Origin of the sequence: Flavobacterium glycines (assembly GCF_900100165.1) — a bacterium.
GTDB classification, from domain to species: Bacteria; Bacteroidota; Bacteroidia; order Flavobacteriales; family Flavobacteriaceae; genus Flavobacterium; species Flavobacterium glycines.
Map to the genome: position 1 here is coordinate 1,326,445 of NZ_FNEO01000001.1, position 771,411 is coordinate 2,097,855.

Annotated in this window: 644 protein-coding genes, 14 tRNA genes and 2 pseudogenes (1 of these 660 only partly in view); 341 read left to right on the forward strand and 319 right to left on the reverse strand. The window is 34.2% G+C overall.

Annotated elements, in window-relative coordinates; genetic code table 11:
- Nucleotides 1-281: the 5' portion of a DUF6268 family outer membrane beta-barrel protein gene (locus BLR17_RS05295; protein WP_139068341.1), read on the reverse strand. Its footprint begins 535 nt before the window's first position; the window shows 281 of its 816 coding nt (coding positions 1-281); it begins with the start codon at nucleotides 279-281; its stop codon lies beyond the left edge, outside the window.
- Between the two features lie 263 nt (nucleotides 282-544).
- Between BLR17_RS05295 and BLR17_RS05300 the strand changes: the two genes are divergently transcribed.
- The gene (locus BLR17_RS05300; protein ID WP_066326979.1) at nucleotides 545-1,867 is read left to right on the forward strand and encodes a DUF4270 family protein; all 1,323 of its coding nucleotides are present in this window, start codon (nucleotides 545-547) and stop codon (nucleotides 1,865-1,867) included.
- Nucleotides 1,868-3,109: a BamG family beta-barrel-assembly machinery protein gene (locus BLR17_RS05305; protein ID WP_066326973.1), complete on the forward strand. Its 1,242-nt coding sequence runs from the start codon at nucleotides 1,868-1,870 to the stop codon at nucleotides 3,107-3,109. It abuts the gene before it with no gap.
- Nucleotide 3,110: 1 nt separating this feature from the next.
- Here the strand turns inward: BLR17_RS05305 and murI are convergent, their stop codons facing one another.
- The 8 genes from murI to BLR17_RS05345 form a co-directional block, all read right to left on the reverse strand.
- On the reverse strand, nucleotides 3,111-3,884 hold the full coding sequence (gene murI, locus BLR17_RS05310) for a glutamate racemase (protein ID WP_066326971.1): 774 nt from the start codon (nucleotides 3,882-3,884) through the stop codon (nucleotides 3,111-3,113).
- Between the two features lie 112 nt (nucleotides 3,885-3,996).
- On the reverse strand, nucleotides 3,997-4,497 hold the full coding sequence (locus BLR17_RS05315; protein WP_066326966.1) for an OmpH/Skp family outer membrane protein: 501 nt from the start codon (nucleotides 4,495-4,497) through the stop codon (nucleotides 3,997-3,999).
- Between the two features lie 26 nt (nucleotides 4,498-4,523).
- On the reverse strand, nucleotides 4,524-5,720 hold the full coding sequence (locus BLR17_RS05320; protein WP_066326964.1) for an OmpH/Skp family outer membrane protein: 1,197 nt from the start codon (nucleotides 5,718-5,720) through the stop codon (nucleotides 4,524-4,526).
- Nucleotides 5,721-5,755: 35 nt separating this feature from the next.
- The gene (locus BLR17_RS05325; RefSeq protein ID WP_066326961.1) at nucleotides 5,756-8,509 is read right to left on the reverse strand and encodes a BamA/OMP85 family outer membrane protein; all 2,754 of its coding nucleotides are present in this window, start codon (nucleotides 8,507-8,509) and stop codon (nucleotides 5,756-5,758) included.
- Nucleotides 8,442-9,182 (reverse strand): isoprenyl transferase, encoded by a 741-nt coding sequence (locus BLR17_RS05330; protein WP_066326959.1) that lies wholly within the window; start codon nucleotides 9,180-9,182, stop codon nucleotides 8,442-8,444. Before BLR17_RS05330 ends, BLR17_RS05325 begins: the two co-directional genes overlap by 68 nt.
- A 3-nt stretch (nucleotides 9,183-9,185) precedes the next feature.
- Entirely contained in the window at nucleotides 9,186-9,869 is a 684-nt protein-coding gene (gene porG / locus BLR17_RS05335) for a type IX secretion system protein PorG (RefSeq protein WP_066327547.1), read from the reverse strand.
- A gap of 165 nt (nucleotides 9,870-10,034) precedes the next feature.
- Nucleotides 10,035-10,919 (reverse strand): NAD kinase, encoded by an 885-nt coding sequence (locus tag BLR17_RS05340; protein ID WP_066326956.1) that lies wholly within the window; start codon nucleotides 10,917-10,919, stop codon nucleotides 10,035-10,037.
- Between the two features lie 5 nt (nucleotides 10,920-10,924).
- On the reverse strand, nucleotides 10,925-11,581 hold the full coding sequence (locus tag BLR17_RS05345) for a CBS domain-containing protein (RefSeq protein ID WP_066326955.1): 657 nt from the start codon (nucleotides 11,579-11,581) through the stop codon (nucleotides 10,925-10,927).
- 115 nt (nucleotides 11,582-11,696) lie between these two features.
- On the opposite strand from BLR17_RS05345, the gene BLR17_RS05350 reads away from it, so the two are divergent.
- The 19 genes and pseudogenes from BLR17_RS05350 (at nucleotide 11,697) to BLR17_RS05445 (ending at nucleotide 33,189) form a co-directional block, all read left to right on the forward strand.
- Nucleotides 11,697-12,410, forward strand: a complete 714-nt coding sequence (locus BLR17_RS05350) for a pyridoxine 5'-phosphate synthase (protein WP_066326954.1) — start codon at nucleotides 11,697-11,699, stop codon at nucleotides 12,408-12,410.
- Nucleotides 12,411-12,542: 132 nt separating this feature from the next.
- Nucleotides 12,543-13,301, forward strand: a complete 759-nt coding sequence (locus tag BLR17_RS05355; RefSeq protein ID WP_066326953.1) for an alpha/beta fold hydrolase — start codon at nucleotides 12,543-12,545, stop codon at nucleotides 13,299-13,301.
- Between the two features lie 125 nt (nucleotides 13,302-13,426).
- The gene (locus BLR17_RS05360; RefSeq protein ID WP_066326952.1) at nucleotides 13,427-14,782 is read left to right on the forward strand and encodes a sensor histidine kinase; all 1,356 of its coding nucleotides are present in this window, start codon (nucleotides 13,427-13,429) and stop codon (nucleotides 14,780-14,782) included.
- Nucleotides 14,783-14,793: 11 nt separating this feature from the next.
- Nucleotides 14,794-15,168: a response regulator gene (locus BLR17_RS05365; protein WP_066326951.1), complete on the forward strand. Its 375-nt coding sequence runs from the start codon at nucleotides 14,794-14,796 to the stop codon at nucleotides 15,166-15,168.
- Between the two features lie 237 nt (nucleotides 15,169-15,405).
- A complete protein-coding gene (locus tag BLR17_RS05370) occupies nucleotides 15,406-16,509 on the forward strand; it encodes a glycoside hydrolase family 43 protein (RefSeq protein ID WP_083189282.1) in 1,104 nt (367 codons plus the stop codon).
- 12 nt (nucleotides 16,510-16,521) lie between these two features.
- The gene (locus BLR17_RS05375; RefSeq protein WP_139068340.1) at nucleotides 16,522-18,441 is read left to right on the forward strand and encodes a family 43 glycosylhydrolase; all 1,920 of its coding nucleotides are present in this window, start codon (nucleotides 16,522-16,524) and stop codon (nucleotides 18,439-18,441) included.
- 91 nt (nucleotides 18,442-18,532) lie between these two features.
- The gene (locus BLR17_RS05380; RefSeq protein ID WP_074517128.1) at nucleotides 18,533-18,874 is read left to right on the forward strand and encodes a phage holin family protein; all 342 of its coding nucleotides are present in this window, start codon (nucleotides 18,533-18,535) and stop codon (nucleotides 18,872-18,874) included.
- 81 nt (nucleotides 18,875-18,955) lie between these two features.
- Nucleotides 18,956-19,315 carry a hypothetical protein gene (locus tag BLR17_RS05385; RefSeq protein ID WP_066326946.1) on the forward strand — a complete coding sequence of 120 codons (360 nt, stop codon included), beginning with the start codon at nucleotides 18,956-18,958 and terminating at the stop codon, nucleotides 19,313-19,315.
- A 148-nt stretch (nucleotides 19,316-19,463) separates the two neighbouring features.
- A pseudogene (locus BLR17_RS05390) lies at nucleotides 19,464-19,808 on the forward strand (heavy-metal-associated domain-containing protein); the annotation flags it as partial.
- A gap of 147 nt (nucleotides 19,809-19,955) precedes the next feature.
- Nucleotides 19,956-23,180: pseudogene (locus tag BLR17_RS16560) on the forward strand (efflux RND transporter permease subunit).
- The gene (locus tag BLR17_RS05405) at nucleotides 23,170-24,423 is read left to right on the forward strand and encodes a TolC family protein (RefSeq protein ID WP_066326941.1); all 1,254 of its coding nucleotides are present in this window, start codon (nucleotides 23,170-23,172) and stop codon (nucleotides 24,421-24,423) included. The pseudogene BLR17_RS16560 and the gene BLR17_RS05405 overlap by 11 nt, the downstream one beginning before the upstream one ends.
- A gap of 2 nt (nucleotides 24,424-24,425) precedes the next feature.
- Nucleotides 24,426-25,670 carry a heavy metal-binding domain-containing protein gene (locus tag BLR17_RS05410; RefSeq protein WP_066327543.1) on the forward strand — a complete coding sequence of 415 codons (1,245 nt, stop codon included), beginning with the start codon at nucleotides 24,426-24,428 and terminating at the stop codon, nucleotides 25,668-25,670.
- A 2-nt stretch (nucleotides 25,671-25,672) separates the two neighbouring features.
- Entirely contained in the window at nucleotides 25,673-26,887 is a 1,215-nt protein-coding gene (locus tag BLR17_RS05415) for an efflux RND transporter periplasmic adaptor subunit (protein ID WP_066326939.1), read from the forward strand.
- A 151-nt stretch (nucleotides 26,888-27,038) separates the two neighbouring features.
- Nucleotides 27,039-27,737, forward strand: coding sequence for a DUF3347 domain-containing protein (locus BLR17_RS05420; RefSeq protein ID WP_066326938.1), 699 nt, complete (start codon nucleotides 27,039-27,041; stop codon nucleotides 27,735-27,737).
- Between the two features lie 159 nt (nucleotides 27,738-27,896).
- Nucleotides 27,897-28,373: a DUF3659 domain-containing protein gene (locus BLR17_RS05425; protein WP_066326937.1), complete on the forward strand. Its 477-nt coding sequence runs from the start codon at nucleotides 27,897-27,899 to the stop codon at nucleotides 28,371-28,373.
- A gap of 154 nt (nucleotides 28,374-28,527) precedes the next feature.
- Entirely contained in the window at nucleotides 28,528-29,088 is a 561-nt protein-coding gene (locus BLR17_RS05430) for a helix-turn-helix domain-containing protein (protein WP_066326936.1), read from the forward strand.
- A gap of 96 nt (nucleotides 29,089-29,184) precedes the next feature.
- Nucleotides 29,185-29,556, forward strand: coding sequence for a heavy metal-binding domain-containing protein (locus BLR17_RS05435; RefSeq protein WP_066326935.1), 372 nt, complete (start codon nucleotides 29,185-29,187; stop codon nucleotides 29,554-29,556).
- A 70-nt stretch (nucleotides 29,557-29,626) separates the two neighbouring features.
- Nucleotides 29,627-32,185, forward strand: coding sequence for a heavy metal translocating P-type ATPase (locus BLR17_RS05440; protein ID WP_066326934.1), 2,559 nt, complete (start codon nucleotides 29,627-29,629; stop codon nucleotides 32,183-32,185).
- A gap of 179 nt (nucleotides 32,186-32,364) precedes the next feature.
- A complete protein-coding gene (locus tag BLR17_RS05445; protein WP_066326933.1) occupies nucleotides 32,365-33,189 on the forward strand; it encodes an MOSC domain-containing protein in 825 nt (274 codons plus the stop codon).
- Between the two features lie 7 nt (nucleotides 33,190-33,196).
- Here BLR17_RS05445 and BLR17_RS05450 read toward each other — a convergent pair whose 3' ends face one another.
- Nucleotides 33,197-33,952, reverse strand: coding sequence for a tetratricopeptide repeat protein (locus BLR17_RS05450; protein ID WP_066326931.1), 756 nt, complete (start codon nucleotides 33,950-33,952; stop codon nucleotides 33,197-33,199).
- Nucleotides 33,953-34,199: 247 nt separating this feature from the next.
- On the opposite strand from BLR17_RS05450, the gene BLR17_RS05455 reads away from it, so the two are divergent.
- The 8 genes from BLR17_RS05455 (at nucleotide 34,200) to BLR17_RS05490 (ending at nucleotide 41,243) form a co-directional block, all read left to right on the forward strand.
- Complete coding sequence (locus BLR17_RS05455; protein WP_066326929.1) at nucleotides 34,200-35,525, forward strand: trigger factor; 1,326 nt, start codon at nucleotides 34,200-34,202, stop codon at nucleotides 35,523-35,525.
- 200 nt (nucleotides 35,526-35,725) lie between these two features.
- Nucleotides 35,726-36,400 carry an ATP-dependent Clp endopeptidase proteolytic subunit ClpP gene (gene clpP, locus BLR17_RS05460; protein WP_066326927.1) on the forward strand — a complete coding sequence of 225 codons (675 nt, stop codon included), beginning with the start codon at nucleotides 35,726-35,728 and terminating at the stop codon, nucleotides 36,398-36,400.
- A 167-nt stretch (nucleotides 36,401-36,567) separates the two neighbouring features.
- Nucleotides 36,568-37,800 carry an ATP-dependent Clp protease ATP-binding subunit ClpX gene (gene clpX, locus BLR17_RS05465; RefSeq protein WP_066326926.1) on the forward strand — a complete coding sequence of 411 codons (1,233 nt, stop codon included), beginning with the start codon at nucleotides 36,568-36,570 and terminating at the stop codon, nucleotides 37,798-37,800.
- Between the two features lie 171 nt (nucleotides 37,801-37,971).
- Nucleotides 37,972-39,210, forward strand: a complete 1,239-nt coding sequence (serB, locus tag BLR17_RS05470; RefSeq protein ID WP_066326925.1) for a phosphoserine phosphatase SerB — start codon at nucleotides 37,972-37,974, stop codon at nucleotides 39,208-39,210.
- Between the two features lie 111 nt (nucleotides 39,211-39,321).
- Entirely contained in the window at nucleotides 39,322-39,732 is a 411-nt protein-coding gene (locus tag BLR17_RS05475; RefSeq protein WP_066326924.1) for an SRPBCC domain-containing protein, read from the forward strand.
- A gap of 10 nt (nucleotides 39,733-39,742) precedes the next feature.
- Nucleotides 39,743-40,150, forward strand: coding sequence for a VOC family protein (locus tag BLR17_RS05480; RefSeq protein WP_066326923.1), 408 nt, complete (start codon nucleotides 39,743-39,745; stop codon nucleotides 40,148-40,150).
- Between the two features lie 125 nt (nucleotides 40,151-40,275).
- Complete coding sequence (locus tag BLR17_RS05485) at nucleotides 40,276-40,710, forward strand: VOC family protein (protein WP_066326922.1); 435 nt, start codon at nucleotides 40,276-40,278, stop codon at nucleotides 40,708-40,710.
- A gap of 2 nt (nucleotides 40,711-40,712) precedes the next feature.
- Nucleotides 40,713-41,243: an SRPBCC family protein gene (locus BLR17_RS05490; protein WP_066326921.1), complete on the forward strand. Its 531-nt coding sequence runs from the start codon at nucleotides 40,713-40,715 to the stop codon at nucleotides 41,241-41,243.
- Between the two features lies 1 nt (nucleotide 41,244).
- On the opposite strand, the gene BLR17_RS05495 is transcribed toward BLR17_RS05490, so the two are convergent.
- The 8 genes from BLR17_RS05495 to BLR17_RS05530 form a co-directional block, all read right to left on the reverse strand.
- Nucleotides 41,245-42,654 carry an ADP-ribosylglycohydrolase family protein gene (locus BLR17_RS05495; RefSeq protein ID WP_066326919.1) on the reverse strand — a complete coding sequence of 470 codons (1,410 nt, stop codon included), beginning with the start codon at nucleotides 42,652-42,654 and terminating at the stop codon, nucleotides 41,245-41,247.
- Nucleotides 42,655-42,664: 10 nt separating this feature from the next.
- A complete protein-coding gene (locus BLR17_RS05500) occupies nucleotides 42,665-43,138 on the reverse strand; it encodes a GNAT family N-acetyltransferase (protein ID WP_066326918.1) in 474 nt (157 codons plus the stop codon).
- Nucleotides 43,139-43,156: 18 nt separating this feature from the next.
- Nucleotides 43,157-43,642 (reverse strand): hypothetical protein, encoded by a 486-nt coding sequence (locus BLR17_RS05505; RefSeq protein WP_066326915.1) that lies wholly within the window; start codon nucleotides 43,640-43,642, stop codon nucleotides 43,157-43,159.
- Nucleotides 43,643-43,651: 9 nt separating this feature from the next.
- Nucleotides 43,652-44,074, reverse strand: a complete 423-nt coding sequence (locus BLR17_RS05510) for a GIY-YIG nuclease family protein (RefSeq protein ID WP_066326913.1) — start codon at nucleotides 44,072-44,074, stop codon at nucleotides 43,652-43,654.
- Nucleotides 44,075-44,085: 11 nt separating this feature from the next.
- The gene (gene yaaA, locus BLR17_RS05515) at nucleotides 44,086-44,619 is read right to left on the reverse strand and encodes a peroxide stress protein YaaA (RefSeq protein ID WP_066326910.1); all 534 of its coding nucleotides are present in this window, start codon (nucleotides 44,617-44,619) and stop codon (nucleotides 44,086-44,088) included.
- Nucleotides 44,620-44,644: 25 nt separating this feature from the next.
- Nucleotides 44,645-45,235, reverse strand: coding sequence for a hypothetical protein (locus BLR17_RS05520; RefSeq protein ID WP_066326909.1), 591 nt, complete (start codon nucleotides 45,233-45,235; stop codon nucleotides 44,645-44,647).
- A 179-nt stretch (nucleotides 45,236-45,414) separates the two neighbouring features.
- Nucleotides 45,415-45,969 (reverse strand): hypothetical protein, encoded by a 555-nt coding sequence (locus BLR17_RS05525; protein ID WP_066326905.1) that lies wholly within the window; start codon nucleotides 45,967-45,969, stop codon nucleotides 45,415-45,417.
- A 37-nt stretch (nucleotides 45,970-46,006) separates the two neighbouring features.
- Nucleotides 46,007-46,795 (reverse strand): LamG domain-containing protein, encoded by a 789-nt coding sequence (locus BLR17_RS05530; RefSeq protein WP_066326903.1) that lies wholly within the window; start codon nucleotides 46,793-46,795, stop codon nucleotides 46,007-46,009.
- 124 nt (nucleotides 46,796-46,919) lie between these two features.
- On the opposite strand from BLR17_RS05530, the gene BLR17_RS05535 reads away from it, so the two are divergent.
- The gene (locus BLR17_RS05535; RefSeq protein ID WP_169817154.1) at nucleotides 46,920-47,981 is read left to right on the forward strand and encodes a helix-turn-helix transcriptional regulator; all 1,062 of its coding nucleotides are present in this window, start codon (nucleotides 46,920-46,922) and stop codon (nucleotides 47,979-47,981) included.
- 62 nt (nucleotides 47,982-48,043) lie between these two features.
- Here the strand turns inward: BLR17_RS05535 and BLR17_RS05540 are convergent, their stop codons facing one another.
- Together BLR17_RS05540 and BLR17_RS05545 are read right to left on the reverse strand one after the other, a co-directional pair.
- Nucleotides 48,044-48,568, reverse strand: a complete 525-nt coding sequence (locus tag BLR17_RS05540; RefSeq protein ID WP_066326901.1) for an ORF6N domain-containing protein — start codon at nucleotides 48,566-48,568, stop codon at nucleotides 48,044-48,046.
- 72 nt (nucleotides 48,569-48,640) lie between these two features.
- Nucleotides 48,641-50,167, reverse strand: coding sequence for a GH3 auxin-responsive promoter family protein (locus tag BLR17_RS05545; protein WP_066326899.1), 1,527 nt, complete (start codon nucleotides 50,165-50,167; stop codon nucleotides 48,641-48,643).
- Nucleotides 50,168-50,264: 97 nt separating this feature from the next.
- Between BLR17_RS05545 and BLR17_RS05550 the strand changes: the two genes are divergently transcribed.
- On the forward strand, nucleotides 50,265-51,059 hold the full coding sequence (locus BLR17_RS05550) for a DUF2797 domain-containing protein (protein WP_066326897.1): 795 nt from the start codon (nucleotides 50,265-50,267) through the stop codon (nucleotides 51,057-51,059).
- A gap of 247 nt (nucleotides 51,060-51,306) precedes the next feature.
- Here BLR17_RS05550 and BLR17_RS05555 read toward each other — a convergent pair whose 3' ends face one another.
- The 3 genes from BLR17_RS05555 to sppA form a co-directional block, all read right to left on the reverse strand.
- A complete protein-coding gene (locus BLR17_RS05555) occupies nucleotides 51,307-51,969 on the reverse strand; it encodes a hypothetical protein (RefSeq protein WP_066326896.1) in 663 nt (220 codons plus the stop codon).
- Between the two features lie 242 nt (nucleotides 51,970-52,211).
- Complete coding sequence (locus BLR17_RS05560) at nucleotides 52,212-54,863, reverse strand: AsmA-like C-terminal region-containing protein (RefSeq protein ID WP_066326893.1); 2,652 nt, start codon at nucleotides 54,861-54,863, stop codon at nucleotides 52,212-52,214.
- Between the two features lie 177 nt (nucleotides 54,864-55,040).
- Nucleotides 55,041-56,801, reverse strand: a complete 1,761-nt coding sequence (gene sppA, locus BLR17_RS05565) for a signal peptide peptidase SppA (RefSeq protein ID WP_066326888.1) — start codon at nucleotides 56,799-56,801, stop codon at nucleotides 55,041-55,043.
- A gap of 124 nt (nucleotides 56,802-56,925) precedes the next feature.
- Between sppA and folK the strand changes: the two genes are divergently transcribed.
- The gene (folK, locus tag BLR17_RS05570) at nucleotides 56,926-58,062 is read left to right on the forward strand and encodes a 2-amino-4-hydroxy-6-hydroxymethyldihydropteridine diphosphokinase (protein ID WP_066326887.1); all 1,137 of its coding nucleotides are present in this window, start codon (nucleotides 56,926-56,928) and stop codon (nucleotides 58,060-58,062) included.
- A 1-nt stretch (nucleotide 58,063) separates the two neighbouring features.
- Here the strand turns inward: folK and BLR17_RS05575 are convergent, their stop codons facing one another.
- The 3 genes from BLR17_RS05575 to BLR17_RS05585 form a co-directional block, all read right to left on the reverse strand.
- Entirely contained in the window at nucleotides 58,064-62,371 is a 4,308-nt protein-coding gene (locus BLR17_RS05575) for a T9SS type B sorting domain-containing protein (protein ID WP_066326886.1), read from the reverse strand.
- Nucleotides 62,372-62,436: 65 nt separating this feature from the next.
- The gene (locus BLR17_RS05580; RefSeq protein WP_066326885.1) at nucleotides 62,437-62,973 is read right to left on the reverse strand and encodes an RNA methyltransferase; all 537 of its coding nucleotides are present in this window, start codon (nucleotides 62,971-62,973) and stop codon (nucleotides 62,437-62,439) included.
- Nucleotides 62,974-63,062: 89 nt separating this feature from the next.
- Nucleotides 63,063-63,503 carry a DUF1573 domain-containing protein gene (locus tag BLR17_RS05585; protein WP_066326880.1) on the reverse strand — a complete coding sequence of 147 codons (441 nt, stop codon included), beginning with the start codon at nucleotides 63,501-63,503 and terminating at the stop codon, nucleotides 63,063-63,065.
- 163 nt (nucleotides 63,504-63,666) lie between these two features.
- Between BLR17_RS05585 and mutS the strand changes: the two genes are divergently transcribed.
- The 4 genes from mutS (at nucleotide 63,667) to BLR17_RS05605 (ending at nucleotide 67,034) form a co-directional block, all read left to right on the forward strand.
- Nucleotides 63,667-66,273, forward strand: coding sequence for a DNA mismatch repair protein MutS (mutS, locus tag BLR17_RS05590; protein ID WP_066326879.1), 2,607 nt, complete (start codon nucleotides 63,667-63,669; stop codon nucleotides 66,271-66,273).
- Between the two features lie 150 nt (nucleotides 66,274-66,423).
- Nucleotides 66,424-66,496: transfer RNA gene (locus BLR17_RS05595), tRNA-Gly, on the forward strand.
- 13 nt (nucleotides 66,497-66,509) lie between these two features.
- Nucleotides 66,510-66,595, forward strand: a tRNA-Leu gene (locus tag BLR17_RS05600).
- A gap of 91 nt (nucleotides 66,596-66,686) precedes the next feature.
- The gene (locus BLR17_RS05605) at nucleotides 66,687-67,034 is read left to right on the forward strand and encodes a DUF1508 domain-containing protein (RefSeq protein ID WP_066327540.1); all 348 of its coding nucleotides are present in this window, start codon (nucleotides 66,687-66,689) and stop codon (nucleotides 67,032-67,034) included.
- A 109-nt stretch (nucleotides 67,035-67,143) separates the two neighbouring features.
- On the opposite strand, the gene BLR17_RS05610 is transcribed toward BLR17_RS05605, so the two are convergent.
- Together BLR17_RS05610 and BLR17_RS05615 are read right to left on the reverse strand one after the other, a co-directional pair.
- Complete coding sequence (locus tag BLR17_RS05610; protein ID WP_066326876.1) at nucleotides 67,144-67,359, reverse strand: hypothetical protein; 216 nt, start codon at nucleotides 67,357-67,359, stop codon at nucleotides 67,144-67,146.
- A 394-nt stretch (nucleotides 67,360-67,753) separates the two neighbouring features.
- Nucleotides 67,754-69,001 (reverse strand): 3-deoxy-D-manno-octulosonic acid transferase, encoded by a 1,248-nt coding sequence (locus BLR17_RS05615; RefSeq protein ID WP_066326874.1) that lies wholly within the window; start codon nucleotides 68,999-69,001, stop codon nucleotides 67,754-67,756.
- Nucleotides 69,002-69,154: 153 nt separating this feature from the next.
- On the opposite strand from BLR17_RS05615, the gene BLR17_RS05620 reads away from it, so the two are divergent.
- Together BLR17_RS05620 and BLR17_RS05625 are read left to right on the forward strand one after the other, a co-directional pair.
- Complete coding sequence (locus tag BLR17_RS05620) at nucleotides 69,155-70,288, forward strand: DegT/DnrJ/EryC1/StrS family aminotransferase (RefSeq protein ID WP_066327538.1); 1,134 nt, start codon at nucleotides 69,155-69,157, stop codon at nucleotides 70,286-70,288.
- Nucleotides 70,289-70,290: 2 nt separating this feature from the next.
- Nucleotides 70,291-70,734, forward strand: a complete 444-nt coding sequence (locus BLR17_RS05625) for a nuclear transport factor 2 family protein (protein WP_066326872.1) — start codon at nucleotides 70,291-70,293, stop codon at nucleotides 70,732-70,734.
- 63 nt (nucleotides 70,735-70,797) lie between these two features.
- Here the strand turns inward: BLR17_RS05625 and BLR17_RS05630 are convergent, their stop codons facing one another.
- The 13 genes from BLR17_RS05630 to BLR17_RS05690 all read right to left on the reverse strand — a co-directional run bounded on the left by BLR17_RS05630 (nucleotide 70,798) and on the right by BLR17_RS05690 (nucleotide 79,365).
- Complete coding sequence (locus BLR17_RS05630; RefSeq protein WP_066326870.1) at nucleotides 70,798-71,049, reverse strand: hypothetical protein; 252 nt, start codon at nucleotides 71,047-71,049, stop codon at nucleotides 70,798-70,800.
- A gap of 104 nt (nucleotides 71,050-71,153) precedes the next feature.
- A complete protein-coding gene (locus BLR17_RS05635) occupies nucleotides 71,154-71,537 on the reverse strand; it encodes a DUF3037 domain-containing protein (RefSeq protein WP_066326869.1) in 384 nt (127 codons plus the stop codon).
- A complete protein-coding gene (locus BLR17_RS05640; RefSeq protein ID WP_066326868.1) occupies nucleotides 71,515-72,303 on the reverse strand; it encodes a HipA family kinase in 789 nt (262 codons plus the stop codon). Before BLR17_RS05640 ends, BLR17_RS05635 begins: the two co-directional genes overlap by 23 nt.
- Before the next feature lie 166 nt (nucleotides 72,304-72,469).
- Complete coding sequence (fabD, locus tag BLR17_RS05645) at nucleotides 72,470-73,342, reverse strand: ACP S-malonyltransferase (RefSeq protein ID WP_066326867.1); 873 nt, start codon at nucleotides 73,340-73,342, stop codon at nucleotides 72,470-72,472.
- Between the two features lie 198 nt (nucleotides 73,343-73,540).
- A complete protein-coding gene (locus tag BLR17_RS05650) occupies nucleotides 73,541-74,068 on the reverse strand; it encodes a YceI family protein (protein ID WP_066326866.1) in 528 nt (175 codons plus the stop codon).
- 164 nt (nucleotides 74,069-74,232) lie between these two features.
- Nucleotides 74,233-75,621 (reverse strand): HAMP domain-containing sensor histidine kinase, encoded by a 1,389-nt coding sequence (locus tag BLR17_RS05655; protein ID WP_066326864.1) that lies wholly within the window; start codon nucleotides 75,619-75,621, stop codon nucleotides 74,233-74,235.
- A gap of 3 nt (nucleotides 75,622-75,624) precedes the next feature.
- Nucleotides 75,625-76,299 (reverse strand): response regulator transcription factor, encoded by a 675-nt coding sequence (locus tag BLR17_RS05660; RefSeq protein ID WP_066326863.1) that lies wholly within the window; start codon nucleotides 76,297-76,299, stop codon nucleotides 75,625-75,627.
- Nucleotides 76,300-76,434: 135 nt separating this feature from the next.
- The gene (locus tag BLR17_RS05665) at nucleotides 76,435-76,965 is read right to left on the reverse strand and encodes an NADPH-dependent FMN reductase (protein ID WP_066326862.1); all 531 of its coding nucleotides are present in this window, start codon (nucleotides 76,963-76,965) and stop codon (nucleotides 76,435-76,437) included.
- Nucleotides 76,958-77,191 (reverse strand): (4Fe-4S)-binding protein, encoded by a 234-nt coding sequence (locus tag BLR17_RS05670; RefSeq protein ID WP_066326861.1) that lies wholly within the window; start codon nucleotides 77,189-77,191, stop codon nucleotides 76,958-76,960. Before BLR17_RS05670 ends, BLR17_RS05665 begins: the two co-directional genes overlap by 8 nt.
- Nucleotides 77,192-77,193: 2 nt before the next feature.
- Entirely contained in the window at nucleotides 77,194-77,601 is a 408-nt protein-coding gene (locus BLR17_RS05675; protein WP_066326860.1) for an OsmC family protein, read from the reverse strand.
- 27 nt (nucleotides 77,602-77,628) lie between these two features.
- Nucleotides 77,629-77,913 (reverse strand): GNAT family N-acetyltransferase, encoded by a 285-nt coding sequence (locus BLR17_RS05680; protein ID WP_066326859.1) that lies wholly within the window; start codon nucleotides 77,911-77,913, stop codon nucleotides 77,629-77,631.
- 11 nt (nucleotides 77,914-77,924) lie between these two features.
- Complete coding sequence (locus BLR17_RS05685; protein ID WP_066326858.1) at nucleotides 77,925-78,641, reverse strand: pirin family protein; 717 nt, start codon at nucleotides 78,639-78,641, stop codon at nucleotides 77,925-77,927.
- Nucleotides 78,642-78,789: 148 nt separating this feature from the next.
- On the reverse strand, nucleotides 78,790-79,365 hold the full coding sequence (locus BLR17_RS05690; RefSeq protein ID WP_066326857.1) for a Crp/Fnr family transcriptional regulator: 576 nt from the start codon (nucleotides 79,363-79,365) through the stop codon (nucleotides 78,790-78,792).
- 231 nt (nucleotides 79,366-79,596) lie between these two features.
- Here BLR17_RS05690 and BLR17_RS05695 point away from each other — a divergent pair, with 231 nt between their 5' ends.
- The 4 genes from BLR17_RS05695 (at nucleotide 79,597) to BLR17_RS05710 (ending at nucleotide 86,519) form a co-directional block, all read left to right on the forward strand.
- Entirely contained in the window at nucleotides 79,597-80,163 is a 567-nt protein-coding gene (locus BLR17_RS05695; protein ID WP_245683116.1) for an RNA polymerase sigma-70 factor, read from the forward strand.
- A 155-nt stretch (nucleotides 80,164-80,318) separates the two neighbouring features.
- A complete protein-coding gene (locus BLR17_RS05700) occupies nucleotides 80,319-81,503 on the forward strand; it encodes a FecR family protein (protein ID WP_066326854.1) in 1,185 nt (394 codons plus the stop codon).
- A 96-nt stretch (nucleotides 81,504-81,599) separates the two neighbouring features.
- Nucleotides 81,600-85,079: a SusC/RagA family TonB-linked outer membrane protein gene (locus BLR17_RS05705; RefSeq protein ID WP_066326853.1), complete on the forward strand. Its 3,480-nt coding sequence runs from the start codon at nucleotides 81,600-81,602 to the stop codon at nucleotides 85,077-85,079.
- A gap of 30 nt (nucleotides 85,080-85,109) precedes the next feature.
- On the forward strand, nucleotides 85,110-86,519 hold the full coding sequence (locus BLR17_RS05710) for a RagB/SusD family nutrient uptake outer membrane protein (protein WP_066326852.1): 1,410 nt from the start codon (nucleotides 85,110-85,112) through the stop codon (nucleotides 86,517-86,519).
- Nucleotides 86,520-86,618: 99 nt separating this feature from the next.
- Here the strand turns inward: BLR17_RS05710 and BLR17_RS05715 are convergent, their stop codons facing one another.
- Nucleotides 86,619-86,981: a DUF983 domain-containing protein gene (locus BLR17_RS05715; protein ID WP_066326850.1), complete on the reverse strand. Its 363-nt coding sequence runs from the start codon at nucleotides 86,979-86,981 to the stop codon at nucleotides 86,619-86,621.
- A 91-nt stretch (nucleotides 86,982-87,072) separates the two neighbouring features.
- Between BLR17_RS05715 and BLR17_RS05720 the strand changes: the two genes are divergently transcribed.
- Complete coding sequence (locus BLR17_RS05720) at nucleotides 87,073-87,939, forward strand: helix-turn-helix domain-containing protein (RefSeq protein WP_066326849.1); 867 nt, start codon at nucleotides 87,073-87,075, stop codon at nucleotides 87,937-87,939.
- Here BLR17_RS05720 and purT read toward each other — a convergent pair.
- Both purT and BLR17_RS05730 read right to left on the reverse strand, forming a co-directional pair.
- A complete protein-coding gene (gene purT / locus BLR17_RS05725) occupies nucleotides 87,936-89,099 on the reverse strand; it encodes a formate-dependent phosphoribosylglycinamide formyltransferase (RefSeq protein WP_066326848.1) in 1,164 nt (387 codons plus the stop codon). The two genes, BLR17_RS05720 and purT, sit on opposite strands and share 4 nt — an antisense overlap.
- A 180-nt stretch (nucleotides 89,100-89,279) precedes the next feature.
- On the reverse strand, nucleotides 89,280-90,368 hold the full coding sequence (locus BLR17_RS05730) for a mandelate racemase/muconate lactonizing enzyme family protein (protein WP_066326847.1): 1,089 nt from the start codon (nucleotides 90,366-90,368) through the stop codon (nucleotides 89,280-89,282).
- A gap of 140 nt (nucleotides 90,369-90,508) precedes the next feature.
- On the opposite strand from BLR17_RS05730, the gene BLR17_RS05735 reads away from it, so the two are divergent.
- The 3 genes from BLR17_RS05735 (at nucleotide 90,509) to BLR17_RS05745 (ending at nucleotide 93,174) form a co-directional block, all read left to right on the forward strand.
- A complete protein-coding gene (locus BLR17_RS05735; RefSeq protein ID WP_066326846.1) occupies nucleotides 90,509-91,360 on the forward strand; it encodes an AraC family transcriptional regulator in 852 nt (283 codons plus the stop codon).
- A gap of 147 nt (nucleotides 91,361-91,507) precedes the next feature.
- Complete coding sequence (locus BLR17_RS05740; protein ID WP_066326844.1) at nucleotides 91,508-92,329, forward strand: HipA family kinase; 822 nt, start codon at nucleotides 91,508-91,510, stop codon at nucleotides 92,327-92,329.
- 2 nt (nucleotides 92,330-92,331) lie between these two features.
- On the forward strand, nucleotides 92,332-93,174 hold the full coding sequence (locus BLR17_RS05745; protein WP_066326842.1) for a hypothetical protein: 843 nt from the start codon (nucleotides 92,332-92,334) through the stop codon (nucleotides 93,172-93,174).
- Between the two features lie 119 nt (nucleotides 93,175-93,293).
- Here the strand turns inward: BLR17_RS05745 and BLR17_RS05750 are convergent, their stop codons facing one another.
- Together BLR17_RS05750 and BLR17_RS05755 are read right to left on the reverse strand one after the other, a co-directional pair.
- On the reverse strand, nucleotides 93,294-94,484 hold the full coding sequence (locus BLR17_RS05750; protein WP_066326841.1) for a pyridoxal phosphate-dependent aminotransferase: 1,191 nt from the start codon (nucleotides 94,482-94,484) through the stop codon (nucleotides 93,294-93,296).
- 77 nt (nucleotides 94,485-94,561) lie between these two features.
- Nucleotides 94,562-95,656: a fatty acid desaturase family protein gene (locus BLR17_RS05755; protein ID WP_066326840.1), complete on the reverse strand. Its 1,095-nt coding sequence runs from the start codon at nucleotides 95,654-95,656 to the stop codon at nucleotides 94,562-94,564.
- 109 nt (nucleotides 95,657-95,765) lie between these two features.
- Between BLR17_RS05755 and rsmG the strand changes: the two genes are divergently transcribed.
- Nucleotides 95,766-96,395 carry a 16S rRNA (guanine(527)-N(7))-methyltransferase RsmG gene (rsmG, locus tag BLR17_RS05760; protein WP_066326839.1) on the forward strand — a complete coding sequence of 210 codons (630 nt, stop codon included), beginning with the start codon at nucleotides 95,766-95,768 and terminating at the stop codon, nucleotides 96,393-96,395.
- A gap of 70 nt (nucleotides 96,396-96,465) precedes the next feature.
- Here the strand turns inward: rsmG and pruA are convergent, their stop codons facing one another.
- The 3 genes from pruA to BLR17_RS05775 form a co-directional block, all read right to left on the reverse strand.
- Entirely contained in the window at nucleotides 96,466-98,094 is a 1,629-nt protein-coding gene (gene pruA / locus BLR17_RS05765) for an L-glutamate gamma-semialdehyde dehydrogenase (RefSeq protein WP_066326837.1), read from the reverse strand.
- A 152-nt stretch (nucleotides 98,095-98,246) separates the two neighbouring features.
- Complete coding sequence (apaG, locus tag BLR17_RS05770; RefSeq protein WP_066326834.1) at nucleotides 98,247-98,633, reverse strand: Co2+/Mg2+ efflux protein ApaG; 387 nt, start codon at nucleotides 98,631-98,633, stop codon at nucleotides 98,247-98,249.
- Nucleotides 98,634-98,714: 81 nt separating this feature from the next.
- Nucleotides 98,715-99,980 carry a type IX secretion system plug protein gene (locus BLR17_RS05775; RefSeq protein WP_066326832.1) on the reverse strand — a complete coding sequence of 422 codons (1,266 nt, stop codon included), beginning with the start codon at nucleotides 99,978-99,980 and terminating at the stop codon, nucleotides 98,715-98,717.
- Nucleotides 99,981-100,136: 156 nt separating this feature from the next.
- Between BLR17_RS05775 and BLR17_RS05780 the strand changes: the two genes are divergently transcribed.
- Nucleotides 100,137-102,947, forward strand: coding sequence for a M16 family metallopeptidase (locus BLR17_RS05780; protein ID WP_066326831.1), 2,811 nt, complete (start codon nucleotides 100,137-100,139; stop codon nucleotides 102,945-102,947).
- A 69-nt stretch (nucleotides 102,948-103,016) separates the two neighbouring features.
- On the opposite strand, the gene BLR17_RS05785 is transcribed toward BLR17_RS05780, so the two are convergent.
- The 7 genes from BLR17_RS05785 to BLR17_RS05815 form a co-directional block, all read right to left on the reverse strand.
- On the reverse strand, nucleotides 103,017-103,781 hold the full coding sequence (locus tag BLR17_RS05785) for a class I SAM-dependent methyltransferase (protein WP_066326830.1): 765 nt from the start codon (nucleotides 103,779-103,781) through the stop codon (nucleotides 103,017-103,019).
- A gap of 4 nt (nucleotides 103,782-103,785) precedes the next feature.
- The gene (gene map, locus BLR17_RS05790; protein ID WP_066326829.1) at nucleotides 103,786-104,604 is read right to left on the reverse strand and encodes a type I methionyl aminopeptidase; all 819 of its coding nucleotides are present in this window, start codon (nucleotides 104,602-104,604) and stop codon (nucleotides 103,786-103,788) included.
- Between the two features lie 43 nt (nucleotides 104,605-104,647).
- Nucleotides 104,648-106,036: a TolC family protein gene (locus BLR17_RS05795; RefSeq protein ID WP_066326828.1), complete on the reverse strand. Its 1,389-nt coding sequence runs from the start codon at nucleotides 106,034-106,036 to the stop codon at nucleotides 104,648-104,650.
- Nucleotides 106,036-107,385, reverse strand: coding sequence for an HlyD family secretion protein (locus tag BLR17_RS05800; protein ID WP_066326827.1), 1,350 nt, complete (start codon nucleotides 107,383-107,385; stop codon nucleotides 106,036-106,038). Before BLR17_RS05800 ends, BLR17_RS05795 begins: the two co-directional genes overlap by 1 nt.
- A 4-nt stretch (nucleotides 107,386-107,389) precedes the next feature.
- Nucleotides 107,390-109,048: a peptidase domain-containing ABC transporter gene (locus BLR17_RS05805; protein ID WP_066326825.1), complete on the reverse strand. Its 1,659-nt coding sequence runs from the start codon at nucleotides 109,046-109,048 to the stop codon at nucleotides 107,390-107,392.
- 260 nt (nucleotides 109,049-109,308) lie between these two features.
- Nucleotides 109,309-110,832: a 2,3-bisphosphoglycerate-independent phosphoglycerate mutase gene (gene gpmI / locus BLR17_RS05810; protein ID WP_066326824.1), complete on the reverse strand. Its 1,524-nt coding sequence runs from the start codon at nucleotides 110,830-110,832 to the stop codon at nucleotides 109,309-109,311.
- Nucleotides 110,833-110,974: 142 nt separating this feature from the next.
- Nucleotides 110,975-113,389: a DUF5916 domain-containing protein gene (locus BLR17_RS05815; protein WP_066326823.1), complete on the reverse strand. Its 2,415-nt coding sequence runs from the start codon at nucleotides 113,387-113,389 to the stop codon at nucleotides 110,975-110,977.
- Nucleotides 113,390-113,579: 190 nt separating this feature from the next.
- Between BLR17_RS05815 and BLR17_RS05820 the strand changes: the two genes are divergently transcribed.
- The 3 genes from BLR17_RS05820 to BLR17_RS05830 all read left to right on the forward strand — a co-directional run bounded on the left by BLR17_RS05820 (nucleotide 113,580) and on the right by BLR17_RS05830 (nucleotide 114,705).
- Nucleotides 113,580-114,299: a murein L,D-transpeptidase catalytic domain family protein gene (locus BLR17_RS05820; protein ID WP_066326821.1), complete on the forward strand. Its 720-nt coding sequence runs from the start codon at nucleotides 113,580-113,582 to the stop codon at nucleotides 114,297-114,299.
- A gap of 177 nt (nucleotides 114,300-114,476) precedes the next feature.
- A tRNA-Gly gene (locus tag BLR17_RS05825) sits at nucleotides 114,477-114,549 on the forward strand.
- 83 nt (nucleotides 114,550-114,632) lie between these two features.
- A tRNA-Gly gene (locus BLR17_RS05830) sits at nucleotides 114,633-114,705 on the forward strand.
- A gap of 136 nt (nucleotides 114,706-114,841) precedes the next feature.
- On the opposite strand, the gene pepE is transcribed toward BLR17_RS05830, so the two are convergent.
- Nucleotides 114,842-115,549, reverse strand: coding sequence for a dipeptidase PepE (pepE, locus tag BLR17_RS05835; RefSeq protein ID WP_066326820.1), 708 nt, complete (start codon nucleotides 115,547-115,549; stop codon nucleotides 114,842-114,844).
- A gap of 133 nt (nucleotides 115,550-115,682) precedes the next feature.
- On the opposite strand from pepE, the gene BLR17_RS05840 reads away from it, so the two are divergent.
- The 4 genes from BLR17_RS05840 (at nucleotide 115,683) to BLR17_RS05855 (ending at nucleotide 118,369) form a co-directional block, all read left to right on the forward strand.
- Nucleotides 115,683-116,420 carry a hypothetical protein gene (locus tag BLR17_RS05840; protein WP_066326819.1) on the forward strand — a complete coding sequence of 246 codons (738 nt, stop codon included), beginning with the start codon at nucleotides 115,683-115,685 and terminating at the stop codon, nucleotides 116,418-116,420.
- A 191-nt stretch (nucleotides 116,421-116,611) separates the two neighbouring features.
- Nucleotides 116,612-117,364: a BamP family beta-barrel-assembly machinery protein gene (locus BLR17_RS05845; RefSeq protein WP_066326818.1), complete on the forward strand. Its 753-nt coding sequence runs from the start codon at nucleotides 116,612-116,614 to the stop codon at nucleotides 117,362-117,364.
- 115 nt (nucleotides 117,365-117,479) lie between these two features.
- Nucleotides 117,480-117,806, forward strand: coding sequence for a Sec-independent protein translocase subunit TatA/TatB (locus BLR17_RS05850; protein WP_066326817.1), 327 nt, complete (start codon nucleotides 117,480-117,482; stop codon nucleotides 117,804-117,806).
- The gene (locus tag BLR17_RS05855; protein ID WP_066326816.1) at nucleotides 117,806-118,369 is read left to right on the forward strand and encodes a phosphatase PAP2 family protein; all 564 of its coding nucleotides are present in this window, start codon (nucleotides 117,806-117,808) and stop codon (nucleotides 118,367-118,369) included. The genes BLR17_RS05850 and BLR17_RS05855 overlap by 1 nt, the downstream gene beginning before the upstream one ends.
- An 81-nt stretch (nucleotides 118,370-118,450) precedes the next feature.
- On the opposite strand, the gene BLR17_RS05860 is transcribed toward BLR17_RS05855, so the two are convergent.
- Complete coding sequence (locus BLR17_RS05860) at nucleotides 118,451-119,092, reverse strand: O-methyltransferase (RefSeq protein ID WP_066326814.1); 642 nt, start codon at nucleotides 119,090-119,092, stop codon at nucleotides 118,451-118,453.
- Between the two features lie 110 nt (nucleotides 119,093-119,202).
- Here BLR17_RS05860 and rlmN point away from each other — a divergent pair, with 110 nt between their 5' ends.
- Entirely contained in the window at nucleotides 119,203-120,246 is a 1,044-nt protein-coding gene (gene rlmN / locus BLR17_RS05865; RefSeq protein WP_066326811.1) for a dual-specificity RNA methyltransferase RlmN, read from the forward strand.
- Between the two features lie 77 nt (nucleotides 120,247-120,323).
- Here rlmN and BLR17_RS05870 read toward each other — a convergent pair whose 3' ends face one another.
- Complete coding sequence (locus tag BLR17_RS05870; protein ID WP_066326809.1) at nucleotides 120,324-121,181, reverse strand: hypothetical protein; 858 nt, start codon at nucleotides 121,179-121,181, stop codon at nucleotides 120,324-120,326.
- Nucleotides 121,182-121,360: 179 nt separating this feature from the next.
- Here BLR17_RS05870 and BLR17_RS05875 point away from each other — a divergent pair, with 179 nt between their 5' ends.
- Together BLR17_RS05875 and dnaG are read left to right on the forward strand one after the other, a co-directional pair.
- On the forward strand, nucleotides 121,361-122,338 hold the full coding sequence (locus BLR17_RS05875) for a polyprenyl synthetase family protein (RefSeq protein WP_066326808.1): 978 nt from the start codon (nucleotides 121,361-121,363) through the stop codon (nucleotides 122,336-122,338).
- 77 nt (nucleotides 122,339-122,415) lie between these two features.
- Nucleotides 122,416-124,473: a DNA primase gene (dnaG, locus tag BLR17_RS05880; RefSeq protein WP_066326805.1), complete on the forward strand. Its 2,058-nt coding sequence runs from the start codon at nucleotides 122,416-122,418 to the stop codon at nucleotides 124,471-124,473.
- 1 nt (nucleotide 124,474) lies between these two features.
- Here the strand turns inward: dnaG and BLR17_RS05885 are convergent, their stop codons facing one another.
- Nucleotides 124,475-125,104 (reverse strand): response regulator transcription factor, encoded by a 630-nt coding sequence (locus tag BLR17_RS05885; protein ID WP_066326803.1) that lies wholly within the window; start codon nucleotides 125,102-125,104, stop codon nucleotides 124,475-124,477.
- Nucleotides 125,105-125,205: 101 nt separating this feature from the next.
- Nucleotides 125,206-126,006, reverse strand: a complete 801-nt coding sequence (gene nadE, locus BLR17_RS05890) for an NAD(+) synthase (RefSeq protein ID WP_066326801.1) — start codon at nucleotides 126,004-126,006, stop codon at nucleotides 125,206-125,208.
- Nucleotides 126,007-126,106: 100 nt separating this feature from the next.
- Between nadE and gldB the strand changes: the two genes are divergently transcribed.
- Nucleotides 126,107-127,069 carry a gliding motility lipoprotein GldB gene (gene gldB / locus BLR17_RS05895; RefSeq protein WP_066326800.1) on the forward strand — a complete coding sequence of 321 codons (963 nt, stop codon included), beginning with the start codon at nucleotides 126,107-126,109 and terminating at the stop codon, nucleotides 127,067-127,069.
- Nucleotides 127,069-127,404 carry a gliding motility protein GldC gene (gene gldC / locus BLR17_RS05900; protein ID WP_066326796.1) on the forward strand — a complete coding sequence of 112 codons (336 nt, stop codon included), beginning with the start codon at nucleotides 127,069-127,071 and terminating at the stop codon, nucleotides 127,402-127,404. Before gldB ends, gldC begins: the two co-directional genes overlap by 1 nt.
- 102 nt (nucleotides 127,405-127,506) lie before the next feature.
- Here the strand turns inward: gldC and yihA are convergent, their stop codons facing one another.
- Complete coding sequence (gene yihA, locus BLR17_RS05905) at nucleotides 127,507-128,127, reverse strand: ribosome biogenesis GTP-binding protein YihA/YsxC (RefSeq protein WP_066326795.1); 621 nt, start codon at nucleotides 128,125-128,127, stop codon at nucleotides 127,507-127,509.
- A gap of 23 nt (nucleotides 128,128-128,150) precedes the next feature.
- A complete protein-coding gene (locus tag BLR17_RS05910) occupies nucleotides 128,151-128,915 on the reverse strand; it encodes an alpha/beta fold hydrolase (RefSeq protein ID WP_066326794.1) in 765 nt (254 codons plus the stop codon).
- Between the two features lie 379 nt (nucleotides 128,916-129,294).
- Between BLR17_RS05910 and mraZ the strand changes: the two genes are divergently transcribed.
- The 33 genes from mraZ (at nucleotide 129,295) to BLR17_RS06075 (ending at nucleotide 181,689) form a co-directional block, all read left to right on the forward strand.
- Nucleotides 129,295-129,765 (forward strand): division/cell wall cluster transcriptional repressor MraZ, encoded by a 471-nt coding sequence (gene mraZ / locus BLR17_RS05915; protein WP_066327536.1) that lies wholly within the window; start codon nucleotides 129,295-129,297, stop codon nucleotides 129,763-129,765.
- Entirely contained in the window at nucleotides 129,740-130,648 is a 909-nt protein-coding gene (gene rsmH / locus BLR17_RS05920; protein ID WP_174544388.1) for a 16S rRNA (cytosine(1402)-N(4))-methyltransferase RsmH, read from the forward strand. The genes mraZ and rsmH overlap by 26 nt, the downstream gene beginning before the upstream one ends.
- Nucleotides 130,649-130,663: 15 nt before the next feature.
- A complete protein-coding gene (locus tag BLR17_RS05925) occupies nucleotides 130,664-131,005 on the forward strand; it encodes an FtsL-like putative cell division protein (RefSeq protein WP_083189277.1) in 342 nt (113 codons plus the stop codon).
- Complete coding sequence (locus BLR17_RS05930) at nucleotides 130,996-132,999, forward strand: penicillin-binding protein (RefSeq protein ID WP_066326791.1); 2,004 nt, start codon at nucleotides 130,996-130,998, stop codon at nucleotides 132,997-132,999. Before BLR17_RS05925 ends, BLR17_RS05930 begins: the two co-directional genes overlap by 10 nt.
- A complete protein-coding gene (locus BLR17_RS05935; RefSeq protein ID WP_066327533.1) occupies nucleotides 132,999-134,459 on the forward strand; it encodes a UDP-N-acetylmuramoyl-L-alanyl-D-glutamate--2,6-diaminopimelate ligase in 1,461 nt (486 codons plus the stop codon). Before BLR17_RS05930 ends, BLR17_RS05935 begins: the two co-directional genes overlap by 1 nt.
- Before the next feature lie 7 nt (nucleotides 134,460-134,466).
- On the forward strand, nucleotides 134,467-135,696 hold the full coding sequence (gene mraY / locus BLR17_RS05940; RefSeq protein ID WP_066326790.1) for a phospho-N-acetylmuramoyl-pentapeptide-transferase: 1,230 nt from the start codon (nucleotides 134,467-134,469) through the stop codon (nucleotides 135,694-135,696).
- A 1-nt stretch (nucleotide 135,697) separates the two neighbouring features.
- The gene (gene murD / locus BLR17_RS05945) at nucleotides 135,698-137,029 is read left to right on the forward strand and encodes a UDP-N-acetylmuramoyl-L-alanine--D-glutamate ligase (protein ID WP_066326788.1); all 1,332 of its coding nucleotides are present in this window, start codon (nucleotides 135,698-135,700) and stop codon (nucleotides 137,027-137,029) included.
- 200 nt (nucleotides 137,030-137,229) lie between these two features.
- Nucleotides 137,230-138,522, forward strand: coding sequence for an FtsW/RodA/SpoVE family cell cycle protein (locus tag BLR17_RS05950; RefSeq protein WP_066326787.1), 1,293 nt, complete (start codon nucleotides 137,230-137,232; stop codon nucleotides 138,520-138,522).
- Nucleotides 138,523-138,533: 11 nt separating this feature from the next.
- The gene (gene murG, locus BLR17_RS05955; protein ID WP_066326786.1) at nucleotides 138,534-139,628 is read left to right on the forward strand and encodes an undecaprenyldiphospho-muramoylpentapeptide beta-N-acetylglucosaminyltransferase; all 1,095 of its coding nucleotides are present in this window, start codon (nucleotides 138,534-138,536) and stop codon (nucleotides 139,626-139,628) included.
- Between the two features lie 21 nt (nucleotides 139,629-139,649).
- Entirely contained in the window at nucleotides 139,650-141,002 is a 1,353-nt protein-coding gene (gene murC, locus BLR17_RS05960) for a UDP-N-acetylmuramate--L-alanine ligase (protein WP_066326784.1), read from the forward strand.
- Complete coding sequence (locus BLR17_RS05965; protein WP_066326783.1) at nucleotides 140,986-141,711, forward strand: cell division protein FtsQ/DivIB; 726 nt, start codon at nucleotides 140,986-140,988, stop codon at nucleotides 141,709-141,711. Before murC ends, BLR17_RS05965 begins: the two co-directional genes overlap by 17 nt.
- 6 nt (nucleotides 141,712-141,717) lie before the next feature.
- The gene (ftsA, locus tag BLR17_RS05970) at nucleotides 141,718-143,112 is read left to right on the forward strand and encodes a cell division protein FtsA (protein ID WP_066326782.1); all 1,395 of its coding nucleotides are present in this window, start codon (nucleotides 141,718-141,720) and stop codon (nucleotides 143,110-143,112) included.
- A 54-nt stretch (nucleotides 143,113-143,166) separates the two neighbouring features.
- A complete protein-coding gene (gene ftsZ, locus BLR17_RS05975; protein WP_066326781.1) occupies nucleotides 143,167-145,176 on the forward strand; it encodes a cell division protein FtsZ in 2,010 nt (669 codons plus the stop codon).
- A 184-nt stretch (nucleotides 145,177-145,360) separates the two neighbouring features.
- Nucleotides 145,361-145,810, forward strand: a complete 450-nt coding sequence (locus BLR17_RS05980; RefSeq protein ID WP_066327524.1) for a GatB/YqeY domain-containing protein — start codon at nucleotides 145,361-145,363, stop codon at nucleotides 145,808-145,810.
- A gap of 87 nt (nucleotides 145,811-145,897) precedes the next feature.
- Nucleotides 145,898-145,971, forward strand: a tRNA-Arg gene (locus tag BLR17_RS05985).
- 278 nt (nucleotides 145,972-146,249) lie between these two features.
- The gene (locus BLR17_RS05990; RefSeq protein WP_066326780.1) at nucleotides 146,250-148,964 is read left to right on the forward strand and encodes a hybrid sensor histidine kinase/response regulator transcription factor; all 2,715 of its coding nucleotides are present in this window, start codon (nucleotides 146,250-146,252) and stop codon (nucleotides 148,962-148,964) included.
- A gap of 318 nt (nucleotides 148,965-149,282) precedes the next feature.
- Nucleotides 149,283-151,508: an alpha-galactosidase gene (locus tag BLR17_RS05995; protein WP_066326778.1), complete on the forward strand. Its 2,226-nt coding sequence runs from the start codon at nucleotides 149,283-149,285 to the stop codon at nucleotides 151,506-151,508.
- Nucleotides 151,509-152,229: 721 nt separating this feature from the next.
- Nucleotides 152,230-153,549 (forward strand): sugar porter family MFS transporter, encoded by a 1,320-nt coding sequence (locus tag BLR17_RS06000; RefSeq protein WP_066326777.1) that lies wholly within the window; start codon nucleotides 152,230-152,232, stop codon nucleotides 153,547-153,549.
- Between the two features lie 4 nt (nucleotides 153,550-153,553).
- Nucleotides 153,554-155,152, forward strand: a complete 1,599-nt coding sequence (locus BLR17_RS06005; protein ID WP_066326775.1) for a glycoside hydrolase family 32 protein — start codon at nucleotides 153,554-153,556, stop codon at nucleotides 155,150-155,152.
- A 48-nt stretch (nucleotides 155,153-155,200) separates the two neighbouring features.
- A complete protein-coding gene (locus BLR17_RS06010) occupies nucleotides 155,201-158,353 on the forward strand; it encodes a SusC/RagA family TonB-linked outer membrane protein (protein WP_066326773.1) in 3,153 nt (1,050 codons plus the stop codon).
- A gap of 9 nt (nucleotides 158,354-158,362) precedes the next feature.
- Nucleotides 158,363-160,108 carry a RagB/SusD family nutrient uptake outer membrane protein gene (locus BLR17_RS06015; protein ID WP_066326772.1) on the forward strand — a complete coding sequence of 582 codons (1,746 nt, stop codon included), beginning with the start codon at nucleotides 158,363-158,365 and terminating at the stop codon, nucleotides 160,106-160,108.
- An 82-nt stretch (nucleotides 160,109-160,190) separates the two neighbouring features.
- Entirely contained in the window at nucleotides 160,191-161,087 is an 897-nt protein-coding gene (locus BLR17_RS06020) for a carbohydrate kinase family protein (RefSeq protein ID WP_066326771.1), read from the forward strand.
- Between the two features lie 91 nt (nucleotides 161,088-161,178).
- Nucleotides 161,179-163,911, forward strand: coding sequence for a substrate-binding domain-containing protein (locus tag BLR17_RS06025; RefSeq protein WP_066326770.1), 2,733 nt, complete (start codon nucleotides 161,179-161,181; stop codon nucleotides 163,909-163,911).
- A 194-nt stretch (nucleotides 163,912-164,105) separates the two neighbouring features.
- Nucleotides 164,106-166,640 (forward strand): glycoside hydrolase family 32 protein, encoded by a 2,535-nt coding sequence (locus BLR17_RS06030; protein ID WP_066326769.1) that lies wholly within the window; start codon nucleotides 164,106-164,108, stop codon nucleotides 166,638-166,640.
- A gap of 2 nt (nucleotides 166,641-166,642) precedes the next feature.
- Nucleotides 166,643-168,181, forward strand: coding sequence for a glycoside hydrolase family 32 protein (locus BLR17_RS06035; RefSeq protein ID WP_066326768.1), 1,539 nt, complete (start codon nucleotides 166,643-166,645; stop codon nucleotides 168,179-168,181).
- 299 nt (nucleotides 168,182-168,480) lie between these two features.
- Nucleotides 168,481-169,800, forward strand: a complete 1,320-nt coding sequence (locus BLR17_RS06040) for a sugar porter family MFS transporter (RefSeq protein WP_066326767.1) — start codon at nucleotides 168,481-168,483, stop codon at nucleotides 169,798-169,800.
- A gap of 30 nt (nucleotides 169,801-169,830) precedes the next feature.
- A complete protein-coding gene (locus tag BLR17_RS06045) occupies nucleotides 169,831-172,926 on the forward strand; it encodes a SusC/RagA family TonB-linked outer membrane protein (RefSeq protein WP_083189274.1) in 3,096 nt (1,031 codons plus the stop codon).
- 4 nt (nucleotides 172,927-172,930) lie between these two features.
- On the forward strand, nucleotides 172,931-174,631 hold the full coding sequence (locus BLR17_RS06050; protein ID WP_139068339.1) for a RagB/SusD family nutrient uptake outer membrane protein: 1,701 nt from the start codon (nucleotides 172,931-172,933) through the stop codon (nucleotides 174,629-174,631).
- Between the two features lie 51 nt (nucleotides 174,632-174,682).
- Nucleotides 174,683-176,422 (forward strand): DUF5018 domain-containing protein, encoded by a 1,740-nt coding sequence (locus BLR17_RS06055; RefSeq protein WP_139068338.1) that lies wholly within the window; start codon nucleotides 174,683-174,685, stop codon nucleotides 176,420-176,422.
- A gap of 12 nt (nucleotides 176,423-176,434) precedes the next feature.
- A complete protein-coding gene (locus BLR17_RS06060; RefSeq protein ID WP_066326764.1) occupies nucleotides 176,435-177,538 on the forward strand; it encodes a DUF4960 domain-containing protein in 1,104 nt (367 codons plus the stop codon).
- Nucleotides 177,539-177,669: 131 nt separating this feature from the next.
- Nucleotides 177,670-179,853, forward strand: coding sequence for a GH32 C-terminal domain-containing protein (locus tag BLR17_RS06065; protein ID WP_066326763.1), 2,184 nt, complete (start codon nucleotides 177,670-177,672; stop codon nucleotides 179,851-179,853).
- Nucleotides 179,854-179,862: 9 nt separating this feature from the next.
- Nucleotides 179,863-180,759 carry a carbohydrate kinase family protein gene (locus BLR17_RS06070; protein ID WP_066326761.1) on the forward strand — a complete coding sequence of 299 codons (897 nt, stop codon included), beginning with the start codon at nucleotides 179,863-179,865 and terminating at the stop codon, nucleotides 180,757-180,759.
- 111 nt (nucleotides 180,760-180,870) lie between these two features.
- Nucleotides 180,871-181,689 (forward strand): zinc-dependent peptidase, encoded by an 819-nt coding sequence (locus tag BLR17_RS06075; protein ID WP_083189269.1) that lies wholly within the window; start codon nucleotides 180,871-180,873, stop codon nucleotides 181,687-181,689.
- Nucleotides 181,690-181,754: 65 nt separating this feature from the next.
- Here the strand turns inward: BLR17_RS06075 and rpe are convergent, their stop codons facing one another.
- Nucleotides 181,755-182,417 carry a ribulose-phosphate 3-epimerase gene (rpe, locus tag BLR17_RS06080; RefSeq protein WP_066326759.1) on the reverse strand — a complete coding sequence of 221 codons (663 nt, stop codon included), beginning with the start codon at nucleotides 182,415-182,417 and terminating at the stop codon, nucleotides 181,755-181,757.
- Between the two features lie 148 nt (nucleotides 182,418-182,565).
- Entirely contained in the window at nucleotides 182,566-183,429 is an 864-nt protein-coding gene (locus tag BLR17_RS06085; protein ID WP_007804760.1) for a sigma-70 family RNA polymerase sigma factor, read from the reverse strand.
- Nucleotides 183,430-183,729: 300 nt separating this feature from the next.
- Between BLR17_RS06085 and BLR17_RS06090 the strand changes: the two genes are divergently transcribed.
- On the forward strand, nucleotides 183,730-184,290 hold the full coding sequence (locus BLR17_RS06090; protein WP_066326757.1) for a hypothetical protein: 561 nt from the start codon (nucleotides 183,730-183,732) through the stop codon (nucleotides 184,288-184,290).
- A 111-nt stretch (nucleotides 184,291-184,401) separates the two neighbouring features.
- Here BLR17_RS06090 and BLR17_RS06095 read toward each other — a convergent pair whose 3' ends face one another.
- The 8 genes from BLR17_RS06095 to BLR17_RS06130 form a co-directional block, all read right to left on the reverse strand.
- On the reverse strand, nucleotides 184,402-184,611 hold the full coding sequence (locus BLR17_RS06095; RefSeq protein ID WP_074517131.1) for a hypothetical protein: 210 nt from the start codon (nucleotides 184,609-184,611) through the stop codon (nucleotides 184,402-184,404).
- A gap of 188 nt (nucleotides 184,612-184,799) precedes the next feature.
- Nucleotides 184,800-185,546 (reverse strand): LytR/AlgR family response regulator transcription factor, encoded by a 747-nt coding sequence (locus BLR17_RS06100; RefSeq protein WP_066326756.1) that lies wholly within the window; start codon nucleotides 185,544-185,546, stop codon nucleotides 184,800-184,802.
- A complete protein-coding gene (locus tag BLR17_RS06105; RefSeq protein WP_066327520.1) occupies nucleotides 185,539-187,080 on the reverse strand; it encodes a tetratricopeptide repeat-containing sensor histidine kinase in 1,542 nt (513 codons plus the stop codon). Before BLR17_RS06105 ends, BLR17_RS06100 begins: the two co-directional genes overlap by 8 nt.
- Before the next feature lie 239 nt (nucleotides 187,081-187,319).
- Complete coding sequence (locus BLR17_RS06110; protein ID WP_066326754.1) at nucleotides 187,320-187,718, reverse strand: hypothetical protein; 399 nt, start codon at nucleotides 187,716-187,718, stop codon at nucleotides 187,320-187,322.
- Nucleotides 187,719-187,871: 153 nt separating this feature from the next.
- Nucleotides 187,872-190,016: a polyribonucleotide nucleotidyltransferase gene (locus BLR17_RS06115; RefSeq protein WP_066326753.1), complete on the reverse strand. Its 2,145-nt coding sequence runs from the start codon at nucleotides 190,014-190,016 to the stop codon at nucleotides 187,872-187,874.
- 173 nt (nucleotides 190,017-190,189) lie between these two features.
- Nucleotides 190,190-190,459 (reverse strand): 30S ribosomal protein S15, encoded by a 270-nt coding sequence (gene rpsO, locus BLR17_RS06120; protein WP_066326752.1) that lies wholly within the window; start codon nucleotides 190,457-190,459, stop codon nucleotides 190,190-190,192.
- A gap of 109 nt (nucleotides 190,460-190,568) precedes the next feature.
- A complete protein-coding gene (locus BLR17_RS06125) occupies nucleotides 190,569-191,579 on the reverse strand; it encodes an energy transducer TonB (RefSeq protein WP_066326751.1) in 1,011 nt (336 codons plus the stop codon).
- A 34-nt stretch (nucleotides 191,580-191,613) separates the two neighbouring features.
- Nucleotides 191,614-192,627: a toxin-antitoxin system YwqK family antitoxin gene (locus BLR17_RS06130; RefSeq protein WP_066326750.1), complete on the reverse strand. Its 1,014-nt coding sequence runs from the start codon at nucleotides 192,625-192,627 to the stop codon at nucleotides 191,614-191,616.
- A gap of 131 nt (nucleotides 192,628-192,758) precedes the next feature.
- Here BLR17_RS06130 and xrtF point away from each other — a divergent pair, with 131 nt between their 5' ends.
- The 5 genes from xrtF to BLR17_RS06155 all read left to right on the forward strand — a co-directional run bounded on the left by xrtF (nucleotide 192,759) and on the right by BLR17_RS06155 (nucleotide 196,798).
- Complete coding sequence (gene xrtF, locus BLR17_RS06135; protein WP_066326749.1) at nucleotides 192,759-193,295, forward strand: exosortase family protein XrtF; 537 nt, start codon at nucleotides 192,759-192,761, stop codon at nucleotides 193,293-193,295.
- Nucleotides 193,285-193,728 carry an exosortase F system-associated membrane protein gene (locus BLR17_RS06140; protein WP_066326748.1) on the forward strand — a complete coding sequence of 148 codons (444 nt, stop codon included), beginning with the start codon at nucleotides 193,285-193,287 and terminating at the stop codon, nucleotides 193,726-193,728. The genes xrtF and BLR17_RS06140 overlap by 11 nt, the downstream gene beginning before the upstream one ends.
- A 57-nt stretch (nucleotides 193,729-193,785) precedes the next feature.
- A complete protein-coding gene (locus BLR17_RS06145) occupies nucleotides 193,786-194,616 on the forward strand; it encodes a restriction endonuclease (RefSeq protein ID WP_066326747.1) in 831 nt (276 codons plus the stop codon).
- A 16-nt stretch (nucleotides 194,617-194,632) separates the two neighbouring features.
- Complete coding sequence (locus tag BLR17_RS06150; RefSeq protein WP_066326746.1) at nucleotides 194,633-195,988, forward strand: MBL fold metallo-hydrolase RNA specificity domain-containing protein; 1,356 nt, start codon at nucleotides 194,633-194,635, stop codon at nucleotides 195,986-195,988.
- 126 nt (nucleotides 195,989-196,114) lie between these two features.
- Nucleotides 196,115-196,798 carry a DedA family protein gene (locus BLR17_RS06155; RefSeq protein ID WP_066326745.1) on the forward strand — a complete coding sequence of 228 codons (684 nt, stop codon included), beginning with the start codon at nucleotides 196,115-196,117 and terminating at the stop codon, nucleotides 196,796-196,798.
- Between the two features lie 56 nt (nucleotides 196,799-196,854).
- Here the strand turns inward: BLR17_RS06155 and BLR17_RS06160 are convergent, their stop codons facing one another.
- The 9 genes from BLR17_RS06160 to miaB form a co-directional block, all read right to left on the reverse strand.
- The gene (locus BLR17_RS06160; RefSeq protein WP_066326743.1) at nucleotides 196,855-199,215 is read right to left on the reverse strand and encodes a hypothetical protein; all 2,361 of its coding nucleotides are present in this window, start codon (nucleotides 199,213-199,215) and stop codon (nucleotides 196,855-196,857) included.
- Nucleotides 199,216-199,345: 130 nt separating this feature from the next.
- Nucleotides 199,346-200,977, reverse strand: coding sequence for a chaperonin GroEL (gene groL / locus BLR17_RS06165; protein WP_066326738.1), 1,632 nt, complete (start codon nucleotides 200,975-200,977; stop codon nucleotides 199,346-199,348).
- A 73-nt stretch (nucleotides 200,978-201,050) separates the two neighbouring features.
- On the reverse strand, nucleotides 201,051-201,326 hold the full coding sequence (locus BLR17_RS06170) for a co-chaperone GroES (protein WP_066326736.1): 276 nt from the start codon (nucleotides 201,324-201,326) through the stop codon (nucleotides 201,051-201,053).
- A 141-nt stretch (nucleotides 201,327-201,467) separates the two neighbouring features.
- Entirely contained in the window at nucleotides 201,468-201,803 is a 336-nt protein-coding gene (secG, locus tag BLR17_RS06175) for a preprotein translocase subunit SecG (protein WP_066326735.1), read from the reverse strand.
- A gap of 6 nt (nucleotides 201,804-201,809) precedes the next feature.
- Nucleotides 201,810-202,652, reverse strand: coding sequence for a tetratricopeptide repeat protein (locus BLR17_RS06180; protein ID WP_066326734.1), 843 nt, complete (start codon nucleotides 202,650-202,652; stop codon nucleotides 201,810-201,812).
- Nucleotides 202,653-202,730: 78 nt separating this feature from the next.
- The gene (locus BLR17_RS06185; RefSeq protein WP_066326733.1) at nucleotides 202,731-203,234 is read right to left on the reverse strand and encodes an LptE family protein; all 504 of its coding nucleotides are present in this window, start codon (nucleotides 203,232-203,234) and stop codon (nucleotides 202,731-202,733) included.
- A 113-nt stretch (nucleotides 203,235-203,347) separates the two neighbouring features.
- Entirely contained in the window at nucleotides 203,348-204,601 is a 1,254-nt protein-coding gene (locus tag BLR17_RS06190; protein WP_066326732.1) for a sigma-54 interaction domain-containing protein, read from the reverse strand.
- Nucleotides 204,602-204,694: 93 nt separating this feature from the next.
- Nucleotides 204,695-204,832: a hypothetical protein gene (locus tag BLR17_RS16480; protein WP_169817151.1), complete on the reverse strand. Its 138-nt coding sequence runs from the start codon at nucleotides 204,830-204,832 to the stop codon at nucleotides 204,695-204,697.
- 29 nt (nucleotides 204,833-204,861) lie between these two features.
- Nucleotides 204,862-206,307: a tRNA (N6-isopentenyl adenosine(37)-C2)-methylthiotransferase MiaB gene (miaB, locus tag BLR17_RS06195; RefSeq protein ID WP_066326731.1), complete on the reverse strand. Its 1,446-nt coding sequence runs from the start codon at nucleotides 206,305-206,307 to the stop codon at nucleotides 204,862-204,864.
- A 385-nt stretch (nucleotides 206,308-206,692) separates the two neighbouring features.
- Between miaB and topA the strand changes: the two genes are divergently transcribed.
- The 7 genes from topA to BLR17_RS06230 all read left to right on the forward strand — a co-directional run bounded on the left by topA (nucleotide 206,693) and on the right by BLR17_RS06230 (nucleotide 216,473).
- On the forward strand, nucleotides 206,693-209,194 hold the full coding sequence (gene topA / locus BLR17_RS06200) for a type I DNA topoisomerase (protein WP_066326730.1): 2,502 nt from the start codon (nucleotides 206,693-206,695) through the stop codon (nucleotides 209,192-209,194).
- 57 nt (nucleotides 209,195-209,251) lie between these two features.
- Nucleotides 209,252-210,406, forward strand: a complete 1,155-nt coding sequence (locus BLR17_RS06205) for a formimidoylglutamase (protein ID WP_066327518.1) — start codon at nucleotides 209,252-209,254, stop codon at nucleotides 210,404-210,406.
- A 260-nt stretch (nucleotides 210,407-210,666) separates the two neighbouring features.
- Complete coding sequence (gene porK, locus BLR17_RS06210) at nucleotides 210,667-212,085, forward strand: T9SS ring complex lipoprotein PorK/GldK (protein ID WP_066326729.1); 1,419 nt, start codon at nucleotides 210,667-210,669, stop codon at nucleotides 212,083-212,085.
- 59 nt (nucleotides 212,086-212,144) lie between these two features.
- Nucleotides 212,145-212,795, forward strand: a complete 651-nt coding sequence (gene porL / locus BLR17_RS06215; protein ID WP_066326728.1) for a type IX secretion system motor protein PorL/GldL — start codon at nucleotides 212,145-212,147, stop codon at nucleotides 212,793-212,795.
- A 62-nt stretch (nucleotides 212,796-212,857) separates the two neighbouring features.
- The gene (gene porM / locus BLR17_RS06220) at nucleotides 212,858-214,399 is read left to right on the forward strand and encodes a type IX secretion system motor protein PorM/GldM (protein ID WP_066326727.1); all 1,542 of its coding nucleotides are present in this window, start codon (nucleotides 212,858-212,860) and stop codon (nucleotides 214,397-214,399) included.
- Nucleotides 214,400-214,449: 50 nt separating this feature from the next.
- A complete protein-coding gene (gene porN, locus BLR17_RS06225; protein WP_066327516.1) occupies nucleotides 214,450-215,340 on the forward strand; it encodes a type IX secretion system ring subunit PorN/GldN in 891 nt (296 codons plus the stop codon).
- A gap of 83 nt (nucleotides 215,341-215,423) precedes the next feature.
- A complete protein-coding gene (locus BLR17_RS06230) occupies nucleotides 215,424-216,473 on the forward strand; it encodes an NAD(P)/FAD-dependent oxidoreductase (protein WP_066326726.1) in 1,050 nt (349 codons plus the stop codon).
- 2 nt (nucleotides 216,474-216,475) lie between these two features.
- Here BLR17_RS06230 and BLR17_RS06235 read toward each other — a convergent pair whose 3' ends face one another.
- Nucleotides 216,476-216,856 (reverse strand): DUF983 domain-containing protein, encoded by a 381-nt coding sequence (locus BLR17_RS06235; RefSeq protein ID WP_066326724.1) that lies wholly within the window; start codon nucleotides 216,854-216,856, stop codon nucleotides 216,476-216,478.
- Nucleotides 216,857-216,921: 65 nt separating this feature from the next.
- Here BLR17_RS06235 and BLR17_RS06240 point away from each other — a divergent pair, with 65 nt between their 5' ends.
- Nucleotides 216,922-218,829 (forward strand): ABC-F family ATP-binding cassette domain-containing protein, encoded by a 1,908-nt coding sequence (locus BLR17_RS06240; protein ID WP_066326723.1) that lies wholly within the window; start codon nucleotides 216,922-216,924, stop codon nucleotides 218,827-218,829.
- 521 nt (nucleotides 218,830-219,350) lie between these two features.
- Here BLR17_RS06240 and BLR17_RS06250 read toward each other — a convergent pair.
- The gene (locus tag BLR17_RS06250) at nucleotides 219,351-220,316 is read right to left on the reverse strand and encodes an App1 family protein (protein ID WP_066326721.1); all 966 of its coding nucleotides are present in this window, start codon (nucleotides 220,314-220,316) and stop codon (nucleotides 219,351-219,353) included.
- A gap of 63 nt (nucleotides 220,317-220,379) precedes the next feature.
- On the opposite strand from BLR17_RS06250, the gene BLR17_RS06255 reads away from it, so the two are divergent.
- Complete coding sequence (locus BLR17_RS06255; protein WP_307725423.1) at nucleotides 220,380-221,258, forward strand: diacylglycerol/lipid kinase family protein; 879 nt, start codon at nucleotides 220,380-220,382, stop codon at nucleotides 221,256-221,258.
- 5 nt (nucleotides 221,259-221,263) lie between these two features.
- On the opposite strand, the gene BLR17_RS06260 is transcribed toward BLR17_RS06255, so the two are convergent.
- Entirely contained in the window at nucleotides 221,264-222,412 is a 1,149-nt protein-coding gene (locus tag BLR17_RS06260) for a peptidogalycan biosysnthesis protein (RefSeq protein WP_066326720.1), read from the reverse strand.
- A 95-nt stretch (nucleotides 222,413-222,507) separates the two neighbouring features.
- Between BLR17_RS06260 and BLR17_RS06265 the strand changes: the two genes are divergently transcribed.
- Entirely contained in the window at nucleotides 222,508-222,786 is a 279-nt protein-coding gene (locus BLR17_RS06265) for a 4a-hydroxytetrahydrobiopterin dehydratase (protein ID WP_066326719.1), read from the forward strand.
- Between the two features lie 47 nt (nucleotides 222,787-222,833).
- On the opposite strand, the gene BLR17_RS06270 is transcribed toward BLR17_RS06265, so the two are convergent.
- Nucleotides 222,834-223,319, reverse strand: coding sequence for a DUF1761 domain-containing protein (locus BLR17_RS06270; protein ID WP_066326718.1), 486 nt, complete (start codon nucleotides 223,317-223,319; stop codon nucleotides 222,834-222,836).
- A 180-nt stretch (nucleotides 223,320-223,499) separates the two neighbouring features.
- On the opposite strand from BLR17_RS06270, the gene BLR17_RS06275 reads away from it, so the two are divergent.
- Nucleotides 223,500-224,357, forward strand: coding sequence for a leucine-rich repeat domain-containing protein (locus BLR17_RS06275; RefSeq protein ID WP_066326717.1), 858 nt, complete (start codon nucleotides 223,500-223,502; stop codon nucleotides 224,355-224,357).
- Nucleotides 224,358-224,467: 110 nt separating this feature from the next.
- Here BLR17_RS06275 and BLR17_RS06280 read toward each other — a convergent pair whose 3' ends face one another.
- From BLR17_RS06280 to BLR17_RS06290, 4 genes are all read right to left on the reverse strand, one after another.
- Nucleotides 224,468-225,280 carry an SDR family oxidoreductase gene (locus BLR17_RS06280; RefSeq protein WP_066326716.1) on the reverse strand — a complete coding sequence of 271 codons (813 nt, stop codon included), beginning with the start codon at nucleotides 225,278-225,280 and terminating at the stop codon, nucleotides 224,468-224,470.
- A gap of 99 nt (nucleotides 225,281-225,379) precedes the next feature.
- Nucleotides 225,380-227,308 carry a glucosamine-6-phosphate deaminase gene (gene nagB, locus BLR17_RS16410; protein WP_066326715.1) on the reverse strand — a complete coding sequence of 643 codons (1,929 nt, stop codon included), beginning with the start codon at nucleotides 227,306-227,308 and terminating at the stop codon, nucleotides 225,380-225,382.
- Between the two features lie 24 nt (nucleotides 227,309-227,332).
- Nucleotides 227,333-228,913 (reverse strand): solute:sodium symporter family transporter, encoded by a 1,581-nt coding sequence (locus tag BLR17_RS16415; protein ID WP_066326714.1) that lies wholly within the window; start codon nucleotides 228,911-228,913, stop codon nucleotides 227,333-227,335.
- Between the two features lie 33 nt (nucleotides 228,914-228,946).
- The gene (locus BLR17_RS06290; RefSeq protein ID WP_066327511.1) at nucleotides 228,947-229,828 is read right to left on the reverse strand and encodes an inositol oxygenase family protein; all 882 of its coding nucleotides are present in this window, start codon (nucleotides 229,826-229,828) and stop codon (nucleotides 228,947-228,949) included.
- A 612-nt stretch (nucleotides 229,829-230,440) separates the two neighbouring features.
- Here BLR17_RS06290 and BLR17_RS06295 point away from each other — a divergent pair.
- From BLR17_RS06295 to BLR17_RS06410, 24 genes are all read left to right on the forward strand, one after another.
- Complete coding sequence (locus BLR17_RS06295) at nucleotides 230,441-233,455, forward strand: SusC/RagA family TonB-linked outer membrane protein (protein ID WP_066326712.1); 3,015 nt, start codon at nucleotides 230,441-230,443, stop codon at nucleotides 233,453-233,455.
- 26 nt (nucleotides 233,456-233,481) lie between these two features.
- Nucleotides 233,482-235,122: a RagB/SusD family nutrient uptake outer membrane protein gene (locus tag BLR17_RS06300; protein ID WP_066326711.1), complete on the forward strand. Its 1,641-nt coding sequence runs from the start codon at nucleotides 233,482-233,484 to the stop codon at nucleotides 235,120-235,122.
- Between the two features lie 408 nt (nucleotides 235,123-235,530).
- Complete coding sequence (locus BLR17_RS06305) at nucleotides 235,531-237,843, forward strand: GH92 family glycosyl hydrolase (protein ID WP_066326710.1); 2,313 nt, start codon at nucleotides 235,531-235,533, stop codon at nucleotides 237,841-237,843.
- Between the two features lie 11 nt (nucleotides 237,844-237,854).
- Nucleotides 237,855-239,648 (forward strand): hypothetical protein, encoded by a 1,794-nt coding sequence (locus BLR17_RS06310; protein WP_074517133.1) that lies wholly within the window; start codon nucleotides 237,855-237,857, stop codon nucleotides 239,646-239,648.
- A 266-nt stretch (nucleotides 239,649-239,914) separates the two neighbouring features.
- Nucleotides 239,915-240,763, forward strand: a complete 849-nt coding sequence (locus BLR17_RS06315; protein ID WP_066326709.1) for a DUF4861 family protein — start codon at nucleotides 239,915-239,917, stop codon at nucleotides 240,761-240,763.
- 244 nt (nucleotides 240,764-241,007) lie between these two features.
- Entirely contained in the window at nucleotides 241,008-242,585 is a 1,578-nt protein-coding gene (locus BLR17_RS06320; RefSeq protein ID WP_066326708.1) for a glycoside hydrolase family 28 protein, read from the forward strand.
- Between the two features lie 84 nt (nucleotides 242,586-242,669).
- Entirely contained in the window at nucleotides 242,670-244,964 is a 2,295-nt protein-coding gene (locus BLR17_RS06325; RefSeq protein WP_066326706.1) for a GH92 family glycosyl hydrolase, read from the forward strand.
- Between the two features lie 140 nt (nucleotides 244,965-245,104).
- A complete protein-coding gene (locus BLR17_RS06330; protein WP_245683117.1) occupies nucleotides 245,105-245,977 on the forward strand; it encodes a family 43 glycosylhydrolase in 873 nt (290 codons plus the stop codon).
- Nucleotides 245,978-246,004: 27 nt separating this feature from the next.
- Entirely contained in the window at nucleotides 246,005-248,239 is a 2,235-nt protein-coding gene (locus tag BLR17_RS06335) for an alpha-N-acetylglucosaminidase (protein ID WP_066326703.1), read from the forward strand.
- 2 nt (nucleotides 248,240-248,241) lie between these two features.
- Complete coding sequence (locus tag BLR17_RS06340) at nucleotides 248,242-249,387, forward strand: acyltransferase family protein (protein WP_066326701.1); 1,146 nt, start codon at nucleotides 248,242-248,244, stop codon at nucleotides 249,385-249,387.
- Nucleotides 249,388-249,517: 130 nt separating this feature from the next.
- Entirely contained in the window at nucleotides 249,518-251,125 is a 1,608-nt protein-coding gene (locus BLR17_RS06345) for a glycoside hydrolase family 43 protein (protein WP_083189266.1), read from the forward strand.
- 87 nt (nucleotides 251,126-251,212) lie between these two features.
- Nucleotides 251,213-252,283: a phosphatidylinositol-specific phospholipase C1-like protein gene (locus BLR17_RS06350; RefSeq protein ID WP_066326699.1), complete on the forward strand. Its 1,071-nt coding sequence runs from the start codon at nucleotides 251,213-251,215 to the stop codon at nucleotides 252,281-252,283.
- A 4-nt stretch (nucleotides 252,284-252,287) separates the two neighbouring features.
- Nucleotides 252,288-255,266 (forward strand): glycosyl hydrolase 115 family protein, encoded by a 2,979-nt coding sequence (locus BLR17_RS06355; protein WP_066327500.1) that lies wholly within the window; start codon nucleotides 252,288-252,290, stop codon nucleotides 255,264-255,266.
- 32 nt (nucleotides 255,267-255,298) lie between these two features.
- The gene (locus tag BLR17_RS06360) at nucleotides 255,299-257,377 is read left to right on the forward strand and encodes an alpha-L-fucosidase (protein ID WP_245683118.1); all 2,079 of its coding nucleotides are present in this window, start codon (nucleotides 255,299-255,301) and stop codon (nucleotides 257,375-257,377) included.
- An 84-nt stretch (nucleotides 257,378-257,461) separates the two neighbouring features.
- A complete protein-coding gene (locus tag BLR17_RS06365; protein WP_066326697.1) occupies nucleotides 257,462-259,300 on the forward strand; it encodes a metallophosphoesterase family protein in 1,839 nt (612 codons plus the stop codon).
- Between the two features lie 22 nt (nucleotides 259,301-259,322).
- Nucleotides 259,323-263,351: a hybrid sensor histidine kinase/response regulator transcription factor gene (locus BLR17_RS06370; RefSeq protein ID WP_066326695.1), complete on the forward strand. Its 4,029-nt coding sequence runs from the start codon at nucleotides 259,323-259,325 to the stop codon at nucleotides 263,349-263,351.
- A gap of 426 nt (nucleotides 263,352-263,777) precedes the next feature.
- Entirely contained in the window at nucleotides 263,778-265,349 is a 1,572-nt protein-coding gene (locus BLR17_RS06375) for an MFS transporter (RefSeq protein ID WP_066326694.1), read from the forward strand.
- 187 nt (nucleotides 265,350-265,536) lie between these two features.
- Nucleotides 265,537-266,376 carry a 5-dehydro-4-deoxy-D-glucuronate isomerase gene (gene kduI, locus BLR17_RS06380; RefSeq protein WP_066326693.1) on the forward strand — a complete coding sequence of 280 codons (840 nt, stop codon included), beginning with the start codon at nucleotides 265,537-265,539 and terminating at the stop codon, nucleotides 266,374-266,376.
- Nucleotides 266,377-266,382: 6 nt separating this feature from the next.
- A complete protein-coding gene (locus BLR17_RS06385; protein WP_066326691.1) occupies nucleotides 266,383-267,171 on the forward strand; it encodes a gluconate 5-dehydrogenase in 789 nt (262 codons plus the stop codon).
- 17 nt (nucleotides 267,172-267,188) lie between these two features.
- Nucleotides 267,189-268,598, forward strand: a complete 1,410-nt coding sequence (uxaC, locus tag BLR17_RS06390) for a glucuronate isomerase (RefSeq protein WP_066326690.1) — start codon at nucleotides 267,189-267,191, stop codon at nucleotides 268,596-268,598.
- 111 nt (nucleotides 268,599-268,709) lie between these two features.
- On the forward strand, nucleotides 268,710-269,732 hold the full coding sequence (locus BLR17_RS06395) for a sugar kinase (protein WP_066326689.1): 1,023 nt from the start codon (nucleotides 268,710-268,712) through the stop codon (nucleotides 269,730-269,732).
- 11 nt (nucleotides 269,733-269,743) lie between these two features.
- A complete protein-coding gene (locus BLR17_RS06400; RefSeq protein ID WP_066326687.1) occupies nucleotides 269,744-270,415 on the forward strand; it encodes a bifunctional 4-hydroxy-2-oxoglutarate aldolase/2-dehydro-3-deoxy-phosphogluconate aldolase in 672 nt (223 codons plus the stop codon).
- Between the two features lie 31 nt (nucleotides 270,416-270,446).
- On the forward strand, nucleotides 270,447-271,889 hold the full coding sequence (locus BLR17_RS06405; RefSeq protein ID WP_066327496.1) for a tagaturonate reductase: 1,443 nt from the start codon (nucleotides 270,447-270,449) through the stop codon (nucleotides 271,887-271,889).
- A gap of 26 nt (nucleotides 271,890-271,915) precedes the next feature.
- Nucleotides 271,916-273,532, forward strand: coding sequence for a UxaA family hydrolase (locus BLR17_RS06410; RefSeq protein ID WP_066326686.1), 1,617 nt, complete (start codon nucleotides 271,916-271,918; stop codon nucleotides 273,530-273,532).
- 65 nt (nucleotides 273,533-273,597) lie between these two features.
- Here BLR17_RS06410 and BLR17_RS06415 read toward each other — a convergent pair whose 3' ends face one another.
- Nucleotides 273,598-274,629, reverse strand: coding sequence for a LacI family DNA-binding transcriptional regulator (locus BLR17_RS06415; RefSeq protein ID WP_066326685.1), 1,032 nt, complete (start codon nucleotides 274,627-274,629; stop codon nucleotides 273,598-273,600).
- A 351-nt stretch (nucleotides 274,630-274,980) separates the two neighbouring features.
- Between BLR17_RS06415 and BLR17_RS06420 the strand changes: the two genes are divergently transcribed.
- From BLR17_RS06420 to BLR17_RS06450, 7 genes are all read left to right on the forward strand, one after another.
- Nucleotides 274,981-276,420, forward strand: a complete 1,440-nt coding sequence (locus BLR17_RS06420) for a glycoside hydrolase family 28 protein (RefSeq protein WP_066326684.1) — start codon at nucleotides 274,981-274,983, stop codon at nucleotides 276,418-276,420.
- Between the two features lie 68 nt (nucleotides 276,421-276,488).
- On the forward strand, nucleotides 276,489-277,721 hold the full coding sequence (locus BLR17_RS06425; protein WP_066326683.1) for a glycoside hydrolase family 88/105 protein: 1,233 nt from the start codon (nucleotides 276,489-276,491) through the stop codon (nucleotides 277,719-277,721).
- A gap of 19 nt (nucleotides 277,722-277,740) precedes the next feature.
- Entirely contained in the window at nucleotides 277,741-278,964 is a 1,224-nt protein-coding gene (locus BLR17_RS06430) for a glycoside hydrolase family 88/105 protein (protein WP_066327494.1), read from the forward strand.
- Nucleotides 278,965-279,099: 135 nt separating this feature from the next.
- Nucleotides 279,100-280,725, forward strand: a complete 1,626-nt coding sequence (locus BLR17_RS06435) for a glycoside hydrolase family 43 protein (protein ID WP_066326681.1) — start codon at nucleotides 279,100-279,102, stop codon at nucleotides 280,723-280,725.
- A 4-nt stretch (nucleotides 280,726-280,729) separates the two neighbouring features.
- Nucleotides 280,730-282,766 carry a pectate lyase gene (gene pelA / locus BLR17_RS06440; protein WP_083189259.1) on the forward strand — a complete coding sequence of 679 codons (2,037 nt, stop codon included), beginning with the start codon at nucleotides 280,730-280,732 and terminating at the stop codon, nucleotides 282,764-282,766.
- 2 nt (nucleotides 282,767-282,768) lie between these two features.
- Nucleotides 282,769-283,500, forward strand: coding sequence for a rhamnogalacturonan acetylesterase (locus tag BLR17_RS06445; protein ID WP_066326679.1), 732 nt, complete (start codon nucleotides 282,769-282,771; stop codon nucleotides 283,498-283,500).
- Nucleotides 283,501-283,518: 18 nt separating this feature from the next.
- Nucleotides 283,519-284,880 carry a glycoside hydrolase family 28 protein gene (locus BLR17_RS06450; protein WP_083189257.1) on the forward strand — a complete coding sequence of 454 codons (1,362 nt, stop codon included), beginning with the start codon at nucleotides 283,519-283,521 and terminating at the stop codon, nucleotides 284,878-284,880.
- A 99-nt stretch (nucleotides 284,881-284,979) separates the two neighbouring features.
- Here the strand turns inward: BLR17_RS06450 and BLR17_RS06455 are convergent, their stop codons facing one another.
- A complete protein-coding gene (locus BLR17_RS06455; RefSeq protein WP_066326678.1) occupies nucleotides 284,980-285,522 on the reverse strand; it encodes a sigma-70 family RNA polymerase sigma factor in 543 nt (180 codons plus the stop codon).
- A gap of 357 nt (nucleotides 285,523-285,879) precedes the next feature.
- Here BLR17_RS06455 and BLR17_RS06460 point away from each other — a divergent pair, with 357 nt between their 5' ends.
- From BLR17_RS06460 to BLR17_RS06500, 8 genes are all read left to right on the forward strand, one after another.
- Nucleotides 285,880-293,655 (forward strand): T9SS type A sorting domain-containing protein, encoded by a 7,776-nt coding sequence (locus BLR17_RS06460; protein ID WP_083189255.1) that lies wholly within the window; start codon nucleotides 285,880-285,882, stop codon nucleotides 293,653-293,655.
- Nucleotides 293,652-294,356: a hypothetical protein gene (locus tag BLR17_RS06465; RefSeq protein ID WP_066326675.1), complete on the forward strand. Its 705-nt coding sequence runs from the start codon at nucleotides 293,652-293,654 to the stop codon at nucleotides 294,354-294,356. The genes BLR17_RS06460 and BLR17_RS06465 overlap by 4 nt, the downstream gene beginning before the upstream one ends.
- Nucleotides 294,357-294,567: 211 nt before the next feature.
- Nucleotides 294,568-295,707, forward strand: a complete 1,140-nt coding sequence (locus tag BLR17_RS06470) for a FecR family protein (RefSeq protein ID WP_066326674.1) — start codon at nucleotides 294,568-294,570, stop codon at nucleotides 295,705-295,707.
- A 164-nt stretch (nucleotides 295,708-295,871) separates the two neighbouring features.
- The gene (locus tag BLR17_RS06480) at nucleotides 295,872-299,399 is read left to right on the forward strand and encodes a TonB-dependent receptor (RefSeq protein WP_139068336.1); all 3,528 of its coding nucleotides are present in this window, start codon (nucleotides 295,872-295,874) and stop codon (nucleotides 299,397-299,399) included.
- A 10-nt stretch (nucleotides 299,400-299,409) separates the two neighbouring features.
- The gene (locus BLR17_RS06485; RefSeq protein ID WP_066326673.1) at nucleotides 299,410-301,185 is read left to right on the forward strand and encodes a RagB/SusD family nutrient uptake outer membrane protein; all 1,776 of its coding nucleotides are present in this window, start codon (nucleotides 299,410-299,412) and stop codon (nucleotides 301,183-301,185) included.
- A gap of 122 nt (nucleotides 301,186-301,307) precedes the next feature.
- Nucleotides 301,308-302,855 (forward strand): DUF5123 domain-containing protein, encoded by a 1,548-nt coding sequence (locus BLR17_RS06490; protein WP_066326672.1) that lies wholly within the window; start codon nucleotides 301,308-301,310, stop codon nucleotides 302,853-302,855.
- 163 nt (nucleotides 302,856-303,018) lie between these two features.
- Nucleotides 303,019-304,464, forward strand: a complete 1,446-nt coding sequence (locus tag BLR17_RS06495) for a right-handed parallel beta-helix repeat-containing protein (RefSeq protein WP_169817150.1) — start codon at nucleotides 303,019-303,021, stop codon at nucleotides 304,462-304,464.
- Between the two features lie 117 nt (nucleotides 304,465-304,581).
- On the forward strand, nucleotides 304,582-305,580 hold the full coding sequence (locus tag BLR17_RS06500) for an alpha/beta hydrolase (RefSeq protein WP_245683119.1): 999 nt from the start codon (nucleotides 304,582-304,584) through the stop codon (nucleotides 305,578-305,580).
- Between the two features lie 53 nt (nucleotides 305,581-305,633).
- Here BLR17_RS06500 and BLR17_RS06505 read toward each other — a convergent pair.
- Nucleotides 305,634-305,704 (reverse strand) — tRNA-Trp (locus BLR17_RS06505).
- 351 nt (nucleotides 305,705-306,055) lie between these two features.
- Between BLR17_RS06505 and BLR17_RS06510 the strand changes: the two genes are divergently transcribed.
- Both BLR17_RS06510 and BLR17_RS06515 read left to right on the forward strand, forming a co-directional pair.
- Complete coding sequence (locus BLR17_RS06510) at nucleotides 306,056-306,859, forward strand: hypothetical protein (RefSeq protein ID WP_066326669.1); 804 nt, start codon at nucleotides 306,056-306,058, stop codon at nucleotides 306,857-306,859.
- A 169-nt stretch (nucleotides 306,860-307,028) separates the two neighbouring features.
- Nucleotides 307,029-307,475: a hypothetical protein gene (locus tag BLR17_RS06515; RefSeq protein WP_066326667.1), complete on the forward strand. Its 447-nt coding sequence runs from the start codon at nucleotides 307,029-307,031 to the stop codon at nucleotides 307,473-307,475.
- A 148-nt stretch (nucleotides 307,476-307,623) separates the two neighbouring features.
- Here BLR17_RS06515 and BLR17_RS06520 read toward each other — a convergent pair whose 3' ends face one another.
- Genes BLR17_RS06520 through BLR17_RS06530 form a run of 3 tightly spaced genes read right to left on the reverse strand, consistent with a single transcriptional unit; the run spans nucleotide 307,624 to nucleotide 312,031 of the window.
- Nucleotides 307,624-309,945 carry a glycoside hydrolase family 2 TIM barrel-domain containing protein gene (locus tag BLR17_RS06520; protein ID WP_066326666.1) on the reverse strand — a complete coding sequence of 774 codons (2,322 nt, stop codon included), beginning with the start codon at nucleotides 309,943-309,945 and terminating at the stop codon, nucleotides 307,624-307,626.
- A 29-nt stretch (nucleotides 309,946-309,974) separates the two neighbouring features.
- Nucleotides 309,975-310,964 (reverse strand): L-glyceraldehyde 3-phosphate reductase, encoded by a 990-nt coding sequence (mgrA, locus tag BLR17_RS06525; protein WP_066326665.1) that lies wholly within the window; start codon nucleotides 310,962-310,964, stop codon nucleotides 309,975-309,977.
- 47 nt (nucleotides 310,965-311,011) lie between these two features.
- A complete protein-coding gene (locus tag BLR17_RS06530) occupies nucleotides 311,012-312,031 on the reverse strand; it encodes a LacI family DNA-binding transcriptional regulator (RefSeq protein ID WP_066326664.1) in 1,020 nt (339 codons plus the stop codon).
- Between the two features lie 236 nt (nucleotides 312,032-312,267).
- On the opposite strand from BLR17_RS06530, the gene BLR17_RS06535 reads away from it, so the two are divergent.
- The 8 genes from BLR17_RS06535 to BLR17_RS06570 all read left to right on the forward strand — a co-directional run bounded on the left by BLR17_RS06535 (nucleotide 312,268) and on the right by BLR17_RS06570 (nucleotide 323,148).
- Entirely contained in the window at nucleotides 312,268-312,852 is a 585-nt protein-coding gene (locus BLR17_RS06535; RefSeq protein WP_066326663.1) for an RNA polymerase sigma factor, read from the forward strand.
- 102 nt (nucleotides 312,853-312,954) lie between these two features.
- Entirely contained in the window at nucleotides 312,955-314,109 is a 1,155-nt protein-coding gene (locus tag BLR17_RS06540) for a FecR family protein (RefSeq protein ID WP_066326662.1), read from the forward strand.
- A 100-nt stretch (nucleotides 314,110-314,209) separates the two neighbouring features.
- Nucleotides 314,210-317,524, forward strand: a complete 3,315-nt coding sequence (locus BLR17_RS06545) for a SusC/RagA family TonB-linked outer membrane protein (RefSeq protein WP_217635884.1) — start codon at nucleotides 314,210-314,212, stop codon at nucleotides 317,522-317,524.
- A gap of 31 nt (nucleotides 317,525-317,555) precedes the next feature.
- Entirely contained in the window at nucleotides 317,556-319,094 is a 1,539-nt protein-coding gene (locus tag BLR17_RS06550) for a RagB/SusD family nutrient uptake outer membrane protein (RefSeq protein ID WP_066326661.1), read from the forward strand.
- A 100-nt stretch (nucleotides 319,095-319,194) separates the two neighbouring features.
- On the forward strand, nucleotides 319,195-320,184 hold the full coding sequence (locus BLR17_RS06555; RefSeq protein ID WP_066326660.1) for an alpha/beta hydrolase: 990 nt from the start codon (nucleotides 319,195-319,197) through the stop codon (nucleotides 320,182-320,184).
- Nucleotides 320,185-320,343: 159 nt separating this feature from the next.
- Nucleotides 320,344-321,333, forward strand: a complete 990-nt coding sequence (locus tag BLR17_RS06560) for an alpha/beta hydrolase (protein ID WP_066326659.1) — start codon at nucleotides 320,344-320,346, stop codon at nucleotides 321,331-321,333.
- A 3-nt stretch (nucleotides 321,334-321,336) separates the two neighbouring features.
- The gene (locus BLR17_RS06565; protein WP_066326657.1) at nucleotides 321,337-322,149 is read left to right on the forward strand and encodes a rhamnogalacturonan acetylesterase; all 813 of its coding nucleotides are present in this window, start codon (nucleotides 321,337-321,339) and stop codon (nucleotides 322,147-322,149) included.
- 15 nt (nucleotides 322,150-322,164) lie between these two features.
- A complete protein-coding gene (locus BLR17_RS06570) occupies nucleotides 322,165-323,148 on the forward strand; it encodes a pectinesterase family protein (protein WP_074517137.1) in 984 nt (327 codons plus the stop codon).
- 95 nt (nucleotides 323,149-323,243) lie between these two features.
- Here the strand turns inward: BLR17_RS06570 and BLR17_RS06575 are convergent, their stop codons facing one another.
- From BLR17_RS06575 to BLR17_RS06585, 3 genes are all read right to left on the reverse strand, one after another.
- Nucleotides 323,244-323,831, reverse strand: coding sequence for a super-infection exclusion protein B (locus BLR17_RS06575; protein ID WP_066326655.1), 588 nt, complete (start codon nucleotides 323,829-323,831; stop codon nucleotides 323,244-323,246).
- Between the two features lie 107 nt (nucleotides 323,832-323,938).
- A tRNA-Met gene (locus BLR17_RS06580) sits at nucleotides 323,939-324,011 on the reverse strand.
- A gap of 35 nt (nucleotides 324,012-324,046) precedes the next feature.
- Nucleotides 324,047-324,119: transfer RNA gene (locus BLR17_RS06585), tRNA-Met, on the reverse strand.
- Between the two features lie 118 nt (nucleotides 324,120-324,237).
- Between BLR17_RS06585 and era the strand changes: the two genes are divergently transcribed.
- On the forward strand, nucleotides 324,238-325,125 hold the full coding sequence (gene era, locus BLR17_RS06590) for a GTPase Era (protein WP_066326653.1): 888 nt from the start codon (nucleotides 324,238-324,240) through the stop codon (nucleotides 325,123-325,125).
- 213 nt (nucleotides 325,126-325,338) lie between these two features.
- Nucleotides 325,339-326,649, forward strand: coding sequence for a ribosome biogenesis GTPase Der (der, locus tag BLR17_RS06595; RefSeq protein WP_066326652.1), 1,311 nt, complete (start codon nucleotides 325,339-325,341; stop codon nucleotides 326,647-326,649).
- Between the two features lie 66 nt (nucleotides 326,650-326,715).
- On the opposite strand, the gene BLR17_RS06600 is transcribed toward der, so the two are convergent.
- The 11 genes from BLR17_RS06600 to BLR17_RS06650 form a co-directional block, all read right to left on the reverse strand.
- The gene (locus BLR17_RS06600; protein WP_066326651.1) at nucleotides 326,716-326,952 is read right to left on the reverse strand and encodes a hypothetical protein; all 237 of its coding nucleotides are present in this window, start codon (nucleotides 326,950-326,952) and stop codon (nucleotides 326,716-326,718) included.
- Nucleotides 326,953-327,030: 78 nt separating this feature from the next.
- Nucleotides 327,031-329,574, reverse strand: a complete 2,544-nt coding sequence (locus BLR17_RS06605; protein WP_066326650.1) for a TonB-dependent receptor — start codon at nucleotides 329,572-329,574, stop codon at nucleotides 327,031-327,033.
- Between the two features lie 238 nt (nucleotides 329,575-329,812).
- Complete coding sequence (locus BLR17_RS06610) at nucleotides 329,813-330,226, reverse strand: RrF2 family transcriptional regulator (RefSeq protein WP_066326649.1); 414 nt, start codon at nucleotides 330,224-330,226, stop codon at nucleotides 329,813-329,815.
- A 415-nt stretch (nucleotides 330,227-330,641) separates the two neighbouring features.
- Nucleotides 330,642-331,046 carry a hypothetical protein gene (locus BLR17_RS06615; RefSeq protein WP_066326647.1) on the reverse strand — a complete coding sequence of 135 codons (405 nt, stop codon included), beginning with the start codon at nucleotides 331,044-331,046 and terminating at the stop codon, nucleotides 330,642-330,644.
- A 78-nt stretch (nucleotides 331,047-331,124) separates the two neighbouring features.
- On the reverse strand, nucleotides 331,125-331,520 hold the full coding sequence (locus BLR17_RS06620) for a hypothetical protein (protein WP_066326646.1): 396 nt from the start codon (nucleotides 331,518-331,520) through the stop codon (nucleotides 331,125-331,127).
- A 288-nt stretch (nucleotides 331,521-331,808) separates the two neighbouring features.
- Nucleotides 331,809-332,585 carry a tetratricopeptide repeat protein gene (locus BLR17_RS06625; protein ID WP_066326641.1) on the reverse strand — a complete coding sequence of 259 codons (777 nt, stop codon included), beginning with the start codon at nucleotides 332,583-332,585 and terminating at the stop codon, nucleotides 331,809-331,811.
- Nucleotides 332,586-332,828: 243 nt separating this feature from the next.
- Complete coding sequence (locus BLR17_RS06630) at nucleotides 332,829-333,665, reverse strand: TPM domain-containing protein (RefSeq protein WP_066326639.1); 837 nt, start codon at nucleotides 333,663-333,665, stop codon at nucleotides 332,829-332,831.
- A 2-nt stretch (nucleotides 333,666-333,667) separates the two neighbouring features.
- Complete coding sequence (locus tag BLR17_RS06635; RefSeq protein ID WP_066326638.1) at nucleotides 333,668-334,105, reverse strand: TPM domain-containing protein; 438 nt, start codon at nucleotides 334,103-334,105, stop codon at nucleotides 333,668-333,670.
- A gap of 72 nt (nucleotides 334,106-334,177) precedes the next feature.
- Nucleotides 334,178-334,771 carry a LemA family protein gene (locus tag BLR17_RS06640; RefSeq protein ID WP_066326637.1) on the reverse strand — a complete coding sequence of 198 codons (594 nt, stop codon included), beginning with the start codon at nucleotides 334,769-334,771 and terminating at the stop codon, nucleotides 334,178-334,180.
- Between the two features lie 59 nt (nucleotides 334,772-334,830).
- Nucleotides 334,831-335,163, reverse strand: a complete 333-nt coding sequence (locus BLR17_RS06645; RefSeq protein ID WP_066326635.1) for a MerR family transcriptional regulator — start codon at nucleotides 335,161-335,163, stop codon at nucleotides 334,831-334,833.
- A gap of 63 nt (nucleotides 335,164-335,226) precedes the next feature.
- Nucleotides 335,227-336,204, reverse strand: a complete 978-nt coding sequence (locus BLR17_RS06650) for a M23 family metallopeptidase (RefSeq protein WP_066326633.1) — start codon at nucleotides 336,202-336,204, stop codon at nucleotides 335,227-335,229.
- Nucleotides 336,205-336,468: 264 nt separating this feature from the next.
- On the opposite strand from BLR17_RS06650, the gene alaS reads away from it, so the two are divergent.
- Nucleotides 336,469-339,105: an alanine--tRNA ligase gene (alaS, locus tag BLR17_RS06655; RefSeq protein WP_066326632.1), complete on the forward strand. Its 2,637-nt coding sequence runs from the start codon at nucleotides 336,469-336,471 to the stop codon at nucleotides 339,103-339,105.
- A gap of 77 nt (nucleotides 339,106-339,182) precedes the next feature.
- On the opposite strand, the gene BLR17_RS06660 is transcribed toward alaS, so the two are convergent.
- On the reverse strand, nucleotides 339,183-339,572 hold the full coding sequence (locus tag BLR17_RS06660; RefSeq protein WP_066326631.1) for a hypothetical protein: 390 nt from the start codon (nucleotides 339,570-339,572) through the stop codon (nucleotides 339,183-339,185).
- A gap of 318 nt (nucleotides 339,573-339,890) precedes the next feature.
- Between BLR17_RS06660 and BLR17_RS06665 the strand changes: the two genes are divergently transcribed.
- From BLR17_RS06665 to BLR17_RS06680, 4 genes are all read left to right on the forward strand, one after another.
- Nucleotides 339,891-340,289 (forward strand): cupin domain-containing protein, encoded by a 399-nt coding sequence (locus BLR17_RS06665; RefSeq protein ID WP_066326629.1) that lies wholly within the window; start codon nucleotides 339,891-339,893, stop codon nucleotides 340,287-340,289.
- Nucleotides 340,290-340,455: 166 nt separating this feature from the next.
- Entirely contained in the window at nucleotides 340,456-341,226 is a 771-nt protein-coding gene (locus BLR17_RS06670) for a hypothetical protein (protein ID WP_066326627.1), read from the forward strand.
- A 33-nt stretch (nucleotides 341,227-341,259) separates the two neighbouring features.
- A complete protein-coding gene (locus BLR17_RS06675; RefSeq protein ID WP_066326625.1) occupies nucleotides 341,260-342,210 on the forward strand; it encodes a GSCFA domain-containing protein in 951 nt (316 codons plus the stop codon).
- 2 nt (nucleotides 342,211-342,212) lie between these two features.
- The gene (locus BLR17_RS06680; RefSeq protein WP_066327486.1) at nucleotides 342,213-342,833 is read left to right on the forward strand and encodes a DUF4230 domain-containing protein; all 621 of its coding nucleotides are present in this window, start codon (nucleotides 342,213-342,215) and stop codon (nucleotides 342,831-342,833) included.
- Nucleotides 342,834-342,837: 4 nt separating this feature from the next.
- Here BLR17_RS06680 and BLR17_RS06685 read toward each other — a convergent pair whose 3' ends face one another.
- The 4 genes from BLR17_RS06685 to BLR17_RS16485 form a co-directional block, all read right to left on the reverse strand.
- Nucleotides 342,838-343,236: a group III truncated hemoglobin gene (locus BLR17_RS06685; RefSeq protein ID WP_066326623.1), complete on the reverse strand. Its 399-nt coding sequence runs from the start codon at nucleotides 343,234-343,236 to the stop codon at nucleotides 342,838-342,840.
- Nucleotides 343,237-343,275: 39 nt separating this feature from the next.
- Complete coding sequence (ilvA, locus tag BLR17_RS06690) at nucleotides 343,276-344,520, reverse strand: threonine ammonia-lyase IlvA (protein ID WP_066326614.1); 1,245 nt, start codon at nucleotides 344,518-344,520, stop codon at nucleotides 343,276-343,278.
- A gap of 191 nt (nucleotides 344,521-344,711) precedes the next feature.
- On the reverse strand, nucleotides 344,712-345,251 hold the full coding sequence (locus BLR17_RS06695) for a DUF4136 domain-containing protein (RefSeq protein WP_066326612.1): 540 nt from the start codon (nucleotides 345,249-345,251) through the stop codon (nucleotides 344,712-344,714).
- A gap of 87 nt (nucleotides 345,252-345,338) precedes the next feature.
- Nucleotides 345,339-345,515, reverse strand: coding sequence for a C1orf53 family protein (locus tag BLR17_RS16485; protein ID WP_169817149.1), 177 nt, complete (start codon nucleotides 345,513-345,515; stop codon nucleotides 345,339-345,341).
- A 478-nt stretch (nucleotides 345,516-345,993) separates the two neighbouring features.
- Between BLR17_RS16485 and BLR17_RS06705 the strand changes: the two genes are divergently transcribed.
- The 4 genes from BLR17_RS06705 to hemL are packed head-to-tail and all read left to right on the forward strand — an operon-like array spanning nucleotide 345,994 to nucleotide 349,309.
- Nucleotides 345,994-346,890, forward strand: a complete 897-nt coding sequence (locus BLR17_RS06705) for a 1-aminocyclopropane-1-carboxylate deaminase/D-cysteine desulfhydrase (RefSeq protein ID WP_066326607.1) — start codon at nucleotides 345,994-345,996, stop codon at nucleotides 346,888-346,890.
- Nucleotides 346,883-347,716, forward strand: coding sequence for a glucosaminidase domain-containing protein (locus tag BLR17_RS06710; protein ID WP_066326606.1), 834 nt, complete (start codon nucleotides 346,883-346,885; stop codon nucleotides 347,714-347,716). The genes BLR17_RS06705 and BLR17_RS06710 overlap by 8 nt, the downstream gene beginning before the upstream one ends.
- A 9-nt stretch (nucleotides 347,717-347,725) precedes the next feature.
- Entirely contained in the window at nucleotides 347,726-347,977 is a 252-nt protein-coding gene (locus BLR17_RS06715; RefSeq protein WP_066326602.1) for a hypothetical protein, read from the forward strand.
- A gap of 45 nt (nucleotides 347,978-348,022) precedes the next feature.
- Nucleotides 348,023-349,309 (forward strand): glutamate-1-semialdehyde 2,1-aminomutase, encoded by a 1,287-nt coding sequence (hemL, locus tag BLR17_RS06720; protein WP_066326600.1) that lies wholly within the window; start codon nucleotides 348,023-348,025, stop codon nucleotides 349,307-349,309.
- Between the two features lie 49 nt (nucleotides 349,310-349,358).
- Here hemL and BLR17_RS06725 read toward each other — a convergent pair whose 3' ends face one another.
- The 11 genes from BLR17_RS06725 to ric form a co-directional block, all read right to left on the reverse strand.
- Complete coding sequence (locus BLR17_RS06725) at nucleotides 349,359-349,805, reverse strand: hypothetical protein (RefSeq protein ID WP_066326598.1); 447 nt, start codon at nucleotides 349,803-349,805, stop codon at nucleotides 349,359-349,361.
- A 110-nt stretch (nucleotides 349,806-349,915) separates the two neighbouring features.
- Nucleotides 349,916-351,466 carry an L-aspartate oxidase gene (gene nadB, locus BLR17_RS06730; RefSeq protein WP_066326597.1) on the reverse strand — a complete coding sequence of 517 codons (1,551 nt, stop codon included), beginning with the start codon at nucleotides 351,464-351,466 and terminating at the stop codon, nucleotides 349,916-349,918.
- On the reverse strand, nucleotides 351,466-352,410 hold the full coding sequence (gene nadA / locus BLR17_RS06735) for a quinolinate synthase NadA (RefSeq protein WP_066326595.1): 945 nt from the start codon (nucleotides 352,408-352,410) through the stop codon (nucleotides 351,466-351,468). The genes nadB and nadA overlap by 1 nt, the downstream gene beginning before the upstream one ends.
- A 76-nt stretch (nucleotides 352,411-352,486) precedes the next feature.
- A complete protein-coding gene (locus BLR17_RS06740) occupies nucleotides 352,487-352,921 on the reverse strand; it encodes an RrF2 family transcriptional regulator (RefSeq protein WP_066326593.1) in 435 nt (144 codons plus the stop codon).
- Nucleotides 352,922-353,214: 293 nt separating this feature from the next.
- Nucleotides 353,215-354,291: a GAF domain-containing protein gene (locus tag BLR17_RS16420; protein WP_139148977.1), complete on the reverse strand. Its 1,077-nt coding sequence runs from the start codon at nucleotides 354,289-354,291 to the stop codon at nucleotides 353,215-353,217.
- A 145-nt stretch (nucleotides 354,292-354,436) separates the two neighbouring features.
- Nucleotides 354,437-354,871 (reverse strand): RrF2 family transcriptional regulator, encoded by a 435-nt coding sequence (locus tag BLR17_RS06750; RefSeq protein ID WP_066326588.1) that lies wholly within the window; start codon nucleotides 354,869-354,871, stop codon nucleotides 354,437-354,439.
- A 110-nt stretch (nucleotides 354,872-354,981) separates the two neighbouring features.
- Nucleotides 354,982-356,193, reverse strand: a complete 1,212-nt coding sequence (locus BLR17_RS06755; protein ID WP_066326582.1) for a hypothetical protein — start codon at nucleotides 356,191-356,193, stop codon at nucleotides 354,982-354,984.
- Between the two features lie 2 nt (nucleotides 356,194-356,195).
- Nucleotides 356,196-356,885, reverse strand: coding sequence for an anaerobic ribonucleoside-triphosphate reductase activating protein (locus tag BLR17_RS06760; protein WP_066326580.1), 690 nt, complete (start codon nucleotides 356,883-356,885; stop codon nucleotides 356,196-356,198).
- Nucleotides 356,869-357,033, reverse strand: a complete 165-nt coding sequence (gene nrdD, locus BLR17_RS16600) for an anaerobic ribonucleoside-triphosphate reductase (RefSeq protein ID WP_074517139.1) — start codon at nucleotides 357,031-357,033, stop codon at nucleotides 356,869-356,871. The genes BLR17_RS06760 and nrdD overlap by 17 nt, the downstream gene beginning before the upstream one ends.
- A gap of 37 nt (nucleotides 357,034-357,070) precedes the next feature.
- A complete protein-coding gene (locus BLR17_RS06770; RefSeq protein ID WP_066326577.1) occupies nucleotides 357,071-359,173 on the reverse strand; it encodes a ribonucleoside triphosphate reductase in 2,103 nt (700 codons plus the stop codon).
- A 37-nt stretch (nucleotides 359,174-359,210) separates the two neighbouring features.
- A complete protein-coding gene (gene ric, locus BLR17_RS06775) occupies nucleotides 359,211-359,939 on the reverse strand; it encodes an iron-sulfur cluster repair di-iron protein (protein ID WP_066326574.1) in 729 nt (242 codons plus the stop codon).
- A 304-nt stretch (nucleotides 359,940-360,243) separates the two neighbouring features.
- On the opposite strand from ric, the gene BLR17_RS06780 reads away from it, so the two are divergent.
- The 19 genes from BLR17_RS06780 (at nucleotide 360,244) to BLR17_RS06870 (ending at nucleotide 379,852) form a co-directional block, all read left to right on the forward strand.
- Nucleotides 360,244-360,678: a c-type cytochrome gene (locus BLR17_RS06780; RefSeq protein ID WP_066327484.1), complete on the forward strand. Its 435-nt coding sequence runs from the start codon at nucleotides 360,244-360,246 to the stop codon at nucleotides 360,676-360,678.
- Between the two features lie 11 nt (nucleotides 360,679-360,689).
- Nucleotides 360,690-362,024 (forward strand): cbb3-type cytochrome c oxidase subunit I, encoded by a 1,335-nt coding sequence (locus BLR17_RS06785; RefSeq protein ID WP_066326572.1) that lies wholly within the window; start codon nucleotides 360,690-360,692, stop codon nucleotides 362,022-362,024.
- A 115-nt stretch (nucleotides 362,025-362,139) separates the two neighbouring features.
- A complete protein-coding gene (locus tag BLR17_RS06790) occupies nucleotides 362,140-362,931 on the forward strand; it encodes a CbbQ/NirQ/NorQ/GpvN family protein (RefSeq protein ID WP_066326570.1) in 792 nt (263 codons plus the stop codon).
- Nucleotides 362,932-363,039: 108 nt separating this feature from the next.
- Nucleotides 363,040-364,815 carry a nitric oxide reductase activation protein NorD gene (locus BLR17_RS06795; protein WP_066326569.1) on the forward strand — a complete coding sequence of 592 codons (1,776 nt, stop codon included), beginning with the start codon at nucleotides 363,040-363,042 and terminating at the stop codon, nucleotides 364,813-364,815.
- A gap of 135 nt (nucleotides 364,816-364,950) precedes the next feature.
- Nucleotides 364,951-365,916, forward strand: a complete 966-nt coding sequence (locus BLR17_RS06800) for a DUF438 domain-containing protein (protein ID WP_066326562.1) — start codon at nucleotides 364,951-364,953, stop codon at nucleotides 365,914-365,916.
- Nucleotides 365,917-366,027: 111 nt separating this feature from the next.
- Nucleotides 366,028-366,609 carry a cytochrome c oxidase subunit 3 gene (locus BLR17_RS06805; RefSeq protein WP_066327481.1) on the forward strand — a complete coding sequence of 194 codons (582 nt, stop codon included), beginning with the start codon at nucleotides 366,028-366,030 and terminating at the stop codon, nucleotides 366,607-366,609.
- Between the two features lie 3 nt (nucleotides 366,610-366,612).
- Nucleotides 366,613-366,855, forward strand: a complete 243-nt coding sequence (locus BLR17_RS06810; RefSeq protein WP_066326559.1) for a cytochrome C oxidase subunit IV family protein — start codon at nucleotides 366,613-366,615, stop codon at nucleotides 366,853-366,855.
- 158 nt (nucleotides 366,856-367,013) lie between these two features.
- Nucleotides 367,014-368,444, forward strand: a complete 1,431-nt coding sequence (nirK, locus tag BLR17_RS06815) for a copper-containing nitrite reductase (RefSeq protein ID WP_245683126.1) — start codon at nucleotides 367,014-367,016, stop codon at nucleotides 368,442-368,444.
- A 41-nt stretch (nucleotides 368,445-368,485) separates the two neighbouring features.
- On the forward strand, nucleotides 368,486-368,860 hold the full coding sequence (locus tag BLR17_RS06820) for a c-type cytochrome (RefSeq protein WP_074517141.1): 375 nt from the start codon (nucleotides 368,486-368,488) through the stop codon (nucleotides 368,858-368,860).
- Between the two features lie 27 nt (nucleotides 368,861-368,887).
- Nucleotides 368,888-369,688: a formylglycine-generating enzyme family protein gene (locus BLR17_RS06825; protein WP_083189248.1), complete on the forward strand. Its 801-nt coding sequence runs from the start codon at nucleotides 368,888-368,890 to the stop codon at nucleotides 369,686-369,688.
- Nucleotides 369,688-370,323 carry an SCO family protein gene (locus tag BLR17_RS06830; protein ID WP_083189245.1) on the forward strand — a complete coding sequence of 212 codons (636 nt, stop codon included), beginning with the start codon at nucleotides 369,688-369,690 and terminating at the stop codon, nucleotides 370,321-370,323. The genes BLR17_RS06825 and BLR17_RS06830 overlap by 1 nt, the downstream gene beginning before the upstream one ends.
- Nucleotides 370,324-370,325: 2 nt before the next feature.
- The gene (locus BLR17_RS06835) at nucleotides 370,326-371,588 is read left to right on the forward strand and encodes an alginate export family protein (RefSeq protein ID WP_066326549.1); all 1,263 of its coding nucleotides are present in this window, start codon (nucleotides 370,326-370,328) and stop codon (nucleotides 371,586-371,588) included.
- 193 nt (nucleotides 371,589-371,781) lie between these two features.
- Entirely contained in the window at nucleotides 371,782-373,257 is a 1,476-nt protein-coding gene (locus tag BLR17_RS06840) for an MFS transporter (protein WP_074517143.1), read from the forward strand.
- Between the two features lie 27 nt (nucleotides 373,258-373,284).
- Entirely contained in the window at nucleotides 373,285-374,946 is a 1,662-nt protein-coding gene (locus BLR17_RS06845) for an MFS transporter (protein ID WP_245683120.1), read from the forward strand.
- A gap of 227 nt (nucleotides 374,947-375,173) precedes the next feature.
- Nucleotides 375,174-376,223, forward strand: coding sequence for an MFS transporter (locus BLR17_RS06850; RefSeq protein ID WP_066325075.1), 1,050 nt, complete (start codon nucleotides 375,174-375,176; stop codon nucleotides 376,221-376,223).
- A 26-nt stretch (nucleotides 376,224-376,249) separates the two neighbouring features.
- Nucleotides 376,250-378,466, forward strand: coding sequence for a molybdopterin oxidoreductase family protein (locus tag BLR17_RS06855; protein WP_066325065.1), 2,217 nt, complete (start codon nucleotides 376,250-376,252; stop codon nucleotides 378,464-378,466).
- A gap of 21 nt (nucleotides 378,467-378,487) precedes the next feature.
- Entirely contained in the window at nucleotides 378,488-379,057 is a 570-nt protein-coding gene (locus tag BLR17_RS06860) for a 4Fe-4S dicluster domain-containing protein (RefSeq protein WP_066325062.1), read from the forward strand.
- A gap of 11 nt (nucleotides 379,058-379,068) precedes the next feature.
- Nucleotides 379,069-379,581 carry a QcrA and Rieske domain-containing protein gene (locus BLR17_RS06865; RefSeq protein WP_066325059.1) on the forward strand — a complete coding sequence of 171 codons (513 nt, stop codon included), beginning with the start codon at nucleotides 379,069-379,071 and terminating at the stop codon, nucleotides 379,579-379,581.
- A 19-nt stretch (nucleotides 379,582-379,600) separates the two neighbouring features.
- Nucleotides 379,601-379,852, forward strand: a complete 252-nt coding sequence (locus BLR17_RS06870; protein ID WP_066325057.1) for a DUF6755 family protein — start codon at nucleotides 379,601-379,603, stop codon at nucleotides 379,850-379,852.
- A gap of 138 nt (nucleotides 379,853-379,990) precedes the next feature.
- On the opposite strand, the gene BLR17_RS06875 is transcribed toward BLR17_RS06870, so the two are convergent.
- Nucleotides 379,991-380,515, reverse strand: a complete 525-nt coding sequence (locus tag BLR17_RS06875) for a hypothetical protein (RefSeq protein ID WP_066325056.1) — start codon at nucleotides 380,513-380,515, stop codon at nucleotides 379,991-379,993.
- A 74-nt stretch (nucleotides 380,516-380,589) separates the two neighbouring features.
- Nucleotides 380,590-383,040, reverse strand: coding sequence for a TonB-dependent receptor (locus BLR17_RS06880; protein ID WP_074517144.1), 2,451 nt, complete (start codon nucleotides 383,038-383,040; stop codon nucleotides 380,590-380,592).
- 204 nt (nucleotides 383,041-383,244) lie between these two features.
- Here BLR17_RS06880 and BLR17_RS06885 point away from each other — a divergent pair, with 204 nt between their 5' ends.
- The 3 genes from BLR17_RS06885 to BLR17_RS06895 all read left to right on the forward strand — a co-directional run bounded on the left by BLR17_RS06885 (nucleotide 383,245) and on the right by BLR17_RS06895 (nucleotide 386,187).
- On the forward strand, nucleotides 383,245-384,270 hold the full coding sequence (locus tag BLR17_RS06885; RefSeq protein ID WP_066325054.1) for a 2-hydroxyacid dehydrogenase: 1,026 nt from the start codon (nucleotides 383,245-383,247) through the stop codon (nucleotides 384,268-384,270).
- A gap of 76 nt (nucleotides 384,271-384,346) precedes the next feature.
- Nucleotides 384,347-385,576, forward strand: a complete 1,230-nt coding sequence (locus tag BLR17_RS06890) for an AAA family ATPase (RefSeq protein ID WP_245683121.1) — start codon at nucleotides 384,347-384,349, stop codon at nucleotides 385,574-385,576.
- Nucleotides 385,577-385,578: 2 nt separating this feature from the next.
- Entirely contained in the window at nucleotides 385,579-386,187 is a 609-nt protein-coding gene (locus BLR17_RS06895; protein WP_066325052.1) for an RloB family protein, read from the forward strand.
- Between the two features lie 284 nt (nucleotides 386,188-386,471).
- On the opposite strand, the gene lysS is transcribed toward BLR17_RS06895, so the two are convergent.
- The gene (gene lysS / locus BLR17_RS06900) at nucleotides 386,472-388,172 is read right to left on the reverse strand and encodes a lysine--tRNA ligase (RefSeq protein ID WP_066325049.1); all 1,701 of its coding nucleotides are present in this window, start codon (nucleotides 388,170-388,172) and stop codon (nucleotides 386,472-386,474) included.
- A gap of 238 nt (nucleotides 388,173-388,410) precedes the next feature.
- Here lysS and BLR17_RS06905 point away from each other — a divergent pair, with 238 nt between their 5' ends.
- From BLR17_RS06905 to lipB, 3 genes are all read left to right on the forward strand, one after another.
- Nucleotides 388,411-391,965, forward strand: a complete 3,555-nt coding sequence (locus BLR17_RS06905) for a T9SS type B sorting domain-containing protein (RefSeq protein ID WP_066325046.1) — start codon at nucleotides 388,411-388,413, stop codon at nucleotides 391,963-391,965.
- A 66-nt stretch (nucleotides 391,966-392,031) separates the two neighbouring features.
- Nucleotides 392,032-392,793 (forward strand): hypothetical protein, encoded by a 762-nt coding sequence (locus tag BLR17_RS06910; protein ID WP_066325043.1) that lies wholly within the window; start codon nucleotides 392,032-392,034, stop codon nucleotides 392,791-392,793.
- 260 nt (nucleotides 392,794-393,053) lie between these two features.
- Nucleotides 393,054-393,758, forward strand: coding sequence for a lipoyl(octanoyl) transferase LipB (gene lipB / locus BLR17_RS06915; protein ID WP_066325041.1), 705 nt, complete (start codon nucleotides 393,054-393,056; stop codon nucleotides 393,756-393,758).
- A 202-nt stretch (nucleotides 393,759-393,960) separates the two neighbouring features.
- Here lipB and BLR17_RS06920 read toward each other — a convergent pair whose 3' ends face one another.
- The gene (locus BLR17_RS06920; protein ID WP_066325039.1) at nucleotides 393,961-394,620 is read right to left on the reverse strand and encodes a ribonuclease HII; all 660 of its coding nucleotides are present in this window, start codon (nucleotides 394,618-394,620) and stop codon (nucleotides 393,961-393,963) included.
- Between the two features lie 173 nt (nucleotides 394,621-394,793).
- Between BLR17_RS06920 and BLR17_RS06925 the strand changes: the two genes are divergently transcribed.
- The 3 genes from BLR17_RS06925 (at nucleotide 394,794) to BLR17_RS06935 (ending at nucleotide 398,588) form a co-directional block, all read left to right on the forward strand.
- Nucleotides 394,794-396,758: a putative porin gene (locus tag BLR17_RS06925; protein ID WP_066325036.1), complete on the forward strand. Its 1,965-nt coding sequence runs from the start codon at nucleotides 394,794-394,796 to the stop codon at nucleotides 396,756-396,758.
- Between the two features lie 6 nt (nucleotides 396,759-396,764).
- The gene (locus tag BLR17_RS06930; protein WP_066325034.1) at nucleotides 396,765-397,247 is read left to right on the forward strand and encodes a 3'-5' exonuclease; all 483 of its coding nucleotides are present in this window, start codon (nucleotides 396,765-396,767) and stop codon (nucleotides 397,245-397,247) included.
- A 66-nt stretch (nucleotides 397,248-397,313) separates the two neighbouring features.
- A complete protein-coding gene (locus BLR17_RS06935; protein ID WP_066325031.1) occupies nucleotides 397,314-398,588 on the forward strand; it encodes a DUF2851 family protein in 1,275 nt (424 codons plus the stop codon).
- 135 nt (nucleotides 398,589-398,723) lie between these two features.
- On the opposite strand, the gene BLR17_RS06940 is transcribed toward BLR17_RS06935, so the two are convergent.
- The 4 genes from BLR17_RS06940 to BLR17_RS06955 form a co-directional block, all read right to left on the reverse strand.
- Entirely contained in the window at nucleotides 398,724-399,701 is a 978-nt protein-coding gene (locus tag BLR17_RS06940; RefSeq protein ID WP_066325028.1) for an MlaD family protein, read from the reverse strand.
- A 7-nt stretch (nucleotides 399,702-399,708) separates the two neighbouring features.
- Nucleotides 399,709-400,452, reverse strand: a complete 744-nt coding sequence (locus BLR17_RS06945) for an ABC transporter ATP-binding protein (RefSeq protein WP_066325025.1) — start codon at nucleotides 400,450-400,452, stop codon at nucleotides 399,709-399,711.
- Nucleotides 400,453-400,463: 11 nt separating this feature from the next.
- The gene (locus tag BLR17_RS06950) at nucleotides 400,464-401,246 is read right to left on the reverse strand and encodes an MlaE family ABC transporter permease (protein ID WP_066325022.1); all 783 of its coding nucleotides are present in this window, start codon (nucleotides 401,244-401,246) and stop codon (nucleotides 400,464-400,466) included.
- Nucleotides 401,247-401,463: 217 nt separating this feature from the next.
- Entirely contained in the window at nucleotides 401,464-403,368 is a 1,905-nt protein-coding gene (locus BLR17_RS06955) for an SPFH domain-containing protein (protein WP_066325017.1), read from the reverse strand.
- Between the two features lie 180 nt (nucleotides 403,369-403,548).
- Here BLR17_RS06955 and BLR17_RS06960 point away from each other — a divergent pair, with 180 nt between their 5' ends.
- Nucleotides 403,549-403,776 carry a PspC family transcriptional regulator gene (locus BLR17_RS06960; protein WP_066325008.1) on the forward strand — a complete coding sequence of 76 codons (228 nt, stop codon included), beginning with the start codon at nucleotides 403,549-403,551 and terminating at the stop codon, nucleotides 403,774-403,776.
- Nucleotides 403,777-403,831: 55 nt separating this feature from the next.
- Here the strand turns inward: BLR17_RS06960 and BLR17_RS06965 are convergent, their stop codons facing one another.
- On the reverse strand, nucleotides 403,832-405,316 hold the full coding sequence (locus BLR17_RS06965; RefSeq protein WP_066325005.1) for an amino acid permease: 1,485 nt from the start codon (nucleotides 405,314-405,316) through the stop codon (nucleotides 403,832-403,834).
- A 45-nt stretch (nucleotides 405,317-405,361) separates the two neighbouring features.
- Between BLR17_RS06965 and BLR17_RS06970 the strand changes: the two genes are divergently transcribed.
- From BLR17_RS06970 to BLR17_RS07065, 20 genes are all read left to right on the forward strand, one after another.
- Entirely contained in the window at nucleotides 405,362-406,393 is a 1,032-nt protein-coding gene (locus tag BLR17_RS06970; RefSeq protein WP_307725422.1) for a ComEA family DNA-binding protein, read from the forward strand.
- A 15-nt stretch (nucleotides 406,394-406,408) separates the two neighbouring features.
- Entirely contained in the window at nucleotides 406,409-407,551 is a 1,143-nt protein-coding gene (locus BLR17_RS06975; protein WP_066325003.1) for an acyl-CoA dehydrogenase family protein, read from the forward strand.
- A gap of 189 nt (nucleotides 407,552-407,740) precedes the next feature.
- Nucleotides 407,741-407,935, forward strand: a complete 195-nt coding sequence (gene rpsU, locus BLR17_RS06980; protein WP_035659878.1) for a 30S ribosomal protein S21 — start codon at nucleotides 407,741-407,743, stop codon at nucleotides 407,933-407,935.
- A 73-nt stretch (nucleotides 407,936-408,008) separates the two neighbouring features.
- Nucleotides 408,009-408,917, forward strand: a complete 909-nt coding sequence (locus BLR17_RS06985; RefSeq protein WP_066325098.1) for a tyrosine-type recombinase/integrase — start codon at nucleotides 408,009-408,011, stop codon at nucleotides 408,915-408,917.
- 19 nt (nucleotides 408,918-408,936) lie between these two features.
- Nucleotides 408,937-409,239, forward strand: coding sequence for a ribosome hibernation-promoting factor, HPF/YfiA family (gene hpf, locus BLR17_RS06990; RefSeq protein ID WP_066325096.1), 303 nt, complete (start codon nucleotides 408,937-408,939; stop codon nucleotides 409,237-409,239).
- A gap of 91 nt (nucleotides 409,240-409,330) precedes the next feature.
- Nucleotides 409,331-409,404 (forward strand) — tRNA-Thr (locus BLR17_RS06995).
- Between the two features lie 27 nt (nucleotides 409,405-409,431).
- Nucleotides 409,432-409,512, forward strand: a tRNA-Tyr gene (locus BLR17_RS07000).
- 84 nt (nucleotides 409,513-409,596) lie between these two features.
- Nucleotides 409,597-409,668: transfer RNA gene (locus BLR17_RS07005), tRNA-Thr, on the forward strand.
- Nucleotides 409,669-409,723: 55 nt separating this feature from the next.
- Nucleotides 409,724-410,911 carry an elongation factor Tu gene (tuf, locus tag BLR17_RS07010; RefSeq protein WP_066324999.1) on the forward strand — a complete coding sequence of 396 codons (1,188 nt, stop codon included), beginning with the start codon at nucleotides 409,724-409,726 and terminating at the stop codon, nucleotides 410,909-410,911.
- Nucleotides 410,912-410,969: 58 nt separating this feature from the next.
- Nucleotides 410,970-411,040: transfer RNA gene (locus BLR17_RS07015), tRNA-Trp, on the forward strand.
- 18 nt (nucleotides 411,041-411,058) lie between these two features.
- Entirely contained in the window at nucleotides 411,059-411,256 is a 198-nt protein-coding gene (gene secE, locus BLR17_RS07020; protein ID WP_066324997.1) for a preprotein translocase subunit SecE, read from the forward strand.
- A 9-nt stretch (nucleotides 411,257-411,265) separates the two neighbouring features.
- A complete protein-coding gene (nusG, locus tag BLR17_RS07025) occupies nucleotides 411,266-411,817 on the forward strand; it encodes a transcription termination/antitermination protein NusG (RefSeq protein ID WP_066324995.1) in 552 nt (183 codons plus the stop codon).
- Nucleotides 411,818-411,883: 66 nt separating this feature from the next.
- A complete protein-coding gene (gene rplK, locus BLR17_RS07030) occupies nucleotides 411,884-412,321 on the forward strand; it encodes a 50S ribosomal protein L11 (protein ID WP_066324992.1) in 438 nt (145 codons plus the stop codon).
- Nucleotides 412,322-412,334: 13 nt separating this feature from the next.
- Entirely contained in the window at nucleotides 412,335-413,024 is a 690-nt protein-coding gene (gene rplA, locus BLR17_RS07035) for a 50S ribosomal protein L1 (protein WP_066324989.1), read from the forward strand.
- A gap of 22 nt (nucleotides 413,025-413,046) precedes the next feature.
- Complete coding sequence (gene rplJ, locus BLR17_RS07040) at nucleotides 413,047-413,544, forward strand: 50S ribosomal protein L10 (RefSeq protein ID WP_066324987.1); 498 nt, start codon at nucleotides 413,047-413,049, stop codon at nucleotides 413,542-413,544.
- A gap of 85 nt (nucleotides 413,545-413,629) precedes the next feature.
- A complete protein-coding gene (rplL, locus tag BLR17_RS07045; protein WP_066324984.1) occupies nucleotides 413,630-414,001 on the forward strand; it encodes a 50S ribosomal protein L7/L12 in 372 nt (123 codons plus the stop codon).
- 267 nt (nucleotides 414,002-414,268) lie between these two features.
- Complete coding sequence (rpoB, locus tag BLR17_RS07050; protein ID WP_066324982.1) at nucleotides 414,269-418,081, forward strand: DNA-directed RNA polymerase subunit beta; 3,813 nt, start codon at nucleotides 414,269-414,271, stop codon at nucleotides 418,079-418,081.
- Between the two features lie 260 nt (nucleotides 418,082-418,341).
- On the forward strand, nucleotides 418,342-422,649 hold the full coding sequence (gene rpoC, locus BLR17_RS07055) for a DNA-directed RNA polymerase subunit beta' (protein ID WP_066325094.1): 4,308 nt from the start codon (nucleotides 418,342-418,344) through the stop codon (nucleotides 422,647-422,649).
- 96 nt (nucleotides 422,650-422,745) lie between these two features.
- A complete protein-coding gene (locus BLR17_RS07060) occupies nucleotides 422,746-423,048 on the forward strand; it encodes a DUF3467 domain-containing protein (RefSeq protein ID WP_066324979.1) in 303 nt (100 codons plus the stop codon).
- Nucleotides 423,049-423,250: 202 nt separating this feature from the next.
- Entirely contained in the window at nucleotides 423,251-423,565 is a 315-nt protein-coding gene (locus BLR17_RS07065; protein ID WP_245683122.1) for a hypothetical protein, read from the forward strand.
- A gap of 74 nt (nucleotides 423,566-423,639) precedes the next feature.
- Here BLR17_RS07065 and BLR17_RS07070 read toward each other — a convergent pair whose 3' ends face one another.
- Complete coding sequence (locus BLR17_RS07070; RefSeq protein ID WP_066324972.1) at nucleotides 423,640-425,229, reverse strand: peptide chain release factor 3; 1,590 nt, start codon at nucleotides 425,227-425,229, stop codon at nucleotides 423,640-423,642.
- Between the two features lie 315 nt (nucleotides 425,230-425,544).
- Here BLR17_RS07070 and BLR17_RS07075 point away from each other — a divergent pair, with 315 nt between their 5' ends.
- The 5 genes from BLR17_RS07075 (at nucleotide 425,545) to BLR17_RS07095 (ending at nucleotide 435,210) form a co-directional block, all read left to right on the forward strand.
- Complete coding sequence (locus BLR17_RS07075) at nucleotides 425,545-426,975, forward strand: peptidylprolyl isomerase (protein WP_066324968.1); 1,431 nt, start codon at nucleotides 425,545-425,547, stop codon at nucleotides 426,973-426,975.
- Between the two features lie 78 nt (nucleotides 426,976-427,053).
- Nucleotides 427,054-428,007: an AAA family ATPase gene (locus BLR17_RS07080; RefSeq protein ID WP_066324965.1), complete on the forward strand. Its 954-nt coding sequence runs from the start codon at nucleotides 427,054-427,056 to the stop codon at nucleotides 428,005-428,007.
- A gap of 316 nt (nucleotides 428,008-428,323) precedes the next feature.
- Nucleotides 428,324-431,095, forward strand: a complete 2,772-nt coding sequence (locus BLR17_RS07085) for a bifunctional aconitate hydratase 2/2-methylisocitrate dehydratase (RefSeq protein ID WP_066324962.1) — start codon at nucleotides 428,324-428,326, stop codon at nucleotides 431,093-431,095.
- A gap of 123 nt (nucleotides 431,096-431,218) precedes the next feature.
- Entirely contained in the window at nucleotides 431,219-433,480 is a 2,262-nt protein-coding gene (locus tag BLR17_RS07090) for an aconitate hydratase (RefSeq protein ID WP_066324960.1), read from the forward strand.
- Nucleotides 433,481-433,704: 224 nt separating this feature from the next.
- The gene (locus tag BLR17_RS07095; RefSeq protein ID WP_066324958.1) at nucleotides 433,705-435,210 is read left to right on the forward strand and encodes a peptidoglycan endopeptidase; all 1,506 of its coding nucleotides are present in this window, start codon (nucleotides 433,705-433,707) and stop codon (nucleotides 435,208-435,210) included.
- Nucleotides 435,211-435,535: 325 nt separating this feature from the next.
- On the opposite strand, the gene BLR17_RS07100 is transcribed toward BLR17_RS07095, so the two are convergent.
- Nucleotides 435,536-436,936, reverse strand: coding sequence for a Do family serine endopeptidase (locus BLR17_RS07100; protein ID WP_066324956.1), 1,401 nt, complete (start codon nucleotides 436,934-436,936; stop codon nucleotides 435,536-435,538).
- Between the two features lie 135 nt (nucleotides 436,937-437,071).
- Between BLR17_RS07100 and dapF the strand changes: the two genes are divergently transcribed.
- The 5 genes from dapF (at nucleotide 437,072) to BLR17_RS07125 (ending at nucleotide 441,116) form a co-directional block, all read left to right on the forward strand.
- Nucleotides 437,072-437,854, forward strand: a complete 783-nt coding sequence (dapF, locus tag BLR17_RS07105; RefSeq protein WP_066324954.1) for a diaminopimelate epimerase — start codon at nucleotides 437,072-437,074, stop codon at nucleotides 437,852-437,854.
- Between the two features lie 19 nt (nucleotides 437,855-437,873).
- Nucleotides 437,874-438,407, forward strand: coding sequence for a GNAT family N-acetyltransferase (locus BLR17_RS07110; RefSeq protein WP_066324952.1), 534 nt, complete (start codon nucleotides 437,874-437,876; stop codon nucleotides 438,405-438,407).
- Nucleotides 438,408-438,422: 15 nt separating this feature from the next.
- Nucleotides 438,423-439,463 (forward strand): endolytic transglycosylase MltG, encoded by a 1,041-nt coding sequence (gene mltG / locus BLR17_RS07115; RefSeq protein WP_066324949.1) that lies wholly within the window; start codon nucleotides 438,423-438,425, stop codon nucleotides 439,461-439,463.
- Nucleotides 439,464-439,519: 56 nt separating this feature from the next.
- A complete protein-coding gene (locus tag BLR17_RS07120; RefSeq protein ID WP_066324943.1) occupies nucleotides 439,520-440,380 on the forward strand; it encodes a DUF2279 domain-containing protein in 861 nt (286 codons plus the stop codon).
- 97 nt (nucleotides 440,381-440,477) lie between these two features.
- On the forward strand, nucleotides 440,478-441,116 hold the full coding sequence (locus BLR17_RS07125) for a peptidoglycan-binding protein LysM (protein ID WP_083189183.1): 639 nt from the start codon (nucleotides 440,478-440,480) through the stop codon (nucleotides 441,114-441,116).
- 49 nt (nucleotides 441,117-441,165) lie between these two features.
- Here BLR17_RS07125 and BLR17_RS07130 read toward each other — a convergent pair whose 3' ends face one another.
- The 12 genes from BLR17_RS07130 to dnaA all read right to left on the reverse strand — a co-directional run bounded on the left by BLR17_RS07130 (nucleotide 441,166) and on the right by dnaA (nucleotide 453,718).
- Nucleotides 441,166-441,684 (reverse strand): hypothetical protein, encoded by a 519-nt coding sequence (locus BLR17_RS07130; protein WP_066324934.1) that lies wholly within the window; start codon nucleotides 441,682-441,684, stop codon nucleotides 441,166-441,168.
- A gap of 61 nt (nucleotides 441,685-441,745) precedes the next feature.
- The gene (locus tag BLR17_RS07135) at nucleotides 441,746-442,276 is read right to left on the reverse strand and encodes a hypothetical protein (RefSeq protein ID WP_066324932.1); all 531 of its coding nucleotides are present in this window, start codon (nucleotides 442,274-442,276) and stop codon (nucleotides 441,746-441,748) included.
- Between the two features lie 882 nt (nucleotides 442,277-443,158).
- Nucleotides 443,159-445,315, reverse strand: coding sequence for a methylmalonyl-CoA mutase (gene scpA / locus BLR17_RS07140; protein ID WP_066324930.1), 2,157 nt, complete (start codon nucleotides 445,313-445,315; stop codon nucleotides 443,159-443,161).
- Between the two features lie 33 nt (nucleotides 445,316-445,348).
- Entirely contained in the window at nucleotides 445,349-446,713 is a 1,365-nt protein-coding gene (locus BLR17_RS07145; protein WP_066324927.1) for a methylmalonyl-CoA mutase subunit beta, read from the reverse strand.
- Nucleotides 446,714-446,743: 30 nt separating this feature from the next.
- A complete protein-coding gene (locus BLR17_RS07150; protein ID WP_066324923.1) occupies nucleotides 446,744-447,067 on the reverse strand; it encodes an FtsB family cell division protein in 324 nt (107 codons plus the stop codon).
- A gap of 155 nt (nucleotides 447,068-447,222) precedes the next feature.
- Nucleotides 447,223-447,831 (reverse strand): uridine kinase, encoded by a 609-nt coding sequence (gene udk, locus BLR17_RS07155; protein WP_066324922.1) that lies wholly within the window; start codon nucleotides 447,829-447,831, stop codon nucleotides 447,223-447,225.
- A 151-nt stretch (nucleotides 447,832-447,982) separates the two neighbouring features.
- Complete coding sequence (locus BLR17_RS07160) at nucleotides 447,983-448,627, reverse strand: hypothetical protein (RefSeq protein ID WP_066324920.1); 645 nt, start codon at nucleotides 448,625-448,627, stop codon at nucleotides 447,983-447,985.
- Between the two features lie 14 nt (nucleotides 448,628-448,641).
- Nucleotides 448,642-449,523: an SDR family oxidoreductase gene (locus tag BLR17_RS07165; protein WP_066324917.1), complete on the reverse strand. Its 882-nt coding sequence runs from the start codon at nucleotides 449,521-449,523 to the stop codon at nucleotides 448,642-448,644.
- A gap of 76 nt (nucleotides 449,524-449,599) precedes the next feature.
- Nucleotides 449,600-450,727: a methionine aminotransferase gene (locus BLR17_RS07170; RefSeq protein WP_066324915.1), complete on the reverse strand. Its 1,128-nt coding sequence runs from the start codon at nucleotides 450,725-450,727 to the stop codon at nucleotides 449,600-449,602.
- 336 nt (nucleotides 450,728-451,063) lie between these two features.
- Nucleotides 451,064-451,786, reverse strand: coding sequence for an SAM-dependent methyltransferase (locus BLR17_RS07175; RefSeq protein ID WP_066324912.1), 723 nt, complete (start codon nucleotides 451,784-451,786; stop codon nucleotides 451,064-451,066).
- Between the two features lie 29 nt (nucleotides 451,787-451,815).
- Nucleotides 451,816-452,283, reverse strand: a complete 468-nt coding sequence (locus tag BLR17_RS07180) for a low molecular weight protein-tyrosine-phosphatase (RefSeq protein ID WP_066324910.1) — start codon at nucleotides 452,281-452,283, stop codon at nucleotides 451,816-451,818.
- Between the two features lie 7 nt (nucleotides 452,284-452,290).
- On the reverse strand, nucleotides 452,291-453,718 hold the full coding sequence (gene dnaA, locus BLR17_RS07185; protein WP_066324908.1) for a chromosomal replication initiator protein DnaA: 1,428 nt from the start codon (nucleotides 453,716-453,718) through the stop codon (nucleotides 452,291-452,293).
- Between the two features lie 198 nt (nucleotides 453,719-453,916).
- On the opposite strand from dnaA, the gene BLR17_RS07190 reads away from it, so the two are divergent.
- The gene (locus BLR17_RS07190) at nucleotides 453,917-454,318 is read left to right on the forward strand and encodes an acyl-CoA thioesterase (protein WP_066324906.1); all 402 of its coding nucleotides are present in this window, start codon (nucleotides 453,917-453,919) and stop codon (nucleotides 454,316-454,318) included.
- A 118-nt stretch (nucleotides 454,319-454,436) separates the two neighbouring features.
- Here the strand turns inward: BLR17_RS07190 and BLR17_RS07195 are convergent, their stop codons facing one another.
- The 3 genes from BLR17_RS07195 to ribD form a co-directional block, all read right to left on the reverse strand.
- Nucleotides 454,437-455,042: an IMPACT family protein gene (locus BLR17_RS07195; RefSeq protein WP_066324898.1), complete on the reverse strand. Its 606-nt coding sequence runs from the start codon at nucleotides 455,040-455,042 to the stop codon at nucleotides 454,437-454,439.
- Nucleotides 455,043-455,125: 83 nt separating this feature from the next.
- Complete coding sequence (locus BLR17_RS07200) at nucleotides 455,126-455,728, reverse strand: HAD family hydrolase (RefSeq protein WP_066324891.1); 603 nt, start codon at nucleotides 455,726-455,728, stop codon at nucleotides 455,126-455,128.
- Nucleotides 455,721-456,764 (reverse strand): bifunctional diaminohydroxyphosphoribosylaminopyrimidine deaminase/5-amino-6-(5-phosphoribosylamino)uracil reductase RibD, encoded by a 1,044-nt coding sequence (ribD, locus tag BLR17_RS07205; protein WP_066324889.1) that lies wholly within the window; start codon nucleotides 456,762-456,764, stop codon nucleotides 455,721-455,723. The genes BLR17_RS07200 and ribD overlap by 8 nt, the downstream gene beginning before the upstream one ends.
- 247 nt (nucleotides 456,765-457,011) lie before the next feature.
- On the opposite strand from ribD, the gene prmC reads away from it, so the two are divergent.
- Complete coding sequence (gene prmC, locus BLR17_RS07210) at nucleotides 457,012-457,869, forward strand: peptide chain release factor N(5)-glutamine methyltransferase (protein WP_066324887.1); 858 nt, start codon at nucleotides 457,012-457,014, stop codon at nucleotides 457,867-457,869.
- Nucleotides 457,870-457,948: 79 nt separating this feature from the next.
- Here prmC and BLR17_RS07215 read toward each other — a convergent pair whose 3' ends face one another.
- Nucleotides 457,949-459,190, reverse strand: coding sequence for an ABC transporter permease (locus tag BLR17_RS07215; protein ID WP_066324885.1), 1,242 nt, complete (start codon nucleotides 459,188-459,190; stop codon nucleotides 457,949-457,951).
- A gap of 203 nt (nucleotides 459,191-459,393) precedes the next feature.
- Between BLR17_RS07215 and hisS the strand changes: the two genes are divergently transcribed.
- The 11 genes from hisS to BLR17_RS07270 all read left to right on the forward strand — a co-directional run bounded on the left by hisS (nucleotide 459,394) and on the right by BLR17_RS07270 (nucleotide 469,013).
- Nucleotides 459,394-460,764 (forward strand): histidine--tRNA ligase, encoded by a 1,371-nt coding sequence (gene hisS / locus BLR17_RS07220; protein WP_066324883.1) that lies wholly within the window; start codon nucleotides 459,394-459,396, stop codon nucleotides 460,762-460,764.
- 367 nt (nucleotides 460,765-461,131) lie between these two features.
- Nucleotides 461,132-461,674, forward strand: a complete 543-nt coding sequence (locus BLR17_RS07225) for a nucleotide exchange factor GrpE (RefSeq protein WP_174544386.1) — start codon at nucleotides 461,132-461,134, stop codon at nucleotides 461,672-461,674.
- Nucleotides 461,675-461,721: 47 nt separating this feature from the next.
- The gene (gene dnaJ, locus BLR17_RS07230; protein ID WP_066324879.1) at nucleotides 461,722-462,834 is read left to right on the forward strand and encodes a molecular chaperone DnaJ; all 1,113 of its coding nucleotides are present in this window, start codon (nucleotides 461,722-461,724) and stop codon (nucleotides 462,832-462,834) included.
- A gap of 157 nt (nucleotides 462,835-462,991) precedes the next feature.
- Nucleotides 462,992-463,918 (forward strand): ABC transporter ATP-binding protein, encoded by a 927-nt coding sequence (locus BLR17_RS07235; RefSeq protein WP_066324877.1) that lies wholly within the window; start codon nucleotides 462,992-462,994, stop codon nucleotides 463,916-463,918.
- Between the two features lie 63 nt (nucleotides 463,919-463,981).
- The gene (locus tag BLR17_RS07240) at nucleotides 463,982-465,298 is read left to right on the forward strand and encodes an ABC transporter permease (RefSeq protein WP_066324874.1); all 1,317 of its coding nucleotides are present in this window, start codon (nucleotides 463,982-463,984) and stop codon (nucleotides 465,296-465,298) included.
- 101 nt (nucleotides 465,299-465,399) lie between these two features.
- Nucleotides 465,400-466,563 carry a sigma-54-dependent transcriptional regulator gene (locus tag BLR17_RS07245; protein ID WP_066324872.1) on the forward strand — a complete coding sequence of 388 codons (1,164 nt, stop codon included), beginning with the start codon at nucleotides 465,400-465,402 and terminating at the stop codon, nucleotides 466,561-466,563.
- Between the two features lie 101 nt (nucleotides 466,564-466,664).
- Complete coding sequence (locus BLR17_RS07250) at nucleotides 466,665-467,342, forward strand: DEAD/DEAH box helicase (RefSeq protein ID WP_066325090.1); 678 nt, start codon at nucleotides 466,665-466,667, stop codon at nucleotides 467,340-467,342.
- Between the two features lie 19 nt (nucleotides 467,343-467,361).
- Complete coding sequence (locus tag BLR17_RS07255) at nucleotides 467,362-467,580, forward strand: putative signal transducing protein (protein ID WP_066324869.1); 219 nt, start codon at nucleotides 467,362-467,364, stop codon at nucleotides 467,578-467,580.
- 33 nt (nucleotides 467,581-467,613) lie between these two features.
- Nucleotides 467,614-467,859 carry a hypothetical protein gene (locus tag BLR17_RS07260; protein ID WP_066324866.1) on the forward strand — a complete coding sequence of 82 codons (246 nt, stop codon included), beginning with the start codon at nucleotides 467,614-467,616 and terminating at the stop codon, nucleotides 467,857-467,859.
- Between the two features lie 19 nt (nucleotides 467,860-467,878).
- A complete protein-coding gene (locus BLR17_RS16650; RefSeq protein ID WP_394331213.1) occupies nucleotides 467,879-468,154 on the forward strand; it encodes a type II toxin-antitoxin system RelE/ParE family toxin in 276 nt (91 codons plus the stop codon).
- Between the two features lie 61 nt (nucleotides 468,155-468,215).
- Nucleotides 468,216-469,013 (forward strand): Cof-type HAD-IIB family hydrolase, encoded by a 798-nt coding sequence (locus tag BLR17_RS07270; protein ID WP_066324863.1) that lies wholly within the window; start codon nucleotides 468,216-468,218, stop codon nucleotides 469,011-469,013.
- 122 nt (nucleotides 469,014-469,135) lie between these two features.
- On the opposite strand, the gene BLR17_RS07275 is transcribed toward BLR17_RS07270, so the two are convergent.
- On the reverse strand, nucleotides 469,136-470,827 hold the full coding sequence (locus tag BLR17_RS07275) for a DUF262 domain-containing protein (RefSeq protein ID WP_066324859.1): 1,692 nt from the start codon (nucleotides 470,825-470,827) through the stop codon (nucleotides 469,136-469,138).
- 232 nt (nucleotides 470,828-471,059) lie between these two features.
- Here BLR17_RS07275 and mtaB point away from each other — a divergent pair, with 232 nt between their 5' ends.
- Entirely contained in the window at nucleotides 471,060-472,388 is a 1,329-nt protein-coding gene (mtaB, locus tag BLR17_RS07280) for a tRNA (N(6)-L-threonylcarbamoyladenosine(37)-C(2))-methylthiotransferase MtaB (RefSeq protein WP_066324855.1), read from the forward strand.
- A 159-nt stretch (nucleotides 472,389-472,547) separates the two neighbouring features.
- Here mtaB and BLR17_RS07285 read toward each other — a convergent pair whose 3' ends face one another.
- The 6 genes from BLR17_RS07285 to BLR17_RS07310 form a co-directional block, all read right to left on the reverse strand.
- On the reverse strand, nucleotides 472,548-474,464 hold the full coding sequence (locus BLR17_RS07285) for a vWA domain-containing protein (RefSeq protein ID WP_066324854.1): 1,917 nt from the start codon (nucleotides 474,462-474,464) through the stop codon (nucleotides 472,548-472,550).
- Nucleotides 474,465-474,504: 40 nt separating this feature from the next.
- The gene (locus tag BLR17_RS07290; RefSeq protein ID WP_066324851.1) at nucleotides 474,505-475,668 is read right to left on the reverse strand and encodes a carboxypeptidase-like regulatory domain-containing protein; all 1,164 of its coding nucleotides are present in this window, start codon (nucleotides 475,666-475,668) and stop codon (nucleotides 474,505-474,507) included.
- 2 nt (nucleotides 475,669-475,670) lie between these two features.
- The gene (locus BLR17_RS07295) at nucleotides 475,671-476,171 is read right to left on the reverse strand and encodes an RNA polymerase sigma factor (RefSeq protein ID WP_066324848.1); all 501 of its coding nucleotides are present in this window, start codon (nucleotides 476,169-476,171) and stop codon (nucleotides 475,671-475,673) included.
- Nucleotides 476,172-476,452: 281 nt separating this feature from the next.
- Nucleotides 476,453-476,968, reverse strand: coding sequence for a hypothetical protein (locus tag BLR17_RS07300; RefSeq protein WP_066324846.1), 516 nt, complete (start codon nucleotides 476,966-476,968; stop codon nucleotides 476,453-476,455).
- A gap of 11 nt (nucleotides 476,969-476,979) precedes the next feature.
- Nucleotides 476,980-477,696, reverse strand: coding sequence for a 3-ketoacyl-ACP reductase (locus tag BLR17_RS07305; RefSeq protein WP_066324844.1), 717 nt, complete (start codon nucleotides 477,694-477,696; stop codon nucleotides 476,980-476,982).
- Nucleotides 477,697-477,699: 3 nt separating this feature from the next.
- Entirely contained in the window at nucleotides 477,700-478,536 is an 837-nt protein-coding gene (locus BLR17_RS07310; RefSeq protein ID WP_066324842.1) for a DUF6929 family protein, read from the reverse strand.
- Between the two features lie 122 nt (nucleotides 478,537-478,658).
- Between BLR17_RS07310 and BLR17_RS07315 the strand changes: the two genes are divergently transcribed.
- A complete protein-coding gene (locus tag BLR17_RS07315; RefSeq protein ID WP_066324839.1) occupies nucleotides 478,659-479,537 on the forward strand; it encodes a PPK2 family polyphosphate kinase in 879 nt (292 codons plus the stop codon).
- 82 nt (nucleotides 479,538-479,619) lie between these two features.
- On the opposite strand, the gene BLR17_RS07320 is transcribed toward BLR17_RS07315, so the two are convergent.
- Nucleotides 479,620-480,162: a hypothetical protein gene (locus BLR17_RS07320; protein WP_066324837.1), complete on the reverse strand. Its 543-nt coding sequence runs from the start codon at nucleotides 480,160-480,162 to the stop codon at nucleotides 479,620-479,622.
- A 373-nt stretch (nucleotides 480,163-480,535) separates the two neighbouring features.
- Here BLR17_RS07320 and BLR17_RS07325 point away from each other — a divergent pair, with 373 nt between their 5' ends.
- From BLR17_RS07325 to BLR17_RS07350, 6 genes are all read left to right on the forward strand, one after another.
- Nucleotides 480,536-481,972: a PhoX family protein gene (locus tag BLR17_RS07325; RefSeq protein ID WP_066325088.1), complete on the forward strand. Its 1,437-nt coding sequence runs from the start codon at nucleotides 480,536-480,538 to the stop codon at nucleotides 481,970-481,972.
- Between the two features lie 73 nt (nucleotides 481,973-482,045).
- Nucleotides 482,046-483,815 (forward strand): cytochrome c peroxidase, encoded by a 1,770-nt coding sequence (locus tag BLR17_RS07330; RefSeq protein WP_066324835.1) that lies wholly within the window; start codon nucleotides 482,046-482,048, stop codon nucleotides 483,813-483,815.
- Between the two features lie 274 nt (nucleotides 483,816-484,089).
- Nucleotides 484,090-485,466: an MATE family efflux transporter gene (locus tag BLR17_RS07335; RefSeq protein WP_066324833.1), complete on the forward strand. Its 1,377-nt coding sequence runs from the start codon at nucleotides 484,090-484,092 to the stop codon at nucleotides 485,464-485,466.
- Nucleotides 485,467-485,476: 10 nt separating this feature from the next.
- Nucleotides 485,477-486,385 carry a prohibitin family protein gene (locus BLR17_RS07340; RefSeq protein ID WP_139068320.1) on the forward strand — a complete coding sequence of 303 codons (909 nt, stop codon included), beginning with the start codon at nucleotides 485,477-485,479 and terminating at the stop codon, nucleotides 486,383-486,385.
- A gap of 61 nt (nucleotides 486,386-486,446) precedes the next feature.
- Nucleotides 486,447-486,677 (forward strand): hypothetical protein, encoded by a 231-nt coding sequence (locus BLR17_RS07345; protein WP_066324831.1) that lies wholly within the window; start codon nucleotides 486,447-486,449, stop codon nucleotides 486,675-486,677.
- 158 nt (nucleotides 486,678-486,835) lie between these two features.
- Entirely contained in the window at nucleotides 486,836-487,585 is a 750-nt protein-coding gene (locus BLR17_RS07350) for a hypothetical protein (protein ID WP_066324830.1), read from the forward strand.
- Between the two features lie 14 nt (nucleotides 487,586-487,599).
- On the opposite strand, the gene meaB is transcribed toward BLR17_RS07350, so the two are convergent.
- Nucleotides 487,600-488,673 carry a methylmalonyl Co-A mutase-associated GTPase MeaB gene (gene meaB, locus BLR17_RS07355; protein WP_083189175.1) on the reverse strand — a complete coding sequence of 358 codons (1,074 nt, stop codon included), beginning with the start codon at nucleotides 488,671-488,673 and terminating at the stop codon, nucleotides 487,600-487,602.
- A gap of 166 nt (nucleotides 488,674-488,839) precedes the next feature.
- Here meaB and BLR17_RS07360 point away from each other — a divergent pair, with 166 nt between their 5' ends.
- Both BLR17_RS07360 and BLR17_RS07365 read left to right on the forward strand, forming a co-directional pair.
- The gene (locus BLR17_RS07360; RefSeq protein WP_066324825.1) at nucleotides 488,840-489,754 is read left to right on the forward strand and encodes an AEC family transporter; all 915 of its coding nucleotides are present in this window, start codon (nucleotides 488,840-488,842) and stop codon (nucleotides 489,752-489,754) included.
- 92 nt (nucleotides 489,755-489,846) lie between these two features.
- Entirely contained in the window at nucleotides 489,847-490,485 is a 639-nt protein-coding gene (locus tag BLR17_RS07365) for a peroxiredoxin (RefSeq protein ID WP_066324822.1), read from the forward strand.
- A 249-nt stretch (nucleotides 490,486-490,734) separates the two neighbouring features.
- Here BLR17_RS07365 and BLR17_RS07370 read toward each other — a convergent pair whose 3' ends face one another.
- The 7 genes from BLR17_RS07370 to BLR17_RS07400 form a co-directional block, all read right to left on the reverse strand.
- Nucleotides 490,735-491,049, reverse strand: coding sequence for a hypothetical protein (locus BLR17_RS07370; RefSeq protein WP_055091430.1), 315 nt, complete (start codon nucleotides 491,047-491,049; stop codon nucleotides 490,735-490,737).
- 42 nt (nucleotides 491,050-491,091) lie between these two features.
- Nucleotides 491,092-491,673 carry a GDP-mannose pyrophosphatase NudK gene (nudK, locus tag BLR17_RS07375; RefSeq protein ID WP_066324820.1) on the reverse strand — a complete coding sequence of 194 codons (582 nt, stop codon included), beginning with the start codon at nucleotides 491,671-491,673 and terminating at the stop codon, nucleotides 491,092-491,094.
- A 55-nt stretch (nucleotides 491,674-491,728) separates the two neighbouring features.
- Complete coding sequence (locus BLR17_RS07380; protein ID WP_066324818.1) at nucleotides 491,729-493,000, reverse strand: adenylosuccinate synthase; 1,272 nt, start codon at nucleotides 492,998-493,000, stop codon at nucleotides 491,729-491,731.
- 74 nt (nucleotides 493,001-493,074) lie between these two features.
- Nucleotides 493,075-493,557: a Fur family transcriptional regulator gene (locus BLR17_RS07385; RefSeq protein WP_066324816.1), complete on the reverse strand. Its 483-nt coding sequence runs from the start codon at nucleotides 493,555-493,557 to the stop codon at nucleotides 493,075-493,077.
- Nucleotides 493,558-493,683: 126 nt separating this feature from the next.
- Nucleotides 493,684-495,906: a RelA/SpoT family protein gene (locus BLR17_RS07390; protein ID WP_066325083.1), complete on the reverse strand. Its 2,223-nt coding sequence runs from the start codon at nucleotides 495,904-495,906 to the stop codon at nucleotides 493,684-493,686.
- A gap of 132 nt (nucleotides 495,907-496,038) precedes the next feature.
- Nucleotides 496,039-496,824 carry a TrmH family RNA methyltransferase gene (locus BLR17_RS07395; protein ID WP_066324814.1) on the reverse strand — a complete coding sequence of 262 codons (786 nt, stop codon included), beginning with the start codon at nucleotides 496,822-496,824 and terminating at the stop codon, nucleotides 496,039-496,041.
- A 30-nt stretch (nucleotides 496,825-496,854) separates the two neighbouring features.
- Nucleotides 496,855-497,538 (reverse strand): cell division ATP-binding protein FtsE, encoded by a 684-nt coding sequence (locus tag BLR17_RS07400; protein ID WP_066324812.1) that lies wholly within the window; start codon nucleotides 497,536-497,538, stop codon nucleotides 496,855-496,857.
- A 168-nt stretch (nucleotides 497,539-497,706) separates the two neighbouring features.
- On the opposite strand from BLR17_RS07400, the gene BLR17_RS07405 reads away from it, so the two are divergent.
- Nucleotides 497,707-500,718, forward strand: a complete 3,012-nt coding sequence (locus BLR17_RS07405; RefSeq protein WP_066324809.1) for a tetratricopeptide repeat protein — start codon at nucleotides 497,707-497,709, stop codon at nucleotides 500,716-500,718.
- Between the two features lie 128 nt (nucleotides 500,719-500,846).
- Nucleotides 500,847-502,601 (forward strand): porin family protein, encoded by a 1,755-nt coding sequence (locus BLR17_RS07410; protein WP_066324807.1) that lies wholly within the window; start codon nucleotides 500,847-500,849, stop codon nucleotides 502,599-502,601.
- A 117-nt stretch (nucleotides 502,602-502,718) separates the two neighbouring features.
- Here the strand turns inward: BLR17_RS07410 and BLR17_RS07415 are convergent, their stop codons facing one another.
- On the reverse strand, nucleotides 502,719-503,264 hold the full coding sequence (locus BLR17_RS07415) for a DUF2911 domain-containing protein (RefSeq protein WP_066324805.1): 546 nt from the start codon (nucleotides 503,262-503,264) through the stop codon (nucleotides 502,719-502,721).
- Between the two features lie 130 nt (nucleotides 503,265-503,394).
- Between BLR17_RS07415 and BLR17_RS07420 the strand changes: the two genes are divergently transcribed.
- From BLR17_RS07420 to gatB/aspS, 4 genes are all read left to right on the forward strand, one after another.
- Nucleotides 503,395-503,844: a hypothetical protein gene (locus BLR17_RS07420; RefSeq protein WP_066324799.1), complete on the forward strand. Its 450-nt coding sequence runs from the start codon at nucleotides 503,395-503,397 to the stop codon at nucleotides 503,842-503,844.
- Between the two features lie 116 nt (nucleotides 503,845-503,960).
- The gene (locus BLR17_RS07425) at nucleotides 503,961-504,230 is read left to right on the forward strand and encodes an Asp-tRNA(Asn)/Glu-tRNA(Gln) amidotransferase subunit GatC (RefSeq protein ID WP_066324797.1); all 270 of its coding nucleotides are present in this window, start codon (nucleotides 503,961-503,963) and stop codon (nucleotides 504,228-504,230) included.
- Between the two features lie 2 nt (nucleotides 504,231-504,232).
- Nucleotides 504,233-505,630: an amidase family protein gene (locus BLR17_RS07430; protein WP_066324795.1), complete on the forward strand. Its 1,398-nt coding sequence runs from the start codon at nucleotides 504,233-504,235 to the stop codon at nucleotides 505,628-505,630.
- Entirely contained in the window at nucleotides 505,630-508,959 is a 3,330-nt protein-coding gene (gene gatB/aspS / locus BLR17_RS07435; RefSeq protein ID WP_066324791.1) for a bifunctional amidotransferase subunit GatB/aspartate--tRNA ligase AspS, read from the forward strand. The genes BLR17_RS07430 and gatB/aspS overlap by 1 nt, the downstream gene beginning before the upstream one ends.
- A gap of 156 nt (nucleotides 508,960-509,115) precedes the next feature.
- Here gatB/aspS and BLR17_RS07440 read toward each other — a convergent pair whose 3' ends face one another.
- Nucleotides 509,116-509,574, reverse strand: coding sequence for an RNA methyltransferase (locus BLR17_RS07440; RefSeq protein WP_066324788.1), 459 nt, complete (start codon nucleotides 509,572-509,574; stop codon nucleotides 509,116-509,118).
- A 508-nt stretch (nucleotides 509,575-510,082) separates the two neighbouring features.
- Here BLR17_RS07440 and gyrB point away from each other — a divergent pair.
- From gyrB to BLR17_RS07460, 4 genes are all read left to right on the forward strand, one after another.
- Nucleotides 510,083-512,023, forward strand: coding sequence for a DNA topoisomerase (ATP-hydrolyzing) subunit B (gyrB, locus tag BLR17_RS07445; protein WP_066324786.1), 1,941 nt, complete (start codon nucleotides 510,083-510,085; stop codon nucleotides 512,021-512,023).
- A gap of 90 nt (nucleotides 512,024-512,113) precedes the next feature.
- Nucleotides 512,114-513,049 carry a malate dehydrogenase gene (mdh, locus tag BLR17_RS07450; RefSeq protein WP_066324784.1) on the forward strand — a complete coding sequence of 312 codons (936 nt, stop codon included), beginning with the start codon at nucleotides 512,114-512,116 and terminating at the stop codon, nucleotides 513,047-513,049.
- A 220-nt stretch (nucleotides 513,050-513,269) separates the two neighbouring features.
- A complete protein-coding gene (secDF, locus tag BLR17_RS07455) occupies nucleotides 513,270-516,242 on the forward strand; it encodes a protein translocase subunit SecDF (protein WP_066324782.1) in 2,973 nt (990 codons plus the stop codon).
- Between the two features lie 188 nt (nucleotides 516,243-516,430).
- Nucleotides 516,431-518,566, forward strand: coding sequence for a T9SS type B sorting domain-containing protein (locus BLR17_RS07460; protein WP_083189169.1), 2,136 nt, complete (start codon nucleotides 516,431-516,433; stop codon nucleotides 518,564-518,566).
- A 38-nt stretch (nucleotides 518,567-518,604) separates the two neighbouring features.
- On the opposite strand, the gene BLR17_RS07465 is transcribed toward BLR17_RS07460, so the two are convergent.
- The 10 genes from BLR17_RS07465 to BLR17_RS07510 form a co-directional block, all read right to left on the reverse strand.
- Nucleotides 518,605-519,699, reverse strand: a complete 1,095-nt coding sequence (locus BLR17_RS07465) for a hybrid sensor histidine kinase/response regulator (protein ID WP_066324778.1) — start codon at nucleotides 519,697-519,699, stop codon at nucleotides 518,605-518,607.
- Complete coding sequence (locus tag BLR17_RS07470; protein ID WP_066324777.1) at nucleotides 519,686-520,249, reverse strand: chemotaxis protein CheB; 564 nt, start codon at nucleotides 520,247-520,249, stop codon at nucleotides 519,686-519,688. The genes BLR17_RS07465 and BLR17_RS07470 overlap by 14 nt, the downstream gene beginning before the upstream one ends.
- Nucleotides 520,246-521,058 (reverse strand): CheR family methyltransferase, encoded by an 813-nt coding sequence (locus BLR17_RS07475; protein WP_066324776.1) that lies wholly within the window; start codon nucleotides 521,056-521,058, stop codon nucleotides 520,246-520,248. Before BLR17_RS07475 ends, BLR17_RS07470 begins: the two co-directional genes overlap by 4 nt.
- Nucleotides 521,055-525,128: a response regulator gene (locus BLR17_RS07480; protein WP_169817140.1), complete on the reverse strand. Its 4,074-nt coding sequence runs from the start codon at nucleotides 525,126-525,128 to the stop codon at nucleotides 521,055-521,057. Before BLR17_RS07480 ends, BLR17_RS07475 begins: the two co-directional genes overlap by 4 nt.
- A 193-nt stretch (nucleotides 525,129-525,321) precedes the next feature.
- Complete coding sequence (locus BLR17_RS07485; protein ID WP_066324772.1) at nucleotides 525,322-526,032, reverse strand: DUF4369 domain-containing protein; 711 nt, start codon at nucleotides 526,030-526,032, stop codon at nucleotides 525,322-525,324.
- 95 nt (nucleotides 526,033-526,127) lie between these two features.
- Nucleotides 526,128-527,987, reverse strand: coding sequence for a M61 family metallopeptidase (locus tag BLR17_RS07490; RefSeq protein WP_066324769.1), 1,860 nt, complete (start codon nucleotides 527,985-527,987; stop codon nucleotides 526,128-526,130).
- Between the two features lie 89 nt (nucleotides 527,988-528,076).
- The gene (locus BLR17_RS07495) at nucleotides 528,077-528,355 is read right to left on the reverse strand and encodes a DUF2805 domain-containing protein (RefSeq protein ID WP_066324767.1); all 279 of its coding nucleotides are present in this window, start codon (nucleotides 528,353-528,355) and stop codon (nucleotides 528,077-528,079) included.
- Nucleotides 528,356-528,734: 379 nt separating this feature from the next.
- The gene (locus BLR17_RS07500; protein ID WP_066324765.1) at nucleotides 528,735-529,625 is read right to left on the reverse strand and encodes a DMT family transporter; all 891 of its coding nucleotides are present in this window, start codon (nucleotides 529,623-529,625) and stop codon (nucleotides 528,735-528,737) included.
- A gap of 70 nt (nucleotides 529,626-529,695) precedes the next feature.
- The gene (locus BLR17_RS07505; RefSeq protein WP_066324763.1) at nucleotides 529,696-530,862 is read right to left on the reverse strand and encodes a DUF1501 domain-containing protein; all 1,167 of its coding nucleotides are present in this window, start codon (nucleotides 530,860-530,862) and stop codon (nucleotides 529,696-529,698) included.
- Between the two features lie 27 nt (nucleotides 530,863-530,889).
- Nucleotides 530,890-532,284: a DUF1800 domain-containing protein gene (locus tag BLR17_RS07510; RefSeq protein WP_066324760.1), complete on the reverse strand. Its 1,395-nt coding sequence runs from the start codon at nucleotides 532,282-532,284 to the stop codon at nucleotides 530,890-530,892.
- A 211-nt stretch (nucleotides 532,285-532,495) separates the two neighbouring features.
- On the opposite strand from BLR17_RS07510, the gene BLR17_RS07515 reads away from it, so the two are divergent.
- Entirely contained in the window at nucleotides 532,496-532,957 is a 462-nt protein-coding gene (locus BLR17_RS07515) for a hypothetical protein (RefSeq protein WP_066324758.1), read from the forward strand.
- A 203-nt stretch (nucleotides 532,958-533,160) separates the two neighbouring features.
- Here the strand turns inward: BLR17_RS07515 and BLR17_RS07520 are convergent, their stop codons facing one another.
- The 10 genes from BLR17_RS07520 to recF all read right to left on the reverse strand — a co-directional run bounded on the left by BLR17_RS07520 (nucleotide 533,161) and on the right by recF (nucleotide 543,349).
- Nucleotides 533,161-534,549: an MFS transporter gene (locus BLR17_RS07520; RefSeq protein WP_066324757.1), complete on the reverse strand. Its 1,389-nt coding sequence runs from the start codon at nucleotides 534,547-534,549 to the stop codon at nucleotides 533,161-533,163.
- Nucleotides 534,550-535,453: 904 nt separating this feature from the next.
- Nucleotides 535,454-535,741 (reverse strand): hypothetical protein, encoded by a 288-nt coding sequence (locus tag BLR17_RS07530; protein ID WP_139068319.1) that lies wholly within the window; start codon nucleotides 535,739-535,741, stop codon nucleotides 535,454-535,456.
- A 101-nt stretch (nucleotides 535,742-535,842) separates the two neighbouring features.
- On the reverse strand, nucleotides 535,843-536,580 hold the full coding sequence (locus tag BLR17_RS07535) for a hypothetical protein (RefSeq protein ID WP_066324750.1): 738 nt from the start codon (nucleotides 536,578-536,580) through the stop codon (nucleotides 535,843-535,845).
- 228 nt (nucleotides 536,581-536,808) lie between these two features.
- Entirely contained in the window at nucleotides 536,809-537,360 is a 552-nt protein-coding gene (locus BLR17_RS07540) for an RNA polymerase sigma factor (RefSeq protein WP_066324748.1), read from the reverse strand.
- The gene (locus BLR17_RS07545; protein WP_066324745.1) at nucleotides 537,351-538,457 is read right to left on the reverse strand and encodes a glycosyltransferase; all 1,107 of its coding nucleotides are present in this window, start codon (nucleotides 538,455-538,457) and stop codon (nucleotides 537,351-537,353) included. Before BLR17_RS07545 ends, BLR17_RS07540 begins: the two co-directional genes overlap by 10 nt.
- 131 nt (nucleotides 538,458-538,588) lie before the next feature.
- Complete coding sequence (murB, locus tag BLR17_RS07550) at nucleotides 538,589-539,602, reverse strand: UDP-N-acetylmuramate dehydrogenase (protein ID WP_066324742.1); 1,014 nt, start codon at nucleotides 539,600-539,602, stop codon at nucleotides 538,589-538,591.
- A gap of 146 nt (nucleotides 539,603-539,748) precedes the next feature.
- Nucleotides 539,749-540,822 carry a glycosyltransferase gene (locus tag BLR17_RS07555; RefSeq protein ID WP_066324741.1) on the reverse strand — a complete coding sequence of 358 codons (1,074 nt, stop codon included), beginning with the start codon at nucleotides 540,820-540,822 and terminating at the stop codon, nucleotides 539,749-539,751.
- 175 nt (nucleotides 540,823-540,997) lie between these two features.
- Complete coding sequence (locus tag BLR17_RS07560) at nucleotides 540,998-541,675, reverse strand: DUF2461 domain-containing protein (RefSeq protein ID WP_066324739.1); 678 nt, start codon at nucleotides 541,673-541,675, stop codon at nucleotides 540,998-541,000.
- A gap of 30 nt (nucleotides 541,676-541,705) precedes the next feature.
- Entirely contained in the window at nucleotides 541,706-542,095 is a 390-nt protein-coding gene (locus tag BLR17_RS07565) for a rhodanese-like domain-containing protein (protein ID WP_066324737.1), read from the reverse strand.
- 174 nt (nucleotides 542,096-542,269) lie between these two features.
- A complete protein-coding gene (recF, locus tag BLR17_RS07570; RefSeq protein ID WP_066324735.1) occupies nucleotides 542,270-543,349 on the reverse strand; it encodes a DNA replication/repair protein RecF in 1,080 nt (359 codons plus the stop codon).
- A gap of 242 nt (nucleotides 543,350-543,591) precedes the next feature.
- Here recF and BLR17_RS07575 point away from each other — a divergent pair, with 242 nt between their 5' ends.
- The 6 genes from BLR17_RS07575 to BLR17_RS07600 all read left to right on the forward strand — a co-directional run bounded on the left by BLR17_RS07575 (nucleotide 543,592) and on the right by BLR17_RS07600 (nucleotide 549,834).
- Nucleotides 543,592-544,365 (forward strand): tetratricopeptide repeat protein, encoded by a 774-nt coding sequence (locus BLR17_RS07575; protein ID WP_066324727.1) that lies wholly within the window; start codon nucleotides 543,592-543,594, stop codon nucleotides 544,363-544,365.
- Nucleotides 544,366-544,461: 96 nt separating this feature from the next.
- Nucleotides 544,462-545,037 carry a 6,7-dimethyl-8-ribityllumazine synthase gene (gene ribH, locus BLR17_RS07580; protein ID WP_066324725.1) on the forward strand — a complete coding sequence of 192 codons (576 nt, stop codon included), beginning with the start codon at nucleotides 544,462-544,464 and terminating at the stop codon, nucleotides 545,035-545,037.
- Nucleotides 545,038-545,189: 152 nt separating this feature from the next.
- Complete coding sequence (gene mutL, locus BLR17_RS07585; protein ID WP_066324723.1) at nucleotides 545,190-547,085, forward strand: DNA mismatch repair endonuclease MutL; 1,896 nt, start codon at nucleotides 545,190-545,192, stop codon at nucleotides 547,083-547,085.
- Nucleotides 547,082-547,831 carry a rhomboid family intramembrane serine protease gene (locus BLR17_RS07590; RefSeq protein WP_066324721.1) on the forward strand — a complete coding sequence of 250 codons (750 nt, stop codon included), beginning with the start codon at nucleotides 547,082-547,084 and terminating at the stop codon, nucleotides 547,829-547,831. The genes mutL and BLR17_RS07590 overlap by 4 nt, the downstream gene beginning before the upstream one ends.
- 40 nt (nucleotides 547,832-547,871) lie before the next feature.
- Nucleotides 547,872-548,744 (forward strand): rhomboid family intramembrane serine protease, encoded by an 873-nt coding sequence (locus BLR17_RS07595; protein WP_066324719.1) that lies wholly within the window; start codon nucleotides 547,872-547,874, stop codon nucleotides 548,742-548,744.
- Between the two features lie 43 nt (nucleotides 548,745-548,787).
- Nucleotides 548,788-549,834 carry an endonuclease/exonuclease/phosphatase family protein gene (locus BLR17_RS07600; protein ID WP_066324718.1) on the forward strand — a complete coding sequence of 349 codons (1,047 nt, stop codon included), beginning with the start codon at nucleotides 548,788-548,790 and terminating at the stop codon, nucleotides 549,832-549,834.
- Nucleotides 549,835-549,941: 107 nt separating this feature from the next.
- On the opposite strand, the gene BLR17_RS07605 is transcribed toward BLR17_RS07600, so the two are convergent.
- From BLR17_RS07605 to BLR17_RS07630, 6 genes are all read right to left on the reverse strand, one after another.
- Nucleotides 549,942-550,568 (reverse strand): WbqC family protein, encoded by a 627-nt coding sequence (locus BLR17_RS07605; protein WP_066324716.1) that lies wholly within the window; start codon nucleotides 550,566-550,568, stop codon nucleotides 549,942-549,944.
- 66 nt (nucleotides 550,569-550,634) lie between these two features.
- Nucleotides 550,635-552,335: a signal peptidase I gene (gene lepB, locus BLR17_RS07610; RefSeq protein ID WP_066324715.1), complete on the reverse strand. Its 1,701-nt coding sequence runs from the start codon at nucleotides 552,333-552,335 to the stop codon at nucleotides 550,635-550,637.
- Between the two features lie 35 nt (nucleotides 552,336-552,370).
- The gene (gene dapB, locus BLR17_RS07615) at nucleotides 552,371-553,072 is read right to left on the reverse strand and encodes a 4-hydroxy-tetrahydrodipicolinate reductase (RefSeq protein ID WP_066324711.1); all 702 of its coding nucleotides are present in this window, start codon (nucleotides 553,070-553,072) and stop codon (nucleotides 552,371-552,373) included.
- 57 nt (nucleotides 553,073-553,129) lie between these two features.
- Nucleotides 553,130-553,687, reverse strand: a complete 558-nt coding sequence (locus BLR17_RS07620; protein WP_066324709.1) for a DUF5683 domain-containing protein — start codon at nucleotides 553,685-553,687, stop codon at nucleotides 553,130-553,132.
- On the reverse strand, nucleotides 553,687-554,586 hold the full coding sequence (locus BLR17_RS07625) for a ParB/RepB/Spo0J family partition protein (RefSeq protein WP_066324707.1): 900 nt from the start codon (nucleotides 554,584-554,586) through the stop codon (nucleotides 553,687-553,689). The genes BLR17_RS07620 and BLR17_RS07625 overlap by 1 nt, the downstream gene beginning before the upstream one ends.
- Before the next feature lie 6 nt (nucleotides 554,587-554,592).
- Complete coding sequence (locus BLR17_RS07630) at nucleotides 554,593-555,363, reverse strand: ParA family protein (RefSeq protein WP_066324705.1); 771 nt, start codon at nucleotides 555,361-555,363, stop codon at nucleotides 554,593-554,595.
- Nucleotides 555,364-555,563: 200 nt separating this feature from the next.
- Here BLR17_RS07630 and BLR17_RS07635 point away from each other — a divergent pair.
- The 3 genes from BLR17_RS07635 to trxB all read left to right on the forward strand — a co-directional run bounded on the left by BLR17_RS07635 (nucleotide 555,564) and on the right by trxB (nucleotide 557,138).
- Nucleotides 555,564-555,638: transfer RNA gene (locus BLR17_RS07635), tRNA-Pro, on the forward strand.
- A 49-nt stretch (nucleotides 555,639-555,687) separates the two neighbouring features.
- Entirely contained in the window at nucleotides 555,688-555,933 is a 246-nt protein-coding gene (locus tag BLR17_RS07640; RefSeq protein WP_066324704.1) for a GIY-YIG nuclease family protein, read from the forward strand.
- A 257-nt stretch (nucleotides 555,934-556,190) separates the two neighbouring features.
- Nucleotides 556,191-557,138 carry a thioredoxin-disulfide reductase gene (gene trxB, locus BLR17_RS07645; protein WP_066324703.1) on the forward strand — a complete coding sequence of 316 codons (948 nt, stop codon included), beginning with the start codon at nucleotides 556,191-556,193 and terminating at the stop codon, nucleotides 557,136-557,138.
- A 56-nt stretch (nucleotides 557,139-557,194) separates the two neighbouring features.
- Here the strand turns inward: trxB and BLR17_RS07650 are convergent, their stop codons facing one another.
- The 5 genes from BLR17_RS07650 to BLR17_RS07670 form a co-directional block, all read right to left on the reverse strand.
- Complete coding sequence (locus BLR17_RS07650) at nucleotides 557,195-558,025, reverse strand: GIN domain-containing protein (RefSeq protein WP_066325080.1); 831 nt, start codon at nucleotides 558,023-558,025, stop codon at nucleotides 557,195-557,197.
- 85 nt (nucleotides 558,026-558,110) lie between these two features.
- Nucleotides 558,111-558,839 carry a head GIN domain-containing protein gene (locus tag BLR17_RS07655; protein WP_066324701.1) on the reverse strand — a complete coding sequence of 243 codons (729 nt, stop codon included), beginning with the start codon at nucleotides 558,837-558,839 and terminating at the stop codon, nucleotides 558,111-558,113.
- 2 nt (nucleotides 558,840-558,841) lie between these two features.
- Nucleotides 558,842-560,533, reverse strand: coding sequence for a PspC domain-containing protein (locus tag BLR17_RS07660; RefSeq protein WP_066324700.1), 1,692 nt, complete (start codon nucleotides 560,531-560,533; stop codon nucleotides 558,842-558,844).
- Nucleotides 560,530-560,868, reverse strand: a complete 339-nt coding sequence (locus tag BLR17_RS07665; RefSeq protein ID WP_066324697.1) for a PadR family transcriptional regulator — start codon at nucleotides 560,866-560,868, stop codon at nucleotides 560,530-560,532. The genes BLR17_RS07660 and BLR17_RS07665 overlap by 4 nt, the downstream gene beginning before the upstream one ends.
- Before the next feature lie 13 nt (nucleotides 560,869-560,881).
- Nucleotides 560,882-561,337: a DUF4870 domain-containing protein gene (locus tag BLR17_RS07670; protein ID WP_066324695.1), complete on the reverse strand. Its 456-nt coding sequence runs from the start codon at nucleotides 561,335-561,337 to the stop codon at nucleotides 560,882-560,884.
- Nucleotides 561,338-561,486: 149 nt separating this feature from the next.
- Here BLR17_RS07670 and BLR17_RS07675 point away from each other — a divergent pair, with 149 nt between their 5' ends.
- Nucleotides 561,487-561,939, forward strand: coding sequence for a DUF4442 domain-containing protein (locus tag BLR17_RS07675; protein ID WP_066324688.1), 453 nt, complete (start codon nucleotides 561,487-561,489; stop codon nucleotides 561,937-561,939).
- A gap of 61 nt (nucleotides 561,940-562,000) precedes the next feature.
- Here the strand turns inward: BLR17_RS07675 and BLR17_RS07680 are convergent, their stop codons facing one another.
- The 7 genes from BLR17_RS07680 to BLR17_RS07710 form a co-directional block, all read right to left on the reverse strand.
- Nucleotides 562,001-571,210, reverse strand: coding sequence for a LamG-like jellyroll fold domain-containing protein (locus tag BLR17_RS07680; protein WP_074517146.1), 9,210 nt, complete (start codon nucleotides 571,208-571,210; stop codon nucleotides 562,001-562,003).
- A 417-nt stretch (nucleotides 571,211-571,627) separates the two neighbouring features.
- On the reverse strand, nucleotides 571,628-572,635 hold the full coding sequence (locus BLR17_RS07685) for an FAD:protein FMN transferase (RefSeq protein ID WP_066323982.1): 1,008 nt from the start codon (nucleotides 572,633-572,635) through the stop codon (nucleotides 571,628-571,630).
- Nucleotides 572,636-572,656: 21 nt separating this feature from the next.
- Complete coding sequence (locus tag BLR17_RS07690; RefSeq protein ID WP_066323986.1) at nucleotides 572,657-574,831, reverse strand: PepSY domain-containing protein; 2,175 nt, start codon at nucleotides 574,829-574,831, stop codon at nucleotides 572,657-572,659.
- A 9-nt stretch (nucleotides 574,832-574,840) separates the two neighbouring features.
- Nucleotides 574,841-575,323 (reverse strand): DUF2271 domain-containing protein, encoded by a 483-nt coding sequence (locus BLR17_RS07695; protein ID WP_066323989.1) that lies wholly within the window; start codon nucleotides 575,321-575,323, stop codon nucleotides 574,841-574,843.
- Between the two features lie 4 nt (nucleotides 575,324-575,327).
- Nucleotides 575,328-576,839 (reverse strand): ankyrin repeat domain-containing protein, encoded by a 1,512-nt coding sequence (locus BLR17_RS07700; RefSeq protein ID WP_066323991.1) that lies wholly within the window; start codon nucleotides 576,837-576,839, stop codon nucleotides 575,328-575,330.
- A 243-nt stretch (nucleotides 576,840-577,082) separates the two neighbouring features.
- Nucleotides 577,083-582,053 carry a LamG-like jellyroll fold domain-containing protein gene (locus tag BLR17_RS07705; protein WP_066323994.1) on the reverse strand — a complete coding sequence of 1,657 codons (4,971 nt, stop codon included), beginning with the start codon at nucleotides 582,051-582,053 and terminating at the stop codon, nucleotides 577,083-577,085.
- Nucleotides 582,054-582,527: 474 nt separating this feature from the next.
- Nucleotides 582,528-582,601 (reverse strand) — tRNA-Met (locus tag BLR17_RS07710).
- 153 nt (nucleotides 582,602-582,754) lie between these two features.
- On the opposite strand from BLR17_RS07710, the gene BLR17_RS07715 reads away from it, so the two are divergent.
- On the forward strand, nucleotides 582,755-583,147 hold the full coding sequence (locus BLR17_RS07715; protein ID WP_066323997.1) for an START-like domain-containing protein: 393 nt from the start codon (nucleotides 582,755-582,757) through the stop codon (nucleotides 583,145-583,147).
- Between the two features lie 55 nt (nucleotides 583,148-583,202).
- On the forward strand, nucleotides 583,203-584,042 hold the full coding sequence (locus BLR17_RS07720) for an aminotransferase class IV (protein WP_066323999.1): 840 nt from the start codon (nucleotides 583,203-583,205) through the stop codon (nucleotides 584,040-584,042).
- Here BLR17_RS07720 and BLR17_RS07725 read toward each other — a convergent pair.
- From BLR17_RS07725 to BLR17_RS07740, 4 genes are all read right to left on the reverse strand, one after another.
- The gene (locus tag BLR17_RS07725) at nucleotides 584,039-584,599 is read right to left on the reverse strand and encodes a YqgE/AlgH family protein (protein WP_066324003.1); all 561 of its coding nucleotides are present in this window, start codon (nucleotides 584,597-584,599) and stop codon (nucleotides 584,039-584,041) included. The genes BLR17_RS07720 and BLR17_RS07725 overlap by 4 nt on opposite strands.
- A gap of 125 nt (nucleotides 584,600-584,724) precedes the next feature.
- Nucleotides 584,725-584,997, reverse strand: a complete 273-nt coding sequence (locus tag BLR17_RS07730; RefSeq protein WP_066324007.1) for an HU family DNA-binding protein — start codon at nucleotides 584,995-584,997, stop codon at nucleotides 584,725-584,727.
- A gap of 180 nt (nucleotides 584,998-585,177) precedes the next feature.
- Nucleotides 585,178-586,125: a methionyl-tRNA formyltransferase gene (gene fmt / locus BLR17_RS07735; protein ID WP_066324008.1), complete on the reverse strand. Its 948-nt coding sequence runs from the start codon at nucleotides 586,123-586,125 to the stop codon at nucleotides 585,178-585,180.
- Complete coding sequence (locus BLR17_RS07740; RefSeq protein WP_066324010.1) at nucleotides 586,125-588,020, reverse strand: RecQ family ATP-dependent DNA helicase; 1,896 nt, start codon at nucleotides 588,018-588,020, stop codon at nucleotides 586,125-586,127. Before BLR17_RS07740 ends, fmt begins: the two co-directional genes overlap by 1 nt.
- A 225-nt stretch (nucleotides 588,021-588,245) precedes the next feature.
- Here BLR17_RS07740 and BLR17_RS07745 point away from each other — a divergent pair, with 225 nt between their 5' ends.
- The 4 genes from BLR17_RS07745 (at nucleotide 588,246) to BLR17_RS07760 (ending at nucleotide 591,612) form a co-directional block, all read left to right on the forward strand.
- Entirely contained in the window at nucleotides 588,246-588,530 is a 285-nt protein-coding gene (locus BLR17_RS07745; RefSeq protein WP_066324012.1) for a DUF493 family protein, read from the forward strand.
- Nucleotides 588,531-588,590: 60 nt separating this feature from the next.
- The gene (locus tag BLR17_RS07750; RefSeq protein WP_066324014.1) at nucleotides 588,591-589,319 is read left to right on the forward strand and encodes a DUF4290 domain-containing protein; all 729 of its coding nucleotides are present in this window, start codon (nucleotides 588,591-588,593) and stop codon (nucleotides 589,317-589,319) included.
- 99 nt (nucleotides 589,320-589,418) lie between these two features.
- A complete protein-coding gene (gene murA, locus BLR17_RS07755) occupies nucleotides 589,419-590,735 on the forward strand; it encodes a UDP-N-acetylglucosamine 1-carboxyvinyltransferase (protein ID WP_066324021.1) in 1,317 nt (438 codons plus the stop codon).
- A gap of 4 nt (nucleotides 590,736-590,739) precedes the next feature.
- Nucleotides 590,740-591,612, forward strand: coding sequence for a cation diffusion facilitator family transporter (locus tag BLR17_RS07760; RefSeq protein WP_066324025.1), 873 nt, complete (start codon nucleotides 590,740-590,742; stop codon nucleotides 591,610-591,612).
- 73 nt (nucleotides 591,613-591,685) lie between these two features.
- Here the strand turns inward: BLR17_RS07760 and BLR17_RS07765 are convergent, their stop codons facing one another.
- Together BLR17_RS07765 and BLR17_RS07770 are read right to left on the reverse strand one after the other, a co-directional pair.
- Nucleotides 591,686-592,099 (reverse strand): type II 3-dehydroquinate dehydratase, encoded by a 414-nt coding sequence (locus tag BLR17_RS07765; protein ID WP_066324027.1) that lies wholly within the window; start codon nucleotides 592,097-592,099, stop codon nucleotides 591,686-591,688.
- Nucleotides 592,100-592,274: 175 nt separating this feature from the next.
- The gene (locus BLR17_RS07770; protein ID WP_066324030.1) at nucleotides 592,275-592,829 is read right to left on the reverse strand and encodes a porin family protein; all 555 of its coding nucleotides are present in this window, start codon (nucleotides 592,827-592,829) and stop codon (nucleotides 592,275-592,277) included.
- A gap of 313 nt (nucleotides 592,830-593,142) precedes the next feature.
- On the opposite strand from BLR17_RS07770, the gene BLR17_RS07775 reads away from it, so the two are divergent.
- From BLR17_RS07775 to xerD, 5 genes are all read left to right on the forward strand, one after another.
- Entirely contained in the window at nucleotides 593,143-593,724 is a 582-nt protein-coding gene (locus BLR17_RS07775) for an outer membrane beta-barrel protein (RefSeq protein ID WP_066324033.1), read from the forward strand.
- Nucleotides 593,725-593,903: 179 nt separating this feature from the next.
- Nucleotides 593,904-594,416: a porin family protein gene (locus BLR17_RS07780; protein ID WP_066324035.1), complete on the forward strand. Its 513-nt coding sequence runs from the start codon at nucleotides 593,904-593,906 to the stop codon at nucleotides 594,414-594,416.
- Nucleotides 594,417-594,587: 171 nt separating this feature from the next.
- Entirely contained in the window at nucleotides 594,588-595,061 is a 474-nt protein-coding gene (locus BLR17_RS07785) for a hypothetical protein (protein WP_066324042.1), read from the forward strand.
- Between the two features lie 99 nt (nucleotides 595,062-595,160).
- Nucleotides 595,161-595,670, forward strand: a complete 510-nt coding sequence (locus BLR17_RS07790) for a porin family protein (protein ID WP_066324043.1) — start codon at nucleotides 595,161-595,163, stop codon at nucleotides 595,668-595,670.
- A gap of 77 nt (nucleotides 595,671-595,747) precedes the next feature.
- Nucleotides 595,748-596,650: a site-specific tyrosine recombinase XerD gene (gene xerD, locus BLR17_RS07795; RefSeq protein ID WP_066324044.1), complete on the forward strand. Its 903-nt coding sequence runs from the start codon at nucleotides 595,748-595,750 to the stop codon at nucleotides 596,648-596,650.
- 90 nt (nucleotides 596,651-596,740) lie between these two features.
- On the opposite strand, the gene rny is transcribed toward xerD, so the two are convergent.
- The 3 genes from rny to BLR17_RS07815 form a co-directional block, all read right to left on the reverse strand.
- Nucleotides 596,741-598,303, reverse strand: coding sequence for a ribonuclease Y (gene rny, locus BLR17_RS07800; RefSeq protein ID WP_066324046.1), 1,563 nt, complete (start codon nucleotides 598,301-598,303; stop codon nucleotides 596,741-596,743).
- 213 nt (nucleotides 598,304-598,516) lie between these two features.
- Nucleotides 598,517-598,804 carry a cell division protein ZapA gene (locus BLR17_RS07810; protein WP_066324048.1) on the reverse strand — a complete coding sequence of 96 codons (288 nt, stop codon included), beginning with the start codon at nucleotides 598,802-598,804 and terminating at the stop codon, nucleotides 598,517-598,519.
- Nucleotides 598,805-598,812: 8 nt separating this feature from the next.
- Nucleotides 598,813-599,103: a hypothetical protein gene (locus BLR17_RS07815; RefSeq protein WP_066324051.1), complete on the reverse strand. Its 291-nt coding sequence runs from the start codon at nucleotides 599,101-599,103 to the stop codon at nucleotides 598,813-598,815.
- A 177-nt stretch (nucleotides 599,104-599,280) separates the two neighbouring features.
- Between BLR17_RS07815 and BLR17_RS07820 the strand changes: the two genes are divergently transcribed.
- The 3 genes from BLR17_RS07820 to BLR17_RS07830 all read left to right on the forward strand — a co-directional run bounded on the left by BLR17_RS07820 (nucleotide 599,281) and on the right by BLR17_RS07830 (nucleotide 604,280).
- Nucleotides 599,281-600,975 (forward strand): M23 family metallopeptidase, encoded by a 1,695-nt coding sequence (locus BLR17_RS07820; RefSeq protein WP_066324420.1) that lies wholly within the window; start codon nucleotides 599,281-599,283, stop codon nucleotides 600,973-600,975.
- 11 nt (nucleotides 600,976-600,986) lie between these two features.
- Nucleotides 600,987-603,452 carry a TonB-dependent receptor gene (locus BLR17_RS07825; protein ID WP_066324053.1) on the forward strand — a complete coding sequence of 822 codons (2,466 nt, stop codon included), beginning with the start codon at nucleotides 600,987-600,989 and terminating at the stop codon, nucleotides 603,450-603,452.
- Between the two features lie 105 nt (nucleotides 603,453-603,557).
- A complete protein-coding gene (locus tag BLR17_RS07830; RefSeq protein WP_066324056.1) occupies nucleotides 603,558-604,280 on the forward strand; it encodes a hypothetical protein in 723 nt (240 codons plus the stop codon).
- Nucleotides 604,281-604,290: 10 nt separating this feature from the next.
- On the opposite strand, the gene BLR17_RS07835 is transcribed toward BLR17_RS07830, so the two are convergent.
- The 5 genes from BLR17_RS07835 to BLR17_RS07855 form a co-directional block, all read right to left on the reverse strand.
- Complete coding sequence (locus tag BLR17_RS07835; RefSeq protein ID WP_066324060.1) at nucleotides 604,291-604,992, reverse strand: hypothetical protein; 702 nt, start codon at nucleotides 604,990-604,992, stop codon at nucleotides 604,291-604,293.
- 79 nt (nucleotides 604,993-605,071) lie between these two features.
- Entirely contained in the window at nucleotides 605,072-606,901 is a 1,830-nt protein-coding gene (locus BLR17_RS07840; RefSeq protein ID WP_066324063.1) for an ABC transporter ATP-binding protein, read from the reverse strand.
- Nucleotides 606,901-608,628 (reverse strand): phospho-sugar mutase, encoded by a 1,728-nt coding sequence (locus BLR17_RS07845; RefSeq protein WP_066324065.1) that lies wholly within the window; start codon nucleotides 608,626-608,628, stop codon nucleotides 606,901-606,903. Before BLR17_RS07845 ends, BLR17_RS07840 begins: the two co-directional genes overlap by 1 nt.
- A 127-nt stretch (nucleotides 608,629-608,755) precedes the next feature.
- The gene (locus tag BLR17_RS07850; RefSeq protein ID WP_066324067.1) at nucleotides 608,756-609,715 is read right to left on the reverse strand and encodes a glycosyltransferase family 2 protein; all 960 of its coding nucleotides are present in this window, start codon (nucleotides 609,713-609,715) and stop codon (nucleotides 608,756-608,758) included.
- A gap of 2 nt (nucleotides 609,716-609,717) precedes the next feature.
- Nucleotides 609,718-610,239, reverse strand: coding sequence for a DUF4199 family protein (locus BLR17_RS07855; protein WP_066324069.1), 522 nt, complete (start codon nucleotides 610,237-610,239; stop codon nucleotides 609,718-609,720).
- Between the two features lie 236 nt (nucleotides 610,240-610,475).
- Here BLR17_RS07855 and BLR17_RS07860 point away from each other — a divergent pair, with 236 nt between their 5' ends.
- From BLR17_RS07860 to BLR17_RS07875, 4 genes are all read left to right on the forward strand, one after another.
- Nucleotides 610,476-610,727 (forward strand): type B 50S ribosomal protein L31, encoded by a 252-nt coding sequence (locus tag BLR17_RS07860; protein ID WP_026714974.1) that lies wholly within the window; start codon nucleotides 610,476-610,478, stop codon nucleotides 610,725-610,727.
- Between the two features lie 131 nt (nucleotides 610,728-610,858).
- Nucleotides 610,859-612,034: a GlmU family protein gene (locus tag BLR17_RS07865; protein WP_066324071.1), complete on the forward strand. Its 1,176-nt coding sequence runs from the start codon at nucleotides 610,859-610,861 to the stop codon at nucleotides 612,032-612,034.
- 192 nt (nucleotides 612,035-612,226) lie between these two features.
- The gene (locus BLR17_RS07870) at nucleotides 612,227-613,861 is read left to right on the forward strand and encodes an ABC-F family ATP-binding cassette domain-containing protein (RefSeq protein WP_066324073.1); all 1,635 of its coding nucleotides are present in this window, start codon (nucleotides 612,227-612,229) and stop codon (nucleotides 613,859-613,861) included.
- 129 nt (nucleotides 613,862-613,990) lie between these two features.
- Nucleotides 613,991-614,668, forward strand: coding sequence for an alpha/beta hydrolase family protein (locus BLR17_RS07875; protein ID WP_066324074.1), 678 nt, complete (start codon nucleotides 613,991-613,993; stop codon nucleotides 614,666-614,668).
- 72 nt (nucleotides 614,669-614,740) lie between these two features.
- Here BLR17_RS07875 and BLR17_RS07880 read toward each other — a convergent pair whose 3' ends face one another.
- On the reverse strand, nucleotides 614,741-615,256 hold the full coding sequence (locus BLR17_RS07880; protein WP_066324421.1) for a hypothetical protein: 516 nt from the start codon (nucleotides 615,254-615,256) through the stop codon (nucleotides 614,741-614,743).
- 167 nt (nucleotides 615,257-615,423) lie between these two features.
- Between BLR17_RS07880 and rpmH the strand changes: the two genes are divergently transcribed.
- Both rpmH and carB read left to right on the forward strand, forming a co-directional pair.
- Nucleotides 615,424-615,585 carry a 50S ribosomal protein L34 gene (rpmH, locus tag BLR17_RS07885; protein WP_008464848.1) on the forward strand — a complete coding sequence of 54 codons (162 nt, stop codon included), beginning with the start codon at nucleotides 615,424-615,426 and terminating at the stop codon, nucleotides 615,583-615,585.
- A 163-nt stretch (nucleotides 615,586-615,748) separates the two neighbouring features.
- Complete coding sequence (carB, locus tag BLR17_RS07890; protein WP_066324075.1) at nucleotides 615,749-618,604, forward strand: carbamoyl-phosphate synthase large subunit; 2,856 nt, start codon at nucleotides 615,749-615,751, stop codon at nucleotides 618,602-618,604.
- Between the two features lie 193 nt (nucleotides 618,605-618,797).
- Here the strand turns inward: carB and BLR17_RS07895 are convergent, their stop codons facing one another.
- The 10 genes from BLR17_RS07895 to BLR17_RS07945 all read right to left on the reverse strand — a co-directional run bounded on the left by BLR17_RS07895 (nucleotide 618,798) and on the right by BLR17_RS07945 (nucleotide 628,398).
- Complete coding sequence (locus tag BLR17_RS07895; protein WP_066324076.1) at nucleotides 618,798-620,096, reverse strand: APC family permease; 1,299 nt, start codon at nucleotides 620,094-620,096, stop codon at nucleotides 618,798-618,800.
- Between the two features lie 144 nt (nucleotides 620,097-620,240).
- Nucleotides 620,241-620,807 carry a dihydrofolate reductase family protein gene (locus BLR17_RS07900; RefSeq protein ID WP_066324079.1) on the reverse strand — a complete coding sequence of 189 codons (567 nt, stop codon included), beginning with the start codon at nucleotides 620,805-620,807 and terminating at the stop codon, nucleotides 620,241-620,243.
- A gap of 279 nt (nucleotides 620,808-621,086) precedes the next feature.
- Nucleotides 621,087-621,650 (reverse strand): hypothetical protein, encoded by a 564-nt coding sequence (locus BLR17_RS07910; protein ID WP_066324085.1) that lies wholly within the window; start codon nucleotides 621,648-621,650, stop codon nucleotides 621,087-621,089.
- Nucleotides 621,651-621,827: 177 nt separating this feature from the next.
- The gene (locus tag BLR17_RS07915; RefSeq protein WP_031457626.1) at nucleotides 621,828-622,376 is read right to left on the reverse strand and encodes a hypothetical protein; all 549 of its coding nucleotides are present in this window, start codon (nucleotides 622,374-622,376) and stop codon (nucleotides 621,828-621,830) included.
- 296 nt (nucleotides 622,377-622,672) lie between these two features.
- On the reverse strand, nucleotides 622,673-623,902 hold the full coding sequence (locus BLR17_RS07920; protein WP_066324088.1) for an ATP-binding cassette domain-containing protein: 1,230 nt from the start codon (nucleotides 623,900-623,902) through the stop codon (nucleotides 622,673-622,675).
- Between the two features lie 200 nt (nucleotides 623,903-624,102).
- Entirely contained in the window at nucleotides 624,103-624,873 is a 771-nt protein-coding gene (locus tag BLR17_RS07925) for a patatin-like phospholipase family protein (protein WP_066324090.1), read from the reverse strand.
- A gap of 96 nt (nucleotides 624,874-624,969) precedes the next feature.
- Nucleotides 624,970-625,407: an acyl-CoA thioesterase gene (locus BLR17_RS07930; RefSeq protein ID WP_066324092.1), complete on the reverse strand. Its 438-nt coding sequence runs from the start codon at nucleotides 625,405-625,407 to the stop codon at nucleotides 624,970-624,972.
- A 168-nt stretch (nucleotides 625,408-625,575) separates the two neighbouring features.
- On the reverse strand, nucleotides 625,576-626,859 hold the full coding sequence (locus BLR17_RS07935; RefSeq protein WP_066324094.1) for a serine hydrolase domain-containing protein: 1,284 nt from the start codon (nucleotides 626,857-626,859) through the stop codon (nucleotides 625,576-625,578).
- Between the two features lie 357 nt (nucleotides 626,860-627,216).
- Nucleotides 627,217-627,606 carry a DUF1398 domain-containing protein gene (locus tag BLR17_RS07940; protein WP_066324097.1) on the reverse strand — a complete coding sequence of 130 codons (390 nt, stop codon included), beginning with the start codon at nucleotides 627,604-627,606 and terminating at the stop codon, nucleotides 627,217-627,219.
- A 69-nt stretch (nucleotides 627,607-627,675) separates the two neighbouring features.
- On the reverse strand, nucleotides 627,676-628,398 hold the full coding sequence (locus BLR17_RS07945; RefSeq protein WP_066324099.1) for a YoaK family protein: 723 nt from the start codon (nucleotides 628,396-628,398) through the stop codon (nucleotides 627,676-627,678).
- Between the two features lie 234 nt (nucleotides 628,399-628,632).
- On the opposite strand from BLR17_RS07945, the gene dnaK reads away from it, so the two are divergent.
- The gene (gene dnaK / locus BLR17_RS07950) at nucleotides 628,633-630,510 is read left to right on the forward strand and encodes a molecular chaperone DnaK (protein WP_066324103.1); all 1,878 of its coding nucleotides are present in this window, start codon (nucleotides 628,633-628,635) and stop codon (nucleotides 630,508-630,510) included.
- A gap of 131 nt (nucleotides 630,511-630,641) precedes the next feature.
- Here dnaK and BLR17_RS07955 read toward each other — a convergent pair whose 3' ends face one another.
- The 8 genes from BLR17_RS07955 to BLR17_RS16570 form a co-directional block, all read right to left on the reverse strand.
- A complete protein-coding gene (locus BLR17_RS07955; protein ID WP_066324110.1) occupies nucleotides 630,642-631,316 on the reverse strand; it encodes a TIGR02117 family protein in 675 nt (224 codons plus the stop codon).
- A gap of 203 nt (nucleotides 631,317-631,519) precedes the next feature.
- Nucleotides 631,520-633,508 carry a KUP/HAK/KT family potassium transporter gene (locus BLR17_RS07960; protein ID WP_066324111.1) on the reverse strand — a complete coding sequence of 663 codons (1,989 nt, stop codon included), beginning with the start codon at nucleotides 633,506-633,508 and terminating at the stop codon, nucleotides 631,520-631,522.
- Between the two features lie 118 nt (nucleotides 633,509-633,626).
- Complete coding sequence (locus tag BLR17_RS07965; protein ID WP_066324113.1) at nucleotides 633,627-634,883, reverse strand: hypothetical protein; 1,257 nt, start codon at nucleotides 634,881-634,883, stop codon at nucleotides 633,627-633,629.
- A gap of 172 nt (nucleotides 634,884-635,055) precedes the next feature.
- The gene (locus BLR17_RS07970; RefSeq protein WP_307725421.1) at nucleotides 635,056-635,511 is read right to left on the reverse strand and encodes a sensor of ECF-type sigma factor; all 456 of its coding nucleotides are present in this window, start codon (nucleotides 635,509-635,511) and stop codon (nucleotides 635,056-635,058) included.
- 18 nt (nucleotides 635,512-635,529) lie between these two features.
- Complete coding sequence (locus BLR17_RS07975) at nucleotides 635,530-635,946, reverse strand: hypothetical protein (RefSeq protein ID WP_066324117.1); 417 nt, start codon at nucleotides 635,944-635,946, stop codon at nucleotides 635,530-635,532.
- Nucleotides 635,947-635,979: 33 nt separating this feature from the next.
- On the reverse strand, nucleotides 635,980-636,522 hold the full coding sequence (locus BLR17_RS07980; protein ID WP_066324118.1) for an RNA polymerase sigma factor: 543 nt from the start codon (nucleotides 636,520-636,522) through the stop codon (nucleotides 635,980-635,982).
- Between the two features lie 60 nt (nucleotides 636,523-636,582).
- Entirely contained in the window at nucleotides 636,583-637,689 is a 1,107-nt protein-coding gene (locus BLR17_RS07985; protein ID WP_066324422.1) for an SRPBCC family protein, read from the reverse strand.
- Nucleotides 637,690-637,925: 236 nt separating this feature from the next.
- The gene (locus BLR17_RS16570; protein ID WP_066324121.1) at nucleotides 637,926-638,114 is read right to left on the reverse strand and encodes a hypothetical protein; all 189 of its coding nucleotides are present in this window, start codon (nucleotides 638,112-638,114) and stop codon (nucleotides 637,926-637,928) included.
- Between the two features lie 81 nt (nucleotides 638,115-638,195).
- Between BLR17_RS16570 and BLR17_RS07995 the strand changes: the two genes are divergently transcribed.
- Complete coding sequence (locus BLR17_RS07995; RefSeq protein ID WP_066324124.1) at nucleotides 638,196-638,585, forward strand: pyrophosphohydrolase domain-containing protein; 390 nt, start codon at nucleotides 638,196-638,198, stop codon at nucleotides 638,583-638,585.
- 72 nt (nucleotides 638,586-638,657) lie between these two features.
- Here BLR17_RS07995 and BLR17_RS08000 read toward each other — a convergent pair whose 3' ends face one another.
- The gene (locus BLR17_RS08000) at nucleotides 638,658-639,725 is read right to left on the reverse strand and encodes a branched-chain amino acid aminotransferase (RefSeq protein ID WP_066324126.1); all 1,068 of its coding nucleotides are present in this window, start codon (nucleotides 639,723-639,725) and stop codon (nucleotides 638,658-638,660) included.
- A 289-nt stretch (nucleotides 639,726-640,014) separates the two neighbouring features.
- On the opposite strand from BLR17_RS08000, the gene mnmD reads away from it, so the two are divergent.
- From mnmD to BLR17_RS16575, 3 genes are all read left to right on the forward strand, one after another.
- A complete protein-coding gene (mnmD, locus tag BLR17_RS08005) occupies nucleotides 640,015-640,674 on the forward strand; it encodes a tRNA (5-methylaminomethyl-2-thiouridine)(34)-methyltransferase MnmC2 (protein WP_066324127.1) in 660 nt (219 codons plus the stop codon).
- A gap of 141 nt (nucleotides 640,675-640,815) precedes the next feature.
- Nucleotides 640,816-641,013, forward strand: coding sequence for a hypothetical protein (locus BLR17_RS08010; RefSeq protein WP_066324130.1), 198 nt, complete (start codon nucleotides 640,816-640,818; stop codon nucleotides 641,011-641,013).
- Between the two features lie 219 nt (nucleotides 641,014-641,232).
- Nucleotides 641,233-641,433 (forward strand): hypothetical protein, encoded by a 201-nt coding sequence (locus BLR17_RS16575; protein ID WP_066324133.1) that lies wholly within the window; start codon nucleotides 641,233-641,235, stop codon nucleotides 641,431-641,433.
- 31 nt (nucleotides 641,434-641,464) lie between these two features.
- Here BLR17_RS16575 and BLR17_RS08020 read toward each other — a convergent pair whose 3' ends face one another.
- Nucleotides 641,465-642,406: a LysR substrate-binding domain-containing protein gene (locus BLR17_RS08020; RefSeq protein ID WP_066324136.1), complete on the reverse strand. Its 942-nt coding sequence runs from the start codon at nucleotides 642,404-642,406 to the stop codon at nucleotides 641,465-641,467.
- Nucleotides 642,407-642,681: 275 nt separating this feature from the next.
- Here BLR17_RS08020 and BLR17_RS08025 point away from each other — a divergent pair, with 275 nt between their 5' ends.
- From BLR17_RS08025 to can, 3 genes are all read left to right on the forward strand, one after another.
- Nucleotides 642,682-642,966 (forward strand): hypothetical protein, encoded by a 285-nt coding sequence (locus BLR17_RS08025; RefSeq protein WP_066324141.1) that lies wholly within the window; start codon nucleotides 642,682-642,684, stop codon nucleotides 642,964-642,966.
- Nucleotides 642,967-643,047: 81 nt separating this feature from the next.
- On the forward strand, nucleotides 643,048-644,688 hold the full coding sequence (locus tag BLR17_RS08030) for a SulP family inorganic anion transporter (RefSeq protein ID WP_066324143.1): 1,641 nt from the start codon (nucleotides 643,048-643,050) through the stop codon (nucleotides 644,686-644,688).
- A gap of 35 nt (nucleotides 644,689-644,723) precedes the next feature.
- Nucleotides 644,724-645,359, forward strand: coding sequence for a carbonate dehydratase (can, locus tag BLR17_RS08035; RefSeq protein ID WP_066324145.1), 636 nt, complete (start codon nucleotides 644,724-644,726; stop codon nucleotides 645,357-645,359).
- A 108-nt stretch (nucleotides 645,360-645,467) separates the two neighbouring features.
- Here the strand turns inward: can and BLR17_RS08040 are convergent, their stop codons facing one another.
- The 4 genes from BLR17_RS08040 to gltB form a co-directional block, all read right to left on the reverse strand.
- Nucleotides 645,468-649,268 carry a T9SS type B sorting domain-containing protein gene (locus tag BLR17_RS08040; RefSeq protein WP_066324148.1) on the reverse strand — a complete coding sequence of 1,267 codons (3,801 nt, stop codon included), beginning with the start codon at nucleotides 649,266-649,268 and terminating at the stop codon, nucleotides 645,468-645,470.
- A gap of 156 nt (nucleotides 649,269-649,424) precedes the next feature.
- A complete protein-coding gene (lysA, locus tag BLR17_RS08045) occupies nucleotides 649,425-650,642 on the reverse strand; it encodes a diaminopimelate decarboxylase (RefSeq protein WP_066324151.1) in 1,218 nt (405 codons plus the stop codon).
- A gap of 206 nt (nucleotides 650,643-650,848) precedes the next feature.
- Complete coding sequence (locus BLR17_RS08050; RefSeq protein ID WP_066324153.1) at nucleotides 650,849-652,303, reverse strand: glutamate synthase subunit beta; 1,455 nt, start codon at nucleotides 652,301-652,303, stop codon at nucleotides 650,849-650,851.
- Nucleotides 652,304-652,307: 4 nt separating this feature from the next.
- Nucleotides 652,308-656,822 (reverse strand): glutamate synthase large subunit, encoded by a 4,515-nt coding sequence (gltB, locus tag BLR17_RS08055; protein ID WP_066324156.1) that lies wholly within the window; start codon nucleotides 656,820-656,822, stop codon nucleotides 652,308-652,310.
- A 422-nt stretch (nucleotides 656,823-657,244) separates the two neighbouring features.
- On the opposite strand from gltB, the gene sucC reads away from it, so the two are divergent.
- The 3 genes from sucC to BLR17_RS08070 all read left to right on the forward strand — a co-directional run bounded on the left by sucC (nucleotide 657,245) and on the right by BLR17_RS08070 (nucleotide 659,786).
- Nucleotides 657,245-658,438 (forward strand): ADP-forming succinate--CoA ligase subunit beta, encoded by a 1,194-nt coding sequence (sucC, locus tag BLR17_RS08060; protein WP_066324157.1) that lies wholly within the window; start codon nucleotides 657,245-657,247, stop codon nucleotides 658,436-658,438.
- 346 nt (nucleotides 658,439-658,784) lie between these two features.
- Nucleotides 658,785-659,126, forward strand: coding sequence for a hypothetical protein (locus tag BLR17_RS08065; protein WP_066324158.1), 342 nt, complete (start codon nucleotides 658,785-658,787; stop codon nucleotides 659,124-659,126).
- 321 nt (nucleotides 659,127-659,447) lie between these two features.
- A complete protein-coding gene (locus tag BLR17_RS08070) occupies nucleotides 659,448-659,786 on the forward strand; it encodes a hypothetical protein (protein WP_066324160.1) in 339 nt (112 codons plus the stop codon).
- 60 nt (nucleotides 659,787-659,846) lie between these two features.
- Here BLR17_RS08070 and BLR17_RS08075 read toward each other — a convergent pair whose 3' ends face one another.
- From BLR17_RS08075 to BLR17_RS08085, 3 genes are read right to left on the reverse strand one after another with little or no spacing between them, the layout of a single operon-like run.
- Nucleotides 659,847-660,257: a DUF1456 family protein gene (locus tag BLR17_RS08075; RefSeq protein ID WP_066324162.1), complete on the reverse strand. Its 411-nt coding sequence runs from the start codon at nucleotides 660,255-660,257 to the stop codon at nucleotides 659,847-659,849.
- 27 nt (nucleotides 660,258-660,284) lie between these two features.
- A complete protein-coding gene (locus BLR17_RS08080) occupies nucleotides 660,285-661,337 on the reverse strand; it encodes an aminotransferase class I/II-fold pyridoxal phosphate-dependent enzyme (protein WP_066324164.1) in 1,053 nt (350 codons plus the stop codon).
- Between the two features lie 6 nt (nucleotides 661,338-661,343).
- Nucleotides 661,344-662,354, reverse strand: a complete 1,011-nt coding sequence (locus BLR17_RS08085) for a dipeptide epimerase (protein ID WP_066324165.1) — start codon at nucleotides 662,352-662,354, stop codon at nucleotides 661,344-661,346.
- Between the two features lie 285 nt (nucleotides 662,355-662,639).
- Here BLR17_RS08085 and BLR17_RS08090 point away from each other — a divergent pair, with 285 nt between their 5' ends.
- Complete coding sequence (locus BLR17_RS08090; RefSeq protein WP_245683123.1) at nucleotides 662,640-663,071, forward strand: excinuclease ABC subunit B; 432 nt, start codon at nucleotides 662,640-662,642, stop codon at nucleotides 663,069-663,071.
- 4 nt (nucleotides 663,072-663,075) lie between these two features.
- Here the strand turns inward: BLR17_RS08090 and uvrB are convergent, their stop codons facing one another.
- Entirely contained in the window at nucleotides 663,076-665,067 is a 1,992-nt protein-coding gene (uvrB, locus tag BLR17_RS08095) for an excinuclease ABC subunit UvrB (protein WP_066324167.1), read from the reverse strand.
- Between the two features lie 246 nt (nucleotides 665,068-665,313).
- Here uvrB and BLR17_RS08100 point away from each other — a divergent pair, with 246 nt between their 5' ends.
- On the forward strand, nucleotides 665,314-666,693 hold the full coding sequence (locus tag BLR17_RS08100; RefSeq protein ID WP_066324169.1) for a CmpA/NrtA family ABC transporter substrate-binding protein: 1,380 nt from the start codon (nucleotides 665,314-665,316) through the stop codon (nucleotides 666,691-666,693).
- A gap of 91 nt (nucleotides 666,694-666,784) precedes the next feature.
- On the opposite strand, the gene BLR17_RS08105 is transcribed toward BLR17_RS08100, so the two are convergent.
- The 15 genes from BLR17_RS08105 to trmD form a co-directional block, all read right to left on the reverse strand.
- Nucleotides 666,785-667,363 carry a YdeI/OmpD-associated family protein gene (locus BLR17_RS08105; protein ID WP_066324171.1) on the reverse strand — a complete coding sequence of 193 codons (579 nt, stop codon included), beginning with the start codon at nucleotides 667,361-667,363 and terminating at the stop codon, nucleotides 666,785-666,787.
- Nucleotides 667,364-667,398: 35 nt separating this feature from the next.
- On the reverse strand, nucleotides 667,399-668,688 hold the full coding sequence (locus BLR17_RS08110) for a nucleoside hydrolase-like domain-containing protein (RefSeq protein WP_066324173.1): 1,290 nt from the start codon (nucleotides 668,686-668,688) through the stop codon (nucleotides 667,399-667,401).
- A gap of 236 nt (nucleotides 668,689-668,924) precedes the next feature.
- Nucleotides 668,925-669,221: a type II toxin-antitoxin system RelE/ParE family toxin gene (locus BLR17_RS16655; protein WP_066324176.1), complete on the reverse strand. Its 297-nt coding sequence runs from the start codon at nucleotides 669,219-669,221 to the stop codon at nucleotides 668,925-668,927.
- On the reverse strand, nucleotides 669,203-669,466 hold the full coding sequence (locus tag BLR17_RS08120) for a hypothetical protein (RefSeq protein WP_066324178.1): 264 nt from the start codon (nucleotides 669,464-669,466) through the stop codon (nucleotides 669,203-669,205). Before BLR17_RS08120 ends, BLR17_RS16655 begins: the two co-directional genes overlap by 19 nt.
- Nucleotides 669,467-669,534: 68 nt before the next feature.
- The gene (locus tag BLR17_RS08125) at nucleotides 669,535-670,344 is read right to left on the reverse strand and encodes a hypothetical protein (RefSeq protein WP_066324180.1); all 810 of its coding nucleotides are present in this window, start codon (nucleotides 670,342-670,344) and stop codon (nucleotides 669,535-669,537) included.
- A 122-nt stretch (nucleotides 670,345-670,466) separates the two neighbouring features.
- Nucleotides 670,467-671,417 (reverse strand): 23S rRNA (adenine(1618)-N(6))-methyltransferase RlmF, encoded by a 951-nt coding sequence (rlmF, locus tag BLR17_RS08130; protein WP_139068307.1) that lies wholly within the window; start codon nucleotides 671,415-671,417, stop codon nucleotides 670,467-670,469.
- A gap of 135 nt (nucleotides 671,418-671,552) precedes the next feature.
- Entirely contained in the window at nucleotides 671,553-672,215 is a 663-nt protein-coding gene (locus BLR17_RS08135; protein WP_066324184.1) for a thiamine diphosphokinase, read from the reverse strand.
- A gap of 101 nt (nucleotides 672,216-672,316) precedes the next feature.
- Entirely contained in the window at nucleotides 672,317-673,138 is an 822-nt protein-coding gene (locus tag BLR17_RS08140) for a DUF4249 domain-containing protein (protein ID WP_066324190.1), read from the reverse strand.
- A 24-nt stretch (nucleotides 673,139-673,162) separates the two neighbouring features.
- Complete coding sequence (locus BLR17_RS08145) at nucleotides 673,163-675,544, reverse strand: TonB-dependent receptor (protein WP_066324192.1); 2,382 nt, start codon at nucleotides 675,542-675,544, stop codon at nucleotides 673,163-673,165.
- A gap of 98 nt (nucleotides 675,545-675,642) precedes the next feature.
- Nucleotides 675,643-676,914 carry an MFS transporter gene (locus BLR17_RS08150; protein WP_066324194.1) on the reverse strand — a complete coding sequence of 424 codons (1,272 nt, stop codon included), beginning with the start codon at nucleotides 676,912-676,914 and terminating at the stop codon, nucleotides 675,643-675,645.
- Nucleotides 676,915-676,919: 5 nt separating this feature from the next.
- Nucleotides 676,920-677,150 carry a hypothetical protein gene (locus BLR17_RS08155; protein WP_066324196.1) on the reverse strand — a complete coding sequence of 77 codons (231 nt, stop codon included), beginning with the start codon at nucleotides 677,148-677,150 and terminating at the stop codon, nucleotides 676,920-676,922.
- Nucleotides 677,151-677,161: 11 nt separating this feature from the next.
- Nucleotides 677,162-677,752, reverse strand: a complete 591-nt coding sequence (locus BLR17_RS08160) for a TetR/AcrR family transcriptional regulator (protein ID WP_066324202.1) — start codon at nucleotides 677,750-677,752, stop codon at nucleotides 677,162-677,164.
- Nucleotides 677,753-678,066: 314 nt separating this feature from the next.
- Nucleotides 678,067-680,301, reverse strand: coding sequence for an NADP-dependent isocitrate dehydrogenase (locus tag BLR17_RS08165; protein ID WP_066324211.1), 2,235 nt, complete (start codon nucleotides 680,299-680,301; stop codon nucleotides 678,067-678,069).
- A gap of 276 nt (nucleotides 680,302-680,577) precedes the next feature.
- Nucleotides 680,578-680,928, reverse strand: coding sequence for a 50S ribosomal protein L19 (rplS, locus tag BLR17_RS08170; protein WP_026713113.1), 351 nt, complete (start codon nucleotides 680,926-680,928; stop codon nucleotides 680,578-680,580).
- A 232-nt stretch (nucleotides 680,929-681,160) separates the two neighbouring features.
- Entirely contained in the window at nucleotides 681,161-681,838 is a 678-nt protein-coding gene (gene trmD, locus BLR17_RS08175; protein ID WP_066324214.1) for a tRNA (guanosine(37)-N1)-methyltransferase TrmD, read from the reverse strand.
- Between the two features lie 244 nt (nucleotides 681,839-682,082).
- On the opposite strand from trmD, the gene BLR17_RS08180 reads away from it, so the two are divergent.
- Both BLR17_RS08180 and BLR17_RS08185 read left to right on the forward strand, forming a co-directional pair.
- The gene (locus tag BLR17_RS08180; protein ID WP_083189150.1) at nucleotides 682,083-682,697 is read left to right on the forward strand and encodes a murein L,D-transpeptidase catalytic domain-containing protein; all 615 of its coding nucleotides are present in this window, start codon (nucleotides 682,083-682,085) and stop codon (nucleotides 682,695-682,697) included.
- 105 nt (nucleotides 682,698-682,802) lie between these two features.
- Complete coding sequence (locus BLR17_RS08185) at nucleotides 682,803-683,735, forward strand: peptidylprolyl isomerase (RefSeq protein WP_066324216.1); 933 nt, start codon at nucleotides 682,803-682,805, stop codon at nucleotides 683,733-683,735.
- Nucleotides 683,736-683,882: 147 nt separating this feature from the next.
- Here the strand turns inward: BLR17_RS08185 and BLR17_RS08190 are convergent, their stop codons facing one another.
- Nucleotides 683,883-684,440 carry a thioredoxin family protein gene (locus tag BLR17_RS08190; protein WP_066324219.1) on the reverse strand — a complete coding sequence of 186 codons (558 nt, stop codon included), beginning with the start codon at nucleotides 684,438-684,440 and terminating at the stop codon, nucleotides 683,883-683,885.
- Nucleotides 684,441-684,537: 97 nt separating this feature from the next.
- Between BLR17_RS08190 and BLR17_RS08195 the strand changes: the two genes are divergently transcribed.
- Nucleotides 684,538-684,879, forward strand: a complete 342-nt coding sequence (locus tag BLR17_RS08195) for a tRNA-binding protein (protein ID WP_066324222.1) — start codon at nucleotides 684,538-684,540, stop codon at nucleotides 684,877-684,879.
- A 12-nt stretch (nucleotides 684,880-684,891) separates the two neighbouring features.
- Here the strand turns inward: BLR17_RS08195 and BLR17_RS08200 are convergent, their stop codons facing one another.
- The 3 genes from BLR17_RS08200 to BLR17_RS08210 form a co-directional block, all read right to left on the reverse strand.
- A complete protein-coding gene (locus BLR17_RS08200) occupies nucleotides 684,892-685,692 on the reverse strand; it encodes a sulfurtransferase (protein ID WP_066324224.1) in 801 nt (266 codons plus the stop codon).
- 147 nt (nucleotides 685,693-685,839) lie between these two features.
- Nucleotides 685,840-686,223, reverse strand: coding sequence for a PUR family DNA/RNA-binding protein (locus BLR17_RS08205; RefSeq protein ID WP_066324226.1), 384 nt, complete (start codon nucleotides 686,221-686,223; stop codon nucleotides 685,840-685,842).
- 73 nt (nucleotides 686,224-686,296) lie between these two features.
- Complete coding sequence (locus tag BLR17_RS08210; protein ID WP_066324229.1) at nucleotides 686,297-688,057, reverse strand: ABC transporter ATP-binding protein; 1,761 nt, start codon at nucleotides 688,055-688,057, stop codon at nucleotides 686,297-686,299.
- Between the two features lie 239 nt (nucleotides 688,058-688,296).
- Between BLR17_RS08210 and nusB the strand changes: the two genes are divergently transcribed.
- Together nusB and yajC are read left to right on the forward strand one after the other, a co-directional pair.
- Nucleotides 688,297-689,208, forward strand: coding sequence for a transcription antitermination factor NusB (gene nusB / locus BLR17_RS08215; protein ID WP_066324429.1), 912 nt, complete (start codon nucleotides 688,297-688,299; stop codon nucleotides 689,206-689,208).
- A 27-nt stretch (nucleotides 689,209-689,235) separates the two neighbouring features.
- Entirely contained in the window at nucleotides 689,236-689,508 is a 273-nt protein-coding gene (yajC, locus tag BLR17_RS08220) for a preprotein translocase subunit YajC (RefSeq protein ID WP_066324231.1), read from the forward strand.
- Between the two features lie 80 nt (nucleotides 689,509-689,588).
- Here yajC and BLR17_RS16430 read toward each other — a convergent pair whose 3' ends face one another.
- From BLR17_RS16430 to BLR17_RS08235, 3 genes are all read right to left on the reverse strand, one after another.
- The gene (locus BLR17_RS16430) at nucleotides 689,589-690,020 is read right to left on the reverse strand and encodes a hypothetical protein (RefSeq protein WP_066324234.1); all 432 of its coding nucleotides are present in this window, start codon (nucleotides 690,018-690,020) and stop codon (nucleotides 689,589-689,591) included.
- A 187-nt stretch (nucleotides 690,021-690,207) separates the two neighbouring features.
- Entirely contained in the window at nucleotides 690,208-691,491 is a 1,284-nt protein-coding gene (pepT, locus tag BLR17_RS08230) for a peptidase T (RefSeq protein ID WP_066324238.1), read from the reverse strand.
- 60 nt (nucleotides 691,492-691,551) lie between these two features.
- On the reverse strand, nucleotides 691,552-691,965 hold the full coding sequence (locus BLR17_RS08235; protein WP_066324241.1) for a DUF1003 domain-containing protein: 414 nt from the start codon (nucleotides 691,963-691,965) through the stop codon (nucleotides 691,552-691,554).
- 175 nt (nucleotides 691,966-692,140) lie between these two features.
- Between BLR17_RS08235 and BLR17_RS08240 the strand changes: the two genes are divergently transcribed.
- From BLR17_RS08240 to guaB, 5 genes are all read left to right on the forward strand, one after another.
- The gene (locus tag BLR17_RS08240; protein ID WP_066324243.1) at nucleotides 692,141-693,160 is read left to right on the forward strand and encodes a quinone-dependent dihydroorotate dehydrogenase; all 1,020 of its coding nucleotides are present in this window, start codon (nucleotides 692,141-692,143) and stop codon (nucleotides 693,158-693,160) included.
- 234 nt (nucleotides 693,161-693,394) lie between these two features.
- Nucleotides 693,395-694,258 carry a hydroxymethylglutaryl-CoA lyase gene (locus BLR17_RS08245; protein ID WP_066324431.1) on the forward strand — a complete coding sequence of 288 codons (864 nt, stop codon included), beginning with the start codon at nucleotides 693,395-693,397 and terminating at the stop codon, nucleotides 694,256-694,258.
- A 66-nt stretch (nucleotides 694,259-694,324) separates the two neighbouring features.
- Nucleotides 694,325-694,879 carry a hypothetical protein gene (locus tag BLR17_RS08250; protein WP_066324245.1) on the forward strand — a complete coding sequence of 185 codons (555 nt, stop codon included), beginning with the start codon at nucleotides 694,325-694,327 and terminating at the stop codon, nucleotides 694,877-694,879.
- Entirely contained in the window at nucleotides 694,876-696,279 is a 1,404-nt protein-coding gene (locus tag BLR17_RS08255; protein WP_066324247.1) for a DUF5723 family protein, read from the forward strand. The genes BLR17_RS08250 and BLR17_RS08255 overlap by 4 nt, the downstream gene beginning before the upstream one ends.
- Nucleotides 696,280-696,420: 141 nt before the next feature.
- The gene (guaB, locus tag BLR17_RS08260; protein WP_066324249.1) at nucleotides 696,421-697,893 is read left to right on the forward strand and encodes an IMP dehydrogenase; all 1,473 of its coding nucleotides are present in this window, start codon (nucleotides 696,421-696,423) and stop codon (nucleotides 697,891-697,893) included.
- 65 nt (nucleotides 697,894-697,958) lie between these two features.
- On the opposite strand, the gene BLR17_RS08265 is transcribed toward guaB, so the two are convergent.
- From BLR17_RS08265 to BLR17_RS16660, 4 genes are all read right to left on the reverse strand, one after another.
- A complete protein-coding gene (locus BLR17_RS08265; RefSeq protein WP_066324252.1) occupies nucleotides 697,959-698,339 on the reverse strand; it encodes a PH domain-containing protein in 381 nt (126 codons plus the stop codon).
- A 198-nt stretch (nucleotides 698,340-698,537) separates the two neighbouring features.
- Nucleotides 698,538-699,347, reverse strand: a complete 810-nt coding sequence (locus BLR17_RS08270; protein ID WP_066324255.1) for a M48 family metallopeptidase — start codon at nucleotides 699,345-699,347, stop codon at nucleotides 698,538-698,540.
- Complete coding sequence (locus BLR17_RS08275) at nucleotides 699,344-699,781, reverse strand: magnetosome magnetite crystal formation protein family (RefSeq protein ID WP_066324258.1); 438 nt, start codon at nucleotides 699,779-699,781, stop codon at nucleotides 699,344-699,346. The genes BLR17_RS08270 and BLR17_RS08275 overlap by 4 nt, the downstream gene beginning before the upstream one ends.
- Complete coding sequence (locus BLR17_RS16660) at nucleotides 699,778-700,020, reverse strand: hypothetical protein (RefSeq protein WP_368482849.1); 243 nt, start codon at nucleotides 700,018-700,020, stop codon at nucleotides 699,778-699,780. The genes BLR17_RS08275 and BLR17_RS16660 overlap by 4 nt, the downstream gene beginning before the upstream one ends.
- Between BLR17_RS16660 and BLR17_RS16580 the strand changes: the two genes are divergently transcribed.
- Nucleotides 699,977-700,123 carry a hypothetical protein gene (locus BLR17_RS16580; protein WP_245683124.1) on the forward strand — a complete coding sequence of 49 codons (147 nt, stop codon included), beginning with the start codon at nucleotides 699,977-699,979 and terminating at the stop codon, nucleotides 700,121-700,123. The genes BLR17_RS16660 and BLR17_RS16580 overlap by 44 nt on opposite strands.
- Nucleotides 700,124-700,193: 70 nt before the next feature.
- Here the strand turns inward: BLR17_RS16580 and BLR17_RS08285 are convergent, their stop codons facing one another.
- The 17 genes from BLR17_RS08285 to pyrE all read right to left on the reverse strand — a co-directional run bounded on the left by BLR17_RS08285 (nucleotide 700,194) and on the right by pyrE (nucleotide 715,819).
- Nucleotides 700,194-700,532, reverse strand: coding sequence for a TM2 domain-containing protein (locus BLR17_RS08285; RefSeq protein WP_066324262.1), 339 nt, complete (start codon nucleotides 700,530-700,532; stop codon nucleotides 700,194-700,196).
- Between the two features lie 209 nt (nucleotides 700,533-700,741).
- A complete protein-coding gene (locus BLR17_RS08290; RefSeq protein ID WP_066324264.1) occupies nucleotides 700,742-702,025 on the reverse strand; it encodes an MgtC/SapB family protein in 1,284 nt (427 codons plus the stop codon).
- 161 nt (nucleotides 702,026-702,186) lie between these two features.
- Complete coding sequence (locus BLR17_RS08295; RefSeq protein ID WP_217635885.1) at nucleotides 702,187-702,486, reverse strand: DUF1905 domain-containing protein; 300 nt, start codon at nucleotides 702,484-702,486, stop codon at nucleotides 702,187-702,189.
- A gap of 19 nt (nucleotides 702,487-702,505) precedes the next feature.
- Complete coding sequence (locus tag BLR17_RS08300; RefSeq protein ID WP_139068308.1) at nucleotides 702,506-703,126, reverse strand: hypothetical protein; 621 nt, start codon at nucleotides 703,124-703,126, stop codon at nucleotides 702,506-702,508.
- A 126-nt stretch (nucleotides 703,127-703,252) separates the two neighbouring features.
- Nucleotides 703,253-704,737 carry an MFS transporter gene (locus BLR17_RS08305; RefSeq protein ID WP_066324275.1) on the reverse strand — a complete coding sequence of 495 codons (1,485 nt, stop codon included), beginning with the start codon at nucleotides 704,735-704,737 and terminating at the stop codon, nucleotides 703,253-703,255.
- A 322-nt stretch (nucleotides 704,738-705,059) separates the two neighbouring features.
- Nucleotides 705,060-705,719 carry a response regulator transcription factor gene (locus tag BLR17_RS08310; RefSeq protein WP_066324277.1) on the reverse strand — a complete coding sequence of 220 codons (660 nt, stop codon included), beginning with the start codon at nucleotides 705,717-705,719 and terminating at the stop codon, nucleotides 705,060-705,062.
- Between the two features lie 90 nt (nucleotides 705,720-705,809).
- Nucleotides 705,810-707,621 (reverse strand): ATP-binding protein, encoded by a 1,812-nt coding sequence (locus BLR17_RS08315; RefSeq protein WP_066324279.1) that lies wholly within the window; start codon nucleotides 707,619-707,621, stop codon nucleotides 705,810-705,812.
- 12 nt (nucleotides 707,622-707,633) lie between these two features.
- Complete coding sequence (locus tag BLR17_RS08320; RefSeq protein WP_066324280.1) at nucleotides 707,634-708,221, reverse strand: DUF4202 domain-containing protein; 588 nt, start codon at nucleotides 708,219-708,221, stop codon at nucleotides 707,634-707,636.
- A 31-nt stretch (nucleotides 708,222-708,252) separates the two neighbouring features.
- Nucleotides 708,253-708,630, reverse strand: a complete 378-nt coding sequence (nirD, locus tag BLR17_RS08325) for a nitrite reductase small subunit NirD (RefSeq protein ID WP_066324282.1) — start codon at nucleotides 708,628-708,630, stop codon at nucleotides 708,253-708,255.
- A gap of 108 nt (nucleotides 708,631-708,738) precedes the next feature.
- Nucleotides 708,739-711,246 carry a nitrite reductase large subunit NirB gene (nirB, locus tag BLR17_RS08330; protein ID WP_066324284.1) on the reverse strand — a complete coding sequence of 836 codons (2,508 nt, stop codon included), beginning with the start codon at nucleotides 711,244-711,246 and terminating at the stop codon, nucleotides 708,739-708,741.
- Nucleotides 711,247-711,583: 337 nt separating this feature from the next.
- The gene (gene arsB, locus BLR17_RS08335; protein ID WP_066324286.1) at nucleotides 711,584-712,651 is read right to left on the reverse strand and encodes an ACR3 family arsenite efflux transporter; all 1,068 of its coding nucleotides are present in this window, start codon (nucleotides 712,649-712,651) and stop codon (nucleotides 711,584-711,586) included.
- Between the two features lie 2 nt (nucleotides 712,652-712,653).
- On the reverse strand, nucleotides 712,654-713,286 hold the full coding sequence (locus tag BLR17_RS08340) for an arsenate-mycothiol transferase ArsC (protein WP_066324288.1): 633 nt from the start codon (nucleotides 713,284-713,286) through the stop codon (nucleotides 712,654-712,656).
- A 38-nt stretch (nucleotides 713,287-713,324) separates the two neighbouring features.
- On the reverse strand, nucleotides 713,325-713,795 hold the full coding sequence (locus BLR17_RS08345) for a DUF6428 family protein (RefSeq protein WP_066324290.1): 471 nt from the start codon (nucleotides 713,793-713,795) through the stop codon (nucleotides 713,325-713,327).
- Between the two features lie 18 nt (nucleotides 713,796-713,813).
- A complete protein-coding gene (locus BLR17_RS08350) occupies nucleotides 713,814-714,146 on the reverse strand; it encodes an ArsR/SmtB family transcription factor (protein WP_066324292.1) in 333 nt (110 codons plus the stop codon).
- Nucleotides 714,147-714,270: 124 nt separating this feature from the next.
- Nucleotides 714,271-714,525, reverse strand: coding sequence for a heavy-metal-associated domain-containing protein (locus BLR17_RS08355; protein ID WP_066324295.1), 255 nt, complete (start codon nucleotides 714,523-714,525; stop codon nucleotides 714,271-714,273).
- A 237-nt stretch (nucleotides 714,526-714,762) separates the two neighbouring features.
- Nucleotides 714,763-715,155, reverse strand: a complete 393-nt coding sequence (locus BLR17_RS08360) for an orotate phosphoribosyltransferase (protein WP_066324298.1) — start codon at nucleotides 715,153-715,155, stop codon at nucleotides 714,763-714,765.
- A 10-nt stretch (nucleotides 715,156-715,165) separates the two neighbouring features.
- A complete protein-coding gene (pyrE, locus tag BLR17_RS08365; RefSeq protein ID WP_066324301.1) occupies nucleotides 715,166-715,819 on the reverse strand; it encodes an orotate phosphoribosyltransferase in 654 nt (217 codons plus the stop codon).
- 7 nt (nucleotides 715,820-715,826) lie between these two features.
- On the opposite strand from pyrE, the gene BLR17_RS08370 reads away from it, so the two are divergent.
- Nucleotides 715,827-716,432 carry an NUDIX hydrolase gene (locus BLR17_RS08370; protein WP_066324304.1) on the forward strand — a complete coding sequence of 202 codons (606 nt, stop codon included), beginning with the start codon at nucleotides 715,827-715,829 and terminating at the stop codon, nucleotides 716,430-716,432.
- A 189-nt stretch (nucleotides 716,433-716,621) separates the two neighbouring features.
- A complete protein-coding gene (locus tag BLR17_RS08375; protein WP_066324307.1) occupies nucleotides 716,622-717,974 on the forward strand; it encodes a DEAD/DEAH box helicase in 1,353 nt (450 codons plus the stop codon).
- Nucleotides 717,975-718,134: 160 nt separating this feature from the next.
- Here the strand turns inward: BLR17_RS08375 and BLR17_RS08380 are convergent, their stop codons facing one another.
- The 4 genes from BLR17_RS08380 to BLR17_RS08395 form a co-directional block, all read right to left on the reverse strand.
- On the reverse strand, nucleotides 718,135-718,713 hold the full coding sequence (locus tag BLR17_RS08380) for a PhnA domain-containing protein (RefSeq protein ID WP_066324310.1): 579 nt from the start codon (nucleotides 718,711-718,713) through the stop codon (nucleotides 718,135-718,137).
- Between the two features lie 122 nt (nucleotides 718,714-718,835).
- Nucleotides 718,836-719,291 carry a pantetheine-phosphate adenylyltransferase gene (coaD, locus tag BLR17_RS08385; RefSeq protein WP_066324313.1) on the reverse strand — a complete coding sequence of 152 codons (456 nt, stop codon included), beginning with the start codon at nucleotides 719,289-719,291 and terminating at the stop codon, nucleotides 718,836-718,838.
- 66 nt (nucleotides 719,292-719,357) lie between these two features.
- Nucleotides 719,358-719,975: a hypothetical protein gene (locus BLR17_RS08390; protein ID WP_139068309.1), complete on the reverse strand. Its 618-nt coding sequence runs from the start codon at nucleotides 719,973-719,975 to the stop codon at nucleotides 719,358-719,360.
- Between the two features lie 82 nt (nucleotides 719,976-720,057).
- Nucleotides 720,058-721,029 (reverse strand): D-alanine--D-alanine ligase, encoded by a 972-nt coding sequence (locus tag BLR17_RS08395; protein ID WP_066324316.1) that lies wholly within the window; start codon nucleotides 721,027-721,029, stop codon nucleotides 720,058-720,060.
- A 164-nt stretch (nucleotides 721,030-721,193) separates the two neighbouring features.
- On the opposite strand from BLR17_RS08395, the gene BLR17_RS08400 reads away from it, so the two are divergent.
- Complete coding sequence (locus tag BLR17_RS08400) at nucleotides 721,194-721,823, forward strand: PASTA domain-containing protein (protein ID WP_066324435.1); 630 nt, start codon at nucleotides 721,194-721,196, stop codon at nucleotides 721,821-721,823.
- Nucleotides 721,813-722,856, forward strand: a complete 1,044-nt coding sequence (locus tag BLR17_RS08405) for an RluA family pseudouridine synthase (protein WP_066324319.1) — start codon at nucleotides 721,813-721,815, stop codon at nucleotides 722,854-722,856. Before BLR17_RS08400 ends, BLR17_RS08405 begins: the two co-directional genes overlap by 11 nt.
- Nucleotides 722,857-722,928: 72 nt before the next feature.
- Here BLR17_RS08405 and BLR17_RS08410 read toward each other — a convergent pair whose 3' ends face one another.
- From BLR17_RS08410 to BLR17_RS08420, 3 genes are read right to left on the reverse strand one after another with little or no spacing between them, the layout of a single operon-like run.
- Entirely contained in the window at nucleotides 722,929-724,572 is a 1,644-nt protein-coding gene (locus tag BLR17_RS08410; RefSeq protein WP_169817137.1) for an SGNH/GDSL hydrolase family protein, read from the reverse strand.
- An 8-nt stretch (nucleotides 724,573-724,580) separates the two neighbouring features.
- Nucleotides 724,581-725,999: a family 43 glycosylhydrolase gene (locus tag BLR17_RS08415; RefSeq protein WP_066324326.1), complete on the reverse strand. Its 1,419-nt coding sequence runs from the start codon at nucleotides 725,997-725,999 to the stop codon at nucleotides 724,581-724,583.
- 8 nt (nucleotides 726,000-726,007) lie between these two features.
- Nucleotides 726,008-727,390 (reverse strand): glycoside hydrolase family 28 protein, encoded by a 1,383-nt coding sequence (locus tag BLR17_RS08420; RefSeq protein WP_066324327.1) that lies wholly within the window; start codon nucleotides 727,388-727,390, stop codon nucleotides 726,008-726,010.
- Between the two features lie 321 nt (nucleotides 727,391-727,711).
- On the opposite strand from BLR17_RS08420, the gene BLR17_RS08425 reads away from it, so the two are divergent.
- On the forward strand, nucleotides 727,712-731,071 hold the full coding sequence (locus tag BLR17_RS08425) for a PAS domain S-box protein (RefSeq protein ID WP_066324328.1): 3,360 nt from the start codon (nucleotides 727,712-727,714) through the stop codon (nucleotides 731,069-731,071).
- Here the strand turns inward: BLR17_RS08425 and BLR17_RS08430 are convergent.
- The 13 genes from BLR17_RS08430 to BLR17_RS08490 form a co-directional block, all read right to left on the reverse strand.
- Nucleotides 731,068-732,192, reverse strand: coding sequence for an ABC transporter permease (locus BLR17_RS08430; protein WP_066324331.1), 1,125 nt, complete (start codon nucleotides 732,190-732,192; stop codon nucleotides 731,068-731,070). The two genes, BLR17_RS08425 and BLR17_RS08430, sit on opposite strands and share 4 nt — an antisense overlap.
- 66 nt (nucleotides 732,193-732,258) lie before the next feature.
- On the reverse strand, nucleotides 732,259-733,365 hold the full coding sequence (locus BLR17_RS08435; RefSeq protein ID WP_066324337.1) for an ABC transporter permease: 1,107 nt from the start codon (nucleotides 733,363-733,365) through the stop codon (nucleotides 732,259-732,261).
- A 12-nt stretch (nucleotides 733,366-733,377) separates the two neighbouring features.
- The gene (locus tag BLR17_RS08440) at nucleotides 733,378-734,112 is read right to left on the reverse strand and encodes an ABC transporter ATP-binding protein (protein ID WP_066324338.1); all 735 of its coding nucleotides are present in this window, start codon (nucleotides 734,110-734,112) and stop codon (nucleotides 733,378-733,380) included.
- Nucleotides 734,113-734,116: 4 nt separating this feature from the next.
- The gene (locus BLR17_RS08445) at nucleotides 734,117-735,028 is read right to left on the reverse strand and encodes an ABC transporter ATP-binding protein (protein WP_066324339.1); all 912 of its coding nucleotides are present in this window, start codon (nucleotides 735,026-735,028) and stop codon (nucleotides 734,117-734,119) included.
- A 91-nt stretch (nucleotides 735,029-735,119) separates the two neighbouring features.
- A complete protein-coding gene (locus BLR17_RS08450; RefSeq protein WP_066324341.1) occupies nucleotides 735,120-735,995 on the reverse strand; it encodes an HlyD family secretion protein in 876 nt (291 codons plus the stop codon).
- A 7-nt stretch (nucleotides 735,996-736,002) separates the two neighbouring features.
- Entirely contained in the window at nucleotides 736,003-737,262 is a 1,260-nt protein-coding gene (locus BLR17_RS08455; RefSeq protein ID WP_066324343.1) for a TolC family protein, read from the reverse strand.
- Entirely contained in the window at nucleotides 737,259-737,852 is a 594-nt protein-coding gene (locus tag BLR17_RS08460) for a TetR/AcrR family transcriptional regulator (RefSeq protein ID WP_066324345.1), read from the reverse strand. Before BLR17_RS08460 ends, BLR17_RS08455 begins: the two co-directional genes overlap by 4 nt.
- 59 nt (nucleotides 737,853-737,911) lie before the next feature.
- The gene (locus BLR17_RS08465; protein WP_066324347.1) at nucleotides 737,912-738,106 is read right to left on the reverse strand and encodes a DUF6132 family protein; all 195 of its coding nucleotides are present in this window, start codon (nucleotides 738,104-738,106) and stop codon (nucleotides 737,912-737,914) included.
- Nucleotides 738,103-738,408 carry a thioredoxin gene (trxA, locus tag BLR17_RS08470; RefSeq protein ID WP_066324348.1) on the reverse strand — a complete coding sequence of 102 codons (306 nt, stop codon included), beginning with the start codon at nucleotides 738,406-738,408 and terminating at the stop codon, nucleotides 738,103-738,105. The genes BLR17_RS08465 and trxA overlap by 4 nt, the downstream gene beginning before the upstream one ends.
- Nucleotides 738,398-738,604 carry a hypothetical protein gene (locus BLR17_RS08475; RefSeq protein WP_066324351.1) on the reverse strand — a complete coding sequence of 69 codons (207 nt, stop codon included), beginning with the start codon at nucleotides 738,602-738,604 and terminating at the stop codon, nucleotides 738,398-738,400. The genes trxA and BLR17_RS08475 overlap by 11 nt, the downstream gene beginning before the upstream one ends.
- 31 nt (nucleotides 738,605-738,635) lie before the next feature.
- Nucleotides 738,636-739,436, reverse strand: a complete 801-nt coding sequence (locus tag BLR17_RS08480; RefSeq protein WP_066324353.1) for a methyltransferase domain-containing protein — start codon at nucleotides 739,434-739,436, stop codon at nucleotides 738,636-738,638.
- 115 nt (nucleotides 739,437-739,551) lie between these two features.
- On the reverse strand, nucleotides 739,552-739,764 hold the full coding sequence (locus tag BLR17_RS08485; RefSeq protein ID WP_066324355.1) for a YgaP family membrane protein: 213 nt from the start codon (nucleotides 739,762-739,764) through the stop codon (nucleotides 739,552-739,554).
- Nucleotides 739,765-739,843: 79 nt separating this feature from the next.
- Entirely contained in the window at nucleotides 739,844-741,262 is a 1,419-nt protein-coding gene (locus BLR17_RS08490; RefSeq protein ID WP_066324357.1) for an MBL fold metallo-hydrolase, read from the reverse strand.
- A gap of 191 nt (nucleotides 741,263-741,453) precedes the next feature.
- On the opposite strand from BLR17_RS08490, the gene BLR17_RS08495 reads away from it, so the two are divergent.
- From BLR17_RS08495 to BLR17_RS08510, 4 genes are all read left to right on the forward strand, one after another.
- Nucleotides 741,454-742,785 carry a cytochrome ubiquinol oxidase subunit I gene (locus tag BLR17_RS08495; RefSeq protein WP_066324359.1) on the forward strand — a complete coding sequence of 444 codons (1,332 nt, stop codon included), beginning with the start codon at nucleotides 741,454-741,456 and terminating at the stop codon, nucleotides 742,783-742,785.
- A gap of 3 nt (nucleotides 742,786-742,788) precedes the next feature.
- Nucleotides 742,789-743,865: a cytochrome d ubiquinol oxidase subunit II gene (gene cydB / locus BLR17_RS08500; protein WP_066324361.1), complete on the forward strand. Its 1,077-nt coding sequence runs from the start codon at nucleotides 742,789-742,791 to the stop codon at nucleotides 743,863-743,865.
- A gap of 77 nt (nucleotides 743,866-743,942) precedes the next feature.
- Nucleotides 743,943-744,161 (forward strand): hypothetical protein, encoded by a 219-nt coding sequence (locus BLR17_RS08505; RefSeq protein WP_066324363.1) that lies wholly within the window; start codon nucleotides 743,943-743,945, stop codon nucleotides 744,159-744,161.
- The gene (locus tag BLR17_RS08510) at nucleotides 744,162-744,467 is read left to right on the forward strand and encodes a type II toxin-antitoxin system RelE/ParE family toxin (RefSeq protein ID WP_066324365.1); all 306 of its coding nucleotides are present in this window, start codon (nucleotides 744,162-744,164) and stop codon (nucleotides 744,465-744,467) included. It begins immediately after the preceding gene.
- Between the two features lie 217 nt (nucleotides 744,468-744,684).
- On the opposite strand, the gene BLR17_RS08515 is transcribed toward BLR17_RS08510, so the two are convergent.
- Both BLR17_RS08515 and BLR17_RS08520 read right to left on the reverse strand, forming a co-directional pair.
- Nucleotides 744,685-745,470, reverse strand: a complete 786-nt coding sequence (locus BLR17_RS08515; protein ID WP_066324373.1) for a sulfite exporter TauE/SafE family protein — start codon at nucleotides 745,468-745,470, stop codon at nucleotides 744,685-744,687.
- 70 nt (nucleotides 745,471-745,540) lie between these two features.
- Entirely contained in the window at nucleotides 745,541-746,176 is a 636-nt protein-coding gene (locus BLR17_RS08520; RefSeq protein ID WP_066324379.1) for a Crp/Fnr family transcriptional regulator, read from the reverse strand.
- A gap of 326 nt (nucleotides 746,177-746,502) precedes the next feature.
- Here BLR17_RS08520 and BLR17_RS08525 point away from each other — a divergent pair, with 326 nt between their 5' ends.
- Nucleotides 746,503-746,814, forward strand: a complete 312-nt coding sequence (locus BLR17_RS08525) for a rhodanese-like domain-containing protein (RefSeq protein WP_066324381.1) — start codon at nucleotides 746,503-746,505, stop codon at nucleotides 746,812-746,814.
- A 46-nt stretch (nucleotides 746,815-746,860) separates the two neighbouring features.
- A complete protein-coding gene (locus BLR17_RS08530; RefSeq protein WP_066324383.1) occupies nucleotides 746,861-748,441 on the forward strand; it encodes an NADP-dependent glyceraldehyde-3-phosphate dehydrogenase in 1,581 nt (526 codons plus the stop codon).
- A 95-nt stretch (nucleotides 748,442-748,536) separates the two neighbouring features.
- Here the strand turns inward: BLR17_RS08530 and BLR17_RS08535 are convergent, their stop codons facing one another.
- The gene (locus BLR17_RS08535; protein WP_066324386.1) at nucleotides 748,537-749,226 is read right to left on the reverse strand and encodes an NUDIX hydrolase; all 690 of its coding nucleotides are present in this window, start codon (nucleotides 749,224-749,226) and stop codon (nucleotides 748,537-748,539) included.
- Nucleotides 749,227-749,394: 168 nt separating this feature from the next.
- Nucleotides 749,395-749,970: an RNA polymerase sigma factor gene (locus BLR17_RS08540; RefSeq protein ID WP_066324388.1), complete on the reverse strand. Its 576-nt coding sequence runs from the start codon at nucleotides 749,968-749,970 to the stop codon at nucleotides 749,395-749,397.
- Nucleotides 749,971-750,092: 122 nt separating this feature from the next.
- On the opposite strand from BLR17_RS08540, the gene BLR17_RS08545 reads away from it, so the two are divergent.
- The 13 genes from BLR17_RS08545 to BLR17_RS08605 all read left to right on the forward strand — a co-directional run bounded on the left by BLR17_RS08545 (nucleotide 750,093) and on the right by BLR17_RS08605 (nucleotide 770,546).
- A complete protein-coding gene (locus tag BLR17_RS08545; protein ID WP_066324389.1) occupies nucleotides 750,093-751,262 on the forward strand; it encodes a FecR family protein in 1,170 nt (389 codons plus the stop codon).
- 153 nt (nucleotides 751,263-751,415) lie between these two features.
- A complete protein-coding gene (locus BLR17_RS08550; protein WP_169817138.1) occupies nucleotides 751,416-754,682 on the forward strand; it encodes a SusC/RagA family TonB-linked outer membrane protein in 3,267 nt (1,088 codons plus the stop codon).
- A 29-nt stretch (nucleotides 754,683-754,711) separates the two neighbouring features.
- The gene (locus BLR17_RS08555; protein ID WP_066324395.1) at nucleotides 754,712-756,274 is read left to right on the forward strand and encodes a RagB/SusD family nutrient uptake outer membrane protein; all 1,563 of its coding nucleotides are present in this window, start codon (nucleotides 754,712-754,714) and stop codon (nucleotides 756,272-756,274) included.
- Nucleotides 756,275-756,522: 248 nt separating this feature from the next.
- Nucleotides 756,523-758,139 (forward strand): arabinan endo-1,5-alpha-L-arabinosidase, encoded by a 1,617-nt coding sequence (locus BLR17_RS08560; RefSeq protein ID WP_066324397.1) that lies wholly within the window; start codon nucleotides 756,523-756,525, stop codon nucleotides 758,137-758,139.
- A 153-nt stretch (nucleotides 758,140-758,292) separates the two neighbouring features.
- On the forward strand, nucleotides 758,293-759,840 hold the full coding sequence (locus BLR17_RS08565) for an alpha-N-arabinofuranosidase (protein WP_066324399.1): 1,548 nt from the start codon (nucleotides 758,293-758,295) through the stop codon (nucleotides 759,838-759,840).
- Between the two features lie 8 nt (nucleotides 759,841-759,848).
- Complete coding sequence (locus BLR17_RS08570; RefSeq protein WP_083189154.1) at nucleotides 759,849-760,838, forward strand: glycoside hydrolase family 43 protein; 990 nt, start codon at nucleotides 759,849-759,851, stop codon at nucleotides 760,836-760,838.
- 53 nt (nucleotides 760,839-760,891) lie between these two features.
- Complete coding sequence (locus tag BLR17_RS08575; RefSeq protein WP_066324401.1) at nucleotides 760,892-761,860, forward strand: arabinan endo-1,5-alpha-L-arabinosidase; 969 nt, start codon at nucleotides 760,892-760,894, stop codon at nucleotides 761,858-761,860.
- A gap of 93 nt (nucleotides 761,861-761,953) precedes the next feature.
- Complete coding sequence (locus BLR17_RS08580; RefSeq protein WP_083189156.1) at nucleotides 761,954-763,072, forward strand: glycoside hydrolase family 43 protein; 1,119 nt, start codon at nucleotides 761,954-761,956, stop codon at nucleotides 763,070-763,072.
- An 86-nt stretch (nucleotides 763,073-763,158) separates the two neighbouring features.
- Nucleotides 763,159-765,144, forward strand: a complete 1,986-nt coding sequence (locus BLR17_RS08585; protein WP_066324403.1) for an alpha-L-arabinofuranosidase C-terminal domain-containing protein — start codon at nucleotides 763,159-763,161, stop codon at nucleotides 765,142-765,144.
- 137 nt (nucleotides 765,145-765,281) lie between these two features.
- Nucleotides 765,282-766,949 carry a ribulokinase gene (locus BLR17_RS08590; RefSeq protein ID WP_066324405.1) on the forward strand — a complete coding sequence of 556 codons (1,668 nt, stop codon included), beginning with the start codon at nucleotides 765,282-765,284 and terminating at the stop codon, nucleotides 766,947-766,949.
- A gap of 9 nt (nucleotides 766,950-766,958) precedes the next feature.
- Entirely contained in the window at nucleotides 766,959-767,657 is a 699-nt protein-coding gene (locus tag BLR17_RS08595; protein WP_066324408.1) for an L-ribulose-5-phosphate 4-epimerase, read from the forward strand.
- A gap of 100 nt (nucleotides 767,658-767,757) precedes the next feature.
- The gene (gene araA, locus BLR17_RS08600) at nucleotides 767,758-769,266 is read left to right on the forward strand and encodes an L-arabinose isomerase (RefSeq protein WP_066324410.1); all 1,509 of its coding nucleotides are present in this window, start codon (nucleotides 767,758-767,760) and stop codon (nucleotides 769,264-769,266) included.
- A 101-nt stretch (nucleotides 769,267-769,367) separates the two neighbouring features.
- Complete coding sequence (locus BLR17_RS08605; RefSeq protein ID WP_066324412.1) at nucleotides 769,368-770,546, forward strand: aldose epimerase family protein; 1,179 nt, start codon at nucleotides 769,368-769,370, stop codon at nucleotides 770,544-770,546.
- Nucleotides 770,547-771,411 lie beyond the last annotated feature (865 nt).

Sequence of the window (771,411 nt, forward strand, 5' to 3'; positions counted from 1 at the left end):
AATGCTGTTTTTTTATTAAATTGATGACTGAGTTCCAGATTGTTTTCTATTCGGTTGAAATTATTTTTATTCTCTGCCGAATAATAATTGTCCAAATTGTAATTCAGTAGGGTGCTTTTATAGCCAATGCTGTTTGTCATTTTGTTTTTTGAATCCACATCTTTAGAAAACGAAAAGCCTACTTCTGTTTCATTTTTTGTTATTTGTGCTGTAGGAATCGTTTTTATGTTCAATTCTAATGAGTAGCTGCTTTGTGCAGTTATTTTGAGAATTGAAATCATAAAAATGAGCGTTGTATAATATTTTAATTTCATTTATTTCTTTATTGCATCAAAAGTAATTTCATTATCTATTTTAAAAAAAGAAGATATATAGATGCCTTTTTTTCATAGACAAAATGGCTATTTGTTAGGTCGAATGCTTTTTAAAAATCTTAATCGATTCTGTAGATTAAAAACTGTTTTTTATAGATGCAAAATCCTCGTTAGTATATGTTGTTAGGCATGGTAGTTAGTGCTCTGCTATATTTGTTCAAAAAATTTTTATGTACAGATTGTTTACAGTGCTGTTTTTCGGGATACTATTTATTTCTTGTGATTCAGATGTCGATGCGGGGGAGTTTGTGGTAGGTTCTGATAATTTATCGGTGACTAATAAGGTCATACTAATTGATACGGCTACGGTTGAGGTTTCAACAATCAATTTTGATTCATTAAAAACTTCTGGTCAAAGCAGGATACTTTTAGGTAACTATGATGATCCTATTTTCGGGAAAGTGAAATCGGATAGTTATTTTCAACTGACTTCTTCAGCTTATAATTTACAAACAACAAGTTCGGATACTGAAGGAGCTAATTATGTTTTTGATTCTATCAGAATGGTTTTGGTTCCGGATAAGTATTATTACAGTGATACGACTAAAGTGCAATCGATAAGTATTCATCGTTTATTGCAAAAGGTAAAACCAAATACTGAAGATGATAGTTTTTATAATAATTCAAGTTTGAATTATGATGCAGCAAGTATTGGTACGGCCTCTTTTAAACCAATGCCGAATAGACAGGATACTGTTTTTGTAAAAATGGATGCTGTTTTTGGAGATGCCCTTTTTCAAAAGTTAAAGAAGCGTGAAATCACTACTGAAGATGAATTTATAGAGTATTTTAAAGGTTTGGTAATTCGATCGGTTTCTGAGAATTCATCCTGTGTGATGGGATTTAAAACAACTGGTTCGTTGCAATTGTTTTATTCGAAAAAAGTAAGTGAATCGGGAACTTCTTTATTAAAAGAATTTACCATTGATGATGTTTCCAAACAATTTAATAGAATTTCTTTGGATAGAACAGGAACCATTTTAAAAGATTTACCCGGTACAACCGAACGATTGTCGAGTGATTTAACAGAGAATAAGTCTTTTATTCAATCAGGAACAGGACTGGCTTGCAGAATTGATTTTCCGAATATCAAAGAGTTAAAATACATTACCGAAAAAGGAACAATTGTAGATGCAAAGTTAATTATCCGGCCGGTGAATAACACTTATTCTAAAACCTATCCATTAGCTGATTCTTTAAGTATTTATGTAGCCGATAAACTGAATCGAATAAAAGGAACATTAAACTCGGCTTCCGGTTATCCTATTTATGCTGTTTTGAATAAAGCTGAAGATGAGTTTGATGAAAATATAGGTTATAGTATTCCGCTGGGTACTTTTTTATACAATGAAATGATTAAACAATCCGATTCAAAATCGGCTTTGATTTTAACGATTCCAAATATTTTTAACGGAGTGAATCGTTTGGTTTTAGGTAATCAAAAAAACGCAGGAAATAAAATTCAATTGAAAATATATTATATCTCTTATTAGATGAAAAATACAATCAAAATAATAAGCTTTTTGATTTTAGTTTCTTTTAGCACTTACGGACAAAGTTTGTCGAGCTCTCCTTATTCGATTTTTGGATTAGGAAGTTTGTATGAGTCGGATTTTGGTTCTATTCCCAGTATTGGTTCTTCGGGTGTTGCTTTGCCTTCCAGTCGATTTATTAATAATTTGAATCCTGCTTCGCTGGGATTTATGAATCAAAATCACTTTATATTTGATGTAGGAGGTAGTGCTATTCAAACTTCTTATCAAAATCTTTCCAAAAAAGAAAATCGCAATAACATTCAGTTCTCCCATATTGCTTTTGCTTTTCCGTTAACTGCTAAGTCAGCGGTTAGTTTTGCATTGAAGCCTTATTCCAGTGCCGGTTTTAAAATTTCCGATTATAAGTTGCCTATTCAGGATAGTAATGAGGAATATACTCTGAGCGCAACAGGAACAGGCGGGTTGAATAATTTTGATATTTCGTATGCGCATCGAATTGGAAAAAAATTATCTTTAGGTTTGTCAACTTCTATTCTTTTTGGAACCACCAAAGATTCCAGAGAATATGTGATTGCCAATTCTGTAACTACAATAGATAAAGAGTCTGTGTACAATGGTGCCCGATTAAATTTAGGTACTCAATTTAAAGTAGATTCCACTTTTACGATTGGAGCTAATTTTAAATCGCCTTCCAGAGTTAATGCTTCTAAAGTGCAGTCGGTAATAACGTACAATGCTGAATTAGAAGCTTCGAATACAGTTGAATCAAATGCAAAATCGGATACGGATGATTATTATTTGCCATTCGAATTTACAACCGGATTCAGTAAGCAATTTCGAAATAATTTAAGCTTAACGATGGATTATGAAAAGGCTTTTTGGGTAGATACTAATCAGGCTGACCTTTATGGTAATTATCTAAATCAGGAAAAATTTAAAATGGGACTGTCCTATAAAAAAAGCAAGAATATCCGAAGCTATTTTGATCGAATCCAATTTTCAGCCGGATTGAATTATGATACCGGTTTTTTGGAAGTAGATAATAAAAGAATTGAAAATAAAGCTATTTCTTTAGGATTGAGTTTGCCAATAGAGAATACTTTTTCAGCTCTTAATATATCTTATTCTTATGGTCAAAAAGGAAGAATTAGTAATGGGTTGATTAAAGAGAATTACCATAAAATATCGGTAAATCTTTCTTTGGATGGGATTTGGTTTGTGAAGAGAAAAATCAATTAGATTAAAAATCTTTTTCTTGTACAACATAGTTGCCGCCTAAAATTGTTTTTAAAACTTTAGGGTTGGTATTAGTGTAAAAAATGGGCTCGTTGTCGTTTCCGGGATTAAAGCCGATTTCTTTTAATATATTTTGTGTTTGTCTTGCCACGGCCAAACCAGAATCAATTATCTGAATATGATCGGGGATAATTTTTCTTATTTGAGGGATGAGATAAGGATAATGACTACAGCCCAGTACAAGAAAGTCGATATTGGCTTCAATCATAGGTTGCAGATAGGAGCGAAGTAATTGATCCATCTCTGGTGAATCTATTTGTCCATTTTCAATGAGTTCAACTAATCCGTAACCTATTTGTTCAATGATTTTAGTTTCATAGAACATTTCGGTGGTTTTGTTGAACAATTCACTGTTTAAGGTGCCTTTGGTAGCCAGAATACCAATTACTTGTGTTTTGGAATTAATAGCAGCTGGTTTAATAGCTGGTTCAATTCCTATGAAAGGAACATTGTATTTTGTTCTTAATTCTCTTATGGCATTTGTTGTTGCAGTATTACAGGCAACTACTATGAGTTTGCAATTCATTTCAAGCAGAAAATCAGTGTTTTTCATGCTCAATCGAATAATTTCTTGTTTGGATTTTTCTCCATATGGAGCATTTTTGCTATCGGCTAAATAGATAGTTTTTTCGTTAGGTAAAAGATTGTGAATCTCTTTCCAAATTGAAGTTCCTCCTATGCCTGAGTCAAAAACGCCTATGGGTTGCTTGTTATCCATTGAAACAAATTTAATAGCTAGGAATTAATTTTCCTAAAAAATATGTTATAAAAAAACCGCTCATGTTTCTATAAAGAGTGAGCGGTTTTTTTAGTTTTTATAAGATTGTAAATTAGAATCCTAAGTCTTTTTTAACGTCTGCAGTAATGTTTGGACCATCAGCTAATAAAAGTGTTGAACCGTCTAAAACGTATTGGAATCCTTTAGCTTTTCCAACTTTTTGGATAGAAGCTCTTACTTTTTCCATTAATGGTTTTACGATATCAGATTCTTTTTGTTGTAATTCTTTTTGAGCATTGTCTCTAAAGTCAACAATTCTTTTTTGCATATCCTGAACTTCTTTAGAACGTTCTCCGTTTACAGCATCAGTTACAGTAGTAGATTCAGTTTCGTATTTTTTTAATTTAGCCTGGTATTCTTCTACCATTTTTTTGTAGTCTGCATCGTATGTAGTGCTTAATTTTTCCAATTGGCTTTGAGCATCAAGCATAGCAGGCATTTTTGACATAATCTCACTAACATCTACATGGGCAGTCTTTGCTTGTGCATTGATGGTTTGGTTTGCTCCAAAAACGAATAGAGCAGCAATTAATAAAGTTTTAATTTGTTTCATTGGTTTTAAAATATTAAGTAATTAATTTATTGTTTTAAATTTTGTTCTCTGGCTTTTTTGATAGAGTCTCTTTGTTGAATAATTTTTAATCTTCTTTCTTCTAATGCCTTTTTACGGTCTTCAATAATTTTTTTTCTTTCTTCGATAGTTTTAGTTTTAGCTTCTTCTGCTTTTTGTTTGGCTAACTCTGTTTCGTTTTTAGTATCTGTTGTTACAGTTTTAGGAACTTCGGCTTTCTTAGCTGTTTCAGAAACGGTTTCACTTTTTTTGGCAGCTCTTTCGTTAAGAATTTGTTGTCTTCTTTCTTCTAAGGCTTTTTTACGATCTTCAATCGTTTTGTTTCTTTCTTCAATAGCTTTTGCTTTCGCATCGGCTGCTTTTTGTTTGGCTAATTCTGCTTCGGTTTGAGAGTCAGGTGTTGCAACTTTTTGAACCTCAGTTTTAGCTGTTTCAGAAACCGTGCCATTTTTTTTAGCAGCTCTTTCGTCTATTATTTTTTGTCTTCGCTCTTCGTATTCTTTTTTCTTTTGTTCTACTGCCGCTTTTCTGTCGGCCATAATTTTATCTCTTGCCGCTTTTCTTTCGTCTAATACTTTTTGTCTTTCCGCCAGACCTGGATTATCATTTATAGCGTCTTCTTTGTTTTCTTTTGCCTGTTCTTCAGCTAATTCTTTTTTGCTAAGTTGTTCTCTTTTCTCTGTTCGGTTAATTACTCTTAAGACCTGATCACTAACATCAAATCTTTTATCAGCAAAAAGCAAACTTAAATCAGATGATTTGTCAAATATGAAATCATATTTTTTAGCTTCGGCAATGTCCTGAACAGCGGTAAAAACCTGGTCTTGAATTGGCTTTACTAATAATGCTTTTTGGCTCATTAATAATCCGTTTGGACCAAATCTTTTTTGTTGCAATTCTAATAAATCATTTTCCAAAAAACTAATTTCTGTTTCACGTTCTTCGATTAAAGATTTTGTTAAAAGTGGTTTTTCGGCAGTAAGAGCCTCTCGGACTTTTTTAATTTCTAATTTTTTAGCTTCAATTTCCTGTTTCCATTTCTCTGCTTTCTCTTCAAGAAGCGCGTTAGATTCTTTATAACTATTTACATTTTCTAAAATGTATTCCATGTCAATAAAACCTACCCGGTTACCTCGGGTTGCTTGTGCACTAAGACTGTTAGCAGCTATTGCAGCTAAAAATAGAAATAAAAAATGTTTTCTCATAACTTAAAGTTTTAGAAAATCAGAAACCAATTTTTTTAGAATTGTTGCCCAATTATGAAATGTGTTTCCCATCCATTTGGTTTAGTAGAACCTGGCAAGGCATCAAATCCATGTCCAAAATCAATTCCTAATAATCCAAATGCCGGCATAAATACTCTTAAACCAAATCCTGCTGAACGTTTAATATCAAATGGATTGTAGCTTTTGAAATCATTAAAAGAATTACCCGCTTCCAAAAAGGCCAATGCATAAATTGAGGCTGCTGCTTTTAATGTTATAGGATAACGCAATTCCATAGAGAATTTATTGTACACTGTTGCTCCAGCTTGTGTTCCATTTACGACAGGTGTCAAAGAGTTGTTAGGGTAACCCCTTAATTGTACGGTTTCTCTACCATCCATAGAGTAGTTAGCCATTCCGTCTCCTCCAACAAAAAATCTTTCAAATGGAACTAATCCTCTATCCTGATTGTATGCGCCAAGGAATCCAAATTCAGTTAATGTTCTTAAAACAAATTTACCATAAACTTTTGTATACCAATCAGCTTTGAATTTAATTTTATAATATTCTAACCAATTGAATTTCTTTTGATCCAATTTAGACTGATCTGTATCGGCACTACTATAATCAGATCCTACACTATTGTAAAGTGTTGCACCTGTTGATGCATTTGTTCCTTCTACCGTTACATAGTCACCATTGTTAAGTGGTTGTCCATTGTATCCGGTTGTGTTGGCTCCGGTGTATTTTAATTTGTATTCTTTTTGGTTTTTTAAATCACCGTAATTAATACCATTAAATAATGAGTAAGGAGGTGTGATTTTTGCCGAAATACTAAATTCTGAACCATAGGTTGGGAAAATTGGGTTTACCCCTTTGTTACTTCTGGAAAGTCCTACTGTATAGGCAATGTTTTTTGAAGCACCATCTCCAAATGTAAATAGTCCGACATTATAGTTATTCAAATCATAGCTTTGGTAGCTGATAGATTGAGATAACACAAAAAAGTCATCCGGAACAGTTAACCTTTTAGCAAGCCCAAGTGATACGGTGAAAATGTTAAAACTTCTGCTTTTATCTACTTTGTAAGTAGTGTAGTTGTTTGCAAACTGTTTACTGTATGAAATAGAAGAGCTAAATTGTACCGGTTTTTTTTGTCCAAACCAAGGCTCAGAGAACGATACACTATAAGTTTGGAAGTAAGTACTTCCTTGTAAACGTAAAGATACTTTTTGTCCGTCTCCCATCGGTAATGGTTTGTAGGCGGCTTTGTTTCCAATATTTCTAGCTGAGAAGTTATTAAAAGAGAGTCCTAATGTTCCAATGAAACCACCTCCACCGTAACCTCCCTGAAGTTCGATTTGGCTGGAACCTTTTTCTACCAGATTGTACTCAATATCTACTGTTCCGGCTGCTCCATCCACATTTTTGAATTTCGGTTCGATAGCCTCCGGGTCAAAATACCCTAATTGACCAATTTCACGAACGGTTCTTACCAGTTCGTCCTTGCTGTATTTTTGTCCCGGTTTAGTTCGTAATTCTCTGTAGATAATACGGTCGTTCGTTTTGTCATTTCCTACCACAGTAATATGGTTAAAATAAGCTAACGGACCTTCGGTAACTCTGATTTCAAAATCAATCGTATCATTAGCTGTTTTTACTTCTACCGCATTGATGTTTGAAAACAAATAACCATTGTTTTGGTACAAATTGGTAATGTCTTCACCGTCAGGTTTAGATTTATCAGCAATTCTTTTTTCAAGAATCACTCCGTTGTAAGTTTCTCCTTTTTTGATTCCCAAATAACGTTGTAAATCCTGATCTGAATATACGGTATTACCAAGGAATTTAATGTTACCAAAGTAATATTTATTTCCTTCTTCAACATTGATTTTAATGGCTAAAGAATTTTTTTCTTTGTTGTAGGCAACTGTATCCGAAACAATTCTGGCATCTCTATAACCTTTTTCTTTGTAGGCTTCGATTACTTTTTCTAAATCTTCTTTGTATTTGTCTTTAATGAATTTTGAAGCTTTTAATACGCGAATAGGATTCTTTTGCTTGGTATTCTTCATTGCTTTACGCAAATTTTTATCAGAAATCTTGTTGTTGCCAACAAAATCGATACCGCTAATTTTTATTTTATCTCCTTTATCTACGCTTACAACCATGTTTACCTGGTTAGTAGCCGAGGTGTCTTTTACTATGTTAATATTTGCTTTAGTAGTAAAGTATCCGTCTTTTTTGTATTTATTTTCGATGTAGTTTTTGGTTGTAGTAATAAGGTTTTCATTTACTACCTTTCCTTTTGTTAGTCCGTTATCTTTGATAAAAGTTTCTACTTTACCCTTTTTTACACCAACAAATTTTACATCGTTTAGTTTAGGAAGTTCCTTGATGTCTAAATCAAGATAAATACTGTCATTGTTAATATGATTGATGTAAAAAGCAATTTCATCAAAAAGCCCCAGTTTACCCAGCTTTTTGATGGCAGCACTAATTTCTTCTCCGGGTACTGTAATTTCCTGTCCTTTTTGCAGGCCGGCAAAAGTTACTACAGTCTGGTCATTAAAGCTCAGTTTTTTGGTCAGTTCGACTTTGGCTAAAATGTATTTTTTACCCTGATCAAATGGTACTCTGTCTTGTGCCTTAATTTGTGAAAAACTACCCAAAAATACCAGGGTAAGTAATGCTTTTATACTTTTATTCAACACTAAAAAATTATTTAATTTGTTCACTTGTTTTTCCAAATCTACGTTCTCTTTTTTGATAACTAATAAGCGCCTCATAAAGGTGCTCCTCTCTGAAATCAGGCCACATAACTTCAGAAAAAAACAATTCAGCATAAGCAATTTGCCAAAGAAGGAAATTACTTATTCTGTGTTCTCCACTTGTTCTGATTAATAAATCTACATCAGGTAAATTTTGCGTGTAAAGATGCTCATTTATAATTGAATCGTCAATAGAGTCGATTGAAATTATATTATTTTTAACTTTATCAGAAATCTTCTTTACTGCATTAACTATTTCTTCTCTGGAACCGTAACTGAGGGCTAATGTTAGGGTCATTCGAGTGTTGTTCTTTGTTTTTTCGATTACCTCCAGAAGTTCTTTTTGAGCCGATTTTGGCATCATTTCGATATTTCCTATGGCATTAAGTCTGATGTTGTTATTTTGTAAAGTAACTAATTCCTTTTGTAAGGACTTAATTAATAATTTCATCAGGGTTTCGACTTCAAGTTTTGGTCTGTTCCAATTTTCGGTCGAAAAGGCATATAAGGTTAGGTTTTCAATACCTAATTTAGCGCAGTTTTCAATTGTAATACGTACTGATTTAGTACCATTTTCGTGACCTATTGTTCTTAATAGGCCTTGTTGTTTTGCCCAACGACCGTTGCCGTCCATGATAATGGCTAGGTGTTTAGGGAGATTTTCTTTCTTTATTGTATCTAATATACTCATTTTTTATTCTGCACAATAGCAAGGTTTTTCGCCAAAGGTATAAGTTAATGTTATACCTGAGAAGACATACCAATCATTATTATTTAAATTTCCAAACCGCAATGCGCTCAAACTTTCATCTTTAGGATTGCTTCCGTCCAGATTGTCTGTAAATGCAAAACGGGCTCCTACTTCGGCTCCAAGTACTAAACTTCTGGAAATATTCGATTTTATTCCTAAAATAATCGGAATTGCTATAGCGTTTTTTCCTTTGTTTTTCTTTGTTTCTCCCAGTTCAACATACAAATCGTCATACGCGAAAAAATTAATTCCCGAGGCCACATAAGGTGTGAATTTGTGGTCTAAAGTATGAAGATTGAAATCAAAAAAGTTGAATTCAAGGCCTAAAGATAGTTCTTTTATACTATTTTCAAAATGATAGCCTCTCAGACTTCTGCCAGGCTCTTTAGAATCGCGGTCGTCAGCACTAATAGTAGACTGAGTATAGGAAATTCTCCAGGCGTGTCTGGGACTTCTGTTCCATTTGTATAAAATACCAAAAGCAGGCTCATTAGGAGCGATGTAGGTAGTGTTGCCTACGTCGCCAATATAGTTGCTTCCACCAAGAAAGACACCAATTTCATGTATCTGTGCTTGTGAATTTATACCAAGAAATAAACAAAATAATATGCTTAAAAAATTTTTCATTTTCATAGAAAATTGCCTGCAAATATAATAATTATCAATACTAATCCGTACTCATTAAAATAAATGTACTTTTTTTGAAAAAACAGTTGATTTATTTTAATGAGAAGACGTTTTACTTAAACGATAAACTTAGATTGTAATTGTATAAAAAGGAGTGTAAAGAGATTAATTTCTTTTGTCTTCTCCCCAAAGCAATTTACTTCTTAATGTTTTTAGGAAGGTTTCGTTTGGGATTTCCACCATATTAATTTGGAAAGGTGTTTTCTTTACCGTTAATATTGATTCATTTCCAACCGATGTAATTCTGGAATCCAATGAAACTAAATAGTTTTCTTCCCGGCCTGAAACTTTCAACATAATTTCTGTTTCGTCAGGAATAACAAGAGGTCTTGCATTAAGGTTGTGAGGGGCAATAGGGGTAATTACCAGACTTTTTACATCCGGTGTTAATATTGGTCCTCCACAACTTAATGAATAACCGGTAGAGCCTGTTGGTGTAGAAATAATAAGACCATCAGCCCAATAAGAGTTTAGAATTTCTCCGTTGAGGTACGTTTCGATGGTTATCATCGAGGTGGTGTCTTTTCTGCTCACAGAAACTTCATTCATGGCAAAGTTAATGTCTTTCAGTGATTCGTTTTCCGGAGTAATTGTCAGGCTTAGAAGCGTTCTTTTAGAAATACTGTATTTTTGGTCAATTACAATCTGTAGAAATTTATCGATATTTTCTTTTGGAACTGTAGCCAGAAATCCCAGTCTGCCGGCATTAATGCCCAGAATTGGGATGCCTGAATTTCTAACTAAGGCAGCAGCTCTTAAAATAGTTCCGTCACCGCCAATGCTTAATAACATAGTAAAGCTTGAATCTAATTCTTTATGTGATGAAAAGGTTTTGTATTCCTTTTCAATGATTTTTTTTTCTTGAATTAGAGTTAAGAAATTGGATTCGATGACAATTTCGATATTTCTTTTGTTGAAAAATAAGAAGATGTCTTTTATGATAGGTTCTGTGCTATTTTGATAATATTGACCGTAAATGGCTATTTTCATGAGGCTTACATGTTAAGATATTTGTCCAAATAGTCTGAACGTTCTTTTAAATTGGCTATATAAGAATCTTCGTGGTGTTCTGATATGATTTCGTAATTGTATCTTCTGAAAGTTTGAATAATTTCGTTGATTGCTCCCGAGCTTATTTTTATGGTAACTTCTACACTGCTAATGTCTGATTCTGAAATGAATAATCCTAAGAGTTTTCCGTTGTTACTCTCTACAATCTGGGTGATTTGACTCATGGAGTAATCCAAAATTCCTTTTCTAATTTTAACAATAACACCTTGGTCTTTGATAAAAGGCGTTTGATGAAAGAAATTGATAATATCTTCCATTTCATAATAGCCGACATATTTATTGTTTTCGTCTAAAACAGGAATTAAATTAGAGTGGTTTTTAGCGAAAACTTCTAAAACTTCAAGCCAGAGTGCATCGGTTCTTATAAAAAAGGTTTCAAGGCTGTATTTGTAATCGGCTACTTTTTTTTGTTCTTCAAAAGTTTCAACATCTTCCGCCGAAATACTTCCTATGTATATGTTGTCTTCTACTATAGGGAAATGAGAAAAATTGAAATCACTTAAAAAATCCTTTACAACGGCAATAGACTCTTGGCTGTCAATAGGTTTGAAATCAGTAGTTATGTAGTTTGTAATTTCCATTTTATCTGAGTACTCAATTTTTATGCAAAATAATCAAAAAAAGGCAAAAACGCCTAGCTTTTACTTTGTATTTTTGTAACCAAAATATAGTTTTTCGTAATCAAAAAGTGTTCCAATGACAAAGTTAAGTGTAAACATCAATAAAATAGCTACTTTACGTAATGCCCGTGGAGGTAATGTGCCTGATTTGTTAAAAGTAGCTGCCGATATTCAAAAATTTGGGGGACAGGGAATCACTATTCATCCGCGTCCCGATGAACGTCACATTCGTTATCAGGATGCCCGCGATTTGAAATCAGTTGTTTATACCGAATACAATATTGAGGGAAATCCGCAGCATAATTTTATTGATTTGGTTTTAGAATGCAAACCGGATCAGGTTACTTTAGTTCCGGATGCTATTGGAGCAATTACTTCTTCGGCTGGTTGGGATACAATTACTTATCAGGATTATTTAACTGAGATGATTCAGGAATTTCAAAGAAATGGAATTCGTACCTCAATTTTTGTGGATCCTGTGCTGGAAATGATTGAAGGTGCTAAGAAAACCGGGACTGATCGTATTGAATTATACACTGAAGCATTTGCACATCAATACAGTTTAGGTAACGAAAAAGGGATTGATCCTTATGTAGCTGCTGCCAAATTAGCCAATGAATTGGAATTAGGAATCAATGCCGGACACGATTTAAGTTTGGATAATATTCAGTTTTTTAAACAAAATATTCCGGGCTTATTAGAAGTTTCCATTGGACATGCGCTAATTTCTGAGGCCTTATATTTAGGATTGGAAAACGTAGTTAATATGTATTTACGAAAATTAAAATAGTCATATCTCAAAGATGCGCTAAGATTACGCAGAGAGCCGCAAAACTCAAAGAAGAGTAAACTATAAATCTCTTTGTGTAGCTCTGTGTTCACTTTGCGAGACTTTGTGGAATAATTTTTTAAAATTTAAATAATGCTTTATTCAAAAATAGAAGGAGAAGGAAAACCTTTTTTAATTATTCATGGTTTTCTGGGAATGTCTGACAATTGGAAAACTTTAGGGCAGCAATTTGCCGGAGAAGGTTTTCAGGTACACATGCTCGATATGCGTAATCACGGGCGTAGTTTTCAATCGGAAGAATTTAGTTATGAATTAATGGTTCAGGATCTTTTTGATTATTGTCAGGCTCATTCTTTAGAATCTATCAATATTCTTGGGCATTCAATGGGTGGAAAAATTGCGATGCTTTTTGCAACCCGATATCCTGAAATGGTAGAAAAATTAATTGTTGCCGATATAGGTCCTAAATACTATGCGCCACATCACCAAACTATTTTAGCGGGATTGAATGCCGTGAATTTTTCAGTAAAACCAAGTCGCGCTGATGTTGAGGCAACTTTAAGTCAATACATCACCGATTTTGGAACAAGGCAGTTTTTGTTGAAAAACCTGTACTGGAAAGAACCGGGACAACTGGCATTTCGATTTAATCTGGATGTTTTTAATAAAAAAATTGAAGAAATAGGTGTCCCTTTGCCATCGGAATTGGTTTTTGAAAAACCGACACTTTTTATCCGTGGCGGTAATTCAAATTATATTTTAGACGCTGATGTTGAAAATATAGCTGTTCATTTTCCACTAATGAAATTAGAAACGATACCTAACTCAGGACATTGGCTTCATGCCGAAAATCCGGTTTTGTTTTACCAAATGGTTGTTGCATTTTTATAAAAAAGCGAAAAGATTGAGTTTTTAAATCCTTTCGCTTTTTAAGCTATATGTAAATAATTTTAAGACATTTGCCAATTCCTGAAGGTTATTTTTAATAAGCTGTATTTTTATTAATTATTTCGCATATGGCAGATAATTTTGAAAAAGGCTTTATTGCAGGAAGGGTTAAAGAAAAAATTTTAGATAATACACTAAAAATTTTTTCGTTGTTGGGAATTTTCCTGATACTACCAGTTTTGGCCAGAGATAATTGGTGTTTAACGGATAAAAATATTATTTTTTTTATCGGAGTTATTGTTGTGGTAATAACTTATATTTTCAAAAAAAATATATTTATAAATTTAAAGATTTTTACAGTCTTTTTTTTAGCTTTATGCATACTGTTTCAGGGATTGTACAGTAAAGGAATATTTTCTCCTACACCGATATTTATTGTTGCCAATTCTGTTTTGTTATCCTTTTTTTTAGACAAAAAAAGAGCATATTATGCAATCTTCATTTACATGGTTGTTTATGTTTTTTTTGCTTACCTCTTCATAAATAAATATTTAGTGTACACAAGTCATATTGAAGAATTTGAACTAAATGCTAATATGTGGGCTATACGTGGTATAGTACTTTTTTTAATCTCAGTTGCTTTAATTAATATTTCGGGATATTATAATAAATTGATTTTGAATAATTTTCGAATCATTGAAAGTAAAAATGCTGAATTAAATGAATACCGTGAGAATTTAGAAAATCTTGTTATAGACAGAACAAAAGAATTGGAGCAGTCGTTAATGAGGGAAAAGGAATTAGGGATTCTTAAAACTAATTTTATTTCAATGGCATCTCATGAATTCAGAACTCCATTAACTTCAATTCAGGGATTAACTGAGTTGGTTTTGAATTATTTCGATCGATTAACAATAGAGCAAATTAAAGAGCGTTTAAAAAAGATTAATGTCGAAGTGACTAACATGACAAACATGTTGGAAGATGTTTTAATTATAGGTCAGGTGGATTCAGATAAAATTGTTTTTACTCCGATAGAATTAAATCTGGTTGAGTTTGTCAAGGAAATTATTTATGAATACCAATTGTTTAAAATAGCAAAGCGAGAAGTCGATTTTCGGTTTGTTTCGGATGAAATAGTTTGTAATGTTGACATTAAGCTTATGAAACAAATAGTATTGAATTTGTTTTCCAACGCATTAAAATATTCTGAATTTCCTAAGCCTATTTTGATAAGTTTTTTAAAAGAAAATGATAGCGTGATTTTTTCTGTAACCGATCAGGGAATTGGAATTTCTAAAAAAGAACAAAAGTTAATTTTTGAACCGTTTTTCAGGGCTAATAATGTAGAAAATATTCCGGGAACCGGATTAGGATTAACTATAATTGAAAGAGCTGTCAATATGCATAATGGGAAGATAGAAGTGTTGAGTGAACTAGGTAAAGGAACAACTTTTAGAATTGTATTACCATGTAATAATTAATTGAATTAAAAATGGGATTGGCTAAAATTTTAATAATTGATGATACTAAATCAATTCTGGACGTCTTAAAAGATTTTTTTGAATTTGAAGATTTTGAAGTTTATGTTGAAACAAATGGTCAAAAAGGTATAGAAAGTGCATTAGAAAATTTACCTCATTTGATACTTTGTGATCTAATGATGCCAATCAAGAATGGCTATGAAGTTTACGAAGAATTAAAAGCCAATCAGATTACGAAGGATATTCCTTTTTTATTTTTGACTGCAGATGTAAATATTCAGACTAAAATGAATGATTTAGGAGATAATTCAGTGGATTATATCCTTAAACCGTTTAATTTGAGTAAAGTAATGGAAACAGTTAAAAGAAATTTAGCTATAGATTAGTAAATGTTCCAAAACTTGAAAACGAAAATTTTGTTGCAATGAGCTTGTGTAAAGTTCATTTTTGAAATCATTTAATGGGTTTTTAAAAAATAGAAAACAGTAACTTTTTTAAGTTGCTGTTTTTTTTAGGGCAAATTTTGATAAATGTAAAAAAAACACTTATGTTTGTTGCTTTCGAAAAATCGGCTATTATTTTTCTTAAATGAAATCAAAAAACTAACTGAAAATTAAAATTATATGAATGCAATTATTGGCTTTTTTATGAGAAATAAAAGAATAAAAAATCTCAGTCTGATTATATTAGCAATTACTGTTTTTCAAAGTTGTACTACTTTGAAAAATGGAAATAAACATTCTTTAAAAGAAAAAATGGAGGCTTATTTAATGGTGTATTTTAAAGATGATACCCACGGATTGTATTTTGCGTTAAGCAAAGACAGCTATACATTTACCGATGTGAACAATGGAAATCCTGTTATTGCAGGTGATACTATTGCAGAACAAAAAGGGATTCGCGATCCTTATATTATGCGTGGTAATGATGGCTATTTTTATATGGCAATGACCGATTTGCATATTTACGGCAAGCAAAAAGGTTATCGTGATACGGATTGGGAGCGTCCCGGGGATAAATATGACTGGGGAAACAACAGGGATTTGGTTTTGATGAAATCGAAAGATTTAATTCACTGGTCGCATTCTATTTTAGATATCGATAAGGCTTATCCGGAGTGGAATGTGGGTTGTGTTTGGGCTCCTGAGTTGATTTATGACGAAGTGAAGGACAGAATTATGATTTATTTCACGATGCGTAAAGGCAAAGGGAAAACCCAGTTGTATTATGCTTATATGAATAAGGATTTTACAGCATTGGAAACTACTCCCGAAATCCTTTTTGAATATCCTGATAGTACAAAACAGGTTCTTGATGCTGATATTACAAAACTGCCTGATGGAAGATTCTGTATGATGTATGTGGCACAGGAAAATCCGGGCGGTATTAAAATGGCATTTTCGAATAAAATAAACAGTGGTTATGTATATCAACCGGAACAGGTTGATTTTGAAAAAAAATCATGCGAAGCTCCAAATGTTTTCAAGCGTTTAAGCGACAATAAATGGGTGTTGATGTACGATATTTTTAGCGTAAATCCACATAATTTCGGATTTGCAGAAACTACCGATTTTAAAACATTTACTAATCTTGGTCATTTTGACGAAGGCGTGATGAAACGTACTAATTTTACGGTTCAAAAGCACGGTTCAGTTATTCATTTAACAAAAAAAGAAGCGCTGCAATTAGCGAAACATTGGGGTACGAACTTTTCATTTGAAAAATAAAAACAGCATAACATGAATAAATATTTAGTAAAAACAATTCTTTTTACGATTGTAAGTTTTTCAGGTTTGCTTGCACAAAATAAAAAGATGGAAGGCTATCTGTTTGCTTATTTTGAAGGCAAAGGACCAGGCGAAAAACAAGAGCAACTGCGTTTTGCCGTAAGTGATGATGCGGTGAATTGGAAAGCCTTAAATAATAATGAGCCCGTTGTGGCATCTAAAGATATTTCCAATACTGGCGGTATCCGTGATCCGCATATTTTAAGAAGTGCTGACGGAAACAGTTTTTATATTGTAGCTACCGATATGAATACTAAAAAAAATGGTTGGGATTATAATCCGGGAATAACCTTGTTGAAATCGGATAATTTGCTGGATTGGAAATCAAGTGTGATTGATTTAGAAAAATTATATCCGGTGAAATTCAAAGGAATCAAATGGGTGTGGGCGCCACAGACTTTTTATGATACTAAAGCCAAAAAGTATCTGGTATATTTTACGGTTCGTTATTATGACAATTTAAAATTGGATTTTTATTGTGCCTATGCCAATAAAGATTTTACTGGTTTTGAGAGTGAACCTAAGTTATTATTTAGTCCAAAAGACGGCGCTATTGATGGAGATATTATTTATAAAGACGGAACCTATCATCTATTTTATAAAGGAAATACCAAAGACGAGAATGGAAAAGAAATCAAAAATGGTATCAAGCAGGCTACCAGTAAAAAATTACTGGGGCCTTGGAAAGAAAACTTTGAGTATTTAGATTTTTATGCTGATAAAAAAACAGGAGTAGAAGGTTCTTCAGTATTCAAACTGAATAATAGTGATGATTATATTTTAATGTATGATTTGTATTCAAGCGGACGTTATGAATTCCAACGTTCTAAAGACTTATATCACTTCACCGATAAGACCGAATCGTTTACAAAAGATTTCTTTCCACGTCACGGAAGTGTGATTAGCATTACAAAAGAAGAAGCACAGCGTTTAAATGAAAAGTGGGGTGGAGTGCCACAAAGTTTATTGACTTCAAAAGACGGGACATTTCGTTTTAAGGCAGAAGGAAACCCGATAATCAAACATAAATTCACGGCTGATCCGGCTGCTTTTGTTGAAAAAGATACACTGTGGTTGTTTACAGGACACGATTTTGAAGGAGGACAAAAAGGCTATAAATTGAAAGATTGGCTGGTTTTTTCTACCACCGATTTAAAAAATTGGACTGAATATCCTGTACCGCTTAAAATTGAAGATTTTAAATGGGACAAAACCGATGACGCTTATGCAGGGCAAACCATTAAAAGAAATGGAAAATACTATTGGTACATTAGTACAAATGGTTCCGGAATTGGGGTGGCTGTAGCTGATAAACCACAAGGACCTTATAAAGATGCCATTGGAAAACCGTTGTTGACCAATGCTGATTGCTTCGCTTCAACACATTCCTGGACTTGTATTGATCCTTCAGTTTTTATAGATGATAATGGACAAGCCTGGTTGTTTTGGGGGAATGGTGTTTGCTATTATGCCAAACTAAAAGAAAATATGATTGAAATTGACGGAGCAGTTAAGAAAATTGATTTCGAAGGATTGCAGTTTACCGAAGCGCCTTGGGTTCATAAAAAGAATGGAAAATATTATCTTAGTTATGCAACTGGTTTCCCTGAAAAAATTGCCTACGCTATGGCCGATAATATCGAAGGACCTTATGAGTACAAAGGAATTTTAAATGAAATCGTAGGAAATAGCAATACTAATCATCAGGCTATTTTAGATTTTAAAGGCAAGTCGTATTTTATTTATCACAACGGAGCAATCCAGACCAATGGTTCTAGTTACAGCCGCTCTGTTTGTATTGACAAATTAGAATACAATAACGATGGTACTATAAAAAGAGTTGTAATGACTAGCGAAGGTGTTTCGAAATAGGACTGAATACAGATTATAGCAATTTCTTTTTTTAAGAAATTGCTATAATTTAAAATAGTAGTACTTTTGGAGTAATAAATATTAAAAGTAAATGAAATTAATTATCAGAGTTCTGACTACTTCTATTTTGGTTTTGCTAATTTCTCATTTTATGCATGGGGTACATGTGGCAAGTTTTACTACGGCACTTTTTGTTGCCATTGTTTTAGGTTTACTAAATATTTTTATTAAGCCCATTTTGGTATTGTTTACGTTGCCAATTACTTTTTTTACATTGGGATTGTTTTTATTAGTCATCAATGGATTAATTATTATATTATGCAGTAGTATTGTAGGAGGTTTTACTGTCGATAATTTTTTCACAGCCTTACTTTTTAGCATCATATTATCTGTTTCACAATCTATTGTGAATCTCTTTGTAGGGGATAAGTAATTTATAAAATAATCATAAATCAAATTGATTTTGCTTTTGCGATAGCAAATTTTAGTAATTTTGTATTTCGAAGATAAAGAAATGAATAAATTCTACATCATATTAATAGTATTACTAGGCTTCTTTTTGATGCCTGGCAACACTTATGCATGTGGATCCGGTTCAGGTAAACATTCTTGTAAAATGGTAATGTCTTCCAAATCAAAAATGCAGGATTGTTGCAGTAAAAAATCAAAATCTAAAAACAAAGGTTGTACCGGTAAGTGTGGACAATCCATGTGTAGTGTTTCTCCGGTAAATATTGGGATTACTGCTCCAATGCAATATGAAATGCTAAAACCTCTTTTTAGTATTATTGAAAAAAAACAAAATTTTTCTAATGCAATATCTGTCGTTTCTGATGGATATACTTCTCTTTGGCTTATTCCTAAAATAGGCTAAAAATCTTTTCTGATAGCCATAGGTGTATCAAATTCAAAGCAACTTAGCTTAATCATTTAATTTATCGGCAATTTTAATTTTTAAATTATAGCTTAATAGCTATTGTTTAGTTATTGATTTGTCATATTCATCTTCAAATTATTTTATAATGAAATCAATCAAAAAAGTATTGATGGCAATTGTTGTATTGCTGTCAGGTGTTGCTGTACAGGCACAAATAAAAAACGTAAAAACGCAAACAGTAAAAATTTATGGAAACTGTGGAATGTGTAAGAAGACTATCGAAAAAGCCGGGAATCTTAAAGATGTAGCTCTGGTCAATTGGAATAAAGACAGCAAAATAGCTACTTTAACTTATGATTCGACTGCAACAAATCAAGAGGAAATTTTAAAAAGAATTGCCCTGGCAGGATATGACAGTGAAAAAAATAAAGCTTCAGCGGCTGCCTATGATGCACTTCCGGGTTGTTGTCAATACGATAGGGAGCTGAAAAAGTGAAGCATTAATATAATGTGATACTATTTGTCGATTTTCTGTATTTTTTTCTAAAAGTTATTATTTCCTGCTCTTAAAAAAAGAGAAATATAGATTTAGTTTGCGGCAAATGGCAGCTAGTATTTCATCGTAAAATTTAAAATAATGGTTAGAAAATTAATAGCACTTTCTTTAAAAAACAGGATAATAGTTCTGTTGATTTCCGCCTGTTTATTTGGATGGGGAGTTTACAGTGTGCAACAAAATCCTATCGATGCCATTCCTGATTTGTCTGAGAATCAAATTATTGTTTTTACGGAATGGATGGGCAGAAGTCCTCAGGTGATTGAAGATCAGGTGACTTATCCTTTGGTTTCTAATTTGCAGGGGATTCCGAAAATTAAGAATATCCGGGCTTCTTCGATGTTTGGGATGAGTTTTGTCTATATTATTTTTGAGGACAAGGTTGATCCGTATTGGGCAAGAACCCGGGTGTTGGAACGATTGAATTATGCCCAGCGACTGTTACCTGAAAATGTCGTTCCTACTCTTGGACCTGATGGAACCGGTGTAGGTCATGTATTTTGGTATCACTTGGAAACAAATGGAATGGATTTGGGAGAACAGCGTGCTTTGCAGGATTGGTATGTGAAATTTGCTTTGCAAACCGTTCCGGGCGTAGCCGAAGTAGCTTCTTTTGGTGGATTTGAAAAACAGTACCAGCTGGTTTTAGATCCGCTCAAAATGCAATATTATAATGTCAGTATGATGGAAGTCATGCAGGCGGTTAAAACCAGTAATAATGATGTGGGCGGCAGAAAATTTGAAATGAGTGACAGGGCTTATATCGTCAGAGGTTTAGGATATATCAAAAACATCAAAGATATTGAGAATATCGCCATTAAAAATTACAATTCGGTTCCTGTTAAAGTAAGTGATATTGGTTCGGTACAAATGGGAGGAGATTTGAGGTTGGGGATTTTTGATGCTAACGGTGATGGAGAAGTAGTAGGGGGAATTGTCGTGATGCGTTATGGCGAAAATGCCGATAAGGTAATTCAGGCGGTCAAAGCCAAGATGAAAGATGTCGAGAAAGGTTTGCCGGAAGGAGTTAAATTTAAGACTTCTTATGACCGAAGCGAATTGATTGAAAAAGCTATCGATTCGGTAAAAGGTACTTTGCTGGAGGAGATGATTGCTGTTTCAATCGTTATTCTTCTATTTCTTTTTCATTGGCGTAGTGCACTTATTATTCTGATTCAATTGCCTATTTCGGTTGCCGTTGGGTTTATTTTGCTGGAAGCTTTTGGGATTTCTTCCAATATTATGTCGCTTACCGGAATTGCTCTGGCGATAGGTGTCGTGGTTGATGACGGAATTGTTATGGTCGAAAATGCCTATAGAGGCATTTCTGAAAAACAGGAAGCAATGGAAATTAATCAATAATCTGTCACAATGAAAAATATATTTAAAAATAGAATTAAAAAAGAGCAGGATCCATTGTCTGCAGAAGAGAGAATGAAAATTGTTGAGGACTCTTCCAAATTAGTAGGTCCGGGTGTTTTTTATTCTACACTTATCGTGATTGCTTCTTTTCTGCCTGTTTTTTTGTTAACGGGAATGGAAGGAAAACTTTTTAGTCCGCTGGCCTGGACCAAATCATTTATACTTATTGTCGATGCATTTTTGGCAATAACACTCACTCCTGTTTTAATCAGTTATTTGTTAAAAGGCAAATTACGTCCTGAAGGGAAGAATCCGATAAATAAAAAACTGGAAAGTTTATACACTCCTGTTTTAGTTGTTTGTTTGAAATGGCGCAAAACTATTTTAGCAATAAATGTAGTAGCTTTGTTGATTGGAGGATTGATGTTCACCCGATTAGGGTCGGAATTTATGCCTCCGCTGGATGAAGGTTCCATTTTGTTTATGCCGGTTACTTTGCCTGATGTTTCGAATACTGAGGTGAAGCGAATTTTGCAGGTTCAGGATAAATTAATAAAATCAATTCCTGAGGTAAGTCATGTTTTGGGAAAAGCGGGTAGAGCCAATACAGCTACTGACAACAGTCCAATAAGCATGATTGAAACGATTGTGTTACTCAAACCTCAAAGTGAATGGAGAGAGGGAAAAACCAAAAATGATATTGTAACTGAAATCAATAATAAGTTGCAAATTCCGGGAGTAACTAATGGTTTTACGCAACCAATTATTAACCGAATTAATATGCTTTCTACAGGTATTCGAACTGATGTAGGAATCAAAATTTATGGAACGAGTCTGGATACCATTGATGCATTGTCCCAAAAAATTAAAAAAGCCTTAGAAGGTACTTCGGGTGTAAAAGATTTGTTTGCAGAGCCAATAACGGGAGGGAAATATATTGATATTATTGCCAAAAGGGAAGTGATTGGCCGATACGGACTTAGCGTTGATGAGGTCAATAGTGTAGTTGAAGCAGCAATTGGCGGGATGACTTTGACTTCTACCATAGAAGGAAGACAGCGATTTTCCGTCAACGCCCGATATGCGCAGGAATACAGAAACAGTCTGGATGCCTTGAAAAAATTGCAGGTTCAAACCATGCAATACGGACCAATTCCATTAGAAACAGTTGCTGATATCAAAATAAGTGACGGACCGCCGATGATAAATAGTGAAAACGCCATGCTTCGCGGAAGCGTTTTGTTTAATGTTCGGGATCGGGATTTAGGCAGTACAGTAAAAGAAGCACAGGATAAACTGAATGCGATGATGACCAAAATGCCTAAAGGGTATTATGTGGAATGGAGCGGACAATGGGAAAATCAGATTCGGGCTAATCACACTCTGGCTTTGATCCTTCCGATTGTAGTTTTAATCATCTTCCTGATTTTGTATTTTACTTATCGTTCTATGAAGGAAGCTTTGATTACCATGATAACGGTCCCTTTTGCCTTGATTGGCGGGATATTTATGGTTTATTTTTATGGAATTAATCTTTCGGTTGCCGTTGCGGTGGGTTTTATAGCTTTATTTGGAATGGCAATAGAAACGGCTATGCTGATGACGATTTATTTGAACGAGGCCATGAATAAAATGGTGGCTGAACATGGAAATAACAGAGAAACTCTTAACGAAGACATAATACGGGAATATGTAATCGAAGGTTCGGCCAAAAGATTGCGACCAAAATTAATGACGGTTTCGGTTTCGCTTTTCGGATTAGTGCCAATTCTTTGGTCGACCGGAACAGGAGCCGATGTTATGATTCCGATTACCGTTCCGCTTATTGGCGGAACCATATCTTCTGTTATTTATGTATTATTAGTAACACCGATTGTTTTTGAGATTACCAAATTAAGGGAATTGAGAACAAAAGGTAAAATAGAACTTATCGATGCGAAATAGTAATTTTTATATCATTATTGGGTGTTTGCTTTTGAATGTTTCTACTCTTTTGGCACAAACGCTTTCATTGGATGAAATTTTGACAATCATTAAAAACAATAATCCTCAATTGAAGATGTACGATGCCGATATCCAAAGTATGGATGCTGCTGCAAAAGGAGCTAAAAGCTGGATGGCACCCGAAATTAGTACGGGATTTTTTATGACACCGTATAACACCAAAATGTGGAAAGCGGATGGAATGAGCCCGGGAATGGGATCTTATATGATTGGTTTTACACAAATGATTCCGAATGCTTCCAGACAAAAAGCAGATGCGAATTATATGAACGCCATGTCTTCGGTTGAAGCCGAAAATAAAAAGTATACCATTAATCAGCTGAACGCTTTGGCGAAAACTAATTATTACCAATGGTTGGTTTTAGATAAGCAAACTAAAATTGTCAAGGAAAATCTGTTGCTTTTGGAATACATGATAAAAAGTATGGAAATCCGCTATCAGTACAATATGGATAAATTGCCCACTTATTATAAGGCAAAATCCAGTTACAATGAGCTGCAAAGTATGGAGGCCATGTTGCGAAACAATATTGCGCAAAAAAGAATTGTACTCAACACCCTGATGGCTAGAGATAAGGATGCTGTTTTTGAAATTGATACCAATTATGTGGTAAAAGATTTTGATACTCTGATATCGGATACGGCTCTATTGGCTCAAAACAGAAGTGATGTTAAAGCAATTGACAAAACAATCGAATTGAATCAGTTGAAAGTGGAAACCGAGAAAGCAAAATTATTGCCGGAATTTGGAATCAAATACGATCATATGTTTGCTTTTGGAGATGTGCCGCAACAATTCTCTTTAATGGGAATGGTTACACTGCCAATGCCCTGGTCGACTAAAATGAATAAATCCAACATTAACAGTATCAAGATTAAAAACGAAAGTCTCGAATGGCAAAAACAAATGATACTAAATGAGGCTTCAGGAATGATTACAGGAATGTCCAGTGAATTTGCTACGCTGAAAAAGCAATATGATATTGCCGAGAAAAGTATTATTCCTGCCCTGCGACGCAATTATGATACGGCAGTTCTGGCCTGGCAAAATAATACAGGCGATTTGTTTGTGGTACTCGATGCATGGGAAGCGCTCAATATGGCTCAGATGGAAAAGTTAAACAAATTGCAAGCCATCCTGAATACTCAGGTTGAGATTGAAAAACAACTGGAAACAAAATGATTATGAATAAATATTTAAAATACAGTTTGTTGGTTATTGGCGTTTTGTTTGTGGGATTTGGAGTGTATTATTTTGTCGAAAAATCGAAAAATGAAACGACTCATTTGCATGAAACAGCAATTTATACTTGTCCCATGCATCCTGAAATTATCCGGGATGAACCCGGGAGTTGTCCTATTTGTGGAATGGCTTTGGTAAAAAAAGTAAGTGAAAAACAAGCTGAAGAAAGTTATTCCGTTGAGGATTTATTACAGCCTGCCGATCGCTTTGTGGCAGGTAATTTTCAAACAACTACAGCTAAAGATACAGTGATAAGCAGCGAAGTTGATTTGCCAGGAACCCTAACATACGATTCTAATTCATCAGTAAACATAGCGGCAAGGGTAAGCGGAAGGATTGAAAAAATGTATGTAAACTATGCTTTTCAAAGAGTGAATAAAGGACAAAAGTTATTTGATTTGTACAGTCCGGAGTTGCTTACAGAACAGCAAAACTTTATTTATCTGATTTCAAATGACCCTGAAAATGGAACTATTATAAAAGCAGTAAAACAAAAATTATTGCTTTACGGAATGACTAACAGTCAAATTAATTCCCTGATTGCCACCAAAAGAACACATCCGCTAATTTCTATTTACTGTCCTGTTAGTGGTATTATTGGTGGTACAGAAAAAGAGGAGTTATCAGGTGGTGATACTATGCAAAAGTCAGAAACAACAAATATTCCTTTGCTTAAAGAAGGAGATTATATTACTAAAAATCAGGTCGTTTTTAAATTAGTAAATACTAATAAAGTCTGGGGCGTTTTTAATGTTATTCAGGGTTTTGCCGGTCAAATTAAAGTAGGGCAGACTATTGAAATTACATCGGAATTTAATGAAAAAGAGCCTATTCAGGCAAAAGTAAATTTTATCGAAACCCAACTTAATCCGGCTGAAAAAACGAACCGAATCAGAGTGTATCTCAATAATGAAAAATTGCAATTGCCTATAGGTTTACGTTTGCAGGGACATATTGTGATGCATTCGATTAAAGGAATTTGGCTTGAAAAACAGGCTTTGGTAAGTTTAGGAACTAAAAAAATGGTTTTCCTTAAAGAGGGAAACGGCTTTAAAGCCACTGCTGTTAAAACGGGAATTGAAAGAAATGGTTTTGTGCAAATTATCGAAGGTCTTATGGTTACTGATGAGGTAGCACAAAACGGACAGTATATGATGGATAGCGAGAGTTTTATAAAAACAGAATAATTATGAAAGAGTTAAAAAAAATCGCTTTGTTAGGACTTTTGCTTGTTTTTGCTTTGGGATGCAATACTAAAAACAAAGAAGAGCACAGCCAGCATGAACACGAAGAAGGTTTGCATTACACCTGTTCGATGGATCCGCAAGTGAAGGAAGATAAACCGGGGAAGTGCCCAATTTGTCATATGGAATTGACACCAATGAAAAATGATGAAAGGATGTCTGATGAAATTTCGTTGAGTGATCAGCAAATAAAGTTAGGTAATATTACTACTATGGAACTTGTTGCCTCACAAAGTAATCCCCAGGAGAGTTATACAGGTGTTTTGACTATTAATCAGGAGCAACTCAAAACTATTGCGGCCAGAGCAATGGGACGTATTGAGAAATTATATTTTAAAGCAACAGGTGATTTTGTTCAAAAAAATCAAGCGGTTTATCAATTATACAGTGAAGATATTGCCATAGCCAAACAGGATTATCTAACAGCCTATAAACAACTGTCTATGCCGGGTGATTTTGGTAAAAATGCGAAGAACATATTGGCTTCGGCCAGACAAAAATTATTGTTTTTTGGATTATCGAATGCGCAGATTGAAGCGATAAAAACCCAGAAAGAAGTGTCTCCTTATACTACTTTTTACAGTTCTTACAGCGGAACGATCTCGGAAACTCCTGTTACAGAAGGAAATTATGTGATGGAGGGTGCTCCTGTTATTAAATTAGCCAATTTGAAGAGTCTTTGGTTGGAAACACAAGTTAATGTTAATTATGCCAAAAATCTGCGTTTAGGACAAATGGCTCAGGTTTCTTTTGTGGATTTTCCCAATCAGTCGGTAAACGCTAAAGTCACTTTTATCAATCCGGAAATCAATCCCGACTCAAGGTTGCTTCTTATTCGAATGGAAGTGCCAAATCCCAATTTAGATTTAAAACCGGGAATGCAGGCTATTGCCCGATTAAAAATGAATGCTCAAAAAGGATTGTTTATTCCTGTTGATGCAGTAATTAGGGATGAAAATGCGACTTTTATCTGGGTCGAAAAAAGTCACGGCGTTTTTGAAAATGTGATGGTAGAGACAGGTATCGAATCGGATGGAATGATTGAGATTGTTTCAGCAATCGATTCTGATAAAAAAGTCGTTGTTACCGGTGCTTACGCCATCAATAGTGAATATAAATTTAGAAAAGGAAAAAATCCGATGGAAGGGATGAAAATGTAGCGGAATCCTTTTTTTATACAAGAGCTAGTACGGTTGGTTTTTTTAGACAAACAATTCGATCAAAATGGGAAATCTTATTCAGATGTCGTACCTTCGGTATAGTTTATAGTGAAATTCAACTTTTAATAAAATCAATTTAAAAAAAATAAAAATGAAAAAAATAATTCTTTCTTCCTGCTTATTAGCTCTTATGGTATTAAGTTGTAATCAAAAAAACAAAGAAGAAAAAGCCAGTGAAGAGCAGGTAATTGTAAAAACAGATGTAACTTACAGTTGTCCAATGCATCCTGAAATTACAGGGAAAAAAGGAGATGTATGCAGTAAATGCGGAATGGAATTAGAACCGGAAAAAACTGGAGCAGCATCAGAAGATACTAAAGTTGAAATTAAGGAGGTTAGCGCAGCTGTGAAAGCCTCTGTCTCAACCGAAGGTATCATTAATGGGTATTTGAAAATAAAAAATGCTCTGGCTAATGATAATGCAAAGGATGCTGCAAATGCGGCAACCGATTTTGTAAAAGCAGTTTCAGCTACTAATACCGCTAAAATTGATTCAAAATTATTGACTCAATATTTGAACATCTCCGATGATGCGAAAATACAAGCAGGCTTAATTGCAAAGAATGAAGCTAAAGTGGATTTACAAAGAAAGTATTTTGCTGTTTTGAGCAAAGATATTTCTACTTTGATTGCAAATTTTGGAAGCAGTCAGCATTTGTATCAGGATTATTGCCCAATGTATAACGAAGGAAAAAGCGGTTATTGGATTAGTGAATTTAAAGTCATCAAAAATCCGTATTATGGTTCAGAAATGCTGGAATGCGGAGGTATGATTAAAGAAATTAAATAAGTAAAAAGATAAAAAGCATATGCTCTTTAAATTGAGTTAGGATTTTCATTTTAGATTGTAAAAAAAATAAAAAACAATGCATTATAAAATAGTCGGGCAACAGCGGTCCTGAAGACTGGGCAACAGCAGAACTGACGATATTTAAACATTATATTTGTTATGAAAACACAAAAATTAATTTGGACAAGAGTAGTTTCATTATTGACAATGTTTTTAATGGTTATTTCGTTGAATGTTAATGCGCAGACTAAATCGAATTCTGCAGATGCTGGAAAAATTTTCATTAATAAAAAAGGTGAAATTCACGATCAAGGTTGGAACAAACTGGGTTTTATAACCAAGGATAATATGGTGAAAGACAGCAAAGGACAGACGATATATTTTATTGATGAAAAAGGCAACGTGGTCGATTCGAAAGGGAATAAGCTGGGGATGGCTAAAAAGAATGGATCGTATTACAATATGAAAGGAGAAAACGTACTTAATGTAGGAAAAACAGAAGGTGAAAAATGTGAAATATTGGATGCAAAAGGACATAATATGGGTACTGTGCATGCCAATTATAAACTTCATGCCTGTGCAGCCCATTGCTTAATGATGGAGCGCAAGAAGAATAGCGAAAAATCTAAAAAATAATTTTTTGACAAATGGTTCGTACTAAGCGAACCATTTGTTTTTTTGTAAAACTTCAAAATCGTTAAAGTATCAAATTTCGTTACTTTTATTAAAAAAAACTTTTGTGAAACAATTATCAATCACTCTTTTTGAAGCTGATATTTAAATTTTTAAAATGAAAATTTACATCAAAAATATGGTTTGCGGTCGTTGTGAAATGGCAGTAAAGAAAGTATTGGAAGAAATGAAAATCACCGCCTTGTCGATAAAATTAGGCGAGGTGGAAATAGCAACTGATTTAGATGCAAATCAGAAACAATTGCTTTCTAAAAATTTAAATTCTTTGGGTTTTGAATTATTAGACGATAAAATAAGCAAAACCATTGAACGGATAAAAAACAGGATTGTCAATTTGGTGCACTATCAAAATGAACAACTTAAAGTTAATTTGTCAACTTATATAGCCGATGATTTAAAACAGGATTACAGTGCGTTGAGTAATTTGTTTTCGGAAAACGAAGGTATTACTATCGAGCATTACTTTATTACACAAAAAATTGAAAAAGTAAAAGAGCTTATGAATTACAATGAATTAAGTTTGAGCGAAATTGCTTTTCAGTTAAATTATACCGATGTGGCACATTTGAGTAATCAGTTTAAGAAAATCACCGGATTTTCGCCCACTGCATATAAACAATTTCAGGAAAACAGCCGGAAACAAATTGATAAATTGTAAATTTTACAAAACTTTATCAAAATTGTACAAGAGATAAAAAGCATGATTTTCTGAACTTTGAATTGAGATAATAACCAAAAATAAATTAATAAAGTCATGAGAAAAATACTCCTTTTGCTAAGTCTGTTCTTAGCGGTTTCTGTAACAGCAGTTGCACAAACCATTGAAAAAACTTCTAAAAAAGAAGCTCCAAAAGTGATGTACACTTGTCCGATGCATCCGGAAGTGAAAAATGATCAACCCGGAAAGTGTTCTAAATGTGGTATGGATTTGGTTGTCGCAAAAAAGATGAAAGAAGGAAAGCATAAAAAAATGAAAGCTGACAAACATAGTGAGAAATTTTGCTGTTCGATGCATCCTAATGAAATGAGTGATAAACCGGGTAAATGCCCTAAATGTGGCATGGATATGAAAGCAATGAAAAGCATGAAAGAAGACATGCATAAAGAGATGGATTCAAAAGAATAAATAGTTTAAAAGTTATATTTTTAATTATTAAGAGTCCTGTTTTACGGGACTTTTTTTATAGTTTATTATCATGAAACATACTTATAAAATAACAGGAATGTCCTGCGATGGTTGCCGATCTAAAGTGGAGAAAACATTGAATGCAATAGAAGGCATAGATGCTCAGGTTACTTTGTTCCCTCCGCAAGCCATTATTAGTATGGAGGAACATATTCCTACGCAAAAAATGCAGGAAGCATTATCGGCGGCTGGAAAATATACTATCGAAATGGAATCGGGGCATAAAATGGAATCAGTTGAAGAGTTTGCCGATACCGAAACTAAAAAATCCTGTTGCAGTACAGTTGGAATTCATGGGCATAAGCATGAACAGAGTAAAGAGAATCATCACAAAATAGTTGCCGGGAAATATTATTGTCCTATGTTTTGTGAAGGGGATAAAGTTTATGATAAAGCAGGTGATTGCCCTGTTTGTGGTATGGATTTAGTAAAAGCTCCTGAAATGTCAATTGCTAAAACTCAATACACTTGCCCGATGCATCCGGAAGTGGTTAAAGACGAACCGGGTTCCTGTTCTATTTGCGGAATGGATTTAGTTCCTTTGCAAGTTGAAGAATCAGAGGAAAATAAAACCTATACCGATTTGCTGCATAAAATGAAAATAGCATTGTTGTTTACAGTACCTATTTTTATAATTGCCATGTCAGATATGATTCCTAACAATCCGATGATGCATATTATGGATATGAAAAGTTGGAATTGGGTTCAGTTTATCTTATCCCTTCCGGTGGTTTTTTATGCAAGTTGGATGTTTTTTGAACGAGCCTGGAAATCTTTAGTGACGTGGAATTTGAATATGTTTACGCTCATCGGTATTGGTGCGGGAGTGGCTTTTTTGTTTAGCGTTTTTGGGATGTTCTTTTCTGATTTTTTTCCTGAAGAATTTAAAACTTCAATGGGAACGGTCCATTTATATTTTGAAGCTACTACGGTTATCCTTACGCTGGTATTGTTAGGGCAATTATTAGAAGCCAGAGCACACAATAAAACTAACGGAGCAATAAAAGAGTTATTAAAATTAGCGCCTACCCAGGCCGTTTTGGTAGAAAACGGTGTGGATAAAGTGATTGCTATTGATGCAATTAAAAAAGGAGATTTGTTACGTGTAAAACCGGGCGATAAAATTCCTGTGGATGGAAAAATAATTGAAGGAGAAAGCACTATTGATGAGTCGATGATTACCGGAGAACCTATTCCGGCAGATAAAAAGAAAGATGATGCGGTGGTGGCGGGAACTATCAACGGAAATAAATCTTTTTTAATGCTTGCCGAAAAAGTAGGAGCCGAGACTTTATTGTCACAAATCGTACAAATGGTTAATAATGCCAGTCGTTCCAGAGCACCTATTCAAAAATTAGCCGATAGGATTTCTAAATATTTTGTGCCTATTGTAGTTGCTGTTGCTGTACTTACGTTTTTAGTCTGGGCAAAATTTGGTCCGGAAGAAAATGCCTTAGCTTACGGATTCATTAATGCTGTTGCGGTGTTGATTATTGCCTGTCCTTGTGCGTTGGGATTAGCAACTCCCATGTCGGTAATGGTGGGTGTGGGCAAAGGAGCACAACTGGGTGTTTTGATAAAAAATGCCGAAGCGCTTGAAAAAATGAATAAGGTAGCTGTTTTAATCACTGATAAGACCGGAACTTTGACTGAAGGGAAACCATCGGTAGAAAAAGTGTTTTTTGTTGATGCTGATGAAAATGAGTTGTTGCAATATATTGCGTCTGTCAATCAATATAGCGAGCATCCTTTGGCGCAGGCCGTAGTCCATTTTGCAAAAGCGAAAGCTATAGTTTTGTCAGAAGCAAAAGATTTTGAAGCTATCACTGGAAAAGGGGTTATCGGGACGGTAAATGGAAAAAGAGTGGCTTTGGGCAATAAAAAACTTATGGAACAATTAAAAGTTGCAATTCCTCAGGAAATGAAATCTCAGGTTTTAACCAAACAGAAGCTGGGAAAAACTGTTTCTTATGTTGCGGTTGACCAATTGGTTTCAGGTTATGTGCTTATCAGTGATGCTGTAAAAGCAAGTAGCGCAGCGGCTGTGAAAGAATTGATGCGCAAAGGAGTTGAAGTGATTATGCTTACCGGTGATAACAGCAATACGGCCAGAGCAGTAGCTGATGAATTGCAATTGAGTTCGTTTGAAGCGGAATGTTTGCCGGAAGATAAACTTAGAATTATTCAAAAATTGCAAGCCGAAGGAAAAATTGTAGCTATGGCAGGTGATGGGATCAATGATGCACCAGCTTTGGCCCAGTCTGATGTAGGTATTGCCATGGGAACCGGAACCGATGTGGCGATAGAAAGTGCTAAAATTACTTTGGTTAAAGGCGATTTGCAGGGAATTGTAAAAGCAAAGGAATTAAGTCATGCCGTAATGAAAAACATCCATCAGAATTTGTTTTTTGCATTTTTTTATAACGTAATAGGGATTCCAATTGCAGCAGGGGTTTTGTATCCGTTTTTTGGGATTTTATTGTCGCCGATGATAGCGGCTTTAGCGATGAGTTTTAGTTCGGTTTCGGTAATTTCCAATGCGTTGCGATTACGAACTTTGAAAATATAAAAATATAAATTGAGACACAGATGAAACGGATTTTAGCAGATTACCGCAGCTAACTCATAATGACTAAAATCGGTTTGTTTGATTAGTCTTTTTTACTGTATAAGTTTCGCATTGACTAAATGAGCTTATTGACTTATATGGTTAAGATTTTAATTTATTATTTTTGAAAAAAAGACAGAATGATGCAACTTTCCGAAATTTGGATTTATCCCATAAAATCATTGGGAGGTATAAGTTTGAAACAATCAAAAGTAACCCGACGCGGTCTGGAAAACGACCGTCGATGGATGCTTGTGGATGAGGAAAATAACTTTGTTACCCAAAGAAAGTATCCTGAACTGGCTTTGTTTCAGCCTCAATTAGAAGGTGATTTTTTAAAAATTGTTCATAAAGGATTAGAGAATGAGGCTTTGAAGATTAGTTTATTAGCTAATGGAAATCAGAAAAAGATAATGTCTGCGGTGACTGTTTGGGAAGATGTGGTAGAAGCTGAGGAGGTTAGTGCTGAAGCTAATATTTGGTTTTCTGAACGATTGGGTTTTGAAGTTCGATTGGTTTACATGCCTGAAGAGAGTCTTCGAAAAGTAGATCCTGATTATGCCGTAAGTGCAGATAATATTACTTCTTTTTCAGATGGATTTCCTTTTTTACTGATAGGGCAGGCTTCATTGGATGATTTGAATTCCCGTTTACAAGCCCCGGTTTCCATAAGACGTTTTCGGCCTAATTTTGTGTTTACCGGAGCAGAAGCTTATGAAGAAGAAAAATGGAGAGAATTTACAATTGGTTCGCTTACTTTCTATGGTGTAAAACCCTGTGGGCGCTGTATTATGACTACAGTAAATCCTGAATTAGGTGTTTTTGCAGGTAAAGAACCTTTATATACTTTGTCAAAATATCGAAAAGTAGGGAATAAGGTGTTGTTTGGGCAAAATGTGATTGCGCAACAAGAAGGAAATATTGTTGTAGGCGATGTGGTTGAGGTTAGTAAAAAAAAGCTATGATGGGATGTCATAGCTTTTGTTGTGTATAGGGAATATATTCCAGTGTGTTTGGTTCTGTTTTTTCATTAAAGCTTATGGTTAGTCCCCATTGATCCCATATTGCAACATTTGAACCATTGTTTTTTGCCGAAATATAAGTGACCATATTTTTTAGAATATTCATAATTTCCATTTCAACCATTTTATAGTCTTCTTTTTTAGCTGCTGCTTTTAATATTTTTCCATCAAATTCATTGAATTTATTAACCTTAATTATTAAATATGATCTTCCATTCATTTTTTCTTTTAAAATTTTTGAATTTTTAAATGCGATGTCAAGAGCAGATAAGTACTTTGGGTGTAGTTTATTGTTTTCAATTAATGGATATTCTTTGTCTTTATATATAAATTTAGGTTTTTCTTCGACTTCATCCAGTGTTAATATTGTTTCATTTCTGAAATTGGGGCAATATTCTCTAAGGTATTTGATGACTTTTGTGTCGTTTAATGTGTAGATTTTATAAAAATGTTCACAAGCATTATCAGTTTCTTTTAATTTTAGCTCAATTGCGGCTAGGTTATATAAATACTCATGATTCCATGGGATAGAATCGGTTACTTTTGTATATATTTCTTTAGCTAAAATGAAATTGTTTTCTGCATACGCTTTCTCGCCTTGAGCCAACAATTTGTTTAAATTGTTATAATTTGTTTTGGTAGTTTGTGAAATCCCAATTTGACTTAAAAGAAAGGATAATAAAAAAAATAAAAAAGATGGCTTCATGAATTTTTTGGTTGATTTTGAATAGTATTAGTTTTCTTCAAATATAAAAAATATTCTTACTTTTAAAATAGGTGTTGATTTTTTAATTAGAGGCTAATTAGATAAAATCAAATTCACTTGGAACAATTTTGTAATCCATTCTTTCAATAAATAACTCCCTTAGATTCAAAATACTAAAAAGCTTGCTGAACTTATAAAAATTTTATAATTTTGCCGTCCAATTTTATTACGTAAATTAAAGAAGAAGATGGATATTAAAAGAGTAGCAATAGACGCTGTAAACGAGACGATTGTAATGACAGTGGTTCACATGGATTACAAAGGTCAGGTGGCAAAAAGAATCAACGAAAAAATGCCTTTGGCACAAGTAAAAGGTTTTAGAAAAGGTGCTGTGCCTAAAGACCTTGTTGAAAAACAATACGGTAAAGCAATTAAACAAGAAGAGGTTAAGAAAGTAGTTGACCTGGCTTTAGAGCGTTACATTCAGTCTGAAAGATTAAATCTTTTAGGTACTCCACTTCCTAAAGTAAACGAAAATTTAGATTGGTCTGCTGAGGAATTAGTATTCGAATTTGAAATCGGTTTAGTGCCAAACTTCGAATTAGACTTAGATGCTAAAAACGATATCGTAAAATATGTAGTTACTGCTGACGATAAATTAATAGACGGACAAGTAGAGCGTATTCAAAAACAATTTGGAAATGCTATTCCACAAGAGGTTGTTGTAGAAGGTGCTGATTTGAAAGGTATTTTTACTAATGAAGCTGAAGGTATTGGAAATACTACAACTATTTCTTTGGATGTTTTCAAAGATAAAGCTACTGCTGATAAATTCATCGGTAAAAAAGTAGGTGATGTAGTTACAGTAAATACTCAAGGTTTATTCCAAGATGATCACCAATTAATGGATTACTTAAAAGTAAGTCATGATGTGGTTCATACTTTGGCTGTTGATGTTGATTTCACAATCGAAGCAATCACTGTTTCTGAGCCAGCTGAATTGAACCAAGAATTGTTCGATAAATTATTCGGAGAAGGAAAAGTAGCTTCTTTAGAAGAATTGAAAGGAAAAATTAAAGAAGATGCTGAGTCTCAATTTGCGCAACAAGCTGACCAAAAATTATTAGGAGATGTAACTGAGTTCTTAATCGAAAACACAAAATTCGATTTACCGGCTGAATTCCTTAAAAAATGGTTGCAAACTGTAGGTGAGAAAAAATTAACTGCAGAAGAAGCTGAAGTAGAATATGCTCGTTCTGAAAAAGGATTGCGTTTCCAATTAATCGAAGGAAAAGCATTATCTCAAAACGATATCAAAATTACTTTTGAAGATTTGAAAGCTTTCACAGCTAAAAATATCAGAATTCAAATGGCTCAATTCGGGCAAACGAATCCTACTGACGAAGAAGTAGAAGGAATTGTTGCAAGAGTTTTATCTAACCAGGATGAAGTGAAAAGACTTTCTGATCAGGTAGTTGCTGAAAAATTATTGGAGTTGTTCAAAGAAAAAGCAAATCCAACAACTAAAGAGGTAACTTACGAAGAATTTATTGCTGCTTCTTACGGAGAATAAATAATCTCGTGAATAGCTTTGGCATTAGCCAAAAGTTAAAAAAATAGTTATATTTGAGCGTCAGAAGTTTTTTTGGCGCTCTTTTGTTTTAAATGTTTGTGAAAACTAAAAACAAGACAGAATGACATTATTTGCAAAGAGGTATGACCTTTGCTTTAATGAAAAAATAAGATATAACTTAAAACATAGAACAAATAGATATGAATTACGGTAAAGAATTTAAAAAGTTTGCTACAAAGCACCAAGGAGTAAATGCTATGTATTACGATAAAATCGTAAACGCGATGACACCTACTAATATGACTCCGTATATTATAGAAGAGCGTCAGTTAAACATTTCGCAATTAGACGTTTTCTCAAGGCTGATGATGGACAGAATCATTTTTCTGGGAACAGGAATTGATGACCAGATTGCAAACATCGTTCAGGCACAATTACTTTTCTTAGAAAGCGCTGATGCTTCTAAGGATATTCAGATTTATTTGAACTCTCCGGGTGGAAGTGTTTATGCCGGATTAGGAATTTATGATACAATGCAATATATTAAGCCTGATGTAGCGACAATTTGTACCGGAATGGCAGCTTCTATGGGAGCAGTATTGTTATGTGCCGGTGCAGCAGGAAAACGTTCGGCTTTACCACATTCAAGAGTAATGATTCACCAACCATCAGGAGGAGCACAAGGTGTTGCATCTGATATGGAAATCAACTTACGTGAAATGTTGAAATTGAAAGATGAGTTATACAGAATTATTTCGCATCATTCAGGACAGGCATTTGATAAAGTATACGCTGATAGTGAGCGTGATTACTGGATGATTGCTGAAGAAGCAAAACAGTACGGAATGATTGATGAGGTTTTAATAAGAGGATAAATTTTTAAAGTTTCTGAGTTACTAAGACACTAAGTTTTTGAGTGTTCTTTTTATTCGAAAAATTTAAAATAAAATAAAAATATTGAGTTGCAAAATGCTAAGTTTTTCGGTTTTAAATTAAAAGCTTAGAAACTTAGTATCTTTGCAACTTAGTAACTTAATAAAGAATGGCAAAAGAAGTATTAGAGTGTTCGTTTTGTGGAAGAAAAAAGCCGGAAACCAATTTATTGATTGCCGGTATTAATGCGCACATTTGCGACAGATGTATCGAACAGGCTCATGGAATTGTTCTTGAAGAGTTGAAATCAAATGGAAACTCAAAATTAGTTGGTGATTTGATTTTGCAAAAGCCAAAAGAAATCAGAGCTTTCCTTGATCAATATGTGATAGGACAAGACCAGACTAAAAAAGTAATGTCGGTGGCAGTTTATAATCACTACAAGCGTTTGATGCAACAGCAACTGGAAGACGAAGTAGAGATTGAAAAAAGTAACATCATCATGGTGGGACAAACAGGAACAGGTAAAACATTGGTAGCAAAAACTATTGCTAAAATGCTGGATGTTCCGTTGGCTATTGTGGATGCAACAGTTTTAACTGAGGCGGGTTATGTAGGAGAAGATGTCGAAACCATTTTGACACGTCTGTTACAGGCAGCTGATTATGATGTTGCCAAAGCAGAACGCGGAATTGTATTTATTGACGAAATTGATAAAATTGCCCGTAAGAGCGATAATCCGTCAATAACGCGTGATGTTTCGGGTGAAGGTGTACAGCAAGCTTTATTGAAATTATTAGAAGGAACTGTTGTAAACGTACCACCAAAAGGAGGACGTAAACATCCGGACCAAAAATTTGTTGAGGTAAATACTCAAAACATTTTGTTTATTGCCGGTGGTGCTTTTGACGGTGTAGAAAGAATTATTTCTAAACGTTTGAATCGTCAGGCTGTGGGGTATTCTACTTCAAAAAATGAAGATAATATTGATAAAGAAAATTTATTGCAATACATTATTCCAAAAGACATTAAAGATTTTGGATTGATTCCTGAGATTATTGGACGTTTACCGGTGTTAACGCACATGGATCCATTAGACAGAGATACCTTGAGATCAATTTTGACTCAGCCTAAAAATGCCTTAATCAAACAATATCAAAAATTGTTTTTGATGGATGATGTAGAGTTTTCTATTACCAATGATGCACTGGATTTTATTGTAGATAAAGCATTAGAATACAAATTAGGTGCACGTGGATTGCGTTCGCTTTGTGAAGCTATCTTAACCGATGCGATGTACGAATTACCAAGTTCTGATGATAAAATACTGGAAATTGATAAGGATTACGCTAAGGAAACTTTGAATAAAAATTTATTGAAGCGATTAGAGATTGCTTCGTAATTTTTTTGATTTATAAAATTTCAAACCCGTCTCGTTTTTTTGAATGAGACGGGTTTTTTTATGAGTTTGAGTTAGCTTAAAATCATCTCTTTGTAAAAAACACGCGATATTTTTTTTTATCTACAATAGATTGTCGATTTTTGTCGCTTCTAAAATCAATATAGATTAAAAATGGCAATTGAGGATAAAGAGATTATTTTATTAAAAGTTTCTGGTCAGGACAAACCAGGGGTAACAGCTGGTTTAACATCAGTATTGGCGATGTATAATGCCGTTATTTTAGATATAGGACAAGCGGATATTCACGATACACTTTCGTTAGGGATTTTGTTCGAAATAGAAGCCGGTTCTTCTTCGGCTCCGGTTTTAAAAGATTTGTTGTTTAAAGCTTACGAATTAGGAATTAAAGTAAAATTTATTCCAATTACCATTGATGATTATGAAAAATGGGTAAAAGCACAGTCTAAACAGCGTTATATCATTAATATTTTAGGCGAGACTTTGGCTGCTGCTCAATTGGCTGCGGTGACTAAAATAATGTCCGACCAAAATCTAAATATTGATTCGATAAAAAGATTAACAGGCAGAACTTCTATTGTAGAAACAGAAGTATATCCACGTTCTTGTGTGCAATTATCGGTTTCGGGAGAAATTGTAGATAAAACCGTTATGACTGCCAGTTTTATGGAGATTTCCAGAACTTTAGATGTTGATATTTCTTTCCAGGAAGACACTATTTATAGAAGAAACCGTCGTTTGGTGTGTTTTGATATGGATTCTACATTGATTCAGACTGAAGTTATTGACGAATTGGCTGAATTAGCGGGTGTAGGTGAACAAGTGAGAGCTATTACCGAATCGGCGATGAATGGTGAGATTGATTTTAGTGAAAGCTTCAAAAAACGTATGGCTTTGTTAGAAGGTTTAAGCGAAGATGTGTTGCATAATGTAGCCATCAATTTGCCAATAACAAAAGGAGCACACCGCTTGATGAAAGCTTTGAAATATTATGGTTATAAAACCGCTATTTTGTCAGGAGGATTTACCTATTTTGGAAACTATTTGCAAAAAGAACTAGGTATCGACTATGTTCATGCTAATGAATTAGAGATTAAAGACGGTAAATTAACCGGAAATTATATTGGTGAAATTGTAGATGGTCAAAAGAAAGCCGAATATTTGAAAGCCATTGCCGAGAAAGAAGGGATTCACATCAACCAGACTATTGCCGTGGGTGATGGGGCGAATGATTTGCCAATGATTAATTTAGCAGGGTTAGGAATTGCTTTTCATGCCAAACCTACGGTAAAAGAAAGTGCGGCAACTTCTATTTCGAGTTTGGGTCTTGACGGAGTTTTATACCTATTGGGTTATCATGATCGCCATATTGATATGATGGATGATATCTAGAATACGTAAATATAACATTTTCAAAACCTTAGTTCTATTTTTGAGCTAAGGTTTTTTTATTTCGTTACATTTAAAATTGTATTTTTATAATACAGACTTAAATAAAGCACAATGATAACAGTTCAAACAAAAATTCAGGCTCCCATAGATAAGATTTGGGATTTATGGACATTGCCGGAGCATATTACCCAGTGGAATATGGCTTCTGAGGATTGGCATACACCTTTTGCAGAGAATGATTTGAAAGTAGGTGGTAGATTTAAATCGACTATGGCTTCAAAAGACGGAACAATGAGTTTCGACTTTGTTGGAACATATTGCGCTGTTTTAGATAAAAAATTAATTGCTTATACTATCGAAGACGGAAGAGTAGTCATTATAGTTTTTGAAGAGTTGGAAGATGGATTTGAAGTCAGGGAATATTTTGAACCGGAATCAGTAAATTCAGAAGAATTGCAATATCAGGGTTGGCAGGCTATATTGGATAATTTTAAGAGGTACGTTGAGGATAATTTGAGCTAAATTCAATACAATGGCAAAACAAATATGGCTTAATCTTCCGGTAAAAGATATTAAGCAATCTAAGATGTTTTTTTCTAAACTTGGTTTTTCTTTCAATGAGCAACATGATACAGAATATTCAACTTGTTTGTTAGTTGGAGAAAATAATTTTGTAATCATGCTTTTTGAAGAAACCATGTTTCAGGAATTTATAAAAAATCCAATTACAGATACCAAACTAAGTTCGGAGGTTTTAATATCAATTGATGCCGAAAGTTGGGAGGAAGTAGATGCTATTGCCCACAGGGTTGAAGAGGCCGGAGGAACAGTCTTTTCAAAACCGGCTTTGAGTCAGGGTTGGATGTATGGCTGTGGTTTTGCTGATTTAGACGGGCATCGTTGGGGTGTTTTGTATATGGATTTTAGTAAGTTGTCATAAATACAACTGACAATAGAAAGAGTTTACTTTTTTATTATATAAGAAGTACCCTGATCGACGTGTTTTGATCATTTAACCCGATGGGCTATGTTTAAAAATTAATAACCAATTTTAATCAATATATTATGGTAACAATTAATCCGTATTTAATTTTTAATGGTAATTGCGAAGCAGCCTTTTTGTTTTATAAATCTGTTTTTGGCGGAGAATTTCCATACATCGGAAAATTTAATGAAATGCCTGCGGGCGATAATACTCCTGAATTGTCAGAAGAAGAGGGAAACAGAATTATGCATGTTTGTTTACCAATAGGAGCAACAATGTTAATGGGAAGTGATAGTAATTCGGCGAGTGGTGATGTTGTTTTTGGAAACAATTTTTCGGTTTCTGTCAATGTAGAAACTAAGGAGGAAGCAGATCGAATTTTCAACGGACTTTCGGCAGGAGGAAATGCTTATATGCCGATGGCTGATACTTTTTGGGGAGCTTATTTTGGAATGTTTACGGATAAATTTGGAATAAACTGGATGGTCAATTTTGATAAAAACGAAAAGCAATAAGGATGAAAATAGTAAAGAAAATTATAGCAGTTTTTTTAGCTCTGATTGTATTGCTTCTGGTAGTGGCTTTGTTTATTCCAAAGGATTATACGGTTTCGGTTTCAACAACTATAAACCAACCCAAAGGAATAGTTTTTGATTATGTGAAATTGATTAAAAATCAGGAAGAATATAGTGTTTGGGTAATGCAGGATCCTAATGTGGTAATGAATTATACCGGAACTGACGGAACTGTAGGTTTTAGAGCAGCATGGAATAGTAAAGACGATAATGTTGGCGAAGGTTCACAGCAAATTACAAAAATTACTGATGACAGAATTGATGTCGATTTGCATTTTGAACGACCAATGAAAGGAGATGCTAAAGCAACTACTTTTGTAGAGGAGGTTTCGGGAAATGAAACGAAAGTTACAAATGAATTCTATGGGCATTCTGATTATCCAATGAATTTAATGTCGTTGATAGGGAAGAAATTTATAACCGACGCCCAGACTCAAAATTTAGCTAATTTGAAGAAGATTTTGGAAGAATAGTTTAGGGCTTGATTTTTTTTAAAAAAGAAGAGTCTAATGAAACGTCTGTAATGGTATCTGAATAAACAGTACTTGCCCTAACGATACTTTTGATGTTGTCGTGTTTGAAATAAGCAGAAAAATTAAAAGTGTCATAATATTCATCTGTAGTATGACAATTTGCAAAAGACCCTGTGAAAATTACCTGATTGTCATCCAAAAAAGTAATGGTATTGACGAAAATTGTTACCGAATCAATATTTCTTTCTTTTATTTCAGAATAAAATTCCCAATCAAAAGGATATTGTACTTCTACATTATGTGGGTATTTAGGGTATTGGAGTTGAAACACCAAAACATTTTTACCTTCATCATTAGGTAAAAAGAAGGTAGCTTCAGTTTGATAGTCAACAGGGGTATAATCACGGGAAAATCCCTCATAATCAATATTGTCTGTTCGAACGTATCTGTAAGAAATGAATCCTTTTATTTCCATAGTTTCTTTTTTATATTGATAAATCAGTTTATTAATACTCTCTATTCTTGGCAAAACAGTAATCCAAAATTTTGGAATTGTTTCAAATCCATAAAGCATTCCTGCTAAACCGCCTGTAACTGCTCCCGTGGTATCGGTGTCTTTTCCTAAATTGATCGCTTTAAGAACGGCATCGATATAATTGTCGGTGGTAAGTAAACACCAAATACTCGCTTCCAAAGTGTGAACCACATAACCCGAACTGCTTATTTTATCTTCTTCCAACTCATAGATATTGCCGTTCAAAAGACGGTTGTAAATTTCAATTTCAGAAGGATTTATATGCAAGGATTTTAAAAAATCGGTTACTTCTTTTTTTAAGTCTTGGTAAATTTCAAACTTGTCTTTGCCTTCCATAATCTGTTTGGCAAATTCCAAATAATAAAAACAGCCAATCACCGAACGAAGGTGTGCGTGGGTTATGGAAGAAACCTGTTTTGTGATTTCAAATCGTTCGGCAATAGGTTTGTCTTTATGATATAAAACCAAAGGTAAAATACGCATTAAAGAACCGTTGCCATTGTCATTTTCATTAAACCCACCTGACATTTCCGGGCTAATACCTTCTGCTAATTTTTCAATGGCGATACGTGTACTTATGCCAATATCGAATACCCAGCCTTGGGGAGTCCAATAATTATAGACTTTCCATGCTATAAATTTTTGAGCCAATTGGTTCAAACTGAATCCTTCATTGATGCTTTCAGCTAAACAAAAAGTCAGCGAACTGTCATCAGACCAAACTCCTCCCCGAACATCATGCGTGCCAAAACCCTGCACAGTATTTATAGGATTTTGCTTCAAGTATTCACGGCTTTTAAATTCTACAGGAACGCCAAGCGCATCGCCAACAACAACACCATAAAGGATATTTTGAAGATGGTTTTTATTTTGCATTTAGGAATAGTTAAAATTCTAAAATTAGGTTGTTGAAATTATCTTTAAAACCTTGATTTTTAAAAAAGTTTAGGGCTTTGGTATTTTTTGAAAACACATCCAAAACAATCTTATGTGTAGATTCAGACTTTGCCCATTTTTTAATTTCCTCTATAAATGTTTTTCCAATACCTAGCTGGCGGTATTTTTTATCAATCATAATATCTCCAATGATACAGTAATTGTTAGAATTGTAGTTGGAATATTTAAACCAGCTAATGCCAGCCGTTATATATCCAATAATTCTATTTTTACTTTTGGCAATAAAAATAACATTTGTGGTGTCTCTCAAATACCAATCTAAATTCATTTTGTATTCATCGACGAAACTGTCTGTGTCTGCAAAGAAATCAGCATCAAATTCTTTGTGTAGGTTCATTAGTTTTACCCATAGTGATGCTATTTCGTCAAGGTGTTCGGGTGTTGCTTTTTGGATTTGATACATTGTTTTATCTATTTTTATTTAGGCTTCTTCGTTACTGAAAAATAAATTATCAAAATCTTCCTCCAGCACTTCCAGAAAAAGAGGAGTGTTTTTTACAACAAGTTGAAAATTATATCTTTCTTGTCTTAAATCAGTTGGAGAATATATTTTAGCTATTTCGAAATAACCATAAAAATATATGGAATCATCTTTAAAGATTTTATTGATAAAAATGCTGCTGTTTTGCGAATATTCCCATTTACAGATTCCGTCTTTAATTGTTTTAGTATAAATTAATCTACTGGAAAAACATAGCAAAATATCTTTTTGATGTAATAAAGAAACTTCTGTACAAAAGTTTTCAATGTCATTTTTGGCAATTTCATAACGTCTTTTTAGGTTGACTTTGTCAAATTGGAAACCATGATTTTCCGACCTTATGAGATAATTAGAATCTCGGTATTCTGTGATTAAAACAGCATCGGTTTGAAAGTTAGCTTTTCTAGGATTGTTGATTTTTACCATTAAATTGGATTATCTTTTTTTATTATTTAAACATGGCTTTAATTTTTTTATGTACTCCGTTTCTATAAGTTGAATATTTGTATTTTCATCAAAGACTATACATTCAATATTAAAATTGGAATGAATAAATGATTTAGTTTTTTCCCTTAATTCTTTGTTTTTTTTGTCTTTGACATCGAAATCCAGAAACAACCCGATTTTTTTAACAAAAGTAGCTCCTTCAAAATTTGACCATCCCATTTCTTGCTTTGCTCTACAAAATAAATCAGAAGTTTTCGTAACTTCTGCTTTGCCAATATATGCTATTTCACTGGTGTAAGTGTATCCCGTTTTTAAGCATATTTGTTGAAGTATTTCTTTGTCTTTTGGTTTAATAAAGTATAAGCCTCCTTTGCGTCTATATGTGTTTAAGTATTGTAAAATTGGATTCATAATTTTTTTGATTATAATAAATTTAGTTGCTCATTCAACCAACGTCCTTTATGATGTCCACGATTATCCTGCCAAGTTAATACAGGATAATTTGCCAAAGTATTACCTTCATAATTAATCGCTTTTCTATATGTATTTGATAGCAAATCAATATCATTTTCCAATATAAGGTTTTCTAATAATTGAGATTCTCTCCAAAATAAATAAGGCATTATCCCATTCTTCCTTTTATTTATGGCTAAGTCATAATAAGGAATTAAATCATCAAATTTAATCCATCCAAATAAGGCTGATAAAATTTTAATATCTGTTTGGGGTTTTAACCAATTATTCTGTAATACCTGTCTATATATAATAGACCTATTTGTCGAATACAATTGCCACGCAGGTAATGTTTTACTCCAATCTAACTCAATTTCTGTTAATTTTATCAAATTTAATCTTGCGTCAAATAATTCATTGTTATTGGATAGATTTTCAAGATTATTCGGATTATCAAGTACTGGTTTTGTTTTACTTCCTGAGCATGTAATTAAATATGCCATATTTTCTATTAATTTTAATTAGTTATTATTTTATTTTCTCCAGCGTAAAAAATCCGAGTTTAGAATATTGGTCTGTAAATGGAACCTGAAAATTTAAATTCCAATTCGAGAGTTCGGAATACTTACTAAACTTAGCTGTTATTGCATTAATTTCTTCCAGACTAGGTTTAGGAGTGATTACCGCACAGCATATTTTATTGATTTCAGGTTTAATTATTCCGTTTTGAGAAAGACTATCAAACTTTTCGCAGTCGCCAATTATACCCACTTTCTTGCCTTCGAAACTGTTTGAGGTATAAAAGTTGAGCTTTCTTCCTTTTCCCCTGTTTCCGGAAATAGAAAAATGTTTGAGTTCGAGATAAGTTTCCTCATTGTTTAAATCCGTAAAAGTGATGTCAATATGTATTCGTTTTGGTTTTAATAATAATACGGTATGCTGAAAATTAAAGCTCTTAATCTTTTTTGTTTCCACTAATTTTTTCAAATAGACGCCAATATTTATGACAAAGAAATTCTCCACCCGGATGTCATTTGTGATGATTAAATCATAAGCGGAATGATTTATTTCTTCATTAAGATAATTGTAAATACCTGCAATAATTTGATTTTTGTTCATATGGGTGTTATTTTTTTGATTACTTTAAAGAAAAAAATATTGATTCACAAAGCATTTGAATTATATATATAAGAATTTTCAATAAAATTAAAGCTATTCCTTTTAGCAAAAAAAACATTAATTAGATTTATTTTAAATTTTAGCTTGCAACTTTTTGATTCATAATTTTTTGTTAAAGGTTATATTTCAAAACTGTTTAGATATGTCAATAAACTGTCTGATTTAATGAATTTTAATTCCCTGTTTTCATAAGTGATTTTTTGAAGATTGTTGCCTGCCAGTTGAAACAGCAATTTCTCGATTCTAAAATCATCAAGCAACATTTCATACTGTCCAATTAATCCAATTTCTTTTTGTTCGATATATATGCCTTTTTTTAAAGTGAATTTCTCTTTATTAATTTCAGTAGTATAAAGTGGAAACAGCAGTAATTCCTGATTCAAATCATTGATTTTTAATTTTTGTATTTTTTTGTTTTGCTGCCAAATCTCGATTAGATTTTTTGGAGTATTCAGCAGTACTTTACTGGAGCATCCCTTAAAATTTTCAAATGATTGAATGCGGTCTTTTTGCAATAAAAAATAAAAATAAGGGTCGGTTAACGCTTGGTGTAAGGGCAGCTGCATACGTTGGGCAATACGTTCATATTCTATTTTTTCAGCGGGGTCAATACTCAATCTTTTGATGGTTTGGGATTCTCCAAAAAGGTTTATTTTGAGTTTGGCTGCGGGCATTGGTTAAATTCCTCCATCAGAAATGAGTTTTCTTTTATTAGTTTTGAATGCTGTAAAGCGCTTCGATTTCGGTTGGAGTTAATGCTCTGTCCCAAATAGCAACATCATCTATTTTTCCATCCGTATGATTCCAATAACCGTTAGCCTGATTAGACTCTCCAATTGAAATTCCTGAATTTCCGGATGTATTCATCGTGCTGGAGTAATTTTGAGTCGCTGCAAGTCTTCCGTTGATATATAGCCTAACTTGATTCTGATTGTAGGTCATTACCAAGTGATACCATTTATTTAGAGTTAATGGTTGGTTTGAAACAGCATTTGCACTGCCTGTTCCGTTTGTTCCTACAATAAAAGCGGTAACGGAAGTTGGATTGAATGTGATTCCCCAAACCTGACCATTTGGATTAGAGTATCCGTATTGAAAGCGATTGATAATTGTAGAATAAGGATTGTTAGTATTCCCATTCCAGAAATATGAACGTGGATAAAGCCATAGTGATACTGTTATATTATTCACATTCATTAATGGAGAATAAGGGATGTAGATTTCATCGTTTTGGTTTCCGAAACTGGCATTGCTAAAGTCAAAATCGTAAGCTCTGTGAGTCTTGTTGTTTTTGTCAGTAGTTAAAGTTGCTCCATGAACGGTTCCGTTTAAATCATGACCGGAACTATCATTTGCATCGCCATCAAAATTGTATTGGGCAATTAGACCATCGCTTGGAAATGTTGCCGGTGTTGAGTCGCTGTTTGGGCTACAATTATATAATAAAACAGCAAAAACAATCATAGCGGTAAGTTTCTTTAAAGATTCAAATGTTTTCATTTGTATTGGATTTATAAGTTTAGGGCAAAGGTATTGGTATGTTTTTCGGTATTTTTTATAGCCTCAAAACAATAGGCGTTTTATGTCGTATAAAGGTTTATATTTGTATTTCAATACTCAAATTATGCTTAAACAACTCGAAAGATTAAAAATCATCTCTACTTATTTGAAAGAAACATCGGCTGATGCAAAAACTATTTTAGCTTATCTTAAACAGAATAATGCCGAGATAAGTCTTCGTCAATTACAGCGGGATTTAAAAGATGTAGCGGAATTTTTTCTGAGAACCGATGAAGTAATGCAAGTAACAAAGGAAGGTTTGAGTAAGATGTATAAAATCACTATATCAGAACGAAATAAGACCATCGAACAACAAACAATTAATACCTGGCAGTTGATGGAACAATCGGGAAGTGTACCTTTATTGGAACAACGAAATGTAGGTAAGGATAAGAAAGCCTTACGTAGGATTTTAAATAAAGTTTTGGTTTTGGTAAGTGGTAAACAAAGTTTGAATAATTATGAAATTATAAAGGCGACTAATTTTTATACCGTAAAAGGAGATGCTAATTTTAATAAAGTAGTTGATGATTTGTTGAAAGCTATCAGGAACTCATTAGTGGTAAAAATAAGTGAAGTTGTAAATGATTTTACAAGTGATAATAATGCCACAAAGAAATGGAATGTTAAGTTTTTACCTTTTCGAATTGTATTTCATCGAGGTGATTTTTTCATTGCAGGGATTGAAAATAAAAAAGCGGTAGTGTACGAAATTGGGCAATTTGTAAATGTCACTGTATCAAAATCGGGTTTTAACAGAGAGCAATATGAAGCTCAAATTAATCAGGAATTAGGTAATCGTTTTGGCATTACTAAAAATATAAATGATGAGGTTTATGATGTTAAACTTGAATTTACATCCGTAACAGGAGCTTTGGTTTCTAAATATCATTGGCATCATTCGGAAAAATTTGTAAAAGAAAACGGCAATTGGATTATGACTATGCGTTGTGGTATCAATAGGGAATTGGTAGGCTGGCTTTTTCAATGGATGGATAATGTTCGTGTTATTGAACCTGTTCTTCTTCAGGAGCAGTATAATCAGATTTTGATTAAAATGAATAAAAATGTAGCGTCTAGTGAAACCTTAGTTTATAAAAATCATTTCGAATACAAAAAGGATTAGATTGAAAAAAAAACACTTTCTACTTCATGTTTTTCAACTGTTGCAGATGATTTATTATGATATTAATCGTTTTTATAGCCTATCTTTTTCCTTGGTACAGTGTTCTCTTTTTTGTCAACCAATTCATCTAGATAATTAAAAACGAGTTCAATATTTTTACTGTGATTGTTTAGCTTCTTTTTAATTTCTTCGATTTCAATTTTCATACTTAGAGTATCAGTAAGTATTGCTCTCATTTTAGTAAACACACGAATAATCTGAATGTTCATTTTGATTGCTGTAGAACTGTTCAGTATACTTGACAACATAGCTACTCCTTGTTCGGTAAATGCCATAGGTGTATATCTAGTCCCTCCCCAGTTTGAGGTGCCAAAATGGCTCCTCAAGTTTTCAAATTCTTGTTCGCTAAGTTCAAACATAAAATCCTCAGGAAATCTTTCTATATTTCTACGAACTTGTCTTTTGAGTTGTTTGGTCTCTACACTATAAAGTTCAGCCAGATCTTTGTCAATCATTACTTTTAAATTTCTAATTAAATAAATTTTGCTAGTAATGATTTCGTCAGGAATAGTAATGTTATCATTCATGCTTTAAAATTTTGTAATAAAAATAAAGCAAAAATTTAAATATTCCTAGGTTGAGATTTTAAATTTATAGGATTAAATAACTATCTTAATCTGCATACTTTTCAACTGTTCCAGATAATCTCTTTGATTAGATAGTCTCGGTATTTTGTGTTGACCACCTAATTTATTGTTGTCTTTGAGCCAATCATAGAATAAATGCTCTCTCGCAACATTGATTACCAAAGGATTTAGTGTCATGTTGTTGTAGCGTTTGGCCTCGTAATCCGAATTCAGAGTTTGTAACGTTTCGTCCAGCGCTTTTTGAAAAACAGCCATATCAGCCGGTTTTTTCTTGAACTCAATCATCCACTCGTGTGCTCCTTTTTCTTTTCCATTCATAAAAACAGGGGCAACGGTATAGTCGATTATTTCAGCATGGGTGATATGACAGGCCTTGGCAAGTGCCTGATCAGTGTTTTCGACCATTAATTCTTCTCCAAAAACGTTGATGTGGTGTTTGGTTCTTCCGGTAACCCTGATTCTAAATGGATTTAGCGAAGTGAAACGCACGGTGTCGCCTACTAAATAACGGAACAATCCCGAATTAGTGGTGATAACAATAGCATAGTTTTTATTTAATTCCACATCGGCTAAACGGATTACTTTTTGATTGGGTGTCCCAAAAGTGTCCATTGGAATAAATTCATAAAAAATTCCGTAGTCCAGCATTAACAATAAATCACTGGAATGATTTAAATCCTGAATGGCAAAAAATCCTTCCGAAGCATTGTATATTTCGTAATATTTGAATTCTTTTTTAGGAAGCAGGTTTTGGTATTGCTCGCGGTACGGATTGAAACTTACTCCTCCGTGAAAATAAACTTCCAGGTTAGGCCAAATTTCGAATAAATTGCCTTTGCCGGTTTCTTCCAGCATTTTGTTCATTAACACCAGCATCCACGAAGGAACTCCTGCAAAGCTGGTTACATTTTCTCTTTTGGTTTCGTTGATAATGGCTGCCATTTTGGATTCCCATTCGCTCATTAACGAAATTTTATTGCTTGGCGTACTGCTGAATTCAGCCCAAATAGGCATATTTTCAATCAATATTGCCGATAAATCGCCAAAGAAACTATTGTTGTCTTCATAGATTTGAGAACTTCCTCCCAAACGTAAACTTTTGCCTGTAAAAAGTTCCGAGTTTTCATTGTTGCTTAAATAAAGGCACAATAAATCCTTGCTGCCTTTGTAATGGCAATCTTCGAGTGCTTCGTTGCTTACAGGGATAAATTTGCTTTTTGCATTAGTGGTTCCGCTTGATTTTGCAAACCATTTAATAGGCGATTCCCAAAAAACATTTTGTTCTCCCTGACGCGTTCTTTCAATTAAAGGCTGTAATTCTTCATAAGTAGCAATCGGAATTCTTTCTGCAAAAGTAGCATAGGAATTAATCGAAGCATAATCGTATTTTTTGCCTAATACTGTATTTTTTGCTGCAGCAATCAAATTCATAAGCAGCTCTTCCTGAACCTCGTTTGGGTATTTCAGGAAAAGTTCGATTTGATGGATTCGTTGTTTTAAAACCCAGGAAGCAAATGAATTGATGAGCTGTATTGGCATTTTTAAAAAATAGGGTTATGAAATTTAGCTTAGGAATAATAACTTTACCAAAAATAGCAAAATTTACGAAACAGCAAACCTTAAAAATTCAATCTTAATGCAATACGAAGGCGTACTTACTAAAATGGAAACCGAATATGGAAAACCTATTCAATACTACTTAGTTTTTGAAACTAGTTTTTTGAATGTTAATCAGCTGATAGGTAAAGATATTTCAATTGATTTTGTAGGTTTTCAATGCTTGAATTGCAATAAGAAAAAGAAAATTTTCCGTCAGGGATTTTGTTACGAATGTTTTTATTCCAGTGCTGCTGTGGGCGACTGGATTATGAAACCTGAGTTGAGTACCGCACATTTAGGGATTGCAGACCGTGATTTGGCTTATGAAGAAAAGGTGCAATTGCAGCCTCATATTGTGTATTTGGCTTTGTCTAGCGAGATAAAAGTGGGTGTAACACGTAAAACCCAGGTGCCTACCCGATGGATTGATCAGGGAGCTACTGAGGCGATTGCTATTGTTGAAGTTCCGAATCGTTATTTGGCTGGGATTACTGAGGTAGCTTTAAAAGACCATTATGCCGATAAAACGAATTGGCGTAAAATGTTGACCAATGATATTGAAGCCGTCGATTTAGTAGCCGAGCGATTGAAATTGGAAAATTTAATTCCTGACGAAGTACGGGATTATTTTATTTTGGATAAAAATGATTTGTACCAAATGGACTATCCGGTTTTGCAATATCCTTCAAAGGTGAAGAGTCTGAGCTTAGATAAAACACCCAAGTTTGAGGGAAAATTAACCGGGATAAAAGGACAGTATCTACTATTTGAAGACGGAACTGTTTTTAATGTTCGTGGTTCTGAGGGGTATGTGGTGAGTATTTCGGTGTAACAGCATTATTATTATTTGAGCGTTCCCTTATTGAAAAACAAGAAAAATGTTTTTCAATAAGGTCGGGCTGTACGCTATATCTTTTAGGAATCCTTTCCGCCTAAAAAGGCGAAGGATTCCTAAAAGGATGTCGCTTCCATCCCTTACGCGTTATGGACAACGATATTTTTTTGATTTTGGAATATAAATATTTAAGAGGGGTATTGCCTTTCGTTTGAAGTAAAGTTGTTAACTCTATTCGCTAAAGTTAATTCGTTTTGATTACTTTGCTAATATATTTTAGATTCTTCATCAATTCATTGTAGTTGGAGAAATTTTCAATACCAAATAAATCTTTATCAGTTAGCCAATTTGTCGGAATCTCCAAGTTTCTAGATTTGTAAAAGTTTAATAAGTAGGATCCGCCATCATACCACATATCTCCAAGTTTGTCAGAGAATTTTTTTTCATAATAGATATATTTTTCGTATTCTCTAAATTTTAACTCTTCCTTTAGAGCTAGATATGTTTTATTATACTCATTTCTGTTGGTTAAAGATTTCTGACTGTTTTTATAATTTAAACTTCGATGTTTCTTTATTTCGGGAGAATATTCGTCTTCAAAGGCAATATATTCGCGTACTGCTTCCTGCCATATTTTTTTTAGTTTTTCATAGTTAGGAGATTTATGCATAACCCATAAAAGATTTTTATCTTCTTGTGTAGCCAAAGAATATCTGCTTTTTCCTTTTTTCATGTTTTGAAGATAAAATTCTAACTTTAAATAACTTAATTGTTTGTCAATACTATCTTTCTTGTTTTTCAATTCAGAAAGATTCGCTATTTCGTATATAGTAGTTATTTTTTGGGCTAAAGAACGATTTGTAATTAAACAAATAATTGAAGCAATAATTAAAAATTTTAATTTCATAGTTTTAATTTTAGCTACCTGGCTTATGTAAACAACGCTATTACATATACTTTCTATACGAAGCTTGTTTTAATCAAAAAAGCTGGTTTTGTTTATTTTTCAAATGTATAAAAATATCTTACAAAAATCAGTTTTAAAATTTTCCTGAAATTACTACTTGAATAGTTTTATTTAATTATAAAACAAAAAAAAGGATGATTCTCCAATTAGAAAACCCATCCTTTTTTTTAAATGATAAATTGTTATTTTGTTGCAGTAGTATCCGCTACTTTTTTCTTTTTGTTAAAGAGATTGTTCAATAGATCGGTTGCTTTTGCTTTTACCTCTTCTTTAGCTTTCGTTTGTACTTCGGTTTTAGTTGTCGGAATGACTGTTTTTGTAGTATCTCCTGCTTTTTTGTTTTTATTGATAATGTCGGTTAAAGCAGCGTTTCCTTTGCTCACTAATTTTTGTTTTTGTTGTTGGATTAGTTGATTGGTTAAGTTAGTGGCCGCAGTTTTTAAATCGGTGGTGATTTTAGGTTTTGAAAAACTACCGCTTAAAAGTGCATTTACCGGAATGTTTTCCAGTTTGGCGGCATCCGCAGCAGATAGTTTTGAAATTAAAGCATTGGCTTCTGTGCCTAAATATTTAGCAGGAACATTGAATTTGATATTGTAATTCATGCTCTGATCAAAACCATGAGTACCGCCTATAGTTGCCTGAATATCTTTGTATTTTATATTAAAAGGTTTTACGTTTACTTTTCCTTCTTTGAATGTAATTGCCGCTCTTAAATCATTTAAATTGATTTTGTTCAAATCTAAGAATTTAATATTCGAAGTCAAAGCCGTCAATAGTGTCGAATTACTGGAATTGATAGTGGTAGATAGAAATTGACCTAATAAATCTCCGGTGATGGTTTTTAAATCGGGAGTTAATTCTACGGCATCCAGATTTCCGTTTAATTTGATAGTGGAGTTGATTTTTCCATTAACTACCCCTGCAATTGGAGCCAGTTTTTTAAGCATGTCTAATTGTGTAAAGGATTGTGCAATATCAACCTGGTTTAAACCTAAATCCATATCAAATGTTGGTGTTTTTCCTTTTGTAGAGACAGCACCATTTAATCCGATAGCTCCACCAAAAATGTTAGTTTTGATGTTCTCCATCGTTAGTTTTTCGTCTTTAACGATTAATTTACCCGAAACATTTTTTAGTGTTAAATTATCGTACAATACCGTATTGGCTTTTGCGGTAAGCGTACAATCCAGATAGGCAGGGATTTTCATGGCTTCTGTTTTCTTAGCTTTTGTGTTGTCGGATGTTGTAGTTGCTGTTTTTGGTTTCTCTTCAGTAGTTACAAAATCATTAACGGCTAATTGATTAGAAGTCAGATTAAAATTACCCTGTAGGTTTTGATTTTTAAATACAAAGCCGTAGAAATTTTCTAAAACTCCGGTAACACTCAAATCGCTTTTTCCGGTCGAAGCTTTAAATTGTTTCAGGTTTACTCTTGACGGATTAAAGGCGATTTCGGCTGTGCTAATGTTCATCGATTTGCCGTTTTCGTCGGTGTATTTAAATCCAGACAAACTCATTGTTCCTGAATTTTTGATGTTTTGATATTGGCTTTTTTCTACCGATTGCATGTCGAATTGAGTAGTCACATCGGCTTTTAGAATTCCGCTTAAAGGTTTGTCCAGTTTTACAGGATAGGCTTTTGATAAATTGCCTAAGTTAATGGTTCCTTTTAACATGGCATCTACAAGAGCATTTTGGGTAACATTTTTAATATTGGCTTTGGCATTAAAAACATCCTGATCAATACGGAAAGAAAGTTTGTCTAAGTTGACATAAGTATCATTTAAAATTCCGGTTTGATTGATGATTTTAGTATCAATGATAATATTCTGAACCGATTTAGGAAGATTAGGATATTGAAAAGAAGCATTATTAGAAGCGATTTCAATATTGAATTTTGGAACCGTTTTGTCTGAGTACAATCCTTTCGCAAATCCGGCTACAGTAAAATCTCCGGTAGTTTTTACATTGTCCAGATCAGCCGCATAAGCCGCCGGAATAACACCTAAGAAGTTTTTAAATGAAGATGTTGGCGTTTTGAATTTCAAATCGTATTCCTGACCGGCATCAACTAATTGAATAAATCCGTCAAATTCCAAAGGCAATTGATTGATTAAAGCCTTGTTTTCTTTGAAAGTGTATTTGCTTTTTTCTAAATCAATTCCTAAAACAGCATCCAGTGTCAAGGCTACTTTGTTCATATAATTCACCTTGTCCATATCCAGACTTATTTTGGCTGTTGATTTGGTGTTTAAATCTAATTTGGAAGCCGCAAAATCTCCTGTTCCTTCGTGGTTCAAACTGTCAATTAGCATTTTTATTTTCGAACTTTCGTCAAAATAACGGAATTGAAAATTTTCCAGTTTGTAATTCTGGATGTTCAAAGCCAATGGTTTGCCTTTGCTTTTATCGGTTTCTTTTTCATCTTTTAGAGCAATATCATAATTTCCAATTCCATCTTTGTTGAAAATAATATTGATTAAACCGTCTTTAGAATTTATTCCATCAATATTGATGGGTTCATTGTCACCTTTAAAAAGTTCTTTAATTGACATTTTTAAATTCAGTTCGCCTAATGCAACCAGAGTGTCTCCTTCAAATGGTGCTTTGTTGATGATGGCTAATTTTTCGATGGTGACATTTGCATTGGGAAAGTTTTTGAACAAACTCAAATCGGCATCTGCAAAACTCACTTTGGCATCCACTTTTTGATTGATAGCCTCCAAGATTTTTGCTTTTATCTGATCCTTAAAAAAATAGGGAATAGCGAATAAGGAAACAGCAAAAAGAGCGATAATAATTCCGAATATTTTTAGTGCTTTTTTTAACATGACGAAGGAATTTAAATTACACGTGAGATGTTCTATTACAAAAATAAAGTAATAGGCGTAGATAAGTTTATAATATTTTCATAATATGTTATATCTTCTTAAGGGGATTACAGAAAAAAAATCCGCTAAAATTATAAACGGATTTTGATTGATACTATTTTAGAAGACTGTAAATTATTAATAAATGCTTATTTCAAAAGGTAACATTGCCTGAATTCCTTTTCGGGATTGCAATTTTTTGATTTGTTGTAAAAGTTGGTAGTTTTCTTTCCCTATTTCTTCTTTAATAATGTCGGCTTTTGAACTTCCAAAAGGTAATTTTGAAAGCATATCGTCAAGATTTTCTTCGTATTCAGGGTAATTTTTGGTGCTGTAATTCTGAGTTTTAGATAAACGGGCTGCTTCAACAATGGCAGCGTTTAGTCCGCCAATTTTATCTACTAAACCAATTTTTAATGCTTCTGAACCTGACCATACCCTTCCTTGTGCAATAGAATCAACGGCAGCAAAACTCATTTTTCGACCTTGAGCTACATGGCTAACAAAGGTTTTGTAAACATGTTCAATGCCTTCCAGTGTCACATTTTTAAAGTTTTCTTCCATGGGAACAAACGGACTGTAATCGGAAGCATTTTGATGTGTTTTTACCTGTTCAATATTGATTCCGATTTTTTTTGTCAACTGACTAAAATTTGGAAGGATGCCAAAAACGCCTATTGAACCGGTGATAGTGTTGTCTTGAGCAAAAATAGTATTAGCATTACAAGCAATATAATAACCTCCTGAAGCAGCATAATTTCCCATAGAAACAACTATTGGTTTAACTTTTTTGGTCAATTCTATTTCTCTCCAGATTAAATCGGAGGTTAAGGCATTTCCTCCCGGACTGTCAATTCTAAGTACAATTGCTTTTATTTTTTTGTCTTTTCGGGCTTCTTGTAAGGAACGACGAATGGAGCCTTCCCCAATGGTGTTTACATCGCCTTCGCCACTTTGGATTTCGCCCTGGGCAAAAATTACAGCAATTGTATCATCGGTTTCAGAAATTACCGAGGTAGTGGTCATTTTATGAGTATAATCGCTAATGGATATTTTGTTATAATCTTTGTCAGAGCTTACTTTTAGTGCTTTTTTGATGTCATTATGGTAGGTGTCTTCATACGCAATATAGTCTACCAGTTTTTGTTTTTTTGCCATTTCGGGAGTTCGTGCCAGTAGTCCATTGGCAATTTGATTTAATTTGGTTACCGAAATATTTCGACTTTTTGCGATGTCGGCACAAACTGAGTTCCAAATCGAATGCAATAAGACAGAGGTTTGTTCTCTGTTGGCGTCGCTCATTTTGTTTTCTAAGAAAGGTTCCACGGCACTTTTGTATTTTCCGTGTCGTAAAACTTCCATTTTCACTCCGGTTTTTTCCTGTAAATCTTTAAAGAACATAATTTCAGAGGAAAGCCCTTTAAAGTCTAATTCGCCCACAGGATTTAAATAAATAGAATTGGCAACCGAATTTAAATAGTATTCTTTTTGCGAATAGCTATTGGCGTAAGCCATAACAAACTTTCCTGATTTTTTAAAGTTTTCAAGGGCATTTCTCAGCTCTTTATTTTGAGCCATTCCCAATTCGTTAGGATTATTTAAAATAGAAATTCCTTTAATATTATCATCTATAGAAGCTACGTCGATAGCATTGATTACATCCGAAAGGCCAATGTTTTTTTCTTCAGAAAAAAAACTCATCCAGGGATCTTTGTATTTACCGGCATAATCATATTTTACATCTCCAAGATTTAATTCGAGAACAGAATTGCTTTTGAGAGATTCAGATTCACTTTCCCCTCCAAAAAGCATGGTGATAAAAATGATTCCGAAAAACATCAACATTAAAAATACAAACAAACCTACAACTGTAGCGATAACATTGCTTAAAAATTTCATAATAGTATTCTTTGATTTTGTAGCGAAAAGTATCTTTTTAATTTTCTTTTTTAAAATTGATGAACAGATACTTTGTGCAAAGATATTGCTAATTCTAAAATTCTTTAGTTAATTTGTGCTTAATATGAAAGCACAACATCAGGTCATTTTATCTATTGGCAGTAATCAAGGCGACCGACTTGCAGCAATAAAAGAAAGTGTTGCATTGATACATGAGGAAATAGGAACGGTAATTCAGGTTTCCCAGGTTTATGAAACTGCGGCCTGGGGTTTTGATAGTGATGCTTTTTACAATTGTGCCCTGATTTTACACAGCCATTTTTCGGCTGCTGAAGTGCTGTTGAAAGCCTTAGCAATTGAAAAACAACTGGGACGAATTCGAAATAACGAAAATGGTTATCAATCCCGAATAATTGATATTGACATGGTGGCTTTTGATGAAGTTATCATTGATACCGAAACACTCACAATTCCGCATCCATTAATGCAAAACAGGAAGTTTGTATTGCTGCCTTTTCAGGATTTAATGGTGAATTGGACACATCCTATTCTAAAAAAAAGTATTTCAGAATTAGTTGCCCTTTGTGAGGATGATGGTGAATGTATTGCTGTGGCTTCAATCGAAAACCCTTTGCAAAAGTTTGATTTTAGCAATTTACACTATATCGCTTTTGAAGGGAATATTGGTGCTGGTAAAACTACTTTGGTTACTAAAATAGCACAAGATTTTAAAGCGAATACTCTTTTAGAGCGTTTTAGTGATAATTCTTTTTTGGCAAAATTTTATAAAAATCCGGTGCGATATGCTTTCCCTTTGGAATTATCTTTTTTAGTTGATCGTTATGAGCAATTGTCAAAAGATTTGACTTTATTAGACTTGAAAAAAGAGTCTCTAGTTGCCGATTATCATGTTTTTAAATCTTTGATTTTTGCAAAAGTTACTTTGGAAGACGAAGAATATCAATTGTACAGAAATCTTTTTGATATTATTTATAAAGAAATACCCAAACCGGATTTGTATGTCTATTTATTACAACATCCGGAGAGATTATTGGAAAATATTAAAAAAAGAGGTCGAGATTATGAGCAGGAAATTTCGGCCGAATATCTTGATAAAATTAATAGTGCTTATTTGGATTATTTAAACAGGCAAAAGGACTTAAACATATTAGTTATAGATGTGACGAATAAGGATTTTGTAAACAATCAGTCGGATTATCTTTTTATTTTGGAGGAAATTCAAAAGAAAATCAATAGTTAAGTTATCTTTTTAAAGAAAAATGCCCGCGGATTTCCGGCTTCCCTTCTTCAAGTTTTATCACATACCAATAATCATTAGCCGGTAATGCCGAGCCGTTAAAGGTGCCGTCCCAATATGGGTTTGATTTGTTTAAAAATTTAATCAGTTTTCCATATCGATCAAAAATTTGCACATAAGCTTCCGGATATTTTGCCATTGCTTTAATTCCCCAAAGATCATTAGATGAATCATTGTTAGGTGTGAAATATTTTGGAATTCCTACAACTGCAACTATTTTTGAAACAATACCACATCCATTTTTATCGTTAACAAAAACTTCGTGAATTCCGGCAGGAACATTGTTGAAAACATTCGAATTTTGCCAAAAATTATTTGAATCATCTAAACTGAATTCGTAATCGCCAGGTCCACTTATATTAACTGTAATTGTGTTCACGTCGGTTAAATCGATGACATCAATGGAGTCAATAGTGGCGATATTAGAAGCGGTAACAGTGATGCTTCTTGTTCGGCTACAACCATAGCTGTTTATAACTTCAACAGTATATGTTCCAACACTATTTACATTCAATGTTGGTGTATTGATGCCTAAATCTATACCGTCTTTTTTCCAAATATAACTGTAATTTGTTGTTGGAGTATTATTGGTGATACCGGCATTTAATGTAACAAAAAAGGTAGAAAGATTCGAACAAACTAATTCATTAGAATTTCCATCTGAGTTTATGTCTATACTTGGAATTGGATGTACTACAAAATTCAATATTGTCGAAGCGGTACAGTTTGGATTATTTGGGTTTTCAACTGTAGCAGTAATATTTTGTGTTCCTGTTATAAAGGGATTGGGTAGGGGACTTGGTAGAACAGCTCCATTTTGGTCATAGTATTTTACTATCATACCGGTTTGTCCGCCAAGAATAGTTGTTTGGAATGTAGAAGTGTTAAAGCCGTATTTTCCGTCTTGTTCTAATGGATTTACTTCATCGTCACAAGTGGTTGTTAATGTTTGGGGAACGGTAAAAGCAACTGGAGTGTCATCTACAATAAATTGAATTGTAGTTTGGTCAGAGCATCCAGCTGAGGTGTTATTTGTTACTACTGCTTTTATGGTTTGTGATGAAGTTGTAAAATTTGAAGGGAAAGGGCTTGAGATTAAAACTCCGTTTGCATCTTTTAATGGATTGTTACTCTGATCGAAATAAGTAATGTTTACATTTGTTTGCCCTTTTACTAAATCAGATTCTAAAGATGTAGTGTTAAAGGTGAAAATTCCATCGTCGTTATCATCACATTGTCTGGTTATGGAAACTGGATTTGCAATGGGTAAGGCTTCTGTTTTTAAGGTTATAAAAGGACCTAAGCCATAACAGGCATTGTCTAAATTACTATCAATACGTACCCAGATATCCTGTGAGTTAGGATAACCAATATTTCTGTAATTAGAAAGATTGTTAATAGCATTTGTTTCTATCAAAGCATCCGCTTTGTTTCTGTAATAGCTAATGGTGTATACTTCGGTGGTGGGTAAAAGCGCCTGAATAGTTGCTTTAGTCGACGAAAGATTGAAAGAAGTTATACCATCCCTGTTATTGTTATTGGCAGAGTTGTTGCCATTGATGTCTAAGAAGTCATCACAAACAGCAGGGATTACAATTTTATAATTTGAAGGAATGTTAGTTGCAGATACTTTTAGTGTTATTTTAGCAACACTGAAACATCCCGTTGTTTTATTTGATACTCTGGTCCAAATATCCATGGATGTTGGAGTGCTGTTTTCAAATGCCTGTTCGTTTAAAATCAAATCAGATGTTAATGCATTGTAGGCACCATTAGAAGAGGTATAATAGCTAAATGTTTCATTGTTGTAATTGCTGGAAATAATATCATTTTTGACTGTCAAGTTGAAAAGTGTTTTGCCGTCAGGGATTAAATCTCCGTCACATTGGAAAATAGTAATATCATTAACAATTGGTAATGGAAAAATAGTTGCGGTAATAGGTTTTCTTTCGCTTATACAGCCGGCATCAACATAATAAGTTGTTGTGGAGGATAGGATAGGAGTGATGTAGCTATTTCCGGTAGCTATTGGAGTAGTTGCTGTTGGCGAGTCGTACCATTTTACGATTCCATCAACAGCTGCGGCCTGAAGTGTTAAAGAACCATTTCCACATCTTGTAGCTGCAGTTGTGCTGGTGATCTTTGATATTGTGATTGTGGTACTTGTTGCTAGATTTAAAATAGGGTCTCCAGGCATTCCGCCATATTCTACTATGTATCCTCTAGGGTAATAATTGCCATTGGCAGTGGTTAATGGATTGCCTCCTATTGGTAAATCATTCCAGGTCCCAGGGTTTCCAACTGCTGGAGCAGTTATATGAGCATAATCTTCATTGTTTCCGGAGTCGTTTGGTTCGTTTGGTTTGTTCCAGTTGGCATAATAGAATGGAGCTGTGGTGGTGCCAGCACCCTTGCCAATCCAGAAAGTAGTTCCAGTTCCGCCATTAGCAAGTCCTTCAGGTCCTGTAACCCATTTCCAAGTTCCTTCGGTTTGTTGATCTGTACCGCCAATCCATCCAGTTCCCGGAGCTTGTGCTCCTGCTAGTTGTGCTTCGTCTGCAGCAGTTAAGGTGGCTAAATAGCCTTGTAAACCATAATAGTTTTTACCAGCGGCATCATCTTTTGCTTTTGTCCAATTAATGCCTAAATCAGGTACGTATTCATAGTAATGTCCGTTACTGGGTAAATAACTAAGTTGTCCACTAATGTTGATGGAAAAAGTTCTGGTTCCGGATGCAGAAATTGAAGGATTATAAAATTCAACTGCTTCAATGGCAGCGATAAAATCGTCATAAGGGACTAAGTTATTGGAACTGCTAAAAATTTTAAGTTTGCCCTCAGAAGCACTAAAAGAACTTGTCATCGAAGGATGGGTAGCTGTATAGCTATCGCTTAATTTTAGTAAATCTTGTCCGTTAACATAGCCGGAAGAAATCTGAATATAAACTGCATTAGTACTTGTTTCTGAAGGATCATGCTTAATGATTACATTTTTGGCAATTTTCACATAAGACTGCGTGCAATAGATTTCATTTCCATCGGCAGTGATTGATGGTGGTGTAATTGCTACCGTTTTGCTGCAATTTTCAGAATAACTAGCCGAGGAATCTTTGTAAAAAGACCAATTAGTGTTGGAATATTCTGAATTATCAACTTGAATACAAGTGAGTTTAAGATTGGATTTAAGATTTAATTTTTTTAAGAATATGTTTTTACCGTTTTTTAAATTTAACTCTGTTAATTGGTTGTTGTTACAATATAATTCAGTCAAATTTAAATTTTTTGAAATATCAAGACTTACTATTTCATTATTATTGCATCCTAAAGAACTCAAAAGAGTGTTGTTTGAAATGTCTAAGCTTTGTAATTGATTATTGACACAAAAAAATTTTTTTAAAACTAAATTATTTGAAATGTCGATATTAGATAATTGATTAAAACCACAATATAATTCGATTAAATTTATGTTTTTAGAAATGTCTAAATTTTTTAATTGAATGTTTTGGCATTCTAGAGTTTGTAGTTTGATATTTGTGGTTACATCTATTGCATACAATGGATTACTACCGCAGCTTAAATTGTATAAATTGAATTTTTTTGATACATCTAAATTAGAAATTTGATTATTGCCACAAAATAGCCCCATTAAATTATCTTGTTTAGAAATGTCTAAAGAAGTTAATTTGTTCTTTGAACAGTAAAGAGTGGTTAGTTGAGTATTTTGAGAAATGTCTAAAGTTTCTATTTGGTTATTGCTACAATCTAAATTGGTTAAATTAATATTTGTGGAAACGTCTACACTACTTATATTGTTATTATAAAAACTAAGGTTAATTAAATTTTTGTTTTCAGAAGTGTTTAGGCTGTTTAGTTGGTTGTTGTTACAAAAAAGATATGCTAAACGTAGGTTTTTTGTAATGTCTAAATTTGTGAGTTGATTGTAATAAATATGTAATTCTGATAAATTTATATTTTTAGAAATATCGATATTCGATAGTTTATTATAACTACAATCTAAATATTTCAAAGCGATAAAATCTTCAATTCCTGTTAAATACTGAATCCCTTTATTCTTTATCTCAAGTTTTGTTATTGTGTTGATGCTGGATGTTAGTGTTTTTCCGTCGATAGGACTACTATCAAATCCTAAATCTATTAATGCCTGCTCGAAGTTTACGTCAGGAATTAAAGTGTATTGAGCTTGTCCCCAAAAAGTGGATAATAATAAAAGAGAAAATAATATTTTTTTCATTAATTAATTTGATTAAAAATCAAGCTGTTAATGTATGAAAAAAATATTAATGAATTTTAACAAATTCAAGATTTGAAATTCATTTTCTGAAACAAATCCCAAACTACAATCCCGGCACTAACAGATATATTCAAAGAATGTTTAGTTCCTAATTGCGGAATTTCGATACAGCCATCGCATAAAGCAACTGCTTCCTGAGCTACGCCGTGAACTTCATTGCCAAAAACCAAAGCGTATTTTTGTCCTTTTTTTACTTCAAAATTTTGTAGAAAGACAGCATTTTCAACCTGTTCTATAGCCATTGTGATAATTCCGTCCTGTTTTAATTTTGTTATAGTGTCCAGGACGTTTTCGTTGTGCTCCCAGCTTACTGTTTCGGTTGCGCCAAGGGCAGTTTTGTGAATTTCTTTATTAGGAGGAGTTGCTGTAATACCACACAAATATATTTTTTCAATCAAAAAAGCATCTGCAGTTCTAAAAACCGAACCAATGTTGTGCAGGCTTCTTACATCGTCCAAAACTAAAATCAGAGGTGTTTTTTCAGATTTTTTAAAGTCTTCAATTGATTTACGTTCCAGTTCGCTGTTTTCTAGTTTTCTCATTTTTGAAAAGAGGTGTTTTATTATAATAAAAAAAGCTTCCAATTTTAGGAAAGGAAGCTCTTAGGAGTGTTATTGTTTGTTTTTAACGATTAGCTCTTTTTATCATCGTCAAGAACAGTTCCTTTAATAGTTAAAACTTTAGTAGTTTGTCCTTCTGCATTTGAAGTTACAGTAACTGTTTTTGTGAAAGCACCAACTCTGTCAGTAGCATATTTTACATTGATAACCGCTTTAGCACCCGGAGCAATAGGCTCTTTTGGGAAAGTTGGAACAGTACATCCGCATGAACCTACAGCGTTTGTAATGATTAATGGTTTGTTTCCATTGTTTCTAAAAACAAATTCACGTTTTCCATCTGCATTGTGAGCAATAGTTCCGTAATCGATAGTCTCATTTTCAAAAACCATTCCGGCTCCGTTTACTTTTGCTGTCTTGGCAGTTGTAGCTTTAATTTTTTTAGATGTTTCTTGTGCTTTAGAAGTAGTAACTCCAAAAACAATAAGTGCTGCAAGTAAAAGTATTTTTTTCATTTTTTTTATTTTTAGGTTTTGTACAACAAATCTAAAGAAAAAATCATGCCAATGGCTTAAAATTTACTTAAAAATGCTTTTAATTTTTTGATGGATAATTATTCGATTTAAAATTTTTAAATTCGCTTTCTCATTTTTCTAATAAATTAAAAAACGAAATAAATTGGCATCAAAAGAAAAAGCGGTTAAGGAAACCCCATTAATGAAGCAGTATAATGAGATTAAGAGAAAATATCCGGATGCTTGTTTGTTGTTTAGGGTTGGTGATTTTTATGAAACATTCGGTGAAGATGCGATTCGCTCAGCAAAAATATTAGGAATAACATTGACTAAACGTGGTGCGGGTTCTGAGACTGAAACGGCTTTAGCCGGATTTCCGCATCATTCCATTAATACATATTTGCCTAAATTAGTTAAAGCTGGACTTCGTGTGGCTATTTGCGATCAGTTGGAAGATCCTAAAATGACTAAAACTATTGTGAAACGAGGCGTGACCGAATTAGTTACTCCCGGAGTTTCTATGAATGATGAAGTACTGCATTCTAAAACCAATAATTTTTTGGCTTCGGTTTATTTTGCCAATAAATCCATTGGGATTTCTTTTTTGGATGTTTCTACAGGGGAGTTTTTAACGGCTCAGGGTAATGCTGAGTATATTGATAAATTATTACAGAATTTTAGTCCAAGTGAAGTTCTGATTCAAAAGAATAATAAAAATGATTTTAAAGCCAATTTTGGAGAGGATTACCATTGTTTTTTTCTGGAAGATTGGGTTTACAAAGAAGATTATGCTTTTGAGTCTTTGACAAAACATTTTCAGACAATTTCTTTAAAAGGTTTTGGTGTTGAGGATTTAAAAGAAGGAATTATTGCTTCGGGTGCTATATTGTATTATTTGTCCGAGACACAGCATAATAAAGTGCAGCATATTACTTCTATTCAACGTATTGCCGAAGATGCTTATGTGTGGATGGATCGATTTACAATTCGAAATCTGGAATTGTATCATAGTTATAATCCTAATGCAGTTACACTTTTAGATGTGATTGATAAAACGCTTTCGCCAATGGGAGGTCGTTTATTGAAACGTTGGTTGGCATTGCCTTTAAAAGATATCAATAAAGTAAAAAGTCGTCATGATGTTGTTTCTTATTTGAAAGACAATCAGGAGGTGTTGCAAAAAATACAATATCAAATCAAGCAGATTTCCGATTTAGAACGTTTGATTTCTAAAATAGCAGCAGGAAAAGTTTCTCCTCGTGAGGTGGTTTATTTAAAAGAATCGCTGGATGCTATTATTCCGATCAAGAGTTTAGCTTTAGAGAGTCCGCAAGAAGCAGTAAAGATTATTGGTGATAATTTACACAGCTGTGATTTGCTGCGCGAAAAGATAAAAACGACTTTAAATCAAGATGCTCCGGTGGCTATTGCTAAAGGTAATGCGATTGCAAAAGGTGTTAATGAGGAATTAGATGAATTGCGTGCTATATCAAATTCGGGAAAAGAATTTTTAGAAGGAATAGAAGCGAGAGAGTCAGAACGTACCGGAATCAGTTCGTTGAAGATTTCGTTTAATAATGTTTTTGGGTATTATATCGAAGTTAGAAATACACACAAAGATAAAGTGCCAGCAGAATGGATTAGAAAACAAACACTGGTTAATGCCGAACGCTATATTACAGAAGAATTAAAAGAATACGAATCTAAAATTCTTGGTGCTGAGGAAAAGATTCATAAAATAGAAACAGAGTTGTTTGAACAATTGGTGGCCTGGATTGCTACTTATATTAAGCCGGTTCAGTTGAATGCTAATTTGGTTGCACAGTTGGATTGTTTGTGTTCTTTTACCCAATTAGCGATTGAAAATAAATATGTGTGTCCGGAACTGGACGAAACATTTGAACTGGATATTAAAAATGGTAGGCATCCGGTTATTGAAAAACAATTGCCTGTAGGTGTGCCTTATATTGCTAATGATGTTTTCTTGGATAGAGAATCGCAGCAAATTATTATGATTACCGGACCTAATATGTCGGGTAAGTCGGCTATATTACGTCAAACGGCTTTGATTGTACTATTGGCTCAAATGGGAAGTTTTGTGCCTGCTGATAGTGTGAAAATGGGTGTGGTGGATAAAATATTTACCAGAGTAGGGGCGAGTGATAATATTTCGATGGGAGAATCTACTTTTATGGTAGAAATGAATGAAACAGCATCTATCTTGAATAATATCTCTGACAGAAGTTTGGTTTTATTAGATGAAATCGGGCGTGGAACCAGTACTTATGATGGTATATCTATAGCTTGGGCTATTGCTGAATTTTTGCATGAGCATCCTTCAAAACCCAAAACCTTATTTGCTACGCATTATCACGAATTAAATGAAATGAGTGAATCGTTGGCTCGTATACAGAATTATAATGTTTCGGTAAAAGAGTTAAAGGATAATGTGCTTTTTATTCGAAAATTAGTAAAAGGAGGAAGTGCGCATAGTTTTGGAATTCATGTGGCAAAGATGGCGGGGATGCCTCAAATTGTGATTTTGAAAGCGCAGAAGATTTTGAAAAAGTTAGAGAAAGATCATTCGGGAGCTGCTTTAAATGGTATTAAGCCTGAGAAAGAAGAAATGCAAATGAGTTTCTTTAATTTGGATGATCCTTTGCTGGAAGAGATAAAAGAGGAAATTTTAAATATTGATATTAATTCGGTTACGCCAGTAGAGGCTTTGATGAAGTTGAACGAAATTAAAAGAATGTTAACCAGGAAATAATTTTTTTATTTTTTAAATTAAACTAAATCAAAAGCTTAAAAAAAATATTGGTTATTTTTTTAAAAAACGTTTGTATAATCGAAAAAAGCTCTTAAATTTGCATCCGCAATACAGAACAAGTATCGCGGTTCTTTTAAGAAATTGAAAAATGCGAAAATAGCTCAGTTGGTAGAGCGCGACCTTGCCAAGGTCGAGGTCGCGGGTTCGAGCCCCGTTTTTCGCTCGATTTTACATCAGCTCGGATGGTGAAATTGGTAGACACGCTGGACTTAAAATCCAGTGAACAGCAATGTTCGTGCGGGTTCAAGTCCCGCTCTGAGTACAAGGAAAGCTTCAAACAAATGTTTGGAGCTTTTTTTATTTGTATTCAATTCGTTTGAGAGGTTTGAATGTTTTTAAAAATAAAAATAGAAATGGGGACTTTTGTTATTAGTAAAAGATTTAGTGGTGATTATAAGTTTGAGTTTACTTCCAGAAAAGGGAAAACTATTTTTACGAGCAATGCTTATGAGTTACGAATGGATTGCGAGGCGGATGCTGAGTATTTGCGCTCGGTGTTTGAGAGTTGCTCTTATGTGAAATTTAAAACTTCTAAAGGAAAGTTCTTTTTTAGGGTGGTGGTTGATAATAAGGTTATTGCTGTTAGTAGAAAATACAGTACCGAGTTGATGGTTCAGAAAGGTATTGATGAGATTGTAAAGTATGGTTCAAAAGCGGAGATATTAGATTTTGCTAATAATGATTTTGAATTTATAGATTAAAAAGTTTTATCTTTTGGGGTTTTCTTTAAAGGGGGAGAGGAGTTCTGTGGGTTAGGGGTATAAAAAAAAGCCGTCACATGGACGGCTTATTTTTTACGGTAATTTAAAATTACTTAGCTGGAGCAGCTTCAGCAGCAGGAGCTTCAGCAGCTGGAGCAGCAGCAGAATCAACAGCAACAGCAGCAGTATCAGCAGTAACAGCAGCAGAATCAACAGCTACAGCAGTAGTATCAGCAGCAGCTTCTACAGGAGCCTCTTCAGCTTTTTTACAAGATACAACAGATAATACAGCAACTACAGCTAAACTTAAAAATACTTTTTTCATCTTACTTTATTATAAAAGGTTAATTATTAATTCGAGGCAAAGATATAAAATTTTTAATATGTAAAATATTTTTTCATTTTTTTTTTAAAATATTATTTGATTATATTTTCACTGAAACGATAGAAGATTACTGATTAAAAAAGCCATTTTCAATAATTGAGTTTTTTGGGCTTGAGTCGTAAAAGTATTTTTCAAACAACTTTTTTAATAAATTGATAATGAGTGTGTTGTTTTTGTTTGAAGTTGTTTTTTTAGAATTTTTAAATCTCAAAGTGTGTTTTTTGAGAATACAATTTTTTTAATCTATCATTTTTGAGATTCATTTATCTGAAGTTTCTTTTTGTTTTTTGATGTGAAAAAGTAAATTCAGCATATTGACTCAGTGTTTTTTGGATCAGTTGTTGGTTTTTTTAGTTGTTATTTTGTTTAAAATTTGTTCTGTAGCTCCTTTGTTTTTATTTACAAAGTTTTTACAAATTATACCTTTTTTCGTACGAGTGTTTTTGTCTGAAATTAAGGTTTTAAATATGGCGTTTAATTCTTCTTCATTTGAAATACTTGTGCAACCTTCCAGATGAACTAAATCAATGGCTTCGGCAAAATGAGAAAAATTGGGTCCAATAACTATTGGAACACCAAAAGTGGCGGGTTCTAAAATGTTGTGAACCCCAGGATTTCCAAATCCGCCGCCCACATAAGCAATGTCGGCATAGCTGTATATTTTGGTTAGGATACCTATGGTGTTAATGATAAAAACATCAAAATCGGCTAAATTTTCACCTTCTTTTTCAGAGAATAAAACAGTCTTCTTGGTGATGCTGTTTTTTAATTGTTGTATTTGTTCCGTTTTTATGTTGTGAGGTGCAATGATGAATTTTACATTTTGAGTAGTTGAATTGATATAATCAACTAATAAATTTTCGTCTTTTGGCCAGGAACTTCCAATAACGATAGTTAATGTGTCGTTTTTGAATTCGGAAATAAAATCCAAAGTATTGTCTTTTTCTAAAATTGTGGCAACCCGGTCAAAGCGTGTGTCTCCGGAAACAACAACATTCGTTTTTCCTAATTGTGCTAATAGTTTTTTTGAGGCTTCGTTTTGCACAAAGAAATAACTAAAAGAGTTCAGCGCGTTTCTGTAAAATTGGCCATACCATTTAAAAAACATCTGATTCTCTCTGAAAATGCCCGAAATCAGATAAGTTGGTGTGTTTTCTTTTTTTAGTTCATTTAAATAGTTAGGCCAGTATTCATATTTGATAAAAAATGCCATTTCGGGATGAACGAGTTTTAGAAATTTCTGAGCATTTCTTTTGGTGTCCATAGGTAGATATACTGTGGCATCTGCAACCGTATTATTTTTACGAACTTCATAGCCGGAAGGAGAGAAAAATGTCAGTACAATTTTATGCGAAGGGAATTTTTCCTTTATTTTTTCTATTACAGGAAGTCCCTGTTCGTATTCGCCAAGTGAGGCTGCATGAAACCAAATGGTTTTGTCGGAAGCTTTTATTTTTTGCGAAAGCGTATCAAAAACTGTTTTTCTTCCGGCAACAAAAAGCTTCATTTTTGGGTTGAACAATGCGATAATTTTCAATAAAAAATTGGCTAATGTTATGATGATATTGTACAGAAAAAGCATTTGGATAATTTTTGGCGCTAAAATACATTTTCTTTAGTTTAAAATCATTGGTTTGAAGTCAATAATACCTATTTTTGTTTCCGTTTTATGAAAGTTTTGTTGTTGCTTAAGAAGTGTAAAAACAACAGCTTTCTAACTATTAATAAAGTTGAAATGAAGAAAATTCAAATGGTTGACTTAAAGAGTCAATATGATAAAATTGCTACTACAGTAAATACTTCTATTCAGGAAGTTTTGGATACCAATACTTATATCAATGGGCCTCAGGTACATCAATTCCAAAAAGCTTTGGAATCTTATTTGGGTGTAAAACACGTAATTCCTTGTGCAAACGGAACCGATGCTTTGCAAATTGCGATGATGGGATTAGGTTTGCAGCCGGGTGATGAGGTAATCACAGCCGATTTTACTTTTGCGGCAACTGTTGAGGTGATTGCTTTGTTGCAATTGACTCCGGTATTAGTCGATGTTGATTTAGACAATATGAATATTTCATTAGGGAGAATCAAAGCGGCTATTACTCCAAAAACTAAGGCGATTGTTCCGGTACATTTGTTTGGTCGTGCGGCTAATATGGACGAAATTATGGCTTTGGCAAACGAACATAATCTGTATGTTATTGAAGATAATGCGCAAGCTATCGGAGCTGATTTTGTTTCGGCTTCAGGTGCAAAAACTAAGGTAGGAACGATTGGTCATGTAGGGGCAACTTCATTTTTTCCTTCAAAAAATCTAGGATGTTATGGTGATGGAGGTGCGATTTTTACCAATGATGATGCTTTGGCACACATTATTCGCGGAATTGTAAATCACGGAATGTACGAGCGTTACCATCATGATGTAGTAGGAGTGAATTCGCGTTTAGACAGTATTCAGGCGGCTGTTTTGAATGCCAAATTGCCTTTGTTGAATGAGTATAATACTGCTCGTCGTGCGGCAGCTGCTAAATACAATGCTGCTTTATCAGCTCACGCTAATATTATAACGCCTTCATTTGATGCAAATGAAAATAACCATGTTTTTCATCAGTATACATTACGAATTATTGGTGCGGACAGAAACGGATTGATGCAACATTTGTTAGACAAGGGAATTCCTTGTGCTATTTATTACCCAATTCCGTTGCATTCGCAAAAAGCTTATGTTGATGCTCGTTACAAAGAAGAAGATTTTCCGGTAACGAATCAATTGGTTCAGGAAGTGATTTCGTTGCCAATGCACACCGAATTAGACGATGAGCAAATAAAATTTATTACTGATTCTGTTTTAGAATTTTTAAATCAATAAGTATGAAAAAATCCTTGTTAGTTTTTGCGTTGGTTTTGATTTCATTTTCAAATTGGGCGCAAACAAAACCAATTTCTAAAGAAGAAACAGTGGTTGCCAAAAGTGTTGAAGCTTTCCGAAAAGCATTAATTGATCCAACAGAAAGCAATTTGAAAGCTTTGACTTCGGCAGATTTAAGTTACGGACATTCCAGTGGTGTACTTCAGGATCAAAAAGTTTTCATCGAAAAATTACTTAACGGAGAGTCTGATTTTGTAACGATAGAATTTCAAAATCAAAGTATTCAAATTACCGGAGACGTTGCCATTGTAAGACATAATCTGGCAGCACATACTAAAGACAGCGGTGTTGAAAAAGATATTAAAATTGGTAACGTATTAGTTTGGCAAAAGCAAAAAAATAAGTGGTTGTTGATAGCGAGACAGGCTTTTAAATTGCCTCAATAAGAAAAACTAGAAATGTAAAAATCCCAAATTGTCAAAATTGATAGTTTGGGATTTTTTGTTGGATTACTTTTTAGAAGCTTCTTTTAATTGCTCTGCAGCTTTATCCATTTTTTCTGCTCCTTTTTCAAGTATTTTAGCTGTTTTTGATTGAGTTGAATCAATGGCGGTATCCACTTTTTTGCTCACAGTATCTATTTTTTGTTCTACTTCAGCTCCAACAGCCTCTTTAGCATCTTCAATTTTGTCTTTTGTCTTGTCCTGGCAGGAAGCCATTGCAATCAGCATACAAGCTGCTGCTAAAATTGTTTTTTTCATTTGTAGGATATTTGAGATTTGTATTTAAAACGTTGTTTTTCAAATATAAAAAAAATCCCCGTAAACTTTTGTTCACGAGGATGTATTTATAAAAACAATTCTTCTCACAAAACTAATTCAGAATATAGTTTTTCGAAAGTCTGGTCTAAATTGCTGCTAAATCCCGAATGAGGTCTTGAGGTTTGAATACTCGAACTTTTAATCGCAGTGAGCCATCTGAATCGTTCGTCTTTTTCAAATTGAGCAATGGGACCTGCTTCTTTTTTGCCTTCGCAAATGGCTACAAACGAATCCAAATTGATTTTGAGTTGGTCCAAATCAAATTCTTTGCAAAAAGCACTGATTTTAGCTGCAGGAATTCGATACTGAATACGTAAATATTTTTGACGCTTGCAATACAGCATTAATCCTACATTGATAAATTCTTCGCGTTCTACTTTGGGTACCACACGAATGACCGCATAATCATATAAGTGTTTTTCGTGCATCTTGAGCTTGTTTTAGAAATATTTCGGCGTTTTTTAAACGCATGCTTAAAAATCGAAAATAAACGGATTTGATTTCTTCGGCTGTTATCGTTTGATCATCCCATTGTAACCAGTCTTCCGGAATTTGATTTACAATTTCCTTGAGAAAAGTGTCGTTTAAGACAGCGGTAAATTCCTGATGTGCTTCATCCAGTCTTGAAGCCTTTGGTAATAGAACATGGTCTTTAATTAAAGCAAACGGAGTTACAGCTGTTTTCTCCCAATTAGTCCACGAATGATGGAAATAAAAAGAAGCGCCATGATCAATTAACCAAAGTTCTTTTTTCCAAATTAAGAGATTAGTGTTTTTAAAAGTTCGGTCAACATTGGTAATAAAAGCATCTAGCCAAACAATTTTTGATGCTAATAATGCCTCACAATCATTGGCAGCTGCATCATAGGTAATTGCTCCTGATAAATAATGCAATCCTAAATTTAATCCCTGACTGAATTTCAATAAATCCTGAATTTCTTCATCAGCTTCTGTTCTTCCAAAAGCTTCATCCAATTCAGCAAAAACTAATTCAGGAACCGGAAGCCCAAGGAATTTAGCGATTTGACCACCTAAGAATTCAGCAATTAAAGCTTTTACACCGTGACCAGCACCTCTGAATTTTAATACATATTTAAAATCGTCATCTGCTTCTGCCAGAGCAGGTAAGGAGCCCCCTTCCCGAAGTGGTGTGATGTAACGGATAACGTTTACAGTTCGTAAATTTGAAATCATAAAAAGAAAATCTTAAAAACAAAGATAGCTAAAATTCCAAAAGTTAATTTTGATAGGACAATTGTGTTGAAATAAAAAATCCCCACAAACATAAGTTCATGAGGATTCTTTATATATTACTGAAATCTAATCCCGATAACTATCGGGGCTGATGACTGTGTACTATTTAAGCATTTGCCGTAGCCGCTTCTTTATTGATTTTTCCAATTAATCCTGTTAATACTTTTCCAGGACCAACTTCTGTAAACAATGTAGCTCCGTCAGCAATCATTTGTTGTACTGATTGTGTCCATTTTACAGGAGCAGTCAATTGGATGATTAAGTTTTTCTTGATTTCTGCTGCATCCGAAACGGCATTTGCAGTTACATTTTGATAAACAGGGCAGATAGGAGTAGAGAAAGTAGTTGCTTCGATAGCAGCTGCTAATTCTTCTCTTGCCGGCTCCATCATTGGTGAATGGAAAGCACCACCAACAGGTAATAATAAAGCACGTTTAGCACCAGCTTCTTTCATTTTTTCGCAAGCTAATTCTACTGCTTTGAATTCTCCTGAAATTACTAATTGTCCAGGGCAGTTATAGTTAGCTGCGACTACAACTCCGTCGATAGCAGCACAAACTTCTTCTACTACATTGTCAGCTAATCCTAAAACAGCAGCCATTGTTGAAGGTGTTATTTCGCAGGCTTTTTGCATTGCCAAAGCTCTTTGGGAAACTAATTTTAATCCGTCTTCAAAAGACAAAGCACCATTAGCTACCAAAGCTGAAAATTCGCCTAAAGAATGCCCTGCTACCATTTCAGGTTTGAAATCTTCTAAAGTTTTTGCTAAGATTACTGAGTGTAAAAATACAGCCGGTTGCGTTACTTTAGTTTCTTTTAATTCTTCTGCAGTTCCTTCAAACATGATGTCTGTAATGCGGAAACCCAATATTTCGTTAGCTTTTTCAAACAATTCTTTTGCTAGTGGTGAGTTCTCATATAAGTCTTTACCCATTCCTGTAAATTGAGCTCCCTGTCCTGGAAATACATATGCTTTCATGTTTTTAATTTAAAGATTTGCCCCTCGACTTTGCTCAGGGTGACATTATTTAAAGATTGAAAATTAGTCAATCGGGATGCAAAAGTACTACTTTTTTAGAATTTATATCCAAAGTTGTTTTTCGAGCAAAAAGAAAACCACTTAACCTAATAAAAAGTTAAGTGGTTTTCTAGTAAATAATAGGGTTTGAAATTTAATTTATAGTTTAACCAATTGTAATTCAATATTTAATTTTACATCTTCGCCCACTAAAACGCCTCCTGTTTCTAAGGCAGAGTTCCAATTTAGTCCCCAGTCTTTACGATTGATTTTACCTGAAATATTTAATCCGGCTTTCGTGTTTCCCCAAGGATCTTTCATTAATCCACTAAATTCGGCAGGAAGTGTAACCGATTTTGTTACACCTCTTAAACTTAAATCGCCAGCAATTTCATAATCTTCTCCTTTTTTAGTCAAAGAGGTCGCTTTGAAAGTTAATTTAGGAAAGTTTTCAGCATCAAAGAAATCACCACTTTTTAAATGGTTGTCTCTGTCGGTATTGTTAGTGCTGATAGAATCGATGTTAGCTGAGAATTCGATATTGGCATTTTCGAAGTTATCGTCTTCTGTAGCAATGCTGGCCTCGTATTCATTAAATTTTCCTGAAACATTTGTAAACATCATGTGTTTTACTTTAAAACCGATTTCTGAGTGAGTTGGGTCGATTGTCCAATTTGTAGTTGCCATAATTTTATTTTTTTAATTGTTATTTTATTTTGATATAGCAAATTTACATCGACTCCAGGGATGGCTTACTTAACCTAGATTAAGAAATAAAAAACCACCTAAATGTTTAAATAGGTGGTTTTATCGTTTGTGTAATAAAGCAGATTTTGTTAAACTCGGGTTTCCTAAGATTTAACAGTAGTATTTTTAATGCTGTTTTTTTTGAAAGTAATGTTTACTACTGTTCCCTTTCCGGTTTCGGATTGAATTTGAAGTTCTCCATTGTGCATTCGGATAATTTTCATTGCTAATGGTAATCCAAGTCCGTAACCATTGTATTTGGAAGCGATTTTACCCCTAAAGAAAGGTTCGTATAGGTAAGGAATATCCTCAGGAGGAATTCCAATTCCAATATCGGTAATGGCAATTTTGATTATAGAATTGTCAACCGAAAGATTTACAAAAACTTCATTGTTATCTGAATATTTTACGGCATTAGAAATAATATTATTCAAAGCTAATTCTAACAGAGGTATGTTGCATGGAATGGTTAAGAGGGATTCGTCTTCGGGAATCGTATTTAATTTAATATTTACTCTGTTGTCCGGGAACAGGGTGTCAATAAAAGCTTTCACCTCTAGTAGAATTTCGTCAATTCTGGCTACATCCAAAACCTGTTTGGTGCCGTCATAACCTGTTTGGGTTAGTTTTAAAAGACTTTCGGTAAGATTTCCCAGTTTAGAAGCCTGTCTGTTAATGTTTTCCAGGGAATTAATGTATTCTTCCGTTTCTCTTTCTTTTAAGAGCATGATTTCTGTTTCGGCAATAATGGTGGTTATTGGGGTTTTAAGTTCATGCGAAGCATTGTTGATAAAATTAGCCTGAATTTCGAAAGATGTTTCCAGTCTGTCCAACATATCGTTGAAGGTTTTGGTCAAATCGGAAATTTCATCTTTGCCATCAGTATCGGCTAATCGGTTGTGAAGATTAGAGGCACTAATGCGATGTACTTCATTAGTAATTCTGGCAATGGGGTCAATAATCCTCCGGGCTAAGAATTTTCCAAAAAAATACGCTAATACAATAAAACCAATTCCTCCAATAATTAAAATCTGTAAAATGTAAATGGTACTGGTGTTTCCTCTGCGGTCTATTGCCGTAACAATTACAATGTGTTTTTGATTTCCTTCATTAAAAATTTGCCCATAATAATAACGATGGTTCTCTTCAATCCAGCTGGAACCTTTTTTCATTATGGTATTATAAAATTCAGACGGAAGATGTAAATCAGTATTGTATTCAAAAGTGTTTTTGCTGTTTACTCTTAAAATAAAATCTTTTTCCTCAACCAGTTCTTCCAGTCCTTTTTTTCTAAAATCTTTGAAGTAATCTTTGTATTCGTGGTTTTTTTGATAATAGGCAGATGAAGCAATTTTGGCTCTGTCCTGAAGTCTTTTGATAAAATAATATTGGTTGTTTTGTTTGAAAAGAGAAAAAATAACAATGCATAAAAGCAAAGTGCTAAAACCCGAAAGCGCAATGTAAGTAATGGTTATTTTTTTTCTAATCTGCATGAATTATGATTTTATAAGGTAGCCTAAACCTTTGATAGTCTGTATTAATTTGTTAGGATAAGGTTTGTCGATTTTGTTTCTTAAATAATTGATGTAGACATCAACCACATTGGTATTCATGTCGAAATTTATGTCCCAAACATTTTCTAATATGTCTTCTCGGGATAAAATAGTGCCAGAATTGCTGGCTAAATAACATAATAATTTAAATTCTTTTGCAGTAAGTTGAATAAGTTCTCCGTTTCTTTTTACTGATTTGGCTCGGTTGTCAATTTCTAAATCCTCAATTTGAATCAAACTGTTAGGACGGTGTTCCTGAGTTGATCTTCTGGCTAAAGCAGCTATTCTTGCTTCTAATTCAGAAAATTTAAAAGGTTTTACAAGATAATCGTCGGCACCGGAATTGAGTCCGGTAACAATATTTTCGGTAGTTCCTAAAGCGGTTAAGAGCAGTATTGGAACAAAGTTTTTGGCAGCTCTTAATCTCCTGCAAATTTCGATTCCGTTAATGTCCGGAAGCATAATGTCCAGAATAACGACATCAAAATTATGATTCATAATCATTTCCAGAGCAGTTGTTCCGTCAAGAGCAACGCTCACTTCATTGTTTTTTTCCGAAAGTCCTTTTCGTAAAATGGATAAGAGATTGGGTTCGTCTTCAACAATGAGTAATTTCATAAATGATTTTTTTCTTTTCAAAAATAAATATTGTCTTCTTAAAAACAGACAAAATCAGGATTTAATATTTCTCTGCCGGGTAAAAATAAAAAAAGCGCTGCCCGATGCAACGCTTTGAAGTCTATTTTATTTATTTTAAAGTTCGATTGAGTTGATGATTTCAAACAATTCATTTTTTAATTTTTCATTGGTAATCCCTTTTTCTTTGTCGAAATTTTCTCCAAAACTTGGTAATGAAAAGCTTCCTTTTACATCAGCACCCTGAAACGGGAAACGGTTTTTGGCAATTTCTAAAACAGAAGCTCCTCCTCTCGGTCCTGGAGACGTAGCCATTATAAGGGTTTGTTTTTGCTGAAAGGTTTTAGAATTGATTCTGGAAGTCCAGTCAAAAATGTTTTTAAAGGATGTTGCATAAGCGCCATTGTGCTCGGCAAAGGAGATGATAATTAAATCAGCACTGCCCAGTTTATTGTAAAAATCTTGAGCCAGTTCAGGAATGCCATTTTCGGATTCTTTGTCCAAAGAAAAAATAGGCATTTCGTAATCGTTTAAGTCCAGTACTTCTACATCAGTGTTTTCAAATTGTGATGCAGCATAAGTAGCTAATTGTTTATTGATGGAATTTTTGCTTGATGAGGCACCAAAAGCGATAATTTTTTTAGTCATTTTGTTTATTTAAATAGTAAGTTAAAGCTCCGGAAGGGCATTTGTTTACGGTTTCTATAATTTTTTCAGTTGTCGAAGCTTTCGGATGAATCCAGGGCTTTTCTTTTGGACGGAAAACATCAGGATTATTTCGGACACAATTAGCTGAATGAATGCATTTAGCCGATTGCCATACTATAGTCACTTCGCCATTAGTATACTCTTTTGTAATGTCTTTTGGATTCATAATTACAGTATTGTGTTAATAGTTACTTTTCCTTTTAGTATTTTAGAAACAGGACATTTATCTGCAATTAGCAATAAACGTTCTTTTTGTTCCTGAGAAATTGCTGTTGAAAATGAAATTTGTCTTGAAAAAATGGTTTCCAATTCGCCCTCTGATTCTTGTGTTGCATTTAGAGAGATTGTAATTTCAGGAATATCCCATCCTTTTCGGTCGATGTACATTCTCAAAGTTGCCAATGTACAAGCAGCTAATGAAGCTAAAAGGGTTGAAAAAGGATCAGGTCCTAAATCTTTTCCTCCATTGCTCAGGGGTTCATCCATAATCAACTGGCCGTTTCTCCAGTTGATCGTGCATAAATATTTTTGGGTACCAATATGTCCAACAATGTCTTTTTCGATTAAATTTCCCATAGTTCTTTCTAAATCTTTTAAGGTTGATTACAAAACATCTCCATATTCAGGAGTTTTGTCAAAAACTTTTTTGGCAAAAGGGCAAAGAGGAAGAATTTTTAAGTTCATTTCTCTGGCAAATTCAACCGCTTTTTCTACCATTTTTTTTCCAAAGTTTTTGCCGTTGTTACCCGGATTTACTTCGGTGTGATCTATGATTATTTTTTGTGGTCCGGCGAAAACAAAGGTCATTTTAGCTTCCGTTTTATCATTTACTTTCACATAAAAATAACCTTTTTTTTCATTGTATTCTAAACCTATAGTTTCTTCCATTGTCTCTTTGCTTAGTAATTCATTGGAACTTCCATAATTAGAAATTTAGCGGCTGAAGTTGCTTTTACTTCAATTTCAGCACTATTTGAAATTCCTAATCCGTCTCTGGTTTCTAATTTTTGCCCATTTACTTCAATTTCTCCTTCGATATTGAAGATATAAAAGCCATTTCCTTCTTTTTTTAGAGCCAGTTTTTTAGAGAAATCTTTGTCGAAATCGCTTAAATAAAACCAGGCATCCTGATGAATCCAAACTCCGGCATCGTCAGGATTTGGAGATAATATTTGTGCAAAATCATTTTTTTCTAATGATTTGTCCAAAGTAATTTGTTGGTAACGAGGCGCTACATCGCGTTTTTTAGGAAATAACCATATTTGGAAAAGTTTGGTTCTTTGATCTGCATTTGGGTTAAATTCGCTATGTCTGATTCCTGTTCCGGCACTCATTACCTGAACATCGCCATTTTTTATTGTAGATTCATTTCCCATGCTGTCTTTGTGAGCTAAATCGCCTTCCAGTGGAATGGTAATGATTTCCATATTGTCGTGAGGATGTGTTCCAAAACCCATTCCGGCTGCAATAGTATCATCATTCAATACTCTTAATGCTCCAAAATTTACTCTATCCGGATTGTACCAGCTTGCAAAACTAAAGCTGTGGTAAGCGTTTAACCATCCGTGATTTGCGTGTCCTCTTGTATCTGCTTTATGAAAAACTGTAGTTGCCATGATATTTTTGTTTATTGATTATTACATTACAAATGTACATCCGTTGTTAGCGTTTTGCACTTAACCTAGATTAAGAAGTGTTCGGTTTGCAGTCGTCAGTGGTCAGTATTTGCAAACTGCAACTTTTTATTCATTTTGGTACTGCTAACTACTTCCTGAGTAACTTCGCTTTCATTTTACTAAAAAACTCAGGAGTTACACCTATATAAGAAGCTATTTGTTTTTGAGGGATTCTTTGAATTAAATTAGGGTATCTTTTGCAGAATTTTTCAAAACGTTCTTCGGCTGATAAACTCAAATTATCCATTAATCGTTCCTGATGCGCTACCAGAGAATTTTCGGTGAGGATTCTAAAAAAGCGTTCCAGTTTTGGTATTTCGCTGTAGAGTTGTTCCTGATTTTCTTTGGAAAGCAAAACAAGTTCCGCATCTTCTATAACTTCTATAAAAAGATTGCCCGGTTTTTTGGATATCAGGCTGTACATATCGGCTATCCACCAACCTTCACTGGCAAAGTTGAGGACCTGTTCCACAATATTGTCGTTAATATTAAAACTTCTTAATACACCGGAGTTTACAAAATAAGACTGTTTGCAAATTTCTCCCGAGTTTAATAAAATACTTTTGGCCTTGTAATGTTTAATTTCCGTTTTGCTTAAAAACAATTCTTTTTCTTCGGGGCTAAGAGTGACGTGTTTTTCTATATTTTCTATAATTAAAGGCATAATGCTTTTTTGAAGGTTTATCTTGCAATATAGTTATTTTAGTTCTAATGTAGTATGTGTGTTTTTTATACGTTTATTTACAGCATTGTAATATAAATTGTTATATTAGCATTGAGTGGAGTTCTAAATGAGAATTCTAATACAAAATAAAAGGATTTGTAATAAATCAATAATTTGATAAAGTAGAAGTTTTGCAAAATGACTGAAACAAAAGCAATAAATAATAAACTATTGGTTACTGAACTTATGGTAGGTAATGAAAAAGCCTTCAGTGCGCTTTTTACTATTTATTGTAATGATGTGTATGCTTATAGTTTAAGTATGCTTAAAAATGAAGTTTTTGCAGAAGAAATAGTGCAGGATGTATTTTTAAATATCTGGTTGCACAGAGACAGACTCAATCCTGATTTATCATTCAAGTCCTATGTGTTCACCATTACACGTAACTTAACATTTAATCTGATTAGTAAAGTGGCGAACAGCCATAAGCTTAAAGAAGAAGTGTTTTATACAAGTCAAAAGTCATACAGTCCAATTGAGGATATCATTGCAGAAGCTGATTATGATGCTATAAAGAATAAGGCTATTGAACAACTGCCTCCTAAGCGCAGAATTATTTTTGAAATGTCCCGTAACAGAGAAATGAGTTACGAGGAAATAAGTAAGGAATTGAATATTTCTGTAAGTACCGTAAAAGGTCAAATGAGCAAAGCCTTAGCTGATATCAGAGATTTTTTGGAAACACATGGAGATGTTGCACTCCTTATTAGTCTTATTTCATCCCGTTGGTTGGAATAATGATTAGTTAAATATTATCTTTTCTTTCTTTTATATTTTCTATTACTTTCTATTTATTTCTTTTTAGTTATTATTTTTTTATTTTTTCAAAAAAATAATAACACTCAATAGTACTTTTCTTTTTTTCATCTGTATTATATATAAGAACGTATATTATGGAACACAATAGTCATATTCAAAATTTATTAAAAAAGTTCATTCTGAATCAATGTTCCAAACAGGAGGTCGATGAAGTGCTGGAGTATATTCAGGGATTAACTGAAGCAACAGAGCTGCCAACTGTAGAGGAGGTATTGGAAATTTTGGAAGAAAAACCAATATTGAATGAACTTAGTGCTATTCGCATTCGCAACAAAATACTAACGACTTCACAACAGGAACAAAATAAACCATTAAAAAGCAAATTCCATTTTATCAGGTTTGCGGCGGCGGCTGTTTTCATTGGGGTTTTAACTACAGCTTATTTCTTTAAAGATGTTATTTTCAAAGATTCGGTTCAGGTGACACCAGTACTGGTTCAGCAAAATGTAAATGTTCCGGAGCCGGGTACTGATAAAGCGGTTCTTACGCTGGCAAACGGGTCGCAGGTTGTTTTAGCAAATGGGGCTTCGGTGAAAACACAAAATGCCAAAAGTAATGGTGAGGAAATTATTTATGAATCCAAAGACGGCAATGCCGCAGGACTGGCTTATAATTATTTGACTATCCCAAGAGGAGGTAAGTTTTCTATTAAACTATCTGATGGTACCCAGGTGTGGTTAAATTCAGAAACTAAATTAAAATTTCCGGTCGCTTTTATCGAAGGGCAAACCCGACAGGTAGAATTAGTTTATGGAGAAGCCTATTTTGATGTATCGCCCAGTACAAAACATAAAGGGGCCCATTTTAAAGTGTTGAGTAATAAACAGCAAGTAGATGTTATTGGTACTGAATTTAATATTAAAGCTTATAAAGACGAAGAAAATAGTTACACCACCTTAGTTGAGGGCAAAGTCGATGTGAATATTGAAAACAGAAAACAACGATTAGTTCCAAATCAGCAATTAAATCTAAACATCAAAACAAGCAGTTCGTTTGTGAAAAATGTAGATGTTTATAATGAAATATCGTGGAAAGAAGGTGTTTTTAGTTTCGAAAATATAACGCTTAGGGATATGATGAAAGTGCTGTCCCGTTGGTATGATTTTAATGTTACATTCAAAAATAAAGCAATTGAAAATGAAATTTTTGATGGAGTGTTAAGAAAAAACCAAAGCCTGGATGAGATTTTGAGAAGTATTAAAAATTTTAAAATTATAAAGAACTATGAAATAAAAAATAAAGAAGTAATTCTGGAATAAAAACCACAAAGAAGTATAGCACTAGACTGTGAGGCTTACTTCATTCCAACTATTTAATCTATTAACCAATTGTATAACCAACCAACCCAAAAAATTATGAAAATTAAAGTACCTAATGTTTTTGTCTTCTTTAAAGAAGGGCTAATTAAAACTGTTATGAGAGCATTTATCTTTTTATGGTGTACAAATGTTTTTTGTATCAGTACAAACAGCACATTCGCACAAGTGAATGTAATTATTGAAAAGAATCAAACAGTAACCATTTTTCAGGTGTTTAAAATCATCAAACAACAAACTGATTTAAATTTTATTTATCCCAGAAAAGTTTTTAAAGACATTCCTGATGTTGAATTAAAAAAAGGTACAATTACAGTATCTAAATTATTAGGACAATGCCTTTCAGCTAATAATCTCGATTTTGAGGTAACTGAAGATAATACCATTTTAATTAAAGAAAAGGCGGTGGTTGTGTATAAAGAAGTGCAGCAGAAAACTATAACCGGTAAAATTACTGATGCATCCGGCCAACCTATACCGGGAGTAAATATTATTGAAAAAGGAACCACAAACGGAGTTCAGAGTGACTTTGATGGTAAATTTTCATTAAAGCTAAAAAGCGAAAAAGCAATACTGGTGCTTTCTTACATGGGATTTAAAACAAAAGAAATTTCAGTAAGCGGACAAACTAATCTTACGATTAAATTAGAAGAGGATTCGGCTAAGTTAGAGGAAGTGGTTGTTGTAGGTTACGGTTCTGTGAAGAAAAAAGATTTGACCGGAGCCATAGTTTCTGTTGGTGCAGAAAAATTAGAAGGAAGATCTAACAGCAATGTACTTCAGTCGCTAGCAGGACAGGCAACAGGGGTTCAAATTACACAGTCTCAAGGTGCTCCCGGACTTGCTCCTACTATAAAAGTGCGTGGTGCTTCTTCTATAAATGCAGGTACTACACCACTTTATGTAATAGATGGTATTCCATTGGAAGATAATACAACTAATTCGACCGATACCGGAATTAGTACAGGGAGTAATTTAAGTTTTAACCGAAATCCATTGAATTTTCTGAATCCAAATGATATTGAGTCGATTGATATATTGAAAGATGCATCTTCGGCAGCTATTTATGGTTCCAGAGGAGCAAATGGGGTTGTTATTATTACAACGAAACAAGGTAAAGCCGGTAAAACTAAAATTGACGCGACTTTTGAATCTGGTTTTTCACATGTAAATCGTAAGACTGATATGATGAATGCTTCAGAGTTTATTGCCTTTAATACTGCTGCCCGAAATAATTCATGGGCGACAATTGTGGCTGCAAATCCATCGGCTACAAGAGGAATTAATGTAACTGTTCCGGTAGAATTCTCTGATCCTGCATGGCTTGCCCGTATTGGTAATGGAACGGACTGGCAGGATGTTACATTTAGAACAGCACACAACAGTAATATTCAATTGTCAGCTTCCGGAGGTAATGAGAAAACACAATTCATGGTGTCTTTAGGTTATTTGAATTCAGAAGGTGTTGTTGACAGAAATACTTACGAACGAATTAATTTAAGATCAAACATTAAGCATAAGTTTAATGATAAAGTTCGTATGGGAATGAACATCGGTCTTAGTCGTGCGAATGAAGCTCCTTATGGTACAGGTGGAAAAAGTGATGTGGTAAGTTTGGCTTTGCAAAGTGATCCATTTTTCCCTCTTTATGTTGAAACAGGAAGTCTTGGTTTTAAAGATCCTGCTTCAATTTGGAACACCTTTTCTAAATATGGTTTCCAACTTTGGCATCCTTATTCATTAACCAGAGAAGCAACTACTAAAAAAGTAACAAATGTGTCTACTGTAACTTCTTTCCTGGAGTGGGATGTTATTAAAGATTTAACGCTTAAAACTTCTGCGAGTTCTAATATTGAGAATACTGTTCATAATTTTTATTGGAATGCAGGTCAAAACTGGGGATACTCAGGATGGGTGCCGGCGCAGGCTGATTTTAAAACATTACAGTCTAATAACTGGATTTCAGAAACTACTCTGACTTACAATAAGACATTTAATGAAAAACATAATTTGAATTTATTGGCGGGGTATTCTGCTCAGGAACAACGTACGGATAATAGCAGTATGACAGCTGGTAGTTTTCCGAATGATTTGGTTCATACCTTAAATGCAGGTGTGGTGAATGCCGGAAATACTTTTTCAGAGGAGTGGTCGTTGATTTCGTATTTGGCACGTGCTAATTATTCTTATAAAGGTAAATATTTGGCATCAGCAGCAATTAGAGCTGACGGTTCTTCCCGTTTTGGTGCTAATAACAGATGGGGATATTTCCCGTCAGGTTCGCTTGCATGGCGTATTTCGGAGGAAGATTTCCTAAAAGATGTTGCCTGGATAAGCAATCTGAAAGTAAGATTGAGTTATGGTGCAACAGGTAATAATCAGATTCCAAATTACGGAGCTATTGGGGTGTTAGGTTACAGTCCGTATGTAAGTTCAAATACCGTAAATCAGGGTATTTATACATCAAATTTTGCTGATAAAAATTTGAAATGGGAAAAAACAGGTCAGACTAACTTTGGAGTGGATTTCAGCGTATTTAATGGACGTGTTAAGTTTACAGGTGATATTTATTATTCAAAAACCAAAGATTTGTTGTTGAATGTACCTATTCCAATTCTTTCCGGTTTCTCTTCTACTTTAACAAATATTGGAGAGCTTGAAAATAGAGGATTTGAAATAAATCTTAGTACACAGAATATTGATAGTAAATTCAAGTGGAGTACTGACTTTAATATTTTTGCCAACCGTAACAAAGTGTTAAAACTAGGGGTAAACGATGCTCCGATAGATATTAATGTTAGTAGTATGACATCACGTACAGCCGTAGGAAAACCAATCGGGATGTATTATGGTTACGTTATTGATGGTGTGATTATGTCACAAGCAGAGTTGAATAGTCATACTTATCCGGTATGGCCGGGCAGTGAAGCGGGTGATCCAAGAGTAAGAGATGTTAATAAAGATGGTAAAATTGATTCTAATGACCGTACTTATTTAGGTAACTATCAGCCTAATTTCCAATGGGGGATGACCAATAATTTTTCTTTCGCAGGTATTGAACTTTCAGTTATGTTGCGCGGGTCGCAAGGTGGTGAAATTTTGAATCATAATGCCCGATATTTAAAATCAGGTGTAGGTGGAGGGAACCGTAATATGTATTCGGTTGTAAACAATTACTGGAAATCGGATGCTGATCCAGGTAACGGAATGATTCCTAAACCTCGTATGTTGCCTACTACTGTTCGTGATTTTGGATCCAGTTACTGGGTTGAAGACGGATCATTTGTTCGTATCCAAAATATTCGTCTGGGGTATAATTTGCCAAAAAAATTAGTTGATAAAATGAAGCTAAGTAACATCAAGTTGTATCTAAATATGGAAAATGTACATGTGTTCTCTGATTATTTAGGTTACGATCCGGAAGGTAGTACTTATCAGTCGGGAGTGTTAGTAGGCTTTGATTATGGTGCTTATCCAAATCCTTTTACGGCTACTGCCGGAATCAATGTTAGTTTTTAAATCTAGACCAATCATTTAAAATGTAAGAAAATGAAAAAAGTAATATATATCATAATTTTTTGCAACTTATTCCTAATAGGATGTAGTGAAGATTTTTTGGATAAGGCTCCTATTTCAAATGCTAATGAAGTAGAATTTTATAAATCCAAAAAGGATATCGAAACAGCGATGTGGTCTGCTTACAATTCGCTTTATACCTTGTATGGTCCTGAGAGTTTACCTTCGTTTTATGGCGAATTAATGTCTGATAATGCCTATAGCGATAATGCCGCCGGAAGGATTCAGGATTATGAAGGTTTTGAATTGCATACAATGACTATTGATAATGAGTTAGTTCTTAATTTTTGGAATAATTATTATAAAGCAATTTATATTGTAAATAATATTATTGTTAGTGCTGAAAAATTGGATTTTGCGGAAAGAGATGCCTTAATAGGGGAAGCTAAGTTTTTACGTGCTTTATATTATTTTGATATGGTTCGTGCCTGGGGTGATGTGCCATTAGTTGTTAAGCCAATCAGTATAGCTGAAGCTTATGCGCAAGGACGTACGCCAAAAGATCAGGTTTATGCACAAATTGTTGCCGATCTTGATTTTGCTGCAGCTAAATTACCGGTAAAAACAAGTCAGCGTTTTGTAGGTGCCGCCAGTCAGGAGGCTGCTAATACTTTATTGGGTAAAGTGTATCTAACTATTGGTGATAAAACAAAAGCTGCTGAAACTTTGTTGAAAGTGTATGGTAAATTTAGTTTAGTTCCTTATGCTGATTTATGGAATAAAACAAAGAAGAACGGCGCTTCGTCAATTTTTGAAATTCAATACAAAGGAGGCGTGTCTAATCCATACAGTTTGTATTGGGCTATGTTTTCACCGGTTGACAACAGAGTGGTTACAGCCTGGGGAGGAGGATTCAATCAGGTTACTAATGATTTATGGAATGCCTATGAAACAGGGGATCCAAGACGAGATATTTCCATTCAAAATGGTTATCAAACTCCAAGCGGCTCATTTGTAAATGTGAAATTCCCAATTAAATGGAAAGATGCAACTGCTCCGGTTGCTGGTTTAAGAGAAGCTTCAGATAATAACTTTATTGTTCTTCGTTATGCAGATGTTCTTTTGATGTTGACAGAAGCAACTTCAGATCCAAAATACCTGAACGAAGTTCGTGCCCGTGTTGGCTTACCTGCTTATCAAGCGGTAGGTTACCCAACTCAGTACAATACGGTAGCGCTTGCTCTGGAGCATGAAAGTCAGGTAGAATTTGCCTGCGAATTCCACCGTTGGTTTGATTTAATCAGAACCGGAAGAGCCATTCAGGTGATTAAAAACAGTAGCAAAAATATCACGATTACTGAGAAAGGTTTATTATTACCAATTCCGTTTTTAGTAATTAACCAAAATCCGGATGTGATTACTCAAAATGAAGCTTATAAATAAGAATTAAAGTTTATTTGGTGGTTAGTTGTTTGACCGCTTATTTGTCAAAAAGACATTTAAGCGGTTTTTTTTGGCTTAAGAATTAGACTGTTGAATTGTTTAGTTTGAATAATTCTTAAACATATAAATCCACAATAATCGGGACAATCGGATATTAAAAGTAGCCAGAACGATAATCACAGTCATAATAATAGGAATGATTCTCAGGTCGAAGGTTTCTTCAAAGAAAAAATGAGCTATAAGATAAGTTATAAGTCCCTGCGCAACTGTCAGCCCGTAATTCACATACATAGCACCAAAAAAATAACCCGGTTCTTTCTTGAATTTATAATGACAATGCGGACAATATTCGTTCATTTTAGGAAAACTGAATTTAAAAAAGATAGATTTTTCATTAAAAACTTTTCCCTGATGACAATGAGGACAATCGTTGTTTAGTATGTGAAGAAGTGAATTTGACATGATTCTTGTTTTTTATTCAAAGGTATTTATTATCCATGTGTTGGCTATTTTGTATATTCGCTTATTATAGGACAAAAAAGACATTTTTATAATGAAAAAGTATCCTGTTTACAGTATCGAACAATTTAATTGCAATTCGGTTAATAGTGATTTGTATGTCAATACGTTTAAAAATCATTTACTGAATCACAGTTTTGTAGAAAAACCCCATCGACATAATTTTTACTTATTGGTTTTGTTTACCAATGGTTCCGGCGTACATGAGGTAGATTTTGATCGCTTTGCTATTCATTCGGGAAGTGCTTTCGTTTTACAACCCGGGCAAATGCATCATTGGGTTTTATCGGAAGATATTGAAGGATTTATTATTTTTTATTCTGCCGAAATGTACAATTTGTATTTTGGAAATAAGAGGATTGAAGATTATCCCTTTTATTTTTCAATTCAAAATAGTCCCGAAATTGTATTGGATGAGCAGGAAATAAAATCGGTTTTACCTTATTTCGAAAGTTTGATAACGGAAACGCAAACACACAAACTATTGCAACGGGATAAAATAATGAACCTGTTGGACATTATTCACATTGAATTGGCCCGTAAATACAACGAAATTCACGTTCACGAAACCCATTCGTATAATGTGAAAATTAAAAATCTGGAACAGCTTTTAGAAAAGAAATATAAAGAAGAAAAATCGGCAGCCTTTTATGCTTCAGAGTTGAATATTACTTTGAAACACTTAAACAGAATTTGCAACGAAATCCTAAAAAAAACAACCACCGAAGTGATTGTTGACAGGATTATGCTGGAGGCCAAACGAATGCTATTGGATAAAAACTGGACGGTTAACGAAATTGCTTTTGCCTTGGGTTATGAAGATTACTCGTATTTCAGTCGTTTGTTTAAAAAACACACTGCTATGACTCCCACCAATTTTCGATTATTGAAAAAGGATTAGGGATTTACAGTGACTAAACTTGCTGCTTTTACAGCACTTTTAACAATTTCTTCTATTGGAGTTTCTAAAGAATCGCTTGTCAATGCAACTCCCATTCGTCTATAAGGTCTTGACGATGGTTTGCCAAAAATCCTGAAATCAGTTTTAGGCAAAGCAGCAATTTGTTCAATTCCGTTATAAGTTGGATTTGTACTATTGTCAGAAGCCAGAATTACAGCACTTGCTCCGGCTTTTTCTAAGGTAATTTCGAAAATAGGCAAACTTAAAATCGCTCTAAGATGCAATTCAAATTCGTTGAAATTTTGTGTTCCTGCCAATGTTACCATTCCGGTATCGTGTGGTCGAGGGGATAACTCCGAAAAATAAACACCATCATCGGCAATGAAAAATTCAACACCAAAAAGTCCTGCGCCGCCTAATGCTTCGGTCACTTTTTCGGCCATGTCCTGAGCTTCATATAAATCTTTGTCGGAAATACGGGCGGGCTGCCAGCTTTCCTGATAATCGCCGCGTTCCTGACGGTGACCGATAGGCGCACAGAATAAAGTGCGGCGGTTGTTTTGAGTTACGGTCAATAAAGTAATCTCCGAATTGAATTTTACAAATGCTTCTACAATTACTTCTACCACATCACCGCGCGAACCCGCCACAGCATATTCCCAGGCTTTGTCAATATCGGCTTCGGTTTTTATAGTCGATTGTCCTTTTCCTGAGGAAGACATTAATGGTTTTACTACGCAGGGAATCCCTACTTCGAGAACACCTTTTCGCAGTTCCTCGGCGGTTGTGGCATAACGGTATTCGGCAGTTTTTAATCCTAATTCTTTCGAAGCTAAATCACGAATGGCTTTTCGGTTCATCGTAAAATTGGCAGCCTTTGCCGAAGGGACAACTGTGATTCCCTGTTTTTCGTAATCGTAAAAACGCTCCGTTCTGATGGCTTCTATTTCAGGAACAATGAAATCAGGTTGGTGTTTCGCAACGATTTTGTCCAGAGTTTCTCCATCCAGCATATTAATGACTTCAAAATCATGAGCGACCTGCATAGCCGGAGCATTCGCATAGCTGTCAACCGCAATCACGGTTTGCCCGATGCGTTGCGCTGCGATTACAAATTCTTTACCAAGTTCGCCTGAGCCGAGAAGGAGGATTTTTGCCATTTTTATGATTTTCTGTCATTGCGAGGAACGAAGTAATCACATTAGTAATTCTCGTTGTGAGATTGCTTCGTTCCTCGCAATGACTAAGTTTACGCCCAAATATTTTGGAAACAAAAATAGTTTAAAATTTGGAGTATTGCCACTTCAAATTTTAAACTATTTAGATGAAAAAGAATTCTGTTATAATTTAATTTCAGTCATTCTATCATCGATAAAACTGAATCCCCAGCCCGGTAAATCGTGTGGTTTTGCAAAACCATCCTGAATAACCATTGGGTTGTCAATCAATGGATCGACCCAGTCAAAAGATTCTACGCCCACACCGTTAGAAATGGTGCATACTAAAGGCACATCGTAGTCTTTGTAATAATGAGGCAGCACCGGCAGGTTGAAACTTTTAGCCAATGCGGCACTTTCTCTCCAGGCTTCGACACCACCAATGCGTAAAATATCCGGTTGCCAAATATCCAAAGCATTTCGGGTGGCTAATTCTCTTAACGGCAAAGTGTCAAATTCTCTTTCGCCCATGGCCAGTGAAATGCCGGTTTGGTTTTTCAGGATTTCGTAACCCTGGAAATTCTGGTGATGGATTGGTTCTTCAAACCAGTTGATGTTTAAATCTCGCGCTTCTCTGGCCAGTTTCATCGCCGATGGCAAATCCATTCCCTGATTGGCATCCATCATGATATCTACTTTGTCGCCCACGGCTTCACGTACTAAACGCAAACGCTCTACATCGGTGCTGACTTTTGGAGAACCTACTTTTATTTTTACCGCTTTAAATCCGCGGTCGGCATAATTGGTCACTTCTTCAATCAATTCGTCAATAGAATAAGAAATCCAGCCGCCGCTTCCGTAAATCGATACTTTTTCTTTGTGGGTTCCCAGAATTTTATGAATAGGCTGTCCTAAAGTTTTTCCCCAGGCATCCCACATCGCGATATTGATAGCGGCTTGTGCCCAACGCAATACGCCCTGATTTCCGAAATATTCGGCTAAATCGTCCAATTTTTGGTAAACAGCTCCGGTTTCATTGGCTTTGTAACCTTTTATGACCGGAATAATATCTTTTAATGCGCCTACAATCGCATTAGGCGAATATTGAAAAGAGAGTAAATAGGATTCTCCAATCACTCCGTTTTCTAATTGAATTCGCATCACGATAAATGAGATTTCGGTTAGCGTATGTGTTGCATCCGAAATGGGTTTTTTAAGCGTAGTTGAGGCTTTGTATAATTTTACGTCTCTGATGGAAGTAGCTGATGTCATTGAAGTATTGTTTAGGGATACAATATTACAAATCTAAAACCAACACTATTTGCACCATAAAAGCAAAAACTAACACGATATTGATTATGAGTAGTGTGTATTTGTGTTATTTTTGATGTTTTAATGTAAGAATTGCATTTATGAAGGCAGAATATAGAAGTATCAGTCCATCGCCCGGGAGTTCGTTTAGAACCAGTATTTTTGAAGGAAAGGAATTTATTGCTTCCTGGCATTTTCATTCGCAATACGAACTGACTTATATTTTGGGCAGCAGCGGTATTCGGTATGTGGGCGACAATATGGCTAATTTTGAATACGGTGATTTGGTTTTGGTAGGTTCTAATTTGCCACATTGCTGGAAAACTGTTGGAGAGCAAAAAGAAGATGTAAAGTGTATTATCATTCAATGGGATGAAGACTTGCTTAGCGATTGGCTAGAAAAAGAAGAATTTCAGCATATTAAACAGCTAATGCAATTAGCGTCGAGAGGAATTCATTTTGATAAAGAAAAGGCAAAGAAAGTAGAGTCAAAAATGTTGGAATTGATTGAATTACCTCCTTTTGAAAGGTTGCTGTCTTTTTTGCAGATATTACAGGAACTGGCTGTGAATGCTAATTATAAATACCTGGCGGGACAAGGTTTTACTTCAAATTTGACGGTAAAAGAAAGCGAGCGCGTGAATTTGATTTACAATTATGTGAAAGAGCATCACAACCAGCAGATTAGTTTGGATGCGGTTGCTGAAAAAGTAGCGATGAATAAGGAATCTTTTTGTCGATTTTTTAAAAAGACGTTCCGTAAATCTTTTTTTGAATTCATCAACGAATACAAAATCAGCATGGCAACTAAAATGCTTATCAATACTGACTTAACGGCTTCTGAAATAGGTTATAAAGTAGGCTACAATAACTTGAGTTTTTTTAACAGACAGTTTCTGAAATTTGTTCAAATACAGCCTTCTAAGTATAGGAAGATGTATAGGGATATATAGTTTGTTGGATGAGTTAATTATTGTCGGTGGTGTTTGTGGATATGAATGTTATTATTAAGTTGTTTAATTTTATTCAAATTAATTGTAGCTATTGTATGAAGTTTTAATTTTAATATATTTGTTTATATATCACTATATTAATATTCGATGAGAGTACTTCAGACAATTGAAGAAGTTCATAAAGTTTTTGATACGCAAGGTAGTAGCCCTTTACTAGTTACTTGTGAAGATTTTAGAGACTGGGTTTGTAAATATGATAAATTTCCAAAATATTTGTTTAATGAACTTATAGCGTCTGAATTTGCGAAATTGTGGGGAATTAAAACTCCTGAAACAACTTTTATAAGGGTAAAACCTGAACATATACCTAATGATAAATTCCCGCAACTTCAATTGATGTGGTTTGAGAAAGAATGTTTTGGTTCTTTGTATCTTGAGAATTCTAAAGAAATTGATTATTCCATTGTTTCAATGTTTGAAGAAAAATTTTTTAGAGATAAAATATCGGATAAAGAAGATTTCTTAAAAATTGCATTATTTGATATATGGACTGCAAATGAAGATAGAAATCATAATAATTTTAATTTACTATTGTATGTATCACCAGAAAAATTAAATTTTTTCTATGCTATTGATCATGTTAATATTTTTAATACAAGTTTTCTTGATTATGGAATTGCTGAGTTAACTGAAGATGATTCAATCATTAAGACTGACTTGGCAAAGATATTATTTGGTAAAAATAGGAAATTAACAGATATTGTGAATAACTTGGTTGGAAATTTCTACCTTTGCACAGAAGAATGTCAAAATAAATTAGATGAAATATTAGATTTAGTTCCAGATTCGTGGAATATAAATAAGGAGCAAATTAGAGATAGAATTATTAATAATCTATTTTCAGAGAAATGGAAAGCACAGTGTGAAGCTAACTTTAGAGAATTTGTCCAATCTTTTATTATCAATTAAAAATGAAAACACTATATTCAATACTATATGTAACTTTAAATACGACTCTTAATGAAAGAGTTAGTATTGGAGTTCTTATGTCTAATGGTTTTGAACATTATTTTAAATATTCGCATGAAAAGCTTACTGCTTTTAAAAATATTTTAGATAGTGAAAGGTATAATGTGGTAAAAAACTACCTTAAATCACTTGAAAGGGAAATTGGTTTTAATTTAGAAGATTCAAATCAACTTTTTAGAAAAAGAGAACTGAGAAATGATTGGATTAATGAGGGGTATATAACCTATCTTGCAAAATATTCAAATAATATTATTCAGTTTTCAACTCCTAAGTATATAGACATAGATTTAAATAGCGATAATTTTAAAAGAGTTTTTGAAAAGTATATTTTTAAATATGCAGAAGAAACGGATGAAATTATAGAGTTTAATGTACATTCTAAAGTCAAACAAGATTTGTTTCCTAAAATTGAGAGTAGAGTGAATATTGAGATGACATTGACATCTAATGATTTTGAAAATTTATTTGCTCCAATAGATATTGATTTTATTGGTATAAATGGAATACCTGTTGCTGGACAAACTATTGATTTTGAAAAAAAGCATTATTATTTAGAAAATGATGTAACTAGATTTGTGTCATTAACAAAAGCAATTGAATTAGAAGGCAATAATAAAGGTAAGTACTATGTTTTAGGGAGAGAACCACAAAAAAATGTAGATAAAAATTATCTATTGTGGGAACATATTAGAGATTCTGATTTTCTTGAATTTGTTGATATTGATGAAGTGGGAATTGTTGAAGAATACATAGAAAAACACAACGTAAGACCTTATTTTGATTGAAATATGAGAACTATCTAACCGATAGTTCTTTTTTTTGCTATAATTTTAAGATTTGATGATATGTAATAAAAAAGCCCCAAGTTTCCTTGAGGCTTCTTATATCAATTAAGATTTTCTGACTATCCAGCCAAAGCATCTTTAATTCTTTTTAAAGCTTCTTTCAATAATTCGTCGCTTGTTGCATAAGAGAAACGAATACAGTTAGGATTACCAAAAGCGTCACCTGTTACTGTTGCTACGTTAGCTTCAGCCAAAAGATACATCGAAACATCATTAGCATCTTTAATTTCAGTTCCTTTTAATGTTTTTCCGAAGAAAGAAGAAACGTCTGGGAATACGTAGAAAGCTCCTTCCGGAACGTTGATTTTGATTCCAGGGATTTCTTTCAACAATCCAACAACTAAATCTCTACGGCTGTGGAAAGCCTGAACCATGTGATTCAATACTGATGGATCAGCGTCAACAGCAGTAATGGTAGCACGTTGAGCAATAGAGTTAGCTCCTGAAGTTACCTGACCTTGAATTTTAGTACAAGCCTTAGCAATAAATTCTGGCGCTCCAATGTATCCAATTCTGTATCCTGTCATAGCGAAAGCTTTAGCAACTCCGTTTACAGTAACTGTTCTTTCAAACATTCCAGGAATAGAAGCAATACTGCAGAAAGTTCCTGAGAAGTTGATGTGCTCATAGATTTCGTCAGCAACTACATAGATATTTGGATATTTTTCTAAAACTTTAGCCAAAGCAGTTAACTCTTCTCTGTTGTAAACAGATCCTGAAGGATTACATGGAGAAGAGAACCACATCATTTTTGTTTTTGGTGTGATAGCTGCTTCTAATTGTTCCGGTGTGATTTTGAAATCAGTTTCTACAGAAGTTGGAACTTCTACAGGAACTCCACCTGATAATTTTACGATTTCAAAGTAAGAAACCCAGTAAGGTGCTGGTAAGATTACTTCGTCACCGTCGTTTAACATTACCTGTGCAATGTTGTATAAAGATTGTTTTGCTCCTGTAGAAACTACTATTTGAGACGGTTTGTAATCTAAACCGTTGTCTCTTTTGAATTTTCTGCAGATAGCATCTTTCAATTCAGCATATCCGTCAACCGGAGAATAAGTGCTGTAGTTTTCGTCAATCGCTTTTTTAGCAGCTTCTTTGATGAAGTCTGGCGTGTTAAAGTCAGGTTCTCCTAAACTTAAACTGATGATGTCTTTACCTTGCGCTTTTAATTCTCTAGCCAAAGCTGCCATTGCTAATGTTTGTGATGTAGCAAGATTGTTAATTCTGTCTGAAAGTGGATTACTCATTATAAAGTGTTGAAAGCCCTAAAAGGGAGATTAATTATTTATTTTATTTGATTATAATAAATGGTTTAGAAATATCTCTAAGCCATTTCTGGTTTCATTCCTAATTCTTTTAAATGTTTGAAGTGTGCAATAATGGCACTTCGGGTTGTTTTAAATTCATAATAAGGCAGGTTGCATTCCTGTGCGGTTTCACGAACAATTTTTGCAATCTTACCATAATGAATGTGACTGATATTTGGGAAAATATGATGTTCAATTTGGTGGTTCAATCCGCCTGTGTACCAATTTACGAACCAGTTTTTTGGAGCAAAATTAGTCGTTGTAAATAATTGGTGAATGGCCCAGGTGTTTTCCATTTCGCCTAATTCATTTGGAGAAGGATTGTCTGTTTCTTCTACCACATGTGCTAATTGGAAAACAATACTCAAAATTAAACCTGCGGTATAATGCATGATGAAAAATCCAATTAATACTTTCCACCAAACGATTCCGATAACAATAGGCATTACAATCCAGATAGCAACGTAAATTATTTTTGTAATAATTAAGGTTGTCCAAAGGATTTTAGGACTTTTAGGTTCGCCATAAGAAAGCTTTCTTTTTAGATAATTTCTCATTTGCTTAAAATCAGTCGTAATGGCCCAATTGAAAGTCAATAATCCGTATAGAAAAACAGAATAGTAATGTTGAAAACGATGAAAGGAATGCCATTCAGCACTTTTGGTAAAACGAATAATTCTTCCCGCATCTAAATCTTCATCGTGACCCGGAATATTGGTGTAGGTATGGTGTAAGACATTATGTTGTACCTGCCAGTTGTATACATTTCCGGCAAGGACATAAATAGTACCTCCCATGAATTTATTGACCCAGTTTTTATTAGAATACGAACCATGATTCCCGTCGTGCATGACATTCATTCCTAATCCTGCCATACCAATTCCCATAACGATGGTTAGAAGTAAATGAGCCCAAAAAGGCATATTAAGCGTTAGGATTAAAAAGTAAGGAACCAGAAAAACGGTAAAAAGGATAATAGCTTTTAGATGCAGTTTCCAATTACCCGCTTTTGAAATGTTATTTTCTTTGAAGTAATTGTTTACCCGCGAGTTAAGCGTTCTGAAGAACTTTAATTTGTCTTGCTTAGCAAATGTAGGTGCGGTAGTATTCATATAATTCAAAAATAGCGTTCAAAGATAATTATTTATAAATTTTAACTCTGCAAAATTGAGTTAAAAATTTCAAACTTAAAAATAGTACTTTTGTTAAAAAATTAAAACGATGGACGAGATTCTGAAGTATTTTCCAGATTTAACCGATATTCAAAAAGAACAATTCCAAAAGCTGGATTTTTTATACCACGATTGGAATGAAAAAATAAATGTCATCTCCCGAAAAGATATTGATTCTTTGTATACTAAACACGTTTTACATTCTTTGGGAATTGCTAAAATCATGAAATTTGAACCCGGAAGTTATGTTCTTGATGTGGGTACCGGAGGAGGTTTTCCCGGAATTCCATTGGCGATTTTGTTTCCTGAAACCCGTTTTTATCTGATAGATGTTATTGCAAAAAAAATAAGAGTGGTACAGGGTGTTGCCGATGCTTTAGGACTTAAAAATGTTAAAGCAGAGCAAATTCGTGCCGAAAATGTAAAAGGTGATTTTGATTTTATCGTGAGTCGTGCGGTGACAAATATGCCTGATTTTGTTTCCTGGATAAAAACCAAAATCAAAAAGCAACAAAAACACGAATTGAAAAACGGAATTCTCTACTTAAAAGGTGGTGATTTAACCGAAGAACTAAAAGATTTCCCAAAAGCGACGCAATACGATTTAGCTGATTTCTTTGAAGATGAATTCTTTGAAACTAAGAAAGTGGTGCATTTGCCGTTGAAGTTTGTGGTATAATTGAAATAAAATAAAAACGCCGAATCTTTAATCTAAATATTCGGCGTTTTTTAATCTGAAATCTAATTTACTATTCTCCCAAAAACGGATATCTGTAATTTTCAGGGCTGACAAAAACTTCTTTGATAGTTCTTGGTGAAACCCAGCGCAACAAGTTCATTGCCGAACCGGCTTTGTCATTCGTTCCCGAAGCTCTGGCACCACCAAAAGGTTGCTGACCTACAACGGCTCCGGTACATTTATCATTAATATAAAGGTTTCCTGCCGCGTTTTGCAATTTCACGGTGGCTTCTTCAATGGCATAGCGATCCTGACTAAAGATAGCTCCGGTTAATGCGTATTCGGAAGTTTGATCGATAAGTTCTAAAGTTTCATTCCATTGGGTATCTTCATAAACATAAATCGTTAAAACAGGTCCGAATAATTCGGTTTCCATCGTAACGTATTTTGGATTTGTAGTCAGTAAAACTGTTGGGTCGATAAAATAACCAACCGACTTATCGTAATTTCCTCCAATAATGATTTCTACATCAGTATCTTTTTTAGCCCGGTCAATATAACCCGCTAATTTATCAAAAGCAGCTTCATGGATAACAGCAGTAACAAAGTTGCTGAAATCCTCAGGAGAACCCATTTTTATTGATTTGATATCGATGGTAAGTTGTTCTTTAATAGCAGGCCACAAACTTTGCGGAATATAGACTCTCGATGCTGCGGAACATTTTTGTCCCTGAAACTCGAAGGCACCGCGTATAATTCCCGTTACGGCTTGTTTTACATTGGCACTTGGATGCACCATAACAAAATCTTTTCCTCCGGTTTCACCTACGATTCTTGGGTAAGTTTTGTAATTATGGATATTGACTCCAATTTTTGCCCAAAGGTCTTTAAATACCTGTGTTGAACCTGTATAATGCAATCCTGCAAAATCACGACTCGCTAAAATAGTATCGGTAATCATTGCAGCATCTCCAAAAACCACATTAATTACACCATCGGGAAGTCCGGCTTCTTTGAAAATTTCGATAATAATTTTTGCCGAGAAAACCTGACTGTCGCTCGGTTTCCAAACCACTACATTACCCATCATGGCGGCACTTGCCGGAAGATTGGCTGCAATAGCAGTAAAGTTAAACGGAGTAATAGCGTATACAAAACCTTCCAATGGACGGTATTCTAATCGGTTCCAGATCGCGGAGTCGGAAGTAGGCTGGTCAGCGTAAATTTGCGTCATGAATTCGACGTTGAAACGCAGGAAGTCAATTAATTCGCAGGAAGCATCAATTTCAGCCTGGTGTATCGTTTTGGATTGCCCAATCATCGTTGCAGCATTGATTCTGGCTCTATATGGTCCGGCAATCAATTCGGCGGCTTTTAAAAAAATGGCAGCGCGTTGTTCCCATGCCATATTTGCCCAGTCTGTTCTGGATTTAAGCGCATTTGCAATAGCGCTTTCTACATGTTTTTTTTCGGCAAGATGATAGCTTCCTACAACGTGTTTATGGTCGTGTGGAGGAGTGATGTTTCGGGTATTCCCAGTTCTGATTTCTTCGTGACCAATGTATAAAGGAACATCGATTTTTTCATTCCACATTTTTTTGTAAGCGGCGAGAACGGCTTCTTTTTCGGGTGAATTTGGAGCGTATCCTTTTACAGGTTCGTTTATTGCTTTGGGTACTTTAAAAAATCCTTTTAGCATTGTCTTTTGTTTTTTTATCTAATAGTTTTAGATAAGGTTAGAAAATTTTTATTCGAAAATTAAGAATAAAGGTATGCTAACAAAAATACAAAAGCAGAATTTAAAACTTTTATAAAGAAGTTATAATAGTTTTAAAAATGTTAAAACAGGAATTAATTTAGTGCAAAAGGAGCACACAATCTGAAAGTAGGGATGATTACCTTAAAGTTTTTGGTATTGGTAAAGTTAATCATGTTGAAATGTCCTTTCATGGCTCCGTAAGGAGAAGAAAGCAGGCATCCTGAACTGTAGGTGTGGTTTTCTCCCGGTTTTAAAACCGGTTTTTTACCAATGATTCCCTCGCCATCAACAATTTCGATATTGTTTAGCGAATCGAAAATTTCCCAGTGACGGGAAGTGAGTTGTACTGAATCTTTACTGTGGTTCTCGATGGTAATATGGTAACTAAAGGCAAAGTGGATTTTGTAGTTTTTGAAGTAAGTACCTTCAAAACTAGTCAAAACCGTGATTTTTATGCCTCTTGTTATCTGAGAAACCATACTAAAGTGGTAAATAGTTGTGCTTAACTGGTTCAAAATTACAAAATTTTCATTTGCTTTTGTTTATTTTTAAATGTTTTTTTAATTAATGATGTTCAGTGAATTAGCTGTTCCTTTTCCAATGATTCTGTCGTAGCGTCCGGTGTTTTCTTTATAGTAAACCAGAATGGTATATTCGTTTTCGGTTTGATAGAAATTTCCGTCGATAGCATTTTCGTTGTCAATGACTCCTTTGCTGTCAGCAACAACATATTTAAAATTGGTAAAGCCTTGTTTAATCAGGATTGCTTTTTCATAAATACCTTTTTTTTCGTTGTAGTCCATTTTGTATTCGGGTGCCAGACTGTAATTGTTAAACATGCCATTTACATAAATTCCTTTGTCAAGTCTGTAAGTTGGTGCCGAAAGACTAAAATACACCCAGGCATAATCGGCCTCAATTTCATTATTGGTGGCATTGGCGTTATTGATGACAAAATTACCATTTATGTCCTGATAAAGGGTATATGGGAAATTAGCTCTTGCATTATTAGTATATAATAAACAATTATAAATATCGGTACTCGAATCTATGCGGGCAACATTGTTAGCGGCTACCCGAATGTTTTTGTTCTCAAAATAAAGAAATTCATTTCCTGCCCAAAATTGGGTTTCACTATCGTATTTATAAATTAAGTCATTACCAATAGTGTATTGTGGTTTTATGTTTTTTATTTCAGTATTGAAATTTCCATTTTGAATAAGACGAACATTGATGTTTTTTAATGGATTTTGGAAAGTAATAGTACTGGATTTTATGGCAAAATCTAAGTTTTGCATCTGTTCAATCCGACTTACATTTCGGGCCCTTTTAATTTGTAATGGTACTGATGCAATATCTTCGTAAAGCATGAATTTTCTTGAAAAAACAACATCTCTGTCTTCGTTTAAAATTTTAAGCATGTAATTTCCGCTTAAACGCAATTGCTGTGTGAATTGGTTGGGAATGCTCAGATTGTAATGAGAGTAGATTTGTAAACAGTTAACAGAATTAGTGTAGTTTTGAATTCTTTGATTATCAAAGCCTTGTAGGTATTCGTTTTTTGGGATATTAGTTGGATTCCAGTTGTAATCACAATGAACAATTTCATAATAGTAATTAGCTTCATTTCCAAAAAGATCATCAAATTGAAACTGAAAACCACTACCTAATTCAAAAATGGGAATTGCATTTTGATTGTTTTGCACGAAAGTAACAGTTTTTATATTGTAAGGCTGAATTACTTCTTTTTCTGTTTGAGCTAAAGAAAGATTTGATGAAAGTACAAAAAGAAAAAACAGGATTATTTTGAAAAAAGACTTTGCCATTTTGTAGTACTTAAGATTTTGTAAATATAACGAATACTCTTTGTTTTTATTTATTAAATTAATTTCTAAAAATATTTTCGTGTGTATTTTCTGTTAAATAAAATGTATCTTCGTTAGCTATTAACGAATTATCTTATTGTAACTCTATTAAGGTCTATGAAAAAAATCAACCATTTAGTATTTGGAATTATTGTGTTTCCATTGGCTGTTTTTGCACAGCAAATCGACTTTTCAAAAAAAATTCCTTTTGATCCGAGTGTAAAAACAGGGAAGCTTGAAAACGGCTTAACTTATTATATCAAGAAAAATACAAAACCAGAAAAAAAAGTTGACCTTAGGTTAGTGGTAAATGCAGGTTCTATTCTTGAGAATGATGACCAACAGGGATTGGCTCATTTTATGGAGCATATGTGTTTTAATGGTACAAAACGTTTTCCTAAAAATCAGTTAGTTGATTATTTACAAAGTATAGGAGTAAAGTTTGGGCAACATTTAAATGCATATACCAGTTTTGACGAAACCGTTTATTTCCTTCCTATTCCATCAGACAGTCCTGAAAAATTAGAGAAAGGTTTTCAAATTCTTGAAGATTGGGCATTTAATACTGTTTTAAGTCCTGAAGAAATCGATAAAGAAAGAGGCGTAGTTCTAGAAGAATACCGTTTGGGTTTAGGTGCACAAAAACGAATGATGAGTCGTTATATTTCTAAATTAATGCACAATTCGCAGTATGCAGAACGTTTGCCTATTGGGAAAAAAGAAATTTTAGAAAAATTCAAATACGAAACATTAAAACAGTTCTATACTGATTGGTATCGTCCAGATTTAATGAGTGTGATTGTTGTGGGGGATATTGATGTAAATGAAATGGAGCAAAAAATTATTTCTCATTTTTCTACTTATAAAAACCCAACTAACGAGAAGGTTAGGAAAAGTTTCGAGATTCCGAATCACAAAGAAACTTTTGTAGCTGTTGAAACGGATAAAGAAGCGACATCTGCACAAATTCAATTATTATACAAAGACTATGAAGCTCCAAAGTCGATTGTAAATGTTGGAGATTTTAAGGATTATATAATCGAAGGATTGTTTTCAACTATCCTGAATACCAGATTAGGAGAACTTGTAAACTCTCCAACGCCTCCGTTTACTTATGGTTATTCTTATTACGGAGAAACTTTTGCCCGAAATAAGAAGGCATTTCAATCGGTAGCCATGTCGCAGGAAGATAAGCAATTGAGTGCTTTGAAAGTATTGATTACCGAAAATGAAAGGGTTAAGAAATTTGGTTTTACTCAAGGAGAATTAGACCGATCTAAGGCGGAACTTTTTGCTTCTATTGAGAAAATGTATAACAACAGAGATAAAACGAATTCTTCAAATTTTGTTAGCGAATACCAAGCGAATTTTTTAAATAATGACCCTTCGCCAGGTTTAGAATGGACGTATCAAATGGTAAAAGAAATCTTGCCGATTATTAATTTGAACGATGTAAATGCTTTGATTAAAAACTATTTAAAAGAAGACAATCGTGTGGTTATTTTAACAGGTCCGGAGAAGGAAGGTCTTAAAAAAGTGGCTGAACAAGAGGTTTTAGATGCTTTAAAAATTGATTCTGATGTTATTGAACCGTACAAGGATGTAGCTGTAGTAAATAGTTTGATTCGAAATGAAATCAAGCCGGGTACTATTGTGAAGCGCGAAAGTAATCCAAAAATTGGATCAAAAACTTTAGTATTGTCAAACGGAGCAAAAGTAATTTATAAGAATACCGATTTTAAAAATGACGAGATTCTCTTTGAAGCGGTTAGTTTGGGAGGAACTAACATGTATTCTGATGCTGATATGAAAAAAGTGGAATTTGCAAACGGAGCTTTGAAAGAAGCCGGTTTTTCAGGTCTTAAACTGAATGATATTAATAAATTTATGACGGGTAAAAAAGCAAGTGTAAGACCATATATCAGCAATGTGACGGAAGGATTGAGTGGAAATGCAACTTCTAAGGATTTGGAATATTTATTTCAAATGACCTATGCCTATTTCACTGATTTAAATTTAGATCCGGCTGTTTTTGAGGCATACAAGCAAAAACAGTCTGCTTATTATAAAAATTTAGCTTCTCAGCCTAATTTTTACTTTCAGCAAGAGCTTTCTTCGTATCTCTACCAGAACAATCCCAGATTTAATGGTTTAGTGCCAAATGACAAAACCTGGGAACAAACCGATTATACTTTGGCATACAATAAATACAAAGAACGTTTTGCTAATGCATCAGATTTTGAATTTTATTTTGTTGGAAATATTGATGACAAAGTGATAGAAGAATATGCTGTTAAATATTTAGCTTCTTTGCCTTCTTCTGCTAAAAAAGAAAAAGCGATTGATTTAGGCTATAGGATGCTAAAAGGAGATTTGAAAAAAGTGGTAAAGAAAGGAGCAGATCCTAAAAGTAATGTAATGATATTGTATTATGGTGATGCTAAATATTCTAATAAAGAAGCAATGAGTATGCAGGCATTAGGAGAAGTTTTGACCATAAAATTAATTGAACAATTACGTGAAAACGAAAGTGGCGTTTATGGTGTTTCTGCCAGAGGAAGTATGGGTAAGGTTCCGTATGGTTCTTATAATTTCTCTATTGGTTTTCCTTGTGGTCCGGAAAATGCTGAAAAATTGACGTCATCAGCTTTAGAAGAACTTCAAAAAATTATAGATAACGGACCGGATGAAAAAGATGTTGCTAAATTTAAAGAAGGAGAACTAGCCGATTTTAGAAAAGACAGCAAAGAAAACAGGTATTGGTTATCTAATTTTACCAATTCTTATACCAAAGGAAATAGTGCGGAAGAAGTCCTGAAATTTGAAGAATATGTAAATGCAATAACTGCTAAAGATATTCAGAATGTCGCCAAAAAATACCTTACAAAAGATAAAATAGTTGCAATGTTAATGCCGGAAGAAAAATAGACTTTCAATTAAAAGTAAAAGCCTGCTAAAGAGATTTAGCAGGCTTTTTTATGGTGTATAATATAAGTTTTATTTAAAACAAACAGGAATAATTTCTCCTTTGGCCAGGCAGTATTTTTCTACTAATTCAGGACTGATTTTGTTAGTGTAATCTTCTTCGGTTACTTTAAAACCAATGCTTCTTAATTTATCAAAATAATCACGGCCATAAATACGCACGTGGTCGTATTGTCCGAAAATTTTAGCGCGTTCTTTTTGATCGGTAATCGAATCGTCGGCAAAAGTAATTTCCCGGTTTAAGTCTTGCGGAATTTGTAAAATAGCCATTCCGCCCGGTTTTAACACGCGATATAGTTCCTGCATGGCTTTAGTGTCATCAGGGATGTGTTCTAAAACGTGATTACACAGAATAACATCGTATTGGTTGTCTTTGAAAGGCAAATCGCAAATATCCGCTTTTACATCTGCAAGAGGCGAAAACAAATCGGTTGTGGTGTAATCCAGGTTTTTTTGCTTGCGGAACAATTTATAAAAAGCCTGTTCCGGAGCAAAGTGCAATACTTTCTTTGGCGCTGTAAAAAAATCAGTTTTTTCATTTAAATACAGCCAAAGCAAACGATGTCTTTCCAATGAAAGTGTACTTGGCGAAAGTACATTGTTTCTTTGGTTTTCATAGCCGTAAGGTAACATCGATTTGAAACTTTTCCCATCAATAGGATCAGTAAAATTATTTCCTTTTAAAGAAAAAGCAATAATAGGACGTGCCACATAACTTAAACGGATAAGTAGAGGACGCGGAATAGTATTAAGAATGAATTTGAATGCTTTTTTCATTTGTTTAGATAACTAAAGGCACTTTTCTGAATTCATCTTCTTCATTACTTTCTATTCCAAGCGCTTTATAGATGTAAGCAAATGTGGAAAGCAATTCCGGTTTACCATCGATTATGGCTACGTCATGTTCAAAATGAGCAGAAGGTTTACCGTCGGCAGTAAGGATAGTCCAACCGTCTTTTAGTTGTTTGATGTTACGTGTTCCCTGATTAATCATTGGTTCTAATGCTACTACCATACCTTCAATCAAAAGTTTTCCGCGACCTTTTTTACCATAGTTTGGCATTTCCGGGTCTTCGTGCATTTTTTGTCCTAATCCGTGACCAACTAATTCACGAACAACTCCATAACCATGCGCTTCGGTGTATTTTTGAATAGCATTCCCTACATCTTCTACACGGTTTCCGGCTTTAAATTCGCGTATTCCAACGTATAGTGATTCTTTAGTAACCTGTAATAATTTTTTAGTTTCCGGAGCTACTTCGCCTACTTCAAAAGTATAGGCGTGATCACCGTGAAAACCATTTTTGTAAGCACCACAATCGATAGAAATAATATCACCGTTAACAAGAGGAGTATTATTTGGAATTCCGTGTACAACCTGAGCATTCGGACTCATACAAAGTGAGTTTGGAAAACCATATAATCCAAGGAAACTTGGCTCTGCTCCGTGGTCACGAATAAATTCTTCGGCCAGCTTATCAAGGTGTAAGGTTGTTACTCCTTCTTTTACTTCAGCAGCCAGCATTCCTAATGTTTTTGATACGATTAAGGCACTTTCGCGCATTAATTCTATTTCTTCACGTGATTTTACTATAATCATAATTTCGGATTTTCAGTCGGCAAAAGTACGATTTTTAAATTATTTAATCCGGATTCGCCATAATTTTAAATAGTTCTGAGTTAGAAACATAAAATCTGTTGGCTAAACTTATTTCAGCCAGTTTAGCACTCACCAGATTATTTTCACGGGTATTGATTAAAAACAATGAACTTTCACCAAAAGAAAATAAGCGTTCTTCAGAATCTAACATGGTTTTATTATCCTGAGCCAGTTTTTTAATTAAATCCAATTGTTTGTTTAACGATTGGATTTCGGTTTTTTGAGCTTTTATTTTGTTGGAAAGCTGTATTTTTTCTAAACTCATAATGTATTCCGCTTCCTGAATTTTGTATTTGGTCAATTTTAATTTTCCTCTTTCTTTTCTTAAAAATAAAGGAAAAGAAAAGTCAACACCCACTTTGTAATTTTCACGATTAAAATCGTTAAGGTAATTAGTGTCGGATAAATAAGAGTAACCTAAATTGATTTTTGGAAGCAATTCGTTAGCACTTAATTTTCGTTCTACGTTCAGAATATCAATTTTGCTTTGCAAAGCATTAATCTTTGGATGATTTTCTAAAGATTGCGCTTCGGTAAGCAATTGATTAGTTTTTAAAGTTTCCTGAATGCTGCTTTCCAATTTTGCTTCAGGAATTAATTCGTTAGCAATTTCCATCGGAATGGCATTGTCCAACCATAAAAAGTTAGATAGTTCTAATTTGGCTTTCGCCAATTTTAAATTAGAATCCTCCAGACTTAAAAGTCGGTTTTTAACGTTGATGCCTGCTTCGACACTGTCAATTGCGGGTTTGTCTCCCTGAATAATTAAAGATTGAATCCCTTTGTATCTGGACTTGGCATTATTACTGTAGTTTTGATACAATTGTACTTCGTCATAGTTTTTTTTCCAATTAAAATAAGCCAGTGAAGCATCGTATAAAACAGCGATGGCTTGTAGTTTTACCTCTGCCTGACTGAGTTTAATTTGCATTTTAGCTTTGCTTAAATCCGCCATTCGTTTGTTAATCCACAAACCCTGTCCTACGGGAACATTAATTCCTAATGAGGCCAAGCCATCAGTAGGAGTGTTGTGTTCCGGATTTAAATAATAACCTTCGTTGTTTTCAAAACCGGCTTTGATTTCGATTCCATACCAGGTTGGGATTTTGAAACCGCTGTTTAAAAGCGAATAATATTCTTTGTCTTTGAACTGTTTTTTAGCATAATCCACTTCAATTTTAGGGTCAAAAGCCCCACGGGCCATCATTAAATCGGCCTGGGCTTTGTTGAGTGTCAATTGCGCATTTTTTACCAGCGGATGGAATTTTTTTACATAGCCCAAGAATTCGTTATAGCCCAGTTCTTTCGAAACCGGTTCCTGGGCTATAATGCTTAGGGGCAACAATAGTAAGATGTAGAAAAGTTTTTTCATTATTTCTTTTCTTTGGTTGTTGTTGATGTTACTTGTTTGTAATAATTAGGCGGGAATCCGTTTAGAACTCGCCAGATTTCAAACCAAATAGGTACGGTGTCAAGTAAGGCTAAGGTTTGTGCACCTGAACCTATGCTTAATTCTTTAGGCCATTTGTCTTCGTCTTTATCAGGAGCAATTAGCACCCTGTATTTGCCGTTCGGACTAATGAAATTTTCAATGGCAACAATAGTTCCACCAAAAGTTCCATAAGAAACATCAGGCCAGCCCGAGAAAACAATGGTAGGCCATCCATCAAACCAAACACGAACTTTTTCTCCTTTATGAATTAAAGGTAAATCAATAGGATCTACGTAAGTTTCCACCGCAATTTCATAAGCTGCAGGCATAATGGTTGCAATAGCAGTACCTTCTTTTACAGTTTCCCCAATTCCGGATTGCAAAGCCCTGTTGATGTAACCGCTTTGAGCGGCAGTAATATAGTACATCTTGTTGCGAATGCTGTAATTAGCATGCTGATTTTCCAGTTTGTTTACCTGTGCTTTTGCGTCGTATTGACTGCTTAAGGCCGTAAATTTATCACTTTGTGATTTAGATACTTTTTCGGCATATTCGGCAATAATTCTGTTTACTTCAACCTTTGCGTTGATAAAATCGTTTTTGCTGGTCAATAATTTATTTTCCTGATTGATGATTTTTGCTTCAACTTCCTGTAGTTTTAGTTTCTTTTCTTCTACATCGGTCAAAGGTTTCAGTCCTTCGCTGTTTAATTTAACAGAACGATTGAATTGAGTTGTGGCAATTTTAAGTTGAGTGTTTGCAGCCACAAGGTCAATACTGTCACTTTTTATTTTCAGACGCGCCTGTTTGATTTTGTTGTAAGCCTGTTCCAGTTTTAATTTTTTCTCGGCTTCAATAGCTTGCAACTGATTTTCTAAGCTAACCACTTTTGCCTCATAGGATTCTACAGCATTTCTTTTAGCATCAACCTGGTTTTTGGTATTTTGAACCAAATTGGGATCCATATAATCTTCTTTAATTTCCGAAATGTATAAGATAGTGTCTCCTTTTTGAACAAAATCACCTTCCTGAACATACCATTTTTCTATTCGACCGGAAATAACACTTTGAATAGATTGCGGACGCTGGTTGGGTTTTAAGGTTGTTACGGCTCCTGAACCGGAAATATTTTGAGTCCAGGGCAAAAACAACATTGCAATTCCCAGTATGGAAATACCAATTATAATTTTGTTTAAAATCTTATAATGGGTTTTATTGTCAAGCATCTGAACTGTTTTGAATTGTTCAAATGCTGGTTTAGGGTTGTTATTATCAGATATGTTTAGCATTTTTTTATTTTTTTAAGTCCGAAACTATTTTACCATCCTGCATTGTGATTATTCGGTCACTTTTTGTTTTCCAATACGGATTTTTAGACGAGACAATTATAGTCCAGTTGTGTTCCTTAGCGGTTAAGAAATCAATAATTTCTTTGGCTACATTTTCATCCATCATATCAGTAGGGTCTTCGTAGAAAAGGATTTTTGGTTTGTGTATAATGCTTCGGGCCAATAATATTTTCTTAACATTTGAAGAGCTTAACTGTTTGGCTTCAGGGAAAATGGCAGTATCCAGTCCTTTAGGTAATGATTTTATTAAGTCATTGAGTTGTAATCCTGTGATTGCCCATTTTAAATCTTCGGAACTTATTGATTTATCATTAAAGGTAATATTGTTTAAAATAGTTCCTTCAAACGGAGTTTCACCATGAATGATGCATCCAATTTGAGAACGATATTGTTTTAAGTTTATCTTTTTGAAAGTATCATCGTTGATGTAAAAAGCGCCTCCTGTAGGTTGTAATAAGCCTGAAAGGATTCGGATTAAAGTGGTTTTTCCGGAACCGTTTTTTCCCTCTAAAAAGATATGTTCACCCTGATCAATTTTTAAATCAATTTCATTTAATGATTTTTGTTTCGAATCAGGGAATCTAAAGGTTAAATTCTCAGTTTCTAAACTAATATTGGAATAGCAGTTATCATAAGGTTCTGAGGTTTCTTCTTCAATCTCTAAATCAGTTACCTGACCGATTTTTTCGGTAGCAGTCAGCACATCATAAAAGGTTTCTAATCCCAGGATAATTTTTTCGACTGAATTAATTACCAGTAAAATAATAATTTCGGCAGCCACAAACTGACCGATATTCATTTCTTGTGACAGTACTAAATAGCCTCCGATTAATAATAAGCTGGCGGTAATTAAAACTTTGAAACCAATTAACTGAATGAATTGTTTTTTGATTACATTGAAATGTTTCTCTCTGTAATCAAGGTAGCCTGAAACGATAGCATCATTTTTTTGTAATGCATAATTATAGTTTAAATCATTTCTGAAACTGGAATTGTTTCTTGCTATTTCCTGTAGCCAGCTTGCAACTTTGTATTTGAATTTAGATTCTTTTAAACTGGTTTCAAGTCCTGATCTGTATGAAAATTTGAAAATGAAATACAATAAAAAGAAAAGTAAAATTCCAAAAACAATAAAGAAAGGATGGTATAAGGATAACAGAATGATTCCAAAAGCAATTTGCAATAAAGCAGCGGAAAAATCAATTAATAGTTTTGAAGTTCCTTTTTGGATAGTTAAGGTATCAAAAAATCGATTGGCAATTTCCGGAGGATAGGAATTATATAGGGCTTCGAATTTTATTTTCGGTAATCGGGTGGCGAATTCGAATGAAGATCTAACAAAGATTTTTTGTTGTAAATTTTCAGTAATTCTTAGTTGCATCAACGACAGAATTCCCACAAGGGCAACACCAATTATTACAATGATAATCAAAACAATCCATGAAACACTGGCGTGTCCCGATTGAATAAAATTAATGATAGCCTGAATGCCTAAAGGCAAAGACAAACTTATTAATCCTGCAAAAATGGCGTAGAAAAAAATTTGAGCAACATCTTTTTTGTCCAGTTGGAGTAGGTTGTAAAATCGTTTTAATGGTGTCATATTGCTAGTTTTATTTTCGTTTTATTTCTTTTGTTTCTAGCAAAATTAATAGCAATACTTTTGTTTTTAGTGTTTTAACAATAAATTATGCGAAAAGAAGAGGAATTCTAATGTTATTTTAATCTTGCTCTAATTTTAGACGGTTTTGAAGTTGAAAAATCAAATTATGGAGCGAATGATTGCATGATTTTTTGAATTGTTATCAAAAAAAACGGCTGCTCTTTCGAACAGCCGTTAATTTAAATATATTTTAAACTAAATTATTTTACTAATAAAGAATGACTGGACATAGCGGCAGGTTGAGCTACTCCCATTAAATCTAAGATTGTTGGGGCAACATCTCCTAAAACACCATCCTGAATAGCTATTTGATCATTATCCACAAGGATAAATGGTACCGGATTAGTGGTGTGAGCAGTATTAGGACTTCCGTCAGGGTTAATCATTGTTTCGCAGTTACCATGATCAGCAATTACAATAGTTGAATATCCGTTTGCCAATGCAGTAGTAATTACTTGTTCAACACATTTGTCTACAGCTTCACAGGCTTTGATAGCAGCTTCCATAATTCCTGTGTGTCCTACCATGTCTCCGTTAGCAAAGTTAAGACATACAAAATCCACTTCTCCTTTTTCAAGTTCAGGGCAAAGTGCATCGGCTAATTCGTAAGCACTCATTTCCGGTTGCAAATCGTAAGTAGCTACTTTTGGAGAGTTTCTTAAGATACGGGATTCACCTTCAAACGGCACTTCTCTACCTCCTGAAAAGAAGAAAGTCACGTGTGGGTATTTTTCAGTTTCAGCAATACGAATTTGTTTTTTGCCCGCTTTTTCTAAAACTTCACCTAATGTTTCAGTGATGTTATCTTTGTTGTAAACCACTTTTACGTTTTGGTAAGTCTCGTCATAATTAGTCAATGTAACATAATACAAGTCTAATTTATGCATGTTTTGTTCGTGGAAATCCTGTTGCGAAAGCGCTTCAGTTAATTCTCTACCACGGTCAGTTCTAAAGTTGAAGAAAATAACAACGTCGTTATCCTGGATAGTTGCTAATGGTTTTTCGTCAGCACCAACAGCTACAAGAGGTTCAATGAACTCATCAGTGATGTCGTTTCCATAACTGGTAGCGATTGAAGTAACTACATTGTGTGTAGGAGTTCCTTTTCCATGAACCACTAAGTCATAAGCCAGTTTTACTCTTTCCCAACGTTTGTCACGATCCATCGCATAGTAACGACCAATTACAGAAGCAATTTTTACCGGAGTATTGGCAATATAATCAGTTAAATCCTGAATGTATTTTTTTCCTGATTTAGGATCAACATCTCTACCGTCTGTGAATGCGTGAATGAAAACCTGATCTAAACCATAATCCTGAGTGGCATCAATTAAACCACGCAAGTGAGAAGTATGTGAGTGAACACCTCCGTCAGAAACTAATCCTAAGAAATGTACTTTTTTGTTGTTTTCTTTGGCATACTGAAAAGCATCTTTTAATACTTGTTCTTGTGCTAAAGTTTTATTGGCTACAGCCAAATTAATCTTAGCTAAATCCTGGTAAACAATTCTTCCGGCACCAAGATTCATGTGTCCTACTTCGCTGTTTCCCATTTGACCTTCTGGTAAACCTACATGTAAACCGTCGGTTCTAAGTTGTGCACTAGGGTATTTAGTGTAAAGGCTGTTTATAAAGGGAACATTTGCATTGTCAATTGCAGATACTTTAGGATCAGGAGATTTTCCCCAACCATCCAAAATCATTAAGATTACTTTTTTGCTCATTATAGTTTTTGTTTTGCACAAAGATAAATTATTTCTAAAATCTTCGTTAGCAATAAAACGACTATTATGTATTCGAGAATTTAGCTAGGGCAAAAATGATAATTTTTTTGCAGAAATGCAGTTTTATTAAAATATATGCACTTTATAATTTGTGTTTTATATTGTTGTAATCAATGAAATAGCGCAAACTAATAGAGAAAATATTAGTCATGTTAGAGTTGAATATGGTGTTGAGATTTTTACTCAGATTTTTTTCTATCATATTCGTGTCTTCCTGAGCGTAGTTTCTGTACAAAACTGATAATTGACTTCCGGGAGCAAACCACCAGGAATAAGACAGGTCGAAATTCCAGGAATTAAAATTTCTGTTTTTATTAAGGTTATAGGAATCATTATGTGTAAGATGACCATTGTCTTCAAGTTTGAAATAATGGCGGTTATCAGAATACGACCAATAATAACGGGCTTTAAGATTAAAAGTCATTTTGTTGTTGATGGCGTACTTCCCGGTTAATTCTGATTGGATAATTTCTCTGTTGCGTCTTGCGAAAATAATATCGGAATTGATGGTTCCTACCCATCCTATAGTGTTGGCTTCTTTAGTGTAATCTGTGGAAAATGCAAGTGAGAATTTATCGTTAAAACGGTATTTAGGTCCTGCGTATATTTTGTAGGTAAATCTATCTGCTTCATTGTATTTGACAAATGAAGGCGTAATATCAAAGGTTAAATTCTTATTTTTATTAGATTCTATTTCCAGATAACCGCTTATTTTACTAGGAATATATAGGTATCTGCCTTCTTTTAAAGGCATGTAAAAATCAAATGTTTCAAAAGGAAGAAAATTGATTCCTAATTGAAAATAATATAAATTCAATGTCGTGGCCGTTACAATTGTTTGAAACCAACTGGTGTTTTGAATTTTATTTGTAGTGTTGTCTATGTCTAAATTGACTTCCTGTTCAATCAGGAAGCTGTTAAAAATTTTATTTGGGTTTAGAATTCTGTAACTTCCATTGACATAACCGCTGTAATAATTGTAATAATACAATATGCCTAAGTCATTTGTGTCGTAATTTTTTGAAGTGTATTTACCTGTAAATAAATAGCGGTATTTTCCACTTGTTTTGGCAAAATTTAGAGAGGTTTTAAAACCGTTAGAATCTTGAATGTCATTAATTGTACTGTATTTAAAATCCCCGGAAAGATTGTAAGTGTTAGCCTTAGTATTTAAATCGAATACTAAACCGGAAACATTTGCATCTCTAAAACTTCCGTTCCTACTTGTGTTGGTGTTGATAAATGATACCGAAGAATTTTGTCTGAAACGTTGATCAAATACTACTATATTGTAGTTGGTCAAGGGGTTGATTACTTCTTTTTTTATGTTGTCAGTATCAGTATTTTTTATTTTGGCAAAAGTTTTTTCGGTTACAGCATTGAGAAAACCGATACCTAAGCCGTCTTTTGTTCTTCCGGATAGTTTTACTGCATTTATTAGATTTACTGTATTTGGGTATTCAGTAATGTTTTCATTACTGTTTAAACCGCTTTCAACTTCCTCTTTGCTTACAATAGGGCTTCCTCCAATTCTTCGGGAATAGAATAATCCGCCAATATTAAACAGATTGGTTCCTTCTGTAAAAAAGGGTCTGTTTTCGTTTAGTTTTTGTTCAAAAGGTTCCAAATTTAGGATGGCATTGTCAAATTTGGTTTGTCCAAAATCAGGAACTAAAATAGCGTCTACAGTAAAGGCATCGTTAATACCGTACTTAATATCTAAACCGGCTTTGAGTGTTTTGTCTGAAGTAAAATTATCCTTTTGATAATAAGCAGAGGTGTAAGGGATAAAGAAAAGACGGGTAGATGGGCTTATGTTTTCTATGCCATTCAGTTGTCCGGTTTGTGTTACAACGGCACCTATCTTAGTGTTTATATGGTTCCAGGTATATTTTTGGGTGGTTCTTTTGATTTCACGTAAGAAATTAATCCCCCAGGTTTGTTTTTTGTTTTTTGGAAAACGAATAGCAGCATAAGGAATTTTCATTTCTACTATCCAGCCGGTATTGGTTATTTTTACACTGCTTTGCCAAATAGCATCCCACGTATAGTCTTCATTGCCTTCTGTGGCTATACAGTCCATTTGGGTTCCTGCTGCACTTACATAAAAACGATAATCTTGTTGTCCGTCATTAAAACCATTAATAAAAACAGCAAAATTATCGGCAACACCAAAGATGTCTCTTTCGGTAAGTTCGCGTTGAATTTTATGAGGTTCGTTGTCATTTAAAACGGCAGAAATATAAATTGCTTCATTGTCATAAAGAATTTTCACTTCAGTTTTTTTTTCTTTGTCAATGAGTTTTCCGTTGTCAGGGGTAAACATGATGAAATCTGAAGCGATTTCACTGTTTTTTTGCCATTCTTCTTCGTCAATTTTTCCGTCAATATTGATGTTTCCTTCCTTTGATTTTGCCAGAAGAACTTTTTTTTGAGCAAAAGCACTTAGGTTCAACAGGGTGAAAAAACAATAGATTATAAAACGGGATAACGTCATGTAAAAAAATGTAATATTCAAGCAAAAATAATAAAATAGACTAGATTAACAATTTTTTAACAGCTAATTTTTGTAATTAAAAAGCTACTGTTGAGTTAAAGCTGTCATAATGATTTGGTTAGTATTTTTTTTTGTATCTTTTTTTTATATTTTTGGCAGCAAATATTTTGGTTTAATTAAATAATAATCAATGATTTATAATAAATTTTTGAGCTTTTTAGTCTTGGCGTTTTTGTTGTTGTCTACTACCGCTTTTTTACCTAAAACCATTGAAAAAAGGGGCGTACTAAAAAGTAATATGTTGAAGGATGTTGAGGGATTAAATGTAGAGGAAGTGTATCATAATTTGCATTCTGCCGGTTTTGAATTGCCAAAATTGGAAACCTTTAAAGTTGCTTTTGAGGGTTTTTGTAAATTGAAAGCTCAGGGATTGATTAGCAAGAATATCATAACATTAATTGATTTTAGTTTGTCGGCAAACACTAAAAGGCTATGGGTGATTGATTTAGATACTGATAGTATTTTAATTCATTCACTTGTAGCGCATGGCAGAAATACGGGGGAAGAATTTGCAAATAGTTTTTCGAATGCAGCTGAATCGTATAAAAGTAGTTTGGGATTTTATGTTACCGGAGAGGTTTACAATGGTAAACATGGCAAATCGTTAAGATTAGATGGTTTGGAAAAAGGAATAAATGATAACGCGCGTAACAGAGCTGTAGTGGTTCATGGTGCTGATTATGTTTCTGATTCTTTTATTCATAACAATAAGCGACTAGGCAGGAGTTTGGGGTGTCCGGCGGTTCCGGTTGCAGTTACTAATGAATTAATCCGTACAATAAAAGATAAGTCTTGTCTTTTTATATATTATCCTTCGGATTCTTATATACAATCTTCAAAGTTGATTTAGTATTTTAAATAAGAAAAGCTTGCGAAAATGTGTTCTATCGTTTTTTAGGATAAAAAAAATAAAGTTATAATGAATTAGTTTTAAAAAAGTTAGATTTTAATTCGTGTGTTTGATAAAAAAATATGCGCAAAAAATTTGTTTTAGACTTAACTTATTTGTTATATTTGCACCCGCAATGCGGAAGTAGCTCAGTTGGTAGAGCTCCAGCCTTCCAAGCTGGTTGTCGCGAGTTCGAGCCTCGTCTTCCGCTCTAGTAGAGCTAAATTTTTTTATTTAGTTTTTTGAAATAAAATTTTGAGGTGTTTGAATAAAATGTATATTTGCACCCGTTATGCGGAAGTAGCTCAGTTGGTAGAGCTCCAGCCTTCCAAGCTGGTTGTCGCGAGTTCGAGCCTCGTCTTCCGCTCAAAAGCCCAAACGAAAGTTTGGGCTTTTTTGTTTTCTGGATTATTCATAAATAAATCGATTTTGTATCAACTTATTTTAGAAAATAAGGATAAGATTTGAAAAAGCCGAAACTTTTTGTTTCGGCTTTTTCATGTTTATTGAATAAAACTAAGTTCAGTTTCCGATGTAATTTCAATTGGAGAGTGATTTTTTCTAAATAATTTAGCTGTAAGGCCTCCTTTTAAATTGATTTTGCCATTTTTTATTTCAAGCCAACTTCCTTCTTTTAGTCCTAAAACAGGGAAATTATTGAATTGATGAAATTCATTTATTCTTGTTTCGCGAGATTCACCCATATGAGTTGATTGAGCTTCTTTTTCCAGAAAGTGTACATTTAAATTGAAAGGAATTAATCCTAAAGTTTGAAAACTTGGCGGATAAATAATGGGCATGTCGTTTGTGGTTTGCATGCTAAGTCCTCCAATATTGCTTCCTGCACTAGTTCCTAAATAGGGTGTTCCTTTTTCGAGAGTTTCTTTTAATACAGTCATAATCTTATTATGGTATAATTGGTAGACCAGTAAAAAAGTATTTCCTCCACCAGTGAAAATTCCCTCCGCCTCTTTTATAGCTAAAGCCGGATTTTCAAATTCATGAATTCCTTTTACGTCAATAGCTATTTTGGCGAAAGTCAAAGCTGTTTTTTGTGTGTATTCTTCATGTGAGATACCGTCAGGTCTTGCGTAAGGAATAAATAAGATTGTTTTGCAGTTTTTAAAATGCAGTTTTAGCTCAGGTAATAAATATTCCAGAAAGTTGCTTCCATGTAAAGTAGAAGTGCTGGCTAAGAGTAAATTTTTCATTCTTATTCTTTTAGGGTTTAAAGTTAGCTATAGCCGATTGAAATGAAAGTTGTTATTAACAAATTTTTATCAGCTTCTTAGTAACAAATTGGGATATGCTTAGTTTAATTTTACTTTTTTGAAATACAATAAGATGCATAAGTTTTTTGTGGCTTTTTTGGGTTTGTTTGTTGTTGTTGCTTTTGGTCAAAATAGGGATTCTATAGGCTTAAAAGGAAGGGTGAGTGCGTATATATCGAATTTAGAGGGAATATATGTAATTAATTTGAAAACGGAACATACTGTTTTTACTGATGAAACAGGAGGTTTTACCATAAAAGCCAGTGTTGGCGATACCTTAGTGTTTTCGGGTTTGCAATTTAAACGAAAAGAAGTGGTGTTGTGTGCTGAAGATTTTGGTGATAAAGGTTTAGATGTGCATTTAGTCGCTGTTGCTCATGAATTGAATGAGGTATTGGTAATGAATTACAGCAATATTAATGCTGTTTCATTAGGAATTGTAAGTTCAAATCTCAGGAAATATACACCGGCTGAGAGAAAATATGCAACAGCAAGTTCGGCACGTTTAAATCCTATGGGGTTAGATCCGATAATTAATCTTATATCAGGCCGAAGTGCGATGTTGAAAAAAGAAATTGCTATTGAGAAGAAAGAAACTTATATGGCCATGTTAGAAAAAATGTTTGACAAAGAGCATTTTATTAACACATTACATCTGCCTTTGGATTATATAAACGGTTTTAAATATTATGTGGTGGATAATCGAAAATTCACTAAAATATTGGATACAAAAAACAAGACGTCTATTGAGTTTCTGCTTGGAGAATTGGCTGTAAAATACAAAGAGATTATTGCAGTTGAAAATAAATAAAATCAGTCTCAAATAGTAAAAATGGAAATTTTATTCATTTTTAAAAGAAATAGTTGTTTTAGTTTTTTCTGCGGTAAATCTTGTAACTTTACGTGAAAAGATTGTTTGTTTTGATTTGAAAAGTCAATTTCAAAAAAAGCATTTAATTTTATATTTTCTTTGATTTAAAGATTGTAATAAAATAACCGTATATGAAAACTAAAATAACACTATTGTTTTTTATTCTATTAGGACAGATTTCTTTTAGTCAAATAGGAGCGAGAATAAATTTAGAAGGTCAGGTTAGAAATGATTTGGTTCCTGTCGAAAATGTTATTGTTTTTAATGCAAATTCAAATGTAGGAACTGTGGTTAATCAATATGGTTCTTTTAAAATTCTGGCTAAAGCTAATGATACTTTAGTTTTTTCAAGTTTGATGTTTAAGTCTAAAAAAATAGTGCTTAAAGCAAATGATTTTATGCAGCCTAAATTAGTAGTCAAATTGGAAGTATTTACTAATGAATTAGCAGAAGTGCTTGTGCTTGCTAAGGGAGAATTAAGTCCTATTGAGGGAAATACCCAAAAATATGTGGATTTAAAATTCTTTGACGATGAAAAATCTTCTCCTAAAAACAGGTTGATGCCTCCAAATGGAACGATTGAGAATGGAGTCGATTTTGTTAGAATTTATAAAGATGTTTTGGGAGTTTTAAGAAAAAGTAATCCGCAAAAAACGGATTTTTATAAGGAGACCAGTTTTTCAGAAGTGGTCATGAATAAGGTAAATTATTCTTTCTTTTCAAATACTTTGCACTTAAATGACGATGAAATTAAATTGTTTTTAATCTATTGTGAAAATGATTCTAAATCCAGAGTTTTAATGCAGCCAAGTGAGGAATTTAAGCTGATGGATTTTCTTATTACAAAAAATGAGGAGTACAAAAAGATCACACAATATAGATAAGGTGTTTTGATTAAGGATATGTCTATTTGTTAGTTAGATAAATGACTTATTTTATGAAAAAATTAAAAGTAGACTTTTTTTAAATTTGGTATATTTGCCAAAAAAAACAAAGAATATGTTTGGTATAGGAGGAGGAGAATTAGTCTTTATAATGTTTGTAGTATTGTTGCTGTTTGGTTCGGATAAAATACCTGAAGTGGCTCGTACTATGGGCAAAGCTATGGCGCAGCTTAAAAATGCAACAAATGATATAAAGAATGAAATTCATAGAGGTGCAGAAGAAAATGGTTTAGATGCAAAATCTTTATCGGAAATGACAGGAGGGATTAATACGCAAATCAATAAGGTAAAAGAAGATCTTTTAGGTGATTCTGTTGTTCAGGCAACAAAACTTAAGGAAGATATTGAAGATATTGCAGGTCCGGTAAAACGCAGTCACTAATGTTAGAAAAGCTCCTTTCTTTAGATGTTCAGCTATTTGTTTATTTAAACGGACTTGGTTCAGAGTCTTATGATGGACTTTGGCTTTTTATTACCAAACAAACACATTGGACTCCGCTTTTTTTGGTTTTACTATATATAATTTATAAAAAAATAGGAGGGAGGCAAACCTTGCAGGTGTTGTTGTTTATAGCTGTTTTACTTTTAATAACAGACCAGTGTACCAATTTGTTTAAGTATGGATTTCAAAGATTACGTCCATGCAATAATCCCGATATTCATTCAATTATCCGAATTGTAAAATCATCTAAATCTTTTAGTTTTTTCTCAGGGCATGCCGCTAATAGTATGGCAGTAGCAATGTTTATCTATCACATTATTAAGCCCTATTTTAAATATGCTTTTTTGCTGTTTTTATGGCCTTTAATTTTTGCTTACAGCCGTATTTATTTAGGATTGCATTATCCTTTAGATATTTTGTGCGGTTATCTTTTTGGTGCAATGACAGGATTATTTATTTATAAAATTTATCAGTATACACAAATAAAATATTTTCCACTTTAATTTTTTATAGATTAGGAGGATAGATAGAAAAAAGCGCATATTCATTAGTTTTTTGAATATGCGCTTTTTTTAGTGAATATTTTAAAGGACTCTGCTTACGGTTAATCCGTCTCGGATAGGGAGTAAAACGGTTTCAACTCTTGGGTCTTCTTTTAATCGTTGATTGTATTTGAGGAGAATTTTAGTGCTAATGTCTTTTGGATGCAACGGTTCCAAAACTTTTCCGCTCCAAAGAACATTATCCGATAAAATGATACCGCCTTTGTTCATTCTTGGAACAATCAATTCGAAATAATTCAAATAATTTTCTTTATCGGCATCAATGAAAACCAGATCAAATTTAATATCTAAAGCAGGTATGATATCGATAGCCTCGCCTAAATGCTGTACAATTTGTTTGCCCCATGGTGATTTGTCGAAATGTTTTCTTTGAAAATCGACTAATTCTTCTTTGATGTCAATAGTATGTAAAACGCCATTTTCCTGCATTCCTTCACATAAACATAAAGCCGAATAGCCGGTATAAGTACCAATTTCAAGAATGTTTATTGGACGGATTAATTTAGAGAGCATACTCAAAACACGTCCTTGAAAATGCCCGCTAAGCATACGGGGTAAAAGAATTTTTTGATAGGTTTCTTTGTTTAATGCTGCTAATAATTCTGGTTCATTTTCAGAATGTTGTTCAACATAATCTTCTAATTCCTGGGAAATGAAATGCATTTTTTGATTTTTTTTCAATTTTGAACAAAGTTATCAAATTATCAAAACAACACCTGAGCATTTATATGAATTGATGTAATAAATCAACAAATAGTCATTAAATTTGCAGCATGCAAATGGAGAAAAAAGACATACGAGCCTTATCTAAAGAAGAATTACGCCATTTTTTTGTGGCTAATAATGATAAAGCATTTCGTGGAAATCAGGTTTATGAATGGTTGTGGAGTAAAGGAGCACACAGTTTTGAAGATATGACTAATATCTCTAAAGGAACACGTGCCATGCTTGAGGATAATTTTGTGATTAACCACATTAAAGTTGATACGATGCAGCGTTCTGATGATGGAACGGTTAAAAATGCAGTTCGATTGCATGATGGCTTGGTAGTTGAGTCGGTGTTGATTCCAACAGAAACCAGAACCACTGCCTGTGTTTCCAGTCAGGTGGGATGTAGTTTGGATTGTAATTTTTGTGCAACTGCCCGATTAAAAAGGATGCGCAATCTGGAACCAGCCGAAATTTACGATCAGGTTTTGGCTATTGACAGAGAAAGCCGTTTGTATTTTAATCATCCGCTTTCTAATATTGTTTTTATGGGAATGGGTGAGCCATTGATGAATTACAATAATGTAATCAAAGCGATTGATATGATTACTTCGGAAGAAGGATTAGGTATGTCACCTAAGCGTATTGTGGTTTCTACTTCCGGAATTCCAAAAATGATTAAGAAAATGGCCGATGATGAGGTCAAATTCAAACTGGCAGTTTCTTTACATTCGGCAATTGATGAAATCCGAGCCCGAATTATGCCTTTTTCTAAAAATTTCCCTTTGGCTGATTTGCGGGAAGCATTGGAATATTGGTACAGAAAAACGAAAAGTAAAGTTTCTTACGAATATGTAGTCTGGAAAGGTATCAATGATAATAAAGCTTCAGTAGATGCTTTAGTTAAGTTCTGTAAGTATGTTCCTTGTAAAGTGAATTTGATAGAATACAATCCTATTGATGATGGAGAGTTTCAACAGGCTTCGGAAGAAGCAATAAATGCTTATATAAAAGGATTGGAATCGATTGGTGTAGTGGTAAAAGTAAGAAGGAGCCGCGGTAAAGATATAGATGCTGCCTGCGGGCAACTGGCAAATAAAGAAGCTTAATTTTTTTAAATAAAAAAGCATCCGATTGTTGAATTAAAAAGAAACAATAATCGGATGCTTTTTAGTTTTTAGGACTGTTATTTTCTTAAAGAAATTTCGGTTGTTACATTGTCGATAGTTATTGTTGCGAGGGAGTCGCAATCGCCATCTCCAAAATCTAATGTTGCAGTTGAATCGTTTTTAGTTATTGTTTTAGTTCCGGAAATCGGGAATGGAGATCTGCAACTCATCTCAAAACGTAATGGATTAGTAATTGTACAAGTAATTACGGTTCCGTCTTTTTTAGTAATGTTGCTATTTCCTGTCACCAAGAAAACATTGTCTTCCCATTCCAGTGGAGTGCTGAATCCTTCGACCATTTCTCTTGTTCTGGTTCCTGTTGTTTTATAAATTTTCCCATCATCAAATGTCACAGTCATGTCAATTGAGTGTGTCATAACAGGATGGATTTCATTAAGTAAATCAGTTGTTTTTTTTGTGTAAGTTGTGCTTTTATTTCCTTCAATTAATTTTCCATTGTGGTAGAATCCTTCAAAAGTATAGGAAATTGAATGTGTCGAAGTACTAAAATCATTTGTAAAACTAATAATGATTTTTCCTTTGATAGTATTGCCGTTAGCTAAGGTACATCCTTCTGTACCAAAATCGATAGTTCTTGTCCAGACATTGTTAGTCAAAACTGTGGTGATGGTTGCGCAGCTGGGCAAGATACTTTTTCTGTAACTGTCAATTTTTCCTGAGATACTTTGCTGAGCATTAAATTGGTCTTCGGTAATGGCATCGATATCTTCCAGCGAAGTGTCGATTTTTGCAGTTAATGCTACATCATCAGAAGAAACTACTGCTGTATTATCAGCTGTAGCGTCGTTGGAACTACAACTGAAAAAAGTTAGTGTGGTAAAAAACACTGCGATTAATAAAATTTTTGTTTTCATAATTCTTAGGTTTTTGGTTTAGAATAAGATAGTAAAATTCAAAAATGGTTTAATGGGGCAATTTTGTAAATTTTAAAAACGAAATTTATAGTTTTATAAATATAAAATTAATTAATAAAATGGATAAGTGTTTAAAAAACGAATGTCTTTTTATTTAAAATAGTATATTTGGAACCTAAATGAATGTCACTTCTCAAATAAAACAGCCCATATTTAATGAGATGGAACTTTTTGAAAAAAAGTTCTATGAATCTATGTCTTCTCAGGTGGCGTTGTTAAATAGGATCACGTATTATATCGTTAACAGAAAAGGGAAACAAATGCGCCCGATGTTTGTTTTTCTAACCGCAAAGATGATTTCCGGTGGAAGTGTAAATGAAAGAACCTACCGTGGTGCTTCGGTTATTGAGCTGATTCATACGGCTACTTTGGTTCATGACGATGTGGTGGACGACAGTAACCGTCGTCGCGGTTTTTTTTCGATTAATGCACTTTGGAAAAATAAAATTGCTGTTCTGGTGGGCGATTATTTATTGTCAAAAGGATTATTACTTTCGATAGATAATGGCGATTTTGATTTGCTTCAAATTATTTCTGTTGCTGTTCGCGAAATGAGCGAAGGCGAATTATTGCAAATAGAAAAAGCCCGAAGATTAGACATTACCGAAGGAGTTTACTACGAAATTATCCGAAAAAAAACCGCTACACTTATTGCAGCATGTTGTGCACTGGGAGCCAAATCGGTTTCTGAAGATGTGGTTCAGGTGGAGAATATGCGAAAGTTTGGTGAATTGATAGGAATGGCTTTTCAAATCAAAGACGATTTGTTTGATTATACTGAAGATGCTATTGGGAAACCAACAGGAATCGACATCAAAGAACAAAAAATGACTTTGCCTTTAATCCATGTTTTGAATACCTGTTCGAAAAAAGAAAAAACATGGTTAATCAATTCGATTAAAAATCACAACAAAGACAAAAAGAGAGTTAAAGAAGTAATTGCTTTTGTGAAAAATAATAACGGTCTGACCTATGCCGAAAATAAAATGGTCGAATTCCAACAAGAAGCACTTCAACTACTAGAGAATTATCCCGATTCTGATTTTAAAGACGCCTTGATCCTGATGGTGAATTATGTGATCGAGAGAAAAAAATAGATTTTTTTGATTCGGATTGTGTAATTTTACAATCTTTAAATTCTTAAATCTTTCAATTTTTTAAATTTCCTGATAAATTGATTTCAAAAGCTACGATAGATACTGTTTTCGAAACTGCCCGTGTTGAGGAAGTTATTGGTGATTTTGTGCAATTAAAACGTGCCGGGAGTAATTTTAAAGGACTGAGTCCGTTTTCTGATGAGCGCTCGCCATCCTTTATGGTGTCACCTGCTAAAGGAATCTGGAAAGATTTTAGTTCGGGAAAAGGAGGGAATTCGGTTGCTTTTTTGATGGAGCACTCTCATTTTACGTATCCTGAAGCGATTCGTTATTTGGCTAAAAAGTACAATATCGAAATTGAGGAAACGGAGCAAACCGATGCTGAAAAAGCCAATATGGATGCTCGTGAAAGTATGTATTTGGTTTCTGAATTTGCAAAGGATTATTTTCATAAAACCCTATTAAATACCGAAGAAGGAAAAGCAATTGGGCTTTCGTATTTTAAAGAAAGAGGTTTTACTCTTGATGCCATTGAAAAGTTTAGTTTAGGATATTCGCCTGAAGCCTGGGATGCTTTGACTAAAGAAGCTTTGGGGAAAGGTTATAAATTGGAATTTCTGGAGAGTACAGGTTTGACTATTCCAAGGGAAGATCGTCCTTTTGACCGATTTAAAGGTCGTGTTATGTTTCCTATCCAAAGTATGTCCGGGAGGATTTTAGGTTTTGGAGGCCGAATTTTAACCAATGATAAAAAAGCGGCAAAATACCTGAATTCGCCTGAGAGTGAAATTTACCACAAGAGTAAAGTGCTGTACGGAATTTTTCAGGCCAAACAATCTATAGCCAAATTGAACAATTGTTTTTTGGTGGAAGGTTATACTGATGTGATTCAGTTTAATCAGGCTGGAATTGAGAATGTTGTGGCTTCTTCGGGAACGGCTTTGACGCCTGACCAAATCCGATTAATCAACCGATTGACAAGAAATATTACGGTGCTTTTTGACGGCGATGCTGCTGGACTTAGGGCTTCAGTTCGAGGAATCGATTTGATTTTGGAGGAAGGGATGAATGTTAAGGTTTGTACTTTTCCTGATGGAGAGGATCCGGATAGTTTTGCCAAAAAAACACCACACGATGATTTGGTAGCTTATCTGGAAAATAACGCTAAGGATTTCATCCAGTTCAAAGCTTCACTTTTGATGGATGAAGCCAAGAACGATCCTATCAAGAAAGCTGATTTGATTCGCGATATGGTAGGTAGTATTTCTAAAATACCGGATCGTATTCAACGTGAAGTTTATATTCAGGAATGTTCCCGTATTATGGATATTTCTGAGCAGGTGCTTATTAGTACTTTGGCTCAGTTGATTCAAAAAGATGCTACTGAAGTTGCTAAAAAGCAAAAGCAGGAACAAAAACCTTTTGAAGTTCATAGAAACCAAAATCCAAAAAATACGGGTTATTCAGGAGGCGATCCGGAAGATCCCAGATTTGGGCCACCGGAAGATTATCCGGGAGAACCGGGATATCCAAGCGAGCCAACAACAGAAAGAGTCGATGTTTTATATCGTTTAGAACGCAAAATAATTGAAATTTTACTTCTTTATGGGGATAAAACGGAAGAGTTTGAGAATGTTTTGATGAAGACCAACGATGAAGGTGAGATAGTGAATGTCTCTGAAATGAAATCCTATAAAGTTTTTCAACGTATTTATTTGAGTTTACAGGAAGATGAGGTGGAGTTAGCTAATCCATTATTTCGAGGAATATTTAACGATTTAATTAATTATTATCTTCAAAATGATAGATTTAGTTTAGAGCACTATTTAATGCGTTTACCGGCTGAATATGCTCAGGAAGTTACTGACATTTTGATGGAAGATGAGCGTTTAGTAATGCACAATTGGGAAGGACAGAATATTTTTCCAAAATCGAAACAAGATACTATAGGGCAAAATGTTACAGAAACGATTTTAACTTTAAGATGGTATCTGGTTGGTCGAATTATTGAGGAATTAAAAAACTCCATATCACCTGATAAGGATAATATGGAGTCAATGATGATGATAAAAGATTATAATGAGCTGACTCGGGCTTTTTCAAAAAAGCTCGGTAGAGTCATGTCTCGTTTTTAAATTAAACGATTTCTAAACTTTTAGCTTTGTTTACTAAGTCAACTAGGTTTGTAACATTTAATTTTGTTAATAAACGTAGTTTGTAAGTACTAATTGTTTTTTCATTAAGACCTAAGATTTCTGCAATCTCATGGTTTTTCTTTCCACCGCTTAAATAACGTAAAACTTCTACTTCACGGTTAGAAAGTTTACGGTACAAACGTTCGCTTTTACTTTGTTTTGCAATCAAAGCCAGGTTTTTCTTAACCGTTTCGTTCATGATGATTTTACCTTGATGAACTTTGATTATCGATTGTCCCAGCGTTTCCAATTTTTCTTTCTTATGAACGTATCCGGCAACACCTGCTTTAATAGCATTTGGTGCATAAATTTGCTCAGAAAGACCACTAAAAATGATAATTTTAGTTTTTGGAAAATCTTTTAAAAGCGATTTAACTTCAAAAATACTCGAAAGTCCTTCAAGTTCTAAGTCTAAGATTAAGATATCTATTTCCTTAGTTAAGAGGATATCTCGAATCATCAAAAAACTACCAACATTGGCAGCAATTGATATGTCTGAATGGTCTTTGAAGTAAGATTTTACTCCAAAATGTACTACCGGAAAATTATCGGCTAGACAAACTTTAATCATGATTTTTTTTTTTTTTTAGGGTTGTTGTTTTTTTGTATGAATTGTATATTAAAATTAGGTAAAAAAAAGGAATAATACTACTTTTAATAGATAAAATCGTATTAATCCCGATTAATTACACAAACTGGGATAGGATTCATTTTGTGTTGGTTAATCGTGTTGAGTTTTTTGTAGATTTTAAAGACTTCTTTTTGTCTTTCAGTATAAGAATCCTGAGGATTGTTGTTTGCATCTTCCAGCATTGCCCATTCTAATTCGTCATAACTGGCTCCTAATTGTTGCTCATCAGTTTTTTCATCTCCAAATAAACCATCTGAAGGCTGAGCAACTAAAATAGACTCCGGAACTCCTAAATAAGCAGCTAGTGCAAAAACATCTGATTTCATTAAATCAGCGATTGGGCTTACATCTACACCTCCATCTCCATATTTTGTATAGAAACCTACACCAAAATCTTCTACTTTATTTCCTGTTCCTGCAACTAAAAGACCGTGAACTCCTGCGTGATAATATAGAGTTGTCATTCTTAAACGGGCGCGGGTGTTAGCAAGAGTTAAATTAAGTTTGTTTTCTTCAAAGTCAGTAGGAACTTCTTTTTTAAAGGCTTCAAAAACTGATGTTAAATCACTTTGAATACTGCTTACGTTGGGAAAACGTTTTTTAAGTTGTTCAATATGTTCTTTGGCACGACTTACATGACTTTCATGTTGATGAATTGGCATTTCAACGCATAAAACCTGAAGTCCGGTTTGAGCACATAAAGTTGAGGTTACCGCTGAGTCCACACCACCGGAAATTCCAACTGCAAACCCATTTACTTTAGAATTTTGGGCATATGTTTTTAACCAATTAACGATGTGAGTATTTACTTCTTCAACTTTGATTGTACTTTTTTTAGTCATAATAGTTCAAATTTTAGCTGTCAGGGACGTATCTTTGCGCAATATTTTCAGTAATGTACTGATTGTCCTGTTATAATGATGCAAATTTAATTAAAATAAAATGAAAACATATGTAATTTCCTTAGTTCTATTGTTCTTTTTTTTCTCTTGTGATACTAAAAATAAGAATGAAAAAGCAGTAGAAGCCATTCCTTTAGATGTTCAGGTAATTCGATTTGATAAAATTTTCTTCGAAACTGCACCTAAAGACTTACCTAAGGTTAAAAAAGAGTTTCCTTTTTTCTTTCCTGAAGGAAATGATGATTCGGTTTGGTTAGAAAAAATGCAAAATCCATTATGGAGAGAATTGTATACAGAGGTTCAAAATAAGTTTTCTGATTTTAATCCTTATAAAAAGCAATTGGTTGATGTTTTAAAGCGTATTAAGTATAATTTTCCTAAAGTACAAGTTCCTAAAAAAGTGTATACCATTATATCGGAAATGGATTATACTAATAAAGTCATATATGCCGATAGTTTGATGATTATTTCATTGGAAATGTATTTGGGAAAAGAACATAAGTTTTATCAGTTTCCCAATTATATCAAACAGAATTTTGAACCAAGACAGTTGTTGCCTGATGTGGTGGAAAGTTTTGCCAGAAGGCAAGTCATGCCTGCCAGAGAAAATAATTTCTTGTCTGCAATGATCTATGCCGGTAAAAGTTTGTATCTTAAAGATGTGCTTCTGGATGAAGAATATACGGATGAAGAAAAAATGGGTTACACTTTAGAGCAGTTAAAATGGTGTGAGGAAAATGAAGATTATATATGGCGTTATTTTATTGAAGGACAATTGTTGTATAGTGATGATCAAAAATTAATTCCGCGATTTGTTAGTCCGGCACCTTTTTCTAAATTTTATCTGGAAATTGATAACGAGTCTCCGGGAAGAGTGGGAGCTTGGATAGGATGGCAAATTGTTCGTTCGTATATGAAAAATAATGAAGTATCTTTGCCGCAATTAATGAAAACTCCAGCAAAAGAAATTTTCGAAAAATCAAATTATAAACCTAAGAAATAATGTCAAACACACATAAATCAGAAATTAATTTTCTAGTAGAATTAGATGAAAACCGCATTCCGGAAAAATTATATTGGACGGCAAAAGACGGCGGAGTAGAAATGGAAGAGTCCAAAGCAATTTTGTTATCTGTTTGGGACAGCAAGGCTAAAGAGAGCATGCGTATCGATTTGTGGACCAAAGATATGCCTGTTGACGAAATGAAGATTTTCTTTCATCAAACTTTAGTGGCAATGTCGGATACTTTTCATCGTGCTACGGGTGATGAAAAAATGTCGGCAACAATGAAGGATTTCTGTGAATATTTTGCAGAGAAATTAGAGTTGACAAAGTAGTCCCAAAGTTTCGGCGTAAAAACTCCAATAGCAAAAATCCCAAATTCCAATTGTCAAGCTTGGAATTTGGGATTTTTTTATTTTATTTTCGGATTTGGAATTTTAAAACCCGCTGTTGTTTTTAAAAATTTCCTGATTGACTTCGTCTATATAATTTAAAAGTTCCTCTTTTCCAATTCCTTCGGTAGAAGAGGTTACAAAATACGGAGGCATTTCTGACCAATGATTAGCAAACATCTGTTTTTTGTAAGCTGCAATATGAGAGTCTATTTTGGTTTTACCTATTTTATCAGCTTTGGTGAAAATAATGCAGAAAGGAATTTCGCTTTCGCCCATATAGCCCATAAATTCAATATCAATTGCCTGAGCTTCGTGACGAATATCGATTAAAACAAAGGCACAGGCCAATTGTTCTCTTTTCTCGAAATAATCAGTGATGAATTGTTGAAAAACAGATTTAGTTTTCTTAGAAACTTTGGCGTATCCATAACCCGGTAAATCGACTAAAAACCAGTTTTTGTTAATCAAAAAATGATTGATTAGTTGTGTTTTCCCTGGTCTTGCTGAGGTTTTGGCCAGTTTCTTGTGGTTTGTCAACATGTTTATTAGTGATGATTTACCCACATTTGACCTGCCGATAAAAGCATATTCGGGCAAGAAGTCTTTTGGACATTTGCTTACTTCAGAGTTGCTAATAATAAATTCGGCGGTATTGATTTTCATTTTATCTTTTGTTTAAAAAAGGCTTATAAATTTGTTTTTTTAAGCCATTCTTCCAGTAAATTATTGAATTCGTCCGGATGTTCCATCATGGCAGCATGACCGCATTTGTCAATCCAATATAAGGTGGAATTGGGTAATAATTTGTTGAATTCTGTTGCTACTTCCGGAGGAGTAACTTTATCATTTTTCCCCCAAATAATACAGGTTTGAACATGCATTTTTGGTAAATCTTTAGCCATGTTGTGGCGAATGGCGCTTTTAGCTATGGTTAAAGTTTTGATTAATTTTATACGGTCGTTTACAGTGGCATAAACTTCGTCAATTAGTTCAGGAGTAGCAATTTTTGGATCGTAAAATACGTCTTCTGCCTTTTTCTTAATGTATTCATAGTCACCTCTTTTGGGGTAACTGTCACCCATTGCGCTTTCGTAAAGCCCTGAGCTTCCTGTTATTACGAGTCCTGCTACTTTTTCAGGGTACATTTTAGTGTGGTATAGCGCAATGTGTCCTCCTAGTGAATTTCCTAAAAGGATTACCCGGTCAAAACCTTTAAAAGTGATAAAGTCTTTCACGTATTTTGCAAAAGCTTTTACATTAGTTTTTAACAGGCTTTGAGTGTATATAGGCAGGTCCGGAATAACAATTTTATATCCTTTGTCAGAGAAGTAACGGGCAACACCGTCAAAGTTGCTTAAGCCTCCCATCAAGCCATGTAATATGACAATAGGAGTTCCTTCGCCAGCTTCGTAATAACTGTATCGGCCTTCTTTTTTATAGTTTTTGTCCATGCTTTTGAATGCGAATTTCAATTTGGACAAATATAGAACATAATCAGTTAAAAAGAGTTTTTGAAAAGATTTTTTGAAGATAATCTTCAGGGATTCTCTCGGTTTTTAATAATTTTTTTAGTTATGTTGTTGAAAGTCTAGGAGTTTTTTGTGGTATTCTTGCGTTTTTTTCAATAAAAAAGTGGTGTTTTTTTTGAGTGGTTTTTTGATTTGGATTCGTTTGTTTGTGAGAAAAGATAACTGTGCTAATGTTCTGATAGTCTAAAAATTAAGGGTTTTGTTTTCAAAGTGGGTAAACTTATCAACAAAGTGGTAGAAAGTGGTAAAAGGTGGTAGTTTTTTTTATATTTTTGCTCTGTATCATTTAATGGTGAATCTTTTGAATACAATTGTAGGAACATATGAATGTAAAGTCGATGCCAAAGGAAGGGTTTTGTTGCCATCTCCTTTGAAAAAGCAATTGGCTTCTTCTCTTCAGGACGGATTCGTTTTGAAGCGTTCGGTGTTTCAGTCTTGTTTAGAGTTGTATCCAATGGAAGAATGGAATTTGATGATGCAGAAAATCAATAAGCTAAATCGATTTGTAAAGAAGAACAACGACTTTATCCGCAAGTTTACAGCAGGTGTGAAGGTGGTTGAAATTGATGCTTTAGGGCGTTTATTGGTTCCAAAGGATTTAGTGAATTTTGCCAGTATTGCTAAAGATGTTGTTTTCTCATCGGCGGTAAATATTGTGGAAATTTGGGACAAAGATTTGTATGAACAGTCGATTGATGACGGAGTTGATTTTGCAGATTTGGCCGAAGAGGTAATGGGTAATATAAATGATGATGACAATGGAATATCATAATCCGGTTTTGCTTAAAGAAACAGTGGATGGTTTAAATATTAAGCCTGATGGTGTTTATGTAGATGTGACTTTTGGTGGAGGTGGTCATTCCAGAGAGATATTAAGACGTTTAGGTCCTAATGGAAAATTGTTTGCTTTTGATCAGGATGAAGATGCTTTGGCAAATGCGATAGATGATGATCGTTTTGTTTTGATTAATGAGAATTTTAGATATATCAAGCGTTTTTTACGGTTTTACGGAGCAAGAAATGTTGATGGAATTTTAGGAGATTTAGGAGTTTCATCACATCAGTTTGATGTGCCGGAAAGAGGGTTTTCAACCCGTTTTGATGCCGGATTGGATATGAGAATGAGTCAGAAAAACGACCTTAATGCTTATAAGGTAGTCAATGAGTATGACGATGCTAATTTAAGACGTGTATTTTATGATTATGGTGAGTTGAAAAATGCACCTGCTTTGTCAAGAACAATTATCGAGGCCAGACAACATCGTCCAATAAAAACTACAGAGGAACTAAAGGAAGTTTTAGCTAAATATTTGCCGGAAAGAGTTCGAAATAAAGTATTGGCACAAATTTATCAGGCTATCCGAATTGAGGTGAATCAGGAAATGGATGTTTTGAAAGAATTTTTAGAACAATCTTTAGAGATTTTGAATCCGGGTGGAAGATTAAGTGTGATTTCCTATCATTCATTAGAAGATCGTTTGGTGAAACGATTTATGAAAAATGGAATGTTCGAAGGAGAGCCGGAACGTGATTTTTTTGGGAATTATTCAGTGCCATTTAAAACCATAGGGAAATTGATAGTTCCAACTGATGAAGAAATCAAAATCAACAACAGAGCAAGAAGTGCTAAGTTAAGAATAGCCGAAAAGATATAATAAACAACAATAAAAATGAGTATTTACAATCTGTTAAAAGCAAGATTTTTAATCGATGATGATGCGATAAAGAATTGGCGTTTTATTGTTTTTTTAATTGTCCTGGCTATCATTATGATTGCTAATACGCAGCGTTACGAACAAAAAGTTTTTAAAATTGCCGAACTAACTTCAGAAGTAAAAGAATTACGCTCGGAGTTTGTTGACAGACGTTCTGAATTGATGAAACTTCGTATGGAATCAACAGTTTCAGAAAAAATGGTTGAAAGAGAAATTTATCCTTCAACTGTACCACCGGTTAAAATAAAAGTTAAAAAAGAAGAAGAAAAAAGTTTCCTTAAGAAATTATGGCAATAGATGATAAATACATATCGTACCGAATTTATCTGGTTGCTTTTGCTATATTTTTAATGGCAATAGCAGTTGCTATTAAGTTGACTAATATTCAGTGGGTTGAGGGAGATTATTACCGTGAATTGGCTAAAGAAAGAACCGTTAAAAATTTTGTTATTCCTGCCAATAAAGGGAATATCTATTCTTCTGACGGAAGTTTGCTGGCTACTTCAATTCCAAAATACATTATTCGTTTTGATGCTTTGGCTCCTACCAAAGAGAATTTTGAGAAAAATGTAAATGCTTTAGCGGATTCTTTGGCAACTGTTTTGGGTAAACCTTCTTATTTTTTTGAAAATGAATTAAGAAAAGCAAGAGCTAATAATAACCGTTATTTTTTAGTTGCCAGAGATTTAAGTTACACCGATTATATGAAGATTAAAGGTTTTCCTTTATTCGAATTAGGTCCTTATAAAGGTGGAATTATAATCGATCAAAAAACAGTACGTGAACATCCGATAGGTAAAATTGCTGAAAGAACCATTGGTTATGAAAGAAAATACGATGCGGGACATTCGGATGGAAAAGGTATCGAATGGGCTTACAGAGAATATCTAAACGGTAAAGATGGTCGTATTTTAAAACAAAAAATTGCAAAAGGACAGTGGAAACCTATTCGTGATATGAACGAGGTTGATCCATTAGACGGATATGATGTGATTTCTACCATTGATGTTTATATCCAGGATATTGCACATCATGCCTTGTTGAAGCAATTAGAAGATTACCAGGCAGATCATGGTTGTGTGGTGGTAATGGAAACACATACCGGTCAGGTAAAAGCAATTTCTAATTTAGGAAGAGCTAGTGATGGTAGTTATTATGAGACTACCAATTATGCAGTTGCTGAATCGCACGAACCGGGTTCTACTTTCAAATTAGTGGATTTAATGACGATTTTGGAAGACAGAGTAGCCGATACAAGTACGGTTTATGATTCTCATGGAGGTGTTATCAAATATTCGGGTAAATCGGTGAGAGATTCACATGAAGGCGGTTATGGCAAAATTTCTTTGGCAAGAGGATTTGAAGTGTCTTCTAATACCGTTTTAGTTCAGGCAGTTTATAATAACTACAAAAATAATCCTTCCAAATTCGTTAATCACGTTAATTCCTATGGTTTGAATAAACGTTTGAACATGGATTTCAAAGGAGAAGGACGTCCGTTTATTCCGCAGCCTTCAGATAAAAACTGGTCTAATATTTCATTGCCATGGATGGCTTTTGGATACGGAGTTTCAGTTACTCCAATGCAAACTTTGGCTTTTTATAATGCTGTTGCCAATGATGGCGTAATGGTAAAACCACAATTTGTTTCAGAAATCAAAGAATGGAACAAAACCATTAAAAAAATGGAACCTGAGATTATCAATCCAAGAATTTGTTCAGATGCTACATTAGCTAAATTAAAAGCAGTACTTAAAAATGTAGTTAAGAAAGGTACGGCTTCCAAATTGTATTCTAAAGATTTTCCTATGGCTGGTAAAACAGGAACCGCTCAGGTAAATTATGGAAAACGTGATGGTTCAGGTTTGTATTATGCGTCTTCATTTGTGGGTTATTTTCCGGCTGATGCGCCTAAATATTCCTGTATAGTAGTGGTGCATAAACCCAATACAGCTAAGAATAATTATTACGGAGCCGATGTTGCCGGTCCAGTTTTTAAACGAATTGCTCAAAAAATATTTACCGAAGTTCCTTCAACAAATGAGATTAAGAAATTAGACAGAAAAGTAGCTAAGCAAGAGAAAGATTATAACGAATATTTTGCAAAGCTTCAAAAGTCCAAACAGTCAATTCCTAATGTTAAAGGAATGCCGGGGATGGACGCAATTGCTTTATTAGAAAATTTAGGATTAAAAGTCAGAACAAAAGGGATTGGAAAAGTTAAAAGCCAATCATTGCAGGCCGGACAAAATATTACTAAAAACACAACTATAACCTTAGAATTATTGTGATTAAATTAAAAGACATATTATATAGAGTAGCAATTGAAGCCGTACATGGTTCGACTGATATTGCCGTCGGGAAATTGGATTTTGATTCAAGAAAAATCCAATCCAATGATGTATTTGTTGCTATTCGCGGGACTATTTCGGATGGACATGATTATATCCAGAAAGCCATCGATTTAGGAGCTAAAGCCATTATCTGCGATACTTTTCCGGAGCAATTTGTGAGTGAAGTTACCTATGTTCAGGTGAATGATACTAACAAAGCGCTTGCTTTTATGGCAGCGAATTATTTTGGAAATCCATCTGAAAAATTAAAATTGGTTGGAATTACCGGAACTAACGGAAAAACTACAATTGCATCTTTATTGTACCAATTATTTAAAAAAGCCGGATTTAAAGTAGGTTTGCTTTCTACTGTAAAAATTTTGGTTGATGATGTAGAATACAAAGCGACACATACCACTCCTGATTCTATTACTATAAATCATTTTTTAAACGAAATGGTTAGTGCTGGTGTAGAATATTGTTTTATGGAAGTGAGTTCGCATGGAATTCATCAAAAACGTACCGAAGCATTACATTTTGCAGGAGGAGTTTTTACTAATTTGTCACATGATCATTTAGATTACCATCCAACATTTGCAGAATACAGAGATGTGAAAAAATCATTTTTTGATAATTTGCCTAAAACTGCTTTTGCTATTTCTAATATTGATGACAAGAATGGAGCGGTAATGCTGCAAAATACGGTAGCTAAAAAACGTACTTATGCGCTCAAGACTTATGCGGATTATAAAGCCCAAATTTTAGAAAACTTACTATCAGGTTTGTTATTAAAAATTGAAGGCAACGAAGTTTGGGTGAAATTAATAGGTGTTTTCAATGCTTACAATCTTTTGGCTATTTACGGAACCGCTATCGAATTAGGTTTGGATAGTCTGGAAACGCTTCGTTTGTTATCGGAATTAGAAAGTGTTTCAGGAAGATTCCAATATATCGTTTCAGATTCGAATATTACTGCCATTGTAGATTACGCACATACTCCGGATGCACTTGAAAATGTATTGAAAACCATCAATGAAGTACGTACTAAAAATGAACAATTAATCACAATTGTAGGTTGTGGTGGAAACAGAGATAAGGCGAAACGACCAATTATGGCTGGTATTGCTTCTGAATTGAGTAACAAAACCATTTTAACATCGGATAATCCCAGAGATGAAGATCCGGATGTTATTATCAGTGAGATGGAGGCCGGAGTACCACCACAAAACCATAAAAAAGTTTTTGCTGTTACCGATAGAAAGCAGGCTATAAAAATTGCCTGTCAATTGGCACAGCCAAATGATATCATTTTAATTGCCGGAAAAGGGCATGAAACGTATCAGGAAATCAAAGGTATTCGTACTGATTTTGATGATATGAAAATTGTAAAAGAGATTTTAGAACAACTTCATAAATAGTGAAATTATGCTGTATTATTTATTCGATTATTTCAACAAAGTATTAAATATTTCCGGAACGGGAGTTTTTCAATACATCACTTTTAGATCGTCATTAGCGTTCATCCTATCATTGTTGTTGTCTACAATTTATGGTAAAAGAGTAATTAAGTTTTTGCAAAGACAACAGGTTGGAGAAACCATTAGAGAGCTTGGTTTAGAAGGGCAAAATGAGAAAGCAGGAACTCCTACTATGGGAGGATTGATTATTATTTTTGCAACATTAATTCCTGTTTTATTGTTTGCCAAATTGCATAATATTTACATTGTGTTGCTTATTGTAACTACCTTGTGGATGGGAACAATTGGTTTTATTGATGATTATATTAAGATTTTCAAAAAAGACAAACAAGGATTAAAAGGAATCTTTAAAGTTTTTGGTCAGGTAGGATTAGGTTTAATCGTTGGAAGTGTGTTGTACTTTAATCCTCATGTGACTGTTCGTACTGATACCGGAAAAACAGATATTTTTAAACAAACTACAGAAACAGTGGTAGCACCGGTTTCGCTTGAAGAAAAATCGACGGCCACTACTATTCCTTTTGTGAAAAATAACGAATTTGATTATGCTGAAGTTCTCTCATTTATGGGAGACGGATATGAAAAATGGGCCTGGATTATCTTTATTCCGGTGGTGATTTTTATTATTACAGCAGTTTCTAACGGGGCTAATTTAACTGATGGTATCGATGGACTCGCGGCAGGAACCTCTGCGATTTCGGTCCTTGCACTTGCAATTTTTACATTCGTATCAGGAAATATCATTTTTTCTAATTATCTCAACATAATGTACATTCCTAATTCAGGAGAAATGACCGTTTTTATTGCTGCTTTTGTTGGGGCGCTCATTGGATTTTTATGGTACAATTCTTATCCGGCATCTGTTTTTATGGGAGATACAGGAAGTTTAACTATTGGAGGTGTTATTGCGGTATTAGCTATTGCTGTTCGAAAAGAATTACTAATTCCTTTGTTATGCGGAATCTTTTTGGTGGAAAATTTCTCAGTGGTATTACAAGTAAGTTATTTTAAATACACCAAGAAACGTTTTGGCGAAGGCCGAAGAATTTTCCTGATGTCGCCATTGCATCATCATTACCAGAAAAAAGGTTACCACGAAAGTAAAATTGTTACCCGATTTTGGATTGTTGCTATCATGTTAGCCATACTTTCCATTGTTACCTTAAAACTAAGATAGTATGAGATTAGTAGTATTAGGTGGCGGAGAAAGTGGTGTGGGAACAGCCATTTTAGGAAAACAAAAAGGATATGATGTTTTTGTATCTGATTTTGGAAAAATAAAAGAAAATTACAAAGAAGTTCTTATAAAAAACGGAATTGATTGGGAGGATGAAAAGCATACCGAATCCCTGATTCTAAATGCTGATGTGGTCATGAAAAGTCCCGGCATTCCCGAGAAAGCGGCTATAGTAAAAAAGCTGGTTGAGAAAGGGATTCCTGTGATTTCCGAAATTGAATTTGCAGCACCATTTACTAAGGCAATCACTATAGGGATTACCGGAAGTAATGGGAAAACCACCACCACTATGCTTACGTATCATTTACTTAAATCAGCAGGTTTGAATGTAGGTTTGGCGGGGAATATAGGGAAAAGCTTTGCAGAACAGGTTGCTGAAGATAAGTACGATAGTTATGTGTTGGAGTTAAGTAGTTTTCAGCTAGACGGAATTATAAACTACAAACCACATATCGCTATAATAACAAATATCAGTCCCGATCATCTAGATCGATACGATTATAAATATGAGAATTATATTGATTCGAAATTCAGAATAACAATGAACCAAACTGAAGAAGATTATCTCATTTACGATGCAGATGACGAAGCAATTTCAGAATGGTTGAAAAAGAATAAAACTAAAGCAAAATTAATCCCTTTTTCATTGACACAAACTTTTGAAGAAGGAGCCTTTATAAAAGATAATACTATGGAAGTAATCATTAATCAAGAAGAGTTCAAAATGGAAACTGAATCAATTGCCTTAGAAGGAAAACATAATTTTAAAAATGCCATGGCAGCAACTTCTGTAGCAAAATTGATGCAGATTAGAAAAGCTACAATTCGTGAAAGTTTATCTAATTTCCAAGGTGTAGAACACCGTCTTGAAAAAGTATTGAAAATTCAAAATGTTCAATACATAAATGATTCAAAAGCAACGAATGTTAACGCTACATTTTTTGCTTTAGATAGTATGACTACGCCTACAGTTTGGATTGTAGGAGGTGTGGATAAAGGAAATGATTACAATGAATTAATGGCTTTAGTTCGTGAGAAAGTAAAAGCAATTATTTGTTTGGGTGTGGATAATAGAAAAATTATCGATGCTTTTGGAAATGTAGTTGATATTATGCTGGAAGTAAATAATATGAATGATGCTGTAAAAATGGCACAACGTATTACTGAAAAGGGAGATACTGTTTTGTTGTCGCCTGCTTGTGCGAGTTTCGATTTATTCGAGAACTACGAAGACAGAGGACGTCAATTTAAAGAAGCAGTACATAATTTGTAAAATTTGATTTTAGATATTTGATTTCAGACTTCAGATTAATTATTGAAAAGCAATGGTTTGGAAAGTCAGAATTAGATTCTGTTTGGAATGAAGCGAATGAGTTAACGGCAATTTTTGTTAGTTCTTTAAAGACCGTGAATAATCGAATTAATCAGAAATAAATCTAAAATCTAAACTCAGAAATCTAAAATATAAAAAAGATGAAAAAACTAATTAACAGATTAAAAGGAGATAAAGGGATTTGGTCTTTTGTGGCCTTATTGGCCTTGTTTTCCTTTATGCCTGTTTTTAGTGCGAGTAGTAATCTTGCTTATTTAGGTCATGGAACAGGAAATACATTAGGCTATTTGCTTAAACATTTGGCTCATGTGGCCTGTGGTTTTGCAATTATTTATTACGTTCATAAAGTTCCGTATCATTATTTCCGTTCTATATCCAAATGGATGTTGCCCATAGTGTGGATAATCTTAGGGATTACAATGATTAAAGGAACGGTAATAGGTGGAGCAAATGCCAGTAGGTGGCTTCAGATTCCTTTTGTTGGGATTTCGTTTCAGCCTTCGGCTTTTGCTGCTTTAGTACTTTATGTGTTTGTAGCGCGCTATTTGTCAAAAACCCGCACTGAACCTATTGTTTTTGTTGATTCGTTAAGAGAGCTTTGGGTACCTGTTTTTATTACTTTAATGTTTATTCTTCCGTCTAACTTTTCTACTACGGCACTAATTTTTTCAATGATATTAATGTTAGTTTTTATTGGAAAATATCCAATGAAATATATTGGAATTATAGTGGGATCAGGGATTTTATTTTTAACCTTTTTCGTTTTGATTTCCAAGGCTTTTCCTGATGCAAAATTCTTCAGCAGGGTGCGAACCTGGGAAAGCCGTATTGAGAATTTCAGTACCGATAAGCCAGACGAAGATGATTATCAAATAGAAAAAGCGAAGATTGCTATTGCATCGGGTAAAATATATGGATTAGGTCCGGGGAAAAGTGTTCAGAAAAACTTTTTACCACAATCTTCTTCCGATTTTATTTATGCCATAATTGTTGAAGAATACGGATTGATAGGAGGCTTAGGTGTCTTAGGATTGTATTTGTTGTTACTTTTTCGTTTTGTAGTTGCTTCGCATAAAGCTAATACTCTTTTTGGAAAATTGGTGGTTATAGGGCTGGGATTTCCAATGATTTTCCAGGCTATGATTAATATGGCGGTGGCGGTAGAGTTATTGCCGGTTACAGGACAAACCTTACCTTTAATTAGTAGTGGAGGAACTTCAATCTGGATGACATGCATTGCATTGGGAATCATAATTGGAGTGACCAAAAAAGAAGAAGAAATTGAACAGGAACAGAAAGAAGCGGCTAAAAGAGAAGAAGCATTGCAACGATTAATTGATGCTGAATTGGCTGCTGAAGAGGAAAAAATGAATGAGAATTATTCGATAGAAGATAAAATGTCTAATCCTATGAACGTTGTTTTGAATAAATAAATTTGATAGTAATGAAACAATATAAATTCATATTGAGTGGTGGAGGAACAGGAGGACACATTTATCCTGCTGTTGCAATAGCAAATGAATTAAAGTCGAGATATCCGGATGCCGAGTTTCTATTTGTAGGAGCTGAAGATAAGATGGAAATGCAAAAAGTGCCTCAGGCAGGTTATGCTATAAAAGGTTTGTGGATTGCCGGATTGCAAAGAAAATTAACCTTGCAAAACGCTATGTTTCCTTTGAAATTAATAAGCAGTTTATGGAGATCCAGAAAAATAATCAAAGAATTTAAGCCTGATGTGGTTATTGGAACCGGAGGATTTGCCAGTGGACCATTATTACAAATGGCAAATATGTTGGGAGTACCAACATTAATCCAGGAGCAAAATTCTTTTCCGGGAATTACTAATAAATTATTGAGTAAAAAAGCCAACAAAATTTGTGTGGCTTATGAAAATCTGGAGCGATTTTTTCCAAAAGAGAAAATGATTTTGACCGGAAATCCGGTGCGTCAGGATTTGATTGCTATTGAGGATAAAAGAGCAGAAGCAGTTGCGTATTTTAAATTGGATGCCAATAAAAAAACGCTTTTAGTACTTGGCGGAAGTTTGGGTGCCAGAAGAATGAATCAGTTAATTGAAAAAGAACTGAAAAAGATAGAGGATCAAAATGTTCAAGTTATCTGGCAATGTGGGAAATTGTATTTTGAAGATTATAAAAAATACCATTCAGAAAATGTTCAGGTAGTGTCTTTTATTGAAAGAATGGATTTAGTTTATGCCGCTGCCGATATTATTATTTCGCGTGCCGGTGCTTCTTCGGTGTCGGAATTGTGTATTGTGGGTAAACCGGTGATTTTTATTCCGTCTCCCAATGTTGCCGAAGATCATCAGACTAAAAATGCCAAAGCAATTGTGGATAAAAAAGGCGCTATTTTGCTTAGAGAAACACAATTAGATGCTGAATTTAGTTTGGTTTTCGAAGCTTTATTAAAAGATTCAGAAAAGCAAAAACAATTGAGTGAAAATATCAAAGAACTGGCTTTACCTGGAGCAACTCAGCAAATCGCTGACGAAATAGTGAAATTAATTAGAAAGAAATAATCAGAAATAAATTTAATAGTTATGAACTTAAACCAAATACAAAATGTCTTTTTTATCGGTATCGGAGGTATTGGTATGAGTGCTTTGGCGCGTTATTTTAAGTACATTGGAAAAGAAGTTTCTGGTTATGATAAAACACCAACGATTTTAACTTCTGAGTTAATCGAAAGCGGAATTGATATCCACTTTGAGGATGATATTAATCTGGTACCTAAAAATTACTTTATCGAGAATACTTTAGTGATTATTACTCCGGCAGTTCCTAAAAATCATTCGCAATGGAATTATTTTTTAGAGCGTAATTATCAGGTTAAAAAAAGAGCGGAGGTTTTAGGGATAATTACTAAAGATACCTTTTGTTTTGCTGTGGCCGGAACCCATGGTAAAACTACAACTTCCAGTATTTTGGGACATATTTTAAATGAAAGCGGTGCTGATGTTACGGCTTTTATTGGCGGAATTGTAGAGAATTATAATTCAAATTTAATAGGAAGCGGAAAAACAGTTACAGTAGTTGAAGCTGATGAATTTGATCGTTCCTTTTTGCATTTGCATCCCAATATAGCCTGTGTGACTTCAATGGATGCCGATCATTTGGATATTTACGGGACAAGTGATGCTATTGAAGAATCGTTTAGAGAATTTGCAGATAAAGTTCAGGATAAAACCAAGTTGTTTATTACTACTGATTTGCCACTTACAGGAATTACTGTTGGGGTAAATGAGAAGGCGGTTTACAATGCTTTTAATATACGAATTGAGGATGGTAATTATGTTTTTGATGTGGAAACTCCAAATGTGATTTTAAAAGATTTTCGTTTTGGATTACCGGGAAGACATAATTTGATGAATGCTTTAATGGCTTTTGCAATGGCAGTAAATTTCGGCACCCCAACCGATGCCATTGCAAAAGCCTTAGCTTCATTCAAAGGGATAAGAAGGCGTTTTTCGTACCAAATCAGAACTGAAAATTTAGTTTATATTGATGATTATGCGCATCATCCTACCGAAATTAATGCGGTGCATCAGGCGGTAAGAGAATTATATCCGGGAAAAAAAGTTTTAGCTGTTTTCCAACCGCACCTTTTTAGCAGAACAAAAGATTTTGCAGATGATTTTGCCAAAAGTCTTTCACAGTTTGACGAAGTGCTTTTAATGGGTATTTATCCGGCGAGAGAATTACCTATGGAAGGCGTAACATCGGAATGGTTGTTGTCTAAAATTGATAATCCAAATAAAAAGATTGTTTCTAAAGAAGATTTATTAACAACTATGGTAAATAACGATGCAACTGTTATGGTGACAATAGGAGCCGGTGATATTGGTGAAATGGTACAGGATATTAAAAAAGCTTTAAATGAAAAGGATATTTAGTTTAACAAATATCAGATTAATCCTGATGTTAGGGTTGGTTGTTTTTCTTTTTTCGTTTACTTCTAATCGAAATGAAAAGCGAAAACTGACTAAAATTAATGTTGTTTTTGTAGGAGAAAACAATCTTTTTGTTAAATCTGAAACGGTTAATAAATTGTTAATAGAAAATATGAACAACCGTTTAGGCATTGAAAAAGATAAATTAGATTTGAATAAGCTGGAACAAATACTCGATTCAAATGCAATGATTGACGAATCGGATGTTTTTGTAAGTATCGATGGTGTTCTCAAAGCGGTTGTAAAGCAAAAGACTCCTGTAGCCAGAGTGGTAGGCGCTTCGGATTCTTTTTATATTGATTATAAAGGCAGTAAGATGCCGCTTTCAGATAATTTTGCAGCTAGAGTTCCTTTGGTTTCGGGTACTATAAACAAGAAGAATAAAGAGAAATTAGCTCAGCTTTTTCGTGTGATTTATGAAGATGACTTTTTGAAAAAAAACATCATTGCGATACAGGTTATGCCTAATTCTAGCTTAAAAATGTTTAATAGGAATTACGATTATCAGATTGATTTTGGTAGTTTCAGGAATTTTGAAACAAAATTTAAGAACTATAAGGCTTTTTTTCAAAAAGCGGTTTTAGATAGTACGTTGTATAAATATAAAAAGATTGATCTGAGGTTTACAAAACAAGTAGTTTGCACTAAATAATAGAAAATGGAAAAAGAGAATATTGCAGTAGGTCTAGATATAGGGACAACCAAAATCGTTGCCATGATAGGCAAGAAAAATGAGTATGGGAAGTTGGAAATTTTGGGAGTTGGTAAATCCAAAAGTTTAGGTGTGGCTAGAGGTGTAGTTAATAATATTACCCAAACTATTCAGTCTATCCAGCAGGCAATAAATGAAGCAGAATCAAATTCAGGTTATAAAATTAAAGATGTTGTTGTAGGGATTGCCGGGCAACATATTCGCAGTATTCAACATACAGATTATATCAGCAGAAGCAATCCGGAAGAAGTGATTGGTGGAGCTGATATTCAGTTGCTGATTGATCAGGTTAATAAATTGGCCATGTTGCCTGGGGAGGAAATTATTCACGTTTTACCTCAGGAATTTAAAATAGACGGGCAATCTGAAATCAAAGAGCCTATCGGAATGTATGGAGGTCGTTTAGAATCGAGCTTTCATGTGGTAGTAGGACAAGCATCGTCTATTAGAAATGTAGGGCGTTGTATCCAGAGTTCGGGAATCGAATTATCTGGATTGACTTTAGAACCGCTAGCGTCTTCAGATGCAGTTTTAAGTCAGGAAGAGAAAGAGGCAGGAGTTGCTTTGATTGATATTGGTGGTGGAACAACTGACCTTGCTATTTTCAAAGATGGAATTATTCGTCATACAGCAGTGATTCCTTTTGGAGGAAATGTAATCACAGATGATATTAAAGAAGGTTGCTCAATTATAGAAAAACAAGCTGAATTGTTGAAAGTGAAATTTGGTTCAGCCTGGCCGGGAGAAAATAAAGACAATGAAATTGTTTCTATTCCGGGATTAAGAGGAAGAGAGCCAAAGGAAATTTCGTTGAAAAACTTATCAAAAATTATTCATGCTCGTGTAGTTGAAATAATTGAACAGGTTTTTACTGAAGTTAAAGCTTACGGACATGAAGATCCAAGAAAAAAACTAATTGCAGGGATTGTACTTACAGGTGGTGGTGCTCAATTGAAACACATCAAACAATTAGTAGAGTACATTACCGGAATGGATACCAGAATTGGTTATCCAAACGAGCATTTAGCCGGTAATTCGGATGAGGAATTTTCAAGTCCATTATACGCAACAGCTGTTGGATTAGTAATGAATAGTATTGCTAATAATACGCAAAGTGCGGTTAGAAAAGAAGAAGTGGTTCAGCAAAGAACTGTTTTTTACCGTGAGCCAGTTGTTGAGCCTGTAGAACATTTTCAACAGCAACAACAGCAAGTAGTAGAACAGGTAGAGCAAGTGCCTGTGTATTCTAAAAAAGAAGAATCTACAGGGGATAAAATTAAGCGTTCTTTCTTTGATCGATATGTAGATAAGATTAAAGATTTTTTAGATAACGCCGAGTAAGTAAAAGAAAAGAAGAATAAAGACAAAATATATTAATATCAAATACCAAATAATATGACGAGCAACTCAGAATTTGGAAGTATTTCATTTGATTTACCTAAAAATCAATCAAATGTTATAAAAGTAATAGGTGTAGGAGGTGGCGGTAGTAACGCTATCAACCACATGTTTAGACAAGGAATCAAAGGGGTGGATTTTATTGTTTGTAATACTGATTCACAGGCATTACAAAATAGTGCTGTTCCTAACAAAATTCAATTAGGGGTAAATCTTACTGAAGGTCTGGGAGCCGGAGCTAATCCGGATGTAGGTCAACAGTCGGCTATAGAAAGTATAGCTGATATTGAAAAAATGTTGGATCGCAATACTAAAATGGTTTTTATTACTGCCGGGATGGGTGGAGGTACCGGAACTGGTGCTGCACCTGTAATTGCTCAACTGGCTAAAGAAAGAGAAATTTTAACTGTAGGTATTGTGACTTTGCCCTTTTCTTTCGAAGGAAAAGTTCGTCAGGAACAAGCGCTTATTGGAATCGAAAAATTACGTAAACAGGTGGATTCTCTAATTGTTATTAATAATAACAAATTGAGAGAGGTTTATGGAAATCTAGGTTTCAAAGCGGGATTCTCTAAAGCGGATGAAGTCTTAGCGACTGCTTCAAGAGGAATTGCTGAAGTAATTACACATCACTATACTCAAAACATCGATTTACGTGATGCTAAAACAGTATTGGCAAATAGTGGAACCGCTATCATGGGATCTTCTGTAGCTTCAGGAGAAAACAGAGCTAAAGAAGCTATTATTGCGGCTTTAGATTCGCCATTATTGAATGATAACAAAATTACAGGAGCCAAAAACGTATTGTTGCTCATCGTTTCTGGTTCTAATGAAATAACTTTAGATGAAATTGGAGAAATTAATGACCACATTCAAAGTGAAGCGGGTTATAATGCTAATATCATCATGGGGGTTGGTGAAGATGAATCATTAGGAGATGCCGTTGCGGTAACTATTATCGCTACAGGATTTGATATTGAACAACAAAACGGAATTGTAAATACTGAGCCTAAAAAAATCATTCATACTTTGGAAGATGAACAAAAAATTGTTCATAATCTAAGTAATGCGCCAGTTGCAAGTTTTGATGTAAACATCGATAAACCGGTTAGTACTCCGGAGGACAGAGTGGTTTTTGAATTAATTGATGAAGAAGAGGAAGTGGTGGCTGTAGCGCCTCAGGTGGTTGAGCCGGTTGTTCCTGTTCCGGGAAACGAAGAATTGATGGCAATGTCTGAATTTATTAAAAATATAGATGTTACTTTCGAAATTGTTTCTCCAATTAAAGAAGAAGAATTTACTTTTTCTGCACCAAAAGTTGAAGAAGTAAGACAAGAGGTTTTTGAACAGCCTAAAGCAGTTGTTGAACAACCAAAAGCTGTTGAAAAACAAGAACAAACATCTATTTCTTTTGATTTACCGCTTTTTAGAACTGAGCCTGTTAAACCAGAGCCGGTAAAAATTGAGCCAGTTCAAGTCAATGAAGAAAAAGTGTTTTTTGAATTGACTAATGAAACTAAAGAGATAAAAGTAAATCAGGCGGTTCAATTTGTACCTGTAACGGAGTTGTCTGATAACGGAATTATCAAATATTCTTTGGAAGAATATATGGATGCTGAAAACGAATTATCAGCTAAACCAGTTGCAAAAGTGGTAGAAGAGGTAGTTCCTGAGGAGTTGAATATTACAATGAAAAAAATAGAATCAGTTTCAGAAGATTTTTCCAGAGCTGAAGATATTTCTCCTATCGAAATGACAATCGAAGAGACGCTACGTTTAAGAGCTGATGAAAGAAGAAAAAAATTAAAAGAATTCAATTATAAGTTTCATAATAATGTTTCTAAAATTGATGAATACGAAAAAGAGCCAGCTTATAAAAGATTAGGTATTGATATTTCAAATAATCAGACTAATAATGCAAACTCAAGAATTTCAGTAGGCACAGATAGTAATAATGATTTACAATTGCGTTCTAACAACTCCTATTTACATGATAATGTAGATTAGTTAATTTAATTTCAAAGATAATAACCCGAAGATTGAATTTAATTTTCGGGTTATTTTTTTTACCTTCGCACCGGGTTTTGGACTTTTTTAATGCTTGTTGAGAGCATTTTTTTGTTCTTACTCATTTGATTTTTATAACTTGATGTCAAACAAAGCGTTAACGCTTATTAATAAAATAACACCAATGAGTTTATCAGCAAAAATCATGGATGAAATGAAAACAGCCATGAAAGCAAAAGATACTGTAGCATTAGAAGCTTTAAGAGCTATAAAATCAGAATTACTTTTAGCTCAAACTTCGTCAGGTTCAAAAGAGGAAATTTCGGCAGAAGAAGAAATTAAATTATTGCAACGTTTGGTGAAAACCCGTAAGGAAAGCGCAAGAATCTTTACAGAACAAAACCGTCCGGATTTGGTTGAACCAGAATTAGCTCAGGTGGCTGTTATAGAGAAATTTTTGCCGGCACAATTGAGTGAAGCGGAAATTGAGGCTGTAATTGCAAAAATTATTGCCGAGACAGGAGCTTCAGGAATCGCTTCTATGGGTAAAGTTATGGGATTAGCTTCTGCTCAATTAGGAGGAACTGCAGAAGGAAAAGTAGTTTCAGGTATCGTTAAAAAATTATTGGTATAAAAGTTTAAATTCCAAAAAGAGAAATTCCAAATTCCAATGACAAGAGTTGGTATTTAGAATTTTAAAAAATGGTTTTTTTTATATTTTGGCTGCGTAGTTCAACTGGATAGAATATCAGATTTCGGCTCTGAGGGTTGGGGGTTCGAACCCCTCCGCAGTCACAAACGCAAATTATTAAAGGCGTGATGATTATACAAGTTTTGTGTAATTATCACGCTTTTTTAGTTTTTGGTGATTCAAAAAAAAGCTTAGGAATGTTTTGTTTTGAAAAACAGGATTTATTTTTATTATGCAAAAAATATTAGGTTAAATGTTAAGAAAATCATAACTTTCCATCTCTAAAGCAGCGATGAGAATTGGCTGCTTACTTCAGATTAGCTTTAAAAATATTCCGTTTTCCAATTTTACTAGATAGTAATTTCCTTAATAAATTAACAATATGTTCAAAAAGATTTGTTTTCTGTTCTTATTGGTATTGATACTGAATTCATGTAAAAATGAAGAAGATAAAGATGAAATTTTGATTGGTTTTTCTCAAAGTATCAATCATGATATATGGAGAAAATCAATGGAACATAGTATGGAGATTGAAGCAGCCTTGCATCCTAATGTGAAATTGAAAATTTATAATGCAAATCGTAAATCAAAAAAACAGATAAAAGATATAGAGCGATTTATTGAGGAGAAAGTAGATGCGATTATAGTATCTCCTTTTGAATCAGATTCAATTATTCCGGTAATAGAAAAAGCAAATGCCAAAGGTATTCCTGTTATTGTAGTTGACAGAAAAGTAAATACTTCTAATTATATGGCTTATATAGGGGCAGATAATGTTGAAGTTGGAAGAATTGCGGGAAGACACATTGTTTCATTGTCTAAGGGTAAGGCAAAAGTAATTGAAGTCAGAGGGGCTTATTATACTTCGCCCGGCTTGGAGAGAAGTTTGGGTTTTAAAGAGATTGTGGAGCAATATTCAGGTATAAAGGTGGTTAGGTTGGATGCTTATAAAGATGAATTACCTAAAGAGGCTTTTTTAAAAGCTTTAACTGAGAATCCGGATGTGGATTATGTTTTTGCTTATAACGATGTAATTGCTTATCAGGCATATCTTGTTGCCAAAAGTAAAAAGCTGGAAAAAAAGATTAAGATAATAGGTGTTGATGGTATTAACGGGCCTTATGGCGGAATCCAATTAGTAAAGGATGGGATTTTAAAAGCAACAGTATTGTATCTTACAGGAGGAAGTGAGGCTGTTAAGCTGGCTTTAAAAGTGATTAATAAGGAAATTGTTCCCAAAAAAAATAATCTTAATACCGTTTTGATTGATTCTCTTAATGCTGAAATTATGAGTAATCAGTTTGATAAAATTACTATTCAGCAGTCGGATATTGAGGAACAGCAACATATTATTAAAAATCAGGAAGAGAAATATGCCAGCCAGAGTAATCTTCTTAAGCTATTAATTATTTTGTTTGTCATTGTTTTCGGGTTGGCCATATATAGTATTTATTCCCGAATAACAATCAGTCGTAAGAAGAATGAATTGGAAGAAAAGAACAAAAAAATAGTTATCCAAAGAAATGAAATCAAGCAATTTGCAAAGGAATTGAAAAAGAGTAATGAGGCAAGACTTTTATTTTTTACAGGTCTTTCTCATGAGTTTAAAACACCTTTGACCTTGATTTTGAGTTCGGTAGAGTCTTTGAAAAATGAATTCAGGAATAAAGGAATTGCGGTTAATACTGAGATTAATTTGATGTATAATAATTCGAGAAGATTATTAAGGTTAATTAATCAGCTTTTGGATTACCGAAAAATAGAAGATAAAAAATTTGTACTCAAAGCATCAAAAACAAATATTTTAGATTTTTCGAAAAGTATAGTTTGTGATTTCGAAAAAGAAGCAAAGAGAAAGCTTATTGATTTTACGCTGACGAGCAATAATCCGGATTTGGAGGTTTATATTGACCGAAATTTGATGGATAAAGTTTACTTTAATTTGTTGTCCAATGCCTTTAAATTTACTCCTGAGAGTGGTAAGATTGCTGTTGCAATCAATGAAGATAAAATTCATAATGTTGTTAGAATTTCTTTCAAAGATTCAGGTATTGGAATTCCTGAAAATGAAATAGAAGAGGTTTTTAAAGCTTTTTATCAAGGGTCAAATAATTATAGAAGCAACAGTTCCGGCATAGGGCTGCATTTGTCAAAGAATTTTATTGACTTGCATAAAGGTAAGGTAGAAATTAATTCTAAAAACGGGACTGAATTTATTATTAGCTTACCATTGGGCAAAGAGCATTTGGATGCCAAATCAATAATAGAAGATCAGGTTCTTGATTTAATATACCAATCGGATTATTTGGATTCGGATATCCAGGTAAGTGAGCCAATGGTCAATGAGGATAAGTATTCTATTTTTTATATTGAGGATAATGTTGACTTATTGGATTTTATAACCAATAAATTCTCGACACAGTACACTATTTATACCTCAGACGGTACCGATGCTATAGAACGCGCTTTGGAGTTAATTCCGGATGTTATTATTTGTGATTTGAATTTGCATGATAAAAATGGTTTTGAAATTTGTGAAATTTTAAAGAAAGACCTGAGAACCTCCCATATTCCTATTATTATATTAACAGCATCAGAAGATCAGGATTCTTATTTGAAAGCATTAGAAAGCGGTGCAGATATCTTTCTGACAAAACCTTTTGACTTAAAAGTTTTATCTCAGTCTATTAAAGGGCTTTTGTATAACAGAGAAAAATTACGATTTTATTATACCAATAATATTTTAAAAATTGACGATAGTGGTTTTGGTTTTTCTGAGCAGGATTTTTTACGAAAACTCAATTCGTTAATTGAAAAAAACATGGAGAATTCGGCTTATCTGATAGAAGATTTAGCGCATGATTTAAATATTTCCAGAGTGCAACTCTATCGAAAAGTAAAGGCGATATTAGGGATTAGCGTAAGTGATCATCTTCTTAATCTTCGATTGGAGAAATCTAAAATACTGCTTAAGAAAACGAATCAGAATATTTCGGAAATAGCTTATGCCGTAGGTTTTTCATCGCCTAATTATTTTTCGACTTCTTTTAAAAATAAATTCGGTGTAACACCAACGGAATATAAAGGGGTAAAATAGGTTTTGAAGGTTTAATTGTCTTCTTTTTTCATTGTATTTATGTTACATAATTATAAGTCATGTAACATGAGTATTCTTTTGAGATAGATTTTATAATTGGTTTTTCGTTGTCAGGCTTTGTTTTTAAAGGCTTTGTAGTAGTATTGATGTCCTTTTGTTGAAATTGTGCCAATTGAAACATATTGAGAATGTAATTATGATTTTTAATGTGAAATTAGCAGGGTTTGATTGTAAAAATAGATTTGGATTTAATCATTTGCACATCGATACTTGCTTACCTATTGCTATTAATTCAAAAAAAATAAACCACCATTAATTATGAAAAAGGATCTCGTTTTCTCTTTGTTAAAAGGCAATTTCAAATTTGTTGTTGTTTTCTTTTACGGTTTGCTAAGCTCTTATGCACAAAATATTACAATTCCGATAGAGACTAAAGACCATGCTTTAGTATTACAAACAGATAATGATAAACGATTGCGAAATATTTATTTTGGCAAACCATTAAAAAATAAAGCCGAATATGATATTATAGCTAAGAGTTTTGATTTTAATGATGCAAATGCAGGAATTTATAATATCGCTTATACTCCTTCGGGGACTTCTAATTTGTCGGAGCCGGCCTTGCAGGTAAAACATGCTGATGGCAATACCTCTCTGGAACTTAAATACGTTAGTCATAAATATCAGAAGATTGATGCTGATGTTACTTTAATCAGTATCGTTCTTAAAGATCCTGTTTATCCGTTTGAGGTAACTTTGTTTTATAAAGTATGGGCTGCTAAAAATGTTATCGAGCAGTGGACCGAGATAAAACATCAGGAGAAAAAGGCTGTTTTATTGCAAAAATATGCTTCGGCTAATATGTATTTTACTAATAAGAATTTTTATCTGACCAGTTTTCAAGGGGAGTATCTTAAGGAAATGCAGCCTGTCGAAACTAAATTGGAACAGGGAATCAAGGTGATTGATTCAAAACTGGGGACAAGGGCAATGCTTTTGCAAACGCCAAATTTTATGGTTTCATTTGGTCAGCCTGCTTCAGAAAATGAGGGTTTGGTTATGTTGGGGCAGCTTGCCTGGAGCGGTAATTTTAAACTTGATTTCGAAATCGATTCATATAAAAATCTTCGTTTGATTGCCGGAATTAATCCTTATGCTTCCGAATATTCTCTGGTACCCAACAGGGTTTTTAAAACTCCGTCTTTAATTTATGCATTGTCAAATGAGGGTACCGGAGAGGCTAGCCGTAATCTTCATGAATGGGCCAGAAAATACAGGGTTTTAGATGGTGAGGGTGAACGTTTGACTTTGTTGAATAACTGGGAAGCTACTTATTTTGATTTTGATGAGGCTAAGATTAAAGATTTATTTAAAGGTGCTAAATCATTGGGTGTTGATATGTTTTTGTTAGATGATGGCTGGTTTGGAAATAAATATCCACGAAATAATGACGATGCAGGTTTAGGGGATTGGCAGGAAAATAAGAAAAAATTGCCTCATGGATTGGGTTATTTGGTAAAAGAAGCCCAAAAAGAAGGAGTTAAATTTGGCATTTGGATAGAACCTGAAATGGTTAACCCCAGAAGTGAATTGTATGAAAAACATTTGGATTGGGTTATTCGTCAACCGGAAAGACCTGAAATTTATTATAGAAATCAGTTGGTTTTGGATTTGTCAAATCCTGAAGTGCAGGATTTTGTTTTTGGGATAGTAGATAATTTGTTTACTAAAAACCCTGAATTAGCTTTTATCAAATGGGATTGTAATGCGGTAATCTATAATGCTTATTCTGCTTTTCTTAACCAAAAAGGAATTCCTCAGTCTAATTTATATGTAGATTACATTCATGGATTGTATAAGGTTTTGGAAAGAATCAGGGCAAAGTATCCTAAAGTTCCTATGATGTTGTGCTCTGGCGGAGGTGGTAGGGGTGATTATGAGTTCCTGAAATATTTTACTGAATTTTGGCCTAGTGATGATACGGATCCTATTGAAAGAATATTTATTCAATGGAATTATTCCTATTTTTTCCCTTCGATAACTACTGATAATCATGTGACTGATTGGGGAAAACAACCGTTGAAGTTTAGAGTTGATGTAGCGAGTATGGGGAAATTGGGATTTGATATTGTTGAAAGTCATTTAAGTGAAAATGATAAAGTGTTTTGTAAGCAGGCAATTTCAAATTATAATTCGTTTAAAGATATTGTATGGCATGGCGACCTGTATCGTTTGTTGAATCCGCACGAAAATGATATTTCGTCTTTAATGTATGTGAATAAAGAAAAAAATAAAGCTGTTGTTTTTAATTATCTGGTTAATAACCGATATAAAATTACAGCTACTGAAAGGCCAATTGTTTTGGCGGGATTGGATCCGGATAGTAAATACACTGTGAAAGAAATAAATTTATATCCTGATACAAAATCTACAATTAATTCAGAGAATCTTTATTCAGGTAACTTTTTGATGACAGTAGGGATAAATCCAAATGTCACTTTAAAACGTACGAGTGTTATATTAGAAATAACTCAGGTAAAATAATGATTCATAAAGGATAAGAAATTAGGGAAACTTTTCATTTAAATTAAAAATGCAGTTGGTTTTTAAATCAGCTGCATTTTTTTTATGCGATAAATTTAAGCTGACTTGTTGATGTTTTGATGAACGTTTGTTTTTCTGTTTAATGGCTGCTGATTATTGTTCAAATTTTATTTTTCAGCTGTTGTAGATGAATATAAAGGGTTGAAAATTTAAAAGAAATGTATGATAAGAAGCCGAAATATATTATTAAGACTAAATGCTTTTCTGGTGAATCCCTTTTTTAAATCGAATTGATTATTGGGCTGGTATATTGCTGTTTTTTATTCTAATTGTTACGGTTTTAGTCATTAGTTATGTATAAAAGGATTCGCTTTTTATGAAATATTTTAGATGTTTTTGAAGCTTTTTTGATTTTACTTTTTGTGTAAAATATAATTAAAAAGTATGAAAAAAGCAGGAAGTGGAATTTTAAGGTTAATTAATTGATTATTTCTTTATTGCATCATGTAACAAGGTTGTAGATTATGTAACATAAGTGTAGTACAACCTTCTTTCCAAGCCCATTAAATCTGTTTTTTTATTAGTAATAAATCCTTGTAAAATAAGGTTTTGTATGATTTTCACATTCTCTTAACATTTTTAAACACAATTGTAACACTGTTAAAATAGGTGGTTCTATTAAGCAGATATCTTAGCAACTGAATTTAAAATTATACAGATAATGAGAAAAATATTTATTTGGGCTTTAGTAGCATCACTTGCAGGATTCCTTTTTGGTTTTGATACTGTTGTGATTTCCGGAGCGGATAAAAAGTTACAGACCCTATGGAATTCATCGGATGCTTTTCATGGTACAGTTGTAATGGGCATGGCTTTGTGGGGAACCGTAATAGGAGCCATATTTGGAGGGATACCAACAAACAGAATAGGTAGAAAAAATACCTTACTGTGGATTGGAATATTATTTTTCTTTTCAGCTATAGGTTCAGCTTTAGCAAATGGGCCTTATGTGTTTGCTGCTTTTAGATTTGTTGGTGGATTGGGAGTTGGAGCATCTACTATAGCGGCACCGGCTTATATCTCAGAAATTGCACCGGCAAAAGACAGGGGGAAATTGGTAGCGTTTTACCAGTTTAATATTGTCTTAGGAATTCTTATCGCCTTTCTTTCTAATTATCTGTTACGAAACGTAGGTGAAAATTCATGGAGATGGATGATGGGTGTACAGGCGTTTCCTTCTTTTATTTATTCAGTATTAATTTTTTCTATTCCTAAAAGTCCAAGATGGTTATTGTCAAAGAACAGAGATGAAGAAGCTAAAAGCGTTCTACAGCGAATGGGATTGGAAGCCGATTTTGAAGAAATGAAAAAAGATATAGATGCTGATAATGCTAATGCAGCTCTTGCTAATGACAGTATCTTTTTAAAAAAATACAGAACGCCGTTGATATTGGCATTTTTGATTGCTTTTTTCAACCAATTATCAGGAATTAATGCTTTTCTGTATTATTCCAATAGAATTTTTCAGGAAGCCGGTTTAGGAGAAAGTACTGCTTTGTTGAGTAGTATTGGAATTGGAGTGGTAAATTTAGTGTTTACTTTGCTTGGTGTTTTCTTAATAGACAGGCTGGGTCGAAAAATTCTCATGTATATAGGGTCAGTAGGCTATATCATTTCGCTTACTTTAGTGGCTATGGCATTTTTCCTTCATTGGCAGGGGATTATGGTTCCGGTATTTTTATTCTTATTCATTGCAGCACATGCAATAGGTCAGGGAGCAGTAATCTGGGTTTTTATATCCGAGATTTTCCCTAATCACCTCAGAGCTTCAGGGCAGGCTTTTGGCAGTACGACACACTGGATTTTAGCTGCAATCATTCCGTCATTGATTCCTTTTTTATTTTCTACGATTGGAGCCGGGGTTGTGTTTTTGTTTTTTGCCATCATGATGGTATTCCAACTGTTTTTCGTTGCCTTTTTAATGCCTGAAACCAAAGGAATTTCTTTAGAAGAGTTAAGTAAAAAATTAATTAAAAATTAATAACATGAACAAAATAAGAACTAAGAAATGGTTAGGACTAATAAGTAGTCTGGTAGTTTTTGTGGGTTTGTTTTCTTGTAAAGAATCTACAGATTCGGATGGGAAAAAATATACAGAAGAGGAACTTTATAGACCTAATTTCCATTTTACACCTAAAAAAGGTTGGATGAATGATCCTAATGGATTGTTTTATTATAATGGATATTACCATCTTTTTTATCAGCATTATCCGGATTCAAATGTTTGGGGACCAATGCACTGGGGGCATGCTATAAGTACCGATTTAGTTACCTGGACAGAAAAACCTATAGCACTTTATCCGGATGCCAAGGGGTATATTTTTTCAGGAAGTGCGGTTGTAGATTTAAAGAATACCTCTGGTTTTGGTAGTCTAAAAAACCCGCCAATTGTGGCAATGTTTACTTACCATGATCCGGTAAAAGAAAAAGCCGGAGCTGTAGATATTCAGTCACAGGGGATTGCTTATTCATTAAATGAAGGGTTGACCTGGACAAAATATGAGGCCAATCCGGTGATTAAAAATCCGAACCTTAAAGATTTCAGAGATCCTAAAATGACCTGGGATAATATTCACAAACAGTGGTTAATGGTTTTAGCAGCCGGAGACAGCATTTTTTTCTATGCTTCTAAAGATTTAAAAAGTTGGGAGTTGCTTTCTGATTTTGGAAAAAACATAGGTGCGCATGGTGGTGTTTGGGAGTGTCCGGATTTCTTTCCAATGTTAATTGACGGATCTGATGAGTATAAATGGGTGCTTTTAGTAAGTATAAATCCGGGAGGTCCAAACGGCGGTTCGGCTACTCAATATTTTATAGGTGATTTTGATGGTAAGCACTTCACTCTTGATACATCTTTTTCTCAGGATTTAAAAGAGAAAAAATCGCTCTGGATTGATTACGGCAGAGACAATTATGCAGGGGTTACATGGTCAAATATTTCTGAAGTGGATGGAAGAAAATTATTTGTCGGATGGATGTCTAACTGGAATTATGCTCAAAAAGTACCAACTCAAAAATGGAGAAGCAGTATGACACTGCCAAGGGAATTAACACTTGTTAAAGAAGACGGACATTATAAAGTTGCTTTTCAACCAGTGAGAGAATTACAAAATTATGTGTCAAAAACAATAAAAAAAGAAACTCTTAAAATAACCAAAAAGACCGTTTTGATTGATAAATCATTTGTCGATTTATCCAAAATAGATATCCGATTTAATTTGAGTAATCTTAAAAACGATGTCTACACATTCTCATTATCCAATAGCCTGGGGAATACAATTGAATTTGGAATTAATAAAAAAGATAAGTTCTTTTTTATTGACAGAAAAAAATCAGGAGACATTTCTTTCTATGATGATTTTGCAAAACAAATTTCAAAAGTAGCTTTTACAAAGGATTTTGATAAAATGGATGTAAGGGTTGTTATTGATAAAACTTCAATTGAGGTATTTTATGATAATGGCAAAACAGTTATGACCGAGGTGTTTTTTCCTAAAAAACCTATGGAAACATTCTCGGTTAATAAAGGAAATTTTGACTATAATATTGAAAATCTAATTATTAACCAACTAAATTTTAACTGAAACCAATAATTATTAATCAACTAAATTTTAACTAAAACTATTTAAATTATGAAACGAAAAATCATTCTCTATTTAATTTTAATGGGCTCCTTTTTTTCTTTATCGGCTCAAAATATAGGAATAAAAGGGACAGTGACGTCTTCTGAAGATGGAATGTCATTACCAGGTGTATCAGTGGTAGTCTCGGGGACTAATAAGGGAACCACAACGGATCTTGATGGTAAATATGAACTTAAAAATGTAGATGCAAAAGCTACTTTGATTTTTAGTTATGTAGGTTTTACAAACCAAACAGTACCGGTAAACGGTCAGGAAACTATTAATGTTGCTTTGAAAGCAGAATCACAACAATTAACCGAAGTTGTGGTAACGGGGTATTCAAAAGAACGCAAGGTAGACGTTACAGGATCTGTTGTTGTTGTTGAGATGAGACCTATTGCAGGACAAAGTATGAGTTCCGGTAATGCCATGCAGGCCATGCAGGGTAGGGTTGCCGGTTTGTCAGTAGAAAAGTCCGGAGACCCAAGTGGAGCCAGCAGCAAGATTTTAATCAGGGGGGTAAGTACTTTAGGAAATACGGATCCATTGTATGTAATTGATGGTATTCCTACGGTACGACCTGAAGTTTTTGCGAGTTTAAATCCAAGTGTTATCGAATCTGTTCAAGTATTAAAAGATGCTTCTGCTTCTTCTATTTATGGTTCCAGAGCTGCCAATGGTGTTATTGTGGTAACAACTAAAAATGCTTTTAAAGGAGAAAAAATGAATGTGACTTACAATACCAGTGTTTCTTCTATGTCAGAGAAAAAACAAAGATATAAAATGTTGAATGCTGTTGACAGAGGTAAGATTTTATGGCAGGCATCGGTAAATGACGGAGCGCTTCCTGAGGATGGTTATGGAGAGATCTATAATTTTGACTGGAATCATAATTTAGCTAATCCAGTTTTAAATAGTGTTACAGTTCAACCTTATGTAGGTGGTAATACAAATGTTCCTGCAGGAGATACTAATTGGCAGGATGTAATGTATAAAAGAGGATTTCTTACTAATAACGATTTGTCTGTTTCAGGAGGAAGTGATAAATCGAATGCAATATTAAATCTTGGGTATTTGAACAATACAGGAATGTTGAAATACACAGATTATGAAAGATATACTGCCAGATTAAACGCTAATTTTAAATTGTTTAATGATAAAGTGCGATTTGGAATTAATTCACAGTTTACTCAGTCGAATGAAACTTTAGCATCTACCGATGTGGGGAGTGCTCCTACTCCTGCTTTAGCTGTTTCATTAGTCCCAACAATTCCCGTATATACGAGCACCGGAGATTTTGCTGGTCCTTTAGGTTCGGGATATTCTGATAGAAATAACCCTTTGTTGATGCAGTATTTGAACAGATGGGATAATACCAGAAGAATGTCTTTGTTTGCTAATGTTTTTACAGAAATTGATTTGGTTAAAAATCTTACTTTCAGAAATAGTATCGGAATGGATTTCAATGACTATAAGAAAAAAGATATTGAACCAACAGTAAACAATGGATTTGTTACAAGAGCGAATAACAGCTTGAGTCTTGATACTAATAAATATTCCAGTTTGACTATTTCAAATACATTAAATTATAATGTAAAACTGTCTGATCATAAAATAGGTGTTATGATTGGTACGGAATCAGTTAAAACAGATTTTAACAGTATCTATGCACGTGCAGAAGGATTTGCTGTAGAAAAAGAATCTTATTTTGTATTGGCATCCGCTTCAGGAGCAAGAACATCAAATGGACTTTCAACAGGAAGCAGATTGCTTTCTCAGTTTGGTAAAGTGAATTATTCATTTTCAGATAAATATTTAGCAACTTTCACAATAAGACGTGATGGTTCTTCACGATTTGGAGCAGATAACAGATACGGTATTTTCCCTGCTGCTACTGTAGGTTGGAAAATCAATAATGAAGATTTCCTGAAAAATATTGAAGTTATTTCTTTATTGAAACTTCGTGCAGGTTATGGTGAGGTAGGGAATCAATCTATTGGAGATAATGCCCGTTTTGGTTTATATGAAGCAAGATACGGTCCTAATCAAAATGTATTCGACCCATGGTTTTTTAATATCTATTATAATGTTGGAACAGCTTATGATTTGAATGGAACTAATACAGGTAACTTGCCTTCTGGTTTCGTTTCTATTCAGGCAGCCAATTCAGGATTGAAATGGGAGTCGACTAAGGAGATTAACGTTGGTTTGGATTTTGCATTTTTACAAAACAAATTATCAGGTTCATTTGACTATTTTTCAAGAAAAACCGACGGGATTTTAATTAAACCACCAGTTGCTTCAGTTGTAGGAGAAGGACAACAACGTTCTGTAAACGGAGCCTCTACTGAAAATAAAGGTTGGGAATTAATTTTAGGTTATTCGGATACTTTAGAGAACGGATTGAATTTTAATGTTACAACCAATTTTGGAGCTACAAAAAATAAAATTACTCAATTACCGGAAGAGGTAAGATCGGCTTATCCGGGAACGGCTGCAAATTCAATTGTTGGTCATTCACAGTTTGAAATTTTTGGTTACAAAACCGAAGGATTGTTCCAGTCGCAAGCTGACATTGATTCACATGCTACTCAGGTGGCTTCCCGATTAGGAGGTATTAAATATGTGGATATTAACAATGATGGGGTTATTAACTCTAATGACAGAACTTTCATTGGGTCAACACAACCTAAATTAGAATATGGTATCAATATTAGTTTGGCTTATAAAAATATAGATATGTCCATTTTTGGTTCAGGGGTTACAGGAAGAAAAGGAGTTGATCCTTACATCTATTGGAATAATTTTGTACAAGGAAGAGAAAACGTAGGACCAGGAACTTTAAATGCTTGGACTCCTACAAATACAAATACTAGTATCCCTTCACTTACAACCAATAATACTGACTATGCAAATATGTCCGATTATTTATTGAGAAACAATTCTTATTTCAAAGTTCGAAATATTCAAATTGGATATACATTGCCAGAAAGTATAACTGACAAAACCGGTTTTATAACTCATTGCAGAATATATGCTCAGGGAGAAAACTTATTTTGGTTTACTCCAAAAGGTTATATAGGTTCTGATCCGGAACGTACGGATATAAACAGAATACCGGTACCTACAACTCTATCATTAGGTGTAAACTTTAATTTTTAATTAATTCTCATGAAAAAATATAATAAAATAGTTATTTGCTTCATGTCAATCTTAATGTTGGCATCATGTAGCTCAGATTTTTTAGATTATGAACCTACCGGGGTACTGCAACCGGACGAAGTTGCAACCGCTAAAAATGCAGATGCTCTTGTAAATGCAGCTTATGCCGCAATAGGCAATGACGAGATGGTTGGACCTATAACTCATCAATGGGTTTATGGAAGTGTGCGTTCGGATGATGCTTATAAAGGCGGAGGTGGTCGTGGCGACGTAGATGTTGTGGATCGCTACGAGCAATATAATTTAACTATTCCGGATTATGGGGATTGGATGTTGCCTAGAACCTGGACTAATCACTATAAAGCAATTTCCAGAGCTAATTTTGCTTTGTCAGTAATTAATTCTTTGTCGGAAACAGAATTTCCGCTTAAAAAAGTGAGACAGGCAGAACTTCGCTTTTTAAGAGCACACTCTTATTTTATGCTGAAGTTATTGTTTAATAAAGTTCCGTTTATTACCGAAGATCTTTCTAAAGAGCAAATTTTAGAAACTTCAAATGACTTAACTTCTGACGCATTATGGAATAAAATAGCCGAAGATTTTATTTTTGCTCACGATAATTTACCACAATCCCAGGATCAGGTAGGTAGAGCAGATAAAAATGCAGCATCGGCTTATTTAGCAAAATTAAGATTGTATCAGGCTTATGAGCAAAATGCTACTCACCAAGTGATAAATATTAATGCAGCCAGATTACAGGAAGTTATTGATTATGCTAATCAGGTAACCGGAAGTTTAGAGCCTGATTTTGGATATAATTTCTTAGATGGTCATGATAATGGACCTGAATCTATCTGGGCAGTTCAGTTTTCTATCAATGATGGGACTAATACTGGCAGAGTAAGTTTTGTTACAGGATTGAATTCTCCTCATGGTACGCCTCTTTACGGATGTTGTGGTTTCCATATGGCAAGTCAGAATATGGTAAATGCCTTCAGAACTGATGCTGTAACAGGTCTACCATTGTTAGATACTTTTAACAATTCGGATATTTATAATACAGTAGATAGTAATGGAAAAGCGCCATTAACAACGGGAGTGACTATAGATCCAAGAATTGATCACACAGTTGGGGTACCTGGAAGACCATTTAAATACAAAAATACGTTGAAAACAACCGGAGATATGGTGTACAATTTTAGTTGGGCGAGAGATCCGGGAGTTTATGGTTATTTTGGAAATATGAAAGAACAACAATCTCCGGACTGTTCTTGTTATGTGAAAAACGGACCATTCGTAGGAACTTCAAAAAATGTGGATTTTATTAGATATGCCGATGTATTGCTGTTTAAAGCAGAAGCTTTAATACAATTAAACAGATACACTGAAGCGTTGCCTATTATCAATCAGATAAGAGCAAGAGCAGCAGCCAGTACAGCAATGCCATTAGCTGCAGGAGCTTCTAATGTGTATAAAGTGAGTCCTTATGTTTCTTTTCCTTCAAAAGCTTATGCTTTGAAAGCCCTTATGTTTGAAAGAAGATTGGAATTTGGTATGGAAGGTCCTAGATTCTTTGATTTAGTACGATGGGGAATCGCAGAACCGGTTTTAAATGCTTATCTTGCAGTTGAGAAAACTAAAAAAGGGTTCTTGTCAAGTGCTCATTTTACAGCAGGTAGAGATGAATATTATCCGATACCTCAAAGAGAGATAGATTTTACAGGAGGATTGTATACTCAAAATCCTGGATATTAATTGTTAATAGTAATGTGTTTGGTTATTTAATGTGATTAAGGGCAGGTTTTAAACCTGTCCTTAATTTTTAAATATTATGATTATGAATAAAAAACACGCATTAAATGTCGTTTGTTTTGGAGAAGTTTTATGGGATGTTTTTCCAACTCATAAAAAAATTGGTGGCGCCCCTTTAAATGTGGCATTGAGAATGAATTCTCTGGGAGTAAAAACAACTATGATTAGTTGTGTAGGAAAAGATGAAAATGGTGAAGATATCCTGTCTTTTTTAAATCAGCATAATGTTAGTACTGATTTTGTTCAAATAACCGAAAAATATAAAACAGGAGTTGTTAATGTCATGATTAACGAAAAAGGAAATGCTTCTTATGATATTTCATATCCTTCCGCCTGGGATAAAATTGAAAAGACAAAACCGATGGATGCTCTGGTTTCAAAAGCAGATGCGTTTGTTTTTGGAAGTTTAGTGTGTAGGGATGAGGTATCCAGATTGACTTTAGACCATCTTTTAGCCAAAGCAAAATATAAAATTCTGGATGCAAATCTCAGAGCGCCTTATTATACAACAGAGATACTTACTGATTTAATGCTCAAGGCTGATTTCATAAAACTCAATGACGAGGAATTGCTTGAGCTTAGTAAAGAAATGGATTCGCCTTATAATTCTTTTGAGCAGAATATCAAATTCATTGCTGAAAGAACCAATACCAAACAAATATGTGTTACGAAAGGTGCTTTTGGTGCGGTATTGTATTACAATGATAAGTTTTATTATAACAGCGGCTATTTTATAAAAGTTGTTGATACAGTAGGAGCCGGGGATTCATTTCTTGCAACTTTGATTGTGAGATTGCTAAAGGGAAAATCACCCCAAAAAGCTTTGAATTATGCCTGTGCCGTTGGAGCATTGGTTGCCGGAAGTGAAGGTGCTAATCCGGATATTTCGGGTAAAGAAATCAAAAAGTTTATGATGATCTGATAAAAATCAGATTGTACAGCATAATTAACCTTTGCGGTATACCACTAACCGTAAAGGTTTGTTATTGTTTATTCTAAAAAAAACTAATTCAATGTTGAGAAAAAAGTATTATCTGTTTTTGATAATTAGTGCTTTTATTCTGATTTCCTGTGATCCTTATTCTAAGGATAAGAATAAAATTTCGATAGGATTTTCACAAAGTATTTCGGAGGATGATAGCTGGAGAAAATCTATGGATTATACGATGAAATTAGAAGCGTCACTTCATCCGGAAATTGATTTGACTATTTGTAATGCAAATAATAACACCCAAAGACAGATTCAGGATATTGAAAAAATGATTGAAAAGCATTTGGATGCCATAATTGTGGCTCCTTATGGCTCCGATTCTATCGTACCGGTAATTGAAAAGGCATATAAAAAAGGTATTCCTGTTATTATAGTAGACAGAAAAGTAAACACTCCTTTTTTTACAGCTTTTCTGGGTACCGATAATGTTGAAGTGGGGCGTATTGCCGGAAAACATATTGTTTCTATTTCTAAAGCCAATGCCAATGTTCTTGAAATCAGAGCAACAACTGATATATCACCCGGAGTAGAGCGGAGTTTGGGATTCAAGCAAATTATGGATCGCTATCCCGGCATTAAAAAGGTAAGTATCACAGCTGCCGATTTAGAATCACTGAACGCTAAATTCAGCAGGGCTTTGGATAGTTTGCCAAAATTGGATTATGTTTTTGCGTTTAACGATAATATTGCACTTCAGGCCTGGCAGGTGGCAAAACAAAAAGGCAGAGAAAATAAAATCAAATTTATTGGGATAGATGGATTGAATGGACCGAATGGAGGCATACAAGCGGTTAAAGATGGGATGCTAGCCGCAACTATATTATATCCCACAGGCGGTAGTGAGGCAATTAAACTAGCCGTTAAGCTGGTTAATAAAGAATCGGTTTCAAAAAATAACAAATTAGCGACAGTATTGATTGACTCTTTGAATGCGGATATTATGAGTAATCAATTTGATAAAATTTCGCAGCAACAATCCAATATTGATACACAACTAAAAGTTATTGATAAGCAGGAAAGAAAGTACATAACGCTGTATAATCTAATGAAATTATTAGGCTTTTTTTCAGTGGCTATTTTCTGTCTGGCTCTTTTTAGCGTTTATTCTGTAATATCGATCAGAAGAAAGAAAAGACAATTAGAGTTAACAAATCAAAAAATAAAAAATCAAAGAAATCAAATTGAAAAATTTGCAGAAAAACTGAAGATTAGCAACGAAGGGAAAATAAACTTTTTTACGGGGATTTCCCATGAATTTAAAACGCCGTTAACGCTGATTTTAAGTTGTGTGGAATCATTGAATGACGAATTTAAAAGTAAAAGTTACAATGTCAAAAAAGATTTAGACATTATGTACAACAATTCGATGCGACTGCTTAGACTGATCAATCAGCTTTTGGATTTTCGAAAAATTGAAAGTAAAAATTTTAATATCAAAGTATCTAAAACGAATCTGTGGTTTTTTTCTAAAAATTTATTCAAAGAGTTCGAACGTGAGGCAAATAAAAGAAATATCGAGTATACCATTACCACAAACGATGAAGATTTAGAGGTTTATCTGGATAAAAATCTGATGGATAAAGTATACTATAATTTATTATCCAACAGTTTTAAATTTACCCCGGATGGAGGAAAAATTGAAATTAAGATTAATAAAAATTTAGAAAAAAATAGTGTCGAAATTACTTTTAAGGATTCAGGTATTGGTATTCCAAAAAATGAAATAAACGAAATCTTCAATCCTTTTTTTAAGGGTTCCAATAACTATAAAAACGGTTCAGGCATTGGCTTGAATCTGTCTAAGAGTTTTATTGATTTGCATAAAGGAGCAATAGAAGTTAAGTCAGACAAAGGGACTGAATTTATTATTTCCTTAAAATTAGGAACAGAACATCTTGATAAAAAACAAATCATTAATGATACTGATTATGTTTATGAAAATCATGATGAATATTTTGATATTGAACCCATAAAAGATAAGAATCAGTTAGCTGAAGAAAACGATAAAAAATATTCGATTTTGATAATCGAAGACAATGTCGAGCTGCTGGAATTTATTGCTGCAAAATTGAGTGATGAATACAACGTACTCAAATCGGATGGTAAAAATGCTACTGAAATAGCTTTAGAAGTAATGCCTGATATTATTTTATGTGATTTGAATTTACCTGAAAAAAATGGTTTCGAAATATGTGAAACACTGAAGAAAAACATCCTGACTTCTCATATTCCAACCATTATTTTGACGGCTATGGACGATGAGGAAACTTATATAAAATCACTGGAAGCCGGTGCCGATTTGTTTTTAACAAAGCCATTCAATCTTAAAGTGCTCAAACAGTCCATAAAAGGCTTGTTGTATAACAGAGAAAAGCTTAGGTATTATTACACCAATAATATTGGCGAACTCGAAGTAAATACACTAGGGATAATTGAAAAAAAATTCTTAAATAAAATAGAAGCATTGTTAGAAAAAAATATTGATAACTCTTCTTTCTCTGTTGAAGATTTAGCTAATTGTTTAAACATTTCCCGAGTTCAGTTATATAGGAAAGTTAAAGCGGTTTTGGGGATTGGAGTCAGCGATTATATAACCAATTACAGATTGGAAAAATCAAAAGAATTATTGAAAACAACATCATTAAATATTTCAGAAATTGCTTATTCCTGTGGGTTTACGTCTCCAAATTATTTCTCTACAACTTTTAAAAGTAAATATTCAATCTCTCCAAAAGAATTTAGAAATAATAAATAGTCCAATAGGGATGTATCATTTTTATAGAAAATACAATCTGAGCTTTTTTTAAGAGGAATTTAGTAAAGGTTTGTATTGTTAAAGTATTGGTAATTAGTTGATTGTGGTTTATTTGGTTTTTTATTGCCTATGTAACAATTCTTAAATAGTTCTTTAGCGTACTGCAGTAGTTTTATATAAAAAACAAATATAAAATGAAAAAGTACACTACTATTATTGTGTTGTCATTGTTGGTTTTTGGGTGTGGTTCGAAAAAGAATACGACCGATACCACGCCACCACCACCAACTAATGAAACCACTGAACTACTCTCTTTTAAGTTTAATGAGTCGTCAGGTCAAACAATCAACGAAACCAAGACCAATGCTACTTTTACCATAAACGGACCTTTAGGTTCTGCAGAACGCATAGCAGGAGTTGAAGGCAATGCATTAAGGACTAATGGCTTTTATGGATGGGCTAACGGGAAAACAAATATTAGCTATCCAACTAATAAAGTGTGTGTGACCGGCTGGATTGCTCCATCTGCTTTTCCTGTGCAAAGAAAAGATTTGGACCAATTAAGTGATAATACCAATGCCTCAATATTTTCTAATGTAAACCCAAATACGAACGCCGGTGTTGCTTTAGGAATAGATCAATATGGTCGCATAATTGCGCAGTTTAAAGTGGGCACAGAAATAGTAAATATTATTTCAGACCAGCAAATTGAACTTAAGAAATGGAGTTTTATTTCTTTAAACATCAATACCCTGTCAGGTTTGGCTTCATTGTATTTAAATGGAGTTAAAGTTAAAGGTATTGCTTGTCCATTTGGAAATATTTCCTGGGATACCAATGCAACAGTTTATATAGGAAAAGAATCAAAAGTTAAAACTATTGCCGGATTTGATACCAATGGATTAACCGGTGCCATTGACCAGGTTTCGGTCTGGGCTAAAGACTTAACTGATGCAGAAATTCAAACTCAATACACTAAAGTAAGTCCTTCAATTCCCAATCTTAAGATTCCAATTGCCGACAGGTATGCTAATGATAACCATAGACCTAAATACCATTTGGCGCCTTCATCTGCCTGGACTAATGAATCTCACGGATTGTTATACATTGGTAATAAATACCATTTGTTCAGTCAAAGAAATTTCAATGGTCCTTATTTAGAACACATCAATTGGGGACATTATGTTAGTAGTGATTTAGTAAGTTGGGAAGAAAAAACACAGGTGTTATGGCCGCAGCCGGGATTTGATGAGGTGGGTATCTGGTCCGGACATGCAGTAATTAAAAACGGACAGCCTTATATTTTTTATACCGGTGTCAATAAAGCCAGAGCAGCGATTGGTTTAGCAACTTCTAATGCTCCTTATGATTCCTGGACAAAAAATGGCACTCCAATTATTGCTGCTGTTCCTTCCAATATACCTAATGCTGATTTTAGGGATCCCTTTGTATTTCAAAATAATTCAGATTGGTACATGATGGTAGGTACCGGATTAAGAAGCGGGACATCAAGAGGAGGATTGTTTTTGTATAAGTCTACATCTGCTGATTTTAAACAATGGAGTCAGCAGGGTACTATGTTAGAAGGGAATCCTACTGCCGATGGAACAGGAGAATTTTGGGAAATGCCTATCTACTATAATTTTGGTGCCAAGTCAATTGTTTTGATTAATAAGTTGCCTAATGCCAATGCGTTGTATTGGACAGGTAGTTTTGATGGAGCAAAATTTATCAGAGATAATGTTGTCCCGGAACGTTTGGAAGTTGTTAATAATCTTTTGTCTCCATCGATCCACCCGGATGCAAGCGGGAATTTAACTGCAATGGGTATTATTCCTGACGGGGTAAATTCTGCAAAACACAAACAGCAGGGTTGGGCTCATGTTTTTAGTTTGCCAAGAGTCTGGACATTGGTTAATAACAAAATTAAACAGGTACCTCATCCTAATTTATTACAACTAAGAGGAACTTCAAAAAACTTTACGAATGTTTCTTTTGATCAGAACAGTTCAAATGTTTTAAACGGAGCCAATGGAACGCAGTATGAAATTGTAGCTACAATTAATCCCGGTACAGCCACTAAAGTGGGTTTTTCATTAAATAAAAACTTAGCTATCGGGGAACAAACACTAATTTATTATGATTTCACTACAAAAAGCTTTGTAGTAGATCGAAGTAAATCTTCCGTTTTACCAGATGTTCCGCTTTCAAATCAGTCCGGAAGTTATGAATTACCTGTCGGGAATATCAATTGGCGAATTTTTGTCGATGCTTCTGTAATTGAAGTTTTTGTTAATGAGGAATTGGCTTTTGCAACCCGATCTTTTCCTTCTGTGGGAAGCAATCAAATTGATTTATATGCCCAGGGAGGAACAGCCACTGCTACCAATTTAAAAATTTATAATATTCAGGGTGGTGGCACAGCATCTGTTTCTAAAATTGCTGAACAGAAAGAGGATATAATTCATCCTGTTGTTTATCCAAATCCTTCCAGTGAAGATTTCAATTTTAAATTCTCTAACATAGCGAAGCCTACAGCGGTTGCTGCTTATGTTTTTGATATTACCGGATTTCCGGTTAAAAGAATTGAAAAACTAATAGACGCCGAAAATACTGTAATTAAGTGGAATGGTTATATGGATAATGGTATGAAAGCAAGGGAGGGCGTCTATATCATAAAAGGCTTTGTAGAAAATGATTTATTTGATGCCAAAATAATAGTAGAATAGATATGGAAAATTTCAAAAAAATAATTGGGATTTATTTAATGGTATTGTTTGCTGCTTTTTTATTGTCTGATACCGTTCATTCTCAGACGAGTGAGGTAAAAGAAAAGTTTAGACCAAAATTACATTTTACTCCCGAAAGGAATTGGATAAATGATCCCAATGGGATGTTCTTTTTAAATGGAGAATACCATCTTTTTTATCAGCATAATCCTTACGGGGATAAGTGGGGGCATATGAGCTGGGGTCATGTGGTAAGTACTGATTTAATAAAATGGAATCATTTACCGGTTGCTATGGAAGAAGAAAATGGAGTAATGATTTTCTCAGGTTCAGCAGTAGTGGATAGGAAGAATTCAAGTGGTTTTGGGACAGATGCTCAACCTGCCCTTGTTGCCATTTATACAAGTTATGATGGTAAAACAGGATTTCAGCATCAAAGTATTGCCTATAGTAATGATAAGGGAAAAACCTTCACAAAATATGAGGGGAATCCGGTTATAAATATTAGCAGTAAAGATTTTAGAGACCCAAAAGTTTTTTGGTATGAGCCAGAACAAAAATGGATTATGGCTTTAGCCCTATCAGCCGAAAAAAAGATATTGTTTTACAGTTCTAAAAATCTAAAAGATTGGAATTCAATGAGTGAGTTTGGTCCAAAAGGAGCCATTGGGGGTGTGTGGGAATGTCCAGATTTATTTACATTGAATTATAAAGCTACAACCAAATGGGTTTTAGCAGTTAGTTTAGGAAACGGGAGTATTGCCGGAGGGTCTGGATCGCAGTATTTTATTGGAGAATTTGATGGGAAAAATTTCGTTCCTGATCAATCTGTTTCAGAGAAAATAGAAGGGTTTAATTATTTCGATTATGGAAAAGATTTTTATGCTGCTGTAACATGGAATGGGGCGCCAGAAGAAAAGGGAACTAAAACATGGTTAGGCTGGATGAATAACTGGCAATATGCTAATGAAATACCAACTCATGGTTGGAGAGGTTCCATGTCTTTGCCAAGAAAATTAATCTTAGATAAAGAAGACGGAGATTATTTTATTAGACAAGAACCAGTACAATCAGTTAAGAGGTATCGTAAATCGAAAACGATACTCGAAAACGAATCCATAACAAGCATAAATAAAAAAATTGAAGACTTAGATTTAAAAGAGTTAACCTTTGAAATGGATTATAAATTTAAACCTAATAAAATAAAAGATTTTTTAGAATTTGAAATAGTAAATAATGATAAAAGTCTATTTCAGTTAACTTTTAACAAAGATACTAATGAATTTGTTTTAAATAGATTCGACAACGAACTTAAAACTGAATTCCAATCAACCCAAAAAATAACACTTCTGAATAATGCCGATAAATATGTTAATGTTCGATTGTTTGCAGATAAAAATTCTGTTGAAGTTTTTATAAATAATGGAAGGTATGTATTTACGAATCTAATATTCCCTAAAGATTTTAATACTAAAATTTATTTCCGTTCAATTGATGATTCAATGTCTAAAATGAAGTCAATTACAACCTCAAAATATTAAAAATTCATCCCTAATTTATTAAGTTGAATTAGAATCAATCAATAAATCAGAGTCAAAAAAACACATTCAATAGTTTTTCGCGGACTAAATTAAATGATTGTTTTTTTGATGTTCAGCTTCAGGTTTAAAAACCTTAATTACAGGTTACAATTTCTAACTTTTGTTAAAAAAAATAAATGTAAAATATTGTAAATCAATGTTTTGTAAAATATGTAACGAACTTGGAAGTAAATGTAACAATACAGAATGATTAAGTTTTTGCCTGAACCTAATTTTGGATAGAAATAAAAAAATTACACATGAATAAAAAAATAATGAGTTGGTCAATCGTTGCGTCTTTCGCAGGATTTCTGTTTGGTTTTGATACAGTAGTAATTTCCGGTGCCGATAAAGCACTTCAAATATTATGGGATTCCAGTGATTTTTTTCACGGTTCGGTAGTTATGGCAATGGCATTATGGGGTACGGTTATAGGAGCCATATTTGGAGGGATTCCAACCAATAAAATAGGAAGAAAATCTACATTATTAATAATTGGGATCTTGTTTTCCATCTCAGCTTTAGGATCTTCTTTAGCAAACGGACCATGGATATTTGCTTTTTTTAGATTCATTGGCGGATTAGGAATTGGGGCATCAACTATTGCAGCACCAGCTTATATATCCGAAATAGCACCGGCAAAAGACCGTGGCCGACTAGTAGGGCTTTACCAATTTAATATCGTTTTTGGTATCCTTACCGCTTTTTTATCCAATTATCTTTTGAGTGATATTGGTGAAAACGCATGGCGATGGATGTTGGGTATTCAGGTTTTTCCATCGGTTGTCTATACTGTATTGGCTTTCTACATCCCGGAAAGTCCAAGATGGCTCCTGACACAATCTCAAATAGATGAGGCAAGGGTAATTTTGAATAAGATTAACAGTAAAGAAGATGTACAAAGTATTATAGACAATATCAGTGAAGACAATAAAAATACTTCTTCTGACGAAAATATTTTCATGAAGAAATATAGTTTTCCTTTAATCTTAGTTTTTCTAATTGCTGCTTTCAATCAACTATCAGGAATTAATGCTTTTTTATACTATGCGCCAAGAATTTTTGAAGAAGCCGGTTTAGGGGCTAAAACAGCACTTTTGAGCAGTATCGGTATTGGGTTTGTAAATCTAATATTCACGTTGATAGGTGTTTATTTAATAGACCGATTAGGAAGACGCAAACTGATGATTTTTGGCTCATTAGGCTATATCTTTTCTCTGTCAATGGTAGCCATTTCATTTTACCTGAGCTGGACGGGAATGGCAGTTCCAATTTTCTTATTCGTTTTTATCGCCTCTCATGCCATAGGTCAGGGAGCTGTAATATGGGTTTTTATATCCGAAATTTTTCCAAACCATTTAAGAGCATCCGGGCAGTCTTTCGGAAGCTCTGTTCATTGGGTTCTTGCAGCTATAATTCCATCGATGGTTCCTATTCTCTTTTCAAATTTCGGGGTTGGAAATGTCTTTAGCTTTTTTGCCATCATGATGGTTTTCCAGCTTGTTTTTGTACTGTTTATGATGCCTGAAACCAAAGGCGTTTCGCTGGAAAGCATGAATCTGAGCCTAAATAAAAAATAATATTAACTAACTCTAATAAACCAAAAATGTATGAAAATTAACTGTTTTAAAAAGAAGAGAAACATGATCACCATGTGTTTGTTTTTCTTAGGGCTGGTTGCTTTCGGGCAGCAACCCCAGATAAATGGGACTGTTTTGGCCGATGATGGCCAGCCTTTACCCGGTGCAACTGTACTTGTGAAGGAGACTTCCAAAGCAACGACAACCGATTTTGATGGGAAATTTAAGATTAACGCTAAAGAAGGTCAGACTTTGGTGGTGTCTTTTATAGGTTATACTGAGTCTAAGGTGACTGTTTCATCTAAAACGAGCTATAGCATTGTGTTGAAATCTTCTTCAAATAGTCTGGATGAAGTAGTTGTAACAGGTTATGCTAAGGAGAAAAAGGCAAGTATTACCGGTGCAATTTCGATAGTTTCTGTAGCCGATTTGGACAGGGTTGCTACACCCAATGTTATCAGTAAATTACAATCCAGAGTTCCCGGATTGAGTTTTACCTCTTCAGGAGTTCCAGGAGGTAATGACACCCAGATATCAATTAGAGGTTTAACATCTGTATTTGGAGGAACAGGACCTTTATGGGTTATTGATGGGGTACAAACCAATTCACCTGCGGGTTTAAATCCAAATGATATTGAAAGCATACAGGTATTAAAAGATGCGGCTTCCGCAGGTATTTATGGTACTGAAGCTGCTAAAGGAGTTATTATTGTAACTACTAAACAAGCCAAAGCAGGTGTTCAAAAAATCACTTTGGACAGTCGTGTTTCCTTAAATACAATCCGTGATAAGTTCAATGTTTTAAATGCTCAGGAATGGTTAGATGTTAGGTACAAAGCACAGGGGGATTTACCTGTTGCAGCGGGAAATTTTGCTTATACTCCCGGAAATCCTCTGCCTGAATTTTTAGATGATAATCAAAATTTAAGATTATCAGATACCAACTGGATTGATGTTATTTCTAAAAATTCATTGTCTACAACTACTGATTTTGGATATTCTTATGCCAATAAAAAATGGAAAGTTTTTACAGGTTTAGGATATGCTAAAGACAATGGAATCTTGGAATATACTTACTATGAAAGAGCCAATCTTAGATTGAATTCCAGTATTAAATTTTTTAAAGATAAATTGAATATTGGAGAAAATTTAACGGTTACTAATTTTCAGGAAGTAAAAGGAAATTCTATGGAAGATGCGCTTCTTCAAAACCCTTTAATTCCGGTTTATGCAGAAGATGGTACCTGGGGAGGACCTACAGGAAGTGGTTTACAGGACAAATGGAATCCATTGGCTATTTTGTATATTAATAGAAATAATGTTCAAAAAACCTGGAGAACATTCGGAAATATTTATGCTGACTTAAATATTGTTGAGGGACTGACTTTTAGTTCTAAATTAAATTTTGATGTCAATAGATTTAAGTTTGATGAGCATTCAGAAGCATTCAATCAAAACGGAAGTATACTGGGAAATAGAATTGTTTTAGGAGGTGATGCTTTTGCCAGATACAGAAGAAACAGAAATAATTCGGATACGTTCATTATTACTAATTTGCTTACTTATAGCCGTCAGTTTGGAGAACATAATCTAAATATTTTCGGGGGTCATGAGATTTATAAAAAAGAACAGGAAAATAGATTTGATCGTATACAGGTTCCTTTTGGTACTACAGTTGACTTCGAAAATATTGGTCAGTATGACATAATTGCTGACTCGAGTACATTAGATGCTTACGGTATTGGAGCCGACAGTAGAAGAGAATCGATGTTTGCCAAAGTGAATTATGATTATTCATCTAAGTATTATTTTTCCGCCAGTGTGCGTCGTGACGGATCTTCCCGTTTTGGTAAAAACAACCGTTTTGCAATATTTCCTACCGCATCTGTTGGCTGGACTTTAAGCAAAGAAAAGTTTTTAGAAAACTCTAACGTAATTGACAATTTAAAATTAAGAGCCTCATGGGGAGGAAACGGAAATGCCGATATTTTAGAATATGCCCAATATTCGATATTTAATATGGCATTGGAAAACAGTAATTACGATTTGAACGGAAGCGGAAGCGGGACTATAAGTACGGGAGTTTCGGCAAATCAGGTAGGAAATCCTGATTTAAAATGGGAGCAATCATACCAAACGAACATTGGACTTGATCTGGATTTGTTTAAAAAACGTGTGAATCTTGTAGTGGATGTATACGAAAAGAAAACCTCTGATTTATTACTTCAAATTGTTCAGCCAAGTGTTTTAGGGGAAGCCGGAAAAACATTGTTTTTCAATGCCGGAGATATGACTAACAGAGGGATTGATGTTGTTTTGGGATATAATTCAAAATCACAAAATGACTTTAATTATGGGGTGAATTTTACTTTCTCTAAATATAAAAACAAGGTTACCAGATTAAACAATTCAGATAATTTTATTTTAAGCGGAATCTCTTATACAGGTGCCGGTCAGCCTATTGGTTCTTATTTTGGATATGTAGCAGATGGTATTTTCAGAACTCCCGAAGAAGTAGCTGTACATGCTGAACAAACAGGAAAAGCATTAGGAAATATCAGATACAGGGATTTGAATGGTGATGGAGTTATTAATCAGGATGACAGAACAATCATAGGTAATCCTCACCCTGATTTTACTTATGGAATTAATCTTTCTGCCAGTTATAAGCGATGGGATTTAAATGTGTTTTTTGATGGAAAACAAGGCGGGGACATGTATAATGCGCAAAGAGAGATGTTGGACTTTCCTTATTTTGGATTCAATCATGGAAAAAACACTTTAGATGCCTGGACTCCTGAAAAGGCTAATTCTTTGATTCCTGCTTTAAGCACAGCAGATACCAATGATCAAAAACGCGCGTCTACTTATTTTGTAGAAGACGGTTCTTTCTTCAGAATGAAAAGTGTAAACCTTTCGTACGATTTTAATCAAAAATCAATTAAAAGCATCGGATTGTCGTCTGCTAAGGTATATGTTCAGGCAGAGAATCTGTTTACGATTACCTCTTTTACAGGTTTTGACTATGAAGTACCCGGTTTAAGCAGAACAGGTATTGGTATCGCCGGTATGGGTGTTTATCCTCATACTAAAACATTCAGCTTTGGATTCAATTTACAATTTTAAAAAGATGAGAAATATAAAAATTTATATAGCAATAATAGGACTCACTTTAGGGGTAAGTTCTTGTCAGGAAGATTTTTTCAACGTAACTCCTGAAAACGTAATATCTGAAAGTAATTTAGATTTAGAACAATTGGTTGTTAGTGCTTATAGTACTTTGGATTACAGATATAATACAGGTGAGTTTAGAGATAACTGGCCTTTTGATCATGCTCCGTCTAACTGGTGTTTTTCAGATATCAGAAGTGGGGACGCTTATAAAGGTGGCGGTGGTGTAGGAGATAATCCCGGTGGCGGAATGCACGGTTTGGAAATCCAACAGGTTTTTGCCTCTTCTGAAAATGTGTACAATCTGTGGAGAGCACTTTACTTTTCAATTAACAGAGTGAACAGTGCCATTATAGCCTTGAACAACAGTTCAGGATTTGAAAAAAAGGATTTACGAATTGCAGAACTTAAAGTTTTAAGAGCCCATTTCTATTTCGAATTGATGAAAAACTTTGGCTCGTTTGCTTATATCGATGAAAATACTCCTATTGATAAAGTAACAAGCGTTCAGAATTCATTCGATACGGCTTTTTTATGGGGAAAAATCGAAAAAGATTTGACCGATGCAATTGCAGTATTGCCTGATTCCCAATCAGAATTAGGAAGAGTAAATAAATTAGTGGCTTATGCTTTTTTGGCAAAAGCTGATTTATTCCAAAAGAAATGGGATCAGGTAATTATTAATGCAAACAAAGTTATTGCAGGTCCGTATCAATTAGTTAGCGACTTAGAGAAATTATATTCTTCTCCGGGTTATGGCAATCCGGAAAATGTATTTGCCATTCAATATTCCGTAAATGACGGTTCTGAATTTGGAAATCTAAATTTTGGTGATTTGGTGAATTCTCCTGATTCTCCTTCTGATGATCCTAATCATCCTTACCTAAACGGAGATGATTTTGATAAACCAAGTCAGAACATTGTAAACGCTTTTAAAGTAGATAATGCCGGATTGCCATTATTGGATTCTTATAACAATTCGGATTTGGCACCTACAGATTTAACTACTCCTGTAGATCCTAGATTAGACCACTCCATAGGACGTCCCGGAATTACCTGGAAAAAATGGCAGCCAATGCCGCAACAGCTTAATTGGAGCAGGGATGCTGCTACTTATGGTGTTTATGAAAGAAAAAAGAATCAGATTGATCCTTATTCTGATTTAAGATCATCAGGCGGATTTCCTTGGGCCAAAGGAGCTTTGGATTGGGCAATTATAAAATTCAGTGATGTTTTACTATGGAAAGCTGAAGCTTCTATCGAATTAAATGACATTGGAACCGGAATGACCATAATTAACCAAATCAGAACAAGAGCTAAAAATTCTCCTTATGTCTATGATTTTAATAACAATGCGATAAATGCGGCCAATTATGCTATTGGTTTGTATCCAACAACCGGAGTTACAAAAATATATGCTACAAAAGCATTACGCATGGAAAGAAGACTGGAATTGCATAATGAAGGACATCATTTTTATGACTTAGTAAGATGGGGAATTGCTTCCACCTGGATTAACGATTATATGTCAAAAGAAAGTTCAAAACGCAGTTACTATAGCGGTGCATCATTTACTGAAGGAAGAGATGAATATTTACCGATTCCGCAAATAGAAATTGACGCTTCAGGTGGTGTTTATAAACAAAGACCAGGCTATTAAAAAAATAGATCAAAAATAACTTAACCAAATCATGAACTAAAAATTATTAAAATGAAAAATATATCTAAACTTTTTAAAATGATTCCTTTGCTGTTTTTGGGAATCGCTATCACTTTATTTACAGCAGTTGGATGTGAAGACAATATAAAATTTGAAGACAATGTGCCGGATTATACCTATTCAATTATCAGGGATTTTAAAGTTAACGGACAATCGGCGGCTATTAACCATACCAATGCAGTAATCACCTATACTTTACCTGCAGGGACTAATATAAGTTCGGTTCCGGTTGAAATTACTTTGCCGGAAGGTGCTACAGTTGAACCGGCTTCAGGAACTACAGTCGATTTTTCTAAAGGTCCTGTAATTTTTACCGTTTCTAATAATGGGATTTCAAGAAAATATACGGCTACTGTTGCTGCATACGGTTCTCCTATGATTATGTCTTTTTCTATAGGAGACAAAACAGGTACTATTAATCAGGCTGCAGGAACTATAGAAATAACGGTAGGCAGCCAGGAAGATATTACTAAACTGACTCCGTTGTACATCATTCCGGGAGGAACAACATCAACTCCGCAATCAGGAGTGGCACAGGATTTTACTAATCCTGTAAAATATACAGTAGTTTCAAATGATGGCTTTACAGGAAAATCATATTTTGTTAAAGTTACCCAATTGCCAAATCCTTTTATTAGCAGTTTTAAAACAGGTGAAGATATTTGTAGCGTTACCGGAATTGTTGATAATACTGCTTCAACAATTGTTTTGGATTTCCCTTCAGGAACAAATTTATCTTCAATCACACCAATTATTGCTGTAACAGCAGGTTCTACAGTATCTCCTGCAAGTGGTGTTGCCAAAAACTTTGCAAATGGACCTGTAAATTATACGGTGACAAACGTGGAAGGTTTAACTAAAATTTATGCTGTAACAGCCAGAATTATTAATTCTACAAAGAAAGTTGCTTTTGTAAGCGGGGCTAGTTGTGTAGAAAGTATTACTGAACCGGATACCAAAGCAGCTGCTTTATGGTTAAAACAAAATTATGCTGAAGATTTCGTTTATATTCAAGCCAGTAATTTATCGGCTCAGGCTTTAGCCAATACAAAAGTATTGTTGCTTTATTGGGACAATGTAGGTACTCAAAAAATGCCTGATACTGCATCTGGAATTACAGCTGCACAAGTTCAGGTAATTACTGATTATTACAAAGCCGGAGGAGGTTTAATTGTTGAAGGTTTCGGAATCAATCTTTTAGACGAGATTGGACGTATTAAAATGGGAAGTGTTGTTTTTCAGAATAACGGAGGAAATACAAATCCAGTAGGTGGTCAGAATTTAGATGCCTGGGGATTAAGAGGTACTTATTCAACAGCTTTTCCAAATGCAGCAGCAAATCATCCACTTTTAACAGGTTTGACTAAAGGATCTACTGATTATTACCCAATGAATAATGCCAAATACAAAGAAGACAGAAACTTCGGAATTGACTTTGGTGGTTATGATAGTTCTTTTACAAAAGGACAATGTTCAGAAGACAGAGCATTAGAATTTGAAGCAGCTACAAATAGTATTTTGATCAGATGGTACGAATGGTTAGATGCCAGAGGTTGTGGTATTGGTTTAGCTGAATTCAAACCTCAGGGAGCTTTCCAGGGAACCATGATTGTAAATACTGGCGGATGGTTAGAATGGAGTATGGCTGATAACAACGGAGCAGTAAATGATTATCAAAATAATATCTATCGTTTGCATAAAAATGCAATTGAACTATTATTAAATAAATAATTATAAAAGATTATGAAAAAAATAATTTTAAAATCATTGATGATTGTAACCCTGATGATGGGGTTACAATCATGTACTGAACGAGAAAACTATACAGATGGACCTTCTGTTTTAGATATAGTGTCCAGTGTGGAGATTAACGGTAAAGAAGCCACTGTTAATCATTTAAACGGAAACATTACGGTAAGTCTTTCGGGCGATACCGATTTGAGTAATGTGAATTTTGAAGCCAATTTTCCTCAGGGAGTGACAATATCTCCTAACACAGGCACTTCATTAGATTTAACTCATCCGGTAAGTTTAATGGTATCTAACGGAGTTACTACAAGACAATACACCATTAGTGCCAAATTATTGCCTTCTAAAATTGCTTTCTTAGGTGATGGTGCTACTTTAAATGACATTTCGGATGATGATGTAAAAGAAGCAGGTTTATGGGCGCAACAAGTGTACGGTTCTAAATTTGTTTATATCCCTTATGATCAGTTAACAGAAGGGTCTTTAGATGGAGTGAATGTGTTGTTTTATATGTATGACAAAGTAGGAGCTACTGATCAGCCTGCGGCACTATTGGAACATCTTAACGTAATTTCTAAATTCTTTGTACAGGGAGGTAAAATTGTAGCCGGTGGTCATGGTACAGGATTAGTAGAAGAATTGGGCAGGGATAAGTCTGGTCTTCGCAACATTATTGGCTCCGGATCCGGGGGGAACAATCCTGATACCTGGGGGGTTGGCTTTGCCCCTACAGCTTTAGGTAATACTATATCCCAAGGATGTCAGTTTTACAGCGATCGCAAAATTTATGTTATTAATGCCGGTTATAAAGAAGATCATAACGCACTTTGGAACTTAGGTACATTGGATGATCCAAAATTTGTGAGTTTCTCTAATACTTACGATGCTGAGGTGGTTGCCGCCTGGGATTGGGCTATTGACGGACAAGGTTTTGGAGGAATTGTGCTTTGGAAACCAAGCGGTCGATTTGAAGGGTATATTATGACTTTAGGAATCGGTGGTATGGAATGGCATATGAATGATAATCGTGTTAACCCTTATGCGGATAATATTAGAACAATTTATAAAAATTCGATTGATTATTTAGGAAGTAAATAGTTTTGTTTAGTTGTAGTTTTATCGGGCAGGTTGTGGTTAATCCTGCCCTTTAATTTATTATGAAAAAAGATAGCAATAATTAATTGGGTCTTTCATAGAACTCATTTTCGTTACATCTCAATCAAATAACAATGAAAAGAATATATTTTTTTATTTTCTATCTGTCTCTGTTTGTTTCTTATGCCCAAGGATTAAAACCGCTATACCAATGGAAATTTAATTCATCTCAGGAGAAAAATACTATTGAAGAAAACACAGGAACGGTATATAAAATTAACAGCAATTTTGAAACTCCCGAATTTGTAAAAGGAATAGAAGGCGATGGATTACGTCTGGATGGCTATTCCACTTATATTGGAGGTTTATTGCCTAAACCGTTGCATTTTCCAATTACCATGACTGCATGGGTAGCGCTGGAGACATTTCCAACAGAAACAGCGAGTTTTTTTTCATTAATTGATAAAAAGAGCAACGCTGAAAATTGGATTTCAGCGGGTATAAATAAATTTGGAAAACCGGCAATTTTGCTAAGTTTAAACGGGGAGGAGAAATATTATTTTGCCGAAAATAAATTGCCAAAATTTAAATGGTTTCACGTATCTCTTATCGTTAATAAGAATGCCATAAGTTTATTAATTAATGGAGAAGCAACCTTAGAAATTCCTTTTAATACTAAAATGAATCTAAGCACTTTCAATAGTTTTACCGTTGGAAGAGATGCCGAAGAAAAACTTTTCGATAATAGATATCCTTTAACTTATAGTAATGGCATTGTAGATGAAGTGAAAATTTGGAATACTTCTCTAAGTCCAAATTATATCAAAAAAACAGAAATCGCTGAAAAATTAAATAGCAAAGCCATTTTAGCCGTACCTGAAAGCAGGTTTAAAAATGATTTTGCCCGACCGAAATACCATTTGCTTCCGGCGGCAAATTGGACGAATGAAACGCATGGGTTAATCTATTATAAGGGGAAATACCATATTTTCAATCAAAAAAATGGAGCCAATGTGTATTTGGGGCAAATCAATTGGGGACATTTTAGTAGCCCCGATTTGGTTCAGTGGACAGAGCACAAGCCGCCATTATCACCGGAAGAAGGTTATGATCAAAACGGTATTTGGTCAGGCCATGCAATAAAAGATGACAATGGAGTGCCTTTGATTATGTACACGGGAGGCAATGATAATGAAAACGGGATGTGTCTTGCTTTTCCTGAAGATGATGATTTAATTAATTGGAAAAAATTTGAAAATAATCCTGTCGTAAAAGGAGCACCAAAGCAATATAGCCGCAAAGATTTTCGTGATCCATACATCTGGAAAGAAAAGGATGCCTGGTATATGGCTGTAGGATATGGATTAGTTGAGAATGAGATTCAAAAAGGAGCTCTTTTATTGTATAAATCGGATGATTTAAAAAAATGGACTTATTTACATCCTTTGTTTAAAGGAAATCCGGGAACAGATCATTCGGGGATATTTTGGGAGATGCCTGTTTTCTGGAAGATGGGGGATAAATATATTTTATCGGTAAATCCTATTCCATACGATGGTAAACCAGCAATAACGCTGTATTGGGTTGGTAGTTTTGTCAATGAAGAATTTGTTCCGGATTATGATTTGCCTAAAAAATTAGAAGTGATTAATCGAATGCTTTCCCCTTCGGTAGCATTGGATAAAGATGGAAAAACCATGGCGATTGCCATAATTCCGGATCTTATTGATTCAAAATTACATTTAAAGCACGGTTGGGCACATTTATACAGCATACCAAGGGTTTGGAACTTGAAAAATGGCGAAATCTATCAAACACCACACCCTTCTTTGTTAAGATTAAGGGATTCATTGAAATCGTTTAATGAAGTAATGGTAAATCCATCACAAAACTTAAAAATAGGATCAGGTCATCAAATCGAAATAGTTGCAGAAATTTCGGCTTTGAAATCAGATAAATTTGGTTTCTATATTGGGAAAAATCAAAACAATAAAGAAGAAACCAAGCTGTATTTTGATTTAAAAAAGAACCAATTGGTAATTGATCAATCCAATTCCAGTAAAACGGACTTAATCGAGAAAAGAATTGAAATAGGGGATCTTAATTTGAAAAAGGATGAGCCCATTAAATTACAGATTTTTATTGACGGCTCAGTTGTTGAGGGTTTTATAAATGATAAAGAAGCGTTTACCACAAGGATTTTTCCAAAATTTGTCAATAGTGATGCAATCGAATTTTTTTCGGAGAACGACTCAGTCTTAATCAATAAGCTTGATTTCTGGCATTTGAAAAGCAGTAATAATGTAACCGATTTTTAAATATAAATAATGAATAAAGAACCTGGTTTGAGTGCTGTCTGTTTTGGAGAAGTACTTTGGGATATTTTCCCCACACATAAAAAAATAGGAGGAGCGCCTTTAAATGTGGCATTAAGAATGAATTCTTTGGGAGCTTCTTCAACTATAATCAGTAAAATTGGAAATGATGAGAATGGGAAAGATATAGTTAACTATATCGAAGACCATAACATGAGTTCTGATGCGATACAAGTTGATTCTGATTATATGACAGGTGTAGTCCATGTAATGATTAATGAAAAAGGGAATGCTTCTTATGATATTCATTATCCTTCATCATGGGATAAAATTGTAGTTAATAAAGCCGCTGAAAAACAAACTAGTGAAGCCGATGTTTTTGTCTTTGGTAGTTTAATTTGCAGGGATGAAATTTCAAGGGCGACTTTATTCTCCCTTTTGAATAAAGCAAAATATAAAGTTTTAGATGCCAATTTAAGAGCTCCTTATTATACAACTGAAGTGCTAATCGAATTGATGTTTAAAGCCGATTTTATCAAGCTTAATGATGAAGAACTGTATGAGATAAGTCAGAAATTAGATTCGCCTTATAATTCTTTTGAGCAGAATATCAAATTTATAGCTGAGAAAACCAATACCAAACAAATATGTGTAACCAAAGGTGCTTTTGGTGCGGTATTGTATTACAATGATAAGTTTTATTATAACAGCGGCTATTTTATAAAAGTTGTTGATACAGTAGGAGCTGGGGATTCTTTTTTGGCAACTTTGATTGTGAGATTACTTAGAGGAAAATCACCCCAAAAAGCTTTGAATTATGCCTGTGCTGTTGGAGCATTGGTTGCCGGAAATGAAGGAGCCAATCCGGATATTTCGGGTAAAGAAATCAAAAAGTTTATGATGGTTTGATTTTAAAAACTTAGCGGTCACTGTAAAGCAACAAAAAGTAATGGTTATTTTTTGTTGCTTTTTTATTTTTAAAAAGATAAATTTATAAACCCAATCTGTAAAGCTTAACTTATGGCTGCTGTTTTTCAGGCTTTAACAATGTTATTGTTAGTAGCTTTGTTAGTTATTTTTGTTTTTAAATTTATTATTGAACCTACTTATGTGGTGTTTTTTAATAAACCGCTGTATATTCATTATTATTTTCGTGTACGAAAACTAAATGCTGACCAAAGTAGTTTTTTGGAAAGTAATTTTTCTTTTTATAAAAAACTGCCTTCTAAAAAAAAGAATTACTTCAATCATCGTGTCGCTTCCTTTATTGCTAAATATCAATTTATTGGTCAAGGAGGATTTGAGGTTACAGAGGAAGTAAAATTACTCTTGGCGGCTACTTATGTCATGTTGACTTTTGGAATGCGTCATTATCGAATTAATAACTTTGATAAAATTATTATTTATTGCGAAAGTTATTATTCGGTAATAACTAAGCAATATCATAAAGGAGAATTCAATCCTGCCTTAAAAGCACTAGTGTTTTCCTGGAAGGATTTTGAGGAAGGTTTGAAATGTGAGAATGACAATTTAAATTTAGGATTACATGAGTTTTCTCACGCACTCTATTTTCATGGTCTAAAAGGAAGAGATCAGAGTAGTGTTGTTTTTTCCGATTCTTATGATAAAATTATTGATTATCTAAAAAGACCGGATGTGTTGAAAGGACTTGTTGAATCTAATTATTTTCGTATTTATGCATATACAAATCAAGCTGAATTTATTGCTGTTGTTTTAGAGCATTTTTTTGAAACGCCCTTACGATTTAAGGAGGAACATCCAGAACTTTTTACTATTGTGGCTGAAATGATAAATATAAAAGAGGAATATTTTGCTTAAAAAAAACACCCTGAAAGAATATTGCTTTCAGGGTGTTTTTAGATTTATAACTTGAAATATATGTTTTATATTTTAGTGATTTTCTTCAAATCAGCTATAGTGGCAATTGGATCAGCAGCGCCAAAAACATAACTTCCGGCTACCAGAACATCAGCTCCGGCTTCTACTAATTGTGCAGCATTTTTGTTAGTAACTCCACCGTCAATTTCGATAATTGTGGAAGCTCCTTTTTTGTCAATCAACGCTTTTAGTTTTTGAACTTTTGCATAAGTGTTTTCAATGAATGATTGTCCTCCAAAACCTGGATTCACACTCATAATCAAAACCATGTCGATATCGTTAATCACATCTTCCAGTAAGTCAACACTGGTGTGCGGATTTAATGAAACTCCGGCTTTCATACCTTCCGCTTTGATAGCCTGAATAGTTCGGTGTAAATGTGGACAGGCTTCAATATGAACCGTAAGAATATCAGCTCCTAGTTTTTTAAAAGTTGAGATGTATTTGTCCGGTTCTACAATCATCAGGTGCACGTCGATAGTTTTTGTAGCATGTCTTTTGATGGCTTCTAAAACGGGCATTCCAAAAGAGATATTTGGAACAAAAACGCCGTCCATGATGTCAATGTGAAACCAGTCAGCCTCACTAGCATTAATCATTTCGATATCGCGTTGTAGATTAGCAAAATCAGCGGCTAATACTGATGGGGCAATAAGTGTGTTTTTCATTTTGGTTGTGTTGTGTGTTGTATTTTTTTTGCAAAGGTACAAAATCAAATGTCTTTTATGCAACCCGCTTTATGCTTTGTTTTTGAGTAGGTTGGATAATAAAAAACTCCGGTGTTGAGCCGGAGTTTTTAAGGTAATTAAAAGAATATTAACCTAAATAAGTTTTTAAGATTTTACTTCTTGAAGTATGTTTCAATCTGCGGATTGCTTTTTCTTTAATCTGACGTACACGCTCACGGGTTAAGTCGAAAGTTTCTCCGATTTCTTCTAAAGTCATTGGGTGTTGGTCACCAAGACCAAAATACAAACGAACCACATCGGCCTCACGTGGAGTCAATGTTTCTAACGAACGCTCGATTTCAGTACGCAATGATTCGTGGATTAATTCTCTGTCCGGGTTTGGAGATTCACCTGAACGCAATACGTCATAAAGGTTAGAATCTTCTCCTTCAACAAGAGGCGCATCCATAGATAAGTGACGACCGGAGTTTTTCATAGACTCTTTTACGTCATTTACAGTCATATCCAGTTCTTTTGCAATTTCTTCAGCAGAAGGTGGACGCTCATTAGATTGCTCTAATAACGCATACATTTTGTTGATTTTATTGATAGAACCAATTTTATTTAAAGGCAAACGTACAATACGAGATTGTTCAGCTAAAGCTTGTAAAATAGACTGACGAATCCACCAAACTGCATACGAAATGAATTTGAAACCACGAGTTTCATCAAAACGTTGCGCTGCTTTAATCAAACCTAAGTTACCTTCATTAATCAAATCAGGTAATGTTAATCCTTGATTTTGGTATTGTTTAGCTACCGAAACAACGAAACGTAAATTGGCTTTTGTTAATTTTTCAAGTGCTCTTTGGTCTCCGGCTTTGATGCGTTGTGCTAATTCTACTTCTTCGTCAGCAGTGATAAGGTCAACTTTTCCAATTTCTTGTAAATATTTGTCTAATGAAGCAGTTTCACGATTGGTAACCTGCTTGGTGATTTTAAGTTGTCTCATGATTTTGTTGTCCCAATTTTTATAGTGTACAGGTTGTTATACGTAAGAAGAATAAAAAGGTTACAAAAATTCCGATTTTTTTTAAAAATTATGGCATTCCCTTCGGTCGGGCTGTCCGCACTCGCTTTATTGTTCCATTGCATTCCACAATAAGAGCTCAAACAATTGCTCCCATCCCTAATGCAAATAGCTTGTAGCCTGAATGTTCCTGTTTTTAGGGCCGTTAATTTTTTTGTAAAGATTGAGCGTTGTATTGTAAAGTTGATTAAATTTAGTATCTAATCTTTAAATTAACATATCATGAAAAAAGTAGTTTTATTTTGTTTTTTGTTGGTTTTTTCAAGCCATTTTTATGCACAAGAAGCCGTTGGTAGTAAAGTTTTAAAAGAGAAAAAAGAAAAAGTAGCTGCTGAAAAGAAAAAAGTCGATCAGGAAGCTAAGGACAAAGCAATGACCGCTGCCGAAAAGAAAAAAATGATGACGGACGAGGCAAAAGGAAAAGCTAACGAAGCGAAGATGAAAAAAGATGCCGCCGTGATGAAAAAAGAGGAAATGACTGCTAAAGCTAAAAAGGAAATGAAGGCTAAGAAAGAGGCAGGAACTAATATGTCGGCCAATAAAGCTCAGGTGGCTAAAGACAATGCTATGGAAAAAGAAGCTAAAGTAAAAGAGAAAGCTTCGATGGCAAAAGATAAAGCTTCAATGGCAAAAGATAAAGCTTCAATGGCAAAAGATAAAGCCGCAATGACAAAAGATAAAGTTACCGGAACTTATAACGGAAATAAAGTGTATACAGGACCAAAAGGAGGTAAATATTACATCAATAAAAACGGAAATAAAACCTATATTGATAAGGAGTAATGTTGCTTTTTTAATGAAGAAATGAAAAATCCCGTCTCGTTTAGAATGAGATGGGATTTTTTACGACTAATTTCCCCAAAAAAAAGTAGTCATTTTTTATTTAAAGAGTTTTTAGTTCAGTTTAAGAATATTGTCAAATATTTTGCTGAGTGATTTTATGTATAAAATAACTCCTATAGCCAGAAAAAAATATTCTTTTCTTAAAACTGTTACATCTTCTAAAATTTTATACAAATTTGGAATCATAAATAGTAATGAAGCGGCTATTCCAATGTATGGATTTAGTATTGTTTTTCGGATGTAGTAGAATGGTCTTGGCATAACTAGGGGATTTTTGATACCATAATAATGAGTTGTTAATTTTGATATTTCAAAAGTAATCCGTTTGTTGTTTTTGATGTTTTAAATTGTCATAAAGACCGTTTTTTATGTCATGAAGTTTGTTTTTTTGTAAATGAAAAATCCTCTCGAATAAGAGGATTTATGATGTATTATGAATTATGCCTTTTTTAAGAAAGGATATTCATTTTTTTTATAAAATCTTTATAAGTGTCGCTGAGGTTTATTTTGTAATTGCCTTTTAGAATGATAAGATTGTCGGCCAGAATTATTTCTTCAATTTTATTGCTGTTTACAATTTTATTGCGATGCGTTCGTATGAATTGATTAGGGTCAAGTAAGGTACTTATTTTTGTTAGGGAAATTAGAATTACAAACTTTTCTTTTTCGGTAATAATGTTGCAATAACGTTCTTCTACTTCAATGTAAAGGATGTCATTTAAAGCTACTTTTTTCAGTGCATTTTTCTTTTTGATAAAAAGAGAATCATGGCTTACAACGGTGTTTTGATCTTCGCTTAAGAAAACATTAGTTTGTTCGTAGAATTTTTCTACAGCCATTTCCAAGGCGTATAAAATTTCTAATTCATTGAAAGGTTTCATCAAAAAACTAAAAGGTTTGGTGAGTTTAGCCCTTTCAAAAATTTTACGATCCTGAGAATTGGTCAGGAATACAAAAGGTTTTGAAGCATTCGGTACAATGTTGATGGTTTCTGCAAAGGTGATTCCGTCAGGATTGCCATTAAGGAAAACATCAATTATAATTACATCGACCTTTTTTTGGTAAAAAAGTGATAGTGCATCGGTGTAATTTGTAGCGATGCCTACCACGTTATAATGGTTGGCAAGCAGTACTTTGTTCAATGCTTCGCTTTGTTCAGGAGTATCTTCAATAATAAGGACGTTAATGTTATCCATTTTGTGCTGTTTTGGGAAACGAAAGCGTTATTGTAGTTCCTTTGTTAATTTCGCTTTCGATGGCTAAGATACCGTTATTTTTTTGAATCATTTGTTTGCATAACTGGAAACCTAAACCAGTTCCAATAATTTCCGAATTGTTTTTTTTAGACAATAATTCGCTGTCATTTAATAATTCGTTTATGGTATTTTGAGTCATTCCAATGCCCGTGTCTTTGATAACTAAATCCCAAAAACTGTTTTTTGTTGTTGCTGTGGTAAAGCTGATTTTTCCATTTTCATTCGAAAACTTGATGGCATTATCCAATAAATTACGAAGTATAATTTTAAGCGAATCAAGATCTACAAATATAAAACTGTTTTTTGAAACAAGATTTTCAAATTCAATGCTTTTGTCGAGTAACAAAGGTTTATAATTGTACTCCATTTGCTGTACAATAGAATACAAATGCACTGATTCTTTATGAAAATATAATTGTTTGGTTTGTAACATTGCCCAGTGTAATAAATTGTCTAAAAGACTGTAAGCCCCATTAGCAATTCCGCTGTTTTGAATGATGAGTTGGTTCAATTCCTCATAATTTTTTGATTCTAATGTAGCTGATAATTTGGTGTTACTAGTTTTTAAAGCATTTACCGAAGATCGTAAATCATGGCTTACAATAGAGAAAAGTTGGTCTTTTGTCGTGTTGAGTTCGTCAAGTTTGTTTTTTTGAAGTAAAATTATTTTTGCGTTCTTTACTTTTTGAGCATACAAATAAATTCCTGCGGTTAATAGTGCTAATAAACTCATTGCTGAGAAAAACAACCAATTTCTTTGATTGTTTTTTAGTTCATTTTCTACTTCAAGCACTTTAATTTGCTTTTGTTTTTGAGCAACCGCAAACTTTTTTTCAAAATCAGCTACTGCCCATATTTTGTTTTGATTGTTGAGGGAATCATTCCATTGCTCCGCTTCTTTTCTATAGCCTAAAGCTTGCTTGAAGTTGCTTCTGTTTTCTTCGAAAACAGCCATGTTAAAAGCCGCTAGATTTTTAATATAATTTTCATTTATATCTTTTGATAAGAGATATGCTTTCTCAAAATAGTGAATAGCTTTAGCGTTTTTACCTTGAACATAATATAAGTTAGCAAGGATGTTATATGCGTTGTAAAGACCAGCTTTGTTTTTTGCTTTTTCGTTAATCTGCAAATTTTTCATTAGGCAGTCTTCTGCTTTGTTGTATTCTTTTAAAAAAATATAGCTGCTGCCAATACCTTCTTGTGTCTTGGCGAAACTATAGTACTGATTTTTTATTAGTGGGGATTGGAGTGCCTTTTCGTAATAACGAATTGCAGTTCTGAATTCACTTAATTGGAAAGATATTGTGCCTAAATGAATTTGGACTGATGTAAAAAAATCAAATTGATTAGAAATTAATAGTAATTCTTTTTTTGATTCTTTGTAAAGATCCTTTTCTTTAAATGCTATCCCTCTAAAAAAATGGCAATAGTCTGCTATTTCTTTGTTTGTGTTTGAACTCAGTTGTTTCATTGAGTATATTAGCGTAGAGTCCCAATCTTTTTTTTTATAAAAAGATTGAGACTTTGTAAAATTGATTTCAGATTTATATTCTGCCGCTTTTTTCTGAATTTTTTTTATTATAACGTCGTTGTTAGACTTTATTTGTGAAAACAGGAAAACAGGAATTAAGAATATAATTGAAAGGTATAATAATCTAAATTTTGGGGTCATTTTATATTTACGCTTGAAATTATTGACATTGCTTCGCTTTATCCCTTTATAAGTATTTTAGTTCCTGTAGAAGTTTCTGGATCAATGTCTTTTAAGTAAGAAGTGACACTTGTTATTTCTTTAACTGTTGGGGAAGTATATTCTAATTCAAGATACCAAACATTTAGACTTTTTGGTATTTCTTCAGAATAGTTATAATCAAAATACAATTGTAAAGAGTTGTCAATCACTTCTGGATTTGGTTGTACCCTTGGTGATTCGGTAACGGCACTATCAATATAAAGTGTAACTCTTATTGATAAAAATGGTGCTCCATCAGTTGGTGAGATTAATTTTGCCGAAGCCAATGGTGATATAGGATAACTTACCTCGTCTGAATGTAAAAGAGTAAATGGAATTTGGTTGACTTGTGTGTTTTGAATAACTTCTAAAGGCATAATGGGATTTTTTTAAGATTAATACGAATAAAGATACACTTTTTAGGATAATTATATCTAAAAATGATTTTTGTTTTTTTATAAAAACAAAAATCCCATTCGTCAGAACGAATGGGATTTTTTATAATAAACCTTTAGTAAACTAAGATCTGATTACTCTTGTTTAGCCTCACGTGGAGGGCGTGCGATAAGTGCTTTTTTAGACACTTTCTCTTTTTTAGTTTTAGGGTCAACGCCTAAGTATTTTACTTGGAATACATCACCCATTTTTACTACATCAGCAACGTTTTCAGTACGTTCCCAAGCCAGTTCAGATACGTGTAATAAAACTTCGTTTCCTGGAGCAGCAGTATATTCAACTACAGCACCGAAATCCAACATTTTAATTACTTTTACCTCGTAAGCTTCACCTACTTGTGGTTTGAATGTAATAGAATCAATTTTAGCTAATACCGCCTTGATTCCGGCAGGATCAGTTCCTAAAATTTCAACTACACCTTGCTCGTCCACCTCGTTAATAACGATAGTAGTACCTGTAGCTTTTTGTAATTCCTGAATTACTTTTCCACCAGGTCCAATTAACGCTCCAATAAAGTTTCCAGGAATAGTTCTGGTAATGATTTTTGGCGAATGTGCTTTAACTTCTTCTCTTGGAGTAGCGATAGTATCAGTCAGTTTTCCTAAAATATGTAAACGTCCGTCACGAGCCTGGCTTAAAGCTTGCTCCATGATGTCATAACGCAATCCTTCGATTTTGATGTCCATTTGACAAGCAGTGATACCGTCAGCAGTTCCGGTTACTTTAAAGTCCATATCTCCTAGGTGGTCTTCGTCTCCTAAGATATCTGAAAGTACAGCAAATTTCTCTCCGTCAGTAATTAATCCCATAGCAATTCCGGAAACCGGTTTTACCATTTGAACCCCTGCATCCATCAAAGCCATAGTTCCTGCACAAACAGTTGCCATAGAAGAAGAACCATTTGATTCTAATACTTCAGAAACCACACGGATTGTATAAGGACAATCAGCAGGAATCATGTTTTTCAAAGCACGTTGTGCTAAGTTTCCGTGACCAACCTCTCTTCTTGAAGTTCCTCTTAAAGGTTTTGCTTCTCCGGTAGAGAAAGGAGGGAAGTTGTAGTGTAAGTAGAATTTTTCTTCTCCTTGTTCTGATGGAGAGTCGATTTGGTTAGCTTCTCTTGAAGTTCCAAGAGTTACAGTTGCCAAAGCCTGAGTTTCTCCACGTGTAAATAATGACGAACCGTGAACAGAAGGTAAATAATCAGTTTCACACCAGATTGGTCTGATTTCAGTTGTTTTTCTTCCGTCAAGACGAATTCCTTTTTCAAGGATTACGTTACGAACGGCTTCTTTATTGGTTTTGTAGAAATATTTTCCAACTAATCCTGCTAAATCAGCATTTTCAGCATATTCTTCTTCTGTAAATAAGGCTTTTGCTTCTTCTTTTACAGCAGCAAATTTTTCACCTCTTTCGCTTTTTCCTGAAGCTTCTTGTGCAATTGCATAACATTTGTCGTAAGCAGCAGCTTTTACTTTTGCATAAACCGCTTCATCCTCAACTTCACCTTCGTAAGTTCTGTATTCAGGATTGCCTAAAGATGCTCTCAAGCGTTGTTGTGCAAGGATTTGAACTTTAATAGCCTCGTGAGCAAATTTGATAGCTTCGATCATTTCAGCTTCTGAGATTTCTTTCATCTCTCCCTCAACCATCGCTACAGAATCCATAGAAGCTCCAATCATCATGTCGATGTCTGATTTTTCTAATTCTTCTCTGCTTGGGTTGATTACTAATTTTCCGTCGATACGTGCTACACGTACTTCAGAAATTAAGTTGTAAAATGGAATATCAGAAACCGCTAATGCTGCTGATGCTGCTAAACCAGCTAATGCATCCGGCATAACGTTGTCGTCATGAGACATTAACTGAATCATTACCTGAGTTTCAGCGTGGTAATCATCCGGGAAGAGCGGACGCAATACACGGTCAACTAATCTCATTGTTAATACTTCGCTGTCGCTTGGTCTTGCTTCTCTCTTGAAGAATCCTCCAGGGAAACGTCCTGCTGCAGCAAATTTTTCACGGTAATCTACCGTTAATGGTAAAAAGTCAACGCCCGGGTTAGAAGTTCTTGCCGATACCGCTGTTGCTAAAAGCATACAGTTTCCTAAACGAACAACAACTGAACCATCAGCTTGTTTGGCTAATTTACCTGTTTCGATTGAGATGCTTCTTCCATCTCCTAAATCGATAATTTCTTGTTTTACTTGTGGAATCATAAATTTCCTTTTGTTTTGGTTATACTACGGACGAGTGTTGTGTTGTTGTAGTTGTTGTGTGATGTCCAATGAAAAACCAAACTTTTTTTGTTTTTCCTCATGCCATCCGGCAGAAGGAGTTTAATTTGTTTAAAAACAAAAAGAGGTACTTGCGCACCTCTTTTTTATATTGACTATTTTCTGATACCCAATACTTTGATAATTTCACGATATCTGTTGATATCTGTTTTCTTTAAGTAGTCAAGCAAAGCTCTTCTTTTACCTACTAATTTCACAAGAGAACGCTCAGTGTTGTAATCGTGACGATTTCTTTTTAAGTGCTCAGTCAAGTGGTTGATTCTGAATGAGAACAAGGCGATTTGTCCTTCTGCAGATCCTGTGTTTTCTGCTTTTCCTCCGTGTTTAGCGAAGATGTCTGCTTTTACTTCTTTAGATAAGTACATGCTAATATTATTTTAATGATTATTATGTATGTCAAACAGTTATTGTAAGACGGCAGCAAAAGTAATACATTATTTTGAATTGACAATGCAATTCAAATATTTTGATTTTCTACCAATTAGGATTTGTATTTTTAATTAGATCTTCCCCAGGTGTGGGATTCTGATTTTCATAATTGACTGTTGCTCCTTTAAATGAAATAGGTAGTGAATGTTGCATTTTGAGAGGAACACCTCTTTTAGTTCCAGGAATCCATTTTTCCATTGCTTGTAAAAGTCGTATTACTTCTTCTCCTATTCCGTAGCCAATATCTTTTAAAATTTTAATATCAGTGATTTTACCATCTTTATCTATCCAGAAAGTTGCACGCACTTGGCCATTTAAGTTTTGAATATCAGCGGACTTTAAATTTTTTGCAATATATTTATAAAAGTCATTTATTCCGTTTTTAGGTGCCGGTTTTAAATTTAATATTTTGTATGGATATTTTTGATTGTTATTGTCTGTACTAACTCCTGAAATAAATTTATTATTTTGGTATATTTCTGTAAAAGTAAAATTTTCCTTGAGATCTTTTCCTTCCCAAATACCATCTTTATATCCATTTTTTAATTTGCCCTTGCTGTAAAAATCTTTTGAGTTTTCTTCATAATCGCCATTACCATCAATTACTGTTTGGATATTATTAGTGTTCCAGTAATTTAAAATTTTGAGTTTATTTTGAGTTTCTTTCTCTTCAGGGGTGTATTCAATTTCGCTTTTTTTATTCCCATTTTCGTACCATTCTTCTTCTTTACCAATTAATTTTTTATTTGAATAATGGCTTATTTCTTTTTTGTTGCCATTTTCATAATAGGTAATAATTTCTCCTTCTTTGGCAAATTGGTTTTTATCTTTTGAAAAACCTTCAGTTCTAATAGCCCCTGATTTATAGAATTCTTTTATTTCATAAAGATCTTGCTTTGAATTGTAATTCTTAATGATTCTTGTATAACTGTAGTTTTCGGGAGTAGTTTCTTTCCATTTGGAATCCAGAAAAATGATTTTGTCATTTTTTGATGTTTGTGCGTAAGTAATTATTGATAAGAATGCTAAAATTAAGGTTGTTAAGTTGGTTTTCATTTTTTTGTTGTATAATATTGGTTATGAAAATGTTTTAGTCGGCTGTGTGTATTGAAATTGGTAAGTTAAATAAAGACTTTATTGGGATTCCTCTTAATTTGCCTGGTATCCAATTTTCAGATTTTTTTAATACTCTTACTGCTTCTTCAGCTGTTCCAAAACCGAGATCTTTGGTGACATTGAAATAGCTTAAATTTCCATTTTTATTTATTATAAATTGAATGTAAATTTTTCCTTTTAAATCTTTTATATTTGGAGATTTGTAATTAAGTCCAATAAAGCGGTAAAATTCAGGCATACCTTTCGAGTATGTGGCTATTTCGTTTAATACTTTGTAAGGATATTTATTGTTTTCTTTGTCAGTGCTTATTCCTGAAATTAACTTTCCGTTTTGGTAAACTTCAGAATATTTAAAATTTTCTTGAAAATTTTCTCCTTCCCAAACACCGTTTTTTTCTCCGTTCAGAATTGAACCTTTTTCGTAACCCTTGTCATCTGTAAATTCATAATAACCGTTTCCGTCAATGACTGTTTGTGATTTTTCCTTATTCCAAAATTGGTTTATTTTTATTAAACTGGTTTTTGTTTCTTTATCCCAGGTGGTTTCCTTAATAGCTCTTTTTTCTCCATTTTCATACCATTCCAGCAGTTCTCCGTTTAATTTATTGTCAACGTAATTTGATTCTTGTTTTTTGTTTCCATTTTTGTATAACTCAATTTGTTTTCCAGTCAATTTGTTTTTTACATAATTTGATTCTCTGTACTTTTCACCACTTTCATAATATTCTAATTTTGGTCCTTCAAAAATAGCTCGTTCTTTGTCAGTTGAAATTGCTTTCATGCTTACAGCCCCGGATGTATAATAATCAGTGAAAAGAAATAAATCAGGTTGATTTTTGTAGTTTTGAACTACACGTATATATTTCGAATTTTGTTCATTAGTTATGTTTTTTAGAGAATCAAGGAAGAAACGGGTAGGTTCTATGATTTGAGAAAAGCTTGTAAATGTTGCTAATAATAATGCTGCGGTTAATAGGTTGGTTTTCATTGTTGGTGTAATTTTTTTTTCAAATATAATGAAATGTACTACAGTATTGTATTGCAATTGCTGTAATTTCTTATCGAAAGAATAAAGTAATAATTAAAAGTTATTTGTATAAATTTGAGAAAAATCAAGTTTTGAAAAAATACCTTATTCTATATCGCCCTTTTCTGGTTTTTCTGGCCAAATTTTTCCTGACGTATTTAATTTTGAGTTTGGTTTATCAGGGGTTTTTGTCTCGTTTTGATGAAAACTCAGTGGATTCGATAACCCAGTTTGTGGCTAAAAACACCAAACAATTACTTACTACTTTTCAGGTGGATTTTAAGATTCAGGAAATGCCTAATGAATCTTTTGTTATGTTTCTTTACAATCAGCGGGCTGTTGCACGAATGATTGAAGGTTGTAATGCGATTAGTGTTATTATTTTGTTTGTATCATTTGTAGTCGCTTTTTCGGGGAAATTAAAGCCTACTTTATTGTTTGTTTCAGGTGGAAGTATTTTCATTTATACTTTAAATGTAGTTCGCATTGCTTTGTTATGTTCTGCTTTGTATTGGTTTCCGGAGCAAAAAGACTTATTGCATGATATTGTTTTTCCGTTGTTTATATATGGAGTTATTTTTACGTTGTGGGTAATTTGGGTGAATAAATTTTCATTGTATGCAAAATAGATTGTTTTCTCAGGCTTTGAAGTTATTCGTTATTGCAGCTTTACTGCTTTGCTTTATTATGGTTCGTTTTTATGAGAATGTGTTGTTTTATGATCCTTTTTTAGCCTATTTTAAAGGGGATTTTAATAATATGCCTTTACCGGAGTTTACTACTTTTCGGTTGATTTTGAGTCTGTTATTTCGATATGGTTTGAATATGTTAATTTCATTAGGGTTGATTTATGTGATTTTCAAAGACCCTGTGATGCTTCGGTTTTCTTTTGTTTTATATTTCATAGCTTTTGTAGTTTTGATAGTGGCTTTGTTTTTAGTTATTAAGATTTACGGTTCTAATAATAATTTACTGCTGTTTTATATTCGCAGGTTTATTATTCAGCCCGTGTTTGTTTTACTGTTTATTCCTGCATTTTATTTTCAAAAGCGTAATTCCTAAGATTTTTTGTGTAATTTTAATAAGCTCTTACAGTTGGTAATTAGTAATTAAAGCGATATGAAAATTATAAAACATTCCGGTGCAGTTGTTAATTTTAATCCGGAGAAACTTACGGCATCCTTGTTAAAATCCGGTGCTGATGCTTATACGGCTGAATCTATCATGAAGGAAATTACCAAAGAAATTTACGAGGGAATTTCGACTAAAAATATTTATAAAAAAGCGTTTGCTTTATTGAAAAAGCATACCCATTCTCACGCTGCCCGTTACAACTTGCGTGCGGCGATCGAAATGTTGGGGCCGGAAGGGTTTTATTTCGAAAAATACATAGCCCGACTTTTTGAAGCTGAAAAGTATGAAACGAAGTCTAATGTGATTTTGCAAGGTAATTGTGTAATGCATGAGATTGATATTCTGATAAAGAAAAACAATCAGATTGCTATGGTAGAATGTAAGTTTCATGCCGGAAGAGAGGCCGCTTCTGATATAAAAGTTCCTTTGTATGTTTTTTCCAGATTTAATGATTTAAGAGGAAATAATTATACTCTTTTTTCCAACAAAGAAAAAATATCCAGTTGCTGGATTGTTACCAATACTCGATTTACAGCAGATGCAATTGCTTTTGCCGAATGTTCAGGGATTAATTTGTTAAGTTGGGATTATCCTGAGAAAAAAAATTTAAGATTGAAAAACAACCATGATTGTTTGTATCCTGTAACTTGTTTGACGACATTAACAAAGGTTGAGAAAGAAAAATTATTGTTGATAGATATCATTCTTGTAAAAGAATTAATTGATAATCGGGCTGATTTAAAAGAAATAGGTATTAGTCCGGGACGAATAAAAAATGTACTGAGAGAAGTAACTGATTTGTGTAAGTGTTATTAATTGAAAAGACCACATTATGAAAATTAAATTTATTGGAGCAGCAGGAACTGTAACAGGATCGAAGACGTTAGTTGAGACGGATGAAGTTCGTTTTTTAATTGATTGTGGTTTGTTTCAGGGTATAAAACCTTTGCGGGAACTTAATTGGGAACCAATTCCTGTTCTGGCTTCAACTATTGATTTTGTATTGTTAACACATGGGCATTTGGATCATTGTGGCTGGTTACCAAGATTAGTAGAACAGGGATTTAGCGGCAAGATTTATTGTACCGGTCCTACTATGGAAATAACTAAATTGATTTTAATAGATAGTGCCAAAATTCAAGAAGAAGATGCTTTAAAAGCGAACCGGGAAAATAGTTCTAAACACGAAATAGCAGAACCTTTGTATACTGTGGATCAGGCTGAAAAAGTTTTTCCTTTTTTAACGGTTGTTACGCCTGAAACTATAATCAAATTAGAAGGAGGAATTGAAGCTACTTTTTTTCTGGCAGGACATATCATAGGTGCTTGTAGTATAAGTGTTCAGGTGGAAGGGAAGACTTTAGTTTTTTCCGGGGATATTGGTCGTGATAATGATGTGTTGCTTTATCCTCCTGTAAAGCCTCAAAAAGCCGATTTGGTGTTTTTAGAAAGTACTTATGGCGACCGCTTGCATCCTGATACCGACCCAAAATTAGAATTGGAAACCTATATCAAAGAAACGTATAGAAATGGAGGGACAGTTATTATTCCCAGTTTTGCTGTAGAACGGGCTCAAAGTATTATGTTTTTGCTTTGGGAGTTAAAAAAAGAAGGCAGACTGCCTAATATTCCTTTTATAGTTGATTCGCCTATGGGGATGGGGGCTTTTGAAGTGTTTTTTAATAATACCAAATGGCATAAATTAAAATTCGCTGATTGTCAGGAAATGAGTAAAATGTTTGTAATTAATTCTGATTACGAAGAAACTTTAGCTGCCATAAATGATAAAGGTCCAAAAGTTGTTATTGCCGCAAGTGGAATGATTACAGGAGGAAGAGTTTTAAGTTATTTGGAAAATTATATAGGTATTCCCGAAACTACCATTCTTATTGTAGGATATCAGGCTGAAGGCACCCGGGGGAGAAAATTAATTGAAGGTGCGAAGTCTATTAAAATTTTTGGAGAATATTATACAGTAAGAGCAAAAGTGGTTGAAATAAACGGGCTTTCTGCTCATGGAGATCAGGATGATTTGATAGATTGGCTGTCTGAATTAAAAAACAGACCACACAAAGTGTTTTTAGTTCATGGTGAACCAACAGCGACTGATGAATTGCGTATTAAAATGAAAGAGCATTACGGATTTAAGTGCTCAATTCCTTTGATGGGGCAGGAATTTCACTTCTAAGAATGCTGAAAATTAAAAAGCTTGTTTTTTATCGTTAATTAAACTTTAAAAGAAATGAATAAATTGTGGTTCATATAATTTATTCTTACTTTCACGCTCAAAATATTTCGAATAAAATCCGTAGGAATGAATAACTTTGATTGGAAGAATTTAATTGATCCTCTTTTTTATATCCATTTTGATATTAATGGAATAAAATTAGGGATTTATATCGTATTGTTTATTGTTTTTGCGGAAACAGGTTTATTTGCAGGTTTCTTTTTACCGGGTGACAGTTTGCTTTTTCTTGCAGGAATTTATAATAGAGAGCTGATAGAGAATATATTATTTATCGACAGTGCTTTTGTGAATGTTACTTTGTTGTCAACGTTGGTAGCTTTAGCAGGGATTTTAGGGAATATGATAGGTTATTGGTTTGGAGCTAAGAGTGGTTATTATTTGTATAATCGTGAGGATAGTTTTTGGTTTAAAAAACAATATCTTATTCAGTCTAAAGACTTTTTTGAAAGACATGGAGGAAGAGCTATTATATTTGCGCGATTTTTGCCTATTTTTAGAACCTTTGCGCCTATTGTAGCCGGAATTGTTACCATGGATAGAAAGAAGTTTATGTTCTTTAATATTGTAAGTTCTTTTCTCTGGTCATTTACATTAATTTTTTCAGGACATTATTTGTACGGATTTTTATTAGAGAATTATCAAATTGATTTGAAAGAACATATAGAAATTATTGTTATCGGATTGGTAGTGGTTACTTTGTCTCCGGTAATTTTTAAGTTAACGAAAAAAACATCTGAACCTAAAGAATAAGTTTGTTCGATTTAATAAAAAGCGTCTTGATAAATATTTATCAAGACGCTTTTTTATTATGGAGTTTCGGAAGTTGTTAAGTATCTGATTTCTGAAATTAATTGGCCATCATTTGAATAACCTTCAATTTGTACTTTTACTTCTTTCTGATTTTCTTTTGCAAACTTAATTTCAAAAGTGGAATTCTCTTTTAGGATAATATTTGGAGACCAATCAAGAGTTCCAAAGTAATCAAATTCTTTTTTGGTTTCAAATTTCGAATTTTTATAGGTTATTGCTTTTGAAAAACCGTTGGTCAAAATAAAAGAAGTAAGTTTTGTTTTTAAAAAATCTTTGTTAGTTCCTGGTTTAAGATAAATTTTTATAATACCATTACCTCCTGTTGAAAAGCCTGATGAACCCATTTTGTCGATATATATTTCATCAACTTCATCGATGCTGTAATTGTTGATTAAATTTAAATCAAGAACTATCACATCATCTATAAAAACATCAGGAGAATTATCCGTATTTCTGACAACATCACTTAGACAATTTTTAATAAATACAGAGTTGTCTGTAGGGTTAAAGCCTGTTCTATATCCATTTCGACCTAAGAAATCCAAAAGGCTTCCAAATTCTCTATCGCTGATTTTAAATGCTGTTGCAAAATTATTTCCCTCTTTGTGGATGAGCTTTGTTTTTTTGTAGTTGTTTTGAATCACCACATTGTTCAGGTTGATGGCGTTTTTGTTTGAACTACTAAAAGTAATTACCTCTTCATTATTTTGAGACGGTGGGCAAATGTTGTTAGTCCAATTTTTGGCGAAGATATTGTCGGTATTAGGGTTAAAAACATTAACGGAGATTTTTGAAAATACGGCTTCGTTTTTTTCATTCATCAATTGTATAAAAAAAGTAGTTGAGTCTCTCGCAAATATGTTTTCGAATTTGTATTCGTTTTTGTCATTAAGAGTTGTTTCTAAGAAGATTTTGTCTTTTAATGACATTAATGAGACTTTGTATTTAGAAGGAGTGTTTGTTTTTTTTTCAACAATTCCGCTTATGGTTGTGCCTTTTAAAGAAGGGTAGAGTGGTTTTGGTGGATGCATTTTGATATTGTCCCATTTGTATTTATTTTCGACTTGATTTAATATTAATAGCTCTAAATCTTGTTTTTGAGTTTTATTTTCAGGATCAAAATAAAGATAAGTTTCGGCTTCAGGCTTTACTAGATAAGAGTTTAAGTAAAATGTTCCAAGGATGGAATTGCTTTGAGTTGTTTTTATGTTGTCTTTTGGAAGAATACTAACACTAAGGCTGGCATTATTTAAATTAATTGTACCAAGTAAACTCAAGCTGTCGTTTTTTATGGGTTTTAATTCAAGGTTTGTGATTGGTTTTGTTGAAGTGTTGATGTAAATTAATCTTTGACACACTTCGTTTAAATCTTCGTCAATAACGCGAATGGTATTTACACCATTTGATAAATTAAGTTTGCTAAAACGTATTAACTGTTCTGGTTGATTGTTTTCGAAAGTAAATTCTTTTTGAATTAAATTTTTATTTTGATGAACAACAAGGTTGAACTTCTTGTTTTGGTATAATTTGACTCCGTTTTCATTTGTTTTTACGACAATGGCTAGGGTATTATTGTTTAGGTTGTTGTTGTATCCAATGGAAATTCCTGTATTTTGTATTTGAGGTAAAGATTTTGAAAGATTTTTATTGTCGTATTTAATGTTTACAGTATATTTTTCATCAGCAACCGGGATGAAGTAAAAGAAACCATTTCCCATTGCATTAGTGTTGAAGCGAGATATTATGTTTGATTTTGAATCGATTAAAGTGCCATCAGTTATTTGAATTCCTTTTTGGTTACAGTCTGTTATTTGAACGCCTATTTTGTTACTGGTTTCGCTAATAATTATTCCACTTTCAGGGAATAAATTTATTTTTGCCGTTTCTATATTTGGACGATTTGTTTTTAAATGATAAGGTTCGTCTTTGTTGATTATTTCTATCGATTGAATAAAAGATTCATCTTCAAAGAAATTGTTCATCCAATTGGTATAAAAATGGAAAAAGTATTTTCCGGTGGTAAATTTGTTATTTAAACGAAAATCGCCTTCAAAACTGCCATTATAGGCAAAAAGCAATTGTTTTTGAATTATTTGTTGTTTGTCGTTATAAATAACAAGTTGGATGTTGCTAGTATTTATACTTGGAAGGTGGCTGGTTTTATTTGATATGTATCCTTTGAAACCTATATGTTCGTCGTTAACATAGATTGATTTGTTGAATTGGACATAAATATTTTCTCTGTCATAATTAAAATAGTTCTCTATTAGTTCAGTGATTTTAGTTTGGTTATTTGTTGTTTGAGCGAACGATGCAAACACTGATAGTAAACAATAAATTGTTAGATTAAATTTCATTTTACAAAAGTTGCTTGGTTAAGAGAAGTGTAAAATTAGGTTTTTTCTTAAATAAATTGAATAATTTACATAAAAAAACCGTCCCGCTTAAAAAGCGAAACGGTTTTGTTTGTTTTAATTGGGGAAAGTATTACATCATTCCCGGCATTCCGCCGCCCATTGGCATTCCGCCACCAGCGTTTTCTTCTTTAACATCGATTAAAGCGCATTCGGTAGTTAAAATCATTCCAGAAACTGATGCTGCATTTTCTAATGCTACACGAGTAACTTTTTTAGGGTCGATAATACCTGCTTTTAGCATATCAACGTATTCATTAGTTTTAGCATTGTATCCAAAATCACCTTGTCCTTCCGCTACTTTAGCAACGACTACTGAACCTTCAAGACCTGCATTTTCAACAATAGTTCTTAGAGGGGCTTCAACTGCACGGGAAACAATTTGGATTCCTGTAGCTTCATCGGCGTTGTCAGCAACAAGAGTACTTAAAACCGATTTAGCTCTTAATAAAGCTACACCACCACCGGCAACAATTCCTTCTTCAACAGCAGCACGAGTTGCATGAAGTGCATCGTCAACACGGTCTTTTTTCTCTTTCATTTCAACTTCAGAAGCAGCTCCTACATAAAGAACAGCAACACCACCGGCTAATTTAGCCAAACGCTCTTGTAATTTTTCTTTGTCATAATCAGAAGTAGTTACTTCCATTTGACCTTTAATTTGGTTCACACGGTTTTTAATCATCTCTGCATCACCAGAACCACTTACGATAGTTGTGTTGTCTTTGTCGATAGCAACTCTTTTTGCATTTCCTAACATTTCGATAGTAGTGTTTTCAAGAGTGTATCCTCTTTCTTCAGAGATTACAGTTCCACCGGTTAAGATAGCAATATCTTCAAGCATGGCTTTTCTTCTGTCACCAAAACCTGGAGCTTTTACAGCAGCAATTTTCAATGCACCACGTAATTTGTTTACTACCAATGTAGAAAGAGCTTCTCCGTCAACGTCTTCAGCAATAATCAATAAGGGTTTTCCTGATTGGGCAACTGGCTCAAGAACCGGTAATAATTCTTTTAATGAAGAAACTTTTTTGTCGTATAATAAAATGTAAGGGCTGTCTAATTCCACTTCCATTTTTTCAGAATTGGTTACAAAATAAGGAGAAAGATATCCTCTGTCAAATTGCATTCCTTCTACTACGTCAACAAATGTATCAGTACCTTTTGCTTCTTCAACAGTGATAACACCTTCTTTTCCTACTTTTGCAAAAGCAGTAGCAATTAATTCACCAATTACTTCGTCATTGTTAGCTGAGATAGAAGCGATTTGTTTGATTTTATCAGAATCGCTGCCTACAACCTGAGATTGTTTAGCAAGGTCGGTAACAATCGAGTCAACAGCTTTATCGATACCGCGTTTCAAATCCATAGGATTGGCTCCGGCAGCAACATTTTTCAAACCTTCTTTTACGATAGCCTGAGCTAAAACAGTTGCAGTAGTTGTTCCGTCTCCGGCTAAATCATTGGTCTTAGAAGCAACTTCTTTAACCATTTGAGCTCCCATGTTTTCTAATGGGTCTTTTAATTCAACTTCTTTTGCAACAGAAACACCATCTTTAGTAACAGTTGGTCCACCAAAAGTTTTACCAATGATTACATTACGTCCTTTAGGTCCTAAAGTTACTTTTACTGCATTAGCTAATGCGTCAACTCCACGTTTTAATCCGTCACGTGCTTCAATATCAAATTTTATATCTTTTGCCATTTTATGTTTAGGTTTATTATTGTTTTAAAAATTGTAATACTTAGTACTTAATTCTTAAAATGTTTGTTTTTTTTTAGATTATTGCAAGAATATCATCTTCTCTCATAATCAAATAGTCTTTCCCTTCCAATTTTAATTCGGTTCCGGCATATTTTCCGTAAAGTACAGTGTCACCAACTTTTACAGTCATTTCATGATCTTTTGTGCCATTTCCTACGGCTACAACGGTTCCTTTTTGTGGTTTTTCTTTGGCAGTATCTGGAATAAAAATCCCTGACGCTGTCTTAGTTTCGGCTGCAACTGGTTCAATCAGAACACGGTCTGAAAGTGGTTTAATGTTTAATGTCATGATTTTTTATTTTTTATTGTTTAAATTAAAATTTGCTTTTCGCTATTCAGAAATTATGCCAGTCAAATTTTACTGCCATTTTTTCTTAAGAAAAATGCCAGCTTTGACAGGCTGGCATTTTTTAATTATTTAGAATAGTAATTATTTTGCAGGAGCTGGTGCAACAGGAGTTGCTGGCGCAGCTGGCTGAGCAGCAGGAGCTGCGGCTTCAGTCTCATCAATAATTTTAGAATTATTATCGCTTGTTGATCCTGTAAAGCTTAAGCTGGATAATAAAATCAAAGCGATTAAAACGATGGCTAAAGTCCAGGTGCTTTTATCTAAAAAGTCAGTTGTTTTTTGTACACCACCTAACATTTGTGAACCACCTATTGAAGATGATAAACCTCCACCTTTAGGGTTTTGAACCATGATTACTACAATCAGTAGGAAACAAACTATAGTTATTAAAACTAAAAAAATTGAAAATGTGCTCATTATTACTTAATTATTGTTTTGTTGTAAAATCTTAATGTCCGCTATGCGGTCTGCAAAGAAACTACTTTTTTCTGGATATTTCAAAATTAATATTTCATAAGCTTGAATCGCTTTTTGATATTTTTTTTGTTCTAAATATACCTTAGCTAAAGTTTCTGTCATTAGCGAAGTAGTATCATCTTTGTTGATATCTATATTAAAGTTAGAAGGAGTTCCGGGTTTAATAGCCGGAATCTTGGGATTGCTTTGAATGAATTTATCAATTATAGCTTCTTTTTTCTTTTTTGAAATATCTTCTGATTTTGAAGTTGTTGTGCTATTAGTAGTTTCTGAATCTCTAATTATTGGTTGAATTCTTGAAAGTTGAAGCCATTCCTGGAACGAATGAGTTTCGTTTTTAGAAAATTCTAAAGGTTTGCCTAATTCTAGTTTTTCCTCAGCAGTGCCGACTGTTTCATTAATTGCTTGGATGTCTTCAGAATCATTTGTTTCTGTTTCAAAAGTATTGGTAACAGATTCTAACTTATGAGGGATAATTTCGATGCTGTCAATTACATTAATCGATAGTAATTCGGTTGCTTTCTTCTTGAATAATTCTTTTTGAATTGCATTGAAATCATCTGAGCTAATAAAATCAAATAAGACAGCTCTGTCGGTTGTATGTGCAGCAGTAACTTTTAATGCCGAATTATATTTAAAACTACTTTCGTTATACAATCCTTTTAAGCGTAAGGCTCTTGCACTTTGAAAATACGGAAACTCATCTAATACTTTCTCTAAAGCAAGTGTTTGCTTTTCGGTAATGGTATTAGGGTTGTTGATTAAATAAGTATAATCGGTTACATTCATTGTTTTTTTGTTTAATCGTGGAATCGTTTATTTGTTAATCGATTAAACAAATAAACGGTCAATCAAATAAACTCTAATTTACCATTTTGCTAATGATTCATTAAAGATGTCTTGTGTAATTCGGTCAAAAATTTCTTTTAATGCTGTGTCTAAAACAGCTCCCTGTAATTGTGTGGTTGCAGGATAGTCGTAATAAAACTCAAATGGTTTTTCAAAATCGTCTTTTTCTGTTTTTTTATTTGTAAAGCGTACGTTGACTCTTATTTTTAATCGGTTTTGAGCGGCTTGTTGGTCGGCTGTAGCCGTCATTGGACTGATTCGGTAATCTACAATTTCTCCTTCATAAGTTAAATCAGCTCCGTTTTTAACTAAGTTCAAATTGGTTTGATTTTGAAGAATATCTTGTAATGCAAGGGTGAATTTTCTGTCGATTCCGGGTTCTACAAGATCGGCATTATTTGGAAAGAAATTAACCTGAAAGGTTTTAGCGTCGATTTTCCCTGTTCCGGTAAAGTTGTAAATTCCACAACTACTCAACATAAAAAGACTAATCAATGCAAAAAGACAATGTATTTTTTTCATAATATTTCTTAGAGAAATTCCAATCCCGAAATTTCGGGATTAAATTCCAAATTCCAATTGTGTTCAAATATAATAATTGGAATTTGGAATTTTGAAGTTGTGGTTTAATTATTTTATAAATCGAATTGTTTAATTTTTCTGTAAAGTGTTCTTTCAGAAATGCCTAATTCGTCAGCAGCGGCTTTTCTTTTTCCTTTGTTTTTTTCTAAGGATTTTTTAATCATTTCGATTTCTTTTTGTTCTAAACGCAATACTTCTTCTTCTTCAATAGTTTCGGCAAAAAGATAATTGTCGTCAGCATTGTTATAACTTTCGTTGTGAGTTGGTGTTACAACTGCGGTTACAGGCTGTTCTTCAAATTCAATTTCATTGTCTTCTTTAGAACCGTATATTTTTTGAATTAAATTAGGATTGATATCCTGTGCTTTGGCAGCACCACTTTTCATGAGCTCCAAAGTAAGTTTTTTTAAATCGTTCAAATCACTTTTCATGTCAAAAAGTACTTTGTATAAAATGTCTCTTTCAGTACTGAAGTCACTTTCGCTCTTATTGTGATTAATTACCGAAGGGAGATTGCTGCCTTCAGTAGGAGGTAAGTAAGATTGTAGTGTAGCACCCGAAATATCTCTATTTGTTTCTAAGACAGAAATTTGTTCGGCAACATTTCGTAACTGACGAATGTTTCCGCTCCAACGGTATTTTTGCAAAAGCTGTACTGCGTTATCATCTAATTTTAATGGCGGCATTTTGTATTTATGAGCAAAATCGGCGGCAAATTTTCTAAATAATAAATGGATGTCTTCTTTTCTTTCTCTCAAAGGAGGTAAAGCAATTTCTACCGTACTTAAACGATAGTATAAATCTTCACGAAATTTCCCTTTTTCGATAGCATTGAATAAATTGACATTGGTTGCAGCTACAATTCGTACGTCGGTTTTTTGCACCTGTGAAGAACCTACTTTTAAGAATTCGCCATTTTCAAGAATTCTTAATAAACGAACTTGGGTTGTCAAAGGAAGTTCACCTACTTCATCCAGGAAAATAGTTCCGCCATTGGCAACTTCAAAATAACCTTCACGAGTGCTGGTAGCTCCGGTAAAAGCTCCTTTTTCATGACCAAAAAGTTCACTGTCAATAGTTCCTTCCGGAATGGCTCCACAGTTTACAGCAATGTATTTGCCGTGTTTTCTGTGCGAAAGCGAATGAATGATTCTTGGGATATTTTCTTTTCCCACACCACTTTCTCCAGTAACCAATACTGAAATGTCAGTAGGAGCTACCTGGATGGCTTTCTCTATGGCACGATTGAGCTTTGGGTTATTCCCAATAATCTCAAAACGTTGTTTTATATTTTGAACTGATTCCATTGCTATTGTGTTTAAAGTGTTCTTTGTTTCAGGTTTCGAGTTCTTCCGATTTTTTAAATCTTAAGATGACTTTAATTATGAATAAAAAGTACTTTATGGTTTTGTTTGTATATCGGTTGGAGCTGTTTTTTCTGTTTTATGTTTAGGGAAATAAGTCCTGATAATATAGAAAGTAACTCCAAATCCAATTATAAAAGTTGCTATTGCTATGAATAGTTGTTTTTTTGTCATTTCAACTCAATTAGTGGTCAAAAAATAAATTAATTCATTTCAGAATAACCAACCGCTTCCCCTTTTAATGTTCCGCTGGTACAGGAAGTGATTTTTACATTTACAAATTCACCAATTTTGTAATTTTCTTTAGGGAAGACTACCGTCATGTTTTGTGAATTTCTTCCTGAAAATTCAGCTGCTGATTTTTTAGAAATTTTATCAATTAACACTTCAACCGTTTCACCAATAAATTCCTGACAGCTTATTAAAGAGTGTTGTTGTTGTAAATCAACTATTTCCTGAAGACGTCTTAATTTTGTTTCTTCGGGAACATCATCTTCCATTTTTCTTTCAGCCAAAGTTCCCGGACGTTCAGAGTAAGCAAACATATAACCGAAGTTGTATTTTACATATTCCATTAAGCTTAAGGTATCTTTATGATCTTCTTCAGTTTCTGTCGGGAAGCCCGTAATCATATCTTGAGTGATAGCACAACCCGGAATGATGGTTTTTATTTTATCCACTAAAGTCATGTATTCCTCACGAGTGTGTAAACGGTTCATTTCTTTTAGAATTCTGTCGCTTCCTGATTGTACCGGCAGGTGAATGTGTTTGCAGATATTTGGATATTTAGCAATTATATGCAGAACACTTTCGTGCATGTCCTGTGGGTTAGAAGTCGAAAAACGAATTCTCATTTTAGGGAATGTCTGCGCAACCATTTCTAATAAATGGTCAAAATTAACGGCAGTAGCTTTTTGGATTTCAGAAGCTTTATCAAAATCTTTTTTCAATCCGCCGCCATACCATAAATAGCTATCTACATTTTGACCTAAAAGAGTTACTTCTTTAAAACCTTTTTCGTATAAATCCTGTATTTCGGCCATGATACTTTGTGGTTCACGACTTCTTTCGCGTCCTCTGGTAAAAGGCACTACGCAAAAAGTACACATATTGTCACAACCGCGAGTGATAGAAACCAAAGCGGTAATTCCATTGCTCATTAGTCGTACAGGTGAAATATCACCATAGGTTTCTTCTTTTGATAAAATAACATTTATGGCGTCTCTGCCTTCTTCGACTTCGCTTAAAAGATTTGGTAAATCTTTGTAAGCATCAGGACCTACAACTAAATCAACAATTTTTTCCTGTTCTAAAAACTGGCTTTTTAAGCGTTCAGCCATGCAGCCTAAAACGCCTACTTTCATTTTGGAATTAATGCGTTTTACAGCATTGTATTTTTCTAAACGTTTACGGATAGTTTGCTCAGCTTTATCACGAATCGAACAGGTGTTTACTAAAACTAAATCGGCCTCTTCTAAAACTTGAGTAGTATTGTATCCGTTACTTGATAAAATAGATGCAACTATTTCGCTGTCTGAGAAATTCATTGCACAGCCGTAACTTTCTATGTAAAGTTTTTTATTGTTTTCAGGTTTGTTTTCCAGAACAAGGCTTTCCCCTTGTTTACTCTCTTCTATAATCTTTTCCATTCTTAGTTATTTCAAAGTACAAAGATAAGAGAAATCAAACGGATATGACAAGATGTCAGATGAAGAATTAACAGTAATTTTTGATTTATTTTTAAGCTGTTTCGGTTTGTATTTTAAGATTTTTCAATAACGTAGTGTTTGGTAAATAATTTTTTGTTGAAAATGTTTTGTGAAAAATGATTGTGTTTCGTTAGAAAAATTATTTAGGATAATTTCCTTAAAAATACTGTGGTATCGGATATGGTAGAGCGAATTGTATCGCATTGAGTCGACAAAAAATAGTGAATGTCTATAATTAAGGAAGGTGTTCAATTCTTTCAAAAATAAAATGGAAAGTATTTGTATTTAAAAAAAATGGATACTTTTGTCTGAGAAAAATTAAGCAATGGCAAAGAATTTAGTAATAGTTGAGTCCCCTGCAAAGGCAAAAACGATAGAGAAATTTTTAGGAAGTGATTTCCAGGTGGAGTCAAGTTATGGGCATATTGCCGACTTACCTTCTAAGGAAATAGGAGTAGATGTAGAAAATGGATTTAAGCCTAAATATGAAGTTTCTTCCGATAAAAAAGCTTTGGTAAGCAAACTTAAAACATTATCTAAAAATGCCGATACGGTTTGGTTAGCAAGTGATGAGGACCGCGAAGGAGAGGCTATTTCCTGGCACTTGGCGGAAGAATTAAAATTAGATAAAAAGAAAACAAAAAGAATTGTTTTTCATGAGATTACTAAGAATGCGATTTTAAAAGCAATTGATAATCCTCGTGAAATTGATTATAATTTGGTTAACGCACAACAGGCACGTCGTGTATTAGATAGATTGGTAGGATATGAATTGTCGCCGGTTTTATGGAGAAAAATCAAAGGAGGACTTTCGGCAGGTCGTGTTCAGTCGGTTTCTGTACGTTTGATTGTAGAGCGTGAGCGTGAAATTCAGGAGTTTAAAGCGGTTGCTTCTTATTCGGTTGTTGCCGAATTTGCTAACGAAGCAGGGAAAGTATTTAAAGCTAAATTGCCTAAGAATTTCAATACTAAAAAAGAAGCCGAAGATTTTTTAAATAAAAATATCGGTTCTACTTATAAGGTTTCGGATTTAGAAACAAAACCTACAAAAAAATCACCAACTGCACCTTTTACAACTTCTACCTTACAGCAGGAGGCAGCGCGTAAATTGTATTTGCCTGTTGGAATTACAATGCAATTAGCGCAACGTTTGTATGAAGCGGGATTGATAACCTATATGAGAACAGATAGCGTGAATCTTTCTAAAGAGGCTATGGATGCAGCTCAGGCTGAAATTATAAAATCTTATGGGAAGGAGTTTTCTAACCCAAGATCGTTTGCAAACAAAAGCAAAGGAGCTCAGGAAGCACACGAAGCGATTCGTCCGACGGATATGTCACGTCATACTGTTGATATCGACAGAGACCAAGCGCGTTTGTATGATTTGATCTGGAAAAGAACTTTAGCTTCGCAAATGAGTGATGCGCAATTAGAGCGTACCAATGTTAAAATAGCGGCTAATAACCATAATGAATTGTTCACTGCTTCAGGAGAAGTATTGCTTTTTGAAGGTTTCTTAAAAGTGTATTTAGAAGGTCACGATGATGACGAAGAGGAACAAGAGGGAATGTTGCCTGCTTTGAAGGTGAATGAAAATTTACAGAACAATTTTATTACTGCTACAGAGCGTTATTCTCGTCCGGCAGCAAGATACACTGAAGCCTCATTGGTTAAAAAATTAGAGGAATTAGGAATTGGCCGTCCTTCTACTTATGCACCAACTATTTCTACAATTATCAATAGAAATTATGTTGAAAAAGGGAATCTGGAAGGACAAGAACGAAATTATACGCAGCTTACTTTACAATCAGGAAAAGTAGCTGAGAAGTTGTTGAAAGAAAATACAGGTTCGGATAAAGGAAAATTAGTACCTACGGATATTGGAACTATTGTAACGGATTTCTTAGTTAAGAATTTCGGGAATATTCTGGATTATAATTTTACTGCTAAAGTTGAGCAGGATTTTGATGATATTGCCGAAGGAAATATCGAGTGGGCTAAGATGATGCAGGAGTTTTACGATCAGTTTCATCCAACAGTTAAAGATGTTGAAGCCAATGCTGACAGAGAAAGTGGAGAGCGAATTTTAGGGGTTGATCCTGCAACGGGCAAACAGGTTTCTGTTCGTTTAGGGAAATTTGGTCCTATGGCTCAAATTGGTGATGCTGATGATGAAGATAAGAAATTTGCCAGTTTGATGAAGGAACAGAATATTGGTAATATTACTCTGGAAGATGCGTTGAATTTATTTTTATTGCCTAAAGCTTTGGGAACTTATAAAAATGAAGAAGTAGAGGTGAATAATGGTCGTTTTGGTCCATATGTGCGTCACGGAAGTGTTTTTATTTCATTACCAAAAGGGGAAGATCCACTAGCTGTTACTAAAGAAAGAGCGCAGGAATTAATCGATGAAAAATTAAAAGCCGATGCTCCAATTGCAAGTTATAAAGGAGAACCGGTTCAAAAGGGGACAGGACGTTTTGGTCCTTTTATTAAATGGGATGGTATTTTTATTAATGTGAGTAAGAAATATGATTTTGATAATTTGTCACAAGCAGATATTGAAGCTTTGATTGAAGAAAAATTGCAAAAAAATATTGATAAGGTAATTCATAATTGGGAAGAAGAAGGAATTGTAGTTGAGAAAGCCAGATGGGGACGTTCGGTGATTTTGAAAGGAAAAATCAAAATTGAATTGAGTAAAGATGTGGATGCTTCTAAATTGACATTGGCTGAAGTTCAGGAAATGATTGCTCAAAAAACGCCGGCGAAAAAAGCACCTGCAAAGAAAGCAGCAGCAAAGAAAACTACGACTAAAAAGAAATAATACAGGTATTTCTCTGTTATTCTTGGGAAGCAAAATAATAAGAATAGATATATTATGATGGGATTTGATTTTCTGGAACCAATAAGTGATGAATTCTTGGTGTTGTTAAAGTCTCTGAGTTCTCAGCAACTTGGGAGCAAAGTAGTTTTTCATACTAAGGATGAATTTCCGGATTTGAATAAAGTAAAAATTGCTTTAATAGGAGTTTTAGAAAATCGAGGCAGTGTGCTTGAAATTGAAAATGCAGGAGATTTAGCTGTTATCAGAAAGGATTTGTATAGTATGTTTCCCGGAAATTGGGATGCTACAATTGCTGATTTAGGAGATATTTTGCCAGGAAATACTAAAGAAGATACTTATTTTGCTTTGCGTAAAGTAGCTTCTGATTTGATTAAAAGGAAAATAATTCCTGTTGTTATTGGAGGTTCTCAGGATTTGACCTATTCTCTGTATCGTGCATACGACGAATTAGAGCAGATGGTAAATTTAGTATCGATTGATAGTAAGTTCGACTTTGGGAAAGAAGATGAGGAGATGTCGAATAATTCTTATTTGAGTCGAATTATTATCGATGAACCTAATAATTTATTTAATTTTTGCAACATAGGTTATCAAACCTATTATAATTCGCAGGAAGAAATTGACTTAATAGAAAAGCTTTTTTTTGATGGTTATCGACTTGGAGAAGTCGCAAATAATATTGCAATCGCAGAGCCGGTTTTTAGAGATGCAGATATTGTTAGTATGGATTTAAATGCTGTAAAGTCTGCTGATTCCGGGAATTTTAATTCTTTTGCGCCTAACGGTTTTAATGGAAAAGAAATTTGTGCTTTAGCCAGATATGCAGGGATAAGTGATAAAGTGTCCATGTTTGGGGTTTTTAATCATAATAATACAGCACTTGAATCTGTTTTAATTTCACAAATTATCTGGTATTTCATAGAAGGTTATCATTATCGTTCTAATGAGTATCCTTTTGGTAGTAGAGAAAACTACATAAAATATAGTGTTCCTATTGATGATGAGACTCTGGTTTTTTATAAAAGTGATCGTACTGACCGTTGGTGGATAGAAATACCTTTTGTTACTAATGGGAATAATAAATTAAAAAGAAATACGTTATTACCGTGTTCGTACGAAGAGTATTTGGGGGCCTGTAATCAGGAGTTGCCAGAAAGATGGTGGAAAGCACAAAGAAAGAATGTGATTTAAGGAAAGTTTTTTTTGTAAATAAACTACGTATTTTGTTAAATTTAAAATTAGTTTATTTGTAATTTAAAGCTTACTTTTTTTATAAAAAAGTGTTTTTAATCGTTTTTTTTAGCATTTTGTCGATGAAATATTTTTTTTATAATTTATTTAACTCTACATTTGGCTACGTATTTAATTATAAGAAAAAAATATTGTTTTATTAATAAATAATAAATAGGTTTACAAACGAAAAAAATAAAGAATATATAACCCGAATTTGTATGAAGAAGTTCATTACGTTTATGACAATTTTGTCACTTTTAATAAGCTGTGGGAAATCTAGTGATAAAGGTGAATTGGTCGGTGTTAAAGGTGCAAAATGGCATCCGGAGAAACCTTATGGAATGGCTTTAGTTCCTGGAGGTGCTTATATTATGGGTAAGTCTGATGAAGATGTTGCCGGTGTTCAGGATGCTCAGACAAAAACGGTAACAGTTCGTTCTTTTTATATGGATGAAACTGAAATTACAAATAGTGAGTACCGTCAGTTTGTGGAATGGGTAAAAGATTCTACAATCAGAATGAAATTGGCTATTTTAGCTGATGAGCAAGGTGTTAAAGCTGGTGATTCTAAAGGGAAAGGAAAGAATGCAGGAAGTATTGGTGATTTTGCATTTAATGATGCTGATCCGGAAAAAATGACGGCTTATGATAAGTATATGTATGATAATTATTATAGCGTTGGTACTTCTGATGATATATATGCCGGTAGAAAATTAAACAAAAAAGTAAAATTAATAAAAGATCCAAAGCAGTACCCGGACGAATATTATGTTGAGGTAATGGATTCAATGTATATCCCGTTAGAGGAAGCTTATAATGGTTTGCGTACGATAGATGTAGATAAATTAAAGTTTCGTTATTCCTGGATGGATATCCAAGCTGCTGCAAAAGCTAAAGTGGGTAAAAGAAAAGATTTTATCAGAAACGAAGAAGTGAAAGTGTATCCGGATACTACGGTTTGGATTAAAGATTTTGCTTATTCATATAATGAGCCAATGCATAACGATTATTTCTGGCATAAAGCATATGGAGATTATCCTGTTGTAGGTGTGAAGTGGACACAGGCTAAAGCTTTTTGTGCCTGGAGAACTTTGAATAAAAACAGCTATATTAAATCTAAGAAAAGTGGACGTGATTTGATTAATTCTTTCAGATTGCCTACTGAAGCTGAGTGGGAATATGCTGCTCGTGGTGGTTTAGAATCAGCTACTTATCCATGGGGAGGTCCTTATACTAAAAATGACAGAGGTTGTTTCCTTGCGAACTTCAAACCTAACAGAGGAGATTATGCTGCAGATCAGGCACTTTATACAGTAGAAGCTAAATCGTATGAGCCAAATGGTTATAACTTATATAACATGGCCGGAAACGTTTCTGAGTGGACTGATTCTTCTTATGATCCAAATGCTTACGAATATGTATCTACAATGAACCCTAACGTTTTAGATGCGTCAAATAAAAGAAAAGTAGTTCGCGGTGGTTCATGGAAAGATGTTTCTTATTTCTTGCAGGTAAGTACCAGAGATTTTGAATACGCGGATTCAGCCAGAAGTTTCATCGGATTTAGAACAGTTCAGGATTACATGGGTGTTCAAAACACGGGTAATGGAACAGGAAAAGCAAGAAAAAACAGATAAGACCCCTATTGTTAAATTAAAATAAATAACCTACACACAAACATTTAAAACTTAAAATTATGGCATTACTAGGTAAAAAAGCAATGAACTTTGCATACGGAATGGGAGCAGCAGTAGTAATTGTTGGAGCTCTTTTTAAAATTACGCACTTTGAAATTGGACCATTAACAGGAACTTTAATGCTTTCTATTGGATTATTAACTGAGGCGTTTATTTTTGCTCTTTCTGCTTTTGAACCGGTAGAAAATGAATTAGACTGGACATTAGTTTATCCTGAATTGGCTAATGGAACTCCAAATGCAAACAGAAAACCAAAAGCAGAATCTGCTTCTGAGGCTCAGGGATTGTTGTCTCAAAAATTAGATACTATGCTTAAAGAAGCTAAAATTGATGGAGAATTAATGTCTAGCTTAGGTAATAGTATTAAAAATTTCGAATCAGCTGCAAAAGGTATTGCTCCTGCTGCTGACGGAATTGCTGCTACAAAAAAATACAGTGACGAATTGTCTATGGCTGCTGCTCAAATGGAAGCTTTAAATAGTTTGTATAAAGTACAGTTAGAAAGTGCTTCAAGAAATGCTGAAGCTAATAAAGAAATTGCTGAGAATGCTTCTAAATTGAAAGAGCAAATGCAATCGATGACTGCAAACATTTCTTCATTGAACCAGGTTTATGGAGGTATGCTTTCTGCAATGAGCAATAAACAATAATGATAATAATTAAGTTCGAAGATTATTTAAAAAAATTACCCCACAACTAATTATTAGAAAATATGGCAGGAGGAAAACTAACCCCTAGACAGAAGATGATTAACCTGATGTATTTGGTTTTCATCGCTATGTTAGCAATGAATGTTTCAAAAGAAGTTATATCAGGTTTTGGATTGATGAACGAAAAATTTGAAAGTTCAAATGTAAATTCAAAACAAACTAATGAGCAAATGCTAGTTGCTTTAGAGACAAAAGCAGCTGAAGCTAAAGGTGAATTTGCAACAGCAGCAGTAACAGCTCATAAAGTAAAAACAATTACTGATAATTTTTATAACTATATCAATACTTTAAAAGAGCAGGCTACTAAAGGATATGAAGTAGATCCGGAAACCGGAAAACTGCCTTATGAAGAAATGGATAAAGGAGATAATATTGATGATTGGTTTACCGGAGAAGGTTACGGTAAAAAAGGGAAGGAAATTATTGCTACTATCGAACAATACAAGGCGGATATAAAAACTGCGTTAGGTACTGACAAAAAATACAGCGGTATTGTTAAAGAAATTGAAGAAAAATTTGACCTTTCTGATGTTAAAAATAAGGAAGGTTTAAAAGATAAGTTTTTAGCGTATCATTTTAAAGGTTTTCCGGCTATTGCTACTGTAGCTAAATTGTCAGCTTGGCAAAATGATATCAATAAAGTGGAATCTGATGTGTACAGTATTGCTTTAGGAAAAGCTGCGGTTGAAACAGCATCTTACAACAACTATCAGGCAGTTGTAGTTTTAGATAAAAATGCTTATTTTCAGGGAGAACAGGTTACAGGAAAAGTGGTTTTAGGTCGTTTAGATGAAAATACTAAGCCTAAGAGTGTAACAGGAGCAAGATTAGATCCTGCTACAGGACAAGCAAAAATTGCTTTAACTGCCGGAGGTATAGGAGAGCAAACATTTGGAGGTCAGTTTACATTTGTTGAAGATGGAAAAACGATTCCTTTGAAATTCTCAGGGAAATATGTTGTGGTTCCAAAACCAAACTCTGCTACCATTTCTGCTGATAAAATGAATGTAGTGTATAGAGGAGTGGTTAACCCAATCTCTGTTTCATTTGCAGGAATTTCAGATAAAGATGTGAATGCATCAGCTCCAGGTTTGGTTAAAGTTGGAAATGGAAAATACAATATGAGTCCGCAAGGAGGTAATGAGGTAGTAATTAATGTTAGTGCAAAATTACCTAACGGACAACCCGTTTCTGATAAAAAAGTATTCAGAATTAAAGGTATTCCTGGACCAACAGGTACTATCAGAGGTGAAATGGGTGTAGTTAAAGGACCTAAATCTAATCTTGAAATTGCTACAGTTGGTGCAAAATTAGTTGACTTTGATTTTGATGTTAATTTAGATGTTGTTGGATTTAATTTAAAAGTTACAGGTCAGCCTACAGTAGTTGTACAAGGTAACAGATTGAATGCACAATGTAAATCAGTTCTTTCTAAAGCAGGAAGAGGAGATCAAGTTACCATTTCTGAAATTAAAACAAAATTAGTTGGTGCCGGTAGTTATTTATTACCAAGAACAGCTCCGGTAATTTTTGAAATTCAATAATAATACCTTTTACCTGGAAGTTTACATCAATTCTTATTAATGATACTATGATGAATATGAGAAATTTTTTGATAATGGCAATCGCTTTAATTGGAGGAGTAGCTTCTTATGCTCAGTCAAATTTGCTGAATGCTAGAATTCCTGAAGAAATTGGTTTGAAAACCAAAGCTCAGCAGATTTCAGACAACGATAAGCCATTAGCTTATGGTTATGTACATGATAGAGATGTATTGATGGGTAAAATGGTTTGGGAAATCATCGATTTAAGTGAGAGAATAAACTTCCCTCTTTATTTCCCAATTGATACTGCTAATATTGGTTCAGACAGACGTTCATTATATGATGTTTTGACAAGAGCTATAAAAAGCGGTGCAATAACTGAAGTGTATTCGGATAGTTATTTCAATACTAAAAAGACTTTCAAAGATATTCAGGCTTCATTAAGTCGTATTGATACAACAGATGCGGGTAGAGAACAAATCAATGCCGGTCAAAAAGTTTCTGCAGAATATATCATGAAATCAGATTTGACAGCGCAGGATGTTACGCAATACAAAATCAAAGGATTTTGGTATTTTGACAAACGTCAAAGTGAACTGAAATACCGTTTGCTTGGTATTTGTCCTGTTACTCCTGATGTGTACACGATGAATAGTGATGAGAAAGATTATATTGAGTTGTTCTGGATTTTCTTCCCTGATGCCAGAGAAGTTTTGCATGAAGCCAAATCTTTTAATAATAAAAATTCGGCAATGCCAATTTCTTTTGACCAAATACTCAATTCAAGGCGTTTTAATAGTGTGATTTACAAAGAAGAAAACGTCTATGGCGATAGAGAAATCAAAGAATACATGAAAGATAATGCTCAAAATCAATTGCTGGAAGCAGAACGGGTTAAAGAAAAAATTCGTGATTTCGAGTCGGATATGTGGAATTACTAATTGTGATTATAAATATTATAAAAACTCCTACCTTATGGTAGGAGTTTTTTGTTTTCTGTATTTTTGCACTTTATTAAAATGGTATGATTGATTATTTGATTGTAGGTTGTGGATTAGCCGGTATTTCGTTTGCCGAAATTGCTTTGGCTCATAACAAAAGTATTTTGGTTGTGAATGATGATTCGCAAAATTCTTCGAGAATAGCGGGAGGTTTGTATAATCCTGTTATTTTAAAGCGTTTTAGTGAGGTTTGGCAGGCACAGGAACAATTGGAGCTGATGAATCAATTTTATACGGATTTGGAGCAAAAATTGGCTGTTAAAGTCGATTTTAAAAAACCGATTCTTCGAAAATTTTTTTCCATTGAAGAACAAAATAACTGGTTTGCTGCTTCTGATAAACCTGCTTTATCACCTTTTTTATCCACTTCGATTATTACAAAAAAATATGCCGGTATTGATTCTCCATTTAATTATGGTGAAGTGCTGCATACGGGTTATGTGGATACGGCTTCTTTATTGGAAGAGTATAAAAAGTATCTTTTGAAAGAACAGCTTTTACTTCAGGAAACTTTTGATTATGATGCTTTAGAAGTTTTGGAGAATAGTATTCGCTATAAAAATAGGGAAGCCAAACATATCATTTTTGCTGAAGGTTTTGGCTTACATGCTAATCCTTATTTCAATCATTTGCCTTTGGATGGAACCAAAGGAGAGCTTTTTATTATCAAAGCGTCCGATTTAGATTTGGATGTCATTGTGAATACATCTGTCTTCATTCTCCCTTTAGGCAATGATTTGTACAAAGTAGGCGCAACCTATAATTGGAAAGATAAAACCGACATGCCTACCGAAGAAGGGAAACAGGAATTGGTAGAACGTATCCGGGAAATCATTAATTGTGATTTTGAAATTGTATCACACTTTGCGGGGGTTCGTCCAACAGTACGAGACCGCAGACCCATAGTAGGAACATATTCAAAAAGCTCTTCCATTCATGTTTTAAATGGATTAGGGACCAGAGGGGTTATGCTGGGACCTGCAATGGCGAAAGCTTTATTTGAAAACATAGAAAATGGAATTCCTTTAGACAAAGAAATTGATATATGTCGTTTTGAAAAGCGTAAAAAATAATTTTACGCTTTGAAATTGGGGTCGTAATGCACAAACATATTGATATAAATATTTCTGGACCATCTCAAAACCATAGGGCCTAAAATAATTAGTGTAGCAACAATGGCAATAAATGAATTTTTCATTGATGCTCCGAAAAACAGATATGAAATAATAAAAGTAGCAATTCCAATAGCAACATTTAGTCCGTAACTCACATACATTGCTCCGTAGAAAAAAGAAGGCTCAATTTGATAGACTAAGCCACAATGAGAACATTTACTGTTCATTTTTAAAACATTAGCCAGATTGAATGGATTTTTGTCCACATACATACTTTCATTTTGGCATTTAGGACAAGTTCCTGTTAAAATGCTATTTAGTTTGGATCCTTTTTTTAACATTTGCAAAAATTTTTATCAAAGGTACATTTTTTGGAAAAGTACCGATGTAACATTAGTCACAAAATATGCTTAATATACACAATTTATCGGTTTCGTTTGGTGGTACTTATTTGTTTGAAGAAGTAACTTTTCGATTAGGAGCCGGAGACAGGGTAGGTCTGGTAGGTAAAAATGGTGCCGGAAAATCAACCATGTTAAAAATGCTTGCGGGCGATTTTAAACCTGATTCGGGAGTGATTTCTCAGGAGAAAGATATCCGAATGGGATTTTTGCGTCAGGATATTGATTTTGAGCGTGGAAGAACTGTTCTTGAAGAAGCCTACGAAGCTTTTACCGAAATCAAATTTGTAGAGAAAAAACTGGAAGAAATCAATCATCAATTGGTTACCAGAACCGATTATGAAAGTGAAGAATACAGTAAAATAATTGAAGATTTATCCGATTACACCCATCGTTTTGAATTGTTGGGCGGATACAATTATGTTGGGGATACCGAAAAAATTCTTTTAGGTTTAGGTTTCAAAAGAGAGGTTTTCGACAATCAAACAGAGACTTTTTCGGGCGGATGGCGTATGCGTATCGAGTTAGCGAAACTGTTATTGCAAAATAACGATGTGTTGTTACTGGATGAGCCTACAAACCACCTGGATATTGAAAGTATCATTTGGTTAGAAAATTTCCTTCGTAATTATCCGGGAGTGGTGGTCATTGTGTCGCACGATAAAATGTTTTTGGATAATGTGACTAACAGAACTATCGAGATTTCTTTGGGGAAAGCTTACGATTTCAACAAACCTTATTCTGAATATTTAGAATTGCGTCAGGAGCTTCGTGAAAAACAATTGGCAACACAAAAAAACCAGGCAAAGAAAATAGAAGAAACTCAGAAATTAATCGACAGATTCCGATATAGTGCTACTAAATCTTCGATGGCACAATCTTTAATTAAAAAATTGGATAAGGTTGAGCGAATTGAAGTGGATGAAGACGATAATTCGGTGATGAATATTTCGTTTCCTGTTTCTAAAGAACCCGGAAAAGTGGTGATTGAAGCCGAAAATGTAACTAAATCTTACGGAGATAAAACCATTTTAAAAGACATTTCGCTGTTAGTGGAACGTGGAAGTAAAATTGCTTTTGTGGGACAAAATGGTCAGGGAAAATCGACTTTTATCAAGGCATTAGTGAACGAATTTGAATACGAAGGAAACATCAAATTGGGTCATAATGTACAATTGGGTTATTTTGCTCAAAATCAGGCGGAATATTTAGATGGTGAAATTACTTTGTTGCAAACGATGGAAGATGCCGCATTAGATAGTAATCGTTCTAAAGTGCGCGATATGTTGGGTTCGTTTTTATTTAGAGGTGATGATGTAGAGAAAAAAGTAAAAGTGCTTTCGGGAGGGGAGAGAAACCGTCTGGCATTATGTAAATTATTGTTGCAACCTATCAATGTATTGCTGATGGATGAGCCAACCAACCACTTAGATATTAAGTCTAAAAACGTGTTGAAAGCCGCTTTGCAAAAATTTGGAGGTACTTTATTGTTGGTTTCTCACGACAGGGATTTCCTTCAGGGAATGTCAAATATCGTATATGAATTCAAAGATCAAAAAATAAAGGAATATTTAGGCGATATCAACTTTTTCTTGGAGCAACGCAATATGGAAAACATGCGTGAAGTAGAGAAAAAAGAAGTGGTTAAAACAGTAGCGCCTAAGGAAAGTAAAAAAGTATCTTACGAAGACCAAAAGAAAGGCAAGACATTACAAAACCGTTTGAGTAAAATTGAAAGCCAAATTTCACAATTAGAAAAAGACATTCAAAACGACGATAAAATGCTGGCTTCTAATTACGACAAACACATTGAAGATGCCGCTTTTTTTAAGGCTTATAATAAAAAGAAATCCGATTTAGACCAATTACTAATCGATTGGGAATTGGTTCAGGAAGAAATAGATAATTTGTAGTTAATCTAGCAATTTATTGTTGAGACTTTAAGACTTGACCTAATAGGTTTTAAAAACCTGTTAGGTCTTTTTTATAAAAAAAATAAAAATAGTTTTATGAATCACTTTTTTAGTTATATTGCTAATAAGTCTATATTGTTTACCTTTTAAAGTAGAACGAGAAAATATTTTTGCAAAATCTTTTAAATCATATAAATGAAATGTTTTGACATAATATTGATTAATATTTATTTTTTTTTGAAAAAATAGTTAAAAATATATGAGGGCATTCATTAAAATATTGATTTTAATAATTTGTATAGGTGTAATAATTAATTTAATATTTTTTCCAATAATTAAAATTTTAGAATTTCTCAGTAGTAAATATGGAGAAGAAACTTCTTTTTGTTTTTTGATAATAATAACTATCCTAGTTTATTCTATTAGTAGAATAATAAAAAAAACTGACAAATAGTTTCAAGTCAAGTCTCGTTTCTAAACTTTTTTTTCAATAGTTAACATAGTTGGTATAATGTTTTAGTTTAGCTAATCAACCCAATTTTCTTAGAATGCGCTATCGCTTCTTTACTTTTCTTAAAATAGCAAACTTCCACCGAAAGGCTTTCCAGATTTTGCAGGGTTTTAAGTACTTTGGCTTTTTTATGTTCCGCAGTTTGCCTAATGTAAATGGCCTGAATCGTTAAAGGGAAAATTTTAGCGATGGCTTCGTACAATAGAGGATCTTCTTGTGAATCATCACCTATGAGCACGTATTTGAGATTAGGATAAAATTCCAAAATGTGTTTGATCTTTTCAAACTTATGATTGTGTCCGCCTCTGCCAGTCCAGAAAAACTGAGTCAGACTGGTTTTGATATCTTTCAACAATAAAACGGCTTTGGGTAACTGGTGAATTTCGGTAAACTTTACGATAAAACGGTACAGATTCCATTCGCTGCTGGAAACATAAAAAAAAGTATTCAGTTCCTGATGATTATCTCTGCCCGATTGACTCAGGGCCTGATAATGTACAGTTACATCCTCAAAAATTTTGCGTCGGTTTACGTTTCTAAATAAAAGATGGTACAACTTCCTTAATGGATTTAAAGTATAAGAAACCAGAAAAGTGTCGTCAATATCCGAAATGATACCTAAGTGATCTACTTTTGGACGTATATAGTATTCCCGCGAGCAAATGGTTTCGTTTTTATAATTCAGACTTACCTCGTATTCCACCCAGCCATAATTGTCCTGACCTAGCGGAATGCAAAATTTGAAATAACCATCTTTAAGAGTTCGGGTATGGATGGTTTTTTGATTGTGTTTTAAATAAATATCGGCATTAGACCAGGTTTTCATTCGATACATTCCAATAATTGAGCTGGCATTTTTGAAATTTTTATCCTGAAAATCGTAATCTGCTTTTTTGGTTGGGAGGAAAACATGTCCCATGACAATTAATTCCTGCTCGTTAGCATAACCGCGATATAATTTTATAATAGGTTTCATTTACCAACTTTCTTTTGTAGCGTATTCTAAATTTAATTAATTTTAAAGTAAATAGGAAGTAAAATGTTGAAAAATAATGTGATAATGGTAGTAAATCCCGTTTCGGGAGGGATTAATAAAACGGCTTTGATTGAGCAGGTATTTCATTATGCACAGGATTTACAATTGAATTTGTTTTGCTTTGAAACTACCGGTAATGATGATTTGCAGGGAATAAGAGATTTTTATCGCCAATATCGTCCTGAAAGAGTTTTGATTGCTGGTGGTGACGGAACGATAAAACTAGTGGCAGAAGCTTTAGAAAATGAAGATATAATTTTAGGTATTCTGCCGGTGGGTTCTTCCAATGGATTAGCTACAGATTTGGGTTTGGTAAGATCAGAGGAAGAGAATATCGCTATTGCTTTTCAAAATCATTTTGTAGCAATTGATTGGATTAATATCAACGGCAAAATGTGCCTGCATTTAAGTGATTTGGGGTTGAATGCCGAGTTGATTAAGAATTATCATAAAAGTGCTATTCGCGGAAAAATAGGATACGCATTGCAGGTTTTTAATACTTTGTTTAATGCAGAGAAATCCTTTCATGTAACTATAAAATTAAACCAACAATGGATTGAAACGAAAGCCCAAATGATTGTTATAGCCAATTCTCAAAAATATGGAACAGGAGTGGTAATTAATCCAATCGGGATTATGGGCGATGGGAAATTTGAATTAATAATTTTAAAGAAAATTACCTTAAGCGTTTTTATGAAAATTGTGATGCGACAAATTACCGTTTCATCCAAAGATGTTATTGTTGTTTCTACTGATAAGGCTGTAATTCAGATAGACAGAGCTGTTAGTTTTCAAATTGACGGAGAATTTTGCGGAACGGAAAATCATTTGGATATCAGTATAATTCCCAGAAAATTAAAAGTAGCAATGTTTAAAGTTTAATCTTTTTATTTAAAAGGATTTCTTTCCTGCCATGCAATTTTGGGTTCAAAATAGTTGAAAGTTTTGGACACTAATAGATTTAAAACAGGATTGTTATGCCTGATTAATCCAAACATAGCTACGGCTTTGGCACCTACAGAACTTTTAATTTCCAATGCTGTTCTTGCAAAAATGATTCGGTGGTATTTTTTATTTATCGAATAGCCTATCATGTCGTAAAGCATATTGAGATACAGCATTTTTTCTTTTTGGCAATCTTCGTCGTAACCCAAAAAATAAGTGTCTATGTCGGAGCCATTTTTAATTAAGGTGTTGAAACCTATTAATTTATTTTCATTAAAATAGCCGTAAAATAGAAAGTGATCTTTTAGATTTTTTTTGAAAATTTCAAAATGATTTTCGCCCAGATAAAAGGTATTAAAAGCAGCTTTTTTAGCGACATTCATGTACAAGTCGTGAATTTCTTTTTTATGTTTTTGAATTTCAGAAAGACTCATTTTTTGTTTGTGCAAAGAATCCGATTTTTTCCTTGCTCTTTTGTATTGATCGCGGTATTTTTTATTAAGATCAGCCAGATAATTGTCAAAAGTTTCCCAGGAATCCTTTATGTCAAAAATCATATTGGGTTGTGTGGAAAACCTGTAGAAGGAATCAAATTCAGCGGTATCAAAATCTTTAAGTTGTGTTGCTGAAAAGTCTTTAAATATAGTAAGATGTGGTTTTTTACCTTGTTTTTGATATAACAGCTCTAAAGCGTTAGAGGCTTGTTTTAATACTTTGATGGTGTTTTCTCTGGGTACTTTTTTGCTAAAGGCGATTCCGTTTTGTCCCGTAAGCATGTTATTACCTATGATAAGCACTTTAGAACCAAATTTTTTGAAAACAAAATTCCTTATTTTGGTTCTTAAACAGTGGTCTCTTTCTCCAAAAGAAGGGATTTGGCTTAAATCCAAAAATTGTGAAATACAAATACCTATAATTTCTTGTTCATGCAATAAAGTAACGAAACGGCAACTCATGTTTTCAGGAGCGGCAGTTTCTAAAATACGCAGATAATCTCTTGAGAGAAATATATTTTTTTTGGACAAAATATCCCACTCAGCAGGTATGTCCCTGACGGTGTCGTAAATTTTAAATGAAAATAATGATTTCAAATTTTGAGGAATTATTCGATGACGAAGGTACTATTTTAAGTTAATTCGAATGTTAAAAGCTACAAAATAACTAAATTTATACAAAAAGAAATAGTATGAATACTTATAATGAAAAAACAGCAGAATCTCTTTTGTCGGAATTGGAAAATTGGACTTTTTTAAACGACGGAATCGAGAAAAAGTTTGAGTTTAAGAATTTTAATCAGGCTCTGGCTTTTATGGTCCAGGTCGGCTTGTTAGCCGAAACACGAAATCATCATCCTGAATTGCACAATGTGTATAATAAGGTTTCGGTAAGATTGTCTACGCATGATGCTAATGGGGTAACCGGTAAGGATTTTGATTTAGCCAAAGCAATTGATAAATTGTTTTAAAGAAACCTCCTCTTTTAAGTGATATTACAGAGGAGGTAGTTTTGTTTTTATTGCCAGGAACAGATAATACCACCCATAATTGTAAAACATACTGCCCAATAGCCGGCATTTATAAAGGTATATTTCCAGCTTTTTCTTTCAAATAAAGCATTGGTAGCAATCATGGGAAGAGCAAAGAAAAGCGCTGCAAGAAAACCATGTAAAGCACCATGCCTAAATGATCGGAATGCAGTTCCGTAATCAGCCATAAAGGCAGCATAAGATGGTTTAATATCTGTTGCACCGCCACCTCCAATCATTCCAAAAGCACCCCATTGATGAATGGTTACAAATTGTAAAAACATTGCTATCAGGAAAGCGAAGAAAATTGACATGATAAAAATGACCGGCATATTGGCTCCTTTCATCTTTTCTTCTGTTAATCCTGATTCTTTCATCCAGATGGTTCCAAATACTTTTGGGTTATACCAGATAAATCCAATTACCAGAGTTGATAATGCAGCTACAATTAATGCTAAAAAGTTAATTTCCATAATGATTTGGTTTATAGGTTTGTATTTCAAATATAAAAATTTTAATTAAATAAATTATAATATGACTTTTCTGTAAGAAAAAGACCTTGTAAATAAAATATATGTGTATTTTATCGATTTTTTTGTGTTGTTAATCGATTTTTTTACTACTTTTATTCCTGTAAAATAAAAATAGGAATTATGAAAAATATAGTTACTTCATTTTTGATTCTTTTGTCCTCACTTTCAATGATGGCAAATGTGACACTTACAGATAAAGAGATTCTTGTAAAATTATACGAAGCTACTAATGGTGCTCAATGGAAAATGAAATGGGATTTATCTAAGCCTGTTGCCAGCTGGTCAGGCGTAAAGGTAGTTAATGATAAAGTGGTTGCCTTGAATTTAGAGGATAACAATCTGGAGGGTCAAATTCCGAATGAGTTGGGTGATTTGAAAAATTTGCAAGAATTGGTTTTGCATAAAAATCATCTTTCCGGAGGTATTCCGTCAAGTTTAGGGAACCTGAAAGAACTAAGAGTTTTAGACTTGTCATTTAATACTTTGTCTGGTGCCATACCAGCTTCAATATGCAATTTAAGTAATTTGAACAGTTTAGAATTGTATATGAACAGACTTAGTGGAGAATTACCATCAAATCTTGGGAATTTGCAAAATTTAGAGACTTTAGCTGTTTTTAATAATGAAATAGAAGGAGCCATTCCAACTTCATTTTATCAAATGAAATCTCTAAAAAAAGTTTTGTTAAACAGTAATAAATTAACAGGTACTTTGAGCCCTGATGTAGTTAATTTAACTCAGTTAACAAATTTTAGTTTGTTTGAAAATAATTTGCAAGGACAAGTTCCATTATCAATCGAGAAATTGAATAATTTGAAAGAAATGAATATTTCTTATAATAAGTTTAATGGTTTAGTTACTAAAAAACTGGCAATGTTAGATACGCTTAATATGACAATGATTAATGAAAATGGCGTGGCTTATTTAATGAATGTTGCCGTTGAAGTTGATAAAAGGCCTATAGTTTCAGAAGAATAATTTTTTTGGTTAGGAAATTGTTTTTTTATATTAAGTTAGTTTATAATAAGTTTAGTGTTTGTAAAACCTGTGAAGAGTAATCCTCACAGGTTTTTTTTGTATGTGATATTTTAAACTCCGCTAAAGGCACTAAAACCACCATCTACAGGAAGTACAATTCCGGTAATGAATTGAGAAGCATCGCTACATAAAAAATGAATAGCCCCGGCTAATTCATTGGCTTCTCCAAATCGTTTCATAGGGGTGTTATTAATGATTTTGTTACCTCTGTCAGTATAAGTTCCGTCGTCGTTAGTTAATAGTTTTCGATTTTGATTTCCAATAAAAAAGCCAGGTGCTATTGCATTTACACGGATTTTGTCACTAAATTTCGTGGCCATTTCTACGGCCATCCATCTGGTGAAATTTTCCATAGCTGCTTTAGAGGCTGAGTAGCCCACAACTCGTGTTACAGCTCTTTCCACTGTCATTGAAGAGAAATTGATAATGATACCTTCTTTTTGTTGTGCCATATGTTCACCAAAAACGATAGAAGGAAGTACAGTGCCGTTTAAGTTTAAATCGGTTACTGTTTGAAAAGCATCCATGGATAAATCAAAAATAGTTTGGTCTGGACCTATAGTTGCTCCAGGCATATTGCCGCCAGCTGCATTTAAAAGAATGTCTATGTTTCCGAAATGTGTGATGATTTTTTTTCTGGCTTCAATTAAAGATTCCTTATCAAGAATGTTTGCAGCTATTCCCAGAGCTTCGTAGCCACTATTTTTTAAGTTATTGATAGTTTCGTCTATTGTTTCCTGTTTTCTGCCAATAATTACAATTTTTGCGCCCGAAGCAGCTAAGTGTTCTGCAATGGAACTTCCCAGGACTCCGGTTCCTCCTGTAATTACGGCAACTTTGTCTTTTATATCAAATAAATTCATTTTTATAATTTTAAGGTTTGTGTAGTCATTTATCATAAAAGCTGCATGAATTAAATAGAATTCACACAGCTTTTTTCAAAAAAATAATAGGGTTTGTTTTTAAAATTTCCACCTAACAAAGGCTTCCATAGCAGCATAATTGGACAAACCTAATTGGTCGTATAATTCAGCTGTTTCTTTGTTTCGGTCTTCGGCTCTTTGCCAAAATTCTCTGGTGTCAGTTCCCTGGAATACTACTCCGTCTTTTTGTGATTGGTGTTTAAAAATTCCATGTCTTTTAGCCAGAACCTGATCAGGACTCATTGGTACTGCCATTTCAATTTCGTCAATTCCCCATTCCTGCCAGGCACCACGATAGAGCCATAACCAGCAATCTTTCATAAAATCTTTTGATTTCAAATTTTTCACTGCTTCCAGAATGGCGTCCAAACATACTTTATGAGTTCCATGCGGATCGGCTAAATCACCTGCGGCAAAAATCTGATGCGGTTTTATTTTTTCGATAAGATCCATAGTCAGCTGGATGTCAGCGTTGCCCAATGGTTTCTTTTCAATGGTTCCGGTTTCATAAAAGGGTAAGTTCATAAAATGAATTTGCTCGTCTGTAAGGCCTACAAAATGGGCTGTAGCACGTGCTTCGCCTTTTCGAATCAAACCTTTAAGGTGTCTAACTTCCGGAATATCAATTTGGCTTGTTTTTTTATGAATTAAAAAATTATGAGCTTTAGTATAAATTGAATCGGCTTCAGGACTATTGATTTCAAATTTTTCATTGTAATCACATACAAAACGGGCAAAGCGTTCGGCTTCACTGTCGGCAACAGCAATGTTACCGGAGGTTTGATAGGCAACGTGAACTTCATGTCCTTGTTCCTGAAGACGCATAAAAGTTCCTCCCATACTGATAATATCGTCATCAGGATGCGGACTGAAGATGAGCACTCTTTTTCTGGCAGGTTCGGCGCGTTCAGGTCGATTACTGTCGTCAGCATTTGGTTTACCGCCCGGCCAACCTGTAATGGTGTGTTGTAATTTGTTGAAAATTTCAATATTGATGTTGTAAGCAGGACCCAAATCAGCTAACAAATCACTCATACCATTTTCAATATAATCAGCATCTGTTAGTCTTAGAATTGGTTTTTTTAATTCTAAAGCCATTCCTAAAACTGCTTTTCGTGTCAATTTATCGGTCCAAATAATTTTTTCAACTAGCCATGGTTTGTTAATACGGGTTAGTTTGGAAGCAGCTTCCTGATCTAATACAAAAACAGCATCATTATGTTCCTGCAAGAAAGAAGCAGGAACAAGATTGGTTACAGTCCCTTCAGCAGATTCTTTGACAATATTTGATTTTCCTTCACCCCAAGCCAATAAAATGACTCTTTTGGCCTCCATTATTTTTTTTACTCCTAAGGTAATGGCCGTTCTGGGCGTGTTGTTTAAACCTGAAAAATCTTTACTTGCTGCAACTCTGGTGATGTGGTCTAAGGCAACCAATCTGGTTTTAGAGTTTTGTAATGAACCTGATTCGTTAAAACCAATATGGCCATTTCCTCCAATTCCCAGTATTTGTAAATCGATTCCGCCCAGGGTTTCAATCTTTTCTTCATATTGGGCGCAATAATCCTGAATTTGTTCTTTAGACAAAGTACCGTCAGGAATATGATAGTTTTCGGGTAAAATATCTACCTGATCCAATAATAATTCTTTCATGAATCGAACGTAACTATTGATGGAATCAGGTTCCATTGGATAATATTCGTCCAGATTGAAAGTAATGACATTCTTAAAACTGAGACCTTCTTCTTTGTGCATTCTAACAAGTTCGGCATACAAACCTTTAGGAGATGAGCCGGTCGCCAGTCCCAGTACACAGGGTTCATTCTGTTCTTGTTTTAATCGAATTAAAGCCGCAATTTCCTGTGCAACGGCTACAGAAGCTGTTTTTGAATTTTCGAAAACTACTGTATTAATGTTCTCAAATCGTTTTTCAAATCCAGTTGCTTTATCGATACTGCTTTTTATCATTGTGTGTTTATTTTTTATGAATTTTTAAGATAACATGATGTAAATTAATACGGTTAAGCATATTAAAATGCTTCCGGCCAGATTCATTCCTGACCAGGGTTTTTCGTCATTAGTTGTCCATTGCTCTATATATGCGCTGCTTGTTTTGACATTAGTATAATATTTTGAGAACATGAACATGATGATAAAGTTCAAAACAAATTCTATTCCCCATAAATGTACAAAATGGATATTTAGGTGAAGTATAAATGAGGTTAAGATGTAAAAAATGAGGCCAAAAAATAGTCCTGCTTTAGCACCAACAGCATTAATTTGTTTGAAAAATAATCCTGCTATTAATACAGAAGAAATGGGTATAAAAAAGATTCCGTTTAATTCTTGTAATAAAAAATACAGTCCCGAAGGAGCGTAAGCCATTAATGGAGCTACAGAAATGGATAAAACAGCAAGAATTGCAGCTGATATTTTGCCAAAGTGAGCCAGTTTTTCATCGGTGGCATTTTTATTAAAAGTTTTTTTGTAAATATCGATGCAAAAGATGGTGCTTGCCGAATTTAATATGCTGTTAAAAGTGCTCAGGACAGCGCCAAGTATTACTGCGGCAAAAAAACCATAGAGATAGCTAGGCAGTACCTTTTTAACTAATAATGGATAAATTAAGTCGGGTTTAGCATAATATTCTTCCTGAAAATAGTAGTAGCCAATTAATCCGGGAAGAACAATAATCAGCGGCATTAATAATTTGAAAATACCGGTAATAATCAGCCCTTTTTGAGCTTCCTCCAAATTTTTTGCCCCTAATGCTCGTTGGACAATCGTTTGATTCATTCCCCAAAAATAAATTTGGTTAATCATTAATCCTGTAAAAAGTGTAGAAAAGGGAAGTATAGAGTCTTCGCTTCCGATGATATCAAATTTTTTTGGTGCAAAATGATAAATGCTGCTTACTCCGGTAAAAATATTTCCTTTTCCAATTTGGTACAACGCAATTGTGGGAATTAATAAGCCTCCTAATATCAGTCCAACACCGTTGAGTGAGTCTGAAAATGCAATTGCTTTTAAACCTCCAAAAATGGAGTAGGCAGATCCTAAGATGCCAATTGCGAGTATTGTATAAATCAATGACTCTTTTTTTGAAATCGAAAATACTGTTGAGAAATCAAAGATACTTTCAATATTAATCGCACCGGAATATAAAATAATGGGTAACAGGGTAACTACAAAGGAACTCATCAACAGTAATGCAACAACTGAGCGGATACTTGCATCGAATCGTTTTTCAAGAAACTCCGGAATAGTGGTGAGTTTCATTTTCATAAATCGGGGAATGATATAAATGCCTGCTATGACTATGGCAATTGCTGATGTTACTTCCCAGGCAATTACTATAATACCATTTTTATAAGCACTCCCGTTCATTCCTATTAAATGTTCGGTAGAAATGTTTGTTAGAAGCATAGAGCCCGCAATTACAGGGGCAGTTAAGCTTTTTCCGGCAAAAAAATATCCATTTGAAGTGTCCAGATTGTCTTTTCTGAGTTTATAGCTTGTGTATAGAATAACAAGCAGAGTGAAACCAAAAAAGCCTAAATAACTGTACAACATTTCAAATGGATATTAGGTAGTGAAAGTGATTTGTTAGAATTTTAATTTGGCAGGCAAATATTTGGCAACCAATTCTTCGTAATAAGGTCTTAAAGCTTTAGAGTCTGGTTTAACAGGCGCTTTGGTATACAAATCGTAAGGATTGAATTTTTTTACCCATTCAAACATTTCAATATCGTGTTCTGTCATTAAATGTGTATAAGCATTTTCTCTGTGTTGTGAATAAAATGAATGGTAACGAATCATGTATAATGCCGGTTCAGGAAGATAATCTTTCATGATTTGGTATAAATATTCGTCATGTCCCCAGCTCATTTTTACTTTGTCTAATCCACAGTTTGGAGAGTAAACACCGTATTTTGTATTGTATTTTTCGTTTGTGCTATCCGGATTGGCAGCAAAAAATTCCGGATAAACTATTTTATCTGAAAATTTGCATCCTACAGGGAATGTGTCTCCTACAACAGCCCATTGTGGTTCTCCAAAAAGGCATAAAACTTTTCCAATGTCATGCAGGAATCCTGTAAGTACAAACCAGTCAGGATGGCCATCGGCACGGATAGCCTCAGATGTTTGAAGTAAATGTTGGAATTGATCTAAATCGATATCCGGATCACTATCATCAACTAAAGTGTTTAGGAAATCTACAGCTTCCCATAAAGACATTTCTTTACGGTCAAATTTCAGAAATTCTTTCTCCTTTTCGCATACAAATTCATAAGTTTGGTAAGTATGATTTATTCTGTAAAATTCTCTTACGGTTTCAACTCTTTCCGAATCTACATAATTTCTGAATTCTTCTTTTTCTTTTTTCTCTACAGCAGGATCAGGATAGCGTTCGATTAAATTTTCTTCCCAATCATCAATTTGATGCATTGGATTATTGAACTTGTCGGAGGCATTAGCATTTTTCATCTGGTTCTTTTTATTATGTGAATTGAATAAATAATAATTTGTTTGGTAGTGAATAGCACTTTGTCTATTTGCATGATTCAAAATTACGCAGATATCTTTTTTTTAAAATGGATATATGTTTCAAAAACATGGATAAATTTTTCAAGCTGCTAATTTTTTACCTTATAAATTAAATAATGTCTATTGATTGTTTTTTATGATTGAATTTTTGCAAACATTAAATATTCTTTTTTGAAGTGTTTTTTATGGAGAAAAAAGGGAATGCATCATTTAAGAATGCTTTATAATAGGTATAAGTGCTTTTGTAAGGAGTATTTGTTTCAAATTGTATCCTTGTTTTTGATTTTTAGTGTTAAAAAAACAGTGAAAAATTAACTTAAAGATTTATTAATGAAATATTCGGGTCGATAATGGTTAATTAGGTGTGAATTAAGGCTTTTGTTAGTGATAATTTAAAAAAATAAGCCTTTAAAAATGCAAAATGTATTTTTAACAGGCTTTTTTTAGGGTTGTTTTGATTGGATTTTATATGTTTTTGACGAATTTGTCCATTTCGAACAGGTTCTTAACTGTTAATTTTACCATAATATTATTAACTAATACTAATTAAAAATGAAAAAAACCAAATTCACATTATTGACGTTATTTTTTCTGATAGCGTTTTCAATTAATTCGTGGGCGCAAAAAACGCAAGTTTCTGGTAAGGTAGTAGATGAACAAAACATGCCTTTACCGGGGGCTAATGTCGTAGAAAGTGGAACGAAAAATGGTGTTATGACGGATTTCGATGGGAAATTCAAACTTGATGTTTCTAAATCGAATGCTGTTATAGTAGTTTCTTTTATGGGATATGCTGATCAAAGCATCAAACTAAGTGGTTCTAAAACTAATTTGACTGTTAAATTGGTGTCAGGGGCTAATAATTTAGAGCAAGTTGTTGTAGTAGGATACGGGAAGAGTTCACGTAAAAACTTAACCAGTGCTGTTACATCAGTTAAGGCAGAAGCATTAAACCGTGGAGCTATTAGTGATGTGGGGCAGTTATTACAAGGTAAATCTTCGGGTTTGAATATCTCAGCCAGTGGTGACCCTAACCGTAAAGCTTCTGTAGTACTACGTGGAGCTTCTACATTAAATAGTTCTCAAGGTCCTTTTTATGTAGTGGATGGAGTACCTGGAGTTGATATTTCATTGGTTTCGCCGGATGATATTGCTACTATTGATGTACTTAAAGATGCTGCTGCTACAGCTATCTATGGTAACCGTGCTGCAAATGGGGTTATTATGGTAACTACTAAAAAAGGAAGTAAAGAAAAAGCACAAATTAGTTATAGTTCTTATGTAGGATTTGAAAAAGTTTCTAATCAGTTGGATATGATGAATGCAACTCAATTAAGAGCTTTTGTTACTAAAAACAATCTTGCTTTTACTCCTGAGAATGATAAAGGAGCTAATACAAACTGGCAAAAAGAGATTTTACGTTCAGGTGCACTTTCTACAAGCCATAATTTATCTATAAGTGGTGGTGGAGAACATGGAAATTACATGGCTAGTTTAACTACTTTAAACAGAGAAGGGGTTATCTTAACAAGTGATTTTTCTCGTGTTATTGCGCATTTGGCTATTGAGCAATATGCTTTTAATGATAATGTAAAATTTGGATTGAATGTTTCTAATTCAAATACTAATGCACAAAATGTTGCACAACGTAATACAGTACTTTTACAGGCGGTAAATCACTTACCTGTTTCACCTGTTAAAAATGCAGATGGAACTTATTTTGAGAACTTTATCAGTACCGGATATTTCAACCCGGTAGCTTTGATTAATCATGGTGATGATGATACTAAGACAAGTAATTTAGTTGGGAATTTCACAACTGAGATTAAGTTGCCTTTTGGTTTAAAATATAACTTAAACTTAGCTTATCAAAAATCAACTACATTACACGGAGAGTTCTATGACAGCTATTACCAAAAATATAATAGTGCGAACTTTTACAACAATCCTGATCCACCAGCAGTACACTCTTTAATCAATTTTGGTGTTAATGGTTCGGCGTTAAGAAACACTTATACAAATACTAATAATATTATTGAAAGTTTCCTTACTTGGGATAAAACATTTGGAAACCATAAAATTAATGCTGTATTAGGATACTCTTGGCAGGAAGATGTTTTAGGAGATGGATTCCAGGCAACAACAACAAATTTCCCGGTTGATAATGTTAGTTATAACAACTTGGCTTTAAGTAACTATTCTTCAGTATCTGGCTATAGAGTTGATTTTGGAAGTAGTACTGCTTATCAAAAAACGCGTTTGATTTCTGATTTCTTCCGTTTGAATTACAACTATAATGATAAGTACTTAATTCAGGGGTCTATCAGAAGAGATGGAGGATCTGTATTTGGAGCTAATAACAGATGGGGTTATTTCCCTTCTATTGGTGGAGCCTGGAGAGTTGATAAAGAAGGTTTCATGGCAGACCAAAAAGTATTTGAAGACTTGAAATTACGTGCAAGTTACGGGGTAACAGGTAACTCTTCAGGATTTAATGCTTATACTGCTCAATTTATCTCAGGAAGTTTAGGAACTTTCTATTATAATGGTCAACAAATTGGAGCTTATGGTCCTAACCAGGCTGCTAACCCTGATTTACAATGGGAAAAAACATCTACGGCTAACATAGGTCTTGATTTTACAGTTTTAAAAGGAAAATTATCTGGGTCTGTTGATTATTATGAAAAGAAAACAACTGGAATGATTACTAGTTATAGTGTGAACCCAATTCTTGTGCCAATTGGATCAATTGTGGCTAATGGAGGAACTATGTCTAATAAAGGTATTGAGGTGAGTTTGAATGCTACTCCTGTACAAACTAAAAACTTTACCTGGTCAACAGGAATGAATGCTTCACACAATAAAAATGAAATTACTAAATTGACTAATCCATTTTTCATTGGAGGAGATTCTATTCGTAGAGTACAACCAGAAGGAGGAGGTCAAACAGGTAGTACATTGCAAATTTTAAAAGAAGGTAAACCATTGGGACAATTCTTCACGCTTCAATATGCAGGAAAAAATGCTAATGGAGTTTCTCAGTATTATGATAAAAATGGAAATTTGACAACTACTCCGGCAATTGGAACAGATTATCACTATGCAGGAAGTGCACAGCCAAAATTATTATTGGGTTGGTCTAATGATTTTAAATACAAAAACTTTGATTTGAACATTTTCATTCGTGGAGTATTTGGTAACAAAATTTTCAATGCTACCCGTGCCGATTTGTTTAGACCAGCTACTGCTATGACTACTAATATTTTAGTTGATGCAGCTAATGAGTCTCCAAGTGATTTGAATTCGTTTAAGTATTCAACTCGTTTTATTGAAGATGGAAGTTACATTCGTTTAGATAATGCCACTTTAGGTTATAATTTCCCTCAAATTCATAAATACATTAAAAGCTTACGTATTTATAGTACAGTAAACAATTTATTTGTAATTACTAAATACTCAGGAATTGATCCGGAGGTTGAACAAGGTGGTACTGCTCCTGGTGTAGATTCAAATAACTTTTATCCAAAAACAAGAACTGTATTGTTTGGTTTAAAAGCTAGTTTCTAAGAATTAATTGTTATTAAAAAAATACTATGAAAAAGATATTTAAATATTTTAGTTTACCAATACTAGGTATTGGGCTATTATGGTCGTGTGAAAATCTCGATGTGCCAATTACAACTCAGTTAACACCAGATGTGTTTCCACAGAATTCTACCCAATATATTCAGACAACAGGTCCTGTTTATGCTGCTTTTCGAGGTGAATATTCATTTGCTTGGTGGTGGTCACAATCGATATCAACTGATGAAGCTGTTATGCCTGCTAGAGGGGGTAACTGGTTTGATGGTAGAAATTATATAGCCATGCACTTTCATGACTGGACAGCAGATAATGGAATTGTTGGAAGTTTATGGGATTGGACATCTAAAGTAATTGGACTTAGTAATCAGGCTATTTCAATATTAAATACTGCAATGCCTGAAGGAGCAGATAAGAATATGGCTATATCAGAATTAAAAACTATGCGCGCTATTGCTTACTTTATGATGATGGATAGTTATGGAGATGTGCCTTTGTATACTGAATATGGAGATTTCTCTTCTCGTGCAAAATCTACCAGAAAGGAAGTTTTTGAATTTGTTGAAAAAGAACTTAAAGAGGCTATACCTAATTTGAGTGCTGCATCCGGGGTTTCTACTTACGGAAGACCTAATAAATATACTGCTTATGCATTACTTGCTAAAATGTATCTAAATGCAGAGGTATATACAGGAACACAACGTAATAACGATTGTATTGCAGCCTGTGACGAGGTAATTAAATCGGGTCTATATGCTATTGAAGGAAGAAGTACTTATCTTCAAATGTTCTATCCAACAAATGGACCTCAAATGAAAGAATTTATTTTTGCAGTTCCTTATGATCCTTCAGCTTCTACAGTAGGATTTAATGGGAATATGTACCACGCCCGTTATGATGTGCCACGTTCTTTAAGAACAAGATTTGGACTTCCTTTCACACCGAGTGCTCCTAGAAGTACATTGCCGGAATTCTATGCTAATTTTGAAAATGATGCCAATGATATCCGTAACAAACAATGGTTGACAGGTAAACAATATTTAGCTGATGGAGTAACTCCTGTAACAGTTACTACAACTAAAAAAGGTTACGATGCTTACTATACTGGTTCTGATGGAGGTGCTAGTTATACATATCAGGTTGAATTATCTAAACAAATTACATATAGAGGACTTCCTGCAAACCTTGTGGGACTATTTGATTTAGGTGATGATGAAATCGCATGGAACATGGGATACAGAAACATTAAGTTCTATCCGGATGCGGGCTCTACTAATAGAAATCAAAACAATGATGTGCCATTTTTAAGATATTCAGATGTTCTTTTAATGAAAGCAGAAGCAATTCTAAGAGGAGGAACTGCTACTTTAGGTGATACACCAATTTCATTAGTTAATACAATTAGAAATAATCGTACTACATCTACTCCATGGGGAAGTGTTACTTTACAAACGCTTTATGAAGAAAGATGTCGTGAGTTTGCTCATGAAGCATGGCATAGAAATGATATGATTCGTTTTGGAAAATTCGAAGGTGCTTGGGGATTCAAAACGGATTCTAATGTAAAACACAGACTTTTCCCAATTCCAACTGGAGCTTTAACGCTGAATCCTGCTTTGGTTCAGAATCCAAATTATGCTGCAGGGAATTAGAATTAGTTTATTTATTGTTGATTGTTAAGTTGGTTGGTAATCTATTTACCCCTTGAAAGGAGAAGAAGCTTTGTCTTCTTCTCTTTTCTTCTTAAAAAATACATCCGGGTGTTTGAAATTCTATAAAGGCTTTTCGTTTAAATAAATTGAGTTCGAATACATCTTCACTGATTCAATAGTTGCATTTTTTTGCTTTGAAAAGAAATCCAACTGTTTAAAAAAGTACAAAAAGAAATTTCATCTTAATTAATTTATACCGTTTGGTTTTAATGGTTTTTTACTCCTGAATACATTTTTACAACAGCATCAATAACACATACAGATTAAAAAAATATAAATTCATTTGTGACTAATAAGCTTTGGAGTTTTAAAAGCAGTTTCCAGTCATGAAAAAACAAACAGATAAATATGAATTTATCCCGTTTATTAAAATATAGTTCCATTCCCGTTACCTTATTATTCATTTTTTCCTGTTCCATAAAACGATCCGGGACTAATTATGTTGATTTTGTGAACCCTTTAATTGGGACAGCACCATCTACAACTATTAGTGCTTTGCAACATGGTGAAGACGAAAAAGAAAACAATGCGCAGGTAGTACCTTATGTTACCGTTCCTTTTGGAATGACTAATTGGACTGCTCAAACTAAGGCAACGGAAACCAAATGTATAGCACCTTATTATTATACGGATACCAAAATTTCAGGTTTCAGGGGAAGTCATTGGTTGAGCGGTTCCTGTGTCCAGGATTATGGGAGTATGACCATTATGCCGATAAGCGGTAAGTTAAAATGTCAAACCGAAGAAAGGGCATCAAGTTTTTCGCATGATACTGAAAAGACAACTCCGTACAATTACAATGTGAATTTAGCCGACTATAAAATTGATGTGAATATGACCGCTACAAAGCGTTGTGGTTTATTCCAGTTTACATTCGAAAACTCAGGTGAAGCGCATATTATTGTGAATCCGAATAGTGATGAAGCAGAAGGATTTATCCAGATAAATGCCGATAAAAATGAAATTGTTGGTTATAATCCGGTACATAGAATTTATCAGGGTTGGGGAGAAAAAGCGGGATTTAGCGGCTATTTTGTGGTCCAGTTAAGTAAAAGTTCCAATAAATTCGGGGTGTATCAAAATGAAAAAATTTTGGAAGGAAACACACAGATTTCCAATTTAGAAAACATTGGAGCCTATATTTCTTTTATGGTTGAAAAAGGAGAAACTATCGAGGCAAAAATCGGGACTTCGTTTACCAGTATTGAACAGGCCAGAAAAAATTTAGAAGCTGAAACTAAAGGTTTAGATTTTGCTAAAGCAAAAGAAAATTTGAAAGACAATTGGGAAAAATTGCTTTCGAAAGTAAAGGTAGAAGGCACCAATAAAGATGATAAAGTAAAATTCTATACTGCTTTATACCACAGTTATTTACAGCCCAGAACTTTCAACGATGTCGATGGTACTTATGTGAGTTTTAACGGCGGAAAGCAATTGATGAACAGTGGTAAAGAAGATTATTTTACCGATTTTTCGATGTGGGATATCTACAGATCTTCGCTTCCATTGTTTAATATGTTGACGCCAAAAGTGAATGGACAAATGATGCGAAGTCTATTTTCTATGGCGGAACAAGGCGGATGGATGCCAATTTTCCCTTGTTGGAACAGTTATACTTCAGCTATGATTGGTGATCATTCTGTAGCAGCAATTGCCGATGCGTATATGAAAAACAACATCGAAATTTCGGATAAAGAATACAGCTATTTATTGCAAAATGCTTTTAAAACTCCTGAAAGAGCAGATTATCTTAATGGCAAAGGGCGTCGTGCTTTGACTTCCTATTTAAAATACGGTTACATCCCATTAGAAGATGAGGTTAAAGAATCTTTTCATCAGGGAGAACAAGTTTCCAGAACCTTAGAATATGCTTTTGATGATTTTGCGCTTTCGCAAATTGCTTCCAAAAAAGGAGATACTTTGAATGCCCAATTATTGAAAAAAAGAGCTTTGAATTATCAAAATGTATATAGCGTAGCCGATTCCTGTGTAAGAGGACGTTTTGCTGATGGCACTTTTACGAAAGATTTTGACAAGTTTATCAGAAAACCTTATATCACCGAAGGAACACCGTACCAGTACACTTGGTATGTTCCTCAGGATATAAAAGGCTTAATGAATTTAATGGGAGGAGAAAATGGCTTTAATGCCAACTTGGATCGTTTCCATGCCGCTAAACAATACTGGCATGGAAATGAACCCGGTCACCAAATTCCGTTCCTGTACAACTATTCAGGACAGCCTTGGAAAACTCAGGAATTGGTAAGCCAAATTATGAAAACCGAATACAGTAGTGAAGTAGGAGGATTGAGTGGCAATGATGACGCCGGACAAATGTCGGCCTGGTATGTGTTTTCAGCTTTAGGATTTTATCCTGTTGCCCCGTCAGTGCCTCAATACGTGATTTCAGGACCTCATTTTGATAAAATTACGTTGAGTTTAGAAAACGGAAAAAAGTTGATTATTAATGCAAAAGGAGCTTCTTCGGGGAATAATTATATTCAAAAATTAAGTTTTAACGGAGTAGAATATGATAAAACCTATTTAGACCATTTTTCTGTTATGAACGGAGGGAAATTGAATTTCAAAATGGGAAATCAACCTAATAAAACTTGGGGAACTGTTCAGGAAAACAGACCATTTTCATTGTCTAATCAATAAAAGAAGAGAATATGAATCATATTAGTCGTGGCGAATTTTTAAAACTAGGAAGTCTATCATTGCTGGGTGCTTTGGTTAGCGACACTGTTTTTGCAAATGATGGATTTTTTAGTGCTGCGGCAGCTAAAGTGGATGAAGGTTTGATGAAAAAACTCATTTTGCATAATGATGCTTATGTGAAAAATATTTTTCAAAAAGCAGTAGTGAGTGCTGATGTTCGTTTGAGTAATTTTCGTCCTGTAGCAGCCGATATAGCCGCTATGACGGCTTCTGTTTCTCACCCGAAATCGGAGTTTTATAAGTCTGAAATTGTAGTGGAACGTTTGAATCAGGCAGCGGATATTATGTTGAAAGGACAATACAGTGACGGAACTGTTGATGCCGGAGGTAACCGACAATCACCGCCGGATACCGCTTTTGTTTTGGAATACCTCTGTTCGGCAGCGATGGTTTTGAAACATAATAAGCAGAAAAATTTAGATTCACTTAAAGAGAAATTAAAGAAGTTTATTCAAAATGCCGGCGAAGCTATGATAACGGGTGGCGTGCATACTCCTAATCATCGATGGGTGGTTAGCGCAGCTTTAGCTAATATCAATTCGCTGTATCCTGATGTTAGGTATACCAACAGAATTGACCAATGGCTGGCCGAAGGAGTTTATCTTAATCAGGACGGGCATTATTCAGAACGAAGCGGAATTTATTCTGCAGTTATTGACAAAGCCTTAATTACGATGGCGCGCTTGTTAAATAAACCGGAGTTGTTAGATAAGGTTCAAAAAAACCTGACGACTACTTATTATTATACAGAAGCTAATGGTGATTTGGTTACGGTTGATTCTAAAAGACAGGACCAGTTTATGGATATCACGGTGACTAAATTTTATTTGCAATACCGTTATATGGCGATTCATACCGGCAATCCAATTTTTACTCATATGGTTAATTTGATTGAAAAGAATCCTGATTTTGCACATTATATTTTATCGGATTCTTTGATAGCTTTTATGGAAAATCCGGAATTGCAGCAACAAATTCCTGCCGAAGTGAAACTGGAAAATGATTTTGAGAAGTTTTTTGTCCTTTCCAATTTAGCCAGAATCCGACGTGGAAAAACTTCGATGACTCTGTTTGGCGGCAATGATATCCCGGTTCAGATTGTTTCGGGAAGATCGTCTAACCCTAATTTTTTAATGTATCGAAAAGGAGATGCGATATTGAAATACCTGCGATTGTCTTCGTCATTTTTCAGAATGGGATATTTCAGTAGCGAAGGGATTGAAAAAACAGGAAATAAATACATTTTAAAAGAAACTAAAGAAGCTGATTATTACCAACCATTAGCGCCTGAATTTCGCAAGGCTGATGGCGATTATCAATTGTCAGAGTCGAAAGACAGAAGGTTTTGGAACAAAATGGATTTTGAAAACCGAACAGCAAGTAATGTCAAAAAACAAACTACGGTTATTGAAATTGAAGAGAATAATGGCGCATTAAATTTAGATTTTAAGGTAGATGGTCCGCCAAATATTGAAATAACAATCGAATTGTGTTTCAAAGAAGGAACTGAAATTGCAGGTGCAACATTGGGCGAAAAAGGAAATTATTTTCTGAAATCGGGTTTTGCCAAAGCAAGTATGGGAACAGATAGCATAGCATTAGGTCCGGGATTAGTAGAACACCAAAATGTAAATAATTTAGATAGTGAAGAATACACCTATCATCAGGGGACTTTACATACAGATGGAGTTCATGTTTATATAACCGGTTTTACGCCTTTTCATCATAAAATGACAATTTCTTAATAATAGATTAAGGTACTAGAATTAAAATCTTTTGCCACAAATTACGCGAACAAGCACAAATTACCCTAGTTTTAATTACACGAATTATTAAAACAGATAGAATTTGTGTAATTCGATTTCGATTAGAATTAGTGACAATTGGTGTAATTCGTGTACAACTTTTTTTTAAAAGCGAATATCCTGAATAATAAAGGAATTTTTCGGGCATTGCAGAAAGTTTACTTAATTTTACGAAAATTAAGTTTAATCTATAAATAATTGAAATTATGAAATTATCATTTATGGCTGCTTTGCTGTTTGGCGGAATTTGTTTTGGGCAAAATAATACAGATGCGAGTTTGTATATGAAAGCCGATAAAATAAGTTACCTGACGGATATTGGTTCTGAATCAGGGGATTTATACAGTACAATTGGACATCACGGGCCGGCAGTTGAAAACGAATGGATGGCATTGCGAATCTATTTTAGTGATAAGGTAGCAATTGATGTTTACAATAAAGCTAAGAAAGGCTTAGAGTTGAAAGCAGCACATTGGTATCCAACTCCGGAACAGCAAAAAGAAGGATGGGGAGCCGATTATTATAAAGTAGGAGCAACTGTTGGTTTAGGAGGAGTGCGTCTTTGGGATGGAGAAAAAGTAGTTCCGTTGAATCCGGTGACGAATCGTTTGGCTCATGTTGGTAAAACAGCAACTACTTCTTATATGGAAATGATTTCCAGAGGAGTGCCTTACAAAGGGAAAAAAGTAGATATTAAAGTTCGTGTAACTGTGTTTTCAGGGAAAAGAGAAGCTAAAGTGGAAGCTTTTAGTTTGAATGGAGAAAAAGTACAGTTTGTAACCGGAGTAAATTATTTCAAAGGTTTCGAAACTAAAAAAGGGAAAAATTATATCGCTGTTTGGGGAACGCATCCTGAGGATGTAGCGGCTGAGGTAGTTGGAATTGGAGCAGCAATAAAATACAATCCTAAGGATTATGTGAAAAATACCGATGACGGAACACAGTATTTATTAATTTCTAAACCGGCTAAATATTTAACAACTGAAATTGTTTCAGCTAGTGCCAAAGAAAATGAGATCAATAACTTGGAAAAGTTAGAAGCTTACATGAAATAAGACCTACATAATGGCGCTTATTTTTTGTAAGATTTGAAAAATTAAATCTCAAAAAAGAGTGCACAGATGAAACGAATTATAACGGATTAAGATTTAAAATCAATCCTTTATCTGATCAGTTGCTGTCATCTGTGCACTTTTTTTGTGCCTTTTTTTAAGGGATTATTTTTGTTTAATGTATTGGTTTTTAGTTTTTTAACGAATAAAAGTGTTTGGGTAGTTATAAGATAATAATAAAGATAAAATGTTGAAATTGAAATTACAGCTGTTTTTGGTGCTCATTATTTCAAGCCTTTTTTTATTAGGTTCGAAAAGCTATGCGCAAAATAAAAACAAAGCTTCAAAGGAGTTTTTGATTACCAATTATGGAGCAAAAGCAGATGGAAAAACACTGAATACAATCGCTATTCAAAAGACGATTGATGCTGCTTTTAGTAATAAAGGTGGAATTGTAGTTTTTCCCAAAGGCGAATTTTTATCAGGTAGTATTCAAATGAAAAGCAATGTGAGTGTTCGTCTGGAAGAAGGAGCGGTTTTGTTAGGAAGTACGAATCCGAAGGATTATTACAAAATGGATTTTCCCGGCCGACCTGATTCTCCAAAAAAAGATGATAATTCACAAATGGCTTTGCTTTTAGCGCATAAAGCAACGAATATAAAACTGTTCGGAAAAGGAAAAATAGATGGACAGGGTTTACAATTGGCTTTAAATATAGACAGTTTGCATCATGCCGGAATTGCGGTTGATCCTAATTATACTATTAAAAGAAATCGCCCAAATGAAACGATGCGACCTAAGTTGTTTCGTTTTTCACAATGTGAGAATGTAACCGTGGAAGGTTTAGAAGTGGGTGCGGCATCCTGTTGGGGATTGTCTTTTGAATTGTGTTCGAATTTAATCATAGATAATTTAAAAGTTGTCAATCGTGCGTATTGGAATAATGATGGAATCGACATTACCGATTGTAAAAATGTCAAAATTACCAATTGCAATTTAGATACTGCTGATGATGGAATTTGCTTAAAGTCCTATTATCTTGGATATGCTAATGACGGTATTTATATTGCTAATTGTACGATAAAATCCAGTGCCAGTGCAATAAAATTTGGAACTGCTTCTTATGGCGGATTTAAAAATGTGGTTATCAAAGATATTCAGGTGTTTGATACGTTTCGTTCAGCCATTGCTGTCGAATCAGTTGATGGTGCGGTGATAGAAAATATTTCAGTTTCGAATATCAATGCGGTAAATACAGGAAATGCCATTTTTATTCGAATAGGACAACGAAGTGGAGACAAAGCAGGAAGTATTAAAAATGTAAGTATAAAAGATGTGAAAGTGCAGGTACCTTTTGGGCGTCCGGATAGCAATTATGATATAAGAGGTCCTGAAGTCGATTTTTTCCATAATCCGTTTCCTTCTTCGATTGTAGGCATTCCGGGTTATCAAATAGAAAATGTGAATCTTGAAAATATTACTATTTCGTATCCCGGCAGAGCCACTAAAGGAATGGCTTATGTATCGCTAAATCGATTGGATCAGGTGCCGGAAGTAATTAAAGAATATCCTGAGTTTTCGATGTTTGGCGAATTACCGGCATGGGCATTTTATGTGCGTCACGCTAAAGGAATTAGTTTCAAAAATGTCAAGGTTACTTTGGATGATGCTGATTTCCGACCTGCCTTTGTATTCGATGATGTTCAGAATTTGAGTATGGAAAAAATGGATTTGCCTGAAGCTAAAAACGAACAAGTTGTTTTGAAAAATGTAGCTGAATCCAAAATAGATTTGAAAGAAACGAATATAAAAACGATACCTTAAAAATTGCCTCAAGAATCATCAAAATTAATTCCCCTTCCCTAAAGGGTGTAATTTTGATGATTCTGAGAATTAAAATAGAAAGTTATGAAGAAAAGTAAGAATTCCATTTTTATTTGTTTCGCCCTGTTGTTACAGTGTTTGAGTTTAAGTGCACAAAATCATCGTTTTGTTGATCCAATGATTGGGTCAGAAGGATTGGGAAATGTCTTCGTGGGACCATCATGTCCTTATGGAATGATCAAACCAGGACCAGATAATGATTTAAATGCTAATAGTGGTTTTACCACTGATATGACTAAACCCATTTATGGTTTCAGTCAGGTGCATGTAAGCGGTACCGGAGGTGGAGCTAAATATGGAAATGTTTCTATTATGCCAATTTCGGGCGATTTTGAAACTATTAAACAGGAATCGCTTCGTGAAAACGAAAAGGTAGCCTTAGGATATTATGGTGCTTTATTGAAAAAATGGAACATTCAAACAGAAATCACCACTTCTGACAGAGCCGCTTTTTACAAATTTGTTTTTAATTCGAATGCTAAAAATGCAATTAAGATTGATTTAGGAAGATATCTGGACGAGTCCATTATTCCTGATGGAAGAGAAGCGCAGCAATTTGTGGGTTCTCAGGTAGAAGTGATTTCGGATACTGAAGTTCGTGGTTATACTAAAGTTCGTGGCGGTTGGAACAACGGAGGTACTTATACCGTTTATTTTTCTGCTGTATTCGACCAGCCATTTACCAATTTCTCTACATGGAAAGGCGAAACCTTTTTTCCAAATGAGAAAAATCAGGTGGATAATGGAAAGAAAACGGGAGCAATGTTATTTTTCGAAAGTTTAGCGAATAAAACGGTGAACATGAAAATCGGAATTTCTTTCATTAGTTCATTGAAAGCCAAAGAAAATATTGATAAAGAAATTCCACATTGGGATTTCAAAAAAGAATTGGCCGAAACCCAACAAAAATGGGAGAATTTATTGCAAAGAGTAGAGGTCGAAAAAGAAGCTTCGGTAGAAAAGAAAACTATGTTTTATACAGGTTTGTATCATACGATGTTGATGCCTGTGGATCGTACAGGAGAAAATCCGTTATGGGAAAATGACTCGCCTTATTATGATGATTTCTATGCCATTTGGGATACCTATCGTTCTTCGAGTCCGTTAATTACACTTTTAGATCCTAAACGTGAAATTGATATTGTCAATGCAATGCTGCAAATTTACAAACGCGATGGTTATTTGCCGGAAGCCCGAAGCGGAAATTCGAATGGACGAACTCAAGGTGGTTCTAATGCTGAGGTAGTTATTGCTGATGCTTTTGTAAAAGGATTGGAAGGTATCAATTATAAACTAGGATTGGATGCGATGATGAAAGATGCGATGTTTCCTCCCGGTGGAAATGAAGAAAAAGAAGGTCGTGGCGGATTAGTAGATTACAATAAATTAGGTTATGTTTCTACCGATTATGTGCGTTCCGGAAACCGTACTTTGGAATATTCGTATAATGATTATTGCCTGGCCATTGTAGCAAAAGGTACCAAACGAAAAGGAGAATATTGGCGTTTTATCAAACAATCTGACAATTGGCAAAATTTATGGCGGGATATTGAAGACAATGGTTCCCGTGGTTTTATCATGCCGAAGGATTCGAATAAAAAATGGGTAGACAGCATTCAATGTGCTGCAACCAACGGAAAAATTTCTTATGTGCCTTATTCGCCTTTAGCGCAGGACTGGCCTAATTGTGTTTGCTGGTGGTGTGGTGTTTTTTACGAAGCCAGTTCTTGGGAATATTCGTTATCAGTGCCTCATGATGTGGCCATGTTAATTAAAAAAACAGGCGGAAATGAAGCCTTCAAGAAAAGATTGAATACTCTTTTTGACAAAGAATTTTATAATGTGGCTAATGAGCCTTCGTTTTTGAGTCCAAATTTATACCATTGGATTGGTCGTCCTGATTTGAGTAACGATCGCATTCATCAAATTATTGATAAAAATTACAACAGTAGCCGAAATGGAATTCCAGGAAATGACGATTCAGGGGCGATGTCTTCCTGGTTGGCTTTTCACATGATGGGCTTGTATCCTAATGCCGGACAACCCTATTATTTAATCAATTCACCTTATTTCAAGCAAACGGTGATTCATCAGGAAAACGGAAAAGATTTTACCATCAAAGCCAAGAATCTTTCTGATAAAAACAAATACATCAAATCGGTAACATTGAATGGTAAAGCATTCGAAAATGCCTTTATCGAGCACAGAGATATTGTTGCTGGTGGTGTATTAGAATTTGAAATGGCTGCCACGCCTTCTACAAACTGGGGAACAAAACAAGTTCCGCCTTCTAAATCAGACGAAGTAATTGAAGAATAATTTTATTGAAGATTAATATAATAGAGATGAAGAATTTGAAACGGGGTATTTTTATTTTGTTGACGAGTACGTTTTTGATTTCATGTAAACTTCCTGTCAAAAAGGAAAATTTACAAGCTAAATCAAAAATTACAAACCCAATGATACCGGGATATTTTGCAGATCCCTGTATTGTAAAAGAAGGAGATGCTTTTTTTATTTATGCCACAATTGATCCTTGGGGTGGAGATGAACTGGCGGTATTTTCAACAAAGGATTTTTTGAAATTCGAACGTCATCATTTAAACTGGCCAACCAAAAAAGCATGTACAAGCCCGAATTCTAAAGATTCAATGGTATGGGCGCCTTCTGTAAAAAAAGCAGCTAACGGAAAATATTATATGTATGTTTCTGTTGGGAGTGAAGTTTGGGTTGGTGTGAGTGATGCTCCGTTAGGTCCTTGGAAAAATGCTAAGGAAGATCAGTCGCCTTTGATTTCATCAAAAGATTATCCTTTGGTACATAATATTGATGCTGATTGTTTTATTGACGAAGATGGTCAGGCTTATTTATACTGGGGTTCCGGATTTAATTGGGTAAATGGTACTTGCATGGCGACCAAACTGAATTCAGATATGATTTCTTTTGAGAATAAACCTAAAGCGGTTACACCTAAAGATTATTTTGAAGCTCCATACATGATTAAGCGTTTCGGGAAATACTATTTGATGTATTCTTCAGGCAAAGCTATAGATGCAACTTACAAAGTAGGATATGCTGTTGGTAATTCTCCTTTGGGGCCATTTGAAACAGCCAAAAACAGTCCTATTCTGGAAACTTCTGCTGATAGTATAACTTATGGTCCGGGACATCATTCGGTTTTTAATGAAAAAGGTCAGGATTATATTTTATATCACCGAATTCTTCCACAAAAAGAAAAATATGTGTTGCGTCAAATTTGTATTGACAGCTTAAATTTTGATGCCAATCATAACATACTAAAAATAAAACCAACTGGTATTTCCAGTTTCTGATTCTGTATAATATAATCTTAAAAAAAGATGAAAACCAACCTTAAAATAGCCTTATTATTTATTGTTTTTATTTTTGCAAACGGCGTTTGTCAATCGACAAAACCGGAGTCAGAAATAGCTAATGCTTCTAGCCGGCTTATTGCTCGTATTTTGCCCAATCATGCTTCGCAATTTAGTGTCGAAATGGATTCTTCGAGTAAGAAAGATTGGTTCGAAATTGTTTCTAAAGGCGATAAAATTGTTTTAAGAGGAAATAATGGCGTTTCGATTGCATCGGCTTTGTATTATTATCTCAATCAATATACGAATAGTCAGATTACCTGGAACGGGACAAACTTGAATTTGCCTAAAAAATTACCGGCTGTTCCCAAATTGATTCATAAAAAAACACCTTATGAATACCGCTATTATTTAAACTATTGTACATTCAATTACAGTATGAGTTGGTGGGACTGGAACCGTTGGGAAAAAGAAATTGATTGGATGGCTTTGCACGGAATCAACATGCCACTGGCTATAACAGGAGAAGAATACATTTGGGATGAAGTCTATAAATCATACGGATTTAGTGATGAAGATTTGAATTCGTTTTTTAGCGGACCGGCTTATTTTTCCTGGTTTTGGATGGGGAATTTAGACGGTTGGGGCGGACCATTGTCTAAACATTGGAAAGAAACGCACCGCGATTTGCAATTGAAAATTTTAAAAAGAGAGCGCGAATTAGGGATGAAAACCGTGTTGCCTGCTTTTACAGGTCACGTTCCAGCTTCTTTTAAAAAGTTTTTTCCAAATGCCAAATTAAAGAAAACCAACTGGGGAAATGATTTTGAGGATACTTACATTTTAGATTCGAATGATCCATTGTTTGCTGAAATTGGCAAGAAATTTTTAGAGATGCAATCTAAAATTTATGGAACCGATCATTTGTATTCGGCAGATACTTTTAACGAAAATACGCCACCATCTAATGATCCTGCTTATTTGTTTGAATTGAGTAAGAAAATTTTCGAAGGTATGAAATCAGCCGATAAAGATGCGGTTTGGGTAATGCAAGGTTGGCTTTTTTACAGCCACAGAGAATTTTGGGAAGCACCACAAATCAAAGGAATGCTCGATGCAGTTCCAGATGATCGCATGATTATTCTGGATTTGGCTACCGAAATTGAACCGGTTTGGAAACGAACAGAAGCTTTTTACGGTAAACAATGGATTTGGAATATGCTGCACAATTTTGGTGGAAATATTTCGATGTTTGGTCGAATTGAAACCGTGGCTAATGAACCGGCAAAAGCGTTGGCTGATCCTAAATCAGGAAAATTAAAAGGAATTGGATTGACGATGGAAGCCATCGAACAAAATCCGGTTTTGTATGAGTTAATGACCGATAACACTTGGCGGGATACACCTATTGAATTGAATTCCTGGCTAAAAAAATACACCTTAAATCGCTACGGAAAATCAAATGCAGATATTTCAAAAGCCTGGGATATTTTGGTAAAAACAGTGTATAACGGACAAGTAATTCGCGACGGAGCGGAATCGATTATTGTATCCCGACCTACTTTTGAAGGCTTCCGTCGTTGGGCGAGAACCAAACAAAATTATGCTTCAAAAGATTTATTACCGGCTTGGGATCTTTTTATAAAAGCGGCTCCGGCTTATCCAAAATCGGATGGTTTTCAATACGATTTGGTGGATGTTACACGTCAGGTCTTGGCAAATTATGCGCTGCCTTTGCAACAGCAAATAGCTAAAGCGTATCAAAAAAATGACAAAGTAGCATTCGAAAAATACAGCAAGGAATTTTTGGAATTGATTGACGATATGGATTTGTTATTGGCTACCCGTCATGATTTTCTTTTAGGACCCTGGATTGCCGATGCCAGAAGTTGGGGTGTGGATGAAAAAGAAAAAGCATTGTATGAGCAAAATGCACGTGACTTGATCACACTTTGGGGTGGAGCTGATAATAGATTGCATGAATACAGTAACCGCCAGTGGAGCGGACTGTTTACTGATTTTTATAAACCAAGATGGCAACAATTTTTTGCAGATGTAAAAGCCAATTGGGGGCATTTTAATCAGGATGATTTTGACAAGAAAATAAAACAATGGGAATGGAAATGGGTAACTGCCAGAAAGGATTTTCCGGTAAAAGCGAAAGGAAATCCAAATGTGATTGCCAAAGCATTACATAAAAAATACCGCTCTCGCATTATTCCTGTAACCGGGCAAATGACAACAATTAAATACGATTATTAACTATGAATGCAATTTCTAACCCAAATTCCAATCGTTTTCTTTCACTGGATGTGTTCAGGGGACTAACGATTTGTTTAATGATTGTGGTCAATACACCGGGAACGGGTGCTAATCTTTATCCTTATTTGGTCCATGCTGAATGGTTCGGATTTACGCTGGCCGATTTGGTATTCCCCTCCTTCCTTTTTGCAATGGGAAATGCTATGAGTTTTTCGATGGGAAAAATGAAAGAAATGGCTGCTGATGTATTTTGGAAAAAAGTAATCAAACGCACCATCATCATTTTTCTGTTGGGATTTTTAATGTATTGGTTTCCTTTTGTCAAACAGGGTGTTGATGGCGTTTGGGAATTAAAATCCTTTGCCGAAACCCGTGTAATGGGAGTTTTACAGCGTATAGCCTTGTGTTATTTGTTTGCGGCAGTGATTTTTTATTATTTGTCGGAGAAAGCGGCAATCGTTTTATCAGTGATTTTTCTCTTAGGATATTGGGCGTTATTGTATTTGTTTGGTCAGTCGGGAGCCGAACTGGAAATGGCGACCAACGCGGTAACCCGTTTGGATTTATCCATTTTAGGAAACGGTCATATTTATAAACGCGATATGGTGCCTTTTGACCCGGAAGGGATTTTGAGCACTTTGCCGGCCATTGTCAATGTAATTGCCGGTTTTATTGCCGGAACATTTATCCAGAGAATTGGAAAATCATTTGAAGGAATAGCCAAATTATTGATTGTTGGTTTCCTTTTGATGGCCTTGGCGCGTTGGTGGGATTTGGTTTTCCCTATTTGTAAAAAGCTTTGGACAGGTTCTTTTGTGCTTTATACCGTTGGAATAGACTTATCCATTATGGCCGTTTTAATTTATTTTATCGAATTAAAACAAAAACATTTTGGGGTGGAATTCTCTACCATTTTTGGCAAAAATCCTTTGTTTATTTACCTGTTTTCCGAACTGTTCTTTACGTTTTTACGCCGTCTTACTCATGTAAATGCGGAAATGGATGTTTTTGAATGGTTTAGCGAATGTCTTATTCAAAGAATATTTCCGGGAAGTTTTGGATCCTTTGTTACCGCCATTTTGTTTATGTTGCTTTGTTGGGCCGTAGGTTGGTGGCTCAATAAAAAGCGTATTTACATCAAAATCTAATTATTAAAACACTGAAATTAATCGTAGAGTTGACAATTTATAGACTAGCTTAGTTAGAATAAAAAAACTAAATTCATCATAAAGAAGGTCTGTAAAATTATTTCTGTGTTGATTTTATTTTTAATCCGTTATGAGAAAAATACTTGTAATACTTTTTTGTTTTCCTTTTTTCAGTTTTTATTCATTTGGCCAGATGTATAAGAAATGGGGTGATCAAGGTAATGGAACTTATGTAAATCCTGTTCTTCCTGCTGATTTTAGTGATTTGGATGTAATTCGTGTCGGGAACGATTATTATGCAATCTCTTCTACTATGCAGTTTTCTCCAGGTATGGTTGTTTTACATTCGGTGGATTTAGTGAACTGGGAAATTATCAGTCATGTGGTAGATGATCTCACTAAAATTAGTCCGGAACTCAATTGGGATAAAATGAATCGTTATGGTAGAGGCGTTTGGGCAGGTTCAATTCGTTACTATAAAAATAAGTTCTGGGTTTATTTTGGAACGCCAGACGAGGGTTTCTTTATGAGTTCTGCCACTAATCCGGCTGGTCCATGGGAACCACTCCATCAATTATGGAATGTGTCGGGATGGGATGATTGTTGTTCCTTTTATGATGACGATGGACAGTTTTATTTTATTGCGACCAATTTTGCATTGGATCCCAAAAATAACAAACAATACAACATACATCTATTTAAGATGACAGCCGATGGAAAGCAATTGATAATGGAATCGGATAAAATCATTTATCAGTCAAAAGGAAGTGAGGCGAATAAATTGTATAAAATTAATGGTTACTACTATCATTATTTCAGCGAAGTAAATGAATTGGGGCAACGACACATTATGATGGGGCGTTCTAAAAATATAGATGGGCCTTATGAAATTAAACAAATCAATAAGGTTGATAGACATAAAGACAGAGAACCTAATCAGGGAGGATTAATACAAGTAAATGATACTAGTTGGTGTTTTTTAACGCATCATGGAAGAGGCGATTGGGAAGGAAGACCCGCCAGTCTTTTGCCTGTAACTTGGGTAAATGATTGGCCTATAATTGGGAAAGTGGGTAGTGATGGAATTGGAGAAATGGTTTGGTCAGGAAAAAAGCCAATTTCGAAAAAAACAAAAGCTTTTATTCAAACCAGTGACCAATTTCAATCGGAAAAACTCAATCAGCAATGGGAATGGAATTATCAGCCAAGAAATGATAAATGGTCGCTCACAGCACGTAAAGGATTTTTACGATTACATGCTTTTAAGCCAATAGCATCTGAAAAAAAGGGAAAAATTATTTTAAGAGCAGGAAATACGCTTACACAGCGGAGTATGCGAACCAGTAAAAATGTTGTTACTGTAAAAATCAACATACAAAATATGGAGAATGGTCAATATGCAGGTTTGACTCATTTATCAACAGAAAACAATAGTCTTTTTGGAATAAAACAAGAAGAAGGTATTCGAAAATTAGTTTATACTTTTAACGATGTTGAGACTGTTGGTGAAAGAATTTTAAATCATGACATTTGGTTGCAATCACAATGGGGTATTGATGGTGTGAATACTTATTCTTATAGCCTCGACGGTAAGACATTTATTTCTTTTGGAAATAAATCGCAAATGACATGGGGAAGTTATCGAGGTGACCGCATAGGTATTTTTAATTTTAATACAGATGAGGATAAAGGATACATTGATTGTGATTTTTTTAATTATACCTATTCTAAGAAATAATTTCAGTATAAATGACTTTTGAAGATTGGTTTGATTTAGGAAAAAATAGAATGTTAAGTTTTTAGTTTTAATCTCTTTTTATTGAATATGATTTTGAAAAATAAAACCTTATTGTTGCTTTCGCTGTCATTGTTTTTATTGCTTTCTTTTAAAAAAGAAAAGCTAGTAAAAATGAATGAAATTCAGGTAATAGGCAGCCATAATTCATATAAAATTGCTATCGAAGCCCCGCTGTGGAATTATTTGTTTCAGCGGGATTCGGTACTTGCAAAATCAGTTCAATACGGTCATATTGCTATTGAAAAGCAGTTGGATTTGGGACTTCGCAATTTAGAATACGATGTATTGTTTGATCCTAAAGGAGGTTATTATTCGAATCCGCAAGGCTTGGCAATTGTAAAATCATTAGGGGCAACACCATTAGAATATGACGCAGCAAATAAGCTGGCGCAGCCGGGATTAAAAATGTTTCATATTCAGGATATTGATTTCAGAAGCCATTATTTGCTTTTTAAAGAAGGATTGCAAGCCTTGAAAAAATGGTCGGATAAAAATCCAAATCATACGCCGATTTTTATTTTGATCAATGCTAAAGATGATAATAACAGAAATTTACGTGCGCCTTTGCCTTTTACCAAATCGGCATTAGACAGTATTGATATCGAAATTCGTTCGGTTTTTAACGATTCAAAATTGATTACTCCTGATTTGGTTCGGGGAAATTTTGAAACTTTGGAAGAAGCTGTTTTGAAAAAAGGCTGGCCTGATCTAAAAGCCGTAAAAGGTAGATTTCTTTTTGTTTTGGATGAAAATCAAACTAAAATTAATCGCTATCTTGAAGGACATTCGAGTTTGAAAAACCGAGTGTTGTTTGTAAACAGTAAAGAGGGAAATCCTGAGGCGGCTTTTAGAGTAATCAACGACCCGATTAAAAATTTTGATTATATCAAAGAATTAGTAGCCAAAGGATATATGGTTCGCACCCGTGCCGATGACGGAACAACAGAAGCCAGAGCGAATGATTATACTAAATTTGAAAAAGCAAAAGCTTCGGGAGCACAGGTCATTTCAACCGATTATTATATTCCGTCCACGCTTTTTAAATCATCTTATAAGGTGAGTTTTGATAATAACCGTTTCGAAAGAATTAAAAAATAAAATCATGTTCAAAAATAAGTTTAATAGTGTTATAATAGTTTTTATTGTTCTTTTTGCCAATGCAATAAAGGCACAAAACAATGATTTTACAATTGTTTCGGGAAATCAAAAAGTGGGAATTTTAGTTGAAGAAAAAGAACCAAAAGTGGTTCACATTGCCGCTAAAATTTTGGCTGATGATATTTTTTCGATTACTAATCAGCGATTGAATCCCGATAGCTATCGGGATGCTAAAAACAGTTCAGGAACAGTCATTATGGCCGGGACTATTGGACAAAGCAAATGGATTGATAATTTGGTTTCGAAACAAAAAATTACCATTGCTGATGTAAAAGGAAAATGGGAAACGTATAAAATTCAGCTTGTTGAAAATCCAACAGCAACCATCAAAAAAGCATTGGTAATTGTAGGTTCTGACAGAAGAGCTACGGCTTATGGATTATTAGAGATTTCCAGAATGATAGGAGTTTCTCCATGGGAATGGTGGGCTGATGTTACGCCGGATAAAAAAGACAATCTGGTTTTAAATATTCAAACAAAAACCTTTGGTTCGCCATCAATAAAATACAGAGGGATTTTTCTAAACGATGAAGACTGGGGATTACAGCCTTGGGCTGCCAAAACATTCGAACCGGAAACGGGAGATATCGGACCTAAAACCTATGCGAAAGTTTTTGAATTGCTGTTGCGTTTGAGAGCCAATACCATTTGGCCGGCGATGCACAAAAGCACCAAAGCTTTTTATTCTTTTCCTAAAAACAAAGAAGTTGCTGATGATTATGCCATTGTGGTAGGGACTTCGCACGCCGAGCCGATGTTGAGTAACATTAATGCCGAGTGGAATCACAATACTATGGGGGAATATCGCTATGATACGAATTCGGCAACGATAAAAGATTTTTTCAGAAAAAGAGCAAAGGAAACAGCTCCTTTCGAAAATATTTACACCGTAGGAATGCGTGGCGAGCATGATTCGCCAATGATTGTGGGGGAAGATGATTCGGATTCTCAGGTAAAATTATTGGAGCAGGTAATTACCGACCAAAGAGCGATTTTGAAAAAAGCAACCGGAAAAGAACCCAACAAAATTCCGCAGGCATTTATTCCTTACAAAGAGGTTTTGGATTATTACCAAAAAGGTTTGAAACTGCCGGATGATGTACAGCTGGTTTGGACTGATGATAATTATGGATACATCCGTCAGTTGAGTAATCTAAAAGAGCAAACGCGTTCCGGAGGCGCAGGAATTTATTACCATACTTCCTATTGGGGGCGTCCTCATGATTATTTGTGGCTGAATTCGACAAATCCGGTTTTGATGTGGGAAGAAATGGCAAAAGCTTACGAATTTCAATCTCGTGATTTGTGGATTTTGAATTGTGGGGACATCAAACCTCATGAATACAATATCGAATTATTTCTGGATATGGCCTGGGATATGAGTCCTTTTACTCAAAGTCAAAGCGTAAAAAAACACATGCAAAACTGGGCTTCGAGAGAATTTGGAACACAAAATGCTACTTCGATAACTGATTTATTTTTTGATTATTATCATTTGGCTTTTCAGCGTCGTCCTGAGTTTATGGCCTGGAATCAGGTAGAACCGGAAACTAAATCAGGAGCAACAGCACTGACGCAAATTCATTATGGAGATGAGGTTTCGAAAAGAATTGACGCTTACCAAAAATTAATGGATGCGACTGAAAAAATAAAAACGGCTATTCCGGCGAATCGTCAAAATGCTTTTTATGAATTAGTTGAATATCCGGTTATTGGTGCAGCCAGTTTAAATCACAAATGGTTGTATTCATATAAAAATAAATTTGTTGCCGAACAGGGAAGGGGAAGCGCAGCATTTTTTGCAAAAAAATCAGCAGAAGCTTTTGAGCGAATTCAAAAAGAAACTCATTATTTTAATAATGAATTGGCCGGTGGAAAATGGAAAAATATCATGAGCATGGCACCGCGACACTTGCCTGTTTTTGACCAGACAACATCGACAAATGCGGTTACAGGAACAAAAGCCGAATTGAAACTGGCTCTGGAAAGTTATGAAATGGAAGTCAATCATAAAACTGAGAATTCCTATGCCGATGTGTTGCCGGTTTTTAATGCTTATGTAAAGAATCAGTATTATATTGATGTTTTTATGAAAGGAACCGGAACGGTAAATTGGCAGGCAAAACCGAAGGCGGATTGGATAAAAATTTCGCAACAACAGGGAACTTTAGATAATAATAAAAACAGTCAGCAACGCATTTGGGTAAGTATCGACTGGGATAAAGTGCCGCAAGGAGAAAACAAAAAAGAAGCTCCTCTAGGACACGATTACCAATTGATTCCGCCAAGTTATAAAGTGAATTCGGCAATAGATTTTGTCAGTAAAGACACTTTGATTACGATAGGAGTGACTGCTTTTAATCCTAAATTTTCTGAATTGGAAAACTATAAAGGTTTTATTGAAGACAAAGGATACGTTTCTATCAATGCTGCAAATTATTCGAATAAAAAAGATGGTACAGCTGCCAAATGGGAAGCTTTTGAAGGTGTTGGTTATGCCGGAAAAGTGAGTGTGGCTTTGCCAAGAACTGCTAATTCTGAGTTGGATTTGAAAGCGATTAAAGCCAATAGCCCAGTTATGGAATATGATTTTTACAGTTTTAATTTTGGCAAAGTCAATGTAAAAGTACAGGCGATTCCAACACATGCTTTTTACGAAGGAAAAGGAGTGCGATGTGCTGTAGCCATTGATGATGCCGATCCGGTTATTTTGAATTTTCAAACTTTTGGTCGAAGTGACGAATGGTTGCAAAATGTATTAAAAAATGCGGCTGTAAAATCGGCGGAACAAATTGTCAATAAGGCCGGAAAACACACTTTGAAAGTTTGGATGGTTGATCCGGGAGTAATGATTGATCAAATTTTAATTGATTTGGGAGGATGGAAAAATTCTTATGCTTTTCCACCGGAAACGAAGATGTAAATTTTAAAGTACTAAATAGAATAGTATAATTGATGAAAAATAAGATGTTTTATAGAGTATATATTCTTTTATTTTTGATTTTTTCGACCGGAAATCAGTTAAAAGCACAGCAAGCTTTCGGTCCGGTTCCCAGTGAAAATCAGATGAGATGGCAGGAAATGGAATATTATGCCTTTGTGCATCTTTCTGTGAATACGTATACCGATATGGCCTGGGGATTTGGAAATGAAGACCCCAAAATTTTTAATCCAACAAATTTAGATTGCAGGCAATGGGCCAGAATTGCTAAGGAAGCAGGAATGAAAGGAATCATTCTTACGGCAAAACACCATAGCGGATTTTGTCTTTGGCCATCAAAATACACGGAATATTCGGTTAAAAATTCGCCATGGAAAAATGGCAAAGGAGATATTGTTCGCGAAATGGCTGACGCCTGTAAAGAATATGGTTTGAAATTAGGAATCTATTTGTCTCCTTGGGACAGAAATCATCTCGATTATGGAAAACCGGAATACATCACTTACTTTAGAAATCAATTAAAAGAGCTGTTAACCAATTATGGTGAAATTTTTGAAGTTTGGTTTGATGGCGCTAATGGAGGTGACGGCTATTACGGAGGTGCCAATGAAACCCGTAGAATCAACCGTGAGACTTATTACGACTGGGCCAATACGTATAAATTAGTGCGTGAATTGCAGCCTAAAATTGTCATTTGGAATGATAATGGTGACAGAGCCGATTTGCGTTGGGTAGGAACTGAAGCAGGTTATGTGGGTAAAACCAATTGGAGTTTGCTAAACGCAACAGGAAAAGTTACCGAAAACATGCTAAGTCATGGAGTAGAAGATGGAAACAGCTGGGTTCCCGGAGAGGTGAATACTTCAATAAGACCGGAATGGTTTTATCACAAAAGAGAAGATTCAAAGGTAAAAACGCTACCTGATTTAATGACGATTTATTACAATTCTATAGGACGCAACGGGACTTTGCTGCTTAATTTCCCTATTATGCCTAACGGTTTGATTCATCAAAAGGATGAAAAAGCAGTTTTGGATTTTGCGCAGGAAGTAAAGAAAGTTTTTGCTGTAAATCTAACTGAAAAAGCTACGGCTGAAGCTTCTGGCATTCTTGAAAATAATGCTAATTTTGGTGCAGACAAATCAATTGATAGGGATACTGAAACCTATTGGACTACGGATGATCAGGCAAAATCAGCTTCATTAATTATTTCTTTCGATAAGCCAACGGCGTTTAATCGTTTTCTAGTACAGGAATATATTAAATTAGGTCAAAGAGTGAAATCATTTAAGCTTGAAGCTAATATTAATGGGGAATGGAAGGAGTTGGCAACGGAAACAACTATTGGTTACAAACGAATTCTGTGCTTTCCAACGGTAGAGGCAACAAAGCTTCGTTTTACAATTTTAGATACTAAAAAAGGAGCTTTAATTTCGAATATCGGAATTTATAATGCGCCACAAATTTTAACCGCTCCGCAAATAATTCGCAAGCAATCGGGGGCAGTTGCTATTATTCTTTCTGATGCCGAATCTGAAATTTATTATACTTTAGATGGAAGTACGCCAACTTTTAAATCTAAGAAATATACCAATGAAGTTGCTACATCCGGTTCAAAAGTCGAAGTCAAAGCAATTGCCTATAATCCAATTACAGCGAAAAGCAGTGCTGTTGCTGAAGAGAAATTTGATATTGCCAGAAAGAATTGGAAAATCCTTAGCAGTAATGATGCGAAAGCTTATGAAATAATTGATGGTGATTTCGGATCTGTTTGGTATCAGGATAAAAATACATCAGCAGATGTAGTGATAGATTTGGGTAAAATCGAAAATTTGGTTGGTTTCAGGTATTTGCCGGATCAAAATTTACGTTCAAAAGGAATTGTTACTAAGTATCAATTTTATGTTTCTTTGGATAATAAAAAATGGGAATTAGTTAATGAAGGTGAGTTTTCAAATATCAATAATAATCCTCTGTGGCAGAATAAAATTTTTAAATTAGCCAAAGCACGTTATATAAAATTTACAGCTTTAGAAAATACTAAAGGAGATAATGTAGCCGGTTTTGCGGAAATTGATGTGATGACAAAATAATTTATAAAAGAATTTACTATCTTTTCAAAAGTAAGAGTTGCATTTGGAAATCAAATTTTAAATTTTGAAAAGTCAATTAAATAAATGAAGCTGGATTTTAGAAAATTACTATCGTTATTTCTTGTTGTTTTTACTGTTGTTTCCTGTACATCGGTTAGGAATTTCACGCCTAAAAACGAGCAAATCGCATTCTTATCTGATGTTCATTTGTTGGATATTTATGGCGAATTTTCAGATTCTGATTATAAGGGAATCCTGAATCCTTATGACGGGAAATATACTTTAGCCCGAACCATGAAATCCCAACTGCAATCCACAAGATTTTTTAACGAAAATTATTTTGCTTTTCTTGCCGCTCTGGATGATGTGGTGAAACGAAATATAAAAACAGTCGTTTTGCCCGGAGATTTTAGTGATGACGGTCAGCCAATCAATATTCGAGGATTGAAAAATATTTTGAATGATTATTCTAAAAAATATGGTATTCATTTTATAATTACCACAGGAAATCACGATGTTGCCAAACCCTTTTTGACTGATTCCGGTAAAACAGATTTTTTAGGTATTGGAGGACGAAATCAGGTAATAATGAGCAAAGCAGGAATGTATGTTCCTAAAAAATCGGATGAACTTCCTGCGGTGATTACAAAAGATGTCGGAACAATGGGCTATGCCGAAGTTTTAGATGAACTGGGCGATTTTGGCTTTTTTCCAAAGAAAACTGATTTGTATTGGGAAACGCCTTTTACAAATTATAATTCCGATACTTATAGTTTTGAAAAAGCTTTAGAACAATCTACTCTCGAAAAAAGAACGTATGCGATTCCGCCTTATAATAATCAGATTCCGGATTTGAGTTATTTGACAGAAGCTCAAAAAGACGTTTGGTTTCTGGCTATTGATGGTAATGTATATGTGCCAAAAGAAGCAGCAAAAGCGCATCCTGAAAATCCATCCAATTACAATAGTGCTAATATTGGTTACAATCAGGTTTTGACTCATAAAAAACATTTGATTGCCTGGGTTGCTAAAGTGGTTCAGGAGGCAAAAAAGAGAGGAAAAACGCTAATTGCTTTTAGTCATTATCCCATGGTGGAATTTAATGATGGTGCTTCGCCGATGATGAAAAAGTTGTTTGGAGAAGATAAAATGCAATTGCATCGAGTGCCGAGTGAAGAAGTGGCACGGATTTTTGCAGATGCAGGAGTGCAGCTTCATTTTGCGGGACACATGCACATTAACGACACGGGAATTAGAAAATATAAAAACGGTAAAGGTTTAGTAAATATTCAGATTCCGTCATTGGCGGCTTATATTCCGGGGTATAAAATCCTGACGATTCATAATAAAAACAAGATGCAGATAAGTACCGTGACTATTGATTCGGTGCCGGGGTTTAAAACACTTTTTCCTTTGTACGAACAGGAATACGCTTATTTGAAAAGCATTGGCGATCCTGATATTTGGGATAAAGGTATTTTAGAATCTAAAAATTATCATGAATTCACCAATTTGCACCTGAAGGAATTAGTCAGAACCCGATTTCTTAAAAAGGATTGGCCGGAGGAATTGAAAGATTTTATGCTCAAAGCAACTGTGAAGGATTTGTTTGCTTTCGCCAATGTTTCTCATTTGAATCAGGAAAAATTTAAAAATGAAAATTGGACGGGTTTTGATATGATTTTTGATTTTTACCGCTTGTATTCAGCCGATGAACTGGCGTTAAAGGATATTGGAAAAGACAGAATTCATCAATATAAAATCATTATTGATTCCTGCATAGCACATTATAAACAAAATACAGAGCCAACTACAACCGAAACTTCATTTTATGAGTTTTGTTCCATCTTTAAAAGTTTTCTAAATGGAGCGCCATCAGATAATTTTATCCTAAATTTGAGGAGGAATACCATTACTAATTAATCCTGCCATAAACCATTTTTTTATGAAATTTAAACTAACCATAATTTTCATTTTTTTGATTTCAATGTTCAATTGTATTGGACAGAATATAAAATTTGAACATTATAATGAGAATAATGGTCTTTCTTACAATTCGGTTAGACATATTGTTCAGGATAAAAAAGGTTTCTTGTGGTTGGGGACTTTTTTTGGGTTGAATCGTTTTGACGGTTATCAGTTTAAGCCGTATATGAGTGCCAATTTGGGAAAGGATAAAATTAATAATGATGATATTACGGCTTTAGAATATGATAAATCGGCTAATAATTTATGGATAGGAACCCGAAAAGGACTTACCCTTTTTAATTTAGAAAATTATACGTATAAAGTTTTTTTACCTCAAAAAGGGAATTCTAATGGTTTACCGGATGAGGAAATCCGAGCAGTACATGTTGATAAATTTAAACATATATGGATTGGGACAAAAGTTGGAGGTCTTTGTGTTTATGATTCGAATACCAATCGGTTTACGAAAGTTTATTTAAAAGGATTCGATTATATCAAAGATATTTTTGAAGATAAGAATGGCGTAATTTGGGTTGGAAGTTATGGTAAGGGTTCTGTTGCTAAGATATTTTTGGACTCAAAAGGAAAGATAGCAAGAATTATCAGATATGTTTTGACAGTTCCAAATTCGACTGAAATAAATCCTTATATTAATTTTATTTATGAAAATGCCAAGTCGGATTTGTTTATAGGTACCCGTGCAGGTCTTTATAAATTAGATAAGAGCAGAAATGTTTTTGTCAATCTCTATATAAAAGATGATGTTTTAAGAAATAAATTAGGACCTTATTTTGTTTCAATTGCTCAGGCTCCTGATGGTAAATATTGGGTGGGAACCTTAGGCGGACTTTTGGTTTGTAATCAATTAGAAGATATTGCAGTAGGAAAATTTAGTCGTTACTATTCGGTTTTGACTGATAATACTTCTTTGGTAGACAATTTAATTACCGCTTTGTATTTTGATGCTTCGGGTGTGCTTTGGATTGGTACCGAAGAAGGTTTGGATAAATACGATCCTTATGGAAATCAGTTTAAACTGAATAAGGATATTTCTTTGTATAATGAAAATCAGGCACCTAGTATCAGGGGATTTGCTAAAACGTATGATGGGAAAGTAATTGCGCTTTCGAGATATAATGGGCTTTTTATTTCTAAGGATAAAAAATTTGTACCGCTTTTTAATCCTAAAAAAGATATAGCCAGCATCTATTCAGCCGATGGAAAGGTTTTTTACTGCGGTTTGTGGAATGGTCAGGTTTTGGTATATAATTACACAGGAAACAGTTCCAGATTAATTAATCTTGGTTTTACTAATTCGGTAATTTCTTTTGTAAAAGCCGATGCTAATTCTTTAGTAGTAGGTTCTTTTGGTGAAGGAGCAGTCATTATCGATCCGCAAACTTTGCAAATAAAAGTACCTAAGGGAGTGTTACTTCCTAATGTGCAAATTGATAAAGTAATTGTAGACAGGGCAAAGAATTTGTGGTTTGCAACCGAGACCGGAATTGTAAAATACAATTTGAGTTCTAAAAAACAGCGGTTGTATACTAAAGAAACTAATAAAAAGACAGGTTTACCGGAGAATAATGTGAGCGATATTTTAATGGATTCCGGAGGTACAATTTGGGCAGCAACTGTAAAAGGATTAGCGATGTATGTTCCTGCTGAAGATAATTTTGAGATTGTTTCAGGACTTAAGGATATTAAAGATAAGTGGATTACTGATTTAGCTGAAGACGGAGAAGGCTATTTGTGGTTAAACATTAATGATAATAGTGTAGCAAGATATAAAAAAGGGCAAAAGACGGTCAATATCTATTATGTAAATAGTGGAAACAGGCTTGATGTGTTTAGTTCTAAAGGATTTTTTAATTTTAATAATTCGACTATTTATTTGGGAGGAAAAAATGGAATTATTTATTTTAATACCAATAGTATAAAAGAAAATAAATGGGCTCCGTCTCCTATAGTTACTGAGTTTAAAGTGCACAACGAAGAGGTTTTTCCGGGTATTGTTATTGATGGTCAAATTCCTTTGAAAAAGAGCATCAATTATCAGAAAGAGGTCGAACTGAATTATACCAACCGTAATTTTTCTATTCAATTTTCGGCTCCTTCTTACACTAATGAGCGACTCAATAAATTTGAGTATATGTTAGAAGGCTTTGATAAAAACTGGATTACTACTAATAGTGATTCCAGAACCATTCAGTATACTAACCTTAATCCTAATGAGTATGTTTTTAAAATCAGAGCCCGAAATAGTGACGGTGTTTGGAGTAAAACCACAGCTTATAAAATAACCATTTTACCTCCTTTTTGGACTAATACAAAGATTTTTCTGTTGCTAGTGATGATACTTTCGGTTTCGTCTTATTATGTTAGAAAAGAAATCAAATCCCGAATTAAATTAAGACAGGCACTTCTGTTAGAAAGAGTAAAGCGAGATAGCGACGAGCGCTTGTCTAATGAGAAATTACAGTTTTTTACCAATATATCTCATGAGTTAAGAACACCATTAACATTGATACTCGGACCGGCAAAACAGTTATTGGAACAAAATGATGGTTTGGATTACGATAAAACAAAGCTGCATTTAATTTATCAAAATGCGAGCAGGTTGCTATTATTGGTAAATCAGATTTTAGATTTTAGAAAAGCACAATCTGGAAAATTAAAATTAAAAGTGTCCAAGACTGAAATAGTTGCTAATACGCAAACTGTTTTTGATTCCTTTACTCAGCTGGCGCAGGAAAAGGAAATCAATTTTAATTTTAATTGTGAGTTAGAAAGTCTAGAAGGTTGGATAGATATTGATAAGTACCATAAAATACTGTATAATCTACTTTCAAATGCTTTGAAATTCACTAATAATTATGGTACGGTAGATTTGTTTATTGGTACTAAAGAAGAAGATGGAGAGAAAAAGTTAATTGTGGAAGTAAGTGATAACGGTATAGGAATTCCGCTTGAAAGTCAGGAAAAAATATTTTCCAGATTTTATCAGGTTAAAAGCAGTAAAAAAAATAATACCGGATCAGGAATTGGTTTGTCATTGGTGATTTCGTTAGTTGAAGTACACAGGGGACATTTGAATTTAAAGAGTGCTCCAGCTCAAGGGAGTGTTTTTACGTTAGAATTACCAATTTCTAAGGAAAGTTATAAGAAAGATGAAGTTTTTGATATCGAATATAAAGAAGAAGAGGTTAATTACATAGCTGAAGAGAAGATTAAAAGAGGGCATCAAAGCACGCAACTAAAACAGAGTGTTTTAGTTATTGAAGATAATGCCGAGCTTCGTTTTTTTATAGCGGATTATTTGTCGGAGTTTTATAAGGTGTATCAGGCTGAGAATGGAGACGAAGGATTAAATCTTTGCAGGAAAATAAAGCCTGCGCTTTGTGTGGTTGATGCCATGATGCCGGTTATGGGCGGGTTCCAATTTGTAGAGGCTTTAAAAAATGATGAAGATATCAGTCATACAGCCTTAATTATGTTGACAGCCTTATCTGAAAACGAAAATAAAATTAAGGGTTATAATTTAGGCGTTGATGAATATATGGTCAAGCCTTTTGATCCGTCATTGCTGAAAACCCGAATCGATAATATTATAAAGACACGTACTGAGTTAAAACAAAAATTCTCAGGTGAGGTCGAATCAGATGTTTCTACACTGACGCACTCTCAATTAGATGTCGATTTGATTTCGAATATTACAGAATTGATAGAACAAAATATAAGCGACCCTGAACTTACGGCTAATTTTCTATGTTCGGAATTAGGAATGAGTTCGTCTAAATTGTACCGAAAAATCAAACAATTGACGGATTTATCACCCAATGAATTTATTAGGACGGTACGTTTGAAAAAAGCAGCTCAATTGTTAAAATTAAAAGTGAATAATGTTTCGGAAGTGGCTGATAAAGTAGGCTTTAATGATCCTCTGTATTTTAGCAGGTGTTTCAAAAAACAGTTTGGCTATTCGCCGAGCAGGTTGATAAAATAATTTTTTTTTAGTGTTTTGTATTTCAGAAGTTTGATTTTTAAATATTTGGTTGTTTAAATGTTTGGGGAGTTAAAATTTAATAAAAAATCTTGCTTTGGCATAATTTTGGTGACCAAGTTTGGCCAATTACAGATTTTAATACATAAATTAGCGGATGCTTAAATTAAAAGTTTAATTTTTGCGGAGAATATTTATTTATGTTAGATTTTTTTAAATTTAACATAAAATATTTGTGGTTCAATTATTAAGAATTACATTTGTGTAATCGATTGCATCGTTTTTGATGTGACTGATTTTATAATTGTTGCGCTTTATTTTTTAATATAGCGCTAATTTTTTTGTCTTTTTCTAAAACGATTTCGGTAAAAAAATAAAAGAGAAAAGTAATGAATATTAACATTAACTAAATTTATAAATATTTTAATTATGAACCAAACAAACAAAGCTGTTGGGAATTATCGCTGGACAATATGTTCTTTATTGTTTTTTGCAACAACTATTAATTATTTAGACAGACAGGTTCTTTCTTTAACATGGAGTGATTTTATTTCTCCTGAATTTCATTGGACAAACAACGATTATGGTAATATCACTGCTTTGTTTTCAATTTTCTACGCAGTTTCTTTGTTGTTTGCGGGGAAGTTTGTAGACTGGATGGATACTAAAAAAGGATTTCTTTGGGCAATTGGTGTTTGGTCTATAGGGGCTTGTTTGCATGCTTTTGCAGGTATTGCAACTTCTGGAATTATCACAGGGAATTGGTTTGTTGGTTTTGGAGGAGCTAAAGAGATTATAGGAACAATTAATGATACAGCATTGGTTATTAATGTGAGTGTGACTTTGTTTATTTTTGCCCGTTTTGTATTGGCAGTTGGGGAAGCGGGGAACTTTCCGGCAGCTATTAAAACTACAGCAGAATATTTCCCTAAAAAAGACCGAGCTTTTGCTACAAGTATATTTAATGCAGGAGCGACTGTAGGTGCTTTGGCGGCTCCAATTACAATTCCGTTTATCGCTAAATCTTTTGGGTGGGAGATGGCTTTTATTATTATTGGAGCATTAGGTTTTATTTGGATGGGATTTTGGATTTTTATGTATGATAAACCGGAAAGCCATTCAAGAGTTAATGCTGCTGAATTGGAATATATTCAACAAGATATTGTTGCTGATAGTAAAATTGAAGGTTATATTCCTGAAACCACTACAAAAGTTTCTTTGAAAGATTGTTTTAAATATAAACAAACTTGGGCTTTTGCTTTTGGTAAATTTATGACAGATGGGGTTTGGTGGTTCTTTTTGTTTTGGACACCGGCTTATTTAAGTTCTGTTTATGATATGGATTCAACAGAGGCTGCTTTTCCTTTATTTGTTTTGTATGTTATTACTTTGTTGTCAATCATTGGAGGTTGGTTGCCAACTTATTTCGTAGAGAAAAAAGGAATGAATCCTTATGAAGGAAGAATGAAGGCGATGTTGATTTTTGCATTTTTCCCATTGTTGGCTTTGGTAGCTCAGCCGTTAGGATATATTTCTTATTGGGTACCTGTAATTATTATTGGTATTGCCGGAGCTGCTCATCAGGCCTGGTCTGCTAATATCTTTACTACTGTAGGAGATATGTTTCCTAAAAAAGCTATTGCTACTATTACAGGTATTGGTGGTTTAGCCGGAGGTTTGGGTTCAACATTGATTAATAAAGGTTCAGGAGTCTTATTTGATTTTACTCAACGAAACTGGAGTATGATTAATGGTCAGTCTTTGTTAGAAAAATATCCGCAATTTCTAAATCCTGATACAGAGAAAGTATTTTTAAAAGAAAAAGGAGTTGCTAATATAGGGGAGTTTCTGAAAATGTTGTCTGAATCGGGAGATACTGTGGTTAATGGTATAAATTCAGGATATATGATTATTTTCTCTATTTGTGCGGTGTGTTATTTGATAGGTTGGATGGTTATGAAATCATTAGTGCCTAAATATTCGCCTATTACCGATTTGTAGTAAAACTTATAAAAGTTCTCTTGTTGAAATACAAGAGAGCTTTTTTTCTTTTTTTAACTTTTTATAATGAACTTGTTTTTTGTAATTCAGCTTGAGAAATAAATTAAATTAATATCTTTGTAATCGATTACATTAAACTAAAGAAATAGACTAAAAACTAAACTAACATAATTAAAATTAATTGAGCATGACAAATTATAGTTCCAGATATGCTTCCAGCCCTAAGGCAGTAAAGCAATACGATACAAAACAATTAAGAGATGAATTCTTGATTGATAATTTGATGCAGGAAGATGAGCTTACTTTTACTTACTCGCATTATGACAGATATATTACAGGTTCAGCTGTTCCGGTAAATAAGGATTTAGTTCTTGAAACTATTGATCCTCTAAAATCAACTTATTTTTTAGAGCGAAGAGAAATTGGAATCATTAATGTTGGAGGAAATGGTTCTGTTGTTGTTGAAGGAGAAACTTATGAGCTAGGTTTTAAAGATGCTTTATATATTGGTAGCGGAAACAAAGAAGTGGTATTTAAAAGTGCTGATGCTAAAAACCCGGCTAAATTTTATATCAATTCTGCTCCTGCTCACACTACTTACCCTACAGTAAAGGTTAGTTTGACTGAAGCTAATAAATTACATTTGGGTGCTATGGAAACGGCTAATCACCGTACAGTAAACCAAATGATTATTGGAAGTGTGGTGACTACTTGTCAGTTGCAAATGGGAATGACGGAGTTAAAACCGGGAAGTGTTTGGAATACAATGCCTGCTCACGTACACGATCGTCGTATGGAGGTTTATTTTTATTTAGACATTCCTGAAAATCAGGCGGTTTGTCACTTTATGGGTGAGCCACAGGAAACAAGACATATCTGGATGAACAATCATCAGGCAGTAATTTCTCCGCCATGGTCTATCCATTCAGGAGCGGGAACATCTAATTATACTTTTATCTGGGGTATGGCAGGTGAAAACTTAGATTACGGAGATATGGATGTTTGTAAAATTACTGATTTAAGATAGTCAAAAATGACCAATTTATTTAATTTAAAAGGAAAAAGAGCCCTTATTACCGGAGGTACTCATGGTTTAGGTTTAGCCATGGCCGAAGGTTTGGCTCAAGCCGGTGCCGAATTGGTTGTTACTGGGACAACTCCTTCTAAAATGGAAGAAGCTCTTTCTTATTATAAAAGTAAAGGTTATGCCGCTTCCGGATATTTATTTGATGTAACCAATGAAAAAACGGCTGCTGAAAATGTAGCATTAATTATTAAAGAGCAGGGTCAGATTGATATCTTAATTAATAATGCAGGAATTATTAAGAGAGAATTGGCTATTGATATGGCTGTTAGTGATTTTAGACAAGTAATAGAAGTTGATTTGATAGGCCCTTTTATTATGTCTCAATTAGTGGCTAAACAAATGATTGAGCGCCAATCAGGAAAAATTATCAATATTTGTTCTATGATGAGTGAGTTAGGCAGAACTAATGTTTCTGCTTATGCTGCTGCAAAAGGAGGTTTGAAAATGCTTACTCGCAATTTAGCAACCGAATGGGCTAAATATAATATTCAGGTAAATGGAATTGGTCCGGGATATTTTGCTACTTCACAAACAGAGCCTATTCGTGTAAATGGAAATCCGTTTAATGACTTTATCATCAGCAGAACACCGGCAGGCCGTTGGGGAGATCCTGAGGATTTAGCCGGAGCTACTGTGTTTTTGGCTTCTGAAGCAAGTAAGTTTGTTAATGGACAGGTTATTTATGTTGATGGTGGAATATTGGCTACCATTGGTAAACCTTCAAATGAAAATTAATATTTAAGAAAATTATAATGAGTACTTTTATAAACGATAACTTTTTATTAGAAAATAAATTCGCAGAAGAATTATACCATAATTATTCTAAGAACCAACCGATTATTGATTACCACAATCACCTGAATCCTCAGTTTATTGCCGAAGATAAAATTTTCAGCAACATTACTGATGTTTGGATTAAAGGAGATCACTACAAATGGAGAGCGATGCGTACTTTAGGTATCAACGAGCAATTTGTTACTGGTAATGGTTCTGATAAAGATAAATTTTTAAACTGGGCAAAAACGGTTCCGTATACAATGCGTAATCCATTGTACCACTGGACGCACTTAGAATTAGCTCGTTATTTTGATATTACTGATTTATTAAACGAAAAATCAGCTGAAAGAATCTACGATGAAACTTCTGCTAAAGTAAATTCTGCTGAATACAGCACAAGAAACTTGTTACGTAAAGTAAATGCTGAATTAGTTTGTACGACTGAAGATCCTATCGATAGTTTAGATTTTCACGAGCAATTAGCTAAAAGTGATTTCAAAACTACAGTAAGTACAGCTTTCAGACCTGATAAAGCGATCTTAATTGCAAATGACGGATACAACGAATACCTTGATGTTTTAGGACAAAAAGCTTCTATTGAAATCAATACTTATGCTGATTTACAAGCTGCTTTAAGAAACAGAATTGAGTATTTTAATGCGAATGGTTGCCAACTTTGTGACCACGGATTAGACCAAATTTATTTCGAAAATTATACTGAAAGCGAAGTGGTTGCTATTTTCAAAAAGAAAAGAGAAAACCAGGCTATCAGCAATGAAGAAGCATTGAAATTCCAAAGTGCAATTTTAGTTTTCTTATGTGAAACGTATCATGAATTTGGATGGGTACAACAATTTCACTTAGGAGCTTTGAGAAACAATAATGCACGTATGCACCGTATTTTAGGACCTGATACAGGATGGGATTCTATCGGTGATTATCCACAGGCTCAAAAATTATCTGCTTTCTTAAATGCTTTGGATAGTAAAGATAAATTGACTAAGACTATTATTTATAACCTGAATCCTGCTGACAACGAAGTGATGGCTACTATGATTGGTAACTTTAACGACGGAAGTGTTAGAGGTAAAGTACAATTTGGTTCAGGATGGTGGTTCTTAGATCAAAAAGACGGTATGACAAAACAATTAAACGCATTGTCTAACATGAGTTTAATTAGCTGTTTTGTAGGGATGTTGACTGATTCAAGAAGTTTCCTGTCTTTCCCAAGACACGAATATTTCCGTCGTATTCTTTGTAACCTTTTAGGAGACGAAATCAAAAGAGGTGAATTGCCTGCTTCTGAAATGGAATGGATTGGAAAAATGGTTTCTGATATTAGCTACGGTAATGCTAAGGAATATTTTAAATTTCCGGTAAAATAATTAAAGTATAATTTATAAAAATTTTCATTTGAAATCGCCATGATTCAATTATTAAGAATATAAATGAAGAATGGCGATTACATATTCCTTGAAAAAAAATATTAACTACATATGAAAAAAGTAGTCACTTTTGGAGAAATTCTACTGCGTTTGTCTACAGACAGACATTTGAGGTTTGCTCAGGCTGAATCGTATAAAGCGACCTATGGCGGAGGAGAATTTAATGTTGCTGTTTCACTTGTAAATTACGGGATGAAAGCAGAATTTGTTACTAAAGTACCTAATAATGAATTAGGGAATTGTGCAATTCACGAAATGCGCAAACTGGATGTAGATTGTCAAAATGTAATGAAAGGTGGGGATCGCTTAGGGATTTATTTCCTTGAAACAGGAACCAGTACACGTGCGAGTAATGTAATTTACGACAGAGCTAACAGTTCAATGTCTACTTTGAAAAAAGGAGAGTTTGACTGGAAAGAAATTTTAAAGGATGCTACCTGGTTTCACTGGAGCGGAATTACTCCGGCTCTTTCTGAAACTGCAGCCGAAGCTTGTTTTGAAGCAATAAAAGCAGCTCACGAGTTAGGATTAACTATTTCTACTGATTTGAATTACCGTTCAAAACTTTGGAATTATGGGAAACAACCTAAAGATGTGATGCCAGAAATGTTAAAGTACAGTAATATTATCTTAGGAGACATAGATACTGCTAACTTTATGTTAGGTTTAGATAAAGTAGATCCTGATTATCAGGAAGTTCATACGTTGCCGGCTTTGTATAATGAAGTGTTTAAACTTTGTCCTGAATTAAAATACATGTCAACTACTTTACGTTATTCTGTTAGTGCTTCTCACCAACGAATTGGAGGAATCCTTTATGATGGAAAAGAAGTATTTAAAGCTGCAGTTCAGGAGGTTACTCCGGTTGTGGACAGAGTAGGTAGTGGAGATGCTTTTATGGGAGGTTTAATCTATGGTTTAAATGAAGAGCCATTGGATAAACAAAGAGCGTTGAACTTTGCGGTTGCTGCTTGTTGTTTAAAACACACCATCTACGGAGATTATAATTTAATTACTAAAAATGAAATTGAAAAATTACTTGATGGAGATTTCACAGGTAAGGTTTCTAGATAAAAAAAGATAAAATGGCTCAATTTACACGTATAGAAGTTGCAACTGCAATGAAAGAAACAGGGATGATTCCTTTGTTTTTTAGTAATGATCTGGAATTAAGTAAGAATGTATTGAAAGCTTGTTACGATGGTGGTGCCCGTTTGATGGAGTTTACTGCCAGAGGAGATTTCGCTCACGAAGTTTTTGCTGAATTGACAAAATATGCTATCAAAGAATTGCCTGGAATGATTATGGGCGTTGGTTCGGTAACGGATGCCGCTGCTGCTTCATTGTATATGCAGTTAGGAGCTAACTTTATTGTAACTCCGGTATTCAGAGAAGATATTGCTATAGCTTGTAACCGTAGAAAAGTATTATGGTCTCCTGGTTGTGGTACGCTTTCTGAAATTGCCAGAGCTGAGGAATTAGGATGTGAGATTGTTAAATTGTTCCCGGGAGAAATCTACGGTCCACAATTTATCAAAGGTGTTAAAGGACCTTGTCCTTGGACAAACATCATGCCTACAGGAGGTGTTTCTACCGAGAGAGATAATTTGAAATCATGGTTTGATGCAGGAGCTTACTGTGTTGGAATTGGTTCTCAGTTAATTTCTGCTTCAGTTTTACAAAGCAGAGATTACGAAGGATTAACTCAAAAAGTAAAAGAAACTATAGCAATTATTGCTGATTTACGTAAAAAATAAAAAAATAATAGAAGCAATTATGTCAGAAGTAATGGAAAAATTAAATAGAAAAAACAGAGGGTTAGAAAAGTTAAACCCAATAAAAGTAGTTCAGTTTGGTGAAGGTAACTTCTTGAGAGCTTTTGTTGATTATGCTTTTCAAAGATTAAACAATGAAGTTGATTTCAATGCTGGTATTGCTATGGTTCAGCCATTAGCAGGTGGTATGGTAAACATGATAAATGAGCAGGATGGTCTTTATACATTGTTTATGAATGGAATCAAAAAAGGAGAAAAAATTCAGGATATTCAGTTAATTACTAATGTTGTAAAAGGAATCAATCCTTATACTGATTTTGCAGATTTTTTAGCATTAGCTAAAGAAGAAGAACTTCAGTTTATTGTTTCAAACACTACTGAGGCCGGAATTGAATTCGTTAATACTGATACTCCGGATATGCAGCCACCGGCTTCATTTCCTGCTAAGTTGACTCTTTTGTTACAAGAAAGATTCAAACATTTCAATGGAGATGCTTCTAAAGCAGTGACTATCATTCCTTGTGAATTGATTGATTATAATTCAGAAGCTTTGAAAAAGTGTATCTTACAATATTGCGATTTATGGAATTTAGACGCTGCATTTAAAAAATGGGTTTCAGAAGATTGTACGTACCACAGTACTTTGGTGGACAGAATTGTTCCTGGTTATCCAAGAGCTGAAATTGAAGAATACAATAGTAAATTGGATTACCAAGACAACTTAATTGTTGCTGCTGAGCCATTCTTCCTTTGGGCTATTGAAGGAGGTGAGGATTTGAAAGCTAAATTGCCTTTCCATAAAACAGATTTGAATGTGAAGATTGTTGATGATATTCGTCCTTTCAAAATGATTAAAGTGCGTATTTTGAACGGTGCGCATACAGCAATGGTTCCTGTTTCTCTTTTATATGGTAACAAATTAGTTATGGAAACAGTTAATGGAGGTTTCACAGGACCGTTTGTAGATAACGTAATCAGTGAAATTAGCGAAACGCTTCCTATGGATAAAAATGAAATCACTGCTTATGCTGAAGAGGTAATGGATCGTTTTAAAAATCCATTTATTAAGCATGCATTAGCTGATATTGCTTTAAACTCAATCTCAAAATTCAAAGTAAGAGTATTACCAAGTTTATTAGGTTACTATAATAATACAAAAACGCTTCCTACTAGTTTGACTTTTTCATTAGCTTGTTTAATTCAATTTTACAAAGGAACTTGGAATAACGAAGCTTTACCGGTAAAAGATACTCCGGAATTAGTTGAAGCATTCAAAAAAGCTTGGGAATTAGGAAGTTTAGAATCAATTGTAGCTGCAGTTTTAGCTAATACAGATTTCTGGGATGAAGATTTAAATAAAGTAGACGGACTTGCACAAGCCTTAGTGCTTGCATTAAATGAAATTGAAGCCAACGGTATTGAGCAAGGCTATATCAATTTTTCTCAAAAAAACTAAGAAATAAAAAAAATCAAGTTAGTAAGATGCAAAAGAAATTAATAAAAGTAGACCCTTCAGATAATGTGGCTGTAGCGTTAGTAAACCTGACTGCTGGAGAAAAAATCCAATTTGAAGGAGAAGAAGTTTTAGTATTGTCAGATACTAAAATGAAGCATAAGATTGCGATGAAAGATTTTGAAGTTGGTGACAAAATCTACATGTATGGTGTAATCGTGGGTAAAGCCAGTCAAAAAATTGCTAAAGGTGATGTTATTGCTACTACCAATGTAAAACACGAAAGTGCTAAAGTAACCGGTAAAACGGAAACTATTGGTTGGGAAGTTCCTAATGTTGACAAATGGAAAGATAAAACTTTCATGGGTTACCAACGTGAGGACGGACAAGTAGGTACTGAAAACGTATGGTTGTTTTTTCCATTAGTGTTTTGTGAAAACAGAAATATCGAAATCTTAAAAGATATTTTTGAAAAAGAATTAATGAAACCAAAAGAAAACGATTACCAATTGTTGTTGCGTTCATTAGTGAAATCAGAAACTGGAGGTCATGGTAACGAAGCGGCTTCAAATGATGCTGATTTGTTCAATAATATCGAGGTTAAATTCATTACGCACCAAGGTGGTTGTGGAGGAATTCGTCAGGATGCGCATAGTTTAGCTAAATTATTAGCCGGATATGTAAACAATCCTAACGTAGCCGGAGCAACAGTTTTGAGTTTAGGTTGTCAAAACTTACAAATCTCAATTTTCCAGGAAGCTTTAAATGCTATCAATCCTAATAATAAGAAACCGGTTTTAATCTACGATCAACAGTCTATCGGTACTATCGAAGCCATGTTGAACAGTGTGGTTAAGGATTCTTTTGAGGCTATCAAAAAAGCGAATCAAATTAAGAGAACGCCGGCTCCATTATCTAAATTAAGAATTGGTTTAGAGTGTGGTGGTTCTGATGGATTCTCAGGAATTTCTGCTAATCCAACATTAGGAGTGTTATCTGATAAGTTAGTAGCTTTAGGAGGGACTACAATTCTTTCTGAATTCCCTGAATTATGTGGAGTTGAGCAGGAATTAGTAAACCGTTGTGTGGATGATAAAGACGGTCAGCGTTTCTTAGATTTAATGAAATGGTATGAGAAAACAGTTGTTGATGCAGGATCAGGATTTGATATGAATCCTTCTCCGGGTAACATCAAAGACGGTTTGATTACTGATGCAATGAAATCAGCTGGAGCTGCTAAAAAAGGAGGGACTTCTCCAATTGCAGGTGTTTACGATTACGGTGAATACATCAACGAGCCAGGTTTTACATTGTTATGTACTCCAGGAAACGACGTAGAATGTACAACAGCAATGGTAGGTTCTGGAGCAAATATGGTATTGTTTACAACAGGTTTAGGAACTCCAACAGGAAATCCAATTGCTCCGGTTGTAAAAGTATCGTCTAACACTCAGTTAGCTCAAAAAATGTCTGATATTATCGATTTCAACACTGGTGGAATTATCACAGGAGATAAATCGATTGAAGAAACAGCTGACGAAATGTTAGAGTTTATTATTAAAGTGGCTAGTGGTGAAGTAAAAACCAAGGCTGCTGTTTTAAACCAAAATGACTTTATTCCTTGGAAACGTGGAGTATCGCTATAAAGATTGTTTTTAGATTTTGTTTTTAGTTAAAAAGGGAGGTTGTTTTTTTAAAACGCCTCCCTTTTTTAAATACTTGCTATTCTGGTTGAAGATTGTCTGATGAGTAATTTAGGCATCAAAACGACTTGAATTTCCGATTTTTTATTCTCTTTATTATTTATTTTTTCTAAAAATACCTGTGCGGCTGTTTTTCCCATTTCCAGTGGCGATTGATCAACTGAGGAAATAGACAATTCCATGAATTTGGTAAAAGGTTCGTTTCCAAAGCCAAACACACAAAAATCTTCAGGGATTTTTATACCGTGTTCTTTTAATTTTTGAATAGCGCCTAAGGCAGCAAAATCACTGGTAGAGAAAATAGCATTAGGAGGATTTTCCAGCGCTAATAATTTTTCTACTGCATCTCGTCCTTCAACCACATTACTTTTTATATTGATAATGTAATCCTTGTTTATAGAAATGTTATTGTCTAGTAAGGCTTGTTCGTATCCTCTGTAGCGGTCTTCATAGATTTCTAAAGAACGATCTCCTGAAAAATAGGCAATTTTGTCGCAGCCTTGTTCAAGAAGATGTTGTGTAGTTTGGTAAGAAGCCATATAATCATCAATAGTTACCGAACTTACATTCTTAATCTCCTTTTTTCGGTCAAAAAATATCAAAGGGATATTTTTCTGTATTACGCGTTCAATATAATGATTGTTTTCATCCGGAAGATTAGATATAGACATTAAGATACCGTCAACCTGAGCGTTTAAGAGCGTGTTTATGTTTTCTATTTCCCTGTTCTCGTCTTCGTGAGTTTGGCAAATAATCACCTGATAACCTTCAGGATGTAGTTCCTCTTCTATTCCTCTGATAACAGAGGCGAAGAAATTAGTATTAATTCGGGGTACTATAACGCCTACATTATTGCTTTTTCCACTTCTTAGTGCTAATGCTAATTTGTTTTGCTTGTAATTCATTTTATTAGCCGTTTCAAGGACTAATTTTCGGGTGCTTTGACTTATTTTTGGATTATTGTTCAAAGCTCTCGAAACGGTTGCAGCAGTTATATTTAGTGCTTTAGCAATGTCATAAATTGTTGTTTTTTCACTCATTATGTAATTAATCTGTGTGGGTAAAAATAATATATTTTATATAATTATTTGTATAATGCTGATTTTGACAAGTTTTTAAAAAGAAAAAAAGATTAGTTATTCTTTTTTTTATCAAAAATAGGGTTTTATAGTATTTAAAGAATAAAAGATGTATTTTTTTATTAAATAAAAATAATTCTTATTTTTATTGAGTTTATGTTTTTATTTTGAGACTTTTTATAGTTTTATTTAAAAAATATCTATAGATTTGTGTAATCGATTACATGATGTTATGAGTCTTTGTTTCTGCTTTTATTGGAATTTATAGCGTTGAAACTTCTGAAGTTTAAATTTATTTAATTTTTTTAATCAATGAAAAATAAAATCTATAGCTCGTTTTTCTGTTTTTTTATCATTTTTATATCGTCCTTTTTTGTTAACTGTTCTGCGCAAAAGAAGGTTGATGTTTTGACTGATCCTTGGAAAGTAAAGCAGCAAATTGAGAAAGCTGTTGTAGCTCCTGTTTTTGCAAATAAAAACTATAGTATTGTTGATTATGGAGCAAAGAGTGACGGAGTAATTAATAATTCGGAAGCTTTCAAAAAAGCTATTGCAGCCTGTTCTAAAAACGGAGGAGGTAAGGTAGTTGTTCCTGCCGGTAAATTTTTAACCGGACCAATTCATTTGGATAATAATGTAAATCTTCATTTGGAAGACGGAGCTGAAATCTTGTTCAGTACTAAATCTTCTGATTACCCATTAGTAAGAACTTCATTTGAAGGAACGGAATTGATGAATCATTCGCCGCTGATATATGCTTACAATAAAAAGAATGTCGCCGTTACCGGTAAAGGAATTTTGAATGGTCAGGCTAATAATGATAATTGGTGGTATTGGTGCGGAGCGAAACATTATGGTTGGGCTGAAGGAAGAGGCAATCAAAATGATCCTAAAAACCGTATTCGTTTAGTTGAATCGGCTGAACAAGGCGTTCCGGTTGAAGAAAGGATATATGGAGAAGGTTCTTATTTAAGACCCAATTTTGTTGAGTTTTTTGGCTGCACCGATGCTTTAATCAAAGATGTGAAGATTGTAAATTCTCCATTTTGGGTAATACATCCTATGAAATCGGTTAATGTGACTGTTGATGGAGTAACTGTGGAAAGTCATGGTCCAAATAATGACGGTTGCGATCCTGAATATTCTAAAAACGTAATCATTAAAAATTGTTCTTTTAATACAGGTGACGATTGTATTGCTATAAAAGCCGGAAAAGATGCTGATGGAAGAAGAGTAGCGATGAAAAGTGAGAATATCATTGTTGAAAATTGTAAAATGCTTGACGGTCATGGTGGAGTTGTAATTGGAAGTGAAATGACCGGCGGAGTGAAAAATGTTTTTGTTGAAAATTGTGCTATGGATAGTCCAAATTTAGACAGAGCCATTCGTATAAAATCGAATTCCAGAAGAGGAGGACTTGTTGAAAATGTTTTTGTTAGAAACATCGAAGTGGGGCAGGTTAAGGAATGTGTTTTAATATTGGATATGTTCTATAATGTGTATGGTAACCAAACCGGTTCTTTTATTCCGCAGGTTAAAAACATTGTACTTGAAAACATGAAAGTTAAAGATGCCGGAAAGTATGGGATTTTAGCCAAAGGTTATAAAGAATTGCCTATAGAGAATGTGATTCTTAAAAATGTAATAATAGATAAGGCGCAATCTCCATTTTCGGTAGAAAATGTAAAAAATCTACAGTTTATCAATACGTTTATCAACGGCAAAAAAGTAGAAAGCCCTAAAGATTTATAAAAGGTTAGGGAACTTATTTGGTTTAGACAGAATTAATAAAATTGAATCTTCACAATAAATATAGTATTATGAAAAAACTTTCTTTGTTTGTGTATTCTGGTTTGGGAATGTTTATTATTGGCGTTTTGTTTTTATGTTGTAAACCAATTGAAAAGACAAAAACAGCAGTTGTAAATAAGCAAGAGCTATTAATTTCTAATAAACTAAAATGGTCGGAGCGAATGGCTTTGTCCATCATGAAGCGTCATCCTAAGGCCTGGCAGATTGATAATCACGAAAAACCGAAATGGGATTATAAGATTGGCATGATTTTAACGGCTTACGAAAAGTTGTATGCCCAAACTAAAGACCCAAAATATTTCGCTTACATAAGGGATTATGCTGATACGTTAATTGATAGTACAGGATCTTTTGAAAATTTTAATCCTAAGGATCACAATATTGATTTTATAAATGCCGGAAAAATTCTTTTTGGTCTTTATGATAAAACGCATAATCAGAAGTATTTAAAGGCTTTACAAACATTGCGAAATCAATTTGTTGATTACCCAAGAACAGCTTCCGGTGGATTTTGGCATAAGGAAATTTATCCTAACCAAATGTGGCTAGACGGCCTGTATATGGGAGAACCATTTTATGCAAGATATACCGCTGAGTTTGAAAAGGGTGAAAAATTAAACGATGTGGCGCATCAATTTGAGTTGCTTCATGATCATGCTTATGATAAAACAACTGGATTGTTTTTTCATGCCTGGGATGAAAGTAAAAAAATGCCTTGGGCAAATAAAGAAACGGGAACAGCTCCGCATATTTGGTTGAGAGCTTTGGGTTGGTATGGCATGGCTTTGGTAGATGTGTTGGATTATTTTCCAAAAGACCACCCAAAACAAAAACAATTAGTAGCTTATTTAAATGAATTAGCCAATGGCGTTAGTAAATATCAGGATGTTTCGGGATTATGGCATCAGGTACCCAATTTACCAAACAGAGCAGGAAATTATTTAGAAGCTTCAGGTTCGTCAATGTTGGTTTACGCTATTGCCAAAGGGGTGCATAAAGGCTATTTGCCTAAAAAAATGAATAAAGTAGCCGTTAAAGGTTTTAATGGTTTGACAACTAAACTGATAAAAGTAGACAGTAATGGCGAAATACATATCACGCAAGTGTGTGCCAGTGCAGGTTTAGGCGGGAATCCGTACAGAGATGGTTCATTCGAATATTATATGAGTGAAAAAATTAAGGTTGACAATTCACACGGATTGGGTGCTTTTTTATTGGCAGCAATCGAATTAGATAAATAATAAACTAAAACATAACATGATGAGATTAATGAGAACAAAGCAATTTTTATTTACGTTTATTTTAATAGGAGCGTTGGGTTTTACAAGTTGTAAATCACAAACAACTGCAACTCCGGCTAAAAAAGGGGTATCAGCATCAAAAATGAAATGGTCAGAAAGGATGGCATCGACCCTGATGATGCGTCATCCGAAAGCATTTCAAATAGATGACAGAACTACGGCAAAATGGGATTATGTTCACGGTGTAGTATTAAATGCTATTGAAGATTTGTATAAAACAACTAAAGATCAAAAATATTACGATTATGTAAAAGGTTATGCTGATGCTTTAATTGATGAAAATGGTAAGATTGCTACTTATGAGGAAGATAAATATAATATTGATATGGTTCCTGCAGCCAATATTTTATTTAAAATTTATGAAACTACTAAAGATAAAAAGTATTTAGTAGCAATGCAGACTATCAGAAAACAATTGGATACTCAGCCAAGAACTCCAAGCGGAGGATTTTGGCATAAAAAAATCTATCCAAACCAAATGTGGTTAGACGGATTGTATATGGGACAGCCTTTTTATACAGAGTATACCGTTAAGTTTGAAAATGGTAAAAATTTAAATGATATTGCTAAGCAATTTGAATTAATCGAAAAAAATGACAAAGATCCTAAAACTGGCTTGTTATACCACGCTTGGGATGAAAGTAAAATGATGCCTTGGGCTGATAAAGCAACCGGAAAATCGCCTAATTTCTGGTCTCGCGCTTTAGGATGGTATGCCATGGCTTTAGTTGATGTTTTGGATAATTTTCCAAAAAATCATCCAAAACAAAAAGAATTAGTAGGATATTTGAACAATTTGGCTGTGGCTTTAGAAAAAGTACAGGACAAAAAAACAGGATTGTGGTATCAGGTAACTGATATGGGAGGCAGAGAAGGAAACTATTTGGAATCTTCAGGTTCTTCAATGTTTGCTTATGCGTTGGCTAAAGGTGTGAACAAAGGTTATTTACCTGCTAAATTTAAAAAAGTAGCTAATTTTGCTTTTGACGGATTGACTACTAAATTAATCAGAGTAGATGCCGATGGAGGAATCAGCTTGACTCAGGCTTGTCAGGTGGCAGGTTTAGGAGGAACTCCATATCGTGATGGTTCTTACGAATATTATGTAAATGAGAAAAAGAAAGATAATGATCCTAAAGCTACAGGACCATTTATCTTAGCTGCTATAGAATTAAACCGATAAGATTTATTATTATCGTTTGAATGCTAATTAAACCATTAAGAAATTAAGAGAAATTATATCTTAATTTTTTAATGGTTTTCTGTAACAGCACTTTTTTATTAGCCCAATAGTAACCAACCAAGTTTTATATCTTCAATGAAATTATTAAATCAAGTAGCGGCAATAGGATTAGTATTGTTGTCTGGTCAGTTTGCAGTTGCTCAAAAATCAACCGAATATTCCAAAGTTTGGGTAGCCGATAACGGTGACGGAACTTATAAAAATCCCATTTTACATGCCGATTATTCGGATCCTGATGCGATTCGTGTGGGAGAGGATTATTATATGACGGCCTCTTCTTTTAACTGCATTCCGGGTTTGCCTATTTTGCATTCCAAGGATATGGTGAATTGGGAATTAGTGAATTATGCCCTTCCAAAACAACCTCCTTTTGACGTTTTTGACAAACCGCAACATGGAAACGGAGTTTGGGCGCCTTGTATTCGCTATCACAACGAAGAATTTTATATTTATTATCCTGATCCTGATTACGGAATTTATATGATTAAGACTAAAGATCCGAAAGGGCTTTGGTCAGTGCCATTATTAGTGAAAGAAGGTAAAGGGATTATAGACCCTGCCCCATTTTGGGATGAAGACGGGAAAGCCTATTTAGGTTTTGCCTTTGCGGGAAGCAGGGCAGGAGCTAAGAGTTTGCTGGCTGTTTGTACGATGAATTCTGAAGGTACAGTGGCTAATGATGATGCGGTTATGGTTCTTGACGGACATTTGGATGAAGCAACTGTTGAAGGGCCTAAGTTGTACAAACGAAACGGCTACTATTACATTTTTGCGCCGGCAGGAGGAGTTCCTAAAGGTTGGCAAACAGTAATGCGTTCTAAAAATATCTTTGGACCTTATGAAAAACGAAAAGTAATGGATCAGGGGAAATCACCTATTAACGGTCCGCATCAGGGAGCTTGGGTAGATACTCCGTCAGGTGAAGACTGGTTTTTTCATTTTCAGGACAAAGGAGCTTACGGAAGAATTGTACATCTGCAACCTATGAAATGGGTGAATGACTGGCCTGTTATAGGAATGGATAAAGACAAAGACGGAAAAGGCGAACCTGTTTTGACCTATAAAAAACCGAATGTTGGAAAAATATATCCTATAATGACTCCGCCGGATTCGGATGAGTTTAATACTCCAAAATTAGGCTTGCAATGGCAATGGCATGCTAATTATCAGGTGTATTGGGGAATGCCTACATCAATGGGATATTATACTATGTTTTGTCGTCCAATGCCTGAAAAAGCAGTGAATTTATTTGATGTTCCAAATATTTTATTGCAAAAATTCCCTGCTAACGAATTTACTGCTACTGCAAAAATGACTTTCAATGCACGTTTTGACGGAGAAAGTGTTGGTTTAGTAGTTTTAGGTTTGGATTACAGCATGTTGAAGGTAAAACAGCAAAAAGGGGAGTTATACATCTCTCAGGTAACTTGTAAAAATGCCGATAAAAAAGGCGTGGAAACCGAAAATAAAGCTGTGAAATTAGGGGATAAATCATTTTATCTTCAGGTGAAAGTAAAAGAAGGCGGAATATGCAGTTTCTTTTATAGTACTGATGGGAAAAAGTTTGAGCTATTAGGCGAAGATTTTAAATCCCGTGAAGGAAAATGGATTGGAGCCAAATTAGGTTTTACAGCACTTAGAGAAGGAACTATAAACGATGTCGGAAGTATAGCTATCGACTGGTTTAGATTTACAAAATAAATAAATGATGAATAATTTTTTTAAGATAATTGCTGCCCTTTTTCTGGGTTTAGTTTCGACTATAAATTTACAGGCTCAGGTTTTGGATAAATCCTGGAGCAGTATTACAAGTATGAATAATGATGCTTGGTATGCTTCAGCCGAAGCTAAAACAGTTGCCGAAAATGTATTGCTGTATCAGCGAAATATAGGAGGATGGCCAAAGAATATTCAAATTCAAAAGCCGCTTTCTGATGCTCAAAAGAAAGAATTGCAGGCTCTTAAATCTTCAACAGAAGGTTGTACTACCGATAATAATGCCACCACTCAGGAAATGCTTTTTCTTTCTAAAATCTATAAACAACAGCCGGACGAAAGATATAAAAATGCCTTTCTTATGGGATTGGATTATTTGTTAGCCGCACAATATGCTAATGGAGGATGGCCGCAATTTTACCCTTTGAAAAAAGGCTATTATACGCATATTACTTATAATGATGATTCGATGGCTAGAATTCTAATGGTTTTGAAAGAGATTAAGGATAAAACCGATTTTTATTCAATAAAATCATCAGATGAAATTGTTGCTAAAGCTAAAATTGCTTTTGATAAAGGAATAGATTGTATTATAAAAACGCAATACAAACAAAACGGGGTTTTAACCGCCTGGTGCGCCCAGCATGACGAAACTACTTTGTTGCCGGCTAAGGCGCGCGCTTATGAATTACCATCTTTGAGTGGGAAAGAATCGGCTAAGATTGTGTTGTTGTTAATGTCAATCGAAAATCCATCAAAAGAAGTAATTACTGCGGTTGAAGCGGCAGTGGCTTGGTTTGAAAAAGTAAAAATTACCGGCTTGAGAGAAGACAGGGTTCTGAAAGATGGTAAAATAACAGATAAGAAAATGGTTGCTGATACAGCGGCTCCGGATCTTTGGGCTCGTTTTATGGAATTAGATGATAATAAACCATTCTTTTGTGACAGAGACGGAGTTAAGAAGTATTCATTGTCTGAAATTGGAGATGAAAGAAGAAATGGTTATTCCTGGTATACCAATGAACCTAAAGAGGTTTTGAAAGCTTATGATAAGTGGAAAAAAAAGCTTTCAACTGAAATAAAATCAGCTCCAAAAACGGGAATGAAAGCTCCCAAGGATGAATATAATATAATAGTTGCCCAGGATGGCAGCGGTGATTATGGCAGTATTCAGGAAGCGATATACAATTCACCTGCTTTTCCATACCAACGTGTAACGATTACGGTTAAAAACGGAATTTATCATGAAAAAGTGCGAATTCCGGAATGGAACACAAAGATTTCTTTAATTGGCGAAAGCAAAGAGAAAACGATAATTACTTTTGATGATTATTTTGGGAAAATCAACTTAGGTCGCAATAGTACTTTTTTGACACCAACAGTTTTAGTTGAAGGGAATGATTGTAAAATCAGTAATTTAACGATACAAAATACTGCAGGTCCTGTAGGTCAGGCTGTAGCTTTATCTGTAGAGGCAGACAGAGTAGTAGTTTCTAATTGTATTTTGTTAGGAAATCAGGATACATTGTATGTTTCGGGAGAAGGATTTAAGCAATATTATAAAGATTGTTTTATCGAAGGAACTGTGGATTTTATTTTTGGCAGCGCAACAGCGGTATTTGAAAATTGCCATATTCATGCCAAAAGTAATGCTTATCTAACAGCAGCTTCTACTCCGGAGAGTTCTAAATATGGTTTTGTGTTTATGAATTGCAAATTGACAGCGGGTGAAAAAGCAACTGAAGTTTATTTGGGACGTCCATGGAGGATCAATGCTAAAACGGTCTATCTGAATTGCGAAATGGGGAAACACATCAGGAAAGAAGGTTGGGATAACTGGTCTAAAGCTGAAGCTGAAAAAGCTTCTTTTTATGCAGAATACAATTGCTCCGGTCCGGGATTTCAACCGGAAAGCAGAGCGGCCTGGTCACATCAATTAACAAAAACAGAAGCTAAAGAGTATACTTTAGATAAAATTCTTGGAGGTACAAACAGTAAATTAAATTGGTATTCAAATTTTAAATAATTATGAGAGTTAAATTATTCCTTTTCTTATTGATAGCTACAAGTTGTTTTGCACAAAAAACAACTGTTTATACTATTGGCGATTCGACAATGGCTAATAAATCCAATCCGAATGAAAACCCAGAACATGGTTGGGCTCAGGTTTTGCAGCAGTTTTTTGATAATAGTGTTGTGGTGGATAACAGAGCGCAAAATGGTAGAAGTACCCGCAGTTTTATCAACGAAAAACGTTGGGATGCTATTTTGGAAACTTTGAAAAAAGGGGATTATGTTTTTATCCAATTCGGGCATAATGATGAAAAAGAAAATAAACCCGGCGTTTACACTAATCCACATACGGCTTATCGCCAAAATTTGATTCGCTTTGTAACCGAGGCTCGTGCTAAAGGAGCGACTCCTGTTTTATTTTCGTCTATCGTAAGAAGAAATTTTAATGCAGAAGGTACTTTGGTAGATACGCATGGTATGTATCCAATGGAAGCTCGTTTGGTAGCTACTGATTATAAAGTGCCGTTTATCGATTTGCAATATTTAACCGAGTTGTTGGAGGAATCTTATGGCATTGAAGGTTCTAAAAAACTGCATTTGCATTTTAATGCAGGAGAAAGTGCTTTTTATAAAACCGAAAAACACGACGATACCCATTTGTCATTATTAGGGGCAACAGAGATTTCAAAATTGGTTATTGCCGAATTGAAAAAAACCGATTTGGATTTGAAAAAACACATTAAGTAAAAACTAATACTGAATAGCATGAAAAAAATTACTTTTTATTTCGTCACGATTTTGTCATCTTTCAATATGCTTTTGGCGCAAACAGCTCCTAAAAATACGGCAGTTGAAATAGAAAAAATTGTTAGTGGTATTCAGTTGCCTTCAATTCCTAATTATAAGGTTGATGTGACGCGATTAGGGGCCAAAGGAGATTCGGTGACCAATTGTAAGGCAGCTTTTGATAAGGCAATGAAAGCCTGTTTTAAAAAACAAGGAGGAACTATCATTGTTCCTAAAGGTGTTTATACCATTAATGGTCCAATTCATTTTGTGAGTAATGTGAGATTGCATCTGGAAGCTGGGGCTAAAATTCGTTTTGGTTCCAATCCAAAAGATTATCCTTTGGTATTAACCAGTTGGGAAGGAACCATGTTGTATAATTATAGTCCGCTGATTTATGGAAATAATGTAGAAAATGTTGCCATAACCGGAAAGGGAATAATTGATGGAGAAGCTAAGAATACCTGGATAAAATGGAAACCTCTTGAGGAAAAAGACAAGCAGTTAAGCAGAGATATGAATCATAGAAATGTTCCTGTAAAAGAACGTGTTTTTGGTGACGGACATTTTTTAAGACCGCAATTGATACAGTTTGTCAATTCTAAAAATATTTTAATCGAAGATGTAAAAATTGAAGATTCTCCGTTTTGGTGTGTGCATTTATTAAAATCCAGAAGCATTACCCTTCGCGGATTAAAATATGATGCCCAAAACAATAATAATGACGGAGTGGATCCGGAATATTCAAGCGATATTTTAATCGAGAAAGTTCAGTTTGATAATGGAGACGACAATGTGGCTATAAAAGCAGGACGTGATGACGAAGGTCGTTCAAATGCACATAGTCCTTCTGAAAATATTGTTATCAGAAATTGTGAATTCAAAGGTTTGCATGCTGTGGTTATTGGCAGTGAAATGTCAGCCGGTGTTCGCAATGTGTTTGTAGATAATTGCAAAGCCAGAGGCTATTTGAAAAGGGGGATTTATATAAAAACCAATTCCGACAGAGGGGGTTATGTTAAAGATCTCTATTTCTCCAATATTGCTTTAGGAAAAGTTGAGGATTGTATTTATATGACCGCTAATTATCACGGAGAAGGCAGTGGTTTGTATCCTTCTAAAATATCTGATATTTCAATTTCAAACGTGAGTTGTGAGGCTGCTTCCAATGCGGCTATTATTATCGAAGGTTTTCCGGAACAGAAAGTCGAGAATGTAGTTTTGGATAGAATTACTGTAAACTCAGCTAAAAACGCAATGACGTTGATTAATACTAAAAATATTAGCGTAAACGAAATTGTAATTGGTGACAAAATAGGTGTGCCAAGTTCTGTGAAATAGTTTTTTTTCACAGATGAGTATCATAGAAAACAAAGTCGGGATATTACTTATTATTGTAACATCCCGACTTTGTTTTTTGTGATAAATAATTTAGCTAATTTAATTTCTAAATAAGAAATACAGTATTGCAGATAATGTACTTGTATTTTCAAACTCTCTTAAGAAAGCATAAGCCCTTTTCATTTGTGTTTTTACAGTATTAACCGATATATTATACATTTCTGCAATTTCGGCATAACTGTGACCTTCTACTACATGTGATACAAAAATCTCTCTTCGGGCCTGAGGGATTTTGTCAACTAAGGTGAGAATTTTAGGTTGTTTGTTTTCTTCCGCTTTTTCAAACGTAGTTTGTTCTTCTATTTTAGGAAGGACAATTTTTTTGTTGTCTTCTAAACTGATTGTTTTGTGTTTTTCCAAATATTGGAGGCTTAAGTTTTTTACTGCTCTGGTAGCATAAGCTTTAAACGAAATAGTAAAATTTAGCGCTGCCTCTTTTTCCCATAAATAAATAAAAAAGTCCTGCACAACATCTTTCGCCACATCTTTATCCTTAGTTATGTTAAAAGAAACTAAAGATAAATAGGTGAAATGCTCTTTGTATAGGCTTTCAAATATTTTTAAATCTTTGTGAGATGACATTTGTAAATAAGAATTATTCGTTTTGTAATGGATTACATTGTGTAAAATGTAAAATAAAAACTTAGTTTTTTTTTGTTATGTGTAAAAATAAATAAAATTTTTTATAAAAGCTGTCACCCTAAAAAACTTTTTTTCTAACATAAGTTTAACACATTCTAAACACTAATGTTTACTGAGTGCAATTTGTTTTGAAAAAATAGAGAAATAAATAGTAACTGTTAAATCAATTTAAATATGAAGTGAAATCTAATTAAATAAAGAGACAAAAAAAATCGGAAAATAGTACCAGTATTTCCCGATTTAGTAAGCTGTTTCAAACGACGTATCGAGTTAAATCATTTAAAACCAACCAAAATTATGAAAAAAATTTTACTTTACTTGACCATCCTATTTGCTTCTCTGCAAATGTGTGCGCAAACAGTAACTATTACTGAATCCGTGGGATGGTTAGAATCTGCTTATGTGAAATGGCAACCCGTTTCCGGGGCGCAGAGTTATAATGTATATTATAGCGGTAATAGTATAACTAATCAAAAAATCGACAACCAATTAATTCGCAGTTACGGAACTTATTTTCGTGCTGATCTTTTAGGACTTGCAGCAGGAACTTATACTGTTACTGTAAAACCTGTAGTTTCAGGAGTTGAAGGTGCAGGTGCAACAACATCAAGTCTTACAGTACTTGCCCATGACCGAAATGGGTTTGCTTTTCAGGGTGGGCGTATCCCGGGAGGATACAATATGGATGGTACTCCAAAAGCAAATGCTGTAATCGTTTATGTGACAGAAAATACCAAAAATACAGTTTCGTTAAATGTTACGGGTGCGACAACCAATCCATGTGTGGGTATTCAAAATATTCTTTATGGTTTTAAGAAAGGTATGGATAATAGACCATTAATAGTGCGTTTGATTGGTAATGTTACTGATATGAGCGTAATGGATGGTGGTGACATGGTAATTGAAAATAAAAATAATGCATCAGGTTCTATTACAATTGAAGGTGTTGGAAATGACGCTGTTTGTAATGGATGGGGAGTGCGATTGAAATCGGCTTCTAATATTGAAGTACGAAATCTGGCTACTATGAATGTTAATAGTACTGCCGGAGATAACATAGGAATGCAGCAGGATAATGATCATATCTGGATACATAATAACGATTTGTTTTATGGTAATGCGGGTAGTGATGCAGATCAAATAAAGGGTGATGGTGCATTAGATAATAAAACTTCTACTTATTGTACATTTTCCTATAATCATTTCTGGGATAATGGGAAAGCGAGTCTTTTAGGATTAAGTGAAAATACTACTACTGGTTTGTATGTAACTTATCACCACAACTGGTTTGATCATTCGGATTCACGTCATCCGCGTGTACGTTTTTATTCGGCACATATTTATAATAATTATTATGATGGTATTGCAAAATACGGAGCGGGTTCTACAATGGGATCTTCGTTATTTGTAGAAGGGAATTATTATAGAAATGCGAAACACCCGATGATGATTTCTTTGCAGGGTACTGATGTTTGGAGTAGTTCAAAACAAGCTAATGACCCTGCTAATATGGGAACTTTTTCAGGTGAAGACGGAGGCATGATTAAAGCATTTAATAATACTTTTGATGCTGATTTAGGTACTAATGATATGCGATTTGTAGCCTACGGTGATACAAATCCTTTATATAATATTTCAGGTAAAATAAGTTCGACAATTGATTTTGATGCTTATGTAGCTGCTACAAGAGGTGAGCAGGTACCAAATACGGTAAAATCATTTGCCGGAGCTAATGTTTATAACAATTTCGATACTGATGCGAGTTTATATGTAAAAAACCTGGTTACGGATGCTCCTGCTGCAGCTAAAGCTAAAGTTATGCAATATGCAGGTCGTGTAGGAGGAGGTGACTTTAAATGGACTTTTAATAACAGTGCTGATGATTCGGCTTATTTGATTATTGATGCTCTTAAATCGGCTGTTACTAATTATGTTACTAGTTTAGTGGCGGTACAAGGAGAGACTGTAGTTTCTAGTCAAACTTTAACATCGACTTCAAATACCAATCAAACTGTTAATACAGGTTCGGCAATTGCAAATATTGTATATACCTGGGGAGGGGATGCAACAGATGCAACCGTTTCTGGTTTGCCAGCATCAGGAATTACTTTTGTAAAAGATGCGACTGCCAAAACTATAACTGTTTCAGGAACACCAACAGCTAATGTTTCTTTTTCAATAACAACAAGTGGTGTAAATGGAAATCCTGCAATTGGTTCAGGGAATATTACAGTTGTAACACCGGGTACAAGTTCGGGTGGTGAAATTCATAATTTTACTGTTTCTGGTAAAACGAGTTCTTTCTATACCATTGTTGGAAATATGAATTCAACAGACGGAGTTCAGTCTTACGATGGAGTAGATTTGACGGCTCGCTTGAAAATTGAATCAGCTACAACTATTAGTTATACAACTACAGGAGTTTCTACTTTGACCTTGGTTTTTGATCCTACTTTTGCAGGAGCAATTAAACTTAATGGAACTTCTTATACAGCAAGTTCCGGAATAGTTTCAATTCCTAATCTTGCTGCAGGAAGTTATACCATTACAAAAGGGGATACTGCCAATCTATATTATATAAAAACGGCTTATGCAACTTCTTCATTAATAACACCAACACTATCTAATTTTACTGTGCCAAATAAGACAGTTGGAGATGCAGCTTTTACATTGACAGCTCCAACATCTAATAGTTCTGGTGCATTTACTTATACAAGTAGTAATACAAGTGTTGCAACTGTTAGTGGTAATACAGTTACAATTGTTGGAGAAGGTATCGCTACAATCACAGCCAATCAGGCTGCAACTTCAACTTATGCAGCTGGAAGTATAAGTGCTACTCTATCGGTGGCACCTGGTGCAGCTAATCCGGCACCATCGTTGTCTAATTTTACGATTCCAAATAAAACGGTGGGTGATGCTGCTTTTACAATAACAGCTCCTACTTCAAACAGTACAGGTGCATTTACTTACACCAGTAGTAATACGGCTGTAGCAACTGTTAGTGGTAATACTGTTACTGTTGTAGGCGCAGGTACAGCTACGATTACAGCCAATCAGGCGGCGACTTCAACTTATGCTGCCGGAAGTATTTCGGTAGGATTTACAGTTACTGCTTCAGCTGTAAGTAAAACTGATGTTTGGGATTTTGCTGCAGAGCAACTAGATGTAACACAATACAATAATAAATTGGATGTAAGTACAATTAATGGATGGTATCCTGGTACTACTGTTGCTGGTTCGATAAGTACTTCTAATACGATGCCTACAAGTTTTACAGTAGGAGCATTGTCATGGGTTGGTAATACAAGTGACAGGTTAAGAACTACAAATACAAGTATAACACGTTATGATGAGAATATTGCAGGGGTAACGGGTTATAGCGGAAGGGTTTATTGCAATGGTACGCCTACGCTTTCTTCTGGAGTGCCAACTAACAGATATATGAGAATTGCATTGGATAAAGACGATGAAGTAACTATCATTACCAGAACAGATGCTGATGCAACGCTTAGTTTTGTTGATGAAGTTAATCCGGCAACACAAACAGAAACTTTGAGTATTTTAGCAGCTAATTTAACTACTACAGCGGTATTTAAAGCGAAGAGTACAAGTACTTTTAAAATTTATTCAAATGGTAAAACGAGTTTCTTTAGAATTTTAAGAAAAGCGGCTTCTGCCTCAACAGTAAGTTTAACAGCTCCGGCTTTATCTAATTTTAGTGTAGCTAATAAACAAGTAGGAAATGCTGCTTTTACTTTAACGGCTCCAACTTCAACAAGTGATGGTGCATTTACTTATACAAGTAGCAATACAAGTGTAGCAACAATTAGCGGTAATACGGTTACAATTGTTGGTGCAGGGACAGCTACAATTACGGCAAATCAGGCTGCTACTTCAACTTATGCAGCAGGAAGTATTGCAGCAACATTTACAGTGACGGTGCCTTTGACAGCGCCAACATTATCTAATTTTACTGTACCAAATAAAATTGTGGGTGATGCAGCGTTTGCATTGACAGCTCCTACATCTAACAGTACTGGTGCATTTACTTATACAAGTAGTAATACAGCTGTGGCAACCATAAGTGGAAATACAGTTACCGTTGTTGGTGCTGGAACTTCGACTATTACCGCAAATCAGGCAGCTACTTCAACTTATGCGGCTGGAAGTATAACAGCAACATTGACTGTGACAGCAACGGCTCCGGCTCCGACCTTGTCTAATTTTAGTGTTCCTGCTAAAGCTGTGGGGGATGCAGTATTTACTTTAACAGCTCCTACTTCAAATAGCACAGGTGCCTTTACGTATACAAGTAGTAATGTAAATGTTGCTACAGTTAGTGGAAGTACAGTTACTATTATTGGAGAAGGCTCAACTACTATTACAGCTAATCAGGCGGCAACTTCAAGCTATACAGCCGGAAGTATTACAGCTACTTTGACTGTATCAGCGGCTGCAGTTCAAAAAACTGACGTATGGGATTTTGGTGCACAACAATTGGATGCCACTATTTATAACAATAAATTGGATGTAACAGCAATTAATGCCTGGTATCCTTCAAGTTATGTGGTAGGTTCAGCCAATACAACTAATGTGATGCCTGCTTCCTTTACAGCAGGTGATTTAGGATGGGTTGGAGGAACTAATGACCGTCTTAGAACTTCAAATACGGCTTTGACCAGATATGATTCTAATGTAGGTTCAGGAGCAACTCCAGGTTATACAGGAAGAATTTATGTAAATGGTTCAGCTCAGGCTGGTCGTTACTTAAGTTTCAATCTTAAAGAAGATGATGAGTTGACTGTAGTAGCAAACTCGGATGCTGCCGGTAAATTAAACTTTGTATATCTTTCTGATGCTACAGTGCAATCAGATTTAGTAGAAACAACTACTACAACTACGGATTATAAATTTGTAGCAAAAAAGGCAGGGGTTTATAAAATTTATGATCAAATAAATAAACCAAGCTATTATCGTGTGTATAGAAAACCGGCTACTTATGTTGCTGTTTCAGGTGCTATTGATATCACTAAAGCGGCTGATATTCCTGCTGGTTATACAGTAGTGTTTACTAATCAGGCGGGGAAAAGCTGGAATGGCGTTGTGACTAATGGAAAATACAATGTAATTGTTCCTGCTGGTTATACTTATACTTTAAGTATTGGAAATGCTAATGGTTATTTGATTACATCGGGCGATACTTTTGCAGTAACAGTAGATGCAAAAGTTAATAATATTGCTATTACTAAAATTACGTTGTACACTGTTTCCGGAAATGTTACCGGATTAGGAACTGATATAGCTAATTTAGTTTTGAAATATACTCCGAATCCTTCAGCAAATAGTACTTATGTGCCTGCTCCGGTTGTGAATAAAACTACAGCTCAGTATTCTGTAAAATTAGAAGCGGGAGTTCCATATACAATTTCAGCTACTGGAGTTAATGAATATGAGATTTTAGCAAATACTATTACAGCTTCTGCAAATACAACTGCTGATGTTGCCTTTACTTTGAAACCAAAGTATAAAGTTACGATTACAGCACCAGCTTTAACGACAGCTCAATTGACTAAGTTAGGTGTGAAATTTACCAATATCAATGAAGCGGGAGTAAGCTATACGTTTACTGATATTAATACTATTAATTTGCGTAACGGGATTTATTCTGTTGCTGCAATTGGTTTGGATGATTATCCATTGGAATTGGCATTGACTTCTAATTTAGTAGTTTCAAATGCTGCAGTTTCTAAAGAGTTGTCATTTAAGCCAGTGACTGTTTGGTCATTTGATGATAAAGTAATTACTAGTGCAACAACCAGTTACAAAGGAATGTTGTTTACAGGCTCTGTTGCCAACGAAATTGCTAAAGGTCATTTGCTTGCTTCGACTGCTTCGACTTTAAGTGTTCCGGTACAGCCAAATCAAAAAGTAATAGTTACTTATTATTATGCTGCAAATTTCTCTATAGCTGGAGGAACTGCTGTTACCACAAGCAGTAACAGTACAACGCTTTTAGAAAAAGTTGAATATATTTATCCAGGAACTACAGCTGGAAATGTTGCAATTGCTGTAAATGGAGCTACTTATTTTACTGAAATTTCAGTGGAGACAATTGTTCCTTATGCTCCGGTAATTACTGTGGGTGTTGATAAAGATTATCAAACTATTAATGCAGCTTTGAAGACTATTTCAAAAATGGTACGTACTTCTTCACAAAGAGTTACTGTAGTTATCGATCCGGGTAACTATGAAGAAATGATTGTAGTTAACAGTCCAAATGTAACTTTTAAAAATGCTTCAAGTACACCAAGTATCGCCCTGAAAAATAAAGGAGTGGATATTGATGCTAATGCTGTTCGTATCACTTCTTATTATGGTTATGGTTACAGCTATTACAGTCAGGGTAATGACAACAAATGGAATGCAGATGTTTTAGCAGTAAATAAAGCTAATAATAGTTATACTTACGAAAATGTAAGTGGTACTACTAATGGTTCTTATTGGGATGCTACAGCGGTAATTGCAGCTAATGGTTTTGAGGCCGAGAATATTATTTTCGAAAACTCATTCAATCAATATATTTCTAAAAAAGAATCACAGGACAAAGTGGTAATGTGGGCGGTAGGAAATAAAGGATTGCGTCCTACAGATTACGGAAATACTGCGGTTCAAAACAGAAGCTTTGTTGAAAGAGCGGCTGCAATTGGAATTCCGAATGGAGTTGATAAAACTATTTTAAAGAATTGCAGGGTAATTGGTCGTCAGGATTCTTTCTATGGTGGTCAAGGTTCCAGAGTTGCTATTTACAAAGGAGTAATGATGGGTGCTGTAGATTATATCTTTGGAGGAATGACAGCAGTATTCTATAAAACCGACTTTGCTATGAATGTGAGTGATGTAGCGGGAGATGCAGCCTATCTAACCGCACCACAACAAAGTAGCGGAAGAGGGTATTTATTATATGAATGTAAAGTAACTTCTGCCGAACCTGGTGTTGAATCAGCTTCAATATACAGAGCAAAACCGGGTTATTTTGGACGTCCTTGGGCGGCAAATACTAGTGAAGTTGTGGTTTACAAAGCGACAATTGAAACTTCAAATTATACCGGTTCAGAAGGTTTGTCTTTAATATCGCCGGAAGGTTGGAGTAATTCTTTAAGTGGAACATCTAATAATATTTATGAATATAGCACGATTGAAAAATCAGGGGTTAATAATTCAGGAAATCGTGCAAGTTGGTCCAAGGTAATAACAACTCCGGTGCTAACAGATGGTACAGAAATTAAACCATTCAATTTTACTAAAGGTACTGATGGTTGGGATCCTTTCCCTTTACTGGAAACAATTACAAGTTTACCAAGTAATAATTTCGCAGTAAAAGTAAATAGTGCTACTTGTAACGGAATGAGTAATGGTTCGATTACGGTTTCATCAAATGAGCAAACATTGATTTATAATGTAACTGTAAATTCAACAAATCTGACTTTAGATACAGTAAATGGTTATACCAAAACGATTGAAAATTTACCTGCCGGAGTTTATAATGTGTGTTTTTCAACTCCGAGTATTCCAAATTATTCTCAATGTTTTGAAGTCAGAATCGTAGAGCCGGAGAAAATTGTAATTAATTCTTTCGTTTCTAAAAATTCGAGTACAATTAAACTGGTATTAAAAGGGGCCTCAACTTATAAAGTAACTGTAAACGGTGTAGAAGAAACTGTTTCTGCATCAGAGTATAGTGCTAAGTTAGTATCTGGATTGAATACGGTTTCAGTTAGTACTGATTTAGAATGTCAGGGAACTTACGATGAAACTATTTTCCTTTCTGAAGATGTTCAATATTTCCCAAATCCTACTACGGGTCCTCTTAATGTTTATTTGGCTGGTGATGACAATCAGGTAACAGTAAGGGTTTTCGATATTGCAGGAAATAAATTGTATGATGGTGTGAAATCTATTGAAGAGAATAGAAATATTGGTATGGACTTGACATCGTATGTTTCAGGTGTTTACATGGTGCAATTAGAAGGTAAAACAATTAGCAAAACATTTAAAATTGTAAAAAAATGAGAAAATCATTGATATATTTTGTGCTTTCATTGGTGATTCTAAATACTGCTTGCAGTAGTGATAATAATGAAACAAGTGTTCCTGTTGTGGGAGAGTTAAATCTGGCAACTCCTTTCGATAACTCTACTTGCGAAGGAGTTTCTACTTCGACAACAAAATGCGAAGTAACGTTGTCGTGGTTGTCAACAAGTGATAATGAAACTTATGTATTAACGGTAACCAATTTAAATACTAACAAAGTGGTTTTGATTAAGAATGATATTAAAACCACTTCTTATAAACTTACTTTGGATAAAAAAGTCCCTTTTTCATGGACGGTTTCTTCCAGAGATAATTTAACTAAGCAAATCATCAATAAAAGTTCAATTTGGAAATTTTATGCTTCGGCCGGCGAAAGCATTTCTAATTTTGCCCCTTTTCCGGCTGATCTTTTAGCGCCAATTCAGGATAAAATAGTAATACCGGTTGATGGTAAAATTGTTTTAAAATGGGCTGGTGCAGATGCAAATGGTGATAGTTTAAAATATACCGTTTATATTGATAAGGTTGATGGAAAACAAACGCCAGCTGCCGAATTAACTAATATAACTACAACACAGGCTACTGTAAATGTTAGTAGCGGAGTGTATTATTGGAGAGTGAAGTCTACGGATAGTAATAGTAGTTCTTTTTCTCAGATAATCAGATTTACCGTTAATTAGTTGAATAGTAAGTTAGTTTTGTTTAAAGAAAAGCCTGAAGAGATTCAGGCTTTTTTTATGTTTAGTAGTTTCTGAAAAATTGGTAATCGTTAAATGTGAAATAAATAGTTTGTTTTTTTAAAATATATAGAAAAAAAATAAAAAATATCAGGAATCTTGTCACCCTAAATCCGTTTTTCTGTAACATATGTTTAACATACCTAATAAAAATATGAAATCGAACTCTGAATTGGTTGCTATCCTAAAAGAAATTGTAAGTAATGGAAGTATTGATGCTTCCAGAATAAAATTGTTGTCTCCTGAAGAACAGGAATTGATTAAGGAGTTGAAAGAGAATCATTTGCTTGATGAGGCACTGTCGTTTGTTGAATCGATGGATGAAGAACAAAACTGGGAAGAATTCAAAGACAGAATCAATTTGAAGAAGAAGACTATTGTTATTCATTGGAAAACTATTTTTCAATATGCCGCAGTATTTATTGCCATGTTAGGTTTGGTTTATGTATTCCAATATAAAACAGCTAAAGAAGCTACTGTTGTAATACCGGAAGATGCAATCCAGTTAGTTTTGGAAAATGGGGATATTCAAGTGCTTAATCCAAATGGTTCGAATCAAATCATTAAAAAAGACGGAACCATTGTTGCTTCTCAAAATGAAAACCAAATCAGTTATAGCTCCAATAAATCCATGGATAAGTTGGTCTATAATGAAATTAAAATCCCTTACGGAAAAACCTTTACAGTGACTTTGTCTGATGGGACAAAAGTTAGTATGAATGCAGGTTCTTCTTTAAAATACCCGGTTCAATTTATCAAAGGTCATAATAGAGAAGTTGTTTTAGACGGTGAAGCTTTTTTTGAAGTTTCTAAGGATAAAGCGCATCCTTTTATTGTAAAAACAAGAGGTGTTGATGTACGTGTTTTAGGTACAAAATTCAACGTGAGTTCTTATAAAGAGGATGCTGATATTAATACGGTATTGGTGGAAGGTTCTGTAAGTTTATCAAATGCCACAATGCCAAATGAGAAAGCAATCTTAGTTCCGGGTGAAAAAGGTACTTGGAATAATGGTCAAAAAGAGATTGTTGTAGAAAAGGTAGATACAAGCTTTTATACCCAATGGATGACAGGAGAATTAGTGTTTAGAAAAACGGCTTTTAAAGATATAATTATAAAATTAGAGCGTTGTTATAACGTAACAATTGATAACAATAAAAAAGAGCTGTTAGATAAAAAATTCAATGGTAGTTTTAATAAAAATGTTGAAACTATTGATGATGTTTTAAAGGCAATGGGTAAAATACAGGATTTTACTTTTAAGAAAGAAGGCAAACAAATAATAATAAACTAATTTAATAACAGACTAAAATAAACAAATTTATGAGGTGAGCATGTAATTTTTTTAAGGAAGAAATGCATGAAAAAAAAATCGGAAAATAGTACCAGTATTTCCCGATTTAGTAAGGTGTTTCAAACGACGTATCGAATCTAATCATTTAAAATCAAACCAAAAGTATGAAAAAAATAATTAACGGAAGATGGCTCTATCCGTACTTACCTAAAATAAGCCTTAAAATGAAACTAACCACAATATTACTGATACTGTCTTTGGTTAAAATTCAAGCGAGCAGTTATTCGCAAAATACGAAACTGTCATTGAAATTCAAGGAAGCAACTGTGGAACAGGTTTTCAATAAAATTGAATCCGTTTCTGAATACAGATTTCTTTTTGAAAGCAATCAAATTGACCTCAATAGAAAAGTTAATTTTAATGTTGAGAAACAAAAGATAGATGATATTTTAAGTATTCTGTTTAAAGGTACAAACACTGCTTATTATGTCAATGATCGTCAGATTATATTGAAAAAGGAGAAGGAGGTTTTAGATAAAGAGACTGTCTCTGATAGTAAAAAAACAGCTCAACAGGGTATTCTGGTAACAGGGGTGATTACTGATGTAAATAATATGCCTGTACCCGGAGTAAATGTCTTGGAAAAGGGTACTAAAAACGGTATTCAATCCGATTTTGACGGTAAATTTTCTATTCGGGTAAATGGTAGCAGTAGTGCATTGGTGTTTTCATTTATCGGATATGAAACCGTAACTAAGGTAGTGGGGCAAAATAAGACGATGAATATCGTTTTAAAGGATGAAAGTTCTACTTTAAATGAAGTAGTAGTGATAGGTTATGGTACTGCAAAAAAAGGAGATTTAACAGGTTCAGTTGCGGCTATTTCGGGTGATGATTTGAAAAAAACCAACATGAACAACGTTGCGGAGAGTTTAACAGGACGTGTAGCTGGTGTTCAGGTTACTTCTGCAGAAGGTTCTCCGGATGCTGATATTAAAATTAGAATCAGAGGAGGCGGTTCATTAACTCAGGATGCTTCCCCTTTGGTAATTGTTGATGGTTTTCCTGTTTCCAGTTTAAATGATATTGCGCCTTCAGATATCGAAACAATAACAGTACTTAAAGATGCTTCTTCTACTGCAATTTATGGTTCCAGAGGGGCAAACGGGGTTATTTTGGTTACTACTAAAAAGGGTAAAGATGGTAAAATTTCAGTTTCATTTAATACGTATTATGGGTTAAAAAAAATAGCCAGTACAATTGATGTTTTGAAACCTGAAGAATATGTGAAGTTACAATATGAATTTGTAAATCGTTTTGATGCTGATGATAGTTCCTATCAACAATATTTTGGTCAATGGGGTGACAGAGATCTATATTCAGGTATGAAAGGGAATAACTGGCAAAAGCAGATTTATGGTCGTTTAGGTGAAACCAGAAGCCGGGATTTAGGTATTCGTGGCGGAACTGATAAAATGAATTTCAATTTTAATTATGCTCATATTGATGAGAAAACCATTATGCTGGGATCTCAGTATAAAAGAAATAATTTATCTTTTAGTGTAAAAAATAAAGCGTCTGAAAAGATTGATTTGTCATTTACAATGCGTTACTCGGATACTCAAATTAATGGTGGAGGAACAAATGAACAAAACGCAAAATCCGTTTCGGCAGATGCTCGTTTGCGTCATAGTGTTGGTTATTCGCCTATTCCATTACCGGGTTTAACTACAGATAATACAGATGAAGCTGTAGCGGGTTATTTAGTAAATCCTTTTGTTGCTGTTGCTGACAATGATCGTCTTCAAAACAGAAAGAATTTTAATTTACTAGGAGGTATTTCCTATAAAATATTACCAGGACTTCAATTAGGTTCTGATTTAGGTTTAGATAATTATTATTTACAGGATTATCGTTTTTACGGACGTTCAACTTATTATGTAAATAATCAGGTAGCTGCTGAAAATCAAGGGAAACCGGCTTTGGCTATTTCAGATACTAAAAATGTTAGATTTAGAATTGCAAATACGGCTAATTATGATTTTAAGAAAATAATAGGAGAAGACCATAGTTTGAAATTGTTACTTGGTCAGGAGTTAATCAAGTCTAATAGTACTGAATTAGCAAGTGAAATTAACGGATTTCCTTTGTTTTTTGGTTTTGAAAGTGCCAAAAATCTTTCTTCTCAGGGGGTAGCTTTGTTTACAGAAACTAATTATGCTCCTGAAGATAAGTTGTTATCTTATTTTGGACGTTTGACATATGATTATAAAAACCGTTATTTATTCACAGCTACATACCGTGCCGATGGTTCCAGTAAATTCTTAGGAAAAAATCGTTGGGGATATTTTCCGTCAGCAGCTCTTGCATGGAAACTTTCAGAAGAAGATTTCTTGAAAAATGTTGGCTGGTTAAAATTATTGAAAGTTAGAGCCAGTTATGGACAGGCAGGAAATAATAATATACCATCAGGGCAAACTTCTCAATTATATTCATCCAGTACTACAACTTGGATTAATGGTATAACTAACTATTGGTCTGCTTCAAAAGTATTGGCAAATCCGGATTTAAAATGGGAAACTACTGTGACTCAAAATTTTGGTTTGGATTATGAGTTATTTAACGGAAAATTAAGTGGAAGTGTTGAAGCTTATAAAAATGTTACCAAAGATTTGTTGATTAATTTTCCAGTTCCTGGTACAGGTTATGATACTCAGTACAGAAATATGGGAGAGACTCAAAATACAGGAGTTGAGGCAACTTTAAGTGTAACAGCGATTAATAAACCAAATTATGGTTTGAGTTTTTCTTTGAACTTTGGGATGAATAAAAACCGCATTAATTCATTAGGAATAATGAGTGATTTCGGAGTGTCAACAGCTTGGGCATCTACTGCTATCGGTAATGATTATGTGGTAAGAGTAGGGCAACCATTAGGATTAATGTATGGTTATAAAAGTGATGGACGTTACGAAGTTTCTGATTTTGATTACAACGGAACAAGTTACACTTTGAGAGCTGATGTAGCAAATGCAACTGCAGTAGTAGGAACAGTTTCTCCGGGAGTAATGAAATTGAAAGATTTGAATAATGATGGTAAAGTAGACGCTAATGATCAGACAATTATTGGTAATGCAAATCCAAAACATACAGGAGGTTTTGTAATTAATGCCAATGCTTATGGTTTTGATTTGTCGGCTGCATTTAATTATAGTTTCGGTAACGATATCTATAATGCAAATAAAGTTGAGTTTACAACAGCTACAACAAATACACAGTATAGAAATTTAAGTTTACAAATGGCTTCAGACAATAGATGGACTAATTTTAATGCAGCAGGTGAATTAGTTACAGATCCTGTAGAATTACAAACATTGAATGCTAATACTACTTTGTGGTCCCCTTTTATGAGTCGTTATGTGTTTAGTGATTGGGCAGTTGAAGATGGCTCTTTCATACGTTTAAATACCCTTTCTTTAGGATATACCGTACCTGCTGATGCTTTATCTAAATATGGGATTTCTAAGTTAAGATTCTATGCAACGGCTAATAATGTTTTTGTAATTACAAAATATTCAGGTTTAGATCCCGAGGTTTCTACGATTAGAAGAACACCGCTTACACCAGGTGTGGATTATTCTCCATTTCCTAGAAGCAGACAGGTTTCTTTTGGTTTAAATCTTAATTTTTAATTGAATAAAAATGAAAAAAATACTTTTATATATTTCTATAGTTACCTTAGGTGTTTTTACCTCATGTAATTCTGATGATTTTTTGGACGCTCCTGCAAAATCAAGTCTTGATGAATCAATAATTTTTTCCAATGCAGGTTTAGCTAAGGGGGCTGTGGACGGCATTAAAGTGCCTTTTGGAGAAACAAACTCTTATCGTGGTCGTTTTTTGCCTTGGTATGGATTAAACACCGATGTGGAATGGTATAATACTTCTCAAACGGCTAGTGCCAATACGGAATTATGTAATTATAATACACCTGCAACTAACACCAATATGAATACAACTAACAATGCCTGGGCAATGATGTATTCTGGAATTGAAAGAGCAAATATTTGTATCAGAGGTTTGCGTAACTATGGTAATCCGCAACCTGGAACAGAATTAGGCTATCTTTTAGGCGAGTCTTTAACTCTTAGAGCAGTTTATTACGCAGATTTATTGAAGGCATGGGGCGATATTCCGGCTCGTTTTGAACCAATATCTTCAGAAACTTTATACTTGCCTAGAAGTAGTCGTGATGTGATTTACAAACAAATTATCGCTGATTTAGGTGAAGCTGAAGATTTAGTGCCTTGGCCTAATGCAACAACAGCAACTTCAAATGTTGAACGAGTAAATAAGGCTTTTGTTAAAGCTTTGAGAGCCCGTTTAGCAATGGCTGCCAGTGGTTTTCAACAATATTCTGATGGGATAAGAAGAAGTAATGATGCTGATCTTTCAGTTGCGAAAATGTATCAATTAGCTTTAGATGAATGTAAAGACATTATTAATAGTGGAACAGCGCATCTGGAATCTTCTTTTGAAACCTTATGGAAAAAATACAATCAGGAAGATTTAACTGCAGGAGGTGAATCATTATGGCAAATTCCTTTTGCAGATGGTCGTGGTCGTATGTTATTTACTTTTGCTGTTCGTCATAATTCTGTTGATCAGTTTCAGGCAAACGGGACAAATAAAGGAGGAGTTTGTGGACCATTGCCTTTTGTTTTTTATGATTACAACAAAAATGATACACGAAGAAATGTAAGTTGTGTACCTTATAAATATGGAACTGCAGTTAGTGGTGTCGCTAAACAGGAATTGAATGATTTGGATACCTGGTATTTTGGTAAATACAGATATGAATGGATGTCTCGTTATGTAACTTCTACTAATGACGATGGTGTAGATAAGTTGTATATGCGTTACGCAGAAGTTCTTTTAATTGCTGCAGAAGCAGCTAATGAACTAGAAGGACCTACCGCTGCAGCTGCCTATCTGAAAGAAATTCGTAAAAGAGCATTTCCAACGGCTTATCAGGCAACAATGGTTGAAAGTTATGTAAATGCTTTAACTACAAAAGAGGCCATGTTCAATGCCATTGTAGATGAACATAAATTTGAGTTTACCGGTGAAATGGAACGTAAACAGGCGCTTATTCGTTGGAATTTGTTAAAAACAAAATTAGATGAGGCTAAAGTTAAAATGACCAATCTTCAGGCTCGTACAGGTGAATATGCAGATGTTCCTTCAACTTTGTATTTCAAAACTTCTTCTGATAATGTTTCTTTAGATATTTATGGTTTAAACAGAGGAGAAACTACTAATCCGGGTGTTGAATACACAGCTAAAACATGGGTGAAATTAGATGCAGTTAAAATCAGTTCCCTATATGATGCAACCATTAATCCTGATGCACATCAGTTTTGGCCAATTTGGCAAGTGTTTATTGACGGAAGTAATCAACAATTGACAAATAATTAAGAAAACTAACAAGGAAAATAGTTAATAAAGATTTTTTAGAGTATTGATTGGTTGATGTAGTACTACTTAATAAGTGCTATAGAACATGGTTTTTACTCAGGAAAATATAAAAAATATGAGTTATGAAAACAAAATTTATAATTAAAACATTTTTAGCTTCCTTGCTACTCTTAGGAACTTTAATCAGCTGCTCAGGATATACAGAAGATTTAATCAATGAATTGGAAGTAAGCAGGGCTTTTGCTCCTATTGATTTGACGGCTAAAATTAGGACTCAAACTACGGTTGAATTGAACTGGACTCCACGTGATAATGTAGATCATTATGTGGTAGAGTTTAGTGCCGATGATCCCAATTTTGCTACTATAGCAAAAACAGTGAATGTTAACGCTTCTGAATTACCTGTAAAGATACAGATGGAAGGAGAAACCGTTTATTCTATCAGAATAAAAGCGATAGTAAATGGTTTGGAAGATTCAAATTGGACAACTGTTACGGCAACTACACTTACCGAGCAGATTTTTACAAGTATTATCGATGGGGATATTTTGGCTACTCAGGCTACATTGCGTTGGATCCCTAATAGTAATGTGACTCAAATTACATTGATGCCCGGAAATATTACTCATGCAATTACAGCTCAGGAAAAAATTGACGGTAAAGCTACAATAACAGGATTATCAGGAGAAACCGCTTATACAGCAACTTTGTATAATGGCACTAAAAAACGAGGCGTGTTAACATTTACAACAGGTATTGATGTAGGTGATGCAACATTGGTAAAACCTACAGATGACTTATTGCAAAAAATTGCTAACGCGGCTTCTGGTGCTGTTTTGGTTTTAGAGCCTGGTGATTATACTGCTCAAACAGCTACGGTAACGCTGGCTAAGTCTATTACTATAAGAGGTTTGAGAAGTTTTAATAAACCATTGTTAAAATTGAATTTCCTGTTAGCAGCTGGTACTGCCAATGTATCACTTATTGATTTAGATTTAACAGGAGGAAGCACGATGACAGATTTGCTTCGTTTTAATGAAGCTTCAAACAATTATGGCACTTTGTTGTATAGTGGATGTAATATCCATGATTTTACCCGTTCATTAGTTGCTGCCAACGTTGCTGCTAAGATTACCTCATTCACTATCGAGAATTCAATAGTCAAAAATGTTAATACAGCTGCAGGAGGTGATTTTATTGATTTTCGTTTGAGCTTTATTGGAGATATTATGATTAAGAATAATACTTTTGTAAATTGTTCTGCCGATAGAGATTTTGTAAGGGTGGATGCAACAACAGCTTATACCGGTAACACTAATGTTACATTAGATTCAAATACCCTGTATAAAACAAGTAATAGTTCAACTACTACTTACAGACGTATTTTCTATGTGCGTTTTGCAACTCATACATTGATTTCTAAAAACAATATTTTTGATAGCACTAATGCATTGTATGCAAATCAAAGTACGACTAATAACCCAACTTTTACAAATAATAATTATACAAATGCAGCTAATTTGTATACTGTTGCAGCTTCACCAATTCGTTATGATGCATCCGGTACACAATTAGATCCCGGATTTACAAATGCTGCTTCGGCTGATTTTACCATTAGTAATCAAACTTTAAAAGACAGAAAAGTAGGGGATCCACGTTGGATTAAATAACAGCGTTTTTTTATACAATTATTGAGTAATAAACCAGGAGGTATGTCTTAGGCATACCTCTTTAGGTATAGTATTCTTTTGCTTTATTTTATTGTTACACTAACAACAGCTTAGCTGTATTAACGATTAATTAATCATGAAAAATTTTTTTAAAATATTCTTTTTGTTCGCACTTTTTTCTTGTTCGAAAGATGATATAAAAGCTTCTGAAAATACAGGTGTTAACGTGGTCTATGTTTCTTCAATTGGTATTTCTGGAGCTGATATTACTTCGGGGACAACCTCACAATTAACAGCGACTGTTTTGCCCTCTGATGCTACATCAAAAATAGTGACTTGGAGTTCGTCGGATAACAGCATCGCTACTGTTTCTTCTACCGGATTAGTTACGGCTCTTAAAAATGGGACAGTAACTATTACGGCAACAGCATCGGATAAAAATATAATTAAAGCCACAAAAACGATAACCATTTCGTCTTTTATTACTGGGCCAACATACACCTATACCGTTTCTAACGCGACAGAATTACTGGTTGCTTTATCTAAGGTTAAGGCTGGAGAAACCGTTTTTCTTAATGGAGGAACTTATGTGATGAATTCGAAAATTACCTTAAGTGCTTCGGGAACTTCGGGTAATGAAATCACTATTTTAGGGCAAATGGATGGAACCAGAGCTAAACTTGATTTTTCAGCAATAGGAGAAGGTTCTTCGAATCAGGGGATTGTGGTTGCCGGAAATTATATTCATATCAAAGCGATTGATGTTTATAAAGCAGGTGATAACGGAATGCAGGTTAAAGGAAGTAATAATACGATAGAATTTTGTTCGTTTTCAGAATGTTCTGATTCAGGATTGCAATTGGATAACGGAGCTTCAAACAATACGATTTTAAATTGTGATTCTTATTTCAATGCCGATTCTACTTTGGAAAATGCCGATGGATTTGCCTGTAAATTAAATGTTGGTACAGGAAATAAATTTATTGGTTGCAGAGCCTGGCAAAATCTCGATGATGGTTGGGATGGTTATTTAAGAGGAGCGGATAATGTGACAACATCTTATACCAATTGTTGGGCTATTAAAAATGGATATTTAAAAGATGGTAGCAAAGGCGCTGGTGATGGAAACGGTTTTAAAACCGGAGGTAGTGATGACAAATTATTAAAGCATAACGGTATTTATAAAAACTGTATTGCAACAGGAAATGTAGCCGATGGTTTTGATCACAACAGTAACCGTGGTAATGTTGAAATTTATAATTGTTCGGCTTATAGTAATGGGAACAATTACAATTTTAGTTCAACAAATCCTTTAGCTAAATTGACTTTGAAAAATTCATGTGCCATTGGAGCTTACGGAAGTGTAAAAGCCGATGTTTTAGATGTTACTAATAATGGATGGCTAAACGGTTTGCTTACTGATGCTACTGATTTTGAAAGTACAGAAATCAGTCAGTTAATTCAGGCCCGAAAAGCGGATGGAAGTCTGCCGGACGTAACTTTTATGAAGTTAAAAGCAACGTCTGACCTTATTGATAAAGGAGTTATAATCGAAGGGATTCCTTATCTTGGTGCAGCTCCCGATTTAGGTGCATTTGAGTTAAAATAATTATTTCTAAATAAAGTCTAAACTATTCCTAAAAGCACAACTATTGTAAAAGTAGTGGTGTTTTTAGGAATAGTTTTTTTAAATTCATCCTTTCGAATAAATAAATTAAAATTTTAAATGGAAAAAATAAAGTGTTGTATTAAAAGTGTGAGTGTAGTGTTTTTGGGAATGCTTTCTTTTCAAAGTCTGAATGCCCAATATTTAAAAGGATTGACCAATGTTACGGATACATCCTACAACACCAAAGCCGATTTTAAAAAAACACTGAAATACTTTCCTAAGGCTACAATGGTTCCTGAGATGCATTTTGAAAATGTAAAGCAAAAGAACGATGTTGTCTATTGTAGTTATGGCAAACGCAAGATGAAACTGGACGTTTTTTTTGATAAAAATGTGCAGCAAAAACAAACGGCCATTATCATTATCCACGGTGGTGGCTGGCGTTCGGGAAATAGGCAACAGCATCATCCGATGGCGAAGAAATTGGCTTCTTTGGGCTATGTGTGTTTTACGCCCGAGTACCGTTTGTCAACCGAAGCGCTTTTTCCTGCAGCGGTTTATGATGTGAAAGCGTCTATACGTTGGGTTCGTGAAAATGCAAATCACTACAATGTGAATCCTGACCAAATTGTAACTCTGGGATTTTCTGCCGGAGGCGAATTGGCGGCTTTTATGGGAACAACCGGGAATATGCCGTTGTTTGAAGGTGTAGTAACTAATTCCGATTCGCAATCTCAAGTCAATGCTGTTGTTGATATTGATGGAACTTTATCTTTTGTGCATCCTGAAGGAGGTGAAGGTGATGACAGCAAAAAGATTTCTGCGGGAACCTATTGGTTTGGCTATTCTAAAAAAGACAATCTGAAACTTTGGGAAGCAGCATCACCTTTAAGCTATGTTAGTGCTAAGACTCCGCCGTTTATTTTCATCAACAGTTCAGTAGCCCGCATGCATGCCGGACGTGATGATTTCAGAAAGGTTTTGACTGAAAACGGCATTTATTCAGAAGTGCATGAATTCGAAAATTCGCCCCATTCTTTCTGTTTGTACAATCCCTGGTTTGAACCAACAATTCAGTATATCGATGGTTTTTTGAAAAAAGTTTTTAAGAATTAAAAGATAGAAAAAACAAAGCCGCAAGATGAAATTCTTGCGGCTTTGTTTTTTTGCACGGGCGGAGGGATTCGAACCCCCATCAACGGTTTTGGAGACCGCTATTCTACCCTTGAACTACGCCCGTAGTAAAAGTTTTGTGGGCGCAAATATAGCCTTATTTGGTAAAATAACTAATGCCAACGGCAAGTATAACGAATAAATTTCCGCTGTTTTTTCTAATAGATTGGTTGTCAGTAAAGTGTTTTTTTAATTTGCACGAAAGAATTTGTGTAACTGTGCAGTGGTAGTTGGGTGTGGTAAAGAATTGTTTGCGAAACGGGAATAAATATACACCCACGTAGGTACGAAAAGTATTCAATAAATTAAATATATCTTAGCTAATTTGTAATAAAAATATTATTCTATATTTGTGAAATAATGAGTTATAAAGTAGCGACTATATACAAGTTAACCGTTATCTTAAAAAAAACTGAAAATGACAGGAATATTAGCACAGACAATTGCAACAGTTTCTTATGGAAATGAATATTTAATAAAAAATAAAACTAACGAATTTTATCCACAAAATTCAACTTTCCAACATTGTAATACTGTCGACTTTAGAGAGATAAAGAAAAGCTTATTTACTAAAGACAAGGAAATTACAGTAGCTAATAATCCAATTGAATGGTTTCATTTTTTAAGTAAAAATGGTTGTCAAAAACTTTCACTTTATTATCAATCAGAAGATAATGATGATTATAGAACTTCTGCATTTGTTGGCGGTGGGGGGAATTGGTATATTGAATGTATTTATAAAAATTATTCTGATTTTTGGATTAGTAATTGGAAACATAATAAAGAAATAAAAGACAAACCTTGGGAGGCAACCTACGGTAAATCAATTTCCAAAAATGCAACAATTAATCGTAGATATGATGTATTAGAAACCAAGAATAATTTAAAAAATATACTTGAAGAAATCGCTGAATTTGCATACAAACAAACTACTGAAAATTGGGGTAAAATATTTGAAAGCAGTAAACTTACTTTAGAAAGTGAAAAACCTGAAATAGATTTTTATCATACCGACCTAATCTGCTGGAAAAATTATGAACTCGAAAATAGACAATTATTAATGTCTGCAAGTAAAGCATTAGTATTTGGAGGAATGGGCTCTTGGAATGATATGTGGTTTGAAAAAGAAGAAACGGAAAAACAATATACTGAATTGTCGAGAGAATTATATAAAGTTATAATGAAAGGAATTGAAAGTTCAATAAATACAGAAATAATATAAAAAGACAACGTCTAACACTTGCTACAAGAGATTTGGGTAATTGGCTGAATTAAAAAATGGTCTAGTATTTGGGAAGTTTAGGCAAATCCGAAAATAAGGCTTAATTTAACCCCCTAACCTCTTGTAGCAAGGGAACGTTAGTAGTAATAGTAAAAAAAAAATCGTAAAAATGAAATCTCATATAAAAATATTATTATTGATTTTAATTGTCGTCGATAGTTCTTCATATTCTCAAATCAAAAAATTAAACCTTGTTGGAAATTGGAATATGACTGATTATTGGGGAAATAAGTCCGATTTTATTTTAAGTGAAGATAATTATGCCTCAATGACTGTAAACGGAGAATTTATTGATGGGAAAAGCTTCATCATACACGGCGGAAAAAATGATGGTCAAAAAGGAGAAATGAAATATATAATAAATTATGAAAAAACGCCCATTGAACTTGATTTAGTTGCGATGAAAGAAAATAAAGAAATGGGAAGAATTTTAGGAGTAATTAAACTAATAAACGAAAATGAATTTTTAATGATTTGGAGTTTTGATGGAAAAAGAAATTTCGATTTTTCCGAAAACAATAAAGAACAAATAATGACGGCAAAACGGAAAGGTTAAAAAAAACTACTGCTAACGCCCAGCTCTCCAAAGTCTCTTTAAAGACAAGAACAATAATAATTACTAAATCAGAAACATTTCTTGTAAACAAAACAAGCTATCTTTTTAAGGATAGCTTGTTTTGTTATTAGTCTATGTTAAACTGAAATTATTTCTTCTCAGCAACAATTTCAACAGGAATGGAGCCTTGTGTCAAACCTTCAACATCGGCTTTAATTGTAATTGTGCCGTTGTCTTTAGCGGCTTTAATAATCGCAATCGCTTTTCCTTGATACGCTCGTGTTGCCTGACCTTGGTAACCTTCGTGGTCGATAATATTTCCGTTATCCACAGCAACAATTTTCCCGGCATCAGTTATGGAGAATTTGATTAGATTATCCGCATTGGCACATCGGATTCCTTTTTCGTCTACTATAGTTGCGGTAATAAAAGTAACGTCGTCCCAGTTGTTAGTTACAGTTGCATTACTTTTGGTTAGGATAATTTTGGCTGGTTTTCCGGCAGAAGTATGTTCTTCCTGAGCAACCACTTTTCCGTTATTTTTTCCAATAGCTTTGATGGTTCCTTCTTCAAAAGTAACATTCCATTCTCTTGGCGAATCATCGGCAGGTTTTTTCAAAGCACCTAATGATTTGTCGTTCAGGAAAAGCTCCACTTCGTCGCAGTTACTGTACACATTCACTTTGGCATTATCATAAGTATCGAAGTCATTCGGTGTCCAGTCGGCAACCCAAAATCCGGCACCTGCATTATCTGATTTTCTAACAATATGCACCACAGGTTCTTCAGACCACCAGCTGTCTCTTTGCAATGATTGTTGTTTCCAGTTTCCGGCTCGGTCAAATAATCCCTGATTGTTAGTGGTTTCCGGCCAGTCGGCTTCGCCTAAATAGTCGTAACCGGTCCATAAAAATTGTCCAGCCATGTATGGTTTGTCTCTTAAGGCTAACCATTGGCTGATTACATGCGTATTTTCGGTACCAATAACTTTCCAGGTTGGATGTGCTTCGTGGGCAGCAATCAATTCGTTTTCGCGGTAATTTTGCCCTACAAGCTCCATGTGTTCAGCAAAACCACTAAGGTAAACCTTAGAATTTCCCGGTCTGAAAAGCGCCATCGTTACTGGGCGGCTATTGTCGTATTTCTTTACCACATCTTCCTGCATTTTATAGCTTTTGTAACCTTCAGGATAACTTAAGTCGTCGTGAATTTCGTTTCCAATGCTGTAAATTACAATAGATGGATGATTTCTGTCTCTCAAAATCATATCTTTCGTGTCCTGTTCCCACCATTCTTTAAAGTTTAGATTGTATCCTTTTTCACCATTGTGTTTCGCAGCAGTCCAAGTATCGAAAGTTTCATCCATAACCACAAATCCCATTTGGTCACACAAATCAAGAAATTCCGGAGCTACAGGATTGTGCGAAGTACGAATTCCGTTTACTCCCACTTCTTTTAGTTTTTTCAAACGTTCTTTCCAAACCCCTAACGGAACTGCCGCTCCTACAGCGCCACCATCGTGATGTAGACAAACACCTTTTATTTTGTAATTTTTGTTGTTCAGCCAAAAACCGGTATCAGCTCTGAATTCGGCATTTTTGATACCAAAAGAAATAGTTTGACTGTCAACTAGTGTAGTCCCGGAATAGAGTTTGGTATTTACAGTGTATAAATTAGGCTCTTCAATATCCCATAATTTTGGATTGATGATTTCAATCTCTTTTGATAATTCGCTGCTTTTTCCGGCGGCAATATTTTCCTGACTTTCTACAGTTTTTACCACTTTTCCGGTATTATCGATAATGTCAATTTGTAATTTATAAGTTCCGGCAGTTTTGTTTTCTATTTCGGTTTTGATGTTTACAATTCCTTTTTTAGCGGTTGCATTTGGAGTCGTAATTTGCGTTCCCCAATGTTTGAAATGTGTTGGATTCACGGCAACCAATCGCACATGACGATAAATTCCTGCTCCGGTATAATAGCGGGAAGCAGGCTGGATCGAATTATCAGCGCGAACCGCAATTACATTGTTTTTTCCTTTTCCAAAGTTCAAATAAGGAGTCAAATCATACGCGAAACTGATGTAGCCATAAGGACGTTTGCCTAAATGTTTTCCGTTAATCCAAACATCGCTGTTGGCCATGACACCATCAAATTCGATAGAAAATAATTTCTTTGAATCGGCTTCGTCCAATTGAAATGTTTTGCGGTACCAACCAATTCCGGAAGGTAAATAACCGCCACCACGAGCCGTTGGGTTTTCACGGTCATAAGGACCTTCGATGCTCCAGTCGTGTGGGACATCCAGTGTTCTCCAGCTTTTGTCGTTAAAATTCTCTTTTTCGGCGCCTGCTATTTCTCCTTTTGTAAACTGCCAGTTAGCATCAAAGTTGATTGTTTTTCTGCCTTGCGAAAAGACTGCAGTTATAATTACGAAAAAGGATAAGAGGCAAAATTTAAAATTTTTCATTTTGGTTGGTTTAAGGTTATTGTTCCTGTTTATTTTAAAATCAGGTTGATTTTGTCTAATTCTTCTTTGCTAAAAGCGGTGTTTTCTAAAGCTTTGATAGAATCTGTAATTTGTTCCGGCTTACTGGAACCGATTAATACCGAAGTGATTCGCTCATCCCTCAAAATCCAGGCCAAAGCCATCTGGGCTAATTTTTGACCTCTTTCTTTGGCAATATTGTTTAGCGCAACAATTTTTTCCAGTCTTTCAGGAGTAATATGGCCGGCATTTAGAAATTGTCCGCTGGTGACTACTCTGGAATCGGCCGGAATTCCGTTTAAATATTTATCCGTTAATAATCCCTGTGCCAAAGGCGAAAACGGAATGCAGCCAACCTGTTCTTTTCCTAATAAATCCAAAAGTCCGTCTTCAACCCAACGCTCAAACATCGAATATTTAGGTTGGTGAATCAGGCAGGGCGTCCCCATTTCTTTTAATAGTTTAAAAGCTTTTTCAGCTTCGGCAGGGCGGTAGTTTGAAATTCCCACATACAAAGCTTTTCCTTGCTGCACGATTAAATTCAACGCTGCCATAGTTTCCTCCAAAGGAGTTTCAGGATCCGGGCGGTGATGGTAAAAAATATCCACATATTCTAAATCCATTCTCTTTAAACTTTGGTCTAAGCTGGAAACCAAATATTTTTTCGAACCCCAATCACCATAAGGACCGTCCCACATCGTATAACCTGCCTTAGAAGAAATAATCATTTCGTCCCGGTGGTTTTTGAAATCCATTTTTAAAATTTTCCCCATACATTCTTCAGCTGAACCCGGAGGCGGACCATAATTGTTAGCCAAATCAAAATGGGTGATTCCGTTATCGAAAGCCGTTTTTATCAGGTTTAGGCTGTTTTCAAAATCACTGTTTAATCCGAAGTTGTGCCAAAGTCCTAGTGAAAAAGCGGATAGTTTTAATCCTGAGTTGCCACATCGGCGGTATTCCATGTTCTCGTATCGGTTTGCTGCTGGTTGGTATGTCATTTTTTGTTGTTTTACGTAATCGTTTACGGTTACTATTTAAAATTTTTTTAATTCTTTTTTGAAGATTCTCGAAGGATTAATGTTGGAGTTAAAACTCGTTTTTGGCTGTTTGTTTTTTCTCCTTTTTTCGAAATCAATTCATAAATAAGGTTGAAAGCTTCTTCGCCCATTTGCACTGTTTTTTGATCGACTGTAGAAAGCGAAGGCGTAATGTGTTCACCAAATAAATCATTACAAAAACCGATAATTCCAAATTCTTCGGGGACTTTGATTCCCATTTCTTTTAATTCTTTTAGGGTGCCAAGGGCAGTAAAATCTTCAACGGCAAAAATAGCGTCGGGTTTGTTTTCTAAATTCAGAAAGTGTTGAACACCTTTTCTTCCAGCTTCAATGCTGATGTCGCCATTATAAATTAAGTTATTCTCGAAAGGAATGTTGTATTGGTTTAAAGCGGCCTGATAGCCCCGAACTCTTTCTGCGAACGCTTTGCTGTGTTGTGGCCCGGAAATGTGTGCAATTCTTTTGTATCCTGATTTTATCAGGGATTCTGTTGCTATGTAAGCACCCAGATAATCGTCGATGCTGACAGATGAAATTCCCAGATTGTCATTAGTACGGTCAAAAAAAGCAATGGGAATATTTTTTTCTTTAACTAATTCGAAATGCGAGTAATCAGTGGTGTTTTTAGAAATGGATACTAAAATCCCATCAACTCTGGCGTTGATAAAAGTTTCAATGCCTTTCTTTTCAAATTCTTCCGATTCATTCGATTGGTAGATTAGTACGTCGTAACCTTGTTGACTGGCTAGATTTGAAATACCGTGAATAACTGATCCAAAGAATAAATGCTCTGCTGTGGGGATTAAAACGCCTATCAGTTTTGTTTTTCCGGAACGCAGTGAAGAAGCCAATTTGTTGGGTCTGTAATCCAGACGTTCGGCAACTGCTTTGACTTTTTTCTTGGTAGCGACACTTATTTCAGGATGGTTACTCAGTGCACGGGAAACCGTGGCAGGTGCAATTCCTAATTCTTTCGCAATATCGCTAATAGTGATTTTTGTTTTCATTTTTTCGTAATCGTTTACGAAAGTAGAATTTTATTTTGGATTTTAATGAACGAGGGGTGTTTTTTATTTGTTATTAGAATAAAAAACAGATTTAGTGGTTTTTGAAACCATATAATTTTAATGTTTGTAAGGATTGTTTTCTTTGTTTAATAAAATTTTATGTTAATTTTTTAAGATATTCGAAAATCAATTATTTATTTTTAGATTTGACACAATAACGACAAAATGTAATTTAAATGACATTGGTAAAGGAGCATACCGATATAGATCTTGTAAAGCGTCTTCAGGAGAATGAAGAAGAGGCTTTGACAATAATTTATAACAAATATTGGGAGGTTATGTATTTAGCAGCTTATAATCTTGTTAAAGACAGGTCGGTATGTGAGGATATTGTTCAGGAAGTTTTTATTTCATTATGGCAAAGAAGGGAAAAGATACAGATAAAAGTTTCTTTGAAGAGTTATTTGTATACCAGTACTGTTTACAAGGTGTACGATCATTTTAATAAGAACAAAAAAATGATCAAAGATGAGTTGTTTGATGGTTTTGAAAATAAAATTGAAAATTCTAATCCTGAAACCAAATTAATGCATCAGGAATTAATTAGTTATTTAGATACTATTGTTGATTCTTTGCCTGATAAATGTAAGGAAGTGTATAAGTTGAGCAGGGAAAATATGTTGTCTAATAAAGAGATTGCAGAGCAGTTAAATATTTCGCAACGAACCGTTGAAGGGCATATTTCCAAAGCTTTGAAAATTTTAAAAGAATCGCTCGGAGTGGCGGTGAGTATTGAGTTTATGTCTTATTTTTTAAGATAAAAAAACGATATAAGTAAAAAAAAGTGAAAAATTTTACTAATTGAGCAGGTGTGAATTGTTTTTTTGGAGACTTAGTAATATAAGCATTCAAAAAAACGAACTATGAGCTTAAAACCCCAACAATATTTTTCAGACTTAGTTGCTAAACTTTTGGACGGTTCCATAACCCCAAAAGAGTTAGATAAACTATTGTATTTCTTTTTAAATAATCAGGAAATTGAAAATTGGCCTGATCATTTGGGATCAAAAGAAGAAGTAAAAGAAAGAATCCATGAAAAAATCCGATTAGAACTGGATTTTGACAAGCAAAAAGAAACTAAGATAATTCCGTTATACAAAAAGCCTTTCTTCAAATATGCAGTTGCAGCTTCAGTAGTTTTATTTGTAGCATTCACTTTCGTTTTTAAGAATCAGCATCAGGATATTGTTCCGGCTAAAGTGGTTGCCAATAAAATTGAGATTGGTACTGACAAAGCAATGTTAACTTTAGAAGATGGTACTAATGTTGTTTTAGAGAAAGGCAAAAGCTATACTGATAAAAACGCAAATAGCACTGGTAAAGAATTGTTTTACAATAAATCCAATTCGTCATCCAATAAAGTAGTTTATAATTATTTGACTATTCCGCGTGGAGGACAGTTTGCTATCACGCTGTCTGATGGTACAAAAGTTTGGTTGAACTCAGAAACCAAATTGAAGTTTCCGGTAAATTTTGAAGAAGGTAAAGCCAGAGGTGTTGAGCTGGTTTACGGAGAAGCTTATTTTGATGTGTCTCCAAGTACGGCTCATAAAGGTGCTGGTTTTACAGTGTATCAAAAAAAGCAGCAGATTCACGTTATAGGTACCGAATTTAATATTAAAGCATACAAAGACGATTCGAATATCGCTACAACATTAGTAGAAGGGAAAGTCGAAATGCAATTTGCGAATGTGAAGCAAAAACTAATCCCAAATCAACGTGCCAATTTTGACCTTAAGACTAATAAAGTGAAAATAGCAAAGGTAGATGTTTATAGCGAAATATGTTGGAAAGATGGTGTTTTCAGCTTTGAAGACAAACCATTGGATGAAATCATGAAAGTGTTATCGAGATGGTATGATATTGAAGTGGTTTTTGAAAACGAATCAATCAAAAAAGAACAGTTTAACGGGGTTTTAATAAAAGACAGAAAAATTGATGAAATTTTGAGGTCGATTAAAAACTCAGGAATTATAAATAAATATGAATTTAAAAATAAGACTTTGATATTGAAATAAAAAAAAAAGAGGGGTAGTAGTTTAGATATTTAGCGGTTTCCTTACTACTTCCCTCCCTATACATTAATTAAACTATTGTTCAACTAACAACCACAAAACTATGAAAATTAATTCTATTAATTGTCGTTTTGAATTTCAAAAACGGCTTCTGTTGATTATGATGAAAACATTTCTAATTCTATTCTGTACAACCGTTTTCAGTTTCAATACTGAAACCACTTTTTCGCAGGCAAAAATATCTATTGGAGAAAATCAATTGGTATCGGTCAAAGAAGTTTTTAAAATGATTCAACAGCAAACCAATTACAGTTTTATTTATCCAAACGATTTTTTTAAAGATGCTCCAAAGGTACAATTGAAAAAAGGTACCATTGAAATTTCTAAATTATTAGCTCCGATTTTTAAAGCCCGTAATTTGAATTTCGAAATAACAGCTGATAAAAACATTATCATTAAAGAGGTTTTGAATACTGAAGCGAAAGAAAAACCCATTGAAGAAAAAGCGGTTCAGGAAATAAAAGTTTCAGGTAAAATAACCGATGAAAATAACCAGCCTATTCCGGGAGCAAGTATTCTGGTTAAAGGAACTCAGATAGCTACGCAGACTGATTTTGATGGTAAATATTCAATAAAAGTCCCATCAGATGAGAGTGTTTTGGTGGTATCCTTTATAGGATACGGAACCAAAGAAATAAAAATCAATAAACAGTCAGTAATTAATTGCCAACTTCTGCCGGAAACCGCTAAACTGGATGAAGTTGTTGTTGTAGGGTATGGTTCCAGTAAGCAAAAAGACCTGACCGGTTCTGTTTCTTCAGTAAAATCAGAAAACTTTAATAAAGGACCACAATTGAGTGCACAACAGGCTATACAAGGAAAAATGGCCGGTGTTGTAATAGCTCAGAATAGTGGAAAACCAGGAGGCTCTAATACGGTTATTATCCGTGGAGGAACTTCGTTAACAGGAACAAATGATCCTTTATACGTAATTGATGGTGTGCCAATTTCTACTACCGCAGGAGTGAGTTCGGCAAATATCAGAGGAAATGGTACTGACTTTTTTGATCAGGAACCTACGAATCCTTTGATGACAATTAACCCAAATGATATTGAGTCGGTAACAGTTTTAAAAGATGCTTCTTCAACCGCTATTTATGGTTCGAGAGGTGCCAATGGGGTAATTGTTATTACTACTAAAAAAGGAAAATCAGGTAACTTAAAAGTGAGTTTAGATGTTACCGGAGGAATTTCGACAGTTTCAAAAAAATTAGATGTATTATCCGCTGACGAATACAGAAAAATTAATACTGATTTGAATTTGACTTTTTCTGATTTAGGAGGAAATACCAATTGGCAGGATGAAATTTACAGAACCGCTAAAACACAGGATTATAATTTATCTTTTTCAGGAGGTACAGACAAAACGGCTTACCGAGCTTCATTAGGTTATGGAGATCAGGAAGGAGTTTTAATTGGATCGGCATTACAAAGAGCAAACGCAAGAATTAATGTTAATCATTCTGCACTAAATGACCGATTAACATTTGATTTAAAAGTGAATTACGGAGAAACATTTTCTAATAATTCACCAGTGTCAAATACAGTAGGAAGTGAAGCAGGAACAAGTATTAATTACGAATCCTATGTTTTCAACCCTACTTATCCGGTTTATGATGCTAATGGAAATTACAACCACGTTCCTCCTTACAGAATCAATCCGGTTTCTTTTTCTAATGACGTGTTAGATGAGGTTAAAAACAATCGTTTTTTGGGGAATTTATCTACAACCTATAAGATTTTCAAACCATTAAGTGTTAATGTAAACTTAGGTTATACAAATCAGACGATAAACAGAAATTCATATGTAAAAAAATCCAATCCACTGGGTGAAGGAATGGGCGGATATGCCAGCGTTCAAAAATTAGAGGATTACAGTAAGTTATTGGAAACTATTTTAAGATATGATGAACAATTTGGTAAACATAGCGTAAATGCTATTGCGGGTTATTCATACCAATATTTCCTTAACGAAGGAATCCGAAATGTAGTTTCCGGATTTTTATCAGATGAGTTTAAATGGTATAGTTTACAGGCTGCCAGTACTAATCAGGGAGTAACTTCTTTTATGGGAAGTAATAAATTGATTTCGATGTATGGTAGAGTAAATTATAATTATGATGATAAAATTTTGGCTACTGCAACAATCAGAAGAGATGGTTCAAGCCGATTTGGTTCAGGAAATCAATGGGGAGTATTCCCATCAGGATCTTTAGCCTGGAGAATTTCTAATATGGAATTTTTTAAGTCGAAAACAATCTCTGATTTGAAATTAAGAACCAGTTATGGTGTAACAGGAAATCAGGAAATAGGGAACTTGAACTCTATCACAAGACTTGGGGCAACTTCTGCCGGATATATCGTAGGAGGTCAGAGAATTACAACGGTATTGCCTTTGCAATATGCTAATCCTGACTTAAAATGGGAACAAACAGCTCAATTTAATACAGGAGTTGATTACTCTTTATTAGGTGGCAGAATTCGCGGAAGCATCGATTATTATATCAAGAAAACAACAGATCTTTTATTGCGTATTCCGGTGCCTTCGCCTACTGCAGTTAGCACACAATTGGCAAACGTAGGAAGTGTACAAAACAAAGGTATCGAATTAGAAATTTCTGCCGATATTATTAAGAAATCCGATTTTACATGGAGTACTTCTATCAACTATACCAGAAACAGAAATAAAGTTTTAAGTCTGTCTAACAGTTTGTACAAAGGAGATAATATTCAGGTAGCGCCATTACAGGGGCAAGGTTTAACAGCCGGAATTTATGCTCAGTTGATTAAGCCGGGATTGCCTGTAGGGACTTTTTACGGACGCGAATTTAAAGGTATCGAAAATGGTGTTGAGATCATTGATCCTGAAATGAAAGTAATTGGTTGTGCTCAGCCTGATTTCACTTTTGGTATTACGAACTCATTGACTTATAAAAGGTTTTCATTAGGATTTAATTTCAGAGGCTCTGTTGGTAATGATGTTTATAATTTGACAGCTAACAACTTAGGATATTTAAGTAATCTTCCTGGTCGAAATGTATTTAAAGAAGCTGTTACAAGTGGTGTTTTAAGAAGTCAGCCAAAACAATATTCTTCAAGATGGATTGAAGATGGTTCTTTTGTGAGATTGGATAATATTACTTTAGGTTATGATATTGATCTTAAAAATGTTCCTTCCATCTCTAATGCAAGGTTGTTTATTACCGGACAAAATTTATTGTTGTTTACTAAATATTCCGGTTTAGATCCTGAGGTTAATTCAGATGTGTCAGCTACTGGAATTGCTCCACTGGGAGTGGATTATTTAGCTTATCCTAAAGCTAAAACCGTAAGCGTTGGATTAAGTGTGTCTTTTTAAGCATAATTTCAATTAATAAAATACTACTATCATGAAAATATATAAAATCAAATTAATATTGTGTTCATTCGTTGCTTTGCTTTGCATGCCTGGATGTACCAACCTGGAAGAAGAAACATTCGGAAGTTTATCACCTGATACTTATTATAACAATGAAGCAGAAGCACTTTCTTCTGTTGTTGGAGTTTATCAATCCCTGTCACAAGTTGTTCATATTGGAGATCCTTGGCGTATTGCCGAATTTGGAACCGATGAATTTATCGTTCCCGGAAGAGCTAGTGGTGGTTGGTTTGATCAAAATAACATTGATATAATAAACCATACTGTTGCCCCTACAAATGCGACTTGCGGAAGAGCCTGGAAAAATATTTTTCAGGAAATAGGAGTTGCGAATGCTGTTTTGGAAAGTTTGCAGGCTTCTCCAAATAGTGGTAATCTGAAAGCTTTAATAGCAGAGACACGTGCGTTACGTGCTTACGGTTATTTTTATGCTATGGATTTTTGGGGAAATGTACCTTTGGTAACTGTAGCCAGAATTGATCCTAATAATTTACCTACTAATACTCCAAGAAAAGACGTATTCACTTTTATTGAAACAGAAATGTTAGCAGCTGTAGAAGATTTACCTTCGATAACTACTGTGAATAAGGCGAGTTATTATCCAAGATTTACTAAAGAAGCTATTTACGGATTGTTAGCAACTATGTATTTGAATGCAGAGGTTTACACAGGAACTCCAAAATGGACAGAAGCTGTTGCAATGTGTGATAAAATTATCAGTACGAATAAGTATTCTCTGGAGGCTGCTGTAGTTGATAATTTTAAAGCTACTAATGAGAAAAATTCAACAGAGATTATCTCTTCATTCTCAATTGCTCCGGCACAAAATGCAGGTGCTAATCAGTTTATTTTGTATACTCAAAACGGTTTAGATAAATTAAAATATAATTTGCCTTTTACTCCGGCAAATGGATACAGTACGTATCAGGAAGCGCTAGATAGATATGAGAATCAAGATGTGCGTAAATCATTGATTGAATATGGACCACAATATTATTTGGATGGTGTCACTCCTTTGGCTTACCCAAATGGAACACAGTTAAATATCATTGCAGTGCAAAGTTTAATTAGTGCAGAGGATAATGAAGGTTACAAAGTTTTGAAATATACTCCTGTAGGAACTTCATGGTCTGGCTTTAATGCGGATAATGATTTGGTTTTAATGCGTTATGCAGATATTTTGTTGATAAAAGCTGAAGCTTTATTTAGAGGGGGTACTACTACAATTGCTGATACTCCATTAAATTTGATTAATACAGTAAGAGGAAGAAGTAATGCTTCTGTTTTATCAAGTTTAACATTGAAAAATATTGAAGACGAAAGAGCCAGAGAATTGATTTGGGAAGGGCATCGTAGAAGAGATATGATTCGTTTTGGTACTTATTTTACCGGAACTTGGGCATTCAAAACTACACAAACAGAAACTTTCAGGGGCTTGTATCCAATTCCTCAGGAACAGAGAACAGCCAACCCAAAACTAAATCAGAATCCAGGTTATCCGGAAAATTAATATTTAATTTGGTTAGTAATTAAATTGTTGCCCCATGTAGGTGTAGATAATTCTAAACTACATGGGGTTTTTTCTTAATTTGATTTTGTAAAATAGCAATATGAATTTTAGATGCCCATTTCTTGTAATGTTGGTCTCAATATTATTTTTAAGTGAAGTATATTGTCAGTCTTATAAAGGTGTTACTGGAATAAGTGACACTTCTTATTCTACTAAAAACGCTTATAATCATGATGTAAAAACGCATCCGAACATTAAGATTGTTTCTGAATTTCATCTTGAAACAGTAAAAGAAAAACGAAATGTTGTTTATTGCGAAACTGGAAAACGCAAACTGAATCTAGATGTTTTTTATAATGCTGATAAGTCATATTCTAAACAAACGGCGGTTATTATTATTCACGGTGGCGGTTGGCGTACCGGAAGCAGAACACAACATTATCCAATGGCTCAAAAGTTAGCCAGTTTAGGTTATGTGTGTTTTACACCGGAATACCGTCTCTCAACCGAAGCACTTTTTCCGGCAGCAATATTTGATGTTAAGTCGGCTATACGTTGGGTTCGAAAAAATGCTGTGGCTTATAATTTTGATCCTAATAAAATTGCCATTGTTGGTTTTTCGGCTGGTGGAGAAATGGCTGCTTTTATGGGAACAACGGCGAATATGCCGTTATTTGAAGGAACTTCTTGTAACTTAGACGCAAAATCCAATGTGAATGCAGTTGTTGATATCGACGGAACTTTATCATTTGTACATCCGGATGGGAGGGAAGGAGATGATTCCAAAAGTACTTCGGCAGGAACCTATTGGTTTGGTTATGCGAAAGCAGAAAATCCAAAATTGTGGGAAGCGGCTTCCCCATTGAGTTATGTAAGCGCTCAAACACCACCAACGCTTTTTATTAATAGCTCCGTACCCTGGATGCATGCGGGTAGGGAAGATTACATCAAAGTTTTGGATAAAAACGAAATTTATTCTGAAGTAAAAGAATTTGAAGAAGCACCACATTCTTTTTGTTTGTATGAGCCTTGGTTTAGTCCTACAATTGAATGCATAAATAATTTTTTAACTAAAGTTTTCAATAAATAGTACTATTGGTGTTTGTGAGAAAGACAAAGCTTTTAACCATTTAGTTATTTAAGAAAATTAAGATTTGCAGTTTTCTTAACTTTCTTAATTGGCTTAATGGTTTAAAAAAATAATATTCACAATGTTTCCAGTAGAAATAATAAATAAATTTTCAATGTTATGAAGCAGTTTTTTCAAAATGTATTTTGTGTAATTCTTCTTGTTTCTTTTGGTGCCAATGCGCAGCAAACCACGATTAAGATTCCAAAAGATACTTCTTTTACGGTAAAAAATGAATTCAAAAAATACCGAAAAAATTTCCCAAACATAAAACCGGCTAAAGATTCTTTGCCGGGAAATGTAAATGAAAGTCGGAATTTGGTTTATACAACACTAAAAAATACTCCTTTTGGAGATAGGGATTTGCATGTTGATGTTTTTTCGCCAAAGAAAAAAGGAAAATATCCTGCGTTGATCATGGTGCACGGCGGAGGATGGAGAGCAGGAGATAAAATGTTGCAGGTTCCTTTAGCTCAGAAATTGGCAGCCAAAGGAATTGTAACCATCTGTGTGGAGTACCAATTGTTGCAGGAAGCCAAATATCCAGCAGCGCTTTACAATATAAAATCGGCAGTGCGATGGACACGCGCCAATGCGGATAAATTCGGAATTGACCCGGATAAAATTGCTGTTTCAGGTTGTTCGGCAGGAGGACAATTGGCTTTGTTAACTGGATTGACAAGCGGAATTGAATCGAAAGAAGGAGATCAGGGGAACTTAGGTTTTTCAAGCAAAATTCAGGCTATTGTAGACTTGGACGGAGTGGTCGATTTTATGGCGCCTTTGTCTTTGAATTTAAATCGAAAACCGGACTCGCCTGATGTGGAATGGTTAGGAGGTACTTTTTATGAAAAACCAGCGATATGGAAAGAAGCTTCGCCAATTTTTTGGGCCAATGAAAAATCATGTCCAATTCTGTTTATCAATAGCGGTTTTCCAAGATTTCATGCCGGTCAGGATGAGTTAATCGGAATGATGAAAGATTGGGGAATTTATACCGAAGTGCATAAATTTGATATTCAACTCCATACATTCTGGCTGTTTCATCCGTGGATTGATCCAACGGCGAATTATATCAATGATTTTTTAATTAAAGTTTTTAATAAATAATACATGAGAAAATTTATAGTCCCTGCAATTGGTGTGCTAGCCAGTTTTACAATCATGGCTTTTAGTATTCAAAAATCGAATGCAACCACTGTTTATTTAATCGGCGATTCCACAATGGCAGATTATGCCAATAATTACGAACCGGGCAAAGATTACATGAAAACCAGATATCCGGTTACGGGATGGGGGCAGGTTTTTCAGCAGTTTTTAGTGAAAGACAGCCTGCAAAAAGTAAATAAATTGATAAAGACAGAAAGTGCAGTTGTTGATGACCGTGCCAGAGGAGGTCGCAGTACGCGAACCTTTTTTCAGGAAGGAAGATGGCGTGCCGTATTTGAAAATCTAAAAAAAGATGATTTGGTGTTGATGCAATTCGGACATAATGATGCTGCCGAAGACAGAACCGAAAGATATGTTCCTATTGAAGGATATAAGGAGTTTTTGAGATTGTTTGTCAGTCAAACCAAATCCAAAGGGGCTCAACCTATTATTTTGACTCCGGTTGCCAGAAATTATCCTTGGGTAGATGGAAAATTGCAAAACGTTCATGGTTTATATGATCAGGCAGCCAAAGATGTTGCTCAAGAATTGAATGTGCCTCTTATTGATTTGAACAAAAAATCAATGGATTTTTTTACTAAAAAAGGAGAGACTTTTTCAGCCGAAAATTATTTTATGAATTTTCCGGCCGGTAAATATGAAGCTTATCCGGAAGGTCAGAAAGACAATACCCATTTTCAAACTAAAGGAGCCGTTGAAGTTGCCAGAATGGTTTTTGAAGGAATGAAAGAAATAAATGCTACTTTTAAAAAGTAATAAAAGATGATTTTTATGAAAAATAGATTTCGATTCCAGTTTGTTTTATTGTTGCTATTTATGACACAATTGTTTGTTGGTCAGACAGCAAATCCTGAAAAATACAAATACCAGTTTGTTGTAGCCAAAGACGGCAGCGGCGAATTCAAATATATTCAGGATGCCATTGATGCGATGCGAAAATTTCCTTTAGCTCCGATAACTTTGTATATCAAGAACGGAGTTTACAACGAAAAAATAGAATTGTCTGCAAATAATACCGATGTTACTTTTATAGGCGAAAGTGTCGATAAAACGATTATTACCTATAATGATTATTCCGGCAGAGGCAAAATGGGGACTTTTGATTCGTATACCGCTAAAATATCCGGGAATCGATTCAGGGCAGAGAATATTACGTTTGCCAATTCGGCAGGTAGAGTAGGACAGGCAGTTGCTTTATATGTCGATGCCGACAAAGCGGTTTTTAAGAATTGCAAGTTTTTGGGAAATCAGGATACAATTTATAATGGAGGCGAATATTCGAGACAATTTTTTGTTAACTGCCATATCGAGGGAACGACAGATTTTATTTTCGGACCAGCCACGGCAGTATTTAAAAACTGTACCATTTTTGGAAAAACTAATTCGTATATAACTGCTCCAAATACGCCAAAAGACAAAGAATTTGGTTTTGTTTTTCTGGATTGCAAAGTAATTGTCAATGAAGAAGTGGATAAATTGTACCTTGGCAGACCTTGGCGGGCATGGGCAAAATCAGTATTTATAAAATGCGAATTACCTAAACAAATTGCTGTCGAAGCATGGGATAATTGGGGAAATGCTGAAAATGAAAAAACAGCCTATTTTGCCGAGTACGAATGCACGGGCGAAGGTTTTAAACCTACAGAAAGAGCAGCATGGACACACCAACTGAAAAAATCAGAAGCCGAAAAATATACACTTAAAAATATATTGGGAAATCCAAAGTCTACAGAAAAAGAATGGTATGAGTTGTGAAATTTTAAATCATTTATTTGAAATCAAAAACAGCCGCAGGGATTATCTTGCGGCTATTTTTTTTAAGTAATAATAATGAGTTTGTTGATGTTTTTTTAGTCTTTTATATAAAGTGGTCTGCCCCAGGATGGTCTGTTTTTTAAGAGGTCATGCTTTTCTTTTTCGGTTGCATTAATTGGAATGCAATCCAAATGAATAATTGGATTTATAAATTTACGTGCATATTTTCCAATTTGAAAACTTGAAAGATTACCATTAAGAAACATAGCTCCGCTATAAGGTGATGTATTGTATAAAATTTTCTTATCAATTAGACCAAGAACTGTAGAATCATCAAAAGGCATTTCTAAACTAAATTGAGGTTCAAGATAAAATTCACGAAGCACTTTCTTTTCATTAGCATTTAATGTTAGAATAGTTTCCCTAATCTGTTTTTTAGCAGAGTAATAGCTATATATATAACTAATTTTTTTTAAGATATATTTGATTACAGAAATAATTACAATCGGAACAGAAATCAAATAAGCTATATATCCATAAATATAAATGTCTGATTTTTTATTGATAACAATTATTACATATTCAGGATAGTAAAAGAAAAAAGTACCTGACATTGCTATTACTAAACAGAGTAAAGAGGGTAATTTTGTTAAATCAAATATTGCTGTAAAGTATTTTTCCATATTGTAAATATAGTAATAAGATAACTGTATTTTTGAAATAATTCCAAAATAGTGATGCAATTAATAACTACAAAAAAAAGCCTCAGATTTCTCTGAAGCTTTCTTAGTAGCGGGAACAGGACTCGAACCTGTGACCTTCGGGTTATGAGCCCGACGAGCTGCCTACTGCTCTATCCCGCGATGTGCGTTTTGTAATCTCAATAAGGCTACCTTAGTAGCGGGAACAGGACTCGAACCTGTGACCTTCGGGTTATGAGCCCGACGAGCTGCCTACTGCTCTATCCCGCGATGTTTCGGGTGCAAAGATACAAATAAATTCTACATTTACAACGATGAATTTTAAAAAATCTTTTTATTTCATCTATTGGCTTGATATGACTACCTTTGCAGCATTAAATTAAATAGAATGACAGCACATAAAGCAGGTTTTGTAAATATTATAGGGAATCCAAACGTTGGGAAATCAACTTTGATGAATGCATTTGTAGGGGAAAGATTGTCTATTATTACCTCAAAAGCGCAAACAACCCGTCATAGAATTCTTGGGATTGTAAACGGAGATGATTTTCAAATGGTACTTTCGGATACTCCTGGAATTATCAAACCGGCATACGAAATGCAGGAATCGATGATGGATTTTGTAAAATCGGCTTTTGAAGATGCGGATGTGTTGATTTATATGGTCGAAATAGGGGAGCAGGAATTAAAAGACGAAGCTTTCTTTAACAAAATCATTCATTCGAAAATTCCTGTTTTGTTGTTGTTGAACAAAATTGACAATTCGAATCAGGAACAACTAGAAGAGCAAATGGCTTTTTGGACTGAGAAAGTGCCAAATGCGGAGATTTATCCAATTTCAGCTTTGCAGAATTTCAATGTACCGGAAGTTTTTCAAAGAATTATATCACTATTACCGGACTCTCCGCCTTACTATCCAAAAGACCAATTGACCGATAAACCGGAACGTTTCTTTGTGAACGAAATTATCCGCGAGAAAATTTTATTGAATTACAGCAAAGAAATTCCGTATGCTGTAGAAATTGTAACAGAAGAATTTATCGAAACCGACAATATTATCCGAATTCGTTCCCTAATTATGGTGGAACGAGATACGCAAAAAGGAATTATCATTGGACATAAAGGAGCGGCTTTGAAAAAAGTAGGAGTAGAAGCTCGTGAAGATTTAGAGAAATTCTTTGGGAAACAAATTCATATCGAGATGTATGTGAAAGTGAATAAAAACTGGAGAAGTAACGCTAATATGCTGAAACGCTTTGGTTATAATCAAAAATAGTATGCAGTTGTCAGTCCCGATAGTTATCGGAATTAGTAAGCAGTTTGCGGTATTGTAATTACTGAATACTTAATGCTGAATACTGTAAACTAAAAGTGTACCTTTGCAAAAAATTTAAAGGAAGCATTTTTGATTGATAATGTATTGTTATTTAGTCAAGAAGCGAAATCTAAAATCTGATCCCGATAGTAATCGGGACTAAAAAATAAAGAAATGAATAACATTGTTGCGATAGTAGGAAGACCTAATGTAGGGAAATCAACCCTCTTTAATAGGCTGATACAAAGAAGAGAAGCTATTGTAGATTCAGTATCTGGGGTTACCCGTGATAGAAACTATGGTAAAAGCGAGTGGAACGGAAAAGAGTTTTCGGTAATTGATACGGGAGGTTATGTTCGTGGTTCAGACGACGTATTTGAAGGTGAAATTCGAAAACAAGTTGAGCTTGCTATTGATGAAGCCGATGTTATTGTTTTTGTGGTTGATGTAGAAGAGGGGATTACACCTATGGACGAAACCGTAGCCAAGTTATTGCGTAAGGTGACTAAGCCGGTTTTATTAGCCGTAAACAAAGTGGATAATGCCATGCGCGAGAAAGATGCGGTGGAATTTTACAACCTGGGTTTAGGTGATTACTACACCTTTGCCAGTATTTCAGGAAGTGGTACCGGAGATTTATTAGATGCTTTGATTGACGCTTTCCCTGAAAAACCGGAAGTTGTAGAAGAAGAAAAAGTATTACCTCGTTTTGCGGTTGTGGGACGTCCAAATGCCGGAAAATCAAGTTTTATCAATGCCTTGATAGGTCAGGATCGTTTTATGGTAACTGATATTGCAGGAACTACCCGTGATGCTATTGATACAAAATTTGACCGTTTTGGTTTCGAGTTTAATCTGGTAGATACTGCCGGAATTCGTCGTAAAGCGAAGGTGAAGGAAGATTTAGAATTTTATTCGGTAATGCGTTCGGTACGTGCTATTGAGCATGCTGATATTTGTATCTTGGTTATAGATGCTACTCGTGGTTTTGAAAGTCAGGATCAAAATATTTTTTGGTTGGCTGTAAAAAACCGAAAAGGAGTAGTGATTTTGGTAAACAAATGGGATTTGGTTGAAAAAGATACCATGTCAAGCCGTGATTATGCCGAGAAAATCAAGAAAGAATTATTACCATTTACTGATGTGCCAATTCTTTTCGTTTCGGCATTGACAAAACAACGTTTGTTGAAAGCATTAGTAGCTTCGGTTCAGGTATTTGAAAACCGTCAGCAACGTATTTCAACTTCTAAATTCAACGAATTCATGTTGAAAGTGATTGAAGCTTATCCGCCGCCAGCAACTAAAGGAAAGTATGTGAAAATTAAATATTGCATGCAATTACCATCGCCAACGCCTCAGTTTGTGTTTTTTGCCAACTTACCGCAATACGTTAAAGAACCGTACAAACGTTATTTAGAAAATAAAATTAGAGAGAATTGGGACTTTGAAGGAGTGCCAATTGATATTTATATTAGAGAGAAATAATAGAAAAGTCCCGAATTCGGGACTTTTTTTATGGTTTCAATCTTCTTAGTTTATAGAGTTCTCTCATTAGGACTCCTCTTCATCTAAGCTGTCTACAGGATGATCTTCATACCAATCTTTAAAGGTTTTATTGGTAGTGTATTTGTCGGTCAAAACAGTATAAGTCATAAAGGGTATTAAAATAAGACCGATACTGTGCATCAATAAAAGTATTCGGATATTGACATTGGTTTGGTTTAATGCTGCAAATACAAATACATAAGCCGTGGTAAACCATACGAGTTTGATTGCAAAATTTTTCATGTCTGCGTTTTCTCTTAAAGTTACGATTTTAACTTTTAAAGTGGTGTTAAATATTTGGTAATTAGTTGTTTGTGTTTTTTATAATAAATATTTTAAAGTAATTCCATAGGTTCTTTGGTCTCCTAAAACTCCGGCATAGTGACCGGCATTTCCTCCTGCTGGTAATAATTGTTCGAAATAATCTTTGTTTAAAAGATTACGTCCCCAAATATGAGCTGATAAACCATCGCTAACACGGAAACCTAAACGGCCATTAAAAATAGCGTAACCAGGTACCACTAAGTATTTTGAAGCCGATGGACTTGATGAAAACTCAGAACGGCTGTAAGAATCTAATGCGATAAAGAATTTACCTAAGTTTCCAAAGAATTTAGCGTCTGTAGTATATTCTCCTCCTAAACTTCCTGCCCATTTTGATACACCTGGTAAGCTGCTTCCTGAAACATCTTTATAAGCTACCGATGCACCTGTTTCTTCTAATGGTAATGGAGCATTGGTAAATTTGATGTATTTTCCATCTGTATAAGTAGCAGCTCCGTTTATATTGAAGTGACTGTTGAGAGTAATACTAAAATCAACTTCGGCACCTCTTACACGTACTTTATCCGCATTGGCCAAATAACCACGGTTGACTCCTAATTCAGCAGCCTGAACATTGGTTTGGTAATCTGAAATATCCGTATTAAAGAAAGTAATGTTGAAAATCGTATTGTTGAACGGTGTTGTTTTAGCACCTATTTCAAAATGGTTAACTTTTTCCGGTTTAATAACAGCAAGATCAAGTGCTGGTTGACCATTCACCGTAGGAAGTCCGGCAACATTTACTCCTACTGGTTTGTAACTTTTTGCATAGGTAGCATAAGTATTTACTCTGTCAGTAGGTTTAAAAGAAATGGTTAAGTTTCCTGAAAAGTCAGTAGCATCGGTGTTTTTGGCAAAACTTTGATCGCTGTAGACTAATTTTTTCAAAGCGATTAATTCAGGATCTGTTGTTTGTAAACCTCCGTAAGTGGTACGGTTGTAATCGGCATCTTTTCGGTCGTAGTTGTAACGTAAACCAGGTAGAACGTGTAATTTCTCAGTAATTTCCCAGTCTAACTGACCAAATACAGCAGCTGATGTTGAGTGAATACTGGCGTCAGTATAGATTCCATAACCTTCAAATAAACCTGGTGTAGCCCATTTTGAACTGGTGGTACTTTGTGAAAAACGCCATTGTGCACTTCCTGATTCTTCTGTTCCTGTTGTATGTGAAGTTTGGTCGATAAAAAAGATACCTCCCACGGCACTGATTTTAGAGGCAATTTGGCCTGCATAACGTACTTCTTGTGTGAATTGCGTTTGTCTGGTTGGGTTTTGTGATTTAGCCAATACTTGTAATCCTGTAAAATCTCTGTCATTAGACGGATCCCAGTTCCAAAAACGCCATGCAGTAGTAGAAGTTAAGGTTCCTTGTCCAATTTTAGTATCAATATTAAGAGAAGCTCCTCCTAAATCCTGATTAGAACGCCATGGAGTATCATGGTCGATTTTACGGTCAAAAGCATTTGTGCTTGGCAATGTGTAACCTAAATCGGCAATGATTTGATTAAATTGTCTGTAAGCTGCTCTTTTTGTTGGGGCAACTCCAGCAATTACCTGAGCGTATCCGTCAGGACGTTGGGTTGTAATATCTGCTGATAATAAAATATTCGTATTTGCTGATGGAGTATACAATAATTGTCCTTTGATACCCTGATTGTTCAAAGTGTTTGTTGATTTTTCGGTAGCTACATTTTTGATTAATCCATTTCTTTGTGTTCCTGAAAACGAAAGTCTAGCTGCAATTTTTTTAGATAATGCTCCAGTCACGGAAGCTTTTGCCTGCAAGAAAGAATAATTACCATAACTCACTTCAAAATTAGCTGACGGTGTAAAACTTGGTTTGCGGGTAGTGATGTTAAAAGCTCCGGCAGTGGTGTTTTTTCCAAACAAAGTTCCCTGTGGTCCGCGTAACACTTCAATCTGACTGATGTCTACAAAGTCTAAAGTCGTAGCAGCTGGACGTGCATAATACACACCGTCTACATAAAAACCAACTCCTGGGTCGATACCGTCATTAGTCAATCCGAAAGGAGAACCTAAACTACGAATGTTGATTCCGGTATTTCTTGGATTTGAAGAATACAATTGAACCGAAGGAATTAATTCTTTGATACGGTTGACGTTAAAAGCGCCGGCTTGTTCGGCTTGTTTTCCACTTACAACCGAAATAGGAATGGGTACATTTTGTGCTTTTTCAATTCTTCTTCTGGAAGAGATAACTACTTCAGCTAATTTATTGTCTTCTGTCAAAATAATAGATAGAGGAGAAGAAGGAATTGCTGTTAATACTAGTTTTTCCGTTTTGTAACCAACATATTGAATTAAAATTGTTACCGGTAATTTTCCCTGTGTATCAATATTGAAATCACCGTTTTTGTCGGTTGTTGTACTAATTGTTGTTCCGTTTATAACAGCATTGGCTGATTCTAATGGGGTATTTTCCGAAGTAGTTACACGGCCTTTAATTGCTTGTGCAAAAGAGTTAGAAAGGCTTAATACTAAGATAGTTGTGAATAGGTGTTTTATAGTTGTCTTCATTATTTTATTAGTTATATATGATTAGTAGAATTTAAAATTAAATTTTTTTTACATGCACATATACATCATACAATAATGAATTGTATTATTTGAATTTAAAGTAGTCTCGTGTCTTTGGCTTTCTTTGAAAAAGCTTTTTTGAATCGTTTTCATCGTTTATAAATTATATTGATAATTGTAAATCGATGCAAATATATAATTAATTCTATAAAACTAGTAGTATTTAAAAAATATTTTTTTATTTTTTTACTAATGAAGCGATAGTAATCCCTTGCATAGCCTTTAAGGTTTCGTCTCTAATAGTCATTAAACCGTGTCGTAGCAGGCATTCCGACTCGTCAATGCAATCCGAACAACGCTCATAAAAATTTAAGGAAGCACAAGGTAATAGAGCAATAGCACCATCAAATAATCGATGAATATCGGCTAAAGTAATCTCGTTTCCGGATTTTAAAAGGTAATAGCCGCCTAATTTTCCCTGTTTACTGCCTACCAAATGACCTCTTTTTAAGTCCAAAAGAATTTGCTCTAAAAACTTTTTAGGAATATTAGCTGATTCAGCAATATCTGTAGTTTTAGAAATATGATTAACATCCTGTTGCGCTAAATAGAGTAGTGCTTTAAGTGCGTATTTGGTTTTTTGTGAAAGCATTGATCTTAGTTTCGGGTGTGTTTAGGCTAAATTCAGGATAAAGATAAATAATTTTATAGATGTGTCAAGAGATTTTATGGTAGTTTTCAATTTAGAATTGAAATTGATGTAATAATTAAAGTGTCAAAGTACTTTAAAAAGATTTTGATAAACGTTTTTTAGATTTAGTTTGGTATTTAAACCTGATCGAGTGTTTTTATTAGTTTACAAGATTTAAAGTTTGGAGGCAAAGAAAAGAAATACAAAGAACAACGATTTTAGACAAAGCAAATAAGCCACTTCGTAATTGAAGTGGCTTTGTTTGTTTTAACCGCGTTGAAAACGCTACGATTTATCTTTTAATTTAAGTAAGTACTCGCCACAGCCAAGCACCAGAGTTGCAGATAAACGATTGCCAGTGGGGATATTTAATAGTTTATACTTTTTTTAAGATGTTGGTTATTAAAGACCAAGGAATTAATGAAAATAACAATAAAATACCTAAAAAATAGATCTTGCCATAATTTGGGGTTTTAAGTGGATAAATAAAAATATCTCTATTTTTATCATACACGACTTTTATTTTACTTTTTACAGGGTATTTAATACAATTACCATAATCTAGTTTAATATTATATGTTTTATTTCCTTCTTTTATCATTATTCCTGAAGAAAGTTTAGTATATGGTCTACAAGTTTGACATATTACTTTTTTTTCAACAAGAACACCATTTTCAATACTATTTTCATATTTAAAAAATGAAAATAGTGTATACACAAACAAAAAAAATAATATTATAATAGCATAAATTTGGTTTTTTGAATAAATTTTATTTTTCATCATTTAATATTGTCCTGACTTTGTTTTGCCATTATATTTCATGTTGTTAATTTCACAAATACATCTGAGATATTAGCGTTACCACCATAAAATTAATTTACTAACCTTTTCAAGTTTTAATTTTACATCTTCATTAATATCATTATTTTCTACAATAATTTCTTTTCTATAGTCATAGCAATCTTCAAATCTAGCCAATATTGTATAATCACTATCTAATATTAAAGTCTCTTTTCTAGAATCATAACCTCTCTCGTCGTAATAAACTTTATAGGCATTTTTATATTTTTTGAATTTCACTTTTCCTTTATTACATAGATAAAATTTTTCTATCCTCCTGTTAATATGAAAACAAGTGTCTTTTTTAGCAGGAGAAAAATATAAAAATTTAGTATTATCATTTTTTATGTTTGAAAAAATAAAAACATCTCCTTCTTTTTTATAAAATGAACGTTTATAATCATATATAATCATATGTTTTTTTCCCCTTTAAGTCTATAGTTAAATATTTTTCCTTAATTGTATCTTGACTAAATACATATTTTCTTAAAGAAAATCCAATCAAACTATCTTTTTCAGAATATAATTTGTAATAAATATTTTTCTCTCTAATTACTTCTTTATTATTACAGGAAGAAAAAACTAATGCTAATAAAATACCGATTGTACTTAATACTTTTTTTTCATTTTACATCTTTTTAGAAGTGTCTTGGAAATAATTTTAGAAAAAAATAAGTCACTCTTAAAAGTGGCTTTGTTCGTTTATTTTTTACAAAACTTAGATAACAATTCAACAGCTGTATCGTAGTGAAAGCTAACTGCTTTTTTGATATCGGAACAATAGTCTCCTTTGATTTTAAAATTTATAAAATAGATAGCTCGATTGTAATAAGCTTCCGGGTCTTCCGGGTTTAAATTTACTACTTCATCAAAATCACTTTTGGCATTTATATTAATCATAGCTTTCGAAATGGCCCTGTTTTGATACGCTTCAACGAATTTAGGGTTAATTACAATTACCTTGTCAAAATCCTGAATAGCTTCTTTATGCAGGTTTAATTTTGCTCGTATAATTCCTCTGTTTTGGAACGCTTGCAGGTAATTAGGATTGATTGCAATACTTTTAGAGTAGTCATCGATAGCGCCTTTAGCATCGTCAAGCATTGTCTTTGAAAAGGCTCTGTTGAAATAGGCTTTTTGTATGTTATTATTTAAGCCGATACATTTTGTATAACAATCAATCGCTTGTTTATAGTCTTTTAGTTTAACATTTGTATTGCCTTTGCTGTAATAATATCTGTAATTATTTGGGTTTACCGATATGGCTTTGTCATAATCGGCTATGGCTTTTGGATAATTTTTAATTTGATAATAATAATAGCCTCTTAGGTAGTAGTTATCGCCACTTGGTTCTTTGAGAATTAAGGCGTTTATGTTTTCAATTTCTTGCGGAATTTCTTTTAGGTCTAATTCGCTGAAGTCTTGTGAATATACCGAAAGGTAAGAACAAAAGAGAATTAATAAAATGTAGTTTTTCATAATTGGTTAATTCGTTTTTTGTTTTCAAATTTAGCTTAAAAATATTCTTTTTGACATATTTATCTTTCATTTAGAAAATAACATATCGAATTTCTTTTTTTGGTGATTTAAGTTGGACTAATTTATTAGGGAAATGCAGTAAATCGTTGAACAAATAAATGGTGTTCTGTATTGTCCGTTGGCTAATTTCAATAAGCACAAAAAAAGAGAGTCATTATCGAACTCTCTTTTTTGATTTGTATTTTACCAACTTCCGCTGGATCCACCACCGGAAAATCCTCCGCCACCAAATCCGCCACCGAAGCCGCCTCCGCCAAAACCGCCACCGGATGAACCTCCACCAAAGCCTCCGCCACCAAATCCGCCGCTGTTGCGTCCCAGATTGCTTAGGATAATGACATCTAATAAGCTTGGGCCTCCGCCGCCATTATTACCTGAATTTCCTCCACCGCCTCTTTTGTTTCTGGAAGCCAAAATCAAGATAAAAACAATGATGATGATAAAAGGTAAAACAGGGAAATCTTGCTCTTGTTTGGCTTGTTTTCGGGTACCTTTGTATTTGCCTTTAAAGACATCAAACAAAGCATCCGTTCCTTTGTTTGCTCCGTTATAATAACTACCTGCTTTGAATTCGGGAATGATGATATTTCGGATAATTTCACCTCCGGTTCCGGCTGTCAATCGGTCTTCTAAACCGTAACCGGGATTGATAGCAATTTTTCGGTCATTTTTAGAAATCAGAATAATGACACCGTTGTCGTCTTTAGCTGTTCCGCCTATTCCCCATTTCTGTCCCCAATTTGTAGCAAGCATATTAACGTCTTCACCTTTTAAGCTTTCAACCGTAATCACTACAATTTGAGTAGTAGTAGTGTCAGAATAATGAATGAGTTTTTCTTCTAACTGCTTTTTTTCATTGGCATTAAAAAGATTTGCATAATCATAAACTGAAGTTTGAAATTCAGGTTTTTCGGGAATTGTAAATTGGGGGAAGATACTATTACTGGAAAGTAGTACTAATAAGAATACCAATTGAAAAATTCCTTTGGAATTTGGTTTTGCTATTGTTGGAATTTTCATCGTTATCCTTTTGAAATTTCGTTAGATAATTCGTTGGTGTCACCTTCTGTCCAGGGAAAATGGGTTTTTAATTTTTCGCCGGCTCTTAGGATACCATCGATTAAACCTTGTTTGAAGTTGTTGCTTTTAAAATGATTGAGCATGATTTCTTTAGTACAGTCCCAGAAATCATTTTCGACAATGTCATTAATTCCCTTATCTCCACAAATTGCAAATTTTTTGTCATCAACCGCAATGTAGATCAAAACGCCATTTTTCAATTCGGTTTCGTCCATTCTGAGTTCGTGAAAAATTTCCTTCGCGCGATCAAAAGGATTTAGAGAAGTTGTTTTTTCAATATGAACTCTAATCTCGCCGGAAGTTTCTTTTTCGGCTATGCGAATAGCTTCAACAATTTCTTGTTCTTCGGCCTGGGTTAAAAAATCTTCTACGTTTGACATGGGAATTATTTTTGAATGAAGATTAACGTCCCGATAGCTATCGGGACGTTAATCGAAATCTGAAATCGTTTATTAGAATTTTACTTCTACCGGTTTATCAGCACCTTCAACAGCGTTGAAATACGCTTTCTCTTTGAAACCAAACATTCCGGCAAACAAAGAATTAGGGAAAGTTTTGATGTGGCTGTTATATGGTTTTACCGCTTCGTTAAAACGGGTACGAGCAGTCAGAATTTGATTTTCGGTACTGGCTAATTCATCCTGTAATTTTAAGAAGTTCTGATTAGCTTTCAAATCAGGATATTTTTCTACAGTAACTAATAAACGAGACAAAGAACTGCTTACTCCACTTTGAGCAGAATTAAATGCCGCCAATTGTTCCGGTGTGATGTTAGTTGGGTCAACAGTGGTTTGAGTAGCTTTGGCACGAGCCTCGATTACTGCTGTTAAAGTACTTTTTTCAAAATCAGCTGCTCCTTTTACGGTGTTTACCAAATTCCCAATTAAATCATTACGTCTTTGATAAGCTGTTTGTACGTCTCCCCAGGATTGTTCTACATCCTGACCTAAAGTCACAGCAGTGTTGTTGATTCCTTTAATCCAGCTATATCCGCCAATAACGATAACAGCTACAATAATCCAAGGTAAAAATTTTTTAAAATCCATGTTTCTATTTAATTTAAAGTTTATTAATTTATTTTTATTTGTAACTCATAACTCATAACTCATAACTCATTTTTGATATTAGTCAACTGAACTTTAATCGCTTCGAGTTTGCTGATAATTTCAAATTTGTCTAAGGTTTTCTTTTGTCCTTCTTTCAAATGGGTTTTGGCTCCTTCTAATGTAAATCCGCGTTCTTTTACCAGATGGTAAATTAATTGGAGATTTTTGATGTCTTCGGGAGTAAACATTCGGTTTCCTTTGGCATTCTTTTTTGGTTTGAGAATATCAAATTCACTGTCCCAAAAACGAATCAGCGAAGCATTTACGTCAAAGGCTTTGGCTACTTCGCCAATGCTGTAATATCTTTTGCCGGGTTGTAATTCTATTTGCATTTTTTTATTTTTTTTCTGAAAACTATTTTAGAATCTTTTAAAATTGATTGCTTAAACTGAACACTAGTCAAGAGATTGATTTTCCTGGTTAGCTAATTTTGAAATGGCTACGTATTCCACTGCCGAAATATTACCATAATAAAAATTGAGCGGATTAACGACTTTACTGTCTTTATGAACTTCATAATGCAAGTGTGGTGCTTCTGATCGTCCTGTGCTTCCTACGTATCCAATGACATCTCCTCGTTTCACTCTTTGACCGGCTCTGCAATTGTATTTACTTAAATGTCCATACAAAGTTTCGTATCCATAACCATGCCTAATCACAATATGATTTCCGTATCCTGAAGCCGTATTGTCAGCCTTTGCAATTATTCCGTCTCCGGTGGCAAAAATAGGAGTTCCTTTTTTAGCCGTAAAATCCATGCCTTTGTGCATTTTTCGGGCTTTTGTAAAAGGGTCGGTTCTGTAACCAAAACCGGAAGCCATTTTTTTTAAGTTTTCGTTTCTGACAGGCTGGATGGCAGGAATGGAAGCCAGGAATTTGTTTTTTTCTTTAGCCAGTTTCAAAATATAATCTAAAGATTTCGATTGTATGGCCAATTCTTTTGTTAAGACATCCACTCTTTTTGTTGTTTGTAAAACCAGTTCGCTATTGTCATAACCCTCCAGTGCTTTGTAACGGTCACTATTTTTAAAGCCGGATTTTCGTTCTTCTTCGGGAATAGGAGCGGTGTTAAAATAAGTTCGGTATAAATTGTTATCGCGTTCTTCAATAGCTTCAATAGCATTGTCTACCTGATCCATTTTTTTATTCAAAACGGCATAATGTAGTTTTAAATTTTCAATTTCCCGAATTAAAAGACGGTCTTTTGGTGTTTCAAAATAAGGAGTGTTTAACAATACTATAAAACTTAAAAAACCAAACAAAGCAGAAGCCAGTAAAAACAGAGCGATAAAGCCAAATTTTTTTCTTTTTTTGACTTTGATTTTGCGATATGCCAGATTTTCAGAATCGTAATAATATTTTACTTTCGCCATATTTTAAAATACCCTATTTTTGCAGCTTCTAAAAAAGCGCATTGCAACAAATTTAAGAAATGTTTTATTTGTTTAGGGCTTTTTTAAATATTAAATATAGCATAAAATTGATTTAAAGATTTAAAAATTTAATGATTTGAAAATTGTTGAATTTGTGAATTTTACAAGAGATTTAATTTAGCGGGATAGTGAATAATTGAAGTTGTTCAAAACCAGATATTTGAATTTTTTAATTTTTAAATCTTTTAATTTTAAAATATAAAAATGAAATCACAAGACATTCGCAAAGCGTATTTACAATTCTTTGAAAGTAAAGGACATTTAATTGTTCCTTCGGCACCTATTGTCCTAAAAGACGACCCAACCCTGATGTTCAATAATTCAGGAATGGCACAGTTTAAAGAGTATTTTTTAGGAAACGCCACACCTAAAAGTAATCGTATTGCCGATACGCAAAAATGTCTTCGTGTTTCAGGAAAACACAACGATTTGGAGGATGTAGGTTTTGATACTTACCACCATACGATGTTTGAAATGTTAGGAAACTGGTCTTTTGGTGATTATTTCAAAAAAGAGGCTATTCCATGGGCTTGGGAATTTTTGACAGAAGTATTGAAATTGGATAAAGACCGTTTGTATGTTTCTGTTTTTGAAGGAAACGAAGCTGAAAATGTTCCTTTTGACCAGGATGCATTTGATATTTGGAAACAATTTGTTTCTGAAGACCGTATTATCCTTGGAAACAAAAAAGATAACTTCTGGGAAATGGGAGATCAGGGACCTTGTGGACCTTGTTCAGAAATTCATATCGATTTGCGTACTGATGCTGAAAGAGCTGAAGTTTCAGGTTTCAGTTTAGTAAATGCCGATCATCCGCAGGTAGTGGAAATTTGGAACAACGTATTTATGGAATTCAACCGTAAAGCCGATGGTTCATTAGAGAAATTACCGGCACAGCACGTAGATACAGGAATGGGATTTGAGCGTTTGTGTATGGCCATGCAAAACGTAACTTCTAATTATGATACCGATGTATTTACACCGCTAATTGAAAAAGTGGAGCAAATTACAGGATTGAAATACACTTCTAACGAAGTTAAAAATATAAGCGAAGAGCAAAACAAAATTAACATTGCGATTCGTGTGGTTGTAGATCACGTGCGTGCGGTAGCCTTTGCTATTGCCGACGGACAATTGCCATCGAACACTGGAGCGGGTTATGTAATTCGTCGTATTTTACGTCGTGCTATTCGTTACGGATTTACATTCCTGAATACCAAAGAGCCTTTTATCAATCAGTTGGTAGCTGTTTTAGCAGATCAAATGGGCGAGTTTTTCCCTGAAATCAAAAAACAGCAAACTTTAGTTACCAATGTGATTCGTGAAGAAGAAGCTTCTTTCTTGCGTACTCTTGACCAAGGATTGCAATTATTGGAAAATGTAATGGCGGAAACCAAAGGGAAAGAAGTTGTAGGAGCAAAAGCATTTGAATTGTATGATACTTTTGGTTTTCCAATCGATTTAACGGCTTTGATTCTTAGAGAAAGAGGATTTAGTTTGGATGAAGCCGGTTTTGAAAAAGCCATGCAGGAACAAAAATCACGTTCCCGTGCCGCTTCAGAAGTTTCTACTGACGACTGGAAAATTCTGGTTGATGGCAATGTAGAATCTTTTGTAGGTTACGACCAAACAGAAAACGAAGTGAAAATTACCCGTATTCGTAAAGTAGATTCTAAGAAAGACGGTGTTTTGTACCAAATCGTTTTAGACGCTACACCATTCTATCCGGAAGGCGGAGGACAGGTAGGAGACAAAGGAACTTTGGTTGCTGCTAATGAAAGCATCGAAATTATAGATACTAAGAAAGAGAATAATTTAATTCTGCATTTTGCTAAAAAACTGCCGGAAAACTTAAATGCTGCTTTTGTAGCTAAAGTAAATACCGATTTAAGAGCGGATACTTCTAAAAATCACTCGGCAACACACTTGATGCACCAGGCTTTGAGAAGCATTTTAGGAACACATGTGGAGCAAAAAGGATCTTTGGTGAATCCAAAGAATTTACGTTTTGACTTTTCTCATTTCTCAAAAGTAACGGATGAGGAATTACAACAGGTAGAAGATTTTGTAAATGCCAGAATCCAGGAACAATTACCATTAATTGAAAGAAGAAGTATTCCAATCCAACAAGCTCTTGACGAAGGAGCGATGGCTTTATTTGGGGAAAAATATGGCGATAATGTACGTGCAATCAAATTTGGCGACAGCATGGAATTGTGTGGAGGTATTCACGTGAATAACACGGCTGATATTTGGTCTTTCAAAATTGTTTCAGAAGGAGCAGTTGCAGCGGGAATCCGTCGTATTGAGGCGATTACCGGTGATGGTGTAAGACAGTTTTTTGCTTCGCAGGAAGAATTGTTGAGCGAAATTAAATCGGCATTAAAAAATCCACAGGATACTGTTAAAGCAGTGGTTTCTTTACAGGATGAAAATACCAAGTTAAAAAAACAAGTAGAAGCTTTGTTGAAAGAGAAAGCTAAAAATATGAAAGCCGAATTGGCTCAGGAATTGCAAGAAATAAACGGAGTTCAGTTCTTAGCAAAACAAGTAGATTTGAACCCGGAAGGAGCTAAGGATTTAGCTTACGAATTAGGAAATTTAGGTACTAATTTGTTTTTAGTTTTGGCTACAGCCGAAGAAGGAAAACCAATGTTAAGCTGTTATATTTCTAAAGAATTAGTAGCTGAGAAAAACCTAAATGCAGGTCAGGTAGTTCGTGAATTAGGAAAGTTTATCCAGGGAGGAGGAGGAGGACAGCCGTTCTTTGCTACCGCTGGTGGTAAAAACCCGGCCGGAATTCCGGAAGCTTTATCAAAAGCAATCGAGTTTGTGAAGTAAAAGTTAACTTTATAAAATTAACAAACCCTTTTAGAATGTGTAGGCAATCTAAAAGGGTTTTCTTTTTAGGGGGATTTTTATTTTTCAGAATGCCTTACTTCGATTCCGTTTTCTTCCAGGATATCCAGTAAATAATTGTTTTCTTTAGGGTTGTATTGTTCAATGCCGCTTTGGTACCATTTTAGTAAAACTCCTATCTGAAAATGAGTATAACCATCAGTATCAACATTAATGCCTAATAAGCCTGCTAATAGAAATTCGTCTAAGATTTTGTCGGTTATAATTTTTTTCGGAATTCCGTCAAGTATGTTTCCATTTAGACTTTCATAGTCAAGTCTACCAGAATTGAAACCTTCGTTAAAAGCCGAATTCGAAGAGTTGTTATTCGCTTTTGAATAAGGATTTTGACCATTAGAATAACCTTCTAAAAAATCATGTCTGTAAACAGGGTTGAATATGTTTTTCATAATAATTGTAATGCTATACTTGTCAAATGTAGAAGCAATTTGTAAGTAAACAACTTAAAATCGTTGAAAGGATAAAAAACTCTTTAAACCGCTATGTCAATGTTTTTAATCGATAAAAAAATGAAGTTTAAAGACTCTTGAAATTGTGGTTTTTTAATATTGATAAAAGTTTTTTGAGTGTTTCCCGAAGAATAATTAAATGATTTTTTACAGGTGTAAAATTATATTAATGTTGTTTTTATGAGGCTGAAGTAATAAGTTGTAAATTTGTTATTTTATTGGTATTCAGTGATTTGTTTTAATTTAATATTCGAAATCATGAAAAGAAGTACATTAGTAATAGTTGAAGGTTTGTTGTTTTTCTTGCTGTGTCATCTTAATCTTTCGGCGCAGATGATGAACAATAAAGACAAGGTTATGGGGAGAGAATTAGCTAATTCAAAATTGATTCATGCATCAGAAGTAGTTCTTGAACCTGGAAAAAAAACAATTATGCACACTCACCCGGCACATTTTTATTATGCTTTAACCGATGTGAATTTAAAAGTTAGTTATCAGGATGGGAAAGTAGAAATGTATAAAATGAAAGCAGGTGAATCAGGGATAAGTGAACCTGAACGTCCACATACAACTCAAAATATAGGTAGTAAAACTGCGAAATTTTTGATTGTTGAATTAAAAGAACATCCTTACAAAGCTCCAAAGTTGAAAAAATAATAAAATAGCTATGTAAAACAAAAACGGGTCTTTTTAGACTCGTTTTTGTTTTATAAAAAGTCTTTGAACGAGTTTTTAGGTCGTTAAACTTGTTTTGTTGGCTTAGCTCTATTTAATATATAGTTTTGGAAACCCAAAAATATCAAGTTCAATTAACCTATACATCATGAAAAATTTAACTAAAATATTTTTCTTTATTTCTATTGTTGTTATTCTTTTGAGTTCTTGTGCTAATGACAAAGACGATAAGGGTAAAAACTTTATCAAAATGATAGAAACTACTGAAAATGGTGTTGCTGAAAATTCCATTTTTAAATATTATGAAAATCAAATCCTTAGTGCTGAGAATTCCAAACAAAGAATAGATTATACTTACGATGGTGGCTTAATTACTAAAATTGTAATTTATAATAAAGATAATGAATCAAGTATTGTTTTAGATTACAAGTATGCTAAAGAAAAATTGGTTCAGGTAAGTTCTTCCGAAGATTATGAGATTTATTATACCCATAACACGGATGGTACTGTATCTTTTGAAAAATACAAAGGAACTTCTGAAGGAGAAGGTGAGAGAGTTTATCATGGTATTTTGTACTTTAAAAACGATAATCTCATTAAAAAAGAATGTGTTTTTGATGTAGTTGATGAAGATAAAGTGATTACTTCAAAAATTACTTTTGATTATGATACCTTTAATAATCCTTATTTCAGTGTTTTAGGTTATGATAAATTATTGGATAAAGGAGCTGCTATTTCTAAAAATAATGTTGTTATGACAGTTGCCGAAACCACAGTTATTGATGGGGAACAAACCATTTCTTCGGCTAAAATGTATACAACAACTTATAAATACGACGCTGATAATTATCCTGTTGAACAAGTATCAGAAGCCAGTTTGAATAATCCTAATTATTCTAAAATCCAGTATTTGTATTAATGTTTTAATACTTATTTTTGGAAAAAAACTCCAATGCAATTTCGTACCGCAATAACTATTTCAGAAAGTCAGTTTCCAATCGATTATCATTCCGAAATTCTAAGTTTGGGTTCTTGCTTTGCGGTAAATATAGCTGCCAAATTGGATTATTATAAGTTTAAAAACAACTGCAATCCTTTTGGAATTATTTTCAATCCGGTTTCGATTGAGAAATTAACAGAAAAAGTCGTTAATAAACAGTATTTTACAGAAAAAGATATTTTCTTTCATAATGATTTATGGCATTGTTTTGAAGTGCATTCGGAGCTTTCTAATCCTGATAAAGAAGTTTTTTTAGGCTTGTTAAATCAGTTAATCAATTCAACACATGAGCAGATAACAAAATCGACTCATTTCCAAATTACTTACGGCACGGCTTGGGTGTATCGCAATATTGAAAGTCAGGAAATAGTGGCTAATTGCCATAAAGTGCCTCAAAAGCAATTTACTAAGGAAATTCTTTCTGTAGAAACGATTCAGACTTCTATTCAAAATACGATTCGCTTAATCCAATCTTTAAATCCGGAAGCAAAATTTGTTTTAACCGTTTCACCTGTGCGTCATATCAAAGACGGCTTTGTCGAAAATAACCTAAGTAAGGCGCATTTAATCAGTGCAATTCATTCAACTCATAACTCACAACTCATAACTTATAACTACTTTCCGAGTTATGAAATCATGATGGACGACCTGCGTGATTATCGTTTTTATGCCGAAGATATGTTGCATCCTAATCAGGTAGCAATAGATTACATTTGGCAGCGATTTAAAGAAACTTTTATTTCAAAAACAGCTTTTGCAATTATGGATGAGGTAGAAGGGATTCAGAAAGGCTTGTCGCATAGGTCTTTTAATCCAGAATCCGAAAGTCATCAAAAGTTTGTAGCAAAACTTCAGGCAAGAATTACTAAATTGTGTTCGGAATATCCATTTATGAAATTTTAATTATGCTGAAAAAAATACTTGTCGGACTGGGAATTGTTGTTTGTATTGCTTTGTTGTTTAAGTTTTGCCAATTCAGGAAAGATGATGATTCGACATTGGATTACAATACGAATTTGATTCAGCAGCAAATAGTAAATGTTGGGAAATTGGTGGTTACCGAAGGACATTTTGCAGAGGTGATTACTTATAAAAACCAGCAAAAATACCTAATGAATATGCTTTCGTTCGAAAAGAAAGCGCTTTTGGTTGTCAATGCTGATGTTACGGTGGCTTATGATTTGCACCAAATGAAATACGATATTGATGAGAAAAATAAAACCATTACGATTATAAGTATTCCAAAAGAAGAAATTAAAATCAGTCCCGATATAAAATTCTATGATGTAGAACAAAGCAAATTAAATCCTTTTACAGGAGATGATTACAATAAAATCAACAAGCAGGTAAGGGCTAATTTAGCAAAGAAAATAGCCAATTCTTCGTTGAAAAAAAATGCTCAAAACCGATTAATAAGCGAATTGTCGAAGCTTTTTATTCTAACTAATAATTTGGGTTGGACTTTAAAATACGAAGGAAATACTATTGAAAACGAAAACGATTTGACGCAAAAAATCAAATTGTAAGTGTTTAACTTCCGAAAAAATCCCGACCTCCGTTTCTAAAATAATCTATTTTATAAAAAAACATTTCAGCCATATTTTTGGCGCGAAGCTTGGCTTCTTCGGCTAACGGTCCTGCAAAAAGGTTGTCAATAGTTTCTGTGAAAATCTCCATCCAACGATTAAAGTGTTCCTTTTCTACTGGTAAATGTTTATGAGGAGGAAACGGACTGCCTGAATAAGTATGTTCTTCCAATAAAATAGTTTGCCAAAAACGATACATTCTTTCTAAATGTGCCGGCCAGTTATTGCCTATTTTTTCATTAAAAATGGGGCCAATGAGTGTGTCTTTTTGCACTTTTCCATAGAAAGTGTCAACTAACAATTTGATGTCGTCAAGATTTTGGATATCGATTAAATCAGGCATGTTTTTTTGAAAATAATGAATGGCAAATTTAAGCTATTTTTAGCCTATTAATTGGTTGAATAAATCCTGTTTTTCGTTCAGGTATTTGTACTCAAATCCTTTGTTCTCCATTTTTGTTTTTATAGCAAAAATGTCATTTTTGTTTTTGAGTTCTAAACCTACAACGGCGGGACCTACTTCACGGCTGTTTTTCTTGGTAAATTGGAAATAGGTAATATCATCGTCAGGACCTAAAATATCATTGACAAATTCTTTTAAAGCACCAGGACGTTGCGGAAACTGAATCATAAAATAGTGCATCAGTCCTTCGTAGAGTAAAGAGCGTTCTTTTATTTCGGCGGTGCGTTCAATGTCGTTATTGCTTCCGCTTACTATACAAACCACAGTTTTTCCTTTTATTTTTTCTTTATAAAAATCCAATGCTGAAATAGTTAATGCACCTGCGGGTTCAACTACCATGGCTTCTTCGTTGTACAGGCGTAAAATAGTGGTACATACTTTTCCTTCGGGAACAAGAATAATGTCGTTTAGGTTTTTTTTACAAATGTCAAAAGTTATTTTTCCGACTTGTTTTACTGCAGCTCCGTCAACAAATTTGTCGATATTCTCTAAAACACTCACTTTGCCATTAGCGATAGAAGTTTTCATTGATGCTGCTCCTTCCGGTTCAACACCAATTATTTTGGTTTCAGGACTTAAATGTTTGAAAACTTCCGAAAGTCCTGCAGCCAGCCCGCCGCCGCCGATGGGAACAAAGACATAATCGATAGGTTTTTTATAGCTTTCTAAAATTTCAAGACCTACAGTTCCCTGACCGGCAATAACTTTTACATCATCAAAGGGATGAATAAAAGTCATTTTGTTTTTGGTAGCATCCTCCATTGCGGCTGCGTAAGCATCGTCGAAAGTGTCTCCTGTAAGTACAATTTCAACAAAGGAACCGCCGAAAAGATTCACTTGTTTTATCTTTTGTTTTGGAGTGGTTTTGGGCATGTATATTTTGCCTTTTATTTGGAGTAATTTACAGGAATAGGCCACGCCTTGCGCATGATTTCCGGCACTGGCACATATTACACCCTGTTCCTGTTCTTCTGCGCTAAGTGTACTAATTTTATTGTAAGCACCTCTGATTTTATAGGAACGCACGGTTTGTAAATCTTCTCTTTTTAACAGAATCCGGGCAGCAAATTCATTAGATAAATTTAAGTTTTTTGACAAAGGCGTAGCCATAACTACATCCTGTAATTGTTTTTGGGCTTCTTGTATTTGGCTTAACAGATTCATATTTTACAGCTATAAAAAAACCTCCCGTTGTGGGAGGTTGGATAAATGGTATTTTGATTACTTATTTACATAACACTCCGTCATTATTATCGAATAATAATGTTAATTGCGATACGTATGTTAATAGTATTGTTCATCTCTTAGGATTGTATTTCAAATATACAGATTTTTTAGTTCTGTGAATAAAAGATTTATTTTTTTGTTTCAGTAGGAGGGTATTGTGCTAAAATTTTCGAAACAAATTCATTGATTTGTTTTTCTTTTTCTTTTCTGTTTTCGGTAAGTATACCAATTCCCTGTCCTTCCCAGATTAGTTCTTTTTTCTTAGCATCAATCAAATCGATATAGAGCGTTCCTTGGGTAGAAGAGGTTACATAGGTGTTGCCTCCCCAGAAATAAGGATTCCATCCCCATCCCCAACCGTAACCCCAACCCATATTGAATTGGTTTACGTCAATTTGTTCTCTTTCTTTTGTAAAAATATTAACGAGTAAGTCAGGATTGTCGCTTTTGCTCATGCCTTTTTGACTTAAAGCATCATCAATAGCGTGTAGTATTCTTTTTTTGTCTAATTCGGATACTTGAACCCGGTCAATACCTTTTTTATGAAAAGCGTAGGTTTTGTATTGACTAAAATCAACACGGCTATCGTAATCAGAGTTAACTCTTATCGAGCTACAGGCACTTAAGAGAAAAAGAAATAACAGCGGAATTATTTTGAATGTTTTCATAATGCAATTGTTTGATTACTAATGTATAATTAAAATTCAGGTTTTTAATTTGAACGATAAAAAAGGGAAAAGTTTTAATTGCTGTTATTATTTCTTGTTTGTCCCGGTTTTTTTATCGTATCCATAAGGGCAATGTCGGCAACCACTTTTGCAACAATAGCCTCTTTTTAAATGATATTTCTCTGTAAAACATTTATACCCTTCGGCTGTGTAATAGAAATCTTCGCCTTCTATTAATTTATTTTCATTACTTTGTCCTATCATTAAATTTTTTTATTGCTTTTCATTCGTACAAAATTATAAATTTAAAATCCAATGTTTTTTCTCGTTAACAAGTATTTAATACCTAAAGGTTTTCGCGGCTTAACGTTGTATCCATTTGTGTTTTTAAAATACCCGGGCGATAAAACTAATGCTGTTTTTGTTAATCACGAGCGTATTCATTTGAGACAACAAATAGAATTATTAATTCTTCCTTTTTTTATTTGGTATATTTTTGAATTTTTATTTCTCTTCTTAAAATACAACAACAAAAATCGTGCCTATAGAAGTATTTCCTTTGAAAGAGAGGCATATAGCAACGAATCTGATTTGGATTATCTCAATAAAAGAAAGTTTTTTGGCTTCTGGAAATATTTGTTCGAAAAAAAATAATATTGAAGTTGAATTCTTTTGGTTATTTGCTTTTGTACTAAGATGAGCTGTACCGGATAAGTTTTATCTTTGTAAAAAAATAATTGCCTTGAATCAAGAACTGCAAATACAATTTCCAAATTCCATTTCGATTACTATCAAAAGGGAAGATTTACTTCATCCTGTTGTTTCCGGAAACAAGTTTAGAAAACTTAAATACAATTTGCTTCAGGCAAAAGCCGAAAACAAAAAAACACTCCTCACTTTTGGAGGCGCTTTTTCAAATCATATTGCGGCAGTAGCTTTTGCTGCTCAGGAGCAGGGTTTACAATCTATAGGGATTATCCGTGGTGATGAATTGGGAGATAAAATCGAGAGCAATCCTACACTTCAATTTGCTCAGGAGTGCGGAATGCAATTGGAGTTTGTTTCCAGGGAAGATTATCGTTTGAAAAAAGAATCTTCGTTTCTGAAAAATTTAGAACAACAATTTGGCGATTTTTATTTGGTTCCGGAGGGAGGAACGAATGCACTGGCGATAAAAGGATGTCAGGAGATTTTAACTCCGGAAGACAGCAGCTTTGATTATATTTGTTGTGCAGTCGGGACAGGAGGGACTATTTCCGGAATTATCAATAGTGCATTGCCACATCAAAAAGTTTTAGGGTTTCCGGCACTGAAAGGCGATTTTTTACAAGATGAAATCCGTATTTTTGTCCAGAACGAAAATTGGGAGTTAATAACGGATTACCATTTTGGCGGATATGGCAAAGTCAATGAAGATTTGATTCGTTTCATTAATCAGTTTTATATTGAGAATCAAATTCCGTTAGATCCTGTTTATACCGGAAAAATGGTTTTTGGTATTATGGATTTGATACAAAAGAATTATTTTCCGGTTAATTCGAATATTTTACTCATTCATACAGGAGGATTGCAGGGAATTTTCGGAATGAATGCCAAATTGAAAAAGAAACAATTACCAACAATAAATATCGATGTTTAAGAAAAGTCTACTCTTTTTGATTGTTTTAACGCTAATTAGTTGTCATGCGACAAAATCCCCAATTGTAACTACTAAAAAAGGAGCTGCAGGAAACAATTCTTATTCTTCAAAAAACAAGAAAACCACTAAAGGAAGGAGAGAAATAATAGAATCATCTTCAAGAACAGTTGTAACTAATGATAATGTTAGCAATTATGTCTTGCAATACAAAGATATTGCCATGAGTAACATGAAAAACTACGGCATTCCGGCAAGTATCATTTTGGCTCAGGGTATTTTAGAATCAGGAGCGGGAAGAGGAGATTTGGCAGTGAGTGCCAATAATCATTTTGGTATCAAATGCCATTCGGATTGGACAGGAGATTCGGTTAAACACGATGACGATAGTAGCCAGGAATGTTTTAGAAAATACAATAAAGTAGCTGAGTCTTACAGAGATCATGCTTTATTTTTAAAAGGTAAAGGAAGGTATGCCAGTCTGTTTGAACTGGATAAAGATGATTATGAAGCTTGGGCGAAAGGATTAAGAAAAGCAGGTTATGCTACCGATCCTAAATATCCGGATAAGTTAATTTCGTATATAGAACGTTATAATTTGGCTCAATATGATGCGCAGGTGCTCGGAAATAAACGTGTCTCAAAAGAAAATCGAAATACCAGTATAGCCGATAGACGTTCTATTAATGAGGAGTATTATGAGGTTCAAAAAGGAGATACCTTGTATTCTATTTCTAAAAAGTACAATCTGTTAGTAGATGATTTAAAAGAGAAAAATAAGTTGTCTGATAATACCCTTTTTGTAGGTCAGAAATTGAAAGTGAATTAATTATAATTTATGAAAAATAAAATTTCAATTACCATTTTTACTTTTTTTCTGGTTTTATTTTTACGTTTTTTTTGTGGAGTTTATATTCATGATGAATTTGCTGAAAAAACATTTTTTATAAAATATCGCCCAATATGGAAATGGAGATTTTTTTCACCACTAGGGCAATCTAATTTGACCATTAATGAACTTTCAGAACAAGAACAAATAGAACAAAAATATTTCAATGAGTTCGTAAGAGACCAAGGTTTGAGCAGGTAATTAAATCTAAAATCAGAACTCGACAATCTAAAATTCAAAATCATAATGTTATACCAAAGAAGTAGTCAGCTATTTGCTGAAGCAGAAAAAGTAATTCCGGGAGGGGTAAATTCTCCGGTTAGAGCATTCAAATCAGTAGGAGGAACGCCTATTTTTGTAAAACAAGCCAAAGGTGCTTATTTGTATGATGAAGACGGAAACCGATTAATTGATTATATTAATTCCTGGGGACCGATGATTTTAGGTCATGCTTTCGAACCTGTAGTTCAGGCGGTAACGGAGAAAGCTAAACTGGGAACTTCTTTTGGGATGCCTACCGAATTGGAAACTCAAATTGCTGCTTTGGCTGTTTCGATGGTGCCGAATATTGATAAAATTCGTTTTGTAAATTCAGGTACCGAAGCTTGTATGAGCGCCGTAAGATTAGCGCGTGGATTTACTAAAAGAGATAAAATAATAAAATTTGCAGGTTGTTATCACGGTCATTCTGATTCATTTCTGATTCAGGCAGGAAGTGGTGCAATGACATTTGGAACACCTAATAGTCCTGGTGTAACTGCTGGAACAGCTAAAGATACTTTGTTGGCTAAATACAATGATTTAGAAAATGTAAGAAGTTTAATTGAAGCGAATCCTAATGAAATTGCAGCGATTATAGTAGAGCCGGTTGCCGGAAATATGGGATGTGTACCGCCAATCAAAGGATTTTTAGAAGGCGTGCGTCAACTGTGTTCTGAAAACGGAATTTTACTAATTTTTGATGAGGTAATGACAGGTTTCAGATTAGCTAAAGGTGGTGCTCAGGAGTTGTTGAATATCAATGCCGATATCGTTTGTTTCGGAAAAGTTATCGGTGGCGGATTGCCAGTTGGTGCTTTTGCTGCCCGCGAAGAAATCATGAATTATTTAGCGCCACTTGGACCTGTTTATCAGGCGGGTACTTTGTCTGGAAATCCATTGGCTATGGCTGCTGGTAAAGCCATGTTGGAATCTCTAAATACTGATGCGGCTATTTTTCAAAGATTAGAAGAAAAAACAGCTTATTTAGAAGCAGGAATTCATAGAGTATTAAAAGCAAATAATATTATTTATACCATCAATAGAGTAGGATCTATGATTTCGGTACATTTTGATGCAAGTCCTGTTGTTGATTTTCAAACGGCGGCTAAAGGTGATAATGAAACTTTTAAGAAATTCTTCCACGGTTTATTGCAGGAGGGAGTTTATATCGCACCATCTGCTTATGAAACCTGGTTTATAACCGATGCTTTGAGTTATGAAGATTTAGATTTTACAATAAACGCAATTGATAACGTTTCGAAAACATTGTAATTTTTAAAGAGCAAAAAAAAGCTTCGAGTTTAATCTCGAAGCTTTTTTTTTAGTTTTCCATATTACCGCCGGCAGGTCTGTCATCTCCCATTCCTCCACCTTGTCTCTCGCTCATTCTTTGCTGCATTCTTTGTTGCATTTTTTCCTGATTGCTTTTCCATTTTGCTAATTGCTCAGGAGTTAAGATAGCGGCCATTTTTCCTTCCATAGCTTTTCTTTGTTCAGCCATCATTTCTCCTCTGCCTTGACCTTTTTTATCTTTCATTTCAGCCATTCTGGCTTCTCTGTTTTTAGCTTCGTCAGCGTAAAGTTGTTTTAGTTGTTCCTGTTGTTTTGCATCTAAGTTTAAATCTTTAGTCATTCTTGCAACACGTTGTTCTGTACGCTGTTCCGGAGTCATGTTTCCCATGTTTCCTCTTTGTGGTCTGTCATTGTTGTCCTGAGCAAAACCTGCTACTCCAACAATCAATAATGCGGCAATAATTAATTTTTTCATTTCTTTTTTGATTTATGTTAAAAGTTATAGCAGTAAGATAATAAAAAGTATAAAAGGTTTAATTATTAATAAAAAAAATATTGAATGTCTTTTTAAATGCTAAAATCAACTTAGGAATTTTTTTTAACGAATGAAGCTGATTCAAACTTTACAAAACCACCACGATTTTCATGTCTCTCAATAGATTGCGTCACAATCAAATATCCTATAGTAATCATGTTTAATAATTCATAATAGGAAGTGTTGATTTGGTGTGTATTACCAATTGCTTCTATTTCCTGTTTCCAATTTAAAAGTTGTTCTTTAGCTTTAATCAAATCCGAGTCATATCTAACAATACCTGCATTTTGCCTCATTAAATGCTGAAGATTAGCTTTTAATTTTGCCAAATAGTTAGTATCAATTTCCGGTTTTTCTGTTGTTTCAATTTCCTGAACATCCTTCTTTATTGTTTTTATTTCCAAATTAGGATTGGCCAGATATTCGTAAATCCTGCTCGAGTACACTAATGCTTCTAATAATGAATTGGATGCTAGTCGGTTGGCACCATGTAAACCGGTTTGAGAACATTCGCCGCAGGCAAATAAATTGGTTACAGATGTTTTTCCGTTCATATCAACTACAATTCCGCCACAAATGTAATGTTGCGCAGGAACTACCGGAATCCAATCTTTAGCAATGTCAATTCCTGATTTTAGACAATGATTGTAAATCATTGGAAAATGCTTCTTGAAAGCTTCGATATCCAGATGGGTGCAATCTAAATAGACACAATCATCACCTGATTTTTTTAGTTCCAAATCAATGCTTTGGGAAACAATATCTCTGGAAGCCAATTCTTCACGGGCATCATAATCAATCATAAAACGATGTCCTTTTTTGGTACGCAAATAAGCACCAAAACCGCGAACCGCTTCTGAAATTAAAAATTTAGAACCGGTAGATTGGTCATAAAAAGCAGTAGGATGGAATTGGATGAATTCCATTTCTTTAATCTTGGCTTGAGCGCGGTACGCCATAGCAATTCCGTCTCCGGTTGCTATTACAGGATTAGTGGTGTGTCCATAAAGATGACCTATTCCGCCTGTTGCCAATAGCGTAATATCAGATAGGTAAGTGCTTATTTGTTTGGTGCTTTCATCTAAAACAAGAGCCCCTAAACAATAATTGTCTGCTGTGATTAAATCGGCAGCAAAATGATGATCCAGAACTGTGATGTTGTCCTTTTGATACACCTGCATCAAAATGGCGCGTTCTATTTCGTGACCGGTTTGGTCTTTATGATGCACCACACGGTTTTCAGAATGCCCGCCTTCTTTGCCTAAATTTAAATTGCCATCGGAGTTTTTGTCAAATTTAGCTCCCCATTCAATTAGTTCTTTTAATCGTTTGGGGCCTTCAGTAACCACCATTTTTACAACGGCTTCATCACATAATCCGTCTCCACAAATCAAAGTATCTTCGATGTGTTTTTGGTATGAATCTTCGTTTTTATCGGTAACAATGGCTATACCACCCTGGGCATATTTGGTATTTGATTCGTCGGCATTGGCCTTGGTTACAATGGTTATCTTTTTGTCAGGGAATTGCTCTGCTATCCGAAGCGCAAATGTCAAACCGGCAACACCAGAACCGATAATCAGGTAATTGGTATTTGTCATTATTTTGATAATTCAAGCATTCTCTCAATTGGAATTAATGCTTTTTGGATAATGTCTTCGGATACGTGAACTTCCGGGCTTTCGTTTACTAAACAATCGTATACTTTTTGTAAAGTATTCATTTTCATGTAACCACATTCGCTGCAGGCACAAGTATTGTCTTCTTTTGCGGGAGCAGGAATTAGGATTTTATCCGGTACTTCCTGTTGCATTTTGTGCAAAATACCAAATTCAGTAGCTACAATAAATTTATTGTTAGGATTGTTTTTTACATAATCAATCATTCCTGAAGTCGAACCGATATAGCTTGCAGTAGCTAAAATATGGGTTTCAGATTCCGGGTGCGCAATAATTTTTGCGTCCGGATGCTGCTTGTGCAATTCGATTAATTTATCCAATGAAAAAGCTTCGTGCACTACGCAGGAACCGTCCCAAAGTAACATGTCACGACCTGTTTTGCTCATCACATATTTTCCTAGATTCTTGTCCGGAGCAAAGATAATTGGCTTGTCTTTTGGAATAGATTCTACAATTTTCACTGCATTTGCAGAAGTAACCACAATGTCAGTCAATGCTTTTACTTCGGCAGAACAATTCACATAAGTAATAACGGTATGGTCTGGATGCTGATCGATAAATTCTTTGAATAAATCCGGAGGACAGGATTCTGCCAAAGAACATCCTGCATTCAAATCCGGAAGAATTACTTTTTTGTTTGGATTTAAAATTTTAGCTGTTTCAGCCATAAAATGGACTCCTGCAAAAAGAATAATATCGGCATCCACTTTCATTGCTTCTTGTGATAATCCCAAGCTGTCCCCTACATAATCCGCGATATCCTGAATATCATTTTCCTGATAATAATGTGCTAAAAGAACTGCATTTTTCTCTTTTTTTAATTGTAAGATGCGCTCTTTCAGATCTTTTATTTTGTTTGTGTCCATTGTTTAATCTTGATTACAAGTGTACTATGTTGTTGTTTGTTGTTTTTGTTTTGTAAAGCTAATTTAGTTTAAAAAGTTAATACCTTAAAAAAGTATCTCCTGATTTAATTCCCATTGCCAATTCCTCTAAATTAGTATTTTCTAACATAAAAGCCAATTCATTTCGGATTGATTTGAATTTTTCGTGAACCGGGCAAGGGTGTGTTTCTGAGCAATGGCTTAAACCCAAACCACATCCGGTAAAAACAGAATCCCCTTCGAGTGCGGTTACAATTTGAGCTAATTTAATTCCATTCATTTTTTCTTTTGGAATCTCAAAGCCGCCACCCACACCTTTGATAGAATTGATAATATTGCTTTTGGATAAAATCTGTAAAATTTTGGCAGTAAAAGCCTCAGGAGAATCTATCTTTTTTGCAATATCTTTCAGTCCGACTCTATTGTTTTGATAAGATTCGGACGCAATGAAAATAGTTGCCCGAATCCCATATTCACAGGTTTTAGAGAACATAATTAGTTTTTTACAAATTTATAGAAAATAAGCGTTATTATTTGACTCAATTTTCAGTATTTATGTGATTTAATTATGCCTTTAAAAAAGCTAAAAATAAGCATGAAAATAGCTAGAGGTAATAAAATGTTAGTTGTAATGAGATTATGCAGGTTCTTCTTTTGTAAATAGCAGAAAATCTAATAACGATAGTTTTATTTCTGATTGGATAACATGTATTCACTTTGCCAATAATACAACTGCTGATTCCGAATATTAAATTTAAAAATGTATAAAGATTCTATAACTATTGTTTAGTTGTTTTTCTTTTTGCTTCCGGCTTTTGGAAAGTTTCTATTGAATCCAGCAATTTTTTTATTTTTTTGTCTGTATGTTTGATTCAATTTTTTAATGAAGTTATCGAGTTCATCCGAAACAATTTTGATATAGCCCACATATTCTTTGAAATTTAGTTCGCTAAATTTCTCATTTTCAATTAAGTTGGTTAACCCTAAAAGGTTAGCGACAGGTTTTCTTAAAACGTGTGAAATATCAAACATAATCTGCTCCATTGTTTTTTCGTATTCAATAAGACTGGTTATATTTTGAATAGTACCATACCAAATAACAGTACCTTTTTTTGTTTTTTCAGGTAGTGCTCTCCCCAAATGCCATTCTGTTTTGTTTTCAGATATTTTAACTCTGTAAGCAATGTTCCATTCAGTTAAATGTTTGGATGATTCTTTAATGCTTTGTTTAACATAAGGCAGATCATCCGGATGAATAAAATCAAAAATCAATTTAGGTGATTTTTTAATAAGTTCTGAGTCAAAATTAGGTAGTGAACTATTTATTCCTTTGCTTAAAAAGTCAAATTTCATTTCACCATTTTTAGCTATTTGTAATTGATAAATTATGCATGGTGCTAAGTCAGTGAGTTTTTTTAATTTAAGGGCATTGAGTTCTATATTGTTATTTTGCAGTAAAATCAACTTTCTGGAATTAAGATAGTCCATTGCTTTTTTTGAGAGAATGTACAAGGCTCTTTTTTGGATATCTGTTAGTTTTCTTGGCTTAGTATCTACTACGCAGAGTGTTCCTAATACATAACCTTTTTTTGTTACCAAAGGAGCTCCGGCATAAAAACGTATCGCATTATCTCCTTTGGTAAAAGGATTGTCGATGAATTTTTTATCCAATTGGGCATCTTCAACAATCAAAATTTCGGATGGATTATCTAAGGCATGTTGGCAAAATGAATCTTTTCTGTTGACCTCGTCTACATCAAAGCCGTATTTTGATTTGTGCCACGTACGGTCTTTGTCAACCATTGTTATTAAGGACATGGGAGTGTCACAAATTACCGATGCAATTTCTGCTAATTCATCCAATTCTGTCTCCGGTTTAGTATCGAGGATGTTGGTAGCGGTATAGTTCTTTTAATCTTAATTGCTCATCCATTGCTTATCAAATTAATTTGTGAGTAACTTATCTAAAATAGAATCCATATTTGTGAAAGATTTTTGTTTTTGGGAATTAATATCTCAAAAAAGTATCTCCGGATTTAATTCCCATTGCCAATTCTTCCAGATTGGTAGTTTCAAGCATGTATGACAATTCATTGCGAATGGATTTAAATTTTTCGTGAACCGGACAGGGATGATCTTCGGAACAGTGGTGTAATCCCAGTCCGCAGCCAGTAAAAACCTGATTTCCCTCTAAGGCTGTGACTATTTGGGCTAGAGTGATTTGGCTCATCATTTCTTTCGGAATATCAAAACCACCTCCAACCCCTTTGATTGAATGGATAATATTGTTTTTTGAAAGTATTTGCAGGATTTTGGCAGTAAAAGCCTCCGGGGAGTCTATTTTTTTTGCAATATCTTTCAATCCCACCCGATGATTTTGATACGATTGGGAAGCTATAAAAATTGTGGCGCGAATACCATATTCACAGGTTTTAGAAAACATAACTTGCTTTTTTCTATAAATTTATAGAAATAAGTTTGCTCCTTTTATGACTATTATCATGCGGGTCAATTTTTTTAACTTCTTAATATAAGTTGATTTATGAAATACGTTTATGTTTTTTTGCTCCATATTTCATAGTGGCTTATTATAAGCATTAAAAGTCCTGCTGGCAAAAAGATGCTAATCCCAAAAAGATTTTGATAATAGTAAGGAAATTGTCCTAGGCCAAAAAAGAGATAAATGCCTTGTCCGAATAACAACAATTCGGTTAGTACAAAGCTAAAAATGAATAGTTTTATTCCCCAATTGGATATTGTTTTTGACTCGTTTAAAAAAGAATTTTTCAACAGAAAAGCAAACAAAAAACCAGTGATAATACCTAACATCGTCAGATGGATATAACCAATGACAAAATTTTGAATCTGATGTGAAATTTGGGCTAATTCCGGAATTAAAACTACTAATTGAATGATGACTTTTAGGAATAATGAAGTTAAGGCAAAACCATAAACCAGTTTTTCAACGGGTTTTAAAGCGGTGAAGAAAGTTGGAAAATGCGGTTTAATTATTTGAATAAAAAGGATAAAAGAAAACAGTTGCAATAACACTCCCACGCTGTTTATCCAATGAAAAACGGGATTAGGAAGATACCAACTCGCCGGTAAAGCCAGAGTTAAAATGGTGGCTGTAACCAATAAATTATAGAACAGTCGAAATTGCTTTTCGTTGATATTGCCTTTTAATTGATTAAAAAATAAAGCTAAAATGGCAAATAAAAACCAACCGTTAAATTGAAAATGCAGGAAAAACTGAATGGCTATTTGATAAAAAGCACTGGCTTTACCCAATAATCCAACTGCCGGTCCCAAACACCAAACTCCCAGAGTCGATAAAATCATGAAAAATAAAGCCGCTCTCAAAAGTAGTTTTTCCGGTAGTGAATCAGTACGGGCATCTTTCCAGGCTAATCGGCAGAAGTAATAACTGCAAAAAATATGCAACGTAGAAAAAGCTATCGAAAACAGTGCATACCCTTCAACAGGAAAGCGAAACATCATACCGATAACAGCAATTTCGGTTAGCCAGAATAATCGATTGTAAACGGGTTTTTGCTGTGCTGTTTTTGGAATAAAAAAATGAACAATCAAACTGTAAATCATCAGATAAACCCAACCTAACATGGCAACATGGGAATGACCGTGCAATAAAAACTGATAATTGATACTTTCAACAGGGAATACATACAGCAATCGAAGCAGTAATCCCATGAGAGCTGCGATAAAGAAATTGATAAAACAGATTAAAAGCCAGGATTTTTGCATAATTATCCTCTAAAATGGACGTTGATTTTTGGTGTAGAAAGTTTTTTACTGTCTAATTCACGGAACGAATGTCCTAATTTGCCCAGAGTTTTTATATCGTTTACAAAATGCTGGATGTAATAATTTCCGGTGTAATTTTTCTTTTCTAAATAAACAATCATTTGTTGGATGTCTTTCTCAGTAAGCAATTCCGAATGAACAGTGGTACGCACTTCAAACGGAAGCGGGCTTTCCAGCAATAAATGTAAGGATTTTTCAAACGGAGAAAAAAGCAGTGATTGGGTTATTTTTTCAAAATGCTCTGGCAGGGTTTTAAAATCCAAAGCGACATAATCAATTAATTGCTTTTCTATCAGTGTTTTTAGGATATTTGGTTTTGAACCGTTGGTGTCAATTTTTACCAGGAAGCCCATTTTTTTGACTTCGATAATCAGTTCAATGATGTTTTTGTGTAACAAACATTCGCCTCCGCTAAAAACAACAGCATCGAGTAATTTTTTACGGGAATGAAGAAAAGCAAGCGTTTTTTCGAAAGAAATACTTCCTTTTCCAAGAACAATTTCGGGATTGTAACAATAAAGACAACGCATATTACAGCCTGCAAACCAAAGAATACAGGCTGATTGATGCGCATAATCTAATAATGTAAAAGGCGTTATGCTGTAAATAGGTGTACTAACATTTTCCTTCATTGAAATGAGTGCGTTGTTTGTGTTCTCCTTTTTTTCCAATGTTGAAACTTTCTACAGGTCTGTGATAGCCCATTACTCGGGTGTACACTAAGCATTTGGTTCTTAAATGTTGTTTTTCTTCTAAAATAGGGTTTGTGGATGTTTTCATAATTATTTATAATTTGTTGTTTATAGTTTTAATCTTTTTATTGAACTGATTTTGTTTCTTCAGCTATAATAATTTCATCACATTTCGGGCAATATTCATGTTCACCGTTCAAATAACCATGAACAGGGCAAACACTAAATACCGGTGTCACGGTGATGTAAGGCAGTTTAAAGTTAGACAATACCTTTTTTACGAATTGTTTACAGGCTTCGGGCGAACTGATTTTTTCACTCATATACAAATGCAAAACCGTTCCTCCGGTGTATTTACACTGTAATTCATCCTGTAAAAACAAGGCTTCAAAAGGATCTTCGGTATGGTTTACCGGGATTTGGGAACTGTTAGTGTAATAAATATTATCTTCCTGTCCCGCCTGATAAATATCGGTAAAGCGTTTCTTGTCTTCTTTGGCAAAACGATAGGTGGTTCCTTCGGCTGGCGTGGCTTCCAGATTGTATAAATTTCCGGTTTCTTCTTGAAATTCTTTCATTCGGTTACGTATATGATCCAGAATTTCAGCAGCCAATGCAATTCCTGTATTGGACGTTATCGTATCCTGATTTTCGGTAAAATTGACAATCATTTCGTTGATTCCGTTTACGCCAATGGTAGAAAAATGATTCCTGAAATGTTGCAGATAACGCTTGGTGTACGGATACAAACCACGGTCGTACATTTCCTGAATAAAGATTCTTTTTTTCTCCAAAGTCGATTTTGAAATGTATAATAATCGGTCTAATTGTTCGAATAATTCAGCTTTATTTCCTTTGTACAAATAGCCCAAACGCGCCATGTTGATAGTAACCACACCAATGCTTCCCGTCATTTCGGCACTTCCAAAAAGACCATTTCCGCGTTTTAATAATTCGCGTAAATCTAATTGCAAACGACAGCACATCGAACGAACAGCATTGGGTTTATAAGCATTCGGATTTTCGGCTTTATTTCCGTTTTCATCCAAAACATATTGACTTCCGATGAAATTCTGGAAATAAGAAGAACCAATTTTAGCCGTATTTTCGAAAAGTAAATCCGTATTTTCTCCGTTCCAGTCAAATTCTTCGGTGATATTTACCGTTGGAATCGGGAAGGTAAAAGGTTGTCCATTGGCATCGCCTTCGGTCATTACGGTGTAATAAGCTTTGTTAATGAGGTTCATTTCGGCTTGAAAATGCTCGTAACGCAAATCGGTTAATTTAGTTACGCCTCTTTCTTTGGCTCTGACTAAAAGATCATAATTGAAATTTCCCTCAAAAAAGTGTAAATCATTTTTCGTCGGAATTTGTGTTTTCAAATCTTCAGGAACTACCCAATCCAAAGTAATGTTGGTAAAAGGCGATTGTCCCCAACGCGCCGGAACATTCAGATTGTAAACAAAACTGCGAACCGCTTTCAATACATCATCAAAAGAGAGATTGTCTTTGAAAACATAAGGCGCCAAATAAGTATCGAAAGAACTGAAAGCCTGCGCACCTGCCCATTCGCTTTGCAAAATCCCAAGAAAATTAGCCATTTGTCCCAGCGCTTCCCTGAAATGTGAAGGAGCTTTGCTTTCCACACGACCGCGAACTCCGTTAAAACCTTCGTTCAATAATACCCGCAAACTCCAGCCGGCGCAATAGCCAGTGAGGCAATCCAAATCATGAATGTGAATAGCTCCGTTCCGGTGTGCGTAACCTTCTTCTTTGGTATACACTTTATCCAGCCAATAATTAGCAATGATTTTTCCCGCGACATTATTGACCAAACCGGCATTAGAGTAGGAGGTATTGGCATTAGCATTAATACGCCAATCGGTTTGTTCAATGTATTCTTCGATGGTTTGGGTGCTGTCCACATAAGTGGTGTCTTCATTTAAACCATCAATATGCTCGCGTTGCAGTTTTCGGGTATGTCGAAAAAGCATAAACGAACGCATGGCTTCAAAATACTTTTTTTCGAAAAGATTTTTCTCAATTAAATCCTGAATTTCTTCTACTGCCCAGGTTTCTTTAGACTCTAAGTCCCGAATTACATTTTCAAAAATGTTTTCATCAATTGCCATGGAAACACTCAGGAAGCTTTTTTCGATAGCATCTTTTATTTTAAAAGGTTCAAAAGGTTTGTATTGGCCGTTTCTTTTGATAACATATTTTTCCATAGCATTTGATGATTTTAGTTTACATGGTTAGATTTTATTATTGTGCTGAAAATTTTTTCTCTAATTCGACTGCTTTTGGAAATAAGATGTTGTTTTCCAAATGGATGTGTTTGTGTAAATCCTGTTCAAATTCCTGAAGCATGGCAAAGGTTACTTTGTAAGTATTGCAGGCATCTGCCGGAGGGTTATAATCATTGGTTAATCCGGCTATTTTTCTAAAACGCTCTCCTTCGGCATCGTGTTCGTGCATCATCATAGCAATTGGATTTTCGACAGTGCCAAAATGTGGCTGCTCTACCAACTCATCCTGTAGTGTTGCTTTGACCATTTTTTTGATAAATGGAAATAAAATAAGTTCTTCTTTTTTCATGTGTTGTGCCAATTCGCCTGCACAGCCAATGAACAATTCATTGATGGCAAATAATTCAGGATGAGATGTGCCGTGTACTCTGCACAATTTGTCTAAAAAGGGAAGTAAGATTTGTGTTTTTTCTTCCACATAACGGTGATGGGTTTTCTCGATATAATCGGCTAATAAATCCAGAGGCCATGATTGAAAATCGATGTTGTTATCATTTTTAGTGTTTAAAACAGCATTGATTTCATTTAAAATAGTTTCTGAATCATGTTCTTTTTTGTCACAGGCTTCTTCAATTGTTCTGTTTCCTTTACAGCAAAAATCGATGCCGTATTTTGAAAAAATGGCTGCTGTTCTGAAATCTTTTGCTACATATTCTCCGATGGTTGTTTTTTCTAATGTTTCCATAATTGTTGTTCTTTAAGTTTTAATTTTTTTGCTATAAAATAATGTTTTAAATAAAAAGGATAAAATTGTCCTAAATCATACTATGTGAAATTCTGTTTTGTAATTTGTTTTAATTAGTTGTTTAGGATGGTGTTGAATACTCTTATTTGAGAATGTAATTTTAAGAAGAATAAAAAAGACAGAATATGATTTAAATCATATTTTAAATTTCATATCAGCCTTTTCTTTGCAATATCAAATAAAAGACAAATTTATCCTTTATTTGAATTCGAGTAATTTTATTAACAAACAAAAACAAGTAATTATGCTTTCAAAATCACAAGCAAGAGCATTTTTTTTGGGAGGAACCCTGGTCACCTTTTTAATTTTTATAGGATTGACCATTTATTCGTTCATGCCCCGAAATGACCAAACAAATTATACCAAAATTGATAAACAGGTAGTACGGGGAAAGGAGCTTTGGGAAACCAATAATTGTATGGGATGCCATTCCATTATGGGAGAAGGAGGTTATTATGCTCCCGAATTGACAAAAGTAGTGGAGCGAAGAGGAGAAGGATATATCAAAGCTGCTTTGATGTCGCCGGTACCCTGGGCACCCAACGGACGAAAAATGGTAGTTTATAAAATGAATGAAAAAGACGCCGATGCTGTTGTTGCCTACTTAAAATGGATTGGGAAAATTGATTTGAATGGTTTTGACCGAGTGGTTTCACCATTAGCTAAAGAAAATAATTAAAATTTATACAGATGAAATATAAATCACAAAAAGTCGCCTATTGGTTTTTTGCATTGTGCATGCTTTTGTTCTCATTGCAAATTATTTATGGTTTTATCATGGGCTTTGACCGAATAGGAATTCAGGGATTACACGATATTATTCCGTTTAATACAGCGCGCGCGGTACATACTAATTTGCTGGTGGTGTGGTTGCTAACGGGTTTTATGGGAGCAGCTTATTACATTATTCCCGAAGAAGCGCAGCGCGAACTAATAAGCGTAAAATGGGCTTATGTACAATTGATTTCCCTAGCAGTGGTGGGAGTTGTAGCCATTGTTGGTTTTCACTTAAATCATTGGGAAGGAAGAAAATTTCTGGAAATTCCAAGAGAGCTGGATTATTTAGTGGTAGTTAACGTTTTACTTTTCTTATCACTAATTATAGGAACGCTGTATAAAGGAAAACAAAAGACGACTACGGCAATAGTACTGGTTATGGGCTTATTTTTTGCCGCTTTATTGTATATCCCCGGAATGATTTGGTTTGACAGTCAGGTAACGGATTCTTTCTTCCGTTGGTGGGTAGTGCATTTATGGGTTGAAGGAGTTTGGGAGTTGATTATGGGAGGGATTCTTTCATTCCTGTTAATCAAATTAACCGGAGTTGACAGAGAAGTTATCGAAAAATGGCTGTACGTAATTGTAGGTTTGACTTTCCTTTCAGGAGTTTTAGGAACCGGACATCACTATTATTATATAGGGGTAAATAAAATTTGGTTGATTGTTGGTGGGATTTTCTCTGCCTTGGAACCTCTGGCTTTCCTGGCAATGGCATTATTTGCAGTGAATATGTACCGAAAAGGAGAAAAAAGCCATCCTAACAAAATAGCTTTATTCTGGACTATTGGAGCTTCTATTGTTTCATTTATTGGTGCCGGATTATTGGGTTTTGCACATACTTTACCTCAAACCAATTTATATACACACGGAACATTAGTAACGGCTATGCACGGGCATTATGCCTTTTGGGGAGCTTATGCTATGATTGTTTTGGCAATTATCAGTTATGCACTTCCTAATTTAACCGGGCGCAAACGCTACAATAGTACACAAGGAAATGTAGCATTTTGGTTGTCTAATGTTGGAATGCTGGGAATGACAACCGCTTTTGGAGTTGCCGGTGTGGTTCAGGTCTATTTGGAACGCAAAATGAAAATGGAATTTATGGTGGTTCAAAACGAAATCAGTATTCATTTTGTTGTGCTGCTCATTTGTGCCACGATGTTTACCATTGGAATAAGTCTGTTTATTTATGATTTCTTTAAATACGGACGTCCTTCGGATGAAGCTTTAGAAATAAAATAACTAACGAATCCCTTTTTTTTTTAACCGGAAGACTTTAACAACTGTTTCTTAGTTACTGCATTTCCATGAAAACCTTTGTTAGGAATTCCGGTTTTTTTCTAAAAATTTTAAAAATATGTTAGTAGATACTTTAATAAATATACCTTATTACCATGCTGTTGGCAAAGAGATGGATGTTTTTAAGCAAGCTTATAAAAACAAAATTCCTATTTTATTGAAAGGACCAACAGGAACGGGAAAATCCCGTTTTATAGAATACATGGCACATCAATTGGATAAAAAACTCATTACGATTAGTTGCCATGAAGAAACTTCTTCGACTGATTTAATTGGACGATTTATCATCAAAGGAGCCGAAACCGTTTGGCTTGACGGACCTTTGACAACAGCTGTAAAAGAAGGTTCTATCCTTTATCTCGATGAGGTTGCCGAAGCCCGTCCCGATGTGATTGTAGCCATCCATTCCCTGACCGATCACCGACGCGAATTGTTTATCGATAAACTGGGCGTAACGGTAAAAGCACACGAGGATTTTATGTTGGTTGCTTCTTTTAATCCCGGGTATCAAAGAGGTTTTAAAGAGCTGAAACCTTCCACACGTCAACGATTTATTGCAGTTTCTTTTGATTATCCCGAGCCAAAAATTGAAACAGAAATCCTGATTAATGAAACCGAAATTGATTCGGATACCGCTAAGAAATTAGTCACCATTGGGAATAAAATTCGAAATCTAACCGAATTAGGATTGACCGAAACGGTTTCCACCCGATTGCTGGTTGATGCCGCTAAAATCATCCACAGCGGATTGCCTAAACGATTGTCTGTTCATGTGGCTATTGTAGAGCCGTTGACAGATGATTTACAAACAATTCAAGCCCTGAAAGATTTGTGCGATTTGATGATATAGAAAAGAGTGGTCAGTGGTCAGATTTTTAGTGTTCAGTAAACTGGCGAAAATATTGACTATTCTAAATCACTGATTTCTAATTAACCGAACACTGAATACTAAAAAAATATGGGATTTGAATTAGACGAATATTTAGTTGGGAAGTTTTTCAAGCAATTGAAAAAAAGAAAAAAAACAGCTCCCGAAATTTTAGAAAAAACGGTTTTTCTAATTGACATAAAACCGCGATTGACCATTTTGGCCCGTGCATTAACCGGAAAAGCTATCGACATTTATCCGGCTGAAAGGGAAGGCGGTTATAAAAACAATAATTTTTTCCTTCCAATTTCTTTTGCCGAATTAGCCACGAAAGAAGAAAATCTGACTTTTTATTTTTTTCGAACACTGTTTTTAAGTGTTCAACAACGATTAAATCTCAATTGGACTTCTGAAGAAAACGAACCATCATTAGAACTTTCGCAACAAAAAGCATTCGAAAGTGCTGATACGATTTTGAAAATTATTTTCGAAGAATACGCTATCGACAGAAATTTTCATTCCCGGGCAAAGCAACATTTTATCGAACAGGCGACTGAAAAAAAAGCTGCTGATTTTTCCTGGCTTTATGGCAAATGGATGAAAAACGAAGTGGAACAAAATTCCGAAATCCTACTCGAAAATTTCTCTGATACCACCAAAAAAGGAATTGAAAAACAGCCGACAACCACATTGAAAGCAACAGCAGTGGAAGAAGTGGTAACGGTGGAATTGGATAAAAAACAACAGGAAGATTATGTCATGCTGCATAATTTTGAAAAGGTAGAAACGGCTGAAGAATTCAATGGTGTTTGGCGTGATTTTGATGGTAGTGACGAACTTGAAGAGCATCAGGATGCGCTGGAAGAATTGAGTATGAAATATACCGTTCGTGTTGATGATACGGCACATTCGGTTTATCAGGCAGATTTTATCGAAAATACTTCTATTTCAGAAAGTGCCGAAGTGGATGCTAAAGGTTTTCATTTGCTGTATGACGAATGGGATTTTAGCAAAGCGGTTTACAAACAAAACTTTTGTAAAGTCTATCCTAAATTACAGCAAAAAACGGATGCTGATTATTACAAAAACACAATTACAAAAAACGCTTCAACTTTATTAGGCCTGCGCAAAATGTTGACGAATGTTAACAACAAAATGCAACAACAAAAACGCCAGACACAAGGTGAGGAATTTGACATTGATGCCATTACCGATTTGTATGTCGATGTGCATTCAAAAAGAACACCTTCGGAGAAAGTTTATATTTCAAATCGAAAAAAAGAGAAAGATTTATCCATCCTGATTCTTTTGGATATCAGTCTTTCCAGTGACAGTTATGCTGCCGGAAACCGAGTGATTGATGTAGAAAAAGAGGTTTCAATTTTGTTTGGAGAAATCCTGAACGAATTCAATATCGATTTTTCGATAGACAGTTTTTATTCAAAAACCCGAAACTATTCGACCTATCTGACGGTTAAGGATTTTGATGAAAATTGGAATATTGGCAAACATAAAATTGGAGCCATAGAACCTAACGGTTATACGCGAATTGGCGCTGCGTTGCGTCATGCAGCTGCCAGACTGGATCAAAGAAATACTAAAAATAAATGGGTTATCCTGATTTCGGACGGAAAGCCCAATGATTACGATAAGTACGAAGGAAAATACGGCATCAACGATGTCAAACAGGCACTTCGGGAATTAAACAGTAAAAATATTAATTCGTATGCTTTGGCAATTGAAGCGGAAGCTAAGTACTATTTACCACAAATGTTTGGGCAAAATCATTATCAGATTTTAACAACACCAGTCGAGCTGTTACAGTCGTTAGTGAAATTATATGAGAAAATTAAACATCAAAAATAACTAAAATCCACCCGCCTTTGCTTCGCCAGTTCGCTGTCGCTTGTGTCAGGCACCCCTCCAGAGGAGGGGAAAATCAAGCAACTTCCCCTCCTCTGGAGGGGTGCCCAACGGGTGGGGTGGTGAAAAATTATTACAATGACAAAAACAACATCTACTACAAAACTTCCTGAGGGACATCCCATTCGGGTGTATTTTCAGGAAAATGATCTGATTCATTCTCTTTTAGAAGAATTGTCGAATACCATACCTGAAGAGGATTTTCAAAAATATACGAATGTTTTTAATCAGTTATCCACGATTGAAAAACGTTTTGCACGAAAAGAAAACCAACTTTTCCCCTTTTTAGAAAAGAAAAACTGGGTTGGTCCTTCGCAGGGAATGTGGTCATTTCATGATAATTTGAGAGATCAATTTCGTTTGATTCGTTATTATCTTAGGAATCAAAATTTTGAAAAAGTAACTATCAATACCCCTTTTTTGGTGGATGGGATTTATCGGTTGATGCATGTTGAAGAAACGGTTTTATTTCCCAATGCGTTGGACTTGCTTACTGAAGAAGACTGGATAAAAATGCGTGCCGGTGAAGAAGAAATAGGCTGGATGTTAACGCAAAATCCTGCGCCTTTTCCTCAAGAGGAATACATTCATCCAAGTGAGTATTTTACACAGCGGGAGTTGCCTTTTTCGCTAGAAAACACTTCACATTATGACGAAGGTTATATGACTGTGGAGCAGGTGAATTTACTTTTTAGAACAATGCCTTTGGATTTGACTTATGTGGATGAAAATGACAGAGTGATTTTTTACAATCGTGGAGAAGAGCGTGTTTTTCCCAGAAGTGCCGGAATCATTGGACGTGAAGTGAAATTTTGCCATCCGCCCAAAAGTGTGGGAACGGTTCTTAGAATCCTGGAAGAATTTCGAAAAGGAACCAAAAATGAATCTTCTTTTTGGATCAATTACAAAGAACGTCTGATTTACATTCGCTATTTCGCTGTTCGTGATGCTGATAAAAATTACAAAGGAGTCATCGAAATGTCCCAGGATATTACCGATATAAAGAAAATTGAAGGCGAAAAACGATTGCTGGATTGGGAGTAGGTTTGATTTAAGAATTTAGAATTTAGATTTTTTTTCCATGATTGTATGACTTTCATTTATGGCATTTTACAATCTAAAATCACAAATCTGCAATCTAAAATTATTACATATATGGAAATACTAAAAATCAATTATAAAAATATTTATTATCCGCCGGGAGGTATTCTGATGTGGATTATTATTTTTTTGGAACTGATTACTTTCGGGATGGCAATGGTTGCATTGGTTTTTTACGGAAGTGAACAAACAGAATTATTCCATCAATCAAGATTACAACTCAATACTACTTTTGGAGCCATAAATACTGTTTTTCTGTTGTCAAGTGGTTTTTTTATGGCCAATGCGGTGCAGCAATTCAAAGAGAAAAACATTCAAAAATCATCGTTTTATTTTAAACTGACCATGCTGGGCGGCATATTGTTTTTAATCCTAAAAAGTCTGGAATATTACCATAAAATAGAGTCAGGAATTTCATTGGATACCAATATGTTTTTCACTTTTTATTGGTTGTTAACGGGATTTCATTTGATCCATGTTATTATTGGTTTGGTTATTTTAATCTGGACGAATTGCGGAATGACAAAGCAAAATTCGGATACTCAAATTGAAGATGTGGAAGCCTGTGCTGCTTTTTGGCACATGTGCGATTTGATCTGGTTGTTGTTATTTCCAATTCTCTATTTAATTTTTTAGCAAATGAAAAAATCACTAGTATTTACATATGGATTATTGATTGTACTGACTTTGGTTACTGCTTTAATTTCAAATGCTGACCTTTTTTCGGATGATATAATCCTTTTAATCCTGTTTTTTTCTTCTATAAAATTTCTTTTAGTTGCTTTCCAATTTATGGAACTTAAGAAGGCAAATCCGTTTTGGAAATATAGTTTAAGTCTGGTTTTAGGAGTCTTGGTTTTAGTTATTTTTTTGATGAAATAAATTAGAATAAAAAGTACAAACATGACAAATATCATAATAAAGGATGTTTTTGTCTTTTATATTTGTAGTACAAATCAAGATAAATTTAACACCAGATAACTATGAAACCCAAACTAAATTTAAAGAAACAAAGCATCAGAATTGTCGTAGCAATTGCAATGGCTTTTGGTTTGTTTTCTTGTGCCAAAAAAGAAGACAAAGATGCTCAGTATTATCAGGACATCAAAGTCGAAGGTCAAAAAGAAGCCGAGCTTACCGCACCACCATTGGTTCCTAAACCGGTGGGAGACCGACCGGCGATGAAACTGATAGTCAATATGGAAATCAAAGAACAGGAAGGCGAAATGGCCGATGGGGTAAAATATACGTATTGGACTTTTGGAGGATCTGTTCCGGGGAATTTTATCAGAACGAGAGTGGGTGACGAAGTCGAATTTCACTTAAAAAACCATCCTGATAACAAAATGCCGCACAACATCGATTTGCATGCGGTGACCGGACCGGGTGGAGGAGCAACTTCTTCTTTGGTAGCGCCGGGACACGAAAAAGTATTCAATTTTAAGACGATAAATCCGGGCTTGTATGTGTATCACTGTGCCACAGCGCCTGTTGGGATGCACATAGCTAACGGAATGTATGGTTTGATTTTGGTCGAGCCTGAAGGAGGATTACCGCCAGTAGATAGAGAATACTACGTGATGCAAGGGGATTTTTATACCAAAGGAAGTTATGGCGAACAAGGAAACCAACCCTTTGACATGAATAAAGCCATTAAAGAAGATCCTGATTATGTAGTGTTTAACGGAAAAGTTGGTTCTATTGCCGGAGACAAAGCCATCACGGCCAAAGTAGGAGAAACGGTTCGTATTTTTATGGGTAATGGAGGACCGAACCTGGTTTCTTCATTCCATGTTATCGGAGAAATCTTTGATAAAGTACATATAGAAGGCGGAGAAATGATTAATAAAAATGTACAGACTACTTTGATTCCTGCCGGTGGTTCTGCCATAGTTGAGTTCAAAGTGGATGTTCCGGGAACTTTTATCCTGGTTGATCACTCTATTTTCAGGGCATTCAACAAAGGAGCTTTGGGAATGCTAAAAGTGGAAGGCGATGAGAATAAAAAAGTGTACTCAGGAACAACTCAGGAAGGAATTTATTTGCCGGAAGGCGGAACAATACAAAACATGCCAAAAGAAAATGGTACTGCGAAAAGCGTTGTGGCTAAAACTGTTCCGGAGCAAATTAAATCAGGTAAAGAATTGTACGGAAGAACCTGTTTTGCCTGCCATCAGCCAAGTGGGCAAGGAATTCCAAATGCTTTCCCGCCATTGGTTAAATCTGATTTCCTAAATGCTAATCCTGATCGTGCAATCAATGCTGTATTACACGGATTGAGCGGAGAAATTACCGTAAATGGCAAGAAATTCAATAACGTTATGACCAGTCAAAATTTGACCGATGACGAAGTAGCTGATGTTTTGACTTATGTGTATAACAGTTGGGGCAATAATAAAACAGTAATTACCCCGGCAAGAGTAAAAGCAATCAGAGCGAAACCGGCTCCAAAAGCTGTAGCTACGCACTAATAGAGTAACAAATTTCAATTTAAAATTTAAAAATAAGAGTAATGAAAAAGTATGTTTTTGCAATAGCAATGATAGGGTTTAGTTTTTATGGTTTCAGTCAAAATGCTGCCAAAGGAAAAGGAATATATGATAAAGTTTGTATCACCTGTCATCAGTCTACAGGATTGGGAATTCCGGGAGCTTTTCCTCCATTGGCCAAGTCGGATTTCCTGAATAAAGATGTCAATCGAGCTATAAAAGGAGTGGTGAAAGGTTTGAACGGTCCTATTACGGTAAATGGGAAAAAGTTCAACGGAGCCATGCCTGCACAACCCTTGAGCGATCAACAACTGGCTGATGCACTTACTTATGTGTATTCAAGTTGGGGAAATAGTAAAAAAGTGATTACTCCGGCAATGGTTAAAGCCCAAAGATAATTAAGAATTGATCAAAAAGAGTATTAAATGTTTCTGCAAAAAAAAATATCAGTCTTTTTAGCTTTGTTTACGGCTACTCTTTTTGGTCAGCAAGAAAAAATGGTACCCATAAAAGAAGGGAGTTTTGTCCCTCTTTATGGGGCTACCAATAAAAAACCGGTTAAAGTAGCTTCTTTTGAAATCGATGTGTTTCCTGTAACCAATGCGCAATATTTGGCTTTTCTAAAAAAATATCCTGAATACAGCCGTTCTAAAATGAAAGGAATCTTTGCTGATAAAAGCTATTTATCACATTGGCAGAGTGATTTTGATTATGGTACAAATAATTTGAGTAATGCTCCCGTAACCAATGTTTCCTGGTTTGCTGCAAAAAAATATTGTGAATGTCAGGGAAAACGTTTGCCTGCCATGGACGAATGGGAATATGTAGCAATGGCAGACGAAAAACGAATCGATGCCAGAACCAAAGAAGCTTTCAACAAATACATCATGTCCTGGTATGAAAAACCAAAAACTTATGCTAATCCGATAGGGCAGACTTTTAAAAATTATTGGGGTGTTTACGATATGCACGGATTGGTTTGGGAATGGACGGCCGATTTCAACAGTATTTTTCTTTCCGGAGAATCCAGAAAAGATAAGGATACCGATAAGAATTTATTTTGCGGAAGCGGTTCGGTTAATGCTACCGATTTAATGAATTATGCTGCCTTTATGCGCTATGCTTTCAGAGGCAGTTTGAAAGCGCGATACACTACAAGAAATCTTGGATTTCGTTGTGCTAAAGATAAAGTTGCTCTTGTAAAAACCTTTCAAAATCTAAGATGATGAAATCAAAAATAGAATGCCAGAAAATAAAAAAAGGAATCCTTAGCCTGTTTTTTTTAGGAATATTTGCGTTGGCAGTAACATTACAATCCTGTAACCAAAAAGTAAAAGCTGCTGAAAAAGACAAAGCGATTTCTGATTTATCTATTTATAATCTTCCTTCAAAATGGACGAATCAAAACGGACAAAATATCGAAATGAAAGATATGAAAGGAAAAGTTTTGGTGATGGTGATGATTTACACTTCCTGCAAAGCAGCTTGTCCCCGTTTGGTTGCTGATATGCGAAATATCGAAAAACGTTTGCCGGAAAATATCAAAGACAAGGTGAAAATGGTTTTAGTGAGTATTGACCCGGAAACAGACACACCTAAACGTCTCAAAGCTTTTGCTATCGAAAATAAAATGAATAGTAATCAATGGGTTTTCCTACGTTCTACTGAAGAAAATACCAGAGAGTTTGCAGCAGTTTTGGCAGTAAATTATAAAAAAGTTTCACCAATGGATTTTTCTCATTCTAATATCATAAGCGTATTCAATGCCGATGGAGAACTGACTTATCAGCAAGAAGGTTTGGGTGTTAACTCCGACCCAACAATTGCTAAAATCAAAGAAGAAGCTCAAAAAATAAATTAAATATGAAAGCACTAAAAATAATCGGTTTATCATTCATAGCAATGATAAGTCTGGGAACTCATGCACAGGAATTGGATGCCAATTTACAATTCAGACCCCGTTATGAATATCGAAACGGATTTAAAAGCCCTATTTCAAACGGAGAAGATGCGACTTCATTTGTTTCACAACGTTCCCGTTTGAATTTTAATTTCAAACAGGAAAAATTAAAAGCCAAACTGACTTTACAGAACATCCGAAGCTGGGGTGATGTTAGCACAACTGCTACCGCAGATAAAAATGGAGTGGCTGTTTTTGAAGCCTGGGCACAATATGATTTTAGTCCTAATTGGAGTGCCCGCTTTGGACGTCAGGTGATTTCGTATGATAATCAGCGTATTTTGGGTGAAATCGATTGGATACAACAAGGACAAAGCCATGATGCTGCCGTGTTTTCTTTTCATCCAAAAAATCATCAACTGGATTTAGGTTTTGCCATGAATGCCAATGCTGAAAATTTAGTTGCTCCCAAAACGCCTTATACTACTAATTATAAATCGATGCAATATGCCTGGTATCATACGCAATTTGGTAAAATAAATACAAGTCTTTTATTGCTGAATACGGGGTATGAATTTGAAAAATCGGTTGGGAATTTAGAAGTCGATTACAAACAAACTTTTGGAACCTATCTTGTTTTTAAAGATAAGAAATGGGATAGCAATTTAGGTTTGTACGGACAAACAGGAAAAAGTTTTAATAATAATGTTAGTGCCTGGTATGCCGGAGCTAATTTAGGATATGCCTTAACTGATGCTTTTAAAGCCAGTTTAGGATATGAATTCCTCTCAGGAAAAGATCAGGACAATACGAGTTTGACTGTCAAATCATTCAGTCCTATTTTTGGAACCAATCACGCTTTTAATGGCTTTATGGATTATTTCTATGTGGGCAATCATCAAAATAGTGTGGGGTTGCAGGATGCCTTTTTGAAATTAAATTATTCTCTTAAGAAATGGCAGTTTACCTTAACTCCCCATGTATTTAATGCGCCCAATACAGTTCTAAATGCTTCTAATGAAAAAATGGACAACTATTTAGGGACAGAAATTGATTTTACTTTGGGCTACGCTGTTCAAAAAGACATTATGGTTTCCGCCGGATATTCTCAGATGTTTGCTTCTGCAACTTTAGAAAGACTTAAAAATGTAACTGATGCAGCAAATACTAACAATTGGGCTTGGCTTATGATTTCGTTTAATCCTAAACTATTTTCATTAAAATAAAGTCTATTAATTCATTTTTTTTTAAGAACCTCTATAGGAAAGCTTTAAGCTTTTAATAGAGGTTTTTTGTGTTTAAAAATAAATTATATTTGAGTTAGTTGAATTTAGTAAGAATATAAAAGTTGCTGATATTTATCATATTTATAGATAAAGGACTATTTTATCTTTACATCATAATTAATTCAGGGAATTTATGAGCAATTTATCACAGTCACATCGTATTTTATTTTTGAATACACTGGCATTTACAATCAGTTTTGCCTGTTGGACTTTAAACGGTGTTTTAGTTACTTTTTTAGTAGATAGAGGAATTTTCAATTGGTCGGTTGTTGAGGTAGGATGGTTGTTAGGATTGCCTATTTTATCGGGAGCTATTTTTCGTTTACCAATTGGAATTTTAACCGATAAATACGGTGGTAAAAAAGTATTCTCGACTTTGTTATTACTTTGTTCTATTCCATTGTTTTTATTGCCATTTGCTGGTTCATTTTGGGAATTTGCCATATTGAGTTTTTTGTTTGGATTAGTAGGGACCAGTTTTGCTGTTGGAGTAGGTTACACTTCAGTTTGGTACCCTAAAGAATGGCAGGGGAGAGCCTTGGGGATTTTCGGAATGGGAAATGCAGGTGCTGCGGTAACTACGTTTTTTGCACCAAGCTTATTAAATTTTTTATCAGAAACAGATGCTGAGAACGGCTGGAAAATGCTTCCTGTGATTTACGGAGTGGTATTGGTAGTAATTGGATTATTGTTTGTGTTTTTTGCCAAAAATAAAAAAGCAGCAACAGTAGCCCGATCAACTTCGGAGTTATTGGCTCCTTTAAAAAATGTACGTGTTTGGCGATTTGGAGCTTATTATTTCTTAGTCTTTGGATGTTTTGTGGCTTATTCACAATGGTTGTTGCCTAATTTTATGAATGTGTATCACACGACTCTTGTTATGGGAGGAATGTTTGCTACGATGTTTAGTTTACCATCAGGAATTATCAGAGCTTTTGGAGGTTATTTGTCTGATAAATTCGGAGCTAGAACAGTTATGTATTGGGTTTTAGGTTCTTCGATAGCCATTAGTTTTTTATTGATATTTCCTAAAATGGAAGTTTTTACTACCGGTCCCGGAGTTTTAGCCACAAATAATGGAGTGGTTACCCAAATATCAGCTTCTGAAATTAAAGTGGGAGAAAAAAAATATAATGTTAATGCAAAATCAACAATTACTTCATCTGATTCGGATATTTTGCCTGTTCGAAATTCATGGCAGGAAATCGTAGTCAAACAAAATCAGGAAGTCAAAAAGAAAGAACTTTTGGCTGAAGGAATTACCCAAATAAAGTTTAATGCCAATATGTGGATTTATCTTGTATTGGTAGTTTTAATCGGGATTTCCTGGGGAATTGGTAAAGCAGCCGTTTTCAAACACATTCCGGAATATTTCCCTAATGAGGTGGGAGTTGTAGGAGGAATGGTGGGATTAATAGGCGGTTTAGGCGGATTTATAGGTCCAATATTATTTGGATACTTATTGAATGCAACGGGTTTATGGACGAGTTCCTGGATATTTATCTTCCTGATTTCTGTGGGCTGTTTATTATGGATGCACCGAACCATTATTAACATTATGAGAGAAAAGATGCCTCAGTTTACAAAAGGAATTGAGCGCAACCAATAAAATATAATAATTTTAAAAAATAATATTATGGATACTTACTTAAAAAAAATAGGATCAGAGCCTGAAAATGTATCTAACGAAACGCAAACCAATCAAAGTGCTACATGGTTGACCAAGTGGGAGCCTGAGGATGAAGCATTCTGGAAAGCAACAGGTAGTAAAATTGCATGGAAAACATTAACAGTGACCACTCTTTCATTAATCTTATCATTTGCTTCCTGGTTTATGATGAGTGTCATTGCTGTGAAACTTCCCGGACTCGGTTTTTCATTTTCTAAAGATCAGCTTTTTTGGTTGGTCGCTATTCCAGGATTAGCTGCGGGTTTTTTACGAATTATACATACCTTTATTCTGCCTATTTTCGGAACAAGGCATGTAGTGACTGTGGCTACTTTACTTAAATTAATTCCGGCAATTGGAATTGGGTTTGCAGTGATGGATACGACTACTCCATTTTGGGTATTTGTTCTTTTGGCTATTACCACTGGTTTTGGTGGCGGAGATTTTTCATCCTTTATGCCTAGCACAAGTCTTTTTTTTCCAAAAAGATTAAAAGGAACAGCGTTGGGAATCCAAGCAGGTATTGGGAATTTTGGGGTTTCTTTAGCTCAGTTTATTACTCCGATTATTTTGAGCGTTAGTATTTACGGGACCACTTCGGTATTTACAAGTATCGATGCCAAAGAAACACAAAATGTTTTAACAGACTCAACAATTGAAAAGCAAAAAGAAGTTTTTGCTGCTTTGGACATCAAAACGCAAAATAAAATTTTGGCTACTGTAAAGAAACCGGTTTTAGATTCAGTAACAACTGCCGTAAAATCAGCAGATAATACAGTAGTTTTTGCAGCTTTGCCTTTGAAAGCAAAATCTAAAGCCATAGCTAATGCCAATCCGAAAGTGGCTGAAAAAATATTAAACAAAATAAGCCCCAAAAATGAGGCGGTAAATAAAAGTAGTATCTATATTCAATCTGCTGCATTTTGGTACATTGGTTTTCTCTTGGTTTTGGCATTTATGAGTTGGTTTTTCCTAAAAAGTATTCCAATGCAGGCTTCAGTAAAAGAGCAGATGGATATTTTTAAAAACAAACATACCTGGTATTGTACGATGGTTTATATGATGACTTTTGGAACTTTTGCCGGTTTGTCTGCAGCTTTTCCTTTGATGATAAAATTTTTATATGGTGATTTTCCAAATGCTCCGGATCCGTTAGTGTATGCTTTTTATGGTCCGCTTATTGGTTCTGCCAGCAGAATAGCTTTTGGATTTATTGCAGATAAAGTAGGAGGAGCCATCTTGACAACTATTACCGGTATTGGGATTTTAACAGGAGCTGTTATTTTAATTACTCAGGGATTAGTATCTCCTACCAGTATGGATCAGTTTCCGTTATTTGTTGGTGTAATTTTAGCGATGTTCTTTTTTACAGGTATTGGAAATGCGGGTACTTTTAGACAGTTTCCAATTATCTTTTCAGAAAATCAAAGACAGGCAGCAGGTGTTATTGGTTGGACAGCAGCCATTGCCGCTTTTGGTCCTTTTATTTTTTCAAAATTAATTGGAAATAACATTTCTGCTAATGGAACTGTGACTCAATTCTTTATTGGTTTGATTGTTTTTACTATATTAGCTACAATTGTTAACTGGTGGTTTTACAATCGTAGAGGATGTGAGAAACCAAGCTAATTTTCTGGACAGTCTTAGCAGTATGATTAGTAAAAGCTGTCTTCAAAAGTTTAAGGTATTGAAGTAAACAGCATAGCGTATTGGTAATTGATATTGTAACATATTTTGTTGTAATTATGTTTTTTAAAACTACTTAAGTATTTTAACTTAGTTTTTTGTTTGTTAGTTTTACAAAAAAATAAAATAGTTTTTAATAGTTAGTTTTAAACTGTATTAAAATTGAATTTATGAAAAACAAAACCTTGAATATTAAAGCGTTATTAATAGCAACCGGACTATCTGTTTTTATGATTGCTCTTGTGTTTTTTGGGTCCAGAAAGTTGCAAAATTTCGATGCTGCTTTAATTACGTACTTATTCGGAACCGTTTTTGCTTTCTTTGGAATAGTATATCGTTATTCGGTTTGGTTACAAAGACCACCTACATGGATTTATTTCAAGAGAGGAATTACGTATTTGGTGACCGGAAAAGTATTTTCACATTTTTGGTTTGCAACTAAAGAGACGGTTGAAAATATCGCCTTTCAAAAGTTTATATATCCCAGAGGGAAATACCGTTGGGTGGCACATTTTATGATTGCAGTAGGTTGTACATCAGCATTTTTGATTACGATTCCGTTAACCTTTGGTTGGATTAATTTTGCGATGGCACCTAATACAATTTCTACTTATGAAGCTTACTTTTTTGGTTTTAAGGTAATGGATTTTGAATTGGATTCTATCATGGCCTTTTTAACTTTTCATGCCTTGAACTGGTCGTCTTATTTGGTGATTTTTGGGTCGTTATATTATTTAAGAAGACGATTGACAAATCCGGGTTTGATTGCTACTCAGTCATTTGAGGGCGATTTATTGCCTCTTATTTTATTAATTGCAATTTCGGCAACAGGATTAGGGCTTACTTATTCATACCAATTTATGAAAGGTTTTGCTTTTGATTTCTTGGCAGTTTTACATGCTGTAACGGTAATTATGTTCTTAATCTGGATTCCGTTTGGGAAATTTTTCCATATCATTCAACGACCTGCCCAAATTGGTGCCCATATTTATAAGCAGCAGGGAATGAAAATGGGGATGGCAGTTTGTCCTCATACAGGAGAAGAATTTGCTACTAAATTACACATTCAGGATTTGAAAACAGTAACGGAACAATTAGGTTTTGATTTTTCAAAGGAAGACGGAACTTCGCATTTGGATTTGAGTCCGGAGGGTAAAAGATCCAGGTTAGCACAAGCTCATCTGAAAGCAAGACAGGAAGGTGGTAAGTTATTTGGATAATTAAAAAAAGATAAAAGCATATAAACATGGCAAAATTACCTGTTTCAGAAGAAAATATAGTTGCACAATTTGGACCGCATCTTAATTATAGCCCTAAAGAAGGTTATGAAGGAAGAGATGAACCGGATGAGCTGGTTAAAACACACTGTTGTTTTTGTGGAATGCAATGTGGAATTCAGTTGTCAGTAAAAGAGAATAAAGTTGTAGGTTTTGAACCCTGGATGGAATTCCCTTTTAACGAAGGAAGATTATGTCCTAAAGGAGTGCAGCGATATTTGCAAAATAACCATCCAGACCGACTTTTAAGTCCATTAAAAAGAGTAGAAGGGCAAGGGTTTGTGCCTACTTCCTGGGATGATGCGATGAACAAAACAGTTTCAGAAATTCAACGTATTCAGGAAAAATATGGAAACGATGCTTTCTCGATGCTTTCAGGAGTTTCATTAACGAATGAGAAAAGTTACTTAGTAGGTAAATTTGCCAGAGTAGCCTTAAAAACAAAGAACTTAGATTATAACGGACGTTTGTGCATGGTAAGTGCCGGTGCCGGAAATAAAAAGGCTTTTGGGCTGGACAGAGGATCTAATAACTATTCGGATTTAGAATATGCCGAGGTAATTATTGTTGCCGGAGCTAATATTAGTGAGACTTTCCCAACGCTTACACACTGGATTTGGAAAGCCAGAGACAGAGGAGCTAAATTAATTGTCGTTGATCCAAGGATGATTCCATTGGCAAGAACAGCTGACATTCATTTGGATGTACGTCCGGGAACCGATTCGGCTTTGTATGGGGCTATGTTAAAATATTTGGTTGACCATGATATGTTAGACCATGATTTTATTGATAATCATACATCCGGATTTCAGGAAACTATTGATGCAGTAAAAGAGTATACACTGGAATGGGCAGAAGAAGTTACCGGAATCAAAAAAGAAAAAATACAACAAGCTGCCGAATTATGGGGAAGAGCGAATACGAGTTTCCTGCTGCATGCCCGTGGAATTGAGCACCATTCTAAAGGAGTGGATAACGTTTTGGGATGTATCAATTTAGTTTTGGCAACAGGAAGAATTGGTAAGCCTTATTGTGGTTATGCTACTATTACTGGTCAGGGAAATGGTCAGGGAGGAAGAGAGCATGGACATAAATGCGATCAATTACCAGGAAACAGAGATATTGAAAATCCGGAACACCGTAAATATATTTCGGAAGTTTGGGGAATTGAAGAAAAAGATTTACCGGGCAAAGGTTTATCGGCTTACGAAATTATAGAAGCTATCCACAGAGGAGAAATTAAAGGTTTATTGTCTATTTGTTTCAATCCATTGGTTTCTTTGCCTAATAGTAATTATGTTCGTGAAGCATTAGAAAAATTAGAATTTTACGTTTGTATCGACTTTTTCTTAAACGAAACGGCTCGTCATGCCGATATTGTTTTAGCTGGTTCTTTGCAGGAAGAAGAAGAAGGAACTACCACTTCTGCCGAAGGACGTGTAATTCGTATACGCCAGGCGGTGACTCCTCCGGGAGATGCCAGAACGGATACTTCTATTATCTTGGAAATTGCCAAACGTTTAGGAGTGAAAGATAAATTTAGCTTTGAAAACAGTGAAGCCATTTTTAACGAATTGCGTGTGGCATCTAAAGGAGGAACAGCCGATTACAACGGAATTACCTATAAAAAAGTAGAGGATAATATGGGTGTTTTTTGGCCATGTCCAACGGAAGATCATCCGGGAACTCCACGTTTATGGGAAGACAGAAAGTTTAAAACTCCAGATGGGAAAGCACATTTTAATCCGGCGCCTTATAAACTCCCGGGCGAAGTTACCTGTGTTGACTATCCTGTGATTTTAACTACCGGACGTGTGGTTTCTCAATATTTGAGTGGGACACAGACCCGTAGAATCGGAAAATTAGTAGATCAGTTCCCTGAGCCTTTATTGGAAATTCATCCTAATTTAGCTAAGCAATACAATATTAAACAGAGAGAGTTAATTCGTGTTTCAACAAGAAGAGGAGAAGGAGTTTTTCCGGCTAATATTGTTGAAACCATTAGGGAAGATACTGTTTTTATTCCGTACCATTGGTCGGGAAAAAAATCAGCAAACCAGTTGACCCCGGGTACTTTAGATCCAATTTCTAAAATTCCTGAATTTAAAGTTTGTGCTTGTCATTTGGAGCCACTCCATGAGATAGCTCCGCCTTCAAAAGAATCAAAGGCTTATGCAAGTATTTAATCGATAAAGAATTGATAAAAGATGAACTATACCAGTTTCAATAAAAATGAAGAGTTTTTTGTAGATATGCAGCGTTGCATTGGCTGTAAAGCCTGTGAGATGGCTTGCGCCGAATGTGAAACTAACGGTCAGGATTCGATGATACATGTTAATTATGTAGACAGAGCTTCGACTGTGCAAACTACTGTTCAGGTGTGTATGCATTGTGACGATCCTGTATGTGCTAATGTGTGTCCGGCTGATGCTATTTCGAAAGATGAATTCGGAATTGTTCATACGGCTAATACCGAAAGATGTATTGGATGTTCTAATTGTGTGATGGCTTGTCCTTTTGGGGTGCCTAAAAAAGAAGAGAATTACGATTTGATGATGAAATGCACTATGTGTTACGACAGAACCAGTGTGGGGAAAAAACCAATGTGTGCAACAGTTTGTCCAAGTGGTGCTTTGTTTTATGGAACTAAAGAACAGATACAGGAAATGCGTCCTAACAGCACACCGGTAAATAGTTTTGTATTTGGTAAAGAAGTTGTGAATACCAAGGTCAATATTATGATGCCTAAAGGAAGCACAGAATTGATAATATATTAAAGAATACACTCATGTCTAAAGAAGATAATTTAAATAAAAATTGGAAAAAAGATTTTCCAATTGAAAAACAACAAGCTACTAATGTAAGTCGTCGTGATTTTGCAAAGTTTTTAACTTTGGTTTCAGGAGGATTGATGGTAGGTAGCGGTTTAGTTGCTGCCAAGGCTTATATGTATCCTAAAGAAGAAGTAGAAGGAGAGCATTTTGTATGCAACAAAGAAGAGGTGCCTCTGGGCGGAACACGCGCATTTGTAATTGAAGGCAGTACCATTCCATATATATTGATTCATCTGGAAACAGGAGAATTTAAAGCCTATGAGCAAAAATGTACTCATCTTTCCTGTTCGGTTTTTTATAAACCTGGTACCGGAATTATTCATTGCCCTTGTCATGAAGGTTCATTTGATGCTAAAACAGGAAAAGTATTGGCGGGCCCACCTCCAAGAGCGTTACCTAAATTAGATGTTTTCTTTAAAGATAATGCGGTTTATGTAAAGGCTTCAATAGAAGAAGAAATAGGATAAAAAAATAAAATAAAGTAGTATGAGTAATTTTAGAAGAAGTCAGAATCAATCCAATCCGAATAAATTAAACGCGATACTTTCTACTTTAATTTTTATATTAATTCTGAATGTAACCATTCAAATTTGGTTATTGTATGCTGCTTTGAATAATGCTTTGGAGAATCACAAAGAAATTCTTATTCCAGCGTTTATAGCTTCATTAGTATTGTTTTTAATAGGAGCCAGTTTACTTTATTATATGCCTATTGGAAATAATAATTCCAGAAAATAAAAACAATTTTACAATTCGTAATAAATAAAAAAGGCTGTTTCGGAATACTGAAACGGCCTTTTTTAATCCTGAAATTTAAAATTAATCCCGAGAGATTTTATCTTGCCTTTCTGGTTTACTATTTTTAGAATCGGATATTTATTTTGTTTCTTCTTCTTTGTGGTTCATGTCTTTTTTCATGCCCTCACTATGTGCTCTTTTAAAATTGCCCTCTTTGCGTTGTCTGTTTTCAGCCATTTTGTGATTAAAATGTTTTTTCATGCCTTCATGATGTTGCTTTTTCATTTCTTCCCATTTTTGAAATTGCTCCGGTGAAAGCGTTTTTTTCATTTTTTGTTTCATCGCAATTTGTTCGTCAAGCATTTTGCTTCTCATTTCAAAGAGCTCGTCAGAAGTTGGTTTCGCAGTTTTGTCCTTTCTGTTTTTCATGAAAGCCTCTCTTTTCTCATTTTGTTCGGCAATCATTTTTCCAATCTCTTTTTGTTGAGAGGCGTTCAAATCAAGTTCTAAGGTCATTTTTTTTAACATTAGCTGATTGCGTTGTTCCGGCGTGAATTTCTCCATAGGATTTCCTTCGTGTCTCGCTGGTCTTTGTTGTTTTTCTTGTGCATAAGATGATACGCCTATAATAGCTATCAATGCAATAGTGATTAATTTTTTCATAATAAATTGATTTTATTTTTAAATAAGACTTAAAACAATATGTAAAGTTTAATCGTTAAGAAGAAATTGTGATTTTATTTTTTTATTTGATAACTGCTTTGAACTACTATAGGGATACCATTATTTGTTATTCCTTCTAAGTTTAGGTTTACAGTAGTATCTACTTCATTGTTATAATAGGAAATGCTGGCGTTGCCCTTTTCATCGGGTTGAATGTATGGATTCCAATATAAGGTATTTCGAATATCGACTTTATTATTCTCTAAAGGTTTTGTTTTACTGTAATCAGGAGAATAGAAAAAACGAGTATTTTGATAGCCATTGACAGGCATGGCTATGGAATGAAAGACTTTTTTGTCAGAAGTACTTCCTTTTCCGAGTTTGGTATAAATGAGAATAGCTCCATTTGCACCTTGTGAACCAAAAACGGCAGCTCCGGGACCTTTTATAGCTTCAATTTTAGCGATATCTTCTGTAGAAATACTTGACAAAAGACTCATGTCAGTTTCTACTCCGTCAACTAAAACAAGAGCCGGTCCATTATAACGGTTAAAACGAACTGAATTTGCAGAAGCTGTTACATTAGGAATAGCAATTTGTATAAGTAGAAAAATGTTAGAATAATGCGGTCCTTTTTCTTCAGGAATATAAGTGAAATCGGCAAAACCATATCGGCTAGGGGTGGTGTTTTCTTTTTTCTTTTTTGCAGTTACAATCACATCTTTTAATTGGTTCTCTTCAGGAATATTAAAGCGGATATTTTTATTATGAATGTTTGCCTTGATTTGGCTTATTTTATTTTCTTCATAATTTAGAGAATTATAGCTTTTGAAATCGACGGCTATGGGTTGGTTATAAATCGAATCTAATACAAATTCGCCTCTGTTTTTTCCTTTTTGATTTTTAGTATTGAGTAACATAGTAGCAGTGCCTTTGAAAATGATATTATTAAATTCAAATTTTCCGTTAACATCAGTAGTGTCGTTTAGCATCATAGAATTTCCTTTGTTTAGAAGTACCATTTGTACCAGATTATTTTCTTTGGCAGTGGTTCCAATTAAATTCTCAACTTTTCCTGCTATTGTAATTCCTTTTTCTACTTTAAAATTTTTATTTCTGTTGAGGTTAGGAAATTTTTTCCAAACAAAATCACGCCATCCCTGGGTTAGTAAAAGTAAGTCTAAATGAAATAATCTTGCAGGATTTGAATTATTGAAATAGTAATTTGGATTGTGTACTTTTCCTTTGATATCCGAAGCCATAAGGAAATACGAACAAATATTTACAGTGTCATCAAAATTTTCGTTTACCCCATTAGTATCTGTTGCTGCTATCGAAAAGTTGGCTATTAGAGGATTTCCTTTTTTGTCTTTTGCCGAAATAGTAAGGTTTACTTTCTCTTTTGGGGTGTATAGTTTCTTTTCAGTAGTAAAAGATACGTCAATATCTTGTTTTTTTTCAATATAAACTAATCGTTCACTTTGAGGTCGGGATTGATTATCGTAAAGTGTAAGTTGCGTAATGCCTTCCGGAAAATTTTCCTCGGGTAATATAAAAGAAAGTTTAGTGTCTTTTAAAGTTTGTGTTCCTTCAAAATAAGTAATTCCTCTGGTTGAGCAAATAAGTGTTAAATCAGCATCTGGATTTTGATTTAGAGTGACTGCATTAGTCTTAATAGTCACTACTTTTTTCTCATCAACCGTATTTATACTTAATGTATAACCTGTTTTTTGAACTTCAGGAAGCGTTACTTTGATTTCGTCATTGTTTGGGGTGATTATTTTAGCATAATACTTTTGATTTTTTTCAGGTTGAATAACAAATTTACCCATGCCATCATGGATGCTTTTGAATAAATTGATTTGTTTGTCATTAGTATCAAAAATTGTCCCTTTCATTTCAATTGGATTTCCATAGGAATCGGTTGCTTTAAAGGCTACATTGCTAATTACATCTTCGATTAAAGAACCGCCTTCGGGCATAAAATCGACTATTATTTCTTGAGTATTTTCAAGTTTCGGATTGTCCTTTTTGTTTTTTGAAATTGCTCTTATGCTGTTTTCTTTGGCTTGGATTGTGTTTTCTTCATTGGGAGTGATAATTTGAATTTCTTTTTTGAAAACAAAATCATCGTCATAATTCCGCATCCAATTAGTATAAGCTCTCAATTGGTAGGTTCCTGGTTTGATACCAAGGGAATCAGCCAATATAAAATCGCCATGCCCCAGACCTCCTTCCAGATTGGTGATATTGCGGCTGATTATTTTAGATTCTGGCGATATGAGTTCTACATAAAGTATTTTGCTGTGATCAAAAAGTTGATTGGTATAGGCATAGACAGAATAAGCTTTGTACCACAATGATTCTCCAATGGTGTAATAATTTCTGTCAGTATGTAGGTATACTTTTTCAACCTCCGGTGGATTTTTTTTTGCTTTTTCAATTGAATCAGTTAGTTGTTGAGCAAAATTGGTAGAGGTTATGCTGAAAAAAAGCATAAGGAGATAGCATAGTTTTTTTGTCATAGCGGTTATTTTTTGGCTCGTTTGTAATAAGTAGTGTTTTTATGTGTAAAATATTACGATTTTGTTTTGTGAAAAAGAGTAAATGTAATCTATTTATTATATAGACTTGTTATTTTAGGTTTGGTTTAATATTTTCGTTTTAAATTTATTTGGTCTTTAATTTGAAAATAATTTGAAATCGAAAGAGTTCGTTAAAAACAGTTTATGAAATATCCCCTTTTACCATTAAAACCAAAAGTTGCTTTTTTTTCTACTCAAGTTTATGATAGCGTTTTCTTTGAAAAGTATAATGCCGATTTTGGTTATGAATTAGATTTTTTTGACATTCAATTAAATGAGCAAACCGTAAAGTTAATTAGTAATGCAGAGGTCGTTTGTGTTTTTGTAAATGATGTTGTCAATGAATCCGTAATCAGACAATTGGCGGAAAAAAAGGTGCAAATCATCGCTTTGCGATGTGCGGGTTTTAATAATGTCGATTTAGAAGCAGCTAAAAAATACAATTTAAAAGTGTGTCGTGTTCCGGCTTATTCTCCTCAAGCTGTTGCCGAACACGCTATGGCGATGATTTTGACTTTAAACAGAAAAACCCACAAAGCCTATAATAGGGTTCGGGAACAAAATTTCTCCTTAAATGGTTTGTTAGGATTTGATTTATATGGGAAAACTGTGGGGGTTATAGGAACAGGAAATATTGGAAAAGCTTTTGCTAAAATTGTGAATGGTTTTGGGTGTAAAGTTTTGGCTTTTGATATAGTTACCGATTCTGAAATGGAAAAAGCAGGAGTGACTTTTGTATCATTAGAAACGATATTTAAAGAATCGGATATTATTTCGTTGCATTGTCCATTGAATGAGAAGACCAAATATTTGATAAATAAAGACACGATTTCAATGATGAAAAATAATGTGATGTTAATTAACACCAGTCGTGGTGCTTTGATTGAAACATCTGACGTGATTCATGCTTTGAAAAAAGGAAAAATAGCTTATTTAGGGATTGACGTTTATGAACAGGAAGAAAAGTTATTTTTTAAAGATCATTCTGAAGATATTATTCAAGATGATGTTATTCAGCGTTTAATGAGTTTTCCGAATGTTCTGGTTACAGCACATCAGGCTTTTTTTACTAATGAGGCTTTGTCACAGATTGCACTGGTGACATTGGGGAATATTCAAGAGTTGTTACATGATAACATTTTAACAAATAAACAAGCATTGCTTATATAATTTTTTATTGATAATTAATGTATTGGAATTCAGTTATGATGTATATTTGTAATGTTTTTACAAATTAAAACTTTGCATGATGCTTTTAAACTTTAGAATATCTAATTTTCGTTCAATAAATCATATGGTTGAATTGTCCATGATCCCTAGTGATTTAAAAAACCCCGTAAATAGAATTATAGAAACAAATCCTAATGCTATAAAAAACAAATCCTATTATGGATTGACAACTGCAGCAATTTATGGGCCAAATGCTAGTGGAAAGAGTAATGTGTTAATTGCTTTAGATGAGTTTTTATTTTTTATAAAGAATTCAACAGATAATAAACCAAATGATTTATTAAAAATATATAATCCATTTAAATTAAGCAGGAAGAGTCTAGATGCGCCTTCGCATTTTTCAATAGATATATTAATAGAAAATATTTTGTATACATATACTATTGAAGTTTTTAATCAAATTGTTCTAAAAGAATCACTCGTTTTTTATCCTAAAGGAATTAAGGTAAAAATATTCGAAAGAAATGAACAAGATTTTTATAAAGGAAATGGATATGAAGGTATTTTTGAGACTATTAAGCAGCGAACAACTGAAAATCAGTTGTTTTTGAGTAAAGCTGCGGTTGAGAATGTTGAGATTTTAAAAAATGTATATGAATATTTAACTTCTATTTTTGTCCTTACAACTGCAACTTTTCATTCCAATGAATTTAATAAAGCACTTAGTAAAATGATGTTTAAAAATGTAGACTTGTGGGGAAAACAATTAGAATTATCTAAATCTTTGGTTCAAAAAATAGATACTCAGGTTGTTGATTTTGTTGAAAGGGATGGTAAAATCAAAACATTTCATTTGAATGCTGATAATGAAAAAATTGAATTTGAATTTGAAGATGAGTCTTCAGGAACTCAAAGAGTTATAGCATTTATTCCGTTTGTTTTAAATAGATTAAAAGGAGGGAATGTTTTAGTTGTCGATGAATTTGAAAGAAGTTTGCATCCTGAAATTGCGCAATATATTTTAAAGTTATTTAACGATCCTGAAGTAAATACAAAAGGTGCTCAGTTTATATTTGCTACCCACGATACTACTTTATTAAGTCCTGAAAATAAACTAAGAAGAGACCAAATTAATTTGGTTGAGAAAAATGAAAAAGGTGAAACAGAAATGTTTGCAGTTTCGGATATAAAGGGAATTCGAGAGGGAAATTATGAAAAATGGTATTTAGAAGGTAGATTAGGAGCTGTACCAAATATTGCCAGAGAAACTTTTAGACATGAATTAATTGACTACATAAATTCATAATCATGGCTAAAAGACCTAAGAATAATTTTAAGTTACGAGAACTTAAATCGAAAGTCTTGATTCTTTGTGAAGGATTGACTGAGAAGAATTATTTTAATGCACTGAAAGAAGATTTAGGTTTGCCTAAAACAATTAGCGTAAATGTTTTTCAAAGTCATAAAGTAGATTGTAAAGGTGTTGTAGAAGAAGCAATAAAAAAGGCGAAACGTGAAGGTGTTGAAACGATTTATGTTGTTTTTGATCATGACAATCAGGCAAAAAGAGATGAAGCGTTTAAATTAGCAGCCAATAAAAATATAGAAGTTATTTTTTCTAGTATTTGTTTTGAGATTTGGTATTTATTTCATTTTAAAAATTCAACCAAAGCTTTTGCTTCAGAAGCGGAGTTAGAAAAGGAATTAAAGAAGTGCATTGGAATGCAAAATTATGAGAAGAATGATTTTAAACATTATTCTATTTTAAAAGATAAATCAACTTTTGCAAAATTAAACGCCGGAAAATCCAGATTGTCTGTAATTGATAATAATTATGGTGTGGAGATTTTTAATTTAAACCCTTTTACAAATGTAGATGAGTTAGTTAATTATTTAGAGAATCAAAAAAATAAATAGAAAAGAGCTTTAATTTGAAGCTCTTTTTTATTGCGCGTGAGTAGGGATTCGAACCCTAAACTTTGAGCTATTCATTATAATTGTAATTTTTGATAAAATTGTGCTCACGCAGTCAAAGTTTTAAACACGCCATTTTTTATTTTTTCCATAAGTTTTGAGTTTTTAAAGTAACAAGTTATAATACAATCATACAAAATGCCCAAGCTCAATTTTACGCACAAATTACTATCACAACCAGTTATCAATGTTATTATCAAACTGATTAAATGAATATCTTAGATATTTTATCCTACTAATTCCACCACTTTACTTTCGCCTTCAATAGCTACTTTAGTCAAACCGTGTTTCGATAAGTTTTTCATAGACGCATCCCATTTTTTACCGCTTAAGTTAGCAGTAATTTTTAATTGCGTTAAATCCATTTTATTTTCACTTTTTTTCAATAAGTCTACTATAAATTTTTCTTCATCAGAAAGTTCAATTGTTAGTTTTTTCTCCGGACGCATTTGCGGGAACAATAACACTTCCTGAATAGAAGCATTATTGGTTAAGAACATCATCAAACGATCCATACCGATTCCTAATCCTGATGTTGGAGGCATTCCATATTCTAAAGCTCTTAAGAAATCTTCATCGATGATTCCGTTAGCTTCATCATCTCCTTTTGCAGCCAAACGCATTTGGTCTTCAAAACGTTCTCTTTGATCAATTGGGTCATTCAATTCAGAATAAGCATTTGCTACTTCTTTACCGCAAACCATTAATTCAAAACGCTCTGTCAGTTCTGGATTGTCACGGTGCTCTTTACAAAGCGGTGACATTTCTTTTGGATAATCGGTAATGAATGTTGGCTGAATATAATTTCCTTCACATTTTGCTCCAAAAATCTCATCAATCAGTTTTCCTTTACCCATAGTTTCATCCACTTCAATTCCCATTCCTTTAGCAGCTTCGTACAATTCGGCTTCGCTTTTTCCTGAAATATCAAAACCAGTAAAGTGCTTGATAGAATCCGTCATCGTCACTCGGGCAAAAGGCGCTTTGAAACTGATTTGGTGCTCACCAAAAGTAACATCACTTGTTCCGTTTACAGAAACAGCACAGTGCTCCAATAAACGCTCAGTGAAATCCATCATCCAGTTGTAGTCTTTGTAAGCTACATATATTTCCATTGCAGTAAATTCAGGGTTGTGCGTTCTGTCCATTCCTTCGTTACGGAAGTTTTTCGAAAACTCATAAACACCGTCAAATCCACCTACGATTAATCTTTTTAAGTACAATTCATTAGCAATACGCATGTACAACGGAATATCCAATGAGTTGTGGTGCGTAATAAATGGACGCGCTGCCGCTCCACCAGGAATCGATTGTAAAACCGGAGTTTCCACTTCAAGGTATCCTGCATCGTTAAAGAAACCACGCATCGCGTTGAATAATTTAGTTCTTTTGATAAAGGTTTCTTTTACCTGTGGGTTTACCGTTAAGTCAACATAACGCATACGGTAACGCAATTCGGCATCGTTGAAAGCGTCAAAAACTTTTCCGTCTTCATCCACTTTTGGTAAAGGAAGCGGACGCAAGGTTTTGCTTAAGAAAGTAAAACCGCTTACACGAATACATTTCGCACCCACTTGTGTAGTAAACAATTCCCCTTCAATTCCAATATAATCACCTAAATCGGTTAGTTTTTTGAAAACCTGATTGTACAAGGTTTTATCATCACCTTCACACAAAACATCACGGTTCACGTACAATTGAATACGTCCTTCGCTATCCTGCAATTCGGCAAAACAAGCTTTTCCCTGATCTCTCACACTCATCAAACGCCCCGCAACAATCACTGTCTTACCTTCTTCAAACGTTTCCTTTATTTGCTTTGAAGTATGATTTACAGGAAAAAGATTAGCAGGATAAGGATTGATTCCTAAGTTGCGTAAAGATTGAAGTTTTTCTCTTCGGATGATTTCTTGTTCTGATAATGCCATTATAGTCTGATTTTTAAGACCGCAAAGATAAAAAAAAGAATGCAGACTTTAGAATGCAGATTTTTAGAATTTTTAGGAGCAGAAAATTGCCGTTTTTTTATCACGATTTGTCCCGCTTCCGGATGATTTTTCTTGTTTTTTAGAATAAAAAAATAGTCTTTATTTTTTTTGTGTAAGAAAACTCTATTTTTACAAAAATATAAACTTAATTATTAATTTTTGGATTTAAGTTTCTGATATGAAAAAAACAAATGTTTTTTACTGGATATTGTTAGTGTTTTTTTTTGTGTTTTTTGGTAAAGTTTATTCACAAGAAGAAATGCAAGAATTAATAATTAATGGAAATATGGGGAATTTTGCAGGAACTAATTTCGATTATAAAAACGGAGGTTATATAAGTTTTGATGATCCATTTTCAATAACTTCAGTTCCTGGCATGAGTGCAAATACAAATAATCCAGTTAATTTGAATTTTGATTTTTTACCTACAATGGAGCATACTTTTGGTATGCGATATTCTGGGACAATGCTTGTTGTTGATGGTGGTAATCTAGGAAATACTCAATATTTTTGGAAAGGGGGGTATGGTGGTAACGGGTTTTGCGGGTTAACAATTGGTAAAAAATATACTTTTAGTTATTGGGTGCATTCCGTTTCATCATTAGTTGTTAATTCTGCAACTCAAGCAGATATTAGAATTGATTTTTCTAATGTTTCTGATATTATTTTAGTTTCTGGAAATAAGTTAGCTCCTTTACCTTCTGAAGGTTGGCAAAAAGTGACTTATAGTTTTATTGCTACAGATTATTGTGTAAATATTAATCTTTGGGATGCAAATACTAATTCTGTTGGAAACGATTTTGCATTAGATGATTTTTCATTACAAGAAGAAGTCCCCCTAGGAATTACCTATTCCTTATCTTATGCTTCTGATGGGATTAGATTATTTGCCTATTCTATGAGTGGAAGTCCATATATTCGTTCTTGGACACTTACTGGACCTGTTAATAGAAGTGGTTGGGAAAATTTTAAAAATCTAATTCCTGGAAATTATCAACTTACTGCGGTAGATGTGAATGGTCAAACTGCAAATTGTGATGTTGTAATACCCTTTGATTCAAATTATCTACAAATAAAAGGTAATGCAAATATTTGTCAAGGAGAAAGTACTGTTTTGTCAGTTACAGGAGGGAATTCAATTTATGAATGGTTTTCTAATCCTACTGATACGAATATAGCTGATTCTAGTAAGGCAACTCAAATATTAAGTCCATCAGTGACTACTAACTATACAGTGAAATCTCGTCCATTTCCAGGGACTGAGAATTTAGTATTCAATGGGGATTTTTCATTAGGTAATATAGGTTTTGATACTTATTATAAATATTATTCTACAAATTTTGAAAATGCACCTCGAACATATAATGTTGGTAATAGTCCTTCTTCTTGGAGTTCAATTTTACCAAATTGTGGTGATCATACTTCTGGAAATGGCAACATGTTAATGGTAAATGGTTATAATGGTTATAGTAGTGCGTCAAGAGGATCAGTACCTTTCTGGAAACAATCTATAAAAGTTAATGGAACGACAAATTATGTTTTTAGTTTTTGGGTACATTCATTTTCAGAAATAAATCCTGCAGAAATAAATGTAACTTTTAACGGTTCTTTTGCAAAAGTTTATTTTTTAGAGTTATCCCCAACTAAAGTTTGTGGTAATTGGATTCAATTTTCAGTAAATTATTTTTCTGGATGGCTCAATGAATGGGTGAATATAGAGATACTAAATTCTGGCAGTTATACAGATGTTGGAAATGATTTTGCAATTGATGATATTTCTTTTGTAGCAGTAAATCCAATTGATATATATTCAAATTTCACAGTAACAGTTGCTCCACCAGAAAAGCCAATATTAGCTAATAGTGTTATCACTCAAAATGAAATTCAATTTAATTGGAATCAAGTTCCTAATGCAACAGATTATGAACTTAGCTATTCGGTAAATGGGGCAAATACTATTGATATTGGAAGCATTACAACTAATACATATAAAGTAGAAGGGCTTAGTCCGGGAGATTTAGTAAAATTGATTGTAAAACCAATTGGAAATGGTTGTTTTGATTCTGTTGAATTTAGTAAAAGTACTTATTTACCATGTCCTGTCCCTGAAATTATGGTAAATAGGCAACCCACCTGTAATATTCCTTTGGGTAGTATTAAAGTTACTTCTCCGGTGGGGAGTGAATACGAATACAGTTTAAATGGAATAAATTTTCAATCCGATGTTTTGTTTGATAATGTGAATACAGGAAATAAAACAATAACTGTAAGAAACACAGTTACAAATTGTCAATCAGTAAGTAATACGGTAGTTTTAAATGCTCCTGATGCTGTTTTGCCAAATATTTCGGTCTCTTATAGTTATCAAGATTGTTTAGTGAATCTAGTAGCAACTTCGACAACATTAAATCATTCTATAGTTTGGAATGGTCCTTCTTTAACAATAGATACTCCAAACCCTGCGAAGGTTTCGGTTTCAGGGACATTTACTGCAACAGTCAAAGATTTAAATACAGGATGTACAAAATCTATTGACTTGAATGTTTTACAACCAATTTTGCCTCCTAAGCCTGTTGTTAGTAGTATTGATCCTACTTGTACAAATGACTATGGACAAATAATGGTAATTTCACCAATTGATAGTAATTATGAGTATAGTATTGATGGAGTGAATTTTCAATCAATCGGACAATTTTCAAATTTGTATCCAGCTAATTATAGTGTTTTTGTTAAAGATAAAGTTACGTCATGTGTTTCTGTTCCAACAGAAATTATTTTAAAGAAACCCATAATAGAAGTGCCTCAAGTTGTTTTAAATAATGATAATTTATGTCAAAATAGTGTGTCTGGTCCACTAAGTGTAATTGCATCGCCAAATGCAATACTTAATTGGTATGGTGAAAATGAGACAGGAGGTATAGCATCTAATGTACCAACGATTCCATCTACAGTTAATATTGGAAGAACTGTTTATTATGTTAGTCAATCAATAGGTAATTGTGAAAGTGCAAGAGTACCAATTCCTATTGATGTTTCAGGTGAAGGAATAAGTCCAGGGTTTTCTGATTTGAGTTTTTGTGCAGGAGAAATTATTGCTCCGTTGAGTAATGTTTCTCCAAACGGAATTGTAGGGAATTGGAATTCAAGTATAATTGATAATTCAAAAAGTAAAAGTTATCTTTTTACCCCAAATCCTAATCAATGTGCTATTGAACAAAAAATAAACATAACTATAAATGTGCCAACTCTGAAGTATGTAAAGTGGGAGACATCCAAGGCATTTGATGATAGTCAAAGTATAGAAATACAAGTATTTGATCAGGGGGAGTATTTATATCAGTTGGATGATGGATTATTTCAAGAAAGTCCTTTGTTTGAAAATGTTAAGCATGGTTATCATTCAGTAAAAGTTATTGATGTTAATGGTTGTAGTGAACCTGTAGTTGTATCTGGAATTTTAGTTGTTAATTTTCCTAATTATTTTACACCTAATGGAGATGGCTATAATGACTTTTGGAATATTTCAGATTTGAAAAATTATGATAATTCATCTGTTTTTATCTATGATAGGTATGGTAAACTTTTAAAAGAACTATTTCCATCAAAAGATTTTGGTTGGGATGGAACTTATTTAGGTAAGGAAATGCCTGCTTCAGATTATTGGTTTGTAGTTTTTTATTATGACAATGGAGAAAAGAAGGAATACAAAGGGCATTTTTCATTAAAAAGATAACTTAAATTACTTGTTTTTTAGATAGAATCCAAAAAGTTAACCTGTATATTTGAAAAAAAACAGAAAATGAAACAAATTAAATATTTTTTAGCTTTTGCTTTAATGCTACTATTAACCAGCTGCAACTTCACCGAAAACATCGATGTTCATCCTGACGGTTCCGGGAATTTTTCCATAGAAATGGATGGGGCAGGTTTACTGGCGATGGCTGGTGATAAATTAGGAAATGAATTAGGTATGAAAAATAACGCTAAAGCAATAGATTCGACTTTTTCATTTAAAGAAATTTTTGCGACTAAAAAAGACAGTATCGCTAAAATGTCTCCGGAACAGCAAGAAGCGTTGAAAAAACTGGAGAGTTTTGTAATGAAAATCAAAATGAATCCTGAAGCGAAACAATTATTGTTTTCGATGAATACGCCATTTAAAAGTGTAAATGATTTAGGAGGCTTGATGGAAAGTATGGCCGCTATGAAAGATTTAAAAGGAAAATCAGATAAAAAAGACAATCCGGCAGCTATGATGAGTGGTCTTGGGAACAATAATGCTAAATTGAGTTTTAGTTATAATGGTAAAAATTTTAGCCGAAAAGTGATTGTTTTAAAAGATCAAATCAAAAAAATCGCAGCCGATTCGCTTGGAATGGCTAAGATGATTTTTGCATCATCTAAATATACTTTGAAATACCATTTCCCTAAAGCCGTAAAATCGGTTTCAAATCCTGATGCGCTATTTAGTGCCGACAGAAAAACTATTACGGTCGAATATCCTTTTACGGACTATTCTGAAAACCCGGAGAAGCTGAATTTGAATGTAGTTTTTGAATAATCTAAAAAAGACCGCAAATTCGCAAATCTCAGTTTTTTAAAATCTTTAAGTTTTATCTCTATTAGTCAGTAAGATCATTGTAATCTGTGGCTGTTTTTTTAGATTCACAGCTGAAAAGTAAAATTTGCGAATTTGCGGTAAAATAATCTCATTTGTTATGTTGTTGTGACTCCGTGGCAAAAGAAAATAATTAATTGTATTTTTGCAGCTCATCAAATAAATGAACGAAAGTGAGATTGCTTCGTTCCTCGCAATGACCAATGAACAAAAAAATCCAACTTCAGGACTTAGGACGCAAAGATTACAAATCAACTTGGGAATTTCAGGAAGAATTGTTTAAAGGAATTGTCGATTTGAAAATCCAAAACCGAAGGGAAGAAACAAATCTGCCAACGCCTAATTATTTTCTTTTTGTGGAGCATCCGCACGTTTATACTTTGGGAAAAAGAGGTGATTTTGAAAACTTATTGCTTTCTGAGAAACAACTCGAAGCCAAAGGCGCTACTTTCTACAAAATCAACCGTGGCGGCGATATTACCTATCACGGACCTGGACAAATTGTAGGTTATCCTATTTTGGACTTGGAAAATTTCTTTACTGATATTCATAAATATTTACGATTTCTGGAGGAAGCGATAATTTTAACTTTGGCGGAATACGGAGTTGAATCGGGTAGAAGTGATGGTGAAACCGGAGTCTGGCTGGGTGTAGGAACTCCATTTGCCCGAAAAATTTGTGCTATGGGTGTTCGTGCTTCACGCTGGGTAACCATGCATGGTTTTGCGTTAAACGTAAATGCTGATTTGGGTTATTTCGATAATATCATTCCTTGTGGTATTCGCGGCAAGGCAGTGACTACTTTAAATGTAGAACTGGGAGTTGAAAAAGTCGATGAAGCCGAAGTAAAAGCAAAAATCCTGAAGCATTTTACTCAGTTATTTGAAGCTGAATTTGTGACTGTTTAAATTGGTATGGCACTCGGATGAAGCTGATGTAACATATTATCACGGATTTTTTTCTGTTTTCTTTGCTATAAAATATCGGCACGCAGATTTAACAGATTTTAGCAGATTTTTTTCTAAAACTTCTTTACGGGTAAATCTTTGCGAACTTTGCGGTTAAATAAATTAACTTATGTGACTTATATGGTTTAAAAAAAATCAGCAATTACAAGTCTAAAGTCAGTTGTTCCGGCAATAATCTAAAACTCATGCGGTGGTATTTGCAAGGGCCGTATTTTTCAATGGCTTCGCGATGTTCTTTGGTTGGATAGCCTTTGTTTTTTTTCCAGTTGTACATTGGGAATTCCTCGTGAATCATATCCATGTATTCATCGCGATAAGTTTTTGCTAATACTGAAGCGGCTGCAATACTTAAATATTTAGAATCTCCTTTTACAATGCTCTGATTCGGAATTGATTTTAATAAATTGATTTCTTCAGCAGTGAATTGTTTGCCAAAATTATTCTTCAAGCCCAGCTTGGCATTCATAGCTCTGTTACCGTCAACGATAATGAATTCGGGTGATGGATTTAATTTTAAAACCGATTCCTGCATGCCTTTCATCGAAGCATTCAAAATGTTAATTTCATCAATTTCATTAGGAAAAAGGTGTGTAACGGCAAAACTAACGGCCTGTTCTTCAATTACAGGACGCAATTTTTCTCTTACTTTTTCAGATAATTGTTTACTGTCGTTAAGTATGGAATTGTTGAAATTTGTTGGCAAAATAATAGCAGCAGCTGTAACCGGACCGGCAAGGCAACCACGCCCGGCTTCATCGGTTCCTGCTTCAAGAATTAATTGTGAAAAAGTAGAGGCAAGCATACTGAAAAGTTTTCGATAGGCAAAGATTATAAATTTTTTAAGATAATCGTGGCTTATTCTAACGTTTACTTATAACTAAGTCATAATTAAGTTGTTTTTTTATACGTTTTTATCGTTTACCTTTGCTCCAATATTAGTTTTAAGAAAGAACCCATTATATATAGCTATTCCGAATGAGAATTCTCTTTTATTTATATTTTCTAGTACTGCCAACAATGCTGTTTTCTCAAAAGAAAGATTTGAAGAAAGATCCAAGAGAGAACGAAGGTCCTAAACAAAGTTTTTCTGAACGATTAAAAGGTGGAAAAGAAAAAGATACTGCTAAAGTCGCTTCAATCGACATGTATCGTTTTATTACTTTGGAAAGAGATACGACTTATTTAGATACTGCGTTGACTATTGAAAGAGAGTATAGTCATAATTATCTTCGAAGAGATTTATTTGGTTTATTGGCATTTCCTAATGAAGGACAGGCTTATAATACGCTACAGTATAGTTTGACACAACAATCAGCCTATCCGGAAATGGGTTTTAAGGCTAAACATTTTAATTTTTTAGAAGCGAATCAAATCCGCTATGCCTCGGTGGCAACTCCTGTAACCGAATTGTTTTTTAAATCGATATTAGCCAAAGGACATTCGGTGGATTCCTATTTTGCTGTGAATCTTTCGCCTAATCTGAATTTGTCTATTGCTTACAAAGGATTGCGTTCTGAAGGAAAATATATCAATCAGTTAGCCAGTACAGGAAGTTTTCGATTTACTATGAGTTATCATACCACCAGTAAGCGCTATTTGATTAACTCGCATTTTACTTCCCAGGATGCTTTGAATGAAGAAAATGGAGGGATTACAACTCCTGAAGATTTTGAAAGTGAAGATACCAAATATAAAAACAGACAGCGTTTACAGGTGTATTTAACAGATGCCGAATCTTTTTTGAGAGCCAAACGCATCTTTGTAGATCATATATTCAGAGTTAATCCAAGCGAAGCTGAAAATAATTTATATGTAACACACCAATTTAATTTTGAGAATAAGTTTTACCAATACTATCAGCCTACTTTAGAGTCTGCTGTGGGTACGCGGTCCATTTATCGTTTTGGAGATGCAATTGTAACATCTAATTTGAAAGATCAGACGCATTATAATAAAATGTATAACAAAGCCGGGTTGTTGTATGAAAATAAAACCCTGGGTAAGTTTCAGTTTTTTATAGATGATTTCAGAAGTAATTTTTATTATAATCGAATTTTAATTCTGGATAAAGGAGTTATTCCGTCTACTTTGTCCCGAAATATTAATAATGTAGGCGGGCAATACGAATATTGGAAAAATAAATGGCACGGTAAATTTTTACTTTCTAAATCCATTAGTAAACAGTCTGTTTCTAATGTAGAAGCAAATTTAAATTATGATTTGAATGATGATTTTCAGTTTGTTTTTGGTTACCAAAATATAAGCAAATTACCGAATGATATTTATAATTTGTACCAAAGTGAATACGAAAGTTACAATTGGTCAAATACCTTTGACAATGAAAAAATCAATGTGCTTAGTGGTAGTGCCGTAACACCTTGGTTTGATGCTTCCTTACAACTGTCGACATTAACGGATCATTTGTATTTTAAAAATACGGCAACCGATGCATCGCAACAAATTGTGACACCAAGCCAATTTGGAGGAACCATAAAATACCTTTCTCTTAAATTGAGCAAAGAACTTACTTTTGGAAAATTTGCTTTGAATAATACCATATTGTATCAAAAAGCAGATCAAAATGAAGCCATTTTAAATGTACCGGATTTAGTGACCCGAAACACAATTTACTATAGTAATTATTTCTTTCAGCATGCTTTGTTTATTCAAACAGGAATTACATTCAATTATTTTACAAAGTTTTATGCCAATGATTATAATCCTGTAATAGGAGAGTTTTTTGTTCAGCAGCAAAAACAAATTGGAAACTATCCAAACCTTGACTTTTTTATTAATGCTAAAATTCAAAGAACAAGAGTTTATATCAAAGCGGAACATTTTAATTCGGCTTATACGGGTAATAATTATTATTCAGCACCTAATAATCCGTATCGTGATATGACAATTCGTTTTGGTTTGATTTGGAATTTCTTTAACTAATTCAATATGACTTTCACCGCTATCGACTTTGAAACTGCGACTTCTTTTCATCCCTGTTCTGTAGGGATTGTTACGGTAGAAAACGGAATTGTGGTTGATGAGTTTGTGACTTTAATTCAGCCGCCTAATAATCTTTATAATCCGTACACAATACAAGTTCATGGGATTTATCCCAGTGATACTGCCAGGGCAGAAAGTTTTCTTCAGGTCTTTCCGGAAATTCAAAAACGGCTACAGAACAGAGTGGTGGTAGCACATAATGAAAGTTTTGATCGTAATGTTTTGACTAAATCCATGACGTATTATGGTTTGGATTATGCCGATTTAAACATTGTTAATAGATGGGAATGTACCGTGAAAATTTATAAGGCAAAAGGAATAAAGCCTACAAAACTTAGTGATTGTTGCCGGGAAATGAATATTTCTTTAAATCATCATGAAGCATTATCTGATGCCAGAGCCTGTGCTCAATTGTATTTGATGCGTTAAAAGATTAATTTTTTAGTGTAGGTTTTTTCATTAAATTAGTGTGCTAACTTTTAGAACATTAATAAGATGAAAGAAAATTTTTTGCATTACCTCTGGAAATTCAAGAAGTTTGATACGCTGAATTTAAAAACTTCAAATGGACAGGAAATTACCATCATCAGTGTTGGTCAATTTTTAGAATTGGCAGGTCCGGATTTTTTTAATGCTCAAATTATTATTGGAAATCAAAAATGGGCAGGTAATGTAGAAATCCATCTTAAATCTTCTGATTGGTACGTGCATCATCATGAAAAAGATGCGGCTTATGAAAATGTAATTCTTCATGTAGTTTGGGAGCATGATACCGAAGTTTTTAGAAAAAACAATTCAGAAATTCCAGTGTTAGAACTCAAAAATTATGTGGATGATGCTGTACTAAATAATTACCAGCGATTGTTAACTCCAAAATCGTGGATTTTTTGCGAAAAACAACTTAGGGAAGTAGATGATTTTGTTCTTAAAAATTGGCAGGAACGTTTGTTTTTTGAACGTTTGGAACGAAAGTCAAAAGCAATTTATGAATTGTTAGAGGAAACAAATAATGATTGGGAAGCGGTTTTGTTCTGTATGCTGGCTAAAAATTTTGGTTTGAATACTAATGGAGAAGTCTTTCTGAAAATTGCCCAATCAATTCCTTTTGCGATTATTCGAAAAGAAAGTTTTGAAGTAGAAAATCTGGAAGCATTATTGCTCGGTAAAGCCGGTTTGCTGGATGCTGATAAAGAAGATAATTACTTTAAAGATTTAAAATTCAGGTATTTTTATTTGCTTCACAAATACCAATTAGACTCAAAATCAGAAGGACAGGTTCAGTTTTTTAAACATCGTCCGGATAATTTTCCCAATATTCGATTGTCTCAATTGGCGCATTTGTATCATTTGCATCAAAATTTATTTTCCCAAATTAATAGTGTTTGCAGTCTTAATATGGCTTATGAATTGTTTCAGCTAAGTACTTCGGTTTATTGGGAAAATCACTATCAGTTTGATAAAGAAAGCCCCAAAAAGGTTAAAAAATTATCCAAGTCTTTTATTGATTTAGTGATGATTAATACTATTATTCCCATTCAGTTTGCCTATGCCAAAAGTCTTGGAAAGGAAACCACAGAAGATTTAATGGCAATGCAGGCCGAGGTCGCGCCGGAGAAAAATGCGATTATAGATAAGTTTGATTCTTTTGGTATAAAAGCGATTAATGCGTTTGATACCCAATCATTGTTACAGTTAAAGAACGAATATTGTACTGGTGGAAGATGTTTGGATTGTGCTATTGGAATGGAATTGCTAAAGAAAAGTAGTTAAAGGTTTCGTTTTTTATACTATCATCAGATAAAACAAAATGTTTTGGAATTGAGTTCCTTGCCGCTTTGTTGCAGTAAATGAGATTGGTATATTTTTTTTATGATATTGAAAAGAAATAATTATTTTCAATGGCCTCTATTTTTTAGCGGCTTTTGCTTTTTCCTTTTCTTGTTTTTTGAAATATCCTCTAAACAGGAAATTATGTTTCAGGGCTTCCATATTTTGATTCAACTTGAAACTGGCGCCATTGATGTTTGTCATAGTGGAATCAATTTTTTGAACTAATTCGGGATTGTTCGAAAGGTAGTTTATCGTGCCTTTTCCTTCTTTCAGATTCAGAATTGTCGCATCAAGATGACTAATTACTTTGTTTAATTCAATGGTGGATTGATCTAAATTGGTGACCATGTTTTTTATTTTATTGGCTACAGCCGGATCTTTAATCACTCCTATAGCATTGTCGCTTTTGTCCAATGAAGTTACAAGTTGGTCTATTTTTGTTACTGTTTCAGAAGTTTTTTTGGTAGTTGATTTCAAATAACGCATAGTTTCTCTCAGGTCTTTGGACATCAAAGTGTCATTAAGTAGCAAGCCCAGTGTTCCTTTTCCTTCAATTATTTCATTGGTGATTTTGAGTAAATTGGATGTAAGTTTAGCTGCGTTTTTATTGGTTTCATTTAGAGTGTTCATCATGTCTTCTGTACGAATCCGATTGTTGGAAGAAATCTCATCGCCTGGATCAACCGATGGTTCGTTTCCCTTTCCGGGAATAATACTAATAATCATGTTGCCTACCAGTCCATCGGAACTGATGGTGGCCACCGCATCTTTTTTTATGTAGGGGAAAATGGCTTTGTCTATAATCATATCAACACGAATGGAGGTGTCGTTTATCATTTCAATTCCCCGTACTGTTCCCACACTTATCCCAGAATAACGAACACTGTTACCTAATTGTAAACCATTGACGTTGTTGAATGTGGTTTTCAGGTGATTGGTTTTGCCAAACATTTTTTCTTTGTCGCCAATGAAATAAATGGCAAGTATAAAAATCAATAATCCAATGATTACAAATAAACCAAGGCGTATTTTTTGTGATGTTGTTTTTTCCATTTTTATGTTATTTAAAAAAGGCTTGTATTTTTGGGTCTTTTGAAGTATTTAATTCTTCAAAAGTGCCTTCTGCATAATTGACACCGTCAACCAGTAAAATCATCTTATTCGAAATGGCTCTTGCACAGTCCACGTCATGAGTAATTATGATAGATGAGGTGTTGTATTTTTTCTGGATGGATTTCATCAGTAAAATAATTTCTTTTGCCGTTATGGGATCTAATCCTGTTGTGGGTTCGTCATAAAGAATAATTTTGGGTTGAAGAATCAATGTTCTTGCAAGGGCAATCCTCCGTTTCATTCCGCCTGAAAGTTCTTCCGGCATTAGGTTTAGCGTATGTGTCAAGCCTACGTTTTCGAGTGCTTCCATGACTAATGGGGTGGTGTCTTTTATGATGCCAAACTTCTTGGTATGGCGTCTTAATGGAAATTCAAGATTTTCCCTGACTGTCATCGAATCATAAAGGGCACTTCCTTGAAAAAGAAATCCAACTTCTGTTCGAAGTTCATCCAATTCTTCACGTTCGAGTGTACTAATATCTTTTTCCATCACCATAATGACGCCACTGTCCGGCTTTTCTAGTCCAATCAGGCATTTTATCATCACCGATTTTCCGGAACCTGATTTCCCCATAATGACTAAATTCTCGCCTTCAACCAAATGCATATCGAAACCATTTAAAACATGATTGGCCCCATAACTTTTTTTTAGGTCTTTGATTTCTATGACAGTTTTTGGAAGGTTCATCATTCTAAGTTGTTTTATAAATGGTAAAAAATATTAGTAACAAATACTGCGATAAAATCAATTATAAACAGCAACATGGAGGTGAATACCACGGCAGAATTAGCCGCAAGTCCAACACCTGCGGTGCCTTTTTTACAGTTATAACCTTTAAAACAGCCCACTAATCCTATAGCAAATCCAAAAAAGAGTGTTTTGATTGTGGCGGGAATTAAATCGCCAAATTCCAATGCTTCAAAGACTTTATTAAAATACAACAGAAAAGATACATTTCCTTTGATGTTTTCCACGAGATAAGAACCATAAAGAGCAATGACATCACCAAAAAAAACCAGAATAGGGAGCATGAAGGTTGTAGCTAAAATTCGGGTAACCACCAGATATTTAAATGGATTCGTTCCCGAAACTTCCATAGCATCAATTTGTTCTGTCACTCGCATGGAACCCAGTTCGGCACCAATTCCGGAACCAATTCGTCCTGCACAAATCAAGGCAGTAATGATGGGACCAATTTCCCGAATGATAGAAATACTAACCATTGACGGCATCCAGGAAACAGCGCCAAATTCTTGTAAGGTAGGTCTTGATTGTAATGTAAAAACCAAGCCAATGATGAATCCTGTAACGGTAACCAAAAGCAAAGAACGGTTTCCCATATAAAAACATTGTCGAATGAATTCTCTGTATTCTGAGGGGCTTTTAAAAACTTCTTTAAAAAAACGACCTGCAAATAGGGAAAGTTCTCCAATATCAAGTAAGAATGACTTGAATAATTCGATTATTTTTAAAATAGTTTTCATCTAAAAAATAAATTATTTTTTTAAGAAAAACACACTCAGCCTGATATTATGAATGGCTGTAGTAAATATATTAATAATCTATTGATTTTTAGTAAATATGATTGGGCTTTATTTATTATTTATGGATTCTGATTTGAATTCGATAACAACTATAAATTCATTTCTGATACAAAAAAAAAATCCGCTGTGAAGCGGATTTTAAGAAATCAATCGAAAATTAATTTTTGTTAGGTTCATCTTTTTTGGCGTCCATCATTTCCATTAATTTCATCCCAAGAAGACCACTAATTCCACCATCAGAACCGGAATTTCCAGAAATTAATACATCTGGAATGACTTTGATTTGTCCTTTTCCTATTTCTTCAGTTATTTTATATTTAGTAAAATTGTCACCTCCCATAGCTGAAACCTGTAATTGGTAAGCTTCAGCAGTTGATTTACCTATCGCCATGATTTTTTCTGCTTCGGCTAAACCGGTTTTAGAAATTCTTTCTGCTTCGGCGCTTGCTGTTAGTTTAGTAGCTTCGGCCTGTGCTCCGGCTCTGGCTTTGGTAGCTTCAGCTTCCGCATTGGCACGCATTTTTGTAGCTTCGGCTTCCGCATTTACATTTAGCTTTAAACTGGTAGCATCTCCTTCGGCTTTTTTAACTGTGGCATCGGCGGTTCTTTGAGCAATTTCAACACTTTGTGATGCTTTCACAATTTCCTTTTGCATATCAGCAATAGCGGTTTCTTTCTCAACCCCCTGACGTTGTTCTTGTGCCATTTTTTGGGTTTGATAGGTTTTTTGCTCTTCTTCGGCAATTTTCCTGTCAGTCAGTGTTTTCATCAATGATTCAGGTGGTACAATATCTCCAATTAAGGTATCAACAGCATTGACATTGTATTCGTCTAAAACGACTTTAATATGATTTTTAGCCGATTCCTGACGCTCTTTTCGGGTAGAAAGGAAGGAAATAACGTCACTTTCCTGAGCCGAGTTTCTAAAATAATTTCCAATGGTTGGTTCCAAAACCTGTGAAACAAGATTGTTCATGCTTCCAAATCGGGCAATTACTTTTGGTGCTTCATTAGCGGGAACGTGAATAATCTGCGAAACATCCAGATTGAAAGGAAAACCATCTTGTGAACGAACAGTTATCGTTGAGAGGTTTTTGTCTAAGTTGTGGGATTCGCTTCTGGCATCAGCCCAGTTCAGAACCAAATTGGTAGTTGGGACAGGTTCCAGCTTTGTTGTGTATTTGTTTAGTGCATATTTCCCAGGACCGAAAGGTTCCATCCAAACTCCGCGTTGTCCTTTTGAAACAATATTTCCATGTTTAAAGTTATCTCCGGTTACATCTTGACCGTCTTCTCCAATATACGAAATAACAACACCAACATATCCGATAGGTACATCAGTCATAGGTGTTTGTTCTATTTGAATTGCCCAGGAATTGATATAATAAGAACCGGCAAGCATCACCTGAGGCTGTAATCCACGGTTTCCACCGTTTTTCAAAAATTGATCAAAATCCTGAAAGTTATTATGATTGTCTACAAATTTACCCGCAATTTGACCAATCGGAATAGGTTCTCCATCCATTGCAGTTACAATTCCAACCATGTTTTCAGAGATTACTATTTGTGGAGCCACTATGACTTCAAATAAATAAGTGTTAATACGGTAAGAACCTGTAGTAATGAATGCTGATTGACGCCCTTTTTGTCCGCCATTATCAAGAAATAAAGTTGCATCCTGATAATTGTCTGAACTTACTTTTTGAGCAAGTATTCTACCTGTAGGTATTTCAGCACCATCTTTACTTAATACCAATCCGATATTTCCTTCCGGAATAATGGTAAATGGAGTCATGTTTACAGAATACTGCCAAGGCCACATTCCCCAATATAATCCTGGAGCCAGTGTTTTAGCTTGAAAACCTGCTTCCCCTTTGGTTGCTATGATTCTTCCGTCGGGTAACGATTTTGCAGCTCCAAAGAGCACGAATTTTTTGGTTACTAAACCAATTCTGTCTTCAGGTACGATAACCATCCCGAAGAAAACTCTTAGTACGAATTTGTAAAGGAAAAGACATAGGAATAATAAAAATATCCACCAGTAATCTGTAATTGTTGTCATATTTAAATAAAGTTAGTTAATTCAAAAATAGATTATTTTTCTTTCTTTTTGAATTATATGTAGATTATTTATTGTTAAATAATTTTGATAGTACCAAGAATAGCTAATCTGTTTATTCGTTGATTTGATAATGCGTGAATACTTTAATTTTGTACTTTTACCCAATATCAAAAAGATAAAATGTCAGCAATTTTAAAACTTAAGTTTTTTTTCGAAAAGTATGGATTCCATGTTTCTTCGCGTCTTGCCGATAAACTGGGAATGCGTGTTACCAATGTGCGGTTATTTTTTATTTACATTTCTTTTGTAACCGTAGGATTGGGTTTTGGAGTATATTTGACCTTAGCTTTTTGGATTAGACTGAAAGATTTGATTCGATCCAAGAGAACTTCAGTTTTTGATTTATAAAAAAAGCCCTCTGAAATTAAAATTTTCAGAGGGCTTTTTTTATGAAAGAAATGACCTATTCTGTTTTTTCAGGATTATTCAAAACACTGTTTTTTCGGCTAAATGAGAAATAAACAACAATTCCAATTCCCATCCATAAAAACAGTCGTAACCAGTTTGTCCATCCCAGTCCGTACATCATTGCCAAACATACAATAGCACCTAGAATTGGTACAACAGGTACAAATGGGGTTCTGAATTCGCGAACCATATCCGGTTCTCTTTTTCTCAAAATAATTACAGAGATACAAACTAAAACAAATGCAAATAAAGTTCCGATACTCGTCATGTCCCCAACAATATCTCCCGGGATAAATGCAGCAAACAGACCTACGATGATAAGAATTGCAAGGTTGGCTTTGTATGGAGTTTTGAATTTTGGATGTACATCGCTAAACATTTTAGGTAATAAACCATCTCTACCCATAGAGTAAAATACTCTTGATTGTCCTAAAAGTAATACCAGAATTACTGAAGAGAAACCTGCCAAAATAGCAATAGTAACAAATTCTCCAAGCCATTCGTAGCCAATCATGTATTTGTTTATGGCGAATGCTACCGAAGCCTCTTTTCCTCCTGTTCTAAAATCTTCTACCGTAGCAACTCCTGTAAGGACATGTGCAAAAAGAATGTATAACACTGTACAGATTGCTAATGAACCTAAAATTCCAATTGGCATTGCTGTTTTTGGATTTTTTGTTTCCTGAGCTGCAGTACTTACCGCGTCAAACCCAATGAAGGCAAAGAAAACGGTTCCCGCTGCTCCCAGAATACCCATTATTCCTCCAAAAGAATGATCAATTCCATGTTCATCAGTAAAAACAGAAGGTTGTGGAATGTAAGGAGTGTGGTTAACAGGATTAATGAATTTCCATCCTACATATATGATAAGGATAACAATGGTTGTTTTTAGAATAACAATTATACCATTAACAAAAGCTGATTCCTGAATTCCTTTAATCAATAATAAGCTAATTATTGTAACTATAAATAAAGCAGGTAAATTAATGATTCCCTGGTGAAGACCATCCGGGGAAGTTTGAAAAGGAGAGTGTGAGAATTCAAACGGAATGGGACTGGTATGTATTACATTTACTAATAAGTCATTGAGATATTCACTCCAGGCAATCCCTACTGTAGCACCTCCTACTGCATATTCTAAAATTAAATCCCAGCCAATTATCCAGGCCAGAAATTCACCCATGGTTGCGTAGGTATAAGTGTAGGCACTTCCCGAAATTGGTATTGAAGAAGATAATTCTGCGTAGCAAAGTCCTGCCAGGGCACAGCCTATTGCTGCCACGACGAAGCCTAAGGTTACTGAAGGTCCTGCACTTTGTGCTGCCGCTGTAGCGGTTCTCACAAATAATCCGGCTCCAATAATGGCTCCGATTCCTAAGGCAATTAATGACCAGGCTGTAAGAGTCCGTTTTAATCCTTTTTCAGAATCTTCTGCTTCGGCTAAGAGTTTAATTAGTGGTTTCTTGTTCCAAATAGACATGGTTTTGAGATTTGTTATTGTTAATTGTCAAAAGTATTATTTTTTATGAAAAAAACAATGACTTTGGATTTAAGTTGTAGGATTAATGTTAAAGTGGTTTTTGGTTTGGGTTTTCTTTATAATTTGTTGATTTTATGTGTTTATTTTTTATATTTAGTCAGAAAAAAACGTATTTGGCAACTACCGATGGATTTTAAAACAATTAGGGATTATTTTAATTTTTCAAAAGACCAGCAAAAGGGAATTCTTTTGTTGTTTTTAGTAATTGTTGCGTTGCAATTGGTTTATTACTTTGTCGATTTTAGTTTGGTTTCAAAAGAAAATCCGGAAAAACAACAATGGCTCGCACTTGAAACACAGATTGATTCGATGGAGCTGAATATGAAAGATCGAGTTCCTAAAATATATCCTTTTAATCCTAATTTTATCACCGATTATAAAGGTTATAAATTAGGAATGTCGGTAGCTGAGATTGACCGATTACACGCTTTTAGAAAAGAAAATAAATATGTGAATTCGGCAAAGGAATTTCAGGAAGTAACCGGAGTTTCTGATTCTTTATTAAATTCAATCTCGCCTTATTTTAAATTTCCTGATTGGGTTAAAAATAAACAAACTCCTAAAGCAGTTGTGTTTTCGAATACAAAGCCAGCCTATTTTTCGAAAAAGGAAAAAGTAGTTGTTAAAGATATTAATCAGGCAACTCAGGAAGATTTGATGAAGATTTATGGAGTTGGAGAAGCAATTTCAATGCGAATTTTAAACTTTAAAGAAAGTTTGGGCGGATTTGTTTCGATGGAACAAATGAAAGATGTCTGGGGTTTATCTCCCGAAGTTGTTGAGCGTTTGAAAACAAGTTTTAAGGTTGGTGCGCTTTCGAATATGAAAAAAATAGATATTAATAATGCTTCAGTCAAAGAGTTAGCTAAGTTTCCGTATTTTAAATACAACCTCGCCAGAGAGATTGTAATTTACAGGAGTATGAATGGAGATATTAAAAATGCAAGCGATTTAACAAAAATTAAAGGAATGTCTATTGAGAATGCAACTATTATAGCCTTATATTTGGACTTTTAAAAAAAAGCCATAATGATGTATTTTGATTACAGTGAGACGCAAAATATGATTGCGCAATCCATAAGAGATTTTGCAGAAAAAAATATCAGACCTTATATAATGGAGTGGGATGAGGCTCAGATTTTTCCGGTTCCTTTGTTTAAACAATTAGGAGATATGGGGTTTATGGGGATTTTAGTTCCTGAAGAATTTGGAGGTGCCGGATTGGGGTATCATGAGTATATAACTATTGTAGAAGAAATTTCTAAAGTAGATCCTTCTATAGGGTTGTCGGTGGCGGCACATAATTCGTTGTGTACAAATCATATTTTGACTTTTGGGAACGAAGAACAAAAAAAGAAATGGATTCCAAAATTAGCTTCAGGCGAACATATTGGAGCCTGGGGATTGACCGAGCATAATACCGGTTCAGATGCCGCAGGCATGAATACCACAGCTAAGAGAGATGGAGATTTTTGGATTGTTAACGGAGCTAAAAATTTTATCACTCATGCCATTTCCGGAGATATAGCTGTAGTAATTGTTCGTACAGGTGAAAAAGGAGATTCTCGTGGAATGACTGCTTTTGTTTTTGAAAAAGGAACTCTAGGTTTTACTTCTGGGAAAAAAGAAAATAAATTAGGAATGCGCGCCAGTGAAACTGCTGAATTGATTTTTGATAATTGCCGGATTCCGGATGCTAATAGATTAGGTGAAGTAGGTGAGGGATTTATTCAGGCTATGAAAATTTTAGACGGGGGACGTATTTCCATTGGAGCCTTGTCTTTAGGAGTAGCTAAAGGTGCTTACGAAGCAGCATTAAAATATTCGAAAGAAAGACATCAGTTTGGTAAGCCTATTTCTGAGTTTCAGGGAGTGTCATTTAAATTAGTTGACATGGCTACTGAGATTGAGGCTTCTGAGTTGCTGTTGCATAAGGCGGCTTTTTTAAAGGAGCAACATCGTCCGGTAACTACAGCAGGAGCTATGGCTAAGATGTATGCTTCTGAGGTTTGTGTGAAAGTGGCAAATGAAGCGGTACAAATTCATGGTGGTTATGGTTTTACTAAGGATTTTCCAGTGGAAAAGTTTTATCGAGATGCTAAATTATGCACAATAGGTGAAGGGACTACAGAAATTCAGAAAGTAGTTATTTCAAGAAATTTATTGAAAGACTAAAGAGGGAAATAGAATAAAGAGTATAGAAAAAAGAGCCAAGAAGCAAGAGATTGTGACTTGGCTCTTTCGATTCAATTTGTTCTCTTTTTTCTGTATTCTGTTTTCTTCTTAAAATAATTCAGAATTAAAACTAATAATTCATAATTAATTTATACTTTTGCGGCCTTAACGAGAGGAGGTGTCAAAATTATGTTAATTATACCAATTAAAGACGGAGAAAATATCGATAGAGCATTAAAGCGCTATAAAAGAAAATTTGATAAAACTGGAACAGTTCGTCAATTAAGAGCTCGTACAGCTTTCATTAAACCGTCTGTTAAAAACAGAATGAAATTCCAAAAAGCGGCTTACATTCAAGGTTTGAAAGATAGCTTAGAAAGTTAGTAGTTACTTTTTGAAAAAAATAATAACCGTTAGTGGTCAGATTTTTTATAAATTTGATGCTAACGGTTTTTTTATGGCTACAAATTTAGAAGCATTTACGGATTATTTGCAAAAGGAGAAAAAATATTCTTCTCATACTTTGTGTGCTTACGTTAAGGATGTTTCTGATTTTCAGGAATTCAACAGGGTGAATTTTGGGCAGGAAGATGTGGTTAGGGTTGAGTATGTTCAAATACGTTCGTGGTTGGTTTTTTTGGTTGAAAGTGGATTGTCGAATCTTTCTGTTAATAGAAAAGTGGCTTCTTTAAAAGCGTTTTATAGATTTCTTTTGAAAATAAAAGAAATTGATATGAGTCCTTTGTTGAAACATCGCGCCTTGAAGGTTTCTAAAAAGATGCAAATTCCTTTTTCTGAAAAAGAACTGGAATTGGTTTTGGAGGATATTGGGTCTGGGGTTGGTTTTGAGTCTGTCAGGGATAAGTTGTTGATTGAGTTACTGTATTCGACTGGGGTTAGGAGGGCGGAATTAATTTATTTAAGATTGGATGCTGTGGATTTTTCTGGTAAAACAATTAAGGTTTTGGGTAAAAGAAATAAAGAGCGTGTTATTCCTGTGTTGGGTGTGGTTCTTGATCAGATGCGCTTGTATATTAAAGAGAGAGAGGGTTTGCAGAAAATTGAGGATGTGGAGTATTTTTTTTTAACGAAAAAAGGGTTAAAATTAAATGAATCTTTTGTGTATCGATTAATAAATTCTTACTTTAGTAAAGTCTCCGAAAAGGTAAAAAGAAGCCCTCATATGTTAAGGCATACGTTTGCAACTCATTTATTAAATAACGGAGCTGATTTAAATTCAGTTAAGGAGTTGTTAGGGCATTCTAGTTTGGCTTCAACGCAGGTTTATACTCATAATAGTTTGTTGGAGTTGAAAAAAGTCTATGCTGGAGCACATCCTAGGGGTGATGATGATTCTAAAGTTTAACCATAAAAAAATATTGATTATGAAGGTAAATGTTCATGCCGTTAACTTTAATGTTGATGGGAAGCTAGTGGATTTTGTTCAAGGGAGAATGAATAAATTGGAAAAGTACTATGACAGGGTGGTTTCTTCAGATGTTTATTTGAAAGTAGAGAAAACAAGCGAGAAGGAGAATAAAATTGTTGAGGTTAAAATTAATGTGCCGGGAGATGATTTTCTGGTAAAAAAACAATGTAAAACCTTTGAAGAGGCGGTAGAATTGTCTGCAGAATCATTGGAGCGTTTACTGATAAAAAGGAAAGAAAAAATAAGAGCGCATATATAATTTAAAATTTTTTCAAAAAATGTTTTGATTGAGAGATAAAATCTATACATTTGCAGTCCGTTAGAAATAGCGGACTTTTTTTATTTAAAATGCCGATGTAGCTCAGCTGGCTAGAGCAGCTGATTTGTAATCAGCAGGTCGTGGGTTCGAGTCCCTCTATCGGCTCTTTTTAAATGTTGAAATCATTGGATTGGGAAGATACTCAAGCGGCCAACGAGGACGGACTGTAAATCCGTTGGGTAACCTTCGCAGGTTCGAATCCTGCTCTTCCCACAAAAAGAAGTTAAGATTTCAGATTGTAGGCTTTAGGTTGAAAAATCTAAAGCCTAAAATCAAAAATCTAAATCAGAACTCTCTGCCGGTGTAGCTCAGGGGTAGAGTGCTTCCTTGGTAAGGAAGAGGTCTCGGGTTCAAATCCCGACATTGGCTCAATTTAAGTAGGAAATTGAAATTAATATATAACTAAGATTAAAAATTAAGTAAAATGGCAAAAGAAAGTTTTAATCGTTCGAAACCACACTTGAATATTGGTACTATCGGACACGTAGATCACGGAAAGACTACTTTGACTGCTGCGATCACTAAAGTATTATCTGATGCAGGATACTGTCAAGCTAAGTCTTTTGATCAAATTGACAACGCTCCAGAAGAGAAAGAAAGAGGTATTACTATTAATACATCTCACGTAGAGTATGAAACTGCTAACCGTCACTACGCTCACGTAGACTGTCCAGGTCACGCGGATTACGTTAAGAACATGGTTACTGGTGCTGCTCAAATGGACGGTGCTATCTTAGTAGTTGCTGCTACAGATGGTCCAATGCCACAAACTCGTGAGCACATCCTTTTAGGACGTCAGGTAGGTATTCCTCGTATCGTTGTTTTCATGAACAAAGTGGATATGGTTGATGATGCTGAGTTGTTAGAGCTTGTTGAAATGGAAATCAGAGATTTATTGTCTTTCTATGAGTATGATGGAGATAACTGTCCTGTAATCCAAGGTTCTGCTTTAGGAGGATTGAATAATGATCCAAACTGGGTACCTAAAATTATCGAATTAATGGAAGCTGTTGATGCTTGGATCGAAGAGCCAGTACGTGACGTAGCTAAACCATTCTTGATGCCAGTTGAGGATGTATTTACAATTACAGGTCGTGGAACTGTTGCTACAGGTCGTATCGAAACTGGAGTTGCTAACACTGGAGATCCTGTTGAAATCATTGGTATGGGAGCTGAGAAATTAACTTCTACTATTACTGGGGTTGAGATGTTCCGTAAAATCCTTGATAGAGGTGAGGCTGGAGATAACGTAGGTTTATTGTTAAGAGGTATTGATAAAGCTGATATCAAACGTGGTATGGTTATTATTAAGCCAGGTTCAGTAAAACCACACAAAAAATTCAAAGCTGAGGTTTATATCTTGAAAAAAGAAGAAGGTGGACGTCACACTCCATTCCATAATAACTACCGTCCACAGTTCTACGTACGTACAACTGACGTAACAGGAGTTATTACTTTACCAGAAGGTGTAGAGATGGTTATGCCAGGGGATAACTTAACTATCAATGTTGAGTTGTTAAGCCCAATCGCTATGAACGTAGGTTTACGTTTTGCTATCCGTGAAGGTGGTAGAACTGTAGGTGCTGGTCAGGTAACTGAAATTGTAGAGTAATCTATATAAAATAAAAAAAGCCAGTTGATTTTCTTAATTGAGGTCACTGGCTTTAATTACGGGCGTAGTTCAAGGGTAGAATAGCGGTCTCCAAAACCGTTGATGGGGGTTCGAATCCCTCCGCCCGTGCAAAAAAAATATATCATAATGGCAAAAATTGTTAATTACATATCAGAAGCATTTGAAGAATTGAAGTCAAATGTAACTTGGCCAGCATGGGCTGAGGTGCAGAGTCTAACAATTATTGTGGCTGTTTTTTCGGTACTATTTGCTTTAGCTACATGGGGAGTGGATGAGTTTTTTGCAAAAGCATTAGCAGGATTTTTTAACTGGTTAAAAGCGTAGTTTTATATTATGGCAGATAATAATGTTAAAAAATGGTATGTTGTTCGAGCAGTAAGTGGGCAAGAAAATAAAGTTAAGGCATATATAGAAACAGAGATCTCTAGATTAGGGATGTCTGATTATGTGTCTCAGGTACTTGTTCCTACTGAGAAAGTAGTATCGGTAAAGGATGGAAAGAAATTAGTTAAGGAAAAAGTATATTTTCCTGGCTATGTTATGATAGAAGCTAATTTAATTGGAGAGATTCCTCATATTATTAAATCGGTGACTAGTGTTATTGGGTTTTTAGGTGAGACAAAAGGAGGAGAGCCTGTTCCTTTAAGACTTTCTGAGGTTAATAGAATGCTAGGTAAAGTTGATGAGTTAGCTGTGAATACAGATACAAAATCAATTCCGTTCAGCTTGGGCGAAACGGTTAAGGTTATTGATGGACCTTTTAACGGTTTCAATGGTTCAGTTGAAAAAATCAATGAAGAAAAGCGTAAACTTGAAGTTATGGTTAAGATTTTCGGTAGAAAGACACCATTAGAGTTGAGTTTTATGCAAGTTGAAAAAGTATAATTTTCGTTACACTATAATAATCACTTCAATTGCTTCCGTAAATTGTTGTGTTAAATTTTTTAAAAAATGGCTAAAGAAATTAGTAAGGTAGTTAAACTACAAGTTAAGGGAGGTGCTGCGAATCCGTCGCCACCGGTTGGACCTGCTTTAGGAGCTGCTGGGGTTAACATCATGGAGTTCTGTAAGCAATTTAATGCTAGAACACAAGATAAACCTGGCAAAATATGCCCAGTACAAATTACTGTGTATAAAGACAAATCATTCGATTTTGTTGTTAAGACTCCTCCTGCAGCAGTTCAGTTATTGGAAGCTGCAAAGCTAAAATCTGGTTCAGGAGAGCCTAATCGTAAAAAAGTAGCTAGTGTTACTTGGGAACAAATTAGAGCTATTGCTGAAGACAAAATGCCGGACTTAAACGCTTTTACAATTGAGAAAGCTATGAGTATGGTTGCTGGAACAGCTAGATCTATGGGTATAACTGTATCAGGAGACGCTCCTTTTTAATTAAGAGAAAGACATGGCAAAATTGACAAAAAAGCAAAAAGAGGCTGCTTCAAAAATTGAAAAGAACAGATTATACTCTTTAAAAGATGCTGCTGCATTAATTAAAGTTGTTGCTTCTGCAAAATTTGATGAGTCTGTTGATATCGCAGTACGTTTAGGAGTTGATCCTAGAAAAGCGAATCAAATGGTTAGAGGTGTAGTAACATTACCTCACGGAACTGGTAAAGATGTAAAAGTATTAGCATTAGTTACTCCTGATAAAGAAGCTGAAGCTAAAGAAGCTGGTGCTGATTACGTAGGTCTTGATGATTACTTACAAAAAATTAAAGATGGTTGGACAGATGTTGATGTTATCATCACTATGCCAGCTGTTATGGGTAAATTAGGTCCATTAGGTCGTATTTTAGGACCTAGAGGTTTAATGCCTAACCCTAAAACAGGTACAGTAACTATGGATGTTGCTAAAGCTGTTGCAGAGGTAAAAGCTGGTAAAATTGACTTTAAAGTTGATAAAACTGGTATCGTGCATGCTGGAATTGGTAAAGTTTCTTTTGGAGCTGAGCAAATCGTTGAGAACGCACACGAAATTATTCAAACATTAATCAAACTTAAGCCAACTGCTGCTAAAGGTACCTACATTAAAGGTATTCACCTTACAAGCACAATGAGTCCTGCTATTGCATTAGACCCAAAAGCAGTATAATTGGTAGTTAAAAATTTTTAGTATGACTAGAGAAGAAAAATCAATCGCGATTGAAAATTTAACTGCACAGTTAGCTGGTACAAATATTATTTATGTATCTGATATTTCTGGACTTGATGCAGAATCAACTTCAAACTTAAGAAGAGCTTGTTTTAAAGCTGGTATTAAATTAGAAGTTGTTAAGAACACTTTGCTTGCTAAAGCAATGGAAGCTTCTGAAAATGATTATGGTGATTTACCTTCAGTATTGACTGGTAACAGCGCTATTCTTATTGCAGATGTTGCTAATGCTCCTGGAAAAATTATTAAAGAATTCAGAAAGAAAGCAGCAAAACCTGTTTTAAAAGGAGCTTATATTAATTCTGAGATTTATATTGGTGATGAGCAATTAGATGCATTAGCTACTATTAAATCTAAAGAAGAACTTATTGGAGAAATCATTGGATTATTACAATCTCCAGCTCAAAGAATTATTTCTGCTCTTCAAAACCAGTTTGCGGGAGAAGAAACAGAAGCATAATCAAACAGAGTATGCGCTCTGTTTATAAAATTGCGCACAATAAATAAATTATAATTTTTACAAATCATTTTAAAAGATAGAAAAAATGGCAGATTTGAAACAATTCGCAGAACAATTAGTTAACTTAACAGTTAAAGAAGTTAACGAATTAGCAACAATATTAAAAGATGAGTATGGTATCGAGCCTGCAGCTGCTGCTGTAGTTGTAGCTGGTGGTGCTGACGGTGGTGCTGCTGTTGAAGAGCAAACTGAATTTACTGTTGTATTGAAAGAGGCTGGTGCTTCTAAATTAGCAGTAGTTAAATTAGTTAAAGAATTAACTGGTTTAGGTCTTAAAGAAGCTAAAGACGTAGTAGACGGTGCTCCATCTAACGTTAAAGAAGGTGTTTCTAAAGAAGAGGCTGAAGGTCTTAAAAAATCTTTAGAAGAAGCTGGAGCTGTAGTTGAGCTTAAATAAGTTTAAACAGTTTTAAGAACAAGGTTTAGGTCTTGAGTTTAACCACTCAAGCCTAAACCATTTTTCGTATAATGAAATAGTTCCAATTTTATTATAAATATTCGTTTATAAATACGAAAAAGTTTTTGATCAACACGAAGAAAAAAAATAGGCTGGTACTTGGATTATTTTTAAAGATGTGTTGGTTATAAAAAGAAAGTATCCATTAAACAATGTGTTTTTACACAAACAAAAACTACTTTTTTTTAATCAAAATTTTGTCCATTGATGATAACAAATCAGACTGAAAGATTGAATTTTGCCTCTACAAAAAACATACCTCAGTATCCGGATTTTTTGGATGTTCAGGTAAAATCTTTTCAAGATTTTTTTCAATTAGAAACTAAATCAGACGAAAGAGGCAACGAAGGTTTATACAACACCTTCATGGAAAACTTTCCAATTACAGATACAAGAAATAACTTTGTATTGGAGTTTCTGGATTATTTTGTTGATCCACCACGTTACACAATTCAAGAATGTATTGAGAGAGGTTTAACTCATAGTGTACCTTTAAAAGCAAGGTTAAAACTATATTGTACAGACCCGGAGCACGAAGATTTCGAAACTATTGTTCAGGATGTATACTTAGGTACCATTCCTTACATGACTCCTAGCGGAACTTTCGTTATCAATGGTGCTGAGCGTGTTGTTGTTTCTCAATTACACAGATCTCCAGGGGTTTTCTTCGGACAATCATTCCATGCTAATGGAACAAAATTATATTCTGCCAGAGTAATTCCTTTTAAAGGTTCCTGGATTGAATTTTCTACAGATATCAACAGCGTTATGTATGCTTATATCGATAGAAAGAAAAAATTACCTGTAACTACTTTATTCCGTGCTATTGGTTTCGAAAGAGATAAAGATATTCTCGAAATCTTTGACTTAGCTGAAGAAATTAAAGTTTCTAAAACAGGACTTAAAAAATATATTGGTAGAAAATTAGCTGCCCGTGTTTTGAATACATGGCATGAGGATTTCGTAGATGAGGATACAGGAGAGGTAGTTTCTATCGAACGTAACGAGATTATCCTTGATCGTGACACAATTATCGACAAAGATAATGTGGAAGAGATCATTGAATCTAATGTTAAGTCTATTTTGTTACACAAAGAGGATGCTAATCAGGCTGATTATGCTATCATTCACAATACTTTACAAAAAGACCCAACAAACTCTGAAAAAGAAGCTGTTGAGCACATCTACCGTCAGTTGCGTAACGCTGAACCGCCTGATGAAGAAACTGCTCGTGGTATTATAGATAAATTGTTCTTCTCTGACCAACGTTACAACTTAGGTGAAGTTGGTCGTTACAGAATGAACAAAAAATTAAGTCTTGATATCCCTATGGACAAACAAGTTTTGACCAAAGAAGATATCATTACTATCGTTAAGTATTTGATTGAGTTGATTAATGCAAAAGCAGATATCGATGATATTGACCACTTATCAAACCGTCGTGTGAGAACAGTTGGTGAACAATTGTCGCAACAATTCGGTGTTGGTTTAGCACGTATGGCTAGAACTATTCGTGAGAGAATGAACGTTAGAGATAACGAGGTGTTTACACCAATTGATTTGATTAATGCTAAAACATTATCATCAGTTATCAACTCTTTCTTTGGAACTAACCAGTTATCTCAATTTATGGATCAAACGAATCCATTGGCTGAGATTACACACAAAAGAAGATTATCTGCACTTGGACCAGGTGGACTTTCGAGAGAAAGAGCCGGATTTGAGGTTCGTGACGTTCACTATACGCACTACGGACGTTTATGTCCTATTGAAACTCCTGAGGGACCAAACATTGGTTTGATTTCTTCTCTTGGTGTTTATGCTAAAGTAAACGGAATGGGATTCATTGAAACTCCTTACCGTAAAGTAACAGAAGGTGTAGTTGATTTAGTTTCTGAACCAACTTACTTAAGTGCTGAGGAAGAAGAAGGAAAAATGATTGCTCAGGCAAATATTGAAATGGATGATTCTGGAAAAATTACCGCAAGTAATGTTATTGCTCGTGAAGAGGGTGACTTCCCGGTAGTTGAACCAACAGTTGTTCATTATACAGACGTTGCTCCTAACCAAATTGCTTCGATTTCAGCATCTTTGATTCCTTTCTTGGAGCATGATGATGCGAACCGTGCGTTGATGGGATCTAACATGATGCGTCAGGCGGTTCCTTTGATCCGTCCTGAAGCTCCGATTGTTGGTACCGGTTTAGAGCGTCAGGTAGCTTCTGATTCAAGAGTATTGATTAATGCTGAAGGGCATGGTACTGTAGAATATGTAGATGCTAATATCATTACTATCAAATACGATCGTTCTGAAGAAGAAAGAATGGTAAGTTTTGATGCTGATGAAAAGACATATAACTTAATTAAATTCAGAAAAACTAACCAGGGAACAAGTATTAACCTGAAACCTATCGTAAGAAAAGGTGACAGAGTTGTGCCAGGACAAGTATTGTCTGAAGGTTATGCTACTCAAAATGGTGAATTAGCTTTAGGTAGAAACCTTAAAGTAGCGTTCATGCCATGGAAAGGGTATAACTTCGAGGATGCGATTGTAATTTCTGAAAAAGTAGTTCGTGATGATATCTTTACTTCAATCCACGTAGATGATTACTCTTTAGAGGTAAGAGATACTAAATTAGGTAACGAAGAATTAACGAATGATATTCCTAACGTTTCTGAAGAGGCTACTAAAGACTTAGATGAAAACGGTATGATTAGAATTGGTGCCGAGGTAAAACCTGGTGATATTCTTATCGGAAAAATTACACCTAAAGGAGAGTCTGATCCAACTCCGGAAGAGAAATTGCTTCGTGCAATCTTCGGGGATAAAGCTGGTGATGTAAAAGATGCTTCATTAAAAGCTTCTCCATCTTTACACGGTGTAGTTTTAGACAAAAAATTATTTGCAAGAGCTGTAAAAGACAAACGTAAACGTACTCAGGACAAAGATGCTTTAGGAGCACTTGAAATGGAGTTCGAAGTTAAATTTACAGAGCTAAAAGATAGATTAATTGAAAAACTTTTCTTAATCGTAAACGGAAAAACATCTCAGGGTGTAATGAATGATTTGGGTGAAGAAGTTTTACCAAAAGGTAAAAAATATACTCAAAAGATGCTTTACGCTGTTGAAGATTTTGCTCACTTAAGCAAAGGTCAATGGGTAGCTGATGATGCAACTAATAAATTAGTTAATGATTTGATTCATAACTATAAAATTAAGTTGAACGATTTACAAGGAGCTTTAAGAAGAGAGAAATTTACTATTACTGTTGGGGATGAATTACCATCAGGAATTTTGAAATTAGCTAAGGTTTATATCGCTAAGAAACGTAAGTTGAAAGTAGGGGATAAGATGGCGGGACGTCACGGTAACAAAGGTATTGTTGCAAGAATCGTTCGTCACGAAGATATGCCTTTCCTTGAAGACGGAACACCTGTTGATATCGTATTGAATCCACTAGGGGTACCATCTCGTATGAACATTGGTCAGATTTATGAAACAGTTCTTGGATGGGCTGGACAAAAATTAGGTAGAAAATATGCTACTCCAATTTTTGACGGAGCTTCTTTAGATCAAATTAATGCATTGACTGACGAAGCAGGAATTCCAAGATTTGGTCATACTTATTTGTATGATGGAGGAACTGGAGAGCGTTTCCACCAGCCAGCAACTGTAGGGGTTATCTATATGTTGAAATTAGGACACATGGTTGACGATAAGATGCACGCACGTTCTATTGGTCCATACTCGTTGATTACTCAACAACCACTTGGAGGTAAAGCTCAATTTGGAGGTCAGCGTTTTGGAGAGATGGAGGTTTGGGCACTTGAGGCTTATGGTGCTTCTAGTACACTTAGAGAAATCTTAACCGTTAAATCTGATGACGTAATTGGTAGAGCTAAAACTTACGAAGCTATCGTAAAAGGTGAAACTATGCCAGAACCAGGATTACCTGAATCATTCAATGTATTGATGCATGAATTGAAAGGTCTTGGATTAGACATTAGATTAGAAGAATAATATTCGGTGAACAGTGTTCAGTTTTTAGTAATCAGTGATAAGCTGAACACTAAAGACTGAATACTGAACACTTTTTTAATTAGTTTTCAGGATTTATACCCGTAAACCGTTCCGATTTTTTATACAAACCAAAATGGTTTTTATAACTAGCACTTCAAAAATTGCGTTTTGAAGTTTAGAGAAGTAATTCGAGGTAGTGGTTTTTGAATTTCATAAACCAAAATCAATTTTTAATTGCAAATAAATCAATAGTAAAAACTATGATGAATAATAGAAATAATAAAGAGAAAAACCAAGTAAAAAGGTTTGACAAAATTTCGATAGGACTAGCTTCTCCTGAATCAATCTTGAAAGAATCAAGAGGTGAAGTTTTAAAGCCGGAAACTATCAACTATAGAACACACAAACCAGAGCGTGACGGACTTTTCTGTGAAAGAATCTTCGGACCAGTAAAAGATTTTGAATGTGCTTGTGGTAAGTATAAAAGAATCCGTTATAAAGGAATCATTTGTGACCGTTGTGGTGTTGAAGTTACTGAGAAAAAAGTACGTAGAGATAGAGTTGGACACATCAACTTGGTGGTGCCAATTGCTCACATTTGGTATTTCCGTTCTCTTCCTAATAAAATTGGTTATATCTTAGGTCTTCCTTCTAAGAAATTAGATATGATTATTTACTACGAAAGATACGTAGTAATCCAACCGGGTATTGCTAAAAATGCTGATGGTGAATCATTACAAAGATTAGATTTCTTAACTGAAGAAGAGTATTTGAATATTTTAGATACACTTCCAATGGAAAACCAATACTTAGATGATTTAGATCCAAATAAATTTGTTGCCAAAATGGGAGCAGAGTGTATTATGGATTTGTTAGCTAGAATTGACTTGGATGCTTTATCATATGAGTTAAGACACAGTGCTAACAATGAAACATCTAAACAACGTAAAACTGAGGCTTTAAAAAGATTACAAGTTGTTGAGTCTTTCCGTGAGTCTAATGAAAACCGCGAAAACCGTCCGGAATGGATGATTATGAAAGTGGTTCCGGTTATTCCACCAGAATTACGTCCACTTGTGCCACTTGATGGAGGTCGTTTTGCAACTTCAGATTTGAATGACTTATACCGTCGTGTAATTATCCGTAATAACCGTTTGAAAAGATTAATGGAGATTAAAGCTCCAGAAGTTATCTTGAGAAACGAAAAACGTATGTTACAAGAATCTGTAGATTCATTATTTGATAACACTCGTAAAGCTTCTGCTGTTAAAACAGAATCAAACAGACCATTAAAATCATTATCTGACTCTTTAAAAGGTAAGCAAGGACGTTTCCGTCAAAACTTACTTGGAAAACGTGTGGATTATTCTGCTCGTTCGGTAATTGTTGTTGGTCCTGAATTGAAATTATTCGAATGTGGATTGCCAAAAGATATGGCAGCTGAATTATACAAACCTTTCGTTATCCGTAAATTGATAGAAAGAGGAATTGTAAAAACAGTTAAATCTGCTAAGAAAATTATAGATAAAAAAGAACCTGTAGTTTGGGATATTCTAGAGAATGTAATTAAAGGACATCCAGTATTACTGAACCGTGCTCCTACTTTGCACAGACTAGGTATTCAGGCTTTCCAACCAAAATTAATTGAAGGAAAAGCGATCCAATTACACCCATTAGTATGTACGGCTTTCAACGCGGATTTTGATGGTGACCAGATGGCGGTTCACTTGCCATTAGGACCAGAAGCAATCCTTGAAGCTCAATTATTAATGCTTGCTTCTCACAACATCCTGAACCCTGCTAATGGTGCTCCTATTACGGTACCTTCTCAGGACATGGTTTTGGGTCTTTATTATATGACCAAAGAGCGTTTGTCAACTCCGGAAAAGAAAATTTTAGGAGAAGGATTAACTTTTTACTCTGCTGAAGAAGTAAATATTGCCTTAAACGAAGGAAGATTAGAATTGAATGCTCGTGTGAAAATCAGAGCAAAAGATTTTAATGAAGAAGGAGATTTGGTTTACCAAATTATCCAAACAACTGCAGGACGTGTATTATTTAACGAAGTAGTACCTCCAGCGGCTGGATATATCAATGAAGTATTGACTAAGAAAAACCTTAGAGATATTATCGGTCACGTATTAAATTCAACAAGTGTACCTGAAACGGCTGCCTTCTTGGATAACATGAAAGATATGGGGTATAAATTCGCATTCCGCGGAGGATTATCATTCTCATTAGGTGATATTAGAATTCCAGAGCAAAAAACTCAATTGATTGCTGACGCAAGAGAGCAGGTAGAAGGAATTTCTTCTAACTATAACATGGGTCTTATTACCAATAACGAGCGTTACAACCAGGTTATTGACGTATGGACTTCTGCCAATGCACAATTGACAGAATTAGCGATGAAAAACATTAGAGAAGACCAACAAGGATTCAACTCTGTGTATATGATGCTTGATTCTGGAGCTCGTGGATCTAAAGAGCAGATTCGTCAGTTAACCGGTATGCGTGGTTTGATGGCTAAGCCGAAAAAATCGACTGCTGGTGGTGGTGAGATTATTGAAAACCCGATTCTTTCTAACTTTAAGGAAGGTCTTTCAATCCTTGAGTACTTTATCTCTACTCACGGTGCTCGTAAAGGTCTTGCGGATACGGCTCTTAAAACTGCCGATGCCGGATACTTGACTCGTAGATTACATGACGTTTCTCAAGACGTTATTGTTAATATCGAGGATTGTGGAACTCTTAGAGGTGTTGAAGTTTCAGCATTGAAAAAGAATGAGGAAATCGTTGAGTCATTAGGAGAAAGAATCTTAGGACGTGTTGCATTGCAAGATGTAATTAATCCTTTGACTAATGAAGTATTAGTTGCTTCAGGTGAGCAAATCACTGAGGCAATTGTGAAATCAATCGAAGCTTCTCCATTAGAAAGCGTAGAAGTTCGTTCGCCATTGACTTGTGAGGCATTAAAAGGTATTTGTGCTAAATGTTACGGGCGTAACTTAGCAACTGGAAAAATGACTCAAAGAGGTGAGGCTGTTGGTGTAATTGCTGCTCAGTCAATTGGTGAGCCAGGTACACAGTTAACACTTCGTACTTTCCACGTTGGAGGGGTTGCAGGAGGTATTTCTGAAGAGTCTAGTATTATTGCTAAATTCCCGGGAAGACTTGAAGTAGAAGACTTGAAAACTGTAAAAGGAGAAGATAACGAAGGAAACGAAGTTGATATCGTAATTTCACGTTCTACTGAATTGAAATTGGTTGACGAGAAAACAGGAATTGTTTTAAATACGCATAACATCCCTTACGGTTCTAGTATTTATGTGAAAGACGGTCAGTCTATTGGAAAAGGTGAAGTTATCTGTAAGTGGGATCCATATAACGGGGTAATTGTTTCTGAATTTACAGGAAAAATTGCTTACGAAGATTTAGAGCAAGGACAAACGTTCATGGTTGAAATCGATGAGCAAACAGGATTCCAGGAAAAAGTAATCTCTGAAGCCAGAAATAAAAAATTAATTCCTACTTTATTAGTTTACGGTAAAGATGGTGAGTTGATTCGTTCTTACAATTTACCGGTAGGTGCTCACCTGATGGTAGAAGATGGAGAGAAAATTAAAGCAGGTAAAGTATTGGTTAAAATCCCACGTCGTTCTTCTAAATCAGGAGATATCACGGGAGGTTTACCAAGAATTACTGAGCTTTTAGAGGCTCGTAATCCTTCTAACCCAGCTGTAGTTTCTGAGATTGATGGAGTTGTTTCTTTTGGAAAAATCAAAAGAGGTAACCGTGAGATCATTATCGAATCTAAATTTGGTGAAATCAAGAAATACTTGGTGAAATTATCCAGCCAAATTCTTGTTCAGGAAAATGACTTCGTAAGAGCTGGATCTCCATTATCTGATGGTGCTATTACACCTGACGATATCTTAAGAATTCAAGGACCATCAGCTGTTCAACAGTACTTGGTTAATGAAATTCAGGAGGTTTACCGTTTACAAGGGGTAAAAATTAATGATAAGCACTTTGAGGTTGTTATCCGTCAAATGATGCGTAAAGTTCAGGTTCAGGATCCGGGAGATACATTGTTCTTAGAAGACCAATTGATTCATACTAAAGATTTTATTGTTGAAAACGATAAATTATATGGAATGAAAGTGGTTGAAAACGCAGGTGATTCTTCTAATTTAAAAGAAGGTCAAATCGTTACTCCACGTCAATTGAGAGATGAGAATTCATTATTGAAACGTTCTGATAAAAACTTAGTAATTGCCCGTGATGTGGTTACAGCTACTGCAACTCCGGTATTACAAGGTATTACAAGAGCTTCGCTTCAAACGAAATCATTTATCTCTGCTGCTTCGTTCCAGGAAACAACAAAAGTATTAAACGAAGCTGCTGTTGCCGGAAAAGTAGATCTTTTAGAAGGATTGAAAGAGAATGTTATTGTAGGACACAGAATCCCTGCTGGTACAGGTATGAGAGAATACGATAATGCTATTGTAGGTTCTAAAGAAGATTACAACGATATGATGGCAAACAAAGAAGAATATATTTATTAATAAATAATATCTTTTCAATAAAAATAGAAAGATTACCTCGTGTAGTCTTTCTATTTTTTTTTACTTTTAACTTTTTAGTATATAATAAAAACTGATATGAAAGAACAGCAAGAACAAATTAATATTGAACTAGACGAAAAAACAGCAGAAGGAATTTATTCTAATTTAGCTATTATAAATCATTCAGCTTCAGAATTCGTTTTGGATTTTGTAAGCATTATGCCGGGAGTACCAAAAGCAAAGGTGAAATCAAGAATTGTTTTGACTCCACAACACGCTAAACGATTATTAAAAGCTATAGGCGAAAATATTCACCGTTTCGAAATGGCTCATGGCGAAATTAAAGATACTGAACCTACTCCAATTCCTTTGAATTTTGGTCCAGCCGGTCAGGCTTAAGATGTAGAGGCTTTCTTTTGAAAGCCTTTTTTTATTCCTATTTCATTTTTACTTTTTAGTAGCTAAACGAGTTTTAGAGTAGTTTATCGGAAATTTTTTTTACTGCATTTCTATTGCAATAGATTTGTTTCATAATAAAATAAGAACTCTAGAAATAAAGGTTATGAATAATTCAAAATTAAATAGTGCAAATTTAAACTTGATGACAACATTATTTGTTTTTGTGTTATTTGTTATGTGTTCATTTTCAGGATATAGTCAAACAGCAAAAGTTTCAACTATCGAAATTAAAGCTAATGGTACTGCTACATCTGAGAAAGTAGAAAGTTCAAGAGCTGCATCTAATTTAGAATTTGCTCAGTGGTTTATGGGTACCAAACAAGACCCAAATTCTACTTTAAATACTGAGGAAACCAACGCAAAAAAATCAATTATTACTTCTGGTATTGCTCCAAATCGTTTGCTAATTAAAGCTTTTTTGAAAAAAGTAGTGAATTACGAAAATGCATTATCATAAGAATAAAAAATATAGTTATAAAAAAAACGTCCCAATTTTGGGACGTTTTTTTTATGTAATTATCTGCTGTTTTTTTAATCTAATTCAGAAGTGAAATACAATTTGACACTAGGATATTTATTCTGTGTCATTTGGATTGTAAAATCCGAATCAGCTAAGAAAACCAATTGATCGTATTTATCTTTGGCAAGGAATTTTTGTTTGATACGCTTAAATTCTTTAAACTCTTCGTTTTTTGCATCATCAGGTTTTACCCAACAAGCTTTGTGTACCGGGAAATTCTCGTAAGTACATTTCGCACCATATTCGTGCTCTAAACGGTATTGAATTACTTCGTATTGAAGGGCTCCTACTGTACCAATTACTTTTCGGTTGTTCATTTCTAAAGTAAAAAGCTGAGCAACTCCTTCATCCATTAATTGGTCAACTCCTTTGTCCAATTGTTTGGCTTTCATAGGGTCGGCGTTGTTAATGTATCTAAAGTGCTCCGGAGAGAAACTTGGAATTCCTTTAAAATTCATGATTTCTCCTTCAGTTAAAGTATCTCCAATTTTAAAGTTTCCGGTATCGTGAAGACCTACAATATCTCCGGGATAAGAGATGTCTACTATTTCTTTTTTCTCAGCAAAAAAAGCATTCGGACTGGAGAATTTTAAGTTTTTCTTCTGACGAACATGGTAATAAGGTTTGTTTCTTTCAAAAGTTCCCGAAACAATTTTGATAAAAGCCAAACGGTCACGGTGTTTCGGATCCATATTAGCATGGATTTTAAATACAAAACCGGATAATTTTTCTTCTTCTGGTTTTACAGGACGTGTGTCAGAGTCTTTTACTCTTGGTGCTGGTGCAATGTTGATAAAGCAATCTAATAATTCTCTAACTCCAAAGTTGTTTAAAGCCGAACCAAAAAATACCGGTTGTAATTTTCCTTCCAAATAATCTTCCTGATTGAATTTTGGATAAACTTCATCAATTAATTCTAATTCTTCACGTAGTTTATCAGCAGGTTTTTGTCCTATTATTTTTTCTAATTCCGGGTTTTGAACATCCGAAAAAGCAATCGTTTCTTCGATGTTTTTACGGCTGTCTCCGCTAAATAAATTGATGTTTTTCTCCCAAAGATTGTAAATTCCCTGAAAGTCATATCCCATTCCAATTGGAAAACTCAACGGAGTTACTGTCAAACCTAATTTTTGTTCTACTTCGTCCATCAGGTCGAAGGCATCATGTCCTTCGCGATCTAATTTGTTAATGAAAACAATCATCGGGATGTTACGCATTCTACATACAGCAACTAACTTTTCAGTTTGTTCCTCAACTCCTTTTGCAACGTCAATAACCACAATTACACTGTCAACTGCGGTTAAAGTTCTAAAAGTGTCTTCGGCAAAATCCTTGTGTCCCGGAGTATCCAGGATGTTGATTTTTTTATCTTTATAATTAAATGCTAGGACTGAGGTAGAAACCGAGATTCCTCTCTGGCGTTCAATTTCCATAAAGTCACTCGTTGCTCCTTTTTTAATTTTATTACTTTTTACAGCACCAGCTTCCTGAATTGCTCCTCCAAAAAGCAATAATTTTTCTGTTAAGGTTGTTTTTCCGGCATCAGGATGCGAGATGATTCCGAATGTTCTTCTTCGTTGTATTTCTTCTAAAAAACTCATAGTTAATTCTAAATGGTTTGCAAAAGTACTATTTATAAATGCGATTTAAAAATAAATAGGAGGGAGTTGTTTTTTACTTTTTAATGATTGAAATTTATGATAAAGAAATATTTGAAAAATAAAGTTATGTTTTGACGATAATTTTTTGTTAATAGTAAGCTTGATAGTTGTATAATGTAATTGAATTGCTATTTTTGTTCGTTTTTATTCAAATAAATACAAGTAATATTCTTTTAAGTTGTTATCTTCCCTCAGTGCTAATTTTGGAGAATTATATTTGAAACCAATTTTTTAAAAATAAATTCTATTAAGAGAATGCCTTTAAAATCATTAAGAATGAAATTTATAAACATGAAGAATGTGTTTTTGTTTTTTGTTGTAGTGTTGTTGAATACGACAATGAATGCACAGGAAATAATAAAAGATAGTGCTGTTGTTGCAGAAAAAAAAGTCACTCCGGGTAAAAGACAAAAGGTAGATGGCGTTATTGCTAATGTGGGGGAATATATCATTTTGGATTCGGATATTGATAAAGCCTATTTGGAAATTTCAAGTCAGGGAGGTTCTATAAAAGATATTAGCAGATGTCAGATGCTGGGTAAATTATTGGAAGATAAATTATACGCGCATCAGGCAATCCAGGATAGTGTTAAAGTGACGGATGCTGAAATTAAGTCCATGATGGATGAACGATTGAATTATATGGTGCAACAACTTGGTTCAATGGAAAAAGTTGTTAAATACTATAAGAAAGATACCGAAGAGGAGTTTAGAACGTATTTCTTCGATATTTTGAAAGAAAATAAGCTGACTTCTGAAATGCAAAAGAAGATAGTTGATGGGGTTGAGATTACTCCTGAGGAAGTTCGTAATTTCTTTAAAAAACTGCCAAAAGACGAATTGCCGGTTTTTGGTGCTGAAATGGAAGTGGCTCAAATTGTGGTAGAACCAAAAATTACTCAAGTTGAAAAACAAAAAGTAATTGACCGACTAAATAGTTTTAAGAAAGACATTCAGGAGGGTTCCAGTTTTGCAACTAAAGCGGTTTTGTATTCGCAGGATCCGGGTTCCAGGTCAAGTGGAGGTTTTTATAAAATGACCAGAAAAACACCGTTTGTTAAAGAGTTTAAAGATGTCGCTTTTAGTTTAGAGCAAGGTGAGATTTCTGCTCCATTTGAAACGGAATACGGTTTTCATATCATTTACTTAGAAAAAATTAAAGGGCAGGAATTAGAGTTACGTCATATTTTGTTGACTCCGGCAGTAACTAAGGAGTCTTTAGAAGAAGCGAAGGAAAAAATCAATTTGATTAGAAAACGCATCGTAGACAAAGAGATTACTTTTGCTGAAGCTGCCAGAACAATGTCTGATCAAAAAGAAACAAGAGCTAATGGTGGGGTTTTGATTAATCCTAATACTCAGGATACCCGTTTTGAACTGACTAAAATGGATCCAACATTGTATTCACAGGTTTCGGGTTTAAAGGATAACGAAATTTCAGCTCCAATTCTGGATGAAACGCAATCAGGGAAAAAGCAGTATAAAATTATTACCGTAACAAACAGAATTAATGAACATACAGCTGATTATGCTCAGGATTATGTTAAGATTAAAGATTTGGCTTTGAAAGAAAAACAAATCAAAGCTATTGGAAAATGGTTTGATGAGAAAATCAAAGAGACTTATATCAAAATTATTGGAGAATACAGAGATTGTAATTTTACAAATAACTGGTTGAAAAAATAGTTTGTTCAAAATAAAATAAAAGAGTTAGTTTTATGAATTCATAAAGTTGACTCTTTTTTAATTTAAAATAGTTTTAAAATGTCTGATGTTGCAGCAATACATAATTTAGTTCAAAAACGAGCACAATTAAAAAATGAAATAGCTAAAAAAATTGTTGGTCAGGAAGCCATTATAGATCAATTGTTGTTGTGTGTTTTTTCCGGAGGACATGCGCTTTTAGTAGGAGTTCCTGGTTTGGCTAAAACCTTAATGGTTAATACTATTTCGGAGGCTTTGGGACTTCAGTTTAAAAGAATTCAGTTTACACCGGATTTGATGCCGTCGGATATTTTAGGAAGTGAAATTCTGGATGAAAATCGACAGTTTAAATTTATAAAAGGACCGGTCTTTTCAAATATTATTTTGGCGGATGAAATTAATAGGACGCCACCTAAAACTCAGGCAGCTTTATTGGAAGCCATGCAGGAGCGTTCGGTGACTATTGCTGGTGTAAATCATAAATTAGATATGCCTTATTTTGTTTTGGCTACGCAAAATCCAATTGAGCAGGAAGGAACCTATCCTTTGCCGGAAGCGCAATTAGACCGTTTTATGTTTGCAGTAAAATTAGAATATCCTTCTTTTGAAGAAGAAGTTCAGGTGGTAAAAAGAACCACTTCTGATTCGGTTTATAAAATAAATCCATTGTTTACGGCTCAGGAAATTATAGATTTTCAGCATTTGATACGCCGAATTCCAGTTGCTGATAATGTGGTGGAATATGCTGTTACTTTGGTGGGGAAAACACGTCCGGATAGTAATTTAGCAACTGATTATGTTAAGAATTATTTGGATTGGGGGGCGGGTCCCAGAGCTTCTCAAAATTTGATTTTAGCTGCTAAAGCTCATGCAGCTTTTAATGGGAAATTTTCTCCTGATATTGAGGATGTGATTGCTGTAGCAACGCCGATATTAAGGCATAGAATTATAAAAAACTACAAGGCTGATGCCGAAGGAATTACAGAAGAAATCATCATCAATAAGTTGATTTAGCTTTTCTTTAGTGGTTTATTAGTGAGAAAATAACACGTTTCTATGTAACAACATGTTTTAAGTTTGTTAGAAAATAGTTTGGCTGTTTGTTAAATGTGTATAAAACAAGGGGGAAATTCCTTTTTTTGTTAATTTAAGACGTTTTGAGACTGCGTTTTTTCAATAATGAATCTTTTGCAAATTGAGGGGGATTAAATTTTTTTTTAATCTCGGCTTAAATAGCTAAATTTGCATCACAATTAAATAAAAAACACCTAAATACATGGCATTTGATTTTTAAATAATCAAGAAAATCAGCCTTTAACATTGAAATATTATGAATATTTATAACGATTACATCAAGGAAATCGAAGAAAGAAAAGCTCAGGGTCTTCATCCTAAGCCAATTGATGGTGCTGAATTACTAAGCGAAATCATCACGCAAATTAAAGACTTAGATAATGCGAACAGAGAAGATTCTCTACAGTTTTTTATTTATAATGCTTTACCGGGAACTACTCCTGCTGCTGGTGTTAAAGCTAAGTTTTTAAAGGAAATTATCCTTGGTGAATCTATAGTGGCCGAAATTACTCCTGATTTTGCTTTTGAATTATTGTCACACATGAAAGGTGGTCCTTCTATTGAAGTATTGCTGGATTTGGCTTTAGGTAATGATGCAGCTATTGCTCAACAAGCGGCTGATGTACTTAAAACTCAGGTTTTTCTTTATGAAGCAGATACAGATCGTTTGAAATCAGCTTATAATAGTGGAAATGCTATTGCTAAAGAAATATTAGAAAGTTACGCTAAAGCAGAATTTTTCACAAAACTTCCTGAAGTTGCTGAAGAAATTAAAGTGGTTACTTTTATCGCTGGTGAAGGAGATATTTCAACAGATTTACTATCTCCAGGGAACCAAGCGCACTCTCGTTCTGACCGTGAATTACACGGAAAATGTATGATTACTCCTGAAGCTCAAGAGGAAATCAAAGCTTTGCAAGCGCAACATCCAGATAAATCAGTAATGTTAATTGCTGAAAAAGGAACAATGGGAGTTGGATCATCTCGTATGTCTGGAGTTAATAACGTGGCGCTTTGGACAGGAAAACAAGCTAGTCCTTATGTTCCATTTGTGAATTTTGCTCCTATTGTTGGTGGTACAAATGGTATTTCTCCAATCTTCCTTACAACAGTTGATGTAACAGGAGGTATAGGGATTGACCTTAAAAACTGGGTTAAAAAAACAGATGCTGATGGAAATTTAGTTCGTAACGAAAGTGGTGAGCCAGTTTTAGAGCAAGCTTATTCTGTGGCTACAGGAACGGTTTTAACAATCAATACAAAAACAAAAAAATTATATAATGGAGACCAAGAGTTGATTGATATTTCAAGATCTTTCACTCCTCAAAAAATGGAATTCATTAAAGCAGGAGGCTCTTATGCTATTGTATTTGGTAAAAAATTACAAACATTTGCCGCTAAAACTTTAGGTGTTGAAGCTCCTGTGGTATTTGCTCCTTCAAAAGAGATTTCTCATGAAGGTCAAGGTTTAACAGCTGTTGAGAAAATCTTCAACAGAAATGCTGTAGGAACTACTCCAGGAAAAGTATTGCATGCTGGTTCTGATGTTCGTGTAACAGTTAATATTGTAGGTTCTCAGGATACTACAGGTTTAATGACTGCTCAGGAATTAGAGTCTATGGCTGCTACGGTAATTTCTCCTGTTGTTGATGGTGCTTACCAATCAGGATGTCACACAGCTTCAGTTTGGGATAAGAAAGCGCAGGCTAACATTCCTAAATTGATGAAATTCATGAACGATTTCGGATTGATTACAGCTCGTGACCCTAAAGGTATTTATCATTCAATGACTGACGTTATTCACAAAGTATTGAATGATATTACTATTGATGAGTGGGCTATTATTATTGGTGGAGATTCTCATACACGTATGTCTAAAGGTGTGGCTTTCGGTGCCGATTCAGGAACTGTTGCTCTAGCTTTAGCAACTGGTGAAGCTTCTATGCCAATTCCTGAATCAGTAAAAGTTACTTTCAAAGGAGACATGAAATCATACATGGATTTCCGTGATGTGGTTCACGCTACGCAACAACAAATGTTGAAGCAATTCGGTGGAGAAAATGTATTCCAAGGTAGAATTATCGAGGTTCATATTGGTACACTTACAGCTGACCAGGCGTTTACATTTACTGACTGGACTGCTGAGATGAAAGCAAAAGCTTCTATTTGTATTTCTGAAGACGAGACATTAATCGAATCTTTAGAAATTGCTAAAGGAAGAATCCAAATTATGATTGATAAAGGTATGGACAATGCTAAACAAGTGTTGAAAGGCCTAATCAATAAAGCTAATAAACGTATTGCTGAAATCAAATCTGGTGAAAAACCAGCTTTAACTCCGGATGCGAATGCTAAATATTATGCGGAAGTAGTGGTTGATTTAGATGTAATTGCTGAACCAATGATTGCTGATCCAGATGTTAACAACGCTGATGTTTCTAAGAGATATACTCACGATACTATCAGACCATTATCTTACTATGGTGGAGAGAAAAAGGTAGATCTAGGATTTATCGGATCTTGTATGGTTCACAAAGGAGATATGAAAATCCTTGCTCAAATGCTTAAAAATGTTGAGGCACAAAAAGGTAAGGTTGAATTTAATGCTCCTCTTGTAGTTGCTCCTCCAACATATAACATTGTTGATGAGTTGAAAGCTGAAGGTGACTGGGAAGTATTGCAAAGATATTCTGGTTTCGAATTTGATGATAATGCTCCAAAAGGTGCAGCTCGTACGGAATATGAAAACATGTTATATTTAGAGCGTCCAGGATGTAACCTTTGTATGGGTAACCAAGAGAAAGCTTCTAAGGGAGATACAGTAATGGCTACTTCAACACGTCTTTTCCAAGGTCGTGTGGTTGAGGATTCGGCTGAGAAAAAAGGTGAATCATTGCTTTCTTCTACTCCAGTTGTTGTACTTTCAACAATACTTGGAAGAACTCCAACAATTGAAGAATATACTAAAGCGGTTGAAGGAATTAACTTAACTAAGTTTGCTCCATCTCATAAATTGCTTGTAAAATAATCGTAAGATTAGTTAAATAATTCAAAAGCCTAAGTTAATTGACTTAGGCTTTTTTTATTGCTGTATTATTTTTTTGTAACTTGTATTGATTAATAAAATAACAAATAAAAATAAAGAAATCTTATGGCATTTGATATTGAAATGATAAAAAAAGTGTATGCAAACATGGCTTCCCGTGTTGATGCAGCACGTGAAAATGTTGGTCGTCCTCTTACACTAACTGAGAAAATTTTATATAGCCATCTTTGGGATGTGCAACCAAAAGTTGCCTATAAAAGAGGTGTAGATTATGTCGATTTTGCTCCGGATAGAGTAGCCTGTCAAGATGCAACAGCTCAAATGGCGTTATTGCAATTCATGCATGCCGGAAAATCAAAAGTAGCTGTTCCTACTACGGTGCATTGTGATCACTTAATTCAGGCAAAAGTAGGGGCTTCCACGGATTTGGCAGTGGCAAATACGCAATCTAAAGAAGTTTTTGATTTTCTTTCTTCAGTTTCTAATAAATATGGTATAGGTTTCTGGAAACCAGGGTCAGGGATTATTCATCAAATTGTTCTCGAAAATTATGCATTTCCCGGAGGAATGATGATTGGTACTGATTCACACACAGTAAATGCAGGTGGATTAGGTATGCTGGCAATTGGTGTTGGTGGTGCTGATGCAGTAGATGTGATGTCAGGAATGTCATGGGAATTAAAATTTCCTAAGTTAATTGGAGTGAAATTAACCGGAAAATTATCGGGTTGGACAGCTCCAAAAGACGTAATCTTAAAAGTAGCGGATATTCTTACTGTAAAAGGAGGAACTGGGGCTATTGTGGAATATTTTGGTGAAGGAGCTACTAATATGTCTTGTACCGGTAAGGGGACTATTTGTAATATGGGAGCTGAAATTGGTGCAACAACCTCTACTTTTGGCTATGATGATTCAATGAGGAGGTATTTAACAGCTACTGGACGTCAGGATGTTGTTGATGCTGCTGATAAAGTAGCGGCTTATTTAACTGCTGATTCTGAAGTTTACGCTAATCCGGAACAGTATTTTGATCAGTTAATTGAAATTAATCTTTCAGAATTGGAACCTCATATTAATGGACCTTTTACGCCTGACAGAGGTACTCCGGTTTCCCAAATGAAAGCCGAGGCTGAGGCTAATGGATGGCCATTAAAAGTGGAATGGGGATTAATAGGTTCCTGTACCAATTCTTCTTATGAAGATATGTCCCGTGCCGCCTCAATTGTTCGACAGGCCGTAGCATTGGGGGTAACTCCAAAAGCTGAATTTGGTATTAACCCAGGTTCTGAGCAAATTCGTTATACCATCGAAAGAGATGGTATTATCGCTGATTTTGAAAAAATGGGAACTAAAGTGTTTACTAATGCCTGCGGCCCATGTATCGGACAATGGGATAGGGCAGGAGCTGATAAAGGAGAGAAAAATACCATTGTACACTCGTTTAACCGTAATTTCTCAAAACGAGCTGATGGTAACCCGAATACCCATGCTTTTGTAACTTCTCCTGAAATGGTTGCGGCTTTAGCAATTTCAGGGAGATTGGATTTTAATCCTATTACAGATACGTTGATAAATGATAATGGGGAAGAAGTCAAATTGCAGGCTCCTGAAGGAGATGAATTGCCAAAAAGAGGATTTGATGTAGAAGATGCCGGATTTCAGGCTCCAGCGGAAGATGGTTCTAATGTGCAGGTAAATGTAAGTCCGACTTCAGATCGTTTGCAATTATTAGCTCCGTTTGAAGCCTGGGATGGTAAAAATATTACCGGAGCTAAATTGTTGATTAAAGCTTTTGGTAAATGTACTACCGATCATATTTCTATGGCTGGTCCATGGTTGCGCTATCGCGGACATTTGGATAATATTTCCAATAATATGCTGATTGGTGCGGTGAATGCTTTTACCCAAAATACCAATTCAGTAAAAAATCAGTTGACAGCTGCTTATGATACTGTACCTGCTGTGGCACGTGCTTACAAAGCTGCAGGAGTTCCTTCAATTGTTGTGGGAGATCAAAACTATGGAGAAGGTTCTTCACGTGAACATGCTGCCATGGAGCCACGTTTCTTAGGTGTGAAAGCGGTATTGGTAAAATCTTTTGCCCGTATCCATGAAACGAATTTAAAAAAACAAGGAATGTTAGCATTGACATTTGCTAATGAGGCTGATTACGATAAAATTCAGGAAGATGATACGATCAACTTTTTGGATTTAACCGAATTTGCTCCGGGAAAACCATTAACATTAGAGTTTGTACATACCGATGGCTCTAAGGATGTTATTATGGCTAATCATACTTATAATGAAAGTCAGATTGGCTGGTTTGTTGCGGGATCTGCATTAAATTTAATTGCTGCCGAAGCATAATTTATATTTTATTATAAAAAAATGCGTTCTGTTTAAACAGGGCGCTTTTTTTTTGCTTATATGCTAAAAAATGGCTTAAAGTGCTGTTAAAGTTGGGTTTATTGGTATTAAAATGTTAAATTCGCTTTTGTCAAGTTTTCGTTCTGGAAATAAGACTTTTTTTCGTGTTTGTTTTGCAAGGTTCTGGAAATGAAAGAACTGGTTTTCAAATTTAAAATTGTTTTATGAGGTGTAAGTTTTGGATTGTTTTATTGGTTCTGTTAGCTAAGTTGAATGGGTTTTCTCAGGAAAAATTCATTCAGCACGTAGTTGCTAAAGGTGAATCAATATCCAAAATTGCAGAACAATATAATGTGAAGTCAGCTGCTATTTATGAACTTAATCCTGATGCAAAGAAAGGAATAAAATTTAAAGAGGTTTTGCTGATACCTGTTGCTTCGTCTGTGAAAATTCAAAAAAAGAGTGCTAATGTAGTTGCGTCTTCTATTGTAGATGCAAAACAGGAACAGCATGTTATTTTGGCAAAAGAGACACTCTATGGAATTGCAAAGCAATATGGAGTTAAAGTTACCGAGTTATATGCAATTAATCCTTCTTTAGAAAATAAAGCATTAAAAGTGGGCGATGTAATTAATGTGCCGCTCATTGAAAAGAAAGAAGAAGTATTAGAAAATTTACCTAAAAAAGAGCTTGTAAAAACAGAAGTTAAGCCTGTAGTAAAAGCAGAGGTTAAACAAGAAATAAAAACTGAGGTTCCTCAAATTATTACTGAAAAGAAAGAAGTATTAGCTGTAGAGCAACCAAGTGTTAACGGAAATTTGATTAAAGAAGTTTTACCAAAAGAAACGCTTTATGGAATTGCCAAACAATATGGTGTTAGTGTAGCTGATATTGAAAAAGCTAATCCTATTTTAGCTACTAAAGCTTTAAGAATTGGTCAAAGTATTGTAATCCCAACTCAAAAAGCAGTTGTGGTTCAAGAAGAAAATGTTGTTGTGAGTAAAAAAGAAGTAGTACAGGAAGTAGATAATAAAAATACTGTTGTAGTTGAAATTGAAAAAAAATCAACTGAGAACAATAAAGACCTTAATGAAGAAGTAGAAATTACTCATGAAGTTTTGCCTAAAGAGACAAAATATGGAATTGCAAAAGCATTTGGGATTACTGTAAAAGAATTAGAAACACAAAATCCTAAAATTGCAAATAAACTTTTAGTAGGTGAAAAACTAACAATCCGTACCGCAAAATCAAATGTTAAATCGGCTGTAAAATATGATTTTACAGATAATAATGAGTTTGTAGGAGATGAAGGGGTGAATTATAGTATGAAATCGTATCAAGGGACTGACTTAATAGAGCAGTTGATTTGTACCGCTTCTGAAAATATAGGTGTTCGTTATAGATCAGGAGGTGTAACTAAAGATGGTTTTGATTGTTCCGGATTAATGTTTTCTACATTTGGAAGTTATGATATACAATTGCCTCGTTCTTCTATTGAGCAGGCACAAATTGGTACAAAAATTAATGCTGAAGAAGCAAAAAAAGGAGATTTGATTTTCTTTAAAACGAATGGAAGAAGCCGAATTAATCATGTAGGAATGGTGGTTGAAGTAGGAGAAGATGGTGAAATTAAATTCATTCATGCTTCAACAAGTAGTGGCGTAATTATTTCTTCGACAAAAGAGGAATATTATAGTAAGAGAGTAACTCAAATCAATAGAGTTTTATAGTAACGAAAATTTATTAAGTATAAGTCAAAACGTCTTTTTTAAGGCGTTTTTTTTGTGCTCAGTATTTGGGGTTTTATTCTTGTCAAGTGGAAACGAAACGGTTTGGTTTTCCTTTGAATAAGAAGGATTTTTGAGGTTAATTCAGTTTTTTTTGCATCAACAATAGTCATTTGCATTAGATATAATTGACTGTACCAGTATAGATTTTTGTTACTTATTTGTTTAAAAATAACGCAAAGTCTATTCGTTTCCTGAAGTGGTATTATAAATAAAAAGCCAGTAAAATAATTTACTGGCTTTTGCTGATTTTTGAAGTTGAAAAATATTAAATGATAATTCGAATAATCTCTCCGTTTTTGTTTATCATTTCTATACGTACACTTTGTTGATCGTCCTTACTATTTAAAAGTTTAGAAGCGCTTTCAATATCTTTGATTTTTACGTTATCAATGCTTAAGATAATGTTGCCTTGCAGTTCATCAGCGTATTGGCTTAAATTTTCATTGTTAATTGATTTGATTTTTACACCATAATCAACACGGAATTTCTTTTTGTCGGCTGGTGTAATATTTTCTAATTCGATTCCTTTGAATTCAGCACTAAAAAATTCATTTTTACTCAGAGTTACAGGAACAGTTTTAGTTTGGTTCTCTCTGATGATAGTTACAGCTACTTTGTCATTTGGTCTTTTGGTATTAATGTAGCCTGTAAGGTCTGCAAATGAAGTTACGTTTTGATTGTCTATTTTTACAATAACATCTCCTGTTTTCAAATTGGCTTTTTCAGCACCGGAATTTTTTTGAACACTTTGGATATAAACTCCTTCAGTTTGTGTAACTCCGTATTTTTTTGATGCTGTTGCATTTAGCTCGCCTCCTGTAACGCCTAAAATTCCACGTTGTACATTACCAAATTGCATAATGTCTTCAATGATTTTTCGGGCAAGGTTTGATGGAACTGCGAATGAATACCCCACATAAGAACCTGTCATAGAAGTAATCATAGTGTTGATTCCGATTAAATCACCCCTGGTATTTACTAAGGCTCCTCCACTGTTTCCTGGGTTTACGGCAGCATCAGTTTGAATAAAAGATTGAATGTCATTGTTTCCTAAGTTTCTGGCTTTAGCAGATACAATTCCGGCGGTAACTGTCGATGTAAGGTTGTATGGATTACCTACAGCGAGTACCCATTCACCAACTTTTACAGCATCAGAATTTCCAAAGGACGAATAAGGTAATTTTTCATCAGCATCAATTTTTAAAAGAGCAATATCCATTTTAGAATCGGTACCAATGAGTTTTGCTTTATAAGACTTTTTGTTGTTCAAGGTAATTTCGATTTCCGAAGCGTCCTTAATTACGTGATTGTTAGTGACAATATATCCGTCTTCGGAAATGATTACACCTGAACCGGTTCCTACTTGTTCCTGAGACTGTCCACCTCTGTAACCATAGAAAAATTCCATAATTGGGTCACTTATTTTTTGGTGTGAAACATTTTTTACGTGAACTACAGTATGGATTGTTTTGTCGGCTGCTTCGGTAAAGTCTAATACATCCGGCGATAAGCCCACTCTTTTCGTGTAGGCATCGGAAGCCAAAGTCGTTAACGTTTTTCTGTCATTCGAAAAATAACCATTTTCGTCAAATAATAATTTATAAGCGCCAAGTGTAGTGGCTCCACTTAAAAGGGATACTAAAAATAGATTTGAAAATCGGTTCATAATAGCAGTTATTTTAGTTATTTAGTAGAGTAAATTTATAGCGAAAAATGAATGTTAAAAAACACTTTAACGCTGTTTAACAATGATTAACATTTCGTTAATAGTTCGTACTTTTGTAAAACTAATTAATAAGTAATGCAAATACAATTTTATAAATATCAGGGAACGGGAAATGATTTTGTGATTATTGATAATCGTACCAATTTTTTTCCAAAAGAAGATACAAAACTGATTGCACGTCTTTGTGACAGACGATTCGGAATAGGAGCTGACGGTTTGATGCTGCTTGAAAATGATTCTGAAACCGATTTTAAAATGGTTTATTACAATTCTGACGGAAATCAAAGTACCATGTGTGGAAATGGCGGAAGATGTTTGGTAGCTTTTGCGAAACAATTAAACGTAATTGGTGATACTACTTCTTTTAATGCTGTAGATGGATTGCATCATGCTTCGGTGGATAAAGACGGAATTGTTTCTTTACAAATGATTGATGTAGACGGAATAAAAATAAATCCGGATTACAGTTTTTTAAATACAGGTTCGCCGCATCATGTGCAATTAGTAGATGATTTGGAGCATTATAATGTAAAAGAAAACGGAGCAGCCATTCGTTATGGAGAATTGTATGGCAAAGCAGGAAGTAATATCAATTTTGTCAAAAAAATAGACGATTCCACTTTTGCACTTCGAACTTATGAGCGCGGGGTAGAAGATGAAACCCTGGCTTGCGGAACCGGAGCAACGGCTGCTGCTATTGCAATGAATGCTACCGGGCAAACGGATTTGACGTCTATTAACATGAATGTTGAAGGCGGAAAATTATCGGTTTCTTTCAAAAAAGAAGGCAATAAATATGTTGATGTTTTTCTGAATGGTCCGGCAAAATTTGTTTTTGAAGGCACTATAGAAATATAATTAAATTCCTCACTTCTCAATGCTTACATTAAAAGGAGATTCTATTTATTTGCGTGCTCTTGAGCCTGATGATTTAGAATTTATCTATACTATAGAAAACGATGAAAACATTTGGGAAGTGAGTAATACTCAAACTCCTTACAGCCGATTTCTCATTCGGCAGTATCTTGAAAATGCCCATCAGGACATTTATGAAGCCAAGCAATTGCGTTTAGCAATTTGTCAGGACGAAGATTTTCCGGCCTTAGGTTTGATTGATTTGTTTGATTTTGATCCTAAGAACAACAGAGCGGGAATTGGAATTCTGATACATAGTGTAGCTAACAGAAATCTAAAGTTAGGTTCTGAAGCTTTAGGACTTTTAATCAATTATTCTTTTAAGCATCTTAATTTGCATCAATTGTATGCAAATATTGGTTTAGAAAATGAAGCAAGTATAGCACTTTTTACTAAATTTGGCTTTCAGTGTATAGGTGTCAAAAAAGATTGGAATCTTATTAACGGAGTATATCAAGACGAAGCCATCTATCAATTAATTAACCCCCAATTTTAAAAAATTAGCTTTATAATGAGCACAAAAAAGATTATTTCAATCATTTCCATTGTTGTTATTAGTGGATTGATTATTTATGGATTTGTTTTGATAGGACAAATCTTTTCAAATAACACTAAGTTTTCTCAAGACGAAGTATATGTTCATGTTCCAACCGATGCCAGTTATGAGCAGGTTTTGGATTCGTTGACTCCTTATGTGACTAATTTGGAACGTTTTGAAATGGTAGCCAGTAAAATGAGTTATCCTGAAAATGTAAAATCAGGGCGTTTTTTGTTAACTAAAGGAATGAACAGTTACGAATTAGTGAAAGCCATGCGAAGTAATATTCCGGTGAAATTAGCTTTTAATAATCAGGAGCGAATTGAGAATTTGGCAGGTCGTGTGGGTTCTCAAATTGAAGCAGATAGTGCTTCTTTGATGAAATCTTTTAAGGATTCTATCTTTTTAAAAGAAAATGGTTTCACCGAAGAAAATGTATTGGCAATGTTTATTCCAAATACTTATGAAGTGTATTGGAATACTTCGGCTGTGAAATTCAGAGATAAAATGATTAAGGAATATCGTAATTTTTGGAATAATGAACGTGTTGCTAAAGCTAAAAAGCAAGGTTTAACACCAACTGAAGTAACTATTCTGGCTTCTATAGTACATAAAGAATCGGTTAAAAAAGATGAAAGACCAAGAATTGCAGGTGTTTATTTGAACCGATTGAGAGCAGGAATGCCTCTTCAGGCCGACCCGACAGTTATTTTTGCTAAAAAGAAAAAGGATAACGATTTTAATCAGGTTATTAAGCGTGTTTTCTATAACGATTTGTTTTTGAATTCTCCTTATAACACTTATAAAGTGGTTGGACTTCCTCCTGGACCTATTGCTATGCCTGATATTACGGCCTTAGAAGCTGTTTTAAATCCGGAAAAGAATGATTTTATTTATTTCTGTGCCAGTACTGATCGTTTTGGATACCATGAATTTGCAGCTACTTTAGCAGAGCACAATGTAAATGCTAAAAAATATGCGGATTGGGTAAATGCTCAGGGAATTAAAAGATAGTTTTGAAGTGTAAAAGTATTTTATTCCTGAGTTTGTTGCTTACAATTTCAAATTGTATGGCTCAAAGTAGAATACAATCTTTTTTAAAACCTTCGGATACTTTAAATATAAAAAGACAAAAAGCTGTTTTCGTTTCGGAAGCAGCTTTTTCTGCTATAAGCTTAATCGGTTTGAACCAGTTGTGGTATGCAGATTATCCTCGTTCTCAATTTCATTTTATTAATGATAACGAAGAATGGTTGCAAATGGATAAGTTAGGACATTTATATTCTTCTTATCATTTAGGGCGTTTGGGAAGTGAAATGTTGCAGTGGAGTGGAGCCAGTCCTGAAAAGCAATTAGTTTATGGCGCCGGCTTGGGATTTGCTTTTTTGACAGCTGTAGAAGTTTTAGACGGCTTTTCTTCTCAGTGGGGAGCTTCATCCGGAGATGTGATTGCTAATGCGACAGGAACGGCTTTATACGTTTCCCAACAATTACTTTGGAAAGAGCAACGAATTACCCCCAAATTTTCATTTCATACTACACGATTTGCAGCATACCGTCCAGAAGTTTTAGGGAGTAGTTTTTCTGAGCAAATTTTAAAAGATTATAATGGACAAACCTATTGGTTATCGGCTAATTTGAAATCGTTTTTTAAGGAGACAAAAATTCCAAAAATTTTGAATATTGCAATTGGTTACGGAGCGGATGGAATGTTGACTGGAAAAGGAGAAAATTCTGTAATTATTACAGGTGAAAATCAGCTGAAATCACGACAATTTTACCTGAGTTTAGATCTTGATTTGACAAAAATTGAGACGAAATCCCATTTTTTGAAGACTTTTTTTTCTGTTTTTTCCGTTTTAAAAATTCCTGCTCCCACACTTGAATACTCTGTTGCTAAGGGGGTTAAGGGACATGTTTTGTATTTTTAAAATGCATTAATTGATTGATTTTCAGGTTTTATGAAAAAAGTTGTATCTTTGCGCAGTGAAATTTCTGAATGTGACAGGTTTAGAAGAAATTCAATTTATGATAAAAAAATGGCATTTTTACACCAGTTTAACTGTAATAATTCTATTCCTGAGTTACAGTTTTAAACCACTTAGATTAGAAGAAAATGAGTGGTTCTTGAGGGGAAATGTTGAAGGGGCAAAATACCAGTTTCCTTCATTAGCACAAGAAACTTATTCCGGTTTAACTATTCCTTTTACAGGGAATTTATTCATCGGTTTTAAAGAAGCAATCGGATTTAGAGAATCCGAAAACAAGTACAAAAAAGTAAATTCGTTAGGGTATTTAGGGAAATACCAATTTGGTAACGAAACTTTAAGGTCTATTGGGATTCATGATACTGAAAAATTCTTAAGAAGTCCTAAACTGCAAGAAAAAGCCTTTGTTGCTTTACTATCCAAAAACAAATCTATTTTAAAGGACATTATTGAGAAATACGACGGAAAAGTTGTAGGTGGTATTTTGATAACCGAATCAGGTATTCTGGCTGCAGCCCATCTTGGTGGTGCGGGTTCTGTTAAAAGATATTTTAAAAATAACGGAAGAAAATACATTAAAGATGCTTATGGAACTTCAGTACGTAGTTATTTGAAAGCATTTGGAGGTTATGATACTTCATTTATCGAACCTAATGTAAATGCAGTAGTTACACTTTAATTTGAAACTTTTAAAAAGTAAAGGCGTCTTAAGACGCCTTTTTTTATTTTCAAGTTTTGAAGATTTCGCCATTTGGACGAATTTTTAATCTTATTATTTTTTTCTCTTTTTTTAGTTTAACATTGTAATGTTTTTTGATAATATCACCTTCTTTTTGGGCGTATATGTATTTGTCATCAACAATTGACCAATCAGGATAGTTTTTATATATGGAATAGATTACCGCATTGGGAAGTTTTACATTTTTATAATTTTCAACAACACGCATTAATTTTCCATGTTCATTATAAGTTGCAGCTAAAGAGTTATTATCTGTATTCATAATAAGTAAGTATACCTCAGATCCTTTAATATCCTTTCCCATGTCATAGGCCACAAATTCTTCCTGTAATTTTAAGATATTCTTATCGGGATTTTTGTCGGGTATATAAATAGAAAAGTCGGTTCCAATTCTTCTGATAACTACAGATGGTAACTCTTTAATGTCTATTGCGCCTTCTTCCTTCTCTTGAGAGAAAGCCGGAAGTATCAAACCAAAAAATAAAAAAATAGTAATAATTGATTTCATCTGTCCCTGTTTTAAATTATGGACTAATAGGATTAGAATATTTTTATTGAATAGAGGAGTTTTATTTCTCTTTTACGATATCTCCATTTGCATGAACAGTTAACATACGTGTTTTGTCATCTTTTTTTATTGTTAGAAGATATTGTTTTTTTAATATATCTCCTTCTCTTTGAGTATACAAGTATTTATTATTAACTATTTTCCATTCCGGGTAGGCTTTGTATGTAGAATATATTACTTCTTTCGGAAGTCTAATACCTTTGTAATTTTCCACAACCCCTAATAATTTTCCTTTACTATTATACTTTGCAGCTAATGTGCCGGAATTTGCTTCTAATACTAACAGATAATTTTCATATTGTTCGTAATCTTTCCCAATGTCATAAGCTATGAATTTTTTTTGTAATTCTCTGACATCTTTATCCGGGTGATTATCTGGGAGATATATTGAAAAAGCTTCTCCGGCATTTTTAATAACTACAGCTGGTAATTCATCTGTGTTTATGATGTCTGTTTCTTTTTGTGTTGTATCTTGAGAGTAAGAAGAAATACTTGACCCTAAGAAAAGCAAAGTGATAATAAATGTTTTCATCTTTTTTTTGTTTAAATTAATATTCCTTTTTAGGTTAATGTATGCAATTAAAAGATTTGGTTTTTTACTTCGGGGTTGAAGATGAATTGTTCAGTTTTTTTCTTTTTTATTTGGAGTTACAATTGTTATTTGAGGATTGCTCCTTTTTTGACAATACAAAAAATAATCACTTACAATAGTTCAATAGATTAATTTTTATAAATGGACAAAAAACTTTATTAAGTGATTTACATTTTTGTATTTTATAATGCATGAATTAGTTTGCCTTTTTCATTATAAGTTACTACTAAAGAGTCGTCTTATTGTTTCGGGATTATAAAAGAATTATGCGGTTTTTATAATCTATACCAATTTGATAAAGAATGAATTATTCTTGTAATTTTCTTAAGTTTTTTTCTGGAATCTTGTTGGGTAAAATATATTTAAAAATAGGGCCAACAATCTTAATTTTAATAGTTGGGATATTTTTAATATTAATAATAGCATCGTAATCTGTATCAATTTCAATTTTATATTAATCAAAATGCAATACAGATTATTCTAAGACCAATAATATTATGAGAATTTTTTCATAATATTTATTTCAATTATAATAATTATCTGAGTTAAATTTCAAGGCTTACTATTACTTCCCCTTTTTATTTTTACATTATTATTAATTCTATATAATAGTTAGGGTTTTTAAGCGAAAAAAATTAAATTTTTGTAGTATTAAAGATAGTATTTTTTGTCTTGATAATCAATTGTTTGTAGGATTGTTTTTTAATAAAATAGTTTTTTTATTGTATTCAATATTTGGAAAAATAATTATTGAATAGATTATTTGTATAAAATATACTGATTAAAAAGTTATACTATTGTTTTTGTTATCACTTTTAAGTACTATTCTTCCAATAGAAAGTCCAGAATTTTGATTGCTATTTTGCTAATATTGGTTCCTGGACCAAACACAGCTGCGGTTCCGGCATCAAATAAGTATTGATAATCTTGAGTAGGGATAACGCCGCCTACAACGACCATAATGTCTTCACGTCCTAGTTTTTTTAGTTCTTCTATGACTTGTGGGACCAATGTTTTGTGTGACGCAGCAAGAGAAGATATGCCTAAAATGTGGACATCATTTTCCATTGCTTGTTTAGCTGTTTCAGCAGGAGTTTGAAATAGTGGGGCAATATCAACATCAAAACCAATATCGGCAAAGGCTGTTGCTACTATTTTTGCTCCTCTGTCGTGACCGTCTTGTCCCATTTTGGCAATCATAATTCTTGGGCGTCGGCCTTCCTTTTTGGCAAAAGTATTAGCTAATTGTTTAGCTTTTTCAAAACTCTTATTTTGTTTGATTTCTTTACTATACACACCACTAAACGATTTAATTTGTGCTTTATGTCTTCCAAATACAGTTTCTAATGCCTGACTAATTTCACCTAAAGTAGCTCTTTCTCTTGCCGCTTCAATAGCTAATTCCAGTAAATTTCCATTTCCAGTTTGCGCGCAAAGTCTAATTTTTTCTAAGCTTTCATTTACTTTTAAAGTATTTCGTTTCGCTTTGACTTGATTAAGTCGTTCTAATTGTTGGTTACGAACTTTTTCAATATCAATGTCTAGGATATTTAAAGGTACTTCTTTTTTGGCTTGAAATTTATTAACTCCTATAATTATATCTTGTTCACTGTCTATGCGAGCTTGTTTTCGGGCTGAGGCTTCTTCAATTCGTAGTTTTGGAATCCCTGTAGCCAGCGCTTTGGTCATTCCGCCAAGTGATTCTATTTCTTGAATATGTTTCCAGGCTTTTTCTGCAATTTCATTCGTCAGTGATTCAATATAGTAGCTTCCGCCCCAAGGGTCAACGGTTTTAGTGATTTTAGTTTCTTCTAATAAATACAATTGAGTATTTCGGGCTATTCTTGCCGAAAAGTCGCTTGGCAATGCCATGGCTTCATCCAAAGCATTAGTATGAAGTGATTGGGTTCCGCCAAATACAGCAGCACTGGCTTCAATACAGGTTCGGGCTACATTGTTAAACGGATCCTGAGCGGTTAAACTCCAGCCGCTGGTTTGACAATGGGTTCTCAGTCTCAGTGAATCGTTATTTTTGGGATTAAAAGCTTTGATTAGTTTGGTCCAAATCATTCTGGCAGCCCTCATTTTGGCAATTTCCATAAAATGATTCATTCCTATTCCCCAAAAAAAGGATAATCGTGGTGCAAATTCGTCAATTTTCATTCCTGTTGAAAGTCCGGCTCTTACGTATTCCAAGCCATCGGCTAGAGTGTAGGCCAGTTCAATATCGGCGGTTGCTCCTGCTTCCTGCATGTGGTAGCCGGAAATAGAAATGGAGTGGAATTTGGGCATTTTTTTGCTGATATATTCAAAAATAGCAGCAGTGATTTTCATTGAAGCTTCCGGTGGGTAGATGTAAGTGTTGCGCACCATAAACTCTTTCAGAATATCATTTTGTATGGTTCCCGAAAGTTGTTCTGCTTTGACACCCTGTTCCTCAGCAGCTACAATATAAAATGCCATTATAGGTAAAACGGCTCCGTTCATGGTCATCGAAACCGACATTTTATCCAATGGGATTTGGTCGAATAATATTTTGAAATCCTCTACGGTATCAATGGCAACACCCGCTTTTCCCACATCGCCTTGTACACGTTCGTGATCCGAATCATAACCGCGATGTGTAGCCAAATCAAAAGCTATGGAAAGTCCTTCCTGACCTGCCTTGAGGTTTTTTTTGTAAAAAGCATTGCTTTCTTCAGCTGTAGAAAAACCGGAATACTGACGAATGGTCCACGGTTTTTGAACATACATTGTCGTATGGGGACCACGTAAATAGGGTGGAAATCCAGCAGCAAAATCCAAATGCTCCAGATTTTCAATATCTTTTTCAGTATAGTTTTGTTTGAGTTCGATTCCTTCGGCTGTGACAAAATTATCGGCTGCCGAATTTTCTTTTGCAAAAGTAAATTCGAAACTGCTATCAGTTCCTGAATTTTCAGTTTTTAGTTGGATATGTCTGAGATCTTTTCGAATCATTTGGGTGTTTTTTGATTATTGATTTCGTTTCGATTATTCGGAAGCCAGACGTTCCTGTTCAATTTTTTCTGCCAGACGTTTTTCAATAATTGGTGTAATCAGCGTTTTTCGGGGTTTAATTTTTACAAAAGGATACAACTCAATGTTGTCTTTCATTCTGTCTTTTGGATTCTGATATTTGTTAGTTCCAATAAGAACTTCTTTATTTGAATCAAAAAGCTGTTGTTCTTTATCGGCGCTTTCCTGAATTTTTCTTTTGATAATGCCCTCGTTCAATTGTTTCAGAAATCCGCCATTGGCTTCGATTTCTTTGAATAAATGAAGTGCTTTTTCGGCTAATTGCTGCGTTAGTGTTTCAATGTAATAACTGCCGTCAGCCGGATTGTTTACTTTGTCGAAATAGCTTTCGTTTTTCAGAATCAGCAATTGATTTCGGGCGATTCTGTCTCCAAATTCATTGTTTTTATGGTAAATGGCATCATAAGGCAAATTGGCAATCGCATCGGCACCACCCAGAATTCCGGACATACATTCGGTCGAGGTACGCAACATATTGATATTGTAATCATACAAAGTTTTGTTGCGTTTTGTAGGCGTTAGTAAAAGATGACAATCGCTGTCATGATAATATTCTTTGGCAATCAATTGGAATAGTAATCGCAGCGCACGCAGTTTTGCAATTTCAAAAAAGTAATTGCTTCCCACGCTAACTTCAAAAACAATCGCCTGATGTATGGTCGGGATTCGGTTTAAATATTCATTGGCATGAGCCAGACTGTAAGCAATTTGCTGTACCATATTTGCTCCTGCATTTTGATATAATGCAGCATTGATACTAATTAGTGAGTTTTCTCTGGTTGTTTTAGAAAGTAAACGCAGCGTTTCAAAATTGTCTTTTTCTTTAGTTGAAAACCAATTTCCTTCTTTGGCTAATTGCCCAATAGGATCCAGATTATAAAATACCTTCGCTTTTTTCTGAGTAACAATAGTATCGATTTTTGAAATATAATCAACCGATAAAAATTTTAGATCAAAATAAATGGGAGTGTTTTCTAAAGGCAGTTTTTCAAGGAGTTTTTCGATGTTGACCGATTCGTTGTTGATGGTAAATCGTATGCTTTCAGCTCCTCTTTGTAGCGAATCCAGAGCTCTTTCTATTGATTTTTCGATATCAAAAACAAAGATGTTTTGGCAGATTGTAAAATTGGTAGTACGATTTGGTGCAACAGCGGTTTGACTAAAATCGTCGTTATGATAAAAAGGTCGGACTTTAATGTCTTCGGGCGAATTCCATACTAAATTTTCGGTGTAATCGGCTCCATCCAATTCGAATTGGATCTTTTGTTTCCATTGTTTGGATGAAACAGCATCAAATTCTTCGAATAGAGGAGTAGCCATTTTAGTTTGATTTTAATAATTCAGGATTTATTACTTTTTTTCAATCGTGTCGCCTTCAAATTCAATGATGTAAATATCCTCGCTGTCTTTTTTCATAAAGTATTTTTCGCGGGCATATTTTTCTATTTGTTCAGGATTTTTGAGCTGTTTAATCTGGGCTTCGTCTTTTTTAATTTCTCCCTGATAATAGTTTTTATTGTCTTCTAATTCTTCAATCTGATTGTCTAAAACACGATGGTCAAAATAAGAATAATTGTCCAGAAATAGCATCCAAACAATGAAAAATAATAAGGACCAAATGTATTTGTTGCTTAAAAATTGAAACCAGGCTTTGTCTTTATAGGGGTTTTTCATTAGTTGTTTTTTGTATCGGATAAATAGTTTTACTTCTTTTTTATTTAGATTTCGACTCCCGAAATTTAGGGACAGCCGGATAAAATAAATATGATGGGTTTTGGAAAATTATACTTAAAATAATAACATCAAACGTATATAAATTTACAATAAAATTATAGAATTTTTTGATTTATTACCGTGCGAAGCATATCTATAGCTACGGTGTTGTATTTGTTGTTCGGGATAATAATATCAGCAAATGTTTTTGTAGGCTCAATAAATTGTTCATGCATGGTTTTTAGAGTTTTTTGATAGCGGTTTAAAACTTCGTCCATATCACGACCGCGTTCGGCAATATCTCTTTTTAATCTGCGAATGAGTCTTTCGTCAGCGTCAGCGTGTACATAGATTTTAATATCAAATAAATCTCTTAATTCAGGATGAGCCAAAATTAAGATACCCTCTACAATCATTACTTTTCTGGGATGGGTGCTAACAGTGTCCTCTGTGCGGTTGTGGGTTACAAAGGAATAAACGGGCTGATGGATTATTTTTCCTGCTTTTAGTTCTTTAAGATGCTCTACCAATAATTCAAAATCAATGGCTCTTGGATGATCAAAATTGATTAAAGCACGCTCGTCATAACTTAGGTTTGTGGTTTTTTTATAATAGGAATCCTGAGAAATAACAGCTACTTCGGCTTCCGGTAATTCATTCATGATTTGGTGAACCACCGTTGTTTTTCCACTTCCTGTTCCGCCTGCAATTCCAATAATGAGCATAAAATGGTTTTGTTTTATTAGTATAACAAAAATAGGAATTTAATTGGGAGTAGGTTTTGGTTTTGGGGTGAAATGTTGCCGGGTTTTTAACAGGGGGCTTTAGCCAATTTGTGTTTTTTAAAATAAAAGGTTTTCAGCGATAGTTGTTTTTTTATTTAATTTTATCGGGATTTTCTTTTGTATAATACCACCCATTCAAAAAAATTATTAAAATTTCTGTTATGTGGTCAATACATTGAATAGCTTCTATTTTTAAATTTTCATCAATTTCGTTATCTTTTTTTGAAAAGGAAAATTGCATTGTTCTTTTGTTTGAATCGACAGATTTAATCGAGTTAAAAATATGTTTATTACTAAAATGGACGTATCCAGATGATTGTTTATATACATTAGTAATCCAAGGGTATTCTTCATTTAAAAGATTTCTGAGATACCAATCTTTCATTAGTTTACCATTTTTATCTTTTAATGTGTCTATTTGGATGCCATCAATAACTTTTGTAGCAAAATCGTGTGGGTCATCTACAATCCATGAAGCAGAGAATCGGATTACATTATCCAAATGACATCTAACTAGATGAGAAGCTGCAATAAAATTTTCATCTTTTAATAATGTTGTAAATCCAAAAATTAACTTTAGTGATCTGTTAATTATTGCATTAGATAAAAAGTCCAAGGGATAAAAATTTCCAGAATTAAGTTTTTTAGCAATGTCTAAAAGTTGAGATTCTTTAGATTCTAATTTTTTAATTTCTTCACCTAAATTTTTTGATATTAATTTTTGAGATTTATACATAACTGATTAAAAAATTATTTATTCTTTTTAGACTTAATCATCATTTCCAGTTGATCCCAAAGTTCCTCGGGAATGGCTTCCAGAATGTTGAATTGTCCGGCACCTTTGAGCCATTCGCCACCATCAATGACAATTACTTCGCCGTTGATGTAAGCTGAAAAATCAGAGACTAAATAAGCAGCTAAATTGGCCAGTTCCTGATGATCGCCCACACGCTTAAGCGGTACTTTTTTAGACATATCAAATTTTTGAGCCAAATCTCCCGGCAATAATCTATCCCAGGCGCCTTTGGTAGGGAATGGCCCCGGAGCAATGGCATTGGTACGGATTCCGTATTTAGCCCATTCTACAGCAAGACTTCTGGTCATGGCGAGAACACCTGCTTTAGCAGTTGCACTTGGTACCACATAAGCCGAACCCGTCCAGGCATAAGTAGTCACAATATTTAAAACGGTAGCCGAAGTTTGTTTAGTGTCAATCCAGTGTTTACCAAAAGCCAGCGTGCAGTTTTTGGTCCCTTTTAAAACAATATCAATCACTGTATCAAAGGCATTGGCTGATAATCTTTCGGTAGGAGAGATGAAGTTTCCAGCCGCATTGTTCAATAATACATCGACCTTACCAAAAGCTTTTAAGACTTCCTCCAGCATTTTTTCGACTTCCTCATAATGGCGCACATCACATTGCAAAGGCAAACAGCTTCCGCCAGTAAGACTTTCCAGTTCAACAGCGGTATTTTTAAGTTTGTCTAAATCGCGGGAAGTGATGGCTACTTTAGCGCCCAGTTCCATGAAATATTGGGTCATCGCTTTTCCTAATCCGCTACCGCCTCCGGTAACGACTATTACTTTTCCTTTTAGGGCGTCGTCCCGCAACATTTTTTGGCTAAAGTTCATTTTGTAGAGGTTTTAGGGTAAATATACGAAATAGGTTTTTCTTTTTTGATCAAGCAAAAAAGAAAGTGAAATTTGATTATACGTTACAAAGTCTTCTCGCAGCTTCTTCTAAAGTGGCATTGTCTTTGGCAAAACAAAAACGAATCAGATGCAAATCTTTACCATTTTCGTAGAAATTTGAAATCGGAATGGCAGCTACACCGTGTTCGGTAATTAGGCGTTTGCAAAAATCTACATCATTTTCATCTGAAATTGCTTTGTATGATACTACCTGAAAATAGGTTCCTTCGCAGGGTATTAATTCAAAACGACTTTTGCTGAGTAATTCTCTGAAATAATCTCTTTTTTGTTGGAAAAAAATACTGATTTCATCAATCGAAACGCTATCCAAATACTCGCTTATGGCAGCCTGGGCAAGGCTGTTGACGCTGAAAACCAAAAATTGATGGACTTTTTTAATTTCTTTCATAAGCTGTTCGGGAGCTACAACATAACCAATTTTCCAACCCGTGATATGAAAGGTTTTTCCAAAAGAAGAAATTACTACGGCGCGATTGCGGAGCTGCGGTCTGGTGTGAACGGAAATGTGTTTTTCTTCAAAAGTGATGTATTCGTACACTTCGTCAGATAGCAGAATGATTTCAGGAAATTTTTCGAGTAAATTCTCCAGAGCTTCGATGTCTGATTCGTTCAGGATTTTCCCCGTAGGATTATGCGGATTGTTGATGATAATCATTTTGGTTTTCGAAGTACAGGCTGCTTCGATGTTTTCCCAATTTGCGGTGTAATCGTCGTTTAAAGCAACACGAATAGCTTTTGCGTTACACAGCAATATTGGCGCTTCGTAACAATCGTAACTCGGATCCAGAACAATAACTTCGTCCTGATTTTCTACCAATGCCTGAATGGTTGTGAAAATTCCCTGAGTGGCTCCGGTAGTAACCAATAGTTCAGTTTCAGGTTCAATATTTCTTTGGTAAGAACGGTTTACCAGATTAGCAATTTTGGTCATTAATGGCGGATAACCTGCCATCGGAGTATATTGATGTATGTCTTCTTTTGCTAATCGGGCGACAATTTCTGTTAGTTTTTCATCCACAGGAAAATTAGGAAATCCTTGTGATAAATTAATTGCATTGTGTTCTGCAGCCATTTTCGACATGACTGTAAAAATGCTGGTGGTGATATTGGGAAGTTTAGACATCGTTTATTTTTGAAAGTCTAAAAGTAAGGAAACGGTGCGAGTTATTGAAAATAGGGAATGAAATAATATCGATTTTTAAACATTATGAGGTATATAAGTTTTGAATTAAAGTTTGAATTAATATCTTAAAACTGTTAATTTATAACCATATAAATCATATAAGTTTTGAATTAAAGTTTAACTTAATATCTTAAAAGGGGTAGGATAAGAGCATATAAGGGAAAATAATGAGATAAATATTCGTTTTTTATTTGCTTATGTGTTCTTGTTGAAATAGAGTTACTTTGAATAGGCTTTTTAAAACTTATATGACTTATATGGTAAAAAAAGCCAACACTACATTTTATGAATAATAAAAATAGTAGGGCGTTTGTGTAAATCTACCGTTTCTTTTTTCCAAGCCGAAATTTTCTTTGTTTTAATATACTCTGTTGGTAAAGTAATATCAGTTGCAATACATAAATAAGTTTCAGGATTCAAAATGCTGGTTAAATCTTCGACTAATTTATTGTTACGATACGGAGTTTCAATAAAAATCTGCGATTGATTTTTTTCAAATGAAATACGTTCTAAACTTTTTAGAGCGGCTTTTTTTTCGTCTTTTTCAATCGGTAAATAACCGTGAAAAGTAAAACTTTGTCCGTTCATTCCGGATGCCATCATCGCTAATAAAATAGAAGAAGGGCCAACAAGCGGAATTACCTGAATTCCTTTTTCATGAGCTAATTTTACAATTACAGCACCGGGATCGGCAACACCAGGGCAGCCGGCTTCGCTCATCAAGCCCATGTTTTTTCCTTCTAAAAGAGGTTTGATAAAATCTTTATGCTCTTTGGTTTCAGTATGTTTGTTTAACGCAAAAAGGACTAAATCGGATTGTTTTTTTTCAGGATGAACTGCTTTTATTGATTTACGGGCTGTTTTTTCGTTTTCGACAATATAATAATCGATAAGATCAATAGCTCTTTTTATAGTTTGTGGTAAAACATCCATCGGGTCACAATCTCCCATTGTTGTGGGGATTAAATAGAGTTTTCCTAAAAGAGCATTTGATTTCATTATTGTGATTTTTTTGAATACGAGCTAAATTAGCTGTGATTGGTTTTTAGTTTTGTGGCGATAATTTCGCAGGCCTCGTCAAGCATTTGGAATACCATTTCAAAACCATTGGCTATGCCGTAATAAGGATCCGGAACATCTACATTTTCATTCGGATACAATTCGTTAAGGATGATTTCAATTTTTTCTTTGTGCTCATCTTTTTTAGCCAGACGAATTAGGTCTCTGAAGTTCGATTTGTCCATTACATAGATATAATCGAAAGTATCAAAATCTTCTACTTTAAATTGTCGGGCTCTTTGGTACGAGATGTCTAAATCGTGGTTTTTTGCAATGGCAATGGAGCGGGAATCAGGTTGCTTTCCGGAATGCCATGCGCCTGTACCAGCAGAGTCAACGAAGAATTTGTCTTTTGGTAGTTTGGAAGCCAAAATCCCCTCGGCTAAAGGCGACCGACAGATATTGCCCAAACATACCATTAAAATCTTTACAGACATAAGGCTTTTATAGCGTTAATTTTTTGTGGATGTCTTCGACAAATTTTTTGAATTGCTTGTCGGTAGCCACTAAGTTGTCGACAGTTTTACAGGCGTGTAAAACAGTTGCATGGTCACGATCACCTATTTGTGAACCAATATTGGCCAAAGATGATTTAGTGAATTTTTTAGCAAAAAACATGGCTAATTGCCTCGCCTGAACAACGTGCCTTTTCCTTGTTTTGGATTGTAAAGTTTCTACGTCCAATTGGAAATAATCAGAAACGATTTTTTGAATATAATCGATAGAAATTTCGCGTTTTACATTTTTAACAAATTTCTCAACAACGCTCTTAGCCAGTTCAATAGTGACTTCTTTTTTGTTGAAAGAAGATTGTGCAATTAAAGAGATGATGGCACCTTCCAGTTCGCGAACATTTGATTTGATGTTACGGGCTACGTATTCGATAATTTCTTCCGGCATTTCCACACCATCGCGGTACAAGATGTTTTTTAGAATCGAAATTCTGGTCTCGTAATCCGGTTGGTGTAATTCAGCCGATAATCCCCATTTGAAACGGGATAGTAAGCGTTGCTCAATATCCTGCATGTCAACAGGTGCTTTATCGGAAGTCAGGATAACTTGTTTGCCATTTTGATGCAAATAGTTAAAGATATGGAAAAACACGTCTTGCGTTCCTGATTTTCCTGAAAGAAATTGTACGTCATCAATGATTAATACATCGATTAATTGGTAGAAATGAATAAAATCATTTCGGTTATTTTTCTTTACTGAGTCGATATATTGTTGCGTGAAAATTTCAGCAGAAATATATAAAACAGTTTTTTCAGGATATTTATCTTTAATTTCAACTCCAATAGCGTGGGCAAGGTGTGTTTTTCCTAATCCAACACCACCAAAAATAAGCAATGGATTAAATGAAGTACCACCCGGCTTATTGGCTACAGCCATACCAGCTGAACGGGCTAATCGGTTTGAGTCTCCTTCAAGGAAGTTGTCAAAACTGTAATTAGCATTCAGTTGCGATTCAATCTTTAAGTTTCTGATTCCAGGAATTACAAAAGGGTTTTTTAATTCCGGATCCAAATTTTTTAAAGGAGCATCTACATTTTGTGGTTTTACAGGAGGTCTGTTAGTACTTGGCAATTGTTCCGTAAAAGGTTGTTTGTTGCCATAAGTATTCTCCATTTTAATTTTATAAAGTAACTTTGCGTTTTTTCCAAGTTCTTTAGTAAGGGCAACCTTCAATAATTTAACATAGTGTTCTTCTAACCATTCGTAGAAGAATTTACTAGGAACCTGAATATATAATGCGTTATCGGTAAGTTCAACTGACTTTATTGGTTCAAACCAAGTTTTGTATGCTTGGTCTTGAATATTGTCTTTTATAAAAGACAAACAGTTATCCCATACTGATTGAGCAGTTTTGTTCATAAATTCTGTTAAATTATTATATTTTTTATTCTGTTGTTTGAAGTAAATAACACTAAAAAAGTAGTTATTTCTCGGGGTAACAAATATGTGAACAATTTTCTTTAAAAAAAAATAAAACGGGGTTGATTTTGAAGAAATATTGTTGTAAGTAAGAGGAAAAGTATTTCAAAAAAATATAAAAAATAATAAAAATTAAATATGAAAGAACACGAGTTTAATGTTAGAGTAAGATATGCAGAAACAGATCAAATGGGTGTAGTTTATCATGGTAATTATGCTCAGTATTTTGAGATGGGACGTGTGGAATGGCTTAGAAACATTGGTATTTCTTATAAATGGATGGAAGAAAACGGAGTAATGCTTCCAGTTGTTTCTTTGACAATGAATTATAAAAAGCCAGCTCGATACGACGATATTTTAAGAGTAAAAACGATTTTCAAAAGCCAAAAATCTGTTAAGATTGAATTCGATTATGAAATCTATAATGAGCAGGATGAGTTATTAACAATTGGGCACTCAACTTTGGTCTTTGTGGACATGAAAACGGGTCGTCCAATGGCTGCTCCGGAATATGTGAAAACGCAGCTTTTACGAATTTAAAAATCGGTGGATTTGATATTGCTTTTTTATCTAATTTCAGATGGAATTTTGATGCCGATTTTAATAATTTTCTAAAATTTTAAGAGCGGTTTTTTGGTTTTTTTCCTCTGCGGGAAAATTATTCTTTTAGTTTCATCTCAATTTCAAACAGCGAATTGAAAATGTCGAATATTTGTTCGGCATTTTTTTTTCGGCATTTAATTTCGATTTCACAGCTCATTTCCATTTTTTGATGAACAATTTCTAAGTTTTTTTCTTTGATGATTCGCATGACCTTGTTCATGTTTTTATAATCAAAAGAAATTAAATAATGGACATCGATGGTTTTTTCTATAATGGAACAATTTTCAAGTGTGAGTTGAGCAGCTGTTTTGTAAGCGGTGATTAATCCGCCAACACCTAATTTGGTTCCGCCAAAAATGCGAACAATAACAACGAGTGTATTTGTTACTGAAAAAGACTGGATTTGACCATAAATGGGCATTCCTGCACTATTGCTGGGTTCGCCATCATCATTGGCTCTGTAGTTGATTTTTTCAGAACCCAATTGGTAAGCGTAACAATAATGGCAGGCGGTAGGATGTTGTTTTTTTAAAACTTCAATTATAGGTTTGACTTCCTCTTCAGAAGTTATAGGATATGCATAACCAAAGAATTTACTTCCTTTTTCTTTAAAAAGAATTTCTTCTGACGGAAAAGCAATAGTATTATAGGTGTCTTTCATTGTTCAATGACAAAAATCAATGGCAATTTTAAAATTGGTTTGTTATTTTAATTGCTATTGCCATTGACTATTGGTATTGTTATTTAAACTATTTTTTTTTCGAATAAATCTATCACGTCTTCTTTTCCTACTTGCAGATTCCATACGTGAATTCCCAGAGCTGCTGCGGCATCGGTATTTTCTTTTTTGTCGTCAACAAATAAAGTGCGTTTGGCTTGTAATTCGTGTTTATTTAAAAGTGAAAGGTAAATTTCGGCATCCGGTTTGCGCATGCCCATTTCGAATGAAAAATAAACTTTTTCAAAACATTGGTAGAAATCACTATAAAAAGAAGGACCAACCCTTTGTTCGAAAGTGTCAATATGAATAGAATCGGTGTTGCTCAACAGAAACAAACGGTATTTTTTGGATAACATTTGCAGAAATTCTAATCGGTGCAAAGGAAAATCTAACAAGATGGCATTCCAGGCTTCAAGAATATCTTCGATACTGGTGTTAGGCATTTGTTTTTGAAATCCTGCTAAGAATTCATCTTTAGAAATATTTCCTTTTTCAAATTGAATATTCAATTGATCTAAATCGGCATTCCATTCTTTAAGACCTAAATTTTTAAGCCCGTCTATTGTTGCTTTTTTATCCAGATTGATGAAGATATCTCCAAAATCAAAAATGATGGTATTAATCATGGTTCTTAAAAATTATGAGTTCATCATCGAGGATAAACTGTTTTTGGGTTGTTTTTGGTTTTATAACAGCTGCTTTTGTTCCATTTTTAAAGATATTTTGACCTTTAAAAATTCGTGCTTCGTCCCAAAGATTAGCATCTATAAAAGTTTGTAATGTTTGACGTCCTCCTTCAATAATTACCGATTGAATTTGATGTTGAAATAGAGTGCTTACAATTTGTGGAGCTATATTTTGTTCGAAATCAATTACTTCAAAGGTAAGATTTTCTTCGTTTGTATTCTTATTTGATTGGCAAAAAACAATTGTTTTTAAGTGTTTATCTAATAAGTGGTGTGTTTTTGGTATGCGATTGTTTCGGTCTAAAACGATTCTTACAGGAGAATTTCCGGTCCAGTCGCGCACATCTAATTTAGGATTGTCATCAATTGCAGTTTGTGTCCCCACAAGGATTGCTTGTTCTTCACTTCTCCATTTATGAACTAATTGTCTGGAATAAGGATTGCTAATCCAAACCGGTTTTTGTTCGTTTCTTTCGCTTGGAGCAATAAAACCATCCTGACTTTCTGCCCATTTTAAAATAATATAAGGTCGTTTTTGTTGATGAAAAGTAAAAAAACGTTTGTTGAGTTCGTTGCATTCGTTTTCTAAAACACCAACCCTGACATTTATTCCCGCTTCGATGAGTTTCTTGATACCTCTGCCGGCCACTTGTTCATTAGGGTCTACGGTTCCAATGACTACATTTGGAATTTTATTTTGGATAATCAAATCACAGCAAGGTGGTGTTTTTCCAAAATGGCTGCACGGCTCTAAGCTTACATAAATAGTCGCTTTTTGTAATAAAGATTTGTCTTTTACTGAATTTACCGCATTTACTTCGGCATGTGGGCCTCCGGCTTTTTTATGCCAGCCTTCACCAATAATTTGATCTTCATAAACAATAACGCTGCCTACCATCGGATTAGGGTAAGTAGTTCCTAAACCGTTTTGAGCCAGTTGAATGCAGCGTGCCAGGTATTTTTTATCAGTTTTCACGAGGCAAAAATAAAATTTTTGGGTTTATGATTTAGTTTTGAAAAGGCTAAAAATAACAATAAACTATTTCTATTTTTGTCTTTTTATAGCTTAACATTAAAAAATAATAATTAAAAACCATTAAGAAATTAAGAATGTTAAGCTTTAATGCTGCTTAAAGACTTAATGGTGAAAAGGAAAAGTTGAAGTTTTTAATCTGACAGAATGGTTATTAATATGCGTTTTTCTTATTTTGAACTTACTTAATATGCAAATCAAAACATACAGAGCTCAATTTATCCGGGAACTTTCATCAATTTATGATGAAGGTGAAGCCGAAAGTTTTTTTTATCTGATTTTGGAAGAGAAAAAACAATTAAGAAGAATTGATCTGGCCTTACAACCCGATTTGGTTTTTTCAGAAGCTGATTTGCAAGTATGGAATTCGATTTTAGAACAATTAAAATTGGAAATTCCGGTTCAGTATTTACTGGGAAAAACCCATTTTTACGGATTGGAATTTGAAGTCAACGAAAATGTATTGATTCCAAGGCCGGAAACTGAAGAACTTGTGGATTGGATTATTCAGGAAAATTTAAAGATTGAAAAATTTAAAGATTTAAAAATTTTAGACATTGGTACGGGAAGTGGTTGTATCGCTATTTCATTGGCAAAGAATCTTCCGAATGCTCAGGTTTTTGCAATTGATGTTTCGGAAAAAGCTTTGGCAACAGCCCAAAAGAATGCGGAAATAAATGAAGTGAAAGTTACTTTTATTCATAAAAATATTCTGGAAACTGTTGATTTGGAACAGGAATTTGATATTATTGTTTCTAATCCGCCTTATGTTCGAAATTTAGAGAAACAGGAAATCAAGAAAAATGTTTTGGATCACGAACCGCATCTGGCACTTTTTGTCGAAGACGATAACGCCTTGATTTTTTACCGAAAAATAGCTGAATTAGCTCGAAAGAATCTAAGTCCAAACGGGCAATTGTACTTCGAAATCAATCAATATTTAGGAAAAGAGATGGTTGAATTGCTTGAAAATCTGAATTTCGCAACTATCGAATTACGAAAAGATATTTACGGGAATGAAAGGATGACCAGAAGTAGTGTTCAGTGAACAGCTTTTAGTGATCAGTCTTAAGGGGAATTATTAGTATTTGAATTAACTGACCACTAAAAACTGCTCACTGAATACTCTATTCATAACGTAACGCCTCAATAGGATCTAACATCGCGGCTTTGATAGCGGGATAGGAACCTGAAACAATCGCAACAACAAAACTGGTTAAGAATGCAGCCATAATAGCCTGCCAGGGAATGACAAATGCAAAAGTTAGGGCAGTGGCGATTCCGTAGCCAATTAATATTCCGAAAATAATTCCGACTAAGCCACCTATTTGTCCAATAAGTAAGGTTTCAATAAAAAACTGAACGGCAACTGTAGAACGTTTGGCGCCTAATGCTTTTCGAACACCGATTTCGCGAGTGCGTTCCGTAACCGAAACAATCATAATATTCATCAATGCAATTGAAGAACCCAGAATGGTGATAATCCCAATAACCCAGGATGCCCATCCCAGATATTGCGTAATACTTAGGATACGGTTGATTAAATCGTCACTTCTTACCACTGCAAAGTTGTTTTCTTTGATAGGGTTTAATTTACGAATGCTTCGCATAGCACTTATGGCATTGTCGATGGCGTTGTTTAAAAAATCTTTATTGTTCACCATCACACTTATATTGTAATTGATATTAGGTGAGGTAAATAAAGAACGTGCCACCTGAATAGGAATTAAAACTCTTAAATCCTGACTGTTGCCAAAAGTAGAGCCTTTTTCTTTTAAAACGCCAATGACTTTAAATCGGGCGCCACGGATAGAAATGATTTTATTAATAGGATTAACATCTTTTAAGAGTCCTTTTAAAAAATCAGAACCTACTACACAAACATAATTATTGTTGCTGATGTCAAAATTATTGAAATTGCGTCCTGTGCTGGTTTCCAGTCCTGAGTTAGGAATAAAATATTCGTCTACGCCGAGAATTGAAATTTCAGGATCAGTTTTTTCGGTATCAAATTTTACTTCGGCAGTAGAAGTGGCTTTGAATGACAGCGAGGTTTGTGTTAGTGGGAAATTGTATTTGTTTTTGAATGCAACAGCTTCAGGATAGGAAATGACCGGATTGATAACAGTGCGTTGCTCTCCGCCATGTCTTTTAATTGTATTTTCGTAACGATTGATGTTGAAAGTGTTGGCTCCCATTGAAGCAAAATCCGAAGATATGGTTTTTTCTAAAGCTGAAAGTACTGTTAAAATACTCACTAATGCTGTGATGCCAATGGCGATAATTAAGATAGTTAATGTGGTTCGTAGTATTTGGGTTTTAATCGAACCAAAAGCTATTTTTATATTTTCTTTTAATAGACTGCGCATCGTAAGGAGTTTGTTACGAAAATACAATTTTTGTTACAACTTTATTTTCGTGGCTGATTTTTATTTTAAAAATAAGATATTTGCATCGAAATTTAAGATTTAAGTCCCGAAGCTTCGAGATAGATTTTAGATTTTCTGAATTCAAATGGATTTTAGATTTATGAAATCTAAAATCTGCAAACTAAAATCTGCAATTAAAGAAAATGGCATCAAAACCAAGTATTCCTAAAGGAACAAGAGATTTTTCACCTGCTGAGGTGGCTAAACGTCAATATATTATCCAAACTATAAAAAGTAATTTTGAGAAATTTGGTTTCCAACCGATAGAAACGCCTTCGTTTGAAAATTCAGAAACCCTGATGGGTAAATATGGAGAAGAGGGCGATCGGTTGATTTTTAAAATATTGAATTCAGGTGAATATTTGAAAGATGTTCCTTTAGAGTTTTTAGAATATAAACAGGAAAAAGCTATAACGCCAAAAATTTCAGAGAAAGCCTTGCGTTACGATTTGACAGTGCCTTTTGCAAGATATGTGGTGCAACACCAAAATGAAATTGAATTTCCGTTTAAGAGATATCAAATCCAACCGGTTTGGCGTGCCGACAGACCACAAAAAGGACGTTTTAGAGAATTTTTTCAATGTGATGCCGATGTGGTGGGGTCTAAATCGTTGTGGCAGGAAGTAGAATTGGTGCAATTATACGATACTGTTTTTAGTTCTTTGGGTTTAAACGGAGTAACAGTAAAAATCAACAACCGAAAAATTTTATCAGGAATCGCAGAAGTTATTGGAGCTTCAGATAAATTGATTGATTTTACGGTAGCTTTGGATAAGTTAGATAAAATAGGAGAGGATGGTGTAAAAAAGGAAATGATTGAAAAAGGAATTTCGGAAGAAGCCATCGTAAAAGTACAGCCTTTGTTTAATTTCACAGGAAGCATTTCTGAAAAAATTGAAAAATTATCACAGCTTTTAGCTACTTCGGAAGAAGGAATGAAAGGAGTGGAAGAATTGCGTTTTATTTGTGATAACGTGGCTAATTTAGGATTGACAACTGCAATTTTAGATTTGGATGTAACGCTGGCACGTGGATTAAATTATTATACAGGAGCTATTTTTGAAGTGGCAGCACCAAAAGGAGTTGCTATGGGTTCTATTGGCGGAGGCGGAAGATACGATGACTTGACGGGGATTTTTGGTTTGAAGAACATGAGTGGTGTTGGAATCTCTTTTGGATTGGATCGTATTTATTTAGTTATTGAAGAATTAGGTTTGTTTCCGGAAACTGTTACGGAAAGTTCTAAAGCTTTGTTTATAAATTATGGAGATGCAGAAGCTTTTTATGCTTTGCAAGCCATTAAAAATTTGAGAGCTTCCGGTATAAAAGTCGAATTGTATCCTGACAAAGCTAAGGTTGGGAAGCAATTTCAGTATGCCGATAAAAGAAATATTCCTTTTGCGGTAATTGTGGGAGGCGAAGAGATGAGCTCGAATACTTTTTCTTTAAAAAACCTGGTTTCGGGGGAACAAATAAGTGTGGATTTTGAAGCTTTGAGAGAAGCTCTAATTTAATTCAGGATTATAAAAAAATAAAAAAGCTTTGTCTCTTTAGGCAAAGCTTTTTTAGATATAAGTAATCGTGAATTAATAATTGTTTTGGAATCAGCTGTTTTTTTGGATTGAAAATAATAAATAAACAGTGATTGACTAGAACCTAGTCACAAACATATCGAATCTATTTGAAATATGTCTTAAAAAATTATTAAAATTTTAATTTAAGGCTGAAAAAAAATAATTCGAGAAAAAAATAGCCCTAAAAATGCTGATTAGGAAAAAGGGTGACAATTTGGCACTGAACCGGGTTTGGCAGTACTTTTGCTATCCAAAGGAAAGTGTAAAAATGAAGAAGTTTAAAAATATATTTAAAAATAAGGGAAATATGAGTACTGAGAATACAGAGATCGATAAAGAAATGGATGAGGCAACAGTAGAAAATACATCTAGCCAGGAACAGGCAGCTACTGAGGAGTTAAGTGTTGAGGAGCAATTGACGAAAGACTTAGCAGATGAAAAAGACAAACATTTACGATTATTTGCTGAATTTGAAAACTATAAAAGAAGAACTTCAAAAGAACGTGTTGAATTGTTTAAAACTGCCAATCAGGAAGTTTTATTGGCAATGTTACCGGTTTTAGATGATTTTGACAGAGCTTTAGTTGAGATTGCGAAGTCAGGTGATGAAACTTTAACAAAAGGAGTTGAGTTGATTCATGAAAAACTAAAAAGTACCTTATCTTCTAAGGGATTAGAGTTGGTTGATGTAAAAGTAGGAGATGCTTTTGACGCTGATTTTGCAGAAGCAATTACACAAATTCCGGCTCCATCACCTAAGTTGAAAGGAAAAATAGTTGATGTTCTTGAGAAAGGATACAAACTGGGAGAAAAAATTATTCGTTACCCAAAAGTAGTTATCGGGCAATAAATTTGGCAGAAATGAGTCTAAGCTACATTTCAAAAAAATAAATAAAAATGAAAAAAGATTTTTACGACATACTAGGTGTTTCTAAAAATGCAGATGCAGCGGCGATAAAGAAAGCCTACAGAAAGAAAGCTATCGAGTTTCACCCTGACAAAAATCCCGGAGACAAAACGGCAGAAGAAAAGTTCAAAGAAGCGGCAGAAGCTTATGAAGTTTTAGGAGATCCTGACAAAAAAGCAAAGTACGATCAATTTGGACACCAAGCTTTTGATGGTTCAGGAGGATTTGGCGGAGGTCATCACATGAACATGGATGATATCTTCAGTCAGTTTGGTGATATCTTTGGTGGCGGTTTCGGTGGATTTGGCGGAGGCGGTAGCCGAGGCGGGGTTCGTCGTGCTAAAGGAAGCAATTTGCGTATCAAAGTAAAATTGACTTTGGAAGAAATTGCTAATGGTGTTGAGAAAAAAGTAAAAGTAAAACGTAAAGTTCAGGCTCCCGGAGTTACTTACAAAACTTGTTCTACTTGTAACGGTCAGGGACAGGTAATGCGAGTAACGAATACTATTTTAGGCAGAATGCAGTCAGCGACAACTTGTCCTGCCTGTGGAGGTTCCGGTCAAATTTTAGATAAAAAACCATCTAACGCTGATGCTCAGGGAATGATTGTAGAAGACGAAACCGTTTCTATTAAAATTCCAGCCGGTGTGGTTGACGGTATGCAATTGAAAGTTTCTAACAAAGGAAACGATGCGCCGGGAAACAGCATTCCAGGAGATTTAATTGTGGCTATCGAAGAGTTAGAGCACGAATTCCTAAAGCGTGAAGGAGAGAATTTACACTACGATTTGTATGTAAGTTTCCCGGAAGCTGTTCTTGGAGTTTCTAAAGATATTGAAGCAATCAACGGTAAAGTGAGAATCAAATTAGAAGAAGGAATCCAATCAGGAAAAATTCTTCGATTAAAAGGAAAAGGTATTCCAAGTATCAATGGATACGGAAGCGGAGATTTGTTAGTTCATGTTAATGTTTGGACTCCTAAAACATTGAACAAAGAGCAAAAACAATTCTTCGAGAAAAACTTAGAAGATGATAATTTTTCACCAAATCCTGAAAAATCAGACAAGTCGTTTTTTGAGAAAGTAAAAGATATGTTTTCTTAAGCTTTTTAAATAAACTAAAATCATATTAAAAACCCATTTGCCGCGGCGAATGGGTTTTTTTATGAAACAATTATAATCGATTTAGGTAGTAATTATTTACTTTTACAGCCGCAAGGTCGAAAAGACCTAATTGAAGAAGTAAATTCAAAAAATCAGCATGAATACCTTATTAGAAGTCAATAAAGTAGTGAAGCAATATGGAGATTACGTAGCGCTTAACGAAGTATCTTTGTCTGTTCCTAAAGGCAGTATTTATGGGCTTTTAGGTCCTAATGGTGCCGGAAAAACTTCCCTTATTCGAATCATCAATCAAATTACGCTGCCTGATAGCGGTCAGGTTATTCTGGACGGCGAAAAATTGCAACCTAAACACGTGCAATATATAGGTTATCTTCCAGAGGAGAGAGGTTTGTACCAAAGTATGAAAGTGGGCGAACAATGTTTGTATTTGGCACAAATGAAAGGATTGTCTAAGGCTGAAGCCAAAAAACAACTGGAATATTGGTTTGACCGATTGGGAATTCAGGGTTGGTGGAACAAGAAAATTCAGGAGCTTTCTAAAGGGATGGCACAGAAAATTCAGTTTGTGGTTTGTGTGTTGCATAAACCAAAATTGTTGATTTTTGACGAACCTTTTTCTGGTTTTGACCCCGTAAATGCTAATGTGATTAAAGACGAAATTCTGGCGTTGAAAGAAGAAGGAGCTACGATAATATTTTCGACTCACCGAATGGAAAGCGTAGAAGAATTATGCGATCACATTGCTTTGATTCATAAATCGAATAAACTAATCGAAGGGAAATTAGACGATGTTAAAAGACAGCACAAAACCAATAGTTATGAGGTGGGTATTTTGACGGAGAATGTAGAAGGTCTGATGTATGATATTACTCAAAAATTTACCGTAAGTCCGGCTAATTTTAAATCTTTAAATAAAGAATTGAAACTTGAAATACAAATTGGTAACTCGCTTCCTAACGAATTATTGAATCTAATAACCCAACGAGGACAAGTCACTCATTTTGTAGAAAAAATTCCGAGTGTGCATGATATTTTTATCCAAACGGTAACTAAAAAAGTTTAGATTTCAGATTTTAGAGTGAAAAACCTAAAATCTAAAGTCAGCAATCTAAAATCTAACATTTAAATGAGTATAATATCATTAATTATAAAAAGAGAATTTTTTGCCAAGGTGCGCAATAAATCCTTTATTGTAATGACCTTTTTAAGTCCACTGTTATTTGTGGCAGTAGCTGTATTTGTGGGGTATTTGAGTTCTATGAAGGCCGATTTGAAACGGGTAGCTATTCATGATGAAACCGGTTTGTTTGCCAATGAATTCATCGCCTTAAACAGTCAGGACGAACAGTATAAGTATTTGGATTTATCGCAAATTGATAATCAGTTTTTAAAGGATAGTGTTGCTAATAATGGTTATGAAGGAATATTGGTAATTCCTAAAACCACTACTATGGCTGATTTAGAAAATAAAATTGAGTTTATTTCTAATACGAGTCCCAGTATGTCATTTATAGAAAATGCCCAGGAAATTATTGCTAAAAAACTAACCAAAATCAATCTGGAAAATGCCCATTTGGATACTTTGGCTATTAAAAAAGCGCAGGCTCACGTTAATATTAATATTGCTAAAACATCGGGTGAGCAAGGTTTAAAAGGATTGAACGAAGCTAAAATTGCCATTGGAGGTGCTTTTGGTTATCTTATCATGATGTTTATAATCATTTATGGCAATATGGTGATGCGCTCTGTGATTGAGGAAAAAACAAACCGAATTATAGAGATTATTATTTCTTCTGTAAAACCTTTCCAATTGATGATTGGGAAAATTATTGGTACTTCGTTAGCAGGAATTTTACAATTTATTATTTGGGTAATTATAGGACTGTCGTTATTGTTTGCCGCTTCTGCATTTTTTGGAGTAAATGTTGGACCAACAGCACATTTAGCACCTGCAATTGTTGAACATTCGCCAACAGAATTTGCAGGAACAGCTCAATTGTATATCAAAGAATTATGGAATTTACCTATTGCCAGTATTTTGATTGGTTTTGTGGTTTATTTCATTGGAGGTTATTTTTTATACAGTTCTTTTTATGCAGCTATTGGTGCCGCTGTAGATAATCAAACCGATTCGCAACAGTTTCTTTTACCTGTAATAATACCTTTAATGTTGAGTGTTTATGTTGGTTTTTTCAGCGTAGTTAATGATCCTAATAGTACAATTGCAGTTGCTTTTTCGATGATTCCGCTCACTTCGCCAATCGTAATGTTAATGCGCATTCCTTTTGGAGTGCCGTGGTGGCAGTTGGCCATTTCAATTGCATTATTGTTTGGAACATTCTTGTTAGTAGTTTGGTTTGCTGCTAAAATATACCGCATAGGAATATTGATGTACGGGAAAAAACCGAGTTGGAAAGAATTATACCGTTGGTTAAAATATTAATTTTTTTGAAGTTGCTAAGGTTCTAAACTGCTAAGTTTTTTTAGCTGTTTTTTAAAAAGAACTCAGAATCTTAGTAACTTAGAACCTCAGAATCTAAAAAAATGAGTAAAATACTAATTATCGAAGACGAAGCTGCTATCCGAAGAGTGCTTGCTAAAATTCTTTCGGAAGAAAATGATGCGTATCAGGTAGAAGAAGCGGAAGACGGAGTTTCGGGCTACGAAAAAATAAAAAATAACGATTACGACTTAGTGCTGTGTGATATTAAGATGCCAAAAATGGATGGTGTTGAATTATTGGAAGAAGTCAAAAAGATAAAGCCTGAAATTCCGATGGTTATGATTTCCGGTCATGGCGATATGGAAACGGCTATTCAGGCCATGCGTTTAGGTGCTTTTGATTACATTTCAAAACCACCCGATTTGAATCGTTTACTGAATACGGTTCGCAATGCTTTAGACAGAAAGCAATTGGTAGTTGAGAATAAGATTTTAAAGAAAAAAGTCAGTAAAAATTACGAAATGATAGGCGAAAGTGAAGCTATTAATCATATCAAAATGATGATTGATAAGGTCGCTCAAACCGAAGCTCGCGTACTGGTAACAGGTCCTAACGGAACCGGAAAAGAGTTAGTAGCACACCAATTGCATGAAAAAAGCGAACGTGCCGCTTTTCCTTTGATTGAAGTAAACTGTGCTGCAATTCCGTCAGAATTGATAGAAAGTGAATTGTTTGGTCATGTTAAAGGTGCATTTACTTCGGCGGTGAAAGATCGTGCCGGAAAGTTTGAAGCTGCTGATAAAGGAACAATTTTTCTGGATGAAATTGGCGACATGAGCCTTTCGGCTCAGGCCAAAGTGTTACGTGCTTTGCAGGAAAATATCATTACCAGAGTTGGAGCTGATAAAGATATCAAAGTCGATGTGCGTGTGGTGGCTGCAACCAACAAAGATTTGAAAAAAGAAATCGAAGAAGGACGCTTCCGTGAGGATTTATACCATCGATTGGCAGTGATTTTAATTAAAGTACCTTCGTTGAATGACAGACGTGAAGATATTCCTTTGTTAGTATCACATTTTGCCGAAAAAATCGCTTCAGAACAGGGAAATGCCGTTAAGAAATTTTCGGATGATGCCATCAAATTATTACAGGAATACGACTGGACTGGAAACATCCGTGAATTACGCAATGTGGTGGAGCGTTTGATTATCCTTGGCGGAAGCCAAATATCTGAAAATGATGTGAAGCTGTTTGCTTCTAAATAATTGAAAATAAATTTAATGATTTAAAAATTTAAAGATTTAAAGATTCTGCCTTGGTTGTAATTTTTCAATTTTTCAATTTTTTAATCTTTCAATCATAAATGATGAAACTAAAAAAAATAAACGAAAAGTTACAGCAGGCATTAGTTGAAAACGGCTTAACAGAAGCCAATGAATTGCAGAAGGAAACTTTTTCGACCATAAAAAGCGGTGTAGACTGTATTATTATTGCTCCTGAAGGAGACGGAAAAACCACTACAATTGTACTGAATGTGATTCAGCGATTGATTGGAGCAACTGAAGAATCGCCTAGAGCTTTGATTATTGTAGAGGATAAAGCGAAGGTTCTGGAAATGGAAGCACTTTTTGAAAAGTACGGCAAGTACAGTAATCTTGAGGTTTATGGTGTTCATGACAAAGGGGATATGGATTATGATAAAAATTATGTTTCTACCGGAATCGATGTTTTAATTGGTACGCCAACCAAATTAAGCGATATGTTTTCTACTGCAGGGTACAATGTGAACCGTTTGAAAATGTTTATTCTTGATGATGCGAATCCTATTTTGAAATTGCGTCATGAAACTAAGATTATGCGTATTTCGAATAGTATTGCCAAAACGCAACGTATTATTTTTGGGGATCAATTATCGGAAAGAATAGAAACTTTGGCTTACAAAATGATGGAAGATCCTGAAGTTTTTGATTTTGAATACGAAGATGAAGAATATTTCGAAAAAGAAGAATTGGACGAAGAAGTAGAGGAGGGGGAAGAAGAATAAAAAATATAAAAAAAGTAGCATGGGATTAATGAAAGTGTTTTCGGGAAGTGAAGTATTGGCTTTGGCTTTGAAAGAAAAAATAGAAGCGGCAGGTGTTGATACAATGATAAAAGACAATATTCAATCGGCGAGGTTGGCGGGTTTTGGAAGTTCAGGTTCGGCAGTAGAATTATTTATTCAGGAAACTGATTTTGCTAAGGCTAATCCTGTTATTGAGGAGTTTAGGATGAGTATTTAAAATTCGTATATTTGTTATTCTAATAATGCTACAATGGATTTAGCTGCAAAAAAAATAGAATTAATGGATTGGTTGCTTCATATTAATGATGAAAGTAAACTTAAAAAAGTAATGGCGCTAAAAACAGTTTTGGATAAAGAAGCCGTTGCCCATACTATTAGCGGATATCCGGTAGATAAAGAAGAATACATTAATATGGTTAAAGAAGCCGATGAGCGAATTACTTCGGGCAACTATACCACAATAGAAGATTTAGAAAAGGAAATAGAAAATTGGTAAAAAGCAAAAACCAATTACTATACTTTGGGACAATCAGGCTAAGGCAGATTTAAAATTAATCTTCGAATTTATCCGATTAAAATCACCGCAAGGAGCTAAAAATGTTATTAGCGATATTGTTGCTCAAAGTAAAAATATTCACTTTGTAGAGCAATATCAGGTGGATGAATTTTTAGGAGAACCTTTTAGAAGAATGATTGTCAGGGATTATAAAATTATTTATAAAATCCATTCGGAAACTGAGATTAGAATCCTTCAAATTTTTGATGCCAGACAAAATCAATTTAAAAAATAAAATAGTAATTGGAATGTCACATCGAGCGAAGTCGAGATGTGTTTAATTATAAAGAATAAAGATGAAATACAAAATGTTAGTTCTTGACATGGATGATACCCTGTTGAATGATGACCATGAAATCTCAGTTGAGAACAGAACGATGTTAGAAAAAGCCAAAGAAAAAGGTGTACAGGTAATTTTGGCTTCCGGACGTCCAACGCCGGCGATGATTGAATATGCTAAGGATTTGGGATTGATGGATTCCTATATGATTTCGTTTAACGGAGCTGTGATAACTGATTTGAAAACAAACGAAGTCATTTTTGAACAAAGTCTGACTCAGGAGCAAATTCATACTTTGTATGATTACAGCAAAGAAAAGAATACTCATATCATAACTTATTTGGACGGAAAAGTAATCAGTGAAACTCACTCAGAATATATTGATGTTGAGGTAAATATCACGGGGTTAGAACACGAAGTGGTTCCGAATTTTAAAGAACGAGTACAATCGGCGGCGATAAAATGTATTTTACTGGAAGAACCGACTTATTTGAAAGAAGTTGAAACGGATTTAAAAGCAACGATGCCGCATTTGAGTGTGTGTATGTCGAAACCTTTTTTCTTAGAAGCGGCTCAAACCGGAATTGACAAAGGTGCCAGCGTGAAATTCTTAGCTGATAAATTAAATATCTTACAATCGGAAGTGATTGCGGTAGGGAATGCAGGCAACGATTTATCGATGATTGAATATGCCGGTTTAGGCGTTTGGGTGGATAATGTGGATGCGCATTTGAGAGACAAAGGCAATGTGGTTGTGGCTTCAAATAACAATCACGGTGTGGCTGAGGTAATCCAACGATTTATATTGGCTTAAACGGTTTTACCATTTTTTAAACCATTAAGAAATTAAGTGAATTTAAGAGTAGTTCTTAATCTTGATTTCTTAATGGTTTTTTGATTAGCGAGTAAAAATAAAGAATGGTAGCGTCATACTATTTAAGCTAAAGACTGTAAAAAGGTACTTCTCCATATACCTTTAGCAATTTTAGCAATCTTTTCTTGTCTTAATGAAATTTCTTTTGGAGTAAATTTTTCATAATTGCAGTACTCATTGCTTAATTTATAGCTTGATTTTTTATATTTTTCTAGTTTTTCCGAAAAAGGCATATTATTACCAAGCTTATTGTTAATATTAGATTCTAATAAGCTGTAATTACCTAATCTATAAATGTAATCTTCTTGTATTTCTACCGGAAAACTTTCATCCCAAATGCCCCCTGGATTTTCAGGTAAAATATGTTCGATTGTTGAAACAGCTTCTTCTGGTTGATAGTCTTTATTGGCAATTTGATTTTCTATTTTAACTAATATGTATTTTGCTAAATCTTTTTTTCTACGTGTATTGATACTTATTGTAGAAAAAATTTGTTCGAAATTATCATCAATTACATAAATTGACTTTAAAGCTATAATTGAATCTTTGGCATTTTTAATATTTTTATTAGAAATGTCATTAGCAACTTTACTAAATATACGTTCAGCTTCATTAGGATTTAAATCGCTTAAATTATATCTAAATGTAATTATAGACAGTTCTTTCAATATGATTTTATATTCTGCTCTGGAAAGGTTTTTAAGCGAACTAAGCATTAAGGAAAAACATGTACTAACATTTAATAAATTGAGTAATTTTAACGATGCTTTTTCATCTTTATCCCATAGTTCGTCGTTTGGATTGTTAAATGCCGTATAGTAAATACTAATGTCTTCTAAATCGTTTAAAAATTGAAAAGCTTTTTCGGCAGAATTTATTTCACGTTTTATTGCTTTAAATAAAGTAGGTTGTCTTTCTAATTTATATTTACTATTCCAGTAATGACGAATAAATGTTGTTAAATCATTTGATTGAATTGTATTAGTGATGTTTTGCCATCTTCTTTCTGCTTCATCCAAATCTATTTCGCCTAATTGGTGTGTAAGTTTAAATAAATAATTTTTTAATAAATCAGCAGTGGAAAGTTTTACACCTCTTGCATTTAATGTTTCAAAAACTTTAAAAGCATCTAAATCATTATCTACGATAATTTGTGTAAAAACGATACCATTACCAATTATTTTTTCTAAGAAATCTGCCAAATCAGCACCAGACTTATTGTCTTTAAATTTATTGTCTAGCTCGTCAAAGAAATAATTAAAGGCCTTTTGTAATAATCTTTGAGAAGGCTTCAATTTTGCTAAAGCAGTAGGTTGTCTTAATTTTAATAGCCAACTTTTATAATAATCGTCATTGTTTCTGTTTAGTTTTAATTTAGGATCTAGATTCAGTTTTGATAATGAATAATTTCCTAAATACCTCTCAGTAATTTTTTCAGCTCTTATTTTATTATCTTTGGAATCAATGTCTTCTTCAGTCCATTTATTTAATAAGGCTGTAACAGCAATAGTTAATATGGATAATGTGGTTAATCTTTGTTGACCATCAATAATCCAAAATGATTGTTCTCCATCTTTTATAGGTTGCAATACTAAATATCCTAAATAATGTATTTTGTCAGTAGGGATTTCGGCTATATCATTCCATAGGTCTTCCCAATCATCTTTGCCCCAAGAATAATCTCTTTGGTAAATTGGTACTTCATATGATTTTCCGTTTCCAATTATTGTATTTAATGTAATAAATTGTGACATTTTATTTTGTTTTAGGATATATGATATCTAATATCTAAATCGGATTATTATCAATGGCTTGTAATTTACAAATTTAGTTTTTTTATTAGGATAATTGCTTTCTGTTGTCGTTCAAAATTATTTGCTTTCTGATTTTGAATAAAATATAAAACCATTGTACTGTTTGAGGATTTGTTTGTAAATTTGCGCACGCTATTTTTTTGACAACGATTTCATTAGATAGCGCTTACTTATGGAAAACAGAAAAAAAGTGGCCTTCTATACCTTAGGCTGTAAACTGAACTTTTCAGAAACTTCGACAATTGCCCGTAACTTACAGGACGAAGGTTTTGACCGTGTGGATTTTGAGGAAGTGGCAGATATGTATGTGATTAACACCTGCTCAGTAACTGAAAATGCCGATAAACAATTCAAACAAGTCGTTCGCAAAGCGATGAAACTAAACGACAAAGCTTTTGTTGCTGCCGTGGGTTGTTATGCGCAATTAAAACCCGAAGAACTGGCTGCTGTAGATGGAGTGGATTTGGTTTTGGGAGCTACCGAAAAATTCAAACTGAACGATTACATCAACGATTTGTCTAAAAATGATATGGGCGAAGTGCATTCCTGCGAGATTGCCGAAGCCGATTTTTATGTAGGCAGTTATTCCATTGGCGACCGTACCCGTGCGTTCCTAAAAGTACAGGATGGCTGCGATTATAAATGTACCTATTGTACCATTCCGCTGGCTCGTGGAATTTCCCGCAGTGACGAATTGCAGAATGTATTGAAAAATGCGAAAGAAATCTCAGCGCAAAATATTAAGGAAATTGTGCTTACCGGAGTCAATATTGGTGATTATGGTAAAGGGGAATTTGGAAATAAAAAACACGAACATACATTCCTGGAATTGGTTCAGGCTTTAGATGAGGTAGAAGGAATCGAACGTTTGCGAATTTCATCTATCGAACCGAATTTACTGAAAAACGAAACGATTGAGTTTGTTTCGAAAAGCCGAACCTTTGTACCGCATTTTCATATTCCGTTACAATCGGGGAGCAATGATATTCTGAAGTTGATGAAACGCCGTTACCTGCGTGAAGTTTATACCGAAAGAGTCGCTAAAATTAGAGAAGTGATGCCGCATGCCTGCATAGGTGTGGATGTGATTGTAGGATTTCCGGGAGAAACCGATGAACATTTCTTAGAAACCTATCATTTCCTAAATGATTTGGATATTTCTTATTTACACGTTTTTACGTATTCAGAGCGTGATAATACCGAAGCTGCCGAAATGGAAGGTGTTGTTCCTTCAAATGTGCGTGCCAAAAGAAGTAAAATGCTGCGTAGTTTATCCGTAAAAAAACGTCGTGCTTTTTATGAAAGTCAGCTGGGAACGCAAAGAACAGTACTTTTTGAAGGAGAAAATAAAGAAGGTTACATTCATGGTTTTACCGAAAATTATGTAAAAGTAAAAACGCCTTGGAATCCGGAATTAGTGAATACTTTACACGAAATTAATCTGACCCGAATTGATGAAGACGGAAGTGTGAGAATGGAATTTGTTTCGGCTTTGGTGTAAGATATATACGTTTTTTAAACCATTAAGAAAATTAAGGAATTTAAGTAGAAGAGCTTAATGAAATTTAATTTTCTTAATGGTTTTTGTTTTTTTACCGTATAAGTCACATAAGTAAAGAAAATAAGCTTAAATGACTTATATGGTTTAATAATATTTCAATTATTGAACGGTTTCCACCAATCTCACAAACTCCGCTTTGTATCCTTCAGGATCTTTGGAAAGGGCTTGTTTGGATAGTTTTAAAATTGATTTTGATTCTTTGTCGGTTACGAGTTTAGAATCTCTTAATTTCAATCCAAACCAGGCTACAGCAGCGCTAAATTTGAAATCTTCAGAAGCTGTAGCTAAGTTTTTGGTTTTGTCTTCAATGGTTTGAATCATCTCAATACTTTTTTCTCCATCCGGTTTTTTGTAACGGAATTTTATGGTTGCTAATTCGTTGCTGTAATTAGCCGTATTAGCGGCTTGGGTATATTTCAAATCAGGAATGCTGTAATCGCTTTCGATACCCGTTGGAATAATTTCGTATAAGGCGGTAACGGTATGTCCGCTGCCTAATTCACCTGCATCGATAGCATCATTTTTAAAATCTTCAGGACGCAATTTTCGGTTTTCGTAACCAATTAATCGGTAAGCCTGAACATGTTTTGGATTGAATTCAATTTGGATTTTGACATCTTTAGCTATGGCAAACATCGAACCTTTGAATTCTTTTCCTAAAAAGCGATTGGCTTCCTGAATGTTATCAATATAAGCATAGTTTCCGTTGCCTTTATTGGCTAAGATTTCCATTTTGCTGTCTTTGTAATTTCCCATTCCGTACCCCAGACAAGTCAGGAAAATACCTGATTTTCTTTTTTCCTCAATCAAAGTTTCCATGTCTTTGTTTGATGAAGTACCTACATTAAAATCGCCGTCAGTAGCCAGAATCACACGGTTATTTCCTCCTTTGATAAAGTTGGCAATAGCAGTTTTGTAAGCCAATTCAATTCCGGCACCACCTGCCGTACTGCCTCCTGCATTCAGATTGTCCAAAGCATCGATAATGGTTTGTTTTTGATCTCCGGAAGTTGGAGGCAATACCATTCCCGCAGCTCCGGCATAAACTACAATCGCTACTTTGTCTTCTTTTCTTAATTCGTTTACCAAAATTTTAAAAGATTGTTTGAGTAATGGAAGTTTGTTAGGATCACTCATTGAACCGGAGACATCAATAAGGAAAACCAAATTGGAAGCCGGTAAATTTTCGGTTGGAATGTTTTTGCCCTGCAATCCTATTTTTAGCAATTGATGTTTGCTGTTCCAGGGACAATTACTGTATTCAGTATTAATCGAAAATGGATGGTTGTCCTTAGGTTGTGGGTAATTGTATTTAAAAAAGTTCATCATTTCTTCAATTCGAACGGCATCTTTAGGAACAGCTTGTCCGTTATTGATAAAACGGCGAATGTTAGTATAAGAGGCATTATCCACGTCGATAGAAAAGGTTGAAAGAGGTGCTTTTTTAGGTGTCTCAAATTGGTTTTCTACAAAGGCTTCATAATCTTCCTGATTGGGAGTACTTGGTAAGGGAGGATTGATGTTTACAGTATTGGTGTTTCCATAAATTTGCGAAGGTTCCGTAATGTATTCAGCTTTTACTTTAGCCGGCATTACCATTTTTGTCATTTGAACAGGGCTGTTTGCGTTTTTTTGTTCATAAACAACGGCATCAGCAGAGCGAAGTTTGCCTTTACGAGTGTTTGCATATCCTACAACGACAATCTCTTGCAGTGATGAGGTATTAGGACTTAAACTAACATTGATTATTTTGGCGTTTTCTTTGATAATTTTTTCATATGTGTTGTAGCCAATAAAACTAAAAACCAGAATTTTCCCCTTATGAGCCTCAATAGAATAATGTCCGTTGAAATCAGTAGTGGTAGATTTTTGAGTTCCTTTAATAGTTACTGATACACCCAGAATAGGTGTTTTTGTTTCATCAGTTACTGTTCCGGTAATGGTGATTTCCTGTCCAAAAGACAGGATAGAAAAAAGCATAGCAAGGGCTAATGAAATAAGTTTTAGACTTTTCATGATAATAAAATTTAAAATGTTAGACAGTATTTTTTGCGTATTAACGCTTCAGCGGGATTCCGTTTTTAGTGGATATAATTACTACTCCATTGTAAGTTCTCTGGCCAATTACATTGCTGTATTTATAAATTTCTTCCTTGGATATAACCTGAACACTTTCGATTTTTTGTTTGTCCAATGGGGCATAGGGGCTTGTAGGGTTGGGACCAAATAAGGAAGCTTCTTCGTATGTTTCTCCGTTAATTACATACAAAGCATCTTTAATATGCGGAACTGTTTTTTCTTTTTCAGTCTTGTAAAATTTTGTAGTTCCGTATTTAGCTATTGGTTCAGCATTTTTTGCCTGATTTTTTCTGGCTTTTCCATAACCTACTACCACTACTTCGTTTAATGCATCACTGGTAGGCGAAAGTTTAGGATTGATTTTATTTGAGTTACCAACTATAGCTTCGTAACTGTTGTATCCTATCATATTGAAAATAAGTTTCTCTCCTTTTTCGGCCTGAATGATATATTTTCCATCAAAATCTGTTACAACACCAGAGTTTTTTCCCTTAATTTGAACTGTAGCACCGGGAATAGGTAAGTTGTCTTTTTCGTCTGTAATGGTACCTGTAATTGTTTTTTCTGTATTGTTATCTGTAGCAGCAATTTCTGCTTTTTCTTTATATTCATAGGCAATAGGAGCAAGACTTTTTGCTTTTACGGCTGGCATAGGCACTACCGCTAAAGTACTATTTGGTTCCTGAATCATTAAGGCATCTTCCTGAGATGTTGTTTCTTCTGCTTTAGCTTTAGTATCAGAAAGATTAGTTTCTGAATGATTTTCAACGATAGCAACAGGATTTGGTTTCTCTAATTGTTTTTGTAAAATCGTTGTGGCTTCGGTTTTGATATTTTCAGAAGGAGCAATGCTATCCTTAATGTTTTCGTTTTTTTGTAAAACGATTCTGGTTTCGTTAGTTTTATTTGGCAAAATTATTTTAGAATCGGCTTTAAAAAACTGATATCCCAAAGAAACAAACAATAACAAAGAAGCCGCAATGGCTAATTTTTTCCAAAGTTGTGATTTTGATTGTAATGCTTTTTGCTCGAGCTTGTCTTCAACACGCGCCCAAACCTTATCCATTCCGGGAAAGTCCTGTTGCTCTGCCTTTTGAGCTGCGCTTTTGATTTTGTTAATTATTTTATCTTGATTGTCCATGACTAATTCGATTTTTGGTAATACAGATTATTTACTAATTCCTTCAATTTTGTTTTTGAAGCATTCAATTGTGATTTTGAAGTGCCTTCGGAAATATTAAGCATGCCGGCTATTTCTTTGTGGCTGTAGCCTTCAATTACAAAAAGGTTAAAAATAGTTTTGCATCCCACAGGAATATGATTGAGTAAATCCAGTAAATCTTCTTCTTCAAGATTCGTCATTTCATCAGTAAATGGCTGCGACAATGTTTTGACATCATCGAGATACATATTGAAGTTGGTTTTCTTTTTGATCGTTGCCAAACATTGATTGACCGCTATTTTTCTGGCCCAGGCTTCGAAAGCACCAATTTCTTTCAATTGGTCCAGTTTGGTAAAAATGATATAAAAAGCATCTGCCAGGGCTTCTTCAATTTCTTCTTCCTGTTTCAAATAGCGTTTGCAGCTGGCGTAGAGTTTAGGTGCCAAATAAGCATACACCTGACGCTGGGCATCCCGTTGCATTTTTTTGCAGGCTAATATTATATTTTCGTTTATCACAATTGTGGTCTTTCTACTAAAGAGGATAAAAAAGAGAAAAAGGTTGGGAGAGAAGTTGTTTTTTTTGAAAATTAAAATAAATTTATTGAAATTCAACAAATTAGTATTTTGTTTTTTGCCATATAAGGCATGTGAGTTTTTTAAACCATTAAGAAAATTAAGGGATTTAAGTAGAAGAGCTTAATGAAATTTAATTTTCTTAATGGTTTTTATTCTTTAGTCCATATAAGTTTTTTTAGTCGATTTTAGTGCTTGTTTTGATTTTCCTGAGTAACGAGTTTCAACGAATTGATATAATCGGTGTCAAATTCGATTACTCTTATTTTTTCAGGATTAAAACTTAATTCTCCTCCAAACTGACCTTTGGTGTCTAAAAAATCAATGATGAGTTCTTGATCATTCAGCTGAATCAGTTTCCCTAAATAAGCTGATGTAGCCGATTTTTTGGCAATTTGAAAAACACCGTATTTTTTATCCACAAAGCTTATAATTGAAGCTAAATCTTTGATGGGAATAATGTCTTTGGCATTTGTTTTTAAACCTTTTAGTCGAATTACTTTTTCGGTGAATTCATGCTCTTCATCCCTGTAAATGCGCTCTATGTTTTTGTTTTTAAGAATCACGAAGCCATCAATGATAAAATCAACGGGATTGTTTTTTAACAAAATCCAATCATCGGAGTAGTCAATAAGAAATCCGGTATAAACTTCTTTTTTATCCAGAAATTCTATTGATACCAGTTGTCTTAAGTAGTTTTCCATTTTAATTTTAATTAAGGATTTGTAGACCAAATGCTGCTGTTTTTGATAAACACGCGTCGGTTTAATTTTAGTTGGGCTATAATTAATTCGGCAATATCTTCCGATTGCATTACTTTTTCAGGGTTTCCATCGGTTAGGTTTAATTCTTTTGCCAAGTCGGTAGCCACTGTACTTGGAGTTAAAGCTGTTACTCTAATATTATGTTTTCGTACTTCCTGCATTAATGAATCGGTTAATCCTAAAACCGCAAATTTAGAAGCACTGTAAGCACTTGTCAGAGCATTTCCTGCTAATCCAGCAGTTGAAGAAATGTTGATAATATCGCCGGTTTGTCTTTCAATCATATTAGGAAGAACGGCGCGGGTTACATAATAAGTTCCCATTAAGTTCACCTGTATAATGCGTTCCCAGGCGGTAACTTCCAGTTCTAAAAAATTTCCAAAAGCAGCAATTCCTGCATTATTGATTAAAATATCAATGGTTTTGAATTCAGTTAAGGCTTTTTCTACAGCTGAATTTACGGAATTTATATCAGAAACATCGGCTGTTAATGCTAAAGTTTTTACCCCAAAAGCTTTAATTTCCCGGGCAACTTCGTCAATATCCGATTGGGTTCTGGCAACCAGAATTATATTGACGCCTTCTTTAGCCAAAGCAATTGCAACTGCTTTCCCTATACCTTTTCCGGCACCTGTAATTAGTGCATTTTTATTTTTTAAGTCAGTCATGATTTATTTTATATTTAATGATAATTTATAAATGGCTGTTTCAAGAATTTCGGTATCCTTGTCTTCGCATAGTAAAAATTCTATTTTATTATTATCGTTTTTAAAAACGGTCAGTCCTTCAAATTTATGACTGTCACTGATTTTTTGGGTGAAATCAATTTTCATGGTTTCTAAATTAATGCGTCCAATAATGCTTCCCAGTACTTCGCCATCGTCATAAGTGGATTGGGTGTCTTCGGCTGTAGCCAAAAAATAGATGCTGTTGTCAAGCTTTACGGCATCGGTAAAACTACTTACTATTCCGTTTATTTTAGGTAATTCATAATCATTAGAGCGCATGTTGAATTCCTGATTCAGTTTTTTGGCATGAAAACTAAAAAGTGTGTTTTTATTAGAAATACCATTGCCCCGATTCAAGAAATACCAGTTTTCGCCATCGTGAATTACGCCTTCAATATTGAAATCTTCGGGTTTGATGGAAGCAAAATTTTGCATTTTAGTATATAAATCGGCGAGATTGTCAGAGGCAATTTTCTTTTTTTGTGTCCAATCAAATTCAACCATTGTATTTCTTTTTGAGGTTGAACCTGATCCAAAAGCATATATGCTGTCTTGAAAACAAGTCAGGGCTTCAAAATCGGGTTTGTCCTTTTTGATGATGTTTTCGGATGGATTTTCTATCAGGGGATGACGATTTAAATTCTGTGAATTTATATGGTATTCGTATAAAAAACCGCTGTTGTCGCCAACAATGAATAAGGAATTGTCTTTGTAGATTATTCCTGAGGCAGAACCAATTCCGATGATTTGAAATAATAATTCTAATGTGAATTTTTCCATGGATATTGTTTTGAAATCCGCTATTTTAGATTAGACTAATATCTTCCGATAGCTAAATTTAAAAGTCTAAAATTATAGTATTTATTCCTTATATTTGAGAGTATAAAGTTAAAATATTCCCTATGAAATCAATTAATCCAGATGATTTTAAAGTAACCGAACCTATTAGACTTTCTGAAATACCAACGAATTTGTACAGTAAAGCCAGTGATGATGATAAGGAAGAAAAGCTTGAAAAAGTTCAGGAGAAGTTAAGTGTATTGCAGGATGTAATGTATGCTCATAATCGATATGGAGTACTCATTTGCTTGCAGGGAATGGATACTTCGGGAAAGGACAGTTTGATTCGGGAAGTTTTTAAGGAATTTAATCCCCGTGGTGTGGTGGTACATAGTTTTAAAACACCAAATTCTACTGAGCTGGAGCACGATTATTTGTGGCGGCATTATTTGGCTTTGCCTGAAAAAGGAAAGTTTGCCGTTTTTAACAGAACACATTATGAAAATGTATTGGTTACCCGAGTACATCCCGAATATATTTTGAATGAGAATTTGCCCGGAATTGAAAAGTTAGAAGATATTACAGCTGAATTTTGGGAAAATCGTTTCGAACAAATTCGAAATTTTGAGAAACATATTACCCAAAACGGAACGATTGTTTTAAAATTTTATTTTCATCTAAGTAAGGAAGAGCAACGTAAACGTTTGTTGCGCCGATTAGAAAATATGGAACACCACTGGAAATTTTCGCCGGGAGACTTAAAAGAGCGCGAACATTGGGATACGTATATGCAATATTACGAAGAAGCTATCAATAAAACCGCTGTTGAAAAAGCGTCTTGGTATATTGTTCCTGCCGATGATAAAGAAATGGCACGCTATATTGTAGCTAAGATTATTTGGGAAGAAATGCAAAAACTGACTGATATTCAGGTTCCGGATTTAGAAGAAAAAGTAAAAGCTAATTTTGCGATGTATAAAGAGCAATTGGCTAAAGAATAAAACTTTTATAAGCTTTTTTAAATGAAAAAGGTTTCATCTTAAAATTTGAGATGAAACCTTTTTGTTTTAATAACTTTTAAAGTTATAATTTAAAACCATAAGCCAGTCTAAGTGCAAATTGACCAAAACCTTTGCCCGGACTACCATCATTATTAATAGTTGGGAAATCAGAATAATGCTCATAACGCGCAGAAATATCAATGTATCTGTTTGCGAATCCAATACCTGGAGATAATAAAAAAGAGGTCTCGTTGTAATTATTAGTTACTGCAAAAGCGGCTCCTGCCTCTCCTGTTAAATAAAATTGATCATTCCACACAAAGGCTTTCAGACCCGCTTTTACCGGAATAAAACCCAAGTCATCACCATCATTTTTGCTAACAAATATGTTGTTGAAACCTGTTGTTAAGGTGATGGAATATCTTTTAGTCAGGTCATATTGCAATCTGGTATCGGCTCCCAGAGCAAGTTTGTAAGGATCTTCGTTAGCATAACCGGCATTTAAACCAAATCCTAAACGAAAACCTTGGTCATAATTTGTAGTTTCTTGTGCTTTTACTCCATTGAAAGAGCATAAGGCGAGGGCTAACATAAAAGCTGCCGTAAGTTTTTTTGTTGTTTTCATAATTTGGGGTTTTTACTGATTTTTTTATTGTTATTCTTTAAAATAACGCTACAAATGAGAGTTATTCCAGATATAATAAACGGAGTAACTTTTTAAATGTTGTGTGATTTGTTGCTTTTTTGTTTTAAAAAGTAGTGAAGTATTGAGAATCAATTGGCTGGAGTGCTTTTTTAATGCAGCTTTTTGAAGAAATTGTTTTGTTACTAATCCTGTCGTAATCTATAGGAAATATTTTGGTAATAATTAAAGTCACATGTTTGATTTTTTGTACAATAAGTAAAGTGATTGTTTAAGTTTTGATAATGTTTAGTTTAAATCGTTTTGCAATTCCTGAGCTTTCTTTGCTTTGAAAACTTTTAAAAAAACTATCAAGATGAAAAAAATTGTTTTAGGATTACTTTTAAGTGCTGCTATTGTTTCTTGCGATAACGATAAGAACGGGACAGAAGTAGTTTTAGCTGATCAATCAGTTACTCCTGTATTATTGAAGAAAAAAGAAGGATTTGAAAAATTAGAATTGTTCTCATTGTTGACTTCTGATGATGTATTGCCGGAAAGTCCAAACTTTGTTTTTGGAGGTTCAGCCGATGGAAGTGGCTTATTGAAAAATGAAGATGGGACGTTTACTTTTTTAGTAAATAACGAAGATAATTTCTCTGTTTCAAGAATCACATTAGATAACACTTTTAAGCCAATAAGAGGAGAGTATTTATTGAATTCTAATGGAGGTACATGGAGATTGTGTGGCGCTTCGATGGCTACTCCGGCGGTTAATGGCTTTGGTCCTTTGTATTTAACTTGCGGAGAATCAGGTGAAGAATCCCGTACACACGGTGTTGATCCTTATGGAGATATAGCATCTAACAATGTTTCTAAAGAATTACCAGGATTAGGAAGATTAAGCGCTGAAAATGCTTTGCCGTTAAAATCGTCTGCATTTCCTGGGAAAACAGTTGTTGTAATTGGTGATGACGATTCAGGAACTTACGGAGGTCAGGTCTTTATGTATGTTTCTAATACAGTTGGTGATCTTACAAGTGGTTCTTTGTACATGATGAAAAGAAACAACGATAATCAAAGAGAAAAAGACATGATTGCTGGTCAAAGTTACCCGGTTTCATTCGTGAAAATTGACAATCATACTACAATGACTGGTGCTCAAATTAATGCTTTGGTTAATACTTTAAAAGGGATTAAGTTTGGTAGAGTAGAGGATTTGGATTATAGAAAAGGAGAGAAAGCTGCCGACAGAGAAATTTATTTCAACGTAACGGGTCAAAACACAACTGGTGTTAATGCTGATGCTTCCAGAACAAAATATGGTAGAGTTTACCAATTGAATTTAGACGAAAATAACCCATTATCAGGAACTTTAAGAGTATTGCTTGATGGTGATGACCGTAACGGAATTGCTAAAACGTTCCAAAATCCGGATAACATTTGTGTGACTAAGAATTACGTTTATGTTCAGGAAGATGCTAATGGATATGGAGACGAAACACACGATGGATATATTTACCAATACGATATTGCTAACAAAACGTTGAAAGTGGTTGTTGAATTAGACCACCGTCGTACTGCTTCAGATGCTGCTAAATACAACGTAGGAGGAACTTCTAAATTTGGAGATTGGGAATATGGTGCTTTGATTGATGTTTCTGAGCAATTAGGAATTGATGATACTTTCTTATTAAGTGTTCAGCCTCACACCTGGACAGGAGATAAATACAAAGGAGTTGATGGAGGTACAGGTCGTCCGAATGAGCAACAAGCTAGCCAAATTGTATTAATTAAAGGATTAGCGAGATAATAAAATTTTAAAATTTTCCAGAAGTCCACGGTTTCTCATTTTGAAATCGTGGCTTTTGCTTTCTTAATTTGTTATGAAAAAAACATTCTTTTTTTTACTGTTATTGTTTGTGTTTTCTTGTAAGGAAGCGCCTAAAACCGAACAAGTAAAACAACTATTTCAAGCCGATATCACGCTTTTAATGCAATCCGTTGTTGATTTAGAAACTTTAATTAAGTCAGATGCAAGTCAGGATAAACTTCAAAAACAATTTTTAGCAGCACACCAAAATTATAAAAGAATAGAAGTTTTTAGCGAATATTATTTTCCCGAAGTTTCTAAGGCCATCAATGGTCCGGCCATTCCTGAATTTGAGGAAAATGATAAAATGATTTTAGATCCACAGGGATTTCAGGTAATTGAAGAGTTTCTGTTTCCAACTTATGATAAGAAATTAAAAGCCGAATTATTGAAAGAAACAGGGATTTTGTCGGCTAATTTGAAGCGTTTGAACCGAATTGCAGAAAGTAATGAATTTACCGATGCCCATGTTTTTGATGCGTTGCGATTGGAAGTTTTTAGGATTATCAGCATGGGAATTACAGGCTTTGATTCGCCAATAGCACAAAAATCAATTCAGGAAGCTGAGGTTTCATTGGAAGGTATTCAAAAATACTATCAACTCTATACCGATAATGAATCGGATGCCGGTTTGAAAATCATCAATCAGGCAATAAAATATTTAAAAACCAATCCTGATTTCAATCGTTTTGATCGTGCCGTTTTTATTCAAAATTATGCCAATCCGTTAAGCCGAAAATTATATCAAAGTCAAAAAAATTTGAAGATTCCGTTTTTCAATGAAATGAGAGGATTGAAAACGAATGCTCAAACCTTATTTGACGCAGCAGTTTTTGATGAAGAAGCTTTCTCAGGTTTCCCGGATTATAAAACGACTAAAGAAAAAGCTGCTTTAGGGAAATTACTTTTTAACGATCCTATTTTGTCAGGTAATAATAGCCGTTCCTGCGCTTCCTGCCATCATGCTGATAAGGTTTTTACTGATGGTTTGGAAAAAGCCCTTTCGTTTGATGGTAAATCTTTTGTAAAAAGAAATACGCCTACACTGAATAATATTGCGTTTCAACGCGTTTTTTTCTCTGATTCGAGAGTAAATTATTTAGAAGATCAGGCAGTAGCGGTGATTACAAATGTGGATGAAATGCACGGCTCTCTTGAAGAAGCTGCTAAGAAAATTAAGAACAACAAAATGTATATCGAAAAGTTTCAGACTGCATTTCCTAAAAAAGAGATTAGCGCTTTTGAAATCAAAAATGCTTTGGCTTCTTATATTCGAACATTAAGCAAGTTCGATTCTAAATTTGATCAATATATGCGTGCTGAGGTTGCTTTTACCTCTGATGAAAAAGCAGGTTTTAATCTTTTTGCAGGCAAAGCCAAATGTGCTACATGTCATTTTATTCCGTTAACTAATGGAACGGTACCTCCTAATTTTATGAAATCCGAAAGCGAAGTTTTAGGAGTTCCTGATAAAAACGGAAAATTAGATGCCGATTTAGGAAAATACAATTTGACAAAAGCCATTATTCATCGTTATTCTTTTAAAACGCCAACGATTAGAAACATAACTTTAACAGCACCGTATATGCACAATGGTGTTTTTAAAACCTTAGAAGAAGTAGTCGATTTTTATAATGAAGGCGGAGGAAAAGGATTGGGGTTTTCGTTAGAGAATCAAACTTTACCGGAAGACAAACTGAATTTAACCGATTTAGAGAAGAAACAATTGGTTGATTTTATGAAAACCCTGACCGATAAAAAATATTTGAATTATACAAAGTAAAGACAATAGCGATTTTTGGACACGAATTAGCACCAATTAACACAAATTAGTAGATTCTAAAAGAAATTCCACAAAAGAATATCTGCCAAAGGCAGATTTGTGTAATTTAATTTGTCTAAATCTGTGTTAATTAGTGCAATTTGTGTTTGATTTTTTATTTTTTAACTAATGCGGTTGTCTTGTTGAATTTGTATTTTAATTCCAAAATATTATTAGATACAAACCTTGATATCGATTTGCTTCTGCTTACCTTTGTCGCCTTAAAAAAATTAAAGTGACTTTAGCTATTTATACCAAAGAATTTGCCTATAATTTTCGATTAGCTTATCCTATTATTTTAGGAATGCTTGGGCATACTGTAGTTGGACTTGTGGATAATGTGATGGTGGGGAAATTAGGCCCTACTGAATTAGCGGCAGTTTCTTTGGCTAATAGTTTTATTTTTATTGCGATGTCGTTAGGGATTGGTTTTTCGACAGCTATAACACCTCTGGCGGCTGAAGCAGATGGAGAACAGGATATAGAAAAGGGCAGAAGAGTATTTCATCACGGTTTGTATTTGTGTACTTTTTTAGGATTTTTTTTGTTTGCATTAGTCATTTTTGCCAAGCAATTACTGGGGTTTATGGGGCAACCTGAAAATGTGGTCATATTGGCTAAACCCTATCTCGATATGGTGGCTTTTTCATTAATTCCATTGATTGTTTTTCAAGGATACAAGCAGTTTGCCGATGGAATGAGTGAAACCAAATATTCGATGTGGGCTACTGTTTTAGCTAATATTATTCACGTAATTTTAAATTATGTGTTTATCTATGGAATTTGGATTTTCCCTGAATTAGGTATGTTTGGCGCAGCTATCGGAACTCTGGCTTCTCGTTTTATAATGTTGGGATATATACATTATAAGATGAAAAAAAATGTGAAGTTTCATCCTTTTTTTGAAGGCTTTTCAGTTAAAAAAATTCAGCGAGAAATTAATCTGAAAATTATCCGATTAGGAGCTCCTTCTTCAATGCAAATGTTTTTTGAAGTAGCATTGTTTACCGGTGCGGTTTGGCTTTCGGGACGTTTGGGAATTGCAAATCAGGCGGCGAATCAAATTGCTTTGAGTCTGGCTTCTTTTACTTTTATGTTTGCCATGGGTTTGAGTGTGGCCGCTACCATTAGAGTGGGGAATCAAAAAGGTTTAGGTGATTATAAAAAAATGAAAATTGTGGCTTTTTCAATCTTTCTATTGGCGGTTTTATTAGAAGTTTTCTTTGCCTTGTTTTTTGTTTTGTTTCATAAACAAATGCCTGCATTGTTTGTAGATATGGGTAATTTGAAAGATCTTGTTGCTAATACTGAAGTGATAACCATAGCAGCTCAATTGTTATTGGTAGCAGCAGTTTTTCAAATTTCTGATGGAATTCAGGCTGTAGTTTTAGGAGCTTTACGTGGTTTGCAAGATGCAAAAGTTCCTATGTATATTACTTTTGTTGCTTATTGGATGGTGGGATTTCCTGTGTCTGTTTATTTAGGATTTTACACTAGTTTACAAGCGATTGGAATTTGGATTGGACTTTTGGCAGGATTAACAACAGCAGCTTTATTTTTGTATATTCGCTTCATTAGATTAACAAAGCAGTTGATTGCGTTGAATCACTAAACTAAAATAAATGATACTATTTATTGTTATTGGAATTGTTCTCGTTATAGTCGGTTTTAATTTTAAAAATAATCCAAGTCCGTTTTCAAAATTTTCCGGACTTCTTAAGATTATTGGTTTCTTATTGATTGCTTTAGGTGCGCTGTCATCTGCATTTAAGCAAATTGATGCGGGGAAAGTTGGGGTTAAATCCTTATATGGAAATGTGGAGCCTGGTGTTTTAGAAAGTGGGTTACACCTGATTAATCCTTTATTAGATGTGACCGAATTTGATGTACAGACACAAAATTACACCATGTCTGCTAATCATTCAGAAGGAGCTGTAGAAGGTGATGATGCTATACGTGTTTTGTCGAATGATGGGTTGGAAGTAGTGATTGATTTGACTGTTTTGTATCGTGTTTCACCGCAGGATGCACCTAATATTTTTAAGCAAATTGGAGTGAATTACACAGATAAAATTGTGCGTCCGGTAACCAGAACCCGTATTCGTGACAATGCAGTTTATTATGATGCAGTAGCCTTGTATTCAACAAAAAGAAATGAATTTCAGGATAGGATTTTTAAAAGTATTGAAACCGATTTTAAAACAAGAGGCTTAGTTTTAGAGCAATTGTTAATTCGAAATATAAATCTTCCGGCATCAGTTAAGAAAACAATTGAAAGCAAAATTAATGTAGAACAGGATGCCCAGAAAATGCAATTTGTTTTGCAAAAAGAAAAGCAGGAGGCTGAGCGAAAAAGAGTAGAAGCACAAGGTATTGCCGATTATCAAAGAATTATTTCAACAGGATTATCGGATAAGCAATTGCAATATGAATCGATTAAAGCTCAAAAAGAATTGGCTGCTTCTCGTAATACCAAAATCATTTTTATGAATGGTAAAGGGAATGCTCCCGTTATTTTGTCTGATAAATAATAAATAAATATGGCGATCTTTGCGAAAAACTTCGCGAACTTTGCGGTTAAATAATTAAAAAATGGAATTACCAAAATTTGTACTCGGCGACAATACCGATTTTCCGGATGATATTTTTATCATTCACTTAGATTATCCAAGATTTATCATTAACCTTAAAGATGATGAAGTGGAAATTATGGAAGAGCCTGAAGACTTAGACGAAGCCGAATTGAATGCAGAAATGGAAGGATTAATTGAGCAGGCTAATGCTTTTTACGATAGAGAAATGGAACGCTACGAGAAAGAATAGTATGTTGTTTTAAAACTTTTAATTAATAGTTTATTGGCTGTAAAATGATTAATTTTAATCGTTTTTACAGCCATTTTTTTTCTTTCAATATTTTTAAAAAATTAGGGTAACAAAATCAAATAGTGATTGATATATAATAAACTTTAAAAAATACGAAAATGAAAAATTTTAAAAAAATAACTGTTGTTTTGGCTTTAGGATGGTATTGTTTAGCAAATGCTCAAGTTAATACGGCGAATAATGCTAAAGTGAGTATGGCTAAAGAAAATACTGCTGTTGGATCCAATCAAAAAGGAATCAATAGTATCAATAATGGGATGCCAAATAGGATTTCGATGAATGTTACTGTTGCTAAACAAACCCAAGGTGCAACATTTGGCGAAAAGGTAAATTCCGGTAAAATAAATATCAGACTGATTGAAAATGGCTGTGTTGTTTTGTTTCCTCTTAATTCGGGATATAAAATTAATTTAAAGAATAATAGCATTAACGAATTGACAGCAACTGAGCGCACTACTTTTGGCGAAAAAGTAAATCAGGGTTTGCATGCTGCAGGAGGTGCATTATCGCAGGGAGCTTCATTATTAGGTGGTGCTTTGCCGGGAGGTGCTATTATTTCGGCTGCTGTTTCCAGCGTAGGTAATTTATCCGGTGCCGGCGGAGGAGCTGCAGCAGCTTCGTATGCTAAAAGTTCAATGAAAGTATTTAAAATTCAGGATGAGGATTCTGATACCGTAATGGAACTGCAGGATGGAGAATTTGAATTGTCATTTGTGATTGCTCAAAAAGCCACTTCCGGATTAAAAGATACTTTAAAGACTCAGGTTCGTATTGGTTTTACGGTAGAAAATGGAATTTTGAAAACCAAACACGATACGGCTAAGAATTCAGTGGGGAATATAAGATAAAGTGGAAAATCTTTTTAAGGTTTGTTTTTAAAATAAGTTTCCAATAGTAATTGAGCGGCTGCAAAAGGTGAAGACTCATTGTTTTGCACCGCTTTTTTAGTTTTTTCTAATAAATCCCGGATTTCAGGATGATTGAAGAAATCTTCTTTTAGTTGGTTATTGATAGTTTCTAAAAGCCAATATTCATTTTGTTCGGCTCTTTTACGGTCAAAATAGCCATTGTTTTTGGTAGTTTCAATATAGTTAACAATGATTTGCTCTATTTCGGTAATGCCTTCCTGAGTTTTTGCACTGCAAGTACTTACTGTAGGAGTCCATTCTGATTTTTTTGGAGGAAAAAGATGCAAAGCACGACTTAATTCTGTTTTTGCTACTATTGCTTTGGCTACATTATCGCCATCTGCTTTGTTAATAACCACTGCGTCTGCCATTTCCATAATACCTCTTTTAATGCCTTGTAGTTCATCGCCAGCTCCAGCTATTTGCAACAGTAAAAAGAAATCTACCATACTGTGAACAGCAATTTCACTCTGTCCAACACCTACGGTTTCAATAATGATAATGTCAAATCCGGCAGCTTCACATAGAGTAATGGTTTCTCTGGTTTTGCGGGCCACTCCTCCTAAAGTTTCACCTGAAGCCGAAGGACGTACATAAGCATTGGAATCTTTAGCTAATTCTTCCATTCGGGTTTTATCTCCTAAAATACTTCCGTGAGAAATAGAGCTGCTAGGGTCGATGGTAAGCACGGCTACCTTTTTACCCTGGCGGGTTAAATGCTTGCCAAAGGCTTCAATAAAAGTACTTTTTCCTACCCCGGGAACACCAGTAATACCTATTCGGATGGATTGTTTAGTATGGGACAAACAGACATTAATTAAAGCTTTGGCATTAGCAAAATGATTAGGATTGTTGCTTTCGATTAAAGTAATAGCACGACTCAAAGCACCAACATCTCCAGACAGAATACTACTTATTAGTTCTTCTGTTCTAGGTTGTAGCTTTCGGGCCTGTTGAATTTTTTTAAAAACCTCAGGGCTGAAATTTTCGGTATTATTTACTTTCTCAGACTTGTCTTTTTTCAAAATACAGAATGCTTTTTGTAAAAATAATACATTTAGACGGAAATCAATAGTTGTTTTTTACAGTAAAGATTAGCAAAGTCACTTTAAGTTTTTTAACAGAGGTGTATGTCTTGTGATATTCCAGATATCTTTATGATACTAGCAAATTAGTAAATATCTTTGCAGCACTATGAGCAATATTATTTTAATTTTTATTTATTTACTGTTAGGAGTTGGTTTGCAACGCGTCAAATGGTTTCCTACAGATAGCTATAAGCTGATTAATAAGTTTCTTGTTTATATTTGTCTTCCTGCATTGGCTTTGTATTATATTCCTAAGGTTCATTGGGATAATAAGTTATTGTATCTCATTGGGGTTACCTGGATTGGATTTGCAATTTCTTTTTTTTTCTTTCGTTTTTTAGGAAAGAAATATGGCTGGTCGAAAAAATTAATTGGTTGTCTTATTATAACGGCCGGATTAGGAAATACCTCTTTCTTAGGTTATCCTATCGTCAATGCACTGTATGGTTCGGAAGGATTGAAAATGGCTATTTTAGTCGATCAGCCGGGTACTTTTGTGGTGCTTTCTACTATTGCGGTGGTTGTAGCTACACTTTATTCTAAAGAAGCGACCAGTGGAGGAAAAATAATTAAGAAAGTAATGCTGTTTCCTCCTTTTATTACTTTTTTGGTAGCCTGTTTTGCTAATGTATTAAATCTGGATTTTCATGATTATTTCCAATTGGCTCTACAAAAGGTTGGAAGTTTACTCACGCCATTAGCTATGATTTCGGTTGGTTTGCAATTGCATTTTGACAGCAAAAGCCAGCATTGGAAGTTTCTTTGGATAGGTTTGGCCTATAAGTTGTTCATTACTCCTGCCATATTATTTTTGTTGTATGTTGTTATCTTAAAACAGCATGGATTAATGATTCAGGTAGCTTTGATAGAAGCAGCGATGGCGCCTATGATTATGGCAAGTATTTTGGCCAGTTCACATGGATTAAAACCCCGATTAAGCAGTATGATGATTGGATTTGGTATTCCTATTTCGTTTATTACACTGGCTTTTTGGTATTTTGTTTTGGAGTTTTTAGGTTAAGTATTTTCTTAGCGAATATTTTTTTTTTGATTAAAAAATGCAGATTAGTTTTTTTTGACTAATTTTATAGGACTTATATAAAAATAGAACTTATGGCAACAATACGATTAGGAGATATTGCTCCGGATTTTAAAGCAGAGACTACACAAGGTACGGTACAATTTCATGAATGGTTAGGAGATTCATGGGGGGTATTATTTTCACATCCATCTGATTTTACACCAGTTTGTACGACAGAATTAGGAACGGTAGCTAATTATTTTCCTGAGTTTCAAAAAAGAAATACAAAGGTTATTGCATTAAGTGTTGATGGATTGGAATCACACTTGAACTGGATTAAAGATATCGAGGAAACTCAGAATGTAACTTTACAATACCCAATTATAGCTGACGAAAATAAAGAAGTAGCTAATTTGTATGATATGATTCATCCAAATGCCAATGATACTTTTACGGTTCGTTCGGTATTTATTATTGGAGCAGATAAAAAAGTTAAATTAATATTGACTTATCCGGCTTCAACAGGAAGAAATTTTGATGAATTGTTGCGTGTTATAGATAGTTTGCAATTAACAGCTAATTACAGTGTTGCTACACCGGCTAACTGGAAAGACGGTCAGGATGTGGTTATTTCTCCATCAATACCAGACGAAGATATTCCTGCTAAGTTTCCAAAAGGATTTAAGCGTATTAAATATTATTTAAGAATGACTCCGCAGCCTAATAAATAAGCTGGTTAAAATAACAAAAAGGGAATTCAAATAAATTGAGTTCCCTTTTTTATTAATTCTCGTGACTTTCTTTGTGTGATTGCCGAGCTACGCTCGCAATGACTGTTCATCGCCTAAAATCCCAAATTAATCTTGGCATACTGCTACAACATAATCGTTTTGTGTTTTTCACTTCGCTAGTTTTGATTATATCAATTAATAGTAAATTTTATGATAATTTTGAAGATAGTTGAATATGGATTTTACGCTTTATTTTTTATTTAAAAATAAAGCGTCTTTTCCTAAAACAGATTGAATGCTATCTAATCTGATTTTAATTTTTTGTTTGTCTTTATTTAAATTGTATTTAAACTCTTGTTGATCAGGATAGATGTCTTGGTGTTTTTCCTTTATGGATATTTTTTTTAATTCAGTATCTATATCAATTAAATCATTACTAAGCTTTAATTCCTCATTGCGAAGACTTTCCATATTGTTATAAGCTTCTAATTCTAATTTTTCTTTAGATTTTCCACAGCTTATCAGAATTAAAGCTAATAATATTGTTGTTAATATATTTTTCATCTTTGCTAAATTTTAGAATGATTATTTTATTCAATTTATTAATTAAACCAACTGATTTATCTTAGCATATTGCAGTAACATAATGGTTTTTGCATCTTTTAGTTCGCCTGTTTCCATCATATTGTATGCTTCATCAAATGGCATTTCCAGTACTTCAATGTTTTCCTGTTCATGTTCCAGTCCACCGCCTTCGCTAACTTTCATAGAGGCGTCGTATTCGCCAATAAATAAGTATAAAATTTCAGTTATAGCACCTGGTGACATATAGGTTTCCATGATTTTTTTTACCTTAGAAATTCTATAACCTGTTTCTTCTTCTGTTTCTCTGATGATGCATTGTTCCGGTTCGTCCTGGTCTAATAATCCGGCACAAACTTCTATCATCATTCCGTTTTTGTTTCCGTTTAAATAAGTTGGTAAACGAAACTGACGGGTTAAAATAATGGTTTTATTTTCTTTATTGTACAGTAATATTGCAGCTCCATTACCACGGTCATATACTTCTCTTTTTTGAGTTATAATGCTATTGTCTGATTTTTGATAATCAAAAGTTACGTTATTTAGGATGTACCAGTTGTCTGAAAGTAATTCGGTTTTTTTAATGCTTATTTTTGGGTCGTTCATATGTGATGGTTTTGGGTATAAAAAAACGCCCTAAAAAATCAGAGCGTTTGTGTCTTTATTTTGCAATTGTTTGTTTTCTGTCCGGACCAACAGAAACAATCTTAATAGGCACTTCTAATTCTTTTTCGATGAATTCGATATATTCTTTTAACTCAACCGGTAATTCTTCATAAGTAGTCATTCCTGTTAAATCCTGTTTCCATCCTTTGAATTCCTTGTAAATCGGAGAAACATTTTCTTCCTCAACATTGTAAGGGAAGTGAGCAATGTTTTTTCCTTTATAGTTGTATTCAGTACAAACTTTCAAAGTATCAAATCCTGAAAGTACATCACCTTTCATCATCATCAATTGCGTAACTCCGTTTACCTGTACAGCATATTTCAAAGCAACTAAGTCTAACCATCCGCAACGTCTGGCTCTTCCTGTTACTGAACCAAATTCGTTTCCTACTTTGGCCATAGTAGCACCTACTTCGTCAAAAAGTTCTGTTGGGAAAGGACCACTACCTACGCGGGTTGTGTAAGCTTTGAAAATTCCGTATACTTCTTTGATTTTGTTAGGAGCAATTCCTAAACCGGTACAAGCTCCTGCAGCAGTCGTGTTAGAAGAAGTTACAAATGGATAAGTTCCAAAATCAACATCTAATAAAGAACCTTGAGCTCCTTCGCATAGAATAGATTTACCTGCTTTTTGAGCCTGGTGCATGTATTCTTCGCTATCAATAAAGTCTAATTTTTTAATTTCTTCGATTGCTTCAAAGAATTCAGCTTCTAATTCAGGTAAGTTGTATTGTAATTCTACACCGTAGAATGCAATCATTGCTTCATGTTTATCAGCAAGAGAGCGGTATCTTTCTTTGAAATCTTCTAATTCGATATCTCCTACACGTAATCCGTTTCTACCTGTTTTGTCCATATAAGTTGGGCCAATACCTTTAAGTGTAGATCCGATTTTTGCTTTACCTTTAGAAGCTTCAGAAGCTGCATCTAATAAACGGTGAGTAGGTAAGATTAAATGCGCTTTTCTTGAAATGATTAATTTCTTTTTGATATCGATGTCAAATTTTGCTAATCCTTCGATTTCTTTTTGAAATACAACAGGGTCAATGACAACACCGTTTCCAATAACATTTACCGCTGATTTATGGAAAATTCCGGAAGGAATGGTTCTAAGTACGTGTTTAATTCCGTCAAATTCTAAAGTATGTCCTGCATTTGGTCCACCTTGAAAACGGGCAATAATATCGTAATTTGAGGTAAGAACGTCAACAATTTTTCCTTTTCCTTCATCTCCCCATTGTAATCCTAGTAATAAATCTACGGTCATTTTTAATTTATTTATTTAATCCTTAATTTGTTTTGGCGATTTTGATTTTGCGCCTATTTAACTAAATGTTTTTATTAATTTTCTTCTTGATTTTCTTCGGTTGCAGGTTTTTTTCGGGTACCATAGAAATACAAAGAATGATTGTTAATTTCTACATCAAAAATTTCTTCTATTGTTTTTTTGATGGTTTGTATTCTGGGGTCGCAAAACTCAATTACTTCACCGGTATCGGTCATAATTATATGATCGTGTTGTTTGTCAAAATAGGATTTTTCGTAATGCGCCTGATTTTGTCCAAACTGATGTTTGCGTACCAAAGCACAGTCTAATAATAATTCTATTGTGTTGTATAATGTGGCTCTACTGACACGGTAGTTTTTATTTTTCATTTTGATGTATAGGTTTTCTATATCAAAATGTTCTTCACTTTCATAGATTTCCTGGAGTATAGAGTAACGTTCAGGCGTTTTTCTATGGCCATTTTTTTCAAGATACATTGTAAAAACGTTTTTTACAATTTCCTGGTTTTTGTTGTTATTTGTGGAAATGAGTGTCATATTCGGCAAAGATAATTTTTTATTTTAATAGTTTTCAAGTTTAAGTACTTATAAGAGAATAATTTTGTTCTTTTTTTGTTGAAAACACATCTGGGCTTCTAAAAAGAATTAGAAATTAAACCTCATTTAATTTTTATAAACTCTCGTTACCCGATCAATTCCGTCAATTTTTTTGATGTTGTCAATTAATTTTTTCAAAATAGTAATGTTTTGTACTATGACGGTCAATTGTCCTTTAAAAAGTCCTGCTTCTCCACTCAATGATATGCTTTGAATGTTGACATTCATATTGTTTGAAATCACTTTTGTTAATTCATTTGTCAAACCAATACTGTCCATACCGGTAATGTTCAATGTTGCTTTGAATTCCTGCTGAGTAGAATCGATCCATTTAGCAGGCATAATGCGGTAAGCATAATTGGACTGTAACGAGATGGCATTTGGACAGTCTTTTTTATGTACTTTAATTCCTTCGTTGATAGTAACGAAACCAAAAACCTGATCACCGGGTATCGGATTACAGCAGGTAGAAAGTTTGTAGTCCAGTTTATCCTGTTCTTTACCAAAAACCAATAAGTCATAATTGTTGTTGACTACAGGTTTGTGAATATCGGCATCGGCAGTATTTCCTCCTGAGCGTTTGATTTTACTTTTGAAAAAATTGATTAAAGTATTGCTTTTTTGAGCAGCAAAATCTTTTAATTGTTGGTTGTCGATTGTTCCTAATCCCACTCTGTAAAACAAATCCAAACTGGTTTTAAGGTGGAAAAAGTTAACTAATTCATTAGTTACCGATTCGTTTAAATTAATTTTTAGATGTTTTAATTTACGAGTAAGTAATTCTTTTCCTTCTTCGGCAATTTTCTTAGTGTTTTCGTTAAGAACATTTTTAATTTTATTCTTAGCTCTGGAAGTAGTTACATAATCTAACCAGTTTGCAGTAGGTTTTTGATTAGGAGAAGTGATAATTTCTACCTGATCTCCACTTTTTAATTCGTAATTTAGAGGTACTAATTTTCCGTTGACTCTCGTTCCTCGGGTCTTAATTCCAATTTCTGAGTGAATGCTAAAGGCAAAATCCAGCGAAGTAGCTCCTTTAGGTAACGATTTAATATCTCCTTTTGGAGTAAAAACGTAGATTTCTTTTGAATATAAATTCATTTTGAAATCTTCTACAAAGTCAATGGCATTAGTTTCCTGATTTTCTAATGCTTCCCGAAGTAGGTTTAACCAAACATCCAAGCCACCTTCTTCATTAGCTCCGTTTTTGTATTTGTAATGTGCGGCATATCCTTTTTCGGCAATTTCATCCATGCGTTCACTGCGAACCTGAACTTCAACCCAACGGCCTTTAGGTCCCATTACGGTAATGTGCAGGGCTTCGTAACCCGTAGATTTGGGAGATGAAATCCAATCTCTTAAACGGCTGGGGCTGGGTCTGTAATGGTCGGTAACGATGGAATAGATTTTCCATGCCAGGAATTTTTCATCATGAGGATCGGATTTGTAAACAATTCGAAGTGCAAATTTGTCGTAAACTTCATCAAAAGTTACATTTTGAGCCTTCATTTTTCTACGAATAGAATAGATGGATTTTGGTCGCCCTTTTATAATATAATCAATTCCCTCCGCGTCCAAAGAGGCTTTTAGGATATCCGAAATGTCTTTGATGTAGGCATCCTGTTGCTCTTTAGTCTCTTTGATTTTGCTGGCAATGTCTTCGTAAATAGCAGGTTCGGTGTATTTTAAACCTAAGTCTTCCAGTTTTGTTTTAATGTTGTATAATCCTAATCGATGGGCGAGAGGCGCATAGATGTATAGGGTTTCAGAAGCAATTTTAACCTGCTTGTGGTCGTCCATGGATTCCATGGTTTGCATATTGTGCAATCTGTCGGCAATTTTTATCAGAATTACACGAACGTCATCGTACAAAGTCAGTAGCATCTTTCGGAAGTTTTCGGCCTGCATCGACACATTCATGTCTTTTTGTACGATAGAAATTTTAGTTAAACCTTCAACGAGTTGGGCTACTTTAGGATTGAACATGCGTTCAATATCTTTGACAGTTGTTGGAGTATCTTCAACTACATCATGCAATAGGGCAGCAGCAATAGAAGTTGCTCCAAGACCAATTTCAGAAGCAACAATTTTAGCTACTGCAATGGGGTGAAAGATATAGGCTTCACCTGATTTTCTTCTTTGGTCTTTATGGGCTTCTACTGCTACATCAAATGCTTTTCGGATAAGCTTTTTGTCATCGGTAGATAAAGTTTGATAACTTATGCGAAGCAATTCTTTGTATTCCTGAGCAATGGCTTTATTTTCTTTTTCGATATCTATTTCTGTCATAATTACAGTGTTCATTTTCTAAAAATAACGATAAGTTCGCAAATATGCAAGAGTTGGGATTGTTGATTTTAGATTTCTGACTTTTGATTTTAGATTTAAAACATCTGCAATCTAAAATCTGCATTCTGCGATTTAGAATCCTCTTTGTCTTTTGGCTTCAAATATTAATATTGCTGCGGCTACCGAAACGTTCATGCTGTCTATTTCGCCCTGCATCGGGATAATGATGTTTTGGGTGGCAGCATCACGCCATTCCTGTGTGAGTCCGGTGGCTTCGGTGCCAACGACTAAGGCAGTGGGTTGGGTGTAATCCTGAGTGTGGTAACTTGTTGAATTTTGCAAAGTGGCACAGTAGAAATTGATGTTTTTTTCTTTTAAAAAAGCAATAATTTCTGAGGTGCTTGCTGTTGCAATTTGGTTAGTAAACAAGCAGCCTACACTGGAACGAACGATGTTGGGATTGTATAAATCACTTTTCGGATTCGCAATAATTACAGCGTCCAGATTAGCAGCATCAGCAGTTCTTAAAAGTGCGCCAATATTTCCTGGTTTTTCGGGAGCTTCGGCAACTAAAATTAAAGGCGTGTCTGATAATTTTAAACCAGAAAGTTGTAAGGATTTGGATTTGGCTACAGCCAAAACTCCTTCGGTAGTGTCACGATAACTTAGTTTTTGAAAAACTTCTTTGTTTATTTCTATTAATTCGGCGGATTGGGCTAATTTTCTAGCTTCCGTTTCGCTACAAATTTCCGGGTAAAATAATATGGTCTGGATTTCATAACGCCCTTTTACGGCTAATGAAATTTCGCGTACACCTTCAATTAAAAAAGTACCGGTTTGTTTTCTGTTTTTGGCTTTTTCCTGTAATAATACTAAAGATTTTATGAATGGATTTTGAATGGATGTAATTTGTTTCAAGAGATTCTAAATTTTAGTATTGTATAAAAATTAAACAGTTCTTTGGACTACTTCGAAAATTTTAGAATCCTCACATTTTAATGTTTTTGATGGGAATTTCATCAATAAAGCATAGTCGTGAGTCGCCATGATAATGGTTTTTCCGTTGGCGTTTATTTTCTTTAAAACATCCAAAACTTCAATGCTGGTTTGCGGGTCTAAGTTTCCTGTTGGTTCATCAGCCAAAATAAGTTCAGGGTCGTTCAATAAGGCTCTTGCAATAGCTACACGTTGTTGTTCTCCGCCTGAAATTTGATGAGGCATTTTAAGGGCATGGTTTTTCATGCCTACTTTGTCTAAAACTTCTTCGATTTTATGTTCCATTTCATCCCTGTCGGTCCATCCTGTGGCTTTAAGAACAAAAAGCATATTGTCTTTTATAGAGCGATCTGGTAAAAGTTTGAAATCCTGGAAGACAATACCGATTTTACGTCTTAAAAACGGAATGTCATTTTCTTTAAGTGTTTCTAAATCAAAGTCAACAATATGTCCTGTGCCTATTGTTAATGGCAAATCGGCATAAAGAGTTTTCATTAAACTACTTTTTCCGGAACCTGTTTTTCCAATTATGTATAGAAATTCACCATGGTTCACCTCCAAATTTACATTTGATAAGATTTCTTTATCTCCTTGATAAATGGTTGCGTTTTTTAATGACAGTACGGCTTGAGACATAAAATGAGCATTTGTTTATGGTGTAAAAGTAATTATCAATTATGAAATAGCAATAATCAATTGGTAGTTTTTTGTGCTCTGTTAAAATTTTTGTTCATAATAAAAACGAATAACGTCTCGTTATGACTCTTATAATATGATATATTTGAATATTTAAATCTAATAAAAATGCGCAAATTTTCCTGGCTCTTTTTTTTGTTGGTTTTTGCTAAAACCAATACGCTATTAGCACAGAAATCATCAATATATACCAATGTTTTAACAGATTATAACAGAGCAGTTTCGTTGTATAAAGACAATCAGTATGCTTCGGCTCAGTTTCTTTTTGAAAAAGTAAAAGAAGAGGCTAAAGATGAAGAAGTAAAATCGGATTGTGCTTATTATGATGCCAGCTGTGCCGTTAGATTAGGGCATGCTAATGCCGATGTTTTGATGGAAAAATTCATCGAGGAATATCCAACAAGTTCTAAGAGCAATCAGGCTTATGTTGAAGTAGCTCATTATTATTTTAACCAAGGAAATTATGCCGAATCATTAAACTGGTTTGAAAAAGTAGATGAAAGTCAGTTAAGTACGAAAGACAAAGAACGGTTTAATTTTCAAAAAGGCTATAGCTTTTTTAGTTCTAACAATAAAAAAGAAGCAACAACTTACTTTAACAAGGTTGTGAATTCAAAAACTTATGGTTCTCAGGCTAAGTATTATCTTGGTTTTATGGCTTATGAAGGTGATAACTATCAAGAGGCTAATAAGTATTTTGATCAGGTTTCAGGAGATGAAAAATATGCCGAAAAACTTTCTTACTATCAGGCTGATATGAGTTTTAAGTTAGGGAATTTTGAAAAAGCTATTGCTTTAGGGCAAAAAGCAATGGATAAATCGACTCCTGCGGAAAAATCTGAATTGAATAAAATCATTGGTGAAAGCTATTTTAACTTAAAAAAGTACAGTGAAGCCATCCCTTATTTAGTCGCTTATAAAGGCAAAAGAGGAAAGTGGAACAATACCGATTATTATCAATTGGGTTATGCTTATTACAAACAAAATGATTTTGAAAATGCTATTGCTCAGTTCAATAAAATCATAGGAGGAAAAGATGGTGTGGCGCAAAATGCGTATTATCATTTAGGAGAAAGTTATTTGAAATTAGATAAAAAACAACAGGCTTTGAATGCTTTCAAGAATGCTTCGGAAATGTCATTTGATGCTGCCATTCAGGAAGATGCTTATTTGAATTATGCCAAATTAAGTTATGAATTAGGAAATTCGTATCAAAGTGTGCCTGCGGTTTTGTTGGGTTTTATCAACAAATATCCTAATAATCCCAATCGTTCTGTAGTGGAGAAATTATTGATTGATTCTTATATTTCATCTAAAAACTACAAGGAGGCATTGGCTTTATTGGAAAAAAATAAATCGCCAGAAAATAAACCGGCTTATCAAAAAGTGACTTTCTACAGAGGTTTGGAATTGTATACTGACAGAAGTTATTCGGCGGCCTTACAGATGTTTCAAAAGTCTTTAGCCAATTCAATTGACGCTTCATTTATCGCCAGAGCTACTTTCTGGAAAGGGGAAACAGAATATGTTTTGGAGGATTACAATAAATCGTTGTTGAGTTTTAAACAGTTTACAGGAATGACAGCTGCGGCTACAACTCCTGAGTATAAAAACAGCAATTACAATGTGGCTTATGCTTATTTTAAACTGAAAGAATATGATTCGGCCGGAGATTTTTTTCAAAAATATATTGATAAGGTAAAAGACGATAAAACAAGGCTGATGGATGCTTATTTGCGTTTAGCTGATTGTCGTTTTGTAACTACAAAATACTGGCCGGCTTTGGATGCGTATAATAAAGTAATCGAATTACGAGGTGTTGATGCTGATTATGCGTATTACCAAAAAGCACTTTGCTATGGATTTGTGGGGAAAAATGATAAAAAAATCGATGATTTGAATTCGTTTTTACAAGTATATCCTAAATCGTCTTATCGTGATGATGCTATGTTTGAGTTGGCTAATACTTATGTTGCAACTAACAAACAGGATTCGGCTTTAAAAACCTATGATCGATTAATTAATGAGTATAAAAATAGTGCATTTACATCCAGAGCTATTTTACGTCAGGGATTGGTTTATTATAATTCGGATAGAAATACCGAAGCGTTGGTGAAATTCAAAAAAGTAGCTGCCGAATATCCTAAAACACCTGAGGCTTTAGAAGCCGTTGCTACAGCCCGATTAATTTATGTAGATAGTGGAAAAGTGGGCGAATATGCTGCCTGGGTTCGTACATTGGATTTTGTTGCTGTTACCGATGCTGATTTGGATAATGACAGCTACGAATCGGCGGTGAAACAATATGAGCAAAATAATATAGCTCAGTCTATTTCCGGTTTTAAAGCTTATATCTCAAGTTTTCCTAACGGAATTCACGCTTTGAAAGCCAATTATTATTTGGCGCAAGCCAATTATGGTGAAGGACAAAAGGATAATGCACTCCCGTATTATCAATATGTGGTTAACGAACCTAGAAATGAGTTTTCAGAGCAATCTTTAACTCGTTTAGGCCAAATTTTATTAGATAGCGGAGCACAGGAAAAAGCTATTCCGGTATTGGCCCGATTAGAAAATGAAGCCGATTTGTTCCAAAATAAAGTTTTTGCACAATCTAATTTGATGAAATGTTATTATGAAAAGAAAGATTATGTGAATGCTGAAGCTTATGCCGAAAAGGTATTGACTAATCCAAAAACAAACGATAATGTAAAGAGTGATGCGCAAATAATTATTGCACGTTCGGCAATGAAAAATGGTGATGAGTCTAAGGCAAAAGCGGCTTATGCCAAAGTGCTTCCAATTGCCAAAGGAGAATTGGCGGCTGAGGCTTTGTATTATGATGCTTATTTTAAAAATAAGGAAAATAAGTTTGAAGCATCCAATACTGTTGTTCAAAAATTAGCAAAAACCTATGCTTCTTACCGTTATTACGGGGCAAAAGGTTTGGTTATAATGGCTAAAAACTTTTATGGATTAAAAGATAGTTTTCAGGCTACTTATATTTTAGATAGTGTCATTCAGAATTTCTCTGATTTCCCGGATGTGGTTGCTGAAGCACAAACCGAATTGAATGCCATAAAAGCAGAAGAAGCTAAAACTAATTCGTCAGTTAAATAAAAACAAGAAATAAGAAAATAGAAACAAGAGAATAGATGTAAGAGTAAAAAGAATATAGCTTGAATTTGCCGTTTAGTCTTTTTTCTATGTTCTTTTCTCTCTTTTCTTTCAAAATAAAAACAAGAAACATGAAGTTTAATTTCTCAAAAAAAATAATCGTATCGCTTTTCCTAATGGTGGTGCAATTTTCTTTTGCTCAAAAGAAAAATGAAAACATAGGTTCTGAAGAGGTAAATGTTGTAAAAGCGTATACACCAACTATATCTGATGCATCAAAAATTCAGGAGTCACCGGTTCTTGATGATGAAGGAAATGCTAAAAAAGAAACGATTAAATATTCTATTTTTTCTTTTCCTGTGGCGTCTACTTTTACACCGGCAAAAGGGAAGGCTGAAGGAGTAGAAAAGGAAGTAAAAGAAAAATTTTACAGCAACTACCTTACTTTGGCGGCGGGAAATTACGGTACGCTAAACGCAGAATTGTTTGTGAATCAGGAATTGGAAAATAATGATTATGTGGGCGGAATGTTTCGTCATTTTTCTTCTCAGGGAGGAATTAATAATGTGAAATTGGATAACTGGTTTTATGATACAGCTTTAGATGCTTTCTATGGTGCTAATCATGATAAGATGTCCTGGAATGTTGATTTGGGCTATCAAAATCAAGTGTACAATTGGTATGGATTGCCGATAGATTTTGGAAGTACTTTAACTCCGTCCGATAGGAATAATTTAATTGCAGGGATTGATTCTAAGCATTCTTATAATGGCATTTCTTTAGGAGCTAAGATTGCTTTTAATGAAGGAGCTTTTAAAGATGCTTCAATGAAATTTAGTCATTTTACAGATAGTTTTGGGTCGTCAGAAAATCGTTTTTTATTAAAACCGTCTTTGCAGTTTGATATTGCTGAAAAGTTTTTGTCTACCAATATCATCGTGGATTATGTGGGAGGGACTTTTGATAAAAATTATACAAATACCAACACGGAAAAGATTAAGTATGGTTTTACTAATTTAGGAATCGCACCAAGTTTTAATTTTCAGGAAAATGGCTGGGATGTAAAATTAGGAGCTTCGTTGTTTTACAGTATCGATAAAACGGGAAATGATAATAAATTTTTAATATACCCAAATGTGAGTGTTGCTTATCCTGTCGTTGAGGATCTAATGATTTTTTATGCCGGCGCCGAAGGTGGTTTAGAGCAAAATTCTTATGCCGATTTTGTAAAAGAAAATCCGTTTTTATCGCCTACACTTTCTATTGCGCCTACTGATAAACAATATGAGGTTTTTGCAGGTTTGAAAGGGAAATTAGCTTCAAGTGTGAGTTATAACCTTCGTGGTTCTTATAATAATGAAAGAAATAAAGCTTTGTTCAGAAGTAACGATTATACGGAGAACAATGCTAATGAAAATTATGCATTTGGGAACTCATTTCAAGTGGTTTATGACGATGTGAGAACATTTCGTTTTTCAGGTGATTTGAAAGCAGATTTCTCAGAAAATGTAAGTTTTGGAATCGGCGGGATTTTTAGTAGTTATACAACCGATTTACAACAGGAAGCCTGGAATTTGCCTGCAATTGAAATTAATTCGTCAATCGATTTTAATATTACACCAAAATGGTACGCCGGTGCTAAGTTATTTTATGTAGGGGAAAGAAAAGATATGCAGACTAATATTGATTTGAATACAGTTGGTTCTCCTGTTAAATTAGGGAGTTATATTGATTTGAATTCGCATGTTGGCTACAAATACAATTCTCAGTTAACCGGATTTTTGAAGTTGAATAATATGACTAATAAGTCGTATCAAAAATGGCTGAATTATCCTGTGCAAGGTTTTCAGGTGATGGTAGGAGCTAATTATAAATTTGATTTTTAGTATTTAACCGCAAAGGACACAAAGCTTTTCGCAAAGGTTGCAAAGCCATATAAAAAAGGCGCAAGATTCACAGATTAAAATCTTTGTGAACCTTGCGCCTTCTTTGTGTTAAAAAAATTATTCTGTAAAAGGAATCGCAACACGGGTTTTGTCCCAGCCTAAGTTTAAAATAACACCATTATCGGCTTTAGTGAAAACCATAGAAAAAGCTTCCAAAGATTCTTCAGCCTGTGTAACCGGAACGTTTAGACGGGCAACATCATTGGCTTCTTTATAGGAGTAAGCGCCCCAAACATTGGTGTCTTTATTTAAAATGATGGTCCATTCTTTTTCGTTAGGAATGGTATATAAAGAATAAGTTCCGGCTTTGATTTTTGTTTTTCCAAAGTTGACATCTTTATAAAAAGTGATTTCGGTAGCTTCGTTAGCACCGGTTCTCCATACTTTTCCGGCAGGCGTTAGTTCGCTTAATGCACGTCCTTTTAGCTGCGGGCGGCTATAGATTATTTTGGCAGTTTTTGCAGGGATTTTGCTGTCAGCAGGAAATAGTGCTTCGTCCATCGGACTTTTGTCTAAACCAGGGAATTTTTGAGCTTGTGCATTAGTCGCTAATAATAACAGAAAACCAAAAGCGATTGCCGAAAGGAATTTTAAATTTTTCATAGTTGTTTTAAAAAGATTAGTAAAGATTCTTTTACGAAGTTAAATAAAAAATAAATTAGTGTTTCAACTTTTTAATTAGCATTGCGACCCTAGCGAAAAACTTTGCTTACTTTGCGGTTAAATATTTCAAATGACTTTCAAACAAAAAATATATCAATATTATTGCCGATTAGTAGAAGACAGAATTGATGCTTTTCGGGATATGATTTCGGCTTTGACCGAAGATTCTAAAAATGATGCCAAAGGTTCGGCAGGCGATAAACATGAAACGGCTTTGTCGATGATGCATCTGGAACAGGAAAAATTCAATACCAAACTACGTGAGGTTTTGGAACAAAAAGCAGTTTTAGATAAAATAGATGCTTCGATAGTGGCGAAAACAATCGCTTTAGGAAGTTTGGTAAAAGCTAACGGAATTTATTTGTATCTGTCTTTGGCTTTGCCAAAAATTACTATTGACGGAATAAATGTAATTGCGCTTTCACCACAATCGCCATTAGGGAGTAAATTGATGGGGAATTCGGTGGGATTTACTTTTGAAATTAACGGTACGAAGTATTTGATAGAGAGTGTGGAGTAGATTCTTTCTTAGGGCTCTTTTATACAATTGAAATCATTTAAAAAAACATCATACCCTAAAAAAACTTTTTGTAATTTCGCGAGCTTAAAAGTTTGACTTTAAAACTACATAAAATTATGAGTAAAATAATGACAGTCGACATATTGTCGAGTATTAAAGGAGCGCAGCCTTCGGAGAGCGTGAACCAATTGTTTGAGGTGATTAAAAATGCACATCCATCAAATGAGAATTCCTTAAATAATGTCAATCATAATTGTGTTTCGGTTGGTGATTTAAGGGAAGATGTGGTAGTGGAAAGCTCGGCTATTGAAAAACAAATTATTATAGAAAACTTCCCGAACAAGAAAAACGGATTTTTGGTAGTTGCTAAAGTTATAGAAGGATAAAAATGGATTCTCAAATAAAAAAAATACACCAACAACTGGTGTCAAAACAAATAAGCTGTACGGCTTTAGTACAGGAAAAATTAGACTTACTTAAGCAAAATACCTATAATTCTGTAAATTCTGTATTGGATACTTTGGCTTTGGAACTAGCAGCTAAAGTAGATGCTAAAATTGCAAACGGAGAAACCATCGGTTTACTGGAAGGAATTCCTTTTGGAATCAAAGATGTTTATATGGTTCAGGGAACTTACACAACTGCAAGTTCTGAATTGCTTAGAAATTATAAGTCGCCTTACACTGCTACTGCCATTCAGAAATTACTGGATGCAGGGGCTATTCCGTTAGCAAAAGAAAACTGTGATAGTTTTGGTCATGGTTCTTCGAGTGAAAATACCATTTTTGGTGCGGTTAAAAATGCAATCAATCCGGAATTAGTAGGTGGAGGATCGAGTGGAGGATCGGCTGTGAATGTGGCTAAAGAATATACGGTGTTTTCTATAGGTGGAGATACGGGAGGTTCTATTCGTCAGCCAGCAGGATACAATCATATTTACGGTTTGAAGCCAACATACGGAAGGATTTCAAGATACGGATTGATGGCTTATGCGTCTTCTACCGATTGTGTGGGACCATTGGCAAAATCAATTGAAGATATCCGAATTGTACTGAATGTGATGAGTGGAAAAGATCCAAAAGATCAGACTTCAATCGCTTCAACTGAAATAAGTGAAGATGCAATTGCGACTTCTGAAGTAAAAACAATTGGTTATTTTAAAAACTTTATCGAAAGCGAAGCTATTGATGCGCAGATAAAAGCAGATTTTTTGGCCAGTGTCGAAAAAATAAAAGCAAAAGGAATTGAAGTAAAAGAATTGGATTTCTTCAAATCGGATATTTTAGTTTCTACTTATTATACTTTGGCAATGGCTGAAACGGCTTCGAATTTATCCCGTTTAGACGGAACGAATTACGGAAACCGTATTGAAGGAGAAAATTTAATTGATACTTATGCTGTGACGCGTTCTGAAAATTTCTCAGAAGAAACGAAACGCAGAATTGTAGGAGGGAACCAGGTGTTGTCTCAGGGATTTTCGGATGAAATTTATTTGAAAGGATTGGCTTTAAGAGATCAGATTTCTGAAAACTTCAGTAAAGATTTTCAAGAAGTGGATGTGATTTTATCTCCGGTTACGCCAAGTACACCTCCTAAAATTGGTGATAGTTTAAAAGATCCTTTGGCGATGTATTTGTCTGATGCTTATACAGTAGGTTTTAGTTTAGGGCAATTGCCAACTATCACTGTGCCACAAGGAACAACTACAGGATTGCAGATTACTGCAGCAAAAAATAATGATGAATTAGTATTGCAATTTGCAAACTTCTTAAAAGATACGATATAATGGAATTGGAACAATTAACGGCGGCTATTAAAGCCCACGATTTAGAATTGGTTATCGGACTGGAAACTCACGTTCGATTGAATACCAAAACCAAGTTGTTTTGTTCCTGTCCAAATCAGGAAATAGAAACACCTAACCAAAATATATGTTCGGTTTGTACCGGACAAATGGGAGTTTTGCCTGCAGTAAATAAAGAAGCGGTTACTAAGGCTATTTATTTCGGAAAAGCAGTGGATTCTTCATTTAGTAACGAAGTGATTTCCTGGGATAGAAAGCATTATGAATATCCGGATAACCCGAAAAATATTCAGATTACACAATTTCATAATCCAATTATTCCTGACGGACACGTTTCTTGTTATAGAAATGACGGTACTCAATTTACGGTAAATTTAACTCAGGTGCATATTGAGGAAGATGCTGCAAAATTGATGCACGAAAAGAAAATTTCGTTAGTCGATTTTAATAAAGCCGGTGTGCCATTGATTGAGATTGTTACCGAGCCTTGTATTCGTAATATCGAAGATGCCTCGACTTATGCGCAATATATTCAACGTATTGTTCAGAATTTAGGAATCTCTGAAGCGAATTTGGAAAAAGGGGAGTTCAAATCGGATGTTTCGGTCTCTTTGCGTAAAAAAGACAGTAACGACTTGAATCCAAGAACGGAAATCAAAAACCTGAACTCGTTTAAGTTTATGGTGGAAGCTCTGAAAGAAGAGGTAGAGAAACAGTTTAATTATTTTGTTGAGCACAAAGAGTTTCGTCCTGATCAAACGACTGTGTTGTGGGATGCTGAATTAAAGCAGACCAAAACCATGCGTAAAAAAGAATTTGAAGCGGATTACCGTTTTATTTCTGAGCCGGATTTACCTTTTGTAAATATTAAAGCGGAGATTGAAGCCATTAAGGTGGATGCAAGTGCTTTGCCTTATGCTGTTGAATCTATTTTGATTAACGGAGGTGTTTTGCCTCAGGATGCTAAGTTTTTTACAGCAGATGCTTTGCGTTCCAGAACATTTGTTACTTTAAATAACGAAATTAACGATCCTTCGTTTGTTGCTAAAACTTTGGCTAATAATGTTAAGGCTGAAGATTATGCTAAAATCCATAATATTGAGCATTTAGTAACCATTTTTGTGTTGTTCAAAGCCGAAAAAATCACGGCGGTTTTAGTTCAAAATGCCATTGCAGGTTATTTAAAAGATCAAAATTTTGACTACAATAAATATTTCGAAGAAAATACTATTTCGGAAGAAAAAATCCAGGAAGTAATTTCGAAAGTAATTGCCGAGAATAAAGCAGTTGCTAAAGACATTGCTGCCGGAGATCAGGGTAAAGCCGGGATTTTAGTTGGAAAAGTTCTTGGGGTTATTGGAAAAGGGGCGAACGGAAAAGTAATTCGTCAAATTATCATTGATCAATTAGGTGCTGCTGCTGTTTCTGATAAAAAAGAATCTCAGGAAAAAGTTTCAAAAGAAGCAATTGCTGAATCAAAAGAAGCTCAGGAAGAAGTGCTTCCCGAAATTCCTCTTGTTGTAAAAGATACTTACAGAACACATAAAATTTCGCAATTATCTGAGGAGAGTGTTAATCAGGAGGTAATGCTTTCCGGCTGGGTTGCAAGTGTACGTGACCACGGAGAATTGATGTTTATTGATTTGCGTGATTCCAGTTATGAGGTTTTCCAGGTTCGTATCAGCAGGGAATCTTTTCCTAATATCGACGAATTGGTGAAGTTAAAACCGGAATCGGTTATTTCGGTAAAAGGTATTGTAGTCGGTCGTAACGAAGATGATTTTAATGCCGGATTGCGTACAGGTAAAATCGAATTGGAAACATCGGAATTAGAGATATTAAACCTGTCTAAAACTTTGCCATTTGAAATTAAAAGAGCGGCAAAAACTAACGAGGCTACCCGTTTTCAATATAAGTTCTTAGATCATAGAAATGAAGAGGTAAGAAGAGCAATCGTTAATCGTCATAAGGTGATTAAATTAATTCGCGATATTTTGGATGGTGAAGAGTTTTTAGAAATAGAAACTCCTATTTTAAGTGCCGGAACCGATGAGGGAGCACGTGAATTTATTGTTCCTAGTCGTAAACAGGCTGGTTTCTTTTATACGCTTCCACAAGCGCCACAGCAGTTTAAACAAATGTTGATGGTGAGCGGTTATGAGAAATATTTCCAGGTAGCGCGTTGTTTTAGAGATGAGGATTCCCGTGGGGATCGTCAGCCTGAGTTTACGCAGCTGGATATGGAAATGGCTTATGCAAGCATGCAGCAAATTATTGATTTGAATACCAAATTGTTCAATGAAATAGTTAAAAAAGTATATGGTAATAAGTGGATTTTACGTCCGTTTGAAGTGTTGACGTACAAAGAAGCGATGGATTATTATGGTTGTGATCGACCTGATTTGCGTTTTGGTTTGAAAATGCAGGATATTACCGAAATTGTAAAAGATACTACTTTTCAGGTTTTCTCTAAGCCAATTGAAGAAGGCGGAATTGTAAAATGTATCAAAGTTTCGGCTCAGGAACAAGGGAACAAGCGTATTTCTAAAGGACAAATAGAAGCTTTGACGGCTATAGCCCAGCAAAATGGTTTGGGTGGTTTGGCTTATATCATTGTGAATGAAGACGAATTACAATCGCCGATTATTAAATTCTTAGGTGAAGAAATTGCTGCAGGAATTATAAAGGCGGCAAATGCTCAAATAGGTGATATTGTGTTCTTCTCGGCAGCTGATTATGCTACGGCAAATAAGGCTTTAGATGCGGTGCGTCAGGAACTGGGCAGAATGTTGCATTTGATTAATCCTAAGGAATTGTGTCCGGCCTGGGTGGTTGATTTTCCAATGTTTGAAAAAACCGATGAAGGAAGATGGACGTTTACACATAATCCGTTCTCTATGCCGGCTGTTTATGATTTGCAAAAACACATGGATGGTAAAGAAGAGGAAATTGGGACTATCATTGCGCAACAATATGATATTATCTTAAACGGTTACGAAATTGGAGGAGGATCTGTTCGTGCACATAAATCGGAAATTTTAGAGGCAACTTATAGAAATATGGGTTACAATAAAGAAGAAATGATTAAGAGTGTGGGAACCATGTATAAAGCCTTCCAATACGGAGCGCCGCCACACGGAGGAATCGCCTGGGGAATTGACCGTTTGATGATGATTTTAGAGAAAAAAGCTTCTATCAGAGAGGTAATGGCTTTCCCTAAAACCGGAACCAGTGATGATTTGTTATTTGGTGCACCATCTGCTTTATCAGATAAAAAAGTAGAGGAGATGAATGTGAGGATTATTAAATAACAAAAATCAATTTCAAAAATCAATTTCAAAAATCAATAGCAATATCAATTGCAAATTCAAATTTCCAAAGCGGCATGTAAATGTTTGTTTTGGAAATTTGTGTTTTATAGCTTTTTTAAATTGAGATTGATTTTTGAAATTGATATTGTAATTGTTTTACGACCTCGGTTTATTGCGACCTCTGTCGTAAAGAACAATGCTTCCGGCAACAGAAACATTCAGGCTTTTTTCAGATTTGAATTTTACTAAAAAATGGCATTTTTCAATCGCTTGTTTGGAAAGACCATTGTCTTCGGCACCTAATAAATAAACACAACGTCTTGGGTGTTCAAAAGTTTCTAAGTCTTCGGCTCTGTCATCTAATTCAACGCCAACCAAACGTGCGCCTTTAGGCAGGTTTTTGAAAAAATCTTCAAAAGTCTCATAATGGAAATAAGGCATCGATTTTACAGCGTTGTGGGTATCGCAGGCTTGTTTGGCGTATCGGTTTCCGATAGTAAAAATAAAACTGGCGCCCAGGTTTTGCGCTGATCGCCATAATACACCTAAGTTTTCAGGAGTTTTTCCGTTTTGGATTCCTATACCAAAGAATTCTGTTATAAAATTATCATTCATGAGGCAAAAATACAAACTGTTATTAGATTGTCAAATCTTTGATTTGGTTAAAATAACAATTGAATCCTGTTAATTTTAAATCTAAACTCGATTATTAATTGTTATTAAAACATTTCGCTCCTAAGGAGCTATAGAAAACTTAATACTTGTTGGTTTCTATAAATATTTTGCCACTCTGTGGCTTACATTAGTTTTGCATTTCACAATATTAAAACTCCGTAGGAGTGTGCTATTTATAGAAAATAAATTGCTGTATTATCTGAGCTCCATAGGAGCGAAATGTATTATTAATCGAGTTCAGGTTTTAAATTTTCAAAATTTGTTTTATAGTTCTTGAAATTGTTATTGATATTGAATTTTGCTATTGTTCTTGAAATTGAATTTTGTTGTTGAAATTGACATTTTTTGTTGATAACTTAGGGTGTTAAAAGCCTATTTTATACGGTATATAATCGGCGTTTTTATATATTTGCGTGTTAGACAAAAAATTACATTTAGAATAAATTATATGAGCGAAGAAATTAAGAACAATTATTCAGCAGATAGTATTCAGGCATTAGAAGGAATGGAGCACGTAAGGATGCGTCCATCGATGTATATTGGTGATGTTGGGGTTCGTGGACTTCATCATTTAGTTTATGAGGTGGTAGACAACTCTATCGATGAGGCGATGGGAGGTCACTGTGATACTATTAGTGTTTCTATCAATGAGGATGGTTCGATTACTGTAGAAGATAATGGACGTGGTATTCCGGTAGGGATTCATAAAAAAGAAGGAGTTTCGGCACTTGAGGTTGTAATGACTAAAATTGGTGCGGGAGGTAAATTCGATAAGGATTCTTATAAAGTTTCCGGAGGTTTGCACGGGGTTGGAGTTTCCTGTGTGAATGCTTTGTCAACACATTTAACAGCTACTGTTCATAGTAGTGATGGTAAAATTTACCAACAGGAATATGAAAGAGGTAAAGCTTTGTATCCGGTAAAACAAATTGGTGATACAACTAAAAGAGGTACGATTGTAACTTTTTACCCTGATCCGGTAATTTTTACGCAAACTACGGAGTATTCTTATGATACTTTGTCGGCTCGTATGCGTGAGTTGGCTTTCCTGAACAAAGGAATTACAATCCATTTTTGTGATAAAAGAGAATTGAATGAAAAAGGAGAGCCTGTTGGTGAAGTTTTTCATTCGCAAGAAGGATTGAAGGAATATATTCGTTATTTAGATGGAAATCGTGAGCCTATTATTGGGCATGTGATTTCGATGGATAATCCAAATGCGGAAATTCCTGTTGAGGTAGCATTGATTTATAATACAAGTTATTCTGAGAATATTTTTTCTTATGTAAATAATATTAATACTCACGAAGGAGGAACGCATTTACAAGGTTTCAGAATGGGGCTTACCCGTTCGCTTAAGAAATATGCCGATGCTTCTGGGATGTTAGAAAAATTAAAATTTGATATTTCAGGAGATGATTTCCGTGAGGGTTTAACTGCGATTATTTCTGTAAAAGTGGCTGAGCCTCAATTTGAGGGACAAACAAAAACCAAGCTTGGAAACAGAGAGGTAGTTTCTCCTGTAAGTCAGGCGGTGAGTGAGATGGTGGAAAATTATTTGGAGGAAAATCCAAATGATGCTAAAATCATTGTTCAAAAAGTAATTTTGGCAGCTCAGGCACGTCATGCGGCTAAAAAAGCCCGTGAAATGGTGCAGCGTAAAACCGTGATGGGTGGCGGTGGATTACCTGGGAAATTATCAGATTGTTCAGAGCAGGATCCGGCAAAATGTGAAGTATATCTTGTCGAGGGAGATTCGGCGGGTGGAACTGCTAAACAAGGGCGTGATCGTAATTTTCAGGCTATTTTGCCATTGCGTGGTAAGATTTTGAATGTGGAAAAAGCGATGCACCACAAGGTTTTTGAAAACGAAGAGATTCGAAATATCTTTACAGCTTTGGGTGTGACAATTGGAACAGAGGAAGATAGTAAAGCTTTGAATATTTCGAAACTGCGTTACCATAAAGTAATCATCATGTGTGATGCCGATGTCGATGGTAGTCACATTTCTACTTTGATTTTGACCTTCTTCTTCCGTTTTATGAAAGAATTAATCGAAGAGGGGCATGTTTATATTGCGGCTCCGCCTTTGTATTTGGTTAAAAAAGGAAATAAGAAAGAATATGCATGGAATGATGTACAGCGTGATCAGGCTAATGAAAGAATGGGAGGGAGTGCTAATATTCAACGTTATAAAGGTCTTGGAGAGATGAATGCGGAGCAGTTGTGGGAAACTACAATGGATCCAAATTTCAGAACGCTGCGTCAGGTAACTATTGAAAGCTTAGCGGAAGCTGATCGTGTTTTCTCTATGTTAATGGGGGATGAAGTGCCGCCACGTAGAGAATTTATCGAGAAAAATGCGGTTTATGCTAATATTGATGCATAAAAAATGATTTATTCGGTGGTTATTTTGAGTAATAAATTGTAGATTAGCATTAATCAATCAGTTTTTACTTAACCGAATAAACGTTAAAATATGAAAGTTACTATTGTAGGAGCAGGAAATGTTGGAGCAACCTGTGCAGATGTTATTTCTTATAGAGGAATTGCGAGTGAAGTAGTATTGTTGGATATCAAAGAAGGTTTTGCCGAAGGAAAAGCTTTAGATATTATGCAGTGTGCTACGGATACGGGATTCAATACCCGAGTTATCGGAGTTACCAATGATTATTCAAAAACCGCTAATAGTGATGTGGTTGTGGTAACTTCGGGAATTCCAAGAAAACCGGGGATGACTCGTGAGGAATTGATAGGAATTAATGCAGGGATAGTAAAATCGGTTGTTGAAAATATTCTAAAGTATTCTCCGGAGACTATTATTGTGATGGTTTCTAATCCAATGGATACAATGACGTATTTAGCATTGAAATCAACTGGTTTGCCGAAGAACAGGATTATAGGTATGGGTGGTATTTTAGATAGTTCCCGTTTTAGAACCTATCTTTCTCTGGCTTTGGATAAACCGGCAAATGATATTTCAGGAATGGTTATAGGTGGTCATGGAGATACAACTATGATTCCGTTGACACGATTAGCTTCTTATAATGGAATACCTGTTACTCAATTTTTAAGTGAGGAGGTTTTGCAAAAGGTTGCAGCAGATACGATGGTAGGCGGGGCAACGCTTACGGGGCTTTTGGGAACGTCAGCCTGGTATGCTCCGGGAGCATCAGTAGCTTTTTTGGTAGACAGTATTTTGAATGATCAAAAAAGAATGATCGCCTGCTCTGTATATGTTGAAGGTGAATATGGTCAAAATGATATTTGTATAGGAGTGCCTTGTATCATTGGTAAGAATGGGGTAGAGGAGATAATTGATATCAAATTAGATGATAAAGAAAAAGCTTTGTTTGCTAAGAGTGCTGATGCAGTTAGGGCAATGAATGAGGCTTTAAAAAGTGTTTTAGCTTAACTTTTTTCACATATAAAAGTGAAGACTGCAATTTTGCAGTCTTTTTTTTGAGATTAATTAATAAATAAATTGGTTAATCTTAACCAGAATTATATATTTGCTCGGTTTAAAAAAAGATTTGAAGCTGTTTTTATTCTGTTTGTGAAAAGAAAAACAGCTAAAGTATTGGTTTTGAGGCTTGATGAAAAAATAAATTTAAAATAATTAATTTTTAGTAATAATGCAGAATAAAGGACTTATTAAATTTTTCGCAATTCTATTTGCATTGGTAAGTATTTACCAACTCACATTTACTTTTGTTGCCAACAATGTCAAAAGTGAAGCTAAAGCTTTTGCAGGAGATAATCCTGATAAAGAGCTAAAATATCTAGATTCTATTGGTAAAATCAGTGTGTTAAATCTTGGTTTCACCGAATTTACTTATGATGAGGTAAAAAACAAACAATTGAATAAAGGTCTTGACTTAGAAGGAGGAATTAATGTTATTCTTCAAATTTCTATTAAAGATGTATTGAAAGGATTATCTAATAATTCTAAAAATCCTGTATTTAATAAGTCATTAGCTGATGCAACTGCTAATTTAGAAGGGAATAAAAACTATTTAGATAAGTTTTTCGAAGCTTTTGAGGCTAATTCAAAAGGAACTGTAAAATTAGCTTCGCCAGATATTTTTGCAAACAGAAGTATGCAGGGAGAAGGTGGAGTAGATTTTCAAATGACAGATGCTCAGGTTCAAAAAGTAATTAAAAGAAAAGTGGGTGAGTCTATCGAAAGTGCTTATAAAGTATTAAGAGAGCGTATCGATAAATTTGGAGTTACTCAGCCAAATATCCAAAAATTAGGGGAGTCTGGAAGAATTTTAGTAGAACTTCCGGGAGCTAAAGATGTGGATAGAATTAAAAAATTATTAGGTGGAAAAGCTCAATTAGAGTTTTGGGAAACTTATAAAATGGAAGAAATTGGTAACTTCCTGTTAGCTGCTAATGAGACTTTGAAAAAGACTGTAGCTGCTAAAACTGAAGCTAAACCAGTTGTTAAAGATTCATTGAGTGCTTTATTGACAGATACTAAAGATTCTGCAACTACCAAAAAAGGAAATAATCCATTATTGGATAAAATGATTGGTCAGGGAGGAGGTCCGGTTCTTGGACTTTTTTCTCCAAAAGATACAGCTGTTATCAACGGTTATTTTAAAAGACCAGATGTTAGAATTTTATTAGCTGCTGATCAGCATTATGCAAAATTTGTTTGGAGTAAGCCAACAAATTTAACATCTAAAGATGGTAAACAAATTGAAGCTGTTGAATTATATGCTTTAAAAGGAAACAGAGACAATGTGCCAGCCATGAACGGAGGTTTGGTAACTGATGCAAATGATACTTTTGATCAAATGGGGAAACCTGCTGTTTCTATGCAAATGAATCCTCAGGGAGCTAAAATCTGGGAAGAATTGACAGGAAGAGCTTTTACTCAAAAAAGTTATATAGCAATTGTATTGGATAATGTGGTTTATTCAGCACCTGGAGTTTCCAGTGGGCCAATTGCAGGTGGAAGATCTGAAATTACAGGTTCTTTTGATATTACAGAAACTAAAGACTTAGCAAACGTATTAAATGCTGGTAAATTACCTGCTTCTGCAGATATTATCCAATCTACAGTAGTTGGACCATCTTTAGGTCAGGCTTCTATTGATGCAGGTATGATTTCTTCTATCGTAGGATTTTTGTTAGTGTGTTTATGGATGGTGTTTTATTACGGTAAAGCAGGTTGGTATGCAAACTTAGCTTTGTTATTAAACTTACTATTCTTGTTCGGAATTATGGCAAGTTTTGGTTTTGTGTTAACATTACCAGGTATTGCAGGTATCGTATTAACTTTAGGTACTGCGGTGGATGCTAACATCATTATCTATGAAAGAGCTAAGGAAGAATTACGTGAAGGAAAATCCCTTGGAGATGCAGTTATTTCTTCATACGGATGGCATGGAGCAATGCGTTCTATTATTGATGCTAACGTTACTCACGTTTTAACTGGTGCTATTTTGTTTATTTTTGGAACAGGACCTATTAAAGGATTTGCTTTAACATTACTTATTGGTATAGTAACTTCATTATTTACTTCTATTTTTATAGCTAGAATTTTTATTGATAAAAATATTTTAGGAAAAGCTACTTTAACGTTCTCAACTAATATTACTAAAAATTGGTTCACTAATTTCCACTATGATTTTATTAAGATTAAGAAAATTACTTACATCTTCTCTTCAATTGTAGTTATAGTAAGTTTAGTTTCTATTTTCTTTGTAAACGGTTTAGATCAGGGAGTTGATTTTGTTGGAGGAAGAACTTTCCAGGTTAAATTTGAAAAACCGGTAGATGCTGCTGTTATTTCAGATGAATTATCTGCTGCATTCGGAACACCTGTTGAAGCTAAAATTTTAGGTGATGCAGATCAGTTAAAGATTACTACTAAGTATAAAATTAAAGAAGACGGAGTAGCTATTGACGAAGAAGTGAATCAGAAGTTATATGATGCGTTAGCTAAATATTATCCAAATACTTCTTATGATAAATTCATCAATACTTTTGATGGTAAAAAAGTTGGAGTATTGCAGGCTTCTAAAGTTGGAGCTTCAATATCTGAAGATATCAAAACTAATTCTTATTGGGCAGTATTAGGAGCTATGGCTGTAATCTTCTTGTACTTGATGATTTCATTCCGTAAATGGCAGTATTCATTAGGAGCTATTGCTGCTGTAGCGCATGACGTAATCTTTGTATTAGGGATTTATTCATTATGTTATAAATTTATGCCTTTCCACATGGAAATGGATCAGCATTTTATCGCTGCAATTCTTACTGTTATTGGTTATTCGATGAATGATACGGTAATTGTATTTGATAGAATCAGAGAGTTTATCCTTGGTAATCGTAAAGGAACTTTTGAAGAAATCGTTAATGCTTCTATTAATACTACTTTATCCAGAACTTTGAATACTTCATTAATGATGATTATCGTATTATTAACGATGTTTATTTTTGGTGGAGAATCAATTAGAGGATTCATCTTTGCGATGTTGGTAGGTATTGTTGTAGGAACTTATTCATCTTTGTTTATTGCGACTCCTGTATTGGTGGACACTATTTCGAGAGAAGAAAAAACCACAGTGGAGAAACAACATCAGGCAGCATAATCTATATTTAGTTAGAATAATAAAAAAGACCCGGCTTTTGCCGGGTCTTTTTTTGTTCCTATTCAGCTGCTTGGAGAACTATGTTTTTATATTTTGGAATTCCTTTTATTAAAGACGGCTTTTTTAATATATTTACCTAATAATTAGATTTCCCCCAAAATCTCAATTTATTTCTAAAAATTAGAAGAATGAAAAAGAATCTACTTTTATTTGTCTTTGTTTGTCTTACTGATATGTTGTTTAGCATGAGTGTTTTTGCACAAACTCCTGCTCCTACTCCCAATCCAGCGTTTTTATATTATTGTTTAAATGAAACAGCAGTCCCTTTGGCAGCAACTCCATCCGGAGGTGGTACTTTGAGATGGTACACAGTTGCAACTGGAGGAACTTTTTCTACAACAGCGCCAACACCTCCTACAAATGTAGCAGCAACAGGAGGTAGTCCTTTAGTTTATTATGTGACACAAATTATTGGAACTGTTGAGAGTACGCCTAGAACTCCAATAACTGTATATGTGAATCAGAAATTAAGTTTGTATTGTCAAACAGTTACTCCTAATTCAATTAAATTTGATTTTGCCAATACAGGACAAACAAGTTTTACTTATAGTTATACAATTGATGGGGTAGCTCAGCCGCCAGGAACAATTACTTCACCAACTAATTTTACGGTTTCAGGATTAAACGAGGGACAAACAGTAGTGTTCACCCTTACACCTGTAGGAGCTAAGGCTTGTGTGACTACAGAAACTGCCAGTTGTAAAACTACTTGTTCAGCGACAATTAAAACGCCTGATTTTCCTGCTATAGCATCTATGTGCGAAGGAACAATACCTGCGCCGGTTTTAGGTCCTACATCTCCAAACGGAATTACAGGAACCTGGTCTCCGGCCGTCGTTAATACGACTACTCCAGGAACTACAGCCTATATTTTTACACCAAATCCAGTTACATTTCCTTGTGCACTTCCACAAACTTTAAATGTTACTATACTACCAAAAGCAACGCCAGTCTTTAATTCTATTCCATCAACAGTTTGTCAAGGTGCAACTGCTCCTGTATTGCCTTCAACTTCAAATAATGCAACACTTATTACAGGAACATGGACACCAAGTATTGTTAATACTGCAATTCTTGGTCCAGCAACCTATACTTTTACTCCTAATCCGGGTCAATGTGTGGTTGCTACTCCAACCACAGCTACCATTACTGTTTTACCTAATGCTGTAAATCCTAATTTTGCTCCAATTGCTCCAATATGTACAGGAAGTATACCACCAACATTAAATATAGTATCTCCGGCAGGTATTGCAGGTGCTTGGACGCCATCCGTTATTAATACAAGTACAGTAGGTACCGCTACATATACTTTTACTCCAGCTCCTAATCAATGTGCTGTTTCTCAAACTCTAAGTGTAACCGTACTAGCGAAAACAGTTCCAAATTTTGCTCAAATTGCTCCTTTTTGTGCCGGAACTACAGCTCCAACTTTGGCTAACAGTTCTCCCAATGGAGTTACAGGAACATGGTCTCCGGCCGCTATAGATAATTTAGCCAGTGCTACATATGTTTTTACTCCCAATACTAATGAATGTGCTGTGCCTCAGACAATCAATGTTGTAGTCAATCAGCCAATTAATCCTGGGTTTAGTGATTTTTCAATATGTTCAGGGACTTCTGCTCCAACTTTAGTTACTACTTCTCCTAATGGTATTACAGGAACTTGGAGCCCCGGTACGGTTGATAACATGAATAGTGATTCATATATTTTTACTCCTGATCCCGGACAGTGTGCAACTGATCAAACCATAAATGTTACAGTTTTGCCTTCTAATACGCTGGTTGATTTCACCTGGACCGTAACAGATGCTTTTGAAGAGAATCAAAAAATTACGATTTCGGCAACTACAGTCGGAGGCGATTATTTGTATCAATTAGATGACGGCCCTTTACAATCCGGTAATGTATTTGAATATGTATCTTCAGGCTTACATTCGGTTACAGTTATGGATCAAACCGGATGTAGTATGCCAATCACAAAATCAGGGATTTTAGTCGTTAATTATCCAAAGTATTTTACTCCAAATAATGATGGTTATAATGATTATTGGAATATAACAGAGTTAAGTTCACAACCCTATGCTTACATTCGAATTTTTGACCGTTACGGAAAATTTTTGAAACAAATTAGCCCGGGTGGAGCAGGATGGAATGGAACCTATAATGGTCATTATTTACCGGCAGATGATTATTGGTTTGTGATTCATTATTTAGAAAATAATGTAGTTAAAGAATTTAAATCTCATTTTTCATTAAAGAGATAATAAAAAAGGAATTGCCCTGAGCAATTCCTTTTTTGTTTTTAAGCCGGTTTAAGCTCGGAAATTATAAACTCTGAACCTTCTTTGTAATTGGAGTTGAAATGCACTTTTGCATCGTTTCTTTCTGCCAATTTCCGAACTAAGTTCAATCCTATTCCTGTTCCCGAATCTCCTCTTGAAGACTGCCCAAGAGTATAGAACATTTGGAATATTTTTTCTGCCTGACTTTCAGGAATTCCCGGACCATTGTCACTGATAGCTATCTGTAGTAATGCGTCGTCATAGGAAATGGTTATTTCTGTAATTTGTTTGTCATTGTATTTGATTGCATTCGACAATAAATTTTGAATAATTTGTTTGAATGGTACCGATTGAAAACTAATATTGTGATTCAGGTTAAGCTTGTTTATTTTGATGTCGTTGTTTGGATTTATCAGTTTGATAACTGTATTTACTTCGTTAAGGATGTTTAGCGACTCTTTTCCTTCGTTGTTTTCTACGTTTTTAGAATAATGTAATAAATCGTCAATTAGTTTAGACATGGTCATTGCCGATGATTTTACCATATCGAATAAGTCTGTTGCTTCTTCTTTTAAGTCTAACAGATGTTCCTCTTCGATGAATTCAACGAGGGACTTAATATTGTTTAAAGGCGTTTTTAAATCATGGGCGATGATATTGGCAAATTGTTCTAATTCGCCATTTTTTGCAACTAATTTTTCATTTAATCTTTTTAATTCCTGATCGTAATCCCATATTTTCAAGAAAGATTCTACTTTTTTTCGGGTAATTTCAGTGTTTAATGGTTTGAATAAAAAATCTATTGCACCTAATTCATAAGCTTTATTGATGTATTTGTCTTCGTTGCTTATGGCAGTAACAAAAAGCGTTGGAATACTAGCGGTGCTTGGATGTTGTTTGGTGATTTCAACAAATTCATAGCCGTCCATTTCAGGCATTTGTACATCGACTAAAATGAGCGAAATTTTTTCTTTCAATAGTATTTGTAGTCCTTCGTTGCCTGAATTACAAGTTATGATTGTTCTGTCGGGGCTTTCCAGAATACTTTTTAGAGCAATTAAATTAGCGGGTTTGTCGTCTATTAACAAAAGTGTATGTTTTTTAGCGATATTCATTGTTCAAAGTATTTATAATGTTTGTGGTATTTAATTCTTGATGTTTATTACAAATAGTTTTTGCAGCTTTTGGCATAATGTCAAATTCGGCTTCATTACAATCCTGAATAATTGTTTTTCCATTGTTTTCAGCCATAATTTTTAATCCATTTGCGCCGTCATGATTGGAACCGGATAATAAAATTCCGCAACATTTTTCTTTTAATATTGTTGAAAAAGACTCAAATGTTACATCAATTGATGGGCGACTAAAATTAACCATTTCGGATACATCCAGAGAAAAACAAAAATCTTCTTCTAACAGTAAATGATAATCGGAAGGAGCAGTATAGATAAAACTTTTTTGAATTTTTTCCTTGTCCTCTATTTCTTTAACCGAATAATGGGTGTTTTTTTGTAAAATGGCTTCAAATGAAGAAGTAGTATTTTTTAATCGATGTAAAACGATAACAATAGGTATGTTGATGTCTTTGTCTAAATGATTTAAAATAGACAAAATTGTACTAAAAGCTCCCGCTGAACCTCCTATTATTATTAACTCCGGTTTCATTTTATCTTTTGATAAATTTTTTCTTCTCGGTCAATTTCTTTAAAATTCTCATAGACACTACTAAATCGTAAAGATTCTTTTTTTCCAATGGCTAAAAAACCATGTACTGGTAAACTTTCGTAAAAAAGTTCTAACGCTTTGTTTTGTAAATTGTTGTTGAAATAAATTAATACATTTCGACAAAGAATGAGTTGACATTCTTTAAAAACACTGTCGGTAACCAGATTATGATTAGAAAACAGAATGTTTTTTTTCAATTCCGATTGTATCATTGAATGTTTTTCGTCAGAAACAAAATAATTTTTTAAGGATTCTTTCCCTCCACAGTCATAGTAATTCTTAGTGTATTCTTTAAAATTGGCATTGTCATAAATTCCTTTTCTGGATTTTTCTATGGCATTACTGCTAATATCGGTGGCATAAATTCTGCTTTTGTCATACAGATTATTTTCTTTTAATAAAATGTTTAAAGAATAGGTTTCTTCTCCAAAAGAACAACCAGCGCTCCAAATATTAATTTTAGGATAACTTTCCAGATAAGGAAAAACTTTTTGCTGTAAGGATTTAAAAAAACTTGGGTCTCTGAAAAATTCACTTACGTTGACTACAATTTCGTTGATAAAATTTTGAAAAATAGAGGGATTATTAATGAGTTCAAATTTTAAATCAACAGCATTTTTCATGTTATTGATGGTCATAAAACGATTGATTCTTCTAAGTATAGATGCCTTAGAGTAATCCCTAAAATCATAATCAAATTGCTTTTTGATTGTAAAAAGCAATTCGTCCAGTTCGTTTAAATTTATCATTTATAAATCCAAATACTAATTAAAGAAATAAGTTTTTGAATATCAATTGGTTTTGATTGATAGTCAGATGCTCCGGCTTTTAATATTTCATCACGATCGCCTTTCATTGCTTTGGCTGTTAAAGCAATAATAGGCAGGTTTTTCCATTTTGCATTTTCTCTGATTTTTTTAGTGGCTTCAAATCCGTCCATTTCAGGCATCATAATGTCCATTAATACGATGTCAAAATTTTGATGATCTTCCAAAGTATTCAATGCTTCTATTCCGTTAAAAGCGGTTGTTATTATCGCTCCTTTGCTGGTTAAAGCTGCTGATAAAGCATAAATATTTCGGATATCATCATCTACAATCAGAATGTTTTTGTTTTTTAGGATTTCGCCTCCGGCTAAATTTGGAGCTGTTTTGAACTCTGTATTTCCGGTAGTTTCTATTTTGTTTAAAAACAAAAGAATTTCATCTTTTAATCTTTCGGTTACATTATTTGTTTTGATTACAATGCTATCGACACTTTTTTCAAGTTCTAATTGTTCGCTATCCGATAAGTTTTTTCCTGTATTGATAATGATTTTAATGTTCTTATTTTTGGATAGGTTTTTTAATTCAGAAATAGCTTTTACGTTGTCTGAATCAGGTAATCCTAAGTCGATTATGGCACAATCAACCTCTACATTGCTAAGAATGTTTTCGGCTTCAGAACGTGAATAAGCTTGTAAACAAATGGTGTTTTTGTCATTGGCATGAAGCAATTGTTTTATTGAATAGTTTAGTTTTTCATCATCTTCTAAAATCAGTACTTTTTTGAATACTTTGTTAATTTCTTCATCAATGGAAAGGAAAGCGTTTTTAAGTTTTTCGGGAGTAATTGGTTTGACTAAGAAATCAAAAGCTCCCATTTCTTTGGCTAATTTTTCTCTTTTCATTCCTGACATTACGTGTACCGGAATGTGTTTTAATTCAGAATCTTCTTTAAGCCATTTTAAAACCGTCCATCCGTCAATTCCGGGTAATTTCATGTCCAAAATAATAGCCTTTGGATTGTATTTTTTAGCATATTGAAAACCGGTTTCGCCCTGATGGGCAATAATAGCTTTAAATCCATTATTGTGAGCTACCTGAAGCAGAACCTCTGCAAATAAAGGATCATCTTCGATAATTAAAACGGTTTTGTCATCAATATCGGCTAAATTTCGGTCGTCATTTATATTTGCCGAAAGATCTACAAATTCTTCATTTGCTTTCGGATATTCGGACTCTATTTGTGTTTCTTTAGCAACAGTTTCAGGAATTGCAACAGCAATTGGTTCGGTTATAGTAATGTTGTTGTTTTCTTCGTATTTTATAGGAATTAAAACACCAAAAGTACTTCCGTTATTGAGCTGACTGTCAAAAAATACTTCTCCGTTAAGCAATTGTGCTAATTGTTTAGAGATGGATAATCCTAAACCGGTTCCTCCATATTTTCTGCTGGTTGAACTATCGGCCTGCTGAAAACTTTGGAATAATTTCTTCTTGTTTTCTTCGGATATTCCAATTCCATTGTCTTTGATTGCAATGGATAAAATTTCATTTTTGTCCAATAATGACAATTGTGGATTGCTGTAGTTCCAATTTTCTGTCGGAGTATCAAATGTCATGGAAACTGTTCCTCCGTCAGGGGTGAATTTTAAGGCATTTGATAGGAAATTTTTAATGATTTGCTCTATTTTGCCTACATCGCTGTAAATTTCTCTTGGACATTTTTCGGTAATTTCAGTTTCAAGACGAATGTTTTTTTTCTGCATTTGCGTTTTGAAAAGTCCTTCCATATCCGACAAAATTCGCTCTGTGACTGTGTTTTCAGGGTAAATTTCGACTTTTCCGGCTTCGATTTTTGAAATGTCTAAAATGTCATTAATCAGGTCTAATAAGTCTTTTCCGGATGTATTAATTACCGATAAGTTTTCTAATTGTGCATTGGTTAAGTTGCCTGTGGTATTGTCTCTTAAAATATCCGAAAGAATTAAGATACTGTTTAATGGTGTTCTTAATTCGTGCGACATATTGGCCAAAAACTCTGATTTATATTTGCTTGCCTGAGCAATTTCTTCCGATTTTACATTTAATTCTTCCTGAGCAATAACAAGGTCACTGTTTTTCTTTTCAATTTCGTGGTTTTTAATTTCCAGTTCGCGGCTTTTTTCTTCAAGATAAGCATTGGTTTGCTCTAACTCGGCGGCTTGGTTTTTTAGTTCTTCTTCTGATTGTTGCAGTAAAAGGCTGTGTTTGTTGAGCTCTTCGTTGTTTTGTCTTAATTCTTCTTCTTGTACCTGTAAGATGTTATTTTTGCGATTAATTTCTTCGATAGAAATTTTTAATTCTTCATTTCTAATAAAAACAGCGGTAGCATTTCCTAATGAATTCTGTAAATTCTCTAGTAGTTTTTGGTCAGTTTTGGTAAAGTTGTTTAAAGAGCCTATTTCGATAACACCAATAATGGTGTTTTTATATGCAACAGGAGTAATCAAAACATTATAAATAGCTGCTTTTCCTAACGAAGAAGTAAGGAAAGAATATTCTTTGTCTAGATTGTTCAGGCATTTTTGTTCGTTGTTTTTAACTGCTTCGCCAATTAATCCTTCTCCAAAAGCAATTGTTTTAGGACTGTTGTCGTCATCGGCATAACTGCCAATTTTGATTAGATTGTCTTTCTTATCAATGTAATCGATGGTGTAAAAAGTAGCCTGACAGGCATTGGTTTGATGGCTTAGAATTTTACTGATATTGGCACCAAAATCATTGATTTCTTTAGAAGTTATAATAGCGTTATTTATCTCGATAATATTTTTTTCTAATAAACTGTTGGCTTCTGCCTGATCTTTAAGACGTTTTAATTCTAAAGACATGTCGTTTAACGACTCGTTTAAAGTATCTGATTTACTTCTGATTTTAATAGTATCACCAAGATGACCTGAACTGATTTTTGTAGCCAAATCGATTTGTTCCTTTATTGCATCAGTTAGTTTTTCCATTGAAATTCTGATGGAGTTCAGTTCAATATTACCGGATAGTTGGTAATGCCGTTGGGTATTACCTGTTGCAATTTTTTCTATGGCATAAGCAATTGTATTGAGCGAATTAGAAGTATTACGGATTAATTTATAAACTAAAAATCCAGTTATTAATAATAGTAATGAAAAAGATATTAATGCAATGATTGTACTTAAAACTGTTGCGCTTTTTTCCTCTTGTGCGGTTTGAATAATATAATTGAGTTTTTCAATTTTTAGAACATTGAGTTTACTGTTCACAGCAGTTGACTGTGTCCACCAATTTTCGGGTGTAATTGTAGAATTGTTGTTAAGTACAGCGTCGGCTGTGGTTAAAAAAGATTGAAATTCGGCAGATTTTTTATATCGAATTATAGCATCATTAATTTTAAGTTCGTTATAATTTTCTAATTTAAAATCAGCATTTTTATTTAGGTTTTTTATATTGTCATAATAGCCATATAAATCATTATGAATAGTGTCATCAGTCAATTTGTCGAATACAATAGCTCTGATTAAGTTGGCAGCCGATTTGGAATCTATATAAGATTTAAAATTATTAGCTAGTTTGCCTAAATTGGAATTATCACAATTTGCAATTTCTCTTTCTATTAAATTATTCAAGATGTTGTTTAAAGCCGAATATTCGTTAAAAATATTTAATGAAGATTTGGCAGCATCTTGCTCGGTATTGTAATGGATAGTATTAATGATTTTTCTGGCTTCTTCAATATTTTTGAGAACAACACTGTCGGTAGAATTTATTTTAGAAAACCATTCTAATGTTTTTGTCTCACTGAGTTTTAATTCCTCTTTTTTATTGAGATTAAATTTTGAATATTCGCTTAATGTTCTTTCGTTATTAATTAACATTATACCTTCAGCAAAAACAGCAATATTCTCAATTCGTTTGCTACTGTTCTCAATTCTTAAATTTTTTTGATAGGTATCGTTAATGTTAACAATAGTAAAATACAATAATCCAGAAACGGGTATTAAAAGAATTAGAATTAATTGTTTTTTAAAGGATAAATTTCTCCACATATGAGGCAGATTGTAGGTTAGTTTATTGTTGAATTCGTTTTGTAGGATTTGTTTATAAACCAAAAATAAAAAAAAGGGAGTTTTTTTGGAAAACAAAATACAAAAAAATGAAGATTTTGGTTGAAAAGGAAACAAAAAAAGCATTTCAAATAAACTGAAATGCTTTTGTATTGAATGTGTTATTCTTAATATATTAGTTCGTGGTTTTTAAAGCTTTGATGTATTGGGTTAATTTTTTTCCATACATAGATTGGGCTACCTTTGGAGTCAATGATTGTTGTATTGTATCTAAATACTTGATGTTAATGTCATATACTTCGGCTAAAGCAATGTAAGGTGCAATTTCGTGATCTTTATTGTTCATCGCAAAATTAACAGCAAAAAGATATCTGCGTTTCGTGTTTAAATCTTGTAGTCGATTTATACTGTCAATTGCTTTAATATCTTTTCGTTTAATTGCTTTAAACTTTTTTTCAATAAGATCTAAATTCTCATTTTTATATCTTTCGGTAGTTTTTTTATAATCATCGTATAATTCCTGATTTTTGGAACCTGTAATTTTAGCAGCTGAAAGAAAGGAATCTAAATTGGTTTCGATATTCATTTTTCCTGCTTCAGCAAAAAACATAAGATTGTTGTCTAGTGAATTGCTAACGCCACGATCTAAAAACAGATAAAGCATTTCAGGAGATTTTAAATCTATATAACTTTCAAAATTTGAATTTCCGTCAATTTTAATAGTATCTATGGCAACCAGAGAAGTGTCAACAACTTTTTGGATATAAAGTGTTCCTTCTTTAAGACCTTTTACATTTCCGGTGATGTGTAAATTCCCTTTTGGTTCTTTTTTGTCGCATGAAACAATAAATAATATAGCGGCGAATGCAAGAATTGTTTTTTTCATTGGTAGTTTTATTTTGTGCAAAGTAAAGAAAATAGTTGAAAAAGAGAAGAACTAGTCCTATTCTGTTTTCAAAGCGCTTCTTTTTTTAAATTATTTTATCCTTTTAACCAGGCCTCTTTTAATTGTTTTTTAGATTCATCTGTTACTGTAATGTTTTCTTTTTCTTCATTAGGAAATTTTACGGTTCCTTTTAGAAGTTCTTCTTTACCATTACGTTTAATTTTTACGATAATAGGTTCGTTTTCTTTCCATTTGGTACTTTGGTTAATCAGGTCGTAAATGTTGTCATAAGTATAAGCTATGTCGTTAATGGATAAGATAATATCGCCGCCTTTTAATTTAAGATTATCAAAGAATATATTTAATTCCATATCGGGAACAACAAAAATTTCTTTAGAAGCAGGATTCACATTCACATAAGGAGTACTGTTGTCTTTTAAGAAAATAGCTCCCGGCACTTGAATTTTTGATTTTCCAAGTCCCATTTTGGCTAAATAAACTTCATAAGGAATAGGAGTAGGTCCGGCTACATAGGTTTTTAAAAAATCGCCCACTTCAGGATAGCTTAATTCAGTTATTTTATCAAAAAGTTCTTCATCATTAAATGGTTTTGAAATACCATATTCATTTGATAATTTTTGCATCAAATCCAGAATCCCTCTTTGGCCATTACTTTTTTCGCGAATAATAATATCGATACACATTCCAATTAATGCTCCTTTTTGGTACACATTTAAGTATTGACTTTTATAAGGTTCTTTTAAGACATTAGCGCTCATTGTAGTAAATGGCATTGTATCGTTGAGAGCTTTGGCTTCTTCAATTTTTTCTGCCATTCGGTTATAGAAATCAGTTTCAGAAATCAAACCTTGATCTATTTGAAAAAGATTAGCAAAATATTCAGTCACACCTTCGTACATCCACAAATGTTGGGACATTTTTGGCGCATTATAATCAAAATCCTGAATTTCTTTTGAATGAATGGTTAGTGGAGTTACAATATGAAAGAATTCATGTGAAACAACATCCATCATTGATTTTACTAATTCGTCTTTTTCCATCATTTCCGGCAATACCACAGTAGTTGCTGTGGGATGTTCCAGTGCTCCAAAGCCATGTGCGTCGTTTTCTTTTAAACTGGATAAATATAAAAGAACCGAATATTTTTTAGTCGAATTGATTTTACCTAAGAACTTTTTTTGAGCCGTCATCATGGTTTTCATTTCAGGTGTAATGCTCTCGGCGGTATATTTTCCGGTTGGAGAATACACACATATTTGAATATCCATACCATCTACGTTAAAAGTAGTATAATCAGGTTTAGAATACATAATTGGGTTTTCAACCAATTCGGCATAACGAGAAGTTACAAAAAGATCCGTTGTTACACTACTGTCTTTATCAATCATAGAAGTAGCTCCCCACAGATTGTCAGGATGATTGATACTGAGTTGATATGGAGTTGCCAGGAAATTGTCAAAATACCCAATAAAGCAGTGTGTGTTAATCATAAAATTTTCAGCTGCGGCAATATTGGATCCGGCTGGTGAAAAAACATCATCCTGACCAAATCCGGTTCCTTTTTCGGTATCAAAAGTGTCGCTTACTAAGTAAGTTATTTTGTTTAAAGATTTTGCTTTGGAAATTGTCCACGAATTTTGGTCTGTTTTTTTAACAGTCAGCAAGTTGCCTTTTTTGTCGTAAGCTTTTAAATCTTCGATGTATTTTCCATAGTTATCTTCAGAATAGGTTCCCGGAACGGTTTTAGGAATGTGATAACTAATTTCGTTAGAGTTTATTTTAGGTGCATTTACAGTAACTAAAACCTGATCGTTTTTTACCTCATTCAAATTGATGCTGGCCTGAATAATTGCTGTTTTGCTTTTGTTGTTATTAATGGTTTTACAGCTCCAAAGTAATGAAGTGAAAGCAAATGCAAATAATAATTTTCTCATGTAATGTTTAGGTATTAAATAGTTTTTCGCTGTTTTGAACAGTGCAAATGAGATAAAAAAAACACTCGTTTTTAAGAGTGTTTCTAAGATTAGTCTAATTTGTTTTTGATATAATATTTTCCATCTAAATCGTCATCAAAATCATCAATTTTAAGCGGTTTCGGTTTCGGTTTAGTAGCTGTAGCTTTCTTTTTCCACATTTCAAATTTTTCCAGAGGCATCTTTTTTTTCATGATTTCCAGAACTTCTTTTTCAGCCAATCCAAACTCTTTTTTTATAATTTCGAATGGATTTCTTTCCTCCAGGGCTAATGTGACAAGCTTTTCAGTTTGCTCAAAGCTAAGTTCTTTACGGTTACTCTTTTTCATCACGTGAAAATTTATTCTAAATAGTTTTTTTTAAATTAAAATGATTTTATAATAGATTTCAATATTAATAAAAAAAATAATTATTTCACATTTTCCGCGGTTTTTTTTGTTTAGTTTTTTAGGCTTTGTATTAGCCATCCAAGAAACGATTCGTTTTTGAATAATTCGTGTTTATAGCTTTGAATATTAAGCTTTTCTTAAATTTTATGTCAAATACTAATTGAGATTTTATGCTTCTTTTACAAAAACAAATTGATAAATGAATCCAGATGCAAAGCGCTCCTCTAATTTAATACCTTCTGAGATGAAAAATGAGCTGAATTTCTGTGAGTATTGATAGTTAGAATATTAATTACATTCATGTTTGCTCAAATCTTTTTTATTTTTTTAGACGGATGTTCATAAAAATTATGGCAGCAATAATTAAAAAAATACCCAGCCATTGCTCTAAAATAACTTTCTCCGCTAATAGAAAATAGGCCATCATGACCGAAACAGGTAATTCTAATGTAGAAACAATACTTCCCAATCCAATACCTGTGAGAGGGAATCCCATATTGAGTAACAGGGGAGGAATTATAGTTCCAAATAAGGATAAAATAAATCCCCACTTGATGAAAATAGAAAAATTAAAAGCCGTATTCTGGGTTAAAAGCCCAAAGACAATTACTATCAATGCACCTCCAATAATCATAAATAAACTGCGTTGCAACGAAGAAATTTCGACAGCAATTTTATTAGAACTATACATATTGGCAGTATAAGCAGCCGCGGCTAATAATCCCCAAAAGAAGCCTTTCCATTCAATAACAAGGCTTTCATGAAGTAAATTTGTTGCTAAAACAGTTCCTGTTAATGTGAGCAGGACCGAAAAGATTTTTTGGGTTGAAGGCCGTTTTTTATCTAAAAACATTTCGAGAACGACTCCCATCCAAACCGTTTGCATCAACAAAACGATACTAATAGAAACAGCAACATATTTTACGGATAGGTAATAAAAAACACTTGTAAAACCTATGGACGTTCCTGCAAGGATTAGCTGGCGTATTTGATGTTTAGATACTTGAACTTCTTTTTTGTTCGTGCTTTTTTTTTGAAAAAGATTAAGAATTATCAATCCGACAAGGCCTAACGAAAATTGAGAACCACTTAATTCGGCAGTAGTATAACCTTCTAAATAAGCCATTTTAACAAAAGTAGCAAGCATACCATAACAACTGGCTCCTAATCCTACAAGTAATACCCCTTTTAAAGTTTTGTTTTTAATCATTACCGCCTTTTTTGACTCTGTAAAAATAGGAATTACAATAAGGAAACAAAACTTTAAAAGGGGTGAAATATTAAAACAAGTCTTGTAATGGTGTACTTTTTATCCCGATTTTATGGTAATCAAAAGCCATTTTTTCTTTTAATAAACTCGCATAGACAGATCTAAAGTCAATTTGGTATTTCAAATCACCTTGAGATAAATCAGCAAGGTTAGGATTGTTCCCTATGACTTTTCCTTGGTTTTGTCCGCCTATTACAAACATTGGTGCAGCGGTTCCGTGATCGGTACCGTTTCCGTTGTCTTTTACTCTTCGTCCAAATTCAGAAAAAACAACGATTGTTACATTTTGAAGTAAATTGGCTTTTTTCAAATCCTGATAAAAGCTGTATAAAGCGCTGTCTAATTCTTTGAATTTATTGTTTTGAATGGTTAATTGATTGTCATGTGTGTCATAACCACCTTGTGAAGTGTAGTAGACTTTCGAATTTAAATTTCCTTTAATCAATCGGGCAATCCATTCCAGATTTTTCCCTAATGCATTTTTAGGGTAGGTGGTTTCGGCGGTTGATTTGCCTAAGGCAGTCTGAATTTCTTCTGAACCTTCTAAAACCGAATTGGCTACTTTTCGAACAAAATCTAAGGAAGGATTTTCAGATAAAACATCTGTTTCTTCTTTGATGTTTTTGATTTTAAATCGGTCTGGATCTTTTACAGTAATAGAGTTTGGACTATCTCCTTTTAAAGATAAATTATCAATTGAATCGATGTTAATTCCCGCTGTAGGAGTGTGCGTTACACATTGTAAATCTAAATAGCGTCCCAGCCAGCCTTCGTTGATATATTGACTTGAATCGGAAGCGGTTTGCCATATTTCCTGACTTCTAAAATGCGATCGATTCGGCTCAGGATAACCTACGTTTTGAATCACGGATAAATCGCCATTTTGTTGCATTTGAGCAAATCCTTTTAACGAAGGATGGAATCCCATGCCTTTAGTGGTCGAAATCACTTCGTTTTTAGAAATAGCAATATTGGGACGCAAGTCATAATACAAAGGATCTTCAAAAGGGATGAACGTATTTAATCCGTCGTTTCCGCCATTCAATTGGACAAAAACTAAGCATTGTTCTCCTATAATCAGGTTTTTTTGAGTAGCATAAGAAAACAAAAAATTAGGAAGCAACAGGGTTCCTCCTGTTAATGTTCCTGTAAGCGATAGAAAATTTCTTCTGTTCATAATCAGATAATTAAAGGGAGGTTGCTTTTAAATTAATTGAAATTCAGGTTCTTTAACTATTGCATTAAAAAGTCGTAAAACCGCTTGATTGGCATTTTGAGCATAGGCATCAAAATCGTATTTCAGGATATTTTCAAAGTCTTTCTGACTTTCGTTGTCTATTTTAAATAATAATCTGTTCGATAACTCGCCAATGATTTCTTTGTTAGTGCCCTGTTTCCAATTTAGATTAACCGTAGTTTTTCTGAAATTGGGGCGATTATCATTTTCCTCCATCATAGTTCCCATGGCTTTTTGGTTGAAAATTTCTCTTCCGCTGCAATACAAATCAGCCAGGTTGTTGCGCTGTAAATAAATTTGTGATGTCAGCCATGATTTGCCGCCTTCCCAACCTTTTACATTAGGCTGGTTAAATAAATCCATGCCTTGTCCTTTTAGAAATGCCACTATCGGTCGGTTCGTTCTTGGATTAATTTGCAATTCGGAAAGGATATGTAAACTGTATTCCAAAGGATTTTTGATTTTGGAACCGGCCGTTTTTTTATCAAATTCTTCGGTAATTATTTTTTCCAATAAAGGTTTGATTTCAAAATTCTGCTTTCTGAAATAATCACCATAATAGGTTACCAGGGTTTCGCTTGGTGTATCATAAATAAACCATTGCAGAATTTTACGGGTAAAAAGATAGGGACTGTTTTTTTGTTTGAAGATAATATCAACGATGTCATCTGCTTTAAAATGTCCTTTTTTGCCCAAATAAACAATTTCAGAATCGTCGGCAATTCGGTCATGATAAATACCGCCATTATCTCCATAACTAAGACCAGCTAAGGCTTTCGCTCCGTTTTTGATATCGTCTTCGGTATAGTTGCCAATGCCCAGAGTGAAAAGTTCCAGTAACTCCCGACTTAAATTTTCGTTGATTTTTCCTTTTCGGTTGTCCACATTATCTAGATAGCGAATCATCGCATTACTCTTGATAATGGCTTTCGTTAATTCTTTAAAATTACCAAAAGCATGTTTTCTAAGTAGTTGGTTATGTTCAAAAATCCAATAATTGACTTTTACTTTTTGATAAGTAGCCACAAAATGATTGTGTAACAGCAAGGTCATTTTTTCCCGAAGCGGAAAAGGGTCGTTTCTCATCTTGTCTATCCACCAGAATTTCATTTCTAAGGAAGTAAGGGCTTCCTGTCTTTGAAATTCTTGTTTTTTTTCTCTGTCTAATGCCCCGTTTTTTTGACGTTGCGCTCTAAATTCAGCCAGTGTTTGGGGGCTGTCTTTTAGAAAATCGGGTAGGTTGTTGTTAAAATCAGTTTTGAAGGAAGCTTCAAGGAATCTAGAAATTCCCATTTTTTCAATGTTTGCTGCTTGCTGGTTTGAAAAGCCCAAACGGAGGGACCAAAGAGTGTTGTGGTTCATAACGAGTAGGATTTAGCCCCGTACCGAGACTTCAGTATCGGGATGGTTTTTGTTTGGTTGTTGGTAATTAAGATGTTAAATAAAGCAAAAGGTTTAATGAAATCCAATTTTTATTTTGTTTTCAAAAAAAATAGTTGTCAGGGTAGGGAAAATGTGCTTATGGTTGTCTTATTGTAGAAAGTGATTTTTACGAACCATTATTATTTGAATTATGAAAAGTATAAAAATAATTGCAGCATTTATTTTTTTGGGGTCAATTGCCATAAATGCTCAGGAAGCTAAAGTAAAAAGTGAGACCACAGTCAATAATCATTCCGACAGCATGTCTTATTATCAAAAACGTGGTGTAGAAGACGCTCAGTATGAGTTGGCATTTACCGCTGAAACTAAAGAAAAGGGAAAGTCTTTTTGGAAAGAACAAAAAGAATACGAAAAAGCCTTGAAGCAAAAAGATAGAAAAGCGTATCGGGCTTATATGGCGGCGAAGAAAGAAACCTACATGGAACATTACGATCATTGTGATGGACATTGCCATCATGACCCTATGTTTTATACTTATGCAGGCTATTATTACTATGGTTATGAAAGTCCTTATTATCAAAGAAGCTACAGTCCGTCGACAACTACTACCCGAATTACCGTAGGTGCCCCAAGCCTGCGTTTAGGTCTTTAATGCGTTAAAGACTGAGAAACTCCGTCTCGTTTTTTAGAACGGGACGGAGTTTTGTTGTTTATACAGCGTTTTATTTCAAAACGAATTATTTCTTAAAATTTAGTAATATGAGAAAGGCTGTCTTATCAGGACAGCCTTTCTTTTTTTTAACAATAACCAAAACAGTAATTTGTTTTTATATCCTTTGTGGATTTAAAATTATGTTATTTAGATTTTACATAAACTACAGCAGGAATTACATCGCCTTTTACTTCGGTTTCTTCTTCTTTGTGTTTAACTGCAAATTTTACAGCCAAAACAACAACTCCTGTCATTAGAATTATGATTCCTAATATGTAAAAAGCATTGGTGTAATCAATTAAATCTTTAGTTTGTGCTATTCCGGTTTCATCAATTACATCTTTAGAAAATTTAACTGCTTTTGCTTTGAATAAGAAAGCAATCAACATCGCTCCAATGTTTCCTCCTGCACCTACAATTCCTGCAACACTACCTACTGCTTTTGGATTTACGAAAGGTACCAAGCTGTAAGTAGCTCCGTTTGCCATTTTTAAACTTACTCCAAATAAGAACATTAAAAAGATAGCAACTCCTAATTGATCCGTCATACCAAAGAAAATAATTCCGATTCCTTCTAATACAAGTAATAAGGCTAATAATAAATTTTTACCTGAAAAACCATAGCTTTTACCCACTTTGTCAGCAACGATACCTCCTAAAGGTCTTGCGAAAAGATTGATTAATCCAAAAATACCTGCACAGATTCCGGCTGTTTTTAATGATGCACCAAAAGTATCCGTGAAGTAAATAGGAGCAAAATTATCAATAGTGATTTCTACACCAAAACAAGCAGCATAAGCAACTGTTAAAACCCAAGTACGGTAATCTTTAACAGCAAGCATAAAAGTGTTTTCTTTATTGCTGTTTTGAATACCAAGTTCTTTGTAGTTTCCGTTTGGTAAATCTTTAGTATATCTGAAATAGATAAAAGCAAAGAACAATAACATGAATCCAGGAACAATCATAGCATATCTCCAGCTGTCTTGTTCAGAACAAAGTCCTAAACCTACACATCCTGCAGCAATTATAGGCATCATGATATTAGCTAAACCTGCACCAGCATTACCAAAACCTCCTGCTGTAGCATTTGCCGTTCCTTTAATAGACGGAGCAAACATTACTGAAGTATGAAATTGTGTAATTACAAATGAAGCTCCAATAACACCAATAGCTAATCTAAAGAAAAGGAAACTTTCATAAGATTGTGAAGTTCCAATTAAAAATACCGGTATCGAACAAACTACTAATAACCAGGTGTAGGTTAATCTTGGGCCAAATTTATCCACTAATCTACCGATTAATAGACGGGCAATAATGGTTGCGGATACAGCTGCAATTTGAATATTTCCTAATTGGTCTTTTGTAAGGTGTAATTGCTCTTTAGCCAATGGCATAAGAGATGACATACCAAACCATGCAAAAAAGGAAAAGAAAAAAGTTAACCATGTAATGTGAAAGGTACGCATTTGAACGCCTTTTCCACTAAAAATGTTTAAACTTGAAAGCGGTTGATTTGTTGAAATTGAACTCATTTTTAAAGAATTTAATTGTTTATTTTGTCTTGTTTTGTTTTCGCTCGTTTTAAGTAGTGAACTTACGTCTAAGTGTTTTACTTATTCACAAGGCAAAATTACTAGCATTGTTTGGATTAAAAGTTGCGAAAACGCAGTTTTTGGAAAATAATTACGTATTTTTACTTAAGTATTTGTTAAGTGTAATGACTTATAGTTACGTATGGATAATAAAAACGTACTGTTTGCAAGGGTTTTAAAGCTTTGAGTAGAAAAAAATGAGACTTAGAAACTTTTCTACGTAACTAATTCGTTTTATTGATTTTTGTTGCATTTTGTGCGAAAAGACTTTTTTAAAAATATGAAACCGCTAGGAGGATACGAAAATTAAGTTGTTGTTGCGCACAATCTTGTCATTCCGTAGGAATCTCATCAAGTAATTCTACAAAGAAAAATGCCACACGAAAGGATTCTTGCGGCGTGGGGCTAACCGGGCGGTTGGGGCATTATCATACTGTTATAGAACCTAAAAAAGGCGCAATGGTACTAAAAACATCCTGTAGCGTACTTAAAAAGTACCTTAGGGTACTTAAAAACGCCCATTTGCGGAGTAAAAAAAGACGTTATAGTACTAAAAAGAGTCCCTTAACGTACTTAAAAAAGACTATTAGATACTTTTTTGGTTTGTATATAGAACCTTTTTGGTTCGTATTAGGGATAAAAAAAGCCCCTTTTGTTCAATGGGGCTGGAAATAGTAGTTGTGTTTTACTGTATAGGCATTGATGGTTTGGTAGTGGGGAACTGGTTGTAAATCTATTTTAGGATTAAGTATAAATATGTAAACTTATTTTAGGACGAGACAGAAAAATGCCACACGAAAGGATTCGTACGGCAGCGGGGGGGTATATCTGGGCGGTCGGGGAGTTAATTGTTTTCTTTAACAACAAGTCTATAATTCATTTTATTCCATTTTGAACTTAGCCCATGCAAAAAAATGAGATTACCATATTCGTCCATATTATTAGACCTGCTCGATTTTTGAATCCAAGTCTCATAAAAATTATTGAACTGTTCCTCATTTAATTCAGGAAGTTTATGTCCTGAAATGTCCCAAAGTTTGGAGAACTCCAAAGTCAGTAGCTCTTTAGGCTCAATGTCGTTAATGCCCATTAATTCAAATAACAACTTTAGTTCATTTTCGTCATTTATCATAACAGTCTTGAAATCTGGGAAGTCGTCTACGAACTTACCTATATTTTCGAAACTGTTTAAATCTAACGTATCACTAGCGATAAAATTGAAATTCATTGTAATTAGTAATTTACTTGATTCTTCTTCTCCTTTTGTAAAGCCTCGTAGTCGAAAAATATTTTGATTTCTTGAATAAGTAGCTTATTTATTTTAAGTACCTCTTCAATTGATAATTCGTTATTACATAAATGCTTCATGTCTTCGGCTACCATCTGTTGATCTTTTAAGATATTTTTATCTAGTTCAAAACCGATAATGATTCCATCTTTTGTTATTCTTTTGATTGATTTTATTTCTTTAAATCGGTCATGAAATGTTGTAATTGAATTGTAATGCTCGAGAAGTAAAAAAATTCCATAAATCTTTCCCAAATTTCTTTTTGATAAATTAGTTCCATAGGCAAGGGTATGTTCATAAAGCTTTTCTACACCTATTCTTTCAATCTCTATTCTTGTTCGATTTATTACTGAGAAAAGGTTCTGAATATTAAAAAGAATCGCAAAGGCAATTCTATATTGTACAGTATTTTGATTTTCTGCAAAATCTTGTTCAAACCTTTTTATGTAGTCAGGAAGTGTTAAATTGGATTTCTCTGGATTGTCTTTAATGCTTGGGATATGATATTCTATTTTGTCATAAGTCAAAATATTGAAAAGAACACCAAGATATTTTTTTAGATATAATTTGAAGCTAATTCTAGCTTTCCATTCCTCATATTTTCTCTGAGCAAAAGGAGTTACAACAGAAACTACAACGGCTATGATTGCAATCGTCAATGTCAGTTTTTCGTTTATTGTCATGTCTGTCTGTTTAATTGCACCTAACTAGTTTATACACGCATAAACCAAAATAGTTAGATTCTTTATTGGTATGTTATGCGCATGTTTTAGTTTTTTTGCGTATTATTTCTAATTGCAAAACACAAATATAAAAACTTTTCTTACTTGTAAAAGTCCGAAGCATTGAATTTTCCTTCACATTAAAAAACTCTTAATAAACCTTAAATCTCTTCATGGTTTAAAAAAAAATTATCTCCTGTTATTGATAATCTCGGCCAATAATTTCTTAGCTCTTAGCAGTTTTACTTTGACGTTGTTAAGAGGTTCGTCAATTTTATCGGCTATTTCCTGATAGCTCATTTCCTGAAAATAACGCAGCTGGATGACTTCCTGATAATGCGGTTTCAGTTCTTTGATGTATTGCAGTAATTGCGAGAGGTTTTGCTCAGTGATGAGTTCGTCTTCTTTAGACGGAGTAGTGTCGGCAACATTGTAGGCTTTCTGGTCTTCCTGTTCCGTGATTTCTACAAAAAGGCTGGATTTTCTTTTGCGAAGCATATCAATATACACATTCTTAGCAATCGAAATCAACCAGGTGTTGAATTGAAATTCAGGATTGTAAGTCGCTATTTTGTCAAAAGCCTTCGAGAAAGTTTCTATCGTAATATCTTCGGCATTGGTCTCGTTCTCTGTTCGTTTAAGCATAAATCCATAGACCTCGTTCCAATACTGATTCAACAGAAAAGTAAAGGCGGTTTGGTCTCCCTGTTTTGCTTTTTCGATTTGAGTTTTTATTTCCAATTGACCGGTTTTGAAAAAATATTAGTAAAGAATACGTTAATTTGTGTAAAAATAAGGGCTAATTCTACAATTGGAAACCAAAATTTGATGTCTTTTTCTTTTAATTTACCGGCAGAGAATCCGATGCAAATCCAAGCACACAAATATCTTAAGCCCACTAAACTCAACACCAAAATCCATTGGAATTGGAATGCCAATAAAATGGTTGCCAAAACGATAAATAAGAGTTGGGAGCTGAAAAAGAATCCCAATTGTAACTGGTCAACGGTTTTATAATGTTTAGCAGTAGCTACATGACGTCTTTTTTGGGTAAACCATTCTTTGAATGTTTTCTTAGGTGCTGAATAGGTAAAACTTTCCGGAGTGTAAGCCACTGCCGTGTTACCGCCATTAGCTGCCTCATTAATGAACAAATCATCATCGCCGGAACGCACCTGAATGTGATTGATAAATCCGTTTACCTTGAAAAATTCTTCTTTTTTGTACGCCATATTTCGACCTACTCCCATATAAGGATGTCCTAGTTTAGCCCATGAAAAATATTGGATAGCTGTCAATACCGTTTCAAAACGAATCACTTTGTTCAGGAAGGAATTGGCTATCTTTTCGTAGCCTCCGTAGCCTAAAACGATTGTTTTGTGTAAGGTAAATTGTGAACTCATAGCTGTAATCCAATCTTTTGATGTAGGGAAACAATCTGCATCCGTAAAAAGCAAATATTCTTTTTTAGCCGCCTTGATTCCTAAGGTTAAAGCGTATTTTTTATTGCCCCAAAATGCTTCGTTGTTTTCGACCTTAACGAGACGAATGTTAGAATATTGTTTCTCGAAGGCTTCAAATAATTCTAAAGTGTTATCACTTGATGCATCATCAATCAGAACTATCTCAAAATCAGGATAGTTTTGCTCAGCTAATAACGGAACATATTTGGCCACATTTTCTTCTTCGTTTTTAGCACAAACGATAACAGAAATTGGAATTCGTTTAGGTGTTACTTTTTGTGCTTTGGCGAAAGCAAATTTCCCAAAAACACCTAAATAATACGCAATTTGAATAACAACAATAACAATAAAAAAGTAAAGAATCGGTATAAGCATTTGAGTTTAAAGATTGTTTAATCCCCATCCCGAAGCCTCAGGAAAGGACAGTGCAAAGGTATAAATAGAATTAGGATTTGAAAATGATACAATATGAATTTTAAAGAAAATTTTCTGTCTAATTTTTGATTTTAAATGATGTTAACTTCGGCTTCAATTTGGATTCCAAAGGTTTCAAAAACTGTGTGTTGTACTTTTTTAGCAACTTCCAGGATTTCCTGTCCTGTTGCATTGCCATAATTCACTAAAACTAAGGCTTGATTTTTATGAACTCCTGCATCGCCAAAACGTTTTCCTTTAAAACCGGCCTGTTCAATCAACCAGCCCGCAGGAACTTTGACTTCGGTTGCCGAAACATCATAGAATTTCATTTCAGGGAATTTTTGATGGATTTTTTCGAAATCTACTTTCAGGACAATTGGGTTTTTGAAAAAACTACCGCTGTTTCCCAGTTCTTTAGGGTCAGGTAATTTGCTCTGACGAATAGCGATTACGGCATTGCTTACCTCTTTTAATCCTGGATTTTCAATGCCTTTTTTAGATAATTCACCTAAAATATCACCGTAAGAAGTGTTGATTTTATGATTGCGTTTCGTTAGTTTGAAAACCACCGATGTGATGATGTATTGGCCTTTTACTTCGTGTTTAAAAATACTTTCTCGGTATCCAAAATTGCATTCGGCATTACTGAAAGTTTTCATTTCCTGAGTAGCAATATGGATGGCTTCGCAGGAAACAAAGCTGTCTTTGATTTCAGCACCATAAGCGCCAATGTTTTGTACCGGAGTTGTTCCCACATTTCCCGGAATCAGCGACATATTTTCGAGTCCGCCAAAATTTTGGTCAATGTTCCAAAGTACAAATTCATGCCAGTTTTCACCCGCCTGGGCTTCAACCCAAACGTAATCATCGTCTTCCTGGGTGATTTTTTTTCCTTTCAAATCAATATGAATCACTAAAGCATCGATATCTTTGGTTAAAAGCATATTGCTTCCGCCTCCTAAAATAAATTTCTTTTCATCTTTATGTTCTTTCAAAACAGTTTCCAATTCGTATACGGAGTGAACGGCAACAAATTGTTTGGCTTTGGCTTCAATGCCAAAAGTATTGTAGTTTTTTAAAGAAAAATTTTGTTGAATTTCCATAAAAGAAAGCGCTTTTTAAAGATTGAATTTGCGATTCAAAAGTAAGAATTATAATTTTTGATTTTACCGCAAAGAGGGAAAGTTTCTTTAAACCATTAAGAAATTAAGAAAATTTAGAAAGGAGCTGCTTAAAGAAACTTAATTTTTTAATGGTTTAATTTTGACTGTTCATCAATCAATTCATGGTATTTGTCTGCAATAATCTTCATGTTGGTTTGGTAATTAGCATTTTCTTCCACAAATTTTCTGTTTTGAACAACAGCCTGATTTCTGTAGTCTTTATTTTCAAAAGCCCAAAGAATTTCATCAGCTAACATTTCGGTATCGTTTACCGTAATTAATTGTCCGTTTTCACGATGACGAATCCAACTTTGATTTCCGGGAATGTTCGAAACTATTGGGTAACAACCGCAAGCCATAGCTTCAAATAAAGAGGCCGAAACGCCTTCGGTTACAGGCATGCTGATATAAATATTGGATTGTTCTAGCAATTCAGGAAGTTTGGTATTAGGAATTCTGCCTGTGAAAATGACTTTACTTTCAATTTGCATTTTCGTTGCTAAATCCTTTAAAAAAGTTAAGTTTTTTCCATCGCCAACAATGGTTAAGGTAAAGTCAATTTTTCTTTTATTCAAAAGATAAAAAGCCTGAAGAATAATTTCGTGTTGGTATTCTGGTAACAGTGAACGAGTGACAATCGCATGAATTTTATTAGGATTGGCAGTGTTTTTATTTTCGAATGAACTTAAATCAATTCCTTTGGGCAATACTAAAACTTTGTTCATATCCACTTTGGAATTCTTCATGTGTTCCGCCATTATAGGGCCCCAAGCATGAATAAACGATGCTTTTTTGAAAGCGTAATTTTGTAAAATTCTTTTCAGCGGAATCGTGATGGAATTTTCAGGCCAAAGATCAGTTTTGCCTTGTTGGGCAATGGCTGAGGGGTTTAATCCTGATATTGCCGCCAGAAAACCATAACTGGTAGTTCTTTCGGCAATAATCATATCGGGTTTTTGTAGACGAATGGTTTTTTGAATCGAAAAAGGAGCAATGATGAATTCGAATGTTCTTTTTATTCTGTTGGAAAAAGTAGTATTAGGAGTTTGTAATTCCCAAGTAATAATTTCAAAATCGCCAAATTCTTTCAGACCATTCATCCATGTAATGGCATCGGCACGGTAACTTTCGCCCAGAAAAAGTATTTTTCTTTTTTTCATCAATTATTTATTTGCCACAGATTAAAAAGATTTCCTTGAGTTTTCAAAAATGTTTAACCGCAAAGATTAAATGAAAGATTTTTTATTGTCTTTTAAAACGCAAAGAACACAAAGTTTAAGGTACTTTGCGCAAACTTTGTGTTCTTAGCGGTTAAAAAAAGCTTCAGGATGCTTACTAAAATTCGTCCGTTTCTAAAGCGCGATTCATGAATTCATTCAGAGGTTTTAATAGTATTAATTTCTGACTCATTTTAGAAACAAAGTCTTTTTGTAATACTTCTGAAAAATCTATTTTTTGAATGGTTTCAAAACTTTTCAATTTTAAAAATTCAATCGCTGGATGGTCTTTTTCGTAACCTCTTGGTGGAGTTTTTAGTACGCTTTTTTCATTACGGCTAAAATCGCCAAATTCTCTTTTAAAATTAGGCTCATTCAAAATCGCTTCCAAATCTTCATAGAAAAACGCAATTTCTTTGCGTATTTTTTTCAATTGGTCCGGATCCGGCGAATAAAATCCTCCGGCGATAAAACTGGCTCCTCTCTCGATATGAATGTAATATCCTGCACGATTTGCGTCTTTTAAACCGGAAGAAAGCCAAACACCCATGTGCGATTTATAAGGTGATTTGTCTTTAGAAAAACGAATGTCTCTGTTGATTCTAAAAGTACAATTTTTAATTTCAAGCATTTCTAATGCTGGATCCATCGGTTTCATGGCATCGAGGAAATCACTCACTAACTGATGGTAGTCTTTTTTATAGGCTTCGTATCTTTTTTTGTTGTCCTGAAACCATTCACGATTGTTATTGGCTCTTAAGTCGTCTAAAAATTGCAATGATTCTTTTGTAAGCATTAGGGATGTTTTTTGGTTGTTGTAGGGTTTTTATTTTGCTGTTTTGGCTTCGGCGCTCCATTTAAGGAAGCCTCCATCTAAATTATAGATTTTTTTGAATCCTAATGCTTCCAGTTTTTCGGATGCTTTTAAGCTTCGTTTGCCACTTCGACAATACACATAAACAGCCTTGTTTTTATCGAATTTTTCAGCATTTTTAACAAAGTTTTCTCCTTGCCAATCCACATTTATAGCATTCTCAATATGTCCTTCGGCAAATTCTTCCGGAGTACGGACATCCAGTATTTGTGGTTTTTTGTTTGTCTGTATTTCTTTTGCGAAAGCAGGAACTGCAACTGTTTTAATCTTTGTTGCCGTTTGGGCGTTGGCAAAAAATAGTGTAAATATCAGGGCTAGCGAGAATAAGAATTTGATTTTCATTGGATTTGATTTTATATAGTATCAAAAATAGTTAAAACGACAGACTTTAATAGATTTAATAATAAAATTTTAACCGCAGATTACACAGATTATCACTGATTTTTTCTTTTTCTTTACTAAAAAAACTTAGTGAACTTTGCGGAAAACTTTGTGTCCTTTGTGGTTAAAATAAAATTATAAGTTAAATATTTTATACGACTGATGAGTCAATTTTACAATAGCTTCGGTACGTTCAGGATGAGTGTCTGAAATAAAAAGTTGCCCAAAAGTATCGGAATTGACCATTTCGACAATTTTAGCAACACGGGTTTCATCTAATTTGTCAAAAATATCATCAAATAATAAAATTGGTTTTACGCCACTTTGTTTCTTCAGGAATTCAAACTGAGCCAGTTTTAAGGCAATCAGAAAAGATTTTTGTTGTCCTTGTGAGCCAAATTTTTTGATGGGATGATTATCGATTTCAAAAGATAAATCGTCTTTATGGATTCCCATACTGGTGTAATGTAAGGCTCGGTCTTTATTGATATTTTGCTGTAAAAGTGTCAATAAATCATTTTCAAATAAATGACTTTCGTACACTAGCTGCACTGATTCCTGAGAATCGGTAATGGCGTGATGGTGTTTGTTGAAAATCGGAATAAACTCAGCGATAAACTCTTTTCTTTTTTCGAAAATGTATTTCCCAAAATCGTTGAGTTGCTCATTATATATAGATAAGGTATCGTTGTCAAAAACATGATTCAGGGCAAAATATTTCAACAAGGCGTTGCGCTGACTCATCACTTTTTGGTACTGAATCAATTGTTGCAAATAGTGTGAATCGAGTTGGGAAATAATGCTGTCAATAAACTTTCGGCGGGTTTCGCTGCCTTCGATAATCAAATCCCTGTCGGCCGGGGAAATAATCACGAGCGGAATAAAACCAATATGATCGGAGAATTTATCATAAGCTTTGCCGTTGCGTTTCAGTACTTTTTTTTGTCCTTTTTTTAAACTGCAAACCAGTTGTTCGCTTCGTTCATTTTTAATGAATTCGGCATCAATAACGAAAAACTCTTCACCGTGTTTGATATTTTGAACCGCTAAGGGGTTAAAGTAACTTTTTCCGTAGGACAAATGGTAAATAGCGTCCAGAACATTGGTTTTGCCAATGCCGTTTTTACCCACAAAACAGATGATTTTACCATCAAATTCGAAACTGGCTTCCGAAAAATTTTTATAATTGAATAAAGAAATTTTTTTTAAATACATTTTGTGGTCTGCTGCTGTGCCGTATTTGCTGTTTTTGTTAAGGTTTTTAAAACAGGCTGCAAATTATTGAAAAATATCGATATAAATGGCTTTTGACGCTTTTCTGTTTCAAAAAAAGCCAGGCTTAATTTGATAGAATTTCAATAGAGTAAAAATATTTTCGATTTAGATATAAAATATTAGTTTTTATGTGTGAGTTTCAATAAAAATTTTATTTTTGCGGTTCACTAAATTATTTTTAAATGGCTACGTACAATAAAAGAGGATATAAAGCACCAAAAGAGAAAGAAGTAAAAGAGACAGTAGAAGAAGTTGTAATTGACGAAAAAAACAGTACAACAGCTGAGGTTTTTTCTAAATTAGATGAAACTGCATCAAAAACGGAAGACTGGGTAGCTAAAAACCAAAAAATAATTATTGGTGTAGTAGGAGCTATTGCTTTATTAACAGTGGGTTATTTAAGTTTTCAGAAATTTGTTACTGAACCTAAAGAAGAGGAAGCTGCCAGTGAAATGTTTGTAGCACAACAAAATTTCCAACAAGCTGTTGATGGAGTAGCTAGTGATTCGTTATATAAATTAGCTTTGAATGGTTCAGAAGGGAAATTCGGATTTGTTAAAATAGCTGATGAGTATTCGGGGACTTCAGCCGGAAACCTTGCTAATTATTATGCAGGTCTTGCTTATTTGAATACAGGAAAATATGCTGAGGCTATTGATTATTTAGGCAAATTCAACTCAGAGGATATTGTTTTAAATGCTTTGGCAAAAGGAGCTATCGGTGATGCTTATTCAGAGAAAAAACAGGATAAAGAAGCTTTAGAATATTATGTTAAAGCGGCTGAGTCTAATAAAAATGACTTTACTACGCCACGCTTTTTGTTAAAAGCAGGAAAAACTGCTTTGGCTTTAGGGCAAAAAGAGGATGCTTTGAAGTACTTTACAGATATTAAAGAAAACTACGAAAATGCTCCTGAGGCAGCTTCAGTTGATGCATTGATTGGTTTATCTCAATAATATAAATTAGTATTTAAAGATTGGTGATTGCAGGGAATTGTACTTGTAATCACCAATTTTTATTTATAAATTGAAAGTTTAAAAAATACATTTGATATGGCAACGATTAATAAGAATTTATCTGTTTACGACAAGAGTGCACTTCCTAGTGCGAAGGATTTTCGTTTTGGAGTTGTAGTTTCGGAGTGGAACGAAAACATCACAGAGGGTTTGTATAAAGGAGCTGAAGAGGCTTTGTTAGACAATGAAGTACCGGCGGAAAATATTATTCGATGGAATGTTCCGGGAAGTTTTGAGTTGATTTATGGAGCTAAGAAAATGTTGCAAACTCAAAAAGTGGATGCTGTAATTGCGATAGGTTGTGTGATTCAGGGACAAACAAAGCATTTTGATTTTGTATGTGAAGGAGTGACACAGGGGATTAAAGATTTGAATGTGCAAACGGATATTCCGGTAATTTTTTGTGTATTGACTGATAATACCATGCAGCAATCCATTGACAGAAGTGGCGGAATTCATGGTAATAAAGGGACTGAAGCGGCTATTGCAGCCATCAAAATGGCTTACATTCGTCAGCAGGCTTCGTTAACACATGGATTTGCCAGTCAAAACTTATTGACTTCAGGTGCGATTCAATTAGACGAGGGTACACCTTTGGAATTAAAAGAGTAAACAACTAAATAATTCAGAATGAAACCTATACTGTTTTTGTTAAATAGTATGGGTTTTTTTGTTTTATTTATGATTGGCAAAGACATAAAACCCCATGGAAATTTGTTAAATTTGTGCACCTTTGTTTTTAAACTAATAAATTATATTTTTCAATGTCGAGTATAATTCAGTTGCTTCCTGATCATGTTGCTAACCAAATAGCTGCTGGAGAAGTGGTTCAGAGACCGGCTTCGGTAGTCAAAGAATTGCTTGAAAATGCAGTTGATGCTAATGCAACAGATATCAAGTTGATTATAAAAGATGCTGGGAAATCCTTGGTTCAGGTAATTGACAATGGAAAAGGAATGAATGTGACTGATGCGCGTTTGTGTTTTGCACGTCATGCTACTTCCAAAATTCGTCATGCCGAAGATTTGTTTAGTCTGCATACCAAAGGTTTTCGCGGTGAAGCCTTGGCTTCTATTGCGGCGATTGCTCATGTGGAAATGAAAACCAAGCAGGATCAGGAGGAATTAGGGACACAAATTGTTATCGAAGGGAGTAAATTTGTTTCTCAGGAATCGGCGGTGTTGCCTAAAGGCACTTCATTTGCGGTTAAAAATTTGTTTTTTAATATTCCTGCCCGCCGTAATTTCCTAAAGTCGGATACCGTAGAATATAGGCATATTATTGATGAGTTTCAACGAGTGGCTTTGGCTCACCCGAATATCCATTTTACTTTTTACCACAATGGAAGTGAAATGTTCAATTTGCCTACTTCGACTTTAAGACAACGTGTGGTGAATGTTTTTTCGGGAAAAACCAATGAAAAATTAGTTCCTGTTCAGGAAGAAACAGAAATCGTATCGATTCAGGGATTTGTAAGCAAACCTGAATTTGCTAAAAAAAACAGAGGTGAGCAGTTTTTCTTTGTCAATGACCGATTTATAAAAAGCGGTTATTTGCATCATGCGGTAATGGCGGCTTATGATGGAATTCTGAAAGAAGGAGCACAGCCGAGTTATTTTTTATATTTGACGGTTCCTGCCAATTCTATTGATATCAATATTCATCCTACCAAAACTGAAATCAAGTTTGATGATGAAAGCGCCTTATATGCTATTTTAAGAGCTTCAATCAAACACAGTTTGGGACAGTTTAATGTAGCGCCGGTTTTGGATTTCGACAGGGATGCTAACTTGGATACTCCTTATCATTATAAAGATCTAGAAGGAGTGACACCTACTATTCAGGTGGACAGCACGTTTAATCCTTTTGCAGATGATAAAGTTAATAAACATTATGCAGGGTCAGGTTCGGGTTCGGGTTCTTCAAGTTCAGGTTCTTCTTCCGGTTACAGAAAGCCTGCTGCAACGGCCAGTTGGGAAAGTCTATATGTAGGTTTAAAACAAGAATCAGAATTTCCGACAGAAAGTGCTGAGATTTCTTTTGAAAGTGAAGAAGTGACAGCTTCTTTATTCAATGACGAAGAAGTAGAGCATGCGGTTCAAAATGTGTATCAAATTCATAAAAAATATATTGTTTCTCCTATCAAGTCTGGAATGGTAATTGTGGATCAACAGCGTGCGCATCAGCGGGTTTTGTACGAACAATTTTTGGCTAATATGACCGTACATCAGGCATCGAGTCAACAGTTGTTGTTTCCGTTGAATTTGTATTTTTCGTCTGGCGAAATGGAATTGATTGCCGAGTTGAAACTTTCATTGATAAACACTGGGTTTGTTTTCGAAGATACGAATGATGATCATGTGGTAATTTCTGGAATTCCGGTAAATGTTACCGAGAGTGAAGTTTCGATGCTTTTAGAGCAGTTATTGAGCGATTTGCAGGATGGAATTCCTGAGAATAGTTTTAGTCAAAACGATACCATTGCCAAGTCGATGGCAAAAAGCTTAGCTGTAAAAACAGGTACAAGTTTAACGATAAAAGAACAGGAGAATTTAGTAAATGGTCTTTTTGCCTGCAAAGACCCAAATGTGTCTCCATTTCATAAACCTACTTTCATCACAATGCGTGTGGAAGATATTGATAAAAAATTTGCTATATGATGAATATAACTCCAATTGTTAAGCAATTAATAATAATTAATATTCTTTTTTTTATAGGAACATTGATGGTTGGTGATCCGGCATATCAAATGTTAGCGATGTTTTTTCCGGAAAATTCAAATTTTCATTTTTGGCAGCCTTTAACGCATATGTTCATGCATGGAGGATTTGCTCATATTGCTTTTAATATGTTTGCTTTATACTCTTTTGGTTCAACATTAGAGCATTTTTGGGGTGAAAAGAAATTTTTGTTTTTTTATATTTCCTGTGGATTAGGGGCTGTATTGGTAAATACTGCAGTAAACTATTATTATTTTCAAGACGGATTAAGTGTTTTGATGAATCAGGGTTTTTCAAAAGAGGAAGTTATAGCTGTTTTAAATGGAAAAGCAAATGGTGATCTTGCCCCATTATTGAATGGCATGGATTTTAAAAAATTTATAGAAGCTTATTTTGGAACTGTGGTAGGTGCTTCAGGTGCTATTTATGGTTTGTTAGTTGCTTTTGCTTTTATGTTTCCTAATGCAGAGTTGGGAATTATGTTTATTCCTGTACCGGTTAAAGCCAAATATTTTGTTCCTGTTTATATGCTGCTTTTCGATGGTTTTTTTGGAATCTTCGGTAATTCATTGATGGGAATCGAGTCTGGAATAGCGCATTATGCACACATTGGCGGTGCATTATTTGGTTTTTTGATTATGTGGTATTGGAAGAAAAACCAGTTTAACAGTAACCGTTGGAATTAATTTAGTAAAGGAGTTAAAAACCACTTTAGAAAAAATCTCAATGAATATTTTAGACGACTTAAAAATGCAATACAAGTTAGGAGGAATCGCTAATAGATTAATCTATTGGAATGTGGCTTGTTTCTTGATTTCATTTGTTTTTCCGGGATTATTTCGATTGTTTGGAGTAGAAGTAAATATTTTGCAATATGTTAGTTTGTCTTCTAATCCGGCAGATTTATTATGGAAGCCCTGGTCATTTATCAGCTATTCTTTCTTTCATTCTGATTTTTTTCACATTTTATTCAATATGCTGGTGCTTAATTTTGCCAGTCAGTTGTTTTTAACTTTTTTTACACAAAAACAGTTTTTAGGCTTGTATTTGTTGAGTGCTGTTTTTGCGGGAGCGGTATTTGTAGGTAGTTATTTGATGATGAATATTAGTGCTCCTATGATAGGTGCTTCGGCGGCTATAATGGCTGTTTTGATGGCTGTTACTGTTTGCCAGCCTTTAATGCCGGTTCGGTTACTTTTGATAGGAAATGTAAAATTATGGCATATTACAGCAGTTTTGCTTATACTGGATTTGATGCAATTGCGTTTAGAGAATATGGGTGGTCATATTTCGCATTTGGCGGGTGCTTTTTTTGGATTCGTCTATATGAAAGCTTTACAAAACGGTACCGATATGAGTGTGATTGTGACTAAAATTATTGATTTTTTTGCCAATGGTTTCAAAAGATCACCATCGACACCTTTTAAAAAAGTTCATAAAAATTATTCTAAACCGGTTGAAAAACGAACTGCATCCAGAATTGTAACAAAAGATAAAACACAACAACAAATTGACGAGATTTTGGACAAAATCAGTCAGTCCGGTTATGATAGTTTAACTAAAGAGGAAAAGGATTTTTTATTCAAATCGGGTAAATAATGGTTTGAAGTTTGTGGAGACTTTGGACATTAAATAAAATAAAATGAAAAATCTTTCGTGGTTTAACAGAGGGATGTTTGTTTTAAACATTATCCTTATTGTCGTTACTTTTATCGCTTATGTGTTGCCGTTTTTGGCACCAAAAATCTTTCCTTTATTGTCGGTATTGACTTTGTTTATGCCTGTATTTTTCGTTTTAAATTCTTTCTTTTTCGTGTATTGGGCGGTTCAACTCAAAAAAAGAATGATGATGTCCGGTTTGGCACTTTTAATCGGAATAACGTTTATCAATAAATTTTATAAATTTTCAAACAAGGAATATCCTGAAAGTGAAAAAGATTTTGTGGTGATGAGCTACAATGTCAGGCTGTTTAACTTGTTTAAATGGCAAAACAGGGATGATATTCCGGAAACGATATTAGAGTTTATAAATGATAAGAATCCCGATATTGTGTGTATTCAGGAGTATTCTAATTCGGCTCACGTTGATTTGAAAGTGTATCCGCATCGTGCTATTTTTATGGAAGGAAAGCAAATTAAAACCGGACAGGCTATTTTTTCCAAGTTTCCAATTATTGAAGAGGGGAAAATTTCTTTTCCCAATTCAAACAACAATGTAGTTTATGCCGATATAAAGAAAGGGAAAGATATTATCAGGGTTTATGATATGCAGTTACAATCGATTAAGATTTCGCCTGATGTGAACGAGATTTCCGAAAATATTGATGTGATTAATAAACAAAAATCACAGCTGTTGTTTTTTAGAATTAGTAAGGCTTTTAAACAGCAGCAACAACAGGCTGAAATTTTGAGGGATAATTTGAAAGAATGCCATTATCCGGTTATCATTTGTGGTGATATGAATAACAGTGCCTTTTCGTATGTATATCGCATTATAAAAGGTAGTTTTAAAGACGCGTTTGAAGAGGCAGGAAAGGGTTTTGGTCAAACCTATCGTTTTAAATATTATCCTGCTCGAATTGACTATATTTTTGCCGACAGAGAGATGAAGGTCAAAAAGTTTGAAACTTTTCCTGAATTTGATAATTCAGATCATTTCCCAATCATGGCAAAGCTTTCGTTGGAATAATTTTTAAGCCACGAATTCACCAATTTTTAACCGCAAAGTCAACAAGGGTTTTCGCAAAGTTCACAAAACTTAAAAATTAATTTGTGAATTTGCGGTAAAATTTTTAGTTATCGGATAACTAAACTTTGTGATTTTAAATAATCAACCGTAAATTTTCCTTCGTTAAAAAGTAAATCAAGAATACTTAAATTATTGATAAAACCATATTTGTCATCAAAAACCTGAGGGTAGGATTCAAAAACGGAAGGGTCTTTTTTACCGTTAACTAAAAAGCGGTAATCTTTAAAAGAGTTTGAATCTACTTCATGAAAGTATTCTTCGGTAGTTGTAAAATTAAATTTGGTACGCATGCATTTAGAAATAATTTCTAAAGCTTCGAAGTTTAAATCCATTAAAAAAGTATGTTTCTTTTCGAAAAAAGGAACAAAATCATCTTCAAAGTATTCGAAAAAAGGAGAGCTTCTGTAAGCTGCTTCTAAGGATTTAAAATGTTGTTTTTGCCAGTCAAAGTCGTTTTCTATCTGGATGTCTTTGGTTTTTTGATGACTGGTTTTAGAATGTTTTATTGGAATATTCAAAAGCTGAATTCCATTTGGACTATAAATATAGGTACGGTTTCTGTTCGTTTGTTTTTGGAAATTATCTTCCGTTTCAAATACAATTTCATCTGCTTGCATCATAGCAACAAAATGACTGATAGAGGGGAAATAGGAAGGATGTAATAGGGTTTTCATATACTTATTATATCAGTTTAGGTCTAAAGTTGATTTGAAAATCAACTTTAGACCTAAAACTTTAAACTAGATATTGTTTTTTGCTTTTCTTTTTTTCCAAAAATACTCTCCAACAAAGAAAGCTGCCAAGAGGATTAGGAATATTTTGAAATGTGATTGTGGTTGACCTTCGCCACTTACAGTAGTGAAAACTCTGTCCCAACGCACTTTATTTAATCCTTTTCCATTAGGGTCTAAGCTTAACCAAATGAAAACAGGTTTTCCTACAATATGGTCTTCTGGTACATAACCCCAGTAGCGACTGTCTTCTGAGTGGTGGCGATTGTCACCCATCATCCAGTAGTAATTTTGTTTGAAAGTATAGTTGTTTGTTTTTTTACCATTGATAAAAATATCACTACCCTTGATTTTCAAATTGTTTTTTTCATATACAGTGATTATTCTGCTATATAATGGTAATGTATTAAAATTTAATGTAACTGATTTCCCTTGTTGAGGAATGTATATTGGACCATATTCATCCATATTCCATATTCCATTGTGAGGAAAAATAGAAAGATTCCCTTTTTGTTTATCTATAAATCTAACAATTGAATCAATGGTAGGGTTTTTTCTTAATTCTTCTGCTGACTTTAAAGTTAAATTAGCATTTGTTTTAGCAAGATATTGTTCTTGTATATATAACCCAGTTTTTTCAATAACGCTAGTTGGAATTCCATTAAAACCTGTTTGTATTGTATATGTGCCATCTTGATTTTGATCACCATAAGTGATATAAGGCTTGATAGCTTCTAATTGAGTATCATTATTCGGTTTGATTATGTACGTTCTTGCAAATTCAGTAGAACCTGCTGCTTTTAATAATTCATTTGACACACCTTTTGCTGAGTAAATAGTGTGTTCATATTGCGGTTTTGCTCTTTCTGGTAAGATTAATTTTTTTCCGTTGATGTAAACAAAGCCGTCTTTTATGGATAAACTATCTCCAGGGATACCTACACATCTTTTAACGTAATTAGATTCTTTGTCAATAGGTTTTATCACGCCAGGTCGGCCTTTTGCTTCAAAAAAGTAATGTACGGTATCTGCAGGCCAGTTAAAGACCACGATGTCAGTGCGTTTTATTTTGTCTTCAATTCCCGGTAATCTTAAATAAGGTAGTTGTGGCCAACTTAAATAGGATTTTCTTTTAAGCATCGGAATTGAGTCGTGAACCATTGGCAAAGCTACCGTTGTCATAGGAACTCTGGCTCCGTAATTTACCTTGCTTACAAAAAGAAAATCACCAATAAGTAATGATTTTTCCAATGAAGAAGTTGGAATCGTATAAGGTTGTACAAAATAAGTGTGTACAAAAGTGGCTACGATTATTGCAAATAATAAAGAACTTACGGTATCAGCAGTTTTGTTTTTTGGATGTAAGCTTCTTTCTTTATTATACTCTAATTTTTGGGTGTAATTGATGTAGGAGATATACAATCCACATGTGAAAATTCCCAGAATGGTATCTAATTGACTGCGTTTTCCAAAAGTTCTTAAGGTTTCCACCCAAATAACAGGAAACATAATCAGGTTGATAATTGGGATAAAAAGCAACAAGGTCCACCAAGTAGGGCGACTAATGATTTTCATCAGCACAATGGCATTATATACCGGTATTGCGGCTTCCCATTTTTTTCTTCCAGCTGCTTCGTATAGTTTCCAAGTTCCTAAAAAATGAACAACTTGAATAATAAGAAAGAATACAAACCATTGATATAGTGTCATAGTTCTTTTGGATTTAAGTTAATTTTTGTTTGTGCTTATTGAATGTTCAGAACGTCTCTCATGCTGTAGATACCTTGTTTCCCTGCTAACCATTCGGCAGCAATTACGGCACCTAGCGCAAATCCTTCACGGTTATGAGCGGTATGTTTGATTTCGATACTGTCAATACCTGAATCATAAGTCACAGTATGTGTGCCTGGTACTTCTCCGATACGAACGGCTTCAATGTGAATTTCTTTGTCTTTAGCTTCTTCAAGAGTCCATTTGGTGTATTCGCTGTTTTCAATTACTCCCTGAGCCAGTGAAATAGCAGTTCCGCTAGGGGCATCCAGTTTGTGAATATGGTGAATTTCTTCCATTGTTACTTTGTAACCTTCTATTTTGGCCATCATTTTAGCTAAATATTCGTTTAGACCAAAAAATAAATTGACTCCTAAACTAAAGTTTGAACTTGAAATAAAACCTCCGTTTTTTTCTTTGCATAAAGCAATCATTTCATCATAACGATCCAGCCATCCTGTAGTTCCTGAAACTACCGGTACATTATTGTTAAAACTGGCTGAAATATTTTCAACAGCAGCCATAGGAACGCTAAAATCGATAGCTACATCGGCAGTTGAAAGTCCGTCAAAGGTGTTGAATTCATCTTTTTTCAAAACAATTTCGTGACCTCTTTCTAAAGCAATTCTTTCGATTACTTGTCCCATTTTTCCGTATCCTAAAAGCGCAATTTTCATTTGTATTGTATTTTAAAATTAAAAGGGATTGATCGGAATCAATCCTTTTGTGTTTGATTAAAAGTTGTAATTCAGGCTTAGCCCTACATTTGTTTTTAAGTTAAGATCGTTTTGATACAGTGTAGGTTTTACTGATAGTCGGTCGTCAACATTAAATTGCATTAAAGCCGCATCAACATTAGCATCAATAATGTTTAAAACATAAAAACCTATGACAAATAAAGAAGATAAATCACGATTACGCTGGTAAAATTTTTGTCCTGCAATTAATCGGCTGTTATCTAAATAAGAAAATTCATCATCCGTATATCCTTCCAATCTTCTTTTGTACGCATCTCTAAATTGATGGTATTTTTTATTGCTGTCTATATAAAAATAAAGACTGGTTCCAATGGCACCATAAACCAAAGGTATTTTCCAGTATCGCTTATTATAAGCCTGACCTAATCCGGGTAAAACAGCCGAATAAAATGCTGCTTTAGCAGGGGTTAAAGGGTCGATATCAATAGACTTTAAAGTGTCTTTAGCAACAACAGCCTGGGTTGATTTTTGTGCCAATGCTGCGGTGTTACTTAAGATGCTAAGAAATAGTGCTATGGAAATAATTTTGTTCACTACCCCTTGATTAATTCAATAATTCTATTAAAATCTTCCTGAGATTGGAAAGGAATTGTAATTTTTCCTTTTCCATTATTGGCAACTTTAATATCTACAAGATTTCCAAAATAGGAATTAAAAATTCTTTTTTGGTTATCGTCGATATCAAAAGAAGCTGCCTTTGCCTTGGTAACTGGTTTTGGTTTTAAACTTTCATGGTAGTTTTTTACCAAAGTCTCCGTATCACGAACGGAAAGATTTTGACTTACAATTTTTTGATAAATATCAGTTTGTGCGTCTAAATCTTCAATGTTGATGATCGCTCTACCATGTCCCATGCTGATGAAACCATCACGAATTCCTGTTTGAATAATCGGATCCAGTTTTAACAGACGCAAATAATTAGCAATTGTAGAACGTTTTTTACCTACACGCTCACTCATTTGTTCCTGAGTCAGTTGGATTTCATCCATTAAACGTTGGTACGAAAGAGCTATCTCGATAGGATCTAAGTCATGACGTTGAATATTTTCAACCAATGCCATAACCAAAGATTCATTATCATTGGCAATTCGAATGTAAGCCGGAACGGTAGCAAGTCCCACTAATTTAGAAGCACGCAAACGACGCTCTCCCGAAATTAATTGGTATTTGTTAAAATCTAATTTTCTAACAGTAATCGGTTGAATTACACCTAATTCCTTGATGGAAGTGGCTAATTCTTTTAAAGATTCTTCGTTAAAATTACTTCTAGGCTGAAAAGGATTTATTTCAATAGCTTCAATTTCAAGCTCAATAATGTTTCCAACAACCTTGTCAGCATTTTTGTCCTCAACCGATTTAATATCGTTTTCCGGGTCTTTTAATAATGCTGATAAACCTCTTCCTAAAGCCTGTTTTTTTATCGCTTTTGTCATAAAAAATTATTGGATGTCGTTTTTCTTTATAATTTCCTGAGCAAGGTGTAAATAATTAGTAGCTCCTTTGCTGGTTGCATCATAATTAATGATACTTTCACCAAAACTAGGTGCCTCACTTAATTTTACATTTCGTTGAATAATAGTTTCAAAAACCATATCATTAAAATGCTTTTGTACTTCCTCAACCACCTGATTAGATAAACGCAATCTGGAATCGTACATAGTTAACAATAAACCTTCGATGTCCAATTCAGGATTATGGATTTTTTGAATACTTTTTATGGTATTCAATAGTTTACCAAGTCCTTCCAAAGCAAAATATTCGCATTGGATAGGGATAACAACAGAATTAGCAGCCGTTAAAGCATTTAATGTTAGTAGTCCCAAAGAAGGTGCACAGTCGATAATGATGTAGTCATATTCGTCTTTTACACTTTCCAGTGCTTTTTTAAGCATATATTCTCTGTTTTCCTTGTCTACCAATTCGATTTCGATAGCCACAAGGTCAATATGAGCCGGAATTACATCTACGTTTGGAGCTGAACATTTAACCACAGCTTCTTTTGGAGTATTGCTGTGTTCGAGAATTTGGTAGGTACCAATTTCTACACTTTCCACATCAATACCTAATCCCGAACTGGCATTGGCTTGAGGATCAGCATCTATTAATAATACTTTCTTTTCTAAAACACCCAGGGAAGCAGCAAGATTTACTGATGATGTAGTCTTTCCAACGCCTCCTTTTTGATTAGCAATCGCAATGATTTTGCCCATTTATTTTCTATAATTTTGAACGGTAAAAATACAATTTATTATGGTTTCTGAAAATCTATTTTGTTAACATTTGTTAAAGCTTGATTTGTGGTGTTTTGAGGGGCTTTAGTATGGTTTTGAGTTGAAAATCATAAAATGTATTTTATTTTTGATAATTGTTTGCATAACTAAAAAAGAGTTGTATATTTGCAGCCGCGTTACGGGGTGTAGCGTAGCCCGGTTATCGCGCCTGCTTTGGGAGCAGGAGGCCGCAGGTTCGAATCCTGCCACCCCGACAGAAAACCTTCTTGTGAACCAAGAAGGTTTTTTTTATTTCCAGAAATTATGTTTTATGTTTATATTTTATATTCAAAATCAATTGACAAACATTATGTTGGTTATTCTTCTATGTCATTAGAAGAAAGATTGCGTCGTCATTTGACTTCTCATAAAGGATTTACGGGAAGGACTAAAGATTGGGAAATCGTTTATTTTGAATCCTATGATGATAAAGGAAAAGCTATTTTGAGAGAACAGGAAATTAAAAAGTGGAAAAGTAAAACGAAGATTTTAGAATTAATTTCAAAATAATGGCAAGTTATCGCGTCCCGATTGGAAATCGGGAAGGCCGCAGGTTCGAATTTCCGTTTTCGGAATAAACTCTGCCACCCCGACAGAAAACCTTCTTGTGAACCAAGAAGGTTTTTTTATTTCCAGCCATTTGTTGATTTTATAGTGATTGGTTTTTTTATCTATTTTAGGATAATAAAAACTGATTGTTAGTATTTATTTTTCCAATAATAAAAACTTACTTTTGTGCTGTTTTAAAAATCAAACCTTTAATTATTATGTCAGATACAATCGAAAAAATAAAATGCCTTATTATAGGTTCTGGTCCTGCAGGTTATACGGCAGCAATTTATGCGGCCAGAGCTAATATGAATCCAGTATTATACCAAGGAATGCAACCGGGTGGTCAATTGACAACGACTAATGAAGTGGAAAATTTCCCTGGATATGTTGACGGAGTTACCGGACCTGAAATGATGGTGCAATTGCAACAACAGGCACAGCGTTTTGGTGCTGATGTTCGTGATGGATGGGCAACTAAAGTAGATTTTTCAGGAGATATTCATAAAGTTTGGATTAATGACAGCATTGAATTGCATTGTGAAACGGTAATTATTTCTACAGGTGCTTCGGCTAAATATTTAGGATTACCATCAGAGCAACATTATTTGCAAATGGGTGGAGGAGTATCGGCTTGTGCTGTTTGTGATGGATTTTTCTATAGAAATCAGGAAGTAGTGATTGTTGGAGCAGGAGATTCAGCTTGTGAAGAGGCGCATTATCTATCAAAACTTTGTAAAAAAGTAACCATGCTGGTAAGAAGTGATAAGTTTAGAGCTTCTAAAATCATGGAAGAGCGTGTGCGTAAAACCGAGAATATCGAGATTTTGATGAATCATGATACTGTTGAAGTTATTGGTGACGGACAGGTTGTTGAGGCTATCAAAGCAAAAAATAAAACAACAGGAGAAGTTTTTGATATTCCGGCAACAGGTTTCTTTGTGGCTATTGGTCATAAACCGAACACTGATATTTTCAAAGATTACTTGACATTAGATGAAACAGGATATATTATCAACACACCGGGAACTTCTAAAACGAATGTAGCAGGGGTTTTTGTTGCCGGTGATGCTGCTGATCATGTTTACCGTCAGGCAATTACTGCTGCAGGTACTGGTTGTATGGCTGCTCTTGATGCCGAAAGATATTTGGCTGCTAAGGAGTAATTAACATATTTTAAATACTAAAAAAGGCTGTTTCAGATTAGTGAAACAGCCTTTTTTTATTGATTTTTAGAAAGTTTTGCTTTGTCGGTAAATTTATTTATTTCAATTTTCGCATCGCCATACAATTCGGTTTCTGATTTTTCACTGGCATTAATAATGATTTCTTTTTTAGGATTAATGCTGTTTTTGCTTTGTCCTTCAGCAATCAGTACTATAGAATTTATGGTTAATTTATTTGCTTCCAGAACCGAATTGTTTTCTAATCTAATCAAGCCGCTGTTAGCTTCTCCTTCAATTTTAGCTTTTGTTTTTTGATAGAGGTCTATAATTATTTCATCAGTAGTGATTAAGGATTTTAAATCGGCTCCTTTAGTTAATGCTATTTTAGTTTTTTCGCTTTTAAGATTCAATTCTATTTTTGAATTGCCATCTGCTTCTAATGCAAAGTTTTTGTTGTTAGCATTCATGAATATTTTAGAATCATCAGCTGTTTTGACAATAAGATTGTCGCCAAGGATTTCCTGAATAGCTGTTATTTCGGAATCATTTTTTGAAATAATAGTGTTTAATTCAGAAGTATAAGTAACTTTTACTTTTAAAGATTTGTGTTTTATTATTTTTTTAGAAGTCGAAATATGCAGTACGTTATCAGTAACTTCAATGTCGATTATATCGATTAAATTGTCATCGGCTTCTATTTTAATTTCAGGAAATTCTCCTCTTTCTAAGGAAACCTGAATGTTGTCTTCTACTTCAATTGCACTGAAGTTTTTTATGTTTTTATTTTTTGTTGTTATTGTTTTTGAACCGCTTATTTTTTCTTTCTTCTGTGCTAAAATAATTGTGGTTGATAAAAAGACTAAAAGTAGAATGGTAATTTTTTGCATGGTCATTTTCATTTAGGTTATATACAAATATAAAAAAATCACCCACTTATAATGGGCGATTCTTGTTTTTTAATCAGAATTTTAATTAATCTTCGCTGATGTCTCCTCCTGAACTTGTTGTTTTTTCAATGTGTTTAGGATTGTTATTGTATTCAATTTTCCCACCGCTACTGGCTTCTGCCTTTAAGCTGACAATAGGGTGAATGTTTATTTTTGAACCACTTGAAGATTCGGCTGTAATGTTGTTTGCCAGTAAATCTTCAGCATTTATTTTACTCGCACTGGTAGCTTCGGTGTCTAAGTGGAGCGCCATTCCTTTAATTTCAATTTTGCTGGCACTAATACTGCTTGCTTTTATATTGTCAATGGATAGTTGCGCCTCAATTTTTGCTGCACTCGAAGTGTTTAAGCTAATATTTTCTCCTTTTAAAGTGTTTTTGGTCTTTATTGATGAGGCGCTATTAGCTGTAAGTTCTTCGATAACAGGAGCGGTTATAAAAACTTTTTGTCCATGCTGACTACTGAAATTTCCGTTTTTTCGACTAATAATCAGTACTCCATTTCTAACTTCGGTAATAATACTATTCTGAAGATTATCATCGGCTTCAACCAGCACTTTTGTTCTGTCTGCTTGTTCAACTATTACTTCTATGGCGCTGCTTACTTCAATACGGTTAAAGTTTTCTGAAATATTTCTTTTTTCAGTAATGATATTTCCATTTCCATTAATTGAATGATGATGGTGTTGATTATTACAGGAAACCAGTGTTACTGCAACAAAAGCAATCAGACTGTTTTTTAAAGATACTAACATAATTAATTGGTTTTAATGATGATACCGTCTTTGCCAATTTTTAATTCTTCGATGTGTGTTTTAGAATTTACTATAGTATCCGTTTTTTGATTTTCGGATGTATTTTCATCGTCCGCGTTTTCATCTCCCTGACAATTTAAACAATTGGCTTCTGATTGACCTATTTTGTAAACAGGTTCGAAAGCATCATAATTTAAATCAAAAAAGTCATCATCTGAATGATCATAATCCTGAACGGATTCATCCACTTTGAAAATAGTGCCTTCGATTAGAAACAGGGTAATTTCTATTTTCTGATTTCTGAATTTGTTTTTTAAATCAGATAATAAATAGTTGTCAAAAACAAGCTGATTTCCAGTGATTTTGTATTGGTAGCGAATTTTTTCAGCATTTTTTCTGGCTTCAGAAAATGATTTTCCTTTAGCTTCTTTTTCAATTTGGATATAACTGTAATTTTCGTTTGATTTTTTTATTCTAAAGCGTACATCATTGGAATATATAATGTCGTTTTCGGTTGAATCAGTTGTAATTTTAAATTCGGCACGGTCATAAATATCTCTGGCAAAGTAATCGTTGTACCTGAATTTAATTAATAAAGTATCTTTTAATGGGATATTTAATGTTTCTTTTTTAACCACACGACCATCCATGGCAAAGGCTGAGGCCTGTTTTATTCCTAAAGCTGTGACTAAGGCAATAGCCATAATCCAAAGTGCAATTAATGTATATTTGGCTATTGAACCAATTGATTTGGTATTTGGAGCTAGTAGTTTAAAACCTAATATAGTCAGGAAAAAGAAAGGGATTCCAACGGCAAAAAACATCAGCAAACCTAAAACCCAAAAGGGATAATCTGTAAAATTTCCTGTTTCAATAAAACCTTCCCATGGAAAATCAACAAATGTATTTGTGCCTAAAGTGAAAACCCCAATTAGCAAAATAGTCAAAGTAGACAGTCCTGCTATTATTAGTAAAACTCCAAGAAATTTAGCTAGAATTCCTAAAACGCTCAGGATGAAATTCCCTAATGAATTTCCAACTTTGTTGGCTCCTTTTTTTATCTGATTGCCATATTTGTCATAATCCGCATTTTTTATTTTTTCAGAAACGGTTTCGAATTCTTCTCTTACTTTTTTTTCAATATTCGAAATATTAACCGGTTCTCCGGTCATTTCCAGTTTTTCTGAGGTAGTACGGGCTTCAGGAGTTACGATCCAAAGAATAATATAAGCAATTATTCCTGTTCCGAAACCTGCAAAAATCAAGAGTACTAACACAATTCGAATCCAAACTACATCAATTCCAAAATAATGTCCAAGACCTGATGCTACGCCACCAATCATTCCTTTGTCGCTATCGCGATACAGTTTTTTTGTTCTGTAATTGATAGTGTTTCCTTGTTGTTGATTTTCAAAGCTTTTAGGCTCGTCTTCAATGATGTAATCTTCGGGTTGGCCCATGATGGAGATGATCTCATCAACTTCTTTCAACCCTACTACATGTTTTTCGCTTATTTGTTTTTCATTCAGCAATTCGGCAATTCTCATTTCGATATCTTTAATAATCTCATCCTGACCAGACGAATTATTAAGTGAGCGTTTGATTGCGTCAAAATAGCGGGATAATTTTTGGTATGCATCTTCGTCAATGTGAAAAAACATACCGCCTAGATTTATGTTTACAGTTTTATTCATGACTCTGTTGTTTGGTTTGTGATTAGATTTACGGCATTAGACAATTCGGTCCAGGTGCCATTAAGTTCGTTTAAGAAAGTTTGTCCATCGTCGGTTAAACCATAATATTTTCTGGGTGGTCCCGAAGTAGATTCTTCCCATCGATAGGTGAGTAATCCATCATTTTTTAATCGTGTGAGCAAAGGGTAAATGGTCCCTTCTACGACTAATAATTTTGCGTTTTTTAATGTTTCTAATATTTCGGATGTATAGGCATCTTGTTTTTTTAATACAGATAAGATGCAAAACTCGAGAACACCTTTACGCATCTGGGCTTTTGTGTTTTCAATGTTCATGATTGAGATGTTTTTACTTAATAAAGTTTATCGTTAAAGGATAATTGTATTTCTCACCGTTTGAAGCGTTAATAGCAGCAATGATAATCAGAAAAAATTCTACTATTTTTAAAATAAAGAACAGTAATACACTGATAATTCCTATGGTGATGATGCTAACATTATCAGCATAATTTATTTTATTCCAAAAGAACTCGTGATTGTTTAGGAATTCAGTCCAGTCCATACTGCTAAAAATAGCCGTTGAGAATGCCGGTATGGCAATCAGGACAAAGATTAATGAATAGATTAATAAACTAAGTTGAAAGTTGATTATTTGCTTTCCATTATGGTCGATTAATTCCGATTTTTCTTTTTTACTGCTCCAAATGATAATTGGGAAAATAAAATTTCCAAACGGAATAAAGTACTGTAAAAGAGCGCTTAGATGGGTTAAGGCTGCTATGGTTTTGTCATTTTTGGTTTCCATACTTATAGGTTCTAGTAATTTCTTATACAAATATATGTCTTAAAACAGGTATTATGTATTACAAAGTACTTATAATTAACATAAAATTAACATTTTTGTATTTTTCAGAACTAACTAAATATTTTGTATATTGGTTTAAAACCAAGACAATGAAACTCACTGTAACTAATCTTAACCGATTTTTATTTTTTAAATTACCATCAGCTTTTATTTGTGGGGTAAGGGTAACAGAAATAACATTAGAAAAATGTGTGGTATCAGTAAAACATAGATGGATTAATCAAAATCCGTTTCAATCAATGTATTTTGCGGTTCAGGCTATGGCGGCAGAGTTAACAACAGGAGCTCTGGTTATGTTGTATATTCAGGAAAGTCATCACAATATAGGAATGTTAGTTGCCAGTAATAAAAGTGTCTTTTCTAAGAAAGCAACAGGGCGAATTACTTTTATTTGCCAAAATGTAAATCCAATAAAAACAGCAATTAAAAATACAATTGAAACCGGAGAGGGACAAACCTTTTGGTTAAAATCTATTGGAACTAATGAAAAAGGGGAACAGGTTTCGGAAATGGATTTTGAATGGACTATTAAGCTGAAATAAATAAGAAACACTTCCATAAAAAAATATGGAAGTATTTCTTGGTTTAGGGTTTGGTTTACTGTTATTTGATAATTATTTTTTGGCTGAATTCCCCTTTATCTGTTTTAATCAAAACAATATAGACTGCAGAGCTTAGATTGTTAATTGGAATTTGGATAAAGTTTTGCTTCTCATCATCGATTTTCCACTTGCCAATATTTTGTTTAGGAATATTGAATAAAGAAACGGATTCGATGTTCACATCGTAAAAATTGTTTTTAATATTCAACATGTGATTATCATTAGTATAATAACAAATGATACCGTTGTTAATGTTTGTTTCGTTGATACTGTAAGTTTTGTTTACAAATTGTAAAGAGAATCGATTATTATATTCGCCAGGCGCTAATGAAATTTCAAAATTGGCTTTTCTTAAATCATAATAAATTCTGTTTGTGTTGTCATAAACATAAATATCAAGGTTGTTAGGAATATTTTCTAAGGCATCAATTTTTATAGTTGATTTTCCTTCATTGGTAATTTTTAGCCCAAATGGAATAATTTGTTCACGATCAAAATTTGGAATTCCCTGAATGATAAAAGGAAGGTTTTCTAATTCCCAATACATGTCATTATCTTTAACTTCTATCATTTTTGCATCGTATCCAAAATCAAATTGATTGGTTGTATTTGGGTCGGTACCCACCAGAATTTGTCTGTGATTACCAATTGGAGAATCAAATCCTAATCTGATTTTCATTCGTTTATCAATAGTTTCTTTAGCAGCAAAGGAATTTTTATCATTAGCCGTTTTCATAAAAATAGAATTTCCTGAAGACTCTCTTACAAAGGCACGTTGACTATTTTTAAAAGTGAATGTTCCTCCTTGGACATTGTTTGTTGAGGAGGCATTTATAAAGAAAGCTTGTCCTATAGGAATATAACGTTGTGGGATTTTGGATCCTGTAGCTCCATTGTTAACATTCAGAGGATCGTTTGCAATTGCGGCGACACCTCCGGTTAAGGTATAGGTTGCATAGCCTCCCTCGTATTGCGCCAGAATGTGGTTATTTGACAAACCAAAGTGATCCCAGAAATACAATGCCCCGCCAAAAGTATTAGTTGTTCCTCTGCAACCTGTGCAATCTTTTAGATTGTCTTTTATAAATTCATCGGCATCTAAGACACTTGGATAGGGGTTTCCTATTAGATATGTTTGTTGTAAAGCGATGAATTTATTAATAGTTCCTGAATTTGGTTTTCCTGTGAATACATAATTTTGAGTGTCATTTATAGGAGCAGTTCCTCCGCTTCCTTTCATGCTAAAGCCATCAGCAACAGCAATTAAGCCTGTGCTGGATTTATATTGCCATTGGTAGTAATTATCCCAATTTGAATTTGAAGCAGGGGTAAGCGAACTATAAGTCCAAATCCATCTGTTGCTAATTTTAATAGGTATGGAAAGTGGTCCATCGGCAAAATTGGCTCCGTCACCAAAGTTTATGTTTTTTGGGTTTGAGCTATCAGTTCCATCTCTTAAAATAGAAGTCATTGAGTATGACGAATTATTCGCTGCTCCTCTATTACTTACAGGCGAAGACCAATAGTTATAATTAAAACTGTTTTGTTTGCCTTGTTGGTCTATTTCAATATAACCTGTACTGCTTTCCTCAAAAATACTTTCGCTAAATTGGGTAGTGCTGTAACGTTTTTGAACCAATTGCGATTCGCCTACCAAATCAATTTTACCATCTAATTTTAGATATTGAGTAATCCATAGTCCATGTCCGGGATTGTTTTCGTCTTGAATTCCTGAGTTGGTAATAATTAGTTCATTAGACATTACAATTAGACCAAGTAATGTTAAATCCTGAGTATTTGAAGTAACTTTATGATTAATTTTTACAATATTCCAATTGATTGGTTGATTATTTATTCCAAGACTATTAGGAACATTCCAAACATCATAATTAGTCCAGGTGTTGTCAGTATTCCAAGTTTGGTTAGAAACTCTTGAAGTATAAGGAATAGGAGCTGTTTGTTGTTGACTTGAATTGATGTTACGCAATCTTCCGCTCACTCCTTTGTAGGCAACTAAATTTCCACAATTAGTTGTCATTCGGTAGTATCCCAGAAGATCACTCCATAACAAAGGATTATCTTCAATTCCGTTGTTGTCGTTGTCAGCACCGGAAATTCTTAAAGGTATTACAACTCCTCCCACATCAGTTCCTGAGATGTCAATTTCCTGATTCATCATTTGTCTTATTTGTTCCACTCCTAAAGTTTTATTCCAAATTTTAACTTCGTCAATCCAGCCATGGAAATAATTAGTCGGCGTATTTGTTGAAGATTGATTCATAGCACCTAAGAGAGCTTCGATAGTAGTTGCTGTTGCAACCGGAGCAGAACCATTTTTAGAAGCTAATTCTAAACCGTCAACATAAAGTTTGTAAGTTGCACCATCAAAAGTAGCTGCCAAATGATACCATCTGTCGGTTCCAATAACGTTAGTTCCTGATGTAATAGAATTGGCTCCTGAAGCATTGAACCAATTAAATTGGACTTGCCCATCCACAATACTTAAATCATAACCCTTAGTGTTATCTCCGGCATCTTTTCTGGAGAAAACAGTTCGGATTCCATTGACAGAGTTTGGTTTTACCCAAAATTCAATACTGAAATTAGTATTTAGGTTGTAATTGTCTTTAAAAGAAACATAATCGTTATTTCCATCAAAATCTACTGATTTACAATCTATAAATGTAATAGCGGTTTCATCGAAACAACCATTTGAAAGTGTCCATCTTACCACATACGTTCCCGGATCGGCGGTGAAAATTGCATCCGGGTCGGTGGCACTGGAAAAAGTAGCCGAGTTTCCACATGAGGAAGAGGTAGCGCTGGTAATAGTCCAGGTTCCGGTAATTCCGGTTCCGGGATAATCAGTATCCCCGGCTGTGGTATTTGGAACTACATACAAATTACTTTTCCATGCTCCTTTATTATAGTTGGTTACCGCTGATTTAGTGTTGTCGTAAGCATTTAATTTGATGCTGTTTTCTCCGCAATTACTGGCAAGAGGGGCATAATCTTCTCCGGAATAAGCTAAGCTTGTATTAATATTTACAAAGCTGGTTCCCGAACTATTATCAGTTCTGCAACCATTAACTAAAGTAGTAACTCCATATTCTCTTATTCCAGGAGTTTGAGGAGTTACAGTTGCAGTAGTTCCTCTGGCAATTACATTTCCATCTTCATCAGTCCATTCTAATTCGTCATCTACTGTAGCGAATGCAAAACCAACGTCGTCAATTGCCCATCCGCTTCCTACGTTAAAAGTTTGGGTGTTTGAACAATTATTTGAGGAATGTTTTGGAAAAGTTACATTATTGCAAGTACCGCCACTTGGTCCGGAATTGAAAGTAAATCTAACGCGTAATCCTGCAAGACCTGCGTAAGGACCTAAATTTATTGAAGTATAACGAAAAGCATCGGCTACAGCATATTGTTTAGTACAGTTGGATCCTTTATAAGCATGAACACCTGTGGTATGACCGGCAGTAAAAATATCATTTTGCATGGTGTTAAGTGTCACAGTATAAGTGTTTCCTGCATCAAAAGATAATTCAATTTTACCAAATCCTCCATTACAGAAATAATAGGCAGTATAGAATGTCATTATTGCTTCACTGGAAGTCATTCCGATGGTACTGAACACAGGTGTTTCCAGAGTAGTCACTCTGTTCGCTTCAGCGGCGTGAGCAATAGCAAATTTTGTATTGTCTGAAGTATCGTAATTAATGCCACTAAATGTTGTATTAGGATTAGTATTTGAATTGGTTTCTTTCCAGGTAGGTTCAGTATTGTTATTACCACTGGCTGGGAAGAATCCGTCTAATCCGTCCACACGCCATCCATCTGGTTGGGCATAATTAAATTTACCCCCTTTTCCAAATTGCCCTTCGGGTTGGTCATAAAAACTCTCAGCATTTATAGTTACAGAGTTTCCAAGACAAATATCCAAAGCCGAATGGTTAATGATAATAGGTGGCTGATCCGGAGGCAAAAATCGGGCATAGGCTTCTGCGGATGTTTTTATTATGGTCGGATTGTCTGCATCGGTAATTCTTAACCGCACAAAAGTATCACTTGTTAATCCTGTCAAGGTATAGCTTAGTAAACCGGCTGTGTTAGGTATCGTAATCCAAGTTTCCCCATTGTCATTTGAGTATTCCCAATTTAAAACATGTGAGGCTTGTAAATTATAGGTGCCAATGGCCTGTAATGTAAATTGGATGTCTTTTGGAACTGTAATTCCACCAGGACAGGCTGTAACTTCAATTAAGGAACTTGGCGGTTGGGGATTATCAGGAATAGGATTTACAATTACACCTGTTAAATAGGTAAATAGGTTTTTTGGAGGTTCAACTGTTATAGTTGCTGTACAGCTATTTGAATTTCCGTTAACATCGACTGCAGTTAATGTAGTAATTGCGGTATAAATAGTAGGTGAATCAGCAAATATATTAGGAAATACATTTAACGAAGCAATTCCGCAGGCATCATTGGAACCATTGTCAACATCAGATGTTTTGATTGTAGCGACTCTGGTAATTGGATCAATCACTACAATATAGTTTTTGCAAATCATCGTTGGAGGTGTATTATCCACTACAGTTACAATGGCATTACAACTGCTGCTGTTTCCGCCATTATCAGATACAGTAAAAATTACATTGTTAGGGCCAACATTACTGCAGTTGAATGAATTGGGTGAAACGGTCATACTGGCAATTCCGCAATTGTCAGATGAACCATTATCTAAATTCAAAGCAGATATAGTTACAGTTCCATTAGAACTCAAATAAGCAGTGTAATTTTTACAAACTGCTGTTGGAGGAGTATTATCTATTGCGCTAACTTTAAAAGTACAGGCGCTTGTTTTATTGGCAGCATCTTTAGCAGTTAGTGTAATAGTGGTCGTTGCAGTAGAAATTAAGGTACCGGGGGCTGGGGTTTGTGTTATTGTTAAATTAGTATCACAATTATCCGAAGTTGTGGCTAATGAAGTATAATCTTGTAAAACAAATTGACAGTTAGCATTAAAATTAACATTTTGATCTCCCGGGCAAGTTATTGATGGATTTTCATTGTCAATAACGGTGATAATTTGATTACAGGAAGCAGTCAATCCGGCGTTGTCGGTTACCGTCCAGGTTATGGTTGTGTTACCAATGGGGAATTGATAAGTTGCAGTATCAATGGTAATACCAGCTACCTTAGCAACAACAGAGGCAACCGTACAATTATCAGATGTTGTTGGAGTACCTGTACTTACAGTTGTGTAACAATCTCCGGTTCCGTTAGCATTGGTATTTGCTGTTTTATTTGTTGGACAAACAATAGTTGGAGGTATATTATCTATGATATTAACTATTTGGTTTGCTGTTGCCGTATTTCCCGAACTATCAGTTACCGTCCAAATTACTGTAGTACTTCCTAATGGATAAGTTGTCGAAGGATGATTGTTTGTTATTGAAGTTACTGAGCAATTGTCAGCTGTTACAGGTGTTCCTAAATTTACTCCTGTTGCTGTACATGCTGTATTTGTGTTTACAGTTATATTTGATGGAGCAGTTATTGTTGGTTTAATATTATCGTTTACTGTTATTGTTTTAGAACCTGTAATTGTATTTCCGGCAGCATCAGTAACGGTATAATTGATTGTTGTTATCCCTTTGTTAAAGGTATAGGTTCCAACTTGTCCAGGAGTAAAAGTTTTAGTTGTGGCGCCACTCAAGGTGTAAGCAATTGTAGCCCCAGAACAATTATCTGAGAAAATAGCATTAGTCACAATAACTGAAGCTGTACAAACTCCTGAATTAGTAAAAGCATTTTGATCGGTTCCGGGAGTTAATGAAGGATTTGTGGTATCTTTAGCAGTAATCACTACAATTTTAGAATCAGTGTTTCCGGCAGCATCCGTAGCAGTCACGGTTACATTGATTGTTCCGTCATGAATGGCAGCCTGAGTAGTTCCGGCAATAGGATTTTGGGAAATAGTTACACCCGAACAATTATCGCTAGCAATAGAACCGTCTACTACATTTGGAATAGTCACCAAACAACTTCCGTTTAAAGTTACATTTTGATTGGCTTCAGGAGTTAGTATAGGGTTGGTCGTGTCTTTAGCAGTAATCACAACGACTTTAGAGTCGGTATTTCCGGCAGCATCCGTAGCAGTTACGGTTACATTGATTGTTCCGTTATGAATGGCGACCTGAGAAGTTCCGGCAATAGGATTTTGCGAAATAGTTACACCGGAACAATTATCAGTTGCAGTAGAACCGTCTATTAAATTTGGAATAGATACCAAACAACTTCCGTTTAAAGTTACATTTTGATTGGCTTCAGGAGTTAGTATAGGGTTGGTCGTGTCTTTAGCAGTAATCACTACAATTTTAGAGTCGGTATTTCCGGCGGTATCCGTAGCAGTCACGGTTACATTGATTGTTCCGTTATGAACAGCGGCCTGAGTAGTTCCTGCAAGAGGATTTTGAGTAATAGTCACACCTGAACAATTATCGGTTGCTGTAGAACCGTCTACTAAATTAGGAATAGTGACCAAACAACTTCCGTTTAAAGTCACATTTTGATTGGCTTCAGGAGTAAGAACGGGATTAGTGGTGTCTTTGGCAGTAATCACTACAACTTTAGAATCAGTATTTCCGGCAGCATCGGTAGCCGTTACAGTTACATTGATAGTTCCGTTATGAACGGCTGCCTGAGAAGTTCCGGCAATAGGACTTTGAGTAATAGTTACACCTGAACAATTATCGGTAGCGGTAGAACCGTCTACTACATTTGGAATAGTCACCAAACAACTTCCGTTTAAAGTTGCATTTTGATTGGCTTCTGGAGTAAGAACGGGATTAGAGGTGTCTTTAGCAGTAATCACAACGACTTTAGAGTCGGTATTTCCGGCAGCATCTGTCGCAGTTACGGTTACATTGATTGTTCCGTCATGAACAGCGGTCTGAGAAGTTCCGGCAATAGGATTTTGAGTAATAGTCACACCGGAACAATTATCAGTTGCAGTAGAACCGTCTACTAAATTTGGAATAGTTACCAAACAACTTCCGTTTAAAGTCGCATTCTGATTAGCTTCAGGAGTTAGTACCGGATTGGTGGTATCTTTAGCAGTAATCACTACAATTTTAGAATCAGTATTTCCGGCAACATCAGTAGCAGTCACGGTTACATTGATTGTTCCGTTATTAACAGCGGCCTGAGTAGTTCCTACAAGAGGATTTTGAGTAATAGTCACACCCGAACAATTATCGGTAGCGGAAGAACCGTCTACTACATTTGGAATAGTGATCATGCAACTGGCATTCAAATTCACATCCTGATTGGCTTCGGCGGTCAATACAGGATTAGTAACATCTTTTGCAGTAATCACTACAATTTTAGAGTTGGTATTTCCGGCAGCATCGGTAGCCGTTACAGTTACATTGATAGTTCCGTTATGAACGGTTGCCTGAGAAGTTCCGGCAATAGGACTTTGAGTAATAGTTACACCTGAACAATTATCGGTAGCGGTAGAACCGTCTACTAAATTTGGAATAGATACCAAACAACTTCCGTTTAAAGTTGCATTTTGATTGGCTTCTGGAGTTAGTACCGGATTGGTCAAATCTTTAGCAGTAATCACAACGACTTTAGAATCAGTATTTCCGGCAGCATCCGTAGCAGTTACGGTTACATTAATAGTTCCGTCATGAACAGCGGCCTGAGAAGTTCCGGCAATAGGATTTTGAGTAATAGTCACACCCGAACAATTATCGGTAGCGGAAGAACCGTCTACTAAATTTGGAATAGTGACTAAGCAACTTCCGTTTAAAGTCGCATTCTGATTAGCTTCTGGAGTTAGTACCGGATTGGTAGAATCTTTAGCAGTAATCACAACGACTTTAGAGTCGGTATTTCCGGCAGCATCCGTAGCAGTCACAGTTACATTAATAGTTCCGTTATGAATGGCAGCCTGAGAGGTTCCGGCAACAGGATTTTGCGAAATAGTTACTCCGCTACAATTATCAGTTGCAATAGAACCGTCTACTAAATTAGGAATAGTCACCAAACAACTTCCATTTAAAGTCACATTCTGATTAGCTTCAGGAGTTAGTATAGGGTTGGTCGTGTCTTTTGCAGTAATCACAACGACTTTAGAGTCGGTATTTCCGGCAGCATCCGTAGCAGTTATAGTTACATTGATTGTTCCGTTATGAATGGCAGCCTGAGTTGTTCCTGCAATAGGATTTTGAGTAATAGTCACACCCGAACAATTATCAGTTGCAGTAGAACCGTCTACTAAATTTGGAATAGTGACCAAACAACTTCCGTTTAAAGTTGCATTCTGATTGGCTTCAGGAGTTAGTACGGGATTGGTCGTGTCAATAACATTAAAAACGCGGGTTTCAATATTTGTTGCTGAAGCAGTAGTAGTTATTTCTAATCCAACAAGATATTGTCCAATTATAGTCGGAGTAAATGAAGTAGCAGTAGTTTGAGAATCATCCGTTAGTGAACCTATACTTAATGTTGTTATGATTCCATTTGGATCTCTTAAGGTCCATTTGTATGTCACATTATTTTCGGTTCCAGTATAACCCCCAGTAAGATTAATTAGTGAGCAACCATCAATAGTAACAGGTCCTGATGCAGGAATTGAAATTTCGGCGTTAACATTTCCTCCTGATGCAGCAACTTCACCGAAGGTGTAAACCGAAGAACCACCACCTACACAAGCAGCATATTTTTTTGTACCGATGTATATTTCGTCATTATTAGTGCAACTACCTGTAAAATTCCCTCCATTTTCTAAAGTAATTACAGCTGTCGAAGGAAGATTAAGTCTGATTTTGTTAGAATTAAAATTTAAAATTCCTCCGTTTATATCTAAAGTATTTGTTTCTAAAGTTATTGTATTTGGAGAAGAAGAAGGGTTTAAATTTAATGTTCCGTTAATTATTAAATTTCCCATCGAAACGGTAACCAGATTAGAAGAAATGGTGATAATATGTCCGGTTTTTATTGTAATGTTATAAGTTCCTGCAATTTGTCCCGGGTAAGTAGTCGCTGCAGTCCATGAACCACCCGAATAAATTTCCCATGAGGAAACTGATTCCCAATTGCCTGTAGTTTTTGATTGAAAATCTCCATCAACCTGACCATAAGTTGTAATTAGGCTAAAGAATATAAATAATAGCAATAAGTAGTTTTGTTTCATGATTCATACAATTTAAATTCAGAAAACAACTTTTAATTCTTTTGTTTTGCTTCAACAGAATTTGTTGATTTAGCACCAAGAAGTATTTTGAGATTATTCAATAAATAAATCTCTTCTAGAGTAAAAAGATGAATGCTTTTGAGTTAAAAACTCAAAAAACAGCTAGGGGTCAATTTGTTTGGAAGTCACTAATTAAAGTGATGATATAAATTTAAAAAATTTGTAGCCGAAACTGCAGTTTAATCGATAACGAGTAGGATAACTCGATAAAGTACATTTAATTTTAAATGTATCGTTTTGAAAGTATTGTTCTACGAGAATTAGATGAAATGATAAGATTTTTAATACTTTATAAGATTTTGTTGCTGACTAACTTACAGAATTGAATAATCCTTTTTTAGAGGATTTTTTTTTGGATTATTTGTATTTTTTCAACTGACGTTTTGGAAAATTTTTAGAGAATAACGTTCTGCCTGAATCCGTAATCATAATGAAGCTGTAATCAGGATATTGATGGAGTAATTTTAGGGCTTCTTTTTTACCTAGAACCATTGCTGAGGTACTAAAACCATTAGCAATTTCGGCATTGGGACCAAAAACAGTAACACTGCATAGACCTGTAGCGGGGTAGCCTGTAGCCGGATTAATAATATGGGAATAACGTTTACCATTAAAAATTACAAACTTTTCGTAAGAGCCAGAAGTAGTAACAGCACCTTCTCTTATAGGAATAGTTGCTAAAATGTTATTAGGATGAAAAGGATTGGTAATCCCAATATTCCAAGGCTTTCCATTAGTTTGAGTTCCCCAAACGCTCATGTCACCAGTTGCGTTTATAATTCCGGATTGAATTCCTTTGGCGAGCATCATTTCTTTACATCGGTTAGTAGCATAACCTTCACCCAAAGCGCCAAAACCTATTTTCATTCCTTTTAATTTTAAAAAAATAGTCGAATTGACACTGTCCAGAATGATGTTTTTATAACCTACTTTCTCAACTGATTTTTTGATCGCTTCGGCTGTGGGCATTTCGGTCATGGAACCATCAAATTTCCAGATTTTGTCCATGGCAGCAAAACTGATATCGAAAGCACCATTTGTGATTTCAGAAAAATGTAAAGCTCTTTTAGTCAATTCAAAAACTTCTTTGTCCACTTTTACAGCTTGAATTCCTGCATTTTGATTGACTTGAGAAATCTGGGATGTGGGTTTCCAGTCGGAAATTAGATTTTCTATTCTACTAATTTCGGCAATGATTTCATCAATGTTTTGTTCGGCAGAAAGCGAGTCTTGATCAACCATACTTATATCAAAACGTCCACCCATAAGCATCGTTGTCCTTTTGCGTAGCACTTGGGATTGGCAAGTAAAACCCAAGAAGACAAAGCAAATGAATACGATAAAATGGAAACGTTTAATAGTCATTTTAAAAGAATAAAAATGAGATTAATAGCAATCTGTCATGATTTGATTTTTGGCTTTATACACTGAAAGAGGCGTGTTGTTTTTAGAAATACAAATTTGGTCTAAAGTTTTTTCGACATCAAATTGCATTTTCAATGCGCCACAAATCATCACAATGCCATTATTTGCTAATAAATAGGCAAAGAAATCAGCATCCATTTGAATCAAATCCATCACATAATGTTTGTCGGCTTCGCGGGAATAAGCCAAATGAAAATTTTTCAATTGTTGTTTTTGTATCATTTCAGAAGCAAAATTCTGATACTGTTTTGTGATTTCGGTTTTTTGGCGAAAGCCGGAATACAAATGTATTGCTGTTTTTTTCTTGTTTTGTTCAATCATTCCAAGGAATGGTGCAATTCCTGTTCCGTTAGAAATTAGAGCTACTTTGCTCGCTTTTTTAGGGAAATGAAAAGCCTTATTATCGATGATTTGGGTTTTAATAGTATCGCCAACATTTAAATTGTATAAAAACCCAGAGACCAAACCATTTGGATGCAATTTTACAGCCAATTGAATGTTTCCATTATGGGTTCCAATTGAATACAAACGTTCACGATTGTCATTGGCGGGATATATAGCTAAAAGATCTCCAGAGGTGAATTTGCTTCGCATTCCGGCTCTTAAAGTCAGCAAAAAAGTCTGTTCGTTTTCTGAAATAGTGGTTTTGTCTAAAACCATTAATTTTTCTAATCCTTTTGGAATATGATTGTAAACCGATGGGGTAGTGCTTAGTGAAAGTGTTGTTTTAGCACTCCATAATTTTACCCAGTTTACAAATTCTTCCGCCGATTTATCATTTACGGTTTGTAATTCTAAAAAGCGATTGGCCCAGGATTGCTTTTCTAAAATAGTATCCACTTTTTTTGCATAACCGCAAAAATCAGGGTAGGATTTAGAACCAAAACCAATTACGGAATAATTGATGGTTTTATGCTGATTCGTTTTCTCTAAGAGGGATTCAAATTTAGTAGCGTTTGAAGGCGCGTCTCCTAAACCATAAGTTGAAGTGAAAATCAATAAATGTTCTGCTTTTGGATAGGAAGTATAATTATTCATTTGTCCAATAAAAGCTTTTTCGCCTTGTGCTGTTAATTCTTTCAAAATAACATTAGCAAAGCGCAACGAACTTCCGTTTTCTGAACCAACTAATAAGATGTATTTGCTTTCTTCAGCTTTGAATTTGTTTGTAATGCGGCTGGCTCTTCTTTTAAAAGTCATTGCAAATCCTGAATAGATAAAAAACAGAATATTTAAAGAGGCTAATCCCAGTACAAAAGCCCAAAACGCATTGGCTCGTCCCGTGTGTAAGTCCAAACTTAATTCGGACAGCAATTTTGAAGTGGGATATAATTCTTCCGAAACAATTGCATTCGAATATTGTTCTACTTCAATTTTTCGGTCTTTTAATTCAAAGGTATAATAGTCTTCGGCATCTTCTGAAAAAGGGAATTCTATTTTTGAGATTTCAGCCAAAGAAGTTTGTTTGAAATCGAAAGTCTTTTTTTGTGGTTTCGAATTTTTAGTTTCGGTTTTATTTTCATTTTCAAAAAGATGAAAACGTTCCATCGATAGGTAAGTTCCGGAAAGCGCAATAATCAGTATTGGAATCAAAGCCAATCTTCCCAATAAAACATGATAGTATTGGGCAAAATATTCTTTGATGATTTTTGAAAAAAAGTTGCGAAGTCCTTTTTGTCTTTTTAGGACTAATACAAATCCCGAAATAGCAATTAGAAGTAACAGAAAGGCATTAATTCCGATAAAAAGACGGCCTGTTTCGTGCAGAAACAAAGAACGATGCAAACCCGTAATCCATTTTATAAAATCACTTTTCTTTTCGGGTGTGCCAATGACTTTTCCTGTTACAGGATCGATATAAGCATTGATGTCATTTCCGTCTTTATCAATAGCCTGTAAAATAACAAATTGATTGTGGTCGATACTTAATTCTGTTATTTCAGGATAGATTTTGCGTAGCTTAGGCAGGGTTTTAGCCAATGTAATCGCTTCAAAATTATCCACCCGATGCGACGGGATTTTCTCCTGAATGGCATCAACGGCAAGGATGGTTCCTGTAACCGATGCTAAAAATAAGAATACAGCAGAAAATACCGCCAAAGCGAGGTGTGAGTACCGCCAAAAAGAAAGAGTCATCCGCTACTGTTATATTTTGTTTAAGCGTACGTAACGAATGTATCCTTTTCCTTCTGTTTTAGATGCAATTCCTTCTGAAGTTAAAGGAATTTCAGCATCAATAGTATGGTATTTTTGGTCTTCGACCGCTGATTCAAAGCGCAATTTATACCCACTATTTATTTTAGCATCGTCAATTTCAATGGTGGTAATACTTCTGTCTCCACCTGTAACTGATGCTCCAGTTATTGCACTAATGTTAGCAGGTTTTTTTGAATAGAATTTATGCCATTCTTTTAATGTTTTGTACCATTTTTTATCATCACCCATTACATAAAGTGTTTTTTCGTAGGCTCCTTTTGCATTTACTAAAGAAACAACGATGTAAGCACCTTCGCCAACGTAGTTAGACATTTGCAGCATGCATTTGTATTTGCTGCTTTGCGCTGAAGTTTGAAAGGAGATAAGGCAGATAAATGTGCTTAGTAAAGCAGTTTTAATTATTGAGTTCATTTTGTTATTTTAAAATTTCAACAGCAATGTTGTTTTTCGTTAAGGTTTCGTTTTCTTTAGCAAGATCGTAAGCTGTTTCATCAAAGTCGGTTTTGATCTCTTTTTTTGCACCAATTGATAATAAATATTTCAAAATAGTGTCATTTTTGGCAATCATGGCAGCTTTGTGTAAAGCGGTTAATCCGTCTTTGTTCTTAGCATTGATATCAATATTTAAATCGGCTAATTTTTTTAGCAAATTTATATCATTTTTTAGTACCGCAAAATGATATAAGGTGCTTCCGTCTTTTTGTGATTGTGCTAAGTTAAATCCGTTATCCTGTAATAATTTTATTTTGGCAGCAAATGGGTTTTCAGAAATTGCATTTGATGATTCAGGATTGCGTCCCATCATTTGTGGGCGATAGGATTGAATTAAGTAATAACCCAAGTTGTTCCCATCTTTGTCCGTTACATTGATATCCGCTTTTTTTTGTAATAAAAGTTCCACTGCTTTAGGACTTCCGTTTTGGATAGCTAAAGATAAAGCTGATTCTCCTTTTGCATTTTTTGCATTGACATCTTTTACTTTTGAAAGCAATAATCCTAAGGCTTCGTTGTCTCTTGCTGATGCCGCATTCATTAAAGCGGTATTCCCTTCATTGTCAGTTTTATTAATGTCAACTCCTTTGTTCAAAAAGTAATTGATGATTTCTGTTTGATTGGATTTGCGCACTAAATAATGTAGAACCGTTTCTCCATCAACTGAAACTACAGTTGGTTTTAGTTTTAAATCATCAACTAAATATTTATAAACTTCGATTGAATTCGCTTCACGGCGTGAACCTTGAGTTGCTATGATAAGAGCATTGTCGGTATATTTTACTCCTTTTTGTACTAATGTTTTTAATAGCTCGATATTACCGGTTCTTGCAGCATAGTTAAAAGCAGTATTACCATTATTATCGGCATCTTTTAATGATAATCCTTTAGTGATAAAATAATTGCTTAGACTTAAATCTTTGTCATAAGGAATAGCCATTAGTAAAAGAGTAGCTCCTTCTTTGTCTTTTTTCTTTGGATCTATTCCTGCTTTAAAAAAGGCATCGTACACAGCTGTATTTTTTTGTCCACTGTTTATTGCAGAAATAATAGGTGTTAGGCCGTGGCTGTCTTCAAGGTTTATATCAGAACCTTTTGAAATAAGGTAATTTATGATTTCAATATTTCCTTTTCCGGCTGCCCAGTGTAAATAAATACGATTGTCATGTGTAGGTTTGTTAATACTATTTCCAGGTTGTTCAATTAAAAATTTAATTGTTTCGGCTGGAGCATCGTTGTTTATGGCTAAAACTACAGCGTCAAAAGCGTTACTTGTGCTTTCAGAAGGGTTGTTTCCTTTTGCTATTTCAGCTTTAACAGTAGTAATATCCGGAGATGATTTCCAAAATGATTGTTCTAAAAGCGAATTTTTTTGTTGTGCATTAGCCATTGATATTGCTAATAAAGCAATCGAAACAAATAGATTTTTCTTCATTATGTTTTATGTTTTTCGATTAGATATTGTTTTTCCTTTTTGGTTTAATTTATTTTATCTATTTAGAATAAATAAAAATAACGCAAATGTAAAAATTAAAAGCATAAATACTATTAAGAGATGAGGTTTTTTGAAAATATTTTTTAACTGTAATCAATTATTGATGAGTATAAAAAAATCTCTAATTAAATCTTGCAATTCAATTAGAGATTTTAAACAACAACTACTAACTATGAAATTATTTTATTCAACTAGAATTTTTTTAGTGAATTCTCCTTTGGTTGTTTCTACTTTTACAATATAGACCCCAATTTTAGTCTTTTTGAAGTGTACCTGGATGTTAGATTGATCCCTGTTGTCCTGAATTTTCCAGTTTTGAACTTCAATACCTGAATCGTTGTAAAGATGTACTTTAGTAACGCTACAATCTTCAATTTCATTATTGATATTGATAATGTCTGTTTTTTGAATGTGCGTAATTGTAATATTATATACAGTTTCAGGTTCTACTGGTTTTTCGGGTTCTGGTTGTGGTTGTGGTTCCGGGACTTCTATTATAGTGTCAACAGCAGGATTAAAAAAGCGTAATGAAAATCTTGTTGTGTTTGTTCCTCCAACTAAGTTTACAGCATAGGTGTTTCCTCTAATGTTGTTGTACGTGTTTGTCTCACTATCGTAAATGTAAACTGGCTGATTTGCTTCAAAATTTTCTAAATCATCAATCATAAAATTAACAGTTCCTTCAGCGTCAGTTTTAACCCCAATAGGGTAAGAGGCATTTTTATCGAAAGTGCCGACCCCCTGAATAACAAACTTACTGGTTCCAATTAAGAAAAACATATCATTAGAAAGGTTGTCCATAATGTAAGCATCGTAACCATAGTCCATGTCGTTAGTCGCTTTATCATCCATGAAACCTAATAAAAGTTGTCTGTGGTAATCGTTACGAGAGTTAAATCCTAATCTTATTTTTTTGTAATTAGGTCCTTCGACAGCGTCATTGCTGTTGTTTTGCCAAGCTTGTTTTGTTTGAGCTGTAATTTTATACATGGTGTTTGAATTTACAGCATCATCTTCTTTGTGAAAACCTCTTTGATTGTTGTTGTAAGTAATTGTTCCTCCGCCATCTGATTTGCCTATTACAAAAAAACCTTGTCCTACTGGTATAAAACGGTTAGGGATTCCTTTTGATGGTGTTCCTAATTTACTTATAAAATCAACATTTGCCGATGATGGGGCAACACCTCCGGTTAAATTTCTTGTTGCATATCCGCCTTGGTACTCTTTTAAAACATGGGTGTTATTAGTGCTATAATGCTCCCAGAAGTAGACAGTTCCGTTTATTGAATTAGCATTGTCGTTTATAAAAGCTTCACTGTCCAAAGCACTAGGATAAGGATTTCCTGCTAAGAGCAATTGATTAGCACTTACTGAGTTTGAAGTGATTAATCCATTGTTAGGTTTCCCAACAAAGGTATAGTTTTGAGTTGCTGATGGAGCTCCGCTACCTTTCATGGTATAACCTTGTCCAACTCTTATGTTGGAATTTTCGTTGAATTGAACCCAGCTCGCATAGGCGTTAGCATAATTATCAAATTTATAAAGCCAATATCTAGCGATGCTTATAGGTACAGTAGGTGAACCGTTATACCCTCCAATCCAGTTTATAGTTTGTGGAGTTGTAGTTGTACCATCTTTCATAACTCCTTTTACGGTATAACTTACATTATTGGTTGTCGTATTTATAGTTCCTACCGGAGAACTCCAATAGTTGTAATTGTATAGATTTGATTGCCCTTGTTGGTCTCTTTCTATAGAACCTGAGCTGTTTACGTCTAAATCACTATCAAGAGTTTGGATTAATTGTGATTTTCCAACCAAATCAATTTTTCCATCCAGTTTTAAATAGCTTGAAATTTCTATTTTAGAATTATTATTAGCACTAATGGTATTGCTGTTAACTAATAATCCCAGAACAGTTTTGTTTCCGGCTGAAGTAATGTTGTGAGAAGTTTCTAAAATGTTCCATTCGATTACGGTTGTATTGTCAATCCCTAAACTATACGGTGGATCCCAAACATCATAATTTGTCCAGGTTTCATCCGTTTCCCAGGCGCCATCAGCTCTGGATGTATATGGAATAGGAGCAGTATCCGGTTCAGGAAGATAAATTCCTTTTAATTTTCCATTATTTGAGTTTCCGGATTTATCTACTAAATAACCATTGCTAACATCACTGCTATTATTCATTTGATAATAACCATAAAGATTACTCCAGTTTAAACCACTTATGTTTTTAGGGATGATAGCTCCTTTAACGTTATTACTTCCGTCATTTGTAATTTCCTGATTCATCATTTTACGAATTTGATCAGTAGATAAAGCAAGATTCCAAATGCGAAGTTCGTCTATCCATCCGTTAAAATAATTATAAGGAACATCAGTATTTTGACTCATAGCTCCTACAATAAAATCGACGCTATTAGAACTTGGGTTCACACCTGATGTTGTTTTTTCCAAAATACCGTCAACGTATAAATTGTAATTAGTTCCGTCAAAAGTTACTGAGATATGATACCATCTGTCGGTATCGATAGCGTGAGTTGCCGTAATAGAATTATTATTCCAATTGAAAGAAATAATATTGTTTACTAATTTCAAATCATAGCCGTTAGTTGCAGTTGGGCTTAGATGTTTAGATAATATAGTTTGTGTGTTGTTGTTTGTCTGATTAGATTTTATCCAGGCTTCGATACTGAAATTTCCACTATCTAAACTGAATTTGTTTTTAAAATTAATATTGTCATCGACCCCGTCAAAATTGACTACATTACAAAGTTCAAAAGTAACAAGAGCATCATCAGTTGTGCCACAACTAGTTGTCCATCTTAAAGTATAGGTGCCAATATTTGGACTGTAGAAAGTAGATGTTGGACTTGAGCTGTTAGAGAAAATTTCGCCACCTCCTGAAGGACCACTTACTATCGTCCATACTCCTGTGGCGCCTGATGAGGCATTTAGAGTTACGGTTTCGCCACCACAATAGGTTGCTTGATCTGGACCCGCTAAACTGGATAGACAAGAACTGTTGTCGATAGCTACTTTTATAGAGCCGTCAATTTGTAAATGACAAGCAGTGTTGTCATAACCTTGGAAGAAATAATTGGTAAATGATGAGCCTGAGGTAGCACCTGTACCGGAAATTGAACCTGTTTCCAAAGATACTTCCGGATTACAACCAGCACTTAATAAAATAGCACAATCTGTTGTAACATTGAGATCAAAACTCAAATCAGCATATATGTATTCCGGATGATTTGCCGTTATAGGCAATGTTCCCAAATTCCATACTATTTTATTGTTTACAGCATCATAATAGGGAACATTACTAGTGGTAAAACCATTATAGGTATGATAGTTTATTGTACTGCCTGTATTGAATATGGCAGTTGCCGGAATAGGGATTGAAACAATGGTGTTATTAGTAGCTTCAGTTCCTTCGTTAGTAATATTAAGCGAATAATTAATTGCTTGTCCCGGTAAAGCATTTAAAACAGTTGGATTAGTAACATTGTTAATAGAGTTAACACTTATTAATCCTTGTGGATCGGGAACATAAGAGTCTACCGACATGGCAAAACCGAAAATGGTGTACACTTCATAAGTAGAACCAAATCTAAACGTTGTCGAAGTTTGGTTGTTACCAATTACTGTGTTTCCGGTATTAGGAATAGTGAACATACTAAAATCTACTCCTGTATTATTTTGTAAAATTGGATCACTTGCTCCTGCAGTTGGAACAGGAAATATAGATGAATTAAAGAAGTTGCTTGTTGTGTTACCAGAGTGGTTTAAAGTCAGGTAGTTGGTTGAATTATAGGTGTTAGGATCAGCGTTAAGTTTTTGTACCGCTAAATAATCGCTACCTGAATTAGTAGCAACGTCACCTTCAGCAGCCATAACTCCTAATTTCATGTTTACCTGACCGGAAGCAACTGTAGTGAAACCCGAAATAGGAATGTTTCCATACTCACCACCTCCAGATCGTTGTCCGTTTACATAAGCATAACCATCAAAAAGCGTAACAGCACGGCTTTTCATTAAAGGATTTTCGTAAATGACAACCATTACCCATCCTCCGGAATAACCTGGATTAGAGTTAGTGCCTTCTACTAGAGCAATGTCAGCAACGGTATATGCACCTGCTCCATGGGCTTTTACGTAATCGGTTACTTCCTGATAACCAATGAAAATTCCGCTATAGGCTGATCCTGGAAAAAGCACGTTTGACGTAGTTGTTACTGTGGTGTAAGATGTAGCACCGGGACCTTTTAATGAAATTGATTTTTTATCATAATTTTTGTTAACAGTTGTATATGTTGGAACTGTGCCTGTAACATTGACACTTACGTAATTTGAAGAGGCTACGGTATAATCTGTACTGCTAGCTGTTGCTGGATTTCTTGTTAATGATTTAATAGTTAAAGTAACTGTTCCATCAGTGATAGTATATGGGGTGTTTAATGTTGCTGTATTTGTTGTTCCGGTAGTGATTGTTACTGGGATATTGCTTGCAGTTCCACCATCTACCGAAAGGCTAACCGTTGAGCTATTAGTGTAGCTAAATGCGTATGTCTTTCCATTACCAGTAAATGTGTAAGAAGGATATCGATTGTTGCTTCCTCCACCATTTATAGAACTTATATTTAAACTATAATTAGTATTGGTAACATTTTGACCATGGGTTACTGTCGAATTTGTGTTTACTGATTGTGTACCGTTTTGAACTTGTTTTGATACTGTAAATGTATCAGCGTCCTGTGATTTACCCGTCCAATATAAACCGGCATAAATTATTGTTGAACAATCTGGATTTGCACTATTTTCACCACCATTAGTCAATTCGAGACTCGCTTTAGAAGAATTCCATGTATTACTATCGCTATCGATATCAACATATTTCATTGCATTTCCTTCGTTGTTGGTAGTATTACTGTAGTTAACCAGTGTCAGGTTTGTATTTCCTAACATGGTAAAATCTCCTTTAATATTATAAATGGTTTTTCCAGGAGAATATGTTGAAGTTCTTTGGGCGAAATTAACCTGTGGCGATGTGACAGTTTGGGCATTAGTTATGTTTGCTAATAACGCTATTAGAAGGAATAGAATATAAAAAATAAAATTATTTGATTTATTAAAGTAAAGTTCTTTCATAGCCTGTTTTTTTAAGTCATATGGTATCTGTTTGGGGGTCAGCTATTTCGAAAAAAAAACTATTTTGATTAATAGTAGGTTTAATTCGTTGTAAAAATAATAATTTAAATTTAAAATATCGACAAAGTGCATATAAAATCGCTAAAATACACTTTTTAATCCATGTAGAAAGAATTAACTTACTTATTTGTCTGAAAAAATAATAAATCCTGGTTTTGAAAATGAGTTGATTAAAGTGAGGATTTTAGTTGGCTATTATTGGGGTTGCTTAAAGATGCTTTTCATGAGGTTTTGACAACATTAGCAGGAGAATTTTTTTTCAAAAATTGAAAGTTGGGTTTTTAGGCTTTCTGATATTTATTTGTAAATTTTATTCCTTCAAATGTTTCGGAATTAATTCAGAGCCAAGATTTTTTTAGAGGTAATTATAATGAAAAAACCCTTAAACAATTGATGTTTAAGGGTTTGTTTTCGTAGCGAAGACGGGAGTTGAACCCGTGACCTCAGGGTTATGAATCCTGCGCTCTAACCAACTGAGCTACCTCGCCAAATTTCAGGTCAATGCTGTTCCTGATTGCGGGTGCAAAGATAGGAATAAAAATAAATCATGCAAGTAAAAAATGAAGAAAAAAAATATTTTTAAAAACGTTTTTTTTTAGACATTATATTCTATATATTCGAAAAAAAATAAATCTGCCTTTATGGATGTTAAAGTACGTTACGAAATAGAGTTTCCTATAAATTCTTCACCACAATTATTATATCAATATATTTCCACTCCTTCCGGATTAGCTGAATGGTTTGCTGATGATGTAAATTCCAGAGGAGAATTTTTTACTTTTATTTGGAATGATTCAGAAGAGAAAGCAAGATTGGCATCTAAAAAATCAGGAGAAAAAGTAAAGTTTAAATGGGTTGATACCGCTAATAAGGACACTGAGTATTTTTTTGAATTACATATATTAGAGGATGAGTTAACTAAAGACGTTTCTTTGTTGATTATTGATTTTGCTGATGAAGACGAAATTGATGAGGCAAAACAATTGTGGGAAAATCAAATTTCTGATTTAAAACATCTCTTAGGTTCGGTATAGCGAATTCTATTTTTATAACTTATATTTGCCCTGAACAAAATTCAGGGCTTTTTTTATGATTAATTTCAACGGAACTTTAGTAACTCAAGAATCAAATATATTAACACAAAACAGAGGTTTTTTATACGGAGATGCTGTTTTTGAAACAGTGAAAATTGTGAATTCCAAAGTATTGTATCTGGAAGATCATTATTTTAGATTGATGGCTTCGATGCGTGTGGTGCGAATGGAAATTCCAATGCATTTTACGATGGAGTATTTTGAGGAGCAGTTACTTGTGTTGGTGGATAAAATGGGTATTTCTGAATCGGCAAGGGTTCGAATTACTGTTTTTAGAAATGATGGAGGATATTATCTTCCGATTGATCAAACGGTTTCTTTTCTAGTTCATGCAACTGCCTTGGATACTATTTTGTATTCTTTTGAAGAAAAAGATTATGAGGTGGATTTGTTTAAAGATTTCTACATCACTAAGCAACTATTGTCTTCGATTAAAAGTACAAATAGAATGTTGAATGTAACAGCCAGTATTTTTGCTAACGAAAATGGTTTGGATAATTGTTTGTTGTTAAATGATGTTAAAAATGTTATTGAGGCAATTCAGGGGAATATTTTTATGGTTGTAGGTGAGAGATTAGTTACTCCTCCTGTTTCCGAAGGTTGTTTGAATGGTGTAATGCGTAAGCAGGTTTTGAATTTGGCAAAGACAATTCAGGGGTTAGAGGTTGCTGAGGAAATAATTTCTCCGTTTGATCTTCAAAAAGCGGATGAATTGTTTATTACTAATGTGATAAAAGGAATTCAGCCTATTACAAGATATAGAAAAAAAACGTTTAAGACGAATGTGTCTCGGCAATTGGTGGAGAAATTGAATGAGCTTCTGGGAACTTCTTAATTTAAATAAGGGTTTTCAGGAGCATTAGACCAAATAAGATAATCGCCTCCTAATTCTAATATTTGTTCTTTCCAAAAATGAGTGGAGGATTTACCTATAATTTTGTTTTTATAATTATTGGAGGTGATAATCCATGAATTGTTATCCATCTCTGATTGAAGTTGGCTTTCAGACCAGCCAGTGTAACCAAGGAAAAAACGAATATTGTTTTTATTTATTTTTCCGCTATTGATAAGTTCTTTGGTGGATTCAAAATCACCGCCCCAATAAATTCCGTTAGAAATTTCGATACTGTTTGGGATTAAATTAGGAACATTATGAATAAAGTACAGGTTGTCTTGTTCTACAGGGCCTCCGTTGTAGATTTTTAATCGGGAATTAATTTCAGGAATTAGGTCGTGAATAGTATATTTTAATGGTTTGTTAATGATAAAACCAACCGATCCGTCTTTGTCATGATCAGCTAATAAAATCACAGAGCGATTGAATGATAAATCTCCAATTATTGAAGGTTCAGCAATAAGTAGTTGTCCTTTTATTAATGGTTCTGAAATCATGACTATTAATTTTTTTTATTAAATTTAAGAAAAAAAAATAAAAAACTCCAAAAATAATCGGTAAAAAGCATAAAAAAACCCTCGATTGAGGGTTTTTTTTATAGATCGATTTTTGAGGCAAATTATTAGTTTATAGCTCCTTCTAATTCAGCTCCAGCTTTAAATTTTACTACGTTTTTAGCAGCGATTTGGATTGTTTTTCCTGTTTGAGGGTTTCTTCCGTCTCTTGCAGCTCTTGAAGAAACTGACCATGATCCGAAACCTACAAGAGAAACTTTTCCTCCTTTTTTCAAAGTCTCTCCTACATTTCCTAAAAATGACTCTAAAGCTAATTTAGCAGCAGCTTTAGTGATTCCTGCATCAGCAGCGATAGCATCGATTAATTCTGATTTGTTCATAATAAAAAGTTATTAATTGTTGGTTAAAAATAAATTGTTATACAACAAATTTAGCAGTAAATACAGACCTCACAAGTGTTTTGACGGATTTTACGTTATTTTGTTAATAACTTGTTTTTTTTGTTCATAACAACGGGGTTTTTAGCTGGTTTTGGGTGGTTTTTCCCGTTTTTATTGGGGTTAAACGGCTTTTGCTTCTTCTGAAAATGAAATTCCGTTGAGTAATTCTGTGGTTGTCATTTTCTTTTTGCCTGGAAATTGTAAACTTAATATTTGGATAAAACCATCTTTCACGGCAATTTTTAATTCTTTTTTAGAGCTTATTATTGTACCGGTGGTGTAATTGTGTGCTTCGGAAATTACTTTTGACTCATAAATTTTTACGTTCCATTCTTGATTTTTGTCGGTAAAGAAACACCAAGAAGCAGGATAAGGACTCAGACCTCTAATTAGATTATGAATATCCGAAGATGATTTTGTCCAGTCAATCTTGCAGTTTTCCTTGTTAAGTTTATAAGCTGTCTTTATATCGGCATTTTCTGTTTGGATAGTTGTGTTTACTTTTCCTTTTTCCAATAAAGCTAAAGTGTCTATAACGGTGTTGCTGCCTAAGTTCATTAAACGATCGTGAAGTTGTCCTGCATTTTCATTCGGGTCAATTTCAGTTTCCGAACTCAAAATCATGGCTCCGGTGTCTATTTTATCGTCAATAAAGAATGTAGTAACTCCTGTTTTAGTTTCTCCGTTGATAATGGCCCAATTAATAGGTGCTGCGCCACGGTAATTAGGAAGGAGCGAGGCGTGAAGATTAAATGTTCCAAATTGAGGCATTTCCCAAACTACTTTTGGTAACATTCTAAAAGCGACTACGATTTGTAGATTTGCATTCAGCGACTTTAATTCGGTAAGGAAAGATTCGTCTTTTAAATTGGTTGGCTGCAATAAATTTAAATTGTTTGCTAAAGCATATTCTTTTACAGCCGAATATTTTATTTTTTGTCCGCGTCCGGCAGGTTTGTCGGCAGCAGTTATTACACCTACTACTTCGTAATTGTTTTTTAGTATACTGTCAAGGATTCCTACAGCAAAGTCAGGAGTTCCCATGAATACGATTCGTAATTTTTCCATTATTGTTTTAAGCTATATTTATTGTTTGGTTTTATTAGAATAATTTCGTTTTCTAATAATTCTTGAAGAGCAAAGATAATATCGTCTGAAGGATTATTAAGCTCTGACTGAATTTCTCTTGAATTTAAATCGGAGGTTTTTAATAAATGTACTATTTTCTTCGAAATTGAAATCTTGCTTTCTTTCTTTTCTTTTTTGCTAATGCAATAAGAACAAATACCGCAATTATTTGTTTTCTTTTCTCCAAAATATTCCAGAATTAATTGGCTTTTGCAGCAATCGTCTTTTTTGATGTAGTTTAAAACGGCTTCAAATTGTTCTTTTTTTAATTTATTTTGGTTTTCAAGGTATTTTGCAATTCGATTAATGGTTCTCTCGTCTTCGCGAATTTCATTAAATAGTAATGTGGTGTCATTGTTTTTAGAATGGTAGTCAACAATGTCTTTTTCTTTTAGTTTTTCTAAAACAGTTTGTACTTCAGTTTCGGTATGTTTTGATTTTTGAGCAATGAACGGAATGTTTAAACTGATTTGAGTGTCGTAAATTCCGGGATAAGCTCGTAAAATAGCTAATACAATTTCTTCGTCATTTGGATTCAAACTAATATATCGAATGACTTCTTTAGAAGGGATAATGAACTGTAGTGTTATTTTTTCTGAGAATTCCTGCGATAAACTAATAACTCCTTGTCGGTCTAAAAACTGAATGGCATTGTAAGTTTTTAAAACGGGAAAATTATAACGATGGCAAAATTGATTTAAGTTAAAAGAATATTTTTCGTTAATACCTTCTCCGTAAGCAATCTGAAAATAATTGCACATTTTGATGAAAACTTCTTTTAAAAAGCTTTTATCGGGAAGTATGTAAATAAATTGGTTTTCAGTTTGAGCAATATCCGAAGGACTCGTGAGTAAAATTGCAAAAGCTTTTTCTTCGTTTCGTCCTGCTCTTCCTGCTTCCTGATAATAATTTTCCAGATTTTCAGGCAGATGGATGTGAATTACCGTTTTTACATTGGTTTTGTCAATTCCCATTCCAAAAGCATTGGTGGCAACCATAACCTGTACGTCTTCCTGCATCCAGAGTTGCATGTTCTTATTCTTTTCTTTTGTGGCTAAACCGCCGTGATAAAAAGTAGTTTTAAATCCTAAAGAATTTAGTTGAGCAGCCGTGTCGGTGCAGGCTCTTCGGTTTCTGACATATATTATGGAAGGCTGTGGATTTTTCTTTAAAATTTGCTGAATTCTAAAAAGCTTGTCTTCGATTTCAAAAACCATGTAGGCAATGTTTTTTCTTTCAAATGATTTTTCAAAACACTGCGGGTTTTCAAGTTCTAATTCCTTAATAATGTCTTCTTTTACCCTTGGTGTTGCAGTCGCTGTAAGGGCCAGAAAAGGGGTTTTAGGAAAATGACTTTTTAAATGAGCTATTTTTAAATAAGCCGGACGAAAATCATGTCCCCATTGTGAAACACAGTGCGCTTCGTCTATGGCTATTAAATTGATAGGTATGTTTTTAATTCGCTCTAAAATCCAATCCGATTGTAAGCGCTCGGGAGATAAATAAAGGAATTTGTAATTTCCATATTGACAATTGTCTAATAAGTCAATTATTTCGTCGGATTTGATGCCACCGGTAAGTGCGATGGCTTTGATATTGCGCTTTTGTAAATTAGCAACCTGATCTTTCATTAAAGCAACTAAAGGCGAAATGACTAAGCAGATTCCTTTTTGCATTAAAGCGGGAATTTGGAAACAAATCGATTTTCCTCCGCCTGTAGGCATCAGTGCAAACGTGTCATGACCGTTTAAAACCGAATCGATAATTTCTTCCTGAGGTGTTCTAAAACTATCGTGGTTCCAGTATTTTTTTAGAATTTGTAAAGCTTCAGACATGCAAATAAGGAAATGTTGATTCGTTTTTATGAAGAAAATGACTGGTTTTTATGCAAAATGTTTTTTTAGAGTTGAAAAAAAACTGAATTTAAAGCAAACTTACTCAAACTAATTTAGAATTTTAAAAATAGAAGCTGTCAAAATAATGATTTTGCTAAAATTCATATTCGAGAATTCATAATTTAGAATTGAAACCGTATATTTGCTTTTATTTTTAAAGACAAAATGGATAAGAAAACAGAGGAGTTTTTTGATAGATTAAAAAACGAATTAGAAAAAAGTAATACTTGGCCAGCGATATATTTATTCAAATTTATTGTGCCAACAGATGCTGAAAAAATTAATCAGGTAGAACTTGCTTTTGATTGTTTAGGGGCTGTTATAAAAACCACTCAATCTAAAACAGGAAAGTTTACCAGTGTTTCGGTTGATGTTCAAATGGCAAGTCCACAGGCTGTTATAGATAAGTATATCGAAGTTTCTACTATAGAAGGAATTATTTCCTTGTAATTTTAAAAAGAAATAATCTCGTCTTGCTTTTTTGTTATTAAAGCTCCAAATAAATCAAATATGAATCAGAAATATATTAAAGAAAATGCGAATGATGTGGTGCATCATTTAGAATACAATGCCGAAAGATCGCATTTAATTATTCCTGAATATGGGCGTCATTTACAAAAGTTAATTGATCAGGCTACTGCCATTGAAGACCCGGAAGTTAGAAACAAAGCTGCTAAATATATTATTCAGGTGATGGGGAGCTTGAATCCGCATTTAAGAGATGTGCCTGATTTTCAGCATAAATTATGGGATCAGCTTTTTATAATGTCTGATTTTAAATTAGATGTAGAATCACCTTATCCTATTCCTTCAAGAGAGGTGTTGCAATTAAAACCGGATGTTTTAAAATATCCGCAAAATTTCCCTAAATACCGTTATTATGGTAATAATATCAAATACATGATTGATGTTGCAAATAAATGGGAAGAAGGGGAGATGAAAAGTGCTTTGGTAAAGGTAATTGCTAATCACATGAAGAAATCCTATTTGAGCTGGAATAAAGATACCGTAAAAGATGATGTGATTTTCGAACATCTTTACGAATTATCAGGAGGGAAATTGAATTTATTACAAAGCACCGAAGAGTTAATAAATACGACTGATTTATTGCGTACGAATAAAAGAATGTCGAATAAAGTTTCTTCTCAGGGTCAGCCTAAAATTCAAAGTAATAAAAATAATAAAGGACAGGGAAAACAAAAGTCTTTTCAAAAAAATAACAATCAAAAAAATCAATAAAGTGGCTAAGTAGCTAAGTTACTAAGTAGCTGAGTTTATAATCTCAGGAAATCTTAGAACCTTAGAATCTTAGTAACTCAGAAACTCTAAAAAAAGAATATGGGAATTTTTAAAATTGAAGGAGGAATCCGTTTAAAAGGAGAAATAACTCCGCAAGGCGCAAAAAATGAAGCATTACAGATTTTATGTGCTGTACTTTTAACTTCTGAAAAAGTAACAATCAACAATATTCCTGATATTATCGATATTAATAAACTGATTACACTTTTAGGAAATCTTGGAGTTAAAATCGAGAGAAACTCTCCGGGATCAATTACGTTTCAGGCTGATGAAGTAAATGTTGATTATCTTGAAACAGAAGCTTTCAAAAAAGAAGGTGGAGCGTTACGAGGTTCTATTATGATTGTAGGACCGCTTTTGGCACGTTTTGGAAAAGGATATATTCCAAAACCGGGTGGAGATAAAATTGGAAGAAGAAGATTAGATACTCACTTTGAAGGTTTCATTAATTTAGGAGCTAAATTCCGTTACAACAGAGAAGATCACTTTTATGGTGTAGAATCTCCGGAAGAAGGTCTTAAAGGAACTGATATGTTGCTTGATGAGGCATCTGTAACAGGAACTGCAAATATTGTAATGGCTGCTGTTTTGGCAAAAGGAACTACTACAGTTTACAACGCAGCTTGTGAGCCTTATTTGCAACAATTGTGTAAGATGTTGAACTCTATGGGAGCTAAAATTACCGGAGTAGGTTCTAACTTATTAACTATTGAAGGGGTTGAGCGTTTAGGTGGTTGCGAGCATAGAATTCTTCCTGATATGATTGAAATTGGAAGCTGGATTGGTCTTGCTGCAATGACTCGAAGTGAGATTACAATTAAAAATGTAAGCTGGGATAATTTAGGATTAATTCCAAATACTTTCAGAAAATTAGGTATTACTTTAGAGCGTCGAGGTGATGATATTTATATTCCAACTCACGAAAATGGATACGAAGTAAAAACAGATATTGATGGTTCAATCTTAACTATTGCCGATGCACCTTGGCCAGGATTTACGCCTGATTTATTGAGTATTGTTTTAGTTGTGGCAACACAGGCTAAAGGAGATGTGTTGATTCATCAAAAAATGTTCGAAAGCCGTTTATTCTTCGTGGATAAATTGATTGATATGGGTGCTAAAATTATGTTGTGTGATCCACACAGAGCTGTTGTTATAGGACATGATTTTAAATCAACTCTAAAAGCAACTACGATGTCGTCGCCTGATATTCGTGCTGGAATTTCTTTGTTGATTGCAGCGCTTTCGGCAAAAGGAACAAGCACTATTCAAAACATAGAACAAATTGATCGCGGTTATGAGCGTATTGACGAACGATTAAGAGCTATTGGAGCTAAAATAGTTCGTGTAGAATAAAAATATGAGTAAAGAACAAAAAGCCGTAGAGGCTACTTACTTTAGTATAATAGGAAATACCTGCTTAGCAATTATAAAAGGCTTAGCAGGTTTTTTTGGCAATTCTTATGCCTTGATTGCTGATGGAATTGAATCTACAACAGATATTTTCGCGTCATTTTTGGTTTTATTTGGAATTAAGTATTCTAATAGGCCTGCGGATGACAATCATCCTTATGGACATGGTCGTGCTGAGCCTTTAATTACTTTTTTAGTTGTAGGTTTTTTAATCACTTCAGCAACTGTAATTGCTTATGAAAGTATAGCGAATATTCAAGCTCCACATGATTTACCTAAATCCTGGACATTATTTGTTTTGGGAGCAATAATTATTTGGAAAGAATATTCTTTTCAGACGGTGATGAAACGAAGTATTGAAACCAATAGTTCTTCTTTGAAAGCAGATGCCTGGCATCATAGAAGTGATGCTATTACTTCAGTGGCAGCCTTTATAGGGATATCAATTGCTTTGATTTTAGGAAAGGGTTATGAATCTGCCGACGACTGGGCAGCGCTTTTTGCATCCTGTTTTATTTTTTACAATAGTTATTTGATTTTTCGACCTGCACTTGGTGAAATCATGGACGAACATTTGTATGATGATTTAATTGAGCATATAAGAATTGTTGCTGCAACTGTAGAGGGGATTATTGATACCGAAAAATGTTTTATTAGAAAATCAGGTATGAAATACCACGTCGATTTGCATGCGATTGTAAGTGCAGAGATTTCAGTGAAAGAAGGACATCAGTTGGCACATATTTTAAAAGATACTTTGCGAAAAGAAATTCCCGAATTAGGACATGTTTTGATTCATATTGAACCAGACGATGAATAAATTTTAGTTCAGAAATAAAAAAACGAGTCAAATTAAATAAAATTGACTCGTTTTTTTATGTTCTGAATATAGATTACAGAAAAGATTGTATGGCTAAATCGTAGCTTTTTAATCCAAAACCTAAAACAACTCCTTTTGCATTTCCTGAAATATAAGATTGGTGTCTGAAGCTTTCTCTGGAAAAAGTGTTTGAAATATGAACTTCTACAACCGGAGTGGTGATTCCTTTAACAGCATCGCCAATTCCAACAGAAGTATGGGTGTAAGCACCGGCATTCAATATGATTCCGTCATAAGTAAAACCGAATTCCTGAATTTTGTCGATTAATTCACCTTCAATATTACTTTGGTAATAATTGAATTCTATTGTTGGAAATTTCTTTTTTAATTCTTCGAAATATTCTTCAAATGTAAGGCTTCCGTAAATTTCAGGTTCGCGTTTTCCTAATAAGTTCAGGTTAGGACCGTTTATAATGCTAATTTTCATATATGTAAAAGTTGTTTTTTTGCGGTCATATATGTTATCGCCTTTTGTTTAATGGTGTTTGTTTGCAACAAACTTGTTGTTGTTGGCGATTTCATTTTTTATGTTTTTGTAAAAATAAAAAAACTGTCTCGTTAAAAAAATAACGAGACAGTTTTTATTCTATTTTCTAAGTTTTTTAGAACATAATTCCTGCTGATACCTGAAATGTTGAATTTTTAATATCTGCATTTTTAGAGGCTTCTGTTAATCCAAGACCATATCGGGCTTGAATAAATAAGCTCTTAGTGATATTTAATCCTAAACCACCAACTGCTGCGAATTCAAAAGTATTTGAATCTTCAAAGTCAACATTCTTTCTTTCGCTTAGTAAAAAGGATGCCTGAGGACCAAGTTCCAAACTTAAACTTTTGCTTAAATAAATTTTAGCTAAAACTGGAATTGATAAGTAACCCAATTCATTTTTGAACTCTTCTACTGCATTTTTATAAGTTGCACCCTGAGTAGAATATAAAAGTTCCGGCTGGATTGCAAAGCGATCGATTAATTTAACCTCTGCAACTAAACCTGCATGGTAGTTTGTGATTGCTTCTTTCTCTGTAAAGTTAGGTACTTCATCCCCGTTTTGATTAGCAAAGTTAACTCCTCCTTTAATACCAAAACGAATAGATTGTGCTTGTATTACAGTAGTAATGCTAAAAAGCATAATTGCTGCTAAGATTGATTTTTTCATAATTTATTAATTAAGATTTGAGACTGTAAATATAAAACAGTTGAAGAATGAATTTATTGTGTTTTTGAATAAATTCATTTAAAGTTTGTGATTTTTTATGTAGTCTAAAACTTTCAAAATATAAAAATAGCTATTTTTTGAAAATATCACTAAATTTAGTGATGTGATCTGTTTTAATTAATTGATAATAAGGTTTTTGTGTTTTGTTTTTTCGTTTATAATGAACAGTTTTTTATTTAGATTTTAACATAAATTTTAGGTTTGTATTCTGAAAATTGTAAGTTTGTTCTCGAATTTTAACAAATATAAAAAAATGAAAAAAATTATTTTATCAGTTGTGGCTGTGTTTGCATTTGGTATAACTAATGCTCAATTAAGAGAAAAAGGAGAAATTGAAATTGTTCCACAAATAGGTGTTATTTCTGCTAATTATTATGGTGGAGAATCTGGCTCTGGAAATTCTCCTGTGACTTCGGCAAGTTTTGGTGTTGGTAGTAATTATTTTTTTAATGATAGATGGAGTTTGCTTTCTGGGTTGATTTATCAACCTATGGGAACTGAATTTTCAGGGATTAAAGATGAATTAAAATATATAACGATACCTGTTAATGCAAGCTGGCATTTTGGAAGTACAAGAAAATGGAATTTAAATTTTGGTCCAAGTATTGGTTTTTTAACTTCTGCAAAATCTAGTGAAGGTGTTGATTTTAAAGAAGCTATTAATTCGACTCAAATTGGTTTGAATATAGGTATTGGTTATAAAATTGAAATATCAGATAATTTTAGTCTTTTGATAGATTATCAAAGTCTTACAGGATTGACAGAAACAGCTAAAGACTATTCTTTTAAAAATACTGCAGGAACATTTAATTTGGGAGGTGTTATAAAATTATAATATTAATTTTAAAAGACTATTTTAAAAATAGCTTTTTTGTTATAATTAAAGTATTGAAAATGTAGTGATTGTAAGAAAAAACAATGTTAGTTTTTAGATTTTTTTTATAGTTTTAATAAAAGAATAAATTTAATGGCATTGAATGTTTTTTTGCACTCAAATTAAAAAAAAATAAAAAAATGAAAAAAATTATTTTGTCTGCTTTGGCAGTGTTCACGTTTGCATTCACTAATGCACAAGAAACAAAATTTGGTGTTATTGCTGGAGCTGATTTTGCTACTGCTAAAGTTGAATTAGAGGGGTTTAATGTTACTGACAATACTACTGCTTTTTTTGGTGGATTTTTTGCTGATATTACTGCATCAGAGAAATTTCATGTTCAACCTGAATTAGTGATAGTTACTGCTGATGGAGGGAGTCAATTACAATTACCTATTTTGGCTAAATATTACTTAGCTGATAAAGTTAGTATTTTAGCCGGTCCAGATTTGTTATTTGATTTAGAAGAGAAAACAGAAGGATTTAAGACTTTTGGTGTTGGTATTGATTTTGGTGCTGCTTATGATATTAATGAGCATTTTATGATTGAAGCTAAATATAATTTAGGATTAACAAATTTAATTGAAGATGCTCCGTCAGGATATAGTGCTAAAATTAATGGTTTCTTTCTTGGGTTAGGATATAAATTCTAATTTTTTTAGATAATTATAGTTTAGAAAGACCAGTCGAAGACTGGTCTTTTTTTGTTTCTTATTAAAAAAATGTTAATAGTGTTGTTGATAAGTTTTTTGTAAGGTGTGTCTTGTCTTTTTGAGTATTTATTAATTTTAATCAAATAAATTACTAATTTAACAACTTAAGCTATGAAAAAAATCATTTTAACAGGAGTGGCAATTTTTGCTTTTGGATTTGCAAATGCCCAAAGTGGCGCTTTTAAACTAGGGGCTCATGTAGGTTTGCCTACTGGGGATATTAAAGATTGGTATTCTGTAAACTTAGGAGCTGATTTGAGTTATACCTGGAATGTGGCTGAAGGTTTGGATGCGGGTATTACAACAGGCTATACAGCTTATCTTGGTAAAGACGGAGTTGATGCAGCAGGTTTTATTCCTGTAGCGGCGACAGCTCAATTTACCTTAGAAAATAAAATGTTTATTGGAGCTGATTTAGGTTATGGAATTGGGGTTAATCCATCAGGTAATGATGGCGGATTTTTATACCAACCCAAAATTGGTTACCAAATGGAAAATGCTGGACTTTATGTATCTTATAAAGGAATTTCAGTTGATGGCGGGACTTTTTCATCGGTTAATTTAGGAGTTAATTTTAAATTGTAAAAAAAAGTAGAATTTTTACTAAAGGCCTCTTCTGAAAAGAAGAGGTTTTTTTTGTAAAAAAAATATTATATTTGTGTTCAATAACAAAAAAATGTAAACATGAAGAAAATTATTTTATCAATTGCTGCGGTTTTAGTATTTGGATTTGCAAATGCACAACAAACAAAATTTGGATTAAAAGCGGGTGTGGATTTTGCAAATGCTCACGGAAAATTTGCAGGAGATTCCTATCATCAGGCTGAGACAGGTTTTTATGCCGGTGGATATGCTGATATAACGGTTTCAAATAAGTTTCATGTTCAGCCGGAATTATTGTATGTTTCAGTTAAGGATTTAGATCAGATTCAAGTGCCTGTTTTGGCTAAAATTCCGGTAGTGGAAGATTTAAGTTTATTGGCTGGTCCAAATCTTGGGTTTCTTTTAAATGCAGCTGATGGATTTAAAACATTCAATTTTGGTTTAGATTTAGGATTGTCATTTGATTTGAATGATAAGTTTTCATTAGACGGGAAATATAATTTTGGATTGTCTAATTTAATTGAAGGAGGAAATAGTGACTTTAGTACAAAATTGAGTGGTGCTTTTTTTGGACTGAGTTATAAGTTTTAATTAAAAAGCAAAATCTTAATAACCTCTTCTGCAAAGGAGAGGTTTTTTTATGTTTATAAAAGTCGTTTATTTGTGTTATGAACTGGGAGTTTTATATTAAAAGTTATCAATCTTATCTAAAAATCGAACGTGGTTTGTCAAAGAATACCATTGCGAATTATTCTTTTGATATTGAACGTTTGTGCTTGTTTTTGGAACAAAATAAAATAGAGATTTCGCCATTAAAAATAAATGAAGAGACAATTCAGCAGTTTGTTTATGCTGTTTCTTCTCAGGTCAATGCGCGTTCTCAGGCAAGAATTATTTCGGGGTTGAAAAGTTTTTTCAGTTATTTAATTTTTGAAGATTATCGGGGAGATAATCCAATGGAATTAATAGAATCCCCTAAAACAAGCCGAAAATTGCCGGATACTTTGGCTGTGGAAGAAATTGATCGTTTGATTGCAGCTATAGATTTGTCTTCAAAAGAAGGAGAGCGCAATCGCGCAATGCTGGAAACTTTGTATGGATGCGGTCTTCGGGTTTCGGAATTGGTTTCGCTCAAAATATCTGATTTGTTTTTTGATGAAGGGTTTATCAAAATTACCGGAAAAGGAGATAAAGAACGTTTTGTGCCTATTGCCAATTTAACTAAAAAATATATTCAGATTTATAAAGATAATGTAAGGCCTGAAGTACCGGTAAAAAAAGAATTTAGTGATACTTTGTTTTTAAATAGAAGAGGAGGGCAATTGACGCGTGCTATGGTTTTTACAATCATTAATAATTTGGCTGCGCAAATTGGTTTAAAGAAGAAAATAAGTCCGCATACTTTTAGGCATTCTTTTGCAACTCATCTTCTTGAGAATGGAGCTGATTTGAGGTCTATTCAATTAATGTTAGGACACGAATCGATAACAACTACTGAAATCTATTTGCATCTGGACAGAAAGTTTTTGACAGAAGTATTGGAGAATTGTCATCCGAGAAAAAATATGTGATTAAATTTCAATCTGTTTGCTAATAAAAAAAACTCCAAATTCCAATTATGAATCATTGGGACTTGGAGTTTTCTAATTATTTATTTAGAGTTACTTGGCGATATTTACAGCTCTTGTTTCTCTAATTACAGTCACTTTAACCTGGCCTGGATAAGTCATTTCTGTTTGAATTTTTTGAGAGATTTCAAAAGATAAAGTTGCGGCATTATCGTCTGAAACTTTTTCGCTTTCTACAATTACGCGTAATTCTCTACCTGCTTGAATGGCGTAAGCATTTTTAACTCCGTTGAATCCGTAAGCTACTTCTTCCAGATCTTTCAAACGTTGGATGTAAGAATCTAATACTTGTCTTCTTGCTCCTGGTCTCGCTCCGGAAATAGCATCACAAACCTGAATGATTGGAGATAGTAATGATTTCATTTCAATCTCATCGTGGTGTGCTCCGATAGCGTTGCAAACTTCTTCTTTTTCACCGTATTTTTCAGCCCATTGCATTCCTAATAATGCGTGTGGTAAGTCGCTTTCTGTATCCGGAACTTTTCCGATATCGTGTAATAAACCTGCTCTTTTAGCCAGCTTAACATTCAATCCTAATTCGGCAGCCATTAATCCGCAAAGTTTAGAAACTTCACGGGAGTGTTGTAATAAGTTTTGACCGTAAGAAGAACGGTATTTCATTCTACCAACAACTTTGATTAATTCAGGGTGTAAACCGTGAATTCCTAAATCGATAACAGTACGTTTTCCAACTTCAATGATTTCATCATCAATTTGTTTAGCAGTTTTAGCAACCACTTCTTCAATACGTGCCGGGTGAATACGTCCGTCAGTTACTAATTTGTGTAAAGACAAACGGGCGATTTCTCTACGAACAGGATCAAAGCATGATAGGATAATCGCTTCCGGAGTGTCATCAACAATAATTTCTACTCCTGTTGCAGCTTCTAAAGCACGAATGTTTCTTCCTTCGCGACCGATAATTCTACCTTTTACATCATCAGATTCGATGTTAAATACCGAAACACAGTTTTCTACTGCTTCCTCAGTTCCTACACGTTGAATGGTGTTAATGATGATTTTCTTAGCTTCCTGTTGTGCGGTTAATTTAGCCTCTTCAATAGTATCCTGAATATGAGACATCGCTTTTGTTTTCGCTTCTGCTTTTAAACCTTCTACTAATTGTTCTTTAGCTTCTTCTGCAGATAAACCGGAAATCAATTCTAATTGTTGTAATTGACTTTTGTGTAATCTGTCAACTTCAGCTTGTTTTTTGTCTAAAACCTCAATTTTAGCTTCAAATTCGGCTGTTTTTTTTTCAAAATCGTCGTTGACTTTTTTGGCTTTGGATAATTCGTTAGAAACCTGAGATTCTTTGTCTCTGATTCTTTTTTCTACTTCAGCTACTTTTTTGTCACGAGCCAAAATTACTTGTTCATGTTCGGCTTTTAATTCGATAAACTTCTCTTTTGCCTGAAGAATTTTATCTTTTTTTATGTTTTCAGCTTCAAAATTAGCGTCTTTTAAGATAGAAGCAGCTTCTTTTTTAGCGTTTTTAATAAGATTAGAGATGTTGCTCTTTTCGATGATTTTAGCGATACTAAAACCTACCGCAATACCTATAATTCCCGAAATAATAATCGTTAATATGTCCATGTTTGTTTAAAAATTTATATATAAAAAAAGCCTACATTAAGTTGTTTGTATAAACTCGTTAAGACAAGTTTTGAGCTAACTCGTTGTTCAAGCTTCCAAACTGAATTGGCTTGCTATAGTAACGATGATTTGCTCATTCTAATTTGTTAGTGTTGAGTTTATCAAATATGAACTAATGTAGGCAGTATCTTAGTTTAAAGAACGTATTTTTTTTTAGAGATTTTCGTCTAAAAAAGCATTAATTTTTTGGATTCTATCGATGGTTTCATCCGCATTGATAGCATTATCAATTTGTTTTTGCTCTACTTGTGATGCAAATTGCAAAGCACACATGGCTAAAACATCCTGTTTGTCGCGAACAGCATAATTTTCTTCAAATTGCTTTATCATAGTATCAATTTTCTTTGAAGCACTTCTAAGTCCTTCTTCCTGACTGGGATCCACAGTTAGCGGATACACTCGGTCTGCAATTGATATTTTAATTTTAAGCTTTTCGTCCATTGTTTATACTAATCCGATAACTGTGCTATACAGTAATCAATTTCCCGAATTAATGAATTTATTTTAAGCTTTGTATCTCTTTTGTTTTCTTCGCTGCCTAATAATGAATTGGCTATTTTAAGTGTTTCATACTTTGCTTTTAAATCTTCAATCTCATTGGATTGATTTTGTATGATTTGTGCAGCTTTGTTTAATTCGATAGTTAAATCTTGATTGTTTTTTTCTAAATTTCTTAGCTTTAGAATTAGTTTTTCAACTTTACTTTCAAGAGTATCAATTATTTCTGCAATTACACTCATTATTAATCCTAATCATTACTTAATATTACAAATTTAGTATTAGTTTTTATTATTGCAATATTTTAAGGGTTTTTTTATTATAAAATAATCAATATGTTGTACTGTAATTGGTTACAAAAAAAAGTTATTTATAAAGTATTCCAAATTAGTTTTTTTATCTTAGCAAAAACGTTACGCATGAGATTTTTTTTATTTTTTCTACTGATATCCAGAGTAGTTATTGCTCAGACTACTTATCCAAAAGATTATTTTGAGTCTCCTTTAGGCATTCCGATGCAGTTATCCGGGAATTTTGGCGAATTAAGACCGAATCATTTTCATGCCGGTTTTGATTTTAAAACTTTGCAAAAAGAAGGTTTAGAAGTGCATGCCGCAGCTGATGGTTATATTTCAAGAATTAAGATTTCTCCTTTCGGAAATGGGAAAGCCATTTATATTAATCATCCAAACGGAATAACTACGGTTTATTGTCATTTGCAAAAGGCAGTTGGTATAATCGATGAATATATTAAAAAAGCACAGTATAAGGATCAATCTTTTGAAATCGAGTTGTTTCCAAAAGCAAATGAATTAGAAGTAAAGAAAGGTGAGATTATTGCACTTTCCGGAAATACAGGCTCGTCTGAAGGACCGCATTTGCATTTTGAATTCAGAGATACGAAGACTGAAAAAATAATCAATCCTATGTTTTTTGGATTTGACAAAAACTTTAAGGACACTAAGAAACCTGTTGTTTCGGCAGTTTATGTTTATCCTTTAGGTGGAACTACAGCCAATAAATCCAAACAGCCTTTATTGTTGAATTTAAGGTTACAAGCAGATGGAACGTATTTGGCAAATAAAGTTTTAGCTAATGGGGCAATTGGTTTTGGAATTTCTGCCGTTGATTATGACAATGTTTCTTTAAATCAAAATGGGGTTTTTAAAGTACAGTCGTATTTAAATGGGAAAGCTATTTTTGGTTATCAGTTTGATACATATGCATTTGATGAAATGCGTTATGTAAATGCATTAATTGATTATGGACGTTATAAGCAAACTTCTCAAAGAGTTCAAAAATTGTTTATGAAATCTCCTTTTGGGTTAAGTATTATTAAGACAGATGCTGATAATGGTATTGTAACTGTTTTACCAAATCTGAGTTTATCCTATCGAATAGAAGTGGCTGATTATTTCGGGAATACTACAGTTATTACTATTCCAATTGGTTATGATGCTTCGGCGGCTGTTGTAGAAAAAGAAATGGTGGTTTCAAACTATTTTGTTAAAGCCGGCAAGGATAATATTTTTTCAAAAGACAATATGACTGCCACTTTTCCTGCTGGAACTTTTTATGATGATTTTGCAATGAATTTTGCTGTAAATGGGAACGTTTTAAACCTTCATGATGATACGGTTCCTGTGCATACCAGTTTTGAAATTGCTATCGAGAGTGATAAATATACCGATGACCAAAAAAGTAAAGTTTATATCGCTAATATAAGTTCTAGTGGAAAATTAGGTTATAATTCGACAGCTGTAAAAGGGAATTTGTATACAACTAAGGTAAGAACTTTGGGTAAATATACTTTAGCGATGGATACAACAGTACCAACGATAAGTATTGCAAAACCTATTGAAGGGCGTTGGCTAACCAATGAGAAATCCATTCAGCTTTTTATAAGTGATAGTGGTTCCGGGATAAAATCATATAATGGTTATTTGAATGGGAATTGGATTTTATTTGAATACGATGCAAAAACCAGAAAAATCACTTATGAATTTACTAATGAATTCCTTGTGGAAGGTTCTAATGAGTTAAAAGTAATTGTCACGGATCAAGTGGGGAATTCTTCTGCATTTGAGACTCGATTTTTTAGAAGTCAAAAATAATATCATAGAGTTTGAAGAATAATAAGCTAAGTTTCGTCTTTATTGTCTTTTGGGTTAGTTTTTCAACTTTGGCACAATTGGCTAAAGTAAAAGGGACAGTTCTTGATGCTCAAAATCATCCTGTAAGCAATGTTAGTATTTCCTTTTCGGGGCATTTCACTCAATCGGATGCTAAAGGTTTTTATTCCATAAAAGTGCCTGTAAACAAAAAAGTGAATTTAGTTTTTAGTCATTTGACCTTTAAAAAAGCGACAGTTTCTTTATTGTTAAAAAATAGTTCGGATTACGAATTGAATTTAGTTTTAAATGAGTTTGAAGAACAAATGGGAGAAATAGTTATCTCGAAAGATAAAAAGATTCAAATTCATGGTGTTACGGCAATATCGGCTGATATTGTAAAGAAAATTCCCGGAGCTAATGCAGGAATTGAAAACGTTTTGAAAACCTTAGCAGGAGTGAATTCAAATAACGAAATGAGTACGCAATACTCAGTAAGGGGCGGGAATTATGACGAAAATCTGGTGTATGTAAACGATGTTGAAATTTATCGTCCTTTCCTGATACGTTCCGGACAACAGGAAGGCTTGAGTTTTACCAATACTGATCTGGTTCAAAATGTCAATTTTTCGGCAGGTGGTTTTCAGGCGAAATATGGTGATAAATTATCGTCTGTTTTAGATATAACGTATAGAAATCCAACTCAATTTGGAGCGTCTTTTGAAGCGAGTTTACTCGGTGGCAGTATCGCTGTTGATGCTGTGTCTAAAAATAAAAAATGGACTTCGGTTACTGGTGTGCGTTATCGAAACAATAGTCTTTTGGTAAATAGTCAGGATACACAAACGAATTACAAGCCCACTTTTGTTGATGTTCAAACGAATATAAACTATAAAGCTTCTGAAAAATGGCAATGGAGTTTTTTGGGGAATATTTCACAAAACAAGTATAATTACCAGCCGTTAATTCGTAATACTAAATTTGGAACAGCTGATAATCCGATGCAATTGACAGTATATTATGAAGGGCAGGAAAAAGACGAGTATACCACTTATTTTGGAGCTTTGAAAACGACTTATCAGGCTTCGGATAAGTTAAAATTTAAATTCATAAATTCTGTTTTTCATACTTTGGAACAAGAGCATTTTGATATTTTGGCACAATATCTTTTAACAGATAATAGTACTGCGATTGGTTCTGATACGTATAATGCTTCTTATGCAAACGGGATAGGTTCGCAACTGAATCATGCCCGAAATGATTTGGATGCTTTGATTATCAATAGTGAGGTTAAAGGTTTTTATGATTGGGCTAAGAGCAATTTGGAGTTTGGAGTAAAATATACCCGGGAATCTATTCGCGACCGTGTAATGGAGTGGGAAGTGGTAGATTCGGCAGGTTTTTCGGTTAATCCGCGAATTCTTGAATTTTCGAGGGAAGATCAGCCTTATACGTCTTTTGAAGGTCCGCTAGCACCTTATAGAAGTGTTTTTGCAACTAATTATAATACAATTAATCGTTTTTCGGCTTATGTTCAGTGGAATGCAAAATCCTATCTGGAAAATGCAGTGCTATGGTATACTTTAGGGGGGCGAATACAAAATTGGGGAATTTCAGGGACGAATTCTTCAGGGCAGTCACAAACTGTTTTTAGTCCGAGAGGGCAGTTAGCTTTAAAGCCTGATTGGGAAAAGGATATGATTTTTAGAATTTCAGGTGGTTACTATTACCAACCGCCTTTTTACAGAGAACTCAGGGATGCTTCGGGAGTTGTTCAGGATAATGTAAAAGCGCAGCAATCTGTTCAACTGGTATTAGGAAATGAATATAATTTTCAAATGTGGAAAAGACCTTTTAGGTTGGTTTCAGAGTTGTATTATAAATCATTGAATGATGTTAATGCCTATACAATAGATAATGTTCGGATACGTTATGCAGCTAATAATAATGCGAAAGCCTATGCACAAGGCATAGATTTTAGATTGAATGGGGAATTTGTTCCGGGAACGGAATCCTGGTTTAGCTTTGGCTATCTTAAAACAGAAGAAAATTCGAATAACAAAGGATATATTGCCCGACCTACGGATCAAAGATTAAAATTTGCTGTTTTGTTTCAGGATTATATGCCTAGTATTCCCAGTATGCGATTGTATTTGAATTTGGTTTACAATACCGGTTTACCGGGAGGTTCGCCATCATATACAGATCCTTATTTGTACCAAAACAGATTGAATGATTACCGCCGTGTTGATATTGGATTTTCAAAAGTATTAATCGATGCTAATTTGATAAAAGCTAAAAAGGGGTGGTTGGGTAATTTTAAGGAGCTGGCTATTGGTTTAGAAATATTTAATTTGTTTAATAATCAAAACGCAATTACGAATACCTGGGTAAGGGATGTGTATTCTAAAAATGAGTATGCCGTGCCTAATTATATGACTACAAGAGTATTCAATGTTAAGTTGAATGCTAAGTTGTAATATCAGGAGTAATGCCTAGGTTTTATATGATTATAAATTAAGTTTAAAATTCAAAAGCATTTTTAAAAATCATTACATTTGAAAATATTTTAATATTACATCCATATGAAAACTGTATCAATCGTCTTGATGAACATTGCAGTCTTACTTTTGGTGAGCTGTAAAAAAGAAGTTGAGAAGCCTAAAGTTATATATGATTCTTCTTCTAAAGCAAAGTCTATTGCTAAGAAGGATTCTACACAGGTTTCTATTGCCGATTTGCCTATTCAAATGGAAGGAACGGATTATTTAATCCATCCTGTTGGTGATTTAAGAGTATATGAAAAAGGAACTAAAGCTAAATATGGTTCTTCAAGTGTGATTGATTTGAGCTTTACAATTTCTAATTTAGGTGATGATGAAATTACCGGTTATTTACAGAATTTAAAGTTTCAAAAAATAGATTCTGATTCGATAAAATCGTTGACGGATAAGCCTGCTTTAATTTTAACGGTTACTTATTTAAAAGCGATTGCTGAAAAAACAAATAAGCAAATTTTAGTCTACACCATGTATGATGTGGATACCAATAAGGATGGAAAATTAGATACAAGTGATATTAAATCTTTGTATTTAAGTGAAATCAGCGGGGAACATTTTATTAAAATATCGGCTAATTTTCAGGAGTTAATCGATTGGAATCTTATTGAATCTAAGAATCGTTTGTATTTTAGAACGGTTGAAGATACCAATAAAAACGGGCAATTTGATAAAAATGATGTAGTCCAATATGGTTACATTAATTTATTGGCTAAGGATTGGGAAGTTGTTAATTATGAACCAATTTAATATTCTTTCTTTAAATCAGAATATCACTTTCTAAATCTGATTTTTCAATTGAGAAATTGAATCCTAATTCTTTTACAAGCTGAATTACCAGGTTTTTATACCAGTTTTCTGATTTAGGGTGAATGTAGATTTTTTCAATCAATTCGTTAATATCTACATTTATTTTTAATCCATCGTTAAGTTTGATGTTGTTTTTGGATACATCAGTAATTACTCTTACTTCACGTTCGTATTGAAAGCTTTTTCTTTTAAAAAGAAAAGGAAAGAAAGAATCGTCAAATGGAATGTATTCCTTTTTGTAATCTATATAATTTACTTCTCCTATAAATTGCTTGAAACTGGTTTCAGGATACAAGGATTTTTGCAATCGCCCAATGGTGGATTGAATAGCTAAACCTTCGCTGTTTTGAGTGAATATTTGCCACATGGCAAAGGATTCGTATTCATTGATATGCCAACTGCTGATGGCTATTTTTTCCCGATGGGTTTTGTAATAATTAATAAATTCAGGATTATCAATAGCTAATTTTTTTATTTCTTCATAAGTAGGTTCGCTAAAAGTACCTTCGTATTGATCTTCAAATTTGTCTGAACGCGACATGAATAATTTTTGCGAAAGCAATAAATCTAAAAATTTTGATAAGTCTAAATATTTCCAAATTACCGTATCGGTATTTTCGGTTAGTTTAATGTTTGGATTATTTTGGTACATTTTTTTAGATTTAAAATGGTATTATAAAGGTATAACTCGTTTTTGAATCTAAAATAAAGTGATGTTAATTTTTAATTATTTATTCAAAAGATTGCATGGAAACTAATTTATTATAAGTGCCATTTAAAGCGATTAATTCTTCGTGTGTACCTTGTTCAACAATTTTTCCTTTTTGCATTACAACAATCAAATCGGCTTTTTGAATGGTGGAAAGACGGTGTGCAATTACAATAGAAGTACGGTTTTGCATCATGTTTTCAAGTGCCAGTTGAACAAATTTTTCGCTTTCTGTATCTAATGCTGAAGTTGCTTCGTCCAAAATCATGATTGGAGGGTTTTTTAAAACGGCACGGGCAATTGACAAACGCTGTTTTTGACCTCCTGATAGTTTATTTCCGCTGTCGCCCACATTAGTGTAGATTCCTTCAGGTAAATCTTTTATAAATTCATATGCATTAGCAATTTTTAAAGCTTCGATTACCTCTTCGTCAGTGGCATCGGGCTTTCCTAAAGCAATGTTAGCTTTGATGGTGTCGTTAAACAAAATGGAATCCTGAGTGACTAATCCCATTAAGCCTCTCAGTGATTTTAATTTAATGTCTTTGATATTAACTCCATCCATGGTGATTTTACCTTCGTTAACATCATAAAAACGGGTCAGTAAATTTGCAATCGTACTTTTTCCGGAACCAGATTGCCCTACTAATGCAACAGTTTTTCCTTTTGGGATTTCCAGCGTGAAATTGTTCAGTACATTTTCTTTTTTGTATCTGAAATTGATGTTTTCCAATTTGATAGATTGTTCGAAATTATCTTTTTCAACTGCATTTACTTCGTCAACAATAGTGTTTTCTTGTTCCATTAAGGTAAAGACTCTTTCGGCGGCAGCTAATCCTGATTTTACCTGATAAGAAGCTCTGGAAACTGCTTTAGCGGGAGTTAAAATAGTGTAGGCAAGAGCAATATAGGTAATAAAAGTTGCTGAAGTAATAGAATGTTCTTCTACAACAAGTTGGGCGCCAAACCATAACAGGATAGAAATAGTAACAATTCCTAAAAATTCACTCATAGGAGAAGCTAAGTTGTTTTTGTTACCAATGCTATTCGAAAGATGCAAAAGACGATCAATAGAGTTATTGAATTTTCCGATAAAAGATTCTTCGGCATTATAGCCTTTAACTACTTTCAGTCCACCCAGAGTTTCGTCTAAAATAGAAATAAAAATACCATTTTCGTTTTGAGCTTTTATTGATTTAGCTTTCAGGTTTTTTCCAATTTTAGAAATAATAACACCAGCAATTGGAATAAATACCAAAACAAATAAAGAAAGTGTTGGACTAATGATAAACATCGTTGCAATAGAAAAAACAATGGTCAGCGGTTCTCTGACTACTAATTCTAAAACCTGAAAAAAGGAGTTTTGAACATCATTAATATCACCCAGCATACGAGCCATCACATCTCCTTTTTTCTTTTCTGAATAATATGAAATTGGCAGGTTTATAATTTTTGCGTACAGATTTTTTCTTAAATCTCTAAGAACACCGGTTCTTAAACGGGTAACGTGGTAAGAAGCAAAGTAATTAGTTATGTTTTTTAATAAGGCTGTTATAATGATAATTGAAATAACAAAAAGCAACATAATTTTAAAACCGTAAACCTCGGTAAGTGTTGTCATTTTGTAATTCAGGAAATCTCCTGTGTATTTTTTAAGACTTCCAATTCCTTCGTATTGAGGTTCTTTGTATAACTTTTGATCAATTCCAAAAAGGACATTCAGTGTAGGTATCATTGATACCATCAGCAAAGTGGAAAACAATGCATAGAATATATTAAAAAACACATTTAAATAAATGTGTTTTTTGTAATTTGAAACAAAAGGAATTAGTTTTTTTATGTTGATATCCATTATTTTAATTGCATTTCAGAAATTATAGCAGCAATTTTTTGATCTAAATAAGCTTCTACTTCGTTAAAGTTTTCTACAGCATCCAGTTCAGTGTTTACGCTGATGTAGAATTTAATTTTTGGTTCTGTTCCACTTGGTCTGGCACAAATTTTAGAACCATCTTCAGTGTAATAAATCAATACGTTTGATTTTGGCATATCCATTACTGACTCGGAACCATCAAGTAAGTTTTTAGCAATTGATGAATCGTAATCTTCAATCATAACCACGCGTTGACCGTTGATTTCTTTTAATGGATTTTCTCTTAAATCAATCATCATCTGATTGATTTCCTGTAGGCCTTCCATTCCTTTTTTAGTCAATGAAACTAAATATTCTTTGTAGAATCCATGATCAACATACAGGTTTAGTAATTCTTTGTAAACCGTACTGCCGTTAGCTTTTGCCTGAGCGGCAACTTCGCAAATTAATAAAGTAGCTGCAACTGCATCTTTATCACGAACTGCATCGCCAACCATGTATCCAAAACTTTCTTCTCCACCACCAATGAATTGTAGTTCAGGGAAATCTTTAATCATTTTGGCGATCCATTTGAATCCGGTTAATCCCACTTTAAACTGAACACCATAAGCTGAAGCCAGTTCCATAATCATAGGAGTGGAAACAATAGTAGATCCTACAAATTGTTTTCCGTTGATTTTGCCTGCTTTTTTCCATTTTTCCAATAAAAAGGCAGTCATTAAAATCATGGTTTGGTTTCCGTTCAACAAAGTCATTTTGCCTTCGTTGTTTCTAACGGCAATTCCTAAACGGTCACAATCCGGATCCGTACCAATCACGATATCAGCGTTGGTTTTATCTGCAAGTTCCAGCGCTAAGGTTAACGCTTCCGGTTCTTCCGGATTAGGTGATTTTACAGTTGGGAAATCTCCGTTTGGAACTTCTTGTTCTTTAACAATTTGTACGTTTTTGTAACCCGCCTGAGCCAGAGTTTCAGGAGTAACAGTAATCGAGGTTCCATGTAATGAAGTGAAAACAATGTTTAGATTGTCTTTTGCTTCTTGTGGTGTGTTAAAACTTGCGTTTTCTACTGTTGATTTGATAAATGCCTCATCAATATCTTTGTCTATATATTGAATCAAATCTTCATTTGCGTCAAATTTGATTTCGTTATAATTTAATTTTTCGATAGCATTGATAATTGCTTCGTCTTCCGGTGGAACAATTTGTCCGCCGTCTTGCCAGTACACTTTATATCCGTTGTATTCCGGTGGATTGTGCGAAGCAGTTAGTACAATTCCGCATTGGCAACCAAGATGTCTCAATGCAAATGATAATTCCGGTGTTGGTCTTAAATCAGAGAATAAATATACCTGAATCCCATTGGCAGAAAAAACATCAGCCACCACTTTAGCCAGTGATTTACTGTTATGGCGACAATCAAAAGCAATAACCGCTTTTATAGGTTGGTCAGGAAAAACAGATTTTAGATAGTTTGAAAGTCCTTGTGTGCTTTTTCCAAGTGTGTATTTGTTGATTCGGTTGTTTCCTACTCCCATAATCCCCCGCATTCCACCTGTTCCAAACTCAAGATTTTTGTAGAAACTTTCTTCAACTTCTTTAGGTGAAGTAGCTACTAATTTGTTAAGTGCTTCTTGGGTTGTAGCATCAAATATAGGGCTTTGCCATTCTTTAACAGCATCTAAAATGTTTTGTTTCAATTCCATTTTTGTCGCGTTTTTTAGATTCTAGTTTTTATAATAGGTTGTTTTTAGTCTTTGTGAAATTTGATTTTTTTATAGTTTCAATCGAAATTTAGTAAATAAATAGTTTGTTTCAACAAACTATTTGTAATTACAGAAAATTAATTTCGTTGGAAATTTTATATCGCTCTTCGTTGTGTTTTGTGCGCAAAATAATTTCGCCTAAAAAACCGGCTAAAAATAATTGTGTGCCTAATATCATTGTAGTTAAGGCAATGTAAAACCAAGGGTTGTTTGTTACTAAACTGTAAGGCATGTTGTTGTACATATGATATAGTTTGGAAAAACCAATATATCCTGCCAGTAAAAAACCAATGATGAACATTAAAGAGCCAATGGCTCCAAATAAGTGCATGGGTCTTTTTCCAAATCGGGACAGGAACCAAATGGTTATTAAATCAAGGAAACCATTGATGAAACGTTCCATTCCAAATTTAGTCTCACCGTATTTTCTGGCCTGATGTTGCACTACTTTTTCACCAATTTTTCCAAATCCGGCATTTTTTGCCAAAACCGGAATGTATCGGTGCATTTCGCCTGAAACTTCGATGTTTTTTACTACTACATTTCGGTAAGCTTTTAATCCGCAATTAAAATCATTCAATTCAACTCCCGAAGTTTTTCGGGCGGCCCAGTTGAATAATTTAGAAGGAAGATTTTTGGCTACAACTGAGTCGTAACGTTTCTTTTTCCATCCGGAAACCAAGTCGAAATTTTGAGCGGTAATCATTTTGTATAATTCCGGAATTTCTTCAGGGCTATCTTGCAAGTCGGCGTCCATGGTGATGATAACATCTCCCTGAGCTTTTGCAAAACCGGCATGTAAAGCCTGTGATTTTCCGAAATTTTTCATAAATCGGATTCCTTTTACATGAGCGTTTTCGGCAGCAAAGCCTTGAATGATAGACCATGAATCATCTGTACTTCCGTCATCTAAAAAAATGACTTCATAAGAATAATGGTTTTCCTGCATTACTTTAATAATCCAGCTGTAAAGTTCTTTCAGTGATTCTTCTTCGTTAAGAAGTGGTATTAGTATGGATAAATTCATTTTTATTTTGTGTTTCTAAAAAAAGCCGCTACAACTAAACCGATGATACTGTCTCTTAGTAAATATTTTAAAGATCCAGATAAAATTTCGGTAATAGCAAATGGATTATAGTTTTTAGATAATTGAATTGCATTTGCTATATCTTTTTGTGAAGCATTATTTAATTTTAGAGTGTTTATGTTAAAATCGATTATCATTTTTTTGATAGCTTCTGCGATTTCCGGAGAGATTAATAAATTGGTTATTATAATCAACCCCAGAGCAATTAAGGCGTGAGCAGTTAAAATAGTAATGAAATAAGCTGAGAATGTGGTTCTGAAATTAATTTTACCATTTGAAAGGGATTTTACTTTTAGAACAGAAAAAATACCACAAGCTATAAATAGGAGTAGGAAAAAGAATCCGATTCCTATATTTGAAATTAATGAGTTGTTGTAAAAATAAATGTAAGCATTTAAAAAGGTTAATAGCGTTCCTAAAATTAAGCCGTTTTTTGCAGCTGTCTTTTTTACAAAGTCGTTCATTAATCTAATTTTAATTTTGAAGCAACAAATATAGTAAATCCCTGTATACTGAAGAGTAAAAAACTGTTTTTAGCTGTTTATATAAAAAAAAGAAATAAAGATTTGTTTATTGAAAAATAATTGTATTTTTGCATCCTCAAAATAATATATAATAAAAAGTTATAATTAGTTTATACCTTTTCTGAAAAGGAAAGCTTCAAAATGAGTTATAACCAAACAAATAAAAAAGATTCAAGATGAAAAAAGGTGTACACCCAGAAAATTACAGATTAGTTGCTTTTAAAGACATGTCTAATGACGACGTTTTTATCACTAAATCAACAGCAGAAACTAAAGAAACAATTGTACACGAAGGTGTAGAATATCCAGTTGTAAAAATGGAGATCTCTAGAACTTCTCACCCTTTTTACACAGGTAAATCTAAACTTATCGATACTGCAGGACGTATTGATAAATTCAAAACTAAATACGCTAAACACATTAAATAATTTTAATTTGTTTTTAAATAATAGATTAAGCCTTCCTTTTGGAAGGCTTTTTTGTTTTTATCTCTTTGAAAACTTTGTAACTTTGGCAACGGGTTTTTGTAGGAAACCGCAATTAATAAAAAGAAAACTTTATGAATTATATACTTTTTGATGGTCCGGCCCGTAACGCTTTGTTGCCATTTACTTTTACACGCCCCGTAGCGGATATTTTGATTGGAATTATGACTATTCGCCAAAAATGGGAAAGGTATTTGGGGTCTACGATTACTACTTTGACTGAGGAATATTTATCTGAAAAGTATCCAATGGTGGAGTTAGAGGAAAATGTAATGATTAATGCTTCTTTTTTGCCAAATGATATTTTAGCTGAAATGATTTCTAATTTAGAATCCAATCAGGCGATTTTTAAAGGAGAAGAAGTGATTGCTTTTTTTACTAATGACAGTCAGGAAGAAGTGGATTTTGATAATTACGAAATTATCGAATACAATGAGGATTGTTTGACGGTGATGAATACCTGGGATATTTTTTCTAAAAATGGAGCTGCAATTCGCGAAGATTTTGAATTTTTGACAGAAGACAGAAAATCACAGCCAATTCCTCAAAGTGTAAATGTTATTGCGCCGGAAAATGTTTTTATTGAAGAAGGTGCAAAGTTGGAATATGTGACTTTGAATGCTTCTACCGGACCTATATATATTGCTAAAGATGCTGAAATTATGGAGGGCTCTGTGATTCGTGGTCCTTTTGCATTGTGTGAGGGGGCGGTGGTTAAAATGAGTGCTAAAATTTATGGGCCAACAACGGTGGGGCCTTATTCGAAAATAGGTGGAGAAGTAAATAATTCGGTATTGTTTGGTTATTCTAATAAAGGGCATGATGGTTTTTTAGGAAATTCGGTTTTAGGTGAGTGGTGCAACATTGGTGCAGATAGTAATAATTCGAATTTGAAAAACAACTATGACGAAGTGCGATTGTGGAGTTACGAAACCGAAGGTTTTGCTAAAACGGGATTGCAGTTTTGTGGTTTGATGATGGGGGATCACAGTAAATGTGGAATTAATACGATGTTTAATACCGGGACAGTTGTTGGGGTGAGTTCAAATATTTTCGGAAGTGGTTTTCCTCGTAATTTTGTTCCGAGTTTTTCCTGGGGTGGTGCCGCAGGATTTACTACTTATGTGACTAAAAAAGCTTTTGAAACAGCTAAGTTGGTTATGGGAAGAAGAAATATTGAGTTTGATGAAAAAGAAGCTGCTATTTTAGAGCATGTTTTTGAGGAAACTAAAAAATGGAGAAAAGAATAGCTTAGTAGTGAAATTCAAAAATAATTCAACCGCAGATTCGCAGATTTTTTAAATAGGTGAATCTGCGGTTTTTTTGTTTTTGAGAAAGAAAATTAACAATTGTCTAATCACTTAATTAATTTATCTTTGCACTTTTAAAATTATTGAGGGCAGAACTTCTAACTTTCACCCTCTAACTTCTAACTTCAAACAATGATTACAATTAACGATATATCGGTTCAATTTGGTGGAACGACACTTTTTAGCGATGTTTCTTTTGCTATTAATGAAAATGATAAAATTGCCCTTATGGGTAAAAATGGTGCGGGAAAATCAACTTTGTTGAAAATTATAGCAGGAAATTCCAAGCCTTCAACAGGAAGTATTTCGGCACCAAAAGATGCTGTTGTGGCTTATTTGCCGCAGCATTTATTGACTACTGACGGTGCTACGGTAATGGAAGAGGCTTCTAAGGCTTTTTCTGAAGTTTTTAAAATGAAAGCCGAGATTGATGAAATCAATGAGCAATTGACTATTCGTACCGATTACGAAAGTGACGATTATATGAAATTAATCGAGCGCGTTTCTGATTTAAGTGAGAAGTTCTACGCTATTGAAGAAGTAAATTATGAGGCAGAAGTAGAAAAAGTCCTGAAGGGATTGGGGTTTGTGAGTGAGGATTTTACACGTCAAACTTCGGAATTTTCAGGAGGATGGAGAATGCGAATTGAATTGGCTAAAATTTTATTGCGTAAACCTGATTTAATTTTGCTGGATGAGCCTACGAACCACATGGATATTGAAAGTATTCAATGGTTGGAAGATTTCCTGATTAATTCGGCTAAGGCAGTTGTGGTGATTTCTCACGACAGGGCTTTTGTTGATAATATTACTAATCGTACTATTGAGGTTACGATGGGAAGAATTTATGATTATAAGGCGAAATATTCTCATTATTTAGAATTGCGTAAAGACCGTAGAATTCACCAACAAAAAGCATACGATGAGCAACAAAAAATGATTGCTGATAACAGAGCTTTTATTGAACGTTTTAAAGGGACTTTTTCTAAGACCGATGCGGTTCAGTCGCGTGTTAGAATGCTTGAAAAATTAGAAATTGTTCAGGTAGATGAAGTAGATACTTCGGCTTTAAAACTGAAATTTCCACCTGCAGCGCGTTCAGGACAATATCCGGTTGTGGTTAAGGATTTGGCAAAATCTTATGGAGATCATGTGGTTTTTAAAGATGCTAATATCGTTATTGAAAGAGGGCAAAAAGTAGCTTTCGTGGGTAAAAATGGTGAGGGAAAATCAACGATGATTAAAGCTATCATGAAAGAAATTGGAATTGATGGTGGTAGTGTTGAAATTGGGCATAATGCTCAAATTGGATATTTTGCACAAAATCAGGCGTCATTATTAGATGAAAATGCTACTATTTTTGAAACTATCGATGCGATTGCTGTTGGTGATATTAGAACTCAAATTAAAAATATTCTTGGAGCTTTTATGTTTCAGGGCGATGATATTACTAAGAAAGTAAAAGTGCTTTCCGGAGGAGAGAAAACACGTCTGGCAATGATTAAATTGTTGTTGGAACCGGTAAATTTATTGATTCTGGATGAGCCTTCAAATCACCTGGATATGAAAACTAAGGATATTATTAAGGATGCATTACGTGATTTTGACGGAACTTTAATTTTGGTTTCTCACGACCGTGATTTCCTTGACGGACTGGCAACAAAAGTTTTCGAGTTTGGAAACAAAAGAGTGGTGGAACACTTTGAAGATATTACTGGTTTCTTAGCGCATAAGAAAATGGATAGTATGAAAGAGATAGAAAAATAATTTTTTCTGAAGTAAATTGTATAAAGGCACAAGTTGATTCTTGTGTCTTTTTTATTTTTTGTTTAAGTGATAAATGGTGAATTGAAACTTTAAATTAGTATTTTGGTAATTTGAAATTTATTTTTTCCTATGAGTAAAATTCCTGTTTATTTTATGCCTGGTTTGGCAGCGAATCCTATGATTTTTGAACGAATTAAGCTGGATGATGCGCTGTTTGATGTTTATTATTTAGAATGGGAACTTCCAAAGTATAAAGAGGTTTTGGAGGATTATGCTAAGCGAATGGCTTTGTATGTGAAAAAAGAAAATGCTGTTTTAATAGGTGTTTCTTTTGGAGGGATTTTGGTACAGGAAATGGCTAAGTTTCTCAATGTGCAGAAAGTAATTATTATTTCGAGTGTTAAATCAAAGTTGGAATTTCCTAAACGTATTCATTTTGCCAGGAAAACATTAGTGTATAAATTAATTCCAATTCGATTGATTTTGAGTTTTGGTAAGTTGGCTCAATTTGTATTTGGAGAAAAAATGTCGCACAGAATGCAGTTGTATGATACTTTTTTATCTGTTCGTGATATTTATTATCTGAAATGGTCAATTGAAAAAGTGGTTTTGTGGAATCGTTCTCGGGTGGATGAACGGGTGATTCATATTCACGGGGATAAGGATAATATGTTTCCTATTCAGAATATACGTAAATGTGTTGTTGTTGAGGGGGGAACTCATGTGATGATTTATACTAAATACCGGTGGTTTAATGCTAATTTGCCGGCTATTATTTTAGATACTAAGAATTTGTTTTATAGTTGAAAAGCTATGGGGAAGGCATAAAAAAAACCGTCAAATAATTTTATTTGACGGTTTTTTTTATTGTGTTGAAAGTTATATTTTTTTCATTTGTTCTTTCATCATGTTGATTTGATCTTTCAGCATTCCTTGTTTGTCTAGTTTTTTAACTTCAGAAATCAGGTTGTTAGCTTCAATTTTTCTTCTTCTTGATAAAGCTATTCCGGCTAAGTTTAATTTAGCAACTGCTAGATCCATATCCATGGACAGGCCTAATTCGATGGCTTTCTTGAAATATTTTTCAGACTGATTGATATTTGTTTGCGAAAGCATGATTCCGTGAAGGTAATTAAAGTAGCCTTGTTGTTTTCTTGTTAAGGCTCCGTCAGGGTTTTTGATATGAGAAAGCCATTTTTGAGCGCCTTCAAAATCTTGTTTTCTTAATTTTAAAAAAGCTAATAATATATATTCGTTTCTGTAATAAAGGAAAACAGGGATTGCAGTAAGTAATAATAAGAAAATTCCGTTTCCAATATTGTTTTCGGTAAATTGCCAAATGCTTGTAATTACGATAAGTCCGGCGATAATAAGTTTGATATTCTTGTTTAACATGATGGGTATATAATTTGTGCTTGCAAAGATAGTAAAAGGAATTAAAAATATTTTTATAAAACTTCTTGCCAGAAAAAAAAGTCTTTGTATATTTGCACTCGGTTTAGAAATAGCCACCACATCAAAAAATAAAAGATACAAATAATAAGATTTAAAGATACAAAGCAATGAGCAAAAGAACGTTTCAACCATCGAAAAGAAAAAGAAGAAATAAACACGGATTTATGGACAGAATGGCTTCTGCAAATGGAAGAAAAGTTCTTGCGCGTAGAAGAGCTAAAGGAAGACATAAATTAACTGTTTCTAGCGAGCCTAGACACAAAAAATAATGTTTGTATAAACATAAATAAGGGCGTTACTTTTTTTAGTATCGCCCTTTTTTATACCTTGTCATAAATATAACTCAAACTTAAGATTTTTAGTGAGTTGCATCATTTTAAACTTATAAAATTGAGAGATAAAAAAACTTGAAAAAACAATAATTACATCATAATGCCAAAAGACACTTCAATCAAATCAGTTTTAATTATAGGTTCAGGTCCTATCGTTATTGGTCAAGCTTGCGAATTTGATTACGCAGGATCACAATCAGCACGTTCTATTCGTGAAGAAGGAATCGAGGTTATTCTTATCAATTCGAATCCTGCTACAATTATGACCGACCCTTCTATGGCGGATCATATCTACTTGAAGCCTTTAACAACTAAATCGATTATTGAAATCCTAAAAGAGCACCCGCAAATTGATGCTGTATTGCCTACAATGGGAGGACAAACAGCACTTAACTTGTGTTTAGAGGCTCAGGAAAAAGGAATTTGGGACGACTTTGGAGTACGATTGATTGGTGTTGATGTAAATGCCATTAATATTACTGAGGACAGAGACCAATTTAAAGACCTTTTAAAGAAAATAGGTGTGCCTACCGCTCCTGCTGAAATTTGTACTTCTTATTTAAGAGGAAAAGAAATTGCTCAGGAATTTGGTTTTCCATTAGTTATACGTCCTTCGTTTACTCTTGGAGGAACAGGAGCTTCTATCGTATACAAACCGGAAGATTTTGACAGATTATTAACTGCCGGACTTGAAGCCTCACCAATTCACGAAGTTTTGATTGACAAGGCTTTGATGGGATGGAAAGAGTACGAATTAGAACTTTTAAGAGATAAAAATGATAATGTTGTAATTATCTGTTCTATCGAAAATATGGACCCAATGGGAATTCATACGGGAGATTCGATTACAGTAGCACCAGCAATGACATTATCGGATACAACATTCCAAAAATTACGTGATTACGCTATCCTGATGATGCGTAGTATTGGTAATTTTGCCGGAGGATGTAACGTGCAGTTTGCCGTTTCACCGGATGAAAAAGAAGATATCGTAGCAATCGAGATTAACCCTCGTGTATCTCGTTCTTCTGCTTTGGCATCTAAAGCAACAGGTTATCCAATTGCTAAAATCGCTTCGAAATTAGCTTTAGGTTATAATTTAGATGAGTTGCAAAACCAAATTACAAAATCAACTTCGGCTCTTTTCGAACCAACATTAGATTATGTGATTGTGAAAATCCCACGTTGGAACTTCGATAAATTTGAAGGTTCAGACAGAACTTTAGGACTTCAAATGAAATCAGTAGGTGAGGTAATGGGAATTGGACGTTCGTTCCAGGAAGCTTTACATAAAGCTACTCAATCATTGGAAATCAAAAGAAATGGTTTAGGAGCTGATGGAAAAGGTTATACTAATTACGAGCAAATCATTGAAAAACTGACTTATGCAAGTTGGGATCGTGTATTTGTAATTTACGATGCTATCGCAATGGGAATTCCATTGAGCCGTATCCACGAAATTACTAAAATCGATATGTGGTTCCTGAAACAATATGAAGAACTATTTATTTTAGAAAAAGAAATTTCTAATTATAAAGTAAGTGATTTGCCAAAAGAATTGTTGCTTGAAGCAAAACAAAAAGGTTTTGCTGACCGTCAATTGGCTCATATGATGGGATGTTTAGAGAGTGAAGTGCATGCTTTACGTATGGAAATGAATATTAACCGTGTTTTTAAACTGGTTGATACCTGTGCGGCTGAGTTTAAAGCTAAAACGCCTTATTACTATTCAACTTTTGAGGCTGAAATTGAAAAAGCAGACGGAACCCGTTTTGTAGATAACGAAAGTTATGTTACTGATAAAAAGAAAGTAATTGTTCTGGGGTCCGGACCAAACCGTATTGGACAGGGAATTGAGTTTGATTATTCTTGTGTACACGGAGTTTTGGCTTCTAAAGAATGTGGTTACGAAACTATTATGATCAACTGTAACCCTGAAACGGTTTCTACTGATTTTGATACAGCAGATAAATTATATTTCGAACCAGTATTCTGGGAACATATTTACGATATTATCCAACACGAAAAACCGGAAGGTGTTATCGTTCAGTTAGGTGGACAAACAGCATTGAAATTAGCTGAGAAATTATCTAAATACGGTGTAAAAATCATCGGAACTAGTTTTGACGCGTTAGATTTAGCTGAGGATAGAGGACGTTTCTCTGATTTATTGACTGATTTGAAAATTCCTTTCCCTAAATTCGGAATTGCAGAAAGTGCAGACGAAGCTTCTAAATTAGCAGATTCATTGGATTTCCCATTATTAGTTCGTCCTTCTTATGTATTAGGAGGTCAGGGAATGAAAATTGTAATTAACAAACAAGAGTTAGAAGAGCACGTAATTGATTTATTGAAATCGATTCCTGGTAATAAATTATTGTTGGACCACTATTTAGATGGTGCTATCGAAGCTGAAGCAGATGCAATTTGTGACGCTGACGGAAATGTGTACATCATCGGAATTATGGAGCATATTGAGCCTTGTGGAGTTCACTCCGGAGATTCTAATGCGACATTACCTCCGTTTAACTTAGGAGAGTTTGTAATGCAACAAATCAAAGATCATACGCAGAAAATTGCTGTAGCTTTGAAAACAGTTGGTTTAATCAATATCCAGTTTGCTATCAAAGACGATACGGTTTATATCATCGAAGCTAACCCAAGAGCTTCCCGTACAGTTCCTTTTATCGCAAAAGCTTACGGTGAGCCATACGTGAACTATGCTACAAAAGTCATGTTAGGACATAGTAAAGTAACTGATTTTGATTTCAATCCTCAATTAAACGGTTTTGCAATCAAACAACCGGTATTCTCTTTCAGTAAATTCCCTAACGTAAACAAAGCATTAGGACCTGAAATGAAATCTACAGGAGAAAGTATCTTGTTTATTGAAGACTTAAAAGACGATCAGTTCTACGAATTGTACTCAAGAAGAAAAATGTATTTGAGTAAATAACATTTGAAAGTTATATAGTTATCCTAAAATAGGCTGACAGATTGATATGAAAATCCCGATTGCATTATGTAATCGGGATTTTCGTTTTTTATAAGTCTGTTATAATATTTTAATTGAGATAAATAATTGTACAACCAGATGTCCCGAAATTAGATTCTCGGGTTTTGTCTTGCTATAGCGCTATGATTGTGTTTTATTTTTTAAGTTTTGTAAAATAAATTAAAGCATAGATGACAGATAAAACTCCAATAGAAATGACTGTTCCAATGATTTCGTTTTGTGTCAAATTAGATAAAAAATAAAGAATAATAGCAATTGATAGTATAGGAATACTTAAACCGCCGGGAATAGTAAATTCATCTGCTTTAGCTTTCTGACTGTAGCGCAATTTGATTACGGCTAAAACCACTCCCATGTAAACTATTAAAATGGAACTACTTGCAATAACAACCAGGCTTTCAAAACTTCCTGTTGCAGCAATCAAAAAACCTAATAAGGCATAAACAATAATCGCTATATAAGGAGTTGCGAAGGAGGAATGGATTTTGGCCAGAGCCTTTATGGGAATTACCCGGTCACGAGAAAGCGCATACAATGTTCTTGGATTATTTAAAATATCTCCACTCAGGAAACCAAACATCGAAATAGCGGCTCCCGTAGTTAAAATTACAAATCCAATTGGACCAAAAATAACATCGGCAGTAGCAGCAAGCGGAGTAGCGGTATGTTGTGGCAATTGATTTCCTAAAACACCCTGAGCTACCGTTTGAATGAGCATATAAAGGATCACAATTGCAGTGATACTAATGAAAATAGCTTTAGGAATGGTGCGCTTAGGATTAATAACCTCGCCCGAAACTACAATTCCGGATTCGCAACCCTGAAAGGCAAAAAATAAAACAAGAGAAGTTTTTCCCAGTTGTTGAATATCAGGAAAACGTTCTATAACTAAATTCTGCACAGAAACAGCCTGCCAACCAAAAACAACCAAAAGCAATAAGGGAATTAACTTAGCAATTGTGTTGATTTTGACCAATCCAATACCTTGTTTTACACCAATTACATTGATAAAAGCCAGACCTCCAAAAACTAAGATTAAAAACAAAATACGTATCGCTGCTAATTCGAAGACAGGATGTGCAGAGCCCAAAACATTAACCAGAGCGTTAGAAACAGCTGCATCGGCAAGCAGAGTACCACCAACGGTAAAAACACCTGCAAGGAAACCCGCATAAGGGCCAAAAGCCGTTTCAATATAGGAATAAACACCGCCTGTTTGTGTTACTTTACTGGAAGCTTCGGCAAAACAAAGCATGATAAGGGCCATTAAAAGTCCGCAAAAAAAGTAGGCAATAATACTCGATGCCCCCATAGATGAGGCAACAATAGCTGGAAGAGCAAAAATTCCGGCGCCAATAATGACATTCATAATATTGGCTGATAAGCCAAAAACACCAATGGTGCGTTTAAATTCTTCTTCCTGGTTAATCATCTTTTTGGGGTTTATGGATAAGTTGCTTTAGAAAACGAAGTTATGCAAAAAAGATGTTGCTTGACCAAAGAAAAGTGATTGCTGAAGAAATTCAACATTTTTGTGCCTGACTTTGAAAAAATGTTTTCTTTGATTTTTGGTGAGTCAATATTTCAACGGCTCGTAATAAAGTACAATAACACCTGAACCAAAAGTTTTTGTTTTGGAGAGTTTGAGATTTTTTCTGTCTTTTAATTTGTCAAACAATGGCAGACCCTTTCCTTCTAAGACAGGATGAATGCAAATCTGAAATTCGTCAATCAAGTTAAGGTTCATCAGATGAATAATTAAACTTCGACTGCCAACTAAAATATCTTTTCCGGATTGTTGTTTGAGTTCTGTAATTTCTTTTTCTATAGGTTGGTTTGATAATTTAACACTATCCCATCCGATAGCTATCGAATCCGTATTTTTCAGCGTATGCGAATAGACAATTTTTGGAACCCGGTCTATTGCCAAAGCAAAGTCATCCATTGTTTTTTCACCGGAAGGATTTTTTAGCAGCGTTTGCCAGAACTGCATCAATTGGTACGTTATTCTTCCATATAGAATAACTCCTACCTCATCTAAAAGCTCAGTATAATGTTGGTGTAGTTCTTCATCTGCAATTCCTGCTGTATGATCGCAAATTCCGTCCAATGTCATATTGATTGCAGCAATTACTCTTCTCATAATTTATTTCTTTTAAATCAGCTGTAAAAAACACTCATGCCAGTATGTGGGTTTCATATTTGATACTATCATTTGATACTATCAAAATAATAATTTTAAATTCTATTGCGTAATTTTTGCCAAGTAATATTATGGCTAACGGTTTGTTGCTTTGCTCAGTGGCTTGAAATTCAAGACTGAACATTATAAATATAAAAATTAGATTGGAGTTAACAGCGTTTTTTCGCAAGAAAAAACCAAGCCCAAGCCATTGTGCAAAACAGCTGTTGGTAGTAGGTTTTATTTATTCGCAATTATAATTTCAGAAATCAATTCGTTTTCAAATTCTAAAACTCTTCTCTTTTTGTCGTTTATAAATGCAGATGATTGAATTTTTGGAAAACCTTTGAAAAAGTAGTCTAGATAATGAACATATAAACCTTTATACTTAACATCTTTCATACTAAAAACTGAATTAAGTCTTTTGATAAAATTTGAAGAACTTATAAGTTTTTCAAATTCAGTTCTATATTTTTCAGTTTTTTTGGTATAAGTTTCTCCTTTTTGTGAATATAAATCTCCATTAAAGAATATTTCATTTCCTTGTTCTTTTACCTCTTTTTCAATAGTCGTTAAATAATCAAAATACTCTTTTGATAAACTATCACAAAGTTTAATTTTCCATGACGTTTCAGTATTTTTTATTTTTGATATTTTGATTTTAATATTCTCTTTCAAAATTTCATTGTACTCATTATTTTCTTTTATGTGTAAGTCATAAGTTACTTCGAATTTTTCTTCTATGCTTAAATCGGAATTACAAGAGGTAAAAGTAAAAAGTGTTAAAAAAAATATTTTCTTCATATTATGTTTTTCATCTCGATTTTGGTTAAACTTACTGCTAACGTCTTGGTACTAAAGCGGGTTTGGGATTAAATTAAGACCTATTCTCGGATTTGCCAAATCATCCCAAATACAAAACCAACTTTCCATTAAGCCAAATGCCCAAATCCGTTGTAGTAGCTGTTAGTGGCTGGCAATTTATTCCTGTTGAATCCATTCATATTTTCCATTTTTCAGATATATAATTCCGCCTCCGCAACTTTCTTTAGCGTGCATATATATTCCGTCATTTAATAGTTTTATTTTATCAACTTCTTTTATTTCTTCTTCGGATAATAATTCTCCATCTTTATTTACATTATTCCAATAGATTTCATTTTTCGGTGCTTTTTCAAAAATTCCTGCCCAATCAATTTCATCAAAACCTTGTTCTAATATATTATTTCCCATTCCGAAATAATCAGTTCTATTTCCGTTTCCAAAGATTATTCTCAAACCGCTTTTTCCGTTTTTCGTACTCCTAACAATTTCAACTATTTCATTCAAATTATCTCCATCTAAATCACACAGAATTTTGTTTGTTTTGTGTTTTTTAGAAGTTTCTATTGTGTCAATATTTTTAACTTTAGTTTCTCTTTTTACTAACGTGTTATATCCTTTATTTTGGACTTTTTCGGATTCTTCTTTTACTTCCTTTTTACAAGAAATAAAAACTAGAATAATAACTATTAAGATTCTAATTTTCATATTTCGTTTTTCTGCGTTTTTTAGGTTTGCTTGCCACTAACTTGTATATAGGTCTGATAAAATAAGATCTATCACCCCAATTTTGGACGGATAGGTCTGACGGTAATCAGATTTTATTTTACCAAATATATAAATAATTCACTACAAATTACATAGAATTTCAATTTCATAATTCAATGGCAATTACAATTTTAGAAAGAAAATAATCGGTAAAAGTATACCATAAAAAAATCCGACTTGTAGAAACAAATCGGAGTGCTATTGTTATTGATTTTTGAAATTGCTATCGAACAGTGTTATTTGATAATTCCTGTAGAACCTTCACCGGACGGAATTAATTCAAAAACAGCATTGGGAGCTAAATTGGGTTCGATGCGGTGCGAAACATACACAATGGTCATATTGGATTCCTGTTTCAATAAATTGATGAGTTGGCATACCATGGCTACATTTTCATCGTCTAAGCCTTCAACGGGTTCGTCCAATATAACCAAAGGCGGATGTTTTAAAACCGAACGAACAATCATTGCCAGTCGTTGTTGTCCTACCGAAAGGCGTTTGAACATCTTGTTTTTAAGGTGTAACATCCCAATTAAGTCAAGCCATTCATCGGCAATTGTTTTTTGTAAAGTCGTTGGTAAATCATACAATCCGATAGAATCAAAAAATCCGGATAGAATCATTTGTTCTAAAGTGTGGTTTCTTGTAAACAAACTGGTCATATTGGTGGCAAAATAGCCGATGTTTTTCTTGATGTCCCAAACACTTTCACCACTTCCTTTTTTTCTTCCAAAAAGGTGTAAATCCTGTCCGTAACCTTTAGGGCTGTCACCGTTGATTAACGATAAAAGTGTACTTTTTCCGGAACCATTAGGGCCAATCAATTGCCAAAATTCTCCTTGTTGAATCGTCCAGTTGATGTTTTTTACAATTGGTCGTTCTTCGTAGCTAACACATACATTATTCATCTGAACCAGAATTTTTTGGTTGTATTCAATAGGATGAGCCGGATGTGGAATTCCCTGTTGGTTTATAATTTTGGATTCGTGTGCTTCGTGCGAGATGTTTTCCAATACAAAATCATCGGAATTGATTTGTCTGTTATTCGAAATAAAAGGCAGCAAATCGGCATGGCGGTTGATGAGCTGTATAATTTTGATTTCAGAAGCCATTGCTTCCATTGATTTTGCCAGCTCTATTCGGGAAGCCTGATCTAAATGATCCATTGGATTGTCAAAAATGATAAAATCAGGTTTTTGGTCAATACAATAGTGTAGAAATTTCTTTTTCCGTTGTCCTGAAGAAAAAGTACTTAGTTTTCTGTTTGAATCTACCGCTGTTAATTCGAGGTATTGAAATTCTTTTTGGATAAAATGGTCTATAGCTAAATCGGAAAAAAGGATGCCCTTTAATTCGTTAAAAGGTGCTAATTCGGGATTGGCTTTTCCGGAAAGAATGGTTTCTATAAATTCTTTTTTATTGATTTGATTGGATAATAAAATGTTCCAATGAGAGGCAGTAGTCATCAAAAAGTTTCTTTTTTTATTGACCGTAAAGATAAGAAGTTTTTAATTGATGAGTATTGAGTATTCTGTGAGCAGAAAGCAGAAATCAGAAATCAGAAATCAGAAATCAGAAATCAGAAATCAGAAATCAGAAATCAGAAATAGAATACTTAACTGACTCTAAGTCTCAAACCATCAACTGTCAACCGACAACTGACAACTTAAACCTGAATATCGAGTGATTTAATTTGGTGTTCCAAAGTAAGTGCATATTGATAGCTGTATCTAAAAATTTCATCGGCATTTTTTAGATTGTAAAGGCTGTATTGACTCATGTTTGGCGGTTCAAAATACAAATGACAGCTGTGTGTTTTTTGTTCCACCGAACTTTTCATAGCCAGATGAAAACAGCGGTCTAAGATATTATTCATACTTACTTTGTCGACTTCTTTTTTTATCGAATTGACATAGCTGCCAATGATAATATCGCATTGTCCTAATAAGGGTTCGATAGGGAAATTGTTTATTACACCGCCATCGACATACAAAGTGTTGTTGAAATTTACTGGCTGAAATAATAGTGGCATACAGGAAGATGCCATGATAGCATGAGAGATATTTCCGGAGGTAAAATAAACCAATTCACCTTTTAAAATATCTGTGGCTGTAACGTATAACGGGATGTTTAAATCTTCAAATGAATTGCTTGGAAAACAATCGAGATAAATATCATGAAATCCTTTCATAGCAAATAAGCCCTGTCTTTTGATTAAAAGGTTTGAAAAACTAAAGATTTGTCCTTTTTTCAAAATAGTTAAAATCTCCGTTGCCGAATAGCCCGCTGCATAAAAAGCGCCTGCTATGGCTCCGGCACTTGTTCCGGATACAATAGAAGCTTTGATGCCAAATTCTTCTAAGGCTTTAAGTAATCCTAAGTGAGCGATACCGCGGGCACCACCACCTGAAAATACAATTCCGACTTTAGTTTTCATTTTTTGGTTTAAGGTTAAGATTAAGATTAATGGTTATTAGGTATGGGTTATGAGTTATGTTACTTTTGTTCTATTACTATTGAATTTTGCCATTGCTTAAGATACTATGAAATCTTCGCTTTTTGGAATACTCAATAAGGCATTAACGGCAATTTCGGGAACCGGATCGATTAATTTGCGCAATTTAGTATCCATCCAGGCACCGTCAACGGTTAAAGTAGCACAAAGTAAATTGTCTTCGGTTCGGAATTCGTGAGCAATTGACCATCGTGAAGCATCGGCTCTCATTTTGGCTACTGTAGTATGAATGTAAACCGAATCACCCTGGGTAATTTCTTTTCTAAAAACACATTCTTCTCTAAATAGTACTGGACCAAAATGCTGTTTTTGAAAAACTTTTAAATTCAATCCCAGACTGTCTAAGATTTCCATTCGATGTTGCGCGGCACAATCGTAATAGACACTATGACGAACATGGAAATTAGGGTCTAAATCAGCCCAGCGAAAAGTGAGATGTTTACTGAAAGAGGTCATGCTGTGTCATTAAAATGTTATTTCCAGAAGAAACTCTGTTCTTGTAAATTTAGAGAATTCTAATTTATTATTTAGAATGTGGGCTGTTTTTTTAACAAGCTTTTAAATAATAAAAAAAGCGGATTCTAATAAAATAGAAGCCGCTTTTGAGGTTGTTTTTTTGATGAATTAATCATCGATGGCTTGTTCTGCCAAGAGCTGAAATTTCCAGCCTGTATTGTCGGATGTTTTTTGTGTTTGTTTGAGGATAATTCCAATGAGTTCTTCTTTAGGGTCGGCAAAATATTGAGTGTTGAAGTAACCGCCCCAGTTGAAAGTTCCGGCGCTTCCTTGTCCGCCTAAATCTTCGCCCATTTGGTTTAAAACTCTAAAGCCTAATCCGTGACCGGCATCTGTTTTGCCCCAAATTTCACCAATCTGGTTGGCTAACATAAACTGTACAGTGGTTCTGCTTAATAATCGAATGCCGTTAAGTTCGCCTTTATTTAAGAACATCTGTAAAAATGTTGCATAATCTTTGGCTGTACTTGAAAGTCCGGCACCACCGGAGAAAAAGCTTTTGGCTCCTTTTATTGGATAATTAGTGTCGTAGAAAGTATTAGGAAAGGGAATCCATTTTCCGTTTTCTTTGGTTTGCACGGTAACTAATCGGTTGGATTTTGATACCGGCAGATAGAAATAAGTGTCGTTCATTTCTAAGGGTTCAAAAATTCGGGTTCTATAGAATTCGTCCATTGGCATACCAGACATGATTTCGATAAAATACCCAATAACATCCAGTCCTTCGCTATAAGTGAATTTTTCTCCAGGATTATGATGTAAAGGCAGTTTTGCCAGTTTCTTGACACTTTCGGCAATGGTAATTTTATCAGTTGTAAATAAATCGGTTACGCCGGCGTCTTTGTATATTTTTTTAAAACGAGGGTCACTATCAATTTGACCATAGCCAATACCGGAAGTATGGGTAATTAAATCACGAATGGTAATTTCTCTTTTGGCAGCTTTGGTAGTATATTTTCCATCAGGATAAACCGAATCTAAAACTTGCGGATTTTTGAATTCGGGAATGTATTTGGAAATAGGGTCGTCCAATTTGAATTTTCCTTCTTCCCAAAGCATCATCACAGCAGTAGTAGTAATTGCTTTGGTTTGAGATGCAATCCTGAAAATAGCATCGGTTTTTAAGGTTTTTGAAATGGCATTGTCTGCCATTCCAAAAGCTTTGAAATAGACAATTTTTCCTTTGCGGGCTACCAGGGCTATCGCTCCGGGAATTTCCGAATCGGCAACGGCTTTGTTGAGCATATTGTCAATACGAGCCAATCGTTCGCTGGACATTCCTACGCTGGCAGGAGCAGCCTCGCTTAGTTTTGGAGAGTTTTTTATAGATTTAGTTTGAGCGTAATTGCTAAAACTGGAAATCGTAAAAAGTAAAATAAAAAGGTTTTTCATGGTTGTTTTTTTTAGATTTAATCTGTGCTAAATCTGTTTGGTTTGTTTTATTAATTTTCTTTTTTGCTTGATCAAAAAAGAAACAAAAAAATATTCATGCTTTATTATTGTTTTTTTGGTATTCATGAATCTTCGATTTCAAGTCTTACGCTTCCTCGTCGGTCAAATTAGTTTTCGAATGCTAAAAGAAAAGAAACTCGCTACGCTCAGACAGCTTTTCTTTTTACGCATTCTTCAAACATTTGACACTCGACTGCGGAAGCTAAGGATACTCGAACATTAACGTTTTAATTTTAATCTGTCGAAATCTGTTAGATCCGCTTTATCTGTGTTCCGATTTTTAACAATAAAATGTTATTACTCTGGGATTTTTTCAATCAGAATAGGATTTTCTGAGCTGTCATAATAAGTACAGGTCATTTCGATGATATCTACACGCCATTTGGCAATTCCGCATAGGGCTGCATGTTGGCAAAAAGTAAGATAGTCAGTTTGTCCGTCCTGATGCATGACCAGATATTCAATGAAACGCTCTTTGTTAGCCACCGAAGCAACAGCCATAGGTTCGTATTTTTTCTCGGTACTCGCAGCAAAGCCGTTATCACCAATATAGGCAACGCTGCCATCGGTTACGATGGTGTCATAGCCTTTTACGCCCAGTTGGATGAGGTCTTGAATGTAATTAGGGAAATCAGCACCCGATTTTACTTTAGAATGTGCTGCTTTGATTTGGTCTATGGTAAACATAATATTTGAAAATTTTAGATTTTCAAATATAGTTTAAAAATTAAATGAGGTTTCTGTTTTTTACCTTTTTTAGTGTTTGTATTTACGGTTTAATAAAATTAATTTTAGTTTGATATTGTCATAAATCAAGCCGATAATTAGTGTCACAGCAGCAATAAACAATAGCTGTAGTTTTATTTTAGTGTACAAAACACCTGCTAAAATTCCTCCAATGAAAAAGAAACTTATTATGGTTAATCGTAGTTTGATAGAAGCAAATAGTTTTGTTCTCTTTTCCGTTTCTTTGTAGAAAAATAACTGTGAAAGTTCAATTCCTAAATCAGTAAAAAGACCTGTTAAGTGAGTTGTTCGTACAGTTGCATTAGAAATTTTTGTCACTAACGAATTTTGTAATCCCATGGCAAATAATAAAGTGTAAGCAATAATATTAGGATTTTTGGTTATTAAATTTTCACCAGATAAGCCAATTATGAACAATAACAGGATTTCTATTGATATGGGAAAAACATAAATGTTCCGTTCTGTTTTTTGGGAAAAGAGCTCAATTAAAAAACCAGAAGTAAACGAACCCATGAAAAAGAAAAAGATGTATAAAAAATAGATAAAACCGTTGTTGAAATTCAATTTAAAAAGTTCATCCAGAAAGTAGGCAAAATGTCCGGTGACGTTGGTGGTTAATTTTTGAACCGCTAAAAATCCAGATACATTTACTATTCCTGCTACAAAGGACAATAAAGAAGCAATTTGTAAATTATGACTTAAAGTTCTATGTTTTCCCTGATGTCGAAACATATTTTAATTTTTTAGGTTATAATGGAATAATTCAGATGCTTATCTTTTGTATGACAGCTATGTCTTAAATTTAAGCAAGCTGTCAGTTAGTGTAAAATGTCATCTTGTCAGCTAATTTATTGTAATTTTATTAAATACTGACAATTTACAGAAGGCTTTTACATTGGCACAAAGATTGACTTGTGCATGATGAGTTATTAAAATAAGTATATTAAAAACTAAATATAAATAAAAATGGGTAAAATAATCGGAATTGATTTAGGTACAACTAACTCTTGTGTTTCTGTAATGGAAGGTAGCGAAGCAGTTGTTATTCCTAACGCAGAAGGAAAAAGAACAACGCCATCTATCATCGCTTTTGTAGAAGGTGGAGAAATTAAAGTGGGTGATCCTGCAAAAAGACAAGCAGTAACTAATCCAACTAAGACTATTGCTTCTATCAAACGTTTTATGGGACATTCTTTTGCTGAAATTACTGAAGAAGCAAAAAGAGTTCCTTACAGTGTAGTAAAAGGTGACAACAATACACCACGTGTGGATATTGACGGTCGTTTATATACTGCTCAGGAGTTGTCAGCTATGACACTTCAAAAAATGAAAAAAACTGCTGAAGACTATTTAGGTCAAACAGTAACTGAGGCAGTTATCACTGTTCCTGCTTACTTTAACGATGCGCAACGTCAGGCTACTAAAGAGGCTGGTGAAATTGCTGGTTTAAAAGTTATGCGTATCATCAATGAGCCAACTGCTGCTGCACTTGCTTATGGATTAGATAAAAAAGGAACTGATCAAAAAATTGCTGTTTACGATTTAGGTGGAGGTACTTTTGATATCTCTGTTCTTGAATTAGGAGACGGAGTTTTCGAAGTATTGTCTACTAATGGAGATACTCACCTTGGAGGAGACGATTTTGACCAAGTTATTATTGACTGGTTAGCTGACGAATTCAAAGCTGAAGAAGGAATTGATTTGCGTTTAGACCCAATGTCTTTACAACGTATTAAAGAAGCTGCTGAGAAAGCTAAAATTGAATTATCTGCTTCTGCTGAAACTGAAATCAACTTACCATACGTTACTGCTACAGCTTCAGGACCAAAACACTTAGTTAAAAAATTATCTCGTTCTCAATTTGAAAAATTAGCTGATTCTTTAGTAAAACGTTCTATGGCACCAGTTGCTAAAGCGTTAAAAGATGCTGGTTTATCAGTTTCTGATATCGACGAAGTTATCTTGGTAGGTGGTTCTACTCGTATCCCAAGAATTGTTGAAGAAGTTGAGAAATTCTTCGGTAAAAAAGCTTCTAAAGGAGTTAACCCTGATGAGGTTGTAGCTATTGGAGCTGCTATTCAAGGTGGTGTACTTTCTGGAGATGTAAAAGATGTATTGTTACTTGACGTTACTCCATTATCTTTAGGTATCGAAACTATGGGTGGTGTAATGACAGTTCTTATCGAAGCTAACACTACTATCCCAACTAAAAAATCTCAGATATTCTCTACTGCTGCTGATTCTCAACCATCTGTTGAAATCCACGTATTACAAGGAGCCAGAGCAATGGCAGCTGATAACAAAACTATCGGTCGTTTCCACTTAGACGGTATTCCACCAGCACCAAGAGGAGTTCCTCAAATCGAGGTTTCTTTTGATATTGATGCTAATGGTATCATCAAAGTTTCTGCTACTGATAAAGGAACTGGAAAATCTCACGATATCCGTATCGAAGCTTCTTCTGGTTTAACAGCTGAAGAAATCGAACAAATGAAAAAAGATGCTGAGGCAAATGCTGATGCTGACAGACAAGCTAAAGAAAGAGCTGAAAAATTAAACGAAGCTGATAGTACAATCTTCCAAACTGAATCTCAATTGAAAGAGTTAGGAGATAAAATCTCTGCTGAGCATAAAACAGCTATTGAATATGCTTTAACTGAATTGAGAATGGCTCACCAATCTCAAGATCTTGCTGCTATTCAAAAAGGTTTAGATAACGTAAACGCTGCTTGGAAAACTGCTACTGAAGCTATGTACGCTCAAGGAGAGCAAGGTCAGGCTGCTGCTGAACCACAAGCTGAAGGTGATAACGTTCAAGACGTAGATTACGAAGAAGTAAAATAAGCAGAGAACCAATTTTGTGTAACAAAATTGTGTGAATCGCTTATCCCGATTTTTATCGGGATCTTTTGAAGAACATAAATAATGGAAAACTGGGTCCGAAATGGCCCGGTTTTTTTATGTCATATGAAGTTCTAATTGTATTTAGAAAAAATTCCTGTATCTGAAGCTGTCCAAAAACAACATTTTTGGCCACAGGCTTTTAATGCGTCATTTGCCCATGTATTACAAGTTTTGAAGATGCTGTAACTTCCTGTTGCTTCATAAAAAGCATCCGTTTTCCCGTAATTAGCGTTTGTTTTTATTACTTTGAAATTTCCTGAAGTTTCTGTTTGAAAACTATTACGGATGTAAGTGATTAGACGAGCGTATTGCTCTTTGCTGATTACTATTGCTTTACAGTCTTTGCCAATTTTCATATGTTTATAATAAGTGGCGTGAATAGCGGTAGAACTTAATCCTGTTGCAGCTTTAAAGGCTACAGAAGCTTTCAGGTCAGACCATTCCGGAGTTTCTAAATAAAAGCCTTTATCGCCCCAGCCTAAAGCTATAAAACGATAGGTAGAATCTGCAGCTTTTGTGTTTTTAAATTGAATTTGTTTACTCCAATCCATTTGTGCATTTTTCGTTGGCATTACAATGTCGGTATGAACTCCATTGGTTAAGATGTATATTTTAACTTCTGGTTTTGTCGTGGCTTCTTTTTCAATTGTAATTTTTGAAAGTAAATAAGCTGTGAATGCATACACTAAAATGAAACCTAAAAATGACAGGATTGTTTTTAAAAGTATTTTAAATGCTTTTTTCAAATTTGATTTTTTTATTGAAGTAATTCAAATTTAATTAAAAAAAGCTCATGTTAAAATTGTAATTCAAAATTGAAGAAGTGAAATCATTCAAAAAAATAGTAATTTTTTGAATAACCAATTTTTTAAAAATAAAAACACCTGTTAATAGTGGATTAGTCTCAACTATTAACAGGTGTTCTAAAAGAGTAAAACCTTATTGAATTTTATGGTTTTTCGATGTGTATTTCTCTTGCAGCTAAACGGGTTAAATCCATGTTTTCTGGAGTGTGAAGTACCATTGGGAATTTTTCAATTTTTACAGAACTACTGTCTAAACCAAATGCACTTTCTTCGGATAAACTTAGTTTTTTGATTAAGAAATAAGAATTCATAATGATGTTTTCATGCCATTTTAATTCGTTGTCATTGGATAGGTATTTTTCAGAGAGAACGAATTTAAAATCACCAATAATGTTGTTTTTATTTAAAGATTCATAACGGCTTCTAACGTCAACTTCTCCGTTTTTTACCATGTCTTTGATAACTTCTTTAAACATTAAGTTGATTTTTGTAGGCTCTCTAAAACCCAGATTAAAATCTACCCGATATAAATCGTCTTTAAGGATTTCAGTTACTCTGTATTCTGTTTTGTAAGGCTCAGTTAAGATGTTTACGTGAACAAACCAATAAATATCAGCTCTTTTAGGTCTTTTTTGTAAAATAGAATACATTACTTTTTCTTCTATTTCATCAACTCTTCCAGCATTGGTCATATATACCAGGTGCGTAGCATATTTAGGGATGCTCAAGTCAACACTTAGTTCGCTAAGCACTTTTACATAATCCTGAACTTTTACAATTTTAGTATAGCTTTTGGTAATTTTTTTGGCAGAAAACCATATAGACATTACACAAATTAATAGTATTGCAATAATTAAAGTTACGTAACCACCATCGGCAAATTTTGTGATATTGGCTGCAAGGAAACTCAATTCTATTAATAGGTAAATGGTAATCAGCGGAACCATGAAATAGAGTTTTACCCTTTTCATTATCAAATAAAAATTGAGTAAAACAGTAGTCATAATCATACAAAGAATAATGGCTAATCCGTATGCATGTTCCATATTGCTGGATTCTTCAAAATGCAGAACGATGCCCACACAACCAAGGAATAAAAGCCAGTTGATAGAAGGGATGTATAATTGTCCTTGTAATTCAGTTGGGTAATTGATTTTTACTTTTGGCCAGAAATTCAATCTCATGGCTTCGTTTATTAATGTAAACGAACCACTAATTAAGGCTTGTGAAGCGATTACAGCAGCTGTAGTGGCAATAACAATTCCAAAAGGCTGAAACCAGTCTTCCATAATTAAATAGAATGGATTCCCGTTTTTCCCTCCCAAACTTTCTAAAGTCTGTCCTTCATTATGAATTAAATAAGCACCTTGTCCGAAATAGTTAAGCACTAAGGTAGCTTTGACAAAAATCCAGCTGATTCGAATGTTTTTTCTTCCACAGTGTCCCATATCCGAATATAATGCTTCGGCTCCTGTAGTACATAAAAAGACAAAACCTAAAACAAAAAATCCATCAGGGTGAATCGTTAATAAATGGTATGCATAGTAAGGATTAAATGCTTTAAAAACTTCAGGGTGTTCAACTATTTGTATAATACCCAATATTCCAAGCATACTGAACCATATAAACATCATTGGAGCGAAGAATTTACCAACGAGTTTTGTTCCAAATTGCTGGATTGTAAAAAGAATAAATAAAATTCCAATAACAATAGGAACCGTATTGATATCAGGATAATACGTTCGAATTCCTTCTACAGCTGAGGATACCGATACGGGAGGAGTGATAATTCCGTCGGCTAATAAAGCACTACCACCAATAATAGCGGGAACAATGAGCCATTTGATTTTTGTTTTTTTTACTAAAGCATAAAGAGCAAAAATTCCACCTTCACCGTGGTTATCGGCATTTAAGGTTATAACAACGTATTTTATGGTTGTTTGTAATGTTAAAGTCCAAAATACAGCTGAAATACCCCCCAAAACTACATCGGCATTAATGGTATGGTCTCCTAAAATTGCCTTCATTACATACAGAGGAGATGTTCCGATATCACCATATATAATTCCTAAAGTAACTAATAAACCTCCTAGGGTTAATTTGCTGTGCAAATTTTTATGTGATGCGCTCATTTATATTTTTGTAAAGGCCCCAAATTTACTCATTTTTATACAAATGAAAAGTATAATCTTTAAAAAACGCAAAAACACGACCAATGGGTCGTGTTTTTAATAATAGTTTTTTATTTTGTTATATTCTTCTGTTGTTGCCTCTGGAAGAATTATTGTTTTCACCCTGATTAGAGCTTCTGCTTCTGTTTGATTCTGATCTTTGTGGAGAAGATGTTCCTGGTCTTGAGAATGTTCCTCTGTTCGAAGAGTTTTCTTTGTTATTTTCTAATCTTGGTGTACTGTTTTCTTGTTTTGGAGCATATGTTCTTTCGCTTTGATTTTGTCGGTTTACACCTGTTCTGGAATTTTGTTCTCTATTTTGATTATAGTCTCTGCTAGTTGCTCTTTGAGATGAATTGTCTCTGGAATAATCATTATTGTTTTGAGAAAAACCTCTGGAAGGAGTGTATTGTCGGTTATTTGCAGATGAATTTTTGTTTGATTCTCCGGCGTTTGTTCTTGGTGTAGAATATACTCTTGAGGTAGAATTTCTATTCGAAGAATAATCTCTTTGAGTTTCTCTTCTGGCTGTTGAATTGTTATTGTATTGTCTGCCTATTCCATATCCGTTAGAAGAATAATTTCTGTTGTAACCGGATCTTCTTTGATCTAAGTCGTAACGATTTGAATAATTGCTGTATCTTCTTGTGAATGCATAATTAGGATAACGTCTTTCATAGGCGTTAGAGCGTCTGGCATTGTAAAGGGAAATAGCTAAATTACTTCTTCTGTAACTTACATAATTATAGCGATTACTGAAATTCAAACATAAGTTGATGTTGCTTCTGTATCTGTAAACCGGATATGGATTCCAGGCATAGTAATACGATGGATAGAAATTCCAGTACCAATTAGAAATATAAGGGCGGTAGTTTGAAACCCAAAATGAGGCATATATTTGTGGAGTAGCATAATATACAGGTTCATAAATATAGTTAGGACCATATAAATATTCGTTACCTATAAATTGTACCTGAACTCTGTTGTTATTTCTCTCAATATCTATAGTTGCTACATCCTGATACACATCACGATCCAAAACAGATTGTATAATTACAACGTGTGTGTTGTATTCTACCGTTTCAATTACTCGTAAATAATCGACTTCGTTATCATTGTTTAAATCTAAATTCGAAATTTGAATTTCAGGATCATTCAAACGTCTTTCAAAATCTTCTAAATTTCTTGAATCTCCAAAAATAGAAGCTACAGCTCTTAAATCAAGATTATCACTAATTTCGTTGCTCATTGCATTTACAGTCGTTCTGTTTTGAGCTCTAACAGTAGTGATGAAAAAAGAAGCTACTATACCTAAAATTATAATTGTATTTTTCATGGTGATTGATATTTACATTCTTACTTGGGTATATTCAATTACTGTGCCAATTAATTGAAGTCCTTTTGGTATTGTTTTGTGTATCGTTATTCGGAATGATACTGTTTAAAATAAAAAAACCGTTCCAAAACTAATTGGAACGGTTTGTAAAGTTTAAGCGTAATAGTTCTTTTTATCTTCTTTTTCCTCTGTCTCCATACTGTTGGAGCAGTTTTCGATAAAAATCGTCTTCGGATTTTTTTAATTTTAGAATTTTAACCGCTGGTAAAATCGTTCTTAGATTTTTTGTAAATTTTTTTCGTAATAAAAATAATTCTTCATCAGCGGCATCCATTTGGTTAAGTAAAATAGCTGCATCTTTTTCACTTATTCTGTTTAATGCATCATCACTCATTCTGCCTTTGAAAGTTCTCATTTTTTCATGTCTGATTTCAAATTGCTTATCATCATAAGCGTTGTAAAGTGGCCAGAATTTTTCGGCTTCCTGAGTGCTAAGATCCAATTCGGTAGTTAAAAAAGCTACTTTCATGGCTTTTACCTGTTCTTTTTTGTCTTTTATGTTGTCTTGAGCATAAAAACTACAAGTGAATAGTAATAATAAGGGGAAAATTGTTCTAAAATTCATCATCTTTTCTTTTTTGAGGTATTATTCTATGATATAGTGTTCTATATTGTTGTTACTGATTAAAATGTCTTCTATTGTTTGGTCTTTTAATTCAATGTCTTGATCTATGTTTTTAATATCTTCTTCGTCCAGAGCATTTATTAAATCATACTGATTAATGTTTGACTGATAACTTAAATAGTTTTCCAGAGTGATTGTGTCTAATTCATTTCTTTTACTTGCATTCTTTATTAAAGAAGGAATTGCTAAAGCAAGAACAAAAACTGCAGCCACCATCATTATAATTGATTTCTTTTTTTGGAATAATGATATTGTTTTTGGTTCCTTTTTAGGTAATTGATTTAGTAAATTAACTGAGAAATTTTCAAAGTAAAGTTCGTCCGGAGTTTTAAATCCGGATTCAATTTTAGGGATGTTATTTAATTTAAATTCTTTCATGATATCAATTAGACTAAATGAAATGCAAAAGGTTTAATTTGTTGTTAAGAGCGCTTCTATTTTTTTTACGGCATGGTGATAAGAAGCTTTTAAAGCACCAACGGAGGTTCCCAGGATTTCTGAAATTTCCTCATATTTTAATTCTTCAAAGTATTTCATTTTAAATACCAGTTGTTGTTTCTCAGGAAGTGTTGCAATGGCTTTGTGTAGCGCAATTTGAATATCGTTTCCATCAAAATAAACATCCGATTGAAGATTGTTTATTGTGTTGTTTTGTAATGTTTCTGAAGAAATTCCGCTTTTTTTTGCTTTCTGGTTTAAAAAGGTCAAGGCCTCATTAGTTGCAATTCGATACATCCATGAAAATAATTTACTTTCACCTTTAAAATTTTTTAGATTTTGAAAAACTTTAATAAAGGTGTTTTGCAATACATCATCGGTATCATCATGATTTAAAACAATGTTTCGAATATGATTGTATAAGGGTTTTTGATAGGAACGTAACAGTCTCTGAAAAGCATCGTTTTGCGTTTTCGGATTTAATAATTGTTCTATGAATTCCTTTTCTTCCAGCAAAGTTTTTTGGAGATTAGATTTAAAACTGATTGAAAGGTTTAATTTAAAAAAAAAGATTTTTTAAAATTCAGATGTCTCTTCAATTTTAGGTGCTTCAGGGGTTGTATTGTTTTCTATAGCTGTATTGATTGTTTTTTCTTGTGGAATTACCTTTGGAACAATAGGGATGTAAACTTCGGTAGTCCATTTAGAAGGGTTTTTTACATCATTTTTACCCGTTGAGTAAATTTCTAAGAAAGAAAAAATAGGATTTGGAGCTATTTTATTTTGGTTTAAGTAATTGATAGTTTTGTTGTATGCTGTTTTGAGGTGTGAATAATCTCCTATCAGAGTTGTTTTTGCTCCTTCAAAAGCATCTAGTTTTCCGGCAACCATATCACTGCCTGAGCTTAAAAAGATGGCATCCCGAATACCAAGTCCGATAGTTATTCTGGTAAGACCTTTTGGTACATCATAAGTATGGTAAATAATGAAAGGTTTTCCGTTTACAGTAATGTTGTTTTTTTTGCAAAAAGTAGTCAACTTCGGTATGACAATTTTGAAGTTTTTATTCACTTTAGCTATTTCGCTGGTGAAAGTTTGACCAATATAATTCATTATTGGTTTTTGAATAATTCCGTTTTCTTTTGTAGTAAAGGTATTGATTTCGTAATCCAAAGCTTTGTCTAAGTTAACTAAGCTTTTTTCGTAAATAGTACCAATTACTTTATCCACACCACCGTTTAATGCTGTGTAAATTTTGAAGAAAAAGCTCATTTTTCCTTTGGTAATCCAGGTTACTTTTGTTCCGCCAATAGTATCTTTAAAGCGCCAGGTCATTTTTGAAGAAGTACCTTCAAAATCCGTTGTTTGATTAATGCTGTCGTTTTCTTTTACGGAAATGGTATGTGTTTCTCCGTTACCGTCTTTCCCTTCCCATGAAAAAGAAGCTCCTTTGCCGACTGTGTTTTGTGAGTAATTTAATTTTATTTCAGCATCTTGAGTTATCCAGGAACCAAAGTCACTCCAGTTTCTATAATCATTTACATAGTTGTATACCGATGTTTTTGGAGAATTAATAATCTTACTTCTTTCTACAAGGAAATCCCCTTTTTGGGTAGCTATAAATATGGATAATGCAACTAGGCTAAGCAATAATAGAAGAAAGATATATTTTATAATTCTCATAGTAAATTGATTGTTTTCTGATGTAAAGTTAGAAATTTTATCAATATGCAAGCCTATGAGCGTAAAAATTATAAAAAAAGGGGTTGTATTGTTTAAATAGTAGTAAACTATTGTGAAAACTTAAAAAAAATGGTGTTTTCTTTAGTTTTTAAAATTGAAAAAAAAGAGTTTAAAAATGTCTAATTGTTTGTTTGTGTGGTTGTTGAGAAACGTTTTTGGATAGTAAGCTTCCTTTTTTAATGTTTCAGTATCATTTTGATTACAAACAGTAATCCTATAAATAACAAGAAACCAATTAGGATTTTGTAGTTTCCCTTGTAAAAAATCTTGTGAGTGGCAATATCTTTTCTGTACGAGAAAATCATAACAACAATAAAAGCTATAAGAAAACAAACCGCAAAAATTAACTGACCCTGACTAAACATAATTTGAAAAAATTTATTGCAAAAATAGGTAAATGTTTAGGATTAGTTGCTAATTTGCATTTCATTTAATCAATAATAATTATGCAAAAGCAAATTAATTCTGTTAAAGAATTTCATACGGCATTCGGGATAGGACATAGTGAAACTCCTATTGCCGATTTAGGGGAAACTAAAAACATACTTCGATATCATTTAATGAAAGAAGAGAACGAAGAATATCTGGAAGCAGTTAAAAATAATGATTTAATAGAAATTGCAGATGCTTTAGGGGATATGATGTATATTTTATGTGGAACTATAATTGAACACGGATTACAGCATAAGATAGAAGCTGTTTTTGATGAAATTCAAAGAAGTAATATGAGTAAGCTTGGTGAAGATGGAAAGCCAATTTATCGCGAAGATGGAAAAGTAATGAAAGGGCCTAATTATTTCAAACCTGATTTTGCTAAAATTTTTGGAGAATTTTAAATATTTCATCTATTAAAAAGGGCGGTTTTCAAGAATTGAAAACCGCCCTTTTTATTTTTTAAAAAAGATAAATTAGATTTTTACTGTCCAACCAAATGGATCTTCAGCTAATTTATGTTGAATGTTTGTTAGTTTTTCTTTCAATTGTAAAGCAACAGAATTCTCAATTTCAGGTAATTCGAAATATTCATTTTTGTATGCAAATCCTTTTATAGGGCTTACTACAGCAGCAGTACCTGCTCCAAAAATTTCTTTTAAACTACCGTTTTTGATTCCTTCGATTAATTCAGAAACAAGAACAGGTCTCTCTTCAATAGCAATTCCTTCTTTTTTAGCCATTGCAATGATGCTTTTTCTTGTAACTCCATCTAAAATTCTTTCGCTTGTAGGAGCGGTTACTAAGGTATCGTTGATTCTGAAAAATACATTCATAGTTCCGGCTTCTTCCAGCTTTGTATGCGTTGCGTCATCAGTCCAAATGATTTGTTGGAAACCATCTTTGTTAGCTAAGCTGGTAGGATAGAATTGACCTGCATAATTTCCAGCAGTTTTAGCAGCACCAATACCTCCATTAGCAGCACGGCTAAAATGTTCTGCAATAATTACTTTTACTTCTCCTGAATAATAAGCTTTAGCAGGAGATAAAATAATCATGAATTTATATTCGTTAGATGGATTAGCTACAACACCATAACCGGTTGCAATCATAAAAGGTCTGATGTAAAGGCTGTTTCCCAGTCCTTTTTTAATCCAGGCTTCATCTAATTTCAATAATTGATTAAGTCCTTCCATGAATAAGGATTCAGGAATTTCAGGCATTGCCATTCTAACAGCAGAACTGTTAAAACGTTTTACGTTTTCATCTGGTCTAAATAACCAAATGTCATTATTATCATCTTTATAAGCTTTCATTCCTTCAAAAATAGCTTGTCCGTAGTGGAAAACTCTAGATGAAGGATCCATCATAAATGGTGCATAAGGCTTTATAGTTGGGTTTTGCCATTCACCATCTTTATAATCACATTCAAATAAATGATCAGTAAAAACAGAACCAAAATTTAAATTGTCAAAATCTACTTCGTTAATTTTTGTATTAGGTGCTTTTATAATTTCAATTTTGTTGGCTTGAGTTGTACTCATAATAATGTGTTTTTGTTTTTTTGAATGTATAATTAAGCTTTGGTGTTAAATTTCAGTTTATGATGAAATTAAACTTTGTTTCCTGCAAAAATACATAAAAAAGGACAAAATACTTGCTAAAAATTTACTATTTGTTGCTGTTAAATCTGATTTTCGTACTTATTTAAAATAAAACGAAAAAAGATAAACATTTATATGAAATATGCAATAAATCATTTTTTTTGAAGCTTTGGTTGCCATTTTTTTTAAGTAATTTTGGTTGTTGGTATGTTAAAAAAACGAAGAAAAATTGAAAAGAGAAATAATAAAAACTAAAGATGGCTCAACTACAATTCATTTAGAAGAGTGGAATGAGAGTTATCATTCTAAACATGGAGCAATTCAGGAAGCAAAACATGTTTTTATAAAAAATGGACTGTCTTTATTTGAGGGTAAAACAATTTCTGTTTTAGAAATAGGATTTGGTACGGGATTAAATGCATTTATTAGTTTTTTAGAAGCGCCGGCATTGAAACAGAAAATTGATTATGTAGGAGTAGAGGCATATCCTGTTGACACAGAAGAAATTTTATCGATGAATTATGTTGAAGAATTGAATGCTCAAAATCAATTGCCTGTTTTTAAAAAGATGCATGAATCTAAATGGAATGAAGAAGTGGTGTTAAGTGATGATTTTTTGTTAACTAAAAGACAGCAGTTTTTTCAGGATATTGACGATGTATCTCGTTTTGATTTAATTTATTTTGATGCTTTTGGTTACAGGGTACAACCTGAATTGTGGAGTACAGAAATTTTTTTAAAAATGTATAATGCGTTGAAATCCAATGGTATTTTAGTGACCTATGCTGCAAGGGGAGTAGTTAAAAGGAGTATGCTTGAAGTGGGCTTTAGAGTTGAAAAGTTAGAGGGGCCTCCTGGTAAAAGAGAAATGTTTAGAGCATTAAAATGACTTTTTGTTAAAAATGCAGGCATTTTTGATTTAAAATAATAAAAATTAAAAGACAACGTTAATAATTTTAAAAGCTGTTTTTAAAATTAGTATTTTTACTTAGCCTTAAATTAATGTTTAACCTCAAATTGTTGATCTATTATGTCAAAAGTTATGTTTGATTATACAAAATCGATATTAGAAAGAGTAAGTTTTGATTTAGTACTTTTTAGTAAGGAATTAGAAAAAGCCATAAAAGCACTGTTACCTCATGAATTACAGCAGTTAAAAGAGTGGTTAGTGTTTTTTATAATAGAGAAACCGGAGTTGAAACCATCATTAGTGATAGTAAATATTTGAAAAAGGAATCATTTGATTCCTTTTTTTATGTTTAGCCGGTTTGTTCTGTATGTGATTTATTTCAGGATTTTTTTGCGTACGCTAACTATTTTATTCTATTTGGATGAAATACGTTTTGTCGATTTTATGCGTTTTTTAACTATTACAGTCTTGTACAATCAAGTTAGAATTTTGTAAATTACATTACTTTATTAAAATAACTTTAATACCTGAATTGTTATGCCAAGGATGATATATGATTATACAAAGTCGATACTGGAAAGGGTTAGCTTTGCTCCAGATTTATTTGTGAAAGAACTTAAAAAAGCAGTTAGAAATTTGTTGCCTTACGAGATGGAACATCTCAGAAACTGGCTTTTACATTATACAAAGGAAAAGCCAGAGCTGAAACATTGTCTTGTTTTAGTTGAAAAGAATTAAAAACAGATAGAGTCAGGAAAAAATCCTGACTCTATTTTTTTTGTAAAGGACTTATAATTTGAACGTTTTGAAAAACAATAGCTCCTTTTATAACTCCAGAAATGGTATTTCTTAAAGCTTCTATAATTTGTATTTTTAATTCACTTTTTGGAAAAATCAAACTGACTTCTCTGGCAGGTTTTGGTTCAACAAAATGACGTAACTTCAGTTTGTCCGATTCTTTTAAGTCTAATGTATGTAAATAAGGTAGCAGGGTAGTTCCTAAGCCTTCGTCGGCAAGTTTTATTAATGTTTCAAAACTTCCGCTTTCTATCTGGAAACTATTGCTGTCTGTTCGGGAGCTGTTTTTACAAAGATTTATGATTCCGTCTCTAAAACAATGACCGTCTTGTAATAATAGAATTTCATCAATATTTAAATCATTGATTTCAATTTCTTTCTTTTGAAAATTATGATGATTTTCAGGAATGTATGCCACAAATGGTTCAAAATATAAAACAATTTCTTTGATTTTTTCTTCCATTAGCGGAGTTGCAGCAATTGCTGCATCAAGATGACCATTGTTGAGTTTGGTAATAATTTCTTCGGTATTTAGCTCTTCGATAATAAGTTTTACCTTGGGGTGTTTTTTGATGAAATTATTTAAAAACATAGGTAATAAAGTAGGCATAATAGTAGGAATGATACCTAGTCTGAACTCACCTCCGATATAGCCTTTTTGTTGTTCAACGATATCTTGAATTCTATCGGCTTCGTTTACAATGTTTTTAGCCTGAGAAACAATTTTTTGCCCAATATCCGTTAGTTGAATAGGTTTTTTTGTTCGGTCAAAGATTTGGATGTTAAGTTCTTCTTCAATTTTTTGGATTTGCATACTCAAAGTAGGTTGAGTTACAAAGCATTTTTCGGCAGCTAAAGTGAAATTTTTATATTCGGCTACAGCTAAGACGTATTTGAGTTGGGTAATAGTCATAAATAGAGGATTTTGATGCAAATATAAAAACAATCAATTTAATTTATAATAAAAAGCGTTCTTAAAAATACTTTTTAGAGAAATAAAATAGTCCTATAAAAATTGGATTGTCAGTTAGAAAAGCAGAATTGATTGTAGCAGAATTGAATGTTTATGAGTTAATTTTTAATAGTATTGTCAAAATAACCTTGCTGTTTTTTTATTTATGTTAATTTTTTTGAAAAAAATATTTTCTTTTTTCTGATTTGTGTTTTTTTTAGGTTTATTTTTGGATTATGAAATTGATTGCACGTCTTTTTTTATTTCTCTTTATAGCTTTTTTATCAACACCAACAATTGTTACTTTGATAGAAAAGTCTACTGATATATCTATGTTTTTTAATATGTCCGAAGAAGAGCACGTAAAAAAAGAAGTGAAAGGTTTGTTTTATTTTCTGGCTTCTCCTGTTGCTTTTGAATTAAAAAAAGCAGTTAAGAGAAGTTTAATTCTTTTTGAAAATTTATCTAAACACGACCGTATCTCCAGAAAAATATTTTCTCCTCCGCCCAACTGTGCATAATACATTCAATTCAACGATTTAAAATTTTTTGATATTATTTTTCAATGATATCAGAGGGTATGTGTAATTTATTGTAGTATTATGTCAAAAAAAATTAATCTTTTCGCTAACCTAAAATCTGATTTTGCGTCTGGTTTGGTTGTTTTTTTAGTGGCTTTGCCATTGTGTTTAGGAATTGCAATGGCTTCGGGAGCCCCTTTGTTTTCCGGTATTATAGCAGGTATTGTAGGAGGTATAGTAGTAGGTTATTTAAGTCAGTCTCATATTAGTGTTTCCGGGCCGGCTGCTGGTTTAACAGCAATTGTTTTGACTGCGATTACTGACTTGGAAGCTTTTGATGTTTTCTTGTCTGCGGTTTTTTTAGCAGGCGTTTTTCAATTGCTGTTGGGTTTTGTTAAAGCGGGAAGTATATCTAATTATTTTCCAACAAATGTAATCGAAGGAATGCTTGCCGGAATTGGAATTATAATTATTCTAAAACAACTCCCACATGCTTTTGGATACGATGCCGATTTTGAAGGAGATGAGGCTTTTATTCAAGTTGATGGAGATAACACCTTTTTTGCCCTATTTAAAGTTTTAAATCATTTTCAATTTGGTGCTATAATTGTAACATTGGTTTCTTTGGCAATTCTTATTTCATGGGAGAGAGTGCCTTTTTTGAAAAAAATAAAATTGGTTCCCGGAGCCTTAATTGCTGTAATAGCAGGGGTTGTCATTAACGAAATATTTATAAGTACGGGAAGTTCACTAGCGATAGCTAAAACTCATTTAGTATCATTACCGGTACCTACTACTTTTGAGGAGTTTAAGGCTATTATTGTTACTCCTGATTTTAGGGGTTTGACTAATCCGAAAGTTTGGACAGTTGGTTTAACTATTGCCATTGTTGCTTTTATTGAAACTTTATTGTGTATAGAGGCATCGGATAGGCTGGATCCGCAAAAGAGATATACGAACACTAATGTTGAGTTAAAAGCTCAGGGAATTGGAAATATTGTTAGTTCGCTTATTGGTGGTTTACCAATGACTTCGGTTGTTGTTCGTACTTCTGCTAATAACAATGCTGGAGCTAAGTCTAAAATGTCTACTATTATTCACGGAGTATTACTTTTATTGAGTGTGTTGATTATTCCGGGCTTATTAAATAAGATTCCTCTGGCTACTTTAGCTACGGTTTTAATATTAGTGGGATATAAATTGGCTAAGCCTTCTACCATTAAACACTTTTTAGAAAAAGGAAAATATCAATTTGTCCCTTTTATTGCAACTATGGTTGCTGTGGTGGCAACTGATTTGTTAAAAGGAGTAATGCTTGGAATTATTATCAGTATTATTTTTGTTTTAAAAGGGAATTTAAAAAGAGCTTATACTTTCAAAAAAGAAGAATATGTTGATGGAGACATTATTCATATCGATTTGGCACAGGAAGTTTCTTTTTTAAATAAGGCTGCAATTAAGAGCACATTGAAGGCTATTCCTGAAAATTCTAAAGTTGTTATTTCGGCTCATGACACGGTATATATTGCTCATGATATTTTGGATTTAATAAAAGAATTTACAACAATTAGAGCTGTTGAAGAAAATATTAAGGTAAAATTAAAAGGTTTTAAACAAGCTTATCAGTTAGAAAATTCAGATGAAGTGCCTAATCATGTGTCTATAGAGCATTATTATGATGTTGCTAAAAGGAAATTGATTACGAAAGAAGTTTTTGAATAATAGTAATTAATGCATTAATTCTAAAATAATATAATATGGTTGATTTTTATAAACAGATATTGGAAAATAATAAAGAATGGGTTGAAAAAGCATTAGAGAAAGACCCTAATTATTTTGCTGATTTGGCAAAAGGACAAACTCCACCGTTGTTGTGGATAGGATGTTCAGATAGCCGCGTTCCTGCTAATGAAATTATCGGGGCTAAACCGGGAGAGGTTTTTGTTCATAGAAACATTGCAAACATGGTAGTACATTCGGATATGAATATGTTAAGTGTATTGGATTATGCCGTTAATGTTTTGAAAGTAAAACATGTAATTGTTTGTGGTCATTATGGTTGTGGAGGTGTTAAAGCTGCTATGGGTAATCAATCTATAGGTATTATTGATAACTGGATTAGGCATATTAAAGATGTTTATCGTCTGCATAATGATTACTTAGATTCTATTCAGGATGAAACACAGCGTTTTAATACTTTTGTTGAAATTAATGTTAAAGAACAGGTTTTTGATTTGGCAAAAACTTCAATTGTTCAGGCTGCCTGGAAAAATGGACAAGATTTAACCTTACATGGATGGGTTTATGGACTGAATTCAGGCTTTGTAACCGATTTAGAAGTGAATATGAGTTCTAATAAAGAGTTAGATGAAGTTTATCAATTGAGTTTGTAATCAAAAAAAATAGGCTGTCTCTAAAGGCAGCCTATTTTTTTATTATAGTGTTACTGTGGTAGGTAACGGAATCTGATTTTTTAATAAATCTTCAAAAGTTTCTAGAAGTTACCTTTTTAAGGAAAAATGCCCTTTAATAACCCGACTGTCTTCTAGTTGTATAGAATACCAATAATCCGATGCGGGCATTTGCTGTCCGTTGAAAGTTCCATCCCAACCTTGAGTTAAAGGACTGATTTGCTTGACTAATTTTCCATATCGGTCATAGATGTAAATAATGGTTTTGGTATTGAATGAAGTGTTAACGCCTTTAATGTTCCAATAGTCATTATAACCATCATTGTTAGGTGTGAAAAAAAGAGGAATTCCTAATACAGCAACTTCTTTTTGTCTTATACCACAACCATTCAAATCCTTGACAAACAATGTATGGATTCCTGCATTGACATTAGTAAAAACATTCTCCTTTTGATAGCTTCCGTTTTCATCATCCAAACTATAAACATAGTCTCCCGGGCCAGTTGTGCTAATAGTAATACTATTAGATTCAGCTAAGTCTTTAATGTTTATATTCGTTATTTCGGCTATATCCGAAGCAGTAACAGTTATAGTTTTTATTCTTGAACAGCCTTGATTATTGCTGACTTTAACCGTGTAAAGTCCAGTTTTATCTACTGTTAAGGTGTAGTTTTTTTCTGTGATAAGAGGGGTTCCATTGTAACTCCATTCGTAAGTGTAGTCTTTTATGAGAGAATTATCTAATAAACCTGCATTCAAATCCTTTGTAAATGTTGGCAAATTACTGCAAATTATTTCATTCGAAATTAAAGCAATTTTAGGAATTGGATTTATAATAAAAGGCAGTGTTAACGTTGCAGTACAAGTTGGATTTACGGGATTAATTACTTCGACTTTTACATTTTGAGTTGTGGTTACAAAAGGGGTGGGTAATGGGCTAGGTAATGCATTGTTGTTTTGGTCAAAATATTTAACAATCATTCCGGTTTGTGTTCCTAAAATAGTTTTTTCGAATGTAGAAGTGTCAAAAGCATATTTTCCATCTTGCAAAACGGGATCAGTTTCATCATCGCAAGTTGTTGTTAAATTTGTTGGAACAGGAAAAGCTTCTGGCAAAACATCTACGACAAATTTAATTGTTGAATTGTATGAGCAGGCTTTTGTAGTGTTATTAGTCACAATAACTTTCAGTGTTTGCGAAGCAGTTAAAAATGGATTGGGCAATGGACTTAATAATTTAACATTGTTTTCGTCAAAATAAGTTACTGTAACATCCGTCAAGCTATTTAATAATTTGGTTTGTAGATTACTGGTGTCAAAAGCAAATTTTCCGTCTTTATTATCATCACAATGAATTTGTGTTAAGCCTTGTACAATAGGGATTCGTTCCACATTCAAAGTAATATGATTACCTAATCCTATACAATCGTTGTTAGCTTGATTGTCTACTCGAATGTAAATTTTTTGGGTATTTGGATAACCGATGTTTCGATAATTAGAAATGTCTATAATTGCGTTTTTTTCTGCCAAAGCGTCAGCACTATTTCTATAGTAAGTAATGATTAATGGTTGTCCTGCAGGAAATATATTTTGAATTTCATTCGTAACATTACTAAAATCAAAAGAAGTAATTCCATCTGTATTTGTTCCTAAAACAGCATCATCACATTCGGTAAAAACCTTTGAAAAATTTAAAGGAATTTGTGTGGTGGTAACTATTAAATTTAGTTGTGCAATTCTATAGCAACCATTTTGATTGGTTACTTTAGCGTATGTCACATCATTACTAACGATATTGTTGTTGTATGTAGTTGGATTTGTTATTGGGTTATTATTGTTTTGAGCATCTGTCAATGATTTATAAAAAACAATGGTTTCAGTAGTCGCGTTTGTAGTTATTTTATTAATTGCTTCTTCCAAATTAAACACACTAAAACCATCAGTATCGTCGTCACATTGTTTTAAATCGACCATATTTGTAATGACAGGTAAAGGTAAAACTTCGATAGAAAAAGAAGTTGTTGCAAAACAATCAGGATTATCTTTGTTAATCATTTTTACATAAATCGTTTCCGAAGTATTAGTATTAGCATAAGCTGTTGGAGTAGTAATAATTTGAGTTAAAGCTAAATCCTTGTAATAAGAAAGTGTAAATTGATTTGAAGATTGCCCATTTAAGATTGTTGTAGCTCTTTGAGTCAAATCAAAAATTACTTTACCATCGGTATCAGTTCCTATGCTAATATTATCACAACTGCTTATTTTTTGAATCACAGTACTTGGTCTTGGAGCTTCAAATACAGCGATTTCAAAACTAGTAACGTTTTTGCAACTTCCATTTGCTTTATTGGAAACTTCAGCAACAATAGTTTGTTTTCGATATTGAACATTATTTGTGTATGCATTTGGGGTGCTAATGAACATATTGTTTGTAAAATAATTTACATTATATAAATTGAGATCTTGTCCGTTGAGGATAGCTGTGTTTTGGGTGGTTAAATCAAAAGTATAAAAACCATCATTATTACTGTCACAAATCAATAAATCTTGTGGTTTTGTAGCTGTGGGGACATCTGAAATAGTAATGTCTCTTGTTTTAGTTTTTGTACCGTTGTCTGTAATTGTTGTTACGGAAACAGTGAATGTTTCTGCTGTTGTGTAGATATGTGTTGGATTTATACTCGTGGAAGTATTACCATCTCCGAAATCCCATGTTGCTTCTGTGATGTTTTTTACATCTGCTAAAGTAAAATCAACATTTTGATTAACACAGGAGTTGTTTAGCTTAATTTCGGGATTATAAAAAAAGGAGCTTACAAAAGGAGGTAAACCTAATCGACAATTTCTACCTGCTAAGTCTATTGCATTCATTTGAATATCACAGGCAGTGCCAATATTATTTGGATTGTTGATAACACCCAATTTATTGCTGCTTTTAGCAATATAAATTTTATTATTTGGTCCAAGTTGCAGTGCGCCAATCTGGAAGCGATCTTCTGGATTAGTTAACTTTACGCTTGTAATAGGGTATCGGCTTAGGTCGTATTGCATTATTATATATGGAAAAGCAAAAAAATTGGATATATATAATACAGTACTATTTGGAGAAAACTCAACCCCATAGGATCCAGTTTCGGTATAAATTAAATTAGGATTAGAAACAATCCCTGTTGTGTTATCAAAATCGAATAATTCAGCTCCAATTGGAGCATGCGCCATAGCTAATTTCGAACCATCTGGTGATACTTTCATATATCCCCATACTGTTGATGTCTTGCCAGAAATTATAATTCCACAATTTGAAGCAACTGCAGTAGAGCTTAAACCAGATGAAGATAATAAATAACTGTAAAAAGTATTGCTATTCCAGCCATGTGTTACAACCCAATAATCATTTTCGTTTTTATGTTTGACTATAGCTATTTTTTCATCAGAAGGGGTATATATCAGCACATTTTTTTCATTAGTAACTCCTCCAAGTCCACCGTCCAAACTAATATCTATTATAGAATATCGAAAGCCATTTTCGTTTGCTTGGTAGTCTAATGTGAAAACATAATATAAATTTGTTGATCCCGGTTTACGAACTATCGTTGCTGATTGAGAACTTGATGAATGCCCCATTAATCCAGTGCCATTTTGCATTATTTGATGTTTTTTGTTCCAAACAGTTATTCCGTCAGTATAGAACAATAAATCTCCATTGTCATTTGATATACTGGCACAACCTTCTGTAGTTACAAGTGCTCCGTCTGTAAGGGGGGTTACAGAACCATCAGGATGAAACTTTATGCCAGCCTGATCTCCAAAATACCAATTACTGGCTTCTTGTTGTGAGTAAGTGACAAAAGAAAAAATAAGCGAAAAAAAAAGGGAGCAAATATTTTTCATATTTTTGTAAATGGATATTCAAAAATACATAAATCATTAAATAAATAGTAAGAATTTTATGTTTGTTTCCTTTTTTTGAATGCTATTCTGTTTTTTTAAAAGAATTTCGATATAAAAAAAATCCCATTTCAAAATTAAGAAATGGGATTTTCTATTTTAGATATTTATAGTATCAGGTAAAGGAATCTGATTTTTTAATAAATCTTCAAAAGTTTCATGAGCTCTGATTAAATGACCTTCACCATTAATCCATAATACTTCAGCCGGTTTGTATCTTGAATTATAGTTAGAAGACATAGAGTAGCAATAAGCTCCGGCATTTCTGAAGCAAAGAATATCTCCTTCTGCAATTTCCTGAATTCTACGGTTACTTGCAAAAGTATCTGTTTCACAAATGTATCCTACTACTGAGTAAAAACGTTCTTTTCCTTTAGGGTTAGAGATGTTTTCAATATGGTGTTGTGAACCATAAAACATTGGACGGATCAAGTGGTTGAAACCTGAATCGATTCCGGCAAAAACAGTTGAAGTAGTTTGTTTAACCACATTTACTTTTGCTAAGAAGAAACCTGCTTCACTCACTAAAAATTTACCAGGTTCAAAAATCAATGTTAATTCTTTTCCGTATTCATCGCAGAAAGCATTGAATCTTTTAGATAGTTTTTTACCTAATTCTTCAATATCAGTCTCAATATCGTCTTTTTTGTAAGGTACTTTAAATCCACTTCCAAAATCTAAGAATTCTAAGTTTTTGAAGTTTTTAGCAGCATCAAATAAGATTTCAGCAGCATACAGGAATACTTCGATATCTAGAATATCAGAACCTGTGTGCATGTGAATACCGGCAATGTTCATGTTTGTGTTTTCAACAATACGAACTAAATGTGGTAACTGGTGAACTGAAATACCAAATTTACTATCAATGTGACCTACTGAAATGTTTTCGTTTCCACCGGCCATAACGTGAGGGTTGATACGAATACATACCGGAACATGTGGGTGTTTTGCACCAAATTGCTCCAAAATAGATAAATTATCAATATTGATTTGAACTCCTAGTGAGTGTACTTCTTCAATTTCTTCAAGAGAAACACCATTTGGAGTAAAAAATATCTGATCCGGAGAATATCCAGCATGAAGCCCTAATTGTACTTCCTGAATAGAAACAGCGTCTAAGCATGATCCCAATTCTCTCAATAATTGAAGAATAGCAACGTTAGACAATGCTTTCATCGCATAATTGATGCGCAATTTTTCTACTTTAGAAAAAGCTTTAGTTAATCTATTATATTGTGATTTTATTTTTTCGGCATCGTACACATATAATGGACTGCCAAATTGTTCAGCTAATTGAAGTAAGTCTTTTGATTGCATTGCTATTATTTTTACACAAATTTATTATTCTTTATCGATACTACAATAGATAAAAATATTTCTAACAAATTGTAACAAATTGTTTTAAAATAAACATACAGCGTTGTAGTTTATATTTTTAAAACAAAATGATGAAGGGGTTGTAAAAATAAAAAAAGGCTATCTGAAATTGTTTCAGATAGCCTTTAATAATCTTTATTGAATTACTACAATGGAGGTAAATCACCACCTTCTTTAGTAGGAAGGTTTGTAGTTCCCATTAAGTACAAATCAACTTCTCTTGCAGCCTCACGACCTTCAGAAATAGCCCAAACGATTAATGATTGTCCTCTTCTCATATCTCCCGCAGTAAATACGTTAGGAACATTTGTTTGGTAATTGTTAGCTTTATAATTGCTTCTGAAATCAGTTTCAAGACCTAATTGTTCTGCTAAAGTTTTCTCAGGTCCTGTAAATCCTAAAGCTAATAAAGCTAAGTCACATGGCCAGATTTTTTCAGAACCTTCAATTTCGATTAATTGAGGAGCCTGACCCGGAACCATTTTCCACTCTACATTTACAGTTTTAAGAGCTGTTAATTTACCATTAGCATCTTTGATGAATTCTTTGGTATTGATTAACCAGTTTCTTTCAACTCCTTCTTGGTGAGAAGAAGAAGTTTTTAATTGTAACGGCCAGTAAGGCCATGGAGTTGATTCGCTTCTTCCAACTGGTGGTTTAGGCATAATCTCGAAGTTAGTTACGGATTTTGCACCATGACGGTTTGATGTACCCACACAGTCAGAACCTGTATCTCCACCACCAATTACGATTACGTCTTTTCCGGTAGCCATAACTTGGTTTTCGATTTTTTCTCCAAAAACAACTTTAGTTTGTTGCGTTAAGAAATCCATTGCCTGAACTACACCATCAGCATCAGCACCAGGAGTTGGTAAACCTCTTCTTTGAGTAGCACCACCACAAAGTACGATAGAATCAAATGCTTTTAGATTTTCAATATCAAAATTAACTCCTACGTGAGTGTTTACTTTGAAAGTAATTCCTTCTGCTTCAAGGATAGCAATACGACGGTCGATAATTTCTTTTTCTAATTTAAAATTAGGAATTCCGTAACGCAATAATCCGCCGATAGCATTGTCTCTTTCAAAAACAGTTACAGTGTGACCTGCTCTGTTTAATTGTTGTGCAGCAGCTAATCCTGCAGGTCCTGAACCTACTACAGCAACTGTTTTTCCAGTTCTGGTTTTTGGTGGTTGTGGTTTAATCCAACCTTCTTGGAAAGCGCGCTCCACAATATTTTTTTCTATGTTTTCAATAGAAATTGGATCATTAATAATTCCTAATACACATGCTTTTTCACATGGAGCAGGACATAAACGTCCTGTAAATTCAGGGAAGTTATTTGTTGAATGTAGTATCCAGGAGGCTTTTTGCCATTCTCCCTGGTGTACCATGTGGTTGAAATCAGGGATTAAATTCCCTAATGGACATCCACTGTGGCAAAATGGAATACCACAATCCATACAACGAGATCCTTGTTTTGTAATTTCAGCTTCACTCAAAGGAACTGTAAATTCTTTATAATGTCCTACACGTTCCTGTACTGAAGTGTATGATTCATCTTTTCTTTCGAATTCTTTAAAACCTGTTACTTTTCCCATTGTATTATGCTGTTAATTCTTCTACCATTTGTACCCCAGACTTTAAGCGCTCTAATGCTTTTTTGTATTCTGTAGGCATTACTTTTACAAAATTTTCTAAGCTAGTGTTCCAATCACTTAATAATTCAGCTCCTTTTGTACTGTTAGTATATTGTACGTGTCTTTCTATTAAATGTTTCAATTCATTAGCTTCGTCTCCTTCAACTGTTTCAAATTCGATTGTTTCAGTGTTACATAAACCGTTTTTGAATTTGTTTTCAGGATCATAGATATAAGCGATACCACCACTCATACCTGCAGCAAAGTTTCTTCCAGTTTTACCCAGAACTACTACTTTTCCTCCAGTCATGTACTCACAACCGTGGTCACCCACTCCCTCAACTACTGCAACTGCTCCAGAGTTACGAACTGCGAAACGCTCTCCTGCAATACCGTTGATGAAAGCTTCTCCCTCGATAGCACCGAATAAACAAACGTTACCCACGATGATGTTTTCTGAAGCAACAAAAGTAGCTTTTGCTGGTTTTTTGATAATTAATTTAGCTCCTGAAAGACCTTTTCCTAAATAGTCATTCGTATTTCCTTCTACTGTGAAAGTTAATCCGTGTGCACTAAATGCTCCTAAACTTTGTCCCGCAGAACCAGTGAAGTTGATATTTAAAGTGTCTTCTGGTAAACCTAAGTGTCCGTAAATTTTAGAAATTTCGTTACTAACAATAGCTCCTACTGAACGATCTGTGTTTTTGATAGGATAATCTAAAGTCATTTTCTCTTTTCTGTATAAAGCACGGTGAGAATCTCTTAAGATTTGGAAATCCATAACATTGTCTAAACCATGATCTTGTTTCTCAGTGTTACGAACAACCATGTTTTTATAAGCAGCAGGACGGTGTAAGATTGAAGATAAATCTAAACCTTTAGCTTTATAATGCGTGATTGCTTTGTTAGAATTGATTTTATGTGTTTGACCAATCATTTCTTCCAATGTTCTGAAACCTAAAGAAGCCATGATACCTCTTAATTCTTCTGCAACATAGTAGAAGAAGTTGATTACGTGCTCAGGAGTTCCTTTGAAGTTTTTACGTAATTCTTTATCCTGAGTAGCAATACCTACAGGGCAAGTATTCAAGTGACATTTACGCATCATGATACATCCAGAAGCAACCAATGGAGCAGTAGCAAAACCAAATTCTTCAGCACCTAATAAAGCAGCGATAGCTACGTCACGACCAGTTTTTAACTGTCCGTCACATTCTACTACGATACGGCTTCTTAAGTTGTTTAAAACTAAAGTTTGTTGTGCTTCGGCTAATCCAAGTTCCCAAGGAAGACCTGCGTGTTTCAATGATGTTAAAGGAGAAGCTCCGGTTCCACCATCATAACCTGCAATTAATACCACGTCAGCTTTTGCTTTAGCAACACCCGCTGCAATTGTTCCAACACCAACTTCAGAAACCAGTTTCACGTTGATACGAGCTTCTCTGTTAGCATTTTTCAAGTCGAAGATTAACTGTGCTAAATCCTCAATTGAGTAAATATCGTGGTGTGGCGGAGGTGAAATCAATCCTACGAAAGGCGTTGAGTTACGAGCCGATGCAATCCAAGGTAATACTTTTTCACCTGGTAATTGTCCACCTTCTCCTGGTTTAGCACCCTGAGCCATTTTAATTTGAATCTCTTTTGCACTAGATAAGTAGTGAGAAGTAACTCCAAAACGTCCTGATGCTACTTGTTTGATAGCCGAGTTACGGCTGTCTCCGTTTACATCCGGTTGGAAACGGGTTCTGTCTTCACCACCTTCACCTGAATTAGATTTTCCTCCAATACGGTTCATAGCAATAGCCAGATTCTCGTGTGCTTCTCTTGAGATAGATCCGTAAGACATCGCTCCGGTTTTGAAACGTTTCACGATTTCAGTCCATGGTTCTACTTCGTCTAATGGGATAGGGTCTAAATTGTCAAATTCAAATAAACCACGGATAGTCATTAAGTTTTTTGCCTGATCGTTTACAGTTTTTGCATAAACATCATAACTAGCCTGATCACTTAAACGTACAGCTTGTTGTAATTTAGCAATAGTAGTTGGGTTAAACATATGTCTTTCCCCGTTACGTCTCCATCTGTATTCACCTCCAATGTTTAATCCTAAACGGTTTGGAACTAATACATCAGGGTAAGCATATTGATATCTTTCGTTGATTTCTTTTTCAATTTCATACAATCCAATACCCTCAATTCTTGAAGCAGTGTAAGGGAAGTATTTTTCAACAAATTTAGAGTTGAAACCAACGATTTCGAAAATTTGAGAACCTCTGTATGAGTGTAATGTAGAGATGCCAATTTTGTTCATGATTTTTAATAAACCTGAACCAATCGCTTTATTGAAGTTGTCAACAGCTTTTTGTTCGCTAATTCCTGTAATGAATCCTTCCTGTACTTGTACACGAATGATTTCGTTAACCATATAAGGGTTAATAGCACTTGCACCGTAACCAAATAATGTAGCAAAATGGTGTGGTTCACGTGGTTCAGCTGATTCGATAATGATATCGAAGTAAGAACGCTTACGCAAACGGTTCATTTGGTGGTGAACATAAGAACAAGCTAATAAAGCCGGGATAGGAGCGAACTCTTTATTAACACCTCTGTCTGATAAGATAATGATGTTAGTCCCTCTGTCAACAGCTTTACTGATTTGAGTAATGATATCCTCTAAAGCATTTTCTAAACCATTTAAACCTTTATCTTTTTTGTATAAGATTTCAATAGTTTCCGCTTTGAAATGATCGATATCTATATTTCTGATTTTTTCTAAGTCGTCGTTAGAAATAACAGGATTTTGAATTCTTAATTTTCGACATTGCTTGCTTGAAATGTCAAAAATGTTTCTGTCCTGTCCTAAAGCTAAGCTAATATCAGTTACAATTTCCTCACGGATACCATCCAAAGGAGGGTTAGTTACCTGAGCAAATAATTGTTTGAAATAGTTAGGGATTAATTGAGGTCTGTCTGATAATACAGCAAGTGGAGTGTCAGTACCCATAGATCCCAAAGCTTCTTTACCAGCCTGAGCCATAGGAGTAATCATGTCCTGAATATCCTCTAACGTATAGTTAAATAAACGTTCTCTTGTTTTTAAATCGATAGTTTCGATTGGACAAGCTTTAGTTGTAGTAGGAACATCTCTTAGGTTTAGACGGTATTGTTTCAACCATTCCTGGTAAGGTCTTTCAGAAACAATTTTGTTTTTGATTTCTTCGTCATTAACAATACGTCCTTCGTTCATGTCTACCAGGAACATTTTTCCTGGCTCTAATCTACCGTGGCTTTCTACATCTTCAGGGTCAACAGTTACAACACCAATTTCTGATGCCATAATTAATTTTCCACTCTTAGTTACAGTATAACGAGAAGGTCTTAAACCATTGCGGTCTAATAAAGCTCCTACGTAATCACCATCAGAGAAAGGTACAGAAGCAGGACCATCCCATGGTTCCATAATGCAAGCATTGTATTCGTAGAATGCTTTTCTTTCCTCAGACATGGTTTTGTGTTTTTCCCAAGCTTCAGGAATCATCATCATCATTACTTCCGGTAATGAACGACCTGTGTGTGTTAATAATTCAACAACCATATCCATAGAAGCAGAATCTGATTTTCCTGGAAGAATGATTGGGAATAATTTTTCGATTTGTGGACCGAATACATCACTCTTCATGATTTCTTCACGAACACGCATTCTACTTACGTTACCTCTTAAGGTGTTGATCTCACCGTTTTGACACATATATCTAAATGGTTGAGATAACTCCCATGTAGGCATAGTGTTGGTAGAGAAACGTTGGTGAACTAACGCTAAACGGGTTACTAAATCCGTTTGTTGTAAGTCAGTATAATATGGCCCGATATCTTCAGGCATAATGATACCTTTATATATTAAGGTAGTAGTAGATAAACTTGGTACATAAAAATAAGAACTTTGCGATATTTTAGAACCGGCAATAGTGTGTTCAGTAATTTTACGGGCAGCGTATAATTTTGCTTTAAATGTAGCTTCATCAATAGCTTCGTTTTTACCCACAAAAATTTGTTCAATTGTAGGTTCAGAGGCTAAAGCAATTTCTCCTAATTGTGTAGAATCAACAGGAACTTCTCTCCATCCTAAAACAGAAAGTCCTTGTGCTTTAATTTCTTTTTCAAATATGTCTTTGCAAAAAACGTATTGATTTTTGATTTTTGGTAAAAATACCATTCCAACAGCATATTCGCGTGGTGCAGGTAATTTGAAATCACAAACTCTATTGAAGTATTCGTGAGGAATGTCAATCAAAAGTCCAGCTCCATCTCCCGTTTTTCCGTCAGCACTTACACCACCACGGTGTTCTAGTTTTACTAGAATTTCTAGTGCGTCGTGAATAATTTGATTTGTTTTCTCACCTTTAAGGTTGCAGATAAAACCAGCTCCACAGTTTTCATGCTCGAATTCTGGCAAATAAAGGCCTTGTTCTTTAACTTTCATGCTTGATAATTTTTTTTACAAAAATAGATATTTCATTAAATATAATCCAGCGGTTTAGAGTATTAGGGGTTACTTTTACAGGAATAATAGAAAAATGTGTTAATAATAATAATAATTGCATTATTTGAGCTATGTATTAGCAAATTGTTAATATAACTTTGTTTTTGAGGTGTTATTTTGACAATTATTTCTGATTTTTTTAAATTCAATATTATAAAATTAAAGATAAAATCGTCTACTCGGTCATTTTTTCGCGAGAAAATCTTTTTTTTGATAGAAAAAAAGTTGTGAAAACGTCTTTTTTTAACTTTATTTATAAGATATTTTAAATCACTAAAAAGATTTTAGTTTTAAGTTCGTTTTAGCTACTTTTGTCCGACTTATTTTCTGAAATAAAACCAGATTCAGACAAATTCTATATTATGAACATACACGAATATCAAGGAAAAGAGATTTTAGCTAGCTATGGAGTTCGCGTTCAACGCGGAATCGTTGCTAATAGTCCAGTTGAAGCAGTTGCTGCTGCAAAACAATTAACTACCGAAACGGGAACGAGTTGGTATGTTGTTAAAGCCCAAATTCACGCAGGTGGTCGTGGTAAAGGAGGCGGGGTGAAACTTGCTAAAGGAATTGACAAAGTAGAAGGGGTTGCAAGCGAAATTATCGGAATGCAATTAGTTACTCCTCAAACTTCTGCTGAGGGGAAAACAGTTCACAAAGTTTTAATTGCTGAGGATGTTTACTATCCTGGAGAATCTGAAACTTCAGAGTTTTATGTTTCTGTGTTATTGAACAGAGCCACTGGTCGTAATATGATTATGTATTCTACTGAAGGTGGGATGGATATCGAAGAAGTTGCTGAACATACTCCGCACTTAATCTTTACTGAAGAAATTGATCCGGCTGTTGGGTTGCAGGGTTTCCAGGCAAGAAGAATTGCTTTTAACTTAGGTGTTACCGGAAATGCATTCAAAGAAATGGTGAAATTCATCGATGCTTTATACAAAGCTTACATTGGTTCAGATGCTTCTATGTTTGAAATCAATCCTGTTTTGAAAACATCTGATAATAAAATTTTAGCGGTAGATGCTAAAGTAAATATTGACGATAACGCATTATACAGACAAAAAGTGTATGCTGACATGCGTGATGTTCGTGAAGAAAATCCAATTGAAGTAGAAGCTAAAGAAGTAGGTTTGAACTATGTTGACCTTGACGGTACTGTAGGATGTATGGTAAATGGTGCCGGTCTTGCTATGGCTACTATGGATTTGATTAAATATGCAGGTTTTGAACCAGCTAACTTCCTTGACGTAGGGGGAACTGCTGATGCAAAACGTGTTGAAACAGCTTTCCGTATTATTCTGAAAGATCCAAACGTAAAAGCAATTTTGATTAACATTTTTGGAGGAATCGTTCGTTGTGACCGTGTTGCTCAGGGTGTTGTTGATGCTTACAAAAATATGGGTGACGCTATTAATGTGCCTATTATTGTTCGTTTACAAGGAACTAATGCTGAAATTGCTAAAGAATTAATTGATAATTCAGGAATGCCAATTTTATCAGCGGTTCAATTCCAGGAAGCTGCTGATCAGGTACAAGCTGCACTTTCTTAATTAAGAAATTTAGTTATATTTTAAAAACGTCCCGATTTTATCGGGACGTTTTTTTTATTGTTTATTATGCTAAAAACTATAAAATCCTGAATAATCGATTTTGATATTAATTTAATATTAAAGAGGTTTTTGTTGAGTTTTTTTTAATGTTTTTATGTTCATACTGAGATTAATTGAATTTTGAGTTCTATTTATTGTAAGCTGAGAAATTTTAGAGGAGAAAGTTTTTATAACTCATATAAAATAATAAGTCCAGTGTTTTTATCTTTAGGTTAAGTAATTGTTTTTGTGGTTTTAGTGTGGAAATCAGTACTAATTTTGAACTGTAATTAAAAACAAAAAGATCATGAAAAAATTATTTTTATCGGTTATTGTTGCATTATTTATGAGTTCGGCTTTTGCTGCAACAGGAACTCCAACTGCTAAGAGTAACAGTTATGGAGAAACTTTTAAAGAATTGACTAAGTTGTTGAATACGTATCCAAAATTAGAAGATTTTGGAGATGAAGTAGTAGTAAAGGTGAAAATTGCAATTAATGAAAATCATGAAATTGTAGTTATGAGTACTAATACTAGTAATGAAGATTTGAAAGAGTATATAAAAAATACTTTGAATTATCAAAAGTTACTTGCAGATGAACTGGAAGTTGGAAATGGACTTGTTTTTATGGTCAGGTTTGTGAAGTAATTTATAATAACTTATAAAGTATAAAAAATCGTTTCATTCAATTAGTGAAGCGATTTTTTTTGTTTTTTATTTGAAAAATTTTGAAAAATAATTATCATTTAGGTGTTTTTGGTGTTTTTTATTCTGAGTTTTGTATTTTTTTGTGTGAATAATATAATTTATAATTGTTTTTTTTATTATGGTTTCAATTTTTGCAGTGTAATTTTTTGTAACTCGTAAAACTTGCATTGTCAGCAAGATAAGTGATTTTTTAATGTATTGTTTTGGTAATTTTACATCGAAATCTTGAATCGTTTAAGTTTAATTCAAAATTAAGAAATCATGAGAAAGTTAATTTTATCAGTTGTTACTACTTTGTTTTTAACAACAGCATTTGCAGCGGAAAATCCATCTGATAAACCGGCTGATTATAATGAGACTTACAAAGAAATTACTAAGTTATTGAATACGTATCCAAGCTTTGAGAGTTTGAACGAAGATGTTTTAGTGAGGGTAAGAATTGCACTTAATGAAAATCGTGAAATTGTAGTTATGAGTACTAATACTATAAATGGTGATATCAATTATTTTATTAAAAATACTTTAAACTATAAGAAATTATTAGCTGCTGATTTGGAAACAGGAAACGGTCTTGTTTTTCTTGTAAAATTTACTAAATAACCATAAAAAATAAATCCCGAGTGAAACTCGGGATTTATTTTTTTATTCTATTTGAAATAGTTAAGATTTTTTGTTTTTACCGTTGTTGAACTTTACTTTTTCTACAACTTGTACTTTAGGTACTGATTTTTTAAAAGAAGGTTTTTTCTTGAAATCTGTTTTAGCTTTTGGTGGACTTTTAGAGGCTTCTTTTGTTTTAACCGGAATTTCAGCTTTGTGTTTTGCTAAAATATCTTTTGGATTTTTAGGGTTTTCTTTTGTGCCTCGCAAATGAATCACCAATCCGTTTAAAAAATTGCGCAATACCTGATCGCCACATTCTACATAATTTGGATGTTTTTCGTCGCGAAAAAAAGCACCTAATTCGGATTTTGAAATTCTAAAATCTACTAATTCCAGAATCTCTACTATTTGATCATCACGGAGCATTAAGGCTACGCGTAACTTTTTAAAGATATCGTTGTTTGTCATTGTTATATTTTTTACAAAGGTACACTATTATAGTTTTGTCAACTCATCTTTGCTTTTATATTGATTGAGGATTTGAATTATTTTGTCTAAATCTTTCTTTTTATGATTGGCAGTGATGATAATCCGATTCAAATAATCCGTTTCTGAAGCATATTTGAAATTGGTGATAATAATTTTTTTTGAAGCCAGAATCGTGTTGATATTTTCGATTTTAGGATAAATTACAGGATAATTTTCATTAAAAAGAATATTGTTGTTTGGTAAAAGTTTTGCACTAATGTAGGCTAGGTTTTCTTTTAGTTTTCTTTGTTGTTTAGTGTATAGTTTTTCGGCATCAGAGAGTGTGTTTACAAATGCAGGATTCATGCCGGCACTTGATACAAAAATGTTGTTTGTTCTTATTTTTTTAATAAAATCTGCATTACTGGCAATAACTCCTCCGGATAATCCCATGGCTTTTCCCAGCGAAGAAACCATGATTTTTTGTTTGATATTGGGGTAATTTATATTCGAAAAAATACCACAACCATTAGAGCCTAAAATTCCCAGCGAATGTGATTCGTCGATAACTAAGGTGATTTCTTTTTGATTAGGAATTTGTGCTAAAATTGAAAGATCAACTGCTTTTACAGTATTTGAAGGAACGGCATCGGTTAAGATGCATATTTTTTCTATTTTTTCATCCAGAAGTTGTGGATTGATACTATTGTTTATATAAAAAGGATTGCTGTCTGCATATTTAATAGCTGTATGTGTTTCGGGAAAATGATAAAAGACTGTGTTTTCTGTTTTTAAGGTGTCTAAAACTAATTGTCCTGCCAGCATACCGGAGGAAACAGTTACAGCAGCTTCGGCTTGAATCAATTGCGCTAAAAAATGCTCTCCCTTATCATAAGCTGTTAGTTGGATATTGGCGTTTCTGGAACTTCCGTAAGCTGTTCCCCAACGGTGAATGTTTTTAAGAAGTATTTTTTGGAATTTTTTATTTGGCGGTAAGCCTAAATAAGCTGTCCCGCCAAAGTATAAATATTTTTCGCCATCTATTTTTAAGATGCGATCAGGAAATTGAGTTACTATCATTCAATGTTATTTTAAAACAACGCCAGTACCATTTAATTCAGAATAGCCAATTTTACCGTTTTGAATTTGTACACCTTTGGCGATGTCCTCGGATAAAAGTAAGGCGCCATCCATATCCACATAGTCTAATTGTGGTAATAAATGAGCAATTGCTGAAATTCCAACCGAAGATTCCGTCATACAGCCTACCATGGTTTTTAGTCCCAGTTTTTTGGCTTGTTGAATCATTCTGCGAGCAGGAGTCAAGCCTCCGCATTTTACCAGCTTAATGTTTATGCCGTGAAAATGGTTGTAACATTTGGCAACATCTTGCTCTACAATACAGCTTTCATCAGCAATAATAGGCAAAACAGAGTGTTTGAAAACAATTTCATGACCTTTCCAGTTATCGGCTTTTAAGGGTTGTTCCAAAAATTCAACGCCCAGTTTTTTTAATTCTATCGCATTATTGAGTGTTTCTTCGATATCCCAGCCACAATTGGCATCAATTCTAAAAACTGCATTGGTATGTTCTCGTAATGCTTTGACAATTTCAATATCATTACTGGTTCCTAATTTTATTTTATAGATAGGCCAGGGCAGTTCTTTCATTTTTGCAACCATTTTATCAATGGTGTCAATTCCAATGGTGTAATTGGTCAATGGATTTCTTTCAATGTTATAGTCCCAAAGCTCATGTAATTTTTTACCTTGTTGTCGGGCATATAAATCGGTATATGCCATATCCAATGCACAAAGAGCAAACATGTTGTGTTTTAAATAAGGATGCATTTTTGCCCAAAAATCTTCAGGAGTTTCATCAATAGACGACTCTATGAGACTTCTTATGGCTTCTAAATCCTGTTTCATCATAGGTACAGTGATGTTGTAATAAGGATTAGAAGTTGCTTCACCATATCCGGAGAATCCACCACTTTTTAATTGTACTATTAAAGAGGGTTGAATATCTATTGATTCTCTAGAGATTGTGAAAGTGTGCTTTAATTGTAGCTCGTATTCTCTAATAATCAATTCCATAATAGTCTGGTTTTATGATAAAATTAAGCTTTAAAAATGAATATTATTTACAGCAAATGAAGTTTTTTGATTTTCGGATTATTTTAATCTCATTTTGAATATATAACAAAAAAATATAGTCTAAAAAATGTATTCTTTAAAAAGTGAATTTCCGGTTTGTGTATTTGTATCGACGAAATACAATTTCTTGTGATTTTTTGTCTTTTTTAGTTTTTTATTGTTGGAAAAAAAATGTGATTTTTCGATAAAAATGTTTAATTTTAGATAAGTCTTTGGGTTTTTAGCATGAAAAATGATATTTTAGCTAAAATTATTTATCGTATGGATACTTGTGAAGAAAAAAAGAAATTGCTTTTAGAGATGATTGCCTACGCTACAATTGATGGTCAATTGAGTAAAAAAGGATATGATTTTTTATTTCTAATTGCTAATGAATTGAATTTTGAGAAAGGTGGATTTATTGATCTTTTAGGGCAGGAATTACCAAGCTTATCAGGTAACATGAAATTGATAAGAATTAAACAATTTTATAAGTTAGTTGTTTTTTTTCAGAACGATGGTGTTTTATATAAGCAAGACCCTGAATTAATTATTCATATCGCTATAAGTATGGGACTTGACATCGAAGCGATTAAAGTCTTACTTAAAAAAGTGAAAAATTCGCCCAATTCCGTAATTTCGGATGATGTTTTATTGAATATTTTTCAGGATGAGTAAGGGACTAAGTAAGTTGTTCCTGTAGTTTTTTTATTTCATCGCGTAGTTTAGCAGCTTGCATAAAGTCAAGTTCTTTTGCCGCTTTTTCCATTGATTTGCGTTTTTCACGGATTCGTTTTTCAATTTCATCTTTCGATAAATATTCGTTTACGGGTTCCGCAGCATTAGGTATGCTGTGTCCTAATTCGTATTCAACCAGAGGATTTTTAGTGAAAGCAGTTTCAATTTTTTTGTTGAGTGCCTGAGGAACAATACCGTTTTCGGTGTTGTAATTGATTTGTTTCGTTCTTCTGTAATTGGTTTCGTCAATGGTTTTCTGCATGCTGTCGGTAATTTTATCAGCATACATAATCGCTTTTCCATTTAAGTTTCTTGCAGCACGACCAATAGTTTGCGTTAGCGAACGATGCGAACGTAAAAAACCTTCTTTGTCGGCATCGAGAATTGCAACCAGCGAAACTTCTGGTAAATCCAATCCTTCACGTAATAAATTCACTCCAATTAATACATCAAAAAGTCCTTTTCGTAAATCCTGCATGATTTCAATTCGTTCTAAAGTATCCACATCCGAATGAATGTAGCGGCAACGAATGCTTACTTTGGCTAAATATTTGGCTAATTCCTCCGCCATCCTTTTGGTAAGTGTTGTAACTAATACGCGTTCATCCAGTTCGCAACGTTGCTGAATTTCTTCAATCAAATCGTCAATTTGATTCAGACTCGGACGAATTTCGATAACAGGGTCAATTAAACCTGTCGGACGAATAATTTGTTCTACATAGACTCCTTGGCTTTTCTGTAATTCATAATCTGCCGGTGTAGCTGAAACATAAATTACCTGATTTTGCATCGCTTCAAATTCTTCGAATTTCAACGGACGGTTATCCATAGCAGCGGGAAGACGAAATCCGTATTCTACCAGGTTTTCTTTTCTGCTGCGGTCACCTCCGTACATGGCGTGTACCTGAGAAACAGTTACGTGACTTTCGTCAACAACCATCAGGTAATCTTTTGGGAAATAATCCAATAAACAGAAAGGACGTGTGCCAGCCTCGCGACCGTCCAGATAACGGGAATAATTTTCAATTCCTGAACAATAACCCAATTCCCGAATCATTTCTAAATCGAAATTGGTTCTTTCTTCCAATCTTTTTGCTTCAAGATGTTTTCCTATTTCTTTAAAATAATCGACTTGTTTGACTAAATCCTGTTGGATTTGCCAGATGGCGTTTTGTAATACATCAGGCGAAGTCACAAACATATTAGCAGGATAAATGGTCAGTTTATCAAATCGTTCAATTACTTTGGAAGTTTTTATATCAAAAGATTCAATTTCTTCAATTTCATCTCCAAAAAAATGAATGCGATAAGCATCATCGGCATAACTTGGAAAAACTTCTACAGTGTCGCCTTTAATTCTGAAATTTCCGGGATTAAAATCGGCTTCGGTTCTGGAATATAAACTTTGTACGAGAGAATGCAATAATTTGGTTCTGGATATTTGCTGTTCTCTTTCGACAGCGATGACATTTTTTTGAAATTCAACAGGATTTCCAATACCATACAAACAGGAAACAGAAGCAACAACAATAATATCTCTTCGCCCCGAAAGCAGTGAAGAGGTGGTGCTTAAACGCATTTTTTCCAACTCTTCATTGATGGACAAGTCTTTTTCTATGTATACTCCGGTTACAGGAATAAAAGCTTCAGGCTGGTAATAATCATAGTAGGAAACAAAATATTCAACTGCATTATTAGGGAAAAACTGTTTGAATTCCGAGTATAATTGAGCTGCTAGTGTTTTGTTGTGTGCCAAAACCAGAGTAGGACGTTGTACTTCCTGAATGACATTGGCCACCGTAAAAGTTTTTCCTGAACCAGTAACTCCTAAAAGTGTTTGAAATTGTTCTCCATCAATTATGCCCTGGGCTAATTTTTCAATAGCTTGGGGTTGATCTCCTTTAGGTTGGTAATCCGATACGACTTGGAATTTCATGTATTTATATTGCTGAAAGACAAAGGTACAAAGGAATTCAAGAAAAAAAAGTTTAGAAAAGCTTAAAACTTTCAGGAGTTTATTAAAACAGAGTCACTTCACTGCAGTTCTTTCTTAAAGTCCGGGATATACTCATTTCCTGTTGATCTCCAATAAATATAAAACATAAGTTAAGTTGTTTTTTCGCATGTTTTAACTACGTATGTATACTTAATTTTGGTTGAGTAATAATTCAAAAATTGTAATATGAAAAAAACAATACTTAGATTATCATTAGTTGCACTATTATCAATCTCTGTTTTAAGTTTTAAAAGCCCCCAAAAAACTAATGCAATTTTAATCAATCCGGAGACCTATCCTCCAAAGACTAAAAAATTAAATTTAGAAAAACCCAATGTTACTTTGGGTTTTATAAAATTAACGGATATGGCTCCATTGGCTATAGCCAAACATAAAGGGTTTTTTGAGGATGAGGGTTTAAATGTAACCTTAGAAGTGCAGGCTAATTGGAGGGATATATTTGATAAGGTGGTCGATAACCAAATTGATGGGGCCCAAATGTTAGCAGGTCAACCTATAGCTGCTGCAGTAGGTTGTGGAAAACAGGCAGAATTAGTGACTCCGTTTTCTATGGATTTAAATGGAAATGCGATTACGGTTTCTTATGATGTTTGGAATAAAATTGTAGCTTATTTGCCGCGTGAATACGGAGTTCCTGTGCATCCAATACCTGCCAGTGCCCTCTTGCCTGCAATTAGTTTATATAAGAAGTTTAATAATCCTTTTACAATGGGGATTGTTTCTCCTTATTCCGGTCATAATTACCAGTTGCGCTATTGGTTGGCTGCGGGAGGAATAAATCCCGGTTTTTATAATAATTTGAATGGATACGGGGGTACTAGCGGGCAAGTAATATTGTCAGTGATTGCACCGCCACAAATGCCGAGTTCTCTTCAATCAGGGGTTATTACCGGCTATTGTGTAGGTGAACCCTGGAACCAACAAGCAGTAGATCAGGGAATAGGAGTACCTATTATTGCCAGTAAAGATATTTGGAAAAATCATCCTGAAAAAGTATTTGTAATGACTAAGGCATTCGTTCAAAAGAATCCGAATACAGCAATTGCTATAACTAAGGCATTGATTAAAGCAGGAAAATGGTTAGATGATCCTGAGAATAGAAAAGAAGCCACCCGGATACTATCTAAATCGGCTTATGTTGATGGTGAGAAAAGAGTAATTGATAATTCGATGTTGGGAACATTTGAATTTGAAAAAGGAGATATCCGGTCTTTACCTGATTTTAATGTCTTTTTTAGATACAATGCTACTTATCCCTATTATTCTGATGGGATTTGGTTTTTAACTCAGATGAGACGTTGGGGACAAATTGCAGAATCAAAGCCGGCAGAATGGTACGACTATAAAATTAGGGAAGTCTATAAACCGGAGATATGGAATAAAGCGGCTAATTTATTGCTGGCTGAAGGTTTTTTAGAAAGTAAGGATATCCCGGTAACCGATGGATATAAGGCGCCGACGAATGAATTTATAGATAATATGTATTACGACGGTAAAAAACCTATCGAGTACATTAATGGTTTCAGGATTGGGAATAAGAATTAATTTATACTCAAAAAACCAAAACCAACAGATATAATTTTAAACCGTAAAGCTGTTGCATTACGGTTTAAAATCATTCGAGACTACTATTTTATTAATCATCCAGTCCTTTTCCGGTGAGGATTTTTTCAATATATTTTTCGATGCGGGCTTCGCGGGTTTTAGCCTGTTTAGCAGCAGAAAAATACAATAAATAAGCTTTTTGACGACCTGGTGTTAGTTTGTAGAAAGCGGTTTTCAATTCGGGCATTTCTTCTAGAACGATTTGGAATTCTTCAGGCATTTTATATTCAGAGGTAGTTTTTAGGACTACTTTTAAGCCTGCTTTTTCAATTGCTATAGCTTCCAGAATGTACTCTTTAATTACCGATTCCAGTTTTTGAATTTCTTCCACACTTTTAAAGCGAAGTTGGCGTCTGTCCTGAACGTTTTCTGTTTGTTGGATAAGAATTCCTTTTTCGTCTTTTAGTAAAACTCCTTTGAAAAACAATAAAGCACAATACTCTTTGAATCCGTGAATCAAAACGATGTTAGCATTGTCAAGTGTGTAGCAGGGATGCATCCATTTGAAATCTTCCTCTAAATTGCATTCTAACACCATTTCTCTCAAAAGTGTCATTTCATCCTGCCACTTTTTTGCTTTGTTTAAAAATTGCTTTACTTTAGGATTCATAGGTTTTTTATTTTATAAAATTAAAAGTTTAAGCTTTATCTTAACCATTTCCAACGTTTTGCCCAATCATCCAGAATAGCTTTTCTCCATTTTAAAACCGTTTTTCCTCCTTGAATTTTTCCATCGTATAAATCCGGATTTGATTTGTCGCTGTACCAATTATTTCCTAAAGGATAATCGGCATTGTGTTTTTTGCCGGGCCATAAATTGGTAACAACAATACTTCCTTTCAGTCCGTTGATTTCGGCTATTTTAGAAGTAAATTGATATTGTAAAGTCTCGGCTTTTTTAGGAATGTACCGTATAGCATAATCCCCGTTCCCCAAATAATAACCAGGCCATTTTTGAATTGTTTTACCATAAGGAATTTCCATATGGAAGCAAATTGAATCTGATGGGATTGTTGTTTTTGGGCCTTGTAAATGAATTTCTACAATAGAACAAAATGAGACCGTATCTTTTAAGGTAGTGGGTTGATTGTAAATCATTCTGGGACTATACGTTATTTTTTCAAAACTGCCTCCCCAACTTTCTCTTTCAGGGTTCTCAGGATTTCCATCCATCATATAAAAAAGAGAAGGGGAATCGCCCATTTTGATCTCTCCATTGTAGTAATTTTTAAAATCCGGTCCTAAATGACCTGCTCCTTTAATTACGCTGTCGTAATAATTAGAACTGTTCACGCTGTCCAGTTCGTTGTTGTCAGAGAAAAATCCGTAATAACTTGAATTTACTTCGATAAAAAATAAGTTTGGAAAATTCTCTGCGATGTAGGCATAACTATTAGCGCTCCATTTTTTATTAGGTCCGCCAATCCAGTAAATTTTAATTTTGTTTTGAATTTCCGGTGCGTCATGCAGTGCCTGAGCAATATCCTCTAAACCGCCCCAACCCAAAATCCACAAAGGTTGGGTGCTTTTCTTTTTGGCACACTTAATAATCCAGTCAGAGCCTTCAGTTGCTGTTTTATATCCAAGATAGGGAGCATTTCCTTTGCGTCCTTGTTTGGTTATCGAGCGTAAATAATTCGGTTTTTCTAAGTTTTTATTGTGTTTACGAAGTTTTGGCAAATCCTTTTCATAAAGATCAATCATTCGTAGTATTTCTTTTTTGTTGCCTTCTCCATAAGAAGGTGACGAAATAAGACCTTCAAACTGAAATAAATCACTGTTCATCAGTAAATGAGTCATGGACTGATTGTCGTCAGGATCTGTTCCGCCAATATCGGTACTGATTAAAATCCGGGGTTTTAGAAGAGGTTTATTTTGAGCCGTTAATAAGGAATAGCTAAAGCAAAGCAGAGTAATTAAAACTGTATTTCTCATGATTTTAAAAAATAGGATTCGAATTAAGGATGACTAAGATAGCTTATTTTTTAATAAAACGAAATAAAAAAGAAAATAAAGAAAAATAAAAGAAAGTAATCGAAATAAAATATAAAAGGTGTTCGATACGATTTCGCTCTCTTTTGAAATGCTACAAAACAAAAAAATAATCATCCAAACCTTTTCCGCTAAGAGGTTCATAGGATTTTTAAATTTTTATTGGGTGTTTTGAAAAACTAAAAATCCAATCGTTTAGGATCTTGTCTGGTGTCCCAAACCGATAGAATTATAATATGAGTTTCGTTTATTTCATAGAAAATATAATAATTCTCAATTAATAAACCCCGAACGTTGATTGAATTAGTTTTTTTACCAATGTTGGGTTGTTGAAGTACTATTTTTAATTCAGTTTGAATTAGTCTGTTTAGTTTTAGAGAATAAGATTTACTTTTATTTCTAAAATTAAAATATTCGAAAATAGCTTTTAATTGAAGCTTGGCAGAGACTGTCCAAACTATTCTTCTCGCAGCCATTTTTCCATTTCTTCATTTACAGAATCATTGTCAACATAATGTCCTTCTGAATATTCCTTTTGAGAATTTTGAATTTCTTTTTTTTGTTGTTCCGTAAGTATTATGATTTTTTGTAAATCAGGATTGTTATTTTCCGTATTTTTCGCTTTAGTATCTAAAATGGTATTTATTGCTGATAAAAAAGCTTCATCATCAATTCCGGCAATTTTAGAAATCAATAAATTTTTTAATTCAATTGCGCTCATAATAAAAGAGTTTATACAAATTTAACCAAAAGAGTGATGTGAATAAAAAAACTGATGATTTTTCTTTTTTAAGGGATGTCATTACTTATTATCATGGCTATTAAATTATTACTACGGAAATACATTATCACCGAATAACCAAAACTGTTTTTTGCGAATGGTTTATTTGTTTTCTCTTTTGGATGAGTTTCTTCTGATTCAACATAATCCCCTTCATATTTCCATTCGCATTTTTCAATATTTTCTATAGTTGAACATTTGTCAGGAATACCATAAATACTAATCGCTTTTTCTTTTTTGTCTCCAAGTCTAAAACCTTTTTTTGATGTGAAATAGTTTTGATTTATTTTAATAGCTGAATTGATAAAACCGCTGAAGTAAGTTTGTTTTTGTTTAAGTGTTGCTGTTTCAAATATGTTGTCAATTTTACTTTTGGAAACGCTTAATTCTATCTGTTTTATCAAGTCGGATGGAATATCGTTGTTGATTAGGTGATAAATATATAATCTGTGGTAGTCTGTATATAGTTCAAATATAAGTGTTTGTTTTAAAGTGTCGTTTGTAAACCATACTTTGTCCAATGAAAAAATTTCACCGCTTTTTCTTTTGTATGAAGAATTATCTCTGGTCTTGTCTGTAAGCATTTCATTAGTTACAGTATAATCATCGACTACGATTACGTTAGTAGCATTTAAATTAGAAGTAGATTTGCTTATGTTTATTGGAATAATAGTTTTTAAAACACTATTTTTTGTTTTATTTTTATCAGTAGGAAAGGTTGTTTTTTCTTTATTGCATGAAAAAAGAGCTACTGTTAGAAAAAATATTAATGTTTTTAACTTAGTCATATTTTGTGTTCTAAATAATTTATTAACCATAAAATAGTTCAAATCGATCTCAAATACGTTGCTTTTATACAATAAAATAGTTTACCAGTTTGTGCTAATATACAGTTTTTTTTATAATTAAAATAAGAAAAGTTTTATATATAGGTGAATTATTAAACCTCAAACTTCCAATTTTTTCTTTGAGAATCACTTAAAAAAGTCCAGGCCAGGATTCGGCTGGTTTTTTGACCTTGTGCCATGTCTATGGTTTTAATATCGGCGGCGTTTACCTTGTTTAAGGTTTTGTAGAGACTCTTAAGATGGGATTGTTTAGAAACTAAAGTAGTAAACCACAGGCATTGCATAGGGTATTTGGCACTTTCAAAAATCATTTGGGTAATGAAAGCCAGTTCGCCACCTTCGCACCACAATTCATTATTTTGACCGCCAAAATTCAAAACGGCTTTGGTAACTTTTTTGTCCTGCAAATTATTCACTTTTCGAAGACTGCCTTTGCTGGCTTCTTCAGCTGATTTATGAAAAGGAGGATTGCATATTGTGAATGCAAATCGATCCTGTGGAGTGATGATATTTTTAAAAATATAGCGGGATTCCAATTGTTGCTGTAAGCTAATGGCTTCTGTCAATTGAGGGTTGTTTCCGATAATTTCAGCACAATTTTTTAAAGAATATTCGTCGATGTCAGTACCCACAAAGCTCCAGTCATAAACCGAATTTCCGATAATTGGATAAATACAATTTGCTCCTATTCCAATGTCTAATCCTTCCACTTCGATTCCTGTTGGGATAATTCCGTTGTTACTTGCTGCTAATAAATCGGCAATGTAATGAAGGTAATCAGCTCTTCCGGGAATGGGAGGACAAAGGTAATTTTTAGGGATATCCCAGTTTTGAATGTTGTAATAAGTAGTTAATAATGCTTTGTTCAGCGTTTTTACAGCTTTCGGATTACTGAAATCAATAGTCTCTATCTGGTGTTCGTTGATGAAAACAAAAGATTTTAATTCAGAACATTTTTCGATTAGCAATTTAAAATCATAACGGGAACGATGAAGATTTCGTGAATGTAAACCGATTTTTTCCGTGATTGTTTTCGACATTATAGCTTCTTTAATTTCGCTGCAAAATTAGTTAATTAAAATGGGTTTAGTGTTTGCAAATAGTTATTTTTTAGTGAATTAGGGATTAATTTTTTTGCAACGCAGATTGAAGAAATTGGAATGATTTTATGAATTTCACTAATCCATGCATTCCATCAGTAATAAATCGCCTTCAAGGTGTTCAATTACAACTAATCCGTCCTGAACAACATGGTTACTGCTGCCTGTACGGTAGCCAATAGTGAGGCTGTCGTCTTTTAAAGGATAGAATAGGTTTTCAGAATGAATACCACTTACATGACCTATTGGAATTAAGGAAATAGGTGTGTTAGCTGTGTACCATTTTTCGAATCTTCGGGGTAATAAAAAAACTTTAGAGTGGTCGTCCAGAATGACGATTTTCAGTTTGTTCCGGTAACGAACAATATTTGTTAGATTTGTAATGGTATGATCGGCTCTTTTTCCAGTTGCCCAAACGACATTGACTGCCGAAAAATTTTGTTCACATAAGTAATCAAAAGCCTTTTCCAAATCGGTTTTATCCTGATCAGGAGTATGGACAATTTTTATCGGATATTGTTTTTCTTTGTAATAATCCACATCAAAACCACGGTCAAAATCACCTAATAAAACATCAACTTTAATATCGAGTTCCATAACTCTTTCGATAGCCGAGTCCAGCACAATTACCAGAGGAGACCATTCGAGTAGTTGCCCTAATAATTCGGGATTGCAGGCAGCGCCATTGGCAATTATTAAAGCAGGTTCCTGGTCGTCTCGAACTATATGATGTGATGACAAAAGAGTGTAGATTTAAATTAATGATTTCCGATGGCAAAGATAGCTAATTGTTTTTGAATGTTTTTTTGCTTTGTTTTCGGACTTTTACTTTGTTAATCAATTTATTCAACTACATAACGTCGCATATCGGTTTCTCCTAAGGCAAAATAACCTAAAGGATAGTTTTTTGGATTGGTGCTGTTGCTAATATTTCCTCTCACGGTGGCAGGGGGAGTTTGGAACGGTCCTCCGGAATTATTCCCTATAATGCCAATTAGAATATTCATATAATTGTAATAGCGTTGTGAAATTCCCATATGGCTCAGTTCTATGATATCTCCCGGTTTTAAGTCGTCTTTTTGTGAACGGCTGAAAAATTCGTTACCCTGAAAAAATTTATCGTCATCTACATTATAATTTATCGTTGCTTCATTGGAGTATTTATAGCTGCTTAGATAAAAATTATTTTCGTTTGCAGGATCGTTGTAATAAGCTTTAACTTCAATATCTTTTCCTGTAAAACCACCTTCATTGTTTTGCTCTATTCGGGTAATAGGAGCCAATGATTGAAAAATTTCGGTTCCTGTGTAAGTTTCACCATTATAAACTATGGTTAAGGTATAGGTTTCACCAATTTTAGGAACAAAATCAGTACAGCCGTATTCTCCGCTGTTCGGTATTTCTGCAAAATTAAAAATTCTGTTGTCACTGTTACTTATAGTAACTTTAGCTCCGGTTACAATAGGGATTTCCTGTTCGTAATAACCAGTTGTTGTGGTTAATTTTATTTTTTGAGCATTTCCGGAGCTGCCTTTAATCCAAACAATGTTTGCTTCAATAACTAATCGGGGCGCAGCGGTGTCTAATTTTAAATCAACAACTTCTTCGCAACTACTACAAATACTAATTAAAAGTATCAAAAATGAGAATAATATCTTTTTCATTTTGCTGTGTCTTTTTAAAAAAAATTAGAATTTAAAATTATAACTCACTGCTGGAACTATTCCAAAAATGGATGTTTTTATCGCTTCATTAGCAGCGGTATCGGTATTTTGTCTAAAAGTCATGGAAGCAGCATTTTTTCGATTGTATAAATTATAAATACTGAAAACCCATTCGCCTTTCCAATTTCTGTCTTTGTTTTTGGAAGGGGTTAAAGTAGCTGAGATATCAAGGTGGTGAAAGGCAGGTAAACGATTTCTGTTACGCAAGCCATAACTAGGAACATCAACTCCTAAATAGTTGTATTTGCCATCGGGATAAGTCACCGGCTGTCCTGATTGGAGGATGAAATTAGCTCCAAAATCCCATTTTTCGTTTAAATGATAAGCACTGGTTATTGCTAAATTATGTGTTTTGTCGTAAGCAGAACTATACCATTTTCCGTAATTAATTCCTGTTTCTTCAGAAGTTCTGCCTGGAGTTTGCTGTTCTGATCTTGACAAGGTATAGGAAACCCAGCCATTGAAACGGCCTTCGTTTTTCTTTAATAAAAATTCCAGACCATAAGATCGCATGCGTCCGTTAAGAACTACCTGTTCGATGGCTTCATTGGCAATCAAATCGGCACCATCAATATAATCCATGCGGTTTTGAATTTTTTTGTAAAAACTTTCAATTTCCAGTGAATAGTCTCCATTGCGAATGTTTTTAAAATAACCAATAGCAACCTGATCGGCAATTTGAGGTTTGATATAATTGTCACTAGGCATCCAAACATCAAGAGGAGTTGGTGAGGCAGTGTTAGAGATTAGTTGTAAATATTGTACCATTCGATTGTAACTGGCTTTTATAGCCAGGTCTTCATTGAGTTGGTAAGAAACAGCAAAACGGGGTTCGAAATTGTCAAAGCTTTTAATAATTTGGTTTTTGTTATAGTATTTTGTCCCGGTTGGAGTTGCTTTTTCATAAATCTGGAAATCCGAATTAAAAAAAACAGGATTGTTATTATCGTATAAGTTTATAGTTGAATTTCCTAAACGATAGAAAAGACTGTAGCGTAAACCGTAATTGACAGACAGTTTTTTAGTGAGTTTGTTTTCGGCTTCTATATAGACTGAGGGTTCAAAAGCATATTTTTTGTCTAATTGGTCCCGATTAATTCCTGATTCAGGGCTTGACGGTTTGATGGTTCCTGGATTGAAATTATAGTAGATGGCATTGGTTCCGTAATTCAATTTAAAATTATCTGAAATGTAGTGTTTGAAATCGTATTTGATATTGTAGTTTTTAATACCCGAATCCCAATTGAAACCAACAAAATCCAAATCTAATCCATAATAATAATCGCTGTAAATTACAGAGAGATTCGAAAATAATTTATCAGAGAATAAATGGTTCCAACGTAAATTTAAAGTCGAATTTCCATAAGTATTACTGAAACTTTTGTTGATTGCAAAAACGTCACGACCAAAATAACCCGATAAATAAAGATTGTTGCGGTCGTTGATTTTATAATTTAATTTGGTATTCAAATCATAGAAATAGGCAGTATTGTTTTTTTGGTCTTCGGACAATTTTAAGAATAAATGAGCATAAGAAGCCCTGCCGCCAATTAGAAATGATACGCGGTCTTTAACTATTGGACCTTCGGCAAGCAGACGACTGGATATTAAACCGATTCCGCCATTCATATGGAAGTCTTTACTGTTTCCGTCTTTTTGGTAAATATCTAAAACCGATGAGGCTCTTCCTCCAAAACGGCTAGGGATTCCGCCTTTGTACAATTTTAAATCTTTGATAGCGTCGGGGTTAAAAACTGAGAAAAAACCAAAAACGTGCGAGGAATTGTAAATGGTAGCTTCGTCTAAGAGAATTAAATTTTGATCGGCTCCACCACCGCGAACGTTAAATCCTGAGGCGCCTTCGCCGGCATTAGTAACTCCCGGCAACAATAAAATTGATTTTATCACATCTACTTCTCCTAAAACAACAGGCATTTTTTTGATAGTAGCCATCGATAATTTGTTTACACTCATTTCAGGTGTACGGGTATTGGTACGCCCCTGATTAGTGTTAACAATTACTTCGTTCAATATTTCACCATTTTCAGTAAGAGCCCAATTCATTTTGCTGTTTTTTGTCAGCGAAATAGATTTTTCAATGTTTTGGTAGCCCAAATAACTGATGATTAAATTCTGATTTCCTTTAGGGACACTTATCGAATAAAAACCATATTCGTTAGTGGTAGTTCCCATTTTTAAATCAGGGAAATAAAGGTTGACACCAATTAGGGTTTCATTGTTTTTTACGTCGGTGATAATTCCACTCAAGGTAAATTTCTCTTGCGCAAAAGCAGTTATACTAATTAAGAAAACGATAAAAAGAAAATTTATTTTTTTTGTAATCATTTTAGGATATTTGAATTGCAAATGTCAACCAATTATAAAGTTTTTTCAACTGAACAACTGTTAATTTATGTTTAATATTCTGTCTGTTTTTACTTCGATTAAACTTCCGAAACCGTTAAAACAGAATTGGATTTCTGTTCCGGATTTTTTTTCAAATGCTTATTTACACGACTGAGTAATAGAATTGATAGCAACGATATTCCAATTATGATAAAACCCAGAGTATTATAATGTTCTAAAGGGCTAAAGCTGTCTTTTTGAACTACAATTGTTCCGGCAAAAGCTGCTGCTATCCCGCCTGAAATTTGTTGTAAGGAAGAATTGATGCTCATAAAAGCGCCACGGTCTTCTTTGGCGGGAATTGAGGTTACTAAGGCTGTAGAAGGAACCATTCGACTCATGACTCCCATCATCATTAATATATTAATAATAGCAACCAACCAAAACGGAGTTTCACCTAAATTAGTATAAACAGCTACAGTTATGATAGTCCAAATTGAAGCTGCAGCGAAAATTTTGAATTTATCTATTTTGTCACTCAGTTTACCAATAACAGGCATGATGATTAAAGTAGACATTCCTGCAATCATAAATATAAAAGGAAGCTGTTCTTCGGTTATCTTTAAATTATTAATGGCAAAAGCACTACCAAAAGGCATTAGCATAAAACCTCCAACAGATAGTACAGCTGTAGCAGCAAAGCCAATGCGGTATTCGCGTTTAGTAATGGTGTGAATTAAATGTTGAAATGCTGATTTTTCCTTTTGTATGGCAAGATGTTCTGTTAGTGGTTTTAATTTTAATGCGATTAAAACAGCAATAATTATTGCCATAACTGCCACTCCCAAAAAGGGTGCATGCCAGTCCCATTTGGTTGCTATGTAAAGACCAACGGGAATTCCGAATATTTGGCTTGCGCCAAAAGCCATTTGGATAAATCCCATTACGCGTCCGCGTTGCTGCATTGAAAACAAATCGGTTACAATGGCCATCGAAATGGAGCCGATAACTCCTCCAAATAATCCGGTGATGATTCTGGCTGCTACTAATAATGGATAAGAGGTTACTACTCCGCATAGAATGGTTCCTAAAATAAATCCGGTATAAAAGAATAGTAGTAATTTTTTTCTGTCGAATTTATCGGCAAAACCTGCCGTAAGTAAACCTGAAATACCGGCACTAAAGGCATAAGCCGATACTACTAAACCAAAATGAGATGGTTTTATTTGCATGCTTTTCATTAAAATATCACCTAGAGGCGACATTACCATAAAATCTAAGATTACACTAAATTGAGTAATTGCCAAAATGAAAATGGCAAATTTTTGATAGGAAGTAAAAGAGGGTGTTTGTTGAGTGGTGTTTTCCATCTTTGTTATTCGGTTAATTCAGAACATTTAAAATCCTGTTCTGTTATTATTTTTATTATTTGTGTGGCATTTAGAGTTTGGCTTTCTATTCGCAATACCGAATCGATGTCTTCTAAATCGATGTTCCATTGTTCGATTTCGGGATTGGTATTTAATAGTTTGCTTATAATCTGCTTGTCATTTTCGGTTTTGATATTCGTACCAAAAATCAATATGTTGTTAAAATCAGTTTCCATGAGTTGAAATTTTACGGTGTTAATGCTTTAAGGACTAATTCGAATGCTTCGTCGGTTGTTTTTTGGCTGAGTTTGAAAGGACCTCCTCCAAAGTTTTTTCCATCTCTTTCAAAATGCAATAAGGAGTATAGCGGACCATAGGCAACACTCCAGAATACTTCTTTTGAAACCGGAACCAATTCTTTTTTTTCCACTGCGTTTTTGAAAAAAGTACCCATAGTAATTTTAAAATCTAACAGGCTTTGTTCTAAAATAGATTCGCTATAACTGGAGTGTGTGAGTAGTTCCCAGCATCTTACTTCAAGGGGATTTTGTTGTGTATAACGAATTCTGTTTTCCCATTGTTTGCGCAGTCCTTCTTTGAAAGACATACTGGGTGAAAAATCTTTAGCCATTTCGGCAAAGAAATTTTTACCAATTTCGATTCCTATTTTCCGAACCAAATCGTCTTTGTCTGAATAATAAATGTACAAGGTGGCTACAGATATTTTACTTTCTTTAGCCAGGCGGTTCATGCTGAAGCCTTCGATGCCTTTTTCTACAAGTAATTCGATGGCTTTTTGTTTGACGATTTCTTCTTTATTACTGTCTCTTGTTCTCATTGTTTTGGTATAACGGAGCAAAAGTATAAATTATAAGTGAATGTTCGTTTATTTATAGAAAAAATATAATTTTCTTTTTTGCTTGATCAAAAAAGAAACAAAAAAATCAAGTCTTAGGCTTCCTCGTCGGTCAAATTAGTTTTCGAATGCTAAAAGAAAAGAACTCGCTACGCTCAAACAGCTTTTCTTTTTACGCATTCTTCAAACATTTGACACTCGACTGCGGAAGCTAAGGACGTCAAAAAAACGTATGTTTAAAACAAAAAAAGACAACCCTTTCGAGTTGTCTTTGATTATGTATTTAGATAAAAAAATTAAGCTGTTAATACAGAGATTTTATCTAAAATAGTATTAAAAGTTGTGCTTGGACGCATTGCTTTGCTTACTAAAGCTGGATTTGGTTGGTAGTAACCACCAATTTCTTGTGGTTTTCCTTGCGCACCAATTAATTCTGCATCAATTTTAGCTTCGTTTTCAGTCAATTCTTTTGCGATAGGAGCAAAGATAGCTTGTAAGTCAGCGTCTTTAGTTTGAGCAGCTAAAGCCTGAGCCCAGTATAAAGCTAAGTAAAAGTGAGAACCACGGTTGTCAATTTGACCAACTTTTCTAGCCGGAGATTTATCGTTTTTCAAGAAAGCATCGTTTGCCTGATCTAAAGTTTCAGATAATACAATTGCTTTTTCATTGTTTAAAGTTTGTCCTAAGTGCTCCAATGAAGCACCTAAAGCTAAAAACTCTCCTAATGAATCCCAACGTAAATATCCTTCAGTTACAAATTGCTCAACGTGTTTAGGAGCTGATCCACCTGCACCAGTTTCGAATAATCCACCACCATTCATTAATGGAACGATAGATAACATTTTTGCAGAAGTTCCAACTTCTAAGATTGGGAATAAGTCAGTAAGGTAGTCACGTAATACGTTTCCTGTTACAGAAATAGTATCTTGTCCTTTGATGATTCTGTCTAATGTAAATTCAGTAGCAGCAATTGGGTTTAAGATACGGATATCTAATGCGGTTGTATCGTAATCTTTAAGGTATTTTTGAACTTTTACGATCAATTCTCTGTCGTGTGCTCTGTTTTCGTCTAACCAGAAAACAGCAGGAGTGTTAGATAAACGTGCTCTGTTTACAGCTAGTTTTACCCAGTCCTGAATTGGAGCGTCTTTAGCCTGACACATTCTGAAAATATCATTTGCTTCAACTGTTTGTTCCATCAAAACGTTTCCGTTTACATCAACAACACGAACAACCCCGTTAGTTGACATTTGGAAAGTTTTGTCATGAGAACCATATTCTTCAGCTTTTTGAGCCATCAAACCTACGTTAGGAACACTTCCCATTGTAGTTGGATCAAAAGCTCCGTGTTTTTTACAGAAATCAATTGTAGCAGTATATACACCAGCGTAAGAACGGTCTGGGATAATTGCGATAGTATCTTGTTGTTTTCCTTCTTTGTTCCACATTTGACCAGAAGTACGGATCATTGCCGGCATAGAAGCATCAACAATTACATCTGATGGTACGTGAAGGTTAGTAATTCCTTTGTCAGAGTTAACCATTGCTAAAGCTGGTCCGTTTTCAATTGCCTGATCGATAGCAGCTTTTACTTCAGCTTCTTGTGCGTTACCAGCAATTTTTGCATATACGTCACCTAAACCATTTTTAGTGTTTACTCCAAGTTCAGCAAATAATGCAGCATATTTTGCAAATACATCAGCAAAATATACTTCAACGATAGCTCCAAAGATAATTGGGTCAGAAACCTTCATCATTGTAGCTTTCAAGTGAACAGAAAGTAATACTCCTTGTGCTTTTGCTTCAGCAATTGTTTTAGCAACAAAAGATTTTAAAGCGTTTAAGTGCATTACTGAGCTATCGATAATTTCTCCGGCTTTTAATGGAGTACTTGCTTTAAGAACAGTAGTTGTTCCATCTTGTCCAACAAATTCGATTTTTACATCAGTTGCTTCAGCTACAGTAACTGATTGCTCACTTCCGTAAAAATCACCGCTTTCCATAGAAGCAACTGCTGTTTTAGAATCAGCAGACCAGGCTCCCATTGAGTGTGGGTTTGCTTTTGCGTAATTTTTTACTGCTTTAGGAGCTCTACGGTCAGAGTTTCCTTCACGTAAAACCGGGTTTACAGCCGACCCTAATATTTTAGCATATTTGGCTTTGATTGCAGTTTCAGCATCATTTTGTGGAGCTTCAGGGTAGTTAGGAACTGCATATCCATGAGCCTGCAATTCAGCGATAGCTCCTTTTAATTGAGGAACAGATGCAGAAACGTTTGGTAATTTGATGATGTTTGCTTCTGGAGCAGTAGCTAATTTTCCTAATTCAGCCAAAGAATCTTTTACTCTTTGCTCCTCAGTTAAAAACTCAGGGAAATTAGCAAGGATACGAGCAGCAACAGAGATATCTTCTGTTTCAATTTCGATTCCTGCAGTAGCTGTAAAAGCTTCAACAATAGGTAAAAACGAATAAGTAGCTAACAAAGGTGCTTCGTCAGTTAATGTGTAAACAATCTTTGATTTTTGTGTCATTTTTTTTATTTTATAATCGTAATTCTTCCGCGAAGAATGTGAAATGTATTGTTTGCTTTGAATAAAGCGGTGCAAAGATATGTAAATCAGACTAAAATACAGTCTGGTTTGTTATAGAAATAAGCGAATTCTGGAATAACTAACTACAAGACTTTAAAATGTTATTTTTTTAAAGAATAAGTATCCTTTTTTTGAACTTAGTTGTTCTTTTTTTGACTAAAGGCTAAAAAAAAAGTCCCGATATTGTCGGGACTTTTATGATAAAGAGATACTAAATTATCTTCTTTTGTCTTTGATTTTTGCTTTTTTACCAGTAAGTTCTCTGAAGTAGAAGATTCTTGCTCTACGTACAGCACCTTTCTTATTGATTTCAATTTTTTGTAAAGCTGGTAAGTTAATAGGGAAGATACGCTCAACACCTACTGAACCTGACATTTTACGGATTGTAAAAGTTTCAGTACTTCCAGTACCTCTTCTTTGGATTACAACTCCTTTGAAGAACTGAGTTCTTGTTTTTTCACCCTCTTTAATTTCGTAGTAAACTGTGATAGTATCTCCAGCTCCGAAATCAGGAAAATCTTTTTTTGTTACAAATTCGCTATTAACGAAATCTACTAAATTTGCCATTTTAAATGCTCATTTTGGTTTAAAAATCTAATCAACATTCACGGGTATCGCCAGAGGTTAATTAAATGTGGGCGCGAAATTACAACTTTTGTTTTAAATTACAAATTTTATTTTAAGTATTCAGTGATCAGTTTTTAGTGTTCAGTTAGTTAGGTTGTCTAAAAATAGAAATGAATCATTACGTAATTTTCCTTTTTTATAAGACTGATCACTAAAAACTGAATACTGCAAACTACTCTTCAAGTAAATCCGGTCTTCTGTTTTTAGTATGTTCATACGCCATGTCTTCACGCCATTTATCAATTTTGGACGAATGTCCACTTAATAAAACTTCAGGGACTTTCCATCCTTTATAATCTGCAGGTCGTGTGTAGATAGGTCCTGATAATAAATTGTCCTGAAAACTATCTGTTAATGCTGAGGTTTCGTCACTCAAAACTCCCGGAATCAATCGGATTAAAGTATCAGATAATACCAAAGCGCCTAATTCTCCTCCGCTTAAAACGTAATCTCCAATGGAAATTTCTTTGGTAATAAAATGATCGCGCACTCTTTGATCCACGCCTTTATAATGTCCGCACAAAATGATGATATTCTCATACATTGACATCGTATTAGCCATTTTTTGATTCAAGGTTTCTCCGTCCGGCGACATGTAGATAACTTCGTCGTACTCTCGTTGACTTTTTAAATGTGTAATGCAGTCGTCAATAGGCTGTACTGTCATGACCATTCCTGCTCCGCCACCATAAGGATAATCGTCTACACTTTTTTGTCTGTTTGTAGTGTAATCTCTTAAATTATGAATGTGAACTTCTACGAGACCTTTGTCAATGGCGCGTTTCATAATCGAAGCCTCAAATGGACTGCGTAGTAATTCCGGTAAAACAGTAATAATGTCAATTCGCATGATTCTATATCTAGGTTTTTGAATGGGGCAAAGGTACAAAGTTTTTTCAGGAGCATATGAATTGATGTGGATTAAAGCTTTTTTGAATATTAATTTTTTGAATATTAATATGTTAAAGTTTTTTTATGTGTATTTTGAATTTAAAAAAGTTATATTTTTGGGCGTCCCAAAATGTATTATAAATGTGTTAACGTAAGATTTAATTAATAATTTATCTTTTACGACATAGAATTTTAACCTGCTGATGAGAAATGTAATATTAGGTGTATTTGCAATAGGAGTACTTTGTGGTTTTGGAATAAGTCCTAAAAGTATACGAAAGATTCAAAATGAAAGTCGATTAGAAATCGTAACTAAAGAAGAAAGAATTTCAGAACAAATAGTTGCAATTAAGTCGATGTTGAAATCAAATCCAAAATTTAATAATGAAATCGTTTTTTTGCTGGATATGAAAATAATGTCCGGTAAAAATCGCTTTTTTGTTTATGACTTAATTCATGATAAGATTATCGATCAGGGTTTGGTAGCGCATGGTCTTGGATCGGGAATGTTTAGTGATTTAAAATTTAGTAATGAAAATAACTCGTATTGTACTTCATTGGGGAAGTATTATATCGGTAAAAGTTATTTTGGTGAATTTGGGAAAGCCTATAAATTACATGGTTTGGAATCGACAAACAGTAATGCTTTTTCACGAAATATTGTTTTGCATCAATATGATAAAGTACCTTACGAAGAACAGAATGCTTATATCTGTAATAGCTTAGGTTGTCCAATGGTTAATCAAGTTTATTACAGTAGAATTCAAAAGTTGATTGATAATTCAAAGTCTAATATTCTTTTGGATATCTATTATTGATTTTTCTTTTCCTTAAATAAATTCGTCTTCAAATTTTCTGATTTACAGATTGACTCATTCTCTGATTTAATTTGTAAATTTGCACTTCAATAAAAATTTTTAAAAATGGAAAACGGAATATACGCTAAATTCAATACCGCAAAAGGTTCAGTTTTAGTAAAATTAACTCATGATTTAACACCTGGAACAGTAGGTAACTTTGTGGCTTTGGCTGAAGGGAATTTAGAGAATAATAAAAAACCTCAAGGAGTTAAATATTACGATGGATTAACTTTTCACAGAGTTATTCCTGATTTTATGATTCAGGGTGGATGTCCATTAGGATCAGGTACAGGAGATCCTGGGTATAAATTTGACGATGAGTTTCATCCAAGTTTAAAACACGATAAGCCAGGGGTACTTTCTATGGCTAATGCAGGGCCTGGAACTAATGGTTCTCAATTTTTTATTACTCACGTTCCTACTTCATGGTTAGATGGAAAGCATACTGTTTTTGGTCATGTAATTGAAGGACAAGAGGTAGTAGATGCAGTTGCTCAGGGAGATGTTTTAGAGACATTGGAAATTATCAGAGTAGGTGAAGAAGCTCAAAACTGGAATGCAGTTGAGGCGTTCAGAGTTTTTGAAGGAAACAGAAAAAAACGTTTAGAGGCTGAAAAAGCTGCTGCTGAAGAAGCAATGGAGAAATTAGCTGCCGGTTTTGAAAAAACAGAAAGCGGTTTGCGTTACCAATTTATCCAAAGAGGTGAAGGTAAAAAAGCTGAAAACGGAAAAACAGTTTCTGTTCACTATACGGGACAATTACCTGATGGAAAAGTTTTTGACAGTTCGTATCCTCGTAAAAAACCTATTGAGTTTCCATTAGGTCAAGGTAATGTAATTGAAGGATGGGACGAAGGAATTGCGTTGTTACAAGTAGGTGATAAAGCTCGTTTTGTGATTCCTGCACACTTAGGATATGGTTCTCGTGGTGCCGGAGGAGTTATTCCACCAAACGCTACTTTGATTTTTGACGTTGAATTAATGGACGTTAAGTAATTTTATATTTAAGAATTCAGATTGCAGAATTTAGACTGCAGTTTTGATTACACATAAAAAAAGCGATTTTTAATTTGAAAATCGCTTTTTTTTATGTCTGCCTTCTGCTCACTGATTCCGATAGCTATCGGAACTGAGGACTGCAAACTATTTTTTCCACTTGATATTACAGCCAATACTTGGTTTTTGATTAGGATTGATACTGCGGTTGTATAAAATTCCGTCAATAGCGCCTCGCAAGTCACTTCCACTTAGCGGAATTCCATTTCCGGGACGGCTGTCGTCGAGTTGACCGCGATAAACCAATTTGTTTTGGTTATCAAACAAATAAAAATCAGGTGTGCAGGCAGCATCATAGGCTTTGGCTGTTTCCTGAGTTTCGTCATATAAATAAGGGAATTCGAATTTGTTTTCAAATCCGTATTCAGTCATTAATTCAGGAGCATCCTGAGGATAGTTGATAACGTCATTACTTGATATGGCAATGATACCAATTCCCTGAACTCTGTAATCGTTGGCAATACGGACTACTTCTTCAATAACATGATGTACAAAAGGACAATGATTGCAGATAAAAAATACTAAAGTTCCTTTTTCGCCTTTTAAATCTGCAAAAGAAAAACTGTTGTTGGATTGAGTGTCTTTCAAATAGAATTCAGGAGCTATAGTGCCTAAATCAATCATGTTAGAAGGGGTACGTGCCATTTTTGTAGAATTATTTCAAGGGTTAAAGTTACTAAAATTGAGTGCTGTTTGAATTGTAAAAACTATTTTTTGGAAGAATTAATGATTTGTAATTTTTATGGAAACTAATTTGACTTGGGCTGAATTTGAAAAAGTAGCTATGTATGTTGGAACGATAACAGAGGTGAAAGATTTTCCTGAAGCCAGAAAACCAGCTTTTCAACTGACAATCGATTTTGGTGAAGTAATCGGAATCAGGAAAACTTCGGCGCAAATCACAAAACGATATGCAAAAGAAGTGCTTTTAAACCGCCAAATTGTTGCAGTAGTTAATTTTCCTAAAAAGCAAATAGGAAAGTTTATGAGTGAATGTTTGGTTTTGGGTGCAGTTGGAGAAGAAGGAGATGTTATCCTATTGTCTCCGGATTTCAGGATTGAAAACGGTTTACGAATAGGATAACAAAATTTTCGGCTATTTTTCTATTGGCAAATTGTGGTCTTGTCCCCACTCAGTCCAGGAGCCGTCATAGATTGCTTTTTGGCTGTTAGAAACCAATTCGTAAGCAATTAAATTGATGCAGGCAGTAATTCCCGAACCGCAGGAAAAATAAAGATTTTCGTTCTGATACGGTAAAATTTGTTTGAGTTCTTCTTTTGATAAAAAGTGACCGTCTTTTAAAACTTTGGAAAAAGGCAGGTTTACGGAATTAGGGATGTGTCCGCTTCTTAAACCTTCACGAGGTTCTTCGGTTTCGGCATTGAAACGGTCAGCAGAACGTGCATCAATTACAACAGCTTCTTTTGAGGTTATATTGTTTAAAATCTGAAATTTAGTTTTAAATTTTTCCGGGTGAAAGTGTGCTTCAAAATCTCCTTCTTTAAATGATTTTGGTCCCACTTTTTCGGTTGGAAAGTTTGCTTTTTCCCAGGCCGGAAATCCTCCGTCGAGCACCCAGACATTTTCATGTCCCATGCTTTTAAATAAATACCAGGCTCTTGGGCTCGAGTAGATTCCTTTAGTGTCGTAAACCACTATTTTGCTGTGCTTGCTGATTCCCAGTTTTCTTGCTTCGGCTGTAAAAGCTTCCGGCTTAGGCAGGGTATTCGGTAGTGGATTTGTAGTGTCGCTGAAATTATTTTTAATATCAAAAGTGCGTGCTCCGGAGATTTGTAAATCATGTGGAGGACTGTCTAAAACGGCGTCAAGAATTATTAATTCAGGGTTGTTACTATTTTCCTGAAGCCAGTTTACGGATACAATTGGGATTTTCATATTGATATTGTTTTTAATTGGAAAATAAGGACTACTAATATACGAAATTATGAAGTTGTGTTATTTTAATTTTTGTATAAATAAAAAGTCCAAAAATCAATCGATTTTTGGACTTTTAAATGTTTAATCTTAATGGTTTGATGCTTGTTAAATATCATCAAAATCAATATCGGTGAAATTAGAAATGCTTGAAACAGAATCTTCAGTGCTAACTCGTTCCGTTGCATATTCTTTTTTAAAATCTTTTTGGTGTCTTTCTGAAATTACTTCTTCTCCTTTGTGGTTTAAAACATAAGAAGTCATTTCTCCAAGGATTTCTGTGAATGCAGCGAAGTCCTCTTTGTACAAATATATTTTGTGTTTTTTGAAATGAAACGAACCGTCTTCTTCGGTGAATTTTTTACTTTCAGTAATGGTAATATAGTAATCATCAGCTTTAGTAGCTCTCACATCGAAGAAATAAGTTCTTCTTCCTGCACGTAAAACTTTAGAAAAGATTTCTTCTTTTTCTAACATGTCATTTTCTCTCATAATCCGTTCTGTACAATAATATGGTTGTTAATTGGAAACCAAAAATGATAAAAATATATTTATTAAGCAAGATTTAAAGTAATTCTTTTTCAGAAAGTTGTTTTAAATAGAGCGATGCATAATAGCCTTCCTGATTTATTAGCTGGTTATGAGAACCTTGTTGAATAATTTTGCCATCTTCGAGAATAATAATTTTGTCGGCATTTTTTGCTGAGGATACCCGATGGCTTACAATAATTGTTGTTTTTTCTTTGCAAATAGCATTTAGGTTGTTCAAAATAGCTTCCTCTGTTTCAGTATCAACTGCTGATAAACAGTCGTCAAAAAGTAAAATAGGAGGGTTCTTGATGATGGCTCTGGCAATAGAAACACGTTGTTTTTGTCCGCCGGAAAGTGTGATACCCCTTTCTCCTAAAACAGTGTCGTATTGTTTGTTAAAACCTAAAATATTTTCATGAACTACAGCGTTTTTCGCAGCTGTAATAACTTCTTCGATGCTGGCGTCTTCTTTTCCGAATTTGATATTATTTTTTATTGTATCTGAAAATAAAAAAGCATCCTGAGGCACAATTCCAATGCTGTTTCTTAAATCGAATAAGTTCAGTCGGCTGATTTCTTGTTGGTCAATTTTTATAGCCCCATCAGTTACATCATACATTCGGGAAATTAACGATAAAATGGTCGATTTTCCGGAACCTGTTTTTCCTAAAATAGCCAGTGTTTCACCTTTATGTATTGTGAATGAAATGTTTTGAAGAGCGGTAATATTGGTGTCTTCGTAAGTAAAGCTTACGTTTTCGAAAGTAATTGTTCCTTCTATTTTAGATTTTTCAGGATTGTTGTTCTTTATTTCCGGTTCTATTTTTAGAAACTCGTTGATTCTTTTTTGAGAAGCCTCGGCTTCCTGAACCATTGAGGAAACCCATCCCAAGGAAGCTACAGGCCAAGTAAGCATGTTGATGTACAAAATAAATTCGGCAATAGTTCCGATGCTTTTTAATGTTCCGTTGATGTACATTAACCCTCCAACATAAACCACAACTAAGTTACTGATTCCAATTAAGGCCAGCATTAAAGGACCAAATAGCGATTGTACTCTGGCTAAATCCATGCTTTTGCTTTTGCTTTCCAGAGCAAGCGCGTGCATATTGTCCTGATGTTGATTTTCTAATGAGTAGGCTTTTATAACGCGTACACCGGAAAATATTTCCTGGGTAAAACTGGATACTTTGGATAAATATTGTTGGAAACGAGTACTCCGTTTATTGATTTCGGTACTCAGTCTAAAAATAGCGTAGGATAAAAGTGGGAGTGGCAATAGTGTGTACAAAGTCAACAATGGAGAAACTTTGTACATGTAAAGTATAACAATGGCAAAACGAATGAAGGTATTGATGGTGTACATCACTGCAGGTCCTACATACATTCTGACCTTGGATATATCCTCGCTAATACGATTCATTAAATCTCCGGTACGATTCTTTTTGTAGAAATTTTGAGACAGGTTTTCATATTGTTTAAAAACTTCATTTTTTAAATCAAATTCAATACGACGAGACATTACAATCAGGGTTTGTCGCATTAAGAAAGTTAAAAATCCTGCAATAATAGACGTCGCAATAATCAGTAAAATGTTTGAAATTAATTCATGTTGAAGTACGGATTTAGGAATTTTTGCGTCTTTTGAGAAAGTTTCTATAGCCGAGAATGATTTGCTAATCAGTTTTGGGGTGAAGAGCATGAAGATTTGTGCAATTATTGTGAATAGAATACCGAGTAAAAAATGGTATTTATACTTAATGAAATATTTGTTTAAATAGAGTAATTCTTTCATTTTCGGACTAAGCTGAATTTTTTTAAAAAACAAAGATATGGCTTTAAAAGCAATAATAGTTAGTCGTCTCTAAGCTGTTAAGTTTGATTTAACGTTTCATTAATGAAAATTCCCCTCGTGTTTGTCCTGCTTTTTGAGGTTTTAATTTTATTTTGAAAAAGGAAATCCCTATTTTTGCAAACTAATTTTTTAAAAGTTCTTACAAGGTGGTAAATAGACGACACATCCGCGTTAAAGTTATGCAAACCATTTATGCAATGCATCAAAACGGCTCAGATAACTTAGAAAAGGAGGAAAAATTCCTTTTTTACAGTATCGATAATATTCAGGATTTATACCTTACAATGATTTCTTCCTTGTTAGAAATATGTAAAAAAGAAACCCAATTTTTACATTTATCCAGTCAGAAACATTTAGCGACAGCGGCTGAACGTAATCCTAATGAGAAATTCATTAAGAACAGTATTTTTGAAATTCTTGCCGAAAATAATTCTTTAAGTATTGCTTTAGAAACCAGAAAAATTAATGCCTGGCATTTGCATGAGGATTACATTAGCTTATTGTTGCAGGCTATTAAAGGGAGTTCGTATTATCAAAAATACATGAGTAATCCGGGACGTTCTTTTGAAGAAGACCGACAGTTAATTGTAGATTTGTTTACTGAAGTTATTGTTCCTAACGAGAAATTATACGAATTCTTAGAAGACGATAAACTGACCTGGATTGATGATATTCCAATGGTAAATACACAAATTATCAAACAATTGAAAGCGATGAAGCCTATAGAAAATGATAATTTCAAAGTGCCAAAATTGTACAAGGATATTGATGATAAGGATTTTGTTAAAGATTTGTTCCGTAAAACGGTTTTGAACGAAGCAGAATTAGCAAAAGAATTTGTAGATAAAACACCTAACTGGGATAGCGATAGAATTGCTGAGGTAGATACGATTATTTTAAAAATGGCTATTTGTGAATTTTTGAAATTTCCATCGATTCCTGTAAAAGTTACTTTAAATGAATATCTGGAATTAGCCAAAGAATATTCTACTCCTAAGAGTAGTATTTTTATCAATGGAATTTTAGATAATTTAGCTAAAGAATTAGAAACAAGTAAAAAAATGGTTAAAGCCGGTCGCGGTTTAATGTAATACTAATAAAATTTTAAAAAAAAAGTTATGCAAGATTTAATGAAATTCGCTCCTTATTTATTAATGTTTGTAGTTCTCTATTTCTTTATGATTAGACCACAACAAAAAAGAGCAAAACAAGAAAAAGAATTTGAAGCTAGTTTAAAAGTAGGTGATAAAATCATTACTAAAAGTGGTCTTCACGGAAAAGTAGTTGAATTAGCAGATACAACTGTAGTGATTGAAACTATGGCCGGAAAATTGAAAATGGAGCGTTCTGCAATTTCTATGGAAATGAGTGCTTCACTAGCTAAAAAATAAGACTGAATATTGTTTTAGTCTAAACAAAAAGTCCCATCCCGATAGCTATCGGGAGGGACTTTTTTGTGTTTAAAAAAGAATTATTTTTTCTTCTTTTTAGATTTTGCTTTTTTGGATTTAGCCTTTGCTTTTTTCTCTTTGAGCTTTGCTTTGAGTTTGGCTTTTTTAGCTTTTTCTTTTTTAGCCTTTTTGGCTTTCGCTTTTTTCTTTTTGGCCTTTTCTTTGGCGTCAGCTTTTTTAGCTTTCTTTTTATCTTTTTTCTTAGTCTTGCTTTTCTTTTCTTTTTTAGGTTTCGAAATTTCTTCAGCAGTTTGATTTTCTGTCTCTGTTTCGTTTTGAGAAGCCGGTGTTTCTTCAAAAACAATTTCAGCCGGGATTTCTGTTACTTCTTCTGTTGGATTTTCGGGAGTTTCAGAAACTACAGAAGTTTTAGTTCTTCTTCTGCTAATTGTTTTTGGTTTTTCGGTTTCTTTTGGGGTGGTTTTTTCGATCTCTTCTTGATTTTCGCTCATAACATTTAAAGATTTGGAAGTTTATAAAATAAGACAAGCATTTTTTGAGGTGTTGGTTTGCAAATTAAAAATGTATTGCAGTATTAAATTTACATAAAATTCATATAAAAATTGCAGTTATAATGTTAAGATTTTTATGCTGGGAAAGAGATGTAAAAAAAGCTCCATTTTCGGAGCTTTTTAGGTGTTATTTTCTTTTTTTAGTTTTTGATTTAGGTTCTTCCAGTCCAAAGTTAGGTAAGGCTGTGAGTTCGGCAATTTTTACAATTACTTCAACTGCTTTTTGCATACTTTCTACAGGAACATATTCGTATTTGCCATGAAAGTTATGTCCTCCGGCAAAAATATTTGGACATGGCAATCCCATGTAGGATAATTGTGAACCGTCAGTTCCGCCGCGAATAGGTTTGATAATAGGTTTGATGTTTAATTCTCTCATCGCCTTTTCGGCAATGTCTACAATATGTTTTACAGGAAGTACTTTTTCCTTCATATTGTAATATTGGTCTTTGATTTCCAAAACAATAATATCTTCTCCAAATTGCTTTGCAAATTTCTTGTTGATTTTGCGGGCTATTTTTTGAATTTTTTCTTTTCTCTTCTCGAATTTCTTTTGGTTGTGATCTCTGATAATTAATTCCAGAACCGTTTCTTCGATACTTCCGGTTAAGTGGTGTATATGATAAAAACCCTGGTAGCCTTTCGTTCTTTCAGGAACTTCGTCGGCGGGTAATTCACTGATGAAAGTATTGGCAACTAACATTGAATTAATCATTTTGCCTTTGGCATATCCCGGATGAACGCTTTTTCCTTTAAAAGTAATTTTGGCTCCAGCCGCATTAAAATTTTCATATTCTAATTCGCCTATCTGGCTTCCGTCCATAGTGTAAGCCCATTGTGCGTCAAATTTTTCCACATTAAAAAAATGAGCACCACGACCAATTTCTTCGTCAGGAGTAAAACCTATTCTGATTTTTCCGTGTTTGATTTCAGGATTATTGATAAGGAATTCCATAGCGGTAACAATTTCGGTAATTCCGGCTTTGTCATCGGCTCCAAGGAGCGTGGTTCCATCAGTGGTAATTAAGGTTTGTCCTTTGTATTGCAGTAAATCTTTAAAGTAATCAGGCGATAAAATGATGTTTTGTTCTGCATTCAAAACAATATCTTTTCCATTATAATCACTTACGATTTGTGGTTTTACATTGGCTCCGGAAAAATCAGGTGAGGTGTCAAAATGAGAAACAAAACCTATTGTAGGTACTTCGTGCTCTACATTGCTTGGTAAAGTAGCCATGATATAAGCTTTGTCATCAATAGAAACATCCTGCATGCCAATGGATTTTAGTTCTTCTACTAATTTATTGGCTAAAACCCATTGTTTTTCGGTGCTTGGAGTCGTTTCTGAATTAGGATTGGATTCCGTATCAACAGTTACATAACTGATGAAACGATCAATAATATTTTGCATAAAATGATTTTTTATTGGAGTCCAAAGATAGGATTAATTTAGGGCATGGCGCAAGATGCTTTATTTCATGTCTTCCAGCATTTTGATTATTTTGTCTAATTTGTCCACGTCAATAGCGTTGAGCTTTTTAGCTAGGGCTTCAATTTCAAGTTTAGCTTCTTTATTGGTAATATAATCTTCCTGGGCTTGAATACGGTCTCTTTCGTTTTGACGATTTTGTGACATCATGATAATAGGAGCTGCATAAGCGGCCTGGGTAGAAAATAACAGATTGAGTAAAATAAAAGGATAAGCATCCCAGTGTTTGACGTAAGCCACAAGATTTAATCCCATCCAAACGATTACAAAAACAGTTTGAAGGATTATAAAACTCCAGGATCCCATTCCTTTAGCGACTGAATCGGCTACGCGGCTTCCAAATCCCCGGCTGTCATAATGTTGTTGATGCCAGTTTTTATTGATGTTCAAATTCATAATTGGTTTTTTATTTAAAAATAAGGAAAGTTTGTTTTAATACTGTGGCTAAAGCCTGAAACTTTAGTTAAAACTTTTTGAAATAACAGGCATCGAAAACGTAAATCTAAAAAATGAAAGTATTTATTTCTTATTCGCTTAGATAATTCTATTTTTGCACACAAATTAAAATCCTATGTATAAACAGCTTATCCGACCGCTATTTTTTTGTTTTGATCCTGAAAAAATACATCATTTTACGTTTTCGTTAGTTCGTATTACTTCTAAAATTCCAGGTTTTTCAGCCATTTATAAATCGCTTTATTTGGTAGATGATAAAAGATTAGAAACAGAAGTTTTTGGATTGAAATTTAAAAATCCCGTAGGTCTTGCTGCCGGTTTTGATAAGGATGCCAAATTGTACAAGGAGTTGTCTAATTTTGGTTTTGGTTTTATTGAAATTGGAACTTTAACACCAAAAGGACAGGAAGGAAATCCTAAAAAACGTTTATTTCGTTTAAAAGAAGATTCGGCAATTATTAACCGAATGGGTTTTAATAATGGTGGCGTTCTGGAAGCAGTTGAAAGATTGAAAACGAATCCCGGAGTTTTAATTGGAGGAAACATTGGAAAAAATAAAGTAACTCCTAACGAAGAAGCTACTTCGGATTACGAAATCTGTTTTGATGCTTTATACGATTACGTGGATTATTTTGTGGTGAATGTGAGTTCGCCTAATACGCCTAATCTTCGTGAACTTCAGGACAAAGAGCCATTGACGCAGTTGTTGCAAACTTTACAAAATAAAAATTTGGCTAAGCCAAAACAAAAACCAATCTTACTTAAAATAGCTCCCGATTTGACGGATGAGCAATTGTTAGATATTATTGATATTGTAAAAGAAACAAAGATTGCAGGTGTTATTGCTACTAATACTACGATTTCCCGCGAAGGTTTACAATCGGCAAATAAAACTGAAATGGGCGGATTATCCGGAAAACCATTGACTAAACGTTCTACTGAGGTGATTCGTTTTCTTTCACAAAAAAGCAATAAGGCTTTCCCAATTATTGGAGTAGGTGGAATTCATACGGCGGATGACGCTATTGAAAAATTAGAAGCCGGAGCTAGTTTAGTTCAGTTGTACACCGGTTTTATTTACGAAGGTCCGGCGTTGGTAAAAGCTATCAATCAAAAGATTTTAAGTCGTTTGTAAATTATAACGCAAAGATTCGCTATGAAAGCACTAAGATTCGCTAAGTTTTTTGTTTAAAATAGCACGTGATTTTGCAGATAAAAGCAGACTTTTATAGTCTTAACTTGTTTGTTTTTGCATTGCTTTGTGAATTTTTACACAATAAATTATAAAAGCGTAATTCTTCAACAGAGTTACGCTTTTTTGTTGGTTCTAAATTTTGCCACTTTGCAAGTTTTAGTATCTTTGAAACCTATGGAGCCAATAAAAATTATCGAATGTCCGCGCGATGCCATGCAAGGCATTAAAACTTTTATTCCTACGGAAAGAAAGGTGACGTACATTCAATCTTTATTGAGGGTAGGATTTGACACCATCGATTTTGGGAGTTTTGTCTCGCCCAGAGCGGTTCCGCAAATGCAGGATACAGCTGCTGTTTTAGACCGACTGGATTTATCCAAAACTACATCTAAGTTATTAGCCATTATTGCTAATACTCAGGGAGCTGAGCAGGCTGCTCAATTTGAACCCATTCACTATTTAGGTTTTCCTTTTTCGATTTCTGAAAATTTCCAAATGCGGAATACACATAAAACCATAGCCGAGTCGATTATCAGTTTACAGGAAATTTTGGAAATTGCTGATAAAAAAAATAAAGAAGTAGTGGCTTATTTGTCTATGGGTTTTGGGAATCCTTACGGAGATCCATGGAATGTGGATATTGTAGGTGAATGGACTGAAAAATTGGCGGCAATGGGAGTGAAAATATTGTCGCTTTCAGATACCATTGGGAGTTCTACGCCGGAAGTGATTCGTTATTTGTTTTCGAATTTGATTACTAAATATCCTCAGATTGAGTTTGGAGCGCATTTGCATACCACTTACGATAAATGGTTTGAAAAAATAGAAGCCGCTCATCAGGCAGGTTGCCGAAGATACGACGGCGCGATTCAGGGATTTGGAGGTTGCCCAATGGCAAAAGACGAATTAACAGGGAATATGCCAACCGAAAAATTACTTTCTTATTTTACGGCTAATAAAGAAAAATTGAATTTAAACCCTTTGAGTTTTGAAAGTGCCTATAATGAGGCATCTAAAGTGTTTAATACCTTTTATTAGTGAATAAATGAATACTAATGTTTTTAGAATAACGTTTTTAAAGTTGAAAGATTGACCTAAAAAAAGATGAAAAAGTATTATTTATATAAAATTGTTTGTTTGCTGCTGCTTACAGGAGGAAGTTTTTCCTGTACGAGTGACTTGAATTTTGATCAGGTAAATGATTTAAAATTGACACCTGTTTTTGAAGCAAATTTTAGTTATTTTAATGTTCCTGCAACCGCTTTTGTCAGCAGTACAGGTTTAGAATACCAATGGGCTTACGATGAACAGGAATTTGATGTTTTTAGGGATAAATATCTCAATAGTTATTTACAAAAAGTTGACTTTTATTTTGAAATAAATAATACAATTAATCGGGCTTATGTATTAAACGTTGTTTTGCTGGACGACAATAGTAACGCATTAACGACAATAAATTTTAATGTTCCGGCTTATTCAGGTACAACTAATACTATTACAAGAACTGAAATTTTTGAAAATATGAGATTGGAATTACTCAAAAGAGCCAGAAAAATGCGTTTTTTAATAGCGATGGAGCCAGGTCCAACTTTAAATGCAAACAGTACAGGAAGCATTGTTTTGCGTTCCAGTGCAACGGTTTATACGGAAATACAATGAGGAAAAGTTTTTTATTTTTAATGTTACTCATTGTGGTTACTTGTTTTTCTCAGAATAAACAGGTTTTGTATAATTTAACTTCAGTTCCACAATCAATGATGTTGAATCCCGGAGCGGATTTTAAGTATAAATATTATTTTGGAGTTCCCATGCTTTCCGGATTTTCATTTAAAGTAGGGTCAAGTGGTTTTTCAGCATATGATTTATTTGCGAATGACGGAGTCGATTTTAATGAGAAATTACGAAAAGTGGTTTATTCGACTACAAGAAATGATCATGCGGCAATTAATGAACAAATAGAATTATTTAACGGTGGTATAAAATTAGGAGATTGGCTCGAAAACAAAGGTTATTTGTCTTTTGGTTTGTATCAGGAATTTGATTTCTGGAGTTATATGCCAAAGGATCCTGCTATTTTGGCTTTGGATGGGAATCAAAATTATATTGGAAAAGCATTTGATTTATCCGATTTGAGTATGAAAGCCGAAGTACTTTCGGTATTGCATGTAGGTTATCATAAAAATGTTTCCGATAATTTAATAGTTGGTGCCAGAGGAAAAATCTATTTTAGTGGATTTAATGCAACTTCAACTCAAAATTCGGGTTATATACTTACAAGACCTTCTAATACTACTATGTACGAACAAATTGTTCGTTCTAATTTGACTTTAAATACATCGGGAATTTCAAAATATATAGCTGATGATTATGATGGTGATGTAGCTTCTGATGTGAAAAAACAACTTTTGTTTGGAGGAGATATGGGATTGGGATTTGATTTAGGATTTACTTATTATCCTAAAAAGAATACCCAGATTACAGCCAGTATTCTGGATGTTGGTTTTGTGAGACATAGCAAAGATGTGGAAAATTTTACTTATAAAGGCTATTATAAATACGAAGGGATTAATCCGGGCTTTTCGGGCAATGATGATCCGGATGGTGTATATAGTGATTTTAATGAGTCGGTTAAAAGAGATACTTTGTATAATAAATATACCACTTGGCGTCCTGTTAAACTAAATGCGTCTTATCAATATTCTTATGGTGTAAACAGAGATGAAGATTGTGTATGTGAGGCTGGTGAAAAGCCTTATAAGAATGCGGTAGGAGCCCAGCTTTTTATAATGAGTACGCCAAGGTTGCCTATTACCGCTTTAACTGGGTTTTATCAAAGAAATGTTTCCGGTAAATTACAATTGAAGGCAACATATACTTTGGATTCGTATTCCTATACTAATATAGGCTTGGGATTATCGGCTAGGTTAGGGGCATTCAATATGTATTTTATGGGGGATAATTTATTAGGATATCGCGATCTGTCTAAAGCCAATAGTCTTTCTGTTCAATTTGGATTTAATTTTATTTTCAAAGACAGTAATGAACCACCAAATAAATAGTAAGAAAGTTGTAACTGTTTTTTATAGCACTAATAATACTAATAAAAGATTTGAATTTGCTCCTGAATTAAATTAAAATTCAAATTTAATAAATCAAAATAATTTGCTATATTTGCACGCAATTCAACTAGAAATTGCAACATGATAGCACACAATTCAAAGATTATCGGAGAAGGTTTAACTTACGATGATGTATTATTAGTTCCAAATTACTCACAAGTGCTTCCTCGCGAAGTGAGTATCAAAACAAAATTCTCAAGAAACATAACACTTAACGTTCCTATTGTATCTGCTGCTATGGATACAGTAACTGAAAGTTCTATGGCTATTGCTATGGCGCAAGAAGGAGGAATAGGTGTTTTACATAAAAACATGACTATTGAGCAGCAAGCTGCAAAAGTACGTAAAGTAAAACGTGCTGAGTCAGGGATGATCATTGATCCGGTTACTTTGCCACTTACAGCTACTGTTGCTGATGCAAAATTAGCTATGAAAGAATACGGTATTGGTGGTATTCCTGTTGTTGATGAAAATCAAACATTAAAAGGAATTGTTACCAACCGTGATTTACGTTTTGAGAAAAACAGTACGCGTCCAATTGTTGAGGTAATGACTAAGGACAACTTAGTAACTGTTGCTGAAGGAACTTCGTTAGCAGAAGCTGAAGTAGTTTTACAAGGTCATAAAATCGAGAAACTTCCTGTAATAGACAAAGACAATAAATTAGTAGGTTTGATTACATTTAGAGATATTACTAAATTAAATCAAAAACCAAATGCTAACAAAGATAAATACGGACGTTTGCGTGTAGCTGCTGCTCTAGGTGTTACTGCTGATGCCGTTGAAAGAGCAACTGCTTTAGTAAATGCAGGAGTAGATGCTGTAATTATTGATACTGCTCACGGACATACTAAAGGAGTGGTTGATGTTTTAAAAGCGGTTAAAGCGCAATTCCCAGATTTAGATGTTGTTGTTGGAAATATAGCTACACCGGAAGCAGCTCAATATTTAGTTGATAATGGTGCTGACGGAGTTAAAGTTGGTATTGGACCTGGTTCTATCTGTACTACCCGTGTAGTTGCAGGTGTTGGTTTTCCACAGTTTTCAGCTGTTTTAGAAGTAGCTGCTGCTATTAAAGGTTCTGGAGTTCCTGTAATTGCCGATGGTGGAATTCGTTATACAGGAGATATTCCTAAGGCTATTGCTGCCGGTGCTGACTGTGTAATGTTAGGTTCTCTTTTAGCAGGAACTAAAGAATCTCCGGGAGAAACTATCATTTTTGAAGGAAGAAAATTCAAATCATACAGAGGAATGGGATCTGTTGAAGCAATGCAAACAGGTTCTAAAGACCGTTATTTCCAGGATGTAGAAGACGATGTTAAGAAATTAGTTCCGGAAGGAATTGTTGGTCGTGTGCCTTACAAAGGAGAATTAAACGAAAGTATGTTGCAATTTATTGGAGGTTTGCGTGCCGGAATGGGATATTGCGGAGCTCAGGATATCGCTACTTTGCAAGCAACAGGACGTTTTGTACGTTTGACTTCAAGCGGGATTTCTGAAAGTCATCCTCATAACGTAACTATTACTAAAGAAGCTCCAAATTATTCAAGATAATTTGCTTTTAATGATAAACGAAAAAAGACTGTCCTTTGACAGTCTTTTTTGTTTTTCAAAAGTTTCTATTTCAATACATGTGTTGCTAATACCTGGTGTACATCATAAACATTAACTGATTTGTTAAATTGTTTTCTGATGCTTGGGACTTGTTCGCTGGAAACCCAAATTTTTAATTCAGCATCCAAATCAAATGTGCCCGCAGTTTCTATACTGAAACGGCTGATGCTTTTGTATGAAATGGATTTGTATTCCACTTTACTTCCGGTTAGGCCTTGTTTGTCAACCAGAATAAGTCTTTTGTTAGTAAAAATAAATACATCTCTGATGAGTTTGAAACCCAATTCTATTTCTTCTCCGTTTATTAATAATTTGCCATAATCTTTTTGCAAATCTTCCTGGCTCACTGTTCCTGCGTTTCCAAGTAAAGCTGAAAATAATCCCATAATTTTTCTTTTTGTTATTTACTCTTTTGTTTATAATGCAAAATAATTTAATTGCTTTTCTTTCAAAGATATTGAAAAGTTGTATTGGTTGGTAAGAAAAATATTAAAATGAAAAAGATGACAATCCAATTATCAATAAAATAGAGAGATTGTCTCAAAAGGGTGGTCTCTTTTTTATTTGGCATAAAAATTACAAAATCAATTTTGAGTTGCAATCTTTAAATCCTCTTGCATTTTGTTCCAGTTTTTTGTGTTTAGAATTTTCTTGTAATTGGCATTCTTTTTTTTACAATACTCAACTATATATTTAGATCTTTCTTTTGATTCCGGATGTGTGCTTATCCATGTCAGGTATTTTGCTGTTTTCTTCTCGGAATCAGATAGTTTATAGAGAAAATTGGCAAAAGCTTCGGGATTTATTTTTGTGTTGACCAGATAATCCACAGCTTTAATATCGGCTTCTTTTTCTAATCCTCTGTCAAAAGCAGTAGAGGATAGTGTTTTTAGTGTTTCCTGAATTACTTCGGTATTTCTATTTCCAGTAGATGTTGAAATTAAAACCGAAATCCCTACCTCTTTAATTAATTTTTTAAAAACATGATTAAGTTCTATATGTGCAATTTCGTGACAAATTACGCCACTAAGTTCTTCAGGGTTGTCCGAATTTGCCAGTAGAGCACTATAAATAACTAAATGTCCGTTAGGCAAAGCAAAAGCGTTGATTTCATTTTTTTCAATGATATGAACTTTGATTGATTTTCGGTCAATTGCATTGGCTACACATATTTTGTTTACAATTGTATCCACTGTAGCAGTTACAGATGACGTTTTGTTTTCTTTCTCTGTTTTTTTGATGATATCCCAAAAAAGAGTTCCTAATTTTTCTTCTGTTTTGTCGGTAGCTTTATCGGTATTAAAAATTGAAACCCAATTAATTTGGGCTAAGGCAAACCAGGTTAAGAAAAATAACAGCACTCCGGTAAAACTTTGTATTATGAGTTTTTTCATTGTTTTGATTTGCAAATTAAATTGGTCAGACTACCATAAAACCACCATTCAACATGGATTCCTTTTCTAGTTTGAATCGCAGTGTAGATTGTTGCAATAAATTCGGTTAAATTAAAGATGAAGGCAGTAATTAGATATGCAATGTATTTACTTGTAATGGTTTCATCTGTAAAAATAATGGAAATTGTCCACCAAAAACCAAAACTATTAATGAATAGCATTGAGAATTGTGAGAGTAACGCCTGTGTACAATGCCATCGAACAAAATAAGTTCCTTTGCGATTTCCGATATAAAAAATTAATGTTGCAATAAGATTGATAATAGGTAAGGGCAAACCAGCAATAAGAGCTATTAATGACATTAAATAACTATTTGATGCTTTTTCAGCCTCGTGTTCTCCGGGCGTATAACTAAATGTAGATGTTTGTGTCATAGTTCTTTAGTGATATTCCAAATCCAGTTAATAATTACTATAAAAATTAGTGGTATTGCATATTTTGGTTTTCTTAAAAAAGACTCTGTATTTTGATAGAATTTAAAGAAAGTACTTCTATTTGAGTTTACATCGTAAATGATCCATATTGGAGCTAAGATCATAATTGTTAGTATGATATAACCTAATGGATTGATGAAAAAAGCTTCAGTAAAATTACCTTTGATTAAAGAAAGTATCGAGCGTGTTGCTCCACAAGAAGGGCAGGGTATATTTAAAGAGTGTTTTATAAAACAAGCTTCAATTGATGGATTGTTAGTCCTGTTTTGTGTTGATACATAATACAACCAAATATACCCTGTTAAACAGCTTATAAAAATTATAGAATATAATTTATTTCTGCTTAATTTCATTAATACAGAAATTGTTGCAATTTTTGCATGTTTTTTTCTCTTGTAGCACCTTGTATCATAAACCAATCAATGATTGCCCAAATTCCAAAACCACCACAGGTTAATAATTTTCCAACTCCAAGACCTGTATCTCCAATAATAAAGCGATCTATACCAAGAGAACCAGCTAAAATAGAAACAATTAAACTAGTAGTTGGATCTTTTAACTGAAGTGTTGATATTAAAGGCCATTTAGAATCGTCTAAATTAATTAGTCTGTCTCTGATTGAATTAAGGTGATGACTTTCGAAAAATTTAGCATTTGTCATGATAAACATATCTACCTTTTGTGCTTCCATTAATTTTTTATTTATTAGTACTACTCATATGGCTTTTCGTTTTCGCCCCGTTTTAATGGTATCTGGTCTCCATTATATTTTAGAAGGTTTTGTTTGTATTATTTACAAAGTATTATACATAAAAATCTTACTAAGGATTCAAATATAGTAAAATATTTTAGATGTAATAAGAAAAGTTTGCGCTTGTGTTTTTTCTATATTTTCTGATCTTAAAATAGAAAAGAGACTACTAAACCGGTAATTATAAGTATACTAAAGCTAAAAAGAATTGGTTTATTAATACTTTTTTTAGAAAGACTCATAGCGTATATCATTTTTAACAGATTATTGCTTGTTACGGCATTGATAACAGCAGTGGCTAAAATTCCTTCATTAATGCTCCATTTGCTTTGAAAAATATTGATAATAAAAGGATCAATATCGGTTACTCCTACAGCAAAGGATAGAATTTGAATTCCTGATGTTCCGTATTGTGTATTGATAAAACCAGTTAAAAATGCAAAAACAATAAATAGAATTCCAAATACCAAAGAGGTTTTAAATTCAAGAGGATTGGACAAGGAGTTAATTTCCGATTGTTGCGACAGTTTGTTGAGTTGATTAGAATCAGCCCAAATAAAGTATAGAGCAATCGAAGCAGAAATAATAGCAAGAATACTCAGGGTAGGGGCCAGTTGCAGGGCAATTGATTTGTTAAATAAATAGGCAAGGATGAAAATCCGGATGAACATCATTGTTGTAGCCAGAATAATGGCAGCGGTTATTTTGAAATCTCTATCCGATTCTTTACTTTTTTTGGCCAAAATAAAAGTTGTTGCTGTACTGCTGTACAATCCCCCCAGAATTCCGGTAAGTAAAATTCCCGATTTTGGAAAGACAAATTTTTGTAGTAAATAACTAAAATAAGAAATGCCGGAAACGGCTACAATAGCCACCCAAAATTTATAAGGGGAAATAGTTATTGTATCTGAAAAAGGAGTGTTAGGTAATAATGGTAAAATTACTCCGGCTATGACTAAAAATTTGGCCAAAGTGATGAATTCGTTGTCATCTATTTTTTTTGAAAAATCAAAAAGAGCTTCTTTGATTTCTACCAAAATTAAAACCGAAACTACAATTAGAATAACCAACCAATCGGCTTGGGTGTAAATCAAAGGAGCAAGACAAAAGGTAATGAGTGCTACAACAATGGATGTTATGCTGAATTTTTTTTGTTGTGCACTTTTATTGAAATAAAACACTGCCAGAAACAGTCCTAAAACCAAGCCGCCACCTAAGAAAGGAATTAATGTGTGGGGGTCTAATTTGAAAAGTATAAAACCTAAAATACCAATAAGAGTAAAAGTTCTATCGGTCCCAAAGCGGCTGCCTATACTTGAATTTAAAAATTGTCTTCGCTGTTCTAATCCAATTAATAGTGAAAACAGGACCACTAAAATAAATTTGATTAAATCAGGCGGTAAAAGAGTGATGAGATCATTTGGGGTTTCCATTTTGGAATAATTTAGTTAAAAACAAATTTTAAAAAACGATTTGCTTTCAGCATTGTTAAAATCTTAATTAAAATTACAATTTTTAGTTTTGAACCAGAGGGTAATATTAAAAAAAAATAAAATTGAAAGTAAACGAACTATTTGTTCTATTATTTAAAAAATTAGAACCAAAGTGTTATCTGAATTGTTTTTCCGACTGTAATGGCTTCTTTTTTACGTATTTCTGCTTTTAAAGGGAGTAAATAGGTGTCCATTTTGGTATCAAACCAAATGGCAGTTTTCCATTCGCTGTTTCCTGTTTTTGCAACGGCTTTTAATCTTCCCCAGCCTTCTTCTTCTGATTGTAGTGCTGTTCGGATTTCGAAAGCCATAGTTGAAGGTAAAGAAATAAAATACCAGCCTCCAGGCGAAGCATGTTGCCAGACCTCAGCTGAAAATTCATATTTGATTTTTGCGTTCAATAAAGACAAATCTTATAGGTTAATTGTAGTTAGGGTGTAAGAGGAGTTCTTCTGTCCGGTTCGTTTTAGTTGATATTCTGCTTTCTTGCAAACAGCTTCCTTTTTCGTCTTTTTTGATGCAGTTAATTACAATCTCATCGATTAAGTTATCGTTTGTATCCTTAATAATAATATTAGAGAGCATTTGATTCGTGTATCGATAGTATTGACTATAAAAAGGAGGGAAGTGGTCTGTAATTTTGTTAATTGTTCCATCCGGATTATAATAAAAAATAGCTTCGTTTTGTTTGAATTGTTTTCTGGTATAGCAACTGATACGTTCTCTTAGATTAGGTTTCCATCTGGTTTTGCAATAATAGTTTTCTTTGTCAGGATAGGATTCTACAATAAACCATAATCTTTTTTCGGTTGTTTGTAAAAGCTTCCCTGTAGAATCGGTTGTTACAGAGTTTTTAATTCGTCCATTTTTTGTAAAATTCATGTGCTTTTTATACAAAAGCTTTTTTTGATTATTACTTACCAGATACAGTTCCTCTGTTGCTGATTTTATTCCATCAGGCAGCTGTTTTATCTTAGTATATTTTTTTGAAACACAAGATGGTATCATTAACAGGATAATGAAAAGAGATAAGGTTTTCATAATCATAACGTTTAGTTCTACTAAGTTAATGATAATGACAATTGGTTAAGTGTCTTGTTAGCAAAAAAATGCAGCATCTTTAAGCTTAAGAGTGCTGCATTTTTTAATTTGATGGAAATAATAAGATTATTTTACAACATCTATTTGTTTAGATAATTCCGGTTGGTTTTTGTTCATCATATTCGTGATAGTGATGTGCATCCAAACCAAACAGATGATAGAGAATAGTAAAATGAATATCCAGGAACTGGACCACAATCCGGTAGCAGTAAGTAAGTAGCTAAAGATAATAGGTCCGCAGAATCCACCTAAACCACCTAATAGTCCTACCATTCCACCTACAACACCTACTTCCGAAGGGAAATACTCAGGAATGTGTTTGTAAACGGCTGCTTTTCCAATTCCCCAGGAAATACCAATCAGGATTACCAAAACCAGATAAACCCACATATTAGCATCAAAATTGATTTTAGTGATTCCTTTAGCTAATAATTCTTTTTTAACAACCTCTTGGTTTTCTTTTACAATTACTTCCTGCCAGGATGTTTTGCTAGGGAAAATAGAACTTCCATCGGATACGATTTCTTTTTTAGCTTCCAGTGGAATATTGGTTTCACCTACTTTTATATTTGTTGTTGAAACTTCGGTAACCGTACCTGCTTTTTTAGCCATGATTCCTGCTCCTGCTGTGGTGATTTCCATTTTTGGCACCATTAACAAAGCGCTTAATATTACCGATGAACCCAGTACCCAGTACATTACTTTTCTGGCTCCGTATTTGTCTGATAAGTATCCGCCAAAGGCACGAATTACTCCTGAAGGTAAGCTAAACATTGTAGCAAACATTCCCCCCATAACTAAGCTGGTTTGGTATACATTCATAAAGTTGGGTAACAACCATTGAGAGTAAGCTACAAAGCATCCGAATACTAAGAAATAGTAAGTTCCAAAACGCCATACCCTAACGTTTTTCAAAGTACCTAACATTTGAGGAATCGTCTTAGTAGATTTCTCTAATTTTTTGTTTTCGGCAAATACTAAAAAGATAAGACCAATTATTAATAAGACAGCTCCGTAGATAAGTGGCAGGATTTTCCATCCGTTTTCCGGATCGTCGGCTGAAAACTGGTTCAATAAAGAAGGAGCAATAAAAGTAGTGATAGCCGCTCCTGCATTTCCCATTCCGAAAATACCTAAAGCTCTTCCCTGCCATTCTTTAGGGTACCATATAGAAGTATAACCAACACCCACAGCAAATCCTGTTCCTACCATTCCAAATAAAAAACTTAAAATAGCAAACATCAAAAAGCTATGTGCTGTTGGAAGTAAAAATAATGGAATCGAACATAGCAATAGCAAAAAAGAGAATACGTATTTTCCGCCAAATTTATCTGTTAGAATCCCCATGGGTAAACGCATTATCGATCCTGTTAAAATTGGTATTCCAAGTAACCATCCTACTTGTACAACGCTCCAATTGAAAATACCTTTGTCAACTAAGTAAGTTACTAATACACCATTAAGTGTCCAGCAAGCAAAACAAACGGTAAAAGCCAATGTATTTAGAAATAACATTCTGTGTGACTTTGAAAGGGGATTTGTGTTTTTCATGATACCTGTATTTTTAAGCAAATCTATGTAGTATAGACTAGAAAAAAGCTGCGAAAACGCAGGTTTTGAAAAATAATTAAGTAAAAATACGTATATTTATACGTATTTTTGATTCAAAGTGAATAAATAGTCGGTTTCCTGTTGTTTGATTCTAAATTTTGGTTTATTGTTTTAAAAGTTTTATTGATTCTTGAAAGTTAAGTTTGGAGTTGGAATAGAACAGAATTATGTAATACGTTTTTTAGTCTGGATTATATACAAATAAAAAATCCTGTTTTCTAGTCTAAACCAGAAAACAGGATTTATATAAGATTGATGCTTATTATATCAAAGAATACTCAGTAGCTTTGTTTGAAAGTTCCATCAGATTTTTAACTTTCAGTTTTTTCATCAGATTAAAACGATGTACTTCGGCAGTACGTTTACTAATCTCTAAAGCCTCAGCAATTTCTTTATTTCCTTTGCCGGATAATAATAAGGTTAAGATTTCTTTTTCTCTTTTGGTAATAGTCAAATCTTCGGTAAGAGCCGGTTTTGGGTCTAGAGAAGTTGTAGAATTAGTCAATTGATTAATTAAGATAGACGAAATATCTCCTGTAAAGTATTTTCCTCCATTAGCTACAGCGTGAAGAGCTTTTAAGAATTCTTCTTTACTGGAACCTTTTAGTAAGTAACCGTCAGCACCTGCTTTGATAGATTTCAAAACATATTCTTCAGATTCGTGCATTGAAAGCACAATGATTTTTACATTATTATTTTGACTGCGTAATTTTTCAACCACTTCAATACCGGTATGATGAGGCATTCTGATATCTACAATTAATAAGTCCGGATTTGTAGTTGTAACCACTTCTAATGCTTCAAGTCCATCAGTTGCTTCTCCTACAACTACAATGTTTTTTTCGCTTTCTAAAAGTGATTTAATACCATCTCTTACAAAAAAATGATCATCAGCAAGGACAACTCGAATCGTTTGGTTCATAACTTACTTAGTTTTAAAAAGAATATAAAAAATACTTACTTAATTAAAAGTCGTGCAATATACGTATTTTTTACGTATTTTATTTCAAATTTATAAAGGAATATTAAAAGTGATTCGGGTTCCTTCACCAGGTATGGAGTTAATGAAAACTCTTCCGTTGATGTATTGAACACGTTCTTTCATAAACAATAGTCCCATTCCGGATTCACTATTTCGTCTTTTTTCGACAGTTGAAATATCAAATCCTTTTCCGTTGTCATCAATTGTAATACTAAGTATTTTATTGCTATGTGACAGTTGTACAATAATATGCGAGGAATCGGCATATTTAATCGCATTGTTAATAGCTTCCTGAGTAAGACGATAAATATTGATTTCGATTAAAGAATCTAATCTTTGGTCAAAATCAGTTTTGTTATAAAATTGAATATTTTTCCCTGTCAGCTTAGCCAATTCTAAAGTAAGTTTGGTAATTGAAGAAACAATTCCATGATCACTTAATTCTGGTGGCATCAGGTTAAAGGTTGCTGTTCGTACACCTTTAATTATGTCTAATGATAGTTTTTTAAGATATTCTATTTTTTGAGCCGATTTTTCTTTGTCATCCAGATTAATGCTTTCCAAACTGAATTTTAGTCCAGTAAGCATTTGACCAATACCGTCATGAATTTCGCGTGCAATACGGTTTTGTTCATTTTCCTGATTTTCAACAATTTTACTCGAAATAATCTTTTGCTGATTGATTTTTTCAATAATATTTTCACGATTCAATCGCTCTACTTCAAGTTCGGCATTTTTACGAATGGTGATGTTGAAACAAATTACTAATAGTTCTGATTCTTCTTTTCTGATTCGAACAGGAATCATCGACATATCCAACCAGAGTTTATTTCCGTTTCTGTCAGTTGTATTGAGTTCGCCTTGCCAACCGCTTCTTTGTTTGTCGGCTATAATTTGATCAATTTCCTGTTGTTCGTTTACAACTTTGGTTATTGCTTTTGAAAAACTTTTTTCAGTGTCAAATGATGGATTGTATTGTAATAGTTTAGAGAATTTTTCTCCCATATGGATGATTTTTCCCTGTGGGCTAATACGACAATACAGCAAAGTATTTTCCATTGCAAAATTCAGTGATTTTAATTCTTTTACTGAGTTTTCCTTAGCAATACTTATGGCTTCCGTATCATGAGCTAATTTGATGGCTCTTTTTTCCGAAATCAGAAGTTTAGATATTAAAATTTCGATTTTTTTATTGGTAGGTTTAAAAATATATAGGAACTCTAAAAGTAAAACCAGTAGAGTAAAGCTCAAAATCCCATATTCAATATTGCGTTGACGGGTTACTTTCTCAGAAGCCTCGTGTTCGTACTGACCTACAATACGGTTCATTTTTGTTAAAAAAATGGCGACATTGTCAAGGATTGTTTTTATTTCGTCTTGATATTTGTCTTTAGAAAAAGTTTGTCTATCGTGAGATAAATAGTTTCGAACTGCAAAGTCAATTTTGTCAATGTTGGGCTTAATGTCTTTGTATAATTCGGAAAGGGCAACACTTTTTTCATTAGGGAAATTAAGACTATCATTTCCTTTTTCAAGAGCTATGTGAGTAGATTTCCATAGTTTAAGTGTTTTGTTGATATTAGAAATTTCTTCTTCAATATTAGAATCTATCAAAGAAGAATTTAAAATAAGGATTTCTTTGGATAGTTTTTGGCTCAGCATTCTTTGTTTTCCTGAAATGTTAATCAAACGGGAATCATTGAGCTGGCTGCTAATGTTATGCTGAATAAGTAACTGACTCAAAAGAATGGTGATAGCAATAGTAATTAAAGCAAAAATGTACATTTGCTTTAATTTTCTAAAATTAAGATTTTCAGAAAACGCTTTGGCCTCTTTTATCATAATGGAGTTAAATTACAATCCTAGAGCCTCTTTTATTAATTGTAGATTTTCAGGACTGTAGTTAATTTGTAAGGCTGCCTGATGTCCTTTTTTAGACATTTTATTCCAGGTTTTCAGAATAATGTTTTTAAGCTTTTCGGTATCGTGTTTTTCAACAAAAGGAGCAAGGTAGTGCTCTAAGAATACCAAACAAATTACATCTTCTAATAGTTGAGTTTCTTCGTCTTTTTTAAGTAGTTTTTTTTCAATTAAAAATGAAACTCTGGCAATAAAATCGGCATCGTATCCCGCTTTTTCCAAAATTGAGGCGGTTGTTTTAGCGTGGAATTTTTTTAGTTCTTCACGCCATTTTAAATAACCTACACGATCCATTGGGTACGATTCGCGGGCTATTTTCCATCTGCATATGTGTTGTGCTTTGGCTGCTATTTGTACTTCTTCTGAAGCACTTGGATGAAAATCCATAAGTTTTGCATACATCCTATTCGAATATAATAGTTCTTTTGGAAAACTTACGGATTCATGTATTTCTATATTTGGATCTTGCGCGTTTTCAGCATCAATCCATTGGCTTGCTTGTTCGAATGCGGTATTTGTCATTTGGAGTTTTTTATACTTCAAATATACATATTTATTCTATAAAGCCAATCAATACTTCGCCTTCAACAATTTTTACAGGATAGGTTGCAATTTTATAATCTTCACCATTTAAGTTGCTTCCATCTTTTAATGAAAAGGTTTTTTTGTGGATTGGACAGGCAATTTTTGGAGTGTCTTCTGCTGATCCAATCATTCCTCTTGAAAGCACCATTTCTAATTTATGAGGACATACATTTTGGCAGGCATACCATTCACCTCTTCTTTCAAAGTTGATTACTGCAATTTGTTTGTCTTTGTATTTAATACAGTTTCCACCATCAGCAGGAAAGTCAGAAGTTTTACCTGCTTTAAACCAAACTTTTACATCGTTTAGCGCTACGCTATTATATTTGTCTAGTACGTGTTCCATGTTGTTTAATTTTTATTTTTTCTTGCCTTTCTCTTCAAAGAAGGAAAGGCAAGATTGGAAATATTATAATTAATTTGCTGTTTGTTTTAATCTAGTGGTAGGTATAAATTACCAGGATTTAGGCATTTTTTGATCTCTTAAAGGAATGTATTCAATGTTGTCATCGCGATCATCTGAGTTTGTGAAATGTTTGAAACGTTTCATCATTTCAGGATCTTCAATAGCTTGTTTCCATTCACATTCGAAAGTATCTACTAAACCTTGCATTTCAGCTTCAAGAGTAGCGTTGATTCCTAAGCTATCGTTAATAATTACATTTTTTAAATAATCAATACCTCCTTCAAGTTTTTCTAACCAGGTAGAAGTACGAACAAGTGGACCAGCTGTACGGATGTAGTACATTAAGAAACGATCCATGTATTTGAAAACAGTTTCTTTATCAATTTGCTCAGCTAAAAGAACTGCGTGTTTAGGATTGGCTCCACCATTTCCACAGATGTATAAATTCCATCCACCTTCAACAGCAATAACTCCAAAATCTTTTCCTCTTGCCTCGGCACATTCTCTGATACAAGCTGAAACTCCTCCTTTTAATTTGTGCGGAGAACGAATTCCTCTGTAACGGTTTTCCAGTTCGATTGCTAAAGTGGTACTGTCGTCCATTCCGTAACGGCACCAGGCATTACCTACGCAACTTTTTACAGCTCTTAATGATTTTCCGTAAGCATGACCACTTTCAAAACCGTGATCAATTAATTTCTTCCAGATAGCAGGTAAATCATTTAATTCGGCACCAAATAAATCCACACGTTGAGCACCTGTGATTTTAGTGTATAAGTTATATTCTTTAGCTACTTCACCAATGGCGATTAATTTCTCGGCAGTAACTTCTCCACCAGCCATTCTAGGAACAACAGAATAAGTTCCGTTACGTTGGATATTAGCTAAGAACCTATCGTTTGAATCTTGAGAAGTAACGTGTTTGTTGGCAGTGTCGTTATAAATACTAGAGAAGATAGAAGAAAGAACAGGACGACAAACTTCGCAACCGTCTCCTTTACCTATAGTTCCTAAAACTTCATTGTGGTTTGTGAATTTGTTGATTTTGATAATATCATATAATTCTTGTCTGCTGTAAGCAAAGTGCTCACAAACTACATCTTTCACTTCTTTTCCTAATGATTTTTGAGCATCTTTTACTAAGTCGGCAACCATTGGTTTACAACCACCACAACCAGAAGTTGCTTTGGTTAATTTTACAACATCACCAAAAGTTTCAGCAGTTCCGTCAGTAATAGAGCAGCAGATGCTTCCTTTAGTTACGTTTTCACAAGAACATATTACAGCTGTATCAGGCAAGTCCATTGCGCTTCCCATTGATGAAGATTCGCCACCTCTGGCTCCTAAGATTAGGTCTTCAGGGTTTTTAGGAATCGCCATTCCGTTGCTGTAAATTTGGAATAAAGTATTGTAATCACTGGAATCACCTACAAGGATACCTCCCAATAAAGCTTTTCCGTCTTTAGAGATGTTGATTCTTTTATAGATTCCGTTTAATTTGTTTTCGTAAACAATAGGAGTTCCTTCTTGATGTTCGATAAACGGATCACCAAAACTAGCTACTTCAACTCCAATTAATTTTAATTGAGTAGACATGTCGATGCTTTCTCTCATGGTTTTTTCACCTTGCATGATTTGCTCAGCAGCAACATCAGCCATTTCATAACCAGGAGCTACTAATCCGTAAATCATGTGGTTGTATAAGGCAACTTCACCAATAGCAAAGATATTTGGATCAGAAGTTTGCATTTTGTTGTTTACCACAACACCACCGCGAACACCCACTTCAAGGCCTGCACCTCTTCCTAGTTCATCCCTAGGCTTGATACCGGCTGAAATTACCAGCATGTCCACTTTTAAAAGTTCCTCTTCTTCAAACATCATTCCGGTGATAGCTTTGTCACCGTCAATATATTGTGTTGATTTGCTTAAGTGGATTTTAATACCTAATTCTTCAATTTTTGAACGAAGCATGTTACTGGCTCCTTTGTCTAATTGTCTTGGCATTAAGCGTGGGGCAAATTCAACTACATGAGCGTTTAGACCTAAATCACGTACAGCTTTTGCAGCCTCAAGTCCTAATAACCCTCCACCAAGAACAGCAGCTTCAGTAGCGCCGTTTTGTTTTATTTTTTTGGCGTGAGCCATAATTGCATCCAGATCTTCGATGGTTCTGTAAACAAAAACTCCTTCTTTTTCAACTCCTTCGATTGGCGGAACAAAAGCAGATGATCCTGTTGCTAATACTAAATAATCGTAAGAGTATGTTTGCTCTAAATGAGTGGTTATTGTTTTATTTTCTTTATGAATATCAGTTACTAGTTCAGAAGTGTTTAGTATGATATTATTTTCCTCGTACCAAGTTGCGGTAGACATTGATAAATCCTCAGCTGTTTTTCCTGCAAAGTATTCACTTAAGTGAACACGGTCATAAGCACGTCTTGGTTCTTCACCAAATACGGTAATTTGATATTTTTCTTGTCCAGATTTTGAGATGAATTTTTCACAAAATTTGTACCCCACCATGCCGTTTCCGACTACAATTATTTTAATCATAATATCATTATTAAGTATTACGAAGCAAATATACGTATAAATACTTAATTTTAATACTTAATTATTGTTTTTGCTTGTTAATTGAGATATTGTGAAAAGGAGAAGGTTAAAATGGAAAATCTGTAAAAAATGACGACTGTTTTTTTTAATTTCTAATCAATTTCTACCAGCTTGGCCTTTAAAAATGCTTTTTTTGGTTTTTTTGAGGTGAAAAAACGGCTTAAAAAGGAGGTTAGCATAAATTATAATGCGAAAAAGCATCAAAATAAGTTTGAAAATATACTTATTTTGATGCTTTTGTTAAATTTGAAATAAATGGAATCTTAAGTAAGATTACTTAAGTGTGTTGGAAATGTCTTTTTTGGAACCAAAAAGCAAGATTGACCAAAGCTATTAGTGCAGGAACTTCAACCAATGGACCTATAACTCCGGCAAAAGCCTGTCCGCTGTTGATTCCAAAAACACCAATGGCAACAGCAATAGCTAGTTCGAAATTATTTCCGGTAGCTGTAAAAGCAATTGCGGTACTTTTAGAATAATCGGCACCAAAATATTTTCCTGTAAAAAAACTAACAATAAACATTATGGTGAAGTAAATTACTAATGGAATTGCTATTCGTATTACATCCATAGGAATTTGAACAATCAAAGCTCCTTTTAGGCTGAACATTATAATAATGGTAAATAATAAAGCAATCAATGTAATTGGGGAAATAATTGGAACATATTTGTTTTGAAACCAATCTTCGCCTTTTAGGTGAATTAAAGTATAGCGACTGATGATTCCTAAAGCAAATGGAATTCCCAGATAAATGCCTACACTTTCTGCTATTTGTGCAATGCTGATGTTGACTTCAAAACCTGTGTATCCAAAATAAGGAGGAAGTATAGTGATGAAGATGTAAGCGTAAACACTATATAGAAGTACTTGAAAAATACTGTTTAACGCTATAAGTCCGGCTGCATATTCCCGGTTTCCATCGGCAAGGTCATTCCATACTACAACCATGGCGATACATCTTGCTAATCCGATAAGGATTACTCCAATCATGTATTCGGGATAATCATTTAGGAAAGTTAAAGCTAAAAAGAACATCAGGACAGGGCCAATAATCCAATTTAAAATCAATGAGGCGCTTAGGACTTTGGTGTTTTTAAACACCTTGCCCATTTGTTCGTATTTTACTTTGGCCAATGGCGGATACATCATTAATATTAGTCCAATTGCCAATGGAATATTGGTAGTTCCGTTTGAAAATGAATTAATAAAATTCCCGCTGGAAGGAATAAAATTTCCAATCCCTACTCCAATAGCCATAGCCAGAAAAATCCAAAGCGTTAAATAGCTGTCCAGAAAACTTAATTTTTTTCGGGCTACTGCCGGTGTACAATTGTTTGCTGACATACTTATTTTTTTATTTGTGAGAAAATATAAAAGAGTTCTGTTCCAATTTGGATACTTCTTTCTTCGTATTTTTCAGCTTGTTGAGGTGTATTGTCAAAAGCTTTTGGATCTTCAAAAGTTATTGGGATGCGTTTTTCGGCACCCGCAATAAAAGGGCAGCCCTGATCGGCACTGGAGCAGGTTAAAATTGCTGCAAATTCAGATTTTGGGTTGAATTCGTTATCAAAGGTTTTGGAAAATCCTATAATTGGATGTGCGTTTTCAGAGTATTTTATGGTGTAAATCGGATTGTTTCCTTCGGCAATAGTTTGGATTTGAAAACCTTGTTTTGCTAAAGTCTGTGCTGCAACCGGGAATAGTGCTGTTGCTTCGGTACCTCCAGAATAGCAAAATACATTTTTGATGTCATAATAAGCTGCCGCAGTTTGTGCCCAAACTTGCGACAAATGACTTCTTCTGGAATTGTGCGTGCAAATTAAATTCAGTCTGATTTCTTGCTGATTATTGTGTTTATTTTGGATAAAATCAATTAAAGGTTGTAAAACAAGTTTACGTTCTTCGGATATAGTTTCGAAATTAAAATTGTTGATTACTTTTTCTATTTCTGGAAATACGCTGGTTTGTATTGAAGTCATTTTCTAGATTTATTTGAGTTTAAATTTTAACAATATAATTAGCAGCAGCTTCCGCCTGGAGTGCAACAGTTAGTTTGGTTTTTTATTTCAGACAGTTTTATTTTTGGTTTAGCATTAGGAACTCCACATTGATCTGAAGCTAGACAAGCTGTTTTTTTGTTGAGTAAAAGAAAATTTTCTCCGTTAAAATCTAAGTCGTATTTGCCGATGGTTTCAGTTTGGTATTCTACTTCAATTTCGTAATCTTCAATTCCCAGTGTTTTTTCAGATAAAGAAATGATGTCTAAGAGTTTTTTCGGTTTTAAGCGATGCTCAAAGTCATTAGCATTCCATAATTGGAAATTGATTGTTTTTTCATTTCGAATGGTTCCACCGCAGTCGATAAAGTTTTTGGTGATTAACCCAATTTCGGTTACATGGAAGTGTTCAGGAACCGGATTCCCGTTTTCCAATACAAAAGCAACATTTTCTAATGTGCTTAATATGTTTTTTATTTCTGATAGTTTCATGATTTTGTAATTTAAAAATTAACAACATTGATTTTTTTGATTTTCTAAATAGCTGTTAATGTGCTGGAAAAAATGCTTTATTTTGTTAAAACCATTTTCGTCAAGACAATAACAAATTGCGTTTCCTTCAAAATTACCTTTAATTAAGCCTGCATTTTTTAATTCCTTTAAATGTTGGGAAACAGTAGGCTGAGCCAGAGGTAATTCGTTTACAATATCTCCGCAAATACAGCTGTTTACTTTAATTAGATGCTGAATTATGGCTATACGAGCCGGGTGTCCCATTGCTTTGGTCAGGATGGCCAGTTCGTTTTGTTCGTCGGTAAAATAGGTTGTTTTAGTAATTCCCATCGCTATATATTTATATTGCAATATTACGATAATAAAATCAAATAAGTGTTATGTTTTAAAACAAAAATAACGTCTCAAAGGATTTTAGTATTCCAAAGAAACGTTGTTTTTTGATAGTGTAGTCTTATATAATCTCTTTAGGAATGGCGTGATAGCCAATGGATTTTACTGATTTTTCAACTTCTTCTACACTGATTACTTTGTTTGTAAATACAGTAAATTCTTTAGGGAAAATGGAATTGTTAATATGGACTTCGGTAATACCATCCAGGTCTAAGAGTTTGTTTTTTATTTCAACCAGCTCCATTTCTTCATTGGCATTAGTGCCAAAGACTTTTCCGTGTTCTCCGGGAATAATATTGTCTTTTAATAAGCTCATGATGAATCTGTTTAAATTAGTAATATTGGTTAAAAGCAACTTTGTGTATTAAATTTAAACATTTATCTTGTATTTTATTAGGATGTAAGTATTAAATTTTTGTTGATTTTTCAATTTTATTCATAATTCTTAATAAGAATCTGTGTTTTTAAGAAAACAAAAATGGTTGATACAGAATATAAAAAAAACGCCTCAAACTTGAGGCGTTTTTTATATGTGGGTTTGAAAAAACTTAAATCACAGTTTTGGGATATTATTGGCTAATGTTTCGATGAATTTTCCAATAGGACCTTTTACCATCATAGCCATCATTGGGTTGAAACTTCCTTCAAAATCTAGTTTTACTGCGCTTGAATTGGCAGAAATACTCTCGATATTTGTTATCAGAGTAAAAGGAACCTTATCATTTGCAGCGCCAAAAACAATTTTGTTGGGAGCTGTTTTTTCGGTTACTTTTAATTGAATTTCAGGCATTCCTTTTAGGCCAAAAAGAAAAGAATCGTCTCCAATTACTTCAAACTTAGCAATGTTTTCAGGCATTAATTTTTCGAAATTTTTCATTTCGGTTAATAAACCGAACAATTCTTCAGCCGATTTTTCAACGTTAACCTTAGGACTTTCTAAATTCATATTCATTGTTTTATTTAGTCTCTAACTGTCCCCAGGTCGACGGAGTAACACTCCATTCTCTTAAGGTGCTTTCTTCTTTTTCAGTAATGTAGTTTTTGGCTACAGCTAAATTCAAAAGATTTTGATAATTACTTAAAGTGTATAAGTCTAATTTAGCTTTTTTAAAGTTTTCTTCGGCTACGTCAAATCCGTAAGTGAAAATGGCTGCCATACCTTTAATATTGGCACCTGCAGCGCGCAAAGCTTCAACAGCAAGCAAACTACTGTTTCCTGTACTAATTAAATCTTCTACGACAACTACATTTTGTCCTTTTTGTAAAAAACCTTCCACCTGATTTTGACGACCGTGTTTTTTAGGTTCAGGACGCACATAAACAAATGGTAATCCCATGCTTTCAGCAACGAGCATACCAATTCCGATAGCTCCGGTAGCTACTCCGGCAATTACGTCTGGTTTTCCAAATTGTTTCTCAATGTGTTTTGCAAATTCATCTCTTACATAATTTCTTATGGCAGGAAATGAAAGTATTAGACGGTTATCACAATATATAGGTGATTTCCATCCTGAAGCCCATGTAAAAGAATTTTCAGGATTCAATTTAATTGCATTTATTTGTAAAAGCAATTCGGCTGTTTTTTCGGCTGTATCTTTATTAAAAATCATAGTACAAATGTATAAAGTTTTTGTGAACGACAAACCACTTTTTTTGACAAATAAAATCTCAAAAGAGACGGATTTTCAGTTGTTTTTATTGGAAAGTATTGATATCAAGCAAATTATAGTTAAAATTTTTCAAAATAAAATTCAAAAAGCCTATCTCTATCATCCTGATGAAAAGGAGATTATGAAAACCTTGAAAGCTAAAATTCCTGTGAATAAAGCCGGAGGAGGATTGGTTTATAATAAAAAAGGAGAGGTTTTGTTTATTTTTAGAAATGGGAAATGGGATTTGCCAAAAGGAGGTGTTGAAAAAAAGGAAGAAATCGAGCAAACGGCTGTTCGGGAGGTAGAAGAGGAGACAGGTGTAAATCAATTGAAGATTACAAATAAGCTTCAGAAAACCTACCATGTTTTTAAACGCAACGGGGTATATAAATTAAAAATTACGCATTGGTTCGAAATGTACTCTGACTTTGAAGGAACACCACAAGGGCAATTAGAAGAAGGAATTGAAAAAGTAGCCTGGGTTTCTCCTGCTGATATCCCGGAAGTGTTGAAAAATTCTTATGAGAATATCAAATTATTGTTCGAAGAAGAAAATATTATTAGAAGTTAGAAAGCAGTTTGCAGAAGACAGTCGGCAGAACGCAAAAAGAAAACATATTTCAGATTAGAAGTTTATATTTCTAATCTGATTTTTTTTTTACAGATAGTCTGCATTCCGCATTTTGCCAACTGCGTTCCGCTTTCTGAATTCTGCCTTCTTAAAACTGAAAACTGCTGACTAAAACATTACCTTTGCCGCATGAAAAAGAAATTACATTCCAATACTATACTTTTAAATTTAGGTATCGAAAGCCTGAATGAAATGCAGGAAGCAGCTCAGGAAACCATTCTGAATGAAAATAATGTTTTGCTGCTTTCGCCAACGGGTTCTGGGAAAACATTGGCTTTTTTACTGCCAATTTTAGAAATGCTTCAGCCTGAAATCCTTTCGGTTCAATGCTTGATTTTAGTTCCATCGCGCGAATTAGGTTTACAGATTGAGCAGGTTTGGAAAAAAATGGGAACTGATTATAAAGTCAATATTTGCTATGGTGGACATTCGATGGATACCGAAATTAAAAATTTAAGTAATCCGCCAGCTGTTTTGATAGGGACTCCGGGTAGAATTGCCGATCATATTGAAAGAGGAAGTTTTCGATTAGATAAAATTCAGACTCTGATTTTAGATGAATTTGATAAGTCATTGCAATTGGGCTTCCATGAGCAAATGTCTTTTATCATTGGTAAATTAGCTAAGGTAAACAAACGCGTTTTGGTTTCGGCAACTTCAGATATTGAGATTCCAAAATACACCAGAGTAGTAAATCCAACGGTTTTGGATTTTATTCCAGAAGAAGATGAAAAATCGACTAATCTTTCTGTAAAACTGGTTGTTTCTAAGGAAAAAGACAAGCTGAATACTTTATTTCAATTGATTTGTTCATTGAAATCAGAATCGGCAATTGTTTTTTGCAATCACCGTGATGCTGCCGAACGTATTAGTGATACGCTGAATGAAAAAGGTATTTATTCTACTTATTATCATGGCGGGATGGATCAGGAAGAACGGGAGCGTGGTTTGATTCAGTTTCGTAACGGTAGTGTAAGCTATTTAATTACGACTGATTTAGCAGCACGCGGACTTGATATTCCCGAAATGAATCACGTAATTCATTATCATTTGCCATTAAAAGAAGACGAATTCACACATAGAAACGGGCGAACCGCGCGTATGACTGCCACAGGAACAGCTTATATTATTGCACATGAATCCGAGAAAAAAATGGATTATGTCGATTATGAAAATCTGGAGGTTTTTTCAGTTGAAAATGCGAAATCCTTACCGAAGCCACCCCAATTCCAAACGATTTATATTAGTGGCGGAAAGAAAAACAAACTGAATAAAATTGATATTGTAGGGTTCTTTTCTCAAAAAGGGAAACTGGAAAAAGGCGATTTGGGATTAATCGAAGTGAAAGATTTTATTTCGTTTGCTGCTGTGAAATACAATAAAGTAAAAGATTTACTGCATCATATTAAGGACGAAAAAATGAAAGGCAAAAAATATAAAATTCAGGTTGCCCGAAATGTGATTAAGAAAGTGGAAGAATAGTGTTCAGTGTTCAGTCCCGATAGCTATCGGGATTAGTAATCAGTTTGTGAGGCACTACCAAATAAAGCATAAAAAAACGTTAGCAGAAATATATTTGCTAACGTTTTTTTTTATCTACAAAGTTTACTGACCACTAAAAAACTGATCACTGAACACTAAATTAGATTTTCTTCACGTATTGTGTAATAATTACAATTTGTTGTCCGTCTACTTTTCCTTCAATGTATTCGGCATTTTCATGGTCTAAACGAATGTTTCTCACGGCTGTTCCCTGTTTAGCAACCATGCTGGAACCTTTAACTTTTAAATCTTTTATTAAAACTACTGAGTCTCCGTGTTCTAAAATTACTCCGTTGCTGTCGCGGTGGATAATTTTATTTTCGTCGTCTTCACCTTCTCCGGTTGCTTTAGCCCATTCTAAAACATCGTCTTCAAGATACATCATATCCAGTAATTCCTGAGGCCAACCCGCAGCACGCATACGGCTCAACATTCTCCAGGCAACAACCTGAACAGGAGTGTGCTCGCTCCACATACTGTCATTTAAGCATCTCCAGTGGTTTAAATCTTCGTTGCCGGGATTTTCAATTTGTTCAACACAAGTCCCACAAGCTTGAATAGCTTCGTCAATACCTCCTTTTTTGGTAGGAAGCACTTGGTATACTTTTAAGTTTTCGGTTGCGCCACAAAGTTCACATTTACCACCACTGCGTTTATTTAATTCTCTATCTAAGCTCATTTTTTTATTTTAAGCGGCTAAGGTACTAAGAAAAATAAGTTTTTAAGTTTTTTTAGTCCTGAAATTCTGCTTTCTGTTTCCGATAGCAATCGGAACTGAATACTGAGACTGAACACTGATCACTATTTCACTCTCACCGCTTTTGGTACTAATAATTCGTATTCGCCACCATGGCGCAATACATCACGAACAATACTCGAACTAATATAAGAAGTACTGGCAGCAGTTAATAAAAATACGGTTTCGATTTTAGATAATTCTCTGTTAGTATGTGCGATGGCTTTTTCAAATTCAAAGTCGGCAGGATTACGCAAACCACGCAGAATAAAATTAGCACCAATTTTTTTACACAAATCAATCGTTAGTCCTTCATAAGTAATCACCGTAACCTTAGGTTCATTTTTAAAGGTTTCCTCGATGAAACGTTTGCGTTCTTCCAAGGGGAACATGTATTTTTTTTCGGCGTTGACTCCAATAGCAATCACGATTTCATCAAATAGTGGAATCCCTCTTTTGATAATGTCTTCATGACCTAAGGTTATAGGATCAAAAGATCCCGGGAAAATGGCTTTTCTCATTTTTTGAGTTACTAAGATTCTGGAAGGCTAAGTTACAAAGTTTTTTTAGGAATAGTCTTTATCCTTTTATTCTTTCCTTTTTATTGAAGTAATAATGTCTTTTTCAAATAATTCAATAAGTTCCTTTTTTGAATAGGCTTCTTTTTGGGTAGTGTAGTTTTCCGGAGTGTCTATATCATCAATATCAGAAGATAAATAGGATTTAAAATCATTTTCAGTAGTGTAAATACTGTCATGAGTGATTGTGTCAATTTTTAAGGTTGAATAATAACCCGTATCCAATTTTAAAACATAGACATCGCCAGTTGTAGGAGTGTTGATTCTTTCTTTTGTTAATTTGTCATTGTCAAAATAAGAGTTAATACTAAAAATGATAAGGCCTAATAGAATTACAATACCACTATAGGTCCACCAGGGTGTTTCGGCTTCTTTTATTTCTTTTTGATTTAGTATTTTTTGTTTTTCATTTTCTGAAAAATCTTCAAAATCAAATTCTTTATTACAATTGGAACATTCACATTCAAAAATTTTTCCAACTGCAAATAGTGGAATCATTGTGATATGAACATACTTAGAATAAATTTGGAAGTGCAGAGAGTCTTTGCATGAACAGTTTGTACAGTCTATGTCAGAAAGTTGACCTTCCTGAATTAGAGTTGTTTGAGTTCCAACAAGTACCATCATAAATATATACTGATTTTGAAGATGATGTTTTATTTTTTACCACAGCTTTAAATATTTCTTCAAAGCTGTGGCTAAAAAAAAATTAAGCTAGCGCCAACTCAATCGCATTAGTAAACAAGTCTTCTAATGAAATTCCGGCTACAGCAGCTTGTTGCGGAATCAAACTTTCAGTAGTTAATCCCGGAATGGTGTTCATTTCCAGCATGTGTGGCTCGTCATTCACTATGATAAATTCAGAACGGGAGAAACCTTTCATTTTCAATACTTCGTACGCACGTTTAGCGATAGCGCCTACTTTTTGAGTCATTTCGTCAGAAAGTCTTGCCGGAGTGATTTCCTTAGATTTTCCTTGGTATTTGGCTTCGTAATCGAAGAAATCATTCTCAGAAACAATTTCGGTAATTGGCAATACGATGATTTCTCCTTTGTAATTGATAACTCCTACTGAAACTTCAGTTCCGTCAAGGAAACTTTCGATGATGATTTCGTTATCTTCTTTGTAAGCTGTTTCGATAGCTACAGGTAATTCGGCTTCGGTTTTAACTTTCGAAATTCCAAAACTGGATCCTGCTTTATTAGGTTTTACAAAACAAGGTAAACCTACTTTATTGATAATTTCGGGAGTATTGATAACATCGCCTTGGTTTAAATAATAAGAAATAGCCGTTTTGATTCCATATGGTTTTAAAACGGATAATAAATCCCTTTTGTTAAAAGTTAAAGCTGCCTGGTAATAGTTACAAGCTGTTTGAGGAATATTTAGTAATTCAAAATAAGCCTGCATTAATCCGTCTTCACCCGGAGTTCCGTGGATAGCATTGAAAACACAGTCAAAACTGATTTTGTTTCCGTTTACGGTTACCGAAAAATCGTTTTTGTCAATTGGGAATTCGTTGTCGGCATCATCCACATAAACCCATTTTTCTTTGAAAATGTGGATGCGAAATCCGTTGTATTTTGATTTGTCTAAAAATTTGTAAACTACGTTACCGCTAATAAGTGAAATTTTGTATTCACTGGAATAGCCGCCCATGATGATGGCAATGTTTTTCATTTAGTCTCGTTATGTATGGTAAAAAATTGATTTTTGTTTTTGTTCCCAGTCATTGGGATAGATTCTCAACTTTAGCAATAGCGGTCGTTAAGACACATAAAACAAAATTATCATTTTTTTTGAAACGAAATAGCTTTATCTTTGCCACCTATAAAAATAAATATATGAGTTTACGTAAATATCTTACTAGTCGTGTGTTCTTTGGACAACTGTTTCTTGCAGCTTTGATTATTGCCGTTTTAGGTTATCTTTTTATGCATTGGTTGACTTTTACTACGGATCATGGACATGAAATTACTGTCCCTGATTTAAGAAAATTAACCGAAGAACAAGTAGAGGAAAAGTTAGATGAGTTAGACTTAGATTATGTATTACTTGATAGTGTAGATTACAGAGGGGATTATCCTAAATTTAGTGTGGTTCAGCAGGATCCTTTACCGGGAGAGAAGGTAAAAGAGGGGAGAAAAGTGTATATCAAGATTAACAGTTCCGGTTTTTCATCTGTGAAAGTGCCTGATTTGATTGAGAAGACCTATCGTGAGGCTGTACCAACATTAAAAGCATTAGGACTGGAAGAAGGAACCATTACTTATATTCCAAATCTTGGAAAAGATATGGTGCTGGAAATGCGCTATAAAGGAAGAAATATAAAACCGGGTGACAGAGTATTGAAGTCATCTAAAATTGACTTGGTTTTAGGAGACGGAAAAGCGAGTTACGAAGAAGATATAGCAACAGATACTATTGCTAATCCTAGCTCAACACCAACAGAAGAAGTACCAAATGAACAATAATATTGAGCCGATTGATTTAGAGGAAGAGGAATTATTTGAACATTATAAATTTGAAGTTCCTAAAGGACAGGCATTATTGCGTATTGACAAATATTTGATGGGGTTAATACCAAATGCTACCCGAAATAAAATACAAAATGCCGCTACCGAAGGCAATATTTTTGTCAATGATGCTAAGGTAAAATCCAATTATAAAGTAAAACCCTTTGATGTGGTGACTATTATGTTATCGCATCCGCCGTTTGAAAATCATGTACTTCCGGAAAATATTCCGTTGAATATTGTCTATGAAGATGATGCTTTGTTATTGGTTAACAAAGAACCGGGATTGGTGGTGCATCCGGGGCATGGAAATTACACCGGAACCTTGGTAAATGCTTTGGCTTTTCATTTTGAGAATTTGCCAATGAACAGCAGCGAGCGTCCGGGATTAGTACACCGAATTGATAAAGATACTTCAGGTTTATTGGTCATTGCCAAAACCGAAGCTGCTATGACACATTTGGCCAAACAATTTGAAGCTAAAACTACCGAAAGGGAATATGTAGCTTTGGTTTGGGGAAATGTTGCTGAAGAAAGCGGAACTATCGAAGGAAATTTAGCCCGTCATTTGAAAGACCGCATGCAAATGGCTGTTTTTGCCGATCCTGAAATTGGTAAACCGGCGATAACGCATTATAAAGTTTTAGAGCGTTTTGGGTACGTGACTTTGGTTTCCTGTATCTTGGAAACAGGTAGAACACACCAAATTAGAGCGCACATGAAACACATAGGACATCCGTTGTTTAATGATGAGCGTTACGGAGGTCATTTGATTTTAAAAGGAACTACGTTTACCAAATACAAGCAGTTTATAGAAAACTGTTTCAAAGCTCTGCCAAGACAGGCATTGCACGCTAAAACACTTGGTTTTGTACATCCAAATACCGGAGAAATGATGCGTTTTGATACCGAGCTTCCGGATGATTTTAAGGATTGTATCGAAAGATGGCGCAATTATTCGAAATCACATAATACAGAAGAAAACGAATAGTATTCATTCGCTTTAATAAACAAAAAGTCCCAATCTGAATAAGATTGGGACTTTTTTAGTTTTTGAAGATGATTATTTTTTTATTTTCTGAATCGTTTCAATGATATCAGCAGCGATAATTTCCTGACCGGAACCAGCCATGTGAATTCCGTCTTCAGCGTAATAATCCAAAATTCCTAAAAGCGGATGATAGACGTCGATAACAGCGAACTTTTTAGCTTGTGCAATGCTTGTAAACTGCGGAATTAATTGTTCAATGCGTTCGTTTCCGCCGTTGTATTTTTCAAGAACATTTTTTGTTCGCATTGGTGGAGGCGTTACATAAATGAATTTTGGTTTGGATTTTTTGCTTAACGGATGTTGCGTAATTTTGCTTAATAAAGTGTCAAAATTAGCTACTACTTCTTTTTGTTTATCAGCAAAATCTTTTTTGGTGTCGTTCGTTCCTAAACATACGATGATGAAATCGTATTTTTTGTTTCCAATTTTTGCATTAGCTTCGTTTAGATAATCATCAATATTAGCTAAAGCATTCAAATCTTTTCTGCCACCATTGTCAAAACCAATTGTTCGTCCGCTTTTTGAGATATTGACGATGTTGGCATTAGGCATCATTTTTTTCAATTGTGCTACCCAACCGGCTTTGATTTCGCCATTGGAATCTCCTAAAGTCAGAATGTTGTATTTTAAATTTATTGTGTTTTTAACGGGAATCAATCCTAAAGCCTGAGGGATTTGTTCATGGCCTCCTTCAAAAATTTTCAATTGAATGTTTCCAAATTCGCGGGATAAATAAATGTTTCGGTCAAACAACTTATTTTTTTTATCGAATGCAGGATTGTATTGTTTGGTTACTAAGCTGATGATTTCTTTTTCAGAAACTAAATCAGAATCATTTGAAGCTTTAGGCATAATTTCATCCAGTTTAGCCGAACCGTATTTTAATTCTCCCACTAAACGATTGTACATATTTATCGAATGCGTAATAGGCACCGAACCCGTATAACCATCGTGTATTCCTTCGTAAATGTATAACTTGGCATCTTTGCGTAAATCTTTTGGGAATGCTTGCAATAAAGGCGAACGACGTCGGGCTTCTTCAGTATTAAAAACAGTATCAGTTGAAGTTGCTTTAAGAATATCAGCCGCATATTTTTGTTTTCTGCCTTTTGATTCCCAATACCAGCTTTCTAAATCAGCAATAGGAGCCCAGGCCGAAAAAGATTTTACGGGATATTTAATATTCATATAAGCCGCCAAAGTAGCCAAACCTCCTCCGGAAACGCCTACAATATGAACGTCTTCCGGATCTGAATTGGAATTTTTTAACGCATACTGAATTGCATCTTCGATATCGGAAATTACCTTTGGGCTAACCATTGCATCCGATTTGTTATTAGCACCTCTAAAATCGGGATGGATGTAATTCCAGTCGCGAGCCAGAATTTCATTGCAAAGAGGATCTTTTTGGGTATAATCGCCACTCCAGGTATGCAAACTTACAATCAGTGGTTTTTTGGTTTTGCTTTTAGAAGAATAGAAATAGGCTTTTTGAGTTTTTCCATCTAAAGAAGAAGGAATTTCTACTTTTTGAAAAGCAGTATTCCAACTGTTTTTAGAAGTATCATCCCAGACAGGATCTGCCTGAGAAAACAGATTCAGCATTGGGAAAATGATGAAAAAGCCAATTAAAATAGATTTTATGGGTTTACGCATTTTACACATTAGTTTTTAACTATTATTTTATCTACTGAAACAAAATCTCCTGTACTACCAAATCCGGTTCCATCTTTTTTGTACCAATTGCCATGCTTTCCTAAAACGGTTACAACAAATTTATAATTGCCTTTTTTCAACACCGGACTTAAATATTTCAATGAAGATTCGGCATATTTACAATACATTTCAATCTGATGGGATTGAATGATTTTTTCATTAGCATCCAGAATTTCAATTAGCGCATAGCCTCCATTGGGACGGGAAACACCATATAAAGCAATTTGAGTTCCTGTGAAATTTATTGAAAAAGAAGCGCCATTTACATCGGAACTGTTATCAGCAAAAGAATCTTTTAATTCGGATTTTTTCCAATTCTTAGAATAGCTTATTTCTTTTGCTGTATTTGGGATTGCTTTTCCTTTTAGTTTTAGAGTTGACCATTCTCCTGTTTTCAGATTAATTTGCCAATTTTCTTTATAATCGGCTAAGAAAATCGAATCGTTTTTTATCGTTAACGGTTGCCATACATAAGTAGCCGCCGATTTTTGATGCGGAAATGCCCAACGATCGCCCATGAATAAATAGGAGGTGTCTTTTGAACCTGTTATAGGAAGTACAAATGTGGTTTGTGAATTCCAGGTAAGTGTATTTTTAGGCGCAAAATTCCCTTGTGATTTCCAAGGTCCTTTTAAAGAATTCGCGGTAAAATAATAATTATCGTTTCGTTCCCAGGAAGTCAAACTCGAACCCAGCCAAAAATAAGTGCCATCTTTTTTGAAAATTACAGGTGCTTCACATTGCCCGGTCATATCTTTCACTACCTGCTCGGTAACGCTTTTATAATCATCACTCAGTTTGTACAAATTTCCGGAATGCGTAATGATATAACCGCTGCCATCAGTATCCTGAAAAGTGCCCATATCCCATTTTTTGATAGGTTCGCCATTAAACAAAATTGGTCCCTGAAAAGTATAAACACCATTAATGGTTTTCGATGTAGCATAGCCTACACATTGGTCTTTGTATTTTAAGTCGTCGGTGTGCATGTACATGATGTATTCGCCGGTTTTAGGGCATTTCATCACTTTTGGTCTTTCGCCAATTCTGCCAGGCCCCAGTTTTCCGGATTCCTGAACCGGAAGTGCTATTCTTTCAAATTTCCAGTTGTATAAATCATCAGAAGAATAACAGCTAAAACCCGTAAAGTCAATTATTGAATCACTTTTGTATTCGCCAAACATATAATATTTTCCGTTGTCTTTTACAATATTTGCTCCGTGTGCGCTCACCACATTTCCATTGTTGTCAAACCAGGGAGTTCCGGAATAAATAGCATCGATTTTGCCTTTTTGGGCTGTCGCCAAAGAAAAAATGCCAATAAAAATCAGTGCAAAAAAAGCCTTTTTATAATTGTTTAAGAACATAGATTTAATTATTTAGTCTTAGGAGAAACGTTAAAATTAATTACATTCTCATTGATGTGTTTTTGACTATCCTCAACCTTGTCTGCCGTTACATTTTTCAAAAAGATATTTTTGATGGGCAATTCTTTTTCTCCTTTAATTCTGGAAATGAATTTTACGTTTTTAGCATGAACATTGGTCAAATAAACATCCGAAATAGGAGTTAGGCGGCGTTCTACTGTTGGAACTAAATTTTTCCATTGGTACAATACATCCGTTTCAATGCCCAATATTCCAAAATCAAGTTTACTTCCTTTGATGTTTTGAACGTAAATATTTTTCACATAACCGCCCATGCGTTCATTGGTTTTAATAAATACCAGATTGAACATTTTTGCTCCATCCAGCACTTCGCAGTTATCAATAAAAACATTTTCTATTCCGCCGGACAATTCACTTCCTACAGCTAATAACTGATGCCCGTTTTTAATGGTGCAATTTCTAATGATTAGGTTTTTGGTTGGCGTTTTAGAGCGCCATCCTTCGGGATTTCTGCCCGATTTTACAGCTATAGCATCATCTCCCTGATCAAAGGTTACGTTTTCTACTAAGATATTCTGACTCATTTCAGGGTCAAAACCATCGTTGTTATGACCATGTGCATAGATATTTAGATTTCGAACAATAATATCTTTTGAAAGATACATGTGAACGGTCCAGAACGGACTATTGGTAATTGAAATTCCGTCTAATAAGATGTTTTCGCTTCGGTTAAACTGGATAAATTGCGGACGAAGATTAGCCGTATCGTTTACCATTACGCGTTGTTCAACAGGAACATTCTGACCAGATAGATTGTACAGTCTTTTTAAACTATTCATATGACCCGCCGGACGTCCAGCCCATTTTTTCCAAAAATCCATTTTTGCCTTAATACCGCCTTCGCCTGTAATGGCAATATTTTTACATTGGTAGGCATAAATTAACGGTGAATAATTGTAGCATTCCAGTCCTTCCCAGGTAGAATGTACAGCAGGTAAATAATCGTTTGGATTGTCTGAGAAAAGCAGTAAAGCCCCTTTGTTTAAGTGTAGATTAACATTGCTTTTAAAATGGATTTTTCCTGTTTCCCATTCTCCTTCAGGAATAACAACTGTTCCGCCTCCGGCTTTGTTTGCTTCATCGATGGCTTTTGCAATCGCTTGAGAAGTTTTGTCTTTATCTCCTTTAATAGCACCAAAATCGGTAATTAAGAATGAGGCGCATTTACTGAAATCGGGTGTTTTAATTTTAGTGGTTCCAAAAGGCGCTTTGACTTTAGTTTCCTTTTGAGATACTTTCGGGGGCTCAATTTTGAAAGCATAAAGGGAAACTGAAAGAATTAAAGTGGCACACAGAATAAAATTTTTCATTTATAGGTTATTTGGTTGGTTGTAAATGTGTTGTTTTTTATCGTCTGATTTTTGAGAATCTGACAAATATATAAAACAGATTATAACCGAGTATCCTGATTGTGTACAGACAGTTGTGAGAATTGTTTTTTCTGATTTTTTAAAAAAATTAAAGGATTTTTTAGGATTTTACTGTTTTTAATTAAAAAGACAAATCAGATTATATGAGCAAAAATGAGCAAAGATGTTTTTGGCATTTGTTTTTGGTTAAAATTCTAATGTTTTTCTCGTCGCAAATGATTATATTTATCAATGATAATAGATTGACTTATACTTAATTGTATGAAAAAAGAAAATATATCTTATGAAGAACTATTACTTAAACTAAAAAATCAAGAGTTAAAAATACAGGAAATAGAAAAGGATTTAGCAGCTAAAAATAGTGTGTTAAACCAGGTTCAGCAAAATACTAAGGCTTCATCGGTTTTGATTTATTCATTATCGATAAAGAGCGATGGTACTTTGTTTTATTCCTATATTAATGGTGCTGTTGAGGAAATTTACGGTTATAATTTAAATCAAAAAGATAATTTAGCAGCTTTAGTTTTTAAGGAAATCCCATTGAAAGACAAGGAGCATCTCTTGAATTGTATTTTAAGCAGTACAATATCTGAGTTAACTCCTGTTACAATTGAATATTCCTATTTTCATCCTTCTAAAGGATTGGTTTGGCACGCCATGACAGCAACTTCTACCATGGATTCTGAAGGAACTATAGTTAGTTGTGGAGTAGTTAATGATATTACTCAAAGAATTTTGTCGGAACAAAAGATGAATAAAGCCAAACGATTGTATCTTTTTATAAGTCGAATTAATCAGATTATTGTTCGGGTGCAGGATAAAAAACAGCTTTTTAAAGAGGTTTGTAATGTTGCTGTTGAGGTAGGGAAGTTTAAAATGGCTTGGATTGGTTTGATAGACCCGATAACTAAAAACATTATTCCGGTTAGTATTGCAGGAAATGAAGATGGTTATTTGTCTAATGTTAAAACTATATCTACAGATGTTGAACAAAAAACGGGACAAGGACCAGCAGGAATTGCGATTAGACAAGGAAACTATCAGGTTTGTAATTCTATTGAGGACGATCCTATTATGGAACCTTGGAAAGAAGAAGCTTTAAAAAGAGGTTTTCTTTCTTTGATTGCCATTCCCATCAAAATGTTTGATGAAACAATTGGCGTTTTTTTGATTTATGCAGCTGAGAAAAATTACTTTGATGATGAAGAAATTAAGTTGCTAGATAAAGCAGCTTCCGATGTTGTTTTTGCGTTAGAGCTTTATGAAAAAGAGATAATGAGAAAAAAAGCTGAAGAAGCAGTCGGTGAAAGTGAACAACGATTTCATACACTTACAGAAATATCTCCAGTAGGAATTTATAGAACTGATTTAACCGGTTCCACAACATATGTCAATCAACGTTGGACTCAAATAGTAGGAATCGGTTTTGAAGAGTCGTTGGGTAACGGCTGGTATTTTGCCATTCATCCCGATGACAGGGTAAAGCTATACAACGAATGGAAAAAAGTTACTTCTCAACGAATACGATCACTAATTGAATTTCGTTTTGTAAAACCCGATAAAAGTATTGTTTGGGTCATAGGTCAGGCAACTCCGGAAACGAATACCGAAAATCAAATTATAGGTTTTATAGGTACTATAACTGATATAACTGAGAAAAAACAAGCTGAAGAAAAGTTTGTTAAAACCAGTAAAAAAATGGAAGCTATTATCCAGGCTATTCCTGATATGATGTTTGAGATAGATCTGGAAGGAAGAATTTTTAATTATCATTCTTCAAATAATGATTTGTTATTAATGCCTCCTTCTGTTTTTATAGGAAAAAAAGTGGTTGACGTTTTACCAAAAGAAGCTGCTGATATTTGTCATTCGGCATTGAAAGAAGCTTATGAAAAAGGATTTTCCACAGGTAAACAATATACATTGGATTTAGCCAGCGGTAAATACTGGTTTGAGTTATCATTAGCACCAATGAAAGAAGACGAAATGAAAGAACTTCATTTTATAGTTATTTCCAGAGATGTTACAGAACAAAAAAATACCGAAGAGGCTCTGATTAAAAACAAGGAAAGATACCGTGGTTTGCTTAGAAATTTAGAAGCCGGAATTGTGGTTCATGATGCTCAGGGAAATATAATTATGTGTAATAGTAAAGCTTCAGAATTATTAGGTTATAGTATTGAAAAATTAACCTCAAGAAGGAGTGGAACGCTACAATGGAATTTTTTAAAGGAAGATTATTCGGAACTGCCAGTGGAAGATTATCCAATTTCTCAGATTATTGAATTCAAATTACCTATAAAAAATTTCCCATTAGGAATAAAAGATGTAGCTAATGATTCTGTAGTTTGGGTTTTAGTAAGTGGTTTTCCAATGTTAGATGATGAAGGAAATATTCAGGAAGTGGTAATTAGTTTTATAGATGTTACTGAACAACGCAAAATGAATTATGAAATTCAAAAAGCTAAAGAACAAGCAGAAGCTGCTAATAAATATAAAACCGATTTTCTGGCTAATATGAGTCATGAAATTAGAACGCCTTTGAATGGAATTATTGGTTTTACTTCGCTGTTGATGGAATCAAAACTGGATGATATTCAAAAAGAGTACATGCTTACCATCAATGAATCGGCTGCAACTTTGATGGATATTGTGAATGATATTCTGGATTTTTCTAAAATTGAGGCAGGAAAATTAGAACTTAAAATAGAAGAAATCAATCTTTTGGCATTGATAAATCAGATTATTTCTTTATTTCAATATCAGGCCAGTCAAAAACAAATAGAGTTAAAATTGCATATTGATGAAAATGTACCTCGCTTTCTCTTTACAGATTCATTGCGTTTAAAACAAATTATAATAAATCTCATTGGTAATGCTATAAAGTTTACTCAAAAAGGAAAAATTGAATTAGAAGTAAAAACGGTTTTGCCACTCGAAGAAGGTTTTGTAAATCTAAGCTTTTCAGTGAAAGACACCGGAATAGGTATCAAAGAACAAAATCAGGCCAGGATATTTCATTCTTTTGTTCAGGAAGATAATTCTATTAGCCGACAGTTTGGTGGAACAGGATTAGGATTAGCAATTTCAAATCAGCTTTTGTCTTTAATGAATTCAAAGTTAGAATTAGAAAGTACTTATGGAGAAGGAAGTCGGTTTTATTTTACTATTCGATTAAAAAAATCGGATAATCAAAATCAGTTAACACTTCAAACGAATGAGGACGCTATGATGAAAAATATTTTTGGTGTAAAAAAAGTTTTAATTGTTGAAGATAATAAAATCAATATGTTTTTGGCAAAAACATTAATTACAAAAATAATTCCTGAGAGTATTATTATTGAAGCAAGAGATGGAGACGAAGCAATTGAACAATACAAAACACAACACCCTGATATTATTTTAATGGATATTCAAATGCCAAATAAAAATGGGTTTGAAGCGACTTATGAAATCCGAAGAATAGAACAGGATCGATTTACGCCTATTATTGCTCTTACAGCAGGAATATTTGTAGAAGAAAAAGAAGAATGTTTAAAATCAGGGATGAATGATTATGTTACTAAACCAATCAATATTTCCGATTTAGAAGCTATTATGTTTAAATGGCTAATGGATTAATTGGTTTTTTTATAACTCCAAACGGCTAAAGAATTAATTACAAAAGCATAGCACGCAATAATAGAAAAAGGTTTAGCTATATCAGAAAAAACAGCTCCTTTGAGCATGACCATCCGGATGATTTCCACAAAATAACTAATAGGATTAACCAAAGTGATTTTTTGTGCCCAGTCAGGCATACTTTCAATAGGAGTGAATAATCCGCTCATCAAAATAAAAATCACCATGAAAAACCAGGCGATAAACATGGCTTGTTGTTGGGTTTCGGTATAATTTGAAACTAATAAGCCAATGCCCAGAACCACCAATAAATAAACCGAAGTAAACAGATAAATCAGACCAATATTCCCTAAAATAGGAATATTAAAAACCAGTTTGGCAATAAGCAATCCAACGGTCAGAATTACCAATCCCAATATCCAAAACGGAAATAATTTACCAATGATGAATTGGTGTTTTTGGATAGGTGTCACATTAATTTGTTCCAATGTTCCTATTTCTTTTTCCCGAACAATATTCATAGCCGACAAAAACAAGGAAAGCATGGTAACCAGTAAAACTAAAATCCCGGGAACCATCAGTGTTTTGTAATTTAAGGTGTTGTTGTACCAAAAAGAAGGAATACTGATAATACTTTGTGGCTGAATATAAGAAGCATCGTTGTATTGATAAAGCTGACTTTTTATGTTTTGATTGAAACTATTGATGATTTGGCTGATGTACACATTTTCAATTCCGGCCGCAGCACCGTCAATGGCGTTAATGCTTACGGATAAATTTGTTTTTTTATCTGTTAAAAGATTGCGTTCAAAATGGTTTGGGATTTCTAGTATTACGTCTGTTTTTCCCTTTTGCATTTGAAGGTTGGCTTCTTTTTTGGAAGCAAAATTTTCAATGATATTGAAATAATCTGACGCTTGAAACTTACTGATTAATTCTCTGGAAGCTTTGGAATGATCCTGATCAATATAAGAAAAGCGAATATTTTTTACTTCAAAACTGGCAGCATTGGATAAAATCAGTAATTGGACAAAAGGCAGCACAAAGAGAATAGGTAGCATGGCTTTATTTCTAAAGATTTGTCGGAACTCTTTTTGTATGATGAATACTATGGTTTTCAAAATCGAAGGTTTAAAATTTTAAAGTTATAATCTGCATTTTGAAATCTAAATTCTGCAATCTTGAAACTATTCCAGTCTTATTTTGTACTTCTTGATGCTTAACAGAATGAAAAACAAAGTCATTCCTATAAGAATCAGGGTTTCTTTCCAAATAATATCAATAGTGGCTCCTTTGAGCATGATGGCTTTGATGATGATGATAAACCATTTGGCCGGGATAATATTGCTGATAATTTGCAAAGGGAGCGGCATACTCGAAATAGGAAAAATAAATCCGGATAAGATAATTACAGGAAGCATTAATCCCATTAAGGACATCATCATTGCGGTTTGTTGTGTCTGGGCAATATTCGAAATTAGGATTCCCAATGAAAGTGCTGTTATGATGAAAAGGATACTTTCGGCGGCCAATAAAAACAAACTTCCCTGAATGGGCATTCCAAAGACAAATACGCCTAAAATGACAATCACGGTGGCATTGATTATTGAAAGAAAAACATAGGGGAATACTTTTCCTAAGATAACCTGTAATGGATTTAGTGGTGAAACAAGTAATACTTCCATCGTTCCCAGTTCTTTTTCTCTGGTAATGGATATGGAAGTCATCATCGCTGAAACTAACATCAAAATTACCGTCATTACTCCGGGAACAAAGGTAAAAACCCCTTTTAATTCAGGATTGTAATACAATTGAGTTTGGGTGTCAATAGAATAGGTTGGAATATTCGTTTTATTGACTTCCTGAATGTAATTTAGCAATATGGCATTGGTATAATTCGTAATGGTATTGGCAATATTAGGATCGGTGGCATCAGTGATGATTTGTACTTTTCCCTGTTTTGCTGTTTGCAGGTTTTTGCTAAAATTATTTTCGAAAATAATAACCGCTTTGACTTTTCCTTTTTCAAATATGGATTGTATTTGCGATTCGCTGTTTATGGTTTGTTCGATATGAAAATATTGAGAAGCACTGATTTTGTTAATTATTTTTTGTGTTTCGCTGTCTTTTGATTTATCCAGAATAGCAATATTGACATTGTTGATTTCATTAGTAATGGCAAAACCAAACAGCATGATTTGTGCAATAGGCATTCCAAAGAGAATAAACATCGAACGTTTATCTCTAAAGATATGGTAAAATTCTTTTTTTATAAAGCCAAGAAACCGTTTCATAGTATTTTGTTTTTATTCAATATTTCGGGCTAATTTTAAAAACACTTCGTTCATGGAAGTTACATTGTATTGCTGTTTTAAATTTTTAGGAGAATCCAAAGCTTCAATTTTTCCTTCGACCATAATGGAAACACGGTCACAATATTCGGCTTCATCCATATAATGTGTGGTGACAAAAATGGTAGTTCCTTTGTGGGCTTCGGCATAAATCATTTCCCAGAATTGCCTTCTTGTGATAGGATCGACGCCACCTGTGGGTTCATCCAGAAAAACAATCTTGGGTTCGTGTAGCAAAGCAACCGAAAAAGAAAGTTTTTGTTTCCAGCCTAAAGGCAAATCGCCAACGAGTTTGTTTACTTCATTTTCAAGTCCTAAATCGCTAATTAATTGGGTTGTTTTTTCTTTAATTTGATTCCGACTTAAACCATAAATTCCTCCAAAAAAAGTGATGTTTTCTTTGATGGTTAAATCATCGTACATGGAGAATTTCTGACTCATGTAACCAATGTTTTTCTTGACCATTTCGGCTTGGAAATTCACATCAAAATCAGCCACTAAAGCTTCGCCTGAACTGGGTTTGGAAATCCCAATGAGCATTTTCATTGCGGTTGTTTTTCCGGCGCCATTGGCTCCAAGGAAACCGAAAATTTCTCCCTTGTAAACGTCAAAAGAAATGTCATTAACAGCTATGAAATTGCCAAATTTCTTGCTGAGGTTTTTTACCGCTATGATTTTTTCCTGACTCACAATGTTATTGGTTTAAGGTAGTTAAATCCATGAAAACATCTTCGATAGATGTTTTTGAAATGCTAATACTGATTTCAGTATGGTTTTGTTTTTTTAGATAATTTTCTAATTCATTTGGATCGAAATCTTTGTTTTTGTCGATATAATGTATGAATTCCCCAAAAGCATAAACGCTGTATTGACCGGGATACTTTTTTAAATCCTGAATTAATTGATGTGTATTTTTTGTTCGAATATTGTAAATGGTTTTGTTGTATTTCGAAATAATATTCTCTGGAGAATCAATTTTTAAAATACGACCTTTTTGAATCAACGCAATCCGGTCACATAAGGCGGCTTCGTCCATGTAAGGTGTCGATACCAGAATACTGATTCCTTTTTGCTGCAATCGTTTCAGCATTTCCCAAAATTCTTTTCTTGAAACTGGGTCAACTCCTGTGGTGGGTTCGTCCAGAAATAAAACTTTAGGTTTGTGAATCAGGGCGCAGCAAAGTGCTAATTTCTGTTTCATTCCACCCGAAAGTGCGCCTGCTTTTCTATCTTTAAAAGGCTCAATCTGAACGTAAATCTCTTGGATTAATTCGTAGTTTTCTTCGAGTGTTGTTCCGAAAATAGTAGCAAAAAATTCGAGGTTTTCAGCCACAGTCAAATCCTGATACAAAGAAAATTTTCCCGGCATATAACCAATGGAATTCCGGATGGCTTTGTACTCTTTTACAACATCAAAACCCGCTACAGCGGCGCTTCCTTCGTTTGCCAATAAAACAGTTGTCAGGATTCTGAAAAGAGTCGTTTTTCCGGCTCCATCAGGACCAATGAGTCCAAATAATTCTCCTTCTTTTACATCAAAAGAAATGTTGGAAACAGCTACATTGTTTTTGTAGGATTTAGAAATATTTTGGACTTTAATACTCATAATTAATGGCAATTTCAATAACAATTTCAATTAGCAATAGCAATGTATTCTCTAATTTCCAATTTGTACCCACAACTCATAACTCACAACTTTATTTGATCCACATTTCTGCCGGCATTCCTATTTTCAGGCTGCCATCGTTTTTTACTTTTATTTTCACAGCATACACCAGATTCACGCGTTCTTCTTTGGTTTGAATCACTTTTGGAGTGAATTCTGCCGAAGGAGAAATCCATGAAATCGTTCCGGGATAGCTTTTTATTTTTTTTTCAGAATCTATTTTAACGTTGACTTTTTGGGCTATTTTTAGTTGTGGCAATTGGGTTTCGCTTACATAAACGCGCAATGTCATTTCAGAAATATCGGCAATTTTATACAATGGTTTTCCAAAAACAGTTACCTCATTTGGTTCAGCATATTTGGCTAAGACCGTTCCTTTTATCGGATTGATAATGTTGGATTTCTGAATTTGGTCATTGATTTTTTCAATTTGAGCATCAATCGATCGGGCTTCATTAGTAATAGGAGCATTCTGGGTTCCTACACTTTTTATCTGTTCTTTCAGTACATGGACTTTCCCATTGATTTCGTCTACTTGTCGTTGGGTTGCGGCATTTTCGGCAAACATGTTTTTGATTCTTTTTTGCTCAATCAAAGTGGTTTTGAGCTGTTCCTGTAACACGCTGTTTTGTGACAACACATTTTTTGATTTCGAAAAAATGGTGTTTTTAGTAGCTATTAATTGCTGTTTGTTCAGGTATAATTGGGTTGTGTCAATAAGTCCCACCTGGGTGTTAGGTTCTAAAACAGTACCTTCTTCAACAGCAAACGATAGTATTTTTCCATTGGCTTCAGCTGAAATAGTGACTTCGGTTGCTTCAAAATTGCCGTAACCGTCCGCCTTTTCATTTTCTTTATTGCAAGAAATTAAGATGCTAAAAATCAGTAGTATAATTGCTCTTTTCATGATAGTTTTAGTTTCCTTTTGTTATGTTATAATTGGCTTTTGCTAAAAGCAATTGGATTTCATGTAGCTTATAATTGGTTTTGGCCTCATACAAATTGGTAAATTCAACAATATAGTCTGATGCGGTGATGACTCCATTTTTAAGTTGGGCATCTGATGATTTTAAAACGGTTTCTCTCAATGCAATGATTTCTAAATCAGAACTGATAATTTCTTCGAGTTTTTGAATTTCATTGTTCATTTCCTGCAATTGTATGCTGTTGTTTAGTAAAAAAGTCTCTTTTTCGGCAGCAATAATATTTTCAGAAACAGAAAGTATTTCTTTATCTGTTTTTGATTTATTCCAGTCAAATACATTCCAATTGGCTTTCAAGCCTACCATATAAAAAGTCTGGAAAGAATTGTCGAGCATATTCAATCCCGGATTTCCATAACCAGCCTGACCAAAAGCTTTTAATTTGGGTAAATTATTTTTACTGATTGCTGTTTTAGAAATTTCAATTTGTTCGTTTTGCAAATCAAATAATTGCAATTCGGGTCTGTTGTTTTTAGAATTCGAATCTAAGTTTAGCGTGGGTTTAAGTAGAGTAGTGTTTTCGTCCAATGGTGAAGCGGTAAGTATTGAAAGATTTTCTAATGCTCTTTTTTTGTCAAATTTGATTTCGCTAAGTTGTTGTTTGATTTTTAACTCTTCGGCTTCTAAAACTTTTTCGGATGCGGGAAGTAATGCTCCAAATTTAACTCCTGTTTTTACTTCTGTAATTTTAGATTGTAATTGTTCGCGTTTGGCCAATAAAATAGCAGCACGTTCCTGTAAAAGAAATATCGAAAAATAGAGTTGGTTAATTCTGGTTTTAAGCTGGTACAAATTAACACTAACTTGTTGTTGCTGTACTTTGGTTTGTGTTTCTTTAATTGTATTGTTGACTTCTTGCAAGCCGCCATTGTAGATAATTTGGTTGATGTCCAGCGTTGCTCGGTATTGGTCTTTATTCAATGGATTTATAGTCGAATTTGGAATTTTCACAGGCACTTGTGTAACCTCCGATTGATAGGTAGCTTGTGCATTCAAATCGATTTTAGGAAGATAGTCTTTTGCAAGTGTTTGCAATTCTAAATTCTTTTTTTGAGATAACAATTGATTTTGTTTGGCTAAAGGGTAGTTTTTATTGGCCAAAGCATAGCAATCTTCTAAGGTCATTTTTTGTTGTGCCACTGCTAAAAAAGGGACTAAGAATAGCAATAATATGAAGTGAGTTGGTCTCATTTTTTTATCGAGTTAATGATTTCCTGGGCTATGCTCGTTTTTCGTTCTTCCATCATTTGATTGAATTCCAAATCGGAAAGATGCAGAATCCCTTTTACCATAATTTGTGCTGCAAAAGGAAAAACAGTCATCGAAAAAATATTCAGTAATAATTGTTTGGGTTTGATGGTTTTTATAATTCCTGCTTCGATTTCTTTTTCAATTTGGCTAATAAATAGATCAGGATTTGGTCTGTTTGCATGAGTCAGAATCGACATGACAAACTCCGGATTGTTGTTCATTTCCTGAATGACAAATTGGGGCAAAAAAGGATTTTCGATTACAAACGAAATATAATCATGAGTAAACTGAGTTATTTTTTCAAAAACAGATTTTTCCGAATTAAAAATAGTATTGATTTGAGGAGCAAGCTGACTGAAAGCTTTCATAAAAACGGCTTCAAAGAGTTGCTGTTTGTTTTTAAAACAATAATGCAGCATGGCTTTGTTGATTCCTGCCTCATCTGCAATTTCCTGCATGCGCGCTCCGGCGAATCCTTTTTTTTGGAAAACAATCCGGGCTGCATTGAATATTTTTTCTTCAGTAGACATTTTTTAACTGTTTGGTTTAACCTTTTGGTTAATAAAGGTATAAAAAAAAGCAATCGGAATTACTTTTTTTCTTTTTTTATGAGTGAGTTGGTCAATAAGCCTCCTATTAAAGCACCGTAAAGTGTTGCGTTTAAAGGTCTGGAAGTGATTACGCAAGTGCCTGTGATGCATCCCACATATTTGTAATACAAATAACCGCCGATGGCACCAAGGATTATTCCGGTGAGTGTTATTATTAAAGTTTTTTTGTTCATTTCATTCTTTTTTCCAAAATAATATTAACAATGGTGTTTTTATCTACCACACCTGATTGTCTCCATAATTGTTTTCCGTTTTGGAATAAAATCATCGTAGGAACACCGCGTACCTGATACTGTGCGGCAATTTGTTGATTTTTGTCCACATCAATTTTTATGATCGAAATTTGTTCCCCTAATTGGTCTTTAACTTCTTTTAGAATGGGACTTAACATTTTGCATGGTCCGCACCAGGTAGCAAAGAAGTCAACTAAAATAGGTTTTTCAGATTGTATTAATTGGTCAAAATTACTGTTCATCTTTATTTGTTTTTTTAGGTATTGTACATCCGTTTAAACTACATCCTGTATTAAAAATAGCCTGAAACAGGAAAAATGCAGCCATTAGACCGAAAAGTATTTCACGATATTGAAAAGCCTGCTGCAAGGAAAATAATCCAAATAATAAGCGAATCCAACGCATGATATGCCAGTTTGTAAAAAGGAGTTGTTTCATGATTGTATTTGTACTGTTTTATACTTTTTATTTAAGAGATAATTTGTTCCAGTAATTCCTCAGGAATTTCAGTTTTGCTTACTATTAGGATTTCGCTAAAATTAGAATTCATACTTACATTTAAAACGTTTCCCAAAGCTGTAAATTTACCCGATATTGTTTCTGCATAGTCATTAGAAAAGCTCCTTCCAAAGTTGTAAAGTTGGACTATTACAGTGCTGTTTTTTTTAAATTTAAAAAATAATTCTGAATTGGCTCTGGGTGTAGCCGAGTTTTTAGCAATTTCTAATTTTAAAAAACTAAAGGCATCTTTAAAAAGTAGTTCGTATTCTTTTTGGCTTCCGCCAAAAGGAGGACTTACCTCAAAAGTTCGATTGAATAATAAGCCGGCAAGAATTCCTTCTTCGGCTAAAAGTTGGTGCATTTTCCAAACGTATTTTTGACGTAAGAACGGGGGTAGTGCGCAAAAGAAAGTTTGTTCAATAATGAGGTCGTATTTGCCTTTATGATCAAAAAAATCACCTAAAATGATGTTGATATTAGGATTGTTTGCAAACTTTTTTTGTAACACCGCTACTAATGTTGGAGCAATATCAATAACAGTAACATTCGTAAATCCTTTTTCTAAAAGATATTCAGCTTCATAAGTATTGCCACATCCCGGAATTAAAATGCGACTGTTTTTGTTTTCTAATGAGTTAATGAAATTTTGGATGGGTGGCGCAATTTGCCCAAGATCCCATCCTGTTGTTTTAGTTTTATACTGTATGTCCCAGTAATTCTGGTCTAAAGAGCTTTCGCAAGCTGTTGTGCAGCATTGTTCTTTATTCATGATGTTTTTTTGTAGTAATTAAAAAGAAAGCATAAAAGAAGTTTACAAAAAGTAAAAATTAGTTTTTGTACTGTTTGATAAACTTCTGAGATGAACTAGGCAGAGCTGGTTTAGTTTAATGACTCAGTTTCTTTTTGTTGGTATTGATTCCCCAAGGAGTGTACAATGGGCAAAAATTAATAGAAACAGTAATTAAAAGTATAGCAGCAAACGCTAACAAAAAAATACCAAGATTTCCGGTAATAGTGTGTGTAAAATACAAAGTTGCCAGGGTGAGAGCAACAATCACACGAATTGTTTTGTCGGTTTTCCCCATGTTATGTTTCATGATTTCTAAAATTTAAGGGTTAAAAAACGCATCCGATAATAATACAAATTTAGTGATTAATATTCTTAAAATCAATTTGTTATATGTTTAGTGTTTTGCTTTGGCATACAAAGTTTGTTTTAGGGACAGCAGTTTTCGAAATAGCATTAAATCCGCCTTCAATTTCACTGAAATTTCTAAAACCTCTTGCTTGTAAGATAGAAGCAGCAATCATGCTTCGATAACCACCGGCACAATGAAGGAAGAAAGGTTCTTTAGGATTGATGTCTTTAATCCAATCATTGATATAAGCCAAAGGTTTAGAATAAGCTTCCTCTATATGCTCGGCAGCATATTCACTTTCTTTACGAACATCAACAATTTTACTTTGACCAATTTTTACTTGTTTAGCAAATTCTTCTGCATTAATACGGTTTATGGTGTCGATTTCTTTGCCTGCATTTTTCCAAGCTTGAAAGCCGTCTTTTAAATGACCAAGGATATTATCAAAACCTACACGGCTTAAACGGGTTACTGTTTCTTCTTCCTGGTCAATTTCGGTAACTAAAAGAATAGGCTGTTTAACATCAGCAATTAAGGCGCCTACCCATGGTGCAAAATCGCCTTCTATTCCGATATTAATTGATTGTGGAATAAATCCTTTAGCAAATTCTGAATTTTTTCGGGTATCCAAAATTAAAGCTCCTGAATCTTCGGCAATGGCTTCAAAATCTTTTGCTTCAATAGCTTTCATTCCGTGGTTTAAAACCGATTCAAAACTTTCATAACCCTGTTTGTTCATTGCTACGTTCATTCCAAAATAGGCCGGAGGAGGCAATAATCCGTCGGTCACTTCTTTAATAAATTCGGCTTCGGTCATGTTAGCTCTTAAAGCATAATTAGTTGCTTTTTGGTTGCCAATGGTTGAAACTGTTTCCTTGCTCATGTTTTTACCGCAGGCACTTCCGGCACCATGCGCCGGATATACAATTACGTCATCCGGCAAAGTCATGATTTTGTCTCTTAAAGAATGATATAAGGTGGCTGCTAATTGTTCCTGTGTCATATGAGCTGCTTTTTGAGCCAAATCAGGACGACCAACATCACCAATAAACAAGGTGTCACCGGAGAAAATAGCGTGTTGTTTTCCGTTTTTGTCTAATAATAAGAAAGTAGCACTTTCCATTGTGTGTCCCGGAGTATGCAGGACTTTTATTTTGATGTTTCCAATAGTGAATTCCTGACCATCAGCAGCAATTATAGCATCAAATTCAGGTTGAGCAGTTGGTCCGTAAACAATTGGTGCTCCGGTTTCTTTGCTTAAATCCACATGTCCCGAAACGAAATCGGCATGGAAATGGGTTTCAAAAATGTATTTTAGTTTTACATTATCACGCTCTAAACGATCTAAGTAAGGCTGTACTTCGCGTAATGGGTCAATAATTGCTGCTTCACCATTTGAAGTAATGTAATATGCTCCCTGAGCCAGACATCCGGTATATATTTGTTCGATTTTCATAAATATGTTTTTTTAATTTGATACAACAAAGATAAAGCATACTTAAGGCGGATATAGTGACTAAAGTTACACAAAGAATTTCAATTTCAGATTTTTAAAAATGTAGAAAAAACATAAATTTAAGTGTTGTTTTAAGTAGTGTTTTTAGGCCATTTGAGTTAAATTTGTGCTATCAAAAAAACTCCTTTTCAATGGAAGAAATGCTCTTTTATGACCGAATGCAGTTTGCATTTACTATTACCTTTCATTATTTGTTTCCGCAGTTAACAATGGGACTTTCGTTAATTGTTGTTTATTTCAAATGGAAATTCTTAAAAACAAACGATCCACATTATAACAAGGCGACTCATTTCTGGATGCGTATTTTTGCCCTCAATTTTGCTATGGGTGTCGTTACGGGAATCCCAATGGAATTTCAGTTTGGAACCAATTGGGCTAAGTTTTCGGAATTAACTGGTGGGATTATTGGGCAAACTCTGGCTATGGAAGGGATGTTCTCCTTCTTTTTAGAATCTTCTTTTTTAGGGATGTTTTTGTTTGGCGAAAAAATCCTCGGACACCGATGGCATTTTGTAACCGGATTGTTGATTTGTTTGGGGTCTTGGGCAAGTGGATTTTTGATTATTGCTACACATTCCTGGATGCAGCATCCTGTGGGCTATGAAATATTGGCAAACGGAAAATTTGTATTGAATAATTTTGCAGCTTTGTTTACTAATGAGTGGTTGTGGCCTTCTTATTTACACAATCAGGCAGCTTCCATGGTTACGAGTTCTTTTGTGGTAGCAGGAATTGGTGCTTTTTATATTTTGTTAAATAAAAATGTTTCTTATGGAAAGTTGTTTTTGAAAACAGGAGTTATTTTCGGATTGATTTCAAGTATCATTGTTGCGATGCCAACAGGGGATTTATTGGCTAAAAACGTGGTGAAATACCAGCCGGTAACCTTTGCAGCCATGGAAGGAATTTTTCATACAGAGAAAAAAGGAGCCGAAATTGTACTTATTGGGCAACCGGACGTAAAGGACAAAAAACTGGATAACAAGATTGCTGTGCCTAATGTGTTGAGTTTTTTAACTTATGGTAATTGGGATACCGAAGTGAAAGGCTTAGACCAATTTGCAGTAGATAAGCATCCAACCAATATTTCGGGATTGTATTATGCGTATCACATTATGGTGGGCTTGGGAACGCTTTTTATAGGTGTGATGCTATTGGCTGCTTTTCATCTTTTTAAAGAAAGATTATTTAAAACCAAATGGCTTTTGTGGGCTTTTATGTTCTTAATGCCATTTCCATATATTGCAAATACTACAGGTTGGTACACGGCTGAATTGGGAAGACAACCTTGGCTAGTATATGATTTATTGCGCACTGCGGATGGTGCTTCGCCAACAGTTTCCTCAGGAAATACCTTATTTACGCTAATGGGATTTGTAGGCTTGTATGTCTTGTTGGGAATGTTGTTTGCAATCTTAGTTGGAAAAATTATTTATCATGGTCCTGAACCAGTAAAAAAATAAACTATGGAATTCTTTTGGTATATAGTCTTAATAGGCATTTTAGCTACTTATTTAGTGTTGGATGGTTACGATTTTGGAGCAGGAATAATTCATTTGTTTTTTGCCAAAACAGAGAAAGATAAAAAAGCAATTACCAATGCTATTGGCCCTTTTTGGGATGCCAATGAAGTATGGCTGATTGCGGCAGGAGGTGTTTTGTTTTATGCTTTTCCAACTTTATATGCGGCTTCTTTCAGTGGGTTTTATCTGCCTTTGATGATGATTTTGTGGTTGCTGATTTTTAGAGCGGTAGGTTTAGAATTGCGCGGACAAATTCATAATCATATGTGGGAAGCGGTTTGGGATAAAGCTTTTGGAATTGCGAGTTTCTTATTGGCTTTGTTTTTCGGAATGGCATTAGGAAACGTTGTACGTGGGGTGAATCTGGGAATGGTTACAAACGGAGTTTCTACTCAGGAACCACATTTTTTCTTCCTTCCATTATGGAATCCTACATTCAGTCCGGAAGCCGCCGAACTAGGAATTATCGACTGGTTTACGCTTTTTCTTGGGGTAGTGAGTGTGGTGGCTTTGATGATTCATGGAGCCAATTGGATTATTTATAAGACCAATTCGTCTTTGAATACTCAGTTAAAAGAAGTGATTTACAAAATGAATTTTGTGCTGTTGGCGCTTGTGATTGTTTCGCTATCCGTTTGGCACATTATTGAGAAAGAGCCTTTTCATAATTTCTTGGATAATCCATTGCTTTTTATTTTTCCGATAATCTGTTTTGTGGGCTTGTTTGGGCTTTTTAAAGTCAGAACTTTCAAAAAAGACAGAACAGGATTTCTCTTTTCGAGTCTTTTCCTTGTAGGAGGATTTACTTCGACTACGGCTTCTATTTTTCCTGTAGTATTACCGTCAACCAATAAAGTCAATCCATCTTTAACTATTTACAATGTTGCAAATGGTGAATATGCTTTGTCGGTTGGTGTGTATTGGTTTGCTATTGCCTTGGCTTTGGTAATTGGGTATTTTATTATTCAGTACAAAGTGTTTAATGGTAAAATGGATGATGTGGGTTATGGGGAGCATTAAGAAGTATTAAGTATTAAGATGGAGGCTGAGAATGATAGTACTAATTTTTGTAACTTTGAAATTAAGAAATAACAGCTATGGATAGTCAAACTTCAAAAATAGAACTGGTAAAAATGATTCTCAATATTGAGAATGATAAATTCATTGAAAAAATCAAAGATTTCATTCAAAAGGAAACTGTTGATTTTTGGGATGAGTTAAGTTTGTCAGAGCAAAAGGAAATAGCAAAAGGAATTGAAGAATTAAATAAAGGTAAAAGAGTTGAATTCAAAGATTTTTTGAAAAAGATTTCTTAAATGAAAGTGTTTTTGTCAGAACTAGCCGAGAGTAAGCTTTTGGAATTAAATGATTACCTACTAGAAAAATGGAATTTAAAAGTTCGAAATGATTTTATAAAAAAGTTTAGTTCCAAAATCACTCAGATTTCAAATCAGCCCGAAAGTTGTCCTCAATCCTTAAAGTATAAAGGACTTTATAAATGTGTTGTTACAAAACAAACTACTTTTTATTATAGAATACTCAGCGTTAAAAATGAAATTGAGATTATTACTGTTTTTGACACAAGACAAAACCCAAACAAATTAGAAACAGATGTAAAATAAAATAGCATCTGTTTTTTTACTTAAGCTAAAATCCGCAAATTATACTGCGGATTTTTTTATGTAGTTATGTAAAACACATATCGACTGCGCTTGATGTGAAAACGTAAAAGCATTCAAAAATAATTTGTGCTAATCAGCGTAATCAGCGTTTAATTTTTTAGACTATTTTACTTAGTGACCTTTGCGAAACCTTAGTACTCTTAGAGGTTAAAAAACATCAAAGTAAAACTTCTTTGATAATAATATAAATTCCCATTACCAATACAAACCATCCAAAAATAGGTTTTAGTTTTCGTCCGTCTATTCTTTTAGATAGCAGGATTCCGATAAACATTCCAACAAATGCCATTGCAGAAATAGTCAATAGAAAGCCATAATCGATAGGTGTGTTGAGGTATAAATCGCCCGCAAAACCTATTGCTGAGTTTATAAAAATAATCAGCAGCGATGTTCCTACGGCTTGTTTCATAGGTAAATTGGCAAAGAATAAAAGAGCAGGAATGATTAAAAATCCACCTCCGGCACCCAAAAATCCGGTTACGATTCCTACTAAGAACCCAATAATTGAAAGCTGTGTGTAATTAGTTTTATAGATTGTCTCTTCAGTTTTATTCTTTTTAATCATTGATATGGATGCGCTAATCATTAGAATAGCGAAGACAATCATAATTAATAAATCTTTAGAAACAGCATAAGATGCAATAGTGAATAATGTAGAAGCAATTTTAGGAAAGATAACTTCTCTGATAATCAATATTGCAACTATAGAGGGAATGGCAAAGTAAAGTGCTGTTTTTAATTTTAAATTTCCCAGTTTGTAATGGCTATAGCCTCCATAAAAAGCAGTAACCCCAACAATGAATAAAGAGTAAGTGGTTGCTAATTCAGGATCTATTTTGAATAAATAAACTAAAATTGGTATGGTAAGTATGGAGCCACCACCGCCAATTAATCCTAAAGAGAGTCCAATTATAATTGAAGCTAAATAACCGATATATTCCATTTGTAATTTTTTACAAAGGTTGGAAGTATTTCGGGCAGCCACAGTAACATTTGTCACACGGACAATTTTTTTACATCAGCAGTTCAATTTGGTTACGGTGTAAGTTGACTAAACCTCGTTGTTCCATTTTTTTTAACAGACGAGAAACCACTTCTCTGGAAGTATTTAATTCTAAGGCAATTTCCTGATGGGATAAGTTAATTTCTTTACATCCGCAAGCTTTTGCATGGCGTTTTAGATAGAATTCCAAGCGTTCGTCCATGGCTCTGAAAGCAATATTGTCAATCACTTCCAGAACTTCTTCAAAGCGTGTGCGATAGGTGTAAATTACAAATTCGTACCAAGAGCGATGATTCATCATCCATTTATCCATTAAAGCTAAAGGGATAGTCACAGCTTCGACATCCTCAACTACTTTAGCGGTAATCTGGCTCGTTTGATTTTTTGTAGAGCATATTAATGAAATAGCACAGGCTTGACCTGGTTGTAAATAATACATAAGGAATTCTTCTCCATCTTCACCTTCACGGTAGATTTTCAATTGTCCTTTGAGAATCAAAATGGTGTTTTTGATGTATTGCCCGGTTCGCATGATTACATCACCTGCTTTAAATGTCTGAAAACTGGAGTTGGCTTCTATTTCCTGAATAAGATCGTTAGAGAAATTAGGAAAGGCTTTTTTTATTGATATTGTTTCTTTTGACATGCTTATTGTTGTTAAGTGCTAAATCTTGTTAATATGTTGTTTTTTTAGGCGAAATTATAAGACTTTGGTAAAAGTAGTCAAAAATTAGTGATAGTTATTGAATGTTTTGTTAAGAATAGTAAGGAGATAGTTAGAAAGCTAAATTGTAGATATTGTATTTAAAATGATAATATCGAGGTGGTTTTTAATAAAATAATAGAGGATTGTGAATTTTGCTGATTATTGTAGCCCACTAAAACGTTTTCTTTAAAATATTTGCTAATTCAAATTTTGGGAACTGTATTTTTGCAAAAACATCGTAATTTTACAAAAAACACAACACTATTATGAATTTAACACAAGAAGATTGGATTGCTCAGCTCGAAGAAGATGGGAATGCAGTGATTTTAGACGTAAGAACAGAAGCCGAATGTGATGAAGGAATTATACCTAATGCTATAAACATAGATATCCACCAAGGTCAGGGTTTTATTTCTGAAATAGAAAAATTAGATAAGAGTAAGAATTACTATATCTATTGTCGTTCTGGTGCTAGAAGCGCAAAAGCTTGCGAAATTATGAATGAATTAGGATTTGACAATACCTACAATTTATTAGGAGGTATGTTAGATTGGGATGGAGAAGTGGTCGCTCCTTAATAACCAACTAATTTTAATCACAACACTAACTAAAATATTAGAATTGATGAATTTAATCCCTGAAGAGTTTAAGATAAAAGAATTATTACACCAAGATACTTATTTGGTTAACGGCGAATTAAAAAAATGGACAGGTAAAACAACTGAGGTTTATTCTACTATTTCTTCAACTGAAGAATATGCGCCTACTCTATTAGGGACTATTCCTTTCATGGGAGAGTCAGAAGCCAATGAAGTAGTTGAGTCTGCAAGTAAAGCTTTTAATAATGGTCAAGGTTTATGGCCTACAATGAAGGTAGCTGATCGTATTAAATGTATGGAAGATTTCGTATCAAAAATGAAAACTACGCGTGAAGAAGTAGTGAAGTTATTGATGTGGGAAATTGGAAAATCATTAGGTGATTCTCAGAAAGAATTCGACAGAACCGTAGATTATATCTACGACACCATTGAACATTACAAACAATTAGACAGAAGCAATGCTCGTTTTACTAAAAGTCAGGGAGTAAATGCAATGGTTCGAAGAGGTCCTATAGGAGTAGTATTGTGTTTAGGTCCGTATAACTACCCTTTGAATGAGACATTTTCGTTATTGATCCCGGCTTTGATTATGGGGAATCCTGTAATTTTCAAGCCAGCTAAAAATGGAGTATTATTAATTTCACCTCTATTGGAAGCTTTTCAATCGAGTTTCCCAAAAGGAGCTATTAATATCGTTTATGGTAGAGGTAGAGAAATTGCTTCTCCAATTATGAAATCAGGAAAAATTGATATTCTGGCATTAATTGGAAACAGTAAATCTGCAATTGCTTTACAGGATCAACATCCCAATAAAAACAGACTGCGTTTGGTTTTAGGGTTAGAAGCTAAAAACCCTGCGATTATTTTACCGGATGCCGACTTGGATTTGGCTATTTCTGAGTGTATTACAGGAACTTTATCTTTCAATGGACAACGTTGTACTGCTTTGAAAGTTTTATATGTTCATGAATCGATTGCGGAGGAATTTAATAAAAGATTCTCTAAAGCAGTAGATGAATTGGTTTACGGAAATCCATGGGATAAATCAGTTTCCTTAACTCCGTTACCGGAAGTTGAAAAACCAGCCTATATACAAGGTTTAATTGAAGATGCTACTGCTAAAGGAGCTGCTATCATTAATGCAAGAGGAGGACAAATATCTGAAAATTATATTTTCCCTGCTGTTTTATTCCCGGTGAATAAAGATATGCGAGTGTATCACGAAGAGCAGTTTGGACCAGTTGTTCCAATTATGACTTTTAAAGACATTCAGGAGCCATTGGACGACATGGCAGAGTCTAATTATGGACAACAAGTAAGTTTGTTTGGTAAAGACAGTAAAACATTGGCGCCACTTATTGATGTCTTAGTGAACTTAGTTTGCAGGGTAAATCTTAATAGTTCTTGTCAACGTGGACCGGATGTGTATCCGTTTACAGGACGTAAAGATTCAGCTGTAGGTACATTAAGTGTTTTTGATGCCTTACGTTCATTTTCTATTAGAACTTTTGTAGCTTCTAAGGATAATGCTTACAATAACGAAATATTACAGGAATTATTGAATAGTAAAGAATCTAACTTTATTAATACCGATTATATCTTGTAGTACTCAACTAAAAACAAAACTAAAAACAAGAAAACCGTTCTGATTATTCGGAACGGTTTTTTTATGATTTTTTTTATGATTTTTTTTAAAATATTTTACAAATTTAAAGCAAAGTTATTTAAAAGCTTAGCATCGTATTTTTCTTTGTCAAACATATAAAGATAAGAGCCTTTTCTGGAAGACTGCATGTCTTTTTCGTTGAGTTTAACCAAAATATCCAAAGAGTTAATTTTGCTAATAAAGTTCCTTTTGTCTAATTCTTTATCTAAAATAGCTTCATATAATTCCAATAACTGACGCATGGTGAATTTTTCCGGTAAAAGCTCAAATCCAACAGGTTTTGTTGAAGTTCTGTAACGCAATCTTCTTATAGCATGCGCAACCATATCATCGTGGTCAAAAATTAATTTAGGCATATTGGAGATGTTAAACCATTCTGCGTGATAATTTTTGATTAATTCAGTATTGTGATTTTCAATATTAATCAGTGCATAGTAAGCAACTGAAATGGTGCGATCTACAGGGTCGCGATCTACTTCGCTAAATGCATATAGCTGTTCCATGTAGATGTTTTGTAATCCGGTATAATGATTTAATACCCTTGTGGCAGCATTATTTAATGATTCTTCTTTTTTAAGGAATCCTCCCATTAATGACCATTTTCCTTTTTCGGGTTCGAAATCTCTTTTGATTAAAAGTATTTTAAGACCTTCATTGTCAAAACCAAAAATGATACAATCGACTGAAAGCAGGACTTTGTCTTCGGAACTATAACTGTTTAGCATCTTAGTAGGTAATTTTGGTGTAAATATAAACACTTCCTAAAAAGTATCATAATTAATTAGTGTAGAGTGGACACTTTGTGGTGTTTTTTTTGAAGAATTATTGAGGTTTTGTTGAAAACAAAGCAAAATATTTTGTTTTGAAGATGGAAAAACTAAATTTTACGATAATTATCTAAACATTAAAAATAAGTATAAATCCGCTTTTTCTCCTAATGAATTCCGTAAAATAGAAAAGGCTTTGGTTATGTGGGCTTCAACTGATTTGATGGATACATTCTTGTATTCGGCTATTTCAATATTAGTAAGTCCTTCCTCTTTACTAAGCAAGAAGATTTCTTTGCACTTGGGCGGGAGATTTTGAATTTCTCTTTTAACCAGTTTGATAATTCTCTCCAGTGAGTGTTCATCTTCTGTTTCCACAATCGTATTAAGGGCATCAATGTATTTTTTTTCAAGAGGGTAAAAAGATTTTTGGCTACGATATTGGTCAATAAATTCATTGTAAACCGATCGGTACAGAAAGTTTATGATTGAAAATTCATCTTTCAGGTTTTCCCGCTTGTTCCAAATACGCATAAATACATTTTGAACGATATCCTCAGATAAATTATGGTCATGTGTAAAGCTGTAAGCATATACACATAGTTTATGGTGATAGCTATTTACTAAGTAGGTATACGCTTTTGGATCTCCTTTTTTTAAAGCCTGAATAAGTTGAGTATTGTCAGAATATACCTCTTTCATTGGGATTGGTATAAATAATTAGCTTAATTTTTGTGCAATGTAAAAAAAAATATCAAAAAAAATATCAAAAAAGTTAGGGTAGTGTAAAAACAACACGTATTAATAGAAAATGAATTGAACAAATGATAAACGCCAATATAGAAAATATAATAGTTAAATTTTTAATAAAGCAAGCTTCAGCATCGGAGTTAACTGAGTTGGAAGAATGGATACAAGATTCGAATAATAAAAAATTATTTGAAGAATATGTAAAGGTTAATTATGCAATTGAATATAATATGAGGGAATTTGATTCTAATAAAGTAATAAACGAACTATTAGAAGCATATGCAAGAGAAATAAAGCAGAAAAGAAGTCAGAAGTTGCGTAAGCTTTTTTATTATTCTGCTGCTGCAGTTTTATCAGGAGTGGTTATGACTACTTATTTTAATAGGATGAATACAGATCATAAACCTGCAGAAGTAACTAAGGTTGTCGTTAATAATGTTATAAATGCAGGAACAGACAAAGCAATATTGACTCTTGAGGATGGTTCGAATGTGCTGTTAGAAAAGGATAAAACCTATGAGAAAGATAATGTAGTAAGTAATGGTAAGGAATTAATTTGTAAACATGGCAATAAGTCGAATTCGGCAGTTACATATAATTATTTGACGATACCAAGGGGTGGACAGTTTAAATTGAGTTTGTCCGACGGAACTGAAGTTTGGTTAAATTCAGAATCGAAGTTGAAGTTTCCGGTGGCTTTTGTTGAAGGCAGTCTTAGAAAAGTAGAATTAATTTATGGAGAAGCTTTTTTTGATGTGTCCCCAAGTACAGAGCATAAAGGAGCTAAGTTCAAAGTGTTGAATAAAAATCAGGAAGTAGAGGTTTTAGGAACGGAGTTTAACATCAAAGCTTATAAAGAGGAAGAGAATGTTTACACGACTTTAGTAGAAGGAAAAGTAACTGTAAGTAACGCAGCTGCAAAAAAGTACTTAACTCCTAATCAACAATCAGTCATTAATTTAAAAAATAGAGATATTACTATAAAATCAATTGATGCTTATAATGAAGTGCTTTGGACAAAAGGTATTTTCAGTTTTAAAGGTAGAAATTTAAAGGAAATTATGGATGTTATGTCCCGTTGGTATGATGTTGAGGTAGTTTTTCAAAAACCGGAACTTGAGAAAGTTAAATTCAATGGAGTGCTCAGTAAAAATGATAATATAAAAGAGATCCTAAAAATAATTAAGAAAACCAATTTTATAAATGACTATGAGATAAAAGACAGAAAAATTACAATAAAATAAAAAAAGGGGAAGAAAGTAATACCTGGACAGTACGCTACTTTTTCCCCATGAAACTTATTAATTAATTAAAATTAACCAATAAACACCAAATGTATGAAAATTGAAATTACTAACCATTTTTTCTTTTTGAAAAGAAAATTTTTACTAACCAGTATGAAAGCATTTATATTGTTTTTTTGTACAACAGCTTTTAGTTTTTCTACAAGCAAAGTTTTTACACAGAATGTAAAAATTGTTGTAGATAAAGATAAAGTTGTAACTATCGATGAAATCTTTGATTTATTAAGGGTTCAAACCAATTTTACATTTATCTATCAGGAAGATATGTTTAAAAATGTTCCAAAAGTAAAACTTAAAAAAGGAACAATTAGCGCTAATAAACTTCTAAATGATAACCTGTCGGGAGAAGGTTTTAGTTTTGAACTTAGTGGTGATAATAAAATTATTATTACTAAATCTAAACCCGAAGAAAAGGTACAACAACAGCAGCGAATAAAGGTCACGGGTGTCATAAATGATGCTAAAGGAGAACCGCTTACCGGAGTAAATATTTTGGAAAAAGGGACCACTAATGGTATCCAATCTGATTTTGATGGTAAATTTTCTATTGATGTAGCCGGACCTAATTCAGTATTGGTGATTTCTTATATTGGCTATGTAAATCAGGAGATTAAAGTAGGCAATCAAACCAATATTGCAATTAAACTTTTAGATGATTACGCTAAGTTGGATGAAGTTGTTGTAATTGGATACGGTACTCAAAAGAAATCGGATTTATCAGGTTCTGTGGGTGTAGTCAACATGGAAAGTGCAAAAAAAACAATTACTTATGATGCTGCTAAAATGCTTCAGGGGCAAGTAGCCGGGGTTACGGTTCAATCTTCTGGAGAACCTGGAGGTTTTGTAAATATTAAAATTCGTGGGGTAAATTCATTTAGTAACAACAATCCTTTATTTGTCATTGATGGAATGATTGTCGATGCTCCATTTGATTTTGCACCTGGAGATATCGAATCGATGCAGGTGCTTAAAGATGCTTCTTCTGCAGCTATCTACGGGGTTCGTGGAGCTAATGGAGTGGTTATTATTACTACTAAAAAAGGGAAATCAGGAAAAATGGATTTTAAATACAAATCCCTTGTTGGTTTTCAAAATGTAGCTAAAAAATGGTCAGTAACAGACCGTGTGGGTTACCAAACAATAACAAATGCTGCTGAAGCAAATGCAGGACTTACTCTTGCTCCGGGAAATGATCCTACAAATAGCAGTTATATCAGAAATGTAGATACAGATTGGCAGGATGCTGCTTACGAAACAGGAGTTGTTCAAAACCACGCCTTGACTTTTAATGGTGGTGCTGAAAATTTAGCTTATAATCTGAATATGGATTATTTCAAAAACAGCAGCTACATTAACTCACCGCAAAGTTATGAGCGTTTGTCTATGAACTTAAATCTGAATGGGAAAAAAGGGAATTTTAAATACGGTTCTAAAATAGGATACACCCAATCAGGAAAAGAAAACTTTAATAGTTATGTAGGAGAATCAGCTGTGGGAGCTTTAGTTAGTGCAGTACCTACAATGCCAGTTTACGATCCTAATAGATTAGGGGGTTATGGAGGTACAACTAATTTAACACAAAGAGCTATTTCATTGAACGTTATAGGATTTAACAATTTAATTGATAACAACGGTAGAAGAAATCGTTTTATAGGAGATGTTTGGGGAGAATTAGAAATTATAAAAGGATTGAAATATAAAATGGATGCCAGTTATGATCGCTTGGATTATCAAAACAGAGTTTTTATCCCTCAAAGTGATTTAGGATGGTATTATATTACTACTAAAGAAGAAGCTTCATTAGATGTGGCTACTGGAAATGAAACAAAAACCTTTTTCAATAATTTATTGACTTATAATTTAGATATCGATAAGCATAAATTTGATGCTTTAGTTGGATGGGTACAAGAAAGTAAAGAATATTTCAACCATTGGTCAAGAGGTGTAGGTTATGATTATGGTGAAATTAGCAAATTGCAATATGCTGATGCAAATAGTACAGGAGAATCCGAAACTAAAATAAAAGGTGTTTCTTATATCAGCAGAATTAATTATTCATTTGATGATCGTTACTTAATTCAGGCAAATTTTAGACAAGATAAATCATCTTTATTTAGTGAAAATAACAATACTACAAATGCATATTCTTTTTCAGGTGCCTGGAAATTGAGTAATGAAAAATTCATTCATTTGCCAGAATGGCTTAACACAGTTAAGTTAAGAGGGAGTTATGGAAAATTAGGAAATAACACTATTCCAGCTTATTTTTTCGCTGCAACTATCAATGGTTTTGCCGGTTATGATTTTAATAACGAATTGGCTCCGGGAACTACAGTAGTAAGTTCATTTGATCCTAATGTACGTTGGGAAGATGTTAAAACTACAGATTTTGCTGCAGAGTTCGGTTTGTTTAATGATAAATTACAATTGACAGCAGAATATTATATTAAAAACTCTTCTAATCTTTTAATTGGAGTACCATTACCATATTCAACAGGTGCATTTCCTGCAAGTATTACAACAAACGCAGGTGCTATGAGAAATAAAGGTTTTGAATTTGAAGCGAAATACAGTAATAGTCAAAACGAATTTAAATATAGTGTTTCTGCTAATTTAGGTACCCTTAAAAATGAAGTTTTACAAATAGGTATTAATGGAAATCCAATTTATGGTGCTGCTTCAAAAACAGAAGTAGGACGTTCAATGGGAGAAATTTATGCCTATGTTACTGATGGAATTTTTCAAAATGCTGCAGAAATTGCTGCTGCTCCAACACAAACTAATGCAGGTGTAGGGGATATCAGATTCAAAGATATCAATGGAGATGGAATGATTAGTGACTTAGACAGAACCTACCAGGGAGTTACTATTCCGAAATACAATTACGGATTTAATTTTAGCGGAAGTTATAAAAACTGGGATTTCTCAATGTTTTGTCAAGGTAGTGGAGGAAACAAAGTGTTTAATAGTTTATACCGTAACTTAATGGCTGGTCAATATGGAAATCACCATACAGATATGTTGAATTATTGGACTCCTACAAATACAAATACAAATGTCCCTCGTCCAATTATTGGAGATCCGAATGCTAACGGTAGAGATTCTAACAGATTTATTGAAAAAGGCGATTATTTTAGATTACAAACTATGGAAATTGGATATAATCTTCCATTGCCTGCTAAAAGTTTGATTCAAAGAGCCAGAGTGTATGCAAATGGTCAAAATTTATGGACTATTACTAAGTACAAAGGGTATGATCCTGATTTTAACAGTAATGATGGATCTTTCTCAAGAGGTTATGATAACGGTTCGTTCCCAAATCCTAGAACAGTTTCTTTAGGAGTTGAAGTAAATTTTTAATCTAGCCAATAATTTTAAAACGAAATAACATGAAATTCAAAATATATAAATATATAGCTGGGTTCTTTTCAATAGCTATTTTAACAACAAGTTGTGTTGATAATGAAGATTTAGTGCAGGTAGATCCAAATAATGATGCAGTGGATTCATTTTGGAAATCAGACCAAGATGCTCTGGAAGGTTTAAATGCTGCTTATGGAAGTTTGTTAACAGATGGTACTTATATGCGTAGTACTCCTTTATTGTTAGATTTAAAAGGAGATGATTGTAGAAGTAATAGTCCATGGGACGCTATGTACAATGTAGGACGTTTTAATTCAAATGTTTCAAATGCCGCTATCTATGGTTGGGCTTACGAAACCTATTACCAGGGAATATATAGAGCCAATCAGGTATTGACTAATGTACCGGGAATTAATTTTGAGAATAATGAATTAAAAAACAGGATTTTAGGACAGGCCTATTTTTTAAGAGGATTATTTTTATTCCACGCAGTAAATATGTTTAAAAACGTTCCTGTTCCTACCGAAATTGCAGCTATTTATCCGCAAAAGACTCAAGCAGAAGGCTGGGCTCAGGTAATTGCTGATTTTAAAAAAGCAGCTGAATTATTGCCTACAGCATATACTAATGTTACAGGTTTAGATGCCGGACAAAAAGGTAGAGCAACTAAAGGTGCTGCATTGGGATACTTAGGAAAAGCCTATTTGTTTACTAAAGATTTTCCAAATGCAAGAGATACATTTAAACAAGTAATTGATTTAGGTGTTTACTCTTTGATGTCTAATTACCGAGACAATTTTACAGATACCAATGAAAACAATGCTGAATCTTTATTCGAAGTACAATTCAGTAGAGATGCCGGAGGAGTTGATTTAGGTTGGGGAGGTGCTCCTGCTTCAGGATGGGGAAAAACATCCGCAAGAGCAATTACTTATGCTCCAAGAGCATTCGGATGGACAGACGTTCAGCCTACATGGACTTTATATAATGAATATCAGTTAGAAAAAACCACTGCTAATACAATAGATCCTCGTTTAGATGCCACTATGTTTTACAACAAGCCGGGAGGTATGCAATTGTATGGACAAAATTTTGCGACTTTTTATGCTGGTAATCCAGGAGATTTGAATGATTTGTTTTGTAGAAAATATCAAAATTCAGATGGAAACTATGCTAATGAATTTGATTGGCGTTCAGGAATTAACGAAAGACTTTTGCGTTATGCAGATATTTTGTTAATGTATGCAGAATGTTTGAATGAAACAGGGAATACTGCAGGTGCTTACACTTACATTCAAATGGTTAGAGGGCGTGTAGGTTTGCCAAATTTAGCAACAGTAAAACCAAATATGACTCAAGCTCAGATGAGAGACCAGATTGGACATGAGCGATTCTTAGAGTTTCCTTTAGAAGGACATCGTTTTGATGATATTCGTCGTTGGGGATGGTTGGAAGATACTGCTAAATTGGCTTGGTTGAAATCAAGAGATGTTGAATTCAATAGCTATGCAGCGGGTAGAGAGTATTTCCCAATCCCACAATTGGAAATGGATAATAATCCTGGAACCTCTCAAAACTCTGGGTATTAATATTGGTTAGTTAATAGTTAGTATGTTGTGTTTGTACCATAATGGTAAGCTTTATCAAGCTTGCCATTGTGGTATTTTAACCTAAAAACTATAGAAAGTAATTAGTAGAGTTAATAAAATTGACCTCAAAATAAAAACAAACGAAATAGAGCCGATAGAATTAAAAGGCTTTAAAATGATAAAGGAAAAATTAGCAATGCGTTCCTCTTTTCTTTTTAAAAGTGAAGAGGAGATTAAAAAAGAAAAAAATGAAAAAATCAAATTCCATGTTAAAAATAGCTACTCGTTTTGGGCTTATTTTAGCTGTACTTACAGTAGTAAGTTGTTCAAAAGACGATGCTGCTACAGATGAAACTGATCCGCCAGTGGTAGTTCCACCTGTAGTAAGTCCTAGCTTTCCGGGACCTACTTATGCCGATAATTACTCATCAATTGCATCTTGGAATACAAGGTCGCAATGGAATTTAGCTAACGTTCACGATCCATCGGTAGTGAAATCGGGAGAATATTATTATATGTATCAAACCGATGCCTCTTATGGAAATGCACACGACGGACATGGACATTTCTTTTACAGACGTTCTAAAGATCTTGTCAATTGGGAATTCATGGGCTCTTCAATGACTGCGGCTCCGGCTTGGGTTAAGGATTCGTTAAACAACAAAAGAGCACGTATGAATCCTGCATTGCCTCCTATTACTAACCCAAATTACGGATATTGGGCACCTTGTGTTCGAAAAGTAGGCAATAAATTCCGTATGTATTATAGTATAGTAGTTGATAATCCTATAACAGGAACTAGTTTTGATACTTCATGGTCTGAGAGAGCTTTTATTGGTTTGGCCGAAACGGATGATTTGGCTTCTAATGTTTGGGTCGACAAAGGTATGGTAGTATGTTCGGAACCTGATGGTTTAAAGCCGTATTCTTTTACCGGCACCAGAAATTGGGAAGATGCCTATTTTAAATACAATGCAATTGATCCTAGTTTTATAGAAACACCAGAAGGGGACCAATATTTAATATATGGTTCCTGGCATTCGGGAATTGTAGCTTTGAAACTGAATCCAACAACAGGAAAACCGGATCAATTAAAAACTTTAAGCGATTATGGAACTCGTATCGCAAGCCGTAGTGCTACCAGTCGTTGGCAGGCTTCAGAAGGTCCTGAAATAATTTACAATCCGGATACCCAATATTATTATTTGTTTATGGCGTATGATGAGTTGTCTGTTGCCTATAATACCAGAGTTGCTAGATCGAGAACTATAACCGGGCCTTATTTAGGAATTAATGGTGCCAATGTAACTAATGGAGCCGATTGCTGGCCAATGCTTACACATCCTTATGGATTTAATAATCATACCGGATGGGTGGGGATTTCACATTGTGCTGTTTTTCAAAATCCCGATACTAAACAATGGTATTATTCCTCACAAGGACGTTTACCGGAGGGAGTACCTGGAATTAATGTTTCAAATGCTATTATGATGGGACATGTAAGAGCGATTAAATGGACTGAAGATGGTTGGCCGGTAATAGATCCTGAGCGTTATGCTGCTGTTCCTGAGACTACTATTACAGATGCATCTTTTATCGGTACCTGGGAGCAAATCACTATGAATTACCAATATAAAACAATTCAAAAATCAGTTACTATTTACTTAACGGCTGATAAAAAAGTTAGTGGGGCTATCACAGGAACCTGGTCTTATGATAGTACCAATAAGACTTTAACGGTTAACGGTATTAAATGCAAAGTAAGTGATGCCTGGGATTGGGAATCCTCAACCAGAAAAGTAACAATTACTTATTCCGGACTGACTGCTGACGGCAGACCTGTTTGGGGTAAAAAAATAAATTAAAAAAAGACTAATAACCCTTTCAATTCAAGAAAGGGTTTTTGTTAAAAAATAAGCTGAGTTTATTTATTTTATTTGCTTGTTTTTATCTTTTTATTTTAAGTATATTTACAAATGTTAAATGTACACTTATAACCAATAAAAAATGTAACTGGAATGAAAAAAAATCTGTTCTTATTGTTGACTTTTACTTTTTGTAGTCAACTTATTTTTTCACAAAAAGAAAGCACACAGCTAATTATTAAAAAGGAAGAAAAGCCTATTACAATCAACAAAAATATTTATGGTCACTTTGCAGAGCATTTAGGGAGATGTATCTACGGAGGTTTTTTTGTTGGGGATACTTCTAAAATTCCAAATACTGCCGGAGTTAGAAACGATATTATTGCCGCTTTAAAAGAATTGAAAATTCCAAATTTAAGATGGCCGGGAGGATGTTTTGCGGATACTTACCATTGGAAAGATGGTATTGGACCAAAAGAAAGCAGACCAACAATTGTAAATCAATGGTGGGGAGGAACTACTGAAGATAACAGTTTTGGAACTCACGATTTTTTAAATTTATGCGAAGTGTTAGGAGCTGAACCGTATTTGGCTGGTAATATTGGTAGTGGAACGGTTCAGGAATTAGCCGATTGGGTTCAGTATGTAAATTTTGCAGGGAAAAGTCCGATGAGTGATTTGCGTAAGAAAAACGGAAGAAATGAACCTTGGAAAGTCAAATTCTGGGGAGTTGGTAATGAAGCCTGGGGATGTGGAGGAAATATGACGGCTGAATATTATGCCGGTGAATATCGTAAATATGCCACTTTTATGTCAGATTGGGAAAATACAGGCGGTTTAACCCGTATTGCATCCGGATCAAATGGAGCCGATTACAATTGGACTGAAGTTTTAATGAAAAACATTCCAACTAATATGTTGGGAGGACTAGGTGTACATCATTATGCTGTTATTAATTGGAATAAAAAAGGAGATGCTGTAGATTATACAGAAAATCAATATTTTGAAACCATGAAATCGGCGTTAAAAATGGAAGAATTGGTTACTAAACACGCCGCTATTATGGATAAATATGATCCTGCTAAAAAAGTAACTATGGCTGTGGATGAATGGGGTGGCTGGTATGAAGTGGAAAAAGGAACTAATCCGGGGTTTTTGTACCAACAAAATACCATGCGTGACGCTATGATTGCAGGTACAACCTTAAATACTTTTAACAATCATGCCGACAGAGTGCGTATGGCTAACTTAGCACAGTGTGTTAATGTGTTACAAGCGGTAATTTTAACGGATAAGGCAAAAATGATCTTGACGCCAACTTATCATGTTATGAAAATGTACCGAGTTCATCAGGATGCTGAATTGTTGCCGGTTAGCTTTACTTCACCAATGTACACTTTTGAAGGTAAAAGTCTGCCTGCAATTTCAGCTTCTGCTTCAAAAGACAAAAGCGGTTTAGTACATATTTCATTAGTAAATGTTGATTCTAAGAAAGAAAATACAATAACAATTGATTTGAATGAACTTGGTTTGAAAAATGTAACAGCAACCATTTTGACTTCTAAAAAATTACAGGATTACAACTCATTTGAGAAACCTAATGCAATTGAGCCTAAGGAATTTAAAGGATTTACAAATGTAAAAGGAAAATTAGAATTGACTATTCCGGCATTTTCAGTTGTAGTATTAGAAGGAAAATAAAAATTAGAATGAAAATTACAACTATAGTATATAGTATGAGTCTTTTATCAGCAGTTGTTTCTTGTAAAACGGCTGCTGTAAAAGAATCAGCTCATACCGAAAATCAGCAATCGCTGAAAATGAATAATCCTATTATTACCGATAAATATACTGCCGATCCTGCTGCTTTGGTTTATAAAGACAAAGTGTATTTATACACAGGACATGACGTTCCTGAAAAAGGAGTTCAATCGTACAGAATGAATGACTGGCTGGTATATTCCTCTTCGGATATGGTCAATTGGCAGGAGCATCCGGTTCCGTTAAAAACTTCTGATTTTGCCTGGGCCAAAGGTGATGCCTGGGCTGGGCAGGTGATTGAAAGAAACGGAAAATTCTATTGGTATGTTGCTATTACGCATGGAGAAATTCATGGAAAATCAATAGGAATTGCGGTTTCTGACAGTCCAACAGGACCTTTTAAAGATGCCTTAGGAAAAGCTTTGATTACTAATGATATGACAACTAAAACTAAAATTAGTTGGGATGATATTGATCCGTCAGTAATTATTGACGATGATGGTCAGGCGTATCTTTTTTGGGGAAATACTGTTTGTAATTATGTGAAATTAAAAGAAAACATGATTGAAATGGACGGCCCAATGCAAACGATCGATTTACCTAATTTTACCGAAGCGCCTTGGATTCACAAACGAAAAAATTGGTATTACTTGTCTTATGCTTCTCAGTTTCCTGAAAAAATATCCTATGCTATGAGTAAATCTATCAGTGGACCTTGGGAATACAAAGGAATTTTGAACGAAGTTGCGGGTAATTCGAATACCAATCATCAGGCAATCATTGACTTTAAAGGGAAATCGTATTTCATTTATCATAACGGAGTTATCCCAACTGAAGGAGGAAGTTTTAGAAGATCGGTTTGTGTAGATCGTTTGTACTACAATCCGGACGGAACTATGAAACGTGTGGTGATGACATCGGAAGGGGTCACTCAGTAGAGCAGTTTACAGAAATCAGATTTCAGAAAACGGAAGAAATAAATTAAAAAAATATGAAATTATATTCCAAAATAAAGTCGTTATTCTTTTTTTTAACTGTTCTAATTGGTTCGTCCTCTTTGGCACAAAATATTTCAGTTCATGATCCGGTGCTTATTAAAGAAAAAGATACTTATTATCTTTTTTGCACTGGTAAAGGAATAAAATGTTTTAGTTCTGTTGATTTGAAAAATTGGAAAGTTGAACCTGCTGTTTTTCCTGAAAAACCAATTTGGACAGACAAGGTCGTTTCTGATTTTGGCAATCATATTTGGGCACCTGATATTTTGTATCATAATAATAAATACTATTTGTATTATTCGATTTCGGCTTTTGGCAAAAATACTTCCGCAATAGGGGTTGTAACCAATGTTACTTTGAATGCCAACGATCCGAATTATAAATGGATAGATCATGGTATTGTAGTTCAATCTTATCCAAATAGAGATGAATGGAATGCCATAGATCCCAATTTGACATTCGACGAAAATAATGTGCCTTGGTTATCCTTTGGTTCCTTTTGGGATGGAATCAAAATGGTAAAATTGAATCCGGATTTGCTGTCCATTGCTCAACCAGAAGAATGGTACGCTATCGCTAAGCGAAAAAATACTCCTTTGTCGGGCGGAAGTTCGGCAATAGAAGCGCCTTTTATTTTTAAGAAAAATGGCTTTTATTATTTGTTTACCTCCTGGGATTTATGTTGCAAAGGCAAGGATAGTACTTATAAAATTGCCGTAGGTAGATCTAAATCTGTTAGTGGACCATATGTTGACAAAGAGGGGAATTTACTAAGTCAGGGCGGCGGTACTATTTTGCTTAAAGGAGATGAGAATTATTTTGGCGTAGGCCATAATAGTGCTTATACTTTTGACGGAGTAGATTATTTAGTTTATCATGGCTATGATGCGAAACAGAATGGGAAATCTGTTTTGGTCATCAAAGAATTGAAATGGGATTCTGATTTCTGGCCCTATTTATAAAGCCTGAAATTTTTAAATAAAGTCCAAAAGTGGGTTGAGGTGGGATTTCTTGATACTTTTCAGATAAATTTTAATCAAACTATAACGTATAATATGAAAACAAATAAATTAAAAAATCTGGCATTATCAGCTCTAGTTTTGGTATGTGTCGCTTCCTTTACCGATACAAAAGCTCAAAATATTAAGCCAAAAAACGAAGTGGCTACAAATGCAAAAACAAGCTTATCTAACAAACCTATTGTGTTGCAAAGAGCAGATCCGTTTATTTATAAACATACCGATGGGTATTACTATTTTACAGGATCGGTACCTACCTATGATGCCATAGAGTTAAGACGTGCAAAATCTATTGCCGAACTTCAAAATGCTGAAACTTTTAGAGTTTGGGAAAAACATAAAAGTGGCCCGATGAGTCGTCATGTCTGGGCTCCGGAAATTCATTATTTGGATGGGAAATGGTATGTGTATTTTGCAGCAAGTGAAGAAGAAGATATTTGGAAATTAAGACCTTATGTTTTGGAATGTACAGGTCAGGATCCTTTGCATGACAAGTGGGTTGAGCTCGGGCAAATGCAGGCAGCTGATACCGATCCAAAAAGCTTTACTGATTTTTCTCTGGACGGTACTGTATTTGAACATAACAATAAACGTTATTTCTGTTGGGCAGAAAAAACGGGAGGACAGTTCGCCGCTTCTAATTTGTATTTGGCAGAAATGGAATCGCCCGTAAAACTTAAAACAGTTCAATTTATGCTTACGACTCCGGATTATGATTGGGAACGCATCGGTTTTTGGGTGAATGAAGGTCCAGCTGTGATTAAAAACAAGGGGAAAATTTATATTACTTTTTCAGCAAGTGCTACAGGTGCCTGTTACGCTATGGGGATGATGGAAGCAGATGAAAATGCTGATTTGCTAGATAGAAATTCCTGGAAAAAATCCAGATATCCGGTATTAAAAACCAATGAGGCAAAAAAGATTTATGGTCCAGGACATAATTCATTTACAGTTGATGAAAACGGAGAACCTTTAGTAATATATCACGCAAGGGATTACGAAAAAGCGGTAGGTGATCCAAAAGTAGTACCTGCGACTGATAAAAGACCGTTGAAAGAAATTATTGCAGACCCGTTATATGACCCTAATCGTCATGCGAGAATGATGAAATTAAAATTTGATGATAACGGAAGACCAATATTTGAATATAATTAAAAATATAAAGGGGAAACTTTGTAACAGAGCGATCAAAATTAATCCTTTTGTTAATTTTTACTCTAATAAAAAAGAAAGATTAAAAAATGAAACTAAATAGAATAAGTAAAAGTACGTTGTACGGTTTATTACTTAGCAGTTTTTTAGCAACTGCTCAGAAAACCAATCTGGAAGTTGATTTGACTAAATCAATCACCAAAATTCAACCAACAATGTATGGTGTCTTTTTTGAAGATATCAATTTTGCAGCAGATGGTGGTTTGTATGCCGAAATGGTAAAAAACCGTTCATTTGAATTTAATGCTCCGCTTATGGGATGGTCACAACCTAACAGTAGTACCCATTCTATGAATAAGGAATCGGGTTTAGCACTTCCTATGCGTACCGAAGGGAATCCAAAAAATGCTGATTTTTGTAGAGTTACAATTAATAACGATAAAGCATACCAAATCATTAATGAAGGTTTTAGAGGAATGGGGATCAAGAAAGATGCTAAATACAATCTTTCTTTAAAAGCTGCTAATCATGATAATGCCATCAAAAAGATAATCATCCAATTTATAGATGCTAACAAAAATGTTTTGGGAGAAACAACGATTGTTCCTTCGTCATCCGATTGGAAAGATTATTCGGCCCAAATAATTGCTACCGGAACAGAAGCTAAGGCTCAGTTGAAAATTAGTTTTGAAGGTACAGGAATTATCGATTTGGATATGATTTCGTTATTCCCTCAGGAAACATGGAAGAACAGAAAAAACGGTTTGCGTAAAGACATTGTTCAGTTGTTATATGATTTGAAACCGGGATTTATCCGTTTTCCCGGAGGTTGTATCGTTGAAGGAATGACTTTGGATAACAGATACCAATGGAAAAAAACAGTTGGACCGGTTGAAGATCGTGAAACGATGATTAATCGATGGAATGTGGAGTTTAAAAACAAGCAGGCTCCTGATTATTTCCAGTCTTTTGGTTTAGGTTTCTTTGAATATTTCCAGCTTTCGGAAGATATTGGAGCTCAGCCATTGCCAATTTTGAGTTGTGGAATTGCCTGTCAGTATAATTCGGGTGAATTAGTTCCAATGGAAGAATTGGATCCTTATGTTCAGGATGCTTTGGATTTGATTGAATTTGCCAATGGCGCTGTAACTACTAAATGGGGGAAATTACGTGCCGATATGGGGCATCCTAATCCTTTTAATCTGAAATTTATTGGAGTTGGAAACGAACAATGGGGACCTCAATACATTGAAAGATATAAAGTTTTTGCAAAAGCGATAAAAGAAAAATACCCAAACATAACGATTGTTTCAGGAGCAGGACCTTCACCGGATGGGACTTTCTTTGACTACGGCTGGGATGAATTAAAAAAAATGAATGCAGAAATTATCGACGAGCATTATTATAAAAATCCGGAATGGTTTAAAGAAAATGCAAAACGTTATGATAATTATGACCGAAAAGGGCCTAAGGTTTTTGCAGGAGAATATGCAGCACATCCTAAAGGCGTTGAAGACGGATTGAAAGAAAATAACTGGTTGTCGGCTCTTTCTGAATCCGCTTTTATGACAGGTTTAGAACGTAATGCCGATGTGGTTTATTTGACGTCGTATGCGCCTTTAATGGCTCATGTTGAGGCTTATCAATGGGCTCCTGATATGATTTGGTTTGATAATTTGAATGCTTACGGAACGGCTAATTATTATGTGCAAAAATTGTATTCCAATAATAAAGGGACTGATGTTTTATCGATAACTGAGGATGGAAAAGCCCTGACAGGACAAAATGATTTGTATGCTACGGCAGCTAAAGATGCAAACCAAAAAGAACTGATTGTGAAATTGGTAAATACTTCAGCTAAAGTTCAGGATCTTTCGATTAATTTGTCAGGAAATGGAGTAGAGTCTAAAGGAAAAATGATTGTGCTGACTCATGAAAAGTTAGATGATTATAATACTTTGGCAGAGCCAACAAAAATTCTTCCTGTTGAAAAAGAGTATAAAACAGCCGGGAAAAAAGCAGCGGTGAGTTTGCCTGCATATTCTTTTGTGGTATTGAAGTTAAAGTTGAAATAAATTTCAATTTTGCAAAATGCTAGCAGACTTATTTTTAAAACAAAAAATATAATAATTTAATAAAATTATATGAAGTGTAAGTGTTACACTTCATGTAATTTTGTGCTATATTTGTAGCCATATTTTAAAAAATGAAGATGAAAAATTATGTAATAGGTTTAGATTACGGTTCAGACTCAGTTCGTGCCGTATTAATTGATACCGAAAACGGGCAAGAATTAGCCTCAGACGTTTGTCATTATAAGAGATGGAAAAACAATGAATATTGTAATCCGTCAATTAATCAATTCCGTCAGCATCCTTTGGATCATATTGAGGGATTGGAATCAACAATTAAATCAGTTGTTGCTCAGGCAAATGTAAATCCGTCAGAAATAAAAAGTATCTGTATCGATACTACAGGTTCTTCTCCAATTCCTGTAAATGCAGAGGGAACTCCTTTATCTTTAACTAAAGAATTTGAGCACAATCCAAATGCGATGATGATTTTGTGGAAAGATCATACCGCTATCAATGAAGCTAACGAAATCAATGAATTAGCTGTTTCCTGGGGTGGTGAGGATTTCACTAAATACGAAGGAGGAATTTATTCTTCTGAGTGGTTTTGGGCTAAAATTTTACACATTATCCGTGAGGACGAAGCGGTAAAAAATGCGGCTCACTCTTGGATGGAGCACTGTGATTACATGACTTTCTTATTAATTGACGATAAAGATTTAGCTACTTTCAAAAGAAGTCGTTGTGCAGCAGGGCATAAAGCAATGTGGCACGAAGACTGGAATGGTTTACCACCAGAAGAATTCCTGACAAAATTAGATCCTTATTTGGCTCAATTAAGAGGAAAATTATACAATGAAACTTATACTTCTGATTTGGTTGCCGGAAAATTAAACCAGGAATGGGCAACAAGATTAGGTTTAACTACCGATACGATTATTGCTGTTGGAACTTTTGATGCACATTCAGGAGCTGTAGGTGCTAAGATTGATGAACACGCATTAGTTCGTGTAATGGGAACTTCAACTTGTGATATTATTGTGGCTTCTCATGAAGCTGTGGGAAGTAAAACAGTGAAAGGAATATGCGGACAGGTTGATGGTTCTGTAATTCCTGGATACATCGGTTTAGAAGCAGGACAATCTGCTTTTGGAGATGTGTTGGCTTGGTTTAAAGACACTTTATCTTGGCCATTAGATAATTTGGTTTACACTTCTGACGTTTTATCTGCTGAGCAAAAAGCACAGTTGAAAGAAGAAGTAGAGTCAAATTTCATTAAAACATTAACGGAACAGGCAGAAGCAATTCCATTATCAGAAAGTATTCCAACTGCTTTGGATTGGGTAAATGGTCGTAGAACTCCGGATGCTAATCAAGGTTTGAAAAGTGCAATGACGAATCTTTCTTTAGGTACAAAAGCACCTCATATTTTTAAAGCTTTAATCAATTCAATCTGTTTTGGCTCTAAGAAAATTGTAGATCGTTTTGAAGAAGAAGGTGTGCGTATCGATAGCGTTATCGGAATTGGTGGTGTGGCTAGAAAATCGCCATTTATCATGCAAACTTTAGCTAACGTATTGAATAAGCCAATTAAAGTTTGTGCTTCTGATCAGGCGCCTGCTTTAGGAGCTGCGATTTATGCTGCTGTGGCTGCCGGAATTTATCCAAACGTAATTGAAGCGGCTAAAAAAATGGGAAGTGATTTTGAAAGCGAATATTTCCCTCAGGCTGATAAAATTGAAAAATACCAGGAATTGATGGATTCGTACTCTGTATTGAGTCAATTCGTAGAAAGTATAACAAAATAATAAAAGAGTATGTCAAAATACCAAGCGTTAAAACAAGAATGTTACGAAGCTAATATGCAACTAAACGAATTGAATTTAGTGGTATATACTTTCGGAAATGTAAGTGCAGTTGATAGAGAAAATGGCGTTTTTGCTATTAAACCAAGTGGAGTTCCTTATGAGGAATTAAAAGCAGAGGATATTGTTATTGTTGATTTTGATAATAACATTATCGAAGGAGACAAACGTCCTTCTTCTGATACAAAAACTCATGCTTATTTGTACAAGCATTGGCCAAATATTGGAGGAATTGCTCATACTCACGCTACATACTCAGTGGCTTGGGCTCAGGCTCAAAGAGATATTCCAATTTTTGGAACTACTCATGCGGATCATTTAACAGCTGATATTCCATGTGCTGCTCCAATGGCTGATCATCTTATCGAAGGAAATTACGAGCACAATACAGGAATCCAGATTTTGGATTGTTTCAAAGAAAAAAATCTTTCTTACGAAGAAGTAGAAATGGTTTTACTTGGAAATCACGGTCCATTTGCCTGGGGAAAAAATGCAGCTAAAGCAGTTTATAACTCTAAAGTATTAGAGGTTTGTGCTGAAATGGCTTATTTGACTTTGCAAATTAATCCGGCTGCTCCAAGATTGAAAGATTCTTTAATTAAAAAACATTACGATCGTAAGCATGGAAAAGATGCTTACTACGGACAATAAAAAGTTTATTCGGGGAATCGTTTAATCGTTTATTCGATTCAGCAGTTCAACGATTAAACAGTTCAACAAATAAACATTAAACAATAAATAAAAAATAAAAATGATTGATATTTCTAAAAAAGAAATTTGGTTTGTAGTAGGTAGCCAAAACTTATATGGAGAAGAAACTTTAAAACAAGTGGCAGTACATTCTCAGGCAATTGCTAAAGGGATTGATGCTTCTTCTCACGTTCCTGTAAAAGTAGTTTACAAGTCTGTGGCAAAATCACCTAGTGAAATCACTGATATTTGTTTGGAAGCAAATACAAACAAAAACTGTATTGGTATTATTGCCTGGATGCATACTTTTTCACCAGCTAAAATGTGGATCAATGGTTTAAGCATTCTTAAAAAACCATTATGTCACTTACATACACAATACAACGCTGAAATTCCATGGGCTTCTATCGATATGGATTTCATGAACCTGAATCAATCAGCTCACGGAGACAGAGAGTTTGGTTACATCATGTCAAGAATGCGTAAAAAACGTAAAGTGGTTGTAGGTCACTGGGAAGATGTACGTGTTCAACAAAAATTAGGTAACTGGACAAGAGTAGCTTTAGGTTGGGACGAAATGCAAAACTTAAAAGTAGCGCGTTTTGGTGACAACATGCGTGAAGTTGCTGTAACTTGTGGAGATAAGGTAGAAGCTCAAATACGTTTTGGTGTTTCTGTAAATGGATACGACTCTTCTGACATCGTTAATAAAATGAAATTAGTTACTGATGCACAAGTAGATGCTTTAGTAGCGGTTTATGAAGAATCATACAATTTGGCTCCAAAATTGCAAAAAGGAGGAGAGCAAAGACAATCATTATTAGATGCTGCTAAAATCGAATTAGGTTTAAGAGCTTTCTTAGAAGAAGGTGGTTTTGGTGCTTTCACTGATACTTTCGAAAACTTAGGAGAATTAAAACAATTACCAGGTATTGCAACGCAGCGTTTGATGGCTGATGGTTACGGTTTTGGTGGAGAAGGTGACTGGAAAACAGCTGCTATGGTTCGTGTTTTAAAAGTAATGAACATTGGTCTTGAAGGAGGAACTTCTTTCATGGAAGATTATACTTATCACTTTACACCTGAGAAATCTTATGTTTTAGGTTCTCACATGTTGGAAATCTGTCCTTCTATCACTGATGGAAAACCTTCTTGTGAAATTCACCCATTAGGAATTGGTGGAAAAGAAGATCCTGTTCGTTTGGTATTCAATTCACCTGCAGGTGATGCTATCAACGTTTCATTGGTAGATATGGGAACTCGTTTCCGTTTAATCGTTAACGAAGTAACTGCTGTGAAACCAATGGCTGATTTACCAAAATTACCGGTTGCCCGTGTACTTTGGGATTGTAAACCTAACTTGGATATCGCTGCTACTGCTTGGATTTTAGCTGGTGGTGCTCACCATACAGTTTACAGCCAGGCGGTTACTACTGAGTTCATGGAAGATTTTGCTGATATTGCAGGAATCGAATTAGTAGTTATCGACAACGATACTAAAATTCGTTCTTTCAAAGAAACTTTGAATGCAAATGAAGCTTACTACCATTTATTCCAAACTGGATTGTAATCTTTTTTAGAAACAAATTTACCAAGTCATAAAGTCAAAAGTTAATGTTACTTTTGGCTTTATGACTTCTCTATTATCATTAACCTAATAAAATAAAAATTATGAATTTATTAAAAAGTTGTGTCTTAGGATTGGCTGTTATTACTACAGCAGGACTTTCTGTTCAATGTAAAGGGGAAAAGAAAGAAAACCAGGAACAAAATGTTGCTCAAAAAGATAGTGTTACTATTGAGAAATCAGAATATGGTACTACTGCCAAAGGTGAAAAGATTGACAGCTACAAGTTGAAAAATCAAAAAGGGATGGAAGTAGATATTATGACTTATGGAGGAATTATTACTTCTTTAAAAGTGCCTAACAAAGCAGGAGTTTCTGAAGAAGTGGTAATCGGTTTTAATAATTTCGAACAATATACTAAAGACAATCCTTATTTTGGGGCTTTAATCGGTCGTTATGGAAATCGTATTGCTAAAGGTAAATTTACTTTAGATGGTAAAGAATATCAATTGGCTACTAATAATGGTAAAAATGCTTTACACGGAGGTCCGGAAGGATTCCACAGAAGAATATGGACTGTTGAAGAGGCTAAAGGTGGTAATGCTGCAGTTTTGAAATTGAAGTACATCAGTAAAGATATGGAAGAAGGTTATCCGGGGAATCTAACGGTTTTTGTTACTTATACTTTAAATAATGACAATTCTTTGGATGTACAATATGAGGCTACAACCGACAATAAAACAGTTGTGAATCTTACACAGCATTCTTATTTCAACTTATCGGGTGATTTTACTAAAACAATTTTAAATAATGAGGTTACGATTGATGCAGATAAATTAGTGCCTGTAGATGCTGATCTTATTCCAACAGGTAAATTAGATGATGTAACGAATACTCCTTTTGATTTTAGAAAACCAAAAGCAATTGGTAAAGATATTGAAGTAACAAATGACCAATTGAAAAAAGGATTGGGTTATGATCATTGCTGGGTGTTGAACAATCAGGACAAAGGATTCCGTTTTGCGGCTTCTGCTTATGAGCCAACTAGTGGTAGATTGTTGGAAGTCTATACTGACCAGCCTGGAATCCAATTGTACACAGGAAACTTCTTAGACGGAACGTTGCCAACTAGAGACGGTAAAACTTACGCGCACAGAACAGGGCTTTGTTTAGAAACACAACATTATCCGGATTCTCCAAATCAAAAAGATTTCCCAACTACGGTTTTAAACCCGGGAGAAAACTATAAAACTAAAACTTCTTTCAAGTTTTCTACTAAATAGTAAATAATGTTAGTTTAAATTATACAGCCTGTCTCGTTCTAAATGAGACAGGTTTTTTTATGCTTTTTTAATTAAATAAATTCGGTACATATATAAGAGTAGTTTTTTGGAGCTTTTTCCTGCTATCCGCTATATCTCTTGTGTCCGCTGTCACTACCACAAGAGGATGCTGCTTCTATCAGGGCTAGGAGAGAAGTGCTAGAAAACAACTTTACACTAAAAAAACTTAGCGAATCTCTGTGTTTTCTTAGTGCATCTTTGCGAAAAAGCCATAAAACACGCTATTTATTCATCTAAACTCCTACAAAGGCTAAAAAAGACAAAAAATAAGTTTCACGTTTTCAGTAGGTTAAAAAAAAGATTGAAAATACTTTAAAAAAGTCATTGTCAAAACGAATAAAGGTTCTACTTTTGCACCCGCAACAACGCAGACGTTCATAAAAATACTGACAGACTAACAAATCAAATTAGAAATTAATTTCTAAAAAAAAAAAGGTTTAAAAAAGTTTGTGAGATTTGAAAACAGATGTTACATTTGCACCCCGCAAACGAGCGACGTTCCTTGAGAGACTGACAAGAAAAACGAAGAAAACGGAAAAGAAATTTTTCTAAAAAAAACTTCAAAAAAAGCTTGCCAGAAAGAAAAGAAGTTGTACTTTTGCACCCGCTTCGAGAAACACACCACGGTGTGAAAAAGAAGTGAAAATAACAAGAAGACACGTTCCTAGACATATTGAATTGACAGCCGTTTCGATGCAAATCGAAACAAATAAAATAAGAGTAATAGAATCGAAAGATTCGAAAAGAACCACTAGATCTGAAGTCAAATATAAAAAAGAGATTATATCTCGCAAAATATACGATG

Coding starts and splice junctions, on each gene's coding strand:
- BLR17_RS07180 (WP_066324910.1), bottom strand. CDS start 452,283: ATGTCTGTAAAGATTTTAATGGTATGTTTGGGCAATATCTGTCGGTCG.
- rpsO (WP_066326752.1), bottom strand. CDS start 190,459: ATGTACTTATCTAAAGAAGTAAAAGCAGACATCTTCGCTAAACACGGA.
- BLR17_RS05925 (WP_083189277.1), top strand. CDS start 130,664: ATGAGTATTTACAATCTGTTAAAAGCAAGATTTTTAATCGATGATGAT.
- rsmG (WP_066326839.1), top strand. CDS start 95,766: ATGGACGAGATTCTGAAGTATTTTCCAGATTTAACCGATATTCAAAAA.
- BLR17_RS07315 (WP_066324839.1), top strand. CDS start 478,659: ATGAAATCAATTAATCCAGATGATTTTAAAGTAACCGAACCTATTAGA.
- BLR17_RS06280 (WP_066326716.1), bottom strand. CDS start 225,280: ATGAATTTATTTGATATAAAAGACAAAGTTGCCGTAATTACAGGAGGA.
- BLR17_RS16430 (WP_066324234.1), bottom strand. CDS start 690,020: ATGAGCGAAAATCAAGAAGAGATCGAAAAAACCACCCCAAAAGAAACC.
- BLR17_RS06300 (WP_066326711.1), top strand. CDS start 233,482: ATGAAAAAGATATTTAAATATTTTAGTTTACCAATACTAGGTATTGGG.
- udk (WP_066324922.1), bottom strand. CDS start 447,831: ATGCTCATTATTGGAATTGCAGGCGGAACAGGAAGTGGAAAAACAACG.
- hpf (WP_066325096.1), top strand. CDS start 408,937: ATGAAGGTAAATGTTCATGCCGTTAACTTTAATGTTGATGGGAAGCTA.
- BLR17_RS07545 (WP_066324745.1), bottom strand. CDS start 538,457: ATGCTTATACCGATTCTTTACTTTTTTATTGTTATTGTTGTTATTCAA.
- yaaA (WP_066326910.1), bottom strand. CDS start 44,619: ATGGCATATTTAATTACATGCTCAGGAAGTAAAACAAAACCAGTACTT.
- BLR17_RS05720 (WP_066326849.1), top strand. CDS start 87,073: ATGAAAAAGTATCCTGTTTACAGTATCGAACAATTTAATTGCAATTCG.
- BLR17_RS05370 (WP_083189282.1), top strand. CDS start 15,406: ATGAATGCAATTATTGGCTTTTTTATGAGAAATAAAAGAATAAAAAAT.
- ric (WP_066326574.1), bottom strand. CDS start 359,939: ATGGAAACATTAGAAAAAACAACCATCGGAGAATATGTAGCAAAAGAT.
- rplS (WP_026713113.1), bottom strand. CDS start 680,928: ATGGCAAATTTAGTAGATTTCGTTAATAGCGAATTTGTAACAAAAAAA.
- BLR17_RS08210 (WP_066324229.1), bottom strand. CDS start 688,057: ATGAAAGAATTACTCTATTTAAACAAATATTTCATTAAGTATAAATAC.
- BLR17_RS06945 (WP_066325025.1), bottom strand. CDS start 400,452: ATGATGAACCTTCCAAAAACTGTCATAGAAATCAAAGACCTAAAAAAA.
- BLR17_RS06445 (WP_066326679.1), top strand. CDS start 282,769: ATGAGAGTTAAATTATTCCTTTTCTTATTGATAGCTACAAGTTGTTTT.
- BLR17_RS07680 (WP_074517146.1), bottom strand. CDS start 571,210: ATGAAACAAAACTACTTATTGCTATTATTTATATTCTTTAGCCTAATT.
- BLR17_RS08180 (WP_083189150.1), top strand. CDS start 682,083: ATGAGAAATGTAATATTAGGTGTATTTGCAATAGGAGTACTTTGTGGT.
- BLR17_RS06155 (WP_066326745.1), top strand. CDS start 196,115: ATGAATAACTTTGATTGGAAGAATTTAATTGATCCTCTTTTTTATATC.
- BLR17_RS08465 (WP_066324347.1), bottom strand. CDS start 738,106: ATGAACAAAAAAACTTTAATAATAACACTCACCGGAATAATCCTTGGT.
- map (WP_066326829.1), bottom strand. CDS start 104,604: ATGATTATAGTAAAATCACGTGAAGAAATAGAATTAATGCGCGAAAGT.
- BLR17_RS08445 (WP_066324339.1), bottom strand. CDS start 735,028: ATGAGTATTAAAGTCCAAAATATTTCTAAATCCTACAAAAACAATGTA.
- BLR17_RS06715 (WP_066326602.1), top strand. CDS start 347,726: ATGAAAAATAAAATTTCAATTACCATTTTTACTTTTTTTCTGGTTTTA.
- trmD (WP_066324214.1), bottom strand. CDS start 681,838: ATGCGAATTGACATTATTACTGTTTTACCGGAATTACTACGCAGTCCA.
- BLR17_RS08595 (WP_066324408.1), top strand. CDS start 766,959: ATGTCAAAATACCAAGCGTTAAAACAAGAATGTTACGAAGCTAATATG.
- BLR17_RS07330 (WP_066324835.1), top strand. CDS start 482,046: ATGAAAAAAACATTCTTTTTTTTACTGTTATTGTTTGTGTTTTCTTGT.
- BLR17_RS06115 (WP_066326753.1), bottom strand. CDS start 190,016: ATGATTCCACAAGTAAAACAAGAAATTATCGATTTAGGAGATGGAAGA.
- BLR17_RS06395 (WP_066326689.1), top strand. CDS start 268,710: ATGAAAAAAGTAGTCACTTTTGGAGAAATTCTACTGCGTTTGTCTACA.
- BLR17_RS08090 (WP_245683123.1), top strand. CDS start 662,640: ATGAAAAATGATATTTTAGCTAAAATTATTTATCGTATGGATACTTGT.
- BLR17_RS06940 (WP_066325028.1), bottom strand. CDS start 399,701: ATGGAAAAAACAACATCACAAAAAATACGCCTTGGTTTATTTGTAATC.
- BLR17_RS08540 (WP_066324388.1), bottom strand. CDS start 749,970: ATGAAAGAGGTATATTCTGACAATACTCAACTTATTCAGGCTTTAAAA.
- ftsA (WP_066326782.1), top strand. CDS start 141,718: ATGGAAAAAGAGAATATTGCAGTAGGTCTAGATATAGGGACAACCAAA.
- BLR17_RS06860 (WP_066325062.1), top strand. CDS start 378,488: ATGAACTATACCAGTTTCAATAAAAATGAAGAGTTTTTTGTAGATATG.
- era (WP_066326653.1), top strand. CDS start 324,238: ATGACAGCACATAAAGCAGGTTTTGTAAATATTATAGGGAATCCAAAC.
- BLR17_RS06560 (WP_066326659.1), top strand. CDS start 320,344: ATGAAGCAGTTTTTTCAAAATGTATTTTGTGTAATTCTTCTTGTTTCT.
- BLR17_RS06865 (WP_066325059.1), top strand. CDS start 379,069: ATGTCTAAAGAAGATAATTTAAATAAAAATTGGAAAAAAGATTTTCCA.
- BLR17_RS07945 (WP_066324099.1), bottom strand. CDS start 628,398: ATGTTTCGACATCAGGGAAAACATAGAACTTTAAGTCATAATTTACAA.
- BLR17_RS06345 (WP_083189266.1), top strand. CDS start 249,518: ATGAGAAAAATACTTGTAATACTTTTTTGTTTTCCTTTTTTCAGTTTT.
- gyrB (WP_066324786.1), top strand. CDS start 510,083: ATGAGCGAAGAAATTAAGAACAATTATTCAGCAGATAGTATTCAGGCA.
- BLR17_RS08345 (WP_066324290.1), bottom strand. CDS start 713,795: ATGAAACTATCAGAAATAAAAAACATATTAAGCACATTAGAAAATGTT.
- mltG (WP_066324949.1), top strand. CDS start 438,423: ATGAGCACAAAAAAGATTATTTCAATCATTTCCATTGTTGTTATTAGT.
- BLR17_RS07365 (WP_066324822.1), top strand. CDS start 489,847: ATGGCAACAATACGATTAGGAGATATTGCTCCGGATTTTAAAGCAGAG.
- BLR17_RS06290 (WP_066327511.1), bottom strand. CDS start 229,828: ATGAAAAATGCTAATGCCTCCGACAAGTTCAATAATCCAATGCATCAA.
- BLR17_RS06855 (WP_066325065.1), top strand. CDS start 376,250: ATGGCAAAATTACCTGTTTCAGAAGAAAATATAGTTGCACAATTTGGA.
- BLR17_RS07245 (WP_066324872.1), top strand. CDS start 465,400: ATGAGTAAAATACTAATTATCGAAGACGAAGCTGCTATCCGAAGAGTG.
- BLR17_RS05405 (WP_066326941.1), top strand. CDS start 23,170: ATGCGAAATAGTAATTTTTATATCATTATTGGGTGTTTGCTTTTGAAT.
- BLR17_RS06265 (WP_066326719.1), top strand. CDS start 222,508: ATGAATACTTATAATGAAAAAACAGCAGAATCTCTTTTGTCGGAATTG.
- BLR17_RS06550 (WP_066326661.1), top strand. CDS start 317,556: ATGAAAATATATAAAATCAAATTAATATTGTGTTCATTCGTTGCTTTG.
- prmC (WP_066324887.1), top strand. CDS start 457,012: ATGCAAATCAAAACATACAGAGCTCAATTTATCCGGGAACTTTCATCA.
- BLR17_RS08370 (WP_066324304.1), top strand. CDS start 715,827: ATGTATAAAGTTTTTGTGAACGACAAACCACTTTTTTTGACAAATAAA.
- BLR17_RS06145 (WP_066326747.1), top strand. CDS start 193,786: ATGAAAATTATAAAACATTCCGGTGCAGTTGTTAATTTTAATCCGGAG.
- BLR17_RS06420 (WP_066326684.1), top strand. CDS start 274,981: ATGAAAAATAAAATCTATAGCTCGTTTTTCTGTTTTTTTATCATTTTT.
- BLR17_RS08245 (WP_066324431.1), top strand. CDS start 693,395: ATGGAGCCAATAAAAATTATCGAATGTCCGCGCGATGCCATGCAAGGC.
- BLR17_RS08390 (WP_139068309.1), bottom strand. CDS start 719,975: ATGATGGTACTTGTTGGAACTCAAACAACTCTAATTCAGGAAGGTCAA.
- kduI (WP_066326693.1), top strand. CDS start 265,537: ATGACAAATTATAGTTCCAGATATGCTTCCAGCCCTAAGGCAGTAAAG.
- dapF (WP_066324954.1), top strand. CDS start 437,072: ATGCAAATACAATTTTATAAATATCAGGGAACGGGAAATGATTTTGTG.
- BLR17_RS07150 (WP_066324923.1), bottom strand. CDS start 447,067: ATGAAAAACCCCTATAAAGACAAAGCCTGGTTTCAATTTTTAAGCAAC.
- BLR17_RS05425 (WP_066326937.1), top strand. CDS start 27,897: ATGAAAACACAAAAATTAATTTGGACAAGAGTAGTTTCATTATTGACA.
- BLR17_RS06035 (WP_066326768.1), top strand. CDS start 166,643: ATGGAAAATTTCAAAAAAATAATTGGGATTTATTTAATGGTATTGTTT.
- BLR17_RS08605 (WP_066324412.1), top strand. CDS start 769,368: ATGAATTTATTAAAAAGTTGTGTCTTAGGATTGGCTGTTATTACTACA.
- porN (WP_066327516.1), top strand. CDS start 214,450: ATGAATATGAGAAATTTTTTGATAATGGCAATCGCTTTAATTGGAGGA.
- BLR17_RS07490 (WP_066324769.1), bottom strand. CDS start 527,987: ATGAGAAAATTATTATTTGCATTTGCTTTCACTTCATTACTTTGGAGC.
- BLR17_RS07940 (WP_066324097.1), bottom strand. CDS start 627,606: ATGTTTACCATAGACCAAATCAAAGCAGCACATTCTAAAGTAAAATCG.
- BLR17_RS07440 (WP_066324788.1), bottom strand. CDS start 509,574: ATGAATGATAATTTTATAACAGAATTCTTTGGTATAGGAATCCAAAAC.
- BLR17_RS06030 (WP_066326769.1), top strand. CDS start 164,106: ATGAAAAAGTACACTACTATTATTGTGTTGTCATTGTTGGTTTTTGGG.
- BLR17_RS08515 (WP_066324373.1), bottom strand. CDS start 745,470: ATGGAATATATCGGTTATTTAGCTTCAATTATAATTGGACTCTCTTTA.
- BLR17_RS07720 (WP_066323999.1), top strand. CDS start 583,203: ATGATTAATTTCAACGGAACTTTAGTAACTCAAGAATCAAATATATTA.
- BLR17_RS08405 (WP_066324319.1), top strand. CDS start 721,813: ATGAACAATAATATTGAGCCGATTGATTTAGAGGAAGAGGAATTATTT.
- BLR17_RS06910 (WP_066325043.1), top strand. CDS start 392,032: ATGAAACAAATTAAATATTTTTTAGCTTTTGCTTTAATGCTACTATTA.
- BLR17_RS06875 (WP_066325056.1), bottom strand. CDS start 380,515: ATGAAAAAATTAATCACTATTGCATTGATAGCTATTATAGGCGTATCA.
- BLR17_RS05530 (WP_066326903.1), bottom strand. CDS start 46,795: ATGAAAACATTTGAATCTTTAAAGAAACTTACCGCTATGATTGTTTTT.
- BLR17_RS05630 (WP_066326870.1), bottom strand. CDS start 71,049: ATGAAAAAAACAATTTTAGCAGCAGCTTGTATGCTGATTGCAATGGCT.
- BLR17_RS07260 (WP_066324866.1), top strand. CDS start 467,614: ATGGATTTAGCTGCAAAAAAAATAGAATTAATGGATTGGTTGCTTCAT.
- secE (WP_066324997.1), top strand. CDS start 411,059: ATGGCAAAAATTGTTAATTACATATCAGAAGCATTTGAAGAATTGAAG.
- lepB (WP_066324715.1), bottom strand. CDS start 552,335: ATGACACTATATCAATGGTTTGTATTCTTTCTTATTATTCAAGTTGTT.
- BLR17_RS06790 (WP_066326570.1), top strand. CDS start 362,140: ATGTTAGTAGATACTTTAATAAATATACCTTATTACCATGCTGTTGGC.
- BLR17_RS05640 (WP_066326868.1), bottom strand. CDS start 72,303: ATGATTTCAAATTTACGAACTGTAAACGTTATCCGTTACATCACACCA.
- BLR17_RS07925 (WP_066324090.1), bottom strand. CDS start 624,873: ATGAAAACTAAAGTCGGAATTGTATTTTCAGGTGGTGGTGCCCGCGGT.
- BLR17_RS08195 (WP_066324222.1), top strand. CDS start 684,538: ATGGAAACTAATTTGACTTGGGCTGAATTTGAAAAAGTAGCTATGTAT.
- BLR17_RS08545 (WP_066324389.1), top strand. CDS start 750,093: ATGATAAACGCCAATATAGAAAATATAATAGTTAAATTTTTAATAAAG.
- BLR17_RS08025 (WP_066324141.1), top strand. CDS start 642,682: ATGAAATTGATTGCACGTCTTTTTTTATTTCTCTTTATAGCTTTTTTA.
- BLR17_RS16480 (WP_169817151.1), bottom strand. CDS start 204,832: ATGACAAAAAAACAACTATTCATAGCAATAGCAACTTTTATAATTGGA.
- BLR17_RS06090 (WP_066326757.1), top strand. CDS start 183,730: ATGAAAAAAGTAGTTTTATTTTGTTTTTTGTTGGTTTTTTCAAGCCAT.
- BLR17_RS05840 (WP_066326819.1), top strand. CDS start 115,683: ATGCATAAGTTTTTTGTGGCTTTTTTGGGTTTGTTTGTTGTTGTTGCT.
- BLR17_RS07480 (WP_169817140.1), bottom strand. CDS start 525,128: ATGTGGAGAAATTTATCCTTTAAAAAACAATTAATTCTAATTCTTTTA.
- BLR17_RS05330 (WP_066326959.1), bottom strand. CDS start 9,182: ATGAGTATATTAGATACAATAAAGAAAGAAAATCTCCCTAAACACCTA.
- BLR17_RS06890 (WP_245683121.1), top strand. CDS start 384,347: ATGATGCTTTTAAACTTTAGAATATCTAATTTTCGTTCAATAAATCAT.
- BLR17_RS06460 (WP_083189255.1), top strand. CDS start 285,880: ATGAAAAAAATTTTACTTTACTTGACCATCCTATTTGCTTCTCTGCAA.
- purT (WP_066326848.1), bottom strand. CDS start 89,099: ATGGCAAAAATCCTCCTTCTCGGCTCAGGCGAACTTGGTAAAGAATTT.
- BLR17_RS07860 (WP_026714974.1), top strand. CDS start 610,476: ATGAAAAAAGGTGTACACCCAGAAAATTACAGATTAGTTGCTTTTAAA.
- BLR17_RS06400 (WP_066326687.1), top strand. CDS start 269,744: ATGGCTCAATTTACACGTATAGAAGTTGCAACTGCAATGAAAGAAACA.
- BLR17_RS06575 (WP_066326655.1), bottom strand. CDS start 323,831: ATGGAAAAATACTTTACAGCAATATTTGATTTAACAAAATTACCCTCT.
- BLR17_RS08575 (WP_066324401.1), top strand. CDS start 760,892: ATGAAATTATATTCCAAAATAAAGTCGTTATTCTTTTTTTTAACTGTT.
- BLR17_RS07080 (WP_066324965.1), top strand. CDS start 427,054: ATGTCTGATGTTGCAGCAATACATAATTTAGTTCAAAAACGAGCACAA.
- BLR17_RS06065 (WP_066326763.1), top strand. CDS start 177,670: ATGAAAAGAATATATTTTTTTATTTTCTATCTGTCTCTGTTTGTTTCT.
- BLR17_RS08455 (WP_066324343.1), bottom strand. CDS start 737,262: ATGAGACCAACTCACTTCATATTATTGCTATTCTTAGTCCCTTTTTTA.
- BLR17_RS06605 (WP_066326650.1), bottom strand. CDS start 329,574: ATGAAGACAACTATAAAACACCTATTCACAACTATCTTAGTATTAAGC.
- BLR17_RS07660 (WP_066324700.1), bottom strand. CDS start 560,533: ATGAATAAAACTGTAAACATAAATCTAGGCGGTATGTTTTTTCACATT.
- BLR17_RS07065 (WP_245683122.1), top strand. CDS start 423,251: ATGACAACATTATTTGTTTTTGTGTTATTTGTTATGTGTTCATTTTCA.
- BLR17_RS06695 (WP_066326612.1), bottom strand. CDS start 345,251: ATGAAAACATTCAAAATAATTCCGCTGTTATTTCTTTTTCTCTTAAGT.
- rplJ (WP_066324987.1), top strand. CDS start 413,047: ATGACTAGAGAAGAAAAATCAATCGCGATTGAAAATTTAACTGCACAG.
- fmt (WP_066324008.1), bottom strand. CDS start 586,125: ATGGAAAAATTACGAATCGTATTCATGGGAACTCCTGACTTTGCTGTA.
- secG (WP_066326735.1), bottom strand. CDS start 201,803: ATGAGCACATTTTCAATTTTTTTAGTTTTAATAACTATAGTTTGTTTC.
- BLR17_RS06250 (WP_066326721.1), bottom strand. CDS start 220,316: ATGAAACCTATTATAAAATTATATCGCGGTTATGCTAACGAGCAGGAA.
- BLR17_RS08185 (WP_066324216.1), top strand. CDS start 682,803: ATGGAAAACGGAATATACGCTAAATTCAATACCGCAAAAGGTTCAGTT.
- BLR17_RS05480 (WP_066326923.1), top strand. CDS start 39,743: ATGGCAAAACAAATATGGCTTAATCTTCCGGTAAAAGATATTAAGCAA.
- BLR17_RS07145 (WP_066324927.1), bottom strand. CDS start 446,713: ATGGCTACTCCTCTATTCGAAGAATTTGATGCTGTTTCATCCAAACAA.
- murI (WP_066326971.1), bottom strand. CDS start 3,884: ATGGATAACAAGCAACCCATAGGCGTTTTTGACTCAGGCATAGGAGGA.
- BLR17_RS06795 (WP_066326569.1), top strand. CDS start 363,040: ATGGGATTTGAATTAGACGAATATTTAGTTGGGAAGTTTTTCAAGCAA.
- BLR17_RS07835 (WP_066324060.1), bottom strand. CDS start 604,992: ATGTACCAAAATAATCCAAACATTAAACTAACCGAAAATACCGATACG.
- BLR17_RS07985 (WP_066324422.1), bottom strand. CDS start 637,689: ATGAGAATTATAAAATATATCTTTCTTCTATTATTGCTTAGCCTAGTT.
- BLR17_RS06435 (WP_066326681.1), top strand. CDS start 279,100: ATGAAATTATTAAATCAAGTAGCGGCAATAGGATTAGTATTGTTGTCT.
- BLR17_RS08435 (WP_066324337.1), bottom strand. CDS start 733,365: ATGAAACGGTTTCTTGGCTTTATAAAAAAAGAATTTTACCATATCTTT.
- BLR17_RS07670 (WP_066324695.1), bottom strand. CDS start 561,337: ATGGAAACCAAAAATGACAAAACCATAGCAGCCTTAACCCATCTAAGC.
- BLR17_RS06105 (WP_066327520.1), bottom strand. CDS start 187,080: ATGAAACAACTGAGTTCAAACACAAACAAAGAAATAGCAGACTATTGC.
- BLR17_RS06975 (WP_066325003.1), top strand. CDS start 406,409: ATGTATTTTGATTACAGTGAGACGCAAAATATGATTGCGCAATCCATA.
- BLR17_RS07595 (WP_066324719.1), top strand. CDS start 547,872: ATGAATATTTTAGACGACTTAAAAATGCAATACAAGTTAGGAGGAATC.
- BLR17_RS16570 (WP_066324121.1), bottom strand. CDS start 638,114: ATGTTTAGTCAGGGTCAGTTAATTTTTGCGGTTTGTTTTCTTATAGCT.
- BLR17_RS06330 (WP_245683117.1), top strand. CDS start 245,105: ATGATACCGGGATATTTTGCAGATCCCTGTATTGTAAAAGAAGGAGAT.
- BLR17_RS06810 (WP_066326559.1), top strand. CDS start 366,613: ATGAAAAAATCACTAGTATTTACATATGGATTATTGATTGTACTGACT.
- gldB (WP_066326800.1), top strand. CDS start 126,107: ATGAAAACATATGTAATTTCCTTAGTTCTATTGTTCTTTTTTTTCTCT.
- BLR17_RS07695 (WP_066323989.1), bottom strand. CDS start 575,323: ATGAACTCAATAATTAAAACTGCTTTACTAAGCACATTTATCTGCCTT.
- BLR17_RS08565 (WP_066324399.1), top strand. CDS start 758,293: ATGAAAAAAAATCTGTTCTTATTGTTGACTTTTACTTTTTGTAGTCAA.
- scpA (WP_066324930.1), bottom strand. CDS start 445,315: ATGATTCGAAAAGATCTCAGACATATCCAACTAAAAACTGAAAATTCA.
- BLR17_RS05660 (WP_066326863.1), bottom strand. CDS start 76,299: ATGAAATTACTCATTGTTGAAGACGAACCCAATCTCTTATCCATTTTA.
- BLR17_RS07070 (WP_066324972.1), bottom strand. CDS start 425,229: ATGAGTTTTTTAGAAGAAATACAACGAAGAAGAACATTCGGAATCATC.
- BLR17_RS05990 (WP_066326780.1), top strand. CDS start 146,250: ATGTTCAAAAAGATTTGTTTTCTGTTCTTATTGGTATTGATACTGAAT.
- BLR17_RS05420 (WP_066326938.1), top strand. CDS start 27,039: ATGAAAAAAATAATTCTTTCTTCCTGCTTATTAGCTCTTATGGTATTA.
- BLR17_RS08160 (WP_066324202.1), bottom strand. CDS start 677,752: ATGAGAACAAGAGACAGTAATAAAGAAGAAATCGTCAAACAAAAAGCC.
- pyrE (WP_066324301.1), bottom strand. CDS start 715,819: ATGATTTTTAATAAAGATACAGCCGAAAAAACAGCCGAATTGCTTTTA.
- BLR17_RS07575 (WP_066324727.1), top strand. CDS start 543,592: ATGGCTACGTACAATAAAAGAGGATATAAAGCACCAAAAGAGAAAGAA.
- trxA (WP_066324348.1), bottom strand. CDS start 738,408: ATGAACAGTAATTTTGACCAATTAATACAATCTGAAAAACCTATTTTA.
- BLR17_RS06185 (WP_066326733.1), bottom strand. CDS start 203,234: ATGAAAAAAATACATTGTCTTTTTGCATTGATTAGTCTTTTTATGTTG.
- BLR17_RS08125 (WP_066324180.1), bottom strand. CDS start 670,344: ATGGTTAATAAATTATTTAGAACACAAAATATGACTAAGTTAAAAACA.
- mtaB (WP_066324855.1), top strand. CDS start 471,060: ATGGAAAACAGAAAAAAAGTGGCCTTCTATACCTTAGGCTGTAAACTG.
- apaG (WP_066326834.1), bottom strand. CDS start 98,633: ATGGTTTCTCAGATAACAAGAGGCATAAAAATCACGGTTTTGACTAGT.
- BLR17_RS06060 (WP_066326764.1), top strand. CDS start 176,435: ATGAAAAAAATAATTTTAAAATCATTGATGATTGTAACCCTGATGATG.
- BLR17_RS07840 (WP_066324063.1), bottom strand. CDS start 606,901: ATGGATATCAACATAAAAAAACTAATTCCTTTTGTTTCAAATTACAAA.
- BLR17_RS05410 (WP_066327543.1), top strand. CDS start 24,426: ATGAATAAATATTTAAAATACAGTTTGTTGGTTATTGGCGTTTTGTTT.
- BLR17_RS08525 (WP_066324381.1), top strand. CDS start 746,503: ATGAATTTAACACAAGAAGATTGGATTGCTCAGCTCGAAGAAGATGGG.
- BLR17_RS08255 (WP_066324247.1), top strand. CDS start 694,876: ATGAGGAAAAGTTTTTTATTTTTAATGTTACTCATTGTGGTTACTTGT.
- nadB (WP_066326597.1), bottom strand. CDS start 351,466: ATGACAAATACCAATTACCTGATTATCGGTTCTGGTGTTGCCGGTTTG.
- BLR17_RS06540 (WP_066326662.1), top strand. CDS start 312,955: ATGAGCTTAAAACCCCAACAATATTTTTCAGACTTAGTTGCTAAACTT.
- BLR17_RS08510 (WP_066324365.1), top strand. CDS start 744,162: ATGAAAGTGTTTTTGTCAGAACTAGCCGAGAGTAAGCTTTTGGAATTA.
- dapB (WP_066324711.1), bottom strand. CDS start 553,072: ATGAAAATTGCGCTTTTAGGATACGGAAAAATGGGACAAGTAATCGAA.
- BLR17_RS07360 (WP_066324825.1), top strand. CDS start 488,840: ATGAGCAATATTATTTTAATTTTTATTTATTTACTGTTAGGAGTTGGT.
- BLR17_RS05680 (WP_066326859.1), bottom strand. CDS start 77,913: ATGGAAGAAACTATAGGTTTAGAATACAATGAAAAAAAAGGTTATTTT.
- BLR17_RS08475 (WP_066324351.1), bottom strand. CDS start 738,604: ATGAAACAACTCCTTTTTACAAACTGGCATATCATGCGTTGGATTCGC.
- BLR17_RS05485 (WP_066326922.1), top strand. CDS start 40,276: ATGGTAACAATTAATCCGTATTTAATTTTTAATGGTAATTGCGAAGCA.
- BLR17_RS08205 (WP_066324226.1), bottom strand. CDS start 686,223: ATGAGAGAAAATGACATGTTAGAAAAAGAAGAAATCTTTTCTAAAGTT.
- BLR17_RS06480 (WP_139068336.1), top strand. CDS start 295,872: ATGAAAAAAATAATTAACGGAAGATGGCTCTATCCGTACTTACCTAAA.
- groL (WP_066326738.1), bottom strand. CDS start 200,977: ATGGCAAAAGATATAAAATTTGATATTGAAGCACGTGACGGATTAAAA.
- BLR17_RS05965 (WP_066326783.1), top strand. CDS start 140,986: ATGAAAAGGATATTTAGTTTAACAAATATCAGATTAATCCTGATGTTA.
- BLR17_RS07415 (WP_066324805.1), bottom strand. CDS start 503,264: ATGAAAAATTTAAAATTCCTTTCGGCAATCGCTTTTGGTTTTCTGTTA.
- BLR17_RS06465 (WP_066326675.1), top strand. CDS start 293,652: ATGAGAAAATCATTGATATATTTTGTGCTTTCATTGGTGATTCTAAAT.
- mraY (WP_066326790.1), top strand. CDS start 134,467: ATGCTGTATTATTTATTCGATTATTTCAACAAAGTATTAAATATTTCC.
- BLR17_RS06255 (WP_307725423.1), top strand. CDS start 220,380: ATGTTGAAAAATAATGTGATAATGGTAGTAAATCCCGTTTCGGGAGGG.
- BLR17_RS05435 (WP_066326935.1), top strand. CDS start 29,185: ATGAGAAAAATACTCCTTTTGCTAAGTCTGTTCTTAGCGGTTTCTGTA.
- BLR17_RS07915 (WP_031457626.1), bottom strand. CDS start 622,376: ATGAAAATTAGAATCTTAATAGTTATTATTCTAGTTTTTATTTCTTGT.
- BLR17_RS05995 (WP_066326778.1), top strand. CDS start 149,283: ATGAAAAAGGATCTCGTTTTCTCTTTGTTAAAAGGCAATTTCAAATTT.
- BLR17_RS05875 (WP_066326808.1), top strand. CDS start 121,361: ATGAATGTCACTTCTCAAATAAAACAGCCCATATTTAATGAGATGGAA.
- BLR17_RS05415 (WP_066326939.1), top strand. CDS start 25,673: ATGAAAGAGTTAAAAAAAATCGCTTTGTTAGGACTTTTGCTTGTTTTT.
- BLR17_RS06340 (WP_066326701.1), top strand. CDS start 248,242: ATGAATGCAATTTCTAACCCAAATTCCAATCGTTTTCTTTCACTGGAT.
- rpsU (WP_035659878.1), top strand. CDS start 407,741: ATGTTAATTATACCAATTAAAGACGGAGAAAATATCGATAGAGCATTA.
- BLR17_RS07765 (WP_066324027.1), bottom strand. CDS start 592,099: ATGAAAATTAGCATTATAAACGGTCCTAACCTGAACTTATTAGGAAAA.
- BLR17_RS07935 (WP_066324094.1), bottom strand. CDS start 626,859: ATGAAAAACCTTTTTATTTTACTTTTTACGATTTCCAGTTTTAGCAAT.
- BLR17_RS07400 (WP_066324812.1), bottom strand. CDS start 497,538: ATGTCTCAAGCCGTACTGTCATTAAAAAACGCAACCATTTATCAAGGA.
- BLR17_RS08530 (WP_066324383.1), top strand. CDS start 746,861: ATGAATTTAATCCCTGAAGAGTTTAAGATAAAAGAATTATTACACCAA.
- BLR17_RS07725 (WP_066324003.1), bottom strand. CDS start 584,599: ATGATTTCAGAACCATTAATAAAAGGACAACTACTTATTGCTGAACCT.
- hemL (WP_066326600.1), top strand. CDS start 348,023: ATGTTATACCAAAGAAGTAGTCAGCTATTTGCTGAAGCAGAAAAAGTA.
- BLR17_RS07500 (WP_066324765.1), bottom strand. CDS start 529,625: ATGATTAAAAACAAAACTTTAAAAGGGGTATTACTTGTAGGATTAGGA.
- BLR17_RS07390 (WP_066325083.1), bottom strand. CDS start 495,906: ATGACAGAAATAGATATCGAAAAAGAAAATAAAGCCATTGCTCAGGAA.
- BLR17_RS08065 (WP_066324158.1), top strand. CDS start 658,785: ATGAAAAAATTATTTTTATCGGTTATTGTTGCATTATTTATGAGTTCG.
- BLR17_RS08520 (WP_066324379.1), bottom strand. CDS start 746,176: ATGTCAAAAGAAACAATATCAATAAAAAAAGCCTTTCCTAATTTCTCT.
- BLR17_RS07775 (WP_066324033.1), top strand. CDS start 593,143: ATGAAAAAAATTATTTTATCAGTTGTGGCTGTGTTTGCATTTGGTATA.
- murA (WP_066324021.1), top strand. CDS start 589,419: ATGGGAATTTTTAAAATTGAAGGAGGAATCCGTTTAAAAGGAGAAATA.
- rny (WP_066324046.1), bottom strand. CDS start 598,303: ATGGACATATTAACGATTATTATTTCGGGAATTATAGGTATTGCGGTA.
- BLR17_RS07430 (WP_066324795.1), top strand. CDS start 504,233: ATGGATTCTCAAATAAAAAAAATACACCAACAACTGGTGTCAAAACAA.
- BLR17_RS07895 (WP_066324076.1), bottom strand. CDS start 620,096: ATGATTAACCAGGAAGAAGAATTTAAACGCACCATTGGTGTTTTTGGC.
- BLR17_RS05885 (WP_066326803.1), bottom strand. CDS start 125,104: ATGATTAAAGTTTGTCTAGCCGATAATTTTCCGGTAGTACATTTTGGA.
- BLR17_RS05430 (WP_066326936.1), top strand. CDS start 28,528: ATGAAAATTTACATCAAAAATATGGTTTGCGGTCGTTGTGAAATGGCA.
- BLR17_RS07600 (WP_066324718.1), top strand. CDS start 548,788: ATGAAAAATCTTTCGTGGTTTAACAGAGGGATGTTTGTTTTAAACATT.
- BLR17_RS06335 (WP_066326703.1), top strand. CDS start 246,005: ATGAAAACCAACCTTAAAATAGCCTTATTATTTATTGTTTTTATTTTT.
- BLR17_RS07370 (WP_055091430.1), bottom strand. CDS start 491,049: ATGAAAAATATATTAACAACAATATTATTAGCTTTAATTCTGATAAGC.
- der (WP_066326652.1), top strand. CDS start 325,339: ATGAATAACATTGTTGCGATAGTAGGAAGACCTAATGTAGGGAAATCA.
- BLR17_RS06825 (WP_083189248.1), top strand. CDS start 368,888: ATGTTTCTGCAAAAAAAAATATCAGTCTTTTTAGCTTTGTTTACGGCT.
- nirD (WP_066324282.1), bottom strand. CDS start 708,630: ATGGAACACGTACTAGACAAATATAATAGCGTAGCGCTAAACGATGTA.
- BLR17_RS05685 (WP_066326858.1), bottom strand. CDS start 78,641: ATGGCAACTACAGTTTTTCATAAAGCAGATACAAGAGGACACGCAAAT.
- BLR17_RS06010 (WP_066326773.1), top strand. CDS start 155,201: ATGAAACGAAAAATCATTCTCTATTTAATTTTAATGGGCTCCTTTTTT.
- BLR17_RS05930 (WP_066326791.1), top strand. CDS start 130,996: ATGGCAATAGATGATAAATACATATCGTACCGAATTTATCTGGTTGCT.
- BLR17_RS05800 (WP_066326827.1), bottom strand. CDS start 107,385: ATGCTAAACATATCTGATAATAACAACCCTAAACCAGCATTTGAACAA.
- nagB (WP_066326715.1), bottom strand. CDS start 227,308: ATGATAAAAAGCAGTATCGATAAAGCAACTGGATTTGAAAAACGATTT.
- BLR17_RS07850 (WP_066324067.1), bottom strand. CDS start 609,715: ATGAATTTATCCATACTAATACCACTTCTTAACGAAGAAGAATCACTG.
- BLR17_RS08250 (WP_066324245.1), top strand. CDS start 694,325: ATGAAAAAGTATTATTTATATAAAATTGTTTGTTTGCTGCTGCTTACA.
- BLR17_RS05545 (WP_066326899.1), bottom strand. CDS start 50,167: ATGCCAATACAGCTCATCAATTCATTTGCTTCCTGGGTTTTAAAACAA.
- BLR17_RS05855 (WP_066326816.1), top strand. CDS start 117,806: ATGTTAGAAAAGCTCCTTTCTTTAGATGTTCAGCTATTTGTTTATTTA.
- BLR17_RS05805 (WP_066326825.1), bottom strand. CDS start 109,048: ATGACACCATTAAAACGATTTTACAACCTACTCCAACTGGACAAAAAA.
- BLR17_RS06710 (WP_066326606.1), top strand. CDS start 346,883: ATGTTTAAGAAAAGTCTACTCTTTTTGATTGTTTTAACGCTAATTAGT.
- BLR17_RS06820 (WP_074517141.1), top strand. CDS start 368,486: ATGAAAAAGTATGTTTTTGCAATAGCAATGATAGGGTTTAGTTTTTAT.
- BLR17_RS05350 (WP_066326954.1), top strand. CDS start 11,697: ATGACAAAGTTAAGTGTAAACATCAATAAAATAGCTACTTTACGTAAT.
- BLR17_RS06230 (WP_066326726.1), top strand. CDS start 215,424: ATGATTGATTATTTGATTGTAGGTTGTGGATTAGCCGGTATTTCGTTT.
- BLR17_RS05325 (WP_066326961.1), bottom strand. CDS start 8,509: ATGAGGCGCTTATTAGTTATCAAAAAAGAGAACGTAGATTTGGAAAAA.
- BLR17_RS06205 (WP_066327518.1), top strand. CDS start 209,252: ATGGGATTTGATTTTCTGGAACCAATAAGTGATGAATTCTTGGTGTTG.
- BLR17_RS06410 (WP_066326686.1), top strand. CDS start 271,916: ATGCAAAAGAAATTAATAAAAGTAGACCCTTCAGATAATGTGGCTGTA.
- BLR17_RS05950 (WP_066326787.1), top strand. CDS start 137,230: ATGAAAAAACTAATTAACAGATTAAAAGGAGATAAAGGGATTTGGTCT.
- BLR17_RS05500 (WP_066326918.1), bottom strand. CDS start 43,138: ATGTATCAAATCCAAAAAGCAACACCCGAACACCTTGACGAAATAGCA.
- BLR17_RS07910 (WP_066324085.1), bottom strand. CDS start 621,650: ATGAAGAAAATATTTTTTTTAACACTTTTTACTTTTACCTCTTGTAAT.
- BLR17_RS08535 (WP_066324386.1), bottom strand. CDS start 749,226: ATGCTAAACAGTTATAGTTCCGAAGACAAAGTCCTGCTTTCAGTCGAT.
- BLR17_RS07380 (WP_066324818.1), bottom strand. CDS start 493,000: ATGACCGTAGATTTATTACTAGGATTACAATGGGGAGATGAAGGAAAA.
- BLR17_RS05675 (WP_066326860.1), bottom strand. CDS start 77,601: ATGGGAAATTTAATCGAAAAAGACATTGTTGGACATATTGGTACCCAA.
- sppA (WP_066326888.1), bottom strand. CDS start 56,801: ATGAAATTTTTAAGCAATGTTATCGCTACAGTTGTAGGTTTGTTTGTA.
- BLR17_RS07190 (WP_066324906.1), top strand. CDS start 453,917: ATGAAAGAACACGAGTTTAATGTTAGAGTAAGATATGCAGAAACAGAT.
- topA (WP_066326730.1), top strand. CDS start 206,693: ATGGCAAAGAATTTAGTAATAGTTGAGTCCCCTGCAAAGGCAAAAACG.
- BLR17_RS05980 (WP_066327524.1), top strand. CDS start 145,361: ATGAGTTTATCAGCAAAAATCATGGATGAAATGAAAACAGCCATGAAA.
- BLR17_RS16485 (WP_169817149.1), bottom strand. CDS start 345,515: ATGATAGGACAAAGTAATGAAAATAAATTAATAGAAGGCGAAGATTTC.
- BLR17_RS06240 (WP_066326723.1), top strand. CDS start 216,922: ATGCTTAATATACACAATTTATCGGTTTCGTTTGGTGGTACTTATTTG.
- BLR17_RS08310 (WP_066324277.1), bottom strand. CDS start 705,719: ATGAACCAAACGATTCGAGTTGTCCTTGCTGATGATCATTTTTTTGTA.
- BLR17_RS07320 (WP_066324837.1), bottom strand. CDS start 480,162: ATGAAAACAACAAAAAAACTTACGGCAGCTTTTATGTTAGCCCTCGCC.
- BLR17_RS07420 (WP_066324799.1), top strand. CDS start 503,395: ATGACTTTCAAACAAAAAATATATCAATATTATTGCCGATTAGTAGAA.
- sucC (WP_066324157.1), top strand. CDS start 657,245: ATGAACATACACGAATATCAAGGAAAAGAGATTTTAGCTAGCTATGGA.
- BLR17_RS08235 (WP_066324241.1), bottom strand. CDS start 691,965: ATGAATTTGAACATCAATAAAAACTGGCATCAACAACATTATGACAGC.
- BLR17_RS07495 (WP_066324767.1), bottom strand. CDS start 528,355: ATGAAAAAGAGTAACCGTAAAGAACTTAGCTTTGAGCAAACTGAAAAG.
- BLR17_RS06180 (WP_066326734.1), bottom strand. CDS start 202,652: ATGAATGTAACCGATTATACTTATTTAATCAACAACCCTAATACCATT.
- porK (WP_066326729.1), top strand. CDS start 210,667: ATGAAGAAGTTCATTACGTTTATGACAATTTTGTCACTTTTAATAAGC.
- BLR17_RS08030 (WP_066324143.1), top strand. CDS start 643,048: ATGTCAAAAAAAATTAATCTTTTCGCTAACCTAAAATCTGATTTTGCG.
- BLR17_RS06965 (WP_066325005.1), bottom strand. CDS start 405,316: ATGTCTATTTGGAACAAGAAACCACTAATTAAACTCTTAGCCGAAGCA.
- BLR17_RS06025 (WP_066326770.1), top strand. CDS start 161,179: ATGTTGAGAAAAAAGTATTATCTGTTTTTGATAATTAGTGCTTTTATT.
- BLR17_RS06375 (WP_066326694.1), top strand. CDS start 263,778: ATGAACCAAACAAACAAAGCTGTTGGGAATTATCGCTGGACAATATGT.
- BLR17_RS06430 (WP_066327494.1), top strand. CDS start 277,741: ATGAGATTAATGAGAACAAAGCAATTTTTATTTACGTTTATTTTAATA.
- BLR17_RS08490 (WP_066324357.1), bottom strand. CDS start 741,262: ATGAAAATCGAACAAATATATACCGGATGTCTGGCTCAGGGAGCATAT.
- BLR17_RS05385 (WP_066326946.1), top strand. CDS start 18,956: ATGAATAAATTCTACATCATATTAATAGTATTACTAGGCTTCTTTTTG.
- BLR17_RS07340 (WP_139068320.1), top strand. CDS start 485,477: ATGATACTATTTATTGTTATTGGAATTGTTCTCGTTATAGTCGGTTTT.
- BLR17_RS05635 (WP_066326869.1), bottom strand. CDS start 71,537: ATGCACGAAAAACACTTATATGATTATGCGGTCATTCGTGTGGTACCC.
- BLR17_RS06645 (WP_066326635.1), bottom strand. CDS start 335,163: ATGCAAATAGAATTACAACCCGGCAAAAGATATTACAGCATTGGCGAA.
- BLR17_RS05535 (WP_169817154.1), top strand. CDS start 46,920: ATGCTTAAACAACTCGAAAGATTAAAAATCATCTCTACTTATTTGAAA.
- BLR17_RS06635 (WP_066326638.1), bottom strand. CDS start 334,105: ATGTCAAACGTAGAAGATTTTTTAACCCAGGCCGAAGAACAAGAAATT.
- BLR17_RS07830 (WP_066324056.1), top strand. CDS start 603,558: ATGAAAACTGTATCAATCGTCTTGATGAACATTGCAGTCTTACTTTTG.
- BLR17_RS05655 (WP_066326864.1), bottom strand. CDS start 75,621: ATGCAGATTAGAAAAAAAATAACCATTACTTACATTGCGCTTTCGGGT.
- mutL (WP_066324723.1), top strand. CDS start 545,190: ATGTCGAGTATAATTCAGTTGCTTCCTGATCATGTTGCTAACCAAATA.
- BLR17_RS08300 (WP_139068308.1), bottom strand. CDS start 703,126: ATGAAAACCTTATCTCTTTTCATTATCCTGTTAATGATACCATCTTGT.
- BLR17_RS08120 (WP_066324178.1), bottom strand. CDS start 669,466: ATGAGCGCAATTGAATTAAAAAATTTATTGATTTCTAAAATTGCCGGA.
- BLR17_RS07520 (WP_066324757.1), bottom strand. CDS start 534,549: ATGAGTTCAATTTCAACAAATCAACCGCTTTCAAGTTTAAACATTTTT.
- BLR17_RS06485 (WP_066326673.1), top strand. CDS start 299,410: ATGAAAAAAATACTTTTATATATTTCTATAGTTACCTTAGGTGTTTTT.
- BLR17_RS07515 (WP_066324758.1), top strand. CDS start 532,496: ATGAAAAGTATAAAAATAATTGCAGCATTTATTTTTTTGGGGTCAATT.
- BLR17_RS08085 (WP_066324165.1), bottom strand. CDS start 662,354: ATGGAATTGATTATTAGAGAATACGAGCTACAATTAAAGCACACTTTC.
- BLR17_RS05445 (WP_066326933.1), top strand. CDS start 32,365: ATGATGCAACTTTCCGAAATTTGGATTTATCCCATAAAATCATTGGGA.
- porM (WP_066326727.1), top strand. CDS start 212,858: ATGGCAGGAGGAAAACTAACCCCTAGACAGAAGATGATTAACCTGATG.
- yihA (WP_066326795.1), bottom strand. CDS start 128,127: ATGAAAATCAATACCGCCGAATTTATTATTAGCAACTCTGAAGTAAGC.
- BLR17_RS07275 (WP_066324859.1), bottom strand. CDS start 470,827: ATGTCACAATTTATTACATTAAATACAATAATTGGAAACGGAAAATCA.
- BLR17_RS05550 (WP_066326897.1), top strand. CDS start 50,265: ATGCAATACGAAGGCGTACTTACTAAAATGGAAACCGAATATGGAAAA.
- BLR17_RS05475 (WP_066326924.1), top strand. CDS start 39,322: ATGATAACAGTTCAAACAAAAATTCAGGCTCCCATAGATAAGATTTGG.
- BLR17_RS06360 (WP_245683118.1), top strand. CDS start 255,299: ATGAAAAATAAGATGTTTTATAGAGTATATATTCTTTTATTTTTGATT.
- BLR17_RS06555 (WP_066326660.1), top strand. CDS start 319,195: ATGAATTTTAGATGCCCATTTCTTGTAATGTTGGTCTCAATATTATTT.
- BLR17_RS06235 (WP_066326724.1), bottom strand. CDS start 216,856: ATGTTAAAAAAAGGATCCAAACTAAATAGCATTTTAACAGGAACTTGT.
- BLR17_RS06005 (WP_066326775.1), top strand. CDS start 153,554: ATGAACAAAATAAGAACTAAGAAATGGTTAGGACTAATAAGTAGTCTG.
- BLR17_RS05525 (WP_066326905.1), bottom strand. CDS start 45,969: ATGCCCGCAGCCAAACTCAAAATAAACCTTTTTGGAGAATCCCAAACC.
- mdh (WP_066324784.1), top strand. CDS start 512,114: ATGAAAGTTACTATTGTAGGAGCAGGAAATGTTGGAGCAACCTGTGCA.
- BLR17_RS05910 (WP_066326794.1), bottom strand. CDS start 128,915: ATGGACAAAAACTATAAAAAAGAAGGCCGATACAGTTATTACGAAGCT.
- BLR17_RS07120 (WP_066324943.1), top strand. CDS start 439,520: ATGGCTCAAAGTAGAATACAATCTTTTTTAAAACCTTCGGATACTTTA.
- BLR17_RS08105 (WP_066324171.1), bottom strand. CDS start 667,363: ATGAATCCTAAAGTAAAGCAATTTTTAAACAAAGCAAAAAAGTGGCAG.
- BLR17_RS07625 (WP_066324707.1), bottom strand. CDS start 554,586: ATGACAAAAGCGATAAAAAAACAGGCTTTAGGAAGAGGTTTATCAGCA.
- BLR17_RS06455 (WP_066326678.1), bottom strand. CDS start 285,522: ATGTCATCTCACAAAGATTTAAAAATATTTGAAAGCCTATACAAAGAG.
- BLR17_RS08315 (WP_066324279.1), bottom strand. CDS start 707,621: ATGATAAAAGAGGCCAAAGCGTTTTCTGAAAATCTTAATTTTAGAAAA.
- nadE (WP_066326801.1), bottom strand. CDS start 126,006: ATGACTAAAAAAAGTACAATCAAAGTTGAAGAAGTAAATACTCACATC.
- rplK (WP_066324992.1), top strand. CDS start 411,884: ATGGCTAAAGAAATTAGTAAGGTAGTTAAACTACAAGTTAAGGGAGGT.
- BLR17_RS07655 (WP_066324701.1), bottom strand. CDS start 558,839: ATGTTAGTATCTTTAAAAAACAGTCTGATTGCTTTTGTTGCAGTAACA.
- BLR17_RS06680 (WP_066327486.1), top strand. CDS start 342,213: ATGCTGAAAAAAATACTTGTCGGACTGGGAATTGTTGTTTGTATTGCT.
- BLR17_RS05365 (WP_066326951.1), top strand. CDS start 14,794: ATGGGATTGGCTAAAATTTTAATAATTGATGATACTAAATCAATTCTG.
- BLR17_RS05710 (WP_066326852.1), top strand. CDS start 85,110: ATGAAAAAAGTAATATATATCATAATTTTTTGCAACTTATTCCTAATA.
- BLR17_RS08110 (WP_066324173.1), bottom strand. CDS start 668,688: ATGAGAAATACAGTTTTAATTACTCTGCTTTGCTTTAGCTATTCCTTA.
- gldC (WP_066326796.1), top strand. CDS start 127,069: ATGTCAAACACACATAAATCAGAAATTAATTTTCTAGTAGAATTAGAT.
- BLR17_RS07810 (WP_066324048.1), bottom strand. CDS start 598,804: ATGGACGAAAAGCTTAAAATTAAAATATCAATTGCAGACCGAGTGTAT.
- BLR17_RS06055 (WP_139068338.1), top strand. CDS start 174,683: ATGAAAAATATATCTAAACTTTTTAAAATGATTCCTTTGCTGTTTTTG.
- BLR17_RS08200 (WP_066324224.1), bottom strand. CDS start 685,692: ATGAAAATCCCAATTGTATCCGTAAACTGGCTTCAGGAAAATAGTAAC.
- BLR17_RS05495 (WP_066326919.1), bottom strand. CDS start 42,654: ATGCAAAATAAAAACCATCTTCAAAATATCCTTTATGGTGTTGTTGTT.
- murG (WP_066326786.1), top strand. CDS start 138,534: ATGAAACAATATAAATTCATATTGAGTGGTGGAGGAACAGGAGGACAC.
- BLR17_RS06785 (WP_066326572.1), top strand. CDS start 360,690: ATGAAATATAAATCACAAAAAGTCGCCTATTGGTTTTTTGCATTGTGC.
- BLR17_RS05575 (WP_066326886.1), bottom strand. CDS start 62,371: ATGAAAAAAATATTATTTTCTCTTTTATTATTATCCACTTTTTGGGGA.
- BLR17_RS07305 (WP_066324844.1), bottom strand. CDS start 477,696: ATGACTGACTTAAAAAATAAAAATGCACTAATTACAGGTGCCGGAAAA.
- BLR17_RS05340 (WP_066326956.1), bottom strand. CDS start 10,919: ATGAAAATAGCCATTTACGGTCAATATTATCAAAATAGCACAGAACCT.
- BLR17_RS08410 (WP_169817137.1), bottom strand. CDS start 724,572: ATGCGTAAACCCATAAAATCTATTTTAATTGGCTTTTTCATCATTTTC.
- BLR17_RS06310 (WP_074517133.1), top strand. CDS start 237,855: ATGAATCATATTAGTCGTGGCGAATTTTTAAAACTAGGAAGTCTATCA.
- BLR17_RS05560 (WP_066326893.1), bottom strand. CDS start 54,863: ATGTTAAAAAAAGCACTAAAAATATTCGGAATTATTATCGCTCTTTTT.
- BLR17_RS05730 (WP_066326847.1), bottom strand. CDS start 90,368: ATGACATCAGCTACTTCCATCAGAGACGTAAAATTATACAAAGCCTCA.
- BLR17_RS06545 (WP_217635884.1), top strand. CDS start 314,210: ATGAAAATTAATTCTATTAATTGTCGTTTTGAATTTCAAAAACGGCTT.
- BLR17_RS07965 (WP_066324113.1), bottom strand. CDS start 634,883: ATGAAAAATACAATTATAATTTTAGGTATAGTAGCTTCTTTTTTCATC.
- nirK (WP_245683126.1), top strand. CDS start 367,014: ATGGCTTTTGGTTTGTTTTCTTGTGCCAAAAAAGAAGACAAAGATGCT.
- BLR17_RS07465 (WP_066324778.1), bottom strand. CDS start 519,699: ATGAATATCGCTAAAAAACATACACTTTTGTTAATAGACGACAAACCC.
- xerD (WP_066324044.1), top strand. CDS start 595,748: ATGAACTGGGAGTTTTATATTAAAAGTTATCAATCTTATCTAAAAATC.
- BLR17_RS06950 (WP_066325022.1), bottom strand. CDS start 401,246: ATGAAAACTATTTTAAAAATAATCGAATTATTCAAGTCATTCTTACTT.
- BLR17_RS07160 (WP_066324920.1), bottom strand. CDS start 448,627: ATGTATAAATCTCAAAAATTAATATCAAAAAATTTAGGTGAAGAAATT.
- BLR17_RS07565 (WP_066324737.1), bottom strand. CDS start 542,095: ATGAAAATCAAATTCTTATTCTCGCTAGCCCTGATATTTACACTATTT.
- BLR17_RS07255 (WP_066324869.1), top strand. CDS start 467,362: ATGGGATTAATGAAAGTGTTTTCGGGAAGTGAAGTATTGGCTTTGGCT.
- BLR17_RS06985 (WP_066325098.1), top strand. CDS start 408,009: ATGGCTACAAATTTAGAAGCATTTACGGATTATTTGCAAAAGGAGAAA.
- BLR17_RS07125 (WP_083189183.1), top strand. CDS start 440,478: ATGATAAAAAAATGGCATTTTTACACCAGTTTAACTGTAATAATTCTA.
- BLR17_RS06970 (WP_307725422.1), top strand. CDS start 405,362: ATGAAAAAAACAATGACTTTGGATTTAAGTTGTAGGATTAATGTTAAA.
- uvrB (WP_066324167.1), bottom strand. CDS start 665,067: ATGAAATTCCAAGTCGTATCGGATTACCAACCTAAAGGAGATCAACCC.
- folK (WP_066326887.1), top strand. CDS start 56,926: ATGAAAGCACAACATCAGGTCATTTTATCTATTGGCAGTAATCAAGGC.
- BLR17_RS07405 (WP_066324809.1), top strand. CDS start 497,707: ATGCGCAAATTTTCCTGGCTCTTTTTTTTGTTGGTTTTTGCTAAAACC.
- BLR17_RS06685 (WP_066326623.1), bottom strand. CDS start 343,236: ATGCCTGATTTAATCGATATCCAAAATCTTGACGACATCAAATTGTTA.
- BLR17_RS07815 (WP_066324051.1), bottom strand. CDS start 599,103: ATGAGTGTAATTGCAGAAATAATTGATACTCTTGAAAGTAAAGTTGAA.
- BLR17_RS06490 (WP_066326672.1), top strand. CDS start 301,308: ATGAAAACAAAATTTATAATTAAAACATTTTTAGCTTCCTTGCTACTC.
- serB (WP_066326925.1), top strand. CDS start 37,972: ATGGCAATTGAGGATAAAGAGATTATTTTATTAAAAGTTTCTGGTCAG.
- mgrA (WP_066326665.1), bottom strand. CDS start 310,964: ATGACATACCAACCAGCAGCAAACCGATACGAGAACATGGAATACCGC.
- BLR17_RS07095 (WP_066324958.1), top strand. CDS start 433,705: ATGAGGTGTAAGTTTTGGATTGTTTTATTGGTTCTGTTAGCTAAGTTG.
- BLR17_RS08355 (WP_066324295.1), bottom strand. CDS start 714,525: ATGAGCTTATTAAAAGACAATATTATTCCCGGAGAACACGGAAAAGTC.
- BLR17_RS08265 (WP_066324252.1), bottom strand. CDS start 698,339: ATGGGATTATTTTCAGCTTTACTTGGAAACGCAGGAACAGTGAGCCAG.
- BLR17_RS07770 (WP_066324030.1), bottom strand. CDS start 592,829: ATGAAAAAATCAATCTTAGCAGCAATTATGCTTTTTAGCATTACTACT.
- BLR17_RS08145 (WP_066324192.1), bottom strand. CDS start 675,544: ATGATTACAAAAAAAATAAATTTTCTTTTTATCGTTTTCTTAATTAGT.
- BLR17_RS06740 (WP_066326593.1), bottom strand. CDS start 352,921: ATGTTCTCTAAAACCTGTGAATATGGGATTCGGGCAACTATTTTCATT.
- BLR17_RS07175 (WP_066324912.1), bottom strand. CDS start 451,786: ATGAAATCAAATGCTCTTTTAGGAAAACTCTATTTAATCCCCACAACA.
- BLR17_RS06130 (WP_066326750.1), bottom strand. CDS start 192,627: ATGAAAACCAACCTATTAACCGCAGCATTATTATTAGCAACATTTACA.
- gatB/aspS (WP_066324791.1), top strand. CDS start 505,630: ATGGAATTGGAACAATTAACGGCGGCTATTAAAGCCCACGATTTAGAA.
- BLR17_RS06630 (WP_066326639.1), bottom strand. CDS start 333,665: ATGAAAATTCCAACAATAGCAAAACCAAATTCCAAAGGAATTTTTCAA.
- BLR17_RS07075 (WP_066324968.1), top strand. CDS start 425,545: ATGCCTTTAAAATCATTAAGAATGAAATTTATAAACATGAAGAATGTG.
- BLR17_RS06085 (WP_007804760.1), bottom strand. CDS start 183,429: ATGAGACAACTTAAAATCACCAAGCAGGTTACCAATCGTGAAACTGCT.
- BLR17_RS06620 (WP_066326646.1), bottom strand. CDS start 331,520: ATGATTATATATGATTATAAACGTTCATTTTATAAAAAAGAAGGAGAT.
- BLR17_RS16415 (WP_066326714.1), bottom strand. CDS start 228,913: ATGTTGTACAGTTATTTAGGCTTTTTTGGTTTCACTCTGCTTGTTATT.
- BLR17_RS07475 (WP_066324776.1), bottom strand. CDS start 521,058: ATGATAAATTTAAACGAACTGGACGAATTGCTTTTTACAATCAAAAAG.
- BLR17_RS06835 (WP_066326549.1), top strand. CDS start 370,326: ATGAAAGCACTAAAAATAATCGGTTTATCATTCATAGCAATGATAAGT.
- BLR17_RS06920 (WP_066325039.1), bottom strand. CDS start 394,620: ATGCTTGCCTCTACTTTTTCACAATTAATTCTTGAAGCAGGAACCGAT.
- BLR17_RS07195 (WP_066324898.1), bottom strand. CDS start 455,042: ATGAAAGACACCTATAATACTATTGCTTTTCCGTCAGAAGAAATTCTT.
- BLR17_RS08380 (WP_066324310.1), bottom strand. CDS start 718,713: ATGAGCTTAGATAGAGAATTAAATAAACGCAGTGGTGGTAAATGTGAA.
- BLR17_RS06355 (WP_066327500.1), top strand. CDS start 252,288: ATGTTCAAAAATAAGTTTAATAGTGTTATAATAGTTTTTATTGTTCTT.
- recF (WP_066324735.1), bottom strand. CDS start 543,349: ATGTATTTAAAAAAAATTTCTTTATTCAATTATAAAAATTTTTCGGAA.
- BLR17_RS06885 (WP_066325054.1), top strand. CDS start 383,245: ATGAAATATCCCCTTTTACCATTAAAACCAAAAGTTGCTTTTTTTTCT.
- BLR17_RS08320 (WP_066324280.1), bottom strand. CDS start 708,221: ATGACAAATACCGCATTCGAACAAGCAAGCCAATGGATTGATGCTGAA.
- BLR17_RS06840 (WP_074517143.1), top strand. CDS start 371,782: ATGAGCAATTTATCACAGTCACATCGTATTTTATTTTTGAATACACTG.
- BLR17_RS05785 (WP_066326830.1), bottom strand. CDS start 103,781: ATGAAAAAAGCATTCAAATTCATTCTTAATACTATTCCGCGTCCTCTA.
- BLR17_RS05820 (WP_066326821.1), top strand. CDS start 113,580: ATGATTTATAATAAATTTTTGAGCTTTTTAGTCTTGGCGTTTTTGTTG.
- BLR17_RS05740 (WP_066326844.1), top strand. CDS start 91,508: ATGAGAGTACTTCAGACAATTGAAGAAGTTCATAAAGTTTTTGATACG.
- pelA (WP_083189259.1), top strand. CDS start 280,730: ATGATGAATAATTTTTTTAAGATAATTGCTGCCCTTTTTCTGGGTTTA.
- BLR17_RS07350 (WP_066324830.1), top strand. CDS start 486,836: ATGAAAAATTTTAAAAAAATAACTGTTGTTTTGGCTTTAGGATGGTAT.
- arsB (WP_066324286.1), bottom strand. CDS start 712,651: ATGTCAGCAAACAATTGTACACCGGCAGTAGCCCGAAAAAAATTAAGT.
- can (WP_066324145.1), top strand. CDS start 644,724: ATGGTTGATTTTTATAAACAGATATTGGAAAATAATAAAGAATGGGTT.
- BLR17_RS07855 (WP_066324069.1), bottom strand. CDS start 610,239: ATGAACGACTTTGTAAAAAAGACAGCTGCAAAAAACGGCTTAATTTTA.
- BLR17_RS08275 (WP_066324258.1), bottom strand. CDS start 699,781: ATGACACAAACATCTACATTTAGTTATACGCCCGGAGAACACGAGGCT.
- BLR17_RS07745 (WP_066324012.1), top strand. CDS start 588,246: ATGGATAAGAAAACAGAGGAGTTTTTTGATAGATTAAAAAACGAATTA.
- dnaA (WP_066324908.1), bottom strand. CDS start 453,718: ATGAACAAAACTGCTCAATCAGTATGGGATAACTGTTTGTCTTTTATA.
- BLR17_RS07510 (WP_066324760.1), bottom strand. CDS start 532,284: ATGAACCACAACACTCTTTGGTCCCTCCGTTTGGGCTTTTCAAACCAG.
- BLR17_RS07930 (WP_066324092.1), bottom strand. CDS start 625,407: ATGACCTCTTTCAGTAAACATCTCACTTTTCGCTGGGCTGATTTAGAC.
- BLR17_RS07590 (WP_066324721.1), top strand. CDS start 547,082: ATGATGAATATAACTCCAATTGTTAAGCAATTAATAATAATTAATATT.
- BLR17_RS07300 (WP_066324846.1), bottom strand. CDS start 476,968: ATGGAAAACTACTTAAGACAACTGGTATCAATAGAATTTCTGGATAAA.
- BLR17_RS08460 (WP_066324345.1), bottom strand. CDS start 737,852: ATGTCTACTGAAGAAAAAATATTCAATGCAGCCCGGATTGTTTTCCAA.
- nudK (WP_066324820.1), bottom strand. CDS start 491,673: ATGAACGACCCAAAAATAAGCATTAAAAAAACCGAATTACTTTCAGAC.
- BLR17_RS08270 (WP_066324255.1), bottom strand. CDS start 699,347: ATGAAAAAACTCATAATACAAAGTTTTACCGGAGTGCTGTTATTTTTC.
- BLR17_RS07100 (WP_066324956.1), bottom strand. CDS start 436,936: ATGAACCGATTTTCAAATCTATTTTTAGTATCCCTTTTAAGTGGAGCC.
- BLR17_RS07135 (WP_066324932.1), bottom strand. CDS start 442,276: ATGAAAACATTTATTATCACTTTGCTTTTCTTAGGGTCAAGTATTTCT.
- BLR17_RS05620 (WP_066327538.1), top strand. CDS start 69,155: ATGAAGAAAATTCAAATGGTTGACTTAAAGAGTCAATATGATAAAATT.
- BLR17_RS05755 (WP_066326840.1), bottom strand. CDS start 95,656: ATGAATACTACCGCACCTACATTTGCTAAGCAAGACAAATTAAAGTTC.
- BLR17_RS05650 (WP_066326866.1), bottom strand. CDS start 74,068: ATGGCAACTACAAATTGGACAATCGACCCAACTCACTCAGAAATCGGT.
- BLR17_RS08020 (WP_066324136.1), bottom strand. CDS start 642,406: ATGACTATTACCCAACTCAAATACGTCTTAGCTGTAGCCGAATATAAA.
- coaD (WP_066324313.1), bottom strand. CDS start 719,291: ATGAGAAAAGCCATTTTCCCGGGATCTTTTGATCCTATAACCTTAGGT.
- murD (WP_066326788.1), top strand. CDS start 135,698: ATGAGATTAGTAGTATTAGGTGGCGGAGAAAGTGGTGTGGGAACAGCC.
- gpmI (WP_066326824.1), bottom strand. CDS start 110,832: ATGAGCAAAAAAGTAATCTTAATGATTTTGGATGGTTGGGGAAAATCT.
- BLR17_RS05320 (WP_066326964.1), bottom strand. CDS start 5,720: ATGAGAAAACATTTTTTATTTCTATTTTTAGCTGCAATAGCTGCTAAC.
- BLR17_RS06830 (WP_083189245.1), top strand. CDS start 369,688: ATGAAATCAAAAATAGAATGCCAGAAAATAAAAAAAGGAATCCTTAGC.
- BLR17_RS05510 (WP_066326913.1), bottom strand. CDS start 44,074: ATGAATCCAATTTTACAATACTTAAACACATATAGACGCAAAGGAGGC.
- BLR17_RS07630 (WP_066324705.1), bottom strand. CDS start 555,363: ATGGGCAAAATCATTGCGATTGCTAATCAAAAAGGAGGCGTTGGAAAG.
- BLR17_RS07875 (WP_066324074.1), top strand. CDS start 613,991: ATGAGTAAAATTCCTGTTTATTTTATGCCTGGTTTGGCAGCGAATCCT.
- BLR17_RS07675 (WP_066324688.1), top strand. CDS start 561,487: ATGAAACTCACTGTAACTAATCTTAACCGATTTTTATTTTTTAAATTA.
- BLR17_RS05355 (WP_066326953.1), top strand. CDS start 12,543: ATGCTTTATTCAAAAATAGAAGGAGAAGGAAAACCTTTTTTAATTATT.
- BLR17_RS06780 (WP_066327484.1), top strand. CDS start 360,244: ATGCTTTCAAAATCACAAGCAAGAGCATTTTTTTTGGGAGGAACCCTG.
- BLR17_RS06350 (WP_066326699.1), top strand. CDS start 251,213: ATGATTTTGAAAAATAAAACCTTATTGTTGCTTTCGCTGTCATTGTTT.
- BLR17_RS05615 (WP_066326874.1), bottom strand. CDS start 69,001: ATGCTTTTTCTGTACAATATCATCATAACATTAGCCAATTTTTTATTG.
- BLR17_RS08070 (WP_066324160.1), top strand. CDS start 659,448: ATGAGAAAGTTAATTTTATCAGTTGTTACTACTTTGTTTTTAACAACA.
- BLR17_RS05860 (WP_066326814.1), bottom strand. CDS start 119,092: ATGCATTTCATTTCCCAGGAATTAGAAGATTATGTTGAACAACATTCT.
- BLR17_RS07295 (WP_066324848.1), bottom strand. CDS start 476,171: ATGCAACGGGATGCCCAGCGTCAGGTGTATGCTTATTTGGCACCTAAA.
- BLR17_RS07470 (WP_066324777.1), bottom strand. CDS start 520,249: ATGAAACCGGAGTTAATAATAATAGGAGGTTCAGCGGGAGCTTTTAGT.
- BLR17_RS07290 (WP_066324851.1), bottom strand. CDS start 475,668: ATGGACAATCAAGATAAAATAATTAACAAAATCAAAAGCGCAGCTCAA.
- BLR17_RS05380 (WP_074517128.1), top strand. CDS start 18,533: ATGAAATTAATTATCAGAGTTCTGACTACTTCTATTTTGGTTTTGCTA.
- BLR17_RS06000 (WP_066326777.1), top strand. CDS start 152,230: ATGAGAAAAATATTTATTTGGGCTTTAGTAGCATCACTTGCAGGATTC.
- clpX (WP_066326926.1), top strand. CDS start 36,568: ATGGCAAAAGAAGTATTAGAGTGTTCGTTTTGTGGAAGAAAAAAGCCG.
- rpe (WP_066326759.1), bottom strand. CDS start 182,417: ATGAAAAACACACTTATTGCCCCATCAGTATTAGCCGCTGATTTTGCT.
- BLR17_RS06880 (WP_074517144.1), bottom strand. CDS start 383,040: ATGACAAAAAAACTATGCTATCTCCTTATGCTTTTTTTCAGCATAACC.
- BLR17_RS07170 (WP_066324915.1), bottom strand. CDS start 450,727: ATGTCTAAACTTCCCAATATCACCACCAGCATTTTTACAGTCATGTCG.
- BLR17_RS16580 (WP_245683124.1), top strand. CDS start 699,977: ATGAAAAAAGCTTCAGTAAAATTACCTTTGATTAAAGAAAGTATCGAG.
- BLR17_RS06725 (WP_066326598.1), bottom strand. CDS start 349,805: ATGAAAAAATTAATTATTGCCGCATTATTGATTGTTGGAGTAGCAGGT.
- BLR17_RS05315 (WP_066326966.1), bottom strand. CDS start 4,497: ATGAAACAAATTAAAACTTTATTAATTGCTGCTCTATTCGTTTTTGGA.
- BLR17_RS07700 (WP_066323991.1), bottom strand. CDS start 576,839: ATGAAGAAAAATCTATTTGTTTCGATTGCTTTATTAGCAATATCAATG.
- BLR17_RS07485 (WP_066324772.1), bottom strand. CDS start 526,032: ATGAAAAAAACAATTCTTGCATTCGCCGCTATATTATTTATTGTTTCA.
- BLR17_RS06615 (WP_066326647.1), bottom strand. CDS start 331,046: ATGAAAAATAAAATTTATTCAAAAAACCAAATTTATGCTATTATAATA.
- BLR17_RS06425 (WP_066326683.1), top strand. CDS start 276,489: ATGAAAAAACTTTCTTTGTTTGTGTATTCTGGTTTGGGAATGTTTATT.
- porL (WP_066326728.1), top strand. CDS start 212,145: ATGGCATTACTAGGTAAAAAAGCAATGAACTTTGCATACGGAATGGGA.
- rsmH (WP_174544388.1), top strand. CDS start 129,740: ATGATGATGACAATGGAATATCATAATCCGGTTTTGCTTAAAGAAACA.
- fabD (WP_066326867.1), bottom strand. CDS start 73,342: ATGAAAGCATATGTATTTCCAGGACAGGGAGCTCAATTTACAGGAATG.
- BLR17_RS05845 (WP_066326818.1), top strand. CDS start 116,612: ATGAAAACTAAAATAACACTATTGTTTTTTATTCTATTAGGACAGATT.
- BLR17_RS07790 (WP_066324043.1), top strand. CDS start 595,161: ATGAAGAAAATTATTTTATCAATTGCTGCGGTTTTAGTATTTGGATTT.
- BLR17_RS06070 (WP_066326761.1), top strand. CDS start 179,863: ATGAATAAAGAACCTGGTTTGAGTGCTGTCTGTTTTGGAGAAGTACTT.
- pruA (WP_066326837.1), bottom strand. CDS start 98,094: ATGCTAAAAGGATTTTTTAAAGTACCCAAAGCAATAAACGAACCTGTA.
- BLR17_RS07090 (WP_066324960.1), top strand. CDS start 431,219: ATGGCATTTGATATTGAAATGATAAAAAAAGTGTATGCAAACATGGCT.
- clpP (WP_066326927.1), top strand. CDS start 35,726: ATGAATTACGGTAAAGAATTTAAAAAGTTTGCTACAAAGCACCAAGGA.
- BLR17_RS07555 (WP_066324741.1), bottom strand. CDS start 540,822: ATGAAAAAAAGAAAAATACTTTTTCTGGGCGAAAGTTACCGTGCCGAT.
- cydB (WP_066324361.1), top strand. CDS start 742,789: ATGGAATTCTTTTGGTATATAGTCTTAATAGGCATTTTAGCTACTTAT.
- yajC (WP_066324231.1), top strand. CDS start 689,236: ATGCAAGATTTAATGAAATTCGCTCCTTATTTATTAATGTTTGTAGTT.
- BLR17_RS06320 (WP_066326708.1), top strand. CDS start 241,008: ATGTTGAAATTGAAATTACAGCTGTTTTTGGTGCTCATTATTTCAAGC.
- BLR17_RS06150 (WP_066326746.1), top strand. CDS start 194,633: ATGAAAATTAAATTTATTGGAGCAGCAGGAACTGTAACAGGATCGAAG.
- BLR17_RS07240 (WP_066324874.1), top strand. CDS start 463,982: ATGAGTATAATATCATTAATTATAAAAAGAGAATTTTTTGCCAAGGTG.
- BLR17_RS05375 (WP_139068340.1), top strand. CDS start 16,522: ATGAATAAATATTTAGTAAAAACAATTCTTTTTACGATTGTAAGTTTT.
- nirB (WP_066324284.1), bottom strand. CDS start 711,246: ATGATTAAAATAATTGTAGTCGGAAACGGCATGGTGGGGTACAAATTT.
- BLR17_RS07605 (WP_066324716.1), bottom strand. CDS start 550,568: ATGAAAACCCTATTACATCCTTCCTATTTCCCCTCTATCAGTCATTTT.
- BLR17_RS08360 (WP_066324298.1), bottom strand. CDS start 715,155: ATGAATTTAGAAAGTCCTAAGGTTAACGTTGAAAAATCGGCTGAAGAA.
- BLR17_RS07425 (WP_066324797.1), top strand. CDS start 503,961: ATGAGTAAAATAATGACAGTCGACATATTGTCGAGTATTAAAGGAGCG.
- BLR17_RS16655 (WP_066324176.1), bottom strand. CDS start 669,221: ATGGCTGCGAGAAGAATAGTTTGGACAGTCTCTGCCAAGCTTCAATTA.
- BLR17_RS07705 (WP_066323994.1), bottom strand. CDS start 582,053: ATGAAAGAACTTTACTTTAATAAATCAAATAATTTTATTTTTTATATT.
- BLR17_RS06960 (WP_066325008.1), top strand. CDS start 403,549: ATGTCAGCAATTTTAAAACTTAAGTTTTTTTTCGAAAAGTATGGATTC.
- BLR17_RS05735 (WP_066326846.1), top strand. CDS start 90,509: ATGAAGGCAGAATATAGAAGTATCAGTCCATCGCCCGGGAGTTCGTTT.
- BLR17_RS07995 (WP_066324124.1), top strand. CDS start 638,196: ATGCAAAAGCAAATTAATTCTGTTAAAGAATTTCATACGGCATTCGGG.
- BLR17_RS07385 (WP_066324816.1), bottom strand. CDS start 493,557: ATGACACTCATTTCCACAAATAACAACAAAAACCAGGAAATTGTAAAA.
- lysS (WP_066325049.1), bottom strand. CDS start 388,172: ATGGCATTATCAGAACAAGAAATCATCCGAAGAGAAAAACTTCAATCT.
- BLR17_RS08000 (WP_066324126.1), bottom strand. CDS start 639,725: ATGAGTACAACTCAAGCCAACAAAATTGAAATTATAAAAGCACCTAAT.
- BLR17_RS07865 (WP_066324071.1), top strand. CDS start 610,859: ATGAATTATATACTTTTTGATGGTCCGGCCCGTAACGCTTTGTTGCCA.
- BLR17_RS07665 (WP_066324697.1), bottom strand. CDS start 560,868: ATGAACATTGAAAACACAAAAGCCCAGATGCGTAAAGGTGTTCTCGAG.
- BLR17_RS08480 (WP_066324353.1), bottom strand. CDS start 739,436: ATGAATAAAGAACAATGCTGCACAACAGCTTGCGAAAGCTCTTTAGAC.
- BLR17_RS06045 (WP_083189274.1), top strand. CDS start 169,831: ATGAAAATTAACTGTTTTAAAAAGAAGAGAAACATGATCACCATGTGT.
- BLR17_RS06925 (WP_066325036.1), top strand. CDS start 394,794: ATGAGAATTCTCTTTTATTTATATTTTCTAGTACTGCCAACAATGCTG.
- rpoB (WP_066324982.1), top strand. CDS start 414,269: ATGATAACAAATCAGACTGAAAGATTGAATTTTGCCTCTACAAAAAAC.
- BLR17_RS06755 (WP_066326582.1), bottom strand. CDS start 356,193: ATGCAAAAATCCTGGCTTTTAATCTGTTTTATCAATTTCTTTATCGCA.
- BLR17_RS08050 (WP_066324153.1), bottom strand. CDS start 652,303: ATGGGAAAAGTAACAGGTTTTAAAGAATTCGAAAGAAAAGATGAATCA.
- BLR17_RS06670 (WP_066326627.1), top strand. CDS start 340,456: ATGAAAAATTTAACTAAAATATTTTTCTTTATTTCTATTGTTGTTATT.
- ftsZ (WP_066326781.1), top strand. CDS start 143,167: ATGACGAGCAACTCAGAATTTGGAAGTATTTCATTTGATTTACCTAAA.
- BLR17_RS06170 (WP_066326736.1), bottom strand. CDS start 201,326: ATGACATTAAACATTAAACCACTTTCAGACCGTGTTCTGATTGAACCA.
- BLR17_RS08290 (WP_066324264.1), bottom strand. CDS start 702,025: ATGGAAACCCCAAATGATCTCATCACTCTTTTACCGCCTGATTTAATC.
- BLR17_RS07760 (WP_066324025.1), top strand. CDS start 590,740: ATGAGTAAAGAACAAAAAGCCGTAGAGGCTACTTACTTTAGTATAATA.
- BLR17_RS08550 (WP_169817138.1), top strand. CDS start 751,416: ATGAAAGCATTTATATTGTTTTTTTGTACAACAGCTTTTAGTTTTTCT.
- BLR17_RS05780 (WP_066326831.1), top strand. CDS start 100,137: ATGAAAAAAATCAACCATTTAGTATTTGGAATTATTGTGTTTCCATTG.
- BLR17_RS05700 (WP_066326854.1), top strand. CDS start 80,319: ATGGAACACAATAGTCATATTCAAAATTTATTAAAAAAGTTCATTCTG.
- nrdD (WP_074517139.1), bottom strand. CDS start 357,033: ATGAAAACATCCACAAACCCTATTTTAGAAGAAAAACAACATTTAAGA.
- porG (WP_066327547.1), bottom strand. CDS start 9,869: ATGAAAAATTTTTTAAGCATATTATTTTGTTTATTTCTTGGTATAAAT.
- BLR17_RS08340 (WP_066324288.1), bottom strand. CDS start 713,286: ATGACTTCAATACAAACCAGCGTATTTCCAGAAATAGAAAAAGTAATC.
- BLR17_RS06510 (WP_066326669.1), top strand. CDS start 306,056: ATGACAGGAATATTAGCACAGACAATTGCAACAGTTTCTTATGGAAAT.
- BLR17_RS06850 (WP_066325075.1), top strand. CDS start 375,174: ATGAAAAACAAAACCTTGAATATTAAAGCGTTATTAATAGCAACCGGA.
- BLR17_RS06405 (WP_066327496.1), top strand. CDS start 270,447: ATGGAAAAATTAAATAGAAAAAACAGAGGGTTAGAAAAGTTAAACCCA.
- BLR17_RS08080 (WP_066324164.1), bottom strand. CDS start 661,337: ATGATAGTAACTCAATTTCCTGATCGCATCTTAAAAATAGATGGCGAA.
- tuf (WP_066324999.1), top strand. CDS start 409,724: ATGGCAAAAGAAAGTTTTAATCGTTCGAAACCACACTTGAATATTGGT.
- murB (WP_066324742.1), bottom strand. CDS start 539,602: ATGGAAATTCAACAAAATTTTTCTTTAAAAAACTACAATACTTTTGGC.
- nusG (WP_066324995.1), top strand. CDS start 411,266: ATGGCAGATAATAATGTTAAAAAATGGTATGTTGTTCGAGCAGTAAGT.
- BLR17_RS07250 (WP_066325090.1), top strand. CDS start 466,665: ATGAAACTAAAAAAAATAAACGAAAAGTTACAGCAGGCATTAGTTGAA.
- BLR17_RS08190 (WP_066324219.1), bottom strand. CDS start 684,440: ATGGCACGTACCCCTTCTAACATGATTGATTTAGGCACTATAGCTCCT.
- BLR17_RS05850 (WP_066326817.1), top strand. CDS start 117,480: ATGTTTGGTATAGGAGGAGGAGAATTAGTCTTTATAATGTTTGTAGTA.
- BLR17_RS05690 (WP_066326857.1), bottom strand. CDS start 79,365: ATGCCTTTAATTATAGAAAATATAGAAAAACACGTCACTCTTAGCCCC.
- BLR17_RS16575 (WP_066324133.1), top strand. CDS start 641,233: ATGCCAAGGATGATATATGATTATACAAAGTCGATACTGGAAAGGGTT.
- BLR17_RS08570 (WP_083189154.1), top strand. CDS start 759,849: ATGAAAATTACAACTATAGTATATAGTATGAGTCTTTTATCAGCAGTT.
- BLR17_RS06800 (WP_066326562.1), top strand. CDS start 364,951: ATGACAAAAACAACATCTACTACAAAACTTCCTGAGGGACATCCCATT.
- BLR17_RS07640 (WP_066324704.1), top strand. CDS start 555,688: ATGTTTTATGTTTATATTTTATATTCAAAATCAATTGACAAACATTAT.
- BLR17_RS06415 (WP_066326685.1), bottom strand. CDS start 274,629: ATGAGTGAAAAAACAACAATTTATGACATTGCTAAAGCACTAAATATA.
- BLR17_RS07345 (WP_066324831.1), top strand. CDS start 486,447: ATGGAATTACCAAAATTTGTACTCGGCGACAATACCGATTTTCCGGAT.
- BLR17_RS08415 (WP_066324326.1), bottom strand. CDS start 725,999: ATGTTCTTAAACAATTATAAAAAGGCTTTTTTTGCACTGATTTTTATT.
- BLR17_RS05580 (WP_066326885.1), bottom strand. CDS start 62,973: ATGAGAAAACTAGAAAACAGCGAACTGGAACGTAAATCAATTGAAGAC.
- BLR17_RS06295 (WP_066326712.1), top strand. CDS start 230,441: ATGAAAAAAACCAAATTCACATTATTGACGTTATTTTTTCTGATAGCG.
- BLR17_RS07310 (WP_066324842.1), bottom strand. CDS start 478,536: ATGGAAAAATTCACATTAGAATTATTATTTCAAATCATCGGAATTGGT.
- BLR17_RS06760 (WP_066326580.1), bottom strand. CDS start 356,885: ATGAAGGAAAATGTTAGTACACCTATTTACAGCATAACGCCTTTTACA.
- BLR17_RS07780 (WP_066324035.1), top strand. CDS start 593,904: ATGAAAAAAATTATTTTGTCTGCTTTGGCAGTGTTCACGTTTGCATTC.
- alaS (WP_066326632.1), top strand. CDS start 336,469: ATGAAATCACAAGACATTCGCAAAGCGTATTTACAATTCTTTGAAAGT.
- BLR17_RS05870 (WP_066326809.1), bottom strand. CDS start 121,181: ATGAAAACAAAAATTTTATTAATCGCAGTGTTTTTTACCACACTAACT.
- BLR17_RS06930 (WP_066325034.1), top strand. CDS start 396,765: ATGACTTTCACCGCTATCGACTTTGAAACTGCGACTTCTTTTCATCCC.
- BLR17_RS07960 (WP_066324111.1), bottom strand. CDS start 633,508: ATGAGCGCATCACATAAAAATTTGCACAGCAAATTAACCCTAGGAGGT.
- BLR17_RS07920 (WP_066324088.1), bottom strand. CDS start 623,902: ATGACTACTGCCTCTCATTGGAACATTTTATTATCCAATCAAATCAAT.
- pepT (WP_066324238.1), bottom strand. CDS start 691,491: ATGCAAAATATTATTGATCGTTTCATCAGTTATGTAACTGTTGATACG.
- uxaC (WP_066326690.1), top strand. CDS start 267,189: ATGAGTACTTTTATAAACGATAACTTTTTATTAGAAAATAAATTCGCA.
- rplL (WP_066324984.1), top strand. CDS start 413,630: ATGGCAGATTTGAAACAATTCGCAGAACAATTAGTTAACTTAACAGTT.
- ilvA (WP_066326614.1), bottom strand. CDS start 344,520: ATGAATCTGTTAAGCCAAATACAAGAAGCCCAAAAACAATTACAGGAT.
- BLR17_RS08240 (WP_066324243.1), top strand. CDS start 692,141: ATGTATAAACAGCTTATCCGACCGCTATTTTTTTGTTTTGATCCTGAA.
- araA (WP_066324410.1), top strand. CDS start 767,758: ATGATTGATATTTCTAAAAAAGAAATTTGGTTTGTAGTAGGTAGCCAA.
- miaB (WP_066326731.1), bottom strand. CDS start 206,307: ATGGAAAAGATTATAGAAGAGAGTAAACAAGGGGAAAGCCTTGTTCTG.
- BLR17_RS08040 (WP_066324148.1), bottom strand. CDS start 649,268: ATGAAAAATATTTGCTCCCTTTTTTTTTCGCTTATTTTTTCTTTTGTC.
- BLR17_RS07535 (WP_066324750.1), bottom strand. CDS start 536,580: ATGACAATAAACGAAAAACTGACATTGACGATTGCAATCATAGCCGTT.
- rlmN (WP_066326811.1), top strand. CDS start 119,203: ATGCAAATGGAGAAAAAAGACATACGAGCCTTATCTAAAGAAGAATTA.
- BLR17_RS05795 (WP_066326828.1), bottom strand. CDS start 106,036: ATGAAAAAACTTTTCTACATCTTACTATTGTTGCCCCTAAGCATTATA.
- BLR17_RS07750 (WP_066324014.1), top strand. CDS start 588,591: ATGAATCAGAAATATATTAAAGAAAATGCGAATGATGTGGTGCATCAT.
- BLR17_RS06275 (WP_066326717.1), top strand. CDS start 223,500: ATGAAAAATATAGTTACTTCATTTTTGATTCTTTTGTCCTCACTTTCA.
- BLR17_RS05625 (WP_066326872.1), top strand. CDS start 70,291: ATGAAAAAATCCTTGTTAGTTTTTGCGTTGGTTTTGATTTCATTTTCA.
- BLR17_RS05670 (WP_066326861.1), bottom strand. CDS start 77,191: ATGAATCCAAAAGACATTACAAAAGAGTATACTAATGGCGAAGTGACT.
- lysA (WP_066324151.1), bottom strand. CDS start 650,642: ATGCAATCAAAAGACTTACTTCAATTAGCTGAACAATTTGGCAGTCCA.
- rpmH (WP_008464848.1), top strand. CDS start 615,424: ATGAGCAAAAGAACGTTTCAACCATCGAAAAGAAAAAGAAGAAATAAA.
- nusB (WP_066324429.1), top strand. CDS start 688,297: ATGCAAACCATTTATGCAATGCATCAAAACGGCTCAGATAACTTAGAA.
- BLR17_RS05450 (WP_066326931.1), bottom strand. CDS start 33,952: ATGAAGCCATCTTTTTTATTTTTTTTATTATCCTTTCTTTTAAGTCAA.
- BLR17_RS06520 (WP_066326666.1), bottom strand. CDS start 309,945: ATGAAAAATTTTAAATTTTGCCTCTTATCCTTTTTCGTAATTATAACT.
- BLR17_RS07410 (WP_066324807.1), top strand. CDS start 500,847: ATGAAGTTTAATTTCTCAAAAAAAATAATCGTATCGCTTTTCCTAATG.
- BLR17_RS07870 (WP_066324073.1), top strand. CDS start 612,227: ATGATTACAATTAACGATATATCGGTTCAATTTGGTGGAACGACACTT.
- BLR17_RS05540 (WP_066326901.1), bottom strand. CDS start 48,568: ATGAATGATAACATTACTATTCCTGACGAAATCATTACTAGCAAAATT.
- BLR17_RS05775 (WP_066326832.1), bottom strand. CDS start 99,980: ATGGCAAAGTCTTTTTTCAAAATAATCCTGTTTTTTCTTTTTGTACTT.
- BLR17_RS05705 (WP_066326853.1), top strand. CDS start 81,600: ATGAAAATTAAAGTACCTAATGTTTTTGTCTTCTTTAAAGAAGGGCTA.
- BLR17_RS06110 (WP_066326754.1), bottom strand. CDS start 187,718: ATGCCTTTAGAAGTTATTCAAAACACACAAGTCAACCAAATTCCATTT.
- BLR17_RS06650 (WP_066326633.1), bottom strand. CDS start 336,204: ATGGCGAAAGTAAAATATTATTACGATTCTGAAAATCTGGCATATCGC.
- rplA (WP_066324989.1), top strand. CDS start 412,335: ATGGCAAAATTGACAAAAAAGCAAAAAGAGGCTGCTTCAAAAATTGAA.
- murC (WP_066326784.1), top strand. CDS start 139,650: ATGAACTTAAACCAAATACAAAATGTCTTTTTTATCGGTATCGGAGGT.
- BLR17_RS05555 (WP_066326896.1), bottom strand. CDS start 51,969: ATGAAATTAAAATTTTTAATTATTGCTTCAATTATTTGTTTAATTACA.
- BLR17_RS07785 (WP_066324042.1), top strand. CDS start 594,588: ATGAAAAAAATCATTTTAACAGGAGTGGCAATTTTTGCTTTTGGATTT.
- BLR17_RS08100 (WP_066324169.1), top strand. CDS start 665,314: ATGAAAAAAACAATACTTAGATTATCATTAGTTGCACTATTATCAATC.
- BLR17_RS06665 (WP_066326629.1), top strand. CDS start 339,891: ATGAAAAGAAGTACATTAGTAATAGTTGAAGGTTTGTTGTTTTTCTTG.
- BLR17_RS07085 (WP_066324962.1), top strand. CDS start 428,324: ATGAATATTTATAACGATTACATCAAGGAAATCGAAGAAAGAAAAGCT.
- BLR17_RS05440 (WP_066326934.1), top strand. CDS start 29,627: ATGAAACATACTTATAAAATAACAGGAATGTCCTGCGATGGTTGCCGA.
- rpoC (WP_066325094.1), top strand. CDS start 418,342: ATGATGAATAATAGAAATAATAAAGAGAAAAACCAAGTAAAAAGGTTT.
- BLR17_RS05345 (WP_066326955.1), bottom strand. CDS start 11,581: ATGGAAATTACAAACTACATAACTACTGATTTCAAACCTATTGACAGC.
- BLR17_RS06370 (WP_066326695.1), top strand. CDS start 259,323: ATGAAATTTAAACTAACCATAATTTTCATTTTTTTGATTTCAATGTTC.
- BLR17_RS07975 (WP_066324117.1), bottom strand. CDS start 635,946: ATGAAAGAATTTAAATTAAATAACATCCCTAAAATTGAATCCGGATTT.
- BLR17_RS05490 (WP_066326921.1), top strand. CDS start 40,713: ATGAAAATAGTAAAGAAAATTATAGCAGTTTTTTTAGCTCTGATTGTA.
- BLR17_RS06955 (WP_066325017.1), bottom strand. CDS start 403,368: ATGACAACAATTACAGATTACTGGTGGATATTTTTATTATTCCTATGT.
- BLR17_RS08450 (WP_066324341.1), bottom strand. CDS start 735,995: ATGAAAAGAGCAATTATACTACTGATTTTTAGCATCTTAATTTCTTGC.
- BLR17_RS06270 (WP_066326718.1), bottom strand. CDS start 223,319: ATGGAAATTAACTTTTTAGCATTAATTGTAGCTGCATTATCAACTCTG.
- BLR17_RS05745 (WP_066326842.1), top strand. CDS start 92,332: ATGAAAACACTATATTCAATACTATATGTAACTTTAAATACGACTCTT.
- BLR17_RS06805 (WP_066327481.1), top strand. CDS start 366,028: ATGGAAATACTAAAAATCAATTATAAAAATATTTATTATCCGCCGGGA.
- BLR17_RS08140 (WP_066324190.1), bottom strand. CDS start 673,138: ATGAAAAAGATATTATTCTCATTTTTGATACTTTTAATTAGTATTTGT.
- BLR17_RS05360 (WP_066326952.1), top strand. CDS start 13,427: ATGGCAGATAATTTTGAAAAAGGCTTTATTGCAGGAAGGGTTAAAGAA.
- BLR17_RS08285 (WP_066324262.1), bottom strand. CDS start 700,532: ATGGAAGCACAAAAGGTAGATATGTTTATCATGACAAATGCTAAATTT.
- BLR17_RS05505 (WP_066326915.1), bottom strand. CDS start 43,642: ATGGTAAAAATCAACAATCCTAGAAAAGCTAACTTTCAAACCGATGCT.
- nadA (WP_066326595.1), bottom strand. CDS start 352,410: ATGGACACAAACAAAATAAAAGATCTGAAAGAGCGCATCTTACAATTA.
- BLR17_RS06565 (WP_066326657.1), top strand. CDS start 321,337: ATGAGAAAATTTATAGTCCCTGCAATTGGTGTGCTAGCCAGTTTTACA.
- BLR17_RS06100 (WP_066326756.1), bottom strand. CDS start 185,546: ATGGATAACATTAACGTCCTTATTATTGAAGATACTCCTGAACAAAGC.
- BLR17_RS08010 (WP_066324130.1), top strand. CDS start 640,816: ATGTCAAAAGTTATGTTTGATTATACAAAATCGATATTAGAAAGAGTA.
- BLR17_RS05610 (WP_066326876.1), bottom strand. CDS start 67,359: ATGAAAAAAGTATTTTTAAGTTTAGCTGTAGTTGCTGTATTATCTGTT.
- BLR17_RS06500 (WP_245683119.1), top strand. CDS start 304,582: ATGGAAAAAATAAAGTGTTGTATTAAAAGTGTGAGTGTAGTGTTTTTG.
- BLR17_RS06750 (WP_066326588.1), bottom strand. CDS start 354,871: ATGTTTTCTAAAACCTGTGAATATGGTATTCGCGCCACAATTTTTATA.
- BLR17_RS06015 (WP_066326772.1), top strand. CDS start 158,363: ATGAAAAAATATAATAAAATAGTTATTTGCTTCATGTCAATCTTAATG.
- BLR17_RS08155 (WP_066324196.1), bottom strand. CDS start 677,150: ATGGAAACTGATTTTAACAACATATTGATTTTTGGTACGAATATCAAA.
- carB (WP_066324075.1), top strand. CDS start 615,749: ATGCCAAAAGACACTTCAATCAAATCAGTTTTAATTATAGGTTCAGGT.
- BLR17_RS05305 (WP_066326973.1), top strand. CDS start 1,868: ATGAAAAATACAATCAAAATAATAAGCTTTTTGATTTTAGTTTCTTTT.
- BLR17_RS06050 (WP_139068339.1), top strand. CDS start 172,931: ATGAGAAATATAAAAATTTATATAGCAATAATAGGACTCACTTTAGGG.
- BLR17_RS07285 (WP_066324854.1), bottom strand. CDS start 474,464: ATGAAAAGTCTAAAACTTATTTCATTAGCCCTTGCTATGCTTTTTTCT.
- BLR17_RS05815 (WP_066326823.1), bottom strand. CDS start 113,389: ATGACGTTATCCCGTTTTATAATCTATTGTTTTTTCACCCTGTTGAAC.
- BLR17_RS07900 (WP_066324079.1), bottom strand. CDS start 620,807: ATGAGAAGAGTAATTGCTGCAATCAATATGACATTGGACGGAATTTGC.
- BLR17_RS06095 (WP_074517131.1), bottom strand. CDS start 184,611: ATGCCAAGACCATTCTACTACATCCGAAAAACAATACTAAATCCATAC.
- ribH (WP_066324725.1), top strand. CDS start 544,462: ATGGCAACGATTAATAAGAATTTATCTGTTTACGACAAGAGTGCACTT.
- BLR17_RS07715 (WP_066323997.1), top strand. CDS start 582,755: ATGGATGTTAAAGTACGTTACGAAATAGAGTTTCCTATAAATTCTTCA.
- BLR17_RS06530 (WP_066326664.1), bottom strand. CDS start 312,031: ATGAAAACAAAAATCACTATTAGCGATATTGCGAAAGAATTAGGAATT.
- BLR17_RS07730 (WP_066324007.1), bottom strand. CDS start 584,997: ATGAACAAATCAGAATTAATCGATGCTATCGCTGCTGATGCAGGAATC.
- BLR17_RS06040 (WP_066326767.1), top strand. CDS start 168,481: ATGAATAAAAAAATAATGAGTTGGTCAATCGTTGCGTCTTTCGCAGGA.
- BLR17_RS06770 (WP_066326577.1), bottom strand. CDS start 359,173: ATGGAAAAATATGTTATCAAAAGAAACGGCCAATACAAACCTTTTGAA.
- BLR17_RS07685 (WP_066323982.1), bottom strand. CDS start 572,635: ATGACTATTAAACGTTTCCATTTTATCGTATTCATTTGCTTTGTCTTC.
- BLR17_RS06640 (WP_066326637.1), bottom strand. CDS start 334,771: ATGGATTTTAAAAAATTTTTACCTTGGATTATTGTAGCTGTTATCGTT.
- BLR17_RS06905 (WP_066325046.1), top strand. CDS start 388,411: ATGAAAAAAACAAATGTTTTTTACTGGATATTGTTAGTGTTTTTTTTT.
- BLR17_RS07270 (WP_066324863.1), top strand. CDS start 468,216: ATGAAATACAAAATGTTAGTTCTTGACATGGATGATACCCTGTTGAAT.
- BLR17_RS06190 (WP_066326732.1), bottom strand. CDS start 204,601: ATGGAATCAGTTCAAAATATAAAACAACGTTTTGAGATTATTGGGAAT.
- BLR17_RS06160 (WP_066326743.1), bottom strand. CDS start 199,215: ATGAAATTTAATCTAACAATTTATTGTTTACTATCAGTGTTTGCATCG.
- BLR17_RS08505 (WP_066324363.1), top strand. CDS start 743,943: ATGGATAGTCAAACTTCAAAAATAGAACTGGTAAAAATGATTCTCAAT.
- pepE (WP_066326820.1), bottom strand. CDS start 115,549: ATGAAAAATTTACTCTTAGCCAGCACTTCTACTTTACATGGAAGCAAC.
- BLR17_RS05715 (WP_066326850.1), bottom strand. CDS start 86,981: ATGTCAAATTCACTTCTTCACATACTAAACAACGATTGTCCTCATTGT.
- BLR17_RS07505 (WP_066324763.1), bottom strand. CDS start 530,862: ATGAACAGAAGAAATTTTCTATCGCTTACAGGAACATTAACAGGAGGA.
- BLR17_RS06570 (WP_074517137.1), top strand. CDS start 322,165: ATGAAAAATAGATTTCGATTCCAGTTTGTTTTATTGTTGCTATTTATG.
- BLR17_RS07530 (WP_139068319.1), bottom strand. CDS start 535,741: ATGATAAATGACGAAAATGAACTAAAGTTGTTATTTGAATTAATGGGC.
- BLR17_RS07110 (WP_066324952.1), top strand. CDS start 437,874: ATGCTTACATTAAAAGGAGATTCTATTTATTTGCGTGCTCTTGAGCCT.
- BLR17_RS06385 (WP_066326691.1), top strand. CDS start 266,383: ATGACCAATTTATTTAATTTAAAAGGAAAAAGAGCCCTTATTACCGGA.
- BLR17_RS06845 (WP_245683120.1), top strand. CDS start 373,285: ATGGATACTTACTTAAAAAAAATAGGATCAGAGCCTGAAAATGTATCT.
- BLR17_RS08075 (WP_066324162.1), bottom strand. CDS start 660,257: ATGACAAACAACGATATCTTTAAAAAGTTACGCGTAGCCTTAATGCTC.
- BLR17_RS06365 (WP_066326697.1), top strand. CDS start 257,462: ATGAAGCTGGATTTTAGAAAATTACTATCGTTATTTCTTGTTGTTTTT.
- BLR17_RS07130 (WP_066324934.1), bottom strand. CDS start 441,684: ATGAAATCAATTATTACTATTTTTTTATTTTTTGGTTTGATACTTCCG.
- BLR17_RS08165 (WP_066324211.1), bottom strand. CDS start 680,301: ATGACACAAAAATCAAAGATTGTTTACACATTAACTGACGAAGCACCT.
- BLR17_RS06870 (WP_066325057.1), top strand. CDS start 379,601: ATGAGTAATTTTAGAAGAAGTCAGAATCAATCCAATCCGAATAAATTA.
- BLR17_RS07325 (WP_066325088.1), top strand. CDS start 480,536: ATGAAAAAAATTGTTTTAGGATTACTTTTAAGTGCTGCTATTGTTTCT.
- secDF (WP_066324782.1), top strand. CDS start 513,270: ATGCAGAATAAAGGACTTATTAAATTTTTCGCAATTCTATTTGCATTG.
- BLR17_RS08350 (WP_066324292.1), bottom strand. CDS start 714,146: ATGGGAATTACTAAAACAACCTATTTTACCGACGAACAAAACGAACTG.
- BLR17_RS06535 (WP_066326663.1), top strand. CDS start 312,268: ATGACATTGGTAAAGGAGCATACCGATATAGATCTTGTAAAGCGTCTT.
- BLR17_RS06325 (WP_066326706.1), top strand. CDS start 242,670: ATGAAGAAAAGTAAGAATTCCATTTTTATTTGTTTCGCCCTGTTGTTA.
- BLR17_RS07560 (WP_066324739.1), bottom strand. CDS start 541,675: ATGCTTACAAAAGAATCATTGCAATTTTTAGACGACTTAAGAGCCAAT.
- BLR17_RS07690 (WP_066323986.1), bottom strand. CDS start 574,831: ATGACTCTTTCTTTTTGGCGGTACTCACACCTCGCTTTGGCGGTATTT.
- BLR17_RS05585 (WP_066326880.1), bottom strand. CDS start 63,503: ATGAAAAAAATACTTTTACTTGCAGCACTTATTGTTTTTGGAGTTACT.
- BLR17_RS08555 (WP_066324395.1), top strand. CDS start 754,712: ATGAAATTCAAAATATATAAATATATAGCTGGGTTCTTTTCAATAGCT.
- BLR17_RS07740 (WP_066324010.1), bottom strand. CDS start 588,020: ATGTCTGAAGCTTTACAAATTCTAAAAAAATACTGGAACCACGATAGT.
- BLR17_RS07970 (WP_307725421.1), bottom strand. CDS start 635,511: ATGATGAATTTTAGAACAATTTTCCCCTTATTATTACTATTCACTTGT.
- BLR17_RS08495 (WP_066324359.1), top strand. CDS start 741,454: ATGGAAGAAATGCTCTTTTATGACCGAATGCAGTTTGCATTTACTATT.
- BLR17_RS07060 (WP_066324979.1), top strand. CDS start 422,746: ATGAAAGAACAGCAAGAACAAATTAATATTGAACTAGACGAAAAAACA.
- BLR17_RS06315 (WP_066326709.1), top strand. CDS start 239,915: ATGAAATTATCATTTATGGCTGCTTTGCTGTTTGGCGGAATTTGTTTT.
- BLR17_RS08585 (WP_066324403.1), top strand. CDS start 763,159: ATGAAACTAAATAGAATAAGTAAAAGTACGTTGTACGGTTTATTACTT.
- dnaK (WP_066324103.1), top strand. CDS start 628,633: ATGGGTAAAATAATCGGAATTGATTTAGGTACAACTAACTCTTGTGTT.
- BLR17_RS05665 (WP_066326862.1), bottom strand. CDS start 76,965: ATGACTAAAAAAATTATCGCTTTTGGTGCCTCATCAAGCAAAAATTCC.
- BLR17_RS08425 (WP_066324328.1), top strand. CDS start 727,712: ATGAAAAAAGAAAATATATCTTATGAAGAACTATTACTTAAACTAAAA.
- BLR17_RS05455 (WP_066326929.1), top strand. CDS start 34,200: ATGGATATTAAAAGAGTAGCAATAGACGCTGTAAACGAGACGATTGTA.
- BLR17_RS07235 (WP_066324877.1), top strand. CDS start 462,992: ATGAATACCTTATTAGAAGTCAATAAAGTAGTGAAGCAATATGGAGAT.
- BLR17_RS06660 (WP_066326631.1), bottom strand. CDS start 339,572: ATGAAAAACATATTCAACCCTGTTTACAGACATGATTTTTTAGAAGGT.
- BLR17_RS07225 (WP_174544386.1), top strand. CDS start 461,132: ATGAGTACTGAGAATACAGAGATCGATAAAGAAATGGATGAGGCAACA.
- BLR17_RS07880 (WP_066324421.1), bottom strand. CDS start 615,256: ATGTTAAACAAGAATATCAAACTTATTATCGCCGGACTTATCGTAATT.
- BLR17_RS08395 (WP_066324316.1), bottom strand. CDS start 721,029: ATGAAAAACATTGCCATCATCATGGGCGGCTATTCCAGTGAATACAAA.
- BLR17_RS06075 (WP_083189269.1), top strand. CDS start 180,871: ATGGCTGCTGTTTTTCAGGCTTTAACAATGTTATTGTTAGTAGCTTTG.
- BLR17_RS08400 (WP_066324435.1), top strand. CDS start 721,194: ATGAGTTTACGTAAATATCTTACTAGTCGTGTGTTCTTTGGACAACTG.
- BLR17_RS05605 (WP_066327540.1), top strand. CDS start 66,687: ATGGGGACTTTTGTTATTAGTAAAAGATTTAGTGGTGATTATAAGTTT.
- BLR17_RS08375 (WP_066324307.1), top strand. CDS start 716,622: ATGAAAAAGAAATTACATTCCAATACTATACTTTTAAATTTAGGTATC.
- BLR17_RS05750 (WP_066326841.1), bottom strand. CDS start 94,484: ATGAGTAATCCACTTTCAGACAGAATTAACAATCTTGCTACATCACAA.
- BLR17_RS05520 (WP_066326909.1), bottom strand. CDS start 45,235: ATGAACAAAAATCAAATTATTGCAGGTATTTACAATTATCTTAATGAA.
- BLR17_RS06610 (WP_066326649.1), bottom strand. CDS start 330,226: ATGCTTTCACAAAAAACCAAATACGCACTTAAAGCACTACTCTATTTA.
- BLR17_RS08305 (WP_066324275.1), bottom strand. CDS start 704,737: ATGAAAAACACAAATCCCCTTTCAAAGTCACACAGAATGTTATTTCTA.
- BLR17_RS07820 (WP_066324420.1), top strand. CDS start 599,281: ATGAGATTTTTTTTATTTTTTCTACTGATATCCAGAGTAGTTATTGCT.
- BLR17_RS08560 (WP_066324397.1), top strand. CDS start 756,523: ATGAAAAAATCAAATTCCATGTTAAAAATAGCTACTCGTTTTGGGCTT.
- BLR17_RS06140 (WP_066326748.1), top strand. CDS start 193,285: ATGCAAAATAGATTGTTTTCTCAGGCTTTGAAGTTATTCGTTATTGCA.
- BLR17_RS06470 (WP_066326674.1), top strand. CDS start 294,568: ATGAAATCGAACTCTGAATTGGTTGCTATCCTAAAAGAAATTGTAAGT.
- BLR17_RS07460 (WP_083189169.1), top strand. CDS start 516,431: ATGAAAAAGAATCTACTTTTATTTGTCTTTGTTTGTCTTACTGATATG.
- lipB (WP_066325041.1), top strand. CDS start 393,054: ATGAACAAAAAAATCCAACTTCAGGACTTAGGACGCAAAGATTACAAA.
- BLR17_RS07165 (WP_066324917.1), bottom strand. CDS start 449,523: ATGAACTTTAGCCAAAAAATGTTGCGGGACGACGCCCTAAAAGGAAAA.
- BLR17_RS06020 (WP_066326771.1), top strand. CDS start 160,191: ATGAATAAAAAACACGCATTAAATGTCGTTTGTTTTGGAGAAGTTTTA.
- BLR17_RS08420 (WP_066324327.1), bottom strand. CDS start 727,390: ATGAAAAATTTTATTCTGTGTGCCACTTTAATTCTTTCAGTTTCCCTT.
- BLR17_RS06935 (WP_066325031.1), top strand. CDS start 397,314: ATGAAAGAAAATTTTTTGCATTACCTCTGGAAATTCAAGAAGTTTGAT.
- BLR17_RS08590 (WP_066324405.1), top strand. CDS start 765,282: ATGAAAAATTATGTAATAGGTTTAGATTACGGTTCAGACTCAGTTCGT.
- gltB (WP_066324156.1), bottom strand. CDS start 656,822: ATGAAAGTTAAAGAACAAGGCCTTTATTTGCCAGAATTCGAGCATGAA.
- BLR17_RS07200 (WP_066324891.1), bottom strand. CDS start 455,728: ATGATTAATACCATCATTTTTGATTTTGGAGATATCTTCATCAATCTG.
- dnaJ (WP_066324879.1), top strand. CDS start 461,722: ATGAAAAAAGATTTTTACGACATACTAGGTGTTTCTAAAAATGCAGAT.
- BLR17_RS06125 (WP_066326751.1), bottom strand. CDS start 191,579: ATGAAAACCAACTTAACAACCTTAATTTTAGCATTCTTATCAATAATT.
- BLR17_RS07650 (WP_066325080.1), bottom strand. CDS start 558,025: ATGCAAAAAATTACCATTCTACTTTTAGTCTTTTTATCAACCACAATT.
- BLR17_RS06625 (WP_066326641.1), bottom strand. CDS start 332,585: ATGAAAAACTACATTTTATTAATTCTCTTTTGTTCTTACCTTTCGGTA.
- BLR17_RS08485 (WP_066324355.1), bottom strand. CDS start 739,764: ATGAAACATAACATGGGGAAAACCGACAAAACAATTCGTGTGATTGTT.
- BLR17_RS06600 (WP_066326651.1), bottom strand. CDS start 326,952: ATGAAAAATTTTGCAATCAAACTCGTATGGTTTACCACGGCTTATGTA.
- hisS (WP_066324883.1), top strand. CDS start 459,394: ATGGCATCAAAACCAAGTATTCCTAAAGGAACAAGAGATTTTTCACCT.
- BLR17_RS08150 (WP_066324194.1), bottom strand. CDS start 676,914: ATGGAAAACACCACTCAACAAACACCCTCTTTTACTTCCTATCAAAAA.
- BLR17_RS06515 (WP_066326667.1), top strand. CDS start 307,029: ATGAAATCTCATATAAAAATATTATTATTGATTTTAATTGTCGTCGAT.
- BLR17_RS06450 (WP_083189257.1), top strand. CDS start 283,519: ATGAAAAAAATTACTTTTTATTTCGTCACGATTTTGTCATCTTTCAAT.
- BLR17_RS06305 (WP_066326710.1), top strand. CDS start 235,531: ATGAATTTATCCCGTTTATTAAAATATAGTTCCATTCCCGTTACCTTA.
- BLR17_RS06675 (WP_066326625.1), top strand. CDS start 341,260: ATGCAATTTCGTACCGCAATAACTATTTCAGAAAGTCAGTTTCCAATC.
- BLR17_RS07215 (WP_066324885.1), bottom strand. CDS start 459,190: ATGCGCAGTCTATTAAAAGAAAATATAAAAATAGCTTTTGGTTCGATT.
- BLR17_RS06895 (WP_066325052.1), top strand. CDS start 385,579: ATGGCTAAAAGACCTAAGAATAATTTTAAGTTACGAGAACTTAAATCG.
- trxB (WP_066324703.1), top strand. CDS start 556,191: ATGTCAGATACAATCGAAAAAATAAAATGCCTTATTATAGGTTCTGGT.
- guaB (WP_066324249.1), top strand. CDS start 696,421: ATGATAGCACACAATTCAAAGATTATCGGAGAAGGTTTAACTTACGAT.
- BLR17_RS05300 (WP_066326979.1), top strand. CDS start 545: ATGTACAGATTGTTTACAGTGCTGTTTTTCGGGATACTATTTATTTCT.
- BLR17_RS07845 (WP_066324065.1), bottom strand. CDS start 608,628: ATGGAATTGAAACAAAACATTTTAGATGCTGTTAAAGAATGGCAAAGC.
- BLR17_RS08580 (WP_083189156.1), top strand. CDS start 761,954: ATGAAAACAAATAAATTAAAAAATCTGGCATTATCAGCTCTAGTTTTG.